Annotated in this window: 860 protein-coding genes, 10 tRNA genes, 7 rRNA genes, 2 other RNA genes, 10 pseudogenes and 2 riboswitches (2 of these 891 running past the window's edge); of the genes and pseudogenes, 516 read left to right on the forward strand and 373 right to left on the reverse strand. The window is 55.2% G+C overall.

The window, feature by feature from the left end; genetic code table 11:
* A protein-coding gene (locus tag ACL2XO_RS03370) for an MFS transporter (protein ID WP_132923749.1) crosses the window boundary here: on the forward strand, window positions 1-905 show its 3' portion. It extends 385 nt beyond the left edge of the window; only the last 905 of its 1,290 coding nucleotides appear in the window; its start codon lies beyond the left edge, outside the window; its stop codon occupies window positions 903-905.
* Between the two features lie 67 nt (window positions 906-972).
* On the opposite strand, the gene ACL2XO_RS03375 is transcribed toward ACL2XO_RS03370, so the two are convergent.
* The gene (locus ACL2XO_RS03375; RefSeq protein ID WP_413742186.1) at window positions 973-2,043 is read right to left on the reverse strand and encodes a glycoside hydrolase family 88 protein; all 1,071 of its coding nucleotides are present in this window, start codon (window positions 2,041-2,043) and stop codon (window positions 973-975) included.
* Between the two features lie 283 nt (window positions 2,044-2,326).
* On the opposite strand from ACL2XO_RS03375, the gene ACL2XO_RS03380 reads away from it, so the two are divergent.
* From ACL2XO_RS03380 to malQ, 5 genes are all read left to right on the forward strand, one after another.
* The gene (locus ACL2XO_RS03380) at window positions 2,327-3,091 is read left to right on the forward strand and encodes a GntR family transcriptional regulator (protein ID WP_413726419.1); all 765 of its coding nucleotides are present in this window, start codon (window positions 2,327-2,329) and stop codon (window positions 3,089-3,091) included.
* Window positions 3,092-3,256: 165 nt separating this feature from the next.
* Entirely contained in the window at window positions 3,257-4,102 is an 846-nt protein-coding gene (gene glpG / locus ACL2XO_RS03385) for a rhomboid family intramembrane serine protease GlpG (RefSeq protein WP_413726420.1), read from the forward strand.
* Window positions 4,103-4,126: 24 nt separating this feature from the next.
* Entirely contained in the window at window positions 4,127-4,885 is a 759-nt protein-coding gene (locus ACL2XO_RS03390) for a DeoR/GlpR family transcriptional regulator (protein WP_132923744.1), read from the forward strand.
* Between the two features lie 205 nt (window positions 4,886-5,090).
* On the forward strand, window positions 5,091-7,499 hold the full coding sequence (gene malP / locus ACL2XO_RS03395) for a maltodextrin phosphorylase (protein WP_413742187.1): 2,409 nt from the start codon (window positions 5,091-5,093) through the stop codon (window positions 7,497-7,499).
* A 9-nt stretch (window positions 7,500-7,508) separates the two neighbouring features.
* Window positions 7,509-9,617 (forward strand): 4-alpha-glucanotransferase, encoded by a 2,109-nt coding sequence (gene malQ / locus ACL2XO_RS03400; RefSeq protein WP_413742188.1) that lies wholly within the window; start codon window positions 7,509-7,511, stop codon window positions 9,615-9,617.
* A gap of 61 nt (window positions 9,618-9,678) precedes the next feature.
* Here malQ and nfuA read toward each other — a convergent pair whose 3' ends face one another.
* Together nfuA and gntX are read right to left on the reverse strand one after the other, a co-directional pair.
* On the reverse strand, window positions 9,679-10,254 hold the full coding sequence (gene nfuA / locus ACL2XO_RS03405; protein WP_132923741.1) for a Fe-S biogenesis protein NfuA: 576 nt from the start codon (window positions 10,252-10,254) through the stop codon (window positions 9,679-9,681).
* A gap of 59 nt (window positions 10,255-10,313) precedes the next feature.
* Entirely contained in the window at window positions 10,314-11,000 is a 687-nt protein-coding gene (gene gntX / locus ACL2XO_RS03410; protein WP_413742189.1) for a DNA utilization protein GntX, read from the reverse strand.
* Between the two features lie 47 nt (window positions 11,001-11,047).
* Between gntX and bioH the strand changes: the two genes are divergently transcribed.
* The 10 genes from bioH to mdcH all read left to right on the forward strand — a co-directional run bounded on the left by bioH (window position 11,048) and on the right by mdcH (window position 19,919).
* The gene (gene bioH / locus ACL2XO_RS03415) at window positions 11,048-11,815 is read left to right on the forward strand and encodes a pimeloyl-ACP methyl ester esterase BioH (protein WP_132923739.1); all 768 of its coding nucleotides are present in this window, start codon (window positions 11,048-11,050) and stop codon (window positions 11,813-11,815) included.
* Between the two features lie 222 nt (window positions 11,816-12,037).
* On the forward strand, window positions 12,038-12,307 hold the full coding sequence (locus tag ACL2XO_RS03420) for a YdgH/BhsA/McbA-like domain containing protein (RefSeq protein ID WP_413726424.1): 270 nt from the start codon (window positions 12,038-12,040) through the stop codon (window positions 12,305-12,307).
* Between the two features lie 343 nt (window positions 12,308-12,650).
* Window positions 12,651-14,312 (forward strand): malonate decarboxylase subunit alpha, encoded by a 1,662-nt coding sequence (gene mdcA, locus ACL2XO_RS03425; protein ID WP_413726425.1) that lies wholly within the window; start codon window positions 12,651-12,653, stop codon window positions 14,310-14,312.
* Window positions 14,312-15,163 carry a triphosphoribosyl-dephospho-CoA synthase gene (locus ACL2XO_RS03430; RefSeq protein WP_413742190.1) on the forward strand — a complete coding sequence of 284 codons (852 nt, stop codon included), beginning with the start codon at window positions 14,312-14,314 and terminating at the stop codon, window positions 15,161-15,163. Before mdcA ends, ACL2XO_RS03430 begins: the two co-directional genes overlap by 1 nt.
* 25 nt (window positions 15,164-15,188) lie before the next feature.
* Window positions 15,189-15,488, forward strand: coding sequence for a malonate decarboxylase subunit delta (locus ACL2XO_RS03435; RefSeq protein WP_132923735.1), 300 nt, complete (start codon window positions 15,189-15,191; stop codon window positions 15,486-15,488).
* Window positions 15,481-16,317, forward strand: coding sequence for a biotin-independent malonate decarboxylase subunit beta (locus ACL2XO_RS03440; RefSeq protein WP_132923734.1), 837 nt, complete (start codon window positions 15,481-15,483; stop codon window positions 16,315-16,317). Before ACL2XO_RS03435 ends, ACL2XO_RS03440 begins: the two co-directional genes overlap by 8 nt.
* A complete protein-coding gene (mdcE, locus tag ACL2XO_RS03445) occupies window positions 16,314-17,120 on the forward strand; it encodes a biotin-independent malonate decarboxylase subunit gamma (protein ID WP_413726428.1) in 807 nt (268 codons plus the stop codon). The genes ACL2XO_RS03440 and mdcE overlap by 4 nt, the downstream gene beginning before the upstream one ends.
* Before the next feature lie 180 nt (window positions 17,121-17,300).
* On the forward strand, window positions 17,301-18,260 hold the full coding sequence (locus ACL2XO_RS03450; protein WP_203522993.1) for an AEC family transporter: 960 nt from the start codon (window positions 17,301-17,303) through the stop codon (window positions 18,258-18,260).
* Between the two features lie 14 nt (window positions 18,261-18,274).
* On the forward strand, window positions 18,275-18,928 hold the full coding sequence (locus ACL2XO_RS03455) for a malonate decarboxylase holo-ACP synthase (protein WP_413726429.1): 654 nt from the start codon (window positions 18,275-18,277) through the stop codon (window positions 18,926-18,928).
* A gap of 61 nt (window positions 18,929-18,989) precedes the next feature.
* Complete coding sequence (gene mdcH / locus ACL2XO_RS03460) at window positions 18,990-19,919, forward strand: malonate decarboxylase subunit epsilon (RefSeq protein ID WP_413743026.1); 930 nt, start codon at window positions 18,990-18,992, stop codon at window positions 19,917-19,919.
* Here mdcH and ACL2XO_RS03465 read toward each other — a convergent pair.
* The 6 genes from ACL2XO_RS03465 to ACL2XO_RS03490 all read right to left on the reverse strand — a co-directional run bounded on the left by ACL2XO_RS03465 (window position 19,885) and on the right by ACL2XO_RS03490 (window position 29,008).
* The gene (locus ACL2XO_RS03465) at window positions 19,885-20,859 is read right to left on the reverse strand and encodes a LysR family transcriptional regulator (protein WP_413742191.1); all 975 of its coding nucleotides are present in this window, start codon (window positions 20,857-20,859) and stop codon (window positions 19,885-19,887) included. The two genes, mdcH and ACL2XO_RS03465, sit on opposite strands and share 35 nt — an antisense overlap.
* A 42-nt stretch (window positions 20,860-20,901) precedes the next feature.
* Entirely contained in the window at window positions 20,902-22,584 is a 1,683-nt protein-coding gene (locus tag ACL2XO_RS03470) for an alpha-amylase family glycosyl hydrolase (protein ID WP_413743027.1), read from the reverse strand.
* A 245-nt stretch (window positions 22,585-22,829) separates the two neighbouring features.
* Entirely contained in the window at window positions 22,830-23,066 is a 237-nt protein-coding gene (locus ACL2XO_RS03475) for a FeoC-like transcriptional regulator (protein WP_413726432.1), read from the reverse strand.
* 2 nt (window positions 23,067-23,068) lie between these two features.
* The gene (gene feoB / locus ACL2XO_RS03480; protein WP_413742192.1) at window positions 23,069-25,393 is read right to left on the reverse strand and encodes a Fe(2+) transporter permease subunit FeoB; all 2,325 of its coding nucleotides are present in this window, start codon (window positions 25,391-25,393) and stop codon (window positions 23,069-23,071) included.
* A gap of 126 nt (window positions 25,394-25,519) precedes the next feature.
* Window positions 25,520-25,744 (reverse strand): ferrous iron transporter A, encoded by a 225-nt coding sequence (gene feoA / locus ACL2XO_RS03485; protein WP_203522986.1) that lies wholly within the window; start codon window positions 25,742-25,744, stop codon window positions 25,520-25,522.
* A 939-nt stretch (window positions 25,745-26,683) separates the two neighbouring features.
* Window positions 26,684-29,008: a Tex family protein gene (locus ACL2XO_RS03490; protein ID WP_413742193.1), complete on the reverse strand. Its 2,325-nt coding sequence runs from the start codon at window positions 29,006-29,008 to the stop codon at window positions 26,684-26,686.
* 217 nt (window positions 29,009-29,225) lie between these two features.
* Between ACL2XO_RS03490 and greB the strand changes: the two genes are divergently transcribed.
* From greB to envZ, 3 genes are all read left to right on the forward strand, one after another.
* A complete protein-coding gene (greB, locus tag ACL2XO_RS03495; RefSeq protein WP_203522984.1) occupies window positions 29,226-29,708 on the forward strand; it encodes a transcription elongation factor GreB in 483 nt (160 codons plus the stop codon).
* A 231-nt stretch (window positions 29,709-29,939) separates the two neighbouring features.
* Complete coding sequence (ompR, locus tag ACL2XO_RS03500; RefSeq protein ID WP_003853014.1) at window positions 29,940-30,659, forward strand: two-component system response regulator OmpR; 720 nt, start codon at window positions 29,940-29,942, stop codon at window positions 30,657-30,659.
* A complete protein-coding gene (gene envZ, locus ACL2XO_RS03505) occupies window positions 30,656-32,023 on the forward strand; it encodes a two-component system sensor histidine kinase EnvZ (protein WP_132923723.1) in 1,368 nt (455 codons plus the stop codon). Before ompR ends, envZ begins: the two co-directional genes overlap by 4 nt.
* Window positions 32,024-32,295: 272 nt before the next feature.
* On the opposite strand, the gene pckA is transcribed toward envZ, so the two are convergent.
* From pckA to ACL2XO_RS03525, 4 genes are all read right to left on the reverse strand, one after another.
* Entirely contained in the window at window positions 32,296-33,915 is a 1,620-nt protein-coding gene (pckA, locus tag ACL2XO_RS03510; protein ID WP_413742194.1) for a phosphoenolpyruvate carboxykinase (ATP), read from the reverse strand.
* A gap of 200 nt (window positions 33,916-34,115) precedes the next feature.
* On the reverse strand, window positions 34,116-34,994 hold the full coding sequence (gene hslO, locus ACL2XO_RS03515; protein WP_413742195.1) for an Hsp33 family molecular chaperone HslO: 879 nt from the start codon (window positions 34,992-34,994) through the stop codon (window positions 34,116-34,118).
* A 29-nt stretch (window positions 34,995-35,023) separates the two neighbouring features.
* Complete coding sequence (gene hslR / locus ACL2XO_RS03520; RefSeq protein ID WP_203523177.1) at window positions 35,024-35,446, reverse strand: ribosome-associated heat shock protein Hsp15; 423 nt, start codon at window positions 35,444-35,446, stop codon at window positions 35,024-35,026.
* 255 nt (window positions 35,447-35,701) lie between these two features.
* Complete coding sequence (locus ACL2XO_RS03525; RefSeq protein ID WP_413726437.1) at window positions 35,702-37,825, reverse strand: IgaA/UmoB family intracellular growth attenuator; 2,124 nt, start codon at window positions 37,823-37,825, stop codon at window positions 35,702-35,704.
* Between the two features lie 471 nt (window positions 37,826-38,296).
* On the opposite strand from ACL2XO_RS03525, the gene nudE reads away from it, so the two are divergent.
* Window positions 38,297-38,854 carry an ADP compounds hydrolase NudE gene (gene nudE, locus ACL2XO_RS03530; protein ID WP_132923719.1) on the forward strand — a complete coding sequence of 186 codons (558 nt, stop codon included), beginning with the start codon at window positions 38,297-38,299 and terminating at the stop codon, window positions 38,852-38,854.
* Window positions 38,855-39,231: 377 nt separating this feature from the next.
* Here nudE and mrcA read toward each other — a convergent pair whose 3' ends face one another.
* Window positions 39,232-41,763 carry a peptidoglycan glycosyltransferase/peptidoglycan DD-transpeptidase MrcA gene (mrcA, locus tag ACL2XO_RS03535; protein WP_413742196.1) on the reverse strand — a complete coding sequence of 844 codons (2,532 nt, stop codon included), beginning with the start codon at window positions 41,761-41,763 and terminating at the stop codon, window positions 39,232-39,234.
* Between the two features lie 118 nt (window positions 41,764-41,881).
* Between mrcA and pilM the strand changes: the two genes are divergently transcribed.
* The 13 genes from pilM (at window position 41,882) to ACL2XO_RS03600 (ending at window position 53,395) form a co-directional block, all read left to right on the forward strand.
* Window positions 41,882-42,733, forward strand: a complete 852-nt coding sequence (pilM, locus tag ACL2XO_RS03540) for a pilus assembly protein PilM (RefSeq protein WP_413742197.1) — start codon at window positions 41,882-41,884, stop codon at window positions 42,731-42,733.
* Complete coding sequence (locus ACL2XO_RS03545) at window positions 42,733-43,287, forward strand: PilN domain-containing protein (RefSeq protein WP_413726440.1); 555 nt, start codon at window positions 42,733-42,735, stop codon at window positions 43,285-43,287. Before pilM ends, ACL2XO_RS03545 begins: the two co-directional genes overlap by 1 nt.
* Window positions 43,274-43,831: a hypothetical protein gene (locus ACL2XO_RS03550; RefSeq protein ID WP_413742198.1), complete on the forward strand. Its 558-nt coding sequence runs from the start codon at window positions 43,274-43,276 to the stop codon at window positions 43,829-43,831. Before ACL2XO_RS03545 ends, ACL2XO_RS03550 begins: the two co-directional genes overlap by 14 nt.
* Window positions 43,821-44,132, forward strand: coding sequence for a hypothetical protein (locus tag ACL2XO_RS03555; protein WP_413742199.1), 312 nt, complete (start codon window positions 43,821-43,823; stop codon window positions 44,130-44,132). The genes ACL2XO_RS03550 and ACL2XO_RS03555 overlap by 11 nt, the downstream gene beginning before the upstream one ends.
* Window positions 44,129-45,400 carry a DNA uptake porin HofQ gene (hofQ, locus tag ACL2XO_RS03560; protein WP_413742200.1) on the forward strand — a complete coding sequence of 424 codons (1,272 nt, stop codon included), beginning with the start codon at window positions 44,129-44,131 and terminating at the stop codon, window positions 45,398-45,400. Before ACL2XO_RS03555 ends, hofQ begins: the two co-directional genes overlap by 4 nt.
* 335 nt (window positions 45,401-45,735) lie before the next feature.
* The gene (gene aroK / locus ACL2XO_RS03565) at window positions 45,736-46,257 is read left to right on the forward strand and encodes a shikimate kinase AroK (protein ID WP_131866394.1); all 522 of its coding nucleotides are present in this window, start codon (window positions 45,736-45,738) and stop codon (window positions 46,255-46,257) included.
* Between the two features lie 42 nt (window positions 46,258-46,299).
* Window positions 46,300-47,385, forward strand: coding sequence for a 3-dehydroquinate synthase (gene aroB, locus ACL2XO_RS03570; protein ID WP_413742201.1), 1,086 nt, complete (start codon window positions 46,300-46,302; stop codon window positions 47,383-47,385).
* Window positions 47,386-47,599: 214 nt separating this feature from the next.
* Window positions 47,600-48,715: an SPOR domain-containing protein gene (locus ACL2XO_RS03575; protein ID WP_413742202.1), complete on the forward strand. Its 1,116-nt coding sequence runs from the start codon at window positions 47,600-47,602 to the stop codon at window positions 48,713-48,715.
* A gap of 82 nt (window positions 48,716-48,797) precedes the next feature.
* Window positions 48,798-49,649 (forward strand): adenine-specific DNA-methyltransferase, encoded by an 852-nt coding sequence (gene dam, locus ACL2XO_RS03580; RefSeq protein WP_132923710.1) that lies wholly within the window; start codon window positions 48,798-48,800, stop codon window positions 49,647-49,649.
* A gap of 12 nt (window positions 49,650-49,661) precedes the next feature.
* On the forward strand, window positions 49,662-50,339 hold the full coding sequence (gene rpe, locus ACL2XO_RS03585) for a ribulose-phosphate 3-epimerase (protein ID WP_132923709.1): 678 nt from the start codon (window positions 49,662-49,664) through the stop codon (window positions 50,337-50,339).
* Window positions 50,332-51,039, forward strand: a complete 708-nt coding sequence (locus ACL2XO_RS03590; protein WP_132923708.1) for a phosphoglycolate phosphatase — start codon at window positions 50,332-50,334, stop codon at window positions 51,037-51,039. The genes rpe and ACL2XO_RS03590 overlap by 8 nt, the downstream gene beginning before the upstream one ends.
* A complete protein-coding gene (gene trpS, locus ACL2XO_RS03595) occupies window positions 51,032-52,036 on the forward strand; it encodes a tryptophan--tRNA ligase (protein WP_413726446.1) in 1,005 nt (334 codons plus the stop codon). Before ACL2XO_RS03590 ends, trpS begins: the two co-directional genes overlap by 8 nt.
* 78 nt (window positions 52,037-52,114) lie before the next feature.
* Window positions 52,115-53,395: a cytosine deaminase gene (locus tag ACL2XO_RS03600; RefSeq protein ID WP_413742203.1), complete on the forward strand. Its 1,281-nt coding sequence runs from the start codon at window positions 52,115-52,117 to the stop codon at window positions 53,393-53,395.
* On the opposite strand, the gene ACL2XO_RS03605 is transcribed toward ACL2XO_RS03600, so the two are convergent.
* Complete coding sequence (locus ACL2XO_RS03605) at window positions 53,385-54,809, reverse strand: PLP-dependent aminotransferase family protein (protein WP_132923706.1); 1,425 nt, start codon at window positions 54,807-54,809, stop codon at window positions 53,385-53,387. The genes ACL2XO_RS03600 and ACL2XO_RS03605 overlap by 11 nt on opposite strands.
* 173 nt (window positions 54,810-54,982) lie before the next feature.
* Between ACL2XO_RS03605 and ACL2XO_RS03610 the strand changes: the two genes are divergently transcribed.
* Window positions 54,983-55,198 carry a DUF1127 domain-containing protein gene (locus tag ACL2XO_RS03610; protein WP_243701472.1) on the forward strand — a complete coding sequence of 72 codons (216 nt, stop codon included), beginning with the start codon at window positions 54,983-54,985 and terminating at the stop codon, window positions 55,196-55,198.
* A 62-nt stretch (window positions 55,199-55,260) separates the two neighbouring features.
* Here ACL2XO_RS03610 and tsgA read toward each other — a convergent pair whose 3' ends face one another.
* On the reverse strand, window positions 55,261-56,448 hold the full coding sequence (gene tsgA / locus ACL2XO_RS03615) for an MFS transporter TsgA (protein ID WP_413726447.1): 1,188 nt from the start codon (window positions 56,446-56,448) through the stop codon (window positions 55,261-55,263).
* A 273-nt stretch (window positions 56,449-56,721) separates the two neighbouring features.
* Between tsgA and ppiA the strand changes: the two genes are divergently transcribed.
* The 3 genes from ppiA (at window position 56,722) to ACL2XO_RS03630 (ending at window position 58,469) form a co-directional block, all read left to right on the forward strand.
* Window positions 56,722-57,294, forward strand: coding sequence for a peptidylprolyl isomerase A (gene ppiA, locus ACL2XO_RS03620; RefSeq protein ID WP_132923704.1), 573 nt, complete (start codon window positions 56,722-56,724; stop codon window positions 57,292-57,294).
* A gap of 415 nt (window positions 57,295-57,709) precedes the next feature.
* Window positions 57,710-57,877 (forward strand): YhfG family protein, encoded by a 168-nt coding sequence (locus ACL2XO_RS03625; RefSeq protein WP_132923703.1) that lies wholly within the window; start codon window positions 57,710-57,712, stop codon window positions 57,875-57,877.
* Window positions 57,867-58,469, forward strand: coding sequence for a putative adenosine monophosphate-protein transferase Fic (locus ACL2XO_RS03630; RefSeq protein ID WP_413726448.1), 603 nt, complete (start codon window positions 57,867-57,869; stop codon window positions 58,467-58,469). Before ACL2XO_RS03625 ends, ACL2XO_RS03630 begins: the two co-directional genes overlap by 11 nt.
* A gap of 24 nt (window positions 58,470-58,493) precedes the next feature.
* On the opposite strand, the gene ACL2XO_RS03635 is transcribed toward ACL2XO_RS03630, so the two are convergent.
* Both ACL2XO_RS03635 and ACL2XO_RS03640 read right to left on the reverse strand, forming a co-directional pair.
* On the reverse strand, window positions 58,494-58,883 hold the full coding sequence (locus ACL2XO_RS03635) for a DUF427 domain-containing protein (protein ID WP_413742204.1): 390 nt from the start codon (window positions 58,881-58,883) through the stop codon (window positions 58,494-58,496).
* Between the two features lie 137 nt (window positions 58,884-59,020).
* Window positions 59,021-59,356: a winged helix-turn-helix transcriptional regulator gene (locus tag ACL2XO_RS03640; protein WP_132923700.1), complete on the reverse strand. Its 336-nt coding sequence runs from the start codon at window positions 59,354-59,356 to the stop codon at window positions 59,021-59,023.
* A gap of 96 nt (window positions 59,357-59,452) precedes the next feature.
* Here ACL2XO_RS03640 and ACL2XO_RS03645 point away from each other — a divergent pair, with 96 nt between their 5' ends.
* Window positions 59,453-59,782: a nuclear transport factor 2 family protein gene (locus ACL2XO_RS03645; RefSeq protein ID WP_413726450.1), complete on the forward strand. Its 330-nt coding sequence runs from the start codon at window positions 59,453-59,455 to the stop codon at window positions 59,780-59,782.
* The gene (locus tag ACL2XO_RS03650) at window positions 59,779-60,561 is read left to right on the forward strand and encodes an SDR family oxidoreductase (protein ID WP_203522966.1); all 783 of its coding nucleotides are present in this window, start codon (window positions 59,779-59,781) and stop codon (window positions 60,559-60,561) included. Before ACL2XO_RS03645 ends, ACL2XO_RS03650 begins: the two co-directional genes overlap by 4 nt.
* Window positions 60,562-60,571: 10 nt before the next feature.
* Here ACL2XO_RS03650 and ACL2XO_RS03655 read toward each other — a convergent pair whose 3' ends face one another.
* Together ACL2XO_RS03655 and ACL2XO_RS03660 are read right to left on the reverse strand one after the other, a co-directional pair.
* Window positions 60,572-61,312: a 3-oxoacyl-ACP reductase family protein gene (locus tag ACL2XO_RS03655; RefSeq protein ID WP_132923697.1), complete on the reverse strand. Its 741-nt coding sequence runs from the start codon at window positions 61,310-61,312 to the stop codon at window positions 60,572-60,574.
* Between the two features lie 80 nt (window positions 61,313-61,392).
* On the reverse strand, window positions 61,393-61,971 hold the full coding sequence (locus ACL2XO_RS03660) for a TetR/AcrR family transcriptional regulator (RefSeq protein ID WP_203522965.1): 579 nt from the start codon (window positions 61,969-61,971) through the stop codon (window positions 61,393-61,395).
* Window positions 61,972-62,153: 182 nt separating this feature from the next.
* Here ACL2XO_RS03660 and ACL2XO_RS03665 point away from each other — a divergent pair, with 182 nt between their 5' ends.
* Together ACL2XO_RS03665 and ACL2XO_RS03670 are read left to right on the forward strand one after the other, a co-directional pair.
* The gene (locus ACL2XO_RS03665; protein ID WP_132923695.1) at window positions 62,154-62,750 is read left to right on the forward strand and encodes an EF-hand domain-containing protein; all 597 of its coding nucleotides are present in this window, start codon (window positions 62,154-62,156) and stop codon (window positions 62,748-62,750) included.
* A gap of 186 nt (window positions 62,751-62,936) precedes the next feature.
* The gene (locus tag ACL2XO_RS03670; protein ID WP_132923694.1) at window positions 62,937-63,704 is read left to right on the forward strand and encodes an SDR family NAD(P)-dependent oxidoreductase; all 768 of its coding nucleotides are present in this window, start codon (window positions 62,937-62,939) and stop codon (window positions 63,702-63,704) included.
* Here the strand turns inward: ACL2XO_RS03670 and ACL2XO_RS03675 are convergent.
* Window positions 63,701-64,600 carry a LysR family transcriptional regulator gene (locus ACL2XO_RS03675; protein WP_413742205.1) on the reverse strand — a complete coding sequence of 300 codons (900 nt, stop codon included), beginning with the start codon at window positions 64,598-64,600 and terminating at the stop codon, window positions 63,701-63,703. The genes ACL2XO_RS03670 and ACL2XO_RS03675 overlap by 4 nt on opposite strands.
* Window positions 64,601-64,908: 308 nt before the next feature.
* On the opposite strand from ACL2XO_RS03675, the gene ACL2XO_RS03680 reads away from it, so the two are divergent.
* The gene (locus ACL2XO_RS03680; protein ID WP_203522961.1) at window positions 64,909-65,484 is read left to right on the forward strand and encodes an aminodeoxychorismate synthase component II; all 576 of its coding nucleotides are present in this window, start codon (window positions 64,909-64,911) and stop codon (window positions 65,482-65,484) included.
* Between the two features lie 161 nt (window positions 65,485-65,645).
* Window positions 65,646-66,866, forward strand: coding sequence for a bifunctional acetylornithine/succinyldiaminopimelate transaminase (gene argD / locus ACL2XO_RS03685; RefSeq protein ID WP_132923692.1), 1,221 nt, complete (start codon window positions 65,646-65,648; stop codon window positions 66,864-66,866).
* A 97-nt stretch (window positions 66,867-66,963) separates the two neighbouring features.
* On the opposite strand, the gene ACL2XO_RS03690 is transcribed toward argD, so the two are convergent.
* Both ACL2XO_RS03690 and crp read right to left on the reverse strand, forming a co-directional pair.
* On the reverse strand, window positions 66,964-69,045 hold the full coding sequence (locus ACL2XO_RS03690; RefSeq protein ID WP_132927898.1) for a YccS/YhfK family putative transporter: 2,082 nt from the start codon (window positions 69,043-69,045) through the stop codon (window positions 66,964-66,966).
* A 51-nt stretch (window positions 69,046-69,096) separates the two neighbouring features.
* On the reverse strand, window positions 69,097-69,729 hold the full coding sequence (gene crp / locus ACL2XO_RS03695; protein ID WP_034895576.1) for a cAMP-activated global transcriptional regulator CRP: 633 nt from the start codon (window positions 69,727-69,729) through the stop codon (window positions 69,097-69,099).
* A gap of 314 nt (window positions 69,730-70,043) precedes the next feature.
* On the opposite strand from crp, the gene ACL2XO_RS03700 reads away from it, so the two are divergent.
* Window positions 70,044-70,451 (forward strand): OsmC family protein, encoded by a 408-nt coding sequence (locus ACL2XO_RS03700; RefSeq protein ID WP_132923691.1) that lies wholly within the window; start codon window positions 70,044-70,046, stop codon window positions 70,449-70,451.
* A 46-nt stretch (window positions 70,452-70,497) separates the two neighbouring features.
* On the opposite strand, the gene ACL2XO_RS03705 is transcribed toward ACL2XO_RS03700, so the two are convergent.
* A complete protein-coding gene (locus ACL2XO_RS03705) occupies window positions 70,498-71,367 on the reverse strand; it encodes a phosphoribulokinase (protein ID WP_203522960.1) in 870 nt (289 codons plus the stop codon).
* Between the two features lie 165 nt (window positions 71,368-71,532).
* Entirely contained in the window at window positions 71,533-71,754 is a 222-nt protein-coding gene (locus tag ACL2XO_RS03710) for a YheU family protein (RefSeq protein WP_132927897.1), read from the reverse strand.
* Between the two features lie 123 nt (window positions 71,755-71,877).
* Here ACL2XO_RS03710 and ACL2XO_RS03715 point away from each other — a divergent pair, with 123 nt between their 5' ends.
* Window positions 71,878-72,480 carry a LysE family translocator gene (locus tag ACL2XO_RS03715; RefSeq protein ID WP_132923689.1) on the forward strand — a complete coding sequence of 201 codons (603 nt, stop codon included), beginning with the start codon at window positions 71,878-71,880 and terminating at the stop codon, window positions 72,478-72,480.
* Between the two features lie 334 nt (window positions 72,481-72,814).
* Here ACL2XO_RS03715 and ACL2XO_RS03720 read toward each other — a convergent pair whose 3' ends face one another.
* The gene (locus tag ACL2XO_RS03720; RefSeq protein ID WP_413742206.1) at window positions 72,815-74,737 is read right to left on the reverse strand and encodes an ABC transporter ATP-binding protein; all 1,923 of its coding nucleotides are present in this window, start codon (window positions 74,735-74,737) and stop codon (window positions 72,815-72,817) included.
* Window positions 74,738-74,870: 133 nt separating this feature from the next.
* Between ACL2XO_RS03720 and kefG the strand changes: the two genes are divergently transcribed.
* The 4 genes from kefG (at window position 74,871) to slyD (ending at window position 78,128) form a co-directional block, all read left to right on the forward strand.
* Window positions 74,871-75,431 carry a glutathione-regulated potassium-efflux system ancillary protein KefG gene (gene kefG / locus ACL2XO_RS03725; protein ID WP_165934291.1) on the forward strand — a complete coding sequence of 187 codons (561 nt, stop codon included), beginning with the start codon at window positions 74,871-74,873 and terminating at the stop codon, window positions 75,429-75,431.
* Window positions 75,424-77,262 (forward strand): glutathione-regulated potassium-efflux system protein KefB, encoded by a 1,839-nt coding sequence (kefB, locus tag ACL2XO_RS03730; protein ID WP_243701471.1) that lies wholly within the window; start codon window positions 75,424-75,426, stop codon window positions 77,260-77,262. The genes kefG and kefB overlap by 8 nt, the downstream gene beginning before the upstream one ends.
* Complete coding sequence (locus ACL2XO_RS03735; RefSeq protein WP_413726455.1) at window positions 77,252-77,455, forward strand: YheV family putative zinc ribbon protein; 204 nt, start codon at window positions 77,252-77,254, stop codon at window positions 77,453-77,455. The genes kefB and ACL2XO_RS03735 overlap by 11 nt, the downstream gene beginning before the upstream one ends.
* 94 nt (window positions 77,456-77,549) lie before the next feature.
* A complete protein-coding gene (slyD, locus tag ACL2XO_RS03740) occupies window positions 77,550-78,128 on the forward strand; it encodes a peptidylprolyl isomerase (protein ID WP_132923684.1) in 579 nt (192 codons plus the stop codon).
* A 231-nt stretch (window positions 78,129-78,359) separates the two neighbouring features.
* Here slyD and ACL2XO_RS03745 read toward each other — a convergent pair whose 3' ends face one another.
* On the reverse strand, window positions 78,360-78,578 hold the full coding sequence (locus ACL2XO_RS03745; protein ID WP_203522957.1) for a protein SlyX: 219 nt from the start codon (window positions 78,576-78,578) through the stop codon (window positions 78,360-78,362).
* Between the two features lie 262 nt (window positions 78,579-78,840).
* Between ACL2XO_RS03745 and ACL2XO_RS03750 the strand changes: the two genes are divergently transcribed.
* Window positions 78,841-79,842 (forward strand): LacI family DNA-binding transcriptional regulator, encoded by a 1,002-nt coding sequence (locus ACL2XO_RS03750; protein WP_413742207.1) that lies wholly within the window; start codon window positions 78,841-78,843, stop codon window positions 79,840-79,842.
* 224 nt (window positions 79,843-80,066) lie between these two features.
* Here ACL2XO_RS03750 and araD read toward each other — a convergent pair whose 3' ends face one another.
* The 8 genes from araD to ACL2XO_RS03790 all read right to left on the reverse strand — a co-directional run bounded on the left by araD (window position 80,067) and on the right by ACL2XO_RS03790 (window position 89,563).
* Window positions 80,067-80,759 (reverse strand): L-ribulose-5-phosphate 4-epimerase, encoded by a 693-nt coding sequence (gene araD / locus ACL2XO_RS03755; RefSeq protein WP_413726457.1) that lies wholly within the window; start codon window positions 80,757-80,759, stop codon window positions 80,067-80,069.
* Window positions 80,753-81,640 carry an L-ribulose-5-phosphate 3-epimerase gene (locus tag ACL2XO_RS03760; protein WP_132923680.1) on the reverse strand — a complete coding sequence of 296 codons (888 nt, stop codon included), beginning with the start codon at window positions 81,638-81,640 and terminating at the stop codon, window positions 80,753-80,755. Before ACL2XO_RS03760 ends, araD begins: the two co-directional genes overlap by 7 nt.
* Window positions 81,633-83,114 (reverse strand): FGGY-family carbohydrate kinase, encoded by a 1,482-nt coding sequence (locus tag ACL2XO_RS03765; RefSeq protein ID WP_413742208.1) that lies wholly within the window; start codon window positions 83,112-83,114, stop codon window positions 81,633-81,635. Before ACL2XO_RS03765 ends, ACL2XO_RS03760 begins: the two co-directional genes overlap by 8 nt.
* Window positions 83,115-83,135: 21 nt before the next feature.
* The gene (locus tag ACL2XO_RS03770) at window positions 83,136-84,089 is read right to left on the reverse strand and encodes an ABC transporter permease (RefSeq protein WP_413743028.1); all 954 of its coding nucleotides are present in this window, start codon (window positions 84,087-84,089) and stop codon (window positions 83,136-83,138) included.
* Between the two features lie 32 nt (window positions 84,090-84,121).
* Window positions 84,122-85,612 (reverse strand): sugar ABC transporter ATP-binding protein, encoded by a 1,491-nt coding sequence (locus tag ACL2XO_RS03775; protein WP_132923677.1) that lies wholly within the window; start codon window positions 85,610-85,612, stop codon window positions 84,122-84,124.
* Between the two features lie 94 nt (window positions 85,613-85,706).
* A complete protein-coding gene (locus tag ACL2XO_RS03780; RefSeq protein WP_132923676.1) occupies window positions 85,707-86,624 on the reverse strand; it encodes an ABC transporter substrate-binding protein in 918 nt (305 codons plus the stop codon).
* Between the two features lie 279 nt (window positions 86,625-86,903).
* Window positions 86,904-88,472 carry an FGGY-family carbohydrate kinase gene (locus ACL2XO_RS03785; RefSeq protein WP_413742209.1) on the reverse strand — a complete coding sequence of 523 codons (1,569 nt, stop codon included), beginning with the start codon at window positions 88,470-88,472 and terminating at the stop codon, window positions 86,904-86,906.
* A 17-nt stretch (window positions 88,473-88,489) separates the two neighbouring features.
* On the reverse strand, window positions 88,490-89,563 hold the full coding sequence (locus tag ACL2XO_RS03790; RefSeq protein ID WP_132923674.1) for a zinc-binding dehydrogenase: 1,074 nt from the start codon (window positions 89,561-89,563) through the stop codon (window positions 88,490-88,492).
* 436 nt (window positions 89,564-89,999) lie between these two features.
* Between ACL2XO_RS03790 and fkpA the strand changes: the two genes are divergently transcribed.
* The 11 genes from fkpA (at window position 90,000) to bfr (ending at window position 98,527) form a co-directional block, all read left to right on the forward strand.
* Window positions 90,000-90,914 carry an FKBP-type peptidyl-prolyl cis-trans isomerase gene (fkpA, locus tag ACL2XO_RS03795; protein ID WP_132923673.1) on the forward strand — a complete coding sequence of 305 codons (915 nt, stop codon included), beginning with the start codon at window positions 90,000-90,002 and terminating at the stop codon, window positions 90,912-90,914.
* A 373-nt stretch (window positions 90,915-91,287) separates the two neighbouring features.
* On the forward strand, window positions 91,288-92,010 hold the full coding sequence (locus tag ACL2XO_RS03800) for a transcriptional regulator (protein WP_132923672.1): 723 nt from the start codon (window positions 91,288-91,290) through the stop codon (window positions 92,008-92,010).
* A gap of 2 nt (window positions 92,011-92,012) precedes the next feature.
* Complete coding sequence (gene tusD, locus ACL2XO_RS03805; RefSeq protein ID WP_413726880.1) at window positions 92,013-92,399, forward strand: sulfurtransferase complex subunit TusD; 387 nt, start codon at window positions 92,013-92,015, stop codon at window positions 92,397-92,399.
* 9 nt (window positions 92,400-92,408) lie between these two features.
* Window positions 92,409-92,768: a sulfurtransferase complex subunit TusC gene (gene tusC / locus ACL2XO_RS03810; protein ID WP_413742210.1), complete on the forward strand. Its 360-nt coding sequence runs from the start codon at window positions 92,409-92,411 to the stop codon at window positions 92,766-92,768.
* Between the two features lie 16 nt (window positions 92,769-92,784).
* The gene (gene tusB, locus ACL2XO_RS03815; protein ID WP_132923670.1) at window positions 92,785-93,072 is read left to right on the forward strand and encodes a sulfurtransferase complex subunit TusB; all 288 of its coding nucleotides are present in this window, start codon (window positions 92,785-92,787) and stop codon (window positions 93,070-93,072) included.
* Window positions 93,073-93,204: 132 nt separating this feature from the next.
* Window positions 93,205-93,579: a 30S ribosomal protein S12 gene (gene rpsL / locus ACL2XO_RS03820; protein WP_132923669.1), complete on the forward strand. Its 375-nt coding sequence runs from the start codon at window positions 93,205-93,207 to the stop codon at window positions 93,577-93,579.
* A 94-nt stretch (window positions 93,580-93,673) separates the two neighbouring features.
* Window positions 93,674-94,144 (forward strand): 30S ribosomal protein S7, encoded by a 471-nt coding sequence (gene rpsG, locus ACL2XO_RS03825; protein ID WP_011412093.1) that lies wholly within the window; start codon window positions 93,674-93,676, stop codon window positions 94,142-94,144.
* Between the two features lie 96 nt (window positions 94,145-94,240).
* Complete coding sequence (gene fusA, locus ACL2XO_RS03830; protein WP_413726461.1) at window positions 94,241-96,346, forward strand: elongation factor G; 2,106 nt, start codon at window positions 94,241-94,243, stop codon at window positions 96,344-96,346.
* 70 nt (window positions 96,347-96,416) lie between these two features.
* Window positions 96,417-97,601, forward strand: a complete 1,185-nt coding sequence (gene tuf / locus ACL2XO_RS03835) for an elongation factor Tu (protein ID WP_132923667.1) — start codon at window positions 96,417-96,419, stop codon at window positions 97,599-97,601.
* Window positions 97,602-97,779: 178 nt separating this feature from the next.
* The gene (gene bfd, locus ACL2XO_RS03840; RefSeq protein ID WP_132923666.1) at window positions 97,780-97,974 is read left to right on the forward strand and encodes a bacterioferritin-associated ferredoxin; all 195 of its coding nucleotides are present in this window, start codon (window positions 97,780-97,782) and stop codon (window positions 97,972-97,974) included.
* A 73-nt stretch (window positions 97,975-98,047) separates the two neighbouring features.
* Window positions 98,048-98,527 (forward strand): bacterioferritin, encoded by a 480-nt coding sequence (gene bfr, locus ACL2XO_RS03845; RefSeq protein WP_132923665.1) that lies wholly within the window; start codon window positions 98,048-98,050, stop codon window positions 98,525-98,527.
* A 120-nt stretch (window positions 98,528-98,647) separates the two neighbouring features.
* Here the strand turns inward: bfr and ACL2XO_RS03850 are convergent, their stop codons facing one another.
* Window positions 98,648-99,337, reverse strand: coding sequence for a prepilin peptidase (locus ACL2XO_RS03850; RefSeq protein ID WP_413742211.1), 690 nt, complete (start codon window positions 99,335-99,337; stop codon window positions 98,648-98,650).
* A 403-nt stretch (window positions 99,338-99,740) separates the two neighbouring features.
* Between ACL2XO_RS03850 and rpsJ the strand changes: the two genes are divergently transcribed.
* The 28 genes from rpsJ to rplQ all read left to right on the forward strand — a co-directional run bounded on the left by rpsJ (window position 99,741) and on the right by rplQ (window position 113,415).
* Complete coding sequence (gene rpsJ / locus ACL2XO_RS03855; protein WP_001181005.1) at window positions 99,741-100,052, forward strand: 30S ribosomal protein S10; 312 nt, start codon at window positions 99,741-99,743, stop codon at window positions 100,050-100,052.
* Between the two features lie 32 nt (window positions 100,053-100,084).
* Window positions 100,085-100,714 (forward strand): 50S ribosomal protein L3, encoded by a 630-nt coding sequence (rplC, locus tag ACL2XO_RS03860; RefSeq protein ID WP_132923664.1) that lies wholly within the window; start codon window positions 100,085-100,087, stop codon window positions 100,712-100,714.
* Between the two features lie 16 nt (window positions 100,715-100,730).
* A complete protein-coding gene (rplD, locus tag ACL2XO_RS03865) occupies window positions 100,731-101,336 on the forward strand; it encodes a 50S ribosomal protein L4 (protein ID WP_132923663.1) in 606 nt (201 codons plus the stop codon).
* Window positions 101,333-101,635 carry a 50S ribosomal protein L23 gene (rplW, locus tag ACL2XO_RS03870; RefSeq protein WP_132923662.1) on the forward strand — a complete coding sequence of 101 codons (303 nt, stop codon included), beginning with the start codon at window positions 101,333-101,335 and terminating at the stop codon, window positions 101,633-101,635. Before rplD ends, rplW begins: the two co-directional genes overlap by 4 nt.
* A gap of 17 nt (window positions 101,636-101,652) precedes the next feature.
* Complete coding sequence (gene rplB, locus ACL2XO_RS03875) at window positions 101,653-102,474, forward strand: 50S ribosomal protein L2 (protein WP_132923661.1); 822 nt, start codon at window positions 101,653-101,655, stop codon at window positions 102,472-102,474.
* A gap of 17 nt (window positions 102,475-102,491) precedes the next feature.
* Window positions 102,492-102,770: a 30S ribosomal protein S19 gene (gene rpsS, locus ACL2XO_RS03880; RefSeq protein WP_132923660.1), complete on the forward strand. Its 279-nt coding sequence runs from the start codon at window positions 102,492-102,494 to the stop codon at window positions 102,768-102,770.
* Between the two features lie 14 nt (window positions 102,771-102,784).
* Entirely contained in the window at window positions 102,785-103,117 is a 333-nt protein-coding gene (gene rplV / locus ACL2XO_RS03885; RefSeq protein ID WP_011412083.1) for a 50S ribosomal protein L22, read from the forward strand.
* A gap of 17 nt (window positions 103,118-103,134) precedes the next feature.
* Entirely contained in the window at window positions 103,135-103,836 is a 702-nt protein-coding gene (rpsC, locus tag ACL2XO_RS03890; RefSeq protein WP_132923659.1) for a 30S ribosomal protein S3, read from the forward strand.
* Window positions 103,837-103,848: 12 nt separating this feature from the next.
* Entirely contained in the window at window positions 103,849-104,259 is a 411-nt protein-coding gene (rplP, locus tag ACL2XO_RS03895) for a 50S ribosomal protein L16 (protein WP_132923658.1), read from the forward strand.
* Window positions 104,259-104,450 carry a 50S ribosomal protein L29 gene (gene rpmC, locus ACL2XO_RS03900; RefSeq protein WP_132923657.1) on the forward strand — a complete coding sequence of 64 codons (192 nt, stop codon included), beginning with the start codon at window positions 104,259-104,261 and terminating at the stop codon, window positions 104,448-104,450. The genes rplP and rpmC overlap by 1 nt, the downstream gene beginning before the upstream one ends.
* A complete protein-coding gene (rpsQ, locus tag ACL2XO_RS03905) occupies window positions 104,450-104,704 on the forward strand; it encodes a 30S ribosomal protein S17 (RefSeq protein ID WP_132923656.1) in 255 nt (84 codons plus the stop codon). The genes rpmC and rpsQ overlap by 1 nt, the downstream gene beginning before the upstream one ends.
* A 166-nt stretch (window positions 104,705-104,870) precedes the next feature.
* On the forward strand, window positions 104,871-105,242 hold the full coding sequence (rplN, locus tag ACL2XO_RS03910; protein ID WP_132923655.1) for a 50S ribosomal protein L14: 372 nt from the start codon (window positions 104,871-104,873) through the stop codon (window positions 105,240-105,242).
* 10 nt (window positions 105,243-105,252) lie between these two features.
* Window positions 105,253-105,567 (forward strand): 50S ribosomal protein L24, encoded by a 315-nt coding sequence (gene rplX / locus ACL2XO_RS03915; protein ID WP_132923654.1) that lies wholly within the window; start codon window positions 105,253-105,255, stop codon window positions 105,565-105,567.
* A gap of 14 nt (window positions 105,568-105,581) precedes the next feature.
* The gene (gene rplE / locus ACL2XO_RS03920; protein WP_132923653.1) at window positions 105,582-106,121 is read left to right on the forward strand and encodes a 50S ribosomal protein L5; all 540 of its coding nucleotides are present in this window, start codon (window positions 105,582-105,584) and stop codon (window positions 106,119-106,121) included.
* A gap of 12 nt (window positions 106,122-106,133) precedes the next feature.
* The gene (gene rpsN, locus ACL2XO_RS03925) at window positions 106,134-106,439 is read left to right on the forward strand and encodes a 30S ribosomal protein S14 (RefSeq protein ID WP_132923652.1); all 306 of its coding nucleotides are present in this window, start codon (window positions 106,134-106,136) and stop codon (window positions 106,437-106,439) included.
* A gap of 33 nt (window positions 106,440-106,472) precedes the next feature.
* Window positions 106,473-106,865, forward strand: a complete 393-nt coding sequence (rpsH, locus tag ACL2XO_RS03930; protein ID WP_132923651.1) for a 30S ribosomal protein S8 — start codon at window positions 106,473-106,475, stop codon at window positions 106,863-106,865.
* A 13-nt stretch (window positions 106,866-106,878) separates the two neighbouring features.
* Complete coding sequence (gene rplF / locus ACL2XO_RS03935; protein WP_132923650.1) at window positions 106,879-107,412, forward strand: 50S ribosomal protein L6; 534 nt, start codon at window positions 106,879-106,881, stop codon at window positions 107,410-107,412.
* Between the two features lie 9 nt (window positions 107,413-107,421).
* The gene (rplR, locus tag ACL2XO_RS03940) at window positions 107,422-107,775 is read left to right on the forward strand and encodes a 50S ribosomal protein L18 (protein WP_132923649.1); all 354 of its coding nucleotides are present in this window, start codon (window positions 107,422-107,424) and stop codon (window positions 107,773-107,775) included.
* Window positions 107,776-107,789: 14 nt separating this feature from the next.
* Window positions 107,790-108,293 (forward strand): 30S ribosomal protein S5, encoded by a 504-nt coding sequence (gene rpsE, locus ACL2XO_RS03945; RefSeq protein WP_132923648.1) that lies wholly within the window; start codon window positions 107,790-107,792, stop codon window positions 108,291-108,293.
* 6 nt (window positions 108,294-108,299) lie between these two features.
* Window positions 108,300-108,479, forward strand: coding sequence for a 50S ribosomal protein L30 (gene rpmD, locus ACL2XO_RS03950; protein WP_132923647.1), 180 nt, complete (start codon window positions 108,300-108,302; stop codon window positions 108,477-108,479).
* A gap of 3 nt (window positions 108,480-108,482) precedes the next feature.
* Complete coding sequence (gene rplO / locus ACL2XO_RS03955) at window positions 108,483-108,917, forward strand: 50S ribosomal protein L15 (protein WP_132923646.1); 435 nt, start codon at window positions 108,483-108,485, stop codon at window positions 108,915-108,917.
* 7 nt (window positions 108,918-108,924) lie between these two features.
* Entirely contained in the window at window positions 108,925-110,256 is a 1,332-nt protein-coding gene (secY, locus tag ACL2XO_RS03960; protein WP_132923645.1) for a preprotein translocase subunit SecY, read from the forward strand.
* A gap of 33 nt (window positions 110,257-110,289) precedes the next feature.
* A complete protein-coding gene (rpmJ, locus tag ACL2XO_RS03965) occupies window positions 110,290-110,403 on the forward strand; it encodes a 50S ribosomal protein L36 (protein ID WP_132923644.1) in 114 nt (37 codons plus the stop codon).
* Between the two features lie 147 nt (window positions 110,404-110,550).
* Window positions 110,551-110,907, forward strand: coding sequence for a 30S ribosomal protein S13 (gene rpsM, locus ACL2XO_RS03970; RefSeq protein WP_132923643.1), 357 nt, complete (start codon window positions 110,551-110,553; stop codon window positions 110,905-110,907).
* Between the two features lie 16 nt (window positions 110,908-110,923).
* A complete protein-coding gene (gene rpsK, locus ACL2XO_RS03975; RefSeq protein ID WP_025420689.1) occupies window positions 110,924-111,313 on the forward strand; it encodes a 30S ribosomal protein S11 in 390 nt (129 codons plus the stop codon).
* Between the two features lie 30 nt (window positions 111,314-111,343).
* A complete protein-coding gene (gene rpsD, locus ACL2XO_RS03980; protein ID WP_132923642.1) occupies window positions 111,344-111,964 on the forward strand; it encodes a 30S ribosomal protein S4 in 621 nt (206 codons plus the stop codon).
* 25 nt (window positions 111,965-111,989) lie between these two features.
* Window positions 111,990-112,979: a DNA-directed RNA polymerase subunit alpha gene (locus tag ACL2XO_RS03985; RefSeq protein WP_132923641.1), complete on the forward strand. Its 990-nt coding sequence runs from the start codon at window positions 111,990-111,992 to the stop codon at window positions 112,977-112,979.
* Between the two features lie 40 nt (window positions 112,980-113,019).
* Window positions 113,020-113,415 carry a 50S ribosomal protein L17 gene (gene rplQ / locus ACL2XO_RS03990; RefSeq protein WP_132923640.1) on the forward strand — a complete coding sequence of 132 codons (396 nt, stop codon included), beginning with the start codon at window positions 113,020-113,022 and terminating at the stop codon, window positions 113,413-113,415.
* 71 nt (window positions 113,416-113,486) lie between these two features.
* On the opposite strand, the gene ACL2XO_RS03995 is transcribed toward rplQ, so the two are convergent.
* The gene (locus ACL2XO_RS03995) at window positions 113,487-114,608 is read right to left on the reverse strand and encodes an alkene reductase (RefSeq protein ID WP_413742212.1); all 1,122 of its coding nucleotides are present in this window, start codon (window positions 114,606-114,608) and stop codon (window positions 113,487-113,489) included.
* 241 nt (window positions 114,609-114,849) lie between these two features.
* On the opposite strand from ACL2XO_RS03995, the gene ACL2XO_RS04000 reads away from it, so the two are divergent.
* From ACL2XO_RS04000 to ACL2XO_RS04010, 3 genes are all read left to right on the forward strand, one after another.
* Window positions 114,850-115,752, forward strand: a complete 903-nt coding sequence (locus ACL2XO_RS04000) for a LysR substrate-binding domain-containing protein (RefSeq protein ID WP_413742213.1) — start codon at window positions 114,850-114,852, stop codon at window positions 115,750-115,752.
* Between the two features lie 152 nt (window positions 115,753-115,904).
* Window positions 115,905-116,279 carry a DUF1992 domain-containing protein gene (locus ACL2XO_RS04005; protein ID WP_132923637.1) on the forward strand — a complete coding sequence of 125 codons (375 nt, stop codon included), beginning with the start codon at window positions 115,905-115,907 and terminating at the stop codon, window positions 116,277-116,279.
* A gap of 152 nt (window positions 116,280-116,431) precedes the next feature.
* Window positions 116,432-116,662, forward strand: coding sequence for an alternative ribosome-rescue factor A (locus ACL2XO_RS04010; protein WP_132923636.1), 231 nt, complete (start codon window positions 116,432-116,434; stop codon window positions 116,660-116,662).
* Between the two features lie 70 nt (window positions 116,663-116,732).
* Here ACL2XO_RS04010 and mscL read toward each other — a convergent pair whose 3' ends face one another.
* From mscL to def, 5 genes are all read right to left on the reverse strand, one after another.
* Window positions 116,733-117,164 (reverse strand): large-conductance mechanosensitive channel protein MscL, encoded by a 432-nt coding sequence (gene mscL / locus ACL2XO_RS04015; protein WP_132923635.1) that lies wholly within the window; start codon window positions 117,162-117,164, stop codon window positions 116,733-116,735.
* A 285-nt stretch (window positions 117,165-117,449) separates the two neighbouring features.
* A complete protein-coding gene (gene trkA / locus ACL2XO_RS04020; protein ID WP_132923634.1) occupies window positions 117,450-118,826 on the reverse strand; it encodes a Trk system potassium transporter TrkA in 1,377 nt (458 codons plus the stop codon).
* Window positions 118,827-118,842: 16 nt separating this feature from the next.
* Window positions 118,843-120,162, reverse strand: coding sequence for a 16S rRNA (cytosine(967)-C(5))-methyltransferase RsmB (rsmB, locus tag ACL2XO_RS04025; RefSeq protein WP_413742214.1), 1,320 nt, complete (start codon window positions 120,160-120,162; stop codon window positions 118,843-118,845).
* An 84-nt stretch (window positions 120,163-120,246) separates the two neighbouring features.
* Entirely contained in the window at window positions 120,247-121,206 is a 960-nt protein-coding gene (gene fmt, locus ACL2XO_RS04030) for a methionyl-tRNA formyltransferase (protein WP_132923632.1), read from the reverse strand.
* A gap of 22 nt (window positions 121,207-121,228) precedes the next feature.
* Entirely contained in the window at window positions 121,229-121,744 is a 516-nt protein-coding gene (gene def, locus ACL2XO_RS04035; protein ID WP_132923631.1) for a peptide deformylase, read from the reverse strand.
* A 129-nt stretch (window positions 121,745-121,873) separates the two neighbouring features.
* Between def and dprA the strand changes: the two genes are divergently transcribed.
* From dprA to aroE, 5 genes are read left to right on the forward strand one after another with little or no spacing between them, the layout of a single operon-like run.
* Window positions 121,874-122,995 carry a DNA-protecting protein DprA gene (gene dprA / locus ACL2XO_RS04040; protein ID WP_203522938.1) on the forward strand — a complete coding sequence of 374 codons (1,122 nt, stop codon included), beginning with the start codon at window positions 121,874-121,876 and terminating at the stop codon, window positions 122,993-122,995.
* A complete protein-coding gene (locus ACL2XO_RS04045) occupies window positions 122,967-123,440 on the forward strand; it encodes a DUF494 family protein (protein WP_132923629.1) in 474 nt (157 codons plus the stop codon). The genes dprA and ACL2XO_RS04045 overlap by 29 nt, the downstream gene beginning before the upstream one ends.
* Window positions 123,441-123,471: 31 nt before the next feature.
* A complete protein-coding gene (locus ACL2XO_RS04050) occupies window positions 123,472-124,029 on the forward strand; it encodes a type I DNA topoisomerase (protein ID WP_132923628.1) in 558 nt (185 codons plus the stop codon).
* Entirely contained in the window at window positions 124,016-124,585 is a 570-nt protein-coding gene (locus ACL2XO_RS04055) for a Sua5/YciO/YrdC/YwlC family protein (protein WP_203522937.1), read from the forward strand. The genes ACL2XO_RS04050 and ACL2XO_RS04055 overlap by 14 nt, the downstream gene beginning before the upstream one ends.
* 17 nt (window positions 124,586-124,602) lie before the next feature.
* Window positions 124,603-125,421 carry a shikimate dehydrogenase gene (gene aroE / locus ACL2XO_RS04060; RefSeq protein WP_413742215.1) on the forward strand — a complete coding sequence of 273 codons (819 nt, stop codon included), beginning with the start codon at window positions 124,603-124,605 and terminating at the stop codon, window positions 125,419-125,421.
* Here the strand turns inward: aroE and ACL2XO_RS04065 are convergent.
* Entirely contained in the window at window positions 125,418-125,969 is a 552-nt protein-coding gene (locus ACL2XO_RS04065) for a gamma carbonic anhydrase family protein (protein ID WP_413726468.1), read from the reverse strand. The genes aroE and ACL2XO_RS04065 overlap by 4 nt on opposite strands.
* Window positions 125,970-126,501: 532 nt before the next feature.
* On the opposite strand from ACL2XO_RS04065, the gene ACL2XO_RS04070 reads away from it, so the two are divergent.
* The 8 genes from ACL2XO_RS04070 (at window position 126,502) to ACL2XO_RS04105 (ending at window position 134,105) form a co-directional block, all read left to right on the forward strand.
* A 16S ribosomal RNA gene (locus ACL2XO_RS04070) occupies window positions 126,502-128,044 on the forward strand.
* A gap of 74 nt (window positions 128,045-128,118) precedes the next feature.
* Window positions 128,119-128,195: transfer RNA gene (locus tag ACL2XO_RS04075), tRNA-Ile, on the forward strand.
* Between the two features lie 193 nt (window positions 128,196-128,388).
* A tRNA-Ala gene (locus tag ACL2XO_RS04080) sits at window positions 128,389-128,464 on the forward strand.
* A gap of 411 nt (window positions 128,465-128,875) precedes the next feature.
* Window positions 128,876-131,787 (forward strand): 23S ribosomal RNA (locus ACL2XO_RS04085).
* A gap of 125 nt (window positions 131,788-131,912) precedes the next feature.
* Window positions 131,913-132,028 (forward strand): 5S ribosomal RNA (rrf, locus tag ACL2XO_RS04090).
* 59 nt (window positions 132,029-132,087) lie between these two features.
* Window positions 132,088-132,163, forward strand: a tRNA-Thr gene (locus ACL2XO_RS04095).
* A 35-nt stretch (window positions 132,164-132,198) separates the two neighbouring features.
* Window positions 132,199-132,314: ribosomal RNA gene (gene rrf, locus ACL2XO_RS04100) — 5S ribosomal RNA — on the forward strand.
* The 16S, 23S and 5S rRNA genes sit together here with 3 tRNA genes alongside, the layout of an rRNA operon.
* A gap of 183 nt (window positions 132,315-132,497) precedes the next feature.
* A complete protein-coding gene (locus tag ACL2XO_RS04105) occupies window positions 132,498-134,105 on the forward strand; it encodes a hypothetical protein (protein WP_413742216.1) in 1,608 nt (535 codons plus the stop codon).
* A 38-nt stretch (window positions 134,106-134,143) separates the two neighbouring features.
* Here ACL2XO_RS04105 and ACL2XO_RS04110 read toward each other — a convergent pair whose 3' ends face one another.
* Genes ACL2XO_RS04110 through ACL2XO_RS04130 form a run of 5 tightly spaced genes read right to left on the reverse strand, consistent with a single transcriptional unit; the run spans window position 134,144 to window position 139,224 of the window.
* Complete coding sequence (locus tag ACL2XO_RS04110; protein WP_413742217.1) at window positions 134,144-135,244, reverse strand: ABC transporter ATP-binding protein; 1,101 nt, start codon at window positions 135,242-135,244, stop codon at window positions 134,144-134,146.
* A 3-nt stretch (window positions 135,245-135,247) separates the two neighbouring features.
* Window positions 135,248-136,198 carry a carbohydrate kinase family protein gene (locus ACL2XO_RS04115; RefSeq protein WP_413742218.1) on the reverse strand — a complete coding sequence of 317 codons (951 nt, stop codon included), beginning with the start codon at window positions 136,196-136,198 and terminating at the stop codon, window positions 135,248-135,250.
* Between the two features lie 23 nt (window positions 136,199-136,221).
* The gene (locus tag ACL2XO_RS04120; protein ID WP_132923621.1) at window positions 136,222-137,061 is read right to left on the reverse strand and encodes a carbohydrate ABC transporter permease; all 840 of its coding nucleotides are present in this window, start codon (window positions 137,059-137,061) and stop codon (window positions 136,222-136,224) included.
* The gene (locus tag ACL2XO_RS04125; protein WP_413726472.1) at window positions 137,058-137,960 is read right to left on the reverse strand and encodes a carbohydrate ABC transporter permease; all 903 of its coding nucleotides are present in this window, start codon (window positions 137,958-137,960) and stop codon (window positions 137,058-137,060) included. The genes ACL2XO_RS04120 and ACL2XO_RS04125 overlap by 4 nt, the downstream gene beginning before the upstream one ends.
* Window positions 137,961-137,970: 10 nt before the next feature.
* Entirely contained in the window at window positions 137,971-139,224 is a 1,254-nt protein-coding gene (locus tag ACL2XO_RS04130; RefSeq protein WP_413726473.1) for an extracellular solute-binding protein, read from the reverse strand.
* Window positions 139,225-139,486: 262 nt separating this feature from the next.
* Between ACL2XO_RS04130 and ACL2XO_RS04135 the strand changes: the two genes are divergently transcribed.
* Window positions 139,487-140,659, forward strand: coding sequence for an ROK family transcriptional regulator (locus ACL2XO_RS04135; RefSeq protein ID WP_132923618.1), 1,173 nt, complete (start codon window positions 139,487-139,489; stop codon window positions 140,657-140,659).
* A 27-nt stretch (window positions 140,660-140,686) separates the two neighbouring features.
* On the opposite strand, the gene ACL2XO_RS04140 is transcribed toward ACL2XO_RS04135, so the two are convergent.
* The 4 genes from ACL2XO_RS04140 to ACL2XO_RS04155 form a co-directional block, all read right to left on the reverse strand.
* Entirely contained in the window at window positions 140,687-141,448 is a 762-nt protein-coding gene (locus ACL2XO_RS04140) for an amino acid ABC transporter ATP-binding protein (RefSeq protein WP_132923617.1), read from the reverse strand.
* An 8-nt stretch (window positions 141,449-141,456) separates the two neighbouring features.
* Window positions 141,457-142,563, reverse strand: coding sequence for an amino acid ABC transporter permease (locus ACL2XO_RS04145; protein ID WP_132927894.1), 1,107 nt, complete (start codon window positions 142,561-142,563; stop codon window positions 141,457-141,459).
* 15 nt (window positions 142,564-142,578) lie between these two features.
* On the reverse strand, window positions 142,579-143,757 hold the full coding sequence (locus tag ACL2XO_RS04150) for an amino acid ABC transporter permease (RefSeq protein ID WP_413742219.1): 1,179 nt from the start codon (window positions 143,755-143,757) through the stop codon (window positions 142,579-142,581).
* Between the two features lie 78 nt (window positions 143,758-143,835).
* Window positions 143,836-144,861 (reverse strand): amino acid ABC transporter substrate-binding protein, encoded by a 1,026-nt coding sequence (locus tag ACL2XO_RS04155; RefSeq protein ID WP_132923615.1) that lies wholly within the window; start codon window positions 144,859-144,861, stop codon window positions 143,836-143,838.
* A 540-nt stretch (window positions 144,862-145,401) separates the two neighbouring features.
* On the opposite strand from ACL2XO_RS04155, the gene cspE reads away from it, so the two are divergent.
* A complete protein-coding gene (gene cspE, locus ACL2XO_RS04160; protein WP_132923614.1) occupies window positions 145,402-145,614 on the forward strand; it encodes a transcription antiterminator/RNA stability regulator CspE in 213 nt (70 codons plus the stop codon).
* A gap of 315 nt (window positions 145,615-145,929) precedes the next feature.
* On the forward strand, window positions 145,930-149,772 hold the full coding sequence (locus tag ACL2XO_RS04165) for a dermonecrotic toxin domain-containing protein (RefSeq protein WP_413742220.1): 3,843 nt from the start codon (window positions 145,930-145,932) through the stop codon (window positions 149,770-149,772).
* Between the two features lie 11 nt (window positions 149,773-149,783).
* On the opposite strand, the gene ACL2XO_RS04170 is transcribed toward ACL2XO_RS04165, so the two are convergent.
* From ACL2XO_RS04170 to msrP, 11 genes are all read right to left on the reverse strand, one after another.
* Entirely contained in the window at window positions 149,784-150,455 is a 672-nt protein-coding gene (locus ACL2XO_RS04170) for a MarC family NAAT transporter (protein WP_132923612.1), read from the reverse strand.
* A 78-nt stretch (window positions 150,456-150,533) separates the two neighbouring features.
* Window positions 150,534-150,830, reverse strand: a complete 297-nt coding sequence (fis, locus tag ACL2XO_RS04175; RefSeq protein WP_132923611.1) for a DNA-binding transcriptional regulator Fis — start codon at window positions 150,828-150,830, stop codon at window positions 150,534-150,536.
* A 23-nt stretch (window positions 150,831-150,853) separates the two neighbouring features.
* Window positions 150,854-151,819 carry a tRNA dihydrouridine synthase DusB gene (gene dusB, locus ACL2XO_RS04180; protein WP_132927893.1) on the reverse strand — a complete coding sequence of 322 codons (966 nt, stop codon included), beginning with the start codon at window positions 151,817-151,819 and terminating at the stop codon, window positions 150,854-150,856.
* Window positions 151,820-152,069: 250 nt separating this feature from the next.
* Complete coding sequence (gene prmA, locus ACL2XO_RS04185; protein ID WP_413742221.1) at window positions 152,070-152,957, reverse strand: 50S ribosomal protein L11 methyltransferase; 888 nt, start codon at window positions 152,955-152,957, stop codon at window positions 152,070-152,072.
* Window positions 152,958-153,018: 61 nt separating this feature from the next.
* Window positions 153,019-154,464: a sodium/pantothenate symporter gene (gene panF, locus ACL2XO_RS04190; protein WP_413742222.1), complete on the reverse strand. Its 1,446-nt coding sequence runs from the start codon at window positions 154,462-154,464 to the stop codon at window positions 153,019-153,021.
* On the reverse strand, window positions 154,454-154,696 hold the full coding sequence (locus ACL2XO_RS04195; protein ID WP_132923608.1) for a YhdT family protein: 243 nt from the start codon (window positions 154,694-154,696) through the stop codon (window positions 154,454-154,456). The genes panF and ACL2XO_RS04195 overlap by 11 nt, the downstream gene beginning before the upstream one ends.
* A 137-nt stretch (window positions 154,697-154,833) precedes the next feature.
* Window positions 154,834-156,183, reverse strand: coding sequence for an acetyl-CoA carboxylase biotin carboxylase subunit (accC, locus tag ACL2XO_RS04200; RefSeq protein WP_413726477.1), 1,350 nt, complete (start codon window positions 156,181-156,183; stop codon window positions 154,834-154,836).
* Window positions 156,184-156,194: 11 nt separating this feature from the next.
* On the reverse strand, window positions 156,195-156,665 hold the full coding sequence (gene accB, locus ACL2XO_RS04205) for an acetyl-CoA carboxylase biotin carboxyl carrier protein (protein WP_132923606.1): 471 nt from the start codon (window positions 156,663-156,665) through the stop codon (window positions 156,195-156,197).
* A gap of 20 nt (window positions 156,666-156,685) precedes the next feature.
* Window positions 156,686-157,138 (reverse strand): type II 3-dehydroquinate dehydratase, encoded by a 453-nt coding sequence (aroQ, locus tag ACL2XO_RS04210; RefSeq protein ID WP_413726478.1) that lies wholly within the window; start codon window positions 157,136-157,138, stop codon window positions 156,686-156,688.
* Window positions 157,139-157,379: 241 nt separating this feature from the next.
* Window positions 157,380-157,979 carry a protein-methionine-sulfoxide reductase heme-binding subunit MsrQ gene (gene msrQ, locus ACL2XO_RS04215; protein WP_203522922.1) on the reverse strand — a complete coding sequence of 200 codons (600 nt, stop codon included), beginning with the start codon at window positions 157,977-157,979 and terminating at the stop codon, window positions 157,380-157,382.
* Entirely contained in the window at window positions 157,980-158,981 is a 1,002-nt protein-coding gene (gene msrP / locus ACL2XO_RS04220; RefSeq protein WP_132923603.1) for a protein-methionine-sulfoxide reductase catalytic subunit MsrP, read from the reverse strand.
* Window positions 158,982-159,312: 331 nt separating this feature from the next.
* Between msrP and csrD the strand changes: the two genes are divergently transcribed.
* The 8 genes from csrD to tldD all read left to right on the forward strand — a co-directional run bounded on the left by csrD (window position 159,313) and on the right by tldD (window position 171,817).
* Window positions 159,313-161,241, forward strand: a complete 1,929-nt coding sequence (csrD, locus tag ACL2XO_RS04225; protein WP_413742223.1) for an RNase E specificity factor CsrD — start codon at window positions 159,313-159,315, stop codon at window positions 161,239-161,241.
* A gap of 309 nt (window positions 161,242-161,550) precedes the next feature.
* Entirely contained in the window at window positions 161,551-162,594 is a 1,044-nt protein-coding gene (mreB, locus tag ACL2XO_RS04230; RefSeq protein WP_004385136.1) for a rod shape-determining protein MreB, read from the forward strand.
* A gap of 94 nt (window positions 162,595-162,688) precedes the next feature.
* Entirely contained in the window at window positions 162,689-163,720 is a 1,032-nt protein-coding gene (gene mreC, locus ACL2XO_RS04235) for a rod shape-determining protein MreC (RefSeq protein ID WP_413726481.1), read from the forward strand.
* Window positions 163,717-164,205, forward strand: coding sequence for a rod shape-determining protein MreD (gene mreD / locus ACL2XO_RS04240; protein WP_132923600.1), 489 nt, complete (start codon window positions 163,717-163,719; stop codon window positions 164,203-164,205). The genes mreC and mreD overlap by 4 nt, the downstream gene beginning before the upstream one ends.
* Window positions 164,206-164,213: 8 nt before the next feature.
* Window positions 164,214-164,789 carry a Maf family protein gene (locus tag ACL2XO_RS04245; RefSeq protein WP_413742224.1) on the forward strand — a complete coding sequence of 192 codons (576 nt, stop codon included), beginning with the start codon at window positions 164,214-164,216 and terminating at the stop codon, window positions 164,787-164,789.
* Window positions 164,790-164,807: 18 nt separating this feature from the next.
* Complete coding sequence (rng, locus tag ACL2XO_RS04250; protein ID WP_413742225.1) at window positions 164,808-166,277, forward strand: ribonuclease G; 1,470 nt, start codon at window positions 164,808-164,810, stop codon at window positions 166,275-166,277.
* A 90-nt stretch (window positions 166,278-166,367) separates the two neighbouring features.
* The gene (yhdP, locus tag ACL2XO_RS04255) at window positions 166,368-170,189 is read left to right on the forward strand and encodes an AsmA2 domain-containing protein YhdP (protein ID WP_413742226.1); all 3,822 of its coding nucleotides are present in this window, start codon (window positions 166,368-166,370) and stop codon (window positions 170,187-170,189) included.
* Window positions 170,190-170,371: 182 nt separating this feature from the next.
* The gene (gene tldD, locus ACL2XO_RS04260) at window positions 170,372-171,817 is read left to right on the forward strand and encodes a metalloprotease TldD (protein ID WP_132923596.1); all 1,446 of its coding nucleotides are present in this window, start codon (window positions 170,372-170,374) and stop codon (window positions 171,815-171,817) included.
* 173 nt (window positions 171,818-171,990) lie between these two features.
* Here tldD and aaeR read toward each other — a convergent pair whose 3' ends face one another.
* The gene (gene aaeR, locus ACL2XO_RS04265; protein ID WP_132923595.1) at window positions 171,991-172,917 is read right to left on the reverse strand and encodes an HTH-type transcriptional activator AaeR; all 927 of its coding nucleotides are present in this window, start codon (window positions 172,915-172,917) and stop codon (window positions 171,991-171,993) included.
* Between the two features lie 463 nt (window positions 172,918-173,380).
* Here aaeR and aaeX point away from each other — a divergent pair, with 463 nt between their 5' ends.
* The 5 genes from aaeX (at window position 173,381) to ACL2XO_RS04290 (ending at window position 178,380) form a co-directional block, all read left to right on the forward strand.
* On the forward strand, window positions 173,381-173,584 hold the full coding sequence (gene aaeX / locus ACL2XO_RS04270) for a p-hydroxybenzoic acid efflux pump operon protein AaeX (protein ID WP_132923594.1): 204 nt from the start codon (window positions 173,381-173,383) through the stop codon (window positions 173,582-173,584).
* 7 nt (window positions 173,585-173,591) lie between these two features.
* Window positions 173,592-174,524 carry a p-hydroxybenzoic acid efflux pump subunit AaeA gene (gene aaeA / locus ACL2XO_RS04275; protein ID WP_132923593.1) on the forward strand — a complete coding sequence of 311 codons (933 nt, stop codon included), beginning with the start codon at window positions 173,592-173,594 and terminating at the stop codon, window positions 174,522-174,524.
* 20 nt (window positions 174,525-174,544) lie between these two features.
* Entirely contained in the window at window positions 174,545-176,503 is a 1,959-nt protein-coding gene (gene aaeB / locus ACL2XO_RS04280) for a p-hydroxybenzoic acid efflux pump subunit AaeB (protein WP_413726484.1), read from the forward strand.
* Window positions 176,504-176,561: 58 nt separating this feature from the next.
* Window positions 176,562-178,019 (forward strand): NAD-dependent succinate-semialdehyde dehydrogenase, encoded by a 1,458-nt coding sequence (locus ACL2XO_RS04285; RefSeq protein ID WP_413742227.1) that lies wholly within the window; start codon window positions 176,562-176,564, stop codon window positions 178,017-178,019.
* A 91-nt stretch (window positions 178,020-178,110) separates the two neighbouring features.
* Window positions 178,111-178,380 (forward strand): hypothetical protein, encoded by a 270-nt coding sequence (locus ACL2XO_RS04290; RefSeq protein WP_132923590.1) that lies wholly within the window; start codon window positions 178,111-178,113, stop codon window positions 178,378-178,380.
* A 12-nt stretch (window positions 178,381-178,392) separates the two neighbouring features.
* Here the strand turns inward: ACL2XO_RS04290 and yjgA are convergent, their stop codons facing one another.
* The gene (gene yjgA, locus ACL2XO_RS04295) at window positions 178,393-178,941 is read right to left on the reverse strand and encodes a ribosome biogenesis factor YjgA (protein ID WP_132923589.1); all 549 of its coding nucleotides are present in this window, start codon (window positions 178,939-178,941) and stop codon (window positions 178,393-178,395) included.
* A 416-nt stretch (window positions 178,942-179,357) separates the two neighbouring features.
* Between yjgA and pmbA the strand changes: the two genes are divergently transcribed.
* Window positions 179,358-180,698, forward strand: coding sequence for a metalloprotease PmbA (gene pmbA / locus ACL2XO_RS04300; protein ID WP_413742228.1), 1,341 nt, complete (start codon window positions 179,358-179,360; stop codon window positions 180,696-180,698).
* Between the two features lie 13 nt (window positions 180,699-180,711).
* Entirely contained in the window at window positions 180,712-181,101 is a 390-nt protein-coding gene (gene cybC / locus ACL2XO_RS04305; protein WP_203522912.1) for a cytochrome b562, read from the forward strand.
* A gap of 139 nt (window positions 181,102-181,240) precedes the next feature.
* Here the strand turns inward: cybC and ACL2XO_RS04310 are convergent, their stop codons facing one another.
* Window positions 181,241-185,188 (reverse strand): dermonecrotic toxin domain-containing protein, encoded by a 3,948-nt coding sequence (locus tag ACL2XO_RS04310; protein WP_413742229.1) that lies wholly within the window; start codon window positions 185,186-185,188, stop codon window positions 181,241-181,243.
* Between the two features lie 1,010 nt (window positions 185,189-186,198).
* Here ACL2XO_RS04310 and ACL2XO_RS04315 point away from each other — a divergent pair.
* From ACL2XO_RS04315 to ACL2XO_RS04360, 10 genes are all read left to right on the forward strand, one after another.
* Window positions 186,199-186,498, forward strand: coding sequence for a PRD domain-containing protein (locus tag ACL2XO_RS04315; protein WP_165934290.1), 300 nt, complete (start codon window positions 186,199-186,201; stop codon window positions 186,496-186,498).
* Between the two features lie 16 nt (window positions 186,499-186,514).
* Window positions 186,515-186,880, forward strand: a complete 366-nt coding sequence (locus ACL2XO_RS04320) for a glycine-rich SFCGS family protein (protein WP_132923585.1) — start codon at window positions 186,515-186,517, stop codon at window positions 186,878-186,880.
* Window positions 186,880-187,176 (forward strand): DUF4312 family protein, encoded by a 297-nt coding sequence (locus ACL2XO_RS04325; RefSeq protein WP_132923584.1) that lies wholly within the window; start codon window positions 186,880-186,882, stop codon window positions 187,174-187,176. Before ACL2XO_RS04320 ends, ACL2XO_RS04325 begins: the two co-directional genes overlap by 1 nt.
* Window positions 187,177-187,206: 30 nt before the next feature.
* Complete coding sequence (locus ACL2XO_RS04330) at window positions 187,207-187,983, forward strand: DUF4311 domain-containing protein (RefSeq protein WP_132923583.1); 777 nt, start codon at window positions 187,207-187,209, stop codon at window positions 187,981-187,983.
* Window positions 187,984-188,002: 19 nt separating this feature from the next.
* A complete protein-coding gene (locus tag ACL2XO_RS04335; protein WP_132923582.1) occupies window positions 188,003-188,647 on the forward strand; it encodes a DUF4310 family protein in 645 nt (214 codons plus the stop codon).
* A 36-nt stretch (window positions 188,648-188,683) separates the two neighbouring features.
* Entirely contained in the window at window positions 188,684-189,823 is a 1,140-nt protein-coding gene (locus ACL2XO_RS04340; RefSeq protein ID WP_413742230.1) for an amidohydrolase/deacetylase family metallohydrolase, read from the forward strand.
* Entirely contained in the window at window positions 189,807-190,925 is a 1,119-nt protein-coding gene (locus ACL2XO_RS04345) for a DgaE family pyridoxal phosphate-dependent ammonia lyase (RefSeq protein ID WP_413742231.1), read from the forward strand. Before ACL2XO_RS04340 ends, ACL2XO_RS04345 begins: the two co-directional genes overlap by 17 nt.
* Entirely contained in the window at window positions 190,922-191,662 is a 741-nt protein-coding gene (gene dagF / locus ACL2XO_RS04350) for a 2-dehydro-3-deoxy-phosphogluconate aldolase (RefSeq protein WP_132923579.1), read from the forward strand. The genes ACL2XO_RS04345 and dagF overlap by 4 nt, the downstream gene beginning before the upstream one ends.
* A 56-nt stretch (window positions 191,663-191,718) precedes the next feature.
* A complete protein-coding gene (locus tag ACL2XO_RS04355) occupies window positions 191,719-192,915 on the forward strand; it encodes a lactonase family protein (protein WP_413742232.1) in 1,197 nt (398 codons plus the stop codon).
* A 145-nt stretch (window positions 192,916-193,060) separates the two neighbouring features.
* Window positions 193,061-194,980, forward strand: coding sequence for a BglG family transcription antiterminator (locus ACL2XO_RS04360; RefSeq protein WP_413742233.1), 1,920 nt, complete (start codon window positions 193,061-193,063; stop codon window positions 194,978-194,980).
* Here the strand turns inward: ACL2XO_RS04360 and npr are convergent, their stop codons facing one another.
* The 11 genes from npr to ACL2XO_RS04415 form a co-directional block, all read right to left on the reverse strand.
* On the reverse strand, window positions 194,981-195,253 hold the full coding sequence (gene npr, locus ACL2XO_RS04365) for a PTS phosphocarrier protein NPr (protein ID WP_132923577.1): 273 nt from the start codon (window positions 195,251-195,253) through the stop codon (window positions 194,981-194,983).
* Window positions 195,250-196,101 carry an RNase adapter RapZ gene (rapZ, locus tag ACL2XO_RS04370; RefSeq protein WP_132923576.1) on the reverse strand — a complete coding sequence of 284 codons (852 nt, stop codon included), beginning with the start codon at window positions 196,099-196,101 and terminating at the stop codon, window positions 195,250-195,252. The genes npr and rapZ overlap by 4 nt, the downstream gene beginning before the upstream one ends.
* A 98-nt stretch (window positions 196,102-196,199) precedes the next feature.
* Complete coding sequence (ptsN, locus tag ACL2XO_RS04375) at window positions 196,200-196,679, reverse strand: PTS IIA-like nitrogen regulatory protein PtsN (RefSeq protein WP_132923575.1); 480 nt, start codon at window positions 196,677-196,679, stop codon at window positions 196,200-196,202.
* 160 nt (window positions 196,680-196,839) lie between these two features.
* Window positions 196,840-197,127, reverse strand: coding sequence for a ribosome hibernation promoting factor (gene hpf / locus ACL2XO_RS04380; protein WP_132923574.1), 288 nt, complete (start codon window positions 197,125-197,127; stop codon window positions 196,840-196,842).
* Window positions 197,128-197,150: 23 nt separating this feature from the next.
* Window positions 197,151-198,587, reverse strand: a complete 1,437-nt coding sequence (gene rpoN / locus ACL2XO_RS04385; RefSeq protein WP_132923573.1) for an RNA polymerase factor sigma-54 — start codon at window positions 198,585-198,587, stop codon at window positions 197,151-197,153.
* A gap of 48 nt (window positions 198,588-198,635) precedes the next feature.
* Window positions 198,636-199,361, reverse strand: coding sequence for an LPS export ABC transporter ATP-binding protein (lptB, locus tag ACL2XO_RS04390; RefSeq protein ID WP_132923572.1), 726 nt, complete (start codon window positions 199,359-199,361; stop codon window positions 198,636-198,638).
* Window positions 199,362-199,378: 17 nt separating this feature from the next.
* Complete coding sequence (gene lptA, locus ACL2XO_RS04395) at window positions 199,379-199,978, reverse strand: lipopolysaccharide ABC transporter substrate-binding protein LptA (RefSeq protein ID WP_413742234.1); 600 nt, start codon at window positions 199,976-199,978, stop codon at window positions 199,379-199,381.
* Window positions 199,947-200,525 carry an LPS export ABC transporter periplasmic protein LptC gene (gene lptC, locus ACL2XO_RS04400; protein WP_132923570.1) on the reverse strand — a complete coding sequence of 193 codons (579 nt, stop codon included), beginning with the start codon at window positions 200,523-200,525 and terminating at the stop codon, window positions 199,947-199,949. Before lptC ends, lptA begins: the two co-directional genes overlap by 32 nt.
* Entirely contained in the window at window positions 200,522-201,085 is a 564-nt protein-coding gene (gene kdsC, locus ACL2XO_RS04405) for a 3-deoxy-manno-octulosonate-8-phosphatase KdsC (protein WP_132923569.1), read from the reverse strand. Before kdsC ends, lptC begins: the two co-directional genes overlap by 4 nt.
* Window positions 201,086-201,103: 18 nt before the next feature.
* Complete coding sequence (gene kdsD / locus ACL2XO_RS04410) at window positions 201,104-202,090, reverse strand: arabinose-5-phosphate isomerase KdsD (RefSeq protein ID WP_132923568.1); 987 nt, start codon at window positions 202,088-202,090, stop codon at window positions 201,104-201,106.
* A gap of 34 nt (window positions 202,091-202,124) precedes the next feature.
* On the reverse strand, window positions 202,125-203,081 hold the full coding sequence (locus tag ACL2XO_RS04415) for a calcium/sodium antiporter (protein WP_413742235.1): 957 nt from the start codon (window positions 203,079-203,081) through the stop codon (window positions 202,125-202,127).
* A 250-nt stretch (window positions 203,082-203,331) separates the two neighbouring features.
* Between ACL2XO_RS04415 and mlaF the strand changes: the two genes are divergently transcribed.
* From mlaF to murA, 7 genes are all read left to right on the forward strand, one after another.
* On the forward strand, window positions 203,332-204,141 hold the full coding sequence (mlaF, locus tag ACL2XO_RS04420) for a phospholipid ABC transporter ATP-binding protein MlaF (RefSeq protein WP_132923566.1): 810 nt from the start codon (window positions 203,332-203,334) through the stop codon (window positions 204,139-204,141).
* A gap of 7 nt (window positions 204,142-204,148) precedes the next feature.
* On the forward strand, window positions 204,149-204,931 hold the full coding sequence (mlaE, locus tag ACL2XO_RS04425) for a lipid asymmetry maintenance ABC transporter permease subunit MlaE (RefSeq protein WP_413726494.1): 783 nt from the start codon (window positions 204,149-204,151) through the stop codon (window positions 204,929-204,931).
* Between the two features lie 4 nt (window positions 204,932-204,935).
* Window positions 204,936-205,532 (forward strand): outer membrane lipid asymmetry maintenance protein MlaD, encoded by a 597-nt coding sequence (mlaD, locus tag ACL2XO_RS04430; RefSeq protein WP_132923564.1) that lies wholly within the window; start codon window positions 204,936-204,938, stop codon window positions 205,530-205,532.
* A 13-nt stretch (window positions 205,533-205,545) separates the two neighbouring features.
* Window positions 205,546-206,184: a phospholipid-binding protein MlaC gene (gene mlaC, locus ACL2XO_RS04435; RefSeq protein ID WP_132923563.1), complete on the forward strand. Its 639-nt coding sequence runs from the start codon at window positions 205,546-205,548 to the stop codon at window positions 206,182-206,184.
* Window positions 206,177-206,485: a lipid asymmetry maintenance protein MlaB gene (gene mlaB, locus ACL2XO_RS04440; RefSeq protein WP_132923562.1), complete on the forward strand. Its 309-nt coding sequence runs from the start codon at window positions 206,177-206,179 to the stop codon at window positions 206,483-206,485. The genes mlaC and mlaB overlap by 8 nt, the downstream gene beginning before the upstream one ends.
* A gap of 332 nt (window positions 206,486-206,817) precedes the next feature.
* On the forward strand, window positions 206,818-207,072 hold the full coding sequence (gene ibaG, locus ACL2XO_RS04445; protein WP_132927890.1) for a BolA family iron metabolism protein IbaG: 255 nt from the start codon (window positions 206,818-206,820) through the stop codon (window positions 207,070-207,072).
* 52 nt (window positions 207,073-207,124) lie between these two features.
* Window positions 207,125-208,384 (forward strand): UDP-N-acetylglucosamine 1-carboxyvinyltransferase, encoded by a 1,260-nt coding sequence (gene murA / locus ACL2XO_RS04450; protein WP_132923561.1) that lies wholly within the window; start codon window positions 207,125-207,127, stop codon window positions 208,382-208,384.
* A gap of 67 nt (window positions 208,385-208,451) precedes the next feature.
* On the opposite strand, the gene ACL2XO_RS04455 is transcribed toward murA, so the two are convergent.
* From ACL2XO_RS04455 to zapG, 5 genes are all read right to left on the reverse strand, one after another.
* Window positions 208,452-210,650 (reverse strand): hypothetical protein, encoded by a 2,199-nt coding sequence (locus tag ACL2XO_RS04455; protein ID WP_413742236.1) that lies wholly within the window; start codon window positions 210,648-210,650, stop codon window positions 208,452-208,454.
* 324 nt (window positions 210,651-210,974) lie between these two features.
* The gene (locus ACL2XO_RS04460) at window positions 210,975-212,135 is read right to left on the reverse strand and encodes a hypothetical protein (protein WP_413742237.1); all 1,161 of its coding nucleotides are present in this window, start codon (window positions 212,133-212,135) and stop codon (window positions 210,975-210,977) included.
* A 273-nt stretch (window positions 212,136-212,408) separates the two neighbouring features.
* Entirely contained in the window at window positions 212,409-213,476 is a 1,068-nt protein-coding gene (degS, locus tag ACL2XO_RS04465; protein WP_413726498.1) for an outer membrane-stress sensor serine endopeptidase DegS, read from the reverse strand.
* Between the two features lie 95 nt (window positions 213,477-213,571).
* Entirely contained in the window at window positions 213,572-214,957 is a 1,386-nt protein-coding gene (gene degQ, locus ACL2XO_RS04470) for a serine endoprotease DegQ (RefSeq protein ID WP_132923558.1), read from the reverse strand.
* 167 nt (window positions 214,958-215,124) lie between these two features.
* Window positions 215,125-215,529: a Z-ring associated protein ZapG gene (zapG, locus tag ACL2XO_RS04475; protein WP_132923557.1), complete on the reverse strand. Its 405-nt coding sequence runs from the start codon at window positions 215,527-215,529 to the stop codon at window positions 215,125-215,127.
* A gap of 240 nt (window positions 215,530-215,769) precedes the next feature.
* Here zapG and zapE point away from each other — a divergent pair, with 240 nt between their 5' ends.
* The 5 genes from zapE to sspB all read left to right on the forward strand — a co-directional run bounded on the left by zapE (window position 215,770) and on the right by sspB (window position 219,698).
* Complete coding sequence (zapE, locus tag ACL2XO_RS04480) at window positions 215,770-216,894, forward strand: cell division protein ZapE (protein ID WP_413726499.1); 1,125 nt, start codon at window positions 215,770-215,772, stop codon at window positions 216,892-216,894.
* Between the two features lie 492 nt (window positions 216,895-217,386).
* Window positions 217,387-217,815, forward strand: coding sequence for a 50S ribosomal protein L13 (gene rplM / locus ACL2XO_RS04485; RefSeq protein ID WP_132923555.1), 429 nt, complete (start codon window positions 217,387-217,389; stop codon window positions 217,813-217,815).
* Between the two features lie 15 nt (window positions 217,816-217,830).
* Window positions 217,831-218,223, forward strand: a complete 393-nt coding sequence (gene rpsI / locus ACL2XO_RS04490; RefSeq protein ID WP_132923554.1) for a 30S ribosomal protein S9 — start codon at window positions 217,831-217,833, stop codon at window positions 218,221-218,223.
* Window positions 218,224-218,550: 327 nt separating this feature from the next.
* Complete coding sequence (sspA, locus tag ACL2XO_RS04495) at window positions 218,551-219,192, forward strand: stringent starvation protein SspA (RefSeq protein ID WP_132923553.1); 642 nt, start codon at window positions 218,551-218,553, stop codon at window positions 219,190-219,192.
* A gap of 5 nt (window positions 219,193-219,197) precedes the next feature.
* Complete coding sequence (gene sspB / locus ACL2XO_RS04500) at window positions 219,198-219,698, forward strand: ClpXP protease specificity-enhancing factor (RefSeq protein ID WP_132923552.1); 501 nt, start codon at window positions 219,198-219,200, stop codon at window positions 219,696-219,698.
* Window positions 219,699-219,744: 46 nt separating this feature from the next.
* On the opposite strand, the gene ACL2XO_RS04505 is transcribed toward sspB, so the two are convergent.
* Together ACL2XO_RS04505 and gltB are read right to left on the reverse strand one after the other, a co-directional pair.
* On the reverse strand, window positions 219,745-221,163 hold the full coding sequence (locus ACL2XO_RS04505) for a glutamate synthase small subunit (RefSeq protein ID WP_132923551.1): 1,419 nt from the start codon (window positions 221,161-221,163) through the stop codon (window positions 219,745-219,747).
* Window positions 221,164-221,173: 10 nt separating this feature from the next.
* Entirely contained in the window at window positions 221,174-225,634 is a 4,461-nt protein-coding gene (gltB, locus tag ACL2XO_RS04510) for a glutamate synthase large subunit (RefSeq protein ID WP_413743029.1), read from the reverse strand.
* 692 nt (window positions 225,635-226,326) lie between these two features.
* Between gltB and ACL2XO_RS04515 the strand changes: the two genes are divergently transcribed.
* From ACL2XO_RS04515 to mtgA, 4 genes are all read left to right on the forward strand, one after another.
* Window positions 226,327-227,265, forward strand: coding sequence for a TIGR01212 family radical SAM protein (locus ACL2XO_RS04515; protein WP_413742238.1), 939 nt, complete (start codon window positions 226,327-226,329; stop codon window positions 227,263-227,265).
* Window positions 227,266-227,367: 102 nt separating this feature from the next.
* Window positions 227,368-229,701, forward strand: a complete 2,334-nt coding sequence (gene arcB, locus ACL2XO_RS04520) for an aerobic respiration two-component sensor histidine kinase ArcB (protein ID WP_413726501.1) — start codon at window positions 227,368-227,370, stop codon at window positions 229,699-229,701.
* 237 nt (window positions 229,702-229,938) lie between these two features.
* On the forward strand, window positions 229,939-230,598 hold the full coding sequence (elbB, locus tag ACL2XO_RS04525) for an isoprenoid biosynthesis glyoxalase ElbB (protein WP_132923548.1): 660 nt from the start codon (window positions 229,939-229,941) through the stop codon (window positions 230,596-230,598).
* Window positions 230,595-231,329 carry a monofunctional biosynthetic peptidoglycan transglycosylase gene (gene mtgA, locus ACL2XO_RS04530; protein WP_413726502.1) on the forward strand — a complete coding sequence of 245 codons (735 nt, stop codon included), beginning with the start codon at window positions 230,595-230,597 and terminating at the stop codon, window positions 231,327-231,329. Before elbB ends, mtgA begins: the two co-directional genes overlap by 4 nt.
* A gap of 32 nt (window positions 231,330-231,361) precedes the next feature.
* On the opposite strand, the gene dolP is transcribed toward mtgA, so the two are convergent.
* The 4 genes from dolP to ACL2XO_RS04550 all read right to left on the reverse strand — a co-directional run bounded on the left by dolP (window position 231,362) and on the right by ACL2XO_RS04550 (window position 235,045).
* Window positions 231,362-231,937: a division/outer membrane stress-associated lipid-binding lipoprotein gene (gene dolP, locus ACL2XO_RS04535; RefSeq protein ID WP_132923546.1), complete on the reverse strand. Its 576-nt coding sequence runs from the start codon at window positions 231,935-231,937 to the stop codon at window positions 231,362-231,364.
* 9 nt (window positions 231,938-231,946) lie between these two features.
* The gene (gene diaA, locus ACL2XO_RS04540; RefSeq protein ID WP_132923545.1) at window positions 231,947-232,537 is read right to left on the reverse strand and encodes a DnaA initiator-associating protein DiaA; all 591 of its coding nucleotides are present in this window, start codon (window positions 232,535-232,537) and stop codon (window positions 231,947-231,949) included.
* A gap of 103 nt (window positions 232,538-232,640) precedes the next feature.
* Complete coding sequence (locus tag ACL2XO_RS04545; RefSeq protein ID WP_132923544.1) at window positions 232,641-233,036, reverse strand: YraN family protein; 396 nt, start codon at window positions 233,034-233,036, stop codon at window positions 232,641-232,643.
* Window positions 232,994-235,045: a penicillin-binding protein activator gene (locus tag ACL2XO_RS04550; RefSeq protein ID WP_413742239.1), complete on the reverse strand. Its 2,052-nt coding sequence runs from the start codon at window positions 235,043-235,045 to the stop codon at window positions 232,994-232,996. The genes ACL2XO_RS04545 and ACL2XO_RS04550 overlap by 43 nt, the downstream gene beginning before the upstream one ends.
* 62 nt (window positions 235,046-235,107) lie before the next feature.
* On the opposite strand from ACL2XO_RS04550, the gene rsmI reads away from it, so the two are divergent.
* Both rsmI and rnpB read left to right on the forward strand, forming a co-directional pair.
* On the forward strand, window positions 235,108-235,977 hold the full coding sequence (rsmI, locus tag ACL2XO_RS04555; RefSeq protein ID WP_413726504.1) for a 16S rRNA (cytidine(1402)-2'-O)-methyltransferase: 870 nt from the start codon (window positions 235,108-235,110) through the stop codon (window positions 235,975-235,977).
* Window positions 235,978-236,002: 25 nt separating this feature from the next.
* Window positions 236,003-236,403, forward strand: an RNA gene (rnpB, locus tag ACL2XO_RS04560) — RNase P RNA component class A.
* 40 nt (window positions 236,404-236,443) lie between these two features.
* Here the strand turns inward: rnpB and ACL2XO_RS04565 are convergent.
* Complete coding sequence (locus ACL2XO_RS04565; protein WP_413742240.1) at window positions 236,444-237,142, reverse strand: pirin family protein; 699 nt, start codon at window positions 237,140-237,142, stop codon at window positions 236,444-236,446.
* 172 nt (window positions 237,143-237,314) lie between these two features.
* Here ACL2XO_RS04565 and ACL2XO_RS04570 point away from each other — a divergent pair, with 172 nt between their 5' ends.
* Window positions 237,315-238,205: a LysR family transcriptional regulator gene (locus ACL2XO_RS04570; protein ID WP_132923540.1), complete on the forward strand. Its 891-nt coding sequence runs from the start codon at window positions 237,315-237,317 to the stop codon at window positions 238,203-238,205.
* A 5-nt stretch (window positions 238,206-238,210) separates the two neighbouring features.
* Here the strand turns inward: ACL2XO_RS04570 and ACL2XO_RS04575 are convergent, their stop codons facing one another.
* The 9 genes from ACL2XO_RS04575 to ACL2XO_RS04615 form a co-directional block, all read right to left on the reverse strand.
* On the reverse strand, window positions 238,211-239,212 hold the full coding sequence (locus ACL2XO_RS04575; protein ID WP_413742241.1) for a glutathione S-transferase family protein: 1,002 nt from the start codon (window positions 239,210-239,212) through the stop codon (window positions 238,211-238,213).
* A gap of 124 nt (window positions 239,213-239,336) precedes the next feature.
* Complete coding sequence (locus ACL2XO_RS04580) at window positions 239,337-239,732, reverse strand: DoxX family protein (RefSeq protein WP_132923538.1); 396 nt, start codon at window positions 239,730-239,732, stop codon at window positions 239,337-239,339.
* A 400-nt stretch (window positions 239,733-240,132) separates the two neighbouring features.
* Window positions 240,133-240,411: a YqjK-like family protein gene (locus ACL2XO_RS04585; RefSeq protein WP_413726507.1), complete on the reverse strand. Its 279-nt coding sequence runs from the start codon at window positions 240,409-240,411 to the stop codon at window positions 240,133-240,135.
* On the reverse strand, window positions 240,411-240,854 hold the full coding sequence (locus ACL2XO_RS04590; RefSeq protein WP_132923536.1) for a phage holin family protein: 444 nt from the start codon (window positions 240,852-240,854) through the stop codon (window positions 240,411-240,413). The genes ACL2XO_RS04585 and ACL2XO_RS04590 overlap by 1 nt, the downstream gene beginning before the upstream one ends.
* Before the next feature lie 2 nt (window positions 240,855-240,856).
* Window positions 240,857-241,162, reverse strand: a complete 306-nt coding sequence (locus ACL2XO_RS04595; protein WP_132923535.1) for a DUF883 family protein — start codon at window positions 241,160-241,162, stop codon at window positions 240,857-240,859.
* A gap of 246 nt (window positions 241,163-241,408) precedes the next feature.
* Window positions 241,409-241,786: an EnvZ/OmpR regulon moderator MzrA gene (gene mzrA, locus ACL2XO_RS04600; RefSeq protein WP_203522893.1), complete on the reverse strand. Its 378-nt coding sequence runs from the start codon at window positions 241,784-241,786 to the stop codon at window positions 241,409-241,411.
* Complete coding sequence (locus ACL2XO_RS04605; protein WP_413742242.1) at window positions 241,786-242,460, reverse strand: DedA family protein; 675 nt, start codon at window positions 242,458-242,460, stop codon at window positions 241,786-241,788. The genes mzrA and ACL2XO_RS04605 overlap by 1 nt, the downstream gene beginning before the upstream one ends.
* Before the next feature lie 424 nt (window positions 242,461-242,884).
* Entirely contained in the window at window positions 242,885-243,661 is a 777-nt protein-coding gene (gene exuR, locus ACL2XO_RS04610; RefSeq protein ID WP_132923532.1) for a transcriptional regulator ExuR, read from the reverse strand.
* Window positions 243,662-243,935: 274 nt separating this feature from the next.
* Window positions 243,936-245,234 carry an MFS transporter gene (locus tag ACL2XO_RS04615; protein ID WP_132923531.1) on the reverse strand — a complete coding sequence of 433 codons (1,299 nt, stop codon included), beginning with the start codon at window positions 245,232-245,234 and terminating at the stop codon, window positions 243,936-243,938.
* Between the two features lie 539 nt (window positions 245,235-245,773).
* On the opposite strand from ACL2XO_RS04615, the gene uxaC reads away from it, so the two are divergent.
* From uxaC to ACL2XO_RS04635, 4 genes are all read left to right on the forward strand, one after another.
* Window positions 245,774-247,183, forward strand: coding sequence for a glucuronate isomerase (uxaC, locus tag ACL2XO_RS04620; RefSeq protein ID WP_203522891.1), 1,410 nt, complete (start codon window positions 245,774-245,776; stop codon window positions 247,181-247,183).
* Between the two features lie 91 nt (window positions 247,184-247,274).
* The gene (locus tag ACL2XO_RS04625; protein ID WP_132923530.1) at window positions 247,275-248,726 is read left to right on the forward strand and encodes a tagaturonate reductase; all 1,452 of its coding nucleotides are present in this window, start codon (window positions 247,275-247,277) and stop codon (window positions 248,724-248,726) included.
* 18 nt (window positions 248,727-248,744) lie between these two features.
* Entirely contained in the window at window positions 248,745-250,232 is a 1,488-nt protein-coding gene (locus ACL2XO_RS04630; RefSeq protein WP_132923529.1) for a UxaA family hydrolase, read from the forward strand.
* 104 nt (window positions 250,233-250,336) lie between these two features.
* Window positions 250,337-250,879 (forward strand): YgjV family protein, encoded by a 543-nt coding sequence (locus tag ACL2XO_RS04635; protein ID WP_203522890.1) that lies wholly within the window; start codon window positions 250,337-250,339, stop codon window positions 250,877-250,879.
* 24 nt (window positions 250,880-250,903) lie between these two features.
* Here the strand turns inward: ACL2XO_RS04635 and ACL2XO_RS04640 are convergent, their stop codons facing one another.
* From ACL2XO_RS04640 to ACL2XO_RS04650, 3 genes are all read right to left on the reverse strand, one after another.
* Window positions 250,904-251,857: a TerC family protein gene (locus tag ACL2XO_RS04640; protein ID WP_413742243.1), complete on the reverse strand. Its 954-nt coding sequence runs from the start codon at window positions 251,855-251,857 to the stop codon at window positions 250,904-250,906.
* Between the two features lie 326 nt (window positions 251,858-252,183).
* Window positions 252,184-252,918 (reverse strand): glutamine amidotransferase, encoded by a 735-nt coding sequence (locus ACL2XO_RS04645; RefSeq protein ID WP_203522889.1) that lies wholly within the window; start codon window positions 252,916-252,918, stop codon window positions 252,184-252,186.
* Window positions 252,918-253,916 (reverse strand): Gfo/Idh/MocA family protein, encoded by a 999-nt coding sequence (locus ACL2XO_RS04650; RefSeq protein WP_203522888.1) that lies wholly within the window; start codon window positions 253,914-253,916, stop codon window positions 252,918-252,920. Before ACL2XO_RS04650 ends, ACL2XO_RS04645 begins: the two co-directional genes overlap by 1 nt.
* A 246-nt stretch (window positions 253,917-254,162) precedes the next feature.
* Between ACL2XO_RS04650 and ACL2XO_RS04655 the strand changes: the two genes are divergently transcribed.
* Window positions 254,163-254,462 carry a hypothetical protein gene (locus ACL2XO_RS04655; protein WP_132923524.1) on the forward strand — a complete coding sequence of 100 codons (300 nt, stop codon included), beginning with the start codon at window positions 254,163-254,165 and terminating at the stop codon, window positions 254,460-254,462.
* A gap of 2 nt (window positions 254,463-254,464) precedes the next feature.
* Here the strand turns inward: ACL2XO_RS04655 and ACL2XO_RS04660 are convergent, their stop codons facing one another.
* The gene (locus tag ACL2XO_RS04660; protein WP_413742244.1) at window positions 254,465-255,781 is read right to left on the reverse strand and encodes a hypothetical protein; all 1,317 of its coding nucleotides are present in this window, start codon (window positions 255,779-255,781) and stop codon (window positions 254,465-254,467) included.
* Between the two features lie 464 nt (window positions 255,782-256,245).
* Between ACL2XO_RS04660 and ACL2XO_RS04665 the strand changes: the two genes are divergently transcribed.
* The 4 genes from ACL2XO_RS04665 (at window position 256,246) to ACL2XO_RS04680 (ending at window position 260,693) form a co-directional block, all read left to right on the forward strand.
* Window positions 256,246-256,440, forward strand: a complete 195-nt coding sequence (locus ACL2XO_RS04665) for a hypothetical protein (RefSeq protein WP_413742245.1) — start codon at window positions 256,246-256,248, stop codon at window positions 256,438-256,440.
* Between the two features lie 297 nt (window positions 256,441-256,737).
* Window positions 256,738-258,663, forward strand: a complete 1,926-nt coding sequence (locus ACL2XO_RS04670) for a methyl-accepting chemotaxis protein (protein ID WP_413742246.1) — start codon at window positions 256,738-256,740, stop codon at window positions 258,661-258,663.
* Between the two features lie 187 nt (window positions 258,664-258,850).
* Window positions 258,851-260,023, forward strand: coding sequence for an AI-2E family transporter (locus ACL2XO_RS04675; RefSeq protein ID WP_413742247.1), 1,173 nt, complete (start codon window positions 258,851-258,853; stop codon window positions 260,021-260,023).
* A 166-nt stretch (window positions 260,024-260,189) separates the two neighbouring features.
* Complete coding sequence (locus tag ACL2XO_RS04680; RefSeq protein ID WP_132923519.1) at window positions 260,190-260,693, forward strand: DUF1543 domain-containing protein; 504 nt, start codon at window positions 260,190-260,192, stop codon at window positions 260,691-260,693.
* Window positions 260,694-260,732: 39 nt separating this feature from the next.
* Here ACL2XO_RS04680 and ACL2XO_RS04685 read toward each other — a convergent pair whose 3' ends face one another.
* The gene (locus ACL2XO_RS04685) at window positions 260,733-261,494 is read right to left on the reverse strand and encodes an alpha/beta hydrolase (protein WP_413742248.1); all 762 of its coding nucleotides are present in this window, start codon (window positions 261,492-261,494) and stop codon (window positions 260,733-260,735) included.
* 243 nt (window positions 261,495-261,737) lie between these two features.
* Here ACL2XO_RS04685 and ACL2XO_RS04690 point away from each other — a divergent pair, with 243 nt between their 5' ends.
* From ACL2XO_RS04690 to ACL2XO_RS04700, 3 genes are all read left to right on the forward strand, one after another.
* The gene (locus tag ACL2XO_RS04690) at window positions 261,738-262,172 is read left to right on the forward strand and encodes a MarR family winged helix-turn-helix transcriptional regulator (protein WP_203522882.1); all 435 of its coding nucleotides are present in this window, start codon (window positions 261,738-261,740) and stop codon (window positions 262,170-262,172) included.
* Window positions 262,173-262,300: 128 nt separating this feature from the next.
* Complete coding sequence (locus ACL2XO_RS04695; protein ID WP_413742249.1) at window positions 262,301-262,684, forward strand: hypothetical protein; 384 nt, start codon at window positions 262,301-262,303, stop codon at window positions 262,682-262,684.
* 77 nt (window positions 262,685-262,761) lie between these two features.
* Entirely contained in the window at window positions 262,762-263,283 is a 522-nt protein-coding gene (locus ACL2XO_RS04700; RefSeq protein WP_413742250.1) for a hypothetical protein, read from the forward strand.
* Between the two features lie 90 nt (window positions 263,284-263,373).
* Here the strand turns inward: ACL2XO_RS04700 and ACL2XO_RS04705 are convergent, their stop codons facing one another.
* Window positions 263,374-263,577 carry a hypothetical protein gene (locus ACL2XO_RS04705; RefSeq protein ID WP_413742251.1) on the reverse strand — a complete coding sequence of 68 codons (204 nt, stop codon included), beginning with the start codon at window positions 263,575-263,577 and terminating at the stop codon, window positions 263,374-263,376.
* A gap of 748 nt (window positions 263,578-264,325) precedes the next feature.
* Between ACL2XO_RS04705 and ACL2XO_RS04710 the strand changes: the two genes are divergently transcribed.
* From ACL2XO_RS04710 to ACL2XO_RS04730, 5 genes are all read left to right on the forward strand, one after another.
* The gene (locus ACL2XO_RS04710; RefSeq protein WP_413742252.1) at window positions 264,326-264,529 is read left to right on the forward strand and encodes a type II toxin-antitoxin system HicA family toxin; all 204 of its coding nucleotides are present in this window, start codon (window positions 264,326-264,328) and stop codon (window positions 264,527-264,529) included.
* A 34-nt stretch (window positions 264,530-264,563) separates the two neighbouring features.
* Window positions 264,564-264,971 (forward strand): type II toxin-antitoxin system HicB family antitoxin, encoded by a 408-nt coding sequence (locus ACL2XO_RS04715; RefSeq protein WP_132923513.1) that lies wholly within the window; start codon window positions 264,564-264,566, stop codon window positions 264,969-264,971.
* Window positions 264,972-264,998: 27 nt separating this feature from the next.
* A complete protein-coding gene (locus ACL2XO_RS04720; RefSeq protein WP_413742253.1) occupies window positions 264,999-265,730 on the forward strand; it encodes an SDR family NAD(P)-dependent oxidoreductase in 732 nt (243 codons plus the stop codon).
* A 104-nt stretch (window positions 265,731-265,834) separates the two neighbouring features.
* Entirely contained in the window at window positions 265,835-266,116 is a 282-nt protein-coding gene (locus ACL2XO_RS04725) for a DUF1778 domain-containing protein (RefSeq protein ID WP_413742254.1), read from the forward strand.
* Complete coding sequence (locus ACL2XO_RS04730; RefSeq protein ID WP_413742255.1) at window positions 266,107-266,586, forward strand: GNAT family N-acetyltransferase; 480 nt, start codon at window positions 266,107-266,109, stop codon at window positions 266,584-266,586. Before ACL2XO_RS04725 ends, ACL2XO_RS04730 begins: the two co-directional genes overlap by 10 nt.
* A 19-nt stretch (window positions 266,587-266,605) precedes the next feature.
* On the opposite strand, the gene ACL2XO_RS04735 is transcribed toward ACL2XO_RS04730, so the two are convergent.
* A complete protein-coding gene (locus ACL2XO_RS04735; protein ID WP_413726521.1) occupies window positions 266,606-266,833 on the reverse strand; it encodes a DUF1127 domain-containing protein in 228 nt (75 codons plus the stop codon).
* A gap of 193 nt (window positions 266,834-267,026) precedes the next feature.
* Here ACL2XO_RS04735 and ACL2XO_RS04740 point away from each other — a divergent pair, with 193 nt between their 5' ends.
* The 13 genes from ACL2XO_RS04740 to ACL2XO_RS04800 all read left to right on the forward strand — a co-directional run bounded on the left by ACL2XO_RS04740 (window position 267,027) and on the right by ACL2XO_RS04800 (window position 280,302).
* Window positions 267,027-268,463, forward strand: a complete 1,437-nt coding sequence (locus ACL2XO_RS04740; protein ID WP_413743030.1) for a PLP-dependent aminotransferase family protein — start codon at window positions 267,027-267,029, stop codon at window positions 268,461-268,463.
* A 128-nt stretch (window positions 268,464-268,591) separates the two neighbouring features.
* Window positions 268,592-269,005, forward strand: coding sequence for an RcnB family protein (locus tag ACL2XO_RS04745; RefSeq protein ID WP_132923508.1), 414 nt, complete (start codon window positions 268,592-268,594; stop codon window positions 269,003-269,005).
* Window positions 269,006-269,228: 223 nt separating this feature from the next.
* Window positions 269,229-269,651 carry a DUF3830 family protein gene (locus ACL2XO_RS04750; protein WP_132923507.1) on the forward strand — a complete coding sequence of 141 codons (423 nt, stop codon included), beginning with the start codon at window positions 269,229-269,231 and terminating at the stop codon, window positions 269,649-269,651.
* The gene (locus ACL2XO_RS04755; RefSeq protein ID WP_413726522.1) at window positions 269,651-270,196 is read left to right on the forward strand and encodes a hypothetical protein; all 546 of its coding nucleotides are present in this window, start codon (window positions 269,651-269,653) and stop codon (window positions 270,194-270,196) included. Before ACL2XO_RS04750 ends, ACL2XO_RS04755 begins: the two co-directional genes overlap by 1 nt.
* 243 nt (window positions 270,197-270,439) lie before the next feature.
* Window positions 270,440-271,354, forward strand: coding sequence for a MurR/RpiR family transcriptional regulator (locus ACL2XO_RS04760; RefSeq protein ID WP_207917856.1), 915 nt, complete (start codon window positions 270,440-270,442; stop codon window positions 271,352-271,354).
* 119 nt (window positions 271,355-271,473) lie between these two features.
* Window positions 271,474-273,024, forward strand: coding sequence for a histidine ammonia-lyase (hutH, locus tag ACL2XO_RS04765; protein ID WP_413742256.1), 1,551 nt, complete (start codon window positions 271,474-271,476; stop codon window positions 273,022-273,024).
* 135 nt (window positions 273,025-273,159) lie between these two features.
* A complete protein-coding gene (locus ACL2XO_RS04770) occupies window positions 273,160-273,441 on the forward strand; it encodes a type II toxin-antitoxin system RelE/ParE family toxin (RefSeq protein ID WP_413726525.1) in 282 nt (93 codons plus the stop codon).
* A gap of 11 nt (window positions 273,442-273,452) precedes the next feature.
* Window positions 273,453-273,740: a HigA family addiction module antitoxin gene (locus ACL2XO_RS04775; RefSeq protein ID WP_132923503.1), complete on the forward strand. Its 288-nt coding sequence runs from the start codon at window positions 273,453-273,455 to the stop codon at window positions 273,738-273,740.
* 298 nt (window positions 273,741-274,038) lie between these two features.
* Window positions 274,039-274,758, forward strand: coding sequence for an ABC transporter permease (locus ACL2XO_RS04780; protein ID WP_413742257.1), 720 nt, complete (start codon window positions 274,039-274,041; stop codon window positions 274,756-274,758).
* A complete protein-coding gene (locus ACL2XO_RS04785; protein ID WP_413742258.1) occupies window positions 274,755-275,486 on the forward strand; it encodes an ABC transporter permease in 732 nt (243 codons plus the stop codon). The genes ACL2XO_RS04780 and ACL2XO_RS04785 overlap by 4 nt, the downstream gene beginning before the upstream one ends.
* A 46-nt stretch (window positions 275,487-275,532) precedes the next feature.
* Entirely contained in the window at window positions 275,533-276,390 is an 858-nt protein-coding gene (locus ACL2XO_RS04790) for a transporter substrate-binding domain-containing protein (RefSeq protein ID WP_413742259.1), read from the forward strand.
* Window positions 276,391-276,519: 129 nt separating this feature from the next.
* Window positions 276,520-278,607, forward strand: coding sequence for a hydantoinase/oxoprolinase family protein (locus tag ACL2XO_RS04795; RefSeq protein ID WP_413742260.1), 2,088 nt, complete (start codon window positions 276,520-276,522; stop codon window positions 278,605-278,607).
* A gap of 3 nt (window positions 278,608-278,610) precedes the next feature.
* Entirely contained in the window at window positions 278,611-280,302 is a 1,692-nt protein-coding gene (locus ACL2XO_RS04800; RefSeq protein ID WP_413742261.1) for a hydantoinase B/oxoprolinase family protein, read from the forward strand.
* 385 nt (window positions 280,303-280,687) lie between these two features.
* Here the strand turns inward: ACL2XO_RS04800 and ACL2XO_RS04805 are convergent, their stop codons facing one another.
* Window positions 280,688-281,164, reverse strand: coding sequence for an RcnB family protein (locus ACL2XO_RS04805; RefSeq protein ID WP_413742262.1), 477 nt, complete (start codon window positions 281,162-281,164; stop codon window positions 280,688-280,690).
* A 67-nt stretch (window positions 281,165-281,231) separates the two neighbouring features.
* Here ACL2XO_RS04805 and ACL2XO_RS04810 point away from each other — a divergent pair, with 67 nt between their 5' ends.
* Entirely contained in the window at window positions 281,232-281,486 is a 255-nt protein-coding gene (locus tag ACL2XO_RS04810; protein ID WP_413742263.1) for a hypothetical protein, read from the forward strand.
* Between the two features lie 683 nt (window positions 281,487-282,169).
* Here the strand turns inward: ACL2XO_RS04810 and ACL2XO_RS04815 are convergent.
* Together ACL2XO_RS04815 and ACL2XO_RS04820 are read right to left on the reverse strand one after the other, a co-directional pair.
* The gene (locus ACL2XO_RS04815; protein ID WP_413726532.1) at window positions 282,170-282,811 is read right to left on the reverse strand and encodes a glutathione S-transferase family protein; all 642 of its coding nucleotides are present in this window, start codon (window positions 282,809-282,811) and stop codon (window positions 282,170-282,172) included.
* A 79-nt stretch (window positions 282,812-282,890) separates the two neighbouring features.
* The gene (locus ACL2XO_RS04820) at window positions 282,891-283,364 is read right to left on the reverse strand and encodes a cupin domain-containing protein (RefSeq protein ID WP_413742264.1); all 474 of its coding nucleotides are present in this window, start codon (window positions 283,362-283,364) and stop codon (window positions 282,891-282,893) included.
* 190 nt (window positions 283,365-283,554) lie between these two features.
* On the opposite strand from ACL2XO_RS04820, the gene ACL2XO_RS04825 reads away from it, so the two are divergent.
* Window positions 283,555-283,809 (forward strand): type II toxin-antitoxin system HicA family toxin, encoded by a 255-nt coding sequence (locus ACL2XO_RS04825; RefSeq protein ID WP_413726534.1) that lies wholly within the window; start codon window positions 283,555-283,557, stop codon window positions 283,807-283,809.
* Window positions 283,806-284,147, forward strand: coding sequence for a type II toxin-antitoxin system HicB family antitoxin (locus ACL2XO_RS04830; protein ID WP_413726535.1), 342 nt, complete (start codon window positions 283,806-283,808; stop codon window positions 284,145-284,147). The genes ACL2XO_RS04825 and ACL2XO_RS04830 overlap by 4 nt, the downstream gene beginning before the upstream one ends.
* Before the next feature lie 579 nt (window positions 284,148-284,726).
* On the opposite strand, the pseudogene ACL2XO_RS04835 reads toward ACL2XO_RS04830, so the two are convergent.
* The 3 genes and pseudogenes from ACL2XO_RS04835 to ACL2XO_RS04845 all read right to left on the reverse strand — a co-directional run.
* A pseudogene (locus ACL2XO_RS04835) lies at window positions 284,727-285,790 on the reverse strand (tyrosine-type recombinase/integrase); the annotation flags it as partial.
* A gap of 1,182 nt (window positions 285,791-286,972) precedes the next feature.
* Window positions 286,973-288,169, reverse strand: coding sequence for a DUF3644 domain-containing protein (locus ACL2XO_RS04840; protein WP_413742265.1), 1,197 nt, complete (start codon window positions 288,167-288,169; stop codon window positions 286,973-286,975).
* A gap of 343 nt (window positions 288,170-288,512) precedes the next feature.
* A pseudogene (locus ACL2XO_RS04845) lies at window positions 288,513-288,739 on the reverse strand (Presumed portal vertex protein); the annotation flags it as partial.
* Between the two features lie 211 nt (window positions 288,740-288,950).
* On the opposite strand from ACL2XO_RS04845, the gene lysB (ACL2XO_RS04850) reads away from it, so the two are divergent.
* Genes lysB (ACL2XO_RS04850) through ACL2XO_RS04865 form a run of 4 tightly spaced genes read left to right on the forward strand, consistent with a single transcriptional unit; the run spans window position 288,951 to window position 290,292 of the window.
* A complete protein-coding gene (gene lysB / locus ACL2XO_RS04850) occupies window positions 288,951-289,334 on the forward strand; it encodes an Rz-like lysis system protein LysB (protein ID WP_413742266.1) in 384 nt (127 codons plus the stop codon).
* Window positions 289,222-289,461: an Rz1-like lysis system protein LysC gene (gene lysC / locus ACL2XO_RS04855; RefSeq protein ID WP_413742267.1), complete on the forward strand. Its 240-nt coding sequence runs from the start codon at window positions 289,222-289,224 to the stop codon at window positions 289,459-289,461. The genes lysB (ACL2XO_RS04850) and lysC (ACL2XO_RS04855) overlap by 113 nt, the downstream gene beginning before the upstream one ends.
* On the forward strand, window positions 289,424-289,846 hold the full coding sequence (locus ACL2XO_RS04860) for a phage tail protein (protein ID WP_413742268.1): 423 nt from the start codon (window positions 289,424-289,426) through the stop codon (window positions 289,844-289,846). The genes lysC (ACL2XO_RS04855) and ACL2XO_RS04860 overlap by 38 nt, the downstream gene beginning before the upstream one ends.
* Window positions 289,843-290,292: a phage virion morphogenesis protein gene (locus ACL2XO_RS04865; RefSeq protein WP_413742269.1), complete on the forward strand. Its 450-nt coding sequence runs from the start codon at window positions 289,843-289,845 to the stop codon at window positions 290,290-290,292. The genes ACL2XO_RS04860 and ACL2XO_RS04865 overlap by 4 nt, the downstream gene beginning before the upstream one ends.
* A 2-nt stretch (window positions 290,293-290,294) precedes the next feature.
* Here the strand turns inward: ACL2XO_RS04865 and ACL2XO_RS04870 are convergent, their stop codons facing one another.
* Complete coding sequence (locus tag ACL2XO_RS04870) at window positions 290,295-291,758, reverse strand: hypothetical protein (protein WP_413742270.1); 1,464 nt, start codon at window positions 291,756-291,758, stop codon at window positions 290,295-290,297.
* A 203-nt stretch (window positions 291,759-291,961) separates the two neighbouring features.
* Here ACL2XO_RS04870 and ACL2XO_RS04875 point away from each other — a divergent pair.
* The 5 pseudogenes from ACL2XO_RS04875 to ACL2XO_RS04895 all read left to right on the forward strand — a co-directional run.
* Window positions 291,962-292,090, forward strand: a pseudogene (locus ACL2XO_RS04875) (baseplate assembly protein); the annotation flags it as partial.
* Window positions 292,083-292,187: pseudogene (locus tag ACL2XO_RS04880) on the forward strand (phage tail protein I); the annotation flags it as partial. The pseudogenes ACL2XO_RS04875 and ACL2XO_RS04880, both read left to right, overlap by 8 nt.
* Before the next feature lie 521 nt (window positions 292,188-292,708).
* Window positions 292,709-293,157, forward strand: a pseudogene (locus ACL2XO_RS04885) (phage tail protein).
* Between the two features lie 84 nt (window positions 293,158-293,241).
* Window positions 293,242-293,492: pseudogene (locus ACL2XO_RS04890) on the forward strand (phage late control D family protein); the annotation flags it as partial.
* A gap of 76 nt (window positions 293,493-293,568) precedes the next feature.
* Window positions 293,569-293,786 (forward strand): annotated as a pseudogene (locus tag ACL2XO_RS04895) (ogr/Delta-like zinc finger family protein).
* 66 nt (window positions 293,787-293,852) lie between these two features.
* Here ACL2XO_RS04895 and ACL2XO_RS04900 read toward each other — a convergent pair.
* The 4 genes from ACL2XO_RS04900 to ACL2XO_RS04915 all read right to left on the reverse strand — a co-directional run bounded on the left by ACL2XO_RS04900 (window position 293,853) and on the right by ACL2XO_RS04915 (window position 296,722).
* Window positions 293,853-294,608 carry a hypothetical protein gene (locus ACL2XO_RS04900; RefSeq protein WP_413742271.1) on the reverse strand — a complete coding sequence of 252 codons (756 nt, stop codon included), beginning with the start codon at window positions 294,606-294,608 and terminating at the stop codon, window positions 293,853-293,855.
* Window positions 294,609-294,964: 356 nt separating this feature from the next.
* Window positions 294,965-295,023, reverse strand: a tRNA-OTHER gene (locus tag ACL2XO_RS04905).
* Window positions 295,024-295,083: 60 nt separating this feature from the next.
* A complete protein-coding gene (locus tag ACL2XO_RS04910) occupies window positions 295,084-296,130 on the reverse strand; it encodes a tyrosine-type recombinase/integrase (protein ID WP_413742272.1) in 1,047 nt (348 codons plus the stop codon).
* A 13-nt stretch (window positions 296,131-296,143) separates the two neighbouring features.
* A complete protein-coding gene (locus ACL2XO_RS04915) occupies window positions 296,144-296,722 on the reverse strand; it encodes a phage repressor protein CI (protein ID WP_413742273.1) in 579 nt (192 codons plus the stop codon).
* 110 nt (window positions 296,723-296,832) lie between these two features.
* Between ACL2XO_RS04915 and ACL2XO_RS04920 the strand changes: the two genes are divergently transcribed.
* The 8 genes from ACL2XO_RS04920 (at window position 296,833) to ACL2XO_RS04955 (ending at window position 301,321) form a co-directional block, all read left to right on the forward strand.
* Window positions 296,833-297,054, forward strand: a complete 222-nt coding sequence (locus ACL2XO_RS04920) for a regulator (protein WP_413742274.1) — start codon at window positions 296,833-296,835, stop codon at window positions 297,052-297,054.
* 202 nt (window positions 297,055-297,256) lie between these two features.
* On the forward strand, window positions 297,257-297,406 hold the full coding sequence (locus tag ACL2XO_RS04925) for a phage filamentation protein Fil family protein (protein ID WP_413742275.1): 150 nt from the start codon (window positions 297,257-297,259) through the stop codon (window positions 297,404-297,406).
* A 23-nt stretch (window positions 297,407-297,429) separates the two neighbouring features.
* Window positions 297,430-297,939 carry a replication protein B gene (locus tag ACL2XO_RS04930; protein ID WP_413742276.1) on the forward strand — a complete coding sequence of 170 codons (510 nt, stop codon included), beginning with the start codon at window positions 297,430-297,432 and terminating at the stop codon, window positions 297,937-297,939.
* Between the two features lie 97 nt (window positions 297,940-298,036).
* Window positions 298,037-298,258 (forward strand): DUF2732 family protein, encoded by a 222-nt coding sequence (locus tag ACL2XO_RS04935; RefSeq protein WP_413743031.1) that lies wholly within the window; start codon window positions 298,037-298,039, stop codon window positions 298,256-298,258.
* A gap of 11 nt (window positions 298,259-298,269) precedes the next feature.
* Window positions 298,270-298,494: a TraR/DksA C4-type zinc finger protein gene (locus tag ACL2XO_RS04940; RefSeq protein WP_413742277.1), complete on the forward strand. Its 225-nt coding sequence runs from the start codon at window positions 298,270-298,272 to the stop codon at window positions 298,492-298,494.
* Between the two features lie 4 nt (window positions 298,495-298,498).
* Window positions 298,499-298,756 (forward strand): hypothetical protein, encoded by a 258-nt coding sequence (locus ACL2XO_RS04945; protein WP_413742278.1) that lies wholly within the window; start codon window positions 298,499-298,501, stop codon window positions 298,754-298,756.
* Between the two features lie 386 nt (window positions 298,757-299,142).
* Window positions 299,143-301,029, forward strand: a complete 1,887-nt coding sequence (locus ACL2XO_RS04950; protein ID WP_413742279.1) for a replication endonuclease — start codon at window positions 299,143-299,145, stop codon at window positions 301,027-301,029.
* Window positions 301,030-301,156: 127 nt separating this feature from the next.
* Entirely contained in the window at window positions 301,157-301,321 is a 165-nt protein-coding gene (locus ACL2XO_RS04955) for a hypothetical protein (RefSeq protein WP_413742280.1), read from the forward strand.
* Between the two features lie 15 nt (window positions 301,322-301,336).
* Here ACL2XO_RS04955 and ACL2XO_RS04960 read toward each other — a convergent pair whose 3' ends face one another.
* A complete protein-coding gene (locus ACL2XO_RS04960; protein WP_413742281.1) occupies window positions 301,337-301,546 on the reverse strand; it encodes a hypothetical protein in 210 nt (69 codons plus the stop codon).
* 970 nt (window positions 301,547-302,516) lie between these two features.
* Between ACL2XO_RS04960 and ACL2XO_RS04965 the strand changes: the two genes are divergently transcribed.
* From ACL2XO_RS04965 to ACL2XO_RS04975, 3 genes are all read left to right on the forward strand, one after another.
* Window positions 302,517-302,738 carry a hypothetical protein gene (locus ACL2XO_RS04965; protein WP_413742282.1) on the forward strand — a complete coding sequence of 74 codons (222 nt, stop codon included), beginning with the start codon at window positions 302,517-302,519 and terminating at the stop codon, window positions 302,736-302,738.
* 302 nt (window positions 302,739-303,040) lie between these two features.
* Complete coding sequence (locus ACL2XO_RS04970; RefSeq protein WP_413742283.1) at window positions 303,041-305,128, forward strand: DEAD/DEAH box helicase; 2,088 nt, start codon at window positions 303,041-303,043, stop codon at window positions 305,126-305,128.
* Window positions 305,125-305,826: a DUF2290 domain-containing protein gene (locus tag ACL2XO_RS04975; protein ID WP_413742284.1), complete on the forward strand. Its 702-nt coding sequence runs from the start codon at window positions 305,125-305,127 to the stop codon at window positions 305,824-305,826. The genes ACL2XO_RS04970 and ACL2XO_RS04975 overlap by 4 nt, the downstream gene beginning before the upstream one ends.
* Window positions 305,827-305,968: 142 nt before the next feature.
* On the opposite strand, the gene ACL2XO_RS04980 is transcribed toward ACL2XO_RS04975, so the two are convergent.
* Together ACL2XO_RS04980 and ACL2XO_RS04985 are read right to left on the reverse strand one after the other, a co-directional pair.
* Complete coding sequence (locus tag ACL2XO_RS04980; RefSeq protein ID WP_413742285.1) at window positions 305,969-307,045, reverse strand: phage portal protein; 1,077 nt, start codon at window positions 307,043-307,045, stop codon at window positions 305,969-305,971.
* Entirely contained in the window at window positions 307,045-308,808 is a 1,764-nt protein-coding gene (locus ACL2XO_RS04985; RefSeq protein WP_413742286.1) for a terminase ATPase subunit family protein, read from the reverse strand. Before ACL2XO_RS04985 ends, ACL2XO_RS04980 begins: the two co-directional genes overlap by 1 nt.
* A gap of 146 nt (window positions 308,809-308,954) precedes the next feature.
* On the opposite strand from ACL2XO_RS04985, the gene ACL2XO_RS04990 reads away from it, so the two are divergent.
* The 19 genes from ACL2XO_RS04990 to ACL2XO_RS05080 all read left to right on the forward strand — a co-directional run bounded on the left by ACL2XO_RS04990 (window position 308,955) and on the right by ACL2XO_RS05080 (window position 321,115).
* Window positions 308,955-309,812 (forward strand): GPO family capsid scaffolding protein, encoded by an 858-nt coding sequence (locus tag ACL2XO_RS04990; protein WP_413742287.1) that lies wholly within the window; start codon window positions 308,955-308,957, stop codon window positions 309,810-309,812.
* Between the two features lie 53 nt (window positions 309,813-309,865).
* Window positions 309,866-311,083, forward strand: a complete 1,218-nt coding sequence (locus tag ACL2XO_RS04995) for a phage major capsid protein, P2 family (RefSeq protein WP_413742288.1) — start codon at window positions 309,866-309,868, stop codon at window positions 311,081-311,083.
* A complete protein-coding gene (locus ACL2XO_RS05000) occupies window positions 311,080-311,745 on the forward strand; it encodes a terminase endonuclease subunit (protein ID WP_413742289.1) in 666 nt (221 codons plus the stop codon). The genes ACL2XO_RS04995 and ACL2XO_RS05000 overlap by 4 nt, the downstream gene beginning before the upstream one ends.
* Window positions 311,746-311,839: 94 nt before the next feature.
* Window positions 311,840-312,313, forward strand: a complete 474-nt coding sequence (locus tag ACL2XO_RS05005) for a head completion/stabilization protein (RefSeq protein WP_413742290.1) — start codon at window positions 311,840-311,842, stop codon at window positions 312,311-312,313.
* Window positions 312,313-312,516 carry a tail protein X gene (locus ACL2XO_RS05010; RefSeq protein WP_413742291.1) on the forward strand — a complete coding sequence of 68 codons (204 nt, stop codon included), beginning with the start codon at window positions 312,313-312,315 and terminating at the stop codon, window positions 312,514-312,516. Before ACL2XO_RS05005 ends, ACL2XO_RS05010 begins: the two co-directional genes overlap by 1 nt.
* Window positions 312,517-312,519: 3 nt before the next feature.
* Window positions 312,520-312,729, forward strand: coding sequence for an HP1 family phage holin (locus tag ACL2XO_RS05015; protein WP_413742292.1), 210 nt, complete (start codon window positions 312,520-312,522; stop codon window positions 312,727-312,729).
* Window positions 312,710-313,222, forward strand: coding sequence for a lysozyme (locus ACL2XO_RS05020; protein WP_413742293.1), 513 nt, complete (start codon window positions 312,710-312,712; stop codon window positions 313,220-313,222). The genes ACL2XO_RS05015 and ACL2XO_RS05020 overlap by 20 nt, the downstream gene beginning before the upstream one ends.
* A gap of 1 nt (window position 313,223) precedes the next feature.
* Window positions 313,224-313,643 carry an Rz-like lysis system protein LysB gene (gene lysB / locus ACL2XO_RS05025; RefSeq protein ID WP_413742294.1) on the forward strand — a complete coding sequence of 140 codons (420 nt, stop codon included), beginning with the start codon at window positions 313,224-313,226 and terminating at the stop codon, window positions 313,641-313,643.
* Window positions 313,540-313,815, forward strand: a complete 276-nt coding sequence (gene lysC / locus ACL2XO_RS05030) for an Rz1-like lysis system protein LysC (RefSeq protein WP_413743032.1) — start codon at window positions 313,540-313,542, stop codon at window positions 313,813-313,815. Before lysB (ACL2XO_RS05025) ends, lysC (ACL2XO_RS05030) begins: the two co-directional genes overlap by 104 nt.
* Window positions 313,745-314,212, forward strand: coding sequence for a phage tail protein (locus ACL2XO_RS05035; protein ID WP_413743033.1), 468 nt, complete (start codon window positions 313,745-313,747; stop codon window positions 314,210-314,212). The genes lysC (ACL2XO_RS05030) and ACL2XO_RS05035 overlap by 71 nt, the downstream gene beginning before the upstream one ends.
* Window positions 314,205-314,648: a phage virion morphogenesis protein gene (locus tag ACL2XO_RS05040; protein WP_413742295.1), complete on the forward strand. Its 444-nt coding sequence runs from the start codon at window positions 314,205-314,207 to the stop codon at window positions 314,646-314,648. Before ACL2XO_RS05035 ends, ACL2XO_RS05040 begins: the two co-directional genes overlap by 8 nt.
* Before the next feature lie 644 nt (window positions 314,649-315,292).
* Window positions 315,293-316,471, forward strand: coding sequence for a reverse transcriptase family protein (locus tag ACL2XO_RS05045; protein ID WP_413742296.1), 1,179 nt, complete (start codon window positions 315,293-315,295; stop codon window positions 316,469-316,471).
* The gene (locus tag ACL2XO_RS05050) at window positions 316,468-316,683 is read left to right on the forward strand and encodes a retron Se72 family effector protein (RefSeq protein WP_413742297.1); all 216 of its coding nucleotides are present in this window, start codon (window positions 316,468-316,470) and stop codon (window positions 316,681-316,683) included. Before ACL2XO_RS05045 ends, ACL2XO_RS05050 begins: the two co-directional genes overlap by 4 nt.
* 112 nt (window positions 316,684-316,795) lie before the next feature.
* Window positions 316,796-317,428 carry a phage baseplate assembly protein V gene (locus tag ACL2XO_RS05055; protein WP_413742298.1) on the forward strand — a complete coding sequence of 211 codons (633 nt, stop codon included), beginning with the start codon at window positions 316,796-316,798 and terminating at the stop codon, window positions 317,426-317,428.
* Window positions 317,425-317,775: a GPW/gp25 family protein gene (locus tag ACL2XO_RS05060; protein ID WP_413742299.1), complete on the forward strand. Its 351-nt coding sequence runs from the start codon at window positions 317,425-317,427 to the stop codon at window positions 317,773-317,775. Before ACL2XO_RS05055 ends, ACL2XO_RS05060 begins: the two co-directional genes overlap by 4 nt.
* Before the next feature lie 2 nt (window positions 317,776-317,777).
* Window positions 317,778-318,686 carry a baseplate assembly protein gene (locus ACL2XO_RS05065; RefSeq protein ID WP_413742300.1) on the forward strand — a complete coding sequence of 303 codons (909 nt, stop codon included), beginning with the start codon at window positions 317,778-317,780 and terminating at the stop codon, window positions 318,684-318,686.
* On the forward strand, window positions 318,679-319,287 hold the full coding sequence (locus ACL2XO_RS05070) for a phage tail protein I (protein WP_413742301.1): 609 nt from the start codon (window positions 318,679-318,681) through the stop codon (window positions 319,285-319,287). The genes ACL2XO_RS05065 and ACL2XO_RS05070 overlap by 8 nt, the downstream gene beginning before the upstream one ends.
* Entirely contained in the window at window positions 319,284-320,486 is a 1,203-nt protein-coding gene (locus ACL2XO_RS05075; protein WP_413742302.1) for a phage tail protein, read from the forward strand. The genes ACL2XO_RS05070 and ACL2XO_RS05075 overlap by 4 nt, the downstream gene beginning before the upstream one ends.
* Window positions 320,486-321,115: a tail fiber assembly protein gene (locus ACL2XO_RS05080; protein ID WP_413742303.1), complete on the forward strand. Its 630-nt coding sequence runs from the start codon at window positions 320,486-320,488 to the stop codon at window positions 321,113-321,115. Before ACL2XO_RS05075 ends, ACL2XO_RS05080 begins: the two co-directional genes overlap by 1 nt.
* Before the next feature lie 113 nt (window positions 321,116-321,228).
* On the opposite strand, the gene ACL2XO_RS05085 is transcribed toward ACL2XO_RS05080, so the two are convergent.
* On the reverse strand, window positions 321,229-321,624 hold the full coding sequence (locus tag ACL2XO_RS05085) for a S24 family peptidase (protein WP_413742304.1): 396 nt from the start codon (window positions 321,622-321,624) through the stop codon (window positions 321,229-321,231).
* Between the two features lie 235 nt (window positions 321,625-321,859).
* On the opposite strand from ACL2XO_RS05085, the gene ACL2XO_RS05090 reads away from it, so the two are divergent.
* Together ACL2XO_RS05090 and ACL2XO_RS05095 are read left to right on the forward strand one after the other, a co-directional pair.
* On the forward strand, window positions 321,860-322,423 hold the full coding sequence (locus ACL2XO_RS05090) for a DNA-methyltransferase (RefSeq protein ID WP_413742305.1): 564 nt from the start codon (window positions 321,860-321,862) through the stop codon (window positions 322,421-322,423).
* A 15-nt stretch (window positions 322,424-322,438) separates the two neighbouring features.
* Window positions 322,439-322,597 (forward strand): DNA methyltransferase, encoded by a 159-nt coding sequence (locus ACL2XO_RS05095; RefSeq protein WP_413742306.1) that lies wholly within the window; start codon window positions 322,439-322,441, stop codon window positions 322,595-322,597.
* Window positions 322,598-322,724: 127 nt separating this feature from the next.
* Here ACL2XO_RS05095 and ACL2XO_RS05100 read toward each other — a convergent pair whose 3' ends face one another.
* The gene (locus tag ACL2XO_RS05100; protein ID WP_413742307.1) at window positions 322,725-323,462 is read right to left on the reverse strand and encodes a hypothetical protein; all 738 of its coding nucleotides are present in this window, start codon (window positions 323,460-323,462) and stop codon (window positions 322,725-322,727) included.
* Window positions 323,463-323,645: 183 nt separating this feature from the next.
* Here ACL2XO_RS05100 and ACL2XO_RS05105 point away from each other — a divergent pair, with 183 nt between their 5' ends.
* The 8 genes from ACL2XO_RS05105 to ACL2XO_RS05140 all read left to right on the forward strand — a co-directional run bounded on the left by ACL2XO_RS05105 (window position 323,646) and on the right by ACL2XO_RS05140 (window position 330,445).
* A complete protein-coding gene (locus tag ACL2XO_RS05105) occupies window positions 323,646-324,815 on the forward strand; it encodes a phage tail sheath protein (RefSeq protein WP_413742308.1) in 1,170 nt (389 codons plus the stop codon).
* A gap of 9 nt (window positions 324,816-324,824) precedes the next feature.
* On the forward strand, window positions 324,825-325,340 hold the full coding sequence (locus ACL2XO_RS05110) for a phage major tail tube protein (RefSeq protein ID WP_413742309.1): 516 nt from the start codon (window positions 324,825-324,827) through the stop codon (window positions 325,338-325,340).
* 74 nt (window positions 325,341-325,414) lie between these two features.
* A complete protein-coding gene (locus tag ACL2XO_RS05115) occupies window positions 325,415-325,702 on the forward strand; it encodes a phage tail assembly protein (RefSeq protein WP_413742310.1) in 288 nt (95 codons plus the stop codon).
* 14 nt (window positions 325,703-325,716) lie between these two features.
* Window positions 325,717-325,836 carry a GpE family phage tail protein gene (locus ACL2XO_RS05120; RefSeq protein WP_413743034.1) on the forward strand — a complete coding sequence of 40 codons (120 nt, stop codon included), beginning with the start codon at window positions 325,717-325,719 and terminating at the stop codon, window positions 325,834-325,836.
* Complete coding sequence (locus tag ACL2XO_RS05125) at window positions 325,829-328,438, forward strand: phage tail tape measure protein (RefSeq protein WP_413742311.1); 2,610 nt, start codon at window positions 325,829-325,831, stop codon at window positions 328,436-328,438. Before ACL2XO_RS05120 ends, ACL2XO_RS05125 begins: the two co-directional genes overlap by 8 nt.
* Window positions 328,435-328,920 (forward strand): phage tail protein, encoded by a 486-nt coding sequence (locus ACL2XO_RS05130; protein ID WP_413742312.1) that lies wholly within the window; start codon window positions 328,435-328,437, stop codon window positions 328,918-328,920. Before ACL2XO_RS05125 ends, ACL2XO_RS05130 begins: the two co-directional genes overlap by 4 nt.
* A complete protein-coding gene (locus ACL2XO_RS05135) occupies window positions 328,917-330,116 on the forward strand; it encodes a phage late control D family protein (RefSeq protein WP_413742313.1) in 1,200 nt (399 codons plus the stop codon). The genes ACL2XO_RS05130 and ACL2XO_RS05135 overlap by 4 nt, the downstream gene beginning before the upstream one ends.
* 113 nt (window positions 330,117-330,229) lie before the next feature.
* A complete protein-coding gene (locus ACL2XO_RS05140; protein ID WP_413742314.1) occupies window positions 330,230-330,445 on the forward strand; it encodes a DNA-binding transcriptional regulator in 216 nt (71 codons plus the stop codon).
* A gap of 179 nt (window positions 330,446-330,624) precedes the next feature.
* Here ACL2XO_RS05140 and ACL2XO_RS05145 read toward each other — a convergent pair.
* A tRNA-Ile gene (locus ACL2XO_RS05145) sits at window positions 330,625-330,701 on the reverse strand.
* Between the two features lie 132 nt (window positions 330,702-330,833).
* Here ACL2XO_RS05145 and mug point away from each other — a divergent pair.
* Window positions 330,834-331,322: pseudogene (gene mug, locus ACL2XO_RS05150) on the forward strand (G/U mismatch-specific DNA glycosylase); the annotation flags it as partial.
* Between the two features lie 317 nt (window positions 331,323-331,639).
* Here the strand turns inward: mug and rpoD are convergent.
* From rpoD to rpsU, 3 genes are all read right to left on the reverse strand, one after another.
* Complete coding sequence (gene rpoD, locus ACL2XO_RS05155; protein ID WP_132923488.1) at window positions 331,640-333,484, reverse strand: RNA polymerase sigma factor RpoD; 1,845 nt, start codon at window positions 333,482-333,484, stop codon at window positions 331,640-331,642.
* Window positions 333,485-333,634: 150 nt separating this feature from the next.
* Entirely contained in the window at window positions 333,635-335,383 is a 1,749-nt protein-coding gene (gene dnaG, locus ACL2XO_RS05160; RefSeq protein WP_413742315.1) for a DNA primase, read from the reverse strand.
* A 156-nt stretch (window positions 335,384-335,539) separates the two neighbouring features.
* A complete protein-coding gene (gene rpsU / locus ACL2XO_RS05165) occupies window positions 335,540-335,755 on the reverse strand; it encodes a 30S ribosomal protein S21 (protein ID WP_001144069.1) in 216 nt (71 codons plus the stop codon).
* 427 nt (window positions 335,756-336,182) lie between these two features.
* Here rpsU and tsaD point away from each other — a divergent pair, with 427 nt between their 5' ends.
* The gene (gene tsaD / locus ACL2XO_RS05170; RefSeq protein ID WP_413742316.1) at window positions 336,183-337,196 is read left to right on the forward strand and encodes a tRNA (adenosine(37)-N6)-threonylcarbamoyltransferase complex transferase subunit TsaD; all 1,014 of its coding nucleotides are present in this window, start codon (window positions 336,183-336,185) and stop codon (window positions 337,194-337,196) included.
* 183 nt (window positions 337,197-337,379) lie between these two features.
* Here tsaD and plsY read toward each other — a convergent pair whose 3' ends face one another.
* Window positions 337,380-338,012, reverse strand: coding sequence for a glycerol-3-phosphate 1-O-acyltransferase PlsY (gene plsY / locus ACL2XO_RS05175; RefSeq protein ID WP_132923485.1), 633 nt, complete (start codon window positions 338,010-338,012; stop codon window positions 337,380-337,382).
* A gap of 106 nt (window positions 338,013-338,118) precedes the next feature.
* Here plsY and folB point away from each other — a divergent pair, with 106 nt between their 5' ends.
* On the forward strand, window positions 338,119-338,469 hold the full coding sequence (gene folB / locus ACL2XO_RS05180; protein WP_132923484.1) for a bifunctional dihydroneopterin aldolase/7,8-dihydroneopterin epimerase: 351 nt from the start codon (window positions 338,119-338,121) through the stop codon (window positions 338,467-338,469).
* A 147-nt stretch (window positions 338,470-338,616) separates the two neighbouring features.
* The gene (gene bacA, locus ACL2XO_RS05185; protein ID WP_413726538.1) at window positions 338,617-339,435 is read left to right on the forward strand and encodes an undecaprenyl-diphosphate phosphatase; all 819 of its coding nucleotides are present in this window, start codon (window positions 338,617-338,619) and stop codon (window positions 339,433-339,435) included.
* 60 nt (window positions 339,436-339,495) lie between these two features.
* Here the strand turns inward: bacA and ACL2XO_RS05190 are convergent, their stop codons facing one another.
* A complete protein-coding gene (locus ACL2XO_RS05190) occupies window positions 339,496-340,749 on the reverse strand; it encodes a multifunctional CCA addition/repair protein (protein WP_413742317.1) in 1,254 nt (417 codons plus the stop codon).
* Between the two features lie 109 nt (window positions 340,750-340,858).
* Window positions 340,859-341,479 (reverse strand): TIGR04211 family SH3 domain-containing protein, encoded by a 621-nt coding sequence (locus ACL2XO_RS05195; RefSeq protein WP_132923481.1) that lies wholly within the window; start codon window positions 341,477-341,479, stop codon window positions 340,859-340,861.
* A gap of 404 nt (window positions 341,480-341,883) precedes the next feature.
* On the opposite strand from ACL2XO_RS05195, the gene ACL2XO_RS05200 reads away from it, so the two are divergent.
* The 3 genes from ACL2XO_RS05200 to hldE all read left to right on the forward strand — a co-directional run bounded on the left by ACL2XO_RS05200 (window position 341,884) and on the right by hldE (window position 347,648).
* Window positions 341,884-343,191: an inorganic triphosphatase gene (locus ACL2XO_RS05200; protein WP_413726540.1), complete on the forward strand. Its 1,308-nt coding sequence runs from the start codon at window positions 341,884-341,886 to the stop codon at window positions 343,189-343,191.
* Window positions 343,192-343,277: 86 nt separating this feature from the next.
* Entirely contained in the window at window positions 343,278-346,106 is a 2,829-nt protein-coding gene (gene glnE / locus ACL2XO_RS05205) for a bifunctional [glutamate--ammonia ligase]-adenylyl-L-tyrosine phosphorylase/[glutamate--ammonia-ligase] adenylyltransferase (RefSeq protein ID WP_413742318.1), read from the forward strand.
* A gap of 108 nt (window positions 346,107-346,214) precedes the next feature.
* Window positions 346,215-347,648, forward strand: a complete 1,434-nt coding sequence (gene hldE / locus ACL2XO_RS05210; protein ID WP_413742319.1) for a bifunctional D-glycero-beta-D-manno-heptose-7-phosphate kinase/D-glycero-beta-D-manno-heptose 1-phosphate adenylyltransferase HldE — start codon at window positions 346,215-346,217, stop codon at window positions 347,646-347,648.
* A 61-nt stretch (window positions 347,649-347,709) separates the two neighbouring features.
* On the opposite strand, the gene ubiK is transcribed toward hldE, so the two are convergent.
* Window positions 347,710-348,069: a ubiquinone biosynthesis accessory factor UbiK gene (gene ubiK / locus ACL2XO_RS05215; protein WP_413742320.1), complete on the reverse strand. Its 360-nt coding sequence runs from the start codon at window positions 348,067-348,069 to the stop codon at window positions 347,710-347,712.
* Window positions 348,070-348,233: 164 nt separating this feature from the next.
* Window positions 348,234-348,404, forward strand: a riboswitch (FMN riboswitch).
* 109 nt (window positions 348,405-348,513) lie between these two features.
* Between ubiK and ribB the strand changes: the two genes are divergently transcribed.
* Window positions 348,514-349,167, forward strand: coding sequence for a 3,4-dihydroxy-2-butanone-4-phosphate synthase (ribB, locus tag ACL2XO_RS05220; RefSeq protein ID WP_132923477.1), 654 nt, complete (start codon window positions 348,514-348,516; stop codon window positions 349,165-349,167).
* Between the two features lie 209 nt (window positions 349,168-349,376).
* Here the strand turns inward: ribB and tehB are convergent, their stop codons facing one another.
* Complete coding sequence (gene tehB, locus ACL2XO_RS05225) at window positions 349,377-350,282, reverse strand: SAM-dependent methyltransferase TehB (protein WP_413742321.1); 906 nt, start codon at window positions 350,280-350,282, stop codon at window positions 349,377-349,379.
* A 232-nt stretch (window positions 350,283-350,514) separates the two neighbouring features.
* Here tehB and norR point away from each other — a divergent pair, with 232 nt between their 5' ends.
* Window positions 350,515-352,035: a nitric oxide reductase transcriptional regulator NorR gene (norR, locus tag ACL2XO_RS05230; RefSeq protein ID WP_413742322.1), complete on the forward strand. Its 1,521-nt coding sequence runs from the start codon at window positions 350,515-350,517 to the stop codon at window positions 352,033-352,035.
* 164 nt (window positions 352,036-352,199) lie between these two features.
* Window positions 352,200-352,982, forward strand: coding sequence for a 4,5-DOPA dioxygenase extradiol (ygiD, locus tag ACL2XO_RS05235; protein WP_413726546.1), 783 nt, complete (start codon window positions 352,200-352,202; stop codon window positions 352,980-352,982).
* 62 nt (window positions 352,983-353,044) lie between these two features.
* On the opposite strand, the gene ACL2XO_RS05240 is transcribed toward ygiD, so the two are convergent.
* The 3 genes from ACL2XO_RS05240 to tolC form a co-directional block, all read right to left on the reverse strand.
* Window positions 353,045-354,205 (reverse strand): glutathionylspermidine synthase family protein, encoded by a 1,161-nt coding sequence (locus ACL2XO_RS05240; protein ID WP_413742323.1) that lies wholly within the window; start codon window positions 354,203-354,205, stop codon window positions 353,045-353,047.
* A gap of 3 nt (window positions 354,206-354,208) precedes the next feature.
* On the reverse strand, window positions 354,209-354,865 hold the full coding sequence (locus ACL2XO_RS05245) for a DUF1190 family protein (protein WP_413742324.1): 657 nt from the start codon (window positions 354,863-354,865) through the stop codon (window positions 354,209-354,211).
* Between the two features lie 187 nt (window positions 354,866-355,052).
* A complete protein-coding gene (gene tolC, locus ACL2XO_RS05250) occupies window positions 355,053-356,582 on the reverse strand; it encodes an outer membrane channel protein TolC (protein ID WP_413742325.1) in 1,530 nt (509 codons plus the stop codon).
* A 213-nt stretch (window positions 356,583-356,795) separates the two neighbouring features.
* Here tolC and nudF point away from each other — a divergent pair, with 213 nt between their 5' ends.
* The 8 genes from nudF to ACL2XO_RS05290 all read left to right on the forward strand — a co-directional run bounded on the left by nudF (window position 356,796) and on the right by ACL2XO_RS05290 (window position 363,410).
* Window positions 356,796-357,428 carry an ADP-ribose diphosphatase gene (nudF, locus tag ACL2XO_RS05255; protein WP_132923471.1) on the forward strand — a complete coding sequence of 211 codons (633 nt, stop codon included), beginning with the start codon at window positions 356,796-356,798 and terminating at the stop codon, window positions 357,426-357,428.
* Window positions 357,428-357,853 (forward strand): DUF1249 family protein, encoded by a 426-nt coding sequence (locus ACL2XO_RS05260; protein ID WP_203522851.1) that lies wholly within the window; start codon window positions 357,428-357,430, stop codon window positions 357,851-357,853. Before nudF ends, ACL2XO_RS05260 begins: the two co-directional genes overlap by 1 nt.
* Window positions 357,854-357,880: 27 nt before the next feature.
* Entirely contained in the window at window positions 357,881-358,708 is an 828-nt protein-coding gene (cpdA, locus tag ACL2XO_RS05265; protein WP_207917854.1) for a 3',5'-cyclic-AMP phosphodiesterase, read from the forward strand.
* A complete protein-coding gene (yqiA, locus tag ACL2XO_RS05270; protein ID WP_413742326.1) occupies window positions 358,708-359,289 on the forward strand; it encodes an esterase YqiA in 582 nt (193 codons plus the stop codon). Before cpdA ends, yqiA begins: the two co-directional genes overlap by 1 nt.
* A 96-nt stretch (window positions 359,290-359,385) precedes the next feature.
* Complete coding sequence (parE, locus tag ACL2XO_RS05275) at window positions 359,386-361,281, forward strand: DNA topoisomerase IV subunit B (RefSeq protein WP_413726551.1); 1,896 nt, start codon at window positions 359,386-359,388, stop codon at window positions 361,279-361,281.
* Window positions 361,282-361,567: 286 nt separating this feature from the next.
* Window positions 361,568-362,182: a methylthioribulose 1-phosphate dehydratase gene (locus tag ACL2XO_RS05280; protein WP_413742327.1), complete on the forward strand. Its 615-nt coding sequence runs from the start codon at window positions 361,568-361,570 to the stop codon at window positions 362,180-362,182.
* Entirely contained in the window at window positions 362,179-362,868 is a 690-nt protein-coding gene (gene mtnC, locus ACL2XO_RS05285; protein ID WP_413742328.1) for an acireductone synthase, read from the forward strand. The genes ACL2XO_RS05280 and mtnC overlap by 4 nt, the downstream gene beginning before the upstream one ends.
* Window positions 362,865-363,410: a 1,2-dihydroxy-3-keto-5-methylthiopentene dioxygenase gene (locus tag ACL2XO_RS05290; RefSeq protein ID WP_413726554.1), complete on the forward strand. Its 546-nt coding sequence runs from the start codon at window positions 362,865-362,867 to the stop codon at window positions 363,408-363,410. Before mtnC ends, ACL2XO_RS05290 begins: the two co-directional genes overlap by 4 nt.
* 80 nt (window positions 363,411-363,490) lie before the next feature.
* Here the strand turns inward: ACL2XO_RS05290 and mtnA are convergent, their stop codons facing one another.
* Window positions 363,491-364,522, reverse strand: coding sequence for an S-methyl-5-thioribose-1-phosphate isomerase (mtnA, locus tag ACL2XO_RS05295; protein WP_413742329.1), 1,032 nt, complete (start codon window positions 364,520-364,522; stop codon window positions 363,491-363,493).
* Between the two features lie 102 nt (window positions 364,523-364,624).
* Between mtnA and mtnK the strand changes: the two genes are divergently transcribed.
* The gene (gene mtnK / locus ACL2XO_RS05300; RefSeq protein ID WP_413742330.1) at window positions 364,625-365,824 is read left to right on the forward strand and encodes an S-methyl-5-thioribose kinase; all 1,200 of its coding nucleotides are present in this window, start codon (window positions 364,625-364,627) and stop codon (window positions 365,822-365,824) included.
* 302 nt (window positions 365,825-366,126) lie between these two features.
* Here the strand turns inward: mtnK and glpT are convergent, their stop codons facing one another.
* The 3 genes from glpT to ACL2XO_RS05315 form a co-directional block, all read right to left on the reverse strand.
* Window positions 366,127-367,482 (reverse strand): glycerol-3-phosphate transporter, encoded by a 1,356-nt coding sequence (glpT, locus tag ACL2XO_RS05305; RefSeq protein WP_413742331.1) that lies wholly within the window; start codon window positions 367,480-367,482, stop codon window positions 366,127-366,129.
* A 245-nt stretch (window positions 367,483-367,727) separates the two neighbouring features.
* On the reverse strand, window positions 367,728-368,522 hold the full coding sequence (locus ACL2XO_RS05310; protein ID WP_413726558.1) for a leucine-rich repeat domain-containing protein: 795 nt from the start codon (window positions 368,520-368,522) through the stop codon (window positions 367,728-367,730).
* A 650-nt stretch (window positions 368,523-369,172) separates the two neighbouring features.
* Window positions 369,173-369,484: a putative quinol monooxygenase gene (locus tag ACL2XO_RS05315; protein ID WP_132923461.1), complete on the reverse strand. Its 312-nt coding sequence runs from the start codon at window positions 369,482-369,484 to the stop codon at window positions 369,173-369,175.
* Window positions 369,485-369,745: 261 nt separating this feature from the next.
* On the opposite strand from ACL2XO_RS05315, the gene parC reads away from it, so the two are divergent.
* From parC to ftsP, 3 genes are all read left to right on the forward strand, one after another.
* A complete protein-coding gene (gene parC / locus ACL2XO_RS05320; RefSeq protein ID WP_413742332.1) occupies window positions 369,746-372,034 on the forward strand; it encodes a DNA topoisomerase IV subunit A in 2,289 nt (762 codons plus the stop codon).
* 221 nt (window positions 372,035-372,255) lie between these two features.
* Complete coding sequence (locus tag ACL2XO_RS05325) at window positions 372,256-372,990, forward strand: 1-acylglycerol-3-phosphate O-acyltransferase (protein WP_132923459.1); 735 nt, start codon at window positions 372,256-372,258, stop codon at window positions 372,988-372,990.
* A 94-nt stretch (window positions 372,991-373,084) separates the two neighbouring features.
* Entirely contained in the window at window positions 373,085-374,500 is a 1,416-nt protein-coding gene (gene ftsP, locus ACL2XO_RS05330; protein ID WP_413726560.1) for a cell division protein FtsP, read from the forward strand.
* A 170-nt stretch (window positions 374,501-374,670) separates the two neighbouring features.
* On the opposite strand, the gene dkgA is transcribed toward ftsP, so the two are convergent.
* On the reverse strand, window positions 374,671-375,501 hold the full coding sequence (gene dkgA, locus ACL2XO_RS05335; protein ID WP_203522840.1) for a 2,5-didehydrogluconate reductase DkgA: 831 nt from the start codon (window positions 375,499-375,501) through the stop codon (window positions 374,671-374,673).
* 254 nt (window positions 375,502-375,755) lie between these two features.
* Between dkgA and ACL2XO_RS05340 the strand changes: the two genes are divergently transcribed.
* The gene (locus tag ACL2XO_RS05340) at window positions 375,756-376,670 is read left to right on the forward strand and encodes an AraC family transcriptional regulator (RefSeq protein ID WP_132923456.1); all 915 of its coding nucleotides are present in this window, start codon (window positions 375,756-375,758) and stop codon (window positions 376,668-376,670) included.
* A gap of 5 nt (window positions 376,671-376,675) precedes the next feature.
* On the opposite strand, the gene ACL2XO_RS05345 is transcribed toward ACL2XO_RS05340, so the two are convergent.
* Both ACL2XO_RS05345 and metC read right to left on the reverse strand, forming a co-directional pair.
* Window positions 376,676-377,341 (reverse strand): DedA family protein, encoded by a 666-nt coding sequence (locus ACL2XO_RS05345; RefSeq protein ID WP_132923455.1) that lies wholly within the window; start codon window positions 377,339-377,341, stop codon window positions 376,676-376,678.
* A 123-nt stretch (window positions 377,342-377,464) separates the two neighbouring features.
* Entirely contained in the window at window positions 377,465-378,661 is a 1,197-nt protein-coding gene (gene metC / locus ACL2XO_RS05350; RefSeq protein ID WP_413742333.1) for a cystathionine beta-lyase, read from the reverse strand.
* Window positions 378,662-379,057: 396 nt separating this feature from the next.
* On the opposite strand from metC, the gene exbB reads away from it, so the two are divergent.
* Together exbB and exbD are read left to right on the forward strand one after the other, a co-directional pair.
* Entirely contained in the window at window positions 379,058-380,053 is a 996-nt protein-coding gene (gene exbB, locus ACL2XO_RS05355) for a tol-pal system-associated acyl-CoA thioesterase (RefSeq protein WP_413742334.1), read from the forward strand.
* A gap of 3 nt (window positions 380,054-380,056) precedes the next feature.
* Window positions 380,057-380,482, forward strand: coding sequence for a TonB system transport protein ExbD (exbD, locus tag ACL2XO_RS05360; RefSeq protein ID WP_413726563.1), 426 nt, complete (start codon window positions 380,057-380,059; stop codon window positions 380,480-380,482).
* Window positions 380,483-380,546: 64 nt separating this feature from the next.
* Here exbD and ACL2XO_RS05365 read toward each other — a convergent pair whose 3' ends face one another.
* Both ACL2XO_RS05365 and ACL2XO_RS05370 read right to left on the reverse strand, forming a co-directional pair.
* The gene (locus tag ACL2XO_RS05365; protein WP_413726564.1) at window positions 380,547-381,446 is read right to left on the reverse strand and encodes an SDR family oxidoreductase; all 900 of its coding nucleotides are present in this window, start codon (window positions 381,444-381,446) and stop codon (window positions 380,547-380,549) included.
* A gap of 239 nt (window positions 381,447-381,685) precedes the next feature.
* Entirely contained in the window at window positions 381,686-382,366 is a 681-nt protein-coding gene (locus ACL2XO_RS05370) for a carbapenam-3-carboxylate synthase domain-containing protein (protein WP_413726565.1), read from the reverse strand.
* Window positions 382,367-382,593: 227 nt separating this feature from the next.
* Between ACL2XO_RS05370 and ACL2XO_RS05375 the strand changes: the two genes are divergently transcribed.
* Window positions 382,594-383,223, forward strand: coding sequence for an acyl-homoserine-lactone synthase (locus tag ACL2XO_RS05375; protein WP_413726566.1), 630 nt, complete (start codon window positions 382,594-382,596; stop codon window positions 383,221-383,223).
* Window positions 383,224-383,416: 193 nt separating this feature from the next.
* Here ACL2XO_RS05375 and ACL2XO_RS05380 read toward each other — a convergent pair whose 3' ends face one another.
* Window positions 383,417-384,154 carry a LuxR family transcriptional regulator gene (locus tag ACL2XO_RS05380; RefSeq protein WP_413726567.1) on the reverse strand — a complete coding sequence of 246 codons (738 nt, stop codon included), beginning with the start codon at window positions 384,152-384,154 and terminating at the stop codon, window positions 383,417-383,419.
* A gap of 580 nt (window positions 384,155-384,734) precedes the next feature.
* Between ACL2XO_RS05380 and ACL2XO_RS05385 the strand changes: the two genes are divergently transcribed.
* Both ACL2XO_RS05385 and ACL2XO_RS05390 read left to right on the forward strand, forming a co-directional pair.
* Window positions 384,735-386,312, forward strand: coding sequence for an EAL domain-containing protein (locus ACL2XO_RS05385; protein WP_413742335.1), 1,578 nt, complete (start codon window positions 384,735-384,737; stop codon window positions 386,310-386,312).
* A gap of 465 nt (window positions 386,313-386,777) precedes the next feature.
* On the forward strand, window positions 386,778-387,671 hold the full coding sequence (locus ACL2XO_RS05390; protein WP_413742336.1) for an alpha/beta hydrolase: 894 nt from the start codon (window positions 386,778-386,780) through the stop codon (window positions 387,669-387,671).
* 134 nt (window positions 387,672-387,805) lie between these two features.
* Here the strand turns inward: ACL2XO_RS05390 and ACL2XO_RS05395 are convergent, their stop codons facing one another.
* On the reverse strand, window positions 387,806-388,102 hold the full coding sequence (locus ACL2XO_RS05395; protein ID WP_132923446.1) for a putative quinol monooxygenase: 297 nt from the start codon (window positions 388,100-388,102) through the stop codon (window positions 387,806-387,808).
* A gap of 487 nt (window positions 388,103-388,589) precedes the next feature.
* Between ACL2XO_RS05395 and ACL2XO_RS05400 the strand changes: the two genes are divergently transcribed.
* The 9 genes and pseudogenes from ACL2XO_RS05400 to ACL2XO_RS05440 all read left to right on the forward strand — a co-directional run bounded on the left by ACL2XO_RS05400 (window position 388,590) and on the right by ACL2XO_RS05440 (window position 397,540).
* The gene (locus ACL2XO_RS05400) at window positions 388,590-388,772 is read left to right on the forward strand and encodes a general stress protein (RefSeq protein WP_132923445.1); all 183 of its coding nucleotides are present in this window, start codon (window positions 388,590-388,592) and stop codon (window positions 388,770-388,772) included.
* Window positions 388,773-389,122: 350 nt separating this feature from the next.
* A pseudogene (gene arsC, locus ACL2XO_RS05405) lies at window positions 389,123-389,479 on the forward strand (arsenate reductase (glutaredoxin)); the annotation flags it as partial.
* 765 nt (window positions 389,480-390,244) lie between these two features.
* The gene (dgcN, locus tag ACL2XO_RS05410; protein WP_413742337.1) at window positions 390,245-391,237 is read left to right on the forward strand and encodes an N-acetyltransferase DgcN; all 993 of its coding nucleotides are present in this window, start codon (window positions 390,245-390,247) and stop codon (window positions 391,235-391,237) included.
* Between the two features lie 17 nt (window positions 391,238-391,254).
* Window positions 391,255-392,130 carry a D-amino-acid transaminase gene (locus ACL2XO_RS05415; RefSeq protein WP_413742338.1) on the forward strand — a complete coding sequence of 292 codons (876 nt, stop codon included), beginning with the start codon at window positions 391,255-391,257 and terminating at the stop codon, window positions 392,128-392,130.
* Window positions 392,131-392,526: 396 nt separating this feature from the next.
* Window positions 392,527-393,645: a branched-chain amino acid ABC transporter substrate-binding protein gene (locus tag ACL2XO_RS05420; RefSeq protein ID WP_413742339.1), complete on the forward strand. Its 1,119-nt coding sequence runs from the start codon at window positions 392,527-392,529 to the stop codon at window positions 393,643-393,645.
* A 100-nt stretch (window positions 393,646-393,745) separates the two neighbouring features.
* Window positions 393,746-394,660 (forward strand): ABC transporter permease subunit, encoded by a 915-nt coding sequence (locus ACL2XO_RS05425; RefSeq protein ID WP_413726882.1) that lies wholly within the window; start codon window positions 393,746-393,748, stop codon window positions 394,658-394,660.
* 11 nt (window positions 394,661-394,671) lie between these two features.
* Window positions 394,672-395,958 (forward strand): high-affinity branched-chain amino acid ABC transporter permease LivM, encoded by a 1,287-nt coding sequence (gene livM / locus ACL2XO_RS05430; protein WP_132923440.1) that lies wholly within the window; start codon window positions 394,672-394,674, stop codon window positions 395,956-395,958.
* A complete protein-coding gene (locus ACL2XO_RS05435) occupies window positions 395,955-396,830 on the forward strand; it encodes an ABC transporter ATP-binding protein (RefSeq protein ID WP_413742340.1) in 876 nt (291 codons plus the stop codon). Before livM ends, ACL2XO_RS05435 begins: the two co-directional genes overlap by 4 nt.
* A 5-nt stretch (window positions 396,831-396,835) precedes the next feature.
* Window positions 396,836-397,540 (forward strand): ABC transporter ATP-binding protein, encoded by a 705-nt coding sequence (locus ACL2XO_RS05440; RefSeq protein ID WP_413726883.1) that lies wholly within the window; start codon window positions 396,836-396,838, stop codon window positions 397,538-397,540.
* Between the two features lie 60 nt (window positions 397,541-397,600).
* Here ACL2XO_RS05440 and ACL2XO_RS05445 read toward each other — a convergent pair whose 3' ends face one another.
* The 6 genes from ACL2XO_RS05445 to ACL2XO_RS05470 form a co-directional block, all read right to left on the reverse strand.
* Window positions 397,601-398,722, reverse strand: a complete 1,122-nt coding sequence (locus ACL2XO_RS05445; RefSeq protein WP_413726574.1) for an Ig-like domain-containing protein — start codon at window positions 398,720-398,722, stop codon at window positions 397,601-397,603.
* 291 nt (window positions 398,723-399,013) lie between these two features.
* Window positions 399,014-400,180, reverse strand: coding sequence for a hypothetical protein (locus ACL2XO_RS05450; RefSeq protein WP_413742341.1), 1,167 nt, complete (start codon window positions 400,178-400,180; stop codon window positions 399,014-399,016).
* A 180-nt stretch (window positions 400,181-400,360) separates the two neighbouring features.
* Window positions 400,361-404,599 (reverse strand): Ig-like domain-containing protein, encoded by a 4,239-nt coding sequence (locus tag ACL2XO_RS05455; protein WP_413742342.1) that lies wholly within the window; start codon window positions 404,597-404,599, stop codon window positions 400,361-400,363.
* A gap of 808 nt (window positions 404,600-405,407) precedes the next feature.
* Entirely contained in the window at window positions 405,408-405,869 is a 462-nt protein-coding gene (locus tag ACL2XO_RS05460) for a hypothetical protein (RefSeq protein WP_413726577.1), read from the reverse strand.
* A gap of 118 nt (window positions 405,870-405,987) precedes the next feature.
* On the reverse strand, window positions 405,988-406,911 hold the full coding sequence (locus tag ACL2XO_RS05465; RefSeq protein WP_132923434.1) for a LysR family transcriptional regulator: 924 nt from the start codon (window positions 406,909-406,911) through the stop codon (window positions 405,988-405,990).
* Between the two features lie 1,822 nt (window positions 406,912-408,733).
* Window positions 408,734-409,342: a TetR/AcrR family transcriptional regulator gene (locus tag ACL2XO_RS05470; protein ID WP_132923433.1), complete on the reverse strand. Its 609-nt coding sequence runs from the start codon at window positions 409,340-409,342 to the stop codon at window positions 408,734-408,736.
* 305 nt (window positions 409,343-409,647) lie between these two features.
* Between ACL2XO_RS05470 and ACL2XO_RS05475 the strand changes: the two genes are divergently transcribed.
* The 8 genes from ACL2XO_RS05475 (at window position 409,648) to arnF (ending at window position 418,404) form a co-directional block, all read left to right on the forward strand.
* Window positions 409,648-410,520 (forward strand): hypothetical protein, encoded by an 873-nt coding sequence (locus ACL2XO_RS05475; protein WP_413742343.1) that lies wholly within the window; start codon window positions 409,648-409,650, stop codon window positions 410,518-410,520.
* A gap of 487 nt (window positions 410,521-411,007) precedes the next feature.
* On the forward strand, window positions 411,008-412,162 hold the full coding sequence (gene arnB, locus ACL2XO_RS05480) for a UDP-4-amino-4-deoxy-L-arabinose aminotransferase (protein WP_413742344.1): 1,155 nt from the start codon (window positions 411,008-411,010) through the stop codon (window positions 412,160-412,162).
* Window positions 412,149-413,129, forward strand: coding sequence for an undecaprenyl-phosphate 4-deoxy-4-formamido-L-arabinose transferase (arnC, locus tag ACL2XO_RS05485; protein ID WP_413742345.1), 981 nt, complete (start codon window positions 412,149-412,151; stop codon window positions 413,127-413,129). Before arnB ends, arnC begins: the two co-directional genes overlap by 14 nt.
* Window positions 413,129-415,111: a bifunctional UDP-4-amino-4-deoxy-L-arabinose formyltransferase/UDP-glucuronic acid oxidase ArnA gene (arnA, locus tag ACL2XO_RS05490; protein ID WP_413743035.1), complete on the forward strand. Its 1,983-nt coding sequence runs from the start codon at window positions 413,129-413,131 to the stop codon at window positions 415,109-415,111. The genes arnC and arnA overlap by 1 nt, the downstream gene beginning before the upstream one ends.
* Window positions 415,108-416,010 carry a 4-deoxy-4-formamido-L-arabinose-phosphoundecaprenol deformylase gene (gene arnD, locus ACL2XO_RS05495; protein WP_413726580.1) on the forward strand — a complete coding sequence of 301 codons (903 nt, stop codon included), beginning with the start codon at window positions 415,108-415,110 and terminating at the stop codon, window positions 416,008-416,010. The genes arnA and arnD overlap by 4 nt, the downstream gene beginning before the upstream one ends.
* Complete coding sequence (arnT, locus tag ACL2XO_RS05500) at window positions 416,010-417,677, forward strand: lipid IV(A) 4-amino-4-deoxy-L-arabinosyltransferase (RefSeq protein WP_413743036.1); 1,668 nt, start codon at window positions 416,010-416,012, stop codon at window positions 417,675-417,677. The genes arnD and arnT overlap by 1 nt, the downstream gene beginning before the upstream one ends.
* Window positions 417,674-418,024, forward strand: a complete 351-nt coding sequence (arnE, locus tag ACL2XO_RS05505; RefSeq protein WP_413742346.1) for a 4-amino-4-deoxy-L-arabinose-phosphoundecaprenol flippase subunit ArnE — start codon at window positions 417,674-417,676, stop codon at window positions 418,022-418,024. The genes arnT and arnE overlap by 4 nt, the downstream gene beginning before the upstream one ends.
* Complete coding sequence (arnF, locus tag ACL2XO_RS05510; RefSeq protein WP_413742347.1) at window positions 418,021-418,404, forward strand: 4-amino-4-deoxy-L-arabinose-phosphoundecaprenol flippase subunit ArnF; 384 nt, start codon at window positions 418,021-418,023, stop codon at window positions 418,402-418,404. Before arnE ends, arnF begins: the two co-directional genes overlap by 4 nt.
* Before the next feature lie 74 nt (window positions 418,405-418,478).
* Here arnF and ACL2XO_RS05515 read toward each other — a convergent pair whose 3' ends face one another.
* From ACL2XO_RS05515 to ACL2XO_RS05525, 3 genes are all read right to left on the reverse strand, one after another.
* Complete coding sequence (locus tag ACL2XO_RS05515) at window positions 418,479-419,855, reverse strand: MFS transporter (RefSeq protein WP_413726582.1); 1,377 nt, start codon at window positions 419,853-419,855, stop codon at window positions 418,479-418,481.
* A gap of 130 nt (window positions 419,856-419,985) precedes the next feature.
* Window positions 419,986-420,870 (reverse strand): isocitrate lyase/PEP mutase family protein, encoded by an 885-nt coding sequence (locus tag ACL2XO_RS05520; protein ID WP_413742348.1) that lies wholly within the window; start codon window positions 420,868-420,870, stop codon window positions 419,986-419,988.
* Window positions 420,871-421,194: 324 nt separating this feature from the next.
* The gene (locus tag ACL2XO_RS05525) at window positions 421,195-423,207 is read right to left on the reverse strand and encodes a sigma 54-interacting transcriptional regulator (RefSeq protein ID WP_413742349.1); all 2,013 of its coding nucleotides are present in this window, start codon (window positions 423,205-423,207) and stop codon (window positions 421,195-421,197) included.
* 1,035 nt (window positions 423,208-424,242) lie between these two features.
* On the opposite strand from ACL2XO_RS05525, the gene ACL2XO_RS05530 reads away from it, so the two are divergent.
* The 3 genes from ACL2XO_RS05530 to ACL2XO_RS05540 all read left to right on the forward strand — a co-directional run bounded on the left by ACL2XO_RS05530 (window position 424,243) and on the right by ACL2XO_RS05540 (window position 429,025).
* A complete protein-coding gene (locus ACL2XO_RS05530; protein ID WP_413742350.1) occupies window positions 424,243-425,913 on the forward strand; it encodes a methyl-accepting chemotaxis protein in 1,671 nt (556 codons plus the stop codon).
* Between the two features lie 301 nt (window positions 425,914-426,214).
* A complete protein-coding gene (locus ACL2XO_RS05535) occupies window positions 426,215-427,825 on the forward strand; it encodes a methyl-accepting chemotaxis protein (RefSeq protein ID WP_413742351.1) in 1,611 nt (536 codons plus the stop codon).
* A gap of 234 nt (window positions 427,826-428,059) precedes the next feature.
* Window positions 428,060-429,025, forward strand: coding sequence for a D-2-hydroxyacid dehydrogenase family protein (locus ACL2XO_RS05540; RefSeq protein ID WP_413742352.1), 966 nt, complete (start codon window positions 428,060-428,062; stop codon window positions 429,023-429,025).
* Window positions 429,026-429,049: 24 nt separating this feature from the next.
* Here ACL2XO_RS05540 and ftrA read toward each other — a convergent pair whose 3' ends face one another.
* Window positions 429,050-430,039 (reverse strand): transcriptional regulator FtrA, encoded by a 990-nt coding sequence (gene ftrA, locus ACL2XO_RS05545; RefSeq protein WP_203522806.1) that lies wholly within the window; start codon window positions 430,037-430,039, stop codon window positions 429,050-429,052.
* Window positions 430,040-430,175: 136 nt separating this feature from the next.
* On the opposite strand from ftrA, the gene ACL2XO_RS05550 reads away from it, so the two are divergent.
* From ACL2XO_RS05550 to ACL2XO_RS05565, 4 genes are all read left to right on the forward strand, one after another.
* On the forward strand, window positions 430,176-431,768 hold the full coding sequence (locus tag ACL2XO_RS05550; protein WP_413742353.1) for a B12-binding domain-containing radical SAM protein: 1,593 nt from the start codon (window positions 430,176-430,178) through the stop codon (window positions 431,766-431,768).
* On the forward strand, window positions 431,769-432,689 hold the full coding sequence (locus ACL2XO_RS05555) for a DMT family transporter (RefSeq protein WP_413742354.1): 921 nt from the start codon (window positions 431,769-431,771) through the stop codon (window positions 432,687-432,689).
* Window positions 432,690-433,030: 341 nt separating this feature from the next.
* On the forward strand, window positions 433,031-433,954 hold the full coding sequence (locus ACL2XO_RS05560; RefSeq protein ID WP_413742355.1) for a glycosyltransferase family 2 protein: 924 nt from the start codon (window positions 433,031-433,033) through the stop codon (window positions 433,952-433,954).
* Window positions 433,955-434,213: 259 nt separating this feature from the next.
* Window positions 434,214-434,963, forward strand: coding sequence for a GntR family transcriptional regulator (locus tag ACL2XO_RS05565; RefSeq protein WP_132923417.1), 750 nt, complete (start codon window positions 434,214-434,216; stop codon window positions 434,961-434,963).
* Between the two features lie 9 nt (window positions 434,964-434,972).
* Here ACL2XO_RS05565 and ACL2XO_RS05570 read toward each other — a convergent pair whose 3' ends face one another.
* On the reverse strand, window positions 434,973-436,226 hold the full coding sequence (locus ACL2XO_RS05570; protein WP_413742356.1) for a DUF1835 domain-containing protein: 1,254 nt from the start codon (window positions 436,224-436,226) through the stop codon (window positions 434,973-434,975).
* Between the two features lie 315 nt (window positions 436,227-436,541).
* On the opposite strand from ACL2XO_RS05570, the gene alkB reads away from it, so the two are divergent.
* Complete coding sequence (alkB, locus tag ACL2XO_RS05575; protein WP_203522800.1) at window positions 436,542-437,189, forward strand: DNA oxidative demethylase AlkB; 648 nt, start codon at window positions 436,542-436,544, stop codon at window positions 437,187-437,189.
* A gap of 293 nt (window positions 437,190-437,482) precedes the next feature.
* Here alkB and ACL2XO_RS05580 read toward each other — a convergent pair.
* Window positions 437,483-437,558, reverse strand: a tRNA-Phe gene (locus tag ACL2XO_RS05580).
* Window positions 437,559-438,197: 639 nt separating this feature from the next.
* Between ACL2XO_RS05580 and ACL2XO_RS05585 the strand changes: the two genes are divergently transcribed.
* Window positions 438,198-440,354: an ornithine decarboxylase gene (locus ACL2XO_RS05585; RefSeq protein ID WP_413742357.1), complete on the forward strand. Its 2,157-nt coding sequence runs from the start codon at window positions 438,198-438,200 to the stop codon at window positions 440,352-440,354.
* A 211-nt stretch (window positions 440,355-440,565) separates the two neighbouring features.
* On the opposite strand, the gene mltC is transcribed toward ACL2XO_RS05585, so the two are convergent.
* The 3 genes from mltC to mutY all read right to left on the reverse strand — a co-directional run bounded on the left by mltC (window position 440,566) and on the right by mutY (window position 443,203).
* Window positions 440,566-441,636: a membrane-bound lytic murein transglycosylase MltC gene (gene mltC / locus ACL2XO_RS05590; RefSeq protein ID WP_413742358.1), complete on the reverse strand. Its 1,071-nt coding sequence runs from the start codon at window positions 441,634-441,636 to the stop codon at window positions 440,566-440,568.
* A gap of 206 nt (window positions 441,637-441,842) precedes the next feature.
* Window positions 441,843-442,115, reverse strand: coding sequence for an oxidative damage protection protein (locus ACL2XO_RS05595; protein ID WP_132923403.1), 273 nt, complete (start codon window positions 442,113-442,115; stop codon window positions 441,843-441,845).
* A gap of 2 nt (window positions 442,116-442,117) precedes the next feature.
* Entirely contained in the window at window positions 442,118-443,203 is a 1,086-nt protein-coding gene (gene mutY / locus ACL2XO_RS05600) for an A/G-specific adenine glycosylase (protein WP_413742359.1), read from the reverse strand.
* 170 nt (window positions 443,204-443,373) lie between these two features.
* Here mutY and trmB point away from each other — a divergent pair, with 170 nt between their 5' ends.
* Complete coding sequence (trmB, locus tag ACL2XO_RS05605) at window positions 443,374-444,093, forward strand: tRNA (guanosine(46)-N7)-methyltransferase TrmB (protein ID WP_413742360.1); 720 nt, start codon at window positions 443,374-443,376, stop codon at window positions 444,091-444,093.
* 39 nt (window positions 444,094-444,132) lie between these two features.
* Window positions 444,133-444,855: a DUF2884 domain-containing protein gene (locus ACL2XO_RS05610; protein WP_132923400.1), complete on the forward strand. Its 723-nt coding sequence runs from the start codon at window positions 444,133-444,135 to the stop codon at window positions 444,853-444,855.
* A 77-nt stretch (window positions 444,856-444,932) separates the two neighbouring features.
* On the opposite strand, the gene hemW is transcribed toward ACL2XO_RS05610, so the two are convergent.
* Genes hemW through ACL2XO_RS05635 form a run of 5 tightly spaced genes read right to left on the reverse strand, consistent with a single transcriptional unit; the run spans window position 444,933 to window position 448,836 of the window.
* Entirely contained in the window at window positions 444,933-446,066 is a 1,134-nt protein-coding gene (gene hemW, locus ACL2XO_RS05615; protein ID WP_413742361.1) for a radical SAM family heme chaperone HemW, read from the reverse strand.
* Entirely contained in the window at window positions 446,059-446,652 is a 594-nt protein-coding gene (rdgB, locus tag ACL2XO_RS05620; RefSeq protein WP_413726596.1) for an RdgB/HAM1 family non-canonical purine NTP pyrophosphatase, read from the reverse strand. Before rdgB ends, hemW begins: the two co-directional genes overlap by 8 nt.
* A gap of 24 nt (window positions 446,653-446,676) precedes the next feature.
* Window positions 446,677-447,231 (reverse strand): YggT family protein, encoded by a 555-nt coding sequence (locus ACL2XO_RS05625; RefSeq protein WP_132923397.1) that lies wholly within the window; start codon window positions 447,229-447,231, stop codon window positions 446,677-446,679.
* Window positions 447,232-447,280: 49 nt separating this feature from the next.
* A complete protein-coding gene (gene proC, locus ACL2XO_RS05630) occupies window positions 447,281-448,102 on the reverse strand; it encodes a pyrroline-5-carboxylate reductase (RefSeq protein WP_413742362.1) in 822 nt (273 codons plus the stop codon).
* Window positions 448,103-448,122: 20 nt separating this feature from the next.
* Window positions 448,123-448,836, reverse strand: a complete 714-nt coding sequence (locus ACL2XO_RS05635) for a YggS family pyridoxal phosphate-dependent enzyme (protein ID WP_413726598.1) — start codon at window positions 448,834-448,836, stop codon at window positions 448,123-448,125.
* A gap of 16 nt (window positions 448,837-448,852) precedes the next feature.
* Here ACL2XO_RS05635 and ACL2XO_RS05640 point away from each other — a divergent pair, with 16 nt between their 5' ends.
* Window positions 448,853-449,836 (forward strand): type IV pilus twitching motility protein PilT, encoded by a 984-nt coding sequence (locus tag ACL2XO_RS05640; RefSeq protein ID WP_413742363.1) that lies wholly within the window; start codon window positions 448,853-448,855, stop codon window positions 449,834-449,836.
* Between the two features lie 311 nt (window positions 449,837-450,147).
* Here ACL2XO_RS05640 and rhaR read toward each other — a convergent pair whose 3' ends face one another.
* On the reverse strand, window positions 450,148-451,011 hold the full coding sequence (rhaR, locus tag ACL2XO_RS05645; RefSeq protein WP_413742364.1) for an HTH-type transcriptional activator RhaR: 864 nt from the start codon (window positions 451,009-451,011) through the stop codon (window positions 450,148-450,150).
* A 107-nt stretch (window positions 451,012-451,118) separates the two neighbouring features.
* The gene (gene rhaS / locus ACL2XO_RS05650) at window positions 451,119-451,946 is read right to left on the reverse strand and encodes an HTH-type transcriptional activator RhaS (protein WP_413742365.1); all 828 of its coding nucleotides are present in this window, start codon (window positions 451,944-451,946) and stop codon (window positions 451,119-451,121) included.
* Between the two features lie 371 nt (window positions 451,947-452,317).
* On the opposite strand from rhaS, the gene ACL2XO_RS05655 reads away from it, so the two are divergent.
* Genes ACL2XO_RS05655 through rhaM form a run of 3 tightly spaced genes read left to right on the forward strand, consistent with a single transcriptional unit; the run spans window position 452,318 to window position 454,727 of the window.
* Window positions 452,318-453,574 (forward strand): L-rhamnose isomerase, encoded by a 1,257-nt coding sequence (locus tag ACL2XO_RS05655; RefSeq protein WP_132923391.1) that lies wholly within the window; start codon window positions 452,318-452,320, stop codon window positions 453,572-453,574.
* Window positions 453,575-453,586: 12 nt separating this feature from the next.
* Window positions 453,587-454,420, forward strand: a complete 834-nt coding sequence (gene rhaD / locus ACL2XO_RS05660; protein ID WP_132923390.1) for a rhamnulose-1-phosphate aldolase — start codon at window positions 453,587-453,589, stop codon at window positions 454,418-454,420.
* Window positions 454,413-454,727, forward strand: a complete 315-nt coding sequence (gene rhaM, locus ACL2XO_RS05665; protein ID WP_413742366.1) for an L-rhamnose mutarotase — start codon at window positions 454,413-454,415, stop codon at window positions 454,725-454,727. Before rhaD ends, rhaM begins: the two co-directional genes overlap by 8 nt.
* Here the strand turns inward: rhaM and ruvX are convergent.
* The 8 genes from ruvX to metK all read right to left on the reverse strand — a co-directional run bounded on the left by ruvX (window position 454,715) and on the right by metK (window position 462,335).
* Window positions 454,715-455,158, reverse strand: coding sequence for a Holliday junction resolvase RuvX (gene ruvX / locus ACL2XO_RS05670; protein WP_132923388.1), 444 nt, complete (start codon window positions 455,156-455,158; stop codon window positions 454,715-454,717). The two genes, rhaM and ruvX, sit on opposite strands and share 13 nt — an antisense overlap.
* The gene (locus ACL2XO_RS05675; RefSeq protein ID WP_132923387.1) at window positions 455,158-455,721 is read right to left on the reverse strand and encodes a YqgE/AlgH family protein; all 564 of its coding nucleotides are present in this window, start codon (window positions 455,719-455,721) and stop codon (window positions 455,158-455,160) included. Before ACL2XO_RS05675 ends, ruvX begins: the two co-directional genes overlap by 1 nt.
* 111 nt (window positions 455,722-455,832) lie before the next feature.
* Entirely contained in the window at window positions 455,833-456,789 is a 957-nt protein-coding gene (gene gshB / locus ACL2XO_RS05680; RefSeq protein ID WP_413726602.1) for a glutathione synthase, read from the reverse strand.
* An 11-nt stretch (window positions 456,790-456,800) separates the two neighbouring features.
* Window positions 456,801-457,532 carry a 16S rRNA (uracil(1498)-N(3))-methyltransferase gene (gene rsmE / locus ACL2XO_RS05685; RefSeq protein ID WP_132923386.1) on the reverse strand — a complete coding sequence of 244 codons (732 nt, stop codon included), beginning with the start codon at window positions 457,530-457,532 and terminating at the stop codon, window positions 456,801-456,803.
* 120 nt (window positions 457,533-457,652) lie between these two features.
* The gene (gene endA / locus ACL2XO_RS05690) at window positions 457,653-458,306 is read right to left on the reverse strand and encodes a deoxyribonuclease I (RefSeq protein WP_413743037.1); all 654 of its coding nucleotides are present in this window, start codon (window positions 458,304-458,306) and stop codon (window positions 457,653-457,655) included.
* A 128-nt stretch (window positions 458,307-458,434) separates the two neighbouring features.
* On the reverse strand, window positions 458,435-458,941 hold the full coding sequence (locus ACL2XO_RS05695; protein WP_132923384.1) for a SprT family zinc-dependent metalloprotease: 507 nt from the start codon (window positions 458,939-458,941) through the stop codon (window positions 458,435-458,437).
* Between the two features lie 444 nt (window positions 458,942-459,385).
* Window positions 459,386-460,783: a sugar porter family MFS transporter gene (locus ACL2XO_RS05700; RefSeq protein ID WP_413742367.1), complete on the reverse strand. Its 1,398-nt coding sequence runs from the start codon at window positions 460,781-460,783 to the stop codon at window positions 459,386-459,388.
* Between the two features lie 397 nt (window positions 460,784-461,180).
* Window positions 461,181-462,335 (reverse strand): methionine adenosyltransferase, encoded by a 1,155-nt coding sequence (gene metK, locus ACL2XO_RS05705; protein WP_132923382.1) that lies wholly within the window; start codon window positions 462,333-462,335, stop codon window positions 461,181-461,183.
* A 689-nt stretch (window positions 462,336-463,024) separates the two neighbouring features.
* Here metK and ACL2XO_RS05710 point away from each other — a divergent pair.
* The 4 genes from ACL2XO_RS05710 to tkt all read left to right on the forward strand — a co-directional run bounded on the left by ACL2XO_RS05710 (window position 463,025) and on the right by tkt (window position 468,763).
* Window positions 463,025-463,201, forward strand: coding sequence for a hypothetical protein (locus ACL2XO_RS05710; RefSeq protein WP_165934168.1), 177 nt, complete (start codon window positions 463,025-463,027; stop codon window positions 463,199-463,201).
* Window positions 463,194-465,170: a biosynthetic arginine decarboxylase gene (gene speA / locus ACL2XO_RS05715; protein ID WP_132923381.1), complete on the forward strand. Its 1,977-nt coding sequence runs from the start codon at window positions 463,194-463,196 to the stop codon at window positions 465,168-465,170. Before ACL2XO_RS05710 ends, speA begins: the two co-directional genes overlap by 8 nt.
* Before the next feature lie 23 nt (window positions 465,171-465,193).
* Window positions 465,194-466,135 (forward strand): agmatinase, encoded by a 942-nt coding sequence (gene speB / locus ACL2XO_RS05720; RefSeq protein WP_413742368.1) that lies wholly within the window; start codon window positions 465,194-465,196, stop codon window positions 466,133-466,135.
* Window positions 466,136-466,768: 633 nt separating this feature from the next.
* On the forward strand, window positions 466,769-468,763 hold the full coding sequence (tkt, locus tag ACL2XO_RS05725) for a transketolase (protein ID WP_413742369.1): 1,995 nt from the start codon (window positions 466,769-466,771) through the stop codon (window positions 468,761-468,763).
* Window positions 468,764-468,842: 79 nt separating this feature from the next.
* Here the strand turns inward: tkt and ACL2XO_RS05730 are convergent, their stop codons facing one another.
* Window positions 468,843-469,598, reverse strand: a complete 756-nt coding sequence (locus tag ACL2XO_RS05730; RefSeq protein WP_413742370.1) for an SDR family oxidoreductase — start codon at window positions 469,596-469,598, stop codon at window positions 468,843-468,845.
* Window positions 469,599-469,614: 16 nt separating this feature from the next.
* Between ACL2XO_RS05730 and ACL2XO_RS05735 the strand changes: the two genes are divergently transcribed.
* The 6 genes from ACL2XO_RS05735 (at window position 469,615) to ACL2XO_RS05760 (ending at window position 475,844) form a co-directional block, all read left to right on the forward strand.
* Entirely contained in the window at window positions 469,615-469,974 is a 360-nt protein-coding gene (locus ACL2XO_RS05735) for a hypothetical protein (RefSeq protein ID WP_413726610.1), read from the forward strand.
* 465 nt (window positions 469,975-470,439) lie between these two features.
* Window positions 470,440-471,603, forward strand: coding sequence for a phosphoglycerate kinase (gene pgk / locus ACL2XO_RS05740; protein ID WP_132923377.1), 1,164 nt, complete (start codon window positions 470,440-470,442; stop codon window positions 471,601-471,603).
* A gap of 120 nt (window positions 471,604-471,723) precedes the next feature.
* Window positions 471,724-472,800: a class II fructose-bisphosphate aldolase gene (gene fbaA / locus ACL2XO_RS05745; protein WP_132923376.1), complete on the forward strand. Its 1,077-nt coding sequence runs from the start codon at window positions 471,724-471,726 to the stop codon at window positions 472,798-472,800.
* 206 nt (window positions 472,801-473,006) lie between these two features.
* The gene (mscS, locus tag ACL2XO_RS05750; RefSeq protein ID WP_132923375.1) at window positions 473,007-473,924 is read left to right on the forward strand and encodes a small-conductance mechanosensitive channel MscS; all 918 of its coding nucleotides are present in this window, start codon (window positions 473,007-473,009) and stop codon (window positions 473,922-473,924) included.
* A gap of 364 nt (window positions 473,925-474,288) precedes the next feature.
* The gene (locus ACL2XO_RS05755) at window positions 474,289-474,933 is read left to right on the forward strand and encodes a LysE family transporter (RefSeq protein ID WP_203522768.1); all 645 of its coding nucleotides are present in this window, start codon (window positions 474,289-474,291) and stop codon (window positions 474,931-474,933) included.
* 185 nt (window positions 474,934-475,118) lie between these two features.
* A complete protein-coding gene (locus tag ACL2XO_RS05760) occupies window positions 475,119-475,844 on the forward strand; it encodes an oxidative stress defense protein (RefSeq protein WP_132923373.1) in 726 nt (241 codons plus the stop codon).
* Here ACL2XO_RS05760 and ACL2XO_RS05765 read toward each other — a convergent pair.
* Entirely contained in the window at window positions 475,841-476,734 is an 894-nt protein-coding gene (locus ACL2XO_RS05765) for a LysR family transcriptional regulator ArgP (protein ID WP_132923372.1), read from the reverse strand. The genes ACL2XO_RS05760 and ACL2XO_RS05765 overlap by 4 nt on opposite strands.
* A gap of 188 nt (window positions 476,735-476,922) precedes the next feature.
* Here ACL2XO_RS05765 and rpiA point away from each other — a divergent pair, with 188 nt between their 5' ends.
* The 6 genes from rpiA to ACL2XO_RS05795 all read left to right on the forward strand — a co-directional run bounded on the left by rpiA (window position 476,923) and on the right by ACL2XO_RS05795 (window position 483,867).
* Complete coding sequence (gene rpiA, locus ACL2XO_RS05770) at window positions 476,923-477,579, forward strand: ribose-5-phosphate isomerase RpiA (protein ID WP_203522767.1); 657 nt, start codon at window positions 476,923-476,925, stop codon at window positions 477,577-477,579.
* Between the two features lie 335 nt (window positions 477,580-477,914).
* Window positions 477,915-479,147 (forward strand): phosphoglycerate dehydrogenase, encoded by a 1,233-nt coding sequence (serA, locus tag ACL2XO_RS05775; protein WP_132923370.1) that lies wholly within the window; start codon window positions 477,915-477,917, stop codon window positions 479,145-479,147.
* 717 nt (window positions 479,148-479,864) lie between these two features.
* Window positions 479,865-480,818, forward strand: coding sequence for a 2-keto-3-deoxygluconate permease (locus ACL2XO_RS05780; RefSeq protein WP_413742371.1), 954 nt, complete (start codon window positions 479,865-479,867; stop codon window positions 480,816-480,818).
* Window positions 480,815-482,089 carry a D-threonate kinase gene (gene dtnK / locus ACL2XO_RS05785; RefSeq protein WP_413742372.1) on the forward strand — a complete coding sequence of 425 codons (1,275 nt, stop codon included), beginning with the start codon at window positions 480,815-480,817 and terminating at the stop codon, window positions 482,087-482,089. The genes ACL2XO_RS05780 and dtnK overlap by 4 nt, the downstream gene beginning before the upstream one ends.
* Window positions 482,049-483,062, forward strand: a complete 1,014-nt coding sequence (locus ACL2XO_RS05790; RefSeq protein WP_413743038.1) for a D-threonate 4-phosphate dehydrogenase — start codon at window positions 482,049-482,051, stop codon at window positions 483,060-483,062. The genes dtnK and ACL2XO_RS05790 overlap by 41 nt, the downstream gene beginning before the upstream one ends.
* A 46-nt stretch (window positions 483,063-483,108) precedes the next feature.
* A complete protein-coding gene (locus ACL2XO_RS05795) occupies window positions 483,109-483,867 on the forward strand; it encodes a DeoR/GlpR family DNA-binding transcription regulator (protein WP_132923367.1) in 759 nt (252 codons plus the stop codon).
* Between the two features lie 102 nt (window positions 483,868-483,969).
* Here the strand turns inward: ACL2XO_RS05795 and ACL2XO_RS05800 are convergent, their stop codons facing one another.
* From ACL2XO_RS05800 to zapA, 3 genes are all read right to left on the reverse strand, one after another.
* On the reverse strand, window positions 483,970-484,569 hold the full coding sequence (locus tag ACL2XO_RS05800; RefSeq protein WP_132923366.1) for a 5-formyltetrahydrofolate cyclo-ligase: 600 nt from the start codon (window positions 484,567-484,569) through the stop codon (window positions 483,970-483,972).
* Window positions 484,570-484,592: 23 nt separating this feature from the next.
* Window positions 484,593-484,776, reverse strand: a non-coding RNA gene (ssrS, locus tag ACL2XO_RS05805) — 6S RNA.
* Window positions 484,777-484,875: 99 nt separating this feature from the next.
* Complete coding sequence (gene zapA, locus ACL2XO_RS05810; protein WP_131867692.1) at window positions 484,876-485,205, reverse strand: cell division protein ZapA; 330 nt, start codon at window positions 485,203-485,205, stop codon at window positions 484,876-484,878.
* 198 nt (window positions 485,206-485,403) lie between these two features.
* Between zapA and ACL2XO_RS05815 the strand changes: the two genes are divergently transcribed.
* The 8 genes from ACL2XO_RS05815 to ACL2XO_RS05850 all read left to right on the forward strand — a co-directional run bounded on the left by ACL2XO_RS05815 (window position 485,404) and on the right by ACL2XO_RS05850 (window position 495,640).
* Complete coding sequence (locus ACL2XO_RS05815; protein ID WP_132923365.1) at window positions 485,404-485,985, forward strand: YecA family protein; 582 nt, start codon at window positions 485,404-485,406, stop codon at window positions 485,983-485,985.
* A gap of 82 nt (window positions 485,986-486,067) precedes the next feature.
* Window positions 486,068-487,381, forward strand: a complete 1,314-nt coding sequence (gene pepP, locus ACL2XO_RS05820; protein WP_413742373.1) for a Xaa-Pro aminopeptidase — start codon at window positions 486,068-486,070, stop codon at window positions 487,379-487,381.
* A 3-nt stretch (window positions 487,382-487,384) separates the two neighbouring features.
* On the forward strand, window positions 487,385-488,563 hold the full coding sequence (ubiH, locus tag ACL2XO_RS05825; protein ID WP_413742374.1) for a 2-octaprenyl-6-methoxyphenyl hydroxylase: 1,179 nt from the start codon (window positions 487,385-487,387) through the stop codon (window positions 488,561-488,563).
* 28 nt (window positions 488,564-488,591) lie between these two features.
* A complete protein-coding gene (gene ubiI / locus ACL2XO_RS05830; protein WP_413726614.1) occupies window positions 488,592-489,821 on the forward strand; it encodes an FAD-dependent 2-octaprenylphenol hydroxylase in 1,230 nt (409 codons plus the stop codon).
* Between the two features lie 421 nt (window positions 489,822-490,242).
* Complete coding sequence (gene gcvT, locus ACL2XO_RS05835; RefSeq protein WP_413742375.1) at window positions 490,243-491,343, forward strand: glycine cleavage system aminomethyltransferase GcvT; 1,101 nt, start codon at window positions 490,243-490,245, stop codon at window positions 491,341-491,343.
* Between the two features lie 22 nt (window positions 491,344-491,365).
* Window positions 491,366-491,773, forward strand: a complete 408-nt coding sequence (gene gcvH, locus ACL2XO_RS05840) for a glycine cleavage system protein GcvH (protein WP_203522762.1) — start codon at window positions 491,366-491,368, stop codon at window positions 491,771-491,773.
* Between the two features lie 90 nt (window positions 491,774-491,863).
* Entirely contained in the window at window positions 491,864-494,728 is a 2,865-nt protein-coding gene (gene gcvP, locus ACL2XO_RS05845; RefSeq protein ID WP_413726616.1) for an aminomethyl-transferring glycine dehydrogenase, read from the forward strand.
* Window positions 494,729-495,007: 279 nt separating this feature from the next.
* Window positions 495,008-495,640 (forward strand): TetR/AcrR family transcriptional regulator, encoded by a 633-nt coding sequence (locus ACL2XO_RS05850; RefSeq protein ID WP_203522760.1) that lies wholly within the window; start codon window positions 495,008-495,010, stop codon window positions 495,638-495,640.
* A gap of 2 nt (window positions 495,641-495,642) precedes the next feature.
* Here ACL2XO_RS05850 and ACL2XO_RS05855 read toward each other — a convergent pair whose 3' ends face one another.
* Genes ACL2XO_RS05855 through ACL2XO_RS05870 form a run of 4 tightly spaced genes read right to left on the reverse strand, consistent with a single transcriptional unit; the run spans window position 495,643 to window position 499,104 of the window.
* A complete protein-coding gene (locus tag ACL2XO_RS05855; RefSeq protein WP_413742376.1) occupies window positions 495,643-496,491 on the reverse strand; it encodes a metal ABC transporter permease in 849 nt (282 codons plus the stop codon).
* Window positions 496,488-497,339, reverse strand: coding sequence for a metal ABC transporter permease (locus tag ACL2XO_RS05860; RefSeq protein ID WP_413742377.1), 852 nt, complete (start codon window positions 497,337-497,339; stop codon window positions 496,488-496,490). Before ACL2XO_RS05860 ends, ACL2XO_RS05855 begins: the two co-directional genes overlap by 4 nt.
* Window positions 497,336-498,184, reverse strand: coding sequence for a metal ABC transporter ATP-binding protein (locus ACL2XO_RS05865; protein WP_413742378.1), 849 nt, complete (start codon window positions 498,182-498,184; stop codon window positions 497,336-497,338). The genes ACL2XO_RS05860 and ACL2XO_RS05865 overlap by 4 nt, the downstream gene beginning before the upstream one ends.
* Window positions 498,181-499,104 (reverse strand): metal ABC transporter substrate-binding protein, encoded by a 924-nt coding sequence (locus ACL2XO_RS05870; protein ID WP_413742379.1) that lies wholly within the window; start codon window positions 499,102-499,104, stop codon window positions 498,181-498,183. Before ACL2XO_RS05870 ends, ACL2XO_RS05865 begins: the two co-directional genes overlap by 4 nt.
* 218 nt (window positions 499,105-499,322) lie before the next feature.
* Between ACL2XO_RS05870 and mntR the strand changes: the two genes are divergently transcribed.
* Together mntR and ACL2XO_RS05880 are read left to right on the forward strand one after the other, a co-directional pair.
* On the forward strand, window positions 499,323-499,799 hold the full coding sequence (gene mntR / locus ACL2XO_RS05875) for a manganese-binding transcriptional regulator MntR (RefSeq protein WP_132923354.1): 477 nt from the start codon (window positions 499,323-499,325) through the stop codon (window positions 499,797-499,799).
* A 159-nt stretch (window positions 499,800-499,958) separates the two neighbouring features.
* Window positions 499,959-502,232 carry a YgiQ family radical SAM protein gene (locus ACL2XO_RS05880; RefSeq protein ID WP_413742380.1) on the forward strand — a complete coding sequence of 758 codons (2,274 nt, stop codon included), beginning with the start codon at window positions 499,959-499,961 and terminating at the stop codon, window positions 502,230-502,232.
* Window positions 502,233-502,247: 15 nt separating this feature from the next.
* Here ACL2XO_RS05880 and ACL2XO_RS05885 read toward each other — a convergent pair whose 3' ends face one another.
* Window positions 502,248-502,856: an HD domain-containing protein gene (locus ACL2XO_RS05885; protein ID WP_413743039.1), complete on the reverse strand. Its 609-nt coding sequence runs from the start codon at window positions 502,854-502,856 to the stop codon at window positions 502,248-502,250.
* A 196-nt stretch (window positions 502,857-503,052) separates the two neighbouring features.
* Here ACL2XO_RS05885 and trhA point away from each other — a divergent pair, with 196 nt between their 5' ends.
* Window positions 503,053-503,700 (forward strand): PAQR family membrane homeostasis protein TrhA, encoded by a 648-nt coding sequence (gene trhA, locus ACL2XO_RS05890; protein ID WP_132923352.1) that lies wholly within the window; start codon window positions 503,053-503,055, stop codon window positions 503,698-503,700.
* A gap of 84 nt (window positions 503,701-503,784) precedes the next feature.
* Here trhA and ACL2XO_RS05895 read toward each other — a convergent pair whose 3' ends face one another.
* The 7 genes from ACL2XO_RS05895 to ACL2XO_RS05925 all read right to left on the reverse strand — a co-directional run bounded on the left by ACL2XO_RS05895 (window position 503,785) and on the right by ACL2XO_RS05925 (window position 508,999).
* Complete coding sequence (locus ACL2XO_RS05895; RefSeq protein ID WP_413726622.1) at window positions 503,785-504,090, reverse strand: hypothetical protein; 306 nt, start codon at window positions 504,088-504,090, stop codon at window positions 503,785-503,787.
* 17 nt (window positions 504,091-504,107) lie between these two features.
* On the reverse strand, window positions 504,108-505,373 hold the full coding sequence (locus ACL2XO_RS05900) for a PTS sugar transporter subunit IIC (protein ID WP_132923350.1): 1,266 nt from the start codon (window positions 505,371-505,373) through the stop codon (window positions 504,108-504,110).
* Between the two features lie 52 nt (window positions 505,374-505,425).
* Window positions 505,426-505,725: a PTS sugar transporter subunit IIB gene (locus ACL2XO_RS05905; protein WP_132923349.1), complete on the reverse strand. Its 300-nt coding sequence runs from the start codon at window positions 505,723-505,725 to the stop codon at window positions 505,426-505,428.
* 10 nt (window positions 505,726-505,735) lie between these two features.
* On the reverse strand, window positions 505,736-506,728 hold the full coding sequence (locus ACL2XO_RS05910) for a 6-phosphofructokinase (RefSeq protein ID WP_413742381.1): 993 nt from the start codon (window positions 506,726-506,728) through the stop codon (window positions 505,736-505,738).
* 11 nt (window positions 506,729-506,739) lie between these two features.
* Window positions 506,740-507,183: a PTS sugar transporter subunit IIA gene (locus ACL2XO_RS05915; RefSeq protein ID WP_413742382.1), complete on the reverse strand. Its 444-nt coding sequence runs from the start codon at window positions 507,181-507,183 to the stop codon at window positions 506,740-506,742.
* Window positions 507,184-507,408: 225 nt separating this feature from the next.
* Window positions 507,409-508,062 (reverse strand): AAA family ATPase, encoded by a 654-nt coding sequence (locus ACL2XO_RS05920; RefSeq protein WP_413742383.1) that lies wholly within the window; start codon window positions 508,060-508,062, stop codon window positions 507,409-507,411.
* Window positions 508,055-508,999, reverse strand: coding sequence for a tagatose-bisphosphate aldolase (locus tag ACL2XO_RS05925; protein ID WP_203522749.1), 945 nt, complete (start codon window positions 508,997-508,999; stop codon window positions 508,055-508,057). Before ACL2XO_RS05925 ends, ACL2XO_RS05920 begins: the two co-directional genes overlap by 8 nt.
* A gap of 239 nt (window positions 509,000-509,238) precedes the next feature.
* Between ACL2XO_RS05925 and ACL2XO_RS05930 the strand changes: the two genes are divergently transcribed.
* Entirely contained in the window at window positions 509,239-510,192 is a 954-nt protein-coding gene (locus ACL2XO_RS05930; RefSeq protein WP_243701591.1) for a sugar-binding transcriptional regulator, read from the forward strand.
* Window positions 510,193-510,219: 27 nt separating this feature from the next.
* On the opposite strand, the gene ygfZ is transcribed toward ACL2XO_RS05930, so the two are convergent.
* A complete protein-coding gene (ygfZ, locus tag ACL2XO_RS05935) occupies window positions 510,220-511,206 on the reverse strand; it encodes a tRNA-modifying protein YgfZ (RefSeq protein ID WP_132923344.1) in 987 nt (328 codons plus the stop codon).
* Between the two features lie 216 nt (window positions 511,207-511,422).
* Between ygfZ and sdhE the strand changes: the two genes are divergently transcribed.
* Window positions 511,423-511,689, forward strand: a complete 267-nt coding sequence (gene sdhE / locus ACL2XO_RS05940) for an FAD assembly factor SdhE (RefSeq protein WP_132923343.1) — start codon at window positions 511,423-511,425, stop codon at window positions 511,687-511,689.
* Complete coding sequence (locus ACL2XO_RS05945; RefSeq protein ID WP_132923342.1) at window positions 511,670-512,095, forward strand: protein YgfX; 426 nt, start codon at window positions 511,670-511,672, stop codon at window positions 512,093-512,095. Before sdhE ends, ACL2XO_RS05945 begins: the two co-directional genes overlap by 20 nt.
* Before the next feature lie 4 nt (window positions 512,096-512,099).
* Here the strand turns inward: ACL2XO_RS05945 and fldB are convergent, their stop codons facing one another.
* Window positions 512,100-512,618, reverse strand: a complete 519-nt coding sequence (gene fldB, locus ACL2XO_RS05950; RefSeq protein WP_413742384.1) for a flavodoxin FldB — start codon at window positions 512,616-512,618, stop codon at window positions 512,100-512,102.
* A 101-nt stretch (window positions 512,619-512,719) separates the two neighbouring features.
* Between fldB and xerD the strand changes: the two genes are divergently transcribed.
* From xerD to ACL2XO_RS05980, 6 genes are all read left to right on the forward strand, one after another.
* The gene (gene xerD / locus ACL2XO_RS05955) at window positions 512,720-513,619 is read left to right on the forward strand and encodes a site-specific tyrosine recombinase XerD (protein ID WP_132923340.1); all 900 of its coding nucleotides are present in this window, start codon (window positions 512,720-512,722) and stop codon (window positions 513,617-513,619) included.
* Between the two features lie 134 nt (window positions 513,620-513,753).
* Window positions 513,754-514,470 carry a bifunctional protein-disulfide isomerase/oxidoreductase DsbC gene (gene dsbC, locus ACL2XO_RS05960; RefSeq protein ID WP_413726628.1) on the forward strand — a complete coding sequence of 239 codons (717 nt, stop codon included), beginning with the start codon at window positions 513,754-513,756 and terminating at the stop codon, window positions 514,468-514,470.
* 13 nt (window positions 514,471-514,483) lie between these two features.
* Complete coding sequence (gene recJ / locus ACL2XO_RS05965; RefSeq protein WP_413726629.1) at window positions 514,484-516,214, forward strand: single-stranded-DNA-specific exonuclease RecJ; 1,731 nt, start codon at window positions 514,484-514,486, stop codon at window positions 516,212-516,214.
* Window positions 516,215-516,299: 85 nt separating this feature from the next.
* A protein-coding gene (gene prfB, locus ACL2XO_RS05970) for a peptide chain release factor 2 (RefSeq protein ID WP_132923337.1) occupies window positions 516,300-517,398 on the forward strand; the annotation gives its coding sequence in 2 pieces (ribosomal slippage) (window positions 516,300-516,374 and window positions 516,376-517,398; 1,098 coding nt in all).
* 9 nt (window positions 517,399-517,407) lie between these two features.
* Window positions 517,408-518,928: a lysine--tRNA ligase gene (lysS, locus tag ACL2XO_RS05975; RefSeq protein WP_132923336.1), complete on the forward strand. Its 1,521-nt coding sequence runs from the start codon at window positions 517,408-517,410 to the stop codon at window positions 518,926-518,928.
* A gap of 183 nt (window positions 518,929-519,111) precedes the next feature.
* Window positions 519,112-519,185: transfer RNA gene (locus ACL2XO_RS05980), tRNA-Gly, on the forward strand.
* Window positions 519,186-519,326: 141 nt separating this feature from the next.
* Here the strand turns inward: ACL2XO_RS05980 and ACL2XO_RS05985 are convergent.
* The 5 genes from ACL2XO_RS05985 to ACL2XO_RS06005 form a co-directional block, all read right to left on the reverse strand.
* On the reverse strand, window positions 519,327-519,725 hold the full coding sequence (locus tag ACL2XO_RS05985) for a type II toxin-antitoxin system MqsA family antitoxin (RefSeq protein ID WP_413742385.1): 399 nt from the start codon (window positions 519,723-519,725) through the stop codon (window positions 519,327-519,329).
* A gap of 606 nt (window positions 519,726-520,331) precedes the next feature.
* Window positions 520,332-520,658 (reverse strand): helix-turn-helix domain-containing protein, encoded by a 327-nt coding sequence (locus ACL2XO_RS05990; RefSeq protein WP_132923332.1) that lies wholly within the window; start codon window positions 520,656-520,658, stop codon window positions 520,332-520,334.
* Between the two features lies 1 nt (window position 520,659).
* The gene (locus ACL2XO_RS05995) at window positions 520,660-521,004 is read right to left on the reverse strand and encodes a type II toxin-antitoxin system RelE/ParE family toxin (RefSeq protein WP_413742386.1); all 345 of its coding nucleotides are present in this window, start codon (window positions 521,002-521,004) and stop codon (window positions 520,660-520,662) included.
* A 115-nt stretch (window positions 521,005-521,119) separates the two neighbouring features.
* Window positions 521,120-521,332 carry a hypothetical protein gene (locus ACL2XO_RS06000; RefSeq protein WP_413742387.1) on the reverse strand — a complete coding sequence of 71 codons (213 nt, stop codon included), beginning with the start codon at window positions 521,330-521,332 and terminating at the stop codon, window positions 521,120-521,122.
* 78 nt (window positions 521,333-521,410) lie between these two features.
* Complete coding sequence (locus ACL2XO_RS06005; RefSeq protein WP_413742388.1) at window positions 521,411-521,785, reverse strand: hypothetical protein; 375 nt, start codon at window positions 521,783-521,785, stop codon at window positions 521,411-521,413.
* Between the two features lie 203 nt (window positions 521,786-521,988).
* Here ACL2XO_RS06005 and ACL2XO_RS06010 point away from each other — a divergent pair, with 203 nt between their 5' ends.
* A complete protein-coding gene (locus ACL2XO_RS06010) occupies window positions 521,989-522,561 on the forward strand; it encodes a TetR/AcrR family transcriptional regulator (RefSeq protein WP_132923328.1) in 573 nt (190 codons plus the stop codon).
* A gap of 64 nt (window positions 522,562-522,625) precedes the next feature.
* Here the strand turns inward: ACL2XO_RS06010 and ACL2XO_RS06015 are convergent, their stop codons facing one another.
* The 4 genes from ACL2XO_RS06015 to ACL2XO_RS06030 form a co-directional block, all read right to left on the reverse strand.
* Window positions 522,626-523,348, reverse strand: coding sequence for a GNAT family N-acetyltransferase (locus ACL2XO_RS06015; RefSeq protein WP_413742389.1), 723 nt, complete (start codon window positions 523,346-523,348; stop codon window positions 522,626-522,628).
* Window positions 523,349-523,743: 395 nt separating this feature from the next.
* On the reverse strand, window positions 523,744-524,082 hold the full coding sequence (locus ACL2XO_RS06020; protein ID WP_132927873.1) for a carboxymuconolactone decarboxylase family protein: 339 nt from the start codon (window positions 524,080-524,082) through the stop codon (window positions 523,744-523,746).
* Window positions 524,083-524,125: 43 nt separating this feature from the next.
* A complete protein-coding gene (locus ACL2XO_RS06025; protein ID WP_413742390.1) occupies window positions 524,126-524,992 on the reverse strand; it encodes an NmrA family NAD(P)-binding protein in 867 nt (288 codons plus the stop codon).
* A 25-nt stretch (window positions 524,993-525,017) separates the two neighbouring features.
* On the reverse strand, window positions 525,018-525,308 hold the full coding sequence (locus ACL2XO_RS06030) for a hypothetical protein (RefSeq protein ID WP_132923325.1): 291 nt from the start codon (window positions 525,306-525,308) through the stop codon (window positions 525,018-525,020).
* 185 nt (window positions 525,309-525,493) lie between these two features.
* Here ACL2XO_RS06030 and ACL2XO_RS06035 point away from each other — a divergent pair, with 185 nt between their 5' ends.
* Window positions 525,494-526,459: a GlxA family transcriptional regulator gene (locus tag ACL2XO_RS06035; protein ID WP_413742391.1), complete on the forward strand. Its 966-nt coding sequence runs from the start codon at window positions 525,494-525,496 to the stop codon at window positions 526,457-526,459.
* Between the two features lie 141 nt (window positions 526,460-526,600).
* Here the strand turns inward: ACL2XO_RS06035 and ACL2XO_RS06040 are convergent, their stop codons facing one another.
* From ACL2XO_RS06040 to ACL2XO_RS06065, 6 genes are all read right to left on the reverse strand, one after another.
* Complete coding sequence (locus ACL2XO_RS06040) at window positions 526,601-527,161, reverse strand: RNA polymerase sigma factor (RefSeq protein ID WP_413726640.1); 561 nt, start codon at window positions 527,159-527,161, stop codon at window positions 526,601-526,603.
* A complete protein-coding gene (locus ACL2XO_RS06045) occupies window positions 527,161-527,526 on the reverse strand; it encodes a hypothetical protein (protein ID WP_413726641.1) in 366 nt (121 codons plus the stop codon). Before ACL2XO_RS06045 ends, ACL2XO_RS06040 begins: the two co-directional genes overlap by 1 nt.
* A gap of 113 nt (window positions 527,527-527,639) precedes the next feature.
* On the reverse strand, window positions 527,640-528,599 hold the full coding sequence (locus ACL2XO_RS06050; protein ID WP_132923322.1) for an ABC transporter permease: 960 nt from the start codon (window positions 528,597-528,599) through the stop codon (window positions 527,640-527,642).
* Complete coding sequence (locus tag ACL2XO_RS06055) at window positions 528,596-529,576, reverse strand: ABC transporter permease (protein ID WP_413726642.1); 981 nt, start codon at window positions 529,574-529,576, stop codon at window positions 528,596-528,598. Before ACL2XO_RS06055 ends, ACL2XO_RS06050 begins: the two co-directional genes overlap by 4 nt.
* Entirely contained in the window at window positions 529,569-531,050 is a 1,482-nt protein-coding gene (locus ACL2XO_RS06060; RefSeq protein WP_413726643.1) for a sugar ABC transporter ATP-binding protein, read from the reverse strand. Before ACL2XO_RS06060 ends, ACL2XO_RS06055 begins: the two co-directional genes overlap by 8 nt.
* A 97-nt stretch (window positions 531,051-531,147) precedes the next feature.
* On the reverse strand, window positions 531,148-532,131 hold the full coding sequence (locus ACL2XO_RS06065) for an autoinducer 2 ABC transporter substrate-binding protein (RefSeq protein WP_413726644.1): 984 nt from the start codon (window positions 532,129-532,131) through the stop codon (window positions 531,148-531,150).
* A 376-nt stretch (window positions 532,132-532,507) separates the two neighbouring features.
* Between ACL2XO_RS06065 and ACL2XO_RS06070 the strand changes: the two genes are divergently transcribed.
* Window positions 532,508-533,395: a LysR family transcriptional regulator gene (locus ACL2XO_RS06070; protein WP_413726645.1), complete on the forward strand. Its 888-nt coding sequence runs from the start codon at window positions 532,508-532,510 to the stop codon at window positions 533,393-533,395.
* On the opposite strand, the gene ACL2XO_RS06075 is transcribed toward ACL2XO_RS06070, so the two are convergent.
* Complete coding sequence (locus ACL2XO_RS06075; protein ID WP_413726646.1) at window positions 533,377-534,639, reverse strand: MFS transporter; 1,263 nt, start codon at window positions 534,637-534,639, stop codon at window positions 533,377-533,379. The two genes, ACL2XO_RS06070 and ACL2XO_RS06075, sit on opposite strands and share 19 nt — an antisense overlap.
* A 910-nt stretch (window positions 534,640-535,549) precedes the next feature.
* Window positions 535,550-535,867 carry a DMT family transporter gene (locus ACL2XO_RS06080; RefSeq protein ID WP_132923316.1) on the reverse strand — a complete coding sequence of 106 codons (318 nt, stop codon included), beginning with the start codon at window positions 535,865-535,867 and terminating at the stop codon, window positions 535,550-535,552.
* A gap of 177 nt (window positions 535,868-536,044) precedes the next feature.
* On the opposite strand from ACL2XO_RS06080, the gene ACL2XO_RS06085 reads away from it, so the two are divergent.
* Window positions 536,045-536,986, forward strand: a complete 942-nt coding sequence (locus ACL2XO_RS06085; RefSeq protein WP_413742392.1) for a nucleoside hydrolase — start codon at window positions 536,045-536,047, stop codon at window positions 536,984-536,986.
* A gap of 12 nt (window positions 536,987-536,998) precedes the next feature.
* Here ACL2XO_RS06085 and ACL2XO_RS06090 read toward each other — a convergent pair whose 3' ends face one another.
* Window positions 536,999-537,835: a helix-turn-helix transcriptional regulator gene (locus ACL2XO_RS06090; RefSeq protein ID WP_207917846.1), complete on the reverse strand. Its 837-nt coding sequence runs from the start codon at window positions 537,833-537,835 to the stop codon at window positions 536,999-537,001.
* A gap of 162 nt (window positions 537,836-537,997) precedes the next feature.
* Between ACL2XO_RS06090 and ACL2XO_RS06095 the strand changes: the two genes are divergently transcribed.
* From ACL2XO_RS06095 to ACL2XO_RS06125, 7 genes are all read left to right on the forward strand, one after another.
* Window positions 537,998-538,273, forward strand: coding sequence for a type II toxin-antitoxin system HicA family toxin (locus ACL2XO_RS06095; RefSeq protein WP_132923314.1), 276 nt, complete (start codon window positions 537,998-538,000; stop codon window positions 538,271-538,273).
* Complete coding sequence (locus ACL2XO_RS06100; RefSeq protein ID WP_413742393.1) at window positions 538,270-538,632, forward strand: type II toxin-antitoxin system HicB family antitoxin; 363 nt, start codon at window positions 538,270-538,272, stop codon at window positions 538,630-538,632. The genes ACL2XO_RS06095 and ACL2XO_RS06100 overlap by 4 nt, the downstream gene beginning before the upstream one ends.
* A 165-nt stretch (window positions 538,633-538,797) precedes the next feature.
* Entirely contained in the window at window positions 538,798-539,196 is a 399-nt protein-coding gene (gene psiE / locus ACL2XO_RS06105; RefSeq protein WP_132923312.1) for a phosphate-starvation-inducible protein PsiE, read from the forward strand.
* 130 nt (window positions 539,197-539,326) lie between these two features.
* The gene (locus tag ACL2XO_RS06110; RefSeq protein ID WP_203522726.1) at window positions 539,327-539,893 is read left to right on the forward strand and encodes a TIGR00730 family Rossman fold protein; all 567 of its coding nucleotides are present in this window, start codon (window positions 539,327-539,329) and stop codon (window positions 539,891-539,893) included.
* Window positions 539,894-540,169: 276 nt separating this feature from the next.
* Window positions 540,170-540,982, forward strand: coding sequence for a MipA/OmpV family protein (locus ACL2XO_RS06115; RefSeq protein ID WP_413742394.1), 813 nt, complete (start codon window positions 540,170-540,172; stop codon window positions 540,980-540,982).
* A 10-nt stretch (window positions 540,983-540,992) separates the two neighbouring features.
* A complete protein-coding gene (locus tag ACL2XO_RS06120; RefSeq protein ID WP_413726651.1) occupies window positions 540,993-541,670 on the forward strand; it encodes a response regulator transcription factor in 678 nt (225 codons plus the stop codon).
* 57 nt (window positions 541,671-541,727) lie between these two features.
* The gene (locus ACL2XO_RS06125; RefSeq protein WP_413742395.1) at window positions 541,728-543,083 is read left to right on the forward strand and encodes a sensor histidine kinase; all 1,356 of its coding nucleotides are present in this window, start codon (window positions 541,728-541,730) and stop codon (window positions 543,081-543,083) included.
* A 50-nt stretch (window positions 543,084-543,133) separates the two neighbouring features.
* Here ACL2XO_RS06125 and ACL2XO_RS06130 read toward each other — a convergent pair whose 3' ends face one another.
* Window positions 543,134-543,580, reverse strand: coding sequence for a GNAT family N-acetyltransferase (locus ACL2XO_RS06130; protein WP_203522722.1), 447 nt, complete (start codon window positions 543,578-543,580; stop codon window positions 543,134-543,136).
* Window positions 543,581-543,883: 303 nt separating this feature from the next.
* Between ACL2XO_RS06130 and ACL2XO_RS06135 the strand changes: the two genes are divergently transcribed.
* Window positions 543,884-544,429: a YfaZ family outer membrane protein gene (locus ACL2XO_RS06135; protein ID WP_132923305.1), complete on the forward strand. Its 546-nt coding sequence runs from the start codon at window positions 543,884-543,886 to the stop codon at window positions 544,427-544,429.
* Window positions 544,430-544,533: 104 nt separating this feature from the next.
* On the opposite strand, the gene ACL2XO_RS06140 is transcribed toward ACL2XO_RS06135, so the two are convergent.
* The 3 genes from ACL2XO_RS06140 to hcp form a co-directional block, all read right to left on the reverse strand.
* Window positions 544,534-544,773 (reverse strand): DinI-like family protein, encoded by a 240-nt coding sequence (locus ACL2XO_RS06140; RefSeq protein WP_132923304.1) that lies wholly within the window; start codon window positions 544,771-544,773, stop codon window positions 544,534-544,536.
* A gap of 147 nt (window positions 544,774-544,920) precedes the next feature.
* Window positions 544,921-545,898 (reverse strand): NADH oxidoreductase, encoded by a 978-nt coding sequence (hcr, locus tag ACL2XO_RS06145; protein ID WP_413743040.1) that lies wholly within the window; start codon window positions 545,896-545,898, stop codon window positions 544,921-544,923.
* Window positions 545,899-545,907: 9 nt separating this feature from the next.
* On the reverse strand, window positions 545,908-547,566 hold the full coding sequence (gene hcp / locus ACL2XO_RS06150; RefSeq protein ID WP_203522720.1) for a hydroxylamine reductase: 1,659 nt from the start codon (window positions 547,564-547,566) through the stop codon (window positions 545,908-545,910).
* 340 nt (window positions 547,567-547,906) lie between these two features.
* Between hcp and ACL2XO_RS06155 the strand changes: the two genes are divergently transcribed.
* Window positions 547,907-548,752, forward strand: coding sequence for an undecaprenyl-diphosphate phosphatase (locus ACL2XO_RS06155; RefSeq protein WP_203522719.1), 846 nt, complete (start codon window positions 547,907-547,909; stop codon window positions 548,750-548,752).
* A gap of 9 nt (window positions 548,753-548,761) precedes the next feature.
* On the opposite strand, the gene ACL2XO_RS06160 is transcribed toward ACL2XO_RS06155, so the two are convergent.
* The 7 genes from ACL2XO_RS06160 to ACL2XO_RS06190 form a co-directional block, all read right to left on the reverse strand.
* A complete protein-coding gene (locus ACL2XO_RS06160) occupies window positions 548,762-549,187 on the reverse strand; it encodes an Rrf2 family transcriptional regulator (protein WP_203522718.1) in 426 nt (141 codons plus the stop codon).
* Between the two features lie 124 nt (window positions 549,188-549,311).
* On the reverse strand, window positions 549,312-551,159 hold the full coding sequence (locus tag ACL2XO_RS06165) for a DUF3413 domain-containing protein (protein WP_413742396.1): 1,848 nt from the start codon (window positions 551,157-551,159) through the stop codon (window positions 549,312-549,314).
* A gap of 428 nt (window positions 551,160-551,587) precedes the next feature.
* Complete coding sequence (panS, locus tag ACL2XO_RS06170) at window positions 551,588-552,514, reverse strand: ketopantoate/pantoate/pantothenate transporter PanS (RefSeq protein WP_413726655.1); 927 nt, start codon at window positions 552,512-552,514, stop codon at window positions 551,588-551,590.
* 305 nt (window positions 552,515-552,819) lie between these two features.
* Window positions 552,820-556,011, reverse strand: a complete 3,192-nt coding sequence (locus ACL2XO_RS06175; RefSeq protein ID WP_413742397.1) for a hypothetical protein — start codon at window positions 556,009-556,011, stop codon at window positions 552,820-552,822.
* 32 nt (window positions 556,012-556,043) lie between these two features.
* Entirely contained in the window at window positions 556,044-557,312 is a 1,269-nt protein-coding gene (umuC, locus tag ACL2XO_RS06180; RefSeq protein WP_413726658.1) for a translesion error-prone DNA polymerase V subunit UmuC, read from the reverse strand.
* Window positions 557,313-557,314: 2 nt separating this feature from the next.
* A complete protein-coding gene (gene umuD / locus ACL2XO_RS06185; RefSeq protein ID WP_203522713.1) occupies window positions 557,315-557,746 on the reverse strand; it encodes a translesion error-prone DNA polymerase V autoproteolytic subunit in 432 nt (143 codons plus the stop codon).
* Window positions 557,747-558,093: 347 nt separating this feature from the next.
* A complete protein-coding gene (locus tag ACL2XO_RS06190) occupies window positions 558,094-559,302 on the reverse strand; it encodes a pyridoxal phosphate-dependent aminotransferase (protein ID WP_413726659.1) in 1,209 nt (402 codons plus the stop codon).
* Between the two features lie 115 nt (window positions 559,303-559,417).
* On the opposite strand from ACL2XO_RS06190, the gene ACL2XO_RS06195 reads away from it, so the two are divergent.
* Window positions 559,418-560,638, forward strand: coding sequence for a glutamine amidotransferase-related protein (locus ACL2XO_RS06195; RefSeq protein ID WP_413742398.1), 1,221 nt, complete (start codon window positions 559,418-559,420; stop codon window positions 560,636-560,638).
* An 85-nt stretch (window positions 560,639-560,723) separates the two neighbouring features.
* On the opposite strand, the gene ACL2XO_RS06200 is transcribed toward ACL2XO_RS06195, so the two are convergent.
* Genes ACL2XO_RS06200 through ACL2XO_RS06230 form a run of 7 tightly spaced genes read right to left on the reverse strand, consistent with a single transcriptional unit; the run spans window position 560,724 to window position 567,511 of the window.
* Window positions 560,724-561,647: a dihydrodipicolinate synthase family protein gene (locus ACL2XO_RS06200; protein WP_413742399.1), complete on the reverse strand. Its 924-nt coding sequence runs from the start codon at window positions 561,645-561,647 to the stop codon at window positions 560,724-560,726.
* 46 nt (window positions 561,648-561,693) lie between these two features.
* The gene (locus tag ACL2XO_RS06205; RefSeq protein WP_132923291.1) at window positions 561,694-562,869 is read right to left on the reverse strand and encodes a M24 family metallopeptidase; all 1,176 of its coding nucleotides are present in this window, start codon (window positions 562,867-562,869) and stop codon (window positions 561,694-561,696) included.
* The gene (locus ACL2XO_RS06210; protein WP_413742400.1) at window positions 562,869-563,963 is read right to left on the reverse strand and encodes a mandelate racemase/muconate lactonizing enzyme family protein; all 1,095 of its coding nucleotides are present in this window, start codon (window positions 563,961-563,963) and stop codon (window positions 562,869-562,871) included. Before ACL2XO_RS06210 ends, ACL2XO_RS06205 begins: the two co-directional genes overlap by 1 nt.
* A complete protein-coding gene (locus tag ACL2XO_RS06215) occupies window positions 563,960-565,135 on the reverse strand; it encodes a M20 family metallopeptidase (RefSeq protein ID WP_413743041.1) in 1,176 nt (391 codons plus the stop codon). The genes ACL2XO_RS06210 and ACL2XO_RS06215 overlap by 4 nt, the downstream gene beginning before the upstream one ends.
* Before the next feature lie 25 nt (window positions 565,136-565,160).
* Window positions 565,161-565,928 (reverse strand): amino acid ABC transporter ATP-binding protein, encoded by a 768-nt coding sequence (locus tag ACL2XO_RS06220; protein ID WP_132923289.1) that lies wholly within the window; start codon window positions 565,926-565,928, stop codon window positions 565,161-565,163.
* 9 nt (window positions 565,929-565,937) lie between these two features.
* Window positions 565,938-566,660: an amino acid ABC transporter permease gene (locus ACL2XO_RS06225; protein ID WP_132923288.1), complete on the reverse strand. Its 723-nt coding sequence runs from the start codon at window positions 566,658-566,660 to the stop codon at window positions 565,938-565,940.
* A gap of 32 nt (window positions 566,661-566,692) precedes the next feature.
* The gene (locus ACL2XO_RS06230) at window positions 566,693-567,511 is read right to left on the reverse strand and encodes an ABC transporter substrate-binding protein (protein WP_132923287.1); all 819 of its coding nucleotides are present in this window, start codon (window positions 567,509-567,511) and stop codon (window positions 566,693-566,695) included.
* A gap of 196 nt (window positions 567,512-567,707) precedes the next feature.
* Here ACL2XO_RS06230 and ACL2XO_RS06235 point away from each other — a divergent pair, with 196 nt between their 5' ends.
* The 3 genes from ACL2XO_RS06235 (at window position 567,708) to ACL2XO_RS06245 (ending at window position 571,978) form a co-directional block, all read left to right on the forward strand.
* Window positions 567,708-568,610, forward strand: coding sequence for a GntR family transcriptional regulator (locus tag ACL2XO_RS06235; RefSeq protein WP_413742401.1), 903 nt, complete (start codon window positions 567,708-567,710; stop codon window positions 568,608-568,610).
* 23 nt (window positions 568,611-568,633) lie between these two features.
* Complete coding sequence (locus ACL2XO_RS06240) at window positions 568,634-569,419, forward strand: SDR family oxidoreductase (RefSeq protein ID WP_132923285.1); 786 nt, start codon at window positions 568,634-568,636, stop codon at window positions 569,417-569,419.
* 177 nt (window positions 569,420-569,596) lie between these two features.
* Complete coding sequence (locus ACL2XO_RS06245; protein ID WP_413742402.1) at window positions 569,597-571,978, forward strand: glycoside hydrolase family 19 protein; 2,382 nt, start codon at window positions 569,597-569,599, stop codon at window positions 571,976-571,978.
* Window positions 571,979-571,998: 20 nt separating this feature from the next.
* Here the strand turns inward: ACL2XO_RS06245 and ACL2XO_RS06250 are convergent, their stop codons facing one another.
* A complete protein-coding gene (locus ACL2XO_RS06250) occupies window positions 571,999-572,415 on the reverse strand; it encodes a hypothetical protein (protein WP_413742403.1) in 417 nt (138 codons plus the stop codon).
* Window positions 572,416-572,830: 415 nt separating this feature from the next.
* On the opposite strand from ACL2XO_RS06250, the gene ACL2XO_RS06255 reads away from it, so the two are divergent.
* Window positions 572,831-573,859: an NAD(P)H-quinone oxidoreductase gene (locus ACL2XO_RS06255; protein ID WP_413742404.1), complete on the forward strand. Its 1,029-nt coding sequence runs from the start codon at window positions 572,831-572,833 to the stop codon at window positions 573,857-573,859.
* 70 nt (window positions 573,860-573,929) lie between these two features.
* Here ACL2XO_RS06255 and ACL2XO_RS06260 read toward each other — a convergent pair whose 3' ends face one another.
* The gene (locus tag ACL2XO_RS06260) at window positions 573,930-575,516 is read right to left on the reverse strand and encodes a hypothetical protein (protein WP_413742405.1); all 1,587 of its coding nucleotides are present in this window, start codon (window positions 575,514-575,516) and stop codon (window positions 573,930-573,932) included.
* Window positions 575,517-576,114: 598 nt separating this feature from the next.
* On the opposite strand from ACL2XO_RS06260, the gene ACL2XO_RS06265 reads away from it, so the two are divergent.
* Window positions 576,115-576,837 carry a tetratricopeptide repeat protein gene (locus tag ACL2XO_RS06265; RefSeq protein ID WP_413742406.1) on the forward strand — a complete coding sequence of 241 codons (723 nt, stop codon included), beginning with the start codon at window positions 576,115-576,117 and terminating at the stop codon, window positions 576,835-576,837.
* A gap of 130 nt (window positions 576,838-576,967) precedes the next feature.
* The gene (locus ACL2XO_RS06270; protein WP_413726667.1) at window positions 576,968-578,125 is read left to right on the forward strand and encodes an MFS transporter; all 1,158 of its coding nucleotides are present in this window, start codon (window positions 576,968-576,970) and stop codon (window positions 578,123-578,125) included.
* Between the two features lie 17 nt (window positions 578,126-578,142).
* Here the strand turns inward: ACL2XO_RS06270 and ACL2XO_RS06275 are convergent, their stop codons facing one another.
* The gene (locus tag ACL2XO_RS06275; protein ID WP_413742407.1) at window positions 578,143-579,069 is read right to left on the reverse strand and encodes a LysR family transcriptional regulator; all 927 of its coding nucleotides are present in this window, start codon (window positions 579,067-579,069) and stop codon (window positions 578,143-578,145) included.
* Between the two features lie 138 nt (window positions 579,070-579,207).
* Here ACL2XO_RS06275 and lysA point away from each other — a divergent pair, with 138 nt between their 5' ends.
* Complete coding sequence (lysA, locus tag ACL2XO_RS06280) at window positions 579,208-580,491, forward strand: diaminopimelate decarboxylase (RefSeq protein WP_413743042.1); 1,284 nt, start codon at window positions 579,208-579,210, stop codon at window positions 580,489-580,491.
* A gap of 53 nt (window positions 580,492-580,544) precedes the next feature.
* Here lysA and ACL2XO_RS06285 read toward each other — a convergent pair whose 3' ends face one another.
* Entirely contained in the window at window positions 580,545-581,201 is a 657-nt protein-coding gene (locus ACL2XO_RS06285; RefSeq protein WP_132923277.1) for an HAD-IA family hydrolase, read from the reverse strand.
* Between the two features lie 99 nt (window positions 581,202-581,300).
* On the opposite strand from ACL2XO_RS06285, the gene ACL2XO_RS06290 reads away from it, so the two are divergent.
* Both ACL2XO_RS06290 and ACL2XO_RS06295 read left to right on the forward strand, forming a co-directional pair.
* Entirely contained in the window at window positions 581,301-582,185 is an 885-nt protein-coding gene (locus tag ACL2XO_RS06290; protein WP_413726669.1) for a LysR family transcriptional regulator, read from the forward strand.
* The gene (locus ACL2XO_RS06295; protein WP_203522697.1) at window positions 582,185-582,649 is read left to right on the forward strand and encodes a GNAT family N-acetyltransferase; all 465 of its coding nucleotides are present in this window, start codon (window positions 582,185-582,187) and stop codon (window positions 582,647-582,649) included. Before ACL2XO_RS06290 ends, ACL2XO_RS06295 begins: the two co-directional genes overlap by 1 nt.
* On the opposite strand, the gene galR is transcribed toward ACL2XO_RS06295, so the two are convergent.
* Complete coding sequence (galR, locus tag ACL2XO_RS06300; RefSeq protein WP_132923274.1) at window positions 582,644-583,657, reverse strand: HTH-type transcriptional regulator GalR; 1,014 nt, start codon at window positions 583,655-583,657, stop codon at window positions 582,644-582,646. The two genes, ACL2XO_RS06295 and galR, sit on opposite strands and share 6 nt — an antisense overlap.
* Before the next feature lie 581 nt (window positions 583,658-584,238).
* Here galR and ACL2XO_RS06305 point away from each other — a divergent pair.
* From ACL2XO_RS06305 to lplT, 3 genes are all read left to right on the forward strand, one after another.
* Window positions 584,239-584,955 carry a GNAT family N-acetyltransferase gene (locus ACL2XO_RS06305; protein WP_413726671.1) on the forward strand — a complete coding sequence of 239 codons (717 nt, stop codon included), beginning with the start codon at window positions 584,239-584,241 and terminating at the stop codon, window positions 584,953-584,955.
* Between the two features lie 178 nt (window positions 584,956-585,133).
* A complete protein-coding gene (gene aas, locus ACL2XO_RS06310) occupies window positions 585,134-587,290 on the forward strand; it encodes a bifunctional acyl-ACP--phospholipid O-acyltransferase/long-chain-fatty-acid--ACP ligase (protein ID WP_413742408.1) in 2,157 nt (718 codons plus the stop codon).
* The gene (lplT, locus tag ACL2XO_RS06315; protein ID WP_413742409.1) at window positions 587,287-588,507 is read left to right on the forward strand and encodes a lysophospholipid transporter LplT; all 1,221 of its coding nucleotides are present in this window, start codon (window positions 587,287-587,289) and stop codon (window positions 588,505-588,507) included. Before aas ends, lplT begins: the two co-directional genes overlap by 4 nt.
* Before the next feature lie 24 nt (window positions 588,508-588,531).
* On the opposite strand, the gene ACL2XO_RS06320 is transcribed toward lplT, so the two are convergent.
* From ACL2XO_RS06320 to mutH, 4 genes are all read right to left on the reverse strand, one after another.
* Window positions 588,532-589,572, reverse strand: coding sequence for an NADP(H)-dependent aldo-keto reductase (locus ACL2XO_RS06320; RefSeq protein WP_132923270.1), 1,041 nt, complete (start codon window positions 589,570-589,572; stop codon window positions 588,532-588,534).
* A 131-nt stretch (window positions 589,573-589,703) separates the two neighbouring features.
* Window positions 589,704-589,922 (reverse strand): YgdI/YgdR family lipoprotein, encoded by a 219-nt coding sequence (locus ACL2XO_RS06325; protein ID WP_132923269.1) that lies wholly within the window; start codon window positions 589,920-589,922, stop codon window positions 589,704-589,706.
* Window positions 589,923-590,067: 145 nt separating this feature from the next.
* A complete protein-coding gene (locus tag ACL2XO_RS06330; RefSeq protein WP_132923268.1) occupies window positions 590,068-590,808 on the reverse strand; it encodes a TerC family protein in 741 nt (246 codons plus the stop codon).
* Window positions 590,809-590,944: 136 nt separating this feature from the next.
* Window positions 590,945-591,637 carry a DNA mismatch repair endonuclease MutH gene (gene mutH, locus ACL2XO_RS06335; protein WP_132923267.1) on the reverse strand — a complete coding sequence of 231 codons (693 nt, stop codon included), beginning with the start codon at window positions 591,635-591,637 and terminating at the stop codon, window positions 590,945-590,947.
* Window positions 591,638-592,328: 691 nt separating this feature from the next.
* Between mutH and rppH the strand changes: the two genes are divergently transcribed.
* The 12 genes from rppH to recD all read left to right on the forward strand — a co-directional run bounded on the left by rppH (window position 592,329) and on the right by recD (window position 611,170).
* A complete protein-coding gene (rppH, locus tag ACL2XO_RS06340) occupies window positions 592,329-592,856 on the forward strand; it encodes an RNA pyrophosphohydrolase (RefSeq protein ID WP_132923266.1) in 528 nt (175 codons plus the stop codon).
* A 12-nt stretch (window positions 592,857-592,868) separates the two neighbouring features.
* Window positions 592,869-595,118 (forward strand): phosphoenolpyruvate--protein phosphotransferase, encoded by a 2,250-nt coding sequence (gene ptsP, locus ACL2XO_RS06345; RefSeq protein ID WP_132923265.1) that lies wholly within the window; start codon window positions 592,869-592,871, stop codon window positions 595,116-595,118.
* 184 nt (window positions 595,119-595,302) lie between these two features.
* Window positions 595,303-596,175 (forward strand): prolipoprotein diacylglyceryl transferase, encoded by an 873-nt coding sequence (gene lgt / locus ACL2XO_RS06350; RefSeq protein WP_413726674.1) that lies wholly within the window; start codon window positions 595,303-595,305, stop codon window positions 596,173-596,175.
* A 6-nt stretch (window positions 596,176-596,181) separates the two neighbouring features.
* Window positions 596,182-596,976, forward strand: a complete 795-nt coding sequence (gene thyA / locus ACL2XO_RS06355) for a thymidylate synthase (RefSeq protein WP_132923263.1) — start codon at window positions 596,182-596,184, stop codon at window positions 596,974-596,976.
* Window positions 596,977-597,286: 310 nt separating this feature from the next.
* Complete coding sequence (locus ACL2XO_RS06360) at window positions 597,287-597,766, forward strand: prepilin-type N-terminal cleavage/methylation domain-containing protein (protein WP_413742410.1); 480 nt, start codon at window positions 597,287-597,289, stop codon at window positions 597,764-597,766.
* The gene (locus tag ACL2XO_RS06365) at window positions 597,760-598,329 is read left to right on the forward strand and encodes a prepilin peptidase-dependent protein (RefSeq protein ID WP_413742411.1); all 570 of its coding nucleotides are present in this window, start codon (window positions 597,760-597,762) and stop codon (window positions 598,327-598,329) included. Before ACL2XO_RS06360 ends, ACL2XO_RS06365 begins: the two co-directional genes overlap by 7 nt.
* Window positions 598,326-598,781, forward strand: a complete 456-nt coding sequence (locus ACL2XO_RS06370; protein ID WP_413742412.1) for a DUF2509 family protein — start codon at window positions 598,326-598,328, stop codon at window positions 598,779-598,781. Before ACL2XO_RS06365 ends, ACL2XO_RS06370 begins: the two co-directional genes overlap by 4 nt.
* Before the next feature lie 196 nt (window positions 598,782-598,977).
* A complete protein-coding gene (locus ACL2XO_RS06375; protein WP_413742413.1) occupies window positions 598,978-599,334 on the forward strand; it encodes a prepilin-type N-terminal cleavage/methylation domain-containing protein in 357 nt (118 codons plus the stop codon).
* Window positions 599,335-599,428: 94 nt separating this feature from the next.
* Entirely contained in the window at window positions 599,429-602,839 is a 3,411-nt protein-coding gene (recC, locus tag ACL2XO_RS06380; protein ID WP_413742414.1) for an exodeoxyribonuclease V subunit gamma, read from the forward strand.
* A gap of 19 nt (window positions 602,840-602,858) precedes the next feature.
* Window positions 602,859-605,744: a pitrilysin gene (gene ptrA, locus ACL2XO_RS06385; protein ID WP_132923257.1), complete on the forward strand. Its 2,886-nt coding sequence runs from the start codon at window positions 602,859-602,861 to the stop codon at window positions 605,742-605,744.
* Window positions 605,745-605,759: 15 nt separating this feature from the next.
* Window positions 605,760-609,314: an exodeoxyribonuclease V subunit beta gene (gene recB / locus ACL2XO_RS06390; RefSeq protein ID WP_413742415.1), complete on the forward strand. Its 3,555-nt coding sequence runs from the start codon at window positions 605,760-605,762 to the stop codon at window positions 609,312-609,314.
* Window positions 609,311-611,170: an exodeoxyribonuclease V subunit alpha gene (recD, locus tag ACL2XO_RS06395; protein ID WP_413742416.1), complete on the forward strand. Its 1,860-nt coding sequence runs from the start codon at window positions 609,311-609,313 to the stop codon at window positions 611,168-611,170. The genes recB and recD overlap by 4 nt, the downstream gene beginning before the upstream one ends.
* Before the next feature lie 6 nt (window positions 611,171-611,176).
* On the opposite strand, the gene argA is transcribed toward recD, so the two are convergent.
* A complete protein-coding gene (gene argA, locus ACL2XO_RS06400; protein WP_132923254.1) occupies window positions 611,177-612,511 on the reverse strand; it encodes an amino-acid N-acetyltransferase in 1,335 nt (444 codons plus the stop codon).
* Between the two features lie 233 nt (window positions 612,512-612,744).
* On the opposite strand from argA, the gene amiC reads away from it, so the two are divergent.
* Window positions 612,745-614,004: an N-acetylmuramoyl-L-alanine amidase AmiC gene (gene amiC, locus ACL2XO_RS06405; RefSeq protein ID WP_413742417.1), complete on the forward strand. Its 1,260-nt coding sequence runs from the start codon at window positions 612,745-612,747 to the stop codon at window positions 614,002-614,004.
* Window positions 614,005-614,124: 120 nt separating this feature from the next.
* On the opposite strand, the gene ACL2XO_RS06410 is transcribed toward amiC, so the two are convergent.
* Both ACL2XO_RS06410 and ACL2XO_RS06415 read right to left on the reverse strand, forming a co-directional pair.
* A tRNA-Met gene (locus ACL2XO_RS06410) sits at window positions 614,125-614,201 on the reverse strand.
* Between the two features lie 62 nt (window positions 614,202-614,263).
* Window positions 614,264-614,340 (reverse strand) — tRNA-Met (locus ACL2XO_RS06415).
* Window positions 614,341-614,554: 214 nt separating this feature from the next.
* Between ACL2XO_RS06415 and mltA the strand changes: the two genes are divergently transcribed.
* Both mltA and tcdA read left to right on the forward strand, forming a co-directional pair.
* A complete protein-coding gene (gene mltA, locus ACL2XO_RS06420) occupies window positions 614,555-615,721 on the forward strand; it encodes a murein transglycosylase A (protein ID WP_413742418.1) in 1,167 nt (388 codons plus the stop codon).
* 22 nt (window positions 615,722-615,743) lie between these two features.
* Window positions 615,744-616,616 (forward strand): tRNA cyclic N6-threonylcarbamoyladenosine(37) synthase TcdA, encoded by an 873-nt coding sequence (tcdA, locus tag ACL2XO_RS06425; RefSeq protein WP_203522681.1) that lies wholly within the window; start codon window positions 615,744-615,746, stop codon window positions 616,614-616,616.
* 97 nt (window positions 616,617-616,713) lie between these two features.
* Here the strand turns inward: tcdA and csdE are convergent, their stop codons facing one another.
* Together csdE and csdA are read right to left on the reverse strand one after the other, a co-directional pair.
* Window positions 616,714-617,166: a cysteine desulfurase sulfur acceptor subunit CsdE gene (gene csdE / locus ACL2XO_RS06430; RefSeq protein ID WP_413726684.1), complete on the reverse strand. Its 453-nt coding sequence runs from the start codon at window positions 617,164-617,166 to the stop codon at window positions 616,714-616,716.
* A 35-nt stretch (window positions 617,167-617,201) separates the two neighbouring features.
* The gene (csdA, locus tag ACL2XO_RS06435; RefSeq protein ID WP_413742419.1) at window positions 617,202-618,410 is read right to left on the reverse strand and encodes a cysteine desulfurase CsdA; all 1,209 of its coding nucleotides are present in this window, start codon (window positions 618,408-618,410) and stop codon (window positions 617,202-617,204) included.
* A gap of 193 nt (window positions 618,411-618,603) precedes the next feature.
* On the opposite strand from csdA, the gene ACL2XO_RS06440 reads away from it, so the two are divergent.
* From ACL2XO_RS06440 to rlmM, 4 genes are all read left to right on the forward strand, one after another.
* Window positions 618,604-618,825, forward strand: a complete 222-nt coding sequence (locus ACL2XO_RS06440; RefSeq protein ID WP_132927868.1) for a YgdI/YgdR family lipoprotein — start codon at window positions 618,604-618,606, stop codon at window positions 618,823-618,825.
* Between the two features lie 360 nt (window positions 618,826-619,185).
* The gene (locus tag ACL2XO_RS06445; RefSeq protein ID WP_132923246.1) at window positions 619,186-620,124 is read left to right on the forward strand and encodes a transcriptional regulator GcvA; all 939 of its coding nucleotides are present in this window, start codon (window positions 619,186-619,188) and stop codon (window positions 620,122-620,124) included.
* 99 nt (window positions 620,125-620,223) lie between these two features.
* Window positions 620,224-620,619, forward strand: coding sequence for a DUF423 domain-containing protein (locus ACL2XO_RS06450; RefSeq protein ID WP_132923245.1), 396 nt, complete (start codon window positions 620,224-620,226; stop codon window positions 620,617-620,619).
* Window positions 620,612-621,712 carry a 23S rRNA (cytidine(2498)-2'-O)-methyltransferase RlmM gene (gene rlmM / locus ACL2XO_RS06455; protein WP_413726686.1) on the forward strand — a complete coding sequence of 367 codons (1,101 nt, stop codon included), beginning with the start codon at window positions 620,612-620,614 and terminating at the stop codon, window positions 621,710-621,712. Before ACL2XO_RS06450 ends, rlmM begins: the two co-directional genes overlap by 8 nt.
* A gap of 135 nt (window positions 621,713-621,847) precedes the next feature.
* On the opposite strand, the gene ACL2XO_RS06460 is transcribed toward rlmM, so the two are convergent.
* The 4 genes from ACL2XO_RS06460 to queF all read right to left on the reverse strand — a co-directional run bounded on the left by ACL2XO_RS06460 (window position 621,848) and on the right by queF (window position 627,106).
* The gene (locus ACL2XO_RS06460) at window positions 621,848-623,698 is read right to left on the reverse strand and encodes a glycoside hydrolase family 3 N-terminal domain-containing protein (protein WP_413742420.1); all 1,851 of its coding nucleotides are present in this window, start codon (window positions 623,696-623,698) and stop codon (window positions 621,848-621,850) included.
* A gap of 292 nt (window positions 623,699-623,990) precedes the next feature.
* Window positions 623,991-624,746: a flap endonuclease Xni gene (gene xni, locus ACL2XO_RS06465; RefSeq protein WP_413742421.1), complete on the reverse strand. Its 756-nt coding sequence runs from the start codon at window positions 624,744-624,746 to the stop codon at window positions 623,991-623,993.
* A gap of 85 nt (window positions 624,747-624,831) precedes the next feature.
* A complete protein-coding gene (gene ppnN, locus ACL2XO_RS06470; protein WP_132923241.1) occupies window positions 624,832-626,196 on the reverse strand; it encodes a nucleotide 5'-monophosphate nucleosidase PpnN in 1,365 nt (454 codons plus the stop codon).
* Window positions 626,197-626,257: 61 nt separating this feature from the next.
* Window positions 626,258-627,106 (reverse strand): NADPH-dependent 7-cyano-7-deazaguanine reductase QueF, encoded by an 849-nt coding sequence (queF, locus tag ACL2XO_RS06475; RefSeq protein ID WP_132927867.1) that lies wholly within the window; start codon window positions 627,104-627,106, stop codon window positions 626,258-626,260.
* A gap of 92 nt (window positions 627,107-627,198) precedes the next feature.
* On the opposite strand from queF, the gene syd reads away from it, so the two are divergent.
* From syd to ACL2XO_RS06500, 5 genes are all read left to right on the forward strand, one after another.
* Window positions 627,199-627,747 (forward strand): SecY-interacting protein, encoded by a 549-nt coding sequence (gene syd / locus ACL2XO_RS06480; RefSeq protein ID WP_413742422.1) that lies wholly within the window; start codon window positions 627,199-627,201, stop codon window positions 627,745-627,747.
* 659 nt (window positions 627,748-628,406) lie between these two features.
* Entirely contained in the window at window positions 628,407-629,198 is a 792-nt protein-coding gene (locus ACL2XO_RS06485; protein WP_413742423.1) for a YdcF family protein, read from the forward strand.
* A gap of 167 nt (window positions 629,199-629,365) precedes the next feature.
* Window positions 629,366-629,710: a YqcC family protein gene (locus tag ACL2XO_RS06490; RefSeq protein ID WP_132923238.1), complete on the forward strand. Its 345-nt coding sequence runs from the start codon at window positions 629,366-629,368 to the stop codon at window positions 629,708-629,710.
* Window positions 629,703-630,485: a tRNA pseudouridine(65) synthase TruC gene (truC, locus tag ACL2XO_RS06495; protein WP_413742424.1), complete on the forward strand. Its 783-nt coding sequence runs from the start codon at window positions 629,703-629,705 to the stop codon at window positions 630,483-630,485. The genes ACL2XO_RS06490 and truC overlap by 8 nt, the downstream gene beginning before the upstream one ends.
* A gap of 27 nt (window positions 630,486-630,512) precedes the next feature.
* Window positions 630,513-630,965, forward strand: coding sequence for a flavodoxin (locus ACL2XO_RS06500; protein ID WP_203523149.1), 453 nt, complete (start codon window positions 630,513-630,515; stop codon window positions 630,963-630,965).
* Between the two features lie 53 nt (window positions 630,966-631,018).
* Here ACL2XO_RS06500 and ACL2XO_RS06505 read toward each other — a convergent pair whose 3' ends face one another.
* From ACL2XO_RS06505 to map, 4 genes are all read right to left on the reverse strand, one after another.
* The gene (locus ACL2XO_RS06505; RefSeq protein ID WP_132923236.1) at window positions 631,019-631,411 is read right to left on the reverse strand and encodes a DUF3461 family protein; all 393 of its coding nucleotides are present in this window, start codon (window positions 631,409-631,411) and stop codon (window positions 631,019-631,021) included.
* Between the two features lie 388 nt (window positions 631,412-631,799).
* Window positions 631,800-632,624, reverse strand: coding sequence for a 2,3,4,5-tetrahydropyridine-2,6-dicarboxylate N-succinyltransferase (gene dapD, locus ACL2XO_RS06510; RefSeq protein ID WP_413742425.1), 825 nt, complete (start codon window positions 632,622-632,624; stop codon window positions 631,800-631,802).
* Between the two features lie 57 nt (window positions 632,625-632,681).
* Entirely contained in the window at window positions 632,682-635,357 is a 2,676-nt protein-coding gene (gene glnD / locus ACL2XO_RS06515) for a bifunctional uridylyltransferase/uridylyl-removing protein GlnD (RefSeq protein ID WP_413726691.1), read from the reverse strand.
* A 202-nt stretch (window positions 635,358-635,559) separates the two neighbouring features.
* Window positions 635,560-636,354: a type I methionyl aminopeptidase gene (gene map / locus ACL2XO_RS06520; RefSeq protein WP_413726692.1), complete on the reverse strand. Its 795-nt coding sequence runs from the start codon at window positions 636,352-636,354 to the stop codon at window positions 635,560-635,562.
* A 333-nt stretch (window positions 636,355-636,687) separates the two neighbouring features.
* On the opposite strand from map, the gene rpsB reads away from it, so the two are divergent.
* The 18 genes from rpsB to ACL2XO_RS06610 all read left to right on the forward strand — a co-directional run bounded on the left by rpsB (window position 636,688) and on the right by ACL2XO_RS06610 (window position 659,041).
* Window positions 636,688-637,413, forward strand: a complete 726-nt coding sequence (rpsB, locus tag ACL2XO_RS06525; protein WP_132923232.1) for a 30S ribosomal protein S2 — start codon at window positions 636,688-636,690, stop codon at window positions 637,411-637,413.
* A gap of 115 nt (window positions 637,414-637,528) precedes the next feature.
* Window positions 637,529-638,386, forward strand: a complete 858-nt coding sequence (tsf, locus tag ACL2XO_RS06530) for a translation elongation factor Ts (RefSeq protein ID WP_132923231.1) — start codon at window positions 637,529-637,531, stop codon at window positions 638,384-638,386.
* Window positions 638,387-638,596: 210 nt separating this feature from the next.
* Window positions 638,597-639,322: a UMP kinase gene (gene pyrH, locus ACL2XO_RS06535; RefSeq protein ID WP_132923230.1), complete on the forward strand. Its 726-nt coding sequence runs from the start codon at window positions 638,597-638,599 to the stop codon at window positions 639,320-639,322.
* 250 nt (window positions 639,323-639,572) lie between these two features.
* Entirely contained in the window at window positions 639,573-640,130 is a 558-nt protein-coding gene (frr, locus tag ACL2XO_RS06540; RefSeq protein ID WP_132923229.1) for a ribosome recycling factor, read from the forward strand.
* A 153-nt stretch (window positions 640,131-640,283) separates the two neighbouring features.
* A complete protein-coding gene (ispC, locus tag ACL2XO_RS06545) occupies window positions 640,284-641,480 on the forward strand; it encodes a 1-deoxy-D-xylulose-5-phosphate reductoisomerase (RefSeq protein WP_413742426.1) in 1,197 nt (398 codons plus the stop codon).
* Between the two features lie 264 nt (window positions 641,481-641,744).
* Window positions 641,745-642,506, forward strand: a complete 762-nt coding sequence (ispU, locus tag ACL2XO_RS06550; RefSeq protein ID WP_413726694.1) for a (2E,6E)-farnesyl-diphosphate-specific ditrans,polycis-undecaprenyl-diphosphate synthase — start codon at window positions 641,745-641,747, stop codon at window positions 642,504-642,506.
* Between the two features lie 9 nt (window positions 642,507-642,515).
* Complete coding sequence (cdsA, locus tag ACL2XO_RS06555) at window positions 642,516-643,373, forward strand: phosphatidate cytidylyltransferase (protein WP_132923226.1); 858 nt, start codon at window positions 642,516-642,518, stop codon at window positions 643,371-643,373.
* A 20-nt stretch (window positions 643,374-643,393) separates the two neighbouring features.
* A complete protein-coding gene (gene rseP / locus ACL2XO_RS06560; RefSeq protein WP_132923225.1) occupies window positions 643,394-644,749 on the forward strand; it encodes a sigma E protease regulator RseP in 1,356 nt (451 codons plus the stop codon).
* A 36-nt stretch (window positions 644,750-644,785) separates the two neighbouring features.
* The gene (gene bamA / locus ACL2XO_RS06565) at window positions 644,786-647,212 is read left to right on the forward strand and encodes an outer membrane protein assembly factor BamA (protein ID WP_413726696.1); all 2,427 of its coding nucleotides are present in this window, start codon (window positions 644,786-644,788) and stop codon (window positions 647,210-647,212) included.
* Window positions 647,213-647,267: 55 nt separating this feature from the next.
* Window positions 647,268-647,765, forward strand: coding sequence for a molecular chaperone Skp (gene skp, locus ACL2XO_RS06570; protein ID WP_132923223.1), 498 nt, complete (start codon window positions 647,268-647,270; stop codon window positions 647,763-647,765).
* A 3-nt stretch (window positions 647,766-647,768) separates the two neighbouring features.
* Window positions 647,769-648,791: a UDP-3-O-(3-hydroxymyristoyl)glucosamine N-acyltransferase gene (gene lpxD / locus ACL2XO_RS06575; protein ID WP_413726697.1), complete on the forward strand. Its 1,023-nt coding sequence runs from the start codon at window positions 647,769-647,771 to the stop codon at window positions 648,789-648,791.
* A 151-nt stretch (window positions 648,792-648,942) separates the two neighbouring features.
* The gene (fabZ, locus tag ACL2XO_RS06580; RefSeq protein ID WP_132923221.1) at window positions 648,943-649,398 is read left to right on the forward strand and encodes a 3-hydroxyacyl-ACP dehydratase FabZ; all 456 of its coding nucleotides are present in this window, start codon (window positions 648,943-648,945) and stop codon (window positions 649,396-649,398) included.
* Between the two features lie 4 nt (window positions 649,399-649,402).
* Window positions 649,403-650,191: an acyl-ACP--UDP-N-acetylglucosamine O-acyltransferase gene (gene lpxA, locus ACL2XO_RS06585; RefSeq protein WP_413726698.1), complete on the forward strand. Its 789-nt coding sequence runs from the start codon at window positions 649,403-649,405 to the stop codon at window positions 650,189-650,191.
* 2 nt (window positions 650,192-650,193) lie between these two features.
* Window positions 650,194-651,342: a lipid-A-disaccharide synthase gene (lpxB, locus tag ACL2XO_RS06590; RefSeq protein WP_132923219.1), complete on the forward strand. Its 1,149-nt coding sequence runs from the start codon at window positions 650,194-650,196 to the stop codon at window positions 651,340-651,342.
* Window positions 651,339-651,932 (forward strand): ribonuclease HII, encoded by a 594-nt coding sequence (rnhB, locus tag ACL2XO_RS06595; RefSeq protein WP_413726699.1) that lies wholly within the window; start codon window positions 651,339-651,341, stop codon window positions 651,930-651,932. Before lpxB ends, rnhB begins: the two co-directional genes overlap by 4 nt.
* A gap of 131 nt (window positions 651,933-652,063) precedes the next feature.
* A complete protein-coding gene (gene dnaE, locus ACL2XO_RS06600) occupies window positions 652,064-655,546 on the forward strand; it encodes a DNA polymerase III subunit alpha (protein ID WP_413726700.1) in 3,483 nt (1,160 codons plus the stop codon).
* Window positions 655,547-655,558: 12 nt separating this feature from the next.
* Window positions 655,559-656,518: an acetyl-CoA carboxylase carboxyl transferase subunit alpha gene (gene accA, locus ACL2XO_RS06605; RefSeq protein ID WP_203522661.1), complete on the forward strand. Its 960-nt coding sequence runs from the start codon at window positions 655,559-655,561 to the stop codon at window positions 656,516-656,518.
* Window positions 656,519-656,878: 360 nt separating this feature from the next.
* A complete protein-coding gene (locus ACL2XO_RS06610; RefSeq protein ID WP_413726701.1) occupies window positions 656,879-659,041 on the forward strand; it encodes a lysine decarboxylase LdcC in 2,163 nt (720 codons plus the stop codon).
* On the opposite strand, the gene ACL2XO_RS06615 is transcribed toward ACL2XO_RS06610, so the two are convergent.
* The gene (locus ACL2XO_RS06615; RefSeq protein ID WP_165934163.1) at window positions 659,038-659,376 is read right to left on the reverse strand and encodes a hypothetical protein; all 339 of its coding nucleotides are present in this window, start codon (window positions 659,374-659,376) and stop codon (window positions 659,038-659,040) included. The genes ACL2XO_RS06610 and ACL2XO_RS06615 overlap by 4 nt on opposite strands.
* Window positions 659,377-659,385: 9 nt before the next feature.
* A complete protein-coding gene (locus tag ACL2XO_RS06620) occupies window positions 659,386-660,705 on the reverse strand; it encodes an inositol phosphate phosphatase SopB (protein WP_413742427.1) in 1,320 nt (439 codons plus the stop codon).
* 566 nt (window positions 660,706-661,271) lie between these two features.
* On the opposite strand from ACL2XO_RS06620, the gene ACL2XO_RS06625 reads away from it, so the two are divergent.
* Window positions 661,272-661,661 carry a VOC family protein gene (locus tag ACL2XO_RS06625; RefSeq protein WP_413726889.1) on the forward strand — a complete coding sequence of 130 codons (390 nt, stop codon included), beginning with the start codon at window positions 661,272-661,274 and terminating at the stop codon, window positions 661,659-661,661.
* Window positions 661,651-663,135 carry a tRNA lysidine(34) synthetase TilS gene (gene tilS, locus ACL2XO_RS06630; protein ID WP_413742428.1) on the forward strand — a complete coding sequence of 495 codons (1,485 nt, stop codon included), beginning with the start codon at window positions 661,651-661,653 and terminating at the stop codon, window positions 663,133-663,135. The genes ACL2XO_RS06625 and tilS overlap by 11 nt, the downstream gene beginning before the upstream one ends.
* A 36-nt stretch (window positions 663,136-663,171) precedes the next feature.
* Here the strand turns inward: tilS and rof are convergent, their stop codons facing one another.
* Window positions 663,172-663,429 (reverse strand): Rho-binding antiterminator, encoded by a 258-nt coding sequence (gene rof, locus ACL2XO_RS06635; protein ID WP_132923212.1) that lies wholly within the window; start codon window positions 663,427-663,429, stop codon window positions 663,172-663,174.
* Between the two features lie 248 nt (window positions 663,430-663,677).
* On the opposite strand from rof, the gene ACL2XO_RS06640 reads away from it, so the two are divergent.
* The gene (locus tag ACL2XO_RS06640; protein WP_413726705.1) at window positions 663,678-664,226 is read left to right on the forward strand and encodes a YaeQ family protein; all 549 of its coding nucleotides are present in this window, start codon (window positions 663,678-663,680) and stop codon (window positions 664,224-664,226) included.
* A 296-nt stretch (window positions 664,227-664,522) separates the two neighbouring features.
* Window positions 664,523-670,372, forward strand: a complete 5,850-nt coding sequence (locus tag ACL2XO_RS06645; protein WP_413742429.1) for a hypothetical protein — start codon at window positions 664,523-664,525, stop codon at window positions 670,370-670,372.
* 199 nt (window positions 670,373-670,571) lie between these two features.
* Here ACL2XO_RS06645 and proS read toward each other — a convergent pair whose 3' ends face one another.
* The 6 genes from proS to metN form a co-directional block, all read right to left on the reverse strand.
* Window positions 670,572-672,299 (reverse strand): proline--tRNA ligase, encoded by a 1,728-nt coding sequence (gene proS / locus ACL2XO_RS06650; RefSeq protein ID WP_413726707.1) that lies wholly within the window; start codon window positions 672,297-672,299, stop codon window positions 670,572-670,574.
* A 201-nt stretch (window positions 672,300-672,500) separates the two neighbouring features.
* Window positions 672,501-673,241, reverse strand: coding sequence for a tRNA (N6-threonylcarbamoyladenosine(37)-N6)-methyltransferase TrmO (gene tsaA / locus ACL2XO_RS06655; protein WP_413742430.1), 741 nt, complete (start codon window positions 673,239-673,241; stop codon window positions 672,501-672,503).
* A complete protein-coding gene (gene rcsF / locus ACL2XO_RS06660) occupies window positions 673,238-673,648 on the reverse strand; it encodes an Rcs stress response system protein RcsF (RefSeq protein ID WP_132923207.1) in 411 nt (136 codons plus the stop codon). The genes tsaA and rcsF overlap by 4 nt, the downstream gene beginning before the upstream one ends.
* A gap of 119 nt (window positions 673,649-673,767) precedes the next feature.
* On the reverse strand, window positions 673,768-674,583 hold the full coding sequence (locus ACL2XO_RS06665; RefSeq protein ID WP_132923206.1) for a MetQ/NlpA family lipoprotein: 816 nt from the start codon (window positions 674,581-674,583) through the stop codon (window positions 673,768-673,770).
* Window positions 674,584-674,661: 78 nt separating this feature from the next.
* Window positions 674,662-675,315, reverse strand: a complete 654-nt coding sequence (locus ACL2XO_RS06670; protein WP_132923205.1) for a methionine ABC transporter permease MetI — start codon at window positions 675,313-675,315, stop codon at window positions 674,662-674,664.
* The gene (metN, locus tag ACL2XO_RS06675) at window positions 675,308-676,339 is read right to left on the reverse strand and encodes a methionine ABC transporter ATP-binding protein MetN (RefSeq protein ID WP_132923204.1); all 1,032 of its coding nucleotides are present in this window, start codon (window positions 676,337-676,339) and stop codon (window positions 675,308-675,310) included. The genes ACL2XO_RS06670 and metN overlap by 8 nt, the downstream gene beginning before the upstream one ends.
* Before the next feature lie 182 nt (window positions 676,340-676,521).
* Between metN and gmhB the strand changes: the two genes are divergently transcribed.
* The 5 genes from gmhB (at window position 676,522) to rrf (ACL2XO_RS06700) (ending at window position 682,608) form a co-directional block, all read left to right on the forward strand.
* Complete coding sequence (gene gmhB / locus ACL2XO_RS06680; protein ID WP_132923203.1) at window positions 676,522-677,094, forward strand: D-glycero-beta-D-manno-heptose 1,7-bisphosphate 7-phosphatase; 573 nt, start codon at window positions 676,522-676,524, stop codon at window positions 677,092-677,094.
* 344 nt (window positions 677,095-677,438) lie between these two features.
* A 16S ribosomal RNA gene (locus ACL2XO_RS06685) occupies window positions 677,439-678,981 on the forward strand.
* Window positions 678,982-679,212: 231 nt separating this feature from the next.
* Window positions 679,213-679,288: transfer RNA gene (locus ACL2XO_RS06690), tRNA-Glu, on the forward strand.
* 167 nt (window positions 679,289-679,455) lie between these two features.
* Window positions 679,456-682,367, forward strand: a 23S ribosomal RNA gene (locus tag ACL2XO_RS06695).
* A 125-nt stretch (window positions 682,368-682,492) separates the two neighbouring features.
* Window positions 682,493-682,608: ribosomal RNA gene (gene rrf, locus ACL2XO_RS06700) — 5S ribosomal RNA — on the forward strand.
* Between the two features lie 261 nt (window positions 682,609-682,869).
* Here rrf (ACL2XO_RS06700) and ACL2XO_RS06705 read toward each other — a convergent pair.
* Window positions 682,870-683,787 carry an AraC family transcriptional regulator gene (locus tag ACL2XO_RS06705; protein ID WP_132923202.1) on the reverse strand — a complete coding sequence of 306 codons (918 nt, stop codon included), beginning with the start codon at window positions 683,785-683,787 and terminating at the stop codon, window positions 682,870-682,872.
* Window positions 683,788-683,973: 186 nt separating this feature from the next.
* Between ACL2XO_RS06705 and ACL2XO_RS06710 the strand changes: the two genes are divergently transcribed.
* Entirely contained in the window at window positions 683,974-684,729 is a 756-nt protein-coding gene (locus tag ACL2XO_RS06710) for an SDR family NAD(P)-dependent oxidoreductase (protein ID WP_413742431.1), read from the forward strand.
* A gap of 103 nt (window positions 684,730-684,832) precedes the next feature.
* Here the strand turns inward: ACL2XO_RS06710 and ACL2XO_RS06715 are convergent, their stop codons facing one another.
* The 6 genes from ACL2XO_RS06715 to trxC all read right to left on the reverse strand — a co-directional run bounded on the left by ACL2XO_RS06715 (window position 684,833) and on the right by trxC (window position 691,772).
* A complete protein-coding gene (locus tag ACL2XO_RS06715; RefSeq protein WP_413726711.1) occupies window positions 684,833-685,636 on the reverse strand; it encodes an SDR family oxidoreductase in 804 nt (267 codons plus the stop codon).
* Between the two features lie 216 nt (window positions 685,637-685,852).
* Complete coding sequence (locus ACL2XO_RS06720; protein ID WP_132923199.1) at window positions 685,853-686,200, reverse strand: YfiM family lipoprotein; 348 nt, start codon at window positions 686,198-686,200, stop codon at window positions 685,853-685,855.
* 90 nt (window positions 686,201-686,290) lie between these two features.
* On the reverse strand, window positions 686,291-687,646 hold the full coding sequence (gene pssA / locus ACL2XO_RS06725; protein ID WP_203522647.1) for a CDP-diacylglycerol--serine O-phosphatidyltransferase: 1,356 nt from the start codon (window positions 687,644-687,646) through the stop codon (window positions 686,291-686,293).
* An 88-nt stretch (window positions 687,647-687,734) separates the two neighbouring features.
* Complete coding sequence (locus tag ACL2XO_RS06730; RefSeq protein ID WP_413726712.1) at window positions 687,735-690,461, reverse strand: bifunctional acetate--CoA ligase family protein/GNAT family N-acetyltransferase; 2,727 nt, start codon at window positions 690,459-690,461, stop codon at window positions 687,735-687,737.
* Between the two features lie 40 nt (window positions 690,462-690,501).
* The gene (locus ACL2XO_RS06735) at window positions 690,502-691,209 is read right to left on the reverse strand and encodes a tRNA-uridine aminocarboxypropyltransferase (RefSeq protein WP_203522645.1); all 708 of its coding nucleotides are present in this window, start codon (window positions 691,207-691,209) and stop codon (window positions 690,502-690,504) included.
* Window positions 691,210-691,334: 125 nt separating this feature from the next.
* Window positions 691,335-691,772: a thioredoxin TrxC gene (gene trxC, locus ACL2XO_RS06740; protein ID WP_132923195.1), complete on the reverse strand. Its 438-nt coding sequence runs from the start codon at window positions 691,770-691,772 to the stop codon at window positions 691,335-691,337.
* Between the two features lie 191 nt (window positions 691,773-691,963).
* Here trxC and ACL2XO_RS06745 point away from each other — a divergent pair, with 191 nt between their 5' ends.
* Window positions 691,964-693,019 carry a tRNA/rRNA methyltransferase gene (locus ACL2XO_RS06745; protein WP_413726713.1) on the forward strand — a complete coding sequence of 352 codons (1,056 nt, stop codon included), beginning with the start codon at window positions 691,964-691,966 and terminating at the stop codon, window positions 693,017-693,019.
* A gap of 16 nt (window positions 693,020-693,035) precedes the next feature.
* On the opposite strand, the gene mprA is transcribed toward ACL2XO_RS06745, so the two are convergent.
* From mprA to proV, 6 genes are all read right to left on the reverse strand, one after another.
* Window positions 693,036-693,554, reverse strand: a complete 519-nt coding sequence (mprA, locus tag ACL2XO_RS06750) for a transcriptional repressor MprA (RefSeq protein WP_132923193.1) — start codon at window positions 693,552-693,554, stop codon at window positions 693,036-693,038.
* Between the two features lie 102 nt (window positions 693,555-693,656).
* Window positions 693,657-693,995: an L-valine transporter subunit YgaH gene (ygaH, locus tag ACL2XO_RS06755; RefSeq protein WP_132923192.1), complete on the reverse strand. Its 339-nt coding sequence runs from the start codon at window positions 693,993-693,995 to the stop codon at window positions 693,657-693,659.
* Window positions 693,992-694,729 (reverse strand): AzlC family ABC transporter permease, encoded by a 738-nt coding sequence (locus ACL2XO_RS06760; protein ID WP_203522642.1) that lies wholly within the window; start codon window positions 694,727-694,729, stop codon window positions 693,992-693,994. Before ACL2XO_RS06760 ends, ygaH begins: the two co-directional genes overlap by 4 nt.
* A gap of 205 nt (window positions 694,730-694,934) precedes the next feature.
* Window positions 694,935-695,930: a glycine betaine/L-proline ABC transporter substrate-binding protein ProX gene (gene proX / locus ACL2XO_RS06765; protein WP_413726714.1), complete on the reverse strand. Its 996-nt coding sequence runs from the start codon at window positions 695,928-695,930 to the stop codon at window positions 694,935-694,937.
* Between the two features lie 157 nt (window positions 695,931-696,087).
* A complete protein-coding gene (gene proW / locus ACL2XO_RS06770; RefSeq protein ID WP_413726715.1) occupies window positions 696,088-697,287 on the reverse strand; it encodes a glycine betaine/L-proline ABC transporter permease ProW in 1,200 nt (399 codons plus the stop codon).
* Window positions 697,280-698,482 carry a glycine betaine/L-proline ABC transporter ATP-binding protein ProV gene (gene proV, locus ACL2XO_RS06775; RefSeq protein WP_413726716.1) on the reverse strand — a complete coding sequence of 401 codons (1,203 nt, stop codon included), beginning with the start codon at window positions 698,480-698,482 and terminating at the stop codon, window positions 697,280-697,282. Before proV ends, proW begins: the two co-directional genes overlap by 8 nt.
* A 114-nt stretch (window positions 698,483-698,596) precedes the next feature.
* Here proV and ACL2XO_RS06780 point away from each other — a divergent pair, with 114 nt between their 5' ends.
* Complete coding sequence (locus tag ACL2XO_RS06780; RefSeq protein WP_413742432.1) at window positions 698,597-698,803, forward strand: hypothetical protein; 207 nt, start codon at window positions 698,597-698,599, stop codon at window positions 698,801-698,803.
* 136 nt (window positions 698,804-698,939) lie between these two features.
* Here ACL2XO_RS06780 and nrdF read toward each other — a convergent pair whose 3' ends face one another.
* The 4 genes from nrdF to nrdH are packed head-to-tail and all read right to left on the reverse strand — an operon-like array spanning window position 698,940 to window position 702,709.
* Window positions 698,940-699,911 carry a class 1b ribonucleoside-diphosphate reductase subunit beta gene (gene nrdF, locus ACL2XO_RS06785; protein WP_413742433.1) on the reverse strand — a complete coding sequence of 324 codons (972 nt, stop codon included), beginning with the start codon at window positions 699,909-699,911 and terminating at the stop codon, window positions 698,940-698,942.
* An 18-nt stretch (window positions 699,912-699,929) separates the two neighbouring features.
* Window positions 699,930-702,080, reverse strand: coding sequence for a class 1b ribonucleoside-diphosphate reductase subunit alpha (gene nrdE / locus ACL2XO_RS06790; RefSeq protein WP_413742434.1), 2,151 nt, complete (start codon window positions 702,078-702,080; stop codon window positions 699,930-699,932).
* Window positions 702,062-702,463, reverse strand: coding sequence for a class Ib ribonucleoside-diphosphate reductase assembly flavoprotein NrdI (nrdI, locus tag ACL2XO_RS06795; RefSeq protein WP_132923184.1), 402 nt, complete (start codon window positions 702,461-702,463; stop codon window positions 702,062-702,064). The genes nrdE and nrdI overlap by 19 nt, the downstream gene beginning before the upstream one ends.
* Before the next feature lie 6 nt (window positions 702,464-702,469).
* Window positions 702,470-702,709: a glutaredoxin-like protein NrdH gene (nrdH, locus tag ACL2XO_RS06800; protein WP_132923183.1), complete on the reverse strand. Its 240-nt coding sequence runs from the start codon at window positions 702,707-702,709 to the stop codon at window positions 702,470-702,472.
* Here nrdH and ACL2XO_RS06805 point away from each other — a divergent pair.
* A complete protein-coding gene (locus ACL2XO_RS06805) occupies window positions 702,708-702,833 on the forward strand; it encodes an AgrD family cyclic lactone autoinducer peptide (protein ID WP_413726720.1) in 126 nt (41 codons plus the stop codon). The two genes, nrdH and ACL2XO_RS06805, sit on opposite strands and share 2 nt — an antisense overlap.
* 294 nt (window positions 702,834-703,127) lie before the next feature.
* Here the strand turns inward: ACL2XO_RS06805 and ACL2XO_RS06810 are convergent, their stop codons facing one another.
* Window positions 703,128-703,442 carry a DUF883 family protein gene (locus ACL2XO_RS06810; protein WP_132923181.1) on the reverse strand — a complete coding sequence of 105 codons (315 nt, stop codon included), beginning with the start codon at window positions 703,440-703,442 and terminating at the stop codon, window positions 703,128-703,130.
* Window positions 703,443-703,746: 304 nt separating this feature from the next.
* Between ACL2XO_RS06810 and ACL2XO_RS06815 the strand changes: the two genes are divergently transcribed.
* Window positions 703,747-704,082: a DUF2002 family protein gene (locus ACL2XO_RS06815; protein WP_132923180.1), complete on the forward strand. Its 336-nt coding sequence runs from the start codon at window positions 703,747-703,749 to the stop codon at window positions 704,080-704,082.
* Here the strand turns inward: ACL2XO_RS06815 and ACL2XO_RS06820 are convergent.
* Window positions 704,075-705,241 (reverse strand): hypothetical protein, encoded by a 1,167-nt coding sequence (locus ACL2XO_RS06820; RefSeq protein ID WP_413726721.1) that lies wholly within the window; start codon window positions 705,239-705,241, stop codon window positions 704,075-704,077. The genes ACL2XO_RS06815 and ACL2XO_RS06820 overlap by 8 nt on opposite strands.
* A 376-nt stretch (window positions 705,242-705,617) precedes the next feature.
* Here ACL2XO_RS06820 and ACL2XO_RS06825 point away from each other — a divergent pair, with 376 nt between their 5' ends.
* The 11 genes from ACL2XO_RS06825 (at window position 705,618) to ACL2XO_RS06875 (ending at window position 717,145) form a co-directional block, all read left to right on the forward strand.
* Window positions 705,618-706,511: an ABC transporter substrate-binding protein gene (locus ACL2XO_RS06825; protein WP_243701463.1), complete on the forward strand. Its 894-nt coding sequence runs from the start codon at window positions 705,618-705,620 to the stop codon at window positions 706,509-706,511.
* A gap of 19 nt (window positions 706,512-706,530) precedes the next feature.
* The gene (locus tag ACL2XO_RS06830) at window positions 706,531-708,213 is read left to right on the forward strand and encodes an FAD-dependent oxidoreductase (RefSeq protein ID WP_413726722.1); all 1,683 of its coding nucleotides are present in this window, start codon (window positions 706,531-706,533) and stop codon (window positions 708,211-708,213) included.
* Window positions 708,214-708,218: 5 nt separating this feature from the next.
* Entirely contained in the window at window positions 708,219-708,989 is a 771-nt protein-coding gene (locus ACL2XO_RS06835) for an SDR family NAD(P)-dependent oxidoreductase (RefSeq protein WP_413726723.1), read from the forward strand.
* A 42-nt stretch (window positions 708,990-709,031) separates the two neighbouring features.
* On the forward strand, window positions 709,032-709,811 hold the full coding sequence (locus ACL2XO_RS06840; protein WP_132923177.1) for an amino acid ABC transporter ATP-binding protein: 780 nt from the start codon (window positions 709,032-709,034) through the stop codon (window positions 709,809-709,811).
* A gap of 171 nt (window positions 709,812-709,982) precedes the next feature.
* Window positions 709,983-710,900: an amino acid ABC transporter permease gene (locus ACL2XO_RS06845; RefSeq protein WP_341785745.1), complete on the forward strand. Its 918-nt coding sequence runs from the start codon at window positions 709,983-709,985 to the stop codon at window positions 710,898-710,900.
* Between the two features lie 20 nt (window positions 710,901-710,920).
* Complete coding sequence (locus ACL2XO_RS06850; protein WP_413726724.1) at window positions 710,921-711,979, forward strand: LLM class flavin-dependent oxidoreductase; 1,059 nt, start codon at window positions 710,921-710,923, stop codon at window positions 711,977-711,979.
* A gap of 56 nt (window positions 711,980-712,035) precedes the next feature.
* Window positions 712,036-713,199, forward strand: coding sequence for an aromatic ring-hydroxylating oxygenase subunit alpha (locus tag ACL2XO_RS06855; RefSeq protein ID WP_132923175.1), 1,164 nt, complete (start codon window positions 712,036-712,038; stop codon window positions 713,197-713,199).
* Window positions 713,200-713,239: 40 nt separating this feature from the next.
* The gene (locus tag ACL2XO_RS06860; protein ID WP_132923174.1) at window positions 713,240-714,226 is read left to right on the forward strand and encodes an aldo/keto reductase; all 987 of its coding nucleotides are present in this window, start codon (window positions 713,240-713,242) and stop codon (window positions 714,224-714,226) included.
* 36 nt (window positions 714,227-714,262) lie between these two features.
* Window positions 714,263-715,621, forward strand: coding sequence for a type III glutamate--ammonia ligase (glnT, locus tag ACL2XO_RS06865; RefSeq protein ID WP_132923173.1), 1,359 nt, complete (start codon window positions 714,263-714,265; stop codon window positions 715,619-715,621).
* Window positions 715,621-716,697: a PDR/VanB family oxidoreductase gene (locus tag ACL2XO_RS06870; RefSeq protein ID WP_413742435.1), complete on the forward strand. Its 1,077-nt coding sequence runs from the start codon at window positions 715,621-715,623 to the stop codon at window positions 716,695-716,697. The genes glnT and ACL2XO_RS06870 overlap by 1 nt, the downstream gene beginning before the upstream one ends.
* Window positions 716,698-716,719: 22 nt before the next feature.
* Window positions 716,720-717,145: a VOC family protein gene (locus tag ACL2XO_RS06875; RefSeq protein WP_132923171.1), complete on the forward strand. Its 426-nt coding sequence runs from the start codon at window positions 716,720-716,722 to the stop codon at window positions 717,143-717,145.
* Window positions 717,146-717,409: 264 nt separating this feature from the next.
* Here the strand turns inward: ACL2XO_RS06875 and ACL2XO_RS06880 are convergent, their stop codons facing one another.
* Entirely contained in the window at window positions 717,410-718,048 is a 639-nt protein-coding gene (locus ACL2XO_RS06880) for a TetR/AcrR family transcriptional regulator (RefSeq protein ID WP_132923170.1), read from the reverse strand.
* Window positions 718,049-718,201: 153 nt separating this feature from the next.
* Between ACL2XO_RS06880 and ACL2XO_RS06885 the strand changes: the two genes are divergently transcribed.
* Window positions 718,202-719,215 carry an alpha/beta fold hydrolase gene (locus ACL2XO_RS06885; RefSeq protein ID WP_413742436.1) on the forward strand — a complete coding sequence of 338 codons (1,014 nt, stop codon included), beginning with the start codon at window positions 718,202-718,204 and terminating at the stop codon, window positions 719,213-719,215.
* Window positions 719,216-719,252: 37 nt separating this feature from the next.
* Here the strand turns inward: ACL2XO_RS06885 and ACL2XO_RS06890 are convergent, their stop codons facing one another.
* The 3 genes from ACL2XO_RS06890 to ACL2XO_RS06900 all read right to left on the reverse strand — a co-directional run bounded on the left by ACL2XO_RS06890 (window position 719,253) and on the right by ACL2XO_RS06900 (window position 721,384).
* Entirely contained in the window at window positions 719,253-719,678 is a 426-nt protein-coding gene (locus tag ACL2XO_RS06890; RefSeq protein WP_413742437.1) for a hypothetical protein, read from the reverse strand.
* A 42-nt stretch (window positions 719,679-719,720) separates the two neighbouring features.
* Window positions 719,721-720,197 carry a hypothetical protein gene (locus ACL2XO_RS06895; RefSeq protein WP_132923167.1) on the reverse strand — a complete coding sequence of 159 codons (477 nt, stop codon included), beginning with the start codon at window positions 720,195-720,197 and terminating at the stop codon, window positions 719,721-719,723.
* A gap of 374 nt (window positions 720,198-720,571) precedes the next feature.
* A complete protein-coding gene (locus ACL2XO_RS06900) occupies window positions 720,572-721,384 on the reverse strand; it encodes a shikimate 5-dehydrogenase (RefSeq protein ID WP_132923166.1) in 813 nt (270 codons plus the stop codon).
* Between the two features lie 555 nt (window positions 721,385-721,939).
* Between ACL2XO_RS06900 and glgX the strand changes: the two genes are divergently transcribed.
* A complete protein-coding gene (gene glgX / locus ACL2XO_RS06905; protein ID WP_413726890.1) occupies window positions 721,940-724,081 on the forward strand; it encodes a glycogen debranching protein GlgX in 2,142 nt (713 codons plus the stop codon).
* A 186-nt stretch (window positions 724,082-724,267) separates the two neighbouring features.
* Here glgX and speG read toward each other — a convergent pair whose 3' ends face one another.
* Both speG and ACL2XO_RS06915 read right to left on the reverse strand, forming a co-directional pair.
* Window positions 724,268-724,822: a spermidine N1-acetyltransferase gene (gene speG / locus ACL2XO_RS06910; RefSeq protein ID WP_413726727.1), complete on the reverse strand. Its 555-nt coding sequence runs from the start codon at window positions 724,820-724,822 to the stop codon at window positions 724,268-724,270.
* Window positions 724,823-724,879: 57 nt separating this feature from the next.
* Window positions 724,880-725,209, reverse strand: a complete 330-nt coding sequence (locus ACL2XO_RS06915; protein ID WP_413742438.1) for a DMT family transporter — start codon at window positions 725,207-725,209, stop codon at window positions 724,880-724,882.
* 432 nt (window positions 725,210-725,641) lie between these two features.
* Between ACL2XO_RS06915 and ACL2XO_RS06920 the strand changes: the two genes are divergently transcribed.
* The gene (locus tag ACL2XO_RS06920) at window positions 725,642-727,198 is read left to right on the forward strand and encodes a methyl-accepting chemotaxis protein (RefSeq protein ID WP_413742439.1); all 1,557 of its coding nucleotides are present in this window, start codon (window positions 725,642-725,644) and stop codon (window positions 727,196-727,198) included.
* Between the two features lie 42 nt (window positions 727,199-727,240).
* Entirely contained in the window at window positions 727,241-727,900 is a 660-nt protein-coding gene (locus ACL2XO_RS06925; RefSeq protein WP_413726729.1) for a C39 family peptidase, read from the forward strand.
* 93 nt (window positions 727,901-727,993) lie between these two features.
* Here the strand turns inward: ACL2XO_RS06925 and ACL2XO_RS06930 are convergent, their stop codons facing one another.
* Both ACL2XO_RS06930 and yedA read right to left on the reverse strand, forming a co-directional pair.
* Complete coding sequence (locus tag ACL2XO_RS06930) at window positions 727,994-729,400, reverse strand: MFS transporter (RefSeq protein ID WP_413743043.1); 1,407 nt, start codon at window positions 729,398-729,400, stop codon at window positions 727,994-727,996.
* A 309-nt stretch (window positions 729,401-729,709) separates the two neighbouring features.
* Window positions 729,710-730,660 carry a drug/metabolite exporter YedA gene (gene yedA / locus ACL2XO_RS06935; RefSeq protein ID WP_413742440.1) on the reverse strand — a complete coding sequence of 317 codons (951 nt, stop codon included), beginning with the start codon at window positions 730,658-730,660 and terminating at the stop codon, window positions 729,710-729,712.
* Between the two features lie 151 nt (window positions 730,661-730,811).
* On the opposite strand from yedA, the gene ACL2XO_RS06940 reads away from it, so the two are divergent.
* A complete protein-coding gene (locus tag ACL2XO_RS06940; protein WP_132923158.1) occupies window positions 730,812-731,249 on the forward strand; it encodes an Lrp/AsnC family transcriptional regulator in 438 nt (145 codons plus the stop codon).
* A 230-nt stretch (window positions 731,250-731,479) separates the two neighbouring features.
* Here the strand turns inward: ACL2XO_RS06940 and cho are convergent, their stop codons facing one another.
* The 8 genes from cho to ACL2XO_RS06980 form a co-directional block, all read right to left on the reverse strand.
* Complete coding sequence (gene cho, locus ACL2XO_RS06945; protein WP_413726731.1) at window positions 731,480-732,343, reverse strand: excinuclease Cho; 864 nt, start codon at window positions 732,341-732,343, stop codon at window positions 731,480-731,482.
* A gap of 188 nt (window positions 732,344-732,531) precedes the next feature.
* Complete coding sequence (nikR, locus tag ACL2XO_RS06950; protein WP_413726732.1) at window positions 732,532-733,005, reverse strand: nickel-responsive transcriptional regulator NikR; 474 nt, start codon at window positions 733,003-733,005, stop codon at window positions 732,532-732,534.
* A gap of 70 nt (window positions 733,006-733,075) precedes the next feature.
* Complete coding sequence (urtE, locus tag ACL2XO_RS06955; RefSeq protein ID WP_132923155.1) at window positions 733,076-733,774, reverse strand: urea ABC transporter ATP-binding subunit UrtE; 699 nt, start codon at window positions 733,772-733,774, stop codon at window positions 733,076-733,078.
* A gap of 57 nt (window positions 733,775-733,831) precedes the next feature.
* Window positions 733,832-734,623: an urea ABC transporter ATP-binding protein UrtD gene (gene urtD / locus ACL2XO_RS06960; protein WP_132923154.1), complete on the reverse strand. Its 792-nt coding sequence runs from the start codon at window positions 734,621-734,623 to the stop codon at window positions 733,832-733,834.
* Window positions 734,620-735,696 carry an urea ABC transporter permease subunit UrtC gene (gene urtC / locus ACL2XO_RS06965; protein WP_413726733.1) on the reverse strand — a complete coding sequence of 359 codons (1,077 nt, stop codon included), beginning with the start codon at window positions 735,694-735,696 and terminating at the stop codon, window positions 734,620-734,622. Before urtC ends, urtD begins: the two co-directional genes overlap by 4 nt.
* Window positions 735,696-737,276: an urea ABC transporter permease subunit UrtB gene (gene urtB / locus ACL2XO_RS06970; protein ID WP_413742441.1), complete on the reverse strand. Its 1,581-nt coding sequence runs from the start codon at window positions 737,274-737,276 to the stop codon at window positions 735,696-735,698. Before urtB ends, urtC begins: the two co-directional genes overlap by 1 nt.
* Window positions 737,277-737,363: 87 nt before the next feature.
* Window positions 737,364-738,632 carry an urea ABC transporter substrate-binding protein gene (urtA, locus tag ACL2XO_RS06975; protein ID WP_132923151.1) on the reverse strand — a complete coding sequence of 423 codons (1,269 nt, stop codon included), beginning with the start codon at window positions 738,630-738,632 and terminating at the stop codon, window positions 737,364-737,366.
* An 855-nt stretch (window positions 738,633-739,487) separates the two neighbouring features.
* Window positions 739,488-739,976, reverse strand: a complete 489-nt coding sequence (locus ACL2XO_RS06980) for a ferritin-like domain-containing protein (protein ID WP_132923150.1) — start codon at window positions 739,974-739,976, stop codon at window positions 739,488-739,490.
* A 615-nt stretch (window positions 739,977-740,591) separates the two neighbouring features.
* Between ACL2XO_RS06980 and ACL2XO_RS06985 the strand changes: the two genes are divergently transcribed.
* A complete protein-coding gene (locus ACL2XO_RS06985; RefSeq protein WP_132923149.1) occupies window positions 740,592-740,912 on the forward strand; it encodes a glucose PTS transporter subunit EIIB in 321 nt (106 codons plus the stop codon).
* Window positions 740,913-741,422: 510 nt separating this feature from the next.
* Here the strand turns inward: ACL2XO_RS06985 and ACL2XO_RS06990 are convergent.
* A complete protein-coding gene (locus ACL2XO_RS06990) occupies window positions 741,423-741,899 on the reverse strand; it encodes a hypothetical protein (RefSeq protein WP_413726735.1) in 477 nt (158 codons plus the stop codon).
* A gap of 376 nt (window positions 741,900-742,275) precedes the next feature.
* The gene (locus ACL2XO_RS06995; protein WP_132923147.1) at window positions 742,276-743,343 is read right to left on the reverse strand and encodes a LacI family DNA-binding transcriptional regulator; all 1,068 of its coding nucleotides are present in this window, start codon (window positions 743,341-743,343) and stop codon (window positions 742,276-742,278) included.
* A 372-nt stretch (window positions 743,344-743,715) separates the two neighbouring features.
* Here ACL2XO_RS06995 and ACL2XO_RS07000 point away from each other — a divergent pair, with 372 nt between their 5' ends.
* The 3 genes from ACL2XO_RS07000 to ACL2XO_RS07010 all read left to right on the forward strand — a co-directional run bounded on the left by ACL2XO_RS07000 (window position 743,716) and on the right by ACL2XO_RS07010 (window position 748,828).
* Complete coding sequence (locus tag ACL2XO_RS07000; protein WP_203522616.1) at window positions 743,716-743,901, forward strand: hypothetical protein; 186 nt, start codon at window positions 743,716-743,718, stop codon at window positions 743,899-743,901.
* A gap of 809 nt (window positions 743,902-744,710) precedes the next feature.
* Window positions 744,711-746,399 (forward strand): alpha,alpha-trehalase TreA, encoded by a 1,689-nt coding sequence (gene treA, locus ACL2XO_RS07005; RefSeq protein WP_413726736.1) that lies wholly within the window; start codon window positions 744,711-744,713, stop codon window positions 746,397-746,399.
* Window positions 746,400-746,671: 272 nt separating this feature from the next.
* Window positions 746,672-748,828 (forward strand): putative bifunctional diguanylate cyclase/phosphodiesterase, encoded by a 2,157-nt coding sequence (locus ACL2XO_RS07010; protein WP_413726737.1) that lies wholly within the window; start codon window positions 746,672-746,674, stop codon window positions 748,826-748,828.
* Between the two features lie 50 nt (window positions 748,829-748,878).
* On the opposite strand, the gene ACL2XO_RS07015 is transcribed toward ACL2XO_RS07010, so the two are convergent.
* On the reverse strand, window positions 748,879-749,688 hold the full coding sequence (locus tag ACL2XO_RS07015) for a hypothetical protein (RefSeq protein ID WP_413742442.1): 810 nt from the start codon (window positions 749,686-749,688) through the stop codon (window positions 748,879-748,881).
* A gap of 410 nt (window positions 749,689-750,098) precedes the next feature.
* On the opposite strand from ACL2XO_RS07015, the gene ACL2XO_RS07020 reads away from it, so the two are divergent.
* A complete protein-coding gene (locus ACL2XO_RS07020) occupies window positions 750,099-750,413 on the forward strand; it encodes a hypothetical protein (RefSeq protein WP_413726739.1) in 315 nt (104 codons plus the stop codon).
* Window positions 750,414-750,450: 37 nt separating this feature from the next.
* Window positions 750,451-750,696 (forward strand): annotated as a pseudogene (locus tag ACL2XO_RS07025) (transcriptional regulator); the annotation flags it as partial.
* 29 nt (window positions 750,697-750,725) lie between these two features.
* Here the strand turns inward: ACL2XO_RS07025 and ACL2XO_RS07030 are convergent.
* Window positions 750,726-751,493: a glutamine amidotransferase gene (locus tag ACL2XO_RS07030; protein WP_413726740.1), complete on the reverse strand. Its 768-nt coding sequence runs from the start codon at window positions 751,491-751,493 to the stop codon at window positions 750,726-750,728.
* Between the two features lie 297 nt (window positions 751,494-751,790).
* Here ACL2XO_RS07030 and ACL2XO_RS07035 point away from each other — a divergent pair, with 297 nt between their 5' ends.
* The 3 genes from ACL2XO_RS07035 to ACL2XO_RS07045 are packed head-to-tail and all read left to right on the forward strand — an operon-like array spanning window position 751,791 to window position 754,476.
* Window positions 751,791-752,579 carry an ABC transporter ATP-binding protein gene (locus ACL2XO_RS07035; RefSeq protein WP_413742443.1) on the forward strand — a complete coding sequence of 263 codons (789 nt, stop codon included), beginning with the start codon at window positions 751,791-751,793 and terminating at the stop codon, window positions 752,577-752,579.
* Window positions 752,563-753,372, forward strand: a complete 810-nt coding sequence (locus tag ACL2XO_RS07040; RefSeq protein WP_413742444.1) for an ABC transporter permease — start codon at window positions 752,563-752,565, stop codon at window positions 753,370-753,372. The genes ACL2XO_RS07035 and ACL2XO_RS07040 overlap by 17 nt, the downstream gene beginning before the upstream one ends.
* 21 nt (window positions 753,373-753,393) lie before the next feature.
* Window positions 753,394-754,476 carry a LacI family DNA-binding transcriptional regulator gene (locus tag ACL2XO_RS07045; protein ID WP_413742445.1) on the forward strand — a complete coding sequence of 361 codons (1,083 nt, stop codon included), beginning with the start codon at window positions 753,394-753,396 and terminating at the stop codon, window positions 754,474-754,476.
* A 20-nt stretch (window positions 754,477-754,496) separates the two neighbouring features.
* Here ACL2XO_RS07045 and ACL2XO_RS07050 read toward each other — a convergent pair whose 3' ends face one another.
* Window positions 754,497-756,911, reverse strand: a complete 2,415-nt coding sequence (locus ACL2XO_RS07050) for a phosphoketolase (RefSeq protein ID WP_413742446.1) — start codon at window positions 756,909-756,911, stop codon at window positions 754,497-754,499.
* Between the two features lie 101 nt (window positions 756,912-757,012).
* Window positions 757,013-758,128, reverse strand: coding sequence for a substrate-binding domain-containing protein (locus tag ACL2XO_RS07055; protein WP_413742447.1), 1,116 nt, complete (start codon window positions 758,126-758,128; stop codon window positions 757,013-757,015).
* Window positions 758,129-758,814: 686 nt separating this feature from the next.
* Between ACL2XO_RS07055 and ACL2XO_RS07060 the strand changes: the two genes are divergently transcribed.
* From ACL2XO_RS07060 to ACL2XO_RS07120, 13 genes are all read left to right on the forward strand, one after another.
* Entirely contained in the window at window positions 758,815-759,387 is a 573-nt protein-coding gene (locus tag ACL2XO_RS07060; RefSeq protein ID WP_132923127.1) for an SIS domain-containing protein, read from the forward strand.
* Between the two features lie 31 nt (window positions 759,388-759,418).
* Window positions 759,419-759,892: a VOC family protein gene (locus ACL2XO_RS07065; RefSeq protein ID WP_132923126.1), complete on the forward strand. Its 474-nt coding sequence runs from the start codon at window positions 759,419-759,421 to the stop codon at window positions 759,890-759,892.
* Window positions 759,893-759,959: 67 nt separating this feature from the next.
* On the forward strand, window positions 759,960-760,952 hold the full coding sequence (locus ACL2XO_RS07070) for an autoinducer 2 ABC transporter substrate-binding protein (protein ID WP_132923125.1): 993 nt from the start codon (window positions 759,960-759,962) through the stop codon (window positions 760,950-760,952).
* Between the two features lie 61 nt (window positions 760,953-761,013).
* The gene (locus tag ACL2XO_RS07075) at window positions 761,014-762,495 is read left to right on the forward strand and encodes a sugar ABC transporter ATP-binding protein (protein ID WP_413742448.1); all 1,482 of its coding nucleotides are present in this window, start codon (window positions 761,014-761,016) and stop codon (window positions 762,493-762,495) included.
* Between the two features lie 38 nt (window positions 762,496-762,533).
* Window positions 762,534-763,553, forward strand: a complete 1,020-nt coding sequence (locus tag ACL2XO_RS07080; protein ID WP_132923123.1) for an ABC transporter permease — start codon at window positions 762,534-762,536, stop codon at window positions 763,551-763,553.
* Window positions 763,550-764,584 carry an ABC transporter permease gene (locus ACL2XO_RS07085; RefSeq protein ID WP_132923122.1) on the forward strand — a complete coding sequence of 345 codons (1,035 nt, stop codon included), beginning with the start codon at window positions 763,550-763,552 and terminating at the stop codon, window positions 764,582-764,584. The genes ACL2XO_RS07080 and ACL2XO_RS07085 overlap by 4 nt, the downstream gene beginning before the upstream one ends.
* 83 nt (window positions 764,585-764,667) lie before the next feature.
* Complete coding sequence (gene mak / locus ACL2XO_RS07090) at window positions 764,668-765,579, forward strand: fructokinase (protein WP_413742449.1); 912 nt, start codon at window positions 764,668-764,670, stop codon at window positions 765,577-765,579.
* Between the two features lie 103 nt (window positions 765,580-765,682).
* Window positions 765,683-765,883, forward strand: a complete 201-nt coding sequence (locus ACL2XO_RS07095; RefSeq protein WP_132923120.1) for a hypothetical protein — start codon at window positions 765,683-765,685, stop codon at window positions 765,881-765,883.
* A gap of 388 nt (window positions 765,884-766,271) precedes the next feature.
* On the forward strand, window positions 766,272-767,432 hold the full coding sequence (locus ACL2XO_RS07100; RefSeq protein WP_413742450.1) for a mandelate racemase/muconate lactonizing enzyme family protein: 1,161 nt from the start codon (window positions 766,272-766,274) through the stop codon (window positions 767,430-767,432).
* Entirely contained in the window at window positions 767,426-768,727 is a 1,302-nt protein-coding gene (locus ACL2XO_RS07105) for an MFS transporter (RefSeq protein ID WP_413726747.1), read from the forward strand. The genes ACL2XO_RS07100 and ACL2XO_RS07105 overlap by 7 nt, the downstream gene beginning before the upstream one ends.
* Window positions 768,728-769,268: 541 nt before the next feature.
* Window positions 769,269-769,505, forward strand: a complete 237-nt coding sequence (locus ACL2XO_RS07110) for a ParD-like family protein (RefSeq protein ID WP_132923117.1) — start codon at window positions 769,269-769,271, stop codon at window positions 769,503-769,505.
* Window positions 769,474-769,803, forward strand: a complete 330-nt coding sequence (locus ACL2XO_RS07115) for a type II toxin-antitoxin system RelE/ParE family toxin (protein ID WP_203522588.1) — start codon at window positions 769,474-769,476, stop codon at window positions 769,801-769,803. Before ACL2XO_RS07110 ends, ACL2XO_RS07115 begins: the two co-directional genes overlap by 32 nt.
* A 270-nt stretch (window positions 769,804-770,073) precedes the next feature.
* Window positions 770,074-771,216 carry a type II restriction endonuclease gene (locus ACL2XO_RS07120; protein ID WP_413742451.1) on the forward strand — a complete coding sequence of 381 codons (1,143 nt, stop codon included), beginning with the start codon at window positions 770,074-770,076 and terminating at the stop codon, window positions 771,214-771,216.
* 123 nt (window positions 771,217-771,339) lie between these two features.
* On the opposite strand, the gene ACL2XO_RS07125 is transcribed toward ACL2XO_RS07120, so the two are convergent.
* Together ACL2XO_RS07125 and ACL2XO_RS07130 are read right to left on the reverse strand one after the other, a co-directional pair.
* Entirely contained in the window at window positions 771,340-772,644 is a 1,305-nt protein-coding gene (locus ACL2XO_RS07125) for a lactate racemase domain-containing protein (protein WP_413742452.1), read from the reverse strand.
* A gap of 9 nt (window positions 772,645-772,653) precedes the next feature.
* Window positions 772,654-773,973, reverse strand: coding sequence for an MFS transporter (locus ACL2XO_RS07130; RefSeq protein ID WP_203522582.1), 1,320 nt, complete (start codon window positions 773,971-773,973; stop codon window positions 772,654-772,656).
* A 370-nt stretch (window positions 773,974-774,343) separates the two neighbouring features.
* On the opposite strand from ACL2XO_RS07130, the gene larB reads away from it, so the two are divergent.
* The 3 genes from larB to larE are packed head-to-tail and all read left to right on the forward strand — an operon-like array spanning window position 774,344 to window position 777,090.
* A complete protein-coding gene (gene larB / locus ACL2XO_RS07135; protein ID WP_132923113.1) occupies window positions 774,344-775,039 on the forward strand; it encodes a nickel pincer cofactor biosynthesis protein LarB in 696 nt (231 codons plus the stop codon).
* Window positions 775,020-776,282 carry a nickel pincer cofactor biosynthesis protein LarC gene (gene larC / locus ACL2XO_RS07140; protein WP_413726751.1) on the forward strand — a complete coding sequence of 421 codons (1,263 nt, stop codon included), beginning with the start codon at window positions 775,020-775,022 and terminating at the stop codon, window positions 776,280-776,282. The genes larB and larC overlap by 20 nt, the downstream gene beginning before the upstream one ends.
* The gene (gene larE, locus ACL2XO_RS07145; protein WP_413726752.1) at window positions 776,263-777,090 is read left to right on the forward strand and encodes an ATP-dependent sacrificial sulfur transferase LarE; all 828 of its coding nucleotides are present in this window, start codon (window positions 776,263-776,265) and stop codon (window positions 777,088-777,090) included. The genes larC and larE overlap by 20 nt, the downstream gene beginning before the upstream one ends.
* A 385-nt stretch (window positions 777,091-777,475) precedes the next feature.
* Here larE and ACL2XO_RS07150 read toward each other — a convergent pair whose 3' ends face one another.
* A complete protein-coding gene (locus tag ACL2XO_RS07150; protein WP_413726753.1) occupies window positions 777,476-778,216 on the reverse strand; it encodes a FadR/GntR family transcriptional regulator in 741 nt (246 codons plus the stop codon).
* Window positions 778,217-778,645: 429 nt separating this feature from the next.
* On the opposite strand from ACL2XO_RS07150, the gene ACL2XO_RS07155 reads away from it, so the two are divergent.
* From ACL2XO_RS07155 to ACL2XO_RS07175, 5 genes are all read left to right on the forward strand, one after another.
* Window positions 778,646-779,332, forward strand: coding sequence for an RraA family protein (locus ACL2XO_RS07155; RefSeq protein WP_203522570.1), 687 nt, complete (start codon window positions 778,646-778,648; stop codon window positions 779,330-779,332).
* Between the two features lie 82 nt (window positions 779,333-779,414).
* A complete protein-coding gene (locus tag ACL2XO_RS07160) occupies window positions 779,415-780,707 on the forward strand; it encodes an MFS transporter (protein ID WP_132923107.1) in 1,293 nt (430 codons plus the stop codon).
* Window positions 780,694-781,458: an SDR family NAD(P)-dependent oxidoreductase gene (locus tag ACL2XO_RS07165; RefSeq protein WP_413742453.1), complete on the forward strand. Its 765-nt coding sequence runs from the start codon at window positions 780,694-780,696 to the stop codon at window positions 781,456-781,458. Before ACL2XO_RS07160 ends, ACL2XO_RS07165 begins: the two co-directional genes overlap by 14 nt.
* 42 nt (window positions 781,459-781,500) lie before the next feature.
* Complete coding sequence (locus ACL2XO_RS07170; protein ID WP_132923105.1) at window positions 781,501-781,815, forward strand: UxaA family hydrolase; 315 nt, start codon at window positions 781,501-781,503, stop codon at window positions 781,813-781,815.
* Window positions 781,815-783,002 (forward strand): UxaA family hydrolase, encoded by a 1,188-nt coding sequence (locus ACL2XO_RS07175; protein WP_413742454.1) that lies wholly within the window; start codon window positions 781,815-781,817, stop codon window positions 783,000-783,002. The genes ACL2XO_RS07170 and ACL2XO_RS07175 overlap by 1 nt, the downstream gene beginning before the upstream one ends.
* Window positions 783,003-783,281: 279 nt before the next feature.
* Here the strand turns inward: ACL2XO_RS07175 and focA are convergent, their stop codons facing one another.
* Entirely contained in the window at window positions 783,282-784,139 is an 858-nt protein-coding gene (gene focA, locus ACL2XO_RS07180) for a formate transporter FocA (protein WP_413726757.1), read from the reverse strand.
* 404 nt (window positions 784,140-784,543) lie between these two features.
* Between focA and ACL2XO_RS07185 the strand changes: the two genes are divergently transcribed.
* Entirely contained in the window at window positions 784,544-786,550 is a 2,007-nt protein-coding gene (locus tag ACL2XO_RS07185) for a sigma 54-interacting transcriptional regulator (protein ID WP_413726758.1), read from the forward strand.
* A gap of 135 nt (window positions 786,551-786,685) precedes the next feature.
* On the opposite strand, the gene fdhF is transcribed toward ACL2XO_RS07185, so the two are convergent.
* The 13 genes from fdhF to ACL2XO_RS07250 form a co-directional block, all read right to left on the reverse strand.
* Complete coding sequence (gene fdhF / locus ACL2XO_RS07190; RefSeq protein ID WP_413726759.1) at window positions 786,686-788,857, reverse strand: formate dehydrogenase subunit alpha; 2,172 nt, start codon at window positions 788,855-788,857, stop codon at window positions 786,686-786,688.
* A gap of 61 nt (window positions 788,858-788,918) precedes the next feature.
* Complete coding sequence (locus ACL2XO_RS07195; protein ID WP_413726760.1) at window positions 788,919-789,458, reverse strand: 4Fe-4S dicluster domain-containing protein; 540 nt, start codon at window positions 789,456-789,458, stop codon at window positions 788,919-788,921.
* 315 nt (window positions 789,459-789,773) lie between these two features.
* Window positions 789,774-790,277, reverse strand: a complete 504-nt coding sequence (gene hycI / locus ACL2XO_RS07200; protein WP_413742455.1) for a hydrogenase maturation peptidase HycI — start codon at window positions 790,275-790,277, stop codon at window positions 789,774-789,776.
* A 223-nt stretch (window positions 790,278-790,500) separates the two neighbouring features.
* Complete coding sequence (locus tag ACL2XO_RS07205; protein ID WP_203522558.1) at window positions 790,501-790,899, reverse strand: formate hydrogenlyase maturation HycH family protein; 399 nt, start codon at window positions 790,897-790,899, stop codon at window positions 790,501-790,503.
* Window positions 790,892-791,671: an NADH-quinone oxidoreductase subunit B family protein gene (locus ACL2XO_RS07210; RefSeq protein WP_413742456.1), complete on the reverse strand. Its 780-nt coding sequence runs from the start codon at window positions 791,669-791,671 to the stop codon at window positions 790,892-790,894. Before ACL2XO_RS07210 ends, ACL2XO_RS07205 begins: the two co-directional genes overlap by 8 nt.
* Complete coding sequence (gene hyfH / locus ACL2XO_RS07215) at window positions 791,668-792,219, reverse strand: hydrogenase 4 subunit H (protein WP_413726764.1); 552 nt, start codon at window positions 792,217-792,219, stop codon at window positions 791,668-791,670. Before hyfH ends, ACL2XO_RS07210 begins: the two co-directional genes overlap by 4 nt.
* Before the next feature lie 11 nt (window positions 792,220-792,230).
* Window positions 792,231-793,916: an NADH-quinone oxidoreductase subunit C gene (locus tag ACL2XO_RS07220; RefSeq protein WP_243701586.1), complete on the reverse strand. Its 1,686-nt coding sequence runs from the start codon at window positions 793,914-793,916 to the stop codon at window positions 792,231-792,233.
* A 65-nt stretch (window positions 793,917-793,981) separates the two neighbouring features.
* A complete protein-coding gene (locus tag ACL2XO_RS07225) occupies window positions 793,982-795,556 on the reverse strand; it encodes a hydrogenase 4 subunit F (protein WP_132923095.1) in 1,575 nt (524 codons plus the stop codon).
* 4 nt (window positions 795,557-795,560) lie between these two features.
* On the reverse strand, window positions 795,561-796,211 hold the full coding sequence (hyfE, locus tag ACL2XO_RS07230) for a hydrogenase 4 membrane subunit (protein WP_132923094.1): 651 nt from the start codon (window positions 796,209-796,211) through the stop codon (window positions 795,561-795,563).
* Window positions 796,212-796,222: 11 nt separating this feature from the next.
* Entirely contained in the window at window positions 796,223-797,662 is a 1,440-nt protein-coding gene (locus ACL2XO_RS07235; protein WP_203522550.1) for a hydrogenase 4 subunit D, read from the reverse strand.
* Between the two features lie 18 nt (window positions 797,663-797,680).
* Complete coding sequence (locus ACL2XO_RS07240) at window positions 797,681-798,631, reverse strand: respiratory chain complex I subunit 1 family protein (RefSeq protein WP_132923092.1); 951 nt, start codon at window positions 798,629-798,631, stop codon at window positions 797,681-797,683.
* 11 nt (window positions 798,632-798,642) lie between these two features.
* Window positions 798,643-800,658 carry a hydrogenase 4 subunit B gene (gene hyfB / locus ACL2XO_RS07245; RefSeq protein ID WP_413742457.1) on the reverse strand — a complete coding sequence of 672 codons (2,016 nt, stop codon included), beginning with the start codon at window positions 800,656-800,658 and terminating at the stop codon, window positions 798,643-798,645.
* Window positions 800,659-800,660: 2 nt separating this feature from the next.
* On the reverse strand, window positions 800,661-801,281 hold the full coding sequence (locus ACL2XO_RS07250) for a 4Fe-4S dicluster domain-containing protein (RefSeq protein ID WP_132923090.1): 621 nt from the start codon (window positions 801,279-801,281) through the stop codon (window positions 800,661-800,663).
* Between the two features lie 397 nt (window positions 801,282-801,678).
* On the opposite strand from ACL2XO_RS07250, the gene hypA reads away from it, so the two are divergent.
* The 7 genes from hypA to ACL2XO_RS07285 all read left to right on the forward strand — a co-directional run bounded on the left by hypA (window position 801,679) and on the right by ACL2XO_RS07285 (window position 810,322).
* Window positions 801,679-802,023 carry a hydrogenase maturation nickel metallochaperone HypA gene (gene hypA / locus ACL2XO_RS07255; RefSeq protein ID WP_132923089.1) on the forward strand — a complete coding sequence of 115 codons (345 nt, stop codon included), beginning with the start codon at window positions 801,679-801,681 and terminating at the stop codon, window positions 802,021-802,023.
* Window positions 802,024-802,085: 62 nt separating this feature from the next.
* Entirely contained in the window at window positions 802,086-803,276 is a 1,191-nt protein-coding gene (gene hypB / locus ACL2XO_RS07260; RefSeq protein ID WP_413742458.1) for a hydrogenase nickel incorporation protein HypB, read from the forward strand.
* Between the two features lie 45 nt (window positions 803,277-803,321).
* Window positions 803,322-803,615, forward strand: a complete 294-nt coding sequence (gene hypC, locus ACL2XO_RS07265) for a HypC/HybG/HupF family hydrogenase formation chaperone (protein ID WP_132923087.1) — start codon at window positions 803,322-803,324, stop codon at window positions 803,613-803,615.
* Between the two features lie 72 nt (window positions 803,616-803,687).
* Window positions 803,688-804,803, forward strand: coding sequence for a hydrogenase formation protein HypD (hypD, locus tag ACL2XO_RS07270; RefSeq protein ID WP_132923086.1), 1,116 nt, complete (start codon window positions 803,688-803,690; stop codon window positions 804,801-804,803).
* A complete protein-coding gene (hypE, locus tag ACL2XO_RS07275) occupies window positions 804,800-805,810 on the forward strand; it encodes a hydrogenase expression/formation protein HypE (RefSeq protein ID WP_413742459.1) in 1,011 nt (336 codons plus the stop codon). Before hypD ends, hypE begins: the two co-directional genes overlap by 4 nt.
* 124 nt (window positions 805,811-805,934) lie before the next feature.
* The gene (locus ACL2XO_RS07280) at window positions 805,935-808,355 is read left to right on the forward strand and encodes a carbamoyltransferase HypF (protein WP_413742460.1); all 2,421 of its coding nucleotides are present in this window, start codon (window positions 805,935-805,937) and stop codon (window positions 808,353-808,355) included.
* Between the two features lie 566 nt (window positions 808,356-808,921).
* Complete coding sequence (locus tag ACL2XO_RS07285; protein WP_413742461.1) at window positions 808,922-810,322, forward strand: radical SAM protein; 1,401 nt, start codon at window positions 808,922-808,924, stop codon at window positions 810,320-810,322.
* 239 nt (window positions 810,323-810,561) lie between these two features.
* Here the strand turns inward: ACL2XO_RS07285 and ACL2XO_RS07290 are convergent, their stop codons facing one another.
* Window positions 810,562-811,485 (reverse strand): LysR family transcriptional regulator, encoded by a 924-nt coding sequence (locus tag ACL2XO_RS07290; RefSeq protein ID WP_413742462.1) that lies wholly within the window; start codon window positions 811,483-811,485, stop codon window positions 810,562-810,564.
* Window positions 811,486-811,880: 395 nt separating this feature from the next.
* Here ACL2XO_RS07290 and ACL2XO_RS07295 point away from each other — a divergent pair, with 395 nt between their 5' ends.
* A complete protein-coding gene (locus tag ACL2XO_RS07295; protein ID WP_132923082.1) occupies window positions 811,881-813,110 on the forward strand; it encodes an MFS transporter in 1,230 nt (409 codons plus the stop codon).
* A gap of 7 nt (window positions 813,111-813,117) precedes the next feature.
* Here ACL2XO_RS07295 and ACL2XO_RS07300 read toward each other — a convergent pair whose 3' ends face one another.
* Genes ACL2XO_RS07300 through hlyD form a run of 4 tightly spaced genes read right to left on the reverse strand, consistent with a single transcriptional unit; the run spans window position 813,118 to window position 818,102 of the window.
* Window positions 813,118-814,224, reverse strand: a complete 1,107-nt coding sequence (locus ACL2XO_RS07300; RefSeq protein WP_413742463.1) for an ABC transporter permease — start codon at window positions 814,222-814,224, stop codon at window positions 813,118-813,120.
* A gap of 9 nt (window positions 814,225-814,233) precedes the next feature.
* Window positions 814,234-815,376: an ABC transporter permease gene (locus tag ACL2XO_RS07305; protein ID WP_203522536.1), complete on the reverse strand. Its 1,143-nt coding sequence runs from the start codon at window positions 815,374-815,376 to the stop codon at window positions 814,234-814,236.
* On the reverse strand, window positions 815,363-817,105 hold the full coding sequence (locus ACL2XO_RS07310) for an ATP-binding cassette domain-containing protein (RefSeq protein WP_413742464.1): 1,743 nt from the start codon (window positions 817,103-817,105) through the stop codon (window positions 815,363-815,365). Before ACL2XO_RS07310 ends, ACL2XO_RS07305 begins: the two co-directional genes overlap by 14 nt.
* On the reverse strand, window positions 817,095-818,102 hold the full coding sequence (hlyD, locus tag ACL2XO_RS07315) for a secretion protein HlyD (protein ID WP_413742465.1): 1,008 nt from the start codon (window positions 818,100-818,102) through the stop codon (window positions 817,095-817,097). Before hlyD ends, ACL2XO_RS07310 begins: the two co-directional genes overlap by 11 nt.
* Before the next feature lie 294 nt (window positions 818,103-818,396).
* Between hlyD and bhsA the strand changes: the two genes are divergently transcribed.
* Window positions 818,397-818,654 carry a multiple stress resistance protein BhsA gene (gene bhsA, locus ACL2XO_RS07320; protein ID WP_132923077.1) on the forward strand — a complete coding sequence of 86 codons (258 nt, stop codon included), beginning with the start codon at window positions 818,397-818,399 and terminating at the stop codon, window positions 818,652-818,654.
* 120 nt (window positions 818,655-818,774) lie between these two features.
* Here bhsA and ACL2XO_RS07325 read toward each other — a convergent pair whose 3' ends face one another.
* The 5 genes from ACL2XO_RS07325 to ACL2XO_RS07345 all read right to left on the reverse strand — a co-directional run bounded on the left by ACL2XO_RS07325 (window position 818,775) and on the right by ACL2XO_RS07345 (window position 824,034).
* Window positions 818,775-819,854, reverse strand: a complete 1,080-nt coding sequence (locus tag ACL2XO_RS07325; RefSeq protein ID WP_413726777.1) for a porin — start codon at window positions 819,852-819,854, stop codon at window positions 818,775-818,777.
* Window positions 819,855-820,606: 752 nt separating this feature from the next.
* Window positions 820,607-820,963, reverse strand: coding sequence for a hypothetical protein (locus tag ACL2XO_RS07330; RefSeq protein WP_413742466.1), 357 nt, complete (start codon window positions 820,961-820,963; stop codon window positions 820,607-820,609).
* 307 nt (window positions 820,964-821,270) lie between these two features.
* Complete coding sequence (locus tag ACL2XO_RS07335) at window positions 821,271-822,110, reverse strand: ABC transporter permease (protein ID WP_203522528.1); 840 nt, start codon at window positions 822,108-822,110, stop codon at window positions 821,271-821,273.
* On the reverse strand, window positions 822,094-822,987 hold the full coding sequence (locus tag ACL2XO_RS07340; protein WP_413726780.1) for an ATP-binding cassette domain-containing protein: 894 nt from the start codon (window positions 822,985-822,987) through the stop codon (window positions 822,094-822,096). Before ACL2XO_RS07340 ends, ACL2XO_RS07335 begins: the two co-directional genes overlap by 17 nt.
* A gap of 99 nt (window positions 822,988-823,086) precedes the next feature.
* Window positions 823,087-824,034: a choline sulfate utilization transcriptional regulator gene (locus tag ACL2XO_RS07345; protein WP_413742467.1), complete on the reverse strand. Its 948-nt coding sequence runs from the start codon at window positions 824,032-824,034 to the stop codon at window positions 823,087-823,089.
* A gap of 107 nt (window positions 824,035-824,141) precedes the next feature.
* On the opposite strand from ACL2XO_RS07345, the gene betC reads away from it, so the two are divergent.
* From betC to ACL2XO_RS07365, 4 genes are all read left to right on the forward strand, one after another.
* Window positions 824,142-825,686, forward strand: a complete 1,545-nt coding sequence (gene betC, locus ACL2XO_RS07350; RefSeq protein ID WP_413742468.1) for a choline-sulfatase — start codon at window positions 824,142-824,144, stop codon at window positions 825,684-825,686.
* A gap of 20 nt (window positions 825,687-825,706) precedes the next feature.
* Entirely contained in the window at window positions 825,707-826,651 is a 945-nt protein-coding gene (choX, locus tag ACL2XO_RS07355; protein ID WP_413742469.1) for a choline ABC transporter substrate-binding protein, read from the forward strand.
* 902 nt (window positions 826,652-827,553) lie between these two features.
* On the forward strand, window positions 827,554-827,913 hold the full coding sequence (locus ACL2XO_RS07360; protein WP_203522518.1) for a type II toxin-antitoxin system RelE/ParE family toxin: 360 nt from the start codon (window positions 827,554-827,556) through the stop codon (window positions 827,911-827,913).
* A 2-nt stretch (window positions 827,914-827,915) separates the two neighbouring features.
* On the forward strand, window positions 827,916-828,236 hold the full coding sequence (locus tag ACL2XO_RS07365; RefSeq protein WP_413726784.1) for a helix-turn-helix domain-containing protein: 321 nt from the start codon (window positions 827,916-827,918) through the stop codon (window positions 828,234-828,236).
* Between the two features lie 209 nt (window positions 828,237-828,445).
* Here ACL2XO_RS07365 and ACL2XO_RS07370 read toward each other — a convergent pair whose 3' ends face one another.
* The 8 genes from ACL2XO_RS07370 to ACL2XO_RS07405 all read right to left on the reverse strand — a co-directional run bounded on the left by ACL2XO_RS07370 (window position 828,446) and on the right by ACL2XO_RS07405 (window position 837,724).
* The gene (locus ACL2XO_RS07370; RefSeq protein ID WP_132923067.1) at window positions 828,446-828,646 is read right to left on the reverse strand and encodes a hypothetical protein; all 201 of its coding nucleotides are present in this window, start codon (window positions 828,644-828,646) and stop codon (window positions 828,446-828,448) included.
* A complete protein-coding gene (locus ACL2XO_RS07375) occupies window positions 828,646-830,055 on the reverse strand; it encodes a YeiH family protein (RefSeq protein WP_132923066.1) in 1,410 nt (469 codons plus the stop codon). The genes ACL2XO_RS07370 and ACL2XO_RS07375 overlap by 1 nt, the downstream gene beginning before the upstream one ends.
* 341 nt (window positions 830,056-830,396) lie before the next feature.
* Entirely contained in the window at window positions 830,397-831,509 is a 1,113-nt protein-coding gene (locus ACL2XO_RS07380; protein WP_413742470.1) for an alkylhydroperoxidase domain protein, read from the reverse strand.
* Window positions 831,506-832,564, reverse strand: a complete 1,059-nt coding sequence (locus ACL2XO_RS07385) for a putative FMN-dependent luciferase-like monooxygenase (RefSeq protein ID WP_413742471.1) — start codon at window positions 832,562-832,564, stop codon at window positions 831,506-831,508. The genes ACL2XO_RS07380 and ACL2XO_RS07385 overlap by 4 nt, the downstream gene beginning before the upstream one ends.
* Window positions 832,561-834,237 (reverse strand): dipeptide ABC transporter ATP-binding protein, encoded by a 1,677-nt coding sequence (locus ACL2XO_RS07390; RefSeq protein WP_413742472.1) that lies wholly within the window; start codon window positions 834,235-834,237, stop codon window positions 832,561-832,563. The genes ACL2XO_RS07385 and ACL2XO_RS07390 overlap by 4 nt, the downstream gene beginning before the upstream one ends.
* Window positions 834,234-835,121 (reverse strand): ABC transporter permease, encoded by an 888-nt coding sequence (locus ACL2XO_RS07395; RefSeq protein ID WP_132923062.1) that lies wholly within the window; start codon window positions 835,119-835,121, stop codon window positions 834,234-834,236. The genes ACL2XO_RS07390 and ACL2XO_RS07395 overlap by 4 nt, the downstream gene beginning before the upstream one ends.
* Complete coding sequence (locus tag ACL2XO_RS07400) at window positions 835,118-836,062, reverse strand: ABC transporter permease (RefSeq protein ID WP_413742473.1); 945 nt, start codon at window positions 836,060-836,062, stop codon at window positions 835,118-835,120. The genes ACL2XO_RS07395 and ACL2XO_RS07400 overlap by 4 nt, the downstream gene beginning before the upstream one ends.
* A 12-nt stretch (window positions 836,063-836,074) precedes the next feature.
* A complete protein-coding gene (locus tag ACL2XO_RS07405; protein WP_413726791.1) occupies window positions 836,075-837,724 on the reverse strand; it encodes a TIGR04028 family ABC transporter substrate-binding protein in 1,650 nt (549 codons plus the stop codon).
* Window positions 837,725-838,016: 292 nt separating this feature from the next.
* Here ACL2XO_RS07405 and ACL2XO_RS07410 point away from each other — a divergent pair, with 292 nt between their 5' ends.
* Genes ACL2XO_RS07410 through ACL2XO_RS07420 form a run of 3 tightly spaced genes read left to right on the forward strand, consistent with a single transcriptional unit; the run spans window position 838,017 to window position 840,539 of the window.
* Window positions 838,017-839,042, forward strand: a complete 1,026-nt coding sequence (locus tag ACL2XO_RS07410) for a methionine ABC transporter ATP-binding protein (protein ID WP_132923059.1) — start codon at window positions 838,017-838,019, stop codon at window positions 839,040-839,042.
* Window positions 839,035-839,703, forward strand: a complete 669-nt coding sequence (locus ACL2XO_RS07415; protein WP_203522505.1) for a methionine ABC transporter permease — start codon at window positions 839,035-839,037, stop codon at window positions 839,701-839,703. Before ACL2XO_RS07410 ends, ACL2XO_RS07415 begins: the two co-directional genes overlap by 8 nt.
* Before the next feature lie 17 nt (window positions 839,704-839,720).
* Entirely contained in the window at window positions 839,721-840,539 is an 819-nt protein-coding gene (locus ACL2XO_RS07420) for a MetQ/NlpA family ABC transporter substrate-binding protein (RefSeq protein ID WP_132923057.1), read from the forward strand.
* A 338-nt stretch (window positions 840,540-840,877) separates the two neighbouring features.
* Here the strand turns inward: ACL2XO_RS07420 and metQ are convergent, their stop codons facing one another.
* On the reverse strand, window positions 840,878-841,693 hold the full coding sequence (gene metQ, locus ACL2XO_RS07425) for a methionine ABC transporter substrate-binding lipoprotein MetQ (RefSeq protein ID WP_413742474.1): 816 nt from the start codon (window positions 841,691-841,693) through the stop codon (window positions 840,878-840,880).
* Window positions 841,694-842,111: 418 nt separating this feature from the next.
* Between metQ and ACL2XO_RS07430 the strand changes: the two genes are divergently transcribed.
* On the forward strand, window positions 842,112-843,086 hold the full coding sequence (locus tag ACL2XO_RS07430) for an AMP-binding protein (protein ID WP_413742475.1): 975 nt from the start codon (window positions 842,112-842,114) through the stop codon (window positions 843,084-843,086).
* 27 nt (window positions 843,087-843,113) lie between these two features.
* Here ACL2XO_RS07430 and ACL2XO_RS07435 read toward each other — a convergent pair whose 3' ends face one another.
* The 4 genes from ACL2XO_RS07435 to ACL2XO_RS07450 form a co-directional block, all read right to left on the reverse strand.
* On the reverse strand, window positions 843,114-843,845 hold the full coding sequence (locus ACL2XO_RS07435; protein ID WP_413726795.1) for an SDR family oxidoreductase: 732 nt from the start codon (window positions 843,843-843,845) through the stop codon (window positions 843,114-843,116).
* A gap of 12 nt (window positions 843,846-843,857) precedes the next feature.
* Window positions 843,858-844,769: an AEC family transporter gene (locus ACL2XO_RS07440; RefSeq protein WP_132923053.1), complete on the reverse strand. Its 912-nt coding sequence runs from the start codon at window positions 844,767-844,769 to the stop codon at window positions 843,858-843,860.
* 119 nt (window positions 844,770-844,888) lie between these two features.
* A complete protein-coding gene (locus ACL2XO_RS07445) occupies window positions 844,889-845,572 on the reverse strand; it encodes an NAD(P)H-binding protein (protein WP_413742476.1) in 684 nt (227 codons plus the stop codon).
* Window positions 845,573-845,697: 125 nt separating this feature from the next.
* Window positions 845,698-846,447 carry an SDR family NAD(P)-dependent oxidoreductase gene (locus tag ACL2XO_RS07450; RefSeq protein WP_413742477.1) on the reverse strand — a complete coding sequence of 250 codons (750 nt, stop codon included), beginning with the start codon at window positions 846,445-846,447 and terminating at the stop codon, window positions 845,698-845,700.
* Between the two features lie 113 nt (window positions 846,448-846,560).
* On the opposite strand from ACL2XO_RS07450, the gene ACL2XO_RS07455 reads away from it, so the two are divergent.
* The 4 genes from ACL2XO_RS07455 (at window position 846,561) to ACL2XO_RS07470 (ending at window position 851,108) form a co-directional block, all read left to right on the forward strand.
* The gene (locus ACL2XO_RS07455) at window positions 846,561-846,968 is read left to right on the forward strand and encodes an ArsR/SmtB family transcription factor (protein ID WP_132923050.1); all 408 of its coding nucleotides are present in this window, start codon (window positions 846,561-846,563) and stop codon (window positions 846,966-846,968) included.
* A 199-nt stretch (window positions 846,969-847,167) separates the two neighbouring features.
* The gene (locus ACL2XO_RS07460; RefSeq protein ID WP_413742478.1) at window positions 847,168-848,130 is read left to right on the forward strand and encodes a hypothetical protein; all 963 of its coding nucleotides are present in this window, start codon (window positions 847,168-847,170) and stop codon (window positions 848,128-848,130) included.
* A gap of 104 nt (window positions 848,131-848,234) precedes the next feature.
* Window positions 848,235-848,777, forward strand: a complete 543-nt coding sequence (locus ACL2XO_RS07465; protein WP_413726799.1) for a DUF1003 domain-containing protein — start codon at window positions 848,235-848,237, stop codon at window positions 848,775-848,777.
* 270 nt (window positions 848,778-849,047) lie between these two features.
* Window positions 849,048-851,108 carry a pentapeptide repeat-containing protein gene (locus ACL2XO_RS07470; RefSeq protein ID WP_413742479.1) on the forward strand — a complete coding sequence of 687 codons (2,061 nt, stop codon included), beginning with the start codon at window positions 849,048-849,050 and terminating at the stop codon, window positions 851,106-851,108.
* Between the two features lie 61 nt (window positions 851,109-851,169).
* Here ACL2XO_RS07470 and ACL2XO_RS07475 read toward each other — a convergent pair whose 3' ends face one another.
* The 4 genes from ACL2XO_RS07475 to aldA all read right to left on the reverse strand — a co-directional run bounded on the left by ACL2XO_RS07475 (window position 851,170) and on the right by aldA (window position 855,495).
* Window positions 851,170-851,784, reverse strand: a complete 615-nt coding sequence (locus tag ACL2XO_RS07475) for a LutC/YkgG family protein (RefSeq protein WP_413726801.1) — start codon at window positions 851,782-851,784, stop codon at window positions 851,170-851,172.
* On the reverse strand, window positions 851,781-853,175 hold the full coding sequence (locus tag ACL2XO_RS07480; protein WP_132923045.1) for a lactate utilization protein B: 1,395 nt from the start codon (window positions 853,173-853,175) through the stop codon (window positions 851,781-851,783). Before ACL2XO_RS07480 ends, ACL2XO_RS07475 begins: the two co-directional genes overlap by 4 nt.
* Before the next feature lie 20 nt (window positions 853,176-853,195).
* The gene (locus tag ACL2XO_RS07485; RefSeq protein WP_132923044.1) at window positions 853,196-853,939 is read right to left on the reverse strand and encodes a (Fe-S)-binding protein; all 744 of its coding nucleotides are present in this window, start codon (window positions 853,937-853,939) and stop codon (window positions 853,196-853,198) included.
* A gap of 113 nt (window positions 853,940-854,052) precedes the next feature.
* The gene (gene aldA / locus ACL2XO_RS07490; RefSeq protein ID WP_132923043.1) at window positions 854,053-855,495 is read right to left on the reverse strand and encodes an aldehyde dehydrogenase; all 1,443 of its coding nucleotides are present in this window, start codon (window positions 855,493-855,495) and stop codon (window positions 854,053-854,055) included.
* Window positions 855,496-856,160: 665 nt separating this feature from the next.
* On the opposite strand from aldA, the gene ACL2XO_RS07495 reads away from it, so the two are divergent.
* A complete protein-coding gene (locus ACL2XO_RS07495; RefSeq protein ID WP_413743044.1) occupies window positions 856,161-857,699 on the forward strand; it encodes a diguanylate cyclase domain-containing protein in 1,539 nt (512 codons plus the stop codon).
* 7 nt (window positions 857,700-857,706) lie between these two features.
* On the opposite strand, the gene ACL2XO_RS07500 is transcribed toward ACL2XO_RS07495, so the two are convergent.
* Complete coding sequence (locus ACL2XO_RS07500) at window positions 857,707-857,991, reverse strand: YciI family protein (RefSeq protein ID WP_413742480.1); 285 nt, start codon at window positions 857,989-857,991, stop codon at window positions 857,707-857,709.
* A gap of 290 nt (window positions 857,992-858,281) precedes the next feature.
* Between ACL2XO_RS07500 and ACL2XO_RS07505 the strand changes: the two genes are divergently transcribed.
* On the forward strand, window positions 858,282-859,748 hold the full coding sequence (locus ACL2XO_RS07505) for a diguanylate cyclase (protein ID WP_413742481.1): 1,467 nt from the start codon (window positions 858,282-858,284) through the stop codon (window positions 859,746-859,748).
* 58 nt (window positions 859,749-859,806) lie between these two features.
* Window positions 859,807-859,860: a hypothetical protein gene (locus ACL2XO_RS07510; protein WP_243701584.1), complete on the forward strand. Its 54-nt coding sequence runs from the start codon at window positions 859,807-859,809 to the stop codon at window positions 859,858-859,860.
* 92 nt (window positions 859,861-859,952) lie between these two features.
* Here the strand turns inward: ACL2XO_RS07510 and ACL2XO_RS07515 are convergent, their stop codons facing one another.
* Window positions 859,953-861,071 (reverse strand): hypothetical protein, encoded by a 1,119-nt coding sequence (locus ACL2XO_RS07515; protein ID WP_413742482.1) that lies wholly within the window; start codon window positions 861,069-861,071, stop codon window positions 859,953-859,955.
* Window positions 861,072-861,240: 169 nt separating this feature from the next.
* Here ACL2XO_RS07515 and ACL2XO_RS07520 point away from each other — a divergent pair, with 169 nt between their 5' ends.
* A complete protein-coding gene (locus tag ACL2XO_RS07520; protein WP_413742483.1) occupies window positions 861,241-861,801 on the forward strand; it encodes an isochorismatase family protein in 561 nt (186 codons plus the stop codon).
* Window positions 861,802-861,869: 68 nt separating this feature from the next.
* On the forward strand, window positions 861,870-863,186 hold the full coding sequence (locus ACL2XO_RS07525) for an MFS transporter (protein WP_413742484.1): 1,317 nt from the start codon (window positions 861,870-861,872) through the stop codon (window positions 863,184-863,186).
* A gap of 15 nt (window positions 863,187-863,201) precedes the next feature.
* Here the strand turns inward: ACL2XO_RS07525 and ACL2XO_RS07530 are convergent, their stop codons facing one another.
* From ACL2XO_RS07530 to ACL2XO_RS07600, 15 genes are all read right to left on the reverse strand, one after another.
* Complete coding sequence (locus ACL2XO_RS07530; protein WP_132923037.1) at window positions 863,202-863,423, reverse strand: hypothetical protein; 222 nt, start codon at window positions 863,421-863,423, stop codon at window positions 863,202-863,204.
* Between the two features lie 1,231 nt (window positions 863,424-864,654).
* The gene (locus ACL2XO_RS07535) at window positions 864,655-865,335 is read right to left on the reverse strand and encodes a TetR/AcrR family transcriptional regulator (RefSeq protein WP_413726806.1); all 681 of its coding nucleotides are present in this window, start codon (window positions 865,333-865,335) and stop codon (window positions 864,655-864,657) included.
* 461 nt (window positions 865,336-865,796) lie between these two features.
* Window positions 865,797-866,264, reverse strand: coding sequence for a MaoC/PaaZ C-terminal domain-containing protein (locus tag ACL2XO_RS07540; protein WP_413726808.1), 468 nt, complete (start codon window positions 866,262-866,264; stop codon window positions 865,797-865,799).
* Window positions 866,261-867,646, reverse strand: coding sequence for a glycoside hydrolase family 88 protein (locus tag ACL2XO_RS07545; protein ID WP_413742485.1), 1,386 nt, complete (start codon window positions 867,644-867,646; stop codon window positions 866,261-866,263). The genes ACL2XO_RS07540 and ACL2XO_RS07545 overlap by 4 nt, the downstream gene beginning before the upstream one ends.
* 64 nt (window positions 867,647-867,710) lie before the next feature.
* Window positions 867,711-868,523: a shikimate dehydrogenase family protein gene (locus ACL2XO_RS07550; protein WP_132923034.1), complete on the reverse strand. Its 813-nt coding sequence runs from the start codon at window positions 868,521-868,523 to the stop codon at window positions 867,711-867,713.
* Window positions 868,523-870,127, reverse strand: a complete 1,605-nt coding sequence (locus ACL2XO_RS07555; RefSeq protein ID WP_132923033.1) for an acyl CoA:acetate/3-ketoacid CoA transferase — start codon at window positions 870,125-870,127, stop codon at window positions 868,523-868,525. Before ACL2XO_RS07555 ends, ACL2XO_RS07550 begins: the two co-directional genes overlap by 1 nt.
* Before the next feature lie 51 nt (window positions 870,128-870,178).
* Window positions 870,179-871,498, reverse strand: a complete 1,320-nt coding sequence (locus tag ACL2XO_RS07560; protein ID WP_203522478.1) for an MFS transporter — start codon at window positions 871,496-871,498, stop codon at window positions 870,179-870,181.
* 347 nt (window positions 871,499-871,845) lie between these two features.
* A complete protein-coding gene (locus ACL2XO_RS07565; RefSeq protein ID WP_132923032.1) occupies window positions 871,846-872,616 on the reverse strand; it encodes an enoyl-CoA hydratase/isomerase family protein in 771 nt (256 codons plus the stop codon).
* A 577-nt stretch (window positions 872,617-873,193) separates the two neighbouring features.
* Window positions 873,194-874,837 (reverse strand): S10 family peptidase, encoded by a 1,644-nt coding sequence (locus ACL2XO_RS07570; protein ID WP_413742486.1) that lies wholly within the window; start codon window positions 874,835-874,837, stop codon window positions 873,194-873,196.
* Between the two features lie 22 nt (window positions 874,838-874,859).
* A complete protein-coding gene (locus ACL2XO_RS07575) occupies window positions 874,860-876,452 on the reverse strand; it encodes a protease pro-enzyme activation domain-containing protein (protein WP_413742487.1) in 1,593 nt (530 codons plus the stop codon).
* A gap of 874 nt (window positions 876,453-877,326) precedes the next feature.
* Window positions 877,327-877,572, reverse strand: a complete 246-nt coding sequence (locus ACL2XO_RS07580) for a helix-turn-helix domain-containing protein (RefSeq protein WP_413726814.1) — start codon at window positions 877,570-877,572, stop codon at window positions 877,327-877,329.
* 410 nt (window positions 877,573-877,982) lie between these two features.
* Window positions 877,983-879,089: a phosphoserine transaminase gene (locus ACL2XO_RS07585; RefSeq protein WP_413726815.1), complete on the reverse strand. Its 1,107-nt coding sequence runs from the start codon at window positions 879,087-879,089 to the stop codon at window positions 877,983-877,985.
* 19 nt (window positions 879,090-879,108) lie between these two features.
* Window positions 879,109-880,281 carry an ATP-grasp domain-containing protein gene (locus ACL2XO_RS07590; RefSeq protein ID WP_413742488.1) on the reverse strand — a complete coding sequence of 391 codons (1,173 nt, stop codon included), beginning with the start codon at window positions 880,279-880,281 and terminating at the stop codon, window positions 879,109-879,111.
* A gap of 502 nt (window positions 880,282-880,783) precedes the next feature.
* A complete protein-coding gene (locus ACL2XO_RS07595) occupies window positions 880,784-880,990 on the reverse strand; it encodes a hypothetical protein (protein WP_413726817.1) in 207 nt (68 codons plus the stop codon).
* 94 nt (window positions 880,991-881,084) lie between these two features.
* On the reverse strand, window positions 881,085-882,284 hold the full coding sequence (locus ACL2XO_RS07600) for an MFS transporter (RefSeq protein ID WP_413726818.1): 1,200 nt from the start codon (window positions 882,282-882,284) through the stop codon (window positions 881,085-881,087).
* Window positions 882,285-882,647: 363 nt separating this feature from the next.
* Between ACL2XO_RS07600 and ACL2XO_RS07605 the strand changes: the two genes are divergently transcribed.
* Window positions 882,648-883,223: an RBBP9/YdeN family alpha/beta hydrolase gene (locus tag ACL2XO_RS07605; protein ID WP_413726819.1), complete on the forward strand. Its 576-nt coding sequence runs from the start codon at window positions 882,648-882,650 to the stop codon at window positions 883,221-883,223.
* On the opposite strand, the gene ACL2XO_RS07610 is transcribed toward ACL2XO_RS07605, so the two are convergent.
* Both ACL2XO_RS07610 and ACL2XO_RS07615 read right to left on the reverse strand, forming a co-directional pair.
* The gene (locus ACL2XO_RS07610) at window positions 883,202-883,456 is read right to left on the reverse strand and encodes an ANR family transcriptional regulator (protein ID WP_203522464.1); all 255 of its coding nucleotides are present in this window, start codon (window positions 883,454-883,456) and stop codon (window positions 883,202-883,204) included. The genes ACL2XO_RS07605 and ACL2XO_RS07610 overlap by 22 nt on opposite strands.
* A gap of 182 nt (window positions 883,457-883,638) precedes the next feature.
* Complete coding sequence (locus ACL2XO_RS07615; RefSeq protein ID WP_132923023.1) at window positions 883,639-884,262, reverse strand: LexA family protein; 624 nt, start codon at window positions 884,260-884,262, stop codon at window positions 883,639-883,641.
* A gap of 154 nt (window positions 884,263-884,416) precedes the next feature.
* On the opposite strand from ACL2XO_RS07615, the gene ACL2XO_RS07620 reads away from it, so the two are divergent.
* The 24 genes from ACL2XO_RS07620 to ACL2XO_RS07735 all read left to right on the forward strand — a co-directional run bounded on the left by ACL2XO_RS07620 (window position 884,417) and on the right by ACL2XO_RS07735 (window position 901,388).
* The gene (locus ACL2XO_RS07620; RefSeq protein ID WP_132923022.1) at window positions 884,417-884,848 is read left to right on the forward strand and encodes an antiterminator Q family protein; all 432 of its coding nucleotides are present in this window, start codon (window positions 884,417-884,419) and stop codon (window positions 884,846-884,848) included.
* Window positions 884,849-885,163: 315 nt separating this feature from the next.
* Window positions 885,164-885,481 (forward strand): hypothetical protein, encoded by a 318-nt coding sequence (locus tag ACL2XO_RS07625; protein WP_132923021.1) that lies wholly within the window; start codon window positions 885,164-885,166, stop codon window positions 885,479-885,481.
* Between the two features lies 1 nt (window position 885,482).
* Complete coding sequence (locus ACL2XO_RS07630; RefSeq protein WP_413742489.1) at window positions 885,483-885,977, forward strand: lysozyme; 495 nt, start codon at window positions 885,483-885,485, stop codon at window positions 885,975-885,977.
* A gap of 84 nt (window positions 885,978-886,061) precedes the next feature.
* Complete coding sequence (locus tag ACL2XO_RS07635; RefSeq protein WP_413742490.1) at window positions 886,062-886,481, forward strand: hypothetical protein; 420 nt, start codon at window positions 886,062-886,064, stop codon at window positions 886,479-886,481.
* 160 nt (window positions 886,482-886,641) lie between these two features.
* A complete protein-coding gene (locus tag ACL2XO_RS07640) occupies window positions 886,642-887,190 on the forward strand; it encodes an LIC_12616 family protein (RefSeq protein ID WP_413742491.1) in 549 nt (182 codons plus the stop codon).
* 3 nt (window positions 887,191-887,193) lie between these two features.
* Entirely contained in the window at window positions 887,194-888,339 is a 1,146-nt protein-coding gene (locus ACL2XO_RS07645) for a DUF3383 family protein (RefSeq protein WP_413742492.1), read from the forward strand.
* A gap of 10 nt (window positions 888,340-888,349) precedes the next feature.
* Window positions 888,350-888,790, forward strand: a complete 441-nt coding sequence (locus tag ACL2XO_RS07650) for a phage structural protein (RefSeq protein ID WP_132923017.1) — start codon at window positions 888,350-888,352, stop codon at window positions 888,788-888,790.
* A 3-nt stretch (window positions 888,791-888,793) separates the two neighbouring features.
* A complete protein-coding gene (locus ACL2XO_RS07655) occupies window positions 888,794-889,198 on the forward strand; it encodes a phage tail assembly chaperone (protein ID WP_413726823.1) in 405 nt (134 codons plus the stop codon).
* Between the two features lie 65 nt (window positions 889,199-889,263).
* Window positions 889,264-889,386, forward strand: coding sequence for a DUF6889 family protein (locus ACL2XO_RS07660; RefSeq protein WP_413726824.1), 123 nt, complete (start codon window positions 889,264-889,266; stop codon window positions 889,384-889,386).
* On the forward strand, window positions 889,376-890,863 hold the full coding sequence (locus ACL2XO_RS07665; RefSeq protein WP_413742493.1) for a hypothetical protein: 1,488 nt from the start codon (window positions 889,376-889,378) through the stop codon (window positions 890,861-890,863). The genes ACL2XO_RS07660 and ACL2XO_RS07665 overlap by 11 nt, the downstream gene beginning before the upstream one ends.
* Complete coding sequence (locus ACL2XO_RS07670; RefSeq protein WP_413742494.1) at window positions 890,864-891,463, forward strand: phage baseplate protein; 600 nt, start codon at window positions 890,864-890,866, stop codon at window positions 891,461-891,463.
* A 42-nt stretch (window positions 891,464-891,505) separates the two neighbouring features.
* Window positions 891,506-891,820, forward strand: a complete 315-nt coding sequence (locus ACL2XO_RS07675) for a phage baseplate plug protein (RefSeq protein WP_132923012.1) — start codon at window positions 891,506-891,508, stop codon at window positions 891,818-891,820.
* A gap of 105 nt (window positions 891,821-891,925) precedes the next feature.
* Window positions 891,926-892,753, forward strand: coding sequence for a hypothetical protein (locus ACL2XO_RS07680; protein ID WP_413742495.1), 828 nt, complete (start codon window positions 891,926-891,928; stop codon window positions 892,751-892,753).
* Window positions 892,753-893,409, forward strand: coding sequence for a Gp138 family membrane-puncturing spike protein (locus ACL2XO_RS07685; protein ID WP_413742496.1), 657 nt, complete (start codon window positions 892,753-892,755; stop codon window positions 893,407-893,409). The genes ACL2XO_RS07680 and ACL2XO_RS07685 overlap by 1 nt, the downstream gene beginning before the upstream one ends.
* Complete coding sequence (locus tag ACL2XO_RS07690) at window positions 893,406-893,759, forward strand: hypothetical protein (RefSeq protein ID WP_413726827.1); 354 nt, start codon at window positions 893,406-893,408, stop codon at window positions 893,757-893,759. The genes ACL2XO_RS07685 and ACL2XO_RS07690 overlap by 4 nt, the downstream gene beginning before the upstream one ends.
* Window positions 893,759-894,958 (forward strand): baseplate J/gp47 family protein, encoded by a 1,200-nt coding sequence (locus ACL2XO_RS07695; protein ID WP_413742497.1) that lies wholly within the window; start codon window positions 893,759-893,761, stop codon window positions 894,956-894,958. Before ACL2XO_RS07690 ends, ACL2XO_RS07695 begins: the two co-directional genes overlap by 1 nt.
* Window positions 894,955-895,620, forward strand: coding sequence for a DUF2612 domain-containing protein (locus ACL2XO_RS07700; RefSeq protein WP_413742498.1), 666 nt, complete (start codon window positions 894,955-894,957; stop codon window positions 895,618-895,620). The genes ACL2XO_RS07695 and ACL2XO_RS07700 overlap by 4 nt, the downstream gene beginning before the upstream one ends.
* Entirely contained in the window at window positions 895,620-896,624 is a 1,005-nt protein-coding gene (locus tag ACL2XO_RS07705) for a hypothetical protein (RefSeq protein WP_413742499.1), read from the forward strand. Before ACL2XO_RS07700 ends, ACL2XO_RS07705 begins: the two co-directional genes overlap by 1 nt.
* Before the next feature lie 919 nt (window positions 896,625-897,543).
* A complete protein-coding gene (locus tag ACL2XO_RS07710; protein ID WP_413742500.1) occupies window positions 897,544-897,744 on the forward strand; it encodes a hypothetical protein in 201 nt (66 codons plus the stop codon).
* A gap of 19 nt (window positions 897,745-897,763) precedes the next feature.
* Window positions 897,764-897,952 (forward strand): hypothetical protein, encoded by a 189-nt coding sequence (locus tag ACL2XO_RS07715; RefSeq protein ID WP_413726832.1) that lies wholly within the window; start codon window positions 897,764-897,766, stop codon window positions 897,950-897,952.
* A 307-nt stretch (window positions 897,953-898,259) separates the two neighbouring features.
* Window positions 898,260-898,478, forward strand: a riboswitch (cobalamin riboswitch).
* Between the two features lie 265 nt (window positions 898,479-898,743).
* Window positions 898,744-899,409, forward strand: a complete 666-nt coding sequence (locus ACL2XO_RS07720) for an energy-coupling factor ABC transporter permease (RefSeq protein ID WP_132923003.1) — start codon at window positions 898,744-898,746, stop codon at window positions 899,407-899,409.
* 1 nt (window position 899,410) lies between these two features.
* Window positions 899,411-899,764, forward strand: coding sequence for a hypothetical protein (locus tag ACL2XO_RS07725; RefSeq protein WP_413742501.1), 354 nt, complete (start codon window positions 899,411-899,413; stop codon window positions 899,762-899,764).
* Window positions 899,761-900,537, forward strand: coding sequence for a cobalt ECF transporter T component CbiQ (gene cbiQ, locus ACL2XO_RS07730; RefSeq protein WP_413742502.1), 777 nt, complete (start codon window positions 899,761-899,763; stop codon window positions 900,535-900,537). Before ACL2XO_RS07725 ends, cbiQ begins: the two co-directional genes overlap by 4 nt.
* Before the next feature lie 11 nt (window positions 900,538-900,548).
* On the forward strand, window positions 900,549-901,388 hold the full coding sequence (locus ACL2XO_RS07735; protein WP_203522437.1) for an energy-coupling factor ABC transporter ATP-binding protein: 840 nt from the start codon (window positions 900,549-900,551) through the stop codon (window positions 901,386-901,388).
* Between the two features lie 235 nt (window positions 901,389-901,623).
* On the opposite strand, the gene rlmF is transcribed toward ACL2XO_RS07735, so the two are convergent.
* Window positions 901,624-902,598 (reverse strand): 23S rRNA (adenine(1618)-N(6))-methyltransferase RlmF, encoded by a 975-nt coding sequence (rlmF, locus tag ACL2XO_RS07740; RefSeq protein WP_132922999.1) that lies wholly within the window; start codon window positions 902,596-902,598, stop codon window positions 901,624-901,626.
* A 215-nt stretch (window positions 902,599-902,813) separates the two neighbouring features.
* Between rlmF and ACL2XO_RS07745 the strand changes: the two genes are divergently transcribed.
* Window positions 902,814-903,668 carry a hypothetical protein gene (locus ACL2XO_RS07745; RefSeq protein ID WP_413742503.1) on the forward strand — a complete coding sequence of 285 codons (855 nt, stop codon included), beginning with the start codon at window positions 902,814-902,816 and terminating at the stop codon, window positions 903,666-903,668.
* A 43-nt stretch (window positions 903,669-903,711) separates the two neighbouring features.
* Here the strand turns inward: ACL2XO_RS07745 and ACL2XO_RS07750 are convergent, their stop codons facing one another.
* The 4 genes from ACL2XO_RS07750 to ACL2XO_RS07765 all read right to left on the reverse strand — a co-directional run bounded on the left by ACL2XO_RS07750 (window position 903,712) and on the right by ACL2XO_RS07765 (window position 908,149).
* The gene (locus ACL2XO_RS07750) at window positions 903,712-904,506 is read right to left on the reverse strand and encodes an SDR family NAD(P)-dependent oxidoreductase (RefSeq protein WP_203522434.1); all 795 of its coding nucleotides are present in this window, start codon (window positions 904,504-904,506) and stop codon (window positions 903,712-903,714) included.
* Window positions 904,507-904,679: 173 nt separating this feature from the next.
* Complete coding sequence (locus ACL2XO_RS07755) at window positions 904,680-905,279, reverse strand: hypothetical protein (RefSeq protein ID WP_413723603.1); 600 nt, start codon at window positions 905,277-905,279, stop codon at window positions 904,680-904,682.
* Window positions 905,280-905,302: 23 nt separating this feature from the next.
* Complete coding sequence (locus tag ACL2XO_RS07760) at window positions 905,303-906,130, reverse strand: hypothetical protein (protein WP_413742504.1); 828 nt, start codon at window positions 906,128-906,130, stop codon at window positions 905,303-905,305.
* A 594-nt stretch (window positions 906,131-906,724) separates the two neighbouring features.
* Window positions 906,725-908,149: a PLP-dependent aminotransferase family protein gene (locus ACL2XO_RS07765; RefSeq protein ID WP_413742505.1), complete on the reverse strand. Its 1,425-nt coding sequence runs from the start codon at window positions 908,147-908,149 to the stop codon at window positions 906,725-906,727.
* A gap of 156 nt (window positions 908,150-908,305) precedes the next feature.
* On the opposite strand from ACL2XO_RS07765, the gene ACL2XO_RS07770 reads away from it, so the two are divergent.
* On the forward strand, window positions 908,306-908,737 hold the full coding sequence (locus ACL2XO_RS07770; protein WP_413723606.1) for a carboxymuconolactone decarboxylase family protein: 432 nt from the start codon (window positions 908,306-908,308) through the stop codon (window positions 908,735-908,737).
* 49 nt (window positions 908,738-908,786) lie between these two features.
* On the opposite strand, the gene ACL2XO_RS07775 is transcribed toward ACL2XO_RS07770, so the two are convergent.
* A complete protein-coding gene (locus ACL2XO_RS07775; RefSeq protein WP_413723607.1) occupies window positions 908,787-909,800 on the reverse strand; it encodes an oxidoreductase in 1,014 nt (337 codons plus the stop codon).
* A 72-nt stretch (window positions 909,801-909,872) separates the two neighbouring features.
* Here ACL2XO_RS07775 and ACL2XO_RS07780 point away from each other — a divergent pair, with 72 nt between their 5' ends.
* The 3 genes from ACL2XO_RS07780 (at window position 909,873) to fusA (ACL2XO_RS07790) (ending at window position 914,011) form a co-directional block, all read left to right on the forward strand.
* Window positions 909,873-910,931 carry an AraC family transcriptional regulator gene (locus tag ACL2XO_RS07780; protein ID WP_413723608.1) on the forward strand — a complete coding sequence of 353 codons (1,059 nt, stop codon included), beginning with the start codon at window positions 909,873-909,875 and terminating at the stop codon, window positions 910,929-910,931.
* A 55-nt stretch (window positions 910,932-910,986) separates the two neighbouring features.
* Entirely contained in the window at window positions 910,987-911,685 is a 699-nt protein-coding gene (locus tag ACL2XO_RS07785) for an extensin family protein (protein ID WP_413742506.1), read from the forward strand.
* Window positions 911,686-911,911: 226 nt separating this feature from the next.
* Window positions 911,912-914,011: an elongation factor G gene (fusA, locus tag ACL2XO_RS07790; RefSeq protein ID WP_413742507.1), complete on the forward strand. Its 2,100-nt coding sequence runs from the start codon at window positions 911,912-911,914 to the stop codon at window positions 914,009-914,011.
* Between the two features lie 271 nt (window positions 914,012-914,282).
* Here the strand turns inward: fusA (ACL2XO_RS07790) and ACL2XO_RS07795 are convergent, their stop codons facing one another.
* The 3 genes from ACL2XO_RS07795 to ACL2XO_RS07805 form a co-directional block, all read right to left on the reverse strand.
* On the reverse strand, window positions 914,283-915,992 hold the full coding sequence (locus ACL2XO_RS07795) for an autotransporter outer membrane beta-barrel domain-containing protein (protein ID WP_413742508.1): 1,710 nt from the start codon (window positions 915,990-915,992) through the stop codon (window positions 914,283-914,285).
* 1,271 nt (window positions 915,993-917,263) lie between these two features.
* Window positions 917,264-919,663: an autotransporter outer membrane beta-barrel domain-containing protein gene (locus ACL2XO_RS07800; protein ID WP_413742509.1), complete on the reverse strand. Its 2,400-nt coding sequence runs from the start codon at window positions 919,661-919,663 to the stop codon at window positions 917,264-917,266.
* A gap of 546 nt (window positions 919,664-920,209) precedes the next feature.
* Entirely contained in the window at window positions 920,210-921,811 is a 1,602-nt protein-coding gene (locus ACL2XO_RS07805) for an autotransporter outer membrane beta-barrel domain-containing protein (protein ID WP_413742510.1), read from the reverse strand.
* Window positions 921,812-922,457: 646 nt separating this feature from the next.
* On the opposite strand from ACL2XO_RS07805, the gene ACL2XO_RS07810 reads away from it, so the two are divergent.
* Window positions 922,458-922,746 carry the 5' portion of a hypothetical protein gene (locus ACL2XO_RS07810; protein ID WP_413723613.1) on the forward strand. It continues 122 nt past the right edge of the window, so the window shows 289 of its 411 coding nt (coding positions 1-289); it begins with the start codon at window positions 922,458-922,460; its stop codon lies beyond the right edge, outside the window.

Here is a 922,746-nt window from a genome sequence, read left to right on the forward strand (position 1 = left end):
GCTGGTTTACCAAGAAAGAGCGCTCCAAGGCCAATACCATTTTCCTGCTGGGGAATCCGGTGACCATCCTCTGGATGTCGATTCTTTCGGGTTATCTTATCGATAACTTCGGCTGGCGCCATATGTTTGTCGTCCAGGGGATACCAGCTATCGTCTGGGCGGCGGTGTGGTATCTGTTGATCCGCGACAAGCCGGAAGAGGCCGGTTGGCTGACCGCCCGGGAGAAGACCGCCCTGTCTGACGCCCTGAAGGCTGAGCAGACCGAAAAACCTCAACTGCTCAATTATGGTCAGGTGTTCCGGTCCCCGAATGTACTGAAATTGTCCGGCTGGCTGTTTTTCCAAAGCATCGGTTTTTATGGTTTTCTGATGTGGCTGCCTTCGATACTGCATTCCTCGTCTATCACCATGTCCCGTACCGGCCTGTTGACCTCGCTGCCCTATGGACTGGCGGTGGTATTCATGCTGCTCGCGGGCTGGCTGAGCGACCGGCTGCAAAAACGCATTCCCTTTATTGTCTATCCCATCCTGGTGGCCGGCTGCTGCTTTTTGGCGCTGGCGCTGCTGGGCATCAATCATTTCTGGGTGGCGTACGGCCTGCTTACCCTGGCGGGGGTGTGCATGTATATCCCGTTCGGTTCATTTTTCGCATCAATACCGGATGTTCTTCCCAGCTCCATGGTCGGCGGGGCGACGGGAATGGTGAACAGCATCGGATCCTTGGGGGCTTTCCTCGGCGCTTATGCCGTGGGTTTCCTCAATGGATTGATGCAAACCACCCAGGCCTCCTATTATTTGATGGCGGTGTGTCTCGGTTTGTCGGCGCTGTTCGGCCTGTGGATTAAAATTCCCAAAACCGTAAACAACGATTTGCCCAAAGAAGGGATGTCGCTTAATTTCCACTGAACTGAGTAGATAGATAAGCCCTGAAAATATCTTTCAGGGCTTGTTTACAGAAGGGGGATGGGGCACATCAATCAGCGGTTTTCTTTAGTTCCAGCAACGCTTTCAGAAAGTAGTAGTCGCCGTAAATGGTGGACTCATCGATGCCAAGGCCGTGGGGAAGATCGGCGGTGGCATGGGATAACAACCCTTCATTCTCATCGGACAGGCATCTTTCGCTCAAGGCTTTGAGCATCTCTTCGGCGCAGGATAGGTATTCGGCTTTTTGCGTAATCTTGAACAGGCGCAGCAAGCCAAAGGCGCTGATGGCGCCGGCGGAGGCATCTTTCGGGGCGCTGGCCGCGCCGTCCCGGTAATCCCATAGGGGGATCCGGTCGGCGGGTAAGTTTGCCATGATAAATTGCGCCACCTGCTGCGCAGCCTCGCGATAACGTTTGTTTCCCCGCGCGCCGGCGAGCATTGAAAGCCCCGCGATGGCCCAGCCCTGGCCCCTGGACCAAGCGCTGCCGGGGGCCAGCCCTTGATAGGTATCGCCTTGCAGGGGCTCGCCCTGGGGGGAGAAATGATACACATGGAATACGGAACCATCGGCGCGCAAATGGTTGTCCAGGGCTTTTGCGGTATGGGTGTCGACGACCCGTAACAGGCGGTCGCCGCCGTCATTATCGCTGGCCCACACCAGCAGAGGTAAATTCATCAGGGTGTCAATCAAGACCGCGCCGGCCCACTCCTCGCCGCCGAAAAATCCCCAGCCCGGGATAAACCCCCCCGCCTCGTTGAATTGTCTTGCCAGACTTTCCGCCGCGTTAAGGGCGGCCGCATGGTAGCTTTCTTCGCCGGTTAAGCGCCAGCCGGCGATGGCGCTGGGATAAAACATAAAGCCGAGATCGTGATTCCGGCTGTCGTTCGCCCGCGGCAAAAGGCGTTCCGTAAAACCCTTGGCCGCTGTTAATAATTCCGGGTCCCGCTGCTCTTCATAGCAAAGCCAAAGCAGGCCGGTCCAGAATCCTCCGGTCCACACCCCATCTAGGGTGAATTGATATTTACCCCCCTCGGTGATATGCGGAAAATCCTTGAATTTTCGGCTATTTAACGTCGTTTTGGTAACGCAGTGTTGTATCGCGGAGTCCAGCCAGTTCATATCATACCCCATGTTAAAACAGTCAATATAAATGTATTTAAGTTATGACATTATATCAATGATCTAATTTGATTTTTGTGACGACCGGAGGAGTTGGGTCGATATGACGCCGGCTATCATGGCTTGTGGGTATGGGGAACGACACATGCGTTAAGATGTGCGGCCAGGACACCTTTTAAAATCAATATGTTCCGGTGGCTTGAATTTTAAAGCACAAGCGGCCTATGATGTCATGTGTACATAACATGCAGTCATAAATGCTATATGTGATCCGGGGTAAAAGATGCTGTCTCATTTGGAAAAAACGGATTCCTTGTCCTCCCTGCTTGACCCGTCAAGCCCGATTCCCTTGTTCCATCAGTTGCGTGACATCCTTGAACGCTGGTTCTGTCAGGATTTTACCCTGCGTGATGATTTACCTACCGAGAAAGAGATTACCGAGCGTTTCGGCGTAAGCCGTATTACGGTACGCCGCGCTATCGATACGTTGATAAATGAATCGATCCTGATTCGTCCCAAATCGAGAGGGCGCCTGCGCCTGCAAAAGGTTCATCTGACGCAGAAGCTTAATCGGCTCAGGGGTTTTTTTACCGACGACCTACTGGCCGCCGGCATTAAAGCCAGTACCAAAGTCATTGATCTTTCCAGGGTCAAGATGGAGAAGGTCAACGATATATTAGGTTTGCAAAAAGATGATGAGTGTTACCGCGTCGAGCGCCTGCATTATGGCGACGGGAAACCCGTTGCACACCAGGTGTCATATATTCCGGTCAAACTGCTTCCGGATCTGGAGCAATACGATCTGTCCGCTTCATTGATGCAAATGTTTGACAAGCTGTTGAAAAAACCGGTGGTGCGGGGTGAACAACAGCTGGTGGTTCAGGAAATCACCATGGATGAGGCGACCTATCTTGATCTGCCCATCAATGCCTATGTCATCAAAATTTCCCGCACGGCCTATACCGAGGACAATCAAGCCATCGAATATTTTATCGCCACGCTAAATCCCAAATGTTATCAGTTCTCCATGTCGGTCTATGCTGAATGAGACGTGGCCGAACCGCTGTCCCCTAAAGGAGAAAGCTGCGGCATGGGGGATGTGCGGGCGGACATGTTATGATGGTAATCAGTTAATTATCGCGGTGGGTGGCTGAATCGTTCAGGTTGACGCCGTGCACCGTCAAATATAACAATCAGGGATAACCCCAGCGCTATGATCCGTGTAACGACCTTATCCAATCCCCGCCTGGCCCAGGCGTTTATCGATTATATGAAAAGCCAGGGCGTGGCGATGGAAATGCAGCTCCAGGGGCGCGCGGCGGAGTTGTGGCTGGCCGACGACGAGGAATTGGCCCGTGTGGAGGCGGCATTGGAGATCTTTTTGCAGGATCCGTTGCACCCGCGCTACCAGGCGGCCAGCTGGCATTCAGGAACCGTGGGGCGCGGGCACTTCCGGCCTCAGCCCGCATCCTGGCTGCCGGCCCTGCGCAGCAAGGCCGGGCCGCTGACCCTGGGCCTGACGATAGCCTGCGTGCTGGTCTATATACTGATGAACGTCCTGGGGGATGAGGTGGTGATGCGCTGGCTGGCCTTTCCCGCCGACCAGTCCCAGCGCGCGCAGCCGTGGCGCTGGGTAAGCCATATTCTGTTGCATTTTTCGCTGCTGCATTTATTGTTCAATCTGGTGTGGTGGTGGTATCTCGGCAGTGCGATGGAAAAATATCGCGGCTGGCTGCCGCTGGCGGTATTGACCTTGTTGTCGGCGGCAATCAGCGGGTTGGTGCAATTCCATTTCAGCGGCGCCTTGTTCGGCGGTCTCTCCGGCGTGGTCTATGCTCTGATGGGATATGTCTGGTGGTATGGCGAGAAAAATCCCGGCGGTCCGCTCCAGATGCCGCGCGGCGTCATCGTTTTCGCGTTGCTGTGGCTTATTGCCGGTTATTTCGATATTTTAGGCATCGCGATAGCCAATGCCGCCCATGTGGCAGGCTTGGCCATCGGGTTGTTAATGGCTTTCTGGGATACTCGCCGTAAAACAGGGGCAGGTCGCCATCGGTAACGGTAGGGCAGCAGAGGAATTCACGTGAAGCAAACGCAGCGGCATGATGCCATTATCGAGTTGGTACGTCGGCAGGGTTATGTCAGTACTGAAGAATTAGTGGAACATTTTGCGGTCAGTCCGCAAACCATCCGGCGCGATCTGAACGAACTGGCCGAGATCAATAAAATCCATCGCCACCATGGCGGGGCGGCTTTGCCTTCCAGCTCCGTTAATACCGCCTATCACGATCGCAAGGCCATGTGGTCGGCGGAAAAAGCGCGCATCGCCCAGCGGGTGGCGGCAGAAATCCCCAATGGCGCGACGCTGTTTATCGATATCGGCACCACGCCCGAAGCGGTGGCCCACGCATTGTTGGACCACAAGGATCTGCGGGTAGTGACCAATAACCTGAACGTTGCCACGCTGTTGACCGCGAAAGAGGATTTCCGCCTGATACTGGCCGGCGGCGAGGTGCGTACCCGCGATGGCGGCATCATGGGGGAAGCCACGCTGGACTTTATCTCCCAGTTCCGGCTGGATTACGGCATTCTCGGTATCAGCGGTATCGATATGGATGGTTCGCTGCTGGAGTTCGATTATCACGAGGTCCGCACCAAACGGGCCATTATCGATAATTCCCGCTGCGTGATGCTGGTTACCGACCACTCTAAATTCGGTCGTAACGCCATGGTTAATCTGGGGAAAATGTCACTGATAGATTATCTGTTCACCGATAAGATGCCCCCCCCCAGCGTGATGAGCATCATTGAACAATCCGAGGTGAAGCTGGAGCTGTGCTAGGCCCGGCCCGGCGTAAAAAGCAGCGGCGATCTCACCTTTTCAAGGCCGTTGACTATTCTTTGATCATCACAAACAAAACACTGTTTTTTTACGATAACTTGATATATCCATTTTATGGGGTTGTCCGTGATAATGACATGCCAGTGGGATGTCTTGCCGTATCCGGCGTTGATCAACTTATAACCAACAGGATAGAGACGCTCTTATGCCGAAAAACAAATTTGATAAAGCTGCCTTTCAGGCTGCCCTGGATCGGCGGTGGCAACATCTTGGCCTGCAAAATGCCCAGGAGATGACGCCGTTCCAGTGGTGGGATGCGGTCAGCGCCGCGGTCAACGAATTGATCCCCTGGCAACCGGCCACCGGCAGGCAGGACAGAAAAAACCCCCGTCACGTGAATTATCTTTCCATGGAATTCCTGATCGGCCGCCTCACCGGCAATAACCTCATTAATCTGGGCTGGTTCGATCCGGTCAAAAAGATCCTCGACGGCTATGGCATCAATCTAGGCGATCTCCTGGAACAGGAAGTGGATCCGGCGTTGGGCAACGGCGGGTTGGGCCGGCTGGCGGCCTGTTACATGGATTCCATGGCAACGGTGGGACAGGATGCCATCGGCTACGGGCTGAATTATCAATACGGCTTGTTCCGCCAGCGGTTTGCCTCCGGCGAGCAGTTTGAAACGCCGGATGACTGGCATCGTGAATCCTACCCCTGGTTCCGGCATAATCCGTCGTTAACCGTCCAGGTTGGGCTGGGGGGGCGTCTGGAAAAGAATGAGCAGGGGGAGGTGAACTGGGAACCGGCGTTTACCTTGAACGGCGAGGCTTGGGACCTGCCGGTGGTGGGTTATGAAAACGGCATTACCCTGCCGCTGCGGTTATGGCAGGCGACGCATCCCCATCCCTTTGATTTATCGCTTTTTAATGATGGAAAATTTCTCAAGGCGGAGCAGGCGGGTATAGACGCCGCCAAGCTGACGAAGGTACTTTATCCCAATGATAATCATCTGGAAGGAAAGCAGCTCCGGCTGATGCAGCAGTATTTCCAGTGCGCCTGCTCGGTGGCGGATATCCTGCGCCGGCATCATTTGGCCGGCCGTTCGATACACAGCCTGCCTGATTATGAAGTGATCCAGCTCAACGACACCCATCCCACCATCGCCATTCCCGAAATGCTGCGGATTCTGCTGGATGAGCATCAATTATCCTGGCAGGAAGCCTGGCATATCATTTCGCGCACCTTCGCCTATACCAATCACACCCTGATGCCTGAAGCGCTGGAGCGTTGGGATGAAAAACTGGTACGCACGCTGCTGCCGCGCCACTACGCCATCATTCAGCAGATCGACCGGGAATTCAAAAAGCTTGTGCAAGCGCATTGGCCGGACGATGAAGAGGTGTGGAGTAAGGTGGCGGTGCGGTACGATAAGCAGATCCGGATGGCCAACCTGTGCGTGGTGTGCGGCTTCGCCGTCAACGGCGTCGCCGCGTTGCATTCCGATTTGGTGAAAACCGATCTTTTCCCGGAATATTTTGCGCTTTGGCCGCAAAAATTTCATAACGTGACCAACGGCATTACCCCGCGCCGCTGGCTTAAACAGTGTAATCCGGCGCTGGCGAAACTCATTGACGATACCATCGGCAAAGGATGGGTAACCCGGCTGGAAAAACTGAAAGAGCTGGAGCCTTATGCGGAACAGGCGGATTTTTGCGCGCAGTACCAGCAAATCAAGCACGATAATAAACAAAAGCTGGCGGCGAAAATCAAGCAATTAACCGATATCACCGTCAACCCCGAAGCGCTGTTCGACGTGCAAATCAAACGGTTGCACGAGTACAAACGCCAGCATCTGAATTTATTGCATATTTTGTCCCTGTACCGTCAGTTGCGCAGCGATCCTAGCCTGGATATCGTGCCGCGGGTCGTGCTCTTTGGCGCCAAGGCCGCGCCGGGATATGCGCTGGCAAAAAATATTATATATGCTATCAACCAGTTGGCTGAAAAGATCAATAACGATCCCAAGATAAACGACCGGCTCAAGGTGGTCTTTCTGCCGGATTACCGGGTATCGGTGGCGGAGTGGATGATTCCGGCCGCTGATCTGTCGGAACAGATCTCCACCGCCGGTAAAGAAGCCTCCGGCACCGGCAATATGAAGCTGGCGCTGAACGGCGCGTTGACCATCGGCACGCTGGATGGCGCCAATGTGGAAATCGCCGAACAGGTGGGAGAAGATCATATCTTTATCTTCGGTAATACCGTGCCGCAGGTGAAAACCCTGCTGGCTTCCGGTTATAAGCCGGCGCAATTGCTGAAAAAGGATAAAAACCTGAAGGCGTTGCTCACCGAACTGGGCAGCGGCTTATACAGCAATAAGCACAAACACGCTTTTGATCCTTTGCTGCAAAGTCTGCAACAGGGCGGCGATCCCTACCTGGTGCTGGCGGATTTCGCCGCCTATTGCGAGGCGCAACAGCGTGTGGACGCGCTATTCCGCCGCCCGGAAGAGTGGACCCACAGCGCGGTGCTGAATACCGCGCGGGTGGGATTTTTCAGTTCCGATCGTTCGGTTCGCGATTATCAGCAGCGCATCTGGCAGGCAAAACGTTAAGGAGCAGCGATGGATCCCAAGGTATTGGATCAGGCCGCCGAGCGGGCGGGGATTATTCCGGAATATATTGACGCCTGGGGACAGCGCAAAGTAATCAGCACCGAGACCAAACGGCAATTGCTTAACGCCATGGCCGGTGTTGCCGACGATCTCGCCCTGGCGGCGCCGCTGCCGCCGGTATGGGTAGTCAGGGAAGGAGAAAGCGCCGTGCTGTCGGTGGCGTTAAGCGAACCGGCGGATTGGGTATTAACCGAGGAAACCGGCCGGCAGCATGCAGGCTACCTCAGCGGCGGCCGGTTAGCGTTGCCTGCCGGGCTGCCGGCCGGTTATCACCGTCTCGCCCTGCGCAGGGAACTGCGCCACTGGAGCTGCCAGGTGATTGTCGCGCCGCCCCGTTGTTATGAGCCGGCGGCGTTGCTGGCGGGCCATAAGCTTTGGGGCGCCACCATCCAGCTTTACACCCTGCGTTCGCAGCGGAATTGGGGAGTGGGGGATTTTGGCGATCTGGCGCTGATGATTGAGGGCACAGCGAAAAACGGCGGCGCCTTTGTCGGCCTTAATCCCATCCATGCGCTGTATCCCGCGTTGCCGGGCTGGGCCAGTCCCTACAGTCCCTCTTCCCGGCGCTGGCTGAATATTATTTATATCGATGTGGGCGCACTGGATGATTTCCAGCAAAGCTCCGCTGCGCAGCAATGGTGGTGTCTGCCGGAAACCCAGGGGACCTTGTCCGCGCTGCGTGACGGCGATCTGGTGGACTATGCCGGGGTGATGGCGTTAAAACTCAGTGGCTTAACCCTTGCCTTTCGGCACTTCATCACCCGCGGCCCGGAAGACCCGCAGCGTCGTTCATTCGAGGCGTTTGTCAGGGAGGGCGGCGAAAGCCTGCGGTTTCAGTCGACGTTTGATGCGCTGCATCGCCATCTTACCCTGGCGGGCCATCCGACGGAGGGCTGGCAGCAATGGCCGGAGCCCTTCCGCCAGGTTGACAGTGACGAAGTGCGCGAGTTCCGTCTAAAGCATCACCAGGACATCCGGTTTTTCAGCTATCTGCAATGGCTGGCGGCGCGGCAGTTTGATGACTGTTTCCAGCTCAGCCGCCGCTTGAATATGCCTATCGGATTGTATCGCGATTTGGCGGTGGGCGTCAGCGCCGGGGGGATGGAAACCTGGAGCGATCGCACGCTTTATCGCCTGGAGGTGTCCGTCGGTGCGCCACCGGACCGGCTCGGTCCCCAAGGGCAGAATTGGAGCCTGCCGCCGCAGGATCCCAATGTGCTTTTCGCTCGCGCTTATGAACCCTTTATCACCATGCTGCGCGCCAATATGCGCCACTGCGGCGCACTGCGCATTGATCATGTGATGTCTCTGCTGCGATTGTGGTGGGTCCCGCTGGCGGGCAGCCCGCAGCAAGGGGCCTATGTCCGTTATCCGGTGGATGATTTACTGGCGGTGTTGGCTCTGGAAAGCCATCGGCAGCAGTGCATGGTTATCGGTGAGGATTTGGGCACCGTTCCCCAGGAGATCACCGCCAAATTGCAGGCCGCGGGCATCTATTCATATAAGGTGCTGTTTTTCGAGCGCAAAGATCCCACGCAATACCGGGCTCCCGATGAATATGTCCCGCAGGCCATGGCTACCCTGACCACCCATGATTTAGCCACTCTGCGGGGATTCTGGCAACTGGAGGATTTGCGGCTGGGCAACAGGCTGCATCTCTACGCCGACGACGCAATCTATCAGCGACTGCTGGCGGACCGGCAAAAAGCCCGGCAGGCATTGCTTGATGCCCTGCATGCGTGGAAATGCGTACCGGCCAAATTAGGCAAGAATGCCGAGCGAGTGGTCATGTCGCCGATTTTGAACCGGGGAGCCCATCGTTATCTGGCGCTCAGCCAATCCGCTTTGCTGGGGCTGCAGCCGGAGGACTGGCTGGATATGGCGCTGCCGGTTAATGTGCCGGGCACCACCGATCAATATCCCAACTGGCGGCGAAAACTGGTGCGCGAGGTGGCTGAAATCTTCGACGATCAGGGCATTACCAGGCTATTGCGGGAAGTGGGCCGGCTACGCAATAAAAGCGCCGACGGCCAGAATTCTTCGCCACGGCCCGAATGACGGGCCGAGTAAAAAGCCAACACGCCTGCAGCTTGGAAGATAAAGGGTAGCGGCGGGCGCCTTAATAATAGGAGTGCTCGCCGCGCTGGTGTTCGGTTAAATCGCGAACCCCTTTCAATTCAGGGAATTTTTCCAGCAATTCCTTTTCAATGCCTTCCTTGAGGGTGTAATCCACCATCGAACAGCCGTTGCAGCCGCCGCCGAATTGCAGGATGGCCAGATTATCATCGGTGATTTCCATCAGCGTCACCTGGCCGCCGTGGCCGGCCAACTGCGGGTTGATCTGCGATTGCAGGACATATTCAACCCGTTCAATCAACGGCGCGTCATCGGAAACTTTGCGCATTTTTGCATTGGGCGCTTTCAGCGTTAACTGCGATCCTAACTTATCCGTTACAAAATCGATTTCCGCATCCTGCAAATAGGGGGCGCTAAGCTGATCGACATAAGCGGTGATTTTATCGAACGGCAGCACCGTATCAGTGGCTTCCACCGCGTCGGGAGGACAATAGGAGACGCCGCATTCCGCATTCGGGGTGCCGGGATTGATGACGAATACGCGAATTTGGGTGCCAGCTTCCTGATTGGCCAGTAATTTAGCAAAGTGTTCCTGGGCAGCATCGGTAATCCGTATCATGACATTCACTCAATAGTTGACTAATCTAGTCAGATATAATAACTCCATTAACCCGCCGACTACAAGGTACGGCAGATACACCACACCTGAACGGTTTTAGCCCGCCGGGACAGCAGCAGGCGGGTCAATTCCTCCACCGTACTGCCGGTGGTGACCACATCGTCCACCAATGCCACGGTTTTCCCCGCCACATCGATGCAGCAATCGAACGCCCCGCGCAAATTCCGGCGCCGGGCGCCGGCGTGCAGCGTTTGCTGCGGCGGCGCGGCGCGGATTCGCACCAGGGCATCGGCACGGTAATCCACCTCCAGCCAGCGGGACAGGGTATGGGCCAGCAGGTGGGTTTGATTATACCCTCTGCGCCAGTGCCGGTAAGCATGCAAAGGAACATTAAGTATAAGCTCGGGCCGGAAAACCTGTTGTTCCCGATGTGCTTCCTGCCAGCGCAGCAGCAGCAGCCGGGCGAGGACCCGCGCCAGGCCGATGCCGCCGTGATATTTTAGCCTTTTTATCAACTGGCTGATGGGGGGTTGATAATCGGTGACATACAATAGGATTTCCCAGGGCGGCGCTTTCAGGAGACAACGCCCGCAGGGGCGGCCGGCGTTCCCGGCCGGCAGGCCGCAGCGGGGACAGCACCGGTCCCTGGCGTCCAGCAGCCGGACGGCGCAGCATCGGCAGATACCCTGATGGCTGAACCAAAGCGGTTGCCGGCATAGCCAACACAGGGCGCCAATGGTTAACATAAGCCGTTTTCCTTAACCCATATCTTCAACAAAAGAGACTATAACCGATGACGCCACTCTATTGGCATACCACCGGCAGCGGAACGACTGAACTTGTGCTGCTCCATGGCTGGGGTTTGAATTCCCAGGTATGGTCTTACATTGTGCCGCGGCTTACGCCGCATTTTCGGGTCCATCTGGTGGACTTGCCGGGATATGGCCGCAGCCAGGGCTTCGGGACCATGACGCTCGAACAGATGGCTCAAACGGTGGCGGAACGGGCGCCGGAACACGCCTGGTGGCTGGGCTGGTCGTTGGGGGGACTGGTGGCGAGCCAGGTGGCGTTAACCCTGCCGCAGCGGGTGGACGGGTTGGTCACCGTGGCCTCATCGCCCCGTTTCAGCGCCACCGACGGCTGGCCCGGCATCAAGCCGGACGTCCTGGTGGGTTTCGAACAGCAATTGGCCGAAGATTTTCATAAGACGGTGGAGCGCTTCCTGGCGCTGCAAACCCTGGGAACGGAAACGGCCCGGCAGGATACCCGCCGTTTGAAACAGGTGGTGCTGGCGCAGCCCCTGCCGTCGGTGGACGTATTGACCGGCGGCTTGGATATTCTGCGCACCGCGGATCTGCGGCAGGCTATGGCGGCCCTGGATATGCCATTTCTACGTCTGTACGGTAGCCTTGACGGGCTGGTGCCGCGCAAGGTAGCGGCGCTTCTGGACCCGTTATGGCCCCAAAGCAGCAGCTACCTGTTTGAGAAAGCCGCCCACGCCCCGTTTGTTTCTCATCCCGATCTGTTTTGCCAGCAGCTCATCAAATATATCCGACCATGATGGGTCAGCGCCGCCGTAACCTTCCCGCGCTAAATAATGCCTGACATTTTACCGTCCCCTGCGGCGGTAAAAGAGTTCCTGACCGGCCGTGAAATGCTTATTAAGCAATTTATCCCATAATCATTAAGTGCGAGGCGGTTATACCCTAAATAATTCGAGAGGGTATCGTTTAATTCTTTGTTTCCCTTGTTAGCGACTCATTTTAATTGAGAGGTGGTCTATATGAAAAAATTAATATTATTCGCCATGACGCTTTGCGGTATTGTGTTTTCACTGAATGCGCTGGCGGCGCAAGAAATTTCCGCTCAGGAAGCCGTAGAAAAAGGCTATAAGAGAATAGGCACGATTCATACCACCGCCAAGGCGACGTCTCCTATGGATGCCAAGGCCATCCTGTCGCAACGGGCGGATGAAAAAGGCGGTAATTATTATGTGATTATCGCCGGTCGCGAACACGGCAGATTCAGCGCCACCGCCGAGGTCTATGAATAATTCCGGCCAGCGCCGGGCGCAATAAAATAAAGCGCCGAATCTTTTAAGCCGGTGCGGATTCTGCTTTGCACCGTGATTTTCTTTGCGGCCAAAAGCGTTTTGGCCGCGATAAACAAATCCGGCAACAAAAAACCGCCGTACCGGCCCTTCATTACCTTAAGGCTAACGATCGGTCGCCGGGGTTAATTGATGACCGCCGCCGCCGCGCCCTAAACTCCCTTATCGTTTATACCCGTCATCTTTCAAGCTGCGGCTGTGTTGGCCGCCTTGCCGCAACCCGAAATCTGTTGGGTATTTTACCGCTGTTCGTAAAAAAACAGTCAATGTACCGAGGAGCTTTATCATGCCGCTTCATCAAGCATCCGCCAAAGTCTGGGATTCGCGGCGTACGGAAAAAAAACGCCGACTCGACAATCTTCGTGCCGTCGCCGACGGAAAAGTCCTGCCCACCGATAAAATGACCGCTATTCTCGAGACTATTCTGGCCCCCGGAGATCGGGTGGTATTAGAAGGCAACAACCAAAAACAGGCCGATTTTCTTTCCCGCATGCTGGCTAAGGTCAATCCGGAAAAAATCCACGATTTGCATATGATCATGCCCAGCGTCAGCCGGTCCGAGCACCTTGACCTGTTCGAAAAAGGCATTGCCCGTAAGCTGGATTTCGCATTTTCCGGCCCGCAGAGCCTGCGTATATCCCAATTGCTGGAAGACGGGCTGATGGAAATCGGCGCCATCCATACCTACATTGAGCTGTACGCCCGCCTGTTTGTGGATTTGGTGCCCAATATCGCCCTGATTGCCGGTTTCAAGGCCGATCGCAAGGGCAATCTTTACACCGGTCCCAGCACCGAAGATACCCCGGCGCTGGTGGAAGCCACGGCGTTCAAAGACGGCATCGTTATCGCCCAGGTCAATGAGCTGGTGGATGATGAAAACGACCTGCCGCGAGTGGATATCCCCGGCTCATGGGTGGATTTTGTGGTGGTGGCGGATAAGCCTTTCTTTATCGAGCCGCTGTTTACCCGCGATCCCCGCTTGATTAAACCGGTGCACGTGTTGATGGCCATGATGGCGATTAAAGGCATCTACGCCAAACATCAGGTGCAGTCGCTGAATCACGGCATCGGATTCAATACCGCCGCCATCGAGCTGCTGTTGCCCACCTATGGCGAACAGCTGGGCCTGAAAGGCAAAATCTGCCGTCACTGGACGCTCAATCCCCATCCTACCCTGATCCCCGCCATTGAAAGCGGCTGGGTGGAAACCGTGCACTGCTTTGGCGGTGAACTGGGGATGGAAGACTATATCGCCGCCCGCCCGGACGTGTTCTTTACCGGCGCCGACGGCTCGATGCGCTCCAACCGCGCCTTCTGTCAATTGGCCGGTCAATATGCGGTGGACATGTTTATCGGTTCTACCCTGCAAATCGACGGTCTGGCCAACTCCTCCACCGTGACCCGCGGACGGCTGTCCGGTTTCGGCGGCGCGCCGAATATGGGGCACGATCCCCATGGCCGCCGGCATCCCACGCCCGCCTGGCTGGACATGATCGAAGAGCCGGATCCGATGCAGCGCGGTAAAAAGCTGGTGGTACAGATGGTGGAAACCTATCAGGCCGGAGCCAAACCGTCTTTCGTGGAAAAGCTGGAAGCGGTTGAAGTGGGCCAGGGCGCGGGTATGCCATTGGCGCCGGTAATGATTTACGGCGATGACGTGACCCATGTGCTCACCGAGGAAGGCATCGCTTATCTCTACCGGGCGCGTTCCATGGAAGAACGCCGGGCGATGGTGGCCGCCGTGGCGGGTATCACCGATATCGGCCTGGGAGTGGATGCCGCCAGGGTGGCGGATTTGCGCCGCCGGGAACTGGTGGTTTATCCCGAAGATATGGGCATCAAACGCGCCGACGCCGGCCGTTCCATGCTGGCCGCCGGCAGTATCGCCGATTTGGTGGAATGGTCGGGCGGGCTCTACCAGCCGCCGGCTAAATTCCGGAGCTGGTAATGAAAGCCCTTACGGCAGTCCCGGCATATGACGTTGAAGAGCAGGCGGACCGACTCTCCGCCCTGGCGGTGCGGGCGCTGATTGAAGAGGCCCGCCTGAGCCCTAAACCGGGACTGGTGGACAGCCGCGGCGCCGGGGCTCATCGGGATCTCAGTCTGGATCTCATGGAGCGCTCCGCCCTCAGCCTGCAGCCGACGTTTTACCGCCTGGCCTTGCACAGCTGGCTGCGGCCGGCCGACGGGGCGCTGCGCCAGGAAATCGGCCGCTTAGGCCGTGAAGGCGAGCAGCAGATGATGGCGGCCACCGACGGCGTTAATACCCATCGCGGCGCGATTTGGGCCCTGGGACTGCTGGTCAGCGCCAGCGCCATGCTGGGCGGTCGCGGCAGCGTGGCATTCATCGCCGCCGCCGCCGCGCAGCTGGCGTCGCTGCCGGATCCCTTCAGCCCCAAGAACTTTAGCAAGGGGCAGCGGGCGGTACAGCGCTACCGGGTGCCGGGGGCGCGGGATGAGGCCGTTGAAGGCTTTCCCCATGTGGTAAGCCGCGCATTGCCGCAATTACACCGCAGCCGCCGGCAGGGTGCCGGCGAATCCCAGGCCCGGCTGGATGCGTTAATGGCCATTATGTGCACGCTGACGGATACCTGCGTACTTAACCGTGGCGGTATGCCGGCGCTCAACGCCATGCACCGGGGCGCCTTGGCGGTCCTGGCGGCCGGTGGCGCCGCCACCCCCGCGGGGCGCGATGCCCTGGCCGAACTGGAGCGCCGTATGCTGCAAGACAACGCCTCGCCGGGCGGCGCGGCGGATCTGTTGGCGGCGACGATTTTCCTCGATTGGGTTAGCGCCTGATCATTTACATCATCATGAGGATGCTATGGAACGAATCGAATTGCATTTTCCCGCCGGTGAGGCATTGCCCGCACAGGCACTGGCCGGCGTAGTGGGTTCCGGCGATCTGGAGGTGCTTTATCAGCCCTCCGCGGATAAATCTCTGCAGGTCACGGTGACCTCGTCGGTGGATGGCGGCCGGCAGCGCTGGCAACACCTGTTTGAACGGGTCGGCGCCGCCCATGCCCTGCCGGCGGGACGACTGGAGATCAATGATTTCGGCGCCACGCCCGGCGTTGCCCGTCTGCGGATCGAACAGGTTTTCGAGGAGGCCGAACATGTCTGAACGAACCAGTTTTATTGAATTAAGCGCCCGGCAGCGGGCCCGCGCCATGCTGGACGAAGGCAGCTTTCGTGAACTGCTGGGGCCGTTTGAACACATTGTCTCCCCCTGGCTCGAACCCCAGGGCATCGTGCCCCAGTCCGACGACGGTATGGTGGTGGCGAAAGGGACTTTGGACGGCAAGCCCACAGTGGTGGTGGCCATCGAGGGCGCCTTCCAGGGCGGCAGCATGGGGGAAGTCTCCGGCGCCAAGATGGCGGCGGCCCTGGAGCTTGCGGCGGAAGACCACCGCCGGGGTATTAACACCCAGGCGGTACTGATGCTTGAAACCGGCGGCGTGCGTTTGCAAGAGGCCAATCTCGGCCTGGCCGCCATCGCCGATATTCACGCCGCCATTGTGGATTTGCGCCGTTACACCCCGGTTATCGGGATTGTGGCGGGCACGGTGGGCTGTTTCGGCGGGATGTCCATCGCCGCGGCCCTGTGCAGTCGCCTGATCGTGACCCGTGAGGCGCGTTTGGGCCTCAATGGTCCGCAGGTGATTGAACAGGAAGCGGGCCTGGAGGAGTACGACTCGCGGGATCGCCCGTTCATCTGGCGGATGACCGGCGGCGAAGTGCGCTACCAGGCCGGTTTTGTCGACGCCCTGGTGAAGGATTCGCTGGCGGAGGTCAGACAGACCACGGTGGATTTCCTGCGCCAAGGCGTACCGGCGCGGCTGCGCACCGACGACTACCGCCTGTATCTGTCCAAACTCAATGAATTCGACACCCGCCAGCAAGTGGAAAAAGAACAGACACTGGCGCTGTTTAGCCGGGAGGATCGCTCATGAATACCACCTACCTAAGCCGGGGAGATTATTGGTTTTCCCTGCTCACCGCCGGCGCGACTCCGCGCCATGGGCTATGCGCCTCGGTAAAAGCGGCCGACGGAGAGCTTAACGGCCAGCCGGCGCGCTATATCGCCGTGGTGCCCGATGCCGGTAATCATTACCCGCGCGCGGCGCTGGGGGAAGTCGGCCTGCTGGAAGGCTGGACGCTGGATGAAGTGGTCAGCGAGGTCATTGCCCTGGATAAAGATAACGCCGTTAAACGCGCCATCGTGGCCGTGGTGGATGTACCGAGCCAGGCCTATGGCCGCCGGGAAGAAGCCTTCGGCATCCACCAGTCATTGGCGGGAGCGGCCTCGGCCTATGCCCAAGCCCGGCTGGCGGGTCATCCGGTTATTGCCCTTATCGTCGGTAAAGCCATGTCCGGCGCTTTTTTGGCCCACGGTTACCAGGCCAATCAACTGATTGCCTTCAACGACCCGGCGGTCATGGTCCATGCCATGGGTAAGGAATCCGCCGCCCGTATCACCCTGCGCTCGGTGGCGGCGCTGGAAAAACTGGCGAAAACCATTCCGCCCATGGCCTATGACATCGAAAACTACGCCACCCTCGGTCTGCTGGCGCAATTACTCGACATCGCCAACCCGGACCAGGCCGGCGATGGGGACGTGCAGCGGGTGCGCGCCGCACTGACGGAAGCCTTGGCGAAAGCCCGTAAGCAAGGCAGCAGTCTGGCCAATCGGTTAACCGCCGAGAACCGCCACAGCTCGCTGCTGGTGAGGGAACGCATGCGTCAGGAGTGGTAACTAAAATCCAGCCCAGGCCTTCAACACCTGCCGTCACCGGGAAACGAGTGGTTTTAGATTACTGAGAAACTGGCCCGCCCAGGCGCTTTGTTTAGAAACTCGTTTTCCGGCTCACGAACAATAAAAATGCCATCGCGCCGGGCCAAAAACATTATTTTTCTTTATTGAACGGATGGTTATATGACTTATATTATTTTGCACGCTCTGGCGCCGATATTCGTGATCATGCTGCTGGGCTATTATGCCGGCAAAGCCAAAATGGTGGTGAACTCCAATGTTTCGCTGCTGAATGTGTTTGTGATGGACTTTGCGCTGCCCGCCGCGCTGTTCAGCGCCACGGTGCAAACCCCCTGGAAAGGGATAATCAGCCAGTCGCCGCTGATCCTGCTGCTGGTTTTATCCATGTGGATAGCCTATGCCGCGCTCTATTTCATCTGCACGCTGGGATTTAAAAAATCCCCCCAGGATGCGGCGGTGTTAACCCTGACGGTGGCGCTGCCGAACTATGCCGCCCTGGGCCTGCCGATTCTGGGCAGCGTGCTGGGGGAAAGCTCGGCCACCTCGCTGTCGGTGGCGGTGTCCATCGCCTGCGGTTCGGTATTGATGACGCCGTTTTGTCTGCTGATCCTCGAACGTGAAAAAGCCCGCGCCAGCGGGGAAAGCCATGGGTCCACGCTGATGCTGCTGCCGCTATTGATGTGGCGTTCGGTGAAAAAACCCATCGTCTGGGGCCCGTTGCTCGGGGTATTGCTGTCGGCCTGCGGAGTGAAGATGCCGGAAATCGTATTGGCTTCCATCAAGCCCCTGGGGCTCTCCGCCACCGCCTCGGCGCTGTTTCTCACCGGCGTTATCCTCTCGGCCCGTAAGCTGAAAATCAATGCGCCGGTACTGCTGTCCTGCCTGACCAAAAACATTATCCAGCCCTTTATAACCATAGGCCTGTTGTATGCTTTCGGGATTACCGGGCCGGTGGCCGTCACCGCGGTATTGATGATTGCCCTGTCGGCGGGTTTCTTCGGTATCGTGTTCGGTAACCGTTTCGGCGTGCAATCGCCGGATGCGGAGGCCACGCTGTTGATAAGCTCCATACTCTGTATCATCACGTTGCCGTTGTTTATTACGCTCAGCGCCGGACTGTAGCCGGAGGAGTCGTTATGCGTCCGCCGGCACCGCACGATTTGTTATGGATTGATGATGGCCGCCGGCTGCACTGGCGGCCATCGCCGCCGTCCTGGGTCGCCGCCCAATGGTCGCCGTTATTGCCGTTGGTGGTACGACGTGACGGCAGCTTGCCGGCCTCTATTCCGGTGGGGATTCGCGGCACGCAACGTTCCCTGCGGGCCGCGGCCTGGGTCAATGCCGATGCCGTCACCCGCACGGCCACGCCGGAAGCGCTGGTGGGGCAATTGGCCCGCAGCGACCTCGGAGCCAACGAGGCGCTGCCGGTGATGCAGGCATTGCGCCAGATGGCGGCGGCGGATTGGCCCTGGCCCTGGGGCGTCACCGGCAGCTGCGGTTATATGCTGGCCACCGGCTTGCCGGCGTGCCGAGCCGAAAGCGATCTGGATCTGCTGATCCGCAGCCCGCGGCCGCCGCGGCCGCGGGATTTCGCCCCCTTGATGGCGTTCATACCCGCCTTGCCCTGCCGGGTGGATATTCAACTGGAAACGCCTCTGGGAGGCTGCGCGCTGACGGAATGGCTGCGGGGCGGCAAAGTCATGGTCAAGACCGCCGATGGCCCGATACGGGTAACCGACCCCTGGGCGCATGAGGAACAGGGTGATTGCGGCGTCGCGGACCATCATTAATCGCGCGGTCTGTCGGATGCGAGGACAGGTTTTCCACCGTTTTACCATACCGGAGGGTTCGGTGAAAATTTTACTGACGTTTCCCGGCCAGGGGCCGCAGGTCCCCGGCATGCTGCATCACCTGCCCGATAACGATGAAACCCGTGGCCTGCTAGAGCGGGCCACGGCGATTCTCGGCGAGCCGGTGCTTGATTGGGATAGCGCAGAAGCGCTGCAATCCACCCGCGCCGTGCAGGTATGCCTCTATATCGCCGGGGTGGCCTATGCCCGGCAGGTACGGCAGGCCGGCATCCGGGCCGATTTCGTCAGCGGCCTGTCCATCGGCGCGTTTCCGGCGGCGGTGAGCGCCGGCGCGCTGGGCTTCGACGATGGCTTACGGCTGGTGGCGCTGCGGGGCGAATTGATGGAGCGGGCTTATCCCGACGGTTACGGACTGTCGGCCGTCACCGGCCTGTTGCAACGGCCGCTGGAACAGATTATCTCCCAGGTGTATCGGCCGGATAACCCGGTTTACCTGGCTAATCTGAATGCCGAGGATCAGTTCGTGATTGCCGGTAGCGAGCGGGCCATGGCACAGGTTTGCGTTCTGGCGCGGGAGCAGGGGGCGGGGCGCACCCAACGTCTGGCGGTGGCGGTGCCGTCCCATTGTGAACTGTTGCGGCAGCCGGCGACGGCACTGGCGGCCGCCATGGCGAAGGTCAGCCTGCGGCGTCCGGATATCGCTTATCTTAGCGGCAGCACCGGGCGGGTACTGTGGCAACCGGCGCGTATCGCCGACGATCTGGCGATGAACATGGCGCGGCCGGTACATTGGCAGGACGCCATGGTGAGCGCCTATGAACGGGATGTCCGCCTGGCGATTGAGATGCCGCCGGGGGCGGTGCTCACCGGCCTGACCAAACGCGTGATGGAACAGGGAGAGGCCATCGCCCTCGGCCAACATCCCCTGGAATTGATTATCGCCCTGGCCGGCCGCTTGTCTCGGCGGTGAGGGACGGGGCCGCCTGTGTTTCGCGAGTCCGGCGGCCGAGGGCATACATCCTGCCTTCCGCCAGCAGAGCCAGTAAATCCGGGTCGTGCTCGCGGTTGCGGGCAAAGACCAGGGCGATGGTTTGCCGCATTTGGTATGGCGCCGCCAGCGGCAGCATGCGAAAGGCGGGATCGTGGATTTTTTTCATCCGCCCCGGCAGCAGAGTGCAGCCGACGCCGGCCTGCACCAGATTTACCATGGAGAAGATGTCGTTAACGCGGGTGACGATGAGCGGTTCAAAGCCGGCGATATGAAAGGCTTCCTGGAAGCCGTGATAGGTGGCGAATCCTTCGGTGAGGGAGACGAACTTTTCGTCTTTGAAATCCCGCAGATCCGCCGGACCGTTAACGATATGCGCGGCGCAGGCGGGTACGGCCAAAAAAATATCGTCATTGAATAACGGCAGGGTTTCAAAACGCGCCGGGTCGATTTGGGTATCGCTGACCGACAGCAGGATGGCATCCAACTGCTGGTCCTCAAGACGCAGCAGCAGATCCTGATTCGACCCCATCTGTAATTCCAGCTCAAGGTTCGGCCGGCGCAGTTTTAATCCCATGATCAATCGCGGTACGGTATCAAGGGTGAGAGAATAGAGCGTGCCGAGTTTTAGCCGGCCCTGCCCGACCCCGCCGCTTTTGCGGGTTTCCTCAATGCCCCGTTTCATCAGACCCACCACCTCGCGGGCATATTCCGCCAGGGTTTCGGCCGCCGGTATGGGTGAAAGATTACGCCCCTGGTGGATAAACAGCGGGCAGCGGACGCTCTCTTCAAGGGTATGCAACGCGCGGTGAACGCTCACCGTGCTTAACCCCAACAGGTCGGCGGTACGGCTGATATTGCGCTTGTCCATGAAAGCCAGGAAGATTTCCAGCTTCCGAAAGGTGATATCGTTATCAATCATAAAATTGCTTATATCCCGGAGATCTGGAGCCGGTGAGTCCGGTTAGGGATTCGTCAGCCAGAAAAACTGATAAGGTTCCAGACTAAACGCTATTCCGCCGGTTATCTCACGACACGTTATCACATCCCGGTAATGGCCGTCGGGCAAAGTGCAATTGATGGGTTTGATGCTCAGGTTGTACAGGCAAAGGATACTCTGGCGCGGATGACGCCGGTGAAAAGCAAACAGGGCATTATCCAGTTCCAGTATTTCCATGGCGGCATCCGGATGAAACGCCGGCTGTTGCCGCCGGGTTTGTATTAATCCGCTTAATTGATGAAATACCCGCGAGCGCAGCGAGGTTTCATCCTGCAGCGCCGCCTCGATAGCCTTCAGCGGATATTTTTCCCGGTTGACCGCCCGGTTGTAACCGGCCGCTTTCACCCCTTCATAATCGTTGCGCGAACCCAGTATGCTTTGGATGTAAACCGCGGGGACGCCGGGGAACGCCAGCAAAATGGCATGGGCCAGCATAAAGCGGCGCAGCCTGATATCATCCGTATCCTTGCGCCGGTTAAGGGCATCCATAAAGGTGACGTTGATTTCATAGGGGCTGGTGGTGCCGTCGGTATTTTGCTTGTAGGAAACCAGCGCCCCTTCCGATTCCAGATCCCGTACCAGGTTGTTGATTTCCAGCTCCGGCAGAATGCCCCGCAGCGGGTTCATGCCGATGCCGTCGTGGGATGCCAGGAAATTTAAGTACGTGGTATCCGTGCGTCCCGTTTCCATGGAGGACGCCCACTGCCGCAGGGCGCGGCTGCTGCCGTTGTGGATAGCGTGCAGCACCAGCGGCGGCAAGGGGAATTGATACACCATCTGGGCTTCGTCATGGCCGTTGCCGAAGTAGCTGATATTGTCTTTATGGGGGACGTTGGTTTCGGTGATAATCACGGTACCCGGCGCCACCTCATCGACGATGGCGCGAAACAATTTCACCAGCAGATGCGTCTTCGGCAAATGGATGCAACGTGTGCCGAGCTCTTTCCACAAATACCCCACCGCATCCAGCCGAATGTATTCCGCCCCCTGCGTCAAATAGTGCAGCAGCACCCCGATGATGTTGATCAGCACATGGGGATTGGCAAAATTCAGATCCACCTGATCGGCGCTGAAGGTGGTCCAGAGATATTTGGTTTGCTCGTCTTTAGTGGTAAAGGGCGTCAAGAGCGGCGAGGTGCGGGGACGAGTGACGGTGCTAAGATCGGTGGCGGGGGGCAGGGCGATAAAAAAATCTTCATAATCCGTGAGCTGCTCCCGATACCCCGCCAGCCATTTGCTGTGGGATGAAATATGATTACAGACAAAATCGAACATCAGGCGGGCGTACTCGTTGAGTATGCTGATATGTTGCCAACTGCCGACGATGGGGTTTACCTGGTGATAGTCAATGACGGCAAAACCGTCATCGGAGGAGTAGGGATAAAAGGGCAACAGATGTATCAGGTTGAACGTCTCTTTCAGCCGCTGTTGAAAAAAAGTGGTCAGGCTCACCAGCGTGGGCTGTTCCGCCTCCATAAACTGGTCCGCATAGGTAATCAGCACCACGTCCTTTTGGTCCCAATGGCTTTTGCGCGGCTGTTGCAGGGTCGATTTGGCAAAATTGATTTTACTTTTGATGGTATCCAACTGAGCCTGGGTCAATGACGAGGCATAAATCTCTTCAAGTAACTGGGTAATGGCTTCCATCATTGCACCTTGTTGATGTGACGACGTCCTGAAACAGCGTGACCTTGGCAAACAAGCCATGTTGTCAATGTAGCCATTAGAAATAAAAGCGCAAACCTTCTTATATATTCCGCATTAGCGGCAGCCGGTCCATTTCAGTCTCCGACGGCCATTAATAACCTTAATTACAATAGGTTATTACGACAGGATTTTATTCTGCCGCTTTTATCGGGCGGGAGATTTGCGGAGCAGTCCGATGGGAGGAGTTAACGTCCGGCAGTAACCAGTCGGTAAGCCGGGGCACGGCATTGCCGTTTCTGCGGGCAATGCTTGCAGCCGCCGGTAGAGGCGTCGGCAACACGCTCAACCTGTCCCATGCTTACCAACTGTTCGAGCATGGCTTCGGTCATGGCGACGGAAAGGTTCAACTGAGCGCTTAGCCGAGGGGTATCGGCCTGGCCCAGCAGCGCCAGGGCATCACGTAATTGCAGCAGCTTGCCCACGGTTATTTCTCCGGTTGGCAGCAGCGGCCGGAAGCCGTAGCGTTCCGGGCGGGCCCGGGCCGGGCCAGTGACGGGGCAAAACGCTGCCTTAGCAGGTACAGTGACAAGATGAACAGCGCATTCGCCATCAATACCAGCAGGATGGCAAACGCGCTATCAGCCGGGTGGTCGGCAAAGGTTACCCCCTGGTAAAACAGCGTTGCCAATGAATAGGCCACGTTAATGCCCCAGAATATCGACAGGCTCATCCAGCCGCGATTGCTCTCGCGCGCGATGGCTCCCATCACTGAAACGCAGGGCACATACAGCAATACAAAGATAAGATAGCTGTAAGCGGCCACGGCGCCGCCGAATTTTTCGCTCATGATGCCCATTGACCCGCCGCTCATTTCGCCATCGCCCTTACTGGCTTCGATGGGGTTGGCAAGCACGCTCAGGCTCAGGGTGTCCAGCAGCTGTTGCCCGGTCAGCATCACGGCGTCGGCCAACTGGGCCAATAAATCATATTCATCCGCATCGAATGGCGCCTCGACACGATTTTCCGCGGTATAAAGCTGATTCAAGGTGCCCACCACCACTTCCTTGGCCAATACGCCGCTTAACAACCCCACCGTGGCCTGCCAGTTATCCGGGGAAACCCCCATTGGCGCCAGCAGGGGGGTAATGGCCTTACCCGCCGACGCCAGCGCTGAGGTATTGATTGTCTCCGCCGCCGTGCCGCGCAGGGTAAAACTGCTCAGCATGCCGACAACAATACCGGCGGCGATAATCACTTTTCCCGCTCCCAGCAGAAACATTTTGAGCCGCTGCCAGGTCTGCGCCAACAGGCTTCGGATATGGGGAACATGGTATACCGGCAGTTCCATGACAAATGGCGTGGTCTCGCCGCGCAGAAGGGTGAGTTTGAGCATCAGGCCGGTCAATATCGCCACCACAATGCCCAGCAAATAGAGTGAAAACACTATCAGGGCGCCCTGCTGCCCGTAAAACGCCGCGGCGAACACCGCAAAAATGGCCAGGCGGGCGCCGCAGGACATAAAAGGCGCCATCATGATGGTCATCAGCCGTTCACGGTGGGCATCCAGGGTGCGGGCACCCATTACCGCCGGCACATTGCAGCCAAAACCCACTATCAGCGGTACGAAGGATTTGCCCGGCAGGCCGAGGGCCAGCATCATCCGATCCATGACGAACGCGGCGCGGGCCATATAGCCGGTCTCCTCGAGAAATGACAAAAACAGATACATCATGCCGATTTGCGGGATTAACGGCAGCAGCGTATTGATGCCGCAGCCGATGCCCTGCGCCAGCAGCCGGGTCAGCCAAAACGGAAAATGCAGGGTATGGCCCAGCCATTGAATGCCGTCGATAAACAACGCCGCCGAGCCCAGCTCAAAGAAGGGCTTGAAGGCTCCGCCGAGATTGATGGCCAAAAAAAACATCAGGTACATCACCAGGAAAAAAAACGGTATCCCAAGCCAGCGATTCAGCGCCAGCATGTCCAGGAGCTGGGTTGGCCGGCCGCCTTCGGCCTGCTGTCCGTCGCTCACCGACTCGCATATCCGGCCGATTTCGCGATAGCGCGCATCGGCGATAATCAGCGCCGGCTCGTCTCCAAGCGTGAGGCCCAGTTTGTCCCGGATGTTTTCCTGATATTGACGGGCAAGTCCTGCCCGGGCGCAGCAGTGGATATCGCCTTCCAATATTTGCAGCGCCAGCCAATGCCGTTGGTCGCGGGGGAGTATGGGGGGTAAACGGGGCACCAAAGCGTCCACGGCTTCGGTCAGCTCCGGTGGATAGATTACCGGCCGCGGGGGACAAAGATCGGCCGCGCCGCTAATGGCTCTTTTCAGGGCGTCAATGCCGTTGCCGCGGGTGGAAACCAGCGGCAACACCGGACACCCCAGCCGCCGCGACAGTGCCGGAATATCGATGTGAATGCGCTGCCCGCGCGCTATATCCAGCATGTTCAGCGCCAGGATACAGGGCATTCCCAGTTCAAGTATTTGCAAGGTCAGATAGAGATTGCGCTCCAGATTCGACGCGTCCACCACGTTAATCAGCAGGTCGGCTTCCCGGCCGAGGATAAAATGACAGGGAATCTGCTCATCCAGGGAGGTCTGCGCTGAAAGAGTGGTTAAAGAATAGGTGCCGGGCAGGTCAACCAGGGTAACATGCCGGCCGTTGGCGATAAATTCCCCTTCTTTTCGCTCCACCGTCACCCCGGCCCAATTGCCGACGCGCTGGCGTCCGCCGGTTAATTGATTAAACAACGTGGTTTTTCCGGCATTGGGATTACCGATCAGGCCGATGGTAAGCTGGTTCATATCCTTTGGAGCTTCCGTAGTAAGAATGGGCTTAGATAAAAATGCGGGATGGATTGATACTCCGCCTTCATAAATAAAGGCCTTTAAAAAAAGTGTTCATGAAATATTTACATCATTAATAGGGGATCAGCATCCATCATTGAATATAATCTGTGCAAGGTCGTTTTTCCGTAACGCTAAGTGTGTTCCACGGGTCTCAATTTGAATAGGATCACCCAAAGGGGCAATACGAACGACGCGAAATGAGCTGCCCGGCAGCATACCCAGGGACAAAAGTTTTTGCCGGAAGGCCAGGCTGATTTTGCTGGTGTAGCCGGTGATGGTATAGCGTTGATGTGGAATGAGGTGCATGTAATATTATTTCTCATGAAATGGATGAACAACAATAAGATGTTATGAATTGAATAATATACTCAATATTGATAATGTAATTTATTAGAAGACTGTAATATCAATATATACATTCATTTCATGATAATAGACAGGAAGGCCATCGGATGGCACCGTTTTTAACACCAATGAGATTCATTTGCAAATAAAAAGTATTCTTAAATGGCGCAAACGCTGGATGTTTATTTGAGGTTAATAAGATATGTTTATTGGGGTTAATTGAATGAATCTGTGATAATATTATCTAACTAATAGTTATTAACTATATTAATATGAAAAAATATTACTCGGATCAATTAACGGTTAATGAATATCGTTTAAGGAGCATCAGCAATAAAAAAACCTGACTTGGTAGGTCAGGTTTTTTTATTCTGCTTCGCCGAGATGGGTGGTCACTTTGAAGTAGCACCGCATGTATCTGTTAGCTCTAGGCGAGTTTAGCATTTTTTTTGGTATCGTCAATCTAATGTGACTGTCCGTTTCAGATGGAGAACATATAATCGGCGAGCTAACAGTTATGCGGATGCGGTCCTCTGAGCAGTAGTTGCAATTTACTCACTTCAAGTTTACCCAATCAGAAACAGGTGGTGCTGTTTGATCTGCCTTTGCCCACAGAGCACTGCGTGTATCTGTTAGCGCTGATACCCGTCGCGAGGGAAACCCAAAGGCATAAGCGGCGTGTGGCGCTCTGTAATAAATAGGAGCAGCCTCAGTGATTAGTCTGAATGCCATAGTGGTAACGCTGAATATAATTCACGTCACCCTGCAGATAATCGTTGTCGTCAAGCAACTGACCGGACGTCCTTAAGGATCGAAGGAACTGAATAAAGGCGGAGGATTAACCACCTTCCGCCTTTTTAGTTGCTGAATCTTTAAATCACTCTGTATGTTTTCTGTAAATCAGCGTTTTTTACCTAACGCGGCGGCCAGCGCGTCGCCCATGGCGCTGTTGCCGGCGGCGGAGGGGCTGGCCTGACGGTTTTTCGACGCCGGCCGGGCCTGAGCCTCGCGCCGCTTATCGCCGCCGTCGCGGCGGCTGGCGGTTTCCCCCGGCTGCTCGTCCAGCCGCATGGTCAGGGCGATGCGTTTGCGCTGCAGGTCCACGTCCATGACCTTAACCTTGACGATATCGCCGGCTTTCACCACTTTATGGGGATCGTCCACATAATGCGTCGCCAGGGAGGAAATATGCACCAGGCCGTCCTGATGGACGCCGATATCCACGAATGCGCCGAAGTTGGTGACATTAGTGACGGTGCCTTCCAGTATCATGCCTAAGGACAGGTCATTCATGGTTTCCACCCCCTCGGCGAAGGTGGCGGTCTTGAATTCCGGCCGCGGGTCGCGCCCGGGTTTTTCAAGCTCTTTAAGGATGTCCGTCACCGTTGGCAACCCCACGCGCTCATCGGTAAAACGAACCGGGTCCAGAGTTCGCAGGGCGCCGCCGTTACCCATGACCTCTTCCAAGGGCAGCTGTATCGCCTGGAGGATGCGTTCCACCACCGGATAGCTCTCGGGATGCACGGTTGAGGCATCCAGCGGATTATCGCCGTGATTGATGCGTAAAAAACCGGCACACTGTTCGAAAGCCTTGGGTCCCAGACGACCGATCTTCAGCAATTGGTTACGATCCCGGAACCGGCCGTTTTCATCCCGCCAGTTGACGATATTTTGCGCCATCATACGGGTCAGCCCGGCCACCCGGCTCAGCAAAGGCACGGAGGCGGTATTCAGATCAACGCCGACGGCGTTCACGCAGTCTTCCACCACCGTATCCAGTTTTTTCGCCAGCAGGCTTTGGCTGACGTCATGCTGATACTGGCCGACGCCGATGGATTTCGGATCGATTTTCACCAGCTCAGCCAGCGGATCCTGCAGCCGGCGGGCAATGGACACCGCGCCGCGCAGCGACACATCCAGATCCGGGAATTCCAGCGCCGCCAGTTCCGAGGCGGAATAGACCGACGCTCCCGCCTCGCTGACGATGACCTTTTGCGCCGTGACGGCCGGGAACTGCTCTTTGACCTGGGCGAAGAACCGCTCGGTTTCACGGGACGCGGTGCCGTTGCCGATAGCCACCAGTTCCACCCGGTGCCTGACGCACAGGGCCGCCACGGCCGCCGCCGCTTTCGCCGTCTGGCCGGTATGGGGATAGATGGTATCCGTGGCCACCAGCTTGCCGGTATCGTCCACCACCGCCACCTTTACCCCGGTGCGCAAGCCCGGATCCAGTCCCATGGTGGGGCGCAGACCGGCCGGCGCGGCCATCATCAGGTCGTGCATATTGCGGGCGAATACCTGGATGGCCTCTTCTTCGGCCTTCTCCCGGATGGTGCCCAGCAGCTCGGTTTCCAGGTGCAGCAGGATTTTAATGCGCCAGGTCCAGTTCACCACGCTCCTGCGCCAGGCATCTCCCGGCGCCTGATCCAGCCGCAACTGCAGATGATCGACAATCATCTGTTCGCAGTAGCTTTCACGGGGCGGTTCGTCGGAGTGCGGATCGGCGTTGAGGGATATTTGCAAAACGCCTTCGTTGCGACCGCGGAACATGGCCAGCGCGCGATGGGACGGAACCTGCGACAGGGGTTCCTGATGAGCGAAATAATCGCGGAATTTCGCCCCCTCCTCTTCCTGGCCGGCGACGACCCGCGACACCAGATGGGCGTTTTTCCACAGATAATGGCGGATTTTGGCCAGCAGGGCCGCATCCTCGGCAAAACGCTCCATCAGGATATAACGCGCCCCGTCCAGGGCGGCCTTGGCATCGGCCACGCCTTTTTCGGCATTTACATAGTCCGCCGCCACTATTTCCGGCTGCCGGGAGGGATCCTGCCACAACAGATCGGCCAAGGGTTCCAGCCCCGCCTCGAGGGCGATTTGCCCGCGGGTGCGCCGCTTGAGTTTATACGGCAGATAGAGGTCTTCCAGCTCGGTTTTGCTCAGCGTCGCATTAATGGCGGCAGCCAGCGGTTCGGTCAGTTTGCCTTGGTCGTCGATGGATTTCAGAATAGTCTGACGCCGTTCCTCCAGTTCCCGCAGGTAACCGAGGCGGGTTTCCAACTGGCGTAGCTGGGTATCGTCCAGGCCGCCGGTGACCTCTTTGCGGTAACGGGCAATGAAAGGGACGGTATTTCCTTCGTCAAGCAGGCGGATCGCGGCGTCCACTTGTTCAGGACGGGCCTTCAACTCGGCGGCGATAAGGCGATTCAGGGGTTCATTCATCATACTGTTTTGGTCGTCATCACGTTATAGGTAACTTATGCAGTGGACAGTTATACGGATTGCGTGAGCAAAATGCCAGCCGCGCGAGCATCCCCGCCCCTGGTTTGAGAGGGGCGCCTCACCCAGCGCCGCGGTCTGTGGTATATTTTTATACCCGTCATAAGCTAGGTTGCATTTAGGATATATCGTCCGGCAATAATCCTTACGTTAAAAGGTCATGATGAAAACGAACCTTATTACCCGTCAGGGCTATCAGGAATTACAGGCGGAATTGGACCACCTGTGGAAGCGCTACCGGCCCGAAATCACCGAAAAAGTTTCCTGGGCCGCCAGCCTGGGGGATCGCAGTGAAAATGCCGATTATCATTACAACAAAAAAATACTGCGGGAAATCGATCGCCGGGTGCGTTATCTGCGTAAGGTATTAAAAGAAGCGCGGGTGGTGGATTACTCCCCCCAGCAGGAGGGCAAGGTTTTCTTCGGCGCCTGGGTGGAAGTGGAAAATGAGCAGGGGGAGCGTATTGGTTTTCGCATCGTCGGTCCTGATGAAATTTTCAAGCATAAATCCTACATTTCCATCGATTCGCCCATGGCGCGGGCGCTGATCAAAAAAGCGGTGGATGACGAAGCGGTGGTGCAAACCCCCGCCGGCCCCAAGACCTGGTATGTGACCGCCATTTCTTACCAGCCACGACCGGAATGATTCAGGATTATTTAACCGGGAAACAGGTTCTTAAATTTCGTAAACGGCGCACAATAAGAATGAAAGCTATTGGGTATAATCGGCGTCTTTGAAGCTCAAAATGTGGATAACTACGTATTTCCATATGCTTTGTAACAATTTTGCTTAGAATATACACCTGAAACCGCTGTCCGTGTCTTACAGGTTTCTGAACAATACGCTTACGGGTGTATCGCCTTTGGGAGAGAAACAATGCAAGAGAATTACAAAATTCTGGTCGTGGACGATGATATGCGTTTACGGGCATTACTGGAGCGGTATTTGACCGAACAGGGTTTTCAGGTACGCAGCGTCGCCAACGCCGAGCAAATGGATCGTTTGCTGACCCGCGAGTCGTTCCACCTGATGGTGCTCGATCTGATGCTGCCGGGTGAAGATGGTCTATCCATCTGCCGGCGCCTGCGCAGTCAAAGCAACCCGATGCCCATCATCATGGTCACGGCAAAAGGCGAAGAAGTGGACAGGATTGTCGGTTTGGAAATCGGCGCCGACGACTACATACCCAAGCCGTTCAATCCACGTGAATTGCTGGCCCGCATCCGCGCGGTCCTGCGGCGGCAGGCGAATGAATTACCGGGCGCGCCTTCCCAGGAAGAGGCGATTATCGCTTTCGGCAAATTCAAACTCAATCTCGGCACCCGCGAAATGTTTCGCGAGGACGAACCCATGCCCCTCACCAGCGGGGAGTTCGCGGTACTTAAGGCCCTGGTAAGCCACCCCCGCGAGCCGTTATCCCGCGACAAACTGATGAATCTTGCCCGCGGCCGCGAATACAGCGCCATGGAAAGGTCCATCGACGTACAGATTTCCCGCCTGCGCCGCATGGTTGAGGAAGATCCCGCCCACCCGCGTTATATCCAGACCGTATGGGGTTTGGGCTACGTATTCGTGCCGGACGGCAGTAAAGCATGAGGCGATGGCGCTTCTCTCCGCGCAGTTCGTTTGCCCGCAGTTTGCTATTAATCGTTACCTTGCTGTTCGTCAGCCTGGTGACGACCTACCTTGTGGTATTGAACTTCGCCATTCTGCCCAGTTTGCAGCAATTCAATAAGGTCCTGGCCTATGAAGTCAGGATGTTGATGACCGACCGTCTTCAGTTGGAGGACGGTACGCTGCTGGAGGTTCCCCCGGCGTTTCGGCGAGAAATCTATCGTGAGCTGGGTATTTCCCTTTATACCAAGGCAGCGGCGGAAGAGAGCGGGCTGCGGTGGGCGCAACATTATGAGTTCCTGAGCCAGCAGATGGCCCAGCAGCTTGGCGGGCCCACCGATGTGCGGGTGGAGGTGACAAAAAATTCGCCGGTGGTATGGCTGAAGACCTGGCTGTCGCCGGATATTTGGGTACGCATTCCCTTAACGGAAATCCACCAGGGGGATTTTTCACCCCTGTTCCGCTACACCCTGGCCATTATGCTCCTGGCCATAGGGGGAGCCTGGCTGTTTATCCGGATGCAAAACCGGCCGCTGGTGGATTTGGAACATGCCGCGCTACAGGTGGGAAAGGGGCTTATCCCGCCGCCGCTGCGCGAATATGGCGCCTCGGAGGTGCGCTCGGTCACCCGGGCCTTTAATCAAATGACCTCCGGCGTGAAAATGCTGGCGGACGATCGCACGCTGTTAATGGCCGGCGTCAGCCATGATTTGCGAACGCCGCTGACGCGTATCCGGCTGGCCACCGAGATGATGAGCGCCGAAGACGGCTATCTGGCGGAATCCATCAATAAAGATATCGAAGAGTGCAATGCCATTATCGAGCAGTTTATCGACTATCTGCGTACCGGGCAGGAGATGCAGACCGAAATGGCCGATCTCAACGCTATCCTGACGGAAGTGGTGGCCGCCGAAAGCGGTTACGAACGAATTATCGAAACCAGCCTGTTTGACGGCGAGCTGATGGTGAATGTGAATCCGTTATCCATCAAACGGGCGGCGGTCAACATGGTGGTCAACGCCGCCCGCTACGGTAACGGCTGGATCAAGGTGAACAGCGGCAAAGAGGCTCTGCGGGTCTGGTTCGAAGTGGAGGACGACGGTCCGGGTATCGAACCTTCCCAACTGAAGTACCTGTTCCAGCCCTTTGTGCGCGGCGACAGCGCCCGTAGCACCAGCGGTACCGGGCTGGGCCTGGCGATAGTACAGCGCATTGTGGACGCTCACACCGGCACGCTGGAGATTGGCAGCAGCGAGCGGGGCGGATTACGGATACGCGCTTATCTGCCGCTGCCGGTGAATGCCACGGATCATGCCGCGGGCACCGCCATGCTGAAGATGAGCTGAACATTCACGCGGGCACCGCCGCCAAGTCCGGGGTGAGCTGGCAGTGGCGAAACCCTCGCCATGCTGATGCCCTGCTGAAATTCGGCGGCGCATAAAAAAGCCCTTTACCACCGAGAGACTGCCTTTCGGGGTAAAGAGCGGATTGCTACAGGGTATTAGTCCATCATCAACCTGCCGGGGGGCTCTCATCCTTGAAAGCCGCTCCCTGTGTCGATAATCCTGCGGAACAACGACTTGCGGGCATTATTCCACGATTACCGGCATATGCGCCTTTAAAGCGCCGGCCCGGCTTTTACCAATGCCTGTCCTGCCTTGGTGTCGGTATATTTTTCAAAATTGGTGGTAAAGCGGCGGGCCAGATCCTCGGCTTTTTCCTGCCATGCCTTGGGATCCTCATAGGTCTTGCGAGGATCGAGGATATTGCTGTCTACCCCTTCCAGCTTCATCGGCACGGCAAGGTTGAATATCGGCAATGTAATGGTTTCTTCATCGTCGATATCGCCGCTTAATATGGCGTTGATGATAGTCCGGGTCGCTTTGATGGAAATACGTTTACCGGTACCGTTCCAGCCGGTGTTCACCAAATAAGCCTTGGCACCTACGGCGCTCATGCGTTTTGCCAGGACTTCGGCGTATTTTGTAGGATGCAGGGATAAGAATGCCGCGCCGAAGCAGGCGGAAAACGTCGGCGTAGGCGCCGTGATTCCCCGTTCCGTACCGGCCAGTTTAGCGGTAAATCCCGACAGGAAATGATATTGCGCCTGTTCCACGGTCAGCCTGGAAACCGGCGGCAGCACCCCGAAGGCATCGGCGGTGAGGAAAATCACTTTGGATGCATGGCCGGCTTTGGAAACGGGTTTAACGATATTTTCAATGTGGTAGATGGGATAGGAAACCCGGGTATTTTCGGTTTTGCTGCCGTCATCATAATCCACGGTGCCGTCGGCGCGGACCACCACGTTTTCCAGCAGGGCGTCGCGCCGGATGGCATGATAGATTTCCGGTTCGGCTTCTTCGGAAAGATGAATGGTCTTGGCGTAGCAGCCGCCTTCAAAATTGAAGACCCCGTCGTCATCCCAGCCATGTTCGTCGTCGCCGATGAGACGGCGGTTCGGATCGGTGGAAAGAGTGGTTTTGCCGGTGCCGGACAGGCCGAAGAATACCGCGACATCATCATCGGCGCCGACGTTGGCGGAACAGTGCATGGAGGCAATGCCTTGCAGCGGCAGGAGGTAGTTCATCATGGAGAACATACCCTTTTTCATTTCGCCGCCGTACCAGGTGCCGCCGATCAACTGCATCCGTTCGGTGAGATTGAATGCGACGAAGTTTTCCGAATGCATCCCCTGTTTTTGCCAATCCGGATTGGTGCATTTAGCGCCGTTCATCACCACGAAATCCGGTGTGAAACCGACTAATTCTTCTTTCGTCGGGCGGATAAACATGTTTTTGACAAAATGCGCCTGCCAGGCCACTTCGGTAATAAACCGAACCTTCAACCGGGTATTTTCATTGGCGCCGCAAAACGTATCCACAACAAACAGACGTTTGCCGGACAGCTGTTTCGCCACGAGCTGTTTAAGTTCGCTCCAGGTTTCCTGACTTAGCGGGTGATTGTCGTTATTGCCTTTACCCTGATCTGACCACCAGACCGTATCGCGGGTAACGTCATCGCGTACCAAATACTTGTCTTTCGGCGAACGCCCGGTAAAAATGCCGGTATCCACTGCTACTGCTCCGGACTGGGTCACGGTGCCACGCTCGAAACCCTCCAGGGAAGGATCTGTCTCTTCCTGGAATAATTGCGCAAAGCCCGGGTTATAAATCAACTCACTGCAGTCGGTGATGCCATAGCCGACAAGGTCATGCGCACTGATACCATAACTTGCCATCTGACGACTCCTTAGCTTTCGATTAATGCCTACTGCGATTGTAAGGTTTAATCATTCCATCACTGAGAGGTGGGTCATGAAATGACCTAAGTCAGCAGTCTTTACACTGATTTGTGTGCTGACGCATAAATTTTGCTTCAGCTTGGGGTAATATCAGCAGGTTATCCTGCCTGGATTTCCGCATGACAGAAATCACCTTTTCAGTGCAATTGCACGTCAGAGCCGCTGTGGTCTTGCTTAAGCGTTTTGATATCGTCTGCGTCAAAGCGGTAAAGACTGCCGCAGAAATCGCAATGCATATCTATTTTTCCATCCTGGACAAGCATCTCTTGCAGGTCGTGGTCCGGCAGCGTCAGCAGCGCGTCAGCACATCGCTGGCGCGAACAGGTGCAGCGGAAGCTCACTTCCTGCGCCGGATACAGCGTGACTTCTTCCTGATGATAAAGCCGGTATAACAGTTCGTCCGCCGGAAGGTTAAACAACTCTTCCCCCTTGACGGTGGCGGTCAGCTGCGCCAGATGGTCAAAATCTTCCTCGCTGGCGTTTTGCGCCGGCAGCACCTGCAGCAGCATGCCGGCGGCGGCCACTTCGCCGTTATGGATGCCGGTGCGGATAAACAGCCGGGTCAGGAGCTGTTCGGATTGCAAAAAATAGCTCTCCAGGCAGTCGGCGAGGCGTTCTCCTTCCAGCCCCACCACGCCCTGATAGCGCTCACCTTCGTCCGGCGTCAGCGTAATGACCAGATAACCGTTGCCCACCATTTCATGCAGGGTGCTGTTATCATCGATGGCGCCGTTGATACGCGCTACGCCGCGCATATGCTGCTCATGGTCGCCGTTGATAACCGCCAGACGCAACGGGCCGTCTCCCTGTAACTGTACGGTGATTTCACCCTTGAACTTCAGCGTGGCGGTGAGCAGGCTGGTGGCCACCAGCATTTCCCCGAGCAGGTTTTTCACGCATGGCGGGTAATCGTGCTGACCGAGGACTTGCCGATAGGTATCATGCAATGAAACCAGTTCACCCCGAACGGCATAATTCTCAAACAAATAACGGTGCAGCTGGTCTTGAATGGCCATAATCGTCTCTTTTACCGGAGGTGGCCGGTTTACTCCCCGGGCTCACCATATTTAAATTTAATCAGGTTGCGACGCTCTTTTTTGTCCGGACGCCGGTCCGGATGGGTCACATTCTGTGCGTTTATCTTGCGCGCCGCGGCCAGTTTTTCCCGTTTCGCCACGCTCGCCTGGGTTTCGCTATAGAGGAGTTGCGCTTCACTGGCTGACCGGCGTTGCAGCGTCAGCGTAAGCGCAATCACCGTCCGTTCATCGTCACCCTGGCGAAGCGTGATTTGGGCGCCGCTTTCCATGATTTTACTGGGTTTGGTCCGTTGCCCGTTGTAGTGAACCTTGCCGCCTTCCACCATCTCGCGGGCGATAGCGCGGGTTTTATAAAACCGGGCCGCCCATAGCCATTTATCGAGCCGGATACTTTCATCCTGACCCTGTTCCTGAGTGCCCTTACTTTTCATCATGCCTCCGCATCACTACTTGGGGATAACCAAACGTATGGGTAGAAAGTCATAAATCAAGGTGCCGGTCCGGCAAAGTGCCGTCCATAGCATGGATTACATTATCAATCTGATGCCAATGGATAGCAGGTGGCATGCATGCTCCCGGAATGGTGGACGGCGATACGTAAAACAGGGATGCCCGCGCCGGCCTGCGCCGGGGCGGACCTGTCCATTAGGGTAGCATATTTTTTTGTCGCACTGCGACGCGATGGGCTAAGGCAGCGTCTTCAGCGGCACATTGGGCAAATCGGGATTAAAGCAGCTTTCATAATACCGCTGGATATCCTGGTCGCGATGGCGGCTTTTCAGCAGGCGCCGCGCTGCCAGGCAGACATTCACCAGCGCGCTGATAATGACCAGCAATAACAATAAGGTGGTGCCCAGGTAACGCCAAACGGCAATGACATCCGGTTCGCTGTGCAGGGCTATGTGCCGGGTGCCGTTGACATCGACGCTGATATTGGTAATCACCCCCTGCGCGCTGAAAGGGGTGTGCAACAGCATGGACGAGAGACGCTGCAATTCCCGCCATTGGGCCACGCCGGTATAATCATATAACGAATTGACCGGCAAGGGGTGATCCACCAGCAGCTTGCCCTCGTCGCTGCTGATCAGGACCCCGCCCGGGGGAGGACTGTTAAGGGCGTTGGTGGCCAGGCGGGTCTCACTGGCGAAGAACGACCCCGTGGCGGCGTTGACCAGGTTTTCAAGGGTCTCGGCGCTGACCGGCCGCAATAACACATTCACTCCCTTCAGCGTCCCGCTGCGGGCGCGCTTGACCACCGACGGCCAGTCCCGGGCGTTGGCCAGATTGACCAGAGCGGTTTTAAGCCGGGCGCAGGCGGCATCGTCGCCGCACAAATCCTGCGTCTTCAGTACGATATTGGCAAAGTCGTCCAGCAGGATCATGCCGGATTTTTGAATTGCGTTCGCCAGCACCGGATTTATTTTCGGATCGGAATTCAATTCCGGATGCAGCTGGGTATCGACGGTATTAAGCAGCGCCACCGCCTTGTCTACGGTGTCCGATTCAGGGGTGGGCAGAGGAACGGCGTTATTCCAGTAAATACTGGAACAGTCGAAGGGCAGGAAGGGATTTTTCGGCGCGGTGGTAAGCGTAGTATCCACAAAACACATGCCGGTCCCCTGCACCTTCAACGTATCGCCGATACGCAAAGGCGCCGCTTCGAGGGTTTTGGCTTCTGTCGCCTGGATATTCTGCGCCCCCTTCAGCCAAGCCGTGCTCAGCGTCAGCGGCAGCGAGAGCGGAACATAGGCCAGCAACAGGCACAGGACAAGCATAGAGCTGCAAAACAATACCAGGTTCTTACCCCAGCGCTGAACCGGGAAATTCACCATTTCGTCATGCAGTGAAAGAAACCGGCCCTGACGTACCACCTGGCGATTGATGTAGATATCCACCTCGGTTTTTTTACCCAAATCATGGTCGATAAAAGGCAGCCAGTGGGGTGGGTAAGTCAAATCGATAATGCCCAGCGAAACGGTCGCAAGGCGGTTGTGGCCGGATTCGCCGAATAGGCCCCAGCGTTTGGGCGTGCCCCGCAGACAATGGATGTCGAGCCGGGTGCGCTGCGACGGCGGCCGGAACAGCATCCAGCCGCCGCAGAGAATCAACAGACCGGCGACCGCCACCAGCCAGGGCACGGCCACCACGGGCGCCAGCAAACTCATGAACAGCAGCAGCAGCGCCGCGCTGACCATGGCGGCCTCCCGTATCCCCGAGGGACGGTTGACCGCGTGCTCCTGCGGCGTCTCCTTGCGGATATTCAGCAATTCGACCTGTTCGTTCTCCTGCTCGCGCATGGAGGAGTTCGGTACCGTCTGCGGCGGATTGACGGTTTGCGGCGCGTAGACATAGTCCACCAGCGAATGCCCATTGAGGGCAATGACCAGCGGGATGCCGGCGGTTCTAATCAGTTCGACGTGGTTCTCTTCGGCGATGAATTGTTCCCATAGCGGGGGCAGGTGGATTTCCGTGCTGTCGAGATAATATCGCCACGTGTGAGGCGCGTCGGTGACCAGGCCGTAGCGGGTAATGGCGTGGGTAGCCGCATAGATGTTCTCGCTTTGCGGGGTCAGTGCCAGTGATTCCGCCGTCGAGGCGGGCGCCAGCGGCGAGCTCTGCAGATGCTCATTAAGCTTGAAATAGTGTTCAATGGCCGCACGTTCTTCCGCGGTCAGCTTGCGTGGGATCGGTTGCAGAAATGGCAAACGCTTGTTTGCGGCGGGGAGATGTCGTTTGCGATAAAGCCGGTAAGCAAGAACCGCGATCGCACAGGCAAACAGTACGGACAATACAAATGCTATTGTGCTCATGCCATCCCCATCGATACACGAAAAATTTGCGACACATCGAGAATATGATACGTATCAAGCTGGCGCCGTTTCGCGAGCATCCACCTTCGACAACGAAACATTCGATCCCTTGATTGATAAACCGCGCAGGAACGAAACAGGACGAGTATCAATACTTAGTACAGGTTAACAATCCATTCTTACCTGACATATCGGTATTTTCCTATTTTAATCTCAATAATTCTTTTCGCTTGCCACTAGATAACAATGAGTTGCCGATTCTTCCCGACACTGGCGGGAAAATGAGCGGAACCGCTATTGACGGTTGCGGCGAAGGTTCTCACTAATGCACAATGCGATCAAGCCTTAAAACCGGCTAACGTTAACATCGTCAATATCCGGCATGGGAAACGACCTTCATCGTCTGCATCTGTTGTTTCGCCGTTCAGGCGGTTATGCTATGCCATGTATGTCGTCGACTCCGGGATAACTATGGATAAGCATCTGCAAAAACCAAAAATACATAAAGTCGAAACTGTCGCGCAATCCCGGTTGTTTAATGTTGAATCCGTTGATCTCGAGTTCAGCAACGGGGCGCGAAGGATTTATGAAAGGATGCAGCCTTCGGATCGCGAGGCGGTCATGATCGTGCCGGTGATCGACTCACATATTGTGCTGATTCGCGAATATGCCGTGGCGATAGAAGACTATGAGCTGGGTTTTCCCAAGGGACTGATTGATCCTGGGGAGGATATTCTCACCGCGGCCAATCGGGAGCTGATGGAGGAGGTGGGTTTCGGCGCCGGCCGGATGGATATCCTGACCAAACTGACCATGGCGCCCTCCTATTTTTCCAGCCGGATGAATATTCTGGTGGCGCGGGATCTGTACCCGCAGCGGCGCCAGGGCGACGAACCCGAACCTTTACCGCAGGTGCGCTGGCCCATCGCCGCCATGATGGATCTGCTGAACGAGCCGGATTTTCGCGAGGCGCGCAATGTGAGCGCGCTGTTTTTGGCCCATGCGTGGCTCCTCCAGAACCAGAAATAAAACGGCCGACCTTCGGCGCGTTCACCCGCCGGCGGGGACTGTTAGGCCTGGAGTTTCACTGCTAACAAACGAGTCCGGAGTCAAAGAGTCGGGGCAGGATGATAGAGGAGTAAACCGTCCGCGCCAGGACGGCGCGGATCGAGCCTACATGGACGTATTCACGGCGTGTTTACGATCTAGCATCCTGCCCCGGCCGGGCACGGTTTAAGCCTTAGTGATAGCGGGCCTACCGCGCTGTGGGGCGCTCGGGCGGGCGAGAAAACCACGCCCGCTTCGACCCCACCAGCACGGTCTCCCTTTAACACGTCCCCTGTACGATCGAGGTTTCCCTTTAACAGGTCCGCTGCAAGATCAGCGATCGCGGGCCTGGCCCGCCGTTAGAACAGTTCGTGTGATTCGCCGTTATCCATTAGGGTGGTGCCCACTTCATGCACGACTTTATCTTTTGGCTGCGTGCCGTCGATAAAATATTCTTCGCGGCTGTTGCCGCCCCCATCGGATAACTTACCGCTGCTCTTGTCGATGCTGACGGTGACGATGCCCGGCGGCGGCGTGATTTTCTGCTCCGGTATGCCGTCCAGCGCCACTTTCATAAAATCATCCCAGGCCGGCTGGGCGCTTTGCGCACCGCCTTCGCCGCCGAAGGGGCTCCGGCCCAGGTCGCGACGGTGATCGTCGAAACCTATCCATACCGTGGTTACCGTCTGCGGACCGTAGCCGGAGAACCAGGCGTCCTTTGAACTGTTGGTGGTACCGGTTTTCCCGCCGATATCATGGCGTTTCAAATCGCGCCCGGCGCGCCAGCCGGTTCCCTGCCAGCCCGGTTCACCGAAGATATTGCTGTTCAGGGCGTCATGGATAAGAAAAGCCAGCGGGGTACTGATAACATGGGGGGCATATTGCTGCTCACCGTCCGCTGCGGCCTGTGCGGGAGAAACGGTTTCCAGCCGCGGCATGGGGACGGCATCGTTATTACCGGGCTGATGGGATACGGCGACATTTTCCATGTCGTCATCGGACAAAACCGCTGATTTATTGGTATCGCCATATATCACCGGCAGATTGCAGGTATCGCAGACGGTTTTCGGTTTGGCTTCGAACAGCACGTTGCCCGACTCGCCTTCGATTTTGGCGGTGAGGTAGGGATCTACCAGGTAGCCGCCGTTGGACAGCACCGCGTAGCCGCGCACCATTTGCAAAGGGGTAAACGAAGCGGAACCCAGCGCCAGCGATTCGGTATGTACGATGTTCTGGGGCGGGAAACCGAAGCGTTGCAGGTACTCGGCGGCATAGTCCACGCCCATGGCGCGCATGGCGCGCACCATAACGACGTTTTTAGACTGCCCCAGGCCCTGGCGCAGCCGAATCGGACCGTCATAGGTGGGGGGGGAGTTCTTCGGCCGCCAGTCGGCGCCGGCGCCCGCATCCCAGCGAGAAATGGGCGCGTCGTTCAAGATGGTGGCCAGGGTCAGGCCCTTGTCCAGGGCGGCGGTATACAGGAAGGGTTTGATATTGGACCCAACCTGCCGCAGCGCCTGGGTTGCCCGGTTGAATTTGCTCTGGTTGAAGTCGAAACCGCCCACCAGCGCTTTTACCGCTCCGGTGGAAGGGTCCAGGGACACCAGCGCCGAGTTGACGTCCGGTACCTGCGCCAGCCACCAATCGTTATCCACCTTGCGTACCCAGATCTGCTGGCCGGGTTGCACCACATCGGTGACTTTCTTCGGCACCGCGCCCTGCAGCCGGTCGGTTCTGAACGGGCGCGCCCAGTGCATGCCGGTCATGGTTAACTGCACGCTGGTGCCGTCCGACATCATGGCGGCGGCCTGTCCGGCGTCAGCCTGGGTGATCACCGCCGGCAGCAGCGGGCCGTAAACCGGCAGCAATTTCAGGCTGCCGGTGATGCGTTTTTGATCCCAGGGCGTTTCGCCGATTTTCCATAAAACATTGCTCGGGCCCCGGTAGCCGTGGCGCATATCGTAATCAATGACGTTGTTCCGCACCGAGTCCTGCGCCGCCAGCTGAAGCTTTTTGGTGATGGTTGTGTAGACCTTGTAACCGTCGGTGTAGGCATTATCCCCGTAGCGCTTGAGCATGTCCTGCCGGACCATTTCAGCGACGTAAGGCGCCGAGAAACTCATCTGCGGGGCATGGTAGTTGGCCACCAGCGGCGTATTGCGGGCCTGCTCGAACTGTTCGCGGGTAATGTAGTTCTCGTCCAGCATGCGGGACAAAACGAAATTGCGCCGCGCCAGCGCGCGATCGTGGGAGAACAGCGGGTTGAACGTGGAGGGGGCTTTGGGCAAGCCGGCAATCACCGCCATTTCAGCTAGGCTGAGCTGGCCCACATCTTTACCAAAGTAGACCTGGGCGGCGGCGCCGACGCCATAGGCGCGGTAGCCGAGATAGATTTTATTCAGGTACAATTCGATGATTTCGTCTTTCGTCAGCAGCTGCTCGATGCGAATGGCGAGAAAGGCTTCCTTGATCTTGCGGATCAATGTCCTTTCAGGACTCAAAAAGAAGTTGCGCGCCAGCTGCTGGGTGATGGTGCTGGCCCCTTGCGTGGCATGGCCGGACATGAGCGCAATGGAGGCGGCGCGCATGATGCCCACCGGATCTACGCCATGGTGTTCATAAAAGCGGCTGTCTTCGGTGGCGACAAAAGCATGCACCAGGTCAGGGGGTATTTGATCAAGCCGCAAGGGAATCCGGCGCTTTTCGCCGAACTGGGCGATCAATTCGCCGTCCGCGCTATAGACCTGCATCGGGATTTGCAATCGTACATCTTTCAGGGTGGCGACATCAGGCAGCTGCGGCTCAATGTATTTGTACATGCCGAATATCAACGCGGCTCCCAACAAGATGCAACACACTGCAAAAATTAATAAATATTTTACGAACTTCACCTGAGATTTCCCATTTCATGTCGTTTGGGCAGTTTATAAACAACCGCGCGCTAGTATAAAGGTAAGCCTGCACGTTGGATACGTACTTTTCATTACGGATGATAGGGAGCGGCAAAACATGGCATTCCGTCTTTGGCAGGTCGGATTGGAGATTGGAAACGGCGCGGTGCGGGCCCTGGCGGTGCAACGCCGGCGAGGGGGTTGGCAGCTTAGACATTGGTGGCAGCGCGCTTTGCCGGCGGCGTCGTTAAATGAGAAGGAGGGAACCCCTTGCGACGGCGTCGGTCGGCTGCTGGCCGAGTGGCGCAAACAGTTGCCCGGTAGCATTTCGTTACGAGTTTGTTTGCCGGCTCATCTGTTTTCGCAGCGGCGGATCAAAGCGCCGGACCGGAGGCTGCGTGAACCGGAACGGGAATGGTATGTCGGCTCCCATGCCAAACGCCATTTCCCGGAGGACAGCGGCCCGCTGCTGTTTGATTACCAGAACGATCCCCTGGTGCCGAATACCCTGCTGGTCACCGCCGCCCGGCAAACCGCCGTAGCGCAATGGCAATCTTGCCTGTCCGCCGCCGGTCTTGATCCGCAGATCATGGATTTCATGCCGTGCGCCCTGCGTTGTATGGCCCGCCATGCCGAACTGGAGCGGAACGCCATGCTGATTCACGGGCTGGACGACGGCTGGTGCTGGATATCCCCTTTGTCCCGTCCTCTTGAATTCGGCTTCGTCCGCCGCGAGGACGCCTTAGACTTCGAGGCCTTGCGCCGGATAATCGGCCCGCCGCCGTCCGGCGAGAGGGGCGCGGTTTGCCCGGGCGCGTATTTTAGCAGCATTGCAGGCGCGGACGCGCCGAAGGACGCGCTTGCCTGGCCGCCTTTCGACACCTTCTGGCAGATATTTCCTCCCGTTCCGCCCCGGCCGCAGGCCTTTCTTATCGCCGGGGGCCTGGCGCTGCGCCTGGAGGATGCCTGATGTACCAGGTGAATCTGCTGCCGTGGCGGCAGCAACGCCGCCGCCGCAGGGCAATGGCGGCGGGGGCCGTGCTGGCGGCTGAACTGCTGCTGGCTCTCTGTATCACCGGCGGGTTGGCCCTGCGCTGGCGGGAAGAGCAGACGGTGCTGTCGGCGCGCCAGGCGCTGCTGCTGCGGCAGCAAGAACAGGCCCGGCGGCAGCGGCATGAGCACCAACAGCGGATGGATCAATGCGCACGGCTGCAGGATACCCTGGACCGTTGCCGGCGGAACCGGCTCGTTAACCAGCGATATCAGCGTTTTTTTCAACATCTGCCGGCGCTGTTGCCGCCGGGATTGTGGTTGACCTCGCTGCGCTTGCGGGAGGGTCGATTGTTGGCCGAGGGCTGTAGCCGGAGTTATGCCGCCATCGCCGAAACTGATAGCCGCTTAAGGCATCATCCCCCGCTGGAAACGGCGCATTGGCGTGAAATTACCCGTTTGGAGAACGGCCTGCTGCGATTTCAGCTGCAAGCCTCCTGGCCGGGGGAGGCGATAAAAGATGCGCCCCGCTGAACACTGGCCGTGGCGCGGGGGGGGCCTGTCCTGGCGGGGTTTGACATCGGCGCTGGCTGCGTCGGCGGCGGTTATCGCCCTCGGCGCGTTGCTGCTGCTCCGTCCCGGTCACAGCGCTCTGGAAGATACGCGCCGGGATATCCGGCAGCTTGAACACGCGCTGCTGCAGCACCGGCGCGCCATGGCCGAATGGCCGGCGCAGGCGCGGCTTGAAACGCGCATTTCATCAATCCAGCGCGATTTGGCCGCCTGCGAAACGGCGCGCCGGAAACCGGCTGTCTTTATCAGATCCATCGATCCCGGCGTTGGCGGGAAATTAACCTGGCGGGCCGCCCCGCTATCCCCCGCCGGGCACGACTGTCCCCGCCGCTGGACCGTGGCGGCGACCACGGATTATCCGGGGCTGCGCCTGATGTTAAAACGTTTGGCCGAGCTGTCGGGCGGTTTATCTCTGGCCTCTTTTGCGGTGGCGGCACGCGGGAGCGTCCTGGATGTTGAGTTTGAGCTGGCGGAACCGGCGCCGGGGACGGACCATGATAAATAGCCGTCGGCGGGGGGCGCTATTCATCTGGTTAAGCATCCTGCCATTGCCGCCAGGCGCCGCGCCGGTATCGGCGGAGCGGGCAAGCGCTGAACGCAATCCCTTTGCCCCGGAACCGGACATCCGGGCAGGACGGACCGACGGCGCGCCGGTAAAAGGATGGGTGGGGGATAACGAATGCTGGCATCTTTGGACTACCGATAAGCAAGGCCGCTGGCATAAGCGCGAGGCGGAGGGGCCGGCCATTCCCCCTTTCGCCGCTGATTTTAACAAGCATGATTTTAACAAGGATGAAATACCGTGAAAGGACGCCGGTTAATTGCAGGATTGCTGTTTTTATTGTTGCCTATCGGGCTTTGCGCCGCGGAATCGCCCGCTGAATCTTCCGCCGGAAAAGGCAAGCCGGTGACGCTGGTGTTCGACGACGCCCCCATTCAGCAGGTATTGCGGGCCCTGGCTGAGCATCAGCGGCTCAACCTGGTGGTAGCGCCGGGTATCAAGGGCAATATCAGCCTCAATCTGCATGGCGTGCCCTGGCAGCAGGCGGTGGACCTGATCGTCGGTTCCGGCCGCCTTCACCTGGAGCGTCGGGGAAATGTGTTGCTGGTTTATCCCGCGGAGCAGCTTGCCGCCCGCCAGGAGCAGCAGGCCGAAGCGCAGCGCCGGCGGGAAAGTGAACAGCCGTTATCCAACCGGCTGGTGACGCTGCAGCACGCGGATGCCGCCGAAGTGGCGAAAAATATCGGGACATTGCGCAAAAGCCTTATGTCGCCCCGCGGTACCCTGGTGCTGGATAAACGTACCAACTCATTGGTGTTGCGGGATACCGACGAGGCGCTGGCCAACGTGACCGACTGGATAAAGATCTGGGATTTGCCGCTGGAGCAGGTCATGATTACCGCCCATATCGTGACCATCAGCCGCGATAATTTGCGCAATATCGGCGTCGACTGGCAACATTCCGCCGATATGGGGCGGCGAACGGCGAACATGGGGGTGAGTCTGCCCCTGGGGGAGCATTATGCCAGCATGGGGTTTCGTCTGGCGCGCCTGAGCGGTCGTTTGCTGGAATTGGAACTGACCGCCCTGGAACAGGAAAACAAGGTGGATATCCTGGCCAGCCCGCGGTTGTATACCGCCCATCAGCGCACCGCCAGCATCAAGCAAGGCACGGAACTGCCCTATCAGATGAAAAAGAGCAAAAGCAAAGGCTCGTCCATTCAGTTCAAAGAGGCGGTGCTGAAAATGGAAGTGACGCCGAAAATACTGCGCAACGGCAAGGTCACTCTCGATTTGCGCCTCAGTCAAAACGTACCCGGACAAATGCTCAAGCAAGGCGGCAATGAGGGTATTTCCATCGACATGGAGGAAATTAAAACCCAAGTGACCATTGCCGATGGGGAAACCATTGTTTTGGGCGGCATTTTCCAGCGCCAAAAACACGAAACCAAGGATAAAATTCCGCTGCTGGCGGACATCCCCTGGCTTGGACATCTGTTTAAACGCCAACAGGGACACTATAAACAGCGTGAACTGGTTATTTTTATAACGCCCACGCGAATATCAGGGTAAACTTGATTATCTCAATTTGGGCAAAATCGGGGCCTTAGCAACAAATTATGCGTTTTTTTCGCGATCAATTTGACGCTGTGACAGATTTCGCTTACAAGGGTAACCCATTGAGCATCGCTGTTTTTGCGTCACCTGTAATTTCGATAGCGATATCGGAATTCTTCCTTGCGGTGTGAGCATCGATTTAATCGGTTGCCAAACTACCCCGAGTGTTGAGATAATTTTTCGTCTGATTCTCGCACTATCGCTCATGAGGTTTCAGTTTAGGTCCCGCCGCTAATTTGATTGGCGGGGCGGGTTGTCATTAACGAATAATCTTAGTAATACCGAAAAACATGGCAGAGAAACGCAATATCTTTCTGGTTGGGCCTATGGGTGCCGGCAAAAGCACTATTGGGCGTCAGTTGGCCCAACAACTTAATATGGAGTTTTTCGATTCTGATCAAGAGATTGAGCGACGCACCGGGGCTGATGTAGGCTGGGTATTCGACGTGGAAGGCGAAGATGGCTTTCGCGATCGTGAAGAAAAAGTCATTAACGAACTTACTGAAAAACAAGGGATCGTATTGGCTACAGGCGGTGGATCAGTAAAATCGCGTGAGACACGTAACCGCCTTTCTGCCCGTGGTGTGGTCGTTTATCTTGAAACCACTATTGAAAAACAGCTGGCGAGAACCCAGCGCGATAAGAAACGCCCCTTGCTGCAGGTTGAAGCCCCGCCGCGCGAAGTACTGGAAGCGCTGGCCAGGGAACGCAATCCTTTGTATGAAGAAATTGCGGATGTCACCATTCGTACCGACGAGCAAAGTGCTAAGGTTGTTGCCAACCAAATCATCAATATGTTGGAAAGCAACTGATCTAGTGTGTAACGAGATGCCGAAAAGGTCATTAAGCACCCCATGGAGAGGATTACTGTAACATTAGGGGAGCGTAGCTACCCGATTACGATAGCAGCCGGGTTATTCAGTGACCCGGCTTCTTTCCTACCGCTGAAAAGCGGCGCTCAAGTCATGGTGGTGACCAACGAAACGTTGGCGCCGCTTTATCTTAATCCTGTCCGGGCGATGCTCGAACACGCCGGAATCATCGTCGATCAGGTGATATTGCCCGATGGCGAACAGTACAAAACGTTAGCCGTCCTGGAGCGGATATTCACCGCCTTGCTGGAAAAGCCGCACGGTCGCGACACCACGCTCATTGCCTTGGGCGGCGGCGTTATCGGCGATATGGCCGGCTTTGCCGCCGCCAGCTATCAGCGCGGCGTCCGGTTTATCCAGGTACCCACCACGCTGCTTGCTCAGGTTGACTCGTCAGTGGGAGGGAAAACCGCGGTTAATCACCCCCTCGGCAAAAACATGATAGGCGCCTTTTATCAGCCGGCCTCGGTGATCATCGATTTGGATTGCCTGAAGTCCCTGCCGCCGCGGGAATTATCCTCGGGCCTGGCGGAAGTGATCAAATACGGCATCATTTTGGACTATGCTTTTTTTGTCTGGCTTGAAGAGCATATGGACAGCCTGCTTGCTCTCGATCCCGATGCGCTGTCTTATTGCATCCGCCGCTGCTGCGAACTGAAAGCGGAGGTGGTCGCCGCCGACGAACGTGAAACCGGCCTGCGGGCTTTACTCAATCTGGGCCACACCTACGGCCACGCCATTGAAACCCATATGGGCTACGGTAATTGGCTGCATGGTGAAGCGGTGGCGGCGGGCATGGTGATGGCGGCGCATGCCGCCCGGCGGCTGGGGCAATTCTCCGCCGACGACCTGCTGCGGGTTACCGGATTGCTGGCGCGCGCCGGATTGCCGGTGGCCGGGCCGGAAGGCATGGCGCCGGAAGAGTACCTGCCGCATATGATGCGTGACAAAAAAGTTGTTTCCGGCAAACTGCGGTTGATATTGCCCCAGGGCCTTGGCAAGGCTGAAGTGCGTGCCGGCGTGCCCGATGATATCGTATTGGCGTCAATCGCCGATTGCCGCACCTGAATCAGCCTTCTTGCCCCGGTCCCCTATGGGGGAGGGAAGATTAAGCTGGTTTAATCGCTTTAACCCTCCGCCGGGCCTTTGCGCCCGGTGGAATAATCTCTCAGTTGGAGAGTTGTAAATGGATGAGTTCAAGTCGGAAGACGAACTGAGACCTGACAGCAGTGATCGTCGTCCCCCACGTCAACGGAAAGGCCCCTCGGTTCCTAAAGTCGCGATGTCCAGACAGCATATGATGATTGGCATCGGTATCCTGGTATTGCTGCTGGTGGTTATCGGCGTCGGCTCGGCGTTGAAATCGCCGACCCAGCCGGATGCCGGCCAGCAAAACCCGACGACGGGTGAAAAGAATATCGATCTGTCCGGTTCCGCCGGTTCCTCCTCCGCGCCGGTGAATGGAACCGCGCCGGCGGCCAATTCCGCCAATCCGGATGCCAATAGTCCCGGCAGCGCCAACGGCGGGCTCTCCGCGCCATCCCAGGCCAACGGCGTTAACGGTACTGCTTCACCGTCCCAGGCCAACGGCGTTAACGGCGCTTCTTCGCAGCCGCAAACCCTGAACGCGCCCCCCATTGCCTCAACGCCGACCCAGGCACCGCCGGTTGTCGGCGCCGCGCCGCAGCACCGCATCGATTTGCCCGGCAATATGGCGGACGCGCTGTCGCAGCAAGGCAATCAGGTTAACGGCATGACCGAACAGATGAATAACGAGGGTTCCGCCTCGACCCTGCCCACCGCACCGGCCACGGTGGCGCCGGCGGGCAAGGAGCCGGCCCATAAATCCGGCGCGGTCAATACCTCCGTACCACCGGTCCACAAGGCGGCCAGGCCCCATGCCACGGTAGGCGCCAATGGACATGCAGTGGCCCCGGCTCCCATGGCCGCCGTCGGCCAGCAGCATAACTCCGCAACCGTCAGGAATACGCCTGCTGCGCCCGCCGGCAGGAATACCCACGCAGCGGTTGCCGGCAGGAATACAGCCGCCGCCGCGCCCGTATCCGCGCCTGTATCCGCCGGCGCCCTGGCTCCGGCAACGCCCGCCCATGCGTCATCCGGTGCCATCCAGACCGCTCCCGCCGGTTTCTACACCCTGCAGCTCAGCAGCGCTTCGCAGGCGGCGACTCTGAACGCCTATGCCCACAAGCAGCAGTTGAGCCAGTACTGGGTCTATGAGACCCGCCGCGAAGGAAAACCCTGGTATGTATTGGTAAGCGGCGTTTATCCGACTTCGTCGCAGGCCAAGAGCGCGGTTGCGCAATTACCGGCTGATGTACAGGCTAATAAACCCTGGGCCAGGCAAATAGGCCAGGTCAAACAGGATCAGAACAAATAGTTCTTGAATTTAGCACTGATGTGCTGTCATAAACAGAGTACAATCCGCGGCTCTGAAGAGTGTATGAGTATCAATCGACGGCATGAAGAAGAACCGCGCGTTTTTAAAATGGGCTGGCGGTAAATATCCGCTAATAGAAGATATCCGCCGCCATTTACCGGCGGGCGATTGCCTTATAGAGCCTTTTGTCGGCGCAGGTTCGGTGTTTCTGAACACCGATTATGAGAAATATATTCTTGCTGATATCAATAGCGATCTCATCAACCTGTACAACATTGTAAAAGAGCGCACCGATGAATTCATCGGTGATGCTCGCCAACTATTTTATGCCGAGGCCAATACCCCGCAAATCTATTATTCGATGCGCAGCGAGTTTAACCTCTGTACTGATGCTTATCGGCGCGCGGTGCTATTTCTTTATCTTAATCGGCATTGTTACAACGGCCTGTGCCGTTATAATCTGAGCGGCGAGTTCAACGTTCCGTTCGGGCGGTACAAGAAGCCCTATTTTCCGGAAATCGAATTAAACTGGTTTGCCGAAAAGGCGCAAAGTGCGGTTTTCGTCTGCGAGCATTACCAGAAAACGCTGATGAAAGCCGAGTGGGGCTCGGTGGTGTATTGTGATCCTCCGTACGTGCCGCTATCGACGACGGCCAACTTTACGGCTTACCATACCAACAGTTTCAACAATATCGAGCAGCAGAACCTGGCGCGGATAGCTCATCAACTCGCCAGCGAAGTCCGGGTGCCGGTGCTGATTTCCAACCACGATACGTTGTTGACCCGTGAGTGGTACTGCGACGCGGTACTCCATGTGGTGAAAGGGCGTCGTACCATCAGCCGGAATATCCTGGGTCGTACCAAAGTGAATGAACTGCTGGCGCTGTATCATTATGCGGACCAGCAAGGAACGCCTGCGTCCGACCCTAACTGATTGGAGAAGCGGATGAAAAAATTCTTGATCGCCCCATCCATCCTGTCGGCGGATTTTGCCCGCCTGGGTGAGGATACCGCCCGGGTATTGGCGGCCGGGGCCGACGTGGTGCATTTTGATGTGATGGACAATCATTATGTTCCCAATCTCACCATGGGCCCGATGGTTCTCAAAGCCCTGCGGGATTTCGGCATTACCGCCCCTATCGATGTGCATCTGATGGTCAAGCCGGTGGACCGGATCATTCCGGATTTCGCCGACGCAGGCGCCAGTTACATTACTTTCCATCCCGAAGGATCGGAGCATGTCCACCGCTCCCTGCAGTTGATAAAATCTCACGGCTGCAAAGCCGGCCTGGTATTCAACCCGGCGACGCCCCTGAGTTATCTCGACTATGTCATGGATCAGCTGGATGTCATTTTGCTGATGTCGGTGAATCCCGGTTTTGGCGGACAATCCTTTATTCCCGGCACGCTGGATAAGCTGCGCCAGGTCCGCCGGCTGATTGACGACAGCGGGCGGGATATCCGTCTCGAGGTGGACGGCGGCGTCAAAGTGGATAATATCGGCGCCATCGCCGCGGCCGGGGCGGATATGTTTGTCGCCGGATCGGCGATTTTCGGCCATTCGGATTATCAGGAAATCATTGAGGCCATGCGCCGCGAATTAAACGGGATTAAACATGGCTGATGTGACGCGGATACGCGCCTTGGCATTTGACCTGGACGGTACGCTGACGGATACCGCGCCGGGATTGAGCAGCGCGCTCGATGGGGCGTTGCAGGCCCAGGGGTTGCCCGCGGCGGGGCAGGCGCGGGTCTCCACCTGGATTGGCAACGGCGCCGACATCCTGGTGGAGCGGGCGCTGAAGTGGGCGGGCGCAGAACCGGAAATCACGCTGTGCCGCCAGACCCGCCTGCTGTTCGACCAGTTTTACGCCCAGACGGTGGAGCAGGGCAGCCGGCTTTTCCCGCAGGTGAAGGCCACCCTGGCACGCCTGGCGGAGCAGGGATTCCCCATGGCGGTGGTGACCAATAAACCCACGCCCTTCGTCGCGCCTCTGCTGGCCTCGCTGGAGATTGACCGTTATTTCTCCCTGCTTATCGGCGCGGATGACGTGGCGGCGAAAAAACCCCATCCCGCGCCGCTCTATCTGGTGCTGGGCAAGCTGGGATTATATGTGAACGAACTGCTGTTCGTGGGGGATTCACGCAACGATATCATGGCGGCCAAAGCGGCGGGCTGTCCCTGTGTCGGCATGACCTACGGCTATAACTACGGCGAATCAATCGCTGATAGTCACCCGGACTATCTGCTGGATCATTTTGCCGATCTTCTGCCCGTCCTCGGGTTGCCAACTTTACATAATCAGGAAACATATAATGAGTAAGCCCATAGTATTCAGCGGCGCGCAGCCGTCGGGTGAATTGACCATAGGCAACTATATGGGTGCGCTGCGTCAGTGGGTTAACCTGCAAGACGATTACGATTGCATATATTGTATTGTTGACCTTCATGCCATTACCGTTCGCCAGGATCCCCTCAAGCTGAGAAAGGCCACGCTGGACGTGCTGGCCCTGTACCTGGCGTGCGGCATCGATCCCCAAAAAAGCACCATCTTCGTGCAGTCCCATGTGCCGGAGCATACCCAACTGGGCTGGCTGCTGAACTGCTATACCTACTTCGGCGAACTCAGCCGCATGACCCAGTTCAAGGACAAGTCGGCCCGTTATGCTGAAAACATCAACGCCGGCCTGTTCGCCTATCCGGTACTGATGGCGGCGGATATCCTGCTTTACCAGACCAACCAGGTGCCGGTGGGGGAAGATCAAAAGCAGCACCTTGAGCTAAGCCGGGATATCGCCCAGCGCTTCAATACTCTCTACGGCGATATTTTTACCGTTCCGGAACCCTTTATTCCCAAATCCGGCGCCCGGGTCATGTCGCTGCTGGAACCGACGAAAAAAATGTCCAAGTCCGACGAGAATCGCAACAACGTCATTACCCTGTTGGAAGATCCCAAGTCGGTGGTGAAAAAGCTCAAACGCGCCATGACCGACTCCGACGAGCCGCCGGTGGTGCGTTACGATATAGCCAATAAGCCCGGCGTGTCCAATTTGCTGGATATCCTGTCCGGCGTGACGGGCAAACCTATCGCCGAGCTGGAACAGGAGTTCGCCGGAAAAATGTACGGCCATCTCAAGGGCAGCGTGGCGGATGCCGTTTCCGGCATGTTGATTGAATTGCAGCGCCGTTATCACGACTTCCGGGCGGACGAAGAACTGCTTAACCGGATTATGCGCGACGGCGCGGCCAAAGCCCGTGCCCGTGCCCGTGAAACGCTGGACAAAGTCTACGAGGCCGTGGGTTTTGTGGCGCATCCATGATCTGAATGCTGCACCGGCGTCCCAGGCGCGCTAAGATTGGAAATATCAGATCCACACCACTCGAGGCGCGCCGTGCAAATGCTTCCTTTGCTAAGAATCACCAACGTTCGTCTGCCCCAGCGTGAAGGCCTCTGGCAGATTGATATCGAACAAGAGCGGTTTCGCCAGATAAGCGCCGGCGGAACCGCCGGGCAAGCCCCCGCCGGGACCCTGGATGCCATGGGCGGACTGGCGGTGCCGCCCTTTGTCGAACCCCATATCCATCTGGATACCACCCAGACCGCGGGCTCCCCCCGCTGGAATCAATCCGGCACGCTGTTTGAAGGCATTGAGCGCTGGGCAGAGCGCAAAGCGCAGCTCACCCATGAGGATGTCAAACAGCGCGCCTGGCAAACGCTGAAATGGCAAATCGCCAACGGTATCCAATATGTCCGCAGCCATGTGGATGTGTCCGATCCCCATCTGACGGCGCTGAAAGCCATGCTGGAAGTAAAACGGGAGGTGGCCCCCTGGCTTGAGCTGCAGCTGGTGGCATTCCCGCAGGAGGGCATACTCTCTTATCCGCGGGGAGAAGAATTATTGGAAGAGGCGCTGCGTTTGGGCGCCGATGCGGTGGGCGCGATTCCGCATTTCGAATTCACCCGTGAATACGGCGTTGAGTCTTTGCATAAAGCCTTTGCCCTCGCGCTGCGCTATGACCGGCTGGTGGATGTGCACTGCGATGAAATCGACGATGAGCAGTCGCGCTTTGTGGAAACCGTGGCGGCGCTGGCCCTACGCCACCATATCGGCCCTCGGGTTACCGCCAGCCACACCACCGCCATGCACTCCTACAACGGCGCCTATACCGCGCGGCTGTTTCGGCTGCTAAAGCTCTCCGGCATTCATTTCGTGGCCAATCCGCTGGTGAATATCCATTTACAGGGGCGTTTTGATGATTATCCCAAGCGTCGCGGGGTCACCAGGGTCAAAGAGCTGATGGCGGCGGGCATTAATGTCTGCTTTGGCCATGACGACGTGTTCGACCCCTGGTATCCCCTGGGTACCGGCAATATGCTGCAGGTCCTGCATATGGGGCTGCACGTTTGCCAGCTTATGGGATACGAACAAATCAATCAGGGACTGGATTTGATCACGGTGAACAGCGCGCGAACCATGAACCTTGGCGATTATGGCATTGCCGTCGGACATGGCGCCAACCTGGTGATTCTGCCGGCGGAAAATGGCTTTGATGCCGTAAGACGTCAGGTTCCGCCCCGTTACGTTATCCGCCGCGGACGGATAATCGCCCAGACCGAGCCGGCACAATCCACCCTGTTTCTCGCAGATTCACCGGAAATCGTCGATTTCAAGCGTTAACTTCATCCAATTGCCGTTTCACGGCGTTGCCGATGGTTTTAACCGCCTGTTCGATGGCGGGGGTAAGGGCAAGCGCGTAGCTCAGGCGCATGCAGTGGCGGTACTTGCCGGATGCGGAAAAAATCGGCCCTACCGCAATTTGCACCCCCACCTGATCCAATTGGCGGTTCAGGCGCAGCGAATCGAAGTGCTCCGGCATTTCAATCCACAGCAAAAAGCTCCCCTGCGGCCTGCTTACCCGGGTTTCAGGCGGGAAATAGGTCTTGATCCAACCGGTCATGATGTCGCAGTTATGTTGATAGTGGGCACGCATCCGGCGCAAATGCTTCTGATATCCCCCCTGACGCACGAACTCGGCCACCGCCAGTTGCGGTTGCAGCGCGGTAGCGCCGGTACTGATGTATTTCATGTGGGTTGCCTGCTCCATGTACCGGCCGGGGGCAATCCAGCCGATACGCAGGCCGGGCGCCAGGGTTTTGGAAAACGAACTGCATAACAATACCCGGCCGTCTTCATCCAGGGATTTGATGGTCACCGGCCGGGGATAGCGGTAGGCCAGATCGCCATAGACATCGTCTTCGATAATCGGCGTATCGTAGCCTTGCGCCAGCGTCAGCAACGCCTGTTTATGGCTGTCCGGCATGATATATCCCAGGGGATTATTGCAATTGGGCGTTACCTGAATGGCTTTGATCGGCCACTGTTCGAGAGCCAGCTCCAGCGCCTCCAGACTGATGCCGGTCACCGGGTCGGTGGGGATTTCCAACGCCTTGATGCCGAATGCTTTTAAAGTCTGGGTCACGCCATGGAAACTTGGCGAGTCCACCGCCACGATATCGCCGGGCTGGCACAGGGCATGAATGGCAATGGAGAGCGCCTCGTGGCAGCCGGAGGTGATCATGATATCCTCCCATGACAACAGGTTGCCGCTGTCCACCAGGAGGCGGGCGATTTGTTCCCGCAGGGCGGGAGCGCCGCAAATATCGCCATAGGCCATGCCGCGCAAATCCGGCTGCAGCGCGATGCGGCTCAGGGCCTTCATCAACGGCCTCAGGGTCGGCGAGCTGATATCCGGCATGCCGATCCCCAGATGCACCATGCCGTCCTCCGGATCCGCCCGCAGCAGTTTGAGCACCAAATCCCACTGGGAGATCTCGACCGGTCGCTGCGCCGGTCTGCTCATGGCCGGCAGCGCCGCTAATTCATGCTGCTGGCTGACAAAGTAGCCCGATTTCGGCCGCGCCTCGATCAGCTGCCGCTCTTCCAGTACCCGGTACGCCTGCTGAACGGTACTGATGCTCACTTCATGTTCCTGGCTTAAGGTACGCACCGAAGGCAGCCGCTCGCCGCAGGTGTATAAGCCCTGTTCTATGCGCTCGCCGATAATGCCGGCCAATTGATCGTAGCGTGTCATGCTGGTTCCATACAGATATAAGTGTACTTGTGAAAATCAATACAGATTGGCCCGGATAATACCATGACAGAAGATAAAAATGCGTATTGTATGGTAAAAATAATGGCTTTCTGAATCTGTACGGTGAGCGCCGATCCCTTCATCATAGTGGCAACATTTAACAAGGAGCAACCATGATGAAAACCCTGACAAAAACCTTCCAGGCCGTTCCTTTTTCATTACCACATCGCGCCGTGAACCCAATCCCGCAGCCTGATACGCTTTTCCGTCGGTTCATGGCCTGGAACCATCGTCGCCGCAATCGCGCCATTCTGATGCAATTAAACGACGATCAGCTGAAGGATATCGGGCTTTCCCGTGAGGATGTCCTGCATTACGGTGAAAAATAAACGGTTGTTGCCGCCTCATCGACTCCGAGCATGTTTGTCAGCAATCTGCTATCGCGGGCATGCTACTTGGCTCCGTGGCCGTACAGGCGGTGTTTGCTGACGAATCCCAGCAATAGGCAAAGAATGAACACTGCCAGATAGAGGCTGTTGGCGGTGGTCAACGCGGCTTTTGCGCCATATGACGCCACGATGGGCCCGGTGACCACAAACGTCAGCATGGTACCGACGGTGCCGCAGGTGAGGATAAAATTCACCAGTTTGGGCGACGTCACCCGGGTTTGCTGCGAACCCAGCGTAATGAGGGTGGTATAGATGGCGCTGGAGATAAATCCCAGTCCCAGCAGATAATAATGCAGGTGCGCCGGCCGATCGGTGGCGATAAACAGATACATGATGACTGCGGACAGCGCGGCAAGCAGGGTGACCATCCGCTGTAAATCCGTGAAACGCAGTACCGCGCTGAAAACCCACATCCCCAGCATATAGGCAATCCAGAATTGACTTACCAAACCCCCCGTCTGCTGTTGGCTCATGCCGAAGTTCAAGGCGGCGTATTCGGGTACCCAGGCGATAAACCCCAATTGGCCGAGGATATAGCATAACGCGGCGGCGCAGAGCAGCACAACTCCCAGTCCCCATTTCTCCTTTGACGACGGTTGCCCTCGCAGGGAGGCGTCTTGAGCGGCCGGCGCCGGAAACTCGGACAGCAGGGTCAGGATAAATATCGCCACATAGACCAGGCCGATACAGGCATACACCCAATACCAGGTAATATGCCGCGCCAGCATGACGCCGGCCAGCATGGGAAACAGCGTGCCGGCCATGCTGAAAAAGGAGTCGGAGAACAGCAGGCGCGCCCCCCGCTGGCGGCCGTCATAAAGATAGGTGATCAGATAGGTGCCGATGGACATGGTAATCCCGCTCACCACGCCTAATATAAAGATGGAAAATGAGAACAGGGCAATATTCCGGCCGCTCATTAATCCAAGCACCGCCACCGCCATCAGCACGAAACCGGCAATCAACTGCCGTTTCATGGGTATGATGGATATCAGCCAGGCATTGAGAAAAATCGATAACAGAATGCCGGAATTCAAAAAGGTGAAGGTGGAACCCATGCCGGATATCGGCAGATTAAAATAGTCGGCGATGTTGCCTAATACCACGCCGGTGACAATCACTAAGGCGCCGGTTAATCCATAAGAAAGAAAACTAATCCATGTTAGCCGCGAGCGATTGCTATTATTCATTATAAACCTGTGAAAATCATACGATGGATGGCTGGCGCCGGTGGCGCAAAAGAGATTGGTTTCAACCGATATGGCAGCATATCATACCATTACAGCGTTAATTTTGGAGCTAAAAGTCATTTCATCGGGGCGTATCAGCGTTTTTTACAAGAACGCCATGACGAATTTTTATGCCCTGTTACGTAAAAATAGGTAAATGGGTAGCGTTAGGCTGACACCCTCTTTAGAATCTAAGCGCTTCCTGTTGCCCATGTCTTTACAAAGGAACCTTTCATGCTGAAACAAAAACTGGCGACCGCCGCATTATTTTTTTCTCTCGCCGCTTTGTCCTCCTCTGCGCTGGCTGCGCAGAAAGAGACTCATGTACTGCTCACCACTTCCGCAGGGAAAATTGAGCTGGCTCTTGACAGCCAAAAAGCGCCGGTCTCGGTTGGGAATTTTCTCGAATATGTGAAGAGCGGGTTTTATGACAATACTATTTTCCATAGGGTCATCCCCGGCTTTATGCTGCAGGGGGGCGGCTTCAATAAAGATATGACGCAAAAGCCGACCCAGGCGCCGATCAAAAACGAAGCCGATAACGGTTTGCGCAATTTACGCGGCACCGTGGCCATGGCCCGTACCGCCGATAAAGACAGCGCCACCAGCCAATTCTTTATCAATATTGCCGATAACGCTTTTCTCGATCACGGGCAACGTGATTTCGGTTATGCGGTGTTTGGCAAAGTGATCAAAGGCATGGATGTCGCCGACAAAATTGCCCAGGCACCCACTAAAAATATCGGGCCTTATCAGAACGTTCCGACGAAACCCATCGTTATCCTGTCCGCCAAGATTCTGCCCTAACGTCCTTCGTCCCGCCAGGGGGGAACGGTCGCTACGGCCTTTTCCCCCTCATGCCCCTATCCCGTCCCCCTTCCGGCGAATCCGCCATTGCCGGTTATACCCGTCATACTTCAAGTTGCGGGTACGTTGGCAATACTCGGCCCCTTCATGGGCCTCGCCCCTTCGGGGCCGCTGCAAGCAGCGATCAAATCTGCTCCTGGCAGATTTGTCCTCGCTCGCCCCAGTCACTTACTCGAGTAAGTGACTGGGGATAAATGAACCTCATCCCTGAGGTTCACCCTGCGGGCCAGCGCAAACGCTGTTCAAATCTGTTCCTGACAGATTTGTCGCGGCGTCGCCGTCTTCCTGCAGCTCGAATTATTTAGGGTATATACTTTAGGTAATTAACCGGGCCGATCGTTGACAGGGCTTCCCCATGAAAAAAATGACCGACAAGCAAAAAGCGCGATTATATCAGCAACGCCGTAATGAGAATTATAGAGAAAGCCAAAGGCTTCAAGGTTTTTCCGCCGAGCTGATCACCCTGACGCCACAAGAGGCGTTACGGCGAATCGACGAGCTCAGGAGCCATTATGAACGATAAATTCGGCGATGACCGCGATCCCTATTTTTACCCCGGCATCAAGGTGCTGCGCAATAAACTCAATATCCATGAGGCCGCCGGGCTGCTGGAGGCCGAACTGGCCTTGACGTCCCTGCGGGCCGCAACCCTTGAGCTGGGTACCGCCAAATTGGGGCTACCGTGGCTATGCGCCATTCACCATACCTTATTTCAGGATGTATACGATTGGGCCGGACAACTGCGGACGGTGGATATCTATCAAGACGATACGCGTTATTGCCACTTTGATTATCTTGAAAAAGAGGGCAATGCCGTGATGCAGCAACTGGAGGATGAAAATTACCTGCAAGGCCTGTCCAAGGAGGAAATATGCCCTCGTCTGGCTCAATATTATGCGGATATCAATATGCTGCACCCGTTTCGCGAAGGCAACGGCCGTGCGCAGCGGATATTTTTCGAGCAGTTGATGGTGCACGCCGGCTACGATCCCCGTTGGCGAACCGTTGAACGGGACGAATGGCTGGCCGCCAATCGGGCCGGCGCGGTTGGCGAGCTGGAACCGCTCACCGCCCTGTTCATGCGGGTGGTGAATGAGCCGGGAGAAACGGAGTAGCCGCGGCCGGCCCGCTGCATGACGCTACCCCTCAGAGGACGGCGACGCTTTGATGCTGTCGACCCGGTCCGGATAAAATGCGACATGGTTTTTGATGGCCGCCACCGCGTCGTAAGGGTTTTCATAAGACCAGACGGCGTTAACCGATCGCAGGCCGCCGGGAGTAATGCTGTAATAAGAGCAATCTCCTTTGTAAGGGCAATACGTGTGGTGTTCGGTGCGCGTCAACAGGGACATATCGATGTCTTCACGGGGGATATAATACACCGGCGGATAATCCGCCTCCCGCAGCGTTAACGCCTGCCGCGTATCGGCGATGGTTTTGCCGGCAACGGCCACCACAATATGCGAAGGGCTGGCCTCAACGGTAATGGGATGATCGGGGCCGGGAATCTTAACGGGCTTGGTAGTCATGGGACTCTCCTCTGCAAGACTGCATGTTATTGACCCCCATGGGCCTGAAAAACGAGTATGGAGTCGTTATCTCAGGGAGTCAATTTCATTACGGCTGTACGTATTTTAATTCAGCCGTTCCCGCAGGACCGCCTTGCCTAGATAAGCGAATTACGGTTTTCAGCCCAAGTCAGCAGCGCATCCAGCGCCGGACACAACGCTTGGCCCCAAGGCGTCAAACGATAGTCTACCTTGGGCGGGACCTGCTTATAGTCGGTGCGTATCACAATCCCGTCGGCTTCCAGCTGGCGCAATTGCTGGGCCAGCATCTTTTGCGAAATATCGGGGATCAGTTTTTCCAGGTCGGAGTAGCGTTGCACTTGCCCGCCGAACAAATGGAAAAGGATAACCAGTTTCCAGCGGCCTTCCAGCAGGCGAAGCACCGACTCTACGCCGCTGGCGGCGGTCAGGGCGGTATAGGTTTTGTTGGTCATGGGCGCCTTTTTTAAACTTACTTTTTCGTGCGTACTTCCTAAAAAGAGAGCTTAAGGGGAAAATCCGGTAAAGGCAACCACCCGAACGGAGCAATCATGACAATCCTCTTACCTGAACCCATTGCCGGCTATTTCGCCGCGGACAATCAATTTACCCCCCAAAGCCTGGAACGTTTTTTTATGCCGGACGCCATCGTACATGATGAGGGCAAGAGCTATCGCGGCCTGGCGGCCATCACCGAATGGCGGCGTGCGGCCAAAGGAAAATATCAGTACACCGTCGAGCCGCTGCATTTCACGCAGCAGGACCAGGTAATCAGCCTGGTGGCCCGGGTAGCCGGTAATTTTCCCGGCAGCCCGGTTGAATTGACCTACACCTTCGGCCTCAGCGACGGGAAAATCGCCAATCTGGAGATTCGCCTATGATGGCTGAGACTGAATTTTCCGGCCGCCGCGTGCTGGTCACCGGCGGCACCAAAGGCATCGGCAAGGCCGTGGCCGCTCGCCTGCTTGCCGCGGGAGCCAGGGTGCTGATAACCGCGAGAAACCGGCCCGACCCAGTGCCGGAAGGCCAATGGTTCGTGGCGGCGGATATCGCTACACCGGAAGGATGCGCCGCCATAGCGGACGCCGTAACGGCCACGCTGGGCGGTATCGATATTGCGGTCCATGTGGCGGGGGGATCGTCGTCCCCCGGCGGCGGTTTCGCCTCCCTTGGGGAGAAAGAGTGGGCGGCGGAACTCAATCTCAACCTGATGCCGGCGGTGCGCCTGGATCGCGCCTTGCTTCCCGCCATGCTGGCCCAAGGATCCGGCGTTATCATCCATGTCACCTCCATCCAGCGGCAACTGCCGCTGCCTGATTCCACCACCGCCTATGCCGCCGCCAAAGCTGCCCTCAGCACTTACAGTAAAAGCCTGTCGAAGGAGGTCGGCCCGCGGGGCGTTCGCGTGGTGCGGGTGTCGCCGGGCTGGGTGGAAACGGAGGCCGCCGCCGGCATGCTGCGGGGGATCGCCGGGCGGGAAGGCACGGATCTCGACGGCGCCCGCCGGATCCTGATGGATTCCCTGGGGGGTATCCCCCTGGGCCGCCCGGCCCGGCCCGACGAGGTAGCCGAACTGGTGGCCTTTCTGGCGTCCGGACGCGCTTCGGCGATTACCGGCACCGAATACGTCATCGACGGCGGCACCGTGCCGACGGCGTGATATTCCCCGTTTAAGCGGTATAGCCGCCGTCGATGGTGAGCAGCGAGCCGGTAATGAAGCCCGCTTGCGGACCGGCAAGATAGGCCACCAGACTGGCAACCTCCCAATCCTTGCCCATGCGCCCCAGCGCCATCATGGGGCGCAGCATGGCGCGTTGGCTCTCGATATCGTTAATATCGGTTTCGGTGGGACCGGGCTGTACCGCATTCACCGTGATGCCCCGCGGGCCGAGATCCCGCGCGAAGCCGCGCGTCATGGCGCTCACCGCACCCTTGGTCATGGAGTAAATGGAAGCGCCGGGAAAACCGGTGTAGTCGGCCACTACGCTTCCGGTGGTGATAATGCGGCCTCCCGTCGTCATATGCTTAATGGCGGCCTGTACGGCGACAAACACCGCCCGTACGTTAACGTCCACCATTCGGTCAAAATCCTCCAGGGCAAACTCATCCACCTTGCCGTGGATCAAAATACCGGCGTTGTTCACCAGGATATCCAAAACGCCGAACGCGCCGGCGGTTCGGGCTACTGCCCGCCGCACCGCCTCGGCATCCCCACTGTCCGCTTTGATTGCCAATACTTTGCCGCCAAGGGCCTCAACCTCGGCAACCAATGCCAGCGCCCGCTCCTCTGAAGCGGCAAAGGTGAACGCGACGGCGGCGCCGTCGGCGGCCAGTCGGCGGACTATTGCAGCGCCGATGCCGCGCGATCCCCCCGTGACCAGGGCGACTTTACCGAGCAAAATTTTCGTCATGGGGTGTTTCTCCGGTAGGTTCAAATAGTTTTTCTATTCTGGATTAATCAGTCCAAAAAAGGGTAAAAAAAGGATGCCCGTTATTTCAGACTCCGCAGCGCGGTGCGCGTGATGGAGCGCAGCGCTTCCGGGTCGGCCCCTCCGCGCGCCATGACCTTCAGGGCGATAAACGTCGCATTGAGGAATAGAGCCGCTTCCTGCGGTTGCACATCGGCGGCGATCTCCCCCTGTACGATGGCTTGTTTTATCGCGGATTCGAAAATGTGCTGCAAGGCAGCGCCGCTGGCGTCGCCAATGGCGGTAACTTCGCGGTCGCGCCGGCCGAATTCGCACAGGGCGTTTACCCCAAGGCAACCGCTTTCAGAGGAGGCATGGGCGCGCAGGGCAAAGCTCAGCAGGGCCGCCTCAATGCCGGCCAGGGGCGAACCGCCACCCCGCAGGGCCGCCGCGATAGTGCCTATGCTCTCGAAACAATAGCGTTGCAGCGCTTCCAGAAAAAGCCGGCGTTTGTCGCCGAACGTATCGTACATGCTTTGACGGCTGATGCGCATTGCCTGCAACAGCGCCTCGGTGGAGGTGCCTTCATAGCCGTGCTCGGCAAAAACGCGGATTGCGCACGCCAGCGCTGTTTCGCGGTTAAATTCTTTAGGTCTCGCCATACTCAGCAGAGTAATGATAATAGATTAATCTGTCAATAATCAGATTGTGATGTGGGTTTGCCGGCTAAAGTATTGAGAGTCCGATGCCGATAGCTTAGGACAAGGCAGGTGATATCACCGGCACTTTCCAACGGGCAGGATGTTTTGCCGCCACGTTTATATCAATCATATTGGGGGCTTCAATGCAGGTTCCATCTTCCATAGCCGCCGCGCTGTTCAACATCGCCAATGCGGACGCGGCGAGCCAGCGGCAGGCTATGTCGTCCAACGGCGCCGAAGCGTCAAACACGGCGCTGCAGGCGGATGAATCATCCACCAACGTCGTGCTGAGCGCCCAGGGGCAAAACGCCCTCGCCGCCGAGCAGGCCGCCAAGGCAAGCGCCGCCAATGCGGCGTCGTTCGCCAAACTTGGCGGATTCGGGATAAAGGCCTCGACGACGTCCTTCGCCGATGTTTACCAGAGTCAGCTGTTGCAGGCGGTGGATCCCAACGGCAGCGGCACCGTAACCGAGGATTCCCTCGAGCAGCAGGTTACGGCCGGTGGCGGCACTAAGGCCGAAGCCGATACGCTGTATAAGGCCATGGACGAGGACGGCGACGGCAAGGTTTCAGACCAGGAATTCAAGGACAGCATCCCGAGCCCGTTCAATACCCCGGATTTCGGCAAGGAATTCATCGCGCAGCAGATGTCGGGCGGCGGCGATGCGGCGGCAACGCCCAGCCTTGATTCCAGCCTGATTCTCGCCAATCTGGCGATGCAGGAGTCCGGCAAGGCATGAATTGACGGCGATTTCCTCCGCCGTCTCACGAGCTGGAAAGCCTGCTGGCGTTATTCGCGAACTTTATTCACGAATGAAGCGAATGGAATGGCACTACCGGGACATTTGGGAAAGGCCAATACTGAATCCGTAAACCATACAGCAGACGGGGAGCACTCCCCGTCTCTTAACCTTAAGGATTCAAGCATGTCTAAACCACTTAGCAATAAACTCGCCCTGGTCACGGGTTCTTCCCGTGGTATCGGCGCCGCGGTGGCGGCCCGTCTGGCGGCCGACGGCGCATCGGTCATCATTACCTATGCCGCCGGCCGGGAACGCGCCGAGGCGGTGGTTAATGAAATCCGCGCCGCCGGCGGCGAAGCGGAAGCGGTTGGCGCCGATCTCGGCGACCCTAAGGGAATAGCTACCCTCATTGCCGCCGTCGATGGCGCTTTCAGCGGTAAATTCAACGGTCGTCTTGATATCCTGGTGAATAACGCCGGCACGGTGGAGTACGGCCCGTTTCTCGAAACGTCCGACCAAAGCTACGACAATCATTTCAATTTGAATGTCCGTGCGCCCATGGCCTTGGCCAAAGATGCCGGCAGGCGCATGGCGAAAACGGGCTGGGGACGCATCATCAACATCAGCTCGGCGTTTGGCGAAGCCGCGCCGCTGCCCGGCGTGACTCTCTATATCGCCACCAAGTTCGCCCTGTCCGGTTTTACCAAAGGTCTTTCCCGTGAGCTCGGTCCAATGGGCATTACGGTTAACGGCGTCCAGCCCGGTCCCATCGACACCGAGCTGAGTCCGAACCCCGGCACGCCGGAATATGACGCCATGGTCAAGCTCACAAGCGTCGGCCGTTTCGGCAAGGTGAAAGAGATAGCCGCCGCCGTCGCTTATCTGGCTCACCCGGACGCCTCTTATACCAACGGCGAAAATCTTACCGTCGATGGCGGCTGGAACGCCTAGGATGCCGTATCCTTTTCACGGAATTGTTCCACCAGAAAATCCACGAACAGCCGGGCACGGATCGGCAGTTGGCGGCCAAAGGGATGCAGCGCGTGGATAGGGGATACCAGCATGGGAAACCCGGGCAGGACGTGGATCAACGTTCCGGCCGCGATGTCGTCGGCGACCGCGAACCGGGGGATTTGAATAATCCCCATCCCCTCGACGGCGGCCTGGCGAAGCGTGGCGCCGTCGCTGGTATCGAGAGGACCGTCGGGGATGATGGAGGTGCCGCCGGCAAACGCGTAGGGGAAGGGACGTCCCGCAATAAGGAAACGCAGGCAGTCGTGATGTTGCAGATCGTCAAGGGCAAGGGGAGCGCCGCGGCGCTTCAGGTATGCCGGCGACGCGGCCAAAATATGATCGGTATAGCCCAGTAAGCGGGCATTCAGCCCGGAATCCGGCAGGGCGCCGATACGCAAGGCGAGATCAAATCCTTCCCGGATGATATCGACGTTTCGATCGGTGACGTCGAGATCGAATTTAAGGCGTGGATAGAGAAGGACAAATTTCGCCACCCACCGCGCCATCAGCACGCGTCCCACCAAAACCGGCACGCTGATGCGGATAAGGCCCTGCGGTGTCTCGTTGGACTGGACATGATTTTCCGCTTCTTCCATTGCCTGCAGCAAAGGCGCCACCCGTTCATAATAATCCGTGCCTTCCACCGTCAGCCTCAGTGTCCGGGTTGACCGTTGAAATAGCCTCACCCCCAGGCGCCCTTCGAGACGGGCCACGCTTTTGGAGACGGCCGAGGGACTGGCCCCGATAATACGTCCCGCGCTGGCAAAGGAGCCGTTTTGGACCGTGCGGACAAAGGCGACAAGTCCGGTGGTCTTTTCCATGATGGTGGTCATTCAGGAACTTTGCTCACTAATTAAGTCAATTATGAGCAATATACGGCCTTTTATTCCGCTATTCCATTATTTGACTTCAGATATCCGATGCCTGACCTCTGGTTTTGACCTTCTGTCCCAGAATAGGTACGCGCGCCGCGCCAAGGCTCGATTTGCCTCACGCTAAAGCCGGTGAATCCCCCCGCCCGATGTTCGACAGCGGGATATGGAGCACGTTATACTTGGCTGAAATCCCGATGCGTGGGACAAGCTGACCCATTTCTTCATTTTCCTGCCTGAACAACCGGTAAAAATAGGCCACCCTTACCATGTTGCTGATCATCGATAACTATGATTCCTTTACCTATAACCTGTACCAATATTTCTGCGAACTGGGCGCACATGTAGAGGTTAAACGCCACGATGAGGTGCAACTGGACGATATCGACCGTATGGCGCCCGAGAGGCTGGTGATTTCTCCCGGCCCCGGTACCCCTGACGAGTCAGGCATCTCCATGGCGGCCATTGCGCATTTTGCCGGCAAGATACCGGTTTTGGGGGTTTGCCTCGGCCACCAGGCCATAGCGCAGGTATTCGGCGCCCGCGTTGTGCGGGCAAAGCAGGTTATGCACGGTAAGACCTCACCTATCGTCCATGACGGCCGGGGGGTTTTCGCCGGGTTGCCCGCGGATTTGACCATGACCCGCTACCATTCGCTGGTGGTGGAGACCGCCGGTTTGCCGCCCTGCCTGGAGGTTTCCGCCTGGAGCCTGCAAGAAGGCGTTCACGATGAAATCATGGGCATCCGTCATCGTACCTTGCCCCTTGAAGGTGTACAGTTTCATCCTGAGAGCATTCTCAGCGAACAGGGACATCGGTTGCTGGCGAATTTCCTGGCGATGTAAGCCGATGGCCCGCCGCGAATGCTTCAACCGGCCCGGCGTCGGTAGCGGATATAATTTTTTGCCGTTGAACGGCGATAAAAGATTGCATTGAAGTGATTTTTTATTCATATTTTATGATTATAATTTCATTTATCTTTTGCGGCGGATAGAGTAAAAAGCTTATGAAAACACATGATGACGCGGTAACCAGGGAAACGTTTGATCAGGTCATTTTGCCAGTTTATGCACCTGCTCAATTTATTCCCGTCAGAGGCAAAGGCAGCCGGGTATGGGACCAGGAAGGCAAGGAGTACATTGATTTCTCCGGCGGTATCGCCGTGACCGCCCTGGGCCATTGCCATCCGGCGCTGGTGGCGGCGCTGAAAAGCCAGGGTGAAACCCTGTGGCACACCAGTAATGTCTTTACCAATGAACCGGCGCTGCGGCTGGCGCGCAAACTTATCGATGCCACCTTTGCCGATAGGGTCTTCTTCGCCAATTCGGGAGGTGAAGCCAACGAAGCCGCCTTTAAGCTGGCCCGTCATTATGCCATCACCCGCCACAGCCCTTATAAAACCAAAATCATCGCGTTCCACAACGCCTTTCACGGCCGTACGCTCTTTACCGTCACGGTGGGCGGCCAACCCAAATATTCCGATGGTTTCGGACCGAAACCCGGTGATATCGTCCACGTGCCGTTCAACGATTTGGCGGCGGTAAAAGCGGTGATGGACGATCATACCTGCGCGGTGGTGGTTGAGCCGATACAGGGCGAGGGCGGGATCACGCCGGCCACGCCGGAATTCCTGCAGGGGCTTAGGGATCTGTGCGATCAATACCAGGCCCTGCTGGTGATGGACGAAGTGCAGTGCGGTATGGGCCGGACCGGTAAGTTATTCACTTATATGCATTATGGTGTCCTGCCGGATATTCTCACCACCGCCAAAGCGCTGGGAGGCGGTTTCCCCATCAGCGCCATGCTTACTACCGAGGAGATTTCGTCGGTGATGGCGGTGGGAACCCACGGCACCACCTATGGCGGCAATCCGCTGGCCTGCGCGGTGGCCGAGGCGGCGCTGGACGTCATTAACCAGCCGGCGGTGCTGGCGGGAATCAATGAACGGCATGACAGGTTTTTCAGCGCGCTGCAGAAGATTAACGACCGCTATCATGTGTTCGAAGAAATTCGGGGCATGGGCTTGCTGATTGGCGCCGCGCTGAAACCCGGCTATCACGGCCGGGCACGGGAATTCCTTCATGCCAGCGCCGCCAACGGTCTGATGATCCTGAACGCCGGCCCGGACGTGGTGCGTTTCGCCCCGTCGCTGGTGGTGGAATTTGACGATATCGATCAGGGAATGGCCAGGTTTGAACAGGCGGTGGCCCAGGTTACCGCCGGCTGAGCTCACTGAGAAAGAGCCTGGCGCGGACGGTTCACTTATCAAACCGCCTTTCTCGACCGGGCACTTTGCCAACACGCTCAGCCGCCATTATCGGCGGCTATTGGGCATTTTCCCCCAATCGCCGCGATAGCCAGCGGCCGTGCTGCGGTCGCTGGCGCCAGGCAACCGACGAGATGGTATGCATGACTCCCAAATGGAACAGGATACGCCGCAGATGGCGTTCCATCGGGGTGCCCGGCTGCTCCGGCGTATCGCCGGCGGTGGCCAGTACCGGCTGTTCGCTGCTCGGACCATCGTATTCCAGCCGTTGCTGGCAGGTTTGCAGCGCCACCTCGCAGGCGGTCAGGTATTTTTCCGCCAGCATTGGCGTCAGCATGTAGTGATCCCGCGCCAGTATCGTCATGGCATTGATATGCTCAATAATAAACTGGCTATGGGTCACCCATAGGCGCATATCGATGAGGTAGCGGGAGTTGAAACCGGGCTCCTGCATGGCCTGGCTTAGTGAGGTGAACAGGGCGTTATGGGCCTGGTTGGCCCGCATACGGGCATAGGCCAGCGCCGCCGGCTCCGGATTCGCCTGTAATAACAGACGCAATGCGTCCTGATCCCTTTCCAGCGCCTGATGGGCGTTTTTGCGCAGCAGGCCGCTTTGCCACTGCGGCCACAGCCAGAGCGTACCGCCGAACGCCAGCATGCATCCGATCAGGGTATCCACCAGCCGCGGTACCAGAAAATGCGTACCGTTCAGGGACAATAGCTGCAGGGTGTAAACGGCGGTTACGGTGAAGCCGGTCATCGCCAGGCCGTAATTTTTCCGCAAAACCAGGTAAGCCGCCAGGGTCACCACCAGCATAAACAATAAAACCGTGCCGTCCCCCAGATGGAGCTGCAGGGTCGCGGCGGCGATAACCAGGCCGGCCAAGGTTCCCAGCGCCCGATGCTGGATACGTACCCGGGTGGCGTTATAGCCGTTCTGGCTGACAAACATCACCGTCATCAGAATCCAGTAGGGTTTAGGCAGGTTGAACACCAGTCCCAGGCTGCTGCCGATGGCCAGCATAATGCCCAGCCGGGCGGCGTTGCGCAGCGCCATGGATTTGAGCGAACAGTAGCTGCGCAGCGCCTGCCAGAAAGAGAGCCGTTGCTGGTTATCCGCCATGATATCCCGCCGGTAGAGCGGACGTTGCGTCCTGAGCAGCCGGGCGATGCGGCTGAAGTGATAAAAACAAAATTGCCCCACCGGATTATCCGGATTTCGCTGGGCAATTTTTTCCACCGCCGACAGGGCTTCCGCCATGGTGAAACGGCCCGATAACCGATGATAAAGAATATCGTCCGCTACCACCCGCAGCCGGGCGGCAATCAATTGGGCATTATAGCGGATCACCGCTTCAGCGTGACTCTGCTCCACCAGCTTCTGCACTTCGTCCGGCTGATGCAAACTGACGGCGATATGCTCTTGCAGGTCCAGAGCCACCTGAAATGTCCGCAGCAGACGTTTGTACTGAAGCTGATGGTTGGCCGACAGCATATGCAGCTGCTGGTAAATTTGCGCAATCAGATCAATCACCCGCTGCTGCCGGGCAAACAGCGGCGGCAGGGCGGTTTCCGGGTCGGTATGCTGGGTCAGCAGGCTGTATTTCGCCTCGATATAATCCGCGAGCTCTCTATAGAGCAGGCTGAGGGTTTCCCGCATCGGCTGCTCTTTAAGCCATCGGAACCACAGGCCGGTAAACAGCCCGTACCAGGCGGTACCGGCGATATACAGCAGCGGCGGGATCCACACCGGGGCGTTGCCGGTCAGGCCGAGGGTAAAAATGGCGGCGATAAGGGAGGCGGGTAATAACCGCCCGTGCAACGGACTGATTTCACCGGTGACGCCCAGCACCAGCGCCAGGCCCACCATGATAAAGGGCAAGGGTACGTGTACAAAGAGCAGCCACTGGATCAGTACGCTGCTGACGGCGAACAGCGTACCGCCGATGGCCAGGCGTTTAAAAAAGCGTTTATGCAGGGTATCCAGGCCGGCGATGTTGCAACAGGCGGGCACCAGGGAGAACAGCAGGCCGTTCTGCAGGCTGCCGAACAATAGCCCTATCGCCACCGGCAGGCAAAGCACGATGGTTTGCCGCAAGGCATAGTTGACTTCGGGGTGATAGATCAGTCGACGCCACATGCTGCCAACAAGCAGGCGTGGCACAGAGTACCACGCCTGTTTGATTAACGTTTAACGCGTACCGTAAACGACAATGGTCTTGCCGTGTGCGGAGATGAGATTTTGATCTTCCAGCATTTTCAGAATACGGCCCACCGTTTCACGGGAACAGCCGACAATCTGGCCGATTTCCTGGCGGGTAATCTTGATTTGCATGCCGTCGGGGTGGGTCATGGCGTCGGGTTGTTTCGCCAGATTAAGCAAGGTTTGCGCGATACGTCCCGTGACGTCGAGAAACGCCAGATTACCGACTTTTTCCGAGGTGACCTGCAAGCGGCTGGCCATCTGCGCCGACAGACGCATCAGGATATCCGGATTCACCTGAATCAGTTGCCGGAATTTTTTATAAGAAATTTCAGCCACTTCACAAGCGGTTTTCGCACGAACCCAGGCGCTGCGCTCCTGGCCTTCTTCGAATAAGCCCAATTCCCCGATAAAATCCCCCTGGTTAAGGTAGGACAAGATCATCTCTTTACCTTCTTCATCTTTTATCAGCACCGCGACGGCGCCTTTGACGATGTAGTAAAGTGTTTCAGCTTTTTCGCCTTGATGTATTAGCGTACTCTTCGATGGATACTTGTGAATATGGCAATGAGACAGGAACCATTCGAGAGTCGGGTCTGTTTGCGGTTTGCCGAGAACCATTCGCTGTTATCCTCTTTTGTCATCGCTGTCCTTGTTCAGGACATCGTATTCCCTATTACGGCGCTGTTTTATCGATCCATCTCCGTTGTAAACGGAGCGACGTTAGGGAACTTATTAGGGTCTGGTTTTAGTGATGTTCCGATCGCTCTCTTGCCCTTTCATTATCATGAGGTCGATCCAGCCTTGTTTTTAGCATAGGTTTGAAGCAGTGTCTTCTGTTGTCTTGCATCAGCATGAAGTATGTTAGGTAACATTGCCACCTTTCCAATAAAAATGTAGGGTGCAGGAAAAACTTTTTATCTGGAGTCATCATAATGCAAGCACGAGTAAAATGGGTCGAAGGTCTGTCTTTTATAGGTGAATCCGCCTCCGGCCACCAGATTTTGATGGATGGCAACGCAGGGGAAAAAGCGCCCAGCCCAATGGAAATGGTACTTATGGCGGCTGGGGGGTGCAGCGCCATCGACGTGGTATCGATTCTGCAAAAAGGGCGTCAGGATGTGCGTGATTGCGAAGTCAAGCTGACCTCTGAACGCCGCGACGAAGCGCCGAGGTTATTTACCCATATTAATTTACACTTCATAGTTTCCGGCACGGGGCTCACCGACAAAATCGTCGAAAGGGCGGTGGAGCTGTCAGCGGAAAAGTATTGCTCGGTGTCTTTGATGCTCGGCAAATCCGTGAACGTTACCCATAGTTTTGAAGTGCGTTTGCCGTCCTGAATGACGGATGCGTTACCGCGGGCGCGACGCTCCGGCCGCGCCCGGTTTATTCAATGCGTTTGCCTTCCAGTAGCTGCTTTACCAATGGTCCCATGATCAGTTCCATCGCCAGCCCCATTTTCCCTCCCGGTACCACCAGCGTATTGATATTGGAAATAAACGACCCCTGCAGCATCGCCAGCAGATAGGGAAAGTCGATATGATCCAGGCCGCGAAAGTGAATTACCACAAAGCTTTCGTCCAGCGAAGGGATGGCCTTGGCGGCAAAGGGGTTGGACGTGTCCACCGTGGGAACCCGTTGAAAATTGATATGGGTACGGGAAAATTGCGGTGTGATGTAGTTGATATAGTCTTCCATCGATCGCACCACGGAATCCATCACCGCTTCCCGGGAGTGTCCGCGTTCGCTGGTATCGCGCACCAGCTTTTGTATCCATTCCAGGTTGACGATGGGTACTACACCCACCAGGAGATCCACATGCTGCGCCACATTATGGTGGTCGGTAACCACCCCGCCGTGCAGCCCCTCGTAAAACAGCACATCCGTCGGCTCCGGCAGCGGCTGCCAGGGAGTAAAGGTGCCGGGAATCTGATTGTAGGGAACGGCTTCGTCATAGGTGTGCAGATATTTTCGCGCTTTGCCGTGGCCGGTGAGCCCATACTGCAGGAAGGTGTGTTCCAATAGGCCGAAGTCATTGGCTTCCGGCCCGAAATAGCTGATATGTCGCCCGAGATCGCGGGCCTTGCGAATGGCCATGTCCATTTCCGGACGGGTAAAATGGTGGAAACTGTCCCCTTCCAGCTCGGCGGCGTGAATATTCAACTGGTGAAAAATTTTACGGAAAGCCAGACTGGTGGTGGTGGTGCCGGCGCCGCTGGAGCCGGTAACGGCAATAATGGGATGTTGTGCTGACATGGTAACCCTACGCTTCGTTATATGACGGCGTGATACCCTCAATAACTCAGGTTGCAGGAAAGCGGACGCACCTGCAACTTGAAGTATGACGGGTAGATTCACATGCGCCCGGCATGAAAGACTTGATTATTGTTATCATGTTTAGCGGCGCAGGGCCAATTTGCGTTATTCCGGATGAAACTGGCCGCGGGGCATAATATTGATGGTCTCATGCAGTTCCGACCATACCACTACCGCTTCGCCGCTTATCAGTTGACGTTTGACATCGGCGACTTTGGCCTCCAATGTCTTTTCCTGTTCGCCGTAATCGGTGCCTTCTCGCAAGACAAAGGATTCAAGCAGGTTATACAGGGTGTCGGAGTCGATTTCTTCCCACGGAATAATCATCATGTTATGTCCAGTTTGTTAATGATTCAATGCCTTGAGGAAATTTCACCAGCAAAGCCTTGTGCGGATACAAGCGCGCTGTTAGTTTCTTACCTTCATTAAAGGGAGGGGAGCCCCCGAAACGTGGAACCGAGTCTTTTTCTTTCAATGTTGGGTTTTCTTTGGGTCGCTGCCATTACGCCCGGTCCTAATAATATGCTGCTTACCGCTTCCGGCGCGAATTTCGGTTTTTGGCGTTCAATGCCGTTGATGCTGGGTATTATGCTCGGGATGCAGTGCATATTGCTATTGGTGGCTTTCGGTATCGGCGGTTTAATTACCCTGTATCCGTCATTGCATTTTATGCTCAAAGTGGCCGGTTCCCTTTATCTGCTGTGGTTAGCCTGGAAGATTGCCACCGCGGCGTATGAAACATTGGAGACGGATGCGCCGCCGCCACGCCCCATTCCGTTTTACCAGGGCGGACTGCTGCAGTTCCTGAATCCCAAAGCCTGGTTGATGGCGCTGGGGGCTGTAGCCAGTTTCAGCCTGACGGGTAATGCCTATATTACTTCGGTGGGGGCCATCAGTATTGGTATTGTGACGGTGAATATCGTTTCCGGGACTATTTGGCTCGGCTTTGGTACGCTTATCGGCCGTTTGCTCAGCAGTAAACGCGCCTGGACGGTATTTAATGTCGCCATGGGATTGCTTACTGCGGCCTGCGTGCTGTTGATTTGGCGCTGATAAGGCCGCGCAATTTTTGCGGTCTTCCTTTAACACGCTAGGTTCACGCGCCGGCGATCGCGGGCCTACCGTGCCATGAGGCGCTTCGGCGGGCGGGAAAACCACGCCCGCTTCGACCTCATTGGCGCGGTCTCCCTTGAACACGTTCGGTTCACGCGCCGGTGATCGCGGGCCTACCGTGCCATGAGGCGCTCCGGCGGGCGGGAAAACCACGTCCGCTTCGACCTCATTGGCGCGGTCTCCCTTGAACACGCTCGGTGCGGCTTCGGTGCTGGCGCGGTCTCCCTTTAACACGCCCGGTGCGGCTTCGGTGCTGGCGGTTGACTATAAAGGGCTATTCCCCTTCAAACTCTTTTATCAGGGTTTCAAGCTGTTCCTGGGCATCCAGCCACGCTGTTTCCGCCTGTTCCAATTGGGATTTTACCTGGGCCTGGCGCTGCAGACAGGCGGCGAGATCTCCTTTACGGGCGATATCGTACAGCGCTGAATCCGCCAGCTCGGCTTCCACTTTCGCCAGTTCGCTGCCCAGGGTTTCCAGCGCTTTTTCGTGGCGTTCGATGGATTTGCGCAGCGGCTGGGTTTGGCTGCGGAACTCGGCTTCGCGCCGCTTTTGGTCCTTTCTGGACTGGGCGTTATTGGCGGAGGCGGGAATATCCTCGCGGCCGTCGGCGCCCTGCGCCGCCTGGCGCTGCTGGTCCGCCAGCCATTGCTGGTAATCCTCCAGGTCTCCCTCGAAGGGCTCTACCAGCCCGTCATGAACCAGATAGAAATCGTCGGTGGTGGAACGCAGCAAATGCCGGTCATGGGATACCACTACCAGGGCGCCCTCAAAGTCAATCAGCGCCTCGGTGAGCGCCTGGCGCATATCCAGATCCAGATGGTTGGTGGGCTCATCCAGCAACAGCAGGTTAGGGCGCTGCCAGACGATCAGCGCCAGCACCAGCCGGGCTTTCTCGCCGCCGGAGAACCGTTCCGTACGCTCGGTGACCTTATCACCCTGAAAACCAAATCCGCCGAGATAATCCCGCAACGCCTGCTCATACTCCTGCGGCGCCATCCGGTTCATATGCTGCAGCGGCGATTCGTCGGCCCGTAGGAACTCAAGCTGATGCTGGGCGAAATAGCCGAGCTTGATGCCTTTGGCCAGGGAGACCCTGCCCGACTGAGGCTCCAGCGTACCGGCCAGCAGTTTGATAAGCGTTGATTTACCGGCGCCGTTGCGTCCCAGCAGCCCGATGCGCGAACCGGGCACCAGGTTAAACTTGATGGAATTCAGGACAGTGCGATCGCCATAGCCGGCGCTGACCTTTTCCATCGTCAGTAATGGATTGGGCAGGCTTTCCGGGTCGCGAAACCGGAATTGGAACGGATTATCCACATGGGCCGGAGCAATAAGCTCCATGCGTTCCAGCATTTTAATCCGGCTCTGCGCCTGGCGGGATTTGGTGGCTTTGGCGCGAAAGCGGTCGATGTAATGCTGCAGGTGCGCCACTTTTTCCTGCTGATGCTGATAAAGGGACTGCTGTTGCGCCAGTTTGGTCACACGTTGCAGCTCAAAAGAGGAATAATTACCGGTATATTCGTTCAATGACTGCTGTTCGATATGGAGTATCTTATTGACGACGGGATCGAGGAAGTCCCGGTCATGGGAAATCAGGATCAGCGTGCCGTTGTAATTTTTCAGCCACTTTTCCAGCCACATGACCGCATCAAGATCCAGATGGTTGGTGGGTTCATCCAGCAGCAGCAAATCGGAACGGCAGATCAGCGCCTGCGCCAGATTAAGGCGCATCCGCCAGCCGCCGGAAAAATCGCTCACCGGTTTTTGCAGCTGTTCCTGGCTGAAACCCAGGCCGTGCAGCAGGCTGGATGCGCGTGGCCGTATGGTCCAGGCGTCGATGACATCCAGTTTGCCATGCAGCGTGGCGATGGCGTGACCGTCATTTTTTTCGTTGGCCAGCTGTAATTCGGATTCCAACTGACGATATTCCCGATCGCCGTCGATAACATAGTCTATAGCCGGTTCGTCCAGCGCGGGCGTTTCCTGGTTTACCCAGGCCAGGGACCAGTTGGCCGGGTAAGTGACATTGCCGGCATCGGCGCTGAGTTCATGTTTCAACAATGCCAAAAGGGTTGATTTGCCGCAGCCGTTTTTGCCCACCAGCCCGACTTTTTGCCCCGGGTTTACCGTGGCGGTCGCATTATCAAGCAGTACCCGGGTACCGCGACGAATTTGCACAGATGAGAAGACAATCATAAAGCGCCATAGTTTGAGAGTATGTTAAATTGACATTATTGAATGCAAGCCAGAGTGAAACGTCCTGGTTTTCGACTTCGCGGAGCATGGTAGCGGAAAACCCGCGCCCTGACGACGCTTTGGAGGGGAATTGATTACACAACCACCCAAAGTTTTGTTGCTGTATGCCCATCCCGAATCGCAGGATTCGGTTGCCAACCGGATTTTGCTGCAGGCGGCATCGCCCCTGGCGCATGTCACCGTACATGATCTTTACGCGCATTATCCGGATTTTTTTATCGATATTCATTATGAACAGCAATTGTTGCGAGAGCATCAGGTGATCGTGTTCCAGCATCCCCTTTATACTTATAGTTGCCCGGCGCTGCTCAAGGAGTGGCTCGACCGTGTATTGACGCGGGGCTTCGCCAGCGGCATCGGCGGCAATGCCCTGACCGGAAAGTATTGGCGGTCGGTCATTACCACCGGCGAGCCGGAAACTGCTTATCAGCATTTGGGATATAACCGCACTACCATGGAAGAGGTTCTGCGTCCCTTTGAACTGGCCGCGACCCTGTGTCGCATGCAATGGGTGTCGCCCTTGGTGGTTTACTGGGCCAGACGGCAAACCCATGACGCCTTGATGCGTCATGCCGATGCGTATGCGCGCTGGCTTAATGAGCCGGTGCAGGAAAGAGGGCAGCGTCTTGGGTAGCAGTCCGTCATTTTTAACCGCCGTCGTGCTGTTCCTGTTTGCCGCCGTGGTGGCGGTGCCCATTGCCCAGCGCCTGGGCATCGGCGCGGTAATAGGCTATCTGGCGGCGGGTATCGCCATCGGCCCCTGGGGTCTGGGTTTTATCCGCGACGTGGATGAAATCCTGCACTTCTCTGAACTGGGGGTGGTGTTCCTGATGTTTATCATCGGTCTGGAGCTGAACCCCGGCAAATTATGGGAATTGCGGCGTTCCATTTTCGGGCTCGGCACGGCGCAGCTTGTCATTACCGCCGTTTTACTGGGCACCGTCTTGCTGCTGACCCACGCCTCATGGCAATCGGCGCTTATCGGCGGCATCGGTTTGGCCATGTCCTCAACCGCTATCGCGCTGCAGCTTATGCGCGACAAAGGCATGAACCGCAATGAAGGCGGCCAGCTCGGATTTTCGGTGTTGCTGTTTCAGGATATGGCGGTAATACCGGCGCTGGCGGTCATTCCTTTCCTCAGCGGCGGCAGCGGCGTACCCAGCGATTGGACGAAGATCGGCATGAAGGTGGCGGCGTTTTTCGTCATGCTGGTGGGCGGCCGTTACCTGTTGCGCCCGCTGTTTCGCTATATCGCCGCCGCCAACGTGCGGGAAGTCTTTACCGCCGCCGCGCTGCTGCTGGTGCTGGGAGCGGCGCTGTTCATGGATATGCTGGGCGCCTCCATGGCGCTCGGGACCTTTATCGCCGGGGTACTGCTGGCTGAAAGCGAATACCGCCACGAGCTGGAAATCGCCATTGAGCCGTTCAAAGGCTTGCTGCTGGGGCTGTTTTTCATCTCGGTGGGCATGGCGCTCAATCTGGGCGTCCTGTATGTCCATGTGCTGCAGGTCTTGGCCGGTCTGGCGATACTGGTGCTGCTGAAGGGAACGGTACTGTATATTCTGGCGCGCATTTTCGGTTTGCGTCGTTCGGTCCGGTTGCAATTCGCCGGGGTGCTGAGCCAGGGCGGTGAATTTGCCTTTGTGCTGTTCTCCGCGGCGGGGGCGCAGAAAATCCTGTCGCCGGATCAGCTGTCGCTGCTGCTGGTGACCGTAACCCTGTCGATGATCACCACGCCGCTGCTGATGAAGCTTATCGACGGCATTCTGACCCGCCGCTATAACGCCCAGGAGGAGCATGACGAAAAGCCGTTCGTGAACGACGACGAGCCGCAGGTGATTATTGTCGGTTTCGGCCGTTTCGGTCAGGTCGTGGGGCGGCTGCTGATGGCCAATAAAATGCGCATCACGGTGCTTGAGAGGGATATCAGTGTGGTCAGCCTGATGCGCAGCTATGGTTATAAGGTGTATTACGGCGATGCCACGGAGCTTGAACTGCTTCGCGCCGCCGGCGCGGAAAAGGCCCAGGCGATTGTGGTGACCGCCAATACCCCGGAGGCGAACATGGCGGTAGTGCATTTGTGCCAGCAGCATTTTCCCCATTTGAAAATCCTGGCGCGCGCCCGCGGCCGTGTAGAGGCCCATGAATTATTGCAGGCCGGCGTGACTCATTTTTCCCGTGAGACCTTTGCCAGCGCTCTGGATCTGGGCCGCAAGGCACTGCTGGAACTGGGCATGCATCCCCACCAGGCCCATCGTGCGCAGCAGCATTTTCGCCGGCTCGATGTGCGGATGCTGCGGGAGCTGATGCCGCAGATGCAGGGGGATTTGGCGCAGATATCCCGCGTCAAGGAATCCCGGCGCGAGCTGGAGGATATTTTCCAACGGGAAATGATGAAGGAACGCTGGCAGCTAAACGGTTGGGAAGATGACGATCAACAGGGAGATAAACCTTATGACGGTTAAGCGTAAACGCTTTATTGCCGGCGCGGTATGCCCTCACTGCCAAAGCAAGGATACTCTGGCCCTGTGGAGTGATAACGATGTCGAGAGCTTTATCTGTGTGAAATGCGGTTTCACCCAGCAGCAAACTGACGGAACAAACGCGGAGAAAAGGCCGCTCCCGGAGCACATTATCGGTATTTTCCATCCGGAGTAGCCTTCACGGTCAGGTTTTTTTAAGCTGAAGGATACATACGTGCATTTTTTCGTTAGAATCTGCGCCAGTTTAGTTTCCAACGGTAGGAGATATCATGAAAGTTTCAAAAGATCTGGTGGTCAGTCTGGCCTATCAGGTACGTACAGAAGATGGCGTTTTGGTCGATGAGTCTCCGGTGAGTGCGCCGTTGGACTATCTGCATGGTTATGGTTCACTGATTTCCGGCCTGGAAAAAGCATTGGAAGGACATGACGTCGGTGATCATTTCGACGTGCATATTACCGCCAATGACGCCTACGGCCATTATGACGAAAACCTGGTTCAGCGAGTTCCCAAGGATGTGTTTATGGGCGTGGAAGAGCTGGAAGTCGGCATGCGCTTTTTGGCTGAGACCGATCAAGGCCCGGTTCCGGTGGAAATTACCGAAGTCGACGGCGATCATGTGGTGGTGGACGGCAATCACATGCTGGCCGGCCAAAACCTCAATTTCAATGTGGAAGTGCTGGCCATCCGCGAAGCCACCGCTGAAGAGCTTGAGCACGGACATGTCCACGGCGAACACGATCATCATCATGAGCACGATCATGAGCATGGCGATGACTGCTGCGGCGGACATGGTCACGACCATGAAGGCGGCGGTTGCGACGGTAAAGGCGGCTGCGGCTGTCATTAAGGGAGGGGCCGGCTGCCGCCGGCCAGAAAAACCATGCCCGATTCGACCCCACCGGCACGGTTTCCCTTTAACACGATTGTTGCACGATCGGCGAACGCGGGCTTACCGTGCTGTGGGGCGCTCGGTCGGGCAGGAAAACCATGCCCGATTCGACCCCACCAGCGCGGTTTCCCTTTAACACGCTCATTTGACCTCTGGTGTTAGAGAGCTAACCGCCATGCGCAATGATAATCAATAGTGCGGCGGGGGCGTCTCTTCCGACTGTGAGGCGATCATCGAGGTTTGCTGCGTGCGCAGCTTCTCGGACAATAAGCGCAGCAGTTCCTGCAGGCGGCTGATATCCCGCTCATGGGCTACGACGGTTTGGTTTAATTCTTCTATGGTGACTTCCTGAAAAGCCAGTCGGCCTTCCAGCAACTCCAGCCGTTGTTCGAATTGTGATAATTCCATGATGTTTTCCTCAGTGCTACCCTTGACCCACCCTATTCTAACGATAAAACGTCTCCATTGCCCGTCCTAAGCCTGTCTTGCGGAGCGCTTAAGCCACTTGGTTTCTTGACCCGCTGCGGTAGGCGATAAACAGGCGGGGGAGGGAAGGGGGGGCGGGGCGGGGGAATCTGGGCGTTGGCGCTAATAAAAGTAGCGCTATCGTCCTGGCTTCCCTACAATGGAAAACAGGGTCTATATTGATAGCAGGGATTTAGGATTGCAGGTGAAAAAAGAAAACGCCAATTCAACCATTATTGATATAGCGCGGCGCGCAAATGTCACCAATATCACGGTTTCGCGCGTGTTTAATCAACCCCATTTAGTTAAATCCGAGACGCGGGAAAAAATACTTTCCATCGCCAAGGAGCTTAATTATGTACCCAATGCATTTGCGCAAGGGTTGAAAAAAAACAGCAGCCGTATTATCGGCGTGGTAACCAGCAGTACCTATAATCCCTTTTATTCACACCTGATCCAGACCGTATCAAGAATCGCCAGGAATAAAGGCTATCAGATAATGTTATTTGATACTGATGACAGCGAAGCGGCGGAGAAGTTGGCTATTCAAACCCTGTTTAGTTACCAGGCCTGCGGGATATTGCTTTCCGCCGTGCGTGATGATAAAGCATATTCTCCGGCTTACCTGGATCTGGCGGACGTTTATCGAATTCCCTTGGTGCTTATCGACCGCGATATCTACGGAAAAAAACTGAGCGGCGTATTCCTGAATAATATCGAAATCGGCGTGCGCGCCGGCCGCTTTCTGGCGGAGCAGCCGGAGCAGCGCCTGCTGATCGTCGGGGGGCCAGAGGATTCGGAGATCACCAAAGATCGTACGGCCGGTATCATGGGAGCATTGATCGGCAATAATAAAGAGGTGGAAATAATATATGGGGATTATAAATTCGATTCCCAGGAGCAGGCTCTGCGTAATTTACTGTCAGACAAAGAACGATGGCCTCAATATATTGTTGGCCTGAATGGCATTATTACCTTAGGCGCTATGTCGATTTGCAACCAGCTTAATATTTATAATCAGATTAAATTTTTTTCCATCGATACTCCTCCTTATTGTGAATCCTATGGTCAGCGGATCCCAGGTATATATCACAATACGGTATTACTGGGAGAAAAAGCGGCGGAGATATTATTCAAGCTCATTGAGAAGCCAAAAAATATGCAGGCGCCGCTGCGTGAATATGTTCCCGGCGAACTGACCGTTTAAGCCGTAAATCTATACCCTAGATAATTAGAGTTGCAGGAAGGCGGCAACGCTGCTTGCAGCGGCCCCGAAGGGGCGAGGCCCATGGAGGGGCCGAGTATTGCCAACGCACTTGTAACTTGAAGTATGGCGGGTATATATCGGATGAGTTCGGGTATAATGTTCCTCTCCCTGTTAAGGGTGAATAATCACTTTCCGTCGGCGCCAGCGCCGTTCGGCAAATATTGTTATTGACCGTAATAGGCGTTTTTTCCGTGCTTGCGCAGAAAATGCTTATTTAACAGGTCGGTTTGCATTGGCGCGATGGCCGGCGCCAATTGGCAGGTAAACAGCGCCATGGCGGCCACTTCCTCCAGCACCACCGCATTGTGTACCGCGTTGGCGGCATCTTTTCCCCAGGCGAAAGGGCCGTGGGAAAGCACCAGCACGCCGGGCATCTCCCCTGGTGAGCATTGTTGCCGCCGGAACGTCCGCACGATCAGTTCGCCGGTTTCCCGTTCGTAGTCTCCTTCTATTTCCTGCCGGCTTAACGGCCCGGTGCAGGGAATCTCGCCGTAAAAATAATCCCCGTGGGTGGTGCCCAGCGCCGGGATGGGGCGTCCGGCCTGCGACCAGACGGTGGCATAGCGGCTGTGGGTATGCACCACGGCGCCAATCTCCGGAAAATGCTGATACAGCACCAGATGGGTTGCAGTGTCAGACGAAGGCCTCCGGCGCCCTTCGACGATTCGGCCCGTTAAATCCACCACCACCAGGTCTTCCGCCGTCATGTCGGCATAATCGATGCCGGAAGGCTTGATGACGACCAATCCCTGTTGACGGTCGATAGCAGACACATTTCCCCAGGTAAACGTCACCAGTCCATATGTCGGCAGGCTCAGGTTGGCCGCCAGCACTTGCTGTTTCAGGTCATTCAACATGCTAACCCCCCCAGCCGCATCTGCTGCTCAATCCAGGTTTTGGCATAACGCACCCGATCGATGTCGTCCGTTTTGCCCCGTGCCCACATCTCCAGCAGATAGGGGCCGCGATAGTCCAGTTCCCGAAGAGTCTCGAAGGCATTAACAAAATCCACACAGCCGTCGCCGAAGGGCACATCGCGAAATTTGCCCGGCGAATCCGGCGTCACCGGCGAGGTGTCTTTAAGGTGGATGGCAGTGATCTTATTAATGCCTTTGGTCAATTCCCCCGCCACGTTATTGCCCCAGGCGCTGAGATTGCCAAGATCGGGATACACGGTAAACCAGGGGTTTTGAATGAGTTGGTCGAACTCCAGCCACTTGCTGATGCTATTGATAAACGTCGTATCCATTACCTCAATGGACAGCATCACTTGCGCCTTGGCCGCCTGTTCCACCGCCCAGTGAATGCCGTCGATAAACCGCGCCCGGGTATGGCGATCGGAAGGTTCATAATAGACATCATAGCCCGCCAGCTGGATATTCCTGATGCCGAGATCCACCGCCAGCGCCAGCGCTTTCTCCATCAGCTGATAGGCCCGTTGGCGGATAATGCCGTCCCGGCTGCCGAATGGGAAACGGCGATGGGCCGACAGGCACATGCTGGGCACCGCCACGCCGCTGTCCAATTTGGCCTGGGTAAACGCCAGGCGTTCCCGCCGATCCCAATCCAGGCGCCGCTGCCGCTCCGGCTGTTCATCAATGGAGATTTCCAGGAAATCAAATCCCAGGTCCCGGGCGGTATCCAGGCGCTGCGGCCAGTCCAGCTGCAAAGGCAGGGCTTTTTCATAGATACCCAGGCAAATCCTTTTATCCGCCGGCTTGCCGTCGTTATCAAGCATAACTCACCTCGCTTAACGCCTTGGCGGTATCAAGGTAGCGGGCCATTTGCCGGCGCAGCTGCAGATGGGCGTCCCGTTGCGGTGTATAGGTCCGGACCTCAGGCTGGGTTGCGGCGATGGCCGCGGCGAAATCGGCATAATATCCCCGGCCGACGGCGGCGCATAATGCCGCGGCGCGACAGCCGCTTTGCTTGATATCAATGACATCCAGCGGCAAGTTGCCGGCATCGGCGAACATCTGCATCCATACCGGAGAATGGGTCGGCCCGCCGGTGATGCGGATGCGTTTGACCTGCGGATTGAGCTGCAAAATACGATCCTGGTGTAGGAGATGGGAAAACACAATGCCTTCGTAGAGGGCGTAGATAATGTCCGCTTTTTCATGATGGGACCGCATTCCCACCAATCCCCCCGCCAGATTGAGGCTGTAATTGGAACCGAACAGATAGGGCAGGAACACGATTTCCGTATCATGCCCGCTGCGTTCGGCCACCCATTGATCAAACTGCTGGAAAGGGGTCTCTTCGTCGCCGCAGAAATTACGCATAAACCAGGCCAGATTGGCCGCCGATGTCGGACTGCCCTCGTGCACGAAATACTTTCCCGGTACACAGTAGCTCCCCCAGACATAGGGATACTCCGCCGGGATAATGCTGTCGGTGACGCAGGTAGCGATGGACCAGGTGCCGGCCACGGCGCTGAGGGTCTGGTTATCGCACACGCCGGAACACACCGCCGATGCCACCACGTCAAACAAACCGCCGTAGACCGGCGTGCCGGCGGCCAGCCCGCAGGCTTGGGCCGCGGGCTCCGTTACCGACCCGGTCTGCTCGGCGGAGCCTACCACCGGGGCGGTTTTATGGCGCACTTCACTGATGCCGAAATCCTCCATCAGCTGCGGGTCATAGTCGCGTGTATGCTGGTTATAGAGATTGCTGCCGGAGATATTGGTCACTTCCGCCGCAATGACGCCGGTCAAGCGGTAGCGGACGTAATCGTGCACCATCAGCACCGACGAAATACGGTCGTAGTTTTCCGGTTCGTTGATTTTCAGCCAGCGCAGCAGGGTGGCCGGATGCGCGGTCCACAGCTGTTGCAGTCCGCGGGGGTAGGTAAGGCGGTCGATACCCTGTTTCTGCCACTGCTGCACCAGCGCCAGCGCCCGGGTATCGGATGAGATGATGCCGTTGCGTACCGGGCGGCCTTCATGATCGATAGCGTAGAGCCCCTTGCCGTGAGAGGAGAAGCTGACGCCGAGGATGTCGGCGGGGTTCACTCCGCTATCCCCAATCACCTGCCGGACAACGCTGCATACCGTTTGCCAAAGTTCTCCCATATCCCGTTCGGTAAAACCCGGCTGCGGCGATAACACCTCGGCGTCGCGTTCGGCCACGCCTATCTCATGCCCATCGGCGCTATATAAACCGGCCTTGGTGACCGTCCCGCCGATGTCAATGCCTAGAAAACAGGCCATAGGGCCTCCTTGATAAAAGAATCACTTACGCTTCTCTGAGCTGATATAAATCGCCGCCAGGATAATGCCGCCCTTGATGACGTTTTGGACATAGGGGGAAACCCCCATCAGGTTCAGTCCGTTATTGAGGATGCCCAACATCATGGCGCCCACTAGCGTACCGATGATGGCTCCTTTACCGCCGGTAATGGCCGTGCCCCCCAGCACCACCGCCGCGATGGCGTCCAGTTCGAATCCTTCCCCGGCATTGGGCTGCCCGCTCATTAGCCGGGAGGTCAACACCAGGCCCGCCAGGGCCGCGGTTATACCGCTGATGATGTACACCAGCAGTTTGTAGCGCGTGATGCGAATGCCGCTCAGACGGGCGGCCTCTTCATTACCGCCGATGGCATAGACATACCGTCCGAACGACATATGGTTGAGCATGGCGTAGGCAATGATGTAGATGCCGGCCATAATCAAAATCGGCACCTGGATGCCCATCACCTCGCCGCGGCCGAAAAAGGCGAACGGATCCGGCAGGCCGGAAACGGGATAACCGCCGGTATAAATCAAGGCGAGTCCCCTGGCTACGCTCATGGAGGCCAGGGTAACGATGATCGGCGGCATCCGGGCGTAAGCCACGCAGGCGCCGTTGATGGCGCCGAACAGCCCGCCGATTGCCAAACCGGCGAGCAGCGCCAGGGGCATCGGTATGCCGGTTATCATCAAACCTGCCGCCACCGTGCCCGATAACGCCATCACCGATCCCACCGACAGGTCAATCCCGCCGGTGAGAATGGCGCAGGTCATGCCCACGGCGATAATGGCGTTGATAGAAACCTGCCGCGCCACATTGGTGAGGTTATTGAAGGTTAAAAAGCTGTCGCTCAGTAAAACCATCAGGACAAACAGCATGATGAATCCCAGCAAAGGGAAAACCGCCGGATGGCGCATGCATTTATCCCAATAGATGCGGCGTGGCGATGGGGTCATCACATCGCGGGAAGAAGGATTGCCGATACTGCTCATAATGAGCTCCCCGTTGCATGTAACATAATAGTGTTTGACTCGATCTGTTCGCCGGTGAGTTCCGCTACGATATGTCCGCCGCGAAAAACCAATACCCGATCGCAAATGCCGATGATTTCAGGGAGTTCGGACGATACCATGATGATCGAGATGCCTTTTTCAGTCAGCTGCTGCATCAGTTGATAGATTTCCGCCTTTGCTCCCACGTCGATTCCCCGTGTCGGCTCGTCAAAAATCAGGATATTGCAATCGTTGTTCAGCCAACGGGCTATCACCACCTTTTGCTGATTACCGCCGCTGAGGGTATTCACCTGAGTATCCCCGCCCGGAGTCTTAACCCCCACGGCTTTGATCAATCGCTGGACAATGCCGCGCTCTTTACGGGCATTGATAAAAATGCGGGCGGCTTTTTCATGGCGATTAAGGGTGATGTTTTGCGACACGGTAAAGGGCAGCACCAGACCTTCGGTTTTGCGGCTTTCAGGCAGCAGCCCGATGCCGTGTTCAAGGGCCTGGGCCGGAGAACGAAGCACGGTCGCTTCCCCCCGAAGCTTGATGTCTTTGCGATAGCAGGGCCGAGCGCCGATCATTGCCGATACCAGTTCCGTCCGGCCCGATCCCACCAGGCCGGCAAAACCGAGAATCTCCCCTTTCAGCAGATGGAATTCATCGGTGACGCCGTTTTTTTTGTGCTGAATGCTGGCCTCAAGCAAGCGGGTATCGGGATCGATGAGATGGTTTTTCACCGGAAAGGCATTTTCCACCTTGCGGCCCACCATCATGTTCACCAGTTGTTCTATGTCGGTGGAGCCGGTGGGAACGGTACTAATGTACTCTCCGTCACGCAGCACCGTAATCTGGTCGCATATCTGGAAAATTTCCTCCAGATGATGGGAAATAAACACCATGCCGACCCCGAGCAATTTAAGATCGCGCATGACGCTGAACAAATGCTCCGCCTCTCCCGGCGTGAGCGTTGCCGTGGGTTCGTCCAATACCAGGATTTTCGCGTCCAGGGACAATGCCTTGGCGATTTCGACAAACTGCTGCTGGGCCACGCTCAGTTGCTCCACCGGCCGTTCCAGATCCAGTTGTACCTCCAGGCGTTTGAAAATTTGATTTACCCGGCGGCGCATGGCTTTCCTGTCTAAAAAACCGCAGCGGTTATGTATTTCCCGATTGAGAAAAATATTCTCAACCGCATCCAGGTAAGGAATTAAGGAAAACTCCTGAAAAATGATACCGACACCGGCGTTAATCGCTTCCCGATAATTTCCAAATTTCTTGGTTTCCCCTTCGATAATAATATCGCCGTCATCAGGGCGATAAATACCGCACAACACTTTAACTAACGTGGATTTGCCTGCCCCGTTTTCACCGAGTAGTGCATGAATCTCCCCGTGTTCAACGGTCAGATTAATACCGTTTAATGCGTTAACGCCGGGAAATGACTTTTTTATCTGCCTGAGTTGCAATAAAGACGTCATGATAAATTCCTCGCCGGGCAAATGCGGCCGCTGCCGTTTGGCGGCGGCCGGAAATATATATACCCTTCATGTCTCGAATGGGTATCACCGCCGGTTACCAGCTAAAACCTTGTGCATTGGATTTATCAATCAATTTGACATCGACCGGTATTGTCTTGGGAACATTGGCGCCCCAATATTTGGCCAGCGCAATGCCTAAGCCGATTCTGACCTGATCGCGAGGAAATTGTGCGGCGGTGGCGATAAAGGGAGAATTGGGTTTCAGGATTTCTTTAATCGCTTCCGGATGACCGTCTACGCTCACCAGCTTGACTTTCGAGCCGCTGGCTTGGATGGCGGCCAGGGCACCCAGCGCGCCCACGTCATTCACGCTGAAAATTCCCGCCAGGTCCGGATTGGCCTGCAGCATATTTTCAGTTACCGTCAGCGCGGTATCACGTTCCTGTTTACCATTTTGTTTAGTAACGATTTTAATATCCGGATAGGCTTTCATCGCCGCCTCGAAACCCCGTACCCGTTCCAGGATAGGCACCACCGGAATGCCGTCCAGGATGGCGACTTTCCCTTTGCCGTTCAGGTTCTTGCCGAGGTATTGGCCGGCCAGAAAGCCCGCATCGTAGTTTTTGGAACCGACAAAAGAATCCAGCGGGCCTTGTGCCTGGGCGTCGATGGCAACCACCACCGCACCGGCATTATGGGCGGAAAGCACCGCGGACTGAACGCCCACCGAATCCGCCGGGTTAATCAGCAGAATATCGATTTTCTTTTGCAGCATATCCTCCACGTCATTTATTTGTTTGGAGACATCATGACGGGCATCGGCCACATACACGGTTGCGCCAATATCCTTGCCGGCTTGATCCAATGCTGCTTTCATGGTGACGAAGTAAGGATTATTCATCTCCTGAAAAGACATGCCGATGGTTATTGGCTTCGCCATGAGGCTTTGGCTAATAAAAGGCGTGAGTGCAATACAGCATACCGCAAATGTTTTTCTAATCGTAGACAACATATTATCTCTCCTGTAGGGTGTCGAGTTTTTTATTATCAATATTTGTTGATCGATATTATTCTTGCGTATATGTATACGGGCCTGTCATTGCTGACAGACAAATGCTTTTTTCACATCGACAGTAATACGCTGCCGGGAAATATTAATATGACAACGTGAACATGATGCTAACTAACATCACTACCGCGCATTGTGATTCAGTGCAAACATTTGACTTTGTCATATATTTAACAGCGTTAAATAATACCGCTTTTAAAATGACCCGGCGGCTGTCCCGGCTTAGCCAGGGCAATCGGATAAAGACCGTTCATTGGCCAACATTCTCAACCGATGCATATTCTCTTTTAAATTAAGATAAACCTCCCGGTATTGTTCAAAGAGGCGATCGTAATGGGCATGGCGCATCGCATCCGGCTGTGCCCGTTCTGCAAGCGTGCTCCAGGTTTTGACAATATTCACGTCGCGAATCAATCCAACCCCCAATGCCGCCAGCAGCGCATCCCCCAGCGGCGCTTCCACCTCCTCTTTGAGCGTGAATACCGGATAACCGGTCACGTCGGCGATGATCTGCATCCACAGATCGGAACGCGCCGCCCCTCCCACGACGATCAGGCGCGGCTCCAGCCGCACGGCGCCTTTTTGTCCGCACTCCATATTATCCCGCAGGGCAAAGGCAATGCCCTCCAGCACGGCGCGATAAAGATGTCCTTTGGTATGAACCAGCGTCATGCCCAAAAAAACACCCGAGGCAAAGGGATCCCACAGCGGACTGCGTTCCCCCATCAGATAAGGCAGGAATAAAATGCCTTCGCTGCCCGCTCCGACGCTAAGCGCCTGGCGCTCCAGTAATTGATGAACATCTACGCCGGGCGATTGCGCCGCGGACTGCACCTCAGACTGGCAGAACGTATCGCGAAACCAGCTGACCGCCGCCCCGGCGGTTCCGGCCCCGCCGAAAATATAGTTATCGCGCCGGCCGTTAATGACATAGGGCATGGAAATCAGCCGGTTGGCGGCATCCACTTCAGGATTGATATAGCCCCAGCACATGCTGGTGCCCATCATGGCCACATGATCCCCCGGCGCCACCACGCCTGCCGCCAGCGTCGCCACGGCGGCGTCGACCCCGCCTGCCATCACCGGCGTTTCGGGCTGCAGCCCCAGTTCGGCGGCGACTGACGGCAACAGCCCGCCCACTACCGCGCTGCTGTCCACCAGCCGATCCGGCATGAAGCGGCGGGGTATACCCAGCATATCCAGCGCCGTATCGGACCATAGGCGGGCGTCGATATCATACACGCCGCCGATATTCCCGGCGGAACAGTGATCCACCGCCACCTGTCCGGTCAGTAAATAATTGACGTAGCTATTGGGTGGCAAAAATTGATGGACCTCCCGCCATATATCAGGGCGGTGCTGTTTGATCCAGAGCATTTTGGTGTAGCCATAATAGCTGTCCAGGCTATTGCCGGTGATACGAAACAGCTTTTCCGTATCCACATGCTCATTCACCCAGGCCACGGCATCCGCCGCGCGGCGGTCCATCCAGATCAAACAGGGATATAGCGGCCGCATTTCTTTATTCACCGGAATACCGGCGCCGCCATACAGGCTGCTGACGCAAACCCCGCGGATCTCCTCCGGCGCCACCCCGGACGCCCGTACACAGGCGGCAATGGTTTGGCAAACGGCCTTGTACCACACATCCGGCCATTGTTCCGCCCACATGGGCTGCGGCTGGTCCACCTGATAACCGGCGGACGCCTGGCCCACAATCTTGCCGTCAAGACGCAATACGATGGCTTTGGTGCTTTGCGTCCCGATATCGACTCCAATGACATAATCCATCACCGCCTCCCGCCGTGCTAAGGATTGATGACCACTTTGATCGAGTCGGCCGAATCCGCCAGGGCGAAAGCGGCATCACACTCTTCAATGGGATAGCTGTGGGTCACGATGCCTTCCGCGGTCACCAGGCCGCGTTCAAACAGATCGATGGCGATTTCATAACTGTATGGGCCGAGATGGGCGCCGCGGATATCCAGTTCTTTACGATCGCCGATAACCGACCAATCAACAGTGGTCTCTTTGCCAAATACGCTAAACTCCACAAAACGGCCCAGTTTGCGGATCATCTGCAGTCCCTGGGTCACGCCCACGGGCGCGCCGGTGGCTTCTATGTAGACATCGCAGCCGTAGCCGTCGGTCATGCCTTTGACGATAGCGTCCACATCCTGTGTTTTCGGATTGAGCACCACATCGGCTCCCAACGACTTGGCCAGTTCCAGCCGTTCATCAATGGCATCAATCACCACCAGTTTCTTTGGCGTTTTCAGCCGCGCCACCTGCACCATGCAAAGTCCCAGCGGGCCGGCGCCGGCCAGTACCACCACATCATCCAGTTGGATATCGGCCCGTTCCACGGTATGAATGGCGCAGGCCATAGGTTCGATCAACGCGGCATCTTTATGAGAAAGGCTTTCAGGGATTTTATGGATGATGGCCCGTTCAGAGAACCGCATGTATTCCGCCATGCCCCCTTCGGCGACCGTTTTTTGAAAACCGTAAATATCATGTTTTTCACACATCCAATACTTGCCGGATTTGCAATAACGGCATTCCCAGCACGGAACAATTTGTTCGGCTAATATCCGGTCACCCGGTTTGATATGGAATTTTTCAGCGGCGCCTACGCCTAATTCAACCACGCGGCCATAAAATTCGTGCCCCGGCACCACCGGCGTTTTCACCCAGGGATCGTCGCCCCAGAACATTTGCGCGCCGCTTTTTGCTTTGCAATCTCCCGCGCAAATACCGCAGCCATCGACTTTTATTACCACCTCTTTCGGACCGGGTTTTGGGGTGGGAATATGCTCAAATCTGTAGTCATGAGGGCCGTGACAGACGACTGCCTTCATAGATTCCGGTAATTGGCTCATTTTCAGCTCCATGTTAGCTATTTTTGAATAATAATAGAAAATGTTGACGTTATCATTTTTTAACTAAAAACACATTATCGAGAAAAATACATCATTTTATGGTAACGAAAACGACGGATACGGTAAGGATCTGCTGGTGTTATTTGCTTAATGACAACGTTAACATTTCGAGATGATAATAGTTTGGAATGGGAATAAAGTGAGTCAACTCACAAAATGTTAATGTTTAATCATATGGTGGAGGTTTTGTTATGATTTTGTGATGCCGCGATAAGATTGCAAAAGGGAAAAACGAAACTTCCCTTTGGAAAAAAAGTCTGAGAAAGACCCGATTAGTCGGGATAGAGATTGTGTTGTGTTTACGCTCACAGCTATAGTATCGGCTTAACTTAGTCATAAAACTTGGGAAGAGATAGCCCAGGCTATGGAGAAATGGATGAAATCACTGTTTAAAGTCACGCTGCTGGCCGCCACAATGGCGTTTGCGCTCAATACCGTTCATGTGCTGGCCGCGGATACCGCAGCAGCAGCCCCTGCGGCTAATGCGGATGCTCCTGCCGCAGCGCCGGCCGCCAATGCCGATGCTCCCGCCGCCGCGGGCACCACGGCGGCTCCCGCCGCCGCCCCGGCCAACGCCGTCTCGGACAAATTCAAAAGCAGCGAAGAACAGGCGGCTTATGCGCTGGGGGCGTCTTTGGGACGCTATATGGATAACTCCCTCAAGGAGCAGGAAAAGCTTGGCATTAAGCTTGATAAAGACCAGTTAATCGCCGGTGTCCAGGATGCCTTCGCCAATAAGAGCAAGCTGACGGATGAAGAGATTGAAGCCACTCTCCAGGGATTTGAAGCCCGCGTGAAAGAAGCAGCGCAGGCTAAAATGGAGCAGGAAGCCAAAGATAACGCCGACAAGGGCGATAAATACCGCGCCGATTTCGCCAAACAAAAAGGCGTGAAGAAAACCCCGGGCGGCGTACTGTATAAAGTCGAAAAAGTCGGCACCGGCAAAGCCCCAACCAACACCGATACCGTGGTGGTGAACTATAAAGGCACGCTGGTTGACGGCACGGAATTCGATAACTCCTACAAGCGCGGCGAACCGCTGTCGTTCCGTCTTGACGGCGTAATACCCGGCTGGACCGAAGGTCTGAAAGAAGTGCGCAAGGGCGGCAAGATTGAACTGGTCATCCCGCCGGAACAAGCGTACGGAAAAACCGGCGTACCGGGCATTCCCGCCAATTCCACCCTGATTTTCGAGGTTGAATTGCTGGACATCAAACCGGCGGCCAAAACACCTGACGAAGGGAAGCCGTCGGCAGATCAGCCGGCAGCCGGGGCTGAAACGGGCAAATAGGCTCCTGTCCCAGGTCGCCGCGGCGTGTTGATTCTTTAACATTCCGTCCCGGCCTGGCGGATTGCCGACACGCAAAGGCGGTGTTCTTCCGGCAAGGAGAACGCCGCTTTTTTGTAACATTGCCATGGGGATACGTAAGGTCGGGACAAGGGTTACGCCTTGGCGGGAGTGAACCTTGTCTCGGTTCGCCGGCTGAAAATCCCGTGAAATTCTTAAAAAAGGTATTACCGGTCATGAAGTTGCAAAAAATCTGTCCAAACACAAGGACAGCGTTTTACGGTATTTGCTAGACTAGCGGCCAGTAAATTTTTTATACAGCCGAGTCTGCCCCCCGATTGCGCGACAGGCTCTCTATAACGGGTGGTGTCTGCACATGTCTACTTCTCTTCCGATCCCAGATTTTACCGAACTGGATGTTTTGGACGAACGGCCATTCAGTCAGGTAGATCACGAAATCCTCGCCTCCTACGAAGCCGCTGTCGACGGGCTGGCCATGTTAATCGGCGAACATTGCGAAATTGTCCTGCATTCGCTGGAGGATCTGAAAAGTTCCGCCATACGCATTGCCAACGGCGAACATACCGGGCGCAAAATCGGATCGCCCATTTCCGATTTGGCGCTGCGCATGCTCCACGATATGGCCGGTGAGGACAGCAGCGTATCCAAAGCCTACTTTACCCGGGCTAAAAACGGCGTCTTGATGAAATCAGTCACCATTGCCATTCGCAACCGCGAGCAGCGGGTTATCGGTTTGCTGTGCATCAATATGAATCTTGACGTGCCGTTTTCGCAAATTATGCAAACCTTTATCCCCCCTGAGACGCAGGAGAACGCCACCTCCGTCAATTTCGCCTCGTCGGTGGACGATTTGGTGGCGCAGGCCCTGGAATTCACCATCGAAGAGGTGAACGCCGATCGCGGCGTGTCCAACAACGCCAAGAATCGCCAGATTGTTTTGAATCTCTATGAAAAAGGCATTTTCGATATCAAAGACGCCATCAATCAGGTAGCGGATCGGCTGAATATCTCCAAGCACACGGTTTATCTCTATATCCGCCAGTTCAAAAGCGGCGATTTCCTGGGTTTGGACCGGTGAGCCTGGAATATTGCCTGATGGTGTCCGGTCCTGCGTACGGTACCCAGCAGTCCGCCAGCGCCCTGCAGTTTGCCCGGGCGCTGCTGGCGGCGGGACACCGGATTGGCACGGTTTTTTTTTATCAGGACGGCGTGCTTAATGCCAATATCTATACCTCCCCCGCCGGCGACGAGGCGGATCTTGTCCGCGCATGGCGGCAGTTTGGCCAGGAACACGGCGTGGCCCTGGAGGTCTGCGTCGCCGCCGCCCTGCGCCGCGGTATTGTCGATGAACGGGAAGCCGAACAGTTGAATTTGCCCGGAAATAATCTGCAGCCGGGATTCGTCCTGAGCGGCCTGGGGGCGCTGGCGCAAGCGGTTGCCCACTGCGATCGCTTCATTCAGTTTTAGGGTGCCGCCATGAAACGCCTCGCTTTTGTTTTCACCCACGGCCCCCATGGCAGCGCCTGCGGACGTGAAGGACTCGATGCCCTCCTGGCCGCTTCCTCTGTCTGCGAAGGTATCGGCGTTTTTTTCATTGCCGATGGCGTGTTGCTGCTATTGCCGGGACAACGACCGGCGGACATTCTGGCCCGCGATTTTATCGCCACCTTCGGCGTACTGCCGATTTACGACGTCGACTGCTTTTATATCTGTGGGGAGTCGCTGGCTGAACGCGGACTGGACGCGGGGCAACAATGGGTGCTCAAGACCGAAATCCTGCCGGCGGCGGATTGGCGGCAGCGGTTGTCCGAATTTGATATTGTGCTGACCTTCTAAGCTTCCGGAATCCACGATGCTCTATACCTTAAGCCGTTCCCCCTACGCCTCCGATCTGGCCTCGCTGTTGCTCACCGCCCGTGCCGGGGACGATTTGCTCCTGCTGCAGGACGGCGTCATCGCCGGGCTGGCGGGCACGCCGGCGCTGGAAAAACTACTCGCCGCGCCGCTGGGGCTGTATGCGCTGGACGTGGATGTGGCCGCCCGCGGATTGACTGCTCATTTTTCAGACAAAATTGCCGTTATCGGCTATAATGATTTCGTCTCCCTCACGGTAAAACAGCCGCAACAAATGGCATGGTAAGCAGGGTTTATTGTATATTTCTTGACACCTTTACCCGCGAGCCATAAAATTCTGCGTCCTCGTACTCTGCCTTGCGGCAAAACGAGGTGATTTATTACGTGTTTACGAAGCAAAAACCAGGAGCTTTATTGAATGGCAACAATTAACCAGCTGGTACGCAAACCCCGCACCATGAAGGTTGCTAAAAGCAACGTTCCGGCGCTGGAAGCCTGCCCGCAGAAACGTGGCGTATGTACCCGCGTATATACCACCACCCCGAAAAAACCGAACTCCGCGCTGCGTAAAGTATGCCGTGTTCGTCTGACCAACGGTTTTGAAGTCACCTCCTATATCGGCGGTGAAGGTCATAACCTGCAGGAACACTCCGTGATCCTGATCCGTGGCGGCCGTGTTAAAGACCTCCCGGGTGTGCGTTACCACACCGTTCGCGGCGCGCTCGACTGCTCCGGCGTTAAAGACCGTAAGCAAGGCCGCTCCAAGTACGGCGTGAAGAAGCCAAAGGCTTAATGGTTCTCCGTTAAGTAAGGCCAAACATTTTATTATTAATGTCAAAGAACTCATTGAGTTTTGGACAATCCTGAATTAACAACGGAGTTATCTCATGCCACGTCGTCGCGTCATTGGTCAACGTAAAATCCTGCCGGATCCTAAGTTCGGATCTGAGCTGTTGGCAAAATTTGTCAATATCCTGATGGTAGACGGTAAAAAATCTACCGCTGAAGCAATTGTCTATACCGCGCTGGAGACCCTGGCTCAGCGTTCCGGTAAAGGCCATCTGGAAGCTTTCGAAGTAGCTCTGGACAACGTGCGCCCGACTGTCGAAGTCAAGTCGCGCCGCGTCGGTGGTTCTACTTATCAGGTGCCAGTTGAAGTGCGTCCGGTCCGCCGCAATGCCCTGGCAATGCGCTGGATTGTAGAAGCTGCTCGTAAACGCGGTGATAAATCTATGGCTCTGCGCCTGGCGAACGAACTTTCCGATGCGGCAGAAAATAAAGGCACCGCCGTTAAGAAACGTGAAGACGTTCACCGTATGGCAGATGCCAACAAGGCGTTCGCCCACTACCGCTGGTAACCGCCTCGCAGTAGTTATGCTAACCAAGCGGGCGGGATAAAAAGTTCGCCCGCTTGGGCTAGCTCGAATAGAACGCCCCAGTAATCGAGGATACAAATGGCTCGTATAACACCTATTGCACGCTACCGTAATATCGGTATCAGTGCACACATCGACGCCGGTAAAACCACCACCACGGAACGCATTCTGTTCTATACCGGTGTAAACCATAAAATCGGTGAAGTCCATGACGGCGCCGCTACTATGGACTGGATGGAACAAGAGCAAGAGCGCGGGATCACCATTACTTCCGCTGCGACCACCTGTTTCTGGTCCGGTATGGCCAAGCAGTTTGATGCCCACCGCATCAACATCATCGACACCCCGGGGCACGTTGACTTCACTATCGAAGTTGAACGTTCCATGCGTGTCCTTGACGGCGCGGTGATGGTCTACTGTGCGGTAGGCGGTGTGCAACCACAGTCTGAAACCGTATGGCGCCAGGCAAACAAATACAAGGTTCCGCGCATTGCGTTCGTTAATAAAATGGACCGCATGGGCGCGAACTACCTGCGTGTTGTTGATCAGTTGAAAACCCGTCTCGCCGCTAACCCGGTGCCGATTCAACTGGCCATCGGCGCGGAAGAAAAATTCACCGGCGTTGTCGACCTGGTGAAAATGAAAGCCATCAACTGGAGCGAAGCCGACCAGGGCATCACCTTCAATTATGAAGAGATTCCGGCGGATCTGGCTGATTTGGCCCATACCTGGCACCAGCACCTGGTTGAGTCCGCAGCGGAAGCCAACGAAGAGCTGATGGACAAATACCTCGGCGGCGAAGAGCTGACCGAAGAAGAAATCAAGCACGGCCTGCGCCAGCGCGTGCTGAACAACGAAATCATCCTGGTAACCTGCGGTTCTGCGTTCAAGAACAAGGGCGTACAGGCGATGCTGGATGCGGTTATCGAATATCTGCCCGCGCCCACCGATGTTCAGGCCATCAACGGCGTGCTGGAAGACGGCGAAACCCATGCGGAACGCCATTCCAGCGATTCAGAACCGTTCTCGGCGCTGGCGTTTAAAATCGCCACCGACCCGTTTGTGGGTAACCTGACTTTCTTCCGCGTGTATTCCGGCGTGGTTAATTCCGGCGATACCGTGCTGAACTCCGTTAAAGACAAACGCGAACGTTTCGGCCGTATCGTGCAGATGCACGCCAACAAACGTGAAGAAATCAAAGAAGTGCGCGCGGGCGACATCGCCGCGGCCATCGGTTTGAAAGATGTTACCACCGGCGATACCCTGTGCGATCAAAGCGCGCCGATTATCCTGGAGCGTATGGAGTTTCCGGAACCGGTTATCTCCGTTGCCGTTGAACCGAAAACCAAAGCCGACCAGGAAAAAATGGGTCTGGCATTGGGGCGTCTGGCGCAGGAAGACCCGTCTTTCCGCGTATGGACCGATGAAGAATCCGGTCAGACCATCATCGCCGGTATGGGTGAGCTGCATCTTGAAATCCTCGTTGACCGCATGCGTCGCGAATTCAATGTTGAAGCTAACGTCGGCAAACCGCAGGTGGCTTACCGTGAAACAATCCGCAATACTGTAGAACAAGAAGGCAAGTTTGTTCGTCAGTCCGGCGGTCGTGGCCAGTTCGGTCATATCTGGCTGCGTATCGAACCGATGGAGCCCGGTGGTAAAGGCTACGAATTCCTTAATGAAATCGTCGGCGGCGTTGTTCCGAAAGAATACGTCCCCGCGGTGGATAAAGGCGTGCAGGAGCAGCTGAAGAACGGCGTTTTGGCCGGTTATCCGATTGTGGATGTCCGTGTCGCGGCTTTCGATGGTTCTTACCACGAAGTCGACTCCTCGGAAATGGCGTTTAAGATTGCCGCTTCAATGGCGTTTAAAGAAGGCTTCATGAAAGCCAAACCGGTTCTGCTGGAACCTATCATGAAAGTCGAAGTTGAAACGCCTGAAGACTATATGGGTGACGTGATCGGTGACCTGAACCGTCGTCGCGGTATGATCGACGGCATGGAAGATACTGCGACCGGCAAAACGGTTCGTGCGCAGGTCCCCTTGTCTGAAATGTTTGGTTATGCTACAGATCTGCGTTCACAGACTCAGGGCCGTGCTTCTTACTCCATGGAGTTCCTGAAGTACAATGAGGCACCGAACAACGTTGCTCAGGCCATTATCGAAGCCCGTAAAGCTAAATAAGTTTTAGGGTTTAAAATTATTATCCCGTGCTCTCGCTTAAGGTGAGAGCATAAGAGTAAGGAATATAGCCGTGTCTAAAGAAAAGTTTCAACGTACAAAACCGCACGTTAACGTCGGCACCATCGGCCACGTTGACCATGGTAAAACGACCCTGACCGCCGCCATCACCACCGTATTGGCTAAAGCCTACGGCGGCAGCGCCCGCGCCTTCGATCAGATCGACAACGCGCCGGAAGAAAAGGCCCGTGGTATCACCATCAACACCTCTCACGTTGAATACGATACCCCGTCCCGCCACTACGCGCACGTTGACTGCCCCGGGCATGCCGACTACGTGAAAAACATGATCACCGGTGCAGCCCAGATGGACGGCGCGATCCTGGTGGTAGCGGCAACCGACGGCCCGATGCCGCAGACCCGCGAGCACATCCTGCTGGCTCGCCAGGTAGGCGTGCCTTACATCATCGTCTTCATGAACAAATGCGACATGGTGGATGACGAAGAGCTGCTGGAACTGGTTGAAATGGAAGTACGCGAACTGCTGTCGCAGTACGATTTCCCGGGCGACGACACGCCGGTAATCCGCGGTTCCGCCCTGAAAGCGCTGGAAGGCGACGAAGCCTGGACCTCCAAGATCCTGGAACTGGCCGAAGCGCTGGACACCTACATCCCGGAACCGGTTCGCGCCATTGACAAGCCGTTCCTGCTGCCGATCGAAGACGTATTCTCCATCTCCGGCCGCGGCACCGTGGTAACCGGTCGTGTGGAACGCGGCGTGGTGAAAGTAGGTGAAGAAGTTGAAATCGTCGGCATCAAACCGACCGTGAAAACCACCTGCACCGGCGTTGAAATGTTCCGTAAACTGCTGGATGAAGGCCGTGCCGGTGAAAACGTGGGCGTGCTGCTGCGCGGTACCAAACGTGATGAAGTTGAACGCGGCCAGGTACTGGCTAAACCGGGTACCATCCATCCGCATACCCAGTTCGAATCAGAAGTCTATATTCTGAGCAAAGATGAAGGCGGCCGCCATACGCCGTTCTTCAAAGGCTACCGTCCTCAGTTCTACTTCCGTACCACTGACGTGACCGGAACCATCGAACTGCCGGAAGGCGTGGAAATGGTGATGCCTGGCGACAACATCAAGATGGTTGTAAACCTGATTGCCCCTATCGCCATGGACGACGGCTTGCGTTTCGCTATTCGCGAAGGCGGCCGTACCGTTGGCGCCGGCGTGGTAGCCAAGGTTATCGCTTAAGACTTCCATCTTCCTGGAGTCTGGCAAAGAAAGGGCGCTTCGGCGCCCTTTTTATTTCTTTTCATTTGATATTAACCCTATGGAATACCTCAAATTTACAAAACAATTATAATTCACCTATTGAAATGACAAGCGTTCTCATTTAAATTATTCGCAAGTTGGTTTAGAGAAGACGCAAATGTACGTTTGTTTATGTAATGCGGTAAGTGACGAAGCCATCCGTGATGCTGTCAGACAGTACCAACCCGTGTCGCTTCAAGAGCTTAAACAGATTGTTCCGGTAGGCACCAAATGCGGTAAGTGCACCTGCAAGGCGCGGGTCATCATGGAAGATGAACTACAGATCATTATGAGTTATGAAAAAATTGCTTAATTAGTAGGGTTATTACCTTGATTTACTCTGCTCCGGTTATATTCTGTACTTAACCGTAACGGAGGAGTGCACTATGAAAGGCGATGCCCAAGTAATAACCCATCTCAATAAACTGCTCGGCAACGAGCTGGTTGCCATCAATCAGTATTTCCTGCATGCACGGATGTTCAAAAATTGGGGTCTGATGCGGCTAAACGACGTCGAATATCACGAATCCATTGATGAAATGAAGCATGCCGATCGTTATATCGAACGCATACTTTTCCTGGAAGGGCTGCCGAATCTGCAGGACCTAGGCCCGCTTAACATCGGCCAGGATGTGGAAGAAATGCTGCGCTCGGATCTTAACCTTGAACTGCAAGGGGCCCAGGATCTCCGTGAAGGCATCAATTATGCCGATAGCGTTCGGGATTATGTGAGCCGCGATATGCTCATCGAAATTCTCACGGATGAAGAAGAACATATTGATTTTCTTGAAACCGAGCTGGAACTGATCGGCCGCATCGGCGCGCAAAATTACCTCCAATCCCAGTTGAAAGATGCTGCGCAATAACGAGCGAGCCTGGATGATACTTCGCCGGTACTTTTACCGGCACGGTTCTAAACTGTCGTATAAATACGAAGATTCATAATAAACCCGTCCGCAAGCCGCATCAGTTCGTAGCAGGATTTTCTACGGACTGATGTATATCACCCAGCCGGCCAACGCCAGGCATGGGCCGAAGGGGATTTTCCCCTGTGTGCTTCCGCTTACGGCACAGACGGCCAGTCCGCTTAACGCCGCGTAGCAGCATAATCCCGGCAACGCCTGCCACCCCAGCCAGGCACCAAGGGCAGCCAGCAGCTTAATATCGCCGCCCCCTAGACCCTCATAACCCTTTACCCGCCGAAACAGGCGTTTAACACCCCAGAGCGCCATAGCGCCGCATATCGCCCCAAGCAGCCCGTTCTTGAACGCATCTGCCCCATCCCATGCAGTGACGTGGCTTGCGAGCCCGCAGGCCAGAAGCGGGCCGTTCAGCCGGTCCGGCAACAGCAGGGTAAGGGCGTCGACCCAGCTGAGTGTCAGCAAAAACCAGCCAAAGAGCAGCCCGACGGGAAGATTCATCCCGGGCCCGCCGATAATTAGCATGGCGGTGAACACCAGGGCACAACTGCTTTCACAGCCGTATGAGCCGGCGTATGAATCACGTGGGCGGTTCCGCCCCAAATCCGGCCGCCGGTATGCCGGCGAGCCGTAACCGACGCCCCGCGCGCCGGCGGAAAATGCCCATGCCGGCATCGATTGCAGGATACGCCCGGTCAGATGCCCCATTATCACGCCATACAGCGCGACAGGGGCGATAAACAGCCACTGCGCCACTATTTTTACCCTCCCTGGTTGCGGTTTTCATGGTTATGCGCTTTTATCGGGCGCATAATTCTCACGCAGTGAAGCATGCAATATCCTTCCCGCTATGCCAAATGGTCTTGACAGTAATGGAATTCACTTCGCATGGCCATATCCCGCTTGCTTCCTGAGCGTATTTGCGTATAATGCGCGGGCTTATCTCGCATAAGTAAGGAATAAGCCGGCTCAATGTTACGTTGAGTTCGCGCTGGCACCACAGACGCATCCGCCAAAAGAAAGGGGGGTGTGGAAATGGCAAGTCAGCACACAACATCCCCGATATGGGGATAATACTGAACGATTACACTCCCCCATCAATCGAAATGGGTGCGAGGAGTAATTTTCTGCGTTTATAAATAATTGGAGCTCTGGTCTCATGCAGAACCAAAGAATCCGTATCCGTTTGAAAGCGTTTGATCATCGTTTGATCGATCAATCAACCGCGGAAATCGTCGAGACTGCCAAACGTACCGGTGCTCAGGTACGGGGTCCGATCCCGCTGCCGACCCGCAAAGAGCGCTTTACCGTTCTGATTTCTCCGCACGTCAATAAAGATGCGCGCGATCAATACGAAATCCGCACTCACAAGCGTCTGGTTGACATCGTTGAGCCAACCGAAAAAACCGTTGATGCGCTGATGCGTCTGGACCTGGCTGCTGGTGTTGATGTGCAGATCAGCCTGGGTTAATCAGGTCACCAAACGATTGAGAGGTTGAAACAATGAAGGGTTTAGTCGGTCGTAAAGTGGGCATGACTCGCATCTTCACCGAAGATGGCGTTTCTATCCCGGTAACCGTTATCGAAATCGAAGCAAACCGCGTTACCCAGGTCAAAGATCTGGACAACGACGGATATCGCGCTATTCAGGTCACGACAGGCACTAAAAAAGCCAACCGTGTCACCAAGCCTGAAGCCGGCCACTTTGCCAAGGCTGGTGTAGAAGCCGGCCGCGGCCTGTGGGAATTCCGCGTCGAAGACGTTGAAGATATTGCCGCCGGTCAAAGCATCAGCGTTGAACTGTTTGCCGATGTTAAAAAAGTAGACGTTACCGGTACCTCCAAAGGTAAAGGATTCGCAGGCGTGACCAAGCGCTGGAACTTCCGTACCCAGGATGCTACCCATGGTAACTCCTTGTCCCACCGCGGCCATGGTTCAATCGGTATGAACCAGACGCCGGGTAAAGTATTCAAGGGCAAGAAAATGGCAGGTCAGATGGGCAATGAGCGCGTCACCGTTCTCAGCCTGGACGTAGTGCGTGTTGACGTTGAGCGCAACCTGCTGCTGGTCAAAGGTGCCGTCCCGGGAGCTACCGGCGGTGACCTGATCGTTAAACCGGCTGTCAAGGCGTAACGTCGAGGAGATAGGAATGGAATTGGTATTGAAAGACGCGCAAAGCGCGCTGACTGTTTCCGAAACTACCTTCGGGCGTGACTTCAATGAAGCGCTGGTACACCAGGTTGTTGTTGCTTACGCAGCAGGTGCCCGTCAAGGTACTCGCGCTCAGAAGACCCGTGCCGAAGTAACTGGTTCCGGTAAAAAACCCTGGCGTCAGAAAGGTACCGGCCGCGCACGTTCAGGTGATATCGCAAGCCCGATCTGGCGTTCCGGTGGCGTGACTTTTGCAGCCAAGCCGCAGGATCACAGTCAAAAGGTTAACAAGAAAATGTACCGTGGGGCGCTGAAAAGCATCCTGTCGGAACTGGTGCGTCAAGAACGTCTGATTGTTGTTGAATCATTTTCTGTCGAAGCGCCTAAAACCAGGCTGCTGGTTCAGAAACTGAAAGACATGTCGCTCACGGATGTGCTGATCATTACCGGCGAACTCGATGAAAATCTGTTCCTGGCCGCGCGCAACCTCTACAAAGTAGACGTTCGCGATGTCGCAGGTATCGATCCGGTTAGCTTGATCGCCTTCGACAAAGTCGTTATGACGGCTGACGCTGTGAAGCAAGTTGAGGAGATGCTGGCATGATTCGTGAAGAACGTTTGCTGAAAGTATTGCGCGCGCCGCACGTTTCTGAAAAAGCGTCTGCAGCGATGGAAAAGCACAACACCATCGTTCTCAAGGTAGCTATTGAAGCGACCAAAGCAGAAATAAAAGCCGCCGTGCACAAACTGTTTGAAGTCGAAGTCACTGATGTTCGCACCCTGGTCGTTAAAGGGAAAACGAAGCGTCATGGACAGCGTATCGGTCGTCGTAGTGACTGGAAAAAAGCTTACGTCACCCTGAAAGAAGGCCAGAACATGGACTTCATCGGCGGCGCAGAGTAAGTCGGAGGAGAAGAACAATGGCAATTGTTAAATGTAAACCGACATCTCCGGGTCGTCGCCACGTAGTTAAAGTGGTCAACCCTGAGCTGCACAAGGGCAAGCCTTACGGCCCGTTGGTGGAAAAACTCACTAAATCCGGTGGACGTAACAACAATGGCCGTATCACTACGCGCCATATCGGTGGTGGTCATAAACAACAGTACCGTATTGTCGACTTTAAACGTGATAAAGACGGTATCCCGGCAATCGTAGAGCGCCTGGAATATGATCCGAACCGTTCCGCCAACATCGCCTTGGTTTTATACAAAGACGGTGAACGTCGTTACGTGCTGGCGCCGAAAGGCCTGAAAGCCGGCGATCAAATACAATCTGGCGTCGATGCGGCCATCAAAGCCGGCAACACGCTGCCGATGCGCAATATTCCGGTGGGTTCCACTGTCCATAATGTGGAAATGAAACCGGGTAAAGGCGGTCAATTGGCACGTTCAGCCGGCGCCTATGTTCAGATCGTTGCTCGTGACGGCGCTTATGTCACGCTGCGTCTTCGCTCCGGCGAAATGCGCAAGGTACAGTCTGAATGCCGGGCGACCATGGGTGAAGTAGGTAATGCCGAACACATGTTGCGAGTACTGGGTAAAGCCGGTGCAACACGTTGGCGCGGTATTCGTCCGACCGTTCGCGGTACGGCGATGAACCCGGTGGATCACCCGCATGGTGGTGGTGAAGGTCGTAACTTTGGTAAGCATCCGGTCAGTCCGTGGGGCCTGCAGACCAAAGGTAAGAAGACCCGCAGTAATAAGCGTACTGATAAGTTCATCGTACGTCGCCGTAGTAAATAATTATTAGAGGATAAGCCATGCCACGTTCTCTCAAGAAAGGTCCATTCATAGACCTGCACTTGCTGAAGAAGGTAGAGAAAGCGGTGGAAAGCGGTGACAAGAAGCCTATACGCACTTGGTCCCGTCGTTCAACGATCTTTCCAACAATGATCGGTTTGACCATCGCTGTCCATAATGGTCGTCAGCACGTACCGGTGTTTGTTTCCGATGAAATGGTCGGTCATAAACTGGGTGAATTCGCGCCGACGCGTACTTATCGCGGTCATGCGGCCGATAGAAAGGCTAAAAAACGCTAAGGTAGGAGGAAGAGATGGAAACTATCGCTCAACATCGCCACGCTCGTTCTTCTGCTCAGAAGGTTCGCCTGGTGGCTGACCTGATCCGCGGTAAGAAAGTGTCGCAAGCTCTGGAAGTTTTGACCTACACCAACAAGAAAGCTGCTGGCCTGGTTAAAAAAGTACTGGAGTCTGCCATTGCTAACGCTGAACACAACGATGGCGCAGATATCGATGATCTGAAAGTCGCGAAGATTTTCGTCGACGCCGGCCCCAGCATGAAGCGTATCATGCCTCGTGCAAAAGGTCGGGCGGATCGCATCCTGAAGCGCACCAGCCACATCACTGTGGTTGTGTCCGATCGCTGAGACTCTGGAGACTAGCAATGGGTCAGAAAGTACATCCTAATGGTATTCGCCTGGGTATTGTCAAACCTTGGAACTCTACCTGGTACGCGAATACCAAAGAATTCGCTGATAACCTGGACAGCGATTTTAAAGTTCGCCAATTCCTGACCAAGGAACTGGAGAAGGCTTCCGTTTCTCGCATCGTTATCGAGCGTCCGGCCAAAAGCATCCGTGTGACTATTCACACCGCTCGTCCGGGCATCGTTATCGGCCAGAAAGGTGAAGACGTAGAAAAACTGCGGAAGGTCGTGGCTGATATAGCCGGCGTACCGGCGCAGATTATTATTGCCGAAATCCGTAAACCGGAACTGGACGCCAAATTGGTGGCTGACAGCATCTCTTCACAGCTGAAACGTCGTGTCATGTTCCGTCGGGCTATGAAGCGTGCCGTACAGAACGCCATGCGTCTGGGCGCCAAAGGGATCAAGGTGGAAGTCAGCGGCCGTCTCGGCGGTGCTGAAATCGCACGTACCGAATGGTACCGTGAAGGTCGTGTTCCGTTGCATACGCTGCGTGCGGATATCGACTACAACACCTCCGAAGCGCGCACCACTTATGGTGTCATCGGCGTAAAAGTGTGGATCTTCAAAGGTGAGATTCTGGGTGGTATGGCTGCCGTTGAACAACCGGAAATTCCGGCTGCTCGACCTAAAAAGCAGCAGCGTAAAGGCCGCAAGTAAGGAGAGTCGCTGATGTTACAACCAAAGCGTACAAAATTCCGTAAGATGCACAAAGGCCGTAACCGTGGTCTGGCTGCGGGCACGGATATTAGCTTCGGTACTTTCGGTCTGAAAGCTGTTGGCCGTGGTCGTCTGACTGCTCGTCAAATCGAAGCTGCGCGTCGTGCAATGACGCGTGCAGTTAAGCGTCAAGGTAAGATCTGGATCCGTATTTTCCCGGACAAACCGATCACCGAAAAGCCGCTTGAAGTGCGTATGGGTAAAGGTAAAGGTAACGTAGAGTATTGGGTTGCCTTGATTCAACCGGGTAAAGTCCTGTATGAAATGGACGGTGTTCCGGAAGAAGTTGCCCGCGAAGCATTTCAGCTGGCAGCAGCGAAACTGCCGATTAAAACCACCTTTGTAACTAAGACGGTGATGTAATGAAAGCAAAAGAGCTGCGTGAAAAAAGCGTTGAAGAGTTGAACGCCGAGCTGCTGAATCTGCTGCGTGAGCAGTTTAACCTGCGCATGCAGGCGGCAAGCGGGCAACTGCAACAGTCTCATCTGTTGTTGCAAGTGCGTCGCAATGTTGCGCGCGTGAAAACCTTATTGACTGAGAAGGCGGGTGCGTAATGAGTGACAAGATCCGTACTCTGCAAGGTCGTGTGGTCAGCGACAAAATGGAGAAATCCATCGTTGTTGCCATCGAACGTTTTGTGAAACACCCGATTTACGGCAAATTCATCAAGCGCACGACCAAGCTGCACGTACACGACGAGACCAATGTGAGCGCAATCGGCGACATCGTTGAAATCAGCGAATGCCGTCCGATTTCCAAGACCAAGTCTTGGACACTTGTTCGCGTTGTAGAGAAAGCGATTCTGTAATACAGTAAGCGCCCTCAAAAAGGTAAACGGCTCGGACTAGGGGCCGTTTATTTTTTCTACCCATATCCTAGGTGCGGTGTTATAATGCTGCGCCCTGTATTATGGGGTTTTTTTAACGACCTGTAATAGGTCCTTAAGTTGTAGTTGACATTAGCGGAGCACTAACATGATCCAAGAACAGACTATGCTGAACGTGGCCGACAACTCCGGCGCGCGTCGCGTAATGTGTATCAAGGTTCTAGGTGGCTCGCACCGTCGCTACGCAGGCGTCGGCGACATCATCAAAATTACCATCAAGGAAGCAATTCCGCGTGGCAAAGTAAAAAAAGGTGATGTCCTGAAGGCGGTAGTGGTGCGCACCAAGAAGGGTGTCCGTCGCCCTGACGGTTCTGTCGTTCGCTTCGATGGTAATGCTTGTGTTTTGTTGAATAACAATAGTGAGCAACCTATCGGTACGCGTATTTTTGGGCCGGTGACTCGTGAACTGCGTACCGAAAAGTTCATGAAAATTATTTCTCTGGCACCTGAAGTACTTTAAGGAGCGAATCATGGCAGCGAAAATCCGTCGTGATGACGAAGTTATCGTGCTGACCGGCAAAGATAAAGGTAAGCGCGGTAAAGTAAAGAATGTTCTGTCTACGGGCAAGGCCATTGTTGAAGGTATAAACCTGGTTAAGAAACATCAAAAACCAGTTCCGGCTACGAACCAGCCGGGCGGCATCGTTGAACAGGAAGCGGCAATTCAGCTTTCCAACATTGCCATCTTCAACGGGGCTGCCAACAAGGCGGACCGTGTAGGCTTTAAGATTGAAGACGGCAAAAAAGTCCGTATTTTCAAATCTAACGGCGAAACTATTAAGTAACTTGGAGTAGTACGATGGCGAAACTGCATGATTACTACAAAGACGAAGTGGTCGAGAAGTTAATGAAAGAATTCGACTATCATTCTGTCATGCAAGTCCCTCGGGTCGAGAAGATCACCCTGAACATGGGTGTGGGTGAAGCGATTGCTGATAAAAAATTGCTGGATAATGCTGCCAACGATTTAGCAGCGATTTCAGGTCAAAAACCGCTTATCACCAAGGCGCGCAGATCCGTTGCGGGCTTCAAAATCCGTCAGGGCTATCCGATCGGCTGTAAAGTAACCCTGCGTGGTGAACGCATGTGGGAGTTCTTTGAGCGACTGATAACCATTGCTGTGCCGCGTATCCGTGACTTCCGTGGCCTGTCCACCAAGTCATTCGATGGCCGTGGCAACTACAGCATGGGCGTGCGTGAGCAGATCATCTTCCCGGAAATCGATTATGACAAAGTCGATCGCGTTCGTGGTTTGGATATTACCATCACCACTACTGCGAAATCCGATGATGAAGGTCGTGCACTATTGGACGCCTTTAACTTCCCATTCCGCAAGTAAGGCAGGGTTCTAATGGCTAAGCAATCCATGAAAGCACGCGAAGTCAAGCGCGTGAAATTAGCTGAAAAATACTTCGCAAAACGCGCTGAACTTAAAACCATCATCTCGAGCGTGACTTCTTCTGATGAAGAGCGTTGGGATGCGGTTCTCAAGCTGCAGACTCTGCCGCGTGATTCCAGCCCGTCTCGTCAGCGTAACCGCTGCCGCCAAACTGGTCGTCCGCACGCTTTCCTGCGGAAATTCGGGTTGAGCCGTATCAAGGTCCGTGAAACTGCCATGCGTGGCGAGATCCCGGGTCTGAGAAAGGCTAGCTGGTAATTGTCACCAATTGAATCACGGGAGTAAAGACAGATGAGCATGCAAGATCCGATCGCGGATATGCTGACCCGTATCCGCAACGGTCAAACCGCTAACAAAACAGCGGTCTCCATGCCTTCCTCCAAGCTTAAAGTGGCAATCGCCCATTTGCTGAAAGAAGAAGGCTTTATTGAAGATTATAAAATTGAAGGCGACACCAAGCCTACATTGGAACTTGAACTCAAGTACTTCCAAGGTAAGCCGGTGGTAGAAACCATTCAGCGTATCAGCCGCCCTGGTCTGCGTATCTATAAGAAAAAAGATGCGCTGCCGAAAGTTATGGCCGGTTTGGGTATCGCGGTTGTTTCCACCTCTAAAGGTGTCATGACTGATCGTGCGGCTCGCCAGGCTGGTCTTGGTGGCGAGATTATCTGCTACGTAGCTTAATCGGGAGGAAAACATGTCTCGTGTTGCAAAAGCACATGTCGTAGTTCCTGCCGGCGTAGAGATAAAACTCGACGGTCAGAACATTACGATCAAAGGTAAAAACGGCGAGCTGAGCCGTACTATCCACGACGCAGTTCATGTCAACTATGCGGACAATAACCTGACGTTTCTGCCCCGTGAAGGCGAAGCGAACGGTTGGGCCCTGGCGGGTACGACCCGTGCACTGTTGCATGCAATGATTGTCGGTGTTACTGAAGGCTTCACCAAGAAGCTGCAGCTGGTAGGCGTAGGTTATCGCGCCGCGGTAAAAGGCAATGTGGTGAATTTGGCCCTTGGCTATTCACACCCCATTGACCATGTTTTACCGGCAGGCATCACCGCTGAATGTCCAAGCCAGACTGAAATCGTGCTGAAAGGCGCTGATAAGCAGGCTGTTGGGCAGATCGCGGCTGATTTGCGGGCCTATCGTCGTCCTGAGCCCTACAAAGGCAAGGGTGTCCGTTACGCCGACGAAGTCGTGCGTACCAAAGAGGCTAAGAAAAAGTAAGGTAACACTATGGATAAGAAAGCAGCTCGTATCCGTCGTGCGACCCGCGCACGCCGCAAGCTCCACGAACTGGGCGCAACTCGCCTGGTTATACATCGTACCCCGCGCCATATTTATGCGCAGGTCATTGCCCCGAATGGTGCTGAAGTATTGGTGGCCGCTTCTACTTTAGAAAAAGCCATCGCGGAGCAATTAAAGGGTACCGGTAACAAAGACGCCGCCAGCGCCGTGGGTAAAACCATCGCCGAACGCGCTTTGGAAAAAGGCATCAAGGTTGTGGCCTTTGATCGTTCCGGATTCCAATATCATGGTCGTGTCCAGGCACTGGCAGATGCTGCCCGTGAAGCTGGCCTTCAGTTCTAAGGTAGGGGTGTAAGATGTCACAACACACTGAGAAGCAAGCTGGCGAACTGCAGGAAAAGCTGATCGCGGTAAATCGCGTATCCAAAACCGTAAAAGGTGGCCGTATTTTCAGTTTTACCGCTCTGACAGTTGTCGGTGACGGTAACGGTCGCGTAGGTTTTGGTTACGGCAAGGCACGCGAAGTTCCGGCAGCAATCCAGAAAGCGATGGAAAAAGCCCGTCGCAATATGTTGAATGTCGCGCTGAACAGCGGCACCCTGCAGCATCCTGTCAAAGGTGCTCACACGGGGTCGCGTGTGTTCATGCAGCCGGCTTCCCAAGGTACCGGTATTATCGCCGGTGGTGCTATGCGCGCCGTCCTTGAAGTCGCAGGAGTTCACAACGTGTTAGCAAAAACATATGGTTCCACCAACCCGATTAACGTGGTTCGTGCAACTATCGATGCGCTCGCTAACATGAAGTCTCCCGAAATGGTCGCTGCCAAGCGTGGTAAATCCGTTGAAGAAATTCTGGGGTAATTGACCATGGCACAGACTATTAAAATAACACAGACTCGCAGTTCCATCGGTCGTCTGCCGAAACACAGGGCAACTCTGGTTGGCTTGGGCCTGCGTCGCATTGGTCACACCGTTGAGCGCGAGGATACTCCTGCGATTCGCGGTATGGTCAATTTGGTTTCCTACATGGTCAAAGTTGAGGAGTAAGAGATGCGCTTAAATACTCTGTCTCCGGCTGAGGGTTCCAAACACGCGCCAAGGCGTGTTGGCCGTGGCATCGGTTCCGGTCTGGGTAAAACCGGCGGACGCGGTGTCAAAGGTCAGAAATCTCGTTCTGGCGGTGGCGTGCGTCGCGGTTTCGAAGGCGGCCAGATGCCATTGTACCGTCGTCTGCCGAAATTCGGCTTCACTTCGCGCAAAGCAGCAATTACGGCGGAAATTCGCCTGTCCGAGCTGGCGAAGGTAGACGGTGAGGTTATCGATCTGAATACGCTTAAAGCCGCTAACGTTGTTGGCACCCAGATTGAGTTCGCGAAAGTCATGCTTTCCGGCGAAATCAATCGCGCAGTAACCCTGCGCGGTCTGCGTGTCACCAAAGGCGCTCGTGCTGCAATCGAAGCCGCCGGCGGTAAAATTGAGGAATAAGTAGCAGATGGCCAAACAACCAGGATTAGACTTTCAAAGTGCTAAAGGCGGATTAGGCGAATTGCGACGCAGGCTTTTGTTTGTGGTCGGCGCTCTGATTGTCTTCCGTATCGGCTCTTTTATTCCGATTCCTGGTATCGATGCCGCTGTGCTTGCGAAATTGCTCGAACAGCAAAGAGGCACCATCATTGAAATGTTCAACATGTTCTCTGGTGGCGCGCTCAGCCGTGCTTCTATCTTCGCGTTGGGGATCATGCCGTATATTTCGGCATCGATCATCATACAGCTGCTGACTGTGGTTCACCCGGCGCTGGCGGAGATAAAAAAAGAAGGTGAGGCTGGCCGTCGCAAGATAAGCCAGTACACCCGCTATGGCACGTTGGTATTGGGGATATTCCAGTCGATCGGTATTGCTACCGGTTTACCGAATATGCCCGGGATGCAAGGCCTGGTTTATAATCCGGGCTTCGCGTTTTACTTTACCGCTGTCGTGAGCCTGGTCACCGGGACAATGTTCCTGATGTGGTTGGGCGAGCAGATAACTGAACGGGGTATCGGTAACGGTATCTCCATCATTATCTTTGCCGGTATCGTTGCGGGTCTCCCGCCGGCCATCGGCCATACCATTGAGCAAGCTCGACAAGGCGACATGCACTTCCTCGTGTTGCTATTGATTGTGGTTCTCGTATTTGCAGTGACGTTTTTTGTTGTATTTGTCGAGCGTGGCCAGCGGCGTATTGTCGTTAACTATGCCAAACGTCAGCAAGGGCGTCGTGTTTATGCGGCACAAAGTACACATTTGCCGTTGAAGGTGAATATGGCCGGTGTAATCCCGGCGATTTTCGCTTCCAGCATCATTCTGTTTCCGGCCACGATTGCATCTTGGTTCGGCGGCGGTACCGGTTGGGGTTGGCTGACAGCTATTTCATTGTATTTGCAGCCTGGTCAACCGCTTTATGTGTTACTCTATGCGTCTGCAATCATATTCTTCTGTTTCTTTTACACGGCATTGGTGTTTAACCCGCGCGAGACAGCAGATAACCTGAAGAAGTCCGGTGCATTTGTACCAGGCATTCGTCCGGGAGAGCAAACGGCTAAATATATAGATAAAGTAATGACCCGTCTGACCCTGGTCGGGGCAATGTATATTACTTTTATCTGCCTTATCCCGGAGTTCATGCGTGACGCAATGAAAGTTCCCTTCTACTTTGGGGGCACATCTTTATTGATTGTCGTTGTGGTAATCATGGACTTTATGGCTCAAGTGCAGACTCTGATGATGTCAAGTCAATATGAGTCGGCATTGAAGAAAGCAAACCTTAAAGGCTATAACCGCTGATTCGGTGAGCTTGCGAAGTTACGGAGAGGAAAAATGAAAGTTCGTGCTTCCGTCAAGAAGTTGTGTCGTAACTGCAAGATTGTAAGACGCCACGGTGTCGTACGTGTGATTTGCAGTGAGCCAAAGCATAAACAGCGCCAAGGCTAAAAATTCCGGCATTTTTTTCTTGCAAAGTTGGGTTGAGCTGGCTAGATTAGCCAGCCAATCTTTTGTATATCAACGCAACATCGTTTGAGTATCCTGAAAACGGGCTTTTCAGAATGGTGTTGCCGTTTACATTTTTAGGAGTGCATAGTGGCCCGTATAGCAGGCATTAACATTCCTGATCATAAACATGCCGTGATTGCATTGACCGCTATCTACGGTATCGGTAAAACCCGTTCGCAATCTATTTGTGAGAGTGCGGGCATAGCTGAACATGTTAAGATCAGTGAGCTGTCTGAAGAGCAGATCGACACGCTGCGTGAAGCAGTGGCTAAATTTGTGGTCGAAGGTGATTTGCGCCGTGAAGTTACCCTGAGTATCAAACGTCTTATGGACCTTGGTACTTATCGTGGTTTGCGTCATCGTCGTGGTCTTCCAGTCCGCGGTCAGCGTACTAAGACCAACGCCCGTACCCGTAAGGGTCCGCGTAAACCGATCAAGAAATAATCGGGGTGATTAAATAATGGCTAAGGCACCTATTCGTGCACGCAAGCGTGTTAAAAAGCAAGTTTCAGATGGTGTGGCTCATATCCATGCGTCTTTCAACAATACCATCGTAACAATTACCGATCGTCAGGGTAATGCGTTGGGTTGGGCGACGGCCGGAGGTTCCGGTTTCCGTGGTTCTCGTAAGTCTACTCCGTTTGCCGCACAGGTTGCAGCAGAACGCTGCGCTGAAGCAGTGAAAGAGTATGGCATCAAGAATCTGGAAGTTATGGTTAAAGGACCTGGTCCGGGCCGTGAGTCTACCGTTCGCGCGTTAAACGCGGCTGGTTTTCGCATCACTAACATTACTGATGTGACTCCGATCCCCCATAACGGTTGTCGTCCGCCTAAAAAGCGCCGCGTATAACGCCGCTTTTAGGTTAGTTGGAGAAAGAAAATGGCAAGATATTTGGGTCCTAAGCTCAAGCTGAGCCGTCGTGAGGGCACCGACCTGTTCCTGAAGTCAGGTGTTCGAGCGATCGATACCAAAGGCAAGATTGAACAGCCCCCTGGACAGCATGGCGCGCGTAAGCCGCGTCTGTCCGATTACGGGGTGCAGTTGCGTGAAAAACAAAAAGTCCGTCGTATTTACGGCGTTCTGGAACGTCAATTCCGCAACTATTACAAAGAAGCAGCGCGTCTTAAAGGCAATACCGGTGAAAACCTGTTGCAGTTGCTCGAAGGCCGTCTGGACAACGTTGTTTACCGTATGGGTTTTGGTGCCACTCGCGCTGAATCACGTCAATTGGTCAGCCACAAGGCGATCATGGTAAACGGACGTGTAGTCAACATCGCTTCTTACCAGGTTACTCCGAATGACGTTGTTAGCATCCGTGAGAAAGCGAAAAAGCAATCCCGTGTTCGTGCCTCATTGGAACTGGCTGAACAGCGTGAAAAGCCGACCTGGCTTGAAGTTGACGCTGCTAAGATGGAAGGGGTGTTCAAGCGCATTCCAGAACGTACCGATCTGTCTGCGGACATTAATGAACACCTGATAGTCGAGCTTTACTCCAAGTAAGGCTTAGTACCAAAGAGAGGACACAATGCAGGGTTCTGTGACAGAGTTTCTAAAACCGCGCCTGGTAGATATCGAGCAAATCAGTTCGACGCACGCCAAGGTGACCCTTGAACCTTTAGAGCGTGGCTTTGGCCATACTCTAGGTAACGCACTGCGCCGTATTCTGCTTTCGTCGATGCCGGGTTGCGCGGTGACCGAGGTTGAGATTGATGGTGTACTGCACGAGTACAGCACCAAAGAAGGTGTACAGGAAGACATCCTGGAGATTCTGCTCAACCTGAAAGGGCTGGCGGTGAGAGTTCAAGGTAAAGATGACGTTATCCTTACTCTGAATAAATCTGGCATTGGCCCTGTAACCGCAGCCGACATTACCCATGACGGGGATGTCGAAATCGTCAAGCCGCAGCATGTGCTGTGTCACCTGACCGATGAGAACGCAGCAATCAATATGCGTATCAAAGTTCAGCGTGGTCGTGGTTATGTGCCGGCTTCTGCCCGAATTCATTCGGAAGAAGACGAGCGCCCGATCGGTCGTTTGCTGGTCGATGCGTGCTATAGCCCTGTAGAGCGGATCGCCTACAATGTTGAAGCTGCACGTGTTGAACAGCGTACCGATCTGGATAAGCTGGTCATCGAAATGGAAACCAACGGTACGATCGATCCTGAAGAGGCGATCCGCCGCGCGGCGACCATTCTGGCTGAACAACTTGAAGCTTTTGTTGATTTACGTGATGTACGTCAGCCGGAAGTGAAAGAAGAAAAACCAGAATTCGATCCGATCTTGCTGCGCCCGGTTGACGATCTGGAATTGACTGTCCGCTCTGCTAACTGCCTTAAGGCAGAAGCCATCCACTACATCGGTGATCTGGTACAGCGCACCGAGGTTGAGCTCCTTAAAACGCCCAACCTGGGTAAAAAATCTCTCACTGAGATTAAAGATGTGTTGGCTTCCCGTGGGTTATCTCTGGGCATGCGCCTTGAGAATTGGCCTCCGGCAAGTATTGCTGATGAATAACCCGATCACAGGGTAAGGTTTTACTGAGAAGGATAAGGTCATGCGCCATCGTAAGAGTGGTCGTCAACTGAACCGTAACAGCAGCCATCGCCAGGCTATGTTCCGTAACATGGCCGGCTCTTTGGTTCGTCATGAGATAATCAAGACGACTCTGCCAAAAGCGAAAGAGCTGCGCCGTGTTGTTGAACCGCTGATTACACTTGCCAAGACCGACAGCGTTGCAAATCGTCGTCTGGCATTCGCCCGTACTCGTGATAACGAGATCGTGGCAAAACTGTTTAACGAGCTTGGACCGCGTTTTGCGAGCCGTGCCGGTGGTTACACTCGTATTTTAAAGTGTGGATTCCGTGCAGGTGACAATGCGCCGATGGCTTACATCGAACTGCTTGATCGTGCGGCAGAGTCACAAGTTCCAGCGGAAGCGGTTACAGAGTAATCTATAGCCGTCAGCTTACAAAACCCGGCCTTGGCCGGGTTTTTTATTTAGTGCGCCGGGCGCCTGAAACATCATTGGCCGGGCTTCAGGCCCAGCGTGGGATAGTCGGTCAAACCGTGCGCGCCGCCGCCGAACAGGGTGTCGCGGTCATGCATATTGAGTTGCGCTCCGGTGCGCAGACGCTGCGGTAGGTCGGGATTAGCCACGAACGGACGGCCGAAACCGATCAAATCCGCCCAGCCTTCACGCAACGCCGTGCGGGCGCGCTCCGCATTGTAGTGGCCGGCGTAAATCAGCGTGCCGGGGAACACCTCCCGAAGCCGCTGCTTGAAACCTGTCGGCATATCAGGTGCATCGTCCCAATCTGCCTCGGCGATGTGAATATAGCCCACGCCGATATCGCCCAGCAGCTTTGCCGCTGCGGTGTAGGTGGTCTCTGGGTCATCATCGACGCAGCCGTTGAGGGTGGTCAGCGGGGCCAGGCGAATACCGACGCGGGTCTGGTCGCCAGTGCCCTCCACCAGGGCTTGCGCTACCTCGCCGAGAAAACGCAGACGGTTCTCTAGCGAACCGCCATACTCATCGCTTCGGCCGTTGGCGCCGGAGTCGATGAACTGGTTGATCAGGTAGCCGTTGGCACCGTGCAGTTCAACACCGTCAAAGCCTGCGGCCATCGCGTTGCGTGCGGCCTGGCGGAACTCATCGACAATGGCGTGGATTTCTTCCACCTGGAGCGCACGCGGTTTGGATGCCGGCACAAAGCTCGGCATACCGTCGCTTTCAGCAACAAAGACATTCACGCCCTCGGCCTGGATGGCCGTGGACGATACCGGGGACTGCCCTTCGAGCAGGCTGATGTGGCTCAGGCGGCCGACGTGCCAGAGCTGCGCGAATATGCGTCCGCCCGCGGCGTGCGTGGCTTGGGTCACCTTGCGCCAGCCGGCGAGCTGCGCAGGCGTATGGATGCCCGGCGTCCATGCATAGCCTTTGCCGAGCGGTGAGATCCAGGTGCCTTCGCTGACGATCAGACCGGCTCCGGCACGCTGCGCGTAATAAGCGGCCATCAGATCGTTCGGCACGTCGCCAGGTTGACTGGCGCGCGAGCGGGTCATCGGCGGCATCACGATGCGGTTGGGCAGTTCGAGGCCACCCAGGAAATAGGGTTGGAACAGCGGGTCTTGGATATCAGACATGATGGGTCTCCGCGACCGGCGCAGCCGCGCCGGTGGCTTGGGTAGGAAAAAGGGACAACGGGTACCAGTCGTTGTCGAGTGGGGCCTCGACGCCGATGCTGAATCCACCGGCGGCACGACGGCAAGCAGTGCAAGTGGTATGGTTGTGATTCAGGATATTGAACAAGGGTCACAGTATGCTGGGTTTACATTTGTAGATTAAGCCCTGTATAAGCCAAATTCTTTTGATATAAAATCAATAATGAAAACTACCTTAGACGAATTACAAGCGTTTGTTGCCGTTGTAGATACGGGCTCAATCACCGCAGCGGCGGAACAGCTGGACCTGACCATTTCGGCTACCAGCCGCACGCTCAGTCGTTTGGAGGAAAAGTTACAGACGACCCTGCTGCGGCGCACCACGCGGCGGCTGGAGCTGACTGAGGAGGGAACGGACTTTTTGCAGCACGCGCGCACTATCCTTGCCTCGGTTGATGAAGCCGAAGAGCAAATGGCGGCAAGACGGATGCGGCCTGCCGGACGGCTGCGGGTTGATGCGGCTACTCCTTTCATGCTGCACGTTATCGTGCCGCTGCTGGAGGGGTTCCGTACCCGCTACCCGGACATAGAGCTGGAGCTCCACTCCACCGAGGGCATTATCGATTTGATCGAAAGGCGTACCGACGTGGCGTTCCGCATCGGGCCCCTGAAAGACTCTACTCTACACGCACGCCCCATCGGTAGCAGTCGTGTCCGCGTGCTCGCAAGTCCGGACTATCTGACACGCTATGGTATGCCGACTACGCTGGCCCAGCTCGGGACACACGCTCTTCTGGGATTTAATCATCCCGAATCTCTGAACGATTGGCCACTGCGCGAAGCGAGCGGGGTCACCTTGCACATCAAGCCATCGATTGCATCGTCCAGCGGTGAGACACTCAGGCAAATGGCGCTGTCCGGCCTCGGCATCGCCTGCCTTTCTGACTTCATGACCCGCGAGGACCGCCAGAGTGGGCGGCTGGTGCAATTGTTCTCCACGCAAACCCTTGACGTGCGTCAGCCCATCAACGCGGTGTACTACCGCAACACGACGCTGGCATCGCGCATCACCTGCTTTGTTGACCATGTCACCGGCGTGCTGGGTAAACAGCCATTCGGTGAATGACGGGTGGTCTTTCAATATAAGCAATGCCAGGCAGTTCCAGGGTGTCATTGAACCGTGGCAATGCTGCACCTTATTCCCGTGCCTCTTATCATCGATTGCCCAATGCGTTATTCTTAACCGGCAAGCTATATAGATAAGGAGTGGCTTAGACAATGTGGTTATTCGATGAATGGGCCGAGCAACATATTCAGCAAGCGCAGAAGAACGGCGATTTTGATAATTTGCCTGGATACGGCAGGCCCCTGCAGCTTGATGATGATAGTGCCGTACCGGAGGAGTTGCGCACCGGTTATCGCCTGTTGAAAAATGCCGGCTATTTGCCGCCGGAATTACAAGACCGTAAAGATGCGCTGCAGCTCAAGGATTTATTGCAGGGCATTGAAGATAGCGACGCCAGGCATACCGAGATCGCCGCGCGGTTAAGGCTGCTGGAAATCAAGCTCCGTCAGGCTGGATTGAGCACTGATTTTCTGCATCAGGGATATCAGCCGCAGCTGCAGCGACGTTTCAGTAAAACGGGGAAATAGAGGGATGCCATGATTGGCTTTACCGCCTATCAACGGCAGAGGATTGAATGAGCAACGTAGAAAACGATTTGCTATAATTGCGCCCGCAGTGAAAAGGCACCCAGTGCCAGGCTTAACTTTTCATACCATTAAGACAGCAGGAAGAGAACATCATGACTGACAAGTATCAACACACCAAAGGCATCATCAAGGACAATGCCCTGGCGGCACTCCTCAACGACCCGTTGTTTCGCCAGCGCCGCGAAAAAAATCTCAAGGGCAAAGGCAGTTATTGCCGCAAAGGAAAAAACGCAAAGGCCCGCGATTGGGAGGGCAGTGGCAAAATTATTTCACGTGATTTTACCACTGCCCTTCTGCCTGCATACCATTCCCGCGCGAACTAATGTCCTGTCCGCATTGTCCCGTCGTCTTTGTCGCAACGCCCGGCGGAAAATAGTGACTTAATATCCACGCTTATTCTATCGGTCTGCCGGCCTGGGTTTGCTGCTGCTGTTTTAACAAATCCCGAATTTCGGTCAGTAACGTTTCCTCAGCGCTGGGGGGGGGCGGCGCGGCCGGCGCCTCTTCCTGTTTACGATGCATGCTGTTGATCAGTTTGACCACGCAAAATACGGCCAGCGCGACAATAATGAAGTCAAAAATATTTTGCAGAAAAATGCCGTATTGCATCACTACCGCCGGCGTATCTCCCTGCGCCGGTTTTAACACCCAGGCAAACTGTTTGAAATCGACACCGCCAATCAGCAGTCCCAGAGGCGGCATAATGACGTTTGCCACCAGTGACGAGACGATTCTGCCGAAAGCAGCACCGATAATCACACCTACCGCCAGGTCTACTACGTTGCCGCGCATGGCAAATTTACGAAATTCCTGCAAAAAACTCATAGGCTTGTTCCCTTAGGTTAATAACAAATTAATTCTAACAAAGGATCATTATTTTGCCAGAATGCTTCGAAGGTGAAGGTTATCGGGCCCTCAATATAAGGAATAGTCCGACATTAAGCGTCCTGTCAACGACCGAGCGGGATAATATCCCTAATAAGAATGAGCCCTTTATTTTACAGCAGCATTTTTGTAGGTCTGGGCGGCCATTTTTTCATTGCCCGGCGCTAGAACCGGGCAACTTAAAAATGACCGAAATATTGTTATGTTAAAACACATTAATATTTTTTATAGAAAGAAGGGGCTAGGTTGGAATAAGCGTTCCACATCGGTAATGAATTTTTTGTCGGTCAAAAACATAATCACATGATCCCCTTGCTGAATATGACTGTTTTTATTGGCGATGATCACCTCGTCGCCCCGGACAATAGCGCCAATAACCGTGCCGGGGGGCAATTTGATGGCGTCGATAGCCCGACCCACTACTTTTGACGTGCTCTCATCGCCGTGGGCGATAGCCTCTATGGCCTCGGCCACCCCACGGCGTAACGAGGACACGCTGACAATATCCGCTTTTCGCACATGGCCTAATAGCGCTGAGATCGTGGCCTGCTGCGGCGAGATGGCGATATCGATCACGCTGCCCTGCACCAGATCCACATAGGCGCGGCGTTGAATCAATACCAGCACTTTTTTGGCGCCCATGCGTTTGGCCAGCATGGCGGACATAATGTTGGCTTCGTCATCATTGGTGATGGCGATAAACACATCGATTTGTTCAATATGCTCTTCCGCCAGCAGCTCCTGATCGGATGCATCGCCGTAAAATACGATGGTATCCTGCAACAGTTCCGCCAGCTCAGCCGCCCGCTGCTGATCGCGTTCAATCAGTTTTACGCTGTAATCCTTCTCCAGCCGCTGCGCCAATCCGGCGCCTATATTGCCGCCGCCGACGATCATGATACGTTTATAGGGTTTTTCCAGTCGCTGGAGTTCGCTCATTACCGCCCTGATATGCGGCGATGCGGCCACAAAAAAGACTTCATCCCCCGCCTCGATAACCGTGGATCCCTGGGGACGAATCGGCCGATCCTGCCTAAATATGGCGGCGACGCGGGTGTCGATATGCGGCATATGCTCGCGCAGGGAAGACAGGGCGTTGCCCACCAGCGGACCGCCATAATAGGCCTTCACCGCTGCGATACTGACTTTGCCCTGGGCAAAATTCACTACCTGCAGCGCACCGGGGTATTCCACCAGCTTATAGATGCTTTCAATAACCAGTTGCTCGGGTGATATCAAGTGATCGATAGGCACGACTTCCGTCGAAAAGAGCCTGGCGGATTCCCGGATATAATCCGCCGAACGAATGCGCGCGATACGGTTGGGGGTTTTGAACAGGGTATAGGCAATCTGGCAGGCTACCATATTGGTTTCGTCGGAGTTGGTGACGGCGACCAGCATGTCCGCGTCTTCCGCGCCGGCTTCCCGGAGCACCCTGGGATGCGAAGCATGGCCCTGGATGGTCCGTAAATCGAACTTATCCTGCAGCTGTCGCAGAGGGTTGGGGTTGGTATCGACGATAGTAATATCGTTGTTCTCCCCCGCCAGGTTTTCCGCCAGCGTGCCGCCAACCTGTCCCGCACCAAGGATGATTATTTTCATTATCGACTCTTCATACTTATTTTGTCCGCGCCGGGTTATCGGCTGTTTGCCCTTTCGTTATCTTAGCGTAAAAGAAACCATCGCCCTCATTCGGGGCCGGCAAACATTGTAAACCGGGCTGCTCGGCGTCACCCGTGCCGGCGAGTTCGGCATCGGCATTTTCCTGCAAAAAGCGCCGGATCTGTTCGCGATTTTCTTCCGGCAATACCGAACAGGTGGCATACAGCAGCGTCCCGCCGGGTTTAAGCCGCGGCCAAATGGCGGTCAGAATTTGCCGTTGCAGCGCGGCCAGTTCGGCAATATCGCTGTCGCGGCGCAGCCATTTGATATCGGGATGCCGGCGGATAACGCCGGTGGCGGAGCAGGGCGCATCCAGCAAAATACGGTCCCACGTTTGCCCCTCGCTCCACTGCGCCGGCAATCGTCCGTCACCGACGATGACATTAGCATGCTGTCCGAGACGCTGCAGGTTTTCTTTGATCCGGCCGGCCCTCTGGGTATCCACATCCACGGCAGTGACCCGGGCCAAGGGAGCCAGTTCCAATATATGGGTGGTTTTTCCTCCCGGCGCGGCGCATAAATCCAGAATATCTTCCCCCGCCTGCGGATCAAGCCACAGCGCGCAACCTTGCGCCGCCGCATCCTGTACCGTCACCCAGCCGCGGTCAAAGCCCGGCAGCCGACCGACATTACAGGGAGTTTCCAGCCTGACCGCCTCCGGCAGCGCCGGGTGGGGGTAGGCGATGATATCCTCCCCGGCCAGCAGCTGCAGGTATTCATCGCGGCTGTTGAACAGCCGGTTAACGCGCAGCCACATAGGGGGCCGCTGATTGTTGGCGTCCATAATGGCCGAGGCTTCTTCGGGGTAAGCGGCCTGCAGCCGTCTAGCCAGCCACGAGGGATGAAGAAAACGGCTCTCCTGGCGGTCGTCGGCGGCCATCAGTTCTTCCTGTCGCCGTTGGAATTGGCGCAATACGCCGTTCACCAGCCCCTTGAGCTGCGGGTGCTTCAACGCAACTGCGCCGTCGACGGTTTCCGCCAGCGCGGCATGAGGGGGAATTCGGGTGAAGAGTAATTGATATATGCCCACCATCAGCAGGTAATGCACCGTTCGCTGTTTGCCGGTGAGCGGTTTGGCCATCAGTTGCCTGATGTATCCTTCAAGCTGCGGCAGCGTGCGCAAAATACCAAAACATAGCTCCTGCAATAATGCGCGATCCTTGTCGGCCAGGGGCGTTTGCAGCGACGGCAACACCTGGCTGAGGGATAATCCTTGATCGAGCACCTGGGCGACAGCCTTCGCCGCCAATGCGCGGAGGTTATAATGTTTATTCATAATTGACCGGAGGATGGTGGAAACAGCCGGAACGTAACCACCCGGTTTTTCTTGCAAAAACCGGGCGATAACCCCCTGTAAAAATCAGACCAGAATTGTACCCGGAGTAAACCATTCACGGCGCGAATTAAGCAAATCCTGCGCCGACATGGGTTTTTTGCCCGCGGGTTGCAATAATAGGAGATTGAGCGCGCCCTGAGCCGTGGCCACCAGGATGCCGTTCTTGTCAGCACGGACGATGGTGCCGGGAATCGCATCGGGTGAAACGTCCGCGGCCGTATCCTCCACCGCCGACCGCCAGATTTTCACCGGCTGACCGGCGATCGTGATAAAGCTGACGGGCCAGGGGTTAAAGGCGCGCACGCAGCGTTCCAGGTCGGCCGCGGGCAATTGCCAATTCAGGCGTGCTTCTTCCTTCGTTAACTTTTCGGCGTAGGTCGCCCGGCTCTCGTCTTGTTTTTCCGGCGCCAAATGACCCGCGGCGCTGCGGTCAAGGGTCTCGAGCAGGGCGCCGGGGCCGAGAGCCGCCAATTTTTCATACAGGCTGGCGCTGGTGTCTTCCGGGGTGATGGGGCAGGAAAGTTTCAGCAGCATCGCGCCGGTATCAAGACCGGCATCCATTTGCATGATGGTGATACCCGTGGCGTCATCGCCGGCCCACAGGGCGCGTTGGATTGGCGCCGCGCCCCGCCAGCGCGGCAACAGTGAGCCATGGACGTTCAGGCATCCCAGACGCGGCATATCCAGCACTGCCTGAGGCAGAATCAAGCCATAGGCCACCACCACCATGATATCCGCTGCCAGCTCCGCCACCAGGCGCTGATTTTCCGGCGGGCGTAATGATTTTGGCTGGAAGACCGGCAGGTGATGCTGCTGCGCCAGCTCCTTGACCGGGCTGGCCGTAAGCCGGTTGCCCCGGCCGGCCGGGCGATCCGGCTGGGTAAACACCCCGACGACTTTATGTCTGGAACCGAGCAATGCGCTGAGATGGCGCGCGGCGAAATCGGGCGTACCGGCAAAAATGACACGTAGAGAATCGGACACGTTAATTCCTGTATGGCGACGATTATTTTTCGGCGCGGGCGTTGATCTTCGCCATCTTTTCCATTTTCTGACGTATGCGCTGACGCTTTAAGGGCGAAAGATAGTCGACAAACAATTTACCTACCAGATGGTCCATCTCATGCTGGATACAAATGGCCAACAGCCCGTCCGCTTCAAGCTCGAATGACTCTCCTTCCCGATTCAGCGCACGCACTGTCACTTTTTCGGCCCGGGGCACAAAACCCCGTTGATCGGGGATCGACAGGCACCCTTCCTCAATCCCGGTCTCGCCGCTTTTGCTCAGCAGCTCAGGGTTGATCAAGACATGACGCTGATCATGGGTCTCCGATACATCTATGACGATAATACGCTGATGTATATTGACCTGGGTTGCGGCCAGGCCAATTCCCTCTTCGACGTACATGGTTTCAAACATATCATCCACAATACGGCGAATAGCGTCATTAACTTCTTTTACCGGTTTCGCAACAATGCGAAGCCGCTCATCTGGATAATGTAATACCTGCAATACTGGCATATGAGTCTATATCTGCGTCCGATTATGAAAACTATTCCACCTCTTATTCTAGACATTTCCCGTCCTGATTGACAGCATCGGTGCATAAATGTCGCGTCACCGGCAATACGCACGGATGCAGAGGTCAGCATGACGTTAATGGAAATATGGATGCGCCTGGCGGCGGTAAAGGGCTTGAATGGCGCAAAGGCGTTTGAATGTCTGTCACAATTGCCACTCTCCGCTGACTTTGATCGGCAAGGGGCGCTTTTTGCCTACCTTACTCCTCGCCAGCGCCAGCGATTTCATCAGTATCCTTCCGCCAATATCGAAGCTGCGCTTCGCTGGCTGGAGCATCCCGGCCACCATTTTGTCAGCTTTTCCGATGAGGCTTATCCCCACCGGCTTCGAAATCTCGCCTGTCCGCCTCCCGCGCTGTTTGTCAAAGGAGATATTGGCTGCCTGAACTCAAAGCAGCTGGCCATGGTCGGCAGCCGTCGCTATACGGTATACGGGGAGCAGTGGGGATCCTGTTTTGCCGCGGCGCTGTCCCGGTGCGGTCTCACCATTACCAGCGGGCTGGCGCTGGGCATCGATGGCATCAGCCATCGTGCGGCATTGGACGCCAAGGGGCGTACCGTCGCGGTATTGGGCAGCGGGCTGCAGAACGTCTATCCGGCGCAGCACCATAAGCTCGCCGAGCGTATCGTTGGGGAGGGCGGCGCGCTGGTTTCGGAGTTTGTTTTGGACGCGGCGCCTCTGGCGAGCCATTTCCCCTATCGTAACCGCATCATCAGCGGGCTGAGCCTCGGGGTGCTGGTGGTGGAGGCCGCCGCCAGAAGCGGCTCGCTGGTTACCGCGCGATATGCCCTCGACCAGGGCAAGGATGTCTATGCCTTGCCCGGTCCGCTCGGCAATTCCGGTACCGAAGGAACCCATTGGCTGATTCAGCAGGGCGCTTATCTGATTACGCAGCCAAAAGAAATCCTGGATCAGCTCGGCAGCGGCCTGAATTGGCTGACTTTGGAGCAGGATAAAATTATTTATGCGGCAGAACGCGAAGTTGAATTGCCATTTGCCGATGTGTTGGCTAACGTAGGAGATGAGGTTACACCTGTTGACGTCGTCGCTGAACGTGCCGGCCAACCTGTGCCAGAGGTGGTGATTAAGCTGCTTGAGCTGGAGTTAGCAGGATGGATCGCAGTTGTACCCGGCGGCTATGTCCGTTTAAGGAGGGCAGGCCATGTTCGACGTACTAATGTACTTGTTTGAGACATATATCCACAATGAAGTCGAAATGCGTGTGGATCAAGATAAGTTGACCGATGATTTAACCCGTGCGGGTTTTCATCAGGATGACATTTATAACGCGCTGAACTGGTTGGAGAAACTGGCTGATTTACAGGATGGGCAAAGCAAAACCTTTACGATGAGTGCCGATCCGCTCGCTTTACGTATTTATACCGATGAAGAGAGCCAGTTCCTGGATACGGAATGTCGTGGATTCTTACTGTTTCTTGAACAGATTCAGGTGCTGAACCTTGAAACCCGTGAAATGGTTATCGATCGCGTCATGGCCCTGGATGCCGCTGAGTTTGATCTGGAAGATCTCAAATGGGTTATCCTGATGGTGCTTTTTAATATCCCAGGATATGAAAATGCATACCAGCAAATGGAAGATCTCGTATTTGAGGAAGATGAAAACCATCTGCATTAAAGAATGACAGACTTACTGATGATTGGAATTTATGGCAAAAGCCGCGCTTTTTACCGCCAGGCCCACTGAGCGCTGCCCTGATTGCGGGGCAGAGCTCGTCATCAGGTCCGGTCAGCATGGCCCGTTCCTCGGTTGCTCTCAATACCCCCGTTGCGCTTATATCAAACCGCTAAAACAGCATGCTGACGGACATATCGTCACCGTGCTGGAAGGGCAGACCTGTCCGGCCTGTCAGGGGACCCTGGTGTTGCGCCAGGGGCGCTACGGCATGTTTATCGGTTGTTCCAACTATCCCGTCTGCGATTATATCGCGGCGACGGACAAACCTGATGAGACCGCTTTTACCTGCCCGCAATGCCGGACGGGAAATCTGGTGCAGCGGACATCCCGTTTTGGTAAAACGTTTTACGCCTGCGATGCCTACCCCCGATGCCGGTTCGTGGTCAATTTTAAACCTGTCGCGGGGGAATGCGCTTATTGCCGCTTTCCGCTGTTAATAGAAAAAAATACCTCACGGGGCGCCATACTTTATTGTGCCGATAAACGCTGCGGCAAACCGGTTACAGTCAAAGAGAATGATGAAGAATAATCTGTCGGATCTGTCCGAATTGGTAAATAAACTGGGCCGGGACCAGGTGGTGGCATATCCCACCGAAGCCGTTTACGGCCTGGGCTGCGATCCTGACAGCGAAACGGCGGTGCGGGCATTGCTGGCGCTGAAGCTTCGTCCCTGGACCAAAGGATTGATACTGGTGGCCGCCGAGTACCGGCAGCTGCTGCCTTATATTGACGACAGCGCATTAACCCATCCGCAGATGGAACGGATTATGTCCAGCTGGCCGGGGCCGGTGACCTGGGTCATGCCCGCCAGGCCGGAAACGCCCCGCTACCTTACCGGGCAATTTTCGACCCTGGCGGTGCGCGTCAGCGCTTTTGAGCCGGTGCGGCAGCTCTGCCTGGCATTCGGAAAACCGCTGGTATCCACCAGCGCCAATCTGTCCGGCCGGGAGCCTGCCCGGACCGCGGCGGAGGTACGGCTGCAGTTTGGTAATGATTTTCCGCTGATGGACGGCAACGTCGAGGGGCGGCTAAACCCTTCGGAAATTCGAGATGCCTTGACTGGCACCCTTATCCGCCAAGGCTGAAAAGACGAGAAAAGATTATGGAAACCTACGCCGTATTCGGTAATCCGATAAAACACAGCAGATCGCCCCGTATCCATGCGCTGTTCGCCGAGCAAACCGGTATCCCCCATACCTATGGCCGGGTATTGGCTCCCCCGGATGATTTTGAACAGGTTTTACGGTCATTTTTTGCCGATGGTGGTGAAGGGGCCAATATCACCATGCCGTTCAAAGAACGGGCCTTCGGCCTTTGTGACCAGCTGACCGAGCGGGCGTCCCAGGCCGGGGCGGTGAATACCGTCAAAAAACAGTCTGACGGAACGTTATTGGGAGACAATACCGACGGCATCGGCCTGTTAACGGATTTGCGCCGTCTGGAACTGATTCGGCCGGAAAGCCGCATTCTGCTGGTGGGCGCCGGCGGCGCGGCGCGCGGCGTTATCTTGCCTTTGCTGTCTTACGGCTGTTCAATAATGCTTACCAACCGGACATTTGAACGGGCGCGTGAGCTGGTATCGTTTTATCAGCATGTGGGCACTATCAACGCACAGCCGTTAAACGAACTCGCCGAACCGGATTTTGATCTCGTCATTAACGCCACGACTTCCGGTGTCCATGGCGAGGTACCGGCCCTGGCGGGCTCGTTGATTAATTCGTCGATAAACTGCTATGACATGTTTTATCAGAAAGGACTGACGCCTTTCCTGCAGTGGTGTGTCAATAGAGGCAGCGAGCATTACGCTGACGGCCTCGGTATGCTGGTAGGCCAGGCCGCCTATTCGTTTTTGTTATGGCATGGCGTCCTGCCCCAAATCAAGCCGGTATTAGATTTATTACGCCAGGAGCAATCGACTTAACTCCCTTGGGCAAGATACTCGTCTTTCCAGCGTACATAGTTATCAGATGAATAGAGTAGTCTGCCGATTTCTTTTGGCGTCAGCGCCCTGGATCTTCTGGCCGGGCTACCCACATAAAGATAACCGCTTTCCAGACGCTTCCCTGGCGCTACCAGGCTGCCGGCGCCGATCATGACGTCCTCTTCAATCACCGCGCCGTCGAGTATAATGGATCCCATGCCCACCAAGACCCGGTTGCCGATGGTGCAGCCATGCAACATGGCTTTATGGCCTATTGTAACATCATCGCCAATGATCAACGGGTTGCCGGCCGGATTGTAATCGGATTTATGGGTCACATGCAGTACGCTGCCGTCCTGGATATTGGTTCTTGCCCCGATGATGACTTTGTTGACGTCGCCACGAATGGCCACCAACGGCCAAATGCCGACGTCATCCGCCAGCCTGACGTCCCCGATCACGACGCTGGAAGGATCGATCATGACCCGTTGACCCAGTTCCGGCACCATACCCTGGTATGGGCGCAGCGATCCTGAAGGTTGTAACATGACGATTACCTCAAGCAAATAAATTTAACTGACTTTATCGCCGAGATGGCCGCCATGACAACAACCGATGTGGCCAAATTCGCTTTTTTTATCGAGTCGGGTCAGGCTAGGATCTGAACGCGGCAGGGGTCCTCGATCTTCAAACCCGGGACGATCTCGGCACCGGATCGTTTAAGATCAATACGGCGGGGTTGAAAAATAAGCAATCAGCTGGAAAAGATCAAAAAACGCTTGTGCAATATAATCGGATCCCTATAATGCGCCTCCATCGACCGGGACTGTGAGCAGCTTCACAAGGACCGAAAACGAGTCAGAAGCAAGCCTGACGGGCTTGACACTGATAGGGGAAAGCGTAATATACGCCACCTCGCGCCAGACTGAATCATAGCGGCGCACGCTCTTTAACAATTTATCAGACAATCTGTGTGGGCACTCACAAGACCGTATCGAAACACAACAATACAAGTCTTGAAGAGTGACAAACAGTTAATTCAAAAGATTAACCAGATGAAATCTTTGAGCATCAAGCTTTTAATTGAAGAGTTTGATCATGGCTCAGATTGAACGCTGGCGGCAGGCCTAACACATGCAAGTCGAGCGGCAGCGGGAAGTAGCTTGCTACTTTGCCGGCGAGCGGCGGACGGGTGAGTAATGTCTGGGGATCTGCCCGATGGAGGGGGATAACTACTGGAAACGGTAGCTAATACCGCATAATGTCGCAAGACCAAAGTGGGGGACCTTAGGGCCTCACACCATCGGATGAACCCAGATGGGATTAGCTAGTAGGTGGGGTAACGGCTCACCTAGGCGACGATCCCTAGCTGGTCTGAGAGGATGACCAGCCACACTGGAACTGAGACACGGTCCAGACTCCTACGGGAGGCAGCAGTGGGGAATATTGCACAATGGGCGCAAGCCTGATGCAGCCATGCCGCGTGTGTGAAGAAGGCCTTCGGGTTGTAAAGCACTTTCAGCGGGGAGGAAGGGGTTGGGTTTAATAGATTCAATCATTGACGTTACCCGCAGAAGAAGCACCGGCTAACTCCGTGCCAGCAGCCGCGGTAATACGGAGGGTGCGAGCGTTAATCGGAATTACTGGGCGTAAAGCGTACGCAGGCGGTTTGTTAAGTCAGATGTGAAATCCCCGAGCTTAACTCGGGAACTGCATTTGAAACTGGCAGGCTAGAGTCTCGTAGAGGGGGGTAGAATTCCAGGTGTAGCGGTGAAATGCGTAGAGATCTGGAGGAATACCGGTGGCGAAGGCGGCCCCCTGGACGAAGACTGACGCTCAGGTACGAAAGCGTGGGGAGCAAACAGGATTAGATACCCTGGTAGTCCACGCTGTAAACGATGTCGATTTGAAGGTTGTGGCCTTGAGCCGTGGCTTTCGGAGCTAACGCGTTAAATCGACCGCCTGGGGAGTACGGCCGCAAGGTTAAAACTCAAATGAATTGACGGGGGCCCGCACAAGCGGTGGAGCATGTGGTTTAATTCGATGCAACGCGAAGAACCTTACCTACTCTTGACATCCAGAGAAGACTTCAGAGATGGAGTTGTGCCTTCGGGAACTCTGAGACAGGTGCTGCATGGCTGTCGTCAGCTCGTGTTGTGAAATGTTGGGTTAAGTCCCGCAACGAGCGCAACCCTTATCCTTTGTTGCCAGCACGTAATGGTGGGAACTCAAAGGAGACTGCCGGTGACAAACCGGAGGAAGGTGGGGATGACGTCAAGTCATCATGGCCCTTACGAGTAGGGCTACACACGTGCTACAATGGCGCATACAAAGAGAAGCGAACTCGCGAGAGTAAGCGGACCTCACAAAGTGCGTCGTAGTCCGGATTGGAGTCTGCAACTCGACTCCATGAAGTCGGAATCGCTAGTAATCGTGGATCAGAATGCCACGGTGAATACGTTCCCGGGCCTTGTACACACCGCCCGTCACACCATGGGAGTGGGTTGCAAAAGAAGTAGGTAGCTTAACCTTCGGGAGGGCGCTTACCACTTTGTGATTCATGACTGGGGTGAAGTCGTAACAAGGTAACCGTAGGGGAACCTGCGGTTGGATCACCTCCTTACCGAAAGATGCGCGTCAAGTGACGTGTCCACACAGATTGTCTGATAACAGTATTGAGCAAGAAAAACCTTCTATAGGCTTGTAGCTCAGGTGGTTAGAGCGCACCCCTGATAAGGGTGAGGTCGGTGGTTCGAGTCCACTCAGGCCTACCATTCCTTCCCATGCTGCGTTGCGGCGCCACTCGTTTATTATTATAAACTTCGTGACCCCACGCCTTGCCTGGAAACGAATGGGCTATCGTGTTGTTTCTCTCCCAAAAGAATATTGCTACTGGCGTTGATAACCAATGCAAGTTTGCGGTGCCGGGAAAAAGACGACAGGATGATAAAAGGTTAGAAACGACTTGGGGCTATAGCTCAGCTGGGAGAGCACCTGCTTTGCACGCAGGGGGTCAGCGGTTCGATCCCGCTTAGCTCCACCATTTCGCGCCGCGAAATGAGAGATTGTCTGGTTTTTCTTTAATTATTTCAGAGCACACTGATATGGCGACGCCTGCGGGTGGACGCGCGTTAAGTATGCTGCGAAATACTGCTCTTTAACAATCCGGAACAAGCTGAAAATTTGAAAAAACATGCTGAGCAAAATCAGTATGCGAGTCTCTCAAAGCAAGCAAACCTAGAATGCTGTTATGTCGATAACAGCCTCTGTCCAACGCTGGCGATGTCCGTAACAGGCCGCGCCGAAGCAAGACTGAGCGAACGAATGCAGGGCAAGGCGCCCGGCACGGAGAAACCGGAGTGGACTGTATGTCCATGAGGATTTCGAGTACCGGAGCAACGCGGCCATGTATTTGTGCAGCCGGTCGGACAGAACAAACACTTTAGGGTTGTGAGGTTAAGTGACTAAGCGTACACGGTGGATGCCTAGGCAGTCAGAGGCGATGAAGGACGTGCTAATCTGCGAAAAGCGTCGGTAAGCTGATATGAAGCGTTATTAGCCGGCGATGTCCGAATGGGGAAACCCAGTGCAATTCGTTGCACTATCATTGCGTGAATCCATAGCGCAATGAGGCGAACCGGGGGAACTGAAACATCTCAGTACCCCGAGGAAAAGAAATCAACCGAGATTCCCCCAGTAGCGGCGAGCGAACGGGGAACAGCCCAGAACCACCATCAGCTTTTGCATCAGGAGAACGGTCTGGAAAGTCCGGCGACAGAGGGTGATAGCCCCGTATCCGAAGGTGCAGGAGTTGTGGGTTCGATGAGTAGGGCGGGACACGTGATATCCTGTCTGAAGATGGGGGGACCATCCTCCAAGGCTAAATACTCCTGACTGACCGATAGTGAACCAGTACCGTGAGGGAAAGGCGAAAAGAACCCCGGCGAGGGGAGTGAAACAGAACCTGAAACCGTGTACGTACAAGCAGTGGGAGCCTTGAGAAATTGGGGTGACTGCGTACCTTTTGTATAATGGGTCAGCGACTTATATTCTGTAGCAAGGTTAACCGAATAGGGGAGCCGTAGGGAAACCGAGTCTTAACTGGGCGTGTAGTTGCAGGGTATAGACCCGAAACCCGGTGATCTAGCCATGGGCAGGTTGAAGGTTGGGTAACACTAACTGGAGGACCGAACCGACTAATGTTGAAAAATTAGCGGATGACTTGTGGCTGGGGGTGAAAGGCCAATCAAACCGGGAGATAGCTGGTTCTCCCCGAAAGCTATTTAGGTAGCGCCTCGTGAATTCATCTTCGGGGGTAGAGCACTGTTTCGGCTAGGGGTCCACCCCGGATTACCAACCCGATGCAAACTGCGAATACCGAAGAATGTTATCACGGGAGACACACGGCGGGTGCTAACGTCCGTCGTGAAGAGGGAAACAACCCAGACCGCCGGCTAAGGTCCCAAAGTCATGGTTAAGTGGGAAACGATGTGGGAAGGCATAGACAGCCAGGATGTTGGCTTAGAAGCAGCCATCATTTAAAGAAAGCGTAATAGCTCACTGGTCGAGTCGGCCTGCGCGGAAGATGTAACGGGGCTAAACCATGCACCGAAGCCGCGGCAGCGATACCTTCGGGTATTGTTGGGTAGGGGAGCGTTCTGTAAGCCTGAGAAGGTGGCCTGTGAGGGTTGCTGGAGGTATCAGAAGTGCGAATGCTGACATAAGTAACGATAAAGCGGGTGAAAAGCCCGCTCGCCGGAAGACCAAGGGTTCCTGTTCAACGTTAATCGGAGCAGGGTGAGTCGACCCCTAAGGCGAGGCCGAAAGGCGTAGTCGATGGGAAACAGGTTAATATTCCTGTACTGGGTGTGACTGCGAAGGGGGGACGGAGAAAGCTAGACCGGCCGGGCGACGGTTGTCCCGGTTCAAGCGTGCAGGTGGAGAGGACAGGAAAATCCGTTCTCTTGTAACACTGAGGCGTGATGACGAGCCACTACGGTGGTGAAGGGGTTGATGCTACGCTTCCAGGAAAAGCCTCTAAGCACCAGGTCACATCGAATCGTACCCCAAACCGACACAGGTGGTCAGGTAGAGAATACCGAGGCGCTTGAGAGAACTCGGGTGAAGGAACTAGGCAAAATGGTGCCGTAACTTCGGGAGAAGGCACGCTGGCATTAGGTGGAGGAACTTGCTTCCCGAGCTGAAGCCAGTCGCAGATACCAGCTGGCTGCAACTGTTTATTAAAAACACAGCACTGTGCAAACACGAAAGTGGACGTATACGGTGTGACGCCTGCCCGGTGCCGGAAGGTTAATTGATGGGGTTATCCGCAAGGAGAAGCTCTTGATCGAAGCCCCGGTAAACGGCGGCCGTAACTATAACGGTCCTAAGGTAGCGAAATTCCTTGTCGGGTAAGTTCCGACCTGCACGAATGGCGTAATGATGGCCAGGCTGTCTCCACCCGAGACTCAGTGAAATTGAACTCGCTGTGAAGATGCAGTGTACCCGCGGCAAGACGGAAAGACCCCGTGAACCTTTACTATAGCTTGACACTGAACATTGAGCCTTGATGTGTAGGATAGGTGGGAGGCTTAGAAGTAGGGACGCCAGTCCTTATGGAGCCAACCTTGAAATACCACCCTTTAATGTTTGATGTTCTAACTCCGGCCCGTAATCCGGGTCGAGGACAGTGTCTGGTGGGTAGTTTGACTGGGGCGGTCTCCTCCTAAAGAGTAACGGAGGAGCACGAAGGTTAGCTAATCACGGTCGGACATCGTGAGGTTAGTGCAAAGGCATAAGCTAGCTTGACTGCGAGAGTGACGGCTCGAGCAGGTGCGAAAGCAGGTCTTAGTGATCCGGTGGTTCTGAATGGAAGGGCCATCGCTCAACGGATAAAAGGTACTCCGGGGATAACAGGCTGATACCGCCCAAGAGTTCATATCGACGGCGGTGTTTGGCACCTCGATGTCGGCTCATCACATCCTGGGGCTGAAGTAGGTCCCAAGGGTATGGCTGTTCGCCATTTAAAGTGGTACGCGAGCTGGGTTTAGAACGTCGTGAGACAGTTCGGTCCCTATCTGCCGTGGGCGTTGGAAGATTGAGAGGGGCTGCTCCTAGTACGAGAGGACCGGAGTGGACGCACCACTGGTGTTCGGGTTGTCATGCCAATGGCATTGCCCGGTAGCTACGTGCGGAAGAGATAACCGCTGAAAGCATCTAAGCGGGAAACTTGCCTCGAGATGAGTCTTCCCTGTGGCTTTAAGCCACCTGAAGGGACGTTAAAGACGATGACGTTGATAGGTCGGGTGTGTAAGCGCAGCGATGCGTTGAGCTAACCGATACTAATGACCCGTGAGACTTAACCTTACAACACCTAAGGTGTTTGAGCTGTGAGAGCGTTGTCCGCAAGGGCGATGAGAGAATTTTCAGCGACTGTTCCGGATAAAGGCCAATGGTCATCAGTAAAAGATGACGGTTGGATAGCGAATTTGCCTGGCGGCACTAGCGCGGTGGTCCCACCTGATCCCATGCCGAACTCAGTAGTGAAACGCCGTAGCGCCGATGGTAGTGTGGGGTCTCCCCATGCGAGAGTAGGGAACTGCCAGGCATCCATTAAGGCCGATACCTCGAGTGTAACGAGAGGTGTGGTCAATAAAAGCTTAGAGCGCTGATATGGCTCAGTTGGTAGAGCGCACCCTTGGTAAGGGTGAGGTCCCCAGTTCGACTCTGGGTATCAGCACCAGTTAATATGGCGGAGTTCGGCAAATAAAGAATTTGCCTGGCGGCACTAGCGCGGTGGTCCCACCTGACCCCATGCCGAACTCAGCAGTGAAACGCCGTAGCGCCGATGGTAGTGTGGGGTCTCCCCATGCGAGAGTAGGGAACTGCCAGGCATCCAATTGAACGAAGCCCTCTGTGAAAACAGAGGGCTTTTTCATATGCGTCAAACTGGCGGTTCGCTACTCGGTCAGTTCGTATAAAAGGCAGAGTAGGGCAACCGGCAAAGCCGGTTGAACGAAGCCGAAGGCGACGGCCAGTTAAAAATAGTCTACGAATAATTATCATTTCGTCGATTTATGAAAGTCCTCTTTGCCATTCCTGCTTATCATGGCGATAAAAATCAGGAGGCACCTGCCATGACATGTTCAATACTATCCTGTAATAGCGGGAAATCATCCGATGTTTTATCTCATTTATCCGACACACAATGCCAAGGCGTTGGGACAGCGGTGAAGTCAGCGGGAAATCGGAATTTAACATTTACCGGCAATTCTGGTTTATCATCGAACTCATTTCCCGGCAAAAATGGCCTGGTCCAAAGCCCTGCGCTTCTCGAGATGGGGGGCAAAATCCCTATTTTTAGCATTGCCGCCCCAAGCGATGGAGTCGACTCAGCGGATGGGCAATCGGCAACATCAAAGTGTAACCCAGCAAATGCGCCAGTAAATATTGTCAAAACCGAGCCGGCAACGAAAAATGCCAATAAACCCGCCAATGCCAAAATAAAGATCATTACAGAAAAAATAAAGAAAGCCACCCCATTGATCTTAATGGTATTGTCCACGGTTATACTCACGGGAATAGCGGTGGCGGGAACGTTCAGTTTATCTTTTCCGCCGTTGATAATAGCGAGTATCGTTGTGTATGTTTTGTACGTTTTGTGGCGCGCTTGTAACGCCGACAAAAAAGATTGGGCAGCTATAATGATAGGTTCCTGGGCATCTAATAAAGCAAAGCCGGTGCAAAACGCTGCTGCAGGCTTTATTGCGGGGGTATCTGCTAAATTTAATGGCGCTAACTTGAAAGCCACATGGCTTGCAATGAAGTTAAGTTTTTATAAAAGCCGAGAAAAAGGTACCGAAACCGGCATGGCCTGCGCTAATGGGGTGGGAGTAAGCGTTGCCAAGGTACAAAAGCTGGCAAAGCAACAGGATTGTAAGGTCTCAGAGGCAAGTTATGCAGGAGCTATGGCCGGCTCGAACGCTGGAATTGATATTAATGGGACAATCGAAGGCAGTTCGAAAATAGGTGAAATGGCCGGAAGCGGTGCATTCCACGGCGCTATGGTTGGCAGGGAAGTGGATATGCTAGCTGAAAAGGGGGCGGACTTAGCCACGGCGGGTATACATGCCTACTGGCGCTTTTGGCTGCCGGATATCTTCCCGGCCCAGCCAGATGGAGAACGTTCCGCAGCGGGTGATAACAGGCTGTTCCGCAGCGCCGACCTAAGCAAACATGACGAAAGCTACGTGACGGGGTTGGTCAATGCCTATTGGCGGTTTTGGCTCCAGGATGCCGTCGCCCCGGCCTACAGTCAGAGAAGCGCTTTTACGATGGGTAACGATGCGGCATTTATCGAAAAAGATAAGTTGGCAGAAAAATCTCCCTCGATTGTCCATGTCGATAGCCGATTAGGCAAAACAAAGCCTGATGCGCAACGGACTAATCCGAAAAGGGATAGAACGACAAATGGCGAAGTCAGTGCGGGCCTTGGCGAGTGGTTTGGCGCCTATACCGGCGGCATGGCCGGCGGCTTATATGCTGGGTTGGATCACCGCTCAGGTGGCCGCTTTAAACATGCCGCTTCGGCTATCGGCCAGCAGGTAAGCGCGGTGCGAAATTTCATGGGCACCAGCACTGTTGCGTCAACGCGAAACAGGCCGGCTTTCCCCGAAATTGATTAAGGGTTTTTGACAGACAGTAAAGAATGTCTGGCATGATGTCACGCGCCGGCATGATTTTCCGTAAGCCGCTGACCGCTGGCAGTGTCAAACAGGTGAAGGCTCTGCGCCTTCACCTCCAGCCACAAGGGCTGGCCCGGCGGGTTATTTAATCGGCCGGCGAACTGAACATGCAGCGGAAATCCGCCCCAGTCCACGTGGAGCAAGCTGGTTTCGCCGGTGATTTCCTGTAGCCGAAGCGTGGCGGGCGGCTGTGAAGAGGCGGCTACCTGCATGAAATCATGGGGACGGATACCCAGCGTCACCGGCGAACTTCCCTGCTGGCGTGCGGCGGCATGCCATTTTGCCGGCAAAGGAAACCACAGTTCGCCGCATTTCACGCCTGGCACGCCATCGCGAATTTCCGTCAGGCCGTTCAGCAGGTTCATGGGCGGAGAGCCGATAAAACGCGCGACAAAGGTATTCACCGGCCGGTCGTAAATCTCCAGCGGTTGCCCCTGCTGGACAATACTGCCCTCCTTCATCACGACGATTTGGTCCGCCAGGGTCATGGCCTCGACCTGATCGTGAGTGACATACACCGTGGTGGTTTTCAACTGCTGATGCAGGGATTTGATTTCAGCCCGTAACTCCATGCGCAGTTGGGCATCAAGGTTGGACAGCGGCTCGTCAAACAAGAATACCCGGGGATTACGCACCATAGCCCGCCCCATGGCGACCCGCTGGCGCTGGCCGCCGGACAAGGCCTTGGGCAAGCGCCGCAACAACGGTTCGATACCCAGCATGCGGGCCACCTGCTGTACTTTACCGTGCTGCTCCTCGCGGGGTACTTTCTTAACCTGCATATGAAACGCCAGATTCTCCGCCACGGTAAGATGGGGGTAGAGGGCATAGCTTTGGAACACCATGGCGATATCCCGATCGGCGGGATCGAGATTATTTATTTGCTGGCTATCAATAAAAATATCACCGTCGGACACCGTGTCCAGCCCGGCCAGTAGACGCAGCAAAGTCGATTTACCACAGCCGGAGGGGCCCACCAGAACCGTAAAGCTGCCGTCAGGGATTTTCAGATCCAGCGGATGCAGCACGGCATGTTTGCCATAACGTTTGGCGACTTTGACTAATTCTACGCTCGCCATGGACTACTCCTTCCCGGCAAAAGATTGAAGTGAGGCGCGGTCAGGATACTGGCGCGGCGAACTGCTGATGGCCCGTCCGGCGACCCTGGTGCCCCAATAGAGCGCCTGCCGGCGGTTAAAACCATACAACAGCGCGCTCAGGAAACCGGCGTTAAAGCTGTCGCCGGCGCCAATGGTATCCACCACCTGTACCGGTTCCGCGCCGCAGGAAAAAATTTCAAGGCCGTCGCAGACCATCGCCCCCTGGCTACCGTATTTGATGACGCAGGCGCCCCCTGGCGCCAGCCGCCGTGCCAGGGAGTGACCCGCCGCCGCCAGGTCGCCGCTGTCCGCCAGCCCCAGGGTCTCCACTTCATTCAACAGCAGATAATCGCAGCGGCTGAGCCAGCCCTGGATCCGTTGGCGCAGTTCGCTGTTCCAGCCCGAAGGGGGCCAGCCGGTATCCACCGCCACCTTAAAGCCGCGCCGCTGTAATGTCGCCAGTAGCTCGGAATATTCGTCGAAGAGGCGCAGGCAGAGAAAGGTGCCGCACAGCAATACCATATCTCCCGGCGCCGCCTGCGGCGGTAATTGCCGCAGGACATCCTGTTGCGACAGCCGCACGATGTGCCCTTGGTTGCTGAAAAACGTACGTTCGTTATCGGGATGGGTGATGCCCACCGTCAGCGAGGTTTCACAGTCGTAGCGCGGCCAAAAGGGCGCGCTGTCGGCAAAATAGTCCGCCAGCCAACGGGCGAAATGATCGTTGCCCTGATTGGCCACCGCGCGGTGCCTGGTGCCCAAAGCCGCCAGGGCGAGCACGCAGTTGCCCGCCGACCCGCCGGGACGCAATGCGCTGTGCTCGAGCATTGCCTCGGTGCCGCGGGCGGGCCATTCAAGCAACGTACCCATAATCAGGTCGATATTGATATTGCCCACTACATATAAAGTGGCCTCGGGTGCGGATGTAGTCATAGTCTATTGATATCGTCCTGTGATTAACCTTTGCTGCCGCCGCTGGTTAAACCGCTTACCAGGAATTTTTGCAGCCAAATGGCGATAAACAGCGGCGGAACCGACGCCAGAATGCCGACGGCGGCCACCAAACCGTCGTCGGTGGCCCGGCCGGCGGTAAAACCGGCGATAGTGACCGGCAGTGTTTGTGCCTGGATGTTATTGGTAAACAGCAGTGCGTAAAAAAACTCATCCCAGGCCAGCAGCCAGCCGAATACCGCCGAGGCGGCCAGCGACGGTTTCGCCAGCGGCAGGGTGATCCGCAGCAGTACCTGCCAGAAGCGCAGACCGTCCAGTCGGGCCGCCTGTTCAATATCCAGTGGCAGGGCATCGAACTGGTTTTTCAGCATCCAGGTCAGAAACGGCAGTATCAGCGAGCAATACACCAGAATGAGTCCCAGGTGGGTATTCAGCAGCGACAGCTGCTGCAGCACAAAATAGAGCGGCAGCACAAAGGCAACCGGCGGCACCATATAAATGGCCAGACTGCCCATCAGCCAGCCGTCGCGGCCCGGATAGCGGGAGAAGCTGAACGCCGCCGGAATGGCCAGCGCCAATGAAATCAGCGTGGCGCCGGTTGCGGTGATAATGCTATTGGCCAGAGCGTGCAAAAACAGGTCTCCCGGCTGGCCCGGCTCAAGGGACAACAGCCGGCCGTAGCGGCTGAAGTCCCATTGGCGCGGTATCCACTCCAGGGGAATCCGGGCGAGATCCGCCGATGAGCTGACGCTCATCAAAAACAGCCACAGCAAGGGGGCAAGAATGGACATCGCCAGCACCAGCGCCGCTCCATAGCGGAGCATTGTCCTGATATAACGTTTCATTGCTCAATTCCCCGTCGGCGCTGTCGCGCGATCATCAGCATGTAAATGGCGATCAGGATCCCGCACAGTAAGGTCATCAATATGGCGTAGGCGGCGCCGCTGCCGGCGCGCAAATAGCTGAAAGACTCCTGATAGACAAAAAAGCTCAGGGTCTTGGTGCTGTCCACCGGACCGCCGCGGGTCATCACGTAAATAATGTCGAAAATCTTGAACGCGTCAATGGTGCGCAATATCAGGGCTACGCCCAGCGGGCCGAGAATGGCCGGGAAAGTAATGGCGCGAAAGCGCCGCCAGGCGGATGCGCCGTCAATGCGCGCCGCCTCGAATAAGTCGTCCGGAATAGATTGCAACGCCGCCAGTGTCAGTAGCGTCACCAAAGGATAATTTTTCCAAATATCGGCCAGCATCACCGCATTCATGGCCGAGTCGGGAGAGCCCAGCCAGCTGCGGTAGCTCCCGATCAGTCCGAGCTGGGTCAGCAAGGCGTTGATGCTGCCGTAATCCGGGTTGAAATTGAGCCGCCACATCATGGCGTTGACAATGGTGGGCAGCGCCCAGGGTAATATCACCAAGACCCTCAACAGGCTACGGCCGTGGAATTGTTGATTCAGCAGCAATGCCACCAATACCCCTATCACCCCTTCGAGCGCTACCGAGACGACGGTGAAATAGAGCGTACGCGCCAGGGCGGCGAGGAAATCGGGATCGGTCAAGGCATAGAGATAATTGTCGAAGCCCACCGGCTGCGGCGCCGCCCCGCCCCCAATCAGCGCGGCATCGGTAAAACTCAGCCAGATGGTGCGGGCCAGCGGCCAGGCGGTCAGTAAAAACATCATCACCAGCATGGGTGCCAACAGCACCCATGCCTGACGACGCTCACGTTGCGGCAAACTGAGCATGAAGCAATCCTTAGTGCAAACGATCCGCAGCCTTGGTCGCCGCCTGCATGCCGGCCTCCGGCGTCACCTGGTTTTGCAATACCTGCTGCAGGTTCTGCTGCAGTATATTGGAGAGCTGTGAATATTGATCGGTGGCCGGGCGCGACAACATCACATTCAGGGATTGTTTCGCCGCGGCGATTAACGGCTCCTGCCCTTGCTGTACCGCCGGGTCGTCATAGGACGATTTCCATACCGGAAGGCTCAGCTTGGCATATTTGTCCTGCACCGGCTGTGAGACCATGTAGGTAATATACTGCCAGGCCTGTTCAGGATGCTGGCTGGCCTTGGCGATACCCAGCCCCATGGAGCCGTTGACGCCGGAAACGTCCCCCGCCTTGCCGCCCGGCGCCGGGACAATGCCCACATCCCCGGCCACTTTGCTTTGTTTGGGATCATTGGCCATGTTGTACATATAGGTCCAATTCAGCGCAAAAGCCGCATCGCCATTGGAGAAGGATTTACGGACGTCCTCTTCCAGATATTCCCGCGAGTTGGGGTTGGTCAGGCCTTTGTCCAGCGTTTCTTTCATATAGGTGACGGCTTTCAGGGCGCCGGGATTGGTAAAATTGAATTTCCCCTGCTGGGTAAATTCGCCGCCGAATGCCTGGACCAGGGTGGTGTAATCGCAAATCAGCGCTTCCGCCTGTGACCAGCTCCAGACCAGGGGGTATTTAACGATGCCCTTTTGTTTCAGGATTTCCGACTGCTGTTCCACCTGCTCCCAGGTTTGCGGCGGGGTAGTGATGCCGGCCTTGGTGAGCATGGCCTTGTTGTAGTAAAGATATTTGGTGTCCAGAATCCACGGCAGGCCCCAAATTTTGTCTTTATAGGTGACGGTGCTCATGGCGCCGGAGAAGATCTTTTTGCTGTCATCGCCGTTAATGCGCGGGGTCACATCCTGCAGCAGGCCGAATTTATAAAATTCCGCCGGCCATATGGCGTCAAACAGCACCACATCGTAGCCATTGCCTCCGGCGCCTCTGGCGGCAACGATCTTGTCGTGCAACGCTTCGTACGGCACGAACTCCAGATTGACGTCAATATCGGGATGCTGCTTGGTGAAATCGGCGGTCATGGCGCGAATGTCATTTTCGCTGTAGGCGGCCTGGGTCATAAACAACGCGCTGATTTGGGTTTTGGCCAGGGCTTGCGCCGAGAGTCCCAGCGAGAGGACTGATAGCGCACAAAGGGTCAGGGCGGGGCACATTCTCTTTATATTCATAACGTCTCTCCGGAAACAGCCAATGTTGGGGTGGGGATTAAATCAATTTGATTGTTTTAATAGGCGAAAGCAACAAGGACCTCTTTGTCCTGTGATGCCTGTCGCCGATACCCTTCATCTTTCGAGCTGCAACTCGAAATCTAATGGGTATAGCTAAGCAAATGGCGTGCCGGGAAAGGCCGTCTGGAATAATTAAATCAATTTGATTGCTATAAAGCATATGCACATACTGGCGCTACGGGTGATGAGCGGTAGGGAGCAAATGAGAAATTCAGGAACCAATCTGGAACACGCCAGGGCCCATAACCGCCGGGTAGTGATCGAAGCCATCCGGCTGCAGGGAGAACTGACCAGGGCGGAATTGGCGCGTCTTACGGCGCTGACTCCGCAAACGGTGTCCAACATTGTCCTGGAATTACAGCAGGCGGGGATTCTGTCATCTCATCTGCCGCGGCATGTGGGGGGACGAGGACAACCGGCGGTTCCCATCACATTAAACCCCGATAGCGCCTACTCCATCGGTATCCATCTCGATCATCAAACCCTGCTGGTAGTGCTGGTGGATCTTACCGGCAACGTCCGTTTCAGACGCCTTTGTTTGGTGCGAAAGCCCCAACCGGGTGCAACCTTGGTCTTGATTAAACAAATACTGGCGGAAATGAAAGAGCAAGAGGTGATCGATTGGCGCAAATTGCTGGGCATCGGCGTGGTTATGCCGGGGCCTTTCGGAGTGGAAGGTATTTCGTCCCAGGGGCCGACAACGCTGCACGGCTGGGAAAATATTGATGTTGCGGCAGAGCTGTCGGCGGCCACCGGCCTGCCGGTCACGCTGGAAAATGATGCTACCGTGGCGGCCATCGGCGAGCGTTTCCACGGCGTGGCCAAGCAGCTGGATTCCTTTATTTATCTTTATATTGGAACCGGCTTGGGGGCCGGCATTTTTACCGACGGCCACATCTACACCGGCCATGCCCATAACGCCGGCGAGGTAGGCCATATGGTGGTACAGCCGGACGGCCGGCCTTGCGCCTGCGGTAATCATGGCTGCCTGGAGTGCTATCTTTCGCTGCAGTCGGCCTATGAAGCCTGCGGGCTCGATCCGATGACCGCCATGCCGGAGGATCTGCTGCAGGTGGACGTGGCCTGTTTCGATCGCTGGGTTGAATCCGCCTTGCCGGCCACCCGCCAGGGTATCAATATTATCGAGTGTATTTTTGATGCCGAAACGGTGATCATCGGCGGCCAGATGCCTCAGCCGCTGGTGGAAAAGATTGTCCGGCGGCTGCATCCGCTATTGCGCTCGGTGCGCAGTAAATACCGTGACGAACAGCGGGTGCGCATCGGTATGACCGGCACCGATACCGCAGCGCTGGGGGCCGCGGCCCTGCCGATATTCGATGAATTCAATCCGCAATACGAAGTGCTGCTGAAATAAAAGCCCGCTGCGCGCGGGCTACCGGCCTCAATGAAGTATCTGCGACAGAAACGCGCGGGTGCGCTCGGATTTAGGCTGGGTAAAGAATTCGTCCGGCGGGGCTTGTTCGACGATCTCCCCGCGATCCATAAAGATCACCCGGTCGGCCACCGTGCGGGCAAAGCCCATTTCATGGGTAACGCACAGCATGGTCATACCGTCGTTGGCCAGGCCAATCATGGTATCCAGCACTTCTTTCACCATTTCCGGGTCCAGCGCCGAGGTAGGCTCATCGAACAGCATGATTTTCGGCTTCATGCACAACGAGCGGGCTATGGCTACCCGCTGCTGCTGACCGCCGGAAAGCTGGCCGGGAAACTTATTGGCGTGCTCGACGATGTGTACCCGCTGCAGATAATGCATGGCCAGCTCTTCGGCTTCTTTTTTCGGCATTTTGCGCACCCAGATCGGCGCCAGGGTGCAATTCTGCAGCACCGTCAGGTGTGGAAACAGGTTAAAATGCTGGAACACCATGCCCACTTCGGTACGCACCCGTTCGATATTGCGCAGATCGTCATCCAGCAGGGTACCGTCAACCACTATAGTTCCCTGCTGATGCTCTTCCAGATGATTGATGCACCTGATGGTGGTGGACTTTCCTGAACCGGAAGGACCGCACAACACGATACGTTCGCCGGATTTCACCTGTAGATTGATGTCTTTCAGCACATGGAACTGGCCGAACCATTTATTGACGTTTTCCAGCGTAATCATCAATCGTTCGTTTGGGTTGGCGTTATTGTCGCTCATGGGTTACCTCAATGCGTGGAAGAATGCCCGGTATGAAAACGCCTTTCCAAATGCTGGCTATAGCGGGACATGCCAAAACAGAAAATCCAGTAGACGAGCGCGGCAAAGACGTATCCTTCCGTGGACATTCCCAGCCAGGCCGGGTCAACCGTGGCCTGTTGAACGCTACTGAACAAATCGAACAAACCGATAATAACCACCAGACTGGTATCTTTGAACAGTTCGATAATGGTGTTGACCAGACTGGGGATGACCATTTTCAGCGCCTGGGGCAAAATAACCAATCCCTGGGTTTTCCAATAACCCAGGGCCAGGGATTCCGCCGCTTCATACTGTCCCTTCGGCAACGCCTGCAAACCGCCGCGCACCACTTCCGCCACATAGGCGGACTGGAACATGATAACGCCCACCAGTGCGCGGATAAGCTTATCGATATTGGTGCCTTCCGACAGGAACAGCGGCAGCATCACCGAGGACATAAACAGGACGGTAATCAGCGGTACGCCGCGCCACAGCTCGATAAAAACAATGGAAAACCACTTCACCACCGGCATTTTCGACCGGCGGCCAAGGGCCAGCAGCACGCCTAGGGGCAAGGCGCCGGCGATACCCACCGAGGCGATAATCAGAGTCAAGGTCAAGCCGCCCCACTGGCGGGTTTCAACCCGGCTGAGGCCGAAAAAGCCGCCGTACAGCATGATCCAGGTAAAAAGCGGGAATGCCACCACCCAGCAGACGATGTAACGGCCGCGGCGGGGCATGGCTTTCCAGAATATCGGTATCAGGCTCAGAAGCCCTACCACCAGGGTAAGATTGATGCGCCAGCGCTGATCGATAGGATATAAACCGTACATGAACTGGCCGAAGCGAGCGTGGATAAACACCCAGCATGCGCCGTCACGGGTACAGTCGCTACGGGTCGCGCCGGTCCAGTTGGCCTGGAATATCAACCAGTTCAGCAACGGCGGTACCACCACCCAAAGCAGCCAGAGACAGAACAGTGTCAGAATGCTGTTGGTAACGCTGGAAAACAGGTTTTGCCGTATCCAGAACAGGGCCAGGCCCAGCCGGCTACGCGTCGGGGTTGCTACGGGTTCATGGGGAGTTAATGTCATGGTCATGGATTTCCCTTAGCGCTCAACCAATGCTTTACGCCGGTTATAAAGGTTCATCAAGAACGAAATCAGCAGGCTGATAATCAAATAAACCGACATGGTGATGGCGATGGTTTCGATTGCCTGCCCGGTTTGGTTCAATACCGTACCGGCAAAGAGAGACACCATATCCGGGTAACCGATGGCGGCCGCCAGCGAAGAGTTTTTTACAATGTTTAAATACTGGCTGGTGAGCGGCGGAATGATCACCCGCAGCGCCTGCGGCAAAATGACCTGGTTTAGCGTGACGGGATTTGGTAATCCCAGCGATCGGGCCGCTTCATGCTGGCCATAGGGAACCGACTGAATGCCGGCGCGGATGATCTCGGCGATAAAACTCGAGGTGTAAATGGACAGCGCCAGCGTCAGGGCCGCCAGTTCGGGAATCAGCGCCATACCGCCGCGGAAGTTGAAGCCCCTGAGCGCAGGGACATCCCAATGAAGGGCATCGCCGAAAATAAACTGCGCCAGTGCCGGCAGGCCCAGGATAAGTATGATAATCCACGGCCAGCTGCGCCGCAGTTCGCCTGTGGCCATCTGATGCCGGCGGTTGAACCGGTAAAGCACCAGCGAGACCGCAACGGCTATCACTACGGCCAACAGTGTGGGAATGGCGCCAGTGCCGGCGAGCGGCATGGGCATATAGAGGCCGCGATTGCTGAGGAAAATCATATCAAAGGCGTTGATTGACTGGCGGGGGCCGGGCAGATTACGCAGTACGGCGAAATACCAGAAAAATATCTGCAGCAACAGCGGAATGTTACGGAAAGTTTCGACATAGATGGTGGAAAGTTTGCGTAACAGCCAGTTATCGGACAGCCTCGCCAGCCCGAGGAAAAATCCGAGGATTGACGCAAAAACGATCCCCAGCGCGGAAACCAGCAGGGTATTGAGCAAACCGATAATAAAGACTCGCCCGTAAGTATCGCCATCCTGAAAAGAAATCAGATGTTGTATGATGCCGAAACCAGCGGCGTCGTTGAGAAACCCAAAACCGGAAGTGATGCCGCGATGATGTAAATTGGTCAGGGTATTGTGCAGAATGTAGCCGACAAATGAAAATAACACCACGACCGCGAGGATCTGATAAACCCAGGCGCGTACCGCAGGGTTTGTCAAGGAAAATGCGCCTTTTGCAGTTTGGCGTTGTTGCATGTGGAAAGCCCCGAAAATAAATCTGATGGAAAAACACTGGCGCCATGCGCCAGTGTTCCCGCCTATTGACAGTTTTAATTAACGTACGGGCGGGGCGTATTGGATACCGCCCTGATTCCATAAGGCATTCAAGCCGCGTTTGATTTTCAGTTCGCTACCCTGGCCGACGTTACGTTCAAAACTTTCGCCGTAGTTGCCCACTTGCTTGACAATCTTGTATGCCCAATCGTTTGGCAGTTTCAACTGTTCGCCGAAGTTGCCTTCTTTACCCAGTAGATGGGCCATATCGGGATTGGTGGGGGTGGCGAGCATCTGATCGACGTTCTTGGAGTTGACGCCCATTTCTTCCGCGTCCAGCATGGCGTACAGCGACCATTTCACAATGGCGAACCAGTCATCATCGCCGCGGCGGACCACCGGGCCTAAAGGTTCTTTGGAGATCACTTCCGGCAGGACCACATAATCATCGGGTTTACCCAGTTTGATGCGCAGCGCATAAAGCTGCGACTGATCGGAAGAGAGCGTATCGCAGCGGCCGGATTCCAGCGCCTTGGCCGTTTCGTCGGAGCGGTCGAATGTCAGCGGGGTATACTGCATTTTATTGGCTTTAAAGTAATCGGCGACATTCAGCTCGGTATCGGTACCGGACTGCAGACATACGGTTGCGCCATCCAGATCTTTGGCGCTTTTCAGCCCGGCTTTCTTTTTGGTCAAAAAGCCGATGCCGTCATAATAGTTGACGCCGGCAAACACAATGCCCATGGACGCATCGCGGGAAGAGGTCCAGGTGGTATTACGTGAGAGCACATCCACCTCGCCCGATTGCAGCGCGGTGAAACGCTCTTTGGCAGTCAGGGGAGTGTATTTAACTTTGCTGTCATCACCAAAAACGGCAGAAGCAACGGCCCGGCAAACGTCCACGTCCACGCCGGTAAACTTGCCGCTGGCGTCAGCGTAGGAAAAGCCCGGCAAACCGTCGCTGATGCCGCATTGTACGAAACCTTTTTTCTTAACCGCATCCAAAGTCGTGCCCGCATGTGCCTGGTTAGCTATCGCAAAGAGGGTTGCTGCGGCGGCTAACGCGGAAATCATAATTTTTTTCATAAAGCATCCTGTGAGGCCGAAAATAAAGCTAATGGTTTGATGCACTTTTGCCGCGCATCTGTCCTGTCAATGGCATATCGCCAGTATCCTCATAGCAAAGGGGATGCCAATTCGGCAATCGCATGTCTGCCGCGACATCACGGGTGTTTGGGACATGGGAACAGGCCTTTATGGGGCAAGCGAGCACTTATTTGGTGCAATGGCGGCGCCAATGCACCACTTTACGGCAATGAGTTCCATTATATGGGAATGTTGTTCACATTTTGCGCAATATGCAATTTGAGCGGCACTTTTGATAGCGCTTGTGATGGCAATGCGGGATAACGCTTGCATCCGAGGCGTCGATATGAGTTAATAGTGTCAACGGTTTGTAGCGCAGACCTATTTATGAAAGCCATTTTAGTAAAGTTGTTCTAGTAAAAGCGATAGTCTACCATCACTTCTTCGACGAATTTCCTTCTTAAGTGCCACCATAAGTAATCCCTGATAAACAGACCTCATCGCCACAATGTGGCACAAATAATTATGAAGGAAGTATCTATGTCTGACAAAGTGAAAGGTTTAGTAAAATGGTTCGACGCTGGTAAAGGTTTTGGTTTTATCACTCCTGAAGACGGCAGCAAAGATGTATTCGTACATTTTTCCGCTATCCAGAGCAATGATTTCAAAACGTTAGACGAAGGTCAACGTGTAGAATTCACGATCGAAAAAGGCCAGAAAGGCCCGTCTGCTGCGAACGTTGTCGCACTGTAAGTCCCGCTATTGTCAGTACCCGCTTGGCCAGCGCGGACGTTTAGTCTGCACGCTGTGACCCTATAGCAGTTACCTGATAGCAAAATTTAAGACCCTGACTTCTGTCGGGGTTTTTTTATTTGAAAACCGACATGATTTTGTTATCCGTTAAACGCCCTCACCCACTTATCGCCATGATCGGTTATAAAAAAATCATAATAAGATATGGAATATTATCAATGTTGACATTAATTGAAAATTTAATTCTAATCAATACTCGTTTTGCTTATAAAATAACTTATTTTAATTAAAAAGAGTTAATATTGGTGAATATTAATGAGTATAACAAACTTTTTTTATAGAAAAAATATCGGCGAATACAATAATCATAAAAATCAAAAAGCACCTTCTCATCAACAACAGCAGTTATTTATCAACCGTTTGTCTGAGATGCCTGCTCATAGGGCCAGATATGATAATGCATCGCTATGGTTAAAAATAATATTATTGCTCACCAATGCCGCTCAACTGTCTCAAGGAGCCTCATTGTCGGCCAGTACGATTTCAAAACAGTTATATTTAAATGAAAGTAATGATTTGCCCATTCCTAAAAAACTTATTGCCATAGTCAATGTCAAAAATAATCCCACTGCTATCATACCAAAACAGCATTCAATCTATTATTATAGCGTCGACAATAAAGATGAAAAACATTTAACCTCTGAGCGGTTAAACCGTCGTAAAAAAAAGAGTCACGTCAAGGCAGGTCACAGAAATAAAATAATTTTAGATAACGGAGTTCGCAAATCCAAAAGTGATGTCGATGGCTTGAGAAAAATTGATATGGATTTAAAGCCTGCATTAACGGTTTCCAATAGTTTTAAGTATTTTAATAAATACGAGTCGATTAAGACGTTCTTAAACGCTTATAAAAATAACTACCCTAATCTGTTTAAAGTGGCAGCTGATGAAATCAAAAAAGCGATAATCAAGAAAACCGGTTTGTCTCTCGACCCTGATAAAATCTATTTTCATCGGTTCACATCGGCGCAGAATGATCCCGCCTCGGTGACCGGGTGGCGCCATGATAGCACCACAGCCATAGAGTCAAGGACGTTGACTGAGTGTGTGCTGTACAACTTCTCTGCAGATGCTCGTGACAATATGGATGTTGTCGATCAGATGACGGGTATTTATAACGCTTCAACCTTACCCACAGGATGCTTTGGCGGCGAGAATCAGGTGCCGATCAAACCTTCCACCGTGGCTAATCTTATCATAGAGATGGATTTTTTTAATTTATATATATATAAATTGAATAAATATTGGCAGTCGGATATTCCGGAATATATCTTTTTAGCCCAATTTCTTTTAGAAATAAGCCAGCCAACGCAATCTAATAAAAAGTATGCCGGCTTATTTCTACAGGCTTTTGGTCTTGTTCCCCAGATGAAAACCGCCATAAAAAAATATTTATTCGACATTAATGGTTTTAAGTCTACTGATATCATTATATTTAGTTTTGATGATTCTCAACATTACGGTATGTATGTACCAGAGAAGCCTGGGGGGATTTTTTACTTTCACACGCTTGAAACCATGAAAACATGGTTCTTAAAAAGTTGCATGGAAAAAGGGAGTCGTGAAATTATTGCCGGCCATTTTTCAATTGACACCAGGCAGGAAGGAATTCTTCTTGATGGAGTCAATAGCTGGCTTGATTTTTTTGGAGAAGATGCCGATGCGATAAACTACTTGGATAGGATCTGGTGGAGACGTGATGAAATCACGGATGATTTAGTTCGGTTTATCGTTATGCAACAGAAAAACAGGGCATTGAGCGACGCGGACAGTCTGATTAAATCCAATGCGGAGGTGCGAAGGGATATGGCTATAAAATATTTTTCCATTATGAATATGCTTTTGCCTAATCCTGTTACTCCCTTTATTTCCTTGGGGCTGGACATTGACAAAATGGTCAATGGCGATGATGAGCCAGAAAGAAAAGAGGCGGCACGCTTGGTGCTGGGCGATGGTATAAACGTGGCGCTAATCGCCATGGGAGGACTGCTGGAGGGAAGGATGTCCATTGCTTATAATGAAGGCGCTGAGTTTCGGTTTGGGGGTATGCCGGTATCGGAGCAGCTGAAAAATGAAATGTATCATATTGATTCAGCCGGGCCTCAAACATCAGGGAAGGCTTTTTCGTTTGAAAAAAACTTTTTGTACTCAATCCGCGATGAGATAAATGATAAAATAACTTTTCATAAAAATGTCTTAACAAATATTGATAAACTCGATATCAAAGGAGTGAATATATCAACTTCAGCATTATCCAAAATCAATAACTTCGGTATTTTTCATGATGCAGTGGGCGATCAGTACCTCAAGATTAAAAACGCGGTTTATCAAATAAAACCTGCCGGACATCCAGGTTATTATTTCCTTGGTGAAAAAAATAATATTGGCATCATCTTTAATAAGAAATTAAATCGATATCGGTTAATTGACTTGGAAAAGCTGCGCCTAACTGATCCCATTCCTTGTAAGACAACAAGGTCAATCAGCATAGTGGGTAACCGCCTTTGCCTCCCGCAATTTTCCCCGCAGGTAAGGCGGATTTTAGCCAGGCACATAGAAATAAATCCTTTATATGATTATAACGAATCTGCTATTGTATATGATAGGGATGGGAATTTTTTTAGAGATAGAGCTAATAATCAGAAATATATACTTTTCTCTAATAGATACTTTCCTGTTGAAGATATTGAGAATGGTTTTGTTATATACAAACCAGGGGAGCATGGGCATGGGGATAAGCTGACTCGGGTTTATTTCAGTCTCGATAATAAACCGTCTTACCTGATTACTCGCATGGAACGCATTGGAGAAATATTCAGTCAGGCGCTGATCAAGCCTGATCTATTAAAGATGAGAAATACACGGCCTCTGAACGCTCATGAGACGCAAGCGTTGGCAGACTTTCAATACAAGAATATGCGACAAGTTAATGAGGCTTTGCATAAGCGCGTGTCTACCAGGCATCGCCCGGTGGTTATTGACTCGGATGTTTTGCGACAAATAGAAAATATCCATTCCGCCTTGGCTAAGATGAAACCAGCGCAATGCACCGTAGTAAAAATCGGCAGAATGCAAAAAAGTGATTTTCTCAAACTTAAACCTAACGATGTGTTTATGGCTGAGAGCTTTATGCTGGCCGGTCTTAAAAAACCAGTGGGGAAAGATATAAACTTGTATTGGAACTCTGAGGAAATACCGGTTGAATTTTCCGTACAGCTTAAAAACAGAGGATATCCTATCAATTTACATGTCGGGGATGTCTCGGACATTGCTATTCTGGTAAAGGATAAAACCTTTTTCAGGACCACTGATATACAAGGGCTCAAGGTAAGCTTGAAGGAAATTTCTTCATATGATGTAAGAAAGTATACTTCGAGCCTCAATGAGATACGGTCACTTAATGTTGATGTTTCCCATGATGGCATAGACAGTTTAAAGAAAGAAGTGCATCTCATGCAGGGATTACTCAAGAATAAATATTCCAGCTTACATAATGCGCCTGAGTATATGGAAAAATATTCAAAACTGCTGTACGGTCTGGCGGAAAAACAGATTTACTCTTCCGCCCTGGAAGAATACACCGAGGCCGGCAGCGATTTTATCAATGACTGGCTGCGGTTCGGCACCCGGTCCAAGGATACGGCAATTTTATCAGCTGATGAAGAGGCGGCCGAGCTGCTGTCCGACTATGACAAAATGCATGATTTCAATGGTTACGCCTTTCGAGTAGCTGAATATCCCCGCGGCGTTTACGGCCAGGCGGTGCAGGAGGGCGACATTGTGGCGGATAAGGGGTTTATGTCTGCCTCCGCGTTGCCCGTTAACTGCGTGGGCTGGAAAGAGGGCTGGACCAGGCAGTTTTCCAAAACCAGGGGGGATCAGATAATCGTCATATTCGATAAAAATGTGCCTAAAAAAATCGCCGGCACCGGTTTCCTTATCGATCACATCCTGGTAAAACCACGCACTCCGCTGAACGTGGTCAGTATTACACCGGCCGATGATCTCAAGGGCAACCCGGTCCTTATCGTTAGTGTCAGCCGCGCCAAAAGCGCCCGGCGCATTAAGGATATATTCACCGGCAAGGTAATAATCTGATATTTGCCGGACTAGGGTTTTATCGGATAAGTAGAGATGATTTCCAGCATACCGTTTATGACAAACTGTACGCCCATACAGACCAGCAAAAATCCCATCACCCGGCAGACTGCCTCGATGCCGCTTTCCCCTATCAGGCGCATGATGGCGCCGGAACTGAGCAAACATCCCCACAAGATGAGGCTGATGCAAAGAAAAATAAGCACCGGTGCGACGGTAATGACCCAGGGTGAGAAATAAACCGAGTCTTTTACGGTGGAGACCGAACTGATAATCATGGCGATAGTGCCGGGGCCGGCGGTGCTGGGCATGGCCAGCGGGACGAAGGCAATGTTGGGGGCGGGGTGGTGGTGTATTCCGTCGCCGGGCTGCAACTGGTCATCGGACTCATCTTTCTGCTGCGGGAACAGCATGCGAAAACCGATAAAAGCGACGATAAGGCCGCCGGCAATGCGCAGGCCGGGTATAGAGATGCCGAAGGTATTCATCACCACCGTGCCGGCATAATACGCCGTCATCATGATGATAAAGACATACACCGAGGCCATGAGCGATTGCCGTCTCCGCTCCTCCTGGCTCATGTGTTTGCCCAGGGCCAGAAATAATGCCACGGTTGTCAAAGGATTGGCCAGCGGCAACAGCACCAGCAAGCCTAAGCCTATCGCCCTGAAGAGTTCGCCCATAGTATTTAATTTCCTTATTAAAAAAGCGCTAACGGTCTCCCGTTAACGCTTTTATTATTAATAAGTTAAGTTACAGTATCAATTCATACCGTACTTTTTCAATTTCTTACGCAGCGTGCCGCGGTTGATACCCATCATCAGGGCCGCGCGGGTTTGATTACCGCGGGTATATTGCATGACCATGTCCAACAGTGGCTGTTCCACCTCAGCCAGCACCAGCTCATACAAATCATTAACATCCTGACCATTTAATTGAGCAAAATAGTTCTTCAGTGCTTGTTTCACCGAGTCCCGCAGCGGTTTTTTTGTTACCTGATCCTGAGAGTTAACGGTGGAAACGGTCAGTACGTCAGAATTTTCGCGTTGTTCGAACATAGTTCTGTCAGCTCTTTTTTCAATTACGCAAGATTTTCAAAATATGCCTCCAACGCCTCCAGCTGTTCGCCGGCATCCTCTATGGCGTTGAATGTGCGCCTAAACTGGTTGTCGGGGGCATGCTCCTGTAAGTACCAGGAAACGTGCTTTCGAGCAATGCGGAATCCTTTGCCTGGACCATAAAAGTCGTGCAATTCCCGTATATGTTCTATCAGCAAACGCTTTACCTCGCCTAACGGCAGCGGCGGCAGCGTTTCCCCCGTATCCAGATAATGCTGGATTTCCCGGAAGATCCAGGGTCTTCCCTGAGCGGCGCGTCCTATCATCAGGGCGTCGGCCCCGGTGTAGTCCAATACCGCTCTGGCTTTATGCGGGTCAGTGATGTCGCCATTCGCGATAACCGGAATGGCGACAGACTGCTTAACTGCCCGAATACTGTCGTACTCCGCGTGACCGTTAAACAAACAGGCGCGGGTGCGGCCATGAATCGTGATGGCCTGTATACCACAATTTTCGGCCAATTGGGCAATTTCTACACAGTTACGGTGTTCCGGCGACCAGCCCGTGCGTATTTTCAGCATGACCGGCACGTCTACCGACTTGACCACGGATAACAGGATCTGTTTCACCAGATCCGGAAACTGCAGCAAGGCGGAACCCGCCATTTTCCGGTTCACTTTTTTAGCGGGACAACCCATGTTGATATCAATCAGCTGCGCGCCGTTCGCCACGTTAATGACGGCGGCGGCAGCCATATCCACAGGGCAGCACCCGGCAATCTGCACGGCCCGGATACCGGGCTCATCACTATGTACCATACGCAGACGCGACTTATCCGTGCGCCATACCTCAGGATTAGAGGAAAGCATCTCGGAAAACGTCAATCCGGCCCCCATTGCATGACAAAGCGCTCTGAATGGCCGATCTGTCACACCGGCCATCGGAGCGGCCATCAGGCAATTATCGAGCTGAAGCTGTCCAATACGCATAGACAAAGAGTGACCATACTGTGTCCGCAAGGGCGCGTATATTACGCATTTTTTTCGTCAGATGAAAGGCCAAACTTTGAACAATCCTGTGCTATAGATCAATGAAAATGTTCATAGGATGGCCTGCGTGACTATTTTTTTATAAATTACAAAGGGTTATTCTCATAAACACCTTTTGTGCGGTGGAAATTTTTTCACCAACAACTCATTTCTGTCGCGACGGAGGCTGGGGCCGGGCCCGGCCTTTGCCTCATTCGCGGCGGCGACCGGTTAACCGGCACCATTCCTCTTTCTCCGCCACGGGGTCCAGCAGGAAAGCGTCGGCATAGGCCGCCGCAACGCCCTCCGCCTGGCTGGCGAGAATGCCGGACAAACCGATAACACCGCCTTTTTTTTCCGGCAAGGCGCAGAGCAGCGGGGCCAGCTCACGCAGCGGCCCGGCCAGGATATTCGCCACCACCACATCGGCGCGCAGGTTGTCGGGCTTGTCCTGGGATAAAAACAGGGTGAGGCGCTCTTCCACCCCGTTACGGCGGGCATTGTCCCGGCTTGCCTGAATGGCCTGCGGGTCGATATCGATACCGATGGCGCGGGCCGCGCCCAGTTTCAGCGCCGCGATGGCCAGGATACCGGAGCCGCAGCCGAAATCGATAAGGGTCTTGCCGGCGAGATCGAGCCCGTCCAGCCATTGCAGGCAGAGGGCGGTGGTAGGGTGGGTGCCGGTGCCGAAGGCGAGGCCGGGATCAAGCATGACGTTTACCGCGCCGGCGTCGGGCACCGGTCGCCAGCTAGGGCAAATCCATAGCCGGCGGCCGAATCGCATGGGATGGAAGTTATCCATCCATTCCCGCTCCCAATCTTTATCCTCAAGCTGTTCGATTTTGTGGGTAAAACCCTCTCCCAGCAGCGGATGGCCCGCCAAGGCCTCTATTACCGCCGCCATATCGGCGTCGGCGGCAAACAGGCCTATGACATCGGTATCGCCCCATAAACGCGTCTCGCCCGGCAGCGGCTCGAAAACCGGGTTGTCGTGCGTATCCTGAAAGGTGATCGAGACCGCGCCGTATTCCATTAGCGCGTCGCTCAGGGTTTCCGCGTCGGCGCCGGTGGTATTGATCTTAAGTTGAATCCAGGGCATGGCTGCTCCGATAAAAAAGTGAATGGCCGGCCGGTTCCGCCTTGCCGCTATGTTTAAAAGGTCACAGACCGGCCTGTTCCGCCTGGCGGCCCGTTTTGCCGAACCTGTTGCCCGCCACAAAGGCCAGCAGGCTCAGCAGCAGCGAGGGCACAATGGGATGAAAACCGCCGGGTTGTATATTAAGCGTGGCCAGCACGGCGTAACAGACGCCGCCGCATATCATAGAACTTAGCGCACCGGCGGCGTTGGCGCGTTCCCAGTAAAGACCCAGCACCAGCGGCCAGAGAAATACCGCTTCAAGGCCGCCGAACGCCAACAGGTTCAGCCAGATGATCATTTCCGGCGGGCGCCAGGCGGCCAGCAGCAGCAGCAGGCCGAGAATAAGCGTTACCGTGCCGGACATTCTGGTGAGCAGGCGTTGGTTGCCGGCCTGATGCGGGCGCAGGCTGAGGTAGAGATCCTTGACGATCGTCGCGGAGGATTGCAGCAGCTGCGCATTGATGGTTGACATAATGGCCGCCAGCGGCGCCGCCAGGAAGATGCCGGCCACAAACGGCGGCAGTACGGTGATCATCAGCGTCGGGATGACCTGATCGGGGATCTTCAGGTCGGGAAGGATCGCCCGTCCCAGCGCCCCCGCCAGATGCATGCCGAGCATCAATACGCCGATCACCAGAGTGCCGATGATAATACCGCGGTGCACCGCTTTGCTGTCCCGGTAGGAAATACAGCGTACCGCGGTATGGGGCAGGCCGATTACCCCGAAACAGACCAGGATCCAGAACGACGCCATAAACGGCGGCGACAGAATATGATCCACCCCGCTGGGGGCGGTGAGCGCCGGCTGGATTTGGTGCAGTTTGGTCACTGCCGCGGACAGGCCGCCGGCGGCGTGAATGACGCCGTACAGCAGAACAAACGTACCCAGCAGCATCACCAGCCCTTGAAAGGCATCGTTGAGCACGCTGGCGCGAAAGCCGCCGAAGGCGGTATAGAGCGCGATGGTCACGCCGAAAATCAGCAGACCGGTATCATAGGGTATGCCGGCGGCGGTCTCCAGTAGGCGCGCGCCGCCGATAAACTGGACCGTCATGGCGCCGATAAACGCCACCAGCAGGCTTATGCTGGCCAGCCAGACCAGCAGCGGACTGTTATAACGGGCCAGCAGCGTATCGTTCAGGGTCACCGCGTTATAGCGCCGGGCCAGGATGGCGAATTTTTTTCCCAGCACGCCCAGGGAGAGCCAGACGGTGGGCACCTGGATCATGGCCAGCAGCACCCAGCCGAGGCCGTATTTGTAAGCGGCGCCCGGCCCGCCGATAAACGAGCTGGCGCTGATATAGGTGGCGGTAAGGGTCATCGCCAGCACGAAGCCGCCCATGGAGCGGTTGCCCAGGAAATATTCGTTGAGGAAGTCGCCTTTCCGGCGGCGGCGGTAAGCATAGACGGAGAGGATAAATACCAGCGCCAGATAAGCTATCAGGGGGATGACAACCTTAGTTTGCATCGTTATCCTCCAGCGGTATATCGCGATAGATAAAGCGCACCATAAGGCAGCAGAGCAGCAGGAACAGCAACGGCACCCATAGGCAGGCCATTTCGAACCAGTGGGGTAGGCCGGTAATGCCCTGCTTATCGTCCGGCAGGTAGGCGGCCAGCAGCCAGGCAATCAGGTAAGCCACCGCCAGGCCGAACGCCCAGCGGGCTTCGCGGTGAGCCTGCCCAAATCGTTTATCCATGATGTTTATGCCGATAGAAGTCATAAAATAGGCCGGTAAGAACCGGCCTGTTTCGCCTACATAGCGTCCTGCCCCGCCTCTTTAACTCCGGGATCGTTTTTCAACGAGGTAAGACATATAATCTATTGTTAATACTGTTATTTTTCCTGCAGGCCAAGTTTTTTCTCCAGATAATGGATATTGGTGCCGCCGTGCTGGAAGTTTTCGTCATTCATGATTCTGAGCTGCAAATCGATATTGGTCTTGATGCCGTCGATAATCAGCTCCGCCAGGGCATTTTTCATGCGCGCGATAGCCACGTCGCGGTTTTCGCCGTAACAAATCAGCTTGCCGATCATGGAATCATAATAAGGCGGTACGGTATAGCCGCCGTAAATATGCGATTCCCAGCGGACGCCGAAACCGCCCGGCGCATGAAAACGGGTGATCTTGCCCGGGTTGGGCATAAAGGTGTTGGGGTCTTCGGCATTGATACGGCATTCCACCGCATGGCCGCGCACCACCACTTCTTCCTGCTTGATGGACAACGGCTGGCCGGCGGCCACCCGCAGCTGCTCTTTGATGAGATCAATGCCGGTGATCATCTCGGTCACCGGATGCTCCACCTGGATACGGGTGTTCATTTCAATAAAGAAAAACTCGCCGTTTTCATACAGGAACTCAAAGGTACCGGCGCCGCGGTAACCGATGTCCCGGCAGGCCTTGGAGCAGCGTTCGCCGATGTAATGGCGCATGGCTTCGGTAATGCCCGGCGCGGGCGCTTCTTCCACGACCTTCTGGTGGCGGCGCTGCATGGAGCAGTCGCGCTCCGCCAGGTAAATGGCGTTGCCCTGGCCGTCCGCCAGCACCTGGACCTCGATATGCCGGGGATTTTCCAGGTACTTTTCCATATAGACCATGTCGTTGCTGAACGCGGCCTTGGCTTCGGCGCGGGTCATGACGATGGAGGATTCCAGTTCATGGTCGCTGCGCACTACGCGCATGCCGCGACCGCCGCCGCCGCCGGAGGCTTTGATGATAACCGGATAACCGATGCGCTTGGCGATGGCGCGGTTTTTCTCCATATCATCCCCCACCGGCCCATCGGAGCCGGGCACACAGGGTACGCCGGCTTTTTTCATGGCGCTGATGGCGGAGACCTTATCACCCATTAATCGGATGGTTTCGGCGCGCGGTCCGATAAAGATAAATCCTGAACGTTCCACCTGTTCGGCGAAGTCGGCGTTTTCCGACAGAAAGCCGTAACCGGGGTGAATGGCCACGGCGCCGGTGATTTCCGCCGCTGAAATAATGGCCGGGATATTCAGATAGCTTTTTACGGAGGGGGGCGGCCCGATGCAAATGGTTTCATCCGCCAGCAGAACATGTTTAAGGTCGCGATCCACCGTGGAGTGTACCGCCACGGTTTTGATGCCTAATTCCTTGCATGCGCGCAAAATACGCAGCGCAATTTCACCACGATTGGCGATGACTATTTTATCTAGCATGTGGCGCCTCGTTATTCGATGACGACCAGCGGCTCGTCAAATTCAACCGGTTGACCGTTATCCAGCAAAATGGCTTTAACAACGCCGGCCTTATCGGATTCGATCTGGTTCATCATTTTCATCGCTTCGACAATGCATAATGTGTCGCCGACATTGACCTTCTGGCCGACTTCCACAAAAGGTTTGGCGTCCGGGCTCGGCGTGCGATAGAAGGTGCCCACCATCGGCGAGCGTACCAGATGGCCGCTCATGGTGGCGGGTACGGCGGATTCCGCCGCGGGCGCGGCGGCGGGAGCAGGGGCAATTGCCGGCGCCGCCTGCTGCTGCTGGGCGGGTATATACGCCTGTTGCATCATCGGATAGGCCTGCATCGCCGGGGCGCGGCTAATACGAACCGATTCTTCGCCTTCGGAGATTTCCAGCTCTGAAATGCCGGATTCTTCAACCAGTTCAATCAGTTTCTTGATCTTACGAATATCCATGAGTGGGTTCCATACACTAATTAATTGGATGCAGACAGCCGCTTAACCGCCGTCTGAAAAGCAAAATAATAACCGTCGGCGCCGAGGCCGCAGATAACGCCGACTGCAATATCGGAGAGATAGGAGTGATGGCGGAAAGGCTCACGCGCATGCACATTGGAAAGATGAATTTCAATAAACGGAATATCTACCGCCAGCAGCGCGTCCCGCAGGGCTACGCTTGTGTGGGTGAACGCCGCGGGATTGATGACGATGAAGTCGGTATTGCCACGGGCCTGATGGATACGTTCTATCAGGACATGCTCCGCATTGGATTGGAGATGGCTGAACGTAACGTCGTACTCCTTGGCCAGCGTATCGAGATGGCTGACAATATCCGCAAGGGTGGTTCGTCCGTATTTATCCGGCTCCCGCGTCCCCAACAAATTCAGATTGGGGCCGTTAAGAAGCAAAATGTGCAATTTATCCGCCATCGTGCCGCTATCTCCCGTTAATTGACGATACCCGGTAGAAAATAACCTTATGGTATCAATTTGTCATCTTTTTGCTGCAAAATTCGCCGCAAATTGCCGGCCGCTTTATACATTATAAAGATATCGCGGCTTTTAGCCGCTAAATGCTGGCGAAATCCGCGAAGTTTACCTTGGCGCCTGCCGCAAAGTGGAGAGCAAGATAGCGCATTTTGAACGGGGATAGAAATAAAAACTTATTGTTTCATGACCACCAATGGCGAAATTTTTTATAACGCAGAGCCAAAAGCACCGCCGCCCCTAGGGCATACATCAGGGGCAGCGGCGACAAAATTTTCACCGACCAAAGATAATGAATCGGGGCGAGGATCGCCACCACATAGATCAGGTTGTGCAGCGTTTGCCACCGGCCTTTCAATTTGCGCTGGGCGCGCTGGGTTGAGGTGACCGCCAGCGCCAATAATATGAACCAACTGACAATTCCCAGCGTCAGGTAGGGCCGGCTCACCAGTTCGCTGCCCAACAGGCCGAGATTATCGATGCCCAGCTCCAGCAGCGCATAACTGAGCAAATGCAGGGTGACCCAGGCAAAGCACCACAGGCCCAGCATGCGGCGGCAGCGGATCAGCAGCGGCTGGCGGCCGTAGCGGGCCAGCGGCGTCACCAGTAGAGAGGCCAGTAGCAGCTTAAGGGCTGTCCGCCCGGTGAAATGCTGGATATCCTTGGCCGGGTCGGCGCTGAAATCTCCTTGCAATACCGCATAAACCAGCCAGACCAACGGCAGAAACGCCGCCAGGTGCAGCAGGATTTTGAGCCAGAAAATGTGCTTGAGGGTCAATCGCACTTAAAAATTCTCCCGTAGATCCAGTCCGCGATAGAGTCCGGCCACCTGTCCGGCATAGCCGTTGAACAACAGGGTCGGCTGGCGCTTTACATCAAGGATGCCGCCGGAACCTATCACCCGCTCCGTTGCCTGGGACCAGCGCGGGTGATCCACATGGGGATTGACGTTGGCGTAGAAGCCATACTCGTTCGGCGCCGCGAGATTCCAGGTGGTGGGCGGCTGGTCGTGGGTCAGCCGGATACTGACTATGGATTTTATGCCCTTGAACCCGTATTTCCAGGGAGTGATCAATCTGATGGGGGCGCCGTTTTGCGGCGGCAGGGTTTTGCCGTAGACGCCCACCGTCATCAGCGCCAGGGGGTGCATGGCTTCGTCAAGGCGCAGCCCCTCAACATAAGGATAGGCCAGGCCGCCCCCCAGCAGGCTATCTTTTTCGCCGGGCAACTGGGAGGGATCGTCCAGCGTCTGGAACGCCACGAAACGCGCCTGGCCGGTGGGTTCCGCCAGTTTAAGCAGCTTTCCAAGCTCAAAGCCTATCCAGGGCACTACCATTGACCAGCCTTCAACGCAGCGCATCCGGTAAATCCGCTCTTCCAGGGGGAAACGCTTGAGGATATCGTCCATATCCAGGGTGACGGGTTTCGCCACTTCGCCGTCGATGCGCACCTTCCAGCCGTCGGTTTTTAAGCCGCCGGCATTATGTGACGGGTCGGATTTGTCCATGCCGAATTCATAAAAGTTATTATAGCCGGTGACTTTTTCCTCCGGCGTTAACGGCAGCCCGGCGTGCCACTGCGCCGGCTGGGTGAAGGTCAGGGCTTTGCCGGGCGGAGCCTTGGGCGGCTCGTGCCGTTTTATCCAGGAGGCGATATCCGCCCGGGCCTGAAACGGCAGACTCAGCGCAGCAGCGGTGAGCCCCAAGGCTTTCAATACTTTCCTGCGCTGGAAAAAGGCTTCTTCAGCGGTGACATCGGCGTCGCGCAATGCACGGTAACGGTTCATGACGGGCTCCACAGGATCAAACCACAGGCTTTCACATTATTTATAAGTATGATGCATAAAAATCATTTTCATTCCCGCTACGCTTCAACGTGCTGTCAACTCCCCCTCGCTGACTGACGATTTTGGGGGATTTATAAACGTATTGGCTAAAAATATGTCATTTTAAACCAACTACCGATACACTTATTTTGATTTGCAACCGGCGGTAAAGGCGGCGACGGGGACGGACATTGCGCCTTCCATCTTCCGGCTACGAGGGCGGCGACAGGTGATGTTGCGCTTTTCATACTCTGGTCGCAGATTAACCTCAGACTTTTATCGGGGCACAGGGATGCGATTGATAGTCAAACTCTCCGCAATGATGGCCTTATTGTGCTCGCTGGTGATGTTGTTGATGCTGTCGAGCAGCGCCTTAAGTTTTTTTTATCTTAATCAGCACCGCACCGATCGACAAATGGCGGCGCTGGCCTCGTCGCTGGATCAGGCGTTATTGACCGAGCCGCTGACCGCTCTTGACCATTGGTTGCCCTATGCGCTGAAAAGCACCGGCGTCGGCGGGCTGGAAATCCGGCAGGGAGAGAAGGTCCTGTACCGTTTCCCGCTGTCCGCCGAACCCGTGGCGCCCCCTTATGGTTACCGCCAGCGCCGGCTTGCGCTGGCTCACCGTCCGGACCTGCTGGTGACCGCGTCCTATCGGGCGGCGCCCCTGAGCGAGGGCCGTACTCTTGAGGTTACGGCGCCGGTGAGTATCGCCATTGTGCTGGCGGTATTATCCTTGCTGGCGGGATTCAACTGGCTGCGACGGCAAATCCAGCCCCAGGAGACCCTTGAGCACCGGGCCAAACGTATCATCCACGGCGAACGGGACAGCGTGCGGGAAAATGCCGGCGAGCCTCCTTCCCTGACCGGCAGCGCCATTGATCGTTTGCTGAGCGACCTGGCCCAGGCCCGCGAACAGCGCAGCCGGGTGGATATTCTTATCCGGGCTTTTGCCGCGCGGGATGCGAAAACCGGCCTGAGCAACCGGCTGTTTTTTGATAACCAGCTCGGGCTGCAATTGGAAGATAACCAGGAGATGGGCGCCCACGGCGTGGTCATGCTGCTGCGATCCACCGATGCGGATATCATGGAAGACCGGTCCGGCAACCCGCAAGACAACGGATTGCTGCACGCATTGATCAATCTTGTTTCAAGCTTTGTCATGCGCTATCCCAACGCCTTGCTGGCGCGCTATTTTCACGGCGATTTGGCGGTGCTGCTGCCCAACTGCTCCTTAAAGGAGGCGGAGTCCCTCGGGGCGCAAATCATCGGCGGGCTAAATACCCTGACGGCGTTGCCGGTACGGCAGCGGGATGATTTCCTGAATATCGGCATCTATCGCTACCGCAAGGGACAAACGGCGGTTGAGGTCATGGAATCCGTGGAGCGGGCCACCCGTGAAGCCGTTTTGCAAGGGGGGAATACCTGGTCGGTTTACGATAGCCGGGTGCCCGAGTCGGTGCGCGGCAATGTAAAGTGGCGAACCCTGCTTGAACGCACATTATCAGAAGACGGGCCGCGGTTATTTGCCAGGGAGGCCTATACTCGCGAGGGCCGTCTCGATCATCTGGTGATGATTAACCGCATTATCGAGGGCGGACAGACTGTGACCGCCGCCGAGTTTTTGCCGATGCTGCGACAATTGGGCCTGATTGAGCGCTACGATCGCCAGCAATTAAGCCGGATTATCCCCTTGCTGGCCCAATTGCCGGATCATGTGCTGGCTTTCAGCATCAGCATTGACTCGCTGCTGCGCCGCGGATTTCTGGTGTGGCTGCGCAATATGTTGATGCAATGCGAAAAATCCCGGCGCCAGCAAATTATGTTTGAACTTGTTGAGGCGGATCTGTGTCAACACTTGGTGTCGCTGCGTCCGGCGTTACGCTTGCTGACCGGGCTGGGCTGCCGTCTTGCCGTGGTGGAGGCGGGTTTGACCATCGTCAGCACCGCGTATATAACGGCGGTGCCCATCGCCATGATCAAGCTGCATCCCGGCCTGGTGAGGGATATCCACCGGCGATCGGAAAACCAGCTGTTTGTGCAAAGCCTGCCGGAAGCCTGTATCGGCACGTCGACACACGTTTTTGCCGCCGGCGTCAGAACGCGGTCGGAATGGCAAACGTTAACGGATCATGCCGTGGCGGGGGGGCAAGGGGACTTTTTTGCCCCGATTGCGTCGTTGGATGAGTTGGTAAAAAAATATTCACGCCATGATGCGTGATTAGTATAAAAGTTCGTGAAAAATTAACGTACAATACGCCCATTAACCGAAATGGTTAGTAGGCACTTACATTACCTGGGATCAGGTGGCCTGTCAGATTTTCTGCTTGGTGTTATCACCATCGACTGCAAGCAAGAGAATTTTTCTCACAGGAAGCCTGGCTTAAAACCGCGTCAGGGATTTCATCGGTGTGTGGGAATGTTAACGGGGACGTATTTTCATTGAAGTAGCGCCTTGTCGCTGCTTCTCGTGGTTGGTAAAGTAGGCGGATTTTATTTTCGCCCCAGCTTGCAGGATTATCCTTCAGTTATGTTTAAAAAATTTCGTGGCATGTTTTCCAACGACTTGTCCATCGACCTGGGTACAGCCAATACCCTGATTTATGTAAAAGGACAGGGCATTGTCCTGAATGAACCTTCCGTCGTCGCGATTCGACAGGATCGCGCCGGCTCGCCTAAAAGCGTTGCTGCCGTCGGCCATGAAGCCAAACAAATGCTGGGACGTACTCCCGGCAATATTGCGGCAATACGTCCGATGAAGGATGGTGTGATTGCCGATTTCTTCGTGACCGAAAAAATGCTGCAACACTTTATCAAGCAAGTTCACAGCAACAGCTTTATGCGTCCCAGTCCCCGCGTGCTGGTATGCGTTCCGGTGGGCGCCACCCAGGTTGAACGCCGCGCTATTCGCGAATCCGCCCAGGGCGCGGGCGCTCGCGAGGTTTTCCTGATAGAGGAACCCATGGCTGCGGCCATCGGCGCAGGCCTGCCGGTTTCCGAGGCCACCGGTTCGATGGTGGTGGATATCGGCGGCGGCACCACGGAAGTGGCGGTCATTTCCCTCAACGGCGTGGTGTATTCCTCTTCGGTGCGGATTGGCGGGGATCGCTTTGATGAAGCTATTATTAATTATGTTCGCCGCAATTACGGATCGCTTATCGGCGAAGCCACCGCGGAACGCATCAAGCATGAAATCGGCTCCGCTTATCCGGGGGACGAAGTCAGGGAAATCGAAGTACGCGGCCGCAATCTGGCCGAAGGGGTTCCCCGGGGTTTTACCCTGAACTCCAACGAAATCCTTGAGGCGTTGCAGGAGCCCCTTACCGGCATTGTCAGCGCGGTAATGGTGGCCCTTGAACAGTGTCCGCCGGAATTGGCGTCCGATATTTCCGAACGCGGCATGGTTTTGACCGGCGGCGGCGCGTTGTTGAGAAATCTCGATCGCCTGCTGATGGAAGAAACCGGCATACCCGTAGTGGTGGCGGAAGATCCTTTGACCTGCGTCGCTCGCGGCGGCGGCAAGGCATTGGAAATGATCGACATGCACGGCGGCGATTTGTTCAGCGAAGAATAACCTGCCTCGAAAAGGGGGGAACCAGCCGGGTGAACGCTGAGATTACTCATCCTGGTCGGCGCCCCCCTTTTTTGTTGAGGAAAATGCATAGCTTATGAAGCCGATTTTTAGCAGGGGACCCTCTCTGCAACTCCGTTTGTTCCTGGCTGTCATGGTTGCCATTGCGGTAATTGTCGCCGACAGTCGGCTCGGTTCGTTTGTCCAGATACGCGCCTATATGGACACCGCCGTCAGCCCGTTCTATTTTCTGGCCAACGGTCCGCGCAAGGTGTTGGATAATATCTCGCAGACTCTGGCGTCCCGGGATCAGCTGGAGCTGGAAAACCACGCGCTGCGCCAGGAACTGCTGCTGAAGAACAGCGAGCAGTTGCTGCTGGGGCAATACCGGCAGGAAAACGCCCGACTGCGCGAACTGCTCGGTTCGCCGCTGCGGCAGGATGAACAGAAAATGGTGACGCAGGTTATCTCCACCAGTACCGATCCCTACAGCGATCAGGTGGTGATTGACAAGGGCGTGGACAACGGCGTGTACGTGGGACAGCCGGTCATCAGCGATAAAGGCGTGGTGGGCCAGGTGGTTGCCGCCGGCAAACTCACCAGCCGGGTACTGCTGATTTGCGATGCCTCGCACGCACTGCCTATCCAGGTACTGCGCAACGATATCCGGGTTATCGTGGCCGGCAACGGCTGTACAGAGGATTTGCAGCTGGAGCACCTGCCGGGCAATACCGATATCCGGGTGGGCGATGTCTTGGTGACTTCGGGTCTCGGCGGTCGCTTCCCTGAAGGGTATCCGGTGGCGGTGGTCTCCTCGGTCAAGGTGGACACCCAGCGGGCGTATACCGTGATTCAGGCCAGGCCCACCGCCCAGCTCCAGCGCTTGCGCTATCTATTGCTGTTATGGGGCGCCGATCCCCGTGGGGAAGTGCCGCTGCCGCCCGCCGAAGTCCATCGGGTAGCCAATGAGCGGCTGATGCAAATGATGCCGCAGGTTTTGCCGTCCCAGGATATCATGGGACCCGCGGCGCCCGCGGCACCGTCAACTACGCCCGCGGCGCCGTCAACTACGCCGGCGTCCCGGACGGGCGGATCCGCGGCGGATCCGTCGGCCGGGGATAACCAATGAACCGTTATCGCCGCAACGGCAGCTGGGTCATTTGGCTTTCTTTCCTGATAGCAATCATTTTACAAATCATGCCTTGGCCGGATGAGCTCTATCTTTTCCGGCCCTCCTGGCTGAGCCTGGTGCTGATTTACTGGGTCATGGCCATTCCGCACCGGGTGAATGTCGGCACCGGTTTCCTGCTCGGTCTGGTGATGGACCTGGTGCTGGGCTCCATTCTCGGCGTCAGGGCCTTGGCGTTAAGCATCCTGGCCTATCTGGTGGCGTTCAAATTCCAACTATTCAGGAATATGGCCTTATGGCAGCAATCACTCATCGTGGTGGTGCTGTCATTAAGCATGCACGTCATTGTATTTTGGGCCGAATTCCTGGTGATCAATATTTCGTTCCGGCCGGAAATCTTTTGGAGCAGCGTGGTGGACGGCGTGCTGTGGCCCTGGCTGTTTTTGCTGATGCGTAAAGTCCGTCGCCAATTTTCCGTGCAATGAGGACGATAATGACCCCTATATACCTCGCGTCCGGTTCGCCGCGCCGTAAAGAGCTGCTCACCCTGCTGGGTGTGCCGTTCGAGGTGCTGCGGGCGCCGATTGTCGAGCAACGGCAACCGCTGGAGCTTCCACGGGACTACGTGCGGCGGCTGGCGCTGGAGAAAGCGCTGGCGGGGGTAGCCATAGCGCCGGAATCGCGGCCGGTATTGGGGGCGGATACGATAGTGGTGCTTGACGACCGCATTTTGGAAAAACCCTTGGACAGGGATGATGCCGCCATGATGCTGACCGCTTTATCCGGCAGGAGCCATCGGGTGATGACGGCCGTGGCCCTGGCGGACGCGCAACACCGGCTTTGCCATGACGTCGTGACCGAGGTCACTTTCCGCCAGTTGTCGGAACAGGATATTCATCGCTATATTGCAACAGGTGAACCGATGGATAAAGCCGGTGCCTACGGTATACAGGGATTGGGTGGAGCATTTGTCAGAGCAATCAATGGCAGCTATCACGGCGTCGTGGGATTACCGCTGGTGGAAACCTCTGAGCTGCTATGCCGATTCACGGCACTAGAATGGCGCTAAACAAGGTACGAGGATAACATGGCAGCTGAATTACTGGTCAATATCACGCCCTCCGAAACGCGGGTCGCCTATATCGACGGCGGCATTCTGCAGGAAATTCATATCGAACGTGAAGCGCGGCGCGGTATTGTCGGTAATATTTACAAGGGCCGCGTCAGCCGGGTCCTGCCGGGCATGCAGGCGGCCTTTGTGGATATCGGACTGGAAAAAGCGGCGTTTCTGCACGCGTCCGATATTATGCCGCACACTGAATGCGTGGCCGGTGAAGAGCAAAAAAATTTCCACGTGCGTGATATCGCCGAACTGGTCAGGCAGGGCCAGGATATTATGGTCCAGGTGGTGAAGGATCCCCTGGGCACCAAAGGCGCGCGCCTGACCACCGATATCACCCTGCCGTCCCGCTACCTGGTATTTATGCCCGGCGCGGCCCATGTGGGGGTGTCGCAACGCATCGACAGCGAAGAAGAGCGCGAGCGCCTGAAGCGTACCGTGGCGGGGTATTGCGACGAACAGGGCGGTTTTATTATCCGTACGGCCGCCGAGGGTATCGGCGAAGAGGAACTGTCCCAGGATGCGGCCTTTCTAAAACGCCTGTGGACCAAGGTCATGGAGCGCAAGCGCCGCGGCCAAAGCAAATACATGCTTTACGGCGAATTGGCGCTGGCGCAGCGCATCCTGCGTGATTTTGCCGGCGCGGCCCTGGACCGTATCCGGGTGGATTCCCGGCTGACCTTCGATTTGCTGCTGGAGTTTACCGCGGAATATATCCCGGAAATGACCCATAAGCTCGAACACTACAACGGCAAGCAGCCTATTTTTGATTTATATGATGTGGAAAACGAAATCCAGCGCTCCCTGGAGCGTAAAGTCGAGCTGAAATCCGGCGGTTATCTGATTATCGATCAGACCGAAGCCATGACCACCATCGATATCAATACCGGCGCTTTTGTCGGCCACCGGAATCTCGACGAAACCATTTTCAATACCAATATCGAGGCGACCCAGGCCATTGCGCGCCAGCTGCGATTGCGCAATCTGGGGGGAATCATCATTATTGATTTCATCGATATGAATAACGAAGAGCACCGGCGGCGGGTGCTGCACTCCCTGGAGCAGGCGTTAAGCAAGGACCGGGTGAAAACCGGTATCAACGGCTTCTCGCAGCTGGGCCTGGTGGAGATGACCCGTAAGCGTACCCGTGAAAGTATTGAACATGTGCTTTGCAGCGAGTGTCCTGCCTGTCATGGGCGCGGTACGGTGAAAACCATCGAAACCGTCTGTTATGAAATTATGCGGGAGATTGTGCGGGTTCACCATGCCTATGACTCCGATCGGTTTTTGGTCTACGCTTCCCCGGCGGTGGGGGACGCGTTAAAAAGCGATGAGTCCCATGCGCTGGCGGAAGTGGAAATCTTCGTCGGTAAACAGGTCAAGGTTCAGATTGAGCCGCTTTACAGTCAGGAACAGTTTGATGTAGTGATGATGTAGGCCTGCCTTCATTAAAGTCGATTGCGGGGCCGGGTATAAAAATAACACGCTTTTCGTGGGCGGAGAGCGACGGGAAGCAAGGAGAAAGGCGTGAAGCGACTGCCGGGGATATTGCTGGCCCTATGTGCAACCCTGATTGTCCTGATGGCGTTAGCGGTTAGCGGGTTACGTCTGACGCTGCCCTATCTGGATACTTTCCGACCGCAAATCATTGGGCGGCTCAACGCCGTTTACGGCGCCAATATCCAGGCGCGCGAAATGCACGGCAGCTGGCAGTCATTTGGCCCAACCCTGGATATCGGCGGTATCGAGTCCGTCACCGAAGACGAGAAACTGCACATCCAGCGGGTCACGGTGGCGCTGGACGTCTGGCAGTCCCTGTTGCACTGGCGCTGGCAATTCCGCGATGTCACCTTCTACCGGCTGCGGCTGGATCTCAATTCAACCTTGCTTGGCCGCGATCATCAAGGCAGCCCGATAAAATCCGATCAGCTTTCCGACCTGTTTTTACGCCAGTTCGACCATTTTACCCTGCGCGACAGCGAGCTCTCCTTCCTCACGCCTTCAGGAGAACGCAGCACCTTATCGGTGCCGCAGCTTACCTGGCTCAATAGCCCTCAGCGGCATCGTGCGGAGGGCCTTATCAGCCTGTCCAACGTCGAGGTGCATCAGGGGGCCATCCAGCTGCGCATGGACCTCAACGATGAAAAAGGCCTGCTGGACAACGGTAAAGTCTATCTTCGCGCGGATAATATCGATCTCAAACCCTGGTTCAGCCAATGGCTGCGCGACCAGACCGGGCTGAAAAGCGCCGACTTCAGCCTGGCCGCCTGGCTGGACCTCGATCATGGGGATATCACCGGCGGCGATGTCTTTTTCAGCCACGGCACCGCCCAATGGCAGGACGGGAGCGACCAGCACCGGCTTGATGTCTCGAAGCTGGCCATGCACCTGAGCCAGCAGGGCGATGGCTGGCAATTGGATATGCCGGCGCTTAACATCGCCACCGATGGCGATACCTGGGCTCCCGGCGCATTATCCCTGTTTTGGCTGCCGGAGAAAAATCGGCTGTTCGCGCCGGATCAGGCCGGAGAAATCCGGGTGCGCGCCAAAAACCTGATGCTGGAAAGGTTCAGTCCGCTGCTGCCGCTGGTGTCGTTTATTACCCCCGCGTTACGGGCGCGCTGGCAGGACCTGCAGCCCAAGGGCACCCTGTCGTCCCTGGCGCTGGATGTTCCCCTTAAAAATCCGGAGCAAATCCGTTTTCAGGGAAGCTGGCACGATGTGGCCTGGCGGCAATGGCAGTTGTTGCCCGGCGCCGATCGCGTGGCCGGTTCGGTGGCCGGCACCCTGGCGGACGGTGAGCTTAGCGTGGCGCTGGATAACAGTACCCTGCCTTATCAGAATATGTTCCGCGCGCCTCTGGCAGTGCAAAAAGCGCGGGTTACGCTTAATTGGCAGAATAATGAACAAGGCTTGGCCTTGTGGGGCAAAAATCTCGACGTACGCGCCGATGCGCTGTGGATGACCGGCGATTTTTATTTCCACCAGCCCATCAATGGCGAGCCCTGGCTGGATGTCCTGTCCGGCATCCGGCTTTACGACGCGGCCCAGGCCTGGCGTTATTTCCCCGAGCCCCTGATGGGCACTCATCTGGTGGATTACCTCACCGGCGCGCTGAAAGGCGGGCAGGTGGACAATGCCACGCTGGTCTTCGCCGGCGATCCCAAGCAGTTTCCTTTCAAACATAACGACGGCCAGTTCGAGGTATATGTGCCGCTGCGCCATGCCGACTATGAGTTTGAGCCCGGCTGGCCGCATTTGCCGGACCTGGCCATTGATCTTGATTTCCTAAACGACGGCCTGTTCATGCACGCGCCCCTGGCGCAGCTTGGGGATGCCGCCGGCCACGACGTCGTGGCGGCGATTCCAGATTATTCCAAAGAGCTGTTGTTGATTGATGCGAGTATCAACGGCTCGGGCAAGGCGGTGGGAGACTATTTCCACCAGACGCCGCTGAAGGAATCCCTCGGTGCGGCACTGGACGAGCTGCAAATAGGCGGAAATGTTAGTGGGGACTTACATCTCGATATTCCTTTGACGGGCCAGCCTGTTACCGCATCGGGCAACGTGAATTTAAACAACAATACCTTGTTGATAAAACCCCTGGGTATGACCATGACCGGCATGAACGGCCAATTCCGCTATCGCAACGGCAATCTGGACAGCGAGGGCATGAAGGCGCAGTGGCTCGGACAGCCCATCAATATCGGTTTTAATACCCAAGAGCTGCCGGAGCACTATGCTATCAACGTCGGTTTGCAAAGCGTGCTGGCTATGGACCGCCTGACCGGCATTCCGGCGCCGTTCCGTCAGGCGCTGTCCGGCCAGGCGGACTGGCAAAGCACCATCGCGGTGACGCTGCCGGTACACGGCAAGCCCACCTACGATATAGGCGTAACCGGCGATCTTAAAAATGTAAGCAGTCACTTACCTCCTCCGCTGAATAAACAGAGCGGAGTACCGTTCCAACTGGCGGTAAAAGCCCTCGGTACCCTCTCCGGTTTTACCCTGAGCGGCAGCGCCGGCAAGAATACGTTTAATACCGAATGGCTTTTAACCAAACAGGTCACCTTGAAAAGGGGTGCCTGGGCGGTAGCGGGCGGCAAAGTACCGCCGTTGCCCGCCGATGACAGCCTGACCCTGAATTTGCCTTCCCTGGACGGCGAGCAGTGGCTGGCGCTGATGACGCCGCAATCGCGCTCGGAGGGTAAGGCGGTGGTCAGCCGGTTCCGTTTCCCCGATGCGCTGACGCTGAATACGCCGTTGTTGACCCTGGGGGGACAGCAGTGGCACGACCTGGCGCTGACCCGGGCCAATATCCCCGGCGGCAGCGCCGTCGTGGCGCGCGGGAAGGAAATCAACGGTAAGCTGACGCTCCCGGATAGGGGGCCCTGGCAAGCGGACATCCAGTATCTTTATTACAATCCGCTTTGGCCCAAGACGCAGGCAACGGCCGCCGGCAAGGATCAGAATGCCCTGTTAGGCGGTGACGATACCGCGCCCTCATTCAGCGATTGGCCGTCCATCGCATTGCGCTGCCAGGAATGCTGGATAATGGGACAAAACCTGGGACGGGTGAAGGCGGATATCGTGCCCCGCGGAAACTCCCTTGAGGTCGCCAACGGCGAGGTGGATACCGGCAAGTCCCGGCTTACCCTCGCCGGCGCCTGGTCAAGGCACGGCGCGCAGAACCAGACCGATGTGAAAGGCAAGCTCAGCGGCAAGGATATCGGCGAGGCCAATGACTATCTCGGCATCGATACGCCGCTGCGTAACGCGCCGTTTGATGTGGATTACGATCTGCACTGGCAGTCCGCCCCGTGGAGTGTGGATATCCCCACCCTGAACGGCGTTTTGCATGCTAATCTGGGCAAAGGCAAGATTGACGATATCAGCAGCGGCCGGGCCGGACGATTATTGCGGCTGGTGAGTTTTGACGCCTTGCTGCGTAAACTGCAATTTGATTTCAGCGATACCTTCGGTAAAGGCTTCTATTTCGACTCCATCAAAGGCACCGCCTGGCTTAAATCGGGCGTACTGCACACCAACGATTTGCTGGTGGACGGACTGGAGGCGGATATCGCCATGTCCGGCGATGTGAATTTCAATCAGCAGCAAATCAATATGGAAGCCGTGGTGGCCCCTGAAATTTCCGCCACAGTCGGGGTGGCCACCGCCTTTGCCATCAACCCGGTGGTTGGGGCGGCGGTCTTTGCCGCCAGTAAGGTCCTGGCGCCGCTGTGGAATAAAATTTCGGTGATTCGCTATCACATCAGCGGCAATCTGGACCAGCCGAAAATCCAGGAAGTATTGCGCCAGCCTCGCCAGCCCGCCGTTAAAGCCAAATAGGCCGCGTGCCCGCCATCGAAATCCCTTGGTGATATTGCGCCGGCCCGCAGATGATTGAATTCGTTTTACCCATTTGACGTCGGCGGGGAATTGCCGCAGTCTATATCTAATAGCATGCATGGCATGTAGCAAAGCGTTCCAGCCGTTGCTGGCCATTCCATCAAATACAAGAGTGAAAACCTATGAGTCTGGCATTTGTCAGTGAGCAATTACTCGCGGCCAACAACCTGAGTCACAACGATCTTTTTACCCTTTTGGGGCAAATGACCGAGCGTCGCCTGGATTACGCCGATCTCTACTTCCAGTCCAGCTATCATGAAGCCTGGATGATTGAAGACGGCATCATCAAGGACGGCTCTTACAATATCGATCAAGGTGTGGGCGTTCGGGCGGTAAGCGGCGAAAAAACCGGCTTCGCCTATGCCGACCAATTGACGCTGAATGCCCTTGAACTGAGCGTCAATGCGGCGCGCAGCATTGTCAAAGAGCAGGGTAACGGCCGGGTGCATACCCTTGGGGAAATCCCTTATAAAAAGCTCTACCCGTTGCTGGACCCTCTGAACAGTTTGCCGCGGGAAGAAAAAATCGCCTTATTGCACCGGGTAGACAAAGTCGCCCGCGCCGCCGACGCGCGGGTGCGGGAAGTCAACGCCAGCCTGTCCGGGGTATATGAGCAGGTCTTGGTCGCCGCCAGCGACGGCACCCTGGCGGCGGATGTGCGCCCCCTGGTGCGGTTGTCCATCAGCGTACAGGTGGAGCAGGATGGTAAACGCGAGCGCGGATCCAGCGGCGGCGGCGGCCGTTTCGGTTATGACTTTTTCCTGGCGGACGACGGCGGCGATGTGCGTGCGGACAATTGGGCGCGGGAAGCGGTGCGCGTCGCGCTGGTGAATCTGTCCGCCGTCTCGGCGCCCGCCGGCGCCATGCCGGTGGTGCTGGGCGCGGGCTGGCCCGGCGTATTGCTCCACGAAGCGGTGGGTCACGGCCTGGAAGGGGATTTTAACCGTCGCGGCAGTTCGGTATTCAGCGGCCAAATGGGCAAGCTGGTGGCTTCTCCGCTGTGCACCGTGGTGGATGACGGCACGCTGGCCGGTTTGCGCGGTTCGTTGGCCATCGACGACGAAGGGGTGCCGGGCCAGTATAATATGCTGATTGAAAACGGAATTCTTAAAGGCTATATGCAGGATAAATTGAACGCGCGGCTGATGGGCGTTCCTCCTACCGGTAACGGCCGGCGCGAGTCCTATGCCCATTTGCCGATGCCCCGTATGACCAATACCTATATGCTGGCCGGCCAGTCAACGCCCGAGGATATTATCGCCAGCGTTGAATATGGGCTGTATGCGCCGAATTTCGGCGGCGGCCAGGTGGATATCACCTCGGGCAAATTTGTTTTTTCCACGTCGGAAGCCTATCTGATCGAAAAGGGTAAGGTCACCAGCGCGGTGAAAGGGGCGACGCTTATCGGTTCCGGCATCGAGGCGATGCGGCAGATTTCCATGGTGGGCAACGATTTGGCGTTGGATAAAGGGGTCGGCGTGTGCGGTAAGGAAGGACAGAGCGTGCCGGTGGGCGTTGGCCAGCCGACGCTGAAGCTGGATAAGCTTACCGTGGGCGGCACCGCTTGAGGTTTGGCCCGGTGCGGCGGGCCGGGGCTGCTTTGTGTGCTCCGGCGGCCATCGGCACGGTATACCTTTAACCGGCTCGTTGCACGATCGGCGATCGCGGGCCTACCGAGCCATGGGGCGCTCTCCCTTTAACACGTTCATTTCAAGCTCGGTGGCGGCGGGCCTCTCCCTATTTAAGTATTACTATCTTGACGGAATGCCTGATAGACCGTGGCGACGTTTTTAAAGTAGTCCTGCAGATAGTTAATGCACACCTGCACCTTCAGCGGCAGTGTGTCCTTTTGGGTATAAACCGCATATACCGGGCGCGGATCGGAAAGATAGTGGTTGAACAGGATCTCGACGTCGCCGCGCTTGATTTCATCCAGCACCCACATGATAGGCACATAGGCAATGCCGGCGCCGGCGGTGAGCCAGCGGACCAGGGTCTGGGAATCGTTGGTGGCGAAACGGCCCTGGGGCGCCAGATGGAGGGTAATGCCTTCCGGCGCGATGAGCTCAAATTCACTGTCCGGCCGGACGTCGTACTCCAGCCAGGAAAAATTCGCCATATCACCGGGCTTCTCCGGAGCGCCATGGGCGGCAAGATAGCTCTTGGCGGCGCATACCACCATCGGCATGGCGCCGAGCCGTTTTGAAAACAGGCCGGAATCTTGCAACGCCCCGACCCGAATCACCAGGTCGAGCCCGTAGGCAATAATATCCGGCGCCGGGATGCCGGTCACCAGATTAACCGACAAGCCGGGATACTCTTTGAGCATCTCGGCGGTCATGGTGGCGAGAACGTTATGCGCCATGGTGGATGAACTGCCGATGCGCAGCGTGCCGATGGGGGTGTTATTAAAGGCGTAAAGCTGCTCATGCACTTCGTTAAACTCAATCAGCATGCGGCGGCATCCCTGGTAATAAATTTTGCCGGCCTCCGTCAGGCCGATGCTGCGGGTGCTGCGATTCATCAATTTGACCTGCAGCTCGCTTTCCAGCTTGGCCACGATCTGGCTGACGGACGACACGCTCATTTGCAGCTGTCTGGCCGCGGCGGTGAAGGACCCGCCTTCCACCACTTTGGCAAACACCCGCATCCGATTAAGTCTTTCCATTATTTACTCTGAGTTAAAAGTGATTTAGATCACGTAAAGTTGAAAATCCTATACATCCGGGACTATTATATACCTATCGGTTCACCAGATCGCACAGCGGCATCCCTGCATATTCCTTACTTTTATTGCCTTTTAATAAACAGTTACATTTGGGATGCGATGCTGCCCATCTGTCTAACCCTATTATGTCTATCTAAAATATCCATCGGTATACCCGTCATACTTCAAGTTGCAGGTATGTTGGCTTCCTCGCCCACCCTCGTCACTTACTTAAGTAAGCTCCTGGGGATTCGCTGCGTCGCCGCCTTCCTGCAACTCGAATTATTTAGGGTATAAACTTCCCGCTTTTGACTAACCTTGTGTAGTACGGGTGAAAAATTCCTGTGGGCCGGGTTAATCCGCATGAGAGGTCAACATTGATCCGGTCTGCCGGAGAGGGTTGAAGGAAAGTTAAGGAAAAGTAATGAGTTTGCTCCCGGTTATGGTGATATTCGGCCTGTCGTTTCCGCCGGTATTTTTTGAATTGCTGGTGTCCATGGCGCTGTTTTTCCTGCTGCGCCTGTTACTACAGCCGACGGGTATCTATGATTTTGTCTGGCATCCCGCCCTGTTTAATACCGCCTTGTACTGCTGCACGTACTACTTGATTTCTTGTCTTTTCGTCTGAGGCCGCTGTGAAAACTGTTGTAACAAAAATAATCAGAGTCGCGATTACCCTGCTATTGGTCCTGATCGCCGCCATCGCTATTTTCCGAGCTTGGGTGTTTTATACCGAATCCCCCTGGACCAGAGACGCTAAATTCACCGCCGATGTGGTAGCCATTGCACCGGATGTCAGCGGCCTGCTCACCGACGTTCGGGTGAGCGACAATCAGCTGGTGCAGCAAGGACAAGTGTTGTTTGTGGTGGATCAGCCGCGCTATCAGCAGGCATTGGATGAGGCGCAGGCCGATGTGGATTATTATCAGGCGCTGGCGAATGAAAAACGCCGCGAGGCGGGACGGCGGGTACGGTTGGGCACCAACGCCATGTCGCAGGAATTGATCGATCAGGCCAATAACGATTTCATCACCGTAAGCCATCAGCTCGCCAAGGCGGTGGCGGCCCGCGATCTGGCGAAAATCGATTTGGATCGCACCATTATCCGCGCACCGGCGGAAGGGTGGGTAACCAATCTCAGTGTCCATGCCGGTGAATTCATTACCCGCGGCACGGTGTCGGTGGCCCTGGTGAAACGAAATTCGTTTTATCTGCTGGCCTATTTGGAGGAAACCAAGCTGGAGAGGGTGCGGCCCGGCTATCGGGCGGAAATCACGCCGCTGGGCAGCAATGTGGTGTTTTACGGTACGGTCGACAGCATTGCCGCCGGGGTGACCAATACGAATGCGGTAGCGGACAAAAAAGGGTTGGCCACGGTGGATTCCAATTTGGAATGGGTCCGTCTGGCGCAGCGGGTGCCGGTGAAAATCCGGCTCGATGAGCAGCAGGGCGACCTCTATCCCACCGGCACTACCGCGACGGTGGTGATTACCGGCAGCAAGGATCGCCAGCCCGCCAGGTTATCGCCGATGATGCAATTGATACGTCGTCTACGGGAATTCGGCTAAGCGTAAGGTAATCAATTATTATGCTTTATCCTATTTTCATACGCTGCCGTTTCGCGATTAAATTGACCTTCGCCGTACTGCTGGCGCTGTTTGTCGGTTTCCATTTTCAAATGGAGACGCCGCGCTGGTCGGCGCTGACCGCGGCCATCGTCGCGGGCGGGCCGGCCTTTGCCGCCGGCGGCGAGCCATTTGCCGGCGCCATTAAGTATCGCGGCATGCTGCGTATCATCGGTACCTTTATCGGCTGTATCGGCGCCCTGGTGATTATCACCGCCACCATCCGGGCGCCGGTGGTCATGCTGTTGCTGAGCTGTATTTGGGCGGGCTTCTGTACCTGGTACTCTTCGCTGGTGAAAGTGCAAAACTCTTATGCGCTGGCGCTTTCCGGCTACACCGCGCTGATTATCATTGTCGGCATCCAGACGGCGCCCCTGACGGCGCCGCAATATGCCATCGAACGCTGCAGCGAGATAGTCCTGGGCATCCTTTGCGCCATTCTGGCGGACGTGCTGTTTTCTCCCCGCTCCATCAAGCAGGATATCGATCGGGCGGTGGATCGGCTTTTGCTGGATCAATATCACTTGCTGATGTTGTGTCTTAATAACGCGCCGAAAGAAGATATTGATAAATCCTGGGGCGATTTGGTGAAGCGGACCACCGCTCTGGATGGCATGCGCAGTAATCTGATGATGGAATCTTCCCATTGGACCCGCTGCAACCGTCGCCTGAGGGCCATGAATACCCTGTCCCTGACGCTGATTACCCAGGCCTGCGAAACCTACCTGATTTTGCAAACCCATCCTGAGTTCGTTAATACCCAATTGCTGCTGTTGTTCAACGAGCCGGTGGTCACGGTAGCGGATATCCATAAGCGGATGAAGCTGATGCGCCAGGTGATCGCCGATACCCCGGCCAGACGGACTCCCCATACGCTTTATACCTGGGTGGGCACCGCCACGCGTTTTCTGCTGTTGATTAAAGGGGTTAAAAACAATACCCGTATCAGTAAAATCGAAGAGCAGGTCCTGGAGGATCAGGTGATTGTCGCCGCCCCGTCGGCGGAGCACCATCATGCCTTGATCAACGGCCTTCGAACCGGAGTGGCCACCGCGCTGGGCTTCCTGTTCTGGCTGTGGACCGGTTGGACCTCCGGCAGCGGCGCGGTGATAATGATTACCGTCATTACCGCCCTGGCGATGCGGGCGCCCAATCCGATGATGGTATGTAAAGATCTGCTCTACGGCATGACGGCGGCGCTGCCCGTCGGCGCTGTCTTCTATATGTACATCATGCCGGCGACCCAGCAAAGCCTGCTGCTGCTGTTCATTTCCCTGGGCGTCTTGACGTTTATTGTCGGTTTCGCGGTGCAAAAACAGATATTGGGATCCATTGGCCTGATGGCGGGTACGCTCACGATTATCGGCCTGACCAATCCCATGTCGTTTTCCATCAACGGTTTCCTCGACGGCGCCATGGGTCAAATCATCGGCTGCGCGTTGGCGACGCTGGTGGTGATGTTGATTCGGGATAGTTCCAAAGCCCGCATCGGCCGGGTGCTGCTGAACCGGTTTGTGTTCGGCGCGGTATCGGCGCTGTCCACCAATAAGGCCCGGCGCAGGGAAAATCATCTGCCGGCGTTATATCAGCAACTGTTCCAGTTGTTGACGCTGTTTCCCAGCGATATCGCCAAGTATCGCTTGGCGTTGATGTTGATCATCTCCCACCAGCGCCTGCGTACGGTGGATATCCCGGTGAATGCGGATTTATCGGCGTATCACCGCCGGATCCGCGCCACCGCCGACCGGGTGATCAATGCCCGCAATGAAATTCGCCGCGGCGAGCATTTCAACCGACTGTTGGAAGAGATGGGTATCTATCGGCAAAAGCTGCTGGATTATGACGCGCCCGCCGCCGTCATCGAACCGGTGGAGCGCTTAACCGATACGCTATTACGTTACCGGCATGCACTAAGCGGTTAAACGCCGCTCCCTATCTCCGTCGTGCAACTATACTTACTCCAAAAGATGGGAGGATATCATGCACGAAAATTCATCTATTCAGGATCATATCCTGTTTAACACCGGCTACCTGGTTAACGGCGAGTGGCATCGTGGCATAGAGACGTTTGACGTGCTTAATCCGGCCACCGGGGAGGTGATCGCCAACGTGGCCAAAAGCGGCAAAACCGAAACCGAGGCCGCCATCGCCGCGGCCGCCGCCGCATTTCCCGCCTGGCGGGCCAAGACCGCCAAAGAACGCTCTGAAATCCTGTATCGCTGGTACAATTTAATCATGGAAAACCAGCCGTATCTGGCAAAATTGATGACCGCCGAACAGGGTAAACCGGTAAAAGAGGCCGCGGGCGAAGTGGCTTATGCCGCCAGTTTTATCCAGTGGTTCGCCGAGCAGGCCAAACGCGCCAACGGCGAGATTATCCCCCCCGCCAAGGCGCATTCCCGCATCCTCGCCACGCGCGAGCCGGTAGGGGTGGTTGCGGCCATCACGCCGTGGAATTTCCCCCTGGCCATGTTGACCCGCAAGCTGGGTCCGGCCTTGGCGGCCGGCTGTACCGCCCTGATCAAACCCGCCAATAATACCCCGCTTTCGGCGTTTGCCCTCTTGGCGCTGGCGCACCAGGCCGGTGTGCCAAAAGGAGTGGTAAACGGCGTGGCGGGTGATACCGCTGCCATCAGCGATGCCATCATGGCCAGCTCCGACGTCCGTAAGATAACCTTCACCGGTTCCACGGCGGTGGGGAAGACCCTGATGCGCCGCGCCGCCGACACCATGAAAAAAATCTCCCTGGAACTGGGGGGCAACGCGCCCTATATCGTATTTGATGATGCGGATATCGACGCCGCGGTGGCAGGGGCCATTGCCAATAAATTCCGCAACGCGGGCCAGGTATGCGTCAGCGTGAACCGCTTCTATATCCAGGCGGGGGTGTATGATGAATTTGTCCGCCGTCTGGCGGAGGAAGTGGCGAAACTCAAGGTAGGCAACGGCATGGATGACGGCGTGGTTGTCGGGCCGCTTATCAACCAGGCCGGTGTGGATAAGGTTCAAGAGCATGTCAGGGATGCGTTGGCCAAAGGGGGTCGCGCGGTAATCGGCGGCCAGCCCCATGCCCTCGGAGGTAATTTCTATCAGCCGACGGTCATCGCCGGGGCCAATGAGCAGATGGCGCTGGCCCATGAGGAAACCTTCGGCCCCCTGGCGGCCTGCTTCCGCTTCGATACCGAAGAGGAGGTGATAGCAAGGGCCAACAACACTCCTTTCGGCCTGGCGGCGTATTTTTATACCCAGAACCTGCAGCGGGTCTTTCGCGTTTCGGCGATGCTGGAAAGCGGCATGGTGGGGGTGAACGAATGCGCGGTGTCTACTGAGCTTGGGCCGTTCGGCGGCGTTAAGGAATCGGGACTGGGCCGGGAAGGTTCGGTATTGGGCCTGGATGAATATCTGGAAGTGAAAACGCTGCATATCGGCGGCCTGTGACAGCTTTTTTAGCCACACCCGCCGCGGGCGCGGTATGGCATGCTCCCTGGATGACGGGTATATTGATAAAACGTGGTGCGGAGAACGCTAGATGGAGAAAGTATCCTTTGATTTCAGCCAGATACCTGATCTACCGGCTTTTTACCGTGACTTTGGCCGTCAGTTCGCGCTGTCGGAACCCCGGGATAGCAACCTTGACGAATTATGGCAAACCGTCACCCGCCGTTTGCCCTTACCGGTGGAAATCGAATTTCTCCATCTGAACGGGGCGAAAAAACGCCGCTTCGGCGCGTTGATACTGTTGTTTGATGAAGCGGAGGAGGAGCTGGAAGGACGGCTGCACTTCAACGTGCGGGGATAGTACGCGCGACGGTTAATCCGCCGCGGCAACTGACCTCAGGTACTGGAAAATCAGGCGGGCGGTCTTCCCCGGTTTGCCGGCCGCCAGTTCTTTTTGCGCGTTGCGTACCAGCGAGCGCAATTGCTGCCTGTCCGCCTCGGGATAGACGGCCATCACTTCCGCCACGCCGTCATCTCCCTGTTCAATGAGATGATCCCGCAGCGTTTCCAGCTTATGGAACAGGGTTATCTGCTGGTTATGCCGGTTTTTCAGCTTGTCCAGCGCCTGATGGATGGGTTCCACATCCCGGGCGCGCAGCATTTTGCCAATCAGCTGGATCTGGCGGCGGCGGCCCTCTTTTTTGATCCGCTGCGCCAGCTCTATGGCCGCCAGCAGATCGTCGTCGAGGGGGATTTTTTCCAGTCCGTTTTTGCCCAGTTCCACCAGTTCAACCCCGAGCTTTTTCAGCGCTTCGGCGTCGCGTTTGATTTCGCTTTTGCTGACCCAAATGATTTCGTCTTCATCTTCATCGGGTTGCGCGTCTGGCTGTTCGTCGAGCCAGTCGTCCGGTTGTTTGCTCATTATGCGGTTCCTCAAAAAGAGGCTCATCCTAACAGGTTGCAGAGGATCTTCAATGCCCTTATTTTACGCTATACCCTAAATAATTCGAGTTGCAGGTGCGTTGGCCCTCCTCGCTCACCCCAGTCACTGACTCAAGTAAGCTCATGGGGATTCGCTGCGTTGCCGCCTTCCTGCAACTTGAATTATTTGGGGTATATACACCATCATACCCTTAATGGAGCGCGGTGCTTTTGCTTTTGTTTACAGTTGTTCCGGCAACCACTGCTGTTGCATACCGTGCCAAATGCTTTGCGTACTGATAGACTTATCGTTAATAGATGACCTTGGCTTCAGGCCGGTGGATATCACAATCCGACTCTGTTCGTCCTGCGGTAGCGTCACCCTCTTGCGGATAACCTTATAAACCTGGCGGATCAATGAAATTAGTCACTCAAGTTGCAGAACAGCGAAAATTATTGGAAAACGCGGTTGCGCAAGCGCTGGAGCTGGCTGGCGCCGGTTCGGACGCGGCGGAAGTCGCGGTGACCAAAACCACCGGCATCGGCGTCAGTACGCGTTATGGCGAGGTGGAAAACGTCGAATTCAACAGTGACGGGGCTTTGGGCATCACCGTTTACTACCAGCAGCGCAAAGGCAGCGCTTCTTCCACCGATTTGAGTCCGGACGCTATTGCGCGCACCGTCGGCGCCGCGCTGGATATCGCCCGTTATACCTCTCCCGACCCGTTCGCCGGGCCGGCGGATAAAGAATTATTGGCCTTCGATGCCCCGGAACTGGATCTGTTCCATCCCGCCGAGCTTGATGCGGAACGCGGCGCGGAGCTGGCGGCGCGGGCTGAGATGACCGCCCTGAAGGCCGATAAGCGTATTACCAATACCGAAGGCGGCAACTTTAATAGCCATTACAGCACTAAAGTTTACGGCAATAGCCACGGTATGCTCAGCAGCTATAACAGCAGCCGCCACTCCATCTCCAGCAGCGTTATTGCGGAAAGCGGCGGGAATATGGAACGCAACTACGCCTATACCATCAGCCGGGTGTTTGAGGATCTGCGCTCGCCGGAGTGGGTGGGTGAAGAGAGCGCGCGCCGCACCCTGGAACACCTCAATCCCCGTAAGCTGGATACCATGCAGGCGCCGGTACTGTTCGCCGCCGAGGTGGCGACCGGGCTGTTCGGCCATCTGGTGGGCGCTATCAGCGGCGGCAGCGTCTATCGTAAAGCCACGTTTTTGCTTAACGATCTGGGTAAACCCGTTTTGCCCGATTGGATGACCATTGAAGAGTATCCTCATTTGGCGAGAGGCCTGGCTTCTTCCCCCTTTGACAGTGAGGGCGTCCGTACCGAGGATCGCACCATCGTTAAAGAAGGCGTTTTGCAGACCTGGCTATTAAGCAGTTATTCGGCGCGCAAGCTGGGTATGAAGACCACGGGCCATGCGGGGGGGATACATAACTGGCGCATCGCCGGCCGGGGTCTTGATTTCGCGGGGCTTCTAAAACAGATGGATCGGGGCCTGGTGGTCACCGAGCTGATGGGACAAGGGGTCAGCGCCATCACCGGCGATTATTCCCGTGGCGCGGCCGGTTTTTGGGTCGAACACGGTGAAATTCAGTATCCGGTAAGCGAGATAACCATTGCCGGAAATTTGCGGGACATGCTGCGCAATATTGTAACCGTAGGGGATGATATCGAGACGCGAAGCAATATACAGTGTGGCTCGATATTATTACCGATGATGAAAATCGCTGGTCAATAAAAGGTCATCAATAATGAAAATAAAAGCAGTAGCAATGTTGTCGTTAACCCTTCTCATGTTAAGCCCGCTGGCGGCGCAGGCCCGCGATCTCGGCGACGACATGGACGCCTTGGCGGCCAATTACAGCGCGGTAATGAAAACCGACGATCCGGCCACTCTTCAGCATGCGCTGAACGGCATGCACGATGCGGCGCTGGATGCGCGCAACGGCACCCCGCCCAAGCTTAAAGGACAGCCGGCCGACAGCGCGCAGATGAAAGACTTTCGTCAAGGCATCACGGATCTCATCGGCCAGATAGAGCAGGCGCAGGCCCTGGCGCAAAAGGGCGATATCAAGCAAGCCAAGGCAGTGGCGGCGCAATTCAAACAAACCGAAAAAGTCAATCACGCCAAATTCCGCTAAACACCCATCCATGATGGCCATTGCTCCCGCGCCCGGCGCAGGGCGGCAATGGCCTTACCCGCCGCCATCCTGTCCCGGCAAAGCAGCGTCGGGCCCGCATCTTTTATTATCCGCCGTCGATGCCTCGTTGCCGCAGCGTTTATATCCCCTGCCAGGCCAGCATAAACAGCAACATCCTGACGGGTTCCTGCGAGGGATGTTCACAGGAACGGTGGTTAAGCTGTGCATGCAAATGCAGCAATAAATGGCTGAACCTGTCCGCGTCGTTCAGGATCATTTTGACTCGAGCCAGGGCCTTGGTGCGGAATAATTGTCTGGCCAGCTTCTTATCGGATAAAAAGGCCACATGCTGAACGTTTGCCGCTTCGGATAAACTCACCAGGCTGTTGATTTCATCGCTGCTCATGTTTCCCGACTGTAGTCGGGCCATCAGCAACGGGAAATCGTCTTTAAACACCGGATTCACCAAGGTCTCTTCCTCCGTGACGCTTCCTTTGCCCACCGAACGGCTGATGGAGGCGATATTTTCCCCGGAGGGAATTTCCTTGCAACCGTAGCGGCAATAATGCGCCAGATAATGGTTATGAGGCCCCTTCGACTGGCGATACCGGACATTGAACCATAGCCGCTTCAGCGGATCGGATTTCAGGGCTACCGTGGCAATGGCAAAGGAATCAAAGGAAGCTCCCCAAACCCGGCCGTAGTCGTCTCCGGTATGGTTATCCAGCAAGGCCAACGTTTTTTTCAGGTTGCTAATGAAAAGCGACCAGGCGCGGTGCTGTATATTCTGGCCTGCGCCGGTTATTTGCAGCGCGGAATAGAACAGGGGCCGCAGCCGCGGCTGCTCTTTTGAGGACAGCAATTCCCGCATCAAAGCGTCACACAGGGAAAGTCCTTTACGAATAGCATTTGCCTGCGGCGCATAACGCGGACTCAGCGCGATCTCTGTTTCCCCTAATCCATAAAAAATGATTTTTTTCAAACCGGAATGCGCCAGGCTTTTTTCAGCGGCCAGGGCCAGCCGACAGGATTTATCATTGGGCAATCTGAAACCTTGCCGATAGCTAAGGCGTGAATCAATTCCGTGTTCCAACATCGCCGCTGATAGTGTTTTTTGGTAAGAAGCCAGTACCTGATCTCTGCCGGGAATATAAAAGAATTTTTTCTTCTTGTTATCAAACCTTATTTTTAACTCAATATTTTTATCGCCCCGCAATAGAAAAACGTTCTCGCCAGGCCCAGCGGATATTTCAAAATAATGGTTTTTTATTGTTAAATAGTCTACGCCGTCAGCATCCTTGGCGATACCCAGGCTATTTACCGGTGTTAAATCGCCGGTTTTTTTGCAAAGCTCATTTAAATTTTCCATAAGCTTTTCATAAAGCCTGATGGAAATATCGCTGTATACCGCCATGGAAATCGCCCACCGCGCGTGATATTCACGGCCGGTTAAGCGTCCGAACTGCCAATGGTTTTTCTCATTAAGGCATACCGGGTAGCCGGCATTGTCCTCATGGTGAATATCAAAGACTTCGTAGGCTTTCAGCCGGCTGTTGAAACGCAGCGGCATGACCTTGCCAAACAGGCGGACAGCCTGGAGATTTTCCCGCCTCTGTCCGCTTGCCGGCGGCAGAGTGATGCTGAAATGCATGTCAATCCTACCGTTAGGCCATGTGCGCAGGGTGCGGACATAACCGGAGGGCATCACCGATAATGCCGTTAAAACCCGCTCTATACCCCCATTGACGTGCTGGGCGCCCTGCATTGCTTGCATATCATAGTTAATTAGGGTCCGAAATAACGACAGCGCTATTTTCGGCCCGTCTGAAAAATGAATAACACCTTCATCATCAAAGGGCAGTATTTCGCCGGCGGCGGAAAACAATAACGATAACGCCAGCCGAGACGGATCGGGAACAGGTGAATAGAACGAACCAGAAACAGGCGATTGAAGCGCCGTCTGTCGCGCAGGCGGGTGATACGGACCGTCTCCTTCCAGCGGCTCAAGGGCGGTGAATGGCGCGATGGGCAAGGCGTAGAGTTGGTTGAGCCAGAGAACGGAATCGCCATATCCGTTCTGCGGCCGGGCTTGCCGAACGTCAGGTAAATAAGCGGCATCGGCCCATGCCCGCTCCAGCTGCCGTTCGCTCACTATCTCATACAGCAGTCCGGAGGCTTTTTCTTTGTTTTGCCAAATATGTTCCGGATAATCCGCGATGTTTTCCAACCAACGCTCTACTCCCCACCGTCCGAAGATCACATTGCTGCCCTTACTGTCCCGCAAGGCAAAGTGCTTTAGGAGTTCTTGCCGTGCGAAGCTGTCGCGGCTTTGCCCGACGACCCATTCCCTCATGGCCGCACCGTTTTCAAAGCGGCGAAAGGGCTGTTGGGCCCGGGGCAGATAGAGCAGCACATCCGGCGCCCCCGGCGCTTCTATCACCGCCAGATCGGTAGCGAGACAGCCGTTGATATCAAAAAGAGAGATATTTAAACGATGGCGGCCGTCCTCCCCAAGCCCCAGGGCTTGCATGTATATGCCAATATCCCCCGGGCTGGGCTGCTCCCGGTGGTGGCTTAGCGCGTTTACGATATGGATTAGATTCGCCAGGGCATGGAATTCTTGGTTGACGCGCCGGTAATGGTGCAGGGCATGCTGGTAAACCGCCGTCGGCTTCAGAGAGTCCAGCAGCGGATCCAGGTCCGATGGCTTGAAGAGCAATAGATCGCCGCGCCGGGTACCTGTCACGCTTGGGTTGCCGCGATACACGCCATAATCATCATCCAGGGCCGCCAGGTCTTCCGCCTCGCCGGTAAGATATTTTTTGATGGCAAATTCCGTGAGGGTCAGAGAACCTTTCGGCCTGTCCTCAAGACCCCGGCTGACGGGAGAATCAGGCGTGGACCGGGAAGTATCATTACGATGCAAAAAACAGTGGTCCGGATTGATTGAGACGCCAAAGCGCCGGCTGATGGCCTCGGCCAACTGCTGCGCCACAATGTTGGTTATGGCGGGATAACTGTCCCGCAGGTAATGCCGTAACTGTACATAAGGCGCCGCCCAAAATGGGCCGCGGAACATCGTGTTTTGGGTGGTCGTCTCCGGTGGTAACAAGGTCTCTGATGACAGGTTCAATTTTGTCGCCAACAACGCTTTCAGCGTAACCGTCTCCGGGTAGGCCAAGGCTTCGGACGGTGGCGTTGCCGCGAACTCGGTAATGGCGTTTGGCGGCGGCGCCAAAACAGCGGCAGACCTGCCGGGCGCGGCGCCGCTGACGGCGGGGAAGGGCATCGCCACGGCCATCAAACCCTGTGCGAGCACCTGCAATGCGCGGCGGACTGGGGCAATGACCGTGGAGAATAAAGCTGCGGACAACGAAGAGGCGGCAGATCCGGCAAGAGCCTGGCGATCATGGCGCCGATCCGTTCCCGGCCTGGTTGCCGTGGCGGGTATGTGCGGCTTTTTTATGCCGTAATAGGCTTCCGCGATGCGCTCCCGCTGAATTTGCCGGCGACGGCTGTCACAGGCCCAGAGCCGCGCCAGCCTGCGACCCTCCCTTTGTTCCCTTTTTTCCGCCGGATTCAGGATTATCCGGCCAAAGGGATCTGCCGCGGGCGTAGGGCTCTCCATGGCGGTTGCGCATAAGAGATGCCAGTATCGGCAGATGCGGGTAAAAAGCTGCGCCAGGGCCACGGGCAGTTTTAAACCGGCGCGGCGGGGAGCCGGTACAGAATGCCCGGCAAGATAATATTCGCCCAACAGCGCCAGCACGCCCAGTACCAGATAATCGCCTTCCGTGGGCGTGTTAAACCCGGCCAGAAAAGGAAGATTATCGAGCCCCACCCGATCCTCGATATGATTCTTGATAAAATTTGCCAAGAGCATCAATTTTTCGCTTTGGGGTAAAATGGTCAGGGCGAAAAAGGGGAATCCCTCTATCAGCACGCTGCCGATATTTTCTTCCCTGCGCCAGAGGCGATAAAATGAATGAGCGGCTGCCAGCAGGGAAAAAGGAATGCCCAGGCCGGTTTTATACAAGAGCGAGAGGGATAAACGATCCGCTTCACAGGAAGTGACTATTTTAATCAAGTGAAACAGCGTTCTTTTAAGATCTTCCGTGAACGGAACATTTTCTGTCGGTAATTCTTCAGGAAGGTCGTAATATATTTCACTATCATCATCTGTTTCATAATTCGGATCTTCACAATCAAAAAATTCTATTTCAGAATCATTGTTGTAAATATTATAATAATCTTTAAAGCCTTCGGTGATCTGCATTAATTTCCCCTTGTGGATTTATTATGGGTATTGGCGTGATATCCTTCTGACGGTATTTTTCCGAATCGCTGAGCAAGAGAAGTTAACCCATAATAAAAATCGGCACGCCGGGTTTACGGCATAAAAGTGGTAAATAACTCTTTATAGGCAATAAATAAAAGACGAAAATCGCTTGATGTTAATATGGAATGTTAATGAGATAAAGTTAATGGACTAATTATATAAGCAATATTACTGCCGTTCCATACCGGCAATGGGACGAAAATGTTCGTTATCGGAGCTGATCATATGATATGAACCTCCTATGCGTCATAGCCTGGCCGCACCTGGGGACGTTCGCAATTGCGATATCCACCGGGCTTGAAAGGCCATCATGGGTGCCGGCAGGCGCCTGGATTAGCATGATATTCCTGCATTAAAGGGGGCGATTTGACGAGGGGTATGACAGTTGGGGCGAATGAAATATCAAAATTTATCATATATTAAACTTATATTTTAAAAATGAAGTATTATTTTATTAATTCATCAAAAACTGCATTTTCATGCTGGTTAACGAGGCTAGGTGAGTTAAAAAGCGCTTTGCGGCCGCATTAAGCGGGTCAGATCACTTTCGTGAACGTTATTTCCGTTTCAAACTGGAAAAATAGCGGCTACAAACCCGGCGATATTAACGCTAGGGTAAATCATCAATAGCCCCACCATTGGGTGGCGCTGCAACTTGAAATCTATTGGGCATATTCATTTCGCTAAGGACGATATGGGAGTACACAGTGGTGGATAAAGCCGTACCCGCGACCGGGGGAAAGAATGAACTGGAACCGTTGTCCGCGGCGCTGATCGAAAAAGTGTTGGCGGGCATCATGGAGATGATGAAAACGAGAAATATTCAGGTCAATACCGTGCAGGAACAAATGCTGCATTCCCATGTACGGGCAATGGTTCTGCGGTCCCTTACCGGTGAGCCGTTACCCGAGGTGGATGAAAGCCTGTTTGATGAAATCTCTCCGGATTCCATGTTAATGGCAAAAAAAGTGGTAAATGAATTAGGCAATTTACCGGTGGAAGAGGCCTATTTATTATCGGTTCATTTTGAAGTGGCGAAAGACAATACCGCTAAATAAAGTTGGAGGACATTTTATGGGTCAGGTAACAGTGGTCATCGGCGATCGTTTGGGTAAAGGCCAGAAAGTAGCCCAGGGCATTGAGCAGGCCGGCGGCAAAGCGATTGTCGTGCCCGGCATGGCCGCGGATATGAAGCTAGGGGACGTCATGCAAAAAGAGCAGGCGGATTTCGGCATCTCTTTTTGCGGCAGCGGCGGCGCCGGCGCCATTACCGCGCAGAATAAATACGGTTATAAAGCGAAATACGGCATGAGGTCCATTGAAGAGGGCGTCACTGCTATTCAGGAAGGATGCAAAGTGCTGGGTTTCGGTTTTATGGATAAGGAAGAGTTGGGGAAAAAGCTGATTGAAACCTGGCTTAAAAAATACGGCGCCGCCTGATGAAAGAGCAGTCGGTCATTAAAGTCAGGGTGGCGGGCAAAGGCGAAACCAAGAACGGTGCGCTGGCCGCCGCGTTAAGCCAGGTTCAGCCGTCGGTAATGAAATCCACCGGCGCCGTTTTGCTGCGTATCGAACCCATGCAGGTGGACGTGGTGAGCGCGGAAGAAATCCGCACGGTGGAAAAATTTCTTTTTTTCTTTCTGCCCCGGGAAAAGAGGAGCTACAGCGTGGTGTTGGATATTACGGTCAGCATCATCATGATCGATCCCGAAAAAATCCCTTTTTCTCAGCGTTAATCAGGTGGGTTAATACAAAAGGATAATCCGATGTTTCTCATCATTTTAATCAAGTCTCTTATTATCGGTGGGCTGGTGGGATTTGGCGTGGGCGCCGGAGCGGCCCGCATGTTCCATGCTCCCACCATTCAGGGCATGGGGGCGTTTCGTACCTTGGGAGAGCTGAATTCGTGCGAAGGGGATCCTGCATCCCATTTTTCCTTCGGCCTGGGATTTTTCTTTAACGCCTGGGCGTCTTCGGTGGCGGCCGGGTCTTTTACCCAGGATGTGGATCACCGCATTATCCCGCACTGGGGCGCGGCGGTGCTGATGATAAAAAACCGCCGGCTGGACCAGACCATGCACGATCCGCGGCGTATGGCCATTGCCTGCGGCATCATCGGCATGGTGGTGGTGGCGTTTCTTAACTCCACGGCTTCCGCCGTTCCGGCCGCGCTGCAGGTGACGGCGGTGAAGGTGCTGGTGCCTGCCGCCAATATTCTGGTGAACACCGTGATGCCGGTTATTTTCTGGCTGGCGGCCATTGATGCCGGCAAACGTTCGGGTTTTTGGGCGACGATTTTCGGCGGCCTGGCGCAATTGATCATGGGTAACGCCGTGCCGGGACTGGTGCTGGGGATTCTGATCGGCAAAGGGGTGGAAGAGGGCGGCTGGAACAAGATTACCGGCATCATGATGACGGCCATCGTGGCGCTGTTTGTCCTGAGCGGATTTTTCCGCGGTTTCGATATGAAAATGCTGCAGTCTTTCAGCCTGGGCGTTCCCGGCTGGCTGGACGCTATCCATAACCAGCTGAGCGGTAAATAACCTCGAGGGGATCCTGAAAATGGAACAAGAAAAACGCGGTTTTTGGTATGCCGACTGGTCTTTCCCGATCTTTGTCGGGGTACTGTCCGCCGGCATTTTCGCCGGTACCCATATGTATTATCTCTACGGCATCGGGGCGTTCAATGAAGTGGCGTTTGTCTCCATGCTGCGCACCGGCATAGATACCGGGGTATACGGCGCGGTGGCGGCCTTTGGCGCCAGCTTTCTGTTTGCCCGCATTATCGAAGGTTCGCTGGTGGGAATCCTGGATATCGGCGGCGCGCTACAGACCGGCGTAGGACTTGGGGTACCGGCGCTGCTGCTGGGGGCCGGCATTAAATATCCGCTGCAGAATTTCGCCGCGTCGCTGGCCACCGGCCTGGTGCTGGGGATAATTATCGGCTGCCTGATTATCCTGGCGCGCAAGTTCACCATCAACCAGAGCAATTCCACTTATGGGGCGGATGTCATGATGGGCGCGGGTAACGCCTCCGGCCGTTTTCTCGGCCCGCTGATCATCCTGTCCGCCATCACGGCGTCGATCCCTATCGGTTTGGGTTCTCTGCTGGGGGCGCTGCTGTTTTATCTCTGGAATAAGCCCATAACCGGCGGCGCCATTCTGGGCGCGATGATACTCGGGGCAATCTTCCCCATAGCGCTGTAACCACGTATATCAGGTGCGTTATACGGAGAATGGCAAATGTATGATCTCATTATAAGACGGGCAAAAAACAGTGACGGCAGCCTGACGGACATTGCCGTCCGTAACGGCAGGATAGCGGTTGTCGGGGAGGTGGACGAGCACGCCGCCGCCGCACAAACCCTCGACTTGCAGGGGGCGGTTTTCGCCAGCGCCGGCTGGATTGATGCCCATGTCCATTGTTACGCCAAATCGCCGGTTTATCACGATGAGCCGGATTTGGTAGGGGTTGCCGGCGGGGTCACCACCGTTATTGACGCCGGCAGCACCGGCGCCGATGACGTGGACGATTTCTACCGGCTCACCCGGGCGGCCGAGACTCAGGTGTACGCGTTTTTAAATATTGCCCGTACCGGCATCGTCACGCAGGATGAACTGGCGGACATGACGCGAATCGATCCGGTTGCCGTCCGTGAGGCGCTGCAAAACCATCCCGGTTTTATTATCGGTCTCAAGGCGCGCATCAGCAGCAGCGTGGTGGGAAGCAACGGCATCAAGCCACTGGCGCGCGCCAAGGAGATGCAGCGGGAAACGCCTTCGCTGCCGCTGATGGTGCACATCGGCAATAACCCGCCGAGCCTGGATGAAATCGCGGATCTGCTCACTTCCGGCGACATCATTACCCACTGTTTCAACGGCAAACCCAACCGGATTTTATCCGCCAACGGCGAACTGCGCTCCTCGATAAAACGCGCGCTGGGGCGTGGTGTGCGCCTGGACGTCGGACATGGCACCGCCAGCTTCAGCTTCGCCGTCGCCGAACAGGCGATCAAACAGGGCATTTTGCCCTATACCATCAGTTCCGATATTTATTGCCGAAACCGCATCAACGGCCCGGTGCATAGCCTGGCGGCGGTCATGTCGAAATTTTTTACCCTCGGCATGAGCCTTGAAGAGGTTATCCAATGTGTCACCGCACACGCCGCCGAGGTATTGCGTTTACCGTCTAAAGGACGCCTGGCCGTGGGCGCCGATGCGGATTTGACGTTGTTCGATATCCGTACCGAACCTCAGGTCCTGGTGGATTCCGAAGGACTGTCCGTTACCGGCGAACGCCATCTGGCGCCGCTGGCGGCCGTGGTGGCGGGTAAGGTCCTGTTAACCGATGAAGGGAAATCAAAAAATGTCTTCAATCTATGAGCAGTATCAGCTGAAGCAGGTAATAAACGCCTCCGGACGCATGACGATTCTGGGCGTGTCCACCCCGGCCTCGGACGTGGCTGAGGCGGTTAATTACGGCTTGAACCACTTTTTTGAAATGAAGGATCTGGTGAATAAAACCGGGGCCTATATCGCCGGCCTGCTGAAGGTGGAAAGCGCGGTGGTGGTTTCCTGCGCCTCCGCCGGCATCGCCCAATCCGTTGCCGCGGTGATTGTCAAAGACGATGCGTGGCTGTTGGAAAACCCGTATGAAACGGCATCCGGCGTGGCCCGGGATATCGTGTTGCCAAAAGGCCACAACGTGAATTTCGGTGCGCCGGTCTCCACCATGGTGGCCCTGGGGGGCGGTAAGGTCGTGGAAGCCGGCTATGCCAACGAATGTTCCGCCGCCCAGCTGGCGGCCTGCATTACGCCGCGCACCGCCGCCATTCTCTACATCAAGTCCCACCATTCGGTGCAAAAAAGCATGCTGTCGGTGGCACAGGCCGCCGCCGTCGCCCGTGAACACCATGTGCCCCTCATTGTCGACGCCGCCGCCGAAGAAGATCTGACGGTCTATTACCAACAGGGGGCGGACCTGGTGATTTACAGCGGCGCGAAGGCCATTGAAGGCCCCACCAGCGGTTTGGTCCTGGGTAAAAAACAGTTCGTGGAGTGGGTAAAGCTGCAGTCCGGCGGTATCGGCCGCGCGATGAAAGTGGGCAAGGAGGGCATTCTCGGCCTGACCCAGGCGATAGAGAGCTATACCCGGCTGCCCAAGACCACCGGACGGCAAATGGTGGATAAAATGACGCCGTTTATCAGCAGTCTGAACGCGCTGCGCGGCATATCGGCACGCGTGGTATGGGATAGCGCCGGACGGGATATCGCCCGCACGGAAATCACCTTTGATGAAGCCGCGCTCGGCTGGAAAACCAAGGATATCGTCGACGCGCTGAAAAACGGCGACATCGCCATTTATTTTCGGGGCTATCGCGCCAATGAAGGCAAGATTGAAGTGGATGTGCGCAGCGTGACGCCGCCGCAGCTGGAGACCATTGCCGCCTGTATCGAAAATCTGTTTAAAGGAGCCGAGGCATGAAACTTACGCCGAATTTTTACCGCGATCGCGTATGTTTGAACGTGCTGGCGGGATCCAAAGATAACGCCCGCGCTATCCATGCCGCCGCCGAGGGCCATGTGCTGGTGGGCGTGCTGTCTAAAAATTATGCCGATGTTCCGTCCGCCGTGGCGGATATGCGCGATTACGCTGCGCTGATCGACAATGCGCTGTCGGTGGGATTGGGAGCGGGGGACCCGCGCCAATCGCTGATGGTCAGCCTGATTTCCCGGCAGGTCCAGCCGCAGCATGTCAATCAGGTCTTTACCGGCGTCGGCGCCAGCCGCGCCCTGCTGGGCCAAAGCGAGAGCGTGGTGAACGGCCTGGTTTCCCCCACCGGTAAAGCGGGCTGGGTGAAGATTTCCACCGGGCCCCTCAGCTCGGCGGCGCCCGACGCCATAGTGCCCATTGAAACCGCCATCGCGCTGTTGAAAGACATGGGCGGCAGTTCGGTGAAGTATTTCCCCATGGGAGGATTGAAAACCCGGGAAGAATTTGCGGCGGTGGCCCGCGCCTGCGCCGAACATGATTTTGCCCTGGAGCCTACCGGCGGTATCGATTTGGCGAATTTTGAACCGATTTTGACCATCGCGCTGGAAGCCGGCGTCGGCAAAATCATCCCCCATATCTACAGTTCGATTATCGACCAAACCAGCGGGCTGACTCGTCCGGTGGACGTCAAGGCCCTGCTGGCGATGGTGAAAAAGCTGCTGGGCTGAACGTCCGCTCGCGGAATCCCCGTTTATCCGACACGCCGTGAGAGATAAGGAAAAATATGAAAAGTAATTACGGGTTTATGATTTCCGGCTTAACCGCCGCGATGCTGGCCGTATCCGCCACGCCGCTATACGCCGCCCCAAAAGCCCCGGCCGCGCGTTATGCTTACGTCGGCACCTATAATCCGAACGGCGAGGGCGTTTACCGTTTTGATTTCAACGGCAAAACCGGGGCGCTCACCAACCGGACGCTGGTAAGCCAGTTGCCGAACCAGGCGCAAATGGTGGCGGCTCGCGACGGCCAGACGCTGTATATCGGCAACGAAATCGACAATTACAACGGCGGCAAGCACGGCGCGGTGGCGGCTTACCATATCAATCCCCAGGATGGCAGCCTGAGCCTTATCAATCAGGTGGACTCCCAGGGCGCCGGCCCGGTCTTTCTTTCGCTGACGCCCAAGGGCGACCATCTGCTGGTGGCAAACTATATCAGCGGCGTGGTGGCGTCATTCCCCATCGACGCCGGCGGTAAAATAGGTGAGACCGGCTCAAGCCAGCAGGATTCCGGTCCGGCCGGGGCGGGAAAACCGGCGGCGGCGGCGGAGGGCAGCTTTGCCGTCAGCGATCATAATGGTCCCCATGCCCATATGGTCGCGGCCGATCCCAGCGGCAAATTCGCTTTCTCCACCGATTTGGGACTGGACCGGATTTATCAGTGGAAATTGAACGATGCCACTGGGGCGCTGGAAGCCAACGATCCGCCCTTTATCAACGCGTCATCGGCCGGCGCCGGTCCGCGCCATTTCGTATTCCATCCCAACGGCAAGGTCGTCTTCCTGATTAACGAAGAGGCCTCGGTGCTCACCAGCTATCGCTTCGACAATGCGAAGGGCACCCTGACGCAGTTGCACAGCCTCTCTTCGTTGCCGGCGAATTTCAAAGGCACCAATTTCGCCGCCGGCATCGTGTTGAGTAAAGACGGCCGCCATCTTTATGTGGCCAATCGCCTGCATAACAGCATCGCGCAAATCAACGTTACCGGCGAGGGCGCCATGGCCTGGGGCGGCGAGATCTGGACGCGCGGAGATTACCCGCGCACACTGACGATGTCGCCGGACGGCAGATATATTTTCGCAATGAATCAGCGAAGCGATAACATCACCCGGTTCCGGGTGGCCGGCGGCAGCGGCAAATTAGCGTTTGTTGACGATTACATTCCGGTGGGCAGCCCATCGCAGATGGTGATTGCCCCTTGAAAAGAGAATTCCTTGCACAGAGTATTCCCTAACCAGCGATACGCCGGGCTGACGGCGTAAGTAGGTACAGCGGCACGGGATAACAGGATGCCGTCCCGGACCGAATCGAAAGCGCTGTTTGCCGGCAATAATGATTGGAAGGATAATGGTGAGATTTCCCTATCAACGATTGGCCCACTTGTTTGACGCGCTGCAGCTCGAAACGCTGCCGCAGGACGAGCTGGCAAAACGCCTGGCAGTCTCAACACGCACCGTGCGGGCGGATATTATTGCTTTAAACGAAATTATCGCGCAGTACGGGGCCGCCTTTGTGTATAACCGCGGCAGCGGCTATCAATTGAAAGTAGATGACCCGTCGCTATTCTCCACCCTGCAACAGACGGTAAACCATCGCGTCAATCCGACGCCGCGCACCGCCTCGGATCGGGTGGATTATCTGTTGATCCGCTTTTTGACCTCCGCGTTCTCGTTAAAGCTGGAGGATCTGGCGGATGAATGGTTTGTCAGCCGTGGAACGCTGCAAAATGATATGGCCGAGGTGCGTGAGCATCTGGCGCGCTATAACCTGAATATTGAAACCAAGCCGCGCTACGGCATGAAACTGTTCGGCGCCGAGCTGTCTATCCGGGCCTGTTTGACCGACCTCTTGTTCCAGCTCGATGCCGGGGATCACGCCAATCCGCTGCTGAAAACCGAAAGCCTGGATCGCGGGACCTATGAAAAGCTTACCCGTTTTATGCATCAACTGCTGGCGCAATCGTCCATCCGCCTCACCGATGAAAGCGAGCGTTATCTGAATTTTTATTGCGCCGTGGCCATCAAGCGCATCGCCGGCGGTTTTCCCCTGACGGAGTTCGAGGCGGAAGAGGGCGATCCGGCGGTGAAACAGATATCGGTGCGGCTGATGGCAGAGCTGAAATCCCTGGCGGGCAAAGAGATCCCGGCGGCGGAAGAGGCTTACCTCAGGGTGAATATCGCCGCGCGGCGGGTGCAGAATATCCTGCCCACGGATATTAACGCTGACGACGACGAGTCGCTGGTGGACTATATCCTGTCCTATATCAATACCCACTATAACTACGATTTACGTGGCGATAAGCAGTTGTGTACCGATCTGCTTACTCACATCAAGACCATGATTACCAGGGTAAAATATCAGATTAATATCCCCAATCCGCTGTTGGCCAAAGCCAAGCAGCATTATCCCATGGCCTATGATGTCACCCTGGCGGCGGTGAACAGCTGGGGCAAATATACGCCGTATGTGATAAGCGAAAATGAAATCGGCTTCCTGGTGCTGCATATCGGCGTGGGTCTGGAGCGCCATTATGATATCGGCTATCAGCGTCATCCCCAGGTGCTGCTGGTGTGCGATAGCGGTAACTCTACGGTGCGTATGATTCAGGCGCTGCTGAGCCGCAAATACCCGCAAATCAGCGTGACCCGGGTCATTTCATTGCGGGAATACGAGAGATTGCCGGCGTTGGAGGAGGATTTTGTGATTTCCACCGTTCGGCTGGAGGAAAAGAACAAGCCGGTGATGGTACTGGCGCCGTTTCCCAGTGATTACCAGCTTGAGCAACTGGGTAAACTGGTGCTGGTGGATCGTACCCGGCCTTATATGCTGGAAAAGTTTTTTCATGAAAATTATTTTATGATCGTTGATAAGCCCATGGATCAACAGGATCTGTTCAAGCGGGTGTGCGGGCAATTGAAACGCGATGGGTTGGTGGGTAAAGATTTTTATCCGTCGGTGGTTGAGCGGGAAGCCATTGTCAGCACGCTGCTGGGGGACGGTATCGCATTGCCCCATTCGCTGGGATTGCTGGCGAAAAAAACGGTGATTTATACCATATTGGCGCCCCAGGGTATTCCGTGGGGCGATGGCGAAATCGCCTACGTGGTTTTTTTGCTGGCCATTAACAAGACTGATTATGAAGAGGCGATGGCGATTTACGAGCTGTTCGTGAATTTTGTCCGTGCGCGCGCCATGCCCAGGCTGCGGGAGAGCCGTGATTTCGCCGGCTTCAAGGCGGTGGCCATTGATAGCCTGAGCCGGGCTTAATCAGTCTTCGTTAAAGCCGGCGTTGAAGAGTTCAATGATAGCCGCCAGCGCCCGTTCTTCATCAGGGCCGGTGGCTTCGATTTCAATCAGCCCGCCCTTGGCGGAATCCAGCATCAGCAGCGCGATAACGCTGCTGGCTTCCGCTTCGGTCCCGAAGTCGTTGCGCAACAGCACCTCGGCGTCAAAGCTTTGCACCAGATCGAATAATTTCATGGCTGGCCGGGCATGCATGCCGAGACGATTCTTGATTTCCACCGTTTGCTTGACTGTCATGAGCGTTTTTCCAGGGTTCGGTGTCTGGATTGGACATTTTTGCCGCGGGAGCGGAAATAATCCGCCAACTGCTCGGCAACATACACTGAACGGTGTTTGCCGCCGGTACAGCCAATGGCCACCGTTAAATAGCTGCGGTTGTTGGTCTCCAGCATCGGCAGCCACAGTTCGAGATAACTTCGGGTTTGGTAAATGAAATTATGGACTTCGGTGTGCCGGTCGAGAAAGGCCGCCACCGGTTTATCCAGACCGGTCATCGGCCGCAGTTTCGGATCCCAGTGCGGGTTGGGCAGGAATCGTACGTCAAAAACATAGTCCGCATCGATGGGCAGGCCGTGTTTGTAGCCGAAGGACTCAAACACCATGGTCAATTCGCGCTCGCGTTTGCCCAGCAGCCGGGTGCGGAGCATTTCCGCCAGTTCATGCACCGACATTTCCGAGGTGTCGATAATCAAATCGGCCCTGGAGCGCAGCGGTTCCAGCAGTTCGTTCTCCTGATCGATGGCGCTTTCCAGCGACAGGTTCTTGCTCGACAGCGGGTGCAGGCGCCGGGTATCGCTATAACGGCGGATCAGGGTGCTGCGCTCGGCGTCGAGAAACAGCAACTGCGGCGAAAAGCTTTGCGGCAGGTTATCCATTGCATGCTCGAAAATTTCCGGCGTTTCGGGCATGTTGCGCACGTCAATACTGACCGCGGCGGAAATATTGCGATCCGCCAGGGTGGCGGCCAGCTGCGGCAGCAATACCACAGGCAGGTTATCGACGCAATAAAACCCCATATCTTCCAGCGCGCGTAGCGCCACTGACTTCCCTGAACCGGATCGACCGCTGACAATCATCAGCACCATGACGACTCCCCTCTGGCATTAACATCGACGCATTGGCGAAGAGGCCGCTATTTCCGCCAATCAAACCCCGCGGGTCGGTAAGCGTAGGACACTGCGCGTTAAGACCCGGCTTCTGTTTCCGTCATGATTTCATAAAGTTCTTCGTCGCTTTGAGCGGCGCGTAGCCGGCGGCAGACCGTTTTATCAGCCAGACGCTTGGCTACCAACGATAGCGTATGCAGGTGCGTTTTGCATTGTTCCGCCGGCACCAGCAGGGCAAAAAGCAAATCCACCGGTTGATTATCGATGGCATCGAAGGCGATGGGCTGCTCCAGGCGGATAAATACCCCCACCGCCCGCAGCGTGTCCTCTTCCAGTTTGCCGTGGGGGATCGCGATTCCATTACCGATACCGGTACTGCCCATGCGTTCACGGGTTAATACGGCGTCAAATACCACCTGCGGCGCCAGGTTAAGCTGTTTGGCCGCCAGTTCGCTGATAATTTCCAGCGCGCGTTTTTTGCTCTGGCACTGAATGGAGCCGCGGGTGCATTCAAGGCTTAACACCGTATTGATTTGCATTGCTGTATCGTTAGTCATTTCGTTTCACTTAGGCGCTGATTCACCTTTAAGACTCATCGGCCCATTATACCCGTCATCTTGCGAGTCGCGGGTGTGTTGGCTTAGTTACTCGGCTCATCCATGAGCCTCGCCATTACGAGCCGATGCGAGGTCAGGCTGCGACAATGGCTACAGTGAATTAAAACTGTTTCAGTTTATCTTTATGCTTATTAAGTTGACGCGCCAGCTTATCTATCAGCAGATCGATGGCGGCATACATATCATCCGCTTCCGAAGTCGCGTGCAGCTCGCCGCCATTGACATGTATCGTCGCTTCAGCGATCTTCTGCACCTTTTCGACTTTTAGAACAATATATACCTGATTGATTCGGTCGAAGTACTGTTCAAGCTTGGAAAATTTCGCAGTAACGAAATCGCGTAACGCATCGGTGATATCAACACGCTGTCCGGTAATATTCAGCTGCATAGTGTCTTCCTTCTCTGTGGAGGTCAAACCAATTGTTTTCGCTGGTTCGACGGCGGGATGGATAAGGACTCACGATATTTTGCCACGGTACGCCGTGCTACCATAATACCCTGATCGGAAAGCAGGGTAGTCAGCTTGCTGTCGCTGAGCGGCTTCGCCGGGTTTTCTGCGGCGATCAGTTTTTTCACCAGCGCGCGAATGGCCGTTGAGGAAGCTTCTCCGCCCCCTTCGGTATTGACGTGACTGGAGAAAAAATATTTAAGTTCGTAGATACCGCGCGGGCTGTGCAGATATTTTTGCGTGGTAACGCGAGATATGGTTGATTCATGCATATCCACCGCCTGGGCGATATCCGCCAGCACCATGGGACGCATAAACTCTTCCCCCTGTTCGAAAAATGCCTGCTGCTGCTCTACGATGCAGCGGGTGACTTTCAACAGGGTGTCATTACGGCTTTCAAGACTTTTAATCAGCCAGCGGGCTTCCTGCAGGTGGCTGCGGATAAACTGCCCGTCCGCATCGTTTCGGGTGGTGTTGCCCAGCGCCGCGTATTGCTGATTGATTTTAAGGTTGGGAATGCTGTCGGTATTGAGTTCCACCGTCCAGCGGTTATGCACTTTGCGCACCAGGACATCGGGTATCACATACTGCGATTCGGTGGTATTGATGGATTGGCCCGGGCGGGGATCCAGGGATTGAATCAGCGCCATCGCCGATTTCAACACCTCTTCTTTCAGCCGCGTCGACCTCAGCAGGGTACGGAAATCGTGGCTGGCCAGCAAATCCAGGTAATCGGTGACGATAAGCCTGGCTTCCGCCAGATACGGAAAATCCTTTGACAGCTGCGACAGCTGAATGAGCAGGCAATCACGTAAATCCCGCGCCGCCACACCCACCGGATCGAATCGCTGGACTCGTTTCAGCACCGCTTCCACTTCATCCATGGTCACGCTCTCTACGCCGATGCTCTCCAGGATATCTTCCAGCGGCACGGTGAGATAACCAGTCTCATCCACCGCATCCACGATGGAGGTGGCGATAGCGATGTCGGTGTCGGAAAAAGGCGTCAGCTCCACTTGCCACATCAGGTAATCCTGCAGCGTCTGAATGGTCTCGCCCTGGTAAATCGGCAGCTCCTCGTCGCGGTAATCCGTACCGGTGCCGGACGGGGTGCCCGCTGAATACATTTCGTCCCAGGTAGCGTCCAGCGGCAGTTCTTCCGGCATATCCTTTTGCTCCATCGCCTCGCGGGTATCGAGGGATTCGGAGTCGGGAGCGTCGTGCGGCGTGTCTATTTCTTCATGAACGTCCGATTGTTCGAGTAAAGGATTGCTTTCCAGCGCAGTCTGTATTTCCTGCTGGAGTTCAAGCGTGGACAATTGCAACAGACGTATCGCCTGCTGTAACTGCGGAGTCATGGCCAGTTGCTGACTAAACCTGAGTTGCAAACCTTGCTTCATATGATGCGTTAATTAACCTCATGGCCCTTCATTCTTCAGGACACCTTATCAGAGGCGGAACTCTTCGCCCAGATAAACACGTTTCACCTGCTCGTCCTGGAGGATTTCAGCCGGGGACCCGTGCGCGATGAGTTTACCCTGACTGACTATATAAGCACGCTCGCACACGTCCAGCGTCTCGCGCACATTATGATCGGTAATCAACACCCCGAGCCCGCTGTCGCGCAAATGTTCGATAATTTTTTTGATATCGATAACGGAAATCGGATCCACACCGGCAAAAGGTTCATCAAGCAAAATGAATTTAGGGTTGGCGGCCAGGGCGCGGGCGATTTCCACCCGGCGCCGCTCGCCGCCGGAAAGAGATTGTCCCATATGATCGCGCAGATGGGCGATATGGAACTCCTCCATCAGGGCATTGGCCCGGTCCTCGCGCTGGGCGCCGCTCAAATCCTTCCTGATTTGCAGCACCGCCATCAGATTATCATAGACGCTGAGGCGGCGGAAAATGGAGGCTTCCTGCGGCAGATAGCCGATACCCCGGCGCGCGCGGGTATGCAGCGGCAGGATACTGATGTCGTCGTCGTCAATAACGATGCGGCCGGCGTCGCGCTGAATGATGCCCACAACCATATAAAACGTGGTGGTTTTGCCCGCACCGTTGGGTCCCAGCAATCCGACAATTTCGCCTGAACTGACCTTGAGGCTGACGTTTTCCACCACGTGGCGGCCTTTGTAAGCTTTAGCCAGGTTTTCCGCGATTAATGTTGCCATAGGAGCTGTTAACCTTGTTAATTAGCGGTGGGTTTAACCGCCGGAGCGGCCTTCTTGGCCGGTGCGGCTTTAGCAGCCGGTGCGCCCGGCGCGGCCGGGGTTTTATCCTGCAACTGGGACGGCACCAGCACGGTTGTCACCCGCTTGCCTTTGTCGCTGAAGGCCTCCATCTGCTGCTGTTTCACCAGATAGGTAATACGATCGCCTTTGACGTTGCTGTCCAGCTGTTCGATGTAAGCGTCACCGGTAAGAATGACATAGTCGTTGGCCAATTCGTAACGCACCTTCTGCGCATGGCCCTTCACCGGTTTACCGCTGTCCTGCATCTGGTAGAAGGTAACCGGATTCCCGTAGCCTTCCACCACTTCCTTGCCCTGCACGCCGTTGGGACGGGTAATGACGACCTTATCCGCCCTGATATCGATGGAACCTTGTTTTACCACCACCGTGCCGGTCAGCGTCACGGTATTGGTGAGCATATCAACCGCCTGCTGCGCGGAGTCAACATTGATCGGCTGGTCGGTATCGCCGGTCAGCGCCATGGCCTTGGCGCTGAGCAGTAACAGCGCGCCGGCGGCGATGATGTTATGGATTTTGCTGCTGGTTCTGAATTTCATAAGAGGTCTTGACCTTTTCAATCAACTGGGCAGTCTTGCTTCGCAGATTTCCGCGCATCTTTGTGCCTACAGAGTTAAAGCCGACGCCATATAAGGTGACTACGTCATCAGAAGACACATCCTGCGTCACCAGATTCACTACCGCGTTATCGGTTCTGATGTGCTGCAGCTGTGATGTGTCGGTCAGGCTGTCTACCTGAACATGGCCATATAAATAAAGCATTTTATCACCGGTCAGCTTGGCCTGATCGGCTTTGACTGTCCAGGTCGCGACCTTGTTTTCATCGTACATCGTCGCCACCGGTCGGGTAAACCAGGTGATTTGTTCCACGGCATATTGTTTTACATGATCGGATATCAGCCGGTAGTTCAGGCTCCCCAAAGGGTTATAGACCGTAGTGACGGTATGCTCGCTCTGATAGGTCGGCTCGCCGGTATCCGTCACCGCCGGGGCCGTCGCGTTGTCGTTATCCGCCAGGTTCCAGCCGATGAGCACCAATACCACGATAACCAGCAGCAGGGTAACCCAATATTTTGTCTTACTCATACCGACTGCCCTTTGGCATCCTCAAGCTTCCCCTGCGCCAGCAACAACAGATCACAGACTTCCCGCACCGCGCCGCGGCCGCCGCGGATATGCGTCACGTAATCGGCCTTGGGCGATAACAGCGGATGGGCATCCGCTACGGCGATAGCCAGGCCAACCCGCGCCATCACCGGCCAATCAATCAGGTCATCGCCGACGTAAGCCACCTGCTCCTCTGTTAAAGAGAGTTTATCCAACAGGGCTTCAAAGGCCAAAAGCTTATCCGATTGCCCCTGATAAAGATGGACGATGCCCAGGGTTTTACAACGATCCTCCACCAATTTGGCGGAGCGGCCGGTAATAATAGCGACCTCGATGCCGGATGTCAGCAAGCTTCGGATACCGTAGCCGTCGCGCACGTTGAATGCTTTCAGTTCTTCGCCCTGGTTGCCTTGGTAGATCAGGCCGTCGGACAATACGCCGTCGACGTCGCAAATCAGCAGCCGGATATCCCGGGCGCGCCGTAAAACGGATTCTTCAACCGGTCCGTAGCATGTATCAATACGGGGGGTATCATGCATGGCGCAGTTCCTTCCTTGTTAAATGACGCCGGCGCGTAGCATATCATGCATATGCACCACGCCCAGCAGACGGTTTTGTTCCGCCACCAGCACCGAAGTGATATGCCGCGATTGCATAAGATTAAGCGCTTCCACCGCCAGGATGTTAGGGGTGACGCGGATACCGCCCGCCGTCATCAGGTCGGCGATGCGTGCCTTATTGAGATCCACGCCCATATCGAATACCCGCCGCAGATCGCCGTCGGTAAAAATACCTTCGATATTACCTTTCTCATCACAGATAACGGTCATACCGAGATTTTTACGGGTCATTTCCAACAGAGCGTCCCGCAGCGACGCGTCGCGGGGGGTAATGGGGATTTCATCGCCATTGTGCATGATATCGGCCACCCGCAGCAGCAATTTGCGGCCCAGCGAGCCGCCGGGATGGGAGAGGGCGAAATCTTCTGAGGTGAAGCCGCGGGCCTGCAGCAGCGCCACCGCCAGGGCGTCCCCCATGACCAGCGCGGCGGTGGTGCTGGCGGTGGGCGCCAGGCCGAGAGGGCAGGCTTCCAGGGGAACATGGACGCAAATATGGATATCCGCGGCTTTGGCCATGGCGCTTTCCGGCTTGCCGGTCATGCAGATCAGCGGAATGCTTAAGCGTTTCAACACTGGGATCAGCGCCAGGATCTCATTGGCTTCGCCGGAGTTCGACAGGGCAATAACGATATCCTGGGCTGCAACCATGCCCAAATCGCCGTGGCTGGCTTCGCCGGGGTGGACAAAAAACGCCGGCGTGCCGGTGCTGGCGAAAGTGGCCGCCATCTTGCGACCGATGTGGCCGGATTTGCCCATGCCCATCACCACGACCTTGCCGCTGCAAAAAAATATTTTTTCACAGGCGCGGCGGAAATCGTCGTTGATATATTGATCCAGCTGCGCTAGACCGGCCCGCTCTACGGCGAGAACCTGCTTACCGGCTGCCGGAAAGTCAAAGTCCGGCGCTAATGATAAATGTGACATAAATTCATCCTGATGGCCCGGCGGTGTATCCGGGCTAAATAAACAGCACCGTAAGATAGGCGGCGAAGGCACCTAACAGCAGACCGCCCATCATTGAATTGATCCTGTGGTGTTTGCGTAAACAGAACGCCGCCAATACTATGCTGGCCGCCAGCATGACCCAATAATCCCGCCGGACCGCCAGCGGGTCCAGCGGCCCGGGGGAGAGCAGGGCGGGGACGCACAGCACCAGGAGGCTATTGACGATATTGGAGCCAATGAGATTTCCCAGGGCAATATCGTTTTCTCCTTTCAGCGCGCCGGCAATCACCGTTGCCAGCTCCGGCAGGCTGGTGCCGACGGCCACGACCGTCAGGCCGATGACCAGCTCTCCCACCCCCAGCTGCCGCGCCAGTACGCCGGCGTTATCAATAACCATATGCGCCGAGACGGGCATGATGATAAACGCCAGCGCCAGCCACAGCACCGCTACGGTGTTGCCGCCGCCCCGCGGCAGCTCCGCCATCTGCTGACGGGTCAGGCTGTCGTCCGGCGAACGCAGTGCCGGCCGGGACATGTTCACTACGGCGGCAATATAACCGATGCCCGCCAGTAACAGTATCATACCATCCCGGCGGCTCAGGATGTTATCCGCCAGCAACATACCGCACAATGCCGTGGCAAACAGCAGCAACGGCAGCTCCCGCCGCAGGATATCCGAGTGGAACGCTATCGGCCTGAAAAGGGCCGCGCCCCCGGCGATAAGCAGGATATTGGCGATATTGGAGCCGATGATATTTCCTACCGCCAGGTCGTTTTCGTGATTCAGGGCGGCGGTAACCGAAATCATCAATTCCGGCAGGGAGGTACCCAACGACACCACGGTGCAGCCGATAAGCCATGGCGCGATCCCCAGCGAACGACTCAGGACGGCAGCACTGTAAACCAATCTATCCGCGCCATAAACGAGTAGAATAAGGCCGATAATAAGTAATGACGTGGTCAAAAACATGTAAAATCCTTGATTTGACTATAATCCTGGCCTGCCGGCGGCCGCTTCCTCCCCGCGGCGGGATAAATAAGTGCGTCTCATCTATGGCGTTGTCTGATTTTGACCGCCAGTAGACAAAAAGTAAAATCCGGCCGCCGATCCTATCTTAACGCCGATAGGTAAGTTTATGTAAAAGTTCGATGATTTGGCGCTATTCATTTAATATCGTAGGTTAGAGCTCTCAGTGAGAACGTATAGGCAGTGAAATAATATGAATCAAACGGCACCTCTGGTGGACATCCGCGGATTGAGTTTCCGCCGCGGCAATCGCCCGATATTCGATAACATCACCTTGCATGTCCCCAGAGGGAAAATCACTGCCATCATGGGGCCATCGGGCATCGGCAAAACCACTCTGCTGCGTCTGATAGGCGGTCAATTGGCCCCCGACAGTGGTGAAATCTGGTTCGATGGTGATAATATCCCGGCCTTGTCGCGGCGGCGGCTCTATGACGTGCGCAAGAAAATCAGCATGTTATTCCAGTCCGGCGCGCTGTTCACGGATATCAACGTGTTCGAGAACGTGGCGTTTCCCCTGCGGCAACATACCCGGTTGCCCGAGCCGGTACTGCGCACCACGGTGATGATGAAGCTTGAGGCGGTGGGTCTGCGCGGCGCCGCTTCCCTGATGCCGTCGGAGCTCTCCGGCGGCATGGCCAGGCGGGCGGCGCTGGCGCGGGCCATCGCTCTCGATCCGGAACTTATCATGTTCGACGAGCCTTTTGTCGGGCAGGATCCCATTACCATGGGGGTCTTGGTGAAGCTCATTGATGAATTGAACCACGCGCTGGGGGTCACCTGCATCGTGGTTTCCCATGACGTGCCGGAGGTGCTGAGTATCGCTGACTATGCTTATATCGTGGCCGAACAGCACGTCGTGGCGGAAGGGACGCCGGAGCAGCTGCGCACTAACGATGATGCCAGGGTGCGCCAATTTTTGGACGGCATTGCCGACGGGCCGGTTCCCTTCAATTATCCCGCCGCGGATTATAAAACCCAGCTTTTAGGTTCAGGGAGTTGACCGAGCCATGCTAACGCAAGCATTAGCGTCCATCGGACGCCGGGGCATTGAAGTCTGCCTTGCCTTCGGGCGGGCAGGCCTGCTGCTGTTTAACGCGCTGGTGGGTAAACCCGACTTTCGCCAACAGTGGCCGCTGCTTATCAAGCAGTTGTATAGCGTCGGGGTGCAGTCCCTGATGATAATTATCGTTTCCGGGCTGTTTATCGGCATGGTGCTGGGGTTGCAGGGTTATATCATCCTGACCACCTACAGCGCCGAGGCCAGCCTGGGCATGCTGGTGGCGCTATCGCTGCTGCGCGAACTGGGGCCGGTGGTCACCGCGCTGCTGTTCGCCGGCCGCGCCGGCTCGGCGCTCACCGCCGAGATTGGCTTAATGAAGGCCACCGAACAGTTGTCCAGCCTTGAAATGATGGCGGTGGATCCCCTGCGTCGCATTGTGGCCCCGCGGTTTTGGGCCGGGGTCATCAGCATGCCGCTGCTGACGGCGATTTTTGTCGCGGTGGGTATCTGGGGCGGCGGGGTGGTAGGCGTGGATTGGAAAGGTATCGATAGCGGCTATTTCTGGTCCGCTATGCAGGGCGCGGTGGACTGGCGTCAGGATTTGGTGAATTGCCTGATCAAAGGCGTGGTTTTCGCCATCACCGTGACCTGGATTGCGTTGTTCAACGGTTATGATGCGATTCCCACCTCCGAGGGCATCAGCCGGGCAACCACCAGAACCGTGGTTCATGCGTCCCTGGCGGTGTTGGGACTGGATTTCGTGCTGACAGCACTGATGTTTGGGAAGTGAGTTAATGCAAACGAAAAAAAGCGAAATATGGGTCGGCGTGTTTATGATTATCGCTTTATGCGCCATCGTCTTTCTCTGCCTGCAGGTGGCGAATATCCGCTCCTTTGGGAATACCGCCACTTATCGTATTTCCGCCTCGTTCGATAATATCGGCGGACTGAAGGTTCGCTCGCCGGTGAAGGTGGGCGGCGTGGTGATCGGTCGGGTGGCGGACATTACCCTCGATCCTAAAACCTATGCCCCCAAGGTGGCGATGGATATCGAATCCACCTACAACCACATCCCGGATACCAGTTCACTGGCGATCCGGACCTCGGGCCTGCTGGGAGAGCAATACCTGGCGCTCAACATCGGCTTTGAAGATCCCGATATGGGCACCTCCATCCTCAAGGACGGCGGCACCATTCAGGACACCAAGTCGGCACTGGTGCTGGAAGACTTGATCGGCCAGTTCCTGTACAAGAGCGGCGGCGACAACAAGTCGGCGCCGGACGGCGGCAAAAATCCTGCGGATGGAACGAACAGCGCGCCGGCCGCCGGCGGTGCCTCCGCTCCCGCGGCATCCGGCAACGGCGCCCAGCCCGCCGCGACGAATCACTGAGAGGAAATGACCTATGTTTAAGCGTTTGATAATGATAGCCCTGCTGGTGGTGATAGCGCCTTTGGCGCAGGCGGTGGACCAGACCAACCCCTACGCCTTGATGAATGAAGCGGCGGGAAAAACTTTTACCCGCCTGAAAAACGAGCAGAGCCAGATCCGGCAGAACCCCGATTATCTGCGCACCATCGTGCGGGACGAGCTGCTGCCCTATGTCCAGATAAAATACGCCGGCGCCCTGGTGCTGGGCTCCTATTACCGCGATGCGACCCCGGCCCAGCGCGATGCCTATTTCAAGGCATTCCAAAGCTATCTGGAGCAGGCTTACGGACAGGCCCTGGCCATGTACCGCAACCAAACCTTCCAGGTTGAGCCGGAAAAACCGCTGGGTGACGCCACTATCATCGCCATACGGGTGACCATTGTGGATCAGGGCGGCCGGCCGCCGGTCCGGCTTGATTTTCAATGGCGCAAGAACAGCCAGACGGGCAACTGGCAGGCCTACGATATGATAGCCGAAGGCGTGAGCATGATTACCACGAAGCAAAACGAGTGGGCTTCCACCCTGCGCCAGAAAGGCATCGACGGCCTGACACAGCAGCTACAGGCAGCCGCCGGCCAGCCCATTACGCTGGATAAGCAAAACAATGGCTGAGTCCCTGAGCTGGCAAGCCGACGGCGACACCCTGCTGTTGCGGGGCGAGCTGGATCGCGACACGCTGCTCTCCTTTTGGACGCAGCGGGATAGTCTCTTGCCGGGTATCCGCTTTCTGGATGTTTCAATGCTGGATCGCGTGGATTCCGCCGGCGTGGCCATGATGCTGCATTTATGCGCGTCGCAGGCTAAACAAGGCGGAGCGTTGGCATTAACCGGCGTCACGGAAAAACTGCGCACGCTGATTACCCTCTACAAGCTGCAAGATATTCTTCCTTCCGTAGATGATAAGCTGGCTTGAGCTTATTGACGAAGTGTTCGGTCGGGACAGGCCGCCCGGTCGTAAACACGCCGTGAACCCATCCCTGGGGGCTCGATCCGCGCCGTCCCTGGCGCGGACGGTTTACTCTACTGGCAGCCTGTCCCACCTTATTGACTCCGAGTACGTTTGTCAGCAGCCACAGCCGGCGTAAGCCGGCTTCATACCCCTGATAATAACCCACTGTCCTCCAAGCTGTTTTTGTTCGGCTGTGCTTAAAGGCCAAAGGATTATCGTTATGCCTGTTTCCGATGGCGACGTATTCATCTAAGATAGCGGCTTGTTTCCCGACCCATGACAGTGATTTGACCATTATGGAAAACCACGAAATCAAAGAAGTTCTGATGAGCGCCCTGGCACTGCAAGAAGCTCATGTATCGGGCGACGGCAGCCATTTTCAGGTCATCGTCGTGAGTGAGCAATTTGCCGGTATGAGCCGGATCAAAAAGCAACAGGCGGTGTATGCCCCGTTGGCGGAATATATTTCGGATAATCGTATACATGCGCTTTCCATCAAGGCCTATACGCCTGATGAATGGCAGCGCGATCGCAAACTGAACGGCTTTTAGGCCGTCGGCGGCGTCCGGCGGCATTGCACCCGTTAATAAGAGAGCAGTTGTAATGGATAAATTTCGTGTCCAGGGTCCGACCCGGTTAAGCGGAGAAGTGACCATATCCGGCGCCAAAAATGCTGCGCTGCCGATATTGTTTGCCGCCTTGTTGGCGGAAAAGCCGGTTGAAATACAAAACGTCCCCAAATTGAAAGATATCGATACCACCATGAAGCTGCTGAGCCAGCTTGGGGCGAAGGTGGAACGTAATGGTTCGGTGCATGTGGATGCCAGCGGCGTCAATGTCTTCTGCGCCCCTTATGATCTGGTGAAAACCATGCGCGCGTCCATTTGGGCGCTGGGACCGCTGGTGGCCCGCTTCGGCCAGGGCCAGGTTTCCCTGCCCGGCGGTTGCGCCATCGGCGCCCGGCCGGTGGATTTGCATATTTCCGGCCTTGAGCAGTTAGGCGCCACCATCAAGCTTGAGGAAGGGTATGTGAAGGCGTCCGTCGATGGTCGCCTGCGGGGCGCGCACATCGTGATGGATAAGGTCAGCGTGGGCGCCACGGTGACCATTATGAGCGCCGCCACCCTGGCGGACGGCACCACCATAATCGAAAATGCCGCACGGGAACCGGAGATTGTCGATACCGCCAATTTCCTGATTACCCTCGGGGCCAACATCAGCGGCGCCGGCACCGATAAAATCACTATTGAAGGAGTGGCCCGCCTGGGTGGCGGTGTATATCGCGTACTGCCGGACCGCATCGAAACCGGAACCTTCCTGGTGGCGGCGGCCATTTCCGGCGGTAATGTTACCTGCCGCGCTACCCGTCCGGACACGCTGGACGCTGTATTGGCCAAATTGCGTGAAGCCGGCGCGGATATCGACATCGGCGAAGACTGGATAAGTCTTGATATGCATGGCAAACGTCCGAAGGCCATTACGGTGCGTACTGCTCCGCATCCCGGCTTTCCTACGGATATGCAGGCACAGTTCAGCTTGTTGAATCTTGTGGCGGAGGGAACCGGCGTTATCACTGAAACCATCTTTGAAAACCGGTTTATGCATGTGCCCGAATTGATTCGCATGGGTGCCCGAGCGGAAATCGAAAGCAACACCGTGATTTGCCATGGGGTGGAAACGCTCTCCGGGGCACAGGTTATGGCAACCGATTTACGCGCATCCGCCAGCCTGGTGTTGGCCGGCTGCATCGCCGAGGGCGTTACGGTGGTGGATCGTATTTATCATATCGATCGCGGTTATGATTGCATCGAAGCTAAACTGCGCAAGCTTGGCGCAAACATCGAGCGCATCAGCGGTGAATAGGCAGTAATTCTGAAACGGGCCGCCGGCGGCGGCCCTTCCACAGGTTATCCACAAGTCAATCACAGGGTTATACCGCGACACCGTTTTGCTGGGTTCCCGAAACCGGGCGATTATTGCCGTACTGAGATAATACAAACTGCTTTATCACTTTGTTCAATACCGGAGTGGACGTAATGCCGTAACGTGCCGCTATGACCCGGTAGTTCCCACCGGAACGGATATCCGCCATGGCCCGATCTAAATAGCATTCTTCTAATGCAACACGCGCGATTGGAGAGATGATACCGAATCGCTCGGCGAGCGTTTGGCAATTTTCACCGGCAAGCACCCCGTTGCCGGCGACGGCATTAACGCAATCTGACTGCAGCACATCAAGGCTGGCCATGAGTTGGATGCCGTATTTCCTGGCAATGTCACGCCAATGGCCGCCGGCCTGGATGTCCTTCTGTATGTCCCCGCCTTTGATCAGTTTATTTTCAAGCGTTGCCACCGCCTTTGGCTGAGTAATCCGATATTTTTCCCGAATTTTAACGGCATTAAGGCCGCCTTCCATTTTGGAATCGAGAATAAAATCAATAGTGGATAATTCCAGCTGGAGCCGTGCGGCTTCGGTTTTGAGACCCAGCCTTACGGCGATGCTATGGCAATCATTCTCACACTTGATATACCGCGTCCCCCTGGTGCTCACTACGTGATTTTCCAAAGCGACGCGCACCTCATCAGTAACGATGCCATATTTGGCGACAATCTGATGGCAAGTCAGGCGCAGATTGCCTTTTCGCGTATTCAGACTCTGTAAAGAGCATTTTTCCAAGGCGACGCGGGCATTTGGATGAGATATGCCATGCCTGGTGGCTAACAGTTGACAGTTATTACCTTGACGGGCGTAAGCCCCGGCCAGGCCTTCAACGGCATGGTTTTCTAATACGCCACGGGCGTTATGGCTGATTATTCCGTAATGTTTGGCCACGATATCGCAGTGCTTACCCAACTGAACTTCCGCTTTGGCAACACCGTTTATGGCATAGCTTTCGAGCAGCGTGCGTCCTTCAGGCGTAACGATACCGTAGAGTCTGGCCAGTTCATGACAGTTATTACCGATGTGCGCCATTTCCCAAAGTCGGGTACGAATCGAAAAATTCTCAATTTCGTTTCTCATTGCAGGGGTACATATGCCATATTTCTCGGCCAGCATAAGGCAATTACCGCCGGACCCTGCTTCTATTCCCAGGACGCCTCCTAACGCATAATACTCTAGATATTCTCGCCCGGTGGCGGTAATGATCTCATATTGTTGCGCCAGGATTACGCAGTTCTCGCCTCTTTGCGCCTTGATGCCGATGCAGTGTCTGACCATATAGGTTTCAAGCTGTATGCGTCCTGAAGAGGTAAAAACACCATATCGCTCGGCAATATCCCCACAGGTGTCCGTTTCATTGATTAGAGGCCGGTATGCCTCGGTAAAAATATATTGCTCAAGCAGCGCAATACTCCCTTCTTCGCCGATGCCGAATTTAACGGCGACGTTACGGGCATTTTTTCCCGCCCATCCTCCTTCGCCCGCCAAGGTGTTAACAATCAACCGTTCGAGTTCCTGTAGGGACGACGGGCTGGTAATGGCATACCTCGCTGCAACATCCCTCAAGCTGCTCTCGGCGGTAATTTGGTCAATCAGCAAACGGCAAAAGGACGTTTTATCCTCGATAGCCCGCAGCTGAGATGCCAGGGAAGGGGTGCTTTCATAGTGAAGCCTCGCCTCGGCGGCATAGAGTGCCATGGCGATAGGCCGATCCTCTGGATTCATCTCGTAGATATGCCCGCCGAGACGTATCAGCGGCAGGACCCGCTGTTTTGCCCTCAATGCCTGTATTTTCGCCAAAGCGGTATCAAAATCCCTGATTGTGATTACCCATGACAACGTATCGCTAACGATATGACCATAGTTGATTTCCTTGGCGAAATAGGCTTTTTGTTTCGTGTTGAATATCGTCGCCAGCGGCACCATATCTTCAGGCCGGATATAGCCGATAATGGTTTTCAATACCAAGTCGGGCATTTCCGCCAGCGTCGGCGCCGCTGCCTTTGCCGATCGGGTAGAACCAAAGACAGCGTCGCCGGACGCTATCAATGGCCGTTTAAGAGCGCTATTGCTTAGACGGGTCAAGGTGGACGATACGGACCCGCCGGAATTCATTTCTTTATCAAGGCCGGTTAATGGATTTACAGAGGGGAAATTTCCCGGTAAAGCCGATGTTATAGGCAGCATTCCTCATTATCCTTAATAATATAGGATGAATAATTAGCGTTGCCATCACCGAGTCCTTCAAGACGATGTGGCAGATAATGATGCCAACGGTCTATCGGCCTGCGGTGAATGGCAACGAGGATATAAAAAATCCGCTTATTAATTATCATCCGTCCGGTCACCGGGAAATAAACCATCAAAGGAAAACTGCCGTCACATTAACTATGGTTTAGATGGCATTTTAGTGGGAGTGGTCCGTGGGGAGAAAAATTATTCCTGAATCGACCGTGAGTTTCCGCCTTTTTTTGCAGAATAAGGCTGATAGTGTGCTGGGTTTGATCGTGATCATATTGTTACACGATCAACTTGTCTAACGGCGCGGACATGAAGTAAATTATCTTTAAGTTTTCTCCGGCTTTTGCTTGTTAAAATACCATACCTACTGGCTACCGTACGCCAATCTTTAGCTTTAAGCAACGCTGCTCCTGCTACATGTTTAATGGATAATTCTTCCATGGCAATACGCGATGTCTCATTGTGAAGGTCAATATAATATAATTGACTAAGCTGAAAACAATTACCCCCGGCCATTATTTTTTTCGCGATAGAATGATATTGATATAGCCGATTGCGGCCCATGGGAGTGGATATATTATATCTAACGGCGATATTATCCGCACTTTCTCCCTTTAATACGTCCACCCCGGCCCGATATTCGACAAACTTATGCTCTAACAGCTCAAGAACGCAGGATTCGAAAAAACCGTATTTAAGGGCAATTTCCTTATGTGAATGGCTTTTTTCCACTTCCTCATGGGATAACAGTTCAAAACCGCGGTGTTCAAGATTATGCAATACTTCCTCCTGAGTGACACCATATTTGATAGCAATTTCATGGCAATTTTTTTCTGTCTTGAGCTGTTTAAAAATGAAGCAGCTAAAATTTTCGATTAACTGGGCGTTATCGTTGACGTCGTTCAGAACATTGACCAAATTTTTCAGTGAAGGATTCTGGTTGCCAAGTGACGTGGCTTCTTCTATATACGCAATTATTGCAAGCCTCAGGGGTTTTGGATCTGTCAAATTCAACAAGCTGCCGCTTAATGCTTCCAACGCCCTAACTTGATCCGATCGTAACAGTGTGGGAATATCCCGCAGCGCGGCAAGAAAGTCCTTGAGAGTCGCTATCTCAGATACTCGGGTAATTATAAATTCGCTTAATTTGAGCTCATTGGCAATATATCTGCCCAGACCCATGTTCGAGTTAAGGGCATCTGATAGCGATTTACGATCTGTCAAAGGGGTGGCCCGGGCGATTAGTTGCAGTATATTCTCCGGCATGATATCCAGATATGTCAAATCTGGCTTAGGGTCTTGACCACTATTGTTAACGGCCAAAAGTGCCGACAATTGCTTGTTGGCGCTACTTCCAGCCACGGTGTTTTTTAAAAACAGACCCGTATCCGACAACGTTATGTTCGATGTTAATTGATCGGTTGGCTTCATATTGAGGGTGCCCTAAAGTAAATTCATCTCGTATTATTTTTTAAATATTAATACCGCCAAGTCCGGATAGAAAACAACGTTGGCAAAAAGAACAACCGAGCGGCGATTGTTAAACAGACGCCATATGACCTTAATTGCCAGATATCCGGCGCTGTGATCATATCGCAAAATTTATTCAGCCAAACAGGCAAGCCGTTTCCTGTTTGGCCGTCGTTAAATATTGGCAGGGGGACATCACCACCCGGCATCGGTAAAATTCCTATAATCTTTGCTTCATTCAGATGATGGGTACTCTTGAATTGTCACCTGCAGGGTCATTTTGGCGCCGTTGCGCATTATCACTACAGGGATAACCGACCCCGGCCTGATTTCCGCCACCTGATCCATGGTTTCAATGGCGGACAGCGCCGCTCTGTTATTGACGCTCAATATCACGTCATTGACCTTAATGCCGGCTTGCGCCGCCGGGCCGCCGGGCGTGACTTCATTGACGATAATGCCCTGGATGCGATCCTGGCTGGTGCTGCTGGCATGCAACGGGGCCACTTCGCGCCCGCCGATGCCGATATAGCCGCGAATCACCCTGCCGTCCCGGATAAGCTTGTTCATGACTTTGGTGGCCAGGGCGGTGGGGATGGCAAAACCAATGCCTTCCGGAGTCTCGCCGTTATTGCTTTTATCGAATGACAGGGTATTGATGCCCACCAGCTCCCCCAGGGAGTTGATCAGCGCGCCGCCGGAGTTGCCTTGATTGATGGAGGCATCGGTTTGAAGAAAGTTCTGCCGTCCGGACGGACTCAGGCCGATGCGGCCGGTGGCGCTGATAATGCCCTGGGTCACGGTCTGGCCCAGGTTATAGGGATTGCCGATGGCCAGCACCACATCGCCGATATGCGGGGCACGGTCAGGGTTGATGGGAATGACCGGCAGGTTGTTGGCATCAATCTTTAACACCGCCAGATCGGTGAGGCTGTCAGAGCCCACCAGCAACGCTTCATATACCCGGCCGTCTTGCAATGCCACGATGATCTGCTCAGCGTTATTGATGACATGCTTATTGGTGAGCACGTAACCCTTCTGGTTCATGATAACGCCGGAACCGAGGGTACGGATTTGCAGCTCGTTATGGGAATCGCTGTTCACGCTGCGGTTATAGACATTCACCACCGCGGGAGCGCCGCGCCGAACCGCCTGGTTAAAACTGAGGGGCGTTTCGCCATCGCCGCCGAAATGGCCGCTGAGCAGCGCGCCGGTCGTAGAGCGCAACGTAGGCACCGCCAGCAGTAAGATGCCCGCGATGACAAAACCGAAAATGACCGCACGTATAAGCTTAACCAGCATGGTAACCGACTATCGAAAAAGGGATGGGAGAAATAGCGGCAGGATAGCATGAGTTAATCGGGCACCGCAGTGCCGGCACCCGATTTTTTGTCAAATCAACGCAATAACAGGAAAATACTCTCGTCCCCACGGATAATGTTCATTGCCATTACCGGCGGTTTGGCATCCAGCACCTTGCGCAGCTGGACGAGATTTTCCACCCGTTCACGATTGATGCCGATAATCACATCGCCTTTGTGCAGGCCAATCTGCGCGGCGGGGGAATCTTTCACCACATCATCCACGGCGACGCCCTTGGTACCGTCTTTCAACTGGCCGTCGCTCAATGACGCACCCTGCAGCGAGGGTGAAAGCACTTCGGCGCTGGTGGTGCTGGAGGCGCTGTCATCCAGGGTGACGGTGACATCCAACGGTTTACCGTTGCGCAGCAAACCTATCTTGACGGCTTTACCCGGCGGTGTCGTGCCTATCTTCACCCGCAGCTCGGCAAAGCTGGTGATGGGTTTGCCTTCAATAGCGACGATAATATCGCCGGCCTTGATGCCGGCCTTGGCAGCGGCGGAGCCGGGCAGGACTTCGCTGACGAATGCCCCGCGCTGGGTGTTGATATTGAATGCCTTCGCCATGTCGGCGGTCATTTCGCTGCCCTTGATGCCGAGCAGGCCGCGTTTAACCGTGCCGAACTCGATCAACTGCTGGCTAAGGTTTTGCACCATATTGCTGGGAATGGCGAAGCCGATGCCGATATTGCCGCCGCCGGGAGCCAGGATGGCGGTATTGATGCCGATGAGTTCGCCGTTGAGATTAATCAGCGCGCCGCCGGAGTTGCCCCGGTTGATGGAGGCGTCGGTCTGGATGAAGTTTTCCAGCCCTTCCAGATTCAGACCGCTGCGCCCCAGCGCCGAGATGATCCCGGAGGTGGCGGTTTGTCCCAAGCCGAAGGGGTTACCCACCGCCACGGCGAAATCCCCCACCCTTAACGCGTCGGAATCCGCCATTTTGATTTCGGTCAGGTTGGTGGGATTCGGCAACTGCAGCAGCGCCAAATCGGTCTGCTCGTCGCGGCCCACCAGTTTGGCATCGAATTCGCGGCCATCGTTTAACTGGACCTTGATTTTGTCGGCGCCGTTTACCACATGGTTATTGGTAATGACATAACCTTTGGCGGCGTTGATGATGACGCCGGACCCCAGCCCTTCAAACGGACGGGTATCTCCCTGCTGCCCCTGCTGCGGGTCAACCGGCCCGTTGGGTCCGAAAAAGTATTTGAATTCTTTCGGCAGGTTTTGCCGTTGTACCTGCTGGGTGCCCTCCACATGCACGCTGACCACCGCCGGCAAGACTTTTTCCAGCATGGGGGCCAGGCTCGGCATGGTTTGCCCGGGTACGGTGGCCGGCAATGCCGCTTCGACAGGAATAAAAGGAGTTAAACCGAGTCCGATGCAAAGTGCTAAGGCGCTGATTAAAGGGGTTTTCTTCATTAAGTTATTAACTCGTTTGCTGTCTGTGGACGACGTCATTAATAAGGGATCCTAATAAAACGCCACGTAATGACTCTAAGACCCTGCGGCCCTGACGAAAGTTCAGTAACGCCGCAAAGGTTGCGCCGGCGGCGCGGTGTCAACGTTACCCGCCGGCAACTGCCAAATTATTTACGCGGTTCCCGCGTGGTGCGCAGCAATCCGCTGGCGCTCTCGGGATAGTCGCGCGGCTGCATCCCAGGCGGAACCTGGTCGTTGTCGGCTTCCGCCTCGGTCAAACGATAATGGAACGGATTGCTTTCGCCGGGCAGGTTGGGCAGCAGGCTATCGGAGCCTTTGGCCATATGCTGGTAAAGCTGGCGGTAATCGTGCGCCATATTATCCAGCAACTCCGCGCTGCGGGCGAAATGGCCGGTTAATTCCTGCCGGTACTCTTCCAGTTCCGCTTTGCTTTTTTCCAATTCATGCTGCAATGTCTGCTGCTGACGTAGCTTACGGTTACCGAACCGCATTCCGACCGCACCGATGATGACACCAGCAACTAATCCTATCAGCGCATATTCCCAGGTCATAATGACTCCTATATTTGACTTCGTTGTCCCGTAGGGTTTTCCAGACTCTATACCTCCCACTATAACCGTTTACCCGGCCGGAGTGGAACCCGTTAGCATGATGCCCGTCAAAGGGCGATTATTTGTTGCCGGGTTGTGTTCCGCACCGGGGCTGTTTAGGATGTCTCAGGCAAGAAATTGCGACTCGAAAGCTTTTGGGTATATCTATTTCATAATCAGCAGCCGGGAACATCCCTCACCATGCAAGAAATATCGCCATTGTTCCTTTATCAGCGCATGCTGGCGGAAGGGGAGTATCGGGCCGATGCCGTCCAGGCCGAGGCCATCGGTAAGCTGGATCGATTGCACCGCGAATTGCTGGCGCGCCGCGCCGAGCCCCCGGCGGATGCCGGCGGTATCTTCGGTCGCCTGGGCAAGAAATTATTGGGTAAAACCCCCGCCGCGGAGCCGGTGCGGGGATTGTACATGTGGGGCGGAGTGGGGCGCGGTAAAACCTGGCTGATGGATCTCTTTTATCAGAGCCTGCCGGAAGAGCGGAAGCTGCGCCTGCACTTCCACCGGTTTATGCTGCGGGTCCATGAAGAGCTGGCCGTCCTGCAGGGGCGCGAGGATCCGCTCGAGATCGTGGCCGACGGTTTCAAAGCGCAAACCGACATACTCTGCTTTGATGAATTTTATGTCTCGGACATTACCGATGCCATGCTGCTGGGCACGTTGATGCAGGCGCTGTTCGCCCGGGGTATGACCCTGGTGGCCACCTCCAATATTCCGCCGGACGATTTATACCGCAATGGCTTGCAGCGTTCGCGCTTTCTGCCGGCTATTGAGATGATTAAACGCCATTGCGAGGTGATGAACGTAGACGCCGGCATCGATTACCGACTGCGCACCCTCACCCAGGCGAATCTTTACCTCACGCCCAACGACCCGCGCACCGCGGACGCCATGACCCGCATATTCACCCGGCTGGCGGGCAAGGGGCCCGGCAACGCGCCGGTACTTACGGTCAATCATCGCCCGCTGCCCACGCTCGGCGCCGAGGGGGGCGTGGTGGCCCTGGATTTCGACACCCTTTGCGCCGGCCCGCGCAGCCAGAATGACTATATCGTTCTCTCCCGTTTGTACCACAGCGTATTGCTGCAAAACGTACACGCCATGGGCCGCACGGAGGAGAACACCGCCCGGCGTTTTATCGCCCTGGTGGACGAATTCTACGAACGCCGGGTCAAACTGGTGATGGCCGCCGATGTCCCCATGGCGGACTTGTACCGGGGGGACCTGCTTAAATTCGAATTCCGCCGCTGCCTCTCCAGGCTGCAGGAAATGCAGAGCGAAGAGTACCTGGCGGAGCCACATCAACCCTGAACGCCCAATGGCAGGGTAGGCCCGCGATCACCGGTCGTGCAGCGAGCGTGTTAAAGGGAGACTGTGCTGATGGGGCCGAATCGGGCATGGTTTTCCTGCCCGACAGAGCGCCCCACAGCGCGGTAAGCCCGCGATCATCGAACGTGCGACGAGCGTGTTAAAGGGAGACCGTGCTGATGGGGCCGAATCGGGCATGGTTTTCCTGCCCGACAGAGCGCCCCACAGCGCGGTAGGCCCGCGATCACCGGTCGTGCAGCGAGCGTGTTAAAGGGCGCCGCGCCGCTCGGCGCAAATAGTAGTCGACCTTTGCCGCTGACTTCTCTATAATCTTGCGACCCCACGTTACAAGAAGTTTTTTTCCCGAAAACTTCGATCGCGCCAGCAACGGCTACTCGAAGGGGTGGGTTTGCTGGACTAGATAGCCGTGTGAGCCTCATAACTCTTAACGTTTGGGTGTTCACCAACGTGTAACTTCAATTGGGTAAGCTTTTAATGAAAACATTTACAGCAAAACCAGAAACCGTCAAACGCGACTGGTATGTTGTCGACGCCAGCGGAAAAACCCTGGGTCGTCTTGCCACCGAACTGGCCAGTCGCCTACGCGGGAAGCATAAACCGGAATATACGCCGCATGTTGATACCGGTGATTACATTATCGTGTTGAACGCCGAAAAAATTGCCGTCACCGGCAAAAAGCGTACCGACAAGATTTATTATCACCATACCGGTTTCATCGGCGGTATCAAAGAAACGACCTTTGAAGAGATGATTGCCCGCCATCCTGAGCGTGTGATTGAAATCGCGGTTAAAGGCATGCTGCCAAAAGGCCCGCTGGGTCGTGCAATGTACCGTAAACTGAAAGTTTACGCGGGTACCACGCACAACCACGCGGCTCAGCAACCGCAAGTTCTGGACATTTAATCGGGATTATAGGCAATGGCTGAAAATCAATATTACGGCACTGGTCGCCGCAAAAGCTCTTCCGCACGGGTTTTCATTAAACCGGGTCGCGGCAACATCGTTATCAACCAGCGTAGCCTGGATCAATACTTCGGTCGTGAAACTGCCCGCATGGTAGTTCGCCAGCCGTTGGAACTGGTCGACATGGTTGAGAAGTTCGATCTCTTCATCACCGTTTCCGGTGGTGGTATTTCCGGTCAGGCCGGGGCTATCCGTCACGGTATCACCCGTGCGCTGATGGAATATGATGAATCGCTGCGCGGCGAGTTGCGCAAAGCCGGTTTCGTCACCCGAGACGCCCGTAAAGTTGAACGTAAGAAAGTCGGCCTGCGTAAAGCACGTCGCCGTCCGCAGTTCTCCAAGCGTTAATTTCCGGCTGTTTTCACGGCCACCGAAGCCCGACATTGTTCGGGCTTTATTATTTTTCAAACGTTGATTTACCGTCAAATCTCTGATTGCGTCCATTTATTCAACATGAATTGCCCTCGCCATCCCCCTAAACATGCAAAAATCTGGTAAACTGTTCCACACTTTTATGCCTGTTTTTACTTGGCCGGCGTTTTTTCATACTGATGCAACCAGGGTTGGTTGCGGCCATGCCGGTAAAGTAACGATGGGTAACGGTGAAACAATTCAGGATAGTAGCCGGGTTGTATGGCTATTCGCGGTATTTTCTAGATAAACTTGGAGGTTTTCATGGCTGTCGCTGCCAACAAACGTTCGGTGATGACGCTGTTTTCCGGCCCGACCGACATTTTTAGCCATCAAGTACGGATCGTACTGGCGGAAAAAGGTGTCAGTGTCGAAATCGAGCAGGTAGAGATGGATAATCTGCCCCAGGACCTGATTGACCTCAACCCTTACCGCACCGTACCGACTTTGGTCGATCGCGAGTTGACCCTGTATGAATCGCGCATCATTATGGAATACCTGGATGAACGTTTTCCCCATCCGCCCTTGATGCCCGTTTATCCGGTGGCCCGCGGCACCAGCCGTTTAATGATGCATCGCATTGAAAGCGATTGGTACTCCCTGATGCGTAAAATCGAACAGGGCAACGCCCAGGAAGCGGAAAGCGCACGTCGTCAATTGCGCGAAGAACTGCTGGCGGTGGCCCCTGTCTTCAACGAGGCACCCTATTTCATGAGCGAAGAGTTCAGCCTGGTGGATTGCTATCTGGCACCTCTGCTGTGGCGTTTGCCGCAAATGGGTATCGAACTGGCGGGTGCCGGCGCCAAAGAGTTGAAAGGCTATATGACGCGAGTATTCGAACGCGACGCCTTTCTGGCCTCCCTCACCGAAGCCGAGCGCGAAATGCGCCTGCAGACCCGGGGTTAGCTGGTATGGAAGTCTCTCAACTTTCTCCTCGTCGCCCTTATCTGCTGCGGGCATTTTATGATTGGCTGCTGGATAATGAGCTGACGCCGCACGTGGTGGTGGATGTTACCGTTGACGGCGTTTCGGTGCCGATGGAATTTGCCCGTGACGGTCAAATCGTGCTGAATATCGCGCCGCGCGCGGTGGCTTCCCTTGAAATGACCAACGATGTGGTGAGCTTCAACGCTCGCTTCGGCGGTATACCGCGCCAGGTCAGCGTGCCCATGGCGGCGGTACTGGCGATCTACGCCCGTGAAAACGGCGCCGGCACCATGTTTGAGCCGGAAGTCGGTTATGAACAATACAGCGCGGAAGCGGGCGCATCAGCCCCTGATAAAGGTTCGGAGACGGTCATGTCCATTATTGACGGCGATCGCCCCGATAGCCAGGATGATACCCGTCCGGACGATGATGAACCGCCAACGCCGCCCCGCGGCGGCCGTCCATCGTTACGCGTGGTTAAATAAGCCCTTTTCGCAGGTATTCCCGCCCATTCGGGCGGGACATCCAGAATCAGACCTCAAGATAATTCATGATGCCGTCGGCAGCTTTGCGGCCTTCGGCAATTGCCGTGACCACCAGGTCGGAACCCCGTACCGCATCGCCGCCGGCAAAGATTTTCGGATTACTGGTCTGGAAGGCGGCCTCGCTGTTTTCCGGCGCGATAATCCGCCCCTGTCCGTCGAGCTCCACGCTAAAATCAGCCAGCCAGGACATGGCGTGCGGACGGAAACCAAACGCCAGCACCACCGTATCCGCTGCCAGCACATGCTCCGACCCGGCGATGATTTCCGCACGGCGCCGACCGTGGGCATCGGGTTCGCCCATTTCAGTACGCACCATCTTGACGCCGCACACCTGTCCGGCGCCGTCGATTTCAATACTCACCGGCTGTAGATTGAACATAAATTCAACCCCTTCCTCGCGGGAGTTCTTCACCTCACGGCGAGAGCCGGGCATATTGGCCTCATCGCGACGGTAAGCGCAGATCACGCTGGATGCGCCCTGGCGGATAGCGGTACGCACACAGTCCATGGCGGTGTCGCCGCCGCCCAATACCACCACACGCTTGCCTTCCATGGAGACATAAGGCGCGGCGGGGGCATTTTCAAACCCCATCAGCCGTTTGGTATTGGCTATCAGGAACGGCAGCGCGTCCACCACGCCGGGGGCATCTTCATTATCCAGGCCGCCGCGCATGGATTGATAGGTGCCGACGCCAAGGAATACCGCGTCGAATTCACCCAACAGGTCGCTTAACATAATATCTTTGCCGACCTCGGTATTCAGACGAAATTCGATGCCCATCTCGCTGAAAATTTCCCGCCGCTTGATCATGACATCTTTTTCCAGCTTGAACGACGGAATGCCGAAAGTCAGCAAGCCGCCGATTTCCGGATGACGATCAAATACCACAGCCTGCACACCGTTGCGGATCAGCACATCGGCACAGGCCAGCCCGGCGGGGCCGGCGCCGATAATCGCCACTCGCTTGCCGGTGGAAACCACATCGCCGACGCTGGGTTTCCAGCCCATCTCGATGGCTTTATCGTTGATATAACGCTCGATATTGCCGATGGTGACGGCGCCGAATTCGTCATTCAGCGTACAGGATCCTTCGCACAAACGATCCTGGGGACACACGCGTCCGCATACTTCCGGCAGGCTGTTGGTCTGATGCGACAGCTCCGCCGCCTCGATAATCCGCCCTTCGTTGGCCAGCTTCAGCCAGTTCGGAATATAGTTGTGCACCGGGCATTTCCATTCGCAATAGGGATTGCCGCAGGAAATGCACCGATCCGCCTGCGCTTTGGTCTGCGAATCGGAGAAGGGTTCGTAGATTTCCACAAACTCAATTTTTCGGATCTTCAGCGGCTTTTTCGGCGGATCCACACGCTGCAAGTCGATAAATTGATAAACATTTTGACTCATTATTAACCTCTTACTGCGCTTGTACGCGTAGTTCCGCTGCGGAACGGCTACGGTGACCCAGCAATGCTTTCACATCACTTGATTTCGGTTTTACCAGGGTAAACCTGGAGGCCCAGGCCGGCCAATCCGCCAGGATCTCTTCCCCGCGGTGCGAACCGGTCAAGTGCACATGTTCGGTAATCAGGCCGCGCAGATGCTCTTCATGGATAGCCAACTGATCGACATCCAGCACTTCCACCAGTTCGGGATTGACGCGTTTACGGAACTCTCCCGTCTCATCAAGCACATAAGCGAATCCGCCGGTCATGCCGGCGCCGAAATTGACGCCGGTGCGGCCCAGCACACACACAATGCCGCCGGTCATATATTCACAGCCGTTGTCGCCAATGCCCTCCACCACGGTAATCGCACCGGAATTACGCACGGCAAAGCGTTCTCCGGCCCGTCCGGCGGCGAACAGCTTGCCGCCGGTGGCGCCGTACAGGCAGGTGTTGCCGATAATCGTCGCTTCGTGGCTGCGAAACGCCGAACCCACCGGCGGGCGGATGACGATGCTGCCGCCGGCCATGCCTTTACCCACATAGTCGTTGGCATCGCCGGTGAGGGTCAGCTCCACGCCGCCGGCATTCCAAACGCCGAAGCTCTGGCCGGCGGTGCCGGTAAAATGCGCCTTGATGGGATCGGCGGACATGCCCTGATCGCCATGCAGCGCGGCGATGGCGCCGGACAGCGTAGCGCCCATCGAACGATCGGTATTATGTATGTCGTAATAGAAGGTTTTGCTCTGCCGGGCTTCCACATGGGGCATGGCCTGCTCCAGCAGAGTTTTATTCATTAGGCCTTTGTCAAACGGCGGATTGCTGCCTTCCGTGCAATAGAGCGCCTTGCCGGGATGCGGCTGCGCGGTTTGCAGCAGCGGCGACAAGTCCAGCTTATGCTGCCGGGCGGAAATACCGTCCAGCTCAAGCAGCAAATCGGTGCGGCCAATGAGATCCACCAGCCGGGTCACCCCTAGTTCCGCCATCATTTCGCGGGTTTCCTGCGCAATGAAATGGAAGTAGTTGGTCACCAGCTCCGGCAGACCGCGGTAATGATCGCGCCGCAATTTTTCGTCCTGGGTCGCCACGCCGGTGGCGCAATTGTTCAGATGGCAGATGCGCAGATATTTACAGCCCAGCGCCACCATAGGGCCGGTACCGAAGCCAAAGCTTTCCGCGCCGAGAATCGCCGCCTTGATAATATCCTGGCCGGTCTTTAACCCGCCGTCCACCTGCAAACGGATTTTGTGGCGCAGGCCGTTTGCCACCAGGGCCTGCTGTGTTTCCACCAGTCCCAGTTCCCACGGACAGCCGGCATATTTTACCGAGGAGAGCGGGCTGGCGCCGGTGCCGCCGTCGTAGCCGGCAATGGTGATCAAATCTGCATAGGCCTTCGCCACGCCGGTGGCGATGGTGCCGACGCCGGGTTCGGAAACCAGTTTGACCGATACCAGGGCCTTTGGATTCACCTGCTTCAAATCGAAAATCAGCTGCGCCAGGTCTTCGATGGAGTAGATATCGTGATGGGGCGGCGGCGAAATCAGCGTGACGCCGGGCACCGAGTAGCGCAAGCGGGCTATATAGGGCGTGACCTTATCTCCAGGCAACTGGCCGCCCTCACCGGGCTTGGCGCCCTGCGCCACCTTGATCTGGATAACGTCGGCACTGGCCAGGTAGGCCGGCGTCACGCCGAAACGGCCCGACGCCACCTGCTTGATCCGCGACACCTTATTGGTGCCGTAGCGGGCCGGGTCTTCGCCACCCTCGCCGGAGTTGGAGAAACCACCCAGCCCGTTCATGGCCTGCGCCAGGGATTCGTGGGCTTCAGGGCTCAGCGCCCCGATGGACATGGCAGCGGTATCGAACCGTTTAAACAGATTTTCCGCCGGTTCCACCTGATCCAGGGTAACCGCCTGGCCGTTGGGTTTGATGGCCAGCAGATCGCGCAGTACGGCCACCGGACGCTCGTTCACCAGTTTGGCATACTGCTGATAATCACTGTACAGGCCGCTTTGCACCGCTTTTTGCAGCGTTTTAACCACGTCTGGGTTATAGGTGTGATATTCACCGCCGTGGACATATTTCAGCAGACCGCCTTGATCCAGCGGCTTGCGCTTAAGCCAGGCGCGTTTGGACAGATTCAGCAAATCCTGTTCGAAATCGCTGAAGTCGGCGCCGCCGATACGGCTTACCACGCCCTGGAAACACAAATCGGTCACGTCGCGATGCAGACCCACCGCCTCGAACAGTTTGGAGCAGCGGTACGAGGCCACGGTGGAAATGCCCATTTTGGACATGATCTTGTACAGGCCCTTATTGATGCCGTTGCGATAGTTCAGCATCACGGTACGGTAATCTTTTTCGATGGTGCCGTTGTCGATCAGGGCCGCCAGGGTTTCATAAGCCAGATACGGGTAAATGGCGGTGGCGCCGAAGCCAATGAGCACCGCGAAATGATGGGGATCGCGGGTGCTGGCGGTTTCAACGATCAGATTGGCGTCGCAGCGCAGGTTTTTTTCCACCAGGCGGGTGTGTATGGCGCCCACCGCCATCGGCGCGGGCACCGGCAGCCGGGTCGGGGAAATCAGCCGGTCGCTTAGCACCAGCAGTACCGTCCCCTGGCGCACTTTCTCTTCCGCCTCGTCGCACATCGCCAGCAGGGTCTGCTGCATATTCCGCTGCGTCGGATCGTAGGTAATATCCAGCTTGTCGGCGCGATAGTGGCTCTCTTCCTGGGTGGTGAGCTGGGTAAAGTCGGAATAGAGCAGGATCGGCGATTTGAAGGCCAGCCGGAACGCCTGTCCTTCCGCTTCGCAGAATACGTTCATCTCCCGGCCGATACAGGTGGCCAGGGACATGACGTGGGCTTCCCGCAGGGAGTCGATAGGCGGGTTGGTTACCTGGGCGAATTGCTGGCGGAAGTAATCGTAAATCACCCTCGGCCTGCTGGACAGCACGGCGAACGGGGTATCGTCCCCCATGGAGCCGGTGGCTTCCTGGCCGTTCTCCCCCAGCACGCGCAAAATGGAATCCAGCTCTTCATTAGAGTAGCCGAACTGTTTTTGATAACTGGCCAGCCGGCTGTCGTCCAGTTCGCGATGGCCTACCTGGTCGTCGGCGAGCTCTTCAAACGGCGTCAGGCGACGGACATTCTTTTCCATCCACTCTTTATAGGGATGGCGGCTTTTCAAATCGTCATCGGTTTCCGCCGAATGGAGGATGCGCCCGTTGCGGGTATCGATAACCATCAGTTCGCCGGGTCCGACGCGGCCCTTTTCCACCACTTCATCCGGCTGGTAGTCCCAGATCCCGACCTCGGACGCGCAGGTGATCAATTTGTCGGTAGTGATGACATAGCGCGCCGGACGCAGGCCGTTGCGATCCAGGTTGCAGGCGGCGAAACGGCCGTCGGACATCACCAGGCCGGCCGGTCCGTCCCAGGGTTCCATATGCATGGAGTTGAAATCGAAAAAGGCGCGCAGCTCCGGATCCATGTTCGGATTGTTCTGCCAGGCCGGCGGCACCAGCAGGCGCATGGCGCGAATCAGGTCCATGCCGCCGCTGAGGAACAGTTCCAGCATATTGTCCAGCGAGCTGGAGTCCGAACCGGTTTCATTGACGAACGGCGCGGCGTCCTGCAAATCCGGAATCAGGGGGGTTTTCAGCTTATACGCACGGGCCCGCGCCCACTGACGGTTGCCGGTGATGGTATTGATCTCGCCGTTGTGGGCCAGATAACGGAAAGGCTGGGCCAGCGGCCAGCGCGGCACGGTATTGGTGGAGAAGCGCTGATGGAACAGGCAAATGGCCGATTCCAGCCGCAGATCCGCCAGGTCCAGGTAAAAACGCGGCAAATCCGCCGGCATGCACAGGCCTTTATAAATGGTCACCAGGTTCGAGAGGCTGCAAACATAAAAGCTGTCGTCAACCACCCGTTTTTCCACGCGGCGGCGCGCCACATACAGACGGCGTTCCATATCGCGCGGGCGCCAGCCGGCCGGGGCGTTGACGAAAATCTGCTCGATGCGGGGTAGGGAGGAGAGGGCGATATCACCCAACACGTCCGGATTGATGGGAACCTCGCGCCAGCCGATGATGGACAGCGTTTCGTTTTGCAGTTCCTCTTCCATTATCTTCCGGCTGGCGCGGGCTTCCTCTTCATCCTGGCTGAGGAAAATCATGCCCACCGCATAGTTCTTGGCCAAACGCCAGCCGCGCTCTTGCGCCACCATGCGGTAGAACCGATCCGGCTTTTGCAACAGCAAGCCGCAGCCGTCGCCGGTCTTGCCGTCGGCCAGGATCGCGCCGCGATGCTGCATACGGGCCAGCGCATGAATTGCAGTACGCACCACTTTATGGCTGGGCTCGCCTTCGATATGGGCAATCAGGCCGAAGCCGCAGTTGTCTTTTACTTGGGATTCATCGTACAACATATTCATGGACCTCCCCAGGCTCCAGGTGACTCTTACAACCTACTGCGAACAGGCGTATCAATATCGAGCGGCAGCGGATCAAACGCGTCAACACGCTGTTTTACCGCTGGCCCGCTCCGCGAAAACCTTATCGTGGCGGTCTTACTCATGATAAACGACTTGCTTTAAGAAGGAATCTCATTAACTGCATAATTATGACGCGTCGTCAGCCCCGCCGGAATTCTTCCAGCGGCCTTCCAAATTAACGAGAAACACCACGCAGGTCAAATATGCCCGTCGACCGTCCCGGTTAGGGCCAAAACACGATTAACCATATGATTAGAAATAACTTAATAGCTATTTAATAACCATTATCCCTGCAAATCATCCCCTGCCAATCATGCGCTGTCGCACTATAGTGCAGCCATTGGATCTCTGCACCATGCTAGGGCGGACAGCTTTAATAGCAGGATATGCTGATATGGAGTGTTTTTGCCCATTATGTCTCTGTTTTTACAAATTAGTGACTATTTGAATAAGCCACCCGGCTCGAATAAGAAATATTAATCATAGCAGGTATGATTTATTTCTCATTATTATTGCATAATTATGCTTCTTTGGCGGCGGCTGCAGGGGGCTTTGATCGATATCATCATGCAAAGATGATAATTCCGCTAGCATTAACGGCCATACCCGAACCGGATGTAAAGAATATGCAGTTGCCGCAAGTAGTCAATATGTTTGGCGGGGATCTTTTGCGCCGCTATGGACAGAAGGTCTATAAACTCTCGCTGCATGGCGGGTTTAGCTGTCCCAACCGTGACGGGACCCTGGGCCGGGGCGGCTGTACTTTTTGCAATGTTGCCTCGTTTGCCGATGAAAATCGGCAATTCCTGAGCGTGGCCGAGCAGTTCGCCGAACAGACAGGCCGTATCGATCGGGCAAAACGCTACCTGGCCTATTTCCAGGCCTATACCAGTACTTATGCAGAAGTGCGCGAACTCGATCGGCTCTACCGGCAGGCCTTGGAACAGGCGGATATCGTCGGTATTTGTATCGGCACCCGTCCCGACTGCGTCCCGCCGGCGGTGCTGGATTTACTGGCGGAATACCGGCAGCAGGGGTATGAAGTCTGGCTGGAGCTGGGGTTGCAAAGCGCACAGGATAAAACTCTGCACCGGATCAATCGCGGTCATGATTTCGCCTGCTACCAGCGCACCGCCGTCCTGGCCCGCCAGCGGGGACTGCAAGTGTGCGCCCATTTGATCATAGGTTTGCCGGGAGAAGACATCGCCCACAACCGGGATACGCTGGAAAAGGTATTGGCCGCCGGGGTAGACGGCCTGAAACTGCACCCGCTGCTGGTGGTGGAGGGCAGCACCATGGCGGCCGCCTGGCGGGCGGGACGGTTACCGGTGTTGACGCTGGAACACTACACTGCCCTGGCCGGCGAATTGATCCGTCGCACACCGCCTGAGGTGCTGTTTCACCGCATCAGCGCCAGCGCCCGCCGTCCGACGCTGCTTGCACCGTTATGGTGCGAAAACACGTTCACCGGCATGAATGCCATCTATCAGGACCTGTTGGCCAACGGTCCCCAGGGCGCCGCCCTCGGCACACCCTATCAAGGGATGAAGCCGCGCTTATCATAAACTGCGAGGTTCTTTCCTATCAGGCAACCTCAAGCCGCGGATTTCGCTAAAAAACTGTTTTTTGAGGTATCATTGACCCTAATGCTACTTAAGGAAACCGCTATGAAGCAAATCCGCCTGCTGGCGCAATATTACGTCGATCTGATGGTGAAATTAGGGCTGGTGCGGTTCTCGCTCCTGCTGGCGTCGGCGCTGGTGGTGCTGGCGATGATTGTGCAAATGGCCGTCACCATGCTATTGCGCGGGGAAGTGGAAAGCATCGACGTGGTGCGATCAATCTTTTTCGGCCTGCTGATAACGCCCTGGGCGGTATATTTCCTTTCGGTGGTGGTGGAACAGCTTGAGGAGTCGCGCCAGCGGCTGGCCCGACTGGTGGATAAGCTCGAAGAGATGCGCAACCGCGATTTACTGCTTAATCAGCAGTTGCAGGAAAATATCGCGCAACTGAACCAGGAAATCGCCGATCGCGAAAAAGCCGAAGACGCCCGCCAGGGCGCGCTGAACAAGCTGACCGAAGAAATGGCGCGCCGTGAACAGGCGCAAATCGAGCTTGAACAGCAATCCTCCCTGCTGCGTTCTTTTTTGGACGCCTCTCCCGACCTGGTGTATTACCGCAATGAAAATAAAGAATTCTCCGGCTGCAACCGGGCAATGGAGCTGCTGGTGGGTAAAAGCGAGAAGCAGTTGATAGGCCTGACGCCCAAGGACGTTTACGGACCGGAAATTGCCGATAAAGTCATTGAGACCGACGAAAAGGTCTTCCGCCATAACGTCTCGCTGACCTATGAACAGTGGCTGGTCTATCCTGACGGGCGCCGGGCCTGCTTCGAGCTGCGCAAGGTGCCGTTTTACGATCGCGTGGGCAAACGGCATGGGCTAATGGGTTTTGGCCGCGATATAACCGAGCGTAAGCGCTACCAGGACGCGCTGGAGAACGCCAGCAGGGAGAAGACCACCTTCATCTCTACCATCAGCCACGAGCTGCGTACGCCCCTTAACGGCATTGTAGGGTTAAGCCGTATTCTGCTGGATACCGACCTCAACAAAGAACAGCTCAATTACCTTAAAACCGTGCACGTCAGCGCCATTACCCTGGGAAATATTTTCAACGATATTATCGAAATGGACAAACTGGAGCGCCGCCACGTCCAGCTGGATAACCAGCCGCTGGACTTCACCGCCTTCCTGGTGGATTTGGAGAACCTCTCCGGTCTGCTGGTACAGCCCAAAGGGCTGAAGCTGGTGATGGACGCCCAGGAGCCGCTGCCGCGCAATATCGTCGCCGACGGTACCCGGTTGCGGCAAATCCTCTGGAATCTCATCGGCAATGCGGTGAAATTCACCCAGCAGGGAAAAATCACCATCCGCATCCACCGGGAAGAGCCGGATCTGCTCTGTTTCGACGTACAGGATTCCGGCATTGGCATCCCTGAAGAAGAGCAGGATAAGATTTTTGCCATGTATTACCAGGTCAAGGATCAGCAAGGAGGCAAACCGGCCACCGGCACCGGTATCGGCCTGGCGGTATCGAAACGCCTGGCGCAGGCCATGGGCGGCGATATCCAGGTGAAGAGCCGCCGGGGCGAGGGGGCCTGTTTCAGCCTATCCATCGTCGCGTCTGAGGTCGTTCCCGACGAGGGAAATGAAGAGGAAGAACTGCCTTTGCCGGCGCTCAACGTCTTGCTGGTGGAAGATATCGAACTCAATGTAGTGGTGGCCCGCTCGGTGCTGGAGAAGCTGGGCAGCAGCGTGGATGTCGCCATGAACGGCCACGATGCGTTGACCATGTTTGATCCGGACGAATACGACCTGGTGTTGCTGGATATCCAGTTGCCGGACATGACCGGCCTGGATATCTCGCGCCAGCTGCGTAAGCGTTACAGCGATCGGCATTTGCCGCCGTTAATCGCCCTGACCGCCAATGTGCTCAAAGATAAGAAAGAGTATCTGGACGCCGGCATGGACGATGTGCTGAGCAAGCCGCTGTCGGTATCGGCCCTCACCGCCATGATAAAAAAATTCTGGGACCAGCCGGATAAAGCCGCCGATGACGATGATGATGACTCGGCGGCGGAGCAAGAGCAGCAGGCCGTTCTGGATATCGCCATGCTGGAACAGTATCTGGATCTGGTGGGGCCGTCGCTCATCAGCCAAAGCCTGGAGATGTTCGAGAAGATGATGCCGGAGTATCTGGCGGCTCTTGACGGCACCATGGCCGCCCGGGATCAGCGCGCCATTGCCGAGGAAGGCCACAAAATCAAGGGCGCCGCCGGTTCAATCGGCTTGGTGCGTCTACAGCGCCTGGCGCAACAGATTCAGTCGCCGGATATGCCCGGATGGTGGGATAACGTGCAGGGCTGGGTCGATGATTTGCACCGGGAATGGCCGAACGATGTGCTGACGCTTAAGGCTTGGGCTGGGAAGGCAAAAAAATGACCCCGACGTAAGCCGGGGTGCGCGAATATAGCGCCAACACCAGGGAAACTGATTCTCGCCACTGTGCAGAGTTATCGGGCGTTCTTGGTTGGCAAGTCACTAAAATTCATTAAGCGTTAGTAAACAACATAGCAAAAGAACGAGATAATGTTACAAGAACCATTAAAATTTGGGATGTAGAATAGACTTTGTCAATAGAAATAAGATTTTGACCGCCATGACAGAAGAGAGATTTCTATGAAACGTGTGGGCCTCGTTTTAAGCGGCTGTGGTGTGTATGACGGCAGCGAAATACATGAAACGGTACTGACGCTGCTGGCTCTCGAACGGGCGGGCGCCGAAGTAATATGTTTTGCGCCGGATAAGATGCAACCTATTGTGATTAATCATCTTTCCGGTGAAGAAATGACGGAGAAACGCAACATGCTGGTGGAGTCCGCGCGCCTGGCCAGGGGTAAAATCCACCCCCTTTCCGAGGCGGATGCGGATAAGCTCGATGCCCTGATTGTGCCCGGCGGTTTTGGTGCCGTACGCAACCTCAGCGATATTGCCTTAAGGGGAATCGAGGGAGAAGTCGATGCCGATTTACGACAGCTGACCCGTCAAATACATAAGCAAAATAAAGCAATTGGTTTTATTTGCATCGCCCCGGCGTTATTGCCGAAACTCATCGACACCCCCGAACCTCTGCGGTTGACCATCGGCACCGACAGCGATACGGCGGAGATGATCGATGATATGGGCGCGACCCATGTTATCTGCCCGGTGGACGATATCGTGCTGGATGCCGCAAACAAAGTGGTCACCACCCCGGGCTATATGCTGGCCACCTCCCTCGCCGATCTGGCTAAAGGTATCGATAAACTGGTATCCCGGGTATTGGCATTGTGCGAATGAGGTTTCGGTCCGGCGGAAAATCCGGACTATTTCGCCGAAGCGCGCGGTGGCTGCTGATTGGCTGCGGGGCCATTCTTGCCCTCTGGGTGGCCGCCATTCTGCTCTTCTCCTTTGTGCCGGTGCCTTTCTCGGCGGTAATGGCGGAGCGCCAGCTGGGGGCCTGGCTGCGCGGCGACGGCGGTTATGTGGCCCACTCCCGCTGGGTGGCGATGGATGACATCGCCCCGTCCATGGCGTTGGCGGTGATTGCGGCGGAAGATCAAAAATTCCCCTGGCACTGGGGATTTGACATTGAAGCCATACAGGCCGCCGCCGCCCACAATGAGCGCAGCCAACGCATCCGCGGCGCCTCCACCCTGTCGCAGCAAACGGCGAAAAATCTGCTGCTGTGGGACGGACGAAGCTACTTCAGAAAAGGGCTGGAGGCCGGTTTAACCCTGGCGATGGAAACGGTCTGGACCAAACGGCGTATTTTGACGGTCTATTTAAACGTTGCGGAATTCGGTCGCGGCACCTTTGGCGTCGAGGCCGCGTCGCAACGCTATTTTCATAAGCCCGCCGCACGCCTGACCCCATCGGAGGCAGCGCTGCTCGCGGCGGTATTACCCAATCCGCTGCATTTTCGCGCCGAAGCGCCCTCGCGCTATGTGCAGATGCGCCAGCAGTGGATATTGCGGCAGATGCGCCAAATGGGCGGGGAACAATTTTTGCGGGAAAACCATCTTCGTTAGCCGGCCCCGCCGCGGCGGCGGGGGGCATGATGTTATTTCAGAATGGTAAAGGCAGTAGTGACATGCTGTACGCCGCTGACCCGGCTGGCGATTTCCGCCGCCGACTGGGCCTCTTTATTGGTCACCAGCCCCAGTAAAAACACCTCGCCGTTTTCCGTCGTGACCTTCACGTTGGATGATTTCACCGAGTCGCTGGCCAGCAGCTGCGAACGGATTTTGGTGGTAATCCAGGTGTCCATGGAAGCACGTCCCATGCTTACCGGCTGGCCCTGGCGAATTTCGTTATACACCTCGGAGGCGCCATCGACGCCGATGGCGATTTGTTTGGCGCGGTTGGCCAGTTCGGTGGTGGGCGCCTGACCGGTTAACAAGACTTTGCCTTGATAGGCGGTTGCCACGATGCGGGCTTCTTTCTTGATCTGCTGATCTTTAGCCAAGGCGTTGCCCACGCGCGCTTCCAGCGTGCCGTCATCGACCTGGGTGCCTACGGTGCGCGGGTCGGTGGCGGATTTGGTCGCCACCGCGGCGCTGCCGACCACGACAGCACCGACGCATCCCTGAAGCAGCAGGGCGGTGAACAGCAGTACAAATGGGTAATGCACCTTCATTTGAGCTCCTTAATCGTCCTGGTGAGGAAACAATGAATTATCGATCAAATCACATAAACAATTCACCGTCAGCATGTGCATTTCCTGTATGCGCGCGCTGCGGTGGGAGGGAATTCGGATTTCAACGTCCTGGGGACCGAGCAATCCGGCCAGTTCGCCGCCGTCGTATCCCGTCAGGGCAATAATGGTCATATCCCGGGTCACCGCGGCTTCCACCGCTTTCACAATATCACGGCTGTTGCCGCGCGTGGAGATAGCCAGCAGAATATCGCCGGCCTGGCCGAGGGCGCGCACCTGCTTGGCATAGACTTCCTGTTGCAGGCGATCGTTGGCGATGGCGGTAAGCACCACGCTGTCCGCGTTCAGGGCGACCGCGGGCAGACTCGGCCGCTCGGTTTCGTAGCGATTGATCATGCTGGCGGCGAAATGCTGAGCGTTGGCGGCGGAGGTGCCGTTGCCGCAGCATAAAATCTTGTTGCCGTTGAGCAGCGCGTGCACCAGGGCGGTGGCGGCGCGTGAAATCGCGTCGGGCAAGGCCTCCGCCGCCGCGATTTGGGTTTGTATACTTTCGGTGAAACAGCCTTTTATTCTTTCCAGCACAGTCATTGAACCTAATAAGTAATGGAGGAAACGGTTATACCCGGCATACTTCAAGTTGCAGGTGCGTTGCCGCCTTCCCGCAGCTCGAATGATTTAGGGTATATTAACCCGATGCGCCGAAGGCGTTTTGCAGCCATTCTAGCCGGTTACCGGTAATTGCCAAAATATCGAAACGGCAAGCGGATGTGTCTAGGCTCCCGCCCTGGCGCGACAGCCAAACCGCTGCCGCGAGCAGTAAACGGCGCTGCTTGCGAGGAGTGACGCTCTCGGCGGCGTTGCCGAAAGCGTTATCGCGTCGATAGCGCACCTCGACAAACACCCAGGTGTGTTGATCTTTCATGATTAAATCGATCTCGCCGCCGCGCACCCGCATATTGGCGGCGATAAAACGCAATCCCGCGTTTTCAAGATGGCGGCGCGCCCGGTCTTCCGCCTGCGCGCCCGCCTGCTGTCGATTTACATAATCTGCGTGATTTGTCCCTGTTGATATTTCAGCCAAGATAACTTCCTGTTAATAACACAATCCGGCGTCGCCGTCAGCACGCCGGTGTCGCCTGAGACCTGGAAACCGGGAATTTGACGCATTTGTGAGAAATGGTTTACTAAAGTCCAGGCATCCATCCCCATGGCATACAAACGCACCAGGGAATAATCTTCCTTGAACTGGGCGCTGACTTGCTGCAGCAAGGCCGGGTTCGATCCCGCCAGCAGCGGGATATCGCTGAACTCCAGCCCTTCCATTTCCAGACGGTAATCCGGACCGGCATCGGCCTGGTAGCTGCGCGAGCTGGCGTACAGCCCCAACTGCGAGCGCGAACTGACGCGCATATCGATGGAGGGTTTGATTAACGCCAATTCAGACGGCGTTGCGATGATATAGACCGCATCCACCGGACCACCGGTGGCGGAAGGAGAGACGGCGGCATCGCTGGGCGGGGCCGGGATGGTCAGGCCGGCGATGGTGACCGCCTGCGGCTGGGCCGCCGCCGCCGGGGCGGTGGAGACCGGCTGGCCGGTAAGCTGGATGCCGCCGCTGTTGATGGCCTGTTTCAAATCACCCATAGAGCCGATGCGCTGCTCAAGCACCGTACCGCCGCCCGCCTTGCTCCAGGCGTCGGCGAAGGCCTTGACGATCCGATCTCCCAGCGAACCGGTGGGCACCAGCAGCAGGGGTTGTTGCCTGTGCTGCTGGAAAATATGGTTCGCCGCGTCCCGGGCCTCGTCTTCCGGAGATAACGAAAAATAACAGATATTCGGCCGGTTTTGCAGGTTTTCAGGTTGGTTAAGCGCCAGGATATTCAGGCTGTTCTGGCTGGTGTAAAGCTGTTCCACTTCGTTTTTCAGCAGCGGGCCGACGATGACGGTGGCGCCGTCCTGCTGTGCCTGGGCCAGTAATGCCGGCAGCGGCTGTGCGGAAGTATCGTAGATTTTTATCTGCGGGCCGGCGGCGGATCCCACGGGGGCAGTTGCCAAGGGCGGGTTCGCCGCGGCATCCGGCGCGGCCGTGGTGACGGCGCCCTGCGGTTGGGCCGCCGCGGTATCCGGCGTGGCCGCGGTGACGGCGCCCTGCGGTTGGGCCGCTGCGGCAACCTGCGCGCCATCGGCGGGGGATTGACCGCCGGCAGGGGCCGGCTGGGGGGCTCCCGCCGCGCCGTTCCTGGCCGCGTTAAAACCCTGCTGGATAGCGTCGGAGAACACCTGTGCCTGGCCGGTCATCGGTAAAAACAACGCTATTTGCCCAGTGGACGTGGGCTGGTAGTTCAGGACCTGGTTCAGCTGTGTCGGCAGGGTCTTGGCCGCCGGGTTTTGCGGGTAGCGGGTCTGCCAGTCCTTGATGCCGGCTTTCAGCAGTGACGGATCCTGCTTGTTGTCCTGATAAACATGCTGTAAATCCAGCCAGCCCTGCAGGACGTTTTCATTGGCGTTGATGACGAGGTTGGTCTGGGACTGCGCCGACATGGCCAGCAGCGTTTGCCAGGTCGCATCGATATTTTGCTGATGCGCCTGGTCCTTGAGCAAGGGTTCCTGGGCGATATAGGCGCGGATCACATCCAGGGACGGCTGCGACTGGCCCGCGGCGATTTGCACCTGATAATAGCGCGCCTGCTGATCGGGCGTCAGCTGGCTGCTGTCCATTTTTTGCGTGATGGCCGCGGCGTCCTGCGGACGCTTTTGCGCCACCGCCAGTTCGGCGGACAGCAGGAGTTGTTCATGTTGTTGGACATCGCTCAGCTGTTGGGGTAGCGTGCCGAGCTGCTGCTGCGCCTGATCGAGGCGGCCTTCGTTGATAAGTGCCCGTATGGCGAGTAATTGGTAGTCGGTCTTGCTATCATTGCCTGCCTGCTGCATTTGCTGCAAATAATAATCGGCGTTGGCGCCGGTTTTGATCTGGGCCGTGCCGGAAGGGGTTTGCGGCGCCTGGCCGGAACAGGCGGCCAGGATCAGTGCGACCAGCACGGCGGGTATAAAACGCCCTGTTTTAAAACTCATGACATATGAGGAAAGCATACTGTGTCCAGTGATGTTTTTTTCAAGATGCTCAATATTAAATCGGCAATCCGGATGAGACAATGAATCAACACCAACAAGCGGATATTTCCGCATCAACGCTTTATGTGGTACCGACTCCCATTGGTAATCTGGAAGACATCACCCAACGGGCGCTGTCGATACTTCAGCGTGTTGATTTGATTGCCGCAGAAGATACCCGTCATACCGGCTTATTGTTACAACATTTTGCCATAAATGCGCGCTTGTTCGCGTTACATGATCATAACGAACAGCAAAAAGCGGAAGTATTACTGGCGAAACTGCAAGAAGGACAGAGTATAGCGCTGGTTTCAGATGCAGGCACGCCGCTGATTAACGATCCGGGCTATCATTTGGTGCGCCGCTGCCGTGACGCCGGTATCCGCGTGGTGCCGTTGCCGGGGCCCTGCGCCGCCATTACCGCGCTGTCCGCCGCCGGACTGCCCTCCGATCGTTTTTGTTACGAAGGTTTTCTGCCGGCCAAACGCAAAGGCAGGCAGGACAACCTGCGGGCCCTGGAACACGAACCGCGCACCCTGATCTTTTACGAGTCCACCCACCGCTTGCTGGAGAGCCTGCAGGACATGGAGGCGGTATGGGGGCCGGAACGGTATGTGGTGCTGGCGCGGGAGCTGACCAAGACCTGGGAAAATATCCACGGCGCGCCGGTGGGAGAATTGCTGGCCTGGGTCCTGGAGGATGAAAACCGCTCACGGGGCGAAATGGTGCTGATTGTGGAAGGATTCCACCCGCAGGAAGATGCGTTGCCGCCGGAATCGCTGCGTACCCTGGCCCTGTTGCAAAAAGAGCTGCCGCTGAATAAAGCCGCCGCTCTGGCCGCCGAAATCCACGGCGTGAAAAAAAATGCGCTCTATCGTTATGCCTTAGATAAGCTTGGGGATGACAATTGAATGAAAAGCCCTTATACTCCGCGCCGGAGTTGACCAGACAGTCGCCGCGCAACCGGTTATTTTCGGAATACAGCTGTGAAGTACGGCTTTCGGAAAGAACAGTTGCGGGGAGGAAAGTCCGGGCTCCATAGGGCAGGGTGCCAGGTAACGCCTGGGGGGTGCAAACCCACGACAAGTGCAACAGAGAGCAAACCGCCGATGGCCCGCATGCGGGATCAGGTAAGGGTGAAAGGGTGCGGTAAGAGCGCACCGCGCGGCTGGCAACAGTCTGCGGCACGGTAAACTCCACCCGGAGCAAGGCCAAATAGGGGTTCACAAGGTACGGCCCGTACTGAACCCGGGTAGGCTGCTTGAGCCAGCGCGCGAGCGCTGGCCTAGATGAATGACTGTCCACGACAGAACCCGGCTTACCGGTCATCTCCGACATTGCGTTAACCCCGTGCCCGTCAATGGCATGGGGTTTTTTTTATCCCGCCAAATCAATCAGCAGCGCCCGCAGCGATGAATGGGCCCGTACCCTGATTTGCTGCTCATCATGAATAAACGCGCCGTCGCCGCAAGCCAGCGTGAGCAGATTCGTCTGGTGGTTGCCGATGTCCATGCCGCCGTGAATGGATTGCAAATAGGCCCGCGATCCTTTCGGCTTCAGGGTCAGGCTTTGGCCCGCCGCCAGCGCGATATGCCAGATCCACGCCTGCTGGCGTAAAACCACGCTGCCCTCCTCCCCATCGGGGGACGCCAGTAACGCCAGCGGACGTTCGGGCAGGGAAAAATGCTGGATCAACGGATTATCCCGCGCCGGACAGGCATCCAGCCAAAGCTGCATCCGGGTGAGGGGCGTGGCGCAAATATTGCGCTCGCTGTAACTGACGCCGGGCTGCGCCGCCAGCAGCAGGATATCACCCGCGCCGGCTTGAACATGGTTGCCTTCGCTGTCACGGTATTCCGCCCGGCCCTGCAAAATCAGGTTAAAAATATCCACTTGCGGGTAGGTGCGGGGCTGGAAAACGGCGCCGGGGCTCAAGACCTCCTGATTGAGAACCCGCAACGAGGCGTAACCCAGCATGTCGGGATCAAAGTAGTGCCCGAAAGAGAAGGTATAGCGGGCCTGTAGCCAGCCGTAATCCGCATGGCCGCACTGTTTGGCTGTTCTGTAAGTCATCATGGTGCATTCTGCTTATTTTGAGGTTTTGTAGGGTAAGGCTTGCCGCCCGCCGGCCCGTGGCGTTTGTGAAACGGTAACGCTAAAATCACTGTATAAATTGTAAGGGTCTGGACGGCGGAATGTTAGCAAGTTAATCTGGTCTCCATATTCAAAATTTCTGAATGAGACCCCGATGGCCAAAGAACGAGCACTAACGCTTGAAGCATTAAGGGTAATGGATGCTATTGATCGGCGCGGCAGCTTTGCCTCGGCGGCGGATGAGCTGGGCCGGGTGCCCTCGGCATTAAGCTATACCATGCAAAAACTTGAAGAAGAGTTGGATGTGGTCCTTTTCGATCGCTCAGGCCATCGCACCAAATTCACCAACGTCGGGAGAATGCTGCTGGAGCGCGGCAGAATACTGCTTGAGGCCGCGGACAAGCTCACCACCGACGCCGAAGCCCTGGCAAGGGGCTGGGAAACCCATATTACTCTGGTCACCGAGGCGTTGGTGCCCACCGAAAAGCTGTTTCCCCTGATTGAAAAACTGGCTCTCAAGGCCAATACCCAGGTTTCCCTTACCACCGAAGTGCTGGCGGGCGCCTGGGAACGCCTAGAGCAGGGGCGGGCGGATATCGTTATCGCTCCCGATATGCATTTTCGCGCGTCGTCGGAAATCAACAGCCGCAAACTCTATTCCGTATTGAATGTCTATGTCGCAAGTCCGGATCACCCGATTCACCAGGAACCGGAACCGTTATCCGAAGTGACCCGGGTCAAATACCGCGGCATCGCCATCGCCGATACCGCCCGGGAACGGCCGGTGCTGACCGTGCAACTGCTGGATAAGCAGCAGCGGCTAACGGTGAGTTCGATGCATGATAAACGGCAGGCGCTGCTGGCGGGTCTGGGCGTCGCCACCATGCCTTATCCGCTGGTGGCCGAGGATATCGCCGCCGGCCGTCTGCGCGTGGTCAGTCCGGAGTATAGCGTGGAGAGCGATATTATCATGGCCTGGCGCCGTGACAGCATGGGAGAAGCCAAATCCTGGTTCCTGCGGGAAATCCCCCGGTTGTTCGCCTGAGCCAATCAGTTATCCGCCGCCGGGCGGAAACGGTTATCGCGCCCATGGGGTTCGTTCAAATCCTGCTCCGGTCCGATGGAAATAATGCCGTACGGATTAATGGTGGCATGGCTGCGGTAATAGTGGTTGCGAATATGCTCAAAATTCACCGTATCGGCTATTCCCGGCATTTGGTAAATATCGCGCAAAAAGCCGGATAAATTCAGATAATCCTCAATCCTGCGGCGATCGCATTTGAAATGGGTGACATAAACCGGATCAAACCGGATAAGCGTGGTCCACAAACGCAAATCCGCCTCCGTCAGGCGATCGCCGGTCAGGTAGCGGTGTCGGCCCAAAAGCTCCTCAAGCCTGTCCAGCGCCGCGAACACGCCGGTTACCGCCTCGTCGTAAGCCCCCTGCGTGGTGGCGAAACCGGCCTTGTACACGCCGTTATTCACCTGGTCGTAAACCCAGCCGTTGATTTCGTCTATCCGTGAACGGAGTTCCTGCGGATAATAGTCGCCGGCGCGGGCGCCGACCGCATCAAACGCGCTGTTGAACATGCGGATAATATCCGCGGATTCATTGCTGACGATGGTCTGCCGCTCTTTATCCCACAATACCGGCACGGTGGCGCGTCCGCTATAGTCGGAATCCGCCTGGAGATAAAGCTGGTAGAGAAAATCCTTGTGGTAAAGCGGATCGCCGGTGGCGGCGGGAAAATCGGTGCCGAACGTCCAGCCGTTTTCCAGCATCAGCGGATGCACTACCGAAACCGGTATTATCTGATCCAATCCTTTCAGGTTCCGCATCAGCAGCGTACGGTGCGCCCAAGGACACGCCAGGGAAACGTACAGATGATAGCGATTGGCCGCCGCCTGATAGCCGTCGCCGCCCGAGGGGCCGGCTGCACCGTCGGCGGTGACCCAATTACGGAACTGCGAGGCCGAGCGTTCAAAACGGCCCCCGGTGGATTTGGTGTCGTACCATTTATCTTGCCATTGGCCTTCCACGAGCAGTCCCATGATGTATCCTTGGCTAAATCGGGTAATCAAATAGGCTATACGAGTTTGTTGACAAAGTGCCCGTCCCGCCTTTTTGACGCCGAGCACGTCTGTCAGCAGTCTGTCCCGCTTAATTATAAGCGGTTTACCATTTTTTGTTCAGAATGCGATCGATGCTGAAATATCCGGCGCCAAGCACCGCCAGCAGCAGGTAGCCGCCGGAAATCGACAGGTTCTTCATAAAGTTTATCTGATTGGCCGCCTGTGAAAAGTCGCTATGAAAGATAAACGCGGTCAATAGCACGAAGACCACTGTCACCAGCGCGACGGTACGGGTCAGGAAACCGAACAGTATCGCCAGGCCGCCGCCAAATTCCAGCAGGATGGTCAGGGGCAGCAGGAATCCCGGGACGCCCATGGACGCCATATACTGCTCCGTGCCGGCATAGCCGCCGCCCATTTTGCCGAAACCCGATACCACAAACAGTATCGGCATTAAAATACGCGCCACGAGAATGGCAGTATCATCTAATTTTTTCATTGTATTCCCACCCGATATTATAATGGCGGCATTCATAATGAACGCCGGTAACGCCAGGTTTTAAGCGGACTTATTCGGCTTAACATCCCTGATGTGCTTGATGGGGGGAATAGTATCCGGCGGGGGAGCAGGGCGATAGCAAGTAAAATTGTCTATTTCTATCAAATAAATTGAGTGAAACGTGGCGGCATAAAAAATTGCCTGACGGCAGTTTAGACTGCTGACAAATGTACCCGGAGTCAATAAGGCGGGACGGGCTGCTAGAAGAGTAAACCGTCCACGCCAGGGATGACGCGGATCGAGCCTACAGGGAGGTATTTAAGGCGTATTTACGATCCGGCAGCCTGTCCCGGCAGAACACTTTGTCAACAAACTCAACTGCCTGACGGCAGTTGAGCGATTAGCGTGATTGCAGGGTGGAGCGGATCAATTTGAGCGTGCCGAGGATACCCACCGCCCGTTTGGTCCAGCGTATGAACCGGCTGGGATGGCGGATATTGTAAAGGGCCAGCAGGCTTGAGCCGGCGATAAGATATTTACGCAGGTGAACCAGCCGGATCCAACTGCGGTCATAGCGGTAAGTGGCATACAACCACTCCCGCTTTTGTACCGAGAGGTCCAACCGTTGCTGATGGATACGCCGCAGAAGCTCGGCTTTGGTCTGTCGGGAATGGGGCATTATCTGGCCTCCCTTTCTCTTTTACGCTCCCGTTCCTCTTCCTGGATTTCATCCTGCACTTTTTCCAGAATATTGCGATCGGCCAGCAGCTCTTCCCGGCTGGAGCCCAGCAGCGTCGATTTACGCGCTTTGCTCAGGGTCCAAAACGCGCCGATGATCGCCAGCAGGAACAGCACACCGGTTGTGGTGGCGATGGCCGTCAGGCGGTATTGCGGATCAATGGCCCAAATCAATAACACCAACAGGCTCATGAGTCCGAATGCGGCCAGCAGCAGCGTAATCCCCGCCATCATCAACAGCTGGATTATATTGGCCTTTTCTTGCTCCAGTTCAACCACCGCCAGCCGCAGGCGGGTTTCAGCCATACCGACAAGAATGGTAATAATCCGCTGGCCGATGGCGAATACACCCTTACCCGGGCCTTGAGTCTGCGATTCAATCATAATCAGCGCCGCGTGAATAATGCGCCGAGGACAAAGCCCACCAGGGCACCCACGCCGATTCCCGCCCAGGGATTTTCATGGACATATTCATCAGCCTTGCCCGCCACGACCTTGGTCTGTTCGGCCAGGCGTTCGCCGCTGTCTCCAAGACGGTTGCGGGTTTCTTTCAGTGCGCTTTCGGCTTTGTTGCGTAAATTATCGAATTCCGCTTTAGATTTCTGAGAGGAGCCGCGCAGCACTTCTTCCAGCGTATCCGCCAATGATTTTAATTCAGCGCGTAAATGTTCAGAGGTAGTGTCTTTAGCCATTTTTTACTCCTTAGACGTTTACGAATAATGGCGGCCTGAAGGGACATAGTCCCTGAGCCTTCCTGGTCGGCAGATGAATGCTAACAATCAGCTTATCTACTGATATTTAATGTATGTTTAAAGCGTAGCCCTGGATTTAACAAACCGCAAAAACTTATAGCTTTTACGTGGGCTTAATTTTATGCCACGGCGCCGGGCGGCGGCGAAACGCGTCCGCCCGGCGCCGTGGCGAGGCCGGATCCACCCTCAGATAGCGGATATATCCCGATTGAAGCAGTAAAGCCACCGCCAGCGGGGATACTGACGGCTGTGGGATATCCTGTAGGTCTCCGGCAGCAAATCTTCCAGAGCGGTTTGCGCCGCCGAAGCCTGCTCCGGTGAATCCAGCAGGATAATGAGACTGTCTTTGGCAGGCGTAATGCTTTTGATCCTGATACCGCGCTCATCCAGTCGCTGGTAAATATAAAAACCGTCGGGCAGCGATCCGCGTTCGTTGGCAAGGGTTATTTGCAGCGCGGTTTCTTTTGTGAACAGGGCGGGCGCCAGCACCAGCACCAACAGCAGCGCCATCACCGCGGTCAGTCCCGACCGCCAGGAAATTTTTTCTTGAAGCCTCGTAAACATTACAGTCCTTTACCGATGTCGGGCGCGTTTTTCTTGCGCCACAATATCACCAGGGATCCCGCCAGACCGATAACCAGGAAGACCAAGGGCAGCAGCATCAAGCACAGCATCAATTCGTCTTCGTAGTACTGGAACAAGGCGGTTTTACCCAGGGCAAAACCTACCGTGGTCAGGAGGAATACCCATATCAGGGCGCTTATCCAATTAAAAAACTGGAAGCGGATATTGCTCAGCCCCGATAACCCGGCGATGGTGGGCAGCAGTGTCCGCACAAACGCCACGAACCGGCCGATAAGCAGCGCTGACAGGCCGTGGCGATGGAACATTAAATGGGCCCGTTCATGGTAGTGTCGCGGCAAATGGGATAACCAGCTTTGCACCAGCCGGGTATTGCCCAGCCACTTGCCTTGAATATAACTTATCCAGGATCCCAAACTGGCGGCGACGGTCAAGACCAGCAGCGTAAGGGGGAAGTTCATCGCCCCTTTCGATATCAGCACGCCCACCAGGATAAGCAGGCTGTCCCCGGGCAGAAATGCCGCCGGCAGCAGGCCGTTTTCCAAAAACAAAATGACAAACAGCATCAGATAGATGGTCCAAACCAGCGTTGGGTCGGAAAGTGTTTCAAAATCCTGTTGCCAAAGGGCATGAACCAGGTCTTTCAATATATCCATGCAGCATTCCTAACGTGTAACAGCATCAGATTGCTCCCCGGCGGCCAGAGCAGTTTTAATAGGTGTCCGGAACGGGGGCGGCGTAGCAGAATAAAGTCGCAGTAACGGTCTCACCCGTCGGCGGGGCAAGGAGCATGGCCAGTCCGGCAAGCGCAAAACCAGGTTGCGCATGGGACGGCATCTGAAATGCAGCAGGCGTGAATACGCTGCTGATGTGCTCAAAATTGTAAATAAAACGACTTCACTGTAACAAAATTAAACAGACTGAGACAGAGGAATATACGCGAGAATGCCAGAGACGGGAGGCTTTTTTTTGACAAAAAAGGTTAATTCAGGCCATTTTTACCTGACCTGACAGAAAGAGAACAATTATTGACTCGTTCCGCCTTCCCCGAGGGAAGCCGGAACAGCAAAATCGGCGGCGCTATTTTGTGCCGGTGGCGACGTTATCCAGATGAACCACTGGATTTTCGGTAAACATATACCGGTCTACGTTGAATTCGAAATCATCTGTGGTGGCATGAAACAGCATCTGCTTGGTGTTTTCCAGGTGTTGCCACATGGCCAGTTTGGCTGCGTAGGGATCCTTGCGGATTAACGCCTTGAGAATATGGTCGTGATCCTCGCACCAGCTTTCGATGGATTTATCATCGATATGTTCATGCAGCTTGCGCCAGTAAGGGTTATGCAGGCGCTGGCTCCACATTTGCTCGACGATGGTGGCCATGGCGGTATTCTGCGTCGCCAGCGCCACCTGGACATGGAATTTCAGGTCCCACTTCGAATCGCGGAACCGGTCTTCCTGCCGGGCGTTTTCCTGGATATCCATAAGCAGCACGATATCTTGCCGGGTCACCTGGGTGGCGGCAAATTCGGCGACATTGCTTTCAATCAGCTGGCGCGCCTGCAGCAGTTCGAAAGGCCCAGGGGTAGTGAACAACACTTCGCCGCTGGGGACCAGTAGATTTTTTTGCTGGTTTGACACGACATGAATGCCCGAGCCTTTACGTACTTCAACGTAACCTTCCACCTCGAGCATGATGATGGCTTCGCGCACTACGGTGCGGCTGACATTCATTTCTTCCGAGATAAAACGTTCCGCGGGCAGTTTTTCACCAACGCGATAGACACCGGACTCAATCCGCTTTTTCAGTTCAGCGGCCAGCTGTTGATATAATCGCCGGGTTTCTGTGAATTCCATAATGCGTGCTCTTAAAGGTAGGTAAACGTATCATCCGCTCGCGTACAGTCCGTCGCCATATTCACTATGGAACTGACGAGAAGCCATTATTTGTTATACCACTTAACCCTGTCAGCGCCTAGATGGCACTGTGTCCGTGATCGTACTTTTAACCGGTTTATTTTTCCGTTAAGGAAAAAAATCCCCGGCGGTGCTTTGGGCATTGGCCGGGGATATTGCCCTTCAAAACAGGGAGTGATGCTTGCCGCGTGTTTTAGCGCGGCAAGCATGGTTATTACCCGTGCGCCGGTTTAAGCGGCTCGATATTGGCAACAGGCGGCTGTACCGGGTTATTACGCAACAGGATCCAGATAAAGAATACGGCCAGCAAATCGAACACCGACAGGATGGCGAACAGCGGGCTGAAACCAATGGTATCGGCCAATGCACCCACCACCAGGGCGAACAGGGTACTGGCGGTCCAGGCAGCCATACCGGTCAAACCGTTGGCGGTAGCCACTTCGTTACGACCGAAGACGTCTGACGACAGGGTTATCAACGAACCGGACAGGGACTGATGGGCAAAACCACCGATACACAGCAAGGCAATTGCCACGTAGGGGCTGGTGAACAGACCGATAAGCCCTGGGCCAATCATCAGGAAACCACCCAGCGTTACCACGAGTTTACGGGAAATGATCAGGTTCACGCCGAATACGCGCTGGAAGAACGGGGGCATATAACCACCCAGTACGCAGCCGAGGTCCGCAAACAGCATCGGCATCCAGGCAAACATCGCGATTTCTTTCAGGTTAAAGCCATAGGCTTTGAACATGAACAGCGGGATCCAGGCATTAAAGGTACCCCAGGCCGGCTCGGCCAGGAAACGCGGAATGGCGATACCCCAGAAATCACGTTTTTGAATGATCTGCCAGGCAGACATTTTTTTCGTATTGTTAATCTGGTGCTGTGCTTCCTGACCACCAAGAATATACTCGCGCTCTTCGTCGCTGAGCTTGGTCTGGTTTTTCGGGTGTTTGTAGAAAATCAGCCAGGAAATCGCCCAGGCCAGGCTCAATGCGCCCACCAGCACGAACGCCAGCTGCCAGCTGTGGATCATGATGGCCCATACCACCAGCGGCGGAGCAATCATCCCGCCGATTGACGAACCGACGTTAAACCAGCCAACCGCGATGGAACGCTCTTTGGCGGGGAACCATTCACTGCTGGCCTTCAGGCCGGCCGGAATCATTGCCGCTTCCGCCATACCTACCGCGCCACGTGCAATGGCCAGGCCGCCCCAGCTGGTTGCCAGCGCGGTCGCCATACAGAACAGCGCCCAGACGATAGCGAATACCGCGTAGCCAACTTTGGTACCCAGCATGTCCAGAACATATCCGGCTACTGGTTGCATGATGGTATAACAGGCGGAATAGGCCGCGATGATATACGAATATTGCTGTGTGCTAATGTGCAGCTGCCCCATAAGGGTAGGAGCCGCTACGGCAACGGCGTTACGCGTTAGGTAACCTAGTATCGTGCCGACGGTGACCAGCGCTATCATATACCAGCGTAACCCTTTTATTTTACGCATTACCACTTCTCCCGATGAGTATGAACCGCCATCTCAATTTCCCAGATATGATGGGATGGCGGATACCTGAGCCAGTCCGGAGGACTCTCCCTCCGGGTGTAGTTATAGTCTGGCGGATCGTGGCTTAACCTTGCCGACAACGCCTTGCCAACGTTGTCGCCTGGCGCTGCGAATCACCACCCAAAAACTTCGGCGGAAACCCCGCACCCCGACCTGCCGGATGAGGCAATGACTCAAAATGCAGTCATTGCAACAAAAATGATTGAGTCCAAACTCAATGTGGCGCTACGATAACTTGTCATACAGATTTAAAAGTTGAGAGCCATCACAAAAACCATTTTTTATTTAGGGGATAATCATTTTGTCCCGTTAGCCGGGGCGAAAGCCCAAAGCTGACCAATAGATAGTGAGTTTTTGTTACTTTTGGCAGGAAAAGCTATAACGATTCAGGCAGAAACGTTCAAATCTGCTAAATTGGTATAACACCTTCCAATAATTTAGAAACATAACTCATGAGAAATGAAGGTGAGGAGCCTGAAATGTCCCAGTTTTTGACTGAAGATTTTTTACTGGATAGCGAATTTGCTCGCCGTTTGTATAACGAATATGCCGTTGATCAACCGATTTTTGACTATCATTGCCATTTGCCGCCGGAACAAATCGCGGGAAATTACCGTTTCAAAAATCTGTATGATATCTGGTTGAAGGGTGATCATTATAAATGGCGTGCCATGCGCACCAACGGTGTGGCTGAGCGTTTTTGCACCGGCGACGCCGGCGACTGGGAAAAATTTGAAGCCTGGGCGCAAACGGTACCGCACACCATTGGTAATCCTCTTTATCATTGGACTCATTTGGAACTGCGCCGTCCGTTCGGTATTACCGATACGCTGCTTTCCGGTGAAACCGCCCGCCAGACCTGGGATCGCTGCAACGCGCTGCTGGCGAAGGATGACTTCACTGCCCGCGGCATCATCTCGCAGATGAACGTGAAAGTGATTTGTACCACCGACGATCCGGTGGATTCCCTGGAACATCACAGCACCATTGCGGCTGACGGCAGCTTCAAGACCAAGGTATTGCCGGCCTGGCGTCCGGATAAAGCGTTTAATATCGAGGCGGCGGGTTTCAACGATTATCTGAAACGCTTGGAAGAAGTCTCCGACACCGCCATCAGCGGATTCGGCGCGTTCCGCACCGCGTTGACCAAACGCCTGGATCACTTTGCCGCCCACGGCTGCAAACTGTCCGACCATGCGCTGGACGTCGTGGTTTACGGCGAAGCGGATGAAAATACCCTTAACGGCATATTGAGCCGTCGCCTGAGCGGCACCTTGCCGACCCAGGAAGAAATTGCCCAATTCAAGACTGCCGTACTGGTATTCCTTGGCGGCGAATATGCCCGCCGCGGATGGGTGCAGCAATACCATATCGGCGCGCTGCGCAACAATAACAGCCGCTTGTTCAAACAGCTCGGGCCGGATGTCGGTTTCGATTCCACCAACGACCAGCCGGTGGCCATGGCGCTGTCCCGCTTACTGGATGCCCAGGCTAAAGAGAATGCGCTGCCGAAGACCATTATTTATTGCCTGAACCCGTCGGATAATGAAGTTATCGGCACCATGATCGGCAATTTCCAGGGCGAAGGTATGCCCGGCAAAATGCAGTTCGGTTCCGGCTGGTGGTTTAACGATCAGAAAGACGGCATGCAGCGTCAGATGACCCAGTTGGCAACCCTTGGTTTGCTGAGCCGCTTCGTAGGCATGCTCACCGATAGCCGCAGTTTCCTGTCTTACACCCGTCATGAGTATTTCCGTCGCATTCTGTGCCGGATGATCGGCCATTGGGTACAGGATGGCGAAGCGCCTGCGGATATCAAGCTGCTGGGTGACATGGTGAAAAACATTTGTTTCGATAATGCGAAAAACTACTTTGACGTAGGGCTTTGATAACTATGGCAGGCCAGACGGCCTGCCTGGTTTCAGCGATCAAGCGATTTTTTATTGCCCGACAGCGGGTAATTTTTAAGGTAAATACAGAATGAAAACGTTAAACCGTCAAAACTTCCCGGGTCGTCAATATACGGATCGCGTGATCCAATTCGGCGAAGGAAATTTTCTGCGTGCTTTTGTCGACTGGCAGCTTGATTTGCTCAATGAGCATACCGACCTCGATGCCGGGGTTGTGATCGTTCGTCCCATCAATTCCGATTTTCCGCCGTCGCTGGATACCCAGGACGGTCTATATACCACCATTATCCGCGGCCTGAACGAACAGGGCGAAGCGGTGCGTGAGCCGCGCCTCATCCGTTCGGTGAACCGGGAAATCAATATCTACAAGCAGTTCGACGAGTATTTAGCGCTGGCCCATGACGCCAATATTCGTTTTGTCTTCTCCAATACCACCGAAGCCGGCATCAGCTACGTTGCCGACGATAAACTCACCGATACGCCGCCCGCCAGCTATCCGGCCAAATTAACCCGCCTGCTTTATGAACGCTTCAGCCATTTTGACGGCGCTGCGGATAAAGGCTGGGTATTGCTGCCGTGCGAACTCATCGATTATAACGGCAAGGCTCTGAAAGAGCTGGTATTGCGTTACGCGCAGCAGTGGGCGTTGCCGGCGCAATTCACCACCTGGCTGAACGAACACAATACCTTCTGTTCGACGCTGGTGGATCGCATCGTTACCGGGCACCCCCGCGGTGAAGTTGATGCGTTGCAGGCGGAGCTGGGCTATCAAGATACCTTCCTCGATACCGCCGAATATTTTTACCTGTTTGTTATCCAGGGACCGCAGTGGCTGGCGAAAGAACTGCGCCTGGACAAGCTTGAACTGAACGTCCGCATCGTCGACGACATCAAACCCTATAAAGAACGTAAAGTGGCTATTCTCAACGGCGCCCATACCGCGCTGGTGCCGGTGGCGTTCCTGTCCGGGCTCAATACCGTCGGCGAGGCCATGAACGACAAACTGATAAGCGGTTATGTGGAAAAAACCATTGCCGAAGATATTGTACCGGTACTGGACCTGCCCCACGACGAACTGACGTCGTTTGCCCAGGCGGTATTGAGCCGTTTCCGCAATCCCTTTATCCAGCATCAATTATTATCCATTGCGCTCAACGGGATGACAAAATTCCGCACCCGTATCCTGCCGCAATTGTTGACCTACCGTGAACAACACGGCGAGCTGCCTGCCCGGCTCACTTTTGCCTTGGCCGCGCTGATTGCGTTTTATCGCGGCGAACGCGATGGCGAAAGTTATCCGTTGCAGGACGATGATAAATGGCTCACCCGTTACAAATCGCTTTGGAGCGGTGTGAACAGTGGTGAAATCGCGTTAAGCACATTAGTGAATGACGTACTCGGTGATACCGGGCATTGGGAGCAGGATCTGCTCAAGGTTCCCGGTCTGGCGGAACAGGTGGAACAGCAGTTGCAGGCCATTCTAGACAATGGCATGCGCGCTGCGGTTACCGCCTACAGCTAAACGCATAAAGGTTATTTCATGCAAATTATTAAAATACATCCATTGGACAATGTGGCGGTCGCCCTGCAAGACCTCGACGCAAATGACACGGTGGATATAGACGGCGTGACCATCACGCTGCCGCAACCCATCGCTCGGGGGCATAAGTTTGCCCTGGCGCCTATCGGCGAAGGAGAGATGATTGTCAAGTATGGCCTGCCCATCGGCCATGCCCTCAGTAACATCGCTCCGGGTCAGCATATTCATTCCCAGAACGCCAAGACCAATCTTAGCGATCTGGATGAATATCAATACCAGCCGGCGTTCCGGACCCTGCCGGCGCAAATGCCGGATCGCGAGATCCAGATTTATCGGCGCAAAAACGGCCTGGTGGGGATCCGTAATGAACTGTGGATCCTGCCTACCGTCGGCTGCGTTAACGGCATCGCCAAGCAAATCCAGCAGCGTTTCCTTAAAGAGACGTTTGGGGCGGAGGATATCGACGGCGTGCATCTGTTCACGCACCCGTTCGGCTGCTCGCAATTGGGGCAGGATCATGAAAACACCCGCACCATGTTGCAGAACATGGTACGCCATCCCAATGCCGGCGCAGTGCTGGTAATTGGTTTGGGCTGTGAAAACAATCAGGTGGATGTCTTTCGTAAAACCCTGGGTGAATACGATCCCGACCGCGTAACCTTTATGGTCTGCCAGCAGCAGGATGATGAAGTGGAAGCGGGGCTGGAATGCCTGCGCGCCTTGTATCTGGCCATGCGTGAAGACAAGCGCCAGCCGGGCAAACTCAGTGAACTGAAGTTTGGTTTGGAATGCGGCGGCTCCGACGGGCTGTCCGGTATTACCGCCAACCCGCTGCTGGGCCGTTTTTCAGATTATGTTATCGCCAATGGCGGCACATCGGTACTGACGGAAGTGCCTGAAATGTTCGGCGCCGAACGGATCCTGATGAGCCGTTGCCGCGACGAAGAGACCTTCACCAAAACCGTCAACATGGTCAATGATTTCAAAAGATACTTCATGGCCCATGAGCAGCCGATTTATGAAAATCCCTCGCCGGGGAACAAGGCGGGCGGCATCACCACCCTGGAGGAGAAATCCCTGGGATGTACGCAAAAAGCCGGTCAAAGCAAGGTCATGGATGTGTTGAAGTATGGCGAACGTCTGCATGTGCCGGGGCTTAACCTGCTGAGCGCGCCGGGCAACGATGCGGTGGCCACCAGTGCGCTGGCGGGCGCCGGGTGCCATATGGTGCTGTTCAGTACCGGTCGCGGTACGCCTTACGGCGGTTTTGTGCCGACGGTGAAATTGGCCACCAACAGCGAACTGGCGAATAAAAAGCCGCATTGGATTGATTTCGACGCCGGCAGGCTTATCCACGGTATGTCCATGGAAGAAGTGCTGGGGCAATTTATCGATTTGATCGCGGAAATCGCCAGCGGCAAACATACGCGTAATGAAGTTAATGACTTTCGCGAACTGGCTATTTTCAAAAGCGGCGTAACATTGTAATTAACCGCTCTTGGTCTTAGTATAGAAACGGTGTTTCAATTTTGAAGCACCGTTTGTTTTTATGCGCCATACAGTTTTGCGTCATTTAATAGGAACGCCGTACCATGAGCCTTTACTGGATCGCCCAAGCAGTGGGGGGATTGGCTTTTATCGTCGGCATCACCATGTTTATCAAGCGTGATGACCGCAAATTCAAACTGCAGCTTTCTTTATACAGCGCCATTATCGGTTGCCACTTCTTTTTAATGGGCGCCAACGCCGCGGGCGCGAGCGCGGAGCTTAATGCGCTGCGCACCCTGATAGCCACCCGCACCCGCAGTATCATGGTGATGTTTGTCTTTATCATCCTGACCACGGCGCTGGGCCTTGGCGAAGTGAAGCACTGGGTCGAACTGTTGCCGGTTACCGGCACGGTAGCCAGCACCTGGGCGCTGTTTCGTACCCGCGGACTCACCACCCGTTGCATTATGTGGTGCTCCACCGCCGGCTGGGTGACCCATAATCTGTGGCTGGGTTCCATTGGCGGTTCGTTGACCGAGGGCAGTTTTCTTATCGTCAACGGCATTGCCATCATCCGTTTTCGCCGTATGCAGCTGCGCGGCATCGACCCGTTCAAGGACGAGACCACGGCGGTCAGCACCCGATAGTCTTGCCGATGCCTGACCCAGGCATTACTGGTTACCGCGCGTATCCCGGCGATGATTGATCCAGGCGTTGATTATCAGCGTGCCGGCTAATATCGCCGCCACCGCGCCCAGCGAAACGGAAATCGGGATATGGATAAAATCCACTATCATCATTTTCACGCCGATAAAAACCAGGATCACCGCCAGCCCGTATTTCAATAGCGAGAAGCGTTCGGCAACCCCGGCCAGCATAAAATACATAGCGCGCAGGCCGAGGATGGCAAACAGATTGGATGTCAGGACGATAAAGGGATCTGTGGTCACGGCAAAAATGGCCGGGATGCTATCGACGGCGAATATCACGTCGCTGAATTCCACCAGTATCAGCACCAGCAACAGGGGAGTGGCAAACAGCAGGCCGTTGCGCCGGATAAAAAAGCGCTCTCCCTGCAATTGATCGGTCATGCGTAAATGCCCGCGCAGCCAGCGGACCAATGGTTTTTCACCCAATACGGCGTCGTCCTCTTTTGAGAAGGCCATCTTGATGCCGGTCAGCAGTAGAAACGCGCCGAACAGATAGAGCAGCCACTGGAATTGCGTCACCAGCCAACTGCCGCCGAAAATCATCAGGGTACGCAGCACGATGGCTCCCAGTACCCCGTAAATCAATACCCGGCGCTGCATCTGGGTCGGGATGGCAAAATAACCGAACAGCATCAGCCAGACAAACACGTTGTCCACCGCCAGGGCTTTCTCTATAAGGTAGCCGGTGAGAAAAGCCAGCGCTTGGGTGTCGGCGACGGCCCGCCCTTGGGTGTCGGAGAGATGCCACCATAAGGCGGCGTTGAACAGCAGGGACAGCGAAACCCAGACCACCGACCACCAGGCGGCGCGTTTGAGCGTCATGGTGCGGCCCTGGAGCAACAGATCCACGGCCAGCATAATCACCACCACCAGGATAAAACCGCCCCACAGCAGAGGCGTGCCAACGGTATTCATATGCGATTTCCTTCATAAAAAAAACGGCTAACCGCGGAAGGCGTCAGCCGTTTTCCCCATTCCGGGCTGTAAACGAACCTTGCCTTCCGGCAAGGTCTCACTTACAACGCAGATGAATTTTTCTATTCTGGTTGCCCGGTAGCCGGATGCGCAAGCATCGTAATGACGGCAAACCGACGAAGAAGTTACTCCCCTTTGCTAAGGGAACAATAATGTAAAAATTTGCGACAGTCAACTTGCCCGCCGCCGTCGCGCTTTTCGCCGTCAGCTTCCGCTGCACGCCGGCTGTTTAAACCGCGAGGCTCGGGTTAAAGCGCGGCAAAGGGTCACGACCCTTTGCGTAAAATATAGCGGTTAACAAATGTCGCCATCAGATCCCGGCTTTGCGGCGTACCGCTAATACCGGTGCCCACCCGTGCCAGCTCCAGCTCCCGTTCCGGCTGTTCCTCCGTCATGGACCGCAGAAAGCCGTGCATGACTTCAGCGGTGAATTCCGGATGGAACTGCACGGTTATCGTATTTTCGCCATAGCGCAGGATCTGATGGGGATCTCGCTGGGAACGGGCCAATACCACCGCCTCCGGCGGAGGGGTCAGCACGGTTTGTGAATGGATAAGGTTCACCGGGAAGCCCTGCGTCAACGATGCCAGCAAGGGATCTTGCCCAGCCGCCGGCAACAGTTCGATATCCAAGGTGCCCAGCTCCATGCCGCCGGGATGATAGTCCACCTCGCCGCCCATGGCGTAGGCCAGCAGCTGATGTCCATAACATACCCCGAAAATCGGCACGCGTTCCGCCATGGCCTGGCGCAGCCAGCCGGCGGCGAATTCACTCCAGGGCAAGCGGTCGGTCACCATGGCCGATGAACCGGTAATCAACACACCGCCATAGGCGCCGGGCTCCTGCGGCCGTTCACCCGACGGCAAATGCACCACCGCCGCCTGTTCCGGCCGCAGACCCGCGGCGGCGAGAAACATACGGTCATAGTTACCGTTAGCCTGGCTGACCTCCTCGGGGGCATCGCCGGTTTGCAGAATCAATACCGGTAGGGACCGCGCCATTATGCCACCGTATCGGCACGGGAACGGTCAGCGGGGAAGACAACCCCGGTCTGGCGCCGTATCTCCGTCAGCAGTTTAGCCGTACTGCGGGATACTGCCAGGCCATCATGGTTGACGTCGCCATTTTCCACCAGCGCGGCGAACCGCTCCGCCTCGTATAGCATGGTATTGATATGCTGCGGCTGGCTCAAATCCTGTTTGTTGCCGTTGCGCGGAACCAGGAAAAGCTGCTGGCATTCAGACATTTTCTCGATGACCAATGAACCGTCCTCTCCCTGGATTTCGCAGGGCAATACCGTTTGGCTGACTTTGGAGTGCAGCAATGTGACATCAAAATCACCGTAGTTCAGGCAGACCGTGCCATGGGCGTCAACGCCGCTTGCCAGAAGCGTCGCGCTGGCCTGCAAAGAATGGGGTTCGCCCCACAGCGCCACGGCGGCGGCCAGCATATAAAACCCGATATCCATAATCGAACCGTTGGAGAAGGCCGGATTAAAGGTATTCGGCAGCTCGCCGTCCAGATATTTCTGGTAGCGGGAAGAGTACTGGCAGTAATTCAGCAGCGCCTTGCGAACCTTGCCGATACGAGGCAATGCCTGTTGAAGCGCCAGGAAATTAGGTAAACTGACGGTTTTGAATGCCTCGAACAGCACCACCTGATGCTCCCGCGCGCAGGTTATCATCTGTTCCACTTCCCACAGGTTCGAGGCCAAGGGCTTTTCGCAAATGACGTGCTTTTTATTGCGCATAAACAGCAATGCCTGGGGGCAATGAAAAGAATTGGGACTGGCGATATATACCGCATCCACGGCATCGGATGCCGCCATTGCTTCCAAAGAATCAAAATAATGTTCTACGGGATAATCCTTTCCCATTTTTTGCGCTGCCGCGATATCCCGGGAATAGATAGCGGACAGTTTCAGTTTGCCGCTCTCATGGGCGGCATCGATAAATTGGCGAGTGATCCAATTGGTACCTATCACAGCGAAGCGAATCATACCTAATTTTTACCCTACGCAATATTTGGATACCCTAGATTATCATGCTAACCAAATCAGGCCAATATTCCCTTAATTCTCAAGATTGGGAGGAATTTGTCGACAAATCCTATAGGGCAATGACGCCCGGTCGGACTACTATAGTCACCAAACGAGCCGGCCCTTTGCCCGCGCCGCCGCCATAAGGTTTGTTGGTTGGCCGGTCACTCGTTATACTTCGCTAAGGGTGAATTTTAAGGAACCATCATGTTGTTGCAAGAGTTCGAAGTACGTATAAATAATGCCTTAACGGAGCTTGAGCAAAGCTTTGCGCGACACCAGCGGCAATGGCAGCTGGATCGTGAGGCATTGCAACAGCAATTGGATCTGAGCATGCGGCGCGAGGCGAAACTGCGCGAGCAAAATGCATTACTGATAAGCCAGCTCAATAATCTCGACACGTCGCCCGATCGCAACCCGCTAATCCATAAGATTAAAATACTCAGTGCGCACATTGATGCGCTGGCAAAGGATGCAGCGGCTTTTCGTCAATCTTGCCGCATGTGACATCACGCCGGCCCATGGTCTTGTTCCCTGTCTTTCTCCCGCTCTTTTTTACTGAGTTCTTTAAAGGTAACAGTCGGAACATTATTTCCCTTTCTACCAGGACCGGCGGGCGTCAGGGGAAATACGTTTCTCAGATGAGTTCGCAGATTATTCCAAAGGGTCGGGGCAGGGCGGGTGTTCTTTTTTTCAAATACCACGGGCATGTCGTATGCCTGCGGCTTATAAAGCAGTTCAAGCATATCATCCCGGTCCTGCAAACCGTCGACATAGCCGTTTATCATACAATCCAGCACAAATTGAAAACGAAGCAGGGAGCTGGTGGTCCGTCTGCCTGCCTGCAACACGATGTTAAGAGTTTCCAAATGGACAATATAATTTTCGAACATCTCCCCCAGGAGATTGGGTTCATCACGGGCGGCGTAGTGCGCAGATAAGCACAGTTTGAAAAAGTTGTAGGTATGGAGGCCGCAGTCATTGTGGTATTGAAACGGTTGGCGCAGAGCGATGATTTTCGCCTCCTCACCCGGCTCAATCAGGCACTTAATCAATGCTGACTTATTATCATTTGTGTCGGGTGGGCTATTGCTGTCAAAAAGGGTAAAGTGATAACCCTCAGTCGTCTTGACGGCGAGGACCGCGCTGAAATGCCCGTCCGCCGCCCGTTGCGAGCTGTTATTAAGGGATGTGGACAGGATTGGGAACAGCAGTTTTTGCCCTGGAACAAGCCGCTTGAGTGTTTCCTTGGCGTTGTTTTTGAATAATACCGATTCGTCTTTGAGGTACTTGCCGAGATCAAAAGGGTCAATAGCCTCGTTCTCACTATACAGTAGCGTGCTGGAGAAAAAGATACCATCTTTGTCCACGGTAAGTAAGTAAATGGCGGTATCCAGTACCTGTCTGTCCATAGGATGGTAGGTGTGAGTCATGGGCGCAAGCGCCTTTGGAATTGTCAGAAAATGACCTATACTCTGAAATAAATCCGTTAATTCAGTTAAGTCGTCGGCTAATCTGGTCATTTTTATATTGGACAACGTCATGGCGCAGAGTCTGGCTTTGATTCTTGTATTCAAATGCTCAAGATTAATCTGCCGTCGGACGGCGGCATAAAATAACAGTGATGCGCTTTGGTAAATCCTATCCCTTACCTGATTCCCCTGCCCCTCGCAGATCATAACGTCGTAAAGTTTTATCCCCAGAACGACTGATTTGCTGATGTCGCAATGACCAAGCGGATTCGCTGGGGCAACGGGACACTGTTGCCATAGCTGGACAATAATGTCTGCTCTGGTACCTATATCCCCGTCATAGAACCTGTGCATTACCCTTCTTTCGTCGTTCCGACAACGAAAATCAAGAGTGGGTATGGTCTGGGATGCAAGGGAATTTCCATTCAAGTGAAGCATACAAGCCTCTTGGAAAATTTATTTAAGGATATTTTCACTCTCTAAACCTGATTCAATTATTTATTAAATTCTTGTGATTATTTAAGTGAGATATAATTCAAAACTATTAGCTTAATATTTATCTGCATATTTACAAGCTTTTCGCTTTTTAGAAAAACACCTTAAAAGAAGAGACGTAAACTGTGAATTAAAAATTAAGCCAATTTATAATTAACCGTCTGATACGGTAAGCTATGGTCATAACAAGCGGTTCGCCGAAATGTCGTAGGAGACGTTATCGTTTTTTCAGATAATGTCAGCACAAATAGGTGTTTCAATATGGAAAGAAATTGCGCTTTACTGTGGATCTGCATCGATTGTTGGCTGCGACGAGGTTTATCATGAAAAATACGTCAGTTTCTCCCGTAAGAGGCATGTTCTGGCAGCGCATCCGGGATAAGTTCATCTTTCCGGCCCAGCGGGATCCCGCCATGGATGTTGCGCGCAGATTGGCCGCGTTTTTGCCCTTGGGGTGCTTATACGGCGTTGAAATCGAAATGGAGTCCCTCGACCCGTCCCGCCATGACAGGGAGTAGTCACTGCCTCCTGATGGTGGACGTCAGCATGATGCCAGTTATGATGACGTCCGTCCGTACAGGCGCCGGATGGCTGAATACTTAGTGTGCCCCCCCCACGTTTATTTCTGCTCCTAAGCATAAAATTTTATAGTCAATTGCCGATAATAAAGCCATTGCCATTTTCGCCAGGCATATCTCCCCATGATAGGGCTTCGCTTAACGTTCACTGCAACTGAACGCTAACGTGACGCGGATCGCTCGTGGGCATGTGCTGTCAGGAAAAAAACAGCAAAGTGACATTGCAAGGGTGCTTGTATGAATTTTATAAAAAATATAAAGATAAGAACGGCGGTGATGGTTATTCTTATTTTCTTCTCTTTGCTGTGGCTAGGTGTTTCCGCATATACCCTTTATTCCCTTAATCAAGTCAATCAAACCTTGCAGCTGAGCAACAACGAACAGCTAAACAGCGACATCATCAATGGCGCCAATGACCATTATTATCGTGTCGTCACGACATTGGAACGTGCGGCCCGCGCCGGACAATCGGGCGCCCGTGCCGATGCCGACATGGAGTTGGGCTCGGTGGCCTCGGAGCTGGAGCTTATCGACCAGGGTTTGACGCAGTTCAAAGGCATCGATCACGGCCAGCTGGATCCGCTGCTGGTGGATAAAATTTACAACAGCTCGCTGCAGCTGCGTACCCTTGGCATACAGCCGCTCCTGCTGGCGGTAAAGGACGGGCGGTATGACGATTTCAACCAGGGTCTACACGACACCTATTTACCGCTGCGTAAGCAATTCACTTCGGTAATGCAGGAATACGACGGCGCGGTGGACGCTATCAAGAACGCATCCAATGAACGGATCGCCCTGTTGACGACCCTGTGCCAACGGGCATTACTGGCGGCGCTGTTGGCCGGAGTGGTAATTTTACTGTTTACAGACCGTTATCTTGTGCGTCATCTGGTGAGGCCGCTTAATGCCATTAAAGGGCATTTTCGGTCACTGGCCGCCGGTCAGCTCGGTTTCACCATCACCGATATGGGTCGCAACTGTGTCGGCGAACTTATTCCGTTTCTGCGTGACATGCAAACCCACTGGGTTAATACGGTAACGCAAATCCGCGGCAGCGCGGAATCCATCTACCAAGGCGCCGGCGAGATTTCCCAAGGCAATACCGATCTTTCCTCGCGCACGGAGCAGCAGGCTTCCGCTCTGGAACAGACCGCCGCCAGTATGGAACAGCTCAACTCAACGGTAAGACACAACACAGAAAATGCCCACCAGGCCAGTAAACTGGCGAAAGACGCCTCGGAGACCGCCAAGAAGGGCGGCATCATTGTCGAGGAAGTTGTGGCGACCATGGGCAGCATAGCCGCCAGTTCAAAGAAAATCGTCGAAATCATCGATGTTATCAACGGCATTGCTTTCCAGACCAATATTCTGGCCCTCAACGCGGCGGTGGAAGCAGCCCGGGCCGGCGAACAGGGCCGGGGATTCGCCGTGGTGGCGGGTGAAGTGCGCAGCCTGGCGCAGCGCAGCGGACAGGCGGCGAAAGAGATTCAAACCCTGATCGGCGAATCGGTGGAGCGCGTCGGTATCGGTTCTAAACAGGTTGCCAATGCGGGCGCCACTATGGGGGATATCGTCAAGGCCATCACCCATGTGACGGATATTATGGGAGAAATCGCCTCTGCATCCGATGAGCAAGGTAAGGGAATTGCACAAATCGGCCAGGCGGTGACGGAAATGGATAGCGTTACCCAGCAAAATTCCTCGCTGGTACAAGAATCCGCCGCCGCCTCGGCGTCTCTGGAAGAGCAGGCCCATTATCTCACCGAAATGGTGGCGCTATTCCAACTGGCGCCGGTAACCACCGTCCCGGGGCGAGCCAAGGCGCTGGTAGGTGAACTGGTGGCCCAGGACCGTTCGCAAATGGGTGAGCGGGCTGTGCAAAACCGTGCCGGAACATCCGCCGTTGAGCCGTTAGCGCAAGGCCGCGTCAGAGCATCCTCCGTTGAGCCGTTATACCAGAGTCGGGCACGGGCAGCGGCGTCGATGCAGGCAGCTCAACGAGCCGGTAGCCTGAACGATGCGGCTACGGGACAGACCTTCGCAAGAATCCCGGCCAATGGTACGTCCGCTCAAAAACAGCGCAGGGCACCGGCTAAAAAGACGCCGGCCGTGGTCGGCAAGCTTAAAAATTTGGCGCCGGACGCGAACTGGCAAACTTTTTAGTCCCTCACTGAACAATCAGGGTAATGAACGCCCGGCCTTAAGGGCCGGGTAGGGTGGCTGTAAGTCTAATAGCCATGGTTTTAATTTCAGTTGGTAGGGGCGACTACTCAAGGGGAGAATATTGCAAAAAGTGCAATTTTTACTACACTATTTGCAGATAATTCTTCTAATATGCTGGAATTTTTAAATGAAAGTTAAGGGAATGAATGAAGGTTTCTTTGTTTTATTGTTAGTAATCAGTACTATTGCTTTTATTCTTGTTCTTAAGGCTTATTACTCCGCAATTCTTTGGGCCGCAATCCTTGCCCTGCTTTTTTATCCTATAAAAACAAAGATAAGAGAAAAACTCAAAGACAAAAATGGACTGGCCTCTTTTATAACTATTATTTTTATTTGCCTCATTGTTTTCATACCTCTTTCATTAATAACAACCTCGCTTGCAATTGAATGCAATGATTTATATAACGCAGTTCAACATAACCAGATACCGTTTGCCACCATTTTCAACGGCGCCCTGGAGCACCTTCCCAAAAGAATGCAGGAATACATTTCCGTACACGATTTGAGCAATATCACGACGCTGCAACACAAATTATCCGATGTATTTATGCGGGGGAGTCAAACGCTCGCCAACAGTGTGCTTTTGATCGGCGAGAGTACTTTTAGTTTCACGGTCAGCTTTGGCATTATGTTATATCTGATGTTTTTCTTTTTGAAAGATGGATCTCATCTTGTTAAATTGATCCTCGACTCGCTCCCTTTATCCAGATATATCAAACACCATCTGTTTGTAAAATTCGCCGCCGTAGCAAAAGCAACGGTAAAAGGGACTGTTATTGTCGCTCTTGTCCAAGGCGCTTTAGGCGCCATGGCGTTTTATATCGTGGGCGTTAAAGGGGTTATGCTTTGGGGCGCGCTGATGGCATTCCTTTCGCTCATTCCCGCTATTGGTTCAGCCATCATCTGGGCGCCCGTTGCTATCTATTTCTTCTTTGCCGGCGTTGTCTGGAAGGGCTTCTTTTTAGTGGTATTTTTCGTCGTCATTATTGGTTTGGTGGACAATATCCTCAGGCCGCTGCTCGTGGGTAAAGACACTAAATTGCCTGACTATGTGGTGCTTATCTCTACCCTTGGCGGCATGGCATTCTTCGGCCTTAATGGATTTATCATCGGCCCGCTGATTGCCTCCCTTTTTATCGCTTGTTGGAATTTACTCTCCGGCAGAGATCATCGGGGGAATGTGGTAGAGATAGATGAAGATATTATAACTGAAGCACAAGAAAGCGAAAATCTCATGGTACAGCAAGCAATAGATAAACTTGATAAAATCGAGAAAAGCGAAAGCATAGACAAGCCTTAAGGTTATTTTTGGTCTATATGACCAGACACCATCCCTGCCAACGGCCTTGCATCTTGGTTTTCAAACGTGTCCATAGGGCATCTTTGCTTCCAAAACATGTTCAACATGTATAGCATCATGCATTATATGAGTTTCTATATAATGGTTGATGCCGAGGTCTAGCTATATGAATTTGTACATGTTTTATCTGGGCGGCAATGCAGGCAAGTCTAATATCGAAGTTCACGACGTGCAGTTTGCCGCAGTGGAAACGCCTGAACAGGCCTGGCCGCTTTTGCGTGAAGCCTGGTATGGCGACAAAGACAAGATTCATCTTGACGGCTATACGATCATAAAGTGGACCGACGGCTATGATGTCACGTTGTCCACCGAACCCTATCAGGGCAAACAGAAGCTCTTTTTCGTTAATGCCGGCGGATACCGGCCGGATACCCTGGCGGAATTGCATGAGTTCGATCTGTTTGTGGCCGAGGATGCCGATGCCGCCAAAAGCCGGGCGCTAAAGACGCTGTTGCTCGGGACCGACCAGCAGCACAAGGATAACCTGAAGGACGTTGATGACTGCCTGCTATTGGATAAGGTGGGGGGATTTTATCTGCATCTTCATGAGAACCCCAATGGCGAGCCGGCGAAGCCTGCCTGGCAAGGTTATTTGCCCATCGGGGAATGATGGGCGCCTGCCGGAACCAGGCGCGCCGGCGGTGATGGTTTATTTATCTGATAGGCTATTGGCTGCTTTTTCAATGAGCGCGGCGACCTTGCCTGGCTGCGAAATATACACGGCGTGGCTGCCTTTAACTTCCACAACCTGGCTTTTGGCCCTGCTCGCCATGAAGCGTTCCAGATCGGGGTTGATGGATCGGTCTTGGGTGGCGACCAGTGTCCAGCTAGGTTTGGTCTTCCATGCGGGCTGCCCCGCTGGCGTGCCGAAAATGGCCGCGGCGGGCATTACCTGGGAACGGGCCATGAAACCGGCCTGGCTGGCGGATATATCGGCTGCGAAATCAGCATGATAAACCTTGGGGTCAAGATACAGGAAATGGTCGGGAGTAGCGGTAATGCCCTTGCTGGCCTGGGGAATTCTTCCCGCCAGGGCGCCCAGTGTTTCCCCTTTTTCCGGCTGGAAGGCGGCAATATAAACCAGCCCCGCCACCTGCGGATCCTGGCCCGCTTCGCTGATGATAAACCCGCCGTAGCTATGGCCTACCAGCAGCGTTTTACCCTGCTGTTGATGAATGACACGCTGGGTGGCGGCCACATCGTCAGCCAATGAGGTTTCCGGTTCTTGAACCAGCGAAACGTTGTAGCCTTTCTTATCCAGGATCCTAGTGACCGCCTGCCAGCCAGATGCATCGGCAAACGCGCCGTGCACCAGTACGATATTTTTTACCGGCTGGGCCTGTACCGCGCCTTGGGCCGAAAGTGAAAGCACGATGCCGGCAGCTAGCATACTCAGTGATCTTTTAAACATGATAAATCTCCTAAACAGGTAAATGGGTTGAAAACAGGCCTTGCCCGCTCGCGGTGTATCGTCTTCATTGCAAAGCATGATGATAATTGTTTATCGCGATAAGTATTGCTGCGATAGATAATGATGAAAGCATCGGAGCGTGTCAAGCGATTTGTTATTGCGATAGATAAAATCTGGATTTGTTGCTATGCTGATCGTCGACCTATCCATCTGGCATCATGCAAAACAACCCTGGAGTCTGAAGTGACAAAGCCGCCGCGCCTGGAAGACCAGCTGTGTTATTCGATTTATTCAACCGCGTTGGCCATCAAAAGGCTTTATAAACCGATGCTGGATGCCATGGGCGTCACCTATCCGCAGTTTTTGGTGTTAAATGTGTTATGGGAGCAGGGGGAGCAGCCTATCGGCGCCATTGGCGAAAAGCTGGCGCTGGAAACCAGCACCCTGACGCCGTTGTTAAAACGCCTGGAAAACGAAGGATTTATTCAGCGGCTCCGCAACGTTCATGATGAGCGCCAGGTCATGATAACCTTGACCGATAAGGGCGCCGCCGTGCATGACAAGTCCGCTTGCCTGTCTATGACGCTGTTGTCCAGTTCACACCTGGAGTTGGGGCAGTTGCAGCGTTTGAATAAAGAGATCATCGCACTGCGTGATAACATCATTCAAAAGGTGTAAGCGAGTGATTAATCCGGTCTCCATTGCGTCAATCATTATTTATGCGGACAAGAGCGCATAATCAACCCGGCACGATGTCTTTTATTGGTGTTTTCTGTGGTATTCTTAACGCATACAATGGAGGCCATATGAAAAGATTCTTTAAGAAAAAAAAAGAAAGTGATGATTATTCACCTGAAAAGGTTAGGCGTCTTGCTGAAGAAGTAATGCAGGCCCTCGCAGACCAAAAAATTATTTCTGGTCTTATTGATATCGATATTGTCAACCATCCTGAAAGGTGGCCTAAGATACCTAATAAGTCACGCGATGATTTCAATGATATTATGTGGAGTAATTTATCAATAAGGGAGCGATTTAAGATTCACTGCCGCGCAGGGTTCACTGTGTGCCATGCCTTCATTCGCAAGTGGGTTTTCAATGATAGGAAGATGGCAGAGTCGATTGAGCACAAAAAGATACTACAAGCGGTGTTTCTAAAAATTCTTAAGCAAAATAATAGTTATTATGATTAATATAATCCTGATAAGGTAGGCTTATTTTGCATAGACGAAAGATATCATTAGGTTTAAATTCCCCTCCAAAGCAATATGTGTATAATTCGCTGATCATTAGAGAAGATAAGCATGAACAGATACTGGCGTATGCACTTTATAAAGTTTATAAAAACAAAGTTATTAAACAAGCTCGGCACGAACTATGGAGTGGACCCCAACTCGCGTTACAGCTTAAAAATCTGCATGATTCGGTGATTCAACAGGAGGGCATGCGGCAACACTTCTATCAGCAGGCAAGGGAAATGTCTGAGAAATTCATTAACGAGACGAAGGAAAGAATCAAAAGAGATGCTGTGTATGAATATCAGGAAAAGGTTGCGCAGTACCGGAGAATAATCACGCCACCCTGGGTGAAATTTGTCAAATGGCTTGGCGTTGGTTTATCAGGGCTTATCGCTTCAGTTGTTGTGATTGTCATGCTTACCGGCTTCAGCGCGCTATTTCTTGGCAAGGAGGGCAGGACGCAGATTGCGGTGGCAGCGGGAAAAACAATCTTTAAAATCCTGAACTCAGATATTCCCGTAGCGGATCATCTAAATGTCGATAAGCACAAATAAAATCTCGTTGCTGCTTTTTTCTAGCCGGGGGCTGTACTCCTCCCCTCTCGTTATAGGTCTGCATGGGCATAAATAGACTGCTGCGTTAGGTCACTGCGTTAATTCGATATCAGTTTTGATTGATCGGGCAGGCGGCACCAGCATTTCCAACTGCTGCTGTTTCTCTATAAGGGTATATAACAGCAATTCCCTGATGTTTTCATCTTCGATTTTATAGGCGGCAAAGGCCAGCGCCTGGCATTGGCACTGCACGTCGTCAAAGCACTTTTTGGAGGTATCAAGAAGGTTTTCCATGGTAATCACCTGATAAAGGCGAGGTGCAGCGTAGATGTTCCATAAGAGGCAGGAAAACAGATACGGTGACCTCAGTTGCGAGTACCACCGCACAAAAATTTATCAATGGCGGTGGCCCAAATCGGGTTCTCACAACCGGGGCTTACTGTTTCTCGGCCAGCTCTAAAGCTGCCCGACCTGAGCCACCATTGATATTACAACAAGTTTTGACTTGCTGTTCAATGATTACTTAGAAGACGACATAATACAACCAGCATATTATGCCGCCGTAAGCCAACCAGGGAGTGAGAGTCCCTACATTAAAATATTAATGCCGGGCTATAATAACGGAGTTATTTTAAGAATGGCAAGAGAAAATAATAAAAATATTACTTGCTATGTTAATATAATCAATAGCTTATATAAATTTTCTGGATGAGGAGGTTTATATTTATACATTAATTTATTTTCACATAAATATTTTTATCTTTATTGATTGGCGGCATTTTAGTCATAGGTAAACTTAGGTAAATATTCGTTGGATCTGCAATTAATGATGTGATTACATCGTTAATTTATGTGACTGCCTTATTTTTATAGAGGTAGAACTGGGCTTTATCCGCGAATAAAAAAATGAGTTAATGCGATCTCTTACGCAAATACCCAATTTTAAGGAACAATTTGTTTTTTGATAAATTTCTCCTGATTCATAATTGACTTAAATTACGAAGGTGGGTATTATACCCACCATGGAAGACAAGGATGTCAGATGACCAGCGGAGAACTGATCAAGGGTTTGCAAGATGACGGGTGGAATATCAGGAAGATGGGTCCGAGAAAAACCAAAGGGAGTCACGTTACGCTGACCAAGCCTGGGTGGTTCCATATCATTACTCTCCCTCATCCGCGCAAGGATGTATCAAAAGGGCTCATCAAGCAGGTACAGCGGATATCCGGTATCGCATTTATCTGACAACGTGGTGGGAGAGGTTTTATAGGAGGGTGTAATGATTTATCCGATTTTTATCTTTAGAAACGATCATGGTTTCGACGGTTACTTCCCCGGCATTGAGGGCTGTTTTTTCGCCAGTGATACCTTGGCAGGCGTAAGCAAAGATGCAGAAGAAGCGTTTGCGGTGCATATTGAGGCTTTGATTGAAGAAGGGCATCCACTTCCGCCACCGCCTAAGGATGTGCAATGTTATCTGGGGGATGCCAGATTGGCCGAGGAGAACGGCATAGTGGGATTTGTGGACATCGATCCGACGAAATATGAGCGTAAGGCGGTGAAATTCAATCTTACCATGCCGCAGAATCTGCTCACGGCCATTGACCGGTATATTACCACCAGCCGCCATTATAAAAATCGCAGCCAATTCCTGTCTGAACTGGCCAGAGAGAAAATTGCCCATTAATGGCATGCTCATTCCAACGGGGGATGCATGAGTGAATTAACCGGTAAAGTCGCCCTGGTCACCGGCGGTTCCAGGGGGATTGGCCGCGATGCCGCCCTTGCATTGGCCAAAGCGGGCTGCCAGGTTGCGATCAGCTATCTTCAGGCCGACGAGCAGGCCCGGCAGGTGGTGGATGAAATACATCACAACGGCGGCCAGGCAATCGCCTTCAAAGGCGATATCAGCTCACCGGAGCAGGTGAACCGGATCGTGCTGCAAACCCGCGGGGCCTTCGGTGAAATTGACATTCTGGTGAATAACGCCGGTATTGCCAAAGTCAAGGACTGGCAGGATATCACCCCGGACGATTGGGGGGCGGTGCTGGCGGCTAACCTCACCTCGTCATTTTTGATGTCCCACGCGGTATTGCCCGCCATGCAGCGGCGCGGCTGGGGCAGGGTGATTATGATCTCATCCATGGCGGCCCAAACCGGCGGGGTGATAGGGCCCCATTACGCCGCCAGCAAAGCCGGGCAGTTGGGATTGATGCACAGCTATGCCAATCTGATGGCGGGTAAGGGCGTGACGGTGAACGCCATCGCGCCGGCATTGATTGAAACCGACATGATCAAAAACAACCCGAAGATCACGCCGGATCTTTTGCCGGTAAAACGCTTCGGCAAAACGGAAGAGGTGACGGCAGTGCTGATGATGCTGCTTAACAATGGCTACATCACCGGACAAACCATCAATGTCAACGGCGGCTGGTATATGAGCTGAATATCGGCGCGAGTCGGCGGTATCTCCCCACCCTCGTATAGCAATTAGATATACACTAAGCTATTATAGGCGTATAGCAATCCGCTATACGGGGTAAAAGAGTGATGAGATTAGCGAAAACAATTGCCAAAGAAACGCCCATCAATATCAGGGCCAAGTCGTCACAGCGGGAACTTATTGATATGGCAGCCAGCCTGTTGTCAAAATCCCGCACGGAGTTTGTCCTTGATGCGGCATGCCGTGCGGCGGAGGAGGTGTTGTTGGATCAACGTCTGTTTATGATTGATGAAGAGCGATTCAGCGCATTCATTAACGCCCTTGAAAAGCCTGTTTCCGCCAATGAAAGATTACATGCACTGCTCGATAGGAAATCGCCGTGGGAATAGCTGTACCAGAATTGCTTGCTCTGAAGCATATTACCGGAGATTTCCATTGTTCAGACCCCTCATTGGATGAATGGCTTAAACGTAAAGCGCTGAAAAACCAAACCAGTGGCGCATCCCGGACCTTTATCATCCGCGAATCGGACTCTAAGCAGGTCATCGGTTTTTACGCATTGGCAACGGGCAGTGTACAGCGACAAATCGTGTCTGGAGCGTTAAGGCGTAACATGCCCGAGCCTATACCCGTTCTGGTTTTGGGGCGTCTGGCGGTAGATGAACGTCACCATGGGCTCGGTCTGGGCGTCGGATTGCTGAAAGACGCCGTTTTACGCTCCCGGCAAGTCGCTGAGCAGGTTGGCACCAAAGCGTTGTTGGTTCATGCATTATCTGATAATGCCCATGCTTTTTACCGGCATTGGGGATTTATCCCCTCAGAAATACAGCCAAGCACATTACTCCTACCCTTATGGTGATTAACCCTCTGTTGGCGAGCTAGAATTTTCTCTCATCCCGGTAGGGCAGGTCGCCACGGCTTAGCCCGATATCCCGTAATTGACTCTCGTTCAACGACATCAATGCCCTACGATCGCGCCTGCGAGCCCGCCAGTGTTGATAGCGGCGAAATAACGCAACCCACCATGGAGGGCGTTTTACGGCGATGTGCAATAGTTTTGCGTCGCTGCCGGTGTTGAAGTCACTCTTTTGCATTGCATTTTTCATGGCCGTTGTCCTTCTGGAACGCTTGGCAACAGCATGAAGCTTTTAAACAAAAGAGAGTAGATTCAATCCATTAGTGCTTTGACATATACAGATGGCGCAACCATGACACAATGTGCTATTTATAGGGGTAATCTGTACTCTTTTTTCCGGTCTTTTACCCTTGCCGGATGCGAAGTGATATCTGCTTATGGCTATAACGCGTTACCAAAATCTGGCTTCCATACTGAGTCAGCGTATTGAACAAGGTCTTTATCCTGCCGGTGTCCGCCTGCCGTCCATCCGGGTACTGAGCAAGGAACACGGGGTCAGCATTACCACCGTGCAACAGGCCTATCGGGAGCTGGAAGATCAGCAACTGGTGGAAGCGCGCCCCAAATCCGGCTATTTCGTGTCGCCGTTGAAAACCCGCCCCGAACTGCCCGCGGTGTGTTCTATGTCTCAGTGCTCCCTGTCGATTCCGCAGTGGGATCAGGTGCTGGAGATGGTGGGCCCCCTTAAGGAGGGCGAAATAACGTTTGTGTCGGCCGCCCCCGATGTCAGCGTCAGCAGCCTGAGGCCGTTAACCCGGGCGTTAAGCCATTTGAGCCAGCGGCACGATCTGCGCACCCTGAGTTATGATGATGTCAGGGGGTCTCTCGAGCTGCGTGAGCAAATCGCCCGGCTGCTTATTGACAGCGGCAGCCATATGGATGCCGGAAATATCATGATTACCAATGGATGCCGTGAAGCGCTGTCCATTGCCGTACGCTGCGTCTGCGCGCCGGGAGATATCGTTGCGGTGGAGAGCCCGAGTTTTCACGGCAGCTTACAGCTTCTGCACGGGCTGGGCATGAAAGTGCTGGAAATCCCCACCGACCCGGTGAACGGCATCAGCGTCGAAGCGTTGGAACTGGCGCTGGATCAATGGCCGGTCAAGGCCATTATGGTGACCCCCACCGCGCATAATCCGTTGGGTTATAATATGCCCCTCGAGCGCCGGCAAGCGCTGTTAAAGCTGGCTCAACATTATGATGTGGCCATCGTGGAAGACGATGTCTACGGGGAACTCTCATTCGGCTATCCCCGGCCCGCCACGATAACCTCCATGGATGATGAAGGCCGGGTGTTGTTATGCAGCTCTTTTTCCAAAACGCTGGCGCCGGGCCTGCGGGTGGGCTGGATAGCGCCGGGCAGTTATATGAATCGCGCCGTCCACATGAAATACACCGGTTCGGGCTCAACCGCCAGCCTGACGCAGCTGGCCATTGTGGAGTTTATCAAACAGGGCCATTACCATAAGCATGTCCGCCGTATGCGAGGTCAGTATCAGCGTAATCTTGATATCATGACCGGCTGGATAACGAAATATTTCCCCTGCGGCACGCGTATCAGCCGCCCCCAGGGAGGATGTTTGCTGTGGATCGAGCTTGATCAGGGCATCGACACTCAACAGTTGAACGCCCTGTTGGCGGAGCACAACATCAGTATAGCCGTCGGTGCGGTGTTCTCTACCGCCGGAAAATTCCACAGTTGCATGCGGATAAATTATGCGCAGCCTTTAACCGCCGACATTGAAAATGCCATACGGCAGATCGGCGTTGTCATACATCAGCTGTTAAGCCGTTCCGGTTTCGGGAATAGTGTTAAGTAATCGTTAACGCCGGTAAATCTTTGTCAAATAGCAGTTTTTAAGATATTTCGTGATCCATATAGTCCCTATATTAACTATTATTAATGCATTACTGGCTATACAAGCAGTTTGTCATGGAGATCATGAATATGAAAAAAACAACATTGGCGATAGTGATGACGCTGATTGCTACCAGCTCCTGCCTGCCCATTGCGTCCTTCGCCGACGACCATGGCGGACAAGACCAGCAGTGGCATCAAAAAGGCCATGAAGCACAACGGGGCCACGAGGGACCGCAGGGCCATGCCAGCCCGCAACGTGGTGACTTCCGTGGCCGTGAACGGGATCATTTTGCCGCCAACGGCCATGATTTCCGCCGCGGACGCCCATTGCCGCCCCAATATCGCAACGATCACTACCGTGTGCATGATTGGCGTCAACGCGGCCTGTATGAGCCGCCCCGGGGCGAAGAGTGGGCTTACGTGAACGGTAACTATGTGTTAGTGGCCGTGGCGACGGGAATAATCACTTCCATTCTTATCGGTAACGCCTTAAACAACTAATTTTTCGCGATGCTGATGGCGGACTCGTTATCAACGCCGCTGCAATAACCTTAGCCGATGCCCTGTGCATCGGCTTTTTGTTGTCGTTTTCCGCCTCAAATCCACTCCTCAGCACTTTCAGCGCCAACCCTCCTTTGCAAAAGAATCATATTATTCATTTACACAAAGTATAAAATTATTCATAATAAATAAACTGAAATAAACGATACTACCGGAGAGCACGATGTCTTCAAAGGATACACTTGAGTTTCATGTCCCTGAGCTGGAGCTGACCTTCAGAGCAAAACTACTGACCGATGACAATCCTGACGTGGTTCGGCAAGTGTTGGCGCAGCTGCCCCTGCACAGCATGCTGGGCCATGTGGTTATTTCCGGCGAAGCCGTATGGATGCCCACCCGCATTGTGCATCTTGGCCGCAGCAATATGGTGCCGCGCTCTCCTGGAGCGGTGTATCTCTACGCGCCCGGGCAATCGATTTGCCTGACCTACGGCCGTATTACCGAAAGCGCGAAAGTGAATAAATTCGGCGAGGTCTTTGCGGAGGATCTGCCCGCGCTGCAGCGGCTTGGCGCTCACGTTTGGGAACATACCGTTGCGCAACCCCGGCGCAATACCGTTGAAATCATTGTGAGGAAGGCCGCCTGATGTCTAGCATCACGAAATTTGAAGGTCACTGGCGTGACGCAAAAGCCATTATCGAGAAAGAAATTGATCGCGTCTGGCTGCATGAACCCGAAGAAATCCAGAAAATTCGCTGGGGCATTATCGACAGCGGCGCCGGCAGCGGTGAACAGTCCTTTTCGGTATTGGTGCATCTTGAGGCCTATTTGATGCTGGTGGGCGCTGACGTGATGTATCGTTTCCTGAAAATATCCCAATACGACGATATGCAGTTGCCTACCCTCAATCGTATTACCCGCGAATTTTTAACGGCAACCTTTAACGTATTTGAATTCATGACCGATCTCGGCCTGACCAATATGCATGCCATGGGACAAATGTATTCCGACGCATTGGATACGCTGGCCACCAAGGAAGAATACGTTGAGCTTACCGGCGCAATGATGACCTATGTAATTCGCATGCATCGCTGGATCCATTATATATTTCCGTGGAATCTAGGCGTGGCTTTCCCGCACCGCAAGCCGGAGGAGCTGTTCGCCATGGCGAAGGTTTTGCCGGTTATTTAAATAGCCTTATATACCCGTCATACTTCAAGTCGCAGGGGTGTTGGCTTGCCAGTAACTCGAATTATTTAGGGTATAAATCAGTATATTGTAAGTTGGCGTCCAATAAATGTGGTAAACGAAGGGTCGCAGTCCGGTAGCGGTAGATACTAATTTTGTATAGACTGCAGGCTGAAATATAGGGTGATAAGCATGGCTGAAAGTGAATTCGTCGACCACTTCGACACTCTTCCCACAGGAATCACAATGGCTGACAGTGAGTTTAACAAAGACCTCAACATTCCTGATATGCCAGGCGTTACCGCTATCAGCACGCAAAACGAGCGGCAAGCCATTTATGCCGAGCTTGAGCGGCGTGCCCAGGGCCAGCGTCTCACGCCGGCACAGCGGCGGATTGCCCAATGCCTGATTGAAAACAGCAATGAAATCGGCTTTCTTTCCAGTCTCGAGCTGGCAAAGCTTGCCAATGTCAGCCAGCCCTCTGTGACCCGATTCGCCACCTCTCTGGGTTTTGGCGGCTATCTTGAGATGCGCAGACATCTTCGTTCCGGTCTAAGCGTCACCGAAGCCCGGTCGGAAACCCTGGCCAATCGCTATCAGGCGGCGGCGCAAGCGGAAATGCACAACCTTGAAGAGCTGGGGAAAATGCTTGCCGATGAGAGCCTGATTGATTCCTTCGGCGAGGCCCTTGCTTCATCCCGGCCGCTGGCCGTCCTCGGGCTGCGGGCGTCAAGCGGCCTGGCGGCGCAATTTTCCTACTTCGCCTCGAAGGTGCATCCCGATGTCCGTCTGCTGACCGGCGGCGGTTCCATCAATGAAGATCTGCTTGAGCAGGTAAAAGCCGCCGGCGGTAAAACCTTGCTGGCCTTCATGATGCCGTTGTATCCACGGGAAACGGTGCGGGCCCTGGAGTTTGCCCGGGAAATCGGTATATCCGTGGCCCTGGTGGCGGATGCCGGTTTGGCGGATTACTCCCGTTGGTCGGACAGGCTGCTGCAGGTGCCTATCAATACCAGCCTGGTGTTTGATTCCTATTCCGCCCCTGCCGTCATTGTGTCGGTGCTGCTGGACGCCATGTGTAATCATATGAAAAACGAGGCGGAAAGACGCCTGGATCATCTTGATCACTCTTCGCGCAAACGCAAGGTATTTACCGGCTGATATCAAGCCGACTGACTTTTTAAATTCAGCCATGTATCGGCAATATCATTCATCCTGATAAGGCGAATGTATACCCGCCGTAGGGCTTCTTTTATCTGACAACTGATTGTGAGACTACTATGGGCATTATATTAAAACCCGGTCATGTGACCCTTGCCATGCTGGAGTCCATTTACTGGACAGGTGAAATAGCATGCCTGGATCGCAGCTTCGATGACGCCATAAAAGCGGGCGCGTCACGCATCGCTGAAATAGCCCAGGGGAGTGCGGCTGTTTATGGCGTAAATACCGGTTTTGGCAAACTCGCCTCGATAAAAATCGATGGAAAGGACGTGGTTACGCTCCAGCGTAATCTTATTTTGTCCCACTGTTGCGGCATGGGTGCGCCATTGCCCGAGAGTATCGTGCGGCTGATTATGTCTCTGAAGCTTATTTCGCTGGGTCGCGGCGCATCCGGCGTCCGGCTTGAGCTGGTGCGGTTGATCGAGGATATGCTGGCGAAAGGCGTGATCCCGGTTATTCCTGAAAAAGGCTCGGTTGGGGCTTCCGGCGATCTGGCGCCGTTGGCGCATATGGCCGCCGTGATGCTGGGGGAAGGGGAAGCCTTCTTCAGCGGTGAAAGAATGAACGGCGCCGATGCGTTGGCAAGGGCCGGTCTGTCGCCCATTATCCTGGCGGCAAAAGAAGGGCTGGCGCTGATTAACGGCACCCAGGCTTCCACGGCGCTGGCGCTGGCGGGATTGTTCCGCGCCTATCGCGCCGCCCAGGCCTCGCTGATAACCGGCGCCATGTCCACCGAGGCGGCCATGGGATCGGCGGCGCCTTTCCATCCGGATATCCATACGCTGCGCGGCCATCGCGGTCAGATTGACGCGGCGGCGGCCCTGCGGGCATTGCTGAAGGATTCCGATATACTGGCCAGTCATGTGGTGAATGACGAACGGGTGCAGGATCCCTATTGTATCCGCTGCCAGCCCCAGGTGGCCGGGGCCTGTATCGATCTATTGCGCTCCGTTGCCCATACCCTGGAAACCGAGGCCAATGCGGTCACCGATAATCCGCTGATTCTGTCGGATGGAACGGTGATTTCCGGCGGTAATTTCCATGCCGAGCCGGTGGCTTTCGCCGCCGATCAAACCGCTATCGCGGTATGTGAAATCGGCGCCATCGCCCAGCGGCGCATCGCGCTATTGGTGGATCCGTCGCTGTCTTACGGCCTGCCGGCGTTCCTGGCTAAAAAACCCGGCCTGAACTCCGGCATGATGATAGCCGAAGTGACCTCCGCCGCGCTGATGTCGGAAAATAAACAGATGTCCCACCCGGCATCGGTGGATTCCACCCCCACCTCAGCCAATCAGGAAGACCATGTTTCCATGGCCTGCCACGGGGCGCGCCGCCTGCTGCAGATGACGGATAATCTGTTCGGTATTATCGGCATCGAAGCCATGGCCGCCGCCCAGGGCATCGAACTGCGTGCCCCCCTGGCCACCAGCCCTGAATTGAGCCGCGCCCTGGAGGCCGTGCGCGCCGTAGTCCCTTCCCTGGAGGTGGACCGCTATATGGCCGACGATCTGGAACAGGTCCGTCAACTGGTATTAACCGGCGCCCTGCATGCCGCGGTGTCCGCCGAGTGTGTGCCCCGGCTATCCGGGCACGATGCGTCTGCCTGATATTAATTTGTGTCCAGGCCGTAAGATACCAAAGGCCGCATTTTGGCGTCGGTTGTCTTTGTTTGGTGTTTGTTGACTTGTGCAGCGGCCAATCATTCCGTATAGTTATGCTATACGGATAGGGCGCGCTCGCAGATGATTAAAAGTTTCAAGCACAAAGGATTGGAAAAGTTTTATAAAACGGGTTCTGCCGCCGGCATTCAAACTGCCCACGCTTCGCGATTACGCAGGCAGTTGTTTGCCTTAAGCAAGGCTAAAAAGCCTTGTGATATGGGCGCTCCGGGATGGGATCTCCATCCCTTGAAAGGAAACGAGGCTGGCGTTTGGTCTGTGTCGGTCAACGGTAACCGGCGTATGGCGTTTCGTTTTGATGCTGATGGCGACGCCGTTCTCGTCGATTATCGTGACTATCACTAATGGAGGCAATTATGCGTATGTTTAATCCGCCTCACCCCGGTGAGGTTTTGCGTGATTACCTGGAAGGGGTTAGCGTGACCGACGCCGCGGCGTCGCTAAAGATAACGCGCACGCAACTGTCCCGTATCCTGAATGCACATGCGGCGATTACTGCTGACATGGCGCTGCGTTTATCCAGTCTGCTTGGCACAAGTGCGGAAATGTGGGTGGATATGCAGTCTGAATATGAACTCTGGCAGGCGGCGCAAAGGCCGCGCCCGGTTATCGAACCGCTGCATAGACCGCACGTTCACGCCTAAAAGACCACGCCGGCATCCAACCGGCGTGATCTTTTTTGCCGCTTTTCCCCTAAGCCAGGTTATTGCCCATCGTACTAGATGTCATCGTTAGCCCTGTTTGACGGCTACGCCAGCGGGAGAACGATATTGGTTATTACTCTCCGATTTCTACCCGCCTTTCCCCTATCCATATCTTCTCGCTAACGCCTTCCCGACAGGAAATGAATAGCTTTTTTCTTTATAATTTATTATTGCATTTATTATTCACATACTTTAGATTGATTTAAGTGGTTGAGATTTGTTCGCCCGGAGACAGTGTGTGAATAACGAGAGCTTTTTTACGTTGGTGGGGTTTAGCGCGAAGGGCTGGGGCGCCATCCTGCTCTCCGGCGTCGCGGTCACCCTGGCGGCGGCCGTCAGCGGTTTGGTGCTCGGACTGCTCATCGGCGTATTCGGCGCCTGGGCTAAAATATCCGGCGGCAAAACCCTCCGTTTTTTAGCCGATGCCTATACCACTCTGCTGCGGGGCGTACCCGATCTGCTGGTCATTTATTTGTTTTATTTCGGCAGCAGCTCCATCCTGACCGCCATCGCCGGTTACTTCGGCAGCAAGGGCTTTTTCGCCCTGCCGGGTTTCATTGCCGGCACCATCGCCATCGCCGTCATCGCCGGCGCCTTGAGTACCGAAGTGCTGCGCGGCGCATTCCAGGCGGTATCCAAAGGCGAACTGGAGGCGGCCCGGGCGTACGGCATGGGTTTTTTCCTGCGGTTTCGGCGGATTATCACGCCCTTGACGCTTCGTCACGCCCTGCCCGGTATCAGCAATGTCTGGCTGGGGCTGCTTAAGGAGTCCTCGTTGCTGTCGGTCACGGGCGTGGCGGAGCTGATGCGGCAGGCCCAGGTGGCTTCCGGATCTACCCGCCTGCCGTTCAACTTCTTTCTGGCGGCCGCCGCGCTGTATATCATCCTGGCGTCCCTCTCCGGCGTGCTGGTGCATCTGTCTGAACGCCACTATTCACGCGGCACCAGGAGGACATGATGGATCTCCCGTTTATTGTCGACTGCCTGCGGCGCATGCTGGCCGGCGTCCCGCTGACGCTGCAGCTGGCCGCCATCTCGCTGCTATGCGGGGCATTGCTGGGGTTGCTGATTGCCTTTGCCCGCCTGTCCGGTAATCGGCTGGTGGCCGCGTTCGGCTGGATTTATGTTCAGGTGATACGCAGCACGCCGCTGCTGGTATTGCTGTTCCTGATGTATTACGGGCCGGGCCAGTTTCCGGCCATTCGCCACAGCGTATTATGGCCGTTCCTGCGCGAGCCCTACTATTGCGCGCTGCTGGCGCTGATGATTAACAGTTCGGGATACGCCGCTGAAATTATCCGCGGCGGCCTGCTCTCCGTACCCCACAATGAAATCGAAGCCGCCCGTGCCTGCGGCATGTCCGGCGTGCTGTTATACCGGCGCATTATCCTGCCCATTGCCATTCGCCAGGCGCTGCCCGCGTTCAGCAACGAAGTGATTGCCATGATAAAAGCCACCTCGCTGGTATCCCTGGTGACCTTGATGGAAATCACCGGCATCGCCACCGATATCGCCTCGGAAAGCTACCGGCCGATTCCGGTGTTTATCGCCGCCGGCGCCATTTACCTGCTGATCAATTTTGTCCTGACCCGGATTATCCGGGTCATTGAACACGGTTTAACGCCCCATCTGCGTCCGCCTCCGGTGAATATCATCTTGAAGGAGTCCCCCTACGACCACAACTAGACTTCCCTTTTGCAGTGCCAACATTCAACCATATAGGAAAAGTTACATGAAGATGTCTGTTGCTACCCGGATCGCTTTCGCTACCGCCATTACGCTGATGGGATGCCTCGGCGCCCATGCCGAACCCCAAAAATGGACCACCGTTAAAATCGTCACGGAAGGGGGATTCTTCCCGTGGAATTACACCAAGCCCGACGGCACCCTGGGCGGCTTTGAAATCGATTTGGCCAATAATCTGTGCAAACGCATGGGGGTGAGCTGCACCATTACCGCCCAGGCATTCGACAGCATGATTCCGGCCCTGAACGCCGGGAAATTCGATGCCATTATCGATGATGTGGCCATCACGCCGAAACGTAAAGAGGCCATCGCGTTCTCCGTGCCTTACGCTTCACTGTGCTATACCTTCGCCACCGGCAAGAACAGCGATATCGCCAAGTCCCTCCCGCCGGAAGATAAAGTGATTTCCCTTGATGACAACGCCGCGTCGTCCGATGCCATAAAACGCGTGGCCGCCGCCCTGAAGGGCAAGACCATCGGCACGTTATCCGCCGGCACTTCCGTCACCTTTGTGAATACCTATCTGAAAGATGCGGTGCAGGTTCGCCAGTATAAAACGCCTGAATCGCGGGATCTTGATTTAGTCTCTGATCGGGTGGATGTCATTGTTGGTTCCAAAGACGCCATGCTCGGGGTCATCAAAAAACAGGGCAGCCAGAATATCGCCCTGTCCGGTCCCTGCTTCCAGGGCGGCGTCGTGGGCGAGGGTTCGGGCGTCGGCTTGCGTAAAGGGGATACCGAACTTAAGGCCATGTTCGATAAAGCCATCAAAGAAGCCCAGGCCGACGGCACCATTAAAAAGCTGTCCGAAGCGACTTTCGGCATGGACGTCACGCCGCTTTAACCTCTGGTCCGGCGCTTTAATCGGCATGCCCCTTCCGGCGGCGTGCCATAACGGTCTGTAGATACCGCGATATGCATCCGGCACGCTACAGCCCACTCGATATCAGGATTTTTAACGGAGAGAATGACTGTGGCTTCCACTGCCGTAACGCAGCGTCAGGTCAGAATCGGCGTCGATTCCGGCGGCACCTTTACGGACATCTGTATCTATGATGTGGCCGAGGGTTCCATTCACGTTTGGAAAGTGAGCAGTACGCCGGCGGATCCTTCCATCGGCATCGCCGACGGCATTGCCCAGGGCATCGCGTCGTTAGGGTTGGGGGCGGGTGAGTCTGTGAATGTGACTTACCTCGGGCACGGCACCACCGTGGCCACCAATGCGCTGATTGTCGGCAGCGGGGCGGCAACCGGCATGATTACCACGGCGGGTTTTCGCGATATTATCGAATTAAGACGGCAAAAGCGTGACGGCCTGTATGACGTGCAAACCGAAAAACCGCGCATCCTGGCCTTGCGCAATCAGCGGCTGGAAGTGAACGAACGGGTGCTGTTCGACGGCAGCATCATGACCCCCCTGGATGAGGAAGAAGTCCGCGGCGCGGCGCGCCGGCTGCGTGAGGACGGCATCCGCGCCATCGCGGTGTGCTGCCTGTTCAGCTATCTTGAGCCCCGCCATGAGCAGCGTATCAAGGCGATCCTGGCCGAGGAGATTCCCGGCGCTTTCATCAGCGTTTCCCATGAGGTGAACCCGGAATTCCGCGAGTACGAGCGCTTTTCAACCACCGTGGTGAACGCCTATCTCGGGCCTATCATGCAGCGCTACCTGCAACGGCTCCAGCCTCGCCTGGAGGCCATTGGCATTGCCGCCCACCCTCATCTCACCCAGTCCAACGGCGGCGTGATTTCCGCCGATACGGCGCAGCAATTCCCGGCGCGTACCGTCCTTTCCGGCCCGGCGGCGGGGGTGATGGGGGCCACTACCATCGGTACGCTGTCGGGTTTTGATAATATCATTACCTTCGATATGGGGGGCACCTCAACGGACGTTTCGCTGATTTCCGACGGCCGGCCGCAGATGGCGAACGAATCGATCGTACACGGCTACCCGCTGAAACTGCCGATGCTGGACATCCATGCCGTGGGCGCCGGCGGCGGGTCCATCGCCTCCATCGACGCAGGCGGCCTGTTGCAGGTAGGGCCGCAGAGCGCCGCCGCCGATCCCGGCCCCATCTGCTACGGCCTGGGCAACGAGGATAACCCCACCGTCACCGACGCCAATGTGGTGCTGCAGGTGCTCAATCCCACCCATCTGCTGAACGGGCGCCTGCCCATTGACCAGGCCAAGGCGAAAAGGGCGATTGCGCGGCTCGGTGAGCGCATCGGCATGGATGTCATGTCGGTGGCGCAGGGTATTATCAGCGTGGTGGTCAGCAACATGGCCAAAGCCATCCGGGTCATTTCGGTGGAAAGGGGCTACGACCCCAGGGATTATACCCTGTTCGGCTTTGGCGGCGCCGGCCCCATCCATGCCTCCCGGCTGGCGCGGGCGCTGGATATGCCCCGGGTGGTGATTCCCAAACACCCCGGCATCATGTGCGCCATCGGCCTGCTGCTCACCGACCTGCGCACCAATTTTTCCACCTCCCGGCTGATGCACCTGGAAGAGAGCAGCACCGGTGCCATGAAAGCGGCGTTCACCGATCTCGAGCAACGGGCAGGCGCCTGGTTTACCCATGAAAAAATTTCTCCCGACAATCGCGTTATGGTGCGCTCCGTCGACCTGCGCTACGGCGGACAAGGATATGAACTGAATATTCCCTGTCCCGCCAAAGTGATTGACGCCGCCGCCGTGGAGGCGTTGAAAAAAACGTTCGCGGCCTATCATCAGCAGATGTACGGCTACATTGCCGAGGGGGAACCTATCCACCTCACTACCCTGCGACTGGAGGTCATCGGCCGCGTGCCAAAAGCGGATCTCAAACCGCTGGATAATGCCGCCACCCCCGTGTCGGCGGCGCGGCAGGGAGAACGGCAGGTTTGGCTGCCGGAAATGGGCGGTTTCACCCTTTGCCCGGTGTACGATCGCGAGCGCCTGGGGCCAGGCCATTGCCTCTCCGGGCCGGCCATTATCGAGCAGATGGACTCCACCACGCTTATCCTGCCGGGCCAGAACGCCACTATCGATAGCTATTTGAATATTATTATTGAGGAAGCCTAGGCCATGTCCGATAGCAACGTCTCATTACCGGCGCAGGCAGCGTATCAAAGAACATGCGATCCGATCACCGTGGCGGTGATCGCCAGCGCCTTGTCCACCATTGCCGAAGAGATGGGTAAATCGGTTATCCGTTCCGCCTATTCCACCAATATCAAGGAACGCCAGGACTGCTCCACCGCCGTTTTCGACCCCGAAGGCCGTACCATTGCGCTGGCGGAACATATCCCCATCCACCTCGGCTCGCTGCTGGGTATCGCCAAATACGTGCTCGATCATAACGATCTCTCGGATCTGCGTCCGGGTGATGCTTTTATCGGTAACGACGCGTATACCGGCGGCGGTACGCATTTAAACGATTTCGTGCTGATGGAGCCGGTGTTTCACGATGGGAAGCTGGTGGCCTGGGTAGCCAACCTGGCCCACCATTCCGATTTCGTTGATCGCAGCCACAAGCATATCTTCCAGGAAGGCCTGCGCATCCCGCCGGTGCGCCTCTATCGCGCCGGGATATTGCAGCAGGACATCCAGGCCCTGATTTTGCTTAATTGCCAGGTGCCCAGGGAGCGCATCAACGATTTGCGCGCGCAGATGGCCGCCAACCGGCTTGGGGTACAACGGGTCCAGAGCCTGTGCGGCAAATATGGCGCGGAACTGATGGCCAACGCCGCGCGGGAGTTTTTGCTCTCCACGGAACGGAGGACCCGTGCCGGTATTGCCGGCATCCCCGACGGCGTCTATGAATTCCGCCACGATTTCGACACCAATCTTATCGACGGCATTCTCGACCTGCAGGTACGCATCGCCGTGCAAGGCGATGAAATGTTCTTTGAGTTCCCCGACGCGCCGCCGCAGATGCCCGCGCCCATCAATATGGTCTATACCGCCCTGCTGGCGACTATCTATTTTGCCGTTAAGGCCCTGATCGATCCCGACATTGCCGTAAATGAAGGCTTTTATCGCCCGATTCACGTTGACGCGGCCGAGGGCAGCGTATTGAATTCGTTGCCGCCGGCCGCGGTTTACAGCCGGACGGATATCGCGCAACGATTGGTGGACATGATTTTCGCCGCGCTGGCGCCGGTGGTTCCCGAACGCGTGGCCGCCGGGTCCACCGGCGGTACGCTGCTGACCACCAGCGGCATGCATCCCCGCACCGGGCGTTTCTATGTGTACAATGAAATGCAGGGCGGCGGCATGGGCGCACGCGCCGACAAGGACGGCCTGGACGGCGTACAGGTGAATATCACCAACACCGCCAACCTGCCTATAGAAGCGCTGGAAAGCGAGCATCCGATCCTGATTGAACGCTATGAGCTGGTGCGTGATTCCGGCGGCCCCGGCCGGTTTCGCGGCGGCATGACCATGCGGCGGCGGGTCAGGGTCCTTGACCATGTCGCCATCATCTCAGCCGGCGGCACCAACAGCCTGATTGCCCCCTTCGGCCTCTCCGGCGGCCTGCCGGGATTGCCGGCGCGCGTTGACCTGCCGGAAGGAGCGCCGCCGCTGCACCGCCGCGCCGGCGTGCTGCAACCGGGCGAGAGCGTGGATATGATTGCCGCCGGCGGCGGCGGTTTCGGTGATCCGAAGCAGCGAGACCGCGCCCTGGTATTGCGCGACCTGAAGGAAGATCGGATTTCACTGAGTGCCGCCCTGGATATTTACGGGATGAAGATGGACGAGATCCAAGATATATAAGGAGAAGGGCAGGGGGCCTTAGCCGGGTCCCCTTTGTTGAACCAGACTGATTTTACATGTATTGATACTGTGGATGCTTAATGCATTCGAGCACGGTGCATGAGTACGGTAGGTATAATCCTTCCATAGTATGCTGCTGTGCTGTAGGGATGCAGATGCTCAATATGATTGAACGCTTTCGAGATCAGTGGCTTGTGGGATTTTTTCTTTATAATAAAAAGCATAAGAAATCCCTTCAAATATAAAGGAAAGGCTATCGACCTCTATTTCTGGCTGAATTTGAAAACGAACGTGGATATATGGGAAGTGCAAAATAAAATCATTGCGTTTATTTATTCTGTAATAGAACGGAAATTAACTCCTGGTTTAATTTCCGTTTTTCCCATCACATCTCGAAGAAGATATCACCGGTCTCGGCTTTTAGGATCTTGCCTTCATCGTTGGTGATAAGAACATAGTTCCCGCCCATATAGGTCCAATGGCTGCCATCTTCCGGCGCCGGGAGATGTCTGATATTCCACTGGACTATCTCATAAGGCTTGGTGCGATACAGATCCGGCACGATGTCACCAATCTTATACTGTTTGGAATCCAGATAGAACGACTGAATCTCATAAGAATGAACGGCGGGCGGGTTTTGTGCTGAATCGGTAGGCGGCGTTTGCGTCGAATCAACCGGTGGATTCTGAGTAGAATCGGCAGGCGGATTTTGCGTCGAATCGGCAGGGGGGTTTTGTGACGAAATGCTAGGCGGCGTTGGTACGCCGACGCCCTGTGCATCTTCAGCATAGGCGGAAGAAATGAAGGGCAGCGCCCCTATAAAAAAAACTGCAGAAAACAACACGACCTTCGACTTACCCATAGCTTCTCCGAATTTCAACCGTCATTCCCGGTACGTAGATTTTAAAATTCACACAAATCAAAAGGTTATGTCATTACATTCTATTTTGATATGCACTTTTGTCGCGCTTGAGCGTCCAGAAACCCGTCCGGTCACGTTAAAGCACGGTGTAGAAGATAAAGAAATTCTTCTGCGGGCGGATGTAATTTTTGTAAAAAAACATGATCGCAGCAATTATCAGAAAAGAAAGATGATTTGGCAACAGATAATAGCAGCCGGTGCAGGAAGAAACCCCCTGCCACCGCACTGCTTATACTGGATTCTGGCGAGCCCGCGTCATTGACGCTACCGCCACGGGGTCAACAATTTTTCGGGTTGGCATTGGGGCGGGCAGCACTCACCTAACGATTTTAAAAATAAGTAATATCAGCGGCATGCCTATGAAAAAACCATAGAACCCCACATCCATCCCATAGTCATGTTGTTTAGCCAGGATGCCCATGGCTTCAACACAAGACTATGAGGGCATTGACTCCCCGCGGAATTGCTCTTGCAGATCTTTTTTGGTCATATAGTACAAAAAGTCCAACCAAAGATGTGCCAATAGAGAGCAAGCGGAAATAAGAGTTATAGCGCTCCATCGTAGAAGCGTTTTTTTGTTCAGATTCATTTTTTTTCTGAAACCATTAACAGTGACCTCAAGTGTGGCAGATAATGGGCTTTGGGCGAATAATCTATCAAGGACAAATGTAATTTCCTTTTGCATGGTAGGAGTGATACAAAATGGGCCAAACGCTAATAATTATTACCGTGATATGTTTATGGATCCAATCAGTTCTAGCGCATTGACGGCTAAGGTAATTTTGATAAAAAATATCGATTTTTATCCCGGCACGTCTTGATCATATCTGGTGCTCCTGATTATAAACATGGGCATTTGCAACCCTTAAAAAATTCAGTTTTCCACCATTGCATATTCCGCCGGATAATGAGAACAGCGGCTAAACGATATTCCCTGGGAAATGATCACAATACCCTTAACTCCTCATAAGAGACCATGACATGTTCCCTAAAGGCCGGCCGGCGGGTCAATCGCCGATAATAGTCTTGCACGGCAGGCAGCTTAGGGCGGGCAATGTCGATGTCAAAATAGCGGTAAAGCAGATGGCCGAACTGAATGTCGGCCAAGGTGAAATGCTCACCGGATAAATAGGCGTGGGAGGATAATTGTTTTTCGGCGATAGTCAACATTACCGTCAGATTGGCGACGGCTTCATCGATTGCCGGTTTATTTTGGTCTTTCGGCGCCGTACGCACCACACGCCAAAATACCGGGGCGGTAAAACCCAGCGCCACGTTAATTTTGGCCCACTCCGCCCACATATCGATTTTTGTTCTTGCGTCCAGATCCCGCGGCCAGAAGGCCGCATCCCCATAGCGCGCAGCCAGGTATCGGAGTATGGCGCCGGTTTCCCATAATGCCGGGCCGTCGCCATCCTTAAGCACGGGAACGGTACCGTTCGGGTTCATGGCTAAAAAGGCCGGCGTATCATTGCCGCCGTACCTATGGCCGACATCATATCGCAGATAATCCAGGCCAAATTCGCCGATACACCACATCAGCGCCTGGACGTTGGAGGATGTCTTTCTTCCCCATACTTGCAGCATAAAGCGCCATTCCTTTGTTTAAGAACCGTTTTTCATGGCCAACATAACGATGGCTTCATCCTCATCCTGTAAAAGCGAATCAGTAAGGGGTCCCGTCCTGGTGTGTGAAATGCCATTTTCCGTCATCGCCCCTGACTGCTGCAATATCATCCGATGGATAAGAGACCTCGTCGCCCACTGATCGATCGCCTACTTCAAGGACAACACAGGTCTTATCAGTGCGATTTTCCAGATGATGGGCTGTGCCGCTCGCAGCAAAGCCAGCGACCATGCCCGGCTTCAACTGGATCTCGCCTTCGTCGGTGAGCAGCGTAGGTTCGCCATTGATGACATATATAAACTCATCTTGCCGGGAATGTCGATGGTGCAGCGCTGAGACCGAGCCAGGAGAAAGGCTGGTCAGGTTGACGCCAAAATTGGACAAGCCAAACAGGTCGCCAAGGGGCCGTTTTACCCTGCCTGCCATGAGTGAGGCGAACGGCTCGGGATAGTTGCTCGGTTTGATGCGAGGCGGTGCATCGCTCGCGTATAGTGCTGCAATCTTCTCAGGCATGGTGTACACCTCCCATGGGGACGAGGCCGGGACCTCAATTGTTGTCGCAGTGACAGCTATATATAAGCCTAGTGAGTATTTCGATTCAACATTTTATATGTGAACAGAATTTTGGGGTAGGTACATCATCGAACCATAATATGACACTAAGCCCACTTGTCATGGTGTCATTTTGTGATACTATAAATTCATGAACAAACGACACCAGAAAACGCTGTCAGATGTGTTCACCCGTCCAGTCAATAGTTCGATAAAATGGGCTGATATTGAAGCTCTTTTCATCGGTCTAGGCGCGGAAGTACACGAAAGGGAAGGTTCAAGGATCGCGGTGTTGTTGAAAGGTGAAAAGAAAATCTTTCATCGGCCACACCCGAGACCCACCACTGACAAGGGGGCGGTTAACTCCATCAGGATATGGTTGGAAAGCTTAGGAATCAAACCATGAATAATGTGCTTAAAATCAACGGCCATACGGCTGTTATCATCTTCGACCCAGACATCGAAATGTTTCGCGGTGAGTTTATCGGTCTTAACGGTGGAGCGGACTTTTACGCCTACAGCGTGGAAGAGCTAAAAAAAGAGGGCGCCATTTCTCTGTCTGTCTTCTTGGATGAATGTAAGAAAGACGGTATACCGCCATACAAATCTTATAGCGGTAAGGTGACAACGCGGCTAACGCCGGAAAGGCATCAAGCGTTGACGGTGACGGCACAAGCCACGGGGCATTCTATTAATGACCTTTTGAATGAAGGTGCGGATATGGTGACTCAAAAATATGCCTAACCGATAATTGATTCAAGGTTCCTGCCACGAGTGGGGCGTAGGGTTCGGGACAGTTGCTCGGTATGATGCGAAGCGGGGCATCGCTCGCGAATAGGACCGCAATCTTCTCAGGCATGGTGTAGGTCTCCCGTGGGGATTAAGCCGGGATCTCAATCGTTATCGAAGTGACAGCTATATATAAGCCTAGTGAGTATTTCGATTCAACATTTTATATGAAGGCAGTGGCAGTGCCGATATAGGACGAATTGCCGCTTTATTGTCCTAACTGGATTCACACGGTCCGAAACCAACAACAAACGATACGGATTTAGGTTATAGCTGCCTGCGAAAGCAGGTTTTTTTACGCCTGTAATTTGCCCTTTTTTGAAGCCTAAAATGCGTCACAGACGAGGCACGAAATTTTTTGGTGAGGCACTTTTGAGACACTTTGCTAAAACAGTGAAATTCGAGGCGGAGAATGGTGATTGTAACTTAATAATTTATAACAATTTTCTTGGTGGCCCCTGCTGGACTTGAACCAGCGACCAAGCGATTATGAGTCCTAAACCATAATCTTTAAAATCAGTAAATTACTGATTATTAAAATAAATAATAATCATATTCTGATAAATACCGTTTAGTATTGGTTTCCGCTGCTGCCACTTTGCTGCCATTTTCCAGTAGGGTTAGGGGATTGTGCGTGATGGCGTCATTAAGATGCTCGGGGGCAAAATGAGCATAGCGCATCGTCACCTTGATGTCGGTGTGGCCGAGTATGCGTTGTAACACAAGAATATTCCCGCCGGTCATCATAAAATGACTGCCGAAAGTATGCCGCAAAATGTGCGATAGCTAGCCCGGCGGTGTTTCGATTCCCGCGCGGTTTAGCTCTATGCGAAAGGCTGAATAGCATGGAGTAAAAGTGTTTTGCTGCCTTTCTTTTTAGGCAGCTCTTTGAACAAACTATCGCTGATGGGTATAGTGCGGTTTCTTTTACCTTTGGTTTTGATAAATGTTACTCGGCCATTGGCAACTTGTCCGCCGGTTAGGCTTTCGGCTTCTGACCATCTGGCCACGGCAGTCAAACACACTTTGACGATCAGCAATAAATCTTTGGCCCTGCTTTGTTCGCATTCAATGTAGTGTTTTTCCATATCCTCTTTTGTGAGATAGGACATTTTGCTTCATCGGTTTTATATGCGCGCACCCGTTCAAGCGGATGAGAGCCAGCCCATTCATCAAGTCGGATCAATTCATTGAACATTGCGTGGAAATAAGCCAGTTCAAGGTTAACGGTTCTGGGTGTCAACTTGGTGATACGGTTGGAACGGGTAATTTTGTCGCGTAAGCCTAGTTCACGATAAGCTGAAAAAAGTTTGGCGTTGAATTTTCTCGCCAATGGTATTATAAGCAAATTCCATAGAACTTTTGCCCTTCACGCCGTCTTTAAGCGTGACGGCATGGGCCTTATACCAGGTTGTTATTAAGTCTGTAAGTTGACGATTTTCTGTTTTCTCACCAAGCTATGGCTTATCTTCTGACTGCTCTTTGATATATCGTTCGTAACCTAATGCCTCACCTTTGGTTGTGAACAATTTTCTGATGCGTTTTCCATCCCGGCCATTAAGAAATACTTGTGTGAGCCATTGCCCATTAGAAAGTTTTTTATTGTCATTTTAAAATGGAATTTGTATTACTTTAGCGAGACCGCATGTATCGGAAACAATGAAGTTAGTTTTATTATCAAAGTCATCTTGGAATTAATATCTTTTGTTACGATAGTCCCAACGAACAAATTCACCAATAATTGTTTCCTCATGAAAAAGTTTCTTCCTTTAGCTATTCTATGGCCCTCTGAAAGGCTAATCAATTCCTTAAAATTCATTTTTTCGATAGCTGTCTTAGCTAGTGCTTCACTTAAGGAATTATTACCTAAAATATCTATTTTTTTGATAATTAATTGATGGAATTAAATATCATTGTGTCTTGGGGACTGAGTCTTGTCTTGTTCCCAACAGTTGCGACTTCTATTTTAAGAAGTTGCACAATAGAATTGATGTCGCCTGTTGCGGAATAGGTCGACGTCAATGCTTCCGAAATTGATATAATATCCTTGTTTACATAATCGGTACGTAATGAGCTATCATACTCAGTATAACGAAAAGCCTGGACGTCAAAAGGGCTTGTTGTTTTTTCACCTTTTATTAAAATTGTCTTTTTGTTGAATGCTTGTCTTAGGCCTAATTCATACATTACGTTAGGATTATTTCAACTTAAATCACATATGACTAAATCATATTCGACAATTTTCTTCAATATGTCTAACACTATAAAATTTAAATTTTTTTCATTATCGGCACGGACGGAAATAAAACCTGCAGGAATACATGCTGGCTTTATCAAATGTTCATAAACTATTGAAAATGCCACTTTCGTAACTATGCATGTCAGCGATCGGCATAATGATAAAACACTTTAACTGTCGAGATTCAATACCTTCATTGGCCATTGTTGTATGCCTATAATTATGAATAATTCTCAGTTTTACTTAAAAGTTTCCCGCTGACCACTATCTCTTCAATACCGCATTCAAATATTCTTTGCTGTTTTCAACTCGTATCCAAAATAACTGAAGCCGATGCTCGGTTGGTCGCTCATGTGGTTGATAGCGGCGATTACACAAATGAAGACATGAGGGTAGCGCTTGTTTGGATTTCTAAGTTGATTAAAAATCTTTCAGATCGCTTACAGGATTTTGATGAAAAACCATGTTGAAACTAATTTATAGTTTCTGAAATTAAATAATATCTTTGGGCTAACGATAAAAACAGCCGCAGTGTGCGGCTTTATTTTTTATACTCTTTGACAGCTGTATCAATCCAATTTGGTTGCTGTAAATTTTTAACAAACCAATTAATGAACCCATCAGAGTACCTATGTCTCTTATCTATTTCATAATGCATATCTAAATGCCTGCCATTTTTAATTTGATGTTTTTTTATTACTGCTCTGAATTTATACCCATTTATTTTGCAAGTGTCCTGACGCTGATTTATTTCGATTATGGCCTGTCCTTCATAATAGGGGTGTGTTATTGTTGGGTCTTTAGGGACATTTATTAATATTGCTTTTTGAGCCGCATCGCCAATGTTTAGATTTACATCACTTGCGTTTTTATTTTTGCTTAATGTTAGCTTGTACTCAATTGGAATGCTAAATTCTGCAGATTTGATATTTTCTGATGCTTCAGTTAACCTGTTTAAAAAATCTGATACGATCGATGCTGTTAACTCGCCATAACTATCTTTAATTACAGCTATTTCACTATTTGGTCCATCAACTACTAGGCTTAGCATACCTACGCTTTGTCCTGTTAGTGGTGAATTGCCCATTTCATTTTTATATCTGAGTTGATAATTTAAGACAGTTGATTGAAAAAGTCGTGATAACTGTGGTTGAAGTTCCTTAATTAACAGGTGAGACGCCATATTTCGCAGTTCAGTTAAGGTTTCAAGATTTTTTCTAACCGGATCGTTTTCTTGTAATCTTAAATTTATTGCCTCAGTTAAAGTAATGGAGTTCCCGTTTTTCTCAAAAACGCGATTTGTTCCTAATGTTTTCAAAATTTCGGCTTTAAGTAATAATTCCCATGAGTTTACGGCTAATATACAAAAGGATTCCACTCTATTTTCAAGGGTAGGGCGATTATAAATCTCCAAAGCTAGGGTGAAGGAATCAAGGCTACGTTTAATTAATTTGTAATAAAATTTTTGCTCGGGCGTGGTTTGTAGTGAATGTAAGGTTTGTGACATTAATCTATAAAATTCATCATTAGATAATTTTTTTATTCCTTCAGATTTCCAGTATAGATTATCTATCTTATGGATATAAAAACCATTGAGCTTTTCATGAATATATTTCCTTATGGAGTTCTCGGTATAACCGGTTCTTACAGCTAATTCGGCAATAGTGAATTTCGCATTGTCTAATTCAAACTCTCGCAAAACTTCAGCCAATTTCCCTAACTTGCCAATGCGGGCCATCGTGAGTCCTCTTTACCCTTAGGATGATGTCCTATCATGCATGAAATTGCGTGAGCGAAAAAGGATCTCGATCTCTGAATGGCCCTAGCACCACAGGGCCTTCCTCCCATTCATGACACTGCATGAAAAGCACTAGAACAAGCGGGCAGGCATGGCGGGGCTATGCTTGCCCGCTTGTGGTTATTTTATCACTATTTTGGCGCAATATCCGGGCCGTCACGGGGCTATCTATGGTATGGCAAGCATCGGCGTTGTGAGTCAGGCCCGTGGATAACGTGGCTTACAGGCGTTTTGGTGAAGGATACTTAAAAACCGCCCGTAGGCGGTGGAGGGGTTGGGCAGGTTAGTTGGGCCGGATAACCGAGATATTGTTATCGGCTACGTCCAGTACATAAGGCTCAAAGGCGATCACCTCCTCGCCCAGCCAATTATTTAGCTCCATCATCTGGCGCGGCAGCGATATCAAATCATTGCGCACAAACACCTTGCTGGCCTTGCCGGCGTCGCCAATTCCGCCGGCATCCTGGGGATGATGCCCATCATCTGCGGCGGTAACATCGCGGTGGCCATAGGCAAATGTCGCAAGATCTGGTCGTTCTTGCCCTGTACCGGTTACGGCCAGCATGAAAATACCTTAGCGGTATTGTTAGCGCAGTATCAGTGCACAGCCGGGGTTACATTATGAGCTGGCCGCTACCTAAAGCCTGGACCGTTGTAGCGGTTGTGCCAGCGCTAGCGCTATTGCTGGCCGGTGTCGGTGTGCAAAGCTGGCGGCTAAGCCATGCCGCACAGCTTAACGATGCTCTGCAAAACAACCTCAACGATAAAGACGGGATCATTAAAGATAAAGGGCAACAGTCGGCGGATAAAAAACAGACAGCTAATGGCCATATCCCTGGTGTCCGCCGCCAATGGAAACGCCCAGCGCGACCTCCGCCAGCGAGCGGCAACCCTGCAAACCCAACTGACCGCGCGTCAGGAAAAAATTAAGGAACTCATCAATGAAAATGCGGAGCTTAAACGCTGGGCTGATACCCGTTTGCCTGTTGATATTGATCGGTTGCGCACCCGTCCCGCCTTCACCGGAGCAGCGGCTTATCGTGCTTGGCTATCCCAAAGTGACAACCTGTCGGTTTCCGGCGACGCATCTGTTAACCAACGGTGATTTAAACGCTAACCATGACGCGCTGGAAGGTGCGCTGGCGTTATGTGCCGATAAGGTGGATACCCTAATTAACGGCCAGGAACGCAACGATGCACAAGCCCGTATCCTTACGCAAAGCCCTCAATGAGGGCGTGCCGCATATCCGGGATAAGCCGGGAAGCCTGCGTATTTTTGTTGATGCCGGGAACGTGGTGGCGACGCTGGCACCCTCGCTGTCCTATGAATACCGCTATACTCTAAACCTTATCGTGACCGATTTTGCCGGTGATCAAAACCTGCTGATGGTGCCGATCCTCTGCTGGCTTAAGAAAAATCAGCCTGACCTCATGGCCAATAACGAACTGCGCGAGCGCGGGTTTTCCTTTGAGGTGGATATTCTCAATCACAAAACCTGCGACACCGGCATCGATCTCAAGCTGACGGAACGGGTAGCGGTGAGGAAAGAGGCCGAAACCGTGATAGTGGAGGCGGTACTGGAGCCGCATGATCCAGAAGATTGGACCAGCGCATGAATGACTTGTTAGAGTTGGACGACTGGCTGGCGGGGTTGATCGAACGTCTCGAACCACTGCAGCGCAAAAAGTTAATGCAGCAATGGGCACACACGCTGCGCCGTCGCCAGCAAAAAAGCATCCAGCAACGGCAAAATCCCGACGGCACCCCCTTTGCCCAGCGCAAACCGCAAAAGCGGGAAAAGGCCGGACGGGTTCGCCGCAAGATGTTTACCAAACTGCGCACCGCAAGGTTTTTGAAAGTCAAGGACACCACTAATACGGCAGAAGTGACCTTTGCGGGTGGTGCTGCGCAGCGGATAGCGCAGGTGCATCATTATGGGCCGAGGGACAGAGTGGGGCGTAGAGGCGTCATATTCAAATATCCTGAACGCCAGTTATTAGAGTTCAACGATACTATTGAAAATGATGTCTCAGGAGCATTGATCGAGCACTTAATAAAATAGAGCTAACTTGGTGTTTTGGGGGTTCTAATGAATTCAGTCAGTTCCTTTTGCATTCGAATAGCAGTGCCGTCAGTATAAAAGGATGAATGAAAACTGTTTTTTGATAATTCAGTCTCTTCAACTGGCCACTGTAGTAAATTTAATATAATTCGCGCTAAGCAAGATTGTAAACAAGCATGCGCAAGCAAAATCCCTGGAAGAACGTTTGTTGGGAATGACTCCCCGTGTGCTAACATGTTCCTTATACTAGCTAAGCCAATTATATCTTCAGTATCGAAAATCGGCCAAAATTCTTCAATTTGCAAGTTAAGAGATTTTTCCATGCTTTCAAAAGAATTTTTCAGTGAAGGTCGATTCAATTCACTAATTTTCCCTTGCATTTTTTTTATTTCTTTTGGTGTTAATTCATTTAAAAGACATTCTTTTAAACTAAATTTTATCTTTGTCTTTAATTCATCCCATCGAGTAATATCTATTATATACTCAGTGCCATCTAACCTTTTATAGGTAATGACTAATGATTCTAGAGCCTGAAACATGGTTAGAAAAGATAATTCAACTATAGTATCATTGTTTGTGATGACTGCATTGATGGCTCTGGTGATAGATTCTTTAAATCTACTTGATTGATAAATAACAAGGCTTCGATTTAAAAAAGTTTCTATCTCATCTTTTTTAATTATGCCCACACGGAAATCTCTTATATCATCAACTTTGAATGTGTTATTTCTGTAATAGCGAAAACAATTGTTTATGCTAAACACAGTCCAACCGGAACATCGAATTTTTCCTGCTTGTGCAAAAGAAGCCAAAGTCAGCATATCATCGATTTTTAAAAGATAGTCAATGTTAATTTTTTCAGGAATTTGAGCTTCACTGTCTACGTTGAAATCTAAGGTCAGAACTTGATAAGGCTGCATAACAGTTTCATATTTATCTTCTTTTATATTATAAAATAAATCACCATGAATTGTATTATCTTGGTCAATGTTTATTTTGGGTTGCCATGTCCTTTTCCTGATGATATTTCCATTAATATCTGTATCGGTGCTTATATTTGGAGATAAAACCGGTGCTTTATTAATATTGAACATTACTAATGCATTACTTGGTGAGCAAGTAAGGTTGCCGCTTATAATGTATACATCCTCAGGTAAAAGAACTAATTCTCTCTTTACTTCATGGTTGGGTAATATAGTTTCTGATACGGATTTCTGATGGGCGTTTTCAATAATGAATGTTTCAATTAGAGTTCCAATAATATTATATCTATGACCAATTATTTTAAATGGACTATTATTATATGAAATTTGATCGGGTATTTTCTCATTAAATAATAAATGTATTTCATTATCTGCATTGTAATTTTTTGAAATTATAAGAGAGCATTCAATAGCTCCAATTTTGAAATTACCACATTCTATAATGGCAGTGTAATTTTGTGTATTGTTATCATTTATTTCCATATTTATTTCCAGCCTAATAATTTACTAAAATTAATTAGTAATAAATTGTATCAGATCTGGCACAAAATCTGTTTGTTCTTTCCATGCTTTCTTCCCCGCATAATCGCCATATGAACGAACAACTAACCGAACTTATCCCCCTACTGCGCAACCTTATCCGCGTCGGCACTGGCAATTTAGAAACGAACTGGCTTCCGTGGTTGGCTATCTTTGCCGCGCTGCATGTGGAAGGGGTGGAACTGCTCTCTTCAGCGGAAGATGTGGTGTTGGATAAAACCCAAATAGCATTTTGCACCGGCTGGCAGGTGACGCTAGAGGGCATGGATGACTAATATAAGCCTGTTGCTGCCCGCGTCGTCCGAGTTGGAACGCCGACTGGCGCTAGCCTGTGCCGACATTACGAATCTGGATGTGCCTTTGCGTCAGCTAACGGAGCATTTACCAGCCTGGATGCGGCCCGGCAACGCAGGTAAACGTTAACCACGGCAAACCCGCCGCCACGCGCGCCAACCCATTGGCGCGCGGTGATACGGGGATGGGTTTCGCCGGGATGTACGTTACCGGCGGGCGGATACCCGGCGGCAAGTTTGGTATCGTTGGCGAACACGGGCCGGAAATTATTAACGGACCGGTCAATGTGATTGGCCGTCGCCAGACCGCCAGCATGGTGGCGACGTTAGGCATGGGGCTTGCTATTTCGGGCATGGCGGCACCGCTACACCCGTATAGCCTGCCGGCCAGTGACTATCGCGCCGCCGGTCTGGTGGGTGGCGCGGTCATCAGCAGTAATCAGCAGGGTGGGACGCAAAACTTTTTTCATATCACCGCCGCCCCGGGGCAGTCACCGCAGGATATCGCCGCGATGATGGCCCACACATACTGGACGAACGCGAGCGCAAGCACGCCGCCCGTGGGCGTAGCTCGTTCAGTGATCGGGGAGATTTTTCATTATGATGGCGGTATTGGGCTTATTCGTTTTTATGCTGCTGACGGTGGCTTATCAAGAGCTGAAGCATCAGCAAACATGGCGGCATCTGACCAGCAGCCGGATAGGACGTCGGCCATCCACCCAGTTTTTAGGGCCACGGCACCAGTACATTAACCGGCGTGCTGCTGCCCGCATTGGTTGTCCATGCTGACATTGCAAGTTATGGCCGATAGCGGTAAAGCATGGACACTGCCGGACGGCAGCGGCACCATATACGGCATGTTTGTGATTGAAAGCATCAGCCAGAATAAAAGCATCTTCTTTCAGGACGGCCCGGCCCAGCGCATTGTATCCACCATTACCTTAAAGCGTGTTGATGAATCACTGGTGGAAACCCTGGGAGATTTAACCGACCAATTGGGCCAACTAAAAAAGCAAGTTAGCCAGAAAATCACGGGGTTACTGGCATGATCCAAATTGACGCGGAGACCGGCAAAGACAGCGCCCCAGCGTTTCAATTGGTGATGGAAGGTGAGGACATCACCGTGCGTATCCACCTATGCCAACCGGGCCAATGCGGAAAGAGCGGTAAAAGCGGCATGGGGAAAACTTCAACGCGGCATGGCCACTTTTTCATTACAACTGGCGCGTGGTCGGGCGGATCTCTATCTAGAAATGCCGGTGAAAGTAACTGGCTTTAAAACCGAAATCGACCAAGCGGAATGGCTGCTGACGGCGGTCACGCATACGCTAAATGAACCACGATGGTAGAAATGGAAGTGAAAATTGATGATCTCACTATGTAATAAAATATTTCACAAATGAGATTTTGATGAAATAATGTACAAAAGTTGGTATCATTAAGATTGGAGGGAAGTTGCGATGATGAAGTATCCGCTGTGTGGATGTGCGGTGCATATGAACAGTAGTTTTAAAGTCTAAACGAGACGAAAGAAAGATATAATCAATGCTCGGATATTAATTGTGGTCATACGTTTGTGACTCACGAAACTTATGTGAGATCCATCGCACAGCCAAGCATTGTCGCTCCAGTAGCACCTCATCCTTCCTTGAGTAACCAGACTATATTGAATTTTTGATTTCATAGATAGTAAGTTAAGTATAAGGTATTGGTTAACAAAAAAGATTAGCTCATCGAGAAAATATTATATTTCCTTTTCCTGTGATCCTACGTTGATAGTCAATTTACTCTTACTTTTTAAACCTAAATTATCGTATGTAAATATACAAATCATATCGTTTGATGGTGAATAACTGACCCCTTTTCCGCCATAGGTGGCTAAATAATAAAATACTTCGTTTTTATCATTTGAACAATAAGAGTTGTTGACCATCAAAATGACATCTTTACCATTTTTTATGTTATTCCCGTCTAATGCTCCTTTGTCAAGCATGAGTGCGGGTAACATTATGATACTGTATAAAAGTATTAGGCGGAGATTTGCGTTTATGTTTGGAATGATATTTTTATTGGTAATGATAAAATATGAAGAAGATGATAATACTAAGACACTAATTGCCTTGTAGTATTCTAAATTAGCATCTGAATCAAAATATTTCCACAAGTAATATATAGATGTTAATCCGCTGATCGTGAACAATATATAAAAAAGAATTTTGTAGCCAGAGGATTTTTTTTCTTTGAATGTTAGATAATCACTGTAAGTATTTTTCTTTATTAAATAGCCATCGGAATAAGTAATAAGTGAATGCATAAGACTTAATCCTATAATTGATAACATTGGCAAAATACTTGCTTTAATAATATCAGCTACATCTAAAAGTTGTATGATGGTCTTAATTTCAATGTCAAAATTATCCCAATACCCCCATAGATAGGCAAAGCCACATATTAATATATAAGTGGTAAGTATCGCGGATATAGGTAAATTAAATTTCATATATGACCCTTTCTCTTATAATTAGAATCAATGTGCTATAACATATAGATTACAATTTGTCATTGCAAAAAGAGAAAAAAGAATGATTTTTTTGCTCTCGATAGAGAGCATCTCTTTGCATGGAAATGAGGGATTTTAGCTTCCCAAAAATTGGGCAAATACTATGGTATGATACTAATATTTTCAATAGTTATAATCACATAAAGAAATCAATTGCGAGATCACAAACTCTTCTGATGATAGTGAAATACACTTCAACTAAATTGCTGCTGTCATTTTGCTGCCACTGTATAGCGACAACAAAAAGACCACCTCGTCTAAATGTGGCTTAATCTACTGAATTTTATCATTTTTTTTGGTGGCCCCTGCTGGACTTGAACCAGCGACCAAGCGATTATGAGTAGTGTAAAGGGCCTAATAAAATCAATGAGATATATTTAAAAACAATGGTTTACGTATCAAATACTCACGAGGATTATTGAATATATGTTTCCTCGTGAGACACTTTTGCGACACTTTTCGCCAATGGATTAAGCCTGACCGCTTCGTCCAAATGATCGGGGGAGAAGTGTGAATAACGCATTGTCATCTTGATATCGGTGTGGCCGAGGATGCGCTGCAATACCAAAATGTTGCCGCCATTCATCATAAAATGACTGGCGAAAGTATGGCGTAATACATGAGATGATTGACCGGCCGGTAACTCGATATTGGCCCGGGCGATCGCTTTACGGAATGCTGCATAACAAGACGCAAACAGCGGGCCGTTGGTTTTCGGCAATTGCTCGTAAAGCTCCTCGCTTATCGGCACCGTCCGGTTACGTCGGCCCTTGGTCTTGATAAAGATAATTTTGTGCTTGGTGAGCTGCGAGGATTTGATGGTTTCCGCTTCCGACCAGCGAGCTCCAGTTGAAAGGCAAATTTTCACCACCAATAGGAGTGATTCCGAGCGGCTGTTTTCACATTCCGCCAATAGCCTATCGATTTGTTCGGCTGTCAAAAATGCCATTTCGCTTTCTTCGGTTTGAAAAGGGCGAACGCTTTTTAACGGATTATCATTTTTCCATTCGCCGAGCCGTTCCAACTCGTTAAACATTGCCCGGAAATAGGCTAGCTCCAGGTTTAACGTACGGGGCGAAACAATACTAATACGCGTGGAACGGGCGAAGCCGCCTTTCAGTCGTTTTTCCCGGTAGCGTGAGAAAAGCTGAGCGTTGAACTCGATAGCGCTAGGTCTACCCATGCATTCGTCGGCATGAGTCATGGCGCCTTTTCTTTTTTGCCCATCGTCCAGCGTCACGCCGTGAGCGTTGTACCAGGATTCAATCAGGTCGGCCAAACGGCGTTTATCGGCTTGCTCTTCCAGCCAGGGTTTATTCTGAGTGGGATCCAATGCAAAGCGTTCAAAGGCTAATGCTTCGCCTTTAGTGGCGAATTTTTTCCGCGTGCGCTTGCCTGCAGATCTCCCCAAAGGATAGAAATCAGCAACCCATTGTCCGGTGTCTAACTTTTTGACAGTCATGAAACGGTATCTTCTAGCTGCAGGTCATCACCACGCGAGCCAGGATCTCGATATCCTTTAGGTCGCACTCAAAAGGCATTTCACCTCCCTTAACCTTTACCCGATTGACCGGTATACGGATTACATCGCGAATGAATATTTTTCCTTCAATTTTGAGCAACCAACGTCCGTCTTGAACCTCTTCAAAATCATGGGTGATGATGTACTGAATCGCGCCATCGGCCACGATAGAGGGGTTCTTAACCGGGCTTTGCGGCGTGCTGAAAAATTTCTCGTCGATTTTAAGCGGATTCATTTCATACAGTTCACCATCAACCAGCTTTGAGGCGGGCAGGCTGCTTACATCGTCTTTGTCTTCGGCATGTTTTTTACCTCTACCTGTTGCCAGCCATTCGAGGGTTACCCCGGTATCCGCCATGCATCTGACCACGATATCCGCCGGAAAAAAATCCCGCTTATAGCGCATGGCAAGGCTACTGCTTGAGATATCAAGTAAATGGCATAAGGCTAATTTAGTGTCGAAACCATAAGCCTCAAGCACTCTGTTAAGTACCTCCTTGCCACCTTTCGTTAAATCAATGTGTAGTCTCAAGTTATTTTTCTCTTGATTTGTAGCTTTAAGTGAGTGTAGGATTCACTTTGTAGATTTAAGTGAATATTGCCGAATACTAATGAGCTTGAAGCAACTATGGATGATGCCTTATGCGCCCAAACATTACCATTACCATCCCAACCCCTTACATACCCTTGGAAGAGTACTGCCGCCTTACAAATCTGGCAGTTGGAACGGCCCGCGAGATGATTCGCGACGGACGCCTGCCAATTAAACCTAAAGGCAATAAACCACGGGCGCTGGTAGAAATCAATATGGCCGCCTTGACTGTACAAGCTTTAAGTGAATGCCATATCTCACTCAACGCGTAGTTTACCCTATTTTAATCGTTAGCGTGAACAAGGATTGATTGCCGTTTTGCTCACAAACCTTTTGATGGCGCGCCAGTTCGCAATGCCCAAGTGCAAGACCTGACCAGGTTTGGGTCGGTCGGCATCCAGGCATATTCAGTGAACGCTCTTTTGATATCAATACATATATCTGCGCTTCGTTAGTAATGAGTTGAGGTTGTCTATGACTATTGCGATAGCTTCATTGCTAAAAAAACAGTGCCCCTCACGCCATTTCGGCCATGGCTGGATTGAATTACCCGGCGGCCGGCGATGGAACCCGGGCCGCGCAGTAATCGTTAAACCGCTGACTAAAAGCTTTTTCAAAAAATAGTATTTTAAAAGAGGGAACAGCATATGAATCGATACGCTTTTACCACGTCACATATTCAGACGTTGCCGGTTAATCTGCGCGCCCTTATTGGTAAATTTTTTGCCCATTCCCGCTGGCAAGAAACCTGTGATTTTTATAACGCCTTACCGGAACGTTATCGGGCCACCGTCTGCTTTCACGCGGGCTTGAAAAAACGCCATACGGTTATTTTCCTGCATGAAATGAACGACGCCGATCGGGAATGTCTGGTTAATGCCATGGATGAGTTGCGCAAAGCTTTTGCGAAATATCGCAAGCAAGAGGTGTGCAATGTCGCTTATATGCAGCGCCTGACGATAAGCGAGCGCAAAACCTTATTCATGCATGCCGGTTTAACCGTGGCGGAATTTAGTCAACCGCTGTGGCGCATTGATGATATCGAATGCGGATGGCGCGAGCCGTTGCTAAAGGCGATTCGGGAAATGATTGCCATTTTTGAAGACGCGCCGACTATCCTGACCGCTATTAAACCCGAAGCTTATATCCGAAATTAATTAACCCCTATTCAAAACAAGACGCCTCACCGCGCCGGGCATCGTTTTGCCTGAATTTAAGGAATCAGAAAGAATGAATCAATTTTTACCCACAAGAATGCAACCCGAAACAAACGTTGGCAACCCGCAACCGAGCTATAAGCTGATCCGCCGTCAGGCAATGAATGACGCCGCCGTGCTGTTTTCCAGCCACCTTGATCGCTTTGCCACCCATGCTGAAATCGCGCAGTTGTCGGGATTGGAAATTATCGAGCTGCTGCGCCAGGAATCGGAAAAATTCAACCTTGCCGGGTTTGACGCCTTGGCTCACCGAGCTTAAGGAGGCTGGTCATGCCGGATTTACTCGATCATATTCAAGAGCAGCAGCTCGCCACCCTGGCCCGCCAGATTGCGGATGCGCGTTACCAGGTTAACGCCCATTCCGCCTTTGTCTGCGAAGACTGCGATGCCCCCATACCACAACCACGCCGCATCGCACTGCCAGGGGTGCAGTGCTGCATCAGTTGCCAACAAATACGCGAGGCCCGTAACCGCCACTATCGGCAGGAGCGGTGAGCTGATGAGACTCGATATTGATAGCCGTTATGCCCTTACCCGGCATAACGCCGCTTGTGTGCTGGATAGGTTGACCTGGGACGAACCTGGAGAGGCTTACCTAACGGTGCTTGCCACTTATCTAACCCGCATGGAACACGTAAGCGGCCTGAGTAATGTCGCTACCCGCCGCGCCGGGGCGAATAATATTCCGGCCTTACAGTCTAAAATTCAACGCCTGGCCGGTTTCTGCCAGTACGCTTTTGAACGTAGCACTCCATGACTGCAGTCAGCCGGGACCGTGTTGCCCTTTCACTAACCGAGCCGGACACCGACCGGCTGCCACCGTTCGGCCCCTATCCCTGGAATGCCCCGCGGTCTGCTATCGCCGTCGATAAAAAAACGCTTACCCGTGAACAACACCTTCAGGGGCAAGCGGTTTTATTTCGCATCCGTAATATGCCGCGCTTTTTGCGGCCCTATCTGGAGAACCGCTACGACTATTTGCTCCAAAACCAAGGGCTGATCGCTGCCCATAAATTCTTGATGCTCACGGTACAGAAGCAGCTTTTGCCGCGCATCGACGCGGTGATGAGACGCAACGGTATGAAGGAACAATACTCTTCCCATTTTATCAGCGAGGCGGATAGCTATCGCTGGTTGCCGGATATGACGGATAAATCCCTGGATAGGTTTGCCGGGCGTATCGCCGCGCAACTTCGGGAAGCCTACGAGCTGAAGTGTGATGCAGTCATTGCCGATCATAACGGAGACAATGCCGCGATATTTGATGACCAGACTCAGGCCGAAATCTTTGAACATGTGGCAGGAATGGCCCGGGCGCTTAACGTCATGCCGCTGCACTGGCAAGCCTACCGCAAGGGCAAATTGACCCTGCGTAAAGCGTTCTCCAGCATAAGCCGGCTGGTTAATGATGAATGGTGGGCCCGTCAGCTAAAAGCCCAACGTACCCGCTGGCGCGAGGCGCTGCTGATTGCCATCGGCCAGGTCAATCGCAACGTAACGCCTTATGCCAGTAAACAAGCGGTGCGCGAAGTGCAAGCCCGCCGTCTGGCAAACATGGAATACATCAAAAGCCGCGAGCTGGAAAACGTCGAAACCGGCGAACGTTTTGACCTGATTGATAAAGTGATGGCAAGCATTTCCAACCCGGAGATCCGCCGCATGGAGCTGATGAACACTATCGCCGGTATCGAGCGTTACGCCGCCGCACAAGGTGACGTCGGCATGTTCCTGACCATCACCACGCCATCAAAATATCATCCCACCCGCACCAAAGGCCAAGGCGAGCGAAAGACCGCGCAGTTTAACCACTCATGGGATAAACACGCCTTTTCGCCCAAAGACGGTCAGCGTTATCTGGTGAGCGTGTGGGGCAAAATCCGCACCGCGTTTAAAGACCATGATATCAAGGTGTACGGCATACGCGTTGTGGAACCGCATCATGACGGCACGCCGCACTGGCACATGATGCTCTTTACCCAACAGCAACATCGCCATGACGTTATCGACATCATGCGCCGTTATGCCATGAAGGAAGACGGCCACGAGCGGGGTGCTGCCAAAAATCGTTTTGATTGTAAACACCTTAACAAAGGCGGAGCCGCCGGGTATATCGCCAAATATATTGCCAAGAATATCGATGGTTACGCCCTGGAGGGCGATATCGATAAAGAATCCGGTAAGCCGCTCCAGGGCATTGCCGCAGCCGTCACCGCCTGGGCGTCAACCTGGCGCATACCGCAGTTTCATTTGATTGGCGTTCCCACCATCGGCGCTTATCGAGAATGCCGCCTAATAATGCATATAAGCCTGGCTGATAATTTTGATGAGCAGGTCGAAGCGGTACGGGCTGCGGCGGACGCCGGAGACTTCACCCTCTATATGCAAGCGCAAGGGGGCGCGAACGTGGCTCGAAAAAGCCAAACCGTGAGAGTGGCGCGTCAAGCACATGACAATCTCAACGAATACGACGAAGAAGTACAGAAGGTTGTAGGCATCTTTGCGCCGCACCTGGGGGAGACGCATATCCATCAAACCCGATTAACGGAATGGCGCATCGTTGCCAAAGCTGTTGACGTTGATCTTTTGAATTCAAAAAGCGGCTCTGCCGCGCCTCGGAGTCCTGTCAATAACTGTGGGTGGGGTATCCGAAACGTGGGTAAAAATGGGCAAATTAACCCACCAGAACAGGCCATGGAAGAACGTACTAAAGTAGGGTGGGGGGTAATTGATTGGCACGACGATGAAATCGTCAGGGCGCTTGCGCGTTCGCTCAAAAAAGAACAACGGAACATGAGGCCACAACCAGACAGTATACCGGCTTGGATAAAGGAAAACGCTCCGTCAACCCGATTGAACCAATATGAGCGAAGTCGGTTGAAATATATAAAAAATGATTTAACAAAATACGGGATTTCGGCGGAGGGCTGGATATTAAATATTTTGTCAAGAGGAGTAATATTCAATATAGAAGGTGAAGTAATACAATATGACCATTTAAATGATTTTTATTTCCATGATAACAATATTTGATAAAATTTTTTGAATTTTTGTTTAGTAACGTCTTGGTTAGTAAGTGTCTGGAATTTCTATTACTTTTTATTTGTGGTTATAATATGTTATGTAAGTACAAACAGCAAAATGTTAAGGGAGTGATTTAATGGATCATCGGTTCGAACAAGCATTAATTTTTGAACGTATTGAAATAATTGCAAGACTTGCTGTTTTAGAGGGGAGTACCGCCAAAGACCGTGAAAGCGTATTAATTTTCATTGCTGATATTATGCGGGGGCTTTTGAAAAACCCCTCATATTATTTTGAATAAGTCTATACTACATATTCATTCATTATCATGCCATGAATTAATTTGCTGTGGTTTGACATAACCGGGATGAAGCTTTTCTAAATGATGTTGCTTTTCAAGTAAGGTGAAAAGCAGCATTTCTCTAATATCTTCTTCGGAAATTTTGTAAGCTGCGTAAGCCAATGCCCTGCATTGGCAATTAACATCATCATAGGTGGATGTTGTTGGGTCAAAAAGGTTTTCCATGCTTAACGCCTCCGTTTTCAGAGGTGCCGTAGAAGGGAGTAACCCGGACTGGGCATAGTGCGGAGTACAATTACGGCGACCCTGTTGATTAGCGCCACCTGTAAATGCATATCAATGGCGGTGGCCCAAAACGGGATCTCACTACCGACGTCAACAGCTTGCACGGCCAGCATAAATGCTGCCCGGATTGAGCCACCATTGATAAATTTCAAACGGTGCAAACGGCACCGTCATCAATGATTACTTCAAAAAGGACATAATACCATAAAGATATTATGTCACTGTCGACGTTTGGGAGTGAGAGTTCCCTGCACCACAAGTGGTGCGGGGTGACTATAACTTAATGCTTTTTGCTAAAGCAAGTAAAAAGAAGGTTACAAAAGGTATAATATATTATATTAATCATGTAGTTATGTATGTTTATTTTTCCATGAACTGCTTTTTTGCCCTAGCTTTAGCCATTTTATTTTCACCTTTTTTTAAGAAAAAATGGAGGGGTAAGCACGAGGGTTTCAGCAGTTTTTCTTCCCGTATTTTCAGACATTTATTCTGACTTCTCTCCCTTGAAACAATAAATTTTTTCGGCCTGGGATGACAATCAAGTCGAGGATGATTTTATAGCAAGCTGGATCGCGGCAGTTGGTGCGACTTGAATACTGTATAAAAATACAGTATAACGACAAAGGGAAGAATGAACCCTTTTCGCGACAAAATTCGTCGTCCTGAAACGTGACGAACGCATCGCCTAGCTAATTAACAATCGGCGGATGTGGCGATAAAGGCAAGGAGATGCATTGGTCATGATGGCGGAGCAGGGGTTGGCCCTTATGAAAAGGTTAGGGACGGTCCTCAGTATTACCCCGTCTAGCTGTCATGGCGGACTTATAACGATGATGTTTCTTGCTGGAATGTTGAGACAAAAACGGTTGGCTAACTTTGGGTAGCCTTTACCGTAGGGTGAGTGCTGAAAATGATAAGAGAAAAAGAGTTAAGCGAAGCCTTCATACATGCGGTTTGCGTCGGGGTTAAAGGCGAACGCATCCGTACCGCCGACCTGATCGAGCAAGCCCGGGCCAGGGGGATACATTTAACGCCGGAAGAGGCCAATACTTACTTGGCACGAGTTGCTAAGGGAATGAGGTTAATCGCCGAGGGACGGCATAATCTCAATACCTATCTCAAAATCGGTTGATGCATGCATAGGGCGCGTGGATTTGCATGGTGAGCCGCTATGTTAGCATCCTGCTGAGCACCTGCGCTGGTGTGGGTCGCGTTGGATCAGGCGAGTGCATGAAATGTGACCGGTAAAGCGGGCAGGCGAGGAGGGAATAGCATTGCGCGCAATCTGTGAAATAGTCCACATTAATGACATTAAAATCCTAAAGTAATGATTTTCTTGTTAATAATTTATTTATCTTCCTATTGGGTTGAAAAAGATCAGGAAAAGGAATAATTTTTCTTAATCTTTTGAGAAATTTAGCTCATGGAGTTGATATGAATGTTAACCCGAAGGGTTTTGATCTAAGTAACTCCGTGGTATCATCCTTAGTCAGAATATTGGAAAGGTCAGAACTCCATCTTGACGATGCTGAAATATTTTTCGATTTTCCAATGTATAAAAGTGATGATGATAACTTGGTAATTTCTCAGATTCTTTTAATTAGCCCCACTTATGGCGTGGTGGTATTTTATTCTACGGGTGCTACAAATTATAATATTGAGCAGTTAAAAAAAGACGATAGAAGCCTCGAGCGGATAGCTGGCTTTGTTGTATCAAGACTGATTAGGAATGATCGGTTAAGAAACGGGATGATGGGATTCAATTTGCCGGTACATTCCTTATTATATGCTCCATCAATTGATGAAGAGAATGTTAATCTTGATTTTTTACGCAATACAATTATTACAACGGAAAGAAAGCTCATTGGTACTATAAATTCTTTTGATAAAATTTTTCCGAAAGTGATATTCTCCGAGACTATTTCGACTATCCAAGGCGCTAAAGGTCTTTTAAAACCAGAAGACAGAAAAATTGACACTTTACCCCCTGACTCCAAGGCAGTAAAAATTAACGATGCAGAGTCAAAAATCCTTATGTTTGATAGGGATCAGCAGGAGGGATATATACCCGCCTTAAATGGTCCGCAAAGGATAAGGGGGCTTGCTGGCTCGGGTAAAACTGTCATTCTTGCAATGAAGGTTGCGCAAACATTAATCCGAGACGAAACTAAAAAAGCCACTATACTTTATACATTCAGTACAAAAAGTCTTTATCAGCATGTAACACGTCTCATCCAAAGATTTTACCGTGAATTTCATGATGACTCAACGAATCTTGACAGAGTCAATGTAATGCATTCATGGGGGGGCAGATCTAACTCTGGTGTTTACTATGAAGCATGTGAGGCTTTCGGTTACCCTTTTTTAACTTTTCCAGCAGCCCAATCAGCTAGTCCTATAGGGGGTGATGCTTTTGAGTATGCATGCAAAGAGCTTCTCGATAATATTAATATAACTCCTTTATATGATTATGTTTTCGTGGATGAAGCTCAAGACTATGGTGTGCATTTTTTACGCTTATGTACAAAACTTGCTCGAAATAAACAAGTTTGCTTTGGGGCAGATGTTTTCCAGAATATATTTCAGAAAAAGACTCCTACCGCCAAAGACATTTTTGATGATGGAACCGAGTTTGTTAAAGACCAGTTTCTTGAAGTTTGCTACAGGACTCCATTGGCTATTCTAGTAAGCGCTCATGCAATTGGTTTGGGCGTATATGGAAAACAAGTGCAAAAAATTGAATCAGTTAGATATTGGCGAGATTTAGGATATACAGTAGTGTCGCGCGATGATGGCGAATTTCAAGAATCAGAGGATATAGAGGTCCTAAGAGACGTAAGCAAATCACCAACGCTATCAGACGAAGACAAAAGACAACTTGTTACTTATAACTTCCGATGTAGAGATATTGATGAAGAATTGAGTAAAGTTGTTGCGCTAATTGAAAATGATATTAGATCGGAAGGTCTTTTGCCTGAAGATATATTAGTGATTTGCGCTGACGATTATCACTGCAGTAATTATTTTAATAAATTAACAAAGATTCTTAATTCTCGCGACATATCGACTAATAATATTCATGCCGAAAAAATATCTATTTACGATTTTAAAGTGAAGGGAAGAGTGACTCTAAGTACAGTACATAAAGCTAAGGGCAATGAGGCTTATTCTGTGTATGTTTTAGGTACGGATTTTTTATGCCATAATCTCAATATTAAGAATCGTAATTTATTATTTACAGCCATGACAAGAACTAAAGGATGGCTGTATTTGAGTGGCATAGGTGAAAGTACTATATGCTTAGAAAGGGAGATTGATGAAGCATTAGATAAATCCCCCCGCATAAAGTTTAAATATCCAACAGCCAAAGAAGCTGAGCAAATTGAATATGATATTAAACATGCTGAGCAAATATCTACTAAAGAGTTAAGTGACCTGGAAGCAATGATTCACCGTTTTGGCAGTCTTGAAAAAATGCAAGAATACATGAAAGAGCAAGCTAGCAGAAAGGGGCGAAAATGAACGTTCATAGAGAATTTTCTGATATAGAAGGTTCAGTTGATTTAGTTGACAAAGCCGGACTATTAGGCACTTCTAATGGTTCTGTTGAATTACCGCTAAATTATGTTTCCCAAGTAAAAGGATTACCCTATAGGGAATATTGGGAAAAGTACAATAAAAGTTTTTGGTATCATATTAAACTTGAGGATGAAAGTTTGATTCTTTTTGAAGAGTCAAGTTTTAGATACATCATGTGTCCAATTAATATACCAACTGAAGAAGATTTTATCTATTCTGATCTTGGCGAACACTGGGATATTTTTAGTATTGAAGAAAAAGAGCAGTATATATCTTCTGATGATTTTAGAGTTTCATATGAAAAATATGTTGAGACAACCGCTCATTATAAAAGCCATACGCCAGTGAGATTAGATAAACATCCCAATCAGCATAAGCCAATAGATCACCCTGCGCATCATCTTCATATTGGTTATGAAAATGATTCAAGAATTCCAGTAAAAAGAATTTTGTCGCCTTTAGCATTCACGGCGTTTATCATATCAACCTTTTATCCCAAAGCTTGGGTTAAATTATATAAAGAAGATATTTTAAGTCCTGAGATGTTAGCGACTATAAAAGTAAATTTAGGAATGGTTAGCCATTTGGATCAGCGTTTTTGGGATGATGATCTTGAAGAAAAGAGATTGTATTTGGTATGAGGTTTTGAATTAAATGATGATGTTTTCTCATAAATTTATTTTCGTCATTTTATGATTGTGCATTATTTTATAAATGATAATTAAAATGCAGATATAAATATTTAGTGTAATATAACTGCGTATTTAAAAAATATTAAATCTATTAATTTAAAGCATATGATTTAAATGTGGTAATATCGTCATTTGCCCATAAATTAATTTGCTTCATCCTTTCTTGTAATGGTGTCAGTTCATTTCTAACAAAAACTTCCGCCGCCTTCTGCACATCCCCAAACCCTCCCACATTATCCGGTATGATCCCCATCATCTGCGGCGGTACTCTATGTGCACTAAGCAAATCATCCCGACTGGACCTTTTAATATTAAAAAAGTCATCCCTGGTCGCCACCTCGCTAAGCGGCAAAATCTGTATCCCATCTTTCTTGCCGTTCGGAGCATACATAAACAGATTACGAAAATTCCCCAGTCCTTTGGTGTCCCGCATGGCCTTACGCATTTGGTCGATATCACTGCTGCTTTGCGCCGCGTCGGTCATGTAGAGGATATATCCGGCATGCGCGCCATTCTGGTAATATTTGCGTCTAAATAAGGTGGCCGACTCGTTAAGCCAGGCGGAATTCAGCGCGCTAAGATATTCCGGCAAGCCGTACAGCTCCTGGTTAATATCCGGCTCAATCAGATGAAATACGCTGCCGGTTTCAAACCTATGCGGCTGTTTCCCTTGTTGCACAAACCAGTAGGTGTCCGGTTCCACGCCTCGGCGTGTGTATTTGGCTGGTATACATTCCAGGCGTAGCGGTTCGCCAAGCTGATTTTTACGAAGTTCCAGAAACGCATTACCGAATACCAGGTAATCCAGCACAAAGCGGCTAAATTCTTGCTGGCTTAATAGAGGGTGGGGGATATAAGTGGAGGCCAGTATATTGCGCTTTACGTATATCGGCGAGCTGTGGTGCACTGCGGCCCTGAGGCTGCGGGCCAGGCCGTCAAAACTTATGGGCGGCTCGTACCATTTGCCGTTGCCGGTACATTCAATGAAATCCAGGATTTCCCGCCGGTCGAGTACCGGGATCGGCTCGCCAAAGCTAAACGCCTGGGCCTGCTTTAAATCAACCTGTTTATGCTTTGTTTCAGCATGGTCATGCTGTGCAACACCTTTCGGCGCGGCGGTAATCTTCGAGGCTTGTTTGCTGGCTCGACGGCCTTTGCGTTGGCTCATTAATAGAACTCCAGAATATTGGGGCTGTGACCACCGTTGGCAGCGGTGAGCGGTTCATTGAGAAGCGCATGCATAATGGCCCAGGCCACATCGGCGTGGCTGGCCTCTTCGCTGCGGCTGGCCTCAAAGGTGGAGCGGTTGCCGCTGGCGGTCATTGTTTTGCGGATTGCCATAAAGGATTGGGTGATATCGGTATGACCGGCGTCATACTCCAAACGACCGCTTGTGATGGTATCCTTGGCTTTGAGCACCATGGCGGTTTTGATTTCCGGCGTGTAGCGGATTTCCCGTGCCGCCGGGAAGAACTGCTGCACCAGTTGGAATACGCCCTGACCAATGGAGGTGGCATCGATACCGATATACTCCACCACATACCGTTCGGTCAGCTCTTTGATGGATTGAGCCTGGGCGGCAAAGTCCATGCCTTTCCACTGATGGCGCTCCAGCACCCGGAACTTGCCGCCGGGCACCAGGGGCGGCGCGATGACTGCACATCCCGCGCTGTCGCCGGTGTGGGACGGGTCGTAACCAATCCACGCCGGGCGATAACCAAACGGGCGGAGGGCGTAGGGGTTGAAGTCTTCCCATTCTTCCAGACTGTCCACCATGCAGCTTTGCAACTCGGCGAACGGGAATACCGACGCCTTATCATCCACAAACTCGCACATGAGCAGGTTTTGATATTCCGCCGGGCTGTATTCCAGGGAGAGCTGATCCAGGTCGAACAGGTTACAACCGCCGGTAAGCGCGTCTTCAACCGTTACAATCTGTCGCCATTGGCCGTCAGCGCAAAGCGCACCTTGGGATAAGTGGCTATGGCTTAAATCTAGGTGGACGTGATCGGCCTTATTGCCGCGTCCTTTGTTAAACAGCTCTCCGGACCAGAACGGGTACGCGCTGTGCGCCAGGCTTGACGGGGTGGAAAAATAGGTGGTGCGCCACTTTTTATGCAGCGACATACCCGACGCCACTTTGCGCAGCTCCTGAAACTTCGGTATCCAGAAATATTCATCCAGGTACAGGTTGCCGGTGTAGCTCTGCGCGGTGCGCACGTTGGTGCCGAGGAAAAACAGCCTGGCCCCGTTGCCGAGCACCATCGGGTCGCCTTTTAAATCAACCTCTACCATGCGGGCAAAATCGATAATGTAGTTTTTAAAGACATGTGCCTGGGCCTTGCTGGCCGAAAGAAAGATTTGATTGCGCCCGGTGGTCAGCGCGTCCAGCAACGCCTCGCGGGCAAAATAGAACGTCGCGCCAATTTGGCGAGATTTAAGGATGTTGCGGATGCGATGTTGCAGCCCGGCCTGATACCAGCCTTTTTGATAATTAAAGGACGTTTCGTGGAAGAGGGTTTCGAGCTGCGCCACCGCCCCGTCGCTAAACACATTCTTTTCCGGCGGTTTGCGCTCACCTTTATTGCGGTTGCGCACGTTGGGATTGAGATCCGCCTCGTTGCCGGTCTGGCTGTAGCGATTAACCCGCGCCAGGCGCTCAATTTGTCGGCCTAACAGATCGATCTCTTTATAGTCGCAACCTTCCTTTTGCGTTTTCATGATGAGTTGTATTAGCCGCGCTTCCAAGCTGGTCTCGATGCGTGAAATAGGCGCGACCGCCTCCCACCGATCGCGCTGTTTCCAGCTCTGTACGGTGGGCGCTTTGAGGTTTAGCGTTTCGGCAATCTGGCGCACGGAAAAGCCCTGCCAGTAAAGCAGGGCCGCCTGTCGCCGTGGGTCGCTAATGATAGTGGCCGGTGTTGTAATCATGGCGCTAAGGCTACGCGACGCGCCCGCTCCCGCGCCTGTGCCGCCTGTTGTGCCAGCCTAACCACAACCCTGATGCGTTGTGGCCCTCCCGCTATCCCTGGACACTACCCCTAATCTGATTAACCCCCGCAAAGGAAGCCGTTGCGATGGCAAAGAAAGTATCGAAATTTTTCCGTATCGGCGTCGAAGGCGATACCTGCGACGGACGCATGATTAACGCCGACGATATCCAGCAAATGGCCGAGACCTTTGACCCCCGCGTCTATGGTTGCCGCATCAACCTGGAGCACCTCAAGGGCTTGCTGCCCGACGGCGTGTTTCGTCGTTATGGCGACGTGCTGGCACTTAAAGCCGAGCAAATCGCGGATGATTCGGTACTGAACGGCAAATGGGCGCTATTCGCCAAAATTTCCCCCACCGACGATTTGCTGTTGCTCAATCAGTCACGGCAGAAAATCTATACCTCTATGGAAGTGCAGCCGAACTTTGCCAATAGTGGTAAGGCCTATCTGGTCGGCCTGGCGGTGACTGATGATCCGGCCAGCCTCGGCAATGAAATGCTGGCCTTTAGCGCCAGTGCGCAATGCAACCCGCTGGCAGGCCGAAAAGCATCGCCGGACAACCTGTTTACGGCAGCGGTTGAAGTGGCTCTTGAATTTGAAGAGGTGGCCGAGCCGGGACAGTCGCTATTTTCCCGCGTTAAAAGCCTGCTTACCGGCAGACAAGCCACCGATGATGCCCGCTTGGCCGACATGCATAAAGCCGTCGAGGCGGTGGCCGAGCATGTTCAATTCAACGCTATCGAGCAGGACTCCAAGCTAAGCGCGTTGGAAACCATCCTCACCGAGCGCCTTGATGCGTTGGAACAATCGGTGGTGGCCGACCATAACCGAGTCACCGCGCTCACTACCAAACTCACCGAAACCGACTGCCACTATCAGTCTCGCCGCCCGCTGGCGACCGGCGGTCGTGAAGCGCCCGACGAGGTATTAACCGACTGCTAAATCCAGTCGTGTGAGGGCAATGGATTATTCGCATTCCCTGTTTAGGAAACTCAATGAAAACCACCACCCGCTTTAAATTCAATACTTTTTTGACCCGTCTTGCCGAACTAAACGGGGTAGGGGCCAATGACTTGAACAAAAAGTTCAGCGTCGAACCGAACGTGACCCAAACCCTGATGACTCGCACCCAGGAATCATCGGAATTTCTGACCCGCATCAATATTGTGCCGGTGGCGGAAATGAAAGGGGAGAAAATCGGCATCGGCGTATCCGGCTCCATTGCCAGCACCACCGACACCGCCGCCGGTGACGAACGCGAGACGGCGGATTTTGCCACCCTGGATTCGGAAGGATATTTCTGCCAGCAGGTGAACTACGATTTTCATATCCGCTATAACACCCTTGACCTGTGGGCGCGTTACCAGGACTTCCAGGCCCGGCTGCGCGATGCCATTGTCAAACGCCAGGCGCTTGACCGTATCATGGTAGGCTTTAACGGCGTGAGCCGGGCCAAGACCTCCAATCGACTGGCTAACCCGTTGTTGCAGGATGTGGCGGTGGGCTGGCTGCATAAGTACCGCGACAATGCCCCGGCCAGAGTGATGAGCAGTATCACAGCCGAGGACGGCACGGTTTCCGAAAGCATACGCGTCGGTGAGGGCGGCGATTATGCCAATCTTGACGCCCTGGTGATGGACGCAACCACCCAACTGATTGCCCCCTGGTATCAGGAAGACCCGGAACTGGTGGTGATTTGCGGCCGCCAATTGCTGGCGGATAAATACTTCCCCCTGGTAAACCAGACCCAGCCCAATACCGAAACCCTTGCCGCCGACCTGATTGTCAGCCAGCGACGCATCGGTAATCTGCCTGCGGTGCGGGTGCCGTATTTCCCGCCCAATGCCCTAATGATCACCCGCCTGGATAACCTGTCCATCTACTGGCAGGAAGGCACCCATCGCCGCCTGATTGATGAGGTGGCGAAGCGTGATCGCATTGAAAACTATGAGTCCATTAACGAGGACTTTGTGATCGAGGATTACGCCTGCGGCGGGCTGATTGAAAATATCGACATGCTCGACTTTCAGGAAAAAGCGAAGGAGCCGGATGCGGCCAAGTCCGCCGCGGTGATTGATTACGAGGCGCTTGCCACCGCAACCGTGGCGGCGGTACAGGCTGCTGCCAACGCCAACGCCAACGCCAACGCCAACGCCAACGCCAACGCCAACGCCCATGTCTCGGCCACAACCGGCCCGAGGCCCAAGGCATGATAAGCCCCGCTCGCCGTCATGTGCTGCGCCAGAACGCGATTGAGGCCGCGCAGCGTGTGGATGACCCGTTGCGTCATGCCACCGGCTACGAGCTGATGCTGCTTAAGCTCAACGAGGATAGACGCAAACTCAAGCAGGTACGCTCCCAGGAGCGTAAGGCCGAGCTGAAACGGCAGATGCTGCCGGACTACGTGCCATGGGTGGCCGGCGTGCTGGAGCATGGACGCGGCGCGCAGGATGCCATCCTGATGACCGTTATGATTTGGCGACTGGATGCGGGGGATATCCCCGGCGCGCTGGACATCGCGCGTTATGCCCTGCGATACAAGCTGGTCACGCCGGAGACCTTTACCCGGCCCACGCCTTATCTGCTGGCGGAGGATGTCGCCGAGGCGGCTATCCGTGCCCACACGGCGGGCGAGCCGGTCAATGCGGATCATCTGCTGATGACGCTGGAGCTGACCGATAGCGAGGACATGCCCGACCAGGTGCGCGCCAAGCTGCATAAAATCATCGGCTACGTGTTACGCGACGAGGGTAGGTCAGAACGGGCTTTAGACCATTTGAAAAGGGCGTTGCAGCTACATAGTCGCTGCGGCGTTATCAAGGATATCGAGCGACTGGAGCGGCTAATGCGCAATACCGCCCCCCGGTCGGCTTAACGAACGCGCCCCGCGCCGGGCGGCACGACTGATAGCGATAGTACTTTGCCCTTATCAACATCGGTCGTTCACCGCCCACCTATTTGAGGGATTTATGTCGTCACTGGTGATACCCGCGCCGCGCCCGGACGCTGAGGCCGAGCCGCTTATACAAAACACCTCTTTCTGGCCCGCGGTGGATCCGGCAATGATGCGCGACATTCTGCGTTATGAAGGCACCATTACGCCTTTGCGCTTACGTCACGCTTTGAAAAGCGCCATCGCCGAGGTTAACACCGAACTCTGGGAGTACCGCAAGGAACAAATGACCCTCGGGTTCACTACGCTGGAGGACGTGCCGGCGGACCACATCGACGGGGAAAGCATCAAGCTATCCGAGTATCGCCGCGCCGTCAGTGCCATCACCGCCGCCAGTCTGACCGAGCGTTATCGGGGCTATGACGCCAGCGCCCACGGTGGCAAAAAGGCCGAAGAGATGGAAAGCCGCATTGATGATCTGTGGCGCGATGCGCGTATCAGTATCAGCAACGTGGCCGGAAAACGGCACTGCATTATCGGGCTGCTGTAATGAAAATCTATGCGCTGCAAGGGGATACGGTAGACGCTATTTGCTGGCGTTGCTATGGGCGCACGCAAGGGGTGGTTGAGCAGGTCTTCGCCGTCAATGCGGGCCTGGCGGATCTGGGGGCTATCCTGCCCCACGGCACCGCGTTGGAACTGCCCGATATTCCCAATGCAGCGGTTAAGGAAAGCCTTCAATTATGGGACTGAACCATGGAGCGAATCACCTCGGCTTTTGCCTATTGCGTTGCCGTTACCCTGGCCTGGTTGGGGAGAATGTCAGCGCAGGATATGGCGTTTTTAGTCGGCACGGCAGTGGGTGTCGGTACTTTTTTCGTTAATTGGTACTACCGCCGCAAAAGTTATCAGCTGTTGGCTCGCAATGGACTGTGCCGGAGAGCGTATGACGAACTCAACCGTTAAGCGCTGCGCAGCCGTTACCATCCTGGCACTCGCCGCATTGCAGCCGCAGTTTAAAATGCTGCATACCTCCCCGGTTGGGCTTCGGCTGATTGCCGATTTTGAAGGCTGCCAGCTCTCGCCTTATCGGTGTCGCGCCGGTGTCTGGACCAACGGCATCGGCCACACCGAGAGCGTGCTTCCAAACTCATCCATCACGGAACGTCAGGCGGCGGTCAACCTGATAGCCGATGTGTTGAAAGTAGAAGCAGGTATTGCTCGTTGCATGCCGGTCACTAAGATGCCGCAGGCGGTGTATGACGCGGTGGTGGCCTTTGCCTTTAACGTCGGCGTGCGCGCCGCCTGCGGTTCCGCGATGGCTTTTTTTGTCAAAGAATCACAGTGGCGAAATGCCTGCCTTCAGTTACCCCGGTGGGTATATGTGAATGGGATTAGATCGGCGGGCCTGGAACGCCGCCGCAAAGCTGAAATGGCGTTATGCCTGAGCGGGGCCTGATGTGCGTCTGCTAAATACGATGCTCCTGTCGGCGGCCATTTTCATCGCCGCGCTGCTTTGGTTCGTGGCCGAGCAGAATAACAACTTGGGACAGCAATCTCGCATTGTAGACGCGCTTTCGGACGGTATTGAAAGCCGCGATAGGGTGATTTCGCGCTTGCAACAAGAGGCGCAAGACCAGGCCCAAGCCGAGCTGGCCCTGCGCCACTCCCTCACCGCCGCAGGAAGCCTGGCGCAAAAACATGAACAACAAATACAAAAATTGCTTAATGACAATCAAACCCTGCGCGAATGGTATAGCGCTGCTTTGCCTGACGCTGCTATCCGCCTGCACCAACGACCGGCCTTTGCCAGCGCCGCAGATTATCTACGTTGGCTGTCCGAAGGTGAGCAGTTGCCCGATACCGGCGAGCCGACCTAAAACTAACGGCGATTTAAGCGCCGATATCCGACAATTGGAATCCGCGCTGCTGGCCTGCGGCCTACAAGTGGAGGCGGTAAAACAATGCCAGGAACAACATGATGCTCAAACCCGCGCAACTGCGCCAGGCACTAACGGCCAGTGTCCTACTGCTACAAAACAATCCCGATAATTTGCATCTCTTTATCGACAATGGCCGCATCGTCTCCACCTTGGCGCCGTCGCTGTCGTTTGAATATCAGTACCAGCTTAATCTGGTGATCACCGATTACGCCGGGGACGCGGACCTGATTATGGTGCCAGTGCTGGCCTGGTTGCGGGAGAATCAGCCGGACATTATGGCCACCGAGCACAAACGGCAAACCGGCTTCACCTTCAAGGTGGATGTGTTAAGCGATACCCTGAGTGATATCAGTATCGATCTGCAGTTGACCGAGCGGGTGATTGTGAAGGAGCTTAATGGCGCGCTGCACGTTGACCATGTTCCGGAGCCGCCGCTTCCGGAAGACATCACCCGGCCCATGGCGCTTTATCTCCATAACGAACTGGTAAGCCGTTGGCATGAATGAACTAGAACATTTTGACCAGCGTCTAGAAGGGCTGATTGCCGCGCTAAGTCCGCAGACGCGCAAGGCCATGGCGGCAACAATCGCTAAAAAGCTGCGCGCCAGTCAGCAGCAGCGCATCAAACGCCAGCAGGCACCGGATGGCACGACCTATGCGCCACGTAAGCCACAGCTGCTACGGAAAAAGAAAGGGCGGGTTAAGAGGGAGATGTTTTGTAAGCTGCGGACTAATCGGTATATGAAGGCGAAGGGTGATAGGGATAGCGCGGTGGTTGAGTTTACCGACAGGGTGCAAGGGATGGCGGGAGTGCATCATTATGGATTGGACGAAAAAAATAAGTCGTCGACAAAAATAATTAGTTATCCTCATCGCAATTTGTTTGGTTTTGATAAACACATTTTTTTTGAAGTTGAAAAAACCATGGAAAGGTTTTTTTAAGAAAGAAAATCATAAAAACTCTTTTTTTTCAGATGAAATGATAATGACATATTGAAAATCGTCATAAGATCACATTTATCGATTATAGATTTATCATTTCATTGGTTGCATTCATCGTAAACAAGTTTATTATGATCTTGCTGTATCACAGGTGTAGACGCCTGTTGCTGCTCTTTAAAATGCCATTATTCAGGATATCGATGCCGAAAGGCGATCCTTAACAAAGGATCATGACCGGCCATGTGGGAGTCTTTTGGATTTATATGTCGCTTTGAATTTAGCCCCATATAAACCGCAAAATATAACGACAGTTGTCTGGCGTAAAAGGTTAGAAGTTGTTAGAGTCAATATATTTATCCTGATGATTAGTCTTCTGGTCTGGCCATGCATATGCATGATAACCGCTGGAGACGTAATGATGAAAATTTCGTTAAATATTAAAATGGCATTGAATTTTAATAAGAGCTTAGCGACGTATTCCCTAGAGGGAAATGAAGCGAATAAGCAAGTTGACTCTAACAATACAAAATTGTGGATAGCGGTAATTACTGCTATTCCCATATTGGTTACTACTATAGATAAGCTTCTTGTCTTTTTTAGTAATTAACTTCTAACCATTTTCGATACTTTAAATAAGGTATTTTATGGACAAGCCTTATTATCCTCATCAAGCGATTGCATCAATAGAGGTCCTTGCTAAGACCTTAGGTATACATCCAGGAATGCTTGAGAGAATTTCGAACAATGTTGATAACTCCTATACTGAGTTTGTAGTCCCCTCCAAAAATAAAGAAAGAACGGTTTATGAGCCAAAATATGAATTAAAAAAATTACAAAAGAGAATTAATAAAAGAATTTTTGAAAATGTAGATTATCCATTATATCTACATGGGGGGATTAAAGACCCTATTAATAAAAGAGATTATGTGGAAAATGCCAAGGCACACTCTATTAATAAAACAAAAACATTGATAAGTCTTGATATTAAATCATTCTATGATAACATAGCGTCTGACAAAGTTTTTGCTATTTATAAGTATCTGTTCAAATTTCCTGATAATGTTTGTAATCTTCTTACAACTTTGACAACTTTCAAAAATAAGGTTCCACAAGGGGCTTGCACATCGTCATACATTGCAAATCTTGTTTTCTTTAATTCAGAATATTCGTTAGTCTCAGGATTTAGAAACAAAGGCATAACCTATACTAGATTATTAGATGATGTAACCTTATCTTCTGAAAATATCTTGCCCCAAATCATTATTGACCAAAGCGTTAAGAGAGTGATTGGCTTATTTAAAAAGCATGATTTAAAACAAAACGACGGAAAAACTAAAGTTGAATTATATCGACACTCGTCTGGTGGCTTCGAGGTCACAGGCCTATGGATAGGTAAAAATAAACCTCAGGCTCGCCGAAGTAATCGTAGATATATAAGATTAATGGTATATATTTGCGAAAGAGAATACGAAAAATCTCCCTATACAGAAGAGTATCATACTATATGGAATAAAGTTTCCGGTTTAGTTGCAAAACTTCATCGATTAGATCAATCCAATCATAAGGCATTGAGGGAGAGACTGCAAAAGATATTGCCCTTATACGATGATCGAGCAAAAGCAAAAATAATACATGACTGTAAAAGTCTATTGCGATTAGACAATTCAAAACAGTATTCATTTGGGCAAATTGAAAGGATAAATAAAAATTATTCGCGATTATCGATTTTATCGAGAAATAACAATGGATTATCTACCTCATGGAGACGTAGATTAAAAAAACATTTTGCGAACCTACCATCGAAAAAGGAATTCTGGACATGATTAATGATACTTTTGAGTTTGGCATTATTAAAACTTTCGACTCATTCAAGGGTTTTGGTTTCATAACTCGAGAAAAAGGGAAAGATGTATTTTTCTTCTATGAGGAGATAGTAGGAGGTGATAAATATCTTCATGGTGGTGACCATGTGAGATTCGTTATAAAAATGCAGCCCAGAGGGCCGAGGGCTTACCAGGTAACAAAAATTGGCTGAGATAGTTTAAAAGATAAGTTCTTTTCCGTATTTCTTACAAAACCTCGTTGTACCATCTCGCACCAACCCAATTCCATATTGAAAATATGATTTTTTTCTCTCAAGCTATATTATGGAAAAATTAATTCAGACATACGATGTGCAGCGCCAACTTAGAAATATTCAGAATATCGGAACAGTAAGCCACATAAATCTTGTTGATGGTACTTGTCGTGCTTCGATTGGCAACAACACAACAACCTGGCTCCCCTGGCTGACCCCACGCGCCGGTCGTACCCGCACCTGGTGGGCACCCTCCATTGGCGAGCAAGTTTTGGTGCTGTCCCTCGGCGGCGAACTCGATACAGCCTTTGTTCTGCCGGGCATTTTTTCCGATAAATTCCCCGCGCCGTCCGCTTCCGCCGATGCCATCCATATTGCCTTCCCGGATGGTGCAATAATCGAGTACGAACCCTTAACCGGCGCACTGGTAGCCACCGGCATGAAAACCGCCACCATCAACGCCGATGAATACGTGTCCGTCACCGCCCCACAAATTACCTGCACCGCTTCCACCCGCATCACCCTGGACACGCCCGAGGTAATCTGCACCCAAAAGCTCACCGCCCAGACCCTCGACATTCAGCAAGGCGGCACTATCACCGGCAATCTGACCCACAGCGGCGGCAGCCTGTTTTCCAACGGTGTGGTGGTGCATACCCATACCCATTTGGGTGTGCACGGGCCGACGGGCGGTCCGTTATGAACAACGCCACCTATCTGGGCATGAACCGCGACAACGGGCGTACGCTGACGGACATTGACCATATCCGCCAAAGCGTGGCCGATATTTTAATGACCCCCATCGGCTCCCGGCCCATGCGACGGGCCTATGGCTCGCTCTTGTCCGAGTTGATAGACCAGCCGCAAAACGCCGCCCTGCGTCTGCAAATCATGGCGGTGTGTTACAGCGCCATTTTGCGATGGGAGCCGCGTGTCTCCTTATCCGGTATAACCTTTGCCACGACCTATGACGGCAAGATGGTGGTGGAACTGTCCGGCAACACGGTCAGTCCCAAGGCTGATATTTCTTTATCCATTCCGGTGAGCTGACCATGCCCTCCATCGACCTGAGTCAATTACCCGCACCCGAAGTGGTCGAAACCCTGGACTACGAGGCGTTGCTCGCCGAACGCAAGGCCACGTTGATTTCCCTATATCCGCCCGAGCAACAGGCGTCCATCGCCCGCATCCTGGCGCTGGAGTCCGAACCGATGGTTAAGCTATTGCAAGAGAACGCCTATCGGGAGTTGATATTGCGCCAGCGTATTAACGAGGCGGCGCAGGCGGTGATGGTGGCTTACGCCAACGGGCCTGACCTGGACCAGATGGCGGCGAATTTTAACGTCTCCCGTCTGCTGGTTCAGCCCGCGGATGGGGTGGCGGTGCCGCCGATGGCTGCACTCTATGAGTCCGATACCGATTTGCGCCTGCGCACGCCGCAGGCCTTTGAGGGTTTGAGCGTGGCCGGGCCCACCGGCGCGTATGAATATCACGCCCGCAGCGCCGACGGTCGGGTGGCGGATGCGTCGGCTATCAGCCCGTCGCCGGCCTGTGTGACGATATCCATCCTGTCGCGGGAGGGCGACGGATGTGCATCGGAAGAGCTGCTGGTCGTGGTTGCAGCGGCGCTTAATGATGAAGACGTCCGCCCGGTGGCCGACCGGGTGACGGTGCAATCAGCGAAAATTATCCCTTACCGTATCGATGCCACGCTCTATCTTTTCCCCGGCCCGGAGGCGGGACCGGTACGGGACGCGGCGGAAAAACGCTTAACGGCCTTTATAACCGAAAAGCGACGCTTGGGTCGTAACATCCGCCGCTCGGCGCTTAATGCCGCCTTGCATGTGGAGGGGGTAGAGCGCGTCGAAATATCGCTCCCTGTGGAAGATGTAGTGCTGGATAAAACCCAGGCCGCCTATTGTACGGGCTATGAGATTACCCTGGGCGGTGCCGATGCGTAACCGCTTGCTGCCGGTGGGTTCCAGTCAGCTCGAAGTGGCCGCCGCCGAGGCCTGTGCGCGGCTGGGAGAACTGGCCGTGCCGCTTCGCACTTTGTGGAATCCTGACGCCTGCCCGCTGCCGCTGCTGCCGTATCTGGCCTGGGCGTTTTCCGTGGACCGCTGGGACGAAAGCTGGAGCGAAGAGGCCAAGCGCGCCGTGGTGCGCGCCTCGTTTTTTATTCATAAGCACAAAGGCACCATCGGCGCGTTGCGCCGGGTGGTGGAGCCGCTCGGCTATCTTATCCAGGTGACGGAATGGTGGCAGACCGATGATGTCCCCGGCACGTTCCGCCTGGATGTCGGCATGGTGGAGACCGGCATCACAGAGGAGATTTACAGCGAACTGTTGCGCCTGGTTAATGATGCCAAGCCGGTCAGTCGCCACCTGACCGGACTGTCCGTGCATCTGGAGACACCGGGCATTATCTCGGTAAGCGCCGCGAGCTATGACGGCGATGAACTGACCGTCTATCCCTATTTTCCCGACACCCTTACCGTGGCCGGCCAGTATGTCACCGGCGTTGGGGTGCATCTTATCGACACGCTACGAGTCTCTTTATGACCATCAAATATTTTGCGCTGCTCACACAGCAGGGGGCGGCAAAACTCGCCAATGCCGCTGCCCTGGGCACCAAGCTTGAACTTACCCATCTGGCGGTGGGCGACGGCGGCGGAAGCCTGCCCACCCCCGACCCGGCGATGACCACGTTAATTCATGAACAGCGACGCGCGCCGCTGAACTCGCTCTTTGTGGATGCGGACAACCCCAACCAGATTATCGCCGAGCAAATCATTCCGGAAAACGAGGGCGGATTCTGGATACGGGAAATCGGCTTATTCGACAGCGACGGCGATTTAATTGCCATCGCCAACTGCCCCGAAACCTACAAACCCCGGCTGCAGGAAGGCAGCGGACGCACGCAGATTGTGCGTTTAATGTTAATCGTCAGCCATACCCAGGCGGTCAACCTGAAAATCGACCCGTCGGTGGTGCTGGCCTCACGTCAATTCGTGACGGATGCACTTAAGCGGCTGGCCGAGAAACTTCACCGGGAGATGTTGGAGCATGGCAAATCTTACGACCTTGCGGATGCCAGCCTGACGGCCAAAGGCGTAGTTCAATTATGCAACGACATTGATTCGGGCAGCGACACGGTTGCCGCGACGGCCAGCGCGCTGAAAAAGGTCAACGACCTGGCGCTGGGCATCGCCGACAACCTGGCGAAAATGCTGGGCGACCCGGTTGCCGCTCGTCACCATCTTGGCCTGGGTGAGTTGGCGCAAAAAGACACCCTGAGCGCCAAGGATGTTAACGCCATCGCGGTTGATGAGCTGGCGGGAATACCGTTGCCCTGGACCCAGGCGGTCCCTCCCGACGGCTGGCTAAATTGCAATGGCGCCTATTTTGATAAACAACGTTATCCGGCGCTGGCAAAAGCCTACCCCAGGGGAAGAATACCCGACCTGCGGGGGCAGTTTATTCGCGGATGGTACGGTGACCGTGTCCCCGGTAAAGACTTCGCAATATTGTGTACGCAAAGTAGCGTTTATACAGGGCCTGTCATGACCACATTGAAATATAACAGTGTCGAAGTCGTTGGATCCTCCGGCGACAGTGGGTCGCATAATAATCCGGATAGCGAGATACAGGACCCGGTTTGGGTCTCCAAGGCGGTCCCGGGCGTTAAGTACAAAGAGATGTTTTTAAGTACCGATGGCCCGGAAATCACTTTTTATAATTACATCACAAGGGCAGCGTAATGGCCGACTATTCATTGAACATTCCCCAAGCCGTATTAAATGAACAGGGCCTTGCCAAGCAGGCCGGCTGGATAACCGTCTATGGCGCACATCCTTTAACCCGCGAATATTGCCATGCGTCCATGGAATATTTGCCCCTGGGCATTGGCTTACCGGAGCACGGTTATCAAGACGCGCCGACGTTACCGGGAAATAACGCCGCCATCTTGCGCACTGAAGACGGCAGCGCGTGGGTGACCCGGCCGGATTATCGCGGCCAGACGGCATATGAAACGGCAACTCGCCAAGCCCTTGTGATTACCGAACCGGGTGAACTGCCGCCGTCATTAACCTTATTGGCGCCCGCCACCGATTATGATATCTGGACCGGCAAGCGCTGGAAAACCGATATCCAGGCACAAAGGGCTGCCGTGATAGCCCACGCGGAAAAAGAAAAAACCGACCTCACCGAGCAGGCGGACCGGCAGATTACCGCCCTGGCGCGGGCGGTGAAATTAGGCATTGCCACCCCGGAGGAAAAAACACGGCTGATGCAATGGGAGACCTACAGCGTTTTACTGTGCCGGGTAGATACCGCAAAGGCGCCGTCCGTCATCTGGCCCGCGGTGCCGGGAGCCGGCACTGAGTAAAAACGTCATGAAAATAGCAACGGCGGTTTAATCCGGCCCATTTTTTGAAGGCCATAAACCGCCCTGTATTCCAATCAGCCCGTTCAAATCGGCGGGCGGACATACTTTACAGGTCAAAACAAGCACGGATTATCGTCACATTCCCCGGTGCGCATATCATTCACCGCATGGGTTACCACGCCCCAACAAATCGTTTCTTCGCCCATCACCTCCTCGCCCTCGGCATAAAGGGTGATGTCATTAGAGCCATCCAATTTTTCCAGACCGCGCACCGGATAGAGCCGCACCCGGCGTAACGCGAATTCGCTGCCTATTTCGGCCACGATGATACTGCCGTCCACGGGCGCTAATGACCTGTCCACAACCAGCAGGGCATCCGGGAAAATGCCGACCCGATGCGCGCCTTGTGACACGCGCATAAGGAAGGTGGAGGCCGGATGACGGATACAGGCAGCGTCCAGGCTGGCACGGTTTTCTAAATAATCCTGCGCGGGAGAAGGAAAGGCCATAGTTTTTATCTCATATCACTGTATATAATTACAGGCTATGATATAAACAGGCGTTTGTGAAGCGTTGCTTAAGCTTTAAACAGTCGAACCGTCGAAACCATCTGGTTTTGTTGAAAAAATAAATGTGTCAATTTGACCGCATCGCTGTTGTCCTGAACCTGCCACGGCGCGTCCCCCAAGACGGCTTATCACCCGTTCCGTATGCTTGGCCGATACTCCACTCTTTGAGGTCAGCATGCCTTTTCAGCAACACACCATCGGCTCGGCAACGCTTTACTGCGGCGACAGCCTGGACATCCTGCGTGAGCTAAATGAACCGGTGGACGCCCTGATAACCGACCCGCCGTACAGCAGCGGCGGTCTGCACCACAGCGCCCGAGCCCGGTTGCCGGGTGATAAATACCTCAACAGTACTAAATATCATGAATTTTTTGGCGATAACAGAGATGCACGCTCCTGGTCTTTTTGGATGACGCAGTGGCTAAGCCAAACCCGCAGACTGGTGAAACCCGGCGGGTACGCCATGGTCTTTTCCGACTGGCGGCAGTTGCCTACCCTGACGGATGTGTTGCAGGCCGGGGGATACATCTGGCGCGGTCTGGTGCCTTGGGACAAGACCGCCTCCAGCCGTGCGCCGCACACCGGCTACTTTCGCCATCAATGTGAATATGTGGTATGGGGTAGTGTCGGTACCTTGCCCAAATGCCGGCATGGCGGACCCTGGCCGGGACTGATTGCAAAGCGGGTTATTCCGTCGGAAAAGCTGCACATGACCGGAAAACCGGTGGAACTGATGTAGCAACTGATTAAGCCGGTGACGCCGGGCGGGCTGATCCTCGACCCGTTTATGGGCAGCGCGTCAACGGGTGTGGCGGCGTTGCGTCTGGGGTATCGGTTTGTTGGGATCGAGATGAGTCAGGAGTATTTCGATATTTCGTGTGAGCGCTTGGAGAATTTTACTCTGAAGAGTTAATAAATTGCAGGATTGTCTTTTTTTATTAAGATTAAAACTTATACCAACCATATTGTGGTGGAGAGAATTTCATGTTCACTTCATCCGAGCTGAAGAGTCTTTGAAACTATTTACAAACATATAAAATTTAATATTTATTTTGCATTATTTTTAATTTTGAAAATGTTTTCATATCTTGTTTTTTGTAATTTATCGCTGATTCAAGGATACTTAATGCATAAGTATTTTTCCTTTGTACTTCAATAAAAACACCAAATAAAATGACAATTGATAAAAAAAATAATGAAAGAGATAATAATATAGGAAATGGGATGCCATCAAAAAAATGCTGGGCATCTAATTTTAAAAAAATTGACAAGGTAGGCCATGATGATATTAGAAATACAAACATGGCGCCCGTCATTATATAATATTTTATTTCATTACTCGTTTTAGCCAAGTTTACACTGACAATGATTTTCATGGTGTTTAGTTCAAAAGCACTCAGCTTACTATTTTGTACTATCAGAGTATAATTATGTCTAGCCTCATTATTTTTCCTACCACGAGATAGAACATCTACTCCATGGCAACACGATAAAAAAATGAAAAATAGCGAGACTACACATGCATAAATAATTAAAGAATTTATTGCCACGGTACGGTAGTCAAGATAATTCATGATAAATCCAAACATCTGTGGAAGAGGTTTTTTTAATACATCATTAAATATATAAAATAATACAAGCAGAGCGCCTACTACAATTGGAATTAAAACTAGCCAAAACATAATTTTATCAATTATACCATTTTTACCCCACACTAAATAAGGACTAATGGCCGATACTTTATCTATAATATCTTGATCGACATCACTATCTTCCACAAAATTATCTCCTAAATCCGTTAAGTAATATTTATCGGCTACATTTCGATAATCTTGATATGTGACAAGATGTTCTGGTTAAATTTTATCCTCGTTGTATCGGCCTCGATCAAACAGAAACGCCATGCCCATTGGAAGCATTCCTTGCATCATGCCCATAACCATAAACAAGAGATCTTCACGATGGCTAATTACCACCACGGCGTCCGCGTCCTTGAAATCAATGACGGCGCACGCACCATTTCCACCGCATCCACCGCTATCGTTGGTCTAGTCTGCACCGGCGACGATGCCGATGCCGCCACTTTCCCGCTCAACACGCCGGTGCTTATCACCAATATCCTGACCGCTGCCGCAAAAGCGGGTAGCACCGGCACCCTCAAATCTTCATTGCTCGCCATCGCCGCCCAGGCCAAACCGGTCACCATCGTGGTACGCGTGGCCGAAGGTAAAGACGAAGCCGCCATAACCGCCAATATCATCGGCGGCGTGGATGCCGAAGGTCGTTACATCGGCCTCAATGCTTTGCTGGCTGCTCAGTCGGAAACCGGCGTCAAGCCGCGCATCATCGCCGTGCCCGGCCTGGATAACCTTGAGGTTGCCACTGCCCTGGCCTCTATTTGCCAGCAGCTCCGGGCCTTCGGTTATATCAGCGCCTGGAACTGCAAAACGGTGCCTGAAGCCATTAATTACCGCGCCAATTTCAGCCAGCGCGAGCTGATGCTTATATGGCCGGAATTCCTGGCGTGGAATACGGTTACCGCCGCCACTGATACCGCTTATGCCACCGCCTACGCTCTAGGGTTACGCGCCAAAATCGACAACGACACCGGCTGGCACAAGACGCTGTCCAATGTGGACGTTAACGGTGTTACCGGCGTTTCACGTCATGTCTATTGGGATTTGCAAACCACCGGTACCGATGCCGATTTGCTCAATGAAGCCTGCATTACCACGCTGATCCGCAAGGACGGCTTTAAGTTCTGGGGCTCACGTACCTGTAGCAACGACCCGCTGTTTGCTTTTGAAAATTACACCCGCACCGCGCAGGTGTTGGCGGATACCCTGGCCGAGGCGCACCTGTGGGCCATGGATAAACCCGTCACGCCGACGCTGGTCCGCGACCTGATGGAAGGGGTAAACGCCAAGTTCCGCGAGTTGAAATCCGCCGGATACATCATTGACGGCACATGCTGGTATGACGATTCCGCCAACGACAAAAACACACTGAAGGCCGGAAAGCTGTTTATCGATTACGACTACACCCCGGTCCCGCCGCTGGAGGATTTGACCTTCCGCCAGCGCATCACCGACCGCTATCTCATGAGCTTTTCTTCTAACGTGAACACTTAAAGGAAATTTATGGCTTTGCCTCGCAAATTAAAACTGCTGAACCTGTTTAACGACGGGTTCAGCTATCAGGGTGTGGTCACCTCCATGACCCTGCCCAAGCTCACCCGCAAGCTGGAGAACTATCGCGGCGGCGGCATGCACGGCGTCGCGCCGGTGGATTTGGGCCTGGATGACGACGCCTTGTCGGTGGAATGGTCCATAGGCGGCATTGATGACCTGGTGCTGACCCAATGGGGCGCGGCGGGGGTGAACGCGGTGCCACTGCGTTTTGTCGGATCGTTCCAGCGTGATGATACCGGCGACGTGACGGCGGTCGAGGTGGCCCTGCGTGGCCGCCATAAGGAAATTGACTCCGGCGATTACAAGCAGGGCGAGGACACCGAGACCAAAGTCTCCACCCAATGCACCTATTACAAGTTGACCGTCGGCGGCAATGTGCTGATTGAAATCGATACCGTCAACCTGGTGGAAATCGTCAATGGCGTGGACCGGCTGGCGGAACATCGCCGCGCCATCGGTTTGTAATGATTCCCCTTTTTAAGCGTAACGGTTACGGATAAACCGATATAAATTCACCCTTCAAATAGGAAATAAAAATAATGAATACTTTGGTCAAACTCGATACCCCCATTAAACGCGGTGAAACCCTGATTACCAACGTGGAAGTGCTCAAACCCAACGCAGGCGCGCTGCGCGGCGTGCGTCTGGCGGATGTAGCGAACGCCGATGTGGACGCGCTGTTAATCGTGCTGCCGCGCATTACCTCGCCGCAGTTGACCCAGCATGAATGCGCGCAGCTTGGTCTGCCGGATATGGTGGCTTTGGCGGGGCAGGTGATCGGTTTTTTGTCGCCGAAATCGGACGAGTTGGCATCCCCGCAGGCTTGACGGTGGATGACCTGATGGCGGATATCGCGGTGATATTTCACTGGCCGCCGTCGGAATTATTCCCCCTGTCACTCACTGAGTTAATCGCCTGGCGCACTCGCGCCCTTAAACGCAGCGGGCAAACCGATGAGTAATAAGCTTCAGCTTCAGGTACTGCTAAAAGCGGTGGATAAGGCCACACGGCCATTTCGGGCGGTGCAGACCGCCAGCCGTAACCTGGCCGGCGATATTCGCGCCACGGAAAAAACCTTGCGTACCCTCGACCAGCAGGCCGGGAAAATCGATAGATTCAAAAAGGTCAAAGCGCAGCTCACCGCCACCGGCGTGGGCCTGCGCCAGGCTCGGCAGGAAGCGGCGAACCTTGAAAAAACCTTTAGCGCATTGGATAACCCCACCGCCAAACAAAGCCGCGAGATGGACAAGGCACGGCGCAACGTGGCGGCGCTGGAAGAGAAATACCGCAGCCTGCGCCAGTCGGTAAAATCACAGCGTTCCGAGCTGAGCGGCGCGGGCATTGCCACCAACCGTCTCACCTCTGAGCAAAAGCGCCTGGGCGAGAACGCTGACGCCGCCACCCGCACCCTGAATCGGCAACGGGATGCGCTCGCCAAACTAAGCCAACAGCAACAGCGTCTAACCCGTATCAAAGAGCGCTACCAGGCTGGCAAGGAGATGGCCGGAAACATCGCCGGGAAAAGTACCGCCGCGCTCGGCATGGTCACCGGTACGCTGTACGCCGAGGGCCGGTTTATCGCACCGGGAGTGGCATTCGACCGGCAAATGTCCAGCTCTCAGGCCATCCTGGGGCTGGATAAAAAAGACACCAAGCTCCAGGTCATGCGCCAGCAGGCGCGGGATATCGGCGCCACCACGGCGTTTTCCCCTACCGATGTGGCGCGCACGCAAACCACCTTGGCCCGTTCCGGGTACGATGCCGATGCCATTCTTAAATCTACCGACATCACGGTTAACCTCTCCCTGGCCGGTGAGGTGGATATTGCCGAGGCGGCGGACATCGTCACTAATATGCAATCCGCCTTCCAAATCCCCCTAGACCATATCGGCCGAGTGGCGGACGTGATGACCAAGGGGTTTACCAGTTCCAATACTTCGCTGATTGAACTGGGCGAAGCGATGAAATATGCCGCGCCCATCGCCCGCGCCGCCGGGGCCAGTATCGAGGACGCCACCGCCATGCTCGGTGTGCTGGCGGATAACGGCATCAAAGGTAGCATGGCCGGTACCGGTGTCAGCGCGGTGTTTACCCGCTTGCAGGCACCTACCGGTGAATCCGCAGCGGCTTTGGGCGAGCTGAAGGTCACCACCCGCGATAAGCAGGGCAACTTCTTACCCATTGAACAGGTGCTAAAAGGCGTCGCCGGCTCCTTGAAAAAGCACAATCTCGGCACGGCGCAACGGGCGGAATACTTTAAGGCCATCTTTGGCGAAGAGGCGATGAAGTCGGCGCAAAACCTGGTGGAAGCGGCGGAAAGCGGCAAGCTCGGTCAAAAGAAACAGGGCTTATTGCATTCCCAGGGCAAGGCTCGGGAGGTGGCCCGGATCCAGACCGATAACCTGGTGGGGGATTTAAAAAACCTGACGTCAGCATGGGAAGATATCCGCATTGAGCTGTTCGACGGACAGGACGGCAGCCTGCGCAAGCTGACCCAAGCCGCCATTAAATGGCTCACCATCGCAGGGGAATGGACGAAAAAAAATCCGCAGCTTGCCAAGCAGCTTACCGCCATGGCGGGCGTGGTAACCGCGTTAGTGGGCGGATTGGCAATACTCGGCCTGGCCGCGTGGCCGGTTATCGCCGGGTTTAATCTGCTGCTGTCGGGTAGTCAGTTATTGGCTGTCGGGCTGGCCGTGGCGGGGAAGGGCATAGCGGCCACCTTTGCCACGCTGGCGCTGCCGATTACGCTTACCGTGGCGGCACTTATTGCCGGGGCGCTGATGGTGCGCAAATATTGGCAACCGATTAAGGCGTTTATCGGCGGTGCGGTTGAGGGCTTTACGGCGGCGATGGGGCCGATTGCCGCTGGCTTTGCGCCGCTCAGGCCGGTTTTTACCTTGATGACCGATAAGCTGAAAGCCATCTTTAACGGGTTCGAGAATCTGATCGCGCCGGTGAAAGCCACGCAGGAATCCCTCGCCAGCGCCAGCCATGCCGGTAAGATATTCGGCGAGGGGGTGGCAACCGCCTTAGCCCTGCCCATGACCGCGTTGAAACAGCTGCGGCAGGGTATCGATTGGGTGCTGGACAAGCTCGGACTTATCGATAAACAGTCCGACGGCCTGGCCGATAAAGGAAAACGGTCGAATCCGGCAACCGCACCTCAAGCCTTTCAGGGTGCTGACCTTCCCTTATCTGGCGCGACCCCTCCCACCTTCTACGGCAATCAGCCCGGCGCTACCTCTGCCACCTCTTACGGTAATCAGCTCGGTGCCGCTCCGGCCACTGCTTACGGCTACCAGCCAGGCACCATGTTGCATAACGCCCATCCCATCCTGGGACAAATTCAGCAGGCGGATAAACCGATTTATGCAACCCAGCCCGCCCCGGCCACAACGCTTAATATCACCGTACCCTATACCCCAAAAAGTGGTGAAACCCTGACACCGCAGGACGTCGGGCGCATCGCCGCCGGTGCCGCCGCTGATGAGTGGGATAAACGGCAACGCAAGCAGCGCGCCCGCAACCGCAGCAGCATGACCTATGAGGCCCAGCCATGATGATGATCCTCGGGCTGTTTGTGTTCACTCTGAGCACCGCTCCGTATCAAACCTTAAACCGCTCGCTGGAATACCGTTGGCCCACCAATAGCCGGGTGGGATTGCTGCCGGCGGCGCAGTTTCTGGGCCAGGATAACGACGCTATTACCCTGTCCGGCGTGCTGTTGCCGGAGGTCACCGGCGGACGGCTGTCGCTCTTGGCGTTGGAAACCATGGCGGCGCAGGGCAAAGCCTGGCCGCTGATAGAAGGCAGTGGTCGCATATACGGCACGTTTGTGGTCACCGGCTTTACCGAGACCCGGACGGAGTTTTTTGCCGACGGCGCGGCCCGGCGTATTGAATTCACCCTCAACCTGATGCGGGTAGATGAAAGCCTGACGGCGATGTTTGGCGATTTAAAAGATCAGGCCGGAAGTCTGTTGAGCAAAGCCAAAACCCTGGCGGGCAAAGCGCAGTCCGTCCTCGGGGGATTCGGTTCATGATTAACACGCGGATGCCCTCCGCCGGTGCCACCGTCGCGCCGGATTTTCGGCTAATGATGAATGAAAAGGATATCACCGCAGACCTGCGCCCGCGCCTGCTGTCGCTGACCCTCACCGACAACCGCGGATTTGATGCCGACCAGTTGGATATTGAACTGAATGACGCCGACGGTCAGTTACAGATGCCGGGGCGCGGGGCGGTTATCAGCGTGTTTTTAGGCTGGTTGGGTGAGGCGCTTTACGGTAAAGGGGATTTTACCGTGGATGAAGTGGAGCACCACGGCGCGCCGGATACGCTGATTATTCGCGCCCGCAGCGCGGACTTTCGCGGCTCTTTAAATTCCCGGCGCGAGGTGTCCTATCATGACACTAATTTAAACGATATCGTTAGCCAGATAGCCACCCGCAACAGCCTGACACCGGCGGTCTCCGATGAGTTGAAAGCTATCAAAATTCCCCATATCGACCAGACCCAGGAAACCGACGCGGCGTTTATCACCCGCCTGGCGGAATTAAACGGCGCGGTGGCGGCTATCAAGGCGGGCCGGTTGATGCTGTTCAAACCCGGTAGCGGCAAGACCGTCTCCGGCAAAGCCATCCCGCAAATGAGCATTGAACGCCGCGACGGGGACCGGCACAGCTTTACAATCGCCGATCGTGGCGCTTATACCGGCGTGACCGCAAGCTGGCTGCATACCAAAGATCCCAAGCAGGCCAATGCGAAAACCACCGTGCAGCGCAAACCGAAAGCGCGGCACCTGCGCGCCTTGCAGCATCCCAATACCAAGGTGCGCCATCTGCGAGCGTTACAACAGCCCAGCACCACGGCTAAGTCTGTTGCCCCGAAAGGTGTAAAAACGCCGGAAGCCAGGGAGGGGGAGTATATGGCGGGAAGCTCGGATAACGTGCTGGCGCTGACCACTGTTTATGCCACAAAAGCCGCCGCCATGCGCGCCGCCACCGCGAAATGGGAGAAGCTGCAACGCGGTGTCGCCGAGTTTTCCCTGACGCTGGCAATGGGCCGTGCCGATCTTTACCCGGAGACGCCGGTGGCGGTGAAAGGCTTTAAATCGGTGATTGACGCGCAGCCATGGATTATCAACAAGGTGACCCATAACCTGAGCAATAGCGGCTACACCACCACGTTAAATTTGGAAGTCTTATTGAGCAACGTTAATTTTGAAACCGATAAATAGGGAATGTTATTTAGAATAAAGTTAATTTTAGTGCCTTTATTCACTAATAGTGAATTTTAAAATGGCTAATGATAAAATTGTCGGCAGATTAAAACGGAAGGAATATTTATTTTATGATGCATTGCCCGTTATGCAAAAACGCCGCTCATGCCCGCTCAAGCCGTTATCTCAGTGACTCAACCAAAGAACGTTATCACCAATGCACCAACATCAATTGCGGCCATACCTTTAAGACCATGGAAAGCATTACCGATTCCATTATGATCCCCGGTCGGGTGAATCCTGCGCCGCCTCATCCTAAGGGTATACAAGATACGTTTTGCTTCTGAGCCAAGCCTGCGAAAGCGGGTTTTTTCACGCCTGAAATTTGCCCTTTTTTGAAGCCTAAAATGCGTTACGGACGAGGCACGAAATTTTCTGGTGAGACACTTTTGAGACACTTTGCTAAAACAGTGAAATTCGAGGCGGAGAAGGGTGATTGTAACTTAATGATTTATAACAATTTTCTTGGTGGCCCCTGCTGGACTTGAACCAGCGACCAAGCGATTATGAGTCGCCTGCTCTAACCAACTGAGCTAAGGGGCCGAGTGGGCGTTGATTATAGAGGAACGGCACAAACAGATCCATAGGGGCGCGCACTAGATGGCTGATTTATCGCCAAATCCCGGCTATTATGATTGTATAACAATAGCTAGGCATCATAAAGGAGCCGAATAGATGCTTGAGGATATCCTGTCGCCAGGGTTAAGGGTTGTGTTTTGCGGTATCAATCCCGGGTTGTCCAGCGCCCATAAAGGACTTCATTTCGCCAACCCCAATAATCGTTTTTGGAAGATCCTCCACCAGTCCGGTTTCACCGAGCGCCAGTTCAAGCCGGAAGAGGGGCCTGAGCTATTGGGTAGCGGCTGCGGACTCACGGTGCTGGTGGAGCGGCCCACGGTGGAAGCGGCGGAGGTCACGCTATCGGAGATTCGTGAAGGGGGCCCGCGCCTGATTGAAAAAATAGAATTTTATCAGCCTAAGGCGCTGGCGGTTTTAGGCAAGCAGGTCTACCGGCAGGCCTTTCGGGTGCGCGACGTGATGTGGGGCAAACAGGAGATGACCATCGGCAATACCGAAATCTGGGTGCTGCCCAATCCCAGCGGCCTGAACCGCATGAGCTTCGGCACGTTGCTCAAATCCTATCGCGAATTGAATATTGCGCTGCCGCCGCTGAAGGATACTGCCATAAAAAACCTCGGCGCTATGGCGGATGGCGGCGTGGAAAAATACACCGGCACTATGAAGGAGCCCGGCCTCGAAAGCCCACCGGCGCTTTAGGTGAGTAGAACCAGGTAAAGCTCACGGCGCTACGGAGAATGAGTGTTGTAAAAGCCCACCGGCGCTACGGAGGATTGAAGGCATAAAAAAAGCCCCGCTGACCTGGCGGGGCTTTTTAGGATAAAAGCATCTAACGGCAATGATGTCATGGCGCCCTTATTCATTACATCAATGAAACAAGGGCCGCCAGGGCACGTGCCGTTCTAGTCGTCCAGGAAGCTGCGCAGCACTTCCGAACGGCTCGGATGACGCAGCTTGCGCAGCGCCTTCGCTTCTATCTGACGGATACGTTCGCGGGTGACATCGAACTGTTTACCCACTTCTTCCAGCGTATGGTCGGTATTCATATCGATGCCGAAACGCATGCGCAGCACTTTCGCTTCACGGGCGGTTAAACCGGCCAATACGTCATGGGTCGCCGAACGCAGGCTTTCCGACGTGGCGGAGTCCAGCGGCAATTCCAGGGTGGTATCTTCGATAAAATCACCTAAATGGGAATCTTCATCGTCGCCGATGGGGGTTTCCATGGAAATCGGTTCCTTAGCGATTTTCAGCACTTTGCGGATTTTATCTTCCGGCATCAGCATACGTTCCGCCAGCTCTTCAGGGGTAGGCTCGCGTCCCATTTCCTGCAGCATCTGACGGGAGATACGGTTGAGCTTGTTGATGGTCTCAATCATATGCACCGGTATACGGATGGTACGCGCCTGGTCGGCAATGGAGCGGGTGATGGCCTGCCGTATCCACCAGGTGGCATAGGTTGAGAACTTGTAGCCGCGGCGGTATTCGAACTTGTCTACCGCTTTCATCAAACCGATGTTGCCTTCCTGGATCAAATCCAGGAACTGCAGGCCGCGGTTGGTGTATTTTTTGGCGATGGAGATAACCAGGCGCAGGTTTGCCTCAACCATCTCTTTCTTGGCGCGGCGGGCCTTGGCTTCGCCAATGGACATCCGGCGGTTGATATCCTTCACCTGCTCGATGGTCAGGCCGGTTTCTTCTTCGATCTGACGGAGTTTTTGCAGGTTGCGATGGACGTCTTCATCCACTTCGCGCAGTTTTTCCGACCAGGGCTTGTTCATGGCCAGCGCGGCCTTGAACCAGGCTTCGCTGGTTTCATTACCGGAGAACAGCGTGACGAAGTTTTTCTTCGGCATTTTGCAGATTTCAACGCACAGCTTCATGATCAAGCGTTCCTGGGTACGCACGCGGTCCATCATGGAACGCATGTTGTTCACCAGGTAGTCGAACTGCTTGGGCACCAGTCGGAACTGTTTGAACACCTCGGACAGCTTGAGGATTTCGTCCGTTGATTTGGCATGGCTGCGGCCGTTGGTTTTGATAACGGTTCGCGTCGCTTCATACTGCTCGCGCAGCTCGACGAATTTCTGGCGGGCCAGCTCGGGATCGATGCTGTTATCATCGTCGCTGCTGTCTTCGTCGTCTTCTTCGTCATCGTCGTCGTCGTTCGCCAGCTCTTCAGTGGTTAACTCGGAACCGATATGGGTGGCGGTAGGGGCCAAATCTTCTTCGGCGTTGGGATCGACAAAGCCGGTGATCAAATCCGACAGCCGTGCTTCCCCCGCTTCGACGCGGTCGTACTGTTCCAGCAGGTAGGTGATAGCCTCAGGATACTCCGCGACGGAGCATTGAACCTGATTAATCCCGTCCTCGATACGCTTGGCGATGTCGATTTCGCCTTCACGGGTCAGCAGTTCCACTGTACCCATTTCACGCATGTACATACGCACCGGATCGGTGGTGCGTCCAATTTCGGATTCGACACTCGATAGCACTTGGGCTGCCGCTTCGGCGGCGTCTTCGTCGGTGTCGGAGGTATTTTCCGCCAACAGGAGATCATCGGCATCGGGTGCTTCTTCCATCACCTGGATGCCCATGTCATTTATCATCTGGATGATGTCTTCGATCTGATCGGAGTCGACGATATCCTCCGGCAGATGGTCATTGACCTCGGCAAAGGTCAAATAGCCTTGCTCCTTACCACGAGTGACAAGTAGCTTGAGCTGTGACTGCGGGTTTTGCTCCATAAGACGGTATCCACACTTCAGAGTAATTTCGGTGTTGGTCGGTGAAATTTCATCACCAACAAGAGATCAGGCCATTATTTAACGCCGCAGCCCACTACGGCATCGCACAGGGCATTGCCCTGACATTTATAGGCATTTAAGCCTCGTCATTCATTTTTTTTTGGCCAACGCTTTATTTAGCGACCAAAGCTCTTTACGTTCTTCGGCAGTTAACCGGTGCGTTCTGTCGCGGGCGATTAACACTTCCTGACGTTGTTCAAGTATGGAGTCGTACAGGCTCGTCAGGGTATCGATAAAAGTTTCTTCGACCATATCATCTATGATCATGTGGTTCCAGGTTGCCAGGGTTTCAAGCTGTCGGCTGGATTTATTATCCCGATAATGCTCGAGCAACTGTCCCGTGGTAATGCCTGGTTGCGCCTGACAGGTTTGCACTAACTCGATAAACAAAGGTACACCCGGCTGATTTGCCTGCTCTAAACCCGCAATTGACGGGATAAGAGCGCAAAGGCGCGGGTTTTGCACCAACAATCCTATAAGTATACGCATGGTTGTGCGTTTTATCCGGGGCTGGGGCGAAATATTTGTATTGCCCCCCTGTTGCGGTAGCAGCTTTTCCAGCTGGCTATCGTCCAAAATGCCCAATTTATTGCCTAATTGCTGGCGCAGGTACATACGCAGTGTTTCTCCCGGCACCTGTCCGATGAGAGGCAGGGCCAGGGTGCTCAATTTCGCCCGTCCGTCCGGGCTGCTCAGATCCACCTGGGGCATCAGCGTCTCGAACAAAAATACCGACAGCGGCTGTGCTTGCTCGATAAGCTGCTCGAACGCTTCTTTGCCAATCTGGCGCACCAGGGTATCCGGGTCTTCTCCGTCCGGCAGAAACATAAAACGCAGCTGACGGCCGTCGCTGAGATAAGGCAGCGCCGTTTCCAGCGCCCGCCAGGCGGCCTCGCGGCCGGCGCGGTCGCCGTCATAACAGCAGATAACCTGTTCCGTGGCGCGGTACAGCAACTGTATATGCTCGGCTGTGGTGGCGGTTCCCAGCGAGGCGACGGCATAATCTATGCCGAACTGCGCCAGCGCCACGACATCCATGTAACCCTCCACCACCAGCAGGCGCGAGAGTTCCGGATGCTGCTGCTGCGCCTCATAAAGGCCATACAGCTGGCGGCCTTTGTGGAAAATCTCGGTTTCCGGCGAGTTCAGATATTTGGGCTGGCCTTCGCCCAGAATACGGCCGCCGAAGGCGATAACCCGGCCCCTACGGTCCCGGATGGGGAACATCACCCGTTCACGGAAGCGATCATAGGTCCTTCCCTGATCGTTAGTCACCAACATTCCGGCATCGTTCAATGCTTCTCTTTCTTCCGCCGACCGGCCGAAGCGCTTTAGAACGTTGTCCCAGCCCGGAGGAGCGTAGCCGATGGCGAAATGGCCGATGACCTCCGCGCTCAGCCCGCGTTTGGCCAGATACTGCTGCGGGGCCGTGGCGGTGTTCTGCTTGAGGGCCTGTGCGTAAAAACCGCTCAGCTGCTCCATAACCTGATACAGGCTCTGGCGCTGATGGCGTTCCTGCTGGTTGGGTCCGGCCCCCGCTTCGTAGGGAACCTCCAGACCGTGCATGGTCGCCAACTCTTCGATGGATTCGACAAACTCCAGCCGGTCAAAATTCATCAAGAAGTCAATTGCGTTGCCGTGGGCGCCGCAGCCGAAGCAATGATAGAACTGCTTATCGCCATTAACGGTAAACGACGGGGTTTTTTCATGGTGAAACGGACAACAGGCGTGATAATTTTTGCCTTGCTTTTTAAGCTTCACACGAGCATCGACCAGGTCGATAATGTCGGTGCGCGCCAGCAAGTCATTGATAAATACGCGTGGAATTCGTCCAGCCATAAGCCCTGATTGGTTAGCCTATAAACGAGAACAAGCCGTGTAACCCTTGCGGATCCCACGGCCTTCGTTTGCAACTTTCTGTATGCAACTACTAAGTCGTATGCAACTTCTAAGTCTGCGGATTAATCACGCGGTCGGGGTTTTGACCCCGAAATATTAATACAGACGAGTGCGGCGTGCGTTTTCGCGGGCCAATTTTTTAGCATGACGTTTTACTGCGGACGCTTTGGCGCGTTTGCGTTCGGTAGTCGGCTTTTCATAGAACTCACGACGACGGACTTCGGCCAGAACACCTGCCTTTTCACAGGAACGTTTAAAGCGACGCAGTGCTACGTCGAACGGCTCGTTTTCACGTACTTTAATTACCGGCATGTAACTCTCACCTCGATAGAATTCGGTTTTTGCTGCTGACCTGTTGTCAGCCATTTCAAAATGGTGCGGAATTTTACTTCAAGCATAGCTGTCTTGTAAAGCGCTAAGGACAACTCTCTTGCCGGCGAAGCGTTCGGCCGCCGCGTTTCCGGCTGATTTCTGTATAAGAGTATAGCGCAAAGCGCTTAAAATTGCCGCATCTGATTGGTTTTATCAATCAAAAAAGGTAATATCAAGCGGCTGTACCTTGCAAATCAAGATCCTCCCGGCCAATACCGGATCTTCAGGGTCAGCAAGGGGCATACTTGTAGCATGGCCCGGACAAGAAAGACACTGATTTTGCACCGGGCCATGGTCAGGTGCGCCTCCCGCGGGCGGAGATTATGGTAGACTGTGCGCCGCTTTGGAGTGGAGCTGGTAAAAAATTATGCGTGTATTGGGTATTGAAACGTCCTGCGACGAAACCGGTGTGGCGATTTATGACCAACAGGCGGGCCTGCTGGCCAATCAGCTATACAGCCAGGTGAAGCTGCATGCCGATTACGGCGGCGTGGTGCCCGAGCTGGCCTCGCGGGATCATGTACGTAAAGCCGTTCCGCTGATCCAGGCGGCGCTGCTGGAAGCCGGCATGGGGGCGAAGGATATTGACGGCGTGGCCTATACCGCCGGTCCCGGCCTGGTGGGCGCGCTGATGGTGGGCGCCACGGTGGGACGGGCGCTGGCCTATGCCTGGGGGGTGCCGGCCGTTGCGGTACATCATATGGAAGGCCATTTGCTGGCGCCGATGCTGGAAGAGAATCCGCCGGTGTTTCCCTTTGTGGCGTTATTGGTCTCCGGCGGCCATACCCAATTGATCCATGTGGCCGGCATCGGCCGCTATACGCTGCTGGGTGAATCCATCGACGATGCCGCCGGCGAGGCGTTTGATAAGACCGCCAAGCTGCTGGGGCTGGATTATCCCGGCGGTCCTCTGCTGTCGCAACTGGCGCGGCAGGGCGTCGCCGGACGCTTTACCTTTCCGCGCCCCATGACCGATCGCCCCGGTCTGGATTTCAGTTTCTCCGGTTTGAAAACCTTTGCCGCCAATACTGTGCGCGCTAATGATGGCGATCCCCAGACCCGGGCGGACATCGCACGGGCGTTTGAGGACGCGGTGGTGGATACGCTGCTTATCAAGTGCCGGCGGGCGCTGGAACAAACCGGGCTCGAACGCCTGGTCATCGCAGGCGGCGTAAGCGCCAACAGTGCCCTGCGCGAACGCCTGGCGGCCATGATGCGAAGCCGAGGCGGCCAGGTATTTTATGCCCGTCCGGAGTTTTGTACCGATAACGGCGCCATGATTGCCTATGCCGGGATGGTGCGTTTGCAAAACGGGATCATGGGGGATTTGGCCATCACGGTAAGGCCGCGCTGGCCGCTGGCGGAATTACCGGCGCTGTAAGCTTCGCCAGGCCAGGCTGCTGACAAACGTACTCGGAGTCAATCAAGGAGGGACACAGGCTGCCAGAAGAGTAAACCGTCCGCGCCAGGGATGGCGCGGATCGAGCCTACAAGGACGTATTTACGGCGTGTTTACGATCTGGCAGCCTGTCACGACCGGGTACTTTGTCAACAAGCTCCGTTATCAGCTTTTATGATTTTGCCGATCATCGATATCCAAATCCTTTTTGCGTTTGCGCCATAGGCGGCTTTCCTGGCCGCGCCATAAGCGCTGGATATTGTCATGGTGGCGCAACAAGACCAGGCACGACAGCATCGACACGGGAAAAGTGAACTGCGGTTTAAACCACCAGACATAAAACGGCGCTATCAGGGCGCTGATGATAGCGCCCAGGGATGAATAACCGCTTAACAGCACCGTCAGCAGCCAAGTGCCGGCCATCAGCCCGGTCAGGTCCCAGCCGATGGGCGCGATGGCGCCGAACGCCGTGGCGACGCCTTTGCCGCCCTGGAAGTGAAAGAATACCGGGTAGATATGCCCGATACAGGCGGCAATGGCCACCAGGCCCAGGTAAAACGGCGGTATCCCCAGCCGGTAACCCAGCCAGACCGGCAGCATCCCTTTGAGCACGTCGAACACCATGACGCCGGCGGCGGCGAACCGGCCGCCCAGGCGCAGGACATTGGTGGCCCCAGGATTGCCGGAGCCGTGAGTGCGGGGATCGGGCAGGCGGGCTATCCTGCAGATCAGGATCGCGCTTGATACCGAGCCGCAAAGATAGGCGAAGATTATCATGCCGATCGAAAGAGCATTCATAACCAAATTCCATCCCGTCATCATCGTTTTTCGTGGCCTAGCTGTGGATAATACGCATATTCCGTGCTAAGTGGTATCAGACATCCACAAAAACCGAGTATGGCTCATGGACATTGTATTTATAAAAGCATTAACGGTTATGGCGTTTATCGGCGTTTACGAGTGGGAACAGGAGCGCCGGCAGAAACTGGTTTTTGATATCGAAATGGGATGGGACAACCGGCCGGCGGCCGGCAGCGATGATGTGGCGGATTGCCTGAGCTACGCCGATGTCAGTGAAGCGGTGCTTGCCTTTGTGGCCGGTGGCCGTTTCGCCCTGGTGGAGCGGGTGGCGGAGGAGGTGGCCGATTTGCTGCTGCAGCGTTTCGCCCTGCCCTGGGTGCGGATCGTTCTTAGCAAACCCGGGGCGGTACCCCAGGCCGAGAGCGTCGGCGTTATTATCGAGCGTACTCGCTGAAAAGTCTGAAAAAAAGACTTCTTAAGCTAAATTTCATGCAACGGAAACAGGGATACCGTATGTTATGTCTCATTTTCCGAATTGTTAGCGGCCGGAGTTTTAAACTGCCGCTTTTTTGTTGTCGGTTGATTGAGGGGACGGTTTTGTATGACAGGTCTGCATGATTTATTTGTCGCGTTTATTTTAGGGATAGTCGAAGGGTTAACTGAATTTTTGCCGGTCTCTTCTACAGGACATATGATTCTGGCGGGCACGTTGCTGGGTTTTACCGATGACAGAGCGAAGACCTTCGAGGTGATAATCCAATTGGGTTCTATCCTGGCGGTGGTGGTGATGTTCTGGCGGCGGTTGTTTGGTTTGATCGGCATTCATTTCGGCGAAGTCAAGCATGAGGGCATCGGACAGGGGCGGTTAACCCTGGTGCATATCATTCTGGGCATGGTGCCGGCGGTTATTATGGGCCTGGTGCTGCATGAGCAAATCAAAGCGCTGTTTGAAGCAAAATATGTCATGTACGCCCTGGTGGTGGGCGGTGTGCTGTTGCTGGCGGGCGAGTGGCTGAAACCCAAGCTGCCCCGGGCGCAGGGGATCGATGATATCACCTATCTGCAGGCCCTTCTGATCGGCTGTTTCCAGTGCCTGGCGCTGTGGCCGGGATTTTCCCGTTCGGGTGCTACCATCAGCGGTGGTTTGCTGATGGGCGTCAGCCGTTACGCGGCGTCCGAGTTTTCCTTTATTCTGGCGGTGCCGATGATGATTGGCGCCACGGGGCTGGATCTGTATAAAAGCCTGCCGTTCCTGTCGTGGCATGATTTTCCGATGTTTGCGGTGGGGTTTGTGACAGCCTTTATCGTCGCCCTGCTGGCCATAAAATTCTTCTTGCAAATCATCAAGCGGATTTCGTTTGTGCCCTTCGCCATCTACCGGTTTGTTCTGGCGGCGGTGGTCTACTGGGTGATGATGTAACGGGCTGGAACGGCGAATTTTCCTGCCGCTACCTGTCCTTCCGGTATGCGGCGGGACAGGCTAGTCCTCTATAACCGCCGTTCGTGAGTGCTCTTTTTGCTGTTTCCATGAAGTCAGGGCGCGCAGGCGGCGCAGGCGAATCTCTTCGCCGATCCCGGCGCCGACGAAGCCGTCTTCAATCACCTCCCGGTTGGTCACCGAGGCCGCCACTTTGAAGGCCTCCCGCAGATAATCTCCCTGCGGGTACGCATTGTTTTCAAAACCGGTGCGGCCGCGGGCATCGGCTTCGCTGGCCGTGATCATTTGCTCCAGGCGCTGCGGTTTGCGCCAGACGTCGATGGCATGGAATAACTTCATCAGCGTCTTGGGCGTTAAACGGTCCACGGTATGGATCAAGTCATGATATTCGGCGACGACTGTAGCCAGTTCCCGTATGTGGTTCGGTACCCGCAAGCGTTCGCACAGGGTTTGCACCAGCCTGACTCCCGCCGGGCCGTGCCCGTGGTGGTGCGGCCATTGATCGCGCGGAGTCAGGCCCTTGCCCAGATCGTGGCACAGGGTGGCGAACCGCACGTCCACATCGGGCGTCAGCTGCGCCGCCACCGCCAGGGTCATCAGAGTATGTATGCCGGTGTCGATTTCCGGATGCCATTTGGCCGGGGCGGGCACGCCGAACAGGTTGTCGATCTCCGGGAACAGCGCCGCCAGCGCTCCGCAGTCGCGCAGAACCTGGAAATAGACCTGCGGATTGCGGGTGGCCAGGGCCTTCTCAGTTTCTTTCCATACCCGTTCTGTCGAAATAAGCGGCAGTTCTCCCGCCAGTGTCATCTGCCGCATCAGCGCCAGGGTTTCCGGGGCAATACGGAAATTCAAATGGGCGAAGCGGGCGGCGAAGCGGGCGACCCGCAAAACCCGTAAAGGGTCCTCGCCGAAGGCGTCCGAGACGTGGCGTAATAGGCGCTGTTCAATATCCCGCCGGCCTTGGAACGGGTCGATAAGCGCGCCGTCTTCATCCTGAGCGATGGCGTTGATGGTCAGGTCACGGCGCAGCAGGTCCTGCTCCAGGGTGACGTCCGGGGCCGCATAGCAGGTAAAGCCGGTATATCCCTGCCCGGATTTTCGTTCGGTGCGCGCCAGGGCATACTCTTCGCGGGATTGCGGATGCAGGAAAACGGGGAAATCCTTGCCCACCTGCTGATAGCCCTGCGCAATAAGCTCATCGGGGGTTGCCCCCACCACGACCCAGTCTTTTTCCCGCACCGGCAAATGTAATAAACTGTCGCGAACGGCGCCGCCGACCAGATATCTTTTCACGCTCCACTCCTGACCATGTCGGTTTTGCCATCATGTCTTAATTGTAGTCCCATCCGCAATACTGTTGCCGCGCATTGTGCGGCTTTGCCGGGGTGAACCCGCGGGAGGGTCAGTTCATCCAGCGATTGTCCCGTTTGCGGCGGGGGATGATATGCGGCAGCAGCAATCCAAGGATAAGGCCAACCCCGGCGACGCCGCCGCCGTACAAAAACCACTGCATGATAATGGCCCGCTGCTTGTCATCCAGCTGTACCGCATCGGCGTCCGCTTTTTTCCGCGCCACCGTCAGCTGGTCTTTCAGACCCTGGTTTTCATTGCGCAGACCCTGGAGCGTACTGTCGTTTTCGGCTACTTTCTTCTGCATATCAGCGGTGCGCCGGTTCCAGTCCGCATCAATGGTGGCGAGTTTTTGCGTCAGGGTCTGCACCTGTTGTTCCAGGGAGGGGACTTTTACGCGCAGGCTGGGCTGGTCGCTCAATTGATCCAGCGGGATCCAGGCGGTTCGGCCTTTGCCATCGCGGATCTGGCCGTAATTGGTGCTATCGTTCACACCCAGCAGCGCAACTTGCTCTCCCGAGTTCAGCGTGCCGACAATACGGAATTGATTGCCCGGCCCGCTGTGAATATAGGTGGTGAGATCGTCGGATATATAACGCGTCTCATCGGCATGAGTGCTAGCGGCGAAGCTTAGACTCAATAACGCGAAGCAAATATGGCGTAATTTGTGCATAGTTCCGTCGTTTTTCGGCTAATGTCGGTGGATAGTAAAGGGTTAAGTTTGACGGCGCAATGCTTAAACAAAAATGAGAACTATCTTACTATCAGGCTGCGCCCGGCTTCGCTGGGCGTGTTTGCGGCCCTTAGCCGGGGGTAATAATGCCGGTTGAGGGAAATGCGTTAATTGTTTTACTGCTTAGAACGCTTTATGGCGCCATAAGCCGTGAAAGGAGGCACAAGCGGGGCGGGAAGGATTCATTTTTTGTCATAAATTTTCATTTAAATTATCACCATACTTGTTCAAATTATGCTTTAAGGTGATGATTACGCTCTTTAACATGACGATTCCGGCGTGTTTTCTGTTCTTAAGCGGCGCCGCCGATCGTCAGACATCAAACTATGTGTGTGGCCGAAGCTATGAGTGAAGAAATAGAAATAAAGTTTATCGTTCATCCCGAGGCGCTATCATCGCTGGCGGAAAGAGTATCCGCCGGCGAGGGTGTCCATACCCCGCCGCAACGTCTGATCAATATCTATTTTGAAACCGCCGACCTGTTTTTGCGTCATCATGGCATCGGTTTGCGCATACGCGGCAATGGCGACCGTTATGAAATGACCGCAAAAACCGCCGGCAAAGTTACCGGCGGGCTGCACCAGCACCCGGAGTACAATATCCCGCTATCCGGTCCCGAACTGGATCTGTCGCTGCTGCCGGCGGAAATCTGGCCTGCCGGGACGGATATCCCCAATCTGCAAAACCAGCTGAAACCGCTGTTTCGCACCGATTACCAGCGTGAAAAATGGGTAGTGGCCTTTGGCGAGAGCGAAATTGAAGTCGCTTTCGATCGGGGCGAGGTGACTGCCGGTGAACTGCGCGAACCCATCTGTGAGCTGGAACTTGAACTGTTGCGGGGTAATACGGCGGATTTGCTGGCCTATGGGCAAACCTTGTCTGCCGGGGGAGGGCTGCGGCTGGGCAGCCTGAGTAAAGCGGCGCGGGGATATCATCTCGCCGAGGGCAATCCGCCCCATGAGGTGCGCGCCCTGCCGCTGCCGAGGCCGAACCCCAAGGCCACCGTGGAGCAGGGACTAAGCGAAGCGCTGTCACTGGCGCTGGCGCACTGGCAGTATCATGAGGAGATCTGGCTGCGGGGCGTGGCGCCGGCGCGGGATGCCATTCTGACCGCCATTACTTTGATACGGGAAACCTTCGTGGTGATGGGCAATATGATCCCGCGCAAGGCCACCACCCATTTGCGCGCTATGCTGGCGGATTTGTCGCCCCTTATCGTCAGGGCCGACTGCTCACCGCAGACCCTGTGTTATGAGGCCGCCTATCTTGAGTGCAAACTGGCCCTGACCTCATGGCTTATTCTGTCCGGTTGGCAAAAAAGCATTGACGACGACGGTCGCCGGAAGCTGAACGGCTCTTTCAAGCGTTTCTCGGATATCACCCTGTCGCGCTGTGCCGCCGAGCTGAAGGTGGCGTTCGGCCGCACGCTGTCGCCGGAAGAATATCTCCAGCAATTGCCGCGCCTGGAGCGGCGAATCATGGCCTTTCATCTGCTTTCCGGCGCTTATCCCGCTAAAAAGGTTTTATCCTATATACTGCACTGGCAGGCGCTGGAACAGGCGATTCTGCTGCCGGGCACCAATGACGTGGAACATATGCGGCGCCAGGCGGTCACACAGCCTGGATTCTGGCGCAGCGTGAACCAGCGCTGATTTAATGCCGGGCAGGCCGGGAAAAGGATGCGGGTAACAGGTTCACCCGCGACGTCGGGTGCTCGGGGCATGAGAGGAAGAGAACAATGGCGCAGCCGCTACCGCCGATATTACACCGTCAGGCACAATCCGTCCTGGCCGGGATGCCGTTCACGATACCTGCGGGGGACGAGGGGCTGGGGGTATTGGCCATCAGCGATTTTATCGCGGCGGCGCTGACAGCCCGTCCCGACTGGTATGAAGAGCTGCGCCGGCAGCCGCCGGCGGCCGATGAATGGCGGCAGTACGATGCATTGCTCGGGCAGCGGCTGGCGGCGGTGGCGGATGAAGCGGACCTGATGCGGGAACTGCGGCTGTTTCGTCGCCGTACCCTGATGCGTATCGCCTGGTCGCAGGCGCTGCTCACCAGTGAGACCCCGCAGACCCTGACCCAGCTTAGCCGGCTGGCGGAAGTGCTGGTGTGCGCGGCGCGGGACTGGCTTTATCAGGCCTGCTGCCGGGATTGGGGCACGCCCTGCAATGGGGAGGGCGTACCGCAGCCGCTGCTGGTGCTGGGCATGGGCAAACTGGGTGGCGGCGAACTGAACTTCTCCTCCGATATCGATTTGATTTTCGCCTATCCGGAAAATGGCCATACCCGGCACGGGCGCCGGGAGCTGGACAATGCCCAATTTTTTACCCGCCTGGGGCAGCGCCTGATAAAAGTGCTGGATCAAACCACCGTCGACGGATTCGTCTACCGGGTGGACATGCGGCTGCGCCCGTTCGGCGATAGCGGACCCCTGGTCCTCAGTTTCTCCGCGCTGGAAGATTATTATCAGGAGCAGGGCCGGGATTGGGAGCGGTATGCCATGATCAAAGCCAGGCTGCTGGGCTTTGATGATGATGCCTACAGCCGTGAATTGCACCGGATGCTGCGTCCGTTTGTCTTTCGGCGCTACATTGATTTCAGCGTTATCCAATCGTTGCGCAACATGAAAAGCATGATTGCCCGCGAGGTCCGGCGCCGGGGGCTGGCGGATAATATCAAGCTGGGCGCCGGCGGTATCCGCGAGATTGAATTTATCACCCAGGTTTTCCAATTGATTCGCGGCGGCCGGGAACCGCGCCTGCAAGGACGCGCCCTATTGCCCACCCTGAGCGCTATCGGCGAGCTGGGTCTGCTGGATGCCGGACAGACCGAACGGCTGAGCCGCGCCTATCTTTATTTGCGCCGGCTGGAAAATCTGCTGCAGGCCATCAATGATGAACAGACCCAGACCTTACCGGTGGATGAACTAAACCGATGCCGCCTGGCCTATGGTATGAACGAGGCGGATTGGCCGTCGTTATACCGTGCTCTCGGCACGCATATGCAGCAGGTGCGCCGCATCTTTGATGAACTCATCGGGGACGATGCGCCCGACCCGGCGGATCCGGCGGATTTTGGCCGTTACGGCACCCTGTGGGTGGATGAGGGTGAAGAGCCTGAACCGGATTTCTGGGAGCCGCACCTGACCGAGCCTTCTCGCCAGCGGCTGTTGGAACAGCTAACCGGCTTTCGCCGCGACGTGGCGAAGCGGACCATCGGACCGCGCGGACGCGAGGTGCTGGATCAATTGATGCCGCGTTTGCTGGGAGAAATCTGCCCGCGCCCGGACGCCGATATGGCGTTCAGCCGTTTGGCGCCCATCTTGCTCAGCATCGTCTCCCGCACCACCTACCTCGAATTGCTGCTGGAGTATCCCAAGGCGCTGATGCATTTGATTCGCCTGTGCGCCGCCTCGGAAATGATCGCCAGCCAGCTGGCGCTTCATCCCCTGTTGCTGGATGAATTGCTTGACCCCGCCACGCTGTACAACCCGCCGGCGCCGCAGGCCTATGCCGATGAGCTGCGCCAGTATCTTATCCGGGTGCCCGATGAGGATGAGGAGCAGCAAATGGACGCGCTGCGGCAGTTCAAACAGGCGCAACAGCTTCGCATCGCCGCCGGCGATATTACCGGCGTGCTGCCGGTGATGCGGGTGAGCGATCATCTTACCTACCTGGCGGAGGCCATCATTGCCGACGTGGTTCGGCAGGCCTGGCGCACCATGGTATCCCGTTACGGCCGTCCGGGGCATCTGGATGAAGAAAGCGGGCAGGGATTCGCGGTAATCGGCTACGGCAAGCTTGGGGGATGGGAATTGGGTTACGGGTCCGATCTCGACCTGGTGTTTTTGCATGATTGCCCGCCCGACGTCATGACCGATGGAGAACGCCAAATCGACGGACGGCAGTTTTATTTACGGCTGGCCCAGCGCGTCATGCACCTGTTCAGCACCCGGACCCCCACCGGCATCCTGTATGAGGTGGATCCCAGGCTTCGCCCCTCCGGCGCGGCCGGTATGCTGGTAAGCACCCTGGATGCCTTCGGGGATTACCAGGCCCACGAAGCCTGGACCTGGGAGCATCAGGCGCTGGTGCGGGCGCGTATGGTCTATGGCGATCCGGCCCTGGGGGCGCGCTTTGGCGAGATCCGCCGGGCGGTGCTGTGCCGGGAGCGGGATCCGGCGGCGTTACGCACCGACGTCAGCGAGATGCGGGGGAAAATGCGCCGGCATTTGGCCGGCAAAAGCGGCGATATGTTCGATATCAAAGCGGATGAAGGGGGCATTACCGATATTGAATTCCTGGCGCAATATCTGGTGCTGCGCTATGCCGCCGCCATTCCCGAACTGACCCGCTGGTCCGATAATGTCCGCATTTTTGAACTGATGGCCCGCCACGATATTCTCGACCCGCGGACAGCGGAGGCGTTAAGTCAATCCTATATTACCCTGCGGGATGAAATCCATCATTTGGCACTGCAGGCACAGCCGGGCAGAGTAGCGGCCGACCGGTTCCCGGCCGAGCGCGCCTTGATTACCCAATGCTGGCGAAAGTGGCTGGACTGAGCCCTTTTTTGCCGGTGGAAAAACGCATTTCCCCGGCGGTGAACGAGAGAATTCAACCCGCCTGTGCTACTATCCGGCGCAATAAATTGTTAAAGCGAGAGCGAATGGATGAAAGTAACGTTGCCTGATTTTCGCCGTGCTGGCGTGCTGGTGGTGGGTGATGTCATGCTGGACCGGTATTGGTATGGCCCCACAAACCGTATCTCCCCGGAAGCACCGGTGCCGGTCGTGAAAGTCGAGACTATCGAAGAACGGCCCGGCGGCGCCGCCAACGTTGCCATGAATATCGCCGCGCTGGGAGCGGGTTCGCGCCTGGTGGGCCTGACCGGCATGGATGATGCCGCCCGTGCGCTGGCGGATAGGCTGGGCGAGGTCAGCGTCACCTGTGATTTCGTCGCGGTATCCACCCATCCCACCATTACCAAACTGCGAATCTTGTCGCGCAATCAACAATTAATCCGCCTTGATTTCGAGCAGGGGTTCAACGGCGTCGACGCCGCGCCGATGCTTGAGCGCATCCGCCAGGCGCTGCCCGCCGCCGGCGCCCTGGTATTGTCGGATTACGCCAAGGGAGCGCTGGAAAAGGTGCAGGATATCATTCGCCTGGCGCGGGATGCCGGGGTTCCGGTATTGGTGGATCCGAAGGGTACCGATTTTACCCGCTATCGCGGCGCCACCATGCTGACGCCGAATCTGTCCGAATTCGAAGCGGTGGCCGGACAGTGCCGGGACGAGGACGAACTGGTGAGCCGGGGCATGAAGCTGATTGCCGATTATGATCTGTCGGCTCTGCTTATCACCCGTTCGGAACAGGGCATGACCCTGCTGCAACCCGGCAAGGAGCCGCTGCATTTGCCGACCCAGGCGCAGGAAGTCTACGATGTCACCGGCGCGGGAGACACGGTGATCGGGGTGCTGGCGGCAGCGCTGGCGGCGGGCAACTCCCTGGAGGAAAGCTGTTTTCTGGCTAATGCCGCCGCCGGGGTGGTGGTGGGCAAGCTGGGAACCTCCACCGTCAGTCCCATCGAGCTGGAAAACGCCATCCACGGCCGGGCCGACGCCGGTTTCGGCATCATGACCGAAACGGAGCTGGCCCAGGCGGTGGCTCAGGCCCGCCGGCGCGGCGAGAAAGTGGTGATGACCAACGGGATTTTCGATATCTTGCATGCGGGCCACGTCTCTTATCTGGCCAATGCCCGGCGGCTGGGGGACCGGTTGATTGTCGCGGTCAACAGCGATGCTTCCACCCAGCGGCTGAAAGGCGAACACCGGCCGGTGAACCCCTTGGCCCAGCGGATGATCGTGCTGAGCGCATTGGAGGCGGTGGACTGGGTGGTGTCGTTCGAAGAGGATACCCCGCAGCGCCTGATTGCCGAAATCCTGCCGGATTTGCTGGTGAAGGGGGGCGATTATAAACCCGAGGAAATCGCCGGCAGCAAGGAAGTGTGGGCCAACGGCGGCGATGTGCGGGTGCTGAATTTCGAGGACGGCTGTTCCACCACCAATATCATCAATTCGATCAAAAGCGGCAAGCGGGGCTAAAGCTCAGTGCAGGCGTGAAAAACCCGGCAATCAATGGTTGCCGGGTAGGTTTGATTTTATATCATTTTTTCGGTTCGGCCGACGTATCGTCCGCCACATCGCCGGCCTCCGGCTCGTCAATGTCCGTCTTGGCGACGGCGGGTCCGGTTTCGGCCGCCACCGTCGGGGTCACGGCATTTCCCGGCATCGTTTCCAGGGCATTGATCCGCAATTCCAGCTGGCTCAGCTTTTCCCGGGTGCGCAGTAATACCTGAGTCTGCACGTCAAACTCCTGCCGGCTGACCAGATCCATGCGGCTAAACTGGCTTTGCAACACCTGACGGATTTTCTTCTCGACATCATCACCCAGTTCACGAATGCCTTTGGGCAGGGATTCATGGATTTGACGGGCAAGCTGTTCAATTTTTTTAGTATCAATCATCGGTGAGTTTCCTAGCGCGTAAGATAAGGTTAAGTGTAATGCCTGTTCGATAGAGAAGAAACTAAAACAGCGACACATTAATTATATCTCTTTATAGCCGCAAATTTTCCGCTTTGCCCCTCGCCGTTATTGCCCTGCAATTTCATTGGCGCTATAGTTATTGCGCTTATTCTCAGGGCGGGGCGAAACTCCCCACCGGCGGTAAACCTCTGCAACTATTGCGTGCAATAGTCGGGGGAAGCCCGCGAGCGCTCAGATTGCTGGTTAATCTGAGGTCAGCAGATCCGGTGTAATTCCGGGGCCGACGGTTATAGTCCGGACGGGAGAGAGTAACGGCTTACTATGGGCTTGCGCCCATTCTCGTTATTTTTCAGCCTTCAATGGCTCGCTCCTAAGTCCGCCCTGGTTCTGGTAATCCATATACTTTATGAGGTTTTATTTACCATGAATCAGACGCTTCTTTCCAAATTCGGTACACCGATGGAACGCGTGGAAAATGCACTCACCTCGCTGCGCGATGGCCGCGGTGTGCTGGTGCTCGATAACGAAGATCGTGAAAACGAAGGCGACATGATTTTTGCCGCCGAAAACATGACGGTTGAACAAATGGCGCTGGCTATTCGTCATGGCAGCGGTATCGTTTGCCTGTGCCTGACGGAAGAGCGGCGCCAGCAGCTGGATTTACCGATGATGGTGGAACGCAATTCCAGCCATTACCAAACCGCGTTCACCGTGACCATCGAAGCGGCGGAAGGGGTGACCACCGGCGTTTCCGCCGCCGATCGCCTGACCACCATTCGCGCCGCCATCAAAGATGGCGCCAAGCCCGGCGATCTCAATCGTCCCGGCCACGTCTTCCCGCTGCGGGCGCAGCCGGGCGGGGTATTGACCCGTGGCGGCCATACCGAGGCCAGTATCGATTTGTGCACCCTGGCGGGGCTCAAACCTATGGGCGTGCTGTGCGAAGTCACTAATGACGACGGCAGCATGGCCCACGCGCCGGAAGTCATCGAGTTTGCCCAAAAGCACGCTATGCCGGTGGTGACCATTGAGGATTTGGTGGCCTATCGCCAGGCGTTGGCCCAGCGGGCCAGCTGAGTTCAGGCCCGGAGGCAGCGGGCTTACCGCGCCGTGGGGCGCTCCGGCCGCCGCTGGACGGCGGCTTCGACCCCATCGGCACGGTCTCCCTTTAACACGGTCGTTGCACACCCGGTGATAGCGGGCCTACCGAGCCATGGGGCACTCCGGCCGCCGCTGGACGGCGGCTTCGACCCCATCGGCACGGTCTCCCTTTAACAGGCTTGGTTTCACTCCGGCGTTAGTGGGCCTGCCACGGGGCGCTTTCTGGCCAGCAGGGTGGCGAACCGCAGCTTGATGCGGTTGCCGTCGGCATCGGTTTTATGCAGTTCCCCCGGGTCCTCGTTATATTTGATAATCTCCCATCCCTCGTAATACCGCTTCAGTTCGCCGGGTCCAAAGGTAAAGGGAAACGGGATGGGGCAGGGAAAGTCCGGCGTCGACATGGCGGCGACAATCAGGTTCATTCCCCCCGGCAGCGTGCTGCGCTGCATGTCGCCTATCAGGCGGCTGATACAGCCGGCTGGTAAAAACATCATCACCACCGTGGAAAGAATAAACTGATACTGCCCGCTGATGGTCTCTTCGCTGATATCCAGCACCGAAGCGCTGATATTCTGCCGTTCCTCGGCGGCGATAATCTCATTAAGGGCCGCGATGCTCTGGGGATTTTTATCATGGGCGGTTACCCTAAAGCCCAGCAGATCGAGATATAGCGCATTGCGGCCGCCACCGCAGCCCAGGTCCAGCGCCTTGCCGGGCAACAACCCGTTGCCGGGCAATAAATAATTACCGGCATTAATGACTTCGGAATGAGTACGGGTTAAGCCGTATTTCAAATGATAATAATCTTCCGGCCGGCAGTAAAACGCCAGCCGGCACCGGATATCATCTGACACGGCGGCAATGCGGTGCCACTGCTGCGGTTCCACCTGCGGCGGCTGCCGTAGGCTGGAAAACGTCCCGCTTTGCAGAATATCGCTATCCTCGTTAAGCAGATCAAAGGTCAGGCTGCCTTGCAATACCGTCAACCGGGCCCAGACGCCCTCTTTGGTATTGTGGCGCTCGCGAAAGGCCGCCGGGATCGTTTCGGCCGTCCAGATAGGCATGGTTTGATAACACAACAGTTCCTGCATTTGACTCTCCGTTATTGATTGCCCAGTTGGCGTAACAGTGAAAACGCCTCCTGCATACGTGCTTCGCCGGCCCCCATTGTAAAGGTTTAGTGATAAATGATGGGATAAAGGTTGCATAGAGCGTGCCAGTGCCTATCTGTATGAATATTAATATTATTTTAAAGTAAACTGTTAAAATGACTATGTTTTTTATTTGTCTTTTTGACATAAATAGTGTCATAATTACAATCCTATGCCTTTATCCATTGAAACCTTAAGTCATCTCGCCATTGAGCTGCAATCAGGCATGTCCAGCCAAGACCGGTTTGCGCGGCTGATTACCGGCCTGCGGCGGCGGCTGGGCTGCGATGCCGTTGCGTTGCTGAGCTATGAGCAGCAGTTGTTCCGTCCGCTGGCCACCGCCGGGTTATCGCCGGATGTCTTGGGGCGGCGGTTTCGTTTGGCCGAGCATCCGCGCCTTGAAGCTATCGCCCGCGCCGGCGATGTGGTGCGTTTTCCGGCGGACAGCCAATTGCCGGATCCCTACGACGGATTAATTCCCGGCCACCAGCAGTTCAAGGTACATGCCTGTATCGGCCTGCCGCTGTTTATCCACCAGACCCTGATCGGCGCGCTGACCCTGGACGGTATGGATCCCCATCAGCTCGATCATTTCAGCGATGAGGAACTGCGGCTGGTGGCGGCGCTCTCCTCGGCGGCTCTCAGCAATGCCCTGCTGGTGGAGCGGCTGGAGAGACAGGTCATAGCGCCGGTGAGCTCCGGCAGCGTATCGACGGCGGTTGACGGCGACGAAATGATCGGGCTATCGGCGGTGATGCGACAGCTGAAAAAAGAGATCGGTATCGTCGCGAACTCGGATCTGAATGTGCTGATTACCGGGGAAACCGGCGTAGGTAAGGAACTGGTGGCCCGGGCTATCCATCAGGGGTCGCCCCGGGCGGCCAATGCCTTGATTTATCTGAACTGTGCGGCGTTGCCGGAATCGGTGGCGGAGAGCGAACTGTTCGGCCATGTAAAAGGCGCCTTTACCGGCGCCATTCACCATCGTATCGGAAAATTTGAGCTGGCGGATAACGGTACGCTGTTTTTAGATGAAATCGGCGAGCTCTCCCTGACGCTGCAGGCAAAACTGCTGCGCGTGCTGCAATATGGCGACCTGCAGCGGGTCGGGGATGATCAAAGCCTGCGGGTGAACGTCCGCGTACTGGCCGCCACCAATCGGGTGCTGAAAGATGCGGTGGTGGCCGGCGAGTTTCGCGCCGATCTGTTTCATCGCCTGAGCGTGTTTCCGATCCATGTGCCGCCGTTGCGGGAACGGGAACAGGATATCGCCCTGCTGGCGGGATTTTTTTGCGAGCGCAGCCGGGAAAAGCTGGGGCTGGGCAGCCTGGTACTGGCCCCCGGCACGCTGGCATTGCTTACCGGTAATCACTGGCCGGGCAATGTGCGGGAATTGGAGCATGCTGTTTATCGCGCCACGGTATTGGCGCGTGCGGAACAAGGCGGGGGCGATATCCTGCTGCAGCCGCAGCATTTTGCCCTGGACGCGGCGCGTCCGGCGGCGGATAGCCGGCCTGATTCGCCGGAACGGGTGGAACTGGTCAGCCTGCGCCAAGGGACCGATAACTACCAGCGGCACTTGATCCGCCTGGCGTTGGAAAGCTGTGGAAACAATTGGTCGGCCTGCGCGCGCCGGCTGGCCATGGATCCGGGCAATTTGCATCGTCTGGCGAAGCGGCTGGGCGTCAAATAAAAGCCACGGAACGAGCATGTCGAGGGGATTCCCCATGGTCTGATAGGTTAATGTTCAATATTTTTGAATGTCTTTATCATGCTTATCCGAGTTCATTTTGTGAACGAAGCGCGTACCTTAACGGTTATGAAGCGCCTGGTGCGCCATACCATTAAGGAATAAGCATGAGTGAATCCCGCATGCCCGCGCTGTTTCTCGGCCACGGCAGTCCGATGAACGTGCTGGAAGATAATCGTTATACCCAGGCCTGGGAACATCTGGGGCAAACCCTGCCGCGTCCCCGCGCCATTGTGGCGGTGTCCGCCCATTGGTATACCCGTGGAACCGCGGTGACCGCCATGGAAAATCCGCGCACCATTCATGATTTCGGCGGGTTTCCCCAGGCGCTGTTTGATATCCGTTATCCGGCCCCCGGTTCGCCGGCGCTGGCGAAAACGATCCAGGAAATCCTGTTGCCGGTTGAGGTGGCCGCCGATCAATCCTGGGGATTCGATCACGGCTCCTGGGGCGTGGTGAAAAAGATGTATCCCGCGGCGGATATTCCCATGGTGCAGTTGAGCATCGACGGGACAAAACCCGCCGAATATCATTACCGGCTGGGACGTGAACTTTCCGCGCTGCGTGACCAGGGGGTGATGATTATCGCCAGCGGCAATGTGGTGCATAATTTACGCATGGTAATCTGGCAGGGCGCGGCCGAGCCCTATCCCTGGGCCGAGTCATTCAATCAATTTGTTCGCGACAATATCGCTTGGCAAGGGGAGGGGCAGCACCCGCTGGTGGACTTTATGCGCCATGAAGGGGCGGCGTTGTCAAATCCTACGCCGGATCATTATCTGCCGCTGTTGTATATTCTCGGTGCCTGGGACGGTAAAGAACCCATCTCGATACCGGTGGACGGCATCGAAATGGCCTCGCTGAGCATGCTGTCGGTCCAGGTGGGGTGATTATCCTGCCCGCCTGAAAAGGCCAGGATATAAGGCGCACCGCTAACGGACCACGCACCCGGTCAACCCAGTATGATGTGGGGATAAAACCGCGACAGATCCTGGGTTATCCGCTCTTTATCCTCGCGGATACCGATACCGCATGGCTGGTCGTTCACCAGCCAGCTGCCGATAACGGTATAACTGTCGCCAAAAAGCGGCAGCGGGCAGTATTGCTGGATAATATACCCCTCTTCGCCATAGGGACCGTCCACGCGGGCGGTTTCCTGGCCGTTTTCAACGATGCGGATATTGGCCCCTTCCCGTGAAAACAGGGGTTTCACCACATAGCTGTCCATGGGCGGCGGATTGTCTTCGCTGAAATAGGCCGGCAGCAGGTTGGGGTGGCCGGGAAACATTTCCCACAGCATGGGCAGCAGGGCTTTGTTGGACAGAATGGCCTTCCAGGCCGGCTCCAGCCAGCGCACCCCGGCATCCTCCAGCTTGGTGGAAAAGATCTCCTTGAGCATGAACTCCCAGGGATACAGCTTGAACATATTGCCGATCACCTGGTTTTCGGTGTCGGTAAACTGTCCTTTTTCTCCCAGGCCGATCTCCTCGATAAACAGGAACTCATTGGCCAGTCCTGCTTCTAGCGCGCAATCCTGCAGGTATTGCACCGTACCGCGATCTTCATCGGTATCCCGGCAGCAGGCGAAATGCAGCGCCCCGAAGCCATGGCGCTCTTTCAGCTCGCGGAAGCGATCGATTAATTTTTCCTGCAGGCTGTTGTATTGATCGGCTCCGGCAGGCAATTGACCGGTCTTGATCTGATCTTCCAGCCAGATCCATTGGAAAAATGCCGATTCAAACAGGGAGGTGGGGGTATCGGCATTGTTTTCCAGCAGCTTGGGCGCCTGCCGGCCGTCATAGACCAGGTCGAGACGGGAATAGAGCGAGGGCTGGCCGCTGTGCCAGGCGTTGCGGACAAATTGCCAGGTATGCTTCGGGATATGGAATTTGGCCATCAGCGCATCGCTGGCCACCACCTTTTCTACCACCTTCAGGCACATGCGGTGGATATCGGCGGTGGCGTCTTCCAGCGTTTCGATTTGCGCCAGCGTGAACTGATAATAGGCGTCTTCGCACCAATAAGGTTCACCGTACATGGTATGGAAATCAAAGCCATATTCGGCGGCTTTTTCACGCCAGTCCGGGCGCTCATACAACGTAACTCGTTTCATCCGTCAGCCGCCCATACTGCGACGCGGCATGGAGGCGGCGGAACTGCGCTGCATCGTGGTATTCTGTTTGGCCACGGTTTCGCCGAAACCGCCGCGGGTCACGGTATTGGTGGCGGCGGGCTTGGGCGCCATGGCGCTTTTCGGCACATTCATGCTGCGGCCGCCGGTCGCCGGGCCGTAATTGCGGCCGCTGGCATCGACGAATTTGCCGTTGGCCGGGCTATTGGGCGCGCGGGAGGTGAACAAAGGCTGCTGGGAATAACCGCCGCCCATCATCCGGCCCATCATATAACCGGCCATCAGCGGCATCCAGAAGCTGCCGCTTTGCTGCGGTTCAGCCGCCGTGCCAGCCTGGGCCGGCACCTGGGTGCACTGTTCTTCGCCGAACTCCGCCACGCAATCGGCGCGGGAAGCGTATTTGGGGGCGGTTTTCTTGGCTTCCGCCATGGCATTCTTATAGGCGGTGGCGCACTGTTCGCTCATGGAGGGATTGGCGCGGGAACAGTCGTCGCTGTTTTGATAAAGCGTCACGTTTTCGTCGCTTTTTTCACAGCCGGCCAGAACGAATACCGCGCCTATCGCCAGCGCGGCCGGTGCCATTCGATAAACCCGCCAGCGCTTGCGAAAGTCGGCGTGGTTGATTTCTTTTGTCCGTTTCATTATTCTCCTGCTTTATTAATGTTTTAACTTACCCAGAGTTCCCCCTAAGGATAGGGGAAAAGCGTTTAAATAAGAAGCGTCGGCAACAACCATGAAACAACTTTACAAAGTTATACACAACGATGGGATCGGGGCGGGAGGATCAACGGGATCAAGCCAGGCGGGAACGGACCCGCCTGGATATGGCTTAGTGCTGGAACGGATTGCGTTTTTTCGCCGACGAGGATGCCGGTACGGTGGCGCTCACCGGAGTGGCGGACTGCCTGGCCGATTGGGCGGCATCGGACGGATTACTGCGGGGCGCCCGGGAGGTCTGGCTTGGGTTAACGCCTTCGGCATTGGCGTCCTGATTGGGATTCACCGGCGCCACGCTCTCGGGACTGGTGGCGATGGGTTGCCCAAGGGAGGCGTTCAGCGTACGGATATCATCCTCGTTGAGGGTGCCCAGGGCATTTTTAAGCGTCAGCTGGTTGATTACATAGTTATAGCGGGCGGTGGAAAGATTGCGTTTGGCGTCATACAGCGTGGTGGTGGCGTCCAGCACGTCGACAATGGTGCGGGTGCCAACTTCATAACCGGCTTCCGAGGCATCCAGAGAGCTTTGCGCCGAAATCACCGCCTGGCGATAAGCATCGATGCTGCTGATGGAGGCGGATATGTTATTAAAAGATGACCGCACGGTTTGCACCACGCTGCGATGGGCGCTTTCCAGCTGTTCGCTGGCGCTGACGAAGCTGTACTGCGCCTGTTTGACCTGCGAGGTCACCGCGCCGCCGGAATAGATAGGCACGCTCAGGCTAAGGCCGATGGCGTTCTGGCCGATATTGGTATTGTTATAATTGGCATTTCCGTTGGTCCGCGAACCGTTATAATCGGTATTGCTTAACGATGAACTGGCGGTCAGGGCTAACGTCGGATAATGGCCGGTTTCTTCCAAACGAATCTGTTCCCGCGCAACATCCTGCGACAAGCGGGCGCTTAGCAGGGTCAGGTTGCGCATTTCCGCTTCTTTCAACAGCGCGTTGATTGGCTGCGGCTGGGCGGCTTTAAAACGATCGATATTCAGCGACGCCAGCTGCGGATAAAAGTTGCCGCTGATCTGGCGCAGGCTTTCCAATGCATTATCCACGGTATTGCGGGCATTCACTTCGTCGGCCAACACGGTATCATAGTTGGAGCGGGCGTTTTGCACGTCGGTAATAGCCACCAGGCCGACGTTAAAGCGCTGCGTGGTCTGGTCCAGCTCCCGGTAAATCGATTGCTTTTGCGCTTCGGTATAAGAAAGTGCGTCGATGGCGCTTAATACGTTAAAATAGGCGGTAGCGGTATTAAGAATCAGCGTCTGCTGCTGGGTTTGATAAGTCACATCCTGGACACCGGCGGTTTTTTCCTGCACCGTCAGCGCGCGCCATTTCGACATATCAAAAATGGTCTGGGTGAGCTGCAGCGAGCCGCTGGTCTCATTGGAATTGATATCCCTCTGATCGCGAAAGCCATTGTTATAGGTGTAGTCCACCCCGAGTCCAAGCTGTGGCAGCAGGGGGCTGCGGGCTTCGTTGATCTTTTCAAATGCTGCGTCGCGGTCAGCTGCCGATGCGCGAAGATCCGGATTGGATAGCCGTGCCTGCTGATACACTTGAAGCAGATTTTCTGCCTGACTTAAAGTACTGAATCCGCCGAGGCTCAGTCCAATAAGAAGGGGGAGCAGTTTCTTCATTTGCATTCCTTTTGATACAGCAAAATTGCTATGGTAGCGCTGTCGACAGATAAATATCGCCCGATTCTATCAGAGTCAGCGGAGTGTATGAGGTGGCTGAACGTGCCATCTTGTCTCTATATCACAAAATTTATCACAAACCTGCACTTTGCGGCACAGTGATTGCTTCAGCAACCACGAAATCGCCGATTATACAGACTAGGAGTCGTTAAAATGGCATTAACCGAACCCACACCCGTTACATTCGGTAAAGAAGATGTAGAAATTATTGCACGGGATAAACTTTACCAAGGTTTTTTTTCGTTGGAGCTGTATCGGTTCCGTCATCGCCTGTTTAACGGCGAAATGAGTGGAGAAGTCACCCGGGAAATTTTTGAGCGCGGCCACGCCGTGGTCCTGCTGCCTTATGATCCGATACGTGATGAAGTTGTATTATTGGAACAAATTCGCATTGCCTCTTATGATAGCAGTCCGACCCCCTGGCTGTTGGAGCTGGTAGCCGGTATGATCGAACCCGGAGAAACCCTCGAGCAGGTGGCTCGCCGGGAGTCGGTGGAGGAAGCGGGGCTTCGGGTCGGACGCTGCAAACGGATGCTAAGCTATTTGGCAAGCCCGGGCGGCACCAGCGAACGCCTGACCATTATGGCCGGGGAAGTTGATGCCGGGCTGGCAGAAGGTATCCATGGATTGGTGGAAGAAAACGAAGATATACGTCTTCACGTGGTGAGCCGCGAGCAGGCTTACCGCTGGGTGGAAGAGGGCGTTATCGATAACGCGGCCTCCGTCATTGCCCTGCAGTGGCTGGCCTTACACCATGAATCCTTACGAAAAGAGTGGGCGGATTAATGACCAAGCGCTATACCCCTGATTTCCCGGAAATGATGCGCCTGTGCGAAACGAACTTCGCCCAGCTGCGCCGGCTATTGCCCCGCATTAATGAAGTAGGGGAAATGATAGCCTATCAGGTTAACGGCGCCAGTTATCGCCTGACCATTCTGGAAGCGACCCGTTACACCACCCTGGTGCAAATCATCCAGACCGAACCGCTGGTCAGTTTCTGGAGCCTGCCGTCCATGAGCGTCCGGCTGTATCACGACGCCATGGTTGCGGAAGTGTGTTCCAGTCAGCAGATCTATCGTTTCAAGGCACGGTATGATTACCCTAATAAAAAGTTACATCAACGTGACGAAAAACATCAAATCAACCAGTTCCTCGCGGATTGGCTACGCTATTGTTTAGCGTACGGGGCGATGGCAATTCCAGTGTGTTAGGCAGATTTCAATAACCAAGGATACCCTTTGGAAAGCCTGTTGAGACTTCCTGTGGCGAATGGGGCCATAATCAGGATTTTACAAATCACAGACACTCATCTGTTTGCCGGTGAGGATGAGGCGCTGCTTGGGGTGAACACCTATCGTAGCTATTGTGCGGTACTGGACGCGATAGAAGCGGAACAGCATCGGTATGATTTGGTGGTGGCCACCGGGGATCTGGCCCAGGATCATTCACTTGAAGCGTATCAGCTTTTCGCCAAGGGCATTTCGCGCCTGCCCGCTCCCTGCGTTTGGCTGCCGGGCAACCACGATTTCCAGCCGGCGATGGTTAAGGTGCTTGACGAGTGCGGCATTTCGCCGTCCAAGCATGTGCTTCTGGGTGACAATTGGCAGTTGATCCTGCTGGATAGTCAGGTATTCGGCGTGCCTCACGGCGAACTGAGCGAATACCAGCTGGAATGGCTGGATAAAACCCTTCGGCTGCAGCCGGAGCGCCACACGCTGCTGCTGCTGCACCATCATCCTTCCGCTTCGGGATGCATCTGGCTGGATCAGCACAGCTTGCGCAATGCCCATATGCTGGCGGCGGTGCTGAATAATTTCCCGCGGGTTAAGACCTTATTGTGCGGTCATATCCATCAGGAACTGGATTTGGACTGGCAAGGCCGGCGCGTTCTGGCGTCACCCTCCACCTGCGTGCAGTTCAAACCCCATTGCACCAATTTCACCATCGATTCCGTCGGCCCGGGCTGGCGTTATCTCGATCTCTATCCGGACGGCAAGCTTGAAACCGAAGTCCACCGGTTATCGGGCGTGGCGTATTTGCCGGATACGGATTCGGAAGGCTATTAATGGCTGTTCTGCTCTATCTGCACGGTTTCAACAGTTCCCCTTTATCCTCCAAGGCGACTTCACTCAAGGCCTGGCTGCCTCAGCACCATCCCTCCGTGAAAATGATCGTGCCGCAGCTGCCGATGTATCCCGCCGAGACCGCGGAATTGCTCGAAAGGCTGGTGCTGGAGAACGCCGGCGAACCGCTGGGACTGGTGGGGTCATCCCTCGGCGGCTATTACGCCACCTGGCTATCGCAAACCTTCAAGCTGCCCGCCGTGGTGGTTAACCCGGTGGTACGTCCCTATGAGCTGCTGACGGGATTTTTAGGCGTTAACGAGAATCCCTACACCGGTCAGCGTTATGTGCTAGAGTCTCGTCATATTTACGATTTGAAGTCCATGCAGGTGGAGAAGCCGGCATCGCCGGATCTTATCTGGCTACTGCAGCAAACGGGGGACGAGATCCTGGATTACCGCCAGGCGCAGGAGTACTACACTCATTGCCGTCAAACGGTGGAGTCAGGGGGGAATCATGCATTTATCGGCTTCGAACATTATTTCTCCCCCATCGTGGATTTCCTCGGGCTCGCCGCTGTCTGAATCCTCTGCGCATCGTCTTGTGCGAATTAACACTTTCCGAACCGGTGCCCTTTGCGGTAGGCTCTCCAACAATTTGTCACGATAGTCGATTAAACCATGACACAAGAAACCTATAATGCCGACGCGATAGAAGTGCTCAGCGGACTGGAGCCGGTGCGCCGCCGTCCCGGCATGTATACTGATACCACGCGCCCCAACCATTTGGGACAAGAGGTTGTCGATAACAGCGTCGATGAGGCGCTTGCCGGCCATGCCAAGCGCATTGAGGTGATTCTTTACGCCGATCAATCCCTGGAAGTGACCGATGACGGCCGCGGCATGCCCGTGGACATCCATACGGAAGAGGGCGTGCCGGCGGTGGAACTGATCATGTGCCGCCTGCACGCGGGCGGTAAGTTTTCCAACAAGAGCTATCAGTTTTCCGGCGGCTTGCACGGCGTCGGCATCTCGGTGGTGAATGCACTTTCCATCCGGGTGGATGTCACCGTTCGCCGCAACGGCAATATCTACGGCATCGCCTTCGAGAACGGCGATAAAGTAGAAGATCTATCGATAAAAGGCACCTGCCCCAAACGCAATACCGGCACCAGCGTACATTTTTGGCCCGATCCGCAGTTCTTCGACAGCCCGCGCTTTTCCGCCTCGCGCCTGACCCATCTGCTGAAGGCGAAAGCGGTGCTCTGTCCCGGCGTTGAAATTGTGTTTATCGATCAGGTGAATAACACTGAGCAGAGCTGGTGCTATCAGTCCGGCCTCACCGATTATCTCAATCAGGCGATCAATGGCCTGATTACCCTGCCGGAAGCGCCGTTTGTCGGCAGCTTCGCCAGCGATACCGAAACGGTGGATTGGGCGCTGCTCTGGCTGCCGGAGGGCGGCGAGCTGTTGACCGAAAGTTATGTCAACCTGATCCCAACGCCCCAGGGCGGCACCCACGTTAACGGCCTGCGGCAGGGGCTGCTGGACGCTATGCGGGACTTCTGCGAATACCGCAATATCCTGCCCCGCGGCGTCAAGCTGTCGGCGGAAGATATTTGGGAGCGCTGCGCCTACGTGCTGTCGGTGAAAATGCAGGACCCGCAGTTCGCCGGCCAGACCAAGGAACGTCTCTCTTCCAGGCAGTGCGCCGCTTTTGTTTCCGGCGTGGTGAAAGATGCGTTCAGCCTGTGGCTGAATCAGAATATCCAGGTCGCCGAGCAGTTGGCGGAGCTGGCGATTTCCAGCGCCCAGCGGCGCCTGCGGGCGTCGAAAAAAGTGGTGCGCAAAAAGCTCACCAGCGGACCGGCCCTGCCGGGCAAATTGGCGGATTGCACCGCCCAGGACCTGGCCCGTACCGAACTGTTCCTGGTGGAAGGTGATTCGGCGGGCGGTTCGGCCAAACAGGCGCGGGATCGCGAATACCAGGCCATCATGCCGCTGAAGGGCAAAATCCTCAACACCTGGGAAGTCTCTTCCGATGAGGTGTTGGCGTCCCAGGAAGTGCATGATATTTCGGTGGCCATCGGCATCGATCCCGATAGCGATGATTTAAGCCAGTTGCGCTACGGCAAGATTTGTATCCTGGCGGATGCCGACTCGGACGGTTTGCATATCGCCACCCTGCTGTGCGCCTTGTTCGTGCGGCATTTTCGACCGGTAGTGAAAGGCGGCCATGTCTACGTCGCCATGCCGCCGCTCTATCGCATCGATCTTGGCAAAGAGGTCTATTACGCCTTGGACGAGAGCGAGAAAGCCGGCGTGCTCGAACAGCTCAAACGCAAAAAAGGCACGCCTAACGTGCAGCGTTTCAAAGGGCTGGGGGAAATGAATCCGCTGCAACTGCGGGAGACGACCCTCGATCCCAACACCCGCCGGCTGGTGCAACTGACCATTGATGATGAAGACGTGGAACAAACGCTGCTGATGATGGATATGCTGTTAGCGAAGAAACGCTCGGAAGACCGGCGCAACTGGCTGCAGGAAAAAGGCGACGAAGCTGAAATCGAAGTATGATAATTCCCTCGCGCTCCGCATTTGTCCGGAGCGCGACCTGTCCTTTATCGCCATCCGCCGGGCCGGTATATAAAGCTGCCTGATTACGCGCTTGCGCTGCTTGCCTATAAAAATCATTCTGCCATATCAAGCCATATCCTTTTGCCCGCGCGCTCCGAAACCCTCTGTGTACGCTGTTGCCGCCACATTAACCCGATGTTACTATTTCTGGCTGTAAAGACATACGGACGGTTACACGGCTATATTTCCCGGACTGAGAGACTGCGCTTCTGGAGAATGGATACTTATGATAGTGACTCAGCAATTAGCCGAGCTGGTGGCCGCATGCCATTGGATCGGCGCAAAGGGCTGGTGCCCGGCCACCGGCGGCAATATGTCGGTACGCCTGGACGGGCAAATCTGCCTTATCAGCGAGTCGGGCCAGGATAAAGGCTGCCTGGAGGCCGAACATTTTTTGCGGGTGGATATTTTGAACCAGCGGGTGGACGACCACCGCAGGCCGTCGGCGGAGACCGCACTGCATACGCTGATTTATCGCCGTGACCCGCTGGTAGGGGCGATATTGCATACCCATTCGGTGAATGCCACCGTACTCTCGCTCGCGCAAGCGGGTGATTCGCTGGTCCTGAACGGATATGAAATGCAAAAATCCCTCGCCGGCGTTCATAGTCATTTAACTCCGGTGACCGTCGCAATATTCGATAACGATCAGGATATCGCCGCCCTGGCGGAGCGGGTGGCGGCACGCGATAAGCTGGAGGGACTGCGTCATGGTTTTCTGGTGCGCGGCCACGGCCTGTATTGCTGGGGACGGGATGTTAAAGAAGCCCGACGCCATTTGGAAGGGCTGGAGTTCCTGTTTCAATGCGCGTTGCAGCGTCGTTTGCTGGAGGCGAAATGATCAAGGCCGTCGTGACCGATATCGAAGGTACCACCAGCGATATCCGCTTTGTACATCAGGTCCTGTTCCCTTATGCCCGGGAGCGGCTGTCCGAATTCCTGCGCCGGCGCGAACATGAACCGGAAGTGGCCGCGGCTTTGTCGGAATTGCGCCATGAAATAGCCCGTCCTGGCGCCACCGTAGCCGATATGATTGCTGAATTGTTCAGTTTTATGGATGAGGATTGGAAATCCACCGCCCTGAAAATCATACAGGGCATGATTTGGCGTGAAGGCTACCTGAAAGGGGACTTCCAGGGCCATCTCTATCCCGACGTCGCTCCCCGGTTGGCTGAGTGGCGGCAACAGGGAATCTCCCTTTATGCCTATTCTTCCGGCTCGGTAGAAGCTCAGCAGCTGCTGTTTGGCTACAGCGAGTCGGGAGACTTGCGTCCGCTGTTCAACGGCTATTTCGACACCCGCATAGGGGCTAAACGACAAGCGGCATCCTATCGCAATATTGCCGCCCGCTTGCAGTGCCCGCCTAAGGAAATACTTTTTTTATCAGACATTATCCAAGAGCTTGATGCCGCGCGGGAGGCGGGCTGGCGTACCTGTCAGCTGATTCGGGACCCGGTGAAATGCCCGCCGCTGCATCCCCAGGCAACTCATTTTAACCAAATTGATTTACAGGAGCTGGCCTCATGAGCGCGTTAACCATTTTCACCGATTCCGATGCGAGCCGGCCCATTTGGCAAAGCCGTGACGCCGATGCCATCCGCGGGCAGCTGAATGCGGTCGGCGTCCGTTTCGAACGCTGGCGAGCCGACCGCGAACTGGGCGGCGATCCGCAGCCGGAGGAGGTCCTTGCCGCTTATCAACAGGCCATCCAACGGCTGGTGGCGGAGAAAGGCTATCAAACCTGGGACGTGATCAGCATGCGCGCAGATCACCCCCAACGGCAGGAGCTGCGCGCCAAATTCCTCTCTGAACATACCCATGGTGAAGATGAGGTGCGGTTTTTTGTCGAAGGCTCTGGTCTGTTTTGCCTGCACATCGCGGGGAAAATCCTGCAAATCTTGTGCGAAAAAAACGATTTGATCTCCGTGCCGGCGGGCACACCCCACTGGTTCGATATGGGTGCCGCGCCGCATTTCACCGCCATCAGACTGTTCGACAATCCCGAGGGCTGGGTAGCCCGCTTCACCGGCGATCCCATCGCCGATAACTACCCGCGGCTGGAACGCTAAGACCCGGCCCGCGATCGCCGATCGTGCAGCCAACGTGTTGAAGGCCCACTGTGCAAGGTATGCGGGTTTTGAAAAAGCAATCAGCTAACCAGCGGTCGCCGGAAAACCCCCGCGGCCACCTGCCCGGAGGTAATAACGCCGCTATCCAGCACCCAGGCGCTGATAAGTGATGCAGGAGTCACATCAAAGGCCGGATTATAAACCTCCGCGCATTCCGGCGCCCAGCGGCAGCTGCCGAAACCGCCGCTTACGCCGGTAACTTCCCCCGCATCCCGCTGCTCAATAGGAATCGCACCCCCATCGGCGCACGCCGCGTCATGGGTGGTATGTGGCGCGGCGACATAAAACGGGACGCCATGGTAATGCGCCAGCACCGCCAGGCCATAGGTGCCGATTTTATTGGCCACGTCGCCGTTGGCGGCGATGCGATCCGCCCCCGCCCAAACGGCGTCCACCTCGCCCCGGGCCATAAGCCCGGCGGCCATGGAATCGCAAATCAGGGTATAGGGTATGGACAGTTCGCCCAGCTCCCAGGCGGTCAGGCGTCCGCCCTGCAGCAGCGGCCGGGTTTCACCCACCCACACCCGTTTCACTTTGCCCTGTCGATGCGCGCGGCGTATCACTCCCAGCGCGGTGCCGATACCGGCGGTAGCCAGCCCGCCGGTATTGCAATGGGTCAACAGGCGGCTGCCGGGACTCACCAGCGTCGCGCCATGGCCGGCGATAGCCTCGCAAAGCGCCCGATCTTCCTCCACCAGCCGCAGCGCTTCCCGTCCCATGGCATCGCAATAATCGGCCGTTGCCAGCGCTTCGCCCATCCGCGCCAGGTTATTCATCAGATTCACGGCGGTGGGGCGCGCCGCCAGCAATTGCGCCAGGGCGGACAACAGCTCCGTGCGCGACATCCCTTGCTCCGCCAGCAGGCCCAGCAGCAGGCTGGCGGTCAAACCAATCAGCGGCGCGCCGCGTACCCGAAGGGCGCGGACATGATCAATAAGCTCATGCACAGTGGAGACCCGATACCAGTTTTTTTGCTGCGGCAGCGCCTGCTGATCCAATATCCACAAGCGGTTATCCAGCACCCGCAAACTGGTGGCGTTAATGTTCTGCATCAGTTGTTAAATCCTTTTAGGTTATTGCGCCAAAAAAGGTATTCTGCCAACATGACGTAAAGAAGTATAGACGTCCATACTCTTAAATAGAGGTGCTGAAATATGTCCGCTTACCGTACGCTTACCGCCGCCGATGCCGTTGATTATGCCCGCCGTTATGCCGGGCTCAGCGACGCGGAAACGTTGATAAACGCCGAGGAGGTGGGGGACGGCAATCTCAATCTGGTGTTTAAAATCCTCGACGGCCAAGGCGTTAGCCGGGTAGTGGTCAAACAGGCGTTGCCCTATGTGCGCTGCGTCGGCGAATCATGGCCACTCACCCTCGATCGCGCCCGTATCGAGGCAGAAACCCTCCTTGCCCATGGCCGTTATTGTCCGCAGCATACCGTGCGAGTCCTGCATCATAACGCCGGTCTGGCGGTGATGATTCAGGAGGATTTGTCTTCCATGGCCATCTGGCGGCGGGAACTGGCCTATGGCCGCTATTATCCCCAGGCCGCCCGCCAATTGGGGGAGTATCTGGCCAGAACCCTGTTTCATACCTCGGATTTCTATCAGCATCCCCACGAAAAAAAAGCCGAGGTGGGCCGGTTCAGCAATCCGGAAATGTGCCAGATCACCGAAGATCTGTTTTTCACCGATCCCTACGGCGGCCACGACCGTAACTCCTACGAGCCGGCGCTGAACGAAGCGGTGGCCTCATTACAAAGCGATTCCGATCTCAAGCTGGCGGTGGCGGCGCTTAAGCATCGTTTCCTCACTAAAGCGGAAGCATTGCTGCATGGCGATATCCATACCGGATCGATCTTTGTCGCCGAAGACCGGCTAAAGGTTATCGATGCGGAGTTCGGTTATTACGGCCCCATCGGGTTTGATATCGGCACCGCCATCGGCAATCTGCTGCTGAACTACTGCGGCCTGCCGGGATTGCTGGGGCCGCCTGAGGCCGCCGCGGGCCGTGAACAGCGTCTGCAGGATATCGGCGAACTGTGGCAGGCCTTTGCCGGGAGATTCCGGACGCTGGCGGCGGAAAACACCCGAGACCCCGCCCTTGCCGAATCGGGCTATGCCGGCTATTTCCTCCGGCAGGTCTGGACCGATGCCCTGGGCTATTGCGGTACCGAATTGATTCGCCGCACCATCGGCCTGGCCCATGTGGCGGATCTGGATACCGTGACCGATGCCGCCATGCGGCATAAATGCCAGCATCATGCATTGAAGCTGGGTAAAATGCTGATCCTGTCGGCGCCGCGCATCGACGATGCGGCGGCGTTGATGGCCTGCATACGGCAGAGCGGCTAAGGTTCCGTCCGGGGCGGCTTAATACAGCCCCGGCCTGTCAATTTCATTTTCTTCTTCTATACTCATTTAAAGATATCATCCACTTAACTCCGCATTGATGATATCCCACCTCACAAGAAGGAAACGGAATGAAAATATTTCTCTGGATTATCGCAATTATCTTTATTGTCGGCCTGCTGACCATTACCGGCGTATTTAAATTAATCTTCTAGGACAACATCGGCGCCAATCAGGTCAGGCGTTCCCGGCCACCTTGCGAGGCCGCAATGAACGCCTTAACTGAGTGACCCCGTTTCAGCATGCTACTCCGCTGCGGCGTCGGTTAAGGCGGGCCGTTTTGTTTCGCTGAGCATAGTCAATAACAGCAACAGCACCGCCAGGACGCAGCCGCCTATCATGACCATGAAACCGCCGTCCCAGCCGAAGAAATCCACGGTATAGCCGATAACGGCGCTGGCGGCTATGGAACCGCCCAGATAACCGAACAGGCCGGTAAAACCAGCGGCGGTACCGGCGGCTTTTTTCGGCGCCAGCTCAAGCGCATGCAGGCCTATCAGCATGACCGGACCGTAAATCAGGAAACCGATGACCAGCATGCACAACATGTCCACACCGGGGTTGCCGGCCGGATTGAGCCAGTACACCACCGTGGCGATGGTCACCAGCACCATGAAAAAGACGCCGGTGGCGCCGCGATTCCTGTTAAAGACCTTGTCGGACATCCAGCCGCACAGCAAGGTACCGGGAATACCGGCGTATTCATAAAGAAAATAGCTCCAGGACGATTTTTCCAGCGTGAAGTGTTTCACTTCTTTCAGGTAGGTGGGCGACCAGTCCAGAATGCCATAGCGCAGCAAATAGATAAAAACGTTCGCCAGCGCGATGTACCACAATAACCTGCTGGGCAAGACGTACTTCAACAGGATTTCACGGGTGGTGAGTTCCCGTTCGGCGTTTTCCCCGTCGTAGTGCTCCGGAAAATCATTTTTATATTCTTCGATGGGCGGCAGTCCGCAGGATTGCGGCGTATCGCGCACCAGCAGCCATGCCACCAGCGCCATGGCCATGGCCGCCAGCGCCGGCAGATAGAGTTTGCTGTGCCAGTCGCCAAACAAGGCCATGCCCACCATGGCTAATAGTGGCGGTATACCGCCGCCGACATTGTGGGCGCAGTTCCATACCGAGACAATCGGCCCCCGTTCCTTATGGGACCACCAGTGCACCATCACCCTGCCGCAGGCGGGCCAGCCCATGCCCTGAAACCAGCCGCAGATGAACAGCAGGACATACATGATGGCGATACCGGAGGTCGCCCAGGGCACCAGCCCCATGAAAAGCATTACCGCCCCGGCGAGAAACAGGCCGGTGGGTAGAAACAGGCGGGCATTGGACCGGTCGGAAACCGATCCCATGACAAATTTGGAAATACCATAAGCCAGGGAAACGCCGGACAGGGCAATGCCCAGATCTCCTTTTGAAAATCCCTGTTCCATCAGTTGGGGCATCGCCAGGGCGAAGTTTTTCCGCACCAGATAATAAGCGGCATAGCCAAAAAAAATGCCGAGAAACAATTGCCGGCGCAAACGGCGATAAAGAGGATCGGTGCTTTGATCCGGTACCCTTGGCCGATGGGCGGCGGGTTTGAACAAACTTAACATCTTATCTCCGGTATTGTCATGGTATGGGCTGCCTGCGGTTTCAGGCGGCGGAAGTATGAACGTCGAAACAAGTCATGTCGCCAAGGGAAATGACCTTCTGTGAAGACAGAGCGGATGGGAGTTCAATATATGACAGGAATTTGCCTTAATCAGATAATAACTCTATAAACTTTAGGGTAATAGCCGGCGGGCGGCGCATAATTCACGGCGAGGCTACCGTGAATATTTCATTAAGATGCCCGAGCCTAACATTTTTTTAAGGATATTTTTTGGCACAGGGCATCCCAACCGGCGACAAACGCGAGCCTCCACCTGGGTTGGGATGATTCCCGCGGCCGGTTTGACAAGGCGGGTTCGGATACCGACTGTATCGCGGACACTACGTCTTCGTTGTGGTTATCGGCTTCCCGCTCATCGACGGTGAAAAACGCCGCCGCAGGTCCGTGCCCGGCGGCGTCGGTGCTCAGGCGGGCCCATTCCGCAGGCAGCGTTGTCAGCAGGCTTTTATTGATAAAAAGGACGCGCAGCGATAATGGCGATAATGGCGGTTTTTCCGATAAGCGCGACAGCCGGTTATTTTGGACATTAAGGATCTCAAGGGAATCGGGCAAATGCGTCGGCAGCCTGCTTAATTTATTGTTGGCGGCGTTTAGCTCCTTTAAATCGGTAAGCTTCCTCGCCGAAATTTTTTTTAGCCGGTTATGGCCGACGTTGAGCTTGCGCAGATTCGGCGGCAAATCGTTCGGCAGGGATGTCAGCTTATTATTGTGGACGTCAAGTATTTCCAACCAATAAAGATGCGACATATTAGGCGGCAGGGTGGTGAGATTAAGATCGACCAAGCTTAACTGATTACATTTTCTTTGCCAGCAGTCCTCAAGCATATCCACGGCTATCTGCCGCAATTCGTCGCTGCCGTGAGCCGCCTGATTTTGCCAGTAACCCCATGAATCATACAATTCGTTACTGAGTAATCCAACGCATTCAATACTTTCACATGCCGCAGTGGAATAACATGTCTTTAATGTTGAAAAATTCATAGGGCATGGAATCCTTAATTGGTGTCATAAATATTTTTTAAAATTGGATTATTAAAATAAATATAATTTTTGCCTTAACCATTCTAAGACTCGAAAAAAGCCAAAATACTCACTGAGAGATATTATATAATATGTATTCCTCTGACTCCTGCCGAGGGCCATTCAATCCGTTATGTTAATGAAAGATATTCAAAACAAGAGTATCGGCATCGGCCATGGCTGGCTTAATTTTCCAAAATCAGTAACTGTAAAATGATATATTTTAGTTTCTAACGCATTTATCATCATTTGTAAAATATATTTTTCAAGCATGTGTAATGGCTGTTGGCGATGCTTCTTTTTCACTGATCATGGCTATTTTTATAATAATCATTATCCGCATTATCAATATCAGTAAAAGTATTCATTATCTCAAAGCAGGTGTTGAAACCATGAAATTAATTAACCCTCCATGGTAACAAGGACCCTGCCACGGCGGCGACTATATAATACTACAATGCGGACGGCACGGTGTAAATTAGCGAAGGGCCAATTTCAATCTCATCAATGGCATCTTAATCCCCCCGGAGATAATCCGACAACCACCTGCATAACGCCAGTGATTGTCGGAGGCAGTGCTTACGGCAAATCGCCATCGATATAGGCGTTAATCAATCGGTACGCTTCTCCAGAATATGGAAAGTGACATCCATAACGTCGTTCCTGATGTGGGCGCGGTGCGCATCCATGTGCGGCGCCTGTTGATGCTGTTCAAGATGACGTATGCTTTTCCACTGCTCCAGCATGAAGATGGAGTCAGGGGCGGTTTTGCGCCACGGCACTTGCGCTTTGTAGTCGGTCAGCAAAGTATATTCACCGCAGCCATCTTCGGCCAGCACGTTGGGCCGCAGTGCCTGGATAGCTGCTAAAACCGCTTCTCGTCGTCCCGGTTTAACTTTGATTTCTGCAATTACCGTGATCATTACTTCCTCTGTCTTTGGATAAAAATGGGGGCGCCCACTAGTTAACCAAAGACGCGGCCCAGATGCTCGCGATATTTTATAATGTCTTGATCGATGAGCGGCTGCTTTAGGAAATCATTGCATATGAAGGCCGGCGCCGCGGCAATTAACCCCTGTGACAGCCATAGGCCGGATAAGGTACTATCATTGGCTTGAAACCAACATACCCCAGGGTGTGCCAATCTACTCCCGAACACACCGCGGTAAGAGGAAGAACAATCAATGAGTGATTTGGCTCATGACGGCGCGGAACGCCTGGCGCTGCATAAATTCACCGAAAATGCGTACCTTAACTACTCCATGTACGTCATCATGGATCGCGCATTACCCTTTATCGGCGACGGGCTGAAGCCGGTACAGCGCCGTATCGTCTATGCGATGTCGGAACTGGGATTAAACGCCAACGCGAAATACAAAAAGTCCGCCCGAACCGTCGGCGACGTCTTGGGTAAGTATCATCCCCACGGCGACAGCGCCTGCTACGAAGCCATGGTGCTGATGGCCCAGCCTTTTTCCTACCGCTATCCGCTGGTGGACGGCCAGGGTAACTGGGGGGCGCCGGATGACCCGAAATCCTTCGCCGCCATGCGGTATACCGAGTCCCGCCTTTCCAAGTACGCGGAGCTGCTGCTGAGCGAACTGGGGCAGGGGACGGTGGATTATGCCCCTAATTTCGACGGGACGCTGCAAGAGCCGAAAACGCTGCCGGCGCGGTTGCCCAACATTCTGTTGAACGGCACCACCGGCATTGCCGTCGGTATGGCCACCGACATTCCGCCCCATAATGTCGCCGAGGTGGGCGCCGCCATCATCGAGCTGCTGAATAATCCCGCAGCCACCCTGGAAGACTTGCTTAATCATGTGAAGGGGCCGGATTTCCCCACCGATGCGGAAATCATTACCCCCCGCGATGAAATCCTCAAAATATACCAAAGCGGGCGCGGATCGGTGCGCATGCGCGCCTTATGGCATATGGAGGATGGCGATGCCGTTATCACCGCATTGCCTCACCAGGTGTCAGGGGCGAAAGTGCTGGAACAGATCGCCAGCCAGATGCGCGCAAAAAAACTGCCGATGGTGGAGGATCTGCGGGATGAATCGGATCATGAAAACCCCACCCGGCTGGTGGTGGTGCCCCGATCGAACCGCATCGATCTGGAACAGGTCATGAATCATCTGTTCGCCACCACCGATTTGGAGCGCAGCTATCGTATCAATATGAATATGATCGGCCTGGATGCCAGGCCGGCGGTGAAGAACCTGCTGGAAATTCTCACCGAATGGCTGGTTTACCGCCGGAATACGGTCCGGCGCCGCCTGAACTTCCGGCTGGAAAAAGTGCTGCGCCGCCTGCATATTCTCGAAGGGCTGCTGGTGGCCTATCTCAACCTTGACGAGGTGATCCGCATCATCCGTACCGAGGATGAGCCCAAACAGGTGTTAATGCAGGCTTTCGCGCTGAGCGATACCCAGGCCGACGCCATTCTGGAATTGAAACTGCGTCATTTGGCCAAGCTCGAAGAGATGAAAATCCGCGGTGAACAGGCGGAGCTGGAGAAAGAGCGTGAAAAGCTCCAGGGCATTCTCGCCTCTGAACGCAAGCTCAGCAATCTGCTGAAAAAAGAAATCGAGACGGATGTCTCCGCCTATGGCGATCCCCGTCGTTCGCCTTTGGTGGCGCGAGATGAGGCCAAGGCCCTCAGCGAGCATGAACTGGTTCCCTCCGAGCCGGTAACCATTGTCCTCTCCACCATGGGGTGGGTGCGCAGCGCCAAAGGCCATGATATCGACCCGGGCGCGTTGAACTACAAATCCGGCGACACCTTCCTCTCCGCCGCGCGGGGCATCAGCAATCAGCCGGTGGTCTTTATTGATTCCACCGGCCGCAGCTATGCATTAGATCCCTCCTCCCTGCCTTCGGCCCGGGGACAGGGCGAGCCCTTAACCGGCAAACTCACCCTGCCGCCGGGGGCGACCGTCGACCGGATGCTGACCGCCCCCAGCGATCAAAAATTGCTGCTGGCCTCGGACGCGGGTTATGGGTTCTTGTGTACCTTCGAAGACCTGGTCGCCCGGAACCGGGCCGGCAAGGCCATGCTGACCCTGCCGGAAAACGCCAAAGTCATGGCGCCGCTTTGGGTTAACGACGCTGTCGATTCCCTATTGCTGGTGATAACCGAGGCCGGCCGGATACTGTTATTCCCGGTGGGGGATTTGCCGCTGCTCTCCAAAGGCAAGGGCAATAAAATCATTTCCATTGCGGCGGCGGACGCGGCGTCGGGCAAGGATCGTATGGCCTGGCTGCTGTTGCTTTCCACCAAGGCGTCGGTGACCTTCTTTGTCGGTAAACGCAAACTCACTCTGCGTCCCGAGGATTTACAGAAATACCGTGCCGAACGCGGCCGTAAAGGCACCCTGCTGCCTCGCGGCCTGCAGCGTATCGATCGCATTGAGCTGGATGATCCGTTAGCGGCTGCTCTCTCCCCGGAAGGGGATGCGCCGGATCGCTGAGTATGATCTCGCCTGCCCGCGTCGCGGGCGGGCAGGCCGCACTCGACTACCCTAAATAATTCAAGTCGCGGGAAAGCCAACGCACCGGCAGCTTGAAGTTTGAGGGGATAAAAAATAAAAACCGTGGATCCGGCCGGTTGGGCCGGATCCGAGCCGGTAATAGCCGTGTAATTTGTCATCAAGCCGGTATACTGGCGGTGGCTGAGGGTTAAGAGGTTAATATGTTAGCGATTATTCGCACAATTCTGGTGATAGTGCTGTCTGCTTGTATCTGCGTCTTTGGGTTGATTTATTGTCTTTTCAGTCCGCGAAATCCTCGCCATGTCGCTACCTTCGGCCATATGTTCGGCCGTCTGGCGCCGCTTTTAGGGCTAAAGGTGGAGATACGTTGCCCTTCATCCATGACGACCCGGCAAAACTGCATTTATATTGCTAATCATCAAAATAATTATGATATGGTGACCGCCGCGAGCGCTGTGCAGCCCAGAACGGTTACGGTGGGGAAAAAAAGCCTGCTGTGGATACCCTTATTTGGCCAACTGTATTGGCTGGCGGGCAATTTATTGATAGATAGGGAAAATCGTTCCAAGGCGCACGGTACTATCAACGAAGTCGTTCGCCAAATCAAAAAGAAAAATATCTCCATCTGGATGTTTCCGGAAGGGACCCGGAGCCGGGGCCGGGGGCTGATGCCGTTCAAAACCGGCGCTTTCCATGCGGCCATCGCCGCCGGAGTGCCGATTGTGCCGATTTGCGTGTCTAACACCTCCAATAAAATCAAGCTTAATCGCTGGTCGAACGGGCTGGTCATTGTTGAAGTCATGCCGCCGGTGGATACCGCAGCCTACAGCCGCGATAAGGTGCGGGTGCTGACGGAAGATTGCCGCAACATCATGGCGGCCAAGCTGGCGGAACTGAATGCGGAAGTGGCTGAGCGCGAAGCGCGGATAAAATAGGCGGGCTTCTTTGTCCCGTGCCGTTACCGGCGGGACCGCCGCCGGATATATATACCCTTAATACTTCAGGTTGCAGGGTTCTTGTGGAGTAGATATGTCACTCAGTCGACGTCAGTTCATTCAGGCTTCGGGCATTGCGCTTTGTTCCGGCGCCATACCGCTGAGGGCAGGGGCCTCCGGACAGCCGGCCGCCTTACCGGTGCCGCCGTTGCTGGAGTCCCGTCGCGGCCAGCCGCTGTTTTTAACCCTGCAGCAGGCGCATTGGGAATTTATCCCCGGCCGCAGGACGGCGACCTGGGGCATCAACGGCGGTTATCTGGGGCCGACGGTGCGGGTTTATAACGGCGACGACGTCAAGCTTATCTATAACAACCGCCTCAACGAGCCGGTGGCCATGACCGTCAGCGGCCTGCAGGTGCCCGGTTCACTGATGGGCGGGGCGCCCCGCATGATGTCCCCCAATGTCGACTGGTCTCCGGTATTGCCTATCCGCCAGCCGGCGGCAACCTGCTGGTATCATGCCAATACCCCTAACCGCATGGCCCAACATGTTTATAATGGACTGGCCGGACTTTGGCTGGTGGAAGATGAGGTAAGCAAAGGACTGCCGTTGCCCAATCATTACGGAGTGGATGATTTTCCGGTGATTATCCAGGATAAACGGCTGGATAATTTCGGCGCGCCGGTGTACGACCCGCCCTCCAGCGGCGGCTTTCTCGGCGATACCTTATTGACCAACGGCGTGCAAAGCCCATTCCTTGAAGTCTCCCGCGGCTGGGTGCGGCTGCGGTTGATCAACGCGTCCAATGCCCGCAACTACCGGCTGCAGCTCAGCGACGGCCGGTCAATGCAGGTGGTGGCCGGCGACCAGGGCTTTTTACCAGCGCCGGTTGCGGTGACCCAATTGTCACTGGTGCCCGGCGAGCGCCGTGAAATCCTCATTGATATGTCGAAAGGGGAAGAAGTGTCCATTACCGTCGGTGCCGCGGCGGGCCTGATGGACAGGGTCCGGGGCTTTTTTGAGCCTTCGACCATATTGATTTCCACCGTGGTCTTGACCTTGAAGCCAACCGGCCTGCTGCCGCTGGTGACGGATAATTTGCCCATGCGCCTGCTGCCGGATCAGTTCGTGGACGGCAATATCAGCCGCACCCGCGAGTTCCGTCTGGGAGGGAGCCTGCCGGGAATCAACGGCGCCCTCTGGGACATGAACCGCACGGATTTCCAGGCGCTGCAGGGCAGTTTTGAACGGTGGATAATTTATGCCGATACGCCACAGCCCTTTCATATCCAGGGCGTAGCGTTTTTGATCAAACGGGTTAACGGCAACGCGCCGCTGCCGGAAGATCAGGGCTGGAAGGATACGGTTTGGGTGGAGACCGAAATAGAGCTGATGGTCTGGTATCCCCAGGTCTCCTCGGGTCATTTCCCCTTTATGTATTATAACCAGGTCCTGGAACTGGCCGACCGCGGCTGCGCCGGCCAGTTTATCGTGCAAACTTCCTCATAAAACTGGGCATGTACAGATGATTCGGAGCCAATAAGGGTGGGAAAGGGTGCGAGAGGAGTAATCCGTCCGCGCCAGGGATGGCGCGGATCGAGCCCCCAGGGAAGGATTCACGGCGAGTTTACCCTCTCGCACTCTGTCCCGACCTTGCACCTTGGACATTCAGCCTGCGGTTAGGGTTTAACAAAGGTATCCGGGTTCGGCCCCAGGCGTTTGCCGCTATCCAACCGCCCGATGGCGTCCAGTTCGCTTTGTTCCAGCTTGAAATCGAAAACCTCGGCATTTTCCTTGATACGCGCCGGGGTGACGGATTTCGGGATCACTACACGCTGGGAATCCAGATGCCAACGGATAACGATCTGCGCCGGGGTCTTGCCATATTTTTCCGCCAGCTGGCGAATAATCGGCTGATCAAATACCCCTTTCCCGCCTTGGGCCAGCGGGCTCCAGGCCTCGGTGATAATGTCATGGGCAGCGTTGAACTTGCTTAGTTCGCGCTGTTGCAGCAACGGATGGAGTTCGATCTGGTTGATAACCGGAACCACGCCGGTTTCATCAAACAGCCGTTGCAGATGGGGGGCATGGAAGTTACACACCCCTATGCTTTTGGCCAGCCCCTCTTCCTTTAGCTTGACCATATCCCGCCAGGCCCGGACATAGGTGTCCTGCGCCGGCGCCGGCCAGTGCATCAGATAGAGGTCAACGTAATCAAGCTGGAGTTTTTTCAGGCTCTCTTCCATGGCTTTAGGCGCGGCGCTTTGGTCCGCGTTCCAAAGTTTGGTGGTGATAAACAGCTCTTCGCGGGGAAGCGCGGCGGCTTTGATCCCTTGCCCTACGCCCACTTCATTACGGTAAATGGCGGCGGTATCAATGGAGCGATAACCCAGTTTTAATGCTTCCCGGACCGAGGATAAGGCCTCTTCGTTACTGGCCTGCCACACGCCTAAGCCAAACTGCGGCATGGTCTGCCCATCATGAAAAGTCACTGTAGGTTGCGTTGCCATAGTATCTCCTTTATAGCCGGTTGCCGGCGCGCAATAGGCCGGCAGTGGTAAAATCTGTATCACTAGTCTAGTAGACGCCACGGGATGCGGCAGGTCATGAGGTATACATTCCTATCCTCTATTGTGATTAACGCGGCATCGTGATTCAATGCATATTCCTCCTCGCTGTTTGCCTATTTATCCTAATAATTAGAGAAATATCGCCATAAATGGCAAAATAAATGTTGAATCATTCAATAGAGAGAATCCGTACGATGACAGAGAACCACTCCATTTGTACCCGGTTATCGATACGCGCCATGGAGTTGCTGCAGCAGAAAAACCGGGTAACCATACCCTATGTCAGGCTGCTGTTTACCGATACCTATTGTGCCCGCACGCCGGTTATGTATGAGCCGGGCATTATCATTCTTTTCCAGGGGCGAAAAACCGGCTATCTCGGCAACAAGGTCTTTGACTATAACGCCAGCAAATATTTATTGCTGAGCGTGCCGCTGCCGTTTGAATGCGAAACCTTTGCCTCGGCGCAAGAACCTCTGGTGGGGTTGGCGATTGGCGTGGATACCCTGATGTTGCAGGATCTGATTATCTCCATGGGAGATGACGCGCAGTTCCGGCCGGTAACCGCCCGCTCCAGCGGCATCAATGCGGCGCCCTTGACCGAGGAGCTGTTCTGCGCCGCGGAACGCCTGCTGGATATTATGGATAAGCCCATGGATGCAAGAGTGCTGGGGCCGAATATCGTGCGGGAAATCATCTATTATCTGCTGCAGGACGTCTGCGGAGATGCGCTGTTTGCGCTGGCGAACCGGCAAACGCATTTCAATCAGATCGCCAAGATACTTAAAAAAATAGAAAGGCAGTTCGCCGATAACCTGACCATTGAACAGCTGGCCGCCGACGTCAACATGAGCCTGTCGGCTTTTCATCATAATTTCAAGGCGGTGACCAGCACCTCGCCGCTGCAGTATCTTAAAACCTATCGGCTGCATAAGGCGCGGGTGTTGATGCTGCATGACGGTTTGAATGCCGGCACCGCCGCCATGCGGGTGGGGTATGAAAGCCCGTCCCAGTTCAGCCGGGAATTCAAACGCTACTTCGGCGTTTCCCCCAGGGAAGACGTGGCGCGAATTCGAACTCCCGGCTCCGGTTCGGCTATGCAGATTTAATTATTTCAGGCGGTATCTTTTATCTTGCGTTTACGCCAGAGCAGCAGCAGGGTTCCCACCAGCCCGCTGCACAGCAATATCAGCGGCAACACCATCAGGATCATCATGACCTGATCTTCATGGTGTTTCAGCAATGGCATATGGCTTAAGGAGTACCCCAGCGTCAGCAAGGCGCTGACCCATATCAGCGCGCTCAGCCAGTTGAAAAGCTGAAAGCGGGTATTGCTCAGTCCGGAAATACCGGCGATGGTCGGCAGCAGGGTGCGGACAAAGGCCAAAAAGCGGCCCACCAGCAGCGCCATCAGTCCGTGGCGGTTGAACATGGTGTAGGCGCGTTGATGATAATGGGCGGGCAGATGGAGCAGCCAGCTTCTGACAATGCGGGTGTCACCCAGCCAGCGCCCCTGTAGATAACTGAACCAGCAGCCCAGGCCCGCGGCGGCGGTGAGAATCAGCAGCGTGGGGACAAAACTCATTACCCCTTTCGCCACCATGGCGCCGGAAAGCAATAATAAACTGTCACCAGGTAAAAATGAGGCCGGCAGTAGTCCATTTTCCAAGAACAACATCGTGAATATTACGCAATAGACCACCCAAATTACCCGCGGGTTGGCTAATGCGGCAAAATCCTGTTGCCAAAGTGCGCGGACAATCTCATGTAATACACCCATTCGAACCTGCTCATCTCGTTTTAGTGCCACAGCGTATCGTCAATAGACCGGCTTGTCCTCGACGGCCCGCCCAATCAGACAATTTTCATTAACTATTTTAGACCTCTTTGGGTCAATGAGCGATTACCCCGCCTCCCCGATCCGAACAAAACCGGCTTCCAGATCGGCGATAAGGTCATCGACATTCTCCAGACCGATATGAACCCTCACCAGGGTCCCGGTGAAATCCACCCCGCCGGCCGGCCGTATGGCCGCGATCTCTTCGGGCTGATTGGCCAGTATCAAGGATTCATACCCTCCCCACGAGTAAGCCATGCTGAAATGCTCGAAATGATCGAGGTAGTGTTCAAGCTGCCGCTGGCTCAGCCTCTTTGCCAAAATAAAGGAAAACAGCCCGCTGGCGCCCTTGAAATCCCGCAGGAAGAATTCATGGCCCCGGCTGCCGGGCAGGGCCGGATGATTTACCGTCGCCACTTCAGGGCGTTCGGCCAGCCAACGCGCCACCCGCAGGCCGTTTGCCTCGTGCTGTTTAAGCCGGACGCCCAGCGTCCGCAGACCACGGGCGGCCATATATGCCGTATCGGCATCCGCCATTTGACCCATCAGATAGGATTGCTCGCGCAACTGATCCCAGCAGCGGGCGTTGGCTACCGCGGTGCCCAGCATGGCGTCGGAGTGGCCGATAATATACTTCGTACCGGCCTGGATGGAGATATCCACGCCCAGCGCCAGCGCCGGCAAGAGAATACCCGCGGCCCAGGTGTTATCCAGCATAATCACAATCTGGGGATTAACGGATCGCACTGCCCGCACGATGGCCGGAATGTCCTGCACCTCCATGGTGATGGATCCCGGCGATTCCAAAAACACCACGCGGGTGTTTTCCTGGATAAGATCCGCTATGCCGGCGCCTATCATCGGGTCAAACCAGGTGGTGGCGACATTCAGCTTGCCCAGAATATGCCGGCAAAAATCCGTGGTGGGTTCATAAACGGATCCGGTAACCAAAACATGATCCCCGGCGGAAACGAAAGAGAGGATGGAATTGGTTACGGCGGCGGCTCCGCAAGGATACAGAGCGCAGCCTGCTCCGCCTTCCAGTTCCACCATGGCTTGTTGCAATGAGAAATGGGTCAGGGTACCCCGCCGGCCGTAAAACAGTTCCCCGTTCGCCCGCTGCTCGGTAGCGTGCTTTTTGGCCTGAACCGAATCAAAAACCAACGAGGAAGCCCGTTGAATGACCGCATTGACCGAGCCCTGGGTGAATTTTTTATCTCTCCCGGCAGCGATCAGCGCCGTTTCAATTTTCTTAACCGTCATGTTCTGCGCTATGCCTTTCGCTTATGGTTTCACTTACGATTCCGCAGGCCGGGGAAAGCCTCGATTACACCCCCCTTTCGCGTAGTTAAGTTAACACGATTGCACGCCGACGGCAGGCGTTTTAACGCGTTAAAAAACCATTAACGCCTTTCATGATTCAGCGGCGTAAAATGATGGCTGGAGAACGGACGCTAAAACCTCCCGCTGTCGGTAATCTTGATAAATACGTTACAAATTAAGCTACCATTTATTAATGAAGTGAAACTATTGGGTAGATTTCTGGCCGCATAATAAAATTGATACAAATAATAATGAGAACCACTATCAATTCGCGTCCTGTTTGTTATCATTCTCGCTGATTAAATTTCCTGTAACAGATTCCGGTGGAGGCATTTCGTGAAGACGGCTGTCATGACGATTATCCAGGACCTATCCTTTAAGGCTCGGCGATGCGCCGGCCCGCTGCCTGCGATCCTGCGCGGCCTGGCGGCGGCGTCACTATTTTCATGTGCATTAAGCGCCGCGGCGCCGCCGCAGGCCGCCGCCCAAGACCCCGGCGCCCAAAATGTTCAACAGGCGCCGTCCCAAGATGCCGCCCTGGACCAAAACATCCAGCGGACCCCCGCGTTATCCGGACCTTTGAGTACCGATATGGGTTCGGCCCAGCAGCTTGCCCAAATGGATCTGTCGGTATGGGGAATGTACCGGCATGCCGATGTGGTGGTGAAAACCGTGCTGGTCGGTCTGCTGATAGCATCGATTATCACCTGGGCGCTTTTCTTCGGCAAAGGTATCGAACTGATGTCGGCCAAACGGCGTCTGCGTGATGAATTGAGAACGTTAAAAAACGTACGCAGTCTGGATGAGGCGATTGAAACCGTCGCCGCATTTCGGACCGAAGGCGTCAGCTCCCGTCTGGTGGCTGAAGTGCAAAATGAACTGGATTTATCCGCTGGAACCAACGATAGCGCAGGCATCAAAGAGCGCGCCGCTTTTCGATTGGAACGGCGGGTGGCGGCTGCCAGCCGGATGATGGGCAAAGGCAACGGATTTTTAGCCACTATCGGCGCCATATCCCCCTTTATCGGCCTGTTTGGTACGGTATGGGGCATAATGAACAGTTTTATCGGCATAGCGCATACTCAAACCACCAACCTGGCGGTGGTGGCGCCGGGTATAGCCGAAGCATTACTGGCCACGGCCGTGGGTTTATTCGCCGCCATTCCGGCGGTGGTGATTTACAATATCTTTGCCCGCACCATTGCCGGCTATAAGGCCATGGTAGGGGACAGCGCGGCGCAAATTCTCCTGCTGCTGGGGCGCGATCTGGATTTGGCCGCCGGCGCCGGCAACCGCGAACACAAAGCCGTTGCAAAGCTTCGGTTAGGGTAGACTATGGCGATGCATTTGAACGAAGACATCGATGGCGACGGCGAAATGCATGATATCAACGTGACGCCTTTCATTGACGTCATGCTGGTGTTGTTGATTATATTCATGGTGGCCGCCCCGTTGGCAACGGTGGATATCCGGGTGAATTTGCCTAACTCCACCGCTTTGGCCCAGCCCCGGCCGGTAAAGCCGGTTTATTTATCGGTCAAAGCGGATAAGCAGCTGTTTATCGGCGATCGGGCGGTGGATATGAATACGCTGGCAGACGCTCTTAACCTTCAGACCCAGGGTAATAAAGACACCACCATCTTTTTTCAAGCCGATAAACAGGTGGATTATGAAACCATGATGTCGGTGATGGACGGTTTGCGCAAGGCGGGCTATTTCAAAGTGGGCCTGGTGGGTATGGAAACCCCCGGACAACGGTGATTCCCATGGCATCCCCTTGGCGCAAAAGTATAATCAAGAGTAAAACATACCTATCCCCGCATCATTAACCTAAATGGTTGCCGCCGGTCACGCCGTGTACTTCAGCGGTGACATAACTGGATTCCTGGGATGCCAGATAGACATAGATCGGCGCCAGTTCGGCGGGCTGTCCGGCACGTCCCATCGGCGTCTGCGAACCGAAATGCGGGAGCTTTTCAATGGGCTGGCCGCCGGTAACCTGCAGCGCGGTCCAGATGGGGCCGGGGGCGACGCTGTTTACTCTTATCCCCTTTGAGATAACCTGCTTTGCCAACGCGCGGGTATAGGTGAGGATGGCGGCTTTGGTGGAAGCGTAATCCAGCAGGGAAGGACTGGGCTGGTATGCCTGAATGGACGAGGTGGTAATGATTGAGGCGCCCGCCGGCATATGCGGCACTGCGGCTTTGGTTATCCAGAACAGCGAGAAGACATTGGTTTCAAACGTTTTGCGAAATTGCTCGGTGGTCAGTTCGGCAATATCATCGACCGCGGTTTGCTTACCGGCCACTATCGCCAAAATATCTAGGCCTCCGAGCTGATTGAGCGCGTTTTCCACCGTTTTGATGTTGACGGACTCATCGCTTAAATCTCCCGGCAACATCACCAGGTTTCGGCCGGCCTCTTTAATCAGCTCCGCGACCTGATCGGCATCTTTTTGTTCATCCGGATGATAAGAGAGGGCGATATCCGCGCCTTCACGGGCAAAAGCGATAGCCACTGCGCGGCCGATACCGGAGTCGCCCCCCGTGATCAGCGCCTTGCGCCCCGTCAGCCGGCCGCTGCCCCGATAGGTGCTCTCGCCGCAATCCGGAACCGGCCCCATCTCCGATTGCAGACCCGGCGATGACTGCTGTTGTTTTGGGAACTCGCCCGCCGGATATTGGGTTAAAGGATTTTGCATTTTATATTGATCTGATTCGGCCATTTTAATCACCTTGAGCTCGTTCGGACTGTAATAATTATTAGTAAGCCTAGTCGATTTTGACGCTTTGTCTAATGAGTGAAAATGGGGAATATTAAGTTGCGAAACCCATCAGGACCTATATTAAAGGTGTGTTTACCCGTCGCTTTATTAACGAGAAGATCACTTAGGGCGTTATAAATAGGCTTAATTTTTAAAAAATAAAATATTATTTAGTTTTGAAGTTGACGGAAATGTATAATTTAAATATCAATCACTTTGCCTTTTATATCGTTCATGACGCATGTCTCCTTTTCGCAATACGCCGGATACCTAACGCTCTGGATGAATTGCAAATGGTTATCATGCCAACGATTTATGGCAATCTTCCGCTGTGTATTGTAGGATTGCTGCGGGTACCGGCATGCCGTCGCGGTACAGTTCGCTTCCTTGACGGCCGGAATATCGGGTATAATGGGCTTAGAATGCGTATCCTGCGGGGCGCCGGCAACCACCGGGCAGCCAGTGCCGCCGCGCTCCGTTTCGGTGTCATTCGTGGCCTTGGCAGCACACTGCTGCGTTTCTTTTTCCGTGACCAGCGTCAGATTGCCCTCGGCATCTTCATAAACAATACAAAAGTTGCCCTGAAGTAATTCGACAATTTTCATACCATAACGTTTTACCGCCAGGCAGATGATGTCCAAGCTGAGAACCTCATGTTGTGATGGATAATGGCTATATAATAAATAATTCAGCAGCGGTAGATTGTCTATATGTCCAATAATATGCCATGACTCACTTTTTATATCAAAAGTGTGATATGGCGTGCGGTCGCCGATGAATAAAAATCCCTGTTTTATTTTATAAATTTTATCCTGAAGTGGGGTCGCAAAAGTTAATATAGTGTTTCCTTCGTTCAAAATGATGCAAAATCGATTGCTCATAGGTTCCCTTATAACTATCATAAACGTTAATAATGACTGGAGTGAATACGGGTTAGTGAAATACATTACTCGTTAATTTAATATCTTTAAAGCTGATATATAGTGTAGTTATTACCCTAGACTTTAGTACAGGTTGTGAGGATTTTCCTTTACTGATACCATAAAATCACTTTGTATTTAGTTAGAACAAAGGTAGTTAATTCATCATAACGATAACAGGATGGGGTATGTTTAATTTAATTAGTGTAGATTACCAGGATATTATCAATGATAAGCTTGACGAATTATATTTGCTGCGAAAAAGGACATTTAAAGATCGCCTCAATTGGCAGGTAGCCTGTGTGGGGGACCGGGAGTTTGATCAGTACGATAATGAACATACCCACTATCTACTGGGCTGTTACGATGGCTACATTGTCAGCAGCGTGCGTTTTATCAGCATGAAGTATCCGAACATGATTACCGGCCCGTTCAAGGCATTTTTCAATTATCAAGCAGCGGAGGATGAAACCCTGCTGGAGTCGAGCCGGTTTTTTGTCGATAAGGAGCGGGTGAAATCGCTGTCTGAAACTAAGCTGCCCTTCTGCCACCTATTATTTTTAGGTATGGTGAATTATACGCGTACTATCGGTAAAACGGCCATCATGACCGTATGCAGTAAATCAATGTATACGCTTTTGAAACGAAGTGGCTGGAATATTACCATTGTGAGCATTGGATTGTCCGAAAAAAAAGAGCCCGTTTATCTGCTTCGTTTGGGCATTGATGACGAGAGTCAGGATAGTCTGATCAAATATATACGTCGTTATCATTATTGTGAAGAGGATTATCTGAAAAAATGGCCTATTTATCTTTGATATTTTACTTTATAAAAATAAACATCAACATAGCGCTTTCAACATGTAAATTCTTGCATGGCTAGAAATAAGCTTAACAGGTTAATGAAAATTCCGTTGGGTAACATCATGTCAATGACATGGGAAAGATAATGGCCGTAGTAATCATTCCATTTCTTTATGGTGTAACGTAATCCATGTCATTGACGCTTGATTATTCATAAATTTGCAGAAGATGTAAGTCAGACGCCTTTCTTATTGCATGTTTCGCATTAACCACGCCGAGTTTGACGATGAGATTGCCGATATGAAACTTGACCGTACTTTCAGTGATCCCCATAATAATAGCGATCTCATTATATGTTTTACCGAGGCTTGCCCAGCGAAGCGTTTCTATTTCTCGCGACGTTAATTCCTTTTCAAGTTTTTCCCGGAAAAGTTTACGATCGTACCTTCGCTCGATGATATAACGCTCATGGATTGTTAATAGCAACTGCTGCAGATTTTTTTTATTTTTCACCACATAATCTTGAAAGCAATCTGTATCTCCCTCCGTGTACAGGCTGAGGGTGGCGAGATTATTTTCATGATCGTGCAAAGGGAAAGTATGTCCGTTGGAAATATTGTACTTTCCGGCAACTTTGAAAATCTCTTCATGGCGTGTGTCGTCAGAGGACAGGGTTTTATCGTTCCAGGTGAAGGGCATGATGCGCTGTAGTGCAATGATGATGACCGGGTCATGATGATATAGCGTCATATTGATATACGTATTAATCCATTCTGTGGGATAGTTAGAATATATGACCGGCTGATCCAAATGACGTTTATTGATTACCGAATAAGCAAAGCGAGTATGTTCAGGAAAATTGATCTCCCGATGTATAAGATCATTGATTTCATCCGTAATGAGAACATGTTTATTATCTCGGGCTGATTTGACATTTATAAGCATTATGTTTCTCTATATTTACATGCAATGGTATTGGCAAGAACTGATTAGTCAAGGGCTGGATTGAGTACGAAATAGGGATTATTATTTAATTTGATAGTAAAACAAATAACGGGTTCGGTCAACGATAAATTATTTTCATCAATTAAAATAATATGCAAATAAAAGAATATCAACAATAATTACTAGGAAGTTAATTAAAAATTAAAGTGTATCAATAATATTTACTAAACAGATGAAAACAATCATCCCAGTCCTTCTTAGAAGCAAAGCTACTTTCTGTTGCGTGATGAATGCCGGCTAAATATTCCACATGACCTGCTATGCCCCAATGTTCGCCATGCCCCCGATGGCTCCTGCCGCTCCTGCTACCCTCCTTGCTGCCCGCCCAATGCCTCTATTGCGTCCGCTGTGCCGGCCCCCTGCCTATGTTTAAAGGTTTCTAAGATCCCCCACCTCATTACGGTAAGTTGAAAGTTATTCATTAGGTGTATAATCTTCATGTGCGGCTAGGGTTTAACTGACTCCGGGATGCGGGATAATCTCTTCGCCGCGAAGAAGTAATGATGAGAAGGGAACATAGATGCGATGGTCACTGGATGCACCCGTTTTAGCAAAACTCACCAACAAACATCTGATGCTGCTATGGGTGGTAATCCCGCTATGCCTTTTTGTTGTTTCATTAGTTGTAATCGGCGCTATCGCGCAGCACACACTGAAAAAAAGAGCCGATAACGATATTCACAGCACGATAAAATTTATCGATACCATATTAGATGACGCCAGCGGCACGGCTGAAGAGGCGCTGACGCTGCTTGGACGGCCCTGCGGGGATGTGGTGGATCAATTACGCATCATGAGCGTGAAACATTCCCTGGTGCGCACGGTGAATCTAATTCATAACAATGTAATTTATTGTGGCACGGTGCCCTTGACGCCGCACCTACAGCTGATACCCCATACCCCCGGCGACAACTCATCCGCGACTTCCATTCAATTTCACAATGGTACCGCTCTATTTCCCAATATCGCCGTTATAATAATGCATAAATACCGCGGCAACGATGGCGTCAGTACCATTATCGATACGCAGTATATGTCTTATATGATGAATATCGTCGGTACCGATAATCAGGTCATGGTTATCATCGGCAATCAATTTTTGTCGCCGCTGGGCAAGCTTGCGCCGGTCAGCGGTCTGGTAAACGAGTATATTGGCGTTACAGGGCATTCGCAAAAGTATCCCTACAAGCTGCAGGTTAGTATCTCCCGCCACCGCTTTTTTGCGGATCTCCTCGATACTTACGGTGTGGTAGTGCTTTTTTTGGCGGTGGTATCGATAGTCACCTCGTTACTGATCCGCAATTGGCTCAAGGCGCTGACATCCATCAGGACCACGATGGCGCACGGATTAAAGCGCAGTGAATTCGAGGCTTTTTTTCAACCGGTCATGGACGCGAAAAACAATTGTTGTACCGGTGTGGAAATCCTGGCTCGCTGGAACCATCCCACCGATGGAGTGGTTTCCCCGGAAGTGTTTATTCCCTTGGCGGAAGAGTCCGGCATGATCGTTCCGCTGACGCAGCAGCTAATGAAACAGGTTGCGGAGGTTGTGGCCAGAACGCCGGTTTTTTGGCGGGAAAGCTTGCATATAGCCGTGAATATCTCGGCGATTCATTTGCTAAACCTGCAGATCGTTGATGACTGCCGCGAGTTTTTACAGAGCGTGCAGGGCAAAAAGATCACCTTATTGCTTGAGTTGACTGAACGGCAGTCCATTGAAATCAATGACGTCACTTTGCAGGTTTTATCGGCTCTGCAAGAGATTGGCGTTCGTATCGGTATCGATGATTTCGGCACCGGGTACTCCGGTCTTTCTTATTTAAGTAAAATGAATATCGATTTTCTTAAGCTGGATAAATCCTTTATCGCTATGATTGCGCTTGAAAGCACCACCAAGATCATCGTTGATGTGGTCATTGATCTGGCACAAAAGCTGAACATGCAAGTCATTGCTGAAGGCGTGGAGCATTTACACCAAAAACAGTATTTGCTCGACAAAAAGGTTATCTTTCAGCAAGGCTTCTTATTTTCAAAACCTTTACCCATAGCTCAATTCCAACGCTATTTCAGCCAAGAGCATGAACGGCGCAAACAATGAGTGTATATTCATTCATGTTGATTGCATTCGTAACAGTATTGAAAAATAATCAATAACTCTTTGCAAGATGGCCGGAGTTAACAGCAATTGTGGGCATAACTTACTGAAAAAAATATATTATTTTGAGCACCCGCTGCGTAAGGATTGATGACTAATTATTAGCAGGTTATTTATTTTTTGACTTGTCTGTTTTTGTTTTTAATAGTAAGGTTAGTAAAAGATACTTTCATAATTTGATTGTGGCTAATTAATCCAGTATCTAACTCGTTATCAATCTAAATAATTTTTTTAAAAATTAATCAAACAATGAACTAAATTCAATTACATTAAGCACATTGAGTCGGCACAAGACAGTGCTATATAATGGACCGGTTATTAGCGAAAAAAGTAATAGCTTGCATTCGTTTAAAATAATTATCGTAAAAATTATAAATAGAATCATTTTGTCATGAAGATGAGTGGTTCATGATTCAAGGAGAAAAGTCGATGGACATAGAGCGGCATACTGTTGTCTCCCAGAGCAATAAACTGGCGGTACGGTTATTTCCCGCACGTTGTGCGACCCCGTATCCTGCGCCGGTAATCCTGCTTTGCCATGGCTTTTTTGGCATCCAGGACCTCCTGTTGCCGGTATTCGCCGACCTTTTCGCCGAGAACGGTTATACGGCGGTAACCTTTGATTACCGCGGGTTTGGCGACAGTGGCGGTGAGACCGGCAGAATTGTTCCAGAACAGCAGATCAACGATATCATCGCCGTGCTGGAGTGGTGTAAAAACCGGCCGGATATAGACGTGAAACGCATCGCGCTATGGGGAACCTCACTGGGGGGCTGCCATGTGATGGAAGTTGCCGTGCGGCATCCTGAAGTGAAATGCATCATCAGCCAAATGGGTTTCGCCGATGGGGAACAACTGGTGACGGGAGATATGGGCCATGATGAAAAAAAGAGATTTCTCAATACTATGGCGCGAATGGAACGGAAGAAGCGGCAATTGGGAAAAGAGCTGTTTGTGCCCATTAACAAGGTGATGACCGACGAGGAATCCCGCGTTTTTTTTGAAAAAAATAAAAATAATTACCCGGCGCTGGATATCAAGGTGCCTTACATGACGGTGTGGGAAGCGATTCAATATCGCCCGGCCGCGGCGGCTGAGAAGGTCACCCAGCCGACATTGATGATTTTCGCGCAGAACGATAAAGTTATTGCGCTGGAGTACGGTTTGGCGTTCTATCAAGCCGTTGCGGCGGAGAAGAAATGCTATATACAGCCGAAGGCCGGCCATTATGATCTCTTTGCCGGCAAGCATTTTTCGCAGGTGGCGGAGCGCCAGTTGCACTGGCTGCGTGAATATCTCTAAATGGCATAAACACCCGCTGCCGCCTCGTTGCCACCCGACGAACGGCGCAATGCGCCGGTCGCCGGTTTTAATTTTCCGCAGCGGTCGCATTTGTCAAACGCCCGTGGGACGCCTGACCATAAACCTCAACGGGATCAGTACAAGTTTTTAAGTATCGATACTTCCAGGGGTTTCACCGTAAGCAACGCCAATTCATCTACCATCGTTTTAATATGTGCGGACTGGCCGTGCTTAGCCAGGATCTCATTGCTGGCCCAATGTTCGACGAAGATAAAATGTTCGGGGCGGTCTTGATCCTGATGAAGCTGATATTTCAAACAGCCCTCTTCCTTTCGCGTCGCTTCGACGCAAGGTTGGGTAACCGCTTTGATAGCTTCGGCACAGCCCGGTTTTCCTTCGATTACGGCAACTACATGGATATCGGTGGACATTGACTTCTCCTTTATTAAGGCGACTGGCCCGGTTCCAACCCCGGGGCAATGTATTTTCACTTTCCAATATACTCCATTGAATAGCGTAGCATCATACCATCAGGATTTTTTGCGAACCCTGGTTCCGGATGCCATGAGCTTGCGGGCAAGCCGGGAACGTTACCATAATAGCGTTAACGGCCGCAGCGGTTTCGTCTATTTATTTTAAAGAAAAAAATTACGGTGCGCAGTATGCTAAAAATATTAATTTCCTTCCCGATATTCAGGGACTTGAATATGATGTTGTTTGCTCAGGATGAATTTATTTTCAGCGCAATTTGTTTCAAGGTGTAAATAAGGCTTGTCAGCTGAGGTGAGTCGACTAGGATCAAACATAACGGTTGTTTAACCATTCTATGATTAAGCAACCAGAGATGATAGATAGTTATTTTTTATTAAGAATACTATGTATTACGGCATGAACTTTTAACTCACTCGGAGGTCTCTGATGGCTACTCATCGTGGCGGTTCAGGTAATTTTGCTGAAGATCGTGAAAAAGCGTCCAGCGCAGGCAAGAAAGGCGGCCAGCACAGCGGCGGCAATTTCAAGAACGATCCGCAACGCGCAGCTGAAGCCGGTGAAAAAGGCGGCCGCAACAGCCATGGCGGCGGAAGAAAACCTGCCCGGTAATCGGTCGGGAAATATGAATATGCAACAGCCACATAATTAAGCTTCGTTTAGTTATCCGGACGGCAATCATCCTGATGGATAGCGCAGCCTAATTATAGGGTCGCCATAGCTGATAACTGTCGGATTAATCTCCGGCAGTTTTTTTATGTGTTGATAAAATAAAACCAAATAAGGGAATTAATTATTTAATGCAGATAATTTAAAGGCCGCCATAGCCGAATGATTGCTGATGAATTCGCCGCTCAGGCATCCATGACTGTTATTAAAATAACGTGCACCGAAACGTGGAAAACGCGATACTGGGGATTGATGGGATAACATTATTTGGCCAGACTGGAGGGATAACCCCAATGAGCAACATTACCCTTTATCATAACCCTGCTTGCGGCACCTCCCGCAATACGCTGGCGCTGATTCGCCAGCAGGGATATGAACCCACGATCGTTGAATATTTGAAAACGCCCCCTGACCGGGAACAATTGGCAAAGCTGATTGGCGATATGGGCATCCCGGCGCGCGCGTTGATAAGGACCAACAACGACATCTATGAGCAGCTCGGTTTGGCGGAGGAGCGCTGGAGCGATGAGCAGCTGATTGATTTTATGGTGAACAATCCGATTTTAATCAACCGACCTATCGTTGTCACCCCGCTGGGCACCCGGCTGTGCCGTCCCAAGGAGCGCGTGCTGGACATTTTACCCCATGGCTGAGCAGTCGGGACAACTCGGTAGGGCATCTGTCAGGTCCGCTAATGATTAGTTTTTGAGCGGACTCACAGAATTCACATGCGGCGGCGCGGCGTGCTTGTTAAATTTCCGGTCTCGCTTCATTATCGTAACCCGTACTTGGTTTCAGATTGTCAGCTAACTAAAACCTAAATCTCCTGTTTCTATTGCCCCTGGCAGTGGCGGACAAGCGGTTTAGGTTTTTTGCTTTAATACTACCTGATTAAATCCCGAGAACAATGACGTCAATATGACATGGTATGAACAATGTTAAATTGTGCTATCCGCGGGCCGTATCTCTTTTCCCTTATTCCATATCGTATTTAATCCTGTTTTATCCCTGCGGCCGCATAAGCGGCGGTAAAAACGCCATTGGCTTGTTTTTTATGTTGAAACGACCGTTTTTTTGTCGACGTTTATGCCGGATTATTTCTTTTGGTCAGTGGTTTATTGGGTTTTTTGTTAAACATTTATTAAAATTCACCTAATAAGGGCAGTAAAGCAGTGTTAATGCCTGAAGTTGGTGCATAAAAAATACCCGATAGGGGCGTCATGGAGTGACTAGACGATAAATTTCTATTTAACTTATTGATATAAATCTTATTTTTAGATATTCCCTCTTTGGCACGGCCTGTGCTTGATGTGGTTATCCCGCTGACGCCAGCGCCATGTTTGTCTAAAGAGTAACAGACAGCTGCTGCCGGTGAGGCCGATCCCTAGACAGCTCACTTTATCGAGGCGCTTAAAATGGAAATTCAAAAACCCTACCTGTTGTTTCTGGCTGATGCCCACGATCGGCTGGCGGCAAAAGTCGCCACCGGCATTCGCTACTGGCATCCGGAATATTGCGTCGGTCAACTGAGGATGGCGGGTTGCCAGGTGGATTGCGAACTGCCTGATCTGGATATAGACGCCGCCGCGGCCAAAGGCGCCAAGACGCTGGTGGTGGGAGTGGCCAATCGCGGCGGCGTTATCAGCGAAAGTTGGGTGGCGCTGCTGCAACAGGCGCTGGAAAGGGGCATGGATTTGGCGGCGGGATTGCATAACCGTCTGTCCGATGTGCCGGTATTGAAAGAGACCGCCCGGCGCCTTGGGCGCAGCCTGTTCGACGTGCGCCACACCAGCGCGGTCCTGCCGGTGGGCAGCGGGCGTAAACGCAGCGGCAAACGCCTGCTGCCGGTGGGTACCGATTGCTCCTGCGGCAAAATGTATACCGCCCTGGCCATTGAAAAGGCGCTGCTGGCCCGTGGGCAAAAGGCGACTTTTCGCGCCACCGGCCAGACCGGTATTCTGGTAAGCGGCGCGGGCATCAGCATCGACGCGGTGGTGGCGGATTTCATCGCCGGCGCCGTGGAAGTGCTGGCGCCGGACAATGAGCCGGACCATTGGGATGTGATAGAAGGGCAGGGCTCGCTGTTTCATCCCTCCTTCGCCGGGGTAACCACCGGTTTGATTCACGGCGCCCAGCCCGATGCCCTGGTGTTATGCCACGAGCCCACGCGTACCGCCATGCGCGGGGTGGATTATCCGCTGCCGGATCTGGCGGATTGCATGGCGCTTAACCTTAAGATGGCGCAATTAACCAATCCCCTGGCGCGTTTTGTCGGCATCTCCATCAATAGCGCGCATCTGTCCGAGCCGAAGGCGCTGGAGTATATGGCGGACCTTGAGCGTCAATTCGGCCTGCTGGTGGCGGATCCGTTCCGCCAGGGCGTGGACCGTATCATTGATAATCTTTAATAGGGCGGGAAAATAGAATGACCAGAACCGTTTATATCAACGGCGACTTTGTGCCGGAGTCTGAGGCAAAAATATCTATTTTCGACCGCGGCTTTCTATTTGCCGATGCGGTATATGAAGTCATGGCGGTATTGAACGGCAGATTACTGGAAAATGCCGGCCATATCACGCGCCTTGAGCGCTCCTGCCGGGAACTGAAGCTGCGGCTGCCGGTGACCGCCGCCGCCCTGGAAGCTATCCAGAATAAGCTTATCGCCGTTAACCAGCTGCGGGAAGGAGCGATATATCTGCAGTTAAGCCGCGGCAGCACCGGGGATCGGGAGTTCGATTTTCCGCAGGCCGAGGTGGAGCCGACGCTTTTGTTGTTTACCCAGGCCCGCCCGGTTATCGACAACGTCAAGGCCCGAACCGGGATCCGGGTGGTGACGGTGGAAGACATCCGCTGGCATCGCCGTGATATTAAAACTGTCGGCTTACTGGCCCCTTGCCTAGCGAAAGAGTACGCCCACAGCCAGGGCGCGGACGACGCCTTCCTGGTGGAAGACGGTTTTATAACCGAAGGCAGCTCTTCCAATGCCTGGATCGTCACCGAACAGGGCACGTTGGTCACCCGGCAGCTCAGTACGGATATCTTGCACGGCATTACCCGCCGATCGCTGCTGGCACTGGCGGCGCGTCACGGCATCCCGTTTGAAGAACGCCCCTTCAGCGTTGAAGAAGTTTATCGCGCCGGCGAGGCATTTATCAGTTCCGCGACGTCTTTTATCTGGCCGGTGGTGGAAATCGACGGCAAACCCATCGGCGACGGCAAGCCCGGACAGGTCACCCTGGCTTTGCGCAATATCTATGTGGAAATGGCGTTGGCAGCCACCGGCAACAGCGCAGGCGGCTGAGTGCGGCACATCCAGGAGTGAAATTGATTGTGATGTTTGTCGGGTTTGTTACTCGTACTTTGTACGGCGCGACAAATTCTGACCTTTAATTATCGTGCCGGGAGTTTGAGGTGCGAATGGGCCGTGGTATCGCTTATTGTGAATCTCTACGCACCGTTTTAAGGCAGGCGCCTGCCTAATGGGTTGTCTTTTAGACTATCTGCGGTAGGGATATCACCCGCTATAGGCGGTGCCCGCCAAAGTGGCAGAAATATTGCTTACTTAGAATGCTATCGTTTCCACCATCGCCAGGATTCGGTTTTATCCCGGCGAATACATGGGTTGTACGTTTTTGCTTTTGGATAACGGGTCCGCGCCGCTGGCGTATTGCTAAAAACAGTATAAAGGAACCAGATAATGTCATTAAAACTGCTGAGAACTCCGCTTTCCGCTGTGCTTATCGCCTGCCTGGGCACGGCCTTTGCCGCCCATGCCGATGTGGTTATCGGCGTCGCCGGCCCCTTCACCGGGCCCAATGCCACCTACGGGGATCAATATTGGCACGGCGCCTCGCAGGCGGCGGCGGATATCAATGCCGCCGGCGGCATCAAGGGGCAAAAAATTACCCTGGTGCAGGGGGATGACGCCTGTGAACCGAAACAGGCGGTGGCCGTCGCCAACCGTTTGGTGGATGAAAACCATGTCGCCGCGGTGGTGGGGCACTTTTGTTCTTCCTCCACCATGCCGGCGTCGGCGGTGTATGACGAGGCCGGCATTATCGCCATCACACCCGGATCCACCAATCCGCAGATTACCGAACGCGGCCAGACCGCCATGTTCCGCATGTGCGGCCGGGACGATCAGCAGGGCCTGGTGGCCGGCAATTACATCATTGATAAGCTGAAAGCGAAAAAAGTGGCCATTATCCATGATAAAGATACCTACGGTCAGGGATTGGCGGACGCCACCAAAGCGCAGCTTAACAGCCGGGGCGTGAAGGAAGTGATGTATGAGGGGTTATCCCGCGGCGAAAAGGATTTCAACGCGCTGGTGACCAAGATCCGCTCGGCGGATCCGGACGTGGTGTATTTCGGCGGCTGCCATCCTGAAGCCGGTCCGCTGGTGCGCCAGATGCGCGAACAGGGCGTGAAGGCCACCTTTTTCTCCGGCGACTGTATTGTCACCGCCGACATGGTGACCGCCGCCGGCGGTCCGCAATATACCAAGGGCGTGTTGATGACCTTTGGTAAAGATCCCCGTCAAATTCCGGACGGCAAAGCGGTGATTGAAAAATTCCGCGCCGCCAAGTTCGAACCTGAAGGTTATACACTCTACTCTTATGCCTCGGTCCAGGCCCTGGCCGCTGCCTTTAACGCCGTCGGCGTCGATTCCGCCAAGGCCAGCGCCTGGCTGAAATCCCACCCGGTGAGTACGGTTATGGGGCAAAAAACCTGGGACAGCAAAGGCGATTTGAAAGTCTCCGATTACGTGGTTTATCAGTGGGACGATCAGGGTAAATATCACGAAGTCCCGTAATCCGCCGCTGAACGCCGACAAGCCTGAGTTCCATGGGGACTGTGCCGGATGTCAGGCGCGGCGACCATGGGATAACCGGTTCAAACGAGACTGCTGAATGATGGATGCTACCTTTTTGCAACAAATGCTTAATGGTTTAACGCTTGGAGCGGTCTATGGTCTGATCGCCATCGGCTACACCATGGTGTACGGCATTATCGGCATGATTAACTTCGCCCACGGCGAAGTCTATATGATTTCCGCCTATCTGTGCGCCATCGCCCTGGCCCTGCTCTCTTTTTTCGGCCTGCATTCGTTCCCCCTGCTGATTCTCGGCACCCTGGTGTTCACCATTGTCGTCATCGGTGTGTACGGCTGGGTTATCGAGCGTATCGCCTACAGGCCTCTGAGGAATTCCACCCGCCTGGCGCCGCTGATTTCCGCCATCGGCATGTCCCTGATCCTGCAGAACTATGCCCAGATCAGCCAAGGGCCGCGCCAGCAGGGTATTCCCACCATGATGGACGGGGTATTTAAATTCACCCTTGGCGGCGATTTTGTTCAAATCACCTATACCAAGGTTTTCATTCTGATGGCCTCCCTGGCGGGGATGCTGGCGCTGACTTACCTTATCGGCCATACCCGGCTCGGCCGGATGTGCCGGGCCACCCAACAGGACCGTAAAATGGCGTCGATGCTGGGTATCAATACCGATCGGGTGATTTCCCTGGTGTTCGTGATCGGCGCCGCCATGGCCGGGCTGGCGGGGGTGCTTATCACCATGAACTACGGCACCTTCGACTTTTATGCCGGCTTTATTATCGGCATCAAAGCCTTTACCGCCGCGGTGCTCGGCGGCATCGGCTCGCTGCCGGGGGCTATGCTGGGGGGACTTATTCTCGGCGTGGCGGAGGCGCAGTTCGCCGGCATGGTCAATTCCGATTATAAAGATGTGTTTTCATTTTCATTATTGGTGGTCATTTTGATTTTTCGTCCGCAGGGCCTGCTTGGCCGGCCCATGGTGGCCAAGGTATAAAGGGAGCTTGTATGTCGCAACCCGTAACGCGCGGCGCCATTGATTTCAGGCAATGCGCCGTGGATACCGTATTGGCCGGACTTCTCGCGCTGATCATTTTCGGCCCCATGGTGGGGGTGGTGCTTAACGGATACAGTTTCGACTTTCAGCCCCGGCGGCTGATGTGGGTTATCCTGGTGGTGATGGCGGGCCGCGCCCTGGTGAGCCTGTTTTTGCAAACCGGTCCGGGGCTGCGTTTCCAGTCCCGTTTCCACAGCGACAGCGGCGGGGTGTATGTCTTGCCGGCGGGCTATAAAAGCCGTCTGCGCTGGATTATGCCGCTTATCGTGCTGCTGGCGGTGATATTTCCCTTTGTAGCCACCAAATATGTCCTGACGGTGGGGATTTTGGGCCTGATTTATGTGCTGCTGGGCCTGGGACTGAATATCGTGGTGGGACTGGCGGGCCTGCTGGACCTGGGCTATGTGGCGTTTTACGCCATCGGCGCCTACGGGCTGGCGCTGGGGCATGAATACCTGGGACTGGGCTTCTGGACCATGCTGCCGCTGGGGGCGCTGCTGGCGGCCCTGGCCGGCGCCCTGCTGGGCTTTCCGGTATTGCGCATGCACGGGGATTACCTGGCCATCGTTACCCTGGGATTCGGCGAAATCATCCGGCTGATTCTGAATAACGCCCTGGCGTTTACCGGCGGCCCCAACGGGGTCGAGGTGCCGTCTCCCACCTTTTTCGGTCTGGAATTCGGCCGCCGGGCCAGGGAAGGGGGCGTGCCGATTCATGAGTTTTTGCATATTCCCTACAACCCGAACCTGAAATTCGTGTTTATTTATGCCGTACTGACCCTGGTGGTCTTGCTGGTGCTGTATATCAATCAGCGCCTAAGGCGCATGCCCATCGGCAGGGCTTGGGAAGCGCTGCGTGAAGACGAGGTGGCCTGCCGCTCCCTGGGACTCAACCATGTGCTGGTAAAACTGTCGGCCTTTACCCTCGGCGCGTCCACCGCCGGGGTGGCTGGGGTGTTTTTCGCCACCTACCAGGGTTTTGTCAATCCCACCTCGTTTACCTTTTTTGAATCGGCGCTGATCCTGGCCATTGTGGTGCTGGGAGGGATGGGATCCACCGTCGGCGTGGTGATGGCGGCGTTTGTGCTGACGGTGGCGCCGGAGCTGTTGCGCAGTTTCGCCGAGTATCGCGTGCTGCTGTTCGGTATATTGATGGTGGCGATGATGATTTGGCGGCCGCGCGGACTGATTCGCATCAGCCGTTCCGGCTTTGCGGCGCGCAAGGGGGTGGCGCCATGAGCGATGCCATTCTCAAGGTCGAGCATTTGATGATGCAGTTCGGCGGCATCAAGGCCCTTAACGATGTCAACCTCGAGGTGGAGCGCGGCTCCATCACCGCCCTTATCGGTCCCAACGGCGCCGGTAAAACCACGGTATTCAATTGCCTTACCGGGTTTTACCGGGCCTCCGGCGGGCGTATCGAACTCAATACCCGGCAGCGTAGCGTGGATATCATCCAAATCCTCGGCCAAAAATTCCGCTGCGAGGATTGGCTGCACCCGGCGCGCTGGGGCCGGCGGGTCTTCTACAAAATGTTCGGCGGCACCCACCTGGTGAATCGCGCCGGGCTGGCGCGCACCTTTCAGAATATTCGCTTGTTCCGGGAAATGTCGGTGGTGGAAAACCTGTTGGTGGCACAGCACCGGCAAAGCAACCGTAACCTGATTGCCGGCATACTGAATACCAAGGGCTACCGCCGGGCGGAGAACCGGGCGCTGGACCGGGCTTTTTACTGGCTGGAGGTGGTGGATCTGGTGGACTGCGCCAACCGGCTGGCGGGTGAGATGTCTTACGGCCAGCAGCGCCGGCTGGAAATCGCGCGCGCCATGTGCACCGATCCAGAGGTGGTCTGTCTGGACGAACCCGCCGCCGGCCTTAATCCGGTGGAAACCCGCACCTTGAGCGGCATTATTCGCTTCCTGCGCGACAAGCACGGCATCACGGTGCTGCTGATAGAACATGATATGGGCATGGTGATGGAGATTTCGGATCATATTATCGTCTTGGATCACGGCGATGTGATTGCCCGCGGCGCGCCGCACTATATCCAGCATCATGACAGCGTCATCGCCGCCTATCTCGGCGCTGACGATGAAGAGGGGGAGATATGAACCGGATGCTGGAGTTCCGTGAGGTGGATGTATTTTACGGCCCGATCCAGGCGTTGCAGCAGGTCTCTCTAGAGGTTAACGAGGGAGAGACAGTGGCGCTTATCGGCGCCAATGGCGCCGGTAAATCCACGCTGCTGATGTCCATCTTCGGCCAGCCCCGCATCGCCGGCGGGCAAATTCTGTTTCGCGGCGAGGATATCAGCCGCAAATCAACTCACTCCATTGCCGCCGCCGGTATCGCCCAGGCGCCGGAGGGGCGGCGGGTTTTTCCGGATATGACGGTGACGGAAAATCTGCAAATGGGCACTATTCCCATCGGCAATCGCCATGAAGCGGAGGATTTGCAGCGCATGTTCACGCTGTTTCCTCATCTGGAAGAGCGCCGCCACCAGCGGGCGATGACCCTGTCCGGCGGCGAGCAGCAAATGCTGGCCATTGCCCGGGCGCTGATGAGCCGGCCTAAATTACTGCTGTTGGACGAACCAAGCCTGGGGCTGGCGCCGCTGGTGGTAAAACAGATTTTCCAGACCCTGCGCGAGCTGGCCCGTGAGGGCATGACCCTGTTTCTGGTGGAACAAAACGCCCACCATGCCCTTAAGCTTTCGGACCGGGGCTATGTGATGGCGAACGGCCGCATCCGCCTGCAGGGCTCAGGCGCACAGCTGCTGGAAAACCGGGAGGTAAGGCAGGCTTATCTGGGGGGAATATGATGCCGGCAGCGGGGCGGGAGTGGGTTGGCTCCCGCCGATTCTTGCCAATGGGTGGATAAATCACTCATCTTTTGCCGGTTCTTGCGTCAACTCTTCAGTGGATAATCCAGATACATTTTCGTTGGATTCTTCAGTCGACGCGCCAAAGGATTCTTGCGCTAACTCTTCTGTTAAGGACCCCTGCCCTGCCGTATCGATATGTGTGGCTAGCGGCAAAGAATGGGTTATACGTCCCCCCCCCGCCGGGGCGATATCATAAACGAATTCCCCCTTCACGTTATCCAGCCCCGCAAGCAGGCCGCTGCGGTGGGTAATCTCGAAACTGATCGCTCTGTCGCTTGCGGACACCGTACCGGAGGCGATATGCCGGGTTTCGGCCGGTTCATGGCTGTGGATACCGGGGATGATGTTAAGATTGATGCGGTAGGTATAACCCGCCTTGATTTCAGGCTGCGCCGGTATGCGGATGGTAACGCCGCGACGGGCGGCCTCACGGTCGATTTTATCGTCCAACGAAGCGGGCAGCAGTACCGGCGCCAGCAGTTTGGAATAATCGCCGCCGGTAACGGTGATGTATTTCGGCTTGCACACGGCGACATTGCCGGCCTGATCAAAAACAGCATAATAGACCGCATAACGGCCGTCTTTGAGTACCGTATCGGGGGCAAACTGGGTTTTAAGGTTTAGCACCCAGGGCACGCCATACGGCAAGCCATCTATTTCGCTTTCTATCAAACGCTGCCGGGTGGCCTCTCCCCAATGGAAGTCAAACAGATAACCGGCGGCGATTTTCCCCGGCGAGGGGATTTCAGCCTGAACGCCGGATTTGATGGAATATTGATTGATATGGTCATGGGGTGCATTGGTCACCCTGACCTGCGCCAGTCCGGGAGAATAGGCAAATACCGAGGCTGTGGCCGATGGACCGTGATGAAGGGCCGCGGTAATAGTTATCACGCCGCCTAAAGGATAGGTTAACCGCTGAACAGCTTTACCGGCGTGGTCGGTGGCTACAGTTGCCGGTTGAAAATTGAACAGTGGTGAGCTGAAGGTGACCTCAACATGGCGTGCCGGATCGCCGTGTTCGTTGACCACCGTCGCGGTTACGGTCACGGTCGTTATTGACTCTGCCGATACGGGATAACTTTCGGGCGTGGCTGTTAGGGAAATGGAATTTGGCATACGTTATTCCTTAATATGAAACTTTTATAAAAGGCAAATGCTAATTTAGATAATGAAGTATTTAGGTGAATTCCATTAGATATACAATGTTTTTTTTTAACGCGGTTATGTCGAAATTTGATGCTGAGAAATTATTTGATATTAATTTTATTATCCGGAAAAGGGACGATAGCAAATAGCTATCGTCCTATCAACTAAATTATAATTATAGGTTAATGAATGTTGCCGTTACTTGTGGATATTTACCTATCAATTATCATATCGTGGATTGTCAACTTTTTCCCTGCGATATTATTTATCGTCTCGGTCCCACCCCGGGCGGTGATCATGCCCGTGTCCGTGTCCGCCATGATGGTGATGATCGTCCTCGTCATCGACTTCGACAAAGGGGCCAACGGTATCAACCAGTATCCCTAAATGGCGGGAAGTTGATGCCGGGCCGGTAGCGGGCGAATAGACATAATAAACGTCCCCGATGCTATCGTCTATCCCGGCCAAAGTGGCAGCCGGAACGTTGAAGGTAATACCATCTGCGGGAATAGGTGTTGGAACGGGCTGGTCGAGGGCCAGGGTTCTGCTGATGGGGCCGGTTGCGCCGGGGCCTTGCGGCGTGGCGACTAAAAATATGCTATATGTCCCACTTCCAGCGGAAATTGCTGGTTGCGGAGGGATACGGATCTGCACGCCAATGGCGGCGGCAAGCGCATTGATTTTGTTATTCAAGCTGGCAGGGAGCAACAGGGGCGCCAGAAGGGTGGCGGGAGAGATAGCGCTGCCTTGTACGGTAATCGTCCTCGGCGTGCTTGACCCAGCATTTGAAGTGGGACTTGAGGGATCTTCGGTTACCGTATAGAAAGTCAAATAGCGGCCGTCCGTTAATACACTGGCGGTGGGGAAATTCGTTTTAAGATTGATAACCCATGGCAATCCCAAAATCACTCCGGTGTCACTCACATCGATAATGCGAGATCTTTGTACTCTTCCCCAATAGAAAGTTACCAGTGATCCGGCTGCGATACCTGGCTGGAGGGGGATGGTCGTCTGGATGCCGGAATTGATATCGTATTGATCAATGATACCATCTTCCGCATTAGTGACATAGAGCGGTGCTTTATTGGGATCGTACACCGGGACGGTGACCGTAGCGGAATCGTCCGGGATGGTGGCGGTTACTTTTATCACACCCACCAGTGCGCCGATTGCTGCGCTTAAGGTAATGCTAACTGTGGCAATTCCGGTTGCTGGATCTGTCGTTGCTGTAACCGGTGATCCTGGTGGGACAGGTGCCGGTTCGAACTCAAGCAGCGGGGTTGGGGATTCAAATGTGACCACGACACCGCCTTGGGGTGCTCCGGTGACCGCATCTACCACCAATGCTTCCAGTGCTATATTGGGGGGGGGAGTTAGAGTCCTGGAATATTGATTCGGAGTGGCCGTTAAGGTAATAATATTAGGCATAGAAATATCCTCAGTGAATTTAAATAATTCATCAGTTGCTGCCAAGGAATATTGTTATAGAAAGATAAAATCTTCAATGTTCATTTTTATCGACGACAGTGGTAAAAAAAAACATCGCTGCATTTCAGATATTAAGACACGGGAGGCCAAAACTGCCGCTTACCGTGTCTTAATCCAAGTTTAAGGCGAAATAAAAGTCAGGTTCGCCGCCGGTATATAAGGGCGAACGGCCGAACCTTGGCCGCCATCGTTAAAGTCCAACATCTGTACGATGACATAGACCAAACTGGTGGGAGTGGGGCTGATTACGTAGCCGGTAGTCTCACCAGCGCCATCGGTGATGGCGCTGGTATTTACCATCACCGCCGGGGTCGGTTCCGGGGTACCGCTGACATACCGTTGCGCACTTAACCCCAGATTGCTACCGACTACCGGGTTCCCGCGGGGGGATATTAGCCTGATGAGCACGCTGGCCGGCGTGGTGTTATCCGCCGGCGCCGTGGCCACCAGAGGTGTCATGGTCAAGGTGGGCAGTGCGAAATTCCCCCCGGAGGCGCTAAGCTCCGTACCGTTGGATGCATGGGCGGTTAAGGATGTTCCGCTTACATAGGTATTGGTGTATTGGACTCTTAGAATGCCGTCGCTGCCGGTGGTGCCTTGGGTGGTGGCGCCCGGTAGGGGTGAGGTAAATCTGAATGTCCCCGCGCCGTTGATGCCGCTTACTGTTAACTCCGCACCGGATAATGGCGCGCCGGCGGCATTGTGCACCAGTATATCGGCGGTATTGGGCTCCAGGCCATTGGCCAAACCGTTATTTTCCGTCACGGTAATGCTGACGATAAAGATATTGCGCGCGAAGTTGACGGTTTCTGTGGCGGATACGCCGCCGGCTAATTGCGCGGTCACCACGCTATCGCCTTCCGTCTCGCTGACCAGGGTCGCGGTGGCGATGCCGTCCGGGCCGGTGGGATTGATGACCGCCGTAGCAGTGGCGCCATTCGTGGCGGTAAAGGTCACGGTTTGTCCGTCCAGCCTGTTGCCGTTGGCGTCTTCCACCAGGGCGCTGACCTCGTTGGTGGCGATGCCGTCAGCCACGGCGCCGGTGTGCACCACGGTCAGCACGACCCGTGCGGTGGCGATGTCGGCGATAAAGTCGATAGCCACCGTTTGATTGGCGCCGTTGGTTAATGTGGCGGTAACCGTACCGTCGCCGGAGTTGTTGCTGACAATGGTGGCGGTGGCGATGCCGTTCGCGCCGGTGGGATTGATGACCGCCGTGACGGTGCCGAGCGTCGTGGTAAAGGTGACGGTTAGCCCCTCCAGATTATTGCCGTTGGCATCGGTGACATGGGCGCTGACCTCGTTGGTGGCGATGCCGTTGGCCACGGCGCCGGTGCGTACCGGCGTCAGGGTAATCCGGGCGGTGGAGACGTCGGCGATAAAGCCGATATCCTTGGTTTGATTGGCGCCGTTAGTCAATGTGGCGGTAACCGTACCGTTGCCGGAGTTATCACTGACGATGGTGGCGGTAGCGATGCCGTCCGCGCCGGTGGGGTTAATGACCGACGTGACGGTACCAAGCGTCGAGGTGAAAGTAATGGTTTGCCCCTCCAGTTTATTGCCGTTGGCATCCTCCACCAGGGCGCTGACCTCGTTGGTGGCGATGCCGTCAGCCACGGCGCCGGTATGCACCACGGTCAGCACGACCCGTGCGGTGGCGGTGTCGGCGATAAATTCAATATCTTTACTGGCATTGTTGCCGTTGGTCAGGGTGGCGACCACCGTACTGCCGACCGCCTTATGGCTGGTGAAAGTCGCACTCACCGTGCCGTCGGCGCCGGTGATTAGCGTCACCGGGCTGATATCGACGTCATTGGCGGTAAAGGTGACGGATTGTCCGGCCAGGTTATTGCCCAGGGCATCGGTGACATGGGCGCTGACCTCATTGGTGGCGGTGCCGTTGGCCACCGCGCCGGTGTGAATCACGGTCAGTTCCACTTTCGCGGTGACGGTATCGGGTATGAAGACAATATTCTCCGCCTGGCTGCTGCCGTTGCCCAGGGTGGCGGTGACCGCCATGGTGCCGGGGCTTTTGCTGATAAAGGTGGCGGTGACGATGCCGCCCGCGTCGGTTGGATTGGTGGTCGCAAAAAGCAGAGCGGGAGCGGCGACGGTAAAGTTGACGGTTTGTCCGGCCAGATTATTGCCGTTGGCATCGGTGACGTGGGCCCGAACCTCGTTGCGATTAACGCCGTCCGCCGTCGCGCCGCTGTTCACCACGCTCAGCACGAGGCGCGCAGTGGTGACATCGGCAATAAATGCAACGTCTTTTCCCTGGCTGCTGCCGTTGGTCAGCGTGGCGGTGACCGTGCTGGAACCGGCCTCGAGGCTGGTGAGGGTGGCTGTGGCGATGCCGTCCGCGCCGGTGGGGTTGATGACCGCCGTGACGGTGCCGAGTGTCGCGGTAAAGGCGACGGTTTGGCCGGAAAGCGGATTACCGTTGGCATCTTCCACTAAAGCGCTGACCTCGTTGGTGGCGGTGCCGTTGGCCACCACGCCGGTGCGTACCACCGACAGCGTCACTTTCGCGGTAGACGGGTCAGGGTTAAAGTTTGTGTTAACCGAACGGCTTACGCCGTTCAGGGTGGCGGTGACCACGCTGGTGCCGGCGCGCAGATTGGTGAGGGTGGCGATGGCGAAGCCGTCCGCCCCGGTGGTGCCGGTAACCGTGGTGACCGTAGCGCCGTTGGTGGCGGTAAAGGTCACCGTTTGCCCGGCCACCGGATTACCGGCCGCATCGGTAACCTTGGCCCGTACCTCGTTGTAATCGCTGCCGTTGGCAATGGCATTGTTTTTAGTGGCATTGAGGTTGGCGGCGGTGATTTGCGCCGCGACGGGCAATACCTCGATACGGGTGGAGGCGGTATTGGAGGCATTCTTTCTGACGTCGTAAGCCACCGCGCTCAGGTTATACAGGTTGGTGGCGGCGCCGGCGTGCTGATAGGGCGGCAAGGTGACGGTGAGGGTGTTTTGTCCCGCTTGCGTGACTTTACCGCCGGCGGCGATGATTTCCGCGTCATTCCAATCGATATGATCCAGGGCGTATTTCGAGGTGATCTGGGCGGTGACCGTCAGCGGGTCTCCTTCATAGCCGGTGACATGGTCCGGCAGCCTGAGCTCAATCACCTGCTGTTTCTGGTATTGCAATACAATATCATAGTTGCGATCCACCAGATCGTAGCGGTTGCCGGCCAGCGTCCTGAGCGACGCCACGCCGTCGGCACTGATTTGCGATTGCCAGGATGCCCCGAGCCGGTAATTCATCTGCAGGTTGAAGGTGGTGTCGTTCATATCGCCTTTGCCCTGGCGATAATCGACGCCAAGGGTGACCAGGCTAATGGGGGTGTAGTTCATGCCAAGGGTCACGGCGTAGGGATTATTTTGCAGATTGTCCTTGCCGAACAGCGCCACGTTATCGCCGCGGTACTGTTCGAAAATCAATTTGCCCCCCAACTGGGGATAAGAGGGTAAATACGCCTCGGCACGGATATCAAATCCATTGGCGGGGCGTTCATTATAATCTTCCAAATCCCTTGACTCGCGCCAATCGGAAAGCCGGAAATAATTATTGGCGGAAAGTTTAAGATAATCCCGCCAGGCTTCCAGGCCCATGCCGAACCGGCGGTTATGGGCGGTAATATCCTCGTCATAAAAAGCGTTCATGCCGTACATCCAGCTCCCTAGCCAGGTACGGGCGCCGGCGCCGATATTAATGGTGTTGCGGCTGTCCTTATTCCGGTAACCCCACTGGCTAAACAGCATTTCGTCGGGTTTGTCATACAGCGGCACCAGCAAATCGAACGCGCTGCCGTCCAGATGAAAGTCATCATTAACGTTTAGCTGTATCCGGGCGGTGCCGAATTGATTAAGCCATTGCTGGGCTTTCTGACCTATTTCCCCGGTGGCGGCGGAACGGAGCATGGCGTTGGCGGCCTCGCGGTTTTGATCCGCCGGCGCGGGAGCGCCGACGGAATTGCCGTCTGTGGTGAATATGCCGTTACCGGCGGACGGTTGCGCATTGAAGACAGACATTCCGCCGAAGTTGCCCAAAGAGAGGGCTTGGGGTTTAGATACCGGGCCGTGGGCGGAAAAATCAGCGACATTCAGCGGAACGTCGATTTCATCCCCGACACCTGATTGTTCGAAAGGCTTGGAGAATGTCCGGAATTGATTAAATTTTTTGAGTTCATCCACGCTGAGATGATATTTGTGCGCAACGGAAAACGGAGATTCACCCGGCCCCAGGACATAAGGTTGGGTTGCGATAATGGTTTGCGGTTTTATCGCGGCGGCAATGGCCGGCGAAAATGCAATACTGATGGGAAACAAGAATTGGAAAACAAGGGTGATCCATACCATCAGATTAAATAATCTTAATTTATCCGCTGAGTAGCAACCCGCCAAATTAACTGTTTTTTTGAAACTATGCGCGGCATGGATGAGCAATACGATCAAATAATTATTAAGAGAGTTAACCATTTTTGTTATCCTGCCGTCTATTTCGTTTGGACGCGTGAAACCATTACTCAGTATTCACTGAAAGCTTTTAATTAAATAATTTTCAATTAACGCATGTGGTTAATGTATGAATGGATTCTAAAATAAAATTGTTTTATCGATATCAAATACCCTTGTATTAAAATCCGGTGATTACATTAACATTGCTAATATTCTTTCAGAATATGTAAGTTCTGACTGGGTTATAATATCGAGAGTGCCACATCACACATGACAATTCCATCATTTTTTATACATAGTCTATATTGAAAGTTAATTAACCTCAGTCACATAAATCGAAATTTGTTGCTCATTTGACAGCGGGAATGGGATATGGAGGAGGCGGACCGAGTCCGGTGGCGTCGGTTGGTGAGCAGGCCCAAGATGGCGCTCAGACAGGAGAAAGTCAAAACAGGATTGGATCTGATAACCCCTGCTTATCACCTTGAATATGGCCGTTCATGGGCATTTTTACTTCAGGATAGCCGGTAAAAAAGTTGGCGAGCCGCTATGGTCAAAGACAAGCTTAGTTCATGACTATCGTATTCTTATGATTATGCTATTAGCACCTAATCACTATTCAGGAATAAATTATATGAATCTATTATCTTGCTAAGCAATAAATATAGCTTGTATACAGCATGACGGTCTCCGCTGATCCGCTACGGTCTCAGCCCGGGCTGGAATTTGAGTTAATTAACGTGGAGACGGATATACCTTGGCAGGTCTTAATCTTTGTCGGTAACAGTGGCGGGAAAAACGGGTGCTCGTCGCAGGTTCTTGTCATAAGCGATTGTATTAACATGCTAAAAGAAGAAAATCGGGCGTTGATATCCGCAATACTTGAATCCATCCCCGTTCCTTCATTGATGCCCGGCGTGACGACATGGAAGGTGCCGGCGGCATCGGTGGCATTGAACCGTGCCTTGTTGTAATCGCTGCCGTTGGCAATGGAATCATTTTTAGTGGCATTCAGGTTGGCGGCGATAATTTGCGCCGCGACTTGCAATACCCCGATACGAGTGCAGGAGGTATTAGAGCCCGGTTTACCGGTAAGGACCGAGGGATGGCGCTTTGGAGAGGTAAGAATGAAAAAGAGGATAATTTTTGCCGTGTCGCTCTCCATAGCCATGAATTTTTATTTTAGAGTATCACTGGTTAACCATTTAAAAACTGCATCAAATTAATTTGATAATTAAGGTTTGCCAGTGATACTGTGTATGGAAATGTCAATACAAGCAAGGTAAAAATTATCCTGTTAAGCACTTATCATCATGATTAGTGATCAAAGGCATCATTTTTTCCTCCATAAATGCTTGATAGGCACGAGTGTAATAGATATGACGTTCTATGACTAACTTTTTATCATCGCAATCAAAAGGTATAAATTTCACCTTGAAGTTTCGATCGTTGATGATGTTAATTATGGATGACGGCATGAGCCCTATGGCGTCGCCTTTTTCAATCATAGACAATTGTACATACAATTCAGGAATAAATACTCGCTTCGGATTTAGCTGATTCTTCGCAATATATCCTTCGATGTCATCGAATATCTCTTCATTTTTGTTTGCTTCATATTGAACCAGGATTTTATTCATAAAAAGTTCGTTTTGGCTATAGTCTTCAGTCTTAAGATCGCTTTTAACCGCCAGCATGATGGTGTCAGTTGACAATGCTTGGTGTAATAATCCCGGCGGACATTGAATCTTTTTCTGGGTAAAAAATATCTGACACAAACCTTTATTAAGAATGTCTCCGATATCTGTCTCATCAGAAGTGAAATATTCCAATGAGATATTATTTTTTGTGTCCTTAAATACTGGTGAAGATAAGAAAGGCGATAAATACGAATAGTCACGATGATCAAGTCCTATTTTTAAACTTGATTTCCCACTCTGAATTTGATGAGTCTTTTTAATCACTTTTTTTTCAATTTCACAAATTTCCTGGTATAATGGAAGTAATGTTGCATACAGATCACGTCCATAATTAGTGAGTTTTAAGCCATTATTGGTTCTGGTAAATAATTTATGCCCCAGATTCAATTCAAAAATTTTAATTGTCCGGCAAAGGGGAGACGGAGTAATGCAGAGTATAAGCGCCGCCATTCTTATGGATTGCTCTTGTGCGGTAACTATAAAATATCTTAATGTCTTAGATAATAGAATCATGTTAAACCTCCAACGTTACTCACTCATTTTAGGACGTCAAAAACAGTTCATTTGGTAGACAAATTTTATAGAAAGGCTTAATAAACCATCCATAACAAAAATTTTAATTTTCGTTTAAAAAACTATAGCGTTGCAAAGACTGAATTTGTGTCTAATAAACATTTTTGCATAACATAATTCAGACGTGAGGCATAAAAATATCCATTTATTTTGATTAGCCTTAGGCACGCTTAAAACTTCGCAATTCTCTGTTGATTTTTTCTGTCGGTAGATATCTTCTTTTGCCTTCCTTTTGGTATTTTCCGAGGCCAATCATTACAGCCGGAATTTATCGCGCCTGTTTTATCATGCGGTTTGCCGCAACGTGGCTTGACCATAACCGGTATGTGCCGGCCATCATCCGCAGACAGCGCTATGGTACCGGTCACGCCGGCTATCTGTAGGAGTGGATATATGTAGATATTTAATGCTAACCCCGCCGGGTGGATAAAGGGCGAACTCAGTAGTTCTCATCACTCCAGTTTTTTTGCTGTATCAAGAGTTATCGCGTTACATCAGCATTTGTTAACAAATCCTCTGAGATCTTTATGTTACTGGTATTGATAAAAGGTACGACGCAGTGTACAACTTGACAAGCATTTCGTATGAGGAAATTAAAAAATTGCATGATATTGTTATCCAGCTCACGCTTAATAAACAAGCTTGACAATAAAGGAAAGACATTACTAAAGGCAATGCTAATTTTCAACATTCAGGGGATATTATTATTTATTCACGATTCTTGTTGAGAGAGGAAAATCGTTATTTTCAACCATCAGTAAAATTAATATTTCTTTATAAAAATCAACTTTATCAATAGATTAGAATATCTTCTTTATTAAAAAAATGCTTTACGCTAGGCCACTTTTCCACAATAAAATTATTAAAAAAATTAGGAAAAAGGCTTATAAAATGGTGTTTTAATCTGTGATGACTGTAACATATCCGGTAAAGACAGTCATTTTAGTTTAGCTCCCGAACAGAACGTCTATAAATATGCTACTCACGTCCGGGATTAATAAATAAAAGCAATGGTTAGACCTGCTTTGGATAGGTGCGGCGCAGCCCGTATCTGTCGAAAAGAAATTTATTAAGATCTTTTTAACCATTATCATGAAGAGTGTTAATGCGGTCCAGCGGTGCTTATGGTCATTTTTATCATAAAAATCAATAAGAAAATGAGAAAACAGCCGATTCTCATCGTCCATAAATTAGACACAAATTTATATAAATTTGTGTAGTTGGTAAGCTGGTAAATCATAAATATTAATTTACAATCAAACTAAATATTAAATATATCTTATCTATCAGCGCGTTATAGCAGGATACTTTTATGGACGCAAAATCAAAAAAAACAGCTTGAGGAATTGCGGACCAGTAGCCGAAGCGAGCGCGCTACCTTACTGATGCCCTCTTCGGATTTTGTTGCTCCCAGAACCTTAGGCCAACGGCTGGCGGACAAGCTCACCTCAATGATTGGCACCTGCACGTTTATATGAACGCAAGCCATTATCATTCCAGGCCGCGTATACCGCCCCTGCCATCATGATGAATCAGGAGAGGGAAGGGGAAGTGGGTCGCTAACGTGCTGAAATCGCCTCCAATGTCAACGTGAATGCCGATTTGGAAATGTATGCGCTGCACGACAAGATTGACGATCTGGAAGGGGATATTGTTAACTCTCTCAAAGAGCAATTGGCGTATACTTCACGCCAGTTGGAAGAACTGCAGTCAAAACAGAGATAGCCGTTGCCCCTCTCGGCGGAAAACGAGCCAACGCGGGTTACAGCGTGGCTTTCGCGGCATGGACCCGAGGCAATATCGCCGAAAACAGCAGGTCCCTGAAGCGTTCCACCGGTGCGGGGTTAAGCTGGGCTTTCGCCAGTAGATTGGCGCCTTGGAGCGATGAGACTATAAATCCCGCCATTTCTTCACTGTCCAGATGCGCATCCAGTTCGCCGGCTTTAACCGCGGCGCGCAGGCAATAAGCCAAGGATTGCTGGATCTCGTCGAATACGTCATTTAACCGCTGCCTGATGGGCTCGCTCCAGCCGCTGGCTTCGGCGGCGAAATTGCCAAGCAGGCACCCGTCGCGCATATGGTTTTTATTAAGCCTGTCGATACCGGCGTCAATATAGGCACGCAAACGTTGCAGCGGCGGCAGTTGGTCATTACGCAGCGTTTCGCTGATGGTCTTGCGGGCATTGGCGAAGTAAAGGTCGATTACTTCCAGCCCGAACGCTTCCTTAGAAGCGAAATGGTTGGTAAACGACCCTTGGGGTACACCTGCCGCCTGGACGATATCCCTTACGCTCGCACCGGCAAAGCCATGTGCATGGACGACCTGCATGCCGACGGTCAGGATTTTTGCTTTATGAGATGCTCTAGCCATAAAAGTAATATAGTCGTACGTATTAGTTTAGTCAACCGCTTACCCCTAGGCCGCCGAAGCCACCCGCAATATCCGGGTAGTGAAGGTTTTGTATGAGGCCGCTGCCGGTCTTTTTACGGCCAGACCCCGGCGAAATCGCGGACAAGTCCGGCAACGGTCGGTATTTCCGCGATTTTAGTGATAATATTGATATTATTTCGCTTTGCCGCGCCGGGTAGGCGTCAGCCATTATCGGCATAACGCCGCAAGGTGCGGTTCCTTATCTGAAGCGAAGGCGCTTTTTATAGGCAAAAGGAGTTTTTCCCATGATCAGGGTGACCATTGCGGGGGGGACATGGACGGCGGTGGATAAACTGACCGATACATTGGCCGCGCAAGGGGCCAGGGTGCGGGTGCTAACCGATGCTCCCCATTTGGCTCGTGGGCATCGCGACAAGGGAAACGTTGAATATATGGCTATCCAACGGGAGGATTCATTGTCGTTGCGGGTTGCATTCCAGGATACCGATCGGGCCTTTCTGGCCGGAGGGGACCCGCAGAGACCTTCCCGCTACGATCTTGCCATGATCGACGCAGCGGTGCAGGCGGAAGTGCCCTATCTGGTCAACCTATCGGAAGGCGGCGGATGCCCTAGGCAATCGGCAAGGCAATGGCAGAGTGAGACCGATAGGCATCTCGCCGCTCAAAGCATCACGGCCACCCGGATACATCCGGCATTATCGCTGGATGCCGTTTTAGCCGTAGCGGCGCGCTTTGTTCCGTTGGGATTATGGGGCGGGATCGCGGGTTCCGGTCAGGCGGCGCTGGTGGACTCATCGGATGTAGCGGCCGCCGCGGCGCGGATATTACTGGAAGGCGCCGAGCGCCACGCTGATAAGGTTTATCATCTCACCGGACCCACGGCGGTGACGATGGGTTATATCGCCGATTATCTCGAAGAAAACCTGTCGCGGCGGGTAAGATATCACTACCGCGCCCGAGACGAGCAGCGGACGCTCTACCTGAGAGCCGGTCTGCTTCCGCCGCTGATTGAGGCACTGCTTGGGCAAGATACATTAATACGTGAAGGATTTTATGCCGAGACAACGCCAGACCTGTTTGCTCTTACCCAACGACCGGCATTAACAGTCATCGATTGGATTAAAGAACATCGCGGGGATTTTATCGCCGGGGAATAATCCGGCTTATGGTGTTACCTATAAATTCTTTCTCTTAAGGATTAATTAATAATACCGTGGGGGATGATAATGCTAATCTCATCGCAATTTCTCCATGCCATTTTTGATAGCTATTCAGCTTTAAGAGCAACAGGAGTATTATGTAAGAAAGTTTATTCGAAAAAAATAAAACTTACCTATCAAAATAATGTGATACAACCAAACTACGCCTCTTTTTGGTTAAAGCTTTCGGCCGGGGCGGTACCTTTGTTTTCGGCGGTTGCGTCGCCGATCGCCGTTCGGCGGGTAAAAAGAGGGCTTACCCGTTGATTTATCGGGAGAAGGCTTAGTTAATAAAGTGCGTTGCCCATGAATTAAGCCGAATTCCCTCATAATCGATTAATTAAAGTCCAGAATGGGTGCAGTTATTCCTATTAAATTTAATCTTCGTTTAATAAACAGGGATTATAGTTACTATCAAAATGCATTTATTACTGTGGTAACGAATATGGATCTCCTGCTGCCTTTTTCCCGCCCCTCAATCGGTGCAGAAGAGATAAACGCCGTTGAGCAGGTATTACAATCGGGCTGGATTACCACCGGTCCGCGGAATCGGCAATTGGAAATCGATTTTAGCGCGGCGTTCGGCTGCCGGCACGCTATTGCCGTCAGTTCCGCTACCGCCGGTATGCATATCGCCTTGATGGCTTTAGGCATCGGTCCCGGTGATGAAGTCATTACTCCATCCCAAACCTGGGTCTCCACGGCCAATATGATCGAACTGCTCGGCGCCCGGCCGGTGATGATCGATGTGGACCGCGATACGCTGATGGTGGATGCCGACGCGGTGGAAAAGGCCATCACTCCCAGGACCAGGGCCATTGTCCCGGTTCATTACGCCGGCGCGCCGCTGGATCTGGATCCGCTGCGCGCCGTGGCCCTGCGTTACGGCATTCCGCTGGTTGAAGACGCCGCACACGCGGTGGGCGCACGCTATAAAGACGAATGGATAGGTGCTCGCGGCACCGCGATATTCTCTTTCCATGCCATCAAAAACATGACTTGCGCCGAAGGCGGTTTGATTGCCACCGACGACGATATGCTGGCCGAACGGGTACGCAGACTGAAATTCCACGGTCTCGGGGTGGACGCTTTCGATCGCGACAGGCTGGGGCGTAAACCACAGGCCGAAGTGGTGGAGCCCGGCTTCAAATATAATCTTTCCGATATCCACGCGGCTATCGCCGTGGTGCAGCTGGCGCGTCTTCCTGAGATGAACGCCCGCCGCCGCCGGCTGGCGGAACAATATCGCCGGCGGCTCGCGGAGTCGCCCTTCCTGCCGCTGGGGTTGCCGGACTACGCCCATGGGCATGCCTGGCATTTGTTTATGATACGCGTCGATCCGGAGCGCTGCGGCCTGGATCGAGACCAATTGATGGAGCGCCTGCAGGATAAGGGGATCGGTACCGGACTGCATTTTCGCGCCGTCCATACCCAAAAATTCTACCGTGAGCGTTATCCGCAGCTGTCGTTACCCGACACCGAATGGAATTCGGCGCGTCTGTGCACTTTGCCGTTATTTCCCGATATGACCCAGGAAGATGTCGATCTGGTGGTCAATGCCTTGTTTTCACTAGTGGAGCCGCCCAGTGCCTCGCGTTGAACCTCTTAATACCGTTTCGATCGTCATTCCGGTATTTAACGAACAAGAAAGCTTAACGGCGCTGATTGGCCGTACCAGCGCCGCCTGCGGTCAATTACGCCAGCGTTATGAGATTATCCTGGTGGACGACGGCAGCAGCGATAATTCCGCCGATATTCTGTCGGCGGCGGCGGAACGGCCGGACAGCCATATCATTGCCGTGCTGCTGAATCGCAACTACGGCCAGCACTCGGCGATCATGGCCGGTTTTCTGCAGGCTACCGGCGATTTAGTCATTACCCTGGACGCCGATCTGCAAAACCCGCCGGAGGAAATCCCCCGCCTGGTGAGCGTTGCGGAAGAGGGTTATGACGTGGTGGGATCGGTTCGGGCCAACCGGCAAGATTCCTGGTTCCGCAAAACCGCCTCGCACATGATCAACAAATTGATCCAACGCTCCACCGGCAAAGCCATGGGGGATTACGGCTGCATGTTGCGGGCCTATCGGCGCCAGGTGGTGGAGGCCATGCTGCATTGCCATGAGCGCAGCACTTTTATTCCCATCCTGGCGAATTCCTTTGCCAGGCGAACCACCGAAATCAACGTCAGCCACGCCGAGCGGGAGTTCGGCGATTCCAAATACAGCCTTTTGAAGCTTATCAATTTGATGTACGACTTGATCACCTGCCTGACCACCACGCCGTTGCGGTTGTTGAGTCTGGTGGGCAGCGTGATTGCCGTATCCGGTTTTACCCTTTCGGTGATATTAATCGCCATGCGCCTGATCTTGGGTCCCCAATGGGCGGCGAACGGCGTTTTTACCCTGTTCGCCGTACTGTTTACCTTTATTGGCGCTCAGTTCGTCGGTATGGGGTTACTGGGGGAGTACATCGGCCGTATCTACAACGATGTCCGCGCCCGTCCCCGCTATTTTGTGCAGAAAGTGATCGGCCGGCAGCAGTCCTCGCATACTCAGGAAAATGAATGATGAAAGCTATCGTATTTGCTTACCATGATATCGGCTGTGTCGGGTTAACCGCCCTGGTGGAGGCCGGCTACGACGTTCAGGCTGTGTTTACCCATACCGACGAGCCCGGTGAAAATAAATTCTTCTCTTCCGTGGCGAGGCTGGGGGCCGATCTCGATGTGCCGGTGTATGCGCCGGAGGACGTCAACCATCCGTTATGGGTGGAACATATCCGCAAGCTGCGGCCGGATATTATCTTTTCCTTTTATTATCGCCATATGCTGAGCGAGGAAATTCTGTCCCTGGCGCCCTGTGGAGGCTTCAATCTGCACGGCTCGCTGCTGCCGCGCTACCGCGGCCGCGCGCCGGTTAACTGGGTGCTGGTCAATGGCGAAACCCAGACCGGCATCACGCTGCACCGTATGGTGAAAAGAGCCGATGCCGGCGACATTGTCGCCCAGACCATCCTGCCTATCGAGGATAACGATACCGCATTGAGCCTGCACGCCAAGATGCGCGAGGCGGCGAAACCGCTGCTGGACGATCTGTTGCCGTTGCTCAAGGCCGGAAATGTCGAATGCATGCCGCAAAACGAGGCCGAAGCCAGCTACTTCGGTCGCCGCACCGCCGCGGACGGCGAAATTTTCTGGCATAAGCCGGCTCGGGAGATAGCCAATCTGGTGCGGGCGGTTACCGAACCTTACCCGGGGGCATTCACTTATCTTGGGGAGCGAAAGCTGATCATCTGGCGCAGCATGGCGCTGGATACTGTTCACGACAAGCAGCCCGGTACGGTGCTTAGCACCTCTCCGCTCACTATCGCCTGTGGCGAGGGCGCGCTGGTTATACAAAGCGGCCAGGGCGAGACCGCTTTGTATATGCAAGGCAACCGTCTGGCCCAGGAAATGGGTATTATGCCCGGCGTGCGCCTGGCGGCCAGGCCCGCGGCGGCGCATGGACGCAGGGTTCGGGTGCTGATTCTCGGTGTGAACGGTTTCATCGGTAATCATCTGACCGAACGCCTGCTGCGTGAAGATCGGTACGATATTTACGGGCTGGATATCGGTTCCGATGCCATTGAGCGCTTCCTGGATAACCCGCACTTTCACTTTGTCGAAGGGGACATCAGCATTCATTCCGAATGGGTCGAATACCATATTAAAAAATGCGATGTGGTCGTGCCGCTGGTGGCAATTGCCACGCCCATTGAATATACCCGTAACCCGCTGCGGGTGTTCGAGCTGGATTTCGAGGAAAACCTGAAAATCGTGCGTGACTGCGTGAAGTATCACAAACGCATTATCTTCCCCTCCACCTCGGAAGTATACGGCATGTGCGACGATCCGGAGTTTAACGAAGATACCTCCCGGCTGATCGTCGGGCCCATCAATAAACAGCGCTGGATCTATTCGGTTTCCAAGCAGTTGCTGGATAGGGTCATTTGGGCCTACGGCGCCAAAGAGGGATTGAAGTTCACCCTCTTTCGGCCTTTCAATTGGATGGGACCGCGCCTGGACAACCTTGACGCCGCCCGTATCGGCAGTTCTCGGGCCATCACCCAATTGATCCTTAACCTGGTGGAAGGATCGCCCATCAAGCTGGTGGACGGCGGGGCGCAAAAACGCTGCTTCACCGATATCAACGACGGCATAGAAGCCCTTTATCGCATCATTGAAAACCGTGACGGGCGCTGCGACGGACAGATTGTGAATATCGGTAATCCCGCCAACGAGGCCAGTATCCGTGAACTGGGGGAGATGCTGCTGGCCAGCTTTGAGCGTCACCCGCTGCGCGATCGCTTCCCGCCTTTTGCCGGCTTCAAAAATGTCGAAAGCAAAAACTATTACGGCCAGGGTTACCAGGACGTTGAGCATCGAAAGCCGAGTATAGAAAATGCCCGCCGGCTGTTGAACTGGCAGCCGGCCATTGCCATGGAGCAGACCGTTGCCGATACTCTGGATTTCTTCCTGCGCTGCACCGTTTCCGCGGGTAGAAAAGGGTGAAACGAGTCGGATTACGGGTAGATGTGGATACCTTCAGCGGCACCCGGGACGGGGTGCCGCGTTTGTTGGCGCTTTTTGAACGCTATAATATTGTCGCCAGCTTCTTTTTCAGCGTCGGGCCGGACAATATGGGCCGCCATCTTTGGCGGCTGATGTATCCGCGCTTTTTGCTGAAAATGCTGCGTTCCCATGCCGTGTCGCTTTATGGCTGGGATATCCTGCTGGCCGGCACGGCCTGGCCCGGCAGGAATATTGCCCGCTCGCTGGGGCCGCTTATGGCGCAGACCGCCGACGCCGGGCATGAAACAGGCTTGCATGCCTGGGATCACCAGGGCTGGCAGGCCATGGCGGGGCGCTGGCCGTCAGCCGAACTGGAACGGCAGATCCGGCTCGGCGTGGACGCGCTGCAGGCCGGCATCGGCCGGCCGGTGACCTGCTCCGCGGCGGCGGGGTGGCGCGCCGACGGACGGGTGCTGGCGGCAAAGCAGAATTTTGGCTTTCGCTACAACAGCGACTGCCGCGGCGTCCATCCCTTCAGGCCGCTGTTGGATGATAATCGCATCGGCACCGTGCAAATCCCGGTAACGCTGCCGACGTTCGATGAAGCGATCGGGCGTGAAATACAGCTGGAGGATTACAACGACTATATTCTCGATTTGATCGCCAAAGATATCGGTCCAACCGTTTATACCATCCACACTGAAGTAGAAGGCCGCTCGCAGTCGGGGATGTTTGAACAATTACTGCAACGGGCGCAACAGCAGGACATTCTTTTTTGTCCCCTAAGCGCGTTATTGCCGGCGGATATCAATTCATTGCCTCTTGGGCGCGTGGTTCGCACACCGTTTCCGGGGCGCGAAGGATGGCTGGGATGTCAGGTCCCGGTGGTTGAAACATGATGAAAATCTTGCAAAATGTCCGGGCCGCCGCCGGCGGCGTGGTCCTTTTTTTTGTCTTGCTCTATCTGCTTCCCCTGAACGGCCGTTTATTGTGGCAGCCCGATGAAACCCGTTATGCCGAGATCAGCCGGGAAATGCTGCAGCGCGGCGACTGGGTGGTGCCCCATTTGCTCGGGCTGCGCTATTTCGAGAAGCCGGTGGCGGGCTATTGGTTGAACAATATCAGCCAGTGGCTATTCGGCGACTCCAATTTCGCCCTTCGTTTTGCGGTGGCGTTCAGCAGCGGTATTACCGCCCTTTTGGTCTTCGCCCTGGCAATGATGATGTGGCGGCAGCGCAGCACGGCGCTGCTCGCCGCCCTGATTTTTCTTTCCATGACGTTAGTGTTCGGCGTCGGCACCTACAACGTGCTGGATCCGATGATTACGCTGTGGCTTACGGCGGCTATGGCCTGCTTTTACCTGGGGTGGCGCGCCGAAAGCCCGGGCAAAAAATGGGCGGCCTACATATTGCTGGGATTGGCCTGCGCCATGGGCGTCATGACCAAGGGGTTCCTGGCTCTGGCGGTACCGGTGTTCGCCGTGCTGCCCATCGCCATACAGCAGCGCCGTTTCCGGGAGCTGTTAATCTATGGCCCGTCGGCGGTGATGGCGGCGATATTGCTCTGCTTGCCCTGGGCACTGGCGGTGGCGCACCGTGAACCGGATTTCTGGCACTATTTTTTCTGGGTGCAGCATATTCAGCGTTTTGCCGAGGACAACGCTCAGCATAAGGCGCCGTTCTGGTATTATCTGCCGGTGATCGTGGGCGGATCCATGCCCTGGCTTGGTTTGCTGCCGGGATCGTTGCTAAAAGGCTGGTTTGAGCGCCGCGTCCGGCCCGAGCTGTTTGTCCTGTTCTCCTGGGTCGTGATGCCGTTGCTGTTTTTCAGCATCGCCAAAGGCAAGCTCCCGACCTATATTTTGCCCTGCATGGCGCCATTGGCGCTGCTGATGGCCGCCTATGCCGCCGACTGCGCCGCGGCGTTACGTCATCGCGTTTTCCGGCTGAACGCGGTCATCAATATTATTTTCGGTGGGGTGTGCATCGTGGCGCTGGCGGCCATGGGCTTCGGCTTGTTCCATCACCCGCTGTACGGCCGGCAGGAGTGGCCGAAAATCGCCATCGGCATTATCGCCTTCGCGGGCTGGGTATTGTTCGCCGTTTTATCCCTGCGCCGCGCCGGACAACGCTTTGCATGGGTCGCGGCTTGTCCGCTGCTGCTCGGGCTGCTGGTGGGATATGCGATTCCGCAGCATACCATCGACAATAAACAGCCGCAGCACTTTATCCGGCTTAACGCCGATCTGCTGGATCGCGGCGGCTATATATTAAGCAACAATGTCGGCGTGGCTACCTCGCTGGCATGGGAGCTTAAGCGCGGCGATATCGAAATGTACCGGGAGAAAGGTGAATTGAGCTACGGGCTGGCTTATCCCGATGCGCAGGGTCACTTTGTCAGCGGGCAGGATTTTACCCACTGGTTGTCGCAGGCGCGGCAGCACGGCAATGTGTCTCTGGTGCTGCGGCTGCGTGAGGGCCATGATGTGGCAGGCGATCTGCCCCCCGCCGACGCCGTGCGGCAGCTAAACGAGTTAGTGCTGTATTTCTACCGGCAACGGCCATGAACGGCTATCTCCTGGTGTTGCTGGCGAGCCTGCTGGCATGCGGCGGTCAGCTGTGTCAAAAGCAGGCCGCCTTGTGCTGGCGGCGGCGCCGGACGCCACAGCATCGCCGCCGGGCAACCCTGGGCTGGCTGGCGGCGGCGGCGGTGCTGTTGATTATTGCCATGGCCGTCTGGCTCAGCGTGCTGCAACGTTTGCCCCTGAGCCAGGCTTACCCCATGCTCAGTTTGAATTTTGTTCTTGTCGCCTTATGCGCGCACTGGCTTTTTCATGAGCGGATTACGCTGCGCCAGTGGTGCGGTGTTGCATCCATTATCCTGGGTATAGCGTTGATGGGGCTGTTTGCATGAAGGGATTATCCTGGGCGGCGGCCAGCGTCCTGTTGGTGACGGTGGCGCAACTGCTGATGAAATGGGGCATGGCGCAAATCCCCCTGCTGCCGTTGAATCTCATTGCTCCGGGCCTTGTTGCCTATTACGGGCTGCCGCTGCTGGCGTTAGCCGGCGGCATCCTGGCTTATGCCTTCTCCATGCTGTGCTGGTTTTATGCTTTGCTCTATTTGCCGTTAAGCACGGCTTATCCGTTAATCAGTATCAGCTATGCCCTGGTGTATTTTGCCGCCGTTTTGCTGCCGTGGTTCAATGAAACGGCTACATTCTTTAAAACCTTCGGTGTCGCCTTTATTTTATTCGGCGTGTGGTTGATCAACGGCAAGCACTCCGGGAAATAGCGATTTTCCGTCTCTGTTTCGTGCTTTTTTTTGCATCTCTTGTTGCACATTGAGCAGGTGAATGCCTTTAACGTTTACACCCTGAGCCCACTGTCCTTATGCAGCCCGCTGGCGCTGCCGGCCGGCTGGGCATCGGCGTCCCGCGGTCTGGGCTCGACAATGGTGACGACAAAGATCAGGCAGAGCATTGCCCCGACGGATAAGGCGAAAAAAACCATATTCCAGCTATAGTGGTCCAGAATCATTCCCACGATAAAGGGCAGGCACATTCCCCCCAATTGTCCGCCCATATTGATAATGCCATAAGCGATAGGATAGGTGGCTTTGTTCACCCGGCCCATGGCATACACGGAAAAAGCCGAATAGCCCAGGGCTAACAGCAGGCCGGTCACGAAAAACAGCGCGGTCAGCAGCCACTGATTTTCCGGTGCGTGGATAATGAGATTCATGGAAACAATGGTGGAAATGGCGCTGACCATCATCAGGGGTTTCCTCCTTTTTCCCAAGACATTATCGGACAGCCAGCCCCCAAGCAGATTGCCGATAAGCGTGCCGACAAAAGGGGAGGCCGCCAGCATGGCGGAATGCATTACCGAAAATCCCTTCTCCTGTAACAGGTATTTCGGCAGCCATGACATCAGAACGCCAACGGTGCCTACCATAAAAAAGTAGCCCAGCGCCGCGCCGTAAATATCCCAGCAGCGGAAACACTGTTTTGAACTGGTGAGGTCCGCCACTTCCCTGGTGCGAATCACGCGATCCAGCCAGTAAAAGCGGAATGCCTTGATCTCCCGTGCCTGGTTATTGAGCGAGGAGACGCCGCTCTTGATATATTTCAGCTCTTCTTTGGACACGAATTTACTTTGTTCGGGATGGTTACAGACCATTACCGCCCAGATAATCGCCAAAAGGATGCCGGGAATACTAAACAGGATAAAAATATAGCGCCAATCGAAATTCATCAGGATCCAGGCGCTGATCAACGGCACAATAAGCGGCCCCATATTGGAGCTGGCCAAAAAAATACCGGTGGCCGTTCCCTTTTCTTTGGCGGGAAACCAGTTATTGATGGTTACCGTGGAGCCGATAACCACGGTGGACTCGCTGATCCCCACCAGCGTTCTCAGCATCTTGAGATGCAGGGCCGAATTCACTATACCCATCAGACCTGTACAAATAGCGGTGAGAAAAATGCCCAGCGAATAAGTTATTTTAACGCCGAATTTATTGACCAAAAACCCGGCTGGGATTTGCATGATGGCATAACCGGCAAAAAAAAGGCTTACCAGAAGGCCTGCCTGTGTGTTGTCCAGATTATATTCTTTTTGAATAAACGGCAGGGCAAAGCCGATATTAGCCCGGTCCGCATATTCCACCGTGTAAACAATAAATATTAAACTCATGACCCACCAGTGATACTGAGTCATCCTTTTTTTCTGTATATTAGCCATGGGGATATCTCCTGAATAATATCCTTAAAAATAGGTTATAAGAGGCAATGGCAAAAGTATTGTCGGGGTAATAGTTTAGGGATATATATTACCCCGAGCTAAAAGTAAAATTTTGATAATACTAATTTAACTATTTACTGTTTTCATAATCCGCTTTGCGACCGGTATAATACTTTTCTTCCGCCGCCCTGATTTCCGGTAAATTCAGCAATTGGTTAAATTCCTCAAAAGGGATCATGTATTTGATGAAATTTTCAGTGGTGCCTTCCCGTTTTAATGTTTTCATTAATTCAGAAACGGCCCGGGCTTCGGCATACACTGAAGAGACGCAGAAAATAACCAGATTGTAGCCGATATCCTGCAGCCTCCCGGCGGAGAGCAGCGGGGTCCGCCCATGTTCAAGCATATTAGCCAATACGGGCACATTGAAACTGCTGGTGACGACGCGCATTTCCTCTTCCGATTCCACCGATTCGATAAACAATACATCCGCCCCGGCTTTTTCATACGCTTTACCGCGTTTTATCGCTTCTTCAAGACCATAATTGGTTCGTGCGTCGGTGCGGGCCATTATCAGCATATCGCCACGGCGAGCGTCGCAAGCCGCCTGGATTTTGCCTACCATTTCTTCCAGCGGCACCACGTCGCGACCCAGCATATGCCCGCATTTCTTAGGCGCAACCTGGTCCTCAATCTGCATCATGGCCACGCCGGCGCTTTCATAAAGCCGGGTGGTTCTGATCATATTCACGGCATTGCCAAACCCGGTATCGGCATCGGCAATAACCGGAATGTTGACGCGATCGACAATATTCCTGGCCCGCGTGGCCATCTCGACCTGAGTTAAAAGACCTACATCGGGCTGACCGAGCATGCTGGCGGCGGTGCCGTACCCTGTCATATACACGGCTTCAAAACCGGTGTCTTCAATGATTTTCGCCGTTAAAACATCATGGGCGCCCGGCGCCACCAGAATATTTTTTTGCTGCAGTCTTGCTTTTAATTTTGTTCCCATTCCACTCATGTCAATTATTCCCGTACAATAAAGATGATTGTTTCTTTGCCGAAAGCTGATGCCTGTGGCAAACATCTTTCAGCGGCTCAGTACAGGAACAGCAGTTATCGTGCCAGAAACAATGCCCGATATTTATTTTTTAAATAACCTTAAAATTCAATTGAATGCATGATGTCGTTTTTTAAGCGGCTTAATTTTTCCCATGTGTAGAACGGTTGTTTTATCAATATTGATAAATATATATCATTTATGTTATATCAATTTTGATATGCCATTATCAGCAGCGTGAATAAAGTGAAAATAGCGGCAAGAGAATGCAAAAATTTATTCTTTATCTGCCTCACCGGCGGGATGATTATCCGACTCGCTATATTTCATCTCCTGAAGTTTACGCCAAAGGCTCATGGTGCTGATCCCCAGTTTCTGCGCCACCTTGCTGTGACTCCCCTGGCATTCCGCCAGGCAGCGCATGATGATTTGCTGTTCGTGACGCTTAATCATGGTTTTCAGCGGCAAAGAGTCCCTTTCGGCCGGTGGCGGCAGGGAAAAATCGCCGGAGGCGCCGTCATCGGCGATGAGGTTCGGCGCAGCGCTTTTGATGCGAAGAAAAAGCCGGTCAAGCAGCAAACGCCGCTTTTTTTCGTCTTTGATTTGAAATAGCAGGGCGATGCGTTCCACGACGCTTTGCAATTCGCGCACATTGCCCGGCCACGGCCAGGTCACAAAGGTCTTCTCCATAAAAGGATAGATCGCCGCCAACTGCTGCTCATCATGAATCCGCCGCGCCAGCAAACGTTTGCCGATGATCAGCGCGTCGTCGCCCCGCGCTCTCAGAGGGGGAATATCCAGGGAGAGAATGTTAAGGCGGTAATACAGATCTTCCCTGAACCCGCCGCTGGCGCAAAGCTGGCTTAAGTTTTTATTGGTGGCGCAGACGATGCGCACGTCAATTGAGAGAGTGCTGTGGCCCCCCACCCGGCGCACTTCTTTTTCCTGCAATATCCGCAGCAGCTTAACCTGGAAGGACAGGGGCAGCTCACCCATCTCATCAAGAAAGAGGGTTCCTTTATCGGCCAGTTCAAAAAGACCTGGTTTCCCTTTGCTTCTGGCGCCGGTAAAGGCGCCGGCTTCATAACCGAACAGTTCGCTTTCCAACAGGTTCTCGGGAATTGTGGCGCAATTAAGGGCGACAAAAGGGTTATCCCGGCGGGCACTGGCATGATGTATTCCCTGGGCAAAAAGTTCTTTGCCGGTACCTGACTCCCCTTGAATAAGCACCGTCGAGTCGGTTTTGGCGTAGATAGCGGCCAGCTCGATAATTTCACGCATATCCCCGTGCCCGGTGACGATATCTTCCAGACGGTATTTGGCGGCGAAGCCGGTTTGCTTAAGCTTGCGCAGCCGCATCTCCTGGTGCTTGATATCCGCCGCTTCGGTAAAGGTACAAACCACTCCCCAGCAGGAGGAGTCGATGATAATAGGTACCCTGTTGGTGACGATGGTGGCGTTGCCGATATCTTGCAGTTCGCCGTATTCGGCGCGTTTGCTGTTTAAAACGCTCTCGACATTGGTATTAGGGATGACGTCGCGGGCTTTATGGCCGAGCACGGAGCTGAAATCCACGTTCATGATGGATTCGGCCCGTTTATTCATGTGGGTAATATGATTGTCGGTATCGGTGACCAGGACGCCGTCCCACACGCTGTCCAAAATGGTTTGCAGCATAAAATTACGCTGGGTCAAAACGCGCCGGGTACCGGCAATATTGCATGCTTCATTAAAAGCGATCCGCACCGAATCCTCTTCGGACTCCAGTACCTTGGCCCTAAGACCGTATTTTACCGCCAGGGGCGGGATCAATTGCCCGCCCAACAGCAGCTCCGCCCCGGCTTCTTTTGCCAGAATTATTTTATTTTCCAGCTCCTGAAAATTATCGAAAACAGCGTTGGTAATGCTGCAACGCAGGGCCTGGGCCACCTGCTGCAAACCGTAAATTTCGTGCCCGAAGCTAAAACAGACGATTTTGCCGGCGGCGTCACCGGGGGCGGCGGACCGGTTGAAATCCAGCAGAGTCCGAAGAACGTTCAGCGCGGTAGTATGGACGGATACAATAGGTATATCATTAAAATTATTGCGTAAATATCCCGCCGTGCCGCCGCGGCTGATGATAATCTCGGTATGGGAATCCAGAGACTTGCGCGCCATCTCCGCAGCGTTGTCCAATACGCCGCGTACCAGCGTGATGCTGCAATCGAACTCCGGCGCGATCTTGCAGACCATTTTTGTCAGATCGTTGGTGGGGGAGACGACTAAGAAGTGATAATCTTTTTTTTCCATGGTCAATAGCAAGATCCCGTAGACACGTCAACGCGGATCATCTCACGCTCATGCAATAGTTTCAGCGGCCATGCGGGGACGTTAACAGCCTTATCCACTCATTTTCTGCGGGTTGTGTTGCAAAATTCAAATTTGTTTATGTTTCCGGACAAGAGAACCGGAGGGACTCTGAAAGATATCCTGCTCTCAGCCGGCGGCGCGCATTTCACTGACATAGGCACCCCTCATTACGATAGGCGTTAAATAATATTTACCCGTTACACCGTTTATCCGCACGTAATAATAAGCAATGCATTATCCTATTTTATTAATCAGCCTTCGAAACTATATTGGCTTAATTTGTCTCATAACCCGGTGGTATTTTATTAACTGAGACATTCTTTACTCCCCACGCAGAACTAAATCGGCCTTACGAAGCCAATTTCTTTACATCATGCTAAAAAAAGCCATTCAAAAAGTAGAGTTGGTGGATAGGACCCGCAGAAAGAAAGGAATCAACCAATCGGACAATAATAATGCATCTTCAACAATGCCAGGTCGGCTTGCCATTCCTTACCGTATATTATCGCCATAATATATTTATTATAACTTTAATCGGCAGAAAAAAAATCCATCTATGAAGGAAAAAAAGAGTGCAACAGAAAAAACGGTGACTAAATTCCTTGTTTATTAACAGGCTGTAAGAATTTAAGGTTTAGAAACAGCGAAAAATTTACAGATTTTACGCAATAAAAAATGAGGAGTAGCGGTAACCGCTTAGCCTCCTAACCATCTGTTTTTGATCTCTTTTTTTCCGGCATAACCATAAAGTTTCTAAGGTGCCGGTCGATAAAGATACTATATCAGTAAACCGTTTTACAGGGAGCGGAAATTAGCTGATATTTCGCTTAATAAAGACGAGGGCATTTCCCTCATACGTCTTCAACAGAGAATGCGTTTAATAGCAAATTTGAAAATTTATGTTTTTACATCCTGCACGCCTTTTCACACATATGCGCAGAAGTCAGCATAGATATAATTGACAGGAGCCTTACCATGAGCTTACTTAAAAATACCAGTATCAGGGTTATCCTACTAATTACGCTTGGTTTTTTTTTGATTTTATGGGGCGGGGTTTCCGCGTTTACTCTCTCTTCCCTAAATCAGGTAACTCAATTTTTAGCGACCAGTGAAGAGCAAAAGGCCGATATAGATATCATAAGCCGCGGCAACGATCAGTACTTTCGCACCGTCACGCGACTGGCCAGGGCGATGGATTTTGTGCAAACCGGGGAAATGGCGGACGCGGATAAAGTTCTGGCAACGGCGGCGGACTCCTTTCAGAACGCCAAAGATGCCCTGGCCTCATTTAAGGCCAACCCGCACTTATCCAGCGATACCGCCGTTACGGATGCCATGATTGATAGCTGGACCAAACTTATCAATCAAGCCCTTGAGCCGATGTTCCAGGCGGCGCGGGCCAAGCAGCTGGATCAATACCGCCAATTTTTCAGAACGCAATATCCGCCGTTTAGCGTGGCGTTTGGCGCGGCGGCCGAAAAATTCAAAGCACAGGCCCGTTCGGATGAATCTGTCAAACAGGTTTATACACTGGTGGATTTAAGCCGTAAGATCTTGATTGCCGCACTTGTTGCCGGCATTGCCATTCTGCTGCTCACTGACCGTTATCTGATCAATTTCATGATTAAACCGCTAAAGCGTATTGAATCCCAGCTTGAAACCCTGTCGGACGGACATCTGGGCGAGACTATCGCTGAATTCGGCCGCAACAATGTCGGACAGCTGATTCCTCATTTACAGAGTATGCAGCAAAGCCTGATCCGGACCGTGACGGCCATTCGGGACAGTTCGGCCTCTATCTACCAGGGTTCGGGAGAAATCAGTTTAGGCAACAGCGATTTATCATCCCGTACCGAACAACAGGCTTCCGCCCTGGAGGAAACCGCCGCCAGCATGGAACAGCTGAGCGCGACGGTGAAACAGAATACCGAAAATGTATTTCAGGCCAACAAGATGGTGCAGGACGCCTCGGATACCGCTAAAAAGGGCGGCGCTATTGTTGATGAGGTTGTGGAGACCATGAGCAGCATCAGCACCAGCTCGAAAAAGATCGCCGATATTACCGGGGTCATCAACGGCATAGCGTTCCAGACCAATATTCTGGCGTTGAACGCGGCGGTTGAAGCGGCGAGAGCCGGCGAACAGGGCCGTGGCTTCGCCGTGGTGGCGGGAGAAGTGCGTAGCCTGGCCCAGCGCAGCGCACAGGCGGCGAAGGAAATCGAAGGGTTGATCAGCGAGTCGGTTGAACGGGTCAACACCGGTTCGGTTCAGGCTTCCCGTGCCGGTGAAACCATGCATAATATTGTCCAGGCGGTGGCCAAGGTCACCGATCTGATGGGGGAAATTTCCTCTGCTTCCGATGAGCAGAGCAGGGGGATCAGTCAGGTAGGGCAAGCGGTATCGGAAATGGACAGCGTTACCCAGCAAAATGCGGCGCTGGTTCAGGAATCCGCCGCAGCGGCCGCGTCCCTTGAAGAACAGGCCCGTCTTTTGACTCAAACCGTGGCCATTTTCCATCTGCCCGCCGGGGGAAATAACGTCAATAACGCGCCGCCGGCCGAGGATAAGCCGGAGAAACGCCTGCTGTCGCCGCTTACCGCTTCACCGGAGCAGGAACATACATCGGAAAATTGGGAAACATTTTAATTTTTAAGCTCTGAATTCCAACACGGGTTTTCGCAGCCACAAAGGGGCAGCGAAAACCCGGTTTATGTAATCTGTGCCTCTTTTATTACGAATTACCCGATATAGCCGAACCGCCTTTTTTCAGACAGGGTTGCCGCCGCCGGGGCGGGGCCGTTAATAAGCCTTTCATATGTGTCCGCTATCATTCCGATTATTTGACTTACGGCCGGATGATTATCTTTATAGTTACCGGTCTGTCCGGCTGTAACGATTCTGAAATAAAGTGATCGAATACTGCTTTTTATTTAGCGCGGATAAAAAGATGTCTATTATCAAACCAGTGGTTCACTGGCCGAAAATCCTGAGGTTTCGACATCTGTCGCTGCCGGGATGGATGACCAGCCTGCGAGGCGGTTTCATACTTTTTACCCTGATATTTTGTTTGCTGCAGTGCGCTTCTATCGCTTTGTTAACCCGGTTGGTGACGCAAACGACGACCAATGTCACCACCGCCCGCATGATGACCGAACGGCAATCTCTGTTGAACAAATCACGCATAGAACTCTTGACCGCCAGCGACAATATCAATCGTGCCGGCATCTATTACATGCAGGATAAGCAAAGCGGTTCGGTGGGCAGTTGGAATGCCCTGGCGGACAGCGCCGATGCATCCCTCAAAGCCGCGCAGGGTTACTACTCTTCTTACCAGAAATTGAGTTCGGGACAGGATGACAGCGCTCTGCAGCAAAGCTTTTCCATGGTATTCGACGGCCTTCATGAGCAGTTAAAAGGCATCAGGGCCGATAATATCGACTCATTTTTTATGGTGCCGATCCAGGCCTTCCAGGAACAATTCAACGGTCTGTTTTATCAATGGATGCAGCAGGATAATGCCGATGCCGAGCATTTTAACCAAACCATGCTGGCTTCATTGACCCATAACCGTAATATCTCCCTGAGTATCTCGGTATTGCTGATGGGTTTATTGGTCTTAGCCTGCCTGGTGTTATCCTTTGCGGTGGTGACGCCGCTCAATCGCGCTTTGCGCCATTTGGCGTCAATCGCCACCGGCAACATTGCCCATGCATTACCGGCTTCACGCTGGCAGTCCCGTGAAATCCACTGGCTTAACCAGGGTATCGATGAGATGCAGCGGGGCTTGCAGCACATCATTCAAGAAATCAATGAAATATCATCCCTGGTAATGCACAGCGCCAATGATATTGCCCAGCATAACCAGGGTTATAGCCGGCAAAACCAGCAACAAATGGCCGCCTTCGATGCCATCAGCGATAAACTGGACAGCATTGCCCAGGATGTGGATAACGGGGCGCGTTTCGCCGGTAACGCCACCAGGCAGATGAGCGACGCGGAAGCCTTAACCCGGCATTGCGGTGAAATGGTCACGGAAGTTGATCGTAAAATGCATGAAATTGTGGCCGAATCAGAAAAAATCGCCGGTATTATCACGATGCTGGACGGGATCTCCATGCAAACCAAGCTGTTGGCGCTGAATGCCGCCATCGAGTCAGCCCATGCCGGTCTATACGGCCGCAGTTTTTCCGTCGTGGCGAAAGAAATCGGCTTATTGTCTCAAAAAAGCGGCAGCTCCACGCGGGAAATCGATCATCTGATCCACTCCACCCATAAGCATATCGACAGCGGTTTTAGCCGGGTTAAAGCACTGGATACCTTTTATCTGGATATCATCAAATCGGTGCGGGGGGTGTCGGTGTTGTTAGAGGAATTACAGCAGAACGCCAATCAGCAAAGTTTCCAGGTCAATACCATCGCCGGTGAGATTAAACGGCTGAACGATCAGATACATCAAAGCCATTCCCTGACGGTGGCCAGTGCCCAGGCTTCCGATTCGCTGATTTCCCATTCCCAGCGGTTGCGGCAAAGCGTCAGTAAATTCTCGCTGACCTTGTAGAAGCCAAACGGAAAACAAACGGTAACCGCAGCCGCCCGAAGGTTCCGCCGCCCTGAAAGGCGGCCATGTCCCGGCATTGGAAGAAACAATATTTAACACAGTGCCGGCCAGAATCAGTGGCAACCTCTTTTCATATCCCTGTACTCTGACAATATCCGTATTCCTTCGGCACCCTTTATTAAGCGACACTATTTACGAGGCGGTTGCAGGATCGCTCCGAATGAGGAGAACATTTTGGATAAACAGCTACCTATACGCATCGCGGTGATCGATGATTGGCAATCCGTTGCGGAGCAAGCCGTGGATTGGTCGGTTTTACACTCCCTGGGATCGGTGACTTTTCTTCATGATTACCCGGCGGCGCCCCCGCAAATGGCGGAGCGGCTGCAATCCTACGATGTTATTTGTCTTATGCGGGAACGCAGCCGGTTTGATAAGGACCTACTGACCCGGTTACCCCGATTGAAACTGCTGCTCACCAGCGGCATGCGTAATGCGGCAGTGGATATGGAGGCCGCCGCGCAGTCCGGCATTCTGGTCTGCGGGACCGAGAGCGGGAAGCATGCGGCGGCCGAATTGACCTGGGCGTTGATTATGGCCGTGACCCGTAACCTGGCCGACGAAGCGGGCTCCCTGAAAACAGGGGGATGGCAGGTAAGCCTGGGCGGCGGATTATACGGTAAGACGCTGGGCATTCTGGGTTTGGGTAAAATCGGCCAACGGGTTGCCGGTTATGCCCAGGCTTTCGGTATGCGGGTGATTGGCTGGAGCCAGAATCTCACCGCCGAGGGCGCGCAGCAGCACGGCGTGTCCTATGTCGCCAAGGAAGAACTCTTCAGGCAATCTGATGTGCTATCCATTCATTTAGTCTTGAGCGACCGCAGCCGGGGCATTGTCGATGCGTCTTCCATAGCTGTGATGAAACCCACCGCCTATCTGGTTAATACGTCGCGCGGACCGTTGGTAAATGAAGCGGCGCTAATCAAAGCCCTGCGGGAACATCATATCGCCGGCGCGGCGCTGGATGTATACGATCAGGAACCCTTGCCGCGGGATCACCCGTTCCGCCGCATGGATAACGTCCTGGCGACTCCCCATATCGGTTATGTCACCCAGGAGGATTACCGCATCTTTTTCACGCAGATGATTGAAGATATCCTGGCCTGGCATGAGGGCCGGCCCATGCGGACCCTCTCTTGAACCGGTAGGCGCGACGTCGCAAAGCTAACCGCCATCGGCGTACTCCCCGCGCAGCCCCCCGCGGCGAAACGCCGTCGGGGACAAATTCTCATGGGTTCTGAACTGGTGCCGCAGCGTCGCTTCCGAGGAGTGCCCGGAGACTTCGGCAATTTTGGCAATGGAAAATGAGCCGTTGACCAGTAATTCCTTGGCGTATTCCAGCCGGCACAACGCCAGCCACTGCATAATGGGCAAGCCCATGGTTTCCTGAAAATGGCGCTGCAGGGTCCGTTCGGACATCATGGCCCGTTTCGCCAGGGATGACACCGTATGGGGCAACGCAAGATTGGCCCTCAGCCAGTCCACCAGGCCGGCAATCCGGTTTTCGCCTTTTTCCACCGCCTTGGTTTTAGGCAACTGCTGCTGGCGGCCTTCGCGGTGAAAAGAGATAACCAGCCGCTGAGCCACCCTATTGGCGACCCGGTGGCCGTAATCGGATTTGACCAAATGCAGCAGCATGTCCAATCCCGCGGCGGAGCCGGCGGAGGTCATTATCTGGCCTTCATCCACATACAGCGCCGAAGGCAAAACGTTGGTATCGGGATAGCGCTGCGCCAGCAGGCGCGCATGATGCCAGTGGGTGGTAACGCTTTTGCCATGGAGTAATCCGGCCGCAGCCAGTACAAATACCCCGGTACAGATGCTGCATATTCTGACGCCCCGTTGATAAGCGTCCCGCAGGCTTTGTAATAAACGCTCGGGAGGCGCTTCATCGATGTCACGCCAGGCCGGGATCACGATGGTGTCCGCGGTTTCCAGTATTTCCAATCCGTGCTGAATTTCCATGACCAGACCGCCGACGGCATGGATTCGATGCTCTTCCGCCGTACATACCGAGAAGCGATACCAATCAACATTCAGCTCGGGACGCTGCACGGCAAAAAACTCAATCACGCAGCCAAATTCGAAGGTACGCAGCCGATCGTAGGCCACGGCCACGACGTGATGTTTCTTTTTGGCAGAATTTATACGCATGTTGACTCTTCACATTCTATGAAGCAAGCAGATCGTCAAGGGATAATATCCCTGTTTTAAAGGCTTGGCGACGGCTAATTCGTTCATGTGATGCCGGACGCCTGGCATTTAATTGATGTTATATGAGGAGTAGGACATGCGCATCGCTCTGATTAATCCGGAAACCGAGACGCCGGACATGCGAGAGCTCTATGGCCATTATGAAAATCTGGCGCTGGGACTCATTGCGGCACAATTGCGTTCGGCCGGCTACAGTGTCGAACTTTTTGATTTGCGGGTGGATGGCTTTACCGAACATGAGATGGTGACGAAAATCATCAAAGGCCGGTTTACCCTGGTGGCGTTCAGCGTTAATTACGTCACGCTTCAATCCGCCCTGCGGATCAGCCAGCGTCTTTATCAGTTCGCCGAAGCAAAACCCTTTATTGTCCTTGGGGGTGAACATGTCTCTTATGAAGATGTCGGTATCCTTACGGCCTATCAGTCCATCGATGCCATCTGTCGCGGCGAGGGTGAAATCAGCCTGAAACGGCTGGTGGATACGGTCAGCAATGATTTCCCGCTAAACGACGTCGATGGGATAACGTTCCGGGATCCGCAGACCGGACTGATACATATCAATAATAACCGGCTACCGAACAGCGAGCTGGACGGTCTTTCGTTCGCGGCACACGACATAGCCCATCGAGGCATAAAAACCGGCAGGCCGGTAAAAACGGGGATATTGATCAATCGAGGCTGTCCCTATCCCTGTGTTTTTTGCAATGCCCAGCGTTTCTTGGGCAATGAGTCAACCGGGGTCAGAACCCGCTCGCCGGCAAATGCCGTCAAGGAAATAGCCGCATTGGAACCCCTGATTAGACAGACCAAAGATTATCTGCATATTTATGATGCGACGTTTGTGACGCCGTCGAAAGAGAACAGATTATGGATGAACGCCTTCTGCGAGGAAATGGAACGCAGGGAACTGTCGCTGCCGCTTAATGTGTTTATCCGGGCGGACAGCTTCAATATTGATAAAGAAAAAGATCACCAATTGCTTATGCGGTTACGCGCTATAGGCATGATAAGCACTTATCTGGGACTGGAGGCGGGGGACGATGAACAATTGGACACCTATAATAAAAAAATCATCCCTTCTGAATCCAGCAGAGTTTTCCAGTATCTAAAATCCAAGGGAATAGCGGGCTCCACCAACGGTTGCATTACCTTTTTCCAGGATGTCACTTTAAAACAGGTACAAAAAACCATTCTTTTTTTATACGGCGCCGGTTTGGCTTCGTTCTGGAATATTTCTTCACGAGCGGAAACCCTGCCGGGAATACGGCTTAACCAGCATACCCTGATGGAGCACAGGTATGTACCCTGGGATGTTACGAATTATCATTTCAGCGACGGGAAAGTTGCGCAGCTTTATGCTTATGTAAAAAGGATTCATGACCGGTATGAAATCATCCGACTGGAAGATCGCTTGTTACGGGAAATTCGCGATCAGATAAAAATCACAAATTTCCATAAGGGCCTGCTGGGTTATTCAGAGAGAGAAGCGGAGTTTGATCGCTATATTGAACTGATACAAGCAAATACGGTGGAATTTTTACTTGGGCTAATCAATGAGTTAGATGCTACCGGCTCGATATCGGATCGTTTCATGAAAGAGGAATTCAGCTATATCCCACGTTTGGAAAAAATGATAAGAGAATTATCTATAATATTTGGAGTGAATTGAATGAACATCAAAGTCTATATCGCACTCTCCCTTTCCGCTTTTTTCTGGGGTGGTTCCGCCATCGCGGGTAAATATGCTTTAGATGTCTTTGTGCCCTCTATTGTCACGTTTTTACGGTTTTTTATCGCAGCATTGATAATCTTATGTTTCATCAAGGATAAAAATAAACTTATCCGTATCGATTTAATTACCCATCTAAGAATGTTCGTTACGGCGATTTTTGGCGTAACGCTATGCTATTATTTTTACTTCAACGGATTGAACGGCAGCAGCGCTTTTAATGCGGGAATCATTGAAGCGACCATCCCCTTGATCACGTTGCTTATTGCCGCCATGTCGGGCATGGAGCATGTCAAACCCTGGCAGTTATTTGGCTTGATAATAGCCTATCTCGGCGTAACTATCACCATCACCGGCGGCGATTTGAATATTTTGTCTGCCGCGTCCTACAATATAGGCGATGTCATGCTGCTTGTCAGTACCTTGTGTTTCGGTATCTATAATGTATTGATTAAACGCTGGGTTATCCCCTTGCCGGGCATGATAAGAATGTTTTATCTGTTCTTTTACGGCAGTATAGCCTTCCTGCCATGGGTTGTGGCGGACGCTTTTCATCTGCAATTTTATTGCTATCCCGGGAAAAGCATCACATTTATAAGTATTGCTTCATTGTTGTTCATGTCCATCGGCGGCTCGGTGCTGGCCTACCTTTTTTTCAATCAGGGCATCGATAAAATAGGCGCCACCAAAGCGGCTTCATTCATCAATTTGGTGCCTTTTATCACGGTGCTGCTGTCAGTGTTTGTTTTAAAAGAGCCGGCCGGTTTGTTCAAATGGTTGGGTGCGTTAATTATCATCGCCGGCGTAATGCTGTCCAACAGAGCGACGGCGGCAAAGCCGCAAACCACCCCGTCGCCATGATCCCGGCGGAAATGGTTATGCCAATCCCCGTGATTATCGCTATGATAAATATTCCCCACTCTGCCTGAGCGGGATTATCCCCCGCACCATGGGTTTAATTTGTTCCCCTTCCTTATGTCAGGTATATCGCTTAGAATGGACAACGCAATCATCTCTTTTGAGATTGATTTAATCAAATTTCCATAAAGCGAAGCAATACTTGAACGCTTAATCATAGCTAAAATTCCGCTTTATATCTTTTTTTTTGGCAAATTAAATGTTTCTTTTTAAATATAAATAGTAATAAAACTGTAAGAAATTTAATTTAACATTAATTATTCTAACTATTAGAACGCTTATCAATGAAATCAATAATTCTAAGCATTATTGTTACAGCACATAATAGCGGAAAATATCTGGCGGCCTGTCTGTGCTCATTGAAGCTTGCCTTAGGGGATCATTTTGACTTATGCGAAATATTACTCATTAATGATGCATCATCTGACGATAGTGAGAGCATATACGATCAATTTGCCCTCGGCTATGAAAACGTAAAAAAATTTAATGTTTCATATGAAAACATCGGGATGGTAAGAAACTTTGCGGTCCACAAGTGCAGTGGCCAATATATCACCATGCTGGATGGGGACGATCTGTTCATACGGGCTTCACTGATAGACATTTTGAATTTTCTCCGCTCCCGCAGACCCGATATGTTGATCACCAAGTTAAATGAAGTGATTGTAGAAGCGCCGGAAGGCAAGGTTGCGCCCTTTTCCGCCAGGAAGATCGGTCAAGACAGGGCCATCAGAGAGTATCTCATTCATAAATCCTTTCAGGCGCATTTCATCGGGAAGTTTATCAAAAGTGAAATTCTTAAAGACCATCATTTTCCTGACTTTATATGTTATGAAGATGCATTTCTTTTTTTAGAAGTTTTGCAGCATTGCGATAAAATATTTTATTCAGGTTCGGGACCCTATTTATATATCAAAAGAGCTAACTCTTTATCAGCGAAAATTGACGAGGGAAAAATTAAGCTTTATAAAATTTCGCTGGAAAGAATGGAGTCTATTCTCGGTGGCGACTATAAGTCACTACAACTTTGTCATTGGATAGATTTCGTTAATCGATATCATAATATCATCGCTCTTTGGCACGATCGCGGCGGGGTGAAACAGTGCCTGGAGAATGTAAGAACCTTGCCTTTTATGCTAAATCCCTATGTGCGCTTGAGTTTCAAACTAAAGCTTCTAAAAGTAAAAAAAATAACCAAAGCTTGGTGATAAGAATAAAATTCTCCCTCAGATAAAAATCCATGTCAATCCGCCAGTCACGGCGCCGGTACCTGAAGTTAATTTTTTGTTTATTAAAACATTATATGTTTTAATATAGGGTTTTAGCGCCATTGTGCTTACCTGGACGACTCCACCACGGCCGTTTTCCATCGTTGCCCGCTTTAGACAACTCTCAATGGTCATGGCCCATTGCACGGCTTTGCTGGTGCGGCTAGGGAAGGATTTTTTATAAGGCTATAATATTATTATGAAAGTTAAATCGAACCGTCTTGTCGATCGGGCCGAGCCGGCAAAGATACCGCTTTATCAAAAGATGAAAGACGATCTGGTGCAGCGGGTTCTGAGCGGTGAATGGCGTCCGGGGGAGCTGGTGCCCAGCGAAACGGCGTTGGCAAATGAATATTCCGTCAGCGTCGGCACCGCCCGCAAAGCCATTGAGCAGTTGGCGCAGGAACGGATGGTGGTGCGCCAGCGGGGGCGCGGCACGACTATTGCCACCAACAGGGGCGGGAGCACTAAGCCGTTTCGCTTTCTGAAATTTTTCTCTCGGGATCATATTCGAACGGAAGAGTCGATATATCTTGAGATTATGCCGGGCAAGGCCACGGCGCAGGAAGCCAAGTCCTTTGGTATCGAGGCAGGCGCACCGGTGGCGCGCATGGTTCGGCTGCGGGCCGCGAACAAGATGCCCATGCTCATCGAAAGAGCCGCCATCAGGGAAGATTTATGCCCTAAAGCCAGCCAACTGATTACCCTTCATCGTCCGGTGAGCATCTCCAGCTTTCTCGACCGCATGTTCAATATTCTGATTATGCGGATCGATGAAAAGATATGCGCGGCGCTGGCCGACGAGGAGGATATCAAGCATCTCGGCGCCGCGGCGGGTGACCCTGTGCTGGCGGTAGAGCGTTTGTCTTACGATCTCGCCGGCCGGCTTATCCAGATAAGCCAATTGCATGTAGCCAAAGAGGCCTACTACGCCACCAGTACCAAGTGAATCACGTCATCAGGGACGCCATACCGGCCGCAAATCATCATCTATTGCCCAGTGCGGCCCGCCGCTCCTGATGCGCACTCCGCCAACCCATCGTTCCATTCCGGCTTGATCAAACCAGTAGGCGCAGCCTGCCGTTACCCGTTGTCCCAAGGATGTCAGCGTCAGCGTGCGTTCATGCCAGAGGCGCTCGGTTCCGGTCTCGGTTATCAACGGGGAGCGTGCGTCAATCAGCGGGCGAAGCAGGGCATGGAACATAGTATCGCCCAGGTACGGAAGCGGCTCCCGTTTCGCCATGAGCTCGGCGAATACTCGGCCAAAAGCAACCGTCCCTTTTTCACGTATGATCTCCAGCGCGAGATGTTCGGTTAACGAAAGACCGGTGCGAAGCGCCGGCAATTCCCTTAATTGCCGTAATAACGCCGGCGCCAGAAAAGGCAATGGCGGACTGGGAGCGTGCGCCAGCGCCGCCCAGGGCAGGGGTGATGAAGAACGATAGGCGGCCCAGGCACGGCGGGCCAGGCGCAACGCATCCTCACCCAGCGGCCGGCGCTGCGGCCAAAGCCAGGCAAGCAAATCGGGGGCGAGTTGGCCGATGCCGATAAATCGTTCCACACCGGGCACGTGATTGATTTCTATCAGCTCCAGCCGAGGGGGGAGATGCCGCAGTCCGGCCAGTAAACGGATCAGGAAAAGCTGATCGTAGGCATCCGCTTCGCACCACAGCACGACATGAGGGGAGTGCGCCAACTGGTCGATAGCGGCGTATTCCTGAGCCAGGCGCTGCCTGCTTTCTGCTTCGTCCATGGCGAAGGCGCGGCTGATAAACTTACTCCGGACCGCCTGGAATTCCGGCGCCGGCAGGTCAGGTACCGGCCCCATGCATAAGGGATCGGTGAACATTCGGAATTCGCCCTTGAAGCCGGCGACGCGCAGAGTATGGGCTATGTCGTTGCCGCAACGCCAATGCACGGAATTTGCTTCATCGTCCGAATCGAATCCGGGGTGGCGGGCGGCGAAAGCAATGGCGTCAATATGCGCCTTCAGCTTCGGCCAGCTGGGAAAGCCCAAGTCTTGGGCAATTAACCATTGCGCATCGGACAAACGACGGGGGTGGGATGAAAATCCGGCGCCCGTAAGGCGTTCTTCCAGGTTGGGTGCGGCGCCGTTCCGTAGCTGCTTGAGCAGCTCTTTGGCACGCTTGCGCTGCTGTTCGAGGTTGATTTTACCGTCGTGGCGGGAAGAATATTGCGGATGTTGAGGCATACGATCTCCATGCTAAGCCTTGTCCGCTGTAAGGCCGGGAGCCGTATGGGCTATTCGTCTGGCTGATGACCTGGGCGCAGCCCTTTCCGCGGACGGGAGGCGTGGAGGACGCCATGTCCCACTATAGCCGAAGAGAAGATAATGACGCCACGCCTTTTAGGCGGAGGGTGTGAACGTGCGCTCATGTTCGTTAGGCGAGGGTTGCAAAGGGCCTTTACTGGGTGTCGCCGCGAAAACGTGCCAGGAGAGGAGAGCGCTGGACATCCGGCATCCATCGGCTAAAATAAATACTGTGTGCATATACAGGTTATGCCAATGACGATGGATCTTTTTGAAGACGCGTTGCCGCCGCCGTGGCACGAACAAATCGCCCCCGGCGCGGTGGTGCTGCATGGTTTTGTCCGCGATCACGGTCCGGAGCTGCTGGCAGCGGTAAACAGCGTGGTAGCGCAGGTGCCTTGGCGCCACATGATCACGCCGGGGGGTTACCGCATGTCGGTGGCGATGAGCTGGTGCGGCAACGGCTGGACCAGCGATAATCGCGGTTATCGCTATTCGGATCGGGATACCCGCACCGGCAAACCCTGGCCGCCGATTCCGGAAATATTGATGGCGCTGGCGGATGAAGCCGCTGTGCAGGCGGGATTCGGCCATTATGTACCGGACTCATGCCTGATGAACCGCTACGATCCCGGCAGCAAGCTTTCCCTGCACCAGGATAAGGATGAAAATGATTTTGGCGCGCCTATTGTATCGGTCTCCCTTGGATTGCCGGCGGTATTTCAGTTCGGCGGCCTGCAGCGCGGCGACAAGGCTAGGCGCGTCCCGCTGGCCCACGGCGACGTGGTGGTGTGGGGCGGGCCGTCCAGACTCAATTATCACGGTATTTTACCGGTGAAGGAGGGGTATCATTCGCTGGTGGGGCCGCATCGTATCAATATTACACTGCGCAAGGCGTTATAGTCGGGTATTGTCATGAATCGCGGTTACCGGCCCGTCTGTTTAAACTGCCGCTGCATATAATTTATTTGTTATTTTATCTACTCACGGCAAAGATACATATTGTGTTTAGGTGTCGTTAATTGCAAAGGCAATCGCATTAATCGAGGATGTATTTATCCCGAATATTCTAATAGTTAAGTAACGGGCCGCTGTCAGAAGGTAAAGCAACGAAGCTTTATGCCAAAACAATTTCAATAAAAATAAGAATGTTATCAAACAAAAAAACCAGCCGCTAAGCTGGTTTCTCAAAACAGTGGTGCCCGGACTCGGAATCGAACCAAGGACACGGGGATTTTCAATCCCCTGCTCTACCGACTGAGCTATCCGGGCAACGGGGCGCATTAAACCGTATCACAAGGATAACGTCAACGGCTTTATCACCTTTGCCCGCTCGGTTGACGAGATTTCATGCAGCCCTCATCCCACCGCCTGGAGGCATATCCGGCTGCCTTTGGAAAGGCATTGAAGCAATAAGTTATGTCATAATTTATCAAAATTAATTAATTTATCTATTAATCAAGTAGTTATGATCAATTTGGATTTTGTTTATTTTGAAGATTTTTTCTTGAACAGAGAGTAAAAAAATGCAATTATTGCCCGAATTTCTCTTATTATTCCAAAAGGTCAATGGGGGCCGCAGGTATGAACAATTCCTTGCTGCTGCGCTGCCACATCAGTCAACTTTGTCTGATGGCATTCTCCTATTGTCTCATCGATCCCTATTTTTCTTTCCCGCTCACGCCCACCATGCGGTGAGGTTACCCCTGACCAGCTTGTAAGCATGACTGAAATCAGAGGGCTCCTCTGCTTTTCCTTATGCTTATTGGCTGCCGTCATCAGCGGTTTCTTCCATAAATGCCGAATTTCCTAGTGGAAAACCTTGAAAGTTAATGCGGGTTGAGAAATTTCTCTCCCATTTACGTGCCTTCCGGCACATACACTCATCCTTAACCTTTTGGGATCGGTGACATGAAACTACTTAAGATCGCGGCTAGCGCCAGCCTTGTCGGGCAACTGCAGACGGCACGGGAAATCGTGCCGTTGACCGAGACTGATTTTACCGATGTGGCCGCATTGGTGGTCACTCCGGACGATGTCCGGGCGGGGTTGCTGAATATACTGCGGAACACCGGGCTGTCGATTCCGGCGTTTGTGGCGATAAATGAGCAGGCGCAGGCTGCGGGCATGGCACTACCGAAAGAGGCCTCAGCGCTGGTATTGAACGGTTCAAAAGAGAGTGCGGCCCTCTTGGAAGCCGCGGCGGATACTTATCAACAGACGTTGCTACCGCCGTTTTTCGATACCCTGACCAAATATGTCGCCATGGGCAACAGTACCTTTGCCTGCCCGGGACACCAGGGCGGCCAGTTCTTTCGTAAGCATCCCGCCGGCCGTCAGTTCTATGAGTTTTTTGGTGAAAACCTGTTTCGCGCCGATATGTGCAATGCCGATGTGAAGCTGGGGGATCTGTTGATACATGAGGGTTCGGCCAAAGAGGCGCAGAAATTTGCCGCCAAGGTGTTTAATGCCGATAAGACCTATTTTGTACTCAACGGCACTTCATCCGCCAACAAGGTCGTGACCAACGCCTTGCTGACCAGGGGGGATTTGGTCCTATTCGATCGTAATAATCATAAGTCCGTGCATCATGGCGCGCTAATCCAGGCCGGGGCGACGCCAATCTATCTTGAAACCGCCCGTAATCCGTTTGGTTTAATCGGCGGTATCGATGCTCACTGTTTCGAAGAGAGGTATCTCCGGCGCCAGGTGGCGGAAGTCGCTCCGTGGCGGGCCGATGAGCAGCGCCCGTTCCGTCTGGCGGTAATCCAGCTGGGTACCTATGACGGCACCATCTATAATGCCCGCCAGGTGGTGGACAAGATCGGGCATCTGTGCGATTACATCCTGTTTGATTCCGCCTGGGTGGGTTACGAACAATTTATCCCGATAATGGAACAATGCTCGCCGCTCTTATTGGATCTCAACGAACACGATCCGGGGATTTTTGTGACCCAGTCGGTACATAAACAGCAGGCGGGATTCTCACAGACCTCGCAAATCCATAAAAAAGACGCCCATATCAAAGGGCAAAAAAGATTCTGTAACCATAAGCGTTTTAATAATGCGTTTATGCTGCATGCCTCCACCAGTCCCTTCTATCCCTTGTTCGCCGCATTGGAGATCAACGCCAAAATGCATGAAGGCGCCAGCGGCCGGCGTCTGTGGCAGGACTGTGTGACATTGGGAATCGATACGCGCAAGGAATTGCTGGCGCAATGCCGGCTTATCCGGCCCTTTATTCCTGAAACCGTCAACGGCAGACCCTGGCAGGATTACGATACCGGCGTCATGTCCGAGGATGTGCGGTTCTTCAATTTTGAACCGGGCGAGAGCTGGCACGCGTTCAGCGGCTATACCGACAATCAGTATTTTGTCGATCCCTGTAAATTATTATTGACCACCCCCGGTATCGATCGGGTGAGCGGAAATTATTCAGCGTTCGGTATACCCGCCACCATCCTGGCGACCTATTTGCGCGAGCAGGGCATCGTGCCGGAAAAATGCGATCTGAATTCAATCCTGTTCCTGCTCACGCCGGCGGAAGATCGTCCAAAGATGCAGCGGCTGGTGGCGGCGCTGGTGCAGTTTGAACGCTATATCGAGCAAGACGCGCCGCTGTGCGACGTGCTGCCCAGTATTTATGAGAAGCATACCGATCGTTATGAAGGCTATACCCTGCGCCGGCTATGCCAGGAAATGCATGATTTATACGTCAGTTTCGATGTGAAGCAGCTACAGCGGGATATGTTCCGGCGGGAGTGCTTGCCGCAGGTGGCGATGAATCCGCAAGAAGCGAACATCGCCTTTGTGCGCGGTGAAGTGGAGTGTGTCGCCATTAGCAAAGCCGAAGGGCGCGTTGCCGCGGAGGGGGCGCTGCCTTATCCTCCCGGCGTATTGTGCGTGGTGCCCGGAGAAGTCTGGGGCGGGGCGGCGCAGCGTTATTTCCTGGCCCTGGAGGAGGGGCTGAACCTGCTGCCCGGCTTCTCGCCGGAATTGCAGGGCGTCTACGCCATCGAGCAAGAGGACGGCATCAAACGCCTCTATGGCCACGTTATCAGCCGTTAGTCCGAGGGCCGGCTGTCCGGCCCTGAGCTTGTTGACAAAGTGCTCGGTCGAGACAGACTGCCAGATCGTAAACACGCCGTGAACCCGTCCCTGGGGGCTCGATCCGCGCCGTCCCTGGCGCGGACGGTTTACTCTTCTGGCAGTCTGTCCCGCCTTTTTGACTCCGAGTACGTTTGTCAGCAGTCTGCCCTTTAGTATTTTTATTTCCCCCTTAGCGCCGGTAGTATTTCTGCAGGGTATTCACCTTATACAGATAACGCCGCGACTCGGCTGACGGATGTTTGGTGGTCAGGGTTTCATACACGTCCGCAGGCTGCAGTTCGTTGATAAGCTCGAAGGCCTGGTTTTTGTCGCTGGAGAACACCCGCAGAACGCTGCCCGCGCCGCCGTTATAGGCGGTGATGACCGCATAGCGCCTTGAGGTGGGATTGGCGATGCCTGCCAGGTAATTCGACTGCAGCAGGGCCAGATAGGCGGTCCCCGTGTCGATATTATTTTCCGGATCGAACAGGAAGCTGCGGCTTGGCTGGCCCCAACGGCCTTGCATTTTGAACACATCCCGGCCGGCGCTGTGCTGAACCACCTGCATCAGACCCAAGGCATCGGTATGACTGACCGCGTAAGGGTTGAAGCTGGATTCAGTCTGCATGATTGCCAAGATCAGGGATTCGTCCACGCCATATTTTTGCGCGGCGTTACGCACCATCGGCAAATATTTATGGGCACGCTTATCTAGATGGTTAGGCACGAGCTGAATGGTAATCGACCATATCACGTGCAGATCGGAAGTCCGGCTCTGGAGCCGGGTTTGCAGCAGATAATCGGCAAAACTGGCGGCCCGTCCCTCCCAGCGAATGGGCTGGCCGGTGTTATCCACCACCTGGCCGTACAGGAAGGGTTCCTTGCTGATCTGGATATCATTGGCGTCGGAGTAAAGGTCGGTGCTGCTCGGATCGTCCCCCATCAGCAGGGTGCTGATAATCGCCTGCCGCAGATGCGCCGCAGGATCGGTGCCGGCGATGGTTTCCACCGTGATGGTGCCGGCGTCAAAGTTGATATGACTGCGGGTTAGGTATTGGTCGGTGTATTTAACGTAATCCTTTGGTCCGGCAATCAGGACTTCATTTATGCCCCAGATGTTTTCAACGTTATTGGCAAATTGCCCCATCAATATATCGAAGCCGTTGGTGTCTTTCACATAGGCTTCATTGTCTTCATTTTTATGGCTGGAACACGAGAACAACATGGGCGCTATAACTAGCAAAGCTAAAATTTTATTCATCTTACATGCCGTGTCGGGACGAAAAATACATAAGGGCTAATTCCGCCCTGAAACATACCCTAAAGAATTCGAGCCGCAGAAAGACAGCGACAAATCCGTCCGGAACAGATTTGAACAGCGCCTGCGCTGGCCCGAAGGGGCGAGGCCCATGGAGGGGCCGGGTATTGCCAACGCGCCAGCAACATGAAGCATGACGGGTCGAAACGTCATTTGCTGGGCGGAGTATAGCCTTCGACATGCACATCCTGGCCCTCGAACAGGAACTTGACCATTTCCTGTTCGAGTATTTTCCGGTCGGCGGGATTCATCATGCTGAGTTTTTTTTCGTTGATAAGCATAGTCTGTTTGGACATCCACAACGCCCAGGCTTCTTTGGAAATGGTTTCAAAGATGCGTTTACCCAACTCGCCGGGATACAACTGAAAATCCTGCCCTTCGGCCTCGCGTTTAAGATAGGTGCAATAAATCGTTCTGCTCATCGTTATTCCTCTTTGGCGACAGGCTGTAGCAATGCCGGTTGCCATGGTTTACCCACTTGTTTTAATAAGCGTTCTACCGGCGCGGCCAGTCCCACTGACGGTGGCTGCGCTAAGTTATACCAGAGTCCGGCGCCTTCATCCATGCAACCTTGCATATCGGTAAGATCCATGCGCAGAGGGACGATGTCCAGATGAAAATGGCTGAACGTATGGCGAAAAGCCACCATTTGCTCGCCGCGTTGGATATCCATGCCGCGTCTTTCAAGCCACAGCGCCAGATCTTCCCGCCGGGAAAACTGCGGGAAACAAAACAGCCCGCCCCACAGGCCGACGGCCGGACGCTGTTCCAGCCAAATCCGCTGGCCTGACTGCAATAATAAAAACCAGGCGGTCTTTTCGGGCAAAACCTGCCGGGGTTTTTTGCCGGGATAGCGGGCCCAGGTCCCGGCGGCATAGGCTTCGCACCCCGTATGCAGCGGGCAGAGCTCGCATTTGGGCCTGGTGCGGGTGCACACCATGGCGCCCAGGTCCATCATGGCCTGGTTGAATGCCCCGGCGTCCCGGGCCGGTGTGAGCTGTTCGCTTAAGGCCCACAGCCGCTGCTCCACCTCTTTTTTACCCGGCCAGCCTTCAATGGCAAAACAACGGGCCAATACGCGCTTCACATTGCCATCAAGGATAGGATAATGTTGGCCAAGCGCCAATGATAATACCGCGCCGGCGGTGGAGCGACCGATACCGGGCAGCTCCGTGATATCTTCATAGTTCGTTGGAAACACGCCATTGTGCCGGGAGGCTATCAGCCGGGCCGCCTTATGCAGATTGCGCCCGCGGGCGTAATAGCCCAGGCCGGTCCACTGATGCAGCACTTCGTCCAGCGGCGCCGCCGCCAGCGCGCCTACCGTGGGAAATTTCGCTAAAAAACGCTCGAAATAAGGAATAACGGTGGCAACCTGGGTTTGTTGCAGCATAATTTCAGACAGCCATACTTTATACGGCGTTTTCTCCAACTGCCATGGCAGGGTCTTGCGGCCGAAGCGCTGGTACCAGTCCAGCACTTGCTGCGCGAACTGTTGCGCTTGTATCATCTGGGGAGTTTCACTCTCTGGCGGGTCTCGGGGTCGACGCTTCTGGCAGCGATTCCAGCACAGAGTTGCCACCCTGTAAACAGGAACTTTCTGAGGCCGACCACTTGCTAATCAAGGTTATCTTTGCATAATGCGCGTTTGCCCATCAACTTGTACGACACGAAACCACTATGAGCAATAATGTTATCTCCCCCGAGTTTGACGAGCAGGGGCGTCCGCTGCGGCGTATTCGCAGTTTTGTCCGGCGGCAGGGTCGTTTGACCAAAGGTCAGCAACTGGCGGTGGATAAATTCTGGCCGGCAATGGGGGTGGACTATCAGGCCATTCCGATAGCGTTCTCTTCGCTGTTCGGACGGGAGGCTCCGGTAACCCTGGAAATCGGTTTCGGCATGGGGGCTTCGCTGGTCCAGACCGCCGCAGCGCATCCGGATCAGGATTATCTGGGCATTGAAGTACATTTACCCGGCGTCGGCGCCTGTTTGTCCAGTGCAAATGAATCCGGTATCGATAATTTGCGGGTCATGTGCCATGACGCGGTGGAAGTGCTGGAGAATATGATCCCCGATGACAGCCTGGCGCTGGTTCAGCTCTATTTCCCCGATCCCTGGCATAAGGCACGGCATCATAAACGGCGTATCGTACAGGGACCGTTCGTGGATCTGGTGCGCCGAAAACTGCGGGCGGGGGGCGTATTCCACATGGCCACCGATTGGCAGCCTTATGCGGAACATATGCTCGATGTCATGAATCAGGCGGCGCATTTTCGCAATCTTTCGTCACAAAATGATTACGTGCCGCGCCCGGAACACAGGCCGTTGACCAAATTTGAACAGCGCGGACAAAGATTAGGGCACGGTGTGTGGGATTTAATGTTCGAAAAAGTGGTCTGATAGTGCGGGCTATACCGCCGTCGATTTTCAGGAGAAGGTATGTTGCGCAAATTGGTGCTGGGTTTATTGATGTTAACGGCATGGCAGGCTCAGGCGGATTATCAGTGTCCGGTCAAGCCGCAGGACGATATTTTTATCAGCTCGCAGCAGGTGAGGGTGGCGGGGGCCAGCGGCGATATCACCATCACTCCCGATGGCCAGGTGGCGCGCAACGGCCAGCCGCTGAACCTGAACGGCGAACAGCGGCGCCAGGCGGCGGATTATCAGGCGTCGGTGCGGGAACAACTGCCCTGGATCGATGAGGGCGCACGCAGCCGACTGGAAAAGGGACGCATTGCCCTGGACCGGATTATCGTACAGCAGTTGGGTAGCGACAGTCATGTGCGCGAACGGTTGACCACTTTGGATCGGCAATTGAAGCAGCAGATGAACCGTATTATTGAACACCGTCCCGAAGGGCTGGCCTTCCACCACCAGGCCATCGCCCAGGTTGAGCAGGACGGACGTCGCATTGTCCAGGACAGCATGGGGGGCGTGGTGCAGGACAGCCTGAACGAGATGGGGACGCAGCAAGCCATGAAAGCCGCCACCGGCAGCAGCCCGTTGCAAGCGGTTATGGGCAATCTGGGGAGTTTGCAGCAAGCGATTCAAAATGAGTGGAACAGCCAGGAACAGGATTTCCAGCAGTTCGGTCATCAGGTTTGCCAGCGGGTGACTCATCTTGAGCAGCAGCGCGGGGATTTGATGAAATCCCTGCAATAGCCCCGCAAAGCGCCCGTTCCCGCGCGGTCAGGTGTTTCACTCTAAAAACCACGCGCCTGTTCCGGCGGTCGCGTGATTTATTCCATAAACATTTCCAGTAACGGGTTCAGGAACAGTTTGCCTTTCTCGGTAACCTGCCAGCAGCTGTCGTCTTCGGAGATATAACCGCCCGCCAGGGCCTGGTCAAGGGCAGGACGGACCGTTTCTTCATCCAGACCGGTAAAGGCGCTGAACTCCTGCCGTGGGGTGGGTTCCGTGAGCCGAAAACGGTTCATGAAGTACTCAAAGGGCAAATCCGCCGGTTCCACCCCATAGCGCTTCTCCAGGTAGTTTCCTTGCATATAGCCACGGGGATGGCGCGTTTTGACCGTGCGCAGCAGGGTGCCGTCGGCCTGGGACAGCTTGCCGTGGGCGCCGCAACCGATGCCGAGATAATCGCCGAAGCGCCAGTAATTCAGGTTATGCTCGCATTGAAAGCCCGGTTTGGCATAAGCGGAGGTTTCGTATTGCCGGTAACCGGCGGCGGCGAGAAGGTGGTTTCCCTGCTCGAAGATATCCCACAAGGCGTCGTCGTCCGGCAGGACCGGCGGACGGGAACCGAACAGCGTATTGGGTTCGATGGTCAACTGGTACCAGGACAGATGCGACGGATTGAGGGCGATGGCCTGGCGCAAATCGTCCAGGGCCTGTTCCAGCGTCTGATCGGGCAAACCGTGCATCAAATCGAGATTAAAGCTGCGCAAGCCCAGACCGGCGGCCAGGCGGGCGGCCCCGCGGGCCTCCTGCGCGCCATGAATCCGTCCCAGACGGATCAGTTTCTCTTCATTGAAGCTCTGCACCCCGATGGAAATGCGGTTTACACCGGCCTGATGATAGGCGTGAAAACGTTCGGCCTCTACCGTGCCCGGATTGGCTTCCATGGTAATTTCCGCGAAGGCGTTCACCGGCAATCGCCGGCGTACGCCATCCAGCAGGCGTTGCATGGCCTCGGAGCTGAGCAGGCTGGGAGTGCCGCCGCCGATAAAAATCGTGCTGATTTCGCGACCGCCGGTGTAGGCCAGATCCTGGTCCAGATCCGCCAGCAGATGATTCACGTACTCCTCATGGGGAACGTCGCCCTTCAGCGCATGTGAATTGAAATCGCAATAGGGGCATTTCTGCACGCACCAGGGGATATGGATGTACAGGCTGAGAGGCGGCAAGCTAAGCATGACGCAGGCCGTCCAGCAACAGCGCCAGGGCTTGGCCGCGATGGGACAAGCTCTGTTTCTCAGTCCGGCTCAATTCGGCGGCGCTGCAATCCAGCGCGGGGATCCGGAACACCGGATCATAACCGAACCCGCCGTCGCCCACTGCATCAGGCCCGATAACGCCGCGCCAGGCGCCGTGGCAAACCAGGGGAATGGGATCGTCGGCGTGGCGCAGATAGACCAGTACGCAATGGAAGCTGGCGCCGCGCTGGTGTTCCGGTACGCCTTTAAGGGCGTTTAACAGTTTTTCCAGATTTTGCCGGTCATCGGCATCGGGGCCGGCATAGCGGGCCGAGTATATTCCCGGCGCGCCGCCAAGATGGTCCACCGCCAGCCCGGAGTCATCGGCAATGGCGGGCAGGCCGGTGAGGCGGGCGGCATGGCGCGCTTTAAGCAGGGCATTTTCAATAAAAGTCAGGCCGGTTTCTTCCGCCGACTCCACCCCGAGCGAGGCCTGCGACACCACCTCCAGGCCGAAATCCGTCAGCAGTCCGGCCAATTCGGCGACTTTACCGGCATTACCGGTGGCCAATACGATTTTTTGCATAGTCCTGGTCCTTACGGATACCGCTTACAGCTGATACCACAGCCCCTGAAACAGATCCATCCCCAGGTAGTTCAGCAGATAGAGGATCAAAATAACAACCATGGCGGAGAAGTCGATACCGCCCATGGCCGGAATAATGCGCCGAATCGGCGCCATCAGCGGTTCGCTGAGCTGAAACAGCACGTAATCCATCGGGCTGCGGCCCTGGCTGACCCAGCTCATCAAGGAGCGGATGATAATCACCCAGAACACCAGCTGCCCGGCGGCTTTCAGCAGCGTCAGCAGCCCCACCAGCAAATTCAGCGGATCCACCGCTAACGCGCCGGCCTGAATCAGCATCAACAGCGGGAATTTCAGCGTGGCCAGAATATAGGCCAGTAGCAGCGACGCGCTGTCAATGGGGCCCAGCGACGGAATAATACGGCGCAGGGGGCCGATAATCGGCTGGGTTATCTTGACGATAAATTGCGAAAACGGATTATAAAAATCGCAACGTACCCATTGCATCCAGATACGCAGCAATAGCACCATGATATAGAGATCAATCACGGTGGTGACCAAAAACGTCAGCGTCAACATAAGAAGAAAGTGTCCTTAATAACGTTAAATTGCACGGAGTCGCGAAGTATCAGAATAATTTTTCCATTTCTTCCGCGCGCTTGACCGCCGCCCGCATGGCCTCGGCGACGGTTTGCGACAGTTGCCGTTCATCGAACACCCGCAGCGCCGCGGCGGTGGTGCCGCCTTTCGATGTGACATTTTGCCGCAATGTCCCAAGGGGGGTATCGGGACTTTTTTCAGCCAGTTCGGCGGCGCCGATGGCTGCCTGCCTCACCAGCATGGCCGCCGTCTCCTGGTCGAATCCCTGGTTGACGGCTTCTTGCTGCATGGCTTCCATCAACAGGAAAAAATAGGCCGGCGCGCTGCCCGCTGCGGCGATGATTCCGTTGATATCGCTCTCTTTCCCCAGCCAGCAGGTTTTACCCACCGCGCCCATCAGGCCGGCGGTGAAGTCGCGGTCGGCCCGGCTCACCTGTTCCGGCGCGTAAAGCCCGCTCATGCCTTTACCCACCAGCGAGGGGGTGTTCGGCATAATCCGCACCAGATTTATGGATTCACCCAGCAGCGCCCGAAAGCGGCTCAGGTTTACCCCGGCGGCGATGGACAGCACCAGTTTGCCGGAAAAATCCACGTTCTCAAAAAGCTGGCGGCAAACATCCGCCATCAGCTGTGGTTTCACCGCCAGAACCACCACATCCGCCGATTGGGCGGCAGCGGTGTTGTCATCGACGGCGTGTACTGAAAAACGTTCCGCCAGCGCGTCGCGGCGCTGGGCCGTCGGCGCGCAAACGGTGATAAGTTCGGCGGGATAGCCTTGCGCCACCAGGCCGGAGATGATGGCCTGCGCCATATTGCCGGCGCCGATAAAGGCGATTTTGCGCTGTTGCATGCTCTTCCTCATCATTATGATTATGCTGTGGGGGCGCCGTAATCCCTGGCGCCGAAAATAGCGGTACCGATTCTTACCAGGGTACTGCCGGCCGCAATCGCCGCCGCCATATCGCCGGTCATCCCCAGAGACAGGGTGTCGGCCTGGGGGAATTGCCGGCGTAAACCGTTAAAAAGCGACGCCATCCGCTGAAATACCGCCAGCTGCCGCTGATAATCGCTTTCCACCGCCGGGATGGCCATCAGTCCGCGCAGCCGCAAGCGGGGCAGTTCCGCCACCGCCGCCGCCAGTTCAGGCAGCCTGTCGGGCATAATACCCGACTTGCTCTCCTCGCCACTGATATTTATCTGAATCAGCACGTTCAACGGCGCCGATTCCTCCGGGCGCTGATGGTTCAGTCTCTGTGCCAGTTGCAGGCGATCCAAGGTGTGCAGCCAGTGAAAATGTTCCGCCACCAGGCGGCTTTTATTCGATTGCAACGGGCCGATAAAGTGCCATGACAGGGGAGGGATAAATTCCCGCTGCTGAAAATAATGGATTTTTTCGACGCCTTCCTGCACATAATTTTCGCCAAAAGCCCGCTGGCCGGCGGCAATGGCTTCTTCGATCGCCTCCACAGATTTGGTTTTGCTGACCGCGAGCAAAGAAATTTCCCCGGGATCGCGGCCGCATTCCCTGGCGGTAGCCGAGATTCTTGCTGTTACCTGCTGTAAATTCTGTTCGATAGCGCTCATGTTTTCAGGAGGTCGTATGAATATGGATGAACTGGTGGCCCATAGTGTAAAGCATAATGCGTCAGATCTGCACCTTTGTCCGGGTTTGGCGCCCATCGTTCGTATCGACGGCGAGCTGCGCTCCCTGAAGACTCTACCACCCCTCGGCGAAGATATTATTACCGGCTGGTGCGAAGGCTTTCTCGGCCCCCGCGGCCGGGACGCGCTGGCACTGTCCGGCCAGGCGGACGGCGTGACGGCGCTGGCCGGCGGCCGGCGTCTGCGCGCTCATTTTTTCCGCCAGCATACCGGCGTTTCGGCCGCCTTCAGGCTGATTCCCGCGCAGATACCCGCGCTCTGCGCGTTAGGGGTGCCGCCGGAGATAACTGAACTGCTGGCCCGGTCCCAGGGCCTGCTGCTGGTGACCGGCGCCGCCGGCAGCGGCAAATCCTGCTCGCTGGCGGCCATGGTGGATCATCTTAACCATCTCCGCCGGCAACATATCATTACCCTGGAAGACCCGGTGGAATTTATCCATCAGCCGGATCGCTGTCTCATCCAGCAGCGGCAAATCGGCGAACATTGCCGAAATTTCCGGGCCGGCCTGCTGGGGGCGCTGCGGGAGGATCCGGACGTTATCCTACTGGGGGAGTTGCGCGACGCCGCCACTGTTCGTTTGGCGCTCACCGCCGCAGAAACCGGCCACCTGGTGCTGGCGACGCTGCACGCCAGGCATGCCTGCCAGGCCGTCAATCGGCTCCTGGACGCGTTCTGCGCCCAGGAGCAGGATTTTGCCCGCGGCATGCTGGCCGATAGCCTGCTGGCGGTAATGGCGCAACAATTGGTGGCGCGGCAGCAGGGGGGCCGCATGGGTCTGTTTGAGCTGATGATCGCCACGCCGGCGGTGCGCAACCTTATCCGCGAAGGTAAAACCCATCTGCTGCCGGGACTGCTGCAGACCGGAAAGGGACAGGGCATGTTGACTTTTGAGCAAAACTCTCGGCAGCGGGGCGGCGGTTAGACCCCCGTTGTCCACGGTTCCATGATTTACCAAGGGGGCCGCTAGGGTCATGAAATCTTAACAAACTGATGGGAGCAATTTTGCCATATAGTTTTTACCGCGATGAGGAATATTTCTATTTATAGACACGCCGTTTATTTTGAAAAACGTTTATTGTGAAGAATGGTGTAATAAATAACTAAGCCGGTATATCCAACTAAAAAAACGCGTGACGTCGTTGCTGGCTAAGAATATCAGAATAGGGGAATGGAATAAAAACCGCAGGGCAACAAAGAAGAGGCTATTGGACGGTCAAAAAAAATGACAATAACTTAACCGTTTCCCGTGGTGCCGTGTTTTTTTTTCTGAAACCGCTGACGATATTGCCGGGGGGAGATACCGTAGGATTGATTGAACACCACGGAAAAATAATTGCTGTCGTCGAATCCGCATTGGGAAGCCACCTCGCCGATGGTTTGTTTCCCGCGGCGCAATAGGTCCATGGCTTTGCAAAGCCTTAGCTGCCGTAAATACTGGTTAACGCCAATGCCGGTCTGCTGTTTGAACAGCGATTTCAAACTGCGGGCATTCAACTGGTGTTGCCGGCAAAAGTCTTCCAGACGAAAGGGCTCATTGATACTGACGCGTAACGCCATCAGTAACAAATCCAGCTGTTCGGCATCGGAAAGCAGCAGACTGTCCGGAGAGTGGCGGAACCGTTTGAGCAACAGCGCCACCTGGAGAAACAGCGCTTCGCTGAGCATAATCGACAGCGGGTCGGTTTTCATGCATTCCCGCGCCAGCGCATCCACTTCCCGCCGCAGGACCGACATGCCCGGCGTGCTCAGCCGCCAATATCGCTGGGCCTGATCGACGTTTTCCCCCGGCAGCAGGGAGTCCCAGTCGGAGGATAGCGTCAGGCGATGGCGGCAATACAGGATATTATCCAGCTCCAGGTCATTGACGGATTCATAGCTGTGTTTATCGGCGGCGTTGATATAAAACAAATCGCCGCAGGTAATGGTGTAGGGCACATCGTTCAGGATATGCAGGCCGTTGCCCCGCCAGACGATGACCAGTTCATTGAATTCATGGGTATGGGTCGAGAAGGCCGGCTGCGGATGACGATCCTCGACGGTGATTGCATTTTTATCTGACAGGAAATAATCAGTAGTATCCAGTTTCAGATGAGACATCGTGACCTTCCCCGGCACCTACACAAAAGGGGAATAATGGCACGTTCGCGAGAGCGATTTATTGCGCCGGGCATCATTTGCCATAATTCACCGTTAACTCATTGAAATCAATGTTCCCCGTTACGGAGCGTTTTAGGGGATAAAGAAAACTCTCGGCGGAACTGGGTGGAAAAATGATTACTGTCGCTAAAGCCGCAGGCGTGGGCAATTTCGGTAATGGTTTTATCGCTTTGCTGTAATTGCTTACGTGCTTCCAATAAGCGCAGCCGGTTCAGGTAGCGCTGCGGGGTCATGCCGGTTTGCTGCTTAAGCTGGCGATGCAGGGTGCGCAGCGGCAGGGAAAACTGTTCCGCCAGGGCCAGCCAGTCGATATCGTTGCAAAAGTTATGCTGCAACCAGCGTAACAAACCCTGCAAGCGCTGCTCCCGGTTGCCGTCGCCGCGGTTTTGGAAACAGCCGTTGCGCAGCATGATAAGCAATTGCAAAAACTGCCCTTCGCTGGCGGCAATGCTTTCCGGCGAAATGTCCGCCATCAAGTCGCTCAAGGCGCGGATATACTGTTTGGCCTGTTGCATCTGCGCATGATTTATCTGCCAGCTCAACTGGCCGTCCGGCAGGTCGCGCGAGGGCAAAAAATCACTGAGGTCGGCCAGGTAGCGAAATCCGTGGGGGGAACGGTACAACACGTTAATCAAATTCAGATCGTCGACGTTTTCAAAGAGATGATGATCGTCGGCACGAATAAAACAGACAGTTCCGCTGCCTAGCACGTAGGGTTGATCGTTGAGAACATGGATACCCGATCCCTTTTCAACGAGGACTATCTCCCAAAAATCGTGGTAGTGCTCGGGGAATGCAGGCTGAGGCCAGCGTGGTTCAATGGCCACCGTCGCGTCTTTTGAAATAAAGAAATCCTCACCGCAGAGTAAAGTCATTGCCGGTACCTCACCGTTATAGGGACTTTATAGTAAGGCGTGCTACTAAAATATAACCTTAAATTATTGACCGGCATCAGTGTCATTCGGGTTATTTTTTAAAGATTGGTGATAGTAAGATCAAAATTGCGGCGGTGATCACAGATGCGCCGACAATATATTTTTTTACATCAGGGACCCTGGCTGCCTGCCATATTTGTGATCTGCTTCACATTCATCTTCGCTATTCTGCCACCCATGCATTCGGGGTGGCATTCACCGGAAGGTGATTAATGAACAAAGTTCTTACACTGCCAGCCATAGAATAAAAGAAATAATCGTAATGGCCGTGGGGAATATTCTCGCTGTCCATCTGACAGAGGAAGCTTATTATGAGTCAATCCATTGAAAATGCCTGGCAATTGGCAAGGCAGCGTTATGCGGATATTAATGTCGACGTTGACGCAGCCTTGACATTGCTGGATACCTTGCCGGTTTCAATGCACTGCTGGCAGGGTGACGATGTGGCCGGTTTCGAGAACCCCACCGGATCGCTGACCGGCGGCATTCAGGCCACCGGCAATTACCCCGGCAAAGCGCGTAATGTCCGTGAGCTGCGTGGGGATTTGGAGCTGGCTTTCCAGTTGATTCCCGGCCCGAAGCGGCTGAATCTCCACGCCATTTATCTGGAGGCCGAGGGTCGGGTTGAGCGTAATGAAATCGAGCCGAAGCACTTCGCCGGCTGGGTGGACTGGGCGCGTAATCACGATTTGGGCCTGGACTTCAATCCTACCTGTTTTTCACACCCCCTCAGCGCCGATGGCTTTACCCTGTCCCATGCCGATGCAGGCATCCGCCGCTTCTGGATTGAACACTGCCAGGCCAGCCGCCGGATATCCGCCTACTTTGGCCGCGAACTGGGTACGCCGTCGGTGATGAATATCTGGGTCCCGGACGGGATGAAGGACGTCACCATCGACCGGCTGGCGCCCCGGCAGCGCTTTATGGCCGCACTGGACGAGGTGATAGCCGAAAAGCTGGATAGCCGCCACCATATCGACGCCGTCGAAAGCAAACTGTTCGGCATCGGCGCCGAAAGCTATACCGTGGGATCCAGTGAATTCTGCCTGGGTTACGCCAGCAGCCGCGGTATCGCCCTTTGTCTGGATGCCGGCCATTTCCATCCCACCGAGGTTATTTCCGACAAGATCTCCAGCGCCATGCTGTTTGTGCCCCGGCTGCTGCTGCACGTCAGCCGGCCGGTGCGCTGGGACAGCGATCATGTGGTATTGCTGGACGATGAGACCCAGGCCATCGCCAATGAAATCATCCGCCATGATTTGTTTGATCGCGTGCATATCGGACTGGATTTTTTTGATGCGTCCATTAACCGCATCGCCGCTTGGGTCATCGGTACCCGCAATATGAAAAAAGCGCTTCTGCGGGCTCTTGTGGAGCCCACGGGGCAACTGCGTGAATTGGAGCAGCAAGGAGATTACACCGCGCGCCTGGCGTTGCTGGAAGAGACCAAATCACTGCCCTGGCAGGCGGTGTGGGATAAATATTGTCAACTTCACGATGTACCGGTCGGCGGCGATTGGCTGCGGGTGGTTCGTGAATATGAAAGTTCCGTATCAAGCAAACGCTGAGGATAATGAGTTATGCAAACCATACTTTCTTCCTGGTTCGTACAGGGAATGGTCAAAGCCACCACCGACATGTGGCTTAAAGGTTGGGATGAGCGCAATGGCGGTAACGTCAGCCTGCGTCTGACGCCGGAGGATGTCGCTCCGTACCGTGCGGAATTCAGCCCCCAGCCCCGTACCGAATCCTTGACCCAGGGGGTGCCGGAATTAGCCAATTCCTATTTTTTGGTTACCGGTTCGGGAAAGTTTTTCCGCAATGTGCAATTATCCCCGTCGGATAATCTGGTGCTACTGCAAGTCAATGCCGAAGGAAACGGCTACAGTATTCTCTGGGGTCTGACCGCCGGCGGTCTGCCCACCTCCGAACTGGCGTCTCATTTCCAGTCCCATGTGGTGCGCAAGCAGGTGACGAAGGATAGCAACCGGGTCATTATGCATTGCCACGCCACCAATCTTATTGCCCTGAGCTACGTGCTTGATCTGGATAGCGCCCGCTTTACCCGCGAGCTGTGGGAAGGCAGCACCGAATGTCTGGTGGTGTTCCCGGACGGCGTGGGCATCGTGCCCTGGATGGTGCCGGGCACCGACGGCATCGGCGCGGCCACCGCTGAACAGATGGAATCCCATCCGCTGGTTTTATGGCCGTTCCACGGTATTTTTGCCAGCGGCCCAACCCTTGATGATGCCTTCGGTCTTATCGACACCGCGGAAAAGTCGGCGGAAATCATGGTTAAGGTCCGCTCCATGGGCGGGAAAAAACAGACTATCAGCCGGGAGGAACTGATTGCCTTGGGCCGCCGGTTCGGGGTGACGCCGATGGCGGCGGCGCTGGACGTGCAAAATGATTAGAAAGGCTTTCGTCATGCAGGTGAATCCCGAGGCCCATGAGGAGTACCGCCACCGCCACAATCCCATCTGGCCGGAGCTGGCGCAAACCCTCAAGGCCCACGGCGCACATCACTACAGCATTTTTATGGATGAAGAACGCCACCTGCTGTTTGCCTATGTTGAAATGGAATCCGAGGAGCGCTGGAATGCGGTGGCGCAAACCGACGTATGCCGGCGCTGGTGGAAATACATGACCGCCGTAATGCCGTCCAACGAGGATAACAGCCCGGTGAGCACCGAATTGAAAGCGGTGTTTTATCTGGAGTGAGGCGTGTTCCCGGTCATCTGCTGTTCAAAGTAGCTTTCCAGGATAATGACCGCCGAGCCGGCATCGACCCGGCCCTTGCTCAAGGCACGGAATCCCCCGCGTTCGAATAAACCGGCGCGGGCTTCCACGGTGCTCAGCCGTTCATCGTGCAGCACGACCTCGTAGCCGAAACGGCCGTGCAGACGGTTGGCGAACTTGCGCGCCCGCAGGGTGAGGGGCTGTTCGCTGCCGTCCATATTCAATGGCAGTCCTACCACCACCAGATCCGGTTGCCACTCATGCAATAATTTTTCCACCTGCAACCAGTCGGGAACGCCTTCCTGCGCCTTGAACGCCGTTAATGGCCGCGCGGTACAGGTAATCTCCTGGCCGATGGCCACACCGATGCTTTTGGTACCGAAATCAAACGCCATCATAGTGCGATTGGACATTATGCATGGCCTGCTTCGTTGGCGATATTATGCATATCGATACCTAATTTGCGCGCCGCGTCGCGCCAGCGGGACGCGATGGGGGTGCGAAACAGGATTTCGCTGTCGGCGGGAATAGTCAACCAGGCGTTTTCCAGCAGCTCATCTTCCAACTGCCCTTTTTCCCAACCGGCGTAGCCCAGCGCCACCAGGACGTCCTGCGGCTGTTGGGCCGTTCCAAGGGTTTCCAGTACGTCTTTGGATGTGGTGATCATGGTTTCTTCGGAAATAGCGATGCTGGAGCCGAATCCTTCTTTAGGCGTGTGGAGGATAAACCCCCGATCGTCCGCCAGCGGACCGCCGGCAAATACCGGCTTATCCAGCCGGATGGCAGGGTCTCTCTCTACCGGCATGATTTTCAGCTTGAGGAGCACACTTTCTACTGTGAATTGCTCCACCGGCTTATTGATGATCAATCCCATGGCCCCCTCATCGTTATGTTCGCAGATATAGATTACCGAGCGCTTAAATAACGGATCCTGGAGTGAGGGCATGGCGATAAGGAAGTGATGCTGTAAATTCATTCTGACTTTTTTTATATAAAGAGTTTAATAAATAGGCGAAGAGCAAGTATGCGGGTAAACGGTGAATAAGTCACTGGCCGCAAGGTAAATCCTCTTGCGACCAGCCACAAATCAGTTTTTTCCCTGGGCTAATCTTTTTTCAATGGCGTCTAACAGCATGCCGGTGATGGAGATGGGAAATGCGGCTTCGATTTCCCGCACGCAGGTGGGACTGGTGACGTTTATCTCCGTCAGCTTGTCGCCGATAATGTCCAGACCGACAAAAATCAGGCCTTTTTCTTTTAATATCGGGCCAACGTCGCGGGCGATTTTCCAATCGCTTTCCGTCAGCGCTCGGGCTTCGCCACGGCCGCCCGCCGCCAGATTGCCGCGGGTTTCACCGGTTTTGGGGATGCGTGCCAGGCAGTAAGGCACCGGTTCGCCGTCTACCACCAAGACCCGTTTATCGCCATCCTTGATGGCCGGCAGGAAATTTTGCGCCATGCAAAAATGCCGGCCGTAACCGGTGAGGGTTTCGATGATTACCGAGAGGTTGGGATCTTCGGGTTTCACCCGGAATATGGAGGTGCCGCCCATGCCATCCAGGGGTTTGAGAATGATGTCCCCATGCTGGTGCCAAAAAGCGCGGATATGATCGTCCCGGCGGCTCACCAGCGTATCGGGGGTATGGTGGGCAAACCAGGCGGTAAACAGCTTTTCATTGCAATCGCGCAGGCTTTGGGGCTTGTTGACAATCAGGGCGCCTTTATCTTCGGCCCGTTCCAGGATATAGGTCGCATAGATGAATTCGGTGTCGAACGGCGGATCCTTGCGCATCAGGATGACGTCGAGGGAGCCCAGTTCTATATCCTGCTCCTCATGAAAACTATACCAGTCGTCATAATCCTGCTTTACCGCCAGCAGCCGGGTGGTGGCCCTGGCTTCGCCGCCGCGCAGGTAGAGCGAACTCATTTCCATGTAATGAATCTGCCAGCCGCGGCGTTGCGCTTCGAGCAGCATGGCGAAACTGGTATCTTTCTTGATGTTGATGGACGAAATGGGGTCCATAACAATGCCGATCTTTATCATTGATTTCTCCTTTAACCCAGATCACCGAAACGAACCTGTAAAGCCGTAATGGCGGTGAGCGCTGTGGTTTCTGTGCGCAAAACTCGGGGCCCCAGCTGGATTTCGGTAAATCCGTGGCTGGAGGTCATGGCAATTTCTTCGGAGGACAAGCCTCCTTCCGGACCGATGAGCAACCGCACCCGTTCCACCGGCAGCGGCAGGGTATTAATGCTGTGCCGGGCCCGCGGATGCAGATTGAGTTTCAGTCCCGGTTCATGTTCCGCGCACCAATCGTCGAGATTCATGGCGTCGCGGATCTGCGGCAAGGCGTTGCGGCCGCATTGTTCACAGGCGCCGATAGCGATTTTCCGCCACTGCTGGATCTTTTTTGCCAGGCGCTCTCCTTCCAGCTTGATGCCGCAGCGTTCTGAAAACAATGGGGTAATGACATTCACTCCCAACTCGATGGATTTCTGGATGGTGAACTCCATTTTTTCGCCCCGGGACATCACCTGGCCCAAATGCAGGTGTAGCGGCGATTCGCAGTCCTGGGGCCGTACGGCATGGACCTGAGCCACGACGTTTTTTTTGTCCGCCACGGTAATCCGGGCATCGAAGACATGATTGCTGCCGTCAAAAAGATGCAGGGGCTGTCCTTCGGACAGGCGCAGCACCCGGGTCAGGTGGTGGGTGGCATCCTCGCTGAGCTTCACGCTGCCCTCGGCCGGGAGCGGCCCGGCATGATAGATACGCGGTATACGCATGCTGTTATCGTTTTTCCTGGAGTCGAAAATACCCGCTGCGCGTCGCGGTTACGCAGCCTGGAGTCGCTTTCCGGCGCCGTTTGGCCGCGCGTCGGGTTGTCTTATAGTAGGTCAGGGGTTTTATGACTGGCAAGCCCGCTGAACATAAGGATTGGCATTCCCTTGCACCGCCTCGATGCGCCTGTCGCGTTGGCATTCCCAGGGCGTGACCGGATAAAGCCGGTCCCAGGCCTCGAACAGCTGGGTTTGCTGGCTCGACAGGTGCAAGCGATAGCGATCGCGCATATAAAAATAGGTGCGGGCAATGGTGCCCCGTGCGCGGGCCGGCGGCTCCGCCAGCTTATTTTGGAAATCGATTTTCATGGCGCATTGGCCGTATTGTCCTTCACCGCCGTTCCATTGACCGTACTGGAAGTTTTCCCGGTCGCCGTTGATTTCGCCGACGGCGGGCTGCAGATTGTGCAAATCATTTTCCATTTGCCGGTAGCCGGCGTCTTCGGCGCAATGTTTGCGGCCGCCGTTTTGCCAGCATTGCCGCTGATGTCCGAACTCCCAGGCCGGTACCACATGCTCCCATTCGATACGGTTGGCGCGCAGGGCGCTTTTGCGAATTTGGTAACCGCAGGAAGCCAGGTCCGGGATGCCTTTTTTACCTTGCCAGGTGATTTTACAGCCGCAGTAAAAGCTGCCCGGGGCGTCCTGATTGATTTTGACCGCCGCCGCCTTGGCCTGGCTGAAGTTATTGATTCCTTTGGCCGGTGCGAGGGCGGGCATCAGCAGTGTGAGGGAACAGAGTAAGGAAAGTAAAAGAGCCCGGAGCGTTTTATTTGGCATAACGGTTATTCAACAAAAGGAAAAACGCAGGGTAGCGAATCTCGCGGCTGTAGGCAAATCGGAGGGGGTCAGGCATTTTCATCGTAATGGAGGATATTGCCGCACTGGCGGCAGCGATATTGGGCTTCGCCCCGGCGGATGCGATTATGTCGGCGGATGGTTAAATCATGGCGCCGGCATCCGCACGCGTATGGGTAGGTATGGGTACGTACCGTGGCAAGGTCGAACTCATGGGTGCGGCGGGGATCGGACTTTAGGACTTCGGACATCATCCAGCGCCATTCCTTGCCGTGAGGCGCTACGCGGCCAAACTGGCGGAATACCAGTAAATGCGCCAGTTCATGGGGAACGACTTCTTCAATAAAGCTGGCCTGGTTGGCCAGGAGGAGGACCGGATTGATGCGGATTTCCCATTTTTCCAGCCAGGCGGTGCCCGCCGATGTGCCTCGTTGCCGATAGGTTAGCGTCGGTTCAGGGAAATCGCAGTTAAAATATTGGCCGGCCAGGCGCAGGTTTTCGCGCAAGCACTGCATGACGGCTTGCTGAAGGGCTATGGGGATGCGGATCGGTTTCATGAGAGCAAGATAAACCAGCTTTGGGGCCGGTGGCAAGTGGGGGGGGCCCGATGGCGGCGGGCCGGCCGCTTCGGACTGTTGGCGCGGTTTCCCTTTAACACGTTTGCTGCACGTCAGGTGATAGCGGGCTTACCGCGCTGTGGGGCGCTCGGTCGGGCAGGAAAACCATGCCCGATTTGACCCCATCAGCACGGTTTCCCTTAACACGCTCGCTGCATGCCCGATGCTCGCGGTTTCCCTTTAACACGTTTGCTGCACGTCAGGTGATAGCGGGCTTACCGCGCTGTGGGGCGCTCGGTCGGGCAGGAAAACCATGCCCGATTCGACCCCATCAGCACGGTTTCCCTTAACACGCTCGCTGTATGCCCGATGCTCGCGGTTTCCCTTTAACACGCGCTCACTTTGACAGGCGCGTTGTCACGTTCGGTGAAAGCGCTCTGTTTGTTAGGCGCGATCGCCGATCTCACGCAGGGATTTGCCGGTCATCAGGTTCCGTTCGATATGTTCGAGGGAGATGTTTTTGGTTTCCGGTATCAGCCAGTAGGTCAGGAGGATAAACAGGACGTTCAGGCCGCCGTAGACCCAGAAGGTGTTGGCGTTGCCCAATTTATCCAGCATGGTCAGGAAAGTGGCGCCGACTATCATGTTGGCGATCCAGTTGGTGGCGGTGGAGACCGTGATGCCGAAATCACGGCCTTTGAGCGGCTGTATTTCGGAACACAGTACCCAAATCAGCGGACCGGCGCTCATGGCGAAACCGACGATAAACATCATCAGCATGACAATGGCGAAATATTTTCTAAAGTCGGTTTCGACGCCGATATGCAGCAGCGTACCCAATACGCCCATGCCGACGGCCATGACCAGGAAGCCCAGCTTGAGGGTGGGTTTGCGGCCCCAGCGATCCACCAGGCCGATGGCGATAAAGGTGGCCAGTACGTTCACCAAACCGACAATGACCGTTCCCCACATTTGATCGGCGGTACCGGAGAAACCGGCGATGCCGAAAATCTTCGGCGCATAATACATGATGACGTTCATGCCGGTGAACTGCTGCATTACCTGCAGCAAGATGCCCAGATAAACTACACGGCGGAAGTTGCCGTTGCTGGTAAACAGTGCCCAGCCGCTTTGTTTGATCTTCAGGCTTTCGCGGATTTCATCCAGTTCCTTTTTGGCCTGCGCCGAGGTATCCCGCAGCATATCCAGAACTTTCTGCGCTTCCATGAAACGCCCTCGCGCCGCCAGCCAGCGCGGGCTGCCCGGCAGGAACAGAACGCCGATGAACAGCAAAACCGCCGGGATGGTTATCACCCCCAGCATCCAGCGCCAGGATCCGCTGTAGCTAAAGCCGGTATCGGATAAATAGGCCGCCAGGATGCCGATGGTAATCATCAATTGATACATGGAAATCATGCTGCCGCGAATTTTTTCCGGCGCGATTTCCGATAGGTATAACGGGGCGGTGTAAGAGGCGACACCTACCGCCAGGCCGAGGATAACCCTGGCGACGATCAGCAGTTCAACGCTTGGCGTAAACGCGGAGCATAACGAGCCGATGACAAACAGGAGCGCGCCAATCAGCAGACTGTATTTACGGCCGAGTTTCGCTGACAGCCAACCGGCGCCTACCGCGCCCACCGCCGCGCCGAACATCATTGAACTGACCACCCATTCCTGTTCATGGGGGGTGATTTGGAAATCTTTCGACAGGAAGGGCAACGCACCGGCAATCACGCCGATATCCAAGCCAAAAAGCAAGCCGGCAAGGGCGGCCATAAAACAGACGAAAAAGGTTATGCGAGCATTAGAGCTGCCTGACCTATGTTTGGCAGTACTCATAAGTACCTCCCTAATAACTTCAAAAATTAATAATTATGTATGTTAGGCAAATGCCTGTGGGCATTATGTGCGCCAGATCACAACTATGTAATCGATTACACTCACATATTTTTGTTTAGAAAGCATTTATGCCTAAGACGGCGGTTAAAAACTTTTTAAAAGCGCGTCATTTTGCCGTTGGCAAAACCGTATCCCGGTATCAATAAGCTATAGCTGAAAACGAAGCGGTAGGCAAAAAATTTACTATGCTAATTGGAGGTTAACCGAATGAAATTTATGAAAATGAGAAGGTGTAACCGGTTTCAATAAAACACATAAAAAAACGACGATCAAGAAGATCGTCGCTGTTGAGTGTAGCCGAAGAAAAATTTTTTGCTTTAAAGGATGAATTTACCGTTTATTTTAAACCGGCGGCGTCGCGCAGCAAATGCGCCTTATCGGTTTTTTCCCACGGGAAATGTTCGCGGCCGAAATGCCCATAAGCGGCGGTTTCGCGGTAAATAGGCTGCAACAAATCCAGCATGGTGATCAAGCCGTACGGACGCAGATCGAAGAATTCGCGCACCAGCGGGATCAATTTATCATCGGCTATTTTACCGGTGCCGAATGTCTCGATGGAGATGGATGTCGGTTCCGCCACGCCGATGGCATAAGACACCTGGATTTCACAGCGGCTGGCCAGGCCCGCGGCGACGATATTCTTGGCAACGTAGCGGGCGGCATAGGCGGCGGAACGGTCCACCTTGGACGGATCCTTGCCGGAAAATGCGCCGCCGCCATGGCGAGCCATGCCGCCGTAGGTATCGACGATGATTTTACGTCCCGTCAGACCGCAGTCTCCCATCGGGCCGCCGATAACAAAACGGCCGGTGGGATTGATGAAATATTTGGTGGCGGGAGAGAGCCATTCGGCGGGCAGCACCGGCTTGATGATCTCTTCCATCACGCCTTCATGGAGATCCGCCAGCGAGATGTCATCGGAATGCTGGGTGGAGAGCACCACGGTATCGATACCGACGACTTTATCATTATCGTAGGCAAAGGTGACCTGGCTTTTGGCATCTGGACGCAGCCAGGGCAGGGTGCCGTTTTTCCGCACCTGCGACTGGCGTGAAACCAGGCGGTGGGCGTAGGTAATCGGGGCGGGCATCAATACGTCGGTTTCGTTGGTGGCATAACCGAACATCAGGCCCTGGTCCCCGGCGCCCTGTTCCAGCGGATCGGTACGGTCCACGCCCTGATTGATATCGGGGGACTGTTTGCCGATAGCGCTGAGCACCGCGCACGAGTTGGCGTCAAAACCCATTTCCGAATTGATATAACCGATTTCGCGAATGGTCCTGCGGGTTAACTCTTCGATATCCACCCAGGCGCTGGTGGTGATTTCGCCGCCGACCAGCACCATGCCGGTTTTCACATAGGTCTCGCAGGCCACGCGGGCTTTGGGATCCTGTGCCAGGATCGCATCAAGCACGGCATCGGAAATTTGATCCGCGATTTTATCAGGATGTCCTTCTGAAACGGATTCGGACGTAAATAGGTGTTTAGCCATCGGTCTCTTTACCTTAGAATACGGGTTAGAAATGACTGCGTAGCGCTGTGGATAAACCACCGGGAAAAGCGATTTTCCTCTGATGGCATTACGCGTCCTGCAACGTCCCGCGGATTAATAGCATTAAGCAGTGAGTCGCTGAGTTAATCGGTCATACCCCAATACATGGATGGATTAACTTCTGGATGGCTATTCTAGGACACCCAGGCGTCTAAACGCCAGCAATTTTTCTTCTGAAATGTGTCCGTCAGGGGCTAATGGCAACGATTCACCCGCTGAAAATGCTTTGTCATGATTTTCATTTTGCATTTTAAGGGCGTTGGCTGTATAAATTCGCGCGCACATACATAGAGCGCGATGTGAATGGCCTTCGTTTACATCTTGTAACTTTTTATCTGCACCGGACCGGCTCCCGCGCCGCCGGATGCGCCAGCCCGGGGGTGACACAGTTAATGATCCGCACTTCATCGGTCGTCACCGACCCTATTCTCCGCTGTCTCGCATGCCCGGTAACCTATACTTATTCCGCGTCATTCCCAGTTTCTCGCCGATGTTACCGATACTTCGGCCTGACGCCGGCCGCCGGAACCGGCAGTTCATCCGCCGGCAACTGAGCCGGCAGCGCCAGGCATTTCATGCGGCCCATTTTTAATGGGTTTCTTCTGTCCCGTAGCACGGAGTTCATCAAGGTGTTTTACAATTATGGTACCGATGTACCGGATGCCTGCTGCATCCGGCGGCGTTTATTGCTGTTGGCGGCCTGTGGGCGCACGCTTAACCATGCCACCGTCGGTGGTTTTTACGCTGTAAAAACGGTGCACGGGATCATCAACGTGAACCGTGGGAGAGAGCAACATCATGTTTGATGATCAAAAACACCAAGGGCCTCACCGTACCGGCCACCATGATACTTTGCGTTCCATGCAGGAGGTCGCCATGAATGACAGCGATGCCAGTAAAATGATGCGCACCTACAATGTCGCTTACTGGGGCAACAATTACTTTGATGTCAACGAACTGGGCCATATCAGCGTATGCCCCGATCCGGATTTCCCCGAAGCGCGCGTGGATTTGGCCGAATTGGTCAAAGAGCGGCAAAACGACGGCCAGCGGCTGCCGGCGCTGTTTTGCTTTCCACAAATCCTTCAGCACCGGCTGCGTTCCATCAACGGCGCCTTCAAGCGCGCCCGGGAATCATTCGGTTACCAAGGCGGTTATTTCCTGGTTTATCCGATTAAGGTGAACCAGCATCGTCGGGTCATCGAATCCCTGATCAATTCCGGCGAGCCCCTGGGTCTTGAAGCGGGCTCCAAGGCGGAATTAATGGCGGTATTGGCCCATGCCGGCATGACCCGGACCGTGATTGTCTGTAATGGTTATAAGGATCGCGAGTACATCCGCCTGGCATTGATTGGCGAGAAGCTGGGTCACAAAGTCTATCTGGTGATTGAAAAGCTTAGCGAAATCAAACTGGTACTGGAAGAGGCCGAGCGGCTGAACGTGGTGCCCCGTCTGGGCGTGCGCGCCCGCCTGGCGTCGCAGGGCTCCGGCAAATGGCAATCCAGCGGCGGCGAAAAATCCAAATTCGGACTGGCGGCGGTCCAGGTACTGCAACTGGTGGAACTCCTGCGCAGCAAAGGCCGCCTCGACAGCCTGCAACTGCTGCATTTCCATCTCGGGTCACAATTGTCCAACATCCGCGATATTGCTTCCGGCGTGCGTGAATCGGCGCGGTTTTATGTGGAACTCCACCGGCTGGGGGTCAACATCGAATGTTTCGACGTGGGCGGCGGGCTGGGCGTGGATTACGAAGGCACCCGTTCCCAATCGGACTGCTCCGCCAACTACGGTCTCAATGAATATGCCAACAATGTGATTTGGGGCATCGGCGACGCCTGTAACGAATTCGATCTGCCCCATCCCACGGTGATTACCGAATCCGGCCGGGCGGTCACCGCCCATCATACGGTGCTGGTATCGAATATCATCGGCGTCGAGCGTAATGAGTTCAGCGAGCCGAACCCGCCGGATGAAGACGCGCCGCGCGCGCTGGAAAGCCTGTGGCAGACCTGGCAGGAAATGCAGGAACCCCTTAATCGGCGCTCTCTGCGCGAATGGCTGCACGACAGCCAGATGGATCTGCACGATGTCCATACCCAATATACCCACGGCATGCTGGATCTGACCCAGCGGGCCTGGGCGGAGCAGCTCTATCTGAATATTTGCCGCATGATCCAGGTACAGCTTGATCCCAGCAACCGCGCCCATCGCCCGATTATCGACGAACTGCAGGAGCGCATGGCGGATAAGCTGTATGTGAACTTCTCGCTGTTCCAGTCAATGCCGGACGCCTGGGGCATCGATCAGCTCTTCCCGGTGCTGCCGCTGGAGGGATTGGACAAACCCCCCGAAGGCCGCGCCGTGCTGCTGGACATCACCTGCGATTCCGACGGCACCATCGATCACTACATCGACGGCGACGGCATCGCCACCACCATGCCGATGCCTCCTTATGATGTGGATAACCCGCCGTTGCTGGGATTCTTCATGGTGGGCGCCTATCAGGAAATCCTCGGCAATATGCATAATCTGTTCGGCGATACCGCGGCGGTGGACGTGTTTGTCTTTAAAGACGGCAGCGTGGAGCTCAATGAATCCGATGAAGGGGATTCCGTGGCCGATATGCTGCAATATGTACAGCTTGAGCCGGATGTACTGCTCGCCCGCTTCCGCGATCAGGTCAAAGAGACCGATCTTGATCCGGCGCTGCAGGCGGAATTCCTCGAAGAGTTCGAGGCCGGGCTTTATGGTTACACCTATCTCGAAGATGAATAATGATGAATAACGAAGGAACAAACATGAGCACCCTGGGCCATCAATACGATAACTCCCTGGTTTCCAATGCGTTCGGTTTTCTGCGGCTGCCGCTGGAATTCAACCCCTACGACAGCGATGCCGATTGGGTTATCACCGGTATACCTTTCGATATGGCCACCAGCGGACGTTCCGGCAGCCGGCACGGTCCGGCGGCTATTCGCCAGGTCTCCACCAACCTGGCCTGGGAAGGCTGCCGCTGGCCCTGGAATTTTGATGTCCGCCAGCGCCTGAAGGTAGTGGATTGCGGCGACCTGGTATTTGAGTTCGGCGATGCCCAGGATTTCAGCGACAAATTGCAACAACATGCGGAACGCCTGCTGGCCGCGGGCAAACGGCTGTTATCGTTCGGCGGCGATCATTTTGTCACGCTTCCACTGCTGCGCGCCCATGCCAGGCAATTTGGCAAAATGGCGCTGGTGCATTTCGACGCCCATACCGATACCTATGCCAACGGCAGCAAATTCGATCACGGCACCATGTTCTTCCACGCCCCTAACGAGGGGTTGATCGACCCGCTGCACTCGGTGCAGATCGGCATTCGCACCGAATACGATCGCGATAACGGCTTCACCGTGCTGGACGCGGCGCAGGTTAACGATCGCCGCGTGGAAGATATCATTGCCCAGGTAAAAGGCATTGTCGGCGATTTGCCGGTTTACCTGACATTTGATATCGATTGCCTGGATCCGGCCCATGCGCCGGGTACCGGCACGCCGGTGATCGGCGGACTCAGCACCGATCGGGCCTTAAAGCTGGTGCGCGGCCTGCAGTCGCTGAATATCGTCGGCATGGATCTGGTGGAAGTGGCGCCGTCCTACGACCACGCGCAAATCACCGCCCTGGCCGCCGCCACTCTGGCCCTGGAAATGCTCTATATCCAAGGCGCAAAAAAGCCTGATAACTCCCCAAACACCGAAAGCTAAACCGGGCGTGTTAAAGGGAGACCGCGCCAATGGTGCCGAAGCGGCCATCCTGTGGCCGCCGGAGCGCACCATGGCACGGTAGGCCCGCTACCACTGAAGCTTCAACCCGGCGTGTAAAAGGGAGACCGCACCATGGCACGGTAGACCCCCTATCGCTGAAGCTGCAACCCGGCGTGTTAAAGGGAGACCGCGCCAATGGTGTCGAAGCGGCCATCTTGTGGCCGCCGGAGCGCACCATGGCACGGTAGGCCCGCTACCACTGAAGCTTCAACCTGACTTGTAAAAGGGAGACCGCGCCATGGCACGGTAGGCCCGCTACCACTGAAGCTTCAACCTGACTTGTAAAAGGGAGACCGCGCCATGGCACGGTAAGCCTGCTATCACTGAAGCTGCAACCCAGCGTAACATCAGCGCCCATCCTGCCGGAAACCACCCGCCATTACCCGCCCCCGGCGGCTCGAACACCCCTCCGCCTGAATCTCACCTCATATTTCGCGCATTCCTGCATATACATTTATTACCAATTTAGGTTACATTTAGCGATATTTTCTTTCTTAGTCTCTGAAGTTAAGTGATTGATTTTCATATAGCTTGGTCAACGAGACACTATTCAATCCGAACTGGAGTATAAAAATGACACCCCGTAAAACATTGGCGAACGCCATTCGCGCTTTGAGCATGGATGCTGTGCAAAAAGCTAAATCCGGCCATCCCGGCGCCCCCATGGGCATGGCCGACATCGCCGAAGTCCTGTGGCGAGACTATCTGCAGCACAATCCGTCCAACCCGAAATGGGCCGGCCGCGATCGCTTTGTCCTGTCCAACGGCCATGGCTCCATGCTGCTGTACAGCCTGCTGCATCTCACCGGCTATAACCTGCCGATGTCCGAACTGCAAAACTTCCGCCAACTGCATTCCAAAACCCCCGGACACCCGGAATACGGCTACACCGATGGGGTTGAAACCACCACAGGACCCCTGGGGCAGGGCATTGCCAACGCCGTGGGCATGGCCATTGCCGAACGTACCCTGGCGGCGCAGTTCAACCGTGCGGGCCATGACATCGTCGATCACCACACCTATGTGTTTATGGGCGACGGCTGCATGATGGAAGGGATTTCCCACGAAGTCTGCTCATTAGCCGGCACCATGAAGCTGGGTAAGCTGACGGCGTTTTACGACGACAACGGCATCTCCATCGACGGGCATGTGGAAGGCTGGTTCAGCGACGACACCGCCAAACGGTTTGAAGCCTACGGCTGGCACGTGGTGCGCGGCGTAGACGGGCATGACAGCGAAGCCATCAAGGCCGCCATTGAACAGGCCAAAGCCGTTACCGATCGGCCCTCGCTGCTGATGTGCAAAACGGTGATTGGCTTCGGTTCGCCGAACAAGGCCGGTTCCCATGACGCCCACGGCGCGCCGCTGGGTGATGCCGAAGTGGCCGCCACCCGCAAGCAGCTGGACTGGAACGAAGCGCCGTTCGTCATCCCGCAGGAAATTTACGACGCCTGGGACGCCAAGTCCGCCGGCGCCGCCCGTGAAGCCGCCTGGAACGAAAAATTCGCCGCTTACGAAAAAGCCTACCCGGAACTGGCGACGGAATTCAAACGCCGCATCGAAGGCCGTCTGCCCGCCGATTGGCGGCAGCAAAGCCAAGCCTACATCGAAAAGCTCCAGGCCAATCCGGCCAGCATCGCCAGCCGCAAGGCATCGCAAAACGCCCTGGAAGCCTTTGGGCCGCTATTGCCTGAATTTTTGGGCGGCTCCGCCGACCTGGCCCCCAGCAATCTCACCATTTGGTCGAAGTCGGTTTCTCTTGGCGACAACCAGGCAGGCAACTATATCCACTATGGCGTGCGCGAGTTCGGCATGACCGCCATCGCCAACGGTATCGCCGTGCACGGCGGTTTTATACCCTATACCGCCACCTTTCTGATGTTTGTGGAGTATGCCCGTAACGCGGTGCGCATGGCGGCATTGATGAAAATCCGCTCCATCTACGTCTATACCCATGACTCAATCGGCCTGGGGGAAGACGGACCAACCCACCAGCCGGTGGAACAGCTGGCCAGCCTGCGCCTGACGCCGAACATGCGCACCTGGCGGCCCTGCGATCAGGTGGAATCCGCCGTGGCCTGGCAGCAGGCCATAGAACATGCCCATGGCCCGAGCACCCTGGTGTTATCCCGGCAGAATCTGGCGCAGCAGCAGCGTACGCCGCAACAGTTGGCCGATATCGCCCGCGGCGGCTATATCCTGAAAGATACCGACGGTACGCCTGAGCTGATTATTATCGCCACCGGTTCGGAAGTGGCGCTGGCGGTAACCGCGTGGGAAAAACTCAGTGGGGAAGGCCGCAAGGTCCGGCTGGTATCATTGCCCTCGCCTGAGGTGTTCGATTTGCAGGATGCGGCCTATCGCGAAGCGGTACTGCCGAAAGCGGTGTCGACGCGTCTGGCCGTTGAAGCGGGTATCGCGGATTACTGGTACAAATACGTTGGCCTGAACGGGGCAATCATCGGCATGACCGGTTTCGGCGAATCGGCTCCGGCCGAAGAACTGTTCAAACTGTTCGGTTTCACCGCCGAAAATGTATTGGATAAGGCGCGCACGCTGCTGGCGTAAATTCAATAAAATCTTTCAAGGCACCCTCGGGTGCCTTTTTTATGGTACGCCCGGAACGGAGGCAAATCTTCGGCTGGTTTTAGCGTGGGTTCATGGCGGCGAATATGGCGTCATAGCGACCATCCCGCTCGGCCCAGCGCCGGGTTCTGTCGTGCTCCACCAGCACTTCGCCGCCGGGGTGATCCCCCGCCGCCAGCAACTGCATAACCTCCGCCACGTATGCCGCGAGCGGAACCGCGCGCGGGTCGGAGGCCTGCTGTTCGCCCGTGAGTTCCGTCTGTACGTAGGGCGGCGCCAGTTCAAGCACCTCGACGGGAACATGACGCAACTGATGGCGCAGCGATTGAAGCCAGGAGTGCAGGAATGCCTTGCTGGCGCAATAACTCGGAAAATCGGCCCGGGGTACGAAAGCCAGGTTGGAACTGGTCGCCATGATTGCCGCGTCCGGCCGCCCTTGCAGCACCGGCAGGAAAGCCGCGGTCACGCGCAGCACTCCCAGGATGTTCGTCTCCACTATCGCCTGGGCGGCACAAACATCCCAGCCATCCGCGGTCATGTCCTCTGCCCGAGAAATACCGGCGTTGGCGATAAGCACGTTCAGTTCTGGAAAACGCGCGCGCACGTCGCCGGCAAATTGAGACAATGAGGCCGGGTCGTTGAGATCGAGCGTCATTCCAATCAGGCCAGGCCGGCTTGCCGTTATTTCATCAAGCAGGGACTGCCTTCGCCCTGCGATGACAACCCGATTGCCGCGGTCGTGGAAAGCTTCGGCGAGCGCCCGGCCGATGCCGCTGGTACCGCCGGTGATGAGGATAGTGTTGCCGGTCATTTTCATGGTTCGCTGCTCCTTTATGATGGACTTCGAGACACTCCCTGCTGGGATCCTCTCGACAAAGGACGCGTTGGATGACGGTAACGCCTACGACAGCGCCCTGCGGGCAACTGCAGAAACGATTATTGCGTGGCTGCATTGGCATCGTCAATATTTTCCAAACGGGATTTTCCCAAAAAGGCCTTGCCAAGCCTCTGAGAATGGGACCTCTCCTGTAAAACAGACGGCAATGGTGACCGCGTCCCGCTCGTTTGGCTTAAGTCTGATTTTTCGTGACTATTTGTGCAAAAAAACACCGTTTTATCCAGCGAAAGCGGATCTTCATCACATATTTGCCAAAATAATTCCGCTGCGCTCTTTTTTTGATTATTCTAGCTGAAGCGTTTCAGTCAACCATATGAGCGCGCTTTTGTTCATGTGGATGACCGTTTATAATCGGAACCGTCAACGTTGTCACCATCCGAGCAGTCCCTTGTTCAGCGGTCTTTTTAACAGCCGTCCGTCGGGCTTGAATTTTCGCAAAAAGCGGCATGGGACGCATTTAGTGGTATAGTTGACTGTATAACATGCTCTACCGTCACGATCGTTTTTCAACATTATCCTCGTCCGGACGGACGGCGGCCTACCGCGGGACACGTGAGCACGACAAGCAACGATTCCTCCAGGCCGGTATGTTAAAAACCCCGGTGATAAAACAAGAGCGGGACATATATAAAAGCGCGGCACCGCCGTCCGGGCACTCTTCCGACGGGCGTAGACCGTAAGCAGCTTCCAGGCCGGCGGACGGCAACCCGTCTTCCCGCCGCCCAGGCAACTTTACAAGAATCAAACAAGAGGGTTCACCATGGCTGTAATTAAGATGACTGATCTGGATCTTGCTGGTAAACGAGTACTCATCCGCTCGGATCTGAACGTTCCGGTTAAAGACGGCAAAGTAACGTCCGATGCGCGCATCCGCGCTTCATTGCCTACCATTGAAGCCGCGTTGAAACAGGGCGCGCATGTAATGGTGACGTCCCATCTCGGCCGTCCGACCGAAGGCGAATATAATGAAGAATACTCTTTGCTGCCGGTGGTCAATTATCTGAAGGACAAGCTGTCGTCGCCGGTTCGTCTGGCCAAGGATTATCTGGACGGCGTGGACGTGGCTGCCGGTGAGCTGGTGGTGCTGGAAAATGTCCGCTTCAATAAAGGCGAAAAGAAAGACGACGAAACCCTGTCGAAAAAATATGCCGCCCTGTGCGACGTCTATGTTATGGATGCCTTTGGTACTGCCCATCGCGCCCAGGCTTCCACTCACGGCGTCGGCAAGTTTGCCCCGGTAGCCTGTGCCGGCCCGCTGCTGTCCAATGAACTGGAAGCCCTGGGCAAAGCCCTGGGCAACCCGGCGCGTCCGATGGTTGCCATCGTCGGCGGTTCCAAGGTCTCCACCAAGCTGACCGTGCTGGATTCGCTGTCCAAGATTGCCGACCAGCTCATTGTCGGCGGCGGTATCGCCAATACCTTTATTGCCGCCCAGGGACACAATGTCGGCAAATCCTTGTACGAAGCCGATTTGATCCCCGAAGCCAAACGCCTGCTGCAAACCTGTGAAATCCCGGTGCCCGCCGACGTGCGCGTCGCCACTGAATTCTCTGAAACCGCCGCGGCGACCCTGAAGTCGGCCAGCGATATCAAAGACAATGAACAGGTGCTCGATATCGGCGATGCTTCCGCCGCACAACTGGCGGAAATCCTGAAAAAAGCCAAGACCATTCTTTGGAATGGTCCGGTGGGCGTATTCGAATTCCCTAATTTCCGTAAAGGTACCGAAATCGTCGCCAAGGCCATCGCCGAAAGCGAAGCGTTCTCCATTGCCGGCGGCGGCGACACCCTGGCGGCCATCGATCTTTTCGGCATTGCCGATCAAATTTCCTATATTTCCACCGGCGGCGGCGCTTTCCTGGAGTTTGTGGAAGGTAAAAAACTGCCTGCCGTGGTGATGCTTGAAGAGCGAGCCAAACAGTAACGCGACAGCAAGCCGGGCGCGCGCCATTATCGGCGCGCGCTTTCGCCGTTGCGAAGTCTGTACGGGGCAACGGTGTCCAATCCCTCTTTTTTAATGGCCTACAAAACAGGACAAAGCAATATGTCTAAGATTTTCGATATTGTAAAACCAGGTGTTATCACCGGTGACGATGTACAGAAAGTATTTGCCGTAGCGAAGGAAAACCACTTTGCTCTGCCCGCCGCTAACTGTGTAGGTACCGATTCAATTAACGCCGTGCTGGAAGCCGCCGCGAAAGTGCGCGCTCCGGTCATCGTTCAGTTCTCCAATGGCGGCGCGGCATTCATCGCCGGCAAAGGCCTGAAGGCCGAAGGCCAGACGCCGTCCGTATTGGGCGCTATTTCCGGTGCGCTGCATGTGCATCATATGGCCGAACACTACGGCGTGCCGGTTATCCTGCACACCGACCATTGCGCTAAAAAACTGCTGCCGTGGCTTGACGGCCTGCTTGATGCCGGCGAAAAACATTTTGCCAAGACCGGTAAGCCGCTGTTCTCATCCCACATGATCGACCTGTCGGAAGAGTCGCTGGAAGAAAACGTCGCCATTTGCAGCAAGTACCTGGCACGCATGGCTAAGATGAACATGACCCTGGAAATTGAACTGGGTTGTACCGGCGGTGAAGAAGACGGCGTGGATAACAGCCATCTGGACAACTCTTCACTCTATACCCAGCCGGAAGACGTGGCCTATGCCTATGAAAAGCTGAATGCCATCAGCCCACGTTTCACCATCGCCGCCTCCTTCGGTAACGTTCATGGCGTATACAAGCCGGGCAACGTGAAGCTTACCCCGAAAATCCTGGATAACTCGCAGAAATTCGTTTCCGAAAAATACGGTTTGCCGGCCAATTCCCTGAACCTGGTGTTCCACGGCGGTTCGGGCTCCACTCCGGAAGAAATCAAGGAAGCGGTAAGCTACGGCGTGGTTAAAATGAACATCGATACCGATACCCAATGGGCAACCTGGGAAGGTATTTTGAAGTATTACCACAAAAATGCCGGTTATCTGGAATCGCAGTTGGGCAACCCCGAAGGCGAAGATAAACCGAACAAGAAATACTACGATCCCCGCGCCTGGCTGCGTGCCGGCCAAGCGTCCATGGCTGCCCGTCTTGAGCTGGCGTTCCATGAACTGAACGCTGTCGACGTATTGTAATTTCCGTTCTGCAAAAGACGTTGTGATAAAAGGCCTCCAAACCGGAGGCCTTTAACATAATGAATTATAGGAATATTCCTGCCCTTTTTTCAGCCGTTGATTGGCGTCGAAAACGATTATTGGTTACGCTTAAGAAACTCCGTTGTTGTCGGCAGGTATGGCCGGCCGGTTTTTTTTCGCCTTACACCAGAGGGTAGGATAATAGAATGGAAGACCTAAACGTCGTCGATAAAATCGACCATGCCGGCAACTGGCTGGTTAATAACGAGCAGTTACTGCTTTCTTACGCAGTGAATATCGTGGCCGCGCTGGTGATTCTCTTTGCAGGGATCCTCATCGCCCGAGTGATTTCCCGCACCATCAATCAGCTTATGCGATCCCGCCATATCGATATCACGGTGGCGGACTTCCTGTCGTCCATCATCCGTTATGGCGTCATTATCTTTACGGTGATTGCCGCGCTGGGCCGGGTGGGCGTTCAGACCGCGTCGGTTATCGCGGTCATCGGCGCTGCCGGCCTGGCGGTAGGTTTGGCCCTGCAAGGTTCGCTGGCCAATTTTGCCGCCGGCGTGCTGCTGGTGACATTCCGGCCTTTCCGCGCCGGCGAGTATGTGGATTTCGGCGGAACCGCGGGCACGGTGCTGATCGTGCAGATTTTTTCCACCACCCTGCGCACCTACGACGGCTTAATGATCGTGGTGCCCAACGGCAAAATCCTGGCAGGCAATATCACCAATTTTTCCCGCGAGCCCAACCGGCTGGTGAATCTCACCATCAGCGTCAGCTACGACGCCGATATCAACACGGTTAAATCCGTGATCACTGACATTATCAAGGCGGACAGCCGCGTACTGAAAAATATGGGCATTACCGTGGGGCTCAACAACCTGGGAGCATCGTCACTGGATTTTATGGTACGGGCCTGGGTCAAGAGCGGCGACCTGCAAAACGTCACCTTCGACTGGCTGGAACGGTTCAAACACGCGTTTGATGAACGCCAAATCGGCATACCCTATCCGCAAATGGATGTGCATATGTATCGCACCCCCAAACCGCAGACCGCCGCCAACGAGGATGAGTCCAAAAAGCCGGCCCCGGCGGCGGAGGGGCCCACGGCAGGCTAGTCCCGACATCCTCGAATTTTGAACCGAGTATGCGTAAGGGATCGCGTGTCAAAGGGCGAGCACCCAACGTGCAACGAACCTGTTAAAGGGGGACCGCGCCAATGGGGTCGAAGCGGGCGTGGTTTCCCCGCCCGCCAGAGCGCCCCATGGCTCGGTAGGCCCACTATCACCGAACGTGCAGCAAACGTGTTAAAGGGAGGCCACATTGAAGATGGCATCTACCCATGGCAGCCCGGCCCGCTGCCTCGGGCCAAACGCCAATTATTAGTTTTGCTAATTATTAATTAGAAATTTCCATTTCAACTGATGATGGCTTTTCATTACACTGCCGGTATTTTCTATTGCATAACAAAAGGAATACGGCATGTGGACTGTACTGTTCCAAGGGTTCGCCCTCGGCATGGCGACCATTGTCCCGCTTGGACCGCAGAACGTACTGGTCATGAATCAGGGCATCCGCCGGCAATATCATCTGTTGATTGCTTCTCTGTGCCTGCTCAGCGATATGGTGCTTATCTCGGCGGGCGTGTTTGGCGGCAGCGCGCTGCTGTCGCGCTCGCCCGTACTGCTGCAAGCCGTCACCCTGGCGGGGGTGGCGTTTCTCTCCTGGTATGGATTTAACGCCGTCAGGCATGCCTGGCGCGGCGACGAGGCGATGGCGGACCGGGCCGGTATGCTCCCCGCCAGCCGAGGCCGGGTGGTGATGACCATGCTGGCGGTGACCTGGCTCAATCCCCATGTCTATCTTGATACCCTGGTAGTGCTGGGCAGCCTCGGCGGTCAGTTAGATCCGTTGGCGCGACGCTTCTTTGCCGCCGGCTCCATCGGCGCCTCGGTGGTGTGGTTTTACGGACTGGCCCTGCTGTCGGCACGGCTTTCCCCCTGGCTGAACCGGCCGCCGGTACAAAGGGGCATCCAGCTGTTCGTGGGAATGGTGATGTGGATGGTGGCGCTGAAACTGGCGCGTCAGTCCTGGCCGCTGTCGTTGCTGATGACGCATTTACAATAGCTTACCGCAAATGCCCCGTTTGAAGACTCCTCCTATATTTTACCGGACGCACGGCGCGTTAATCTGCCGATGCAGCATAACCAAACGGTAAATAACTGCAAATAACATAGCCATAAGATGAAATTCGGTAATGATATGCTGCATCAGGATGAGTATATCTGCAATCCAACTCGACGGGAGGTACCATGAAGGTCAAGGCATTAGCATTAGCCGCCATATTGGGGTGGGGGGCGTTATCCACCCAGGCGCCGGCCGCGGAGCTGCCCGCCGGGCCGCACGTCATCACCTCCGGCGCCGCAAGCGTGGAGGTGGTGCCGGACATCGCCACCCTGACCATTGAAGTCTCCATTTCGTCCAAGGACGCCGGCGACGCCAAGAAACAGGCGGACGCGCGCGTTGCGCAATACTTTGATTTTCTGGCTAAAAACGGCGTAGAGAAGAAAGACATCAATGCCGCCAATCTGCGCACCCAGCCGGAATATGACTTCCTGAAAACCGGCGAATCGGTGCTGAAAGGCTACCGCGCGGTGCGCCAGGTCCAGGTTACGCTGCGGCAGCTTGATAAACTCAATGAACTATTGGACGGCGCGCTGAAATCCGGCCTGAACGAAATCAGGGCGGTGGAACTGGGCGTGGCCAATCCGGACGTCTATCGCGACAAGGCGCGCAGCCAGGCTATGGAAAATGCCTCCTCCCAGGCCCGTGCGCTGGCGGAAGGCTTCAAGGCCCAGCTGGGACCGATTTACAGTATCCGTTACCACGTGGCCAACTATCAGCCGGTTCCGGTAGCCCGGATGTTCAAAGCCAATGACGCCATGGCGCAAACCGATGCCGCGCAAACCTATGCGCAGCAGACCATTCGTTTCGACGATCAGGTCGACGTGGTATTTGAACTGCGGCCTCAGCCTTAAACCTGGCGCAAAGCCTGGCGGCCGTGGGAAAGCAAGGCATCGGTCACTTTACGCATCATCCGGCTTTCCGGCGCAAAACGATGCCAGAACAGCATCCGGCGCTGGAACAGCCCTGGCGTAAGATCAATCAGCTCGCCGCTGTCCAGCTCTCTTTCGATTTGCAAATGGGGGATCATGCAACAGGTGGTGCCCTGGCGAGCCAGCTGCACAAACGCTTCCGATGAGTTGACGATATGGCAGGGCACGCTGCCCGGCGGCAGATCGAAATTCTGCTGTAAAAACGCCTGATGCATGTCGTCAAGATGATCGAACGCCACCGCCGGCGCTTTCAGCAGCGCGCTGCGGGTGACGCCGTTCGGAAAGTAGCGGTCGGCAAAAGGTTTTGATGCCACGAACAGGTAATCCAGGGCGCCCAGTTGATCCACCAGGCAGCTGGGCAGGGGCTGGGGCTGGATACTCACCGCCCCCACCACTTCACCGCGCCGAAGGCGCTCCTGGGTGCGGGTTTCATCCTCAACCTGCAAATTAAGCCGGATGGGCGAATCGGTCAGTACCGGTTTCAGCGCCGGCAGCAGCCAGGTGGCTAGGCTGTCGGCATTGACCGCCAGGGATAACAACAGGGGAGTATCGCTGCCGTTATCGGTGCCGAGCCATTCATCTTCCAGCAACTCCACCTGATGCAATAATGCCAGCAGCTTTTGGCCCTGTTCCGTCGGCCGGGGCGGGACGGTACGTACCAGCAGCGGCTGGCCGAAAAGATTTTCCAACTGTTTTATGCGTTGCGATACCGCGGATTGCGTTATACAGAGTTTCTGCGCGGCACGTTCAAAACCTCGTTCACGTATCACGGCGTCGAGCGCCTGCAGCGTTCGATAGTCCGGGCGTTTCATTCAATCTTCGTCCCCTAACGTCGGTGTATCCCTGCACTATGCCATAGTTTTGCCCCGGTAAGGTCTTAAAATCTTATGGATGAGGGTGGAGTGGTCCGGGCGCGTACGGTTGCGGCGGAATTCAAGCTTTTTGGCCGGATATTGCTTTATAATACCGGCAAGTTGGATTTCCATAGGAAAAACATGCCATGACGCAGGATGAACTTAAAAAAGCGGTAGGCTGGGCGGCATTGAAATATGTTCAACCCGGTACCATCGTCGGGGTCGGCACCGGTACCACCGCCGCGCATTTTATTGACGCTCTGGGCACCATGAAACACCAGATAGACGGGGCGGTATCCAGCTCCGAGGCTTCGTCGGCGAAATTGAAAGCGCTGGGGATCCCTTTGCTTGATTTAAACAGCGTGGATTCGCTGGATATCTATGTCGACGGGGCGGATGAGATCAACAGCCATATGCAGATGATTAAAGGCGGCGGCGCGGCGTTGACCCGTGAAAAAATCATCTCCGCCGTGGCGCGCCGTTTTATCTGCATTGCCGACGCGTCCAAACAGGTAGACGTATTGGGAAGATTTCCCCTGCCGGTTGAAGTGATCCCTATGGCGCGGGCGTATGTGGCCCGTGAGCTGGTGAAATTGGGCGGTTTGCCCGAATATCGCCAGGGGGTGGTGACCGATAACGGCAATATCATTCTTGATGTGCGTAACCTGCAAATATTGGATGCAGTGGCGCTGGAAGATAAAATCAACGCTCTGCCGGGGGTGGTTACCGTCGGGCTGTTTGCGCGGCGCGGCGCTGACGTAGCGCTGATCGGCACTCCGGAGGGCGTCAAGGTTATCGAATAAGCCGCGGATTTCCCATGAGCGGGCCGGCCGGGCAGGGATATTGTTACCGATGCCGGCCTGACTGCGGGCGACGGATAAGTGTTAATTTTGTTTACATAGCATTTTTTAATTCTTTATCTGAAATTCAGTGATAAATATCACATTTAAGTCATTTAACTGCCATATATAGGACGTATGCCTGTCCCTCCAGAAGAATTATCCATAGCAATCACTTATGTTCGGCGCTTGTGCTGGGCGGACTTTGGTCAATGAACTTGCCGATGCGGCAATATTTGTTATTTTGTCCGGGTGCTGTGTTTTGCAGCCGCTTCTGAAGTATCAAAAAGGGTCGGGAAATGGCGAAAGTATCGTTGGAAAAAGACAAAATCAAATTTCTATTGGTAGAGGGCGTGCATCAGACCGCCATCGATAATCTGCGGCATGCCGGTTATACCAATATCGAATACCATAAAGGCGCATTGGACACCGAGTCATTGAAGGCATCCATTCGCGATGCGCATTTCGTCGGCATCCGATCCCGCACCAACCTGACGGAAGAGGTGTTTGCCGCCGCGGAAAAATTGGTGGCGGTGGGCTGTTTTTGTATCGGCACCAATCAGGTTGATCTCAAGGCCGCGCTGAAACGGGGCGTGCCGGTATTCAATGCGCCTTTTTCCAATACACGTTCCGTGGCCGAGCTGGTCATCGGCGAGATGCTGCTGATGATCCGCGGTGTGCCGGAAGCCAATGCCAAAGCCCATCGCGGCCAGTGGAACAAGCAGGCCCAGGGCAGCTACGAGGCCCGGGGCAAAAAGCTTGGCATCATCGGTTACGGCCATATCGGTACGCAATTGGGTATCCTGGCGGAAGGCCTGGGTATGCAGGTTTACTTTTACGATATCGAGAGCAAGCTGCCGCTGGGCAATGCCCATCAGGTGGATTCGCTGCCAGAATTGCTTGGCCTCAGCGATGTGGTGACCCTGCATGTGCCCGATACCCAGTCCACTCGGAATATGATGAGCTCGGCGGAATTCGGCCAGATGAAAAAAGGCGCGCTGTTTATCAACGCCGCGCGCGGTACGGTGGTGGATATTCCGGCGCTGTGCGATGCCCTGGCCAGTAAACATCTTGCCGGCGCCGCCGTGGACGTTTTCCCTGAAGAACCGGCCACCAATACCGATCCGTTTGTTTCGCCCCTGTGCGAATTCGATAATGTTATCCTGACGCCGCATATCGGCGGGTCGACCCAGGAAGCGCAGGAGAATATCGGTACGGAGGTGGCGGGTAAGCTGGCGAAATATTCCGATAACGGGTCTACTCTGTCCGCGGTGAATTTCCCGGAGGTTTCTTTGCCGGAGCATGGTGAAAACGTCAGCCGGCTGCTGCATATTCATGAGAACCGTCCCGGTATTTTGACCCGTATAAACCAGATTTTCGCCGAACAGAGCATTAATATTGCCGCCCAGTATCTGCAAACCACGGCGGATATCGGCTATGTGGTGATAGACGTGGAAACCGATGCGGAAAATACCGCTTTGCAATTGCTTAAGGCGATACCCGGCACGATCCGGGCGCGTTTGCTGTACTGAGGTTTTGGCCCCAGGGCGGGGGCCGGCGCCTTGGGGGGACTGCGGCGGCTGCGAGATAGCCGCTGCATCCCCGTTGGTACGGTCTCCCTTTAACAGGTTCGCTGCACTCCCGGTGTTTGCGGGCCTACCGCGCCATGGGGCGCTCGGTCGGGCGGGAAAACCACGCCCAATTCGACCCCATTGTCACGGTCTCCCTTTAACAGGTTCGCTGCACTCCCGGTGTCTGCGGGCCTACCGCGCCATGGGGCGCTCGGTCGGGCGGGAAAACCACGCCCAATTCGACCCCATTGTCACGGTCTCCCTTTAACAGGTTCGTTGCACTCCGGGTGTCTGCGGGCCTACCGTGCCATGGGGCGCTCGGTCGGGCGGGAAAACCACGCCCAATTCGACCCCATTGTCACGGTCTCCCTTTAACAGGTTCGCTGCACTCCCGGTGTCTGCGGGCCTACCGCGCCATGGGGCGCTCGGTCGGGCGGGAAAACCACGCCCGATTCGACCCCATTGTCACGGTCTCCCTTTAACACGCGACTCCCTTTAACACGCGACCCCCCCTTTAACGGGCGATTGTGCTGTTGTGATTCTATTCAATCAAATTGGTCTTATTCATAATCATTTCAGTTTATCATGACTGGTAATAATCAGATCTAGATCGCATTTTTTATATTTTGACTCAATATAATCATTATGATTAAATGTAATCATACATGTGAGGGCAGAATGAAAATCAAAGCAACCATTGAGAGAATGCCGGGGGGGATGATGCTGGTCCCGCTGATTCTCGCCGCTTTACTCAATACCTTTGCGCCGCAATCGCTGGAGATCGGGGGGTTTACTTCGGCGCTGTTTAAGCACGGCGCCCTGCCGCTTATCGGCGCATTTTTACTCTGCATGGGGGCCGGTATCAGTTTTAAGGCCGCTCCGCGGGCGTTGCTGCAAGGGACCACCATCACGGTGACCAAGGTTTTGGTGGGGGTGGTGTTAGGCTTTGGTATTGAACATTTGTTTGGCACCGGCGGTATCTACGGCCTTTCCAGCCTGACGGTTATCGTGGCGATGGCGAATGCCAACGGTGGTCTTTACGCCGCGCTGGTGGGTGAGTATGGCACCGAACGGGACCTCGGGGCCATTTCCATTTTGTCTCTGGGGGACGGCCCGCTGTTTACCATGATAGCCCTGGGGGCGGCGGGGATGGCTAATATTCCGTTTATGGCGCTGGTGGCGGTATTGGTGCCGATTGTGGTGGGCATGATTTTGGGTAACCTTGATCATCAAATGCGTGATTTTCTTACCCGCGGCGGTCCGATTTTGATTCCGCTGTTCGCCTTCGCTCTGGGGGCGGGCATTAATCTTGATATGCTGGTAAAAGGCGGGGTGGCCGGGGTTGTGCTGGGCATACTGGTCACCGTCCTGGGCGGTTTCTTTAATATACGGGTCGATCGGCTGGTGGGGGGATCGGGGATCGCCGGCGCCGCGGCATCAAGCACCGCGGGCAACGCAGTGGCGACTCCGCTGGCCATAGCCCAGGCCGATCCTTCCATGGCGTCAGCCGCCGCCGCCGCCGCACCGCTGATTGCCGCATCGGTGATTACCACCGCCATCCTGACCCCGTTGCTTTGTGCCTGCGTGGCAAAACGTAATGCAGCATCCGTACTTCGGGAGAATAAAGCATGAAACTGGTAGTGGTGGCCGATGATTTTACCGGGGCTAACGACACCGGCGTGCAGTTGGCGAAGAAGGGGGCGAGAACCGAGGTGCTGCTTGACGAGCGGGCTACCGTGTCGCCGCGGGCCGATGTTCTGGTTATCAATACTGAAAGCCGTGCGCTGAGCGCGGAGGAGGCGGGGCTGAAGGTCAGCGAGGCGCTGCGGCCGTTTTTTCAGGAAAAAGCCGGGCAACCGATTATCTACAAAAAAATCGACTCTACTTTTCGCGGTAACGTCGGGGCGGAGATCGCCGCCGCCATGAAGGCAAGCGGCGCAATGCTTGCCATTATCGCCGCCGCCATTCCGGCTGCGGGCCGCACCACCCGCGAGGGCCAGTGTCTGGTCCAGGGAATTCCCCTGGTGGAAACCGAGTTTGCCAGCGATCCGAAAACACCGATTTTATCCTCGCATATCGGCACGCTGATCGGTTTACAAAGCACATTGCCGGTTTACGAGGCATGCCTTGAGACTGTCCGGGGCAACGAGCTTAGCGTCTTTTTGCAGCAATTGGCGACCAAAGGACCCTGCTGTGTGGTTATGGATGCCGAACTCGATGGTGATTTGGTGCAAATAGCCCAGGCGGTGGGCAATTTGACGGCTTCTTATATTTTGGTCGGCGCCGCGGGCCTGGCCAACGCCTTGCCCCCCGCGAGCTATCTCACGCCCAAACAGCGCCTGCCGGTATTGGCGGTGGCCGGGTCCATGAGTGAAATAACCCAGCGGCAAATAGCGTATGCCGCACGGGAGAAGTCGCTGGGCATCGTGGATATCGATGTGGAAACACTGCTGGCGTCGCCGGAACCGGAAACCCTCCTCCCTTATGTCCGGGCGGCGGTGACGGTGCTGGAGGATCGGCAGCACTGCGTGTTGCGCACCTGTCGTGACGTCGGGGCACGGCAAGCCATTGACGAGCTGTGCCGCCGCTACGGCTATACGCGCCAGCAGTTAGGTGATTACATCGGTTTACGTCTTGGCGAAATCACCCGGCAAATCATCGCCGGCGCACAAATCGGCGGACTGTTTCTCACCGGCGGCGATATTGCCATCGCCGTGGCCCGGGCGCTTGGGGCCGAGGGATATCGCATTGCCGCCGAGGTGGCGCCCTGCGTGCCCTGCGGCACTTTTGTGAACAGTGAGATTGATGATTTACCAGTGATAACCAAAGCCGGCGGTTTTGGTAATGAAACCACCTTGCGCGATGCACTTTATTTTATTGAGGAGATGTACAGTGGTAAATAAAACGATAGCAATCACTATGGGTGATCCGGCAGGCATCGGTCCGGAAATTATTTTGAAATCCCTGGCGCAGGGCGAACTGTCCGGATGCAGGGCCGTGGTGGTGGGCTGTCTGCAAACCCTTCGGCGCATTCAGGCACTGGGCATTACGCCGCCGGCGGAGCTGAAGTCCATAGAAAGAGCGGATCGGGCAGTTTTCGCCCCCGGCGTCATTAACGTTATCGATGTGCCGCTGGAGGACCCGGCAGCGCTGGTGGCGGGACAAGTGCAACCCGCCGCCGGCGATTTGGCCTATCGCTGCATCGCCAAGGCCTCGGCCATGGCCATGGCGGGAGAGGTGCAGGGGATAGCCACCGCCCCCCTGAACAAGGAAGCGCTGCATGCCGCCGGGCATATCTATCCGGGGCATACCGAACTGCTGGCCGAACTGACCGGCAGCAGCGATTTCGCCATGGTGCTTTATACCGATAAGCTGAAGGTGATCCATGTCAGCACCCATATCGCGCTGCGGAAATTCCTCGACACGCTCAGCCGCGAACGCATTAAAACGGTTATCGGCATCGCCGATACCTTTCTTAAACGGGTAGGATTTTCAGCGCCGCGCATCGCGGTGGCCGGGGTCAACCCCCATGCCGGCGAACATGGTTTATTCGGCGATGAAGAGATTACCATCGTCGGTCCGGCCATTGAGGAGATGAAGGCCCAAAAGATAAATGTATTCGGTCCCTGTCCGCCGGATACCGTTTTCCTGCAAGCCTATGAAGGGCAATATGACATGGTGGTGGCGATGTATCACGATCAGGGACATATTCCGTTGAAATTACTTGGTTTTTATGATGGAGTGAATATCACCGCCGGGCTGCCTTTTATTCGGACTTCAGCCGACCACGGTACCGCCTTCGATATTGCCTGGACAGGCAAAGCCAAGTCTGAGAGCATGGCCATATCGATTCAGTTAGCCATGCAACTGGCCTAGTCATGGTATAGTCATGGCATAGTCATGATACAGTTAAGCGGATGTTATGAAAGGACAAAGTCGTCTGGATCAGATTATGGATTTTCTTAAAAGCCATAATCTGGTCACTGTAGATCAACTGGTCGCGGCCGTATCTGCTTCACCTGCGACCATCCGGCGCGATCTGATCAAACTCGATGAACAGGGTGTGATCAGCCGCAGCCATGGTGGAGTGACCTTAAATCGATTTGTTCCGAGCCAGCCCACCACCAATGAAAAAATGCAGCGCAATCTGCCGGAAAAAAGGGCTATCGCCCAATTGGCGGCGCAGCTGGTGCAGCCCGGCGATTCGGTGGTGCTGGATGCCGGCACCACCATGCTGGAACTGGCGCGCAACCTTACCCATTTGCCGCTGCGGGTGATTACCGCCGATTTGCATATCGCCCTGCTTCTGTCCGAATTCAAACAGATCGAAGTGACCATCATCGGCGGCCGTATCGATGACAGCAGCCAGTCCTGTATCGGCGAGCACGGTCGCCAGCTGCTGCGCAATATCTACCCGGATATCGCCTTTATCAGCTGCAACTCCTGGAGCCTGCCCAAAGGCATCACCACCCCCACCGAAGAGAAGGCCGGCCTGAAGCGGGATCTGGCTGCCAATGCCCGTCGGCGGGTGCTGCTGGCGGACAGCAGCAAATATGGCGCCTATTCCCTGTTCTGCGTATCGCCCCTGTCCGACCTGACGCAGGTGATAACCGATCGCGGCATCCCCGCCGAGATTGAATCCGCTCTGCGGCAGCAGCCGTTTACCCTGACGCTGGCCTGACCGCCTAAGCCGGCTTGATTTGCTTGGCGTAATGAGGCCGACTGATTCCATTGGCCGGAGGGAGCTCATTGGCGTGACCGCCGCCTCAGGCGTGATTGAGATTTACCATTGCCATTGACGAGAGGGCGTGATGATTTCCGGCAGGGGGATATCCCAGGATTCAACCGGCACCTGTTCCACCTGCTGGCAATCATGGGCCAGACCGATGGGGTAAAAACCCGATTCCCGCCGCCAGTGCCGCAAGGTGCGATCATAAAAACCGCCGCCCATGCCGAGCCGCTGGCCCTGTGCATCAAACGCCACCAGCGGGGTAAACAGCACATCCAACCGCGCCGGGGGCAGCAGGCGGGTGATATCCAGTTTGGGTTCGCTGATGCGCAGGCGGTTGACCGTAAGCGGGGTATCGGCATCATAGCGCAGGAACAGCAAATGTCCCGGGCTGAACGGGTGCAGCACCGGCAGGTAAATCTGCTGGCCGCGCCGGCGGAGGGCATCGATTATCGGCCGGGTATCCAGTTCGCCGTCAAAGGATAAAAACAGCGCCAGGGTTTTGGCGGCGGCGATGCGCGGATGCGCCAGCAAGCGTTCGGTAACCGCGTTTGAGGCGTCGGCCTGCTGCCGGGGGCTTAACGCTCGCCGTGCTTGACGGATTTGATTGCGGATGGACTGCCGCAGGATTGATTTGTCCGACGCTGGAGTCATAGAAAAGACGATGGTATGGAAAGGGGATCTCCGAGATGCCGCCGCAGGCTGTAACCCTTGAACCCATGGTTCAAGGTGAACGCAGCGTTCTAACCTTAAGGCTTCTCGGACGAACCGAGCATGCGCACCAGTTAAAGATCGCCACATTCTTGTGGTATAAATTATCGGCTCAGGGGACTGGCCCGCTGGCGAACACCTCAGAGAAATTTTATTTGTACGATTCGCGGGCTGAAACCCCGGCGACTATCGTTATTTGTACTGCTTGCTGCTATTCGAACCCCTTGCCGCTGTTCGAACTGCATACCGCTATTCGAACTGCGTTCCCGGACGTTCGGAAATCCGTCCTTGCTCTACCAAGGCTTGTTCGATCGTTTGCTGCAATAACCGGATTCGCTGCTCCATATTGGCCGCATAATCGCGCGTTTTCAACCTTTCTTGCGCCAGTTCGTGACAGACGTTCAAGGCCGCGATAAAAACAAGCTGTTCCGTATTGGTGACTCTAGTTCGAACTTTAAGATCTTGCAACCGCTGATTAAGATCCTCGGCCGCCTGGTTCAACGCTTCTTGTTGTTCCGGCGGGCAATTCACCCTCAACGTGCGGCCGAATATTTGAATATCTACCGGTTGTGCGGACATACCACCTTCCTGCATTGTTGCCGCGCCAACGCTTATCGCCACCCGTTTCACCATTGCGGGAGCAAAAGCGGACGCTACTATAATCAATCTATATAAAACAATCTATATAAAACAGAAGTTACAAGCCCTTTCTGGTATAGCGACGGACCTTGGTGGTAGCATAACACGAACTTATCCTGCCAACGACGATGAAAGCGCATGTCTATACAAAATACCTTGCCGGACTATGAAAATCTGAATCAGCTGCTTACCCAGCAGGCGGTGGCGTTAACGTCGGCGGAAATGCATGGTTTGATCAGCGGAATGCTGTGCGGCGGAAACCGGGACCACAGCTGGCAGACCCTGGTGCATGAGTTGACCAATGAAGGGCTGGCTTTCTCGCAGACCCTGGCGGAACCCTTGCGCCAGCTGCATGAGAGCACCGCCCACTCCCTGGAGGACGAAGAGTTCATGTTCCAGCTGCTGCTGCCGGATGACGAAAGTGCGACGGTGTTTGACCGGGTGGACGCCCTGGCGGGCTGGGTCAATCATTTCCTGCTGGGGCTGGGAGTTGTCCAGCCCCAGCTGGATAAAGTCAAAGGAGAGGTGCGGGAGGCGATTGACGATTTGCGTAATATCGGCCAGCTGGGTTATGACGAAGACGAAGATCAGGAGGAGTTGGCGCAATCCCTGGAAGAAGTCATCGAATATGTCCGTATGGCGGCGATTCTTTGTCATAATGATTTTACGCACCCGGAATCATCCGCGCCGCAGGAAAAACCCAAACCGACCTTGCATTGAGCCTTTGGCCCGCTCAGGTATCAGGCCGCCGGCACGGCGATAGCCGGTCAATACCATCACCATGAAAAGGCAGGAGAGAGTGATGACTCAACAAGAATATTTACGCCGTCGTCAGGCGTTGCTGGCAAAGATGTCTCCGGCCAGCGCCGCCGTAATTTTCGCTGCGCCGGAAGCGACACGTAATGCCGACAGTGAATATCCTTACCGTCAAAACAGCGATTTCTGGTACTTCACCGGCTTTAACGAGCCCGAAGCCGCGCTGATCCTGATTAAAAGCGATGAAACCCACCATCACAGCGTACTGTTCAACCGGGTGCGGGATTTAACCGCGGAAACCTGGTTCGGCCGCCGCCTGGGCCAGGAAGCCGCGCCGGCCAAGCTGGGGGTGGATCGGGCCTTGCCCTGGGATGAGATCAAAAATCAGCTGCACCTGTTATTGAACGGCCTGGATGTGGTGTATCACGCGCAGGGGGAATATCCGTTCGCCGACGAACTGGTGTTCAATGCCCTGGCAACGCTGCGGCGCGGTTATCGCCAGCAGTTAAAGGCGCCGGCTACGCTGACTGATTGGCGTCCCTGGGCACATGAGCTGCGCTTGTTCAAATCGGCGGAAGAAATCGCCGTGATGCGCCGCGCCGGTGAAATCACCGCCCTGGGCCATACCCGCGCTATGCGGGCCTGCCGGCCGGGCATGTATGAGTATCAGCTGGAAGGGGAAATCCTGCACGAATTCAACCGCCACGGCGCGCGTTTCCCCTCTTATAACACTATTGTCGGCAGCGGTGTGAACGGCTGCATTCTGCATTACACCGAAAATGAAGCGATCATGAAGGACGGCGATCTGGTGCTGATTGACGCCGGCTGCGAGTATCGGGGCTATGCGGGGGATATCACCCGGACCTTCCCGGTGGGCGGCAAGTTCAGCGCCGAACAGCGTGCCGTCTATGATATCGTGCTGGCGTCGCTGAATGCCTCGCTGGCGCTCTTCAAACCGGGCACCAGTATCCGCGACGTGACCGAGGAAGTGGTGAAAATCATGGTAACCGGCCTGGTGAAGCTGGGGGTCCTGAAGGGTGAGGTAACCACCCTGATCGGCCAGCAGGCCCATCGGCGTTTCTTCATGCACGGGCTGAGCCACTGGCTGGGGATGGATGTCCATGACGTGGGGGATTACGGTACGCCCGAACGGGGCCGGATCCTGGCGCCGGGCATGGTGCTGACCATTGAGCCGGGCATCTATATCGCTCTGGATGCAGACGTGCCTCCAGCCTATCGCGGTATCGGCATCCGCATCGAAGATAACATCCTCATTACCGAACAGGGCAACGAAAACCTTACCGATTCGGTGGTGAAGGATCCGGACGCCATCGAAGCGCTAATGGCGGCGGCGCGCTAATTCATGACGGTAATCATCATTGGCGGCGGCATGGCCGGCGCCACCCTGGCGCTGGCATTGTCCCATCTGACCGGGGGGCGGCTCGACATCGATCTGGTGGAAAGCGCCGCTCCTGAAAGCCATCGCCACCCCGGCTATGACGGCCGGTCCATTGCCCTTGCCCAGGGGACCTGCCGGCAATTAACCGCTATAGGCGTCTGGCCGGCGCTGATGCCCGGCGCTACCGCCATTACCCAGGTGCAGGTCAGCGATCGCGGCCACCTCGGTAAGGTGCGGCTTGACGCCGGGGATTACCGGGTGCCCGCGCTGGGTTACGTGGTGGAGCTGCATGACGCGGGGCAGCGGCTGTTTTCGCTGTTGCGCCGGGCGCCCGGCGTCAGGCTGCATTGTCCCGCCACCGTCGCCACCCTGACCCGGCGCCGGGACGATGTGGAAGTGCGGCTGGATAACGGCGGAGTATTAACCGGCCGGCTGGCGGTGGCGGCGGACGGTTCCCATTCTCCCGTGGCCCGGCAATGCAATATCCAGTGGCGGCAGCAGGATTACCGGCAACTGGCGGTCATTGCCAACGTTTCCACCGCCATGCCCCACCGGGGCAGGGCCTTTGAGCGCTTTACCGAACACGGTCCGCTGGCGTTACTGCCCTTGTCGGGGGGACGCAGCGCGCTGGTCTGGTGCTTGCCCGAGTCACGGCGGGAAGAGGTCGGCGTCTGGGATGACGCCCGGTTCCGGGAGGCGTTGCAGACGGCGTTCGGCTGGTCCCTCGGGCGGATTGTTACCGTGGGGCAACGGCAGATTTATCCCCTGCACCTGCGTACCGCCTCGCATCATATCTCCCATCGCCTGGCGCTGGTGGGCAATGCGGCGCAAACCCTGCACCCCATCGCCGGGCAGGGGTTCAATCTGGGGTTGCGCGACGTGATGACCCTGGCGGAGACGCTGGCGGACGCGGCGGGACAGGGGCTCGATCCCGGCGGCTATGCGGTATTGCAGCGCTATCAACAGCGCCGGTTGCCCGATCAGTCCGGAACGGTAGGCATTACCGACGGGCTAATCGACGTGTTTGCCAACGGACACCCGCCGCTGGTGATTGCCCGTAATCTGGGGCTGCTGGCCATGGCGCATTCACCCTGGCTGCGGGACACCCTCGCGCGACGCACCCTGGGCTGGGTGGAGCGTTAATTTCCGGCCTTCAACAAGGACTTCAGCTATGCAAGCATTCGATGTGGTGATCAACGGCGGCGGAATGGTGGGTTTGACCCTGGCCTGCGGTCTGCAGGGCAGCGGCTTGCGCGTCGCGGTGGTGGAGCAGCGGATGCCGGAAGCGATTCCCCCGGCCGAAAGTCCGGCGCTTCGGGTCTCCGCCATCAATGCCGCCAGTCAGCGCCTGTTGCGGCATGTCCGGGTATGGGACGATATCGTCGCGGTGCGCGCCACGCCCTACCGGGGCATGGAAGTCTGGGATAACGACAGCTTCGGTAAAATCGCCTTTGACGGCGGTCCCTTGGGATTCGAGCAGCTTGGGCACATTATCGAAAATCCGGTCATCCATCAGGCACTGTGGCGCCGGGCCGCCGGGTTATCGGATGTCGAGCTGTTTTGCCCGGCGTCGCTACGGCAAGTAGCCTGGGGCGAAAACGAGGCGTTTATTACCCTGGATGACGATCGGATGCTGACCGCCCGACTGGTGGTGGGGGCGGACGGCGCCGATTCCTGGCTGCGGCGCTATGCCGATATTCCGCTGACTTTCTGGGATTACCAGCATCATGCCCTGGTAGCCACCGTGCGTACCGAGCGCCCCCACGGCGGCATCGCCCGCCAGGCGTTTCACGGCGACGGAATTCTGGCGTTTCTGCCGCTGGCGCAGCCCGATGTCTGTTCCATCGTCTGGTCCCTGCCGCCGGAGTCGGCGGAGCAGCGGCGGCAAATGCCGGCGGAGCAATTCACCGCGCAATTGGCCCGGCACTTTAATCTGGCCCTCGGTTTATGCACGCTGGAAAGCGAACGGTTGACATTCCCCCTTACCGGCCGCTATGCCCGGGATTTCGCCGCGCACCGTCTGGTGCTGGTGGGAGACGCGGCGCATACCGTCCATCCGCTGGCGGGGCAGGGGGTGAATCTGGGATTGATGGATGTGGCCGAATTGCTGTCTGAACTGCAGCGATTGCAAATCGCCGGCAAGGATATCGGCCATTATGCCTATCTGCGCCGCTATGAACGGCGCCGCAAGCACAGCGCCGCCGTTATGCTGGCGGGCATGCAGGCCCTGCGTGAGCTGTTTGACGGCAATAATCCCCTCAAAAAATGGGTTCGTGACGCCGGATTGCGTTTAGCGGATACGCTGCCCGGTGTAAAACCGCGCCTGATCCGGCAGGCCATGGGGCTTACCGAACTGCCGGCCTGGCTGGATGAAGACGCCCGTTCGACTGAAAAAATCTAATCCAAGGGTTTTTTTTCATTATTATTTCTAATCCGAAGCCTCGGCAAAACGTATTCCAACAGCGTTTCGTCGGGGTTTTTTGTTATCAAATTTTGCGTTGAGGTCCTCCGATTTACCGTTTGTGCGCCGTTATAATCCCTTTGTCAGCATATCATGCTGATGAGGCGGGGAGCGTCGTTTAACATTATACTTCCCGGCGGGATAATTTAATTTATGGTTTCCCCCTGGATTAGGTGGTAACTTCTGGCAAAAGGTATCGTTTGCGCCGATGGAAGCCTATTTTTCGTATAGGTCGAAAGCGTCGGCGCCTTCCAGGACATTTGTTGTATAGCCTCAATAATTCGAGTTGCAATAAAGCCAATGTAATGCAACGTGAAGCATGGCGGTTATATCGTCTGAATTGACCACAAAGAGAGAAAAGATGGCCCAGCTGACATCGCTGTACGAACAGCACATCGCGTGCGGCGCAAAAATGGTGGATTTCCATGGCTGGATGATGCCGTTGCATTATGGTTCGCAACTGGAGGAGCATCACCAGGTCCGCCGGGACGCCGGCATGTTCGATGTTTCCCATATGACCATCATCGATCTCCAGGGATCCCGCACCCGTGAATTTTTGCGCTACCTGCTGGCCAATGATGTGGCAAAGCTGACCCAGCCGGGCAAGGCCCTGTACACCGGGATGCTGAATGCGTCCGGCGGCGTGATTGACGATTTGATCGTTTATTTCCTGGCTGAAGAGGATTTCCGCCTGGTGGTGAATTCCGCCACCCGCGAAAAAGACGTTGCCTGGGTCACGGACCATGCCGAACCGTTTAATGTCCGGGTAACCGTGCGTGACGATTTAGCGTTGATCGCCGTGCAGGGACCGCAGGCCCAGGCCAAGGCGCGGACGCTCTTTACGCCCGAGCAGCTGGCGGCGGTGGCCGGTATGAAGCCCTTTTTCGGCGTGCAGTCGCAGCATTTGTTTATCGCCACTACCGGCTATACCGGCGAGGCGGGCTATGAAATCGCCCTGCCGAAAACCCGGGTGGAGTCGTTCTGGCAACAATTGCTGTCAGCCGGGGTCAAACCCTGTGGCCTGGGAGCGCGGGATACCCTGCGCCTCGAAGCCGGCATGAATTTATATGGGCAGGAAATGGACGAAAGAATTTCGCCCCTGGCCGCCAACATGGGCTGGACCATCACCTGGCAGCCGGAAGACCGTGATTTTATCGGCCGTGAGGCGCTGGAAGCCCAGCGCCGCGCCGGCACCGAACAGCTGGTGGGCCTGGTGCTGACCGAAAAAGGGGTGCTGCGCAACGAACAAACGGTGCATTTCACCGACAGCAACGGCAACCGGCAGACGGGGATCATCACCAGCGGCTCCTTTTCCCCGACGCTTGGGGTCAGTATTGCCCTGGCCCGCGTACCCGCCGGTATCGGCGAGCAGGCTATAGTATTAATCCGTAACCGCGAAATGCCGGTTAAGGTGACCAAACCCGGTTTTGTCCGCGCCGGTAAACCGGTCGTTCAATTTTAACTTTGCGAGAGTGAGGATGGCGATGAGCAGCAGCGTGCCTAAAGAACTAAAATACACCACGTCCCATGAGTGGGTCCGTGACGAGGGCGAAGGCGTTTACAGCGTCGGTATCACCGAACATGCCCAGGAGTTGCTGGGAGACATGGTATTTATCGATCTGCCGGAAGTGGGCGCCGAATTCGCCGCCAGCGATGATTGCGCCGTGGCGGAGTCGGTAAAGGCCGCTTCGGATATCTACGCGCCCATCAGCGGTGAAATCGTGGCGGTGAATGAAGAGCTTGAAGCTTCGCCGGAGCTGGTGAACAGCGCGCCTTATACCGAAGGCTGGCTGTTTCAAATCAAAGCCGCCGACGAGAGTGAAGTAGCCGCATTGCTCGATGCCGATGCCTATGAGGCCACCCTCGACGAAGAAGACGACGAAGACGAATAACCGCCGCACGGCCCCGGTGAACCATCCGGGGCTTTTCCCGACCCGTTTGTGATTTCCCCCGTCCCATGCCCGATGCAGGAATTGTAGTTTATGACCCAGACTCTCAGCCAGCTTGAACACCATGACGCGTTTATACAGCGCCATATCGGCCCTTCCCCGGAACAGCGGGCGCATATGCTTTCAGCCGTCGGCGCCGCCACTCTGGACGCGCTGATTGGCCAAATCGTTCCCGCGGATATTCAGCTTTCCGCCCCGCCGGCGGTGGGCGAGGCCGCCACCGAAGCCCGGGCGCTGGCTGAGCTGAAAGCCATTGCCGGCCGGAACCGGATCTGCAAAACCTATATCGGCATGGGCTACAGTGCGGTCATCACCCCGCCGGTGATTTTGCGCAACATGCTGGAGAACCCGGGCTGGTATACCGCCTATACGCCTTACCAGCCGGAGGTGTCGCAGGGCAGACTGGAAGCCTTGCTGAATTTTCAACAGCTGACGCTGGACTTGACCGGCCTGGATATCGCTTCCGCCTCGCTGCTGGATGAAGCCACCGCGGCGGCGGAAGCCATGGCGCTGGCCAAACGCGCCAGTAAACTGAAACAGGCCAACTGCTTTTTTGTCGCCGACGATGTGCACCCGCAGACGCTGGATGTCGTGCGCACCCGGGCGCGCACCTTCGGTTTCGATCTGGTGGTGGGACAAGCCGAAGCGGCGCTTGAACAGCCGGGGGTATTCGGCGTCTTGCTGCAGCAGGTAGGCACCACCGGAGAGCTCCATGATTACCGCGAACTGCTGGCGGCCCTGAAAGCCCGTCGGATAGTCAGCTGCGTGGCGGCGGACATGATGGCGCTGGTGCTTTTGGCGGCGCCGGGGGCCCAGGGGGCCGATGTGGTGTTCGGTTCTTCCCAGCGTTTTGGCGTACCTATGGGGTACGGCGGACCGCACGCGGCATTTTTCGCCGCCCGCGACGAGGTGAAACGTTCCATGCCGGGCCGCATTATCGGCGTTTCCCGCGACGCGGCGGGCAATACCGCCCTGCGCATGGCGATGCAAACCCGCGAGCAGCATATCCGGCGCGAAAAGGCCAATTCCAATATTTGCACCTCGCAGGTTCTGCTGGCGAATATCGCCGGCTTGTATGCCGTTTACCACGGACCGGCCGGGCTTAAACGTATCGCCGGGCGTATCCACCGCCTGACCTCAATCCTGGCGGCGGGCTTGACCGCCGCCGGCATCACGCCGCGTTTTGCCCGCTGGTTCGATACCCTGACGCTGGATGTGGCGGATAAGGCCGCGGTGCTGGAGCGCGCGCGGGAAGCCGGCGTTAACCTGCGTGCCGACCTGGACGGCGCGGTGGGGATTACCCTGGATGAAACCACCGGGCGCGAGGATATCGCCGCCCTGTATGCCATTCTCACCGGCAGCCGGCAGGCGCTGGATATCGATGCCCTGGATGCCGGCATCGGCGAGGTGATTCCGGCGCAATGGCTGCGTACCACCCCCATCCTGACCCATCCGGTCTTTAACCGCTATCATAGCGAAACCGACATGATGCGGTATATGCACCGGTTGGAGAACAAAGACTTGGCGCTGAACCAGGCGATGATCCCCCTGGGCTCCTGTACCATGAAGCTGAACGCCGCCGCGGAAATGATCCCCATTACCTGGCCGGAGTTCGCCGAACTGCATCCGTTCTGCCCGCCGGAACAGGCTGCCGGCTATCAGCAGATGATAGCGCAGCTCTCCCGTTGGCTGGTGCAGTTGACCGGCTATGACGCGCTGTGCATGCAGCCCAACTCCGGCGCCCAGGGCGAGTATGCCGGCATGCTGACCATACGGCGCTATCATGAGAGCCGTAACGAGGGCAACCGCCATATCTGCCTTATCCCCAGCTCAGCCCACGGCACCAATCCGGCCTCGGCGCAGATGGCGGGTATGTCGGTTATCGTGGTGGCCTGCGATAAGCACGGCAATATCGATTTGCACGATTTGCGTGAGAAAGCCGAACAGGCCGGCGACGAGCTGTCCTGCATCATGGTGACCTACCCTTCCACCCACGGCGTTTACGAAGAGACGATCCGCGAGGTGTGCCAGATAGTTCATCAGTACGGCGGCCAGGTTTACCTGGACGGCGCCAATATGAACGCCCAGGTGGGCATTACCTCGCCGGGCTATATCGGCGCGGACGTGTCGCATCTTAACCTGCATAAAACATTCTGCATTCCCCACGGCGGCGGCGGACCGGGTATGGGACCCATCGGCGTGAAAGCCCATTTGGCGCCGTTTGTGCCGGGCCATGCGGTGCTGCATATGGACGGCGTGCTGACCCGGCAGGGCGCGGTCGCCGCCGCGCCGTTCGGCAGCGCCTCCATTCTGCCCATCAGCTGGATGTATATTCGCATGATGGGGGCCGAGGGTCTCAAACAGGCCAGCCAGGTGGCGATTTTAAATGCTAACTATATCGCCAGCCGTTTGAACGCCGCGTTTCCGGTGCTCTACAGCGGTCGCGACGGCCGGGTGGCCCATGAGTGTATTCTGGATATCCGTCCGCTGAAGGAGGCGACCGGTATCAGTGAAATGGATATCGCCAAGCGTTTGATCGACTATGGTTTCCATGCGCCCACCATGTCGTTCCCGGTGGCCGGTACGCTGATGGTGGAGCCCACCGAATCGGAAAGTCAGGGGGAGCTGGATCGCTTTATCGACGCCATGCTGGCGATTCGCGGCGAGATTGATAGAGTTGCTAAAGGGGAGTGGCCGCTGGAGGATAATCCGCTGGTTAACGCGCCGCATATCGAGCGCGAGCTGGCGGGGGAGTGGACTCATCCCTATAGCCGTGAGACGGCGGCGTTTCCGGCGGGCTTTGAGCATAAGTACTGGCCGAGCGTCAAGCGGCTGGATGATGTGTATGGGGATCGCAACCTGTTCTGTTCCTGTGTGCCGGTAAGCGATTACGAGTAGGGAAACGGCGGGCAGAGCCGGAATGCGCTCCCTTTAACACGCTCGTTGCATGTCCGGCGATCGCGGGCCTAGCGCGCCATGAGGCACTCGGTCGGGCGGAAAAACCACGCCCGATTCGACCTCATTGCCACGCTCTCCCTTTAACACGCTCGTTGCATGTCCGGCGTTCGCGGCCCTTCGTTAAATTGCTGTATGGGGTTTCGATGAGGCGGCTTGTTGTGTACAATGCAACAAATGTCGGATAAGGTCATCTCATCATTGTCGAATAACAAATCAAATATGCCAATAACCCGAGACGTGCGCCTGCCGGTGCAGGAGCGTTCAGCGGCTCGTATGGCCAAGGTGCTGGACGCCGCGGAGCGCATGCTGGCGGACGTGGGGCCGGAAAAAACGTCGATTCCCGCCCTGGCTGAAGCGGCGGATGTTCCCCGCGCCGCCATTTATCCCTTCTTTCCCGATAAATATGCCCTGTTTTCCCACCTGGCGCGTATTCATATGGAGCGCCTGCTGGATGCCTTGGCGCATTCCCGGACCGGGCACGCCGGTACCTGGCGGGCATGGGTCGAGACGGCAATCGAGGAGACGGCGGATTATTATAACGCCCATCCGGTGGCGAGCGTGCTGTTGCTAAGGGGCTCATTCGCCGACAGCGATCATGATGCTCATGGCGCCAAGAATGCGGCTATTGGCGATCTGCTGCGCGCCAAGGCGGCAAGCCTGGGGGAACTGCGGGCGCTGCCGGCGGTGCCGGATGCGGCGACTATCGCCGTTGAGATTGCGTTCGCCTGTATGAAGCACGGCTACGGGAAGGAAGGCCGGATATCGCCGGCGATTTGCCGGGAGGCGACACGGGCCGTGACGGCGTATCTTGCGCGCTGGGACGGTGGCGATGTCGGCGATTCACCGGCATAGCATTATACTGCACCGGTCCGCCTCGTGACTTTTTTGCGCAGCAACGCATAGCATTGCGCCAGTATAAACAGGCCGGCCTGGGTAAGCACAATACAAGGGCCGGTGGCGCCGTCGATATGGAAACTCAGCAGCGTGCCGGCAAAGCATGACAGGACCGATACCGCCGTCGCCGTGAGCAGCAGCCGGTCGAAGTGCCGGCATAGCAGCAGGGCGGTCATGCCCGGCGCTATCAGCATGGCGATGACCAGTATTATTCCCACCGCCTGCAGGGCGGCGACGATGGTGAGCGCCAGCAGGCACAGTAGGCCGTAATGCAGCCGGCCTACCGGCAGCCCTTGTATCCTTGCTTGCGCCGGGTCGAAACAATACAGCATCAGGTCCCGGCGCTTCACCAGGATAATCACCGACGCCGCGGCGATTATCCCCAACTGGTGGTTCAGACCGGACCGGCTGATGCCCAATACATTGCCGAACAGAATATGGCTGAGGTGCTGGTGGGTATCGACCCGGGAAAATAGCACCAGCCCCAGGGCGAACATGCCCGAATAGACAATGCCCATCACCGTGTCTTCCTTGACCCGGCAGTGATCCTTGATATAGCCGGTGGCGGCGGCGCAGGCGATGCCGGCGCCAAAAGCACCGACAATCATCGGCAGGCCGGCCAGATAGGCCAGTATGATGCCCGGCAAAACCGCATGGGAAATGGCGTCCCCCATCAGCGACCAGCCTTTTAATACCAAAAAGCACGACAGCAGGGCGCAGACGATGCCGGTGGCGACGGCGGCAATCATCGCCCGCTGCATAAACGGGAACACAAAGGGCTCCGTTACATAGTCAAGCCAGCCGGTCATAACGGTTTGCCCGTGATGCGGCGACGGGCCGCCAGCAGGCCGTGCCGGGGGGCGAACAGGAACGCCAGCAGGAAGAGCAGGGTTTGCAGCGTGACAATCACACCGCCGGTGGCCCCGTCGATAAAGTAGCTTAACCAGGCGCCGCCGGCGCCGGTGATAATACCGGTAAGCACGGCGATGATGATCAGCCGCGGGAAACGGTCGGTGAGCAGATAGGCCGTCGCGCCGGGAGTGATGACCATCGCGATCACCAGGATGGCCCCCACGGTTTGCAATGCTGCGACGGTGCACGCGCTCAGCAGGGTGAAAAAGATGATTTTCAGCCGCAGAGGCGACAGACCGATGGTGGCGGCATGGCCCTCGTCGAAAAACACCGCCAGCAGATCCCGCCAGATAAGACATAGCACCAGAAAGGAAATGCCGATGATAATCATCACCTGCCTGGCATCCTCATCGGCGATGCCGAGGATATTGCCGAAAATAATCGACTGAACGTTAACGCCGGTAGGGTTGAGGGAGACAATCAGCAGGCCGGCGGCAAAAAACGCGCTGAATACCAGGCCGATTACCGCATCTTCGCGCAGGCGGGAATAGTGGCGGGCCAGCGCCATCAGCAGCGCCGCCAGCATGCCGGTAAAAAACGCCCCGGCGGCGATGGGCCATCCTAACGCATAGGCGCCCGCCGCACCCGGCACCACCGAATGGGATAACGCATCCCCCATCAGCGACCAGCCCTTGAGCATAAGATAAGCGGACAGAAACCCGCAAACGCCGCCTACCATGGCGCTCATCCAGATGGCCTTGGCCATATAGTCATACTGCCAGGGTTGCAGCAGCAGCGACATCATGGCCGAATCCTCATACCATCGACATCGACATCGGCATTGCCGGTGCCAATATCAGCGCCGGCGCCGGTTGTGGCAAGGGCTGTCGGTGGGTGCTCCGGCAGCGTGCCGAGCCGCAATGCGCCGCCGAAAACCCGCTCCAGATTCTGGCGGGTAAAGGTGGTGTCCACCGGGCCGGCCGCCATAACGGTGCGATTGATCATCACTACCCGATCGCAGTACTCCGGTATGCCGGCCAAATCATGGGAGGCCACCAGGATCAGATGGCCCTGATCCCGCAGCGACCGAAGCAGCCCGATGAGGATATCTTCCGTTTGCACATCGACCCCGGTGAAAGGCTCATCCAGCAGCATCACCCGGCCCTGCTGCGCCAGCGCCCGGGCCAGGAACACCCGCTTGCGCTGGCCGCCGGAAAGCTCGCCGATCTGGCGATGGCGCAAGTCCCATAGACCGACGCGGTGGAGCGCCTGCTCTACCCACTTTTTGTCCCGGGCCGAGGGAATGCGCAAAAAAGACATGGCGCCGTACCGGCCCATCATTACCACATCCCTCACCAGCACCGGGAAACTCCAGTCCACCTCTTCCGCCTGGGGGACATAGGCGATAAGGTTTTTTCGCAACGCGTCGGCCACCGGCAGGTTGTCCAATGTGACCGTGCCCGCGGCGGGCCGCACCATGCCCAATATGCTTTTAAACAGGGTGGATTTGCCGCTGCCGTTCATGCCGATTAAGGCGCAAAGCGTACCGCCGCAGAGGTGGAAATTGGCGTTGCTCAGGGCGGTATGGCCGTTGTTATAGGTTACGGTCACTCCGTCCATCCGCAGCTCGGGCCGATAGAGCGGGGTCATAAGCCGAATCCTTTGGCAATGGTGTCCGTGGTTTGGTAAAGCAGGCTAAGGTAGGTGGGCACCGGCCCGCCGGCCGCCGAAAGGGAATCCACATACAGCACGCCGCCATAGCGAGCGCCGGTCTCCTTGCTGACCTGGCGGGCCGGCTTGTCCGATACGGTGCTTTCGCTGAAGATCACCGGGATGCCATACTCGCGCACCTGGTCAATGACATGGCGGACCTGCCGGGGCGTGCCCTGTTCTTCCGCATTGATGGGCCAGAGGTAAAGCTCGCGCAGGGCATAATCCCGCGCCAGGTAGCTGAAGGCTCCTTCACTGGTGACCAGCCAGCGAAGAGTAGCGGGGATCCGGTTCAGCCGCGCTCGCAGCGGCGCGTCCAGGGCGGCGATTTTAGCCGCGTAATCCCGGGCGTTGCGGTTGTAATCGGCGGCATGGGCCGGATCGTGCAACACCAGCGCTTTACGGATGTTTTCCACATAGATAAGGGCATTGCCGGCGGACATCCAGGCATGAGGATTGGGATTGCCGCGATAGGGACCGGCACGGATCGGCAACGGCTCGACGCCCTCGCTGACAACCGCCGAGGGGACGTCACGGACATTTTCATAAAAACGCTGGAACCAGCGCTCCAGGTTCAAGCCGTTCCAGAGCACCAGATCCGCCGACTGGCTTTTGACGATATCCCGCGGCGTCGGCTGGTAATCATGGATTTCCGCCCCGGGTTTGGTAATGGACTCCACCATAGCCGCATCCCCGGCCACATTTTGCGCTATATCCTGCAGCACGGTAAAGGTGGTGATGACCCTGAATTTTTTTTCGCCGTGGGCGCCGCCGGCGGCGAAAAACAGCAGACAGCCCAGCAGGATCCACCATGACGCGGCGGTTGGAAAGGGTTGGCGCTTTAGCGGGTTCGTCAGCATACAGTCGATTGGCGGCAATATCATTAACAGGTGATAAAATTATGTCCATATATAGCACAGGCTATATTGTATAGCAAAGGCAATTTTAATGGACATCAACCAACAGACCGCCGCTGCCGGGTTGTTTATCATCCGCCGACGGTTACAATGCTATGCTTGCCGTTGTAGCTGCCGGCAGACAGAAAATCCAGGCCGAAAAACAACCATGAGGAAATACCATGAACCGCCCGGAGAAAGACGCGTTCCCCATTCCCGCCGGCCAATTGGTCGATGCGAGGGAACATGCCCAGGGGTTTATGCAGGTCAGGCAGGCCCACCGGTCGGAACTGATGGACGATTACATCGAGCTGATTGCCGACCTTATCCAGGAGCGGGGAGAGGTTCGCCAGGTGGAGCTGGCCGCCCGCCTGGGGGTGGCGCAGCCCACGGTGGCCAAGATGATCAAAAAATTGTCCGCCGCCGGTTTGATCAGGCAGCTCCCCTACCGGGGCGTATTTCTCACCGCCGAAGGGGAGATCATGGCGGCAAAAAGCCGTAAACGGCACCAGATTGTGGAATCATTCCTGCTGGCGCTGGGTATCAGCGCGGAAACTGCCCGCCGGGACGCCGAGGGCCTGGAACATTATGTTAGCGAGGAAACCCTGGATGTATTCCAGCGGTTTACCGAACAGGCCCAAAGAGGGAACGGACGATGAGGGTGTGCGGTGAACCGCGTCAAAGTCCGCCGCCCGCTCGGACAAGCGTCGGTCGCCACAGGCGATTAATTAAGCGATAATCCGAAATTTCCATACTGCTTTTGCCCCGGGCCACGTATAATCCCCTCCCGGCGAAATAACCCCTTCAAGAGTGCATGTATGGTTTCCACCAGTTTGATCCAACCCGAACGCGACCTGTTCTCCTATCCGCTCTATTGGGCGGAATGCTACGGCACCGCGCCGTTTCTACCCATGTCGCGCGAGGAAATGGACCAATTGGGCTGGGATAGCTGCGACGTGATTATCGTCACCGGCGATGCCTATGTGGACCATCCGAGCTTCGGCATGGCCATCGTCGGCCGCATGCTTGAGTCGCAGGGGTTTCGCGTCGGCATCATCGCCCAGCCGGACTGGACCGATAAGCAGGACTTTATGCGGCTGGGCAGGCCCAACCTGTTTTTCGGCGTGACCGCCGGCAACATGGATTCCATGATCAACCGCTATACGGCGGATCGCAAACTGCGGCATGACGATGCCTATACGCCGGGCAATGCCGGCGGCAAGCGCCCGGATCGCGCCACGCTGGTATACAGCCAGCGCTGCAAGGAAGCCTATAGCGAGGTACCGGTGGTGCTGGGAGGGATTGAGGCCAGCCTGCGGCGTATCGCCCATTACGATTACTGGTCCGACACCGTGCGCCGTTCGGTCCTGGTGGATGCCAAAGCCGATATGCTGATCTACGGCAATGGCGAACGGCCCCTGGTGGAGCTGGCGCATCGGCTGGCGGCGGGCGAATCCATCGGCGACATACAGGATGTACGGAATACCGCGGTGATGCGCAAAGGCCCCTTGCCAGGCTGGAGCGGCGTGGATTCCACCCGGCTCGATACCCCGGGGCGCATCGAGCCTATGCTCAATCCTTACGGCGACGACCTGCCGTGCGCCGAGGGCGAGGTGCCGGCATCCCGTGGTAAACCCGTCACCGTGCGGGCCGCCAAACCCAAGCCCTGGGAAAAGACCTACGTGCTGCTGCCCTCCTTCGACAAGGTCAAGGGCGATAAAGTCATGTACGCCCACGCCTCGCGTATTCTTCACCATGAAACCAACCCCGGCTGCGCCCGGGCGCTGATGCAGCAGCACGGCGACAGGTATGTCTGGATCAATCCGCCGGCCATCCCCCTTAGCACGCCGGAAATGGACAGCGTTTTTGCCCTGCCGTTCCAGCGCCTGCCGCACCCGGCGTACGGCAAGCAGGTGATACCGGCTTACGAAATGATCTACACCTCGGTCAATATCATGCGCGGCTGCTTCGGCGGCTGTGCGTTTTGTTCCATCACCGAGCATGAAGGCCGCATTATCCAGAGCCGTTCGGAAGAGTCCATTATCCGCGAAATCGAAGAGATACGCGACAAAGTACCGGGCTTTACCGGTATCATCTCCGATCTCGGCGGCCCCACCGCCAATATGTATATGCTGCGCTGCACTTCGCCGCGCGCCGAACAGACCTGCCGGCGGGCATCCTGCGTCTATCCGGAAATCTGTCCCCATATGGATACCGACCACGCGCCCACCATCAAGCTCTATCGCCGCGCCCGCGCCTTGCCGGGCATCAAGAAGATCCTGATTGCCTCAGGGGTCCGCTATGATCTGGCGGTAGAAGATCCGGCCTATATCAAAGAGCTGGCGATGCATCACGTAGGGGGCTATCTGAAGATCGCGCCGGAGCATACCGAACCGGAACCGCTGTCCAAAATGATGAAGCCGGGCATGGGCAGCTATAAACGCTTCAAGGAACTGTTTGACCTTTATTCCAATCAGGCGGGTAAAAAGCAGTACCTCATCCCTTATTTTATTGCCGCCCATCCCGGTACCCGGGACGAGGATATGGTCAATCTGGCGTTATGGCTTAAGAAAAACCGCTACCGCCTCGATCAGGTGCAGAATTTTTATCCTTCGCCGCTGTCCAGCTCCACCACCATGTATTACAGCGGCAAGAATCCCTTGGGGAAGGTGGATTATGACAGCGAAGACGTGGTGATACCCAAAGGGGATCGCCAGCGCCGGCTGCATAAGGCCCTGCTGCGCTACCACGATCCCGCCAATTTCCCGTTGATTCGCGCCGCGCTGGAACAAATGGGCAGGCAAGACTTGATTGGCGGTCGCCGAGAATGCCTGGTGCCGGCTCCCGGCATTGAAGAACAGCGCGAACTGCGCCGCACGCGGCGCTACACCCGGCCGGCGATGACCAAACATACCGGCGCCGCCCCGCAGCCGGCGATGACCAAACATACCGGCGCTGCCCCGCAGCCGGCGATAGCCAAACGTACCGGAGCTGCCCCGCGGCCGGCGATAGCCAAACGTACCGGAGCTGCCCCGCGGCCGGCGGCGGCGGTGAAACCGGCCCTAAAGCCCGCGCGCAGCCGTAAACCTTGAGAATGACAGGAGGGCTTATTTCAGCCAGCCGTTTTGCTGAGCCTGGTTGAGATGGTGTTTCAAATGCTCCCAAAGTGCGGGATAGACATCGCCGATAAAGGCGTTGCGGGTTAATACCTGCTCCAGCCGGATACCGTTTTCCACCCAGCTTTGCCCTTGATTATGCAGATTCATCAGTACCGGCATCAGCCTGTCGAGCAGCAGGGCAAATTGCGCGTCCGCCGTTTCGCCCGCTTCATATTCCAGCCACAGCTGGTGAAAGTGTTGGCGCTGCGGTTCCGGCAGCAGGCCGAACAGCCTGACCGCCGCCGTTTCTTCCAGATCGTGCACCGCATGACGGCCCGCCAGATCGTACACCAGCACATCGCCGGCATCGATTTCAACGATATCGTGCACCAGCGCCATCTGGGTCACCCGGTTGATATCCACCTTGTCGCCGGCGTAGGGCGCCAGGGCCATGGCCGCCACGGCGAAATGCCAGCTGTGCTCGGCGGTATTCTCCTGCCGCTGCGTGCCCAAAACCTTGGTACGGCGTTGAATGCTCTTGAGTTTATCGATTTCCATCAAAAAAGCGACGACGTCGGTTAATTCTCCGAACGCCAATGCCGGTAATTCCTGCAACATGCTTACCCCAACGGCCAGACAGTGAAGCGCATCATTGTAGGGCAAAAAGGGTTTGAATTCGAATGCGGCGATAAAGGAATATCGGTTGATGGCGGACATATTTTGTTTAGCTTACGCGTGTACACTGGAATTATTCTCAGTTAAGCTTGTCCATGTACCAGATGTTTTAGCAAAAGACGTACGAGGAAGTGTAAGAATGGCTAATAAATTATTAGCTCAAGGCTATACGCTGGCGGAAGAGATAGCCAACAGCGTCAGCCACGGTGTCGGTTTGATATTCGGTATCGTCGGGCTGGTTCTGTTGCTGGTGCAGGCCGGGGATGTGGGCGCCGACGTCACCGCCATGACCAGCTACAGTCTATACGGCGGCAGCATGATCCTGCTGTTCCTGGCCTCCACCCTCTATCACGCCATCCCCCATCCACCCGCCAAGCGGTGGTTGAAAAAACTGGACCACTGCGCCATTTACCTGCTGATTGCCGGCACCTATACGCCTTTTTTGCTGGTGGGACTGGCCTCGCCGCTGGCGAAAGGGCTGATGGTCGTCATCTGGGGCATGGCGTTAGTAGGGGTGATTTTCAAACTGGCGTTTGCCCATCGATTCGAGGTGGTGTCGCTGATTACCTATCTCACCATGGGCTGGCTGTCGCTGGTGGTGATTTATCAACTGGCGCAACGTCTGCCGGTGGGCGGCCTGACGCTGCTGGCGGTGGGCGGGCTAATCTATACGGTGGGGGTGATTTTTTACGCCTGCAACCGCATCCCGTTCAACCATGCCATATGGCACGGTTTTGTGCTGGGCGGCAGCCTGTGCCATTTTCTGGCCATCTATTTCTATATCTGAATTCCATATCTGACCAACGGCATGCCGGCCTGGCCGGCCCTCTACTCCCTGGCGAAGTGCGGGGCCGGTGCGGCCGCAATGACATCAATAGCCGTAACGGATGGCATCCTTGCTTTTTTGCATCAGCGCGTCGATTTTTTGCGCATACGCCTCAATGCCCTGGCTGTCTCCGGAGCGGGCGCTTTCACGCTGTTTCTGATTATAGACTTTCATCAACTGTGCCTGGGCAAAGCCGGGTTTACCGTAGCACTCCATGCTTTTTTCCCAGCAGGCAATGGCGCTATCGATATCATTTTGCTCGGAAAAGCGTTTACCCAAGTCATTAAGCGCTTTCGCGCAGTCCTGGGGCGACAGCCCCCGGGCCAGAATTTCCTCTATAGTGGTGTCCATAGGATCTCCATTATCGATCAATGAAAGAAATTGAGTATATGTCCGAATATCAGACCGACGCTGATAACATCCGAATCGCTGAAGGTGACATTGGCGAAGCCATACTGGCCGAGCAGCGGTAACAGCAGCGCCGGCAGCAGGGTTATAAAGAGCCCGTGAAAGATGCCGCCGATAATCGCACCCCGCCGTCCGCCCACCGCATTACTGAATATTCCGGCGGTGCCGCCGGCAAAAAAGTTGGTCAGCATGCCCGGCAGGATCATTGCCAATCCGACCCAGGGGAAAAGAAACATACCGATCACCGAACCGATGGTGGTGGAGATAAAGCCGATGATTACCGCATTAGGCGCGTAGGGGAACAGCACCGGGCAATCGAGGGCGGGTACGGCGTTCGGCACAATGCGCATGGCGATGCCGCGAAACGCAGGCACGATCTCCGCCAGCAGTAAACGTACCCCGGATAATAATACATAGACGCCGACGACGAATTGTATCGCTTGTAAAAATGAGAACACCAGATAGTTGACCCCTTTCGAGTAAGCGGCAACGACATCCGGGCCGGCGGCGATGGACGGGATCAGATAAATGGGTATCATCACCACCATCATCGATAAATAGGTGTCTTGCAAAAACGACAGCGATTGGGGAAGTTCGAGATCTTCGGTGCTTTTGCTGACGTCGCCGGTCAATTTCGCCACTCCGGCCTGAACGATATATCCCACGGTACAAAAATGGCCAAGGGCAATATCATCGGAGCCGGTTATCTTGCGGACAATGGGTTGCGCCAGGGCAGGCATACATACTGCCATCAGTCCGGCAATAACGCCGCCTATAATAATCAGTTCTGCTCCCCGTAACCCGCCCATATAGCCGATAACGGAGCATACCGTTGCCATCCAGAGCGAAGCCTGTCCGGTTAGAAAAATATATTTGAAACGAGTGAAACGGGCGATGAGTATATTGACGCAAAAAGCCAAAACCATAATGAGCGCCGTTTCCCGCCCCAGAGTTTGCTGCGCTATACCGGCGATAGAACCTACGTCGGTCACCACGCCACGCATATTGAACCCTTTTTGGAAGACCTCTCCCAAAAAATTGAGCGCATTGACAATGATATTAGCACCGGCCAACAGAACTAAAAAACCCAGCAGCGTTTTCAAGGTTCCGGTTATCACTTGGCCCGGGCTTTTCTGCTGGGCAATAAGCCCGATCATGGCGATTAGCGAGATCAATATCGATGCCTGTCCCAGCACATCATTGACGATAAAATGAAGGAAAGCCATATAAAGCCCCTGTATGGGTTAGCGGTAAGCTTATTAATGATGAATAATGTTATTATGCTAAGTAGCCCAGATTTTGCAGGATAGGCGTTAGCTTTGTTTTAATTTCCGTTTTGTCCACCAGTCTTTTCAGGTAAACAATGGTGGCATTTACCGTGTAATGTTGAAACTGAGAACGAAAGTTTTCGCCGGTGACAATAATATCCACCCGCATGGAAGTGGCGCTGGAAATATCGCAATGGGAAAGGTCCGCTTCCACGCCAAGATCTTTTAATGCCGATTCGATACTCATTTCACAGGCAAAACTGCTGCCCAGACCGGCCCCGCATACTGCCAAAATGGATAACTTTTTCATAGAATATTCCTTAATTGATCATATGGAGATGTCGCGCTGCCGAGACCAAATGGGGATCAAGCTGTCTTTTCCCGCTTAATGCCTTATTCAGCTCACAGCTAACGGCCTGTCCGTTCAAAATGCCTATCAACATTCCGTGCCCGCCGGCTAGAATGACGTCTGCTGCTTTCTGGCCCAGGGCTATTGCCAATAAACGATCTTTCACTGAGGGTGAAGGGGCCCGCTGGCAAAAACCCAAAACCGTATGACGAATTTTAAACCCTATGTTTTCTTCAATTATTTTGCCAATCTTTATCGACACGCCCTGTGTTCCCGCCAGAAAGGCATTTTCCATCGGATAACCTTCGGCACAGACCACCAATGCATAACCCTGGGGCGCCGCCAGGCACTGTCTGATTCTGTTGCACAGACCGCCCATATCCTGCGGATATTCAGGCAGCAATACCGCATGGGCGCCCCCCGCCAGGGCGCTGCCCAGGGCGATATGGCCGGCATCGGCGCCAAAGACCTCCAACAAAAACACCCGTCCTTCCATGTTCCGGGCGGTATTGTGCAATTGATCCAACGCGTTGGTCGCCACCGCCAGCGCGCTGTCAAAGCCGATGGTAAATTCAGTACCGGCGATATCATTATCAATGGACATGGGGAGCACCACCGTGGGTAAACCCTCCCGGTCCAGCAATAACGCCGCCTGCGACGAACCTCCCCCGCCAAACACCAGCAAGGTTTGCACGTCCAGAGACCGCAGGCGGCTTCGGATGGCATGGCGGCCCGCCGGGGTCCAGGGCGAACGGCTGCGTGCGCTGCGCAACAGGTTTTTGCCGGAAGACACCGATGAACCCATCTCCGCAAACGATAACGCAAAAGGAGATTGTTCAATAATACCGTCATAACCACCGTGGAATGCTAATATATCAAATTCCTCCCGCTGAGCGATTTGCGCGATGGCCGAATTAATACCCGCTGCATCGCCGCCGCTGGCGATAATGGCTATTCTTTTCATTTTTTCACTTATCAGAACTGACCGATAATATCCAGCACCTGCTGTTTATTAATCGCTAATTTAAGATTTTTTACCGCCTCTTCATCGCAAAAAAATTGTGAAAGACTCGCAATCATTTCAATATGTGAATTACTGTCTACCGCCGAGAGTCCAAAAATAATATATACCGGATCATTGTCTTCGCTGCCGAAGTTCACGCCTTCTTTGACTAAAACCAAAGATAATGCGGTTTTGATTACTCCCTCCTCCGGCCGCGCATGGGGCATGGCAATTCCCTCGCCCAATACATAGTAAGGCCCAATTTGTTCATGCATGGCATAGATAGCCTGCAGATATCTGCTTTCCACAGCCTGTTGCGCTATTAATGACTGCACAGCCAATTCCACCGCGCTTTGCCAGTTATTAACCTGGTTAACTAAGGTGATATTGGCGTCATTAATCCAGTCCGTTAACATAAGAAACCTCATTAAGATATAAAACGTTTTTATAAGTATGGATTCGATAAATAAATAAAACTGTGATCCATCCATACCTATTTACTATTAACTAAAATCAATGACGATGCAATATAATTATAGAAACGCGTTAGATATCCGCAGTTATCTCATGGGAATAACCAGTGAAAATTATTATAAATAAAAAATTGCTATTCTCTTTTTTTGCCGTTTTGTAATAACTCCTTAAGCCGGTTTATTAATATCGACGGGTGACTCGAAGACCTGAGCGATCCAGTCATTCAATGCATTTATATCAACAAACTGATTTTGCCGTGCCAGATATACGGGGCCGAAAGCCATAGGCTCCGCGCGGTTTGCCAGCGCAATCAATTCAGGGACATATTCTTTCCCAGGGTGTCCGGGTAATCGCTGATCAAGGCGGGCGAGATAGCGTTCCGCAGCCAATTCCCCTGAAATATCGCACCAGACTTCGGCCAGACGGGTTACATTCGCCTGTAACAGGTAATTCCTGAGCACTTCTTTTGGTTGAAAACCAAACCAGGCATCAATAATAAAGGTACTTCCCGGGGGCGCGTCGGCGACGATAGACCAGATGGCCTGATAGCTTGCTCTGCCCAATACCCGGTTAAAGGCGCGATCCACACCGTCGATAAGCTGAAGGAAAGGATTCTTTATGCCGTCAAGAGATAAGTGCAACCAGCCGGTATGTTTAGAGAGCTCAACGGCGACAGTGCTTTTGCCGGACGCGGGAATTCCGTTGACCAGCACAACGCGTTTGCCGTTTCCCGCGACAGGGCGCCCATCTTCCGACGGCCTTGCGTCAGCAAAATGAGTTTTACCCGGTTCGTCGTGAGACGCTGCTCTGGTATCAGCCATGGTGTACCTGTCCCGCCAATGCGCCTTGGTTAAGTTTGTCCGCACGATAATACTGCCGGATAACGGCCTGGATTTCATTCAGGCGAGGCACCGCCAGCGTCTCCAGTTTGCCTTTCGTCAATGCGCTGTCCAGGGAAATGCAGTCCTTCCAAAGGGAACGTCCGGCAATCACCCCCGAAGCGCCGTTGCTCATGGCGTCGGCCACCTGTTTCAAAAACGTGGCGTGATCGACGCCGGCGGAAAGCACGGCCCAGGGAACATCGCCGGCGATGCGGGTAATCTCGGCACAGGCCTGCGGCGAGCCGGGATAGGGCAGCTTCAATACCTTGGCGCCGCATTCCAGGGCAATCTTCGCGCCGCCTTTAATAAGCTCCGGGAATTTGGCTTTATACTCTTCGTCGCTTTCACCCTCAAGCTGATAGGTAAGATACTCAACCACCAGCAATATATCTTCCTTGGCGAAATCTTCCACGCACTGACGCAGTATAGCGATATTGTGACGGTTCGCCTCGTCATGATCGGAACGCAGGTATACCATTATCTTGCCGCCGGTGCCCCCCAGCTCGCGCACATGCCGGGCGTTCACATTGGGTACCAGCCGGGAAAGGCGGTAACCCTCAGGGGAAGTATCCCAGCCTGAGGCGTCCAGGCCAATCAACAGGGCTGTATTGCGGGAAATCACGCCGTCGTCAACCAACTGCGGTACCGCGCAGACAGGATCCACCAGTACGCAGGAGGCATTGCTGGCCAAATAACGGGTGATATCGGCCTTAATCGTTCCCAACTGCTTTTCGGAAATTTTCGACTGCAGTTCCGGGTCGCTGGTGAGCAGGCTGCGCATAGCGCCGCGCTGGTCGCAGGCGATGACCATCATTGCGCCGTTATTGCCGCAGATTTGCTGATAGCCTCGTAACTCTGAAGTAGACATCTTTGACATTTATTACTCCTGGGCGTGAAATTTGTTGCATATTCACAAACGTTAATGCGACTGGCCGCGGCGTCATCCGACGTGCAAGAACAGGGTCAAACGCGCTCCGCAGGCCGGTTCATAAGGGGTTTACGCCAATGCTGGTCGTTGCAATTTCACTGGCATTGAGCAATAATTCCCCTATGTCAAAAACAGTGTAATACATTGCAGAAAGGAATTTCAAGCTGAAAGAACCAATTTTGCAAGATGTGACGGCAACGCGCGCCATGATGCATATGGTGGCGAAGCTGCACTATGAGTCAGATATGTCCCAGGTGGACATAGCCCGGAAGCTGGGTTTATCAACCGCGACCATTTCACGTTTGCTTAACAAAGCGCGCGCGGCGGGAATTATCAGGATTGAGGTCATTGAATTGACGTCGCCGGAAAATATGACTGACGAATTGATCCAGCGCCTTGGATTGAAGACGGCGTCGGTGGTGGAAACCCCGCCCAGCAATATTTTAAGCTCGCTGGCGACGCCTTTGTCCTCTCTCCTGCAGCAGGCGAAACTGGGCAGCGGTTCGGTGGTAGGCATTGGTTGGGGCCGGGCGATAAGGGAGGTGACCGTGGCGGGGTTGCCCCGCATACCGGGGATATTGACCGTCGCGCTGAACGGCGGTATGCAGCAGGCCGCGCCCCATTTCCAGATCAATGAGTTCGTCCGTCTGGCCGCGCAGCACATGGAGGGCACCCCCTATTTTCTGCATGCGCCTTATATCTCTTCCGCTGAACTGCGCGATGCTTTTCTCAGCGACCACAGCGTTCAGGGTATTATTTCGCTGTGGGACCGGCTGGATGTCGCTATTGTCGGCGTCGGCTTGACCCATGCCCCCAAACCCAGCGAGTCCACCGCCGCCACTCTTGATGAGCAAGCGCTCAGCCAGGCCGCCGGCGATGTGCTGCGCCACTATGTGACCGAGTCGGGGGGAATCCTGCATTGGGAAGGGGAGGAGCGGATGATTGCCGCGTCGCCGGAGCAGCTGCGCCGCACGCCGCTGACCATCGGCGTCGCCGCCACGCCGGAGAAAGCCGCCGGGATTATCGGCGCCGTGCGATCCGGCATGATCAATTCTCTGGTGACCGATGTGAATACCGCCCAGGCAATACTGGATCGGTTAACCGCACAGGAAGGGGCGGAGCCGGCAAAAAAACCGGCATAAAAACGCCCTTCGCCTGGTTTGCGATGGCTAGTCCGTGAGGGTATAGGGCAACGGCTGAATGGCCAGCGCCCCGGTGGTATCCTCTTTCACCCGCAGATGACTGTCCGGCGCCAAATCGTTGTTTAAAACCGCCTGCACCCAGACCGTGCCGTCCTCCAGTTGGCAGGCGGCCAGCACCGTGCCGGTGCGGCGCCAGTTTTCCCCGAGCTGCAGTTCCAGATCGTCGCCGACGGCCGGGACGTGGCCGGCTTTACCGGCAAGCCAGTAAAGGGCGCGTTTATTGGCGCCGCGGTATTTGGCGCGGGCCACCATTTCCTGACCGGCGTAGCAGCCCTTATCGAAACTGATGCCGCCCAGCGCCTGGAGATTGACCGCCTGGGGAATAAACTGCGTGCTGTTGGCGCTGTCTATCACCGCCAATCCCGCTTCGATATTCAGCGCCAGCCACTGTTGGCTGTCGTTGAACTGCGCCTGGCCCGCCAGCTTGTCCAGCAAACGCTGCAGCACCGCCTCGGTGGTCACCAGCAAAAAACGCTCAGCCGGCAGGCTGAAATGCAAAAGCGTGGTTTCCCCTTCCTGCACCACCGCATGCTGCGGGTCGGGCAGGTTGTCGAATATGCCGCTCAGGGCCGCCCGCGCCTGGAAACCGGCAACGCCTAACAACAGGATGCCGTCGTCGGCGGCGATGGTGACCTTGGAGAATACCGCATATTTTTTCAGTTCCGCCAGCTGCGCGTCCCGCACGCTGCGGCGTTCAATATACGCCATGCCTTCATTGCGGTGAAAGATCCGCAAATCGCTCCACATTTTGCCTTTTGCGTCGCAATGCGCCCCCAGAATATGCTGATCGGCAGCCATGGCGGCGACGTCGGTGGTCACTTGTCCCTGCAGATATTTCTCGGTATCCGGGCCGGTAAGCGTTACCAGCGCCCAGTCTTCCAGCGAAATCAGGGTTAAGGGCAAGTGGCTGGACGGCGTCGGCAACCGTGGGGGGAAAGGAACGTTAAGCGACATATGACACTCCTGTGCTGTGAGGCAAAATATAGGTCAATGGTAAAATAGCCTCAGGGCTTTGCAAGCGGTTATTTCGCCGGATTTTTGCCTATCCGTGCGATATGCATCCGGAAAAATTAGCAGAACGTGTCGGAATGTATCGTTTTATGTAATGCGCAATAGCAAAACAGGTTAAACTAGCTGCCGAAATGTCAGCATGGGAGGTATAAAGTCCATATGGATATCGATAATAGAGCCCGCATCCACTGGGCCTGCCGCCGGGGCATGCGTGAACTGGATATCTCGATAATGCCGTTTTTTGAATACGATTTCGACACCCTGAGCGACGAGGACAAAGGTTTGTTCGTGCGTCTGCTGGAATGCGACGACCCGGATCTTTTCAACTGGCTGATGAATCATGGCGAGCCCCAGGATAGCGGATTGAAAAAAATGATTAACCTGATACAAACACGAAATAAAGCCCGTGGCCCTCTGGCGCTGTGATGTAAGGGTGTCGTGGCGCACGCAAATCTTCTCCCTGGTGATTCACGGGATATTGACGCTATTGATTCTGTTATCCCCCTGGCCCGAGAACTACGGTCTGGTTTGGGTCACGCTTATTACGCTTGTGGTCTTCGAGTGCATTCGCAGTCAGAGAAATATCATGGCCTGTCGGGGGGAACTCGTGCTGCAAAGCGGCCTGCACCTGCGCTGGCATAATAAAGACTGGTTAATCAGGGGAACGCCCTGGATGCTGAAAAGCGGCATCCTGATCTCGTTACGCCAGGTGGGGGGAAGGCGCACACGCAAACTCTGGCTGGCGGCGGACAGCATGGACCAGCGCGAATGGCGCAGCCTGCGCCAGGCTTTGCTGCATGCCGCCTCGGTGCAGCAGCGGCACGATCGTTAATTTCTTATAGCAGGGCGGCCATTTCGTTTAGAATTTGCTCGCACCATTGCTGCAGACGGCTGTCGCTCAGATCGTACTGGTTCACCTCGTCCAAGGCCAGACCGACAAAATGCCGTCCGTCGGGGCTCAGGGCTTTCGGACTGGTGAATTCGTAGCCTTTGATCGGCCAATAGCCGATAAACCGCGCGCCGGTGGGCGTCAGGGCGTCGTGCAGATAGCCCAGCGCGTCCAAAAACCATTCGCCGTAGCCCAATTGATCGCCCATACCGTATAAGGCGATGATTTTACCGGACAGATCCAGCCCGGACAGCTGCGGCCAGACCGCATCCCAATCCTCCTGGATTTCGCCGAAATCCCAGGTGGGGATGCCTAGGATCAATACCGGATAATCTTCCATGCGCTGTGGCGGCACATCTTTGATATTATGCAGCTCCACCAGGTCCGCACCGAGAATATCGCGAATTTTTTCCGCGGCCATTTCGGTGTAGCAGGTACTGGAGCCATAAAACAAACCGACTTTCATCTTTAGCCATACTCTTCATGACAACCTGATAACAACAAGTGTACCAGATTTACCTTCGTATCAGGCATAATGTAGCCTGTCGTAAACCAGCAGGGGCCTAGATGCAACAGCAGAATAACCCATGGATCGAACAGTTCCTTGATGCCCTTTGGCTGGAGCGCAACCTGGCGGAGAATACCCTGTCGGCCTACCGCCTCGATTTGCAGCAGCTTGACGATTGGCTGGTCCGGCAGCAAAGCTCCCTTTTGAGCGCCGGGGCACCGGATTTGCAATCCTATCTCGCCGCCCGCCTGGCGGAAGGCTACAAAGCGGCCAGCTCAGCGCGGCTGCTCAGCGCCATGCGGCGTTTTTTCCAGTATCTGTATCGGGAAAAAGTGCGCGACGACGATCCCAGCGCCCTGTTGGCGGCCCCCAAGCTGCCCCAGCGCTTGCCCAAGGATCTCAGCGAGGCGCAGGTGTCGGCATTGCTTAACGCGCCGGTGCTGGAACAGCCCATAGAGATACGGGACAAAGCCATGCTGGAAGTGCTGTACGCCACCGGCCTTCGGGTTTCCGAACTGGTGGGGCTGACCATGAGCGATATCAGCCTGCGCCAGGGCGTGGTGCGGGTGGTGGGCAAAGGAGATAAAGAACGGTTGGTGCCGCTGGGAGAAGAAGCGGTACACTGGGTGGAGTATTATCTGGAACATGCCCGTCCCTGGCTGATGAATGAACACAGCTCGGATATCCTGTTTCCCAGCAATCGCAGCCAGAAAATGACCCGGCAGACGTTCTGGCATCGCATCAAACATTATGCGATTCTGGCGGGTATCGACAGTGCGCGGCTCTCGCCCCATGTCCTGCGGCATGCGTTCGCCACTCACCTGCTGAATCATGGCGCGGACCTGCGCGTGGTACAGCTGTTGCTGGGGCATAGCGATCTCTCCACCACCCAGATTTACACCCATGTGGCCACCGAGCGCTTGAAACTGATACACCAGCAGCATCATCCCCGGGGGTGAGCCGGTATAGGTTCAACCGGCCGGCATGATCACGGCCGTGATACCTCCCAATGCCGATAGAGGGATGTATCCAAGGGCCGCCTGCTAACGGACTTTACAAATACCATTAGGACAGATAATCAAAGGACTTAACAATGAAAAAAAGGCTGCTATTGCTCTCTTTCGTGGCGCTGGCCACCGCCCGCCTGGCTTATGCCGACGACGCCGCGATCACGCACGCCCTTGACCGCCTGGGCGTGCATCGCGCCGAAATCCAGCCCTCGCCGGTGGCGGGCCTGAAAACCGTGCTTACGGAAAGCGGCGTGCTCTATGTCTCCGATGACGGTAGGCATGTCATACAGGGCCCGATGTACGATGTCGGCAGCAGCCAGCCGGTGAATGTCACCAATCAATTATTGAACAAACGATTAAACGCCATGCAGGACGAGATGATCGTTTACCAAGCGCCTGTGCAAAAACACGTCATCACCGTCTTTACCGATGTCACCTGCGGGTACTGCCACAAGCTCCATGAACAGATAAAAGACTACAACGCGCTGGGCATTACCATCCGCTACCTGGCTTTTCCGCGCCAGGGCCTGAATTCCCAATCGGAGAAAGACATGGTTTCGGTCTGGTGCAGCGCCGACCCCAAAACGGCCTTTGATAAAGCCATGAAAGGCGATGCGGTGCCTCCGGCCACCTGTAAGACCGATCTCAGCCGGCATTACCAGCTTGGCGTCCAGTACGGCATCCAGGGCACGCCGGCCATCCTGCTGGAAAGCGGGGTCATGGTCCCGGGCTATCAAAGCCCGAAAGAGATGGCGGCGATGCTCGATCAGCAATCGCCAAACGGCGCGACGGGCGGCTGATAACGTGACGGACATGAAAACGGTATTACGGCGTCGCCCGGCGGCGGCCGACGACGGGTTGCTTGACGTGGATCTTCCCCCCCTGCTAAGGCGCCTTTACGCGCTGCGGGGCATCAAGACCGGCGACGACCTCGAGCGCGGCGTCCGGGGTTTGCTGGCCTATCAGCAGTTGGACGGCATCGAACTTGCCGTGGATATGCTGGTGGGCGCGCTGGCGGATAACCGCCGATTAATGGTGGTGGGGGATTTTGACGCCGACGGCGCCACCAGCACCGCCGTCATGGTGCTCGCGCTGCGCCAGATGGGCGGGGAACATATCGATTACCTGGTGCCCAATCGTTTCGAGGACGGTTACGGCCTGAGCCCCGAAGTGGTGGAACAGGCCATGGCGCGCGGCGCGCAAATCATCGTGACGGTGGATAACGGCATTTCCTCCCATTCGGGCGTCGAGCTGGCGCACCGGCACGGCATCCCGGTGCTGATTACCGATCATCACCTGCCCGGCGAGACCTTGCCCGACGCCGATGCCATCGTGAACCCCAATTTGAACGGCTGCGCCTTTCCCTCCAAATCCCTGGCGGGAGTCGGCGTGTCTTTTTACCTGATGCTGGCGCTGCGCGCCCGGCTGCACGAAAGCGGCTGGTTCGGGCAAAAAAACCTGCCGGCGCCCAAGCTGGCTGAGCTGCTGGATCTGGTGGCTCTCGGCACGGTGGCCGATGTGGTGCCCCTTGACCGCAATAATCGCATCCTGGTGCATCAGGGCATCAGCCGGATCCGCGCCGGCCGCTGCCGGCCGGGTATTCGTGCCCTGGCGGAAATCGCCAATCGCGACACTGCCCGGCTCTGCGCCGCCGATCTCGGTTTTGCCCTGGGGCCGCGCCTGAACGCCGCCGGCCGCCTGGACGATATGTCGGTGGGGGTTGAACTGCTGTTGACCGAGGATCTGTCCCAGGCCCGCATGCTGGCCGGTGAGCTGGATTCATTGAATCAAACCCGGCGCGAGATCGAGCAGGGCATGGAAACGGAAGCCCTGGCGCTGTGCGGCGAGATGGAGCGCAGCCAAACGGCACTCCCCTACGGTTTGGCGATTTATCACGCCGAATGGCACCAGGGCGTGGTGGGAATACTGGCTTCCCGCATCAAGGAACGCTTCCATCGCCCGGTTATCGCCTTCGCCCCGGCGGGGGAGGGCCTGTTGAAAGGATCCGGCCGATCGGTGGCCGGTTTGCATTTACGCGATCTGCTGGAAAGACTGGATACGCTCTATCCCGGCATGATCCTGAAATTCGGCGGGCACGCCATGGCCGCCGGGCTCTCCCTGGAGCAGGTCCAATACGAACCCTTCCGGCAGCGTTTCGCCGAACTGGTGAACGAGTGGCTGGATCCGGCGCAGCTGGACGGCGTGGTCTGGTCCGATGGCGAACTGTCAGGCGCCGAACTGAACCTGCCCACCGCCGAACTCCTGCGCGACGGCGGCCCCTGGGGGCAAGCCTTTCCCGAACCGCTGTTCGACGGCAGATTCCGTGTGCTGCAACAGCGGCTGGTGGGTGAAAAACACCTAAAGCTCATGGTTGAACCCCTGACCGGCGGGCCGCTGCTGGACGGCATCGCGTTTAATATCGATAACCGGATTTGGCCCGACAACAGCGTCCGCACCGTTGAGATGGCCTATAAGCTGGATGTGAACGAATATCGCGGTAATCGAACGGTTCAATTATTAATCCAGCATCTCTGGCCGCTCTAAGCCTAAGACGCTACAAACATTGGCGCGGATCCGCTAGAATAGCCGGTTAATACGCACTCTATCTCTTTACGAGCAAATGACACTCATGTTTGAAATCAATCCGGTAAAAAACCGCATCCAGGACCTGTCTGAACGGACGGAAGTTCTCAGGGGGTATCTTTGACTACGATCTCAAGAAGGAACGTCTCGAAGAGGTCATAGCCGAGCTGGAACAGCCCGGCGTCTGGAACGAACCCGAACGCGCGCAGGCGCTGGGCAAGGAACGCTCCTCGCTGGAAGCCATTGTTGAAACCATCGATCAGATGACCCGCGGACTGGACGATGTCTCCGGCCTGCTGGAACTGGCGGTGGAAGAAGACGACGAAGAAACCCTTAACGACACAGTGGCCGAGCTGGACCAGTTGGAAGCCAAGCTGGCCCAGCTGGAATTCCGCCGCATGTTCTCCGGTGAATACGACAGCTCCGATTGTTATCTTGATATCCAGTCCGGCTCCGGCGGCACCGAAGCGCAGGATTGGGCCAGCATGCTGATGCGCATGTATCTGCGCTGGGCGGAAGCCCGCGGCTTCAAGACCGAAATCATCGAACAGTCCGACGGCGAAGTAGCCGGCATCAAATCGGTGACCATCAAGATCATGGGCGAATACGCCTTCGGCTGGCTGCGCACCGAAACCGGCGTGCACCGTCTGGTGCGCAAAAGCCCGTTTGATTCCGGCGGACGCCGCCACACCTCCTTTAGCTCGGCGTTTGTCTATCCGGAAGTGGACGACGATATCGATATCGAAATCAACCCGGCGGATTTACGCATCGATGTATACCGTGCCTCCGGAGCCGGGGGCCAGCACGTTAACCGTACCGAATCCGCGGTGCGCATTACCCATCTCCCCACCAATATCGTGACCCAGTGCCAGAACGACCGTTCGCAGCACAAGAACAAAGAACAGGCCATGAAGCAGCTCAAAGCCAAGCTGTATGAGTATGAGCTGCAAAAGAAAAACGCGGAAAAACAAGCGCTGGAAGACACCAAGTCAGACATAGGCTGGGGCAGCCAGATCCGCTCTTACGTCCTGGACGATTCCCGTATCAAGGACCTGCGTACCGGCGTGGAAACACGCAACACGCAGGCGGTGCTGGATGGCGATCTGGATAAATTTATTGAAGCAAGTCTTAAAGCCGGGTTATGAGGAACCAAGATGTCTGAATCACAATCACAGGAAGGTGCCCCCCAGGCGCTGGATTTAAATAACGAATTGACCGCCCGCCGCGAAAAGCTGGCGCAGCTGCGCGAGTCGGGTAATGCGTTCCCGAACGATTTTCGGCGCGACACCACCTCCGACAAGCTCCATGCCGCCTATGACGGTAAGTCCGCCGAAGAGCTTGAGGCCCTGGGGGTGGAAGTCAGCGTCGCCGGCCGCATGATGACCCGTCGTATCATGGGCAAAGCCTCGTTCGCCAATCTCCAGGACGTGGGCGGCAATATCCAGCTTTATGTCGCCCGCGACGAGCTGGCGGAAGGCGTTTACAACGAACAGTTCAAAAAATGGGATCTGGGGGATATTCTCGGCGCCCGCGGCCGGGTTTTCAAAACCCGCACCGGCGAATTATCGATCCATTGCACCGAGATTCGTCTGCTGACCAAAGCCATGCGCCCGCTGCCGGATAAATTCCACGGCCTGGCCGATCAGGAAACCCGCTACCGCCAGCGTTATCTGGATCTTATCGCCAACAGTGAATCCCGCCACACTTTCAAAGTGCGTTCGCAGATCATGGTGGAAATCCGCCGCTTTATGGTGGACAACGGCTTTATGGAAGTGGAAACCCCGATGATGCAAAGCATCCCCGGAGGCGCCGCCGCCCGTCCGTTTATTACCCACCACAATGCGCTGGATATCGATATGTATCTGCGCATCGCGCCGGAGCTCTATCTGAAACGCCTGGTAGTGGGCGGCTTTGAACGGGTGTTTGAAATCAACCGCAATTTCCGTAACGAAGGTATTTCGCCGCGCCATAACCCCGAGTTCACCATGATGGAACTCTATATGGCCTACGCGGATTACCGGGATTTGATCGTGTTGACCGAAGACTTGTTCCGTACCCTGACGCAGCGGGTCTTGGGCAGCAGCAAGGTGGAATATGGCGATCATACCTTTGATTTCGGCCAGCCCTTCGTCAAGATGACCATGCGGGAAGCCATTTGCCATTATCGGCCGGAAACGAACCCCGCCGATTTGGACGACATGGCCAAGGCCAGCGCCATCGCCGAATCCTTAGGCATCCATGTGGAAAAAAGCTGGGGCCTGGGCCGGGTGCAAACCGAGATATTTGAAGAGACCGCGGAAAGCCACCTGATCCAGCCGACCTTCATTACCCAATACCCGGCGGAAGTGTCGCCGCTGGCGCGCCGCAACGATGAAAACCCGTTCTTTACCGACCGGTTTGAATTCTTTATCGGCGGCCGTGAAATCGGCAACGGTTTCTCCGAGCTGAACGACGCCGAAGATCAGGCGCAGCGCTTTGCCGATCAGGTCCGCGCCAAGGATGCCGGCGACGACGAAGCCATGTTTTATGACGAAGACTACGTCACGGCCCTGGAGCACGGCTTGCCGCCCACCGCCGGCCTGGGCATCGGCATCGACCGGATGATCATGCTGTTCACCAACAGCCATACCATCCGCGACGTGATCCTGTTCCCGGCGCTACGCCCGCAGAAGTAAGGCGGTTGCCCCATCCGGTAAGAATGGGGTCCCCGGCAGGAGCGTATTGGCAATCCCAAAGGGCCGTCTAAAAAATCGCCGGCCCTTTTGTTTGGCGATAATCGTTTAAAACTCACGCAGTTAGTCGCCGGACCGCTTGTCAGCCGCCGACATAAGGTTATAATGCTCTGCGCGTTTCTCCCCGCGGGTGTAGTTCAATGGTAGAACGAGAGCTTCCCAAGCTCTATACGAGGGTTCGATTCCCTTCACCCGCTCCAAATCTTCCCTCTATGCCAAGCATTCCTTAGCAAACACTACATCGGTGCATGGGAAAGCCTTTTGGAATCCTTGGAAAGTTTCCCTCAAGCAAAGCGAGAGACCTACTTTAAAAACGTAATATCCAAAAACATAAGCTTGTTTTAGCGGATTTCCGACAGTAGATCGGGATGGCGGTCCAGCACCTGTAACAATTTAATGGTTGATGGATGAGGCTGTGCCTGACCCTTTTCGTAACGGGAGAATGCATTAACGCCTCCGCCAAATATTTCGCTGGCTTCTTTCTGATTTAATCCGAGCTTTTTACGAATTTGAACAATAAATTCAGGGGCGATAATTTCATTATTAACCCTCTTACGGCACTGCATGGTCTTGGTCATAAAGGCTTCAGACTCGGTTGAATCCAAGATGGATTCACCGCAGGCAGGGCAGAAGTCGCCTGTTACGTCGCCAATAACGAATTTGTGCCCTTTGTATATAAAAGGAACGTCACGGGTTTGATGGACAAGGTCCGCACTGCCGCAAATAGGACATTTCATCATTAAAGCGTATTTACCTTGAACTGTCGGGTATGAGGGATGAACTTTTCCATGTTTTTAATGCTCCATACATCCGTTGATAAAAATAACCTAATAGGTTATTTTTGGCAAGCTTTTTCACCTAATAGGTTAATTATGCTTCTCTGTCGGATTTTTTTACGTCATTGCACGCTATATCTGTTTTGCCGATTACGATTATGTGCGGTGTATTCCACGTAAAGGCCGCGTTCTGGACTGGTTTCAGCCAGCCGCCTTCAAAAGCGCGGCTTCCAGCTCCCGGTCGAGGTAGCGCCCGACTTCGGTGACCCGTTCATCGCCAAGCTGGCCGCTGCTTGACGGCTGCGCAATATGACCGGGTGATGGCAGTATGATCCTGATGAGACGGAATAGGGCGTATCGAACGGCCTAGGCGGCGCATCCAGAACGCTGGTCAGGAGAAACAAAATCTTGAGTAAGACTAATCGTTCTCAGATGTTATGGCTTCGCCCGTATTTTTATTTAGGTGGGAAAGTAAGAATGTTAGCGCATGGGCATTGAAGCCCGCCCAAAATCATTGATAATGAATTAAAGGATCCCAGGCTGGGTTAGCTGCCTGATAGATTGGCACGTTTAACCTGCAAACCTGACTTTCAGACTCGCTTTATGGGGAGAACGCCTTGCTTTGCCCACGACGATTTCCACATCGCGCCCCAAACGGATGAGACATTCCATCATTTTAGCCTCACTGATGCCCCGGAATTGACCACGCAGCATCCCGGATAATTTGGGTTGTGGGATACCGAGAAGCTCGGATGCCTGTATCTGTGTGAGGTGTTTTGCCCGAATGATCCCGGCGATTTTTGTAGCCAGTTGGGCTTTAACCTGCATTTCTGCTGCATCAAAAAAGCCAAGATCTTCGTAGACATTCCCGCTGCCGGTTTCAATTTGTTCTGACATTTCAGCCCCCTTTTGCATGTTTTTCTGCTTGCTTGAGACGTTCGTTGATTTTGTCCATATCGGGTTTGGGTGTTGCAATCCCAGAAGTTGATTTTTTTTGAAATACATGGAGGACATATACAGCATCACTGAATTTAACTGTATAGACCGCCCGATAGGTATTTGTTGAATAGTCCTCCACCACTTCTATTACCCCGCCGCCACCGAAGCCTTTCATGGCCTTAGCATCGGGATGTTTCCCCCCAGCCTGCGCGAGATGAAGTGCAAATCCAAAAACATCCTGCACATCATCGGGAAGCGACGTTAAATCCTTTTTAGTGCTGCCCAGCCAAAATAGTGGCTTCATTGTTTTTCCTATAACATAATTATACCTATTTGGGTATAATGCCACAATATCAAAATCCGGTTAGAAAGACAATCATGGTACTCAATACGCAAGCTGAATTTCCTCGTCAGAGGAATTAGCCGGCCGCCTTCAAAAGCGCGGCTTCCAGCTCCCGGTCGAGGTAGCGCCCGATTTCGGTGACCCGTTCGTTGCCAAGCTGGCTGAAGAGCGTGGAGGGTTTGTCATATTCGAAAACGGTCTCCCCGCCGTCGGTTTCAAACAGCGCGACGCGGAGCGGCGCATAGAGCGCCGCGCCCAGATTGTGCCGCGTCATCGTCGCGGTGGTCATGATGGGGTGCCTTTTAAAAATGAGAGAAATGGACGCGGGGTCATACTGGTGTCGCGCCGCTGCTTGATTGGGCAAGACTCAAAGGAACAGGTCTTCTCCGACGTCATTACCGAGCAGCGCTCCGAGCTGGCCGGACAGCGAAAGTACCGGGCCCAGAGGGCTCATGGTAATGGATACGCGGTGAACGCCGCCTTGCGCGTTGCGCTCGATGACGGCCACGCCGGTTAACGGCATTCCGTTGGTAAGCTCGGCTTCATATTGCAGAAAGCTGCGTGACCCGACGGTTTCGAGAAAAATCGGCGTTTGCGATTTGTACAGCGTGGCGACGGTTTCGATGAGCTTTTTGATGTTTTCGCGACCGGAAACAGGCCGGCGCAGGGCTGTACCTGTCATTTCCGCGTCAGATGTCAGGTCATCCAGGAACGGGTGGCGCTGGTGCGCTTCATGGGCCATTTTTTTCTCCAGTCTGCTGGTACGGGTTCAGGTGTCGGGAAGCCGATTTCGTCGGCGCATAGTCAAATGCTATCGCGGCTCCAGTGGCGCGAACCACGCGCCGGCAAAACCATCGCGGGTGGTATAATGGATGCGATGATTATAATATAGCGATCGTTATTCTATGGTGCAATGCTTACCGTGATATATTTGGAGAATGAGGAATGAGATATCCGCCGGATCAGAAGGCTAAGGCCAAGGAGGCCATCCTACAGGCGGGAGCGCAGGCTCTCAGGACGAACGGTTTCAACGGGATCGGCGTCGACGGTTTGGCGGCGGCGGCCGGCGTCACGTCGGGGGCTTTCTATTCAAATTTCCCGAACAAGCAGGCGCTGCTGGAGGGCGTCATCGAATCTTGCCTGGGCAAGTCCTTTATCGATTCGGATACCGGCAGCGTCGCCGAGCGGCGGGATCTTCTCCGGCAATGGCTAACCGAGTACATCAGCGCCAGTCATCGGGAGAATCCGGCATCGGGCTGCGTCATGCCGACCTTGAGCGCCGATGTTGCCCGTGCCGCCCCGGCGGTCCGGGAGGCATACCGGCTCAGGATGGCGGAACTGATCCGCAAAGTGTCGGCTGTTCTTGACGGTAACGAAGCGGATCGCGAACGGCGCGCATGGAGCATCGTCTCGATGATGGTTGGCGCGATTAGCATCTCGCGAGCCATGCCCGATGGCGAGGAGGCCAACCGCGCCATCCACCATGCCCTTGAGACCGCCGTCTCGCTTATAGGCTAAGAGCATGCCGCCCTGAGCGGGCCGGAGAGCCCGGCGTTTCGCTCCGCTGGCAGGCGTTGCGCCGCTATGAAACATTCACTTTCGGCGGCATAAACTCGGTCAGCTTTCGCTTTTGTTTACCGCTTTCGTTTAGGTTATCCGGGCTTAGCCAAAGCTGCATGGCTTGACGAATCCCGGACCATTCATTATCGATAATAGAGTACCAGCGGACGTCGCGACTGTGTCCTTTGGAAACTTGCATTTGTCTGAAAATGCCCTCGTATTGAAATCCCAGCCGCTCCGCGGCATTGATTGCTGATTGATGAAGGCTGTCGCACTTCCACGCGCAGCGCCGGTATTGCAGGGTGTCGAGGACGTATGACAGTAAAAGGAATATTGCTTCAGTGCTGTAAATGGTACGTTTCATCATCGGCGACCAGTTAATCCAACCAATCTCTATAGCGCCATTATTCGGGTCGATACGTTGCAAGGCCAAGAAACCGATAGCTTTTTTCGAGGAATGACTGATAACTGCATAAAAAAGAGGGTCTTTACTGGCGGCTAGAGATGCAATGTAATGATCACATTGCTTGATAGTGATGGGTCTATTGATGTGAAAGTAGGTCCAGTCTCGGTCGTCGTCAATGCTGTGCCAAACGTTAAATAAATCCTGGCTGTGTTTGATATCAATAGGTTCAAGCTGGCAATAGTTTCCTTTTAGAGCAATTTTTTGTGGGTTAGCCCGCGGCTGCCAATTGGGGAGGGGACTCCCTAAGCCTTGGCCATATTGATTAAATACTGTCGTCATAAATTCTACCTGCGTTATAGAATTAAAAAAATTACAACGGCTTATTCTACCCAGTCTGCTTTTTATGTGTAGCCGCTCCTGAGATATTGACGCCAGATAGAGAATTTTAACGGCCTGTGATCGGTGATATCGGTAAGCAAGGGACAGACTCACTTTGTCTGCAAGCAAGGGCTCAGGCTTTCAGTACGAGCGTATTCAACGGGGTTGGCGTCGCCTGTATCTTTGATGCCAACCGACGTGAAAGCCGGTAATAATGAGATATCAGAGATGTTAATTGGAAAATCCAAATATATTTCACCTTGAGCATCCTGGTACCTAAATCCTTCCATTAAACGACCGCCACAAAGCGCTAGACTACAAATTAACCAATCTGATAGATCCGCTGCAATAGCTTGTCATGGGATTCTCTGTTCCACAGCGTCAAGGGTGCGCAACGAATAAACGAGCGCCGCGCCGGCGTTTACCGAAATCGCGACGCCTAGCGCCTCGGCGATTTCCTCGCGGGTCGCTCCCGCCTTTAACGCCGCATCGGTATGCGTGGTGATGCAACCATCGCAACGCAGCGTCACCGCGACGGCAAGCGCAATCAGTTCGCGCGTTTTGGCGCCAAGCAGATTTGCCTTATGCCCGGCGGAGCTCAGACCGACATATCCTTGTATTGTCCCGGGGCTCAGCTTACCAAACGCCGTGATTCCAGACTTAATTTGCGATAAATAGGCATTCCAATCGAGCATTGACATTGTCTTCTCCTGGTGGTGTTCGCAATACGCTGGCGGATTACTCGAAAGCCTTGCGGTTTCTTGCGACAAATTCGGCGACCGATTCCGGTTTATGGCCGGTAAGTTTCTCCACGATGTCATTGGTTCCCGCCATGTGGCCCGCGTTGTGTGCGAGAACAATGCCATGGAGATGCTGCGCGCCGAAGGGAAATTCGCCGCCGAAAACGTTTTGGATCCACTCTTCAGGTGTGATTTGCCGGTAGCGCATCTGTTTGCCGAGCGTATCAGCGACGATTTCGGCAATTTGCGGCGGCGTGAGCTCCACCGGTCCAAACAGAGGATAGGTTTTCCCTTGGTGTCCGTCCGGTTCAGCCAGGATGGCTGCGATGACCTGGCCCTGATCCCGTGCGGAAACGGGGGCAAAACGGCCTGTGGGTCCAAACGGAACGCCATACTCTCCATCACGGATTTTGCCTCGCGTGTAGAGAAGCCATTCGTTGAAAGCGGTTGGCCTTAAATGGGTGACAGGTATGCCGGACCACTGGAAAACCCTTTCCGCCAGCCAATGCTGGAGCGCTGACTCGCTTTCTGCGTCCTCGCGAGACGTTCTTTGCGATATGTTGACGATGTGTTCAATCTTTGCCTCCTGCGCCGCCTGGGCGAAATGGACTGTCGCTTGTACGATGCCCGGCCGGATCGGATAAACAAAGTATGCCCGCTGCACGCCTTTAAAGGCGCGCTGAAGGGATCGGAAATCCTGATAGTCGCCGAGGACAATGTCTGCCCCCAGCGCATTGAGTTGTTGCGAGCGCTCATCTTCAGCGTGGACCAGGGCGCGAACGGGAAAGCCCTGCTCAAGCAGAATTTTTGCAGCCACGCCGCCGGTCGCGCCCGTGGCGCCGGCGATAAGAATGGTCGGTTTCATAATTCGTCGGCGCCTCCCGCGCTTATTAGTCTTGAAGCAGCATGCCGAGGGGGGCCAGCGGGCCGACCGACATGAACTCATACTGCGCGAAGCCGTTGGTCACCAGGGGCAGCGCTTCAATGGTCGCCTTGGCCTTTTCCACCGACTCGACGTTCATGAGGAAGATCACGCCGGGTTTATCGGTGCGATACCAGAACTGCTCAAGGGTGCCGTCAAGGTAGTGTTTAAGGGTGTCGGGCACTTCCTTCGACATGACTTGCTGACGTTGCTCCGGCGACATGGGTTTGATGATGGTTCCTATAGCGATAACTTTCATGATGGTATTCCTTATGCGGGATGGGTTGTAAGAAGGTTTGAGTCTAGGCTGGGGGACTGAATAACAGAACAGTCGTAAACGACATTTTTACTGCGATTTACGCCATTGGCCAGCTAAGAAAGGAATCGTCTTTCGACTGTGACTCCGGTATAGTCGTAAACGACAACTTTAAGGTCTTTTACGCCATGAAAATTTTTATACTTGCCCTGGATGGGGTGTTTGATACCGGGCTGACCGTGCTGCTTGACGCGCTCAGGCTCGCACACAAATTTGCGGCCCAGCAAATGGGGGGAGCGCTGACTTTCGAGGTGTCTATCGTCGGCATGAGAAAGAAGATCAAGACCAGCCACGGGCTGGCGATACCCGTGCAGGGGATAATGCCGGACGTTAAGCCGGACTGGGTAATCGTTCCGGCGCTCAATACCGGCAGTCCGGAGACGCTGATTCCGGCGCTGGGACGGCGGGATGTACGCCAGGGAATGGAGCAGTTAAGGAAATGGCACGCCGAAGGCGCCCATATCGCGGCTTCCTGTATCGGGACGTTTTTGCTGGCGGAAGCCGGGCTTCTCGATGGGGGTGAGGCCACGACGACGTGGTGGCTCGCGCCGCTGTTTCGGCAGCGGTACCCGAATATTCTACTCGACGAAACCCGGATGCTCGTGCCGTGGAGCAGGATTGTTACCGCCGGGGCCGCCATGGGCCATCTGGATCTTGCCCTCTGGCTGGTACGCAAGTACAGCCCGGAGCTGGCGGCGGTGGTTTCCCGCTACCTGCTCGCCGACTTCCGTTCCTCACAGGCGCCCTATATCATTCCCAACCATCTGGCGCAGGCGGATCCGGTCATTCAGCGCTTTGAGCGGTGGGCGCGGGATCATCTCAAGGAAGGCTTTTCGCTGGCGGAGGCGGCAGGCGCGCTGGCCACCAGTCCCCGGACATTGCAGCGGCGCTGCCAGGCGGTGCTCGGTAAATCGCCGCTCTCCTACTTTCAGGACCTGCGTGTGGAACGGGCAAGATCCCTTATCCAGGGGAGCAGTCTCGATCTGGATACCATCGCGGCCGAAGTGGGCTATGTTGACGGAACCACGCTAGGCACGCTGCTGCGCGAACGCCTGGGACGCGGAGTGCGTGAGCTTCGCGCCGATCTGCGTTGATTCAGACGGCTGACAAACATACTCGGAGTCGATCTGGCAGCCTGTCTCGACCGGGCACTATGTCAACAAGCTCAAATTGTCTCGTTTTACGGGCGGTTTTTTTCGCCGCCATGCATGCTTTTTCCCTGCGCATTCGGCCGGTCAGGAGCCCGTCACCGCCTCATACAGCACTTGTAGCCGCAAGCGCAAAAACAGGACGGCCTGATGCTTGCGTGATAGCAGCGTTTCAACGGCGGTACCGGTTTCCTCGGCAAGCTGCTTGAAGGAGTAGCCCTGCAGCTCGGTTTTTTCAAATGCCTCCCGCTGCGCCGCCGGCATATCTTCCAGCGCCAGCGCCAGTTCCTCCCAAACCAGCTGGCGCAGGTAGTCGTCCTCGGCGCCGCTTTGGGGATTGAACAGTATCTCGCCCAGTTCTTCACCGGCGGGCCACTCGCTGTCGAATTCGCCAGAGAGCGGCAGCTCGCGCTTTTTACGCGACCGGTCGATAAGCTCGTTGCGGGCGGCGCGATACAGCCAGGCGGCGACCTGCTCAATGGGGTGCAGATAGCTATCGGCCTTGAGCAGCTGATAGCTTACTTCCTGATAGACATCTTCCGCATCGGCGATATTACCGGTACGTCCGGCGATAAACGCCCGCAGCCGCTGCTGGCAGCCACGCAGCGCAGCCATCAGGACGTGGCGCCGGTCCGCGGCGTTAGTCATTAGGCCTGGCCGTTGTCGTCGGTGCGCGGTTCATTGTCCCGATCCCTCTGGTGGCAGCGTCCATGCCAGCGTCCGTGCCAATGGCCCGCGCCGCGCTGTTTGATAAAGGCTTCACGCTCCTCGGGAGTCATCGCCATCCAGCGCTCGCGCATTTCTTGTCTTCTGCGCGCGAACATGCCGTGGCCGTGAAAGCTGCCGAACAGGATTTTACTGAGGATAAGCAATCCCAGCGCCTGGAAAAAGCCAATGCTCTTGACGCCGAAAATGACCGGCAGCAGCGCATTCCACAGCAGCATCACCAGCGTGGTGACGGCGGCGACAGCCACCACGGCCATAACCAATATCTTAAACTTGCGATCTCTCATGTTGTCCACTCCATACGGTTCAGATACAGAGGTAGACGAATCAGCCGGGAAAATATTTGCGTCGGCGACAGTTTTTTTATTTATTTGCCGGCAGAAGAGTAAGCCGCCAATGGCTACCGGCCGAAATAAGGCAGTCGGCCGCCCTTGAGAAAAAGAAACGCCAGCAACAGACCGCCCCACAGCGCCATTGTGATGTAACTGCTTATTCCCATGATATTCAGTCCGCTTTCCAGCATTTGCAGCAGGATCAACGCCAATACCATACCGACAATCTTGCCGAAGCCGCCATCGGGATTAACGCCTCCCAAGACCGCCGCCAGGATACTGGTCAGCAAAAAGGATTCGCCGTAGCCGGCTTTGGCGGAGTTCAGCTTTGACATCATCATCAGCGCGGCCACCAGGCACAATAGCGAGGAGATAATATAGGTTGCCATAAGCGTGCGCGGCGTATTGATGCCGGAGTAATGGGCCGCCCGCTGGTTGGAGCCGATAAGGTAGATTCGCCGGCCCAGCGGGGAACGCTCCAGCACAATCCACATAACAATTGCTACCAGCGCAAAGAGATACAGCGGCACCGGGATGCCCAGCCAATTATTGCTGTTAAGCCACAGCACATAGGCGGGGAAATTGGAAATCGCCGTTCCCTTGGATATCAGGATGGTTATTCCCTTAAGCAGGGTCATGGTGCCAAGGGTAGCCAATATGGGCGAGACGCGGATAACGGCTATCAATATGCCGTTCAGCAGGCCGATGACCAAGGCCATGCCGATGCCGGCCAGCAGCATTAGCAGGGCGCTGCCCGCGGACGGGGCGAAATGGGTGGCCACCCACGCCATGACCAGGGCGCAGCAGTTGGTGGTGGCGATAATCGACAGATTGATGCCGCCGGTCAGCATGGTTACCGCCATGGCGAACGCCAGCACGCCCAGAACCGGCAGCTGTGAACCGATAGACTGGAAATTCGACGCCGACCAGAATACGTCCGGGATCTGCGTGCTGAAAACCACGATGATCAGCAGCAGCAAGACCACCAGATACACTTCCACATGGTCTTTTACTTTCAGGCTATTCATGACAGGATCTCCGATTTACTGCGCTGGCTCCAAGCGGTGGAGCTGATGCTGACCACGATGACCAGGCCGGTAATCACCATTTGCCAGTAAGAGGAAATGCCCATCAGGTTCAGGCCGTTTTGCAGCATGGCCAGCAATATGACCCCAAGCATCGTACCCAACAGCGTGCCGCGCCCGCCGATAATGCTGGTCCCCCCCAGCACCACCGCCGCCAGGACGGTCAGCTCATAGCCCAGCAGGGAGTCCGGGGCCACCGTCATGACGGTATAGGATTGCACCACCCCGGCGATACCTGACAGCAGCCCCATAAAACCATAGACGAACAGCTGCAGTTTGAAGATGCCGAAGCCCAGCCGGGAGGCCGCCTCGCGGTTGCCGCCCATGGCATAGATCTTGCGGCCGATGCTGCTGCGCTTCATCAGCAGGCCGGTGACTATCAGCACCGCCAGCAAGGTCATGATGGGCAGGTTCAGTCCGTAGTCATTGCCGTCGGAAGCGGTAAAGGTGAATATCGTCAGTCCGTTTTCAAACCAGTCGGGATATTTATAAAGCCAGACCCCTTTGGAAAAGTAGAGCAGCAAGCCGTAAAAGATATTCAAGGTGGAAATGGTGACGATGATGGAGGGGACTTTGAGCCGGTTGACCAATACAGCGTTGATAAGACCCAGAGCCGTTCCGACGCCGCCGGCGATAAGGAACGCCACCAGGAAATTACCGCCGTATTTCAGCAGCGCGGTGACCATGACGTACTGGGCAATAATGGTCATGGGCGGAAATGAAATATCAATACCGCCGGAAATTAGGACGATAAACAGCCCGCACGCCAGAATCATCAGCATGGCATAGTTGTTGACCAGGTCATAGAGGTTGCCGAAGGTCAGGAAATCATCGCTTTTCAGGCTGAAAACCACTCCCAGGATAAGGATAGTCAAGATAAGCAGCCCTTCATGGCGATGCAATTCCGTTTTGTTAACCATTGACCACCTCCGCCAGCGCCGCCTCGGTCGTCTGTGACGTAAGAAATTCAGCCACCAGCTCACCCCCACGCATCACCAGGATACGGTGGCTGTTATAATAGGCCTCCTCGATCTCGTCGCAAATCATCAACACCGCGATGCCCTGTTCGGCAAGCGCATTGATAATCTGGTAGATGCCCGCTTTATTGGCTATATCAACCCCCACCGTGGGCGAGTCGAGGATCAGCAGGCGCGGATGGGTCGCCAGCCACTTGGCTATGGCTACCCGCTGGGCATTGCCGCCGGAAAGCGTATTGACCGGAAGCGACGTATCGTCCGACTTGATGGTCAGCCGGCGGATCATCTCATCCACCAGGCGCTGTACACGCTGCCGGTCTATAAGGCGCCAGCGGTCCTTCACCTGCGGCAAGACCGTCGAGATGATATTATCCCCGATGGACTGTTCCATGACCAAACCGGTGCTAAGACGATCTTCCGAGACATAACCGATGCCCGCGGCAATGGCGTCGCGGTTGCTGTTGAAATGCACCGGCCGGCCGTCAATCTTGATCACGCCGCTGTCCGGACGGGTCAGGCCGAACAGGCTCAGACACAGTTCGGTTCTCCCCGCGCCCAGCAATCCGGTGATGGCGACGATTTCCCCCTGATGCACCCTGAGGGAAATATCATGATATTGGCCGCGGCGGCTTAACCCTTCCACCTCCAGCACCACCGGTTTACCGCCCGGATAAGGGGCCAGTACCCGGTAGTCGAACGCCAGGCCGGTCATCAGAAAAGCCAACTGTTTACTGCCCATGTCGGCCGCGGGGAAGGTCCCGATATGTACGCCGTCCTGCAACACGGTAATACGATCCGACACGTCCAACACCTCATCCAGGCGGTGGCTGATAAATACCACGCAGATACCCCGTTCCTTCAACTGGCGGATGAGCCTGAACAGCCCTTTGACTTCCGTCATGGTAAGCGATGCGGTGGGTTCATCCATGATAATCAGCCGGGCGTCCTGCGCCAGCGCCCGGCAAATCGCCACCAGCTGGCGCTGCGCGATGGAGAGCGTCTCCAGCTGCGCGTGCAAATCAAGGGTAACGCCGATATCATTCAGAGTATGCTGCGCCAGTTGATACAGGCGGCGCTTGTTCACCCAAAAATGCCGATGGTAAAGATTGATGGCGATATTTTCCGCCACGCTCAGGTTGGGGAATAAAGAGAGATCCTGGTAAATCACCTGAATACCGCGTTTGACCGATTCCGCCGGCGTCAAATGGGAGAACAGATGATCGTCAATGGTGATTTTCGCTCCGGCATCCGGTTGATAGACGCCGGAGATGATTTTAATCAGCGTCGACTTGCCGCAGCCGTTTTGCCCTGCCAGGCTATGCACCTCTCCGGGCAATAGGGTCAGGGCAATATCATTAAGCGCTTTCACCCCGTAAAACGTTTTGCTGACATTTTCCATAGCGATTAGCGGCTTCATTGCAACCTCATCATCAAGCGTCCAGGCGACCGGCCGGGGTCGCTGCGGTCCTGCTCCGGCCACTGCGTTGTCTCAGGATGTCAATTGCGGGAACCCATCAATACAGGCTATCGATATTGTCTTTGGTCACCAGCAGCACTTTATGGAACTTAATGACTTTCTTGTCGGTATCGACGTCTGCTTTGCCGATATTTTTGACTTCGTATCCGGAACCGATGTTTTCACCTTTAAGCAGGCTGGATGCCACCGCCGTCAGCGCATATCCCGCGGTTGCCGGATCGTAGGTAATCCCCTCGGTGATATCGCCGCTTTTGATCAGCGACGCGGCCTGGGACGGGATCATCATGCCGTAGACATGGACCTTGTTTTTGGCGCGTTTTTCTTTAACCGCGCGCCCCGCCCCGATGGGCCCCTGGGATCCGAAGGCAACAATGGTGTTCAGATCCGGATGGGCTTTCATCAGATCAAGGGTAGTGCGGCGGGAATCATCAATACTCTCCGACACCGGCATACGGCTGGTTACTTCATGCATATCGGGATAGTGCTCTTTCTGGTATTTCACGAACAGGTCCGCCCAGAGATTGTGCTGGGGCACCGTCAGGCTGCCCACATAAAGCACATAGCCTCCCTTGCCGCCGTTGAACTTGGCCACTTGCTCAACATTGTCGGCGGCGAACTGCTGGTTATCGATGATCTCGATATCCCAATTGGCGCTGGGCTGGCCTGGCGATTCGTTGGTCAGCACCACGATGCCCGCATCGCGCGCTTTTTTGAATACCGGCTCCAGGACATCGGCGTCATTGGGCACGATGGTTATCGCGCTGACTTTTTTCGCGATCAGATCCTCGATGATCTTTACCTGCTGCGGCGCATCGGTGCTGGACGGGCCTATCTGAGTGGCATTCAGCGAGAAATCCTTACCGCCCTGGGTGACGCCTTCACCCATGCGGTTAAACCAGGGCATTCCGGCAATCTTGGAGATATTGACAACTTCCGGCTGTGCGGCAAGCGCGCCGGACGCGCTTATCAACAGGCCCAGACAGCCCGCGGTTAACCAATTCTGAAGGGCGTTTGTTTTCATTTTATTATCCTCATGCGTTAGGAGGGTAGGGATGGCCAGAGTAGATACAGATAAAAGGCAAGAATCTATATTTCTGAAAAATAAGAAAATTAATCATTATAGTTACAAGGGTTAATTAGGATTTACACAGATGAAACATTTGAAATATGAATTGTTACAGGCGAGTAATCTATATACATACTGGCTGAATATATGGATAAATAAGGCACTATTCGGGTTTAAGATTGAGCTCACAAAGCCATCAGTGGAAACTTTACAAAGGGAAATGAGGTGATACTTTTAAAACAGCCATGCCCAATATTACTGTCCCCGTTATGCGCCTTTGCGGCGACGTCCCGCCGCGTTGCCACGCCGCTTTGCAAGAGATGACCTGAACATGAAGGATTCGGATATTTCATTGACGGCAATACGCGCCTTGGTCGCTATCGGCCGTCATGGAAATTTTACCCGCGCGGCGGCTGAGCTGGGCATTACGCAAAGCGCGGTAAGCCGCCACGTGGCGAATTTGGAAGCGGTCTCTGACGGACCGCTTTTCGAGCGACGAGGCGCGACGGTTGTCTTTACGCCGCGCGGATCTCAATTTTACGAATCGGTCAAAGACGCCATTTCCACCATTGAACTGGCGACTCAGCAGCTGGCCTACCGCGGACATTCTCTTAACCGAATCCGGGTCCGGACTTCAATGCCGAGCTTCGCAACGGCTGTTATGGCGCCCTTATTGGGTGGCTACACGGAGCGAAACGACGTTCAAATCGATCTCTTTACCTCCCTGTCGTTTCCATTGCCGCAGGATGAGTATGATGTTCTGATCACCCGAGACCTCGTCCTGCCGAACACAGAGCGCTGGGAATTGGCTCGCGAAGGTTTGGTGTGCGTCGCGTCGCCGGGCCTGGCGGCAATCGTCGCCGAAGGCAGCGAATCGGAAGCCTGGCCCATGATAGCCGCCCGCTCGCGTCCGGATGCCATCGCCAAATGGGCGGCGGCCCATAAACGGCAAGCGGACCGTCTGAGCGTCCGGGCCACCTATGACCACTACTTCCTGGCGGTGGCCGCGGCGGCAGGCGGCGCCGGTTTGCTGGTTGTTCCCCATCTGCTGGTGCGCGATCGGTTGCGCGACGGCACGCTGGTGCTCATCGACGACGTGGTCGTTCAGTCCGGTGATGCTTACACGGCTTACGTCAATCCCCGCAGCCCCTATAAACAACATGCGCGTGCTTTTTGCCAGTGGCTGGACGAGATCCTGAATCAGCCCACAGGAGAGTGATGCTGGGCCGTTATTACCTTGAGCGGCAGCAATAGCGGCAAAATACACAGCAGTAATATCGCAATGACAATCAGCGTATGAGATATGCCTAACCGATCCCCCAGCAGCCCGTACACTAAAGGCATCACGGCGCCGCACCCCAATGATGCCGTATAAAAAACCGCAAATGCCCGGGTTTGCCGGCGGGGTTTGGCCAGTTCGCCCACGGTGCCGTAGAGCACGGACGATGTCCCGTTCAAGGCGATGCCCAAGGGCACCAGCAGCAGATAGATGGCCGGTAAGGGGATTTGCGTGAGCGCCAGAATGATTCCCGCCGTAACGATTTCGCTGACGGCCACCGTCTTCAATATGCCCAGGCGCGGAGCCAGGGCGCCGCATACCAGTTTACCCAGCGCGCCGCCGATAAAAATAACGGTCAGGGCAAAACCCACCTGAGTCGCCGAAGCCCCTTTGGACGCCAGCAGAAAGGGCAGGAAAGTGAGCGTGCCGGTACGGGTCGCATTATCCAGACTGCCGATGGTACATAATGAAGCGAATGCCCTTTTTCTCTGCGTTTCAGTAAACAGCGGAGCCCCCGCGTCAGCCGTTTGCGTCGCCGTGTCGTCTGATGCTGAAGGCCGCGGCGCCATGGTCTTGGGCAAGCGTTTTTCAGAAGATAACAACCCGCTCAGGCAACCGGCAATAAGCAAGCCCGAGACGGCAATCAGTTGAACCGAGTGGCCCCAGACGGTAATCAGCAGCAGGGCGGAAAGCGCGCTGGGAATGATGGCCTTCCCCACATCCCCGAAAAAATTGTAGGTACTCAGGGCCAGGCGCGCCTGCAAACGGGGAAAGCTCTGCGAGATGTAACTGGATGACAACGGATGCTGGACGCTAGCCCCGACGCCGCCTAGAACGATCAATCCCATTAGGACCGGCAGGGTAGTGGCGAACCCGTAGCAGAATATCGCCGCCGTAAGCAGCAAGGTCCCGCCGATAAGGACCTTTTTCTCTCCGGCAATTCTCCCCAGCTCGCCGGCCGGAATTTGCAGCGCCGACATGGCGCCGGAAAACAGCATCTTCAACAGCCCGACCTGCGCCAGCGACAACCCGAACTGCTGCTGCCATATGGCAAACAGCAGGTAGTGCATGTCTGTGGCGCCGTCATGGAACAGGTGCGCCAGACTGGTGGCGCCGAGTATTCGTCTGCTCTGCGATTTTGACGCGGCGCCGTCGATAAATACCTCACTACTCTGCCGAGACATTCAGCGGCCCCCCTTTTTTCAATTTATCCATTACCAACATGCCGAACCGACTGCCTGGCGTTGCGCCGGTGGGTCTGGTTGATTGAATTCTCTTTCTCAATGTGCGTTTCTCTTCATCTACATCGCGTCTGATGCTGGTTGTCATCAAAGTGTCATAATGGAACATGATATGTTTTGGCGCCAATAATTTTTACGTCTGGATAAAATTGAAAGTGATATTATGATAAAAACAGATGGGTCTATGATTAAAATAGATAGAGATATTGAAGCATCGATGACGGTGTATTTTTGAGCTGAAAATAGTTCAATGAAAGCGGTTTTAATAAATTATTTACTATTTTCATGACAGAGAAATATTAGATGGTGATTTTTGCGGATTAATATTAACGAATCTTTTTAAAGAAAATATCCATATTTCAATGACGACTTTAATTAACTTAAAATTATAAATGACTATTGTATAACGGCCCTCCATCACAGCGACCTTGCCCATCGGCTGGAACAATGCAACATCGCTACCGGAAACCAAGGGAATAGGTTCGGACTGGTATGCGGCAGGCGGCTCAGTGGGATTGATGGTTCCCTCGGTTATCAGCTAACGCTTAGCCGTAGGGTGATTGTTAATTTATTCGAAAATTTACTTTTTCTCTTTATTGCGAGTCCATATCGTTTATGCGACAGCTGCCGTACAGGCAACCCCGAAAAGAACGGCGTACCATCATGGTCATTTAGTGGGTTTATCGGACAGATAATGAGGCTACTAATTTACTTTAAGTTCAGTCAGCCACTGCCCGCGTCGGCGACGCTGAATATTTTCGGCTATTTAAAACGTTCACGCTAGAGCTGCTCGGATCGACTGATAAACTGTTATTTATGCGACAGCGTAAAACAGCGTAAAAGTTTCATCATTTTATTTTGACATAACTTTAAGCAGCGTGGCGCCGGAAATAATCAACGCAACGGCAATAATCCGGTAAGGGTTGAGACTTTCGCCAAATAATATCACGCCAATAATAAACGCGCCTATCGCGCCTATTCCCACCCACAGGGTGTAGGCGGTTCCCAGCGGCAATGTTTTCATGGCTATGGCCAGTAGGATAAAGCTTAATATCATGAAAATCAGCGTTATGGCGCTCGGTATCAGGTGGGTGAAACCCTCAGACGCTTTCATTGCGGTAGCCCAGACTACTTCAAACAGACCCGCTAATAACAGATATAACCAAGCCATGATATCACTCCGATAACAGGGCCGTCCCTAAATGAGTTAAAGTCTGTCTGGTCGTCCAGAGAGAATATGAGCCTAGCACAGTTTAAAGGAAATTCAAACCCGGCATTAATACACGAATGTTGCCTGAATTTACTTAAATAAATATGATGTATAAATTATTTAATTATGAGGCATAACATGATCAGGGCAATTTACGATACCGATCCGGGCGTGGATGATGCTGTCGCCCTGCATTTCGCCGCTGAAAGCCAGGATATCGAGCTTGTCGGGATGACAACGGTGTTCGGCAACAACACCCTTGAGGTAACCACCCGCAATGCCCTGTTTCTCAGGGAAGAACTGGATATCTCCTGTCCGGTGGCGCGGGGCTGCGGAGTCCCGCTTATCATCGAACCCAATGCCCCGTCGGTGGCGGCGCACGGCCGTGACGGGCTGGGGGATGCCTTTCATATCGCGCCCCGCGGCGGGTTGGATAAACGCCATGCCGCGCAATTTATTATCGATACCGTGCGGGCCAATCCCGGGGAAATATCGCTGATAGCCGTCGGCCCGCTGACCAATGTGGCGCTGGCCTGCCGTCTGGATCCGGCTATTGCCGGTTTGATAAAGCAGGTGGTCATCATGGGGGGAACCACTTTGCGCAACGGCCACTTCGGTAATAAATCGCCGGTTGCCGAGGCCAATATCCACCGTGACCCCCATGCGGCTCAAATCGTATTTAACAGCGGCCTGAAGCTGACGATGGTCGGCCTGGATGTGACCCATGAGGTGCTGCTCGATAATTCACGCTTGCGCCAATTGGAAAATCACCCTAACAAGCATCATCAAATCCTGTTTCGCCTCATTCAGGGCTATGTGGCCTATGCCAAAGCGCGCTATGGCCTGGACGGGATGCGCCCCCACGATTTGCAGGCATTTATCTGCGCCATCCATCCGGAGTTTTATCGCACCGTCGCCGGCAATGTGCAGGTGGTACTGGAAGGCCCCGCCGCGGGCCAGACGCTGCATTATTTCGGCGAGCATTTAAAGGGCCGCGAACATCTCTCTTCAACCGAGGTGTGTGTTGCCGTGGAGGCGCAACGGGTGGCGGAGTGTTATTTCAACGCGCTGCTTAGGTAATTTTCCGGCCCGTTACCGGGCAGTTTGAGACAAGGAGGCAACCAAGGCGCGGACCCGTTCATAATCCGCCGGCGTTGCCGGGTTGTAGACAACCATGCTGAGATCGGGCCGGCCATCGACGGCAAAGGACGAATATTCCATGGCGATAAGTCCGGCCAGAGGGTGCTTCAGGCTTTTTAAGCCCTCGCCATGCGCGCGCACGTCATTGTCCCGCCACATTGCCTCGAATTCCGGACTTTGGCGGCAGAGCTCGTCCACCAATGCCTCAATATTCTTCGCGGCGCCCGCCCGCACGGCGTCCGCCCGGAACGCTGCCACCACGAACCGGGCGACGCTTTCCCAGTCAAGCTGTGCCGCGCGGGTCTCGGGATTGAGGAATATCCGACGCAGGATATTGAGCTGTCCGGGGACGAGGGATCCGTAATCGAACACCGCCGAGGCGGCATGGTTCCACGCCACCACGTCCCAGGTGCAGGTCTTTACAAAGGCCGGGCTGAACGGCAGCGCATCGAGCACGCCCTGCAGCCGCGGCGATATGCCTTCGCCCGCCTGGTAATGGACTTCGGGGGGGCGGCCCAGGGCAAGCAGGAAAAGATGCTCGCGTTCAACGCCGGTCAGCATCAGTGCGCCGGCTATCCGGTCCAGCACCTCGGCCGATGGCGCGCCTCCCCGGCCCTGTTCGAGCCAGGTGTACCACGTCGGGCTGACATTGGCGCGCTGGGCCACTTCCTCGCGCCGCAGCCCCGGTGTCCGCCGGCGTGTCAATGAAAAGCCAAAAGCCGCCGGATCGAGTTTGCCGCGGCGATCCTTGAGGTAGGTTCCAAGCTGATTGGTAGAGGTGGCCGGCATGCTCATCCTGTTTATCCTTATACCCGTATAAAGTGACTGCTTTACCCCTATAAGATAAAGGCGAGAGCAATCTGTGTCTATACATGGCGGTGACTTCATAAATTGACTTCACCAAAGCTAATCGCTATATTAATGTCAATCACTGAACTCATGGATGAGTTAATGCGACAGAAAATTACCGGCCTACGTAAGAAGCAACGGACGGTGTTAAATCAAATTTTTAAAACGCCGGTACCCTCTGGCGTCAAATGGTCTGATATTGAGTCACTCGTTTGCGCATTAGGGGGTGAAATCAAGGAAGGCAGCGGGTCTCGGGTAAGGCTTTTACTTAATGGCGGTATTGCCCGGTTTCATCGTCCCCATCCGTCGCCTGACGCTGACAAGGGGGCGTTAGCCGACTTGAGGGAATGGCTGGAGAGCATAGGAGTCGAACCATGACAAAAGTATTGAAAACCCCTAATACCATGGTTGTTGCCGGACAGCCGGCCATTATCAGCTATGTTCCGGAAATTGGCATGTTCCGCGGTAAGTTTATCGGCCTATCGGGCTATTGTGACTTTGTTGCCGATAGCATCGACGGTTTGAAAAGCGAAGGGGAGGTGTCGTTGCGTGAATACCTGGAAGATTGCCGGGAAAATCGCATCGACCCTTACGAACGGGAAGAGAAAGTGAAAACCTTTACCCTCCGCTACCCTGAATCGTTCGGGGAGCAGTTGGCCGTTGCTGCCGCTGAACATCATGTCTCGGTGAATTCATTTATTGTTGAAACGTTAAATGAACGCCTTAAACACGCCTGAACCCTCGCCTTGGGAAGACGCTGCTTGCGAAAAACAGGCAGGCGGTGCAAGCAATGTGACGTAGCTGAACGTTGAGTTTAGGGGATTTTTTGTGATATGTATCACACAATGGCATGTTATGCTGGTGGGGTTTGTGCGTGGCATAACAGAAACAGAGGTGTGAGCATGATTACCGGATTGCGCATTGCAACCGTGCTGCAAATGATATTAAACATCGGACTGGTCTGTCTGGGGATTATTCTTATCATTTTTTTGGGCAAGGAAACTTACCATCTGGGCGAGGTGCTGCTGCATACGGACGCGGAGTCGTCAACCTACCTGCTTATTGAAGGTATTGTTAATTATTTTTTATATTTCGAATTTATCGCGCTGATTGTGAAATACTTCCAGTCCGGCTATCACTTCCCGCTGCGCTATTTTGTGTATATCAGTATTACCGCAATTATTCGCCTGATTATCGTCGACCATAAAAATTCTCTGGATACGCTCTATTATTCGGCGGCAATCTTGATTCTGGTGTTCACCCTGTGGCTGGCAAACAGCAATCGCCTGAAGCGAGAATAGAGTGCCCATGGGGCGGCGCGGTCATTTTTTGACGTCCGCGCTATTGATTTTCGCTTTTTTCTGGTAATGATATTCATGTCAATGAGTTGGATTGATATAAAAATTTTCGACCTTTATTGCGGAGCTATTAATGTTAAACAGTATCGGCATTTTCTGTGGTTCCAGCGCGGGCCTTAACCCCGTGTATCTTCAGGCGGCCAGAAATATCGGTGCTTTTTTTGCAAAAAATCATTTAAAAATTGTGTATGGCGGCGGGAAAGTAGGCCTTATGGGCGCCATCGCCGATGCGGCCATCCAACATGACGGCCAGGTGATAGGCGTTATGCCGCAGTCGCTGGTTGAAAAAGAGATTGCCCATACCGGTTTGACAAAACTCTATGTCGTGAAAGATATGCATGAACGAAAATATATGATGGCGAATCTTTCCGATGCCTTCCTGACCCTTCCCGGCGGCGCCGGCACGCTGGAAGAAATATTCGAACAATGGACGTGGGCGCAGCTGGGATTACATCAAAAGCCCTGTGCCTTTCTGAACGTCAATGATTATTTTTCTCATTTGCTGTCCATGATACGGCGCATGGCCGATGAGGGTTTCCTGAAAACTGAATATCTGGATATGCTGATCGTGGAACACCAACCGGATGTCATTTTGGAAAAATTCAGAAATTATCAGCCGCCGAAACATAAGTGGCAATAAATCATATATTCATCAGCGCCGGGCGTTGCTCAACGTACCGGCGCATCAATCCCGTCAGCGGTGACATGAGTGTTCTCGCACATCAGTTAGACACCACCGTATTGAATGGCCGCCATTATAGCAACCCTGGGAGGCCAGGATATATCGCCTGTTGCGCCCTTAGCCCGGCAAGATCGCTTTTTTGTCCGCCCGTGCTGAAATGGCGGGCCGTAAGTAAACAGTAAGTCGTTGGGTTTTAAAGTCGTGCCGTCCTTTTTCAAACTCAAGAGCACGATTGTGACAAAATTTCTTAGCCATAGGTCCTGGTTGCCGTTATTGGCGGCGTCGGTTTTGCTGTACACGGGTGCGATTTGGGCGGAAGGTGTCAACGAGTCCGCCGGTGAGGATTTCGGCTTTACGCTGCTAAGCGATGCCCCGGATACCACCCAGTGGGGCCTGGGAGCTGGGCTGGGTTACCACCAATCGCCCTACAGCGGTTATGGTTCCGACTTTACGCCGCTTCCTTTGGTCTATTTTGAGGACAAATGGGTGCGTGTCCTGGGGACCACCGTGGACGCAAAGGTCGGTAAATGGGGCGGCCTGCAGCTTACCCTGCGCGGCAGGTATGCCCTTGGAGACGGCTACAAGGGATCGGACGCGCCGATACTCAACGACATGCAAAAACGCAAAGGCGCCTTCTGGTTCGGCCCGGCGGCGGCGTGGGATATGGGATTCGGCACGCTTTCCGCTGACTTCCTGACCGCGGGCAGCAAAGGGCAAAAGGCCGATATCGAATTCGGCAAGTCCTTCGCCTTTGGGGATTTTACCATCAAACCCTATTTGGGCGCCCAGTGGCTCAGCGATAAGAATGTCGATTATTATTATGGCGTGATGCCGTCGGAAGCTCGTCCCGGACGTAACCAGTACAATGGCAAATCCACCTACAATACGTCGGTGGGTACAAGCTTTGGCTATAGCTTAACGCCGAACCAGAGCATAAGCCTTGACGTCGGGGTCACCCGCCTGGGCGGCGGCATTACCGATAGCCCGCTGGTGGGCAAAACCTATATTCCCGAGGCGAAGTTCGGTTATCTTTATACATTCAGGTGAGTAACGGCCTATGTCACGAGTGGCGCTGATCGAGGATCAGCAGCGCCTGGCGCAGATGATCCGCCAGGCGTTATTGAGCGCGGGAGTGGAAACGGATATTTTCGCCAATCTTTCCGAAGCTGCCTATGGGATGAAGCAGGCGGAGTATGCGGTACTGTTGGTGGATCGTGGATTACCGGACGGGGACGGGCTTAACTTTTTACGCAACCTGCGCGCCGGCGGCCAGATGACGCCGTGCTTGATGTTAACCGCCAGAGATGCATTGCACGATCGGATCGAGGGCCTGGAGAGCGGGGCGGACGATTATGTAAGCAAGCCCTTTGAAATGAGCGAACTGGTGGCACGGGTGCGTACGCTGATGCGACGGCCGGTTAAAATGACCGCGCTGGTGCAGCGTTTTGCCGATATCTCCGTGGACCCGCAGGAGCACGCGCTGCGCTGCGGCGCCCGAGTAACGATATTGGCGCCGGCGGAGCTGCAGATCATGTTGTCGCTGCTCGGCGCCGCAGGGCAGACCGTGCGCCATGCGGTATTGGAGCATGCGGCATGGGGGCTGGCGGATGCGGTTACGCCCAATGCATTGGAGGTTACGGTCCATCGGCTGCGTAAAAAGCTGGCCGGCGTCGGCGCTACGGTACGCATCGCAAATATCCGCGGCGTGGGTTTTTCCCTGCAGTCCGCCGCATAAGGCCTTCATACCGCAACATGCCCGCCGCCGGGCGACAGCACAGGAAGGAAAGTCAGTATGTTCAGGTATTGGATCAGCAGCCTGTCCGCCCGGCTATGGCTCATCAGCGTAGCCGCGCTGGCGCTGAGCCTGCCGATTATTACCGCTATTGTTCTGTACGTTTTCAATCAGTTCCCGGAATTCATGTGGCAGCGGGATAAGGATATGAAGACGGCGCAGGAGGTGGCGGCCGGGCTTCGGTTTGACGATAGCGGCCGGCCGGCATCAATAGTATTCGACCAGCAAACGGCATGGCTGGTCAAGACCGCCGCCAGCGAAATCCTCTATCGCGTATGCGATGAGGCCGGTAATATTCTGCTGCAATCTCCCCAGGGCCGGCTCTTCGGCACGCTGGACAGCAAGAATCTGGCCAACGAGGCGACCCTGCGCGAAAAGGTGATGATAGACGGACGGCGGTTCGATCTGGTGACGTTAGGCATCGATCAACAGGGGACGCGATTCTATGTCCAGGTCGCCACCAGCGAGATTTTCAATAAAGCCATCATGAATCTGAAACTCAAGCCGATCCCGGAAATTTTCGGCTGGTCGCTATTCATTACTATGATTTTATTCAGTCTGACCTTTCCCTTCACGGTGCGCCGGGTCATGCGTCCGGTAAGAGTCGCCTCGGGCGCCGCCGCGTCCATTACCCCGGCCAATTTGAAAACCCGGTTGTCCTATAACGACATTCCAAGCGAGATAAAGCCGCTGCTCCTGGCGTTTAACGATGCCTTGGCGCGGCTGGAAAACGGCTTCAAAGTGCAGCAGGAATTCCTGGCCTCGGCCGCCCATGAGCTGCAAACGCCCCTGACCCTGATTCGCGGCCAGATTGAGCTGCAACCGGAAATCAAAGACAAGGAACTGCTGTTTTTTGAAATCGATTTGATGGCAAGGCACGTACGGCAACTTTTGCATCTGGCGGAAGTGAGCGAGTCGCAGAATTATCATTTTGCCGGCGTGGACACGGTGGATGTCGCTCAGGATGTGGTGGAGTATCTGGCCCGCAAGGCCGATAAGAACCAGGTGAAACTGCAGGTGGACGCGCCGGACGCCCTGCCGTTGTTAACCGCTGACCGTAGCGCTTTGTTTATCTTGTTGAAAAATATCATTGAAAACGCCATCAACGTTACGCCGCCCTATGGCGCCGTCAGCGTTGCCATCAGTGACAGTTCGATTCAGGTACAAGACAGCGGACCGGGCATTAAGGCCGAATATCTGCCTTTCCTGTTCGATCGGTTTTGGCGGGCTCCCGACGCCGTCCATGAAGGAGCCGGGCTGGGCCTGTCTATTTGCAAGGAGATCGCGGTGGCCCATCGCTGGCGGCTGTCGGTGACGCCTTCCGCGCCGGGAACCCGGTTTATTGTCAGATTTTAAGCCGGCCCGGCAGCTTAAAGCAGAGGTAGGGCAGCCAGCGCGCAGCATGCTCATGATTTATCTCCCTGTAGCGACAGGGTGAAATGCAGTCCTTTGGACAGCAGGCCCCGGCGGAAGTAAAAGCGCTGCGCCAGAGCATTTGCCAGGCCGGTATCCAGCACCAGATAGGCGCACTCCCGGCGCATCGCTTCCCGGCGTAACGCCGCCATCAGGTCGCGGCCCTGTCCTTGGCTGCGGACACGAGCGGTTGCCACCAGGTCGTCGACGTAAAGAAAGCGCCCGTACAGCAGGTTTTCCTGCAGGCGGTAGCCCGCCAAGGCAGTGATTTGTTCGTCTTGCCACGCCGCCAGCAGCCGATAGCCTTGGCCGGCCTGCCGCCCTACCTGCTCGGCGAATGCCTGTGCGCCGGCAAGATGCGGCCTGAGTTCCCGCATAACGTCAAAGCAGGCAAGGCAATCCTGCTCGCTGTCGATATGGCTTATCCTGATGGGGGTCATAGCCGGTTTCCTTGTCGTCTTGATTGTTGAGTCTTAACAGTAGACAAAGAATGCCCCAGCCAACAGGTGCAAGAATTAACAATGAAAATAGGCCATGATCATGATTCCAATCTCTGCCCACGCTGCGCAGGCATGCGGCGCGGGGGCAGCAGGCGAGACTAAACCGAAATTGGCTATTTTTTGTATGAAATGAACGTTAAATCATGATATTCAAGCCAATAACCCGCTACTTTTTATCCCGCTTTGGGTTAGACTGCCAATGGCGGAATTTCCCCCGCCCATTTTGAATATTCAGGATAAATAATGAACAAGATTCTTGCTGCTGGCGCTGTCGCCAGCCTGATGTTTGCCGCCGCATCAGCCAGTGCCGCCAGCGTCACCGGTGAAGTGGGTGAACATTATACTAACCTGGGTTTTGGTTTCGGTACCACCACGCCCGGCCTGGCATTGACCGGTAACTGGGCGCACAACGACGACAACGGCGATGTGGCCGGTTTAGGCCTGGGGTACAATATTCCTTTCGGCCCGTTTATGGCCACCGCCGGCGGCAAAGGCCTGTATATGGGGCCGAAAGACGGCGATGAAGGGTACGCCGTCGCGGTGGGCGGCGGGCTGCAGCTGCCGGTGGCCGGCCTGTTCAGTCTGTACGGCGATTATTATTATTCCCCAGAGTCGCTTTCCAGCAGTATCGGCAATTACACCGAAGCCGGCGCCGGGGTGCGTTTGACGGCGATTCCGGTGGTGACGGTCAGCGTCGGCTATCGTTATATGGCGATAGACGGTAAAGACGGCGACCGCGACAACATTGTGGCTGACGGCCCTTATATCGGCGGAGCGTTCAACTTCTGACGGCTGCGCCGGCGGCCACATCCGCAGGGTTCCCTTTGACCGGCTCGTTGCACGATAGGTGATCGCGGGCCCTGCCGTTCCATAGAGGGCACGCGTCAGGCGTCTTACTCCACAATCATCCATTCATCGGCGTTTTCGAACATCTCTTCCACCAGGCGATTCAATACCGCCTTTTCCTGTTTATTGGCGTCGGTGTTGATGCCGTTGGCCTGCATGGCTTTTACCTTTACTTCGGCGGCAGGGAAAACGCGATGGACGCGTTTCGCCAGCTCCGCCTCGATTAACGCGCCGGCGTTTGGTAAACCGCTGACGTTGCGCTTGTCATAAATCAATTCTACCCGCATAAAACCTCCCTTTTAGTGGCACTGGTTTTTTATACAGATTATTCCGGGCGGGATCAATGGAAATGGCGGATTTCCCGCCATTTATTTAGGCCGTAATCCGCTGGGTTCAGGTTTAGGCAAGCCTAGGCAAACGGGAGCCGCCCAAGGTCAGGCCAGGGCGATATCGCTTTCTAACCGGCAACTGCAGGCCAACACGTAGCCTTCGGCGATCTCCGCCGGGCTCAGGGTCATGGTACTGGTGGTGGTATAGCGGCCGGTGAGGATCCGGGTTTTGCAGCAGCCGCAAACGCCGGCGCGGCAGGCGGCGTTAACCGGGATTTTATTGGCCTCCAGCGCCGCCAGCAGGGTAACACCCACCGGCGCGCTGAATTCCCGCTGCAGCCGCGCCAGGGTGATCTTAAGCTGCCGCGTGCCGGTCACCGCCGGGGCATGGAATCGCTCCTGCATAAAAGCGGTGGCCCCCAGCGCCATGGCATCTTTTTCCACCTGATCCATATAAGGCGCCGGACCGCAGGCCATGACTCGGCGGATGGCGATATCCGGCACCAGCGCCGCCAGGTGTTCCCGCGTCAGACGGCCGGCCAGCACGGGGGGAAGGGCCTGCTGTTCGGCAAACAGCGTCAATTTCAGCCAGGGCTGCAGCGTCGGCCAGGTTTTGGCGAAAATCACCTCACGGGGTGAACGCACGCTGTAAATAACCTGAACATCCGCCCGCGGACGATTGGCCGCCAGCCAGCGGCACATGGACATGATTGGCGTCACGCCGCAGCCGGCGGCAAGAAACAGATACCGTTCGTCCTCTTGCCGGGCGCAGGTGAAGTCCCCTTGGGCATCCGACAGCCAGAGGTTGTCGCCGGTTTTTACCCGCTGTGTCAGCCAGCCCGATCCGCTGCCGTTTTCCAGACGGCGCACCGTCAATGTGACAAAACGGCTTTGCCCCGGCGTTGAAGAAAGGGTATAAGCCCGCAGGGTCTCGCTGTTGTTGATGCTGACCAGGGCGAACTGCCCCGGTTGGTAAGCATAAACATCGTGGCTGATCAGGGATAGAGTCCAGACATCGGGGGTCTCCTGCTCTATGTGATGGACCTGCATGGCGTGCGTGCATAACGCGTGAGGTGCAAACATCATGGCTCCTTAGGCGCAGGCGGCGAAAATGGCATCGAGATCCCGGGTCGCTTCGGTGATGGGACGCAGGCCGAATTGCTGATTAAGCACCGCCAGCAGATTGTCGGTGAGAAAGGCGGGCGCGGTGGGGCCGACAAAGATATTTTTTACCCCCAGGGACAGCAGCGTAAGCAAGATCACGATGGCCTTCTGTTCAAACCAAGACAGCACCAGGCTGAGCGGCAGATCATTGACGCCGCAGCCCAATTTTTCCGCCAGTTTTACCGCCAGGGTAATAGCCGAGTAGGCATCGTTGCATTGCCCTACGTCCAGCAGGCGGGGAAGCCCTTCCAGGGTGCCGAAATCCAGCTTGTTGAAACGGTATTTGCCGCACGCCAGGGTCATGACCAGACAGTCCTGCGGTACGCCGAGGGCAAAATCGGTGTAGTAGCTGCGTTCTTCCCGGCTGCCGTCGCAACCGCCCACCAGGAAGATATGCCGCAGCTTTTGCTGCGCCACCAGGTCGATGACCGTATCGGCGGCGTCCAGCAGCGTTTGGCGGCCGAATCCGATGGTTATCATATGCTCGATTTCACTGTAAGGAAAACCCGGCATGCTCTGGGCCTGTTTGATAACCGGCGAGAAATCCTCCCCTTCCAGGTGCTTTACCCCCGGCCAGCCGACGATGCTGCGGGTCCAGATCCTTTCGTCATATTGCCCGACGAAGGGATCGATAATGCAGTTGGAGGTCATCACCACTGGTCCGGGGAAACGGGCGAATTCAGTCTGCTGGTTCTGCCAGCCGCTGCCGTAATTACCCGCCAGATGGGCAAATTTTTTCAGCTCCGGATAGCCGTGGGCGGGCAGCATCTCGCCGTGGGTATAAACATTGATCCCGGTGCCCTCGGTCTGCTCCAGCAGCATCCGCAAGTCCCGCAGGTCATGGCCGGAAATCAGTATGGCCTTGCCCGCCACCGCTTTCACGTTCACGCGGGTGGGCTTCGGATTGCCATAGGTTTCGGTCTCGCCGCGGTCTAGCATGGCCAGTATGGAAAAATTCATTTTGCCGATATTCATCGACTGCGCCAGCAGGTCGTCCATTTGCGCAGGCCGGGTGCCGAGCCAGGACATAATCTCATGGTATTGACGGTAGACTTCATCGTCATACTGCCCCAGTACATGGGCATGTTCCAGATAGGCGGCGGCGCCTTTCAGGCCGTACAGGCAAAGCATTCGCAATCCGTGTATGTCAGCGCCCACTTCGTCTTTATCGGTATTGAGGGCGAAACGTTGCGCTTCCGCCTGCAGCCCGGCCAGCGACAGGGCGGGCAGCGTGATATGGGCCATGGGATGCGAAATGTCCGCTCCCGGTGCCAGGGCCCGGCAGCGCGCAATCAATCTCTCGCGCAGGGCTATGGTTTCATGGGCATATTCGACGATGCGCGCCGAATCGAAGTTCACATTGGTCAGGGTGGCGAAAAAAGCCCGGGGTGCAAAGCTGTCTACCCGATGATCGACGATGCCCAATTCACGAGCCCGTATCGCCCAGGCCGATAAGCCATGGAGCACCGCAATCAGCAGGTCCTGTAAATCGGAGGTTTCGGCGGTTTTACCGCACATTCCCTGCGCGTAGGCGCAGCCGTTAGCCAGAGGCGTACGGATGGTTTGTTCACATTGCACACAAAACATAATGAGATCTCCTTAAAGATGCATTTTAAATGCATCTTTAAGATAGAACGCCGCCGCTGAATGTAATAGTGCAATTTCCGCTAGTTAATCATTACTTGATATAGCGCAATTTTCGCGGGTAATCCGGATTGTCGCTTCATAGTCCATTGAAATCGTTGCCGGCAGAAACTACCGCACGAAATGATCAGTAACAGTTCTAACGCAAAATTGAGCGGTAAAAACGAAGCGGTTTCTATAGACTTCTTTCATTCTTTACCCTTTGTCCCCAGGCTAGCGCTTCTTATGATTTCCTCCCTTTGCGATGGCATCATCGCCTTCGACTTGATGTGAGACCGACTCCATGTCTTTTATACAAATCGTTATCCTCGCTATCGTGCAGGGTCTGGCCGAATTGCTGCCGGTATCCAGTTCCGCCCATGTGATCATGGCCGAGAAGCTGCTGGGTCTGGATCCCACCGCGCCTGAAATGACGTTATTACTGGTGATGCTGCATACCGGCACCATGTTTGCGGTAATTCTTTATTTCTGGAAAACCTGGCGCAGCACCTATTTCAGCTCCGGCAAGGCCTTCCGCCACAATGCCTTTTATATTGTTTTGGCCACCGCGGTGACCGGCGTGGTGGGATTGACCCTGCAAAGCCTGATTAAACATCTTTATGCCCACAATGCCGCGGATTTTGAAATTGAGCATCTGTTTGGCAACAGCAGGCTTATTGCGGCGGGGCTGGCCGCCGCCGGCGTTTTGATTATCGCCTCGTCACGTTTTGGCGAACGCGAGGGCGGTGAAATATCCAGCGTCAGGGCGGTGGTCATCGGTTTGGTTCAGGGGCTCTGTTTGCCTTTTCGCGGATTTTCCCGATCGGGGGCCACCATCTCAACCGGACTTGCCATGGGGGTGACGCGCCGACGCGCCGAAGAGTTCAGCTTTGCCCTGGCGGTGGTGCTTACGCCGGTGGTGATCGCTAAAGAAGCGCTGCGTGCCTTACATGGCGGCGCGGCGAATCACCCGTTGCCGTCAGGCGCAATCATGCCGATGCTGTGGCCCAGCCTGCTGGGGATGGTGTTCAGTTTTATTGCCGGCCTGGTTGCCCTGCGCTGGCTGTCGCGCTGGCTGGAACACGACCGCTGGCATCTGTTCGGCGGCTACTGCATTCTCGCCGCGCTGCTGGTATTTTGGCTCGGCTGACGTCGGGGATTATTGATCGGAGAAGATCAGCAGATCGTTAAAATGGTGGCGCTGCACCAGTAAATCCGCCAGGGTGTATTTATCCAGCACGGCGAAAAACGCCCGGGTAGCCTCGCTCAGCACCCCGGGCAGGCCGCAGACGGGGGCAATCACGCACCGGGTGCAGTCCACCAGCTTCTGGTTTTTCTCGGTGTGGCGGATAAGCGTGCCGAGATTGATATCCCGCGCCGGCCGCCCCAGGCGGATGCCGCCGCTGCGGCCGCGGATCGCCTCGACATAGCCCAGATGGGCCAAATCCTGCACTACCTTCATTAGGTTATTGCGCGAGATGTCATATAAGGCGGAAATTTCAGCGATGGACGACAGGCCGTCATCCCGCGAACCGAGGTAAATAATTACCCGTAATGCGTAGTCGGTATATCGCGTGAGCTTCATAAGCCCTCCTGACAGCCAAAGAGAGGCGGATAGTATAATTGCAAGCAGCAGATTCGCCTATGGCTAAACGTGTGCCAGCCGGCGGACACTTGTCTCCCTTCTGCTGCCCTTTGATTATGCAGCGCTATCTATTAAACCGCGACATCAGGCTGATAATGTTTTTCAGCCGATCCCCCTGCAGCAAACGGTGCTTGGTGGGGTTCAGGTCCGGGGTCAGGGTTTCGAAAACGCCGCCGGGATAGACCACATTAATTAAATCCGGCGAGACCACGGCATAATTATAATAACTGCCGACAATCATATCCTGCGACTGCGGGGCCGAGGGATCCAGCATATTCTGGCCCACGCTGTAATCGTTGACGGGCGTTTTTACCCCGGCCACCGTCGCCATCAGGGTCGGTACCACATCGAAATGCGTGGTGCGCCGGTCGATATCGCCGCTTTGCCCATCCGGCAGACGCATAAACATCGGAACATGAATCTGCACATCGCTGTAGTTGCTGCCGTGCCCCCAGTAATTCTTTTTGTGATCGTTAAATTCCTCGCCGTGATCGGACGTGATGATCACCAGGGTATTTTTATCCAGCCCGGCCTGCTGCAGTTTGGTTAATACCTGGCCAATCAGCCCATCATCGTAATAAAGCGCATTACGGTAGAGGTTATGATAAGGCGTGGGATCAAAATCATTATTCAGCTTGATATGGTCTACCCGATCCCAGTAAGGCTGGAACGGCGTTACCGGGTTAGGAGGCAGGTCATAACCGTGGGCGGCATCGTAAAACAGGAAACCAAAGAACGGCCGCGAGCCGTCGCGCTTGTCGATAAATTGCTTGAAATCATCGGTTATCTCTTGATCCCGCAGGGCGGGAGTGCGGGCGCCGTTGCTGATCTTCAAATTGGGAATCTGGGCAAACACCGTTCGATCAAACGGCGGATGATTGATATTGGCGGAGCCGTGTATGGAGAATTCATATCCCTGGTCCGCCAGGGTTTGCATTAACACCGGACGCTGGCCGCTGTTGCGTACCGACAGCCAATAGGTATCGGGCAGGCTATAGAACAAGCTGAATATACCCGGTTCGGTGGAATTGCCGCCGCTGCGGTGCTGATGAAAGCGCAAAGCCTGCTGGGCAAAGCGGCTGACGTTAGGGGTCACCTGCGGATTGGCGTCATCGTAGCGCCAGGCATCGATAAGGATAAACAGGATGTTGGGCTGCTGGGCCGGTTTCTGGAATTGGATAGCCTGCAAGGGATAATGCAGTACCCCCTCGCTCGCAACATGCAGATTGTTTTCCTTGTTCAGGGCCACCGAAGGATCCACTAGACCCCATTTTACCAGGCGGCTCTTGGCGGTTAAGGGGTAGTACAGCGGAAATTGCCGGGTATAGCCGGGGATCTGGGTTTTATAATTGGCATCGTCCCAGACATGCAGCCCCTGGCTGACCAGAATACTGACCGCCATTAACACATAGGCCGGCTTGCGCAGCCGCTGCAGGCGTGGCATCCTCGTTGCCATGGCGCTGAACAGGCATTGCACCGCCAGCAATACCAGACCGATGCAACCGCCTATCAGCCAGGTATACCAGGAGAGATCGATGATATCCCGTCCCTGGAACAGCATTTCCAGCACCACGCCGTTCAGGTGAAAACGGTATTGAGCGTACACCAGGGTATCCACGACCAGCAGCGCACTGAGGAAAAACGCCATGAGGATACCGACGGAGCGGAACAGCCTGGGGGGCAAAAAACACACCAGGCATTGAATAATCATCGCCAGCACGCAGAAGGCGCCGAACAGCCCGTACTGCGTGGTGAGCAAATACACCAGCGAGCGGATATCCCCTGGGGGAATGGAGATCCACTGCCAAAAGCGAAAAGCGACTGCCGTCAGTAAAAAGGCGTTCAACAACCAGAACATGCCGGCCCATTTAAGATTGAGCTTAGAGGAATGGAAGGCATTTAGTCTGAACATATTTTCAACAATCCTGCTTTTCAGTGGCAACGAGATAATTTGGGCGGTGAGATTTAACACCCAAATGGCTTTTATTCATTATCTCTTTGGTAAAAAACTGTTACCTATCTTGCCGGAGAGATGAGAAATGGCTTAATGAATAATGCATGTTAAGTAAAGTATAGATGCCGCGATCGGCGCGGCGGTATGCGGAAAATGTCTTTTGTAATGCCGGCTTCATGGGGGCGGGCGCATTTGCCTGTCTGGACAAGCCATAGATATTAGTGCAAAAGCGGTAAAAGCATTAGAAAAAACGCACAATACGTGCGTTGTTTATATCGGAGGCCGTCGGGAATTAATTAAAAATTGTAACCGGTCAGCCATGCAGCCCGGCGAAAAAGAGGCTTTTCCCGCCGGGATTGGCTTAATGCATCGCCGTATGCGAGGAATTATCGATGCTGATCTTTTTCCACCGGACGGCCGGACCAGTAACCGGCCAGCACGGAACCGGACAGATTATGCCAAACCGAGAACAGCGCGCCGGGCAGGGCGGCCAGCGGCGTGAAATATATCTTGCCCAGTGTTGCCGCCAATCCCGAGTTCTGCATGCCCACTTCAAGCGCCATGGTGCGGCAGGTGGTTTCGTCGAAGCCGAACAGTTTGCCGCCCCAGTAGCCGCCGAGCAGGCCGATACCGTTATGCAGGATCACCGCCGCAATGACCACCAGGCCCACCGAGCCGATAAATCCCTGGCTGCCGGCCACCACCGCGCTGATGATGGCGAGGATGCAGACCATGGAAAGCGCCGGCAGCCCCGGTTCAATGCGCTTGACGGCCTTGGTGAATAAATGATGGATAACCAGGCCGGCAAAAATCGGAATGACCACGATTTGCAGGATGCTCAGCAGCATGCCCGCCACATCCACCTTGATATGGGTATCTACATAGAGCCGGGTCAGCAACGGCGTGGCGAATACCCCCACCAGGGTGGATACCGCCGAGATGGTGACGGACAAAGCCACATCGCCTTTGGCCAGGTAAATCATCACATTGGACGCTGTCCCGCTCGACACGCTGCCCACCAGTATCATGCCGGCCGACAGATCCGCGGGCATATGAAACAGTTTGGCCAATAACCAGGCGGCCAGCGGCATCACCAGATAATGCAGGAAAGTGGCCGCCACCACCGGCGCCGGACGCGTGAGAACCCGTTTGAAATCGCCGGCTCTTAGGGTTACGCCCATGGCGAACATAATAAGCATCAGCAAATACCCCACATAGGGACCCATGGGGGTAAACGTTCCCGGGGAGTAATAGGCGATAACCGACAGCAAAACGGCCCACAGCGGGAACAGGCGGGTAATCTTGGCTAACATAGGGGGTCCTTGTCGTCTTTTTAATAATGGATGGGGTATAACCGCCGAAATTTCGGGTTTCGGCTCTTGCCACAGCGGAAGTATTTTTACCTTCAATTGCCGCCGGTAGCAATCACTCTGCTGCAAAAACGCTAATATTCCTTCGGTGAATATTCATCCACTGGAGGTGTCGCTTCGGTGGGATAATGTCAAGCACCGCCTTGGGGGAAGCGCAACAGATTGTTTTTTTTGCATTGTGTGCAAACGGCGACCGCAAAACGGCCACCGTGAATGAGGGTTATTATCAAATATTGTTTGCCGATGGGTTAAACCTGGACATTGCTTTTCATTTTTGCGGTGATGTCATCAACCAAATAGAGCCATTCCTCTTCCTCTATATCGTTTTGAAGCGTGTTATCTGAATTTCCACTGAAATACTGGTCTTTGACATTGTAAATATCGATGGGATGAAATATTTCCGCTTCGTCATCCCACATGATGTTACCCTCGTGGAGATCACCGTGTAATATGCCGACATGATTAAGTTTTTCCAGCATGTCCACGTACCGCTCAATGGCGTCAGGGGGTAAAGTGTCTGGGGGAAGCTGCGGAACCGTTCTACCTGGAATACGGTACATTCGCAGATAAAAATCTTCCTCTTCATTATGATATAATGTTGCCGAGTCCTCGCCGTAATAACGGCGGAATGAGTTGGATTCGTTATTGGTCAACGTTTTTATGTCAATCTGAAGATATTTATTGTCACGGACATATTTTTTTATGACATAGTTATTATCACTGGCATCAGTAAAAACCTTACCATAGCAGCCCTCCCCTAATATGTCTCCCAGCTTCAGTTCAATAGGATGTTCGGGTTGGCCCACTGCAAACACTGAAACCGTTTTCTGCGCTTCTGATTGAGCGTTTTCAGGGCTATGGGACTTCTTGAATCTCTTGGCCCACCGAGGTACTTTACCCGTTTGCTCAATTTCAAGAGCAAAATTATAATCATCAAAAAAACCATCTTTAGGGAACTGATATTCAAGCAGCAATTCCCTGGCGCTGCCTTCAGTAAACCCATCCTGCTCTTTCAAAACGTCCAAGGCAAGTGTTCGTTTTCTTCCGCTCAAGCCTTCGGTAAGGATATTGTTCAACCTCTCGCGAGCTGTCTCGACAGAGAATTTTTCATTGTTATATCGGAGATATATGCGATTACCCTTCATAGGTGCTTTAATACTGTATCTATTGCCATTTAATTTTTTTATCGGCAGGTATTTATTGTGGACCTTCAAATAGGATTTCTCTCGGGCGTCCCATCTTAATCCTCTATGGCCCGGTGCTGATAGCTGGCTGGCATCCATGTCGACGAGCATATCCCGCGTAACGGCTTTTTTCAGTGAATTGGATGCATGAATGGACGTCGGGCGTTCAAAGAGCCAGCGAGCGCCGTCAAACTCAACCGGGTAGGTCTCTTTTTGATTATTAGAAATATCGAATATTTCATAATGCAGACGATTTTTCGATGTGATACGCTCTCTCACCGGCACCACCATGCCATTCATCTCAATGGCTTTATAGAATATATCGTTTGAATAAGCATCGGTGTCTTCCACCCGGTATATTATTCCGGCGCCATACCTCTTTTGATTGCCGTTCTGTTCCGCGATGTACTTAACGGGTTTGCCGATTGGAATATTAAAATCATTAATAATTTTCTTCTGTCTGGTATTGAATACAGAATGCCCGTTGTGTTCTTCTAAATGCCATTCACGTGACAACGGTTCCCTATAGACAGGAAGATATTCCTTGGTACCGGATGTCTTATGAACAACGGCTTCATATTGTCGGTGACGATTCATACGTAATTCATGTTTCTCTCCTTGCAAGTGAATAAACGACTTGCCTTTACTGAATTGTACATTGAGCTCGGCGGCATCAACGCTATCGGCATATCGCCAGGTTGATTTCTCTTCATCAAAGATGACTCTCCTTTCCGGTAAGTCCGGCTTGGCGGGATGAGAATGATAAGTCATAAACTCATTTTGATCCGTCGGTTTCAGGTAAATGTTGTCTTTGCCATCGTGGGTCGCGCTCGCTGTTTTTTTGTTATCTACTATTTTTATCAGCAGTTCCTCTTGGACCCCGGTAGCAGGGTTGCGCAGCGAGTAGGCTGCCCGCTCGGACAGGGGAACCGAATGCATTATTTCTCGCGGTTTTAGGATTGGCGCTTTTCCCCGATGTCTGAACGCAAATCCCTCGACATTAATACCAGTAGCGAGTTCAGCTATGATCAGATGGCGCTGTCTTTCTGCGCATATCTCGTCTCCTTGCGATAGGTAGTATTCTCTTCTAAGATAATTGGCAATAAGATTTCCAATGAGGGGTTTTAAGCCCAGAGTCAAAATGTCAGAGAAAAAATTCAGCCCGCTTGTTACTTGCAGTGTTAAAGGGGATGGGCTTTCATCGGTATTGTCATATATCATTCGAAGAGGATTTTCTAACCGTCCAGCCCAGAACATAAAGGCTTTTCCTTCATTTTCGCCTTTAGTATTAAGCACGTCTGCTTCATAAGCGCAATGTTCTCGAATATGTTCGCCGATATACCGGTTTCTATCCGCCTCAGAGATCCTTTTCGCTCTTGATGACTCATTCTCGAATTTTATTACGGGCGTGAGAAAAAAAGGAATGCCGGAGGTGTTTTCTTTTACATAGGTTTCAAGTTTTTCTGCGCCTGAGTCCGTTAATTGTCCGCTAACGACAAGGAAATTGAGTAACGATTCAATAAATTTTTTCTTTGTCAATTCACTCTTTATGACATAGATATGATTATTCTGATCCCAGTAGGCCCCGTTTTGAGATAAATAACCAGTGCCCACAGGCGTTGCGTCGGCCGTGGGAAATCTGAGCGGGTCATATTGGGTTACCAGCGCATCAAGCTTTTGCATGCACTGATAAAAAAATTCAGAGGCGGTTTTTCCCATATGTTGATATAAATTGCTTTTTATATTTGTATTCTCGGAAATAATGTTGGGAATCCTATGATTTTGAATCGGAGCCGGTCTAGATTCAGCCTTAGGATAGTTTGTGTTCCTGGCGGCAGCCGCCATAATCTGTGCTTTACCGTTATGGCTGGGGGTGTTCTGCGCCGTGCCATTATACATGACGATACCCCCGCGGGGCTCCGCCGACGAATTCACGACCATTTTAATATGGGGTAAAATAGCGGAAAGGGTATAGAGAACAGCTATTCCACCCGGTTTGACCGGTACTTTCTCCTGTTGTGAACGGGCTATGCTAATAATCTGTTCCTGGATAATATTAGTATTATATTTTAGAAATTTATTTTCAAATGTACCTACATTCTTTCTGTGACCCACTGCGCTTATCGGCATGACGAGCTCTTCTCCGTTGAGTAAAAGTGTTATTGACACATCGCGGGAAAATACTACCAGATAACGCACCGCCGAATAATGAACGCCGGATTGACGAGCGGCGTTTGTGAAATGTTTTATGGGCATTCATTCGGTGGCCGCCATGGCGAATCCGAACATCAGCAAAGCCTGGCTGTGGGTAATTCCCCCCAGCGGGTGGTATAGGCGGGGGATAACATATCCCGGCGCATCGCCCATGAGGGGGCAATGCCTTGACCGGCGAACCAGACCCGGCCGATGCCGGTGTGGTTGATTTTATCCAGCACCGCCATCAGCTCCATACTGGCGCGCCGGGGGGGACAGGCGTCGAATAAATGCAGTTGCGCCTGGCGGGTCGGGGAAAAATCATTCAGCATTACCCCGGCCTTGGCATAGCGCGGTCCCTCTTTCCAAATCCGTTCCAGCCCGCGCATGGCGGCGGCGACTATATCCCGCGTGTCCTGGGTGGCGGTCAGCAGGTTTTCGCTGGCGCCGTTGGCATAATAAGGTTCATTGACGGCATAGGGCGAGGAGCGGACAAACACGGCTATCTGCCGGCAGTATTGTTGTTCCTGGCGTAATTTTTCCGCCGCCCGCTCCGCATAGCGGCAAACCGCCTGCCTCATATCGGCCAAGGCAGTGACGCGACCGCCGAACGAGCGGCTGCAGACAATTTGTTGCTTTACCGGCGTTTGCTCCTCCAGGGCGATACAGGATTCTCCCTGCAGTTCCCGCACCGTGCGTTCCAATACCACGCTGAAAGTCTTGCGGATAAACGAAATATTCGATTCCGCCAGCTGCAAGGCGTTATGAATCCCCACGGCATTGAGCCGGCGGGAGATGCGGCGGCCCACGCCCCAAACCTCCTCCACCGGCACCAGCGACATCAGTTTGCGCAGGCGCGCCGGGTCGTTGAGAGCCACTACCCCGCCGGTGGCCGGCCACTGTTTGGCCGCGTGATTGCACAGCTTAGCCAGGGTTTTGGTGCGGGCGATGCCTACCCCTACCGTCAGGCCGGTGTCTTGCCGGACCCTGGTTCGCACCCGATGGCCGAATTCCGTGTAGGGCATGCTGGCTTCGATGCCGCTAACGTCCATCCAGGCTTCGTCAATGGAGTAGATTTCGGTGCGCGGCGCCATGGCTTCCAGAATAGACATGACCCGGGCCGACATATCGGCATACAGCGCATAGTTGGACGAGAAAATCGCGATGCGGTGCTTGCGCAGCAATTCCCCCAGCTGAAAATAAGGCAGGCCCATTTTTATGCCAAGCTGTTTGGCTTCTCGGGAACGGGCAATGACGCAGCCGTCATTGTTGCTCAGCACCACCACCGGCAACCCTTGCAGATCCGGCCGGAATACCGTTTCGCAGGAGGCGTAGAAGCTGTTCACGTCCGCCAGGGCAAACATGGCTAGTTCCGGGTATTGTGGATGGCGTACAGCACCACGCCGAAGATTTCCAAGGCATCCGGCTGGGGATAGAGCGTCGGAAAGGCCGGATTCATCGGTTGCAGCGCCAGGCGCGGCTTAAGGCACAGCCGTTTGACGGTGAATTCGCCATCGACGGCGGCAATGACGATATCGCCATGACCGGCGGTTTCACCGCGATCCACCACCAATAAATCGCCGTCGCCGATCCCGGCTTCAATCATCGATTCGCCGCTGGCGCGGACAAAATAGGTGGCGCTGGGATGGCGGATGCAATACTCGTTCAGGTCGAGCGTTTTTTCCACATAGTCCTGCGCCGGAGAAGGAAAGCCCGCCCGGCATTGATCGGCAAACAAGGGGAGCGATAGCACCGGCAGCATGGCATGGGCGCCGGAAAAGTCTGCGATAATCTTCATTCTTTCAACTCATTTATACTGTTTATGTGTCCAGTATAAATAAATTGTTTTGTTTGAAAAGACAGGGATTGAGGAGATTCGGCGGGAAGTTAATTAGCTCTATGATTAATATAAAGATCAAAAATAAGAATATCATTGGGAATGAGCAAAAGGTTTAACGGTAATTAATTAGCTATGCTAATCATTAGTTTCGTATAGTTATTTATCAAAAGCGATGTTATTTTGGCATTGATTATTAGCCAACCTATATTAAATATGCCGGCGGCGGTTCCGCCGGTATTGTTATATTTCACCCAGAGCGCAGCGATCTTGCCTTTAATCCCCTGGGCAAAAGCACCCGGACTTTACTACTGTAATGCCAGGCAGGCGTTTTTGATGCGCGCGCAGGCTTCATGCAGGCGATCATCGTCAATGGCATAGGCGATGCGGATATAGGGCGATGCGCCGAAGGCCGACCCTTGCAGCGTGGCCACATGGGCATTCTCCACCAGATAGGCGGCGAAATCGCTGTCGCTGTCTATTGTCTTCCCTTGCGGCGTACGTTTGCCCAGCATCCCCCGGCAGTTGGCAAACACGTAAAATGCCCCCGGCGGTAATTCGGCGCCGAGTCCCGGCACCTCGGCAATCATCGACATGACCACGGCGCGCCGGGCCGCCAGCCGCCGCAGCCAGTCGGCGTGGAAAACGGCCGGTGTCGTCAGCGCCTCAACCGCCGCCGCCTGGGAGATGGAGCTGGGGTTGGAGGTACTTTGGGATTGCAATATCTGCATGGCCGAGATAAGCCAGGCCGGGCCGCCGGCATAGCCGATACGCCAGCCGGTCATGGAGTAGCCCTTCGACAGGCCGTTCACCGTCAGCGTTCTGTCTCGCAGGCGGGGTTCGATTTGCGCCAGGGTGACAAAGGGCTCGGCATCGTGGCGCATATGTTCGTAAATATCGTCGGACAGGATCATCACCTGGGGAGAATCCAGCAGCACCTTAGCCAGGGCTTGCAGCTCTTCGCGGGAATACACCGCGCCGGTGGGATTATTGGGGGAATTCAATATCAGCCAACGGGTACGGGGGGTGATGGCGGCGGCCAGGTCGGCGACCTGCAATTTCCAGCCCGATTGCTCGCTGCAGGGGACAATACGGGGCTCGCCTTCGGCCAGGGCCACCATGTCCGGGTAGGAAACCCAGTAAGGCGCCGGCACGATAACCTCATCGCCCGGTGAGATTGTTGCCAGGAAGGCATTAAAAATCAGCTGCTTGGCGCCGCATCCGGCAATGATCTCTTCCGGCTGGAAGACCAGCCCGTTTTCACGTTGGAATTTGCCGATAATGGCCCGTTTCAGCGCCTCGGTACCGGATACGGCGGTGTATTTGGTGTCGCCGCGTTCGATAGCATCGATACCCGCCTGTTTGATAGATTGGGGAGTATCGAAGTCCAGCTCACCCTCACCCAGGTTGATAATGTCGATGCCGTTTTGCTGCATGGCGCGCACGATATCGGAAATCACGGCGGTGGGGGAGGGACGTACGCGCTTCATACGCCGGGCGATAAGTTCTGCTGACATGGATGCCTCTTCAAAGTGGGATAAGAAAATTGTATTATTTGACACATATAGTTCAATTTACATTAACATGGCCGAACCGGCCTTTCCTTTGTTGATTCCCTAAAGGAACCTATCCATGACGACCCTACTGGTGGTGCACGACACGCCGGAACCCGCGCTGTACGGCCTGATGGCGGCGATCGTGGCGGCGCAGCGCCAGCTCCCCCTGCTGCATCTGGCGGCGGACTACGACACCGGACGGTTTCCCGATGCCTGCCAGCATGTGCTGCGTCACGGCGGGCTGGTGACCAGCGGGCTGCTCTGGCTTGAACGCATGACCGGCCGCTCGCCCGACGCCGCCTTAACCCCCTCCGCCTGCGCGCAGCGGGCGGCACGGGAGGATTGCGTGGTGCCCATCGGACCATCGCAGCGGGACGCTTTATCCGTCCTGATCCCGTTGCTTGAGCAGGGCGGCGTCCCGTACCGTCTCTGGCATACGGTGAACCGCCGGGGCCGCCTGGTCCTGGAAGACCGCTCCGGCGGCGCGGCCATCGAGGGCGAATGGCGACCCGATACCTTCGGCCGCTGGCATGCCACGTCGCCACCGTCCTCGCCGCCGCATTCCACCCGCGGCGCGGGAAAACTCCGCATCGCCCTTATCGGCGCAAGGCAGGATCAGGCCGCCGCCTATCCCGCCACCCTGGCGGCCCTGGGGGATGCCGCCGACGCACTGGGCATTACCCTTGACGTGCTGTTCGTCCCGCCCAAAACGCTGTCGCCGGATGATGGCCTGCTGCCGGCAACGGTGGCGGGGATACTGCTGCCCGGCGGCGCGGATATGGGCAATGTGTCCGGACAGCTGGCGGTGGCGCGTTATGCCCTGCAACAGGGCATACCCACCCTCGGGTTATGCCTGGGCATGCAGACCATGGCCACCGCCGCCCTGCAACAGCTGCCGGCATTACGGCGGGCCAACCTGCAGGAAGCCGACCCGGACGCGCCGGTGAAAACCTTTGTGCCGCTGCGGGATCCGAACCGCTATGGCGTGCATCGCTCCGGGGAGCATGACATGCGGCTGCGTACCGGCAGCCGGCTGGCGTCCATCCTGGCGACAGATAACCGGCTGCGCTATAACCACCGCTATCAGCTCAATCCCGATCTGCTGGAGATGCTTCCCCGCTGCGGCCTGACGGTGAGCGCCACCGATAGCGCCGGCGCCATCGCCGACGGCATCGAACTGGCCGACCATCCGTTTTATCTCGGCGTACAGGGACATCCCGAACTGACCTCCGCCCCGGCGGCGGCACACCCGCTTATCATGGCCTGGCTGAAACAGGCCGCCTTGTCGGGGCGTTGATATATCCGCCCGTTTCTGCCGGCGCCGCACCGTACTCCAGACGTCATGCCTCGCGGGCGGACATGGCATATGCCCGCCCGCGATTTCAGTTTTTCAAAACCACGCCGCTGCGGCTGTCCGCCGCCAGCCTGGTTAATTCTTCCTTAAGCTGGGCTATCACCGGTTCGGCCACGTCTATCAGCGGCGAACGCACATGTCCGCCGTCGAAACCGCGCAGGTTCATGGCGGCCTTGACCAATTGCGGCTGGCCGAAACGGCGCGCCAGACCCCGGTAGCCGTACCACAGACGATGCAAATCCCGCGCGGTATGGGCATCTCCCCGTTCCAGCGCCCGATAGGCCGCCAGGATAAGCTCCGGCAGCGCGCCGCTGTTGGTACTGCTGATGCCGTCGAATCCGCACATCATCGGCCCCAGGAAGGCCAGATCAGAGGCGCAAAACAGCCGCAGGCGTCCCGACAGGCGATTAGCCAACTGGTCGATAACGGTGGGATTCAGGTCGCCCTGTTTGATCCCCACCACCTGCGGAATGTCCGCCAGCTGTTCCAGCAGGGCCGGCGCCAGGGTGATGCCGATGCCCGGCGCGTTATACACCAGGATGCCGGTGCGGGATAAGGGCGCCATCTGTTTGAAAAAGCTGACGATCTGCTCGTCGGTGACCTCTGAAACAAACGGCGGCGTCACCATCGGCAGGCCGCCGAGATCCCCCGCCAGGGCCGTCAGCTCCTTCACCGCCCGGGGATCGGAACCGGCGCTGCACAGCATGACCGGTACCCGGTCATTCACCAAATCCATCACCCGGCGGAAGATAGCGGCCCGTTCGGCCACCGTGAGCGTAGGGAATTCCCCATAGGTGCCGCCGATAAGAATGCCGTCATACCCCAGGGTAATGACGCGCTCCACGTTGCGGCAGAGTCCGTCAAAATCAATCTCGCCGTCGGCGGTGAAGGGCGTAACGGTAATATTAAAAATGCCCTTCAGGCGTTCGCGGCTTTCGACCAAATCTTTCATTGCAATTTCCTTTGATAAAATGGGGGTGGCAGGCCACCCCCGGCGATTATGACCCTAACTGATAGAGCGGACGCTCGGTTGAACCCAGTACCCGGTAGCCGGTTTCGGTGACGACAATGGTTTCGCTGACGCCGACGGTAAATTCCCCGTAAACCCGCAGCGCCGGCGGGATATGGAACGTCATGCCCGGCCGCAGTTCGGTGGTGATGCCGCTATAGAGGCTCAGGATCGCCCCTTCGCCCCAGTCCGGCGCAAAGGCGATGCCGATGGAATAGCCGGTGCGTTTTTTGAAGTTTTCGGTATAGCCGGCGCGGTCAATCACCCGCTGGCAGGCGATATGCGGGGTTTCGCAGGTAGCGCCGGGACGGATGGCGTCCAGGGCGGCCTGCAAGGCTTCCTGGCAGGTCTTCTCCATATCCAGCGCGACGGCGGGCGGGGTGCCCAGCCAGGCGGAACGCATCAGCGCGGCATGATAGCGATCGTGGGTGGCGGACATTTCCAGAAATACCGCATCCCCCGCGGCGATGCGGCGGCGGCGCCAGGTACCGTGCGGCACGCCGCTGCGCGGTCCGGTGGAGACCAGCGGTTCCATGCCGACATATTCCGAGCCGGCGGCGATGGCCTGTCCCATCATGGCGGCCACCAGGTCGTTCTCGGTGGCGCCGGCGGCAATGGCATCGCGGCCCGCTTTCATGCCGGCATCCACATAGCGCGCGGCCAGCGCCATTTTTTCGATTTCCGCCGGCGACTTCACCGCCCGCAGCTGTTCGACGATGCCCGCCGCGTCATGGATAACCCCCAGTTTTTCCTGCAAGGCCTCATAGACGCTGATGGGCAGGAACCAGCCCCGTTTATCGATACCGATGCGGCTATCGAGCCATCCCCGTCCGCGCAGCACCTCCAGCAGGAAATTCACCGGATTATCCCCGTCCTGGTAGATGGCGGCGTCGCTGATAAAGGTATTGGAGATAAAATTGAAATATTCCAGCTGCCGGATAACAAACACCGGCTCGCCGTCAACCGGCAGGACCATGGCCTGGAAAGTGTAATACCCCGGCGTCTGCTGGCCGGTGAGGTAGAAAATATTCTCCGGTCCGGTGATGATCATCAGGTCCAGACCGGCATCGGTCAGCAGCCGGCGCGCCCGCTGTACCCGGCCACGGTACTCTTCCGGGGCGAAAGCGGATTGACTGCCCTGGACAATATTACCCACGTTTTGCATTAGTTAAACTCCTGAATAAACACAGCCCGGCCCGCATCAAAATGAATACCCAGACCGGTGGAATAAGAACAGCTGACCTGGCCCCGGCCGTAGATCACCCCGCTGACCGGATCGTCGATAATGCCGTCGGCGCCATAGAGTTCGGCAAAGCGGGGCTGGGTGAGGTAAGCCACCTGAAGCGCCGCGGCGGTGGCGGCGGCGCCTTCGTTCATTTGGCCAATCATAAAGGGGATGCCGGCGTCCCGCAGCCGCCGGGCGGCCCGCACCGTCGGGGCGATGCCGCCGAGCTTCACCAGCTTCAGATGGGCCCAAACCTTGCCCTGAAGGGCAATGACCCGGTCGACGTCGGCCTCGCAGCTGACGCTTTCATCCAGCATCCAGGGGATGGGACTGTGCTCCGCCAGCCGGGGGATTTCATCCGGCCACTGGGGCCCGATGGGCTGCTCCACATAGCTCAGGCCGAAAGGCGCCAAGGCTCGCAGACGTTCAGCGGCTTGTTCGGGCGTCCACTGGCCGTTGGCATCGGCGGCCAGATGGATGCGATCGCCGAAACGGTCACGCAGCGTCGCCAGACGCTGGATATCCTGCTCCGGCGTGCCGATGGCGATGCGGACTTTGAGCTGGGTGAAGCCCCGCGCCACATAGGCCTCGGCCTGCTGCAAAAAGACCTCCGGCGTGCTCCAGAACAGGGTTTGGTTGGTGGCGGAAGACACGGGAAACGCCTCCGGCGCGCCTAATAGTCCGGCCACGCTGGTACCCGCTTGGGCGGCGGCCATATCATGCAGCGCCAGATCCAGCAGCATGCGGGTCGGCGCCAGGTAAGGGGATAGCGTCGATTCCGAATGCTCCAGCAGCGTGGCGGCGGGCAACGACCAGTCTTGGCCGGCGAGGGCCCGGCGCACATCCGCCATGACCTGTTCGGCGGTAAAACCGTTGAGGTAGGCGATATTCAGCCTGACTTCCCCGATGCCCCTGCCGTGGCCGTCGTCCAGTACCAGATAGAGCGACTCAAGGGCGGGGATGCTGCCGGAAGAGGCGGTATGCAGCTGCAGTCCCCGATAGTGCAGATCGGCGCGATAAAGAGCGGCTTTCACTTGGCGTTCTCCGCGGGCAGCATAGCGCAGGCCACCTGCTGATAAATCCGGCCGGCATTGATAAATTCATCCAACGGCACGAACTCGTCGGGTTTATGCGCTACCGCCAGCGAGCCCGGCCCGATGACGATGCCCTTGGTGCCGAGGCTGCGAAAATGCACCAGATCGCAGCCGCCCTGAAAACCGAAGGGCCCCGGCTCAGACTGGCCATGGGCACGGCAGGCCGCCAGGCCGGCCTGAACAATGGCTTCATCGGCGGCGGTTTCGGTGGCGCCGCCGGTGGTGGGCTGGTACCGCAAGACGCCGGCCCGCACGCCGAAACGTTCGCGAGCCACCGTCAGCAGGTGTTCCAGCTCCTGTTTCACCACCTCTTCATCCTCGCCGGGCACCATGCGGCGATCCAGCAGGATGTCGCAGGCGCCGGGCAGGACATTATCGGCATGGCCGCCCTGGATACGGGTAACCGTCAGGCTGGCGGATCCCACCAGCGGATGGCAGCGGCATTTCACCTCGGTATGATGCTGCTCTTCGATCAAGCCCAGCAACTGCCCGGCGCGGAAGATCGCATTCTCTCCCAGATCCGGCGTGCCGGAGTGGGCGGTGACGCCTTCCACCCGCACCCAGGGCCGCAGGCTGCCTTTATGGGCTGAGAAGGTGGCGTTGGAGGTGGGTTCGCCAATCACCGCAAAGTCGATGGCCGGCGGATTGTTGCGGACATAAAATTTCGCCCCTTCGCTGGCCGCCTCTTCATCAGCCACAAATACCCCCATCAGCGTGCCGGACCACTTGTGGCGATGGGCGGCCATCTGACGCATCGCCTCCAGCATGGCCACCAGCGGACCCTTGGCGTCGCAGGAGCCGCGCCCGTACAGGCGGCCCTCCCGTTCCGTCAGCGTAAAGGGATCCGTGGACCAGCCTTCACCGGCCGGCACCACATCGATGTGGGTATTGAAGGCAAAGCAGGGACCCTCGCCATTGTTGAGCACGGCGATAACGTTGGTGCGGCCGGGCTGATACTCGCTGTAGCTCAGATCAAAACCGGCATCCGCCAGCAAACCGGCGATAAGCTCCGCCGCTTCCCGTTCGCGGCCGGGAGGATTTTCGGTATTGACCGCCACCAGGGCGGCAAGATCCTGTTTCATGCGAGCGATATCGGGCTCGGCGCAAATCATGGTCTTCTCCAAAATGACACCCTTCTTAATGTAAAATCTGATCGAGAAAGCGCTGGGCGCGCTCGCTGACATCCCCACCGAAGAAATCCCGGCCGGTGGCGTTTTCAATGATTTCACCGCGCTCCATAAACACGATGCGGTTAGCGGCCCGTTTGGCGAATCCCATCTCATGGGTAACCACCACGCTGGTCATGCCTTCGGCGCTCAGATCGGTCATGACATCCAGCACTTCGCGGATCATTTCCGGATCCAGGGCCGAGGTGGGCTCGTCATACAGCATCAGCTTGGGCTTCATCGCCAGGGCGCGGGCAATGGCCACCCGCTGCTGCTGTCCGCCGGACAGCTCATCGGGAAAGGCATCGGCTTTATCGGGAATACGCACCTTGCCCAGCAGTTCCAACGCGATGTCGTGGGCATCGGCCCGGCTCATGCCCAACACCGTCATCGGGGCGAGCATGATGTTCTCCGCCGCCGACAGGTGAGAAAACAGCTCATAGTTTTGAAATACCATACCGATCTCCTGCCGGATCCGGTGCGGCACCACCTCGGCGGCGGTGATTTCCTGGTTACCGAAAAATATGGCGCCCCCGTCCACCGGCTCCAGCAGATTCACGCAGCGCAGCAGGGTGGATTTACCTGAGCCAGAGGGCCCGATGAGCACCACCGTTTCCCCTTTATGTACGTTAATCGAGCAATTTTTAAGAATGTGGTTACGGCCGAAAAACTTGTCGATGCCGATAATTTCCAGCATGGGTTTAGCGGTAGTTAAAGGATTTACAGTTATTGGTTCCATAAGGGCTCCTTAGCGTGGGGCCGGCTGGCGGGCGGCGCGGATCAGCCGATCCGTAAGCGAACCCGCGGGCTTGCGGCGTTTTTTCGGATCAAGCGCACGCTCCAGCCACGCCTGGAACACCATAAACAGGCTGGTGAGCACCAGATAATAAATACCCGCCGCGCACAGGGCCTCAAAATAGCGGAAGCTGGCGCTGGCGGTCTGGTTGGCCACCAGCAGCAGTTCCTGTACCGCAATCACCGAGACCAGGGCGCTGGATTTCAACATGCTGATCATCTGGTTGCCCATAGGCGGCAGCACGATGCGCGCCGCCTGGGGCAGTACCACCTTGCGCATGATCTGGCCGCCGGTCATGCCCAGCGCCATGCCGGCGGTGCGCTGGCCGCTTCTCACCGCCTGCAGACCGGAGCGCAGAATCTCGGCCATATAGGCGCCTTCATTCAGGGATAGCGCGAGCACCGCGCAGGTAAAGGCGGAGAAGCGCAGTCCGAATGTCGGCAGTACGTTGTAGACAAAGATTATCTGGAATAGCACCGGCGTACCGCGAAACAGCCAAAGATAGACAAAGGCCAGCGCCGGGCCGGCTCTGAAACGCGACTCCTGCAGCAACGCCAGAATAAGTCCCATCACGACGCCGAAAAACAGCGAACACAGGGTCAGCAGCAGGGTCATTACCGCGCCCTGGAAGAATGCCGGTGAACACAAATATTGCCAGACAAGATCAATGGACATACCTTTTCCTCATAACGCGTTGCCCCGGGTCTTTAAAAGATTGATACGGAAGCGGGAAATTTCCATTTATCAATTAATTGCTTATAGGTTCCGTCCGCTACCACCGCCTTCAGGCCGGTTTCCAGGGTTTGCTTCATGGCGGCATCGCCTTTGCGCACCGCAAAGCCGATATGGGTGTCGGATTCAAACTCCGGACCGGTGGTCTCGAATACATCGCCTTTTTCGCTCAGCAGCGCCACCGCGCCGGGGGTGGAAACGAACTCGGCGTCGGCCCTGCCCTGGGCGACGGATACGGCGGAATCGGTGGCGGCGGGGAAGGTCATGACGTTAATCTCCTTCAGACCGGCGGCCAGGCAGTTCTTGTTATCCGCCCGCGCCTGGCTCTCTTCGATGCCCCCCAGGGTGACGGCAACATTTTTGCCGCACAAGGAATGGTCGCGTCCGGTTATCTTGGCCGGATTACCTTTACGCACCACAACCCGGCCGCCGATTTTCAGATAGGGCACGAAATCAACCTGCTCCGCACGGGCGGGATTGATGTACATGGCCGAATTGATGAGATCGATGCGCTTGCCTTGCAGCGCAGGAATCAACCCCTTAAACTCCATAGAAAGCGGCGCGGGCGTCAAAGACAGTTTCTTCGCCAGCGCATTGATCAAATCGATATCGAATCCAGTGATGGTATTGTCTTTAGTGAATTCAAACGGCATAAAGGTCGCGGCGGTGCCGTAGGTCATGCGGCCTTTTTCTACCCATTCAGGCTCCGCCGCCCGGCTGAAGAACGATACGCTCAGGCAGGTGACAACCAATGACATCAGGGCATAACGGCGTAATGGGGCTTTCTTGGTCATAACGGGCTCCGGTTTTCAAATGATTGGATTGCTCTTTGTGAGTCAATTAATACAATTATGAAGATAGTTAACTGCTCTGTTTTGGTGCGCTTTCCGCACCAGATTAGGGCAGTATTCAGGTCTATTCTTGTCTGTTCGCCGACCGCAATATTGTATATTATAAGTCAATAAATACATTAATCAGGGCGTTTATCCCATGGAGCAGCGTTCTACGGCTACCAGCCGGCGGTTGGCGAATCAAATCCTTGACCTGATATGTGAAGCAAGATTCGAGCCAGGTCATCATTTACGGGAACAACAGTTGGCCGATACCATCGGCGTATCGCGCACGCCGGTGCGTGCCGGTCTGAATTTACTCACCGGCCTGGGCATTCTGGAAGCGCGCCGCAACCAGGGGTTTTTTCTGGTAAAACCCTATGACGAACTGCAACGGATTAAAATCGACGTGCCTTCCAGCACCGATCAGGAGCTTTACGAACAGTTGGTGAAAGATCGTATCGCCGGCATTTTACCCGAATCCTTGACCCAGACCGACATTGCCCAACGCTACGATGCCGATCGGGGAGTATTGTCCCGGGCTTTGCTGCGCCTGGCGGAGGACGGCCTTATCGCACGCAACCAGGGCCATGGCTGGCGTTTTCAGCCTACGCTCAACACCGATGTGGCTTTGCGCAACGGCTACGGTTTCCGACTGATGATCGAACCCGCCAATTTGCTGACGCCGGGGTTCAAGGCGGATAAACGCGCCCTGAAACGGCTGCGTTTGCAACACCTGTTCCTGATTTCCCACCCCGATATCACTCAGGTGGAGAGCCGCCAGATCTTTGAAACCGATGCCAGCTTCCACGAACTGCTGGCGGAATGCAGCGGCAATTTTTTTGTCCTGCAGGCTATCCAGCAGCAAAACCGTCTGCGCCGGCTGCTGGAGTTCGGCAGCTATACCAACCGGCAGCGGGTGAGGGAGTGGTGTGAAGAGCATGTGTCCATTATGGACGCGATACGCGATGGCGAAATGGCCCAGGCGGCGGAGAAAATGCGCCATCACCTGCAGTCCGCTTACGACATGGTGGCGGATAAAGTCAGTAAAAAAAATACCTAGCTTGCCAAGAAAGAGAGAAGAATATGAATTTCGCGATAAATGACAAAGTGGCGCTGGTTACCGGGGCCGGCGGAGGTCTCGGACGCGCCATCGCGCTGGCGCTGGCGGCTGAGGGGGCTGCCGTGGCGGTAACCGGCCGCACGGCGGCCACCATAGAGGAAACCGTAGCGCTTATTGAGCAGGCCGGCGGTCGGGCGCGGCGCTATATCCTGGATCTGGCCCGGCCGGAGACGTTTGACGGCGTGCTGGCGGAGATCCGCCGGGATCTCGGCCCCATCGGTATTCTGGTGAACAATTCCGGCGGACCGCCCCCCGGCAAAGCCAGCGGCGTCGAGCCGCGGGTCTGGCAGGAGCAGTTTAACGCCATGGTGGCGTCGCTGATTCAACTGACCGATAAAGTGCTGCCGGATATGCGCCAGGCGGGATGGGGCCGGATTGTGACCAGCACGTCTTCCGGCGTCGTGGCGCCTATTGCCAATCTGGCGATATCCAACAGCCTGCGGATGGCGCTGATCGGCTGGTCAAAAACCCTGGCCGGTGAAGTGGCGCGCGAGGGCATTACCGCCAACGTTATTGTCCCGGGCCGTATCGCCACCGCCCGTGTCAGCCAGCTGGATGCCGCCCGCGCCGGGCGCGAGAATATCAGTCAGCAGCAGGTAAAGGCCAATAGCCTGGCGACGATTCCGGCGGGCCGTTACGGCGAGCCGGAAGAGTATGGCTCGGCGGTGGCGTTTCTCGCCAGCCGGCAGGCTTCCTACATCACCGGATCCGTACTGCGCGTAGACGGCGGCATGATCCCCGCCTGCTAAGGATTGGATCATCTCCTGGTGCCGGAATGCGGCGGCAAATCCCCTGGGATATGCCGCGGTTTAAGATATTGAGACTATCGTGCGGATAAGCTGGGCGCTGTCCGGTGCCATTTGTCCTTGAATCAATGACGGGAAGGGTGCGCGGATAACCTGTGCATTTTCACGAGGTCATTCAGGATGAAAACGGTACTGCCCACGGATGGGTATTCATCGGCAAGCGAATTCATGTCAGCCCTGCAGGGCACCCAGGGCGATGCCTTTTGGCTGCTCAAATCGCAGGGCCATTGGCACGGCGGCCTCCATCTTTTCGACAGCTTCGTCCCCGGGGCAATTTACCGTCCCGACGGCCCGGCCGGTCACGGCCTGAAAAGCATGACCGACGGCCATATCGTGGCCTACCGGCTCAACGACGATTACCGCGCCGCCGCCCACAACAAACGCGCCCTGAAATTCAGCACGACGTTTATTCTGGTGAAATCCACCTGCGTGCCCGATAAGGCCAGACCGGCGCACGGGCTGGATTTTTATACCCTGTGGATGCAGTTGGCGCCGCTGTCGGTGTACGGCGCGAGCGACACCGTCATCGGCGAGGTGGCCGCCACGGCGCTTAAGGTCCGCCGGGACAATCCCGCGCCGGGCTGGGTGCGGCAGGGACTGCCCGGCGGCGACGGGGCGCAGGCGCGGACCTGTTACGATGTGCAAAACCGTTACCCGGCCCCGCGGGATACCTACACGCAGTTGCCTCGGCTCAGCACGGTGGAAATCCTGGAGGAGGCGACCTTTCTGCTGGACCGCCGGGCCGTGCCGTTTGTGTACGTGCGGGTCATGTCCGTGCCCGAAGGGGTATCCGCCGGGCTGGCGGTGGGAGAGAGCGGCTGGATATCGGGGCAGGAGAAGTATCTTAAACGCCGGGGCGGCGCCGGCGCGCTTCCCCGCTGGATGAAAGCGGCCCGGAAAAAAGGCGTATTCAACGAGGTGGTCGCCCTGGCCGGCGACAACGTGCTGCCGGTCAGCGCCGGCGAGATTATCGGCCACCTCGGCTATCTGGAATCGCCCCACAGCGCCCCGCATCATTTCTGCCATCTTGAGGTGTTCAGCCAGGACAGCCGGCTGCCGGATTTTGTGGCCAACCGGGCCGGGGTTACCGCCGGGGAGCCCTTTATTCATTCCCCCCGTGGCAAGCCGCGCTATTTCCACCGGGAGCGGGATAATACCTTTGTGGCGTCCGTCATCGGCGACGACCCGGTACTTACCGGCGAAGAACGCTTCACTCCACGAAGCAAAACCCGCTGGCAGAAGTCCGGGGATAACGCGTGGTATGAGATTCCGGCGGAGAGGTCCTGGCTGGCCGAGAGCGACGTGACCGTAGTCAATCAGTTTGACCTGGCAAAGCGCGGATTTATCCTGCTGGAGCAGGATGAGCCGCCGCGGACCGTGCGACAAACGCCCCGAGAGGGCTGGCTGCGGCAGGGATTTCAGCGGCTCGCCGAGCTGGCGCAACAGAACACCCGCGATATGTATTCGTTAACCTACATCGAGGGCTACCAGCGGCTGCTCAAGGAGATGGAGTTCGAAAGCGATGGGGAAAAATTCAGTAAAAGACTGTGGCAGTTTCTGCACAACCGGCAATCACATATTCTCAAGCAGGTTCAGCGTCTTATTGTCAAGCACCACAGCGAATGGCTGCATGACGGAATGTCGGCGCTGTGGCGGGCAGCGCTGGATGAGCAGGGCAAACATCAGCCGGCCCTGGCGCTTTACAACCGGCAGTTTATAGATGCGCTGGTATGGATGAAGGACGTGCCGGAGATACGCAGCAGCGAGGCGCTGTGGCATTTGCATCCGGTGACGTTTTTGGAGGCGATATCTACGAAAAATGCTGGCCCGATTACGCTTGAAATGCTGCGTAAAATTTGGACAGATTCAAAATACGCCAGTGATGAAACCTTGCAGGGAGTTGCGGATGAATTAAATGCTAATTTGGAACGCTGTCATCTGAATACAAAAAACCGACTATATCATTTTATGGCGCAAGTTTATCAGGAGGTGGGGTTTAGATTTCGGATTATTGAATCATTGGATTATCCTCCCGAAGGGCTTATAGTTCAATTCAAGTATTATAGAAATCACCGACATGAAGCAACTGAAGATGGCAGAAATTCGGCGCATCCAGCCCAACAAGAAACAATAGCAAATAAGGCCTATGGTGGAAGAGGTGGTAATGACAATATCGGTGATGGTTGGCGATATAGAGGGAGAGGAATGAAGCAATTGACCTTCAAAGATAACTATAAGATGTTTACCGATTATCATACAAGCAAATGGGGTGAGGTGGTTGACTTTGTTATGAATCCTGAAATTTTATCAAATATAAAATATACGGTACGTTCTGCTCTTGCTTATTGGGATAAAAATCATCTTTATCTTATTGCTGATAGAGGAATTAATTGGGAGGCATCATGTGAAATCAGTAAAGTTATCAATAAATATACTGACTCTAAAAAAGCGAGATATAATAATTTAACTCAATTTGTCAATGGGAATGTTTTTGATTTCTAAGCGTTAACCGAAAGTATTTTTTATTCCAATTCTAAGATATTATCTTTAACTGTGTTTATAATACAATATATTGTCGCGATATTTTTTTGATTTTTTTCAACATTAATATAATAACTTTGTTTATTCTCTTCAATTCTATCCGCTTGAAAAACCACATAGTAGACATATTCTTTGTTTTTGAATCCAATTGAATTCGTAGTATAACGACCTTCTGCATTTTCGAAATCTTTTATCACATTTTTTGTTGTTGTGACTATTTTCAAGCTTGGATGATTTAATTGTTTACCAAATTTGTATTCAAGGATCTCTCCATTTTTGATTACTGATATATGCTGGTTATTATCGGTTTTGCAACTAAATATTAATTCGTCCTTTCCAGCTTGTGCAGAAAAAATGATGAAATAAAATATTAAAGAATAAAAAAAATTAATTTTCATGAGGGTGCCTATTAATTTTAATGCTATGCATTTCTATAAAAACAATATCCTGAGTCTGATAGACTTGATCTAGATAGCCTTTGAATAAAAGAGATTTGAATGATTTCATATCAGTTTTGGATGAAAAATGTTGTTGTAAATATTAAGGGTAATAAAATTTATCTGAATAGGATAACTTTAAACCTTATGAGGCTTCAAGTAAGATTTTGCAAAAGTCCAATTACATCAACCTGTCCGATTTGGACTTTCTGGTTTGAGACTTGTCAACTCTGCTCGGTGAGTTTGTTCACTTGCCTGTATATCCCCCGACTCACCTTAGCGATCAGAGCGAGCACAGTCATACCCTTTATCCGCTTTGCCGTTGCCACGGCATAGGGCTATTATCCCTATAATCTACCCTAACAGGACAAGAGTCATGACTGCTATTGCCATTCCCTCAGTAATGCAAGCGATTGATATCAAACAGCCCGGCGGACCGGAGCAATTAGTGGCTATTGAAATGCCGGTTCCCCGGCCGGATGCGGGTTATTTGCTGGTGAGAGTGGCGGCGGCGGGGGTCAACCGTCCCGATGTGATGCAACGGGCGGGATCATATCCGCCCCCTCCTGGCGCCTCCCTGATTCCCGGACTGGAAATCGCCGGTGAAGTGGTGGCCGTGGGCCCGGATGTCAGCCGTTTTGCGGTGGGAGATAAGGTCTGCGCCCTGATTGCCGGCGGCGGTTACGCCGAATATTGCGTCGTCCATGAAACCAACGCGCTCCCTATCCCACGCGGCTTCTCTTTATTGCAGGCGGCGGCGCTGCCGGAGACATTTTTTACCGTCTGGGCCAACCTGTTCCAGCGCGGGAAACTCCAGGCCGGCGAAATCCTGCTGGTGCATGGCGGGACCTCCGGTATCGGTACGGTTTCCATCATGCTGGCAAAAGCGTTCGGCGCCACGGTCCTGACCACCGTGGGGTCGGAGGAAAAATGCGCGGCGGCCATTAAGCTTGGCGCCGACAGCGCCATTAATTACCGCACCCATGATTTTGTCGCCGAAACGAAACGGCTGACCGGCGGGCACGGCGCGGATGTGATTGTGGATTTGGTCGCCGGCGATTATGTGGCGAGAAACTATGCCGCCGCGGCGGTGGAAGGACGTATTTTGCAAATCGGTATACAGCACGGTCCGGCCAGGGAACTCAATTTGATGCCGTTGTTATCCAAACGTTTGACCCACACCGGCACCACGTTACGTCCAAGGTCAATTGAGGAAAAAGCGGCCATTGCCGCTGATTTGCTGGAGAAAGTCTGGCCGTTGCTGGCGGATGGCCGTTTGCAGCCGCTAATCGATAGCACTTTTCCTTTATACCGGGCCTGCGATGCCCATACCACGATGGAGGCCAGCACGCATATCGGCAAGATAATGCTGGTGACGCCGGGTTACGCCGACCTGTTGGTCTGAAAGGAAATAGCCGGATTTTAGACAGACGTGCCCGCATCGGGCACGTTGTCTGTCTTGTCAATCTGCAAGCCTAGCGGCTAAAGCCAATATTGTCGTCAATCACCGCTGTGGGGCCGATGGGCACGCGTCCAGGCTGGGTGAGGGGCAGCTTGCGAAAGATAATCTTCTCTTTCCAAACTTTGCGCAAAAAATCCTCAAACACCCGGATGGTGAGTTGTTCCCCCGGACACCGGCGATAGCTGAACCCAAATGGGGCGAAGCCGGCAAAATCACATACCGGACTGGGCTGTCCGTCCGCCACGCCGAATACCGTGCCGAAACCGCTGTTGGTAATGCTCACCTTGCGCCCGTCTTTAACCTCGAAGGAGGTCATGTCGAACGGACAGCGCGCCAGTCCTACCTGCCGGCATTTTTCCTCGTCGATGTCGGCACTGGTGGGAACCTCGCGGTAACGATCGGGATCGAACGTATCAGGCTCTTTCCACAGCTCTCGGCTGAAGCTGGTGGCGGTATGCGGCGTAATCAGATAGCTGTGGCGTTCAAAGGAAAGGCCAAGGCTGCGATGGGGCGATTCGCCATAAGCGGAATCGCGGGCGTCGCGGATGGCTGAAATACTGCCGCTGTTGGGAGAGATGGTGCGGAACAACTCCATAACGAACAATTCCAGCGGAGTATAAGGCGCGCCGTTGGCATGGTCGAAGTCCCCGCTCATGGTTTTTTGGAAACTGCTCCGAACCGCCTTGTCGCCGTCATTTTCACTTAAGCGCGACATTATGCCGTACAGGGAATTTCCCCATTGGCTCAGGGCGACAAAGTTGTGGAAACACTCGAAAATGATATCCTTTTTACTGAAATGCGTACCGTCGCCGGCATTTTTCAGCCAATACCATGCCAGGGTTTTTTCGGGATTGGCAATGCGGCCATTGGCAATATCCTCCACCCGTTCATCGATCCAGGTCCTCAGGAAATCCAGCCGTTTACGTACCGCCATGTAGTTTTCATAAACGATGGGTTGCAGCGGATTGCGATAGGCCAGCACCGTATTGAATGCTTCACCGATTTCACGCACCTCGGCGGGAATGGCATTTCCTTTTACGCCCACATGCAAATCCCAATAGAGATCGAAGTAGTAGTCCAGGTAATGGCGCATAAAAGGGATGTCGGCAAATTTCGGATCCATCAGCTCATCAAAGAAAGCGCTCACCTTCTCGCTATACATCGGTTTGTAAAGGTCCGTTGTCATCGCGGAAAAGTAAATTCGTTTACGCAGATTATTTTCACCACGGTTCTCCAATCCCTGTAAAAATACCGTACTGCCTTCTTCCGGCGTCGGTTGCCACTCTGAATAAATGAGGCCCCAAAGATCTTGGGGCAAGGCATTTTCTTTGCTCAGTATAAGATCTATTAATGGCAGCTTCGGTCTTTCCCCTTCGTAAAAGCTGCTGAGGAAATACGGGACTACAACATTCTCCACATAGGCCCGATCGAAATTGACCGGGATCGTTGCGCGAAAACGCGCCAGCGCCGTGGCAATTTCATCCGGCAACGCCGTAATCCCCCCGGAAGGGGGACTTTCGGCGGCGACCGCTCGGGCTGCCGATGTTCCCGCGGTGAGACCTAATGCAGCGGCACCTGTTAAAAATGTACGTCTCTTCATATTGGCGCTCCTCATAAAACAAAAAAAATTCTGTTTGATTCAGTACCAGGTGGTAGGAAGTGTTATAAAAAAGAGTTTCCCATGGGTTAAGCGAATTAAAATAACTCATTAGCCGCATTGGATGATTTATTCAAAGCGGTCTTATTAATATTTGGATATATAGGTGGTCATTATGCAAAAGCGCCGGCCGTAACCGGTATCAATTGACTTTATACATTACCTTTTATTAAATCAATGGCAAGGAGGGTAAAGGGTAGAATGATTTTCTGTGCTGTATATCAGTTCTCTCTATATTGATATTAATGTCACGACAAAAAAGAGGCTTGATTCATAAATTATTTGCAGTTCATTAGCATTAAATATCAAATAGACTTATATTCTTTTTTCAAAGGCATTTTATTTCTCATAAATCTGCTTTACGCTTTGGATTCCCCCGTTATAGCGCAACGGAAATAAACAGCGCATTTGCGACCCGGCTCGCTAAGATATTGGCATTAAAACATCAGCACACCTTATACCGTAAGCGCCGGCTTTACTTATCGTTCCCCGCATATCATTATTGCTATCGGATAATGTTCTCGACAATTAATGAGTGATTATGCACTGGAAATGTAAAGCGTGGGCATTGCTGGCCGGGTTCTATGCCGTTACCGGTTTTGCGTCGCAGGAAGAACAGATCAAAACCGACTGCGGCAAGATAGACGGCTATGGGCAGGCGGGAACGGCGGCCTACCGGCAGGGAGATATGGCCCGCGCCGTTGAAGAGTTTACCGCCCAGGCTGCCTGGGGGGAATTTTGCCGCCTGCCGGCGCCGGCGCTTGCCACCGCTTATAATAATACCGCGCTGGCCTTGTTTCGATCCGGTGAACCCTTGAAAGCCAACGCCTGGCTTTCACTGGCGCCGGACGATCCTAAAAGCCGGGTGAATCTGGCGCTGCTCCAACCGATATTGGCGCGGCTTGCTCCCGCGCTGGCGGCCACGCCGATGGGGAATTACTGGCGTTATGCCGGTCAGGGCGTGTGGAGCGTGCTGTCGGTCGTGCCCGCGGACGGCAATGCCTGGAAAATCACCTTTAACGGATATTATATGCCCGGCATGGGGATGTATTATGGTCCGAACATGGGTTCTTTTTCGGTGGTAGAGCCCATTAGCGATGGCAAGGCTACCTATAGCCAGGACGCCGCTGACAGCGGTTCGGCCTGCCAGGTGAATATGACCTTTTCCCCAGGCGACGTGCAGCTTGATACGGTCTCTGGGGATTGCGGCTTCGGTATGAACGTCCGGGCCGACGGCAGGTTTTTGCGGGTTTCGCTCTATTGATAGCGCGGCGTTGGCGCGGCATAACAATTGTGTTACTTTTCTAATTATAAAAAAAACGATCTTCCTCTTTATCCCTCCTGTTTTTTTCACAGCCCGCCCGGCCCGCGGCGGTTAAGTCATGGAGTGTGTTATGCCTATTGCCCTATTGGCCCTGGCCCTGAGCGCCTTTGCCATTGGAACCACCGAATTCGTTATCATGGGGTTACTGCCGCAGGTGGCGGCGGATCTCAAGGTGTCGCTGCCGGATGCCGGCTGGCTGATTAGCGGCTACGCCCTCGGGGTGGCCGTGGGCGCGCCGATCATGGCGGTGCTTACCGCACGCTTGCCGCGCAAAAGCTGTCTGGCGTTGTTGATGGTGATCTTTGTGGTGGGTAATGCCTTGTGCGCCTGGGCCTATGGTTATGGCTTGCTGATGTTTGCCCGGGTAGTGACGGCGCTGTGTCACGGCGCGTTTTTTGGTATCGGGTCGGTGGTGGCCGCCGGGCTGGTGGCGCCGAATCGCCGGGCTTCGGCGGTGGCGCTGATGTTTACCGGCTTAACGCTGGCCAATGTGCTCGGGGTGCCCATCGGCACCTGGCTGGGGCAGCTTTACGGCTGGCGGGCCACCTTCTGGTGCGTGTCGGCGCTCGGCGTGGCGGCCTTTATCGCGTTGCTGGCAAGCCTGCCGTCACAGCGAAATGCGGAGTCCCCGGATCTGGCCAGGGAGTTCGCCGCCCTGCGCAACGGCAGCCTGCTGCTGTCGCTGCTGATGACGGTCTGTTTTGCCGCGGCGATGTTCACCTTATTCAGTTACATTGCGCCGCTGCTGCTGCAGGTTACCGGCGTGGGCAATCGCGGCGTCAGCTGGACGCTGTTTTTGATCGGCGCAGGCCTGACTCTGGGGAATTTTATCGGCGGCCGACTGGCCGACTGGCGGCTTTCCGCCAGCCTGCTGCTGAGCTTTTCGTTTATTGCGGTCTTTTCGCTGCTGTTCAGTTGGACCAGTCATCAGCTTCTGCCGGCGGAAATTACCCTGTTTTTATGGGCGTTGGCCACCTTCAGCACCGTGCCGGCATTGCAAATCAACGTTGTGACCCACGGCGATGATGCGCCCAATCTGGTGTCGACCCTGAATATCTCGGCGTTTAATATCGGTAATGCGCTGGGAGCCTGGGCCGGCGGCAAGGTTATTGCCATTGGTTTTGGTCTGACCCGGGTGCCCATGGCCGCCTGTGCGTTGGCGCTGATAGGGCTGGCGGTCTGCCTGGTCACTTTCCGTCGTCCGCCGCGCCGCCCGGCGGTGGCATAATATTTCGCGCCGGCTTATTAATTACTGCCGGTGGCCTGCGCCAGCCTGGCCGGAATGCTATCGGCAAGCGCCTGCAAATGGTGGATGAACTGCGTCGCCAGCGAGGAGGCCGGCCGATGCAGCGGCCTGACCAAGCTCACGGTGAAAGGCACGCCGATGCTGAAGGGCTTGATCACTACCCCGCTGGCGGCGTAGTCCAGGGCGGTGAGGGGATTGACAATGGAGATGCCCACACCGGCACGCACCATGGCGCATACCGATGCGGCGCTGTGCGTTTCCAGCACCAGTCGGCGGGTTATCTCCCGCTGTTCGAACAGCCGGTCCAGCAGTTGGCGATAGCCGTCGGTGACGGAGAGGCTGATAAAGGGCAGGTGGTGAAAATCTTCCGGCGTCAGGACGTCTTTTACGCTCAGGGGATGTCCCGCCGGCAGTACGCAAACCTCGTTCAGTGTCATCAGGGTTTGCCGTTCGGTACCGGCGGGAGTGAAGGTGTTTTCCGTCAGGCCGAGGTCATGGCGCTGGGCGGAAAGCCATTCATCCAGCAACGGCGACTCCTGCGGGACGACGCTCAGGCTCGCCTCCGGGTAGCGCTGGAAAAAGGTCCGGCACGCTTCAGGCAGCAGGGACTGGGAAAATACCGGCAGGCAGGCCACCGAAAGCTGGGTTTGCCGGTATTGCCGGATAGCCTGGGCCGCCCCGAGAATCCGATCCAGCCCATAGTAGGAACGCTGCACCTCTTCAAACAGTCGCAACCCTTCGCCGGTGGGTTTCAGCCGGCCCTTGGTCCGCTCAAACAGGGTTAACTGCAGCAAATGCTCAAAGCGCGCCAGCTCACGGCTTACGGTGGGCTGCGAGGTGTGCAGCAGCGCCGCGGCGGCGGTGAGGTTACCGGTGGTCATTACCGCATGAAAAATATCGATATGGCGCAAGGTGATGGCGGCCATGCAGTCGCTCCGGAAGTGCAAAGCCATATCATAAATGAATAGCTTTGCCCTATATAGATATTTTATCACCCGGGCGAGGATCACGGATAATAGCCGGCGGTGGAACGTCCCGGTAATCAGGTCAAGAACGAGGAAACCATGCCCCATAGCCTTTATGAAAACGCCGGCGCCTTGAACGCGAATAATCTCCGTTCCCTGGCGCAACGCTTCGGCGGCCCGGTTTGGGTATATGAAGCGGAAATTATCATCCAGCGCATTCGTCAGCTGCGACAATTCGATGTTATCCGTTTCGCGCAAAAAGCCTGTTCCAATACGCATATATTGCGTCTGATGCGGGAGCACGGGGTGAAAGTGGATTCGGTTTCCCTGGGGGAGATCGAACGCGCCTTGCTGGCGGGCTTCACACCGGGACAGTCGCCGAGCGAGATCGTGTTCACCGCGGATGTGTTCGACGAGCCGACCTTGCAGCGGGTGGCGGAACTGGGGATACCTGTGAACGCCGGCTCGGTGGATATGCTGACGCAGCTGGGCGAGCGCTCACCGGGGCACGGGGTCTGGCTGCGGATAAATCCGGGTTTCGGCCATGGCCACAGCCAGAAAACCAATACCGGCGGCGAAAACAGTAAACACGGCATTTGGCACGGGGATTTGCCGCGGGCTTTCGCCGAGATCCGGCGCTATGGACTGAAGCTGATTGGTTTTCATATGCATATCGGCTCCGGGGTGGATTACGATCATTTGCAGCAGGTGTGCGAGGCCATGGTGGAAGCCGTTATCGCCTCCGGTCAGGATTTGCACGCCATTTCCGCCGGCGGCGGTTTATCCGTACCCTACCGGTTCGGCGAGGAGGCCATCAATACCGAGCACTATTTTGGCCTGTGGGATGCCGCGCGCCGGAAAATAAGCCGCCATCTGGGACATCCGGTGACGCTGGAAATTGAACCGGGCCGTTTTTTGGTGGCGGAAGCCGGCGTGCTGGTGTCTCAGGTTCGGGCGGTGAAAGAGATGGGCAGCCGCCATTTCGTGCTGGTGGACGCCGGATTCAACGATCTGATGCGCCCGGCCATGTACGGCAGCTATCACCATATTTCGCTGATCCCCGCCGACGGCCGTCCGCCCGTGGAGCAGGGCGACCGTGCCACGGTGGTGGCCGGTCCGTTATGCGAATCCGGCGACGTCTTCACGCAGCTGGCCGGCGGCGGCGTGGAACCGCGCATGCTGCCCGAGGCGCGGGTGGGGGATTATCTGGTGTTCCATGACACCGGCGCTTACGGCGCGTCCATGTCGTCAAACTACAACAGCCGGCCGTTATTGCCGGAGGTGTTATATGAACAAGGACACCCGCGCCTTATTCGTCGGCGCCAAACGCTGGACGAACTGCTGGCGCTGGAACAGGTGCCGGAAGATCTCCCTCCGGCCTAATCGTTAGCCCGCGCCGGAGCGAGTAACGGAAGCGCCCTGCGGCGTAACCGCTGCTACCCGGCGGGCGGGGATAGCGCCAGGCGGATGGCGCCGTCCGCCAGGCTTGCGACGCTGATTTGCCGCCAGCTTTGGATAATGCCTTCGACAGCGCCATAACAGGCCTGCTCGCCTCCCACCTGCACCGCCCGGCAACCGGCGGCCAGCGCGCTGGCTATACCGGCGGGCGCGTCTTCGAATACCAGGCAATCCCCGGGATCGATGCCCAGCCGCCGCGCCGCCAGGAGGTAAGGCTCCGCGTCGGGCTTGCCCAGCACCACATCCTGAGAACCTATCAGTATCGCGGGAACGCGCAATCCGCAGGCGGCCAGTTTATGCAACGCCACCCGCCGGCTGGCGGAAGTCACCACCGCCCAGGGCAGGGGGCCGATATCCCGCAAAAAGCCGGCCGCTCCCGGTAGCGCCGAGACGCCGGCGAAATGGCTGATTTCCAGCTCGTCCAGCAGCGCGATGTGCCGCTCCAAGTCCAGATGGGGCGCCACCTGCCGGATGATATCCCGCGAGCGTACCCCGTGACAGATAGCGAGCACCCGCTCCGGCGGAATACCGTTGTCCCTGCACCACTGGGTCCAGATAAGTTCCACATTGTGGGTGGATTCCACCAGCGTGCCGTCCATGTCCAACAATACCGCTTTTGCCTCAATGGAGATCATAACGTTTCACCTTGTTGTGGGCTTCTTGCCGGTACCACTACAACAGGCGCACGGCGGCTTGTATAATCAAATAAAGTTCACCGGTGATAGAGGATTGGAATGGAGATTCGGCAACTGCGGGCCTTTGTCGCTCTGGCGGAGCGTTTGAATTATCGTGAAGCCGCCGCAAGATTATGTCTGACCCAGCCGACGCTAACCAAACAAATCAAGATGCTGGAGGCGGAAGCGGGTTTGCAGCTGTTTCGGCGCGATAATCAGGGGACCCGGCTGAGCCGCCAAGGGCAGTTGCTCTATGAGGACGCCAAACAGCTGGTGGAGCGGTTCAGCGCTTTCAAAACCCGCTGCAGACAGCTCGGCAGCGGCCGGGACGCATCGCTATCCATCGGATTTATCGGCTCCGCCACCAGCATCATGCCTGACATCATCACCCGTTTTAGCCAGCTTAATCCGGATATCGTTATTCAATTGCAAGACCTCTCCTCGCCCCGGCAACAGCAATTGATTTTGTCGGGACAGCTGCAGGCCGGTTTTATGCGCCTGCCGGTGGGAGCGCCGTTAACCTTCGAACGGACCGGGCATGATTGCCTGTGCCTGATCTTTCATAAAAATCTCAGCCCCGAACCGGAGGGGATCGGTCGTTTGCTTAACGTCACCACCCTATATGTGCTGGATGCTGAAAACTGTCCCGGTTCCGCGCGGCAAATCGATAGTTTCATCAGCGCCGGAGGCCTTAGCCGGCGGCGGCTGCAGGCGATTAAAGATGCCCGCACCATCATGACCCTGGTGGAATCGCAAATGGGTGTCGCGATACTGCCCCGCAGCGCCATGACGTCCCGTCATCCGGAAGTGCGATGCCAGCGCCTGTCCGGCGCCTATGCCGACTGGGATGTGGGGCTGGTTTGGAACGAAAATATTCCCGATCCCCACCGCGATGTGTTTATCCGCGAAGTGGTCAAGCTCACCGCCGCGGCGGGTAAGCCTTGATGCCTGCGGATATTGCTTTCCTGGCGGACTGTCCCTGGCATAAGGAACTGGTGACGGACTGGTTATGGCAGGCCTTCGGCGATGGCGCCGGCCGCGAATTTTACGCCGCGATAGTTGAAAATGGTCTGCGGCGGCAGGGCTTGCCCATTACCTTTATCGCCCTGGAGCAGGGACGGCCGGTGGGAACCGTGGGCCTGTGGCGCAGCGACCTTTTGAGCCGGCAGGATTTGACGCCCTGGCTGGCGGCGCTTTATATCGATGAGGCGCACCGGGGCAGGGGATTGGGCCGGCAACTGCTGGAATTTGTCACGACGTTCAGCCGCCGGGCGGGTTTCCATCGCCTCTATCTTTACGCCGCCTTTACCGGCTATTACGAACGTTTCGGCTGGTTATACCTGGGGGAAGGGGTGGAATACCCCCGCAAGCGGGTTTATCTTTATAGCTATCAGGGAAGGAGCTCATGATGCTTCCGACGGCGGCGGCGCGACAGAATGGCGTCTTACCAGCGTCGGACTGAAGGTATTGGTCACCTCCGGCAACGGATCGCCGTTGGCCAGCGCCAGCGCCAGCTGCGCCGCCTGGGTAGCCATCGCCACCACCGGATAGCGTATGGTGGTCAGGCGGGGGCGCAGGTAGCGCGATATCAGGACATCGTCAAAACCCACCAGCGAGATCTGTTCCGGCACATCGATACCATTGTCGCTTAACACCGCCAGCGCGCCGGCGGCCATGGAATCGTTATAGCAGGCGATGGCGGTAAAATGCCGGCCGCGCCCCAATAAATCGGTAATGGCTTGCTCGCCCCCCACTTCATCCGGCTCGCCGTAGGCAATGAGCTTCTCGTCGATGTCGATCTGATGATCCGTCAAAGCGTCCAGATAACCCTGCAGGCGATCCGTGCTGTCGGATATCGGATGGCTTGAACAGATAAAAGCGATGCGCCGGTGGCCCTGCTGAATCAAATGCCGGGTGGCCAGCCAGGCGCCATACCGGTCGTCCAGCGCCACGCAGCGGTGGACATAATCCGGCAATATGCGATTAATCAGCACCATCCCGGGAATATGCGCCATCAGCGCGCTGAGTTCCGCCTCTGGTATCATCTGGGCGTGCACCACCAGCGCAGCGCAGCGGTGCCGTATCAGCTGCTCGATGGCCTGACGCTCTTTGTCGATGATATGATAGCCGTTGCCGATCAATAAAAAATTGCCGGTGCGGTACGCAACCTGTTCCACCGCCTTGACCATCGCGCCAAAAAAAGGATCGGAGACATCCGCCACAATCAACCCCAGGGTTTCCGTCGACTGTTGCGCCAGTGCGCGCGCATTGGCATTCGGATGGTATTGTAGCTCTTCCATGGCGCCGAGCACCGCCTGACGCGAACTATCACTGGCTTTTGGCGAATTATTGATAACCCGCGAAACGGTGGCGACGGATACGCCCGCCAGTTTCGCTACGTCCTTAATGGTGGCCATATCGCTTACAGGCTCTCAAAGAAAAAATCGTTTACCCGTTAAGTTTTACGGAAAAGGCCCGACGATGCAAGGCGTTAGCGCACAGGTTGAGCAAACAGTTCACAAATAGGATTATCGGCAACGCCGGAATGCCGTTGTTCCCGGTTTCCTTTCCCTCTTCATCACGCCAAGGCCCGCGCCAAACCGGCGCCGCGGCTTTAAACCGGCTGTGGATATAATCCTGGGGTAAATTTTACAGTTGGTTTCATTTCGAGCAGCAATCTTTCGATTGAGCGGTAGTTTATTCATATCACCCCCATTAGAGTAGGTATTCCCAGAGGTATTGATTGGTGAGAAATCAGCATACCTTGTATGCTGAGACCATTTCAGTTGCACCAACCTACGCGGATGCGTAGGTTTTTTTTTGTCTGTCGTTTACCTCCGGATTTTCCTCGGACCTATCGAGTTTGCGGTATTGATCGCGTCTTTCACCGGCTTTTCCTGAAGTCGGTTGCGCAGGTTCCCTGTTTTAAGGCAAGTTATTCAAAGGCGAATCTTTTTCAGCTCATGCCGAATTCCTGCTTTCCAAGGAGATCCAACCGATGCCTGCCGTGAATCAATATGATCAGCCCCTGGGTGACGCCCTGCCTGACTGGCAACCCAGGGAACGCCCTGAAAAACGGATACTGACCGGCCGCTTTTGTCGTCTGGAGCCGTTGTCCCTCAAGCATAGCGCCGCGCTGTTCAATGCCTGGCACAGCATCAACGATGAGCGTGACTGGACCTATTTTTCCATCGCGCGCCCGGCCACACAGTCGGCGTGCGATACCCTGATAGCCGGCAATGCGGCTTCCGGCGACCCGATGCATTACGCGGTGATTGATTTGACCACCGGCCTGGCGGTGGGTACGGTGGCGCTGATGCGCATCGACCCGGCCAACGGAGTGCTGGAGATTGGCTGGGTCAACTGGTCGCCGCTGATGAAACGCTCGGTATGCGGTACCGAAGCACTGTTCCTGCTGCTGAATTATACCTTCGATACCCTGGGCTACCGGCGTTGCGAATGGAAATGCCACAGCCTGAACCAGGCCTCCGCGCTGGCGGCCAAACGCCTGGGCTTCCAGTACGAAGGAACCTTTCGCCAGGCGGTGGTCAATAAAGGCCATAATCGCGATACCTGCTGGTATTCCATTATCGATAAAGAGTGGCCGGCCATCAGCCGGGCGCTGCAGGGTTGGCTGCGGGCGGATAATTTCACCGCCGTGGGGGGACAAAAGCGGCGGCTGGGAGATTTTATGGCCGCCAGGAGCGGGTCGTAGCCGTTGGCGTACGCGGGCAATCGGTTGTGTGCCATGTGTTCCCCGGCGCCGTTATCACTATGCCGTTGATTAAAAGGCCTCTTAACCTGCTAATATAAACTTTACCTGATTCTGCTTGCGGGAAGCCGGCTTAGGGCGCTCTTATGCCAGCCACACTATTCAATGACAAGGAGACGGCATGCTTTTTTCCCTGCTGCGACATTTTTTCCGGCTGCTTTACCGGGTGGAGATCATCGGCGATACGCAGGTGCTGGAACAGCCCGGGGTAATGATTACCCCTAACCATGTGTCCTTTCTCGACGGCATACTGCTGGCCGTTTTTTTGCCGGTAAAACCGGTATTCGCTATTTATGCCGATATCACCGACGCCTGGTTTATGCCCGTGATCAGGCGTTATGTGGATGTCCTGCCGCTGGATCCCACCAAGCCGCTAAGCATTAAAAAACTCATCAAATACGTCGGTCACGGCCGGCCGGTAGTGGTATTTCCGGAAGGACGGATTTCGGTTACCGGCTCACTGATGAAAATCTATGACGGCGCCGCTTTTGTCGCCTCACGCTCCGGCGCCACCGTGGTGCCCGTCTGGCTGGACGGGCCGGAGCTGACGCCCTTTAGCCGCATGGGCGGCATCATCAAGCGGCACTGGTTCCCCAAAATTACCATCCACGTTCGGGCTCCCACTAAGCTACCCATGCCGGAAGCCCCGCGGGCACGGGATCGACGCCGTATCGCCGGTGAAAATCTGCATCGGATCATGATGGAGGCGCGGATGGCGTCCCGCCCGCATCCCACTCTGTACCGGGCGCTGCTGGCGGCGGCATGGCGCTATGGCGCCGGCAAACTCTGTATTGAGGATATCGCCTTCAAAGCGGACAGCTATCGCGGGTTGTTGAAAAAAATCTTCGGCGTCAGCCGCATACTCGAACGTTTGAGCGCGCCGGGGGAGCCCCTGGGGTTATTGCTGCCCAATGCCGCCATTACCGCGGCGGTTATTCTCGGCGCCAGCCTGCGCGGACGCGTCCCGGCCATGCTTAACTACACCGCCGGCGCCAGCGGCCTGAACAATGCCGTGAAAGCCGCGCAATTGAAAACCATCGTCAGTTCGCGCCAGTTTCTGGACAAAGCGAAATTGACCGCCTTGCCGGGGCAGGTGACCGGCGTGCGCTGGGTCTATCTGGAAGATCTGAAAGACAGCCTGGACCTGCGGGATAAGCTTTGGATTCTCTTCCATTTATTGGCGCCTTATCATGCCGAAGCGCCGCAACAGGCTCATGGCGATGCGCTCATTCTGTTCACATCGGGCTCAGAGGGTACGCCCAAAGGCGTAGTGCATTCCCACGACAGCATCCTGGCGAATATAGAACAAATCCGCTCGGTGGCGGATTTTACCCCCCGGGACAAGTTTTTATCGGCGCTGCCGCTGTTTCATGCCTTCGGCCTGACGGTGGGATTGTTTACCCCTTTGCTGACCGGCGCCAGGGTGCTGCTTTACCCCAGTCCGTTACACTATCGGGTGATACCTGAACTGGTGTATGACCAGAATTGTACCGTACTGTTCGGTACGTCGACGTTTCTGGCCCAGTATGGCCGCCTGGCCCACCAGTATGATTTCGCCCGGGTGCGTTATATCGTCGCCGGGGCGGAAAAACTGGCGGAAAACACAAGGCAGCTGTGGCTGGATAAATTCGGCATCCGTATCCTGGAAGGCTATGGCGTGACGGAATGTGCGCCGGTTGTGTCCATCAATGTCCCATTGGCGGCAAAACCGCATACCGTCGGCCAAATCCTGCCGGGTATGACCGCGCGCATCATCCCCGTGCCGGGTATTGAACAGGGCGGGCAGCTGCAATTGCGCGGACCGAATATCATGAACGGCTATCTTCGGGTGGAGCATCCGGGGGTATTGGAGACGCCGGCCGCTGAAAACGCGGACGGACGGCGGGAGGAGGGGTGGTATGATACCGGGGATATCGTCTTTATCGACAGCCAGGGGTTCTGCACCATCCAAGGCCGTGTCAAGCGCTTTGCCAAGCTGGCGGGAGAAATGGTTTCTCTGGAGAGCATCGAAGGGCTGGCGGCACGCGTTTCGCCGGATGCCCACCATGGCGCGGCGGCGAAAACCGATCGCGTGAAAGGAGAATCACTGGTGCTGTTTACCACCGATACGGCGTTAACCCGCGATATGCTGCTACAGCAGGCGCGTAAAGACGGCATGGCTGAGATTGCCGTACCGCGCGATATCCGCCCTGTCAAGGAAATACCTTTGCTGGGCAGCGGCAAGCCCGATTTTGCCGCGTTGAAAAAGATGGCGGAAACCCCGGAGACCCAGGCATGAGCCAATCGGCGGTATTATCCGATCGCCTGCTGTCACGGCCCATGATAGCGGTGATCAGCGCGCAGTTTTTTTCCGCATTCGGCGATAATGCCCTGCTGTTCGCCACCTTGGCGCTTATCAAGCAGCAGCACTATCCCGCCTGGAGCCAACCGGTATTGCAGATGCTGTTTGTCGCCGCCTATATCTTCCTGGCGCCCTTTGTCGGCAAATTTGCCGATAACTTCCCCAAGGGCCGGGTATTGATGGCGGCCAACGGCCTGAAGCTGGCAGGGGCGTTATTGATTTGCGCCGGTCTCAATCCTTTTTTCGGCTATTGCCTGGTGGGAGTCGGGGCGGCCGCCTACTCCCCCGCCAAGTACGGTATCCTGGGTGAACTCACCCAGGGCGGTCTGCTGGTAAAGGCCAATGGTTTAATCGAAGCGTCCACCATTGCCGCCATTCTTATCGGTTCGGTGGCCGGCGGGTTACTGGCGGACTGGCATGTGCTCGCGGCGCTGTCCGTGTGTGCCGTGACCTATGGCGTGGCGGTGGTGGCTAATCTCTTTATCCCGCGGCTGGTTCCGGCGCGCTCCGGCGGTTCCTGGCATCCCGTCCGGATGTTAGGCGCCTTCACCGCCGCCTGCCGCAGCCTTTGGCAGGATGGCGAAACGCGTTTTTCCATTATCGGCACCAGCCTGTTCTGGGGAGCCGGCGTGACGCTGCGTTTTCTGCTGGTGCTCTGGGTGCCGGTGGCGCTGGGCATCAACGATAACGCCACCCCAACCATGCTTAATGCCATGGTGGCGGTAGGCATCGTGTTCGGCGCCGCGGCGGCGGCGAAACTCATCAGCCTGGAAACGGTACGGCGCTGCATGCCGGCGGGTGTCATCATGGGAGGAGTGGTGGTGGCCCTGAGTTTGCAGCACCACCTGATGCCATCCTACCTGCTGCTGGCATTCATCGGTATCCTGGGCGGCTTTTTTATCGTGCCGCTCAATGCCTTGCTGCAGCATCGCGGCAAACAGAGCGTGGGGGCGGGCAATGCCATCGCCGTACAGAATTTCGGCGAGAATACCGCCATGCTGCTGATGCTGGGGCTTTATTCGCTGGTGGTGAAACTGAATGTTCCTGCGGTGGTGGTCGGTATGGGTTTTGGCCTGCTGTTTTCGGCGGCGATAGCGACGCTGTGGTTTGCGACCCGAGCCGGTAAAAGCACCCGTACCGGCGGCTTCAAGTGATAAGAAAGCCGCCGGACCTTGGGATTAGGGTGCGGGAAAGGTAAAGCGCTGATGGATTTCTTCCAAGGCGTCGATGATTTCGTCATCCAGCCGCAGCGTCAGGCTGGCCAGATTGCTTTTTAACTGATCCAGTGTGGTGGCGCCCAGCAGGGTAGATGCCACAAAGGGCTGCCGGCGTACAAACGCCAGGGCCATTTGCGCCGGGTCCAGGCCAAAACGTCCCGCCAGGGCGACATACTCGGCGATCGCCCGCTGGGTGTGCGGCGAGCTATAGCGAGTGAACCGGCTGAACAGGGTATTGCGCGCGCCGGCGGGCTTTGCGCCGTTGAGGTACTTGCCGGTCAGGGTGCCGAACGCCAGGCTGGAATAAGCCAGCAGTTCCAGCCCTTCAAACTGGCTGATTTCCGCCATGCCGACTTCGAAACTGCGATTGAGCAGGCTATAGGGATTCTGCACCGTAACAATGCGCGGAAGATCGTGTTTTTCCGCCAACTGGAGATAACGCATGGCGCCCCATGGGGTCTCGTTGGAAATACCCAAATAGCGGATTTTACCGGCCCGCACCTGCTCGTTCAGCGCTTCCAGGGTTTCCAGTATGGTCACCGCCAGCTTTTCATCGGTGTAGCGGTAATTCAGTTGGCCGAAACAGTTGGTGGCCCGCTGCGGCCAGTGCACCTGGTAAAGATCCACATAATCGGTTTGCAGCCGCTGCAGGCTGTCGTCCAGCGCCTTGCGGATGTTTTTGCGATCGAGAATCTGCTGTGGCCGGATTGATGCGTCATTGCCCCGTGACGGGCCGGTGACTTTGGTGGCCAGGATGATTTTTTCCCGCTGGCCGTGTCTGTGCAGCCAGTTACCGATATAAGTCTCCGTCAGTCCCTGGGTTTCAGGCCGGGGCGGGACCGGATACATTTCAGCCGTGTCGATCAGGTTGACGCCTGCTGCGACGGCATGATCCAGCTGCTCATGGGCCTGGGCCTCCGTGTTTTGTTCACCAAAAGTCATGGTGCCCAATCCCAGAACGCTGACTTCAAGAGAACTGTGGGGGATACGGTGATAATACATTGAGGCTGGTTCCTTAGTGTCTGAAAAGAGCGGGCGTTGATCTTCCTCCGATGTAATCGACTATAACCAAGCCAGGCCGCGGGGAAAAGCAAAAACGGCCCGGCCAATGGGTATTCATCGCCAGGGAGGAATCAACGTTCGATCATTTGCGACACGTCATTACCGTTGATTTGCATTTCATTGCCCTGCTCATCGGTATAACTTATCATCCCGGTGGATTTATCCACTTCGGGTTTTCCCTTGGTCAGAATCATCCGACCGTCTTTGGTGGCCATAACATAATCACTTGCACATCCCGACAGTAAACCCGTCAGGAGAATAGCCGAACAGATCATGATGCTTTTTTTCATTGTGATTTTCCGTCCATTGAGCGTTGGGATAGGCAATAAGTTTAGCAAAACACCAGGCTGCTATGCCTTTGCCAGGCTTTTTTAAGACTGCTTTTCAGACAAAAGAAAAGCTGTTCAATGGGCCCGGTACCCCATAAGAACTCCATCATCCCTCAAGATCCGAGCCGGAGCGCCCGGCCTGATCGGTTTTTTTGCTTCTGGCGAGATTCAGCGCTTCCACCGCCATCGAAAAGAACATGGCGAAATAAATGTATCCCTTGGGCACATGAACATCAACGCTTTCCAAAATCAGCGTGAAGCCTATTAAAATCAGAAACGACAGGGCCAGCATCTTCACGGAAGGGTGCCTGGCGACAAACTCGCCGATGGGCCGGGCGGCATACAGCATTACCCCCACGGAGATCACCACCGCCAGCATCATGATGAACAGATGATTGGACAAACCCACCGCGGTTATCACCGAATCCAGGCTGAAGATGATATCCAGCAGCATAATCTGCACGATGGCGCCGGTAAAGGAGCTGACGCGGCTGTTTTGCGCCTCTTCGCTCCCTTCCAGCGACTGGTGGATTTCCTTGCTGGATTTCCAAATCAGGAACAACCCGCCGAGCATGAGAATCAAATCCCGCAGGGAGATGGCGTTGCCCAGAACGGTGAACAGGGGAAACGTTAAACGGATCACCCAGGAAATAGATGCCAGCAGACATAACCGCATCACCATGGCGCCGAACAGCCCCATGCCGCGAGCTTTGCCTTGCTGGGCAGGGGGAAGCTTGGCGACTACCAGAGAAAGGAAAATGATATTGTCGATACCAAGGACGATTTCCAAGATAGTCAGGGTGCCCAGCGCCAGCCACGCGTTGGGGTCCAGGATCCAATCAAACATAAAGAGTTAACAACCTAAACGAATATTAAACGAATAGTATATACCCAAAAGATTTCATACTGCAGCCAACACAGCTGTAACGTGAAAGATGATGGGTATAAACAATACTGAATGCCCGCGGGCAGGCAATGACTGTCTAAATCAGGAAATGCCGGGCCAGCAGCGGGCCGGTGAAGGTTTTCTTCAGGTAGAATCCCCTAGGCAAGGTCATGATCGGCTGCCCGAATTCGCCGATGGCGGCGGTAAGAGCCCGGCTATTAGCGGCTTTGGGACGCAGCTGCAGAACCTCGCCGTGCCGGGCAGTGATTTTTTCCACCTGCCCCAATACGATAAGATCCATCAATTCCTCCCAGTCCTGCTTTAGCCTCAGCTCTTCTTGGGCGTCAGGGCTCCACAGCAACGGCGTGCCGACCCGGCGCGCGGCCAACGGAATATCCCGGCTGCCTTCCACCGGTATCCACAGCACCCGCGCCAGCTTATAGCGTACATGGCTGGTTTCCCAGGTGACGCCGCTATTGCCGGTGAGGGGCGCCACGCAGACAAAGGTGGTTTCCAGCGGCCTTCCCGCGCTATCCACCGGGATGGTCTTGAGTTCAACGCCGATATCGGCAAAGTCTTGTTCCGGTTTGCTGCCGGCGCTGGCACCGAGATAACGCTCCAGCAGCACGCCGATCCAGCCTTTGTCGCGCTTGAGATTGGCGGGCAGCACCAGTCCGGCATGGGTTGCCAGCTCACCCAGGGTATAACCCGCCAGGGCACTGGCGCGGGCCAATAATTCAACTTCATTGACCGGCGGCGTCACGAGGGTTGAAACCAACGGCAGGGTCATCGCTGTGTTATCCGCATGGTGTTTAAAAACTAGGCTGTCATTTTCAATGAGCCGTATTTAATGATCATATAAATTGACGCCATTAATAATAGCATGATTTTTCTATTATTTTTATTCCATTATCTGAACTCTACAACGGTAAGCAAAAGGGTTGTGCACCAGTAGAGGAGAACAATGAACAGGATCTTACACCAGGTTATCCACAGATTTATGGGATAACCTTAATAAAAACTCACTACTGTAGCTATTTACAGCCTTGACGGCCTGTTATATTGCTGGTTTGTTCCGATATGGCAGTGATTTATCCACGAAATTGTGGATAAAACCAGCATTGACTGATTTTTAGCCTTACCGGCCCCCGGAATGAAGCCACAAGATCCCGATGGATCCCGTCGTGGCGGCATGGGATCCTTAGCCGCATGAAATCCCAAAGGATTTCTCCGCCGGGAATTCGTTTCCCGAAGGGTTGGCTAAAAGTTTTCCCCTACTAATTCAGCGTTCTGCACAGTACTATCCACAGAAAAAGTGCATAAAGCCATACGGCGCGGTTCGAAACTGTTGATAACCTGGCCGCCAAATCCCGCTGAAACCGCGATTGAGGCCGGACTTACTGAAAAGCAGTGGTTTACCCTATTGAGGGGATGTGAAACAATCAAGTCATGTTTGCACTATAAGTAATCGAGGTAGTCCAGTGATCGATGATGATGGCTACCGCCCGAATGTTGGTATCGTAATCTGTAATCGTGACGGACAGGTCTTGTGGGCCAGGCGCTACGGACAACACTCATGGCAATTCCCCCAGGGCGGCATTAATGCCGGCGAGACCGCTGAGCAGGCAATGTACCGTGAATTGTTCGAAGAGGTGGGATTAAGTCGCAAAGATGTGCGCATACTCGCCGCTACCCGCAACTGGCTGCGTTACAAACTGCCAAAGCGGCTGGTTCGCTGGGACACAAAGCCGGTCTGTATCGGGCAAAAGCAAAAGTGGTTTTTGCTACAGATTATGTGTCAGGACGCCGATATCAATATGCAGCGCGGGGGCACACCTGAATTTGATGGCTGGCGCTGGGTCAGCTTTTGGTACCCTGTCCGCCAGGTGGTTTCGTTCAAGAGGGACGTTTACCGCCGGGTCATGAAAGAATTCTCTACCACTGTCATGCCGTTGCAGGAAGGCGCTCCGCAACGGTCTTGTCCTGCTTATCGACGAAAGAGGGGATGAGCTACGCAGAACATGCTCACGCGTTTACGAGAGATCGTTGAGAAGGTTGCCGCCGCGCCGCGTTTGTCGGATACGCTGGATATCCTGGTTAATGAAACCTGTCTGGCGATGAACACTGAGGTTTGCTCGGTTTATCTGGCGGACAACGATCGTCGCTGCTACTACCTTATGGCTACGCGCGGTTTACAGAAACCGCGCGGGCGCACCATCACGTTGGCATTCGACCAAGGGATCGTCGGGCTGGTGGGACGGCTGGCGGAACCCATCAACCTGGCCGATGCCCATACCCATCCCAGTTTTCAATACATCCCCGCCGTAAAAGAAGAACGTTTTCGTTCCTTCCTCGGCGTACCGATTATCCATCGCCGCCAACTGCTGGGCGTGCTAGTGGTGCAGCAGCGCGAACATCGCCAGTTCGATGAAAGCGAAGAGTCGTTTATGGTGACGCTGGCCACGCAAATGGCCGGCATTCTTTCGCAGTCCCAGTTGAACGCCCTGTTCGGCCAGTATCGCCAGACACGTATCCGCGCGCTGGCGGCCGCGCCGGGGGTGGCTATCGCCCAGGGCTGGGTGGATACCAGCCAGCCGTCTCTGGATCAGGTCTTTCCGGCGTCGTCACTGGACAGCGCCCTGGAACGGGAGCGGCTGACCTTTGCCCTTGGCGAGGCGGCGGCGGAATTTCGCCGTTTCAGCAAACGTTTTAACGCCAGCGCCCAGCAAGACAGCGCGGCCATCTTCGATCTTTATTCCCATTTGCTTAACGATGCCCGCCTCAAGCGCGAGCTGTTTGCACAAATCGACGGCGGATCGGTAGCGGAATGGGCGGTGAAATATGTCATTGAACAGTTCGCCGAACAGTTCGCCCAGCTTAACGACAGCTACATGCGCGAGCGGGCCAACGATTTACGGGCATTGGGGCAACGGCTGCTGTTCCATTTGGACGACAGCACCCAGCGCGTGACGCAGTGGCCGTCCCGTTTTGTGCTGGTGGCCGATGAGCTGAGCGCCACGCTGCTGGCGGAAGTGCCGCAAAGTAAAATGGTCGGCGTGGTGGTGCGCGACGGGGCCGCCAATTCCCACGCCGCCATACTGGTCCGGGCCATGGGCATTCCGACGGTGATGGGCGCGGATATCCAACCCTTGCTGCTGAACCAGCGCCTGCTGGTGGTGGACGGTTATCGCGGCGAGCTGCTGGTGGATCCGGAACCGGTGCTGGTGCAGGAGTATCAGCGCCTCATCAGCGAGGAAAAAGAGCTCAGCCGCCTGGCGGAAGATGATGTGGAACAGCCGGCGCGGCTTAAAAGCGGCGAGCGGATCCAAATCATGCTGAATGCCGGTCTAAGCGCCGAACACGAACAGCGGCTGGGTGACCGGGTGGATGGGGTCGGGCTGTATCGTACCGAAATCCCTTTTATGCTGCAAAGCGGTTTTCCGTCGGAAGATGAGCAGGTGGCGCAATATCAGGGCATGCTGCAGCTGTTTCCCAGCAAATCCGTTACGCTGCGTACCCTGGATGTGGGATCGGATAAACAGCTGCCCTACATGGCCCCCATCAACGAAGAGAACCCGTGCCTCGGCTGGCGCGGAATCCGCATTACCCTGGATCAGCCGGAAATCTTCCTGATCCAGGTGCGGGCCATGCTGCGCGCCAATGCGGCCACCGGCAACCTCAGCATTTTACTGCCGATGATCACAAGCGTGGACGAAATTGACGAGGCCCGGCGGATGATCGACCGGGCCGGCCGCGAAGTGGAAGAGATGCTGGGCTATGCGTTGCCGCCCCTGCGGGTGGGTATCATGATTGAAGTGCCTGCCATGGTGTTTATGCTATCTTCCCTGGTGAACCGGGTGGATTTTATTTCGGTGGGCACCAACGATTTGACCCAATATCTGCTGGCGGTGGATCGTAACAATACCCGGGTGGCGGCTATGTATGACAGCCTGCACCCGGCGATGCTGCAGGTGCTGCAAAAGATTATCGTGGAATGCGGGCGGCTGGGGCTCGATTGCAGCCTGTGCGGGGAGATGGCGGGGGACCCCATGGGGGCACTGCTGCTCACCGGCATGGGCTATCGGTCCCTGAGTATGAACGGACGCACCGTGGCCAGAATCAAATATCTGCTTCGCAACGTGGAGCTCAGCGATGCCGAACAGCTGGCGGAGCGGGTACTGGTGGCGCATAACGCCATTGACGTACGCCATCAGGTGGCGGCATTTTTAGAACGTCGCGGCCTGGGCGGCCTGATTCGCGGCGGTCGCTGAATACCGCCGTCAATGAATATAGCGTACACGAGCGACGGGTAAATTTACCGCCGGTCCGCCGCGAAAAATGTACCCCCTATGCTATGATACCCTAAATAATCCAAGTTGCAGGCAGGCCAACGTACCTGCAATTCAACGTATGACGGGTATATACGCCCTGAAATAAACTCTGTTGTGGTGATGAATGACAACGAATTATCTGGCTTTTCCTCAATTTGACCCGGTGATTTTCTCCGTGGGTCCGGTTGCCCTTCATTGGTACGGTCTCATGTACCTGATTGGTTTCGTTTTTGCCATGTGGCTGGCGGTGCGCCGGGCCAATCGTCCCGGCAGCGGCTGGACCAAAGAGGAAGTGGAAAACCTGTTATATGCCGGTTTTCTGGGCGTGTTTCTGGGCGGACGCATCGGCTATGTGCTGTTTTATAACCTGCCGCTGTTTCTTGACAATCCGCTTTATCTCTTCAAGGTCTGGGACGGAGGCATGTCGTTCCATGGCGGTTTGATTGGCGTGATCTGCGTCATGCTGTGGTTTGCCCACCGCACCAAACGCCACTTCTTCCAGGTGGCGGATTTTATCGCGCCGATGGTTCCCTTCGGGCTGGGGGCCGGCCGGCTTGGCAACTTCATCAATGGCGAACTCTGGGGGCGGGTGACCACCGATACCCCGTGGGCCATGCTGTTCCCCGGATCCCGCGACGAGGATTTAGCGCTGTTGCCGTTTCATCCGGAATGGCAGACGATCTTTGACCGTTATGGGGTATTGCCCCGCCATCCCTCGCAGCTATATGAATTATTGCTGGAAGGGATAGTGCTGTTTATCATTCTCAACTTTTTCATCCGCAAACCGCGCCCGTTGGGCAGCGTATCGGGCCTGTTTCTCATCTGTTACGGCGCGTTTCGCATTATCGTGGAATTCTTCCGCCAGCCCGATGCGCAATTGGGGTTATTCGACGATGCCATCAGCATGGGGCAGATCCTGTCGCTGCCGATGATTATTGCCGGTGTGATTATGATTATCTGGGCCTATCGCCGTCGTCCGCAGCAACAATTGTCCTGAGGTTACATGAAACAGTATTTGGAATTGATGAGGCTGGTCCGTGAACAAGGCACGCCGAAAGCGGATCGCACCGGTACCGGCACTCTGTCGATTTTCGGCCACCAGATGCGCTTTGATTTGCGGCAGGGTTTTCCGCTGGTGACCACCAAGCGGTGCCATCTTCGTTCGATTATTTACGAGCTGCTGTGGTTTCTCAACGGCGACACTCATGTCGGTTATCTTCATGACCATAACGTTTCCATTTGGGACGAATGGGCGGATGAAAACGGCAATCTCGGTCCGGTTTACGGTAAGCAGTGGCGCGCCTGGGGTGCGGCGGACGGTCGCCAAATCGATCAGTTAAGCCGGGTGCTTGAACAACTGCGCCAGGATCCGGATTCGCGTCGCATCATGGTTTCCGCCTGGAACGTGGGGGAGCTGGACCAGATGAAGCTGGCCCCCTGCCATGCGCTGTTCCAGTTTTATGTTGCCGACGGTACGCTTTCCTGCCAGCTTTACCAGCGCTCCTGCGATATTTTCCTCGGTCTGCCGTTTAATATAGCCAGCTATGCGCTGTTGGTGCATATGGTGGCGCAGCAGTGCGATCTGAAGGTGGGGGATTTTGTCTGGACCGGTGGTGATACCCATTTGTACAGCAACCATCTGGATCAGGCGGATTTGCAGTTGACCCGCGAGCCGCGTCCTTTGCCGACGCTGACGATTAAGCGTAAGCCCGCTTCGCTGTTTGATTACCGCTTTGAGGATTTCGATATCCAGGGTTACGATCCCTATCCCGCCATCAAGGCGCCTGTGGCGGTTTAAGCCAGGATTTTGTCTTGACCGGGCATGGTCTCCCTTGAACACGTTCGATGCATGCCCGGTGGTCGCGGGCCTACCGCACCATGGGGTGCTCCGGCGGGCGGTGAAACCACGCCCGCTTCGACCCCATCGGTACGGTCTCCCTTGAACACGTTCGTTGCACGCCCGGTGGTAGCGGGCCAGTCTCCAATTGCGGTTTGTCTCGCATTTTTTTGTCGTTTTGCCTTCTCCTCCTCGATTGTTTGCGCGCTGCTTTCCTCCCTGATATTAATCCCGTGGCATGGCCGGGCGGTATCGCGTTACGCTTTACGGCATGAAGAACCCTATTTCCTCGCAGCAGGGTTATACCCTGATAGAAATGATGCTGGTGCTGCTGTTGGCGGCGCTGATGACGCTTTCCGGCAGCGTTTGCTGGCAACACCACCGTAACCAGTGCCGGTTATCCCAGGCCAGCCAGCAGATCGCGGACTTTTTGTCGCGTTTGCAAGCGCACGCGGCGCGTAATAATCACAATTGCCGCATTGCGATGAAAACCGGCGTCGGTGGGGAGCTCTCCGCTGTCTGTACCTCCCGTCCGGATGAGATGCTTCGGTTCGGGCCGCCGCTCTCCGATATGCGCCTGGAGATGTCGTCGCCGGGGTATCTCACCTTCAGAGGGTTGCACAATACCGCCACGCCGGCGCACGTTGTGCTCAGTAATCCGGCCGGACGCATCAAAATCATCGTATCCGGCGCCGGACGGGTGCGATTGTGCAGCGTGAAGGGGAGTTTTGGAGGCATCTCGCCATGCTGAAAGCCGGTGAATCAGGTTTTAGCCTGGCCGAAACCCTGTGCGCGATGGCGGTGGTAAGCCTGGTACTGTTATCCGGCATGCGTCTGTTACCGGTGATGTACGGCCAATGCTACGGCGGCATCCAGCATATGCGGTTGATTCGGAACCTTAACCACGGCCTGCTGTTGATTGAAAAAGATCTCCGGCGCGCCGGACACTGCTCGCCTTCCTGCGGACGACCGGCCGTGGTCATCGGCCATCGGCGAGGAGAGGGGCAACAATCCTGCCTGGTGGCTACTTACGCTTTTATACCCTCCTCGGGCGTAGCCGCCGGCGGAGTGCTGGAAAACGAAACCTTCGGCTACCGGCTGCATCGGGGGGCGCTGGAGACGCAGCGCGGCGTAACGCACTGCAACGGCCCGGGGTGGGTCAAGATGCACGATCCGCAGTTATGGATAATAAAGCAGTTGCGGTTTGAAACAGTGGGGAACAATGCCTATCGGGTAACCCTGACCGGCGCTGCGCGAAGCACGCCGTCAATCAGGCATCGCGCCAGCCGGATTATGGTGGGGCGTAACGGATGACGTCGGTAGAAGAGCAAGGCAGCGGCGCGCTGGCGGTGTTGCCGATCCTGCTGATTATCGGCTTGACGGCCATGCTGGGCTGGCAGCGTTTTTTAGATGGCGCGGTACCCCTGATTCATGACGAGCAGCGTTATCTGACAGCATTCCATCGCGCTGAATCCGCATTATCCTGGGCAATGACCGTGCCCTGGCGGGGGGAGGACGGCGAGTGCCGCCGCCCTGAAGGAGAAGCCTTCCGGGCCTGTCTTTGCGCGCCGCGTCTGACGGTCGGCTGGGTGCTGCATGCGCAAAGCGGCGTCCTGGAAGGCGCGCGCGGGCCTGGTGAGATAAACCTCTATCGGCGGGTGGCGCTGACTAGAATGAAAGAAGACCTTGAGGAGACAGGTAAGGAGAGGCGAAGCTGCATGCTGACGCCGCTGGCCAGTGGCTGGCTGGATTATTATCCAGGCTGACTGTGCGTGGCCGGATAGCGTACCGGCACCGCGGCATACCGGCGTCGGTATTCGGCGGCGGATTGAATGGTTCTTCTGGCCGTACACAAGACCGGGGAGCCTTGCATGTTGCCAAGTGTTCAACTGACGGCGAGTTTGCCCCGGGAGCGAGAGCCGGTAGCCGGGGCAGCGGAACCCGACGCGAAGGAGACAGTCTATGCAGGGTGGCGATGAGCGGGGACTGGGCATGCCGGAAGCCATGGTGACGGTGCTGCTGTTTTCCGTGATTGCCCTGGCCTTTATAAATTACCTGCAAGCGCTTAAGCAGACCCAGGACGGACTGGTTCAGCGCCAGCAGGCGTTGGCCTTTGCTCACCAGGCGCTGGAGCTTCATCGTCTTGGAGGACGGGACCTCCCATGGGATCTGCCCCAGGGCTGGCGGATAGACAGGGTAGAGCAGCCCCGCGGACCGGCTTGCCGACGGGTTACCGTCGAAGTGCGAATCCCGTCGGGGGGTAGCGCTGCGCTTAGCGAATGGTTTTGTCGAAAAGATTCCGGCGGTGCTTCGCCATAGCAACTGATGACAGCTTGTTTTCAGCGCCAATCCGGTTAAAGTGTCCCCATGAGTAGCGGGGAGCGGCAGGGAAGGCCAGGCTCGGAGGGGCGGCATGTTTAGAATTTATCACTCAAATCAGTTGGATTTACTTAAATCCCTGGCCGCTGCCTTGATTGAAGGGCAACCGCTGCCGGATCCCTTCCAGCCGGAAGTGATTCTAGTGCAAAGCACCGGGATGGCCCAATGGCTGCAAATGGAATTGGCGGCGCGTTTCGGTATTGCCGCCAATATCGAATTCCCGCTGCCGGCCAGTTTTATCTGGCAGATGTTTACCCGTGTATTGCCTGATATTCCCGCGGAGAGCGCTTTTTCCAAGGATGCAATGACCTGGAAACTGATGGCCCTGCTGCCGCAGCTCTGCGAGCAGCCCGGGTTTGAGGTGATTTGCCGATACCTTGAAGACGACGGTGACCAGCGGAAATGCCATCAGTTTGCCGCCAGACTGGCGGACCTTTACGATCAGTACCTGGTGTTCCGCCCCGACTGGCTGGAAAGCTGGCAACGGGGCGAGAGGGTGACGGGATTGGGGGAAGAGCAACAGTGGCAGGCCCCGCTCTGGCTGGCATTGGTTGAGTATACCGCCCGGGCGGGCCAGTCTCCTTGGCACCGGGCCAATCTTTATGAGCGCTTCATCCATGCCCTGGAGCAGGCGGAGCACTGCCCGCCGGGATTGCCGCCGCGCGTGTTCATCTGCGGCATATCCGCGCTGCCGCCCACCTATCTCCACGCTTTGCAGGCGCTGGGCCGCCATATCGATATCCATCTGCTGTTCACCAACCCCTGCCGTTATTACTGGGGCGACATCCGCGATCGGACTTTCCTTGCCAGGCTGCAAAACCGCACGCGCAGCCATTACCAGGACCGGCTGGAGAAGGGTATATTCCGTCGGCCGGAGCAGGCCGGCAGCCTGTTTAACGACGAAGGAGAGCAGGCGGTAGGGAATCCGCTGCTGGCCTCATGGGGAAAACTGGGCCGGGATAATATTTTTTTGCTGGCCCAGCTCGACAATGCCCAGGAGGTGGATGCGTTTGTCGACCCTTCCGATGAAGGACTGCTCTCCCTGTTACAGCGGGATATCCTTGAACTTGAAGACCATAGCTGGGTGGGAACGAGCGCCGAGACGCTGTCCAACAGCCGGGGCAAACGCCTGTTGGCGGCCGATGATCGGACATTGAGCCTGCATGTCTGCCACAGTCCGCAACGGGAGGTGGAAGTATTGCATGACCAGCTGCTGGCCATGATGGGCGCCGATGCGGAACTCTCGCCGCGGGACATTATCGTGATGGTGGCGGACATTGATCGTTATACCCCCGCTATTCAGGCGGTATTCGGTAATATCGCCACCGGCCGCCAGCTGCCGTTCGCCATTTCCGACCGGCGGGCGCGGCAGATTCATCCGGCGCTGCCGGCGTTTCTCTCCTTGCTGGAACTGCCGCGCAGCCGCTTTGCCGCCGAAGAGGTACTGGCGCTGCTGGAGGTCCCGGCCCTGGCCGCCCGCTTCGCAATCAAAGAAGAGGATCGGAAACTGCTCCGGCAGTGGGTGGATGAATCAGGGATTCGCTGGGGACTGGACGACGAGAATATCCGCGAACTGATGCTGCCCGCCACCGGACAGCACACCTGGCAGTTCGGCCTGACGCGCATGCTGCTTGGTTACGCCATGGACAGCCATAGCGGCGATTGGCGCGGAATATTGCCCTATGACGAATCCAGCGGATTGATTGCCGAACTGGTGGGACATCTGGCGGAGCTGCTGGCGCAGCTCAGGCGCTGGCGCGACATCCTGAGCCGGCCACGCATGCTGGAGGACTGGTTGCCCTGTTGCCGGGCGTTGATAACCGATTTTTTCCTGCCGGATGCCGAAGCCGAGATAGCCCTGGCGCTGCTTGAAACCCAATGGCAGCAGATTGTGCAGTTTGGTTTGCAGGGAGGTCTCGATAAGCCTGTTGCCGTGACCCTGCTGCGGGACGAGTTGTCCACGCGTCTGGATCAAGAGCGGGTAAGCCAGAGATTCCTGGCCGGGACCATCAATTTTTGCACCCTGATGCCGATGCGTTCCATCCCCTTCAAAGTCGTCTGCCTGCTGGGCATGAATGACGGCGTCTATCCCCGCTCGCTGCCGCCGATGGGTTTTGATCTCATGGCAAGACAGCCCAGGCGCGGCGACCGCAGCCGCCGCGACGACGATCGCTACCTGTTTCTGGAGGCCATGCTCTCGGCGCAGCGGCGTTTTTATATCAGCTTTATCGGCCGCTCCATTCAGGACAATACCTTGCGTTATCCTTCGGTGCTGGTGAGCGAGCTCACCGACTATATCGCCCAGAGCTTTTATCTGGCCGGGGATGAAGACGCTGATGCGGATGCCAGCGCCGAACGGATACGTGAACATCTTTACCAATGGCATCCCAGAATGCCGTTCGCGGCGGAAAACTTTATCGCCGGAACCGAACTGCAAAGTTATGCCGCGGAATGGTTGCCCGCCGCCAGCGCCGGCGGCACGCCCCATCCCGAGTTCAGCCGGCCGCTGGAGAATCGGCCTATCGCGGCGTTGTCCTTCGACTCCCTCAAACGCTTTTACAGCCATCCGGTACGCGCTTTTTTCCAGCAGCGCCTGGGGGTCTATTTCCGCCTGGAAGAGCGGGAGCTCTCCGCCGACGAGCCCTTTGTCATCGAGGGCCTGACGCGCTATCAGCTTAATGATCAATTGCTCAATACCCTGATTGCCGACGAGGACCCCGGGCAGCTATTCCGTAAAGTCCGGGCCGCCGGCTATCTGCCCTACGGCGCGTTCGGCGAGCTTTACTGGAACCGGCAGTGCGACGAAATGTCCCGGCTGGCTGAAACGGTGCGCGAACACCGCCGCGAGGAAGCGCACAGCCAGGAAGTGTACCTGATGCTGGATGAGGTCGAATTAAGCGGCTGGCTTTCCCAGGTGCAAAGCGACGGTTTGCTACGCTGGCGGCCCGGCGCTTTGTCCATGAAGGACGGACTCTCCTTATGGCTGGAGCACCTGGTCTGGTGCGCCATGGGCGGCATGGGTGAAAGCCGCATGTTCGGCACCAAGGGAGAGTGGCGGTTCGCGCCTTTATCCCCTGAACAGGCAAAATCATTTTTAGTTACGCTGGTATCAGGTTATGTTCAAGGGATGAATTCCCCGCTGTTGTTATTGCACCGTTCAGGCGGCGCATGGCTTGATTACTGTTTTGACCGTGACAAGGGCGACATCGACTGGAGCGAAGAGCGCCAGCGCCCGGCACGGGATAAACTCTTGTACGCGTGGCTGGGGGACGATTATATGCCCGGTGATAGCCAGGATCCCTATATACAGCGCCTCATGCGCCAGTTGGACGGGGATCGTGTCGAGGCGATAATCCAGGCCGCGCAAAACTATTTATTAACGCCGTTCAGCCTTAATCTGGCCGCGACATCGGAAAAGTCAAAGCGGCCCCGGGCGGCTCTGTAGGGATTTGCTGGAGAGTGGAATGCGAAGACTGGTTAGCGGATTATTAAGCGGTATTTTAATTGGCGTTTTTTGCTTTTCAACCGGCTGGGCCGCCACCGGTTGGCAACCCATCAACGAGACGATTCAAAAAAGCAGCAAGGATGCCCGGCAATACCAGGCCGTCAAACTGGCCAACGGCATGACTGTTCTGCTGGTCAGTGATAAGCAGGCGGTGAAATCCCTGTCCGCCATAGCGGTGCCGGTGGGTACGCTGCAAAGTCCCGACAGCCAGCTCGGGTTGGCCCATTATCTTGAACATATGATTCTGATGGGCTCCAAAAAATACCCGCAGCCGGAAAACCTGTCGGAATTCCTTAAAAAGCACGGCGGCGACCATAATGCCAGCACGGCCTCCCACCGCACCGCTTTTTATCTCGAGGTGGAAAACAGCGCCCTGCTGCCGGCGGTGGATCGTCTGGCGGACGCCATTGCCGAACCGCTGCTGGACCCTGCCAGCGCGGACAAAGAACGCCATGCGGTGAATGCCGAGCTCACCATGGGCCGTTCCAACGACGCTTTGCGAATGGCGCAAATCCGGGCCGAAACCATGAATCCGGCCCATCCGGCGGCCCGGTTCTCCGGCGGCAATCTGGAAACCCTGCGGGATAAACCCGGCAGCAACCTGCACCAGACGTTAACGGCATTCTATCATCGTTATTATTCCGCCAACCTCATGGTGGCGGTGATTTATGGTAACCAGCCGCTGCCGCAGCTGGCGGCGATCGCCACACAAACCTACGGACGCGTCGCCAATCACAACGCCGTGGTGCCGCCCATTACCGTACCGGCGGTGACCAAAAAACAAACCGGCATCGTGATTCACTACCAGCCGGTGCAGCCGCAGAAAATGCTGCGCATAGAATTTCCCATTGCCAATAACAGCCGTGCGTTCCGCAGTAAAAGCGACACCTATATCAGTTACCTAATTGGCAACCACAGCCCCAATACCCTGGCGGACTGGCTGCAAAAGCAGGGCCTGGCGGATGCTATCGACGCCGGCGCGGATCCGATGGTGGATGGAAACGGCGGCGTTTTCTCCATCGCCGTATCCCTGAGCGATAAAGGCTTCGCCCAGCGGGATGAGGTGATCGCCGCGATTTTCAGCTACCTCAAGACCCTGCGCGAACACGGCATCCAGCGGCAATATTTCGACGAAATCGCCCATGTGCTGCAGCAGGATTTTCGTTATCCCATTATTACCCGCGATATGGATTATATCGAGTGGCTGGTGGATTCCATGCTCAAGGTGCCGGTACAGCACGTCCTGGACGCCCCCTATCTGGCGGATCGCTACGATCCCAAGGCAATCGCCGCCCGTCTGGACAGCATGAAACCGGAAAATGCCCGTATCTGGTTTATCAGTCCCGACGAACCCCATGATAAGGTCGCCTATTTCATGAACGCGCCCTACCGGGTGGATGCATTGACGCCGGAACACATGGCGGCCTGGCGGCAAAGAGAACAGAACATCGGTTTGTCGCTGCCGACGCTCAATCCGTATATCGCCAGCGATTTCTCCCTGATCAAAGCGGGCAAGGTCCCCGCGCACCCTGAAACCCTTGTTGATAAACCCGGACTGCGTCTGCTGTACATGCCCAGCCGCTATTTCGCCGATGAGCCGCGGGCCGATATTACCCTGAATTTCCGCAACCCCAATCTGATGGATACGCCCCGGGATCAGGTGCTGTATGCCATGAATGATTACATCGCCGGCCTGAATCTGGCGGAGCTGAGCAATCAGTCCTATGTCGGCGGCATTAATTTCTCCACCTTTGAAAGCGATGGATTAACCGTCAAAGCCAGCGGTTATACCCAGCGGCTGCCGCAATTGGTGATAAGCCTTATCGAACGCTATGCCGCCTTCACGCCCACCGAAGATCAGCTGGCACAGGCCAAGACCTGGTATCGTCAGCAGCTTGACGGCACCGATAAAGGCAAGGCCTATTCCCAGGCCGTGATTCCGGCCAGGGTGCTTTCCGAATGGCCTTACGTGGAGCGGGATGAACGGCGGGGGCTGATTGACGGCATGACGCTGCAGGATTTGATCGATTATCGCCAGAAAGTATTCAAACCCGCCGCGCTGGAAATGCTGGTGGTGGGCAATTTGACGCCGCAGCAGTCTACGGCGCTGGCCGATCAGCTGAAAAAACACGTCGGCTGGACCGGTATCCGCTGGCAGCGAACCCCCAGGGTGGAAATCAGGCAACCGCAGCTGGCGCTGATCCAAAAAACCGGCAGCACCACCGATTCGGCGCTGGCGGCGGCCTACGTACCCACCGGTTACGATCGGATTGCGGGCATGGTCAATAGCTATATGCTGTCGCAGATTGTCGAATCCTGGTTTTATCAGCAGCTCCGTACACAGGAACAATTGGGTTATGCCATCTTTATGACGCCGGTTTTTGTCGGCGATCAGGGGGGCGTCGAATTTGTGCTGCAGAGCAGTACGAAACAGCCCGCTTATCTTTATGATCGATTCCAGGCGTTCTTCGGCCAGACCGAACAGCGTTTACGCGCCATGTCGCCGGCGGATTTCGAACAGTACAAACAGGGCGTTATCAGCCAGGTGCTACAGCAGCCGCAGACATTGGGTGAGGAAGTGGATCAATATACCGATGAGATGGCCCGGGACAATGCCGCCTTCGATACCCGTGACAAAGTAGTGGCGGGGCTGCGGCAATTGACCCTGGACCAAATGGCGGAGTTTTTTCACCGGGCGGTGATCGAGCCGCAGGGCCTGGCGTTATTGTCGCAAATCGGCGGCCAGGGTCACGACCCGGTCTCCTTTGCCGCGCCCCCAGGCTGGACGCTGTATCCGAACGCGGCGGCGCTGCAAAAAACCTTGCCGGTCATCCGGCCCCAGTAAAGGAATCGGTTATCCTTGACCCCGTTGACACTTGATCCGCTGACCCTGCCGCTGCGTGGGACGAGCCTGATAGAGGCCTCTGCGGGCACCGGTAAAACCTATACCCTGGCGGCGCTCTATCTGCGCCTGCTGCTGGGCCTGGGACAACAGGCGGCTTATCCCCGTCCGTTGAGCGTGGAAGAGATCCTGGTGGTAACCTTTACCGAAGCGGCCACCGAGGAGCTGCGGGGCCGTATCCGGGATAATATCCATCGATTGCGGCTGGCATGCGTGCGCGGCGTCAGCCGTAATCCCTTGTTCAGCAGCCTGCTGGAACATATTCCCGATACGGACTATGCCGCCCGTCTTCTGCTTGCGGCGGAACGGCAAATGGATGAAGCGGCGATTTACACTATCCATGGTTTCTGCCAGCGGATGCTCAGCCACAGTACCGTTGAATCCGGCCTGCTGTTTCAACAAACCCTGGTGGAAGACGAATCGGATTTGCGGCGCCAGGTATGCGCCGATTTTTGGCGTCGCCACTGCTACCCGCTGCCGGTGGCCGTGGCACGGGTCATCAATAAAGACTGGGATGGTCCCCAAAAGCTTCTGGCGGAGTTGCTTCCCTATTTGCAGGGGGAGGCGCCGGTGGTGCGCAACCCGCCGGAAAAGGCCGAAACCATCCTTGAGCGCCATGGGCGAATCGTCGCCCGTATCGATGAACTCAAACGGCGCTGGCGCCTGGCCGCCCCAAATCTGTTGCCTCTCATCAGCGGATCGGGGGTGGACAAACGCGCCTACAGCAGTAAAAACCTGCCGGCGTGGCTGGAAAAAATCTCCCTTTGGGCCGCCGCGCCCACCGAAGATTATGATGTGCCAAAGGAGATTGAGCGTTTCCGGCAATCGGTGCTGGCGGCTAAAACCCTCAAAGGAACGCCGCCGGTCCATGAGGTGTTTGACCATATAGAAGAATTTTTGCGGCAGACGCTGACCCTGCGTGAATTGATTTTTGTGCTGGCGCTGGATGAGCTGCGCCTGGCGCTGGCGCAGGAGAAGCGGCTGCGGGGCGAAATGGGCTTTGATGATTTGCTGAGCCGTTTCGACCAGGCGCTGCAAGGGGAAGGGGGTGAGGCATTGGCGCTGTCGGTTCGCGCGCGTTATCCGGTGGCGTTGATCGATGAATTCCAGGATACCGACCCGCAGCAATACCGTATTTTCCGTCGCCTCTACCAGGGGCGGCCTGACTGCGGACTGGTGCTGATAGGGGACCCCAAACAGGCGATTTATGCGTTTCGCGGCGCGGATATTTTCACCTATATGCGCGCCCGGAGTGAGGTGAGCGCCCACTATACTTTAGACACCAATTGGCGTTCGTCACAGGCGATGATCAATGGAGTCAACCGGCTGTTCCAGTCGCTGCCGCAGCCGTTTATCTTTGAACAAATCCCCTTTTTGCCGGTGCGTGCTGCGGCGGATAACCGCGGCCTGGCGCTGGAAATCAACCAGCAGGTCCAGCCGGCCCTGGAGCTGTGGCTGCAGCCGGGAGCGGGGGTTGGTGTAAGTGAGTACCAACACCTGATGGCGCGCCATTGCGCCGCCACCATTCGCCACTGGCTGAGCGCAGGTCAGGACGGCCGGGCCGTTCTGGTGGGCCCTGAAGGGCGTCAAGGGCTGCAGGCGTCCGATATTACGGTGCTGGTGCGTAACCGCAATGAAGCGGCCCTGATTCGCGATACCTTAAGCGCACTGTCGATTCCGGCGGTCTATCTATCCAATCGCGACAGCGTGTATGAAACTCCCGAAGCACGGGAGCTGCTCTGGCTGTTGCAGGCAATACTGATCCCGGGGCAGGACAACGCCCTGCGCTGCGCGCTGGCTACCAGCCTGATGGGGCTGGATGCCCCGGCCATTGAAGATATCAATAACAACGGGCCGGCATGGGATGCCCTGGTGGATGAATTCGCCGGGTATCGCCAGGTATGGCGGCAGCGTGGCGTATTGCCGATGTTGCGCCAACTGATGATTCGCCACCGCATGGCGGAAAATCTGCTGGCGTCGGTGAATGGCGAGCGGCGTTTGACGGACCTTATGCACCTGGCGGAGCTGTTGCAGGAAGCCTCGGCGCAGCTGGAGAACGAGCACGGGCTGGTTCGCTGGCTGGCGTTGCAGATTGAATTGCCCGATACCCAGGCTGAAAATCAGCAGTTAAGGTTGGAAAGCGATCGCCATCTGGTGAGGATAATCACGGTGCATAAGTCCAAAGGGCTGGAGTTTCCCGTGGTGTTTTTGCCGTTTATCGCCGATTTTCGCCAGCAAAAACGCCCGTTGTTTCACGATCGCCGCGATTTTCAAGCCTGGCTGGATCTTTCCGAATCTGCTGAAAGTCTGCAACTGGCGGAGGAGGAGCGTCTGGCGGAAGATCTTCGCCTGCTCTACGTGGCGGTGACCCGTTCCATCTACCACTGCGGCATCGGCATCGCCCCGCTGTTTCGCGGCCAGCGGAGCAAAACCGGCAACACCGATTTGCACCTGGGCGCGCTGGGTTATCTGGTCCAGGGGGGCGAAGCCTGTGACGCCGCCGCGCTTTTATCCCGCCTGCAGTCGCTGGCGACGGAAGATATTGCCGTCACCGTTATCGGCCAGCCCGATGCTTTGCCCTGGCGGCCGCAGGACAGCGCCCGGCAACGTTTGTCGGCCCGTGAATACCGGCCACGCGCCGCTGAAAACTGGCGCGTTACCAGCTATTCCGGGCTGCAGCAGCATGGCGGAGGCTCATCGCTGATGGATTTGCAGCCCCGGCTGGACGGCGACGCGGTGGGCGAACGGCAACGGGACGCGGAACGGGAGCATTCTCCCCATACGTTTCCCCGCGGCGCGTCGCCGGGCACGTTTTTGCACGGCCTGTTTGAAACGGTAGACTTTACCCAACCGCTGGATCCGGTGTGGCTGGACGCGCAGCTCTTGCAGTACGGCATTGATGAAAGCTGGCAGCCGACTCTCGCCCGTTGGCTGGAGGATGTACTGCACGCGCCCCTCAACCAGGAGGGTATCCAGCTGTCGCGCATCGCCCCGGCGGACCGGCAGGCCGAGCTGCAATTCTATCTTCCCATCGACGCGCTTATCACCGCCGCTGGGCTTGATGCGCTGTGCAAACGTTACGACCCCCTGTCCGCCGCCTGTCCGCCCCTGAACTTCCCCCAGGTCAAAGGGATGCTGAAAGGCTTTATCGATCTGGTTTTTCGCTACGACGGCCGTTATTACCTGCTGGATTATAAATCCAACTGGCTGGGGGAGGATAATGCCGCCTACACGCCCGAGGCGATGCTGGGCGCCATGGCTGAGCATCGCTATGATTTGCAATACCAGCTTTATACCCTGGCATTGCACCGCTACCTGCGGCACCGCCTGCGGGATTATGATTACCGCCGCCATTTCGGCGGAGTATTTTATGTCTTTTTGCGCGGGGTCTCACCGGACAATCCCGGTGACGGCGTGGTGTTCCGCCGCCCGGAACCGGCATTTGTGGATGCGCTGGACGCCCTGTTCGGCGGGGAAACGCCGTTATCGGCTGAACCTGAGGCGAATAAATGAATTCACTCATTGAACAGGCGCAGCAGCTTAGGCTCTGGCGGCCGCTGGACATCCAGTTCGCCCGCATGCTGGCGGCGCCGGATGAAATAGCCGTCATGCTGGCCTGCGCCTGCCTTAGCGCCGACGCCGGCGACGGACACGTCTGCCTGCCGTTGAGCCGCCTGTTGCCCGAGGGATTGTTTGACGGCCGTTATCCCGAACTGGCCCGCCGGGCCTGGGGGCTTGCCGGCGAACCGTCCCTGGCGGACTGGCGGGAGATATTGCTGGCCTCGCCGGCGGTAAGCGATGGTACCAGGCCCACGCCCCTGGTACTGGACAACCAGCGGTTATATCTGCAGCGCATGTGGCAAAACGAGTGCCGGGTGGCGGAATTTTTCAACGCCATCCGGCCCGCGGACCTGGCGGATGAAGCCGGAATCCGGCAGGTTTTGCAGCGCTTTTTCCCTGCCGGCGATGGGGCGCCGGACTGGCAGAAGGTAGCGGCCGCGGTGGCGGTCAGCCATCCGGTGAGTCTGATTTCCGGCGGCCCCGGTACCGGCAAAACCACGACGGTGGCTAAGATACTGGCATCTCTGGTGGTGCTGGGGCAGGGCAAGCGCATGCGCATCCAGCTGGCGGCGCCTACCGGCAAGGCCGCGGCGCGCCTGAGCGAATCCCTGGGAGACGCCCTGGACGCCCTGCGGCTTGACGAAGAGCAAAAGCGGCTGTTTCCGCCGGAAGCGGTGACGTTGCATCGCCTGCTGGGGGCGCAGCCCAACAGCCAGCGTTTGCGGTACCACCGGGGCAATCCGCTCCACGTTGATGTATTGGTGGTGGATGAAGCCTCAATGGTGGATCTGCCGATGATGGCCAATCTGATTGCCGCGCTGCCGGCGCAGGCCAAGGTGATTTTTCTCGGTGACCGCTGTCAATTGGCCTCGGTGGAAGCAGGCGCGGTACTGGGGGATATTTGTTATTTCGCTGAAAACGGCTACAGCGCGGCCCGCAACCAACAGCTGGCGCGGTTAACCGGCTGTGTCCTCCCCCCTTGCAACGACGGCACGGGACCCGCCGTTGGGGACAGCCTGTGCCTGCTGCAAAAAAGCTACCGGTTCGATGATGGTTCGGGCATCGGCCGGCTGGCCAATGCCGTCAATGCCGGCGATACCGCCGGTTCCCTGGCGTTATTGCACGCCGGCAGGGATGACGATGTCCGCTATGCCCCCGTGCGGGACGGTGATGACTACCGGCGCCTGCTGGAAGGGGCTGTGGCAGGCTATCGGGACTACCTGTCGCGGGTCGGGGCCAATGAAAGCCCGGCGGTTATCCTCAAGGCGTTCAACCGCTTCCGGCTGCTCTGCGCCTTGCGGGAAGGGCCGTTCGGCATCACCGGCTTGAACAGCCGCATCGAGCAGGCCCTGTCCCGGGCCGGCCTGATAAATCCTCCGGCGGATTCCCTGGCCAAGGGCTATGCCGGACGCCCGGTCATGATCGTGCGCAATGCTCCTTCCCTCGGCCTCTCCAATGGCGATATCGGCATTATGCTTGCCGATGAGGCGTCGGAATTGCGGGTCTATTTCTCCTTGCCCGACGGTACGCCCAAGGCGGTTCCCCTGAGCCGGTTGCCCGAGCATGAGACCGCTTTCGCCATGACGGTGCATAAATCCCAGGGGTCGGAATTCTTGCATACCGCGCTGGTGCTGCCCAATCAGCTGTTGCCGGTGTTGACGCGGGAACTGGTCTATACCGCCATCACCCGGGCCCGCCGGTCTTTGTCCCTTTATGCCAACGATGATGTATTGAGCTACGCCATCGCCACGCCGACCCAGCGGCGCAGCGGACTTATCGATCGCTTACGGAAAGGGGCGGCGGGCTAACCCGGCTCAGCTATCAAGCAGGTCCGTCACCAGAATCTTGGAACGCCGGTGGTAATTATAAAGGGCCTGTTTTTGCTGCGGCAGCACTTCCACCTCCGCCGGCGTAAAGCCGCGCTCCTGAAACCAGTGAATGCTGCGGGTGGTGAGCACAAACAGCTTCTTCAGTCCCAGTTGGCGCGCTTGCTGCATGATGCGCTGCAACAGCATTTCCCCGCGCGAGGAGCTGCGGTAATCGGGATGCACCGCCACACACGCCATTTCACCTACCTGCTCCTCCGGGAAAGGATACAAGGCGGCGCAGGCGATGGTCAGATTGTCCCGTTCGATAATGGTGAATTTATCGATTTCCATTTCCAGCTGTTCCCTGGAACGGCGCACCAGAATCCCCTGCTGTTCCAACGGGCGGATCAGCTCCAGAATACCGCCGATATCGTTAATGGTCGCCCGGCGAACCTGTTCGGCGCTTTCCATGACAATCTGCGTGCCGATACCTTCCCGGGAAAACAGTTCCTGCACCAGGGCGCCGTCGTCCTGGTAGCTTATCAAATGACAGCGCCGCACGCCGCTGCGGCAGGCTTTAACCGCACCGCGTAAAAAACGGACCGTGCCCGAGTAGTAATCCCCGGTTTTCTCAAGCGCATCGATATGCTGCTGCGCATCGTTGGGAAACAGCTCGGAGATGATCTCCCCTTTGTTATCAATAACCCCCTGGGAAGAGCAAAAACCGATCATCTTCTCTGCTTTAAGCTTTATCGCCAGTTGGGTGGCCACTTCTTCCGCCGTCAGGTTAAAACTTTCCCCGGTAACGGATACCGCCACCGGCCCCAGCAGCACAATGGCGTTACTGTCCAGTTGGCGATGGATGGCTTCGTCATCAATGCGCCGTATGCGCCCGCTATGGCAATAATCCACCCCGTCATCGACGCCCAGGGGTTGCGCGATGATGAAATTACCGCTCACCACGTTGATGTGCGCCCCCTGTAGCGGCGTATTGTTCAGGCTCATGGATAAACGGGCGGTGATATCCAGCTGCAGCAACCCCGCCGCCTGCTTCACCAGCTCGAGGGTTTGGGCATCCGTGACCCGGGTATGCTTGTGGTAAATGGGTTCCAGATGATGCACCGCCAGATTGGCGTCAATCTGCGGCCGGGCGCCGTATACCAGCACCAGACGAATGCCCAGGCTATGAAGGAGACCAATATCGTTAACGATATTGGCGAAGTTTTCATGTTCTATGGCTTCACCGCCCAGCATGACGACAAACGTCTTGCCACGATGAGCATTGATATAGGGAACTGAGTGGCGAAAGCCCTGGACCAGTTCAGTACTACGTTCCTTCACGGCAAACCCTCTGTGAATGGTTATTCGGATTTCGTGTATTTTTATGCTATTAACGCCAGGTTGGCAAGCAGCATTTATCGCCAATTTTCATTGTAAAGAAAGGAAAATAATCCCTTGGCAGATAAGCATAGAGTCTTTTGGAGGTGACATAAACCCGCAGATTGGGTAAAGTTTTTGGCATGCTAAAAAAAAGCCTGATTTATCATTAGAATAACTTCAAGTAAAGGGGGTTCATGCCGGATCATGATTTTGCACCGTCTCGCCGCCGCCTGTTAAAGGGGGCGGCGGCCACCTGGCTGCTGAGTCTCAGCCGGGCGGGCGCGGCCGCGCCGGTGGCGCTGGTTGCGGTGCGTATCTGGCCGGCCACGAGTTATACCCGCATGACATTGGAATCCCAGTCAGTGTTGCAGTACCGTCATTTCATGCTCCGCGATCCCCTTCGTCTGGTGGTGGATATCCAGGGGATGCATTTGAATGCAATCATGCGAGGCGTGGGCGCACTGGTGAAAGAGCAGGATCCCTATATCAGGGGGGTGAGGGCGGGGCAGTTCGACGGCCATACCGCCCGGCTGGTGGTGGAACTCAAACAACCGGTGGTGCCGCGCTTTTTGACCCTGCCGCCGGTGGCCGGCTTCAAACACCGGCTGGTGATGGATCTTTACCCCAAAGCCGGCAGCCGGGGCGCCGTGCAGGACGATCCGCTGCTGGCGCTGCTGGAGGATTACAATCAGGGCGATCTGGCGCGAAATCTGCCGCCGGAGTCTCAGGGACCGCGGGCAGGAAAAGCCGGGCGCGATCGTCCCATCGTGATTATGCTGGATCCCGGCCATGGCGGCGAGGATCCGGGAGCCATCGGCAAGCGGCGCACCCGTGAAAAGGATATTGTATTAAAGATCGCGCGGCATCTGCGGACGTTAATTGAACGCGAAGCCCATATGAAAGTGTATATGACCCGCAATGAAGACGTCTTTATTCCACTGCAGGTTCGGGTGGCGAAAGCGCGCAAACTCCGGGCGGATCTGTTTGTATCCATACATGCCGATGCCTTTACCGACCGTTCTGCCCGCGGCGCCTCGGTATTTGCCCTGTCCACCAAAGGCGCCACCAGCGCCGCCGCGCGTTTTCTGGCGCAAACGCAAAATGCCGCCGATGAAATAGGCGGCGTGGGCAAGAGCGGCGATAGGTACCTCGATCATACCCTGTTTGATTTGATGCAAACCGCCACCATCACCGACAGCCTGAAATTCGGCCGGCAGGTATTGTCCCGACTGGGTAAAATCGCGCATTTGCATAAAAACACCGTTGATCAGGCCGGTTTTGCGGTGCTTAAAGCGCCGGATATCCCTTCAATCCTGGTAGAGACCGGGTTTATAAGCAACATCGACGAAGAGCGGCGGTTGGCCACCTCCAGGTATCAACGGCAACTGGCGGAATCAATCTTGGCCGGCATCAAGGGATACTTTGCCGCGGGCGGGGTATTGGCGCATCGTTGAAAGGGGACTAAGGGCTGTTTTGCCGCGGGAAACGCCTTGGCGAAGGAAATAACACAAAAACCCGCCTGAAAAGGAGGGGAGAAATACGACTGAATGTTTTACGGCAGGCTTGCTTGAAGTTGGTTGCGGGGGCCGGATTTGAACCGACGACCTTCGGGTTATGAGCCCGACGAGCTACCAGGCTGCTCCACCCCGCGTCCGATAATGACATCTGTGAGCAGTCAGATGTTGACTTCGTACGGTATGACGTTTTGTTGATTGGTTGCGGGGGCCGGATTTGAACCGACGACCTTCGGGTTATGAGCCCGACGAGCTACCAGGCTGCTCCACCCCGCGTCCGTGGATGCGCACTATACTCCGGACAGTAACTGATGCAACCCCTTTTTGCGATTAATCGCGTAGAATAATGATTTTTGTTTATACAGAGGCATTTTTGCTGGTTTTATAGACATATCCTCATGTTCTTTTTGAATTAATACATTTATCTATTGATTAACGTTTGCTATCTTTCGGCGTAAATGCAAGAGCATGGTTTTCACATGAGAGCAATATGAACAAGCACTGGCTTCGCTATCTTTCCATTGGTCTGGCTATCGCCATCCTGGCCGGATGTTCGTCCCGGCCCACCGATCGCGGGCAGCAATATAAAGATGGTCATCTTACGGAGCCCTTTGGGCTGGTTAACGAGCCTAACGCCAAAGGCCGACCGGTGAATGCCAAGGATTTTGCCGATCAGGTGACGCAAACCCAGTTTGCCGCCACCGGGCTTTATAACCGCAATTACGCCGATTATGATGCGGTCAAGCGCTGGGCGATGGCGGGGGCCGATACCCGGCAACTGAGCCAGTTCGGTATTAAAGCCTATCAGATGGAAGGTGTGGATAATTACGGTAACGTTCAGTTCACCGGTTATTATACTCCGGTGATCCATGCCCGCTATACGCCGCAGGGGGAGTTCCAATATCCTCTATACCGTATGCCGCCGCGAGGGGCCAAGCGCCGGTTGCCCGATCGCGCGGCCATCTATGCCGGCGCCCTTGAGGGCCGGGGACAGGCTATCGCCTATAGTAATTCGATGCTGGATAATTTCCTGATGGAAGTTCAGGGCAGCGGTTATGTGGATTATGATGACGGGCGGCCGCTGATGTTTTTCGGTTATGGCGGCAATAATGGCCATCCTTATCGCAGCATCGGCAAAGTACTTATCGACCGCGGGGAAGTGGCGCGGGAAAATATGTCGATGCAGGCGATACGGCAATGGGCCGCCCGCCACAGCCCGTCTGAAGTGCAGGAACTGCTGGAACAGAATCCGTCCTATGTGTTCTTTAAACCGATTCCCTTTGCGCCGGTGAAAGGCGCCAGCGCCGTACCTCTGGTAGCCAAAGCATCGGTGGCGTCTGACCGTTCGCTGGTTCCGGCAGGAACCACTTTGCTGGCGGAAGTGCCGTTATTGGATGATAACGGTAAATTTACCGGCAAATATGAAATGCGGTTGATGATAGCCCTCGATGTGGGCGGCGCCATCAAAGGCCAGCATTTTGATATTTACCAGGGAATCGGTCCGCAGGCGGGCCAGGCCGCCGGCTATTACAATCATTATGGCCGGGTCTGGGTGCTGAAGGGGACGGGGTCGCTGAACGCGGTACCGTTAATGATCGGCAATAGCGGCGCATCCGCCGCTGCGGCCAATACCGTGCAGGTCAGTTACGATAACTGAACGGCCAACCGAGGTTTCAGCCATGAGCGGTCAATATACAGACGCCTATTTACAACGTTTTGGCGGCACCGCCCGGTTATACGGTCAACAAGCGCTGGCAGTGTTTCATCGCGCCCATGTTTGCGTGATAGGTATCGGCGGCGTGGGGTCCTGGGCGGCGGAAGCGCTGGCGCGTACCGGGATCGGCGCGTTGACCTTAATCGATATGGACGATGTCTGCGTCACCAATACCAACCGGCAGATCCATGCGCTGAAGGAACAGGTGGGACGGCCTAAGACCGAGGTTATGGCGGCGCGCATCGCCTCCATTAATCCGGAATGCGTCGTGACCAGCGTGGATGATTTCATTACCGTGGATAATGTCGCCGCTTTACTGGATCGCGGTTTTGATTATGTTATCGATGCGATTGACAGCGTGCGGCCGAAAGCGGCCCTGCTGGCCTATTGCCGGCGCAATAAAATTCCGGTGGTGACCATCGGCGGCGCCGGCGGACAAATCGACCCGACGCAAATCCGCGTCGCCGATTTGGCGAAAACCATCCAGGATCCGCTGGCGGCAAAGCTGCGTGAACGGCTTAAGCATGATTTCAACGTGGTGAAAAGCAGCAAGGGAAAGCTCGGCATCGACTGTGTGTTTTCCACTGAGCAGCTGGTTTATCCGCAGGCGGACGGTACGGTGTGCGCGTCGCCCTCCACCGCCGAGGGGCCCAAGCGTATGGATTGCGCCTCCGGTTTCGGCGCGGCCGCTATGGTTACCGCCAGCTTTGGTTTTATCGCGGTTTCCCATGCGCTGAAGAAGATGCTTGCCCGGCAGGCGCGGCTGGCTGAAGCCGCCACGTCGCCTGAATCTCGGCCCGAGCCTGAGGTACAGTGCGCGGCCGGCGGCGGGCAATAATCCCGCCGCCTTAGCACCGGAGTCAACCGCCGTGCCGGCGGCCACATCACTTTCCCGCTATGCCTTTTTCGGCCATGGTTCCATCACCTCCCCACCATCAATTGGCGATATAGCTGTCGACAATGGCGTTGATGCGGCCGGCAATGGCGGCGAGTCCGCCGGCCCGGCTGACGCTGAGTTCAGTCCGCAGGCCCAGGTCATCGAACGGCGCGAGGGGATCCTGCCCTGCCAGCTGTGCCGGCGTTTTACCTTCCACCGCCGTCAATACGATGGCCAGCAGGCCTTTAACGATACGGCCGTCGCTGGCGGCATAAAAATGCAGGCTGCCGTCCTCTTGCCGCACGTGGCCAAGCCAGACGCGGTTTTCACACCCAGACAGGGCGGTTTCAGGCGTCTTCAATGCTTCCGGTAATTCCGGCAGGGCCTTGGCCAGCAGAATAATCTGTCGCAGGCGCTCTTCCCATTGCCGGCAGCCGGCAAAACGCGCCCTGATTTCCTCGCTGGAAATAGCGTGGCCGAAAGGGTGTCGGTCCGTTATCGGTTCGTTCATGGCGTCAATGTTTCCGTCGGTTTTATCGTGGACTATCAATCCCGCAGCAGCGTCAGCGCTTTTTCCACCGCCGCCGCCAGACGGTGAACGTCCCGGCGGGTGTTATAGGGGGCGAACGAGGCGCGCAGCATGCCGGTAACCCCCAACGCCGCCATCAGCGGCTGGGCGCAGTGCTGCCCGGCGCGCAGGGCAATGCCTTCCTGTGCCAGTATCATGGCGATATCCTGGTGATGAATACCGGCAAAGTCGAACGAAAGCAGGCTCGAACCGGGACAACGAAAGGCGCGAAAGCCCGGCAGCGCCGACAGGAGTTCTTGCGCCAGGTCCGCCAGGGAGACGCTGTAGCGTTCCGCCCCATCCCGGTCTTGCCGTGAAAGCCAGTCCAGGGCGGCGCCAAGCCCTATCACGCCGGCGATATTCGGCGTGCCTGCCTCAAAGCGCTGCGGCGGAGCCATGGGAGTGAATCCCTCGAAAGCGGCCGCGCTCAGCATTTTGCCGCCGCCTTGCCAGGGCGGCATTTGCGCCAAAAGTTGCGGTTTGCCGTAGAGCACGCCAATCCCGGTGGGACCGTACAGCTTATGGCCGGAAAAGGCATAAAAATCAATATCTTCTTTTATCAGGTCCGGCGGCCGGTGTACTGCTCCCTGGGCTCCGTCCAGTACGATGACCGCCTGGGGAAAACGGCGGACGAGCGCGATTATCGCTGCCAGGTCCGGGCAGCCTCCGGTTACGTTTGACATTTGCGAGACGGCCACCAGGCGGGTCCGATCGTTCAATAATGGCGCCAGACCGGCCGGCGAGGGCAATAAATCCGCAGCCAGCGGCCATTTGACGACCTTGGCGCCGGTTTGTTGCGCCACCATCAGCCAGGGCACCAAATTGGCGTGATGCTCGGCTTCACTGACAATAATCTCATCCCCCGGCCGCAGGCGAGGTCGCGCATAGCTTTGCGCCACGAGGTTGAGGGATTCGGTGGCGCCGCGAGTCCAGACTATGCTGTCAGGCCCCGGCGCATTCAGCCAGTCCGCCACCTGCCGCCGGGCCTGTTCGTAACGAACCGTGAGGGCCATGGCCGCTGCATACTGGCTGCGATGTACGTTGCCGCTATCATGGCGATAAAACGCCTCGGTGGCGGCAATCACCACCTCCGGTTTCAACGCGGTGGCGGCACTGTCCAAATACACCACCTCATCGTTCAGCGCCGGGAATTGCCGGCCATAGGCCATGAAATCAAATTCACTCATCACCACGTTCTCACTGTCATAAAATTACAGACTTGTCCTATTATCGCCGTCTGTGGCGGGGAAGCGGCAGGATTTAATCCCGTTTTGTGGAAAAATGTCGATTGCTTGTTATGCTAATTATCATAAGGTAAGAAAAATGACCTGCTTGCCTAAATGTTTCAGTTAAGTTTTTTTAATCTGCGAGGAGTTAATGATGAAGAAAACAGCCGCAGTTATCTCTGTTTTTCTGCTTGGGTTAACCCTGAGTGCCTGTTCGAGCAATTATGTCATGCATACCAACGATGGTCGCACCATTGTCTCTGACGGTAAACCCAAAGTCGATGATGAAACCGGCATGATAAGCTACAAGGACGCCAACGGTACACAACAGCAGATCAACCGTGCCGATGTGAAAGAAATGATGGAAGCGAAATAATATAGACTTTTTATACCGCCTCCTTATTTTGGCAGCATAAAAAAGCACCGCTTCCGCGGTGCTACATATTCACTAGGGACAGACAGAGAAATGTACAGAAATGCCAAGGAGTAATTAAAGCGGCCTGAATCCAGGCCAAATCTGCAAACACAACATCACTCGGCAAGCCAAAAGCCATCCGGACTCCCCAACATTCAAGAACCCGCATACCTTTTCGTTCCGGCTCACCGGTGGCGGAACTATAGGTATTTGCTGGTGCATCCACAACGGACAATTTATAATGCCTCGGATAAAAAAAACTAATAGGTCAGGTATCTGTGTTTAATTTTCAATCCACCAGCGCCGATAAAGTGTCCCAACATGTCTAAACGCTTACCGCCGCTCAACGCCCTACGGGCTTTCGATGCGGCAGCGCGCCATTTGAGCTTTACCAAAGCGGCGGAAGAACTGTTCGTAACCCAGGCGGCGGTCAGCCATCAAATCAAATCGCTGGAGGATTTCCTTGGGCTTAAGCTGTTTCGCCGGCGCAACCGCTCGCTGCTGCTGACGGAAGAGGGTCAGAGTTATTACCTTGATATAAAAGAGATTTTTTCTGATCTGGCTGACGCTACCCGTAAACTGCAGTCCCGCAGCGCGAAAGGCGCGCTCACCGTCAGTCTATTACCCAGCTTCGCTATTCAGTGGCTGGTGCCGCGGCTGTCCAGTTTTAATGCCGCCTGGCCGGGCATCGACGTGCTGATCCAGGCGGTGGATCGCGAGGAAGACAAGCTGGCGGACGACGTGGATGTGGCGATATTTTACGGGCGCGGCAACTGGCCGGGGCTCAAGGTGGAGAAACTCTATGCCGAGTATCTTTTACCGGTGTGCTCGCCGTCACTGCTCAGCGGCCTGCATCCGCTGGCCTCCCCGGCGGATTTGATTCATCACACCCTCTTGCACGATGCTTCGCGCCGGGACTGGCAGGCTTATACCCGCCAGTTGGGGCTGACGCACATCAACGTTCAGCAGGGGCCGATTTTCAGCCACAGTGCCATGGTCTTGCAGGCGGCGATCCACGGTCAGGGCGTTGCCTTGGCAAATAACGTCATGGCGCAGACCGAGATAGAAGCAGGCAGGCTTATCTGCCCCTTCAACGAAGTGCTGGTAAGTAAAAACGCTTTTTATCTGGTTTGTCATGACAGCCAGGCTGAAGTAGGTAAAATAGCCGCCTTTCGTCAGTGGATAGTCGGGCGTGCCGCCAGCGAGCAGGAAAAATTCCGGGTCCGTTACAATAACGGCCAGACAGTCGAACCACAATAACACTGATAATATACCCAAAAGATTCCAAGCTGAGGGCAGCCAAAACGCCTGCGGCTTGAAAGGTGAAGGGTATAACAGCGTAATCATTAGGATTGTAAGATGCGAAGTCGCGCCATGTTGGTTTTTGCCGCCGTCAGCGGCCTGGTCTATGTCGTGCTCGGCGCTTTCGGCGCCCATGTGTTGAGCCAGACGCTGGGTGAAACGGAGATGTCCTGGCTGAAAACCGGCCTGCAATACCAGGCGTTCCATACGCTGGCCATTATGGCGCTCAGCGTCGCCACGCAGCGCCACGCCAGCCTGTGGTTTTATTGGAGCGGCGTCATGTTGGCTATCGGAATCGTGCTGTTTAGCGGCAGCCTTTATTGCCTGGCTTTGTCGCACCTGCGCATGTGGGTGTATATCACGCCGGTGGGCGGGGTCTGCTTTTTGGCCGGGTGGATTTTAATGTTGTCAGGCGCGTTGCGTCTTAAAAAGAAGGCCGAACGCCGTGAATAAAGTGATTTTATATTGCCGCCCCGGATTTGAAAAAGAGTGTGCGGCGGAAATAACCGACAAGGCCGCCGCACTGGAGATTTTTGGCTTTGTCCGGGTGAAGGAGCACAGCGGTTATATCATATTCGAGTGTTATCAGCATGATGAAGCCGATCGTTTGCTGCGGGAAATCCCCTTCGCCGACCTGATATTCGCCAGGCAAATGCTGCTGACCGGCGAGCTGTTGCGTGATTTACCGCCGGAGGATCGCATAACCCCCATCATCGGCATGCTGACCGGCGCCGTTAACGGCGCGGGGGACGTGCGGGTGGAAGTGCCCGATACCAATGAAAGCAAAGAGCTGATGAAGTTCTGCCGTAAATTTACGGTGCCCCTGCGCGGGGCGCTGCGGGCCCAGAAGCTGCTGACCCCGCAGGAAAAAGCCAATCGTCCGGTTATCCATGTATTTTTTATCGCGCCGGGCTGTTGTTATGTGGGGTATTCCTACAGCAATAACAACTCGCCTTTTTATATGGGCATCCCCCGCCTCAAATTTCCCACTGAAGCTCCCAGCCGGTCCACGCTGAAGCTGGAAGAGGCGTTTCATGTCTTTATCCCCAGCGATGAATGGGATGAGCGGCTGGGCAGCGGCATGTACGCGGTGGATTTGGGCGCCAGCCCCGGCGGCTGGACCTATCAACTGGTGAAACGCAGCATGATGGTGCATGCGGTGGATAACGGCGACATGGCCGCCAGCCTGATGGACACCGGCCAGGTCATCCACCATCGAGCCGATGGGTTTAAATTCGAGCCGCCGCGCAATAATGTCTACTGGCTGGTGTGCGATATGGTGGAACAACCGGCGCGTGTGGCGCAGCTTGCCGCCGACTGGCTGGTTAAGGGCTGGTGTCGCGAGGCTATCATCAATCTCAAACTGCCGATGAAAAAGCGTTATGAGGAAGTCTGCCAAAACCTGGACCTGCTGCGCAACAGCCTGAAGGAAAACAGCGTTTACGGAGAGATCCATGCCAAACAGCTCTATCACGATCGGGAAGAGGTGACGGTGCATATCCGCCGTTTCTGGAGCGCAGTGCCCGGACGCCGGGACGAGCGATAAGCCGCGAACCCGGCGGCTCAATGGTCCGCAATGGCTTGCGCTCGCAGGCATCCCGCCGCTTACAGACACCGCCGCGGCCACCGAGGCGAATGATATTGACCGCGTCACGATGCCCGCTATGGCTGCTTGCGGCGCCTAGTTTGTCAGTCCGAAACCGCGGGGGTATTTCAGCTCCGCGACATGCCTGCGGCTATTGGCATTATAGATATTGACCGGCAGTTTGCCCCGAGGCGGCAGTTTGCCGATAATAATCTCGGCGGCTGCATTTAGAGACGAGTCTGGTGAACTTCCCTTTTTTGAAGCATAAAAAGAGTAAGTCGCCAATACCGCTTCTGCCTTGTCGTGATAATCAACAACGTCATAGGGCGTTTTTAACGAGAGATATATCACTTTTTTACCGGCTGCTTTGGCGGTGATGATGGCGTCTTGAATTTTATTTTTTGCAGTAGTGCCCGGATGGGTTGGCTGCGGTAATCCAGGGACGTTTTCTCCCTCGCTGACAGAGTCCGACATACCGCCGATAATCAAAATATCGTATTTCCTTATGCTCAAATTCCGCAGCCAGGTCATTTCAGTTAAATCTCCACTCAGTACCGAATGGTAGCCATTTTCACGCAGAGTATATTCAATAGCCGCCCCCTGTTCGGTCCGTGGCATCAAAATAAAGATGGATTGAATCTCATTTTTCAAAGGAATAAGTTGTTTGGCATTTTTTAATAAAGTAATTGAATTGTCGGTAATCTCCCTTTCCAATTTTCTGCTCTTCGCTTCATCATGGAAAAAACATTTTTCAACCGGCGTTATAATATTTTTGTCCAGTTTTAAATCAATAATCCGGCTGACGGAGGCCGAAATGACCTTTTCATCAAGGACTTTGTCAGTAATATTTTTGGCTAGATATTCTATCAATGTCTTTAATTTAAACTCGTCTTCAGCGCAGTAGATGCGGACGGGCATAAGGGCTATATCAACGCCGGCCTTGAAGACTTCTTGCATGACGGTATGTATATCAAAATTATCGCTGATGGCTTTCATGTCCAGCGCATCGGTAATAGTGACCCCTTTGAATCCCAGTTCGCCGCGCAATATATCGGTCTGTATTTTTCCGGACAAGGTTGCCGGCCGGACAATCTCTTTTCCTGCCTTATTCTTCAGCGTCGTGTCGTCAAGAGCCGGATATCGGATATGGGCGGTCATAATCATATCCGGCGCTTCATCGGAGGCTATCGCGTCGCGATAGGGCGCCAGATCGATCTCATTGGCGTCTTGGCGGTTTTTGTTCACCATCGGCAAGCCAAAATGGGAATCGGTCACCGTGTCCCCATGGCCGGGAAAATGCTTGGCGACGCTCACTACGCCTTTGCTGCCGATGCCGGCTATCATTTCCCGTGCCAATCGCCCTACGCTGGCCGGGTCGTCGCCGAATGAACGAACATTAATCACCGGATTATTTGGGTTGCTGTTGACATCCATCACCGGCGCGAAAATGGTATTAATGCCGAGAGATGACAAATCCCGGGCTATAACGCATCCCTGTCTATAAGCCAATTTGTTATCCCCCGTACCGGCAACGGCGGCGCCCAGCGCCATATTGCCCGGGAAAGCAGAGAACTCGCCGCGGGGCAGCCGAAAGACGCTGCCCCCCTCGTTATCAGTGGCAATAAATAACGGGATGCCGTCCGCCGGCATGACTCCCCGCAGATCGTCAGTGAGTTTTTGTATTTGTTCTTTATCCTTTAAATTATTGGCAAACAGGATAATTCCACCAATAAAATTGTTCCTGATGATTTTTGTGATTGTTGCCGTGAGCTGCACCATATCCTTCTTATCGTTTGTTTTGGCATCTTCTCGCCAATAACGGAAGTCCAGCATGATTTTCTGACCTATTTTTTCTTTTAAAGTCATTTTTGCTACTATTTCATCGCTTTGACTTGCCGCTGTCAGATTTTTTCCAATAGACAGATGATTTGACGCGTTACGGTGCAAATCAATGGGGCGTGAAGGGGAGGGCATGGAATTGGCACAGGCGGAGTGTGATTCTGATATCATATATGACTCACGTTATTAAGATGGAACAGCAGGGTAAATAAATCACTCAGATAAGCACCAATGTAAGAATATAGTTCTTTTGAAATAAAGAGATTATCTTACCGGAGAAACTTGAACAGGAGGGAAACGCAGATGAAATATCAACTCAGGAGGCTTCGCATATTTTCTATATGAAAATATCAAAGCATTTTTTTGTGCCAACGGTGGCCGCCGGCCACCGGCGGGGGGATTAGCGGGGTAAACGCAGCTGCTGCAGGTTCCCTTCCAGGGTTACGCCGGTATCCAGCGTCGCAACCCGGCGGCATATAAAGGCCATTTCCCGCTGCGGTTCCAGTTTATTCCGCCATTTAGGCGGGATATCGGCCAATCGCCCATAAAGCGTTTCCAGGCTGCCGGCCTGGCTGATTAACTGCGCGGCGGTTTTGGCGCCGATACCGGCGACCCCGGGAATCTTACTGCCGCTGATGCCGGCCAATCCCCAGTAATCGGGCAATTGTTGCGGCTGCACGCCGAAGGTCTCGGTAATAAAGGGCAGATCCAGCCAGCGTTTTTGAAAATAGTCCCTGATGTGGATTGCCGGCGATAATAGCTGGCAATATCCCTTATCGGTTGAAATCAGCGTCACGCGATGTCCGGCGGCGGCGACTTTGAAGGCCAGCGTCGCGGCGATATCGTCCGCTTCGTATCCTTTTAGCTGCCACGATGCCACGCCGGTTTGGCTGAACAGCCGCCTGATGTCCGGCAACAGTGCGCGCAGCTCGTCGGGCATCGGCGCGCGTCCGCCTTTATAGGCCGGTAAGAGTTGATGACGCCAGCTTTCGTCGCGTTGTTCATCGTCAAATACCGCCACCGCGTGGGTCGGTTCACTATGAAAAATCAGCTGCTTTAGCGCATGGGCGCACGCTGATGGACAGGAAGAACCCTGGGTGGCATGCATGCGGCGAATCAGGTTCAACGCATCCACAATCAATAAATGAACCGTCATGGCGTGTCGTCCTTATCATCATCCATTGGGAAGCGGGACAGGACGCCGGGATTGGCTTTGTCCTGTCGTCAAGTCGGGCCCGGCGTTAAATACAGATTTCGTAGCAAGGGATATAGGCGCTGCCCGGTAATTTCATGCGGTGCTGCGCGACAAAACCCTGTAATAGGAAATCCATGCGTTTCATAATGTCCGGATCGCCGCGCAGCTTGTAGGGGCCGTGCTGCTCTATGGACTGGATGCCGTTTTCCTTTACGTTGCCGGCAACAATGCCGGAAAACGCCCGCCGCAGCGCCGCCGCCAGCTGTTCGGCCGGCTGGTCGCGATGCAGATTCAGGTTGGCCATGTTTTCATGGGTGGGATCGAACGGGTGCTGAAGATCCTGCGCCACCTTCAGCGACCAATTGAAGCTATAGGCATCGCCGCTGCTGCGCCGGTTTTCCTTGACCCTGGGCATGGCTTTTTTCATTTGGCGGGCCACTTCCGCCGCATCGTCAATGATGATGGTGTAATATTTGCGGGCCTGCTCACCCAGGGTACTGACGACAAATTCATCCAGCACCCGGAAGTAATCGGCGCTGATGCCCGGACCGGTAAGAATCAGGGGCAGCACCTGTTCTTTATTGGCCGGATTCATCATGATCCCCAGCAGGTACAGCAGCTCTTCCGCGGTGCCCACCCCGCCCGGGAAAATAATGATGCCGTGGCCGATACGGACAAACGCTTCCAGCCGTTTTTCAATATCCGGCATGATAATCAGCTCATTCACCAGCGGATTGGGCGGTTCGGCGGCGATAATGGACGGTTCGGTCATGCCGATAAAGCGTCCTTCCTTGTAGCGCTGCTGGGCGTGGCCCACCGCCGCGCCTTTCATCGGCGCCTCCATGGCGCCCGGTCCGCAGCCGGTGCAGATATTGAGTTCACGCAGACCCAGCTGGCTGCCTACTTTGCGGGCATAGAGATATTCGGTTTCGCTGATGGAATGGCCGCCCCAGCAGACAATCATATTCGGCGCTTCGCCCACGTGCAGGCCGCGGGCGTTGCGCATAATGGAGAATATCAAGTTGGTGATATGCACCGAGTTATTCAGGTTAAGGCTCTGATGGTGGCCGGCTGAGGCAATCTGTCCGTTGACGAACAGAATATCCCGCAGCACGGCAAACAGATTCGCCTGGATGGAGCGGATAAGACTGCCGTCGACAAAAGCTTCTTCGGGCGGGTTCACCAGCTCAAGCTTCACGCCGCGCTCGCGGCGCAGCACATTAATATCGAAATCCTGGAAACGGGCCAGCAGTTCTTTGCTGCTGTCGGTTTGGGCGCCTGAATTCAATACCGCCAGCGAACAGTTGCGAAACAGACGATAGAGATCGCTGCTGGCGGTACGTTTGAGCATATCCACTTCGAGTTGTGACAGTAAATCCATGGAGCCTAGGGGGCTGATATGGGTAATCAAAATAACTCCTTGGTGCGCGGTTTCGCACAAAATTTTTCTTCAAACGCGTCTTGTTGTAGCATTATTGCCGCGCCAGCCGGCCGGCTGAGGGTATGAATGGCGTATTGCTCCGCCACGGGTTGATATCCAGCCCGCCGCGACGGGTGTAGCGGGCATAAACCGACAGCTGCTCGGGATGACAAAAATGCATCAGGTCGGTAAAAATCCGTTCCACGCACTGTTCATGGAATTCATTATGATGGCGGAAAGAGACCAGATAGCGCAATAAGGCTTCCCGATTGATGCGCGGGCCGCGATAGGTGATTTGCACCGATCCCCAATCCGGCTGGTGGGTGATCAGGCAATTGGATTTCAGGAGGTGGCTGACCAGGGTCTCGCTGACCTGCGCGTTATCGTCCGCGGCGTGCCGAAGCCATTCGTTGCTGAAGGTATAATCATCAATGAGGATATCCTGCTCATCAATGCACTCGCCGGCAAAGTCGGCGATGCAACGGCCGGCTATATCGCCGAGGCGGAACAAATCCACATTCACGTCACCTGCGGCGCAGCGGGCGAGGTCGCGGATCAAAACATCCCGTACCTGGTCCCAGTGGGCGAATCGCGTCTGGTTAAAGCTGTTAAGATAAAGCTTGAAGCTTTTGGATTCGATAAGGTTGCGACTGGCGGCGTCAAGGCGCATTTCGCCGATGGCCACCTGCGGCACGCCCTTGTCGTTGAGCCAGGACAGTTCGTACAGCGTCCAGATATCGGCACCGTGGAATCCCAGCGTATGCGGCGCCAGACCCAACGGTTCCCGGTTGAGCGCGCGCGGTACTCCTTGCAGCAAGGCGGCATCGTATCGATCGCTATAGGGGGTGGGTTTGCCCAGTGTCAGCGATCCTAACGCCGGTTGATTTTCATAATCGGACATATTATAAGCGGACATAAATAAATGGTTACCCTGAATCCTTCTTATTACACAAGGTCTAGTGTAACGTAGAGCGCCGCAAGATGAGAGAGATTATGGATTACCAAGTGTCACAGGCATTGCAGGCATTCACCCGCCGCTACCAGCAGCACTGGCGTACCGCTACCGGCGGCGCTCCGGCAAGCCGCGCGCTGTTCGGCGTGCCGTCCCCTTGCGTGATCGGCGAGAATGGGGATCAGGTCTACTGGCAGCCTTGCCCGCCGCCTGAAAGCCTGACCCTGGCGGGGGTGGAACGGGCGTTGGAGCTGCGGTTGCAGCCGGCGGCGGAAGCATTTTATTGCAGCCAGCTGGCGGGAGATATGGCGGCAAGCTATCTCGCGCGCCCGCTGGAATTGCTGCAGGTTTGGAGCGAGGCCGATGGTATCCGCATCCAGGAAAATCTTATCGGCCATCTGCTGATGCAAAAGAGGCTGAAACTGTCGCCGACGCTGTTTATCGCCACTACGGATTCCGAATTGACGCTTATCTCAATTTGCAATCTCAGCGGGCAAATCCTCCTTGAAGAGCTCGGGCGCAAAAATCGCACGGTGCTGGCTGATAATCTGCAGGATTTCCTATCCCTGCTGGAACCTAAAGTAGCATGAATGTATCTGTCGTGTTTGTTGAATAGAATGTAAGAGATCTCCTACAAATACTGTGAGACATTGCCGGCAATATATATTTACACCCTAAAGGTTAACGCTAATTATTCTAATTTAATCAATGAATTAATTAGCAACATTAACTGTGCAACTTGGAACAATATCTGCGGCTATGCATAACCGTCTTGTATATTGCCTTCGATTAAGCGATCTTATCAATCAATTTGACGATGCGGCTATCACGTTCGTTTTCCGCTTTTAGCCGCTGGCTGACAAGGATGGGTTCAGGACGAACCGCTATAGGGAGGGCCGCAGGACCGCGCCCGGATGTTTCAGGACGATGATCGGGACACCTCCAGGATGGAGAATGTGAGTGGATCAGGAAGATTCCGCGGGCAGGAAGGCCAAAAGGACATACGTCGGACGACGTAGCCGGTTTCAAGGATGGGATTGCCGATACGGAGCGTTTCAAGGTTATAGTGATTATAACTTTTCACGGATGAACGCAGGGAGCACAGCGATAGCGGGAATGCTATAAATGAACCGGGGGTACTGTTTCGACAGTACCCCCTTTTCTTTTATCTGATTTTCTCCTCGTCAATGGCAGAGATCCCTCATGATGGCTTATCATAGGCCACTATAATTCATAAAGGACCTTCGCTATGTTTTCAGCCGCCCAGGCAGCGGATGTCAATCTGCTGGCATCCTTTTTGTCTTGCGATCAGACCCTTGACGCCACGCCGCAACGGCTGGCCGGGCGTGGCAAAGCCGATCTGCTGGTGTTGCTGGGCAATGCGGTGCTCATTACCGCCGAGCGCGTGTTCCAGGCGGCCTGTGCCGGCGTCGCGCCGAAAATCCTTATCGCCGGCGGCGTGGGGCATGCCACCGAACTGTTATACCGGGCGGTGCGGCAGCATCCCCTTTATCATGACATTGCCACCGCCGGGCGCAGCGAAGCGGAAATATTGCGGGATATCGGCCGGCGTTTTTTCGGTTTGGCCGATGACCGGATATTGCTGGAAACCCAGTCCGCCAACTGCGGCGACAATGCCCTGCGGGCCCGCCAGGTATTGACGGCGGCCGGTGAACAACCTCATACCGTGATCCTCACGCAGGATCCGCTGATGCAGCGGCGAACCGATGCCAGTTTCCGCAAGGTCTGGCAGGATAGCCCGGATGTGCGTTTCATCAACTGGCCGACGCTGATACCGCGCTTTGAAGTGAACGCGGGACAAGTGGCATGGGGCAGCCGGGAGTGCGCTGAATCCTGGCCGCTGCCGCGATTCGTTTCCCTGCTGCTGGGGGAGATCCCGCGCCTGCGCGACGCCCCCGGCGGCTACGGCCCGGCGGGGGCCGGCTTTATTGCCCATGTGGATATTCCGCCGCACGTTGAAGCGGCGTATGCCCGTCTCGCGCCCGCGCTCAGAACCGAATTCGGCGACCGGTTGATTTGAGCGCCAAAGCCGCCATTAGCGCCCGGACGCGTTCAATGCTATCCTCAGCCGTTTTGCGAAGGGCCGTTACGGCGGAGTTGCGCCGTTTTTGCAACCGCGAGGGCGTCCCGCCAGCAGGATTTATGCTGTTTTACCACCGGCGGCGGCCTTTGGGTCAGGAGCACACCATGAGCTTACATCTTGAAATCCGTCAGCATTTGTTTGATATCGAACAAACGATGCGGACCCTGGCGATTTGGCAGGCGCAGCCGCCGGCGCGGGCGGCTTTTGAAAGCGTTGAGCCTTTTTGTATCGATACCATGCAGGCGGAGCAGTGGCTGCAGTGGATATTGTTGCCCCGCATGCATGCGTTACTGGATAAGCGCGCACCGCTGCCGGCCCGTTTCTCCATTGCCCCGTATTTTGAAGAAGCATTGCCTGACGCCGCGCCGCTGTTGGTACAGCTGCGCCGGTTGGACGATTTGCTCAACTCGAGCCCCACTTCCGGCGCGCGGATAATCCAGCATGATTGAAATATGTTATCGGGATGAGTTTTTGGTGGCGGTGAACAAACCGGCCGGCTGGCTGGTGCATCGCAGCTGGCTGGATCGCCGGGAGAAGATTGTGGTCATGCAAACGGTACGGGATATGCTGGGACAGCATGTGTTTACCGTGCACCGACTGGACCGGCCCACCTCGGGGGTGTTGCTGCTGGCGTTGTCCGCCGAGGTAGCCCACACCCTGTCCGGGCAGTTCGAGCAGCACCGGGTGAAAAAAACCTACCATGCGGTAGTGCGGGGCTATATGGAAGGCGACGGCACCATCGATTATGCCCTGACGCAGGAGCTGGATAAGATCGCCGATAAATTCGCCCAGCCGGACAAAGCGCCGCAGCCGGCGGTCAGCCATTATCGCGGACTGGCCCAAGTGGAGATGCCGGTGGCTATCGGCCGCTATCCCACCTCCCGATACAGCCTGATGGAACTTACGCCGCAAACCGGCCGAAAGCACCAGCTGCGCCGCCATCTCTCCCATATGCACCATCCGCTGATTGGCGACTCGACCCATGGCGATCTGCGGCAGAATCGCGGTTTCGCCCGCACATTCGACTGTTCTCGCCTGATGCTGCACGCCAGCCGGCTGGAGTTGGCGCATCCGGTGACCGGACTGCCGCTGGTTATAGACGCCAGATGGGACCAGACCTGGCAAAACCTGGTGCAGCGGTTTCACTGGAACGGCATTCTCCCTGCTTATGAAAGGGTTGAGTTTGCCGCGGTCACAGGTCAGGATATGGCGACATTTATCTGAAAGCATCAATGAAAGGGAGTTATGCCAATGGCACAAGTGGGCATTTTTGTCGGCACGGTGTACGGTAATGCATTGCTGGTGGCCGAAGAAGCGGAAACCATTCTGGTGGAACAAGGCCACGAGGTGAAATTGTTCGAAGAGGGTACGCTGGAATCCTGGCAGTTTTATCGCCATCATTTTGTGCTGATCATTACCTCCACCACCGGTCAGGGAGATTTTCCCGACAGTATTGCCCCGCTGTTCCAGGCGGTGAAAGACCATGTGGGTTATCAGCCGGAATTGCGTTACGGTTTGATTGCCCTTGGCGACAGCAGCTACGAGAATTTCTGCGGCGCGGGGCATACCTTTGATGCGCTGCTCCAGGAGCAGGGGGCGGTCAGGATCGGCGAACTGCTGGAAATCGACGCGCAGGAAAACCCTGAGCCGGAAGTCGTGGCCGGCCCTTGGGTGGAAAAATGGAGCGGGCTTCTCGGCGCCTGAAGCGTCCGGCCCTGGACTGTCTGACCGCCGGGGCGGCGGCCTGGATCTTGCCCTTAGGATTTGCCGCGGGTCAGTTTTTCCAGATCCGCTTCGATCTCGGCAATCTTGTTGGTGACCACGCTGTCGAGGTGGCGCAGATCGTCGAGGATTTTTTGCTTCAAATCCACTTCGGTCTGATCCCGCAGGCAGAGTTGATCCAGTTCGTCGATGACATAACGGAGGTTGGGACTGATTTCGTTGATTTCGCGATAACCTTCGGCGACGTTGTCGGAAACCACGGTCTTACGCTGGCGCGGATATTTGAACTTCACGCTTTTAGCGAAGAATTCACCTTTATCCCGGCGAAAATAAATTTTCAGAATGTCGTTATTGGCTTCCTGACGCAGGCTGTAACGGTCGATATCGTCCGGATGATTTACGCCAAGGCTTTTCAAGTTATCGTACATAGCACTACCTCTGGTGTGTAATATCCTGTGATGAGTATAACGCCCGGGGGCGCCATATACCCTTTATACCCGTCATACTTCAAGTTGCAGGTGTGTTGGCAATACTCGGCCCCTCCATGGGCCTCGCCCCTTCGGGGCCGCTGCATGCAGCGTTCAAATCTGCTCCCGGCAGATTTGTCCTCGCTTACCCCAGTCACTTACTTGAGTAAGCTCCTGGGGATTCGCTGCGTCGCCGCCTTCCTGCAACTCGAAGTATTTAGGGTATATCTTGCTGAAGCCTTGCCGCAGCAAGAAATCAATCGGGTATAGAGTGTGATAAACGGCTTACATTACAGCCGGCTCTCTATCCATGGGGGCCGCGCGGGAAGCGCATTCGCCAATAAAGATATTAGTCTATCGTCCGTAATAACTCATTGATACCCACCTTACCGCGGGTCTTCTCGTCGACTTTTTTGACGATGACCGCACAATACAGGCTATAGCGCCCGTCTTTGGAAGGCAGATTGCCGGAGACCACCACGGAACCGGCCGGAACGCGTCCATAATGCACCTCGCCGGTTTCCCTATCGTAAATCTTGGTGCTTTGGCCGATAAAAACCCCCATGGAAATTACCGAGCCGGTTTCCACGATTACCCCTTCCACGACCTCGGAGCGCGCGCCGATAAAGCAGTTATCTTCAATAATGGTGGGATTGGCCTGTAACGGCTCAAGTACGCCGCCGATGCCGACGCCGCCGGACAAATGGACATTCTTGCCGATTTGCGCGCAGGATCCCACGGTCGCCCAGGTATCAACCATGGTGCCTTCGTCGACATAGGCGCCGATATTGACATAAGAGGGCATCAACACGGTATTGCGGGCGATAAACGCGCCCTGGCGGACGGTGGCGGGGGGCACTACCCTGAAACCTTCCCGCTGGAAGCGCGCCTGATCGTAACCGGCGAACTTCATCGGCACTTTATCGAAGTAACGCGTTTCCGCTCCGTCCATAAGCTGGTTGTCGCTGATGCGAAATGACAGCAATACCGCTTTTTTCAACCATTGATGGGTTATCCATTCACCATTGATTTTTTCCGCCACCCGCAACGTACCGCTATCAAGACGGGCGATAACCTGGTTAACCGCGTCGCGGGTAACGCTGTCCGCCGTTGCCGGCGTGATGTCCCCGCGGCGCTCAAAGGCGTTTTCAATGATCTGTTGTAATTGCTGCATCCTATCTGTGTCCCGTATCTTGTCGAATGAAATAAATTATACCCATCATCACTTGTATCATACTTTTTCGTTCGGGGTGAGAGCCTCCGTCAGCTGCCGCTGCAATTCCTCACGGATCTCCCGGCTCAATGCGCGCCGGTCGCTGCCGGCCAGGATAAACAGGTCCTCCACCCGTTCGCCGATGGTGGAAATCCGGGCGCCGTGGAGCGATACGCCCAAATCCACGAACACCTCGCTGACCCGGGCCAGCAGGCCGGGCTGGTCCAGCGCCGTCAATTCTAGATAACTGCGCCGGTCCGAGTGCCCCGGCAGGAAATCCACCACGGTAGGCACAAAGAAGTGACGGAGTTTGGGGGAGGGGCGCCGTGAGCGCGGATGCTGGTATTTGCCGGGCTGCAGCGTTTGCAGCAGCGCCTGGCGAATGATGCTGTGGCGATCCGGCGCCAGCGGGCTGCCGTCCGGCTCAAGCACCACAAAGGTGTCCATGGCCATGCCGTCGCGATTGGTGAAAATCTGCGCGTCGTGGACGCTCAGGTTGCGCCGGTCCAATTCCCCCGCCACGGCGGCGAACAGGTAAGGACGATCCTGGCTCCAGATGAATATTTCCGTACCGCCGCGGGTAGCCTGGGGGCTGATGAGCACCAGGGGCTGGTCGCTATGGTGTTCCAGCAGATGGCGGGCGTGCCAGGTCAGCTGATTGGGGGAGTGGCGCAGGAAATAATCCGCGCGGCAACGGCTCCAGAGGCGATGCAGCGCCTCTTCGTCGACGTTTTCCATGCGCAGCAGTGCCAGCGCCTGCGAACGGTGGTGCCGGATGCGCGCGCGCATGTCCGGCATATTCTGCATGCCGCGCCGCAGCTGTTTTTCCGTGGCGAAAAAGAGTTCGCGCAGCAGGCTTTGTTTCCAGCTGTTCCACAGGGTTTCATTGGTGGCGCATATATCGGCCACCGTCAGGCAAAGCAAATAGTGCAGCCGGCTTTCCGTCTGCACTTCGGCGGCAAAGTGCTGCACTACCGCCGGATCCTGGATATCGCGCCGCTGGGCCGTTACCGACATGACCAGATGGAACCGCACCAGCCAGGCCACCAGCTGCGCTTCCCGGGAATGCAGGCCGTGCAGCTCGGCGAATTCCATCGCATCCTTGGCGCCCAGGGTGGAGTGATCGCCGCCGCGCCCTTTGGCGATATCGTGAAACAGCGCCGCCAGCAATAACAGGTGGGGGTGCGCCAGCCGGGGAAACAGCTCCACGCACAGCGGATGCCTGGGCCGCTCGCGCTCATCGGCGAAAGTCTCCAGCTTCATCAGGACCTGGATGGTATGCTCATCCACGGTATAGGCGTGGAACAGGTCGAACTGCATCTGACCGACGATATTGCCCCACTGCGGCATGTAGGCCCACAGCACGCTGTGCCGGTGCATGGGCAGCAAGGCATGCTTGACCGCCCCCGGGTGGCGCAGGATAGCCATGAAAAGCTGCCTGGCCTCGGGTATATTGCACAGCGGGCCGTCGAGATGGCGGCGAGCGTAGCGCAGTTGGCGAAGGGTGGAGGAATAGATGCCTGAGATGTTCTGATGCTGCACCATGCGGTAGAACATACGCAGTATCGCTTCAGGCTGGCGGGCGAACAGGGTCTCGTCCCGTAAATCGATGAGATCGCCGCGCAGCTGGAAGTCATCGTCCAGCGGCTGCGGTTTTTCATCGGGCGCCAGGGCCAGGATAGCCTCATCGAACAACTGCAGCAGCATCTGATTGAGTTCGCTGACGCGGCGGGTGACGCGGAAAAAATCCTTCATCATGCGTTCCACCGGCACATTGCCCTCGCCGCGATAGCGCAGTATCTGCGCCACGCTTTGCTGCCGGTCGAACAACAGACGATTATCATAGCGGCTGATGGCCAGATGCAGCGCAAAACGAATACGCCACAGGAAACTCTGGCATTCGTTGAGCTCATCGCGCTCCGCCTGGGTCAAAAAACCGAACCCCACCATTTCGTCCAGGGAAGTGGCGCCGAAATGGCGATGGGCCACCCATAACAGCGTATGGATGTCCCGCAAACCACCGGGACTGCTTTTGATATCCGGCTCCAGGTTGTAACTGGTGCCGTGGTAGCGCTGGTGGCGCTCCTCCTGCTCCGCCAGCTTGGCGGGGAAAAATTGGCTCGAGGGCCAGAAATCCTCGCTGAAAATGCTCTTTTGCAATTTTAGGAACAGCGCCACATCGCCGCAGATCAGCCGGGACTCGATAAGATTGGTGGCGATGGTCAGATCGGCCTTGCCCTCTTGCAGGCATTGGTCGATGCTGCGAACGCTTTGGCCCACTTCCAGTTTCAAATCCCACAACAGCGTCAGCAATTCGCTGATATGCTGCGCCTGCCCGGCGGTAAGAGGGTTCTGGCTCAATACCAGTACATCGATATCGGATAACGGATGCAGTTCGGCGCGTCCATAGCCGCCCACCGCCACCAGCGCGGTTTCCGGCGCCGCGTCGAAACCGTGAAAGCGCCAAAGCTGCCGCAGCAGCTGATCGATATAGAGGGCACGGGCGTCAATGAGCGTCTCCGCCGGAACGCCGGCGTTGAAGGCATCCGCCAGCCAGGCATGGAAATCATCCAGCCGGTCCTTGAGAAATGCGCGATTCAGCGCCTCATCGGGCCAGGTCAACGGCGATGCGGGTTTGACAGGCAACGCGCTGTCGACGGGAGGGGCGGCGTACTGAAGGATTTTGTCCGGCATATAAGGCCCATGATAAAGCCGGTAAGTCCGTGGTGGGGGCAGCCCAACCCCGGCGTTACCGCACGAGTAGTAGGTCTGTGCCGGGGAACGGGGGTCGGCAACTGCCGCCGGTGGCCCGCCCCGGGGTACTGATTAAGCCCGCCGCTTCAGCTCCGGGCCCGCTGCGGTAGCGGCCCGCGTCGCAAAAAAGCCGGACCGGCGCTCAGGCCGGGTGCGTGATAACCGTGGGCAGGGTATCGTCGCTGCGCAAGGTCATAATTTCGCATCCGTTATCCGTTACCACAATAGTATGTTCATATTGCGCCGACAAGCTGCGATCCTTGGTTTTTACCGTCCAGCCGTCTTTCATGGTGCGGATGCGGTAGTCACCCGCGTTGACCATGGGTTCGATGGTGAACGCCATGCCCGGCTGCAGCACTACGCCGCCGTCATCGGCATCATAATGCAGCACTTGCGGCTCTTCATGGAAGCCTTGGCCGATGCCGTGGCCGCAGTACTCCCGCACCACGGAAAACCCCTCCGCCTCGACGAATTTCTGGATGGCCTTGCCCAGGCTGCGCAGGCGAATGCCCGGCTTCACCATCTTGATGGCCAGATAGAGGCTCTCCTGGGTGATTCGGCACAGGCGCTCGCCGAGGATGGTGGGTTTGCCCACGAGGTACATTTTCGAGGTATCGCCATGGAAACCGTCTTTGATGACCGTAACATCGATATTGATGATATCGCCGTCTTTCAGCTTTTTTTCATCCGAGGGAATTCCGTGGCAAACCACTTCGTTCACCGAAATACAAACCGATTTGGGAAAGCCGTGATAGTTAAGGCTTGCGGAAATGGCGTGCTGATGCTCGGTGATATGCTGATGGCAGAGCCGATCCAATTCCCCGGTGCTGACTCCCGGCACAACATAAGGTTCGATGATTTCCAGCACTTCGGCGGCCAGACGGCCGGCAACGCGCATTTTTGCTATATCGTCTGAATTTTTAATGGGAATAGCCATGAATAGATCCGCAGTCGGCGTGTATGTCGACGATTTATGATTACAATAAAATAAAGGATAATGTTATCAGCCAAGCCGTGGACTGCCAAATTATCATTTGGCGCGGCGCCGTCTGTGAACAAATGGTGGAGTCTCGGCGCGGATTATGGTATAAAGCGCGCCGACGATCGGCGTAGAGTATTTTGGTCTTATGCGCCGTTCAGATCAACTATACCTAAGTGTTATTACACACACGTATCGGCACATGTGCCGGGGTGCCTTGGCCTGGATGGCGGGGTCGGCCGCATGGGATACGTGGAGGCATAACCCCAAACTATCTATAGAGGTTTAATCATGGCAACTGTTTCCATGCGTGACATGCTCAAGGCCGGTGTGCATTTCGGCCACCAGACCCGTTACTGGAATCCGAAAATGAAACCCTTCATTTTTGGTGCGCGTAATAAAGTTCACATCATCAACCTTGAGCAAACCGTACCGATGTTCAACGACGCCCTGGCCGAGCTGAACAAGATTGCCTCCCGCAAAGGCAAAATCCTCTTTGTCGGCACCAAGCGCGCGGCAAGTGAAGCGGTAAAAGAAGCGGCCAACAGCTGCGATCAATTCTTCGTGAATCATCGCTGGTTAGGCGGGATGTTGACCAACTGGAAAACGGTTCGTCAATCCATCAAGCGTTTGAAGGATCTGGAAACCCAGTCCCAGGACGGCACTTTCGAAAAGCTGACCAAGAAAGAGGCGCTGATGCGCACTCGCGAACTGGACAAGCTGGAAAACAGCCTGGGCGGTATCAAGGACATGGGCGGGTTGCCTGACGCGCTGTTTGTTATCGATGCGGAACACGAACACATCGCTATCAAAGAAGCCAACAACCTGGGCATTCCGGTGTTCTCCGTGGTGGATACCAACTCTGATCCGGACGGCGTTGATTTCATCATCCCGGGTAACGACGATGCCATCCGTGCCATCAATCTCTACCTGAGCGCCGTGTCCACCGCCGTTCGCGAAGGCCGCTCGCAGGATTTGGTTGAACAGGCCGAAGAAAGCTTTGTGGAAACTGAATAATAAGGCATGCTCTTTTTGAGCCCTTATTAACCAAGTTTAAACTATGTTGGTTAGAGGGCCTGTCTTCAGGCCCTCTTTTTTACCTATCCCGCCACGGGATAACGAGGAAAAAATAATGGCTGATATTACCGCCGCCCTGGTTAAAGAACTGCGCGAACGTACCGGCGCAGGCATGATGGAATGTAAGAAAGCCCTGGTTGAAGCGCAGGGCGATATCGAGCTGGCTATCGATAACATGCGTAAATCCGGTCAGGCAAAGGCGGCTAAGAAAGCCGGCCGTGTCGCCGCCGAAGGCGTGATCCTGACGAAAATCGCTCAGGACGGAAAATACGGCGTTATCGTTGAACTCAACTGTGAAACTGATTTCGTGGCCAAAGACGGCGGATTCAAAGCCTTCGGCGACGAAGTGGTGAGCGCCGCCCTGGCGGATCGCATTACCGATATTGAAGCGCTGAAAGCCAAATTCGAAGATCAGCGCGCCGCGATGGTGGCCAAGATCGGTGAACATATCAATATCCGCCGCGTGGCCGCGCTGGAAGGGGACGTGCTGGGTTCATACCTTCATGGCGCCCGTATCGGCGTTCTGGTTGCCGCCAGCGGCGCCGACGATGAGCTGGTGAAGCATGTGGCCATGCATATCGCCGCCAGCAAACCCGAATATGTCAATGCCGAAGATGTGCCGGCCGACGTTGTGGCGCGTGAGCACCAGATTCAGCTGGATATCGCCATGCAGTCCGGCAAGCCTCGTGAAATCGCCGAAAAAATGGTGGAAGGCCGTATGCGCAAATTCACCGGCGAAATCTCCCTTACCGGTCAACACTTCGTCATGGATCCTAACAAGACCGTCGGCCAATTGCTGCAAGAGCATAAAGCCGGCGTGACGGGCTTTATCCGTTTTGAAGTGGGCGAAGGCATCGAAAAAGCGGAAGTGGACTTTGCCGCTGAAGTCGCCGCCATGAGCAAACAGTCTTAATAAGCCGGTCCGAACTGCTGTCGCGGGCTCGGACCGGGCAAGCTGTCTTTATGCCCTGAATCCATCGGTGGCCCCCGTGGCGCCGATGGCGTTTGTCAGCAAGTTGGTTTTTAACAAAAAGTCAGGCGACTTGTGCCGCATCTAACCAGCCGAATGCGGTATGGAAGTCAAATCCTCTCATCTTGTTATCGCTGCTTTAGGAACAGAAAAATGGCAACCAATGCGAAACCCGTCTACCAGCGTATCCTGCTTAAATTGAGTGGCGAAGCCTTGCAAGGCGCGGAAGGTTTCGGTATCGACGCGAGCGTTCTGGACCGCATGGCCCAGGAAGTGAAGGAACTGGTGGAGTTGGGCATTCAGGTCGGGGTGGTGATCGGCGGCGGCAATCTGTTCCGCGGCGCGGGATTGGCCCAGGCCGGCATGAATCGCGTCGTGGGCGACCATATGGGCATGCTGGCGACGGTGATGAACGGATTAGCGATGCGCGATGCGCTTCATCGCGCCTATGTCAATGCCCGCCTGATGTCGGCTATTCCGCTGAACGGCGTTTGCGATAACTACAGCTGGGCTGAAGCCATCAGCCTGCTGCGAAACAATCGGGTAGTGATTTTCGCCGCCGGTACCGGCAATCCTTTTTTTACCACGGATTCAGCCGCCTGCCTGCGCGGTATCGAAATCGAAGCCGATGTCGTGCTGAAAGCCACCAAGGTGGACGGCGTTTTTTCCGCCGATCCGGTGAAAAATCCCGATGCTACACTGTATGAACAGCTCAGCTACCAGGATGTTCTGGAGCAGGAGCTCAAGGTGATGGATTTGGCGGCCTTTACCCTGGCCCGTGATCATAATATCCCTATCAGGGTATTTAATATGAACAAGCCGGGTGCGCTTCGGCGTGTCGTGATGGGCGAAAAGGAAGGTACGCTCATCTGCAAATAGCGGCATGTACTCCATAGATTTGCACATCGAAAGATGAAAGCTGTAGCGGTAAAAAAACAGTATTATGCTGTATACCTTAAATACGTCGAGCTGCTGGAAAGCCAACGCGTCAGCAACTTGAAGTATGACGGGTATAGATAGGAGAGGGCGAAATGCCTAATGTCAGAACCTGCCGCCGCGGGTGTTGACTATCATGGGCTTGGCATACGCTTAAGCCCGCCCGGATAACTCGTTTCCAAGGGTTCGCAACGTGATCAATGAAATTCGCAAAGATGCCGAAATGCGTATGGAAAAATGCGTCGAGGCATTCAAAAACCACATTAGCAAAATCCGTACCGGCCGCGCCTCCCCGGGCCTGCTTGATGGCATTCACGTTGAGTATTACGGTACGGCGACACCGTTGCGCCAGTTGGCTAACGTGGTAGCCGAAGACTCCCGCACGCTGGCCATAACGGTATTCGACCGCTCGCTGGCCCCCGCGGTGGAAAAAGCGATCATGGCGTCCGATCTGGGATTGAATCCTTCGTCCGCCGGTACCGTGATCCGTGTTCCGCTGCCGGCTCTGACCGAGGAACGCCGCCGCGACCTGATCAAGGTTGTCCGGTCCGAAGCAGAGCAGGGCAGGGTCTCGGTGCGCAACGTGCGCCGCGACGCCAATGAAAAAGTGAAGGCTATGCTGAAGGATAAAGTTATCAGCGAAGACGAGGATCGGCGTTCGCAGGACGATATCCAGAAGCTTACCGATGCGTTTATTAAAAAAGTCGACAGCGCGCTGGCCGAGAAAGAAGCCGAATTAATGGAGATTTAACCTACCGGCGCTAAGCTCGGCCGTAGCGGCAGATCCCGCGGGATCTGCCGCTACGGTTTTTTTTTGTCGGTAACGTCATAGACAAATGTTGCGCAACGTTTCAGACTACTGTGCTTCCATCATTCCTTTGACTTGCGGTTTTCAGAGTACCTCATGAGGCATTTGACGATTCTTGGTTCTACCGGTTCCGTTGGCACCAATACGCTGGCCGTAATTAAACAAAATCCCGATAAATTCACCGTCCGCGCGCTGGTGGCCGGCAAAAATGTCGACATAATGACCGAACAATGCCTGGCCTTCCGTCCCGCCTATGCCTGCATGGCTGACGAGGCGTCGGCGCGGGAGTTAAAACGGCGCCTGCACGACGCCGGGGCAACCACGGAAGTGATGGCGGGCGCCGATGCCGCCTGCGAACTGGCGAAGCTGGACGGGGTGGATCAGGTGATGGCGGCCATCGTCGGCGCCGCCGGTTTAATGCCGACCCTGGCGGCGCTGCGCGCCGGGAAGAGCGTATTGTTGGCAAACAAAGAGGCGCTGGTGACCTGCGGTCGGCTATTCATGAACGAAGCGCGGCGCAGCAATGCGCAGCTTTTGCCGGTGGACAGCGAACATAACGCGATTTTTCAGAGTTTACCTGAACCAATCCAGCGCCAGTTAGGTTACTCTTCACTGGAAGATCATGGCGTCTCCCGCATCATCCTTACCGGTTCCGGCGGTCCTTTCAGAGAAACCCCGCTGGCGGATTTGGCGGCCAAAACGCCGGATCAGGCCTGTGCTCATCCTAACTGGTCAATGGGACGCAAAATCTCGGTGGACTCGGCGACGATGATGAACAAAGGACTGGAATATATTGAAGCACGCTGGTTATTCAACGCCTCGGCGGAGCAAATGGAAGTGATAGTGCATCCGCAATCGGTAATTCATTCCATGGTTCGTTATCGCGACGGCAGCGTGCTGGCACAGCTGGGCTCGCCGGATATGCGTACGCCCATAGCCCATGCCATGGCTTATCCCCAGCGGGTGGTCGCCGGGGTGGAAGCCCTTGATTTCCACCGCATCGGCCAATTGACATTCGACCGCCCGGACTACGCGCGCTACCCTTGTTTGCAGCTGGCCATCCTTGCGTCCGATCTCGGCCAGGCGGCCACCACGACGCTGAATGCCGCCAATGAAGTGGCGGTCGCTGCTTTTTTGCAGGGCGACATCGGATTTACCGATATCGCGGCATTAAACCGTAACGTGCTGGAAGGCACGGCTCTGACCGAGCCCCACAGCATCGAAGACGTATTGGCCATCGATCTGGAGGCGCGCAGCAACGCGGAGCGTGAAATCAGGATGTTAATGCATTGACGTGTTTTCCCCGGAGCGCTTGCCTGATTTGTTCCGCCGCTGTCGAAATGTTATAGTCAGCGCCACCTCTCTCCTGGGATGACGGCTGGCTGGCTAAAGGTCAGGAGCGAGCCGTGTGAGCGCACGGTTTTTTTTGCATATTCGGGGCCTTTTGTTCCGGAAAGACGGGTGAATACCCAAAAGAATTCGAATTGCGGAATGGTCAACACACCGGCAATTTGAAGTATGGCGGGTATATTCTTATTGAGGAAATACGTAAGCGTTATGTCGTCCGAAAATCAGCAAGAGGCTACTGTTCCGCTATCATCCGTTCCACGGCATGTGGCCATCATTATGGATGGCAACGGTCGCTGGGCGAAGAATCGCGGAAAGTTACGTATCTTCGGCCATAAAGCGGGAGTGAAATCGGTCCGGCGCGCGGTCAGCTTCGCTGTCAGCCATCATTTCGATGCGCTGACGCTCTATGCGTTCAGCAGCGAGAACTGGAATCGGCCGATGCAGGAAGTCTCCGCTCTGATGGAATTGTTTGTCAGGGCGTTGGACAGCGAAGTGAAAAGCCTGCATAAGCATAACGTACGCTTACGTATTATCGGCGATACCAGCCGTTTCGGCCTTCGTCTGCAGGAGCGGATTCGTCGCTCCGAGGCGCTAACGCACAATAACGATGGGCTGACGTTAAATATTGCCGCGAATTATGGTGGCCGTTGGGATATCATTCAGAGCGTGAAAAAGCTGGCTGAAAAAGTGCAGGAAGGAATTTTGCGTCCGGACCAGATTGATGAGGATGCGCTGTGCCAGTACGTCTGCTTAAACGAACTGTCGCCGGTGGATCTGGTGATCCGTACCGGCGGCGAACACCGCATCAGTAATTTTCTGTTATGGCAGATAGCCTATGCCGAACTCTATTTTACCGATGTGCTGTGGCCGGATTTTGATGAAAACGTTTTTGAAGGTGCGCTGAATGCATTTGCTCAACGCGAGCGGCGTTTCGGGAGAACAACACCTAATGATGCCGACGCGTCCTAGGGAGGATTTTTGCTGAAGTCTCGCTTGATTACCGCCTTTATTTTGATTCCGATCGTTATTGCCGCGCTCTTTTTGCTGCCTCCGGTGGGATTTGCGCTGGTTACCCTGGCGGTATGCATGCTGGCCGCTTGGGAGTGGGGGCAGTTCGCGGGTTTGGCGACCCGCAGCCAGCGGATCTGGCTGGCAATCTTGTGCGGCTTGCTGCTGGCGCTGATGATGCTGACCATTCCCGATTACCATCCCTTTACCTCGGCCTGGCAGGTGGAATACGCGTTGAGCGCCTCGCTGGTCTGGTGGCTGGCCGCCCTGGTGCTGGTATTGTGCTATCCGCAATCCGCGGCTTTGTGGCGCCGCTCAAGCACCCTGCGGCTGTTATTCGGTATTCTGACCATCGTGCCTTTTTTTTGGGGCATGCTGGCGCTGCGCCAGCATCAGTATACGCTTAATCATTTTATCGGCGCCTGGTGGCTGCTCTATGTCATGCTGCTGGTTTGGGGCGCGGATTCCGGCGCCTACCTGTTCGGCCGGGCGTTGGGCAAGCATAAGCTGGCGCCCAGGGTTTCCCCCGGCAAAACCTGGGAGGGCCTGGCGGGCGGCCTGCTGACCTCGGCGGTGCTGTCCTGGCTGTTCGGCAAGTACGCGCCGCTGGAAGCCGCTCCGCTGAGCCTGCTGCTGTGCTCGGTCATCGCCGTGCTGGCCTCGGTGCTGGGGGATTTGACGGAAAGCATGTTCAAACGTGAAGCAGGCATCAAGGACAGCGGCCAATTGATTCCGGGACACGGCGGCATTTTGGATCGCATCGATAGCCTGACCGCCGCGGTGCCGGTTTTCGCCTGTTTGATGCTGCTGATTTTCAGAGCTATTTAATCGAGGGGCCAGGAGTTATCATGTTGCATTTTCTCTGGAGTCTCGCTGCATTTATCATTGCACTGGGCATATTGATTACGGTGCATGAGTTCGGCCATTTCTGGGTGGCGCGCCGGTGCGGCGTCACGGTGGAGCGCTTCTCCATCGGTTTTGGCCGCGCCCTGTGGCGATGGACGGATCGCCGTGGCACCGAGTATGTTATTGCGGCCATCCCCCTGGGGGGATATGTAAAAATGCTCGACGAACGGGTGGATACCGTGCCCCCGGAACGCCGTCATGAGGCCTTCAACCATAAAAAGGTGTGGCAGCGCGCCGCCATTATCAGCGCGGGACCCATCGCCAATTTTATTTTCGCGGTGTTTGCCTATTGGCTGGTGTTTATTATCGGTGTGCCGAGTTTTCGTCCGGTTATCGGCGAAGTCACCCCTGATTCCATCGTCGCGCAGGCGGAAATTTCACCGGGCATGGAACTAAAGTCGGTTGACGGCATCGAAACGCCTGACTGGGATTCGGTTCGTTTAGAATTGATTGGTAAAATAGGCGATAGCCAGACCACGGTGGGCGTTGCCCCGTTCGGTTCCTCCCAGGTGGAGAGAAAAACGCTCGATTTGCGTGACTGGAAATTCGAGCCGGATAAGCAGGATCCGATTATCGCGCTGGGGATTATTCCCCGCGGTCCGCGCATAGAACCGGTGCTGGCGGAAGTCCAAAAAGCGTCCGCGGCGGAAAAAGCCGGTTTGCAAGCAGGCGACAGGATCGTTAAAGTCGATAGTCGTCCGCTGGTGCGCTGGCAGGATTTTGTCATGCAGGTGCGCGACAAACCCGGCCAGCCGCTGCTGCTGGAAGTAGAAAGGCGGGGAGAAACGTTGCCGATTACCCTGATTCCCGATGAAAAAACGGTGGGTAGAGGCGAGGTGGAAGGTTTTGCGGGCGTGGTGCCACAGGTGATACCGCTGCCCGAGGAGTATAAAACGATACGCCAGTACGGCCTGATTCCCGCGGTTTATCAGGCTGGCGACAAAACCTGGCAACTGATGAAGTTGACCGTCGGTATGCTGGGTAAACTGGTGACGGGGGATGTGAAGCTGAATAACCTGAGCGGGCCGATTTCCATAGCCCAGGGCGCGGGGATGTCGGCGGAATATGGTTTGGTGTACTACCTGATGTTCCTGGCGCTGATAAGCGTCAACCTGGGTATCATTAATCTTTTCCCGTTACCGGTGTTAGATGGTGGTCACTTGCTCTTCCTGGCGATTGAAAAGCTTAAGGGTGGGCCGGTTTCCGAGCGAGTGCAGGATTTCAGTTACCGCATCGGTTCGATTTTGCTGGTGTTGTTAATGGGACTTGCCCTTTTCAATGATTTCTCCCGGCTCTAGCGCCGGGGATTATGTTAGGAAGAACGCATAACCACGATGGCGATGAAAAAGTTGCTCATAGCGTCGCTGCTTCTTAGCAGCGCCACCGTATACGGTGCAGACGGGTTCGTAGTGAAGGACATTCATTTCGAAGGACTGCAACGAGTCGCCGTCGGTGCGGCGTTACTCAGTATGCCGGTTCGTGTCGGAGACACGGCCAGTGATGAAGATATCGGCAATACTATCCGCGCCTTATTCGCCACCGGAAACTTTGAGGATGTCCGGGTGCTGCGTGATGGAGATACGCTGGTTGTTCAGGTCAAGGAGCGCCCCTCCATTGCCAGCATCACCTTTTCCGGCAATAAAGCGGTGAAAGAAGAACAGCTCAAGCAGAATCTTGACGCCCAAGGGGTCCGCGTCGGCGAAGCGCTGGATCGCACCACCATCTCCAATATCGAGAAGGGGCTTGAGGATTTCTATTACAGCGCCGGTAAGTACAGCGCGACGGTGAAAGCCGTGGTGACGCCGTTGCCTCGAAACCGGGTGGACTTGAAGTTTGTCTTTACCGAAGGCCTGTCGGCCAAAATCCAGCAGATCAATATTGTCGGCAACCATGCCTTCACTACCGATGAGCTGGTATCCCGGTTCCAGCTGCGGGACGAAGTGCCGTGGTGGAACGTGGTGGGGGATCGCAAATACGAGAAGCAAAAGCTGGCGGGCGACCTTGAAACCCTGCGCAGTTTCTACCTGGATCGCGGCTATGCGCGCTTTAGTATCGATTCCACCCAGGTCAGTCTGACGCCGGACAAAAAAGGCATCTATATCACCCTGAACATTACCGAAGGCGCGCAGTATACGCTGGCCGGTACGGTGGTGAACGGCAATCTGGCGGGCCATTCCGCTGAAATCGACGCCATTGCCACGGTTAAACCCGGCGATTTATACAGCGGCGCCAAAGTCACCAAAATGGAAAGCGACATCAAGCAGCTGCTGGGTCGCTACGGCTATGCCTATCCCCGCGTGGTGACGCAGCCCGAGATAGACGACGCCGCCAAGACCGTGAAGCTCCATATCAACGTCGACGCGGGTAACCGCTACTACGTCCGGCGCATACGGTTCGAAGGCAACGACATCACCAAGGACGAAGTCTTGCGCCGTCAGATGCGCCAGATGGAAGGCGCCTGGCTGGGCAGCAATCTGGTGGATCAGGGCAAGGAGCGTTTGAACCGGCTCGGCTATTTTGAAACCGTCGATGTGGACACCCAGCGGGTGCCAGGCACCGATGATCAGGTTGACGTGGTTTACAAAGTCAAAGAGCGTAACACCGGCAGCATCAACTTCGGTATCGGTTTCGGCACCGAGAGCGGCGTCAGCTTCCAGTTCGGCATACAGCAGGACAACTGGCTGGGTACCGGTAATTCGGTGGGCATCAGCGGTACCAAGAACGACTATCAGACCTATGCCGAGCTTTCCCTTACCGATCCGTTCTTCACCGTCGACGGCGTGAGCCTGGGCGGTCGTATTTTCTATAACGACTTTAAGGCGGATGACGCCGATCTGTCTGATTATACCAATAAGAGCTACGGTATCGGCTCTACGCTGGGCTTCCCCATCAGTGACACCCATTCACTGAACGTGGGCGTCAATTATGTCCACAATGACCTGTCGAACATGGAACCCCAGATAGCCATGTGGCGTTATCTGAATTCCAACGGCATTCACCCTCCAATCGTAGTGGGGGAAAATGAAACCAGCGACTCCGATTTCAGCACCGACGACTTCTTCTTCAACACCGGGTGGAGCTATAACAACCTCGACCGGGGATACTTCCCGACGTCCGGTACCACCGCCAGCCTGAACGGCAAAATTACCGTTCCGGGTTCCGACAACAAATATTATAAAGTGACCTTCGACACCACCAGCTACCTGCCGCTCACCGATTCCGGCAGCTGGGTGCTGATGGGCCGGGGCCGCGCCGGTTATGCCGATGGCCTGGGCGGCATGGAAGTGCCGTTCTACGATAACTTCTTCGCCGGCGGTTCCACCACGGTGCGTGGTTTCCGGTCCAATACCATCGGGCCGAAAGCCATTTATTATAATTGCGCCGCCGGGGCCACCTCCTACAGCACCTGCCCGTTGGATAAATCCAGCGACGCGGTGGGTGGTAACGCCATGGCGCTGTTAAGCGCGGAACTGATCGTGCCGACGCCGTTCGTCAGCGCGAAATACGCCAACTCCATCCGTACCTCGTTCTTCGTGGACAGCGGCACGGTATGGGATACCGCCTGGCAGAATACCGCGCAGACCCGCGCCGCCGGCGTGCCGGACTACAGCGATCCGGGCAATATCCGCGTATCCAGCGGTTTTGCCCTGCAGTGGATGTCCCCGCTGGGGCCGCTGGTATTCTCCTATGCCCAGCCGGTTAAAAAGCAAGAAGGCGACAAAGCCGAGCAGTTCCAGTTTAATATTGGTAAAACGTGGTAGTATTGCGTCGATTTGAAATGATTTTAAACATACATGTAGGGTTAAGGAGTTTATAGTGAAAAAGTGGTTGTATGCCGCGGGCCTCGGATTAGCATTGGCTGCCTCAGCCAGCGTGCAAGCTGCTGATAAAATTGCTGTCGTCAATATTGCGAGTATTTTTCAGCAATTGCCTCAGCGCGCTACTGTAGCTGCGCAGCTTGAAAATGAGTTCAAGGGCCGCGCTGCGGATCTGCAAGCTCAGGAAAAGGACCTGCAAAGTAAAATGCAACGTCTGCAACGTGACGGTTCTACCATGAAGGCCAGCGATCGCAGCCGGATGGAAAAAGACGTCATGGCGCAGCGTGAAGATTTCTCCGCCAAAGCCCAGGCTTTTGAGCAGGATAACCGCCGCCGTCAGGCAGAAGAACGCAATAAAATCCTGAGCCGTATTCAGGATGCGGTGAAAACCGTTGCCAGCAAACAAGGCTATGATATCGTTATCGATACCAACGCCGTGGCGTATGCCGGCGCTTCGCAAGACATTACTGCCGACGTGTTGAAACAGGTCAAATAAGTCATGCCTTCAATTCGACTTGCTGATTTAGCGCAGCAGTTGGATGCACAATTGCACGGTGATGGCGATATCGTCATCACCGGCATTGCTTCCATGGATTCCGCCACCGCCGGTCAAATCACTTTTCTGGCCGACAGCCGCTTTCGCGAAAAACTTTCCACCTCCCATGCCTCGGCCGTAGTGCTTTCCGCCGACGATCTGCCGTATTGCCAATGCGCCGCGCTGGTAGTGAAAAATCCCTACCTGACCTATGCCCGCATGGCGCAACTGATGGATACCACGCCGGCTCCGGCACAAGATATCGCCGCCAGCGCGGTCATATCCCCCGACGCGCGATTGGGCAAACAGGTAGCCGTCGGCGCTAATGCGGTTATTGAATCCGGCGTCATCCTTGGGGATAACGTGGTTATCGGCCCGGGCTGCTTTATTGGTAAAAATAGCAAAATCGGGACAGGCACAAGGTTATGGGCCAATGTCACCGTATATCATGAAGTCCGTATCGGCGAACGCTGCCTGATACAGTCCGGGACGGTTATCGGCGCCGATGGTTTCGGTTATGCCAACGATCGCGGTACCTGGATCAAAATTCCCCAGTTGGGCACGGTTGTCGTGGGCGACAGGGTTGAAATCGGCGCCTGTACCACCATCGATCGCGGCGCCCTGGATGATACCGTTATAGGTAATGGCGTCATCATCGATAATCAGTGCCAGATCGCACATAACGTTGTTATCGGCGACAATACGGCGGTAGCCGGCGGTGTTATCATGGCCGGCAGCCTGACAATCGGTCGTTATTGTATGATTGGCGGCGCCAGCGTCATTAACGGCCATATGGAAATTTGTGACAAGGTGACCATCACCGGTATGGGAATGGTGATGAGACCTATCACCGAACCCGGCGTATACTCTTCGGGGATTCCATTGCAGCCCAATAAAGTTTGGCGAAAGACCGCAGCGCTGGTCATGAATATCAGCGAGATGAGCAAGCGATTAAAAGCTATCGAGCGAAAATCAGCAAAAGACTAACCGCCTTCGCCAACTGAGCTGATAATGTGCGTTCAGGCCTTTAGGCCTGACGAAAACATTTTTTATTTGCGGCCTGCTAACGTACCCTTAATCGGGTTATTGCAGGCCGTGTTGTTACTGCCATCGTTTTTTTTCAGACAGGAAGAGTATTTTGACTACTGACACACATACTCTTGAAATAGAAGAGATATTGGAATTATTGCCCCACCGCTTTCCATTTCTGCTCGTGGATCGCGTGCTGGATTTTGAAAAAGGGAAATTTTTGCGCGCGGTAAAAAATGTCTCATACAATGAGCCGTTTTTTCAGGGGCATTTCCCCGGTAAGCCTATTTTCCCCGGCGTGCTGATTCTCGAAGCGATGGCTCAGGCTACGGGAATACTGGCATTCAAGAGCGTCGGTAAATTGGAACCCGGTGAACTATACTATTTTGCAGCAGTGGATAACGCTCGTTTCAAACGTCCGGTTCAGCCCGGCGATCAGATGATCCTCGAGGTTGAATTTATCAAAGAGCGCCGCGGAGTTGCTCGTTTTCAGGGAGTTGCCAAAGTAGACGGTGAAATTGCCTGCGAAGCGTCAATGATGTGCGCCCGACGTCGGGAGTCCTGATAACGTGATTGATCAATCCGCCTTTATCCATCCCAGCTCCATCGTTGAAGACGGTGCCATAATTCATGCCGGCGTTCACATAGGTCCCTTCTGTGTTGTCGGTCCGCAGGTGGAAATCGGTGCCGGTACGGTGCTGAAATCCCATGTGGTCATCAACGGCATCACCCGGATCGGTGAAGAAAACCAGATCTATCAGTTCGCCACCCTCGGAGAGGTGAATCAGGACCTGAAATACGCCGGTGAACCCACCCGGGTGGAAATCGGCAACCGCAATCGGATCCGCGAAAGCGTGACTATCCATCGCGGTACCGTGCAAGGCGGTGAAGTGACTCGGGTCGGCGATGATAATCTGCTGATGGTCAATACCCACATCGCCCATGACTGCCGCGTGGCCAATCACTGTATTCTGGCGAACAACGCCACCCTCGGGGGCCATGTCTCCATTGATGATTACGCCATTATAGGCGGCATGACCGCGGTGCATCAGTTCTGCTCCATCGGCGCCCATGTGATGGTGGGGGGATGTTCCGGCGTCGCCCAGGACGTCCCGCCCTATTTGATAGCCCAGGGCAACCATGCCACGCCATTCGGCCTTAATATCGAAGGGCTCAAGCGACGCGGTTTCGACAAAGAAGCGCTGCAAGCCATTCGGGCCGCCTACAAACTGATCTACCGCAGCGGCAAGACCTTGGAAGAAATCAAGCCGGAACTCGAGGCGATGGCGGCAGAGCATCCGTCGGTAGGCGCATTTACCGAATTCCTTGCCCGTTCACAGCGGGGCATCATCCGCTGATTATGCCCGCGCCTTCCGTGGTTATCGGCCTGGTGGCCGGAGAGGCGTCAGGGGATACCCTCGGCGCGGGATTGATTCGTGCCCTCCGGCGGCACTTGCCCGACGCCCGTTTTGTCGGCGTGGCCGGGCCGCGCATGCTGGCCGAGGGGTGCGAGGCCTGGTATGAAATGGAAGAGCTGGCGGTGATGGGTGTGGTGGAAGTGGTGGAACGCTTGCCGCGTTTGCTGAAGATCCGCCGTGACCTGACCCGGCGTTTCAGCGCGTTGATGCCGGATGTGTTTGTCGGCATTGACGCCCCCGATTTTAATATCACCCTGGAAGGCCGCTTGAAGCGGCGCGGCATTCATACCATTCATTACGTCAGCCCCTCGGTGTGGGCCTGGCGCCAGAAGCGGGTATTCAAAATCGGCCGCGCTACCGACAATGTGCTGGCGTTTTTGCCTTTTGAGAAAGCCTTCTACGATCGTTTCAACGTCCCCTGCCAGTTTATCGGCCACACCCTGGCGGACGCCATGCCCCTGGTGCCCGACAAAGCCGCGGCGCGGCAGAGCCTGGATATTCCCGTTGCGGCCCGCTGTCTGGCGCTGCTGCCGGGCAGCCGCAGCGCCGAGGTGGAGATGCTCAGCGCCGACTTCCTGCATACCGCCCAATTGCTCAGCCGCCATTTCCCCGATCTTGAAATTCTGGTGCCGCTGGTAAACGCCCGCCGACGCGAACAGTTCGAAAAAATCAAAGCGCGGGTCGCCCCGGATCTTAGGGTACATTTACTGGACGGCCAGGCGCGGGAAGCTATGATAGCCGCCGACGCCGCGTTACTGGCTTCGGGCACCGCCGCCCTGGAGTGCATGTTGGCCAAATGCCCGATGGTGGTGGGCTATCGCATGAAACCGCTGACCTTCTGGCTGGCCCGCCGGCTGGTGAAAACGCCCTACGTTTCCTTGCCCAATCTGTTGGCCGGCCGGGAATTGGTGACAGAACTGCTCCAGGAAGAGTGCGTGCCGGACAAGCTGGCGGCGGCGCTGCTGCCGCTGTTGAACAACGACGCCCGCAGCCGGGAGCTGAAAGAAACCTTTTTGGCCCTGCATCAGAGTATTCGCTGCAATGCCGACGAACAGGCCGCCCAGGCGGTGATGAAATTCATAAAACGATGACCGAATTGTTTATATACCCCATAGCCAGCTGCATCGCCGGCGTCGATGAAGTGGGACGCGGCCCGCTGGTGGGGGCGGTGGTGACCGCCGCGGTGATCCTTGATCCCGCCCGTCCTATTCGCGGACTGGCGGATTCAAAAAAACTCAGTGAGAAACGCCGCCTGTCGCTTTACGATGAAATCAGCGACAAGGCCCTGGCCTGGAGCCTGGGCCGCGCCGAAGCGGTGGAAATCGATCGGCTGAACATCTTTCACGCTACGCTGCTGGCCATGCAGCGGGCGATACAGGGGTTGTCGCTGACGCCGGATTATGTCTTGATCGACGGTAATCGCTGTCCGCTGTTGCCCATGCCGTCCCTGGCGGTGGTGAAAGGGGATAACCTGGTGGCGGAAATCAGCGCCGCATCGATTATGGCCAAAGTGTCGCGAGATCGTGAAATGGCGGAATTGGATCTGGAGTTTCCCGAATACGGTTTTGCTCAACATAAAGGCTACCCCACCGCGTATCATCTGGAAAAACTGGCGCTGCTGGGAGCGACGGCGCATCATCGGCGAAGTTTCGGCCCGGTGAAGCGGGTGCTGGGACTGTGATGAAATTTCATTATGCCGTGCGGTTTGTAGGCCCATAAATTAAAATACCCCCAATAATTCAAGGTGCAGGAAAGCCAACGCACCTGCAACCTGAAGCATGACGGGTATAATCAACCTTTGGTGGCAGGATAATGACCGAACCCCGTTTCATTCACCTGCGGGTGCACAGCGATTACTCCATGATAGACGGGTTGGCGAAAGTCGGCCCGTTGGTTAAAAAAGCCGCGGCCCTCAACATGCCCGCGCTGGCCATCACCGATTTCACCAACCTGTGCGGATTGGTGAAATTTTATGGCAGCGCCCACGGTGCGGGTATCAAACCCATCGTCGGCGCGGATGTTCTGGTGCAAAGCGACATGCTGGGGGAAGAGCTGGCGGAACTGACCATTCTGGCCACCGACAACACCGGCTATCAAAACCTGACGCTGCTGGTTTCCGAAGCCTATCAGCGGGGCTATGGGCCTGCCGGTCCGATTATCGACCGGGATTGGCTGATGAACCGGAACGAGGGGCTGCTATTGCTCTCGGGAGCCCGCAAAGGCGACGTGGGCAAGTTCCTGCTGCGCGGCAACAAACCGCAGGTGGAGCAGTGCCTGGAATTCTATCAGCAGTATTTTCCCAATCGATACTATCTTGAACTGATACGTACCGGCCGCCCTGATGAAGAGACCTATCTGCACGCCGCGGTGGCCGTCGCCATTGAACATAAATTGCCGGTGGTGGCCACCAATGACGTGCGTTTCATCGCCGAGGAAGATTTCGATGCTCATGAAATCCGCGTGGCGATCCATGACGGCTTTACTTTGGACGACCCCAAACGGCCGCGTCATTACAGCGCCCAGCAGTTTATGCGCAGCGAAGAGCAAATGTGCGAGCTGTTCGCCGACCTGCCGGAAGCGCTGGAAAACAGCGTTGAAATCGCCAAGCGCTGTAACGTCACTATCCGTCTGGGGGAATATTTTCTGCCGCAGTTCCCCACCGGCGATATGTCCACCGAAGACTTTCTGGTGGCCCGCGCTCACGAAGGGCTTGAAGAGCGGCTGGCGTTTCTGTTCCCCGATCCGCAGGAGCGCCTGGAAAAACGGACGCCTTATGACGAGCGGCTGGAGCGGGAACTGCAGGTTATCAACCAGATGGGGTTCCCCGGCTACTTCCTGATTGTGATGGAGTTTATCCAGTGGTCCAAGGATAACGGCGTGCCGGTCGGTCCGGGACGCGGCTCGGGCGCCGGATCGGTGGTGGCCTATTCGCTGAAAATCACCGATCTGGATCCCCTGGCGTTCGATTTGCTGTTTGAACGGTTCCTGAATCCCGAACGTGTCTCCATGCCTGACTTCGATGTGGATTTTTGCATGGAGAAGCGGGATCTGGTGATAGATCACGTGGCGGAAACCTACGGGCGGGACGCGGTTTCCCAGATTATCACCTTCGGCACCATGGCGGCCAAAGCGGTTATCCGCGACGTCGGCCGGGTGCTGGGCCATCCCTACGGTTTTGTGGATCGTATCTCTAAGCTGGTGCCGCCCGATCCGGGCATGACGCTGGAAAAAGCTTTTGTCGCCGAGCCGCAGCTGCAGGCCATTTATGACGCCGACGAAGAGGTCAAGGCGCTCATCGATATGGCGCGCAAGCTGGAGGGGGTCACCCGCAACGCCGGTAAACATGCCGGCGGCGTGGTTATTTCCCCCACCAAGATTACCGATTTCGCGCCGCTTTATTGCGATGCCGAGGGCAATCATCCGGTCACCCAGTTTGATAAAAACGATGTGGAATACACCGGGCTGGTGAAGTTTGACTTCCTGGGCCTGCGCACCCTGACCATCATCAACTGGGCGTTGGAGATGATCAACGCCCGGCGCGGCAAGCAGGGCCTGCCGCCGGTGGATATCGCCGCCATTCCGCTGGATGATAAAAAAAGCTTCGACATGCTGCAGCGTTCGGAAACCACCGCGGTATTCCAGTTGGAATCCCGCGGCATGAAGGATCTTATCAAGCGCCTGCAGCCTGACTGCTTCGAAGACATGATAGCCCTGGTGGCATTGTTCCGTCCCGGACCGCTGCAGTCCGGCATGGTGGATAACTTTATCGACCGTAAGCACGGCCGCGAAGCGCTCTCCTATCCGGATATCGAATGGCAGCACGAATCCCTGCGGCCGGTACTGGAGCCCACCTACGGCATTATCCTGTACCAGGAACAGGTGATGCAGATCGCCCAAGTGTTGGCGGGATATACCCTTGGGGGAGCGGATATGCTGCGCCGGGCCATGGGTAAAAAGAAACCGGAGGAGATGGCCAAGCAGCGATCGGTGTTCAAGGCCGGGGCGGAAAGTATCGGCGTCGACGGCGAACTGGCGATGCATATCTTCGATCTGGTGGAAAAGTTCGCCGGTTATGGTTTTAACAAATCCCACTCCGCCGCCTATGCGCTGGTTTCCTACCAGACGCTATGGCTAAAGGCGCACTATCCGGCCGAGTTCATGGCGGCGGTCATGACCGCCGATATGGACAATACGGAAAAGGTGGTGGGACTGGTGGACGAATGCTGGCGCATGGGACTCAAGGTATTGCCGCCGGACATCAACAGCGGGCTATACCATTTCCACGTCAATGACGAAGGGGAAATCGTCTATGGCATCGGCGCCATCAAAGGGGTGGGGGAAGGGCCGATTGAGGCCATTATCGACGCCCGCAACCAGGACGGCCATTTCAAAGAGCTGTTTGATCTGTGCGCCCGCACCGACATTAAAAAGCTTAACCGCCGGATGCTGGAGAAACTCATCATGTCCGGCGCCTTCGACCGGCTTGGTCCCCATCGCGCGGCATTGATGAATTCCCTGGGGGATGCCCTGAAAGCAGCCGAGCAGCACTCCAAAGCCGAAGCCATCGGGCAGGGGGATATGTTCGGCGTATTGGCTGAGGCGCCGGAAGCGGTGGAAGCGTCCTACAGTACGGTTCCGCCCTGGCCGGAACATGTGGTGCTGGACGGTGAACGGGAGACCTTGGGGCTTTACCTCACCGGCCATCCCATCACACGCTATCTGAAGGAAATCGAGCGCTATGGCGGCGGCCTACGCCTGAAGGATATGCATCCCACCGACCGTGGTAAAATGGTCACCGCGGTGGGACTGGTGCTGTCGGCCCGTGTCATGGTGACCAAACGGGGCAACCGCATCGGCGTTTGTACACTGGACGACCGTTCCGGGCGTTTGGATGTCATGCTGTTCACCGATGCCTTGGAAAAATATCAGCATTTGCTGGAAAAAGACCGTATCCTGATAGCTCAGGGACAGGTCAGCTTTGACGACTTTAACGGCGGCCTTAAAATGACTGCCCGCGAACTGATGGATATCAGCGAAGCGCGTGAAAAATATGCCCGCGGGCTTGCTATATCGCTGACCGACAGGCAAATTGATGACCAGCTTTTAAACCGTCTCCGCCTATCGTTGGAACCGCATCGATCGGGGACGATTCCAGTGCATCTTTATTATCAACGTGAAGATGCTCGTGCCAGGTTAAGGTTTGGCGCGACATGGCGTGTCACGCCGACCGACCGATTGCTGAATGATTTGCGTACTCTGGTGGGCAACGAGCAGGTGGAACTGGAATTTGACTAATATAGGAATAATATGAGTCTGAATTTTCTTGATTTTGAACAGCCGATTGCAGAGCTGGAAGCGAAAATTGACTCGCTGACCGCAGTCAGCCGTCAAGACGAAAAATTAGATATTAATCTGGATGAGGAAGTCCAGAGACTGCGTGAGAAAAGCGTAGAGCTGACCCGCAAGATCTTTTCCGATCTGGGCGCCTGGCAAATTGCCCAGTTGGCCCGGCACCCCCGCCGGCCGTATACGCTGGATTACATCCAGCACGTCTTCAGCGATTTTGATGAACTCGCAGGGGATCGCGCTTATGCCGACGATAAGGCCATTGTCGGCGGTACGGCTCGTCTCGACGGGCGGCCGGTGATGATTATCGGTCACCAAAAGGGGCGTGAAACCAAAGAGAAAATTCGCCGCAATTTCGGCATGCCGGCGCCGGAAGGCTACCGCAAGGCCCTGCGCCTGATGGAAATGGCGGACCGGTTCAAGATGCCGCTGCTTACCTTTATCGATACCCCCGGTGCGTATCCGGGGGTCGGTGCGGAAGAGCGCGGACAGTCGGAAGCCATTGCCCATAACCTGCGGGAAATGTCGGGTTTGCGAATTCCGGTTATTTGCACCGTTATCGGTGAGGGGGGGTCCGGCGGCGCGTTGGCTATCGGCGTGGGGGATAAGGTCAACATGCTGCAATACAGCACCTATTCGGTGATTTCGCCGGAAGGCTGCGCCTCCATATTATGGAAGAGTGCGGATAAGGCGCCCGTTGCCGCCGAGGCTATGGGCATCATTGCTTCGCGTCTGAAGGAGCTGGAGCTGATTGACAGTATTGTCCCGGAGCCTCTGGGCGGCGCGCATCGGGATGTGCCGGCTATTGCCGCGTCGCTGAAAGCGCAGCTGCTGTCGGATCTGGGGGAACTGGATACCTTTAGTGAAGAAGAGTTATTGAATCGCCGTTACCAGCGGTTGATGAATTACGGTTATTGCTGATCGGTCTCCCTTCAACGCGCTCGTTGCACGATCGATGATAGCGGGTCTAGCGCGCTGTGGGGCGCTCCGGCGGGCGGTAATACCACGCCCGCTTCGACCCCATCAAGCACAGTCTCCCTTTAACACGGTCGTTGCACGATCGGTGATAGCGGGCCTAGCGCGTCATGGGGCGCTCGGTCGGGCGGGAGAACCACGCCCGATTCGACCCCATTGCCACGCTCTCCCTTTGACACGCACGGTTCAAGCGCCGGTGATCGCGTGTCTGCCACGCCAAATGTGGTGTATTCTTACCTATCATTAATTTTGAATATTTTCTGAAAAATTTTCAGCGAAGCAGCCCGAAATATAAGGATTGGCTGAATGAATATCATTGCAATTTTGAGTCCGGAACAGGTGTTTTATAAACATGAACCGATCCGGGAATTGGATGAAGCGCTGAAAGCACAGGGGTTTCAGCTAGTCTATCCTAACGGCAGCGAGGATTTGCTAAAGCTTATTGAGCAAAATCCTCGGATATGCGGCGTGGTTTTCGACTGGGATCAGCACAGTATGGATCTCTGCACCGAAATCAACGAGTTGAACGAGTATCTGCCGCTTTACGCTTTTATCAATACGCAGTCCTCTCTGGATGTGAGCCTGAACGAGATGCGGATGGTGCTGTATTTTTTTGAATACGGACTCGGCGCGGCGGACGATATCAGCACCCGGATACGGCAATATACCGACGAATATATCGACACCATTATTCCGCCTTTCACTAAAGCCCTGTTCAATTACGTTAAAGAGGGCAAATACACGTTTTGCACTCCCGGACATATGGCGGGTACGGCGTATCAGAAAAGCCCGGTGGGCAGCCTGTTTTATGATTTTTTTGGTGCCAATACCCTGAAATCCGATGTCTCCATCTCGGTAACGGAACTAGGATCCTTACTTGATCATTCCGGGCCGCATCTGGAGGCGGAGGAGTTTATCGCCCGGGTATTTGGCGCCGAGCAGAGTTATATGGTGACCAACGGCACCTCCACCGCCAATAAAATGGTGGGCATGTATGCCGCGCCGGCGGGAGGGACGGTGCTGATCGATCGTAATTGCCATAAGTCCCTGACCCATTTGCTGATGATGAGCGACGTGGTACCCATCTACCTGTGTCCGATTCGCAACGCCTACGGTATTCTGGGGGGCATCCCGAAAAGCCAGTTCCAGCGGGAGAGCATCGCCGCGAAGGTAGCGGATACCCCCCGTGCCAGCTGGCCGGTGTATGCGGCTATCACCAACTCCACCTATGACGGCTTGCTTTATAACACCCGCTATATCAAAGAAACCCTGGATGTGCCGGCAATCCACTTCGATTCCGCCTGGGTGCCCTATACCCATTTTCACCCTATCTACCAGGGCAAAAGCGGTATGAGCGGCGAACGCACTCCTGGCAAAGTCATCTTCGAAACACAGTCCACCCATAAGCTCCTGGCGGCGTTCTCTCAAGCATCACTGATTCATATCAAAGGTGATTATGACGAACGTACCTTCAACGAAGCCTATATGATGCACACAACTACCTCGCCTAATTACGGGATTGTGGCGTCCATCGAGACGGCGGCGGCGATGGTACGCGGCAAATCGGGACGGCGGCTTATTCTGCGCTCCATCGAACGGGCGCTGCATTTTCGCAAAGAGGTACAGCGGCTGCGGGAGGAATCCGAAGGGTGGTTCTTCGATATCTGGCAGCCGGAAATTATCGATGAGGCGGTATGCTGGCCCATTGAACCCGGCGCCCCTTGGCATGGTTTCAAGGGTGCCGATGCAGATCATATGTATCTTGATCCCATTAAGGTCACGATACTGACACCCGGCATGGATGAATCCGGCGCCATGGCCGATGAGGGCATACCGGCGGCGCTGGTGGCCAAGTTCCTGGACGAGCGCGGCGTGGTGGTGGAAAAAACCGGACCCTATAATTTATTGTTCCTGTTCAGCATCGGCATCGATAAAACCAAAGCCATGAGCCTGCTGCGGGGATTGACTGAATTCAAACGCTCCTTTGATCTCAATTTACGCATCAAAAATATGCTGCCGGACCTCTACGCGGAAGATCCGGATTTCTACCGCAACATGCGTATACAGGATTTGGCCCGCGGCATACACAGCCTTATCCGCCGGCATCGTCTGCCGCAGCTGATGCTTACCGCCTTCGATGTTTTGCCCGAAATGAAAATGACGCCTCATGACGCATTCCAGCAACAGGTACGCGGCAACGTTGAAACCGTGGAACTGCCGGCGTTAATCGGCCGGATTTCCGCCAATATGCTGCTGCCTTATCCGCCGGGAGTGCCGGTGGTGATGCCCGGCGAGATGATCACCGAGCAAAGCCGCGGAGTATTGGATTTTCTGATCATGCTTTGCAGCATCGGCATTCAGTACCCGGGATTTGAAACCGATATCCACGGTGCGCAGCTGACGGAGGACGGCCGATACCTGGTGCGGGTATTGAAAACCGATCCCGTCGGCGGCGAAAGCCCGATTTAGCCCGGGACGAAAAATTTTTTGGCGGAAAAAATATCACCGATGAATGCGTTAAAATGCTGCGCCATATCGACGGCGGATGCTTCGGTGTCCACCACCCGTCGGGCCACCACGATACCCTCCTCCGCGCCGTAGATGGTGTCGCCCTGGCAGTTGAGCGCCAGCAACGCCATTAGCGAATGCTGCTCGTGAGGCACGGGAAAACAGGGGCAAAGCAGAGTGATGACGTCGCTCTGTTCGCCAAGATAGATAAACGTGTCTTCATCGACATTGAAGACATTGTCTTCATCGGGAAGCAGCTCGAAATGGTCATAAACCGATTGAATAAACCTCTCCAATTGAACCACCTATACATAGTCGGATAAGCCTTTAGCTCTATCCGCGATATCATTATTTCCAAGACGCTCCCGCAGCATTAAGCCGCCGGCAAACGCATTGACCAGTTTATTGTTTTTAAGGGTTTTATTTCCCTCGGCCCCGGTATTATATTTTTGTATTTCCTGATTGCCGCTATTAAGTATGACTGTTTGCATCAGGCGCTGTCCCTCTTTATCCAACATCCCGATTGCGCCGCCGGCCAGACCCAGATAGACCGCCGCCGCCTCACGCTTCATTTCCACGTCCAGCATACCGGTGCGATCCTTGCCGCTCTTACAGTTCCAGCAAGGTACAATGCCGATTTCATGAGACAACAATCCGATACGCATCGCGGCCTTATAGGGCTCGCCGCCGTCGTGATGATGGGCTTTGTCTGCAATAATGGTTTTTAATTGCTTCGCCAGCATGGACACCCGCTCGGCATTTTTCGGATTGTTGGCGAGGTATTGCCCTACCCATCCGCCGGGAGCGGCATCCGGTGAAAGATTTTTGCCCAGCAATTTACGCAATGCGTCCTGATTAATGTTATCAGATATGCCGTGCCCCAATTGCAATGAGCCCAATGCCAGTTCATTAACGCCGAAGTTAAACGCGGCCACGTCAACCGTGATCTTGACCGGCACTAACTCACCGCAGGAATTTCTGATCTTCAAATACAATGGCTTGGCGCTTATGGCGGCCCATGCCGCTACCTGATCGTTTAATTGGGACTTTTCCGTCAAAGGACCAATGTCAACGGGGGTCAATAAGCTGGTGGAGGTTAACGCCAGCTCGACTTCGTTGACCTCCAGGGCCCGCTTCATTTTTTCCGGTTGCTGGTAGAGGGCGGCGACAACGACTTCCCGGGCCCTGGCCAGCGCCCCCCGGCTGCGTTCTTCGCTATCAGCCTTGAGGCCGTAGGGACTGAGCACCCCATGGCGTATGCCTTCAAACAGGGTGTGCCGGGAATCCCCCTGCGCTACGGAAAACGTCGAGGACCACAGGTTTACCGCATGGACGGTTTCGTCACTGGACTTACTGCAGATCCCTTTATTGTTATAGCCGGCGGCATGAATATCATCGGCGCCCAATTTCATTTGTCCGGCGGGAACCAAGGTGCTGAAAAATGTTTTATCCTTATAGTTGAACTGGTTTTCAACGGTCTTCCAACAGGCATCATTCAGCAGCTCTTTAATACTTTGCTCAAACTGATTTTTAGCCTCTCGTTTTGCTTCATTGCCGTTACAACCGTTTTTATTCTTTACAAAGGCGGCCAAGTTGGCAATTTGGTCTTTTTTAAACGCCAGCATGGCTGAAACGTCTTTTTCCCGACCGGGGCCATATCGTATTCAACATTATCCTCATTATCCACCGCTGCCTCACTCTGTTCCCCTTGTGCCGTACCTCTCCCCTGGCGTAGCGCGCGCAAGCCCGCTTGACGATACAATTTCTGCAATGAATGTATCTGGCCGCGTACGACGGCGGGCTGTCCCTTTACCGGGGAAATTTTCACCGGGGCAGAGGGTAGGGCCTGATTGACCCGTTGTACAATGCCACGCATAATTTGTGTCATGCGCTGACCCGTGGCCTGCCCGGTTTTTTGCTCCGAGGCTAATCGTAAGTGTCTGTACAGAGGATGAAGAGGAATCTGCATAATTATCCCAGGGTTGAAATATTAAAATAGATACTGTCATTACCCCGGATAATAAGGCATGTTTGTTTTATTGACTATTTAACATATAGAATATAAGCGTTTTATGTATCTTCCTGATAGCGGAAACGCTGATAATGAGATATGAAGAGGGAATTGGCGATCTTGGTTAACTACGGGTTGAATAAGCTATTTTATTTGAAATAATCAGGAAGTGAAATGCCGATGCTTAAACTTAACAATGTTCATCATATCGCCATTATCGCGGCGGATTATGAGGTGAGTAAGCGTTTTTATTGCGATGTTTTGGGCTTCCAACTGCAAAGCGAGACGTACCGCGCCGAGCGTGCTTCTTGGAAAGGCGATCTGGCGCTGAACGGCGTTTATCTCATCGAGCTGTTCTCTTTTCCAGACGCGCCCGACCGCCTCAGCCGCCCCGAAGCCCTGGGATTGCGTCATTTGGCGTTCAGCGTCGACAATCTGGCGGTTGCCGTGACGTCACTGACAAACGCGGGCGTGGAGGTGGAGCCCATCCGCCGGGATGCCCTGACGGAAAAACAGTTTACCTTTTTCAGCGATCCCGATGGATTGCCGCTGGAACTCTATGAAGCCTGAGCACTCGACCCGATTCGCCGCCGTTCATGGTTCCGTTGCGACCGATGATGGACTCGTACCGGCCGATGATGACTCCGCTCCGGCCGATGATGACTCCGCTCCGGCCGATGATGAACGCTCCAGCGGCCCTTCGGTTTGTGACCCCGCCGTGGCGCTTTGCGGGCATCTTGCCGAAACGCTGGGGTCTCGCAGAAAGCTGCTGGTGGCCTTTAGCGGAGGTTTGGACTCCACCGTATTATTGGATGCCCTGGTCTTTCTGCGGCAGCGGCAATGGCCTGATTTAACGATTCGCGCAGTCTATATTCATCACGGCCTGAGCGTTCACGCCGATGACTGGGCCGCCCATTGCCTTGCCCAGTGCCATAGCCGCGACGTGGGGTTTCAATCCATACCGGTGCTGGTCAATCCCGCATCGGCCGGCCTGGAAGGGGCGGCGCGCGAAGCGCGCTATCTGGCGCTGCAGCAGGCGCTGCTACCTGGAGAGACACTGGTTACCGCCCAGCATCTGGATGACCAAAGCGAGACCTTCCTGTTGGCGTTAAAACGGGGCAGCGGTCCGACAGGACTGTCGGCTATGGCGGCTTCCACGCCCTTTCACGGCCATGAGCTTTTGCGGCCCCTGCTGGACTGGAGCCGGGGACAGTTGCAGGAATACGCTTTACAGCGTGAGCTGCGCTGGATTGAAGACGACAGCAACCGAGACGAGCGCTTCGACAGGAATTTTCTTCGCCGGCAAATCCTGCCCCTGCTGACCCGGCGCTGGCCGCATTTCACTCAGGCGGTGGCGCGCAGCGCCCGCCTTTGCGCCGAACAGGAAGCTTTGCTGGATGAATTGCTGCAGGAAACCCTGGGCCTGTTGACGTCCCCCGACGGTTCGCTTGACCTGGCGCCCATGATGGCCATGAGTGCTTCCCGGCGGGGGGCGCTATTGCGCCGCTGGCTGGCCGGCGCCGGGGCGCGGATGCCTGCCAAGGACCAGTTGGAGCGCCTTTGGACCGAGGTGGCGCTAAGCCGGCCGGACGCGGAGCCCCGCTTCCAGCTGGCGGATCGGCAGGTGCGGCGCTTTCGCCGGCGGCTCTATATTTTGCCGCTTTGGCCTTCCCTTAAAGAGCTTATCATCCCCTGGACGGAAACCAGCCGCCCCTTGACGCTGCCCAATGGCCTGGGATGTTTGCAGCGGGCCCCGTCGGGCGCGGCAGTACGGGCCGCCGGCGAAGATGAAAAGATTACAGTGAGATTTGCCGCCGCCGGCACGCTGCATATTGTCGGTCGCCGGCATGGACGGCAAATCAAAAAGCTGTGGCAGGAACTGGGCATTGCCCCCTGGCTGCGGGAGCGAACGCCCATGCTGTTTTATAATGAGGTGTTAATTGCCGCGCCGGGCATATTCACTACCCGCGAAGGGCAGGCACAGGATGACAAAAGGGTATGGCATATAGAATGGCTGTGTGATAAAAACGGCAACGGGCAGTAAATCACTGCCCGTCATAGTACGTATGGCGCAAGGCTGTTAAACGCTTACCACCACCGTGCCGAGTTCCGGATGAGTGAAGCTGGCTATATGATCCAATCGCAGTTCGTTACTGGTGCCCGCATTATCAATAACCAGATATTCCACATGCTTTCTTGAGATCATATCACGCGCTACACCGGTCACGGTATCTCCATTCCGAAGCGTCAGGCTAAGGACCCAATGGCGCTGACAGGCGAGCTCAAGATTATCGTAATCATCGCAATTAATGGGTTGATATTCTTCATTCGTTGACATAATAGCTCACCTACATGTTACGGCGGCCTGGTACCGCCTATTCCCTGAGGGCGGAACAAGGGCTCTGCTAAAGAGGTCCTGATCCCGCCACCATCGTTCAACAGTATTTTCCTTATGAGACTATAGCACAGAGCATCCATTACTCTGTGATTAAAGGGGCGGCTGAATGCCCCTTTTTGTTGCTTTTCTGGCGATGCCCGCGCATTGTCGGTTACACTGCCGGCCCGGACTCACCCCATGAGGATATAATGGCATTAAAAGCAACCATTCATAAAGCGGCGGTTAATATTGCCGATATGGATCGAAATTATTTCTCGGATGTTAACCTTGTTTTAGCACAACATCCTTCAGAAACGCCGCAGCGCATGATGTTGCGCTTGTTGGCCTGGGTCTATCATGCCGATGACCGCCTGGAGTTTACCAAAGGACTCAGCGCGGAAGATGAACCGGCGTTATGGCTGCGTAGCGATAGCGGCGAACTGGAATTATGGATTGAATTAGGACTGCCTGATGAAAAAAGGCTGCGCAAAGCCTGCCATCTGGCGCGCCAGGTAGTGTTGTATGCCTATAACGAACGGGCGGCACGGGTTTGGTGGCAGCAGGCGGAACCCAACCTGTCCCAGCACGGCAATCTCTGCGTACGGTTTGTCGACGACGGGCAGATGGCACAGCTGGCAGCGCTGGCGGCACGCAATATGTCCCTCCAGGCAACGCTGCAAGACGGGCTGCTGTGGCTCTCAGACCAGCAAACCAATCTGGAAATCCAGTTGCAGACCTGGAAAAGCGCGGCGGAATAATGACAGGTCATCGCGCCGAAGTCCCGATCGTCAGCAAGACCGGGGCCGGTGCGTCAAGCACATATCATGGCCGGATTAATGATGCAATGACGGTCTAAGCATATGCCGCATGCCTGAGTGCTTATATGATTAAATATTGATTAACTTAAGGTGGCGTTGACGCACGGCAATGGCAAAAGTTACTGTTCGCTAGCAGATACAATTAAACGGCATTCTCTTTTAAAGGGTAATACCTGGGGTATTTACTCCTCAGAAAACGTTTATTAAAAACCATACTGGATAAGGATGCCATATTTATGCTTACCGCGGATAAGACTCAATCACCTGCATTAATTTCTGTAAGTAATGATAGTAAAGAAATTAATGCTAGGTTGCCATTTTTAGAAGAAATAAATTCTATAAAAAATATATCAAATAGCAAAATAATTGCTAATGACACTGCTGTCGACCTCCCCTTTGACAATGAAGCAACAGCTGGGACCGGTGAAAATACTACTTCATTCGATAACTCGCCTTCCGCGGGGAGCGCTGGTTCTGGTGGAACACGAGGGTTCTCATGGGGAGTAAAAATATTCTCTTTATTGACGGCTATTTTCGGCGGGGGGAAGTTTATCCATTATATGCGCAGCGGCGATGGGAAGCCGCACGGTAAAAAATGGTTTTCCGAATTGCCCCCTGAAGAGTATATGAAGGCGAAAAAAATTAATGCTATTGTTAGAAATAATTCAATAGGTTTGCCGATTTATTCCACGCCGCGTAATATGAATATTTCCGAAGCGTTATTAAGGACCCTTATCTCTATCAGGTTGTCGCCGGATATTTACGGCCAAGCGTCGATATTTCCCACGGGGATGAGTCATGCCGGACAGGCGATGGGACTTGAAAAAAATAATGATGGCTATGCCTTTGAAGATACCCCCCTTGATGCACATACGCTTCGCAAGCAGCCACTGGGTCCGGAGGCCGCGATTGAGGGTGGATATTGGATAATGACCAAAAGGACGACGGCAACCAAACCGCTAATGCGTCATTCCAAGCGGAAGAAAAGAGAGGTTGTGCAAAATTTTTCGAAATTCAATCTTCCTGCTTGCGTCATTGACAACCATTTCCGAGAATATTGGGTCGATTTATTGACCAATATTGAAAAATATTATGATATTAACCAAATGCTCACCAAAACAGCCGGAAATCGGGAGCGTTTACAACCCTCTAATCTATTACCCGATGGTGAGCTATCTACCGATACATCATTGGATGGATATCAAAAAAAAAGTGAAAGGAACCGATGGCTGCATACTTTCGGTATTTCCAATGAGTACTTGTCTGCAAATGCTAATCTGACTATTAATTTTATAGATATAATGCTAAGCGATATTATACAGAGGGATTACGGCCTCTCCCTAACCTCACAAGATCTTGATAAGCTGTTAACTATTGATATTATCTATACTAAAAAAGTTGGGGAATTAGAACCCCATAAATATATTGCTCATGGTGAGTATTCGCTCAGGAAAATCCTTTTACGAGAACCATTTAAAGTTTTATTAAAGCCAAATGAATCAGAATATACGCACCTTACTATACTCAGAACTAATATCAAAGAATCTGATAAGAAAGATTTCATATCTTATCTGGAATTTATAGTAAATGGCGAACCCTCCAACATAACTGCTGAAATCGAAAGGTTGTTAACTTTTTTTTCAACCAGTGAGGACATTAACGACACTTATATTACCATGGCAAAAGATCGGTTAGCCATTGCGTTATTTAGTCTTATGACCAATGACACAGATAGCACATTAAGAAACATTATTGAATTATGGATGGATGGTTCGATTAAAGAAAAATTGGTGGGTTTTGTCAGCCCGGAGGGACAATTCATGGTGCCGGGAATTGTCGCTATTACTCAACCGACTGGAGGATTAATGATATCTCTGGCCACAGGCGCAATTTATCTCTGGACCCCTGATGACGCCTCGGCGGCACTCAAAAATTTTATCGCCGGTCACCTTTCGCTACAGCATAAGGCCTGGCTGGAATCCGTCATCCTGACACCGAAAATAGATATGAAGGCATGTGCTATAAAACCTCCGCTCCTCTTAATGGACGCAAAAGATCTTTGGGCCGATTTAAAAGCTCTTGAGATTGAAAAGCTGGGGGAACATCTGAGCTATCATCCCCTCTTTAGTACTGGTCCCGAAAAATCTGTTCCTGCGGAGCAGGCGTCACAGCGTTTGCTGGCCTCCGGCAACGCTTTATCGCTGCTGGCCTTCTTTTTTACCGGCGGGACATCCGCAGGTTGTGCCGCCATGATGTTAAGCAACGTCGTGACGGGAACCGGTAGCGCATTATATCTCTACCAAGCAGTTAACGCGCAGGACCTGCAAAAACGCAAGGAGGCTTGGAAATCGGCAATGCTAGGCATCATGATCATCGGCTTGTCCGGTACGACCGATATCTATAGTTTAATAAAAGCCTCAGGTTACCACGGATACAAGCTAATGCATGAGGCGGCGACCCAGTTGCGAGATGTACTAACGTTATCTGATTCCAACAGTGTCGCTAAGGCTTTTGTCAAAGGGGGGGCTCGCGTGCGGGCAATCATGTTGGTGGAGGCCCTGATTAAGGAAAACGTCGGTCAGCTGGAAATATTGGGTCAAAACAGCGTCGGGGTAATGTCAAAGGTTTTGCAGATTTGTGGCCGTATAGATGCCCACCAATCCCGGCTATTGAGTGAAAAATCTTTTATTGCCGAAATTTTCAGTCAAATAAGAAGTATACATGATAAGGCTTCATTGGCCTCTATCCCAGCCGGCTATGAGCTGATTTTGCTTGATAACGAAACTAATAAATCAAGCTTGATGCTGCTTTCTCTTGGCAATGACAGATTTGCGGGATTTGATATAAAAAGCCTGACTCAGCCAGCAATATTTTCTTCTCATAAAGGGTGGCAAGTGGTCAGTAGTGATGATTTTATTTTTGACAAAAACAGCGTTATGTTAAACGACGGCAGCACTGCAACTCTATATGCTGAAGATTTGCATGGTGCGTCATTGGCAACTCTCGGTGATGATATGACTCGTCATGAAAGTGAACTGGCCACAAAATTACGGCGTTATTGTAATAGATTCAAATTTGACGGAAATACAATAAACATGTTTAGCGGGGTCGAACGCTTTGCTTATAACAATGGATTTTATAATATACGCTATCGCGCCTTATTTATTTTCGATCCTGTTATGGAAAGTCAGACAGTCCGACATTATGTTCTGGTAGCTACGCATGCGGAGGTAACGTACATCATAGAACCCAATGCTGAAAAAATTCGTTATATCAATATTCCCGATATTGAGGATGTAATGATTTTAACAGAAGATAGATGGAGGAAGTGTTTTGAAAAATCAAGATCTAGGGCCTTGATTACTTATAAGGATTTCCTCACGGAACAAAGTGCCAGAGATTATTATCACAACTTTAATATTAAGGAGAGCTCTGAACATATATTGCTGTCACCGGCAGGTTTTGTTGAGTTGGAAGAATCGTCTGCCCCTGTCACGTTTCCATTGTTTTTATCATATTATGAAGGCATGGGGCAACAATTATTGCTGCAGAAGAAAATTCGTAACAGTATTATCAAAGATAGGAAATCAAGAAGCAGTTACGAATTCATAATGTCGCTATTAAAAGCAACCGGCACGATTTCGGCCGGCCGGAAAGACGATTTAGTAAACTTCTACCATGAGCATCCGCAGGAAGCGTTGCTCGAGGTTATAGACAGTCCCAAACAAATAAGAACATTTCGCGATATGTTATGTGTGGAACCGGGCAAACTGGTTCGCTTTACCAATTTGAATGACAGTTCAGTTTTTCATTTGATGATAAGCCTTGGTAACGGCAGGTTTGCCGGTATGAACAATAATTTACTGGATTCGACCTTGAGTAGCGAAAAGCGCATTCTTATCGCAGAACAGCTAGGATTATTCCGGGATGATGTTTTATGTTCATTTGATAAACTTACTTCTTTCATCATTGAAAAGGGTGATTTGCCGCATTCATCACCACCACGGAAATGTTTGATGGATATCGCCACAGAAACTATTCATGAGACCATTAGTGAGAAAAGCAGTACTCATTTTGCTCTGGAATTTTTAGTCGCCGCCCAACAATTGGTCCCTCAGCAGGCTGATGCATTGGAACGATTGGTTATGTTGATAACCGGAAAATTAGATGGCGAGAAGATATCAATAATAAAATTGAATAAATTTTTAATTATCGATAAATATATAGATAACAATGCTGAGCTGAAAAATATTGCTGAATGTAAACTCGTGGTTTTTTATACGGAAGATAAACATTTTCATACGATGGTCAGCCTTGGTGACAATCAATTTTTAGGAATAAATAACCATATCATTAATAATGAAATTAATAGAAATCAAATGATAATTTCCTCTCAAGAGATGGGGGAAATTATCGCCGGCAAGAGATTCAACAATCAAAATGTCTTCAAGGTCATAGTGGGTGATGTTAATTTAGAAAAAACGAGAATCTCAGCTTTGTTAGGTCCGGATGGGCGCATCGAGTATGTTCGTTATGGGTTAAATGATCTGCAAATGGAAATCAAGGCACATGGTGCTTTGGCCAGCATCAATCACTATGACGCGATAGAACTTGCGGATATTATTGCTGGCATACACCGTTCAATGTACCCGGAGCAATCCCTCAAGCGTCTCGAACTTATATCATGCTTCGGAGCGTTGGGGGGCAGGCGATCGTCCGCTCAAATCATTTCCGATCGCCTGGGCGCCAACGTTTTAAGCTATAAAGGTATTGTTACTGACAGTAAATCCCGCAATCGAGGATCGGGGGTTATGTTTGAGCCGCATGTGGGTTACGGCATTGAAAGATTGCGGGAAGATGAACGTTGGCATCGGAGAATTCATAATTTTATTGAAAATGTATTAGGTCTGTTCGGCCATCTGCCGTTTAGGCGCCACGGCAGGGCGATCGGTGAAAATATTCCCTTCGCCATGGTGGTCATTGATGTCCTGCATTTTCTGCGCAAGGAGATTAGCGCCGAAACGCTTATGCGCCTTTATCCCGGCCTGATGTCTGAGAAGTCACTGAGCGAGGCCGGTTTGCTGGCTAACCCCGTTAGTCAGGAAGAAGCGCTGATAGCCGCCTTGTTGACCATTTTTTATGGTAACAGCAATATAACCAATGCCATGGATGCCTATATTTTGGCCGGCGAATATCAAAATCAGTCTTCAGGGTCGGTGGTGAGGTACGGTGAAAATTTACTTCAACCGCTATATTGGGAAGATATCGTACCCGAGCTGGCGACATTCCGGCAATTACCGGCCGTGATTGTTGAAAATGATTTGTTAGGCGGAAGCAATATTTATATTTCCATGAAAAATGATGATGATAATCTGCAGGAATATATGATCCGCGTCGGTAGCAAATGCAATAATAGAAGACTATGGCCACTTTTACTCGCGAATTTTTTCAGTGAACAGCCGGGTTCTTTCCCGGTTATGGCCGGCCTGAAGGAGCAGGATATCTTGAGAATGGGATTCGATTTTACCCATTTTCATTTTTACCTGAATTCGTGGTTCAGGAATGATTTCAGCCTGCAGATAGATATGCCCCCCCCTGAGATAAGCCCCGAATCCTGCCGGCCGGCCGACTATGTCCATTTCAGCGGAAGGGGACGAAAGACAGATACCCGGGAAGATATCGGGTTGGGCCATTCTTTGCTTTTGGAGCAGGATGGGAGGCTGGCATTGCAGCTGAAAGATACATTGTCCGTGGAACGTCCGGCCGGCCTCGGTGATAGCGGCCAACCGCCGGCTAATGCCTCCCCATTGCTGTCCATGCCGAGAGTGGTGATGACCCTGGTGGAAAATGACGAAAGATTGATCATGCTGCAGAGAAATATTCCCACGGAAATTTTATCAAATAACGGGGAAATCGCTTTTTTTATTGCCGGGGAAATTAATAAATATACCCGAAGCATTAAAGTAGGCGTCAAAAATAGTGAGAATATCCTACCCACAAAATCAAACGTAGCAAACTCTGTCTATAGCGATCCCGTGGCTCTGCAAAAAAGCTGGATATTGGTCAATTTGATTCATAACGATTAGCTTATACCCGTCATACTTTAAGTGGCAGGTGTGTTGGCAATATTCGGCTCATCCATGGGCCTCGCCCCTTCGGGGCCGCTGCAAGCAGCGCTCCCGCAACTCGAATGATTTAGGGCAAATAGTGATTGCTCACTCCACCAGGCTGCAAAAAAATACCCGGCCGCGACGGGCCGGGTAGTCGGGATCAATGCAAAGGGGATTAACGCTGTGCCTTGCTGATTTCGCCTGCCAGATAGTCGACGATGTCGCTGATTTTTATCATTTGTTTCTCACCGGCGCCGCGGTGTTTATATTCAACCTCTTCGCTGTCGAGGTTGCGATCGCCGATAACAACGGTATGCGGAATTCCAATCAGCTCCATATCGGCGAACATGACACCCGGCCGTTCCTTGCGGTCGTCCAGCAGCACCTCGATGCCTTTGGCGCGCAGCTTCTCGTACAGCCCCTCGGCCGCATCCTTGACCCGGAAGGATTTATGCATGTTCATCGGCAAGATGGCGACATGAAACGGCGCAATGGCTTCAGGCCATAAAATACCGCGCTCATCATGGTTTTGCTCAATGGCGGCGGCCACCACGCGGGTCACCCCGATACCGTAACAACCCATGGTTAGCGTTTGGTTGCGTCCGTCTTCTCCCTGTACCGTGGCTTTCATCGCGTCGGAATACTTGGTGCCGAGCTGGAAGATATGCCCAACTTCAATACCGCGTTTAATGAGCAGCGTGCCCTTGCCGTCCGGGCTGGCATCTCCCTCCGCCACTTTCCGCAAATCGGCAACCTGGGGCAGCGGCAGATCCCGCTGCCAGTTGATGCCGAAATAGTGCTTGCCGTCGATGTTGGCGCCGGCGCCGAAATCACTCATGGCCGCTACGCTGCGATCGATGACCAGCGGCAGCGGCAAATTCACCGGCCCCAGGGAACCGGGACCGGCGCCAATGGCGGCGCGGATCTCTTCTTCAGCGGCGAATTCCAGCGGACTGGCCACCAGGGGATGTTTCTCAGCCTTGATTTCATTGAGCTGATGATCGCCCCGCACCAGCAGCGCCACCAGTGGATAACCGGAATCTTCCCGGCCATGGACAATCAGGGTCTTGACGGTTTTTTCCACGGGTAAAGCGAACTGTTCCACCAGCTGTGCGATGGTTTTGGCGTCGGGCGTGTCAACCAGGCGCAATTCCTCGGCGGCTTCGCCACGAGGGGTAGCCGGCGCCACGGCTTCCGCCAGTTCGATATTGGCGGCGTAGTCAGAACCGCTGGAAAAGACGATATCGTCCTCGCCGCTGTCCGCCAGCACCTGAAACTCATGGGAGGCGCTGCCGCCAATGGAACCGGTATCTGCCTGTACCGCGCGGAAGTTCAGGCCCATGCGGGTGAATATCGCGCTGTAGGCTTGATACATCGCATCATAGGTGGCCTGCAGGGATTCCTGTGTGGTATGGAACGAATAGGCATCCTTCATCACAAATTCCCGTGAGCGCATCACGCCGAAGCGCGGGCGGACTTCGTCGCGGAATTTGGTCTGGATCTGATAAAAGTTCAGCGGCAGCTGTTTATAGGAGCTGATTTCATTGCGGACCAGATCGGTGATAACCTCTTCATGGGTCGGGCCGAGCACGAACGGCCGCTCGCCGCGATCGTTGAAGCGCAGCAGCTCGGGGCCGTACTGCATCCAGCGACCGCTTTCCTGCCAGAGGTCCGCCGGCTGGACCACCGGCATGGATATCTCAATGGCCCCGGCCCTGTCCATCTCCTCGCGCACAATGTTTTCAACCTTGCGCAAAACCCGCAGCCCGGTGGGTAACCAGGTATAAAGGCCCGAGGCCAGCTTGCGGATCATGCCGGCGCGCAGCATCAATTGATGGCTAATGACTTCAGCGTCGGCGGGAGTCTCCTTAAGGGTGGAGAGTAGATATTGGCTAGTACGCATAATAATCAGGTTCCAAAAGGACGGCTAAACGCCATGGCTGCATCACGGCAGCGAAATATAAAAAGTGGCTTAGTTTACCAGTGCCGGCGGGCGGTCAAAAGAGACAGGACAAAAAATTAACCAAAAGCGTCTATTTTTTATTGAAGTTGTTTTGCTTTGAGGTATCGGCCAAGGAGCGTGGCGCCGTACGTAAGTGACCCTTCAGCCGACCGCGGGCGGAGGGGAATTCATGGCGGCGGCATCTTCAATGGCAATGACCTCGGCGATGTTGCCGGTGACGCGCCAGCGGATATTGAATTCCATAAGCCGTACCGCATAGGTCTGCTCGCCGCCGTGAGTTTTACGATAGGCCGGGCGGGGATCCTGCGCCAGTACATCGCTGATGAAACGCCGCAAATGCGGATAACGGGGGACAAGAGCCTCTATCCGTGCGGCCGCGCCGAGGGAAAAGTCCACCCCCATGTCAGCGGCGGGAATCTGTTGGGCAAAGCCCGCCCGAGCCGACGGGATGCTCTCCGCGTAGGGTAAATAGGGTTTGATGTCCACTACCGGGGTACCGTCCACTAGGTCCAGGCTGCCCAGTTCAAGCACCACTTCGGTTTTGAAAATGCGCACGGCGTTTAAGGCCACCAGGGACATGCCGATGGCATTGGGCCGGAAGGTGGAACGGGTCGCGAAGACGCCGATCCGGCTGTTGCCGCCCAGGCGCGGCGGGCGCACAGTGGGATGCCAGCCTTGCCCCATGGTTTGGTTGAAGATAAACAGCAACCAGATATGGCTGAACGCATCCAGGCCGCGTACCGCTTCCGGCTGATTATAAGGCGCCAGTAAATGCAGCTCGCCGGTGCCGTCCGGCACCAGACCCGGCTGCCGGGGTACCGCGAATTTTTCTTTATAATGCGAGCGAATTACGCCGATTTGGCTAAGGCCGAACTCGCTCATTGCGTCACTTTAAGCGCCGTACCCTGGCAGACCGCTTGCGCGTAGCATCCGGCCACCGACCTGACCATTTCGCATTGGTGCAACAGCACGGCGTTGCCCTTCATACGGGCTGCCCGGACCTGCATGTCCTTGCGAGCCGCGGCGATACTCGGCGGCGGATCCTGCAGATTGACCTGGCAGGTGGAACCATAGACTTCCCCTAAATCACGGAAGGGCTTGCCCACCAATTCTTCCGCGGATTTGTATAATTTTGCCGGCAGCGGGCGCACTGCGGGTTTGTGGCTCGTCAAGGGACTACTAAACGGCGTGATGGCGGTATGTTGATTTGCGGTTGATGACGCGGGCGAATGTATCCATGAACATCCTGTCAGCGAGAGCACCAAGATACATCCTGGTAAGGCACGCATACGTTTTCCTCGGATTGGAGTTGTTATTTAACTGGCGCTATTGAATCAATGTACGGCCAAAATAACAAGGCGGGCCGAAGCCCGTCTTGATAAAAGCGCACTAAAGTGACAAAAAAATTTTACCAGCCTTTCACCGCACCGCCATTAAAGATTTTATTGGCCGCGTCGTTAACTTCATCGGACTCATAGGCCTGAACGAATTTTTTGACGTTTTCCGCGTTTTTATTATCTTCCCGGGCCACGATCAGATTGACATAGGGAGACTCTTTATCTTCCACAAACAGCCCGTCCTTGGTGGGGGTCAGGCCGATCTGGCTGGCATAAGTAGTATTAATGATGGCCAGGGCGATCTGCTGGTCGTCAAGGGAACGAGGCAACTGCGGCGCTTCCAATTCCACCAGCTTCAGGTTTTTCGGATTTCCCACGACATCCAATACGGTGGGTTGCAGGCCGGTGCCGTCTTTCAATGTAATAAGCCCGACTTTTTGCAGCAGCAGCAAGGAACGGCCCAGGTTGGTGGGATCGTTAGGCAGCGCTACCTGTGAGCCGTCCTTCAATTCACTAAGGGATTTTATCTGTTTTGAATAGCCGGCGATGGGGTAGACAAAGGTATTACCTACCGGAACCAGCTTATAGCCGCGATCCTTGATTTGCTGATCCAGATAAGGTTTATGCTGGAAAGCATTGGCATCGATATCCCCTTTGCTCAGCGCCTCGTTAGGCAACACGTAATCATTGAAGGTCACCAGTTCCACGTCAAGGCCGTATTTCTCTTTAGCGACTTTCTGCGCGACTTCCGCCACCTGCTGTTCCGCGCCGACGATGACCCCGACCTTGATATGGTTCGGATCTTTCTTGTCCTGCCCGCAAGCAGTCAACGCCAATGCGCCTACCAAAGCGCCAACGGTTGCCAGGGTCCTGAAATTAAAAGACATATCCCTTTCCTCTTATGGGTTGATTATTATTTCATTGAAGCGCCGGCATGGCGGCTTCATTTTTTTAAAGACTATCATTTACTTATGAGTAACCGCTTTAACGATTTTATCGCCGCTGATTTGTATCAAAAACACCAGGACAACCAGTAAAATCAGTACGGTATTCATCACCGTGGCGTTATAACCGATATAGCCGTATTGGATACCGATTTGCCCAAGTCCGCCTGCGCCCACGGCGCCGCCCATGGCAGAATAGCCCACCAGGGTAATCAGCGTAATGGTGGCGGCGTTAACCAGCCCGGGCAGAGCCTCGGGTAATAAAACCTTGCGGATGATTTGCATCGGCGTCGCGCCCATGGCGCGGGAGGCTTCAATAAGCCCGGTGGGTATTTCCAGCAGCGCATTTTCCACCATACGGGCAATAAAAGGCGCGGCGCCGACGGTTAACGGCACGATGGCCGCCTGCAGTCCGATGGACGTGCCGACGATCATGCGGGTAAAGGGGATCATCCAGACCAGTAAAATAATAAACGGAATAGACCGGAAGATATTCACTATCGCGGAAGTGGTTCGGTAAAGCCTGGGATTTTCGATGATCTGCCCGGGGCGGCTGGTATAAAGTAAAACGCCGATGGGCAATCCCACCACAAAACCAAAGAAACCGGAAACAAAGGTCATCGCCAGCGTCTCCCAGATCCCTTTGGCAAACAGCCCTAACATGGCTTCAGACATACCCTAATACCTCCACCTTAACGTGCTGTTCCTGCAAAAAAGCGATGGCGGCACGGGAGTTTTCCGCATCACCCGCCATCTCCGCCAGCATAATGCCGAATTTAACCCCGCCGGCGTAATCCATCTGGGCGCTGATGATATTGTTATTGACATTGAAGCGCCTGGCGGCTTCGGACAACAGCGGCGCATCCACCGACTGGCCGGTAAACTCCAACTGCAGGATGGGAATTTTCCCCTCGGCGGGCTGGGGCGACATCCGCTGCAAATAGTCCTCCGGAATATCGAGGTGCAGGGTAGAGCGGATAAACTGCTGCGCCAGCGGCGTTTTCGGATGGGAAAACATTTCGCTCACCGTATCTTGTTCTATAAGTTCTCCCTGGCTGATGACCGCGACCTGATCACAGATGCGTTTCACCACGTCCATCTCGTGAGTAATTAATAAAATGGTCAATCCCAGCCGGCGATTAATATCCTTTAATAATGCCAAAATCGAACGGGTGGTAGCCGGATCCAATGCGCTGGTGGCTTCGTCGCATAGCAGGACTTTGGGATTACTGGCCAGGGCGCGGGCGATGGCTACCCGCTGCTTCTGGCCGCCGGACAGATTAGCGGGATAGGCATCGGCTTTATCTTCCAGTCCCACCAAGGCCAACAGCTCCGCAACACGTTTTTTGATGTCGTTTTTCGGCAGGTTGTCCAACTCCAGCGGCAGGGCGATATTGCCCGAAACCGTACGGGAAGAAAGCAGATTGAAATGTTGAAAAATCATGCCCATTTGCCGGCGGGCAATGATGAGCTGCCGCTCCGATAGGGTGGTCAGATCCTGTCCGTCCACCAATACCGAACCGCTGGTGGGACGTTCCAACAGGTTTACGCAGCGGATCAAGGTACTTTTGCCGGCGCCGGATGCGCCGATAACCCCGTATATCTGGCCGGCGGTCACGTGCAGGCTGACATCAGACAATGCGGCTATGGTCTGCGTTCCCTGGATAAAGTGCTTAGTAATATGAGAGAGTTTAATCATATTTTTTATTGTAAACAGTTACCTGTGGCAAGGATGAAATTATGTTATTAACGCCAACGGGTGCTAATGGGGTGGATGTTAGGGCGTCTAGACGTCTAAGTCAACCAGGATTCATTTTCTAGGTTTTCCACTGTCTAAAACGTGCGATACTACCCGCTGTTTATATCCTCAGGAGCCAATCAGTGGCACAGCTTGTTCCCGCAATATTTTTAGACCGCGACGGTACCATTAATGTCGATCACGGTTACGTATTTGAGATCGATGATTTTCAGTTTATTGATGGTGCTATCGAAGCCATGCAGGAACTGAAAAAAATGGGTTTTGCCCTGGTGGTGGTGACTAACCAGGCCGGCATCGCCCGCGGCAAATTCACCGAAGACCAATTTATGCGCTTGACCGAATGGATGGATTGGTCGCTGGCGGATCGCGAAGTGGAATTGGACGGTATCTATTTTTGCCCGCACCATCCGGACGTTGGTGAAGGCGAATATCGTCAGGATTGCGACTGCCGCAAACCCAAACCCGGGATGTTGCTGGATGCGCAAAAATTTCTGCACATCGATATGGCCGCTTCTTATATGGTGGGCGACTCAGCCAAGGATATGCTGGCTGGCCGGGCGGCGGGCGTCGGCACCACTGTCTTGGTGCGTACCGGCAAGCCGCTTGATGAAGAGGGCCAAAAGCTGGCGGATTGGGTCATTGACAGCCTGGCGCAACTGCCGGACGCGATAAAACGGCAGTCGGCAAGGGCATAACGGGCAAATTTTGACCGATCAAAAAAAATTTGACGATATTCGCTTGCCATTTCACAGCACCCCCCTATAATGCGCCTCCATCGACCGGGACTGTGAGCAGCTTCACAAGGACCGAAAACGAGTCAGAAGCAAGCCTGACGGGCTTGACACTGATAGGGGAAAGCGTAATATACGCCACCTCGCGCCAGACTGAATCATAGCGGCGCACGCTCTTTAACAATTTATCAGACAATCTGTGTGGGCACTCACAAGACCGTATCGAAACACAACAATACAAGTCTTGAAGAGTGACAAACAGTTAATTCAAAAGATTAACCAGATGAAATCTTTGAGCATCAAGCTTTTAATTGAAGAGTTTGATCATGGCTCAGATTGAACGCTGGCGGCAGGCCTAACACATGCAAGTCGAGCGGCAGCGGAAAGTAGCTTGCTACTTTGCCGGCGAGCGGCGGACGGGTGAGTAATGTCTGGGGATCTGCCCGATGGAGGGGGATAACTACTGGAAACGGTAGCTAATACCGCATAACGTCGCAAGACCAAAGTGGGGGACCTTAGGGCCTCACGCCATCGGATGAACCCAGATGGGATTAGCTAGTAGGTGGGGTAACGGCTCACCTAGGCGACGATCCCTAGCTGGTCTGAGAGGATGACCAGCCACACTGGAACTGAGACACGGTCCAGACTCCTACGGGAGGCAGCAGTGGGGAATATTGCACAATGGGCGCAAGCCTGATGCAGCCATGCCGCGTGTGTGAAGAAGGCCTTCGGGTTGTAAAGCACTTTCAGCGGGGAGGAAGGGGTTGGGTTTAATAGATTCAATCATTGACGTTACCCGCAGAAGAAGCACCGGCTAACTCCGTGCCAGCAGCCGCGGTAATACGGAGGGTGCGAGCGTTAATCGGAATTACTGGGCGTAAAGCGTACGCAGGCGGTTTGTTAAGTCAGATGTGAAATCCCCGAGCTTAACTCGGGAACTGCATTTGAAACTGGCAGGCTAGAGTCTCGTAGAGGGGGGTAGAATTCCAGGTGTAGCGGTGAAATGCGTAGAGATCTGGAGGAATACCGGTGGCGAAGGCGGCCCCCTGGACGAAGACTGACGCTCAGGTACGAAAGCGTGGGGAGCAAACAGGATTAGATACCCTGGTAGTCCACGCTGTAAACGATGTCGATTTGAAGGTTGTGGCCTTGAGCCGTGGCTTTCGGAGCTAACGCGTTAAATCGACCGCCTGGGGAGTACGGCCGCAAGGTTAAAACTCAAATGAATTGACGGGGGCCCGCACAAGCGGTGGAGCATGTGGTTTAATTCGATGCAACGCGAAGAACCTTACCTACTCTTGACATCCAGAGAAGACTTCAGAGATGAGGTTGTGCCTTCGGGAACTCTGAGACAGGTGCTGCATGGCTGTCGTCAGCTCGTGTTGTGAAATGTTGGGTTAAGTCCCGCAACGAGCGCAACCCTTATCCTTTGTTGCCAGCACGTCATGGTGGGAACTCAAAGGAGACTGCCGGTGACAAACCGGAGGAAGGTGGGGATGACGTCAAGTCATCATGGCCCTTACGAGTAGGGCTACACACGTGCTACAATGGCGCATACAAAGAGAAGCGAACTCGCGAGAGTAAGCGGACCTCACAAAGTGCGTCGTAGTCCGGATTGGAGTCTGCAACTCGACTCCATGAAGTCGGAATCGCTAGTAATCGTGGATCAGAATGCCACGGTGAATACGTTCCCGGGCCTTGTACACACCGCCCGTCACACCATGGGAGTGGGTTGCAAAAGAAGTAGGTAGCTTAACCTTCGGGAGGGCGCTTACCACTTTGTGATTCATGACTGGGGTGAAGTCGTAACAAGGTAACCGTAGGGGAACCTGCGGTTGGATCACCTCCTTACCGAAAGATGCGCGTCAAGTGACGTGTCCACACAGATTGTCTGATAGAAGTGATGAGCAAACAGCTCGTATGGTTTACACGTGAAGCCCGGCTTCGCACGTGCAAGGCATCGTCCGATGATAGGAGAGCAACGCGATGCGTTGTTCGACTAGAAAGAGGTCGCTTACTTTCATTAATGAAAGTTTCGCCTTACACGGAAAAGCAACGCGGTGCGTTGCAAGCATTTTCCGTGTCCCCTTCGTCTAGTGGCCTAGGACACTGCCCTTTCACGGCGGTAACAGGGGTTCGAACCCCCTAGGGGACGCCAAACAGCCTACGTGTCTGATAAATTTCAGAGCGCATTTGAAAGAGTGCGCTGCGAAATACTGCTCTTTAACAATCCGGAACAAGCTGAAAATTTGAAAAAACATGCTGAGCAAAATCAGTATGCGAGTCTCTCAAAGCAAGCAAACCTGAGACATCTTAGGGTTGTGAGGTTAAGTGACTAAGCGTACACGGTGGATGCCTAGGCAGTCAGAGGCGATGAAGGACGTGCTAATCTGCGAAAAGCGTCGGTAAGCTGATATGAAGCGTTATTAGCCGGCGATGTCCGAATGGGGAAACCCAGTGCAATTCGTTGCACTATCATTGCGTGAATCCATAGCGCAATGAGGCGAACCGGGGGAACTGAAACATCTCAGTACCCCGAGGAAAAGAAATCAACCGAGATTCCCCCAGTAGCGGCGAGCGAACGGGGAACAGCCCAGAACCACCATCAGCTTTTGCATCAGGAGAACGGTCTGGAAAGTCCGGCGACAGAGGGTGATAGCCCCGTATCCGAAGGTGCAGGAGTTGTGGGTTCGATGAGTAGGGCGGGACACGTGATATCCTGTCTGAAGATGGGGGGACCATCCTCCAAGGCTAAATACTCCTGACTGACCGATAGTGAACCAGTACCGTGAGGGAAAGGCGAAAAGAACCCCGGCGAGGGGAGTGAAACAGAACCTGAAACCGTGTACGTACAAGCAGTGGGAGCCTTGAGAAATTGGGGTGACTGCGTACCTTTTGTATAATGGGTCAGCGACTTATATTCTGTAGCAAGGTTAACCGAATAGGGGAGCCGTAGGGAAACCGAGTCTTAACTGGGCGTGTAGTTGCAGGGTATAGACCCGAAACCCGGTGATCTAGCCATGGGCAGGTTGAAGGTTGGGTAACACTAACTGGAGGACCGAACCGACTAATGTTGAAAAATTAGCGGATGACTTGTGGCTGGGGGTGAAAGGCCAATCAAACCGGGAGATAGCTGGTTCTCCCCGAAAGCTATTTAGGTAGCGCCTCGTGAATTCATCTTCGGGGGTAGAGCACTGTTTCGGCTAGGGGTCCACCCCGGATTACCAACCCGATGCAAACTGCGAATACCGAAGAATGTTATCACGGGAGACACACGGCGGGTGCTAACGTCCGTCGTGAAGAGGGAAACAACCCAGACCGCCGGCTAAGGTCCCAAAGTCATGGTTAAGTGGGAAACGATGTGGGAAGGCATAGACAGCCAGGATGTTGGCTTAGAAGCAGCCATCATTTAAAGAAAGCGTAATAGCTCACTGGTCGAGTCGGCCTGCGCGGAAGATGTAACGGGGCTAAACCATGCACCGAAGCCGCGGCAGCGATACCTTCGGGTATTGTTGGGTAGGGGAGCGTTCTGTAAGCCTGAGAAGGTGGCCTGTGAGGGTTGCTGGAGGTATCAGAAGTGCGAATGCTGACATAAGTAACGATAAAGCGGGTGAAAAGCCCGCTCGCCGGAAGACCAAGGGTTCCTGTTCAACGTTAATCGGAGCAGGGTGAGTCGACCCCTAAGGCGAGGCCGAAAGGCGTAGTCGATGGGAAACAGGTTAATATTCCTGTACTGGGTGTGACTGCGAAGGGGGGACGGAGAAAGCTAGACCGGCCGGGCGACGGTTGTCCCGGTTCAAGCGTGCAGGTGGAGAGGACAGGAAAATCCGTTCTCTTATAACACTGAGGCGTGATGACGAGCCACTACGGTGGTGAAGGGGTTGATGCTACGCTTCCAGGAAAAGCCTCTAAGCACCAGGTCACATCGAATCGTACCCCAAACCGACACAGGTGGTCAGGTAGAGAATACCGAGGCGCTTGAGAGAACTCGGGTGAAGGAACTAGGCAAAATGGTGCCGTAACTTCGGGAGAAGGCACGCTGGCATTAGGTGGAGGAACTTGCTTCCCGAGCTGAAGCCAGTCGCAGATACCAGCTGGCTGCAACTGTTTATTAAAAACACAGCACTGTGCAAACACGAAAGTGGACGTATACGGTGTGACGCCTGCCCGGTGCCGGAAGGTTAATTGATGGGGTTATCCGCAAGGAGAAGCTCTTGATCGAAGCCCCGGTAAACGGCGGCCGTAACTATAACGGTCCTAAGGTAGCGAAATTCCTTGTCGGGTAAGTTCCGACCTGCACGAATGGCGTAATGATGGCCAGGCTGTCTCCACCCGAGACTCAGTGAAATTGAACTCGCTGTGAAGATGCAGTGTACCCGCGGCAAGACGGAAAGACCCCGTGAACCTTTACTATAGCTTGACACTGAACATTGAGCCTTGATGTGTAGGATAGGTGGGAGGCTTAGAAGTAGGGACGCCAGTCCTTATGGAGCCAACCTTGAAATACCACCCTTTAATGTTTGATGTTCTAACTCCGGCCCGTAATCCGGGTCGAGGACAGTGTCTGGTGGGTAGTTTGACTGGGGCGGTCTCCTCCTAAAGAGTAACGGAGGAGCACGAAGGTTAGCTAATCACGGTCGGACATCGTGAGGTTAGTGCAAAGGCATAAGCTAGCTTGACTGCGAGAGTGACGGCTCGAGCAGGTGCGAAAGCAGGTCTTAGTGATCCGGTGGTTCTGAATGGAAGGGCCATCGCTCAACGGATAAAAGGTACTCCGGGGATAACAGGCTGATACCGCCCAAGAGTTCATATCGACGGCGGTGTTTGGCACCTCGATGTCGGCTCATCACATCCTGGGGCTGAAGTAGGTCCCAAGGGTATGGCTGTTCGCCATTTAAAGTGGTACGCGAGCTGGGTTTAGAACGTCGTGAGACAGTTCGGTCCCTATCTGCCGTGGGCGTTGGAAGATTGAGAGGGGCTGCTCCTAGTACGAGAGGACCGGAGTGGACGCACCACTGGTGTTCGGGTTGTCATGCCAATGGCATTGCCCGGTAGCTACGTGCGGAAGAGATAACCGCTGAAAGCATCTAAGCGGGAAACTTGCCTCGAGATGAGTCTTCCCTGTGGCTTTAAGCCACCTGAAGGGACGTTAAAGACGATGACGTTGATAGGTCGGGTGTGTAAGCGCAGCGATGCGTTGAGCTAACCGATACTAATGACCCGTGAGACTTAACCTTACAACACCTAAGGTGTTTGGGCTGTGAGAGCGTTGTCCGCAAGGGCGATGAGAGAATTTTCAGCGACTGTTCCGGATAAAGGCCAATGGTCATCGTTGAAAGATGACGGTTGGATAGCGAATTTGCCTGGCGGCACTAGCGCGGTGGTCCCACCTGACCCCATGCCGAACTCAGCAGTGAAACGCCGTAGCGCCGATGGTAGTGTGGGGTCTCCCCATGCGAGAGTAGGGAACTGCCAGGCATCCATTAAGGCCGATACCTCGAGTGTAACGAGAGGCGTCGTGAAGTAAACCCTGGCAGTTCGCTACTCGAGTAAGAGAGTAGGACAACCGGCTTTGCCGGTTGAACGAAGCCGAAGGCGCCGGCCCGCAGGGTGCCCGCCGCAGGCGGGCATCAACTGCCAGGCATCCAATTGAACGAAGCCCTCTGTGAAAACAGAGGGCTTTTTTCTGCCTGTCGAACTGGCATTTCGCTACTCAAGGGCTTTTTAATGTCTATCATATCAATCAATACGGTGTTGGGCTGGGGCTGACATTGTCGTCAGCCGGTCTCGAACCTGTCTGATGTCTCTTACCGGGGGAGCGCCGAACATGCGGCTATACTCCCGTGTGAATTGCGGCACGCTTTCATAACCCACTTCATAAGCCACATGGCTAGGAAGTTTTCCGTCGGCCAGCATGATCCTGCGCGCCTCGATCAGCCGCAGCTGCTTTTGGAACTGGAGGGGTGACAAGGAGGTTACGGTTCGAAAATGTTGATGAAAACTGGAAATGCTCATACCGGCCGCTTGCGCCAGGCGTTCTACCCGAAGGGGGTGTGAGAACTCCTCACGAATGATAGCCACGGCTTTGCTTATCCGTTGAGCATGGCTTTGCGCGACGCCAAGCGCCCGTATAGATGCCCCGTGATGTCCCACTAACAGCCAATAATGCATTTCACGTATCAACTGCGACTGAAGGAGAGGCAGGGCCTCAGGGCGTTCAAGTAATCGCATCAGACGCAGCGCCGCATCGGCGACTTCATTCTCTGTCGCGGCGACTCTGACCGGAAAGTTCTTACTGTCGCGGGCAGCGTTCATCTCCATGGCCAGCGTCTCAATCACCGCCGGATCAAATTCAAGTACCAGTGAATAGTAAGGCACACCAAGGCTCGCCTTGGTGATCTGGCTTATCGTGGGTACATGGGCGGCGATGACTAATGAATCCCCTTCACCGAAACTGAATGATCGGCTTCCCGTTGTGACACGTTTTCCGCCTTGCAGCACCAGTGCCGCCAATGGGCGGGAGATTGCGTATTGCAGTTCGCTGGGCATAGTTGCGCGTATAACGCTCAGGCCCGGAATCGGCGTACGGGCCACGCCGCTTGAATCTGCATGGGTATCCGCATATCGCCCTACAGCGCTCAGCAAAGAATGGTTCATGCTTTCCACAAGACTAAACCAAAAGGAGGAATCATCCCAACATACCCAGAATGAAGCCGCTTGCAAACTATTTGGAGAATCAGGCAAGTATAAACACGATTCTGGCAACCACGCGCAACCAATCCGGGCCAACATGTTCTCTGTCAGCGCAACCTTCCCATTAAGCGTTTAAACGAGGAAATAACGATGAGTAAAATCACAATCGTAACCGGCGCCAGCCGCGGGATTGGCCGTAATACAGCCCTTGGCATCGCCCGGAACGGCGGCGACGTTGTGCTCACTTACCGGAGCAGCCGGGCAGAGGCCATGGCTGTGGTGGCTGAAATCCGGGCCTTGGGCCGCCAGGCCGTTGCTTTACAGCTTGATGTCGGCAATGTATCCACCTTCCCGGCATTCGTTGAGCAACTGCGCGCGGTACTCAACGAAACCTGGCGGCGCGAAAGTTTCGACCATCTGGTCAACAACGCCGGCCATGGTGATATGGCCCTGATTGCCGAGATGGACGAAGATTCATTCGACAAACTGGTGAATGTCCACTTCAAAGGCGTGTTTTTCCTTACCCAGAAACTCCTGCCGCTTATCGGCGACGGCGGCCGCATCGTGAATATTTCTTCCGGACTGACCCGCGTGTCCGCCGAAGGCTGGTCGGCATATGCCGCCGTCAAGGGAGCCATTGAAGTTCTTACCGTCTATATGGCGAAGGAACTGGGCAGTCGCCGCATCGCAGTCAATACCGTGGCGCCGGGAGCGATTGAGACGGATTTTTTGGGCGGCGCCGTCCGGGATACGCCGGAGTACAACCGGTTCTTTGCCGGCATGACCGCGCTTGGCCGCGTTGGGGTGGCGGACGATATCGGCCCGATGATCGCCGGGCTGCTGGGTGAGGATAGTCGCTGGATCAATGCTCAACGCATTGAAGTATCCGGTGGCCAGGGTATTTGAAGCGCAAGGGATAGGGGAGGGAATATCAAGGAAGAAATCGGAACATGCCATCCCTGGCTTGAGACAGTGTACCAAAAAGCGTCCAAAGACGTTTCAACGTTGTTCAAATCTGGTTGTCCCAGGCGGCGAGCTGATGCGCTTTAAGCATATCCTCCACCGCCTGGGGCACGACGTTGCGAAACTTGCCCGTATCGGCGGGGACGATTTCAATCATGCGATCAATCATCTCCTGGGCGTCGAAGTGGCCGAAGGGCGACGCCAGCTCTTCATCGAACTGCGTGCGCAGATCGGCGCGTTTGGTGACATTTTTCCCGTCGTCGAGCCAGCGGAATGCCGTGTCGGCCATGGTCTCGTTAAAGCCGGTATAAAAAGCGCCGGGATTGATGGTTTGAACCTTGATGCCATGACCGGCCAATTCCTGCTGCATGGCTTCGGCAACCGATTCCAGCGCATGCTTGGTGGCGGCGTACACGCCCCATTTGGCCGGGGAAAACAGCCCGCTCATCGATGAGGTAAAGACCACCTTCCCCTGTTTATTCTGCTCGATCCACTTTTTGACGAAAGCCTGCGTCAGGGTGAGCGGAAGAAAAACGTTGATTTCGAAGTTCCGGCGAACGAGATCGAGCGGGATCTCGAAAACCGGCCCGCCTTCTCCCATGCCGGCATTGTTCCAAAGCACGTCGATATCCCAGCGCTGGGCAAAAGCCATGTCATAGGGATCGCACAGATCAAGCTTCTCGACCCGCAGGTTCGGGAGGCCGAGGGCCTTGGCCTTCTCCCGCAGCGGTGTGACCTGCGGCGAAAGCTGCGCAGTGGCGATGACATTATGTCCGTTGCGGGCCAGGCCGATGGCGGCCGCTTCGCCGAAACCCGAGCCGGCGCCGGTAATAAGGATGGTCTTGATCATGCTAGGTACTCCCTAAAGATATGGATGAGATCATGGGCGGGGCCATGACGTTGATCGGCTTGAATGCTATATCCAACATTTGTTGGTTTAAAAACTAACATATGTTGGATTTTGATGCAATAGCCTTTAAACGAAAATTTTTTCGCAACAATGACCCTATCGGGAGACGCATAAGGGGGGAACGCCGTCGGTAAACCAGGAATGGGGGACGGGAAATTAATCGCTGAGATAATAAAGCGTATAGCCGGTAGCTGCGCCGGCCACATCCCAGGCAAAGTCTTTCCAGCTCCATCCGGTGCCGGCGGCGCGGCTGTCGAAGCCCTCTTTGGCGGCGCCAAGAGAGATGGAAAAAGCAAAACCGATATTACGGCTACGGGCCGGTGAAGCGTTTTGATGCTCCGCTACGGCGCCGCCCGCCATGGCGAGCGCGGCGGAGGCGGCAAAATGCACCGTTTTATCCTGCCCGGTCCAAGTATCCTGCGCCATATGGGCGCAGGCGGTGCACCCTATCAACGGCAGCAACACCGAGAATTTCCACGCATTGCCGATACGCGTTTGCAGCATTATTTCCTCATAAGCTATCGGCATCAGCCGGCTGAACAGCGAGATCCCGACGGCCGCGTTAAGGGGGGGCCGCTTTTGGGAGATGACATGTCACAGGATTCGGCTGATGAGACGATCGATACGGATGCGGCGTAAACGACGAATCAGCTTACGCACTTTTATTGGGTAATCGCCGATTCTATCCAGCTCGGTAAAATGCTTTATGACCTGGGTATGGGTACGGATCAGATGGAGTTCATGCTCCCGTTGCTCCCGCAATGATTGCAGGGGATCATGGATCAGCAGCGCATTCTCCAAATCCAGCCGCCAGGCGCGGGGATTGAGGTTATTGCCGGTGAGCAATTGCCATTCATCATCGACCCACATCCCTTTCAGATGATAGCTGTTGTCACCGTCTTTCCATAAGCGCACCACAAGCTGGCCATTATCCACATAGCGCTGCAGGCGTCCGAGGAAGCGGCGCAAATTGATTTCGTACAGATAAGGCAACGCGCCGATAATCTTAAAGGGCTGATCTTCCGGGATATAAAAATCATTGGCGGTTTTATCGCCGACAATGATTTCCACCTGTTTGTTCTGGCGCAGCAGAGAGATAATGTTCCTGACCAATAAGGCGGGCATATTGAAATAGGGTGTACACATTATGAGCTTGCTGTCGGTACAAGACATCAAATGGTGGATGGTCTTGTTCAGCGGGCTTCTCTTACCCAGCCCTACCAGCGGGGTCACGGCCAGCTGCCGGTCAGAGGCCGTGCCGGGGTAGGAGTAGGCCGCATCCCGCAGGGATTGACGAAACAGCCGGGTATCGTTGCGAATTTCTATGCTTTTGGGCCGATCGGGATTATCCAGCCGGTTTACTGCGGGGGCGGTTAACAGCCGCTGCTTGAGATAATCCAGCATGCTATCGGCCAGAACCGGGTTGTTGATAATCTGATAGCGATCGTAGCGGTACTTGTCCAACTGGTGCAGGTAAACGTCATTAAGGCTGGCGCCGCTGTAGATAACGGTATCGTCGATGATAAAGCCTTTTAAATGCAGCACGCCCAAAGCTTCACGGGTATTCACCGGTACGCCGAATATCGGCACCGAAATATCGGGGTGTTCTTTCGCCAGGCGGCAGTACCAATCGGCATTGGTATTCGCCGCCGCGACGCCGATGCGCCCGCGCTGTGCCCGATGCCAATCCACCAGTACGCAGACCTCCAATTCCGGATATTGCTGCCTGGCCCGGTACAGGGCCGAGAGAACGGCATCGCCGCCTTCATCTTGTTCAAGGTAGAGCGCCACCAGATAAATACGCCGCCGGGCTCCCTTAATGGCATTCAACAGGGCGATACGGAATTCTTCTGGACTGGATAGCGTTTTTACATCTTCAACCGTCTGGGGAATTTTTGGCAGTTGTGCAAGGTGTTGTTGGTGTTTGGTACGTCTAAAGTTTGACAACATCACAGTGCGCTTCTTCTCTTGTCATCGTATGGTGGAATGACCATATGCAAAACATAATTATGCGGAATCTGCCATAATAACATTACTTTCAGCCGTTGTGGCCTTGTTTCGCCTCAGGTTGATTAGCCCTTGAGGTAATTTTGTCCGTCGCGGCAGGAGATTCGGCTGTTAGCCTCAGCGATAAAGCGACGATGCCGTCCTCTAACTGCAGCTTGACGGTAAACCCCAGCTTTTTCGCCAGCGCTATCATGCCCTGGTTGCTGGGCATGGTAATGGCGGTTAAACGATCAAGTCCGTGTTCCCGGGCATAGCCGATCATTTTTTCCAGCAGCAAGCGCCCCAGACCCAGTTTTTTCAGATCGGATCTCACCAGCACCGCGAATTCAGCGTCGATATTGTCAGGATCGGCAATGACCCGGGTAACGCCGACGATGGTTGATTCGAGGCCGTGACGTCTTACCGCGACAAAAGCCATTTCACGATCGTAGTCGATTTGGGTCATGTAAGCCAAATCTTCATGGGTAAATTCAGTGATCTCGCTGAAATAGCGATAGTAGAGATCTTCCGGCGTGACCTGGCCGATGAACTGTTTGAGCATGGGTTCGTCTTCCGGCAGGATGGGCCTGAGCAGGCAGCGTTCGCCGTTTTTCAGCAAAATCTCGGATTCAAGCTTTTGCGGATAGGGGCGGATGGCCAGGCGCGCTTCCGGATCGCCGCGGCATTCCGCCAACGTCAGGCTGACATCCAGCAAGGTCATATCGTCGCCGCAGGCCAGCAGGGGGTGGATATCGAGATGGACTATCTCGGGACAGTCCAGCAGGAGCGTGGATATCTTCACCAGCAGCTGGCTTAATGCGGCGACGTCCAGCGGGTAGAGCGGGCGCCGGTCGCGGATTGCGCCCTTTTTCAGCCCCTGCAATACCATATTATGCGCCAGGGCCATGTTCAGGGGCGGCAGCCCCACAGCCATCTGATCCGCCTGGCGCCACTCGCTTTCGCTTTCCCCCATCAGGATCAGCGGGCCGAACACCGGATCCTCCTCCACCAGGATCCGGAGTTCCAACGTGCCGGCGCGGTTGGCCATGCTTTGTACCAGCATACCGTCGATTCGCGCCTGGGGATAAGCCTGCGCGACCCGTTCAATCATGGCGTTGGCCGCCTGTTCTACCTCCCGGGCGTTGCGCAGGGAGAGCATGACGCCCTGTACGTCGGACTTGTGTGGGATATCCGGCGATCGCAGTTTAAGCGCCACCGGGTAACCTATCTTGTCGGCGATGGCAACCGCCTCGGCGCTGTCGCCGGCAATCCAGGTGGGCAGGGTAGCGATGCCGTAGGCTTCGACGATCGGCCTGATTTCATGGGTGGCCAGCTGAAAAACCCCTTCATCCAGCGCCTGGCGGATGAGCTCATGGGCCTGTGCGGTATCCGCCGCCAGGCTGACCGGCAATGCCGGCGTCTCCATAAGCTGCTTTTGGTTGCGGCGGTATTCCGCCATATGCATAAATGCGGTAACCGAACCTTCCGGCGTACGGTACGTGGGGAGCCCCGCCTCGGTAAAATGGCGCCTGGCGTCGCGGGAGGAGAATTCGCCGCTCCAGTTGGTCAGCACGGTAACCTGTTTGCCGCGGGGGTGCTGCTTGAACAGCTCGATAACCTGCAGCGCGGTTTCACTGCTGGGGGAGACGGCGCTGGGGGCGTGGAGGATCAGTACCGCGTCATAATCCCGGCTGTCCAGCAGGCACGATAGCGCCGCCCGGTAGCGGGCCGGATCGGCGTCGTCCCCTAAATCCAGCGGATTGGCGGCCGCGATTTGCGCCGGCAATACGCTTTGCAGCGCCTGGCGGCTGGCGGGACTCAATGTGGCCAGCTTGCCGTGCCGGCTGAGGAGTTCATCAAGCGCCAACGCCGCCGGCGCGATGCCGTTGCTGACTATCATCAGACGCTCGCCGCGCAGCGGACGCATGTGACTCAAGGTTTCCACCGCCGAGAACAGCTCATGGGTGTCCCGTACCCGCAGCATTCCGGCGCGCTGGATGGCGGCGTCATAGGCGGCGTCCCGGCCCTGGGGGTAATTCAGCAGCCGCTGCGCCTGCGGCGTACGGCCGCTCTTGATCACCAGAATGGGTTTATTGCGCGCCGCGCCGCGGGCGGCTGATAAGAAGCGCCGCGCGTCGCTCAGATGTTCAAGATGCAGCAGTATCGCGCTGGTTTTGCCGTCACGGGCCAGAAAGTCAAGCACATCGTCCACGTCGATATCGATGCTGTCCCCCAGGGCGATAAAATAGGAAAAGCCGATTTCCCGCTGCTGCGCCCAATCCATGATGGTGTTGGCCACTGCGGCGGATTGGGAAATAAAGGCCAGCTTGCCTTTGTGGATATGGATGGGCACCGGAGAGAAGCTGGCGTTAAGCCCTTGCCAGGGTGAAACCAGGCCCAGGCTGTTGGGACCGAGCAGGCGCATGCCGTAACGCTGGGCACAGGCTTTTAATTCGGCGAATTGTGCCAAAGGCGAGGAAAGGATAATCACGGTTTTGCAGCCGTGCCGCCCCAGTTCATCCAGCAGTCCTGGGTTACGGCGGGCGTGGGTGCAAATCACCGCCAGGTCCGGTATTAGCGGCAGGCTGGCGACGTCGGGGTAGCTCAATACACCGCAGACCGCCGAATATCGCGGCGTAACCGGCAGCACCGGGCCGCCGAATCCGCCGGCCAGTAAATTACGCATCATCAGGTAGCCGGCGCGTCCCGGCGTGTCCGACGCGCCCAGAACGGCAATGGATTTAGGCCTGAGCAGCGCGTCCAATCCTCGTTGACTCATTCGTTTCCCCTCCTGGCGCACTGGCTAAGTGTATGCGTTTTTAGGGAACAGGTGTTGTGATGGCGCGAGGAATTTGCAGTGTATTGTGGTGTGATTTACCCGCCAGGTATCGGTTGCGAAACAGGGCGAAGTGATCTGCCAGGCCCTTCGCCGCCGCGTTATCGCCGGCCTGGTACAGCAGGGTGGCGGCCACTTCGGCGGTGCAATGATGCCCGTCGCCGTGGGATTCCCGTAGCCGGTAGGAGGATAGGGTGTGCAAATCCAGGGATAACACCGGAAAATCAGCCAGATAAGGACTCTTGCGGAACATCTTTCCCGCTTCCGGCCAGGTGCCGTCCAGCAAAATGAACAGCGGCGGCAACGCCTGCGGTCTGATTTCATTGAGCACCCGCCGGCCGGCCGGGACATTCTGTGCCGGGAATACCACGTAGGGCTGCCGTCCGCTGTCATTCACCGCTGCCAGCAGCGCCGGCGCCGGTTCGGTGCGGGACCAGAGAAACGCCTGGGTGTCCGGCAGGATATCCGCAATCAGCCGCCCGGTATTGCTGGGTTTCAACGGTTCCGAATCAAACATGATCAGACAAAACCGGCTCAGGGCCTGGCGGGGCGTGATATGATCGCACAGGCAAACGGGAAGCGGCAGCAGGCAGCCTTCACAGCGTTTGACCCGGCAACCGCGGGCGCGAAAAGGTCTGGTGGCGAGTGCAAGGCGGTATTGACGCAAGGCCAGCACGGCATTTTGTGTCATAGGTTGCTCAAGTAAAAGAGAGAGTTTACCGGACCTATGGCAAGAAAAGGTAATTTTTTTCAGTGGGCGAGGCTTTGCAGCCGTGGCGGGAATCTCTCCCCGGCACGGCTGCGGATAGCGACGACTCAGGAGGCTTTTTGGATGGAGAGCCCTTCGTCAAGCCACTCTTCAAACGGCCCCTTGGGCATGGCGCCGTGCAGTGAATCCACCATTTGGCCCTGTTTGAAGACCATGATGGTGGGAATGCTGCGGATCTTGAAGCGGGCGGCCAGCTGCGGTTCGGCCTCGGTGTTGACCTTGAGGAACCGCACCTTGCCGCGGCGTTCGCCGGCCACGGCTTCATAAACTGGTGCAAAACCGACGCAGGGACCGCACCAGGGCGCCCAGAAGTCGATTACCACCGGCAGGTCGTCCTGCAGCAGCTTGTCCAGGGTCTGGGCAGTGGCGTGGGTGACTTTACCGTCCAACAGCGCCTCGCCGCAGCGGCCGCACTTGGCGCCGTCGCTGACTCTTTCGTCCGGCAGGCGGTTGGTGGCCTGGCATGATGGGCATACCGTATTCATATAATAACCTCGCGGAGCGGCGAGCGGCCGCTCTTTATCTGAGCAATGATCTCAAGTATGGTGAAAGACCGGGCGGGTGACAAAATGATTTACCCGATGGCTTTGATAGTTGCCGGCTTTAACGCCGGTGCGGTAGCTAAAAAGAGCAAGATCGGGTAATCTTCGCGCCCAGCACTCGGGTGGAGAAACAAATGAGCGATTCGCTGAAGGGTAAAAACAATAAAGTCCGCGTCATGTACGTGCGTAAAGATGAAGAGGAAGCGCCCCGTCGTCCCGCGCGTTCTGCGCCGCAAGGCCGCGACAGCGCCAATAAGCGCGGGGAAGCGCCGCGCCGCGGCGAGGGGCGTCCCCGCCGTGACCGACCGGACGACGGGGCCGGCCGCCGGGATAAACCCGCCGCCATGCCGGATTCGCCGTGGAAAACCCATTATCAGAGCGAGGATGAACCGCTGGCGGCCGATCACGGCGGCATCAGCGGCAAAAGTTTTATCGACCCCGAGCAGCTGCGCCGCCAGCGTGCTGAAGAGACCCGCGTCTACGGTGAGAACGCCTGTCAGGCATTATATAAAAGCCGCCCCGACTCTATTGTCCGCGCCTGGTTCGTGCAATCCGTCACGCCCCGTTTTCGCGATGCGCTGCGCTGGATGGCCGCCAATCGTAAAGCCTATCATGTGGTTGATGATGAAGAGCTGGCCAAGGCTTCCGGCACCGAACATCACGGCGGCGTCTGTTTTTTGATTAAAAAACGTACCGGCCTGGACGCTGAATCCTACCTGCAACAGACGGTGGCAGTGGAAAAGGACTGCGTTATGGCGCTGGAAGACGTGTCCAATCCCCATAACCTCGGCGCCATATTGCGCAGTTGCGCGCATTTCGGCGTCAAAGGGGTGATGGTTGATGATAGCGCGGCGCTGGAATCCGGCGCCGCCATACGCACCGCCGAAGGCGGCGCTGAGCATATCAGCGCGATCCAGACCGATAATTTGCCGGAGGATCTTGAACGCTTCCGCCAGGCGGGATATACGGTGGTGATTAATTCCGGCCGGCAGGGCAAGCCGCTGGCCTCGGTGACGATGCCGGCAAAGATGGTGCTGGTGCTGGGCCAGGAAGGCAACGGACAATCGGAAGTGATGGCCGAAACCGGGGATCTGTCGGTGTCTATCGGCGGTACCGGCCGGGTCGCCGGCCTGAACGTATCGGTGGCGGCCGGGATTTTGCTGGCGGAGTGGTGGCGGCAGCATCTTTAAAGTGTCAACCCGCCTATCAGGCGGGGTTATTTTCAACCAGCAATTCATCCAGCTTATCCAGCAGCTTGCGGGTCACCGCTTCAAGCTGCTGTTTCTCTTCAGACGTCAACGTCGACCATAACGCCATTAGACTTTTATGCTGCGGCGGCAGCAGGCTGTTCAGGAAGGCTTCCCCGGCGTCGGTGAGATGCAGATGCAGGCAGCGGCGATCGCTTTCGCTCTCCTTGCGCTCAATCCAGCCGCGTTTTTCCAGCTCGTCGGCGATACGGGTGGCATTGGTACGGGAGGATCCCAGCGCGGAGCTGAGTTCCGAAGGTTGTATGCTGAAATTGTCCTGGGACTCCAGAGTGAGCAGCGCCATAAACAGCGTTTCGTTTATTCCCTGGGCTTTCAGCATGCGATTGCGGTTTTCCAGCAGTTTTCCCTGCATATGCATGCACAGGCGGGTCAGCAAGATTTCCTGGAAAGGAAAACCGGCCCGCCGCTGGGCGCGCTGGGTCAACATATGCTCTATGGGCGTAAAGGAACTTTCCATAATGATTATCACCTCATTAGTTACTGTAGGTATAGTAACTAATGTAATCACTGGTGTATATATTTTCTACATAAAAAAATAAGCAGCCTATGTATAGCGCCATCAGAACGGCAGAAATTTAAAGACCAGTCCGTAACACAGCGCTCCGGCCAAGGTGGCGATTATGATGCTGCGGGTTCGGTAAAACAGCGCTATCAGCACCGTGAATCCGGCCAGGGTGGGCACCAGCTTATGCGTGTCGCGCAGGACGTCCGGTACGCTTGAAACCACCAGCAGGGCGCAAATGGAGGCGATGCCGATACCGTCCAATATCCGGCCTATCCAGCGGCCTGGATAATGTTCGCCTTTGCCGGCGCCCGACCCCAGACGCAGGGGAAGATAGCGGAACAGATAATTGGCCAGGCCGACCACCAAACCGATAATGATGACGGTGTGACTCATCCGCGCTCCTTGGCGGCTGTTTTACCCGGAACGGCCAGGGCGGCCAGGCAGCCGCCGCCGATGCCCGCCAGTATCGCCATGGGGATCGACAGCAGCAGCAGGCCCGCCAGCGCTCCCGTCAAGGCGGCCGCCAGTACCGGCGCCTGGCGGCGCTGGAACGCCGCCAGCAGGAAACCGAGGAATAACGCCGGCAGCATAAAGGTCAATGCCGCTTCCAGCGCCGGGTAGGCATTCAGCGGACCGTTGCCGCACAGCGCGCCGGCGGCGGTGCCCAGCACCCAGGACCCCCACGAGCATGCCGCGACGCTTAGCATCCAGTTTTCCGACCAGCGCCGGTTGTCCTTGATTAATTTGGCGATGGCCGCGGCGAATACCTCGTCGGTCAGGCCAAAGGCCCATACGGCGGTTTTACGCGGCGACAGGCCGCCCCGTATATGATGGCGCAGCGCCGGACCATACAGCAGATGCCGCACATCCATGGCCATTACCGTTAACGCCGCGACCCAGATGGATATGCCGGCGCTCAGCAGGGTGGTTATCACGAACTGGCTGGCGCCGGCGTAGATAATGCAGGAGAGGAAAATGCCTTCCAGCGGGGTGAAACCCAGTTTGACGGCGTTCATTCCAAAAGCGAACGCCACCGGCACATAACCGATAACGATGGGCAGGCTGTCAAAAACGCCCTCGCCGAATGTCGCCTTCGGCAGCGGCAGGGTGTCGTGGGGATATTCCATATACGCGGTCCTCTCCGTGCTTTATCCGCATCCCGGCGTGAGATTCACGGGAAAATCCGGATAGAAAATGGAAAAGATTATTCCCGATCCGCGGCGAAAATACGAGGGGCGAACGTGCTGCCTGTCCGCCGGCCCGCCCGCTATGGCATCACCCATGCGCGCCTTCCAACTCCTTGCCGTCGCTCCGGCGCTTAACCGGGTTTCGCTATTTTGCCGTGGCGGCGGTGCTTATCCAGCTGTCAAACAGCTCTTGATGAGCAGCAATCCAGCCATTGGCGTGCCGTTCGATATCTGCCGACGAAGCCTGTCCTTCGTGCATGCGAAGATTCTGTGCATTCACATCGGCGATGGGCAGCTTCATGATAGCAAACAGTTTCGCCGCGGCCGGATTGGCCTGCGCCCACTGCTTGTTGGCGACGATGCGCATACTGTTGACCGGAAAACCGTAATCGGCGCCATTGGGGAGTTTGGTGCTGAGGGTTTTCTGCGGACCGGGCAGCGAAGAGAACGGCACCTGTAACCAGACCACGTCCCGGCCGGGCACCAACACATCGCTCACCCAGTATGGCGTCCAGGTATAATAAAGAATCGGTTTTCCTTCTTTGAATCGGGCAATGGTGTCGGCGATGATCGCCGCATAATTTCCCTGGTTATGTTCGACCGTATCGCCCAGTCCATAGGCTTTGATTTGATGGTTAATCACCGCCTCACAGCCCCAGCCCGGCGTACAGCCGGCCAAATCGGCCTTGCCGTCGCCATTGGCATCAAACAGCGCGGCCAGTTTGGGATCTTTTAACTGGTCGATGAAGACAATGTGGTATTTGTCAGCGGTTTTTTTATCGATCAAATAGCCTTGGGCGGCGCCTTGCACATACTGGCCCTGGCGATAAAATTTATCCCCGCCCCCGGCGGCCTGGTATTGATCGGCATGGAGCGGATCCCAGTTCACCGCCATAAAGGTGGCGTCGCCGGCGGCAATAGACGTGTAAGCCACGTTATAATCCACCTCGCGTATGGGCTTGATATCGTAGCCCAGTTTTTCCAGGGCTTTATCCACCAGCAGGGTCTGAAACGTCTCTTCGGTCAGGGTACTTTGCAGCGGTTGCACCGCGATGCCTTTACCGGGCTGGCCGGCGGCAAAAGAAGTCTGTGCGGCCATGGCCGCGGTGAACGTCAGCGCCCAAATCGTTTTATTTCCCATGGGTAGTCCTTATCAAATAGTCAGTAGGTGTAGCGAAATGCGCGGCATTCCGGCCCGGCATCGAAGCGGGAACGGGTCCGGAAGATCATCGCGATTTTATAACCTGCCCGGTGAGGGCAGGCCGTTAACAGAACGAGGCTATGCCATCCGCCGGTGCTTAAAGCGTCGGTTTTTTGATGAAGGGCCGGGTGAGCAGACCTAACGGGCCGCCGGCATACCAACGGCCATGCACGCGGTTACGGCTATCCCGCCCCATGGATTGCGTCAGCCGATCGAGGATAATGGCCAGGATCACGATGCCGGCGCCGCCGATGGTCGCCAGGCCCATGTCCAGCCGGCCGATGCCGCGCAGTACCATCTGGCCCAGTCCCCCTACCGCAATCATGGAGGCGATGACCACCATGGAGAGCGCCAGCATCAGCGTCTGGTTGATGCCGGCCATAATGGTGGGCAGCGCCAGCGGCAGCTGTACCTTGAACAGCAGCTGGCCTGGGCTGGCGCCGAAAGATCCGGCGGCCTCCAGTAAATCCGCCGGCACCTGTTTGATACCGAGTATCGTCATGCGCACCACCGGCGGCAGTGCGAAGATAATGGTCACCACCACCCCCGGCACATTGCCGATGCCGAACAACATGACTATGGGTACCAGATAGACAAACGCCGGCGTGGTCTGCATAGCATCCAGCAAGGGCCGGATATAGCGGGCGGCCCTTTGGCTACGGGCCAGCCAGATGCCCAAAGGCAGGCCTAAAACGATACAGAACAGCAGCGAGGTCAGCACCAGCGCCAGGGTGACCATGGCCTGTCCCCAGGCGCCGATGGCACCGATAATCGTCAGCGACGCCAGGGTGGCGACGCCCATGGCCGGGGTCGCTATCTGCCAGGCCAGCAGGGCGAACAGCACGATGGCGATAGGCGCCGGCAGCGCCAGCAAAACATGCTGGAAGCCGCTCAGAATGAAATCCACCGGTACACGGATGCCCTGGAAGAACGGGCGAAAATGCAGCACCAGCCAGTTAATACCAAGGGTTACCCAGCTATCCAAAGGGATGAGCGTATGGTGAAACGGATCCAGCAGCGTGAAATGCTCCGGCGCCGCCGCCGGTCCGCTGTTCAGCCAGTCGGCGCCCGGTTGGGCCAGAGGGTGGCCGGCCGCGGCGGAGTGGCTGGAGGCGGCGTTGTTCCATGCATCGGCGGGGGCATTCGCCCCGCCGGCCTGGGCGCTTTGCGCCGCCGTGTCCCCTTGGGGCAACGGCGCGCTGTTCCACGGATCGGCGGCAGGGGATGCGGCGCTCTGGACGCCGGTAGCGTTGGCCGATGAGGCGCCGGCCTCTGATGGGCTTGGTAATTTATTCATTGGTCGCTCCTTCCCGATCTAATGCCTGCAGCAACATGCCTTTGGAGATCACGCCGATATAGCGGTTTTCCTCACCTACCACCGGTACGGCACAGGGCGCCTGAGCCACGGTGGAGATCATCTCGTTTAACGGCGTATCGGCGGGTACCGGGATCGGACTGTCGAGCAAGGCCTGTTCCAGCGGCAGATTAGCGGCCAGGACGGCCTTCAGTGAATCCACCGACACCACGCCGATGAACTTTTGCCCCCGTTCCAACAGATAACCGAAGTCGCGATCCTCATCCTGCAAAAGCTTCAAGGCGGAGCGCGGGCCGAAGCCAGGGGTTTTGCGGATCAAGGTGACCGGGCGCCGCAAGGCGATATCCCGGGCATTAAAAACATGGCTGACATCCACGCCGCGAAAGAAGGTGCGGACATAGTCATTGGCCGGGTTCTTCAGAATGTCCTCCGGCGTGCCCACCTGTACCACTTCGCCGCCCTGCATAATGGCAATGCGATCGCCGATGCGCATGGCTTCGTCGAGATCGTGGGAGATAAATACGATGGTGCGCTGGTGGCGGGCCTGCAGGTTGATGAGCTCATCTTGCATCTCGGCCCGGATCAAGGGGTCAAGGGCCGAAAAGGCTTCGTCCATCAGCAGGATATCGGGGTTATTGGCCAGCGCCCGCGCCAGACCCACACGCTGGCGCATGCCGCCGGAGAGCTGGTCCGGCCAGGAAAACGCCTGCATCTCCAATCCCACCTGGGCCAATGCCTCGACGGCCTTGGTCCGGCGTTCGCCCGCGGGTATGCCGGCCAGCATCATGCCGAAGGCGGTATTGTCCACCACGTTGAGGTGGGGCATCAGGGCGAAGGATTGGAATACCATGCTGATTTTCTTGCGCCGCACCTCGCGCATGGCTTTATCCGAGATCTTGGCGATATCGACGCCGTCAATCAGGACTTCGCCCCGGGTCGGTTCTATCAGACGATTGAGAAGGCGTACCAACGTGGATTTGCCGGAACCGGATAATCCCATGATGACGAATATCTCGCCTTCTTCAATGGCCAGAGAGGCATTTTTCACGCCCACCGTCAGACCGGTTTTTTCGAATATTTTATCTTTGTCGAGTCCCGTTTTCAGAAGCTTAAGCGCCCGTTCGGGATGGTCGCCGAATATTTTATACAGATTCTTAACTTCAAGTTTAACAGCCATGCAATTATTATTTCCCTGTGTTGCTTATACTATTTTGATTAGCCCTGGTACATAGAAAAAGGTTGTATACCCTAACATACTGAGCTCATTAGACAACCCCTAATCGACCCGTGCATGCCATATTCTACCGGCGGGGAAAACGTATTTCCTGCGATTTATCCAGCTATGACAGGCGTTTGGCGGACTATTTCCGCCCTTGGATTCATTGCTGCCGCTTATGGCGCAAGAGGGCTTATTTTGTCTTGGATGTTGAAAATAGCCGGTATGGTAAAGCTGATTTCTGCTTCAGGGAGAATGTTCTATGCGATTATTTTTTTATAAAATTTTAAATGAAAAAGAGGTATTTTAAGAAGAGGATATATTGTTTTAGATCTATCAGAATTCACTATTTATTAAATGACCGTAGAAAAGGGATATTACCACCGTTACCAGGGTAATATCCCGCAGGGTATATATATTAAAATGCCCAGTCCTCGTCTTCGGTATTCACCGCCCGGCCCATGACATACGAGGAGCCGGAGCCGGAGAAAAAGTCATGATTTTCATCCGCATTGGGCGACAGGGCGGATAAAATCGCCGGATTGACCGCGGTCATGGCCGCCGGGAACAGCGCCTCATAACCCAGATTCATCAGCGCCTTATTGGCGTTGTAATGAAGAAAAGCCTTTACATCCTCGATCCAGCCGACGCCGTCATATAATTCCGCGCTGTAGACCAGTTCATTCTCGTACAAATCCTGCAACAGGTCATAGGCGAAGCTCTTGACGGATTCCCGCCGCGCCGCCGTACAGTGTTCCAGCCCGCGCTGGAACTTATAGCCGATATAGTAGCCATGCACCGCTTCATCACGAATAATCAGACGGATAAGGTCGGCGGTATTGGTGAGTTTCGCCCGGCTGGAATAATACATGGGCAGGTAGAAGCCGGAATAAAACAGGAAAGATTCCAAAAAGACGCTGGCGATTTTTTTCGTCAGCGGATCTTTCTCGCGGTAATATTTTTCGATAATGGCCGCTTTATTTTGCAGCGCGCCGTTCTGCTCGCTCCAGCGGTATGCGGCATCTACGTCCGCCATCGGACACAGCGTGGAAAATATCGAACTGTAGGACCGCGCATGCACCGCTTCCATAAAGCTGATATTCGAAAAAACCGCTTCTTCATGAGGCGTGGCCGCATCCGCCATCAGGGCCGGCGCGCCGACGGTATTTTGCACCGTGTCCAACAACGTCAGGCCGGTAAATACCCTGATGGTCAGCTGTTGTTCCCGGTGGGAAAGTGTCCCCCAGGAAGTCACATCATTGGACAGGGGTATTTTTTCCGGCAGCCAGAAATTGGCGGTGAGGCGATTCCAGACCTCCAGATCCTTATCGTCTTCCAGGCGATTCCAGTTGACCGCCTTGATGGTACGCAGCGTGCGAGCTGTTGTCATGGCCGTGGGTTCCTTGGTTTACAGTGCGCAGGAGACGCAGCCGGCGACTTCCGTCCCCTCCAGCGCCAACTGACGGATGCGGATGTAATACAGCGTCTTGATGCCTTTTTTCCAGGCATAGATCTGCGCCTTGTTGATATCCCGGGTGGTGGCGGTATCACGGAAAAACAGCGTCAGCGACAGGCCCTGATCCACATGCCGCGTGGCGGCGGCGTAGGTGTCGATAATTTTTTCCGGCCCGATCTCATAGGCGTCCTGGAAATACTGCAGATTGTCGTTATCCATATAGGGAGCCGGATAATAGACCCGTCCGGTCTTGCCCTCCTTGCGGATCTCGATGGGAGACACGATGGGATGGATGCTGGAGGTGGAATGATTAATGTAAGAGATAGAGCCGGTGGGAGGCACCGCCTGCAAGTTTTGGTTATACAACCCGTGCGCCATCACCGAGTCACGCAGAGCCAGCCACTCCTCGCGGCCCGGCAGGGCGATGCCGGCGTCGGCGAATAAACTTCGCACCCGTTCCGTTTGCGGTTGCCAAACCTGCTCCAGGTACGGACGAAAGTACTCGCCGGAAGCATAACGGGAATCGCCGAAGCCGCTGAACGACTTCCCCCGTTCAATGGCCAGCCGGTTGGAGGCCCGCAGGGCATGATAGGTCACGGTATAAAAATAGATATTGGTAAAATCCACCCCTTCTTCGGAACCGTAGTAAATATGTTCCCGCGCCAGGTAGCCGTGCAGATTCATTTGCCCCAAACCGATGGCATGGGATTCGTCATTGCCTTTGACAATGGAGGGAACGGAAGCGATCCGGCTCATGTCCGACACCGCGGTTAAGCCGCGCACGGCGGTTTCCACCGTATTGCCGAAATCCGGCGAATCCATGGTGCGGGCGATATTCAGCGAACCGAGGTTACAGGAAATATCCTTGCCCACCTCGCGGTAGCTTAAATCCTCATTGTAAAGCGTGGCGCTGTTCACCTGCAGGATCTCCGAACAGAGGTTGCTCATATTGATCCGGCCGGCGATGGGGTTGGCGCGGTTAACCGTATCCTCGAAAACCATATAGGGATAACCGGATTCGAACTGGATCTCCGCCAGGGTCTGGAAAAACTGCCGGGCGTTGACGGCGGTTTTGCGGATGCGGCTGTCCGCCGCCATCTCATGGTATTTCTCGCTGATATTGAGCTGGGAAAATGGCGCGCCATAGACCCGTTCCACGTCATAGGGAGAAAACAGATACATCGGGCGGTTGTCACGCGCCAGTTCAAATGTGATATCGGGGATGACCACGCCCAGGGACAGGGTTTTGATGCGGATTTTTTCATCGGCGTTTTCCCGCTTGGTATCGAGAAAGCGCATGATGTCGGGGTGGTGGGCATGGAGATAGACCGCGCCGGCGCCCTGGCGCGCCCCCAGCTGATTGGCATAGGAAAAGGCGTCTTCCAGCATTTTCATCACCGGGATCACCCCTGAAGACTGGTTTTCAATGCGTTTAATGGGCGCCCCAGCTTCCCGCAGGTTGGTGAGCATAAACGCCACGCCGCCGCCGCGTTTCGACAGCTGCAGCGCCGCATTGACCGAGCGGCCGATGGACTCCATATTGTCTTCGATGCGCAGCAGGAAACAGGAGACATATTCCCCGCGCTGCTGTTTGCCGCAGTTGAGAAAGGTCGGCGTGGCGGGCTGGAAGCGGCCGGTCATCATCTCTTCCATCAAGCGGACGGCCAGGGCGCCGTCGCCGGCGGCCAGGGTCAGCGCCACCATGCAGACCCGGTCTTCATAACGTTCGAGATAGTGCCGGCCGTCAAAGGTTTTCAGGGCATAACCGGTGTAGAACTTCAGGGCTCCCATAAAGGTCTGGAAACGGAAATGGTGCGCATCCGCCCGTTGGTACAGCTCGGCGATAAATTCAGCGGAGTAGGGCGCCAGTACCCCCGCTTCGTAATAACCTTCCGCCACCAGGGCGTCCAACCTGGCCGCGGGGGACGGAAACCGCCGGCTGTTGGGGATGACATGCTGCTGTAGGTAGCAGTCTATGGCCTGACGATCTTTATGGAATTGTATCTTGCCTTCCGAGTCATACAGATTCAGCATGGCGTTTAAAGCATGATAATCCGCCAGTTCCGGACCGGGGCGGGTGATGTTCAGTTCTGTCGTTGCCAAAATTCGGTCACTCCTTCACGTACCTGGCGCACGTCTTCCGCTGTTCCCAGTAATTCGAAACGATAAAGAAAGGGAACCTGGCACTTTTTGGCGATGATGTCGCCCGCCAGACAGAACGCCGCGCCAAAATTCCGGTTACCGGCGCCGATGACGCCGCGCAGCCAGGAACGATTCGTTGCATCATTGAGAAAACGGATCACCTGGGGCGGTACCGCCCCGTGCCGGCTACCGCCGCCATAGCTGGGAGTAATCAGGATATAGGGGCTATCCATTCGCAGCCGCTGCGACGTCGCCAGGGGAATCCGCACGCTGGGCAGGGAGACCTTGCCGACGAAGCGGTGCGTATTCTCCGAGCTGCTGGAAAAATAAACCAGGGTGGCCATAGCGGTTTACGAGGCCATGGCCGCGGCGGCCAGACCGCTTATCTTGTCCGGCCTGAAGCCGCTCCAGCTGTCGCCGGCGGTTTCCACCACCGGCACCTGCTGGTAGCCCAGGGAACGGACATAATCCAGCGCCTGCCTATCCTGCAGAATATCCACTTTCCGATATAGAAGGCCTTTGCTGTCCAGGGCGCGACAGGTGGCGTGACATTGAACGCAATCCGGTTTAGTGTAAATAGTAATGCTCATGATTCGTATTTACCTCTCAAGTAACAATCCCAAGTGGATTTGTGCGGCACGGGTAGTGGTGGAATCTGTCGTTAATACTATATGTAGATATTATTTTTATCAACCACGCAATATATGGTGTTAATGCAGGGGGAAGGCAAAGCGGCGACATAAAAAAACCGCTCTTTGGCAAGAGCGGTCAGACTGCCGACAAACGTACTCGGCGTTAATAAGTAGGGACAGGCTGCCAGAAGAGTAAACCGTCCGCGCCAGGGACGGCGCGGATCGAGCCTCCAGGGACGGATTTACGGCGTGTTTACGATCTGGCGGCCTGTCCCCACCGGGCACTTTGTCAACAAGCTCGCCGCTCTTTGGCAAGAGCGGTCAATATTGCCTGGTCAGGAGGGTCAGCGGCCGGACACCCGGCCGGGCAGTAATTTTAACGGCGGGATAATAGCACGCCGAGGACTATGCCTACCGCGGTGGTGATGCCCAGGCTCTGCCAGGGTTTTTCAACAACATAATTTTTGGTCTGAATAGCGGTATCGCGCGCATACTGGCCCAGACGGCTGGTGCCGTTCACGCGGGCACGGGCATCTTTCAATACGCCTTTGGCTTTGCTGCGCAACGCGTCCAGCTGTTCTTGCGTTGTTTTTTCGGAAGTGTTGAGCAATTCATCCAAAGTGTCGGCTAACAGAGAAACATCGTCTTTGATATCCCGTTGGATCCCGTCTTTTTCAGTATTCGTAAACATGTGTTTCTCCCTTTCGGTTATTGAGTGATTTAACTTTAGTTCATTCAGGGGCTTCTTGCTGGCATGCCGGCGGTTTCGGGCTGGATTACACGAGATAAAAACAAAATTCCAGCAGGGGACACGCAGGGGCCGGGATAGGCGAAACGGGCGGCCGGTCAAGCCTTTACAGGCGAAGCGGGGGAAAGGGATAGGAAAAGTTTTCCGATTTTTGGAATATTCCGAAAAAGCGCCGGCCGTCTACAGACGAGCCCCTTAACTGATTACATTACTGTGAAACTTCACCCGGACTAAAAGAGGACGAACCATGTATTTAAGACCCGATGAAGTCGCTCGCGTACTTGAAAACGCCGGTTTTGAAAGAGATTATATCACTCAACAATGCTACGGTTACCGCAAAGGGCATCATTATGTCTACGTTAACCGGGAAGCCAAAATGGGCCGAACCGCCCTGGTGGTACACCCTTCCCTGCGGGATAAAAGCAGCCTGTTTGCCGCCCCGACCTCGCCGGTACGCTCCAGCGACAGCTACCGCGCTTTCCCCGCCGACCCTCAGGGCACGCCGGACAGTCATTACGGAATACCCCACGGCTTCAGTTCCCGCGCGTCGCTGCACCATTATTTGAAAAAGATGTTCAATTAAGCGACTCATTAAGGGACCGCGCCATTATGGCATACAGCTCGGCGCGCCCATGGCGATTGAACAGACGCTGCTCTTCAACGCTGTCGAGGTGGGTTGCGGAGAATTGTCCGGCAAAGCTTCTGAGCGTTTCCTTGGGGTAGGCTTTCCCAACCCGCGAAAGTGAATCTCCGGCAAGACTTTCCATAGCTTTAGCAACAAAAAGACCACAGGCGTTGGGTGCGTTTTCTTGTAAATTATCGTCGATAAATGTCACCTCTTGCTGCTGTCCGACCCCGCAGCGATGGGCAAGATCAACCAGGTAATTTTTCTCGTCGTTATTCAAATAATGCGAGCTGTCCAGGACGATCGCTTCTTTTTGCTCATCTGCGTTGATAAACCAGCCGAACAGAATCCAGTGGTCACGGAAAAGCAACGGAATAAAGCCGGCCGCGGGTTCCGAGGCGGATATGCCGTCGGAAGCATTATAGGCTCCGCCAAACGACATGCGCCGGGAGTCGGCATCAGGGGATTCCAGCGATAAGAGCACCCGTCTGTGGTTCCCATCAGTAACCTCACTCTGGGAAACGTTGGCGGCGGGATAGAATGTGAGGGTGCTATCGACCTCAAGCGCGTTGGCAAAAGCGTCTATTTCGGCTGAGGAAATGAATCGATTGGTTGCCAAAGCCGATTCAGCGGTATTCTCTTCCAATTCACTGACATAGTGTAAGAATATTGATGAATTCTGTAATTTACCAAAGAGTTCAGCCTGCTGTTCCGACCCGCTTTGGGCTTCGAAAGCGGCCATAAGCAACAATGAGGCAGGCAATTCCCATATGTCGGTGCTTTCACGCCGCGTGTTTTGGTTTCTTTGCTGAACCAGGGTAAAAAGCCGCAGGCTGTCTTTGCCTATCTGCTCTCTTAGCCGGGTATCGTCGGGTCCCTTGCCGCGATATAAATCGAAAAGACAATCTTCAGCCTCGGCCCCCCTCTCACTGGCTTCGCAGGCCAGGGTGAAGAGGTATTCAATACTTGCGGTATCGTTTCGTGTGGCCCGCTCCTTAAGTTCGTCAAGCAAACGGCGGTCTTCCGTGGGCCACCGATCGTAAAAGGAATTTTTTTCCGGATAATCAGACGGTATGCCCTTAGTATTTACCGGCGATGGTTGAATATCGAAGGCCATTTTTTTCCCTTTAATAAGCAAGTTAGTTCAATTCTATAATTTGTATTTCCTCTTGGCTTTCATATATCGCCATTAGCGATTCGCTGCTTGGCTTTGCTGTGTAGCAGCGGAAACGCCTGCACTTTTTTGATGAAAAAATGCAACATTTGCACTCTTAACGCTCATTTATTATACGCCCAGGGACGCTGGCGCCGGCAGCAAACCTAATGATTACATAATTAATCAGTTAATTAATTGATTAGTTAATTGATGGCACGCTAGTTGCTAATTTAAAGGGTAACGCCAGGTCACGGCCACGGGCGTTAGGACACATTTTTGGCTGATCCGCCCTGATTATCGGGTTAACCGGGTAAAGACGTTTCAGGAGTTCCGAGGAATGAGAAAACTATTTATGCTGCCCCATACGCTGTTGCTGTGCGCAGGTTTGGCTCTGGGAAGTATGGTTTACGCAGCGGACGGCACGCCTATCGCCATGGATAAAACCTTGCACGATATGCTGCCGGAAAACATCAAGAACCACGGCTATATCAATCTGGTTACCGATGCCCACTATCCTCCCTGCGAAGTCTTCGCCGAGGATAACAAAACCATGCTGGGGTTCGAACCCGATTTGTGGGATGCCCTGGGCAAGGTGCTAGGGGTGGCGGTAAAGCCGGTATCCATTGATTTCGACGGTTTGATTCCCGGCGTGAAAAGCGGCCGTTACGATATGGCCATGGAGTGCATCTCCGACAGCCTGGAGCGGGAAAAACAGGTTACGTTCGTGAATTACGCCTATGCCACCAATGAAGTCTATACCCTGGCGGGCAACAAAAGCATCGTCAGCGATCCGTTGTCCCTCTGCGGCCTGAAGGTGGGCGTACAGTCCGGCACTGATTTCCAGCATGCCGTGACGGAAATTTTCAGCCCCAACTGCGTTAAGAACGGCAAGCCGGCGATTAACGTCACCACGCTGCCTTCGGCGGATGCCGTACTGCTGGCCCTCTATTCCGGCCGTATCGATTTTGTCCTGAATGACGCCGCCGCGGCGGCAGCCATTAAAAAAGCGGCGCCACGTCCGATACGCACCGTCACCATGCCCCTGATGCCGAGGTATTATCTGGGCATCGTGGTGAAGCCGGATAACCAGCAGCTGGCCCAGGCCTTGCTGGGGGCGTTAAAGGTGCTGTGGGACAACGGCGAGTATGACCGCATCATGAAAAAGTGGGATTTGGATCCGGTGAAGCTGGAGCAGCCGGGCATCAATCTCTTCACCACCCGTCCCATGTAATCCGGCGGTGGCGGGCAATATGCAATCGGTAAGTCCGGCGCGGGGAGCAGGCCCGCTTGTCGCCGACGTCACCATGGCGTGCGACGTGCTGGTGGTGGGGTCGGGAAGCGCGGCCCTCAGCGCGGCCCTCGCCGCGTCCGTGGCGGGGCTGTCGGTACTGGTGATGGAAAAGGCCGAAAGCCTGGGAGGGACCTCTGCCATGTCCGGCGGCGCGGTGTGGGTGCCGGCCAATCATCACGCCCTGGCGCAGGGGGTGGCGGACAGCCCGGAAGAAGCGTTGACCTATTTACGCGCCACCGCCCCGGACGGATGGCGGGAGACGGAGGACCCTCTTTGGCAGCAGTTTTGCCGCTGCGCGCCGGAGATGCTGGCCTTTTTGGAAAAACACACCCCGCTGCGCTTTGAGCTGACGCCGGAATCCGATCCCCTCATGGCCTTTGACGGGGCCAAAGCCTTCGGCAGGATGGTAACCCCCGCGCCTTTGCGGGCGGCGGTGCTGGGCTCCCGCCCCTGGCCCATCAGGACATCGCCGCTGCCGCAGGTGTACACCTATCAGGAAGTGATCCGCGAAGACATTTATCATCATCCGTTCCGGGTGGCGGCCAAACTGGCGCCGCGCCTGGTCTGGCGGCGGCTTACATCTACCCGGACCAAAGGCGCGGCGCTGATTACCGGGCTGCTGGCGGGGTGTCTGGCCAACGGCTGCCGGGTGAAGACGGCGGCGCGGGTGCTGGAACTGATTACCGAGGGGGAACAGGGGGTCACCGGGGCATGGGTCGCCCGGCACGGCCGCCTGATCAAGGTGACGGCGGCCCGGGGCGTAGTGTTGGCCAGCGGGGGATTCGAATGGGATGCCCGGCGCCGGGCCGTCCATTTTCCCGGTCCTTTCGATGCCATCTCCAGCCCGCGGACCAACGAAGGCGACGGGCATCGCATGGCGGAGGCGGCGGGCGCGCAGCTGGCCCATATGGATCAGGCCAACATCAGCGGATCCCTGCCCACCCGCTATGAAGGCCGGCCTTACGGTTTGTCGGTGTTTTTTCAATATGAACCGAACATCATTCTGGTGAACCGCCACGGCCGGCGGTTTACCAACGAATTCCAGTTCAATCTCGGCGAGGCGCTGGACGAGCGCTGTGAACAAAGCGGCCTGCCGCTGCATCTTCCCGCGTGGCTTATCGCCGACAGCCGGCTGCTGTGGCGGGCGCCGCTTTTGTCGGTCTGTGCCCTGCGCAGCAAAGGCTGGCTGCGCCGCGAGGCGACCTTGGGCGGGCTGGCGGCCCTGCTGGGGCTGCCGCCTGGCGCGCTGGAGGAGACGGTGGCGCGCTTCAACGCCTGTTGCGAACGGGGTGTGGACGAGGATTTTCAGCGCCATCTGGCCACCGGCCATGGGGCGGGAGATCGCCGTTTTCACGGCGGGTTAATGAAAATAGCGCGCGGTCCGTTTATCGCGATACCGTTCAACCGAACCTTCCTGGCCACTAAAGGCGGCCCGCGTACGGATGAATTCGGCCGGGTGATACACCGCGACGGCACGGTTATCCGCGGCCTGTATTGCGCCGGCGTCGCTATGGCCAATCCCATCGGCACCCGCGGCGTGGGCGCCGGCACCACCCTGGGACCGAATCTGACCTGGGGTTATATCTGCGGACGCGCCCTGGTGCATGGCGGCGACTCCGCTTCCTCTTCACCGGAGAAATAAAAGTAATGGAAAATACGCTGATGGCGGGGAAAACCGCGCTTATCACCGGCGGATCAAAAGGCATCGGCCGGGCTATTGCCCTGCGGCTGGCACAGGCTGGCGCCAATATTGCATTACTCCTCAGGCAGGATCGGGCCGCCGGGGAGAGCCTAATGGCGGAAATCCGCGCCCTGGGCGGCCGGGGAGCGGCCTATTATGGCGATATTACCGAGCGGGAGCAGGTAAGGGAGCACATTGCGGCCATCACCGCCGGCTTCGGCGGTATCCATATGCTGGTGAACAATGCCGGCGCCGTCGCCCAAGGCGCCTTATTGACCCTGGATGACCAGCAATGGCGGCAGGTGATTGCCACCAACCTCACCGGCTGTTTTGTGGTGGCCACCGAGGCGGCGAAACAGATGCGCGCCCAGGGCGGCGGCGGCATCGTCAATATCGCCGGCGCCTCGGCGCACCGTTGCTATCCCGGCGCCGGCGCTTTCGGCGCCAGTAAAGCGGCGGTAGTCAACCTGACCCGGCAAATGGCCGTTGAATGGGCGGATTACGGCATCCGGGTTAATGGCGTCAGCCCGGGGCCCATCCGGGACGCCGACGATGACTGGCAGCAACGGGAGCCGCAGCTGGCGGCGGAAGTGGCCCGCTTGCCGCTGCGCCGCGCGGGTTTGCCGGAGGAAGTGGCGTCGGCGGTGTTCTATCTGCTCAGCGACGCCGCCTATACCACCGGCCATATGCTGGCGGTGGACGGCGGTGGCCTTTGCACCTGGTATATGACCCGATGAACAGCCGGGCTTTTCATTCTTATTCATAAAGAGGAACCCAACATGCCCGACACCACGACGCCGGCGGTTGCCGCATACCAAGTGGTAAAACAATTCCACGGCAATGAGATCCTCAAAGGCGTGGACATCCGGATCCGGCGGGGGGAGGTTGCGTGCCTCATCGGCCCTTCCGGCTCCGGTAAGTCCACCTTTTTACGCTGCATCAACCATCTGGAGAAAATCGACGGCGGGGCGCTGTATGTGGAAGGTGAGCTGATGGGCTACCGTCAGGTGGGGGATAAGCTTTATGAGCTCAAGGAAGCGGAGATCGCCCGAAAACGCGCCGGAATCGGCATGGTCTTTCAGCGCTTCAATCTTTTCGGCCATATGACCGCCCTGGAGAATGTCATCGAGGCGCCGCAGCGGGTACGCAAAATACCGCGTGCCGAGGCGCTGGAGCAGGGCAAGGCGCTGCTGGCACGGGTGGGATTGTCCCATAGGTTTGACGCCTATCCCTCGCAGCTTTCCGGCGGCCAGCAGCAGCGGGTGGCCATTGCCCGCGCGCTGGCGATGAAGCCTACCCTGATGCTGTTTGACGAGCCCACCAGCGCGCTGGATCCGGAATTGGTGGGAGAAGTGCTGGATGTGATGCGGGATTTGGCAAAAGAGGGAATGACCATGGTGGTGGTAACCCATGAAATGGCGTTTGCCCGGGAAGTGGGGGACAGCGTCGCGTTTATGGATAACGGCGCGATCATTGAGAAGAGCTCGCCGGAGGAACTGTTCCAGCGGCCGCAGCACCCGCGAACCCGCTCGTTTTTGGCTAAATATCTTTCACAGTGATGGGCTATGTTTAATATATTGTTTTTAAAGTATTTATTGTTAATTGAAAAATTAAATTCAGCGCTGGATTTTCATTGACAGTAAGAGAATGCAAGTGCATATTATTAATTAACTGATTAATTAAATGTGTGGCTGCCATTGCGCTATCCTTCTGCGGTTAAGAGAGATGAGATGACAGACAATCAGCAATACCGTGCCATGCGGCAGCGACAAATAGACGCCGCGCACGAAAAAGCGTTTCCCCATGATGCCCTGGTGGTCATACCCACCCGTTACCCCGGGCGCTGGATTTCAGTGGCGGTGTGCGTTTTGCTGCTGATCCTGCTTATCCGGTCCATGGTGATGAATGAGAATTTCGGCTGGTCCATTGTGGGGCACTACCTGTTTTCTCCCATTATCCTGTCGGGATTATGGGTAACGGTATGGCTGACGGCGGTGATTATGGCCTTGGCGATTGTGCTCAGTGTTTTTATCGCCACGCTGCGGTTATCCGCCAACCCGCTGTTGTCGCGTTTCAGTTCCGGCTATATCTGGTTCTTTCGCGGTACGCCGGTGCTGGTGCAGTTGATTTTCTGGTATAACCTGGCCGCGCTTTATCCAGAGGTCTATATCGGCATACCCCACGTGTTTACGCTATACCAGGGCAGTATGAACGATCTGATTACCCCCTATACCGCCGCCATATTGGGATTGGGATTGAACGAGGCGGCCTACATGGCGGAGATCATCCGGGCGGGCATGTCATCGGTGGATACCGGTCAGCAGGAGGCGGCTCGCGCGCTGGGCATGAATAAAGGATTGTGGTTGCGACGCATTATTTTGCCGCAGGCGATACCCTTTATTATCCCTCCCACCGGGAACCAGGTGATAGGGATGCTGAAAACCACCTCGTTGGTCAGCGTGATTTCGTTATCGGATTTGTTGTATTCGGCACAATCTATTTATTCTCGGACGTTTGAAAATATTCCGTTACTGATTGTTGCCTGTATTTGGTATTTATTTGCCACCACGATATTGAGCTGGATACAGGGGCGGATTGAAAACATATTCCGTAAAGGTCAAACCGCCGATAGATTCGCTCGGAATTAAAGGTTGGACGGGAGCAGGCAATGAAATTGGGATTGTTTAATTTAATGTCATACCAGGATAATCCGCAGGGAATCCAGGGCGTCATTAATGATATGCGCAGCATGGTCGGCCTGGCGGAAGAAATAGGGTTTGAAACCGCCTGGTTTGCCGAACACCATTTCAGCAATTATTCCATCAGCGTATCGCCGCTGTTAATGGCCGCGCATATGGCGGGATACTGCCGGCGAATCAAACTCGGTACCGCGGTTATCGTTTTGCCGCTGTATGAACCCATGCGCCTGGCGCAGGAAATCGCCCTCGTGGACCGGTTGACCGACGGCCGCCTGGTGTTGGGCATCGGCAGCGGCTACCAGGCCTACGAATTTGACCGCTATGGCATGGACGTGGCGCGGCGCAACGATATCCTGCTGGATAAGTGGGCATTTATCGAGTCGGCGCTGGTGGACGGACAGACCGAGACGCTGTCATGGCAAGGGCAGCACATTAAAACGGACTTTTTGCTCAGGCCGCTGCAGCAGCCCCTGCCGCCGGTGTTTATCACCACCGCCCAGCCGGCGCTGTTGCAGCGATTCAGCCGTTGGCGGCCCACCGCCTTCATGACCGCCGGCTGGCGCGGTTCGCCGCGGCTGAAAACCATGGTGGACGACGCCCGGCGGGAATGGCATGAGGCCGGCCTGCCGGCGGATACGCCGGTGGCGGTACAGCAGTATATCCATGTCACCGACAGCAAAAAAGCCGCCCTGGAAGCCGCCGAGCGGGCGCTGTTCGTGGCCCGGATGATTGCGGCGCTGCACGGCAAGGAGATGAGTACCGAAGGCGCTTTTATCCACGCCCCCAAATTCCCTGATGAACCGGATGCCTCGGTGATTCGGGATAATCTGATTATTGGCGATGCCCAGCATGTGGCCGAACGTATTATCCAGGAAGTCAAGGATTTGAATCCGTCCCATTACAACTGTTTTTTCCAATTTGGCGATATGCCCATTGCCGCCGCCAGGCAATCATTGGAAAAATTCGGCCTGGAGGTGATTCCATTATTGGAACGGGCCTTGGGTAAAGTCACGGTGGATATTCGTTAAGTCTTATTACGTTAAATGTATTACCCAATATGCTTTGTTATTAAAGGGGAGAGTCCATGCCTGAATATTCACAGCGAATACCTGTTGCCGGTGACGACTGCGGGATGATAATCGAAAAGATTAAACGGCAGCAGTCCGATAATTCCGCCCTGGCCGAGACGTTACCGCCGGAAGCCTATAATAGCGATGCATTTTTTTCTCATGAAATGGAAAAAATATTTCGCGGCGATTGGGTATTCGTCGGCCATGTATCGCAAATTCCGGCGCTGGGGGATTATTTCACGCTGGATATCGTTAACGAGCCGCTGGTGGTGGTACGCAACGCCGAGGGCGTCAGCGTCATGTCCGCCGTCTGCCTGCACCGCTGGGCGCCGGTGGTGAGCGGCCAGGGCAACTGCAAGGCGTTTGTCTGCCCGTTCCATAACTGGACCTACGATATTACGGGTAACCTTATCGGCACGCCCTATATGAATCAGGCGGCGGATTTCGACCGCAAGCAGTGCCGTCTGCCGGTCATTCGCAGTGAAATCGTTCACGGCATGATTTTCATTACCTTTTCAGAGCAGGTGGAATCCATTGCCCAGCGGTTAAAGCCCCTCAACGCCCTATTGGATAAATACCAGGTGGCTGAACTGGACACCGCCTATACCCTGGACTACGACTGCCCGTTCAACTGGAAAATGGCGGTGGAGACCTTTATGGAGTGCTATCACCACTCCGCGGTGCACCGTACCACCCTGGAAGACAGTTTTCCCGGCCGGCTGAGTTATATCGGCGAAGACGGCCCCGGCTGGACCCTGTGCCACCAGCCGCTGCGCAAAAACGGCGAACTGTCCGAAGTGCTGACGGAAGGGCTGATTCCTTTAACCGGCTTTAGCGAAGAGGATATGCGGCAAATCCATCTGATGCTGATTTATCCCGGCTGCCTGATAGGCCTCAATCCGGATCGGCTCAGTATCAGCACCCTGCTGCCCATCAATAAGCACATGACCGTCTGGCATCGTCTGGTGCTGGTGTCCAAGGCCTCCAGCGCGCAGCCCTCTTTTGCGCAGACCGCCGCCGATATGAAAGCATCCAGCCTCTCCATCATCGATGAAGATCTGATGATTAATTCGGCCCAGCAACGGGGCAGCGCATCGCAGCTGGCCGGGCCGGGACGCCTGGGACATTTGGAAACCACGGTCTGGCATTTGGCGAACTATATACGTACTCGCATCTGACGCGCGGGCTCACGCCGGCAGGATAAAAAAGGTAATCGGCATGAAAATGAAAAAACTCGGACGGTCCGGGCTGGACGTCTCCGCGCTGTGTTTAGGCTGCATGACCTATGGCGCGCCGGACAAAAGCGGCTATAGCTGGACCCTGGATGAACGGCAAAGCCGCACGTTTATTCAAAAAGCGCTGGAGCTGGGCATCAATTTTTTTGATACCGCCAACGCCTATTCCAAGGGGCACAGCGAAGAAATCCTCGGCCGCGCACTGCGGGATTTCGCCCGTCGCGACGAGGTGGTGATCACCAGCAAAGTGTTTAATCCCATGCATTCGGGGCCGAACGGCAAGGGTCTGTCCCGCAAGGCCATTATGACGGAAATAGATGCCAGCCTGACGCGGCTGAACACCGATTACATTGATTTATACCAGATTCATCGCTGGGACTACGAGACGCCTCTTGAAGAGACGCTGGAAGCGCTGCACGACCTGGTGAAGATGGGCAAGGTGCGTTATCTCGGCGCGTCGTCCATGTATGCCTGGCAGTTCTGCAAGGCGCTTCATGTGGCGCGGGAAAACGGCTGGACGCCGTTTATCGCCATGCAAAACCATCTCAATCTGCTGTATCGGGAAGAGGAGCGGGAAATGATGGGGCTGTGTCGGGCCGAGGGCATCGGCGTCACCCCGTGGAGTCCGCTGGCGCGGGGACGGCTCAGCCGGCCGTGGCAGCAGAGCGCCGCCACCGATCGCGGCGCCGACGATGCCTACGCCCGCTTTCTTTATACCGCCACCGAACAGGCGGACCGGGAAGTCATCCAGGCGGTAACGGATGTCGCCGCCCGGCGCGGGGTGTGCCAAGCCCAGGTGGCGCTGGCCTGGCTGTTCACCAAGCCATCGGTGACGGCGCCCATTATCGGCGCCACCGCGTTCAGCCACCTCACCGATGCCGTCGCGGCGACGGAGCTGGTGCTGACGGAGCAAGAAATAGCCGCCCTTGAGGCGCCCTACATTCCCCATCAGGTGGTTGAACATACCTGAGCCGGTATTTTTTATCTTTCTTATACAGAGCCTATTATGAAAAAAAGTCATCAGCAGATAGCGGACATCGCGGAACAGTTGAAGCAAAAAGGGGTGGAGTATTGCATGGGCGCCTATGTGGATATCCACGGCGTGCCCAAGGGCAAAGTGGTCCCCCTCAGCCATTTCAGCCAGATGGCGGCCGGTTCGGAGCGCTATACCGGCTATGCCCTGGACGGTCTGGGCCAGCTTCCCAATGAGGACGAACTCACCTCGGTGCCGGACCTGGATCATATTATCCAGCTGCCCTGGGAACCGAAAATCGCCTGGATGCCGGCGGATAATGCCTTTAAAGGCGAGCCCTATGCGTTAAACACTCGGGTGGCGCTGAAAAACGTCTTGGCGCAGGCCAACAAGATGGGCTTTGGGTTCAATCTCGGCATCGAATGTGAAATCTATCTGTTGAAACGGGATGAAGACGGTGGGTTATCAGTACCGGACGCGGATAATAAATTAAACAAGCCATGCTATGATCTGCAGGGATTTGTCGATCAGTTCGACTGGCTGGATACCATGTCCCGTACTATTAACGATCTGGGCTGGGATCTCTATTCGCTGGATCATGAAGACGGCAATTCCCAGTTTGAATTCGATTTTAACTATGCCGATGCGTTAACCAGCTGCGATCGTTTTATTTTCTTCCGTTTCATGGCGAAGCATTACGCCAAGGAACGGGGACTGGTGGCCACCATGATGCCGAAACCCTTCGCCAATAAAACCGGTACCGGCGCGCATTTCAATATGTCTTTATATGATATCGCCAGCGGCGAGAATATCTTTGCTTCCCGGGATGACCCGCGCGGCCTGGGCCTGTCCGACACCGGCTACTATTTTATCGGCGGCTTGCTCAAGCACGGCCGGGCGCTGTGCGCGGCATTCGCGCCCACCGTCAACAGCTACAAACGTCTGGTGCGCCAGGGGGCCATGAGCTACTTCTCCTGGGCGCCGGTATTCAATTCCTACGGCTCCAATAACCGCACCAACTCGGTTCGGGTCCCGGCCGGGGGCGGTCGCTGCGAATCCCGCAATGCCGACGGCGCGGTGAATCCCTACCTGGCCGCCACCCTGGCATTGGCCGCCGGGCTGGAAGGCATTCGCGAGAAAATCGATCCGCGGGAGCCCAACGAAGACAATCTCTATTCCATCAGCGAACAGGAACGGCGGGCGCGGGGCATTGATTTCCTGCCGCAGAACCTGCTGGAAGCGGTGGAAGCCTTTGCCGCCGACCCCTTTGTCGAAGCCACCCTCGGCACCGCGCTGCGGGATGAATTCGTTAAGTACAAGACCCAGGAATGGAACAATTACCATCTCCATGTCAGCCAATGGGAAATCGACCAGTACAGTACAATATTCTGATGAGCGGACAACCTGAATTGTTTGAGGTGGTGGTGGCGGAGAGGAAGGATCGGGGCACCGGCGTCATCATTATCACCCTGGCCCGTCCCGACGGCGGGCCGCTGCCGCCCTTTGCCGCCGGCGCGCATATCCCGGTGCAGCTGCCGGGGGGATTGCTGCGCTACTATTCGCTGTGCGGCGATCCGGCGCAGCGTACCCGTTATAAGCTGGCGGTTCTGGTGACCCGGCACTCGCAGGGCGGCGGCCAGGTCATCCGCGAAAAACTGCTGCCGGGGGTGGCCTTGGCTGTCGGCGAGCCGCGCAATCACTTTCCGCTGGAACCGCATCCCGGCCCGACGCTGTTGCTGGCGGGGGGCATCGGCATTACGCCGTTGTTATTGATGGCGTTGGCCCTCAAGCGCCAGGGCCGGGAGTATCTGCTGCACTATTTCGGCCGTGCCGACACCTTGGCGGCCCTGGCGGAGGAGCCGGACTATAGGGAGATAGCGGGTGATATCCTGGTGGATACGCAAACCCGGCCGCCCCGGCAGGCAGCGGTCCAGGTGGATGCGGCCTTGGGGCCGCCGTCGGATCCGCTGCCTGAGGATGCGGCGGCCATGGCGTCCGCCGGGGATGCCGCTATGTCAGGCCGAGACGGATCGCTGGAAGGGATATTGCATGACTGGCGGCAGCGTTACCGGCGGTTTGAGCTCTATTACTGTGGCTCGACGGAATTTATGCAAACCATCCGCGATCGCTGTGTTGCTCTGGGCATACCGTCGGAGGATTGCCATTGTGAATCTTTCGCTCCGCCCAAGGTGGCCGGCGAAAAAGCCTTTGCGGTAAAAATCCACGGCACCGGCGAAATTATCCCGGTCAGCGCCGAGCAGACCATTGCCGACGCGCTGAATGATGCCGGTGTCGGGGTAGAGATTTCCTGTGGCCAGGGGTTGTGCGGTACCTGCCTGGCACAGGTGAAAGAGGGAGTACCGGATCATCGGGATGAGTATTTAAGTGCGGATGAGAAGGCGGCCAACACGAAGATTTTGCTTTGTTGTTCCCGTTCGCTTTCATCAACCCTGGTTATTGACCTTTAATTGTTAGCAGAGGAATCACACTATGTCCGTAGCGCCTTTTCATCTTGCGATACCGGTTTACGACCTGGCCGCCGCCCGCCATTTTTATGGCGATATCTTCGGGTGCGAGGAGGGGCGCAGCAGTGAGCAGTGGGTGGATTTTGACTTTTTCGGTCATCAGTTGGTTATCCATGAGCATCCGAAAACCGCCAGTCAGGATCATGCCCATACCAATCCGGTGGACGGCCATGATGTGCCGGTGCCGCATTTCGGCGTGGTGCTGGCCTGGGATGATTGGGAGGCGCTGGCGAAACGGCTGACGGAGCGAAATACCGCCTTTGTGATTGAGCCGTATATTCGATTTAAAGGGCAGGTGGGGGAGCAGGCGACGATGTTTTTGCTCGATCCGTGCCAGAATGCGTTGGAATTCAAGGCGTTTAAGGATATCGGCCAGCTGTTTGCCAAGTGAGGGGCGACCTTTAACACGCTCGTTGCGCGTTCGGCGATCGCGGGCCTAGCGTGCCATGGGGCGCTTCGGCGGGCGGTAAAACCACGCCCGCGTCGACCCCATTGGCGCGCTCTCCCTTTAACACGCTCGTTGCATGTTCGGCGATCGCGGGCCTAGCGTGCCATGGGGCGCTTCGGCGGGCGGTAAAACCACGCCCGCGTCGACCCCATTGGCGCGCTCTCCCTTTAACACGTTCGTTGCGCGTTCGGCGATCGCGGGCCTGGTTTATGGGGCCGGTTTGATTTCCAGGTGTTCAAACACGAATTCACGCATGCAGCTGATGGCGTGTTTATATTTGAATTTGGGGAACATTACGGTGCGGAATAATACGCCGTCGAGAAAAGTTGAAATAAACATCGCCATATCCACCGGATTGACATCCCGGAATACGCCGGCGGTTATGCCGTCTTTGAGGGTATTTTTCAGTATCACGGACTCTTTTTCATAGAATTTCCGAATAGCTTTATCTATTTCGGGGGTGCGTCCGTTGGTGCCTGCGTAATCAAGACTGATTTTGGCCAGTTTTTGCAGCAGGTAAAATTGTAAAATATGAATCTGGATCCAAAGAAACAGTACGTCTTTTGGGTTTGAGGCGTTCATCTTGATGGAGTCAAATTTCTCAAAGGCCTTTTCTACCGTGGATTCAATGACTTTTAGAAACAGATTTTCTTTGGAGCCGAAATAGTAATAGATGAGCGCGGAATTAAGGCCGGTGGCCTCGGCAATGTCTTTTATACGTACCGATGAGTAATTTTGCTTGGCAAATAATTCCAGCGCCGAGTCCTGTAAGATATTGGCTACATCGTTTTGAGCATGCTTACCATTTTTGATTGTGGATTTTTCGTTGGTTTCACTGTTTTTCATAGAAGATGCCGCGGCCGGTGCCTGCTGTTCCCGTCACGCAACATGACGAGGGGGACTCAATGGCTAAATTCTACCATAGCCAAGAAATCATCAACAAGTTAACTATTTGATTAATTAATACCTACCTTAGCTTTGCGTTGATAAGGAAAAACCATGGCAGATTATGAACGTTATGCGCTGGGCAACTTCCGGCTTCAATCCGGAGAGGTGCTTGATGACGCCGTTTTGGCTTACGAAACCCACGGGACCTTGAATAGCCGGGGGGACAATGCCGTGCTGTTGCCGTCGTGGTATACCGGTACCCACCGTTCATGGCGTTCAATCATCGGTGCGGGCCGGGCGCTGGATCCGGCCCGTTATTTCATCATTGCTGTGAATATGTTTGGAAACGGTATTTCCAGTTCGCCAAGCAATTCACCACGCCAGGGCGGGGCGGGTTTTCCCGCCGTCAGCGTGGGGGATAATGTCCGCGCGCAATATCAACTGCTGACGGAACATCTGCGGGTGAGGGAACTGGCCCTGGTGGCGGGCTGGTCAATGGGGGCGATGCAGGCGTGGCACTGGGCGGCGCTATACCCGCAACAGGTAAAAGCGTTTCTGTCCATTTGCGGCAGCGCACGCTGCTGGCCGCTGAACTTTGTCTTTCTCGAGGGAGTGAAAGCCGCATTGCTGGCGGACGCGGCTTTTGATCACGGCAACTATCGCCAACCGCCGCGGGCCGGCTTGGCTGCCTTTGGCCGCTGTTATGCCGGTTGGGCCTATTCAGCGGCGTTTTATCGCGATGAATTATACCGGAACCTTAATTTTGCCACCGTGGAGGACCTGCTGCGGGAGTGGGAGCGGGATCACTGCCAATGGGATGCCAACGATCTGTTGTGCATGCTGGCGACCTGGCAGCAGGCGGATATTAGCCGGGATCCGGCGTTTGGCGGCCGGTTCGAGGAGGCGATAAGCGGGATTAGGGCCAGGGCGATTATCATGCCCTGCGATACGGATAGCTATTTTACCGAGGAGGAGGCGTTTAAAGAATACCGGCTGTTAAGCCGCGCCGTATGGCGTCCTATCCGGTCGCCATACGGTCATTGTGCCGGCGCTCCCGGCCGTTTTGCCGCTGAAACCGCGCTGATAGAGCAGGGAATGGCTGAGTTATTGCCGCAAAAAGACTGACGCCTCAATAAAACGGGTGAATGCTTTGCGGCCGGCGCTATTCGATAATTTCCAGCTCCACCACCCGTCCCTGGTCAAACCAGGTTTCCAGGCCGGTGACGCGCAAGGGCAATTCACCTTCGATAACTTCGCCGATATAGGAGATAGGCAGCGGTTCTTCGGCGGTATCATCGCCGTACACCACGCAAAACTGCTGGCGGGGGCTGTAAAAGCAAACCGAGCCGGTGCACTTGCCGTATTTTTCCCGGCGCATTTTTCCCACTTCTTCTGTTCTGAATTTATTTTCCCAGGGCGCCACGATAGGCATGGTAAAAAAGACCATATCGCCGATGAGCTTACCGTGCTGCAATACGCTTTTCATCGGCAGTTTCTTTCGCAGTTCCTTGACCAGATTAGGGACTTTATCTTCCCATACCTCGATAACGCAAATCGGCTGGTCTGCAACGTTCATTCTGAGTTTCATTCTGTTTCCTGTTATTTGAGGAGAAAAGGGATAAGAAGCGGATCAGGCCGGTTTTACCCGACGGAATCCATCGCCAAGGCCCCAGGGCAGAATAAAATCGACCCACATATGCAAACGGTTGGCATAGGACAATGCCGCATGGGACAAACGGCACAGTTCGTCCAGCGTGGTGCATTTGCAGGCGGTGTCCACATATAAATGAATCAGGCTGGCGGCGTGGGGCAGGCTGACGAAATCAAAAAAATCCGCTTTATAACCGATGATTTCTTTGATGATGGCTTGCAGGGTCGGCAGATCCGCTTGGGTATCTTCCGCCACCCTGATAAGCCCCCACAGCATTTCATCCGCCATGGTTCTCGCTTCGCCTTCGGCGAAAATGATGGTGCTGAGGTATTGTCCGCGCGATCCGGTATTCCGGGGGACGATGCCATTGCCCAGGTCTCGCACTTCAGCGGGCTGTTCAAACCAGATTTTCTCACGTTCCTCTTCGAAACGTTTTATCACTTCATCAACGGACATGTTGGTCTCCATCATCATGAAAAAGGCGTGTTAATTAATTAACTAATTAATAAGCAAGGAGTATGCCAACGCTCATGCGTGATTAATATCTATTCAAATCAGAATGTTGTGGTCGGCCCTGGAAAGGAGGATACGCGCCGGTTCAGGGATGTTTTACCATGGTGCATGGGTTGCACCCGGTTCGGGCGCATCGGTTCCGGTTGGCATGGCTTGGCTCTGGGAGGATGATCGCGCCCTTCGGGGAGGGGTTCACGGCCTGATTTACCCTATTGCTACGATCTGGCAGCCTGGGGCGCGTTGTCAACGAGCCCAGGCCATCATCTTTTGAGATGACGGCCTGCCGTTATGGCCCCGCCGGGGGGAACCGCCATGGGTCAGCTACGGGCGTGGGCGGCCGCGCGCTGTACCAGCTCATGGTCCGGGCGAACGCCGGTATACAGAACGAATTGTTCCAGCGCCTGGATCGCGATGACTTCGGCACCGGTAATCACCGGTTTGTTCTGCGCCTGCGCGGCTTGAATCAGCGGAGTCCGCGCCGGCAACGCCACGACGTCAAACACGATTTCGGCCTGCGCTATGCGCTGCTCGCTAAAGGAGAGGGCGTCTGCGCCGGCGCCGCCGGCCATACCCACCGGGGTAACATTGATCAGCAAGGCGGCGGGGGTTGTGCTGTCGTCCTCCTGCCAGGCATAACCATACAAATCCGCCAGCCGCCGGCCGGTTTCCTCGTTGCGCGCGACAATGGTGCCGTTGTGGAATCCGGCGTCATGGAACGCGGCGGCCACCGCTTTTGCCATGCCGCCGCTGCCGCGCAGGACAAAGGAGGTCTGCGGATTGATACCATGCTGTTTTATCAACTGCGCAATGGCGATATAGTCGGTGTTATAGGCTTTTAGATAGCCATCGGTATTCACGATGGTATTGACGGAATCGATGGCTTTTGCCGAAGGATCAAGTTCGTCCAGATAGGGAATGCACGCTTCTTTAAAGGGCATCGACACCGCGCAGCCGCGGATTCCAAGTGCGCGGATCCCGCCGATGGCGGCCGGCAGATCCTGCGTGGTGAAGGCTTTATAGATGTAATTCAGATTGAGCTGTTCATAGAGATAATTATGGAAACGGGTGCCGAAATTACCCGGCCGCGCGGCCAAAGACATGCAAAGCAAGGTATCTTTATTGATATTCATGGCGGTTATCCTGTGTCTCTTTTTTTTCAAGAATTGTCTGTTATGCCGGAATGTCGCTTAGATACAGCGGTGCCAAGTTGCTGCCCGGCCTGGTTTTATCCTTAACCGGCAGCATATCACATCGCTAATCCTTCAGGCACCGGCCGGCGAGCGATGTAGATTCGCCGTGCGGACTTCTGGCAGAACCGCAAAGCGGTACTACACTTCGAACATGGTCTGTTACTTCCACCCCGGACTCATACGAAAAGCAACGCCCAATACCTGTTTTAAATTTATGTGCCATCAGCCATTGATTCCAAAGGCGGGTTAATTATTGCCCGCTCCGGGAGCGATGCCGTCATCGGCACGGGTTAAGGCAGCGGAAGTCGGAATTCGTCTAAATGCGCGCAGGAGAAGAATTGGATGGCCAAGGGATCCTCGAAGAAAAATGAAGTGGTTTTTCCTACCACCACAACCACCATGGCAAGCAAAGTCGATAACCAGGTGGAAATTACCATTGATGACAAAGGGGTGCGTATCGTCCACCCCAATTCAGATAACGATATTGTCCAGCGGCTGGACGCCGATCGCAAAACCCGCGTCAGGGAAGGCAAGCCGGTGCCCCTTGGCGCGACCTGGGACGGCCTTGGGGTGAATTTTGCCCTCTTCTCCGCCCATGCCACCAAGGTGGAACTCTGTCTGTTCGACGAGGAAGGCGTTGAGTATGACCGCATCGAACTGCCGGAATATACCGATGAAGTCTGGCACGTCTATCTGCCGGATGCCCGGCCGGGTCTGCTGTATGGTTATCGCGTGCATGGCCCACATGCCCCGGAGGAGGGGCATCGCTTCAATCCGGCTAAGCTGCTGCTCGACCCTTATGCCAAGCAGATCCGTGGCGAATTGAAATGGGATGATGCGCTGTTCGGTTATGATTTTAACGCCGACGATAAAGACCTGAGCATAGATGAACGGGACAGCGCGCCTTTCATGCCTAAGTGCCGGGTTATCGATCCGGCGTTTTCCTGGCCGGCGAACGGCAAGAGTTTTATCCCCTGGGAAAAAACCCTGATCTACGAAACCCACGTGCGCGGCTATACCATGCGCCATCCGGCGGTGCCCGAACATCTGCGCGGCACCTTTTCGGCCCTGAGCGTACCCCAGATCGTGGATTACATTAAGTCTCTCGGCGTTACCGCTATTGAGCTGATGCCGATCCATGCTTTCACCGACGATCGCCATTTACAGGAAAAAGGGCTGCACAATTTCTGGGGCTACAATACCCTGTGCTTTTTCGCCCCGCATCCGCAATACATGGCCACGTCGTCGGTTTATGAATTCAAGCAGATGATAGCCACCCTTCATGCCGCCGGCATCGAAGTGATTCTGGACGTGGTGTATAACCATACCGCCGAAGGGAATGAACTGGGGCCGACCCTCTCTTTGAAAGGCATAGACAATGCCAGTTATTACCGGCTGTTTCCCGAAGAGAAGCGTTATTACATCAACGATACCGGTACCGGCAATACGTTGAATTTAAGCCATCCGCGGGTGCTGCAAATGGTCACCGACTCCCTGCGTTACTGGGCAACGGAGATGCAGGTGGATGGCTTTCGCTTCGACCTGGCCACCATCCTCGGGCGGGAGATTTACGGCTTTGACGAAGGCTGCGGGTTTCTGGATACCTGCCGCCAGGATCCGGTGCTCAGCCAATGTAAACTGATTGCCGAACCTTGGGATTGCGGCCCCGGCGGGTATCAGGTGGGCGGTTTTCCTCCAGGCTGGTCGGAGTGGAACGATCGGTATCGCGATTCGGTGCGCAAATTCTGGCGCGGCGATGAGGGCCAATTGGCGGAATTCACCACCCGGCTGGCCGGCTCGGCGGATATTTTCAACCACCGCGGACGAAAGCCCCATGCGTCGGTGAATTTTATCACTGCCCATGACGGTTTTACCCTCAACGATCTGGTTTCCTATGAGAACAAGCATAACGAAGCCAATGGAGAGGATAACCGCGACGGCCATAGCGATAATAATTCCGCCAACTATGGCGTTGAGGGGCCCACCGAAGACCCGGCCATCAATGCTTTGCGGCTAAGGCAGATGCGCAATATGCTGGCGAGCCTGATGTTTTCCCAAGGCACGCCGATGCTGCTGGCGGGGGATGAATTCGCCCGTACCCAGCAGGGCAATAATAACGGTTATTGCCAGGACGATGATATCTCCTGGGTGGATTGGAATATCACCGATAAAGGAGAATCGCTGATTCTCTTTACCTATCGGCTTATCGCGTTGCGGGATCGGTTCCCGATTTTGCATCGGGGACGTTTCCTCACCGGGCAGCGCAATGAAAAACTGGACATCAAGGATGTGACCTGGTTCCAGCCCAATGGCGAGGAGATGACCGAGGAGTCATGGGGTGATGCCCAGCTGAAAAGTATCGGTATGCTGCTGGACGGTCGTTCACAGCCCACCGGCCTGCTGCGGGTCGGCTCCCTCAGTACCGTTTTGCTGCTGTTCAGCGCCTCCCATGAGGATGTGGTGTATACCTTGCCGGAAGTGGCCCACGGTTACGGTTGGCGGCATATCTTTGATACGTTCCAGCCGGACGATATCAATGAGCACAGCTTCGGCTTCGGCCATAAATATACTTGTCCCTCCAGGACCGTGGCGCTGTTTGAGCTGGTGAATACCAAGACCACCATGGTGCGGGGGTAAGGGCCGGTAGGACGGCGTGCTCCTTTACACGTCGGCTGCACGTCTGGCGATAGCGGGCATACCGTGCCATGTGGCGCTCGGTTGGGCGGGAAAACCACGCCCGATTCCACCACATCGGCACGCTCACCCTTTAACAGGTCCGTTGCACGCTCGGCGATCGCGGGCCCGGGCCGCCATGGGCCGACGCTACTCACAGGCCGACTGGCGAAGGGCCAGATATTCCTCTTGAAAGATACACATCCGGATGGTGTTGCGGTATTCGCCGTTAACGAAAAATTCCTTGATCAATACCCCCTCCACGTTGAATCCCAGCTTGCTGTAGATGTGGATGGCCTTTTCATTCTCCTGGTCAACAATGAGGTAGAGTTTATGCAGGTTTAGCACCAGGAACCCATATTCCATGGCCAGCCGGGCGGCGATGCCGGCATAGCCATGCCCCTGATGCGTCGGATCGATCAAAATCTGGAATTCGGCGCGGCGATGGATATGGTTGATTTCCACCAGTTCCACCAGACCGATTTTGATGCCTTCCTTATCGATGATAAAACGCCGCTCGCTTTGATCGTGAATATGCTTGTCGTAGAGGTCGTTCAGTTCCACAAATGCTTCATAGGGTTCCTCGAACCAGTAACGCATTACGCTTTCATTATTATCCAGCTGATGGACGAAATAAAGATCCTCGCGTTCCAATGGGCGTAATTTTATATTGTAGGTGTTAGAGAGTTTATTTTCTACGATCATAATTTATTTATTAATAATAAGATAATAATGATTTTAATCGGGCCGGGGCGCTGCGTTTCAATGCTCCGGCGCGGTGGATGTCAGGTTAATAACTAATACTCCGGTGATAATAAGCGCCATGCCGAGTATAGCGTAAAGATCCAGCTTTTGATCGAAGAACAGATAGCCGGCAATGGCCACGAAAACGATGCCCAAGCCTGCCCAGAGCGCGTAGGCTATGCCCACCGGGATGGATTTGAGTACTAATGATAATAATAAAAAGGAAGTAATATAGCCGGCAATCACCAGAATGGAGGGATAGAGTTTCGTAAAACCCGCCGAGGCTTTAAGTGATGTGGTAGCAATAACTTCGGATAAAATAGCGATCAGGAGATATAAATACGTCATAGGCATTAATCATTTTCTCTAACAAAGGCCGCCAATATTACCACGTTAATATGGAATGTGAAATTGACAATTTACCGCTGTTTTTAATATTCGGCAGGATGATTATTATTCTATAAAGAATTTGACGATTTATACCGCCGGCCTATTGATTCAGCCATATCGGCGTTTCCGGCCGGACCCCGCTGTGTTGGGAGGGGCCGGCAGTGCGCGCGGCGGCACGGTTCCTCCGGGGGAAGCAGATTCCTTAAAATGGGAAAAAAACGAAGCTTAATGGAAATCATTTTCATCGTGCCGTGGCCGCCCGAAGAAAATGTGTAACAAGGTTCAAAAGCTTGGGACGGCTCACGGATCGACAATAAAACCGTCCCGGGGCTCATCCTCCGCTTATTTATGCCGATAAACCTTTACCCCTCTTCAAGGACGGTTTTGGTTATGAAAAAATTAGTACATTTACCTTTTTTGGTTCAAATGATAAGTGGTTTTGCAGTCGTTATTTTTATGATGCTTTGCTTGGGCGGAGTATCGTTGTACCACCTTAGCAATACCAATGCCCATATAGACGACTACCGCAACAACTGGCTGCCCGGCGTGCGCTACACCCTGGAGATGCGCGAAAATCTGGCGGAGCTGCGGTTGCAGCAGATACAGTATATCTCCTCGGCGACGGAGAGCGACCGCGAGGGGCATCGGGTAGAGCTCATGCAGGCGGTGGCGAACTATCGTCGTGCTCAGGATCATTATATTGCTTTGCACAGTCCGTTAAGCTCCACCCCGTTATTCAGCCAGATCATCGCCAATTTTGATCAGTTCAGCCAGGCGAATGATGAGGTGGTGAAAGCCATGAGCGCCGGCGATGTGACGTCGGCCATCCAAATCAGCGGTGATAATTCACGCAAATACCGCACTCAACTGATGATTGATCTGGCCACCATGGTGGATCGGGAAATCAGCGGCAGCAACAAGGCCGCCGACGAATCAAGCCAGGGGTATTTTATCGCCAAAACTTCTCTGCTGGGACTGGGGCTGTTCGCCCTGGTGATTTCCGGCCTGCTGGCGACGGTCATCGCCCGAAATCTGTGGCGGCAGCTGGGCGGCGAGCCGGCTTATGCCACGGCCATTATGCGTAAAATCGCCGAGGGCGACCTGACCACGGGCATCCAGGTGAGGGCGAAGGACAGCGGCAGTCTGCTGGCGGCGCTGAATGCCATGAGCCAGCAGCTGCGCGATACCATTAACGGTATCATCCGCGGCAGCGAATCCATTTCGGTGGCCTCGGGCCAGATTGCGCAGGGAAATACCGATCTTTCCCAGCGTACCGAAGAACAGGCGTCTTCGTTGATCCAGACGTCGGCCAATATGCAGCAGCTGACGCAGACCGTGCATCAGAACGCCGATAATGCCAAAGAGGCCAGCGAGCTTGCCACGGTAACGTCGCGTACCGCTTCCCAAGGCGGTAAGATCGTTGCCGAAATGCTGACTCAGATGCGCGATATTTCGCAAAGCTCGAAAAAAATCGTTAATATCATTTCTGTCATTGAAGGTATCGCCTTCCAAACCAACCTGCTGGCGCTTAACGCGGCGGTTGAAGCGGCCCGGGCCGGTACCCAGGGCAAGGGTTTCGCGGTGGTGGCCAGCGAAGTCAGAACCCTGGCGCAAAAGAGCGCCGACGCGGCCAAAGAGATTAAATCCTTGATTGAAGGCACGGTGGAGAAAATCACCGCCGGCTCTGACCGCGCCGATCATGCCAGTAAAGCGATGACGGAAGTGGTGGATTCGGTGGATAAAGTGGCCGCCATTATCCGTGAGATCGCCAATGCCAGCAGCGAGCAGCATTTGGGCATCCAGGAAGTGGGGCAGGCGGTTGCGCAAATGGATCAGGTGACCCAGCAAAATGCGGCGCTGGTTGAAGAGGCCGCCGCCGCAGCCCGGTCGCTTACCGAACAAGGAGAGGAATTGCGTAAAACCGTCAGCTTTTTCCAGACCGCCTGATTGGCGGTCCGGCCAAGCAGAGGTAATCATAAGGACAGCGGTATGCCGGTAGAGCATTATCCCTATGTATCACAGTGGTCCGCGCCGGGACTGAATCAGCGAATACTGGCCGGCGCCGATCCCTGCGGGGATCCGGATTGGCGGGAACAGTCCGGCTTTAGCGATGCCCAGGAGTATCGCTTCTGGTCCTGGCGAATCTGCGGGATCGCCTGTTTTCAATCGCTATTGCTATACCGGCGCCGGCACGGGGCGACGCCGGACCCGTCCCTCTGCTCGCGTTATGCCATCTGGCGCCATGCCATGGCGGCAAAAGCCTATATCCCGCAGCCGGACGGCTCGGTTAAGGGGTTGATTTATGCCCCTTTTGTGGAGATGATCGTACGCCTGTACGGCATTTCGGCCCGGGTGGATACCGCCATCAGCCGGGAGAGCCTGGCGGACTGCCTGTCAAGGGGGATGCCGGTAATGGCGTCGGTTTCGCCTAAGATCCGCCATGCCGACGGATACAATAGCGATCCCGGCGCAAACGGCGGCCATTTGGTGTTGTGCTACGGGCTGGAGGGGGATCGGGTGTGGTTCAATAATCCCTCGGCCACCGAGACGGCCCCTTACCACTCTTCACTGCCGCTGGACGCGTTTTTTTCCTGGTGCGCCGGCCGGGGCGTGGTGTTTGACGCGGCGTCCTGCCCCGCTTCGACCTAAGGTTAATCCTCTCGCGCCGTCAGGTAGCGGTACCGGCGGCGGCAACCACGGGGATAGCCGTGCCGGCGCCTCCGGCAACGTCTCGATCAAGCCCTAACGGCCGGAAGCCGGTTTTCGTTTTACCGGCTGCGGTTTGCGCGAGACCGATTCCCCCGCGTTGGCGGGCAATCGCAGCAGATCCACCAGCCCTATCAGCGACATCAGGGTAATCAGCACAAACGCCAGCCGATAGCTGATGCCGGGCAAATCCCCCATACCCAAGAGCGGCGCCGCTTTCTCTCCGATCCGCACGCCGATGGCGCCGATGGTGATGCCCATGCCGATGGAGAGCTGCACCGCCGTACTGAACAGGGTATTGGCATAATTCATGTCGCTCTGCGGGATATCGGCGAAGGCCAGGGTGCTGATGCCGGTAAACTGCATCGATCGGCATAGGCCGCCGTAAAACAGTACGCTAAGAATGACCCAGCTCGGCGTCGTCGGCGTCAGAAAGGCGCAGGCCAGCAGCGACAGCGCCCCAAGAGTGCCGTTTACCAGCAGGACCTTGCGGAAACCGAAGTGCCGGATAAGCGGCGTGGTGGCGGGTTTCATCGCCAGGTTGCCGGCAAACACCGCCAGCACCAGAGAACCGGCATGGAACGCGTCCATGCCGAATCCCACTTGGAACATAATGGGCAGTAAAAACGGCACCGCGCCGATGGCCATGCGAAATAACGAACCGCCGCCGAGAGTCACCCTGAAGGTCAATACCTTAATGGAATTCAACCGGATCATCGGGTTTTCGGCCCGCTGCAAATGGCGCAGGGTCAAAAACAGGGCCAGCAGGCCCACCAGCAGATACAACAGCATGTAAGGCCAGGGGGCATCTTGCCGGCCGGTCAGTTCCAGTCCGTAGACCAGGCTGAGCATCGCGATGCCGCTGGTGACAAAACCAATCAGGTCAAACGGCGGCCGTACCGTGCGGGGCGGGTTGGGAATAAGCTTCCAGGCGGCAAAGATGGCCACTATTCCCAGGGGCAGGTTGATAAAAAAGATCCAGCGCCAGCTTGAGTAGTCGGTAATAAACCCCCCCAGGGGCGGCCCCAGGATCGGCGCCACCAGCGCCGGCCAGGTTAACGTGGCGATAGCTTTGATCAACTGCGGTTTAGGCGTGCTTCTGAGCACCGCCAGGCGCCCCACCGGCACCATTAATGCGCCGCCGGCCCCTTGCAGGATGCGCATCAGGACAAATTGCGGCACGTTTTGCGTCAGGCCGCACAGCACCGACGACAGGGTAAAAATGGCCAGCGCGACGGTAAAGACCTGCCGGGAGCCGAAGCGATCGGCGATCCAGCCGCTGGCGGGGATCAATACCGCCAACGTCAGCAGATAGGCGCTCATGCCGATATTCAGATCCACCGCGGAAACGCCGAAGGTCACGCCCATTTGCGGTAATGCGGTAGCGATGACCGTGCCGTCGATATACTCCATAAAAAACGCGCCGGCTACCAGCAGCGCCATGCCCGATATCCCGCCGGAAGACACCTGTTCAGGCGGGTTATCCGCTGTGTCGGCGTCCCTGATCTCCGTCAACGCGGAAGTCGGTTGTTTCTCATTCGCCATTGCCTGCTCAAATCCTTAAAACACGTTTTTACCTACCCGTCGGTATCAGAATACCGGCAAACCTGACCCGCTACGCGCGGGGTATGGATATTACTTTACCTCCGGGGAATAATTTGTCATACAAAAAAATGAGTGATTATACCAGTGGGCATAAAGATGTAGGACCGGCAACAATCGTGCCGGTGTTTTCGGGCGAAAGGAGAAATGTTAACCCGCCGGTTTGCCGGAATCGCGGCGGGTTTTGACCACCGGCTCCAGATTGCCGGCGGAGTGCCTGCCGGCGGTGATGGATTTGCCCACCATGACTATCATGACCGCGAGGATAATAATACCCAGCGCCGTCCATTCCGTCCCCGTGAGACGTTCACCGGCGAAACCCATGCCCAGCAGTACCGCCACCACCGGATTGACATAGGCATAGCTGGTGGCCAGCGCCGGACGGGCGTGTTTGAGGAGGAACATATAGGCACTGATGGCAATGATTGAACCGAACAGGATCAAATAGCCCACCGCCAGAATGCCGGCCATATCCGGCATCCGCACCAGTCGTTCGCCGCTGATGCGGCTGGCGCAAAGCAGTACCGTCCCGGCCACCAGCATCTCCATTGCTCCGGCCATCAAACCTTGCGGTAGCTGGAGTTTGCTTCCCCATATGGAACCGAACGCCCAGCTGATGGAGCCGACGATCAACAGCATGGCTCCCAGCGGATGTTCAGTGAGATTGCCGGACGTATTCAACAAGATAATCCCCGCCAGTCCGATGGCAATGCCCAGCCATTCAAGCCCGGTGGCGCGGATGCCCCACAGGCTGCCGAAAGCCACGGTGAACAGCGGTACGGTGGCGACCACCACGGCGGCAATGCCGGACGGCACCTGCATATGCTCCGCCACGGTGACCAGCCCGTTGCCGATGGCCAGCAGCAATATGCCTATCGCGCCGGCGTTCACCGTCTGGCGCAGGGTGGGAAGACGGTCGCCTTTAAGCAGCAGCACCGTCAGCAACAGGGCGCCGGCCAGGAAAAACCGGACTCCGGCCATCATCAGCGGCGGACAGGCGCCGACGCCGACGCGGATAAAATAATAGGTGGAACCCCAAATGACATAAAGCGTAAACAGGGCCAGTGCGAGTTTGAAACCGGGCGAATCCTTTAAGCGCATTTTTTTTCCTGTAAATGTCTAGCAATTGAATCCTAACTTAACCTATTTTATTAGCACTCAATGAGGTATTTACGCACCGTTTACCCGATGAAAGCACGGGAAAACCACCCATATACCTTCGATTCAACGTTCAACGGCCGGCGGACAAAATATGGATAAATTCGACGAATTGATATTGCACGCGCTGATGGAAAACGGGCGATTGAGCTATGCCGAGCTGGCGCGCCGGGTGAACCTTTCACCGCCGGCGGTGGCCGAGCGCGTGGCCAAGCTGGAAGCAAAAAAAGTCATCACCGGCTACCATGCCCATATCAATCTGGAAAAAATGGGGCTGGATATCTCTTTTATTGTTGAACTGCGTCTTAATCATAACCACTGGCAGAATATCCTGCAGGCATTGACCCAGATGCCGCAGATTTTGCAGTGCTACCGGGTCACCGGCGAAGCCTGCGTGATGATAAGGGGCGCGGTGCGCAATATGGCGGCTTTGGAAGCTTTTATCGAAGAAGTCAGCCGTTTTGGGGCCACCAAAACGTCCATCATCCTGTCGGCACCGGTAGAGCGTATCGCGCCGCTGTCGCTGAGCTAATTGCCGAAGGTAAAAACGCTTTCCGGAAAAACGTGATATGCATCACATAAATTTGACAGGCCATCCCCTTTTGCCTAGTATAAAAGTGTGATTTACATCACAAATTAATAGCTAATCCGAGGAATCTGCCATGAAAGTGCTGCGCAAAATGAAAGCGTTTTTGAAGAAGCAAGGCGATATACATGCACAAGCCGCCAGGCTCGCCATGTTTTAACCAGGCGCATTCACGCCTATTCCAGTTCGATGATCTCATGACGCCCGCTTAAGATCGGCCCGCTGAGGATTTTGTAGCCGTCGCGGTCGAAATTTTTCGCCACTTTATTCAGGGCCGCGGCGTCGGACAGATTGTTTACAGACCCCAGATAATACCAATTATTCACCACGTGGATTTGGCGAAACGCCGCCCCCTGTTCCACCAGGCCTATTGCCCCCGCATAGGGCCAGCTGAATATGCGCATCTGCTGCAGCGCGTCCATCAGGCGAAGATGATGCTCCTGCGGCGTCTCCTTACCGCAGCAGGCCCCGGCGCAGCGTCCGAGATGAAAGCGGAAACAGGGGCGGCCGTGACTGATCCTTTCCAACCCCAGCAGGCTGTAACATAAAAATTCGCTGTCGCCGATATCCAGCAGCCTTTGCTGCGCGGAATGGCGGTTGGAGAACAGCCCGTATAAATCCGCTGCGCGGGCGAAGTCTATCTCCTTGGCCGAGACAATAACCGGCATACCGTTCACCAATTGGATGGAGCAGAGCTGGCGGCTGCGCCGCAGCCTCTTGTTATGCAGCGGCTGATATTGCTTGATCATCTGCGCCTCCAGCAACAGCGCGCCGATTTCTCCGGCGGTGGGGTAATAGCTGACGCGCCGGGCCTGGCGCAGCATGCGCGCTTCCTCGGCGGTACGAAAATGGGACATCACTCGGCTGCGGATATTGATGCTTTTACCTATATACAGCGGCATGACGTCGCTGTCGCCATGGAAAACGTACACGCCGGGGGCGGCGGGGAGGCTGTCGATAAATGAACGCAGATGTTCCGGATACTGATAAATCTCGGCGGGATCGAATTCCCGCCGGACGGTGGTGAGACGCTTGCGCACTGAATAAAACCCGCTCTACTGTTGTTTTGTACAGCATAGCAGGTTATATTTTAACATAACAGCCTAAAATATCGCCGGCAGGGTAGAAAATGAGCATATCCTGCCGGAAAATCCACGCTGACGCTATTGCCGGCTAGGACGAGCCATCTGCCGCCCGGTTCCGCCCGGGGAAGGCGGCGCGGACGCCATCAGTGCTTATGCCCGTGATCGTGGCCGCCGCGGGGCGTTGGGGACGGGTTGGCGTCAACCGCCAGTTCCGCCGCCTCCAGCGGAATCAGGTTGATGCTGCCGTGGCGCACGCCGGTCTGGGCAATCACCGACTGGGCAAACTCAGTCAGTTGCCGCAGCGGTCCGCGCAAAATAGCGGTTTCCACGCATTCGTCATGGCTCAGATGGGCATGCATGGTGGAAATGGTCAGTTCATGATGATCATGCTGCAGTTCGGTAAGACGGGCGGACAGCTGGCGTTCGTGGTGGTCGTAGACATAGCTGAGTATGGCGATAAAGGGCGTATTCACGTCGCTGGCGGCCACCTGGCGTCCCAGCTCGCGCCGCAGCATATCGCGGAAGGCTTCGGAGCGGCTGGCGTAGCCGTTGCGCCGCATTAATTCGTCGAAAGCGAGCGCCAGCTCATCGTCCAGGGAAAGGGTCAAACGTTGCATGTCTTTGTTCCGGGTTAAAGGCTATAAGCCAGTGTGAAACATTTTTATCCCCAATCATAGACGCAGTATGTTAAATGGTGACCAATCCCCGCACTCCTTCCGCTTCCATATCCGCTCCGCGCCCGCGCTGCACGATCTGGCCGCGGGACATGACCAGATAACTGTCCGCCAGGGCGGCGGCAAAATCATAAAACTGTTCCACCAGTAAAATGGCCATATCTCCCCGGGCCGCCAGGGTTTTGATGACGAGGCCGATCTCCTTGATAACCGAAGGCTGTATGCCTTCAGTGGGTTCATCGAGGATCAATAATTGCGGCCGGCAGGCCAGGGCGCGGGCGATGGCCAGTTGCTGCTGCTGGCCGCCGGAGAGATCGCCGCCGCGCCTTTGTTTCATTTCAGCCAGTATGGGAAACAGCGAATAGACTTCCGCCGGCGGCTGTTTGGCCTGGGCGCCCGGAAAGCGCGATAAGCCCAGCAGGATGTTCTCCTCCACCGTCATGCGCGGAAAGATTTCCCGTCCCTGCGGCACATAGGCGATACCCGCCTGGACGCGCTGGTGGGTTTTGCGCCCGTTTATCAGCTCGCCCTGCCAGCGGATGCGGCCGGTTTTAACCGGCAGCAGTCCCATAAGGCATTTGAGCAGGGTGGTTTTACCCACGCCATTGCGTCCCAGCAGGCAGGTGACCTGGCCGACGCGCGCCTCAAACGACAGGCCGCGCAGGATATGGCTGCCGCCGTAAAACTGATTCAACTCTTCCACCTGCAGCATCCGGTTTCTCCCCAGGTAAAAATTTGGTTTTCCCGCTATCGCCCCAACGGAATGCGATTATCGCCCCAGATAGACTTCAATCACCTGCTCATTGGCCTGGACTTCCCGGAGCGATCCCTCCGCCAATACCTGACCCTGGTGCAACACCGTGACATGGTCGGCGATGGTTTCCACAAATCCCATATCGTGCTCCACCACCATAAGCGAGTGCTTACCCGCCAGCGAGCGGAACAGCTCGGCGGTATAGGCGGTTTCGGCATCGGTCATGCCGGCGGCGGGCTCATCCAGCAACAGCAGATGCGGTTCCTGCACCAGCAGCATACCTATTTCAAGGAATTGTTTTTGTCCGTGGGACAGCATGCCGGCCGCGCGATGCCGCTCATGGCTCAGGCGCAGCGTCGATAGCATGGCGTCAATGCGGTCCCGCTGTTCGCTGGTGAGCTTATTGCGCAAACAGGCCCAGACCGATTTATCGGTTTTCAGCGCCAGTTCCAGGTTTTCAAATACCGTTAAGGCTTCAAATACCGTCGGCTTCTGAAATTTACGGCCGATGCCGGCCCGGGCTATTTGGGTCGGGCTGAGCCGGGTCAGATCGGTCTGCTGATCGTAAATGGCCCGGCCGCTCTGGGGACGGGTTTTACCGGTGATGACATCCATCAGCGTGGTCTTGCCGGCGCCGTTGGGGCCGATAACGCAGCGCAGTTCGCCGACGCCTATCTGAAAGGAGAGGGAGGTTAGGGCGCGAAAACCGTCGAAGCTGACGTTGATGTTTTCCAGCGACAGCACCGGGTCGCGCCGATCCCGCCTGGCGTCCGCCGGATAGGTTTGCGTCAGTAGGCCTTCATTCATAAGCCCCTCCTTTTACGCAGCAGGCCGATGACGCCCTGGGGCAACAGCAGGGTGACCACGATAAACATCAGGCCGAGAAACAGCTGCCAATATTCCGGCATCGCCACAGTGAACCAGCTTTTGGCGCCATTGACGATGCCGGCCCCCAGCAAAGGGCCGATCAGGGTGCCCCGCCCGCCCAGCGCCACCCAGATCGCCGCTTCAATGGAGTTGGTGGGGGACATTTCCCCCGGATTGATGATCCCCACCTGCGGCACATACAGCGCGCCCGCCAGACCGCACAGTACCGCCGACAAGGTCCAGATGAACAGCTTGAAGCCCTTGGGATCGTAACCGCAGAACACCAGACGGTTTTCCGCGTCCCTTATCGCCGTCAGCACCCGGCCGAACTTGCTTTGCGCCAGGGCGAAACCCAGCAATAAACTGGCGGCCAACAGCAGTACCGTTACCATGAACAGTGCGATCCGGGTGGACGTGGCGGTTACCGTATAGCCCAGTAGGGTGGTAAAACCGGTAAAACCGTTATTACCGCCAAAACCGGTTTCATTGCGGAAAAACAGCAGCATGGCGGCATAGGTCAGCGCCTGGGTCATGATGGAAAAATAGACCCCTTTGATTTTCGAACGAAATGAAAAATAACCGAAAACCAGCGCCAGCAGGCCGGGGGCCAGGATAATCAGACAGAGCGCCCAGGCGAAATGCTCGGTGCCGGTCCAGTACCACGGCAGTTGAGTCCAGGATAAAAAGGACATAAACGGCGGCAAACCGTCCCCCGCCGCCTGGCGCATAAGGTACATGCCCATGCCGTAGCCCCCCAGCGCGAAAAACAGCCCGTGTCCCAGGGACAGCAGCCCGGCGTAGCCCCATACCAGATCCAGGGCGATGGCCACCACGGCATAGCAGAGGATTTTACCCACCAGTGTCAGGGTATAAGTGGAGATAGCCAGCGGATGCCCCTCGGGCAGCAGGGCCAGCAGCGGGAAAATCACCAGCGCGATAAAGCCCAGTCCGGTGAGCGTGATGGCGATGCGCGGCGCTTTTTGCACCGCGGTTATGGTTAAGGGCTGGCTCATCAGTCAATCACCCGGCCTTTCACGGCGAACAGACCCTGCGGCCGCTTTTGGATAAACAGCACAATCAATGCCAGGATAAGGATTTTACCCAGCACGGCGCCGATCTCCGGCTCGAGGATTTTGTTGACGATACCCAGCCCAAATGCGGCCGCCACGGTGCCCGCCAACTGGCCCACGCCCCCCAGCACCACCACCAGGAACGAATCGATAATATAACCCTGGCCCAGTTCGGGTCCGACATTGCCCAATTGGGACAACGCGACGCCCCCCAGGCCGGCGATGCCGGAACCCAGGCCGAAGGCCAGCATATCCACCCGGCCGGTGGGAACGCCGCAGCAGGCGGCCATGGCCCGGTTTTGAGTTACCGCACGGATATTCATGCCCAGCCGGGTTTTATTCAGCAGCAGCCAGCACAGCGCCAGTACGGCGAGCACAAACAAAATTACCGCTATGCGGTTCCAGGGCAAGACCAGATTCGGCAGCAGTTGAATACCGCCGGACAGCCAGTCAGGATTGGCCACCTCCACGTTTTGGGCGCCGAACAGCATGCGGACTCCCTGGATAAGCACCAGGCTGATACCCCAGGTAGCCAGCAGGGTTTCCAGCGGGCGGCCGTAAAGGTGGCGTATCACCGTGCGCTCCAGCAGCATGCCGATGCCGCCGGTGACGGCAAAGGCCACCGGCAGGGCCGCCAGCGGATAAAAAGCCAGTAATTGCGGGGTAAACTGCTGCATCAGCATCTGTACCAGATAGGTAGAATAGGCGCCGAGCATCAGCATTTCGCCATGGGCCATATTGATTACCCCCAGCAGGCCGTAGGTAATGGCCAGTCCCAGCGCCGCCAGCAATAATATCGAACCCAGCGAGAGTCCGGTAAAGGCCTGGCCCAGCAGGTCTCCCAGCAGCAGCCGATGCCTTACCTGTTTTAAACTGTTGATAGCGGCGGCACGGACCTGGGCATCGGGTTCGGTGTTAACGTTGGTGAGGGATGCCAGACGCGCCTGGGTATCCGGATCGCCGGATTGGCCCAATAGCGTCACCGCCTGGAGCCGCACCTGGGGATTGGCATCGTTTAATTGCAGATTGGCCAGGGCGGCCAGCAACGCACCGTGCACCGACGGATCCTGCTCCGCTTTTAAACGGGCGGTCAGCAACGGCAACTGGTCCGCCTGGGCTTCCCGTTGCAATACCTTGGCGGCCTGTAACCGCACGCGGCGATCGTTGCTCACCAGCTGATGAGCGGACAGCGCATTGGCGATAAGATTGCGCAGCCGGTTATTCAGCCAGACTTTTTTAACCGCGCCCTGCGGTTTGCCATCGCCTTCCATGGGCAACAGCTGCGTATCCCTTTGGATAAAAGGCCGGCCCGCCTCGTCGATAACCACCTCTTCCCGCCGCAATGACTCCAGCAACGGTAAACGCGAGGCATCCGGCGCCACGGACCAGTTTTCCAGCATCTTGGCCTGCATGCTGCGGTTTGCAGCGACAAAATCGGCGGCGGGACCGGCTAAGGCCCCCAGCGGCTGGCATAAGCACAATGCCAGGGCTACCCACCGTAATAAACGAATTAAACCGCTCATGATATTCACCCGTTCTGGCGCCGGAATAATCAGGCGCCGGCCACGCTCCGGCACCCATACCATACCCTCTCGCTGGCCTTACTCAGATCACATGGCGCTTTTCACCGGATGATCCGGTTTTTTCTCATCGCCGGGAATATAAGGGCTCCAAGGCTGGGCGCGAATGGGTTTATCCGTCTGCCAGACCACGTTGAACTGACCGTTATCCTCGATCTCGCCAATCATGACCGGCTTATGGAGGTGGTGATTGGTCTTATCCATGGTCAGCGTGAAGCCTGACGGCGCCGCGTAGGTCTGTCCCGCCATGGCCGCCCGGACTTTATCCACGTCCGTTGACTTGGCTTTTTCCACCGCCTGGGCCCACATATGAATGCCCACGTAGGTGGCTTCCATGGGGTCGTTGGTCACCACCGTAGCGGCATTGGGCAGATTATGGGCTTTGGCATAGGCCCGGTAATCGGCGACAAATTTCTTGTTGGTGGGATTATCCACCGACTCGAAATAGTTCCAGGCCGCCAGATTGCCCACCAGGGGTTTGGTATCGATACCCCGCAGTTCTTCCTCGCCTACCGAGAAGGCGATAACCGGAACGTCGGTGGCCTTGATGCCCTGGTTGGCCAGCTCTTTATAGAACGGCACGTTGGAATCGCCGTTAATAGTGGAAATGACCGCGGTTTTACCGCCGGCGGAGAATTTCTTGATATTGGCGACGATGGTCTGATAATCGCTGTAGCCGAAGGGGGTATAGACTTCTTCGATATCTTTATCCGCCACGCCTTTGGAATGCAGGAACGAGCGCAGGATCTTGTTGGTGGTGCGGGGATAGACATAATCGGTACCGAGCAGGAAGAAGCGTTTGGCGCCGCCGCCGTCTTCGCTCATGAGATATTCCACCGCCGGGATAGCCTGCTGGTTAGGGGCCGCGCCGGTATAAAATACGTTCGGCGACATCTCTTCCCCTTCATATTGCACCGGATAGAACAACAGGCCGTTCAGCTCTTCAAACACCGGCAGCACTGATTTTCGCGATACCGAGGTCCAGCAGCCGAACACCACCGCCACTTTGTCCTGGGTTAACAGCTGACGGGCTTTCTCGGCAAACAGAGGCCAGTTCGACGCGGGATCCACCACCACCGGCTCCAGCTGTTTACCTAAAACCCCGCCGTGGGCATTGATATCATCAATGGTCATCAGGGCCACATCTTTCAGCGGCGTTTCAGAAATCGCCATGGTGCCGGACAGTGAATGCATTATGCCGACTTTGATGGTATCCGCGGCCAGGGCGCCCCAACTGATGCCCATGCCGATAACGGTAGCGGAGAGGGCAAAGGCTTTAAGCAAACTACGTCGTTGCATACAATTCACTCCAAAATGAGTTGTGGATAAACATAAACGGCCCGTTGTAAAGGGTGACAATGTCTTTTGATGCCGCGATAGTGATTGCCGGTTCGGCCTGCCTGGCGTCCGGCGGTTACGCTTTGCCCCTGCGGTGGCCGGGGATGCTTTGAGCAAAGCAAACGCCGTGCCAGATACCTCTGGTCTAGCCCACCGGCTTTTCTCCTCTTTACCATGGGCATAAAAAACCAGGCGTGCACCAGCGGCGGGCATCGATGCGGCATGGCGGGGCGGAAAGGCTATTTATCATCCAATCCGGGGGGAAAGAAGGGCTAACGGAGTGCAGAGGACCGATAAGATGTTATATAAACCGTGCAGAGCGGATAGGGCCTCGCGGTGTCGATCCCCCTTATCTTAAGAGGTGCCGCTGGGGAAATTAGTAAGAGAAGCTAAACTTTCAATTGTCCCAAAAGGCACTTTTGTTCAGTGCTGATTTCTTCTTTGAAGGGTGCATGATGGCCGATTGACATGCTAATGGCCTGGGCTGGTGACGCGACGCCCCCGCCATGGAACAGCGGGCGCAGGCGATTGGCGATTGGCGATTTGGCAGGGCAGTGAATTTTGAACAGATAATAATGCTATCAAAAACGCCGTATAGCGGCGAGAGAGTTATTGCCGAGTTCAGGCTTTAGACCATTGTGGTTTGCGCCAAACATTGAGGGGTTTTTATGGTGGCCTAAGCCATATATAAAAAATTAAATAATCATATCAACCCTATAAAAAACATGAATAAATAAATCACAGCTCAGGCAATTTTTCATATTGTCCGAGCCGTGGCTTTAAGCAAAATAAATAAGGCATAACCTGGGGAATATATTAGCCGGCTATATTGACTTTCATCGTCGCCAATTTAGACAGTTTAATATCGGTGTCTTTTTCTTCCTTTAAGGTTTCAGCCAGCAGCGCCTTCCCTTCGCTATATTTCAACAGTTCAGCCAAAGCGCAAAGAGTGCCGTAGGTGGCAATTTCGTAGTGCTCCACCTTTTGGGCCGCGGCAATAAGTCCCGCATCGCGCACCGGGCCTTTTTCCACTTCGTCGATAATTTCTTGTCCCTCTTCAACCAATCCTTCCATTGCCAAGCACTTCATCCGCTTGATCTTCACATTAGGGGTCGCTTCCACCAATTTATCAATACGTTCTATCTGACCGTGCGTTTGCTCAAGATGCGCTTGGAATGCCGTGACCAACTCGGGATCTGTTGCGGCGCGGGCCATTTTCGGTAATGCGCGGGTAATTTGCTTTTCAGCACTGTACACATCCGATAGGGCATGGATAAAAAGGTCTTCCAGAGTTTTGATATTCATTTATGTCTCCGCGGCAGGTTTTAAAACATTAATAAGAAAGGCCCTTTTTCAATGAAAATCCCTTTATGATATAAGTTTAGTCAGAGAGTGGTAATAAAACAAACAGTGGCGTTAATATAAGAGAGTGAAATGATAATTGCTATCATGAATAATAATAAATTCATGGGGTTGGCGCTGCGTTTTTTTTCATATTTTCCCATTGCTAGAATAATAAATCGAGAGGTAGAAGGTATTTAGAATAATGCAACCTAAAATATAAGCCGATAACGGCCTATTTGTCGTTTGGACCATAGCCTCATGAGATACGAAAAAAACTTTTGTGGCCTTTAGTTTTATCACCCTGGCGGGGCTTTTGGCTATGCCGGCTTTCGTAGCGCATATGCAGCAGCGACGCTGTCGGCTGGATCACATTTTTTACTCGAGAATGCACGTCACAACCTTCAAGACGTTTAATCCTCCTTTCAGGTCTGCCGCCATCGCGGTAGGATAATTGAAGTAAGGCATAACATAAGCAGTGGCACTTTCAGTAACGTGCCGGGGAGAAGGGCGCGGATCGCGCTTTTATAGCCGCCGGCGAGCCTAACAGGCCCCGATAATTCAAATAAGGATGCAAGAATGGTTAATTTCAAAGAATTTATGCGTTTTTTCCGCGAGAAGATAAAGCACCCGCATAACGCCACGGTGCCGCACGATCCGGATATCACTTCATTGATTTCCGCGCTGGGCGAGCAGGAAAATATCGTTGATGTGGATGCCTGTATCACGCGTTTGCGGGTGAAGGTCAAGGATTTGAGCAAGGTGGATACGGGGGAAATCCAGCATTTGGGCGCCGTGGGGGTGGTTGTGATAGGCCAGGAAATCCAGGCCATTTTCGGACGGCAATCGGATAATCTACGCCGCGAGCTGGCGGAACGTTTCGGTCTGGAGGACAAGTAGGGGCGAATCGCCTTCGATCCTGTTTGCGCTCCCCCTTTAATAGGCCCGGTCCTTCGCCATCGCCGGCAGGTCAAATCGACCCATGGCCTCTTTCCGGCAAGAGGACATAATCGATAACGTCATTGGCCTGTTCGGGCGGTTTGGTGCATTTCAACATCGGCAGTGGCGCGATAACCGTACCGCCGGCGGGAAAGATGGCCTTTCGTGGGTAACTCGCCCCGGACGGACGAGGCGGAACGGGGACAAAAAAATAAGGCGCAGAGCACGGCATCCGGTGATGGCTTAATACCGGAGCCTGGCCGCTGCGCCAAGGACAGGCGGGCGTACATATTGTTATTCTTTTTTGGACTTAATTGAAGCTGAAGTATAAAGAATCAATATGACGTTTTTATTGCCATGCCGCGTTGACGCTGTCCGATGACGGAATCATGAATCAAATTTGATAATTTTAAAAAGTGATCATTTCAATGCACGATCCGCGATGGCGCAGGCGTCACCGCTTTAGCCGCATTATATCGGCTCAATCTCCGCCGGCGATCCCGGCAGCGGCACATAGCGCTGCCATTGCCTGTCGATGAATCTAAAAATGAGCTGTTCAATGAAACGATCCTGTCCCGACTCGGAAAGTAAATGGACATGCAGTTCCCTTTCGCTTTCTTCCAGCAATAAGCCGACATAGATCGTTCTTAATGCAATATCGGCCCCTCGGGGCAAGGGGTGGCAACTTTGTTCCCACTGACTGACGATCGTCGCGCCCACGCCCATTTTCTCTCCCAGTTCCCTTGTTAATAGATTCATTTCGCTGCGTATAAAATACATCTCCCGTCCGGTCAGAGATCCCCGGCGATTAATTAATGCCTTGGCGATTAATCGATGTAAACCGGATTTATCTTCAATGCGGTAGGCGAAGCCCTTATTCATTTTCTCTTGCACATAACCGTTGATGAGCCAAACAATTGATAATCCGCAATCTTTATAATGAAACATAATTTTCCTTATTAATAATACATCCTAGTTAATTTGATATGTAATCAATACTGGCGTGCCGGATAATGATCGCTAAAATAGCATGATTGAGCTCATTTAATAGCACGTGGATCATATAAGAAAAATTTTATAATTACAGTGAGCTGCCAGGAGGTAATAACACTCTTTCCCCTCTTCTTGAAGAATTGGCTCAACAGGGAAGGGTATTTATTACAAAAAGAGTAATATTGGAACTATACTTTTTATAATTATATATTTTCTATGAATGGGTATTGTTTGCTTTCTGTCCAGGGTACGCTCGGCGCGGGCGTTGAATTCGTCGCCGATGCCAATGATACCGCGCCCTAGAGGCTTTGCCGCCGGCCGGCGTCCGCTGTTACTCTGTGGACGTCCATGGGTTGGCTAATAATGCGGTACTGTCGCGATCCACCAGAGTGAAACCCACATCCATCATTACCGGCGGGGACGTTGTGTTACCCTTCAGCCGCTCCAGCAAAGCCGCGGCCGCCCGGCGGCCGATACCGGCACCGTCGATTCTTACCGTGGACAGCGACGGGAAGGTAAACGCGGCGAAATTCATATCGCCAAAACCCATGACGGCAAATTCACCGGGAACGTTTATTCCCTGGCAAGCGGCCTCGGTCAGCACGCCATGGGCCAGCGTATCCGATGAACAGACGATCATCAGCGGCCGCTGCCGCAATGGCAGCAGCGTCAGAAGGGCTGCCCGTCCCTGGGACAGCGCCGGCAATCCATGAAAGGTTTGGCGATGGCGGGGAGCTATACCGTGCAGCGCGAGCTCCCTTATGAAGCTTTCGCTGCGCCGATGGCCGCGCGGATCGTCCACTTCCACAATAGCAAAATCCCGATAGCCTTTCGCCAGCAGATGCTGCGCTTCCCGCCGTCCTATCTCCTCATGGGAAAAACCGATGAGCATATCAATGGGTTCTTCGGTCATATCCCAGGTTTCAACCACCGGGATGCCGGTGGATTGCAGTCGCCTACGGCTCAGTTCGGTGTGAATGGTACCGGTCAGGATAATGCCGTCGGGGCGGCGGCTGAGGACAACGTCAATCAATTCCTCTTCCTGCTCGGCATGGTAGCCGGAAATGCCTAGCAAGACCTGGTAGTCGGCTTTGGCCAGCCAGGTCGCTATGGCCTGGTAGGTATCGGAAAAAATCGGATTGGTGAGTACCGGCACGATGACCGCCACCAGCCGGGTGCGGTTGGATGCCAGCGAACCGGCGATTTGATTGCGCACGTAGCCGGTTTCTTCAATCACCTGCCGTACCCTCAACAGCGTGGCTTCTTTAACCTTGCCGGGCTCGTTCAGTACGCGTGAAACGGTAATGGGCGCCACGCCCGCCAGACGGGCCACTTCAAATACGGTAACGCCCTGGGTTGACCGGGCACTGACATTGCGGGGTTTTTGCGGCTTGGGCATGGGGTTGCTCGGAAAGAAGACCGGTGCCAATGCTACAACGCCGGGGATATCCGGGCAACCCAAACCGCCTGGGGCCGGCTGCCTTCCGGGCGTCCATTATTGACAACCTTTTTAACCATATGAATATTCTATGTTCAGATTTACATTTTATCGGTCGTCGCCGCAGGGTATTTAATATCTTTCATTTCAGGGCATTGAAACCGCACGGCGGTGAAAGGCCGGTTCTAAGGCGCGTTGAGGCGCCAGAGATACAAAAAAAAGCTTTCCCGCGGGAACGGTTTGCGTTTATAACGGTATTACCGTCATCTTCGGGCGGTACGCTGCCAATTCACCCGACCAACAGGCCTTGCTCTTCAGGCCAGGAGCATCGAGATGATTATTGAACATTTAAAGCGTCTGTTTCTTGTCTTACCTGAAGAACCCAGCGCCGACCGGGCTTCCTGTTCCGAAACCGATGCATTGTTCAGCGCCATGGGCTGCGATCATATGCCGGTTTACATGCCCGCCGAAGTCTGGCAACGGGTCAGCGATATGGAGTACGACCAGCACCGGGTATGAATATGAACTGCCGGGCGCGGTTTCAAGCGATGCGCAGCCGTGCCGGGCCGATATCTGATTACACTCATTGATTGAATGCACGTTAGCGCGCTAACGTCTAAAACCTCCAATCCGCTAGGCAATAGCCCGCTCTTTTCCTCCGAGTCGCGCCCAGATAATTCTATTTTCCCCTATGGCGTTTCCTTAATAATAATTAACCCTCTATAACCACTGCGAATTTATAAATTTCATTTAAAGATGTTTTCGTTTTGTTATTGTTGTTTAATAATAGTATCTAATAACGTTCATATGTTGAACTCAATAAAAATCTGGCGGTCAGTAAAGCGTTCGGCAAGGGCCGCAACGGGCAATCCGGCCTTTACGATAAATCCGAATCTCTTCGTTTGGGCGAGGCCGGCCGGCATGTTTAACGCGGGTTTTGCCTGGACATATCCATCGGTCCGGTGGGGCAGATTAACGGCTAACCGCCGGCGCCCATGAAACCCCCGAGGGTGCGCAAGCAGGATATTTCAATTGATGGTTCACTGCTATGCGTTGTTTTAAAACAAAAAAATATCATGTGATGCTCTCTTTTCCTATGGCGGCCGGCGGAAATAATCAGCGTGTCCATTTGACAGTGGCGCTCCCGCCGCGCCGCGCCCGACGGGGCCATAGCCTGGTTAGGGCGCTTGCGCCGGGAAGAATAAACGTTTCGGGCTTGTTCCGGATGTCCATGAATAGTTCAGTAGTGGCTATAGTTATAAGTCTGCTACGAATTTCGCGGCCGCGGCCAGATTAGCCGGATGGCGTATAAAAAAGGAGAAAAACCTATGATTACACGCTCTTTCAGGTGGACCTGGAAAAGATTTCTGACATTGGGCATGGCGCTGGGAGCAGCTTCAGGCCTGGCTCTCTCTACGAGTACAACTAAAAATAAAACAAATATTCCTTCCTTGCTGGGGCCGGACATATTATTGGGCCAGCTCTATATCGACGTGCAAACGGCGAAATTATTCCCCGACCAGAAAACTTTTGCGGATGCGGTACCGCGCCGGACTCCGTCGGCGATTGTGGCCGATTATCAAGTAAAAAAACGGCGTAAAAAATTCAATCTGCGAACCTTTGTCGACAAGAATTTTATCTTTCCCCCGGATCGGGTGAAATATGTGCCGCCCACCGGCCAGACGTTACGTGAACATATCAACACGCTATGGCCGGTATTGACCCGTAATACCGCCACCGTACGGCCTTACGATTCGCTGCTGCCTCTGCCCAACGATTATGTGGTGCCGGGGGGCCGGTTCCGGGAAGTCTATTATTGGGATAGCTACTTCACCATGCTGGGCCTGGCGGAAAGCGACAAATGGGAACTGGTCAGGGATATGACCAATAACTTCGCCCATGAAATCGAAAAATACGGCCATATTCCCAACGGGAACCGCAGCTATTACCTGAGCCGTTCCCAGCCGCCCTTTTTCGCCTTGATGATCGATTTGCTGGCGACCCACGATGGCGAGGGGGTTTACCTCAAGTACCTGCCGCAATTGAAAAAAGAGTACGAGTACTGGATGGCAGGCAGCGAGAACCTGGAAAATGGCGAAGCCAACAAACGGGTGGTGCGTTTGCCGGACGGTTCGTTACTGAACCGGTATTGGGATGATCTGGATACCCCGCGCACGGAATCCTATATGGAGGACGTGCTGACCGCCAGCGAGGCCAAAGACCGGCCGGCGGCGGAAGTTTATCGTGATTTGCGGGCCGGCGCCGCCTCTGGCTGGGATTATAGTTCGCGCTGGTTCTACAACCCGCTGGAACTCTCGTCCATCCGCACCACCTCATTCCTGCCGGTGGACCTGAACGCCTTGCTGTATCATCTTGAGCATACCCTGGCCAACGCCAGTTTGCTGGCCAAGGATCAGAAAGCGGCCAATGATTACAGCCAGCGGGCCGAACGCCGGAAGCAGGCTATCAACCAGCACCTGTGGAACGATCAGGAGGGCTATTACGCCGACTACAACTGGCAGCAGGGCAAGCTGAGCGAACAGCTTACCGCCGCCACCGTGTTTCCGCTCTACGCAAAAATCGCGCCGATGGATCGCGCCAATCGCACCGCGCAAACCATACGGTCGCAGCTGCTTAAGCAAGGCGGCTTGACCACCACTACCCATACCACCGGCCAGCAATGGGATGCCCCCAATGGCTGGGCGCCGCTGCAATGGGTTGCGGTTGAAGGGTTGCGTAATTACGGCAATGATGCCCTGGCGGAAGATATCGCCACCCGGTTTTTAGGCAACGTGCAGCGGCTTTATAATAATCAGCACAAGCTGGTGGAAAAATATGTTGTTGAAGGCAGCGGCCTCGGCGGCGGCGGCGGCGGTGAATATCCGCTGCAGGATGGCTTCGGCTGGACTAATGGCGTCACCCTGAAATTACTGGATATGTATTGCGATAAAACGCCGGGCTGCGAGGACAAACAAAGCTCGGACGAGAGTGCAAAAGAGGCTACGGCGGCCCATTAGCATAGGATGGCGCCATGGCCGCCCTATGAGTCTATCGCCCCGTTGACCCGTCAGCGGCACATAAACGGGGCCCTGGGCATAGGGCCGGCACCGTCTTTTAGAATCTGATGAATTTTATCCGACGCCGGTCATTATTCATTCTTATCGATCCCGCGCATAAAACCAGCCCGTTGATTATCGCCGCTTCTTCGCGCCTGTGACTATACTTAATAGGCATAACCCTTCTAAAGCATTGTCAATTATTATGTTTATAATTATTTGAAGAGGCAAATATGACGTATCCGCCGTTGGGTCAGGATGAAGAAAAGCGTTTGGCAATTCTTGAGGAATTCGGAATTCATTCGCCAATAGCGGATATGGCTTTTAACCGATTAATCCAATTAACGGCCAATATATTCAATGTTCCCATCGTATTGATTTCCCTTATTGAAGCGGAGCGGCAGCTGTTTGTCGCCAGCACCGGCATCGCTACCTGTGAAACGCCGCGGGACATTTCCTTTTGTACCCATACCATCCAAACTCGAAATATCCTGGTGATACCGGATACCCTGGCGGATCTTTTATTCCGGGATAATCCACTGGTGACCGGGGAGCCCTTTATCCGTTTTTACGCCGGAATACCACTGTTTACGCGAACGGGCTACGCCATCGGCTCATTGTGCATTATCGATCGGGTACCGCGACCGGATCTTAACGGCGGCGATAGGCAGAATATGCAGGATTTGGCGGCGCTGGTGATGGATAAGCTGGAAATGCGCCGACTGGAACGGGCGCGCGGCGCCAGCCAGGGCCGTTTTGAAAATATCGCGCATACCTCGCCGGATGCGATTATCTGCGCCGACGAAATCGGTACCATTACATTTTGGAACGCCGCCGCCCGTAAATTATTGGGTTATGACAGCAAGGATATTATCGGACAAAATATCAATATATTGATACCGGGCGGTCCGGTGGCCCGATTGCGCCGTCTGGTGGCGGATAAAGAAGCCTTGCAGCATGGCGGCACGCTGGAACTGAAGGTTCGGGCCGCGGACGGCGCCTGGATTCCGGTGGAGCTGTCCGCCTCGATGTGGGTCGATGATCAGCATGTCAGCTTTGGCGCCATCCTGCGGGATATTACCGAACGTCGCCGCAATGAGGAGCGCCTGTTCCAACTGGCGCATATGGATCATCTTACCGGACTGGCCAATCGGACCCTGCTGACGTCGAGTCTCGAACAGGTATTGAGGAATGAAGACGCCGCCATCATCATGCTGGTGGATCTGGACGGCTTCAAGGACGTCAATGATAACCTGGGACATGCCGGCGGTGATGCGGTTCTGGTGGAAGTGGGCTATAAACTGCAGCACTGCGTGCGATCCGGCGATGTGGTGGCCCGCATGGGCGGCGATGAGTTCGCCATGCTGATGCCGGGCCTGTCGGATCCGCAGCGGGCGGCGGAAATCGCCGACCAGATCATTGATGAAATATCAAAAATTTTGGCCGTCGACGGACAGCCGGTGAATATCGGCGCCAGCGTCGGTATCGTGATTTATCCCATCCACGGCCTGACTATCCAGGAACTGCTTACCAGCGCGGATCTGGCGCTCTATCAGGCGAAAGCCGAGGGACGCCACTGCCGCCGTTTCTTTACCCGCGAACTGCGTGAGCTATCGCAGGCGAAACGCTCCTACCAAACCGAACTCGGCCGCGCTTTCGAGCAGAATGAATTTGAATTGTTTTATCAGCCTCAGGTACGTTTGTCCGACGAAGCGATTGTCGGCGCGGAAGCCCTGCTGCGCTGGCAACATCCGGTAAAAGGATTGCTTGGTCCGGCCGCTTTTTTACCGGCGTTGGAATCCGGTCCGTGGGCGGAACGGGTCGGGGAGTGGGTGATAAAGACCGCTTGCCGCCAGACGGCGGCCTGGCGCAAGGCCGGCGTTGAAAATTTCCGTACCGGCGTCAATCTCTTTAGCGCTCAGTTCAGAACCGGAAACCTGGCGCGGCAGGTTCGCGCCATTCTGGCCGAAACCGGGTTACCGCCCCAGGCGCTGGAATTGGAAATCACCGAGAATATTATCCTGCGCCATGATGAAACGATGCTGCTTCCGCTGCGCGAATTATGCCAAGATGGCGTGGGGATCGCTTTTGATGACTATGGAACGGGATATGCTTCCCTCAGCATGCTCAAGCATTACCCGGTCACCCGGCTGAAGGTGGATCAAACCTTTGTCCGCGCCATGTGCGAATCCCCGCCGGATGCGGCGATCGTCAGGGCAATACTCTATTTGGGCAGCAGCTTCAAACTGGAGGTTATCGCCGAAGGCGTTGAAACCGTGGAACAGTGCGAACGCTTGCGTAAAAAAGGCTGTCTTGAAGCCCAGGGCTATCTGTTCGGCAAACCCATGCCCGCGGCGGAGTTTGCCCTGCGGTTGGGACTGGGACGCTGAAGACGATGACGATGCCCATGAGTTCTTTTGACGCGGTCGGGACAATCGTCTTACCAAGGCCGCCAGAACCGCCCCATCTGGGCCATGTCTCCGTTTGCCGCCTGCCGTTGCAAAACCGGCAGGGGACGGGAACCCGCCCTTCCGTTGTTTGTGCCACTTTTGCCTTGAGCGCTACGGTGGGTTCCGGCCGCTTTCTCCGCCGGGCCATTATTGCCCTGCTGTGCGGCGAGTAGGGAAGAGTTGACCTCTAAAATCCTTTTATGGAGCAATTCTGCCGAAAGGCCGCCATCGTCAAGATTTCCTGTCCATGCCGGACATTCTTTCAACCATTTCATGAGTCTCGTACGGGGAACACCGTATTTCTTTACCACAGAATATATGCTCAGGTGTTTATTCGTTACCTCATCCAGGCATGCTTTTTTGATGTTTTGATAATAGATCTCTTTTTCCCATTTTTTCCGCGCTGTAATAGCGGCGTACCTTGACCGATACGGCATTTGTCTGTACTGATTGGTAGCCTTGGCGTTAAGCGAATCGCCAATTGTATGCACAGAGCAATGAGCATGGAGATTGTGGTTATTCTGCCCGCCCATGATTGATTGAGGTAAACCGGCAGTAATTTCAGAGCCGCCGGTCCATGATCCGCCATGTATTGAAGGTGGGAGCTGAGCACTATCGCGTGACGCTGCAGGGATTTTGTTAAATTTCACACTGCTGTTGGAAACGCTTATTCCTGGCGCCATTCGTGATGTATTGGCAGAAAAGGGTTCATGCGTATTAGCTCCGGCTCCAAGTCCATCCATCGAGGCACATCCGCTAAAAGTCACCGTCCCGTTATTAGCCGACAGCGTATTGTTCATGCAAAGCTCCAAAACGTTTCATCATTTTTTTTAGTATCATAATGAAATTGTGCATCTGCTCAACAAATATTTCGGCTATTTTAAATAGCAGATAAAACTATTTTTTTTTAAAACAAACTTGGCCGAAACAGGGGATGTTCCGCCGAACCCTCGTTAAAGCCCCGATTTTCAACCTATCGTCATTTAAATATTTCTGCCCATCTTCCCTCTGTCAAACCGGGTTACGCCTAGCCTCGGGGGAGCTCCCCCAGCCTGCATGCTTACGGTTTACTTCCTGAAAGCCATTCTTTCGATATCTTTCGTTTAAGTTCAAACGAAGGTTTATTATGATCAGGATCACAAACGTAAATAGAAGATAAATACAATAAATAAAAATAGGTTGCGTAAATGAGCGATAATCAAAAGCAATTGTGTTGAAATTAACGGCATTGGGCGGATTGTTGTTACTGGTTATTATTTTTTCGGTGACCAGCGGCAGTTTCCTGACCATGAATAATATCATGACGGTGGGATTGCAAACCTCCACCATTGCCTTTATCGGCATGGGCGCCACCTGCGTTATCCTCACCGGCGGCATTGAATTAAGCATCGGATCCGTTGTCGCCCTGTCGGGCGTGGCGGCGAGGCTATCGATCAAGGCCGGTTTGCCGGTGGAGCTCGGCCTGCTGGCCGCTATCTCTACGCCATCGGATCCAATGAGGCGGCCTCGCGCCTGTCAGGCATAAAGCCGATCGCGTTAAGCTGTACGCCTACGCCCTCTGCGGCGCGGACGGTATTGATGCCCGTATCGGCATTTCGTCTTTTAACGAGGGTTTCGCCATCAGCGGCGTGATGGCGAACGCGGCTAAAAAAGTGGTTGCGGTGCTGGATTCCAGCAAGTTCGGCCGTAACGGATTCAATCTGGTGCTGCCTATCGATAAAATTCACACCTTGATCACTGATGACGGAATCAATGACAAGGATCGAACCGACCTGGAACAGCAGGGCATTGAGGTCATCATCGTCTGATGATTTGCCTGGCCGGCCGCATCGGTCAGCTATTGCGTCATCCAGGACAGCATATTGATCAATAACTGCCTGTAGCCTGGCCAGTCCATAAAGCTTTGCGGCAGCCAGTGCGGGCTGATATCCGATGTCCACACCAGCGTACGCCCTTGCTGATAGCGGCCGGTCACCAGCAGCGGATGGCCGCCGGCGGCTTTTGGCAAGCGCGCCAGCACTTCGCTGCCGGGTTTGACGATCACTTCGTTTATCCCCAGCAATACCGGCCATTCGCCGGTAATATCACTGAACATGGCATGGCCTTGATACGCCGGCTCTATTTCCGGGCGGAATCCTTCGGGTATTTCGATCCGATCGTCATAGGGCAGACATTCCACCGGCAACGCCTGTTCCACCGGGGTCCGATGCCAGCGCGCCTTGCCGTCGATGCCCTGGAAACTCAGATAGCCGCCGAACATGGCCAGGGCGCCTCCCTGGGCGGTCCAATCCCTTAACAGCGCCAGGCGATTGGCCACGGTTTTGCCGTTCAGCCAGACATCGGGGTGCAACAGCAGCGAATTGGCGCCGATATCCGACAGCAGGACGGCATCGTAAGCGCTGAGCCCCTCTGCGGTAAAGGGGAAATCTTCCACCGCCTGATGCGCAGGCAGATGGGTGATCTCAAACTCCGTGTCGGCCAGTGCGGCCATCAGACCTTTGGCCCCCGAGTGGAAGGTCACGCTGCCGAACTGATCGAAACCCTTGAAATGCGTTGCCGAGGTAACCCATGTTTCACCTACCAGCAGTACTTTTTTTCGACTCATTGTGAGGCCCTCCCCGAGCCGTATTAAAAAATTGGGTGTTATAGTGCTCTATTGATATGTCAGTCATCACCGTTATTGAACCGGTTCAATAAACAAAATTGTCATCTTAATGCTTTTTAATCAAGCAAAAAAAAAGATATTATCGAGATACAATGGTAAATTATTGAACCGTTTCAATTTCCATTTTATCCGCCAGGTTGCGGTGGTTCGGCGGCGGCGGTTGTGGAATACTGATAACCGAAGGGAAGCCATTGATTGTAGCGTACCGGGATATCCGGATTGAAAAGAGGCCACCGCATGACATCTGCCAAGTTATCGATCCGACAGGTCAGCCGGCGCTTTGGGGCGATGACGGCGCTGGCGCCCACCAGTCTTGACATCGCGCCGGGGGAGTTCGTCTGCGTGGTGGGGCCGTCCGGCTGCGGCAAAAGCACCTTGTTCAATCTTATTTCCGGGATTTTGCCCCCGGACAGCGGCGCGATTGTTCTTGACGGCAGGGATGTTACCGGCCGCACCGGCCATGTGGGATATATGCTGCAAAAGGATCTGCTGCTGCCCTGGATGACGGTTATCGACAATATCGTGCTCGGCGCCATCCTTAACGGCGGCGCCGGCCGGGCGCAGCGGGCGGCCGGGGTAGCGCTGGCGGAACGCTACGGCCTCGGGGAGTTCATCAATCACTATCCGGCGGCACTGTCCGGCGGGATGCGGCAGCGGGTGGCGCTGATGCGCACCCTGGCCATGGAGCATGACGTCATGCTGCTGGACGAACCCTTCGGCGCGCTGGATTCGCAAACCCGTTTGTCCATGCAGCAGTGGCTGTTGACCGTCTGGACCGAGCAGCACCGGACGGTGATTTTCGTCACCCATGATATCGACGAAGCGGTTTACCTGGCGGACCGGGTGGTGGTAATGACGCCCCGTCCCGGCCGTATCCAGGAAATCTTTACCGTGAATATTCCCCGGCCGCGGCCTTTGTCCTGTCTGACCGGGGAGGAATTCATCCGGTTGAAGCGCCGGATATTGAGCCTGATTTACAGCGAAATTCCCCAACAGGACGTTCATGCCGATGAAACACCTTCGTAAATTGTTGTTACCCCTGCTGGGGCCCCTGGCGGCGTTGATGCTGGTGCTGCTGGCATGGGACCTGGCGGTGCGTTATTACCACATTCCCCCCTATGTCCTGCCTTCGCCGGAAATGACCTGGCGCCATGTGCTGTCGGACTGGGCGGTATTATGGATTGGTTTTCAAAGTACGTTTACCACCTTCTTGCTGGGGTTTGTTCTCGGCGCCGGCGCCGGGTTCCTGTTTGCGGTGGCCATGGATTCCACCCGCTGGATTCGCAGCGTGCTCTATCCGATTCTCATTGCCAGCCAGGCAGTGCCGGTGATCGCCATTTCCGCCGCGCTGACCATCTGGCTGGGGTTCGGCCTGGCGCCCAAACTGGTTATCGTGGCGCTGGTGGTATTTTTCCCGGTGGTGGTGAACGTGCTGGACGGCCTGAACTCCGTTGACGGCGATATGCTGAACCTGGTGAGGTCCATGGGCGGCTCCCGCTGGAGCATCTTTCGCTATGTCAAACTGCCGGCCACCTATACGCCGCTGTTTTCCGCCCTGAAACTGTCCGCCACGTTCAGCGTGACCGGCGCGGTGATCGGCGAATGGACCGCCTCCACCAGCGGCGGCCTGGGCGCTTATCTGCTGCAGGCCAACTCGCGGTTGAACACCGCCGGGACCTTTTCCGCCATCGGTTTCCTGGCCTTATTGGGCGTGCTCAGTTTCCTGCTGGTGATTGTGCTGGAGTATCTGGTCACTCCATGGCGCACTTCGTCCAAGGCCCGCCGCTGGTCGCGGCGCTACTGGCGCCGTTCCCCCTAACCCGCACAGGCTTGATCAAGCATGGAAAACAGCATCAAATCCGCCCGGCCGGTTCGGCCCACCATTCGTGATGTGGCGCGGCTGGCCGGGGTTTCAATCGGCACCGTCAGCGCCGTGATCAACAATAGCGCCCGGCCGGTGGCGGAGGATACCCGCCGCCACGTCCTGCGCTGCATCGCCGAACTGAACTTCGAACCGAACAGCGCCGCCAGGAGCCTTAAGCATCAACGCATCTCATCCATCGGTTTTGTCGTGCCGGATTTGGGCAATGCGTTTTTCGTCGATGTCGCCCAGGGTATCCAGAGCGTGCTGGATACCGTCGATTGCCTGCTGGTGTTGTGTCTGACCTGGTCGGATACCCGGCGGGAGGAGTATTACGCCCAGGTGTTGCGCACCCAGCGGCTGAACGGAGTGATTTATCTCTCCGGCACCGGCTTGCCCAGTCCGTCGCTTACCGCCTTGGCGACAAAGGGGTCGGTGGTGTTTGTGGATGAATATCTGCCCGGCATGGTGTCCGGCATAGCCCCCGGGATAGAAGTGCCGTTTATCAGTTCGCAAAATCTTATCGGCGCCCGTACCCTGGGACAATATGTCTTGGCCAGGCACCACCGTCGCCTGGCGCTGGTAAGCGGTCCGCGGGGGTTATGGACCAGTGAGCAGCGCCAGGCGGGATTTCGCGAGGCCCTTGCCGGTGCCGGCATCCCGCCGGACAGCGTGCCGGTGATACGCGGCGATTACACCGAGCAGGCAGGCCGCCGGGCGGCGGACGAGATCCTGGCCCTGGCGGCGCGGCCCACGGCGGTGCTGTGCGCCAACGATCTGATGGCCATTGGTTTTATTCGCCGCTGCCTGGAGCTGCACGTACGGGTGCCGGAGGATATCAGCGTTACCGGTTTCGACGATATTCCCGAAGCGCGGCTGCTTCACCCCGAACTGACCACCGTGCGCCAGCCGGGTCGGGACATGGGCCGCGCCGCGGCGACCCTGCTGCTGCAGCGCATGGGCGCCGTCACCGACGGTCCGGCGCAAAAAGATTTTCCCACCGAACTTTGTATCCGCCGTTCGGTGGGTTTATCGCCACCCAACGATATTGTGCCGGGGTAAATCCCCTAGGCACTGTGGGTTCACACCGGCCGGTGGATTTCTTGCCACTGCCAATCCCGCACTTCCGGCAGGTCGTCGCCGTGTTCCCGCACATAATGATAATGCTCATCCAGCTTGGCACGGAACAGGGCCAGGGCGGCGGCGGCCGGTTGTTGCGCTTTCAGCCCCGGCACCCGCTCAATGGCGGAGATGGCCAGGTGAAATCTGTCCAGCTGATTAAGCACAGCCATATCAAACGGCGTAGTGGTGGTGCCTTCTTCCATGAAACCATGTACGTGGATATTGTCATGGTTTTTGCGTTGATAGGTCAGGCGATGGATCAGGACCGGATAACCGTGAAAAGCGAATATCACCGGCCGGTCGGGGGTAAACAGCGCATCGAAGACGTTATCGGGGCGGCCGTGGGGATGGCTTTCCGGTGATTGCAGCGCCAGCAGGTCCACCACGTTGACCACCCGGATGCGCAGGGCCGGCACATGGCGGCGCAGCAGTTCCACCGCCGCCAGCGTTTCCATGGTGGGGACATCCCCGGCGCAGGCCATCACCACATCCGGCGGCGTGCGGCCGTCTTCGTTGCCCGCCCAGCGCCAGATGCCCATGCCCGACTCGCAGTGCTTGACCGCTTCATCCAGAGGCAGCCACTGCGGTTCCGGCTGTTTGCCCGCCACAATGACATTGATGCGATCGTAGGTGTTCAGACAGTGATCGCCCACCCACAGCAGGGTATTGGCGTCCGGCGGAAGATAAATGCGCACGATATCGGCTTTCTTGTTGGCCACCAGATCCATAAATCCCGGATCCTGGTGGCTATACCCGTTGTGATCCTGCCGCCAGACATGGGACGACAAGAGATAATTCAGGGACGATATGGGCCGGCGCCATGGCAAAGCACGGGATACCTTCAGCCACTTGGCATGCTGGTTGAACATGGAGTCGACGATATGGATAAAGGCTTCGTAACAGGTAAACACGCCGTGGCGACCGGTAAGCAGATAGCCCTCCAGCCAGCCCTGGCAAAGATGCTCGCTCAGGACTTCCATCACGCGGCCGTCCGTTGCCAACTGCTCGTCGTAAGGTTTTACCTCCTCCATCCAAACCCGATGGGTGGCTTCAAAAACCGAGCTCAGCCGGTTTGACGCCGTCTCGTCCGGGCCGAACAGGCGAAAATTGGCGTTATCCGCATTCAGCCTGAAAATATCCCGCAAATATTCACTGAAAATTTTGGTGGATTCCGCCTGGATTCCACCCCGCCGGCTTACCGCCACCTGATAGTCGTCGATGGCCGGCGTGCGCAGGGCCTTGCGCAGCAGTCCCCCGTTGGCATGAGGATTAGCCCCCATGCGCCGGGCGCCGGCGGGGGCCAACTGACGCAGGTCGTCCTGCAGCCTGCCCTCGGCGTCGAACAGTTCTTCAGGGTGGTAACTGCGCAGCCAGTCCTCCAGTATTTTCCGGTGGGCGTCGTTCTCGCGGCAGCCCGCCACCGGAACCTGGTGGGCGCGCCAGAAGCCTTCCACTTTTTTGCCGTCCACTTCTTTCGGGCCGGTCCAGCCCTTCGGGCTGCGAAATACGATCAGCGGCCAATGGGGCACCTCATGTTTCGGCGCACCGCCGGCGGCGGCATCCCGTTGTATTTCGTGGATAGCGTCGAAGGCCAGATCAAAAGCGGCAATCATTTTACGGTGCATATCCAGGGGTTCATCCCCTTCGACAAAAATCGGCCGATAGCCATAACCCCCGAACAGTTGCCGCAGGTCGCCATCGCTGCAACGCGCCAGCAGGGTGGGGTTGGCTATTTTGTAGCCGTTAAGGTGCAGAATGGGCAGCACGGCGCCGTCGCGGGCCGGATTAATGAATTTGTTGGCGTGCCAGCTGGCGGCCAACGGGCCGGTTTCCGCTTCACCGTCGCCGATAACACAGGCGGCGATTAGGCTTGGGTTATCGAACACCGCGCCGTAGGCGTGCACCAGAGAATAGCCCAGTTCGCCGCCTTCATTGATGGAACCGGGCGTCTCCGCCGCCGCGTGGCTCGGGATGCCGCCCGGGAACGAGAATTGCCGGAACAGTTTGCGCATCCCCTCGGCGTCCGCACCGACGGCCGGATAAATTTCGCTATAGGTGCCCTCAAGCCAGGTATTGGCTACCATCCCGGGCCCGCCGTGCCCCGGCCCGCAAATAAAGATAATTTCCGCATCGCGATGGCGGATGATGCGATTGAGATGGGTATAGATAAAATTGAGTCCGGGCGTAGTACCCCAGTGGCCGAGCAGGCGAGGCTTGATATGTTCGGGCAGCAGCGGCCGGCGGAGCAGGGGATTGTCCATCAGATAGATTTGTCCCACCGACAGGTAATTGGCCGCCCGCCAATAGCGATCCATAAGCGCCAGTTCTCGGGCATCGGGGGTGGAGGAAACGGTTTCTGCGGCGGTGGTATGCATCGGAGCCTCCTCGGCAGACTTGATAAGACATAGCTCAAGTCTAGACCGGTATCTTCCGCTATGCCTGGGGGAGGGCGCGCGGGCGGACAGTCAGTGATGAATCAGAGAAGCGTTCCGCAGGAAGAACGGATAATCAGTTCGCCGCGGAGCTGCAAATGGCGGGGGGCCGTCTGCGGAAACTGTAGACGGTTAAGCATCAGGAAAATGGCGTTTTCCGCGATATCGCCGAAGGGTTGTTTATAGGTGGTCAGGGGGATGCCGAGCAAAGCCGAATATTCGTTATCATCAAAGCCGACAACGTTCACTTTGCGGTTGATTTGAGTGCAGACTGATAACAGCTTCATGGCGGTGAAATCGTTGGCGCAAACAATATCGGTGGCGCCGGAATCGAGTATACGGTTAATAAACTTTTTATCCCCCACGGCGCCCTCATGCACCCACTCCGCTACGGCGGGCAGTGCGGCTTCCAGCAATGCCAGCCTATATCCCATAATGCGCATGGAGACCGTATGAGCCGAGTAGTTTTCACAAAGAAAATCAACGCGCCGCGTTTTATTTTGCAGCAAATGGCGCGTCACTTCATAACCGGCGGCGATATTGTCGATACCCACCAGGTCGTAGGCGCTTTTATCCGGATAAGCGGCAAAATCGCTGTCCACCAGGACCACCTTGATATTGTATTGCGATAATTTATGCAGAATCAGGTTGTTGATCTCATCCGCAAAGGGGTGAAATTCAATGGGAATGAAAAATATTCCGTGCACGTTATTTTTGATATAGCGATCGATGATTTTTTCAATGATCTCGATGATTTTTTGTTTACTGGCCTCCGATCCCATGGTGACCACACCGTTCCAGACCAGGGAAAAATTGAATTGCTGCGATAATGACGCCATGGACTTGAAAATTTGTTCGAAGAGAAAGCCGCTTTCATTGGCCTCAAGGCGAGGAGATAATATACCGAGGATCAGTTCTTGCGGCGCAAGGGGAGATTCCTGACGCTGAACGCAGACATAATGACCTGAGCCCTGAGTACTGCTGATCAATCCCAGTTCTCTTAATTTAGCCAAGGCTTTGGATATTGTGGGCCGGGAGACGGAAAATTCATCACATAAAATTTTTTCCGATGGTAAACGTTGATCTTCTTCGTAGATCCCATCAAGGATACGCTGTTTTATCGTCAAGAATACCGCGTCAAGTTTACCTCTTTTTGCCATGATGATTTTTTTCGCCCATTCTAAAAGTAATTAAGCAATTCAAAATTATCCGTGGGCCGGGAAATAACACCGACACGAAATAACCAGCACCCGACAATATTTTAAAAACACCATAAATGATAAAAGTTGTAAAATCAAGCGCGTTATTTGGTCAAGATTTATACCGTCCGAGGCCGCTGCCGCCATTGTGATTATCGTGCAGGAGATAAAAATAAACCCGTACCGAGCACACTAAATAAAGATTTTTTTCTTTATCACGAGTGGCGTCACAATCTTAATCCCTCGCCCTTACGGTATTGACTTCAATGAATTGATCCCAGCGGCGATTCTGCCCCATCCGACAACCTTTGGCAAGTCGCTGCCAAGCGGCAACGCGTCCCCGAGTCCTCTTCCCGATGGGGGAGTTTAGACGGCTTTTTTTACCCTGCGGCGTTACAACAGCGCTGCTGTGGAGATACTGGAGGGGCTGTAATTCTTTCGGATAATTAATGTGAGTGCGATCACTTTAATGACAAAACGGTGCTTTTTTTTAACAAATTTGCAAAAAAAATGTGATCGGTATCGATAGTTACGCTACAAATTTATCGTATGTTGTATGCACATATCAACTAAATTAGTTTACAAATTTTTTGATATGTAAAAGTAAATCATCAATGCCGATTAAACTAAAACTGAGGATTTTTTTGATGTACACCTACAAGAACCTCGTTGAACAGGTAATAGCTGAAAACAAAACGACGCTGCTGGCGGTTGATGAAAATGAAATTAGCCAGTTGATGGATGAAATATGTAAAGCAAAAACGATTCAGTTGTATGCTATGGGTAGAATGCAACTTTCCGTTCGCGCTTTTGCCATGCGGCTGAAGCATATGGGATTCGACAGTTATGTGGTTTATGACACCACCACCCCCTGCATCGGGGAGGGGGACCTGCTTATCGTCCACTGCGGGGTCACCAATGTCGAACTCAATATCATCAAGCTGGCTAAGGAAGCCGGCGCCCGCATCGCTTTACTCACCGCGCATCCGGAAAACGAACATGGCGGTTATGCCGATTTAACGGTGCGGGTACCGGGCCAGATTTTTGGCGGCGCTGAGGAAGTGGCATCCATTCAGCCCATGTCGTCCCTGCTGGAACAATCGCTCTTTTTGTTTGTTGATATTATTACCATGCTGTTGATTGAAAAAACCGGTATTTCCCTCGACGAGATGAAAAAGCGCCATACCAATCTTGAAGGGTTGCCGCATAAATTTGCCTAACGTTGATTTTATTTAGCCAAAAGGCCCGATTATGAAAGATGGTGACATAATACAAATCGCACATCTGGTATCCAATCTGGATGATGCAATTGAGCATTATTATCATGTATGTAATATCGGTCCATGGGATATATACACCTATGGACCGCATAATATCAAAAATTCACTTTATCGCGGTAAGCCGGCGGAGCATGTTTATAAAATCGCCGTATGCTGGGTAAACGGTGTTCAAATGGAATTAATGCAGCCTGTAAGCGGATATAGCATCTATGATGAGTATATCGAAAAGCATGGTTACGGTTTGCATCATTTGAAGCTTTATTTTAAAGATTGCCGACAGGCGATAGCCGATTATGAAAAACGCGGCTACCAGGTGGTACAAAGCGGCAATATCGGTGACGATGTTTTTTATTATCTTGATACCGAAGAGCGGTTCCAGGGCGCGGTGATCGAATTAGGCAACGCCGGTGCCATACCTGAACCGGAAAGCCGGTATCCCGCCTGATATACCCGTCGCTTGCAACTCGTAGTATTGAGGATAAAGAGCATATTGTCAGTCATGAGGAATAAACATGAAAAAACTCAACGCAATTGCGCTGTGCCTGCTGCTTGGCGCCGCCATCAATACCTATCCTATGATCGCCAACGCCGCGGGCGAGCAGCAATTAACCATGGTCGGTATTCCGAAATTACGTTCCGCCTGGTTTAACGATTATGAAAAAGGGTTAAAAAAAGCCGGCAAGGATTTCGGCGTCAATGTTTACCAGCAGGCGCCCGCGTCCCCGGATGAAGCGCAACAGGTCCGTATTATTGAAGACTCCATCAGCCAGGGGGTTAACGCGGTACTGGTGGTGCCGAATAACGCCAGCTCCTGTGAGCCGGTTTTCGCCCGCGCCCATGATAAAGGCATCGTGGTCATTACCCATGAGTCGGTGAACCAGCCTAACGCCGATTTTGACGTGGAAATGATCGAAAACGAAAAATTCGGCAAATACATGCTGGATCAGTTCGCCCAGCATGTGAACGGCAGCGGCGAATACGCCATTTATGTCGGTTCGTTAACGGTGCCCGCCCACAATATCTGGGCGGATGCGGCGATAAAAGAAGCGAAGGCGAAATACCCCAATCTGAAGCTGGTGGCCGAGCGTTTCCCCGTCAGCGAGGATCGCAACGCCTCGCGTCAGAAGACCCTGGAACTGCTCTCCACCTATCCCGATCTGAAAGGCGTAATTTCATTCGGCAGCCAGGGTGGGCCGGGGGCGGCGCAGGCGCTGCGGGAGAAGGGCCTGGTGGGTAAATTGACCGTCATGGGCACCACCTCGCCGAAAGAAGGAGCGTCATTCCTGAAAGACGGTTCGCTGACCGAGCTGATTTTGTGGAGCCCGGGCGATGCCGCGTATTCCATGACCTATATCGCCAAAATGATCGCTGAAGGCAAGCGCGATCAGATTAAAAACGGACTGGAAATCCCCGGCATCGGCAAACCGGATATCAACGGTAAAAACATTATTTTTGATAAACCGCTCACCGTGACCAAAGACAACTACAGCAAATACGATTTTTAATCGGACGCCTGGACAGGGGCGGACTGCGCCGTGCCCCTGTCTGCCGCCGGAGGACCCTACAATGCAATTTCTTGCCGCTGAACATATTACCAAGACCTTTGACGGGGTGACCGCCCTGAATGATGTCAGTTTCGACATCAATGTCGGGGAAATTCATGGATTGGTGGGTGAAAACGGCTGCGGTAAATCCACCTTGATGAAAATCATCGCCGGCGTGCTGGATTTCCATCGCGGCACCCTGCGGATCAACGGCCGCCAAATGGATAAATATTCCGCCATTGAAGCGGTAAAGCAAGGTATCGGCATCATCTATCAGGATCTGTCGCTGTTTCCCAATCTGACGGTATTGGAAAATATTTATATCAGTCAAATGGTGAATGACAATCAATCACTCGTGTTTTCATCGGCCTATAAAGACAAGGTCGGAACGATTATCCAGCAATTGGGCATCAGCCTCGATCTGGAGGCGGATGTGGATGATTTACCCATCGCCAAGCAGCAGCTGGTGGCCATTGCCCGCGCGCTGATTAATGACTCACGGCTGATTATTCTGGATGAGCCCACCACGGCGTTGACCCGTACCGAAATCAAGCATCTCTTCACCATCCTCAACCGTCTGCGCACGCAGGGCATATCGTTTATTTTTATCAGCCACAAGCTTAATGAACTACTGGAAATCTGCGATCGCATTACCGTGATGCGCGACGGCAAATTAATCGACACGGTGGACGGCGGCGAAGCCACAACGGCAAAAATCGAAGCCTTGATGCTGGGTTATGAACTGACCTATCCCCCGCGGCAAACCCATGCTACGGACGAGGTGCTGCTCAGGGTGCGCGGCCTGTGTAAAAAAAACAGCTTTCAGGATATCAGTTTTGATTTGCATAAAGGCGAAGTGCTGGGCATCGCCGGATTATTGGGCGCCGGCCGTACCGAACTTGCCCTGGCGCTGTTTGGCATAGAACCGGCGCAAAGCGGCGAAATCTTTATTGAAAACCGTCCGGTGGTCATCGGGAGCGTCGGCACCGCCGTGGCCAACGGCATCGCTTACGTGCCGGAGGACAGATTACTGCAGGGGCTGGTGATGCAGCAAAGCATCGCCGCCAACGCCGCGCTCTGCTCATTGAAATCCTATCTTAACCCGTTGGGACTGCTGGACGGCGGCAAGATGCGCCGTGCGGTGAGCGGCCTGCTCAAAGGCATGCAGGTGAAGTATGACAATATGGATAAAGAGATCAGAATGCTTTCCGGCGGTAACCAGCAGAAGGTGGTGCTGGCGAAATGGCTCGCCACCCATCCGCGGATTTTCATCCTGGACAGCCCGACGGTGGGTATAGACGTGGGGGCAAAAAGCTATATCTACCAAACGGTGAAAGAGAAGGCCGCCGAGGGCATGGGGATTGTGTTTATTTCCGACGAACTGCCCGAGCTATTGGCCAATTGCGACCGGATTATCATGATGAACCGGGGCCGTTTCGGTAAGGAATATGCCACCGATGCCATTGATAATGAAACATTGCAGCACGAAATGGAAAACGTCTGATGTCGTCGGTGTAAAAAAGCGGGTGAGGTTATTTTATTATGGATATGACCAAAATGTTCAAATCGCGGGAGTGGCTGCTGCTCTTGCTGATTATAGTATTCTCCATTGCCATTACCTATATCAATCCGGCATTTATGTCGCTGGATAATATTGCAGATTTACTCAAGGCAAACACGGTATTGGGCATTTTCGCCCTGGGTGTTCTGCTGGTGTTGATTTCCGGCGGATTCGACGTTTCTTTCACCGCCATCGCCCAGGTGGTGCAATACGCCGTGGTCTATTACTTCCTGCAGGCCAATCTGGATAACATCTATCTGGCGATATTGTGCAGCATCATAATCGGTGGGGTGATGGGGTCGCTGAACGGCGTGATCATTTATTATTTCAAGATTACCGCGATCATTGTCACCATCGCCACCAACAGCCTGTTCTACGGCCTGTTATACGTCGTGACCCAGGGCGATCTGATTTATGATATTCCGCCGTCGTTCCTGGGGTTGGCTGAGCTGAAAATTTTTCCGATGCATGCCGCCAACGGCGCATTGTACGGGATCAGTTTTGTCACCTGCCTGTGGTTCCTGCTGGCGCTGGGCATGCATTTATTCCTGCGCCATACCGTGCTGGGGCGCAGCGTGTATGCCATCGGCGGCAATCCCGTTTCGGCGGAACGAGTGGGGTTCAACCTTAAAAAAACCACGCTGTTTATCTATACCCTGGTGGGCGCCATTTCCGGCTTTGCCAGTATTGTCCAGGTGTCGATTGTGCAAACCGTCATTCCCAATTCCATCGTCGGTTCGGAACTGCAGGTGATTGCCGCCGTGGTCCTGGGCGGGGCTTCGGTTACCGGCGGCCGCGGCAGCGTAGCGGGGACCCTGCTGGGAGTGCTGTTGTTCTCCATTCTCAGCAACAGCCTGACCCTCATGAAAATATCCCCCTATTACTACAACGTGTTCACCGGCCTGGTGATTTTATTCAGCGTCGCCGTTAATGCTGTGCAGGTTATCAGACAACGGCGTTCCCGCGTGCGGGTGCTGGTGGATATCAAGGAGCCCTCATGAAAGCGATAGCAGTCGATAAAAAGCAACCGGGCAGAGCGCCGTTGCCGCCGATTATCCGCGAAAACGCCTCGCTATATCTGGTGTTGGCGGCGGTATTCCTGTTGATGTATAGCCTTAACGGCGCCAAGTTTTTAAGCGTGCAGAATTTCAGCTCCATGGCGTATCAGCTGCCCATCGTCGGTTTTTTGTCCCTGGGGATGATGATATCCATGCTGTCGGGGGGGATTAACCTGTCGATTATCGCCACCACCAATCTGAACGGCATCGTGATCGCGCTGTTTTTGCAATCGTTCGCTCCCCAAGGCATGAAGCTGGCGTCGGGGGAAATGATCGCCCTGGCGATTGCGCTGGGGCTGGCGGCCTGCGTGCTGGTGGGGGTGATAAACGGTTTACTGATTGCCTTGCTGAAGATCCCGGATATTTTGGTGACCCTTGGCACCATGACCCTGATTTCCGGCTTGAACGTGGTTTTCACCAAAGGCTACACCATTACCGGCTTTCCGGCGGGGTTGGTGAATATCGGCAACGGCCAGAGTTTCGGCGTGCCCAATTCCCTGTTCCTGTTTGTGGCCGCCGCCATTGTCGCGTCGGTCATCCTGAACAAAACCCGCTTTGGTTTTAACCTTTATATGATGGGTTCCAATCCGGTGGCGGCCCGTTTTTCCAATATCAGCATCGTCAAGGTTACGGTTATTCAGTATGTGCTGTCGTCCTGTTTCGCCGCCCTTACCGCGCTGGTGATGATTGGCCAGCTGAACTCGGTCAAGGCCAGCTATGCCGATTCCTACCTGCTGGTGGCGGTATTGGCGGCGTTTCTCGGCAAGGTCAGCCCGTTTGGCGGTTTCGGCCGGGTGTCGGGGGTTGTGCTGGCGGTCATCATTTTGCAATTGATTTCCAGCGGCCTGAATCTGATGCGCCTGGATCCGTTCATGATCACGGCAACCTGGGGCGGTATCATTATTATTATCGTGCTGTGCCGCGGGCTTTTTTCCGCTATCAACCGGCAAATGAAACAGCGTCGCCGGGTTTAGCGCCGGCATGGAGCCGGTTGTCGCTGTCCCGGCGCATCGTCAACATTTGCTGCATACGGCATTTAAAAATAAAGGCTTATCCTATGTATATCGGTATTGATTTGGGCGGCACTAAAACGGAAGTCATCGCTCTTGACGCGGATGGGCGGGAATTGTACCGGCACCGGGTGCCGACGCCGCGTAATGATTATGATCAAACACTTATCGCCATTCGCGATCTCATTTTACTGGCGGAGCGGGAGACGGGACAGCAGGGCACCATCGGCATCGGTATTCCCGGTACGGTCTCGCAGTTAACCGGAAAAATCAAAAACGCCAATTCGGTATGGCTGAACGGCCGCTTTTTCGAGCAGGATTTAGCCGCGCTGCTGCAACGCCCGTTCAAGGTCGCCAATGACGCCAACTGCCTGGCGATTTCAGAAGCCACCGATGGCGCCGGGGCCGGGGTGGAAATCGTATTCGCGGTGATTATCGGCACCGGCTGCGGCGGGGGCTTGGCCATCAATACCCGCGTTTATCAGGGAAGCAGCGGTATTGCCGGCGAATGGGGACATAATCCTTTACCCTGGCCCGACGAGGTGGAACAGGTGTATCAGCGTGAGGTGCCCTGCTACTGCGGCAAGGTGGGGTGCAATGAAACCTTTATCTCCGGTACCGGTTTTGCCACCGCCTATCGGCGCATCAGCGGCAAATCCCTGCCGGGAGATGAGATAGCCCGCCTGGCCGAGGCAGGCGACGCAGCCGCCGGGCAAGCGTTGCAGCAGTATGAAATGCGGCTGGCCAAGGCGCTGGCCGGGGTCGTGAATATCATCGACCCGGGGGTCATCGTGCTGGGAGGCGGTATGAGCAATGTGGATCGATTATATTCCACCCTGCCGACGCTGATGCCGCAGTGGATTTTCGGCGGGGAATTCTCCACCCCCATCCGTAAAGCGAAACACGGCGACTCAAGCGGGGTGCGGGGAGCGGCCTGGCTGCCTAAATTAATGGGCTGATGGCGCGGTCTCGCTTGTGCGATAAGGGCGATAATAACTAAAGCCATTAGCATAATTAGGGCTATGCTTACCTCATCATGATAAGTATAGGGAGCAGCGTTTTATGACAACCCCAAATAATCCCGCGCCAGCGGACCAAAAACCGGACCAAAAACCCGAAGATGTGACCGTCAGCGAAGGCCTGGCCAAAATACTTGAAGCGGACGCGCTGCTGACGCCGGAACAGGAGAATGCCATGGCGGATAAAGCCAGGGCGGCCGCCAAAGAGAGCCAGGATGCCCATAATAATCACCGGGATGAGTAATCACGGGCAACCGATAACGCCTTTGCGTCTTGTGTAACGTTGAATCCGGGCCGATTCGTCGCCCGGTTTCAGGCTTTGATGCCGGGTCCCTACGGCCCGGTTTTCCCCAAACATCCCGTCATTGTCTTATAGCCGATAGCCATTTTTTTCCTGCCGGAAACCCTCCGCTATTTTCGTGATTTAGCTCTCTTCATCTCATACATTTGCACAAAGAAATTGCCTGCGCCCGCTTTAATGCTGTGCCCTTGACCGGTGTCGCCGGCACATCCGCCCTCTATAATCACTCATGTGACAATGCTTTAACATTATTGATATAAAACCCTGTTGAAGACCTTTGCAAACCAGCGATGCATGACTGCCCGAAGGTTCTCTACATGAGGCACCCGTGATGAAAATTACCGACATTGAAGTGATGCGCCTGGCGATGCCTTTTACTTCCGGTAGAAGCAGCGACCGGCAAAAGGGTTCGGCGGAGGATGCCTATAACGCCGCCTCCCCGGAGCTGACCCGTATGGAAACCCTGCTGGTGCGGCTGACGGCGGACAATGGTTTGCAAGGATGGGGCGAGGGTTTCGGCCATCTTTCCAACCCGGTGACCTTTGCCGCGCTGGAGGGGCCGGTGGGGCGGTTTTTCCTTGGACAAACCTTTGCGGACACGCCGGAGGGAGTAGGGCAGCTGATGGATCGGGCGCAACGCGCTTTCCACGCCTTTGGACGCAGCGGACCGGTGCAATTTGCCCTATCGGCCCTGGATATCGCGCTGTGGGATCTTTGCGCCCAGGCGGCGGGGATGCCGCTCTGGCAATTGCTCGGGGCGCCGCGCCGGGAGATTGGCGTCTATGCCAGTCTGGTGAGCTATGGCAACGATCCCGCTCAGGTGGCTGCCCATGCCATGCGCGCTTACGGCCAAGGCTTTCGGTCCATCAAACTCCATGAAACCGAGTACCGGGCCATTGCGGCGGCCCGTGATGCGCTGCCGGCCGATGCGCGGTTAATGGTGGACGTTAATTGCCCGTGGACGGTAGAGGAAGCGTGCCGGCAAGCCCGGTCGCTCAACGAACTGGGACTGGCCTGGCTGGAAGAGCCGGTATGGCCGCCGGATGATTTGGCCGGGCTGGCGGCGGTAAAGGCCTGCGGGACCCCGGTGGCCGCCGGGGAAAATGCCCAGGGGGTGGAGGGTTTCAGGCAACTGTTTGAAGCCGGCGCCGTAAGCGTAGCCCAGCCCAGCGTGGCGAAAATAGGCGGCATCAGCGCCGCGCTGGAGGTTTACCGTCTGGCGCAGCAGTATCGGGTAAAAGTGGTGCCGCACTGTTTTTATTACGGTGCGGCCCTGATGGCCACCGCGCATCTGGTGGCTACCCTGCCGGAAGACGTTGCGCTGGAAGTGCCTTATCTGCAATGGCCTGAACCGCTGTATGCCGAACTGGATTTCCGGCCGCGCCTGCGTCTGGCCGATACGCCGGGTTTGGGTTTCCGGCCTGCTGAAGATATTCTGCGCCGTTATCGCATTGCCCATCGAACCCTCTCGTCGGAGATGACCTCATGCTAAAACATAAATATCGCTTGGTGGTGGCGCTGTTGCTGTTTTTCGCCGGTATGCTGAATTATCTGGACCGGTCGGCGCTGTCGGTGATGGCGCCGTTGATAAAAAAGGATTTGCACATCGATGATGCGCAAATGGGCATTCTGTTTAGCTTCTTTTTTGTGGGCTACTGCCTGTTCTGTTTTGTCGGCGGATGGGGCGCGGATAAATTCGGCCCGCGGCGGGTTTATGCCTGGGCGGCCGGCGTCTGGTCATTTTTCTGCGGCGCCACGGCGCTTGCCACCGGTTTTGGCTATCTGATGTTCGTGCGTATTCTGTTCGGCATCGGCGAAGGCCCCATGGGCACCACCACCAATAAATCCATTTCAAATTGGTTTCCCCGTAAGGAAGTAGGGCGGGCGGTGGGTTTTACCAATGCCGGCCAGCCGCTGGGCGCGGCTATCTCGGCGCCCATCGTCGGCCTGGTGGGGCTTAACTTCGGTTGGCGCATTTCATTTCTGGTTATTGCCCTGCTGGGGTTTATCTGGCTGGGCTGCTGGCTGATTTTCTTTCGCGATCGGCCTGAACTGCATCGCCGGGTTTCCGCCGAGGAAGTGGCGCTTATTACCGCCGACCGCCCGGCGAATCCGGCCGCGCCGGTGCTGCCCGCCGACCTGTCGCGGCAGAAAAAGCACGGTATTTTGTTTTATGTGTTATCGATGCCGGTGCTGGGCGTGGCGGCGGCCTTTTTCTGTTTCAATTATATCCAGTTCTTTTTCCTTTCGTGGCTGCCCAGCTACCTGACGGATTATCAGCATCTGGATATCAAAAGCATGAGCATCATCGGCGTATTGCCCTGGCTGGGGGCGACGCTCGGTTTTGTCGGCGGCGGCGTGGTGTGTGACGGCATATTCAAGAAAACCGGTAACTTCCTGCTGTCGCGCAAGCTGGTGATTATCTTCGGTCTGGCCATTGCCGCGGTGTGCGTGCTGATGACCGCCTATGCGGCGACGCTTGGGTCGGCGGTGACGCTGATTACCGTGGCCAGCCTTTTTGCCTACATGACGCCTCAGGCTTGTTGGTCGCTGCTGCAGGATATTGTTCCGGCCTCCCGTATCGGCTCCGCCGGCGGCTTTGTGCATTTGCTGGCTAACCTGGCGGGAATTCTGTCGCCGAGCATTACGGGATTTCTGATCCAGTACGGCGGCGGCTACCGGTCGGCGTTTATTCTGTCCAGTATACTGGCGGTGGCGGGTATTGTGGTGATGCTGCTGTTCGTGCGTCAGCGTAAGGTGGACAGTATCAGGTTGCAGGCGGCCTGAGCTGTTGCTCTCCCTTTAACAGGTTCGCTTTGAGCTTCGGTGGTAGCGGGCCTACCGTGGCATGGGGCGCTCCGCGGCCGGCAATGGCCGCTTCGACCCCATTGCCGCGGTCTCCCTTTAACAGGTCCGCATTGAGCTTCGGTGGTAGCGGGCTTACCGTGGCATGGGGCGCTCCGCGGCCGACAATGGCCGCTTCGACCCCATTGCCGCGGTCTCCCTTTAACAGGTTTGCTTTGAGCTTCGGTGATAGCGGGCTTACCGTGGCATGGGGCGCTCCGCGGCCGACAATGGCCGCTTCGACCCCATTGCCGCGGTCTCCCTTTAACAGGTACGCTTTGAGCTTCAGTTAAGTCGGTTGGCGGTCGGCCCATAGTCTGAATGACAAGGCTGTAAGGGCAAAAAATGCCGCAATAGGTTGCATAACGCGACCTAATGTGGCATTTTAGCGTTATGAGACGTTGCGACGCGGATCGAACTCTGTCATCTGAAGTTTGCGTTCCCCGGATGCAGTCAATAATCTATTACGAAAGAGGCTCCCGACATGTCAATCAGTGTACGTTTAGACGATGAATTTGTTAGCGACATCAAGGTTCATGCTGAAGCGGCAAGCCGAAGCATACCCAAGCAAATTGAGCATTGGGCCAAAATAGGGCGTATTGCCGAAGAAAACCCGGATCTGCCCTATGGTTTTATTCTTGAGACGCTGTTAGCGCAGAGTGAAGTTAAAAACAATAAGGTATCCCGCTATGCCAGAAGGACAAGCCGGTCGAAGGATTGATGTATACGAGACGCGCCGTTTCTCGAAGGCCCTGGCAAAGCTGCCCAGGGATGTGCTCGCAGCCGTTGAGGACGAGATTGACGCCATCATCGCCGATCCTTCCCTCGGCGAACAGAAAAAAGGGGATTTGCGCTTCCTGCAGGTACATAAGTTTTCATTGAACAACCAATTGATGCTAATCGGGTATAGCTGGATTGAGAACCGGCTGGAACTCTACCTGCTGAGTTTTGGTACTCATGAAAATTTTTACCTGGAGCAAAAAATTCATCGTAAAGCCGATCTTAAGCTTATTGAATAACGCCGGCCTTCGGGTTGCAGAGTTTGGCGTAGCGTATAAATCAGCAGGTATTTAACCCTATTAATATTAAGGACAACCTGGCCCGTTTGGCGGTAAACTTGCCTATCGTTTGCCAGGGAGCACGTTCGGAAAATGCAAGTAGATGAAGCGGCGATGAGGCAATTGATAGAACGCTGGCGCGGCGATCCGGCCGGTACCTATCAGAGCTGGTTTTTATGGCCGGAGCGCATCTAGAATTTCCGCTCCATCCGCCGCGGGATTGCCCTGGTGGTGTCGGAAATTGAAGCCGGTACCTTCGGCAATCTGTATCGAGGTTCTTCGCTTGAGACCATCGTGCATTCCATTGCCGAACAGCGCCAGATCTTCAAAGGCGCCGATCACGCTTTTTTATGGAAGCCGAAGCTGCGCATTCCCGATATTTATGAAAATCCCGGCAATCAACGGGCGTTTGGGCATCTGCTGTTTTCCTGCGCCGGCTGTATCCACGCTGAGCAAATTATCCACGCTATCCATGATATCGACAGGCTAGGGATCAAAGGGCTGGGACCGGCGGTGGCTAATCTGCTGTATTTTCTGCACCCTACGCTTATGCCGCCGTTTAATACCGCTATCGTCAAAGGCTACAACGCGCTGACCGGCGCCAATGTGAAACTTGGCAAATGGACGGAATATCTTGCCATGCGGCAGGGCATCATGGCCCTTAACCATCGCTACGGCCCTTTGTTATCCAACGATCTCGGCGCCATGGCCGGGCTACTGTTCGATCTGGGCAATGAGCGATATCCCGCACCGCCCAGGGCTGATGACCTGGGGGCTCGGGAGCGGTGGGCGGCGGATTTGGCACAGGTGCGGGCGGAGGGCGCCGCCATGGCAAAAGCGCGGCAACAGGCCGGTGACAATGACCGTACCCATACCGAAATCCAGGGCTGGCTGCGCGATTTGGGGCTGGCCTTGGGCTACAGCGTCTGGATTGCCGCCAACGATCGCCGCCGCGCTTACGACGGCGGTGTGCTGGGACAAGGCTGCCTGGAACAGCTGCCGCCGGATATTATCGCTTCCCCGGCCGCCGATGCTATCCGCCTCATCGACGTACTTTGGCTTGACGCAGGGCGGCAGCGGGTGATGGCGGCTTTTGAAGTGGAGCATACCACCTCGATCTATTCCGGGATCGTGCGCATGCTGGATTTGGCCCTGAGCGGAGATACCCAGGCCAGCGAAGGCCTTTTCCTGGTGGCGCCCGACAATCGCGAGGCGGAAGTGCTGGCGCAGCTGCGCCGTCCGGCGTTCAGCCGGGTGGCGGATCTGCGGGTGCGCTACCTGACCTATGGCGAATTGGCGGAGAATCGCCAGGCGCTGGCGCGTTTCGGGCAAGGGATCAAAGGCATGTACGCCATTTCCAAATGCTTGCTATAACATCCTGTTCTCTAATGATTATCTTGCAATCGATTCCGCCAATGCCCATCGGTGCGGCAAATAAAGACAATAGCCGCAAAATCGCATCCCCTTACGGGGGGGCAAGAATCCCCCGTAGCTATATTAGCCAAAATCAAACCGCGTATTCACCTCATCCCGGTCGTTAAAGCTTAATTCCACCGTTTCACCGGTTATCTCCACGTCATCGCGCTTTTTCAGTTCGTCCAGGCAGGATGCGGAAACATAGATATATTCCAGATGGAGGGTGTCTTTGATCCACACCACCTTGGCCCGGTCAAATTCAATGCGATTACAGGTCTTAATGGCTACCGCCAGCGCGATGCGATCGTTGGGCAGGATTAGCGGCAGCTTGCCGGCGTTGAGATTGGAGGAGGTAATGACATTGGTGTAAAACGCCGAGAAGTCGATTTTATTGAAAAAGTTACTGGTAATGATATCGGCATTGTTGATACAGGCGGCATTGCCATGGGACTCGTCCGTCAGGTCGCGCACCCAGATTTTCTGGATGGGGGGCGCGACAAATCCCTCTTTCACATTGGTTGAATTCCGGCCGGTGACATTGGGATCCATGCCGGCGCCGCTGACCTCTTTGCCGAACCGCTCCACCACCAGCACGTCTATACTCTTTAGCAGCAGTTTTGGCAATCGGGTCTTGGCCCGTGCCAGGATCGCCGGTTCTTCCGCCGCGATATCCTCCACCGGCAGCGCGACGATTTCGCAGGTTTGGTCATAGGCGTTTTCCACCAGGCCGATGCCGATGGCTATCGGGGCCTTTTCCATCACCAGTTTCGCGGCAATGGGCATCAACTGGCCGAACGAGGGTATTTCATGGCGGTGTATGGAGCTGGCGCCTATGTGCTTGCCCAGGCCGATAACCATCATTTTCTGGATGCCGCTTTCCACCGGACCCTTGAAGTCGGTATGGGGCTTGACGCGCCCGATGGCGATTACCGCATCGCTTTCATAGGCATTTTTATCAAACCAGATCCGCAGGCCGTTTTCCAATTGTCCCAATTCCACCGTATCCATGGAGGAGACAACGGGACAGCCGACGTTACCTTCAGTAATGCCGAAGCCGGCGATGACCTGGCGCTGGCCTTCGGCGGTGGCGCCGCCGTGGCTGCCCATGGCGGGGACCACAAAGGGACTCCCGCCCCGTTGTTTTACTTCGTGCACCACGGCGGTAATAATTTCCCGCAAATTGGCGATGCCCCGGCTACCCGCGGTAAGCGCCACCCGCATCCCCGGCCGGATTTTGGCGCTCACGGCGGGTTTGGCAAATTCCGCCGCCACCTTGGCTGGAATGTTCTCTACCCGCTGGGGGTTGAATTTCTGTTTTACCCGATGCAGTCTCGGCCACGCCATATCAAAGCCGTCCTGCAGTTTTATGTCGGTATTCTCAAACATGGCCTGACCTTATGCTCCGGTTTCACGGCTGGTATTTGTCGCTTTAGGCAACCCGGCGGCGGCTTCAGGTGACTTTGGGTGGGTAAGGTGCCCCGGCAGGGTCAGTGTGGTGAGAAATCCCACCAGCAATATACCCGCCAGGCAATAAATGCCGGTGGAAAGGCTGTATTGAGAAGTCATCCAGCCAATCATGAACGGGCCGACAAATCCCCCCAGATTACCCAGGGCGTTAATCACGCCGCGCGCGCCGCCGGCCAGATGATGGGGAAACAGCACCGGCGGTATGGTCCAAAATACGCTGGAAGCAGATTCATAAAACAGCCCGCACAGCACCAGAAAGGTAAATGATACCCAGATATAATGGCTGAATTGCGCCGAACAGATTAAAAACAGCGCAAATCCGAATAGGGATAGCGCGATGAAAAATTTCCGGTTGTTTCTTTTATCCGACAGCGACGAAATAGCATAGGTGCCGATAAGCATGGCGACATAAGGTAATGTGGATAAGAATCCCACCGCGCCGATGCCCATGGTGGTGAGGTTTTTAATCATCGTCGGCAGCCAGAAGCTGAAGCCATATATACCGGTCTGGTAGCAAAAATAAATGACTACCAGTTTCCATAGGCTGTTTTGTTTTAAAATTTCCATCAGCGAGCCGGTATGAATACTTGCTTCCTGCTCTTCTCTGATTTTGTTGTTGATATAACTACGCTCTTCTTCGCTTATCCAATCGGCGTCATCCGGCCGGTTGCTGATAATCGGGAACCAGATAAACAGCAATAACAGCGACATCACCCCTTCGATAATAAACAGTTCCCGCCAGCTCCAGCGGCTGATAATCCAGCCGGCAATGGGACCGTTGATAAAGTTGGCGATAAAGACAATACCGCCGATAAATATCGCGTTGGCCCGGGCGCGTTCGGCGTTGGGAAACCAGTTGGAGATAATGATCAGCAGCGCCGGAAAGACACCGCCTTCCGCCACCCCCAAAATGAAGCGCAGCGTCAGCACCTGCCAGTCTTTTTCCACAAAGCCCATCAGAATCGAGGTGGCGCCCCAGCCGACAATGGTATAGGCGATGAATTTTTTAGCGCTGCCCCCGGCGGCAATCAGCCCGCCGGGTATTTGCAGCAGCAGATAGCCGATAAAGAAAATACCCGCCACCAGTCCGGCAAAGGTGGTTGATAAACCCAGATCTTTATCCATGCCGCCGGCGATGGCGAAACCAATATTCACCCGATCCATCAGGGCAACGATATAAACCAGAAGAATCGGCGGCAGGATCCTTACCCATCTTTTATTGGGAATCACGTGCGGATCATTGAGCATAGCATTGCCTCTCATTGTGTTTGGTTCGCAGCTGAAGTTGTTATATTGACTCGCCATACTCCAAGGGACTGACTGTCTGTTTTTCAGTGCGTCCACTTCGCTAACATCATTTTGTCTATGGTTTTCATTAAAACTGTTTGGATTTCTTAAGCCCGCTTCAAACCGCCGCGGTTGTGATTTATTAACCACCAATAACCCGCTGTGGTTTTTGTGAACTGCCTCTCATTGATAATCGTTTTTTAATGAAAGATGTCTTGTCTGTTAACGAGATTATGAATAACCTGTAATCCTGTCAAACAGGTTGTGGCGTTAGCGTCCGCTGTTTTCTTGAATTGCGAAACTAATCACAAAAAGCACCGAGTGAGCCGACATGAATACGTTTGAAGACTTGGGTTATTGCAAAGTGGATGTCCAGCGCGAGAGCCGGACCGGTTTCCCCGAGGTGATTTTTGGTCAGGGCAAAACCGTTGCGCAGATAGCCGGTATCTTTGATCGCTTGCTAAGTCATCATGGTAAGGCCATGGTGACACGGCTTGGACCAGGCAAGGCGGCGCAGGTAATGGCGGCCTTTCCTGAGGCCCGCTACGACGCCGGGGCGCGCATTCTGTGCCAGGGAGGCGCCAAAGCCCGCTTTGCCGGAGAAGTGATGGTGCTGTGCGCCGGAACCTCGGATCTGCCGGTGGCGGAAGAGGCGGCGCTCACCGCCGAATGGATGGGGTGCCGGGTCCGCCGCCGCTACGATGTGGGCGTCGCGGGCATCGACCGGCTATTGGCCTACCGCGACGAAATCGCCCGGGCCAGCGTGCTGATTGTGGTGGCCGGCATGGAAGGGGCGTTGCCAAGCGTGGTGGGCGGCTTGACCGGCAGCCCGGTGATAGCCGTGCCCACTTCGGTGGGTTATGGCGCGCATTTCCAGGGGGTGACGCCGTTGCTGACCATGCTGACGTCGTGCGCCGCCGGCGTCAGCGTGGTGAATATCGATAACGGTTTCGGCGCCGCTTACCAGGCGGCGCAGATCATGAGGCTGGTGAATGAAGGGGCCCCACATGCCGCTGCTCTATCTTGACTGCCAGTACGGTATTGCCGGGGATATGATGCTCTGCGCCCTTGTCGGCGCCGGGGCGGATCTCGACTATGTCATCAGGCACTTGAACGGCCTGCCGGTGGATCCCTTTGTGCTGGGGGTCTCGCCGGTTAACCAGCACGGCATCGAGGCGAAAACCCTGCAGCTTTTCTTCCCGCTGGCCGATGCCGGACCGGCGCCTTTGGCCGCGCCCGCGCGGCATCTCCATCACCGTCGGGCCGCCGCCATATTGTCGATGATTGAAAGCAGTTCGCTGCCGCCGCGGGTAAAACAGCGGGCAGCGGCGGTTTTCAGCGTACTTGCCCGGGCCGAAGGGAAAATCCACGGTATCCCGCCGGGTGAGGTGCATTTCCACGAAGTGGGGGCGATGGACTCCATTATCGATATCATCGGCGTTTGCCTGGCGTTGGAAAGCCTGGATATTGACCGTATCATCGCCTCTCCGGTGGCGGTGGGCGGCGGTAAAAAGCAGATGGCCCATGGCTGTTATCCTATCCCGGCCCCGGCCACCGCCGAGCTGCTGCTGGGTATTCCCCTGGCGGATTTTCCGGTGGAAGGGGAACTGACCACTCCCACCGGGGCGGCGTTTCTCAATGCCCTGGCGGCCGAGTTCCGGGGCCTGCCGGCGGTCACCGTCAGGGCTATCGGCTATGGCGCCGGTAAAAAGCGGTTCAGCCATCCCAACATCCTGCGGGTAATGGTTTGCGAGAGCGCGGATAGCCGGCCGGAGCGTGAAACGGTGTTGACGCTGCAGTGCGAAGTGGACGATATCAGCGGCGAGAATCTCGGTTACGTCATGGAACGGCTGTTTGAGCAGCAGGCTTTGGATGTCTATTACACGCCGGTCTACATGAAGAAAAACCGCCCCGGCACCCTGGTGACGGTGCTGTGCCGGCCAGAGGACAGCGCCGCGCTGGAAGAGATACTGCTGCTGGAAACCTCCACCTTCGGCGTGCGCCAAACCCGCCACAGCCGGCTTATTTTACAACGGCGTATGGAACAGGTTGCCACACCCTATGGCGATATCGCGGTGAAGATCGGCTTTCGCGGCCGGCGGGTTTATCACATTGCCCCGGAATATGAACAGGTGCGGCAGGCGGCCAAAAACCACCGGGTGCCGTTTGACCAGGTATGGGACGCGGTCCGGCAATCGGCCAATGCCGACTGGGCGGACGCTTGCCTGAAGACCACCCAAGGAGTCCAAGATGCTGGAACAAAAATATGACGTGTTAAAGCAATCCCTGCAGGCGCTGGGCGACGTGGTGATTGCCTTTTCCGGCGGCGTGGACAGCACCCTGCTGCTGAAAGTGGCGCTGGATACACTGGGGCGGGACAGGGTGCTGGCGGTCACCGCCGACAGCGAAACCTACCCAAGGGAAGAGCTGCGGGCGGCGCAACGGCTGGCCGCCGAGCTGGACGCCCGTCATGAAGTCATCGCCACCTCCGAGCTGGCCATCGCCGGTTATGCGGAAAATACCCCCAATCGCTGTTATTTCTGTAAAAAGAATCTCTTTGTGAACATACTGCCGCTGATGGAGCGGCAAGGTTACCATCATCTCGCCTTCGGCCTGATTGCCGATGATATGGGAGAACACCGTCCCGGCGTCAAGGCGGCGCAGGAGTACCGGGTGCGGGCGCCGCTGCAGGAAGCGGATTTGTATAAAGCGGAGATTCGCGAACTGGCCCTGCACCTGGGGCTGTCCAACTGGGATAAGCCCTCCTATGCCTGCCTGTCGTCGCGGGTGGTTTACGGCGAGGAGATAACCCTGGTCAAGCTGCGGCGTATCGAGGAATCGGAGCGTTACATCCGGTCGCTGGGTATCCGCCAGGTCAGGGTGAGGGTCCACGGTGAAATGGCCCGTGTGGAGGTGGAGCCGGACGCCATGCCGTTGTTACTGATTCAACACGACGCCGTATCCCGGCGGCTGCGGGAACTGGGCTTCAAATGGGTAGCGATGGATCTGGGGGGTTACCAGAGCGGCAGTATGAACCGGATACTGGTGACGGAGATGGGAGACGGTGCGGCAAAATAGCGGGTTCTGGGGCGAGGAACCGAGTTGTAAAACGCCAAATAGCGGTTGGGACTCATTTGCCTGCCGACGATGTTAACCGGTCGATGGCAGAGCAGGTCTTTTTGATCAACGGCGCAGCATGTCCCAAGGCAAATAACGTCACTCTCCATCAACGGCCTGTGCTGTGTTTATGGCGATGAGCAATTGCACAGGCGCCGAATCCGTAATGCGTAGGGGGTTGGGGGGAAGTTTGATTTTCACCGTTCATCTCAAAATTATGAAAATTTGAGATCAATAGTTGCTGTCATGGGTTTTAAAAGCAAGCCTCGTCAACGAAAAGGCATTATCCCGCCTTCCCTTATTTCGGCACAGACCGACCAGACAGGATGGGTAAATCGCTCCGTATTCACACCGATGTAATGCTTTTGCCATTCATTTCGCTGCCCTGCTCAATCAGTGAGTTCACTGCGGTATCGAAGTGCTCCATCATGGCTTTTTTGGCGTTCTCGGCGTCCCGGGCGCAGACGAAGTCGCAAATCTTCTGATGCAGCTCAACGATGCGCTGTTCATATTGCAAATGCTCTTTTTGCGCCTCCAGACCGGCATAGACGGACTGTTTCAGCTGGGCGTGCAGGGCCTGCAGCAAAATCATGAACAGCGGGTTTTTCGAGGCCTGGGAAAGCACCAGGTGGAAGTGGATGTCATGCTCCACAAAGCTTTCGGTATTGTGGAAATTCTCGCGAATCAGCCGCATTTCCTGCTGCAGTAAGGCGAAATCCTGCTCGGTGCCGTTAACCGCCGCCATTTCGGCGCAGCCGATCTCCAGCCAGCGGCGTACCGAGAGGATTTGCGACGCCGTCACCTGCTCCGTGGCGGAAGCGAAGCCGAAGATAAGCTGCAATACGCTGGCATCGAAGTGTTTGATGCGCGGCACTTTGCCGCTTTTGATCTCCAGTACCCCCAGGGCCGACAGGGATCGGTATGATTCCCGCACCACACCGCGGCTGACGCCGAGATCCTGAATGATCTGCATCTCGCTGGGCACCGCCATGCCGGCGGTGAGATTTTCCCGAGGGATCAGTTCCAGGATGTAGTTTTGCACCTGGCTCGATAGCGTATTATGTTCCAGCAGCTTTTTAGTGGTCATGGCGATTCAATTCCCTCTTGATGAACGGTATGCGTCATACCGTTCAGTCCGGTGATAAATACCGCAAACAGTGCAGATATCAGACTGCTGACAACATGCACGGAACTCAAGCAGCCTGTTCCCACCGGGCACTTTGTTGTCAAACCCAGATATCATCGTTTTCTTCCCGCCCGCCGTCAATGCGCCCTATTGTCCGGTAAATTCCCGCCAAAAACCAGCCACCCGAGGCGGACGGTCATTAACCTTATGCAAAGGGACCGGCCCTGCGGCTAACGTTAATAGAAAGTGTGATCATATTATCAAATATGTTAACGATCCTGTAAACCTGTTTGACAGGTTTCAAGGCAAAATATACCCTTCCTCTAAGCTCCATATTCCCTGTCTCTTCTCCAAGATGACCGTTACCGACAACCTCACAGGATGATTGTTATGTGGAAAAACGATAAAGAGCTGTTTCAACTGATGCGCAGCAGGCTTTTTACCGCCGTGGTGGGGGACATCCTCGACACCCTGGGCTATTTGCATCAGTTCGTTTCTCCGGCCATCAAACCCCTGCACCCGGATATGGTGGTGGCCGGGCGGGCCATGCCGGTATTGGAAGCCGATGTGTATGAACAGCGCTCCACCTCCGGCCGCACCGCCATCGGTGAAAAGCCGTTCGGCATCATGTTCGAGGCGCTGGACTCTTTGCAGGAAGATGAAGTGTATATCACCACCGGAAGTTCACTGCGCTATGCGCTGTGGGGCGGCCTGATGTCCACGCGCGCCATGCATTTGCATGCCGCCGGGGCGGTGCTGGACGGTTTTGTCCGCGATTCGGCGGAGATTCTCGAACTCGGTCTGCCGACCTTTTCCCACGGCACCTATGCGCAGGATCAGGGGCCGCGCGGCAAGGTCATCGACTTTCGGGTGCCTATTGAATTTCACGGCGTCGCCGTGAAACCGGGGGATATCGTGTATGGCGACCGCGACGGCCTGTTGATTATTCCGCGGGAAATCGAGGGGGAAGCCATTTCCCGGGCGCTGGAAAAGGTCAATACCGAAAGCGATGTCCGCCGCGCCATTAAGGACGGTATGAGCACCGTGGAAGCATTTGAAAAATTCGGCGTGATGTAGCGCCATTGTCGGCGCGCTCAATCCGCTTGGGGTTCACCGCATACCGGGGACAGTGCATTCCCGGTATTAAGGAGATAAAGGCATGTTCAAAAAACACTATTCGAAGATCCTATTTTTGTTATTTATCGCCGGCATCGTGAATTATCTGGACCGGGCGGCATTCTCGGTTGCCATGCCCTATATCAAGGATCACCTTCATCTTTCTCCCACCGAAGTGGGGGTGATGCTCAGCAGCTTTTTCTTCGGCTATGCCCTGTTTAATTTTGTCGGCGGCCATCTGTCGGATATATACGGTCCGAGAAAAGTGTTTGCCATCGCCATGGTGTCATGGTCGCTGTTTTGCGGACTGACCGGCCTGGCGTTCGGATATGGCATGCTGTTTGTCGTTCGCCTGCTGTTCGGCATGAGCGAGGGGCCCATCAGCACCACCATTAACAAATGCATCAGCAATTGGGTGCCGCTGAGCCAGCGATCGCGGGCCGTGGGGATCGCCAATGCCGGCAACCCGCTGGGCGGGGCTATCGCCGGGCCTATCGTTGGTATCATCGCCGTGATGTGGAACTGGCGTATTTCATTTATCATCCTGATGGTGCTGGGTTTTGTCTGGACGTTCTTCTGGCTGCGATCCTTTACCGACCGGCCCCATTCCAATCCCCATACTTCCGCTCAGGAAGTGTCCGAATACGATGAAGAACAGCAAACCCTCCTTGCCGGGCAAGGGGACAGGCATAAGCTGCCTCTGCGTTTCTACCTCGCCCAGCCCATTGTGCTGTTTACCGGGCTGGCGTTTTTTTCCATCAATTACATCCTGTATTTCTTTTTGACCTGGTTCCCCAGCTATCTGTCGATGGAAAGGGGCCTGAATATAAAGGAAATCAGCATCGCCTCCGCCATCCCGTGGCTTATCGGCAGCGTCGGTATCGCCATTGGCGGCGCCACCTCCGACTGGATATTCCGTAAAACCCATAACCTGTTGTTTTCGAGAAAAATCATGCTGGTGGGGGGACTGATCCTGTCGGCAATCTGCTTAAGTTTCGCCGGCAGCGTGACGTCGGTGAACAGCGCGGTCAGCCTGATGGCCCTGGGGATCTTTTTCATGTACTTCTCCGCCGCGGCGCCCTGGTCCATCATTTCCGAGCATATTTCACCGGACAAGGTCGGCGGCGTGGGCGGGTTTGTCCACCTGATGGCCAACACTTCGGGCATGATCGCGCCGATCCTGACCGGCGTAATCGTGCAATACACCGGCAGCTTTATCGCGGCATTTATCCTGGCGGGGGCGGTGGGCGTGGTGGGGGCGTTAGGCGTGGCGCTGTTCGTCAAGCCGATACCCGGCGGAATCGTTAACGGGAGCCTTATCCATGACAATCGCTAATGCCTTCTCACTGGCCGGCAAAACTGCCCTTATCACCGGCGGGGCCAGCGGCCTCGGTTATGCCATGGCGGAATGCATGACCGCCGCCGGCGCAAAGGTGATCGTCGCCGGACGCAACGGCGAGGCCGCGCGCCAGGCGGCGCAAAACCTCGGTCCCGAGGCCGCCTGGGCGTCGTTTGATATCGGTGAAACCGGCAAGACCCAGGGATGGGTAGACAATCTGCTCACCACCCACGGGCAGATCGATATTCTGGTGAACAATGCCGGCAACCACTGCAAAAAGCCCATTGAAGAGATGACGGTGGCGGAATTCGAATCGGTGCTGGATGTGCATGTGGTCGGGGCCTTTGCCCTCACCAAGGCCCTGGTGCCGCATATGAAGCAGCACGGCAGCGGCAGCGTGCTGTTCATCGCTTCCATGACATCGTTCCTGGGGCAGCCCTATGTCAGCGGCTACGCGGCGGCGAAATCCGCCTATCTCGGGCTTATACACAGCCTGGCCACCGAGCTGTCCGGCGCCGGGATCCGGGTGAACGGCATCGCCCCCGGCTGGATCGACACGCCGATGCTGCGCAAGGCTATCGCCGGGGATGATGAGCGGAAAAATAAAATTCTCGGCCGCACGCCGATGAAAAAATTCGGCAAACCGCAGGATATCGGCTGGGCCGCCACTTACCTGGCCTCCGACGCCGCGGCGTTTGTCAGCGGTCACGTCCTGGTGGTGGACGGCGGGGCGCTGATCGGCTTTTGATTTATCCGGACGGGCTACGCTTCCCGCCCCGTGGAGTATCCCATGAGCAAAAGAGCACTGTTGTTAAACCCGAAAGATAATTGCGTGGTGGCGCTGGAGGACATCGCCAAGGGGGATGAGGTGAATTATGAGGGCGGTGAATTTACCGCCCTTCATGATGTGACCCTGGGACATAAGTTGGCCATTGTGGATATGGAGAGCGGCGCGCAGGTTTACAAATACGGCGCGATTATCGGGTCGGCGACCCAGACTATCGGCCGGGGCAGCCATATTCACTCTCATAACCTGAAGAGTAATTATATCGAAGGCTATCACCATGACGACGCCGGCTATTCGGCCTCGGGGGAGCAGGCATAATGCAAGGCTATATCAGGCCGGACGGAAGTGTCGGCATCCGCAACTCGGTACAAGTCATTTTTATGGTGGAGTGCGCCAGCCATGTGGCGAAGAATATCGCCGAATCTTTTCAGCGGCCGGACGTGCAATTTTTCGGTTTCTCCGGCTGCTACCCCAGCGACTATGGCTACCGGCTGGTAAAGAATCTGGCGACCCACAGCAACGTCGGCGCGGTCCTGATAGTTTCCCTGGGGTGCGAAAACTTCGATCGCGATGGGCTGGCCCGGGAGGTAAAAGCCAGCGGGCGTCCCTGCCATCTGCTGGTGATCCAGGAGAACGGCGGCACGCTTGAGACCATCAAACGCGGGAAAGCCCTGGTGGCGGATATGCTGGAAGAGATTGCCCGGGTTCCCCGGCGTGAAATCGACTTCAGTGATTTGATTATCGGTACTATTTGCGGCGGTTCCGACGGCACCAGCGGCATCACCGGCAATCCTGCGGTGGGCCGGGCCTTCGATTACCTGCTGACCCAGGGTGCCAGATGCATGTTTGAAGAGAGCGGGGAGCTCATCGGCTGCGAGGATCATATGATGGCGCGGGCGGCCAGCGAAACGGCCCGCGAACAAATCGACCTGGCGATGCGCAAGGCTAAACGCTACTACTCCATCATGGGGCTGGGCAGCTTTTCCAACGGCAATGCCGTGGGCGGCTTGACCACGCAGGAGGAGAAATCCCTCGGCGCTTACACCAAATCAGGCGACAGTCCCATCAACGGCGTGATCTTGCCGACGGAAGTGCCTCCGCGGCCGGGTTTGTATCTTATGGATGTGGTGCCCGACGGCGAGCCGCGTTTTGGTTACCCCAATATTAACGATACCTCGGAAATCATCGAGCTCATCGCCACCGGTTGCCATGTGATACTGTTCACTACCGGCCGGGGATCGGTGGTGGGATCGGTCATCTCGCCGGTTATCAAGATTTGCAATAACCCGCAAACTTACCGCAACCTCAGCGACGATATGGATGTCAACGCCGGGCGCATTATCAGTGAAGGGGCTTCTTTGGATGATGTGGCGCAAGACATTCTGAACTGCATCCGCGCTGTCGCCGGCCAGGAGCTCAGCTGTTCCGAACGGCTGGGACACAGCGAATTTGTCCTGACCTATAAAGCCTTTGATTATGAGAAGAGCGGCTGCCGTATCGCCTGAGATAAGCACGGCAGGCGGCCTGGCGTTTGGGGGCTCCCCAAACGCCGTCCCATACCTTATTTGCCGCATGGTCCGCCCCCAGCGGAGTTTTTCCAAACGACGCCCGCAGCGCAGCATCGCCGCTGCGTTGACATCTGCTATTCAGCATTGATCACCGTAAAAATGCCTCATGTTTTAAAATATATTTCCATTTTTTGCCATGGTATTAATTTATTTAAAACAAAGTTTGTTCTTTATAAATTTATGTTCGTCAAAAATGTCGTGGCGACAGTATCGACATTAATGCCGTTCATCGCCGGGGCGCAAATAAATAACCCAGTACGTCAACCCCACTAACAGGCCGCCGCCGATAATATTGCCGATGGTTACCGGAATAAGATTGTCGGTAATAAATTGACCCACCGTCAGGGCAGGAAATTGATCCGGCGTGGCGTGAATTCCTTGCCAAAAAGCCGGGGACGAATAATCACGGATAATAATAGCCAATGGAATGAGAAACATATTGGCGATACTGTGCTCGAATCCGCTGGCGACAAACATTCCAATGGGCAGCAGCATGGCGAACATTTTATCGCTCAGGGTGTGTCCGGAATAACTCAGCCATACCGCCAGGCAAACCATTAAATTGGCCAGAATACCAAGGAATACCGCCTCCACAAAGGTATGGTGCATCTTATGATCGGCGGTCTGCAATACGTTTAATCCCCAACCGCCGTTGGATGACATGCCCTGCCCGGCAAACCAGATCAAGGCAACGAAAAACAGCGCCCCCGCCAGATTGCCGAAATAGACATTAATCCAATTCAACGCCAGCTGTTTCCAGGTGATGCGGCCGCTGGCCTTGGCCACTACCGTTAATACCGTGGAGGTAAAAAGATCGGCGCCGCATACCACCACCAGAATCAGGCCGAGGGAAAAACAAAGGCCGCCCACCAGTTTTACCAAACCGCTGGCCGGGGCCGGTCCGGCGGTCACGGTAATATAAAATGCAAAAGCAATGGAGATAAACATACCGGCGGTCATTGCCAGGAAAAAGGTGATTTCCGGTTTTTTCATGGTCTTATAAACGCCGGCCTGCTCGGCCACTTTTGCCATTTCCGCCGGCAGGCGCAGATCAAATGAATTTTCGATGTTCATAATGACTCCCGATTATTAATTATCTATGGCATGGTAATAACGGTTATTGCTCAATAAAGTAGGGACTTGGAAAATAAAGGTCCTTAAATTAAATGCATTTCTCATACCATAAAGATGGAAAAGATATGTTCCTGATGGCTTTTCGTGGTAAACCGGAAGACTGACAGCAAATATATCGCGTAATAAGAATTATTTACATTTACCGTTTACGATTGGGAGGAATGAAAACCGCTATGTATTTAATTATACAACGAATTGCTTTTACGGCGCTAATGTCTCCCCGTCGGCAGAGATAGGCCATAAAACACCGTATCAGATCAAATTAATGAACCGGCCGAATATTCTTTCCATCCGTACTCCTTTAAACTGAAAAAAATGTTTAGGATGGCCACGAAGCAACGCTGATGCTGAAAACGTCGAATGATAGTGAAATAAACGACCAATGGCAGGAAGCGATAATCCGGATCTCGCAAACCCTCTTTTTTCAGCGGGACGACGCATCGATATTATCCGCTCTGATGCCTTTGCCGATTCCCTGCCGGTTCATCGATCTGGTGCTGTTCCTGCCGCGCCGCCATTTCAGCTGCGATCGGGACGGGCCCCGAGCCGGCCCCGAGCCGGATCTCGAGCAAGATCTGCCGGAAAATCACAGCCGCTGCGTGCTGCCGGTAGCCTCTCCCCGCCGCCGGTTCGGCGACGTTTATTTTACCCGGACCGACGGATATCATTACAGCCAGGATGAGCGTGCGTTTTTACGCCGTCTGGCGCAGCTGCTGGCGGTAGCGCTGGAAAATCTCGCTGTGCAGGATACCCTGCGTCTGGAAAACGAGGTATTGCGCCATGAGCGGGATCACCACCGGATTTTGGTGGATGTAACCAATTCCGTGCTCTCCTGCCTGGATATGGACGCGTTGGCGTCAGAAGTGTCGAAGGAGATCCATCGGTTTTTCGGCATTGACTATATCAGTCTGGCGCTATGCGAGAACGCCGGGGAAAACGTTCGTCTTAATCGGTATGTCACTCACTATCAAGCCGGCAAGCCCATGCGGCGCGAGCAAACACGTGTCCCCCTGGCCGGTAATGCCCTGGCGCAAAGGGCACTGGCGCAAACTGAACCCCTGGTTATCAATTTGCAGGATGAGCCGCAGTGGGCGGAGGATGATCCGCACCTGGCCGCAATGCTGCGGGAAGGGGTACACACCCTGTGCCTGTTGCCGATGCTGTTCGGCCATAAGCCGCTGGGGATTCTGAAACTGGCGCAATACCAGCAGGGTATCTTCAGCGAGTCCAACCTGCGGTTGCTGAGCCAGATTACCGCCCGCATCGCCATCGCGGTGGATAACGCCCGCGCCTACGACGAAATAACCCGGCTGAAAGACAATCTGGAACACGAAAATATCTGGCTCAACGAACAGATGTACAACAGCGGCAGCTTCGGCGAGATTATCTGGAAAAGCGCGGCGATGGGGGCGCTGCTTGAGCAGGTGCAAATGGTGGCGGACAGCGACAGTACGGTACTGATCCTCGGTGAGACCGGCACCGGCAAGGAGCTCATTGCCCGCGCGATCCACGAGCTCAGCGCGCGCAACGGCAAACCCATGGTGAAGATGAATTGCGCCGCGGTCCCGTCCGGCCTGCTGGAAAGCGATCTGTTCGGCCATGAAAAGGGAGCGTTTACCGGCGCCACCACCACCCGTCACGGCCGCTTTGAACTGGCGGAAGGGGGAACGCTGTTTCTCGACGAGGTGGGGGATTTGCCGCTGGAGCTGCAGCCCAAGCTGTTGCGGGTGCTGCAGGAGCGGGAAATCGAACGGCTGGGGGGCAGCAAAGTAATACCGGTGAATGTCCGGCTCATCGCCGCCACCAACCGCGACCTCAAGGACATGGTGGCTGAGCGACAGTACCGCAGCGATCTCTACTACCGGCTGAATGTCTTCCCGATTCTCATTCCCCCCCTGCGTGAGCGGCCGGAAGATATTCCGCTGCTGGCAAAGTTCTTCACCCAGAAGATTGCCCGCCGCATGAACCGCACCATCGACAGCATCCCCGGCGAAACCCTGCGCCGGCTCAGCCAGCTCTCCTGGCCCGGTAACGTCCGCGAGCTTGAGAACGTCATCGAGCGGGCGGTGATACTGACCCGTGGTACCCAGCTTAATCTGCGGCTGGATGAACTGCAGCCCGCCGTATCGCCGCCCGTCGTTCGCCCCCCCGCACCGGAACCCGCCATGCACCGCCCGGCGCCCGTCCCGCTGGAAAACGACGAGACTGAGCGCCAGCGCATCATACAGGCGCTGCGGGAAGCGAACGGCATCGTAGCGGGTCCGCGCGGCGCCGCCATGAAGCTGGGGGTTAAACGTACGACGCTGTTGTCCAGAATGCAGCGGCTGGGCATCTCCCCGCAGGCATGGTAGGCCCGCGATCACCGAACGTGCCGCAAAGGTGTTAAAGGGAAAGCATGCCGAAGGGGTCGAAGCGGGCGTGGTTTCCCCGCCCGCCGGAGCGACCCTTGGCATGGTAGGCCCGATGCCACGGGCCCGATGGATGTTCTAAGCAGTAGTGATGGCAGGAGTGATAGCGTCATCCACCGCATTACGCAGCCGCGCCTTCAAATGGCTGTATTCGGTTTGCACATAGTTTTCCGCCCAGCGCTGATCGTCAATCATTTCCAATTTCACCGCGCAATACTTATACTCCGGCGTCTTGGAAATAGGATCCAGATGATCAATGGTCAGCTCATTACAGGCGCCAATCCACCATTGGTAGGTCATATAGACCGCCCCAAGGTTAATGCGCTCGCTCACCGCCGCACGGGTAATGACCTTACCGCGGCGGGAAGAGACCCACACCAATTGCTGATCGCGAATGCCCAGCTTCTCGGCGTCCTTAGGATTAACCTGCACATAACCCGGCTCATCCGCCAGGGTGGCCAGCGCCGTACAGTTACCGGTCATAGAACGGCAAGAGTAATGGCCCACCTCCCGAACGGTGCAGAGCACCAGCGGGAACGCATCATCCACTTGATCCAGCGGCGGCCGCCATTCGGCGGCGAACAGCAGGCCCTTACCGCCGGGACGGTCGAATTTATTGCCTTCATACAGCCACGGCGTGCCCGGACTGCTTTCTTCCGTACAGGGCCAGGGAACATAACCGAATCCGGCCAGTTTCTCATAGGTGGCGCCGACGTATAACGGGCACAGCCCCCGCAGTTCGTCCCAGATCTCCTTGGTATTATTGTAAAACATCGGATAACCCAGGGCGGTGGCCATCAGGCTGATGATCTGCCAGTCGGTCTTGACGTTGAACTTCGGTTCCACCGCTTTTTCGAAGTGTTGGAAGCCGCGGTCGGCGGCGGTATAGACCCCTTCGTGCTCGCCCCAGGAGGTGGACGGCAATATCACATCCGCCACCGACGCGGTTTTGGTCATAAAGATGTCCTGCACAATCAGCAGTTCCAGCTCGCTGAACGCCTGACGCATCACCGACAAATCCGGTTCGGTCTGCAACGGATCTTCACCCATGACATAGTTGGCTTTGATTTCGCCGCTAAGGATTTTGTGCGGCACATCGGTCAGGGTAAACCCGGGCTCGGCGGGCAGGGATTCAACACCCCAGGCGCGGGCGAATTTTTCCCGGGCCGCCGGGTCGGTCACCGGCTGATAGCCGGGGAACATATTCGGCAGCGCGCCCATATCGCAGGCGCCCTGCACGTTATTCTGGCCGCGTACCGGGCCGACGCCCACATTGGGTTTACCCAGGTTGCCGGTCATCAGCGCCAGTCCGGACAGTCCCTTCACCACATCCACCGCCTGGCCCCACTGGGTGACGCCCATGCCCCACAGAATGGTGGCGGTGGGCGCGGCGGCATACATGCGGATGGCTTCGCGGATCTGCTGCGCCGGCAGGCCGGTGATCTCTTCTACATATTCGGGGGTGTACTTGGCGACGATGGATTTGTATTCGTCAAAGCCTTCGGTATTGCGCGCCACGTAATCCGCATCGTACAGATTTTCATTAATCAGCACGTTGGCAAAGGCATTCACCAGCGCCATATTGGAACCATTTTTCAGCGGCAGCCACAGGTCGGCCAGGCGGGCGGTTTCAATGCGCCGCGGGTCGCAGACAATGATTTTCGCGCCTTTCTGTTTGGCCTTGAGGATGCGCCGCGCCACGATGGGATGCGAATCGGCGGCATTGTAGCCGAACACCAGCAGGCATTTGGTATCTTCGATTTCACAAATCGAATTGCTCATGGCGCCGTTGCCAAGCGTCACCTGTAAACCGGACACCGACGGGCCGTGGCAGACACGGGCGCAGCAGTCGACATTGTTGTTGCCCATGACGGCACGGGCGAACTTCTGCATGACATAATTGGTTTCATTACCGGTGCCGCGGGACGAACCGGTTTGCATAATGGCCTTGGGGCCATATTTCTCTTTGATATGGCGCAGCCGAGAGCTGGCGAATTCGATGGCCTCGTCCCAGGATACCTCTTCCAGATTACCGCCTTTTTCCCGGCGGATCATCGGGCTGCGCAGCCGTGGCGTCAGCAGGCGGGTATCATTGAGAAAATCCCAGCCGTAATATCCCTTCAGGCAAAGCTGGCCCTGATTGGTGACGCCATTGGCCGCCTCGGCGCCGACGACGTTCCCGTTTTCAACCAACAAATTGATTTTGCAGCCGGAGCCGCAGTACGGACATACGGTAAGTGCTTTATGCATTATGCCATACCCCTTGTGGAGGATTTTTTACTCATAAATCCCGTGTTGAATTAATAAGCGGTCAGGACAGGATGGCGCCGAAGCCTTCCAACGCGGCCCGCTGCCGTTTTTTCAGTTTCATGTTTTCCACCGCTTCATTGGTCATCAGGACCAATGCGTCGGTGGGGCAGGCGCTGACGCAAGCCTGGCCTTCGGGGCGGCCTTCGCATAAATCGCATTTCTGCGCTTCAGCCTTGATACTGTGCCCCGCCAACGGATTGCGTTCGTCGTAAACGTGCCGGGTAACGATATCCATGGCGCCATAGGGACATGCCACGGCGCAGGTCTTGCAGCCGATGCATTTTTCCTGCAAGACCTGGATATGGTCTTTGGCGTGAATAATCGCGCCGTTCGGACAGGCATTGGCGCAGGGCGCGTCTTCACATTGCCGACACAGCACCGGCGTACTGATGTTCCACTCCTTGATGACTTTCAGCCGGGGCAAAAAGTTCTCGGGATTCAGCGCGCCGGGGCGATTGCCGTTATGCGCGACCACGCAAGCGACTTCACAGGTAAAGCAGCCAATGCATTTTTGGGGATCGGCTATAACAAACCGGTTCATGTATTTCTCCTCGCGGTGCCGATGGTGGAAATGCCCCGGCCCGCCTCGGGCGATTAATAGCCTTATATAAAGCAGGGTTTATGCCAGTTTGCAAGTGAAACGGAATTATTTTAACCAATTGATATTTAATTGTTTTTTAACAGAGCTTAACAAATATATCTTGAAAATCATGCCCTTTATCGTCATATCGACAAAATTGACGATGCCGGCCCTGCTTCGACACAGCGGCCTGTCACCGCTGTATTATCCCTGCTGCCGCTGGTTTGGCTGTTGGACCCGTCGCTATTGAAATTGACACGGACGGCATCCGGCCGTTCACTCATTGCCATCGGTGGCATTGTCAGGGACCAGCCAGGGGAGCCCGCCGTCTCCCCGCCACTGCTCCAGCCGCTGGTAAAGCGCGTTCACCGCCCGGGTGACCGGTTCGGTCATGGGAAAATAAAACGCCACCACGTCCGGCTGAATGCCGACAAACCAGACCTCGGCAATATCTTCTTTCAACTGTTCGATAACAAAGCTGAGGGGCAGGTTATGGGTGCTCATGATAAACATCCCGGCGATATCCGCCGGATCGATAAGCCGGATGTCTCCGGGTATGAGCGTCATGTCGGCGGCGTCCACCACTACCACCCGCCGCGGCCGCAGGGCCCTTACGCGGTGGACGACATTTTCCGGCGTGGCGCCGCCGTCCACCGCCGTCCAGCCGGCGACCGGCTTGAGGGTCATCAGCTCCGCCAGCAGCGGACCGGCGCCGTCGTCCCCCATCATGCTGTTGCCGACGGTCAGCACAACGCTGAGATCGCTAGTATTGGCATTCATTTCCAGCTTCCTATGATAAGAAGACACAATGACATCAGGCCGACCGATCCAGTGAGCATCGGGCCTAGCCTGCCGTGGGGAGCCCGGTCGGCTTGCGCCGATTCGACCCCGCTTGGCATGCTCTCCCGATGTTCAGGCTCTCGGCAAACAGGCTCATATGCGTACGCATAGCAGCCTGTCCCGACCTGGCATTTTTGGCATACTCAGGTGCTTACGCACGGTTTTATACCCTTCTGACGATAAGATAGATGGCCGGCTCGCGGGAGATTTCCCCCAGCAGGGCTATGAGCCGGGCGCTCCATTCGTTAAAGGGCGCCGGCGCCTGGGATTGCAACGGGGCCAGCGCGTTGGCCAGCAGGTCGGTATGGCTGCTGTCGATGATGATTTCGCCGAAGGTCAGCAGACCGTGCATTTTGCGCCGCGCCTCCCCCTCGGGCAGCAGTTCCACCCATTCCCGATACTGCTCGAGGGGGCAGATAAGCTCTTTGTTGAGGCAGTCGATCACCCCTACGTGGTGGCCGATGGCCAGGGAGTAATACATGACCTGCTGCGCCTGGGCCGGCATATCGTCGTCGCTGTCGAGGAACTTCTGGCGCAATGACCAGATATAGACATCAGCCATGATGCAATTCACCCTGTAAGGTGTGCAGCAGCCGCTGGACGATCTCCCGCAGGCGGGGGTCGTCTTCGCGGCGCAGCCACTCCTCGACGCGCTGCGCCAGGACCGGGACGGTGGCGCCCGCCAGCAGGCCCAGCAGGCGGTCGCTGATTTTTCGGCCTTCCCGGTAGCCCGCCAGTTGCCGGGCTTCGCGCTCGACAATCACCCGGGCATGCAACGGCACGTCCGGCAGCAGCAGCGAGGCTTTCTCCCCCGGCTGTTCGATGTGCGTCTCGCCTTTGAGCTTTTGCTCCAGCAGGCCGAGGGCCACGGCGAAGCCATAAATGGTGGCCGCCGGCGTGGGCGGGCAGCCGGGAATCCAGACATCAATGGGCACGATGCTTTCGCTGCCGCTCCATACGCAGTAGAGATCGTGGAAAATACCGCCGCCGCAGCCGCAGGCGCCGTAAGAAATGCAGATTTTCGGATCCGGCGCCGCATCATAGGCGCGCAGGGCCGGGGTGCGCATGGCGCGGGTGACCGCGCCGGTAAACAGCAGGATATCGGCGTGGCGCGGCGACGCCACCACCTTGATGCCGAAACGCTCGGCGTCGAACAGCGGCGTAATGGCGGCGAAAATTTCGATTTCACAGCCGTTGCAGCCGCCGCAGTCAACGCGGTAGACGTAGGCCGAACGCTTGATATCCTTCAGCAGGGTCTTTTTCAGCGCCAGCGTGTGTTCATCGGGAGTCACGGGAACGCTGACATGATGATTCAACGGAATGTCCAGGCTCATTGGTTCTCTCTCCCCGTATTATGCCGCAACCGAAGGTTACGGTTGGCATGGAGGTTTTGATGGCGTTTGCAGTCCGGACAGGTTTCGAACTGCGGGCGCAGCGCCTCTACCGCCCCGTCGTCCAGACCCGAATGGGCCAGCAACGCCATCGCGTACTCGACGGATTTTTTCGCGATAAACGGCTGATGGCAAACCCGGCACTCTTGCAGGGCGAAGGTGGCGGTCACGTACAAATCCGCTTTTTGCGTGACCGCCATTTCGAACTCTTCCGACAGCGCGATGGCGCGGGTGGGGCAGACCTCTTCGCAGCGGCCGCAGAAAATGCAGCGCCCGAGGAACAGCTGCCAGCGCCGCTCGCCGCTGGCGATATCGGTTTCCATGGTCAGTGCGTTGGCCGGACAAACGCTGGTACAGGCGGCGCAGGCAATGCACTGTGCGGGGTCGTACTTCGGTTTACCGCGAAAGCCGGGGCAGACCTCCAGCGGCTTGAACGGATATTTGACCGTGGCCTCACCGGCTTTCAGGATGGTTTTAAACAGTTTAAACATTGTCCAGCCCTCTACTTAAGCGGCGAATGGGTACGCTCAATGCCATAGCGTTCCAATTCCTGGTAGGGCACGGTTTTCGCCCGGCGTTTGTTCACATCCACCAGCGTCACGCGGTCGGTACAGGAGTAGCAGGGATCGAGGCTGCCGATAATCAGCGGCGCGTCGGAAACGGTGTTGCCGCGCAGCATATAGCGCAGCACCGGCCAGTTGGCGTAGGTGGCGGCCCGGCAGCGCCAGCGGAACAGCTTCTGGTTATCCCCCAGCATGCTCCAGTGCACGTCCTCTCCCCGGGGCGCTTCAACGAATCCCAGCGCGAATTTATGCGGCTGATAGGTAAAGCCTTCGGTGAGCAGCGGTCCGCCGGGCAGGTTATCCAGTCCGTATTCAATCATGGCCATGGAGTCCAGTACCTCTTTCACCCGCACCATCAGCCTGGAATAGACATCGCCGTTATCCTGGGTAAACAGGGTTTTCGGCAGATTGGCGTAGTTGGCGTAGGGGTGATCGAAACGCAGGTCGCGGTTAAAGCCGCTGGCGCGAATCATCGGTCCCACCGGGCTGTAATCCCTGGCGGTCTTCCGGTCCAATATGCCGATACCCTGGGTGCGCTGCGCCATGTTCGGCGTGCTGAGCAGCATATCCACCAGCTGAACGAACTCTTTGCGCATTTCCGCCACCAGCAGCTGGGTTTTCAGGCGCTGATCCTTAAGGATATCCCGCCGCACGCCGCCGATGAGGTTCATGCCGTAGGTTTTTCGGGCGCCGGTGAGCAGTTCCGCCATGGTCATGGATTTTTCCCGCACGCGGAAAAACTGCATAAAGCCGGTATCGAAGCCGACGAAGTGGCTGGAGAGGCCGATATTCAGCAAATGGCTGTGCAGGCGTTCCACCTCCAGCAGGATGCTGCGGATGGCATGGGCGCGCGGCGGAACCACGATGCCCAGGGCATTTTCCACCGAGCTGGTATAGGCCACGCTGTGGGCGAACCCGCAGATACCGCAGACCCGGTCGGAGAGGAAGGTCACCTCGTTGTAACCCATTCGGGTTTCCGCCAGCTTTTCCATGCCGCGGTGGACATAGAACAACCGGTAGTCGGCGTCGACTATCTGTTCGCCGTCCACGAACAGCCGGAAGTGGCCCGGTTCGTCGGAGGTGATATGCAGCGGGCCGATGGGCACTACCCGGGTCTCGCCGGGGGCGGCGTTTTCAAAGGGGTAGGTTTCGCCGTCGCTGGTGGGCGCCGGCCGCTGGCGATAGTCCATGCTGTCTTTTCGCAGCGGGTAGAGATCTTCCGGCCAATCGTCCGGCAGCACCAGACGGCGCTCGTCCGGCAGTCCCACCGGGATCAGGCCGTACATATCGCGGATTTCACGCTCGCCCCATACCGCCGCCGGTACCCGCGGCGTGACGGACGGAAACTCCAGGGTAAGTGCGCTTACCAGCGCTTTCACCGTGATCCAGCACTTTTCCCCCTGTTCCATGGATAGCACGTAATAGACGGCATAGTCGCCGCACAGGGTCCGCTCGTCGTTGCCGAACAGCACCGGCAGCCAGCCCCCCAGGTTGTAATAAAGGAACTCCACCACCTCCGGCAGGGTGTTGACCTTAACCGTGATGGTGAGCTGATTGGCGGTTTGCCACTCCTCAGCCAGGATTGCCGCCGGAAATTTTTCATGTACCTGCGCCAGGTAACCCAGGCCGCCTTTCTTTTCGCTGAACGCACCGGAAGGAGCATCGGTAAGGTTATTGGAAATGTTATCAGTCACTTTACTTCTCCAGACGGGGTATGGGGGGTAACGGCGGCGGTATCCGGCGCGGCCCAGGGCCAGTGAAACGTGGTGGCGTCGCGCTGCAGGACGATGGCGGCGGCGTTTTCCAGCAGGTGGACTACCGGCCGCGGAATATAGGTGCCCATGACCAGCATCAGCACCAGCAGCACGGCCATGGGCACCGTGGTGAGCCAGCCCAGCTCCCCTTTGCTGACCGCCTCGGGCTGGCTGCCGAAAACCGTCAGGGCAACCATGCGCACCAGGCCGCCCAGTACTACGGTAAGCAGCAGCAATAACACCAGGGTCAGCAGGATATGGCCGGACGCCAAACCGGCGGTGACCGTCATGAATTCGCTGAGAAAAATATTGAACGGCGGCATGCCGCCCAGGGCCAGCGCGCCGCCGGCCATAAGTACGGCGGTAAAGGGTATCACCCGCAGCATGCCTTTTACCGCGCCCATATCACGGGTGCCGTACTTCAGCAGCACGTTGCCGGAGCCGCAGAACAGCAGGGTTTTTGCCAGGCTGTGGTTGAGGGTATGGAGCAGCGCCGCCAATACCCCCAGCGGTCCGCCGATGCCGACGGCCACCGCGATAAGCCCCATGTTTTCGACGCTGGAGTAGGCCAGCAGCCGCTTGATGTCATGCTGCACCAGAATAAAAAAGGCCGCCACCGCCACCGACAGCAACCCGAACACCAGCAGCAGGCGGCCGGGAAACAGCGGGCCGATGGCGCCGCTCACCAGGATGTAGTAGCGCAGGATAACCAGCAGGGCGCAGTTCAGCAGCACCGCCGACAGCAAGGCGCTGGTGGGACTGGGGGCTTCGCTGTGGGCATCCGGCAGCCAGGCGTGCATGGGGAACAGGCCGGTCTTGGTGCCGAACCCGATCAGCACAAACACGAACGACAGATGCATCAGGGCGGGATCGAGCCGGGCGGTGTTTTTCAGCACTTCGGTCCAGAAAATCGCCTGGCCGGCATCGGGCATGATATTGGCGGCGTTGGCGTACATCAGAATGGTGCCGTACAGGCCGAAAGCGACGCCGACGGTACAGATGATGATGTATTTCCAGGCCGCTTCCAGCGATGAACGCTGGCCGTACAGCCCCACCAGAAACGCCGAACTCAGGGTAGTGGCTTCCACCGCCGCCCACATCAGGATCAGGTTATTGCTGCTCACCACCAGCAGCATGGTGAACAGGAACAGGTGGAAAAAGCCGTAGTAATGGCACAGGGTGGTCACCGAAATCTCGCCGGTATCCACTTCATGGCGCATATATCCCATGGAGTAAAGCCCGGTGATAAAGCCGATGATGCCGAGTATGGAAAGAAACAGCGCGCTCAGGCTGTCCAGATAGAGCCACTGGTGCGCCGCCAGCACGCTTCCCTGTGCGGCCACCCTGGCGACCACCCAGGCCACTTCCGCCAGCAGGACGATTATGCCCAGGCTATGCAACGCGGTTACCGCGCCCCGCGCGCCGTTGCCCAGCCACCGGCAGGCAAAGGCCAGCAGGGAGAAAATCAGCGGCGTTGCCAGCAGTATGAACATCATAGCGGTATTACTCATCTCATTACCCCTTCAGCGCCGTCAGTTGGGACACATCGAGCGTATGGAGCGTCCGGTAGATTTTGCGCGCCATTACCGCCATGACGATCACCGCGAAGATGGCGTCGGTGGCAATACCGATTTCAACCAGCTCCGGCGCACGGTTGGCCAGCAGCGCCAGGGTCAGGTGCGAGCCGTTTTCCATCAGGCAATAACCGAACACCTGTTTGAGAATGTTGCGCTGACTGACGATACAGAGCAGACCGAGCAGGAAGTGGCCCAGGGATACCGCCAGGGCCGGTTTCAGCGTGGCGGCTATCGGCAGCTCCACCGGCGCCACCACAAACCAGCACAGCACCACGATTACCGCCGCCGCCAACATCAGCATAGGCGGCGAGATAAACCCGCCGTCCGCGCCGGGGTCCGCCAGCTTGCTGAACGCCCGCGCCATGATCAGCGGCACCAGTATCACCTTGGTGATCAGCGCGCTGAGGGACCAGAGCAGTAGCTGATGCGCCTGCAGGGTTTCCGCCAGGGTGAAGAAAATAGCTACCAGCACCAGGGACTGCAGGGCATACCAGCAGCAGGAGACCACGGGGCGTTTGGCGCCGATCACCAGCAGCGAGGTGATCATCATCAGCCCCGCCAGGTTATTGACAATAAGCGATCCGGTCATATTCATTTTCCTTATCCAAGCCAGGCGACGGCAATAAAGCTGGAGCACAGCGACATCACGATCAGAACCACCAGCACGACACTCATGGCCAGCGGAACCGGGGCGGCCTGCGCCACCTCCTCGCTGGGCTTGCCGGGCACCACCCGACCGAACCAGTAAATAAGCCAGACGAAGCTGGCGACGGATTCAATCAGCACCAGGATCATCATCGGCGTCAGCACCCAATACTGGCTCGACAGGGCGAAGCCGGCGGCAAAAATCGGGAACTTGCTGAAAAAGCCGTTAAACGGCGGTACGCCGGTAATGGCCAGCGCCGCGACGCAAAAGCCGATGCCCGCCAGGGGCATTTTCCCCAGCACCCCGCGCAGGCGCGGCAGCAACCGGGTGCCGCAGCTGTAGCTAAGGGTACCGGCCACCAGGAAGAACAGGCTCTTGGCGAAAGCGTGGTTGAAGATGTAGGCGATGCCGCCGAGGAACGCCTCTTTGGAGCCGAAAATCGCCAGGGACAAGGCAAAAAAGATATAGGCCAACTGGGTGATGGTGGACCAGGCCAGCAGCCGCTTCATATCCTTTTGCGGCAGGTACATCAGAAAGCCGTAGACCATGGTGATGAGCGACATGACCATGCCTACCCAGCCGATGATATGCGGCACATCGCCGGCGGACAGGATGGCGCGGGCGAAGATATACACACCTACTTTCACCATTGACGCCGCATGGAGATAGGCGCTCACCGGGGTCGGCGCCTCCATGGCGTCCGGCAGCCAGGCCTGCAACGGCAGTTGTGCGGATTTGCCCCAGGCGGCGAACAGAATGCCGCCGAACACCACCAGCGCCGCCGGGCCTTGTATTTGACCCAGGGCGCTGAGGGCGAAGGTGCCGGTATGCAGGAACAGGGTGGCCGCCGCCAGGTAGAGGCCGATGGACGCCACGTGGGTGATAAGCAGGGCCTTCAGGGCCGAACGCTGGGCTTTCGGCGTTTGGTAATAACCGATCAGCGCCCAGGAGCAGCCGCCGGTGATTTCGAAAAACAGCAGTTGGCCCAGCAGGGTGGATGAGAGCACCAGTCCCGCCATGGCGCCGATAAACACCAGCAGGAAGGCGTAGTAGCGGTTGGTGCCTTCATGGGGATGTTCCCGGTTGCCGGTGGTGAGATAGCCGGTGGAATAGAGGCTCACCAGCAGTCCCAGGAACACCACGGCAAAAACAATCAGGGTACTGACGCGATCGACGGTAATCCCCATCAGGGCGGCATTGCCATACTGCAGCAGGGTGTAGGTGGCATCGGCTTTACCGCCGGAATGGAACGCCCAGGCCAGCGAGAGCGTGCCCAGGGTGGCCAGCAGGGCGAACAGGGTACAGACCCATTTCGCCATGCGCCGGGGCAGGCAGGCGGTCAGCAGCGCGCCGACGAACGGGACCAGAACGGTCGCAAGGGCTATATTTTCCATAATGAATTTCCTGGCTCCTTAAAGACCGGTGAGGTAAAAGACGAAAGAGAGCGCCGCAACGCCGAACCCGAGCCAGGTCACCCTGGGAATCAACAAAAAGCGCCCGCGCGCCAGGCTGTTTTCCATCACGGAGGCGAGAACAAACACCAGGGTTAGCTTGATGAACGCGGTCGCCAGCCCCCACAGCAGCGACGGAGCGGTAAGCATCTGCGCCTTGCCGAAGGGGATGAACACCGCCAGAAAGAGTTCCGCCATCACCACCTGTTTCAGGCCCATACCCCACTTCACCAGCGCCAGGCCGGATCCGCTGTATTCGGTCAGCGGTCCTTCCTGCAGCTCCTGTTCCGCTTCCGCCACATCGAACGGGATTTTGCCCATTTCGATAAAGGTGGCGAAGCCGCAGGCCAGCAGGGCCAAAAAGGTGGCGGTGGGGGAGATCCAGCCGGCGGTAAGAGAGGCGCTGATGGCGCCGATATTGGTGGATCCGGTAATCAGCGCCACCACCAGCAGCGCCAGGATAAGGGTCGGCTCCACCAGGATGCCCAGGGTCAGCTCGCGGCTGGCGCCGATGCCGGCAAAGGTGCTGCCGGTATCCAGCCCCGCCAGTGAAAAGACGAACCGGAACAGGGCGAACAGATACAGCAGGGTAATCAGATCCCCCGCCGCGCCGAACGGCGAAAAGCGGGTGAATACCGGCAGGGTCATGGCCACCAGAAGCATGGTGCCCAGCAGCACATATGGCATTAGCCGGAACACGGGTCCGGCCTGGGCCGGCGCCACTTCCTGCCGTTTAAGCAGCTTGGCGATATCCCGGTAATCCTGCCAAATGCCCGGTCCGCGCCGGGAGTGCATCAGGGCGCGGATTTGGCGCGAGATGCCGGTCATCAGCGGGGTCAGCGCCAGCAGCAGCAGGGCCTGTATCAGGGCGAACAGCCCCAGGGTCAGCGTCGGCGCGGGTTGCATGAACATGGACTCTCTCCTCAGACGGCGGTGACAAGCAGCAGAATAACCAGGGCGGCGACCACGTACAGGCAGTAGATGCGAAAATCCCCGCCCTGTAATACCTGGACCTGACCGCCCGCCCGCTGGGTGATACGTACCAATGGATTGATAATTCTGTCGTCCCAGAACGGCTCGACGCGCCCGGCCCCTTCGGTTGTGCGATCCAGTAAACGTTTGAGGCCGGGTGAGGGGTCGAGCTGGCGGCGCAGCCGGTAAAGGACTGCGAACATGACGCGCAGCGGCTGGGTAAAACTGCCCGCCGACATGGACATGGCCGCTTCCCAGCCGTAGCCGCAGGCCCAGGGATCGCCGCGGCGGCGATAATCCGGCTGGCTGCCTTTGCGCAGTTGATAAATTCCCAGCGGAATCAGCGGCAGCACCAGCAGCAGGATAAAGATCAGCAACGGCGACAGCATGGCCTGCCGGGCTTGATCCGGCACCAGCAGCAGCCCCTGCGCCACGGTAATATCATGGCTGTGGGCGAGCCCGGCGGCCACCGCCGCCAGCACCGGCGCGATGACAGGCGCGGCGATACCCAGCAGCACGCACAGCAGGGCCAGCAGCAGCATGGCAACGGTCATCTGCCAGGGCACCTCGCGGGCCAAAGCGGCTTTTTCGCTGCGTGGCGCGCCGCAGAAACTGATGCCGTACACTTTGACAAAGCACATCGCCGCCAGCGCGCCGGTGATGGCCAGCAACACGATGGCCACCGGACCGCTCAGGCGCAGGAGGAACCCGCCGTCGCGGCTCATGGCGAACAGGGATTGATAGGTGTACCACTCGCTGACGAAGCCATTCAGGGGCGGCAGGGCGGAAATGGCCATACAGCCGACGATAAAGGCCAGAGCGGTTAAGGGCATCAGGCGGCCCAATCCCCCCATTTTCTCCATATCACGGGTGTGCACCCGCCAGATAATGGCGCCGGCGCCGAGAAACAGCAGGCCCTTGAAGACCGCGTGGTTCAGCAGGTGATAAAGGGCCCCCAGCAGGCCCAGCGCGGCGATGACCGGATGATGGGCGGCGATACCGGCCATGCCGACCCCTACCCCCATCAGGATAATGCCGATGTTTTCCACCGTGTGCCAGGCCAGCAGACGTTTGATGTCGTGCTCCGCCAGGGCATACAGCACGCCCAGCACCGAGGAGACCGCGCCGAACGCCAGCACCAGGATACCCCACCACAGTTCGCTGGCTCCCAGCAGATCGATACCTACCTTGATGATGCCGAAGATGCCGATTTTCACCATCACCCCGGACATCAGCGCCGATGCATGGGACGGCGCGGCGGGATGGGCGCGCGGCAGCCAGCTGTGCAGCGGCAGCATGCCGGCCTTGGCGCCGAAGCCGAAAAACGCCAGCAGGAATACCACCGAGGCGCCGGCGGGACTTAAGGACAGGGTGCGGAACGATGCGAATTCCAGACTGCCGCTCTGGCGGTACATCAGGAAGAAGGCAATCATGATCAGCACCGACCCGGCGTGGGCGATAAAGAAATACAGCAAACCGGCATTGATGGACTCTTCATCCTGGTCGGCGATGACCAGGAACCAGGAGGCCAGCGACATCATCTCGAAGAAAATGATGAACCAGAAGGCATTGTCCATCACCACCAGCGTGGCCATGGAGGCGATAAACAGGTTCATAAAGAACCCCATCGCCGCCGCCCCTTTTCCCAGATACTCCCGCACATAGGCCAGGGAGTAGAGGGCGCACACCGTCACCAGCAGCGAAATCACCAACAGCATAAAAGCCGCCAGGCTATCGAGCCGGACGCTGAAGGCGGCAAACGGGAAGGGCCCAGCGGCGCTGTAGGTCAGGGTCTCGCCGCTGTACAGCACGCTGGCGGCCGCCAGCAGGCCAAGGATGCCGCCGGCCATGGCCGTCAGCCCGGCGGCCTGGATAGCCAGCGTTTCCCGCCGCGCCAGCAGCAATGACAGGATGGCGCCCACCGCATAGCAACCGAGGGAGCCGCCAAGTAACCGAAATGCGTCCATGTTTACTCCTGCTCCGGTTGAGAGGGGGAAAGCGAGTCCAGACCAGCGGAGAGCCAGCGCGCGGCATACTGGCGGCGCGACATACTGACCTGTTCCACCGCGCCGTCGCTTACCAGCACCAGCGCGTCGGTAGGACAGACCCGCACACACTGCGGTCCGTCGGGATGAAAGCCGCAGAGATCGCACTTCACCGCGACGCTGCGTATCCCGGCGTTCCAGGCCAGAAAGGGGTTCATATTCGCCGGGCTCTCCGGCACATCCGCCATTTGCTGCGACGGGATGAAATTCTCAAACATCGTCGGTATATTCACCGGTTTGCTGCCGGAGGGCGTAATGGCGCCGAACGGACAGGCCAATCCGCATAACTTACAGCCGATGCACAGGCTTTCATTGAGCACGATGGCGTCGGGGCCGTGGGTAATGGCATTCACCGGGCAGACCCGGGCGCAAGGCGCATCTTCACATTGGCGGCAGAGCATGGGGGCGCTTTCTTCATCGGTCCGCGTAACGGACAGTCTGGGATGCGCCTGCAATCCGGCGGCCTTATGGACCTGGGAACAGGCGGCCATACAGGTATTACATCCAATACAAAGCTGTGGCTCCGCGATAACAAAGCGGTTCATAACCCTCTCCTCCGGGAGAAACGGATGACAGTCAGGCTGCTTGGTTTATTCATACCGGCACCTAAGCATTTTCCATGCCATGAGTAGGGTTATTGCCCGGGGAGGCCATAGGCCGGGGGGTAACGCGACCATCAATGGTAAAAACAGGCTGCAGAGAAGGGGATATCGTCATAAGTGTCGACAGGCCGGGCCCCTGGGCCGTCGTCACTTATGACGACGGGATTGCGCGCTCTGTCCGAAGGCGCCGCGAATGGAAATTATTTTTTAATTGATTGATTTAACTTATTAAAACCGAGTCTCCGCCGGCGCTCAGCCTGCGGCGGATGTCCGTTTTCCCGCTGGCACCCGTCTTGCATAGCTTTATAGGAGAGACATCGGTGGTACCGCGGAGAGACCCATGCACGAATTGACGCTGGCGCAAAATACGCTGGAGATCCTGGAACAGCAGGGGCGGGCGAACGGCGCGCGGCGTATTACCGCCGTCTGGTTGTCCCTTGGGGCCTTTTCCTGTGTGGAAGCGGAGTCTTTGAATTTCTGTTTCGATATGGTGTGCCGCGGGACACTGGCCGAAGGATGTGTATTGCATCTTGAGCAGCAGCCGGCAGAGGCCTGGTGCGGCCATTGCCGGAGGCAGGTTACCCTGCCGGGCGTCCCGATCCTGGTCTGCCCTTTGTGCGGCGGACATCAATTACACACCGACGCCCACGACCATATCCAGATCAAACGATTGGAAGTGGCTTGAGGGTATACTCCCCAGGGTGGGGTTAGCGGCCACGCCACTTTCATAATGACAGGAGACATGCCATGTGCAGTACCTGCGGCTGTGCCGAGGGTGAACGTCATATCGAAGGCGATGAAAATCAACCGGGTGACGGCCTTCACGGACATCAGCATGGAGAGCATAAACATACTCGCCATGGTCATGACCACGACGAGCATCAACATAGCCACGATGGCCGGGACCATGGCGATCGTTACCATTGCCACGATGGCCACGACCATGGCGATCATTACCATAGCCACGATGGTCCGGCGTATGGCGGCCATCAGCACACACACTATGATCCCGAGCGCGAAGTCCGGCCCTCCGCGGCGCTGGCGCCAAGGCATGTGGTGTTTCCCGCCGCGCCGGCGCAGGTCATTCACCACCATCACTATCATGGGGAAGTCCACAATCATTATTACCAGCTCGCCCCCGGCCAAACACTGCCGTTAACCGCCGCCGGTGAACCCGGCCCGGTTCCGGCGGCGGGTCCGGCCGGGTTCACCCCCCTGGCCGATGCGCGGGGGGACCTGGATTATGGCCGGGGGGAGGCGGGCACTCATGCGCCGGGCCTCAGCCAGCGGCGGATGGTGGAAATCGAAATTGATGTCCTGGATAAAAACAACCGGCTGGCGCACCATAACCGGCACTATTTCCAGCAGCGCGCCATCCTGGCGCTGAACCTGGTCTCCAGCCCCGGCTCGGGCAAGACCAGCCTGTTAACGGAAACGCTGCTGCGGCTGAAAGACCGCATCCCCTGTGCCGTCATCGAGGGCGATCAGCAAACCACCAATGATGCCGAACGTATCCGCGCCACCGGGGCGCCGGCGATCCAGGTCAATACCGGTAAAGGCTGTCATCTGGATGCGCAGATGGTGCATGACGCCGCCTTGCGTCTGGATCCCGCGGAAAACAGCCTGCTGTTCATCGAAAATGTCGGCAATCTGGTTTGTCCCGCCGGTTTTGATCTCGGCGAACGTTGTAAAGTCGTGGTGCTGTCGGTGACCGAAGGGGAGGACAAGCCGTTAAAGTACCCCCATATGTTTGCCGCCGCCGGGCTGATGATCCTCAATAAAATTGATTTATTGCCCTGGGTGCGTTTCGATGTCGATACCTGTATCGCCAATGCCCGCCGGGTCAATCCTTCCATTGCGGTACTGATGGTGTCCGCCACCGGCGGCGAGGGCATGGATGCCTGGCTGAGCTGGCTGGAAGAGCAGCGGCGCCTGTAATCGTCGCCGATCACTATGCCTGCGGGAGCGGGCTGGAGAAAAAACATGTGTATAGGCATCCCCGGTCAGGTGGTGGAGCTCGATAACGACGGCTACGGCAACGCCTGGGTGGACGTCTGCGGCGTCAAACGGCGGGTCAATGTCCGTCTGGTTTGCGCCGATGATGCCGACATGGCGGCGCTGCCGGGAAAATGGGTCCTGGTGCACGTAGGGTTTGCCATGAGCCTGCTGGATGAGTCCGAGGCGCGGGACACGCTGGAAGCCTTGCAGGCAATGGGGGAGGTGGAAGCGGACGTAGGCTATTTCCTGCGGGGAGGCGAAACCGATGCGATTCGTTGATGGCTGTTTTTTGCGCAAAGGCGAAACCGATGCGATTCGTTGATGGCTGTTTTTTGCACAATGGTGAAACCGATGCGATTCGTTGATGAATATCGCCAGCCGGAGCTGGTGAGAGGGTTGGTGGCGCGCATCGGCGAACGTATGTCCCATACGGTTTATACCGCCGAGCAGCCTTTACAGGTAATGGAAGTCTGCGGCGGCCATACCCATGCCATTTTCAAGTTCGGCCTGGATAAGCTGCTGCCGCCGTCGCTGGAGTTTATCCACGGTCCGGGATGTCCGGTCTGCGTCCTGCCGGCCGGCCGCATCGACGCCTGTGTGCAAATCGCCATGCGGCCCGAGGTCATTTTCTGTACCTTCGGCGACGCCATGCGGGTGCCCGGCCGGAACGGATCCCTGCTGACCGCGCGCCAGCAGGGGGCGGATGTGCGCATGGTCTGGTCGCCGCTGGATGCCCTGGCCATTGCCAAAAACAATCCGGATCGGCAGGTGGTGTTTTTCGGTATTGGCTTTGAAACCACCATGCCCGCCAGCGCCATGACCCTGCAGCAGGCGCGGGCCGACGGCGTGGAGAACTTCTTCCTTTTCTGCCAGCATATTACCCTGATGCCCACCTTGAAAAGCCTGTTGGCTCAACCGGATGTGCGCATCGACGGCTTTATCGCCCCGGGCCATGTCAGCATGGTTATCGGCCAGCGGCCTTATGCCTATATCAGCGATATCTGCCATAAACCGGTGGTGGTGACCGGCTTTGAACCCGGCGATATCCTGCAGGGATTGCTGATGCTGTGCGAGCAATATGTGGACGGACGCTGTACAGTGGAAAACCAATACCGGCGTGTGGTGCCGGACGAAGGCAACAGACTGGCGCAGGAGGCGATGGACCGGGTTTTTATCACCGAAGGCGCCAGCGAGTGGCGCGGCCTGGGGGTCATCGACGATTCCCGCGTCAGCCTGCGGCCGGAGTGGTCGGCCTATGATGCCGAAGGGCGTTTCAATCCCGATCCGCAGCCGGTGGCGGACGATCCCCGCGCCCGCTGCGGCGCGGTGCTGACCGGCCGCTGCAAACCGGCGGATTGTCCGTTGTTTGGCGGAGTATGCACGCCGGAAAACGCCTTCGGGGCGTTGATGGTTTCCTCGGAAGGGGCGTGCGCCGCCTGGTATCAATATCGTCGGAGTGAGGCATGAAACAGATTACGCTGGCGCACGGCAACGGCGGCGGCGCCATGCAGGCGTTGATTTCAGGCGTGTTTGTCAGCGCCTTTGACAATCCGCTGCTGGCCACCGGGGAAGATCAGGCCCGGCTGGCATTAAGCGAACTGAATGCCTTGGGCGACCGGCTGGCCTTTACCACCGACAGCTACGTTGTCGATCCGCTGTTTTTTCCCGGCGGCGATATCGGCAAGCTGGCGGTATGCGGCACCGCCAACGATTTGGCGGTAAGCGGCGCGACGCCGCGCTGGCTCTCCTGCGGTTTTATCCTGGAAGAGGGGCTGGCGCTGGAAACTCTGGAGGCCGTGGTGCGCTCCATGGCCGATACCGCCCGCGGCGCCGGCATACAGATTATCACCGGCGACACCAAGGTGGTGCCCCGCGGCGCGGTGGACAAACTGTTTATCAATACCGCCGGCCTGGGGGTGATCCCCGCGACGGTGGAATGGGGCGTGACTGCTATCCGCCCCGGCGACAGTATTCTGGTGAGCGGCACCCTGGGAGATCACGGCGCCACCATTCTGAATCTGCGGGAGAACCTCGGCATGGAGGCGGATTTGTCCAGCGATTGCGCGGTGCTGGCTCCGTTGATTGCGCCGCTGCGGGACATCGCCGGTATCCGCACCCTGCGGGATGCCACACGGGGCGGCGTGACCGCCATTCTGCATGAGTTCGCCCGCGGCAGCGGCTGCGGCATGACCGTGGACGAAGCGGCGCTGCCGGTGAAAACTACGGTACGGGGGATATGCGAACTGCTGGGATTGGATGCGCTGAACTTCGCCAATGAGGGAAAATTGCTGCTGGTGGTAGAGGCGGCGGCGGAGCAGCAGGTTCTCCAGGCGCTGCGCCGGCACCCATTGGGACGCGACGCGGCGGTAATAGGCCGGGTGACCGACGACAAGCAGGTGAGATTGCGGGGACTCTATGGCGTCAGCCGCATTCTGGATCTGCCCCATGACGAGCCGCTGCCCCGTATTTGCTAGTTAGGCAGACGAGGCGACGTTATTCTAGTAAGGTCCGCTCTGGTGCGTGCCCCGGCGGCGAATGCCAGTGGAATACAAGTTAGGATGTCGCCGGGGCCCAGGTTCCGTTCAGCGGAGGAAAAATATGTCCCACAACGGTATCCTGCTGCGCATCAAGGGTAAGGTGCAGGGCGTGGGGTTTCGGCCGGTGGTCTGGCAACTGGCCCATGAGCTGGGATTAACCGGCGATGTCAGCAACAATGGCGCCGGCGTCGAGGTGCGCCTGCGGTGTGACGACGCCGGGATATTTATCCGGCGGCTGCGGCAGGCCTGCCCGCCGCTGGCGGAAATCCACAGCGTTGAAACCCTGCCCTGGCGCTGGGACGAGGCGCCGGCGGGCTTTACCATTCTCCCCAGCGGGGGCGGCGGTATGTCCACCCAGGTAGTGCCGGATGCGGCAACCTGCGATGCCTGCCTGGCGGAACTGAACGATCCGGCCGACCGGCGCTTTCATTATCCCTTTATCAATTGTACCCACTGCGGCCCGCGTTTCACGCTCATACGCCGCATGCCCTACGATCGGCCCAATACCGCCATGGACGCTTTTCCCTTGTGTCCCCGCTGTTTGGCCGAGTACCAAAATCCCGCCGATCGGCGTTTCCACGCCCAGCCCAATGCCTGCCCCGACTGCGGTCCGCGGGTCTGGCTGGCGGACCGGGACGGCAAGGAACTGTCCGGTGGCGATGACGCCGTAAACAGCGCGGCGGAGCGGCTTCTGGCCGGGGAGATCGTTGCTATCAAGGGGCTGGGAGGATTCCATCTGGCCTGCGATGCCGCCAACCCGGCGGCGGTGGCGAAACTGCGGCGGCGCAAACGCCGGCCGTCCAAGCCGCTGGCGGTCATGATGCCGGATATCCACTGGCTGCGCCGCTGCGCCGATCCGGTATCGGACGCCTTGATTGCCCTGCTGCGATCTCCAGCCGCGCCCATTGTGCTTATTCCGCAGCCGGGGATGGCGACGGTTTCCGCCTCGGGACCGGTCGTCCTTGGCGAACCCGTTAAGCCGGGATCCGTTGCAGGGTATCCCGACGGAAAGCAAGAACAGGCGTTATGTTCCCTGATAGCACCCGGCCTGCATGAGATCGGTGTGATGCTGCCCTCCAACCCGTTGCAGCATTTGCTGTTGCAACGGGTTGGGCGTCCGCTGGTCATGACCTCGGGCAATCTCAACGGCCGTCCGCCGGCTCTGGATAATGCGCGGGCGCTGGCGGATCTTTCGGCTATCGCGGACAGCTGGCTGTTGCATGACCGGGATATCCTGCAGCGCGCCGATGACTCACTGGTGCGGCTGGCGGGTGATAAGGTGGAAATGCTGCGCCGTTCCAGGGGGTATGTGCCGGATGCCCTCCCGCTGCCCCCCGGTTTTGAACAGTGCCCGCCGGTATTGGCCATGGGATCGGATTTGAAAAATACCTTCTGCCTGCTGCGGGACGGGCAGGCGGTACTTAGCCAGCATCTTGGCGATCTGGCGGATGAGGGGATCCGCCAACAGCAGCAGCGGGCGCTGTCGCTGTTCAGCGCCATTTGGAATTTTATCCCGGACCGGATTGCGGTGGATGCCCATCCCGGTTACCTCAGCCGTCGCTGGGGCGCCACCCTGGCAGAGGAATTGGGTCTGCCCTGCGTTACCGTTTTACACCACCATGCGCATATTGTCGCCTGCCTGGCGGAACACGGCTGGGGCCGCAACGCCGGACCGGTTATCGGCTTGGCGCTGGATGGTCTGGGCTTTGGCCGGGAACGATCCGGCAATCCGGCTGATCTAAGTTCAAATCTACCGGGCGACGATCCCGGCGCGCTGTGGGGGGGCGAGTGTCTGAAGGTGGATTATCTCGGCTGCGAATGGCTGGGGGGATTACCGGCCGTTCCCCTGCCGGGGGGAGATATGGCGGCGCGCCAGCCGTGGCGTAATCTATTGGCGCAATGGCTGCGCTTCGTGCCCGGCTGGCGGGACCTGCCGGAAGCGGAGGCCATTCCGCCGGCCCTGGGAGAGCCTCTGGCGCGGGCGGTGGCGCGGGGCATTAACGCGCCGGAAGCCTCGTCGACGGGAAGGCTGTTCGACGCGGTTGCCGCGGCGCTCGGGCTGTGTCCGCGGGAAATCAGCTGGGAAGGCGAGGCCGCCTGCCGGCTGGAGGCCCTGGCCTGGGAAGCGGTATCCGTCCGAATGGCGGATATACCGGTTACCGTGCCTGTGCTGGACAACCGGCTGGATCTGGCGGTGTTCTGGCGGCAGTGGCTGGCCTGGCGGGCCGAACCGCCCCTGCGTGCTTATGGCTTTCATTTGGCCCTGGCCCGGGGCTTTGCCGCGCTGGCGCGCCAAGCGGCACGCCGGGAAGGTATCGACACCGTCGTCCTGTCGGGCGGGGTGCTGCATAATCGTCTTTTTAAGGAGCTGTTGCTGCAGGAGCTGGGGGGGCTGCGGGTGCTGGCGCCGGCCCGTCTGCCGGCGGGAGACGGCGGCTTGGCCCTGGGTCAGGCATTGATCGCCGCCGCGGTCTCCCTTTAACAAGTCCGCTGTGCGATCGGTGATCGCGGGCCTACCGAGCCGGGGGGCGCTCCGGCGGGCGGTAAAACCACGCCCGCTTCGACCCCCTCGGCACGGTCTCCCTTTAACATGGCCGCTGCGCGATCGGTGATCGCGGGCCTACCGAGCCGGGGGGCGCTCCGGCGGGCGGTAAAACCACGCCCGCTTCGACCCCCTCGGCACGGTCTCCCTTTAACACGTCCGCTGCGCGATCGGTGATCGCGGGCCTACCGAGCCGGGGGGCGCTCCGGCGGGCGGTAAAACCACGCCCGCTTCGACCCCCTCGGCACGGTCTCCCTTTAACATGGCCGCTGCGCGATCGGTGATCGCGATTCCCATCGCTATCAGCGCTAAAATGTGTGCCGGATTATTTACCCGCGGCGGTGCGGGGCTTATTATCACAAGAATTGACTCACCGGGTTTCCGAAAAAATTGACATATATCAATTCAAACGTGATTGAAACGGATCTATGATTTGTCATACAAAACGTTTAGAAAAAGAGTGTTTTCCAACAAAAATAAATATTGGCAAGGTAGAGGTAATTAAGATGGAAAGTTTAAGTGTAAAGCTAAATCATTTCATCGTTAGTTCCATGTCTCCGGTATTATTCGCACTGATCAATAATACCGATGAGAACAACTTTGAAAAGATATTTAGCCTCGGGGCGAAATTCGCCAAAGACAGTAAAGAGGATTTGCTTAAATTGGCCCGGCTGGCTCATGATAGGGATCCCATGTTATCCGGCTGGATTAGGGCATTGCGTGGGCTGAATAAAACCGCCCGAGAAAAATTAGTAAAAAATTTAATATTTAATCACCTTATCTATGGTGAAAATATCAGGGGAATAAAAGGCAAGGAGTTTGCTACCCATATCCCTTTTTTGGTGCTGATTTCTCCTACTTATGCCTGTAACCTGCGCTGTAAGGGGTGTTATTCGGCTTTATACGGAGATCGCTATCATTTCGAAGAAGACGAAATGATGAATATCCTGCAGCAGTTCTATGACCTCGGAGTACGCTTTTTTACCTTTACCGGCGGGGAGCCTTTTGTCTATCCCGCCATTATGCGCATTTTTGAAAAATTCAGCGATTGCTATTTCATGGTGTACACCAACGGCACGCTGCTGACGGAGTCCCGGGTGAAGCGCCTGGCCAAATTGGGTAACGTGGCCATTACCATCTCCATTGAAGGTTGGGAAGACATGACCGACTGGCGGCGGGGGGAGGGGGTATTTCAAAAGATTGTCACCGCCTATCACCGATTACGCGAGGCGGGCATTCTTTGCGGCGCGTCCATGATGGCAACCCGTAAAAACCACGATCAGTTGATGAATGATGACTATTGGCAATTTATCCAGGATCTCGGCGTGGAATATATCTGGGTATTCCAATATATGCCCATAGGCCGCGATGCCACCTTTGATCTGGTTCCCACACCCGAGCAGCGCTATGCGCGTTTTCATAAAATCGAGCAGCTCCGTCTTTCAGGGCGGTTCGCGTTTATCGCCGATTTTTGGAATCATGGTTTTTTGGTCAACGGCTGTATGTCCGGCGGGGCCAATTATTTGCATATTAATGCCAAAGGCGGCGTTGAACCTTGCGTATTCCAGCAATATGCAGTGGATAACATCCGGGATAAAAGCGTTATCGAGGTGCTTAAATCACCGTTCTTTGAGGGATTCAAACAGCAGATTCCCTTTAATAAAAATTTGATGCAGCCTTGTCCTATAATAGATAACCCGGCCAAATTCAGAGAACATATTCTGAAATACAAAGCCACTCCCCAGCATGAAGGCAGCGACAGCTATTTTAAATTCAGCCATGAATTGGATAACCTGGCGGAAGAATGGAAGAAATATGCGATAAAAATCTGGGACGACGAGGGTTACGGAGATCATTATAAGGCTGAAATGGATCTTTATCAGCAGCCGGCCGTTAAAGAGAGCTGATATCCTGGCCGGGCGGTGTATTAAGCCTGCCCGGTAATTGAGGTCGCTTACCCTCCGGAGCACTATATTTTCAATATGCCGCAAATATCTGTCTCAGGGGCTGAGCGTGCTGTGCTTTGTCGCTGCGTTGTCGCGTGTGGCCATTGTCATCCCTCTTTAAGCATCTACGCAGTCGCTTTCTCCACAAAAACGTACTACGTTTTAAGCATTCTCATGGGAACGTTTATAATGAATTCAGGTTATGTTGCCGCCCGGCACAGATAGGCCTGCTGCAGTTCCAGGCAGGCCGTTTTGACGCGGTCGTAAAGCTGCTGCACCGCCGGCGACAATTGGCGCCGGTGAGGACAAACCAGGCTCAGGGGCAGCGATTCCCCTTGATATTCCGGCAACAGCAGTTCTAGATTGCCCTTCAGTACATCCTGAGCCACATCCAGCCATGATTTGTAGGCGATGCCCTCGCCGGCAATCGCCAGCCGGCGTATCACTTCGGCATCATCGCTTATCACCGTTCCGCTCACCGGCACCTCCTGTTTTTCTCCTTCACGGAACAGCAGCCATTTATCATAGACCCGTCCGCGCAGCACGAAGGTCAGGCAGTTGTGCCGGGCCAGTTCGGCTAAATCGCCGGGCCGCCCGTGCCGGCGCAGGTAGTCGGGGGATGCCACCAGCACGCGGTGATTATCCGGGGCCAGCGGCAGGGCAATGTAACTGGCGTCGTCGAAAATGCCGTAACGAAAAGCCACGTCCACCGGATCCTTGAAGACGTCCGCTATCTGATCGGAAAAATAGAGCCGTAGATTCAGCCGCGGATGGTCGCGGTGAAAAGCGTTAATCCACGGCAAAAGCACGTTGCGGCCTAAATCGGAAGGTGCGGCGATTTGCAGCATGCCGTACAGACCGGCGGGATCCTGGCGCAGTGATTCCTGGCCTTCCCGCAGGGTTTGCAGCACGCCGGCGGCATAGGGCAGATATTGCTCTCCTTCGGAAGTCAGGCGCAGGCTGCGCGTGGAACGGGCAAACAAACGTATATCAAGTTCCCGTTCCAACCGCTTAATCGCCGCGCTGACCTGGGCGGGGAGTAAATCCACCTCACGGGCCGCATTGGAAAAACTGCCCAAGGCGGCGGAACGGACAAATAACGCCAGGTCATCAAACCTGATCATGAAAAATTTCCACCCATAGCTGATGCATTCTATCGCGGCTCTTTGAGACGGACCGCGCTCCGGCTTAATCGTAACGCGTCCAGGCAGATAGGCAAAGCGCCGCAGGTTGTTACCAATATTTACACTTAGTTATGGAGGGTAACAAATCCCTCTAAATTGCATGGTTATAACGTGCTATAAACAAATAGTTAACATTTATCCTTTATCTTTCCAGTGACAGCTTTGTTGGCAGCGCAAGCGCTGTAACTCGAAATCTATTGGGTAGGTATAAAAGAATTGTTTTTGCAGAACGACACCTTTCGGGTGACAGGGAAATATCCCCGGCAGTTTACCTGACCATAGCTTATTTTTTCTGCGCCGCGTTCCTCGGCCACCTTAAAGATAGGACAATCACTATGTTCAATTGGACCTCAGTACAGCGCAATGTGGCGACGGCTTGCTTTGCCTGTTGGATGCTGGATGCCTTCGATTTCTTTATCCTGGTGTTTGTATTAAGCGACCTCGCCAGCTGGTTTCATACCGATATCGCCAGCGTGTCCATCTCTATTATGCTGACTCTGGCGGTGCGTCCCCTGGGGGCGCTGCTTTTCGGCCGACTGGCGGAGAAATTCGGCCGGCGTCCCATACTGATGGTAAATGTCTTTATGTTCTCGCTGTTTGAATTGCTCTCCGCCTGGTCGCCGACGTTGGCGGCGTTTATTACCTTCCGGCTGCTGTATGGCGTGGCGATGGGCGGTATCTGGGGTGTGGCGTCGTCCCTGGCGATGGAAACCATTCCCGACCGCTCACGCGGGCTGATGTCGGGAATCTTCCAGGCCGGTTATCCCGCCGGGTATTTGCTGGCGGCGATCGTCTTTGGCCTGTTTGTCACAAGCGTAGGCTGGCGCGGCCTGTTCCTGATCGGCGCACTGCCGATTCTGCTGCTGCCGTATATCTATTTCAAAGTCCCCGAATCGCCGGTGTGGCTGGCGGCCCGTCAGCGGAAAGAGAGCGTGGCGCTGCTGCCTATTATCCGCACCCATTGGCGGCTATGTATTTATATGGTGATACTGATGGCCTGTTTCAACTTTTTCAGCCACGGTACCCAGGACTTATATCCCACCTTCCTGAAAGTGCAGCATGGCTTTGCCCCGCATACCGTCAGTATCATTGCTATCTGCTATAACATCGCCGCGATGCTCGGCGGGATCGTTTTCGGCACCTTCTCGGAAAAAATCGGCCGTAAAAAGGCGATGATTATCGCTTCGCTGCTGACGCTGCCGGTGTTACCGCTGTGGGCGTTTTCCACCGGTTCGGTCATGATCGGCGTCGGCGCGTTTTTGATGCAGTTCATGGTGCAGGGCGCCTGGGGCGTGGTGCCCACCTATCTGACGGAGCTGGTTCCAGCCAATTCACGGGCGGTACTGCCGGGGTTTGTTTATCAGCTGGGCAACTTGATTGCGTCGGTAAACGCTACCCTGCAGGCCCGTATCGCCGAAGCGCACGGCAATAATTACGGCCTGGCGATGGCCCTGGTGGCCGGCACCGTGGCGATACTGATCTGCGTGCTGGTTTCCTTTGGCCGTGAAACGCAGGGCATTAAAATTTCCGGGGCGGTGTCCGCGTCTCCCGAGGGCAACAAATAACGCGGGCTCAGGCGATATTGCGGCGGAATATCCCATACGCGGCGCTGCCGGTGGTGGCGGTGATCACCAGCAGCGGCCACAGGCTGTGCCAGATAATGCTGAAACCGGCATTTTTCAGGTAGATCTGCTTAATAATATCGGTGAAATGGCGCACCGGGTTTATCCAGGTCAGGGTTTGCAGCCACTGCGGCATATTTTCCACCGGCGCCACATAGCCCGATAACAGTATCGCCGGCATGATAAAGACGAAAACGCCGATAAACGCCTGCTGCTGGGTGGCGCACAGCGAGGAGATAAGCAGGCCGAACCCCACCAGCGACAGGCCGTAAATCAGCATGGCGGCGTAAAACAGCCACAGCGAGCCGGCAAAGGGGATCTGATAACCGAATATGCCTATCAACAGAATGAGGGTGGCCTGAAAGCCCGCCACCACCAGTGCCGGCACCGCTTTGCCGATAAAAATCTGCCCGGTGGTGAGCGGCGACACCAGCAATTGTTCCAACGTGCCCTGTTCCCGTTCCCGGGCCACCGACAGCGAGGTGACTATCAACACGCCGATGGTGGTGATCAGGGCAATCAGCGAGGGCACCACAAACCAGGTGTAATCCAGGTTCGGATTGTACCAGTTGCGGATGATCAACTGGCTGTTATCGACAGTTCCCTGCTGCCCGTTCAGCTCCAGCTGGTAGGCGGCGACGATCTGCTGGATATAATTGGCGGCGATTTGCGCGCTGTTGGAATTGCGCCCGTCGAGGATCAATTGCAGCGGCGCCGGAACGCCGCCGGCCAAATCCCGGGAGAACGCCGCCGGAAAGCGGATCAATAGCAGCGCCCGCTGGTTATCGAGGGTAGTTTGGATCTCCTTCGGGCTGCGCAACCATAAAATCCTGGAAAACGCCTGGGCTTTGGCGAAGCGCTGAGTCAGTTCAACCGCCGCCTGGCCGTTATCTTCGCTGTAAATAGCAATGGCGGCGTGCTTGACTTCAAGGGTAGCGGCAAAGGGAAACAGCACCGCTTGAAAAATCACCGGCATAATCAGCAGCGCCCGGGTCTGCGGGTCGCGCAGCAGGGCCTGAAGTTCCTTGATGATAAGCGTCCATAACCGGTGCAGCATAACGACTCCTTAATCCAGCCTGCGCCGGGTTTTCCAGGCGGTCAGGCCGATAAATCCCGCGGCGGAGGCCATGAGGAACAGGGTGTTTATCACCAGTATCCCGCCGATATTGCCCGCCAGAAACAGGCTTTGCAGGGTGCTGACAAAGTAGCGGGCCGGAATGATATAGGTGATGGCACGGACCACGGCGGGCATGCTGTCGATTTGAAAGATGAACCCGGACAGCATCACGGCGGGCAGAAAGGCCGCGTTCAGCGCCACCATGGCGGCATTGAACTGATTGCGGGTGAGGGTGGATATCAGCAGTCCCATGCCCAGCGTACTGGCGAGAAACAGACTGCTGATACCGAATAAAAGCCACAGCGAACCGCGAAACGGCACGTCCATCACAAACACCGACACCGCCATGCACAGCGCCATGGCCGCCATGCCGAGCACATAATAGGGCAAGAGCTTGGATAACAGCAGTTCGCCGCGGGTGACCTGGGTGGACAGCAGCGCTTCCATGGTGCCGCGCTCCCACTCGCGGGCTATCACCAGCGAGGTCAGGATGGCGCCGATCACCGTCATGATAATGGTGATGGCGCCGGGAATGATAAAATTCCGGCTGACCGCCGCCGGATTGAACCAGTAGCGCATTCTGATATCTATTGATTGCCCCAGGGGCTGGCCATGATCTTCGGCGCGCTGCTGTCGCCAAAGCTGCCAGATTCCCTGAGCGTATCCCTGGACAAAATTGGCGGTATTGGGCTCGCTGCCGTCGGTGATCACCTGGATGGGCGCGCTGTTGCCGGCGCGCTCCATATTAATGTCAAAGTCCGCCGGAATAACAATCAGGCCGCGGATGTCGCCGGACTGCATCCGGGCAATGAGCTGCCGCCGATTGGTGCCGATGGTGGGAGAGATATAAGGCGAGCCGGCAAAGGCGTAGGCCAGTTCGCGGGCCGGCGCGCTTTGCTGCTCCATTAGTATGCCGATATGCAGGCGGCTGGAATCCAGATTGATGCCGTAGCCGAAAATGAACAGCAGCATAATGGGAATGACAAAGGCTATCAGTCCGCTGCTGGGATCGCGCAGGATCTGGCGGGTTTCCTTGAGGCATAAGGCGCGCAGTCGGCGCCAGGAAAGGCCGCCGCCGTCATGCCGCTTCATCGCCGCTCTCCTTATCGTATTGCCCGATGAGCGCGATAAACGCCTGTTCCATGGTGGGGGACGCCGTCTGCGCATCCGCCGCCCGGCGCTTCAAGTCGTCGGGGGTGCCGCTGGCAATCAATTTGCCGTGGTACACCAGCCCGATGCGATCGCAGTACTCCGCTTCCTCCATGAAATGGGTGGTGACCATGACCGTCACGCCTTTTTCCACCATGCCGTTGATATGCAGCCAAAATTCCCGGCGGGTAATGGGATCGACGCCGGAAGTGGGTTCATCGAGAAAGAGGATAGCCGGCTCATGCATCAGCGAGCAGGCCAGCGCCAGACGCTGTTTGAATCCCAGCGGCAGGGTATCCGGCGTTTTTTTAAAAATAGGTTTGAAATCAAAAGCATCGCTCATGGCGGCAATTTTTTCCCGCTGACGTTTACCCCATAGGCCGTACACACCGGAAAAAAATCGCAGGTTTTGTTCCACGGTCAGATTCCCGTACAGGGAAAATTTTTGCGCCATATATCCCAGGCGCTGGCGCGCTTTGCCGGAGCTGGTCTTTAAATCCATTCCCAGTACCAGCGCTTTACCGCCGGTGGGCGCCATCAAACCGCACATCATTTTAAAGGTGGTGGATTTTCCGGCGCCGTTGGGACCCAGCAAGCCGAAGATTTCTCCGCGGCGCACCCGGAAGCTCACCCGGTCGGTAGCGGCGAAATCACCGAATTTTTTTGTCAGATCCCGCGCTTCGATGACAACTTCCCCCCGATCCCCCGCCACCGAAGGCATAATGTCCGCCAGGGCGGTTTTGATGGAGGGACCGCCGCCGAGCAAATCGATAAAGGCATCCTCGAATCGCGGGTCGGTTTCGGTGATATTTTCCGGCGGCAGCATGAGCGCGCCGGCAAGGGTCGCGGGATCGGCATCTTTAGCCAGGATCAGACGCACCGATCGGCCCTGTATTACCGCGTCGCTGATATGCGGCAGACGCAGCGCCCGCTGCAGCAATTGACGATGGGTACCGGACCGCGTACCGGCCAGAAGGGTGCGGCCGGCCATCCGGCCGGTGAGATCTTTCGGCGCGCCCTGGTATAACAAACGTCCTTCGTTAAGCAGCATAATGTCGCGGCACTGTTCCGCTTCATCCAGATAAGAAGTGCTCCAGAGGATCAGCATACCGTCGTCCGCCAGTTCATGCACCATGCGCCAGAGTTCGCGCCGGGAAATGGGATCCACCCCCACCCCCGGTTCGTCCAGCAGCAGGACCCTGGGCTGGCCGATGAGGGTACAGGCCAGGCCGAGTTTTTGCTTCATGCCGCCGGACAGCTTGCCGGCCAGGCGGCCGGTAAAATGGGTCAGATCGGTAAACTGCAATAATTTTGCGAAGGTGTCATGGCGCTGTTGGCCGGTAACGCCGCGCAAATCCGCATACAGCGCTAGATTTTCCTGTACCGTCAAATCTTCATACAGGCCGAATTTTTGCGGCATGTAACCGAGAACGGCACGCAGCCGGCGTTCATCCTTGATGGGGTCCAACCCCATGACGCGCACCGTGCCGCCGGTGGGGGTCAATAAACCGGCCAGCATGCGCAACAGGGTGGTTTTACCCGCGCCGTCAGGCCCCACCAATCCGGTTACCGCACCGCTTTGTATTACCATATCCAGGCTTGCCACCGCCGGTTTATCAAGCCCCGGGAAGGTTTTCTCCAACGCACTGAGCACAATAGGGTTAGCGGGCATCGGCGACGCCTGCGATGGAAGGAAAGCGCAACGTCACCGGCATACCTTGCCGCAGCCGGTCATCGGCGTCGGTAACGATGATTCGCAGGCGATACACCAGGTCCGTGCGCAATTCCGGCGTTTCGACGCTTTTGGGCGTGAACTCGGCGGTGGGCGAAACAAAACCGATTTTGCCGTGATAGACCTTGCCGGGAAGTCCGTCGGCGCTGATGTCCACCGCGCTGCCGGGCACCGCCTGGTCAAGATAACGTTCATCTATATAGGCCCGGATCCACACCGGCCGGGTCAGCGACAGGGTAAAGACGGTGCCGCCGGCATTCAGCATACTGCCGGACTCCTGGGCGCGGGTCAGTATAGTGCCGGCGGAGGGGGACAACAGCACGGTATCGGCCACATCCAGCGCCGCCTGAGCCAGAGCCGCCTGTGCCTGGGCGGCATCCGCCTGCGCGGAGGCGATCTCCTGCGGCCGGTTACCGGTCTGGTATTGCTGCAATTTATCCTTGGCCGCCTGTAAATTCGCTTTGGCCTGGTTGCGGGCGGTCAAGGCGTCGTCCATCTGGTCGGCGGAAATAGCCCGCTTTGCCCATGCCCCCTGCTGGCGCTGGAAGAAACTTTCGGCATAATTATAGGCCGCCTGCTGCTGCGCCAACTGCGAGCGCACCTGGGCGATTTCTTCGCTACGATAGCCGGCCAACTGCAAATCCAGTTTGGCCTGCGCGCTTGCAACATTGGCCTGCGCCTGCTGCAGGGCGTTGCGATAAGGCCCGTCATCCAATGTAGCCAGCACCTGGCCCGGTCGGATACTGTCCCCCTCGTCCACCGCCAGCTGCGCCAGGCGGCCTCCCACCCGGAAAGCGAGATTGACGGTACGGATATCCACGTTACCGTATAAGGTCAACGCCTGGTTTTGCCGGCCACGGTACGCCATCACGCCATAGACGGCTGCGGCAATCAGCGCCAGGATAACCACCGCCAAGGCTATTTTTTTTATATTCATGATATTTCGCCTGTTATCGGGCATTTGCAGCCCGCAATCCTTCGAGCAGCCAGTGGCTATGTTGTACCAAAACGGCATTGATAAGTGTGATTTGCGCCGGACTGAGCGCTTGCAGGCCGGTTTGCAAGGGCAGGTAAATTTTCTTCAGGGCAAAAAATAAGGGTTTACATATTTAATTAACGGTTATTAAAAAAATACTTGATCGTTGGCGGGATCGCGTCTATTATTTAATTATCGAACGTTAAGATATTAACGTCCCGTTTATAACTGATTAACGAGAAGAGATTAGACATTATGAAAAACCTGAAATTAGCTATCGCAGCCATTGCCCTGAGTACGTTATCTTTTGCCAGCTTAGCCGCTCAGGAAGTCACTTCACGCCCCGCCAATGAACAACCCGTGGGTATGGTTTCCGCCAGTACCACAGGTTCGCTGACCGATCTGCAATCCCAGCTGGCCGCCAAGGCGCAGGCAGCTGATGCTTCGTCTTACCGCATCGTTGCGGCCGGCGGCAACAATACGCTGCGCGGCAGTGCCGAACTGTATAAATAAGCATAAATAACAGCAGTAAATAAAAAGGCGGCCCCGGAGGGTCGCCTTTTCGTATCGGCCATCATCAAGTCAACTGCGGGGCAAGGGTTGAAATATCCGCAGCCGGTGGTGATAACGTTATTAGAACTGGTAGTTCAAACCAACACCCACCTGATTGTGGTAAGCGATACCCAGCTGGTTATCGCTGTCGATGCGGTTGATTTTGTAATCCACATAGGCGTTCATGTTCTTGTTGAAGTAATAGGTGGTGGATACGATATAGTATTTCACCAGATCCGCATCACCTACGCCTTCAACATCTTTGGCTTTCGACTGGAAGTAACCAACCAACGGTTTCAAGCCGAAATCGAACAGATAAGACGCGACAACTTCATAGTTCTGGGTTTTATTGGCGAACCCATTAGAGGAAATCGGCGTCATATTCTGGGTCTCGCCATACAAACCGGCAAGATAAACGCCCTGATGGTCATATTTCACACCGGCCGCCCACATTTCAGCCCGGTCGCCGTTGCCGTATTTCAGGCTGGTGACCTGCTGATTGTTGGTACGATCAGAGTTGGTATAGGTACCCAGGACCGATATATCGATAGGCGTGGTATAAGATACCGAGAAACCGTAACCGTCGCCGTTAGACTGTTTTTCGCCGCGGGCATTGGCGGTGCTTTCGTCATTGGCGCCCTGATACTGCATGCCGATATTCAAGCCGTCAACCAGGCCGAAGAAGCCGTTATTACGATACGTTGCCACGCCGGTGGCACGGCCGTTCATATAGTTGTCGGCGAAGCTGTAGGTCAGGTCATCGAAGATGGGCGCGATATCGGTGATGGACGCTACGTCGTACGCGATACCCCAGTTACGGCCGTAATCGAACGAACCAAATTTATTGAATTTCAAACCAGCAAAACCAAGACGGGTTTTATTACCAGTCTGGCTATCCGAGCCGCCTTCGGTATTGTTGTTCTGGAAGTTATATTCCCATTGGCCGTAACCGGTAATGTCATCATTGATCTTGGTTTGTCCCTTGAAGCCCAAACGCAAGAAGCTGTTGTCACCATCAATGGAGGTGGTTTTACTAAAGTAATGTCGTGCGCGCAAGCTGCCGTATAAGTCCAGCTTATTGCCGTCGGCGTCGTATATCACCGCGGCATGAACAGCTGGTGCTAACAATGTAGCTAAAACGGCTAATGCTATCTTCTTCATCACTATTTCCTTACCAAATACTTTCGTGTTTAAGTAAAGGACTCACCCTTTTGATGGCTGATGTCCGGGGCTAACCAAAATGTTATTTGTTTGATAAAAGCTCAAATGTCATGGGATCGTCCCTAGAGAAATTATCCTGTCGCCTAATTTCGGAGGATAGTATCAGCTAAAGGGCCATGTTGATTGTGAACTTTTCATTAAATTAGCAGTCTGCGATTTTTGTGCTACGGTCTCCCTTCCTCGGCAAAAACCCGATTATTTACCTTAAATGCGTTTTCACGACACCCCGGAACTCAATATCGGGCCATTTACCAGATCACAATAATTTAAAGTCAATTAACATCTGGTTAAGTTTTTATGATCTCTTTGCGCCTCATTGCATGCCGTTTTTTTACTAAACGAAAACCAGGCGTCTAATACGGCAATCCGAGACAACGCACGTTATGCACCCGGCGTGCTGCAGGAAAAACATCCAGCGCGTCATTTAACCGCTACATCGACGCCGTGAAGTCCTGCGGAAATCATCGGGTGCTACGATAACTTGTCATACAGATTTAAAAGTTGAGAGCCATCACAAAACCCTATTTTATTACAGGATATTCAATCTATGTCCAGTAGTATCATTTTGAGGCGCTTTTCCGCTTCTTGATGATATTTTGTGTTGATAACTTTGCGTAAATGTTAAATTTGTTAAACATTGAACGATATATCTCATACCAAAACCGTCTAAAACTGAATTGGTATAACATATTTCAACATTTAGGAAACATTCCTTTGGCGTTCAATCTTTTGACGACACATCTATCCACTGAATTTTCTCCCATATTGCCTGTCCAATTTCCCCATACAGCATTTTCTGCGTTTCGACGGCTGCGGGTGATTGCATGAAATGTGATGCGGTTCAAATTTTTCATGCACCATGGTTTCTCGCAATCAAATATGTATGACATCTGCCCGCAAACAAACCCAGGCATTGCGTTCTTTAACGAAGCTCGCGCATCAATACCGATGCCGTACATTCCCTCTGCAGATGAAAAAATCAGCACAATAATAAAGCGGTTCGTATTTTGAACAAAATAAAATGCCCATAACATCGGGAAAAATGTCATGTCTTCTTTTATCCGTCTCTCTGCGGCAGTTATTATCGGGGCGATTTTAGGCGTCCGTGGGACTTTGCCTCATTGATTGGGTAAGTACAAATACTTTTTTTTGCTATGAATTGTCACATCGATATAGGCTAACGGCTTTTGTCTCATAAGGCTTCGGCGAAGCGTCCACTCTTATTAGGACATTTGCCCATTTTCAGGCGAAATTATATACACACTATTTCGAATTTTTTAATGAAATTAATTACTTTAGTTCGCAATAAAATTCATGGTTTTCTCCGGCCGACCTCTTTGGATTCCGGACGACGGATTAAGTCCTGGCATGGTTCGGACGGCTAATCAGACTGGCGGAAAGCCGATCGAGCATCATCGCCAATAGCACCACCACGATGCCGCTTTGCAATCCCTGGCCGATATCCAACTGCTGTATGCTGGTCAAAACATCATTGCCCAGCCCGCCGGCCCCCACCATGGAAGCGATAATAACCATCGACATGGCCATCATGATGGTTTGATTAACGCCGGCCATAATAGAAGGCAGGGCGTTCGGCAATTGCACTTTCCATAATAATTGCCGTCGGGTGCAGCCAAAAGCCAGGCCGGCCTCGATCAGGCTCTTTTCCACCTGACGGATACCCAAATCGGTTAACCGCACCACCGGCGGCATGGCAAACAGCACGGTGGCGAAAATACCCGGCGGCCGGCCGAGACCGAATAAAATGACGGCGGGAATCAGATAGACAAATGCGGGCATGGTTTGCATGAAATCCAGCATGGGCCTGACGATGGTCCCGGCCCGTTGGCGGCGGGCGATCGTGATACCCAGGGGGATGCCCGCCAGCAGGCTGAAAAGGGTGGAGGAGAGGGTGAGGGCCAGCGTTACCGTGGCATGTTCGCCATAACCGCTGTAGATAATATACAGGGTCGCGGCAGTAGTGAATAACGCAAAACCCACGCCGATGCGCCACAGGCTCACCCCCACCGCGATAGCCATTAGACCCCAGGGCGACAGCCAGCCCAGTCCCTGTTCCAATCCGCCGGCCACGCCATCGATGATCCGGGAGACGGCATCAAAAAACGGACCGCCGTGGGAGAGCAGGTAACGGATGCCGCTGTCGATTTCGGCGCTGAAATCAAAGGGTGTGGTCATGGGCGCCCTCAGTGGCCGGATGGCCGAACGCACCGGCGAAATTTTCCGCCAGCACATAACGGGAGGTATCGATGCCCGAGAAGAAGCGTCGGACGTAAGCATTGGCCGGCGCGTTGATAATCTCTTCGGCGGTGCCTATCTGGATGACTTTTCCCTGTTCCATAATGGCGATGCGGCTGCCGATGCGCAGCGCCTCTTCGATGTCATGGGTGACGAAGATCAGCGTCCGCTGCCGCTGCGCCTGGAGATCCAGCAAGAGATCCTGCATTTCCCGACGGTTGATGGGGTCCAGGGCGGAAAAGGCCTCATCCATTAATAACAGCGTCGGATTAACCGCCAGGGCGCGCGCCAGTCCCACCCGTTGCTGCATGCCGCCGGATAATTGATAGGGCAGTTGCCGCGCTACCTGCGCCAGTCCCACCTGTTCCAGCACCGCCATCGCCTGCCGGTGCCGCTGCCGGACATCGACGCCGGCCAGTTCCAGCCCAAAGGCGGCGTTGTCCAGTACGGTTCGGGTCGGCAGCAGGGCGAAGGATTGAAATACCATGCTCATGTCATGGCGGCGCAGGGCGATGAGCTCAGCGTCGGATAATGCCGACATGGCGGCGCCGTTAAAATAGACTTCTCCGTCGCTTGGGGCAATAAGCCGGTTGACCGTCCGCAGCAGGGTAGACTTTCCCGATCCCGACAGGCCCACCAGCACAAAAATTTCGCCGCGGTTTACCGTCAGGGAAATATCATTCAGGGCCACCGACCAATTATGCCGCGCAAATAACTGTGCCGGGTCCGCCCCCTGTCGCAAATGCGCCAGGGCATTCTGCGCGCCGGGGCCGAATATTTTAAAAAGCCTGTTTATGCTGACCAGAGTTTCACTCATAAAGAATTTCTAATAGCATGACTATTGCCATCGGCACAGGCTATAAGAAAACACGTATCGTCCTATACATTATTATCATATGAGTTATAGCTAAAAAGTTTAAACAAAATTCACGACGGCCGGGGTATTTTCTTCCCGCGGATAAAAGCTTAGCGCCTCCCTTAAAAGCCATTCTTTGACTTTCAGGTTCAAGGGACTGTCACTTTCCGGTATCGGTTGAATTAAATAATAGCCCCGCTCGGTGCGGCACTCCGGCCCGCAGGTCACCAGCTCGCCGCTGGATAAAAACTGATCCACCAGGGGCCGCCAGCCCAATGCCACGCCTTGGCCCTTTATGGCCGCCTGGATAACCAGGGTATAGGCGTTAAACGTCAGCGAGGTGACACCCTCGCCGGGGTCCAAACGCTGCCGGCGAAACCATTCCGTCCAATTGAGCCAGCGGGAGGGGCGGGGATCGGGCAGATTCAGTAGCGGCAGGCGCAGCAGGCTTTCCGCGCTCTCCGGCCGGCCGTGGGCCAGGAAAAATTGCGGGCTGCAGACCGGCACCACCCGTTCAGGAAACAGCTTATCGCTCCGGCAGCCGGGCACCTGCCCGTCGCCAAAAGAGATGGCCAGATGGGCGCTGCTGTCGCGCAGCGAAAATTCATTGGGTGAGGTGGAAATCTGCACATCCACATTGGGAATCAAGCGTTGCAACGGGTCCAGCCGCGGCAGGAGCCAGTAGCCGGCAAAACCCATATCGGTGTCGATACGCAATACATCCCTTTGTATTTTCGACTGAATTTTCTCAATCTGCCGACTGATGCCCTGCAGGCTGGCGCGGACGATTTGATAGAGCTGTTCGCCGGTTTCCGTCAGTACCACGCCGCGGTGACGACGCTCGAACAGGGGCGTGCCCAGTTGATTTTCCAGCGCATTGATGCGCTGGCTGACCGCCGGCTGCGAGGAACCTAATTCCAGCGAGGCGGCGGTGAAATTCAAATGCCGCGCCGCCGCTTCAAATACAGCCAATGCCTGTAACGGCGGGAGCCGAGATTTGCCAGACATAACGTCTCCTTATTGACCGATAAGAAAATACCCGGTTCACAGAAAAAAATGTTTGTGCGATAAAAGTACCACTGCCAAGGTGGGTTATTTAAAGCGAATTATTAACTATGCTTAGAAAGAAACCGAATATCGTAATATTAATGGCCGATCAATTGAGCGCCGGAGCGTTATCCGCTTATGGAAATACCGTCAGCCTGACACCGCATATTGATTCTCTCGCGCGGGAGGGCGTAATATTCAATTCGGCTTATTGCAATAGTCCATTATGTGCCCCTTCCCGATCGTCATTAATGACCGGACAATTTATTTCCCATAACGGCGTCTATGATAATGCCGCGGAATTTCGCGCCGAGAATCCGACCTTTTGTCATTATTTACGCCGTGAGGGTTATAAGACCTATCTGTCCGGGAAAATGCATTTTTGCGGCCCCGATCAGTTGCATGGTTTTGATGAACGCCTGACCACCGATATCTATCCGGCGGACTTCGGCTGGACGCCGGACTGGCGCAATCCCCAGCGGCGGTTGGATTGGTATCATAACATGAGCTCGGTGCTGGATGCCGGAGAGTGCATCCGTACCAATCAGCTGGATTTTGATGACGAGGCGCTGTTTTTCGCCCGGCAAAAATTGTTCGATATCGCCCGCCAGGGTAATGAACAGCCGTTTCTGCTGGTGATGTCCCTGACCCATCCCCACGATCCCTTCGCCATACCGCGTCGTTACCTGGAGAGATACCGGGAACAGGACATCGATCTGCCGCGGGTATCGGCCGCGGATGTGGCGGACGATCCTCACTCCCGGCGGCTGCGCAGTATGTATCAGCTGACCGACGGCCTGTTGAGCCAACAGCAGATACGCCGGGCACGGCATGCCTATTATGGCGCGCTGGCCTATGTTGACGATCAGTTCGGCCAGATCAAAGAGACCCTGGCGGCTACCGGCCTGGCTGAGGACACCATCACCATCGTGCTCTCCGATCATGGGGAAATGCTGGGGGAGCGGGGCCTTTGGTACAAAATGAATTTTTATGAAGGCGCGGCGCGTGTTCCCCTTATCGTGCACGCTCCCGGCCGTTTTGCCCCTCGACATATTTCGCAGAACGTGTCGCTGGTGGATGTGCTGCCGACGTTGGTTGAGCTGGCGGCGGGCAGTGCGCCGACGCCGGAACAGAGCGCCGCTCCCCTGGACGGGCGCAGCCTGGTGCCCTATCTAACAGGAGAAACGGGCGGCGATGGCGGCGATAACGTCGCTTACGGCGAATATTTGGCGGAAGGCGCGCTGGCGCCGATTGTCATGATTCGCCGCGGACCGTGGAAATATATCGCCTCCCCCGGCGAACCGGCGCAGTTATACGATATCAGCCGGGACCCGCTGGAGCTGCATAATCTGGCGGCATCCCCCGAATACGGCAATGACATTGCCGGCTTTGAACGGGAGGCGGCTCTGCGCTGGGATCTGGACGCCCTTAACCGGCAGGTGCTGGCCAGCCAGCACAAGCGCTTATTTCTTAATGAAGTCCTGGGGGAAGCGGCGGCATGGGATTACCAGCCGCGCCAGGACGCAGGCCAACGATACATCCGTAATAACCAGACCCTGGATGAGCAGGAGGCGCGGGCGCGCTATCCTCGCCCGTCCTCAACCCGCTCATGATGATTATAACGAGGTATAAAATGCGTGTGTTTTCTGCTGTATTTACTCTGGGGATGTCTCTGGCCGCCGGTCTGCCTATGGCCTATGCCGCCGACAATGCCGACTGCGGCGTAGTGAAGATGTCCGATCCGGGCTGGACCGATATCGGCGCCACCAATGGCGTGGCCGGCGTGCTGCTGGAGGGATTGGGCTATAAACAGCAGGTACAGAATCTCTCCGTGGCCCTGGCCTATCAAGGGCTTAAAACCGGTCAGCTGGATGTGTTTCTCGGTAACTGGATGCCGGCCCAGCGGCCGGTGATATCGAAATTCACCGGCGATGGCTCGGTGCAGGTGCTGGGGGCCAATCTCAACAGCGCCAAGTTCACCCTGGCGGTGCCGGACTACGTAGCCCGGGGCGGCGTGAAGGACTTTGCCGACCTGGCCGGATACGGCGATAAGTTCGATCGCAAAATCTATGGCATCGCCCCCGGCGCGCCGGCCAACCAGAATATCAAGACCATGCTGGATAAGCATGATTTTAACCTGACCGGCTGGACGCTGGTGGAATCCAGCGAAAGCGGCATGCTGGCGCAGGTGGATCGGGCGGTGGCGAAACAGCAGTGGATTGTGTTTCTCGGCTGGGAGCCCCATGCGATGAATACCCATCATAAGCTGGTCTATCTCAGCGGCGGGGATAAATACTTCGGCCCCAATTACGGCAGCGCCACGGTGAATACCGTGACCCGCAAAGACTATAGCGCGTTATGCCCTAATGCCGGCCGGCTGTTCAGCCAGCTGACGTTTACCGTGGATTTGGAAAATGTGCTCATCAAGCGCGCACTGGATGATAAACAAACCCCCCGCGATGCCGCGCGCGAGGAGCTCAAGCAGCATCCGGAGCTGTTGTCCCGCTGGCTGGACGGCGTCACCACCCTCCAGGGGCAGCCGGGCCTGGCGGCGGTACGGCAGTCGCTGGCGCTGTAGATCTTTTACATGAACCCCGACAGGGCTCGGTATAACATTGGTGTGTATCTCACCCTAGCCAAGCGCTTGATTATATCTGGCGCTTGGTATGTTTATTATTATATGATTCGATAGGATAAATTTTTTAACTTGAGGCGATCATATTATATTATTGGACTTTAAAGCCAGACAGCGAAAGTCCGACAAGATCACAAATATGATTTATATTATTGCGTTTCTAAAACTTTGAAACACAGTGATCCCGCCATTTGAAACCGCCGCTGCGCTGGCCCAATCGGGCATTTATTCAGCCCGCCCGCGGCGGGCTAAGCTAAACTCACTCTTTTCCGGTAAACGCCGAATAGCGCCGCTGGGCTAGGATACCTGGCCGAAGCAGTCATGCCAGGACCGGTTTGGAAATAAACAGAAATTATCCGTTATTTATCGAGCCGTTCATTAGTTTGAAAACCAAGCCAAAAAAGACAAGAACATTCAGTTCAAACATGACCATATTCGTCAAACATAATTACTTTAGAGATATTATTACCATTATTAAAAATTTAAATTTAGAAATAATTATATGCTCAAAAATTTAAATCCATCATTTTTTTATGATAATTTAATATGGTGTAATAATTAAAAATTTTCATCATTAAAAATTAATTTTAAGTTAAATTTTGCTTTATGATATAAAAAATTCCTAGTGTTTAAGGGCATAAGTGGATCATTTTAAAACAAATTAATATATTGAAAATATTACCTATTGATCAATTTTCGCTAATGCTACTAATTCAATGGTAGGATATTTTTTTGATAATGATAATTCACTGCATCAAAAGAATAACTTGTCTTATTAGCTCTGCTCCCACGATGGCTCCCCCTGATTTCTTTACTTGCCTTCTATATCTGAACGGGTATAATTTATGACTCATAAACGTAAAATCCTCTATTGGGAGAGCTCTTCGAAAAGAGATTTCAAAACCTTCCCGGTTTCCGTTCAAAAGGACATGGGCATCGGATTGTTTGTGGTGCAGTTGGGCCAAACTCCCGAGTCGGTAAGATCTTGGAAAGGGCTCGGTCCGGGAGTCTACGAGCTGGTAGGTGACCACCGAGGCGATACATTTCGGGCTGTTTACACATTACGGATCAAAGAGGCAATACATGTTTTGCACGCATTTCAAAAGAAATCAAAGTCCGGCATCGCCACGCCGCGGCCGGATGTGGAACTGATCGAAAAAAGGTTTAAGGCAGTACTCACTCGCTATGCGGAGGACAGGAGATAGTGATGACCAACAAAAGCCATGCTCAAGGTTCTGATAATGTATTGTTTGATCTTGGATTTGAAGACGCGGAAGAACTATCGGCAAAAGCGGCGCTGGCGATTAAACTCAACGAATTAATCAAAAAGAGAGGCCTAAGTCAGGTGGAAGCTGCCGAAATAACCGGTATGACTCAGCCTAAGATATCTCAGGTTCGCCGTTATAAGCTGCAAAACATTTCTCTGGAAAGGCTCATGCAGGCTCTGGTGTCGTTTGACCAGCATGTGGAGATCAGCGTCCAGCCCGCGCGCCAGGCTTATGCCGCCGGTATTACGGTTGCGGCATGACGGAAACGGACCTTAAGCATCGCATCTAACCGTGGTGTAGATATATCCATTTTGAAGGCTCGGATTGACGAATCAAGTGAATTTATTTATATCCTTTATCATCTTGCTGCCGCACAAACCCCCGGCGAAGTGACCGTGTTTAGAATGGTGAAACAACCGGTGGACTATCAGCAGCGATATCAGCCCGCACGCGGCGGGCTAAGCTAAGCTCACTCTTTTCCGGCAAACGCCGGGCAGCTATCGTTCGGCGACACCAGCCGATCGTGGCGGCGGCATAACCGCGAATCGCCGATGCTGGCGCCGAAGGCCGATCCCAGCATGGCGAGGCCGGGTATCAGCTGCTCGGTTCCGCCGCGATCCCGCAGGCAAAAGCGGCAGTGTTCGCAGCGACGTTCGGCGGGGGTGTTCATCAGGAATTACCCAGCTGATTCCAGAAATCCGCGAAGACATGCACCGACAGGAAATAGCCCAGCAGCACGTTGATTACCACGCCGACGGTAAACGCCCAGAACGGACGCAGTCCGGTGCTGGTCAGGCTGGCAAAGCGGGTGCTCAGGCCGATGCTCAGGAAGCAGAAAATAAAGGCCCAGGTGCGCAGCGCGGTAATCGGCGCGATAAAGGCCGGGGTGACGGTGGTGCGGTATTCAGCCAGGGAGTAATGGCTGCTCAGCCAGGTGACGAACACCGAAGCCACGACGAACCCGATCACGAATTTCGGGAAACGCCGCCAGATTTCCCCGGAACCGGCTCTGGCGCTGACGGTGCCATCTTCACCGCGCCACCAGGTGGTGGCCACGATGGCCAGGGCGAAGGCCCAGATGCCGATCCAGATATCCCGGCCGATAACCTTCATCAGGGTAAAAGCCTGCACGGCGGCATCGGGATTGCCGGCAATGGCGCCCCCAGAGTGGGCGGCAAAATCACTGTAGGTTTGCGCGGCGGCGATGCCGGCGGCATCGGCGAACTCCGAGGTGCCTATCCAGGCGCCGGCCACGCCGGTGGACAGTCCCAGCGCCCGGGAGATAAACGGCAGCGCCAGCAGCGATACGATGGCCCAGATGATCACCAGGGAGATGGCGACGGAAGCCTGTTCCCGTTTGGCTCGCACGGCACCCGCCACGGCAATGGCCGCGGATACGCCGCACACCGCGCCGCCGACGCCCAGTACGGCGGCGAAGCGGTTTTCCAGACCGAGCAAGCGGCCGGTGATAAAAATGGCGAAAAAGGTCACCAGGGAGACAATGGCCGCCTGGCCTATGGCCACCGGTCCGGCCCATTGAATCAGCGTCAGCGGCAGCGTCGCCCCCAACAGCACGATACCGATTTTGATGTAATATTCCACCCGTAGACTGCGCGCCAGCCAGTCCGGAATTTGCCAGATATTGGATACCACCAGCCCTAATACCAGCGCCAGCAACGGCGGTTCGAGGTTATAACGAGACGCACTGGCCCAGGCGCCGAGCTGGAAAATAAAGACCGAAACAATAAACAGGACAGTGAAGCCGCCGAGGAATTTTCGGCTGTCATGTCCGATAATGGCGCTGCTGATGGTTAATAATACCGCCCATACCAGATAGAGGCCGCCTAATGCCGGCAAGCGGCGCAGTAAATCGGCGCCGGCTTCACCCAGCGTGGTCCATTTGGTCGGCCCGGTGGCCAGCCATTTCAGGCTGCCGCCCTGGGAAAAAAGAATATACGCGGCGCTGATTAATATCAGCGCCAGGAAAATCGACCACCAATCCTCCTGCTGCCACCAGCGGGAAGAGGACCGCCCGTCAGGTGATTTTATTACCACGTCGCTGCTTTCACTTGTGCTCATGATTTTGCCTCTATTTTGCCTTGCCGAATGGAGAAAAATATTTTTTTAACTTTTTATGCTTTGAAGAGAAAATAGCGAAATTGATACCCCGAGGATATTATCTTTCTGTTATGGGTAATAACCATTTAATCTATAATATGCAGCCGGTAAGCAGCTCTTATTTATGCAGGCAAATAACCGGCATGTTTTAATACGTAAATTGCATTACGTTAGATAAAATACAGCTATGATTGGCCTTCTCGTGCGTCAAGCATGTTGCCATTGCCATTGCCATTGCCATTGCCATTGCCTATGGCAGATTGGCTGTAATAAAACGCCGGAAGATTTTATATTGCCGATACTTATTTCTCAAAGGGTTCTCCCAGTGTCAGCATTAAACGATTGGCCCAGGCGAAAAAGGCGGTGGCTTGTACCAGATCCAGCAATTCCAGATCGCCTAACCCCAACTCCCGCAGCCGGGCGATATGCTCCGGCGCGGCCACGGCGGGGGTGGCGGACAACGCCGCGGCAAAATCGATTTCCGCCTGCCAGCGGGGGGATTGGCCGGCGCTCAATTTGACTCCTGGCTGCGTGTCCAGCAGGCGCTGGATGTCATCCGGCTGTTTGGATAATTGGGCGGCTTTGCGGGCATGCACCGAGGCGCAGTATATGCAGCCGTTGACTTTGCTGGCCACCGCCGCCGCCAGTTCCCGTTCCTGGCGAGCCAGGCCGCCGGCGGTATAGAAGATGCCTTTATCGGTGAGGGTGCGTTGCTCCAGGACCGGGAGATTGCGGCCGAGCAGGCGGAAATAATCGGAATCGGCATGGCCGTTGTGTTCAAGGGTCGCCTGTTGCTGCAAGGTAAATTCCTTCAGCGGCTTGGCGGCCAGCCACGGCTCCCAGCCCAGCTCCCGTTGGGTAAATGCATGGGGCGCGGGACGGCCGCCGTGGGTGGCGCCGACGGTACGCCAGGCGGCGGCGCCCACCGGCAGAGGCAGGGGGTTGTCCACGGGCTGTCCGGCTATTAAACGATAACCCCTCAGCAGTCGGCTCTGGAAGCTGACATAGGCCACCAACTGGGACAAGGTGACAATGGCATCCGGCCCCCAGCCCGCCCGGCGCAGCTCTTCCAGATGCGCCGGCGTGGCGGCGGAGGGATGGCGGCTGAGCCGTTCGGCGTGATGTAACGCGCTTTGCAGCCGGGAACCGCCGGTACCCGGATCGGGATTGGACAGACGACCGGCATAATGTGCGGTCAAACGGCTGTCTTCATGCCACTCAGCCACCTGGCGCGCCACCGCCAGCCGGTCCGGCAAGCTAAAATCTATGCCGTCGTCGGCGAACAGCGCCAGATAGCTGCCCTGAATATGCTGGGTCGCCGCATCGCGGGTAATGCGCGCCGCCGCCAGCGGCGAGTCCGGCGCAATGTCTGCCAGCCGATCGAGCAGATCCGCCGCCGTTAGGGTATGTGTCATCTGATGTCCTCAGGTAAAGGGTCGGTGCGGGGCGGCGTCAACTCCGTCGCGGGGCGTTGTCGTATCCATCCCAATGCGGGCGCCACCTGCCGGGCAATCAGTTCAATGGATCGCAGGATATAAGAATGGGGCGGATCGATGGAGTGCACCTGGAACGCCAGGTCTGTGACCCGCGCCAAGGCGCTGTCCCGTTGCAGGGAGGCCAGTACCTGTTCGGCGCTGCCGAGATGGACGTCAAACGCGGCGATAAAATCATCAAGCCGGTCGCCGGCAAGGGGTTGTCCGTTGGCGCGGGCATTTTCCGCCTGGCGGCGCAGTCCCGCTTCCGCCAGTTGCCGGGCCTGTTGGGGATTGTCGGTGACAAAGGCGGTGCGTGACCCGAGAATGCGCGGCGTCGCCCCGGCGGGCAGGGCATCAAGGTAGGCATCGATAATGGGATTCTGGATTTCGTCCAGGGGTAAATCGAGGCTATCGGCGGGACGCGGCTGGGTGCGGGATAACATCAGCCCGTCGCCGGCGGTTCCGGCGCGGGCGGCGCCGTCAACGGAGAAAGTGGCCTGCCATACCCGGCGGGCCAACTGCGGGGCCGGAGGATAGAGGCGGTTGCCGCCGTCGCTCAAGGTCTCGTTGCGCCAGGCCGATCGCAGGATGGCAAGATTGTCGGCATAGGCGGCGGCGCGTTCGTCGCTGAGCAGGCCGAACGGCGGGAAAGAGGACGGCGTGCCGCCGGACCCGAGTCCGACTTCCAGGCGTCCCTCCGCCAGCAGGTCAAGTACCGAGGTATCTTCCGCTACCCGCAGCGCCAGCTCCATCGGCAGGGTAATGACGCCGGTACCCAGGCGGATATGCCGGGTCCGCGCCGCCACATGGGCCAGAAACACCAGCGGCGCCGGCAGGCCGCCTTCGTCTTCATGGAAGTGATGCTGGGCCACCCAGGCGGTATCAAAACCCTGCGCCTCGGCATGGATAATCTGCTCCGCCGCCAGCAGGTAGCGCTGCCGCGGAGCGGCTTTATCCAGCAGGCGGGTGAAAAAACCTAAACGCTTAGCCGTCATGCATCGGTCCTCGATTGCCGCGGCGCGGGAAGGAGGGTTCCGCCCCGGCCGGGAATGGCGTTGATTAACTCCCGGGTATAGTCCGCCCCGGGATGGTCGAATATGTCGGCTACCGGACCGCAATCCACCTGCCGGCCCTTGAACAGGACCGAAACGCTGTGTGAGATTTGCCGCACCGTGGCCAGGTCATGGGAGATAAAGACGTACGTGAGCCCCAGCTCGGTTTGCAGATGCTGCAACAGCGCCAATATTTGCCCCTGTACGGTGACGTCCAGCGCCGATGTCGCTTCATCCAGCACCAGGATCTGCGGCTGCAGCACCAGGGCCCGGGCAATGGCCACCCGCTGCCGCTGTCCGCCGGATAATTCCCGTGGCCGGCGCGCCAGCAACGCCAAAGGCAGCGCGACGCGGTCGGCCGTCTCTTCCACCCGGCGCCGCCGTTCCGCCGGGGAGAGGGGGGCGAAGTTGCGCAAGGGCTCCTCGATTATCCTAAACAGGGTATAGGACGGATCGAGCGAGCCGAACGGGTTCTGGTAGACCAACTGGATTTTTTGACGAAACTGCCGCAGGGACTCGCCCTTAAGGCGGGCAATGTCAATGCCGTCAATGAGCACTCTACCTGCATCCGGCCGTTGAAAGCCGAGCAGAATGCGTGCCAAAGTGGTCTTGCCCGAACCGGACTCCCCCACCAGCGCATGGGTAGTGCCGCGTTCCACCACAAAGGACACCCGGTCCACCGCTCGCACTTCACCGCCCCCGCCGAGGCGGAAATTTTTAGCCGCTTCCTCCACCCGGATGATGGGCGCCGCGGCGTGCAGCCGATGCGGCTGGATGCGCGTTACGGCGGCAAGGGCCGGCGCATCGGCGAACAGTTGCCGGGTATAGGCGCTGGCCGGTGCCCGCAGCACATCGGCGGTGTTGCCCTGTTCCTGTACCCGCCCGTGACGCAATACCAGCAGTCGGTCGGCCCGTTCGGCCGCCACCGCCAGATCGTGGGTCACCAATAATACCGCGGTGCCATACTCCCGGCGCAGTTCGTCAATAAGGTCAAGGATCCGTTTTTGCACCGTGACATCCAGGGCGCTGGTGGGTTCGTCGGCAATGATCAGCGCCGGCTGCAGCGCGACGGCAATGGCAATCAGCACCCGCTGCTTCATGCCGCCGGAAAGCTCATGGGGATACTGGCCGGCCCGTTGCGCCGGATGGGATAAGCCGACCCGGGTCAGCAGTTCGATCACTTTGGCATCCCTCTCCCGGCGGGGCAGGCGGCGGTGGATATCGAGAATTTCCGCCACCTGGCTGCCGATGGTCTTCACCGGGTTAAGGGAGCTGGAAGGATCCTGCGGTATCAAGCTGATGCCCACGCCGCGCAGCGCATCGAGCCGGCGTTGCGGCCAGCGGCTGATATCGGCCCCGTTCAGACGGATGGTTCCCCGCTCCCGCCGGCCGTTTTCCGCCAACAGGCCGATAATGGCCTGGGCGGTGGTGGTTTTGCCGGACCCGGACTCTCCCACCAGCGCCAGCACCTCACCGGGATAAAGGCGAAAGGAGACGTCATGCACCACGCGCCGCTGTTCGCCGCCGCTGCGATAGGCAATACAAAGATCCTGTAGCTCCAGCACCGGTTCACGTTGGGGAATCAACGTGTCGGATCGCGCTAATATCAGGCTCATCGATGGCTCCTGGCGAATGAATGGCTGATTCGATTGGCGGCAAGCACCACCAGCACCACCACCAGGCCGGGGAAAGTGGTCAGCCACCAGGCGGTGGAAATGTAATTCCGGCCTTCGGCAATCAATAAACCCCATTCCGGCGTCGGCGGCGGGGTGCCGTAGCCCAGGAAACTCAGGGTGGAAATAGCCAGGATGGCATTGCCGAACTGCAGGGCGGAAAATGCCGTTACCGAGGTCAGGGAGTTGGGCAGGATATGGCGCCACAGCACGGCGGCAAAGGTGCCGCCGCTGCCGTAGGCGGCTTCCACATAGTCGCTGTGCCGCACCCGCACCACTTCCGCCCGGGCGAGGCGGGCGAAGTTGGCGATGGAGGTGATGCCTACGGCGATAGCCGCATGGACGGTACCGAAGCCCAGCAGGATAATAATGCTCAGGGAGAGCAGCAGGCCGGGTATGGACAGCAGAACATCAATAAAACGCATAATCAGGCTGTCGGTGCCCCGTCCCGCCGCGCCGGCAATGACCCCAAGGGCGGTGCCGGCCGTCAGCCCGAGCGCCACCGCCACCAGCGCGCCGGAGAGAGACCAGGCCGCGCCGTAAACGATGCGGGCGTACAGATCGCGCCCCAGCTGATCGGTGCCGAGCCAGTGACCGGCCGCCGGCGCCAGCCGCTGTGCGCCGGCAATGCCGTCGGTGCCGCTGTAAGGGGTGAAAAGTCCGGGGGCAAGGGCCCACAGAATCACCACTGCCATCACCAGCCAGGACAGCGCCAGGCCGGGCTGCCAGCGGAATAACCGGGAGCGGCGACGGGGTGGGGTTACAGCCTCGGGCGGCGGAGAGGCCGAAGGCGATGGCGTTTGGGTGTTCAGCGGCAGACTGCTCATAGGGCGGCTCCGGCGGGCATTTTCAGTCGGGGATCAAGGAGGGGATACAGCAGATCCACCAGCAGATTGATGGTCACAAACGCCGTGGCGGAAATCACCACAATGGCCTGCAGCACCGCCACGTCCTGGTTGTTCACCGCCTGTTGGGTCAACTGGCCCAGGCCGCTCAGGCCGAATACCGTTTCGGTTATCAAGGCGCCGGCGATCAGCTCGCCGAACAGCAAGGCGGCGATGGTGAGCGCCGGCAGCACCGCATTGCGCGCCACATGCCGCCAGAGCACGCCGGCCCGGCTGGCGCCCTTGGCCCGAGCCACCGCGACGAACGGCAGGGTTTGGACCTCATCGATACTGCGAATCAGGATTTGCGCCAGGGGCGCGCAAATCGGCACCGCCAGGGTCAGAATGGGCAATATCAGCCCTGCCCATTCGCCGGGGTTGATAACCGGCACCCATTTGAGCCGAAAGGAGAACACCTGAATCAGCACAATGCCCAGCCAGAAGGTGGGAACCGAAATAAATATGGAGGGCAGGGCATGCCATATTCCCCTCAGCCAGCGGACGGAAGTCAGTCCGGCCAGCAATGCCATGCCGCCAGCCAATATCGCCGCCAGCAGAAAACCGCACACCGCCAACCGTAGGGTAGGGGGGAGATTGGTGGTCAGTAATTGCGCCACCGGCACCCCGGTCTGTACGGAGTAACCGAAATCACCGCGGATAAAATCCACCAAGGTGTGCAGATATTGCCGCCATAGCGGCGCATCGGCGCCATAGACGGCGCGCATATCGGCGATCTGTGCCGGACTGAGGCCCATGTCCGGATTCTGGAACTTGATCAGAATAGCGTCGCCGGGCAGGACCTGCAGCAGGAAAAAAGAGAGGGTGAACGCCGCCCAGAGCACCAGCAGGGCCTGTCCCAGGCGGCCGTACAGATAACGATGCATGCTCTGCGCTCCTTAATGCTTATCCAGCCAGGCGCCGTAAAATGCCGGCCGGCCGACGGCCTCGAAGCTGACACCCTTAAGATAGGGTGCGCCGGCGAAGACCTGCGGCTCTTCAAATATCGGGATCACATAGGCCTGATCCAGCAAATATTTTTGCGCCTCTCCCGCCAGCGCCAGTCTTTTTTGCCCATCCACTTCGGCTGAAATCGCCACCAGCAGAGAATTAAGCTTATCGTCGCTGAAGTTCTGCACCTTGCTGCTCAGGCCGCCTTTTTGCAGCAGCGCGTCGCGATTGGTGGGATAAAACTGGCTTTTAATCACATCCGGATCGGCCCGTCCCACTTCCACCACGTTTGCCGGCGTTTTAAGCGGGTCCAGGCTGTCGGCGGTTTTGCTGCCGGCATCGCCGGCCAGGATGTTCAGTCGCGCTCCTACTTTGCTCCATTGCTGGGAAACCAGCTGCAGCACCTCTTTATTCTGCGGCTGCGGCGGCGATTCATACACCGACAGCACCAGCGAATGACCCTCTTTTTGGCGTATACCGTCCGTACCCGGCTTCCAGCCCGCCTGATCCAGCAACTGCGCGGCCAGCTGCGGATCGTAGGTCAATTTATCCGCCAGATTGATATACCCCGCCGCCGGCGCGGCGATCACCGAGGTCGCCCGCGGATAGTGCGGCGAAAACAGCGTATTGACGATTTGACCGGTATCGGTGGCGTGCAGCAGCGCCTGGCGCACCCGCACATCCGCTACCAGCGGATTATCCGGCCTGAATGAGATGCCGTCGTTGACGCCGCGGGTCGGCGCGGCATAGATGATAAAATGCTGCCCCTCGGCCTGCTTTTCATCATAGGCCTGCACCTGGCGGATAAAGTCGGCCTGGCCCGCCAGCAGCGCCCCTATGCGCACACTGTCTTCCGGCGTGATAATGAACTTGATGCCGTCAAGGTTCGCCCGACCCTGCTGCGCCAGCGTTTTCGGCCCCCAGCGATAATCGTCCCGCACCCGCAAATCTACCTCCCGGCCCAGGGTTTCATTGCTCACCACAAAGGGGCCTGAGCCGATGATATGCCGGGCATCACCCAGCGCATCGAAATTCTGCGCCAGGGTGGCCGGCGAGACTAAGCCTGAGCCGATGGTAGAGGTACCTTGCAAAAATCCCGGCGATGATTTCTTAAAATAAAATTTAACGGTCAGCGGGTCGATCACTTCGCTGTGATCGTAATTATTGATGACTTCGGATACCGGCAGATGCAGCTGTTTATTCCCCAGGCCGAAGGTATCGAAATTCTTCGCCACGGCGGCGGCGTCCAGGGGTTTCCCGTCGGAGAACGTCACGCCGGGGCGGATTTTGAACGTGTATTGGGTTTTATCGTCGTTGCTGGTCCAGGATTCGGCAATCCAGGGCTCGATGGCCAGGGTCTTGGGGTTTTGATAGGTCAATTTATCGGTAATCTGGTTGAGAATGCCGCCGTTTGGGTAAAATCCCCCCGCCGGCGGATAGAGATTGGTATGCGCCTGCTGCTCAAGATAAATCAGGGTGCCGCCTTTTACCGGCGCGTTTTCCACGGCCAGGGCGTTTAATGAGCTCATCCCCAGGGCTAATGCCATCCCCCGTGCCAGGCCGTGACCGACAGCGCTCAAACGGAATATATTCTGCATAATGACTTCCTTTAAGTAGTGACGGTCAAATGTAGTGCCTGCTTAAATATGATCAAAGTCAATATCCGGCAAATAAAGGTCCGGCAAAAAGAATTTATTTCAATATTCAAAATCGAAAAACGCATAAGAAGAATTAACTATAACTAATACGATATCGTTTCTTCAGCCCGCTTACGGCTTACCCTATTATCCCGAGGATTATTAGCCCGTTAAATAGTGAATAAGAAATAATCAAAATAATTAATCGGCATAATGTGGTTTATTCAGCGGCGGAAAAAAGGATCGACGGGTTATGATCGTTCTGACGAACGTTTCTAAGGTATTCAAAGATAATAATGAGCCCATCGTCGCCGTCGATAATGTCAGCCTGCGGGTAGAGCGGGGACAGATCTACGGCATTATCGGCTATAGCGGGGCGGGGAAAAGCACCCTCATCCGTTTGCTGAACGGTCTGGAAAAGCCCAGCGCCGGGTCGGTCTTGGTGGCCGGGCAGGATATCGCCCGGGCCAGCGGCGAAAGCCTGCGGCAGGCGCGGTTGAAAATCAGCATGATTTTCCAGCATTTTAATTTGCTGTGGTCACGGAACGTCAGCGAAAACATCGCTTTTTCCATGCAGATAGCCGGCACGCCCAAGGCCGCCATCCGGCAGCGGGTGGCGGAACTTATCGCGCTGGTGGGTTTGCAGGGACGGGAACACGCCTACCCTTCGCAGCTCAGCGGCGGGCAAAAACAGCGTGTGGGTATCGCCCGTGCGCTGGCGAACAGCCCGGCGGTACTGTTATGCGACGAGGCCACCTCGGCGCTGGATCCGCAAACCACCGATTCCATACTCGACCTGCTGCTGGATATCAACCGCCGGCTGAATCTCACCATTGTGCTTATCACCCATGAAATGCATGTGGTGCGCAAGATTTGCGAACGGGTGGCGGTGATGGATAACGGACGCGTAGTGGAAGAAGGCGACGTCTTGAATGTCTTCACCCATCCGCAGCAGCCCATTACCCGGCAATTTGTGAAGCAGGTCAGCCAGTACCGGGAACCGCTGCCGGATTTGGCCCCGGAACTGCTGCAAAACCTGCCCGGCGTGGTATTGAAGCTGACGTTTCTCGGCCTGAGCGTCCGCCGGCCAGTGGTGGGAGAGCTGACGCTGCGCTATAACCTACCGTTTAACATCCTGCACGGTAATGTCACGCAGACCGCCAACGGCATCTTTGGCGAATTATGGCTGCATGCTGAAATCGATCCCGGCCGGCTTGACAATATTCTGGCGGATCTGCGTCAACACAACATTACCGCGGAGGTGGTGGAACATGCTTGAGCATTTCTTTCCACACGTCCAGCTCGATCAAGTATGGGCGGCCACCGCGGAAACCCTCTATATGACCGCGCTGTCGGGCATTGCCACCTTTGCGCTGGGCATCGCGCTGGGACTGGCGCTGTTTCTCACCGCCCGCGGCGGACTGTTTCAGCGTCCCGCCGCCTACCGGGTGATTTCGGCGCTGGTGAATGTGTTCCGGTCCATCCCCTTCATTATTTTAATCGTGCTGCTGATCCCTTTTACCAAGGTTCTCATCGGCACCATTTTGGGCGCCAACGCGGCCCTGCCGGCGCTGATTGTCGGCGCCGCGCCTTTTTACGCCCGCCTGGTGGAGATCGGCCTGCGGGAAGTGGATAAAGGCGTCATCGAGGCATCACGCGCCATGGGCGCCCGCGTCGGTACGCTTATATTTCGGGTTTTACTGCCGGAGTCGTCGCCCGCCCTGGTTTCCGGCATCACCGTCACCCTGATTGCGCTGGTGAGCTACAGCGCCATGGCCGGTGTTATCGGCGCCGGCGGATTGGGAAATCTGGCCTATCTGGAAGGATTCCAGCGTAACCACAACGACGTCACCCTGGTGGCGACCCTGATGATCTTGATCATCGTGTTCGTCATTCAGTTATTGGGCGACGTCATCACCTCACTGCTTGATAAACGTTAAACAGACCGGGATAAACCATGAATAAAACCTTCACAATACTGGCCGCCGCCACCCTTGCCGCCCTCAGCCTCTCCGCCTCGGCCTGGGCCGATACGCTCAGGGTGGGCGCATCCAATGTACCCCATGCTGAAATCCTTGAGCAGGCAAAACCCATACTGGCGAAACAAGGCATCGACCTGGAGATTAAACCGTTCCAGGACTACATCCTGCCCAATACCGCCCTTGCGGACCATGACATCGATGCCAACTATTTTCAGCATGTGCCATATCTTAACAGCGTGCTCAAGGATCATGCCGGGGATAAAAACTATGACTTCGTCAGCGCCGGCGCGATTCATATCGAACCCATCGGCATCTATTCAAAACGCTATAAAAGCCTGAAGGACCTGCCGCAGAACGGCAAGGTCATCATGCGCGATTCGGTGGCGGAAGAGGGGCGAATCTTGTCGATCTTCGAACGGGAAGGGGTAATTAAACTGAAACCGGGCGTCAGCAAGGTGGATGCGCGGATAACCGATATCACCGATAACCCGAAACATCTTCAGTTCTTGCCGAATATAGAAGGCTCGCTGCTGCCGCAGATGTATAACAATGATGAAGGGGACGCGGTGGTCATCAACGCCAACTATGCCATTGATGCCGGACTCAATCCGGTAAAAGATCCCATCGCGGTTGAAAGCGGCGAAAATAACCCTTACGCCAATATCATTACCGTTCATCGCGGAGATGAGAACAAACCGGATATCAAGGCGCTGGTGAAGGTGCTTCACTCCAAAACCATCCAGGATTTTATCCGCCAGAAATACAAAGGCGCGGTCATTCCGGTCAACGGTTAAATCAAGCGCCCCATGGCATGGTAAGCCCGCTATCACCGATCGCGCAGCGAACGTGTTAAAGGGAGACCGTGCTGATGGGGTCGAAGCGGGCGTGGTTTTACCGCCCGCCGGAGCGCCCCACAGCGCGGTAGGCCCGCGATCGCCGATCGCGCAGCGGACGTGTTAAAGGGAGACCGTGCTGATGGGGTCGAAGCGGGCGTGGTTTTACCGCCCGCCGGAGCGCCCCACAGCGCGGTAGGCCCGCGATCGCCGATCGCGCAGCGGACGTGTTAAAGGGAGACCGTGCCATGGGGTCGAAGCGGGCGTGGTTTTCCCGCCCCGCGGGCGCCTGTAAAAATTTACCAGCCCTTTACCGCATCGCCGTGATAAATTTTATCCGCCGCAGCGGCCACTTCATCGGTCTGATAGGCCTTCACCAAATTCTTCACCTTATCGCTGTCTTTATTATCCTCTCGCGCCACGATCAAATTAACGTAAGGCGACTCTTTATCCTCGATAAACAGACCGTCTTTATGAGGAGATAAACCAATCTGCGTCGAATAGTTGGTATTGATGACCGCCAAATCCACTTTGCCGTCATCCAGCGTACGCGGCAGCTGGGCCGCTTCAATTTCGACAATTTTAAGATGCTTCGGATTATCGACGATATCCAGCGACGTAGGCTGCAGGCTGGTGCCGTTTTTCAGCGAGATCAGACCGGTTTTCTGCAATAATAATAATGAACGCCCCAGATTGGTGGGATCGTTGGGAATAGCCACTTGAGCGCCATCCGGTAACTCGGCAACGGATTTATATTTGCGTGAATAACCGGCAATGGGATAGACAAATGTCTTGCCCACCGCCGCGAGTTTATAACCATGCTCTTTAATCTGCTGCGCCAGATAAGGGCCGTGCTGAAAAGAATTGGCATCCGTATCGCCGGAATTCAGCGCCTCGTTAGGCAACACATAGTCGGTGAAGGTGACAGTCTCCACGTCCAGGTTATACTTCTCTTTAGCCACTTTTTTTACCGCATCCCATAACGGCTGATCGATACCCGCGCTAATACCGACTTTAATATGGTTAGCGTCTTTATCGGCTTTATCACAGGCGGTTAACGTCAAAGACGAAGCAATAATGCCCGCCAGGGCCAGGCACTTTAATATTGATGACATAATAAGAAAACTCCGGAATAATTAATTTTTTTGCCCAGGAAGGTATTTTATCCTTACCGACAAGAGTACCGCAAAACCCGGCATGACTTTATTGCCGATTGTGCATTAGTTAATATCAAATTGTTCTGTGATATTCCATTGATGAATACCACCAAGGGACGCAAACGATTGCCTGCACCGGTGTCAAGCTTATGAATCCTCCTTAGGGCCTGCTTGGAAAGAAATAACGGGGGGTTATTATGATTTCGCACAACTTGTATAAAAATAAAAAAATGTGTTGCTTATGTTACGTCTATAGCGACTAACTTCACATATATATAATTTTTACATCAATTAATACAATTGTAATGTTATTTCGACCATACTGTTTAACCAGCAGTCCATTTTTAACCCGTAGCCTATTTCCCAGGTGATCAGCATGGTACAACTTTCCGCGTATGCTCGCAGCAGGAGCATCAGTGACCCGACCCTTTCAGCCTATCCCGCCGAATTGGCGTTGAGCGAGCTGTTCTTGCAACAGGCCGCCCTTAACAAGACCCGGCCCGCCATTATCACCCCCCAGCGGATTTTGCACTATGGGGAATTGGCGCGGGATGCCGTCTCACTGGCGGCTTATCTGCGCCACCAGGGGGTGGATTCGGCCACCACGGTGGGGATCATGCTGCCTCCCGGCGTTGAGCATATTACCTGCCAGGTGGCGATTATGCTGGCCGGTGGCTGTTGTTTACCGCTGGACCCGTTCTTAGCGGACGATCGGCTCAATGGGATATTGCGGGACTCGCGGGTTTTATTAACCCTCTCTGATGCCTTAACGCTTCGACGCTCCCTGGCGACGCGCTATATCGTTTTCGAACAGGTGGCGGTGGGGGACGGAAACGATCAGGATTTCATTCCCTTGCGTCACGGCATCTCACAGCCCTCACACCGGTTTTACCGGTCGGATATTCAGAAAACCATCCCGGTTTATCCTCTTGATATCTTTCGCCAGGCCCTGGACTCGCGGCATGTTCATTTTAGTCATGAAGACCGGGTAGCGGCCATCGCGCCCATGACCGCTGTGGCGTCGCTGTTTGAAATCTGGGGCGCGCTGCTTAACGGCGCGGCAACGGTGGTCATGCCCGACAGCTGGGTTAACGATCCCCGCCGGTTCGAAACGGCTCTGCGGGAATTTGCCATCAGCATTCTGCGCGCCTCTCCCGCCATGTTCAATCTGCTGGCAAGTATCCGTCCCGACTGTTTCGGTCAGCTCAATTATCTGCTGGTGGGAGGGGAATCGGTAAATGCGCACAGTATGCGGCGGGTGTTGCAATATGGGCCGCCCCGGCATCTGCTCTATGGCGACGGCAGCGATGCGGGCACCCGGCTGATGCTTGCCGAAAGCACGGAACATTGAGCGTCCGGCAGTTGATTCAAAACGATGTCAAGCCTGCCGTTGCCAGAGTTGCAGCATCTGGGTTTCCATCAGGGCGGGATCCCGCCTGAGACTCGCCCACACATCCCTGGCGCGCTGGTCCGCCAGCACATGATTTTGTCCCTGGCGGATGCCTTCCAGCGTCTGTTCGGCCACCTGTTCGGGGGAGACCTTGGCGCTGTCGATGTGGGTGGTCATATCGGTATCGATAAACCCGGCGTAAACGCCGACGACCTGTGTCCCTTGATCATGCAATTGAATGCGCGCCCCGTCGGTCACCGCCAGCGCGGCATGCTTGGACGCGCCGTAGGTGGCGTTCAGCGGTGAGGTAAACCAGCTTACCACTGACAGCATATTGACGATGGCGCCGCCGCCGTTGGCGGCCAACAGCGGCGCAAATGCCGTGATCATCCGCTGCACGCCGTAAACGTTCACTTCCATCTCCTGCCGCATGGCCTCTTCGGCGCCTTCCGCCAGTATCGGACTTTGCAACAGAATGCCGGCATTATTGATAAGCAGAGTGACATCCGGGCACTGCCGCGCCGCGGCCGTGACGTCCTGCCGGGAAGTCACATCCAGTTTTACCGCTATCAGCCGCGGGTCGGTAATGGCAACGCCGTCGGGATCCCGCGCCGCCGCATAGACTTTGGCCGCGCCCGCCGCCAGCAGAGCCTGGGCATAGGCTTGGCCAAGGCCCCGATTCGCCCCGGTAACCAGGGCAATGCTCCCTTCAATGTTCATGACATTGTCCTCTTATCCCACATGCATCAGCGTCAGTAAGGTGGTGATAATAATAATACTGATGAAAACCGAAATGGAACCGGTAAAGCTGGAAACGGAACCGAACTTGCTCGCTCTGGCGGTAAATACCGGCGCCAGTGAGGAGACCGGCGCAAATACCGTTACCGCCAGCACCTGGCGGATTTCCAGCGGCAGCGGCGTGCAAAAATAAAACAGCGCCGAGAAGAGCGCGCCGGCGGCGTAACGTAGCACCAGCACTTTATAGACGCTTCTCAGCTGCGAACGGTCGATATTGATTTCCAGCATCATGCCGATGATAAGCATCGCGATAAAGGGATTGGCATTGCCCACCATGGTGGTGAGGATAGTCACCTGACTGGGCAGGTGATAGCCGAACAGGGCGGCCAGCAGCAGCAGGACGTACACATCGAAGGGAATGGAGGAGAACAGTCGCTGGAACGTGCTTTTTAATCCGGTACTGGTGCCGATGGCATTTGATGCGGCCACGTAGCTGCCGCCGGTACAGATAATGGAATTGCCGGCATCGAACAGACAGGTGGCGACAATCCCCACCGGCCCCAAAAAGCTCTGCACATACGGCAGGGTAAAACAGCCGATGTTATAGCCGGGGGAATTGATCATATAAAAGACTTTTGTATCGTTGTCCCGTTTACGGCTCAACATAAACCCGGCGAACAATAGCAGAATATTACAGACAAAACCGATAACCACCAGGATCAGCAGGCTGTGATCCACATTAAAACTGGAGAATCCGTTGATAACCGCCGCCGGCAGAGTGAGATTCATCATTATTTTCGACAGGGCGATACTGTCGGATCGCTGCAGCACTCCGTACTTTTTTAACAGATATCCTACAACAATGATCAGAAAGAATGAGAACGCTTTTATAAGAACATCAATCATGTGCATCGTCCGGAGAATATCCGACATGTTTACCTGTCGGTTCCTTCCCGCTGGTAAGGATAAATCGTCATGATATTTATCATACCATTACAGGATGTAAACGTTGCACAATTTTCAGTCTAGGATAACGGGAGCTTTTCGCGGGCAAGGTCGTTGATTTGCCTGGCATTCAGCAGAGTTTCCGGAAATCCCCGGCGGGCCAGATTAAGCATCGCCAACCCCATTACTTCAGTGGTTAGAATAGCACCGGGCCACAGGGGGCGAATCAATGACAGCAGCGGGCCCAGGAAACTGTAAAAAAAGCGGTAAAAGGGGGTTTTGGACACCGCGCCGTGCCGGGGCAGGATGATGCCGGGCCGAAGTATATAGACACTCTTAAACGCCAGCGTCCGTAAGGCATTTTCCGTGCCGCCCCGCACCCGCGCCCACATGGTGCGGCTTTTGCCGCTGCTGTCGGCGCCGGAGCCGGACAAATAAACAAATGTCATCAAGGGATTCTGCACTGCCAGCGCCGTGGCGGCGGCCAAGGTCATATCATGGGTAATCCGGGTATATTCCTGCTCGCTTTTGCCCACGGAGCTGACGCCGAGGCAAAAAAAGCAGGCGTCAAGTCCGGTAAGCGTTGAGGTGATGGCGCCATAATGGAGCATATCTTCCTGAATGACGGTTTGCAGCTTGAAGTGCTGAACGGTGGGGGCCTTTCGGCCCACCGCGATAACAGAAGTCACATCTTCAGCCCGGAGGCATTCCCGCAATACGCCTTGACCCACCATGCCGGTGGCTCCCCAGATAATCACTTTCATACCTTGTTCTCCGCCGGCCTTAAGCCGATGACATAACCGGCGGACACCGGTTGCGCCATCTATAAATGAGTAATCACTCAATTATATGCGGGGTAAAGTATAAAGCAAGTGATTCAGCCGCAGGCTCAGCGCCAGCCGCCGGATGCGGCGATCCGTTCGCCGGTCAGCCAGGCCGCGTCGTCGGAGGCCAGGAATACCGCCACTTTAGCAATATCCGTCGGCTGCCCGAAGCGGCCCAGCGGCGTCTGCGCCACCAGGGTCTTTTCAAAATCGCTGCCCACCACGCCCACCGTCGTCGCGCCTTCCGTCTCCACGCCCCCCGGCGCAATGGCATTAACCCGGATATGTCTGGGACCCAATTCCCGCGACAGCTCTACGGTGAGGGTATCGACAGCGCCTTTGGTGGCGGAATAGATGGCGGAACCCGCTGTGGGGTTGGTGCTGACCACTGAGCTGATATTGATAATGCTGCCCCCTTGCGGACCGAAATATTTCAGCGCTTCCTGGACGGCTAAAAAAATCCCCAGCACGTTGATATTGAATTGCCGATGGAATTCCTCTTCGGTGGCTTCTTCGATAGAGTCGAACTTAAAGACCCCGGCATTGTTCACCAGGATGTCCGGTGCGCCGAATACGTCTTTAGTGGTAAGAAACAGCTGGCGCACGTCGGCTGCTTTGGCCACGTCACCCTGCACCGCAACGGCTTTGCCGCCGTTGGCGACGATTTCCGCCACCACCCGATCGGCCCCTTCACGGCTGGAGGCATAATTCACCACCACTGATGCGCCGGCGGCGGCATAGGCCTTGGCGATGGCGGCGCCGATGCCTTTGGAGGCGCCGGTGACGATAGCGATTTTATCTGTAAGTTGGCTCATATGGGGCTCCGAAGATTAAGTTTAAGTACATTAGTTCGGTTTTATTGAACTAATATAGTTCGTAAAATATGAACTAATGGACTCTTTGTCAATACTCTGTTATAAATATTTTCATGAGACCGATAATTCACCCCGCAGCCAGTGATATTACCGTCGAGGGTATCCTGCATGCCTTGGCGGATCCTGTGCGCGCCCGGATTTTTGTAGAAATCGCCCGGGGCGATTGCGCGCAAACCTGTTCGGCATTTCTGGAAGTCAGCGACCGTTGCGTACCTAAATCCACGTTGTCCCAGCACTTCAAGGTGCTGAGGGAAGCCGGGCTTATACGCAGCGTCCGCAAGGGCGTGGAAATGTACAATATGCCGCGCCATGACGATCTGCATGAACGTTTCGGCGGGCTGATCAGCGCCATTATCGAGGCTTATACCGCTCAATACCAACGGGCAAGATTGGCGGATCGCGAGGCCGGCCAGGGAGCCGATAGTGATAGCCTGCCGGAAAGCCGTCCTGCCGAGGGATAACGCCCCGGTGGCCATGTCGCCCCTTTATATGTTTGCTTGCCGGGACATTACTTTTTAATCCTATATTGAATTCAAAAGATATATTCCTTCTCTCATCCTGATTAAGCTGGAACCATCCCTATCGCGGCTGTCGCGATATATACCTCACTTTTCACAATTGATGACCTGTATATGCCGGCCGCCGGCGAGGATTTTTGACATGGATAATGTTTCTAAAACGAATAACGGCCTAAAGCAAAAATTTACCGTCACGCCCTGTATGGCTGGATTAACCGAGACTCCGGGCATGGCGACAAACGCTAAACTGGCGGGCGGGTTGGTCAAGGTCACTAATGACAGCCTTGCCGCCGCAAACATAAAAAGCGATGCGCAGCGCAAACCTAGGCCTGTCGCCCTGATGTATGGATTCATGGGGGTGCGGGATCTTGAACGGGCGGACGGCGTCGATAAAATCACCGTCGACCTGCTTAACAGAGCGCTCATGCTTGCCCATGGTAACTTATCTTCAAATAAAATACTTGAAATTCAAAAAGGTATAAAGGTCAGAGGTAGCGCGGTCAGGCAGTTTGCCCAGACGACGCAAATCGATGATGAAACCGCCAGGTATTTACTACGCTCCTGGTCCGCTTACCTTCAACGGGAATATGACTTCATTTCACTGCAGTCGACATTGAGAAAAAGAGTCGCAAAACACACGCTATCCAATCGCGAAAATTTTAAATGCCTGGTTAAAAAAAATCATGCCGTAGGCCCGAAACTGGATTCAAATGAACTAAAAGATATAAGGTTTTTATTTGATAAGTTTATGATATTGGGTGATACGGAGGGTTTTATTGCCTTGCAGAACTATAAATCACCCAATAAAGAGCGAATTGCAGGTATTTTCAGCAGCATGTTTTTTAGAAGGTCATCCAAATTAGGACTTAAATGGAGCAAGGAAAATAATATTTCAGTTATTTTCGATATGGATTTTACCCCTAAACAGGCATTTAAAAAAAACCGCAATTCCTATCAGCCCATTACTTTTTCCGAGTATAAATTCTATAAAAAAAATCATTTTGAAAATGTTACTGAACGACCATTACTTAGTCAAGAATTGCCGTTTTATCTTCAGTGTTTGGGCGGAGGTATACCCTGGGAATATCCTGTACGCTATGGATAAACAAATGGTCATAATTGGTGGTTAGTCAGTGACGCCTTCTGTCGGCTATCATATGCGGCATTTAACGTTTTTCATTCAATCTTAATGGTTTTAATGGGGATAATATGGAAAAGCCAACCGGCCCGGCGCTGTCTAACAATAAACCGCAGCTCGTTGATCATTTGCGCTTCCACCGGCGGAATCACCACCTTGCCGCGCCGTTCGGCAACGGCTGGTTCGCCCGCAAAGCGGAAGCGTTTGCGCGTTTTTTTGGTACGCCGATGTTTCTCGGCGCGCAAACCTTCATCGTTGTCGCCTGGATAGTGGTCAATGTTTCGGGACTCGCCAAGTTCGACCTTTATCCGTTTATCCTGCTCAATCTGGCCTTCAGCTTGCAGTCTGCCTACGCCGCGCCGTTGATATTGCTGGCGCAAACGCGCCAGGCGGAACGGGATAAGGCCAATGCCGATGCCGATGCCCAGCACCGGGAGGCACTGGCGGTCGCCAACGCGGAGCGCCAGGAACTGTCGGCGCAAACCTCCGCGCAGATGATGGCCCTGCTGGAACAAAATACCGAGCTGACGGCGTTGACCAAACAGCTGAGCGAACGTATTGAAGTGCTGGCTGCCGAACTGCACGACAAGCTGCTGCAAAATGCGTCGTCCTGACGCAAAACCGTCAGACTGTTTAAGCGCCGCCGCATTCTTCGTGGCGATACCTAAATAGCTAAAAAACGTTCTTACCCTTAAATCACAGGGTACCGAATAACGTTTTCGCTAAAGAGATAAAAGAGCTGTCTTATTCCACTAAAATTCTCATCTTCGCCATCTCTATCAAGAGAGTATTTTCTGCAAGTTTCCCAATTGTTACCGTGCTAACTTTGGCCAAAGAGTTTTGGATCATGCGTTGGGGCGACTTTGACGCACGGGGAGCGGTAGATGCCTTTAATCAATATCAATACAGCACGGATGAACGTCATGGCGCAAGCCGTTGCAGGCATCGGCACTGAAACGGCGAGATCCGACGCGAATTCCCTCCGGGGGATTCTGGAGCATATTGTGAATTTTTTTACCGCCGGCTATCTGTGCAAGCAGCGCGCGGTGCAATATGATGCGTTTACGCAAGCCTTGGCCACTGCTCTTGATAATGCCTTGCCATCAAAAGATTCTTATATCCTTCCGCAAACGCTTATCATTGATTATGCCGGCTATACCGTCACCTTTATGCTGCCGGGAGAAAATCATGATGAAGCCGGCCCCGTCGCCATTCGGGTGAGCCAGGACGGCAAAAGTGTCGACTCGCAGGTGGATAAAATTGCCTTCTGCCGTATTTGCACCGTTTTGCTGATACGCCAGCGGCATGACCTGGCTTTTTCAGCCATCACTTTAACGGACCAGGGAAATATAGACCTGCGCGGCGCTAACTTGAGAAGAGCCGACCTGAGCGAACTCGATCTGCGCGGAGCCGATTTGAGCGGCGCCGACCTGCGTGAGGCCGACCTTAGCAAATCTGACCTGGGCGAAGCCTCTCTCAAAAATGCCATTCTGTTGAAAACCGATCTTACTGACGTTCAACTGGCCGGGACTTACCTGTGTAATGCCGATTTGAACGGAGCTAAACTCAATGGGGCCAACCTGAGCAACCTCTCACGGCAAGGTCCGTTGCTTTACTTCCCCCCCTGGGATGCAGACAATATAAAAATCTTTCTTGATCATAGGGCTAGCGGCAGGAACGGCAGCCTGCTGACCATGATGGACAGCATTGATGAACGGTATGCTGACGTTAAAGTACAGATGGCCCGCGAATTGATGCATTCATTGCAAGACGTTGATGTATCGAGCGTGGCGCTTCTTTTGAGGGATGTCTTGTCTAAAGCTCCCTATAGCGGTGATGCCGGCATCACAGCCTGGCTGGATGGGGTTTGCGATCGCTACCTCGGTCAATATGATACGAAAGCCTTGCCGCTGTTGAGTGACGACGGGCTTGAACAGGTTGCGGGCCTGTTCTCACATCAGCCGGAACGGATGTTTACTCATAACAGCGCATTTATCCAGTGGGTTGCCCAAGGAATGAAGACGGGGAACGACGCTATCAAGGCAAGCATCATCCGGCTTTATGATAGCTACCTAAATCATGAAAGGGTGCGACCGTATGCCGCTGTGGATGAGTTTGGCGATTATGGCGCCCAGCGGCCTGACTGGAGGGATGAGCACGCCGCGAATCATATACTCTTCCCCTCTCGACCTGACGGGCCGGTTATGCTGCTCTCTGCGCATACCCTTCAAGGCATGCTGCATCCTGACCCTCTCAAGCCCGTATGGGATGGTTTTTATCTGTATAACCGGCGGGGGGAAAATCTGCTGCCAAGCGATCACCCTCCTGAAACGCTGTTTGACCAGGATTTCAAATTATTTTTGGCGCCTTATCGCTTTGCGGAACAGCTCGCCAGCTTTGCAAAATTGCTTGGAATATTAGGGCTTGGGGAACGGCAGGAATTATTTATCTCCGCAACGCGTTCCAAAACGTCAAAGGTAAAGCTGGTGAGTCCGGAAAGCCAGGAAGAATTGCGCAAAGTCTTCCGCCCGAAACTGACCTATTCAACGGATTCCGGCGACTATAGCCTTACCAGCGGGCATTACGACGAGATTATTATGGCCTATGGCCTCTCATCGGCCGGTAATGACGTTCAGGCCAAAACGCTGCTGAGCCTGGCGGCGGTATTCACGAAATATTCCTCCAGCGCGATTTTCGGCACTGAACATGAATCCCCGGAAATGCTCAGACGCTATGCCTGTGCATTGATGGAAAAAGCCAATGCCCTTGATGAGAAGGTGTTTATGAATGGGAGGGGAAATGCCTTTACCAATTGGAAAAACCGCCTGCTGGGCTTGGAAGGCGCCCAAAGTTGCAGCGCCATGGTATCATTTTTAATGGTTGGCCATATCCGCGAAAATTTCCCGGACGTTTTGGGGGGTATCCTGCCGCCGGCATGGTGTTGATAACGTCGGGCTCGATACTTTTATCTCACGCTTCCAGTTGCGGGGGCAAGAAAACAAACATTCATCCAGGCAGGCCGATCACACGCAGGCTGCGAACGCCCTGGGCGCCGCGAATCAATACGCCTTCGATATCGGCGGTGGCGGAGGGGCCGGACATCAGTACCGAATAGCGTGCGGTGGAAAACTCTGCGCGCCGGTAGGCCGCGTGCAGGTTGGGCAAGATATCCTTCACCGACAGCAGCACCACCAGATGCTGCGCCAGATAACCCAGCGCATTGACCGGGCATTCCGCTTCGCTCAGCCAGATGGAGCCGGTTTCCGCCACGCCGAACCTGGCCCGGACGATGCCTACCTCCACATGATCCACCGCGGCGGCGGGGGTATCCGGCCCGATGGCCAAATCGCCGTCGATGCCCCGCACCGCCGAGCAGAACACGCCGCCGGCGGGAAACAGCCCGCGGATATAGCCGGACAGCGCGGCATAATCCGCCGGGCTTCCATCCCACGGCGCATTGATAAGACTTTCATCCCATATGCCGCCCATGATAGCCAACGAGACGCCAAAGGCTTCCGGCGTTGCCGGGTACCGATCGGCAAAATCAGGCAGCTCTGGCCGAGGCACCGGCATCATGGCGTGGTTGCGCACGGCGCGCAATATCTCATCACGATCGCTCATGGCTTTTTATCCTTGTCGATGGGGCGTCGGTGCTCCAGGTACCAGCGGTGAAAGCTCTGGCGCGGCGATGTCGGAATTTCCCGGGCCTCGCCCCAGGCGTTCAGGGGATGATAAAGCAGAATACGCGGCAGTTTAGGCACTACGGCGTTGGCGGTGTCCACCACCGCCCGGTACAGGGCGGGACTGGCGAGTATCTTGCCGGCGGCTTTCATGGCGCTTTTTTTGGCAAAAGGCAGCTCGTTATTGCGGGCGACGATCTCGCGCCATTTGAAAATCTGCTCGTGAATATTGATTTTCACCGGGCAGACCTGGGTACAGCTGCCGTTAAGCGTCGAGGCGAACGGCAGGGTACTGTATTTCTTCAGATCCATGGTGGGGTTGATGATGGCGCCGATAGGGCCGGAATAGACGGCGCCATAGCTGATGCCGCCGCTGCGCCGGTAGACCGGGCAGGTATTCATGCAGGCGCTGCAGCGGATGCATTTTAGCGAATACCAGAAATCCTCCATGGCCAGCCGCGCGCTGCGGCCGTTATCCACCAGGATGTAATGCATCTCGCCTCCACGGCGCGGTGCGCGGAAATGGGAGGTGTATTGGGTAATGGGCGAACCGAGGGCGCTGCGGGACAGTAAGCGGATAAACACCCCCAGATCCGCCGTGGCGGGCACCATTTTTTCAATGCCGATGGACACCAGGTGCAGGTTCGGCACGTTGGCGCTCAAATCCGCATTGCCTTCATTGGTGCAGACGGTGACGGCGCCGGTTTCGGCGACGGCAAAGTTGCAGCCGGTCATGCCCGCCTCGGCCCGCAGAATGTACGGGCGGGTTTTATCCCGCTGCTGCCCGGCGAGATAGTGCGGATCGGCATTGTCCGGATCGGTGCCCAGGGTATCGGCGAACACCCGGGCCACGTCGATGGAGAGCTTATGCACCGCCGGCACCACGATATGGCTGGGCATCTCATTATCCAACTGCTGAATGCGCTCCCCTAAATCGGTTTCGATGACATCAATGCCCCGCGCCGCCAGGTAAGGGCGCATATCGCACTCCTCCGTCAGCATCGATTTGCTTTTCACCAGGGTCTTCACCCCATGGGTCCGGAGGATTTCATGGACGATACGGTTATGCGCCGCCGCATCCTTGGCCCAGTGGACGTTCACGCCGTTGGCCAGGGCATTGCGTTCGAACATCTCCAGATAGAAATCGAGGTGGGTGAGGGTATGTTCCTTGATTTGCGAGGCGAGATCGCGCAGTTGCTGCCATTCCGGATGGGCCTTCATCTGGGCGTCGCGCAGCTGGCGCAGGGTCCAGAGCCGTTGATCGAGGAAGGTCTGGTGCTTTTCGCTGGCCAGGAATTCCCGCGAGCCTTTAACGTGGTCAATCGCTTTCATATCGGTCTCCGGTACGGGGCTCAGGCATGGGCGCCATTGAGTATTTGGGCGATATGCATAAATTTAACCTCCGCCCCCATACGCTGCGCGCAGCCCTTCTGGTGCATCAGGCAGGACATATCCGCCGAAACGATGTATTCGGCGCCGGCGTCTTTATGATCGTTGACTTTGTCATACCCCATCTTGGCCGATACCGGCGCTTCGGTTACGCTGAAGGTACCGCCGAAACCGCAGCATTCGTCCGGGCGGCGGGGGTGGGCGAACTGAATATCCTTTACCGCGCTCAAGAGGGCCAGGGGCTTTGAAAACGGCGGTTCGTCAACTTCCGATACCGATGCGTGGCCCAGGGAGCGCAGGGCGGTACAGCTATTGTGCAGGCCGACCTTATGGGGAAACGCCGCCCAGGGGAATGCCTTGACCTGCAGGACATCATGCAGAAAATCCACCAGCTCATAGGTGTTGCGGCGCACCCGCCGCACGTCGTCGGTTTGTTCGATGGCGTCCAGATGTTCGCGCACATGATGGACACAGCTGGCGGAGGGGGCCACGATATGATCGTAGCCGCTGAAGTTACGCACGAACAGGGCCTCGCAGCCCGCGGCGTCACGCTGGCAGCCGCTGTTGGACATGGGCTGGCCGCAGCAGGTTTGGGTCAGGGGATAATCCACCTCACAGTCCAGGCGTTCCAGCAGCTCCAGCGTGGCGATGCCCACCTCGGGAAAATAGGCATCGATAAAGCAAGGAATAAACAAGGCGATTTTCATAAGGCGGCACATCTCCCTGGAATATCGGTATTCTTCCCATAAGCGGATCGGGGGCGATGGGGGGTATCGCGTATGATGCGATTATTCTCCCCCGTCCGCTTTATTTGTGTGATTTAAGCCTGATATTGCAGGTAAACCACATGGGTTTGCAGATACTCCTCCAAGCCGTGCCGGCCATCGGCGCCGCCGATGCCTGATTTGCGCCATCCGGCATGGAAACCTTGCATCGCCTCGAAATTCTCGCGGTTAATGTAGGTTTCGCCGAATTTCAGTTTTTTCATGGCCACCATGGCGTTGTTCAGATCGGTGGTATAAATGGACGAGGTCAGGCCGAACTCGCAGTCATTGGCCATGGCAATGGCTTCGGACAGGGTGCGGAAGGTGGTGACCGGCAATACCGGACCGAAGGTTTCCTCATGCATAATATCCATCTCCTGCTGTACATCCACCAGCAGCGTCGGCTGGAAAAAATACCCCTTGCCTTCGGCGCGTTTCCCGCCCAGCACCACCTTTGCCCCCTGGGAAACCGCTTTATCCACCTTTTCCTGCACGCTTTGCAGCGCGGCGGCTTCAATCAGCGGTCCCATATCCAGCTGTTTTTCTTTCGCCGGATCGCCATACTTAACCTGTTTAAAGGCCGCGGTCAGCCGGGAAATAAATGCGTCTTTTATCTCTTCCTGCACATAGACCCGTTCCGCGCAGTTACAGACCTGGCCGGTGTTAATGATGCGGGAGTCGACAATGCTTTTCACCGCCAGGTCCAAATCCGCATCGGCCATCACGATGGCGGGTGCTTTGCCTCCCAGCTCCAGCGACACTTTGGTGATATTTTTGGCGGCGGCCGCCATGGTTTGTTCCCCGGCCGCCACGCTGCCGGTCAGGCTGACCATGCCGACTTTGGGATTGGCCGCCAGCTCCTGGCCCACGACAGATCCACGGCCGGTCACCAGATTGAAGACCCCCTTAGGCAACCCCACCCCATGGACGATCTCGGCAAAGGCGATGGCGTTGTTGGGCGTCAGCTGGCTGGGTTTGACGACAATGGTATTCCCGGTGACCAGCGCCGGCGCCGCCTTACGGGCTATGAGGAAGAAAGGGAAGTTCCAGGGCAGGATGCCGGTGGTGACGCCGATGGCTTTTTTGAACACCAGGATATGTTCATTGCGCCGGTCGCTTTGCACGATTTCCCCTTCGTAGCGCCGCGCCCACTCCGCCATGTAATCAAGGTAATCGGCGGTGAACAGCACTTCGGTATTGGCCAGCCCCTGGGTTTTACCGCCCTCGGCGACGATAATGGCGGTCAGTTCCTCTTCCCTTTGGCGGATGCCGGCGGCGATTTTATGCAGCCACTGGCCGCGTTCCTGGGCAGGCAACTCTTCCCAGTCATTCTGCGCCGCCTCGGCGGCGTCAATAGCTTTACGGACTTCCTCAATGCCGGCATCGGGAACCTGCGAAATAACTTCCTCGGTGGAAGGATTGATCACATCAATCCATTTGTTGCCGGGGTTGGAAATGAATTCACCGTTTATATAAATTTGTTGCTGTTTTATGGTCATTGCTGCAACTCCATTAATGATATGTAGGTTAATTGTTGCATACAAAAATCAGTATTACCCCGCCGCCGAGGTATTGCAATGACGGAAATTACGGAAATAAAAAGGTACTGTTTATTGGCGCGGCGGGAAAAAAACACCGGCCAATAGGTTGTACAATCAAATGCAATTCATTGAAGATTCTATGGATTGTAAACAGAATACTTCCTGGAGGAGGCTCGAATCTGCACAGCCGGTTTTGAAGGGTTGAGCGGTGATGTCAATGTAAAACTTATTATTATAGTCTACTCATACAAAGCGGCCTTGATAATAGTGCCATCACCGGGTCAAGAATGACCATCAGGGGAAGACTGCAGTGATGGGGGTCACATAAATACACTTTATCGTCGTTAAAACCGGCAAAAAACGAAAGACCTCATTCCGATCATCCCGGATGAAAAAAAATATTTTTATAATGAAATTTTGAGCGAGTTCAAATTTTTCCGCTAAGTATCGGATGGCATTAATATAATCGATTGATAAACGGAATGGCCGTTTACCGCAGGAGACAAAAATATTCCGTGAATGCTTTAGCACCCTTTTACAGTCAGTAAAGTCAAGTCTACTATAGCGCATCCGTTTTGCCGTGGGTTCAGCTCGTGGATAGACAAACAAACTCGTTCCTGCATATGGATTTGCGGCGACTGATACTGATTCTGGCCGTAATGAGCGCGCTGGTCACCTTGGCCAATGGTTTTTTCGCCACTTACCAGGTACAGCGGCAACTGCTGATTGACGATACCCTGGAAGCCAATCGTAACTACGCCGCCAAGCTGGCGGATACGACCAATCTGTTTTTTGTCAGCCTTTACCGTCAATTGGCCTATAGCTCCGCCATGATTTCAGCAGATTTTGGCAACTCCGCCCTGCTGCAATCGGAGGCCCAGCGTCTGCTGCTGCAAACCAACAGTTTTAACTCCGTCGCCGTGGTGAACGCCGACGGGGTGGTGTTGGCCACCTCCCCCGAATCCATACAAATCAAAGGCCGGAAGCTGACGACTCCCGGCGCTTTACAGGCGCTGCGGATTCGCGTGCCGAACATCAGCGAACCTTATGTTTCCGTCACGGGCAATTTGCTGATCTTTATTTCTTCGCCCGTTTTCGCCGAGGACGGGACCTACCTGGGATATGTGGGCGGCACCATCTACCTGAAGCAAAAAAGTATTTTGAACGAAATGCTGGGGCAAAATTTTCACGGCGCGGGTTCTTATACTTACGTGGTTGATAACGAACGTAAAATCATTTATCACGATGATGCCGCCCGTATCGGACAGCCGATGGCGCACGGGGAACTCAGTACGGCGGTGCAGCGTCAGGGTCGCGGCAGCCTGCAGGAGACCAGCCAGTCGGGAGTCAATATCCTGGCGGGTTTTGCCGCGGAGCCGTTGTCGCACTGGACCATCATCACCATCCGGACCACGGACAATACCTTAATGTCCCTGCGGGGCCTGATGCTAAGCGTATTGCACCGAACACTGCCGCTGACCCTGCTGACCCTGGTGGCGGCCTGGCTGTTCGCCCGCCTGATTTCCCAGCCGCTATGGCTGCTGGCCCGCAGTGCAAACGACATGGATCGGACCGGTGTTTTTGATGATATCACCCGCATTCCGTCCTGGTATTTTGAGGTGGCGCAGCTTAAACGCGCCATGCTGGTGGGCATCAGCCTGCTGCAAAAAAAGATCGGTACCCTGAAGACCGAGGTACAAACGGATCCGTTGACCGGGCTGCATAACCGGCGCGGTTTATCGCTGGCGCTGGCTGCCTATTCGTCCGCGAATCAGGGCTTTGCCGTCATTGCTTTTGATATCGACAAGTTTAAAAAAGTGAATGATACCTATGGCCACGATGTCGGGGATCAGGTGCTCAAATATATGGCGCAGCTGCTGCGGGCCTGCTCCCGCAGTGAAGATGTTTTGTGTCGGATCGGCGGAGAAGAGTTTTTGATGCTGCTGCCCGCGACCCCGATGGGTATCGCAACCGATATCGCCGAGCGTCTGCGGGCCAATGTCGCGGCGGCGGATTTCCCCAGCGTAGGGCGCGTTTACATTTCCGCGGGGGTGGCTTTATGGTCGCCTGAGACGGGAAATCCGGAGCAAGCGCTTAAACAGGCCGACGATGCGCTGTACCGGGCAAAAGCGCAAGGCCGCAACCAGGTGGTGGTAGCCTGATGCCCGGTTAAATCGTTTTCAGCTCTTCCAGCGACGGAATGGTCATGGAGGGCAGGAATTCGGTGATCTTGTAATTCGCCACGGCATTAAAGGGATCGGACGACAGAACGGTATTGAGCTCTGAACGGTCCATACTTTTGGTGAAAATGATCCCGCCGTTGCGAGGGACTTTCCGGCCGGATGCAATAAACACGCCGGCGGCATAAAACTCTTTCAACCAGGCTATATGACCTTCCAGAAGCTCTTCAACCTTTTCAATCGGTTCCTCATAGGTCAACTCGACGATGAACATCAGCAACTCCTTTAGGTAATGGCTATGCGATAAAATAAATGTTTATACCTGTCATACTTTAAATTGCAGGTACGTTGGCGATACTCGGCTCATCCATGAGGTTAACCCTGCGCCTGCAACTCGGATTATTTAGGGTATTTGTCATTCTGTGAAGCAGGCAATTCTTATATTATCCCGTACCCCCGCCTGTGATGGCCGGAATACAGCAGGATAGTTTCACTCGTATCCGTTATGCTTAGCCATGCGCATTGGCCGTTTTTGTCAAAGACACGACACTTCAGGGGAAATGGATGAACAGCCCTTATCGGTTAACTAAAACACGGGCCCTTATTTTATTCACCCTGATGCTGCTGGGCGCCTTTTTGCTCATCAGCTGGAGCAGCTATGAGGTGGCGCGGCAGTCGCTAAACAACGAAATCGAAGAGAATACCCTGCCCCTGACCAGTGATAATGTCTATTCAGAGATTCAGCAAGACCTGTTGCGGCCCATCTTTGTCTCATCGCTGATGGCTCATGACACCTTCGTTCGCGACTGGGTGCTGGATCATGAAAAGGATCCTAACGCCATGATCCGCTATCTCAGCGAGATTGATCGCCGCTTCGATACCATCTTTTCATTTTTCGTTTCCGATAAAACCGATCGTTATTATGATCCTAAACGGGTGCTCGAAACGGTGTCTGAAAAGGCGCGCCGGGATCAATGGTATTTCCAGGCCAAAAGCCTGCCCGCCGATAAATCCTATTTTATCGATGTCCGCCTGGACCCGGAAGATCACGCCCGTTTGGATATCTTCGTCAACTATAAGGTCCAGGATTACCAGGGAAACTTTATTGGCCTTACCGGTATCGGCATTTCGGTGGAAAAGATCAAGGTCTTGATTGAAAAATATGAACAGCGCTATAACCGCGTCATTTATTTTGTGGATAAAAGCGGTCAAGTGGTCTTGCACGGACAGTCCTTTAACCGGGCGATGAATATCCGCCAACAGCCCGGAATAGGCCCATTAACCACCTCGATTCTCACCGTGCCCGGCGGCAGTTACCAATACCGGGACCAGGGCCGGCAGGTGCTGCTCAATACCCGTTTACTGCCGGAGTTCGATTGGTATTTAATGGTGGAACAACGGGATCATCCCTTGCAACGGGTGCTGTATATGACGTTGCTAAAGAATCTGGGCATCGGCGCAGCGGTGAGCGTGGTCTTTTTATTATTATTATGGCTGACCATCGGCGGCTACCAGCGCCGGCTGGAACACATGGCCACTACGGATAAACTCACCGGCGTCATGAACCGCCAGGCGTTTGAATTACGTTTTCTTCTTTTCCAGCGCAGGCGCGGGTCTTTACTGACCGGGACGCCGGTTGCGCTGGCAATCATCGATATTGATCATTTTAAACCCATCAACGATTATCACGGCCATGGCATTGGCGACCGGGTCATTCAGCACATTGCCGGAATCATTCAAACTTCCTTGCGCCGCACCGATAGCCTGTGCCGCTGGGGCGGGGACGAATTTCTGGTATTGATGCCGGACTGCGACAGCGTCCAGGCCCTGGCGCGGATGACAACGCTGTCCGCGTTAATAGAACAATCGCCGCTGATTTTCGATAACAAGACCATACCGGTCACCGTAAGCTGCGGCGTGGCGGAACACCAGGGTAAAGAGGGGGTGGACGCATTGATGAACCGCGCGGATATCGCGTTATATCAAGCCAAGCAGCGCGGACGTAATCGCGCCGAAAAGTGGGAGGATTAGTTCTGTCAAGTTCCGTTAATTGATTATAGAGGCACGTACTATTTATGATGAAGATGGCATGAAAATATCGGAATGGAGTACAAATCTAAAAAGCGTGTTGGTTTTTTTATAATAGTCTTAAGAGAGATTGCTTATCTGAATAATGAACCAAAAATAATTGCATATTTTGTTACCAAGGATGATTGTCCGTGGTTTACTCCCGAATCAGTTATCGCCGAACAGCGCCGGGCGGGCGGCCTCTGAGGGGAACACACAGCCGACATCATGGGCGCAGTCCGGCACCAGGGTGACGGTCCGTTTTTTATCGGGGGCCAGCAGGGCGCGATCGTAGGCGGCATAGGCCAGTCCACGTTGCATCCGGTAGGGACCTTGGGCGGCCGCGGCGCAGGACTTGTCCAGAATCGGATAAAAGGCGCCTTTGGCGGCGCTGCTGTCCAGAGCGCCCTCAAGATAATGTATGTCGGCTTTGGCATAGTGACGACGCGCTCGGGGGGCGTTGCCGGCGAGATGTCCCGGCAGGTTTTCCATACCGTACTTCCATTGATTCACCGAAGGACAATCCTTGGCCGGCGCCGTCATCCGAAAACGGCATGCGCCGCTATCGGCGGCGGTGCATAGGGACCAGTCCGCCGGCTGTCCGGAAGCGACGGGCTGCGGGCGCAGGGGATGAAAATAGAGCCAGGTGCCGGGGTCCGCCACCACGTAACGCATCGATACCCCGGCCGGATCGGCGGCAAAACCGATGTAGTGCTGCACCATCTGTCCTCCGGCGGAAAATCCCGCTACCGTGATAGTCTTGAGGCTGGGCCATTGACGCTTTAGCGTCGCCGCCAGGGCGTCGAGGGCATCGAATGAGCCGATAGCGTCATTGGACGCCACGCCGCCGTCCAGCCAGCTTTCACAAGTCCAAAGCAAGTCGCCGGCGCGGGCGGCGGGTACCCCCGCCGTATGGCATTTCCCCGCGTCTGCATCGGCAACCTGGAATAGCGGCGCCACCACCAGGGTATCCTCCATCCGTCCGGCACGGCGGGTCGCCAGCAATGCGGCGTCGAAGGTTTTATCGGCATCGCGGGGATGGCCGTGTACGGCAATCAACGCTCGGGTGGGCGCCGCATCGGCCCTGCTATTACCCGCGGGCCGGGAGGCGTAGTAGTGCATGATCCCTTTGGCGCCGGCCGGTTTAAACTGAAGGTAGCAGGCCGGCGAGGCGGCCGCTGTGCAGGACGGCGCCGCCGCCGCGACCGGGACGGCACTGCACGCCAATATCGGCAAGGCAATCATGCAACCCGCTATGGCGCGGCGAAAACGGGGAGTTGAAGGCATCAGTTGCTCTCTTATTATCGCTGGATTAAAACGAACGGCCGGTACCCAAGCCGGTCTCAGCATAAAACACCCTTGGCACATTTTGAAATCAATATAAGAAGTTTACCTTTGTAGATTGCCTTGCTAACTGTTAACCTAATGCTTATTCCTATACCGGAGAGGCAATCCCATGGCATTAACCACTCTAGATCCCAACACCGCGCTCATTCTTATCGATTTGCAAAAGGGCATATTGTCCTACCCCACCGTACATCCGGTGGCGGACGTATTACGGCATGCCCGGGAATTGGCTGACGCTTTTCGCCGGCACGGCTTGCCGGTAGTGCTGGTGAACGTGGACGCCGGCGCGCCGGGCCGGACGGAGCAGAGCCGTAACCGGTCATTTTCCGCTGATTGGGCCGAGCTGGCGACGGAGCTTAATGCGCAGCCTTCCGATCACCGGGTCACCAAGCGGACCTGGGGCGCTTTTAGCCATACCGATCTTAACGGCTATCTGCAACAGGCGGGCGTCACGCAGGTGGTGATTGCCGGCATCTCCACCAGCGCCGGCGTTGAGTCCACCGCGCGCCATGCGCATGAAAACGGTTATAACGTTACCCTTGCCGTTGATGCCATGACCGACACCAATGCCGATGTCCATATCAACAGCATCAGCCGGATTTTTCCGCGGCTGGGTGAAACCGGTGCCAGCGGGGAGATTATCTCGCTTCTTGACGGCTCCCGCTCTTGAGCATTTTACAGGCGACGGTGGTGGCCCCCGTTTTGCACCCCACGACGCCGGCGCGCTGAGGAATAGCGATGAATGGCATGTTCCGTTCCCTGGCGATTTATAATTACCGGCTGTGGGCCGGCGGTGCGATCGTCTCCAATATCGGTACCTGGATGCAGCGTACCGCCCAGGACTGGCTGGTGCTGACCCAGTTGACCCGCCATAACGCCACCGCTCTGGGGGTGGTGATCGCGCTGCAGTTCGCGCCCCAGCTGCTCCTGCTGCCGTTAACCGGCTTTGCCGCCGATCACTTCGACCGGCGAAAACTGCTGATGGTGACGCAGGCGGCCTTGGGGATTCTGGCCTTGGGATTAGGCGTCCTTACCGTCACCGGCTGGGTACAGCTGTGGCACGTTTACGTTTTCGCCTTTTTGCTCGGCGCCGCCGCGGCGTTTGATACGCCCGCGCGCCAGACCTTTGTGTCGGATTTGGTGGGAGAGGCCGATCTGTCCAATGCGGTGGCGCTTAATTCCACCTCTTTTAACGCCGCGCGCATGATAGGACCCGCGGTGGCCGGGGGTTTGATTGCCATTATCGGCACCGGGTGGGTATTTCTGCTGAACGCGGCGTCGTTTATCGCCGTGCTCGGCGCGCTGCTGCTCCTGCGCACCGGCGAACTGCATGCAAGCCTGCGGGCTCCCCGCAGCCGCGGCGGCCTTGCCGAAGGGTTTCGTTATATCTGGCAGCGGCCGGATTTGCGCATGGGGATGCTGATGTTTTTTTTAATCGGCACCTTCGGCCTGAATTTTCCGATCTTTATTTCCACCATGTCAGTAACCATTTTTCACGCCGGCGCCAATCAGTACGGATTCTTGACCTCCACCATGGCCATCGGCTCAATCGCCGGCGCATTGCTGGCGGCCCGACGGGAAAAACCCAATATCGCCTTGCTATGCGTGGGTGCCGCCATTTTCGGCAGCGGCCTGGCGTTGGCCGCCGTGATGCCCGATTACCTGCTGTTCAGCGTCATGTTGGTGATTATCGGCATGTCCGCCCAGACATTCACCACCACCGCCAGCAGCCTGGTGCAATTATCCACCGAGCCGGCCATGCGCGGTCGGGTAATGGCCATTCTGCTTGCCATCGCGCTGGGGGGCACTCCCATCGGTTCACCGGTGGTGGGGTGGGTGGCGGACAGGTTCGGACCCCGTTGGGCCTTGGGCATCGGTGCCCTCGCGGGTGTGGGCGCGGCCATAATCGGCGTCTATTTTCTTGCCCGCTATCGTCATCTGCGGATAGGCAGAGTGGACGGGCGGATTCGCTGTAGCTTTGATGACGGTGAATTCACGGTGGTGCAGAGGGTGCGCCCCAACCCCGATGCCGATTTGCCGTCCGGACGGGGTTAAAACCGGCAGACGAGGTTAGCGCGCGGCGTCCTGGGACTCGGCGCGGGCGGCACGGTTCTGTTTTTCCGTGAGAGAAATGATATCCAGGGAGTTTTTCCGCAAAGACTCAAGATGATCCATCCCGCGGTCGATATGGATGGCGAGATTATGGAAATTAACGATAACCGCAATCCAGGCTGCAAATAACAAACCCAATAGAGTCACAAGGAAACGTCCAAGCATTTTCGCCTCAAACATCAGCCACTATTTCCACCAGAACCTCTTCGCCAGAAGTATGCTTTTTTCTTGGACTGCCTGAAACCGGTTTTGGTTCCGCCTTAGATGGTTTTCAGCTATAGGAGCCCAGGGGAGTCAGTCGCTCCTGTATGAAGGGTGTTCGATTTATAAGAGAAACAGCGCAGATAAAATCCGCTTCAGGCATTATCGGCCCAGGTGGCGGGCAGACTTCGGCCGGCGGATAGCCGGCGCAATCCACCCGCGCCGGCTATCCGCCGGAAACCATGGCGGCCGGTCAGGATCCGAACGCCAGGGCAACCAATACCACTAATGAAAATACCCCGAGCAGGACCATATGAAGATCGACTTTTTGGCGCATATCGTTACCCCCTGCTGGCTGAACCGAGGTAATTATGGCGTATTTTTGTACGGTCCGCTGTGACTGATTCGCCACTTTTGCCAAGGCATTAAAAATCCCGGACAGGAGAGACGGCGGGATGGTTTCAAGGCCGCCGCGCGTCAGGCGAACCCTGAACCGCCGTTATGGATTACATTGATTGGTAAAGGGATTATGTCCGTGCGGGCATACATCGGTATCCGTGGGGATAATTCTGAATAACGATCCCAAAGCGCTGCCGCAACCGGTTAATAACAGCAGGCTTAAGCAAAGAACCAGGCATTTCATCGCCATTGCCCGGTGTTTGTCGGTGGATTTTTCATTAGCCTTCCTAACCAATTTCTTAGCCTGTATTGATCATAGCAGACCGCTCAGGCAACGGGGCCGATTTGGGTTGATTCTGTTAGCTAGTGCAAAAAAGCAGAAAGGACGAGGGGCATCCACCGCGTCGCCCAGACCGTGCGGGATAGTTAACAGCGGATTTAACCGAAAGAGCACGGATGCGCAACGGGGGTATTCACCCCGTACGGCAGTGAAGTCAGGGGAAATTACAGGACCACTGTCGGAATCATGGCCTTATTGCCATACATGAATCCAGCAGATAGCGCCGGCTAAAATCATAAAAGCGATAAAGCACAGGGAAGTCACCTGAGAATATGTTAATTCACATGTCATATGCCGTCCTCTCTGGTAAAAGTTGACTCTTCATTAACAGCGCCCGTTAACGCGGCGTCGGCGCGCAAGCAATACTGCAGAAACAATACCCGTAATCCATTGAAAAGGCATTAACCCGCGGCGCAAAATCCGAAATATCCTAGAGCCGCCCGCTGATGTGTTTTCGCCTTGTTGCATGGCTCAAGGCTCCATAACTGCCTTGTGGGGGGGTTCCGTTGCCGGTTCCACGGTATAAACGGACAGCACAACGTGGGAAAACGCATTGAAAAATTGCTCCAGCCGCTCGAAGTTACCCGCGTCCTGGGCAAAAACCGACGAACTGTCCACCAAATTAATGAGTAAAAACGCCAAGTCCTCCAAAGGGGTATCCGCTTTGAGCTGTCCATTATCCCGCGCCCTTTCCACCGCCAGGACAATGGCTTCAGTAATGGATTGGGTAAAAGATCTTAAAGAGGCGTTGGTTTCATCGCTCAGCACGTCGCTCTCCAACCGCATTCGGCCTATTAGGCTCCAGGGGTTTTTGGAATTTTTACCGCGATTGAATTTTTTGTAGAGCTTATAGTTGTATTTCACCACATTCTGCACTTTTTCCGCCAGAGAGGTGGTTTCGTCCAGCCAGATGGCTTGGTGCTGCACAGAGGCATTGGCCACGTAATCCTTTACCACCTCTTCCACCAGTTTGCTTTTACTGCCGAAATGGTAATGAATATTAGTCGTGGTGATATCCAGGGATTCCGCGATGGCGCCAAACGTTGTTCCATGGTAGCCGTAAGCGATAAGTCGGTTTTTGGCCACTTCCTTAATGTTGTCATACATGGATGTTTTTTTGGCTACCGCGGTAACCTGTGCTTTTTTCGCCATAGTGTCCTCAAAACTGCGTTTTATTCATCTTCAATTCAACGTCGTTATAAGCTTTTTCCCTTCGGTGTGAAAGCCGGCATTGCCATGAAAAATCGCGTTGCTATTAACGAACCGCTCCGATCGCGGGGGGAAGAAAGTTCCTTGCCGATAAGTAAGTTTGTATGACAATCAATCTCATTGCAATGGAGTAATGCTATCAGCGGCCAATTGATGACGCAGGTCAAACAGCGGCGCAAAGGCACAAGCTAAGCAGGCCCGCTATCGCCGGGCGAGCAAAGATCGAGTAAAAGGGAGAGCGTGCTGATAGGGTCGACGCGGGCGTGGTTTTACCGCCCGATCGAGCGCCCCACGGCGCGGTAAGCCCGCTATCACTGGACGTGCGGCGAGCCTGTTAAAGGGAAACGGTGCTGATGGAGATGACGCTGCCATCCCTCAAGCGCCCTTCACTGGGCGCAACCCCGCTAAACCTGCATCAATAGCTGCGTTTCTCCTTCCTGCACGGTAACCGCTTTATCATTGATGACTTTGATCCCCAAGGTCACGATACCGCGATCGTCCCGCTTGGTGGCGCGTTTGGCGGCGATGGCGATCTCCGCGTGAATGCGATCGCCTATCATCAGCGGCGCGCGAAACGACCAGTTCCAGCTCAGTGTCGCAACGCCGCGCAGCCGTACGGCGCAGCGGGTCTTCAGCCCGTCCGCCAGGGATAATCCCAGCAGGCCGTGGGCGATTCGCCCCGGAAAGCCCTGTTCTCGGGCAAACTGATCGTCCATATGCACATCGAAGAGATCGCCGGACAGGCCGGCGAAACCCACCACATGGGTTTCGGTTACCGTAATGCCGGACGTTTTATAGCTATCGCCGATATTCACATCGCCATAGCCGTACTCGCCGGAGGCTAAGATGCGCGGGGCAGGAGTGTCGTTCATCGGGTTTCTCCGCTGATGTTAAAAAAAGTCAGGTACGGGCCCTGCTGCGCCAGCCGCTGCACATACAGCGCCAGTTCCCGCATGTGATAGTCCCCCCACATTGTGGCCTCGCCAAACGGAATAAGATGCCCGGCGGGCACATGATCCCACCCGTTGGGCCGGTGATACTGGCTGTGCAGGACCAGCCCCTGGTGATGCTCATCGCCGCTAAGGTAAACATCCCCCAGCAGGGTTTCCAATACCGTCAAACCCGCCCTGGTGTAGCGTTCGCCCGCCCCATCGCCGATGGATTGCCGCCAGGCGCCATAGCGCAGCAGGCCCTGGGCCGCGATGGCGGCGGCGGAACTGTCCACCGGCTCGATATCATTGGCCGGATCGGAAACCACGCCATAGGGATCCGCCATCCGCGCCAATCCCGGCGCGCCGGTATCCCAGTAGGGAATGCCGTCAAGGGTGGTATGATCGATATAAAAATCGCATACCGCCGCCGCCGCCTGGTCCATCATGTCCAGCACCTTCGCTTTATCGTTCCCGGGGCCGAACGCGGACGGGCTCAGCTGCGCCATATATTCCAGCAGCTCGGCAAAACCGCAGATGGCCCAGCTCAAACCGCGGGTCCAGGTGGAGAAACCGGAATAGCCCTGTTGCGTGCCGATACAGCGGAAATCGCCGTTCTTGATATTAAAAATGGCTTCATGGGCGGTCCGGCCGCGCACATCGTAAATATCGCGCCCCTCGCCGTAGAATACGCAATAGCGGGCGGTGGTTCGGGCATGGGCGACGGCCCGGTCCAGCAGAGAGACCACCCGATCTCCCTCGTCTTTCATGACATGTCCCAGACTGTGGGCCACCAGGAGGATGCGCAGGGTGCGCAGGGTATCGATAAACAGCGAATGCGGGCCGTTGAAGGAGTGGATATATCCCTGTCCTTCGCCAATGGCGGTCCAGCGATGGGCCTGTACCGCCCCCGAGCACCTTAACGCCAGTTGGTAGTAATCAAGGGTTCCCCGGTCGGCGGGTAAACGGCCCTCCCGGATAAGGCGCAACAGATTGCCATAGGTGCTGATCTGGTTGAAACCGTGGTCGTGTACGCCGAAATGGGTAATGTGCGTCGGCATCTCATGGCGAATGCGCTGAAGGGCCATATCAAGGAACTGTTCATCGCCGGTGGCATCGAATTGCAGTACGGCGCTGCCGAACTCGAACCCCTGCGTCCAGTCCGTCCAGCCCTTGGCCTGGTAGCGGCCCGCCACGGTATGTACCGGCGCCCCCTGGCTTCGATCCATGGCGGCATCTATGGAGCGTATTTTGACTGCCGAAAGCTCCCACATGCGCCGGATAGCCGGCAGCAGATCGGCGGCGTTAACAGATTTTATTTTCATGGATGTTGCCTTTCCTTCTAGTCTTGACACGGGACGGGGCTGCCAGTCGCGGTGGCCCGGCCGATCAGGGTTGCCGGATAGCGAAGAAGTTGCAGAACGACTCCAGCTGTCCTTCGATCATCGGCTTTCCGTTCATGGCCCGGCAGCCGCACCGGCGTGCATGGGCCAGGAGGGGGGTCTCTTCCGGATGCATGATGATATCCACCACCCCAAGGGATGGGTCGAACTCACCGAACGGCGCAGGCATGCCGTCGCCGGGCCGCATACCCACCGGCGAGCAGTTCACCAGCAAATCGTAGCCTTCCGTTCCTGCGCTGTCGGCGGTCACGCCGGCGGGACGGCGGGGATAAAAACGATTAATGCGGGACGCCAGCCCTTGCGCCAGCGACTGCCGCGGATCGCAAAGCGTGATGGTATCCGCCCCGGCCGCCGCCAAGGCAACGGCCACGGCGGAACCTCCGCCGCCGGCCCCCAATTGTTTGATGCGTTTGCCCTCGATGCTAAAGCCCTGTTTTTGCATGCCCCGCACCAGGCCCTCCCCGTCAAACATATCGCCGTACCAGGTACCGTCCGGCAAACGGCGCATCACGTTGATGGCGCCTACCTGATCGGCCCGGGGGGAGAGGCTGTCCACCAGGCCGCATGCCCGGACCTTGTGGGGTACGGTGATCACCAGCCCGTCAAGATTGCGCAGGCTCATCAGCCCCCGCATGGCGGCCTCAAAACCCTCCTGCGCCACCTGAAAGGGCAATAGCAGTGCATTGATGCCCTGCGCCCTGAAGATAGCGGTCATTAATTGCGGTGTTTTTACCTGTGTTACCGGATCGCCGACAATGCCGAACAGGCGGGTCGATCCGTCAACGATAGCGTTTTCCATCACCGCTCCCCCTTGCCAAGCAGGGAGAGACGGGGATGACTCGGCCAGGATTGGCCGTCCAGCGCTTCCTGCAGATTCATCGGCTCCTCCCGGAACAGCCGGGCATCCATGGTCTTGAGGTCCGGCGAAATCTGCGGGCGAAACGCCATATGGGCCAGCACGTCCCGTTCCAAATCAATGCCGGGAGCGATCTCCATCAGCTCCAGCGCGCCGTGCAGGGCGCGAAAGACGGCCCGTTCGGTGACAAACAGGGTGGTTTGACCGCGTTCATTGGCAAACGGCCCGCTGTAGGAGGTTTGCTGCAGCGACGAAACGAACTTACGGTGGCCGCCTTCCTGGAGAATGCGCAGCTCTCCGTCTTCGCAGCGCACTTTGAGGCCGCCGGCGGTGAAGGTGCCGCCGAACACCATTTTCTTGGCGTTTTGACTGATATTGATAAAGCCGCCGACTCCCACGATTTTGTCGGCGAAACGGCTGATATTCACATTGCCTTCAGCGTCGATTTCCACGGCGGAAAGAAAGGCGATATCCAGCCCGCCGCCGTCATAAAAGTCGAACTGATAGGGCTGATCGACGATGGCCGAATAGTTGCGGGCGGCGCCAGCATCCAGGCCTGCGGCGGGAGCGCCGCCGATAAGCCCCTGTTCATTGGTCAGCACGATGTTGTGCAGAATGTTCTCCTCCGCCGCCACCAGTCCGATGCCGGTGCAAATCCCCGAACCCACATTGCAGATGGCGCCGGTGCGAAGCTCCATGGCACAGCGGCGGGCGATGATTTTACGCTCGGTCAGGGCCAGGGTGGGGAAGGCATCCAGCGGAATGCGCAGTTCGCCGGTATAGGCGAAGTCGTGCTGGGTTTGGTAGGTCACGGGCTGGTGGGGTTCCACCACCACCAGATCCACCAGCATGCCGGGGATTTTCACGCTTTTGGCCGGCAGCGTGCCCCGTTTCGCGATCCGTTTAACCTGCGCCACCACCAGGCCGCCACAGCGGCGGGTCGCCTGCGCCATTGACAGCATGTCGCCGAAAATGGCTTCCTGTTCCATGGAAATATTGCCGTCCTCATCGGCGGTGGTGCCCCGCAAAAAGACCATATCGATGTTGAAGGGCTTATAGAACAGCCAGGATTTTCCTTCTATTTCGATAAGCTTGACCAAATCCTCCTTGCTGCGGGGACTTTGTCGTCCGCCTCCCAGCCGGGGGTCCACAAAGGTATGCAGGCCCACATGGGTGACAAGACCCGGACGTCCGGCGGCAATCTCGCGCATTAGTTGCGATAAAGCACCCTGCGGCAAGGTATAGGCCTCGATTTCGTCGTTAAGCGCCAATTGTGCCAGAGGAGGCGAATCCACCAGCGTGCCGCATACCACCCTCTTCAATAATCCTTTATGGGCCAGACGGGACGCGCCGCGAAAGGTGCGATCCCCCAGTCCCACCGGGTGCACGGCGGTGATGCGTTCAGGGGTCCCGTCCGCCAGAAAACGCGTTTCCACCGCCTCAATGAGAGCCTCAGGCACCGCATGCCCCGCGCCGGATCCGCCGATCAGCAGCGTATCACCATCTTGCAGCAGGCCAGCGACCTCAGCTGCCGTTACGATTCGCATTGTTTTACTCCCCTCTATTTTTCAGTTCTTGTCCGTGGCCCTGCACATCATTCAGGTATGTGATGAGAGCTTTCTGCCGAACCAGACGGCCACAAAGGTAAAAATACAGAACGCCATGAGATACCACATGACGTAGGTGGGCTGACCCCCGCCATAGGCCACCAGGGCCGTGGCGATAAACGGGGTGGGGCCGCCCACGATGGCTCCCGAGAGTTCCCGGCACATGGCGATACCGGAGAAGCGGTAGCGGGTAGGGAACAGGTTGGCCAGGAACGCACCCTGCGCGCCGCCGGTGCAGCCCCAACTGACGGCATAAATGGTGCTCACGCCGATGGTGGCGAGCACGACGTTCTTGGTATCCACCAGTAAAAACAGCGGATAAACCATCAGGGCGGCAAACAAGGCGCCCAGCATGAAAATTTTGGCGCTGCCGAAGCGATCCGAGAGATATCCGCCGATGGGGCCGGTAAACAGCGTACAAAACAGGGCGATAATCAACACCAGCAGGCCGTCGGTTTTGGACATGCCCAGGGTATTGATCATATAGCTCAGCGCAAAGGTATTGAGAATATAGGTCAGCGCCTGATGCCCCCCCATGGCGAAAAACCCGCACAGCACTTCCTTCGGACTATTTTTAAATAATTCCGTAATGGGGATTTTTTTATCCTTTTGCTCCAGGCGCGCTTTTTCCATAGCGGCTTCATACTCAGGGGTTTCGTTCAATTTAAAACGGATATAGACCGCCACCGCGAATAATAATACCGAAATAAGAAAAGGAACGCGCCAAACCCATGACAGGAGAATATCTTCCGGCACGGAGGAAAATCCCAGGAACGTCAGGGTAGCCACCAAAACGCCGAAATTGGTGGCGGTATTGGGAATGGAGGTATAAAAGGCCCGCCGGTTCAGCGGCGTATATTCCGCCACCAGCGTCATGGCGCCCGCGAGTTCGGCGCCGGCGCCGAAACCCTGCAACAGACGCATCAGGATCAGCAGCGCCGGGGCCAGCAGCCCGGCCTGCTCATAGGTGGGCAACAGCCCCACCCCCACGGTGGCGACGCCCATGATGGAAACACAAACAATCATTGCGGGTTTGCGGCCGAACCGATCGCCGATATGGGAGATAACGATTCCCCCCAGCGGACGAATGACAAAACCGATGGCGAAGGTGGCGAACGCCGCCAGAATGCCGCCCAGGTGCGAGAGCTGCGGAAAAAATAATCTATTGATTATCAGCCCCGATGCCGCGGCATACAGGCCGTAATCATACCATTCGATGATGGTTCCTATGGTGGATGCAACAACAGCTTTTCGGATATTGGAATTATTATTAACTGTTAATTCTGTATCTAGGGTCTGGGCACTTTGCATGGAATGTACTCCTGCCGATGTTTATTGACACTTCCTTCCTTACATCTTAATAAGAAGATTGATTTTGGTAATGGAACTCTGTCCATCTTTACTTGCTGTATGGCAAAATTAAATCGGCAGCTTATTCTATCCACAATAAACCGCACTCTGGATAATTTTCGATCCAAAGGAGACTTTAAATTTGCAACCGGGCACGGTGATTGAGTTGAAATGAGGCTCCTTTATTATGGGTGATGCCAAGATAATTTCATTTATTATCTTAGCGGGCGATGTTCAAATTTCTGCATTTGTCCCTCGGTGAATAGGATATTTCCCGTGGGGCTTCTTTATAGTAAATATTTTTCTCTTCAATCTTTGGCATATTTTGTCGAGCGCTTTTCGCCGAACGCGCTGGATCCTTCCTGATAGTTTCCCGCCGCGAAGCACAGACAGGTCAATTCATTTTCATATTTCATCCCGGCTTCCAGCGGCATCGACAGCGCTGCGCGCACCGCCGCCTTCACGGATTGCACGGCGAGGGGGCTGTAACTTGCCAATTTCCGGCACAGCGCCCGCGCGGTTTCGTACACGTCATCATCCGCCACCAGATACTCCACCAGCCCGAGGGAAAACGCCTCTTTGGCATCGATGTGGTCGCCGGTCAACAACAGACGCATGGCCTGTCCGTAACCCACCAGGCGCGGCAAAAACTGTGAGGCGCCGCCGCCGCCCACCCAGCCGCGGGTAACTTCCGGCGCGCCGAACCTGGCGCCCGTTCCGGCCACGCGCAGATCGGCGCCGAGCATGATTTCCAGTCCGCCTCCCAGCACCCAGCCGGTCAAGGCCGCCACCACCGGCTTGCGCAGGCTGCGTATAGTGGTTCCATACTCTACCCGGTTGCGAAATGCCCAGGCGCTGTCATAGCTGTCCAGGGATTTCAGATCGCTGCCGGCGCAAAAGGCGCGTTCTCCGGCGCCCCGCAGCAACACTACCCGTACCCCGTCATCTTTGTCGATTTCGGCGCAAATCCGGGCAAGCTCCACGCTCATTTCCGGCGTGATGGCATTCATTTTTTCCGGTCGATTAATAATGATTTCAGCAATGGAATCATGCTGGTTCATGATAATAAGATCCGTCATGCTGCTCACCTCTTTATGTACGGGGGCGATGTACAGCGGGCAATCTACGGTTGACCGGCTGTGATTAACCGCTGCCCCGGTAATGCCGCCTTGGTGTTCTAGTTATAAATTATTCCCTATCCAATACAAGAAAAACTTACTTTCATGTAAGTAAATAGTGATCGGGTTATCATTTCCGGTTCATGGATAAACTTACTGACTAGTAAATATGAATATTGAAAGGCTGGCCGGCGTGGGGGGGGCGGGATTGGCAAGGGCCTTGATAGGGGACATTGGCGGCGGAATCGATAATGGGGCGACTGGAGGACGGGTAAAAACGGGCGGGGCTCTGCATGCCCGGCCGATGGCTATGCGGGGCGAACCGCCCGGGAAGCGTCCGGGCGGCGGGATGGAATGAAATTATGACTCTCTCACCTTGATCGCAACGAAAGTCATCACCACAGCATAGATAATAAAAGCCATGACGGTAGCCATTTTCATCCTCCTTAAGATAATCCTTAGATAGATTACTGCTCAAAGAGAATGCTTTTTAAACAAAAAAAGGCATGCCCGATGGTCCAAAACCGGGCGCCGGTTTTTATGTTCCCGGCGCCGATTTTCGCTGTTGCAGCAGGCGGATGCGGCTCATGGCCGCGTGATCGCCGGTGGCCTGGCGATACATGGCGGCAAGATCGGCTTTTAACAGGGTACGGGCATCGCCGTTAAGATAGATCATATGGCCGGACGGATAGTATTTGATCGTCAGGTTTTGGCGGATCGAGGCGGACAGCAAGGGCATGTTAAGCAGATCGGATTCGGTCTGGTGGAACGGCGTCACGAAGTCGTAGTAGCCATTGGCCGACAGTACTTTCAGGTCGACGTTCAGACTCATGGCGGCGGCAAGGTCGCCCGCCGTATAGAGAATCGGGTTTCCCTTGCTGTCGACGCCTTTTTCCGCGCCGGTGGGGTCGGTGTGATGGAAATCCCAGTATTGAAACGCCTGGTCGTTGAGATCGGTGAAAGCGGAGGTGGAGGTGTATTTAAGCTGATCGTTCAGGTAGCTGTTCCACATGGCGGTGTAGGCGCCGTTCACCGCCGTCATGGTGGGATCGTTGCCGCCGGAATTAGGATCGATATCGGCCGCGATGCCGGTATTGACCGCCGTAACCCGGCCGTCATAGGAGCCCAGCGCCAGACCCCGGCTCTGGAGCAGTGTCACCAGAAACAGCGAATTGTCCCGGCTGTTGTAGGCGCCCACATCGAGGCTCCAGCCGATAAGGGTTTTGCCGTCAATACCGGTCAGGTCGCTGAGCTTTGCCAGGACGGCATCGTCCACTTTGGGAAAAGCCGCCAGCGCGGCGGCGTAGTCCCCGTCGGCAAACGCCGCCGCCTGCTGCGCGGCGGCGGCCGGATCGGCCGGCCTGGGTTTGACGTTCTGCCTCTTGTGATACCAGGCATCGCAGGCGCAGGTGGGCAGCAGCCCCACGGGCCGTCCGGCCTTGGCATAATCCAGGATGGAGGATTGCAGCGTGACGCCGTTCAGATCGACCCCATCTTCGTGCAGCAAATAGGAAAGCACCGCGCTGCGCGCGGTGCCATAGGATTCGCCGAATAAAAACTTGGGTGAATTCCAGCGATCGTTGGCGGTCAGATAGCGCTTGATAAACTGGGCCAGCGAACGGGCGTCCTGGTCAACGCCCCAGAAATCACGGTTGCGGCGCGGGGAGATGGCCGCCGAATAACCGGTGCCCACCGGATTGATAAACACCAGATCGCTGAGATCCAGCAGGCTGTCGCTGTTATCCTCGAGGCTATAGGGGGCGGGCGGGGTAAAATCAGGCATGGCCGTTTTGATGCGCTTTGGCGCAAAGGACCCTAATAAGACATACACAGAAGACGAGCCCGGGCCGCCGTTATAATAAAAGGTCACCGGACGTTGCTCCGGCGTTTGGCCGTCCAGGGTAAATGCCACATAGAATATTTTTGCTTCCGGTTTGGAGCTGCTCGGGTCCACCGCCACCAAGTGACCGGCGGTCGCGGTATAGGCCAGGGTTTTCCCCCCCAGCTCCAGGGTGTGATGCGTAACGGCGGCATTTTCACTGCTGTCGGCCACGCCGTCGTCCGGACCGTTGCCATAGGCCACCGTATCGAAAAACGGCCGATCGCTTTGTACGGGCGTTGTCCCCTTGCCGCCGGCATCGCCCTGGTGGTTACCGTTACTCTCTTTTTTATGACCCGCCATATTCCCTCCTCAACGCTATTGCTTAATCCAAAAGCGCCGCGATTTTTTTACCGTCGGGCGACCCCAGTCCGGTACAGGCGTCCCAACCGGACGCGGCGGCGAAATCTCCGTTATTGCCCTGCGTAACGTCGCGACATGCTCCGGCCGGATAGAGCAGGGGCTGCATATAGCCCAGCGTCTTGCCGGCGGCGCCATTGACGCGGGCGATAAGTCCGGCCCACAAAGGCGCCACCGCGCTGGTGCCGCCCACCACCGTCCACTGGCCGTGTACCAGGACCTTATAGCCGGTTTCCGGATCGGCGTTACCCGCCACATCAGGCACGCCGCGATGGGCCAGAGCGGCCTGTTTCCCTCCGGTGCGTACCGCCTTTAACGATTTTTGCCAGCCCGGCAGGGGAAAATGCGTGCTGATTCCGCCGCCGCCGGCTCCTCCCTGTTCGCCGTCGTTCCACACGGTTTCAGTCTTGATGGCGCCTTTACCGGCATTCAGCCGGGTGCCGCCGCAGGCCAGGGCATAAGGGCTGGAGGCAGGGAAATCCACGTGATCGGCGCCGTCATTCACGCCGTCGCTCGATCCGCTGTCGCCGGATGCCACGCATACCGTTACGCCGAGCGCCGCCGCCGATTGCAGCACATCGTCGAAGGCGTCCAGGGATTGCGCCGTCCAGCTGGATTCCGGACCGCCCCAACTGATGGAAATCACCGAGGGCCGGTTGGCGGTATCATGAATCGCGTTATTGACCGCATTGATAAAACCCTGATCGCTGTTACCGGCAAAATACACCGCCAGTTTAGCCTGGGGCGCCAAGGCTCCCAACACTTCGATGTCCAGCATCACCTCCCCGTCCGCGCTGTCGGCGCCGCCGGACGGACTGTTTTTTCCGCCGTCCACCGATACCGCGTTCACCGCAGGGGGGGGCAGGCCCAGTGATGAAAAATAGTTCTGCAAATCGGTTTCATCGTAACCCCCGCCGAGTTCAATGATGCCCACGCACTGCTTCGCGCCGTCTCCGGGGGCGAAATCGTAAAGGGCCGCCAGTTCCAACGGCGTATAGGAGCCTGAGGTGGGATCCTTCGCCGCCGGCCGGATGGGCGGCCGGAAGCGGAAATGGGCGCGGGCCTGGGGCCGGTTGTCCAGACCCAGCACCGCGGTAACGATACCCGCCAGGTCCGCCGGCAAATGAATCGCCCCGGTACGGCCGCGAAAATGTCCGCTCGCATGTTGATAATGTTGCAGGCGGACGCCGAAAGCCTCCATGAATTGCCGCGCCGTGCCGGACAAAATCACGGTTCGGGTTACCCGGTTTTCGCTCACCACCCGCAGTTGATGCCGATGGGCAAATTCCCGTACTTTACTCACATCCTCCAAAGAGGCGGCGAAGCGCCGGGCGTACTCCTCCCGGCTCAAAAGGGCGGGTGACGAGGGCGTGACTTTGGCGTCGGGATTCCGCGATTGGCATAGGCTGCTTATATGCTGCTGAAACCCGGCGGCATCAGGGCGCCGCACGATCAGGCTTACGTCGAACCGTTCATTATCTTCCAGCGGCCCGGTGCAGCTGGAGCCAGGCAGCTCTTTCCTGTCGCTGCCGGGTAAAGCGTGTTTGTTATCCGTCATAGAATACTCCGCAAGCACGGTCTAAAACGCCGTGCGGATCAGGTGTCTTGATCCTCACGTTAGAACCGTCGTTGCCTGAACGCCAGGACGATTAATCTTAAATTGCGACCCGTTTTCGGCGGCGGCCGGCTCCTCATCGCGCCGCCAGACCCGACAGAATGGTTTTTCTTTGATTTAACGCTGCCCGGGGCGTGAAAAAAGCGGATGAAAACCCTTCAATTTTTTGATGGAAAAAGAACCGCCATTAATATAACTGGCGGGCAAAGATTACCAGGGAACGGTCAAAAAGTGAGACTGACCGTTCTCATATTATAAATTTGATCAAAAATTAAACAGGATGCTGGACCACAAAAAAAGCCCGCACGATGGCGGGTAATCAGGGTAGTGTACCGGCGGATTTATATCTGCCTGCCTCGCATAATAGTTACCTCATAAAAAAAATGCAGGGTAAATATCACGAATGTCAATTTAAGCAATTCAGGTGTGTCAATTTATAGCATTGGGTTTTGATGGTTTTTTTAATCAGACTTTTAAGGGGGAAATATAAAACGCTCTGAATATTCAGGGCGTCTTATAGACAATTATATCGTCAATTGTCGTAATGTATAGGTAGTGAGACAATCGACACTATTTATGAATACCCATCGGCCGTTATAGCATTGTCAAGCTTCATGAACCACCTGCATAATTTATTACATAACCACTAATAACGTTCACTTATTTTCAGCATTGTCGACATTTTTTTATTGGTAATGAAAGATGATTATATTGGTTATAGTGATGATTTTTAATGATATTTTTATATAATACCACCGTTTTTAATAATTCCTTCCGTGAGCATAGCATGCTCGGTATAAGAAAGTATGGTATAACTTTACCACATGTCTTCTCCTGCTTTCGTACCGGCATCATCTTCTATTATTAACTTTAAGCCCAGCATGGCGCATATTGAAAGCAGCCTGGATAGCTTAATATTCCCGGCGTTATTTTCGAAAATAGATATGTCTTTCTGATGCATTTGTACCTTAAGGCCAAGTTCGGCTTGTGTCAATCCTTTCTGAATTCTAACATCCCTGATAGTGCTGCCGAGACTTTGAGCGTTAATAATTAAAAGTTTCACGTGGTTGTTCTCCTACATGGCTTGATTATACATATAGAGTATATTTAGAATAAGAAAAGTCGGAATTAAGTTAATATATACAAATGGTGTATAATTTTCGGTTTATAGCTCGTATATAATTTACACTATTTTAGTGTATTAAGAATAATATACATACTCGGTATAAATCCTAGCCCTTGGAATGTAGGGGAGACGATGGGATGGCAATATGAAAAAGGGTTGCAAAAAAAAATGGATGTAGGCGTGTTTATGCCGTCGGCGTCAGGAGCGCTTGGTGGCGAGTACCAGCAATGCATCGCCGGCGGCGGAAGGGCTGCATCGCGTGAGCAAGGACTGCACGGCCGGCGGCGGGAGAAAATGCCGCCGCCGGCCTGTTCAGGAAGAAAGGGGAAATAACGCCGTGGCAGGGTTTAACGCCCGCTGCGATGCCGGAAGTCCTGCATAAAATCCGCCAATGCTTCCACCGCGCCTAGGGACAGCGCATTGTAAATCGATGCTCGTACCCCGCCAATGGCCCGATGTCCCTCCAGCCCGGAAAATCCTGCGGCTTTGGCTTCGGTGAAAAATGCCCTTTCAAGGTCCGCGTTCGGCAGGTTGAAGGAGACATTCATGGCCGAGCGGTCCCGTGCTTCACCCCAGCCACGATAGAAGTCATCGCTGCCGTCAAGGATGCTATAGAGCAGATCTGCCTTGCCGCGGTTTATGCGCGCCATATTCTCCACGCCGCCGATGTCATTGAGCAACCAACGCGTTACCAGCAGTACCACATAAATGGCAAAGACCGGCGGTGTGTTGAAGTTGGAGTGGGCGTCGACGTGGCGGCGATAATCCAGGAACGCCGGCAGATTTTGCCCAGCGGATTGCACGACGCTGTCCCGCACCAACACGATGGTGACGCCCGCCGGGCCGATGTTTTTCTGGGCATGGGCATAAATCAGGGAAAATTTATCCGCCTCGCAGGGTTTGGATAAAAAGTCCGAAGACATATCGCAGACCCGGGGAACATCGTCCCGGCCCAGAATACGATGAAACTGTAAACCTTCCACCGTTTCATTGGATACATAATGGATGTAGGGCGCATCGGCTGAAAAGGAGAGTTCGTCTTCTCGCGGGAGATGGCGATACCCGCAGTTTTCGCCGCTCCAGACCACACGGACCGGGCCTTCACGCATGGCCTCGGTGATGACTTTGCGGCTCCAGTAACCGGTGTCAAGATACTCCGCCGCGTGGCGCTTACCGCGGAGCATGTTCATGGGCACCATTGAGAACTGCTGCGTCGCGCCGCCCTGCAGGAATAGGATATGGTAGTTTTCCGGCAGGCCCAGCAGGGTCCGGATATTGTTTTCCGTTTCCCGGACGATGGATTCGAACCAGGCGGAGCGATGGCTGATGCCCAGTATGGATAGGCCCGTTTCCGGTACTTCAATAATAGACGCTTGAACCTGGGCCAGGACGCTTTCCGGCAGCGCCCCGGGCCCGCCTGAAAAGTTCAGGGCATTATGCGAATTTGTCGGCATGATAACGTTTTTTCCCGCGTCAAAGTAATTTGCTGATTGGATTTTCAGCGGCCCTGATGAGAAGCAACTCACGCAATGCATCTTTAACCTTTTGCATGTGATATTGCTTGTGTGGAAAGATGTCTTCCTGATCCATGGCATGCACCACCATGGCGGGATCGATCTCAAATACCAACAGATCTCCGTCTTGGGTTTCGGCGCAGTCGATGCCGAGGTAATCCAGCCGGGTGCGCTGATAAATCGTCGCCAGGGCGCTACGGTGCCGCTGCGCGAAAGCGTCAAAGTGAGTGAAAAACGCCGCTTCTTCGGCCCGTTTTTTCTCATCCTCGTACATGCCCGCGTTCACGTAGTGGATCATCCAGTGCGACGATATCGCCATATGGCAGGCATAGGGTACGCCAGCGATAAGGACAATGCGGAATTTACGGAACAGCCCGTCCGGCCCGCTGTAGTCAACAAACCGGGAGAGAAAATAGTGCTCTGCGGGAATGTCCGCCAGATAGGCGGCGACCGCCGGTAACGAATCAATCCTGGCCAGCCCCCGTCCGCCGTGGGAACCCACAGGACGCAGGATAACGGGGAAGTGATAGCCTTCCATCGCCCCGGAAAGCGGTATCTCTTTGTCGGCGACCCGCTGCAACGTCGTACGGCCGATATGCAGCGCCGGGCATATGGCCAGCCCCGGCACGTTTTGCAGCAGCATGCTGGCCGCATACCGTTCCGAGGCGGGAATAAACTGCGGCGCGTTGATTACCGGCTTCGGCCAGCGGGCCAATGCCTGTTCCAATTGCGCCAGCGGCTCACGGCTCTCGTCGGCGGCGCTGATGGCCACCAGGACGGCATCGTGTTCCGGCACCGGCCAGGCCAGCGGCGTATCGGGGGTAATATAGTAATAAAGCAGATCGATATCGCTGTTTTCCAGCAGGCAATCCAGCGGCATATTGGCTGAAAGATCCCCTGGTATCATCAGCATCAGCAGGCGCAGCTTCGCCGGCTGCCGGGCGGCCGGCAGCCGGAATACCCGTTGCATCGCCAACGCCTGCCCCTGGATAGCCAAACCTGCTTTTAGCTGTTTGAGGCACATCATGACGGTGGAAAGATTCATCCACAGCTCGGCGTCGTCCGGATAATGTTCCGCCTTGACCAACATCTCTTCCGCCAGGGAAGTGAAATCGGTTCCGGCAATACTCATACGCAGAAAAGGTGCCAGCCCGAGAAACAAAGTTGCGGGTTGATACGCCGCATCAGGCACAAACGGCGTATTTAATGTCGCTGGATTTTGCAATCGTCATATCCCTTTTGGGTGTGGGGCGCTAACGGGCATCGGGCTAAGAAAATATTCAGCCTAAAGTCGTTTTAAATTAATGGAGGCTAGTATGAGTGGCGGCTTGGTCGTGGTCAAGCCGCGCGGGGCCTGGATCCAGCGCTATAGAGAGATATATTCGTCAAAAAATATTTCATACTCAATAGCCTGAGAAACTGATATTAAGAGTATTTTTGATCTTATTTTTGGCATTAAAATCGAAGAATATCTATTTTATTACGGCTTAGACTCACGGCGTGGGTTATATGAGGTAAAAATTTTAATTAAGTCAAAATTTAATTCTATTATTTTCATTGCTGCTTAAGCCAAATAAAAGAACATGCCGTGACCGGACATGTTTACCGGCGTGAGCGCCGGTAACGTGGCGCCGTTATCCTTTGGCCTGATCTTTTTTATCCTTGGCCGCCATATGATGGCCGACGATACAACCCCCCACCGCACCCAATACCGCATGGTTTTTGAGATGTCCGACAGCCGCGCCGACGGCGGCGCCCTTGAGACAGCCTGCGGCATAGGAGAGCGGGGCGGCGCCTGTTAACAGGATAAAAACCACGGCATAACAAAAATGTTTATTCACGATCATCTCAAACAAAAGGGTAAAACAGTTCGGAAACATTGCCATTATTGCCCGGCGGCTGTCACCTTGACTTATGTAACAAAGGTTGACGGGGTCAGGCCTCTTTTACATGGCCCAATGTTTTGACGGCGGCAAACGAAACCAGCGCCAATACGGAAACAACGCAGCCGGCGGCGGCCACCCCGGGCCAGTCCTCGCGGGAAAACAGCGCCCCCGCCAGCAGCGCGCCGCCGGAGCCGCACAAAAACACGCTGGTCATAAACAGACCGTTCAGCCTCCCGCGGGCTTCCGCCGGCAGGGTATATATCGCCCGCAGGCTCAGTACCTGGTGGGTCTGCACGCCGGCATCCAGCACGATGGCCGCCACGACGAAAAGGGTGATGCTGTGCAGCGACCAGGCGGCGAACGTGGAAGCAAACGCCAGCGCCACCATAAGCATTGCCACTCCCGTCGTAGGTTGCGACAATCCTTTATCCGCCAGCCGGCCGGCGATAGGGGCGGCCAGCGCACCGGCGGCGCCGGCCAATAAAAACAGCGCGATGCCGTGCGGCGAAAGATTAAAACGCGGGCCGCTGAGCACCATGGGCGTTGCCGTCCAGAACATATTGAAGGCGGCAAACAGCAGCCCCTGCCACAGGGCGCGGCGGCGTAATAGCGGCGTGGAACGAAACAGGTGCCACAACGAACCTAGAATGGCCAGGTAGTGGCTGTCATGGCGCGGCTGGCGGGTCGGTAGCTGAAAGCGCAGCATCAGGGCCAGTGCGGCCATCAGCAGGGCGGACAGCCAGAAGACCGCCTGCCAGCCGAACCAGCCGGCAAGCAGGCTGGACAACGGACGCGACAGCATGATGCCCAGCAGCAGACCCCCCATGACATTACCCACCACCCTGCCGCGCCGCGCTTCCGGCACCATGTGCGCCGCGAAGGGCACCAGGACCTGAGCCGACGCGGAGAAAAAGCCGACGGCAAAAACGGCCAGGAAAAACAGCGAGACAGCCGGTGCAAACGCCATGGACACCAGCGCCAGCGCATCCCCCAGCAGGGCGGCGATAACCAGCCGGCGGTTTTCCATCAGGTCTGCCAGCGAAACCAGCAGGATCAACCCGGCGGCATAGCCTATTTGGGTCACGGTGACCACCAGACCCGACAGGGTGCCCGGCATCGCCAGCGCACGCCCGATGGTTTGCGCCAGCGGCTGCGCATAATAGATATTGGCGACGGTAATGCCGCATGCGATGGCGAAAACAGTGACGTGAGTCCGGGAAAGCGACCCGCGATCAGCCTCTTGATTCATGATGTACCTCGATTCACGCCGGTGGGGCGACAGCAGGCCCGGCTCACGGGAAACCTTTTCCGGCCGCTATACTAGGGGGATTTGTCATACCATAACGGCTTAACCTAAGGAGCTAACGACAGGATGTCAAGCCGTGGCAAGCAAGTCGGGCAATGTTAATCTGGTTGAAATATATCCGCCCTATCCTGAAGGCCAGTTCATGCAGTTAACTTCGCTTAGCTGGAAGCTTATCCTAAATAATCAAAGTTGCAGGAAGGCGGCAACGCAGCGAATCCCCGGGAGCTTACTCAGGTAAGTGACTGGGGTGAGTGAGGAAAGCCAACGCATCTGCAACTTGGAGTATGACGGGTATAGGGGAAGTAAATGAATATGCCTGACAAGATAGTGATAATCCATGGATTTCTGTCCACGCCGCGCCATCACTGGTTCCGCTGGCTAAAAGAGCAGCTGGAAAAACAGGGAACCCAGGTCATTCTGCCCAGCATGCCCTCGCCCCGGGCTCCCTGTCCGGATCGCTGGCTGTCGCATCTGAAAGCCTGTGTACCCGCACCCTCCCGCCGCACCTGGTTTATTGCCCATAGTCTGGGGTGCATTACCCTGATGCGGTATCTCGCCTCGCTGGGGGAGGGGGTTTGCGTCGGCGGCGCCATGCTGGTGGCGGGATTTGCCGAACCGGTAGCGGGATTTCCCGAACTGGATCGCTTTACCCTGGAGCAAATCGATTATGGCCGGCTGAAGAAAAGCGTCGGACGGTTGGTTGCCTTGCGGTCGCTGAATGATGAGGTTGTCCCGCCGGATCTCACTCAAACCCTGAGCCGATCGCTTAGCGCCGAACTCTACAGCTTTCCCGCCGCGGGACATTTCAGGGAACAGGATGGCTTTATCCAGTTCCCGGCGCTGTTGGACATGCTTAACGATTACAGGTATGTGACGGAATAAACAGTGGCGTTTTTAACGCTTTGTTCGCTCCTTTTGAGCCTTTCGCGCTCGATTTGCATCACACAAAAATCCGCGCGATGTTCGCTCCAGGTTTGATTGAGCGGATTGCGCGAATACCGTGCGGCTTTGCTCCAGGTCTGCGCCGCATGCCGATAATCCCCTGTACGCTCTATCCGCGCTGCGGCGATGGCCGCCCGAAAGTAGAGCGGGCTGTCGAGGTTTTTAAATGCCATATCTTTAGATCCCTTCAAAATGAAAAGTAGTAAGCGGAAATAAAAATACCCCTTTAATTGTTATATGTAAACAATAAAAGGGGTATTTGTTTTGAAGGGAAACCAGTTATTTGTTTTTCACGGCAGCTGATTTGTATGTTAAATCCAATGACCATCCCTGAAGCAGGACCCCGGGTCCTGGTTTAGCGTTTGCGGCGGAAAATCCGATGCTCAATCATCACGCCGATAATCTGCAAATCGATGTCGGCGCTGCGCAAAACCGGGTAATCGGGATTCAACGGCACCAGTTCGAATGAGCAAATACCGAGGCCCAGCGGCCGAAATTTTTTAAACGTAGCGTCATAACCGTTATTTTTCGCCACCACGAATTCCCCCGGGGCGGGGGTCAGTTCCGGATCGATAATCACAATGTCTCCCGGCTGGAATTCCGGCATCATGCTATCGCCGTCAATACGCAGTGCGAAGGCGTTTTCGGTGATGTCCGCGTCAGCCAAAACATACTCGTAGTTGCCTTCGATAGTGGTAATTTCGGACACCTCCGTTAGCGCTCCTGCCTGAACGTAACTCAATATAGGGATACGGCGCGTGCTGATTTCAGCCAGCGGCATGACGTTTTTGCCGTTCAGGAGCCAATCAGGACTGCAGTTCAGCGCCTTGGCCAGATCCAGCAGGTTTCGCGGGCGTTTGGTCCTGCCGCTTTCGATGGATTCAATGGCTTGCTGGCTCACTCCGGCAGCAGCGGCCACTCCTACCTGTGTCAAATTCAAGTCCATACGTCTGGCTTTAAAACGTGCAGCTAAAGACATTCTGTCTCTCCATGAAATGAACTGAAAATCAGCTATAGCATTAAATACAACTTTAGTTGTGGTTGACAAACAATAATGTGGGTAGTTTAATACAATTAATATTGTAAATCCACGAATCTCTTTAGCAGTATTGTAAAATTCACCGGGGTCAAAAATGAGAGATATTCAGCAGGTTCTGGAACGGTGGGGCGGCTGGGCCGCAAGCGATAACAGCGGCCTTGATTGGTCCCCCATCGCCGCCGGTTTTAAAGGACTGATGCCGTATCGCACGTCGCAACGTTTAAAATGCTGCGATAGCGACGGTTTGACCATCGATGCCTGCGTGCTGCATTTGCAGGCGATGCGTCAGCGCAAAGAGCTGGATCTGATCATGTTGTATTACGTCTACCGTATGTCCAAACGGGAAATCGCGCGCCATTGGCGCATTGATGAAAAGATTATCCGTATCCAATTGCAGGTGGCCGAAGGGTTTGTGGCGGGCTGTCTGGCAATGCTGGACGTGCAACTGGATATGGATGCGCAAGTCAAAACCTACGAGAAAGAAAAGGTTAACGCGGTCCGCAAAACCCATGCTAGCATGTTCTAAGTGGTTTTTACGACCGGCAAAAGACCCCGCCAAGGCGGGGTCTTTACAATAATTTTTTCTGAAAAAAAAAAGCTTGTGCGGTCCGCAAAACCCGTGATAGAGTGCAATTACTGGTTATTTAGACATTATTAAACGTGATTTACAAAACGTACTAGCCAAACATATTTGAACGGCAAAAGACCTCGCTTCGGCGGGGTCTTTTCGTTTCTGTCTCTGTTATCTAGCCTGCCGGAGGTTTTCCTCCGGCGGGCTTTTTTTATTCTCTTTTTTCACCCGGCACCAACCTTGAACTTCAGGCAGTGGGATATGCAACTCATGGATCAAAAATCAGATATCGCGACGCACGGCGGGGCATTGGTCACGCTGTTATCAAGCCTGATGGGACTCTCCACCTTGGAACTCGTTTACCTCGTTATCGCCGTTGTCGGCGCGGTTATCTCGCTGCTCGGCTACCTGGATAAACGAAAAACCGAACGGCTCAATCGCCAGCTGGCCCGTGAACGGCTGACGTTCGATTGGGAAAGAACCAAAGCCATCGTTGAATTTTTGCAGGGATCGCCTTCTCACGATATCAGCCAGGCCGGCGAGGTGGTTCAGAAAGTAAACAACGTGCTTAAAGAGACGGAGCATTAGCATGGCGATGTCTCCCGCGTTACGCAAAAGCATTATCGCCGCCCTCAGCAGCGGGGCGATGACCATCGCGGTGGCGCTGCTGGGCGGTCCCAATGGCCTTGAGGGGCGGCAATACCTGCCCTACCAGGATGTGGCCGGTATCTGGACCGTCTGCGACGGCCATACCGGACCGGATATTATCAAGGGCCGGCGCTATACCGATGCCGAATGCGACGTACTGCTGGCAAAAGACCTGGCGCCGGTGAAAAAAGCCGTTGATACGGCGGTAAAAGTCCCGATAAAAGACAGCACCCGCGCCGCGCTTTATTCCTTTACCTATAACGTAGGGACCACGGCGTTTCGTCACTCCTCTTTGCTGCGCAAGCTTAACGCCGGCGACATCCTCGGGGCATGCCAGGCGCTGCGCCAGTGGATCTATGCCGGCAACAGGGCCTGGAAGGGGCTGATGCAACGGCGCGAAATTGAAACTGACGTTTGTACCTGGGGAGGCGTATGAACCTGTTGATTACCGAGGATACCCGGCGGGTTTTCGCCGGCGGGGTAAGGATCGCTGAAAGCCGACGGCGGGAGCACGGCGCCTATGGGCAATAAAATCGCCGTTATCCTGGCCGCCGTGGTCGTGCTGCTGCTCGGCGCCACGGTTTACCTGTCATTGCATTATTACGGCAAGTACCAGGAGGAAGTGACCGCCAACACCGCGCTGGTGCAGGAAAACAAGGCGGCTGACGCAGCCATGCAAAGCCAAAGCCATCTTATCACAATTTTTAATACTCTCGCCGGGACTACCCTCAATGCGCAAGCCAACAATACCGCTGCCGGCCAGGACCGGGAAGTGGTTATCCAAACGGTCATCAAGACCGAGCCCTGCGCTGGGACTGCCGTTCCTGCTGCTGCTGGCAACGTCCTGCTCGACCACTACCACCAGCTACGTGAAAGTACCGACGGTGCCCCTGCCGGCCAGCCTGACGGCCCCATGTCCGCCGTCGCCGCCGCCAAATGACCCTTTGACCTACGGCGCCGCGTTGGCCTGGGACGAACTGTTGCTCACCGACCTGCAAAATTGCAATGAGCAATTATCCGCCATTCGGCAAATCGAAATCGAGAGACAGAAATAGGGCCCCTCAAACCGGCTTTGGCCGACCTAAACAGGAGGTGAAACATTGGGCAACAACAGCAGTACCGAAAGCGGCTGGCTGGTGCCGCTGGGCAACGGCCCCGATTATGACGCAACCCTTGAAAACCAGTTAAGCAGCTGGGTGACGGGGCTCACCGGGCTGGCGGACGGGTATGTGGTTTCCCGCTGGCAGCCCAATCAGGCGCCGGCGTTCGCGGGGGATATCAACTGGTGCGCTTTCGGCATTTCGGAAATCAGCCAGGACGACAGTCAGGCGTTCGTAGATCAGACCGACAGCAGCACTCAGCTATGGCGGCATGAAGTGATAAGTCTCCAGACGTCGTTTTACGGACCGGGCGGCCAGCAGCTGATCAGCCAGTTCCGCGACGGTATGGCGGTGAATCAGAACAACGACGAACTCAATGCACAAGGCCTGTCATTAACCGATTACAGCGCCATCAAATCCAACCCTGAACTTATCGATACACAGTGGACGCGCCGTTATGACATGACGGTGCGCCTGCGTCGCAAGGTCGTACGAGAATACGGCGTTAATTCGCTGGTGGACACACCAGTATCATTCTTTGGAGAATAACTTATGGCACAGGGATTACCTGTATCCAACGTGGTCAACGTTGATATCATCATGTCGCCCACAGCGGCATCCGGCCGCAACTTCGGCGCGTTGCTTATCCTCGGCACCTCCACCGTTATACCGATAACCGAGCGTCTGCGTCTGTATGCCGGTATTGATGATATCGGCACGGATTTCGGCGTCAGCAGCCCGGAATATGAAGCGGCGTCGATTTTCTTTTCCCAATCGCCGAATCCCACCCAGGTCTATATCGGCCGCTGGGCCAAAACCCTGGCCACCGGGGAAACCGGCACGGCCGAAACCTTGGCCGCGGCGGTGAATGCCTGCCTGGAATACACCAACTGGTATGGCCTGGCGGTAGCGGACGATGCGGATCTCGTCGATGGGGATGTTATCAGCGTCGCCGCCGCCATCGAGGCTTCCTCCCTCAGCCATATTTTCGCCGTCACCACCGGCGACGCTATGACATTGAGCGCCACTTCCAGCGCCGATCTGGCCGCCAAGCTCAAGGCCGCGTCTTACAGCCGCACCTTCGTGCAGTATTCCACCTCGAGCAAATATGCCGCGCTGTCGGCGTTTGGCCGGGCGTTTACCGTGGATTTCACCGGCAGCAACACCACCATTACGCTGAAATTCAAAACCGAACCGGGCGTCACCTACGAAACCCTCACCCTGTCCCAGGCGGCGGCGGTGGACGGCAAGAACGCCAACGTCTATGTCTACTACGCCAATGATACGGCGATTTTGCAACAGGGGGTCATGGCCAACGGCGACTTCTTCGATGAACGCCAGGGACTGGACTGGCTGCAAAACTACGTCCAGACCAATCTCTACAATCTGCTTTACACCTCCACCACCAAAATCCCGCAAACCGATGCCGGGGTCACGCGTCTGCTCACCAACGTCGAGGCGTCCATGGATCAGTCGGTCACCAACGGCCTGGTGGCGCCGGGGGTATGGAATGGCGGCGATATCGGTCAACTGGTGGCGGGGGACACTCTCACCAAAGGTTACTACGTCTATGCGGCGCCCATCGCCGACCAGGCGCAGTCCGATCGCGAGGCACGCATGGCGCCGCTTATCCAGGTGGCCTGCAAGCTGGCGGGTGCGGTGCATTATGCCGATGTTCAAATCAATGTGGTTCGTTAAGGAGTAATTCATGGCAACTTATAGTTTTTCCGATGTCAGCGCCTCTTTGTCCGGCCTGACCGGCGTTATCGATCTGGGCTACGGCTCCGCCAACGCATCAGAAGGCATCACCGTGACGATGCCCGCCGCCGTGAATACCGTCACCGTCGGCGCCGACGGTGAAGTCATGCACAGCCTGAGTCCGAATAAATCAGGCACCATCCAGGTAACGTTGCTGAAAACCTCGCCGGTGAATAAAAAGCTGTCCCTGGCCTACAACGCCCAGACCTTATCCTCGGCGGCCTGGGGCAATAACGTTATCGTCCTGCGCAACCATGCTTCCGGCGACATCACCACCGCCCGTTCCGTGGCGTTCAACGCGGTACCCAACAATACCAACGCGGCGGACGGCGGCACTATGACCTGGACATTCGCCTGCGGCAAAATCGATCAGGTGCTCGGGGAGTTCTAAGCAATGGAATTTGAACTGAAAGGCAATCAGTACCGCACGTCCGCCTTGGACGTGTTCCACCAGCTCAAGGTATCCCGCAAATTATTGCCGGTGATAGCGGACATGCTTGGAGAACTGAAAAACGGTGAAACCAGCCTGCTGGACGCCCTGCCGAAAATCGCTCAAACCATTGCCGCCCTGAAAGACGAAGACTGCGACGCCATTCTGTTTCCCTGCCTGGCGGTTGCCAGGCGTAAACAGGGCAGCCATTGGGCTCCGGTGTTCGACCCATCGTCGGACACCCTGATGTTTGATGATCTGGAACTGATGGATGTGTTGCATATCGTCGCTAACGTGGTGGGGGAATCGCTGGGAAATTTTTTTCACGATCTCCCCGGCAGCGTGACGGCGGACCCGTCGCCGCTATAACGCTGGACAGCCTGCCGGGCGGAGAAGAGTTTATTCTCCGCCCTGTCAAGGCGGGACTGACCACCATGGGTGAGATCAAAAGCGGCGCCATTGATCTGTGCGATATCGCCATGTTGAACGATTATCTCGATCTGGTGGATGACAATAATGCGCGGATAGCGCGCTGGAGGCAGGCAAATGAACGCTGAAATCATCAAGGATTTTTTGGCCGGTCTGGGGTTTCAACCGAATGCCGATGAGAGTCTGGATACCCTTGGGTCCATGATAACCCGTCATATCGCCAGCCTTGGCCGGGCTGCCGACGCAACGGCGCTCTCGATGGGACGTTTTATCGGGCGCCTGGCCAGTGGATTGGACCGTTTTTCCATACCCCCCCTCGGGGGGGCTTTTAGCGCCAATGCCGCGACGCCGGCAACGGGTGCGGCCACGTCTTTGACCGGCTTGACCGGCAGTCTGGCGGGATTGAATCGGGCTTTACAGGGGCCGTCGGTCCAGGCGGCAACCATGCTGGCGCCGTTGGCGACAGCGCTGGCGCCGACACTGTCTTTTGCCCAGGATACCGGGCAATCCGGTGAGGTAAAGCAGAGCGGCCTGGGCAGGCGGGGGTCGGTTACTACCAACGCAGGGACATCGTTATCGCGCCTGTTGAGCGTGACGGGGGCAAGTTTGCCGCAACCAGATACGGGGAGTGGCAAGGCTCTCAATGCCGGCAATGATAATGGCATGGTGAGTGGCGTTCCGGCGGCGCGGAACGGCATATCGTCGCCCCCGGGGGCCGAAGCTTCCGGAGTCAACGGGACTTCTGTCGCCCCGAATAATGCCTCGGATATCGCCGGGCATAGTGCTGCCTCCAGCGATAAGCCTGCTGTCGTCGCTCATCATCAACTGATTTCCGCTGGCGATACTGGGCGAGCCGTTGCCGGATTGTCCGCGATGGGTAGTTACCTTATCAATATCGTCAAGGGATTGGTTGGAACCATGGGGCGGCCTTTGCCGTTTGGGCATAACGGCAACCAAACCCGCGGCGGCTCAACCAAGCCCGCCTCGGGGTCCGGCGATAATATATCGAACGCGGATATCAACCCGGTATCCGCCGTTACACCAGCGGATGTCCGGCAAGCCACCGTACATAACGCCTTTAGCTCTGCACGGCAAACCGGCAATCAGCCTGACCTCGTCCCACAGCCTGCGGCGAGCGGACAGGGCGGCGGGGCTTTTTTACAGGCGCTGCTTGAGGGCGCCGGGGCCAAGGTCCGTCGGTTGGCGAACCAGAACAAAGCCGGCGGCGCCGAAACGCTCCTGAACAGCGACATGTCCGACGACGGCGGGCAAACGGCCTTGTACAGCTCCGGAACCGGCGGCACCCTGGGCAGCCTCGCCAAACGATTCAGCATCAATCCGACGGCATTGCTGAATATCGCCGCTCCCCGGCTCTCGGCATCCCTCATGGGGGGAACGGGCCAATGGGAACCGGGCCGGAGCCCCTATGCCAATGAACCGATGGGAAGCGCCGGCGCGGCGGCGGGGGCCGCTACCCTGAACCAAACCACCAATATTACGGTCAACGGCGCAGTGTCGCCCAGCGAGACGGCCAATACCATCGCGGATCGGCAAATCAGCGTCAACGCGACCCTGACCCAACTACTTTCCCCAAAGGCGCGATAAATGGATATTCTTTCAGCCCTGTTCCAGCAAAACTCGCGGCATTTCGGCCAGGGAACGACGCTGCTTATTCCAAGCGTAGTGGTGTCGGAAGTCCATAAGGATAGCCTGACCGTGACGGCGTATCCGGTGGAGAGTGGCGCCACCATCAGCGACCACGCCTATATGCCGCCGGCGACGGTAACCATGATCCTGGGCTTTGCCGGCGGCGGCGCGTTGCTTGACCAGTCCATCAGCAGTGCGATAACAAAAACCATCGGCCAAACCACGCCCTTTGAACTCAGTCCGCAGGACACTTATAAGCAAATATTGGGCTTGCTTACCTCTCGAACCCTTATCGAGGTCACCACCGGCAAGCGGCAATACAGCAATATGCTGATTACGTCCATCGAGGTGGATACCAGTGTCGCGACGGAATACGTTTTGTCCTGCACGTTGACGATGACCCAGGTCGTTATCACCACGACTGATACGACCAAGGCCGCTTTGAAAGTCAATATGGCCAACACCTTAAGCACCTCGGCAGTGGCGAATACCGGAAAGAAAACACCGACAACACCCGCTAATCCCACGGTGGCGGCGGGCAATATTGCCGCCAATTGATATTCAAACCTCGATACTCTTTATTTTATTCGGCGGTACATCATGGCTATCCAAGAAATACCCCTCACAGCGGATAATCAGACCTTCTATATCAAGCTGGCAGGGACCTTATACAAAATGACCTTATTGTGGCGGGACAGCGCCGGCTGGATATTGGATATCGCCGACTCTGCGGGGAATGCCTTGATTCAAGGCATTCCCCTGGTGATTAACGTCGATTTATTGGCGCAATACGCCTACCTGGGCTTTAACGGCCGACTGATGGTTATGCTGGATGACGATGATACCAGTCTGCCGACCATAACCGGCCTGGGAAGCACCAGCCATGTCTATTTTATTATCGCGTCATCGTCATGATTTTTATTTCCGGTTCTAGCCACGGAATATCTGAATGAACCTCGCCCCGGCGGGTTTTTTTATGGGTGAAATATGAGTTATAACTGGCTAAGAAGTTGCACGCTCTTGATTACGGCTCCTGGCGGCCGCACGCTGGATTTAGCTAATTTGAGATGTGTTTTCACGCTGCAAGGGTGGACCACCTCACAATGGGGCTCCGCCGTTTTCAAGATTTATAATTTATCCGACGACACCGCCAATGCCATTCAGGCCGGCGAATTTTCCAGTATTCAACTCATTGCCGGCTACCAGAATAATTCCGGCATCCTGTTTGACGGCAAAATCCGCTATTCCAGCAGAAGCCTGGAGAACAAAACCGACCAGGTGGTCACCATTCAAGCGGTGGATTCTCACGATGCCAAGGTCTATGCCACCATCAACCAGACCCTGGGTAAAGGCTATGACGCCGCGCGGGTGGATGCGGCTTTAATGCAGACCTTTGAGCCCTACGGCGTGACCAGGGGCATGACGGCGAAAATGCCCGACACCAAATATCCCCGGTCAAAGGCTATGTTCGGGCGCTCCACAGTCTATCAAGACCTGCTTGCAAAACAGTGCCGATTCCTTTGGCAATTCATCAACGGCCAATATGTATCGATATTTGAAGATGCCAGCCTTGATGATGTGATTGTATTAAACGGTCGTACGGGGTTGCTCGGCGTGACTACACAGACCATTGGGGGCGGGGCGGTGATACGCTGTCTGATCAATCCGACTATCCAGTGGCAAAGCCTGGTTCAGGTAGAACTGCAATCGGCCGCCACCGGCTATTTTATCGTCAACTCCATAAACTGCCAGGGCGATACCATGGGCGACGATTGGTATATGGATTTGAACTGTACCGCCCACAATGACCTGGTGGATAAACCTGCCCAAGATTCGAGTAAAAACTGATGACGATTCCCGTTAATGAACAAACCGGCGAGATTGACCAGTTACTGGAAGCCCATGGCGATAATCTCTCCACCAACCTGCGGGTAGCCATGCCCGGCATTATCAAGTCCTTCGATCCGGATACGGTCACCTGCTCGGTACAGCCGGCCATCAAAGGCGCCATCACCGATATCACCGGCAAGGTGAATTCCGTCAACCTGCCGCTGCTGGCGGATGTCCCGGTGCTGTTTCCCCGGGGCGGCGGCGTCACCCTGACGTTCCCGGTGAGAGAAGGAGATGAATGTCTGGTGGTGTTTGCCGATCGCTGCATCGATTTCTGGTGGCAGAACGGCGACCTGCAGGAACCGGTGGACCCTCGCCAGCATGATTTATCCGACGCCTTCGCCTTGATTGGACCGCAGTCGCAAAAATATAAAATCAGCGGCATCAGCACCACCGCCACCCAGCTGCGCACCGACAGCGGCGCGTCGTTTATTGAAATCGACCGCGGCGGCAATGTCACCATCGATACGCCGCTACTGACGGTGAACGGCAAAGTACAAATCAACGGCGCCGTCACCTCCACCGGCGATCAGGTGGCGGCGGGCATCAGCCAGACCGGCCACGTCCACGGCGGAGTACAAAGCGGCGGCAGCAATACAGGAGCGGCAAAATGAGATACAGACGTGAAGGAGCGGACGGCGATTACACCTTTGGCCAGGGGGACAACACCTTTTTGGTCAATTCTCCCGAATGCGTGGCCCAGGCCGTGGACACCCGTTTTAAGCTGTGGCAGGGACAATGGTTCCTGGATACCACCGAGGGCACGCCCTATCTGCAGTCCATCCTGGGCAAGCAGCGCTCGGATATCTACAGCCTCGCGGTGCGCAACCGGATCCTGGGCACTGCGGGTGTCAATTCCATCCAATCCTTCGACACCAATAACGACGGCAATACGCGCCGTGTCACCTTTACCGCCGCCATCGACACCCTCTACGGGGCGACCACGGTAATAAGCGAGGCATAATGGCTCTTAATCTCGACACTCTTGGACTGGCGGCCACCGTCACAGCCACGGGCATCACCGCCCCCGACTACCAGACCATCCTCAACACCGTCACCGGCTATTTCCAGCAAATCTACGGCAGCGACGCCTATCTGGCCCCCGACAGCAAAGACGGCCAGATGGTGGCGCTGGTGGCGTTGGCGATTCATGATGCCAATAACAGCGCCATTGGGGTGTATAACTCTTTTTCACCGGCCACCGCCGTCGGCAAAGGACTGGCCAGCAATGTGAAGATTAACGGTATCCAACGGGCCGCCGCGGTGAATTCCACGGTGGACGTGCTGATAGCCGGCACCGCCGGCACCACTATTACCAACGGATCGGTAAAAGACGGCAACAGCGTTATCTGGAATTTACCGGCCCAGGTGGTGATTGACGTCGCCGGCTCGGTTATTGTTACCGCCACCTGCGCCACCACCGGCGCTATTACCGCGCTGCCCGGCACGGTAAACCAGATCAATACGCCGACCCTGGGATGGTCATCCGCCACCAATCCTTCCGCCGCCGCGGTGGGCAGCGCCGACGAGACCGATGCCGCCTTAAGGGCCAGGCAGGCCATCAGCGTGGCGCTGCCGTCGCTGACGCCCTTTGAAGCCATAGACGGGGCCATCGCCAATATCGGCGGCGTCACGCGCCATGTCCTGTTCGAGAACGACACCGGCAGCACGGACGGTAACGGCCTGCCGGCGCACTCCATCTCGGCGGTGATTGAAGGCGGCGACGCCACCTCCATCGCCGATACCCTGCGCAGCAAGAAAGGGCAGGGGGTCAGCACCTACGGCACTACCAGCATCACCGTGTCGGACGAGTACGGCAACCCTCAGGTCATCAGCTTTTCCAGGCCCATTGCGGTGCCGGTGTTCATCTCCCTGACCCTGACGGTATTTACCGGCTATACCTCGGTCATCGGCGACCAGATTAAAGCCGCCATCGCCGACTATATCAACTCACTGTCCATCGGCAGCGATGTATTGCTGAGCCGGGTGTATTCACCCGCCAATCTCGGCGCGGTGAGCGGCGGCGCCAGCAAATATTACGACATTATCGATCTGTCCATCGGCACATCCGCCGCCGCCGTCGCGGCCGGCAATATTGATATCGCCTGGGACGAATCGGCCTCCTGCAGCGTGGATGACATCCTTATCCAGGTGGCGTCATGAGTAAATACACCGATCTCATCACCAACTACCACCGTGGCAAACCGAAATTTGTCGACCATATCGATTTATCCACCCGCCCGCTGGTGGATATCGATGGCGCCATGACCGGATTTATCAATGATTTTGATATTGATACCGCCGTGGGCAATCAGCTGGACATTCTCGGCGAATGGATAGGCCGCAGCCGCACCGTGGCACAGCCTATTTCCGGCGTCTACTTTTCCTGGGATACGGATGGACTGGGCTATGAACAGGGCGTCTGGCAAGGCCCCTACGATCCCGACGCCGGTTTTACCAACCTGAGCGACGATGTTTACCGGGTGGTGCTGAAAGCCAAAATCGCCATTAATCACTGGGACGGCACCAACGGCTCGCTGCCGGATATTCTGAATACCGCCCTGGCCGGCTCCGGGTTATTTATGCAGATAGTGGATAACCAGGATATGACCATTGCTCTGTGGGTATTTGCCGAAACCAGCATGGATTACGTTTCCCGTGAACTGCTGGCCGCCATTCGCCAGGGCTATTTAACGGTAAAAGCCGCCGGGGTTTATGCCGGGGAAATATTAACACCGTCGGCCAACAATCAGTTTTTCGGCTTCGACATGGACAACCAATATATCGCCGGTTTTGATATCGGCTCATGGGGAGTGAATTTATAATGGCAACCAATGATTTTAAACCGTTCGCCACCGGCGCCGGGGCCAATGTTATCGATCAGGCGGATTATCAAGCGCTGGCGGAATTATCATCGGGCTTTACGGCGGGCAAGGCGTCTTCGGCGCAGGTGAATAAGGTGCTGCGACAGGCGACGGTATTTTCCAGCGTTCTGGCGCAGTTTATATCAAATCAATTATCAGCGGATGTGCTGGATAATGGCGATACGGCAACCTTGCTCAATAATCTGATTGCGGCATTGAATTCTAAGGGTGCTGCCAGTTTTTTACAAAAGACTAATAATTTATCAGAAATCAAAGACGCCGGCAGCGCTGCGCAATCAACGGCACTGGTGAATATTGGCGCCATGGGGCGGCTGCTTAATGTTCGGACATTTACCTCGTCTGGAACGTACACGCCAACGCCAGGAACGACTAGTGTTATCGTTGAGGTACAAGGTGGCGGCGGTGCCGGTGGTGGCGCATCTGTTACTACGGCTGGCGCAACATCGGTAGGAAGCGGCGGCTCTGGTGGCTCGTATGGAAAATCTCGATATACCGGTGGATTTTCAGGAGTTGCTGTTGTTATTGGTGCTGCGGGCGTTCCTGTTATTGGCTCAAATGGCAGTAATGGTGGGCTAACCTCTTTTGGCTCGCTGCTTTCCGCGCCTGGGGGAATGGGTGGAATAAAAACTGGGCCAGCTATTCCGCCAATTTCGCCACAAGGCACTGCCACTCCATCTCTTCCAACTGGAGCGAATATTCTTTCACAGCAGGGAGGACAGGGGCGCCCATCAGCGGTTATTTCCACATTGGTTCTATTGCCCGGAGAAGGGGGGCAGTCTGGTATGGGCGCGGGAGCGGGAATAAACGCGGTTGGGCATAATGGTCAAACGGCGGTATCTCCTGGCACTGGAGGAAGTGGGGCTGCTAATACAGAAAATACAGCGTCAGCTTTCTCCGGCGGCTCAGGAGCGCCAGGTATGGTTATAATATGGGAGTATGTATAATATGGCTAGATATGCACTTATTAATAAAGAAATTGTTGTCAATATCATATTATGGGATGGAATGACACCCGTTGTTTGGCCGGATAATACAATACCGATACTTATTACCGATGATTCACCTGTAGATATGGGGTGGTTATATAAACAGGACGAATTCATCGTTCCGCCTGCTAATGCTTAGACAGCATGGTTAATATTATATATTAATTTGTTTGACATTGTGATGTTTTTAATAAAATAAAACATTCCAGAATATACGGAAATTTTCAATAACGGGTTTTTAATTTTTTAACCTGTAAGTTTAAACGTGATTATATATATACAAATTTTGAATATATGCTCACTTAATCATTATATCCATTCGATAAAATTATTGGAGGATTTCTAATGACAACAAACAACTTCAAATCCTTTGCCGCAGGTGCCGGTGCTAACGTCACCGCCCAGGCGGATTATGAAGCCCTGGCGCCCCATGGTTTTGCTACGTTTACCTCCAGCGGCAATTTCACTGTGCCGGTAGGCGTTACAACGATTTATATTTCCGGATGCGCTGGCGGCGGGGGCGGCAGTAACAATATAGCAAATGCTTCCGGCTCTTGCGCTGGCGGGGGCGGTGCTGGTCAATCGATTCAGAGAGCGGTGCTCAGTGTGACGCCAGGACAGGTAGTTCCTATTACCATAGGTGGAGCTGGATCGGGAGGTACTGGAGGTGGACAGGGCTCAGACAATGCCACAAAGGGTTCTAACGGAGGGAACACGATAGTAGGATCATTAATCACCTTGTCGGGGGGAAATGGCGGCAGTGTCGGCCGGGCTGGTATCAGTACTGGAGCCTTGGGCGGAGGTGCGGGTGGTAGCGGATTTCCTCAAGGCGGTTCTGGAAGTGACAGTGCCTCACCGGGCGCAAATACTTCAATAAATGGCTGGCCTGGTTTATCGGGCAATGGTGGTAGTTCGCCATTCGGTGGGGGTGGGGGCAATCAGCGCGCGGGTATTGGTAGTGCCGGCCCGAACGGTCTTCCAGCGGGTGGTTATGGGGCTGGTGGTTCTGGCGGCGCAACGCCATATTCTGGCGGTGGCAGTGGTGGAAATGGTGGCGCTGGTAGCGCTGGTTTTATAGAAATAGAGTGGTGAGGTGTATGGCAAACTATGCAGAAATTCAAAACGGTGTGGTCATAAATGTCTGTGTGTGGGATGGCGTTACACCTTTTGACGCTGGCGACGATATCCCACCAATTTTAATACCGGAAAATTCGCAGGCATGGATTGGTTGGGGATATACAGCTCCAGGCGGATTTGCCGCACCGCCAATTGAAATAATAGAATAATATTATAATGTCGCGCCGGTTGTTTTAATCGGCGCAATAAGCAGGTTGCTTGATTTCTTGATTTTATAAAATTGATTTAGATGCATGTTTCTAATTAAATTTTATAAGGCAATATTTGATGTAAATCATATTTCACCGTTACAAATATTTTCCGGTATTTTAAGCACAACCCCCGCCTCCCTAACAAAATCTGATATCCACCCGCTAATTTCTCCCGTTCATCATTTCTTCTTATCATGATCTACCGCAACAAAATCCCGACATAAGGTTTATTTATCCCTTGACGTTAATTGAAAAAAAACTCAGGATAAATTTCCGAGATTTGGGTGCCTTAGCTTCGCGATCGCGAGGCGGGTGAAACGGAAAGCCGGTGCAGATCCCTTTTGGGATAATCAATATTCCGGCGCAGCCCCCGCTACTGTAAGCCTGACGAATTTACCTTCAGCCACTGTGTTTTATGACATGGGAAGGCGGTAAAGAAGAATGACGGCAAGCCAGGAGACCGGCCCATCTCATACAGGAAGTACCAATCCCCGGGGTGATGGGAAGGGTTCGGTTATAACTTCGCGGCGAGAGTGGTTAACATTCCCCGTGTCTGAACTTATTTTCCTTCCTTCACTGCCGCATGTTGGTTTTTTAATTTGTGTTATATACCCAATGGTTTTCAAGCGGCGGCAAGCGAAAAATCCCGATGAGGCTTACTCAGGCAGGTTATTCGAGTGAAAGAGTCTATCCAGCACAGCTGCAACGAGAGAGATGATGGGTATAGTTGACACTCGTGAGGATCAGGCATGCATATCGAAGATGGAATTTTACCGCTGACGGCGTGCGCCGTTTATTATGCCGTGACGGCGGTTTTTGTTGTGCCGGGCATCTATGAAATAAAACGAAAAATCAAAACTAATCTCGCTTATAAACCTTTCCTCGCCATGATCGGCGTCGCGGTGTTTGTTATCTCGGCGATGCATTTGCCGGTGCCGGTCACCGGCTCCAGCTCTCATCCGTGCGGCACACCATTGGCGGCGATTATTATCGGTCCGTTCGCCACCGCGGTGGTGTCGATGATTGTGCTGTTTTTCCAGGCGGTCTTCCTGGGCCATGGCGGCATTACCACCATCGGCGCCAATACGGTCTCCATGGGCATTGCCGGGGCTTTTTCCGGTTACGCCGTGTGGAAATTCTTCAGGGCGTTTCGTTTTCCGTTATGGCTCGCCGCGGGCATGGCCGGCCTGGTGGGGGATTTGGTGACCTATCTCACCAGCGCGTTTGAGCTGGCGTTAAGCCTGCACGGCAACGTTCCGCTGGTGAAGCAGTGGATGATTTTTTTCATGGGCTACGGTCCGACGCAGCTGCCGCTGGCGGTGGCCGAGGCGGTTTTTACCGCCGCGGTGCTGCAGGCCATGGTCAGCCGGCGTCCTGACCTGTTGCCGGGAATCTTGACGAGAACGGGAGCATAACATGTCATTGCAGATTGAGACTCCGACCGAAGAGGCGAAAAAAACCCAATTTTTTGATGGTTTCACCAAAACCATGCTGGCGGTCATGTGCGTTATCCTGCTGTTTATCTTTGCCTCGGGGACCTATATGAATTCCCACAACATGGACGGCAGCGGTACGGATAACCACGTCAATGATTTGGCCACCGGCGTGGCGCACAAACCTCATCATCCCTTTGTGGAATTGCCGGGGGATGCCGAGGTGGGGGCCTTTTCCGTGGCCAACTTTTTCGCCGGCCTGATTGTGGGATATCATTGGCTGAAGCTGTTTGGCGGCAAGGGCAACGCCGTCGGGAGCAAAGAAGAAGAATCATGAGCCTGGCGCGTTTCGCCGATGAATCCTCCAGTCCCCTGCGCCGGCTGGACAGCCGGATAAAAACCGTTGTTTTGCTGTCGGCGGTGGCGGTGGCTTCCGTCTTGAGCCAATGGTATCTGGCGCTGGCATTATGGCTGGCCGCCATCAGTCTGTTTTGCGTTATGCCCTTTGACCGCAGGGCATTGTTAAAACGCTTGATCATGCCGATGGGTATTGCCTGGCTGGTATTTTTAAGCGTGCTGTTCACCCATGGCAGCCGGCTGCTGTTCACTATTCCGCTTCACTACTTTTCCCTTGATGCCTATCAGGAGGGATTGGTCTTCGGTATTGTCCTTTTTTTACGCATCATGGCGGCGGTGACCCTGGTTGCCGCCCTGTCATTCAGCACGCCGATGATAGATATCCTGGAAACGCTGCGCCTTTGCAAAGTGCCGCATACCGTTATTGATATTGCGGATATGATGTATCGTTATGTTTTTATTATGCAGGATACCGCCTTTACCATGCGGCAGGCGCAAATCAGCCGCTTGGGAGAGACTGTTTCCTGGCTGCGCAGAGTCAGGGATACGGGTAAGGTCGCCGGCGGTATCCTCATCCGATCCCTGGACCGAAGCACGCGGATTTATCAGGCCATGCTGGCTCGCGGTTATGATGAAGACAGTCACGACCTGTGCTTTTTTACCACCAAGGTGCCAAGGCGGGATAAATTGATTGGCCTGGCCGCCGGCTTATTGCTGATATTGGTCGTCACGCTGAATGTGTTAAGCCGCTAACCGAGAAAACCATGGACATTATCAAGCTTTCCGACGTCAGCTTCTCTTATGACGGTAAACACAATGCACTGAATCATCTGGATCTGACCGTTGGCCAGGGCGAGCGTGTCGCTGTTTTGGGCCCCAATGGCGCGGGGAAGTCGACGCTGTTTCAGCTCTTTAACGGACTGTTGCTGCCTCAGGGCGGACGGGTGGTGGTGGATAGCCTGCCGGTGGTGAGGGAGAACTTCATCGAACTGCGGCGCCGGGTGGGCATGGTTTTCCAGGACTCAGACGACCAGCTGTTTAACGCCACGGTTTATCGGGAAGTCGCCTACGGCCTGGTTAATATGAAAATTGCCGGCGAGGAATTGGATAACACCGTACGCTGGGCGCTGAATATCGTCGGCATGGAGTCCTATATTCACCGCAATCCTTTTAATCTCAGCGGCGGCGAGAAGAAGCGCATTGCCCTGGCAAGCGTAATTGCGATGAAACCGAAAGTCCTGGTGCTGGATGAACCCTTTAATGCCCTCGACCCCCGGTCGGCCAGTCATTTGGTGCATATGCTGAACGATATCAATAAAACCCTGGGCATCACCCTGATTTTTACCCTCCATGATATGGATATCGTTCCGCTGCTGGCGGACAAGGTCTATTTGATGGATAAAGGGGAAGTGGTTCTGGGGGGGAATCTCTCTGAGTTTTTCAATCAAAAAGACATTCTGCGGCGTTTCGAACTGAGATTGCCTCGGGTGGCTCATCTGGCGGAGCTGTTGATGCGCGACGGCCGGCTCGATGAAAAGGGGCTGCCGCTAACCATCGGTCAGGCCAAAGAGATGATAGAGGCGGCGCTGGCGGCCAAATCGTGATTATTCCATCCGGACGTGCCGATTTGCAAGGCCGGTTAGCGCCGAGGGTTATCTTGCTGACCCTTGTCGTCATGGCACGCCGGCGCCCGCCGAAGGTAATCCCGTTGAACCGTGTCGCCACGACAGGCCGGCGAGCGCCGAGGGTAACGTTGATTCTTGCTGTCGCCAGCCGCTAACGTTAACGGCTTGTCCTCGGCGGCTGTTTATAGGCTTCTCGCCGCCGGGAGCCGCCGGGTTATTCCGGTTTCTGCCAGCGCTCGGCGGCCCATTGCGCCTGTTGTTCGGCATTCTGGAAGGTCCAGGCGATAAAGCGGCTGATTTTCTGGCCTTGGGCCATATCAATGGTGCGCACATCGTACGCATCGGCCAGCTTCAGGGCCTCATACAGCGGCGGCAGGGTGGTGTGCTTGGAAATCAGCGAGGTGAACCACAGGCAGTTTTTGCCTTTGCCGACGCTTTCTTCGACCATCTTGCCGACGAAGGCCAATTCACCCCCTTCACACCAGAGTTCGTTATTTTTACCGCCGAAATTTTGCACCGGCGTGTCCGCCACTTCGCCTTTGCCGAGTTTATGCAGCTTCAGCCGGGTGCTGGCGCGCGCCTCCTCCGCCGAACCATGGAAAGGCGGGTTGCATATAGTAGCGTCAAAGCGTTCTGCGATGCCGATGATATTGTCAAAAATAGCGTCGCTTTGCTTTTGGTGGCGCAACCGCACGCTGTTTCTCAGCGTGGGATTCATCTCCACCAGCATTTTGGCCGAGTTTAGCGAAATTTTGTCATTTTCCGAGCCGGTGAAACGCCAGCCGTACTCATGCTGGCCGATAATGGGATAAATACAGCTGGCTCCCACGCCCACATCCAGGATGGCGATATTTTTGCCGCGGGGTATTTCTTGACCATTACCGTCCGCCAGCAAATCGGCGAGATAATGTATATAGTCTGCTCGGCCGGGAATTGGCGGACAGAGGTAATTCGCGGGAATATCCCAGTGCTCGATGCCGTAATAATGTAGTAATAAGGCTTTATTCAGCATTTTCACCGCCGCGGGATCGGCAAAATCCACCGAAATGTCTCCCCAGGCATTGGGTTTAACGAACGGCGCCAGCGCCGGGCAACGGCCGATCAGCGCATCAAAATCATAGCGTGAACGATGGCGGTTCCGCGGATGCAGGTGGTTTTTTTGCTGCGGGAAGGTTTTCTTGTGTTCCATCGTTCAGATTCTCAGGCGGGTTGTTCCGGCGGCTAAGATAACACAATGTCCGGCGTAGGGGGGAGTGGACGGCAAAAAGCCGGAAAATCGATGCCGGAAAAAATCAGCCTTATCTTATGGCGTTTGGCGGCGATATTCCGCTCAGACATCGTCACCGCAGTTTGGACAATGGATGGAGAGGGGCAATTGCTATAGAATGAGTGTTCCTCTCGCAAATGGATATGCTGCAAAACGCCATGATCACACTTTTCCAGAAATGGGCGGCGGTGTTTTTATTGGGAAGCCTGTTGTCCACCTCCGCCGTTGCCGCGGTTAGCTGCGCTGACAAACATCGCAGGGTGAACGACAATAACAATCTCATCATGTTGGACGGCAATGCGAGGGGGAATATCAAGATGATGGTCTCCGGCATGGTAGGGAAGGATGTGAATGAACAGGCCTCCGGCAACATTCGCTTTGATCGCTGCGGTGTCTTGTCCGATGCGCTTTTTGATTATCGTAAATCCGAAGGCAGCGTGATCCTGCGGATGATCAACCATACCGTCAAAGCGCCGGGCGGCTGGGAATCCGACTATGAAATTACCGTCATCCTGGATAAAGAGGGGACCCAGACATTGGCGACCCACAAGCTGGGAAAAATCAATTTTTCCACCGATAAAACCGGTTTGATCGCCACGTCTACGGATGCTTTTACCATTAACGATCAAAAAGGCTTTACTACCACGGTGTATAGCTATGACAAGCGGCGCCGGCTGGTGAAAAGCGTCTCGCGCGGTTCGGATGCGCTGGCGAACGATCAGTACGTTTATAACTACGACAAAAAAGGCCTGTTAGCCACCACCGCGTCTTCGAAAGGCTCCACGACCTACCGTTATGATAACGCGGGAAGGGAACTGGGCTCCAATTCGGTTTCAACCACATCCATCAGCCAGATTTCCAAGATTGAAGAGTGCCAGCGCTTCGACGCGGTGGGGAATTGTGTTTTAAGCTACGGCCGGGAAACGGAAATCTTCCCTCTTTATGTCATAAAGCGCCACAGAAGCACGGCGATGCAATATCAATATTGGTAACGCATCCCACCTCCCCGGTCCCGGCGTGAAGCGACATTTTCAATCAAACGATGCTGTTCACCACGCCGCCGTCTACCCGCAATGCGGCGCCGGTGGTGGCGGAAGCTTGCGTTGAGCAGGTGTAGATCACCAGATTGGCCACTTCTTCCGGGGTTGCCAGCCGTTGCAGGATAGAAGTGGAGCGCTGGGTGCGTACGAAATCGGCTCCGGCCTCTTCGATGCTGATGCCTGCTTCCTCCGCGCTTCCCTTCAGCATGGCCCGGACCCCGTCGGACAGTGTCGGTCCGGGCAATACGGAATTCACCGTTACGCCGCTGCCGGCGGCAAGCTTGGCCAACCCGCCCGCAACCGCGAGCTGCGCCGTTTTCGTCACGCCGTAATGGATCATTTCAGCGGGAATATTCAGCGCCGATTCCGATGAGATAAAGACGATGCGGCCCCAATTGCGATCCAGCATGCCCGGCAGATAGAAGCGCGACAAGCGTACGCCGGACATCACGTTGGTTTGGAAATAGTGTTCCCATTCGTCGTCGTCTATTCTGAAAAAAGGTTTCGGGCCGTAGATGCCGGCATTATTCACCAGAATATCCGCTTTTGGTACCGCGTCAGTTAAACGCGCCACACCCGCGGCATCGGATAGATCGGCCGCGATCCCGCTCAGGACGGCGCCGGGAACATCAGCAGCGATGGCGGCCAGCGCTTTGTCCACGGTATCCTGGCTGCGTCCGTTGATGACCACGGCGGCGCCGGCCCGTGCCAGGCCGTTGGCGATGGCGAAGCCGATACCGCTGGTTGAGGCGGTGACCAGGGCGGTTTTACCTGATAAATCAATGTGCATAATTGTCTCCTTTGCGTTGCGAAATAAAATGGCTCGGCAGGACATGAGTTATTTATTATGGGGGATCTGGCGGGAATACCTATAGCGCAGGCCGGTTTTTTCTCCTTTTGATTTTGGCGTTGCGCCACAGGGGGGCCGGATCATTAAGTCGCTGTCGGCCGTGGAGGGACCGCTCAATCCGACAGCCGGTCATTTTCTCCGTGAAGAGCCCCCTGCGCCAGCGTGGTGGGTAGCTGGACTTGCGCCAGCGTGGTACGCGGCTGGACTTGTGCCAGCGTAGTACGCAGCTGGACTTGTGCCAGCGTGGTACGCAGCTGGACTTGTGCCAGCGTGGTACGCAGCTGGATAAATGCGGCGACTTCTTCTTTGAGTCTTGCCAGCTCGGCTTTTTGTTTTTCCCTGGCGGGACTCATAGCGGTACCGGGTATCAATACCGACAGATCTTTGATCAGCGCCGGTAATTTTTTGGCTTGCCCTTGCTCGGCAAATCGGCATAACGCGTCAAAGGTCAGGGTGACCGGCGCCGACTCGTCCCGGACGATCAGCAACGGATGTTCGCCATATAATTTAAGCAGCGCGATTTTGGTATCGGCGATAATTTCATTTTCTCTGATGAACCGGGCCTTTGACGGGCTTTCTTCCTCTATGGACCATAAAACCACCTCATATGGCGGGAGCGGCGGCGCCAAACCTGGGGAAACCGTCCGGGCACGCCCCGAAAGGGCAAACAGGCTGTAAGCCCAAGCCAGCATCGGCAGGATAAACCACCACATACCCATTCCTTATCCCGTAAGGGTTAACGTTGACGAAGCTCATTGATGCGAAAACGCAATGTATCCCCCAGGCGCTGTAAATCCCGTTGCCATAAAGAAAAAGTCTGACTCAGCTCGGCTTCTTTTATGGCGATGCTTTTTTTGCGGATTTTAATGGCCCTGGTAACCCAGGCATCCAGCGTATCAAGCAACGCTTTGCTGCTTGCGGTTCGCATCCCGGGCAGGCCGCCCTCATAACTGCCGATCAGTAACAAAAGCTGTTGCCGCAGCGCCTGGATACGGCCGTGCTCCAATAGCAGCACCGGGACCCCGCTCTTTGCCGGAGCGGGATAGCTTTCATCGGGAATCCCGCCGCTGCAGGATAAAAACAGCATTGCCAGATTGCGGTGAATCGCACTCAGGCGCTCCAGCATTTGGCAAGGCACCTTATCTGCCTGGGCGAGGACCACAATCATCCGTTGGCGAAGGTCGGGAAACCGAGCCTTGAGCGATAGGAGAAAAGCCATTTCGCCGGCCGCCAGCGCGCCTTGTCGCATATCGTGTATCAAGACGATGATATCGGCGCCAATCGCTTTTTCCCAGGACTGCGCGCTCTGTTGACCGGACAGGTCGAAACCCGGCGTATCAATATACCGGGGGACGATCGCAGCAGGGGACCCGTCTGTGGCTGATAACGTGCGGGATAGCGACAGGACTTTGACCAGGTCGCTCTTGCCGACGTTGGCCAAACCGCATATCACGATGTGGCAATCGGCGGCGGGCCGGGTGGAAAAGGCCTGAAGCTGCTTGTAATAAAGTGAAGATTCCGGCGTTTCATCGAACAATTGTTGCAAGCAATCTTGAGTAGACATAGCCATCCTTTAACAATATCGCATGCCGCGCCTGAATCAGCCCTGAAGCCCCAAGCCGCCCGGTATAGGTTATCGGCAGATTGCAGGCAGGGTTTAGCGGCGAGCGCGCTGCCCTGAAAATATGGCGGGTATAAAAGCCAGGGTGTCGGCGGTAGCCATGGGAAACCGGATGGAACGGCAATCTTGGCGTGATATCGGCGCACAGGAGGAAAAAAAATATATCAAGGGGGGAGTAGAACAAGGAAATCGGAGGATGCCCCGAACCTAGGTCCGAGGCGTAAAGTCTAGCTCATTGCTACATGAAACCGACGCAAGTATGAACCTAAATACCGGGGGCGTAAACACGAAAACAACGTTTTTTTTCAGCGCCGACAGGAGAGCCGGTCAATGGAAAGCGTTGTTTAACCAACACCATTTTTCCATGGGCAAAAAAAAGCCCGCTCTAGGACGGGCAAGGACTTCACAGCAAAGTCGAAACGCGCATTGATCAGAGAGGATGATGGGTGCCGGACCGCTTATCGGACCCGATTAAATATGAACTCCCTTAAGTAAACATCGGGGCAACCGATTTGGAAATTAACTGAAATTTTAGGGTTAAGCCAATGGCCGGTTAAGGGATAACATTAATGTCCGGCATATGTCCCGGGCCTGTTCGGGGCTGGCGACGTTGGTGAATCCCATCAGCAGTCCCGGTTCGATTTCGGCCGCCAGACACCAGCGCGACAATGCCTGCACCGCCACGCCGGATGCCAAGGCATCATCCGCCAGCGCCCCATCGTCGGTGCCGGCCTTCAGTCGGGCCAGCAGCTGTATGCCGCCGGCCTGAGGCTCTATTTTCAGATGCTGCCCGCAAATCTCCTGTAGCGCCCCTTCCAGATAACTCCGGCGCAGGGTGTAGAGGTTCCGCATTTTTTTCAAATGGCGGGTGAAATGCCCCTGTTCAATGAAATCGCTGACGGTGCCCTGCAATAATTCGGGGCAGTTATTGGCCATTCGTTCGGAAACCCCGGCAAACCGGGGGATAAGCCCGGCCGGCACCACGAGATAGGCCAGCCGCAGACCCGGATACAATACCTTGCTGAAGGTCCCGGCATAAAGTACCCGCCCCCCGTCGTCGAGGCTCTTCAGCGCCGGCAGCGGGCGGCCGTGATAACGGTATTCGCTGTCATAATCGTCTTCAACGATCCAGCTTTGCCGCCGATTGGCCCATTCAAGCAAAGCCAGGCGGCGGGGCAGGGAGAGGGCGACCCCCAGCGGACTTTGATGAGACGGCGTCACCACGGCAAAACGGGCATCGTCCGCCAGCGTCTGACCGGCGTCCACCCGCAGGCCTGATCCATCCACCGGCACCGGGACAAGCTTTGCGCCGGCGCCGATGAGCACATCGCGGGCGAAGGGATAACCGGGATCCTCGAACCAGCAGGCGTCCCCCGGCTTCATCAGGCAACGGCATATCAGCTCAAGGGCCGCGGGGTAACCGGCGCAGATAAAGACCTGATCCGGCCCGCAGACAATGCCGCGGGAGATGCCCACGTAAGCGGCGATAGCTGAACGCAGGGGCGCATAACCGCGGGGATCGGGATAAACCAGGTTCTCCACCCCCGGCCGGCGCAGGCGGCTGCCGGCCAGGCGGGCCCAAAGTTTGCGCGGAAAGGCATCCAGCGCCGGTAAGCCAAGCTGCAGCGGCAGCGGAACGGGGCGCTGAGGGCGAATTGTCGACTCACGGATAACCACCGGAAGCGTCGGCTTTTCCTTAATGCGGCGGGTCGGCAACTGGGGTGAGACCACCGTGCCCGCCGGGCCGCGCGTTAACAGATACCCTTCGCTTATCAATAATTGATAAGCCGTTTCCACCGTGCCGCGGGCCAGATCCAATTCGCTGGCCAGGCTGCGCACCGACGGGATGCGATCGCCGGGATGCAGCCGGCCGTTGGTGATGGCCTCGCGAAACCGCCGGTAAATCTGCAGATAGAGCGGTATTGAATGGTCGCCATCAAGTTGTATGTGCTGATAAGGCATGGCATGTCCTAATCATTCAGCCTGTTCTTGGCCCTGTAGATTATGACATTCATTGCCTATAGTGAACCCGCATTTAATGAAGACGCTTATGATGCGGCTTTCACCTTCGTTTTACAAAGATGACCGGCCCGCCGGCATCAGCAGAGAGAAATACCTATGAGCCAATTACGTTTGCCTTACGCCAAATTATCCCCGGAAGCCTATCAGGGATTTCTGATGGTCAATAAAGCATTGGGAAACAGCACGTTGGGACAGCAATTAATAGAGTTGGTTAATTTGCGCGTGTCGCAAATCAACGGCTGTGCGTTTTGTCTGGAAATGCACGCCGCCGCGCTGCGGGCCGGCGGTTTGGCGGAAGTTAAATTCGATAGCCTGGCCGGATGGCGGGTGAGCTCGCATTTTAGCGAGCGGGAGCGCGCAGCGCTTGCCTGGGCGGAAGCCCTGACCCATATTGCCGCCACCGGCGCGCCGGATGAGGTATTCGAGCCGTTAAAAAGCCAGTTTACCGATGGGGAAATTGCCGATCTGACCTTCGCCGTCGCCCTGATTAACGGTTTTAACCGCCTGGCTATCGGCATGCGGCAATAACCGCCATCGCCGGAGGCAAGACCGAGGCCGCGATAAGCGCGGCCTCGGCTTAATCAGCTGTGAAGGTAAAACCCAGCAGCCGTTCGCTCAGATGCCACAGGCGTTCTGCGGATGCCGGATCTACAGCGTAGGGCAGGACGCCATTGAGGGTGAGCCTGGTGGCATCGCCGGTATTCCAACCGCCGGCGCGACCTTCCGGGGCCAGCGGTGCGATATCGCTGTTTTCGCAATAAAGACCGCCCATACCGTTGAGCTGCGGACTGGCGGCGCACCAGACAATGGTGGCCGCGCCCTGTTCCACGGTTTTAAGGTTTTTGGCGGGATCCAGGATGGGCTTTCCGGCATCGTCAATGACTCCCGCTTCCCTCAGTTCTCCTTGTGACAGATGTTTGCCGAGGCCGGTGTCCAGAATCCCGCCGGGATGCAGTGAAAAGGCGCGCACGCCGTGGGCTACACCGTGGCCGTCCAGCGCCAGGGCAAACAGGATATTGGCGGTTTTCGACTGTCCGTAACCTTGCCAGCGATCGTATTCGCGATGTTCGAAGTTAGGATCGTCAAATACCACCGGGGAAAAGCGGTGTCCCCAGGAGGATACCGAAACCACCCGTGCTCCGCCGGCCCGCCGGAGCGCCGGCCAGAGCCTCGCCGTCAGCTGGAAATGGCCGAGGTGGTTGGTGGAGAACTGGGATTCATAACCCCGTTCATCCCGCTCAAGAGGGCAGGCCATGATCCCGGCGCAGTTCACCAGAATGTGCAGCGGCCGTCGGCCGTCGATGAATTTCGCGGCAAAAGCGTCGATGGAGGCGGGCCGGGCCAGATCCATAACCTCAAGCTCGACGCCGTCCAGCCCCCGCAGCGCGGCGGCGGCTTTATCCCGATCCCGCGCCGGCACAATGACCGTGGCGCCGGCCGATCGTAACGTTCGCACGGTTTCCAGGCCGAGGCCGGAATAGCCGCCGGTGACAATGGCGATTTTGCCGGTCAGATCGATGCCTTTAATCACTTCGCCGCTGGTGGAAGCGGCGCTGAAACCGGAATGGAGGGGTTTTTGCAATGCGGACATGATATTGGACTCCTGCAAGGGATAACGGTGAGTGCATGGGACCCAGTGTAGTCTTCGCTGACTGAACGATGAATGCTTGAAAATCCGTATTTATTGCGCGATAGTTCAATAATGAACGATCTTTTTTCCGATATTCTGCAGTTCACCCAGGCCCAATCCGTGGTCTCCGGCGGATTTACGGCCGGCGGCGCTTGGGCGCTCCGCTTTCCGGCTCCTGATAAAATCAAATTTTTCGCGCTTGTGAAGGGCAACTGCTGGTTTCGTTTTAACGATGAGGATGAGCCGCTGCGCCTGGAGGAGGGCGATGTGTTTCTGCTGGCGGCGCAGCGTTCGTTTGTGCTGGCGGGGGATTTGACCCAGGCGCCCCTGGATGCGGTCCGGGTTTTTGCCGCCAGCGACAATAAGAACGCCAAGCTCGGCGAGGGCGAGGATTGCATACAGATAGGCGGTCATATCAAACTGGATCCCGCCAGCGGAGGATTGCTGTCGGATGTCCTGCCGCCGTTCATTCATGTCCGGGCCGCTTCGCCCCAGGCCTCGGTACTGAGATGGCTGCTGGATCAACTGGTGCGGGAAAGAACGGCGCAACTGCCGGGGGTCGGTATCGCCTCGTCCCAGCTAGCCCAGCTGATGTTCGTGCAAATATTGCGCGTGCATTTCTCCACCGCCGGCACGCTGGCGGCCGGCTGGCTGAGGGCGCTGGCGGACCCGCGCATCGCGCCGGTCTTGCGGCTGATGCATGGGGATCCGGGCCACCCTTGGCAACTGGCGGAGCTGGCCAGGGCCGCCGCCATGTCCCGAACCTCCTTTGCCTTGCATTTCAAGGCGGTGGCGGGCGTTGCGCCTCTCTCCTATCTGACCGATTGGCGCATGCGCCTGGCGGGACGGGCGCTGCGGGAAAGCGACGTGCCGGTGGCGGTGCTCGCCCGTTCGCTGGGGTATACTTCGGAGAGCGCCTTCAGCAGCGCCTTCAAACGTGTTAACGGCCATGCCCCGAAGCCCTACCGCATCGCGGCCCGGCGCGCGTTGGAAACCACAGAAGCCTCTTCGTCACCCAGCCAGGGGGCAACTGTCGTTAATCTGGCAACCGGGATCCCGGCTACGCTGGAAACCGCCGCAAAAATCCCTTAAACCGGATCAACTGCTAGAATCTTACCATCCGACCTCGTGCAGGGAATAAAACCGGGTGCGATTCCTATTGGGTTTATTGATTGCGGTAGCGCTGGCGGTAGTCTTCGCCCCACGGCTTCAGCGCTACCTGCCACCGGGTTACGATCCCTTTGCGCCCGTTTCAGTTACCGACCCGCCGACGTTGATTACCCGGTTCAAGCTGCGGTCCCTGGCCCGGGACCCCGCCGCCTGTCTGGCGATACTGGCGCAGGCGCGCGCCGCCGGTCGTATCGATTTTACCGCCGAGAGAACCACTACCGGCGCCTGCCCGCTGGTGTCGCCGGTGCGGGTGCGCAGCTTCGGGCCGGTGGCGCTGAGCTCGAGTTTTCTGGCCAGCTGTCCCCTGGCGCTCAGCAGCGCCATGTTCGTGGCGCAATCCGCCTTGCCACGGGCCGAGACGGACCTCGGTTCGCCGCTGGCGCGCATTGACCACCTCGGCAGCTATGCCTGTCGCAATATCTACAGCCGTCCCGACGCCCGGCTCAGCGAACACGCCGGTGCCGATGCGCTGGATGTGGCGGGTTTTCGCCTGGCGAACGGCAAAGACATCACCGTGTCGCGGCAGTGGCGGCGAGACGATGCCGAAGGCGCTTATTTACATAGCGTCTTCAGCCAGAGCTGCGATTTCTTCGGCAATTCCCTCGGTCCCGACTACAATAGCGCCCATGCCGGCCATTTCCACTTCGGCATGCGCGGTTTCGGCCTATGCCGGTAATGTTCCGCGCCGCTATGTGACCCTGAGCGACAAAGGCACTGGCGGACATTGAAGAGCGGTTACAAAAGGCGCATTCTGACCAGGCGCGCTGGCGCTGTTTTTTTTCCGCCGGATTGCCCGGAAATGCGCAACAAACTCAATTTATTACTCAGTCCCCGCCGCCGTAGGCCGCCGGGAAAATGTTTCACAGTAGGTTTTGTCCATTAGGGGCATCTAAGGTAATTGTATGGTCCGTAAAACTCCCATAGAACGATATCGCAACATCGGCATCAGTGCTCATATTGATGCCGGCAAGACTACCACCACTGAGCGTATTCTGTTTTATACCGGGGTCAGCCATAAAATCGGTGAAGTGCATGACGGCGCTGCAACGATGGATTGGATGGAGCAGGAGCAAGAACGCGGAATCACCATTACCTCAGCTGCCACCACCACCTTCTGGAAAGGGATGGCCGGTAATTATCCGGAACATCATATCAATATTATCGATACCCCGGGGCACGTGGATTTCACCATCGAAGTGGAACGATCCATGCGGGTATTGGACGGCGCGGTGATGGTGTATGACTCCGTGGGCGGGGTTCAGCCGCAGTCGGAAACCGTTTGGCGCCAGGCAAACAAATACAAAGTGCCGCGTATCGCGTTCGTGAACAAGATGGACCGCACCGGCGCGGATTTTTTCAAGGTGCAGACCCAGATCGCCAAACGCCTCAAAGGGGTAGCGGTGCCGATTCAGATTCCGGTGGGCGCCGAAGAGCATTTCGAGGGCGTGGTGGATTTGATCAAGATGAAATCCATAGTCTGGGATGATTCCACCCAGGGTGTGAAGTTCACCTACGAAGATATCCCGGCGGCCTTGATGGCGTCCGCGCTGGAGTGGCGCAACCATATGGTGGAAGCGGCGGCCGAAGCCAGCGAAGACTTGATGAATAAATACCTGAACGGCGAGGAACTCACCGAAGAAGAGATCAAGAGCGCATTGCGCAAGCGCACCATCGACAATGAAATCGTGCCGATGCTGTGCGGCAGCGCCTTTAAGAATAAAGGCGTGCAGGCATTGCTGGACGCGGTGGTGGACTACCTGCCGTCGCCCATCGACGTGCCGGCCATTGTCGGCCATGACGAGAACGATAAGGAAGTGGAACGTCACTCCAGCGATACCGAGCCGTTCTCCGCCCTGGCGTTCAAGATCATGACCGACCCCTTTGTCGGCCAGCTGATCTTTTTCCGGGTCTATTCCGGCACCATATCCACCGGGGATTCGGTGTTTAACCCGGTGAAGGGTAAAAAAGAGCGTTTGGGCCGTTTGCTGCAAATGCATGCCAATGAACGTAAAGATATCAAGGAAGTCCATGCCGGCGATATCGCCGCCACGGTGGGCATGAAGGATGTGACCACCGGCGACTCCCTGTGCGATCCGGATCATCCGATTATTCTGGAACGCATGATTTTCCCCGATCCGGTCATTTCCCAGGCCATTGAGCCGAAGACCAAGGTGGACCAGGAAAAAATGGGTATTGCCCTGGGACGGTTAATGCAGGAGGATCCGTCGTTCCGCGTCAAGACCGATGATGAATCCGGCCAGACCATTATCTCCGGCATGGGCGAGCTGCATCTGGAAATCCTGATGGAGCGGATGCGCCGCGAGTTCGGCGTGGCGGTAACGGTGGGTAAACCGCAGGTGGCCTATCGGGAAACCATTAAAAAGACCGTGGAAGAGGTGGAAGGCAAGTACGTTAAGCAGACCGGCGGCCGTGGACAGTATGGGCACGTGGTGCTGAAAATCGAACCGCAGCCGGCGGGCAAAGGCTATGAGTTCGTGGATGCCATCAAGGGCGGCGTGGTGCCGCGGGAGTATATCTCCTCTATCGACAAGGGTATTCAGGATACGCTGACCTCCGGCGTATTGGGGGGCTATCCGGTGGTGGACGTGAAAGCGACGCTGTTCTTCGGTTCTTATCATGAGGTGGATTCCAACGAAAATGCGTTTCGTATGGCGGCCGCGATGGCGTTCAAGGACGGGATGCGTCAGGCGCAGCCGATTCTGCTGGAGCCGATGATGGCGGTGGAAGTGGAAACGCCGGAAGATTTCATGGGCAACGTGATGGGGGATCTCTCGTCACGGCGCGGCATGGTGCAGGGGATGGAGGATATTCTCGGCAGTAAGCTTATCCGTGCCGAGGTGCCGCTGGCGGAAATGTTCGGCTATTCCACTACGCTGCGTTCCATGTCGCAGGGGCGCGCTACGTATACCATGGAGTTCAAGCACTATTCGGAAGCGCCAAAAGCGGTGGCGGAGCAGGTTATCAAGAGCCGCGGCAAGTAGTTTGCCTGAGGCCGGCTCGTTGCACGTTCGGTGCAAGCGGGCTTACCGTGCCATGGGGCGCTCGGGCGGGCAGGAAAACCATGCCCGCTTCGACCCCATCGGCGCGGTTTCCCTTTAACAGGCTCGTTGCACGTTCGGTGCAAGCGGGCTTACCGTGCCATGGGGTGCTCGGGCGGGCAGGAAAACCATGCCCGCTTCGACCCCATCGGCGCGGTTTCCCTTTCACACGCGACTTCTCAAACATCTTCGCTGTGCCAATCGGTTATAGCGTTTAAAACAGATATTTCATCCCCAGCATGCCGGCGGTATCGCTGTAGCCTTTATTGCCTACCTGCTGGCCGACGCTGCCCCACAGGTTGAAGTTTTTATTCAGTTGTCCGTTCACCCCCAGTTTCAGCTCGCCGATATTGGCCGCGCCGTCCTGACTGATGGTGACGCCGTTCAGCGTGGCGCCGAAATCCTTGCTGTTATGTATCCAGTTGGCTTCGATAAAGGGCCGGAACAGGCGGTCCTTGTTTTTATCCCGTTCGCTGTAGGCGTTCATATAGGCCTTGACCCCCAGGCGGGTCTGGATATTGCCGTCGCCGTCGCCGCTGACCCGGGTACCGTTGTCCTCGGTGAGGTCGTCGGCTTTGACGTCCATCCAGATGGCCTGGGCCTGGGGCTCGATATAATAAGTGGCGTTTTTGGCCGGGTTGGCGCCGATATTAAAGGCGTAGCCGGTTTCCAGCGAGGCGGTGAAGCCCTTGGATTTATAGTCTTGCTCGCCCAGGTCTTGCCCGTTTACCTCGTTGTCGAACCAGCCGTACTGGGTCCAGCCGTCGACATAGAGCCCGTCGTGGCCGGCGGCATCGGCGTACCAGGTGCCGTAGAGACCGACGCTGTAGCCGTCCACCGAGCCTCTGGAGCGGTAGCCGGAGACCTGCGAGTCGGTAGTGCTGCGGGCGTGGCCGTAGCCGGCCATCAGGCCGAGGCGAAAGCTGTCGGCGCCGTCGCTGCTCCAATGGCCGACATCGCCCCCCAGCTGCAGGACGTAGCGATTGCTTTGGGTGCGCAGCTGTCCGCTGTCATCGCGGGAGCGGTTGTGGCCGCCCACATTGGTCATCCACAGGCTGGTGGTCTGCTGTTGGCCGGTGATGGGGTCGATATAGGTGGTCAATCCTGAACGGTCATTCAGACTGGCGGCGAACAGAGTATTGGCGGCGGCGAGATTGGCGCCGTAGCTGGAATCTTCAGGACGCTCCACCATATCGCCCGGTTGCGGGTCGGGGTCGGGAATGGGTTCCGGCGATGGCTCAGGCTCTGCTCCGGGGGGTTCCGGCGTCGGCGCCGCCGTTGAGCTGTTCAGATACCAGTTGGCGGCATTGGCGTCGGTGCCGCGCGCCAGGGTATAATCATAAGCCCCGGCGACGATACGGCCGGACTGGGTAAACTCGCCGTCGGAGGCGCCGGCGACCGAAATCAGCTCGATGCCGTCAATGGTCTGGGCGCCGCTGCCGCCGGCGTTGTTGACGGTGACAGTGGTCTCACCGGAGGTGTCGCCGCCGATGATAAGGCGTTCGGAGTCGGAAGCGTCGTCGGAGAGCTTGGCGTTGAAAGTGAGCCGGCCGTTATTGCCAGCGTAGTTGCCGGTGACGGTAAGCTCGGTGCCGGCGTCGGCGCCGTTAAGGTTGATGACGCCGGCATTGCTGACGCTGGCGATGGTTTGGCTAAAGCCGTTTAAATCCATGGCGCCGGGTGCGGCGATAGTGTAGGCCGAATTGGGGCTGAGGGCATTGTCGGCGTAGGCGGCTAGGGTGCCGCCGTTGATATTGGTGTTGCCGGTGTATGCGTTATTTTGATAAAGGGCCAGGGTGCCATCGTTAATGGTGAGATTCGAAACAGTGTCGTCGATCTGGCCTAGTATCCGCCATAGTCCCACGCCGTTTTTGGTCAAGCTTTGGAAGTTACTGATAGTGCCTTCTACCCGGCTTGCTGGCAAGACGTTGCTTGACGTCGCGTCCAGGATCAGGGTATTGCTCCCGCCGCCACCATTGATATTGCCGGAGAGATAAGAGTGGTCTTCAGAAACTATGCTATCATTCCCACCGCCTAAATTAATTGCCCCAGCGATTATTCCGCCGGAATGGTTGACAATTGAAACATCCCCGTTGCTAAACGCGCTTGAGATGGCGATTCCGTTGGGATAAAAGTTTGCAATCGTCCCGTCGTTGTCAATGGTAGTTAATCCAGTGCTGGATTCAATTTGAATGGCATTGCCGGCTTGGCTAAAAATATAGCCATGATTAATAATGGTATTCCCGGAGCCAATAACATGAAGGGCATTGTCAATATTTTCATTTCGTATTCCTTCTTCCGCCCACACCTCTGCTCCAGATTCCACGGTCAGAGTATTATCATTATTAAACTCAATAGTGTTTGCGCCAGAGCCCCAATTCCCTGGGCCCGAGGCTTCAGGTGTATTTTGCACCAGAGAATTTGTCCCCAACGTAATGTTTGAATTTGAATCGAGGCTAATGGCGCTGTTTATGCCGGTAATGATTTGAGCGTTAGGGTCCACAACAATGGTCACATTATCTAAACCAGGACCGCTGCCAAGGGTGGTTGTATGAGTTGATGTAGTGTCACATGTAGTGGTGACGCCATCCGCCAGCGCGGGGTTGCATGCCGCCGACGCCATATTAGGCACGGCATATAAATTTAGCGCAATGGCTGCGGCAATTATATTAAATTTATTTATTACATAAATCTGAAAAGGTTTTTTTTTATTAATGCATGAATAAATGGCATCTAATGATGGAGGCGACATAGGTGTTATTTTACGCATAAATTTAATTCCTTACATTTGTTTAATTGTCGGTTGTCGGAAAAGTACTCTTTTAAAGCTGTCAGCAATCGTAAGACGCAGTGACGCCATCGGGGCTGGCGCCGGAATATTTGCTGTTATGGATCCGGTTGGCCTCCACATATCTTGACTCGGATATGGCAAGCTTTTAGCGCTAATTAATTTAAATACCAGGGGTTATGTTAAATCGCAATCCATTTCATTAAGTAATATCAGCCATAAAATGCCACATCAATTAAAAACCAGAACAATTACCATTTTCCAATGTGACAGAAATTAATTTATGTGAGCAGGGAAACATAATTTAACTCGGCCGCGGCAAATGCGGTCTTACTCTACTACATTCTCTTTAATGTCTTTCTACGTTGAATGCCGGGAAAACCATCAGCATTATCCGGCGTGTTTAATCAAAACAGGTATTTCACGCCCAGCATGCCGGCGGTGTCGCTGTAGCCTTTGTTGCCCACCTGCTGGCCGACGCTGCCCCACAGGTTGAGGTTTTTGCTGATTTTGCCGTTGACCCCCAATTTGAGCTCGCCGATATTGGCCGCGCCGTCCTGACTGACGGTGACGCCGTTAAGCGTAGCGCCGAAATCCTTGCTGTTATGGATCCAGTTGGCTTCGATAAAGGGCTGGAACAGGCGGTCCTTATTCTTATCCCGTTCGCTGTAGGCGTTCATATAGGCCTTGACCCCCAGGCGGGTCTGGATATTGCCGTCGCCGTCGCCGCTGACCCGGGTACCGTTGTCCTCGGTGAGGTCGTCGGCTTTGACGTCCATCCAGATGGCCTGGGCCTGGGGCTCGATATAATAAGTGGCGTTTTTGGCCGGGTTGGCGCCGATATTAAAGGCGTAGCCGGTTTCCAGCGAGGCGGTGAAGCCCTTGGATTTATAGTCTTGCTCGCCCAGGTCTTGCCCGTTTACCTCGTTGTCGAACCAGCCGTACTGGGTCCAGCCGTCGACATAGAGCCCGTCGTGGCCGGCGGCATCGGCGTACCAGGTGCCGTAGAGACCGACGCTGTAGCCGTCCACCGAGCCTTTGGAACGGTAGCCGGAGACCTGCGAGTCGGTATTGCTGCGGGCATGGCCGTAGCCGGCCATCACCCCGAGGCGAAAGCTGTCGGCGCCGTCGCTGCTCCACTGTCCCACATCGCCCCCCAGTTGCAGGACATAACGATTGCTTTGGGTGCGCAGCTGTCCGCTGTCATCGCGTGAGCGGTTGTGGCCGCCCACATTGGTCATCCACAGGCTGGTGGTCTGCTGTTGGCCGGTGATGGGGTCGATATAGGCGGTCAATCCCGAACGGGTATTCAGGCTGGCGGCGAACAGGGTATTGGCGGCGGCCAGGTTGGCGCCGTAGCTGGAATCTTCAGGACGCTCCACCATGTCGCCCGGGTCGGGATGGGGGTCGGGAATGGGTTCCGAGGGCGGTTCCGCTCCAGGCGGTTCCGGCGTCGGCGCGGCCGTGGAGCTGTTCAAATACCAGTTGGCGGCATTAACGTCGGTGCCGCGCGCCAGGGTGTAATCATAAGCGCCGGCGACGATGCGGCCGGACTGGATAAATTCGCCGTCCGAGCTGCCGTTGACGGTAATCAGCTCAATGCCGTCAATGGTCTGGGCGCCGCTGCCGCCGGCGTTGTTGACGGTGACCTGGGTATCGCCGGAGGTGTCGCCGCCGACAATCAGGCGTTCGGACTGTGAGGCGTCGTCGGAGAGCTTGGCGTTGAAATTCAATCGGCCGTTATTGCCGGTATAGTTGCCGGCGACGGTGAGCACGGTGGCGGCGTCGGCGCCGTTAAGGTTGATGACGCCGGCATTGCTGACGCTGGCGATGGTTTGGCTAAAGCCGTTTAAATCCATGGCGCCGGGTGCGGCGATGATATAGGCCGAATTGGGGCTCAAGGCACCGGCGGCCTGGGCGGCCAGGGTGCCGCCATTGATATTGGTATTGCCGACGTAGGTATTAGTGCCGGCCAGGGCCAGGGTGCCCTCGTTGATGGTCACGTTGGCAATGTTGGTGAGTCCGCCGGTTAATTGCCATTCTCCCTCGCCGTTTTTGGTCAGGCTTTGAAAATTGGTTATATTGCCTGCCAGAAGGTCCAAGGTGTCGGTCGAACTTGCCGCACCGGTTAAGGTAAGCGTATTTGTTCCGCCGCCGCCGCTAATGTTACCTTCCAAAAGCGAGCCTGATTCAAGGGTTACGCTGTCATCGCCGGAGCCCATACTGACGTTGCCGATAATGGAGCCGCCGTCGCGATTGATTATGGACACCATGGTGCCTGAACTACCGATAGCCGTACCGCCCGGAGTCAGTATGCTGATGGTGCCGTAATTGTCTATGGTGTTGATGCCCGTGGCGGGCTGGAACCAGATTGCCGAACTGGCATTCCCTTGAATCAGGCCGTGATTGATAATGCTATTCCCCGCCCCTATGACGTTGATAGCTTCGTTCGAGCCAGTTGGGCCTTGTGACAGTACCTGTGCCCCAGGCGCTATTTCCAGAGTGGTATCGTTGTTGAACTCAATGGTATTTTCACCCGTACTCCAATTACCCGAACCCGTCAGTGCGCTGCTATTGTTAATCACATTGGCGCCGTTTTGTAAAATGATTGTGGAATCGGAATTCACGCTTATCGCAGTGACCGCGCCGGTGGTAATTGTAGCGCCGGGCTGGACGGTAATGGTGACGTTAGTTGTTCCGGGTCCGGTGCCGACGGTGGTGGTTTGGTCTACGGTAGCATCACAAACGGTGCTGCCATCGCTCACCAGGGGAGGGGTACAGGCCGCCAGCGTTATTTCTGGCGACACGGAAAAAGTCAATGCAATAGCAGCGGTAATGATATTAAATTTGCTTATTTTTTTTATGTGAAAAAATAATGATGCGTTTGTGTCAATTAATAAAAACCGTGGCGTAGAATTTAACGTGCTCATGATTAACATCCTTTAATAGTTATGTTTCCGGGCGAACTCAGAGTATGTTTTGCAATCATGATGGATATGTATTACAACGCTACTCTATCCATAAGACCTGTGCATACTTATTAAGAACATGAATCGGATAATGCAAATCTTCAGCGCGGTTTATTAATAACAGAGATTATGTTGAGAAAAAATAAATTTTATATAATAGCTAAGATCCAATAAAAATTACCATAAATAAAAAAAAGTCTAATTGCCATTTTTAAATTAACGGGTATTCGATTAATGTGAGCGGAGAAACATAAAAACGCTGCGGTGGCCGCAGCGTATCGGTCTCTCATCAAGCGTTTGTGCCAGTCAAATGTTTATGGAGCCGTTGACCATGGTACGCTTAGCCGCTACGTGATGGTGGCTTCGTCGTCTACCATGGTCTCTTTAGAACAGGTATTTCAATCCCAGCATGCCGGCGGTATCGCTGTAGCCTTTATTGCCCACCTGCTGGCCGACGCTGCCCCACAGGTTGAAGTTTTTATTCAGCTGTCCGTTCACCCCCAGTTTCAGCTCGCCGATATTGGCCGCGCCGTCCTGACTGATGGTGACGCCGTTCAGCGTGGCGCCGAAATCCTTGCTGTTATGTATCCAGTTGGCTTCGATAAAGGGCCGGAACAGGCGGTCCTTGTTTTTATCCCGTTCGCTGTAGGCGTTCATATAGGCCTTGACCCCCAGGCGGGTCTGGATATTGCCGTCGCCGTCGCCGCTGACCCGGGTACCGTTGTCCTCGGTGAGGTCGTCGGCTTTGACGTCCATCCAGATGGCCTGGGCCTGGGGCTCGATATAATAAGTGGCGTTTTTGGCCGGGTTGGCGCCGATATTAAAGGCGTAGCCGGTTTCCAGCGAGGCGGTGAAGCCCTTGGATTTATAGTCTTGCTCGCCCAGGTCTTGCCCGTTTACCTCGTTGTCGAACCAGCCGTACTGGGTCCAGCCGTCGACATAGAGCCCGTCGTGGCCGGCGGCATCGGCGTACCAGGTGCCGTAGAGACCGACGCTGTAGCCGTCCACCGAGCCTTTGGCACGGTAGCCGGAGACCTGGGATACGGTGGTGCTTTTCGCGTTGCCGTAACCGGCCATCACCCCCAGGCGAAAGCTGTCGGCGCCGTCGCTGCTCCACTGTCCCACATCGCCCCCCAGTTGCAGGACATAACGATTGCTTTGGGTGCGCAGCTGTCCGCTGTCATCGCGTGAGCGGTTGTGGCCGCCCACATTGGTCATCCACAGGCTGGTGGTCTGCTGTTGGCCGGTGATGGGGTCGATATAGGCGGTCAGGACCGAGCGGGTATCCCGGCCGGCGGCGAACAGGGTATTGGCGGCGGCCAGGTTGGCGCCGTAGCTTGAGTCTTCAGGACGCTCCACCATGTCGCCGGGGGCCGGATCCGGGTCGGGAATGGGTCCCGGCGCCGGCGTCGACGTTGAACTGTTGAGATACCAATTGGCGGCGTTGGCGCCGGTGCCGCGTTCGAGATTATAGTCATAGGCCCCGGCCACGATGCGGCCGGACTGGATAAACTCGCCGTCCGAGCTGCCGTTGACGGTAATCAGCTCGATGCCGTCAATGGTCTGGGCGCCGCCGCCGCCGGCGTTGTTGACGGTAACCTGGGTATCGCCGGACGTGCTGCCGCCGACGATAAGGCGTTCGGACTGTGAGGCGTCGTCGGAGAGTTTGGCGTTAAAATTGAGCCGTCCGTTATTGCCGGTATAGTCGCCGGTGACGGTGAGCACGGTGCCGGCGTTGGCGCCGTTGAGGTTGATGCCCCCTGCATTGTCGACGCTGGCGATGGTTTGGCTAAAGCCGTTTAAATCCATGGCGCCGGGTGTGGCGATGATATAGGCCGAATTGGGGCTGAAGGCGTTGGCGGCCTGAGCGGCCAAGGTGCCGCCGTTGATATGGGTATCGCCGACGAAGCTATTACTTCCGGCCAGGGTCAGGGTGCCGTCATTGACGGTCACGTTGGAGACAGTGGCGTCGAGCTGGCCCGTCAACAGCCACTCTCCCGCGCCGGTTTTGGTCAGCGATTGAAAACCTCTAATGTTGGTTGGTAAAATATCAGCTGTCGCCGAAGGATTAGACGATCCTTCAAGTGTAAAAGAATTAATTCCATCGCCACCAGATATGCTTGTACCCGTAAGAACCGAGCCAGGCTCGAGAGTAATTGTATCATTCCCAGCACCCAAACGCACTACGCCGTAAATCAAGGCCCCGGTACGATTGATTAAGGAAACATCTCCATTGCCGGAGGAAATTAGAAGGACCCGATTGTCAGCAACACTGGCGATGGTTCCGTAATTGTCTATAATATTGCTGCCAACGTTATTATAAAGTTCGAATATAATTAAACTAGATGAAATTAAACCGTGGTTGATGATGGTATTGCCTGCGCCTATGATTCCAAAAACGTGTGCGGTACCTGAGGTCAACAGCACCTGCGCGCCATGTCCCACCGTGATAGCGTTATCATTATTGAACTCTATGGTATTTTGCTCCTTTCCCCAATTTCCGCTGCCGACCACCGCGCTATACCCGGCATTTTTAACCACGGCACCGTCTTGCAGGGTAATGACGGAACCCGAGTCAAGGCTAATGGCGCTGAATACACCGGTATCGATTTCTGCGGAAGGAAGGACATTAATGGTCACATTATTCGAACCGGGTCCGGTGCCGAGAGTGGTGGTATGCACCGACGAGGTATCGCATATCGTGGTCACGCCATCCGCCGGGGCTGGGGCGCAGGCCGCTGACGCCTTATCAGGCATGGCATATATACTTAGCGCAATGGCTGCGGCAATGACATTAAATTTATTTACGGATTTAATTTTAACAGTTGTCGTTTTATTAATGCTTAAAGAAATAGAACCTAAAGACGAAGGCGCCAGAGGAGTTATTTTACGCATGATTTTCATTCCTTTCATTTGTTTGA

It is taken from the genome of Sodalis sp. RH15 (assembly GCF_047324255.1).
Taxonomy (GTDB): domain Bacteria; phylum Pseudomonadota; class Gammaproteobacteria; order Enterobacterales; family Enterobacteriaceae; genus Acerihabitans; species Acerihabitans ligni.

Bases quoted from the DNA above. Each gene is read 5' to 3' on its own strand.
- ACL2XO_RS03375 (WP_413742186.1), bottom strand. From the start codon at position 2,043: ATGAACTGGCTGGACTCCGCGATACAACACTGCGTTACCAAAACGACG.
- ACL2XO_RS03380 (WP_413726419.1), top strand. From the start codon at position 2,327: ATGCTGTCTCATTTGGAAAAAACGGATTCCTTGTCCTCCCTGCTTGAC.
- glpG (WP_413726420.1), top strand. From the start codon at position 3,257: ATGATCCGTGTAACGACCTTATCCAATCCCCGCCTGGCCCAGGCGTTT.
- malP (WP_413742187.1), top strand. From the start codon at position 5,091: ATGCCGAAAAACAAATTTGATAAAGCTGCCTTTCAGGCTGCCCTGGAT.
- malQ (WP_413742188.1), top strand. From the start codon at position 7,509: ATGGATCCCAAGGTATTGGATCAGGCCGCCGAGCGGGCGGGGATTATT.
- nfuA (WP_132923741.1), bottom strand. From the start codon at position 10,254: ATGATACGGATTACCGATGCTGCCCAGGAACACTTTGCTAAATTACTG.
- gntX (WP_413742189.1), bottom strand. From the start codon at position 11,000: ATGTTAACCATTGGCGCCCTGTGTTGGCTATGCCGGCAACCGCTTTGG.
- bioH (WP_132923739.1), top strand. From the start codon at position 11,048: ATGACGCCACTCTATTGGCATACCACCGGCAGCGGAACGACTGAACTT.
- ACL2XO_RS03420 (WP_413726424.1), top strand. From the start codon at position 12,038: ATGAAAAAATTAATATTATTCGCCATGACGCTTTGCGGTATTGTGTTT.
- mdcA (WP_413726425.1), top strand. From the start codon at position 12,651: ATGCCGCTTCATCAAGCATCCGCCAAAGTCTGGGATTCGCGGCGTACG.
- ACL2XO_RS03430 (WP_413742190.1), top strand. From the start codon at position 14,312: ATGAAAGCCCTTACGGCAGTCCCGGCATATGACGTTGAAGAGCAGGCG.
- ACL2XO_RS03435 (WP_132923735.1), top strand. From the start codon at position 15,189: ATGGAACGAATCGAATTGCATTTTCCCGCCGGTGAGGCATTGCCCGCA.
- ACL2XO_RS03440 (WP_132923734.1), top strand. From the start codon at position 15,481: ATGTCTGAACGAACCAGTTTTATTGAATTAAGCGCCCGGCAGCGGGCC.
- mdcE (WP_413726428.1), top strand. From the start codon at position 16,314: ATGAATACCACCTACCTAAGCCGGGGAGATTATTGGTTTTCCCTGCTC.
- ACL2XO_RS03450 (WP_203522993.1), top strand. From the start codon at position 17,301: ATGACTTATATTATTTTGCACGCTCTGGCGCCGATATTCGTGATCATG.
- ACL2XO_RS03455 (WP_413726429.1), top strand. From the start codon at position 18,275: ATGCGTCCGCCGGCACCGCACGATTTGTTATGGATTGATGATGGCCGC.
- ACL2XO_RS03465 (WP_413742191.1), bottom strand. From the start codon at position 20,859: ATGATTGATAACGATATCACCTTTCGGAAGCTGGAAATCTTCCTGGCT.
- ACL2XO_RS03470 (WP_413743027.1), bottom strand. From the start codon at position 22,584: ATGGAAGCCATTACCCAGTTACTTGAAGAGATTTATGCCTCGTCATTG.
- feoB (WP_413742192.1), bottom strand. From the start codon at position 25,393: ATGAACCAGCTTACCATCGGCCTGATCGGTAATCCCAATGCCGGAAAA.
- feoA (WP_203522986.1), bottom strand. From the start codon at position 25,744: ATGCACCTCATTCCACATCAACGCTATACCATCACCGGCTACACCAGC.
- ACL2XO_RS03490 (WP_413742193.1), bottom strand. From the start codon at position 29,008: ATGATGAATGAACCCCTGAATCGCCTTATCGCCGCCGAGTTGAAGGCC.
- greB (WP_203522984.1), top strand. From the start codon at position 29,226: ATGAAAACGAACCTTATTACCCGTCAGGGCTATCAGGAATTACAGGCG.
- ompR (WP_003853014.1), top strand. From the start codon at position 29,940: ATGCAAGAGAATTACAAAATTCTGGTCGTGGACGATGATATGCGTTTA.
- envZ (WP_132923723.1), top strand. From the start codon at position 30,656: ATGAGGCGATGGCGCTTCTCTCCGCGCAGTTCGTTTGCCCGCAGTTTG.
- pckA (WP_413742194.1), bottom strand. From the start codon at position 33,915: ATGGCAAGTTATGGTATCAGTGCGCATGACCTTGTCGGCTATGGCATC.
- hslO (WP_413742195.1), bottom strand. From the start codon at position 34,994: ATGGCCATTCAAGACCAGCTGCACCGTTATTTGTTTGAGAATTATGCC.
- hslR (WP_203523177.1), bottom strand. From the start codon at position 35,446: ATGAAAAGTAAGGGCACTCAGGAACAGGGTCAGGATGAAAGTATCCGG.
- ACL2XO_RS03525 (WP_413726437.1), bottom strand. From the start codon at position 37,825: ATGAGCACAATAGCATTTGTATTGTCCGTACTGTTTGCCTGTGCGATC.
- nudE (WP_132923719.1), top strand. From the start codon at position 38,297: ATGGATAAGCATCTGCAAAAACCAAAAATACATAAAGTCGAAACTGTC.
- pilM (WP_413742197.1), top strand. From the start codon at position 41,882: ATGGCATTCCGTCTTTGGCAGGTCGGATTGGAGATTGGAAACGGCGCG.
- ACL2XO_RS03545 (WP_413726440.1), top strand. From the start codon at position 42,733: ATGTACCAGGTGAATCTGCTGCCGTGGCGGCAGCAACGCCGCCGCCGC.
- ACL2XO_RS03550 (WP_413742198.1), top strand. From the start codon at position 43,274: ATGCGCCCCGCTGAACACTGGCCGTGGCGCGGGGGGGGCCTGTCCTGG.
- ACL2XO_RS03555 (WP_413742199.1), top strand. From the start codon at position 43,821: ATGATAAATAGCCGTCGGCGGGGGGCGCTATTCATCTGGTTAAGCATC.
- aroK (WP_131866394.1), top strand. From the start codon at position 45,736: ATGGCAGAGAAACGCAATATCTTTCTGGTTGGGCCTATGGGTGCCGGC.
- aroB (WP_413742201.1), top strand. From the start codon at position 46,300: ATGGAGAGGATTACTGTAACATTAGGGGAGCGTAGCTACCCGATTACG.
- ACL2XO_RS03575 (WP_413742202.1), top strand. From the start codon at position 47,600: ATGTCCAGACAGCATATGATGATTGGCATCGGTATCCTGGTATTGCTG.
- dam (WP_132923710.1), top strand. From the start codon at position 48,798: ATGAAGAAGAACCGCGCGTTTTTAAAATGGGCTGGCGGTAAATATCCG.
- rpe (WP_132923709.1), top strand. From the start codon at position 49,662: ATGAAAAAATTCTTGATCGCCCCATCCATCCTGTCGGCGGATTTTGCC.
- ACL2XO_RS03590 (WP_132923708.1), top strand. From the start codon at position 50,332: ATGGCTGATGTGACGCGGATACGCGCCTTGGCATTTGACCTGGACGGT.
- trpS (WP_413726446.1), top strand. From the start codon at position 51,032: ATGAGTAAGCCCATAGTATTCAGCGGCGCGCAGCCGTCGGGTGAATTG.
- ACL2XO_RS03600 (WP_413742203.1), top strand. From the start codon at position 52,115: ATGCTTCCTTTGCTAAGAATCACCAACGTTCGTCTGCCCCAGCGTGAA.
- ACL2XO_RS03605 (WP_132923706.1), bottom strand. From the start codon at position 54,809: ATGACACGCTACGATCAATTGGCCGGCATTATCGGCGAGCGCATAGAA.
- ACL2XO_RS03610 (WP_243701472.1), top strand. From the start codon at position 54,983: ATGATGAAAACCCTGACAAAAACCTTCCAGGCCGTTCCTTTTTCATTA.
- tsgA (WP_413726447.1), bottom strand. From the start codon at position 56,448: ATGAATAATAGCAATCGCTCGCGGCTAACATGGATTAGTTTTCTTTCT.
- ppiA (WP_132923704.1), top strand. From the start codon at position 56,722: ATGCTGAAACAAAAACTGGCGACCGCCGCATTATTTTTTTCTCTCGCC.
- ACL2XO_RS03625 (WP_132923703.1), top strand. From the start codon at position 57,710: ATGAAAAAAATGACCGACAAGCAAAAAGCGCGATTATATCAGCAACGC.
- ACL2XO_RS03630 (WP_413726448.1), top strand. From the start codon at position 57,867: ATGAACGATAAATTCGGCGATGACCGCGATCCCTATTTTTACCCCGGC.
- ACL2XO_RS03635 (WP_413742204.1), bottom strand. From the start codon at position 58,883: ATGACTACCAAGCCCGTTAAGATTCCCGGCCCCGATCATCCCATTACC.
- ACL2XO_RS03640 (WP_132923700.1), bottom strand. From the start codon at position 59,356: ATGACCAACAAAACCTATACCGCCCTGACCGCCGCCAGCGGCGTAGAG.
- ACL2XO_RS03645 (WP_413726450.1), top strand. From the start codon at position 59,453: ATGACAATCCTCTTACCTGAACCCATTGCCGGCTATTTCGCCGCGGAC.
- ACL2XO_RS03650 (WP_203522966.1), top strand. From the start codon at position 59,779: ATGATGGCTGAGACTGAATTTTCCGGCCGCCGCGTGCTGGTCACCGGC.
- ACL2XO_RS03655 (WP_132923697.1), bottom strand. From the start codon at position 61,312: ATGACGAAAATTTTGCTCGGTAAAGTCGCCCTGGTCACGGGGGGATCG.
- ACL2XO_RS03660 (WP_203522965.1), bottom strand. From the start codon at position 61,971: ATGGCGAGACCTAAAGAATTTAACCGCGAAACAGCGCTGGCGTGCGCA.
- ACL2XO_RS03665 (WP_132923695.1), top strand. From the start codon at position 62,154: ATGCAGGTTCCATCTTCCATAGCCGCCGCGCTGTTCAACATCGCCAAT.
- ACL2XO_RS03670 (WP_132923694.1), top strand. From the start codon at position 62,937: ATGTCTAAACCACTTAGCAATAAACTCGCCCTGGTCACGGGTTCTTCC.
- ACL2XO_RS03675 (WP_413742205.1), bottom strand. From the start codon at position 64,600: ATGACCACCATCATGGAAAAGACCACCGGACTTGTCGCCTTTGTCCGC.
- ACL2XO_RS03680 (WP_203522961.1), top strand. From the start codon at position 64,909: ATGTTGCTGATCATCGATAACTATGATTCCTTTACCTATAACCTGTAC.
- argD (WP_132923692.1), top strand. From the start codon at position 65,646: ATGAAAACACATGATGACGCGGTAACCAGGGAAACGTTTGATCAGGTC.
- ACL2XO_RS03690 (WP_132927898.1), bottom strand. From the start codon at position 69,045: ATGTGGCGTCGACTGATCTATCACCCCGAAGTCAACTATGCCTTGCGG.
- crp (WP_034895576.1), bottom strand. From the start codon at position 69,729: ATGGTTCTCGGCAAACCGCAAACAGACCCGACTCTCGAATGGTTCCTG.
- ACL2XO_RS03700 (WP_132923691.1), top strand. From the start codon at position 70,044: ATGCAAGCACGAGTAAAATGGGTCGAAGGTCTGTCTTTTATAGGTGAA.
- ACL2XO_RS03705 (WP_203522960.1), bottom strand. From the start codon at position 71,367: ATGTCAGCACAACATCCCATTATTGCCGTTACCGGCTCCAGCGGCGCC.
- ACL2XO_RS03710 (WP_132927897.1), bottom strand. From the start codon at position 71,754: ATGATTATTCCGTGGGAAGAAATCGACTCCGACACCCTGTATAACCTG.
- ACL2XO_RS03720 (WP_413742206.1), bottom strand. From the start codon at position 74,737: ATGATTGTCTTCTCATCTGTGCAAATTCGTCGCGGTACCCGGGTACTG.
- ACL2XO_RS03735 (WP_413726455.1), top strand. From the start codon at position 77,252: ATGACGGTTAAGCGTAAACGCTTTATTGCCGGCGCGGTATGCCCTCAC.
- slyD (WP_132923684.1), top strand. From the start codon at position 77,550: ATGAAAGTTTCAAAAGATCTGGTGGTCAGTCTGGCCTATCAGGTACGT.
- ACL2XO_RS03745 (WP_203522957.1), bottom strand. From the start codon at position 78,578: ATGGAATTATCACAATTCGAACAACGGCTGGAGTTGCTGGAAGGCCGA.
- araD (WP_413726457.1), bottom strand. From the start codon at position 80,759: ATGTTGAATGACCTGAAACAGCAAGTGCTGGCGGCCAACCTGAGCCTG.
- ACL2XO_RS03760 (WP_132923680.1), bottom strand. From the start codon at position 81,640: ATGCTTGATAACGACGGCAAGCCGGCGGATAAAAGGATTTGCCTGGGT.
- ACL2XO_RS03765 (WP_413742208.1), bottom strand. From the start codon at position 83,114: ATGGCCTGTTTTCTAGGCATTGACATCGGCGGGACGGTCACCAAGGCC.
- ACL2XO_RS03770 (WP_413743028.1), bottom strand. From the start codon at position 84,089: ATGACCCCATCGCCACGCCGCATCTATTGGGATAAATGCATGCGCCAT.
- ACL2XO_RS03775 (WP_132923677.1), bottom strand. From the start codon at position 85,612: ATGACGTCTTTATTGCAACTCAGGCAGATAAAAAAGTCATTTCCCGGC.
- ACL2XO_RS03780 (WP_132923676.1), bottom strand. From the start codon at position 86,624: ATGTTGTCTACGATTAGAAAAACATTTGCGGTATGCTGTATTGCACTC.
- ACL2XO_RS03785 (WP_413742209.1), bottom strand. From the start codon at position 88,472: ATGGATTATGTCATTGGAGTCGATATCGGGACGCAAAGCACCAAAGCC.
- ACL2XO_RS03790 (WP_132923674.1), bottom strand. From the start codon at position 89,563: ATGAGCCAATTACCGGAATCTATGAAGGCAGTCGTCTGTCACGGCCCT.
- fkpA (WP_132923673.1), top strand. From the start codon at position 90,000: ATGAAATCACTGTTTAAAGTCACGCTGCTGGCCGCCACAATGGCGTTT.
- ACL2XO_RS03800 (WP_132923672.1), top strand. From the start codon at position 91,288: ATGTCTACTTCTCTTCCGATCCCAGATTTTACCGAACTGGATGTTTTG.
- tusC (WP_413742210.1), top strand. From the start codon at position 92,409: ATGAAACGCCTCGCTTTTGTTTTCACCCACGGCCCCCATGGCAGCGCC.
- tusB (WP_132923670.1), top strand. From the start codon at position 92,785: ATGCTCTATACCTTAAGCCGTTCCCCCTACGCCTCCGATCTGGCCTCG.
- rpsL (WP_132923669.1), top strand. From the start codon at position 93,205: ATGGCAACAATTAACCAGCTGGTACGCAAACCCCGCACCATGAAGGTT.
- rpsG (WP_011412093.1), top strand. From the start codon at position 93,674: ATGCCACGTCGTCGCGTCATTGGTCAACGTAAAATCCTGCCGGATCCT.
- fusA (WP_413726461.1), top strand. From the start codon at position 94,241: ATGGCTCGTATAACACCTATTGCACGCTACCGTAATATCGGTATCAGT.
- bfd (WP_132923666.1), top strand. From the start codon at position 97,780: ATGTACGTTTGTTTATGTAATGCGGTAAGTGACGAAGCCATCCGTGAT.
- bfr (WP_132923665.1), top strand. From the start codon at position 98,048: ATGAAAGGCGATGCCCAAGTAATAACCCATCTCAATAAACTGCTCGGC.
- rpsJ (WP_001181005.1), top strand. From the start codon at position 99,741: ATGCAGAACCAAAGAATCCGTATCCGTTTGAAAGCGTTTGATCATCGT.
- rplC (WP_132923664.1), top strand. From the start codon at position 100,085: ATGAAGGGTTTAGTCGGTCGTAAAGTGGGCATGACTCGCATCTTCACC.
- rplD (WP_132923663.1), top strand. From the start codon at position 100,731: ATGGAATTGGTATTGAAAGACGCGCAAAGCGCGCTGACTGTTTCCGAA.
- rplW (WP_132923662.1), top strand. From the start codon at position 101,333: ATGATTCGTGAAGAACGTTTGCTGAAAGTATTGCGCGCGCCGCACGTT.
- rplB (WP_132923661.1), top strand. From the start codon at position 101,653: ATGGCAATTGTTAAATGTAAACCGACATCTCCGGGTCGTCGCCACGTA.
- rpsS (WP_132923660.1), top strand. From the start codon at position 102,492: ATGCCACGTTCTCTCAAGAAAGGTCCATTCATAGACCTGCACTTGCTG.
- rplV (WP_011412083.1), top strand. From the start codon at position 102,785: ATGGAAACTATCGCTCAACATCGCCACGCTCGTTCTTCTGCTCAGAAG.
- rpsC (WP_132923659.1), top strand. From the start codon at position 103,135: ATGGGTCAGAAAGTACATCCTAATGGTATTCGCCTGGGTATTGTCAAA.
- rplP (WP_132923658.1), top strand. From the start codon at position 103,849: ATGTTACAACCAAAGCGTACAAAATTCCGTAAGATGCACAAAGGCCGT.
- rpmC (WP_132923657.1), top strand. From the start codon at position 104,259: ATGAAAGCAAAAGAGCTGCGTGAAAAAAGCGTTGAAGAGTTGAACGCC.
- rpsQ (WP_132923656.1), top strand. From the start codon at position 104,450: ATGAGTGACAAGATCCGTACTCTGCAAGGTCGTGTGGTCAGCGACAAA.
- rplN (WP_132923655.1), top strand. From the start codon at position 104,871: ATGATCCAAGAACAGACTATGCTGAACGTGGCCGACAACTCCGGCGCG.
- rplX (WP_132923654.1), top strand. From the start codon at position 105,253: ATGGCAGCGAAAATCCGTCGTGATGACGAAGTTATCGTGCTGACCGGC.
- rplE (WP_132923653.1), top strand. From the start codon at position 105,582: ATGGCGAAACTGCATGATTACTACAAAGACGAAGTGGTCGAGAAGTTA.
- rpsN (WP_132923652.1), top strand. From the start codon at position 106,134: ATGGCTAAGCAATCCATGAAAGCACGCGAAGTCAAGCGCGTGAAATTA.
- rpsH (WP_132923651.1), top strand. From the start codon at position 106,473: ATGAGCATGCAAGATCCGATCGCGGATATGCTGACCCGTATCCGCAAC.
- rplF (WP_132923650.1), top strand. From the start codon at position 106,879: ATGTCTCGTGTTGCAAAAGCACATGTCGTAGTTCCTGCCGGCGTAGAG.
- rplR (WP_132923649.1), top strand. From the start codon at position 107,422: ATGGATAAGAAAGCAGCTCGTATCCGTCGTGCGACCCGCGCACGCCGC.
- rpsE (WP_132923648.1), top strand. From the start codon at position 107,790: ATGTCACAACACACTGAGAAGCAAGCTGGCGAACTGCAGGAAAAGCTG.
- rpmD (WP_132923647.1), top strand. From the start codon at position 108,300: ATGGCACAGACTATTAAAATAACACAGACTCGCAGTTCCATCGGTCGT.
- rplO (WP_132923646.1), top strand. From the start codon at position 108,483: ATGCGCTTAAATACTCTGTCTCCGGCTGAGGGTTCCAAACACGCGCCA.
- secY (WP_132923645.1), top strand. From the start codon at position 108,925: ATGGCCAAACAACCAGGATTAGACTTTCAAAGTGCTAAAGGCGGATTA.
- rpmJ (WP_132923644.1), top strand. From the start codon at position 110,290: ATGAAAGTTCGTGCTTCCGTCAAGAAGTTGTGTCGTAACTGCAAGATT.
- rpsK (WP_025420689.1), top strand. From the start codon at position 110,924: ATGGCTAAGGCACCTATTCGTGCACGCAAGCGTGTTAAAAAGCAAGTT.
- rpsD (WP_132923642.1), top strand. From the start codon at position 111,344: ATGGCAAGATATTTGGGTCCTAAGCTCAAGCTGAGCCGTCGTGAGGGC.
- ACL2XO_RS03985 (WP_132923641.1), top strand. From the start codon at position 111,990: ATGCAGGGTTCTGTGACAGAGTTTCTAAAACCGCGCCTGGTAGATATC.
- rplQ (WP_132923640.1), top strand. From the start codon at position 113,020: ATGCGCCATCGTAAGAGTGGTCGTCAACTGAACCGTAACAGCAGCCAT.
- ACL2XO_RS03995 (WP_413742212.1), bottom strand. From the start codon at position 114,608: ATGTCTGATATCCAAGACCCGCTGTTCCAACCCTATTTCCTGGGTGGC.
- ACL2XO_RS04000 (WP_413742213.1), top strand. From the start codon at position 114,850: ATGAAAACTACCTTAGACGAATTACAAGCGTTTGTTGCCGTTGTAGAT.
- ACL2XO_RS04005 (WP_132923637.1), top strand. From the start codon at position 115,905: ATGTGGTTATTCGATGAATGGGCCGAGCAACATATTCAGCAAGCGCAG.
- ACL2XO_RS04010 (WP_132923636.1), top strand. From the start codon at position 116,432: ATGACTGACAAGTATCAACACACCAAAGGCATCATCAAGGACAATGCC.
- mscL (WP_132923635.1), bottom strand. From the start codon at position 117,164: ATGAGTTTTTTGCAGGAATTTCGTAAATTTGCCATGCGCGGCAACGTA.
- trkA (WP_132923634.1), bottom strand. From the start codon at position 118,826: ATGAAAATAATCATCCTTGGTGCGGGACAGGTTGGCGGCACGCTGGCG.
- rsmB (WP_413742214.1), bottom strand. From the start codon at position 120,162: ATGAATAAACATTATAACCTCCGCGCATTGGCGGCGAAGGCTGTCGCC.
- def (WP_132923631.1), bottom strand. From the start codon at position 121,744: ATGCCAGTATTGCAGGTATTACATTATCCAGATGAGCGGCTTCGCATT.
- dprA (WP_203522938.1), top strand. From the start codon at position 121,874: ATGACGTTAATGGAAATATGGATGCGCCTGGCGGCGGTAAAGGGCTTG.
- ACL2XO_RS04045 (WP_132923629.1), top strand. From the start codon at position 122,967: ATGTTCGACGTACTAATGTACTTGTTTGAGACATATATCCACAATGAA.
- ACL2XO_RS04050 (WP_132923628.1), top strand. From the start codon at position 123,472: ATGGCAAAAGCCGCGCTTTTTACCGCCAGGCCCACTGAGCGCTGCCCT.
- ACL2XO_RS04055 (WP_203522937.1), top strand. From the start codon at position 124,016: ATGATGAAGAATAATCTGTCGGATCTGTCCGAATTGGTAAATAAACTG.
- aroE (WP_413742215.1), top strand. From the start codon at position 124,603: ATGGAAACCTACGCCGTATTCGGTAATCCGATAAAACACAGCAGATCG.
- ACL2XO_RS04065 (WP_413726468.1), bottom strand. From the start codon at position 125,969: ATGTTACAACCTTCAGGATCGCTGCGCCCATACCAGGGTATGGTGCCG.
- ACL2XO_RS04105 (WP_413742216.1), top strand. From the start codon at position 132,498: ATGAAAGTCCTCTTTGCCATTCCTGCTTATCATGGCGATAAAAATCAG.
- ACL2XO_RS04110 (WP_413742217.1), bottom strand. From the start codon at position 135,244: ATGGCGAGCGTAGAATTAGTCAAAGTCGCCAAACGTTATGGCAAACAT.
- ACL2XO_RS04115 (WP_413742218.1), bottom strand. From the start codon at position 136,198: ATGACTACATCCGCACCCGAGGCCACTTTATATGTAGTGGGCAATATC.
- ACL2XO_RS04120 (WP_132923621.1), bottom strand. From the start codon at position 137,061: ATGAAACGTTATATCAGGACAATGCTCCGCTATGGAGCGGCGCTGGTG.
- ACL2XO_RS04125 (WP_413726472.1), bottom strand. From the start codon at position 137,960: ATGCTCAGTTTGCCGCAACGTGAGCGTCGTCAGGCATGGGTGCTGTTG.
- ACL2XO_RS04130 (WP_413726473.1), bottom strand. From the start codon at position 139,224: ATGAATATAAAGAGAATGTGCCCCGCCCTGACCCTTTGTGCGCTATCA.
- ACL2XO_RS04135 (WP_132923618.1), top strand. From the start codon at position 139,487: ATGAGAAATTCAGGAACCAATCTGGAACACGCCAGGGCCCATAACCGC.
- ACL2XO_RS04140 (WP_132923617.1), bottom strand. From the start codon at position 141,448: ATGAGCGACAATAACGCCAACCCAAACGAACGATTGATGATTACGCTG.
- ACL2XO_RS04145 (WP_132927894.1), bottom strand. From the start codon at position 142,563: ATGACATTAACTCCCCATGAACCCGTAGCAACCCCGACGCGTAGCCGG.
- ACL2XO_RS04150 (WP_413742219.1), bottom strand. From the start codon at position 143,757: ATGCAACAACGCCAAACTGCAAAAGGCGCATTTTCCTTGACAAACCCT.
- ACL2XO_RS04155 (WP_132923615.1), bottom strand. From the start codon at position 144,861: ATGAAAAAAATTATGATTTCCGCGTTAGCCGCCGCAGCAACCCTCTTT.
- cspE (WP_132923614.1), top strand. From the start codon at position 145,402: ATGTCTGACAAAGTGAAAGGTTTAGTAAAATGGTTCGACGCTGGTAAA.
- ACL2XO_RS04165 (WP_413742220.1), top strand. From the start codon at position 145,930: ATGAGTATAACAAACTTTTTTTATAGAAAAAATATCGGCGAATACAAT.
- ACL2XO_RS04170 (WP_132923612.1), bottom strand. From the start codon at position 150,455: ATGGGCGAACTCTTCAGGGCGATAGGCTTAGGCTTGCTGGTGCTGTTG.
- fis (WP_132923611.1), bottom strand. From the start codon at position 150,830: ATGTTCGAACAACGCGAAAATTCTGACGTACTGACCGTTTCCACCGTT.
- dusB (WP_132927893.1), bottom strand. From the start codon at position 151,819: ATGCGTATTGGACAGCTTCAGCTCGATAATTGCCTGATGGCCGCTCCG.
- prmA (WP_413742221.1), bottom strand. From the start codon at position 152,957: ATGCCCTGGATTCAACTTAAGATCAATACCACCGGCGCCGACGCGGAA.
- panF (WP_413742222.1), bottom strand. From the start codon at position 154,464: ATGCAAACTAAGGTTGTCATCCCCCTGATAGCTTATCTGGCGCTGGTA.
- ACL2XO_RS04195 (WP_132923608.1), bottom strand. From the start codon at position 154,696: ATGGATAAACGATTTGGGCAGGCTCACCGCGAAGCCCGCTGGGCGTTC.
- accC (WP_413726477.1), bottom strand. From the start codon at position 156,183: ATGCTAGATAAAATAGTCATCGCCAATCGTGGTGAAATTGCGCTGCGT.
- accB (WP_132923606.1), bottom strand. From the start codon at position 156,665: ATGGATATTCGTAAGATCAAGAAACTGATTGAACTGGTTGAAGAATCC.
- aroQ (WP_413726478.1), bottom strand. From the start codon at position 157,138: ATGGCGGATAAATTGCACATTTTGCTTCTTAACGGCCCCAATCTGAAT.
- msrP (WP_132923603.1), bottom strand. From the start codon at position 158,981: ATGAACCGTTACCGTGCATTGCGCGACGCCGATGTCACCGCTGAAGAA.
- csrD (WP_413742223.1), top strand. From the start codon at position 159,313: ATGCGATTGATAGTCAAACTCTCCGCAATGATGGCCTTATTGTGCTCG.
- mreB (WP_004385136.1), top strand. From the start codon at position 161,551: ATGTTTAAAAAATTTCGTGGCATGTTTTCCAACGACTTGTCCATCGAC.
- mreC (WP_413726481.1), top strand. From the start codon at position 162,689: ATGAAGCCGATTTTTAGCAGGGGACCCTCTCTGCAACTCCGTTTGTTC.
- mreD (WP_132923600.1), top strand. From the start codon at position 163,717: ATGAACCGTTATCGCCGCAACGGCAGCTGGGTCATTTGGCTTTCTTTC.
- ACL2XO_RS04245 (WP_413742224.1), top strand. From the start codon at position 164,214: ATGACCCCTATATACCTCGCGTCCGGTTCGCCGCGCCGTAAAGAGCTG.
- rng (WP_413742225.1), top strand. From the start codon at position 164,808: ATGGCAGCTGAATTACTGGTCAATATCACGCCCTCCGAAACGCGGGTC.
- tldD (WP_132923596.1), top strand. From the start codon at position 170,372: ATGAGTCTGGCATTTGTCAGTGAGCAATTACTCGCGGCCAACAACCTG.
- aaeR (WP_132923595.1), bottom strand. From the start codon at position 172,917: ATGGAAAGACTTAATCGGATGCGGGTGTTTGCCAAAGTGGTGGAAGGC.
- aaeX (WP_132923594.1), top strand. From the start codon at position 173,381: ATGAGTTTGCTCCCGGTTATGGTGATATTCGGCCTGTCGTTTCCGCCG.
- aaeB (WP_413726484.1), top strand. From the start codon at position 174,545: ATGCTTTATCCTATTTTCATACGCTGCCGTTTCGCGATTAAATTGACC.
- ACL2XO_RS04285 (WP_413742227.1), top strand. From the start codon at position 176,562: ATGCACGAAAATTCATCTATTCAGGATCATATCCTGTTTAACACCGGC.
- ACL2XO_RS04290 (WP_132923590.1), top strand. From the start codon at position 178,111: ATGGAGAAAGTATCCTTTGATTTCAGCCAGATACCTGATCTACCGGCT.
- yjgA (WP_132923589.1), bottom strand. From the start codon at position 178,941: ATGAGCAAACAACCGGACGACTGGCTCGACGAACAGCCAGACGCGCAA.
- pmbA (WP_413742228.1), top strand. From the start codon at position 179,358: ATGAAATTAGTCACTCAAGTTGCAGAACAGCGAAAATTATTGGAAAAC.
- cybC (WP_203522912.1), top strand. From the start codon at position 180,712: ATGAAAATAAAAGCAGTAGCAATGTTGTCGTTAACCCTTCTCATGTTA.
- ACL2XO_RS04320 (WP_132923585.1), top strand. From the start codon at position 186,515: ATGGGTCAGGTAACAGTGGTCATCGGCGATCGTTTGGGTAAAGGCCAG.
- ACL2XO_RS04325 (WP_132923584.1), top strand. From the start codon at position 186,880: ATGAAAGAGCAGTCGGTCATTAAAGTCAGGGTGGCGGGCAAAGGCGAA.
- ACL2XO_RS04330 (WP_132923583.1), top strand. From the start codon at position 187,207: ATGTTTCTCATCATTTTAATCAAGTCTCTTATTATCGGTGGGCTGGTG.
- ACL2XO_RS04335 (WP_132923582.1), top strand. From the start codon at position 188,003: ATGGAACAAGAAAAACGCGGTTTTTGGTATGCCGACTGGTCTTTCCCG.
- ACL2XO_RS04340 (WP_413742230.1), top strand. From the start codon at position 188,684: ATGTATGATCTCATTATAAGACGGGCAAAAAACAGTGACGGCAGCCTG.
- ACL2XO_RS04345 (WP_413742231.1), top strand. From the start codon at position 189,807: ATGTCTTCAATCTATGAGCAGTATCAGCTGAAGCAGGTAATAAACGCC.
- dagF (WP_132923579.1), top strand. From the start codon at position 190,922: ATGAAACTTACGCCGAATTTTTACCGCGATCGCGTATGTTTGAACGTG.
- ACL2XO_RS04355 (WP_413742232.1), top strand. From the start codon at position 191,719: ATGAAAAGTAATTACGGGTTTATGATTTCCGGCTTAACCGCCGCGATG.
- ACL2XO_RS04360 (WP_413742233.1), top strand. From the start codon at position 193,061: ATGGTGAGATTTCCCTATCAACGATTGGCCCACTTGTTTGACGCGCTG.
- npr (WP_132923577.1), bottom strand. From the start codon at position 195,253: ATGACAGTCAAGCAAACGGTGGAAATCAAGAATCGTCTCGGCATGCAT.
- rapZ (WP_132923576.1), bottom strand. From the start codon at position 196,101: ATGGTGCTGATGATTGTCAGCGGTCGATCCGGTTCAGGGAAGTCAGTG.
- ptsN (WP_132923575.1), bottom strand. From the start codon at position 196,679: ATGACTAACGATACAGCAATGCAAATCAATACGGTGTTAAGCCTTGAA.
- hpf (WP_132923574.1), bottom strand. From the start codon at position 197,127: ATGCAGCTGAATATTACCGGACAGCGTGTTGATATCACCGATGCGTTA.
- rpoN (WP_132923573.1), bottom strand. From the start codon at position 198,587: ATGAAGCAAGGTTTGCAACTCAGGTTTAGTCAGCAACTGGCCATGACT.
- lptB (WP_132923572.1), bottom strand. From the start codon at position 199,361: ATGGCAACATTAATCGCGGAAAACCTGGCTAAAGCTTACAAAGGCCGC.
- lptA (WP_413742234.1), bottom strand. From the start codon at position 199,978: ATGAAATTCAGAACCAGCAGCAAAATCCATAACATCATCGCCGCCGGC.
- lptC (WP_132923570.1), bottom strand. From the start codon at position 200,525: ATGAGTAAGACAAAATATTGGGTTACCCTGCTGCTGGTTATCGTGGTA.
- kdsC (WP_132923569.1), bottom strand. From the start codon at position 201,085: ATGCATGATACCCCCCGTATTGATACATGCTACGGACCGGTTGAAGAA.
- kdsD (WP_132923568.1), bottom strand. From the start codon at position 202,090: ATGTCACATTTATCATTAGCGCCGGACTTTGACTTTCCGGCAGCCGGT.
- ACL2XO_RS04415 (WP_413742235.1), bottom strand. From the start codon at position 203,081: ATGTTTTTGACCACGTCATTACTTATTATCGGCCTTATTCTACTCGTT.
- mlaF (WP_132923566.1), top strand. From the start codon at position 203,332: ATGAATCAAACGGCACCTCTGGTGGACATCCGCGGATTGAGTTTCCGC.
- mlaE (WP_413726494.1), top strand. From the start codon at position 204,149: ATGCTAACGCAAGCATTAGCGTCCATCGGACGCCGGGGCATTGAAGTC.
- mlaD (WP_132923564.1), top strand. From the start codon at position 204,936: ATGCAAACGAAAAAAAGCGAAATATGGGTCGGCGTGTTTATGATTATC.
- mlaC (WP_132923563.1), top strand. From the start codon at position 205,546: ATGTTTAAGCGTTTGATAATGATAGCCCTGCTGGTGGTGATAGCGCCT.
- mlaB (WP_132923562.1), top strand. From the start codon at position 206,177: ATGGCTGAGTCCCTGAGCTGGCAAGCCGACGGCGACACCCTGCTGTTG.
- ibaG (WP_132927890.1), top strand. From the start codon at position 206,818: ATGGAAAACCACGAAATCAAAGAAGTTCTGATGAGCGCCCTGGCACTG.
- murA (WP_132923561.1), top strand. From the start codon at position 207,125: ATGGATAAATTTCGTGTCCAGGGTCCGACCCGGTTAAGCGGAGAAGTG.
- ACL2XO_RS04455 (WP_413742236.1), bottom strand. From the start codon at position 210,650: ATGCTGCCTATAACATCGGCTTTACCGGGAAATTTCCCCTCTGTAAAT.
- ACL2XO_RS04460 (WP_413742237.1), bottom strand. From the start codon at position 212,135: ATGAAGCCAACCGATCAATTAACATCGAACATAACGTTGTCGGATACG.
- degS (WP_413726498.1), bottom strand. From the start codon at position 213,476: ATGCTGGTTAAGCTTATACGTGCGGTCATTTTCGGTTTTGTCATCGCG.
- degQ (WP_132923558.1), bottom strand. From the start codon at position 214,957: ATGAAGAAAACCCCTTTAATCAGCGCCTTAGCACTTTGCATCGGACTC.
- zapG (WP_132923557.1), bottom strand. From the start codon at position 215,529: ATGACCTGGGAATATGCGCTGATAGGATTAGTTGCTGGTGTCATCATC.
- zapE (WP_413726499.1), top strand. From the start codon at position 215,770: ATGCAAGAAATATCGCCATTGTTCCTTTATCAGCGCATGCTGGCGGAA.
- rplM (WP_132923555.1), top strand. From the start codon at position 217,387: ATGAAAACATTTACAGCAAAACCAGAAACCGTCAAACGCGACTGGTAT.
- rpsI (WP_132923554.1), top strand. From the start codon at position 217,831: ATGGCTGAAAATCAATATTACGGCACTGGTCGCCGCAAAAGCTCTTCC.
- sspA (WP_132923553.1), top strand. From the start codon at position 218,551: ATGGCTGTCGCTGCCAACAAACGTTCGGTGATGACGCTGTTTTCCGGC.
- sspB (WP_132923552.1), top strand. From the start codon at position 219,198: ATGGAAGTCTCTCAACTTTCTCCTCGTCGCCCTTATCTGCTGCGGGCA.
- ACL2XO_RS04505 (WP_132923551.1), bottom strand. From the start codon at position 221,163: ATGAGTCAAAATGTTTATCAATTTATCGACTTGCAGCGTGTGGATCCG.
- gltB (WP_413743029.1), bottom strand. From the start codon at position 225,634: ATGTTGTACGATGAATCCCAAGTAAAAGACAACTGCGGCTTCGGCCTG.
- ACL2XO_RS04515 (WP_413742238.1), top strand. From the start codon at position 226,327: ATGCAGTTGCCGCAAGTAGTCAATATGTTTGGCGGGGATCTTTTGCGC.
- arcB (WP_413726501.1), top strand. From the start codon at position 227,368: ATGAAGCAAATCCGCCTGCTGGCGCAATATTACGTCGATCTGATGGTG.
- elbB (WP_132923548.1), top strand. From the start codon at position 229,939: ATGAAACGTGTGGGCCTCGTTTTAAGCGGCTGTGGTGTGTATGACGGC.
- mtgA (WP_413726502.1), top strand. From the start codon at position 230,595: ATGAGGTTTCGGTCCGGCGGAAAATCCGGACTATTTCGCCGAAGCGCG.
- dolP (WP_132923546.1), bottom strand. From the start codon at position 231,937: ATGAAGGTGCATTACCCATTTGTACTGCTGTTCACCGCCCTGCTGCTT.
- ACL2XO_RS04550 (WP_413742239.1), bottom strand. From the start codon at position 235,045: ATGCTTTCCTCATATGTCATGAGTTTTAAAACAGGGCGTTTTATACCC.
- rsmI (WP_413726504.1), top strand. From the start codon at position 235,108: ATGAATCAACACCAACAAGCGGATATTTCCGCATCAACGCTTTATGTG.
- ACL2XO_RS04565 (WP_413742240.1), bottom strand. From the start codon at position 237,142: ATGATGACTTACAGAACAGCCAAACAGTGCGGCCATGCGGATTACGGC.
- ACL2XO_RS04570 (WP_132923540.1), top strand. From the start codon at position 237,315: ATGGCCAAAGAACGAGCACTAACGCTTGAAGCATTAAGGGTAATGGAT.
- ACL2XO_RS04575 (WP_413742241.1), bottom strand. From the start codon at position 239,212: ATGGGACTGCTCGTGGAAGGCCAATGGCAAGATAAATGGTACGACACC.
- ACL2XO_RS04580 (WP_132923538.1), bottom strand. From the start codon at position 239,732: ATGAAAAAATTAGATGATACTGCCATTCTCGTGGCGCGTATTTTAATG.
- ACL2XO_RS04585 (WP_413726507.1), bottom strand. From the start codon at position 240,411: ATGCCCCATTCCCGACAGACCAAAGCCGAGCTTCTGCGGCGTATCCAT.
- ACL2XO_RS04590 (WP_132923536.1), bottom strand. From the start codon at position 240,854: ATGATTGAATCGCAGACTCAAGGCCCGGGTAAGGGTGTATTCGCCATC.
- ACL2XO_RS04595 (WP_132923535.1), bottom strand. From the start codon at position 241,162: ATGGCTAAAGACACTACCTCTGAACATTTACGCGCTGAATTAAAATCA.
- mzrA (WP_203522893.1), bottom strand. From the start codon at position 241,786: ATGTTTACGAGGCTTCAAGAAAAAATTTCCTGGCGGTCGGGACTGACC.
- ACL2XO_RS04605 (WP_413742242.1), bottom strand. From the start codon at position 242,460: ATGGATATATTGAAAGACCTGGTTCATGCCCTTTGGCAACAGGATTTT.
- exuR (WP_132923532.1), bottom strand. From the start codon at position 243,661: ATGGAATTCACAGAAACCCGGCGATTATATCAACAGCTGGCCGCTGAA.
- ACL2XO_RS04615 (WP_132923531.1), bottom strand. From the start codon at position 245,234: ATGCGTAAAATAAAAGGGTTACGCTGGTATATGATAGCGCTGGTCACC.
- uxaC (WP_203522891.1), top strand. From the start codon at position 245,774: ATGTCCCAGTTTTTGACTGAAGATTTTTTACTGGATAGCGAATTTGCT.
- ACL2XO_RS04625 (WP_132923530.1), top strand. From the start codon at position 247,275: ATGAAAACGTTAAACCGTCAAAACTTCCCGGGTCGTCAATATACGGAT.
- ACL2XO_RS04630 (WP_132923529.1), top strand. From the start codon at position 248,745: ATGCAAATTATTAAAATACATCCATTGGACAATGTGGCGGTCGCCCTG.
- ACL2XO_RS04635 (WP_203522890.1), top strand. From the start codon at position 250,337: ATGAGCCTTTACTGGATCGCCCAAGCAGTGGGGGGATTGGCTTTTATC.
- ACL2XO_RS04640 (WP_413742243.1), bottom strand. From the start codon at position 251,857: ATGAATACCGTTGGCACGCCTCTGCTGTGGGGCGGTTTTATCCTGGTG.
- ACL2XO_RS04645 (WP_203522889.1), bottom strand. From the start codon at position 252,918: ATGGCGCGGTCCCTACCGGTATTGATTCTGCAAACCGGCGATGCCCCC.
- ACL2XO_RS04650 (WP_203522888.1), bottom strand. From the start codon at position 253,916: ATGATTCGCTTCGCTGTGATAGGTACCAATTGGATCACTCGCCAATTT.
- ACL2XO_RS04655 (WP_132923524.1), top strand. From the start codon at position 254,163: ATGTTGTTGCAAGAGTTCGAAGTACGTATAAATAATGCCTTAACGGAG.
- ACL2XO_RS04660 (WP_413742244.1), bottom strand. From the start codon at position 255,781: ATGCACAGGTTCTATGACGGGGATATAGGTACCAGAGCAGACATTATT.
- ACL2XO_RS04665 (WP_413742245.1), top strand. From the start codon at position 256,246: ATGAAAAATACGTCAGTTTCTCCCGTAAGAGGCATGTTCTGGCAGCGC.
- ACL2XO_RS04670 (WP_413742246.1), top strand. From the start codon at position 256,738: ATGAATTTTATAAAAAATATAAAGATAAGAACGGCGGTGATGGTTATT.
- ACL2XO_RS04675 (WP_413742247.1), top strand. From the start codon at position 258,851: ATGAAAGTTAAGGGAATGAATGAAGGTTTCTTTGTTTTATTGTTAGTA.
- ACL2XO_RS04680 (WP_132923519.1), top strand. From the start codon at position 260,190: ATGAATTTGTACATGTTTTATCTGGGCGGCAATGCAGGCAAGTCTAAT.
- ACL2XO_RS04685 (WP_413742248.1), bottom strand. From the start codon at position 261,494: ATGTTTAAAAGATCACTGAGTATGCTAGCTGCCGGCATCGTGCTTTCA.
- ACL2XO_RS04695 (WP_413742249.1), top strand. From the start codon at position 262,301: ATGAAAAGATTCTTTAAGAAAAAAAAAGAAAGTGATGATTATTCACCT.
- ACL2XO_RS04705 (WP_413742251.1), bottom strand. From the start codon at position 263,577: ATGGAAAACCTTCTTGATACCTCCAAAAAGTGCTTTGACGACGTGCAG.
- ACL2XO_RS04710 (WP_413742252.1), top strand. From the start codon at position 264,326: ATGACCAGCGGAGAACTGATCAAGGGTTTGCAAGATGACGGGTGGAAT.
- ACL2XO_RS04715 (WP_132923513.1), top strand. From the start codon at position 264,564: ATGATTTATCCGATTTTTATCTTTAGAAACGATCATGGTTTCGACGGT.
- ACL2XO_RS04720 (WP_413742253.1), top strand. From the start codon at position 264,999: ATGAGTGAATTAACCGGTAAAGTCGCCCTGGTCACCGGCGGTTCCAGG.
- ACL2XO_RS04725 (WP_413742254.1), top strand. From the start codon at position 265,835: ATGAGATTAGCGAAAACAATTGCCAAAGAAACGCCCATCAATATCAGG.
- ACL2XO_RS04735 (WP_413726521.1), bottom strand. From the start codon at position 266,833: ATGAAAAATGCAATGCAAAAGAGTGACTTCAACACCGGCAGCGACGCA.
- ACL2XO_RS04745 (WP_132923508.1), top strand. From the start codon at position 268,592: ATGAAAAAAACAACATTGGCGATAGTGATGACGCTGATTGCTACCAGC.
- ACL2XO_RS04750 (WP_132923507.1), top strand. From the start codon at position 269,229: ATGTCTTCAAAGGATACACTTGAGTTTCATGTCCCTGAGCTGGAGCTG.
- ACL2XO_RS04755 (WP_413726522.1), top strand. From the start codon at position 269,651: ATGTCTAGCATCACGAAATTTGAAGGTCACTGGCGTGACGCAAAAGCC.
- ACL2XO_RS04760 (WP_207917856.1), top strand. From the start codon at position 270,440: ATGGCTGACAGTGAGTTTAACAAAGACCTCAACATTCCTGATATGCCA.
- hutH (WP_413742256.1), top strand. From the start codon at position 271,474: ATGGGCATTATATTAAAACCCGGTCATGTGACCCTTGCCATGCTGGAG.
- ACL2XO_RS04770 (WP_413726525.1), top strand. From the start codon at position 273,160: ATGATTAAAAGTTTCAAGCACAAAGGATTGGAAAAGTTTTATAAAACG.
- ACL2XO_RS04775 (WP_132923503.1), top strand. From the start codon at position 273,453: ATGCGTATGTTTAATCCGCCTCACCCCGGTGAGGTTTTGCGTGATTAC.
- ACL2XO_RS04785 (WP_413742258.1), top strand. From the start codon at position 274,755: ATGATGGATCTCCCGTTTATTGTCGACTGCCTGCGGCGCATGCTGGCC.
- ACL2XO_RS04790 (WP_413742259.1), top strand. From the start codon at position 275,533: ATGAAGATGTCTGTTGCTACCCGGATCGCTTTCGCTACCGCCATTACG.
- ACL2XO_RS04800 (WP_413742261.1), top strand. From the start codon at position 278,611: ATGTCCGATAGCAACGTCTCATTACCGGCGCAGGCAGCGTATCAAAGA.
- ACL2XO_RS04805 (WP_413742262.1), bottom strand. From the start codon at position 281,164: ATGGGTAAGTCGAAGGTCGTGTTGTTTTCTGCAGTTTTTTTTATAGGG.
- ACL2XO_RS04810 (WP_413742263.1), top strand. From the start codon at position 281,232: ATGTCATTACATTCTATTTTGATATGCACTTTTGTCGCGCTTGAGCGT.
- ACL2XO_RS04815 (WP_413726532.1), bottom strand. From the start codon at position 282,811: ATGCTGCAAGTATGGGGAAGAAAGACATCCTCCAACGTCCAGGCGCTG.
- ACL2XO_RS04820 (WP_413742264.1), bottom strand. From the start codon at position 283,364: ATGCCTGAGAAGATTGCAGCACTATACGCGAGCGATGCACCGCCTCGC.
- ACL2XO_RS04825 (WP_413726534.1), top strand. From the start codon at position 283,555: ATGAACAAACGACACCAGAAAACGCTGTCAGATGTGTTCACCCGTCCA.
- ACL2XO_RS04830 (WP_413726535.1), top strand. From the start codon at position 283,806: ATGAATAATGTGCTTAAAATCAACGGCCATACGGCTGTTATCATCTTC.
- ACL2XO_RS04840 (WP_413742265.1), bottom strand. From the start codon at position 288,169: ATGGCCCGCATTGGCAAGTTAGGGAAATTGGCTGAAGTTTTGCGAGAG.
- lysB (WP_413742266.1), top strand. From the start codon at position 288,951: ATGCCGCACAGCTTAACGATGCTCTGCAAAACAACCTCAACGATAAAG.
- ACL2XO_RS04860 (WP_413742268.1), top strand. From the start codon at position 289,424: ATGCACAAGCCCGTATCCTTACGCAAAGCCCTCAATGAGGGCGTGCCG.
- ACL2XO_RS04865 (WP_413742269.1), top strand. From the start codon at position 289,843: ATGAATGACTTGTTAGAGTTGGACGACTGGCTGGCGGGGTTGATCGAA.
- ACL2XO_RS04870 (WP_413742270.1), bottom strand. From the start codon at position 291,758: ATGGAAATAAATGATAACAATACACAAAATTACACTGCCATTATAGAA.
- ACL2XO_RS04900 (WP_413742271.1), bottom strand. From the start codon at position 294,608: ATGAAATTTAATTTACCTATATCCGCGATACTTACCACTTATATATTA.
- ACL2XO_RS04910 (WP_413742272.1), bottom strand. From the start codon at position 296,130: ATGACTGTCAAAAAGTTAGACACCGGACAATGGGTTGCTGATTTCTAT.
- ACL2XO_RS04920 (WP_413742274.1), top strand. From the start codon at position 296,833: ATGCGCCCAAACATTACCATTACCATCCCAACCCCTTACATACCCTTG.
- ACL2XO_RS04925 (WP_413742275.1), top strand. From the start codon at position 297,257: ATGACTATTGCGATAGCTTCATTGCTAAAAAAACAGTGCCCCTCACGC.
- ACL2XO_RS04930 (WP_413742276.1), top strand. From the start codon at position 297,430: ATGAATCGATACGCTTTTACCACGTCACATATTCAGACGTTGCCGGTT.
- ACL2XO_RS04935 (WP_413743031.1), top strand. From the start codon at position 298,037: ATGCAACCCGAAACAAACGTTGGCAACCCGCAACCGAGCTATAAGCTG.
- ACL2XO_RS04940 (WP_413742277.1), top strand. From the start codon at position 298,270: ATGCCGGATTTACTCGATCATATTCAAGAGCAGCAGCTCGCCACCCTG.
- ACL2XO_RS04945 (WP_413742278.1), top strand. From the start codon at position 298,499: ATGAGACTCGATATTGATAGCCGTTATGCCCTTACCCGGCATAACGCC.
- ACL2XO_RS04950 (WP_413742279.1), top strand. From the start codon at position 299,143: ATGACGGATAAATCCCTGGATAGGTTTGCCGGGCGTATCGCCGCGCAA.
- ACL2XO_RS04955 (WP_413742280.1), top strand. From the start codon at position 301,157: ATGGATCATCGGTTCGAACAAGCATTAATTTTTGAACGTATTGAAATA.
- ACL2XO_RS04960 (WP_413742281.1), bottom strand. From the start codon at position 301,546: ATGGAAAACCTTTTTGACCCAACAACATCCACCTATGATGATGTTAAT.
- ACL2XO_RS04965 (WP_413742282.1), top strand. From the start codon at position 302,517: ATGATAAGAGAAAAAGAGTTAAGCGAAGCCTTCATACATGCGGTTTGC.
- ACL2XO_RS04970 (WP_413742283.1), top strand. From the start codon at position 303,041: ATGAATGTTAACCCGAAGGGTTTTGATCTAAGTAACTCCGTGGTATCA.
- ACL2XO_RS04975 (WP_413742284.1), top strand. From the start codon at position 305,125: ATGAACGTTCATAGAGAATTTTCTGATATAGAAGGTTCAGTTGATTTA.
- ACL2XO_RS04980 (WP_413742285.1), bottom strand. From the start codon at position 307,045: ATGAGCCAACGCAAAGGCCGTCGAGCCAGCAAACAAGCCTCGAAGATT.
- ACL2XO_RS04985 (WP_413742286.1), bottom strand. From the start codon at position 308,808: ATGATTACAACACCGGCCACTATCATTAGCGACCCACGGCGACAGGCG.
- ACL2XO_RS04990 (WP_413742287.1), top strand. From the start codon at position 308,955: ATGGCAAAGAAAGTATCGAAATTTTTCCGTATCGGCGTCGAAGGCGAT.
- ACL2XO_RS04995 (WP_413742288.1), top strand. From the start codon at position 309,866: ATGAAAACCACCACCCGCTTTAAATTCAATACTTTTTTGACCCGTCTT.
- ACL2XO_RS05000 (WP_413742289.1), top strand. From the start codon at position 311,080: ATGATAAGCCCCGCTCGCCGTCATGTGCTGCGCCAGAACGCGATTGAG.
- ACL2XO_RS05005 (WP_413742290.1), top strand. From the start codon at position 311,840: ATGTCGTCACTGGTGATACCCGCGCCGCGCCCGGACGCTGAGGCCGAG.
- ACL2XO_RS05010 (WP_413742291.1), top strand. From the start codon at position 312,313: ATGAAAATCTATGCGCTGCAAGGGGATACGGTAGACGCTATTTGCTGG.
- ACL2XO_RS05015 (WP_413742292.1), top strand. From the start codon at position 312,520: ATGGAGCGAATCACCTCGGCTTTTGCCTATTGCGTTGCCGTTACCCTG.
- ACL2XO_RS05020 (WP_413742293.1), top strand. From the start codon at position 312,710: ATGACGAACTCAACCGTTAAGCGCTGCGCAGCCGTTACCATCCTGGCA.
- ACL2XO_RS05035 (WP_413743033.1), top strand. From the start codon at position 313,745: ATGCTCAAACCCGCGCAACTGCGCCAGGCACTAACGGCCAGTGTCCTA.
- ACL2XO_RS05040 (WP_413742295.1), top strand. From the start codon at position 314,205: ATGAATGAACTAGAACATTTTGACCAGCGTCTAGAAGGGCTGATTGCC.
- ACL2XO_RS05045 (WP_413742296.1), top strand. From the start codon at position 315,293: ATGGACAAGCCTTATTATCCTCATCAAGCGATTGCATCAATAGAGGTC.
- ACL2XO_RS05050 (WP_413742297.1), top strand. From the start codon at position 316,468: ATGATTAATGATACTTTTGAGTTTGGCATTATTAAAACTTTCGACTCA.
- ACL2XO_RS05055 (WP_413742298.1), top strand. From the start codon at position 316,796: ATGGAAAAATTAATTCAGACATACGATGTGCAGCGCCAACTTAGAAAT.
- ACL2XO_RS05060 (WP_413742299.1), top strand. From the start codon at position 317,425: ATGAACAACGCCACCTATCTGGGCATGAACCGCGACAACGGGCGTACG.
- ACL2XO_RS05065 (WP_413742300.1), top strand. From the start codon at position 317,778: ATGCCCTCCATCGACCTGAGTCAATTACCCGCACCCGAAGTGGTCGAA.
- ACL2XO_RS05070 (WP_413742301.1), top strand. From the start codon at position 318,679: ATGCGTAACCGCTTGCTGCCGGTGGGTTCCAGTCAGCTCGAAGTGGCC.
- ACL2XO_RS05075 (WP_413742302.1), top strand. From the start codon at position 319,284: ATGACCATCAAATATTTTGCGCTGCTCACACAGCAGGGGGCGGCAAAA.
- ACL2XO_RS05080 (WP_413742303.1), top strand. From the start codon at position 320,486: ATGGCCGACTATTCATTGAACATTCCCCAAGCCGTATTAAATGAACAG.
- ACL2XO_RS05085 (WP_413742304.1), bottom strand. From the start codon at position 321,624: ATGGCCTTTCCTTCTCCCGCGCAGGATTATTTAGAAAACCGTGCCAGC.
- ACL2XO_RS05090 (WP_413742305.1), top strand. From the start codon at position 321,860: ATGCCTTTTCAGCAACACACCATCGGCTCGGCAACGCTTTACTGCGGC.
- ACL2XO_RS05105 (WP_413742308.1), top strand. From the start codon at position 323,646: ATGGCTAATTACCACCACGGCGTCCGCGTCCTTGAAATCAATGACGGC.
- ACL2XO_RS05110 (WP_413742309.1), top strand. From the start codon at position 324,825: ATGGCTTTGCCTCGCAAATTAAAACTGCTGAACCTGTTTAACGACGGG.
- ACL2XO_RS05115 (WP_413742310.1), top strand. From the start codon at position 325,415: ATGAATACTTTGGTCAAACTCGATACCCCCATTAAACGCGGTGAAACC.
- ACL2XO_RS05120 (WP_413743034.1), top strand. From the start codon at position 325,717: ATGGCGGATATCGCGGTGATATTTCACTGGCCGCCGTCGGAATTATTC.
- ACL2XO_RS05125 (WP_413742311.1), top strand. From the start codon at position 325,829: ATGAGTAATAAGCTTCAGCTTCAGGTACTGCTAAAAGCGGTGGATAAG.
- ACL2XO_RS05130 (WP_413742312.1), top strand. From the start codon at position 328,435: ATGATGATGATCCTCGGGCTGTTTGTGTTCACTCTGAGCACCGCTCCG.
- ACL2XO_RS05135 (WP_413742313.1), top strand. From the start codon at position 328,917: ATGATTAACACGCGGATGCCCTCCGCCGGTGCCACCGTCGCGCCGGAT.
- ACL2XO_RS05140 (WP_413742314.1), top strand. From the start codon at position 330,230: ATGATGCATTGCCCGTTATGCAAAAACGCCGCTCATGCCCGCTCAAGC.
- rpoD (WP_132923488.1), bottom strand. From the start codon at position 333,484: ATGGAGCAAAACCCGCAGTCACAGCTCAAGCTACTTGTCACTCGTGGT.
- dnaG (WP_413742315.1), bottom strand. From the start codon at position 335,383: ATGGCTGGACGAATTCCACGCGTATTTATCAATGACTTGCTGGCGCGC.
- rpsU (WP_001144069.1), bottom strand. From the start codon at position 335,755: ATGCCGGTAATTAAAGTACGTGAAAACGAGCCGTTCGACGTAGCACTG.
- tsaD (WP_413742316.1), top strand. From the start codon at position 336,183: ATGCGTGTATTGGGTATTGAAACGTCCTGCGACGAAACCGGTGTGGCG.
- plsY (WP_132923485.1), bottom strand. From the start codon at position 338,012: ATGAATGCTCTTTCGATCGGCATGATAATCTTCGCCTATCTTTGCGGC.
- folB (WP_132923484.1), top strand. From the start codon at position 338,119: ATGGACATTGTATTTATAAAAGCATTAACGGTTATGGCGTTTATCGGC.
- bacA (WP_413726538.1), top strand. From the start codon at position 338,617: ATGACAGGTCTGCATGATTTATTTGTCGCGTTTATTTTAGGGATAGTC.
- ACL2XO_RS05195 (WP_132923481.1), bottom strand. From the start codon at position 341,479: ATGCACAAATTACGCCATATTTGCTTCGCGTTATTGAGTCTAAGCTTC.
- ACL2XO_RS05200 (WP_413726540.1), top strand. From the start codon at position 341,884: ATGAGTGAAGAAATAGAAATAAAGTTTATCGTTCATCCCGAGGCGCTA.
- glnE (WP_413742318.1), top strand. From the start codon at position 343,278: ATGGCGCAGCCGCTACCGCCGATATTACACCGTCAGGCACAATCCGTC.
- hldE (WP_413742319.1), top strand. From the start codon at position 346,215: ATGAAAGTAACGTTGCCTGATTTTCGCCGTGCTGGCGTGCTGGTGGTG.
- ubiK (WP_413742320.1), bottom strand. From the start codon at position 348,069: ATGATTGATACTAAAAAAATTGAACAGCTTGCCCGTCAAATCCATGAA.
- ribB (WP_132923477.1), top strand. From the start codon at position 348,514: ATGAATCAGACGCTTCTTTCCAAATTCGGTACACCGATGGAACGCGTG.
- tehB (WP_413742321.1), bottom strand. From the start codon at position 350,282: ATGCAGGAACTGTTGTGTTATCAAACCATGCCTATCTGGACGGCCGAA.
- norR (WP_413742322.1), top strand. From the start codon at position 350,515: ATGCCTTTATCCATTGAAACCTTAAGTCATCTCGCCATTGAGCTGCAA.
- ygiD (WP_413726546.1), top strand. From the start codon at position 352,200: ATGAGTGAATCCCGCATGCCCGCGCTGTTTCTCGGCCACGGCAGTCCG.
- ACL2XO_RS05240 (WP_413742323.1), bottom strand. From the start codon at position 354,205: ATGAAACGAGTTACGTTGTATGAGCGCCCGGACTGGCGTGAAAAAGCC.
- ACL2XO_RS05245 (WP_413742324.1), bottom strand. From the start codon at position 354,865: ATGAAACGGACAAAAGAAATCAACCACGCCGACTTTCGCAAGCGCTGG.
- tolC (WP_413742325.1), bottom strand. From the start codon at position 356,582: ATGAAGAAACTGCTCCCCCTTCTTATTGGACTGAGCCTCGGCGGATTC.
- nudF (WP_132923471.1), top strand. From the start codon at position 356,796: ATGGCATTAACCGAACCCACACCCGTTACATTCGGTAAAGAAGATGTA.
- ACL2XO_RS05260 (WP_203522851.1), top strand. From the start codon at position 357,428: ATGACCAAGCGCTATACCCCTGATTTCCCGGAAATGATGCGCCTGTGC.
- yqiA (WP_413742326.1), top strand. From the start codon at position 358,708: ATGGCTGTTCTGCTCTATCTGCACGGTTTCAACAGTTCCCCTTTATCC.
- parE (WP_413726551.1), top strand. From the start codon at position 359,386: ATGACACAAGAAACCTATAATGCCGACGCGATAGAAGTGCTCAGCGGA.
- ACL2XO_RS05280 (WP_413742327.1), top strand. From the start codon at position 361,568: ATGATAGTGACTCAGCAATTAGCCGAGCTGGTGGCCGCATGCCATTGG.
- mtnC (WP_413742328.1), top strand. From the start codon at position 362,179: ATGATCAAGGCCGTCGTGACCGATATCGAAGGTACCACCAGCGATATC.
- ACL2XO_RS05290 (WP_413726554.1), top strand. From the start codon at position 362,865: ATGAGCGCGTTAACCATTTTCACCGATTCCGATGCGAGCCGGCCCATT.
- mtnA (WP_413742329.1), bottom strand. From the start codon at position 364,522: ATGCAGAACATTAACGCCACCAGTTTGCGGGTGCTGGATAACCGCTTG.
- mtnK (WP_413742330.1), top strand. From the start codon at position 364,625: ATGTCCGCTTACCGTACGCTTACCGCCGCCGATGCCGTTGATTATGCC.
- glpT (WP_413742331.1), bottom strand. From the start codon at position 367,482: ATGTTAAGTTTGTTCAAACCCGCCGCCCATCGGCCAAGGGTACCGGAT.
- ACL2XO_RS05310 (WP_413726558.1), bottom strand. From the start codon at position 368,522: ATGAATTTTTCAACATTAAAGACATGTTATTCCACTGCGGCATGTGAA.
- ACL2XO_RS05315 (WP_132923461.1), bottom strand. From the start codon at position 369,484: ATGATCACGGTAATTGCAGAAATCAAAGTTAAACCGGGACGACGAGAA.
- parC (WP_413742332.1), top strand. From the start codon at position 369,746: ATGAGTGATTTGGCTCATGACGGCGCGGAACGCCTGGCGCTGCATAAA.
- ACL2XO_RS05325 (WP_132923459.1), top strand. From the start codon at position 372,256: ATGTTAGCGATTATTCGCACAATTCTGGTGATAGTGCTGTCTGCTTGT.
- ftsP (WP_413726560.1), top strand. From the start codon at position 373,085: ATGTCACTCAGTCGACGTCAGTTCATTCAGGCTTCGGGCATTGCGCTT.
- dkgA (WP_203522840.1), bottom strand. From the start codon at position 375,501: ATGGCAACGCAACCTACAGTGACTTTTCATGATGGGCAGACCATGCCG.
- ACL2XO_RS05340 (WP_132923456.1), top strand. From the start codon at position 375,756: ATGACAGAGAACCACTCCATTTGTACCCGGTTATCGATACGCGCCATG.
- ACL2XO_RS05345 (WP_132923455.1), bottom strand. From the start codon at position 377,341: ATGGGTGTATTACATGAGATTGTCCGCGCACTTTGGCAACAGGATTTT.
- metC (WP_413742333.1), bottom strand. From the start codon at position 378,661: ATGACGGTTAAGAAAATTGAAACGGCGCTGATCGCTGCCGGGAGAGAT.
- exbD (WP_413726563.1), top strand. From the start codon at position 380,057: ATGGCGATGCATTTGAACGAAGACATCGATGGCGACGGCGAAATGCAT.
- ACL2XO_RS05365 (WP_413726564.1), bottom strand. From the start codon at position 381,446: ATGGCCGAATCAGATCAATATAAAATGCAAAATCCTTTAACCCAATAT.
- ACL2XO_RS05370 (WP_413726565.1), bottom strand. From the start codon at position 382,366: ATGAGCAATCGATTTTGCATCATTTTGAACGAAGGAAACACTATATTA.
- ACL2XO_RS05375 (WP_413726566.1), top strand. From the start codon at position 382,594: ATGTTTAATTTAATTAGTGTAGATTACCAGGATATTATCAATGATAAG.
- ACL2XO_RS05380 (WP_413726567.1), bottom strand. From the start codon at position 384,154: ATGCTTATAAATGTCAAATCAGCCCGAGATAATAAACATGTTCTCATT.
- ACL2XO_RS05385 (WP_413742335.1), top strand. From the start codon at position 384,735: ATGCGATGGTCACTGGATGCACCCGTTTTAGCAAAACTCACCAACAAA.
- ACL2XO_RS05390 (WP_413742336.1), top strand. From the start codon at position 386,778: ATGATTCAAGGAGAAAAGTCGATGGACATAGAGCGGCATACTGTTGTC.
- ACL2XO_RS05395 (WP_132923446.1), bottom strand. From the start codon at position 388,102: ATGTCCACCGATATCCATGTAGTTGCCGTAATCGAAGGAAAACCGGGC.
- ACL2XO_RS05400 (WP_132923445.1), top strand. From the start codon at position 388,590: ATGGCTACTCATCGTGGCGGTTCAGGTAATTTTGCTGAAGATCGTGAA.
- dgcN (WP_413742337.1), top strand. From the start codon at position 390,245: ATGGAAATTCAAAAACCCTACCTGTTGTTTCTGGCTGATGCCCACGAT.
- ACL2XO_RS05415 (WP_413742338.1), top strand. From the start codon at position 391,255: ATGACCAGAACCGTTTATATCAACGGCGACTTTGTGCCGGAGTCTGAG.
- ACL2XO_RS05420 (WP_413742339.1), top strand. From the start codon at position 392,527: ATGTCATTAAAACTGCTGAGAACTCCGCTTTCCGCTGTGCTTATCGCC.
- ACL2XO_RS05425 (WP_413726882.1), top strand. From the start codon at position 393,746: ATGGATGCTACCTTTTTGCAACAAATGCTTAATGGTTTAACGCTTGGA.
- livM (WP_132923440.1), top strand. From the start codon at position 394,672: ATGTCGCAACCCGTAACGCGCGGCGCCATTGATTTCAGGCAATGCGCC.
- ACL2XO_RS05435 (WP_413742340.1), top strand. From the start codon at position 395,955: ATGAGCGATGCCATTCTCAAGGTCGAGCATTTGATGATGCAGTTCGGC.
- ACL2XO_RS05440 (WP_413726883.1), top strand. From the start codon at position 396,836: ATGCTGGAGTTCCGTGAGGTGGATGTATTTTACGGCCCGATCCAGGCG.
- ACL2XO_RS05445 (WP_413726574.1), bottom strand. From the start codon at position 398,722: ATGCCAAATTCCATTTCCCTAACAGCCACGCCCGAAAGTTATCCCGTA.
- ACL2XO_RS05450 (WP_413742341.1), bottom strand. From the start codon at position 400,180: ATGCCTAATATTATTACCTTAACGGCCACTCCGAATCAATATTCCAGG.
- ACL2XO_RS05455 (WP_413742342.1), bottom strand. From the start codon at position 404,599: ATGGTATGGATCACCCTTGTTTTCCAATTCTTGTTTCCCATCAGTATT.
- ACL2XO_RS05460 (WP_413726577.1), bottom strand. From the start codon at position 405,869: ATGGCTATGGAGAGCGACACGGCAAAAATTATCCTCTTTTTCATTCTT.
- ACL2XO_RS05465 (WP_132923434.1), bottom strand. From the start codon at position 406,911: ATGATTCTATTATCTAAGACATTAAGATATTTTATAGTTACCGCACAA.
- ACL2XO_RS05470 (WP_132923433.1), bottom strand. From the start codon at position 409,342: ATGGCTAGAGCATCTCATAAAGCAAAAATCCTGACCGTCGGCATGCAG.
- ACL2XO_RS05475 (WP_413742343.1), top strand. From the start codon at position 409,648: ATGATCAGGGTGACCATTGCGGGGGGGACATGGACGGCGGTGGATAAA.
- arnB (WP_413742344.1), top strand. From the start codon at position 411,008: ATGGATCTCCTGCTGCCTTTTTCCCGCCCCTCAATCGGTGCAGAAGAG.
- arnA (WP_413743035.1), top strand. From the start codon at position 413,129: ATGAAAGCTATCGTATTTGCTTACCATGATATCGGCTGTGTCGGGTTA.
- arnT (WP_413743036.1), top strand. From the start codon at position 416,010: ATGAAAATCTTGCAAAATGTCCGGGCCGCCGCCGGCGGCGTGGTCCTT.
- arnE (WP_413742346.1), top strand. From the start codon at position 417,674: ATGAACGGCTATCTCCTGGTGTTGCTGGCGAGCCTGCTGGCATGCGGC.
- arnF (WP_413742347.1), top strand. From the start codon at position 418,021: ATGAAGGGATTATCCTGGGCGGCGGCCAGCGTCCTGTTGGTGACGGTG.
- ACL2XO_RS05515 (WP_413726582.1), bottom strand. From the start codon at position 419,855: ATGGCTAATATACAGAAAAAAAGGATGACTCAGTATCACTGGTGGGTC.
- ACL2XO_RS05520 (WP_413742348.1), bottom strand. From the start codon at position 420,870: ATGGGAACAAAATTAAAAGCAAGACTGCAGCAAAAAAATATTCTGGTG.
- ACL2XO_RS05525 (WP_413742349.1), bottom strand. From the start codon at position 423,207: ATGGAAAAAAAAGATTATCACTTCTTAGTCGTCTCCCCCACCAACGAT.
- ACL2XO_RS05530 (WP_413742350.1), top strand. From the start codon at position 424,243: ATGAGCTTACTTAAAAATACCAGTATCAGGGTTATCCTACTAATTACG.
- ACL2XO_RS05535 (WP_413742351.1), top strand. From the start codon at position 426,215: ATGTCTATTATCAAACCAGTGGTTCACTGGCCGAAAATCCTGAGGTTT.
- ftrA (WP_203522806.1), bottom strand. From the start codon at position 430,039: ATGCGTATAAATTCTGCCAAAAAGAAACATCACGTCGTGGCCGTGGCC.
- ACL2XO_RS05550 (WP_413742353.1), top strand. From the start codon at position 430,176: ATGCGCATCGCTCTGATTAATCCGGAAACCGAGACGCCGGACATGCGA.
- ACL2XO_RS05555 (WP_413742354.1), top strand. From the start codon at position 431,769: ATGAACATCAAAGTCTATATCGCACTCTCCCTTTCCGCTTTTTTCTGG.
- ACL2XO_RS05560 (WP_413742355.1), top strand. From the start codon at position 433,031: ATGAAATCAATAATTCTAAGCATTATTGTTACAGCACATAATAGCGGA.
- ACL2XO_RS05565 (WP_132923417.1), top strand. From the start codon at position 434,214: ATGAAAGTTAAATCGAACCGTCTTGTCGATCGGGCCGAGCCGGCAAAG.
- ACL2XO_RS05570 (WP_413742356.1), bottom strand. From the start codon at position 436,226: ATGCCTCAACATCCGCAATATTCTTCCCGCCACGACGGTAAAATCAAC.
- alkB (WP_203522800.1), top strand. From the start codon at position 436,542: ATGACGATGGATCTTTTTGAAGACGCGTTGCCGCCGCCGTGGCACGAA.
- ACL2XO_RS05585 (WP_413742357.1), top strand. From the start codon at position 438,198: ATGAAACTACTTAAGATCGCGGCTAGCGCCAGCCTTGTCGGGCAACTG.
- mltC (WP_413742358.1), bottom strand. From the start codon at position 441,636: ATGAATAAAATTTTAGCTTTGCTAGTTATAGCGCCCATGTTGTTCTCG.
- ACL2XO_RS05595 (WP_132923403.1), bottom strand. From the start codon at position 442,115: ATGAGCAGAACGATTTATTGCACCTATCTTAAACGCGAGGCCGAAGGG.
- mutY (WP_413742359.1), bottom strand. From the start codon at position 443,203: ATGATACAAGCGCAACAGTTCGCGCAGCAAGTGCTGGACTGGTACCAG.
- trmB (WP_413742360.1), top strand. From the start codon at position 443,374: ATGAGCAATAATGTTATCTCCCCCGAGTTTGACGAGCAGGGGCGTCCG.
- ACL2XO_RS05610 (WP_132923400.1), top strand. From the start codon at position 444,133: ATGTTGCGCAAATTGGTGCTGGGTTTATTGATGTTAACGGCATGGCAG.
- hemW (WP_413742361.1), bottom strand. From the start codon at position 446,066: ATGCTTAGCTTGCCGCCTCTCAGCCTGTACATCCATATCCCCTGGTGC.
- rdgB (WP_413726596.1), bottom strand. From the start codon at position 446,652: ATGCAAAAAATCGTATTGGCCACCGGTAATGCCGGTAAAGTCGCCGAA.
- ACL2XO_RS05625 (WP_132923397.1), bottom strand. From the start codon at position 447,231: ATGTTGACGCTGACGTTTTTGGTCACCACCGTGATTGATCTCTATATC.
- proC (WP_413742362.1), bottom strand. From the start codon at position 448,102: ATGCAACAGCGCAAAATCGCCTTTATCGGCGCCGGCAATATGGCGCAG.
- ACL2XO_RS05635 (WP_413726598.1), bottom strand. From the start codon at position 448,836: ATGAGCGCTATCGAACAGAATTTACAGCAGGTAACAGCAAGAATCTCG.
- ACL2XO_RS05640 (WP_413742363.1), top strand. From the start codon at position 448,853: ATGAATATGGATGAACTGGTGGCCCATAGTGTAAAGCATAATGCGTCA.
- rhaR (WP_413742364.1), bottom strand. From the start codon at position 451,011: ATGTCTCATCTGAAACTGGATACTACTGATTATTTCCTGTCAGATAAA.
- rhaS (WP_413742365.1), bottom strand. From the start codon at position 451,946: ATGACTTTACTCTGCGGTGAGGATTTCTTTATTTCAAAAGACGCGACG.
- ACL2XO_RS05655 (WP_132923391.1), top strand. From the start codon at position 452,318: ATGAGTCAATCCATTGAAAATGCCTGGCAATTGGCAAGGCAGCGTTAT.
- rhaD (WP_132923390.1), top strand. From the start codon at position 453,587: ATGCAAACCATACTTTCTTCCTGGTTCGTACAGGGAATGGTCAAAGCC.
- rhaM (WP_413742366.1), top strand. From the start codon at position 454,413: ATGATTAGAAAGGCTTTCGTCATGCAGGTGAATCCCGAGGCCCATGAG.
- ruvX (WP_132923388.1), bottom strand. From the start codon at position 455,158: ATGTCCAATCGCACTATGATGGCGTTTGATTTCGGTACCAAAAGCATC.
- ACL2XO_RS05675 (WP_132923387.1), bottom strand. From the start codon at position 455,721: ATGAATTTACAGCATCACTTCCTTATCGCCATGCCCTCACTCCAGGAT.
- gshB (WP_413726602.1), bottom strand. From the start codon at position 456,789: ATGATAAAGATCGGCATTGTTATGGACCCCATTTCGTCCATCAACATC.
- rsmE (WP_132923386.1), bottom strand. From the start codon at position 457,532: ATGCGTATACCGCGTATCTATCATGCCGGGCCGCTCCCGGCCGAGGGC.
- endA (WP_413743037.1), bottom strand. From the start codon at position 458,306: ATGCCCGCCCTCGCACCGGCCAAAGGAATCAATAACTTCAGCCAGGCC.
- ACL2XO_RS05695 (WP_132923384.1), bottom strand. From the start codon at position 458,941: ATGAAACCGATCCGCATCCCCATAGCCCTTCAGCAAGCCGTCATGCAG.
- ACL2XO_RS05700 (WP_413742367.1), bottom strand. From the start codon at position 460,783: ATGAGTACTGCCAAACATAGGTCAGGCAGCTCTAATGCTCGCATAACC.
- metK (WP_132923382.1), bottom strand. From the start codon at position 462,335: ATGGCTAAACACCTATTTACGTCCGAATCCGTTTCAGAAGGACATCCT.
- speA (WP_132923381.1), top strand. From the start codon at position 463,194: ATGTTTGATGATCAAAAACACCAAGGGCCTCACCGTACCGGCCACCAT.
- speB (WP_413742368.1), top strand. From the start codon at position 465,194: ATGAGCACCCTGGGCCATCAATACGATAACTCCCTGGTTTCCAATGCG.
- tkt (WP_413742369.1), top strand. From the start codon at position 466,769: ATGACACCCCGTAAAACATTGGCGAACGCCATTCGCGCTTTGAGCATG.
- ACL2XO_RS05730 (WP_413742370.1), bottom strand. From the start codon at position 469,598: ATGAAAATGACCGGCAACACTATCCTCATCACCGGCGGTACCAGCGGC.
- ACL2XO_RS05735 (WP_413726610.1), top strand. From the start codon at position 469,615: ATGATGGACTTCGAGACACTCCCTGCTGGGATCCTCTCGACAAAGGAC.
- pgk (WP_132923377.1), top strand. From the start codon at position 470,440: ATGGCTGTAATTAAGATGACTGATCTGGATCTTGCTGGTAAACGAGTA.
- fbaA (WP_132923376.1), top strand. From the start codon at position 471,724: ATGTCTAAGATTTTCGATATTGTAAAACCAGGTGTTATCACCGGTGAC.
- mscS (WP_132923375.1), top strand. From the start codon at position 473,007: ATGGAAGACCTAAACGTCGTCGATAAAATCGACCATGCCGGCAACTGG.
- ACL2XO_RS05755 (WP_203522768.1), top strand. From the start codon at position 474,289: ATGTGGACTGTACTGTTCCAAGGGTTCGCCCTCGGCATGGCGACCATT.
- ACL2XO_RS05760 (WP_132923373.1), top strand. From the start codon at position 475,119: ATGAAGGTCAAGGCATTAGCATTAGCCGCCATATTGGGGTGGGGGGCG.
- ACL2XO_RS05765 (WP_132923372.1), bottom strand. From the start codon at position 476,734: ATGAAACGCCCGGACTATCGAACGCTGCAGGCGCTCGACGCCGTGATA.
- rpiA (WP_203522767.1), top strand. From the start codon at position 476,923: ATGACGCAGGATGAACTTAAAAAAGCGGTAGGCTGGGCGGCATTGAAA.
- serA (WP_132923370.1), top strand. From the start codon at position 477,915: ATGGCGAAAGTATCGTTGGAAAAAGACAAAATCAAATTTCTATTGGTA.
- ACL2XO_RS05780 (WP_413742371.1), top strand. From the start codon at position 479,865: ATGAAAATCAAAGCAACCATTGAGAGAATGCCGGGGGGGATGATGCTG.
- dtnK (WP_413742372.1), top strand. From the start codon at position 480,815: ATGAAACTGGTAGTGGTGGCCGATGATTTTACCGGGGCTAACGACACC.
- ACL2XO_RS05790 (WP_413743038.1), top strand. From the start codon at position 482,049: ATGCACTTTATTTTATTGAGGAGATGTACAGTGGTAAATAAAACGATA.
- ACL2XO_RS05795 (WP_132923367.1), top strand. From the start codon at position 483,109: ATGAAAGGACAAAGTCGTCTGGATCAGATTATGGATTTTCTTAAAAGC.
- ACL2XO_RS05800 (WP_132923366.1), bottom strand. From the start codon at position 484,569: ATGACTCCAGCGTCGGACAAATCAATCCTGCGGCAGTCCATCCGCAAT.
- zapA (WP_131867692.1), bottom strand. From the start codon at position 485,205: ATGTCCGCACAACCGGTAGATATTCAAATATTCGGCCGCACGTTGAGG.
- ACL2XO_RS05815 (WP_132923365.1), top strand. From the start codon at position 485,404: ATGTCTATACAAAATACCTTGCCGGACTATGAAAATCTGAATCAGCTG.
- pepP (WP_413742373.1), top strand. From the start codon at position 486,068: ATGACTCAACAAGAATATTTACGCCGTCGTCAGGCGTTGCTGGCAAAG.
- ubiH (WP_413742374.1), top strand. From the start codon at position 487,385: ATGACGGTAATCATCATTGGCGGCGGCATGGCCGGCGCCACCCTGGCG.
- ubiI (WP_413726614.1), top strand. From the start codon at position 488,592: ATGCAAGCATTCGATGTGGTGATCAACGGCGGCGGAATGGTGGGTTTG.
- gcvT (WP_413742375.1), top strand. From the start codon at position 490,243: ATGGCCCAGCTGACATCGCTGTACGAACAGCACATCGCGTGCGGCGCA.
- gcvH (WP_203522762.1), top strand. From the start codon at position 491,366: ATGAGCAGCAGCGTGCCTAAAGAACTAAAATACACCACGTCCCATGAG.
- gcvP (WP_413726616.1), top strand. From the start codon at position 491,864: ATGACCCAGACTCTCAGCCAGCTTGAACACCATGACGCGTTTATACAG.
- ACL2XO_RS05850 (WP_203522760.1), top strand. From the start codon at position 495,008: ATGCCAATAACCCGAGACGTGCGCCTGCCGGTGCAGGAGCGTTCAGCG.
- ACL2XO_RS05855 (WP_413742376.1), bottom strand. From the start codon at position 496,491: ATGACCGGCTGGCTTGACTATGTAACGGAGCCCTTTGTGTTCCCGTTT.
- ACL2XO_RS05860 (WP_413742377.1), bottom strand. From the start codon at position 497,339: ATGATGTCGCTGCTGCTGCAACCCTGGCAGTATGACTATATGGCCAAG.
- ACL2XO_RS05865 (WP_413742378.1), bottom strand. From the start codon at position 498,184: ATGACCCCGCTCTATCGGCCCGAGCTGCGGATGGACGGAGTGACCGTA.
- ACL2XO_RS05870 (WP_413742379.1), bottom strand. From the start codon at position 499,104: ATGCTGACGAACCCGCTAAAGCGCCAACCCTTTCCAACCGCCGCGTCA.
- mntR (WP_132923354.1), top strand. From the start codon at position 499,323: ATGAACCGCCCGGAGAAAGACGCGTTCCCCATTCCCGCCGGCCAATTG.
- ACL2XO_RS05880 (WP_413742380.1), top strand. From the start codon at position 499,959: ATGGTTTCCACCAGTTTGATCCAACCCGAACGCGACCTGTTCTCCTAT.
- ACL2XO_RS05885 (WP_413743039.1), bottom strand. From the start codon at position 502,856: ATGTTGCAGGAATTACCGGCATTGGCGTTCGGAGAATTAACCGACGTC.
- trhA (WP_132923352.1), top strand. From the start codon at position 503,053: ATGGCTAATAAATTATTAGCTCAAGGCTATACGCTGGCGGAAGAGATA.
- ACL2XO_RS05895 (WP_413726622.1), bottom strand. From the start codon at position 504,090: ATGGACACCACTATAGAGGAAATTCTGGCCCGGGGGCTGTCGCCCCAG.
- ACL2XO_RS05900 (WP_132923350.1), bottom strand. From the start codon at position 505,373: ATGGCTTTCCTTCATTTTATCGTCAATGATGTGCTGGGACAGGCATCG.
- ACL2XO_RS05905 (WP_132923349.1), bottom strand. From the start codon at position 505,725: ATGAAAAAGTTATCCATTTTGGCAGTATGCGGGGCCGGTCTGGGCAGC.
- ACL2XO_RS05910 (WP_413742381.1), bottom strand. From the start codon at position 506,728: ATGAAAAGAATAGCCATTATCGCCAGCGGCGGCGATGCAGCGGGTATT.
- ACL2XO_RS05915 (WP_413742382.1), bottom strand. From the start codon at position 507,183: ATGTTAACGGACTGGATTAATGACGCCAATATCACCTTAGTTAACCAG.
- ACL2XO_RS05920 (WP_413742383.1), bottom strand. From the start codon at position 508,062: ATGGCTGATACCAGAGCAGCGTCTCACGACGAACCGGGTAAAACTCAT.
- ACL2XO_RS05925 (WP_203522749.1), bottom strand. From the start codon at position 508,999: ATGTCAAAGATGTCTACTTCAGAGTTACGAGGCTATCAGCAAATCTGC.
- ygfZ (WP_132923344.1), bottom strand. From the start codon at position 511,206: ATGTCGCTTAACGTTCCTTTCCCCCCACGGTTGCCGACGCCGTCCAGC.
- sdhE (WP_132923343.1), top strand. From the start codon at position 511,423: ATGGATATCGATAATAGAGCCCGCATCCACTGGGCCTGCCGCCGGGGC.
- fldB (WP_413742384.1), bottom strand. From the start codon at position 512,618: ATGAAAGTCGGTTTGTTTTATGGCTCCAGTACCTGCTACACCGAAATG.
- xerD (WP_132923340.1), top strand. From the start codon at position 512,720: ATGCAACAGCAGAATAACCCATGGATCGAACAGTTCCTTGATGCCCTT.
- dsbC (WP_413726628.1), top strand. From the start codon at position 513,754: ATGAAAAAAAGGCTGCTATTGCTCTCTTTCGTGGCGCTGGCCACCGCC.
- recJ (WP_413726629.1), top strand. From the start codon at position 514,484: ATGAAAACGGTATTACGGCGTCGCCCGGCGGCGGCCGACGACGGGTTG.
- lysS (WP_132923336.1), top strand. From the start codon at position 517,408: ATGTCTGAATCACAATCACAGGAAGGTGCCCCCCAGGCGCTGGATTTA.
- ACL2XO_RS05985 (WP_413742385.1), bottom strand. From the start codon at position 519,725: ATGATGAAATGTCCTATTTGCGGCAGTGCGGACCTTGTCCATCAAACC.
- ACL2XO_RS05990 (WP_132923332.1), bottom strand. From the start codon at position 520,658: ATGTCAGAACAAATTGAAACCGGCAGCGGGAATGTCTACGAAGATCTT.
- ACL2XO_RS05995 (WP_413742386.1), bottom strand. From the start codon at position 521,004: ATGAAGCCACTATTTTGGCTGGGCAGCACTAAAAAGGATTTAACGTCG.
- ACL2XO_RS06000 (WP_413742387.1), bottom strand. From the start codon at position 521,332: ATGACCACCGCGACGATGACGCGGCACAATCTGGGCGCGGCGCTCTAT.
- ACL2XO_RS06005 (WP_413742388.1), bottom strand. From the start codon at position 521,785: ATGGCCCATGAAGCGCACCAGCGCCACCCGTTCCTGGATGACCTGACA.
- ACL2XO_RS06010 (WP_132923328.1), top strand. From the start codon at position 521,989: ATGAGATATCCGCCGGATCAGAAGGCTAAGGCCAAGGAGGCCATCCTA.
- ACL2XO_RS06015 (WP_413742389.1), bottom strand. From the start codon at position 523,348: ATGACGACAGTATTTAATCAATATGGCCAAGGCTTAGGGAGTCCCCTC.
- ACL2XO_RS06020 (WP_132927873.1), bottom strand. From the start codon at position 524,082: ATGCTCGATTGGAATGCCTATTTATCGCAAATTAAGTCTGGAATCACG.
- ACL2XO_RS06025 (WP_413742390.1), bottom strand. From the start codon at position 524,992: ATGAAACCGACCATTCTTATCGCCGGCGCCACGGGCGCGACCGGCGGC.
- ACL2XO_RS06030 (WP_132923325.1), bottom strand. From the start codon at position 525,308: ATGAAAGTTATCGCTATAGGAACCATCATCAAACCCATGTCGCCGGAG.
- ACL2XO_RS06035 (WP_413742391.1), top strand. From the start codon at position 525,494: ATGAAAATTTTTATACTTGCCCTGGATGGGGTGTTTGATACCGGGCTG.
- ACL2XO_RS06040 (WP_413726640.1), bottom strand. From the start codon at position 527,161: ATGACTAACGCCGCGGACCGGCGCCACGTCCTGATGGCTGCGCTGCGT.
- ACL2XO_RS06045 (WP_413726641.1), bottom strand. From the start codon at position 527,526: ATGAGAGATCGCAAGTTTAAGATATTGGTTATGGCCGTGGTGGCTGTC.
- ACL2XO_RS06050 (WP_132923322.1), bottom strand. From the start codon at position 528,599: ATGAATAGCCTGAAAGTAAAAGACCATGTGGAAGTGTATCTGGTGGTC.
- ACL2XO_RS06055 (WP_413726642.1), bottom strand. From the start codon at position 529,576: ATGGTTAACAAAACGGAATTGCATCGCCATGAAGGGCTGCTTATCTTG.
- ACL2XO_RS06060 (WP_413726643.1), bottom strand. From the start codon at position 531,050: ATGAAGCCGCTAATCGCTATGGAAAATGTCAGCAAAACGTTTTACGGG.
- ACL2XO_RS06065 (WP_413726644.1), bottom strand. From the start codon at position 532,131: ATGAAAACAAACGCCCTTCAGAATTGGTTAACCGCGGGCTGTCTGGGC.
- ACL2XO_RS06070 (WP_413726645.1), top strand. From the start codon at position 532,508: ATGAAGGATTCGGATATTTCATTGACGGCAATACGCGCCTTGGTCGCT.
- ACL2XO_RS06075 (WP_413726646.1), bottom strand. From the start codon at position 534,639: ATGTCTCGGCAGAGTAGTGAGGTATTTATCGACGGCGCCGCGTCAAAA.
- ACL2XO_RS06080 (WP_132923316.1), bottom strand. From the start codon at position 535,867: ATGGCTTGGTTATATCTGTTATTAGCGGGTCTGTTTGAAGTAGTCTGG.
- ACL2XO_RS06085 (WP_413742392.1), top strand. From the start codon at position 536,045: ATGATCAGGGCAATTTACGATACCGATCCGGGCGTGGATGATGCTGTC.
- ACL2XO_RS06090 (WP_207917846.1), bottom strand. From the start codon at position 537,835: ATGCCGGCCACCTCTACCAATCAGCTTGGAACCTACCTCAAGGATCGC.
- ACL2XO_RS06095 (WP_132923314.1), top strand. From the start codon at position 537,998: ATGCGACAGAAAATTACCGGCCTACGTAAGAAGCAACGGACGGTGTTA.
- ACL2XO_RS06100 (WP_413742393.1), top strand. From the start codon at position 538,270: ATGACAAAAGTATTGAAAACCCCTAATACCATGGTTGTTGCCGGACAG.
- psiE (WP_132923312.1), top strand. From the start codon at position 538,798: ATGATTACCGGATTGCGCATTGCAACCGTGCTGCAAATGATATTAAAC.
- ACL2XO_RS06110 (WP_203522726.1), top strand. From the start codon at position 539,327: ATGTTAAACAGTATCGGCATTTTCTGTGGTTCCAGCGCGGGCCTTAAC.
- ACL2XO_RS06120 (WP_413726651.1), top strand. From the start codon at position 540,993: ATGTCACGAGTGGCGCTGATCGAGGATCAGCAGCGCCTGGCGCAGATG.
- ACL2XO_RS06125 (WP_413742395.1), top strand. From the start codon at position 541,728: ATGTTCAGGTATTGGATCAGCAGCCTGTCCGCCCGGCTATGGCTCATC.
- ACL2XO_RS06130 (WP_203522722.1), bottom strand. From the start codon at position 543,580: ATGACCCCCATCAGGATAAGCCATATCGACAGCGAGCAGGATTGCCTT.
- ACL2XO_RS06135 (WP_132923305.1), top strand. From the start codon at position 543,884: ATGAACAAGATTCTTGCTGCTGGCGCTGTCGCCAGCCTGATGTTTGCC.
- ACL2XO_RS06140 (WP_132923304.1), bottom strand. From the start codon at position 544,773: ATGCGGGTAGAATTGATTTATGACAAGCGCAACGTCAGCGGTTTACCA.
- hcr (WP_413743040.1), bottom strand. From the start codon at position 545,898: ATGTTTGCACCTCACGCGTTATGCACGCACGCCATGCAGGTCCATCAC.
- hcp (WP_203522720.1), bottom strand. From the start codon at position 547,566: ATGTTTTGTGTGCAATGTGAACAAACCATCCGTACGCCTCTGGCTAAC.
- ACL2XO_RS06155 (WP_203522719.1), top strand. From the start codon at position 547,907: ATGTCTTTTATACAAATCGTTATCCTCGCTATCGTGCAGGGTCTGGCC.
- ACL2XO_RS06160 (WP_203522718.1), bottom strand. From the start codon at position 549,187: ATGAAGCTCACGCGATATACCGACTACGCATTACGGGTAATTATTTAC.
- ACL2XO_RS06165 (WP_413742396.1), bottom strand. From the start codon at position 551,159: ATGTTCAGACTAAATGCCTTCCATTCCTCTAAGCTCAATCTTAAATGG.
- panS (WP_413726655.1), bottom strand. From the start codon at position 552,514: ATGTTAGCCAAGATTACCCGCCTGTTCCCGCTGTGGGCCGTTTTGCTG.
- ACL2XO_RS06175 (WP_413742397.1), bottom strand. From the start codon at position 556,011: ATGCCCATAAAACATTTCACAAACGCCGCTCGTCAATCCGGCGTTCAT.
- umuC (WP_413726658.1), bottom strand. From the start codon at position 557,312: ATGTTTGCCCTGGCGGACGTGAACAGCTTCTACGCCTCCTGCGAAACG.
- umuD (WP_203522713.1), bottom strand. From the start codon at position 557,746: ATGAAGATTATCGCAGACTTTTCCGGCGCCCATGCCATGCTGCCGGTG.
- ACL2XO_RS06190 (WP_413726659.1), bottom strand. From the start codon at position 559,302: ATGTCAGCAGAACTTATCGCCCGGCGTATGAAGCGCGTACGTCCCTCC.
- ACL2XO_RS06195 (WP_413742398.1), top strand. From the start codon at position 559,418: ATGACGACCCTACTGGTGGTGCACGACACGCCGGAACCCGCGCTGTAC.
- ACL2XO_RS06200 (WP_413742399.1), bottom strand. From the start codon at position 561,647: ATGAAAGATTTGGTCGAAAGCCGCGAACGCCTGAAGGGCATTTTTAAT.
- ACL2XO_RS06205 (WP_132923291.1), bottom strand. From the start codon at position 562,869: ATGCAAAACGTGGGTAATATTGTCCAGGGCAGTCAATCCGCTTTCGCC.
- ACL2XO_RS06215 (WP_413743041.1), bottom strand. From the start codon at position 565,135: ATGATTTGCGCCGAGCCCGATATCGCTCGCATGAAACAGGATCTTGCC.
- ACL2XO_RS06220 (WP_132923289.1), bottom strand. From the start codon at position 565,928: ATGGAACCAATAACTGTAAATCCTTTAACTACCGCTAAACCCATGCTG.
- ACL2XO_RS06225 (WP_132923288.1), bottom strand. From the start codon at position 566,660: ATGTCCATTGATCTTGTCTGGCAATATTTGTGTTCACCGGCATTCTTC.
- ACL2XO_RS06230 (WP_132923287.1), bottom strand. From the start codon at position 567,511: ATGACCAAGAAAGCCCCATTACGCCGTTATGCCCTGATGTCATTGGTT.
- ACL2XO_RS06235 (WP_413742401.1), top strand. From the start codon at position 567,708: ATGGAGCAGCGTTCTACGGCTACCAGCCGGCGGTTGGCGAATCAAATC.
- ACL2XO_RS06240 (WP_132923285.1), top strand. From the start codon at position 568,634: ATGAATTTCGCGATAAATGACAAAGTGGCGCTGGTTACCGGGGCCGGC.
- ACL2XO_RS06245 (WP_413742402.1), top strand. From the start codon at position 569,597: ATGAAAACGGTACTGCCCACGGATGGGTATTCATCGGCAAGCGAATTC.
- ACL2XO_RS06250 (WP_413742403.1), bottom strand. From the start codon at position 572,415: ATGAAAATTAATTTTTTTTATTCTTTAATATTTTATTTCATCATTTTT.
- ACL2XO_RS06255 (WP_413742404.1), top strand. From the start codon at position 572,831: ATGACTGCTATTGCCATTCCCTCAGTAATGCAAGCGATTGATATCAAA.
- ACL2XO_RS06260 (WP_413742405.1), bottom strand. From the start codon at position 575,516: ATGAAGAGACGTACATTTTTAACAGGTGCCGCTGCATTAGGTCTCACC.
- ACL2XO_RS06265 (WP_413742406.1), top strand. From the start codon at position 576,115: ATGCACTGGAAATGTAAAGCGTGGGCATTGCTGGCCGGGTTCTATGCC.
- ACL2XO_RS06270 (WP_413726667.1), top strand. From the start codon at position 576,968: ATGCCTATTGCCCTATTGGCCCTGGCCCTGAGCGCCTTTGCCATTGGA.
- ACL2XO_RS06275 (WP_413742407.1), bottom strand. From the start codon at position 579,069: ATGGCCGCCATCACCTTGCGCCATATCGATATTTTTCATGCGGTAATG.
- lysA (WP_413743042.1), top strand. From the start codon at position 579,208: ATGCCCCATAGCCTTTATGAAAACGCCGGCGCCTTGAACGCGAATAAT.
- ACL2XO_RS06285 (WP_132923277.1), bottom strand. From the start codon at position 581,201: ATGATCTCCATTGAGGCAAAAGCGGTATTGTTGGACATGGACGGCACG.
- ACL2XO_RS06290 (WP_413726669.1), top strand. From the start codon at position 581,301: ATGGAGATTCGGCAACTGCGGGCCTTTGTCGCTCTGGCGGAGCGTTTG.
- ACL2XO_RS06295 (WP_203522697.1), top strand. From the start codon at position 582,185: ATGCCTGCGGATATTGCTTTCCTGGCGGACTGTCCCTGGCATAAGGAA.
- galR (WP_132923274.1), bottom strand. From the start codon at position 583,657: ATGGCCACCATTAAGGACGTAGCGAAACTGGCGGGCGTATCCGTCGCC.
- ACL2XO_RS06305 (WP_413726671.1), top strand. From the start codon at position 584,239: ATGCCTGCCGTGAATCAATATGATCAGCCCCTGGGTGACGCCCTGCCT.
- aas (WP_413742408.1), top strand. From the start codon at position 585,134: ATGCTTTTTTCCCTGCTGCGACATTTTTTCCGGCTGCTTTACCGGGTG.
- lplT (WP_413742409.1), top strand. From the start codon at position 587,287: ATGAGCCAATCGGCGGTATTATCCGATCGCCTGCTGTCACGGCCCATG.
- ACL2XO_RS06320 (WP_132923270.1), bottom strand. From the start codon at position 589,572: ATGTATTATCACCGTATCCCCCACAGTTCTCTTGAAGTCAGCGTTCTG.
- ACL2XO_RS06325 (WP_132923269.1), bottom strand. From the start codon at position 589,922: ATGAAAAAAAGCATCATGATCTGTTCGGCTATTCTCCTGACGGGTTTA.
- ACL2XO_RS06330 (WP_132923268.1), bottom strand. From the start codon at position 590,808: ATGTTTGATTGGATCCTGGACCCCAACGCGTGGCTGGCGCTGGGCACC.
- mutH (WP_132923267.1), bottom strand. From the start codon at position 591,637: ATGACCCTGCCGTTGGTTTCAACCCTCGTGACGCCGCCGGTCAATGAA.
- ptsP (WP_132923265.1), top strand. From the start codon at position 592,869: ATGCTCACGCGTTTACGAGAGATCGTTGAGAAGGTTGCCGCCGCGCCG.
- lgt (WP_413726674.1), top strand. From the start codon at position 595,303: ATGACAACGAATTATCTGGCTTTTCCTCAATTTGACCCGGTGATTTTC.
- thyA (WP_132923263.1), top strand. From the start codon at position 596,182: ATGAAACAGTATTTGGAATTGATGAGGCTGGTCCGTGAACAAGGCACG.
- ACL2XO_RS06360 (WP_413742410.1), top strand. From the start codon at position 597,287: ATGAAGAACCCTATTTCCTCGCAGCAGGGTTATACCCTGATAGAAATG.
- ACL2XO_RS06365 (WP_413742411.1), top strand. From the start codon at position 597,760: ATGCTGAAAGCCGGTGAATCAGGTTTTAGCCTGGCCGAAACCCTGTGC.
- ACL2XO_RS06370 (WP_413742412.1), top strand. From the start codon at position 598,326: ATGACGTCGGTAGAAGAGCAAGGCAGCGGCGCGCTGGCGGTGTTGCCG.
- ACL2XO_RS06375 (WP_413742413.1), top strand. From the start codon at position 598,978: ATGCAGGGTGGCGATGAGCGGGGACTGGGCATGCCGGAAGCCATGGTG.
- recC (WP_413742414.1), top strand. From the start codon at position 599,429: ATGTTTAGAATTTATCACTCAAATCAGTTGGATTTACTTAAATCCCTG.
- ptrA (WP_132923257.1), top strand. From the start codon at position 602,859: ATGCGAAGACTGGTTAGCGGATTATTAAGCGGTATTTTAATTGGCGTT.
- recD (WP_413742416.1), top strand. From the start codon at position 609,311: ATGAATTCACTCATTGAACAGGCGCAGCAGCTTAGGCTCTGGCGGCCG.
- amiC (WP_413742417.1), top strand. From the start codon at position 612,745: ATGCCGGATCATGATTTTGCACCGTCTCGCCGCCGCCTGTTAAAGGGG.
- mltA (WP_413742418.1), top strand. From the start codon at position 614,555: ATGAACAAGCACTGGCTTCGCTATCTTTCCATTGGTCTGGCTATCGCC.
- tcdA (WP_203522681.1), top strand. From the start codon at position 615,744: ATGAGCGGTCAATATACAGACGCCTATTTACAACGTTTTGGCGGCACC.
- csdE (WP_413726684.1), bottom strand. From the start codon at position 617,166: ATGAACGAACCGATAACGGACCGACACCCTTTCGGCCACGCTATTTCC.
- csdA (WP_413742419.1), bottom strand. From the start codon at position 618,410: ATGAGTGAATTTGATTTCATGGCCTATGGCCGGCAATTCCCGGCGCTG.
- ACL2XO_RS06440 (WP_132927868.1), top strand. From the start codon at position 618,604: ATGAAGAAAACAGCCGCAGTTATCTCTGTTTTTCTGCTTGGGTTAACC.
- ACL2XO_RS06445 (WP_132923246.1), top strand. From the start codon at position 619,186: ATGTCTAAACGCTTACCGCCGCTCAACGCCCTACGGGCTTTCGATGCG.
- ACL2XO_RS06450 (WP_132923245.1), top strand. From the start codon at position 620,224: ATGCGAAGTCGCGCCATGTTGGTTTTTGCCGCCGTCAGCGGCCTGGTC.
- xni (WP_413742421.1), bottom strand. From the start codon at position 624,746: ATGACGGTTCATTTATTGATTGTGGATGCGTTGAACCTGATTCGCCGC.
- queF (WP_132927867.1), bottom strand. From the start codon at position 627,106: ATGTCCGATTATGAAAATCAACCGGCGTTAGGATCGCTGACACTGGGC.
- syd (WP_413742422.1), top strand. From the start codon at position 627,199: ATGGATTACCAAGTGTCACAGGCATTGCAGGCATTCACCCGCCGCTAC.
- ACL2XO_RS06485 (WP_413742423.1), top strand. From the start codon at position 628,407: ATGTTTTCAGCCGCCCAGGCAGCGGATGTCAATCTGCTGGCATCCTTT.
- ACL2XO_RS06490 (WP_132923238.1), top strand. From the start codon at position 629,366: ATGAGCTTACATCTTGAAATCCGTCAGCATTTGTTTGATATCGAACAA.
- truC (WP_413742424.1), top strand. From the start codon at position 629,703: ATGATTGAAATATGTTATCGGGATGAGTTTTTGGTGGCGGTGAACAAA.
- ACL2XO_RS06500 (WP_203523149.1), top strand. From the start codon at position 630,513: ATGGCACAAGTGGGCATTTTTGTCGGCACGGTGTACGGTAATGCATTG.
- ACL2XO_RS06505 (WP_132923236.1), bottom strand. From the start codon at position 631,411: ATGTACGATAACTTGAAAAGCCTTGGCGTAAATCATCCGGACGATATC.
- dapD (WP_413742425.1), bottom strand. From the start codon at position 632,624: ATGCAGCAATTACAACAGATCATTGAAAACGCCTTTGAGCGCCGCGGG.
- glnD (WP_413726691.1), bottom strand. From the start codon at position 635,357: ATGCCGGACAAAATCCTTCAGTACGCCGCCCCTCCCGTCGACAGCGCG.
- map (WP_413726692.1), bottom strand. From the start codon at position 636,354: ATGGCTATTCCCATTAAAAATTCAGACGATATAGCAAAAATGCGCGTT.
- rpsB (WP_132923232.1), top strand. From the start codon at position 636,688: ATGGCAACTGTTTCCATGCGTGACATGCTCAAGGCCGGTGTGCATTTC.
- tsf (WP_132923231.1), top strand. From the start codon at position 637,529: ATGGCTGATATTACCGCCGCCCTGGTTAAAGAACTGCGCGAACGTACC.
- pyrH (WP_132923230.1), top strand. From the start codon at position 638,597: ATGGCAACCAATGCGAAACCCGTCTACCAGCGTATCCTGCTTAAATTG.
- ispC (WP_413742426.1), top strand. From the start codon at position 640,284: ATGAGGCATTTGACGATTCTTGGTTCTACCGGTTCCGTTGGCACCAAT.
- ispU (WP_413726694.1), top strand. From the start codon at position 641,745: ATGTCGTCCGAAAATCAGCAAGAGGCTACTGTTCCGCTATCATCCGTT.
- rseP (WP_132923225.1), top strand. From the start codon at position 643,394: ATGTTGCATTTTCTCTGGAGTCTCGCTGCATTTATCATTGCACTGGGC.
- bamA (WP_413726696.1), top strand. From the start codon at position 644,786: ATGGCGATGAAAAAGTTGCTCATAGCGTCGCTGCTTCTTAGCAGCGCC.
- lpxD (WP_413726697.1), top strand. From the start codon at position 647,769: ATGCCTTCAATTCGACTTGCTGATTTAGCGCAGCAGTTGGATGCACAA.
- lpxB (WP_132923219.1), top strand. From the start codon at position 650,194: ATGCCCGCGCCTTCCGTGGTTATCGGCCTGGTGGCCGGAGAGGCGTCA.
- rnhB (WP_413726699.1), top strand. From the start codon at position 651,339: ATGACCGAATTGTTTATATACCCCATAGCCAGCTGCATCGCCGGCGTC.
- dnaE (WP_413726700.1), top strand. From the start codon at position 652,064: ATGACCGAACCCCGTTTCATTCACCTGCGGGTGCACAGCGATTACTCC.
- accA (WP_203522661.1), top strand. From the start codon at position 655,559: ATGAGTCTGAATTTTCTTGATTTTGAACAGCCGATTGCAGAGCTGGAA.
- ACL2XO_RS06610 (WP_413726701.1), top strand. From the start codon at position 656,879: ATGAATATCATTGCAATTTTGAGTCCGGAACAGGTGTTTTATAAACAT.
- ACL2XO_RS06620 (WP_413742427.1), bottom strand. From the start codon at position 660,705: ATGCTGGCGTTTAAAAAAGACCAAATTGCCAACTTGGCCGCCTTTGTA.
- ACL2XO_RS06625 (WP_413726889.1), top strand. From the start codon at position 661,272: ATGCTTAAACTTAACAATGTTCATCATATCGCCATTATCGCGGCGGAT.
- tilS (WP_413742428.1), top strand. From the start codon at position 661,651: ATGAAGCCTGAGCACTCGACCCGATTCGCCGCCGTTCATGGTTCCGTT.
- rof (WP_132923212.1), bottom strand. From the start codon at position 663,429: ATGTCAACGAATGAAGAATATCAACCCATTAATTGCGATGATTACGAT.
- ACL2XO_RS06640 (WP_413726705.1), top strand. From the start codon at position 663,678: ATGGCATTAAAAGCAACCATTCATAAAGCGGCGGTTAATATTGCCGAT.
- ACL2XO_RS06645 (WP_413742429.1), top strand. From the start codon at position 664,523: ATGCTTACCGCGGATAAGACTCAATCACCTGCATTAATTTCTGTAAGT.
- proS (WP_413726707.1), bottom strand. From the start codon at position 672,299: ATGCGTACTAGCCAATATCTACTCTCCACCCTTAAGGAGACTCCCGCC.
- tsaA (WP_413742430.1), bottom strand. From the start codon at position 673,241: ATGAGCGAGTTCGGCCTTAGCCAAATCGGCGTAATTCGCTCGCATTAT.
- rcsF (WP_132923207.1), bottom strand. From the start codon at position 673,648: ATGCGTGCCTTACCAGGATGTATCTTGGTGCTCTCGCTGACAGGATGT.
- ACL2XO_RS06665 (WP_132923206.1), bottom strand. From the start codon at position 674,583: ATGTCTTTTAATTTCAGGACCCTGGCAACCGTTGGCGCTTTGGTAGGC.
- ACL2XO_RS06670 (WP_132923205.1), bottom strand. From the start codon at position 675,315: ATGTCTGAAGCCATGTTAGGGCTGTTTGCCAAAGGGATCTGGGAGACG.
- metN (WP_132923204.1), bottom strand. From the start codon at position 676,339: ATGATTAAACTCTCTCATATTACTAAGCACTTTATCCAGGGAACGCAG.
- ACL2XO_RS06705 (WP_132923202.1), bottom strand. From the start codon at position 683,787: ATGAACCATTCTTTGCTGAGCGCTGTAGGGCGATATGCGGATACCCAT.
- ACL2XO_RS06710 (WP_413742431.1), top strand. From the start codon at position 683,974: ATGAGTAAAATCACAATCGTAACCGGCGCCAGCCGCGGGATTGGCCGT.
- ACL2XO_RS06715 (WP_413726711.1), bottom strand. From the start codon at position 685,636: ATGATCAAGACCATCCTTATTACCGGCGCCGGCTCGGGTTTCGGCGAA.
- ACL2XO_RS06720 (WP_132923199.1), bottom strand. From the start codon at position 686,200: ATGCTGCAAACGCGTATCGGCAATGCGTGGAAATTCTCGGTGTTGCTG.
- pssA (WP_203522647.1), bottom strand. From the start codon at position 687,646: ATGTTGTCAAACTTTAGACGTACCAAACACCAACAACACCTTGCACAA.
- ACL2XO_RS06730 (WP_413726712.1), bottom strand. From the start codon at position 690,461: ATGAGTCAACGAGGATTGGACGCGCTGCTCAGGCCTAAATCCATTGCC.
- ACL2XO_RS06735 (WP_203522645.1), bottom strand. From the start codon at position 691,209: ATGACACAAAATGCCGTGCTGGCCTTGCGTCAATACCGCCTTGCACTC.
- trxC (WP_132923195.1), bottom strand. From the start codon at position 691,772: ATGAATACGGTATGCCCATCATGCCAGGCCACCAACCGCCTGCCGGAC.
- ACL2XO_RS06745 (WP_413726713.1), top strand. From the start codon at position 691,964: ATGAGCGATTCGCTGAAGGGTAAAAACAATAAAGTCCGCGTCATGTAC.
- mprA (WP_132923193.1), bottom strand. From the start codon at position 693,554: ATGGAAAGTTCCTTTACGCCCATAGAGCATATGTTGACCCAGCGCGCC.
- ygaH (WP_132923192.1), bottom strand. From the start codon at position 693,995: ATGAGTCACACCGTCATCATTATCGGTTTGGTGGTCGGCCTGGCCAAT.
- ACL2XO_RS06760 (WP_203522642.1), bottom strand. From the start codon at position 694,729: ATGGAATATCCCCACGACACCCTGCCGCTGCCGAAGGCGACATTCGGC.
- proX (WP_413726714.1), bottom strand. From the start codon at position 695,930: ATGGGAAATAAAACGATTTGGGCGCTGACGTTCACCGCGGCCATGGCC.
- proW (WP_413726715.1), bottom strand. From the start codon at position 697,287: ATGAATAAATTACCAAGCCCATCAGAGGCCGGCGCCTCATCGGCCAAC.
- proV (WP_413726716.1), bottom strand. From the start codon at position 698,482: ATGGCTGTTAAACTTGAAGTTAAGAATCTGTATAAAATATTCGGCGAC.
- ACL2XO_RS06780 (WP_413742432.1), top strand. From the start codon at position 698,597: ATGCCATATTCTACCGGCGGGGAAAACGTATTTCCTGCGATTTATCCA.
- nrdF (WP_413742433.1), bottom strand. From the start codon at position 699,911: ATGACAACAGCTCGCACGCTGCGTACCATCAAGGCGGTCAACTGGAAT.
- nrdI (WP_132923184.1), bottom strand. From the start codon at position 702,463: ATGGCCACCCTGGTTTATTTTTCCAGCAGCTCGGAGAATACGCACCGC.
- ACL2XO_RS06805 (WP_413726720.1), top strand. From the start codon at position 702,708: ATGATTCGTATTTACCTCTCAAGTAACAATCCCAAGTGGATTTGTGCG.
- nrdH (WP_132923183.1), bottom strand. From the start codon at position 702,709: ATGAGCATTACTATTTACACTAAACCGGATTGCGTTCAATGTCACGCC.
- ACL2XO_RS06810 (WP_132923181.1), bottom strand. From the start codon at position 703,442: ATGTTTACGAATACTGAAAAAGACGGGATCCAACGGGATATCAAAGAC.
- ACL2XO_RS06815 (WP_132923180.1), top strand. From the start codon at position 703,747: ATGTATTTAAGACCCGATGAAGTCGCTCGCGTACTTGAAAACGCCGGT.
- ACL2XO_RS06820 (WP_413726721.1), bottom strand. From the start codon at position 705,241: ATGGCCTTCGATATTCAACCATCGCCGGTAAATACTAAGGGCATACCG.
- ACL2XO_RS06825 (WP_243701463.1), top strand. From the start codon at position 705,618: ATGAGAAAACTATTTATGCTGCCCCATACGCTGTTGCTGTGCGCAGGT.
- ACL2XO_RS06830 (WP_413726722.1), top strand. From the start codon at position 706,531: ATGCAATCGGTAAGTCCGGCGCGGGGAGCAGGCCCGCTTGTCGCCGAC.
- ACL2XO_RS06835 (WP_413726723.1), top strand. From the start codon at position 708,219: ATGGAAAATACGCTGATGGCGGGGAAAACCGCGCTTATCACCGGCGGA.
- ACL2XO_RS06840 (WP_132923177.1), top strand. From the start codon at position 709,032: ATGCCCGACACCACGACGCCGGCGGTTGCCGCATACCAAGTGGTAAAA.
- ACL2XO_RS06845 (WP_341785745.1), top strand. From the start codon at position 709,983: ATGACAGACAATCAGCAATACCGTGCCATGCGGCAGCGACAAATAGAC.
- ACL2XO_RS06850 (WP_413726724.1), top strand. From the start codon at position 710,921: ATGAAATTGGGATTGTTTAATTTAATGTCATACCAGGATAATCCGCAG.
- ACL2XO_RS06855 (WP_132923175.1), top strand. From the start codon at position 712,036: ATGCCTGAATATTCACAGCGAATACCTGTTGCCGGTGACGACTGCGGG.
- ACL2XO_RS06860 (WP_132923174.1), top strand. From the start codon at position 713,240: ATGAAAATGAAAAAACTCGGACGGTCCGGGCTGGACGTCTCCGCGCTG.
- glnT (WP_132923173.1), top strand. From the start codon at position 714,263: ATGAAAAAAAGTCATCAGCAGATAGCGGACATCGCGGAACAGTTGAAG.
- ACL2XO_RS06870 (WP_413742435.1), top strand. From the start codon at position 715,621: ATGAGCGGACAACCTGAATTGTTTGAGGTGGTGGTGGCGGAGAGGAAG.
- ACL2XO_RS06875 (WP_132923171.1), top strand. From the start codon at position 716,720: ATGTCCGTAGCGCCTTTTCATCTTGCGATACCGGTTTACGACCTGGCC.
- ACL2XO_RS06880 (WP_132923170.1), bottom strand. From the start codon at position 718,048: ATGAAAAACAGTGAAACCAACGAAAAATCCACAATCAAAAATGGTAAG.
- ACL2XO_RS06885 (WP_413742436.1), top strand. From the start codon at position 718,202: ATGGCAGATTATGAACGTTATGCGCTGGGCAACTTCCGGCTTCAATCC.
- ACL2XO_RS06890 (WP_413742437.1), bottom strand. From the start codon at position 719,678: ATGAAACTCAGAATGAACGTTGCAGACCAGCCGATTTGCGTTATCGAG.
- ACL2XO_RS06895 (WP_132923167.1), bottom strand. From the start codon at position 720,197: ATGTCCGTTGATGAAGTGATAAAACGTTTCGAAGAGGAACGTGAGAAA.
- ACL2XO_RS06900 (WP_132923166.1), bottom strand. From the start codon at position 721,384: ATGAATATCAATAAAGATACCTTGCTTTGCATGTCTTTGGCCGCGCGG.
- speG (WP_413726727.1), bottom strand. From the start codon at position 724,822: ATGATCGTAGAAAATAAACTCTCTAACACCTACAATATAAAATTACGC.
- ACL2XO_RS06915 (WP_413742438.1), bottom strand. From the start codon at position 725,209: ATGACGTATTTATATCTCCTGATCGCTATTTTATCCGAAGTTATTGCT.
- ACL2XO_RS06920 (WP_413742439.1), top strand. From the start codon at position 725,642: ATGAAAAAATTAGTACATTTACCTTTTTTGGTTCAAATGATAAGTGGT.
- ACL2XO_RS06925 (WP_413726729.1), top strand. From the start codon at position 727,241: ATGCCGGTAGAGCATTATCCCTATGTATCACAGTGGTCCGCGCCGGGA.
- ACL2XO_RS06930 (WP_413743043.1), bottom strand. From the start codon at position 729,400: ATGGCGCTGCTGGTAGCCGGCGCGTTTTTTATGGAGTATATCGACGGC.
- yedA (WP_413742440.1), bottom strand. From the start codon at position 730,660: ATGCGCTTAAAGGATTCGCCCGGTTTCAAACTCGCACTGGCCCTGTTT.
- ACL2XO_RS06940 (WP_132923158.1), top strand. From the start codon at position 730,812: ATGGATAAATTCGACGAATTGATATTGCACGCGCTGATGGAAAACGGG.
- nikR (WP_413726732.1), bottom strand. From the start codon at position 733,005: ATGCAACGTTTGACCCTTTCCCTGGACGATGAGCTGGCGCTCGCTTTC.
- urtE (WP_132923155.1), bottom strand. From the start codon at position 733,774: ATGCTGCAGGTGGAAGAGTTGAATCAGTTTTACGGCGGCAGCCATATC.
- urtD (WP_132923154.1), bottom strand. From the start codon at position 734,623: ATGAATGAAGGCCTACTGACGCAAACCTATCCGGCGGACGCCAGGCGG.
- urtC (WP_413726733.1), bottom strand. From the start codon at position 735,696: ATGAGCCAGCCCTTAACCATAACCGCGGTGCAAAAAGCGCCGCGCATC.
- urtB (WP_413742441.1), bottom strand. From the start codon at position 737,276: ATGAGCGGTTTAATTCGTTTATTACGGTGGGTAGCCCTGGCATTGTGC.
- urtA (WP_132923151.1), bottom strand. From the start codon at position 738,632: ATGCAACGACGTAGTTTGCTTAAAGCCTTTGCCCTCTCCGCTACCGTT.
- ACL2XO_RS06980 (WP_132923150.1), bottom strand. From the start codon at position 739,976: ATGAATATCAAAACTCTGGAAGACCTTTTTATCCATGCCCTATCGGAT.
- ACL2XO_RS06985 (WP_132923149.1), top strand. From the start codon at position 740,592: ATGGTTAATTTCAAAGAATTTATGCGTTTTTTCCGCGAGAAGATAAAG.
- ACL2XO_RS06990 (WP_413726735.1), bottom strand. From the start codon at position 741,899: ATGTTTCATTATAAAGATTGCGGATTATCAATTGTTTGGCTCATCAAC.
- ACL2XO_RS06995 (WP_132923147.1), bottom strand. From the start codon at position 743,343: ATGCCCAAGCCGCAAAAACCCCGCAATGTCAGTGCCCGGTCAACCCAG.
- ACL2XO_RS07000 (WP_203522616.1), top strand. From the start codon at position 743,716: ATGATTATTGAACATTTAAAGCGTCTGTTTCTTGTCTTACCTGAAGAA.
- treA (WP_413726736.1), top strand. From the start codon at position 744,711: ATGATTACACGCTCTTTCAGGTGGACCTGGAAAAGATTTCTGACATTG.
- ACL2XO_RS07010 (WP_413726737.1), top strand. From the start codon at position 746,672: ATGACGTATCCGCCGTTGGGTCAGGATGAAGAAAAGCGTTTGGCAATT.
- ACL2XO_RS07015 (WP_413742442.1), bottom strand. From the start codon at position 749,688: ATGAACAATACGCTGTCGGCTAATAACGGGACGGTGACTTTTAGCGGA.
- ACL2XO_RS07030 (WP_413726740.1), bottom strand. From the start codon at position 751,493: ATGAGTCGAAAAAAAGTACTGCTGGTAGGTGAAACATGGGTTACCTCG.
- ACL2XO_RS07035 (WP_413742443.1), top strand. From the start codon at position 751,791: ATGACATCTGCCAAGTTATCGATCCGACAGGTCAGCCGGCGCTTTGGG.
- ACL2XO_RS07040 (WP_413742444.1), top strand. From the start codon at position 752,563: ATGAAACACCTTCGTAAATTGTTGTTACCCCTGCTGGGGCCCCTGGCG.
- ACL2XO_RS07045 (WP_413742445.1), top strand. From the start codon at position 753,394: ATGGAAAACAGCATCAAATCCGCCCGGCCGGTTCGGCCCACCATTCGT.
- ACL2XO_RS07050 (WP_413742446.1), bottom strand. From the start codon at position 756,911: ATGCATACCACCGCCGCAGAAACCGTTTCCTCCACCCCCGATGCCCGA.
- ACL2XO_RS07055 (WP_413742447.1), bottom strand. From the start codon at position 758,128: ATGGCAAAAAGAGGTAAACTTGACGCGGTATTCTTGACGATAAAACAG.
- ACL2XO_RS07060 (WP_132923127.1), top strand. From the start codon at position 758,815: ATGTACACCTACAAGAACCTCGTTGAACAGGTAATAGCTGAAAACAAA.
- ACL2XO_RS07065 (WP_132923126.1), top strand. From the start codon at position 759,419: ATGAAAGATGGTGACATAATACAAATCGCACATCTGGTATCCAATCTG.
- ACL2XO_RS07070 (WP_132923125.1), top strand. From the start codon at position 759,960: ATGAAAAAACTCAACGCAATTGCGCTGTGCCTGCTGCTTGGCGCCGCC.
- ACL2XO_RS07075 (WP_413742448.1), top strand. From the start codon at position 761,014: ATGCAATTTCTTGCCGCTGAACATATTACCAAGACCTTTGACGGGGTG.
- ACL2XO_RS07080 (WP_132923123.1), top strand. From the start codon at position 762,534: ATGGATATGACCAAAATGTTCAAATCGCGGGAGTGGCTGCTGCTCTTG.
- ACL2XO_RS07085 (WP_132923122.1), top strand. From the start codon at position 763,550: ATGAAAGCGATAGCAGTCGATAAAAAGCAACCGGGCAGAGCGCCGTTG.
- mak (WP_413742449.1), top strand. From the start codon at position 764,668: ATGTATATCGGTATTGATTTGGGCGGCACTAAAACGGAAGTCATCGCT.
- ACL2XO_RS07095 (WP_132923120.1), top strand. From the start codon at position 765,683: ATGACAACCCCAAATAATCCCGCGCCAGCGGACCAAAAACCGGACCAA.
- ACL2XO_RS07100 (WP_413742450.1), top strand. From the start codon at position 766,272: ATGAAAATTACCGACATTGAAGTGATGCGCCTGGCGATGCCTTTTACT.
- ACL2XO_RS07105 (WP_413726747.1), top strand. From the start codon at position 767,426: ATGCTAAAACATAAATATCGCTTGGTGGTGGCGCTGTTGCTGTTTTTC.
- ACL2XO_RS07110 (WP_132923117.1), top strand. From the start codon at position 769,269: ATGTCAATCAGTGTACGTTTAGACGATGAATTTGTTAGCGACATCAAG.
- ACL2XO_RS07115 (WP_203522588.1), top strand. From the start codon at position 769,474: ATGCCAGAAGGACAAGCCGGTCGAAGGATTGATGTATACGAGACGCGC.
- ACL2XO_RS07125 (WP_413742452.1), bottom strand. From the start codon at position 772,644: ATGTTTGAGAATACCGACATAAAACTGCAGGACGGCTTTGATATGGCG.
- ACL2XO_RS07130 (WP_203522582.1), bottom strand. From the start codon at position 773,973: ATGCTCAATGATCCGCACGTGATTCCCAATAAAAGATGGGTAAGGATC.
- larB (WP_132923113.1), top strand. From the start codon at position 774,344: ATGAATACGTTTGAAGACTTGGGTTATTGCAAAGTGGATGTCCAGCGC.
- larC (WP_413726751.1), top strand. From the start codon at position 775,020: ATGCCGCTGCTCTATCTTGACTGCCAGTACGGTATTGCCGGGGATATG.
- larE (WP_413726752.1), top strand. From the start codon at position 776,263: ATGCTGGAACAAAAATATGACGTGTTAAAGCAATCCCTGCAGGCGCTG.
- ACL2XO_RS07150 (WP_413726753.1), bottom strand. From the start codon at position 778,216: ATGACCACTAAAAAGCTGCTGGAACATAATACGCTATCGAGCCAGGTG.
- ACL2XO_RS07155 (WP_203522570.1), top strand. From the start codon at position 778,646: ATGTGGAAAAACGATAAAGAGCTGTTTCAACTGATGCGCAGCAGGCTT.
- ACL2XO_RS07160 (WP_132923107.1), top strand. From the start codon at position 779,415: ATGTTCAAAAAACACTATTCGAAGATCCTATTTTTGTTATTTATCGCC.
- ACL2XO_RS07165 (WP_413742453.1), top strand. From the start codon at position 780,694: ATGACAATCGCTAATGCCTTCTCACTGGCCGGCAAAACTGCCCTTATC.
- ACL2XO_RS07170 (WP_132923105.1), top strand. From the start codon at position 781,501: ATGAGCAAAAGAGCACTGTTGTTAAACCCGAAAGATAATTGCGTGGTG.
- ACL2XO_RS07175 (WP_413742454.1), top strand. From the start codon at position 781,815: ATGCAAGGCTATATCAGGCCGGACGGAAGTGTCGGCATCCGCAACTCG.
- focA (WP_413726757.1), bottom strand. From the start codon at position 784,139: ATGAACATCGAAAATTCATTTGATCTGCGCCTGCCGGCGGAAATGGCA.
- ACL2XO_RS07185 (WP_413726758.1), top strand. From the start codon at position 784,544: ATGCTGAAAACGTCGAATGATAGTGAAATAAACGACCAATGGCAGGAA.
- fdhF (WP_413726759.1), bottom strand. From the start codon at position 788,857: ATGCATAAAGCACTTACCGTATGTCCGTACTGCGGCTCCGGCTGCAAA.
- ACL2XO_RS07195 (WP_413726760.1), bottom strand. From the start codon at position 789,458: ATGAACCGGTTTGTTATAGCCGATCCCCAAAAATGCATTGGCTGCTTT.
- hycI (WP_413742455.1), bottom strand. From the start codon at position 790,277: ATGAATGCCAATACTAGCGATCTCAGCGTTGTGCTGACCGTCGGCAAC.
- ACL2XO_RS07205 (WP_203522558.1), bottom strand. From the start codon at position 790,899: ATGGCTGATGTCTATATCTGGTCATTGCGCCAGAAGTTCCTCGACAGC.
- ACL2XO_RS07210 (WP_413742456.1), bottom strand. From the start codon at position 791,671: ATGAGCCTGGACATTCCGTTGAATCATCATGTCAGCGTTCCCGTGACT.
- hyfH (WP_413726764.1), bottom strand. From the start codon at position 792,219: ATGTTTAAACTGTTTAAAACCATCCTGAAAGCCGGTGAGGCCACGGTC.
- ACL2XO_RS07225 (WP_132923095.1), bottom strand. From the start codon at position 795,556: ATGAGTAATACCGCTATGATGTTCATACTGCTGGCAACGCCGCTGATT.
- hyfE (WP_132923094.1), bottom strand. From the start codon at position 796,211: ATGACCGGATCGCTTATTGTCAATAACCTGGCGGGGCTGATGATGATC.
- ACL2XO_RS07235 (WP_203522550.1), bottom strand. From the start codon at position 797,662: ATGGAAAATATAGCCCTTGCGACCGTTCTGGTCCCGTTCGTCGGCGCG.
- ACL2XO_RS07240 (WP_132923092.1), bottom strand. From the start codon at position 798,631: ATGTTCATGCAACCCGCGCCGACGCTGACCCTGGGGCTGTTCGCCCTG.
- hyfB (WP_413742457.1), bottom strand. From the start codon at position 800,658: ATGGACGCATTTCGGTTACTTGGCGGCTCCCTCGGTTGCTATGCGGTG.
- ACL2XO_RS07250 (WP_132923090.1), bottom strand. From the start codon at position 801,281: ATGAACCGCTTTGTTATCGCGGAGCCACAGCTTTGTATTGGATGTAAT.
- hypA (WP_132923089.1), top strand. From the start codon at position 801,679: ATGCACGAATTGACGCTGGCGCAAAATACGCTGGAGATCCTGGAACAG.
- hypB (WP_413742458.1), top strand. From the start codon at position 802,086: ATGTGCAGTACCTGCGGCTGTGCCGAGGGTGAACGTCATATCGAAGGC.
- hypC (WP_132923087.1), top strand. From the start codon at position 803,322: ATGTGTATAGGCATCCCCGGTCAGGTGGTGGAGCTCGATAACGACGGC.
- hypD (WP_132923086.1), top strand. From the start codon at position 803,688: ATGCGATTCGTTGATGAATATCGCCAGCCGGAGCTGGTGAGAGGGTTG.
- hypE (WP_413742459.1), top strand. From the start codon at position 804,800: ATGAAACAGATTACGCTGGCGCACGGCAACGGCGGCGGCGCCATGCAG.
- ACL2XO_RS07280 (WP_413742460.1), top strand. From the start codon at position 805,935: ATGTCCCACAACGGTATCCTGCTGCGCATCAAGGGTAAGGTGCAGGGC.
- ACL2XO_RS07285 (WP_413742461.1), top strand. From the start codon at position 808,922: ATGGAAAGTTTAAGTGTAAAGCTAAATCATTTCATCGTTAGTTCCATG.
- ACL2XO_RS07290 (WP_413742462.1), bottom strand. From the start codon at position 811,485: ATGATCAGGTTTGATGACCTGGCGTTATTTGTCCGTTCCGCCGCCTTG.
- ACL2XO_RS07295 (WP_132923082.1), top strand. From the start codon at position 811,881: ATGTTCAATTGGACCTCAGTACAGCGCAATGTGGCGACGGCTTGCTTT.
- ACL2XO_RS07300 (WP_413742463.1), bottom strand. From the start codon at position 814,224: ATGCTGCACCGGTTATGGACGCTTATCATCAAGGAACTTCAGGCCCTG.
- ACL2XO_RS07305 (WP_203522536.1), bottom strand. From the start codon at position 815,376: ATGAAGCGGCATGACGGCGGCGGCCTTTCCTGGCGCCGACTGCGCGCC.
- ACL2XO_RS07310 (WP_413742464.1), bottom strand. From the start codon at position 817,105: ATGCCCGCTAACCCTATTGTGCTCAGTGCGTTGGAGAAAACCTTCCCG.
- hlyD (WP_413742465.1), bottom strand. From the start codon at position 818,102: ATGAATATAAAAAAAATAGCCTTGGCGGTGGTTATCCTGGCGCTGATT.
- bhsA (WP_132923077.1), top strand. From the start codon at position 818,397: ATGAAAAACCTGAAATTAGCTATCGCAGCCATTGCCCTGAGTACGTTA.
- ACL2XO_RS07325 (WP_413726777.1), bottom strand. From the start codon at position 819,854: ATGAAGAAGATAGCATTAGCCGTTTTAGCTACATTGTTAGCACCAGCT.
- ACL2XO_RS07330 (WP_413742466.1), bottom strand. From the start codon at position 820,963: ATGACATTTTTCCCGATGTTATGGGCATTTTATTTTGTTCAAAATACG.
- ACL2XO_RS07335 (WP_203522528.1), bottom strand. From the start codon at position 822,110: ATGACCACACCCTTTGATTTCAGCGCCGAAATCGACAGCGGCATCCGT.
- ACL2XO_RS07340 (WP_413726780.1), bottom strand. From the start codon at position 822,987: ATGAGTGAAACTCTGGTCAGCATAAACAGGCTTTTTAAAATATTCGGC.
- ACL2XO_RS07345 (WP_413742467.1), bottom strand. From the start codon at position 824,034: ATGTCTGGCAAATCTCGGCTCCCGCCGTTACAGGCATTGGCTGTATTT.
- betC (WP_413742468.1), top strand. From the start codon at position 824,142: ATGCTTAGAAAGAAACCGAATATCGTAATATTAATGGCCGATCAATTG.
- choX (WP_413742469.1), top strand. From the start codon at position 825,707: ATGCGTGTGTTTTCTGCTGTATTTACTCTGGGGATGTCTCTGGCCGCC.
- ACL2XO_RS07360 (WP_203522518.1), top strand. From the start codon at position 827,554: ATGACTCATAAACGTAAAATCCTCTATTGGGAGAGCTCTTCGAAAAGA.
- ACL2XO_RS07365 (WP_413726784.1), top strand. From the start codon at position 827,916: ATGACCAACAAAAGCCATGCTCAAGGTTCTGATAATGTATTGTTTGAT.
- ACL2XO_RS07370 (WP_132923067.1), bottom strand. From the start codon at position 828,646: ATGAACACCCCCGCCGAACGTCGCTGCGAACACTGCCGCTTTTGCCTG.
- ACL2XO_RS07375 (WP_132923066.1), bottom strand. From the start codon at position 830,055: ATGAGCACAAGTGAAAGCAGCGACGTGGTAATAAAATCACCTGACGGG.
- ACL2XO_RS07380 (WP_413742470.1), bottom strand. From the start codon at position 831,509: ATGACACATACCCTAACGGCGGCGGATCTGCTCGATCGGCTGGCAGAC.
- ACL2XO_RS07385 (WP_413742471.1), bottom strand. From the start codon at position 832,564: ATGACGGCTAAGCGTTTAGGTTTTTTCACCCGCCTGCTGGATAAAGCC.
- ACL2XO_RS07390 (WP_413742472.1), bottom strand. From the start codon at position 834,237: ATGAGCCTGATATTAGCGCGATCCGACACGTTGATTCCCCAACGTGAA.
- ACL2XO_RS07395 (WP_132923062.1), bottom strand. From the start codon at position 835,121: ATGAGCAGTCTGCCGCTGAACACCCAAACGCCATCGCCTTCGGCCTCT.
- ACL2XO_RS07400 (WP_413742473.1), bottom strand. From the start codon at position 836,062: ATGCATCGTTATCTGTACGGCCGCCTGGGACAGGCCCTGCTGGTGCTC.
- ACL2XO_RS07405 (WP_413726791.1), bottom strand. From the start codon at position 837,724: ATGCAGAATATATTCCGTTTGAGCGCTGTCGGTCACGGCCTGGCACGG.
- ACL2XO_RS07410 (WP_132923059.1), top strand. From the start codon at position 838,017: ATGATCGTTCTGACGAACGTTTCTAAGGTATTCAAAGATAATAATGAG.
- ACL2XO_RS07415 (WP_203522505.1), top strand. From the start codon at position 839,035: ATGCTTGAGCATTTCTTTCCACACGTCCAGCTCGATCAAGTATGGGCG.
- ACL2XO_RS07420 (WP_132923057.1), top strand. From the start codon at position 839,721: ATGAATAAAACCTTCACAATACTGGCCGCCGCCACCCTTGCCGCCCTC.
- metQ (WP_413742474.1), bottom strand. From the start codon at position 841,693: ATGTCATCAATATTAAAGTGCCTGGCCCTGGCGGGCATTATTGCTTCG.
- ACL2XO_RS07430 (WP_413742475.1), top strand. From the start codon at position 842,112: ATGGTACAACTTTCCGCGTATGCTCGCAGCAGGAGCATCAGTGACCCG.
- ACL2XO_RS07435 (WP_413726795.1), bottom strand. From the start codon at position 843,845: ATGAACATTGAAGGGAGCATTGCCCTGGTTACCGGGGCGAATCGGGGC.
- ACL2XO_RS07440 (WP_132923053.1), bottom strand. From the start codon at position 844,769: ATGATTGATGTTCTTATAAAAGCGTTCTCATTCTTTCTGATCATTGTT.
- ACL2XO_RS07445 (WP_413742476.1), bottom strand. From the start codon at position 845,572: ATGAAAGTGATTATCTGGGGAGCCACCGGCATGGTGGGTCAAGGCGTA.
- ACL2XO_RS07450 (WP_413742477.1), bottom strand. From the start codon at position 846,447: ATGAGCCAACTTACAGATAAAATCGCTATCGTCACCGGCGCCTCCAAA.
- ACL2XO_RS07455 (WP_132923050.1), top strand. From the start codon at position 846,561: ATGAGACCGATAATTCACCCCGCAGCCAGTGATATTACCGTCGAGGGT.
- ACL2XO_RS07460 (WP_413742478.1), top strand. From the start codon at position 847,168: ATGGATAATGTTTCTAAAACGAATAACGGCCTAAAGCAAAAATTTACC.
- ACL2XO_RS07465 (WP_413726799.1), top strand. From the start codon at position 848,235: ATGGAAAAGCCAACCGGCCCGGCGCTGTCTAACAATAAACCGCAGCTC.
- ACL2XO_RS07470 (WP_413742479.1), top strand. From the start codon at position 849,048: ATGCCTTTAATCAATATCAATACAGCACGGATGAACGTCATGGCGCAA.
- ACL2XO_RS07475 (WP_413726801.1), bottom strand. From the start codon at position 851,784: ATGAGCGATCGTGATGAGATATTGCGCGCCGTGCGCAACCACGCCATG.
- ACL2XO_RS07480 (WP_132923045.1), bottom strand. From the start codon at position 853,175: ATGAAAGCGATTGACCACGTTAAAGGCTCGCGGGAATTCCTGGCCAGC.
- ACL2XO_RS07485 (WP_132923044.1), bottom strand. From the start codon at position 853,939: ATGAAAATCGCCTTGTTTATTCCTTGCTTTATCGATGCCTATTTTCCC.
- aldA (WP_132923043.1), bottom strand. From the start codon at position 855,495: ATGACCATAAAACAGCAACAAATTTATATAAACGGTGAATTCATTTCC.
- ACL2XO_RS07495 (WP_413743044.1), top strand. From the start codon at position 856,161: ATGGATTTGCGGCGACTGATACTGATTCTGGCCGTAATGAGCGCGCTG.
- ACL2XO_RS07500 (WP_413742480.1), bottom strand. From the start codon at position 857,991: ATGTTCATCGTCGAGTTGACCTATGAGGAACCGATTGAAAAGGTTGAA.
- ACL2XO_RS07505 (WP_413742481.1), top strand. From the start codon at position 858,282: ATGAACAGCCCTTATCGGTTAACTAAAACACGGGCCCTTATTTTATTC.
- ACL2XO_RS07515 (WP_413742482.1), bottom strand. From the start codon at position 861,071: ATGCCTTCAACTCCCCGTTTTCGCCGCGCCATAGCGGGTTGCATGATT.
- ACL2XO_RS07520 (WP_413742483.1), top strand. From the start codon at position 861,241: ATGGCATTAACCACTCTAGATCCCAACACCGCGCTCATTCTTATCGAT.
- ACL2XO_RS07525 (WP_413742484.1), top strand. From the start codon at position 861,870: ATGAATGGCATGTTCCGTTCCCTGGCGATTTATAATTACCGGCTGTGG.
- ACL2XO_RS07530 (WP_132923037.1), bottom strand. From the start codon at position 863,423: ATGTTTGAGGCGAAAATGCTTGGACGTTTCCTTGTGACTCTATTGGGT.
- ACL2XO_RS07535 (WP_413726806.1), bottom strand. From the start codon at position 865,335: ATGGCGAAAAAAGCACAGGTTACCGCGGTAGCCAAAAAAACATCCATG.
- ACL2XO_RS07540 (WP_413726808.1), bottom strand. From the start codon at position 866,264: ATGAACGACACTCCTGCCCCGCGCATCTTAGCCTCCGGCGAGTACGGC.
- ACL2XO_RS07545 (WP_413742485.1), bottom strand. From the start codon at position 867,646: ATGAAAATAAAATCTGTTAACGCCGCCGATCTGCTGCCGGCTATCCGG.
- ACL2XO_RS07550 (WP_132923034.1), bottom strand. From the start codon at position 868,523: ATGGAAAACGCTATCGTTGACGGATCGACCCGCCTGTTCGGCATTGTC.
- ACL2XO_RS07555 (WP_132923033.1), bottom strand. From the start codon at position 870,127: ATGCGAATCGTAACGGCAGCTGAGGTCGCTGGCCTGCTGCAAGATGGT.
- ACL2XO_RS07560 (WP_203522478.1), bottom strand. From the start codon at position 871,498: ATGCAAAGTGCCCAGACCCTAGATACAGAATTAACAGTTAATAATAAT.
- ACL2XO_RS07565 (WP_132923032.1), bottom strand. From the start codon at position 872,616: ATGACGGATCTTATTATCATGAACCAGCATGATTCCATTGCTGAAATC.
- ACL2XO_RS07570 (WP_413742486.1), bottom strand. From the start codon at position 874,837: ATGGCGGGTCATAAAAAAGAGAGTAACGGTAACCACCAGGGCGATGCC.
- ACL2XO_RS07575 (WP_413742487.1), bottom strand. From the start codon at position 876,452: ATGACGGATAACAAACACGCTTTACCCGGCAGCGACAGGAAAGAGCTG.
- ACL2XO_RS07585 (WP_413726815.1), bottom strand. From the start codon at position 879,089: ATGCCGACAAATTCGCATAATGCCCTGAACTTTTCAGGCGGGCCCGGG.
- ACL2XO_RS07590 (WP_413742488.1), bottom strand. From the start codon at position 880,281: ATGAGTATTGCCGGAACCGATTTCACTTCCCTGGCGGAAGAGATGTTG.
- ACL2XO_RS07600 (WP_413726818.1), bottom strand. From the start codon at position 882,284: ATGAATCAAGAGGCTGATCGCGGGTCGCTTTCCCGGACTCACGTCACT.
- ACL2XO_RS07605 (WP_413726819.1), top strand. From the start codon at position 882,648: ATGAATATGCCTGACAAGATAGTGATAATCCATGGATTTCTGTCCACG.
- ACL2XO_RS07610 (WP_203522464.1), bottom strand. From the start codon at position 883,456: ATGGCATTTAAAAACCTCGACAGCCCGCTCTACTTTCGGGCGGCCATC.
- ACL2XO_RS07615 (WP_132923023.1), bottom strand. From the start codon at position 884,262: ATGTCTTTAGCTGCACGTTTTAAAGCCAGACGTATGGACTTGAATTTG.
- ACL2XO_RS07620 (WP_132923022.1), top strand. From the start codon at position 884,417: ATGAGAGATATTCAGCAGGTTCTGGAACGGTGGGGCGGCTGGGCCGCA.
- ACL2XO_RS07625 (WP_132923021.1), top strand. From the start codon at position 885,164: ATGGATCAAAAATCAGATATCGCGACGCACGGCGGGGCATTGGTCACG.
- ACL2XO_RS07630 (WP_413742489.1), top strand. From the start codon at position 885,483: ATGGCGATGTCTCCCGCGTTACGCAAAAGCATTATCGCCGCCCTCAGC.
- ACL2XO_RS07635 (WP_413742490.1), top strand. From the start codon at position 886,062: ATGGGCAATAAAATCGCCGTTATCCTGGCCGCCGTGGTCGTGCTGCTG.
- ACL2XO_RS07645 (WP_413742492.1), top strand. From the start codon at position 887,194: ATGGCACAGGGATTACCTGTATCCAACGTGGTCAACGTTGATATCATC.
- ACL2XO_RS07650 (WP_132923017.1), top strand. From the start codon at position 888,350: ATGGCAACTTATAGTTTTTCCGATGTCAGCGCCTCTTTGTCCGGCCTG.
- ACL2XO_RS07655 (WP_413726823.1), top strand. From the start codon at position 888,794: ATGGAATTTGAACTGAAAGGCAATCAGTACCGCACGTCCGCCTTGGAC.
- ACL2XO_RS07660 (WP_413726824.1), top strand. From the start codon at position 889,264: ATGGGTGAGATCAAAAGCGGCGCCATTGATCTGTGCGATATCGCCATG.
- ACL2XO_RS07665 (WP_413742493.1), top strand. From the start codon at position 889,376: ATGAACGCTGAAATCATCAAGGATTTTTTGGCCGGTCTGGGGTTTCAA.
- ACL2XO_RS07670 (WP_413742494.1), top strand. From the start codon at position 890,864: ATGGATATTCTTTCAGCCCTGTTCCAGCAAAACTCGCGGCATTTCGGC.
- ACL2XO_RS07675 (WP_132923012.1), top strand. From the start codon at position 891,506: ATGGCTATCCAAGAAATACCCCTCACAGCGGATAATCAGACCTTCTAT.
- ACL2XO_RS07685 (WP_413742496.1), top strand. From the start codon at position 892,753: ATGACGATTCCCGTTAATGAACAAACCGGCGAGATTGACCAGTTACTG.
- ACL2XO_RS07690 (WP_413726827.1), top strand. From the start codon at position 893,406: ATGAGATACAGACGTGAAGGAGCGGACGGCGATTACACCTTTGGCCAG.
- ACL2XO_RS07695 (WP_413742497.1), top strand. From the start codon at position 893,759: ATGGCTCTTAATCTCGACACTCTTGGACTGGCGGCCACCGTCACAGCC.
- ACL2XO_RS07700 (WP_413742498.1), top strand. From the start codon at position 894,955: ATGAGTAAATACACCGATCTCATCACCAACTACCACCGTGGCAAACCG.
- ACL2XO_RS07705 (WP_413742499.1), top strand. From the start codon at position 895,620: ATGGCAACCAATGATTTTAAACCGTTCGCCACCGGCGCCGGGGCCAAT.
- ACL2XO_RS07710 (WP_413742500.1), top strand. From the start codon at position 897,544: ATGGCTGGCCTGGTTTATCGGGCAATGGTGGTAGTTCGCCATTCGGTG.
- ACL2XO_RS07715 (WP_413726832.1), top strand. From the start codon at position 897,764: ATGGCAAACTATGCAGAAATTCAAAACGGTGTGGTCATAAATGTCTGT.
- ACL2XO_RS07720 (WP_132923003.1), top strand. From the start codon at position 898,744: ATGCATATCGAAGATGGAATTTTACCGCTGACGGCGTGCGCCGTTTAT.
- ACL2XO_RS07725 (WP_413742501.1), top strand. From the start codon at position 899,411: ATGTCATTGCAGATTGAGACTCCGACCGAAGAGGCGAAAAAAACCCAA.
- cbiQ (WP_413742502.1), top strand. From the start codon at position 899,761: ATGAGCCTGGCGCGTTTCGCCGATGAATCCTCCAGTCCCCTGCGCCGG.
- ACL2XO_RS07735 (WP_203522437.1), top strand. From the start codon at position 900,549: ATGGACATTATCAAGCTTTCCGACGTCAGCTTCTCTTATGACGGTAAA.
- rlmF (WP_132922999.1), bottom strand. From the start codon at position 902,598: ATGGAACACAAGAAAACCTTCCCGCAGCAAAAAAACCACCTGCATCCG.
- ACL2XO_RS07745 (WP_413742503.1), top strand. From the start codon at position 902,814: ATGGATATGCTGCAAAACGCCATGATCACACTTTTCCAGAAATGGGCG.
- ACL2XO_RS07750 (WP_203522434.1), bottom strand. From the start codon at position 904,506: ATGCACATTGATTTATCAGGTAAAACCGCCCTGGTCACCGCCTCAACC.
- ACL2XO_RS07755 (WP_413723603.1), bottom strand. From the start codon at position 905,279: ATGTGGTGGTTTATCCTGCCGATGCTGGCTTGGGCTTACAGCCTGTTT.
- ACL2XO_RS07760 (WP_413742504.1), bottom strand. From the start codon at position 906,130: ATGTCTACTCAAGATTGCTTGCAACAATTGTTCGATGAAACGCCGGAA.
- ACL2XO_RS07765 (WP_413742505.1), bottom strand. From the start codon at position 908,149: ATGCCTTATCAGCACATACAACTTGATGGCGACCATTCAATACCGCTC.
- ACL2XO_RS07770 (WP_413723606.1), top strand. From the start codon at position 908,306: ATGAGCCAATTACGTTTGCCTTACGCCAAATTATCCCCGGAAGCCTAT.
- ACL2XO_RS07775 (WP_413723607.1), bottom strand. From the start codon at position 909,800: ATGTCCGCATTGCAAAAACCCCTCCATTCCGGTTTCAGCGCCGCTTCC.
- ACL2XO_RS07780 (WP_413723608.1), top strand. From the start codon at position 909,873: ATGCTTGAAAATCCGTATTTATTGCGCGATAGTTCAATAATGAACGAT.
- fusA (WP_413742507.1), top strand. From the start codon at position 911,912: ATGGTCCGTAAAACTCCCATAGAACGATATCGCAACATCGGCATCAGT.